The sequence below is a fragment of the Pseudomonas sp. TMP9 genome, assembly GCF_037943105.1.
GTDB lineage: Bacteria > Pseudomonadota > Gammaproteobacteria > Pseudomonadales > Pseudomonadaceae > Aquipseudomonas.
Genome location: NZ_CP149803.1, coordinates 57,672 through 980,417, shown reverse-complemented (window position 1 = coordinate 980,417; position 922,746 = coordinate 57,672). Strand labels below are relative to the sequence as shown.

At 57.9% G+C, this 922,746-nt stretch carries 849 protein-coding genes, 17 tRNA genes, 9 rRNA genes, 3 other RNA genes, 7 pseudogenes and 3 riboswitches (2 of these 888 running past the window's edge); of the genes and pseudogenes, 385 read left to right on the top strand and 500 right to left on the bottom strand.

Annotation, left to right across the window (positions count from 1 at the left end; all coding sequences use genetic code 11):
- The 6 genes from WF513_RS04685 to WF513_RS04660 form a co-directional block, all read left to right on the top strand.
- A protein-coding gene (locus WF513_RS04685) for an SDR family NAD(P)-dependent oxidoreductase (RefSeq protein ID WP_339081888.1) crosses the window boundary here: on the top strand, positions 1-584 show its 3' portion. Its footprint begins 190 nt before the window's first position; only the last 584 of its 774 coding nucleotides appear in the window; its start codon lies beyond the left edge, outside the window; the stop codon is at positions 582-584.
- Positions 581-1,828 carry an FAD-dependent oxidoreductase gene (locus tag WF513_RS04680; protein ID WP_339081887.1) on the top strand — a complete coding sequence of 416 codons (1,248 nt, stop codon included), beginning with the start codon at positions 581-583 and terminating at the stop codon, positions 1,826-1,828. The genes WF513_RS04685 and WF513_RS04680 overlap by 4 nt, the downstream gene beginning before the upstream one ends.
- A complete protein-coding gene (locus WF513_RS04675; protein WP_339081886.1) occupies positions 1,828-2,628 on the top strand; it encodes a DUF1365 domain-containing protein in 801 nt (266 codons plus the stop codon). Before WF513_RS04680 ends, WF513_RS04675 begins: the two co-directional genes overlap by 1 nt.
- Complete coding sequence (locus WF513_RS04670) at positions 2,615-3,889, top strand: cyclopropane-fatty-acyl-phospholipid synthase family protein (protein WP_339081884.1); 1,275 nt, start codon at positions 2,615-2,617, stop codon at positions 3,887-3,889. The genes WF513_RS04675 and WF513_RS04670 overlap by 14 nt, the downstream gene beginning before the upstream one ends.
- Positions 3,882-4,409 carry a DUF2878 domain-containing protein gene (locus WF513_RS04665; protein ID WP_339081882.1) on the top strand — a complete coding sequence of 176 codons (528 nt, stop codon included), beginning with the start codon at positions 3,882-3,884 and terminating at the stop codon, positions 4,407-4,409. Before WF513_RS04670 ends, WF513_RS04665 begins: the two co-directional genes overlap by 8 nt.
- Positions 4,410-4,475: 66 nt before the next feature.
- Complete coding sequence (locus WF513_RS04660) at positions 4,476-4,787, top strand: YkgJ family cysteine cluster protein (RefSeq protein ID WP_339081880.1); 312 nt, start codon at positions 4,476-4,478, stop codon at positions 4,785-4,787.
- Between the two features lie 61 nt (positions 4,788-4,848).
- On the opposite strand, the gene WF513_RS04655 is transcribed toward WF513_RS04660, so the two are convergent.
- The 6 genes from WF513_RS04655 to hemA form a co-directional block, all read right to left on the bottom strand.
- Positions 4,849-5,364: an acyloxyacyl hydrolase gene (locus WF513_RS04655; protein WP_339081878.1), complete on the bottom strand. Its 516-nt coding sequence runs from the start codon at positions 5,362-5,364 to the stop codon at positions 4,849-4,851.
- Positions 5,365-5,449: 85 nt separating this feature from the next.
- A complete protein-coding gene (murI, locus tag WF513_RS04650) occupies positions 5,450-6,253 on the bottom strand; it encodes a glutamate racemase (RefSeq protein WP_339081876.1) in 804 nt (267 codons plus the stop codon).
- Positions 6,243-6,998, bottom strand: coding sequence for a molybdopterin-synthase adenylyltransferase MoeB (locus WF513_RS04645; RefSeq protein WP_339083418.1), 756 nt, complete (start codon positions 6,996-6,998; stop codon positions 6,243-6,245). The genes murI and WF513_RS04645 overlap by 11 nt, the downstream gene beginning before the upstream one ends.
- A gap of 19 nt (positions 6,999-7,017) precedes the next feature.
- Positions 7,018-7,851, bottom strand: coding sequence for a peptide chain release factor N(5)-glutamine methyltransferase (gene prmC / locus WF513_RS04640; RefSeq protein ID WP_339081874.1), 834 nt, complete (start codon positions 7,849-7,851; stop codon positions 7,018-7,020).
- Between the two features lie 85 nt (positions 7,852-7,936).
- Positions 7,937-9,019 (bottom strand): peptide chain release factor 1, encoded by a 1,083-nt coding sequence (gene prfA / locus WF513_RS04635; RefSeq protein WP_339081872.1) that lies wholly within the window; start codon positions 9,017-9,019, stop codon positions 7,937-7,939.
- A gap of 9 nt (positions 9,020-9,028) precedes the next feature.
- Positions 9,029-10,309, bottom strand: coding sequence for a glutamyl-tRNA reductase (gene hemA / locus WF513_RS04630; RefSeq protein WP_339081871.1), 1,281 nt, complete (start codon positions 10,307-10,309; stop codon positions 9,029-9,031).
- 185 nt (positions 10,310-10,494) lie between these two features.
- Between hemA and WF513_RS04625 the strand changes: the two genes are divergently transcribed.
- The 9 genes from WF513_RS04625 to ychF all read left to right on the top strand — a co-directional run bounded on the left by WF513_RS04625 (position 10,495) and on the right by ychF (position 17,454).
- Positions 10,495-12,225 carry a tetratricopeptide repeat protein gene (locus WF513_RS04625; protein ID WP_339081869.1) on the top strand — a complete coding sequence of 577 codons (1,731 nt, stop codon included), beginning with the start codon at positions 10,495-10,497 and terminating at the stop codon, positions 12,223-12,225.
- Positions 12,225-12,842, top strand: a complete 618-nt coding sequence (gene lolB / locus WF513_RS04620; RefSeq protein WP_339081867.1) for a lipoprotein insertase outer membrane protein LolB — start codon at positions 12,225-12,227, stop codon at positions 12,840-12,842. Before WF513_RS04625 ends, lolB begins: the two co-directional genes overlap by 1 nt.
- On the top strand, positions 12,839-13,714 hold the full coding sequence (gene ispE / locus WF513_RS04615; protein ID WP_339081865.1) for a 4-(cytidine 5'-diphospho)-2-C-methyl-D-erythritol kinase: 876 nt from the start codon (positions 12,839-12,841) through the stop codon (positions 13,712-13,714). Before lolB ends, ispE begins: the two co-directional genes overlap by 4 nt.
- 38 nt (positions 13,715-13,752) lie before the next feature.
- A tRNA-Gln gene (locus WF513_RS04610) sits at positions 13,753-13,827 on the top strand.
- Between the two features lie 51 nt (positions 13,828-13,878).
- Positions 13,879-13,953 (top strand) — tRNA-Gln (locus WF513_RS04605).
- Between the two features lie 46 nt (positions 13,954-13,999).
- Positions 14,000-14,941, top strand: a complete 942-nt coding sequence (locus WF513_RS04600) for a ribose-phosphate pyrophosphokinase (protein ID WP_339083416.1) — start codon at positions 14,000-14,002, stop codon at positions 14,939-14,941.
- Between the two features lie 114 nt (positions 14,942-15,055).
- Positions 15,056-15,661 carry a 50S ribosomal protein L25/general stress protein Ctc gene (locus tag WF513_RS04595; RefSeq protein WP_339081864.1) on the top strand — a complete coding sequence of 202 codons (606 nt, stop codon included), beginning with the start codon at positions 15,056-15,058 and terminating at the stop codon, positions 15,659-15,661.
- A 69-nt stretch (positions 15,662-15,730) separates the two neighbouring features.
- On the top strand, positions 15,731-16,321 hold the full coding sequence (gene pth / locus WF513_RS04590) for an aminoacyl-tRNA hydrolase (protein ID WP_339081863.1): 591 nt from the start codon (positions 15,731-15,733) through the stop codon (positions 16,319-16,321).
- A gap of 32 nt (positions 16,322-16,353) precedes the next feature.
- On the top strand, positions 16,354-17,454 hold the full coding sequence (ychF, locus tag WF513_RS04585; protein ID WP_339081861.1) for a redox-regulated ATPase YchF: 1,101 nt from the start codon (positions 16,354-16,356) through the stop codon (positions 17,452-17,454).
- Between the two features lie 214 nt (positions 17,455-17,668).
- Here ychF and WF513_RS04580 read toward each other — a convergent pair whose 3' ends face one another.
- The gene (locus tag WF513_RS04580) at positions 17,669-19,660 is read right to left on the bottom strand and encodes an alkyl sulfatase dimerization domain-containing protein (protein ID WP_339081859.1); all 1,992 of its coding nucleotides are present in this window, start codon (positions 19,658-19,660) and stop codon (positions 17,669-17,671) included.
- A 192-nt stretch (positions 19,661-19,852) separates the two neighbouring features.
- On the opposite strand from WF513_RS04580, the gene WF513_RS04575 reads away from it, so the two are divergent.
- Complete coding sequence (locus WF513_RS04575) at positions 19,853-20,764, top strand: LysR family transcriptional regulator (protein ID WP_339081857.1); 912 nt, start codon at positions 19,853-19,855, stop codon at positions 20,762-20,764.
- A gap of 2 nt (positions 20,765-20,766) precedes the next feature.
- On the opposite strand, the gene WF513_RS04570 is transcribed toward WF513_RS04575, so the two are convergent.
- On the bottom strand, positions 20,767-20,907 hold the full coding sequence (locus tag WF513_RS04570) for a hypothetical protein (RefSeq protein ID WP_339081855.1): 141 nt from the start codon (positions 20,905-20,907) through the stop codon (positions 20,767-20,769).
- 32 nt (positions 20,908-20,939) lie between these two features.
- Between WF513_RS04570 and WF513_RS04565 the strand changes: the two genes are divergently transcribed.
- A complete protein-coding gene (locus WF513_RS04565; protein ID WP_339081853.1) occupies positions 20,940-21,071 on the top strand; it encodes a hypothetical protein in 132 nt (43 codons plus the stop codon).
- Positions 21,072-21,611: 540 nt separating this feature from the next.
- Positions 21,612-21,688, top strand: a tRNA-Met gene (locus WF513_RS04560).
- Positions 21,689-22,027: 339 nt separating this feature from the next.
- Here WF513_RS04560 and WF513_RS04555 read toward each other — a convergent pair.
- From WF513_RS04555 to WF513_RS04520, 8 genes are all read right to left on the bottom strand, one after another.
- Complete coding sequence (locus tag WF513_RS04555; RefSeq protein ID WP_339081851.1) at positions 22,028-22,948, bottom strand: DMT family transporter; 921 nt, start codon at positions 22,946-22,948, stop codon at positions 22,028-22,030.
- Between the two features lie 3 nt (positions 22,949-22,951).
- Positions 22,952-23,596, bottom strand: coding sequence for a carbonate dehydratase (can, locus tag WF513_RS04550; protein WP_339081849.1), 645 nt, complete (start codon positions 23,594-23,596; stop codon positions 22,952-22,954).
- Between the two features lie 88 nt (positions 23,597-23,684).
- Positions 23,685-25,595 carry a bifunctional UDP-sugar hydrolase/5'-nucleotidase gene (locus WF513_RS04545; RefSeq protein ID WP_339081848.1) on the bottom strand — a complete coding sequence of 637 codons (1,911 nt, stop codon included), beginning with the start codon at positions 25,593-25,595 and terminating at the stop codon, positions 23,685-23,687.
- 141 nt (positions 25,596-25,736) lie between these two features.
- Positions 25,737-26,189, bottom strand: coding sequence for a ribosomal protein S18-alanine N-acetyltransferase (gene rimI / locus WF513_RS04540; RefSeq protein ID WP_339081846.1), 453 nt, complete (start codon positions 26,187-26,189; stop codon positions 25,737-25,739).
- Positions 26,190-26,241: 52 nt separating this feature from the next.
- Complete coding sequence (locus tag WF513_RS04535; protein ID WP_339081844.1) at positions 26,242-27,045, bottom strand: energy transducer TonB; 804 nt, start codon at positions 27,043-27,045, stop codon at positions 26,242-26,244.
- A complete protein-coding gene (locus tag WF513_RS04530; protein WP_339081842.1) occupies positions 27,042-28,589 on the bottom strand; it encodes a 2-isopropylmalate synthase in 1,548 nt (515 codons plus the stop codon). Before WF513_RS04530 ends, WF513_RS04535 begins: the two co-directional genes overlap by 4 nt.
- A gap of 452 nt (positions 28,590-29,041) precedes the next feature.
- Positions 29,042-30,286: a saccharopine dehydrogenase family protein gene (locus WF513_RS04525; RefSeq protein ID WP_339081840.1), complete on the bottom strand. Its 1,245-nt coding sequence runs from the start codon at positions 30,284-30,286 to the stop codon at positions 29,042-29,044.
- 114 nt (positions 30,287-30,400) lie between these two features.
- Positions 30,401-31,498 (bottom strand): carboxynorspermidine decarboxylase, encoded by a 1,098-nt coding sequence (locus WF513_RS04520; protein ID WP_339083414.1) that lies wholly within the window; start codon positions 31,496-31,498, stop codon positions 30,401-30,403.
- Between the two features lie 337 nt (positions 31,499-31,835).
- Between WF513_RS04520 and mksB the strand changes: the two genes are divergently transcribed.
- The 3 genes from mksB to mksF all read left to right on the top strand — a co-directional run bounded on the left by mksB (position 31,836) and on the right by mksF (position 36,748).
- Positions 31,836-33,077 (top strand): Mks condensin complex protein MksB, encoded by a 1,242-nt coding sequence (gene mksB / locus WF513_RS04515; RefSeq protein ID WP_339081838.1) that lies wholly within the window; start codon positions 31,836-31,838, stop codon positions 33,075-33,077.
- A gap of 156 nt (positions 33,078-33,233) precedes the next feature.
- The gene (mksE, locus tag WF513_RS04510; protein ID WP_339081836.1) at positions 33,234-33,917 is read left to right on the top strand and encodes an Mks condensin complex protein MksE; all 684 of its coding nucleotides are present in this window, start codon (positions 33,234-33,236) and stop codon (positions 33,915-33,917) included.
- Complete coding sequence (gene mksF / locus WF513_RS04505; RefSeq protein ID WP_339081834.1) at positions 33,914-36,748, top strand: Mks condensin complex protein MksF; 2,835 nt, start codon at positions 33,914-33,916, stop codon at positions 36,746-36,748. Before mksE ends, mksF begins: the two co-directional genes overlap by 4 nt.
- A gap of 128 nt (positions 36,749-36,876) precedes the next feature.
- On the opposite strand, the gene WF513_RS04500 is transcribed toward mksF, so the two are convergent.
- From WF513_RS04500 to WF513_RS04420, 17 genes are all read right to left on the bottom strand, one after another.
- The gene (locus WF513_RS04500) at positions 36,877-39,180 is read right to left on the bottom strand and encodes an MlaD family protein (RefSeq protein ID WP_339081832.1); all 2,304 of its coding nucleotides are present in this window, start codon (positions 39,178-39,180) and stop codon (positions 36,877-36,879) included.
- The gene (locus tag WF513_RS04495; RefSeq protein ID WP_339081830.1) at positions 39,173-39,796 is read right to left on the bottom strand and encodes a paraquat-inducible protein A; all 624 of its coding nucleotides are present in this window, start codon (positions 39,794-39,796) and stop codon (positions 39,173-39,175) included. Before WF513_RS04495 ends, WF513_RS04500 begins: the two co-directional genes overlap by 8 nt.
- Positions 39,783-40,430, bottom strand: a complete 648-nt coding sequence (locus tag WF513_RS04490) for a paraquat-inducible protein A (protein ID WP_339081828.1) — start codon at positions 40,428-40,430, stop codon at positions 39,783-39,785. The genes WF513_RS04495 and WF513_RS04490 overlap by 14 nt, the downstream gene beginning before the upstream one ends.
- Before the next feature lie 160 nt (positions 40,431-40,590).
- Positions 40,591-40,706: ribosomal RNA gene (gene rrf, locus WF513_RS04485) — 5S ribosomal RNA — on the bottom strand.
- Between the two features lie 134 nt (positions 40,707-40,840).
- A 23S ribosomal RNA gene (locus tag WF513_RS04480) occupies positions 40,841-43,730 on the bottom strand.
- A gap of 244 nt (positions 43,731-43,974) precedes the next feature.
- Positions 43,975-44,050, bottom strand: a tRNA-Ala gene (locus WF513_RS04475).
- Between the two features lie 30 nt (positions 44,051-44,080).
- Positions 44,081-44,157, bottom strand: a tRNA-Ile gene (locus tag WF513_RS04470).
- Between the two features lie 65 nt (positions 44,158-44,222).
- Positions 44,223-45,759, bottom strand: a 16S ribosomal RNA gene (locus WF513_RS04465).
- 375 nt (positions 45,760-46,134) lie between these two features.
- A 5S ribosomal RNA gene (rrf, locus tag WF513_RS04460) occupies positions 46,135-46,250 on the bottom strand.
- A 134-nt stretch (positions 46,251-46,384) separates the two neighbouring features.
- Positions 46,385-49,274 (bottom strand): 23S ribosomal RNA (locus tag WF513_RS04455).
- 244 nt (positions 49,275-49,518) lie between these two features.
- A tRNA-Ala gene (locus WF513_RS04450) sits at positions 49,519-49,594 on the bottom strand.
- 30 nt (positions 49,595-49,624) lie between these two features.
- Positions 49,625-49,701 (bottom strand) — tRNA-Ile (locus WF513_RS04445).
- Between the two features lie 65 nt (positions 49,702-49,766).
- Positions 49,767-51,303: ribosomal RNA gene (locus tag WF513_RS04440) — 16S ribosomal RNA — on the bottom strand.
- The 16S, 23S and 5S rRNA genes sit together here with 4 tRNA genes alongside, the layout of an rRNA operon.
- 676 nt (positions 51,304-51,979) lie before the next feature.
- Positions 51,980-52,792 carry a CDP-diacylglycerol--serine O-phosphatidyltransferase gene (pssA, locus tag WF513_RS04435; protein ID WP_339081827.1) on the bottom strand — a complete coding sequence of 271 codons (813 nt, stop codon included), beginning with the start codon at positions 52,790-52,792 and terminating at the stop codon, positions 51,980-51,982.
- A gap of 156 nt (positions 52,793-52,948) precedes the next feature.
- Positions 52,949-53,965 carry a ketol-acid reductoisomerase gene (gene ilvC, locus WF513_RS04430; RefSeq protein WP_339081826.1) on the bottom strand — a complete coding sequence of 339 codons (1,017 nt, stop codon included), beginning with the start codon at positions 53,963-53,965 and terminating at the stop codon, positions 52,949-52,951.
- 46 nt (positions 53,966-54,011) lie between these two features.
- A complete protein-coding gene (gene ilvN, locus WF513_RS04425) occupies positions 54,012-54,503 on the bottom strand; it encodes an acetolactate synthase small subunit (protein ID WP_339081824.1) in 492 nt (163 codons plus the stop codon).
- Between the two features lie 2 nt (positions 54,504-54,505).
- Positions 54,506-56,230: an acetolactate synthase 3 large subunit gene (locus WF513_RS04420; RefSeq protein ID WP_339081822.1), complete on the bottom strand. Its 1,725-nt coding sequence runs from the start codon at positions 56,228-56,230 to the stop codon at positions 54,506-54,508.
- 406 nt (positions 56,231-56,636) lie between these two features.
- Here WF513_RS04420 and WF513_RS04415 point away from each other — a divergent pair, with 406 nt between their 5' ends.
- Positions 56,637-57,080: a DUF4124 domain-containing protein gene (locus WF513_RS04415; protein WP_339081821.1), complete on the top strand. Its 444-nt coding sequence runs from the start codon at positions 56,637-56,639 to the stop codon at positions 57,078-57,080.
- Positions 57,081-57,095: 15 nt separating this feature from the next.
- Here WF513_RS04415 and WF513_RS04410 read toward each other — a convergent pair whose 3' ends face one another.
- The 3 genes from WF513_RS04410 to mrcB are packed head-to-tail and all read right to left on the bottom strand — an operon-like array spanning position 57,096 to position 60,456.
- Positions 57,096-57,425 (bottom strand): YqcC family protein, encoded by a 330-nt coding sequence (locus WF513_RS04410; protein WP_339081819.1) that lies wholly within the window; start codon positions 57,423-57,425, stop codon positions 57,096-57,098.
- The gene (locus WF513_RS04405) at positions 57,425-58,123 is read right to left on the bottom strand and encodes a tetratricopeptide repeat protein (protein ID WP_339081817.1); all 699 of its coding nucleotides are present in this window, start codon (positions 58,121-58,123) and stop codon (positions 57,425-57,427) included. The genes WF513_RS04410 and WF513_RS04405 overlap by 1 nt, the downstream gene beginning before the upstream one ends.
- A gap of 14 nt (positions 58,124-58,137) precedes the next feature.
- Positions 58,138-60,456: a penicillin-binding protein 1B gene (gene mrcB / locus WF513_RS04400; protein ID WP_339081815.1), complete on the bottom strand. Its 2,319-nt coding sequence runs from the start codon at positions 60,454-60,456 to the stop codon at positions 58,138-58,140.
- Between the two features lie 117 nt (positions 60,457-60,573).
- Here mrcB and WF513_RS04395 point away from each other — a divergent pair, with 117 nt between their 5' ends.
- The 4 genes from WF513_RS04395 to WF513_RS04380 all read left to right on the top strand — a co-directional run bounded on the left by WF513_RS04395 (position 60,574) and on the right by WF513_RS04380 (position 63,904).
- Positions 60,574-62,136: an AAA family ATPase gene (locus WF513_RS04395; protein WP_339081813.1), complete on the top strand. Its 1,563-nt coding sequence runs from the start codon at positions 60,574-60,576 to the stop codon at positions 62,134-62,136.
- Positions 62,137-62,222: 86 nt separating this feature from the next.
- Positions 62,223-62,567 carry a pentapeptide repeat-containing protein gene (locus WF513_RS04390; protein WP_339081811.1) on the top strand — a complete coding sequence of 115 codons (345 nt, stop codon included), beginning with the start codon at positions 62,223-62,225 and terminating at the stop codon, positions 62,565-62,567.
- Between the two features lie 157 nt (positions 62,568-62,724).
- Positions 62,725-62,997: a TfoX/Sxy family protein gene (locus WF513_RS04385; RefSeq protein WP_339081809.1), complete on the top strand. Its 273-nt coding sequence runs from the start codon at positions 62,725-62,727 to the stop codon at positions 62,995-62,997.
- Positions 62,998-63,103: 106 nt separating this feature from the next.
- Positions 63,104-63,904, top strand: a complete 801-nt coding sequence (locus WF513_RS04380; protein ID WP_339081807.1) for a cyclic nucleotide-binding domain-containing protein — start codon at positions 63,104-63,106, stop codon at positions 63,902-63,904.
- A gap of 392 nt (positions 63,905-64,296) precedes the next feature.
- Here the strand turns inward: WF513_RS04380 and WF513_RS04375 are convergent, their stop codons facing one another.
- Genes WF513_RS04375 through WF513_RS04340 form a run of 8 tightly spaced genes read right to left on the bottom strand, consistent with a single transcriptional unit; the run spans position 64,297 to position 70,725 of the window.
- Positions 64,297-65,178, bottom strand: coding sequence for a ChaN family lipoprotein (locus WF513_RS04375; protein ID WP_339081806.1), 882 nt, complete (start codon positions 65,176-65,178; stop codon positions 64,297-64,299).
- 10 nt (positions 65,179-65,188) lie between these two features.
- Positions 65,189-65,956, bottom strand: coding sequence for a heme ABC transporter ATP-binding protein (locus WF513_RS04370; RefSeq protein ID WP_339081804.1), 768 nt, complete (start codon positions 65,954-65,956; stop codon positions 65,189-65,191).
- Positions 65,956-66,993, bottom strand: coding sequence for an iron ABC transporter permease (locus WF513_RS04365; RefSeq protein ID WP_339081802.1), 1,038 nt, complete (start codon positions 66,991-66,993; stop codon positions 65,956-65,958). The genes WF513_RS04370 and WF513_RS04365 overlap by 1 nt, the downstream gene beginning before the upstream one ends.
- A complete protein-coding gene (locus tag WF513_RS04360) occupies positions 66,990-67,829 on the bottom strand; it encodes an ABC transporter substrate-binding protein (protein WP_339083412.1) in 840 nt (279 codons plus the stop codon). The genes WF513_RS04365 and WF513_RS04360 overlap by 4 nt, the downstream gene beginning before the upstream one ends.
- 46 nt (positions 67,830-67,875) lie before the next feature.
- Positions 67,876-68,307, bottom strand: coding sequence for a biopolymer transporter ExbD (locus WF513_RS04355; protein WP_339081801.1), 432 nt, complete (start codon positions 68,305-68,307; stop codon positions 67,876-67,878).
- On the bottom strand, positions 68,304-68,945 hold the full coding sequence (locus WF513_RS04350; RefSeq protein WP_339081799.1) for a MotA/TolQ/ExbB proton channel family protein: 642 nt from the start codon (positions 68,943-68,945) through the stop codon (positions 68,304-68,306). Before WF513_RS04350 ends, WF513_RS04355 begins: the two co-directional genes overlap by 4 nt.
- Before the next feature lies 1 nt (position 68,946).
- The gene (locus WF513_RS04345; RefSeq protein ID WP_339081798.1) at positions 68,947-70,017 is read right to left on the bottom strand and encodes a ChuX/HutX family heme-like substrate-binding protein; all 1,071 of its coding nucleotides are present in this window, start codon (positions 70,015-70,017) and stop codon (positions 68,947-68,949) included.
- 21 nt (positions 70,018-70,038) lie between these two features.
- Positions 70,039-70,725, bottom strand: a complete 687-nt coding sequence (locus WF513_RS04340) for an energy transducer TonB (RefSeq protein WP_339081796.1) — start codon at positions 70,723-70,725, stop codon at positions 70,039-70,041.
- Positions 70,726-70,855: 130 nt separating this feature from the next.
- On the opposite strand from WF513_RS04340, the gene WF513_RS04335 reads away from it, so the two are divergent.
- Together WF513_RS04335 and WF513_RS04330 are read left to right on the top strand one after the other, a co-directional pair.
- On the top strand, positions 70,856-73,069 hold the full coding sequence (locus tag WF513_RS04335) for a TonB-dependent hemoglobin/transferrin/lactoferrin family receptor (protein ID WP_339081795.1): 2,214 nt from the start codon (positions 70,856-70,858) through the stop codon (positions 73,067-73,069).
- 124 nt (positions 73,070-73,193) lie between these two features.
- The gene (locus tag WF513_RS04330; protein WP_339081793.1) at positions 73,194-73,520 is read left to right on the top strand and encodes a Rieske (2Fe-2S) protein; all 327 of its coding nucleotides are present in this window, start codon (positions 73,194-73,196) and stop codon (positions 73,518-73,520) included.
- Positions 73,521-73,598: 78 nt separating this feature from the next.
- Here WF513_RS04330 and WF513_RS04325 read toward each other — a convergent pair whose 3' ends face one another.
- From WF513_RS04325 to WF513_RS04315, 3 genes are all read right to left on the bottom strand, one after another.
- Positions 73,599-74,486 carry a triacylglycerol lipase gene (locus tag WF513_RS04325; RefSeq protein ID WP_339081791.1) on the bottom strand — a complete coding sequence of 296 codons (888 nt, stop codon included), beginning with the start codon at positions 74,484-74,486 and terminating at the stop codon, positions 73,599-73,601.
- Positions 74,487-74,647: 161 nt separating this feature from the next.
- Entirely contained in the window at positions 74,648-75,772 is a 1,125-nt protein-coding gene (locus WF513_RS04320) for a fatty acid desaturase (RefSeq protein ID WP_339081789.1), read from the bottom strand.
- On the bottom strand, positions 75,753-76,868 hold the full coding sequence (locus WF513_RS04315) for an iron-sulfur cluster-binding domain-containing protein (RefSeq protein ID WP_339081787.1): 1,116 nt from the start codon (positions 76,866-76,868) through the stop codon (positions 75,753-75,755). Before WF513_RS04315 ends, WF513_RS04320 begins: the two co-directional genes overlap by 20 nt.
- Positions 76,869-77,080: 212 nt before the next feature.
- Between WF513_RS04315 and WF513_RS04310 the strand changes: the two genes are divergently transcribed.
- From WF513_RS04310 to WF513_RS04220, 19 genes are all read left to right on the top strand, one after another.
- Complete coding sequence (locus tag WF513_RS04310; protein ID WP_339083410.1) at positions 77,081-77,671, top strand: TetR family transcriptional regulator; 591 nt, start codon at positions 77,081-77,083, stop codon at positions 77,669-77,671.
- A gap of 165 nt (positions 77,672-77,836) precedes the next feature.
- Positions 77,837-78,337, top strand: coding sequence for an urease accessory protein UreE (ureE, locus tag WF513_RS04305; RefSeq protein ID WP_339081785.1), 501 nt, complete (start codon positions 77,837-77,839; stop codon positions 78,335-78,337).
- Complete coding sequence (locus tag WF513_RS04300; protein WP_339081783.1) at positions 78,334-79,008, top strand: urease accessory protein UreF; 675 nt, start codon at positions 78,334-78,336, stop codon at positions 79,006-79,008. Before ureE ends, WF513_RS04300 begins: the two co-directional genes overlap by 4 nt.
- Positions 79,009-79,027: 19 nt before the next feature.
- Entirely contained in the window at positions 79,028-79,642 is a 615-nt protein-coding gene (ureG, locus tag WF513_RS04295; protein ID WP_339081781.1) for an urease accessory protein UreG, read from the top strand.
- Positions 79,643-79,726: 84 nt separating this feature from the next.
- Entirely contained in the window at positions 79,727-80,299 is a 573-nt protein-coding gene (locus WF513_RS04290) for a HupE/UreJ family protein (RefSeq protein WP_339081780.1), read from the top strand.
- A gap of 889 nt (positions 80,300-81,188) precedes the next feature.
- Positions 81,189-82,130, top strand: a complete 942-nt coding sequence (locus tag WF513_RS04285; protein ID WP_339081778.1) for a DUF808 domain-containing protein — start codon at positions 81,189-81,191, stop codon at positions 82,128-82,130.
- Between the two features lie 249 nt (positions 82,131-82,379).
- Positions 82,380-82,556, top strand: a complete 177-nt coding sequence (locus WF513_RS04280; protein ID WP_339081776.1) for a hypothetical protein — start codon at positions 82,380-82,382, stop codon at positions 82,554-82,556.
- 53 nt (positions 82,557-82,609) lie between these two features.
- A complete protein-coding gene (locus tag WF513_RS04275; protein WP_339081774.1) occupies positions 82,610-85,564 on the top strand; it encodes an ATP-binding protein in 2,955 nt (984 codons plus the stop codon).
- Positions 85,565-85,639: 75 nt separating this feature from the next.
- Positions 85,640-87,067 carry a sigma-54 dependent transcriptional regulator gene (locus WF513_RS04270; RefSeq protein WP_339081772.1) on the top strand — a complete coding sequence of 476 codons (1,428 nt, stop codon included), beginning with the start codon at positions 85,640-85,642 and terminating at the stop codon, positions 87,065-87,067.
- Positions 87,068-87,763: 696 nt separating this feature from the next.
- Positions 87,764-89,170, top strand: coding sequence for a polynucleotide adenylyltransferase PcnB (locus WF513_RS04265; RefSeq protein ID WP_339081770.1), 1,407 nt, complete (start codon positions 87,764-87,766; stop codon positions 89,168-89,170).
- Complete coding sequence (folK, locus tag WF513_RS04260) at positions 89,167-89,667, top strand: 2-amino-4-hydroxy-6-hydroxymethyldihydropteridine diphosphokinase (RefSeq protein WP_339081768.1); 501 nt, start codon at positions 89,167-89,169, stop codon at positions 89,665-89,667. Before WF513_RS04265 ends, folK (WF513_RS04260) begins: the two co-directional genes overlap by 4 nt.
- A gap of 228 nt (positions 89,668-89,895) precedes the next feature.
- Complete coding sequence (panB, locus tag WF513_RS04255; RefSeq protein WP_339081766.1) at positions 89,896-90,696, top strand: 3-methyl-2-oxobutanoate hydroxymethyltransferase; 801 nt, start codon at positions 89,896-89,898, stop codon at positions 90,694-90,696.
- Positions 90,693-91,553: a pantoate--beta-alanine ligase gene (gene panC / locus WF513_RS04250; RefSeq protein ID WP_339081764.1), complete on the top strand. Its 861-nt coding sequence runs from the start codon at positions 90,693-90,695 to the stop codon at positions 91,551-91,553. Before panB ends, panC begins: the two co-directional genes overlap by 4 nt.
- A gap of 164 nt (positions 91,554-91,717) precedes the next feature.
- Entirely contained in the window at positions 91,718-93,382 is a 1,665-nt protein-coding gene (gene pgi / locus WF513_RS04245) for a glucose-6-phosphate isomerase (RefSeq protein ID WP_339083408.1), read from the top strand.
- Between the two features lie 214 nt (positions 93,383-93,596).
- Positions 93,597-94,778, top strand: a complete 1,182-nt coding sequence (locus tag WF513_RS04240) for an acetyl-CoA C-acetyltransferase (RefSeq protein WP_339081762.1) — start codon at positions 93,597-93,599, stop codon at positions 94,776-94,778.
- Positions 94,779-94,977: 199 nt separating this feature from the next.
- A complete protein-coding gene (locus WF513_RS04235) occupies positions 94,978-95,994 on the top strand; it encodes a class I SAM-dependent methyltransferase (RefSeq protein ID WP_339081760.1) in 1,017 nt (338 codons plus the stop codon).
- A 100-nt stretch (positions 95,995-96,094) separates the two neighbouring features.
- A complete protein-coding gene (locus WF513_RS04230) occupies positions 96,095-99,079 on the top strand; it encodes a DUF748 domain-containing protein (protein WP_339081758.1) in 2,985 nt (994 codons plus the stop codon).
- Between the two features lie 5 nt (positions 99,080-99,084).
- Positions 99,085-99,387: a DUF2845 domain-containing protein gene (locus tag WF513_RS04225; RefSeq protein WP_339081756.1), complete on the top strand. Its 303-nt coding sequence runs from the start codon at positions 99,085-99,087 to the stop codon at positions 99,385-99,387.
- Between the two features lie 9 nt (positions 99,388-99,396).
- Positions 99,397-99,696, top strand: a complete 300-nt coding sequence (locus WF513_RS04220; protein ID WP_339081755.1) for a DUF2845 domain-containing protein — start codon at positions 99,397-99,399, stop codon at positions 99,694-99,696.
- Between the two features lie 70 nt (positions 99,697-99,766).
- On the opposite strand, the gene WF513_RS04215 is transcribed toward WF513_RS04220, so the two are convergent.
- The 16 genes from WF513_RS04215 to rlmE form a co-directional block, all read right to left on the bottom strand.
- Positions 99,767-99,964, bottom strand: coding sequence for a CsbD family protein (locus WF513_RS04215; RefSeq protein ID WP_339081753.1), 198 nt, complete (start codon positions 99,962-99,964; stop codon positions 99,767-99,769).
- A 63-nt stretch (positions 99,965-100,027) separates the two neighbouring features.
- Complete coding sequence (locus tag WF513_RS04210) at positions 100,028-100,393, bottom strand: BON domain-containing protein (RefSeq protein ID WP_339081751.1); 366 nt, start codon at positions 100,391-100,393, stop codon at positions 100,028-100,030.
- A 303-nt stretch (positions 100,394-100,696) separates the two neighbouring features.
- Positions 100,697-102,802: a polyribonucleotide nucleotidyltransferase gene (pnp, locus tag WF513_RS04205; RefSeq protein WP_339081749.1), complete on the bottom strand. Its 2,106-nt coding sequence runs from the start codon at positions 102,800-102,802 to the stop codon at positions 100,697-100,699.
- A 211-nt stretch (positions 102,803-103,013) separates the two neighbouring features.
- Complete coding sequence (rpsO, locus tag WF513_RS04200; protein WP_339081747.1) at positions 103,014-103,283, bottom strand: 30S ribosomal protein S15; 270 nt, start codon at positions 103,281-103,283, stop codon at positions 103,014-103,016.
- A 149-nt stretch (positions 103,284-103,432) separates the two neighbouring features.
- Positions 103,433-104,350 (bottom strand): tRNA pseudouridine(55) synthase TruB, encoded by a 918-nt coding sequence (gene truB, locus WF513_RS04195; RefSeq protein WP_339081745.1) that lies wholly within the window; start codon positions 104,348-104,350, stop codon positions 103,433-103,435.
- A 4-nt stretch (positions 104,351-104,354) separates the two neighbouring features.
- On the bottom strand, positions 104,355-104,762 hold the full coding sequence (gene rbfA, locus WF513_RS04190; RefSeq protein ID WP_339081743.1) for a 30S ribosome-binding factor RbfA: 408 nt from the start codon (positions 104,760-104,762) through the stop codon (positions 104,355-104,357).
- A gap of 119 nt (positions 104,763-104,881) precedes the next feature.
- Positions 104,882-107,377, bottom strand: a complete 2,496-nt coding sequence (gene infB / locus WF513_RS04185) for a translation initiation factor IF-2 (RefSeq protein ID WP_339081741.1) — start codon at positions 107,375-107,377, stop codon at positions 104,882-104,884.
- A 27-nt stretch (positions 107,378-107,404) separates the two neighbouring features.
- A complete protein-coding gene (nusA, locus tag WF513_RS04180; RefSeq protein ID WP_339081739.1) occupies positions 107,405-108,886 on the bottom strand; it encodes a transcription termination factor NusA in 1,482 nt (493 codons plus the stop codon).
- A 68-nt stretch (positions 108,887-108,954) separates the two neighbouring features.
- Positions 108,955-109,416, bottom strand: coding sequence for a ribosome maturation factor RimP (gene rimP, locus WF513_RS04175; RefSeq protein ID WP_339081737.1), 462 nt, complete (start codon positions 109,414-109,416; stop codon positions 108,955-108,957).
- A gap of 301 nt (positions 109,417-109,717) precedes the next feature.
- Positions 109,718-109,803: transfer RNA gene (locus WF513_RS04170), tRNA-Leu, on the bottom strand.
- Between the two features lie 32 nt (positions 109,804-109,835).
- Positions 109,836-110,219 carry a preprotein translocase subunit SecG gene (gene secG, locus WF513_RS04165; protein ID WP_339081735.1) on the bottom strand — a complete coding sequence of 128 codons (384 nt, stop codon included), beginning with the start codon at positions 110,217-110,219 and terminating at the stop codon, positions 109,836-109,838.
- A 4-nt stretch (positions 110,220-110,223) separates the two neighbouring features.
- Entirely contained in the window at positions 110,224-110,979 is a 756-nt protein-coding gene (gene tpiA, locus WF513_RS04160) for a triose-phosphate isomerase (protein ID WP_339081732.1), read from the bottom strand.
- Positions 110,980-111,044: 65 nt separating this feature from the next.
- Complete coding sequence (gene glmM / locus WF513_RS04155) at positions 111,045-112,382, bottom strand: phosphoglucosamine mutase (RefSeq protein WP_339081730.1); 1,338 nt, start codon at positions 112,380-112,382, stop codon at positions 111,045-111,047.
- An 18-nt stretch (positions 112,383-112,400) separates the two neighbouring features.
- The gene (gene folP / locus WF513_RS04150) at positions 112,401-113,252 is read right to left on the bottom strand and encodes a dihydropteroate synthase (RefSeq protein WP_339081727.1); all 852 of its coding nucleotides are present in this window, start codon (positions 113,250-113,252) and stop codon (positions 112,401-112,403) included.
- Between the two features lie 8 nt (positions 113,253-113,260).
- Positions 113,261-115,174 (bottom strand): ATP-dependent zinc metalloprotease FtsH, encoded by a 1,914-nt coding sequence (gene ftsH, locus WF513_RS04145; RefSeq protein ID WP_339081726.1) that lies wholly within the window; start codon positions 115,172-115,174, stop codon positions 113,261-113,263.
- Between the two features lie 180 nt (positions 115,175-115,354).
- On the bottom strand, positions 115,355-115,978 hold the full coding sequence (gene rlmE, locus WF513_RS04140) for a 23S rRNA (uridine(2552)-2'-O)-methyltransferase RlmE (RefSeq protein ID WP_339081724.1): 624 nt from the start codon (positions 115,976-115,978) through the stop codon (positions 115,355-115,357).
- A 102-nt stretch (positions 115,979-116,080) separates the two neighbouring features.
- Between rlmE and WF513_RS04135 the strand changes: the two genes are divergently transcribed.
- Positions 116,081-116,392, top strand: a complete 312-nt coding sequence (locus tag WF513_RS04135) for a YhbY family RNA-binding protein (RefSeq protein ID WP_339081722.1) — start codon at positions 116,081-116,083, stop codon at positions 116,390-116,392.
- Positions 116,393-116,468: 76 nt separating this feature from the next.
- Here the strand turns inward: WF513_RS04135 and WF513_RS04130 are convergent, their stop codons facing one another.
- From WF513_RS04130 to grpE, 8 genes are all read right to left on the bottom strand, one after another.
- Positions 116,469-116,915, bottom strand: coding sequence for a DUF4149 domain-containing protein (locus WF513_RS04130; protein WP_339081720.1), 447 nt, complete (start codon positions 116,913-116,915; stop codon positions 116,469-116,471).
- Positions 116,887-117,363 (bottom strand): transcription elongation factor GreA, encoded by a 477-nt coding sequence (gene greA / locus WF513_RS04125; protein WP_339081718.1) that lies wholly within the window; start codon positions 117,361-117,363, stop codon positions 116,887-116,889. The genes WF513_RS04130 and greA overlap by 29 nt, the downstream gene beginning before the upstream one ends.
- A complete protein-coding gene (carB, locus tag WF513_RS04120) occupies positions 117,360-120,581 on the bottom strand; it encodes a carbamoyl-phosphate synthase large subunit (RefSeq protein WP_339081716.1) in 3,222 nt (1,073 codons plus the stop codon). The genes greA and carB overlap by 4 nt, the downstream gene beginning before the upstream one ends.
- 36 nt (positions 120,582-120,617) lie before the next feature.
- On the bottom strand, positions 120,618-121,766 hold the full coding sequence (gene carA, locus WF513_RS04115) for a glutamine-hydrolyzing carbamoyl-phosphate synthase small subunit (RefSeq protein ID WP_339081714.1): 1,149 nt from the start codon (positions 121,764-121,766) through the stop codon (positions 120,618-120,620).
- 207 nt (positions 121,767-121,973) lie between these two features.
- Entirely contained in the window at positions 121,974-122,777 is an 804-nt protein-coding gene (dapB, locus tag WF513_RS04110; protein WP_339081712.1) for a 4-hydroxy-tetrahydrodipicolinate reductase, read from the bottom strand.
- Between the two features lie 69 nt (positions 122,778-122,846).
- Positions 122,847-123,968 (bottom strand): molecular chaperone DnaJ, encoded by a 1,122-nt coding sequence (gene dnaJ / locus WF513_RS04105; protein ID WP_339081710.1) that lies wholly within the window; start codon positions 123,966-123,968, stop codon positions 122,847-122,849.
- 122 nt (positions 123,969-124,090) lie between these two features.
- Positions 124,091-126,007 (bottom strand): molecular chaperone DnaK, encoded by a 1,917-nt coding sequence (gene dnaK, locus WF513_RS04100; protein ID WP_339081708.1) that lies wholly within the window; start codon positions 126,005-126,007, stop codon positions 124,091-124,093.
- A gap of 103 nt (positions 126,008-126,110) precedes the next feature.
- On the bottom strand, positions 126,111-126,680 hold the full coding sequence (gene grpE, locus WF513_RS04095; RefSeq protein WP_339081706.1) for a nucleotide exchange factor GrpE: 570 nt from the start codon (positions 126,678-126,680) through the stop codon (positions 126,111-126,113).
- 156 nt (positions 126,681-126,836) lie between these two features.
- On the opposite strand from grpE, the gene recN reads away from it, so the two are divergent.
- On the top strand, positions 126,837-128,522 hold the full coding sequence (gene recN, locus WF513_RS04090; protein ID WP_339081704.1) for a DNA repair protein RecN: 1,686 nt from the start codon (positions 126,837-126,839) through the stop codon (positions 128,520-128,522).
- A 62-nt stretch (positions 128,523-128,584) separates the two neighbouring features.
- Here the strand turns inward: recN and fur are convergent, their stop codons facing one another.
- Entirely contained in the window at positions 128,585-128,989 is a 405-nt protein-coding gene (gene fur, locus WF513_RS04085; RefSeq protein ID WP_339081702.1) for a ferric iron uptake transcriptional regulator, read from the bottom strand.
- A gap of 97 nt (positions 128,990-129,086) precedes the next feature.
- Here fur and bamE (WF513_RS04080) point away from each other — a divergent pair, with 97 nt between their 5' ends.
- On the top strand, positions 129,087-129,599 hold the full coding sequence (gene bamE, locus WF513_RS04080) for an outer membrane protein assembly factor BamE (protein ID WP_339081700.1): 513 nt from the start codon (positions 129,087-129,089) through the stop codon (positions 129,597-129,599).
- 63 nt (positions 129,600-129,662) lie between these two features.
- Here bamE (WF513_RS04080) and WF513_RS04075 read toward each other — a convergent pair whose 3' ends face one another.
- Genes WF513_RS04075 through WF513_RS04065 form a run of 3 tightly spaced genes read right to left on the bottom strand, consistent with a single transcriptional unit; the run spans position 129,663 to position 131,848 of the window.
- Positions 129,663-129,983 carry an RnfH family protein gene (locus WF513_RS04075; RefSeq protein WP_339081698.1) on the bottom strand — a complete coding sequence of 107 codons (321 nt, stop codon included), beginning with the start codon at positions 129,981-129,983 and terminating at the stop codon, positions 129,663-129,665.
- Positions 129,976-130,410 (bottom strand): type II toxin-antitoxin system RatA family toxin, encoded by a 435-nt coding sequence (locus tag WF513_RS04070; RefSeq protein WP_339081696.1) that lies wholly within the window; start codon positions 130,408-130,410, stop codon positions 129,976-129,978. Before WF513_RS04070 ends, WF513_RS04075 begins: the two co-directional genes overlap by 8 nt.
- Positions 130,411-130,444: 34 nt before the next feature.
- Positions 130,445-131,848, bottom strand: a complete 1,404-nt coding sequence (locus tag WF513_RS04065; protein WP_339081694.1) for a sodium-dependent transporter — start codon at positions 131,846-131,848, stop codon at positions 130,445-130,447.
- 151 nt (positions 131,849-131,999) lie between these two features.
- On the opposite strand from WF513_RS04065, the gene smpB reads away from it, so the two are divergent.
- Entirely contained in the window at positions 132,000-132,482 is a 483-nt protein-coding gene (gene smpB, locus WF513_RS04060; RefSeq protein WP_339081692.1) for an SsrA-binding protein SmpB, read from the top strand.
- Between the two features lie 62 nt (positions 132,483-132,544).
- Here smpB and WF513_RS04055 read toward each other — a convergent pair whose 3' ends face one another.
- Entirely contained in the window at positions 132,545-133,174 is a 630-nt protein-coding gene (locus WF513_RS04055) for a LysE family transporter (protein ID WP_339081690.1), read from the bottom strand.
- Between the two features lie 81 nt (positions 133,175-133,255).
- On the opposite strand from WF513_RS04055, the gene WF513_RS04050 reads away from it, so the two are divergent.
- From WF513_RS04050 to WF513_RS04040, 3 genes are all read left to right on the top strand, one after another.
- A complete protein-coding gene (locus WF513_RS04050) occupies positions 133,256-134,224 on the top strand; it encodes a 2-hydroxyacid dehydrogenase (RefSeq protein WP_339081688.1) in 969 nt (322 codons plus the stop codon).
- A 28-nt stretch (positions 134,225-134,252) separates the two neighbouring features.
- Positions 134,253-135,251 carry a class I SAM-dependent methyltransferase gene (locus WF513_RS04045; protein WP_339081686.1) on the top strand — a complete coding sequence of 333 codons (999 nt, stop codon included), beginning with the start codon at positions 134,253-134,255 and terminating at the stop codon, positions 135,249-135,251.
- 37 nt (positions 135,252-135,288) lie between these two features.
- Positions 135,289-135,420, top strand: a riboswitch (yybP-ykoY riboswitch).
- A 76-nt stretch (positions 135,421-135,496) separates the two neighbouring features.
- Positions 135,497-136,081, top strand: coding sequence for a TMEM165/GDT1 family protein (locus WF513_RS04040; RefSeq protein ID WP_339081684.1), 585 nt, complete (start codon positions 135,497-135,499; stop codon positions 136,079-136,081).
- Between the two features lie 141 nt (positions 136,082-136,222).
- On the opposite strand, the gene WF513_RS04035 is transcribed toward WF513_RS04040, so the two are convergent.
- Positions 136,223-137,035 carry a M48 family metallopeptidase gene (locus tag WF513_RS04035; protein WP_339081682.1) on the bottom strand — a complete coding sequence of 271 codons (813 nt, stop codon included), beginning with the start codon at positions 137,033-137,035 and terminating at the stop codon, positions 136,223-136,225.
- 179 nt (positions 137,036-137,214) lie between these two features.
- On the opposite strand from WF513_RS04035, the gene WF513_RS04030 reads away from it, so the two are divergent.
- Positions 137,215-139,350 (top strand): methyl-accepting chemotaxis protein, encoded by a 2,136-nt coding sequence (locus WF513_RS04030; RefSeq protein WP_339081680.1) that lies wholly within the window; start codon positions 137,215-137,217, stop codon positions 139,348-139,350.
- Positions 139,351-139,419: 69 nt separating this feature from the next.
- On the opposite strand, the gene WF513_RS04025 is transcribed toward WF513_RS04030, so the two are convergent.
- The 3 genes from WF513_RS04025 to WF513_RS04015 all read right to left on the bottom strand — a co-directional run bounded on the left by WF513_RS04025 (position 139,420) and on the right by WF513_RS04015 (position 140,582).
- Positions 139,420-140,037 (bottom strand): SOS response-associated peptidase, encoded by a 618-nt coding sequence (locus WF513_RS04025; protein WP_339081678.1) that lies wholly within the window; start codon positions 140,035-140,037, stop codon positions 139,420-139,422.
- 102 nt (positions 140,038-140,139) lie between these two features.
- Entirely contained in the window at positions 140,140-140,400 is a 261-nt protein-coding gene (locus WF513_RS04020) for a DUF2007 domain-containing protein (protein WP_339081677.1), read from the bottom strand.
- Positions 140,400-140,582 (bottom strand): CPXCG motif-containing cysteine-rich protein, encoded by a 183-nt coding sequence (locus WF513_RS04015; RefSeq protein WP_339081675.1) that lies wholly within the window; start codon positions 140,580-140,582, stop codon positions 140,400-140,402. The genes WF513_RS04020 and WF513_RS04015 overlap by 1 nt, the downstream gene beginning before the upstream one ends.
- 128 nt (positions 140,583-140,710) lie before the next feature.
- On the opposite strand from WF513_RS04015, the gene WF513_RS04010 reads away from it, so the two are divergent.
- Positions 140,711-141,877, top strand: a complete 1,167-nt coding sequence (locus WF513_RS04010; protein ID WP_339083406.1) for a 1-acyl-sn-glycerol-3-phosphate acyltransferase — start codon at positions 140,711-140,713, stop codon at positions 141,875-141,877.
- Positions 141,878-141,975: 98 nt separating this feature from the next.
- Here the strand turns inward: WF513_RS04010 and WF513_RS04005 are convergent, their stop codons facing one another.
- Positions 141,976-142,560, bottom strand: coding sequence for a YajG family lipoprotein (locus tag WF513_RS04005; RefSeq protein WP_339081673.1), 585 nt, complete (start codon positions 142,558-142,560; stop codon positions 141,976-141,978).
- Positions 142,561-142,733: 173 nt separating this feature from the next.
- Here WF513_RS04005 and WF513_RS04000 point away from each other — a divergent pair, with 173 nt between their 5' ends.
- Together WF513_RS04000 and mqo are read left to right on the top strand one after the other, a co-directional pair.
- A complete protein-coding gene (locus tag WF513_RS04000) occupies positions 142,734-142,967 on the top strand; it encodes a hypothetical protein (RefSeq protein WP_339081671.1) in 234 nt (77 codons plus the stop codon).
- A gap of 456 nt (positions 142,968-143,423) precedes the next feature.
- Complete coding sequence (mqo, locus tag WF513_RS03995) at positions 143,424-144,926, top strand: malate dehydrogenase (quinone) (RefSeq protein WP_339081669.1); 1,503 nt, start codon at positions 143,424-143,426, stop codon at positions 144,924-144,926.
- A 69-nt stretch (positions 144,927-144,995) separates the two neighbouring features.
- On the opposite strand, the gene WF513_RS03990 is transcribed toward mqo, so the two are convergent.
- From WF513_RS03990 to WF513_RS03980, 3 genes are all read right to left on the bottom strand, one after another.
- Positions 144,996-145,352, bottom strand: coding sequence for a PilZ domain-containing protein (locus WF513_RS03990; protein WP_339083404.1), 357 nt, complete (start codon positions 145,350-145,352; stop codon positions 144,996-144,998).
- A gap of 66 nt (positions 145,353-145,418) precedes the next feature.
- Positions 145,419-145,841: a DUF4124 domain-containing protein gene (locus WF513_RS03985; RefSeq protein ID WP_339081667.1), complete on the bottom strand. Its 423-nt coding sequence runs from the start codon at positions 145,839-145,841 to the stop codon at positions 145,419-145,421.
- 64 nt (positions 145,842-145,905) lie between these two features.
- Complete coding sequence (locus WF513_RS03980; protein WP_339081665.1) at positions 145,906-146,280, bottom strand: tetratricopeptide repeat protein; 375 nt, start codon at positions 146,278-146,280, stop codon at positions 145,906-145,908.
- A gap of 199 nt (positions 146,281-146,479) precedes the next feature.
- Here WF513_RS03980 and pyk point away from each other — a divergent pair, with 199 nt between their 5' ends.
- The gene (gene pyk / locus WF513_RS03975; protein ID WP_339081663.1) at positions 146,480-147,931 is read left to right on the top strand and encodes a pyruvate kinase; all 1,452 of its coding nucleotides are present in this window, start codon (positions 146,480-146,482) and stop codon (positions 147,929-147,931) included.
- 214 nt (positions 147,932-148,145) lie between these two features.
- On the opposite strand, the gene WF513_RS03970 is transcribed toward pyk, so the two are convergent.
- The 3 genes from WF513_RS03970 to WF513_RS03960 are packed head-to-tail and all read right to left on the bottom strand — an operon-like array spanning position 148,146 to position 151,027.
- On the bottom strand, positions 148,146-148,919 hold the full coding sequence (locus WF513_RS03970; RefSeq protein ID WP_339081661.1) for an enoyl-CoA hydratase: 774 nt from the start codon (positions 148,917-148,919) through the stop codon (positions 148,146-148,148).
- Positions 148,920-148,965: 46 nt separating this feature from the next.
- Complete coding sequence (locus WF513_RS03965) at positions 148,966-149,907, bottom strand: iron-sulfur-binding ferredoxin reductase (RefSeq protein ID WP_339081659.1); 942 nt, start codon at positions 149,905-149,907, stop codon at positions 148,966-148,968.
- Complete coding sequence (locus WF513_RS03960) at positions 149,900-151,027, bottom strand: GGDEF domain-containing protein (protein ID WP_339081657.1); 1,128 nt, start codon at positions 151,025-151,027, stop codon at positions 149,900-149,902. Before WF513_RS03960 ends, WF513_RS03965 begins: the two co-directional genes overlap by 8 nt.
- 260 nt (positions 151,028-151,287) lie before the next feature.
- On the opposite strand from WF513_RS03960, the gene WF513_RS03955 reads away from it, so the two are divergent.
- Positions 151,288-152,811 carry a fumarate hydratase gene (locus WF513_RS03955; RefSeq protein ID WP_339081655.1) on the top strand — a complete coding sequence of 508 codons (1,524 nt, stop codon included), beginning with the start codon at positions 151,288-151,290 and terminating at the stop codon, positions 152,809-152,811.
- A gap of 56 nt (positions 152,812-152,867) precedes the next feature.
- Here the strand turns inward: WF513_RS03955 and WF513_RS03950 are convergent, their stop codons facing one another.
- Genes WF513_RS03950 through WF513_RS03940 form a run of 3 tightly spaced genes read right to left on the bottom strand, consistent with a single transcriptional unit; the run spans position 152,868 to position 156,054 of the window.
- Complete coding sequence (locus WF513_RS03950) at positions 152,868-153,242, bottom strand: hypothetical protein (RefSeq protein ID WP_339081653.1); 375 nt, start codon at positions 153,240-153,242, stop codon at positions 152,868-152,870.
- A 59-nt stretch (positions 153,243-153,301) separates the two neighbouring features.
- Positions 153,302-154,045: a phosphatase PAP2 family protein gene (locus tag WF513_RS03945; RefSeq protein WP_339081652.1), complete on the bottom strand. Its 744-nt coding sequence runs from the start codon at positions 154,043-154,045 to the stop codon at positions 153,302-153,304.
- A gap of 50 nt (positions 154,046-154,095) precedes the next feature.
- Positions 154,096-156,054 (bottom strand): sulfatase-like hydrolase/transferase, encoded by a 1,959-nt coding sequence (locus WF513_RS03940; RefSeq protein ID WP_339081650.1) that lies wholly within the window; start codon positions 156,052-156,054, stop codon positions 154,096-154,098.
- Between the two features lie 108 nt (positions 156,055-156,162).
- Between WF513_RS03940 and WF513_RS03935 the strand changes: the two genes are divergently transcribed.
- Both WF513_RS03935 and WF513_RS03930 read left to right on the top strand, forming a co-directional pair.
- Positions 156,163-156,846 carry a response regulator transcription factor gene (locus tag WF513_RS03935; RefSeq protein ID WP_339081648.1) on the top strand — a complete coding sequence of 228 codons (684 nt, stop codon included), beginning with the start codon at positions 156,163-156,165 and terminating at the stop codon, positions 156,844-156,846.
- Complete coding sequence (locus WF513_RS03930; RefSeq protein ID WP_339081646.1) at positions 156,836-158,128, top strand: HAMP domain-containing sensor histidine kinase; 1,293 nt, start codon at positions 156,836-156,838, stop codon at positions 158,126-158,128. Before WF513_RS03935 ends, WF513_RS03930 begins: the two co-directional genes overlap by 11 nt.
- Before the next feature lie 33 nt (positions 158,129-158,161).
- On the opposite strand, the gene WF513_RS03925 is transcribed toward WF513_RS03930, so the two are convergent.
- Together WF513_RS03925 and WF513_RS03920 are read right to left on the bottom strand one after the other, a co-directional pair.
- A complete protein-coding gene (locus tag WF513_RS03925) occupies positions 158,162-160,366 on the bottom strand; it encodes an OsmC domain/YcaO domain-containing protein (protein WP_339081644.1) in 2,205 nt (734 codons plus the stop codon).
- A 73-nt stretch (positions 160,367-160,439) separates the two neighbouring features.
- The gene (locus WF513_RS03920) at positions 160,440-161,312 is read right to left on the bottom strand and encodes a LysR family transcriptional regulator (protein ID WP_339081642.1); all 873 of its coding nucleotides are present in this window, start codon (positions 161,310-161,312) and stop codon (positions 160,440-160,442) included.
- Between the two features lie 103 nt (positions 161,313-161,415).
- On the opposite strand from WF513_RS03920, the gene WF513_RS03915 reads away from it, so the two are divergent.
- Positions 161,416-162,957 (top strand): NADH-quinone oxidoreductase subunit L, encoded by a 1,542-nt coding sequence (locus tag WF513_RS03915; RefSeq protein WP_339081641.1) that lies wholly within the window; start codon positions 161,416-161,418, stop codon positions 162,955-162,957.
- The gene (locus WF513_RS03910) at positions 162,954-165,404 is read left to right on the top strand and encodes a DUF2309 domain-containing protein (protein ID WP_339081640.1); all 2,451 of its coding nucleotides are present in this window, start codon (positions 162,954-162,956) and stop codon (positions 165,402-165,404) included. Before WF513_RS03915 ends, WF513_RS03910 begins: the two co-directional genes overlap by 4 nt.
- A gap of 100 nt (positions 165,405-165,504) precedes the next feature.
- On the opposite strand, the gene WF513_RS03905 is transcribed toward WF513_RS03910, so the two are convergent.
- From WF513_RS03905 to WF513_RS03895, 3 genes are all read right to left on the bottom strand, one after another.
- Positions 165,505-166,362, bottom strand: a complete 858-nt coding sequence (locus WF513_RS03905; protein ID WP_339081639.1) for a DUF6671 family protein — start codon at positions 166,360-166,362, stop codon at positions 165,505-165,507.
- Positions 166,363-166,464: 102 nt separating this feature from the next.
- A complete protein-coding gene (locus tag WF513_RS03900) occupies positions 166,465-167,409 on the bottom strand; it encodes an L-threonylcarbamoyladenylate synthase (protein ID WP_339081638.1) in 945 nt (314 codons plus the stop codon).
- 190 nt (positions 167,410-167,599) lie between these two features.
- Complete coding sequence (locus WF513_RS03895) at positions 167,600-167,941, bottom strand: FKBP-type peptidyl-prolyl cis-trans isomerase (RefSeq protein WP_339081636.1); 342 nt, start codon at positions 167,939-167,941, stop codon at positions 167,600-167,602.
- 252 nt (positions 167,942-168,193) lie between these two features.
- On the opposite strand from WF513_RS03895, the gene WF513_RS03890 reads away from it, so the two are divergent.
- Complete coding sequence (locus WF513_RS03890) at positions 168,194-169,210, top strand: DUF4917 family protein (protein WP_339081634.1); 1,017 nt, start codon at positions 168,194-168,196, stop codon at positions 169,208-169,210.
- Positions 169,211-169,215: 5 nt separating this feature from the next.
- On the opposite strand, the gene WF513_RS03885 is transcribed toward WF513_RS03890, so the two are convergent.
- The 3 genes from WF513_RS03885 to WF513_RS03875 all read right to left on the bottom strand — a co-directional run bounded on the left by WF513_RS03885 (position 169,216) and on the right by WF513_RS03875 (position 170,787).
- Positions 169,216-169,518 (bottom strand): ribbon-helix-helix domain-containing protein, encoded by a 303-nt coding sequence (locus WF513_RS03885; RefSeq protein WP_339081632.1) that lies wholly within the window; start codon positions 169,516-169,518, stop codon positions 169,216-169,218.
- Between the two features lie 121 nt (positions 169,519-169,639).
- Positions 169,640-170,221, bottom strand: a complete 582-nt coding sequence (locus tag WF513_RS03880) for a DJ-1/PfpI family protein (protein WP_339081630.1) — start codon at positions 170,219-170,221, stop codon at positions 169,640-169,642.
- A gap of 152 nt (positions 170,222-170,373) precedes the next feature.
- Positions 170,374-170,787, bottom strand: coding sequence for a hypothetical protein (locus tag WF513_RS03875; protein WP_339081628.1), 414 nt, complete (start codon positions 170,785-170,787; stop codon positions 170,374-170,376).
- 195 nt (positions 170,788-170,982) lie between these two features.
- Between WF513_RS03875 and WF513_RS03870 the strand changes: the two genes are divergently transcribed.
- The 7 genes from WF513_RS03870 to WF513_RS03840 all read left to right on the top strand — a co-directional run bounded on the left by WF513_RS03870 (position 170,983) and on the right by WF513_RS03840 (position 177,656).
- The gene (locus WF513_RS03870) at positions 170,983-171,672 is read left to right on the top strand and encodes a thermostable hemolysin (protein WP_339081626.1); all 690 of its coding nucleotides are present in this window, start codon (positions 170,983-170,985) and stop codon (positions 171,670-171,672) included.
- Positions 171,656-173,140 carry an AMP-binding protein gene (locus tag WF513_RS03865; protein ID WP_339081624.1) on the top strand — a complete coding sequence of 495 codons (1,485 nt, stop codon included), beginning with the start codon at positions 171,656-171,658 and terminating at the stop codon, positions 173,138-173,140. Before WF513_RS03870 ends, WF513_RS03865 begins: the two co-directional genes overlap by 17 nt.
- Positions 173,140-173,793, top strand: a complete 654-nt coding sequence (locus WF513_RS03860; RefSeq protein ID WP_339081622.1) for an iron-containing redox enzyme family protein — start codon at positions 173,140-173,142, stop codon at positions 173,791-173,793. The genes WF513_RS03865 and WF513_RS03860 overlap by 1 nt, the downstream gene beginning before the upstream one ends.
- 8 nt (positions 173,794-173,801) lie before the next feature.
- Complete coding sequence (locus WF513_RS03855; protein WP_339081620.1) at positions 173,802-174,593, top strand: SDR family oxidoreductase; 792 nt, start codon at positions 173,802-173,804, stop codon at positions 174,591-174,593.
- 9 nt (positions 174,594-174,602) lie between these two features.
- Entirely contained in the window at positions 174,603-175,253 is a 651-nt protein-coding gene (locus WF513_RS03850; protein ID WP_339081618.1) for a hypothetical protein, read from the top strand.
- 280 nt (positions 175,254-175,533) lie between these two features.
- Entirely contained in the window at positions 175,534-176,193 is a 660-nt protein-coding gene (locus WF513_RS03845; RefSeq protein WP_339081616.1) for a response regulator transcription factor, read from the top strand.
- Positions 176,193-177,656, top strand: a complete 1,464-nt coding sequence (locus WF513_RS03840) for an ATP-binding protein (protein ID WP_339081614.1) — start codon at positions 176,193-176,195, stop codon at positions 177,654-177,656. The genes WF513_RS03845 and WF513_RS03840 overlap by 1 nt, the downstream gene beginning before the upstream one ends.
- Here the strand turns inward: WF513_RS03840 and WF513_RS03835 are convergent.
- On the bottom strand, positions 177,653-178,429 hold the full coding sequence (locus WF513_RS03835) for an FCD domain-containing protein (RefSeq protein ID WP_339083402.1): 777 nt from the start codon (positions 178,427-178,429) through the stop codon (positions 177,653-177,655). The two genes, WF513_RS03840 and WF513_RS03835, sit on opposite strands and share 4 nt — an antisense overlap.
- A gap of 321 nt (positions 178,430-178,750) precedes the next feature.
- Between WF513_RS03835 and WF513_RS03830 the strand changes: the two genes are divergently transcribed.
- The 10 genes from WF513_RS03830 to WF513_RS03785 all read left to right on the top strand — a co-directional run bounded on the left by WF513_RS03830 (position 178,751) and on the right by WF513_RS03785 (position 189,475).
- Positions 178,751-180,445: an L-lactate permease gene (locus WF513_RS03830; protein WP_339081612.1), complete on the top strand. Its 1,695-nt coding sequence runs from the start codon at positions 178,751-178,753 to the stop codon at positions 180,443-180,445.
- 75 nt (positions 180,446-180,520) lie between these two features.
- Positions 180,521-181,666 (top strand): FMN-dependent L-lactate dehydrogenase LldD, encoded by a 1,146-nt coding sequence (gene lldD / locus WF513_RS03825; RefSeq protein ID WP_339081610.1) that lies wholly within the window; start codon positions 180,521-180,523, stop codon positions 181,664-181,666.
- A 68-nt stretch (positions 181,667-181,734) separates the two neighbouring features.
- Positions 181,735-184,542, top strand: a complete 2,808-nt coding sequence (locus WF513_RS03820; protein ID WP_339081608.1) for an FAD-binding and (Fe-S)-binding domain-containing protein — start codon at positions 181,735-181,737, stop codon at positions 184,540-184,542.
- An 80-nt stretch (positions 184,543-184,622) separates the two neighbouring features.
- The gene (locus tag WF513_RS03815; protein WP_339081606.1) at positions 184,623-184,868 is read left to right on the top strand and encodes a hypothetical protein; all 246 of its coding nucleotides are present in this window, start codon (positions 184,623-184,625) and stop codon (positions 184,866-184,868) included.
- A 171-nt stretch (positions 184,869-185,039) separates the two neighbouring features.
- Positions 185,040-185,427: a transfer-messenger RNA gene (ssrA, locus tag WF513_RS03810) on the top strand.
- Between the two features lie 166 nt (positions 185,428-185,593).
- Complete coding sequence (locus tag WF513_RS03805) at positions 185,594-186,832, top strand: tyrosine-type recombinase/integrase (protein ID WP_339081604.1); 1,239 nt, start codon at positions 185,594-185,596, stop codon at positions 186,830-186,832.
- Positions 186,833-186,928: 96 nt separating this feature from the next.
- The gene (locus WF513_RS03800; protein WP_339081602.1) at positions 186,929-187,690 is read left to right on the top strand and encodes a hypothetical protein; all 762 of its coding nucleotides are present in this window, start codon (positions 186,929-186,931) and stop codon (positions 187,688-187,690) included.
- Between the two features lie 74 nt (positions 187,691-187,764).
- The gene (locus WF513_RS03795; protein WP_339081600.1) at positions 187,765-187,989 is read left to right on the top strand and encodes a transcriptional regulator; all 225 of its coding nucleotides are present in this window, start codon (positions 187,765-187,767) and stop codon (positions 187,987-187,989) included.
- A 26-nt stretch (positions 187,990-188,015) separates the two neighbouring features.
- Positions 188,016-188,879, top strand: a complete 864-nt coding sequence (locus WF513_RS03790) for a hypothetical protein (RefSeq protein ID WP_339081598.1) — start codon at positions 188,016-188,018, stop codon at positions 188,877-188,879.
- Positions 188,876-189,475 carry a hypothetical protein gene (locus tag WF513_RS03785; protein WP_339081596.1) on the top strand — a complete coding sequence of 200 codons (600 nt, stop codon included), beginning with the start codon at positions 188,876-188,878 and terminating at the stop codon, positions 189,473-189,475. The genes WF513_RS03790 and WF513_RS03785 overlap by 4 nt, the downstream gene beginning before the upstream one ends.
- 135 nt (positions 189,476-189,610) lie before the next feature.
- Here WF513_RS03785 and WF513_RS03780 read toward each other — a convergent pair whose 3' ends face one another.
- The 9 genes from WF513_RS03780 to WF513_RS03740 form a co-directional block, all read right to left on the bottom strand.
- On the bottom strand, positions 189,611-190,522 hold the full coding sequence (locus WF513_RS03780) for a restriction endonuclease (protein ID WP_339081594.1): 912 nt from the start codon (positions 190,520-190,522) through the stop codon (positions 189,611-189,613).
- A gap of 102 nt (positions 190,523-190,624) precedes the next feature.
- Positions 190,625-193,825, bottom strand: a complete 3,201-nt coding sequence (locus WF513_RS03775) for a DEAD/DEAH box helicase family protein (protein ID WP_339081592.1) — start codon at positions 193,823-193,825, stop codon at positions 190,625-190,627.
- Positions 193,826-194,863: a restriction endonuclease subunit S gene (locus tag WF513_RS03770; RefSeq protein ID WP_339081590.1), complete on the bottom strand. Its 1,038-nt coding sequence runs from the start codon at positions 194,861-194,863 to the stop codon at positions 193,826-193,828. It abuts the gene before it with no gap.
- A 2-nt stretch (positions 194,864-194,865) separates the two neighbouring features.
- Positions 194,866-195,894: an IS30 family transposase gene (locus WF513_RS03765; protein ID WP_339081588.1), complete on the bottom strand. Its 1,029-nt coding sequence runs from the start codon at positions 195,892-195,894 to the stop codon at positions 194,866-194,868.
- Between the two features lie 37 nt (positions 195,895-195,931).
- The gene (locus WF513_RS03760) at positions 195,932-196,321 is read right to left on the bottom strand and encodes a hypothetical protein (protein ID WP_339081586.1); all 390 of its coding nucleotides are present in this window, start codon (positions 196,319-196,321) and stop codon (positions 195,932-195,934) included.
- On the bottom strand, positions 196,318-198,294 hold the full coding sequence (locus tag WF513_RS03755; RefSeq protein ID WP_339081584.1) for a class I SAM-dependent DNA methyltransferase: 1,977 nt from the start codon (positions 198,292-198,294) through the stop codon (positions 196,318-196,320). The genes WF513_RS03760 and WF513_RS03755 overlap by 4 nt, the downstream gene beginning before the upstream one ends.
- 542 nt (positions 198,295-198,836) lie before the next feature.
- Positions 198,837-200,051, bottom strand: a complete 1,215-nt coding sequence (locus tag WF513_RS03750; RefSeq protein WP_339081582.1) for an ATP-binding protein — start codon at positions 200,049-200,051, stop codon at positions 198,837-198,839.
- Positions 200,052-200,704: 653 nt separating this feature from the next.
- Entirely contained in the window at positions 200,705-202,018 is a 1,314-nt protein-coding gene (locus WF513_RS03745; protein ID WP_339081580.1) for a HipA domain-containing protein, read from the bottom strand.
- Positions 202,018-202,323, bottom strand: coding sequence for a transcriptional regulator (locus tag WF513_RS03740; RefSeq protein WP_339081578.1), 306 nt, complete (start codon positions 202,321-202,323; stop codon positions 202,018-202,020). Before WF513_RS03740 ends, WF513_RS03745 begins: the two co-directional genes overlap by 1 nt.
- Positions 202,324-202,696: 373 nt before the next feature.
- Here WF513_RS03740 and WF513_RS03735 point away from each other — a divergent pair, with 373 nt between their 5' ends.
- Positions 202,697-203,206 carry a ProQ/FinO family protein gene (locus WF513_RS03735; RefSeq protein ID WP_339081576.1) on the top strand — a complete coding sequence of 170 codons (510 nt, stop codon included), beginning with the start codon at positions 202,697-202,699 and terminating at the stop codon, positions 203,204-203,206.
- A 570-nt stretch (positions 203,207-203,776) separates the two neighbouring features.
- Here WF513_RS03735 and WF513_RS03730 read toward each other — a convergent pair.
- The 9 genes from WF513_RS03730 to WF513_RS03690 form a co-directional block, all read right to left on the bottom strand.
- Entirely contained in the window at positions 203,777-204,472 is a 696-nt protein-coding gene (locus WF513_RS03730) for a tRNA (adenine(22)-N(1))-methyltransferase TrmK (protein ID WP_339081574.1), read from the bottom strand.
- A gap of 322 nt (positions 204,473-204,794) precedes the next feature.
- The gene (locus WF513_RS03725; protein ID WP_339081572.1) at positions 204,795-204,923 is read right to left on the bottom strand and encodes a hypothetical protein; all 129 of its coding nucleotides are present in this window, start codon (positions 204,921-204,923) and stop codon (positions 204,795-204,797) included.
- A gap of 78 nt (positions 204,924-205,001) precedes the next feature.
- On the bottom strand, positions 205,002-205,655 hold the full coding sequence (locus WF513_RS03720) for a transmembrane anchor protein (protein ID WP_339081571.1): 654 nt from the start codon (positions 205,653-205,655) through the stop codon (positions 205,002-205,004).
- Between the two features lie 12 nt (positions 205,656-205,667).
- Positions 205,668-206,405, bottom strand: a complete 738-nt coding sequence (locus WF513_RS03715; protein ID WP_339081569.1) for a HupE/UreJ family protein — start codon at positions 206,403-206,405, stop codon at positions 205,668-205,670.
- Between the two features lie 47 nt (positions 206,406-206,452).
- Positions 206,453-206,812 (bottom strand): hypothetical protein, encoded by a 360-nt coding sequence (locus WF513_RS03710; protein WP_339081567.1) that lies wholly within the window; start codon positions 206,810-206,812, stop codon positions 206,453-206,455.
- A gap of 286 nt (positions 206,813-207,098) precedes the next feature.
- Positions 207,099-208,091, bottom strand: a complete 993-nt coding sequence (locus WF513_RS03705) for an amidohydrolase family protein (RefSeq protein ID WP_339083401.1) — start codon at positions 208,089-208,091, stop codon at positions 207,099-207,101.
- Positions 208,092-208,201: 110 nt separating this feature from the next.
- Positions 208,202-208,855 carry a pyroglutamyl-peptidase I gene (gene pcp, locus WF513_RS03700; RefSeq protein ID WP_339081565.1) on the bottom strand — a complete coding sequence of 218 codons (654 nt, stop codon included), beginning with the start codon at positions 208,853-208,855 and terminating at the stop codon, positions 208,202-208,204.
- Positions 208,852-209,013 carry a hypothetical protein gene (locus WF513_RS03695; protein WP_339081563.1) on the bottom strand — a complete coding sequence of 54 codons (162 nt, stop codon included), beginning with the start codon at positions 209,011-209,013 and terminating at the stop codon, positions 208,852-208,854. The genes pcp and WF513_RS03695 overlap by 4 nt, the downstream gene beginning before the upstream one ends.
- Before the next feature lie 47 nt (positions 209,014-209,060).
- On the bottom strand, positions 209,061-209,420 hold the full coding sequence (locus tag WF513_RS03690; RefSeq protein WP_339081560.1) for a hypothetical protein: 360 nt from the start codon (positions 209,418-209,420) through the stop codon (positions 209,061-209,063).
- A 118-nt stretch (positions 209,421-209,538) separates the two neighbouring features.
- Between WF513_RS03690 and mreA the strand changes: the two genes are divergently transcribed.
- The 4 genes and pseudogenes from mreA (at position 209,539) to WF513_RS03670 (ending at position 212,746) form a co-directional block, all read left to right on the top strand.
- The gene (gene mreA, locus WF513_RS03685; RefSeq protein WP_339081558.1) at positions 209,539-209,826 is read left to right on the top strand and encodes a metal-sensing transcriptional repressor MreA; all 288 of its coding nucleotides are present in this window, start codon (positions 209,539-209,541) and stop codon (positions 209,824-209,826) included.
- Between the two features lie 38 nt (positions 209,827-209,864).
- The gene (locus WF513_RS03680; RefSeq protein WP_121369461.1) at positions 209,865-210,215 is read left to right on the top strand and encodes a DUF3147 family protein; all 351 of its coding nucleotides are present in this window, start codon (positions 209,865-209,867) and stop codon (positions 210,213-210,215) included.
- A 188-nt stretch (positions 210,216-210,403) separates the two neighbouring features.
- The gene (locus WF513_RS03675) at positions 210,404-211,873 is read left to right on the top strand and encodes a Fic family protein (RefSeq protein ID WP_339081553.1); all 1,470 of its coding nucleotides are present in this window, start codon (positions 210,404-210,406) and stop codon (positions 211,871-211,873) included.
- Positions 211,874-212,004: 131 nt separating this feature from the next.
- Positions 212,005-212,746, top strand: a pseudogene (locus tag WF513_RS03670) (inositol monophosphatase family protein).
- A 40-nt stretch (positions 212,747-212,786) separates the two neighbouring features.
- Here the strand turns inward: WF513_RS03670 and WF513_RS03665 are convergent.
- Positions 212,787-212,966 carry an AlpA family phage regulatory protein gene (locus WF513_RS03665; RefSeq protein WP_339083400.1) on the bottom strand — a complete coding sequence of 60 codons (180 nt, stop codon included), beginning with the start codon at positions 212,964-212,966 and terminating at the stop codon, positions 212,787-212,789.
- Between the two features lie 129 nt (positions 212,967-213,095).
- Between WF513_RS03665 and WF513_RS03660 the strand changes: the two genes are divergently transcribed.
- The gene (locus WF513_RS03660) at positions 213,096-213,548 is read left to right on the top strand and encodes a cytochrome c (RefSeq protein WP_339083399.1); all 453 of its coding nucleotides are present in this window, start codon (positions 213,096-213,098) and stop codon (positions 213,546-213,548) included.
- Positions 213,549-213,585: 37 nt separating this feature from the next.
- Here the strand turns inward: WF513_RS03660 and WF513_RS03655 are convergent, their stop codons facing one another.
- The 15 genes from WF513_RS03655 to WF513_RS03585 all read right to left on the bottom strand — a co-directional run bounded on the left by WF513_RS03655 (position 213,586) and on the right by WF513_RS03585 (position 232,287).
- The gene (locus WF513_RS03655) at positions 213,586-214,275 is read right to left on the bottom strand and encodes a cytochrome b/b6 domain-containing protein (RefSeq protein ID WP_339081551.1); all 690 of its coding nucleotides are present in this window, start codon (positions 214,273-214,275) and stop codon (positions 213,586-213,588) included.
- Between the two features lie 70 nt (positions 214,276-214,345).
- Entirely contained in the window at positions 214,346-215,944 is a 1,599-nt protein-coding gene (locus tag WF513_RS03650) for a choline dehydrogenase (RefSeq protein ID WP_339081549.1), read from the bottom strand.
- A gap of 174 nt (positions 215,945-216,118) precedes the next feature.
- On the bottom strand, positions 216,119-217,498 hold the full coding sequence (locus tag WF513_RS03645) for a GntP family permease (RefSeq protein ID WP_339081547.1): 1,380 nt from the start codon (positions 217,496-217,498) through the stop codon (positions 216,119-216,121).
- 382 nt (positions 217,499-217,880) lie between these two features.
- Complete coding sequence (gene gabT / locus WF513_RS03640) at positions 217,881-219,161, bottom strand: 4-aminobutyrate--2-oxoglutarate transaminase (protein WP_339081545.1); 1,281 nt, start codon at positions 219,159-219,161, stop codon at positions 217,881-217,883.
- A gap of 71 nt (positions 219,162-219,232) precedes the next feature.
- Positions 219,233-220,696: an NADP-dependent succinate-semialdehyde dehydrogenase gene (gabD, locus tag WF513_RS03635; protein WP_339081543.1), complete on the bottom strand. Its 1,464-nt coding sequence runs from the start codon at positions 220,694-220,696 to the stop codon at positions 219,233-219,235.
- Positions 220,697-220,716: 20 nt separating this feature from the next.
- Positions 220,717-221,544: an ABC transporter permease gene (locus tag WF513_RS03630; RefSeq protein WP_339081541.1), complete on the bottom strand. Its 828-nt coding sequence runs from the start codon at positions 221,542-221,544 to the stop codon at positions 220,717-220,719.
- 13 nt (positions 221,545-221,557) lie between these two features.
- Positions 221,558-222,805 (bottom strand): ABC transporter permease, encoded by a 1,248-nt coding sequence (locus WF513_RS03625; RefSeq protein ID WP_339081540.1) that lies wholly within the window; start codon positions 222,803-222,805, stop codon positions 221,558-221,560.
- Between the two features lie 61 nt (positions 222,806-222,866).
- Positions 222,867-223,898: an ABC transporter substrate-binding protein gene (locus WF513_RS03620; RefSeq protein WP_339081538.1), complete on the bottom strand. Its 1,032-nt coding sequence runs from the start codon at positions 223,896-223,898 to the stop codon at positions 222,867-222,869.
- Between the two features lie 42 nt (positions 223,899-223,940).
- Positions 223,941-225,053: an ABC transporter ATP-binding protein gene (locus WF513_RS03615; RefSeq protein ID WP_339081536.1), complete on the bottom strand. Its 1,113-nt coding sequence runs from the start codon at positions 225,051-225,053 to the stop codon at positions 223,941-223,943.
- 158 nt (positions 225,054-225,211) lie between these two features.
- On the bottom strand, positions 225,212-225,829 hold the full coding sequence (locus WF513_RS03610) for a response regulator transcription factor (RefSeq protein WP_339081534.1): 618 nt from the start codon (positions 225,827-225,829) through the stop codon (positions 225,212-225,214).
- A gap of 8 nt (positions 225,830-225,837) precedes the next feature.
- Positions 225,838-228,204 (bottom strand): PAS domain S-box protein, encoded by a 2,367-nt coding sequence (locus WF513_RS03605; RefSeq protein ID WP_339083397.1) that lies wholly within the window; start codon positions 228,202-228,204, stop codon positions 225,838-225,840.
- A 213-nt stretch (positions 228,205-228,417) separates the two neighbouring features.
- On the bottom strand, positions 228,418-229,161 hold the full coding sequence (locus WF513_RS03600; RefSeq protein WP_339081532.1) for an ABC transporter permease: 744 nt from the start codon (positions 229,159-229,161) through the stop codon (positions 228,418-228,420).
- The gene (locus tag WF513_RS03595; RefSeq protein ID WP_339081530.1) at positions 229,154-230,131 is read right to left on the bottom strand and encodes an ABC transporter ATP-binding protein; all 978 of its coding nucleotides are present in this window, start codon (positions 230,129-230,131) and stop codon (positions 229,154-229,156) included. The genes WF513_RS03600 and WF513_RS03595 overlap by 8 nt, the downstream gene beginning before the upstream one ends.
- Positions 230,128-231,315: an ABC transporter permease gene (locus tag WF513_RS03590; protein ID WP_339081528.1), complete on the bottom strand. Its 1,188-nt coding sequence runs from the start codon at positions 231,313-231,315 to the stop codon at positions 230,128-230,130. Before WF513_RS03590 ends, WF513_RS03595 begins: the two co-directional genes overlap by 4 nt.
- A 48-nt stretch (positions 231,316-231,363) precedes the next feature.
- Complete coding sequence (locus tag WF513_RS03585) at positions 231,364-232,287, bottom strand: ABC transporter substrate-binding protein (RefSeq protein WP_339081526.1); 924 nt, start codon at positions 232,285-232,287, stop codon at positions 231,364-231,366.
- Between the two features lie 343 nt (positions 232,288-232,630).
- Between WF513_RS03585 and WF513_RS03580 the strand changes: the two genes are divergently transcribed.
- The 4 genes from WF513_RS03580 (at position 232,631) to WF513_RS03565 (ending at position 238,517) form a co-directional block, all read left to right on the top strand.
- Positions 232,631-234,271: a VRR-NUC domain-containing protein gene (locus WF513_RS03580; protein WP_339081524.1), complete on the top strand. Its 1,641-nt coding sequence runs from the start codon at positions 232,631-232,633 to the stop codon at positions 234,269-234,271.
- Positions 234,268-236,541, top strand: coding sequence for an ATP-dependent DNA helicase (locus tag WF513_RS03575; RefSeq protein ID WP_339081522.1), 2,274 nt, complete (start codon positions 234,268-234,270; stop codon positions 236,539-236,541). Before WF513_RS03580 ends, WF513_RS03575 begins: the two co-directional genes overlap by 4 nt.
- 454 nt (positions 236,542-236,995) lie before the next feature.
- Positions 236,996-238,117: an alkene reductase gene (locus WF513_RS03570; RefSeq protein ID WP_339081520.1), complete on the top strand. Its 1,122-nt coding sequence runs from the start codon at positions 236,996-236,998 to the stop codon at positions 238,115-238,117.
- Between the two features lie 94 nt (positions 238,118-238,211).
- The gene (locus WF513_RS03565; protein WP_339081518.1) at positions 238,212-238,517 is read left to right on the top strand and encodes a helix-turn-helix transcriptional regulator; all 306 of its coding nucleotides are present in this window, start codon (positions 238,212-238,214) and stop codon (positions 238,515-238,517) included.
- Between the two features lie 39 nt (positions 238,518-238,556).
- On the opposite strand, the gene mnmH is transcribed toward WF513_RS03565, so the two are convergent.
- Together mnmH and selD are read right to left on the bottom strand one after the other, a co-directional pair.
- A complete protein-coding gene (gene mnmH / locus WF513_RS03560; RefSeq protein ID WP_339081516.1) occupies positions 238,557-239,657 on the bottom strand; it encodes a tRNA 2-selenouridine(34) synthase MnmH in 1,101 nt (366 codons plus the stop codon).
- Positions 239,657-240,691 carry a selenide, water dikinase SelD gene (selD, locus tag WF513_RS03555; RefSeq protein ID WP_339081514.1) on the bottom strand — a complete coding sequence of 345 codons (1,035 nt, stop codon included), beginning with the start codon at positions 240,689-240,691 and terminating at the stop codon, positions 239,657-239,659. The genes mnmH and selD overlap by 1 nt, the downstream gene beginning before the upstream one ends.
- Before the next feature lie 169 nt (positions 240,692-240,860).
- On the opposite strand from selD, the gene WF513_RS03550 reads away from it, so the two are divergent.
- The 4 genes from WF513_RS03550 to phnE are packed head-to-tail and all read left to right on the top strand — an operon-like array spanning position 240,861 to position 244,082.
- Positions 240,861-241,703, top strand: coding sequence for a putative selenate ABC transporter substrate-binding protein (locus tag WF513_RS03550; protein WP_339081512.1), 843 nt, complete (start codon positions 240,861-240,863; stop codon positions 241,701-241,703).
- Complete coding sequence (locus WF513_RS03545; protein WP_339081510.1) at positions 241,700-242,497, top strand: ATP-binding cassette domain-containing protein; 798 nt, start codon at positions 241,700-241,702, stop codon at positions 242,495-242,497. Before WF513_RS03550 ends, WF513_RS03545 begins: the two co-directional genes overlap by 4 nt.
- The gene (locus tag WF513_RS03540) at positions 242,491-243,318 is read left to right on the top strand and encodes an ABC transporter permease (RefSeq protein ID WP_339081509.1); all 828 of its coding nucleotides are present in this window, start codon (positions 242,491-242,493) and stop codon (positions 243,316-243,318) included. The genes WF513_RS03545 and WF513_RS03540 overlap by 7 nt, the downstream gene beginning before the upstream one ends.
- Positions 243,315-244,082: a phosphonate ABC transporter, permease protein PhnE gene (phnE, locus tag WF513_RS03535; RefSeq protein ID WP_339081507.1), complete on the top strand. Its 768-nt coding sequence runs from the start codon at positions 243,315-243,317 to the stop codon at positions 244,080-244,082. Before WF513_RS03540 ends, phnE begins: the two co-directional genes overlap by 4 nt.
- Before the next feature lie 392 nt (positions 244,083-244,474).
- Here the strand turns inward: phnE and putA are convergent, their stop codons facing one another.
- From putA to WF513_RS03505, 6 genes are all read right to left on the bottom strand, one after another.
- A complete protein-coding gene (gene putA, locus WF513_RS03530; protein WP_339081505.1) occupies positions 244,475-248,416 on the bottom strand; it encodes a trifunctional transcriptional regulator/proline dehydrogenase/L-glutamate gamma-semialdehyde dehydrogenase in 3,942 nt (1,313 codons plus the stop codon).
- Between the two features lie 611 nt (positions 248,417-249,027).
- Positions 249,028-250,287: a cyanophycinase gene (locus WF513_RS03525; RefSeq protein WP_339081502.1), complete on the bottom strand. Its 1,260-nt coding sequence runs from the start codon at positions 250,285-250,287 to the stop codon at positions 249,028-249,030.
- 110 nt (positions 250,288-250,397) lie between these two features.
- Positions 250,398-251,162: a transporter substrate-binding domain-containing protein gene (locus tag WF513_RS03520; RefSeq protein WP_339081500.1), complete on the bottom strand. Its 765-nt coding sequence runs from the start codon at positions 251,160-251,162 to the stop codon at positions 250,398-250,400.
- A gap of 171 nt (positions 251,163-251,333) precedes the next feature.
- Entirely contained in the window at positions 251,334-252,617 is a 1,284-nt protein-coding gene (locus tag WF513_RS03515) for an OprD family porin (RefSeq protein ID WP_339081498.1), read from the bottom strand.
- 77 nt (positions 252,618-252,694) lie between these two features.
- Positions 252,695-253,018 (bottom strand): hypothetical protein, encoded by a 324-nt coding sequence (locus WF513_RS03510; RefSeq protein ID WP_339081496.1) that lies wholly within the window; start codon positions 253,016-253,018, stop codon positions 252,695-252,697.
- A 72-nt stretch (positions 253,019-253,090) separates the two neighbouring features.
- Positions 253,091-254,860 carry a cyanophycinase gene (locus tag WF513_RS03505; RefSeq protein WP_339081494.1) on the bottom strand — a complete coding sequence of 590 codons (1,770 nt, stop codon included), beginning with the start codon at positions 254,858-254,860 and terminating at the stop codon, positions 253,091-253,093.
- A 504-nt stretch (positions 254,861-255,364) separates the two neighbouring features.
- On the opposite strand from WF513_RS03505, the gene WF513_RS03500 reads away from it, so the two are divergent.
- The 11 genes and pseudogenes from WF513_RS03500 to WF513_RS03450 all read left to right on the top strand — a co-directional run bounded on the left by WF513_RS03500 (position 255,365) and on the right by WF513_RS03450 (position 263,823).
- On the top strand, positions 255,365-256,141 hold the full coding sequence (locus tag WF513_RS03500) for an ABC transporter substrate-binding protein (RefSeq protein WP_339081492.1): 777 nt from the start codon (positions 255,365-255,367) through the stop codon (positions 256,139-256,141).
- 88 nt (positions 256,142-256,229) lie between these two features.
- Positions 256,230-256,919 (top strand): ABC transporter permease, encoded by a 690-nt coding sequence (locus WF513_RS03495; protein WP_339081490.1) that lies wholly within the window; start codon positions 256,230-256,232, stop codon positions 256,917-256,919.
- 15 nt (positions 256,920-256,934) lie between these two features.
- On the top strand, positions 256,935-257,630 hold the full coding sequence (locus WF513_RS03490; RefSeq protein ID WP_339081488.1) for an ABC transporter permease: 696 nt from the start codon (positions 256,935-256,937) through the stop codon (positions 257,628-257,630).
- Between the two features lie 9 nt (positions 257,631-257,639).
- The gene (locus tag WF513_RS03485; RefSeq protein WP_339081486.1) at positions 257,640-258,752 is read left to right on the top strand and encodes a succinylglutamate desuccinylase/aspartoacylase family protein; all 1,113 of its coding nucleotides are present in this window, start codon (positions 257,640-257,642) and stop codon (positions 258,750-258,752) included.
- Positions 258,753-258,772: 20 nt separating this feature from the next.
- Positions 258,773-259,540, top strand: coding sequence for an ATP-binding cassette domain-containing protein (locus WF513_RS03480; protein ID WP_339081484.1), 768 nt, complete (start codon positions 258,773-258,775; stop codon positions 259,538-259,540).
- Between the two features lie 132 nt (positions 259,541-259,672).
- On the top strand, positions 259,673-260,620 hold the full coding sequence (locus WF513_RS03475; RefSeq protein WP_339081482.1) for a MurR/RpiR family transcriptional regulator: 948 nt from the start codon (positions 259,673-259,675) through the stop codon (positions 260,618-260,620).
- Between the two features lie 228 nt (positions 260,621-260,848).
- A pseudogene (locus WF513_RS03470) lies at positions 260,849-261,622 on the top strand (outer membrane protein OmpK).
- A gap of 148 nt (positions 261,623-261,770) precedes the next feature.
- Positions 261,771-262,253: an LEA type 2 family protein gene (locus tag WF513_RS03465; RefSeq protein ID WP_339081480.1), complete on the top strand. Its 483-nt coding sequence runs from the start codon at positions 261,771-261,773 to the stop codon at positions 262,251-262,253.
- Between the two features lie 122 nt (positions 262,254-262,375).
- Entirely contained in the window at positions 262,376-262,717 is a 342-nt protein-coding gene (locus WF513_RS03460; protein ID WP_339081478.1) for a zinc ribbon domain-containing protein YjdM, read from the top strand.
- Positions 262,718-262,876: 159 nt separating this feature from the next.
- Positions 262,877-263,599: a transporter substrate-binding domain-containing protein gene (locus WF513_RS03455; RefSeq protein WP_339081476.1), complete on the top strand. Its 723-nt coding sequence runs from the start codon at positions 262,877-262,879 to the stop codon at positions 263,597-263,599.
- A gap of 32 nt (positions 263,600-263,631) precedes the next feature.
- Entirely contained in the window at positions 263,632-263,823 is a 192-nt protein-coding gene (locus tag WF513_RS03450; RefSeq protein ID WP_339081474.1) for a hypothetical protein, read from the top strand.
- Positions 263,824-263,894: 71 nt separating this feature from the next.
- On the opposite strand, the gene WF513_RS03445 is transcribed toward WF513_RS03450, so the two are convergent.
- The gene (locus tag WF513_RS03445) at positions 263,895-264,638 is read right to left on the bottom strand and encodes a hypothetical protein (protein WP_339083395.1); all 744 of its coding nucleotides are present in this window, start codon (positions 264,636-264,638) and stop codon (positions 263,895-263,897) included.
- A 296-nt stretch (positions 264,639-264,934) separates the two neighbouring features.
- Here WF513_RS03445 and WF513_RS03440 point away from each other — a divergent pair, with 296 nt between their 5' ends.
- Complete coding sequence (locus tag WF513_RS03440) at positions 264,935-265,654, top strand: endonuclease (RefSeq protein ID WP_339081472.1); 720 nt, start codon at positions 264,935-264,937, stop codon at positions 265,652-265,654.
- 113 nt (positions 265,655-265,767) lie between these two features.
- The gene (locus tag WF513_RS03435; RefSeq protein ID WP_339081470.1) at positions 265,768-266,343 is read left to right on the top strand and encodes a DUF1415 domain-containing protein; all 576 of its coding nucleotides are present in this window, start codon (positions 265,768-265,770) and stop codon (positions 266,341-266,343) included.
- A gap of 262 nt (positions 266,344-266,605) precedes the next feature.
- Here WF513_RS03435 and WF513_RS03430 read toward each other — a convergent pair whose 3' ends face one another.
- Positions 266,606-267,610, bottom strand: coding sequence for a DUF481 domain-containing protein (locus WF513_RS03430; protein WP_339081468.1), 1,005 nt, complete (start codon positions 267,608-267,610; stop codon positions 266,606-266,608).
- A 109-nt stretch (positions 267,611-267,719) separates the two neighbouring features.
- The gene (locus tag WF513_RS03425) at positions 267,720-268,718 is read right to left on the bottom strand and encodes a DUF481 domain-containing protein (protein WP_339081466.1); all 999 of its coding nucleotides are present in this window, start codon (positions 268,716-268,718) and stop codon (positions 267,720-267,722) included.
- On the opposite strand from WF513_RS03425, the gene WF513_RS03420 reads away from it, so the two are divergent.
- The 3 genes from WF513_RS03420 (at position 268,717) to WF513_RS03410 (ending at position 271,497) form a co-directional block, all read left to right on the top strand.
- Complete coding sequence (locus WF513_RS03420; RefSeq protein ID WP_339081464.1) at positions 268,717-269,109, top strand: MGMT family protein; 393 nt, start codon at positions 268,717-268,719, stop codon at positions 269,107-269,109. The two genes, WF513_RS03425 and WF513_RS03420, sit on opposite strands and share 2 nt — an antisense overlap.
- 43 nt (positions 269,110-269,152) lie before the next feature.
- The gene (locus WF513_RS03415) at positions 269,153-270,697 is read left to right on the top strand and encodes an AmpG family muropeptide MFS transporter (protein WP_339081462.1); all 1,545 of its coding nucleotides are present in this window, start codon (positions 269,153-269,155) and stop codon (positions 270,695-270,697) included.
- Positions 270,698-270,771: 74 nt separating this feature from the next.
- Positions 270,772-271,497: a lipopolysaccharide kinase InaA family protein gene (locus WF513_RS03410; protein ID WP_339081460.1), complete on the top strand. Its 726-nt coding sequence runs from the start codon at positions 270,772-270,774 to the stop codon at positions 271,495-271,497.
- Positions 271,498-271,510: 13 nt separating this feature from the next.
- Here the strand turns inward: WF513_RS03410 and WF513_RS03405 are convergent, their stop codons facing one another.
- Entirely contained in the window at positions 271,511-272,341 is an 831-nt protein-coding gene (locus WF513_RS03405; protein ID WP_339081458.1) for a mechanosensitive ion channel domain-containing protein, read from the bottom strand.
- Between the two features lie 108 nt (positions 272,342-272,449).
- Entirely contained in the window at positions 272,450-272,929 is a 480-nt protein-coding gene (locus WF513_RS03400; RefSeq protein WP_339081456.1) for a YajQ family cyclic di-GMP-binding protein, read from the bottom strand.
- Positions 272,930-273,078: 149 nt separating this feature from the next.
- Between WF513_RS03400 and WF513_RS03395 the strand changes: the two genes are divergently transcribed.
- The 4 genes from WF513_RS03395 to WF513_RS03380 are packed head-to-tail and all read left to right on the top strand — an operon-like array spanning position 273,079 to position 277,612.
- Complete coding sequence (locus WF513_RS03395; protein ID WP_339081454.1) at positions 273,079-274,044, top strand: response regulator; 966 nt, start codon at positions 273,079-273,081, stop codon at positions 274,042-274,044.
- Between the two features lie 10 nt (positions 274,045-274,054).
- On the top strand, positions 274,055-274,963 hold the full coding sequence (locus WF513_RS03390) for a putative 2-dehydropantoate 2-reductase (RefSeq protein WP_339081452.1): 909 nt from the start codon (positions 274,055-274,057) through the stop codon (positions 274,961-274,963).
- 46 nt (positions 274,964-275,009) lie between these two features.
- Entirely contained in the window at positions 275,010-277,028 is a 2,019-nt protein-coding gene (locus tag WF513_RS03385; RefSeq protein ID WP_339081450.1) for an ATP-binding protein, read from the top strand.
- Between the two features lie 2 nt (positions 277,029-277,030).
- Complete coding sequence (locus WF513_RS03380) at positions 277,031-277,612, top strand: cob(I)yrinic acid a,c-diamide adenosyltransferase (RefSeq protein ID WP_339081448.1); 582 nt, start codon at positions 277,031-277,033, stop codon at positions 277,610-277,612.
- Between the two features lie 81 nt (positions 277,613-277,693).
- On the opposite strand, the gene WF513_RS03375 is transcribed toward WF513_RS03380, so the two are convergent.
- The 6 genes from WF513_RS03375 to WF513_RS03350 form a co-directional block, all read right to left on the bottom strand.
- Positions 277,694-278,587: an RluA family pseudouridine synthase gene (locus tag WF513_RS03375; RefSeq protein ID WP_339081446.1), complete on the bottom strand. Its 894-nt coding sequence runs from the start codon at positions 278,585-278,587 to the stop codon at positions 277,694-277,696.
- A gap of 33 nt (positions 278,588-278,620) precedes the next feature.
- The gene (locus WF513_RS03370; RefSeq protein WP_339081444.1) at positions 278,621-279,562 is read right to left on the bottom strand and encodes a Nudix family hydrolase; all 942 of its coding nucleotides are present in this window, start codon (positions 279,560-279,562) and stop codon (positions 278,621-278,623) included.
- On the bottom strand, positions 279,559-280,191 hold the full coding sequence (locus tag WF513_RS03365; RefSeq protein WP_339081442.1) for a glutathione S-transferase family protein: 633 nt from the start codon (positions 280,189-280,191) through the stop codon (positions 279,559-279,561). Before WF513_RS03365 ends, WF513_RS03370 begins: the two co-directional genes overlap by 4 nt.
- Positions 280,192-280,315: 124 nt before the next feature.
- Complete coding sequence (gene argJ, locus WF513_RS03360) at positions 280,316-281,533, bottom strand: bifunctional glutamate N-acetyltransferase/amino-acid acetyltransferase ArgJ (protein ID WP_339081440.1); 1,218 nt, start codon at positions 281,531-281,533, stop codon at positions 280,316-280,318.
- A 137-nt stretch (positions 281,534-281,670) separates the two neighbouring features.
- A complete protein-coding gene (gene secA / locus WF513_RS03355) occupies positions 281,671-284,403 on the bottom strand; it encodes a preprotein translocase subunit SecA (RefSeq protein WP_339081438.1) in 2,733 nt (910 codons plus the stop codon).
- Positions 284,404-284,520: 117 nt separating this feature from the next.
- Positions 284,521-285,447: a M23 family metallopeptidase gene (locus tag WF513_RS03350; RefSeq protein ID WP_339081436.1), complete on the bottom strand. Its 927-nt coding sequence runs from the start codon at positions 285,445-285,447 to the stop codon at positions 284,521-284,523.
- 81 nt (positions 285,448-285,528) lie between these two features.
- On the opposite strand from WF513_RS03350, the gene WF513_RS03345 reads away from it, so the two are divergent.
- A complete protein-coding gene (locus WF513_RS03345) occupies positions 285,529-285,984 on the top strand; it encodes a DciA family protein (RefSeq protein WP_339081435.1) in 456 nt (151 codons plus the stop codon).
- Positions 285,985-286,064: 80 nt separating this feature from the next.
- Here the strand turns inward: WF513_RS03345 and lpxC are convergent, their stop codons facing one another.
- The 18 genes from lpxC to rsmI all read right to left on the bottom strand — a co-directional run bounded on the left by lpxC (position 286,065) and on the right by rsmI (position 305,392).
- Complete coding sequence (gene lpxC / locus WF513_RS03340; RefSeq protein ID WP_339081433.1) at positions 286,065-286,976, bottom strand: UDP-3-O-acyl-N-acetylglucosamine deacetylase; 912 nt, start codon at positions 286,974-286,976, stop codon at positions 286,065-286,067.
- Between the two features lie 112 nt (positions 286,977-287,088).
- A complete protein-coding gene (ftsZ, locus tag WF513_RS03335) occupies positions 287,089-288,276 on the bottom strand; it encodes a cell division protein FtsZ (RefSeq protein ID WP_339081431.1) in 1,188 nt (395 codons plus the stop codon).
- Between the two features lie 43 nt (positions 288,277-288,319).
- The gene (gene ftsA, locus WF513_RS03330; RefSeq protein WP_339081429.1) at positions 288,320-289,570 is read right to left on the bottom strand and encodes a cell division protein FtsA; all 1,251 of its coding nucleotides are present in this window, start codon (positions 289,568-289,570) and stop codon (positions 288,320-288,322) included.
- Between the two features lie 20 nt (positions 289,571-289,590).
- On the bottom strand, positions 289,591-290,454 hold the full coding sequence (locus tag WF513_RS03325) for a cell division protein FtsQ/DivIB (RefSeq protein ID WP_339081427.1): 864 nt from the start codon (positions 290,452-290,454) through the stop codon (positions 289,591-289,593).
- A 3-nt stretch (positions 290,455-290,457) separates the two neighbouring features.
- Complete coding sequence (locus WF513_RS03320) at positions 290,458-291,408, bottom strand: D-alanine--D-alanine ligase (protein WP_339081425.1); 951 nt, start codon at positions 291,406-291,408, stop codon at positions 290,458-290,460.
- Positions 291,405-292,826, bottom strand: a complete 1,422-nt coding sequence (gene murC, locus WF513_RS03315) for a UDP-N-acetylmuramate--L-alanine ligase (protein WP_339083393.1) — start codon at positions 292,824-292,826, stop codon at positions 291,405-291,407. Before murC ends, WF513_RS03320 begins: the two co-directional genes overlap by 4 nt.
- 34 nt (positions 292,827-292,860) lie before the next feature.
- On the bottom strand, positions 292,861-293,931 hold the full coding sequence (murG, locus tag WF513_RS03310; protein ID WP_339081423.1) for an undecaprenyldiphospho-muramoylpentapeptide beta-N-acetylglucosaminyltransferase: 1,071 nt from the start codon (positions 293,929-293,931) through the stop codon (positions 292,861-292,863).
- Positions 293,921-295,147, bottom strand: coding sequence for a putative lipid II flippase FtsW (ftsW, locus tag WF513_RS03305; protein WP_339081421.1), 1,227 nt, complete (start codon positions 295,145-295,147; stop codon positions 293,921-293,923). Before ftsW ends, murG begins: the two co-directional genes overlap by 11 nt.
- Complete coding sequence (gene murD, locus WF513_RS03300; protein ID WP_339081419.1) at positions 295,147-296,493, bottom strand: UDP-N-acetylmuramoyl-L-alanine--D-glutamate ligase; 1,347 nt, start codon at positions 296,491-296,493, stop codon at positions 295,147-295,149. Before murD ends, ftsW begins: the two co-directional genes overlap by 1 nt.
- A 7-nt stretch (positions 296,494-296,500) precedes the next feature.
- Positions 296,501-297,583 carry a phospho-N-acetylmuramoyl-pentapeptide-transferase gene (gene mraY, locus WF513_RS03295; protein WP_339081417.1) on the bottom strand — a complete coding sequence of 361 codons (1,083 nt, stop codon included), beginning with the start codon at positions 297,581-297,583 and terminating at the stop codon, positions 296,501-296,503.
- Complete coding sequence (gene murF, locus WF513_RS03290) at positions 297,583-298,953, bottom strand: UDP-N-acetylmuramoyl-tripeptide--D-alanyl-D-alanine ligase (RefSeq protein ID WP_339081415.1); 1,371 nt, start codon at positions 298,951-298,953, stop codon at positions 297,583-297,585. The genes mraY and murF overlap by 1 nt, the downstream gene beginning before the upstream one ends.
- Complete coding sequence (locus WF513_RS03285) at positions 298,946-300,409, bottom strand: UDP-N-acetylmuramoyl-L-alanyl-D-glutamate--2,6-diaminopimelate ligase (RefSeq protein ID WP_339081413.1); 1,464 nt, start codon at positions 300,407-300,409, stop codon at positions 298,946-298,948. The genes murF and WF513_RS03285 overlap by 8 nt, the downstream gene beginning before the upstream one ends.
- The gene (locus tag WF513_RS03280; protein ID WP_339081411.1) at positions 300,409-302,148 is read right to left on the bottom strand and encodes a penicillin-binding protein 2; all 1,740 of its coding nucleotides are present in this window, start codon (positions 302,146-302,148) and stop codon (positions 300,409-300,411) included. Before WF513_RS03280 ends, WF513_RS03285 begins: the two co-directional genes overlap by 1 nt.
- Positions 302,145-302,438 (bottom strand): cell division protein FtsL, encoded by a 294-nt coding sequence (gene ftsL, locus WF513_RS03275; protein ID WP_339081409.1) that lies wholly within the window; start codon positions 302,436-302,438, stop codon positions 302,145-302,147. Before ftsL ends, WF513_RS03280 begins: the two co-directional genes overlap by 4 nt.
- Positions 302,435-303,376: a 16S rRNA (cytosine(1402)-N(4))-methyltransferase RsmH gene (gene rsmH / locus WF513_RS03270; RefSeq protein WP_339081406.1), complete on the bottom strand. Its 942-nt coding sequence runs from the start codon at positions 303,374-303,376 to the stop codon at positions 302,435-302,437. Before rsmH ends, ftsL begins: the two co-directional genes overlap by 4 nt.
- Positions 303,377-303,378: 2 nt before the next feature.
- Positions 303,379-303,834 carry a division/cell wall cluster transcriptional repressor MraZ gene (gene mraZ, locus WF513_RS03265; RefSeq protein WP_339081404.1) on the bottom strand — a complete coding sequence of 152 codons (456 nt, stop codon included), beginning with the start codon at positions 303,832-303,834 and terminating at the stop codon, positions 303,379-303,381.
- Positions 303,835-304,143: 309 nt separating this feature from the next.
- Positions 304,144-304,502, bottom strand: an RNA gene (gene rnpB / locus WF513_RS03260) — RNase P RNA component class A.
- Between the two features lie 41 nt (positions 304,503-304,543).
- Positions 304,544-305,392: a 16S rRNA (cytidine(1402)-2'-O)-methyltransferase gene (gene rsmI, locus WF513_RS03255; protein WP_339083391.1), complete on the bottom strand. Its 849-nt coding sequence runs from the start codon at positions 305,390-305,392 to the stop codon at positions 304,544-304,546.
- A 161-nt stretch (positions 305,393-305,553) separates the two neighbouring features.
- Here rsmI and WF513_RS03250 point away from each other — a divergent pair, with 161 nt between their 5' ends.
- From WF513_RS03250 to WF513_RS03235, 4 genes are read left to right on the top strand one after another with little or no spacing between them, the layout of a single operon-like run.
- Positions 305,554-307,365, top strand: a complete 1,812-nt coding sequence (locus WF513_RS03250; RefSeq protein ID WP_339083389.1) for a penicillin-binding protein activator — start codon at positions 305,554-305,556, stop codon at positions 307,363-307,365.
- Positions 307,362-307,736 carry a YraN family protein gene (locus WF513_RS03245; protein WP_339081400.1) on the top strand — a complete coding sequence of 125 codons (375 nt, stop codon included), beginning with the start codon at positions 307,362-307,364 and terminating at the stop codon, positions 307,734-307,736. The genes WF513_RS03250 and WF513_RS03245 overlap by 4 nt, the downstream gene beginning before the upstream one ends.
- Before the next feature lie 42 nt (positions 307,737-307,778).
- Positions 307,779-308,372 (top strand): phosphoheptose isomerase, encoded by a 594-nt coding sequence (locus tag WF513_RS03240; protein ID WP_339081398.1) that lies wholly within the window; start codon positions 307,779-307,781, stop codon positions 308,370-308,372.
- Positions 308,369-308,902: a BON domain-containing protein gene (locus WF513_RS03235; RefSeq protein ID WP_339081396.1), complete on the top strand. Its 534-nt coding sequence runs from the start codon at positions 308,369-308,371 to the stop codon at positions 308,900-308,902. Before WF513_RS03240 ends, WF513_RS03235 begins: the two co-directional genes overlap by 4 nt.
- Positions 308,903-308,957: 55 nt before the next feature.
- On the opposite strand, the gene WF513_RS03230 is transcribed toward WF513_RS03235, so the two are convergent.
- The 7 genes from WF513_RS03230 to rplM form a co-directional block, all read right to left on the bottom strand.
- On the bottom strand, positions 308,958-309,371 hold the full coding sequence (locus WF513_RS03230; RefSeq protein WP_339081394.1) for a ClpXP protease specificity-enhancing factor: 414 nt from the start codon (positions 309,369-309,371) through the stop codon (positions 308,958-308,960).
- 15 nt (positions 309,372-309,386) lie between these two features.
- The gene (locus tag WF513_RS03225; protein ID WP_339081392.1) at positions 309,387-310,004 is read right to left on the bottom strand and encodes a glutathione S-transferase N-terminal domain-containing protein; all 618 of its coding nucleotides are present in this window, start codon (positions 310,002-310,004) and stop codon (positions 309,387-309,389) included.
- 90 nt (positions 310,005-310,094) lie between these two features.
- Complete coding sequence (locus WF513_RS03220) at positions 310,095-310,877, bottom strand: cytochrome c1 (protein ID WP_339081390.1); 783 nt, start codon at positions 310,875-310,877, stop codon at positions 310,095-310,097.
- Complete coding sequence (locus WF513_RS03215; RefSeq protein WP_339081389.1) at positions 310,877-312,088, bottom strand: cytochrome bc complex cytochrome b subunit; 1,212 nt, start codon at positions 312,086-312,088, stop codon at positions 310,877-310,879. The genes WF513_RS03220 and WF513_RS03215 overlap by 1 nt, the downstream gene beginning before the upstream one ends.
- Complete coding sequence (petA, locus tag WF513_RS03210; protein WP_339081388.1) at positions 312,085-312,681, bottom strand: ubiquinol-cytochrome c reductase iron-sulfur subunit; 597 nt, start codon at positions 312,679-312,681, stop codon at positions 312,085-312,087. The genes WF513_RS03215 and petA overlap by 4 nt, the downstream gene beginning before the upstream one ends.
- A gap of 254 nt (positions 312,682-312,935) precedes the next feature.
- On the bottom strand, positions 312,936-313,328 hold the full coding sequence (rpsI, locus tag WF513_RS03205) for a 30S ribosomal protein S9 (protein WP_339081387.1): 393 nt from the start codon (positions 313,326-313,328) through the stop codon (positions 312,936-312,938).
- 14 nt (positions 313,329-313,342) lie between these two features.
- Positions 313,343-313,771: a 50S ribosomal protein L13 gene (gene rplM / locus WF513_RS03200; RefSeq protein WP_007917032.1), complete on the bottom strand. Its 429-nt coding sequence runs from the start codon at positions 313,769-313,771 to the stop codon at positions 313,343-313,345.
- A 251-nt stretch (positions 313,772-314,022) separates the two neighbouring features.
- Here rplM and WF513_RS03195 point away from each other — a divergent pair, with 251 nt between their 5' ends.
- Complete coding sequence (locus tag WF513_RS03195; protein ID WP_339081386.1) at positions 314,023-315,060, top strand: NADP(H)-dependent aldo-keto reductase; 1,038 nt, start codon at positions 314,023-314,025, stop codon at positions 315,058-315,060.
- 62 nt (positions 315,061-315,122) lie between these two features.
- On the opposite strand, the gene WF513_RS03190 is transcribed toward WF513_RS03195, so the two are convergent.
- The 3 genes from WF513_RS03190 to WF513_RS03180 all read right to left on the bottom strand — a co-directional run bounded on the left by WF513_RS03190 (position 315,123) and on the right by WF513_RS03180 (position 318,005).
- Positions 315,123-316,064: an AEC family transporter gene (locus WF513_RS03190; protein WP_339081385.1), complete on the bottom strand. Its 942-nt coding sequence runs from the start codon at positions 316,062-316,064 to the stop codon at positions 315,123-315,125.
- A 114-nt stretch (positions 316,065-316,178) separates the two neighbouring features.
- The gene (locus WF513_RS03185; RefSeq protein ID WP_339081383.1) at positions 316,179-316,739 is read right to left on the bottom strand and encodes a response regulator transcription factor; all 561 of its coding nucleotides are present in this window, start codon (positions 316,737-316,739) and stop codon (positions 316,179-316,181) included.
- Positions 316,740-316,751: 12 nt separating this feature from the next.
- Positions 316,752-318,005 (bottom strand): ATP-binding protein, encoded by a 1,254-nt coding sequence (locus WF513_RS03180; RefSeq protein WP_339081381.1) that lies wholly within the window; start codon positions 318,003-318,005, stop codon positions 316,752-316,754.
- 193 nt (positions 318,006-318,198) lie between these two features.
- Between WF513_RS03180 and WF513_RS03175 the strand changes: the two genes are divergently transcribed.
- The 6 genes from WF513_RS03175 (at position 318,199) to WF513_RS03150 (ending at position 324,941) form a co-directional block, all read left to right on the top strand.
- Entirely contained in the window at positions 318,199-318,927 is a 729-nt protein-coding gene (locus tag WF513_RS03175) for an SIMPL domain-containing protein (RefSeq protein ID WP_339081379.1), read from the top strand.
- 223 nt (positions 318,928-319,150) lie between these two features.
- Entirely contained in the window at positions 319,151-320,749 is a 1,599-nt protein-coding gene (locus WF513_RS03170) for an ABC transporter substrate-binding protein (protein WP_339081376.1), read from the top strand.
- Between the two features lie 121 nt (positions 320,750-320,870).
- Complete coding sequence (locus WF513_RS03165; RefSeq protein WP_339081374.1) at positions 320,871-321,881, top strand: ABC transporter permease subunit; 1,011 nt, start codon at positions 320,871-320,873, stop codon at positions 321,879-321,881.
- Positions 321,882-322,013: 132 nt separating this feature from the next.
- Positions 322,014-322,913, top strand: a complete 900-nt coding sequence (locus tag WF513_RS03160; RefSeq protein ID WP_339081373.1) for an ABC transporter permease subunit — start codon at positions 322,014-322,016, stop codon at positions 322,911-322,913.
- 82 nt (positions 322,914-322,995) lie between these two features.
- The gene (locus WF513_RS03155; RefSeq protein ID WP_339081371.1) at positions 322,996-323,970 is read left to right on the top strand and encodes an ABC transporter ATP-binding protein; all 975 of its coding nucleotides are present in this window, start codon (positions 322,996-322,998) and stop codon (positions 323,968-323,970) included.
- A complete protein-coding gene (locus WF513_RS03150) occupies positions 323,970-324,941 on the top strand; it encodes a peptide ABC transporter ATP-binding protein (RefSeq protein WP_339081370.1) in 972 nt (323 codons plus the stop codon). The genes WF513_RS03155 and WF513_RS03150 overlap by 1 nt, the downstream gene beginning before the upstream one ends.
- On the opposite strand, the gene WF513_RS03145 is transcribed toward WF513_RS03150, so the two are convergent.
- Together WF513_RS03145 and WF513_RS03140 are read right to left on the bottom strand one after the other, a co-directional pair.
- Positions 324,938-325,717, bottom strand: a complete 780-nt coding sequence (locus tag WF513_RS03145) for a YdcF family protein (RefSeq protein ID WP_339081368.1) — start codon at positions 325,715-325,717, stop codon at positions 324,938-324,940. The genes WF513_RS03150 and WF513_RS03145 overlap by 4 nt on opposite strands.
- 27 nt (positions 325,718-325,744) lie before the next feature.
- Positions 325,745-326,188 (bottom strand): hypothetical protein, encoded by a 444-nt coding sequence (locus tag WF513_RS03140; protein WP_339081365.1) that lies wholly within the window; start codon positions 326,186-326,188, stop codon positions 325,745-325,747.
- Positions 326,189-326,414: 226 nt separating this feature from the next.
- Between WF513_RS03140 and leuS the strand changes: the two genes are divergently transcribed.
- From leuS to lipA, 6 genes are all read left to right on the top strand, one after another.
- Positions 326,415-329,027, top strand: a complete 2,613-nt coding sequence (gene leuS / locus WF513_RS03135) for a leucine--tRNA ligase (protein WP_339081363.1) — start codon at positions 326,415-326,417, stop codon at positions 329,025-329,027.
- Positions 329,028-329,084: 57 nt separating this feature from the next.
- Positions 329,085-329,696, top strand: a complete 612-nt coding sequence (gene lptE, locus WF513_RS03130; protein WP_339081361.1) for an LPS assembly lipoprotein LptE — start codon at positions 329,085-329,087, stop codon at positions 329,694-329,696.
- Positions 329,697-329,735: 39 nt separating this feature from the next.
- Positions 329,736-330,767 carry a DNA polymerase III subunit delta gene (gene holA, locus WF513_RS03125; RefSeq protein ID WP_339081359.1) on the top strand — a complete coding sequence of 344 codons (1,032 nt, stop codon included), beginning with the start codon at positions 329,736-329,738 and terminating at the stop codon, positions 330,765-330,767.
- A gap of 81 nt (positions 330,768-330,848) precedes the next feature.
- Positions 330,849-331,007, top strand: a complete 159-nt coding sequence (arfA, locus tag WF513_RS03120) for an alternative ribosome rescue factor ArfA (protein ID WP_339081357.1) — start codon at positions 330,849-330,851, stop codon at positions 331,005-331,007.
- 82 nt (positions 331,008-331,089) lie between these two features.
- Positions 331,090-332,373: a lytic murein transglycosylase gene (locus WF513_RS03115; protein WP_339081355.1), complete on the top strand. Its 1,284-nt coding sequence runs from the start codon at positions 331,090-331,092 to the stop codon at positions 332,371-332,373.
- A 117-nt stretch (positions 332,374-332,490) separates the two neighbouring features.
- Positions 332,491-333,543, top strand: coding sequence for a lipoyl synthase (gene lipA / locus WF513_RS03110; protein ID WP_339081353.1), 1,053 nt, complete (start codon positions 332,491-332,493; stop codon positions 333,541-333,543).
- Positions 333,544-333,601: 58 nt separating this feature from the next.
- Here lipA and lipB read toward each other — a convergent pair whose 3' ends face one another.
- The 11 genes from lipB to WF513_RS03055 form a co-directional block, all read right to left on the bottom strand.
- On the bottom strand, positions 333,602-334,255 hold the full coding sequence (gene lipB, locus WF513_RS03105) for a lipoyl(octanoyl) transferase LipB (RefSeq protein ID WP_339081351.1): 654 nt from the start codon (positions 334,253-334,255) through the stop codon (positions 333,602-333,604).
- Complete coding sequence (locus WF513_RS03100; RefSeq protein WP_339081348.1) at positions 334,255-334,530, bottom strand: DUF493 domain-containing protein; 276 nt, start codon at positions 334,528-334,530, stop codon at positions 334,255-334,257. Before WF513_RS03100 ends, lipB begins: the two co-directional genes overlap by 1 nt.
- 70 nt (positions 334,531-334,600) lie before the next feature.
- Positions 334,601-335,776 (bottom strand): D-alanyl-D-alanine carboxypeptidase family protein, encoded by a 1,176-nt coding sequence (locus WF513_RS03095; protein ID WP_339081346.1) that lies wholly within the window; start codon positions 335,774-335,776, stop codon positions 334,601-334,603.
- 119 nt (positions 335,777-335,895) lie between these two features.
- Positions 335,896-336,900: a septal ring lytic transglycosylase RlpA family protein gene (locus tag WF513_RS03090; protein ID WP_339081343.1), complete on the bottom strand. Its 1,005-nt coding sequence runs from the start codon at positions 336,898-336,900 to the stop codon at positions 335,896-335,898.
- Positions 336,900-337,910 carry a lytic murein transglycosylase B gene (mltB, locus tag WF513_RS03085; RefSeq protein WP_339081341.1) on the bottom strand — a complete coding sequence of 337 codons (1,011 nt, stop codon included), beginning with the start codon at positions 337,908-337,910 and terminating at the stop codon, positions 336,900-336,902. The genes WF513_RS03090 and mltB overlap by 1 nt, the downstream gene beginning before the upstream one ends.
- Positions 337,911-337,927: 17 nt before the next feature.
- A complete protein-coding gene (gene rodA / locus WF513_RS03080) occupies positions 337,928-339,031 on the bottom strand; it encodes a rod shape-determining protein RodA (protein ID WP_339083387.1) in 1,104 nt (367 codons plus the stop codon).
- A 38-nt stretch (positions 339,032-339,069) separates the two neighbouring features.
- Positions 339,070-340,959 (bottom strand): penicillin-binding protein 2, encoded by a 1,890-nt coding sequence (gene mrdA, locus WF513_RS03075; RefSeq protein ID WP_339081339.1) that lies wholly within the window; start codon positions 340,957-340,959, stop codon positions 339,070-339,072.
- A 27-nt stretch (positions 340,960-340,986) separates the two neighbouring features.
- Positions 340,987-341,454, bottom strand: coding sequence for a 23S rRNA (pseudouridine(1915)-N(3))-methyltransferase RlmH (gene rlmH, locus WF513_RS03070; protein ID WP_339081336.1), 468 nt, complete (start codon positions 341,452-341,454; stop codon positions 340,987-340,989).
- 10 nt (positions 341,455-341,464) lie between these two features.
- Positions 341,465-341,851: a ribosome silencing factor gene (gene rsfS, locus WF513_RS03065; protein WP_339083385.1), complete on the bottom strand. Its 387-nt coding sequence runs from the start codon at positions 341,849-341,851 to the stop codon at positions 341,465-341,467.
- A 43-nt stretch (positions 341,852-341,894) separates the two neighbouring features.
- Positions 341,895-342,539: a nicotinate-nucleotide adenylyltransferase gene (gene nadD, locus WF513_RS03060; protein WP_339081333.1), complete on the bottom strand. Its 645-nt coding sequence runs from the start codon at positions 342,537-342,539 to the stop codon at positions 341,895-341,897.
- Positions 342,540-342,541: 2 nt separating this feature from the next.
- Positions 342,542-343,810, bottom strand: coding sequence for a glutamate-5-semialdehyde dehydrogenase (locus WF513_RS03055; protein WP_339081331.1), 1,269 nt, complete (start codon positions 343,808-343,810; stop codon positions 342,542-342,544).
- Positions 343,811-344,021: 211 nt separating this feature from the next.
- On the opposite strand from WF513_RS03055, the gene WF513_RS03050 reads away from it, so the two are divergent.
- A complete protein-coding gene (locus WF513_RS03050) occupies positions 344,022-344,735 on the top strand; it encodes a DNA-3-methyladenine glycosylase (protein ID WP_339083383.1) in 714 nt (237 codons plus the stop codon).
- Entirely contained in the window at positions 344,735-346,051 is a 1,317-nt protein-coding gene (locus WF513_RS03045; protein ID WP_339081329.1) for a bifunctional DedA family/phosphatase PAP2 family protein, read from the top strand. The genes WF513_RS03050 and WF513_RS03045 overlap by 1 nt, the downstream gene beginning before the upstream one ends.
- Here WF513_RS03045 and WF513_RS03040 read toward each other — a convergent pair.
- From WF513_RS03040 to WF513_RS03030, 3 genes are read right to left on the bottom strand one after another with little or no spacing between them, the layout of a single operon-like run.
- Entirely contained in the window at positions 346,045-346,632 is a 588-nt protein-coding gene (locus WF513_RS03040) for an LON peptidase substrate-binding domain-containing protein (RefSeq protein WP_339081327.1), read from the bottom strand. The genes WF513_RS03045 and WF513_RS03040 overlap by 7 nt on opposite strands.
- Positions 346,633-346,642: 10 nt before the next feature.
- The gene (locus WF513_RS03035; RefSeq protein ID WP_339081325.1) at positions 346,643-347,353 is read right to left on the bottom strand and encodes an LrgB family protein; all 711 of its coding nucleotides are present in this window, start codon (positions 347,351-347,353) and stop codon (positions 346,643-346,645) included.
- Positions 347,354-347,355: 2 nt separating this feature from the next.
- Positions 347,356-347,715, bottom strand: coding sequence for a CidA/LrgA family protein (locus WF513_RS03030; RefSeq protein WP_339081324.1), 360 nt, complete (start codon positions 347,713-347,715; stop codon positions 347,356-347,358).
- Positions 347,716-347,933: 218 nt separating this feature from the next.
- Between WF513_RS03030 and WF513_RS03025 the strand changes: the two genes are divergently transcribed.
- From WF513_RS03025 to WF513_RS03005, 5 genes are all read left to right on the top strand, one after another.
- Positions 347,934-348,389: a MaoC family dehydratase gene (locus tag WF513_RS03025; protein WP_339081323.1), complete on the top strand. Its 456-nt coding sequence runs from the start codon at positions 347,934-347,936 to the stop codon at positions 348,387-348,389.
- 146 nt (positions 348,390-348,535) lie between these two features.
- Positions 348,536-350,155 carry a C13 family peptidase gene (locus WF513_RS03020; RefSeq protein ID WP_339081321.1) on the top strand — a complete coding sequence of 540 codons (1,620 nt, stop codon included), beginning with the start codon at positions 348,536-348,538 and terminating at the stop codon, positions 350,153-350,155.
- Positions 350,156-350,237: 82 nt separating this feature from the next.
- On the top strand, positions 350,238-350,879 hold the full coding sequence (locus tag WF513_RS03015) for an oxidoreductase (protein WP_339081319.1): 642 nt from the start codon (positions 350,238-350,240) through the stop codon (positions 350,877-350,879).
- A 15-nt stretch (positions 350,880-350,894) separates the two neighbouring features.
- Positions 350,895-351,248 (top strand): DUF5629 family protein, encoded by a 354-nt coding sequence (locus tag WF513_RS03010; RefSeq protein WP_339081317.1) that lies wholly within the window; start codon positions 350,895-350,897, stop codon positions 351,246-351,248.
- A gap of 21 nt (positions 351,249-351,269) precedes the next feature.
- Positions 351,270-351,881 carry a class I SAM-dependent methyltransferase gene (locus tag WF513_RS03005; RefSeq protein WP_339081315.1) on the top strand — a complete coding sequence of 204 codons (612 nt, stop codon included), beginning with the start codon at positions 351,270-351,272 and terminating at the stop codon, positions 351,879-351,881.
- A gap of 35 nt (positions 351,882-351,916) precedes the next feature.
- On the opposite strand, the gene WF513_RS03000 is transcribed toward WF513_RS03005, so the two are convergent.
- The 3 genes from WF513_RS03000 to WF513_RS02990 form a co-directional block, all read right to left on the bottom strand.
- Complete coding sequence (locus WF513_RS03000) at positions 351,917-354,544, bottom strand: EAL domain-containing protein (protein ID WP_339081313.1); 2,628 nt, start codon at positions 354,542-354,544, stop codon at positions 351,917-351,919.
- Between the two features lie 128 nt (positions 354,545-354,672).
- A complete protein-coding gene (locus WF513_RS02995; protein ID WP_339081311.1) occupies positions 354,673-355,320 on the bottom strand; it encodes a response regulator in 648 nt (215 codons plus the stop codon).
- 26 nt (positions 355,321-355,346) lie between these two features.
- Positions 355,347-357,641, bottom strand: coding sequence for a PAS domain S-box protein (locus WF513_RS02990; protein WP_339081309.1), 2,295 nt, complete (start codon positions 357,639-357,641; stop codon positions 355,347-355,349).
- A 247-nt stretch (positions 357,642-357,888) separates the two neighbouring features.
- Between WF513_RS02990 and WF513_RS02985 the strand changes: the two genes are divergently transcribed.
- From WF513_RS02985 to WF513_RS02970, 4 genes are all read left to right on the top strand, one after another.
- On the top strand, positions 357,889-359,511 hold the full coding sequence (locus WF513_RS02985) for an acyl-CoA synthetase (RefSeq protein ID WP_339081307.1): 1,623 nt from the start codon (positions 357,889-357,891) through the stop codon (positions 359,509-359,511).
- Between the two features lie 128 nt (positions 359,512-359,639).
- Positions 359,640-361,013, top strand: a complete 1,374-nt coding sequence (locus WF513_RS02980) for a solute carrier family 23 protein (protein WP_339081305.1) — start codon at positions 359,640-359,642, stop codon at positions 361,011-361,013.
- A 118-nt stretch (positions 361,014-361,131) separates the two neighbouring features.
- The gene (locus WF513_RS02975; RefSeq protein ID WP_339081303.1) at positions 361,132-362,904 is read left to right on the top strand and encodes an acyl-CoA dehydrogenase C-terminal domain-containing protein; all 1,773 of its coding nucleotides are present in this window, start codon (positions 361,132-361,134) and stop codon (positions 362,902-362,904) included.
- A gap of 194 nt (positions 362,905-363,098) precedes the next feature.
- Entirely contained in the window at positions 363,099-363,965 is an 867-nt protein-coding gene (locus WF513_RS02970; protein WP_339081301.1) for an MBL fold metallo-hydrolase, read from the top strand.
- 8 nt (positions 363,966-363,973) lie between these two features.
- Here the strand turns inward: WF513_RS02970 and WF513_RS02965 are convergent, their stop codons facing one another.
- The 4 genes from WF513_RS02965 to WF513_RS02950 all read right to left on the bottom strand — a co-directional run bounded on the left by WF513_RS02965 (position 363,974) and on the right by WF513_RS02950 (position 368,484).
- Positions 363,974-364,273, bottom strand: a complete 300-nt coding sequence (locus tag WF513_RS02965) for a YceK/YidQ family lipoprotein (RefSeq protein ID WP_339081299.1) — start codon at positions 364,271-364,273, stop codon at positions 363,974-363,976.
- The gene (gene ubiX / locus WF513_RS02960) at positions 364,266-364,898 is read right to left on the bottom strand and encodes a flavin prenyltransferase UbiX (RefSeq protein ID WP_339081297.1); all 633 of its coding nucleotides are present in this window, start codon (positions 364,896-364,898) and stop codon (positions 364,266-364,268) included. The genes WF513_RS02965 and ubiX overlap by 8 nt, the downstream gene beginning before the upstream one ends.
- A 190-nt stretch (positions 364,899-365,088) precedes the next feature.
- Positions 365,089-366,441: a UDP-N-acetylmuramate:L-alanyl-gamma-D-glutamyl-meso-diaminopimelate ligase gene (gene mpl / locus WF513_RS02955; RefSeq protein WP_339081295.1), complete on the bottom strand. Its 1,353-nt coding sequence runs from the start codon at positions 366,439-366,441 to the stop codon at positions 365,089-365,091.
- A 144-nt stretch (positions 366,442-366,585) separates the two neighbouring features.
- A complete protein-coding gene (locus tag WF513_RS02950; RefSeq protein ID WP_339081293.1) occupies positions 366,586-368,484 on the bottom strand; it encodes a sigma-54-dependent Fis family transcriptional regulator in 1,899 nt (632 codons plus the stop codon).
- A gap of 302 nt (positions 368,485-368,786) precedes the next feature.
- Here WF513_RS02950 and WF513_RS02945 point away from each other — a divergent pair, with 302 nt between their 5' ends.
- The 5 genes from WF513_RS02945 (at position 368,787) to WF513_RS02925 (ending at position 374,940) form a co-directional block, all read left to right on the top strand.
- Positions 368,787-370,307 (top strand): aldehyde dehydrogenase family protein, encoded by a 1,521-nt coding sequence (locus WF513_RS02945; protein ID WP_339081291.1) that lies wholly within the window; start codon positions 368,787-368,789, stop codon positions 370,305-370,307.
- Positions 370,308-370,529: 222 nt separating this feature from the next.
- Positions 370,530-371,978, top strand: coding sequence for an ethanolamine permease (gene eat, locus WF513_RS02940; protein WP_339081289.1), 1,449 nt, complete (start codon positions 370,530-370,532; stop codon positions 371,976-371,978).
- A gap of 60 nt (positions 371,979-372,038) precedes the next feature.
- Positions 372,039-373,433 (top strand): ethanolamine ammonia-lyase subunit EutB, encoded by a 1,395-nt coding sequence (locus tag WF513_RS02935; protein ID WP_339081287.1) that lies wholly within the window; start codon positions 372,039-372,041, stop codon positions 373,431-373,433.
- A gap of 89 nt (positions 373,434-373,522) precedes the next feature.
- On the top strand, positions 373,523-374,335 hold the full coding sequence (gene eutC, locus WF513_RS02930; protein ID WP_339081285.1) for an ethanolamine ammonia-lyase subunit EutC: 813 nt from the start codon (positions 373,523-373,525) through the stop codon (positions 374,333-374,335).
- Positions 374,336-374,472: 137 nt separating this feature from the next.
- A complete protein-coding gene (locus WF513_RS02925; protein WP_339081283.1) occupies positions 374,473-374,940 on the top strand; it encodes a GNAT family N-acetyltransferase in 468 nt (155 codons plus the stop codon).
- 133 nt (positions 374,941-375,073) lie between these two features.
- On the opposite strand, the gene WF513_RS02920 is transcribed toward WF513_RS02925, so the two are convergent.
- Entirely contained in the window at positions 375,074-376,666 is a 1,593-nt protein-coding gene (locus tag WF513_RS02920; RefSeq protein WP_339081281.1) for a protein kinase, read from the bottom strand.
- A gap of 110 nt (positions 376,667-376,776) precedes the next feature.
- Here WF513_RS02920 and WF513_RS02915 point away from each other — a divergent pair, with 110 nt between their 5' ends.
- The 3 genes from WF513_RS02915 to WF513_RS02905 all read left to right on the top strand — a co-directional run bounded on the left by WF513_RS02915 (position 376,777) and on the right by WF513_RS02905 (position 378,800).
- Positions 376,777-377,616, top strand: coding sequence for a M90 family metallopeptidase (locus WF513_RS02915; RefSeq protein ID WP_339081279.1), 840 nt, complete (start codon positions 376,777-376,779; stop codon positions 377,614-377,616).
- Between the two features lie 76 nt (positions 377,617-377,692).
- Positions 377,693-378,220, top strand: a complete 528-nt coding sequence (gene ppa / locus WF513_RS02910; RefSeq protein ID WP_339081277.1) for an inorganic diphosphatase — start codon at positions 377,693-377,695, stop codon at positions 378,218-378,220.
- A gap of 208 nt (positions 378,221-378,428) precedes the next feature.
- Positions 378,429-378,800 (top strand): PilZ domain-containing protein, encoded by a 372-nt coding sequence (locus tag WF513_RS02905; protein WP_339083381.1) that lies wholly within the window; start codon positions 378,429-378,431, stop codon positions 378,798-378,800.
- A 57-nt stretch (positions 378,801-378,857) separates the two neighbouring features.
- Here the strand turns inward: WF513_RS02905 and radA are convergent, their stop codons facing one another.
- The 3 genes from radA to WF513_RS02890 form a co-directional block, all read right to left on the bottom strand.
- Positions 378,858-380,222, bottom strand: coding sequence for a DNA repair protein RadA (gene radA / locus WF513_RS02900; RefSeq protein WP_339081275.1), 1,365 nt, complete (start codon positions 380,220-380,222; stop codon positions 378,858-378,860).
- Between the two features lie 101 nt (positions 380,223-380,323).
- Positions 380,324-380,569, bottom strand: coding sequence for a DUF465 domain-containing protein (locus tag WF513_RS02895; protein ID WP_339081273.1), 246 nt, complete (start codon positions 380,567-380,569; stop codon positions 380,324-380,326).
- A gap of 85 nt (positions 380,570-380,654) precedes the next feature.
- A complete protein-coding gene (locus WF513_RS02890) occupies positions 380,655-380,897 on the bottom strand; it encodes a DUF465 domain-containing protein (protein WP_339081271.1) in 243 nt (80 codons plus the stop codon).
- Between the two features lie 133 nt (positions 380,898-381,030).
- Between WF513_RS02890 and WF513_RS02885 the strand changes: the two genes are divergently transcribed.
- From WF513_RS02885 to WF513_RS02855, 7 genes are all read left to right on the top strand, one after another.
- Entirely contained in the window at positions 381,031-381,777 is a 747-nt protein-coding gene (locus WF513_RS02885; protein ID WP_339081269.1) for an EAL domain-containing protein, read from the top strand.
- A gap of 68 nt (positions 381,778-381,845) precedes the next feature.
- Positions 381,846-382,259, top strand: a complete 414-nt coding sequence (gene mscL, locus WF513_RS02880; protein WP_339081267.1) for a large-conductance mechanosensitive channel protein MscL — start codon at positions 381,846-381,848, stop codon at positions 382,257-382,259.
- A gap of 148 nt (positions 382,260-382,407) precedes the next feature.
- The gene (locus WF513_RS02875) at positions 382,408-383,433 is read left to right on the top strand and encodes a CNNM domain-containing protein (RefSeq protein ID WP_339081265.1); all 1,026 of its coding nucleotides are present in this window, start codon (positions 382,408-382,410) and stop codon (positions 383,431-383,433) included.
- A 389-nt stretch (positions 383,434-383,822) separates the two neighbouring features.
- Complete coding sequence (locus WF513_RS02870; RefSeq protein WP_339081263.1) at positions 383,823-386,042, top strand: EAL domain-containing protein; 2,220 nt, start codon at positions 383,823-383,825, stop codon at positions 386,040-386,042.
- Between the two features lie 3 nt (positions 386,043-386,045).
- Positions 386,046-387,158 (top strand): ABC transporter substrate-binding protein, encoded by a 1,113-nt coding sequence (locus WF513_RS02865; protein ID WP_339081261.1) that lies wholly within the window; start codon positions 386,046-386,048, stop codon positions 387,156-387,158.
- Positions 387,148-388,266: an ABC transporter substrate-binding protein gene (locus tag WF513_RS02860; RefSeq protein ID WP_339081259.1), complete on the top strand. Its 1,119-nt coding sequence runs from the start codon at positions 387,148-387,150 to the stop codon at positions 388,264-388,266. Before WF513_RS02865 ends, WF513_RS02860 begins: the two co-directional genes overlap by 11 nt.
- A complete protein-coding gene (locus WF513_RS02855; RefSeq protein ID WP_339081257.1) occupies positions 388,241-390,676 on the top strand; it encodes an ATP-binding protein in 2,436 nt (811 codons plus the stop codon). The genes WF513_RS02860 and WF513_RS02855 overlap by 26 nt, the downstream gene beginning before the upstream one ends.
- Here the strand turns inward: WF513_RS02855 and WF513_RS02850 are convergent.
- The gene (locus WF513_RS02850; RefSeq protein WP_339081255.1) at positions 390,627-391,400 is read right to left on the bottom strand and encodes a ferredoxin--NADP reductase; all 774 of its coding nucleotides are present in this window, start codon (positions 391,398-391,400) and stop codon (positions 390,627-390,629) included. The two genes, WF513_RS02855 and WF513_RS02850, sit on opposite strands and share 50 nt — an antisense overlap.
- Before the next feature lie 280 nt (positions 391,401-391,680).
- On the opposite strand from WF513_RS02850, the gene WF513_RS02845 reads away from it, so the two are divergent.
- Positions 391,681-392,805, top strand: a complete 1,125-nt coding sequence (locus WF513_RS02845; RefSeq protein ID WP_339081253.1) for a class I SAM-dependent methyltransferase — start codon at positions 391,681-391,683, stop codon at positions 392,803-392,805.
- A gap of 31 nt (positions 392,806-392,836) precedes the next feature.
- Here WF513_RS02845 and WF513_RS02840 read toward each other — a convergent pair whose 3' ends face one another.
- Together WF513_RS02840 and WF513_RS02835 are read right to left on the bottom strand one after the other, a co-directional pair.
- On the bottom strand, positions 392,837-393,634 hold the full coding sequence (locus WF513_RS02840; RefSeq protein WP_339081251.1) for a hypothetical protein: 798 nt from the start codon (positions 393,632-393,634) through the stop codon (positions 392,837-392,839).
- Positions 393,635-393,658: 24 nt separating this feature from the next.
- On the bottom strand, positions 393,659-395,332 hold the full coding sequence (locus WF513_RS02835; RefSeq protein WP_339081249.1) for a phosphoethanolamine--lipid A transferase: 1,674 nt from the start codon (positions 395,330-395,332) through the stop codon (positions 393,659-393,661).
- A 247-nt stretch (positions 395,333-395,579) separates the two neighbouring features.
- On the opposite strand from WF513_RS02835, the gene WF513_RS02830 reads away from it, so the two are divergent.
- Genes WF513_RS02830 through WF513_RS02820 form a run of 3 tightly spaced genes read left to right on the top strand, consistent with a single transcriptional unit; the run spans position 395,580 to position 399,291 of the window.
- A complete protein-coding gene (locus WF513_RS02830) occupies positions 395,580-396,506 on the top strand; it encodes a hypothetical protein (RefSeq protein ID WP_339081248.1) in 927 nt (308 codons plus the stop codon).
- 3 nt (positions 396,507-396,509) lie between these two features.
- Entirely contained in the window at positions 396,510-398,618 is a 2,109-nt protein-coding gene (locus WF513_RS02825; RefSeq protein WP_339081247.1) for an LTA synthase family protein, read from the top strand.
- 22 nt (positions 398,619-398,640) lie between these two features.
- A complete protein-coding gene (locus tag WF513_RS02820) occupies positions 398,641-399,291 on the top strand; it encodes a class I SAM-dependent methyltransferase (RefSeq protein ID WP_339081245.1) in 651 nt (216 codons plus the stop codon).
- Between the two features lie 60 nt (positions 399,292-399,351).
- On the opposite strand, the gene cadR is transcribed toward WF513_RS02820, so the two are convergent.
- Complete coding sequence (gene cadR, locus WF513_RS02815; RefSeq protein ID WP_339081243.1) at positions 399,352-399,804, bottom strand: Cd(II)/Pb(II)-responsive transcriptional regulator; 453 nt, start codon at positions 399,802-399,804, stop codon at positions 399,352-399,354.
- Positions 399,805-399,996: 192 nt separating this feature from the next.
- Between cadR and WF513_RS02810 the strand changes: the two genes are divergently transcribed.
- The 10 genes from WF513_RS02810 (at position 399,997) to WF513_RS02765 (ending at position 410,115) form a co-directional block, all read left to right on the top strand.
- Entirely contained in the window at positions 399,997-402,060 is a 2,064-nt protein-coding gene (locus WF513_RS02810) for a heavy metal translocating P-type ATPase (RefSeq protein WP_339083379.1), read from the top strand.
- A 134-nt stretch (positions 402,061-402,194) separates the two neighbouring features.
- Positions 402,195-402,965, top strand: a complete 771-nt coding sequence (locus tag WF513_RS02805) for a sulfite exporter TauE/SafE family protein (RefSeq protein ID WP_339081241.1) — start codon at positions 402,195-402,197, stop codon at positions 402,963-402,965.
- 69 nt (positions 402,966-403,034) lie between these two features.
- Positions 403,035-403,355, top strand: a complete 321-nt coding sequence (locus WF513_RS02800; protein WP_339081239.1) for a nucleotide pyrophosphohydrolase — start codon at positions 403,035-403,037, stop codon at positions 403,353-403,355.
- Positions 403,348-404,097: a methyltransferase gene (locus tag WF513_RS02795; RefSeq protein WP_339081237.1), complete on the top strand. Its 750-nt coding sequence runs from the start codon at positions 403,348-403,350 to the stop codon at positions 404,095-404,097. Before WF513_RS02800 ends, WF513_RS02795 begins: the two co-directional genes overlap by 8 nt.
- Before the next feature lie 267 nt (positions 404,098-404,364).
- Positions 404,365-404,958: a DUF4136 domain-containing protein gene (locus WF513_RS02790; protein ID WP_339081235.1), complete on the top strand. Its 594-nt coding sequence runs from the start codon at positions 404,365-404,367 to the stop codon at positions 404,956-404,958.
- A 23-nt stretch (positions 404,959-404,981) separates the two neighbouring features.
- The gene (locus WF513_RS02785) at positions 404,982-405,545 is read left to right on the top strand and encodes a DUF4136 domain-containing protein (RefSeq protein ID WP_339081233.1); all 564 of its coding nucleotides are present in this window, start codon (positions 404,982-404,984) and stop codon (positions 405,543-405,545) included.
- 207 nt (positions 405,546-405,752) lie between these two features.
- Positions 405,753-406,202, top strand: coding sequence for a DMT family transporter (locus WF513_RS02780; protein WP_339081231.1), 450 nt, complete (start codon positions 405,753-405,755; stop codon positions 406,200-406,202).
- A gap of 293 nt (positions 406,203-406,495) precedes the next feature.
- The gene (locus WF513_RS02775; protein ID WP_339081229.1) at positions 406,496-407,983 is read left to right on the top strand and encodes a SulP family inorganic anion transporter; all 1,488 of its coding nucleotides are present in this window, start codon (positions 406,496-406,498) and stop codon (positions 407,981-407,983) included.
- Between the two features lie 13 nt (positions 407,984-407,996).
- On the top strand, positions 407,997-408,848 hold the full coding sequence (locus WF513_RS02770) for a universal stress protein (RefSeq protein WP_339081227.1): 852 nt from the start codon (positions 407,997-407,999) through the stop codon (positions 408,846-408,848).
- 139 nt (positions 408,849-408,987) lie between these two features.
- On the top strand, positions 408,988-410,115 hold the full coding sequence (locus WF513_RS02765) for a GGDEF domain-containing protein (RefSeq protein ID WP_339081225.1): 1,128 nt from the start codon (positions 408,988-408,990) through the stop codon (positions 410,113-410,115).
- 147 nt (positions 410,116-410,262) lie between these two features.
- Here the strand turns inward: WF513_RS02765 and WF513_RS02760 are convergent, their stop codons facing one another.
- Positions 410,263-410,499 carry a hypothetical protein gene (locus WF513_RS02760; protein WP_339081223.1) on the bottom strand — a complete coding sequence of 79 codons (237 nt, stop codon included), beginning with the start codon at positions 410,497-410,499 and terminating at the stop codon, positions 410,263-410,265.
- Between the two features lie 378 nt (positions 410,500-410,877).
- On the opposite strand from WF513_RS02760, the gene WF513_RS02755 reads away from it, so the two are divergent.
- The 3 genes from WF513_RS02755 (at position 410,878) to WF513_RS02745 (ending at position 413,729) form a co-directional block, all read left to right on the top strand.
- On the top strand, positions 410,878-412,254 hold the full coding sequence (locus WF513_RS02755) for an NAD-dependent succinate-semialdehyde dehydrogenase (RefSeq protein WP_339081221.1): 1,377 nt from the start codon (positions 410,878-410,880) through the stop codon (positions 412,252-412,254).
- Between the two features lie 54 nt (positions 412,255-412,308).
- The gene (locus WF513_RS02750) at positions 412,309-412,911 is read left to right on the top strand and encodes an SDR family oxidoreductase (protein ID WP_339081219.1); all 603 of its coding nucleotides are present in this window, start codon (positions 412,309-412,311) and stop codon (positions 412,909-412,911) included.
- A gap of 80 nt (positions 412,912-412,991) precedes the next feature.
- Complete coding sequence (locus tag WF513_RS02745; protein ID WP_339081217.1) at positions 412,992-413,729, top strand: SDR family oxidoreductase; 738 nt, start codon at positions 412,992-412,994, stop codon at positions 413,727-413,729.
- Positions 413,730-414,003: 274 nt separating this feature from the next.
- On the opposite strand, the gene pbpC is transcribed toward WF513_RS02745, so the two are convergent.
- Positions 414,004-416,385 carry a peptidoglycan glycosyltransferase PbpC gene (pbpC, locus tag WF513_RS02740; protein ID WP_339081215.1) on the bottom strand — a complete coding sequence of 794 codons (2,382 nt, stop codon included), beginning with the start codon at positions 416,383-416,385 and terminating at the stop codon, positions 414,004-414,006.
- A gap of 126 nt (positions 416,386-416,511) precedes the next feature.
- Between pbpC and WF513_RS02735 the strand changes: the two genes are divergently transcribed.
- Positions 416,512-416,805 carry a hypothetical protein gene (locus WF513_RS02735; protein ID WP_339081213.1) on the top strand — a complete coding sequence of 98 codons (294 nt, stop codon included), beginning with the start codon at positions 416,512-416,514 and terminating at the stop codon, positions 416,803-416,805.
- A gap of 48 nt (positions 416,806-416,853) precedes the next feature.
- Here the strand turns inward: WF513_RS02735 and WF513_RS02730 are convergent, their stop codons facing one another.
- Positions 416,854-421,776: an alpha-2-macroglobulin gene (locus WF513_RS02730; RefSeq protein WP_339081211.1), complete on the bottom strand. Its 4,923-nt coding sequence runs from the start codon at positions 421,774-421,776 to the stop codon at positions 416,854-416,856.
- 189 nt (positions 421,777-421,965) lie between these two features.
- Between WF513_RS02730 and WF513_RS02725 the strand changes: the two genes are divergently transcribed.
- The 5 genes from WF513_RS02725 (at position 421,966) to ispA (ending at position 426,100) form a co-directional block, all read left to right on the top strand.
- Positions 421,966-423,336, top strand: coding sequence for an MATE family efflux transporter (locus WF513_RS02725; RefSeq protein WP_339083377.1), 1,371 nt, complete (start codon positions 421,966-421,968; stop codon positions 423,334-423,336).
- Positions 423,323-424,351: a sensor domain-containing diguanylate cyclase gene (locus WF513_RS02720; protein WP_339081209.1), complete on the top strand. Its 1,029-nt coding sequence runs from the start codon at positions 423,323-423,325 to the stop codon at positions 424,349-424,351. The genes WF513_RS02725 and WF513_RS02720 overlap by 14 nt, the downstream gene beginning before the upstream one ends.
- A gap of 24 nt (positions 424,352-424,375) precedes the next feature.
- A complete protein-coding gene (locus WF513_RS02715) occupies positions 424,376-424,831 on the top strand; it encodes a DUF2214 family protein (RefSeq protein ID WP_339081207.1) in 456 nt (151 codons plus the stop codon).
- 139 nt (positions 424,832-424,970) lie between these two features.
- Positions 424,971-425,216, top strand: coding sequence for an exodeoxyribonuclease VII small subunit (locus WF513_RS02710; protein ID WP_339081205.1), 246 nt, complete (start codon positions 424,971-424,973; stop codon positions 425,214-425,216).
- The gene (gene ispA / locus WF513_RS02705; RefSeq protein ID WP_339081203.1) at positions 425,213-426,100 is read left to right on the top strand and encodes a (2E,6E)-farnesyl diphosphate synthase; all 888 of its coding nucleotides are present in this window, start codon (positions 425,213-425,215) and stop codon (positions 426,098-426,100) included. Before WF513_RS02710 ends, ispA begins: the two co-directional genes overlap by 4 nt.
- Positions 426,101-426,102: 2 nt before the next feature.
- Here ispA and WF513_RS02700 read toward each other — a convergent pair whose 3' ends face one another.
- Positions 426,103-427,026, bottom strand: coding sequence for a LysR family transcriptional regulator (locus WF513_RS02700; RefSeq protein ID WP_339081201.1), 924 nt, complete (start codon positions 427,024-427,026; stop codon positions 426,103-426,105).
- A gap of 161 nt (positions 427,027-427,187) precedes the next feature.
- Here WF513_RS02700 and WF513_RS02695 point away from each other — a divergent pair, with 161 nt between their 5' ends.
- From WF513_RS02695 to WF513_RS02660, 8 genes are all read left to right on the top strand, one after another.
- Entirely contained in the window at positions 427,188-428,879 is a 1,692-nt protein-coding gene (locus tag WF513_RS02695; protein WP_339081199.1) for an AMP-binding protein, read from the top strand.
- Positions 428,876-432,154, top strand: coding sequence for a carboxyl transferase domain-containing protein (locus WF513_RS02690; RefSeq protein ID WP_339081197.1), 3,279 nt, complete (start codon positions 428,876-428,878; stop codon positions 432,152-432,154). Before WF513_RS02695 ends, WF513_RS02690 begins: the two co-directional genes overlap by 4 nt.
- A 157-nt stretch (positions 432,155-432,311) precedes the next feature.
- Positions 432,312-434,210, top strand: a complete 1,899-nt coding sequence (gene dxs / locus WF513_RS02685; RefSeq protein WP_339081195.1) for a 1-deoxy-D-xylulose-5-phosphate synthase — start codon at positions 432,312-432,314, stop codon at positions 434,208-434,210.
- 66 nt (positions 434,211-434,276) lie between these two features.
- A riboswitch (cobalamin riboswitch) is annotated at positions 434,277-434,495 on the top strand.
- A 100-nt stretch (positions 434,496-434,595) separates the two neighbouring features.
- Complete coding sequence (locus WF513_RS02680; protein ID WP_339081193.1) at positions 434,596-436,467, top strand: TonB-dependent receptor; 1,872 nt, start codon at positions 434,596-434,598, stop codon at positions 436,465-436,467.
- An 87-nt stretch (positions 436,468-436,554) separates the two neighbouring features.
- Entirely contained in the window at positions 436,555-437,334 is a 780-nt protein-coding gene (locus WF513_RS02675) for an ABC transporter substrate-binding protein (protein ID WP_339081191.1), read from the top strand.
- Positions 437,322-438,308, top strand: a complete 987-nt coding sequence (locus WF513_RS02670) for an iron ABC transporter permease (protein ID WP_339081190.1) — start codon at positions 437,322-437,324, stop codon at positions 438,306-438,308. The genes WF513_RS02675 and WF513_RS02670 overlap by 13 nt, the downstream gene beginning before the upstream one ends.
- On the top strand, positions 438,299-439,027 hold the full coding sequence (locus tag WF513_RS02665) for an ABC transporter ATP-binding protein (RefSeq protein WP_339081189.1): 729 nt from the start codon (positions 438,299-438,301) through the stop codon (positions 439,025-439,027). Before WF513_RS02670 ends, WF513_RS02665 begins: the two co-directional genes overlap by 10 nt.
- A gap of 7 nt (positions 439,028-439,034) precedes the next feature.
- Positions 439,035-439,568 (top strand): hypothetical protein, encoded by a 534-nt coding sequence (locus WF513_RS02660; RefSeq protein ID WP_339081188.1) that lies wholly within the window; start codon positions 439,035-439,037, stop codon positions 439,566-439,568.
- 95 nt (positions 439,569-439,663) lie between these two features.
- On the opposite strand, the gene WF513_RS02655 is transcribed toward WF513_RS02660, so the two are convergent.
- The 13 genes from WF513_RS02655 to nrdR form a co-directional block, all read right to left on the bottom strand.
- Positions 439,664-440,461, bottom strand: coding sequence for a cobalamin-binding protein (locus WF513_RS02655; protein ID WP_339081187.1), 798 nt, complete (start codon positions 440,459-440,461; stop codon positions 439,664-439,666).
- Positions 440,461-440,877: an MFS transporter gene (locus tag WF513_RS02650; protein ID WP_339081186.1), complete on the bottom strand. Its 417-nt coding sequence runs from the start codon at positions 440,875-440,877 to the stop codon at positions 440,461-440,463. The genes WF513_RS02655 and WF513_RS02650 overlap by 1 nt, the downstream gene beginning before the upstream one ends.
- Complete coding sequence (gene ribA / locus WF513_RS02645; protein WP_339081185.1) at positions 440,874-441,494, bottom strand: GTP cyclohydrolase II; 621 nt, start codon at positions 441,492-441,494, stop codon at positions 440,874-440,876. The genes WF513_RS02650 and ribA overlap by 4 nt, the downstream gene beginning before the upstream one ends.
- Before the next feature lie 121 nt (positions 441,495-441,615).
- Positions 441,616-442,263 (bottom strand): TIGR02281 family clan AA aspartic protease, encoded by a 648-nt coding sequence (locus WF513_RS02640; RefSeq protein WP_339081184.1) that lies wholly within the window; start codon positions 442,261-442,263, stop codon positions 441,616-441,618.
- Between the two features lie 17 nt (positions 442,264-442,280).
- Complete coding sequence (locus tag WF513_RS02635) at positions 442,281-442,967, bottom strand: transporter substrate-binding domain-containing protein (RefSeq protein ID WP_339083375.1); 687 nt, start codon at positions 442,965-442,967, stop codon at positions 442,281-442,283.
- Positions 442,968-443,026: 59 nt separating this feature from the next.
- Positions 443,027-443,557 (bottom strand): phosphatidylglycerophosphatase A, encoded by a 531-nt coding sequence (locus tag WF513_RS02630; protein WP_339081183.1) that lies wholly within the window; start codon positions 443,555-443,557, stop codon positions 443,027-443,029.
- A complete protein-coding gene (gene thiL / locus WF513_RS02625) occupies positions 443,550-444,518 on the bottom strand; it encodes a thiamine-phosphate kinase (RefSeq protein WP_339083374.1) in 969 nt (322 codons plus the stop codon). Before thiL ends, WF513_RS02630 begins: the two co-directional genes overlap by 8 nt.
- A gap of 7 nt (positions 444,519-444,525) precedes the next feature.
- Positions 444,526-445,017: a transcription antitermination factor NusB gene (nusB, locus tag WF513_RS02620; RefSeq protein ID WP_339081182.1), complete on the bottom strand. Its 492-nt coding sequence runs from the start codon at positions 445,015-445,017 to the stop codon at positions 444,526-444,528.
- A complete protein-coding gene (gene ribE / locus WF513_RS02615) occupies positions 445,014-445,490 on the bottom strand; it encodes a 6,7-dimethyl-8-ribityllumazine synthase (RefSeq protein ID WP_339081181.1) in 477 nt (158 codons plus the stop codon). Before ribE ends, nusB begins: the two co-directional genes overlap by 4 nt.
- Positions 445,491-445,541: 51 nt before the next feature.
- Positions 445,542-446,636 carry a bifunctional 3,4-dihydroxy-2-butanone-4-phosphate synthase/GTP cyclohydrolase II gene (gene ribBA / locus WF513_RS02610; protein ID WP_339081180.1) on the bottom strand — a complete coding sequence of 365 codons (1,095 nt, stop codon included), beginning with the start codon at positions 446,634-446,636 and terminating at the stop codon, positions 445,542-445,544.
- Between the two features lie 12 nt (positions 446,637-446,648).
- Positions 446,649-447,311, bottom strand: coding sequence for a riboflavin synthase (locus WF513_RS02605; protein ID WP_339081179.1), 663 nt, complete (start codon positions 447,309-447,311; stop codon positions 446,649-446,651).
- 167 nt (positions 447,312-447,478) lie between these two features.
- A riboswitch (FMN riboswitch) is annotated at positions 447,479-447,639 on the bottom strand.
- 79 nt (positions 447,640-447,718) lie between these two features.
- A complete protein-coding gene (ribD, locus tag WF513_RS02600; protein ID WP_339081178.1) occupies positions 447,719-448,837 on the bottom strand; it encodes a bifunctional diaminohydroxyphosphoribosylaminopyrimidine deaminase/5-amino-6-(5-phosphoribosylamino)uracil reductase RibD in 1,119 nt (372 codons plus the stop codon).
- Complete coding sequence (gene nrdR, locus WF513_RS02595; RefSeq protein ID WP_339081177.1) at positions 448,837-449,301, bottom strand: transcriptional regulator NrdR; 465 nt, start codon at positions 449,299-449,301, stop codon at positions 448,837-448,839. Before nrdR ends, ribD begins: the two co-directional genes overlap by 1 nt.
- A 115-nt stretch (positions 449,302-449,416) precedes the next feature.
- Between nrdR and WF513_RS02590 the strand changes: the two genes are divergently transcribed.
- From WF513_RS02590 to trxA (WF513_RS02580), 3 genes are all read left to right on the top strand, one after another.
- Complete coding sequence (locus tag WF513_RS02590) at positions 449,417-449,863, top strand: YbaY family lipoprotein (protein ID WP_339081176.1); 447 nt, start codon at positions 449,417-449,419, stop codon at positions 449,861-449,863.
- Positions 449,860-450,516, top strand: a complete 657-nt coding sequence (locus tag WF513_RS02585) for a 50S ribosomal protein L11 methyltransferase (RefSeq protein ID WP_339081175.1) — start codon at positions 449,860-449,862, stop codon at positions 450,514-450,516. Before WF513_RS02590 ends, WF513_RS02585 begins: the two co-directional genes overlap by 4 nt.
- A gap of 100 nt (positions 450,517-450,616) precedes the next feature.
- Entirely contained in the window at positions 450,617-451,489 is an 873-nt protein-coding gene (trxA, locus tag WF513_RS02580; protein WP_339081174.1) for a thioredoxin, read from the top strand.
- Between the two features lie 80 nt (positions 451,490-451,569).
- Here the strand turns inward: trxA (WF513_RS02580) and WF513_RS02575 are convergent, their stop codons facing one another.
- Positions 451,570-451,917 carry a hypothetical protein gene (locus WF513_RS02575; RefSeq protein WP_339081173.1) on the bottom strand — a complete coding sequence of 116 codons (348 nt, stop codon included), beginning with the start codon at positions 451,915-451,917 and terminating at the stop codon, positions 451,570-451,572.
- Positions 451,918-452,043: 126 nt separating this feature from the next.
- Here WF513_RS02575 and WF513_RS02570 point away from each other — a divergent pair, with 126 nt between their 5' ends.
- The 4 genes from WF513_RS02570 (at position 452,044) to WF513_RS02555 (ending at position 455,388) form a co-directional block, all read left to right on the top strand.
- Entirely contained in the window at positions 452,044-452,640 is a 597-nt protein-coding gene (locus tag WF513_RS02570) for a DUF2796 domain-containing protein (protein ID WP_339081172.1), read from the top strand.
- A gap of 95 nt (positions 452,641-452,735) precedes the next feature.
- A complete protein-coding gene (locus WF513_RS02565) occupies positions 452,736-453,446 on the top strand; it encodes an ABC transporter ATP-binding protein (RefSeq protein WP_339081171.1) in 711 nt (236 codons plus the stop codon).
- A 2-nt stretch (positions 453,447-453,448) separates the two neighbouring features.
- Entirely contained in the window at positions 453,449-454,855 is a 1,407-nt protein-coding gene (locus tag WF513_RS02560; RefSeq protein WP_339081170.1) for an ABC transporter permease, read from the top strand.
- Positions 454,856-454,863: 8 nt separating this feature from the next.
- Entirely contained in the window at positions 454,864-455,388 is a 525-nt protein-coding gene (locus tag WF513_RS02555; protein ID WP_339081169.1) for a DUF3299 domain-containing protein, read from the top strand.
- Between the two features lie 305 nt (positions 455,389-455,693).
- On the opposite strand, the gene WF513_RS02550 is transcribed toward WF513_RS02555, so the two are convergent.
- From WF513_RS02550 to WF513_RS02525, 6 genes are read right to left on the bottom strand one after another with little or no spacing between them, the layout of a single operon-like run.
- Complete coding sequence (locus tag WF513_RS02550) at positions 455,694-456,797, bottom strand: tetratricopeptide repeat protein (protein ID WP_339081168.1); 1,104 nt, start codon at positions 456,795-456,797, stop codon at positions 455,694-455,696.
- 1 nt (position 456,798) lies between these two features.
- Positions 456,799-457,506, bottom strand: coding sequence for an energy transducer TonB (locus WF513_RS02545; RefSeq protein WP_339081167.1), 708 nt, complete (start codon positions 457,504-457,506; stop codon positions 456,799-456,801).
- Positions 457,506-457,916, bottom strand: a complete 411-nt coding sequence (locus WF513_RS02540) for a biopolymer transporter ExbD (RefSeq protein WP_339081166.1) — start codon at positions 457,914-457,916, stop codon at positions 457,506-457,508. Before WF513_RS02540 ends, WF513_RS02545 begins: the two co-directional genes overlap by 1 nt.
- Before the next feature lie 11 nt (positions 457,917-457,927).
- A complete protein-coding gene (locus tag WF513_RS02535) occupies positions 457,928-458,476 on the bottom strand; it encodes a MotA/TolQ/ExbB proton channel family protein (protein WP_339081165.1) in 549 nt (182 codons plus the stop codon).
- A complete protein-coding gene (locus WF513_RS02530) occupies positions 458,469-459,815 on the bottom strand; it encodes a MotA/TolQ/ExbB proton channel family protein (RefSeq protein ID WP_339081164.1) in 1,347 nt (448 codons plus the stop codon). The genes WF513_RS02535 and WF513_RS02530 overlap by 8 nt, the downstream gene beginning before the upstream one ends.
- Positions 459,812-460,582 carry a DUF3450 domain-containing protein gene (locus tag WF513_RS02525; RefSeq protein WP_339081163.1) on the bottom strand — a complete coding sequence of 257 codons (771 nt, stop codon included), beginning with the start codon at positions 460,580-460,582 and terminating at the stop codon, positions 459,812-459,814. The genes WF513_RS02530 and WF513_RS02525 overlap by 4 nt, the downstream gene beginning before the upstream one ends.
- Before the next feature lie 240 nt (positions 460,583-460,822).
- On the opposite strand from WF513_RS02525, the gene WF513_RS02520 reads away from it, so the two are divergent.
- A complete protein-coding gene (locus WF513_RS02520; protein ID WP_339081162.1) occupies positions 460,823-461,506 on the top strand; it encodes an OmpW family outer membrane protein in 684 nt (227 codons plus the stop codon).
- A 55-nt stretch (positions 461,507-461,561) separates the two neighbouring features.
- On the opposite strand, the gene WF513_RS02515 is transcribed toward WF513_RS02520, so the two are convergent.
- Together WF513_RS02515 and WF513_RS02510 are read right to left on the bottom strand one after the other, a co-directional pair.
- Positions 461,562-462,494, bottom strand: coding sequence for an NAD-dependent epimerase/dehydratase family protein (locus WF513_RS02515; RefSeq protein ID WP_339081161.1), 933 nt, complete (start codon positions 462,492-462,494; stop codon positions 461,562-461,564).
- Positions 462,487-463,371, bottom strand: coding sequence for a sugar nucleotide-binding protein (locus WF513_RS02510; RefSeq protein ID WP_339081160.1), 885 nt, complete (start codon positions 463,369-463,371; stop codon positions 462,487-462,489). The genes WF513_RS02515 and WF513_RS02510 overlap by 8 nt, the downstream gene beginning before the upstream one ends.
- A 235-nt stretch (positions 463,372-463,606) precedes the next feature.
- Between WF513_RS02510 and WF513_RS02505 the strand changes: the two genes are divergently transcribed.
- Positions 463,607-464,008: an AraC family transcriptional regulator ligand-binding domain-containing protein gene (locus WF513_RS02505; protein ID WP_339081159.1), complete on the top strand. Its 402-nt coding sequence runs from the start codon at positions 463,607-463,609 to the stop codon at positions 464,006-464,008.
- 180 nt (positions 464,009-464,188) lie between these two features.
- On the opposite strand, the gene WF513_RS02500 is transcribed toward WF513_RS02505, so the two are convergent.
- Positions 464,189-464,680, bottom strand: a complete 492-nt coding sequence (locus WF513_RS02500; RefSeq protein ID WP_339081158.1) for a single-stranded DNA-binding protein — start codon at positions 464,678-464,680, stop codon at positions 464,189-464,191.
- 17 nt (positions 464,681-464,697) lie between these two features.
- The gene (locus tag WF513_RS02495) at positions 464,698-466,086 is read right to left on the bottom strand and encodes an MFS transporter (protein ID WP_339081157.1); all 1,389 of its coding nucleotides are present in this window, start codon (positions 466,084-466,086) and stop codon (positions 464,698-464,700) included.
- Positions 466,087-466,220: 134 nt separating this feature from the next.
- On the opposite strand from WF513_RS02495, the gene uvrA reads away from it, so the two are divergent.
- Entirely contained in the window at positions 466,221-469,055 is a 2,835-nt protein-coding gene (uvrA, locus tag WF513_RS02490) for an excinuclease ABC subunit UvrA (RefSeq protein WP_339081156.1), read from the top strand.
- Positions 469,056-469,147: 92 nt separating this feature from the next.
- On the opposite strand, the gene bfr is transcribed toward uvrA, so the two are convergent.
- From bfr to tyrS, 55 genes are all read right to left on the bottom strand, one after another.
- Positions 469,148-469,612 carry a bacterioferritin gene (gene bfr / locus WF513_RS02485; RefSeq protein ID WP_339081155.1) on the bottom strand — a complete coding sequence of 155 codons (465 nt, stop codon included), beginning with the start codon at positions 469,610-469,612 and terminating at the stop codon, positions 469,148-469,150.
- Positions 469,613-469,795: 183 nt separating this feature from the next.
- The gene (gene rplQ, locus WF513_RS02480; RefSeq protein ID WP_069519894.1) at positions 469,796-470,182 is read right to left on the bottom strand and encodes a 50S ribosomal protein L17; all 387 of its coding nucleotides are present in this window, start codon (positions 470,180-470,182) and stop codon (positions 469,796-469,798) included.
- A 42-nt stretch (positions 470,183-470,224) separates the two neighbouring features.
- Positions 470,225-471,226, bottom strand: a complete 1,002-nt coding sequence (rpoA, locus tag WF513_RS02475) for a DNA-directed RNA polymerase subunit alpha (protein WP_090255780.1) — start codon at positions 471,224-471,226, stop codon at positions 470,225-470,227.
- Between the two features lie 22 nt (positions 471,227-471,248).
- Positions 471,249-471,869, bottom strand: a complete 621-nt coding sequence (gene rpsD / locus WF513_RS02470) for a 30S ribosomal protein S4 (RefSeq protein WP_339081154.1) — start codon at positions 471,867-471,869, stop codon at positions 471,249-471,251.
- Between the two features lie 17 nt (positions 471,870-471,886).
- Entirely contained in the window at positions 471,887-472,276 is a 390-nt protein-coding gene (gene rpsK / locus WF513_RS02465) for a 30S ribosomal protein S11 (RefSeq protein WP_013789773.1), read from the bottom strand.
- Between the two features lie 30 nt (positions 472,277-472,306).
- On the bottom strand, positions 472,307-472,663 hold the full coding sequence (gene rpsM, locus WF513_RS02460) for a 30S ribosomal protein S13 (protein WP_339081153.1): 357 nt from the start codon (positions 472,661-472,663) through the stop codon (positions 472,307-472,309).
- A gap of 131 nt (positions 472,664-472,794) precedes the next feature.
- Entirely contained in the window at positions 472,795-472,911 is a 117-nt protein-coding gene (rpmJ, locus tag WF513_RS02455) for a 50S ribosomal protein L36 (protein ID WP_014854209.1), read from the bottom strand.
- A gap of 26 nt (positions 472,912-472,937) precedes the next feature.
- A complete protein-coding gene (secY, locus tag WF513_RS02450) occupies positions 472,938-474,266 on the bottom strand; it encodes a preprotein translocase subunit SecY (protein WP_339081152.1) in 1,329 nt (442 codons plus the stop codon).
- Complete coding sequence (gene rplO, locus WF513_RS02445; protein WP_090243121.1) at positions 474,267-474,701, bottom strand: 50S ribosomal protein L15; 435 nt, start codon at positions 474,699-474,701, stop codon at positions 474,267-474,269.
- A gap of 3 nt (positions 474,702-474,704) precedes the next feature.
- The gene (rpmD, locus tag WF513_RS02440; protein WP_090243106.1) at positions 474,705-474,884 is read right to left on the bottom strand and encodes a 50S ribosomal protein L30; all 180 of its coding nucleotides are present in this window, start codon (positions 474,882-474,884) and stop codon (positions 474,705-474,707) included.
- Between the two features lie 2 nt (positions 474,885-474,886).
- Positions 474,887-475,387 (bottom strand): 30S ribosomal protein S5, encoded by a 501-nt coding sequence (gene rpsE / locus WF513_RS02435; RefSeq protein ID WP_090243105.1) that lies wholly within the window; start codon positions 475,385-475,387, stop codon positions 474,887-474,889.
- Positions 475,388-475,390: 3 nt separating this feature from the next.
- Positions 475,391-475,741: a 50S ribosomal protein L18 gene (rplR, locus tag WF513_RS02430; protein ID WP_079204532.1), complete on the bottom strand. Its 351-nt coding sequence runs from the start codon at positions 475,739-475,741 to the stop codon at positions 475,391-475,393.
- Positions 475,742-475,751: 10 nt separating this feature from the next.
- Entirely contained in the window at positions 475,752-476,285 is a 534-nt protein-coding gene (gene rplF, locus WF513_RS02425; RefSeq protein WP_339081151.1) for a 50S ribosomal protein L6, read from the bottom strand.
- Between the two features lie 13 nt (positions 476,286-476,298).
- Positions 476,299-476,691 carry a 30S ribosomal protein S8 gene (gene rpsH / locus WF513_RS02420; protein ID WP_339081150.1) on the bottom strand — a complete coding sequence of 131 codons (393 nt, stop codon included), beginning with the start codon at positions 476,689-476,691 and terminating at the stop codon, positions 476,299-476,301.
- 183 nt (positions 476,692-476,874) lie between these two features.
- On the bottom strand, positions 476,875-477,180 hold the full coding sequence (gene rpsN / locus WF513_RS02415) for a 30S ribosomal protein S14 (RefSeq protein ID WP_090243102.1): 306 nt from the start codon (positions 477,178-477,180) through the stop codon (positions 476,875-476,877).
- A 13-nt stretch (positions 477,181-477,193) separates the two neighbouring features.
- Positions 477,194-477,733, bottom strand: a complete 540-nt coding sequence (rplE, locus tag WF513_RS02410) for a 50S ribosomal protein L5 (protein WP_090243100.1) — start codon at positions 477,731-477,733, stop codon at positions 477,194-477,196.
- 20 nt (positions 477,734-477,753) lie between these two features.
- Positions 477,754-478,068 carry a 50S ribosomal protein L24 gene (gene rplX / locus WF513_RS02405; protein WP_339081149.1) on the bottom strand — a complete coding sequence of 105 codons (315 nt, stop codon included), beginning with the start codon at positions 478,066-478,068 and terminating at the stop codon, positions 477,754-477,756.
- Between the two features lie 11 nt (positions 478,069-478,079).
- Complete coding sequence (rplN, locus tag WF513_RS02400; protein WP_014854220.1) at positions 478,080-478,448, bottom strand: 50S ribosomal protein L14; 369 nt, start codon at positions 478,446-478,448, stop codon at positions 478,080-478,082.
- A 23-nt stretch (positions 478,449-478,471) separates the two neighbouring features.
- Positions 478,472-478,738, bottom strand: coding sequence for a 30S ribosomal protein S17 (gene rpsQ / locus WF513_RS02395; RefSeq protein WP_090243097.1), 267 nt, complete (start codon positions 478,736-478,738; stop codon positions 478,472-478,474).
- A 2-nt stretch (positions 478,739-478,740) separates the two neighbouring features.
- On the bottom strand, positions 478,741-478,932 hold the full coding sequence (rpmC, locus tag WF513_RS02390; protein ID WP_002555481.1) for a 50S ribosomal protein L29: 192 nt from the start codon (positions 478,930-478,932) through the stop codon (positions 478,741-478,743).
- Positions 478,932-479,345 carry a 50S ribosomal protein L16 gene (gene rplP, locus WF513_RS02385; protein ID WP_339081148.1) on the bottom strand — a complete coding sequence of 138 codons (414 nt, stop codon included), beginning with the start codon at positions 479,343-479,345 and terminating at the stop codon, positions 478,932-478,934. The genes rpmC and rplP overlap by 1 nt, the downstream gene beginning before the upstream one ends.
- Positions 479,346-479,357: 12 nt before the next feature.
- Positions 479,358-480,044 carry a 30S ribosomal protein S3 gene (rpsC, locus tag WF513_RS02380; RefSeq protein ID WP_305624932.1) on the bottom strand — a complete coding sequence of 229 codons (687 nt, stop codon included), beginning with the start codon at positions 480,042-480,044 and terminating at the stop codon, positions 479,358-479,360.
- A gap of 13 nt (positions 480,045-480,057) precedes the next feature.
- Entirely contained in the window at positions 480,058-480,390 is a 333-nt protein-coding gene (gene rplV, locus WF513_RS02375; RefSeq protein ID WP_003210077.1) for a 50S ribosomal protein L22, read from the bottom strand.
- An 11-nt stretch (positions 480,391-480,401) separates the two neighbouring features.
- A complete protein-coding gene (gene rpsS / locus WF513_RS02370) occupies positions 480,402-480,677 on the bottom strand; it encodes a 30S ribosomal protein S19 (RefSeq protein ID WP_010486981.1) in 276 nt (91 codons plus the stop codon).
- A gap of 16 nt (positions 480,678-480,693) precedes the next feature.
- Complete coding sequence (gene rplB / locus WF513_RS02365) at positions 480,694-481,518, bottom strand: 50S ribosomal protein L2 (protein ID WP_339081147.1); 825 nt, start codon at positions 481,516-481,518, stop codon at positions 480,694-480,696.
- Positions 481,519-481,532: 14 nt separating this feature from the next.
- Entirely contained in the window at positions 481,533-481,832 is a 300-nt protein-coding gene (rplW, locus tag WF513_RS02360) for a 50S ribosomal protein L23 (protein WP_339081146.1), read from the bottom strand.
- Positions 481,829-482,431, bottom strand: coding sequence for a 50S ribosomal protein L4 (gene rplD / locus WF513_RS02355; protein WP_339081145.1), 603 nt, complete (start codon positions 482,429-482,431; stop codon positions 481,829-481,831). Before rplD ends, rplW begins: the two co-directional genes overlap by 4 nt.
- Positions 482,432-482,443: 12 nt before the next feature.
- Positions 482,444-483,079, bottom strand: coding sequence for a 50S ribosomal protein L3 (gene rplC / locus WF513_RS02350; protein ID WP_136665581.1), 636 nt, complete (start codon positions 483,077-483,079; stop codon positions 482,444-482,446).
- 84 nt (positions 483,080-483,163) lie between these two features.
- Complete coding sequence (gene rpsJ / locus WF513_RS02345; protein WP_010486970.1) at positions 483,164-483,475, bottom strand: 30S ribosomal protein S10; 312 nt, start codon at positions 483,473-483,475, stop codon at positions 483,164-483,166.
- Between the two features lie 214 nt (positions 483,476-483,689).
- Positions 483,690-484,883: an elongation factor Tu gene (gene tuf / locus WF513_RS02340; protein WP_339081144.1), complete on the bottom strand. Its 1,194-nt coding sequence runs from the start codon at positions 484,881-484,883 to the stop codon at positions 483,690-483,692.
- Between the two features lie 30 nt (positions 484,884-484,913).
- Complete coding sequence (gene fusA / locus WF513_RS02335; protein ID WP_339081143.1) at positions 484,914-487,019, bottom strand: elongation factor G; 2,106 nt, start codon at positions 487,017-487,019, stop codon at positions 484,914-484,916.
- Positions 487,020-487,049: 30 nt separating this feature from the next.
- Entirely contained in the window at positions 487,050-487,520 is a 471-nt protein-coding gene (rpsG, locus tag WF513_RS02330) for a 30S ribosomal protein S7 (protein WP_339081142.1), read from the bottom strand.
- 118 nt (positions 487,521-487,638) lie between these two features.
- Positions 487,639-488,010 (bottom strand): 30S ribosomal protein S12, encoded by a 372-nt coding sequence (gene rpsL / locus WF513_RS02325; protein WP_003463319.1) that lies wholly within the window; start codon positions 488,008-488,010, stop codon positions 487,639-487,641.
- Between the two features lie 153 nt (positions 488,011-488,163).
- Entirely contained in the window at positions 488,164-492,363 is a 4,200-nt protein-coding gene (rpoC, locus tag WF513_RS02320; protein WP_339081141.1) for a DNA-directed RNA polymerase subunit beta', read from the bottom strand.
- A 64-nt stretch (positions 492,364-492,427) separates the two neighbouring features.
- Positions 492,428-496,501, bottom strand: a complete 4,074-nt coding sequence (gene rpoB, locus WF513_RS02315; RefSeq protein ID WP_339081140.1) for a DNA-directed RNA polymerase subunit beta — start codon at positions 496,499-496,501, stop codon at positions 492,428-492,430.
- Positions 496,502-496,721: 220 nt separating this feature from the next.
- Positions 496,722-497,087, bottom strand: a complete 366-nt coding sequence (rplL, locus tag WF513_RS02310; RefSeq protein ID WP_339081139.1) for a 50S ribosomal protein L7/L12 — start codon at positions 497,085-497,087, stop codon at positions 496,722-496,724.
- Between the two features lie 79 nt (positions 497,088-497,166).
- Entirely contained in the window at positions 497,167-497,667 is a 501-nt protein-coding gene (gene rplJ / locus WF513_RS02305) for a 50S ribosomal protein L10 (protein WP_339081138.1), read from the bottom strand.
- A gap of 212 nt (positions 497,668-497,879) precedes the next feature.
- Positions 497,880-498,575 carry a 50S ribosomal protein L1 gene (gene rplA / locus WF513_RS02300; RefSeq protein ID WP_339081137.1) on the bottom strand — a complete coding sequence of 232 codons (696 nt, stop codon included), beginning with the start codon at positions 498,573-498,575 and terminating at the stop codon, positions 497,880-497,882.
- Entirely contained in the window at positions 498,575-499,006 is a 432-nt protein-coding gene (gene rplK, locus WF513_RS02295) for a 50S ribosomal protein L11 (protein WP_339081136.1), read from the bottom strand. The genes rplA and rplK overlap by 1 nt, the downstream gene beginning before the upstream one ends.
- A 115-nt stretch (positions 499,007-499,121) precedes the next feature.
- Positions 499,122-499,655, bottom strand: a complete 534-nt coding sequence (gene nusG / locus WF513_RS02290) for a transcription termination/antitermination protein NusG (protein WP_339081135.1) — start codon at positions 499,653-499,655, stop codon at positions 499,122-499,124.
- A gap of 9 nt (positions 499,656-499,664) precedes the next feature.
- Positions 499,665-500,033, bottom strand: a complete 369-nt coding sequence (gene secE, locus WF513_RS02285; protein ID WP_339081134.1) for a preprotein translocase subunit SecE — start codon at positions 500,031-500,033, stop codon at positions 499,665-499,667.
- A 44-nt stretch (positions 500,034-500,077) separates the two neighbouring features.
- Positions 500,078-500,153, bottom strand: a tRNA-Trp gene (locus WF513_RS02280).
- A 54-nt stretch (positions 500,154-500,207) separates the two neighbouring features.
- Positions 500,208-501,401, bottom strand: a complete 1,194-nt coding sequence (gene tuf / locus WF513_RS02275) for an elongation factor Tu (RefSeq protein WP_339081133.1) — start codon at positions 501,399-501,401, stop codon at positions 500,208-500,210.
- A gap of 82 nt (positions 501,402-501,483) precedes the next feature.
- Positions 501,484-501,559, bottom strand: a tRNA-Thr gene (locus WF513_RS02270).
- 26 nt (positions 501,560-501,585) lie between these two features.
- Positions 501,586-501,659 (bottom strand) — tRNA-Gly (locus WF513_RS02265).
- A 24-nt stretch (positions 501,660-501,683) separates the two neighbouring features.
- Positions 501,684-501,768, bottom strand: a tRNA-Tyr gene (locus tag WF513_RS02260).
- Between the two features lie 140 nt (positions 501,769-501,908).
- Complete coding sequence (locus WF513_RS02255) at positions 501,909-502,580, bottom strand: SPOR domain-containing protein (RefSeq protein WP_339081132.1); 672 nt, start codon at positions 502,578-502,580, stop codon at positions 501,909-501,911.
- A gap of 8 nt (positions 502,581-502,588) precedes the next feature.
- Positions 502,589-503,332, bottom strand: a complete 744-nt coding sequence (locus WF513_RS02250) for a pantothenate kinase (RefSeq protein ID WP_339081131.1) — start codon at positions 503,330-503,332, stop codon at positions 502,589-502,591.
- On the bottom strand, positions 503,322-504,287 hold the full coding sequence (gene birA / locus WF513_RS02245; protein WP_339083373.1) for a bifunctional biotin--[acetyl-CoA-carboxylase] ligase/biotin operon repressor BirA: 966 nt from the start codon (positions 504,285-504,287) through the stop codon (positions 503,322-503,324). Before birA ends, WF513_RS02250 begins: the two co-directional genes overlap by 11 nt.
- Before the next feature lie 144 nt (positions 504,288-504,431).
- Positions 504,432-504,547 (bottom strand): 5S ribosomal RNA (rrf, locus tag WF513_RS02240).
- A 134-nt stretch (positions 504,548-504,681) separates the two neighbouring features.
- Positions 504,682-507,571 (bottom strand): 23S ribosomal RNA (locus WF513_RS02235).
- A gap of 244 nt (positions 507,572-507,815) precedes the next feature.
- Positions 507,816-507,891 (bottom strand) — tRNA-Ala (locus WF513_RS02230).
- Between the two features lie 30 nt (positions 507,892-507,921).
- A tRNA-Ile gene (locus tag WF513_RS02225) sits at positions 507,922-507,998 on the bottom strand.
- A gap of 65 nt (positions 507,999-508,063) precedes the next feature.
- Positions 508,064-509,600, bottom strand: a 16S ribosomal RNA gene (locus WF513_RS02220).
- 728 nt (positions 509,601-510,328) lie between these two features.
- Complete coding sequence (gene tyrS, locus WF513_RS02215) at positions 510,329-511,528, bottom strand: tyrosine--tRNA ligase (protein ID WP_339081130.1); 1,200 nt, start codon at positions 511,526-511,528, stop codon at positions 510,329-510,331.
- Positions 511,529-511,741: 213 nt separating this feature from the next.
- Between tyrS and WF513_RS02210 the strand changes: the two genes are divergently transcribed.
- Positions 511,742-513,148, top strand: coding sequence for a peptidoglycan DD-metalloendopeptidase family protein (locus WF513_RS02210; protein WP_339081129.1), 1,407 nt, complete (start codon positions 511,742-511,744; stop codon positions 513,146-513,148).
- A gap of 3 nt (positions 513,149-513,151) precedes the next feature.
- Positions 513,152-514,243, top strand: coding sequence for an anhydro-N-acetylmuramic acid kinase (locus tag WF513_RS02205; RefSeq protein ID WP_339081128.1), 1,092 nt, complete (start codon positions 513,152-513,154; stop codon positions 514,241-514,243).
- Between the two features lie 136 nt (positions 514,244-514,379).
- Here the strand turns inward: WF513_RS02205 and erpA are convergent, their stop codons facing one another.
- The 4 genes from erpA to argC all read right to left on the bottom strand — a co-directional run bounded on the left by erpA (position 514,380) and on the right by argC (position 516,992).
- On the bottom strand, positions 514,380-514,730 hold the full coding sequence (erpA, locus tag WF513_RS02200) for an iron-sulfur cluster insertion protein ErpA (RefSeq protein ID WP_339081127.1): 351 nt from the start codon (positions 514,728-514,730) through the stop codon (positions 514,380-514,382).
- A 76-nt stretch (positions 514,731-514,806) separates the two neighbouring features.
- Positions 514,807-515,217, bottom strand: a complete 411-nt coding sequence (locus WF513_RS02195) for a polymer-forming cytoskeletal protein (protein ID WP_339081126.1) — start codon at positions 515,215-515,217, stop codon at positions 514,807-514,809.
- Between the two features lie 9 nt (positions 515,218-515,226).
- The gene (locus tag WF513_RS02190; RefSeq protein ID WP_339081125.1) at positions 515,227-515,958 is read right to left on the bottom strand and encodes a DUF6776 family protein; all 732 of its coding nucleotides are present in this window, start codon (positions 515,956-515,958) and stop codon (positions 515,227-515,229) included.
- Entirely contained in the window at positions 515,958-516,992 is a 1,035-nt protein-coding gene (argC, locus tag WF513_RS02185) for an N-acetyl-gamma-glutamyl-phosphate reductase (protein WP_339081124.1), read from the bottom strand. The genes WF513_RS02190 and argC overlap by 1 nt, the downstream gene beginning before the upstream one ends.
- Before the next feature lie 145 nt (positions 516,993-517,137).
- Here argC and hemJ point away from each other — a divergent pair, with 145 nt between their 5' ends.
- The 4 genes from hemJ to WF513_RS02165 all read left to right on the top strand — a co-directional run bounded on the left by hemJ (position 517,138) and on the right by WF513_RS02165 (position 520,558).
- Positions 517,138-517,566 (top strand): protoporphyrinogen oxidase HemJ, encoded by a 429-nt coding sequence (hemJ, locus tag WF513_RS02180; protein WP_339081123.1) that lies wholly within the window; start codon positions 517,138-517,140, stop codon positions 517,564-517,566.
- Between the two features lie 25 nt (positions 517,567-517,591).
- Entirely contained in the window at positions 517,592-518,554 is a 963-nt protein-coding gene (locus WF513_RS02175; protein WP_339081122.1) for a nitronate monooxygenase family protein, read from the top strand.
- Positions 518,555-518,770: 216 nt separating this feature from the next.
- Complete coding sequence (locus WF513_RS02170) at positions 518,771-519,715, top strand: DUF805 domain-containing protein (RefSeq protein WP_339081121.1); 945 nt, start codon at positions 518,771-518,773, stop codon at positions 519,713-519,715.
- Positions 519,716-519,766: 51 nt separating this feature from the next.
- Positions 519,767-520,558, top strand: coding sequence for an SDR family oxidoreductase (locus tag WF513_RS02165; protein ID WP_339081120.1), 792 nt, complete (start codon positions 519,767-519,769; stop codon positions 520,556-520,558).
- Positions 520,559-520,561: 3 nt separating this feature from the next.
- Here WF513_RS02165 and WF513_RS02160 read toward each other — a convergent pair whose 3' ends face one another.
- Positions 520,562-522,040 (bottom strand): AAA family ATPase, encoded by a 1,479-nt coding sequence (locus WF513_RS02160; RefSeq protein ID WP_339081119.1) that lies wholly within the window; start codon positions 522,038-522,040, stop codon positions 520,562-520,564.
- A gap of 55 nt (positions 522,041-522,095) precedes the next feature.
- On the opposite strand from WF513_RS02160, the gene WF513_RS02155 reads away from it, so the two are divergent.
- The 3 genes from WF513_RS02155 to coq7 all read left to right on the top strand — a co-directional run bounded on the left by WF513_RS02155 (position 522,096) and on the right by coq7 (position 524,007).
- The gene (locus tag WF513_RS02155; protein WP_339081118.1) at positions 522,096-522,434 is read left to right on the top strand and encodes a histidine triad nucleotide-binding protein; all 339 of its coding nucleotides are present in this window, start codon (positions 522,096-522,098) and stop codon (positions 522,432-522,434) included.
- Positions 522,435-522,460: 26 nt separating this feature from the next.
- Positions 522,461-523,252 carry a formylglycine-generating enzyme family protein gene (locus WF513_RS02150; protein ID WP_339081117.1) on the top strand — a complete coding sequence of 264 codons (792 nt, stop codon included), beginning with the start codon at positions 522,461-522,463 and terminating at the stop codon, positions 523,250-523,252.
- A gap of 107 nt (positions 523,253-523,359) precedes the next feature.
- Positions 523,360-524,007 (top strand): 2-polyprenyl-3-methyl-6-methoxy-1,4-benzoquinone monooxygenase, encoded by a 648-nt coding sequence (coq7, locus tag WF513_RS02145; protein WP_339081116.1) that lies wholly within the window; start codon positions 523,360-523,362, stop codon positions 524,005-524,007.
- Positions 524,008-524,075: 68 nt separating this feature from the next.
- Here coq7 and WF513_RS02140 read toward each other — a convergent pair whose 3' ends face one another.
- Positions 524,076-524,501, bottom strand: coding sequence for an OsmC family protein (locus tag WF513_RS02140; protein WP_339081115.1), 426 nt, complete (start codon positions 524,499-524,501; stop codon positions 524,076-524,078).
- 232 nt (positions 524,502-524,733) lie between these two features.
- Here WF513_RS02140 and crp point away from each other — a divergent pair, with 232 nt between their 5' ends.
- The gene (crp, locus tag WF513_RS02135) at positions 524,734-525,378 is read left to right on the top strand and encodes a cAMP-activated global transcriptional regulator CRP (RefSeq protein ID WP_339081114.1); all 645 of its coding nucleotides are present in this window, start codon (positions 524,734-524,736) and stop codon (positions 525,376-525,378) included.
- Positions 525,379-525,435: 57 nt separating this feature from the next.
- Here the strand turns inward: crp and trpC are convergent, their stop codons facing one another.
- The 6 genes from trpC to rpe form a co-directional block, all read right to left on the bottom strand.
- A complete protein-coding gene (trpC, locus tag WF513_RS02130; protein ID WP_339081113.1) occupies positions 525,436-526,272 on the bottom strand; it encodes an indole-3-glycerol phosphate synthase TrpC in 837 nt (278 codons plus the stop codon).
- Positions 526,269-527,318 carry an anthranilate phosphoribosyltransferase gene (trpD, locus tag WF513_RS02125; RefSeq protein WP_339081112.1) on the bottom strand — a complete coding sequence of 350 codons (1,050 nt, stop codon included), beginning with the start codon at positions 527,316-527,318 and terminating at the stop codon, positions 526,269-526,271. Before trpD ends, trpC begins: the two co-directional genes overlap by 4 nt.
- Positions 527,318-527,911, bottom strand: a complete 594-nt coding sequence (locus WF513_RS02120; protein WP_339081111.1) for an aminodeoxychorismate/anthranilate synthase component II — start codon at positions 527,909-527,911, stop codon at positions 527,318-527,320. Before WF513_RS02120 ends, trpD begins: the two co-directional genes overlap by 1 nt.
- Positions 527,912-527,922: 11 nt before the next feature.
- The gene (trpE, locus tag WF513_RS02115; protein WP_339081110.1) at positions 527,923-529,416 is read right to left on the bottom strand and encodes an anthranilate synthase component I; all 1,494 of its coding nucleotides are present in this window, start codon (positions 529,414-529,416) and stop codon (positions 527,923-527,925) included.
- Positions 529,417-529,667: 251 nt separating this feature from the next.
- Complete coding sequence (locus WF513_RS02110; RefSeq protein WP_339081109.1) at positions 529,668-530,348, bottom strand: phosphoglycolate phosphatase; 681 nt, start codon at positions 530,346-530,348, stop codon at positions 529,668-529,670.
- Positions 530,345-531,019, bottom strand: a complete 675-nt coding sequence (gene rpe, locus WF513_RS02105; protein WP_339081108.1) for a ribulose-phosphate 3-epimerase — start codon at positions 531,017-531,019, stop codon at positions 530,345-530,347. Before rpe ends, WF513_RS02110 begins: the two co-directional genes overlap by 4 nt.
- A 137-nt stretch (positions 531,020-531,156) precedes the next feature.
- On the opposite strand from rpe, the gene WF513_RS02100 reads away from it, so the two are divergent.
- Positions 531,157-532,164 carry an alpha/beta hydrolase family protein gene (locus tag WF513_RS02100; protein ID WP_339081107.1) on the top strand — a complete coding sequence of 336 codons (1,008 nt, stop codon included), beginning with the start codon at positions 531,157-531,159 and terminating at the stop codon, positions 532,162-532,164.
- 3 nt (positions 532,165-532,167) lie between these two features.
- Here the strand turns inward: WF513_RS02100 and WF513_RS02095 are convergent, their stop codons facing one another.
- Genes WF513_RS02095 through WF513_RS02085 form a run of 3 tightly spaced genes read right to left on the bottom strand, consistent with a single transcriptional unit; the run spans position 532,168 to position 534,615 of the window.
- Complete coding sequence (locus WF513_RS02095; protein WP_339081106.1) at positions 532,168-532,929, bottom strand: DnaJ domain-containing protein; 762 nt, start codon at positions 532,927-532,929, stop codon at positions 532,168-532,170.
- 1 nt (position 532,930) lies between these two features.
- Positions 532,931-533,602: an N-acetylmuramate alpha-1-phosphate uridylyltransferase MurU gene (gene murU, locus WF513_RS02090; protein WP_339081105.1), complete on the bottom strand. Its 672-nt coding sequence runs from the start codon at positions 533,600-533,602 to the stop codon at positions 532,931-532,933.
- On the bottom strand, positions 533,599-534,615 hold the full coding sequence (locus WF513_RS02085) for a phosphotransferase (protein ID WP_339081104.1): 1,017 nt from the start codon (positions 534,613-534,615) through the stop codon (positions 533,599-533,601). Before WF513_RS02085 ends, murU begins: the two co-directional genes overlap by 4 nt.
- 125 nt (positions 534,616-534,740) lie before the next feature.
- Between WF513_RS02085 and WF513_RS02080 the strand changes: the two genes are divergently transcribed.
- The 11 genes from WF513_RS02080 (at position 534,741) to WF513_RS02030 (ending at position 548,859) form a co-directional block, all read left to right on the top strand.
- On the top strand, positions 534,741-537,509 hold the full coding sequence (locus tag WF513_RS02080; protein WP_339081103.1) for an LPS-assembly protein LptD: 2,769 nt from the start codon (positions 534,741-534,743) through the stop codon (positions 537,507-537,509).
- Complete coding sequence (locus tag WF513_RS02075) at positions 537,490-538,782, top strand: peptidylprolyl isomerase (protein ID WP_339081102.1); 1,293 nt, start codon at positions 537,490-537,492, stop codon at positions 538,780-538,782. The genes WF513_RS02080 and WF513_RS02075 overlap by 20 nt, the downstream gene beginning before the upstream one ends.
- A gap of 136 nt (positions 538,783-538,918) precedes the next feature.
- The gene (gene pdxA, locus WF513_RS02070) at positions 538,919-539,920 is read left to right on the top strand and encodes a 4-hydroxythreonine-4-phosphate dehydrogenase PdxA (protein ID WP_339081101.1); all 1,002 of its coding nucleotides are present in this window, start codon (positions 538,919-538,921) and stop codon (positions 539,918-539,920) included.
- A 107-nt stretch (positions 539,921-540,027) separates the two neighbouring features.
- Positions 540,028-540,831 carry a 16S rRNA (adenine(1518)-N(6)/adenine(1519)-N(6))-dimethyltransferase RsmA gene (rsmA, locus tag WF513_RS02065; protein WP_339081100.1) on the top strand — a complete coding sequence of 268 codons (804 nt, stop codon included), beginning with the start codon at positions 540,028-540,030 and terminating at the stop codon, positions 540,829-540,831.
- Between the two features lie 41 nt (positions 540,832-540,872).
- A complete protein-coding gene (apaG, locus tag WF513_RS02060; protein ID WP_339081099.1) occupies positions 540,873-541,253 on the top strand; it encodes a Co2+/Mg2+ efflux protein ApaG in 381 nt (126 codons plus the stop codon).
- Entirely contained in the window at positions 541,253-542,068 is an 816-nt protein-coding gene (locus tag WF513_RS02055; RefSeq protein ID WP_339081098.1) for a symmetrical bis(5'-nucleosyl)-tetraphosphatase, read from the top strand. Before apaG ends, WF513_RS02055 begins: the two co-directional genes overlap by 1 nt.
- 2 nt (positions 542,069-542,070) lie before the next feature.
- Positions 542,071-542,400, top strand: coding sequence for a thiosulfate sulfurtransferase GlpE (gene glpE, locus WF513_RS02050; protein ID WP_339081097.1), 330 nt, complete (start codon positions 542,071-542,073; stop codon positions 542,398-542,400).
- Positions 542,401-542,661: 261 nt separating this feature from the next.
- Positions 542,662-544,584, top strand: a complete 1,923-nt coding sequence (locus WF513_RS02045; protein ID WP_339081096.1) for a PrkA family serine protein kinase — start codon at positions 542,662-542,664, stop codon at positions 544,582-544,584.
- A 95-nt stretch (positions 544,585-544,679) separates the two neighbouring features.
- Entirely contained in the window at positions 544,680-545,948 is a 1,269-nt protein-coding gene (locus WF513_RS02040) for a YeaH/YhbH family protein (protein WP_339081095.1), read from the top strand.
- Positions 545,945-547,513, top strand: a complete 1,569-nt coding sequence (locus WF513_RS02035; RefSeq protein WP_339081094.1) for a SpoVR family protein — start codon at positions 545,945-545,947, stop codon at positions 547,511-547,513. Before WF513_RS02040 ends, WF513_RS02035 begins: the two co-directional genes overlap by 4 nt.
- Positions 547,514-547,629: 116 nt before the next feature.
- Positions 547,630-548,859 (top strand): multifunctional CCA addition/repair protein, encoded by a 1,230-nt coding sequence (locus tag WF513_RS02030; protein WP_339081093.1) that lies wholly within the window; start codon positions 547,630-547,632, stop codon positions 548,857-548,859.
- Positions 548,860-548,879: 20 nt separating this feature from the next.
- Here the strand turns inward: WF513_RS02030 and folK (WF513_RS02025) are convergent, their stop codons facing one another.
- Together folK (WF513_RS02025) and folB are read right to left on the bottom strand one after the other, a co-directional pair.
- The gene (gene folK / locus WF513_RS02025; protein ID WP_339081092.1) at positions 548,880-549,416 is read right to left on the bottom strand and encodes a 2-amino-4-hydroxy-6-hydroxymethyldihydropteridine diphosphokinase; all 537 of its coding nucleotides are present in this window, start codon (positions 549,414-549,416) and stop codon (positions 548,880-548,882) included.
- A complete protein-coding gene (gene folB, locus WF513_RS02020) occupies positions 549,407-549,763 on the bottom strand; it encodes a dihydroneopterin aldolase (protein ID WP_339081091.1) in 357 nt (118 codons plus the stop codon). The genes folK (WF513_RS02025) and folB overlap by 10 nt, the downstream gene beginning before the upstream one ends.
- 73 nt (positions 549,764-549,836) lie before the next feature.
- Between folB and plsY the strand changes: the two genes are divergently transcribed.
- A complete protein-coding gene (gene plsY, locus WF513_RS02015) occupies positions 549,837-550,406 on the top strand; it encodes a glycerol-3-phosphate 1-O-acyltransferase PlsY (protein ID WP_339081090.1) in 570 nt (189 codons plus the stop codon).
- 36 nt (positions 550,407-550,442) lie between these two features.
- Here plsY and tsaD read toward each other — a convergent pair whose 3' ends face one another.
- On the bottom strand, positions 550,443-551,468 hold the full coding sequence (gene tsaD / locus WF513_RS02010; RefSeq protein ID WP_339081089.1) for a tRNA (adenosine(37)-N6)-threonylcarbamoyltransferase complex transferase subunit TsaD: 1,026 nt from the start codon (positions 551,466-551,468) through the stop codon (positions 550,443-550,445).
- Between the two features lie 204 nt (positions 551,469-551,672).
- Here tsaD and rpsU point away from each other — a divergent pair, with 204 nt between their 5' ends.
- The 6 genes from rpsU to WF513_RS01980 all read left to right on the top strand — a co-directional run bounded on the left by rpsU (position 551,673) and on the right by WF513_RS01980 (position 561,052).
- Positions 551,673-551,888 (top strand): 30S ribosomal protein S21, encoded by a 216-nt coding sequence (gene rpsU / locus WF513_RS02005; RefSeq protein ID WP_003296736.1) that lies wholly within the window; start codon positions 551,673-551,675, stop codon positions 551,886-551,888.
- A 164-nt stretch (positions 551,889-552,052) separates the two neighbouring features.
- Entirely contained in the window at positions 552,053-554,017 is a 1,965-nt protein-coding gene (gene dnaG, locus WF513_RS02000) for a DNA primase (RefSeq protein ID WP_339081088.1), read from the top strand.
- A gap of 67 nt (positions 554,018-554,084) precedes the next feature.
- Positions 554,085-555,932, top strand: a complete 1,848-nt coding sequence (rpoD, locus tag WF513_RS01995) for an RNA polymerase sigma factor RpoD (protein ID WP_339081087.1) — start codon at positions 554,085-554,087, stop codon at positions 555,930-555,932.
- A gap of 103 nt (positions 555,933-556,035) precedes the next feature.
- Positions 556,036-559,770: an EAL domain-containing protein gene (locus WF513_RS01990; protein ID WP_339081086.1), complete on the top strand. Its 3,735-nt coding sequence runs from the start codon at positions 556,036-556,038 to the stop codon at positions 559,768-559,770.
- A gap of 15 nt (positions 559,771-559,785) precedes the next feature.
- Positions 559,786-559,862, top strand: a tRNA-Ile gene (locus tag WF513_RS01985).
- 125 nt (positions 559,863-559,987) lie between these two features.
- Positions 559,988-561,052 (top strand): site-specific integrase, encoded by a 1,065-nt coding sequence (locus tag WF513_RS01980; RefSeq protein WP_339081085.1) that lies wholly within the window; start codon positions 559,988-559,990, stop codon positions 561,050-561,052.
- A gap of 61 nt (positions 561,053-561,113) precedes the next feature.
- On the opposite strand, the gene WF513_RS01975 is transcribed toward WF513_RS01980, so the two are convergent.
- On the bottom strand, positions 561,114-562,487 hold the full coding sequence (locus tag WF513_RS01975) for a helix-turn-helix domain-containing protein (protein WP_339081084.1): 1,374 nt from the start codon (positions 562,485-562,487) through the stop codon (positions 561,114-561,116).
- A gap of 87 nt (positions 562,488-562,574) precedes the next feature.
- Between WF513_RS01975 and WF513_RS01970 the strand changes: the two genes are divergently transcribed.
- Positions 562,575-562,793 carry a DNA-binding protein gene (locus tag WF513_RS01970; RefSeq protein WP_339081083.1) on the top strand — a complete coding sequence of 73 codons (219 nt, stop codon included), beginning with the start codon at positions 562,575-562,577 and terminating at the stop codon, positions 562,791-562,793.
- Between the two features lie 21 nt (positions 562,794-562,814).
- Positions 562,815-563,699, top strand: coding sequence for a plasmid replication initiator TrfA (gene trfA / locus WF513_RS01965; RefSeq protein WP_339081082.1), 885 nt, complete (start codon positions 562,815-562,817; stop codon positions 563,697-563,699).
- Between the two features lie 1,271 nt (positions 563,700-564,970).
- Here the strand turns inward: trfA and WF513_RS01960 are convergent.
- Positions 564,971-565,420: a hypothetical protein gene (locus WF513_RS01960; protein ID WP_339081081.1), complete on the bottom strand. Its 450-nt coding sequence runs from the start codon at positions 565,418-565,420 to the stop codon at positions 564,971-564,973.
- A 396-nt stretch (positions 565,421-565,816) separates the two neighbouring features.
- Between WF513_RS01960 and WF513_RS01955 the strand changes: the two genes are divergently transcribed.
- The 6 genes from WF513_RS01955 to WF513_RS01930 all read left to right on the top strand — a co-directional run bounded on the left by WF513_RS01955 (position 565,817) and on the right by WF513_RS01930 (position 574,712).
- Entirely contained in the window at positions 565,817-566,050 is a 234-nt protein-coding gene (locus tag WF513_RS01955; protein WP_339081080.1) for an addiction module antidote protein, HigA family, read from the top strand.
- A 249-nt stretch (positions 566,051-566,299) separates the two neighbouring features.
- Complete coding sequence (locus tag WF513_RS01950; RefSeq protein WP_339081079.1) at positions 566,300-567,262, top strand: IS30 family transposase; 963 nt, start codon at positions 566,300-566,302, stop codon at positions 567,260-567,262.
- A gap of 305 nt (positions 567,263-567,567) precedes the next feature.
- Positions 567,568-570,348, top strand: coding sequence for a DNA methyltransferase (locus WF513_RS01945; RefSeq protein WP_339081078.1), 2,781 nt, complete (start codon positions 567,568-567,570; stop codon positions 570,346-570,348).
- 8 nt (positions 570,349-570,356) lie between these two features.
- Complete coding sequence (locus WF513_RS01940; protein WP_339083372.1) at positions 570,357-571,415, top strand: PDDEXK nuclease domain-containing protein; 1,059 nt, start codon at positions 570,357-570,359, stop codon at positions 571,413-571,415.
- Positions 571,412-573,532 carry a DEAD/DEAH box helicase gene (locus WF513_RS01935; protein ID WP_339081077.1) on the top strand — a complete coding sequence of 707 codons (2,121 nt, stop codon included), beginning with the start codon at positions 571,412-571,414 and terminating at the stop codon, positions 573,530-573,532. Before WF513_RS01940 ends, WF513_RS01935 begins: the two co-directional genes overlap by 4 nt.
- Positions 573,525-574,712: a GIY-YIG nuclease family protein gene (locus WF513_RS01930; RefSeq protein ID WP_339081076.1), complete on the top strand. Its 1,188-nt coding sequence runs from the start codon at positions 573,525-573,527 to the stop codon at positions 574,710-574,712. The genes WF513_RS01935 and WF513_RS01930 overlap by 8 nt, the downstream gene beginning before the upstream one ends.
- Positions 574,713-574,985: 273 nt before the next feature.
- Here the strand turns inward: WF513_RS01930 and WF513_RS01925 are convergent, their stop codons facing one another.
- Positions 574,986-575,477 carry a type II toxin-antitoxin system VapC family toxin gene (locus tag WF513_RS01925; protein WP_339081075.1) on the bottom strand — a complete coding sequence of 164 codons (492 nt, stop codon included), beginning with the start codon at positions 575,475-575,477 and terminating at the stop codon, positions 574,986-574,988.
- The gene (locus WF513_RS01920; RefSeq protein ID WP_339081074.1) at positions 575,474-576,463 is read right to left on the bottom strand and encodes an ImmA/IrrE family metallo-endopeptidase; all 990 of its coding nucleotides are present in this window, start codon (positions 576,461-576,463) and stop codon (positions 575,474-575,476) included. Before WF513_RS01920 ends, WF513_RS01925 begins: the two co-directional genes overlap by 4 nt.
- Before the next feature lie 78 nt (positions 576,464-576,541).
- Between WF513_RS01920 and WF513_RS01915 the strand changes: the two genes are divergently transcribed.
- The 5 genes from WF513_RS01915 to WF513_RS01895 all read left to right on the top strand — a co-directional run bounded on the left by WF513_RS01915 (position 576,542) and on the right by WF513_RS01895 (position 582,552).
- On the top strand, positions 576,542-576,940 hold the full coding sequence (locus WF513_RS01915) for a hypothetical protein (protein ID WP_339081073.1): 399 nt from the start codon (positions 576,542-576,544) through the stop codon (positions 576,938-576,940).
- A gap of 638 nt (positions 576,941-577,578) precedes the next feature.
- Positions 577,579-578,355 carry an NERD domain-containing protein gene (locus WF513_RS01910; protein ID WP_339081072.1) on the top strand — a complete coding sequence of 259 codons (777 nt, stop codon included), beginning with the start codon at positions 577,579-577,581 and terminating at the stop codon, positions 578,353-578,355.
- Between the two features lie 171 nt (positions 578,356-578,526).
- The gene (locus WF513_RS01905; protein ID WP_339081071.1) at positions 578,527-579,636 is read left to right on the top strand and encodes a DUF4297 domain-containing protein; all 1,110 of its coding nucleotides are present in this window, start codon (positions 578,527-578,529) and stop codon (positions 579,634-579,636) included.
- A 59-nt stretch (positions 579,637-579,695) separates the two neighbouring features.
- Positions 579,696-581,429 carry a hypothetical protein gene (locus WF513_RS01900; protein ID WP_339081070.1) on the top strand — a complete coding sequence of 578 codons (1,734 nt, stop codon included), beginning with the start codon at positions 579,696-579,698 and terminating at the stop codon, positions 581,427-581,429.
- Positions 581,430-581,952: 523 nt separating this feature from the next.
- A complete protein-coding gene (locus WF513_RS01895) occupies positions 581,953-582,552 on the top strand; it encodes a nucleotidyltransferase family protein (RefSeq protein WP_339081069.1) in 600 nt (199 codons plus the stop codon).
- On the opposite strand, the gene WF513_RS01890 is transcribed toward WF513_RS01895, so the two are convergent.
- From WF513_RS01890 to WF513_RS01850, 9 genes are all read right to left on the bottom strand, one after another.
- Positions 582,530-583,498, bottom strand: a complete 969-nt coding sequence (locus WF513_RS01890; RefSeq protein WP_339081068.1) for a radical SAM protein — start codon at positions 583,496-583,498, stop codon at positions 582,530-582,532. The two genes, WF513_RS01895 and WF513_RS01890, sit on opposite strands and share 23 nt — an antisense overlap.
- Positions 583,495-583,833, bottom strand: coding sequence for a putative quinol monooxygenase (locus WF513_RS01885; RefSeq protein WP_339081067.1), 339 nt, complete (start codon positions 583,831-583,833; stop codon positions 583,495-583,497). Before WF513_RS01885 ends, WF513_RS01890 begins: the two co-directional genes overlap by 4 nt.
- Positions 583,834-583,861: 28 nt before the next feature.
- Positions 583,862-585,073 carry an XdhC family protein gene (locus WF513_RS01880; protein ID WP_339081066.1) on the bottom strand — a complete coding sequence of 404 codons (1,212 nt, stop codon included), beginning with the start codon at positions 585,071-585,073 and terminating at the stop codon, positions 583,862-583,864.
- A gap of 13 nt (positions 585,074-585,086) precedes the next feature.
- Positions 585,087-586,307, bottom strand: coding sequence for a cytochrome c (locus WF513_RS01875; RefSeq protein ID WP_339081065.1), 1,221 nt, complete (start codon positions 586,305-586,307; stop codon positions 585,087-585,089).
- Between the two features lie 10 nt (positions 586,308-586,317).
- Complete coding sequence (locus WF513_RS01870; RefSeq protein WP_339081064.1) at positions 586,318-588,510, bottom strand: molybdopterin cofactor-binding domain-containing protein; 2,193 nt, start codon at positions 588,508-588,510, stop codon at positions 586,318-586,320.
- 1 nt (position 588,511) lies between these two features.
- Positions 588,512-588,973, bottom strand: a complete 462-nt coding sequence (locus WF513_RS01865; RefSeq protein WP_339081063.1) for a (2Fe-2S)-binding protein — start codon at positions 588,971-588,973, stop codon at positions 588,512-588,514.
- Between the two features lie 97 nt (positions 588,974-589,070).
- Entirely contained in the window at positions 589,071-589,262 is a 192-nt protein-coding gene (locus WF513_RS01860; RefSeq protein ID WP_339081062.1) for a hypothetical protein, read from the bottom strand.
- Positions 589,263-589,430: 168 nt separating this feature from the next.
- Positions 589,431-590,465 carry an NADP-dependent oxidoreductase gene (locus WF513_RS01855; RefSeq protein WP_339081061.1) on the bottom strand — a complete coding sequence of 345 codons (1,035 nt, stop codon included), beginning with the start codon at positions 590,463-590,465 and terminating at the stop codon, positions 589,431-589,433.
- A 111-nt stretch (positions 590,466-590,576) separates the two neighbouring features.
- Complete coding sequence (locus WF513_RS01850; protein ID WP_339081060.1) at positions 590,577-591,170, bottom strand: TetR/AcrR family transcriptional regulator; 594 nt, start codon at positions 591,168-591,170, stop codon at positions 590,577-590,579.
- A 272-nt stretch (positions 591,171-591,442) separates the two neighbouring features.
- Between WF513_RS01850 and WF513_RS01845 the strand changes: the two genes are divergently transcribed.
- Together WF513_RS01845 and WF513_RS01840 are read left to right on the top strand one after the other, a co-directional pair.
- Complete coding sequence (locus WF513_RS01845; protein WP_339083371.1) at positions 591,443-592,063, top strand: glutathione S-transferase; 621 nt, start codon at positions 591,443-591,445, stop codon at positions 592,061-592,063.
- Positions 592,064-592,507: 444 nt separating this feature from the next.
- The gene (locus WF513_RS01840; RefSeq protein WP_339081059.1) at positions 592,508-593,164 is read left to right on the top strand and encodes an endonuclease; all 657 of its coding nucleotides are present in this window, start codon (positions 592,508-592,510) and stop codon (positions 593,162-593,164) included.
- A gap of 218 nt (positions 593,165-593,382) precedes the next feature.
- On the opposite strand, the gene WF513_RS01835 is transcribed toward WF513_RS01840, so the two are convergent.
- The 11 genes from WF513_RS01835 to bioB all read right to left on the bottom strand — a co-directional run bounded on the left by WF513_RS01835 (position 593,383) and on the right by bioB (position 606,446).
- A complete protein-coding gene (locus tag WF513_RS01835) occupies positions 593,383-595,161 on the bottom strand; it encodes an acyl-CoA dehydrogenase C-terminal domain-containing protein (RefSeq protein WP_339081058.1) in 1,779 nt (592 codons plus the stop codon).
- A 167-nt stretch (positions 595,162-595,328) separates the two neighbouring features.
- Positions 595,329-597,125, bottom strand: coding sequence for an acyl-CoA dehydrogenase C-terminal domain-containing protein (locus WF513_RS01830; RefSeq protein WP_339081057.1), 1,797 nt, complete (start codon positions 597,123-597,125; stop codon positions 595,329-595,331).
- Between the two features lie 97 nt (positions 597,126-597,222).
- Positions 597,223-598,512, bottom strand: coding sequence for a GGDEF domain-containing protein (locus WF513_RS01825; protein ID WP_339081056.1), 1,290 nt, complete (start codon positions 598,510-598,512; stop codon positions 597,223-597,225).
- Positions 598,513-598,754: 242 nt separating this feature from the next.
- On the bottom strand, positions 598,755-600,560 hold the full coding sequence (locus tag WF513_RS01820) for a phenylacyl-CoA dehydrogenase (protein WP_339081055.1): 1,806 nt from the start codon (positions 600,558-600,560) through the stop codon (positions 598,755-598,757).
- Between the two features lie 165 nt (positions 600,561-600,725).
- Positions 600,726-601,502, bottom strand: coding sequence for a putative metalloprotease CJM1_0395 family protein (locus WF513_RS01815; protein WP_339081054.1), 777 nt, complete (start codon positions 601,500-601,502; stop codon positions 600,726-600,728).
- 65 nt (positions 601,503-601,567) lie between these two features.
- On the bottom strand, positions 601,568-601,867 hold the full coding sequence (locus WF513_RS01810; RefSeq protein WP_339081053.1) for a hypothetical protein: 300 nt from the start codon (positions 601,865-601,867) through the stop codon (positions 601,568-601,570).
- Between the two features lie 93 nt (positions 601,868-601,960).
- Complete coding sequence (gene bioD, locus WF513_RS01805; RefSeq protein WP_339081052.1) at positions 601,961-602,650, bottom strand: dethiobiotin synthase; 690 nt, start codon at positions 602,648-602,650, stop codon at positions 601,961-601,963.
- The gene (bioC, locus tag WF513_RS01800) at positions 602,651-603,463 is read right to left on the bottom strand and encodes a malonyl-ACP O-methyltransferase BioC (protein WP_339081051.1); all 813 of its coding nucleotides are present in this window, start codon (positions 603,461-603,463) and stop codon (positions 602,651-602,653) included. It abuts the gene before it with no gap.
- Positions 603,456-604,187 carry an alpha/beta fold hydrolase gene (locus WF513_RS01795; RefSeq protein WP_339081050.1) on the bottom strand — a complete coding sequence of 244 codons (732 nt, stop codon included), beginning with the start codon at positions 604,185-604,187 and terminating at the stop codon, positions 603,456-603,458. Before WF513_RS01795 ends, bioC begins: the two co-directional genes overlap by 8 nt.
- Positions 604,180-605,361 (bottom strand): 8-amino-7-oxononanoate synthase, encoded by a 1,182-nt coding sequence (bioF, locus tag WF513_RS01790; protein WP_339081049.1) that lies wholly within the window; start codon positions 605,359-605,361, stop codon positions 604,180-604,182. The genes WF513_RS01795 and bioF overlap by 8 nt, the downstream gene beginning before the upstream one ends.
- A 29-nt stretch (positions 605,362-605,390) precedes the next feature.
- Positions 605,391-606,446, bottom strand: a complete 1,056-nt coding sequence (bioB, locus tag WF513_RS01785) for a biotin synthase BioB (protein ID WP_339081048.1) — start codon at positions 606,444-606,446, stop codon at positions 605,391-605,393.
- Between the two features lie 80 nt (positions 606,447-606,526).
- Between bioB and WF513_RS01780 the strand changes: the two genes are divergently transcribed.
- From WF513_RS01780 to rarD, 3 genes are all read left to right on the top strand, one after another.
- A complete protein-coding gene (locus WF513_RS01780; RefSeq protein WP_339081047.1) occupies positions 606,527-607,261 on the top strand; it encodes a ComF family protein in 735 nt (244 codons plus the stop codon).
- Positions 607,262-607,516: 255 nt separating this feature from the next.
- Positions 607,517-608,491, top strand: coding sequence for a serine/threonine protein kinase (locus WF513_RS01775; RefSeq protein ID WP_339081046.1), 975 nt, complete (start codon positions 607,517-607,519; stop codon positions 608,489-608,491).
- Positions 608,492-608,723: 232 nt separating this feature from the next.
- On the top strand, positions 608,724-609,617 hold the full coding sequence (gene rarD / locus WF513_RS01770; RefSeq protein WP_339081045.1) for an EamA family transporter RarD: 894 nt from the start codon (positions 608,724-608,726) through the stop codon (positions 609,615-609,617).
- Between the two features lie 104 nt (positions 609,618-609,721).
- Here rarD and WF513_RS01765 read toward each other — a convergent pair whose 3' ends face one another.
- Together WF513_RS01765 and WF513_RS01760 are read right to left on the bottom strand one after the other, a co-directional pair.
- Positions 609,722-610,240, bottom strand: a complete 519-nt coding sequence (locus tag WF513_RS01765) for an ACT domain-containing protein (protein ID WP_339081044.1) — start codon at positions 610,238-610,240, stop codon at positions 609,722-609,724.
- A 14-nt stretch (positions 610,241-610,254) separates the two neighbouring features.
- On the bottom strand, positions 610,255-610,701 hold the full coding sequence (locus WF513_RS01760) for a GNAT family N-acetyltransferase (protein ID WP_339081043.1): 447 nt from the start codon (positions 610,699-610,701) through the stop codon (positions 610,255-610,257).
- A 296-nt stretch (positions 610,702-610,997) separates the two neighbouring features.
- Here WF513_RS01760 and WF513_RS01755 point away from each other — a divergent pair, with 296 nt between their 5' ends.
- The 6 genes from WF513_RS01755 (at position 610,998) to WF513_RS01730 (ending at position 619,703) form a co-directional block, all read left to right on the top strand.
- Positions 610,998-613,175, top strand: coding sequence for a malate synthase G (locus tag WF513_RS01755; protein WP_339081042.1), 2,178 nt, complete (start codon positions 610,998-611,000; stop codon positions 613,173-613,175).
- A 407-nt stretch (positions 613,176-613,582) separates the two neighbouring features.
- Complete coding sequence (locus WF513_RS01750; protein ID WP_339081041.1) at positions 613,583-615,205, top strand: methyl-accepting chemotaxis protein; 1,623 nt, start codon at positions 613,583-613,585, stop codon at positions 615,203-615,205.
- Positions 615,206-615,231: 26 nt separating this feature from the next.
- On the top strand, positions 615,232-616,389 hold the full coding sequence (locus WF513_RS01745; RefSeq protein WP_339081040.1) for a hypothetical protein: 1,158 nt from the start codon (positions 615,232-615,234) through the stop codon (positions 616,387-616,389).
- Between the two features lie 11 nt (positions 616,390-616,400).
- Entirely contained in the window at positions 616,401-616,796 is a 396-nt protein-coding gene (locus WF513_RS01740) for a phosphate ABC transporter substrate-binding protein (protein WP_339081039.1), read from the top strand.
- A gap of 274 nt (positions 616,797-617,070) precedes the next feature.
- Positions 617,071-619,002, top strand: a complete 1,932-nt coding sequence (locus WF513_RS01735) for a putative nucleotidyltransferase substrate binding domain-containing protein (RefSeq protein ID WP_339081038.1) — start codon at positions 617,071-617,073, stop codon at positions 619,000-619,002.
- The gene (locus WF513_RS01730) at positions 618,999-619,703 is read left to right on the top strand and encodes a 3'-5' exonuclease (protein WP_339081037.1); all 705 of its coding nucleotides are present in this window, start codon (positions 618,999-619,001) and stop codon (positions 619,701-619,703) included. The genes WF513_RS01735 and WF513_RS01730 overlap by 4 nt, the downstream gene beginning before the upstream one ends.
- 158 nt (positions 619,704-619,861) lie before the next feature.
- Here WF513_RS01730 and yegQ read toward each other — a convergent pair whose 3' ends face one another.
- The 12 genes from yegQ to WF513_RS01670 all read right to left on the bottom strand — a co-directional run bounded on the left by yegQ (position 619,862) and on the right by WF513_RS01670 (position 633,195).
- A complete protein-coding gene (gene yegQ / locus WF513_RS01725) occupies positions 619,862-621,172 on the bottom strand; it encodes a tRNA 5-hydroxyuridine modification protein YegQ (protein WP_339081036.1) in 1,311 nt (436 codons plus the stop codon).
- 164 nt (positions 621,173-621,336) lie between these two features.
- The gene (locus tag WF513_RS01720; RefSeq protein WP_339081035.1) at positions 621,337-621,843 is read right to left on the bottom strand and encodes a hypothetical protein; all 507 of its coding nucleotides are present in this window, start codon (positions 621,841-621,843) and stop codon (positions 621,337-621,339) included.
- Positions 621,844-622,003: 160 nt separating this feature from the next.
- Entirely contained in the window at positions 622,004-623,773 is a 1,770-nt protein-coding gene (locus WF513_RS01715) for a sodium:solute symporter family protein (protein WP_339081034.1), read from the bottom strand.
- Between the two features lie 3 nt (positions 623,774-623,776).
- Positions 623,777-624,037 (bottom strand): DUF4212 domain-containing protein, encoded by a 261-nt coding sequence (locus tag WF513_RS01710; RefSeq protein WP_339081033.1) that lies wholly within the window; start codon positions 624,035-624,037, stop codon positions 623,777-623,779.
- 469 nt (positions 624,038-624,506) lie between these two features.
- Positions 624,507-624,812, bottom strand: coding sequence for a hypothetical protein (locus tag WF513_RS01705; protein ID WP_339081032.1), 306 nt, complete (start codon positions 624,810-624,812; stop codon positions 624,507-624,509).
- Between the two features lie 46 nt (positions 624,813-624,858).
- Positions 624,859-626,208, bottom strand: coding sequence for a cell envelope integrity protein CreD (gene creD / locus WF513_RS01700; RefSeq protein WP_339081031.1), 1,350 nt, complete (start codon positions 626,206-626,208; stop codon positions 624,859-624,861).
- A 204-nt stretch (positions 626,209-626,412) separates the two neighbouring features.
- On the bottom strand, positions 626,413-626,559 hold the full coding sequence (locus WF513_RS01695) for a DUF3096 domain-containing protein (protein WP_339081030.1): 147 nt from the start codon (positions 626,557-626,559) through the stop codon (positions 626,413-626,415).
- A gap of 165 nt (positions 626,560-626,724) precedes the next feature.
- On the bottom strand, positions 626,725-627,159 hold the full coding sequence (locus WF513_RS01690) for a CBS domain-containing protein (RefSeq protein ID WP_339081029.1): 435 nt from the start codon (positions 627,157-627,159) through the stop codon (positions 626,725-626,727).
- Between the two features lie 145 nt (positions 627,160-627,304).
- Complete coding sequence (creC, locus tag WF513_RS01685) at positions 627,305-628,738, bottom strand: two-component system sensor histidine kinase CreC (RefSeq protein ID WP_339081028.1); 1,434 nt, start codon at positions 628,736-628,738, stop codon at positions 627,305-627,307.
- Positions 628,738-629,424, bottom strand: a complete 687-nt coding sequence (gene creB, locus WF513_RS01680) for a two-component system response regulator CreB (RefSeq protein WP_339081027.1) — start codon at positions 629,422-629,424, stop codon at positions 628,738-628,740. The genes creC and creB overlap by 1 nt, the downstream gene beginning before the upstream one ends.
- 349 nt (positions 629,425-629,773) lie before the next feature.
- Positions 629,774-631,804, bottom strand: coding sequence for a methyl-accepting chemotaxis protein (locus WF513_RS01675; protein WP_339081026.1), 2,031 nt, complete (start codon positions 631,802-631,804; stop codon positions 629,774-629,776).
- A 170-nt stretch (positions 631,805-631,974) separates the two neighbouring features.
- Positions 631,975-633,195, bottom strand: coding sequence for an HD-GYP domain-containing protein (locus WF513_RS01670; RefSeq protein ID WP_339081025.1), 1,221 nt, complete (start codon positions 633,193-633,195; stop codon positions 631,975-631,977).
- A 1,074-nt stretch (positions 633,196-634,269) separates the two neighbouring features.
- On the opposite strand from WF513_RS01670, the gene proV reads away from it, so the two are divergent.
- The 16 genes from proV (at position 634,270) to WF513_RS01590 (ending at position 653,630) form a co-directional block, all read left to right on the top strand.
- Positions 634,270-635,475: a glycine betaine/L-proline ABC transporter ATP-binding protein ProV gene (proV, locus tag WF513_RS01665; protein ID WP_339081024.1), complete on the top strand. Its 1,206-nt coding sequence runs from the start codon at positions 634,270-634,272 to the stop codon at positions 635,473-635,475.
- Complete coding sequence (locus WF513_RS01660; protein ID WP_339081023.1) at positions 635,468-636,349, top strand: proline/glycine betaine ABC transporter permease; 882 nt, start codon at positions 635,468-635,470, stop codon at positions 636,347-636,349. The genes proV and WF513_RS01660 overlap by 8 nt, the downstream gene beginning before the upstream one ends.
- A gap of 30 nt (positions 636,350-636,379) precedes the next feature.
- Complete coding sequence (locus WF513_RS01655; protein ID WP_339081022.1) at positions 636,380-637,324, top strand: choline ABC transporter substrate-binding protein; 945 nt, start codon at positions 636,380-636,382, stop codon at positions 637,322-637,324.
- Between the two features lie 100 nt (positions 637,325-637,424).
- Positions 637,425-638,282 (top strand): glycine betaine ABC transporter substrate-binding protein, encoded by an 858-nt coding sequence (locus WF513_RS01650; RefSeq protein ID WP_339081021.1) that lies wholly within the window; start codon positions 637,425-637,427, stop codon positions 638,280-638,282.
- A 186-nt stretch (positions 638,283-638,468) separates the two neighbouring features.
- Positions 638,469-639,062 carry a transcriptional regulator BetI gene (gene betI, locus WF513_RS01645; RefSeq protein ID WP_339081020.1) on the top strand — a complete coding sequence of 198 codons (594 nt, stop codon included), beginning with the start codon at positions 638,469-638,471 and terminating at the stop codon, positions 639,060-639,062.
- Positions 639,063-639,232: 170 nt separating this feature from the next.
- Positions 639,233-640,702 carry a betaine-aldehyde dehydrogenase gene (gene betB, locus WF513_RS01640; protein ID WP_339081019.1) on the top strand — a complete coding sequence of 490 codons (1,470 nt, stop codon included), beginning with the start codon at positions 639,233-639,235 and terminating at the stop codon, positions 640,700-640,702.
- 202 nt (positions 640,703-640,904) lie between these two features.
- Entirely contained in the window at positions 640,905-642,593 is a 1,689-nt protein-coding gene (betA, locus tag WF513_RS01635; RefSeq protein WP_339081018.1) for a choline dehydrogenase, read from the top strand.
- Positions 642,594-642,806: 213 nt separating this feature from the next.
- Entirely contained in the window at positions 642,807-644,546 is a 1,740-nt protein-coding gene (gene argS / locus WF513_RS01630) for an arginine--tRNA ligase (RefSeq protein ID WP_339083370.1), read from the top strand.
- Positions 644,547-645,227 (top strand): SPOR domain-containing protein, encoded by a 681-nt coding sequence (locus WF513_RS01625; protein ID WP_339081017.1) that lies wholly within the window; start codon positions 644,547-644,549, stop codon positions 645,225-645,227. It abuts the gene before it with no gap.
- 140 nt (positions 645,228-645,367) lie between these two features.
- A complete protein-coding gene (hslV, locus tag WF513_RS01620) occupies positions 645,368-645,907 on the top strand; it encodes an ATP-dependent protease subunit HslV (RefSeq protein ID WP_339081016.1) in 540 nt (179 codons plus the stop codon).
- Between the two features lie 153 nt (positions 645,908-646,060).
- Complete coding sequence (gene hslU / locus WF513_RS01615) at positions 646,061-647,401, top strand: HslU--HslV peptidase ATPase subunit (protein WP_339081015.1); 1,341 nt, start codon at positions 646,061-646,063, stop codon at positions 647,399-647,401.
- Positions 647,402-647,458: 57 nt separating this feature from the next.
- Positions 647,459-647,833: a DUF971 domain-containing protein gene (locus WF513_RS01610; RefSeq protein WP_339081014.1), complete on the top strand. Its 375-nt coding sequence runs from the start codon at positions 647,459-647,461 to the stop codon at positions 647,831-647,833.
- Positions 647,834-648,367: 534 nt separating this feature from the next.
- Complete coding sequence (gene phaC / locus WF513_RS01605; RefSeq protein WP_339081013.1) at positions 648,368-650,047, top strand: class II poly(R)-hydroxyalkanoic acid synthase; 1,680 nt, start codon at positions 648,368-648,370, stop codon at positions 650,045-650,047.
- A 157-nt stretch (positions 650,048-650,204) separates the two neighbouring features.
- Complete coding sequence (gene phaZ, locus WF513_RS01600; RefSeq protein WP_339081012.1) at positions 650,205-651,059, top strand: poly(3-hydroxyalkanoate) depolymerase; 855 nt, start codon at positions 650,205-650,207, stop codon at positions 651,057-651,059.
- Between the two features lie 186 nt (positions 651,060-651,245).
- Positions 651,246-652,928 (top strand): class II poly(R)-hydroxyalkanoic acid synthase, encoded by a 1,683-nt coding sequence (gene phaC, locus WF513_RS01595; protein ID WP_339081011.1) that lies wholly within the window; start codon positions 651,246-651,248, stop codon positions 652,926-652,928.
- A gap of 87 nt (positions 652,929-653,015) precedes the next feature.
- Positions 653,016-653,630, top strand: a complete 615-nt coding sequence (locus tag WF513_RS01590) for a TetR/AcrR family transcriptional regulator (protein WP_339081010.1) — start codon at positions 653,016-653,018, stop codon at positions 653,628-653,630.
- 105 nt (positions 653,631-653,735) lie between these two features.
- Here WF513_RS01590 and WF513_RS01585 read toward each other — a convergent pair.
- From WF513_RS01585 to WF513_RS01575, 3 genes and pseudogenes are all read right to left on the bottom strand, one after another.
- Positions 653,736-654,383: pseudogene (locus tag WF513_RS01585) on the bottom strand (phasin family protein); the annotation flags it as partial.
- 13 nt (positions 654,384-654,396) lie between these two features.
- Positions 654,397-654,837: a phasin family protein gene (locus tag WF513_RS01580; protein WP_339081009.1), complete on the bottom strand. Its 441-nt coding sequence runs from the start codon at positions 654,835-654,837 to the stop codon at positions 654,397-654,399.
- A 280-nt stretch (positions 654,838-655,117) separates the two neighbouring features.
- On the bottom strand, positions 655,118-655,396 hold the full coding sequence (locus tag WF513_RS01575; protein WP_339081008.1) for a polyhydroxyalkanoic acid system family protein: 279 nt from the start codon (positions 655,394-655,396) through the stop codon (positions 655,118-655,120).
- Positions 655,397-655,599: 203 nt separating this feature from the next.
- On the opposite strand from WF513_RS01575, the gene ubiE reads away from it, so the two are divergent.
- From ubiE to WF513_RS01530, 9 genes are all read left to right on the top strand, one after another.
- A complete protein-coding gene (gene ubiE / locus WF513_RS01570; protein WP_339081007.1) occupies positions 655,600-656,370 on the top strand; it encodes a bifunctional demethylmenaquinone methyltransferase/2-methoxy-6-polyprenyl-1,4-benzoquinol methylase UbiE in 771 nt (256 codons plus the stop codon).
- Positions 656,370-656,987, top strand: a complete 618-nt coding sequence (locus WF513_RS01565) for an SCP2 sterol-binding domain-containing protein (protein WP_339081006.1) — start codon at positions 656,370-656,372, stop codon at positions 656,985-656,987. Before ubiE ends, WF513_RS01565 begins: the two co-directional genes overlap by 1 nt.
- Entirely contained in the window at positions 656,984-658,573 is a 1,590-nt protein-coding gene (gene ubiB / locus WF513_RS01560; protein WP_339081005.1) for a ubiquinone biosynthesis regulatory protein kinase UbiB, read from the top strand. The genes WF513_RS01565 and ubiB overlap by 4 nt, the downstream gene beginning before the upstream one ends.
- Positions 658,574-658,640: 67 nt before the next feature.
- Positions 658,641-659,042, top strand: coding sequence for a phosphoribosyl-AMP cyclohydrolase (gene hisI / locus WF513_RS01555; RefSeq protein ID WP_339081004.1), 402 nt, complete (start codon positions 658,641-658,643; stop codon positions 659,040-659,042).
- 7 nt (positions 659,043-659,049) lie between these two features.
- Positions 659,050-659,382 carry a phosphoribosyl-ATP diphosphatase gene (locus WF513_RS01550; RefSeq protein WP_339081003.1) on the top strand — a complete coding sequence of 111 codons (333 nt, stop codon included), beginning with the start codon at positions 659,050-659,052 and terminating at the stop codon, positions 659,380-659,382.
- Positions 659,383-659,409: 27 nt separating this feature from the next.
- A complete protein-coding gene (gene tatA / locus WF513_RS01545) occupies positions 659,410-659,640 on the top strand; it encodes a twin-arginine translocase TatA/TatE family subunit (RefSeq protein ID WP_339081002.1) in 231 nt (76 codons plus the stop codon).
- A gap of 3 nt (positions 659,641-659,643) precedes the next feature.
- On the top strand, positions 659,644-660,012 hold the full coding sequence (tatB, locus tag WF513_RS01540; RefSeq protein WP_339081001.1) for a Sec-independent protein translocase protein TatB: 369 nt from the start codon (positions 659,644-659,646) through the stop codon (positions 660,010-660,012).
- A complete protein-coding gene (tatC, locus tag WF513_RS01535; RefSeq protein WP_339081000.1) occupies positions 660,009-660,812 on the top strand; it encodes a twin-arginine translocase subunit TatC in 804 nt (267 codons plus the stop codon). The genes tatB and tatC overlap by 4 nt, the downstream gene beginning before the upstream one ends.
- Positions 660,809-661,516: a 16S rRNA (uracil(1498)-N(3))-methyltransferase gene (locus WF513_RS01530; RefSeq protein WP_339080999.1), complete on the top strand. Its 708-nt coding sequence runs from the start codon at positions 660,809-660,811 to the stop codon at positions 661,514-661,516. The genes tatC and WF513_RS01530 overlap by 4 nt, the downstream gene beginning before the upstream one ends.
- 86 nt (positions 661,517-661,602) lie before the next feature.
- Here the strand turns inward: WF513_RS01530 and WF513_RS01525 are convergent, their stop codons facing one another.
- On the bottom strand, positions 661,603-662,097 hold the full coding sequence (locus WF513_RS01525; RefSeq protein ID WP_339080998.1) for a helix-turn-helix domain-containing protein: 495 nt from the start codon (positions 662,095-662,097) through the stop codon (positions 661,603-661,605).
- 99 nt (positions 662,098-662,196) lie between these two features.
- Between WF513_RS01525 and WF513_RS01520 the strand changes: the two genes are divergently transcribed.
- Together WF513_RS01520 and WF513_RS01515 are read left to right on the top strand one after the other, a co-directional pair.
- Positions 662,197-662,925 carry an SDR family oxidoreductase gene (locus WF513_RS01520; protein ID WP_339080997.1) on the top strand — a complete coding sequence of 243 codons (729 nt, stop codon included), beginning with the start codon at positions 662,197-662,199 and terminating at the stop codon, positions 662,923-662,925.
- 39 nt (positions 662,926-662,964) lie between these two features.
- A complete protein-coding gene (locus WF513_RS01515) occupies positions 662,965-663,552 on the top strand; it encodes a 2-hydroxychromene-2-carboxylate isomerase (protein WP_339080996.1) in 588 nt (195 codons plus the stop codon).
- A gap of 7 nt (positions 663,553-663,559) precedes the next feature.
- Here WF513_RS01515 and dtd read toward each other — a convergent pair whose 3' ends face one another.
- Positions 663,560-663,997 carry a D-aminoacyl-tRNA deacylase gene (dtd, locus tag WF513_RS01510; protein WP_339080995.1) on the bottom strand — a complete coding sequence of 146 codons (438 nt, stop codon included), beginning with the start codon at positions 663,995-663,997 and terminating at the stop codon, positions 663,560-663,562.
- Positions 663,994-664,965, bottom strand: a complete 972-nt coding sequence (gene pip / locus WF513_RS01505; protein ID WP_339080994.1) for a prolyl aminopeptidase — start codon at positions 664,963-664,965, stop codon at positions 663,994-663,996. Before pip ends, dtd begins: the two co-directional genes overlap by 4 nt.
- A 100-nt stretch (positions 664,966-665,065) precedes the next feature.
- Here pip and WF513_RS01500 point away from each other — a divergent pair, with 100 nt between their 5' ends.
- Positions 665,066-665,500 carry a hypothetical protein gene (locus WF513_RS01500; RefSeq protein WP_339080992.1) on the top strand — a complete coding sequence of 145 codons (435 nt, stop codon included), beginning with the start codon at positions 665,066-665,068 and terminating at the stop codon, positions 665,498-665,500.
- 39 nt (positions 665,501-665,539) lie between these two features.
- Here the strand turns inward: WF513_RS01500 and WF513_RS01495 are convergent, their stop codons facing one another.
- The 6 genes from WF513_RS01495 to WF513_RS01470 all read right to left on the bottom strand — a co-directional run bounded on the left by WF513_RS01495 (position 665,540) and on the right by WF513_RS01470 (position 675,862).
- Complete coding sequence (locus WF513_RS01495) at positions 665,540-667,486, bottom strand: autotransporter domain-containing protein (RefSeq protein ID WP_339080990.1); 1,947 nt, start codon at positions 667,484-667,486, stop codon at positions 665,540-665,542.
- 216 nt (positions 667,487-667,702) lie between these two features.
- Entirely contained in the window at positions 667,703-668,260 is a 558-nt protein-coding gene (locus WF513_RS01490; protein ID WP_339080989.1) for a lipocalin family protein, read from the bottom strand.
- Complete coding sequence (bamE, locus tag WF513_RS01485; RefSeq protein ID WP_339080988.1) at positions 668,260-668,514, bottom strand: outer membrane protein assembly factor BamE; 255 nt, start codon at positions 668,512-668,514, stop codon at positions 668,260-668,262. Before bamE (WF513_RS01485) ends, WF513_RS01490 begins: the two co-directional genes overlap by 1 nt.
- A gap of 301 nt (positions 668,515-668,815) precedes the next feature.
- Positions 668,816-669,823 carry a class 1 fructose-bisphosphatase gene (locus tag WF513_RS01480; protein ID WP_339080987.1) on the bottom strand — a complete coding sequence of 336 codons (1,008 nt, stop codon included), beginning with the start codon at positions 669,821-669,823 and terminating at the stop codon, positions 668,816-668,818.
- A gap of 1,054 nt (positions 669,824-670,877) precedes the next feature.
- Positions 670,878-672,245: a DUF3999 domain-containing protein gene (locus WF513_RS01475; protein WP_339080985.1), complete on the bottom strand. Its 1,368-nt coding sequence runs from the start codon at positions 672,243-672,245 to the stop codon at positions 670,878-670,880.
- Positions 672,242-675,862, bottom strand: a complete 3,621-nt coding sequence (locus tag WF513_RS01470) for a DUF2339 domain-containing protein (protein WP_339080983.1) — start codon at positions 675,860-675,862, stop codon at positions 672,242-672,244. Before WF513_RS01470 ends, WF513_RS01475 begins: the two co-directional genes overlap by 4 nt.
- A 315-nt stretch (positions 675,863-676,177) precedes the next feature.
- Here WF513_RS01470 and WF513_RS01465 point away from each other — a divergent pair, with 315 nt between their 5' ends.
- Together WF513_RS01465 and WF513_RS01460 are read left to right on the top strand one after the other, a co-directional pair.
- Positions 676,178-676,573 carry a YkgJ family cysteine cluster protein gene (locus WF513_RS01465; RefSeq protein ID WP_339080981.1) on the top strand — a complete coding sequence of 132 codons (396 nt, stop codon included), beginning with the start codon at positions 676,178-676,180 and terminating at the stop codon, positions 676,571-676,573.
- A gap of 66 nt (positions 676,574-676,639) precedes the next feature.
- Positions 676,640-678,046, top strand: coding sequence for an FAD-binding oxidoreductase (locus tag WF513_RS01460; protein ID WP_339080979.1), 1,407 nt, complete (start codon positions 676,640-676,642; stop codon positions 678,044-678,046).
- A gap of 77 nt (positions 678,047-678,123) precedes the next feature.
- On the opposite strand, the gene cptA is transcribed toward WF513_RS01460, so the two are convergent.
- The 8 genes from cptA to WF513_RS01420 form a co-directional block, all read right to left on the bottom strand.
- A complete protein-coding gene (cptA, locus tag WF513_RS01455; RefSeq protein ID WP_339080978.1) occupies positions 678,124-679,884 on the bottom strand; it encodes a phosphoethanolamine transferase CptA in 1,761 nt (586 codons plus the stop codon).
- Positions 679,885-680,174: 290 nt separating this feature from the next.
- A complete protein-coding gene (locus tag WF513_RS01450) occupies positions 680,175-680,531 on the bottom strand; it encodes a hypothetical protein (RefSeq protein ID WP_339080976.1) in 357 nt (118 codons plus the stop codon).
- Between the two features lie 129 nt (positions 680,532-680,660).
- Positions 680,661-682,412 carry a hypothetical protein gene (locus tag WF513_RS01445; protein ID WP_339080975.1) on the bottom strand — a complete coding sequence of 584 codons (1,752 nt, stop codon included), beginning with the start codon at positions 682,410-682,412 and terminating at the stop codon, positions 680,661-680,663.
- Positions 682,413-682,502: 90 nt separating this feature from the next.
- Positions 682,503-683,552 carry a hypothetical protein gene (locus WF513_RS01440; protein WP_339080974.1) on the bottom strand — a complete coding sequence of 350 codons (1,050 nt, stop codon included), beginning with the start codon at positions 683,550-683,552 and terminating at the stop codon, positions 682,503-682,505.
- A gap of 5 nt (positions 683,553-683,557) precedes the next feature.
- Positions 683,558-685,405, bottom strand: a complete 1,848-nt coding sequence (locus WF513_RS01435; RefSeq protein ID WP_339080973.1) for a hypothetical protein — start codon at positions 685,403-685,405, stop codon at positions 683,558-683,560.
- 14 nt (positions 685,406-685,419) lie between these two features.
- A complete protein-coding gene (locus WF513_RS01430) occupies positions 685,420-686,325 on the bottom strand; it encodes an SH3 domain-containing protein (RefSeq protein ID WP_339080972.1) in 906 nt (301 codons plus the stop codon).
- Positions 686,326-686,670: 345 nt separating this feature from the next.
- Positions 686,671-688,491, bottom strand: coding sequence for a translational GTPase TypA (gene typA, locus WF513_RS01425; RefSeq protein WP_339080971.1), 1,821 nt, complete (start codon positions 688,489-688,491; stop codon positions 686,671-686,673).
- 196 nt (positions 688,492-688,687) lie between these two features.
- Positions 688,688-688,825 carry a hypothetical protein gene (locus WF513_RS01420; RefSeq protein WP_339083677.1) on the bottom strand — a complete coding sequence of 46 codons (138 nt, stop codon included), beginning with the start codon at positions 688,823-688,825 and terminating at the stop codon, positions 688,688-688,690.
- Between the two features lie 330 nt (positions 688,826-689,155).
- Between WF513_RS01420 and glnA the strand changes: the two genes are divergently transcribed.
- The 5 genes from glnA to ntrC all read left to right on the top strand — a co-directional run bounded on the left by glnA (position 689,156) and on the right by ntrC (position 694,667).
- Positions 689,156-690,562 (top strand): glutamate--ammonia ligase, encoded by a 1,407-nt coding sequence (gene glnA, locus WF513_RS01415; protein ID WP_339080970.1) that lies wholly within the window; start codon positions 689,156-689,158, stop codon positions 690,560-690,562.
- A 173-nt stretch (positions 690,563-690,735) separates the two neighbouring features.
- Positions 690,736-691,296: a DUF4124 domain-containing protein gene (locus tag WF513_RS01410; protein WP_339080969.1), complete on the top strand. Its 561-nt coding sequence runs from the start codon at positions 690,736-690,738 to the stop codon at positions 691,294-691,296.
- 3 nt (positions 691,297-691,299) lie between these two features.
- Positions 691,300-691,920, top strand: a complete 621-nt coding sequence (locus WF513_RS01405; protein ID WP_339080968.1) for a DUF4124 domain-containing protein — start codon at positions 691,300-691,302, stop codon at positions 691,918-691,920.
- A 234-nt stretch (positions 691,921-692,154) separates the two neighbouring features.
- Positions 692,155-693,237, top strand: a complete 1,083-nt coding sequence (gene glnL / locus WF513_RS01400; protein WP_339083368.1) for a nitrogen regulation protein NR(II) — start codon at positions 692,155-692,157, stop codon at positions 693,235-693,237.
- Positions 693,234-694,667 (top strand): nitrogen regulation protein NR(I), encoded by a 1,434-nt coding sequence (gene ntrC, locus WF513_RS01395; RefSeq protein ID WP_339080967.1) that lies wholly within the window; start codon positions 693,234-693,236, stop codon positions 694,665-694,667. Before glnL ends, ntrC begins: the two co-directional genes overlap by 4 nt.
- Positions 694,668-694,998: 331 nt before the next feature.
- Here the strand turns inward: ntrC and WF513_RS01390 are convergent, their stop codons facing one another.
- The 18 genes from WF513_RS01390 to WF513_RS01305 all read right to left on the bottom strand — a co-directional run bounded on the left by WF513_RS01390 (position 694,999) and on the right by WF513_RS01305 (position 713,355).
- Positions 694,999-699,288 (bottom strand): DUF6701 domain-containing protein, encoded by a 4,290-nt coding sequence (locus WF513_RS01390; protein WP_339080966.1) that lies wholly within the window; start codon positions 699,286-699,288, stop codon positions 694,999-695,001.
- Positions 699,285-699,704, bottom strand: coding sequence for a hypothetical protein (locus WF513_RS01385; protein ID WP_339080965.1), 420 nt, complete (start codon positions 699,702-699,704; stop codon positions 699,285-699,287). The genes WF513_RS01390 and WF513_RS01385 overlap by 4 nt, the downstream gene beginning before the upstream one ends.
- Positions 699,694-700,584 carry a type II secretion system protein gene (locus tag WF513_RS01380; protein WP_339080964.1) on the bottom strand — a complete coding sequence of 297 codons (891 nt, stop codon included), beginning with the start codon at positions 700,582-700,584 and terminating at the stop codon, positions 699,694-699,696. Before WF513_RS01380 ends, WF513_RS01385 begins: the two co-directional genes overlap by 11 nt.
- On the bottom strand, positions 700,575-701,063 hold the full coding sequence (locus tag WF513_RS01375; protein WP_339080963.1) for a prepilin-type N-terminal cleavage/methylation domain-containing protein: 489 nt from the start codon (positions 701,061-701,063) through the stop codon (positions 700,575-700,577). The genes WF513_RS01380 and WF513_RS01375 overlap by 10 nt, the downstream gene beginning before the upstream one ends.
- A complete protein-coding gene (locus WF513_RS01370; protein WP_339080962.1) occupies positions 701,060-701,500 on the bottom strand; it encodes a prepilin-type N-terminal cleavage/methylation domain-containing protein in 441 nt (146 codons plus the stop codon). The genes WF513_RS01375 and WF513_RS01370 overlap by 4 nt, the downstream gene beginning before the upstream one ends.
- A 6-nt stretch (positions 701,501-701,506) precedes the next feature.
- Entirely contained in the window at positions 701,507-701,944 is a 438-nt protein-coding gene (locus WF513_RS01365; protein WP_339080961.1) for a type II secretion system protein, read from the bottom strand.
- Between the two features lie 24 nt (positions 701,945-701,968).
- On the bottom strand, positions 701,969-702,481 hold the full coding sequence (locus WF513_RS01360; RefSeq protein WP_339080960.1) for a type II secretion system protein: 513 nt from the start codon (positions 702,479-702,481) through the stop codon (positions 701,969-701,971).
- 18 nt (positions 702,482-702,499) lie between these two features.
- The gene (locus WF513_RS01355; RefSeq protein WP_339080959.1) at positions 702,500-702,988 is read right to left on the bottom strand and encodes a hypothetical protein; all 489 of its coding nucleotides are present in this window, start codon (positions 702,986-702,988) and stop codon (positions 702,500-702,502) included.
- A gap of 26 nt (positions 702,989-703,014) precedes the next feature.
- Positions 703,015-704,253: a type II secretion system F family protein gene (locus WF513_RS01350; protein WP_339080958.1), complete on the bottom strand. Its 1,239-nt coding sequence runs from the start codon at positions 704,251-704,253 to the stop codon at positions 703,015-703,017.
- A 64-nt stretch (positions 704,254-704,317) separates the two neighbouring features.
- Positions 704,318-706,042, bottom strand: a complete 1,725-nt coding sequence (locus tag WF513_RS01345; protein WP_339080957.1) for a GspE/PulE family protein — start codon at positions 706,040-706,042, stop codon at positions 704,318-704,320.
- Positions 706,042-707,403: a hypothetical protein gene (locus WF513_RS01340; protein WP_339080956.1), complete on the bottom strand. Its 1,362-nt coding sequence runs from the start codon at positions 707,401-707,403 to the stop codon at positions 706,042-706,044. Before WF513_RS01340 ends, WF513_RS01345 begins: the two co-directional genes overlap by 1 nt.
- A complete protein-coding gene (locus WF513_RS01335) occupies positions 707,400-708,332 on the bottom strand; it encodes an AAA family ATPase (protein ID WP_339080955.1) in 933 nt (310 codons plus the stop codon). Before WF513_RS01335 ends, WF513_RS01340 begins: the two co-directional genes overlap by 4 nt.
- Positions 708,333-708,336: 4 nt before the next feature.
- Complete coding sequence (locus tag WF513_RS01330) at positions 708,337-709,935, bottom strand: secretin N-terminal domain-containing protein (RefSeq protein ID WP_339080954.1); 1,599 nt, start codon at positions 709,933-709,935, stop codon at positions 708,337-708,339.
- A gap of 5 nt (positions 709,936-709,940) precedes the next feature.
- Positions 709,941-710,186, bottom strand: a complete 246-nt coding sequence (locus tag WF513_RS01325; protein ID WP_339080953.1) for a Type II secretory pathway component — start codon at positions 710,184-710,186, stop codon at positions 709,941-709,943.
- Between the two features lie 70 nt (positions 710,187-710,256).
- Entirely contained in the window at positions 710,257-710,934 is a 678-nt protein-coding gene (locus WF513_RS01320; RefSeq protein WP_339080952.1) for an MSHA biogenesis protein MshJ, read from the bottom strand.
- Positions 710,927-711,535 carry a PilN domain-containing protein gene (locus tag WF513_RS01315; protein WP_339080951.1) on the bottom strand — a complete coding sequence of 203 codons (609 nt, stop codon included), beginning with the start codon at positions 711,533-711,535 and terminating at the stop codon, positions 710,927-710,929. The genes WF513_RS01320 and WF513_RS01315 overlap by 8 nt, the downstream gene beginning before the upstream one ends.
- Positions 711,535-712,413: an MSHA biogenesis protein MshI gene (locus tag WF513_RS01310; RefSeq protein ID WP_339080950.1), complete on the bottom strand. Its 879-nt coding sequence runs from the start codon at positions 712,411-712,413 to the stop codon at positions 711,535-711,537. Before WF513_RS01310 ends, WF513_RS01315 begins: the two co-directional genes overlap by 1 nt.
- A gap of 510 nt (positions 712,414-712,923) precedes the next feature.
- Positions 712,924-713,355, bottom strand: a complete 432-nt coding sequence (locus WF513_RS01305; RefSeq protein WP_339080949.1) for a hypothetical protein — start codon at positions 713,353-713,355, stop codon at positions 712,924-712,926.
- On the opposite strand from WF513_RS01305, the gene trmL reads away from it, so the two are divergent.
- Complete coding sequence (trmL, locus tag WF513_RS01300) at positions 713,354-713,818, top strand: tRNA (uridine(34)/cytosine(34)/5-carboxymethylaminomethyluridine(34)-2'-O)-methyltransferase TrmL (protein WP_339080948.1); 465 nt, start codon at positions 713,354-713,356, stop codon at positions 713,816-713,818. The genes WF513_RS01305 and trmL overlap by 2 nt on opposite strands.
- Before the next feature lie 49 nt (positions 713,819-713,867).
- Here the strand turns inward: trmL and secB are convergent, their stop codons facing one another.
- Genes secB through WF513_RS01285 form a run of 3 tightly spaced genes read right to left on the bottom strand, consistent with a single transcriptional unit; the run spans position 713,868 to position 715,069 of the window.
- Positions 713,868-714,359 carry a protein-export chaperone SecB gene (gene secB / locus WF513_RS01295; protein ID WP_339080947.1) on the bottom strand — a complete coding sequence of 164 codons (492 nt, stop codon included), beginning with the start codon at positions 714,357-714,359 and terminating at the stop codon, positions 713,868-713,870.
- 40 nt (positions 714,360-714,399) lie between these two features.
- A complete protein-coding gene (gene grxC / locus WF513_RS01290; RefSeq protein WP_339080946.1) occupies positions 714,400-714,654 on the bottom strand; it encodes a glutaredoxin 3 in 255 nt (84 codons plus the stop codon).
- 1 nt (position 714,655) lies between these two features.
- Positions 714,656-715,069 (bottom strand): rhodanese-like domain-containing protein, encoded by a 414-nt coding sequence (locus WF513_RS01285; protein ID WP_339080945.1) that lies wholly within the window; start codon positions 715,067-715,069, stop codon positions 714,656-714,658.
- Between the two features lie 143 nt (positions 715,070-715,212).
- On the opposite strand from WF513_RS01285, the gene gpmI reads away from it, so the two are divergent.
- The 3 genes from gpmI to WF513_RS01270 all read left to right on the top strand — a co-directional run bounded on the left by gpmI (position 715,213) and on the right by WF513_RS01270 (position 719,508).
- Complete coding sequence (gene gpmI, locus WF513_RS01280) at positions 715,213-716,748, top strand: 2,3-bisphosphoglycerate-independent phosphoglycerate mutase (RefSeq protein ID WP_339080944.1); 1,536 nt, start codon at positions 715,213-715,215, stop codon at positions 716,746-716,748.
- A 173-nt stretch (positions 716,749-716,921) separates the two neighbouring features.
- Complete coding sequence (locus WF513_RS01275; protein WP_339080943.1) at positions 716,922-718,166, top strand: murein hydrolase activator EnvC; 1,245 nt, start codon at positions 716,922-716,924, stop codon at positions 718,164-718,166.
- Positions 718,167-718,206: 40 nt separating this feature from the next.
- Complete coding sequence (locus WF513_RS01270) at positions 718,207-719,508, top strand: S41 family peptidase (protein ID WP_339080942.1); 1,302 nt, start codon at positions 718,207-718,209, stop codon at positions 719,506-719,508.
- Between the two features lie 86 nt (positions 719,509-719,594).
- On the opposite strand, the gene WF513_RS01265 is transcribed toward WF513_RS01270, so the two are convergent.
- The 10 genes from WF513_RS01265 to WF513_RS01220 form a co-directional block, all read right to left on the bottom strand.
- Positions 719,595-720,350, bottom strand: a complete 756-nt coding sequence (locus WF513_RS01265; RefSeq protein ID WP_339080941.1) for an ABC transporter substrate-binding protein — start codon at positions 720,348-720,350, stop codon at positions 719,595-719,597.
- Between the two features lie 152 nt (positions 720,351-720,502).
- The gene (locus tag WF513_RS01260; protein ID WP_339080940.1) at positions 720,503-721,258 is read right to left on the bottom strand and encodes an ABC transporter substrate-binding protein; all 756 of its coding nucleotides are present in this window, start codon (positions 721,256-721,258) and stop codon (positions 720,503-720,505) included.
- A 292-nt stretch (positions 721,259-721,550) separates the two neighbouring features.
- Entirely contained in the window at positions 721,551-722,513 is a 963-nt protein-coding gene (locus WF513_RS01255) for a stealth family protein (RefSeq protein WP_339080939.1), read from the bottom strand.
- A 91-nt stretch (positions 722,514-722,604) separates the two neighbouring features.
- A complete protein-coding gene (gene hisF, locus WF513_RS01250; RefSeq protein ID WP_339080938.1) occupies positions 722,605-723,375 on the bottom strand; it encodes an imidazole glycerol phosphate synthase subunit HisF in 771 nt (256 codons plus the stop codon).
- A 113-nt stretch (positions 723,376-723,488) separates the two neighbouring features.
- Complete coding sequence (gene hisA / locus WF513_RS01245; RefSeq protein WP_339080937.1) at positions 723,489-724,226, bottom strand: 1-(5-phosphoribosyl)-5-[(5-phosphoribosylamino)methylideneamino]imidazole-4-carboxamide isomerase; 738 nt, start codon at positions 724,224-724,226, stop codon at positions 723,489-723,491.
- A gap of 36 nt (positions 724,227-724,262) precedes the next feature.
- The gene (locus tag WF513_RS01240) at positions 724,263-724,523 is read right to left on the bottom strand and encodes a DUF2164 domain-containing protein (protein WP_339080936.1); all 261 of its coding nucleotides are present in this window, start codon (positions 724,521-724,523) and stop codon (positions 724,263-724,265) included.
- Positions 724,524-725,162, bottom strand: a complete 639-nt coding sequence (gene hisH, locus WF513_RS01235) for an imidazole glycerol phosphate synthase subunit HisH (protein ID WP_339080935.1) — start codon at positions 725,160-725,162, stop codon at positions 724,524-724,526.
- Entirely contained in the window at positions 725,163-725,756 is a 594-nt protein-coding gene (gene hisB / locus WF513_RS01230; RefSeq protein WP_339080934.1) for an imidazoleglycerol-phosphate dehydratase HisB, read from the bottom strand.
- A gap of 61 nt (positions 725,757-725,817) precedes the next feature.
- Positions 725,818-727,071 (bottom strand): sterol desaturase family protein, encoded by a 1,254-nt coding sequence (locus WF513_RS01225; RefSeq protein WP_339080933.1) that lies wholly within the window; start codon positions 727,069-727,071, stop codon positions 725,818-725,820.
- Positions 727,072-727,247: 176 nt separating this feature from the next.
- Positions 727,248-727,394 (bottom strand): hypothetical protein, encoded by a 147-nt coding sequence (locus tag WF513_RS01220; protein WP_339080932.1) that lies wholly within the window; start codon positions 727,392-727,394, stop codon positions 727,248-727,250.
- A 41-nt stretch (positions 727,395-727,435) separates the two neighbouring features.
- Here WF513_RS01220 and WF513_RS01215 point away from each other — a divergent pair, with 41 nt between their 5' ends.
- From WF513_RS01215 to rfbD, 14 genes are all read left to right on the top strand, one after another.
- Positions 727,436-729,670, top strand: coding sequence for an AsmA family protein (locus WF513_RS01215; RefSeq protein ID WP_339080930.1), 2,235 nt, complete (start codon positions 727,436-727,438; stop codon positions 729,668-729,670).
- A complete protein-coding gene (mutY, locus tag WF513_RS01210) occupies positions 729,667-730,746 on the top strand; it encodes an A/G-specific adenine glycosylase (protein ID WP_339080929.1) in 1,080 nt (359 codons plus the stop codon). The genes WF513_RS01215 and mutY overlap by 4 nt, the downstream gene beginning before the upstream one ends.
- Positions 730,743-731,015 carry an oxidative damage protection protein gene (locus tag WF513_RS01205; protein ID WP_339080928.1) on the top strand — a complete coding sequence of 91 codons (273 nt, stop codon included), beginning with the start codon at positions 730,743-730,745 and terminating at the stop codon, positions 731,013-731,015. Before mutY ends, WF513_RS01205 begins: the two co-directional genes overlap by 4 nt.
- 265 nt (positions 731,016-731,280) lie before the next feature.
- Positions 731,281-731,356: transfer RNA gene (locus WF513_RS01200), tRNA-Phe, on the top strand.
- Positions 731,357-731,621: 265 nt separating this feature from the next.
- Entirely contained in the window at positions 731,622-732,395 is a 774-nt protein-coding gene (locus WF513_RS01195; RefSeq protein WP_339080927.1) for an ABC transporter ATP-binding protein, read from the top strand.
- Positions 732,396-732,413: 18 nt separating this feature from the next.
- Positions 732,414-733,166 (top strand): ABC transporter substrate-binding protein, encoded by a 753-nt coding sequence (locus WF513_RS01190; RefSeq protein ID WP_339080926.1) that lies wholly within the window; start codon positions 732,414-732,416, stop codon positions 733,164-733,166.
- A gap of 50 nt (positions 733,167-733,216) precedes the next feature.
- Positions 733,217-733,912 (top strand): ABC transporter permease, encoded by a 696-nt coding sequence (locus WF513_RS01185; RefSeq protein WP_339080925.1) that lies wholly within the window; start codon positions 733,217-733,219, stop codon positions 733,910-733,912.
- Complete coding sequence (locus WF513_RS01180; protein ID WP_339080924.1) at positions 733,909-734,679, top strand: ABC transporter permease; 771 nt, start codon at positions 733,909-733,911, stop codon at positions 734,677-734,679. Before WF513_RS01185 ends, WF513_RS01180 begins: the two co-directional genes overlap by 4 nt.
- A gap of 37 nt (positions 734,680-734,716) precedes the next feature.
- Positions 734,717-735,991 (top strand): methyltransferase, encoded by a 1,275-nt coding sequence (locus tag WF513_RS01175; RefSeq protein WP_339080923.1) that lies wholly within the window; start codon positions 734,717-734,719, stop codon positions 735,989-735,991.
- 247 nt (positions 735,992-736,238) lie between these two features.
- Positions 736,239-736,314, top strand: a tRNA-Thr gene (locus tag WF513_RS01170).
- Between the two features lie 134 nt (positions 736,315-736,448).
- Positions 736,449-737,501 (top strand): dTDP-glucose 4,6-dehydratase, encoded by a 1,053-nt coding sequence (gene rfbB / locus WF513_RS01165; protein ID WP_339080921.1) that lies wholly within the window; start codon positions 736,449-736,451, stop codon positions 737,499-737,501.
- Positions 737,502-737,512: 11 nt separating this feature from the next.
- On the top strand, positions 737,513-738,379 hold the full coding sequence (gene rfbA / locus WF513_RS01160; RefSeq protein WP_339080920.1) for a glucose-1-phosphate thymidylyltransferase RfbA: 867 nt from the start codon (positions 737,513-737,515) through the stop codon (positions 738,377-738,379).
- A gap of 2 nt (positions 738,380-738,381) precedes the next feature.
- A complete protein-coding gene (gene rfbC / locus WF513_RS01155; RefSeq protein ID WP_339080919.1) occupies positions 738,382-738,927 on the top strand; it encodes a dTDP-4-dehydrorhamnose 3,5-epimerase in 546 nt (181 codons plus the stop codon).
- Positions 738,873-739,787: a dTDP-4-dehydrorhamnose reductase gene (rfbD, locus tag WF513_RS01150; RefSeq protein ID WP_339083366.1), complete on the top strand. Its 915-nt coding sequence runs from the start codon at positions 738,873-738,875 to the stop codon at positions 739,785-739,787. Before rfbC ends, rfbD begins: the two co-directional genes overlap by 55 nt.
- Here rfbD and WF513_RS01145 read toward each other — a convergent pair.
- The gene (locus tag WF513_RS01145; protein WP_339080917.1) at positions 739,784-739,969 is read right to left on the bottom strand and encodes a hypothetical protein; all 186 of its coding nucleotides are present in this window, start codon (positions 739,967-739,969) and stop codon (positions 739,784-739,786) included. The genes rfbD and WF513_RS01145 overlap by 4 nt on opposite strands.
- Before the next feature lie 230 nt (positions 739,970-740,199).
- Here WF513_RS01145 and WF513_RS01140 point away from each other — a divergent pair, with 230 nt between their 5' ends.
- The 5 genes from WF513_RS01140 (at position 740,200) to dctM (ending at position 746,762) form a co-directional block, all read left to right on the top strand.
- Entirely contained in the window at positions 740,200-742,011 is a 1,812-nt protein-coding gene (locus WF513_RS01140) for an ATP-binding protein (protein WP_339080916.1), read from the top strand.
- A complete protein-coding gene (locus tag WF513_RS01135; RefSeq protein ID WP_339080914.1) occupies positions 742,008-743,411 on the top strand; it encodes a sigma-54 dependent transcriptional regulator in 1,404 nt (467 codons plus the stop codon). Before WF513_RS01140 ends, WF513_RS01135 begins: the two co-directional genes overlap by 4 nt.
- A gap of 293 nt (positions 743,412-743,704) precedes the next feature.
- A complete protein-coding gene (locus WF513_RS01130; RefSeq protein WP_339080913.1) occupies positions 743,705-744,709 on the top strand; it encodes a DctP family TRAP transporter solute-binding subunit in 1,005 nt (334 codons plus the stop codon).
- Positions 744,710-744,849: 140 nt separating this feature from the next.
- Positions 744,850-745,482: a TRAP transporter small permease gene (locus WF513_RS01125; protein WP_339080912.1), complete on the top strand. Its 633-nt coding sequence runs from the start codon at positions 744,850-744,852 to the stop codon at positions 745,480-745,482.
- Complete coding sequence (gene dctM / locus WF513_RS01120) at positions 745,479-746,762, top strand: C4-dicarboxylate TRAP transporter large permease protein DctM (protein ID WP_339080911.1); 1,284 nt, start codon at positions 745,479-745,481, stop codon at positions 746,760-746,762. Before WF513_RS01125 ends, dctM begins: the two co-directional genes overlap by 4 nt.
- A 187-nt stretch (positions 746,763-746,949) precedes the next feature.
- On the opposite strand, the gene WF513_RS01115 is transcribed toward dctM, so the two are convergent.
- The 5 genes from WF513_RS01115 to WF513_RS01095 are packed head-to-tail and all read right to left on the bottom strand — an operon-like array spanning position 746,950 to position 751,797.
- Positions 746,950-748,167, bottom strand: a complete 1,218-nt coding sequence (locus WF513_RS01115; protein ID WP_339080910.1) for a 2-octaprenyl-3-methyl-6-methoxy-1,4-benzoquinol hydroxylase — start codon at positions 748,165-748,167, stop codon at positions 746,950-746,952.
- Positions 748,168-748,181: 14 nt separating this feature from the next.
- On the bottom strand, positions 748,182-748,664 hold the full coding sequence (locus WF513_RS01110) for a DUF4442 domain-containing protein (protein WP_339080909.1): 483 nt from the start codon (positions 748,662-748,664) through the stop codon (positions 748,182-748,184).
- A 12-nt stretch (positions 748,665-748,676) separates the two neighbouring features.
- Positions 748,677-749,855, bottom strand: a complete 1,179-nt coding sequence (gene ubiH, locus WF513_RS01105; RefSeq protein ID WP_339080908.1) for a 2-octaprenyl-6-methoxyphenyl hydroxylase — start codon at positions 749,853-749,855, stop codon at positions 748,677-748,679.
- Positions 749,856-749,858: 3 nt separating this feature from the next.
- Positions 749,859-751,193, bottom strand: coding sequence for a Xaa-Pro aminopeptidase (gene pepP / locus WF513_RS01100; RefSeq protein WP_339080907.1), 1,335 nt, complete (start codon positions 751,191-751,193; stop codon positions 749,859-749,861).
- Positions 751,194-751,242: 49 nt separating this feature from the next.
- The gene (locus tag WF513_RS01095; RefSeq protein WP_339080906.1) at positions 751,243-751,797 is read right to left on the bottom strand and encodes a YecA family protein; all 555 of its coding nucleotides are present in this window, start codon (positions 751,795-751,797) and stop codon (positions 751,243-751,245) included.
- Between the two features lie 283 nt (positions 751,798-752,080).
- On the opposite strand from WF513_RS01095, the gene WF513_RS01090 reads away from it, so the two are divergent.
- From WF513_RS01090 to WF513_RS01075, 4 genes are all read left to right on the top strand, one after another.
- Positions 752,081-752,287 carry a TIGR02449 family protein gene (locus WF513_RS01090; protein WP_339080905.1) on the top strand — a complete coding sequence of 69 codons (207 nt, stop codon included), beginning with the start codon at positions 752,081-752,083 and terminating at the stop codon, positions 752,285-752,287.
- Positions 752,287-752,592, top strand: coding sequence for a cell division protein ZapA (locus WF513_RS01085; RefSeq protein WP_339080904.1), 306 nt, complete (start codon positions 752,287-752,289; stop codon positions 752,590-752,592). The genes WF513_RS01090 and WF513_RS01085 overlap by 1 nt, the downstream gene beginning before the upstream one ends.
- Before the next feature lie 41 nt (positions 752,593-752,633).
- Positions 752,634-752,812: non-coding RNA, 6S RNA (ssrS, locus tag WF513_RS01080), on the top strand.
- A 49-nt stretch (positions 752,813-752,861) separates the two neighbouring features.
- Complete coding sequence (locus WF513_RS01075) at positions 752,862-753,458, top strand: 5-formyltetrahydrofolate cyclo-ligase (RefSeq protein WP_339080903.1); 597 nt, start codon at positions 752,862-752,864, stop codon at positions 753,456-753,458.
- A 41-nt stretch (positions 753,459-753,499) separates the two neighbouring features.
- Here WF513_RS01075 and WF513_RS01070 read toward each other — a convergent pair whose 3' ends face one another.
- Entirely contained in the window at positions 753,500-753,631 is a 132-nt protein-coding gene (locus tag WF513_RS01070) for a hypothetical protein (protein ID WP_339080902.1), read from the bottom strand.
- A 168-nt stretch (positions 753,632-753,799) separates the two neighbouring features.
- Between WF513_RS01070 and WF513_RS01065 the strand changes: the two genes are divergently transcribed.
- From WF513_RS01065 to WF513_RS01050, 4 genes are all read left to right on the top strand, one after another.
- On the top strand, positions 753,800-754,249 hold the full coding sequence (locus tag WF513_RS01065; protein WP_339080900.1) for an EVE domain-containing protein: 450 nt from the start codon (positions 753,800-753,802) through the stop codon (positions 754,247-754,249).
- 234 nt (positions 754,250-754,483) lie between these two features.
- A complete protein-coding gene (locus tag WF513_RS01060) occupies positions 754,484-755,548 on the top strand; it encodes an HlyD family efflux transporter periplasmic adaptor subunit (protein ID WP_339080899.1) in 1,065 nt (354 codons plus the stop codon).
- Positions 755,545-758,280 carry a ribosome-associated ATPase/putative transporter RbbA gene (gene rbbA / locus WF513_RS01055; protein ID WP_339080898.1) on the top strand — a complete coding sequence of 912 codons (2,736 nt, stop codon included), beginning with the start codon at positions 755,545-755,547 and terminating at the stop codon, positions 758,278-758,280. The genes WF513_RS01060 and rbbA overlap by 4 nt, the downstream gene beginning before the upstream one ends.
- 1 nt (position 758,281) lies before the next feature.
- A complete protein-coding gene (locus WF513_RS01050; RefSeq protein ID WP_339080897.1) occupies positions 758,282-759,406 on the top strand; it encodes an ABC transporter permease in 1,125 nt (374 codons plus the stop codon).
- A 4-nt stretch (positions 759,407-759,410) separates the two neighbouring features.
- Here the strand turns inward: WF513_RS01050 and WF513_RS01045 are convergent, their stop codons facing one another.
- Positions 759,411-759,830 carry a flagellar basal body-associated FliL family protein gene (locus tag WF513_RS01045; RefSeq protein WP_339080896.1) on the bottom strand — a complete coding sequence of 140 codons (420 nt, stop codon included), beginning with the start codon at positions 759,828-759,830 and terminating at the stop codon, positions 759,411-759,413.
- 156 nt (positions 759,831-759,986) lie between these two features.
- Between WF513_RS01045 and WF513_RS01040 the strand changes: the two genes are divergently transcribed.
- A complete protein-coding gene (locus tag WF513_RS01040; RefSeq protein ID WP_339080895.1) occupies positions 759,987-760,964 on the top strand; it encodes an NADPH:quinone oxidoreductase family protein in 978 nt (325 codons plus the stop codon).
- Between the two features lie 128 nt (positions 760,965-761,092).
- Here the strand turns inward: WF513_RS01040 and WF513_RS01035 are convergent, their stop codons facing one another.
- The 4 genes from WF513_RS01035 to trxA (WF513_RS01020) form a co-directional block, all read right to left on the bottom strand.
- Positions 761,093-762,061: a CDP-6-deoxy-delta-3,4-glucoseen reductase gene (locus WF513_RS01035; protein WP_339080894.1), complete on the bottom strand. Its 969-nt coding sequence runs from the start codon at positions 762,059-762,061 to the stop codon at positions 761,093-761,095.
- A complete protein-coding gene (ubiD, locus tag WF513_RS01030; protein ID WP_339080893.1) occupies positions 762,061-763,527 on the bottom strand; it encodes a 4-hydroxy-3-polyprenylbenzoate decarboxylase in 1,467 nt (488 codons plus the stop codon). Before ubiD ends, WF513_RS01035 begins: the two co-directional genes overlap by 1 nt.
- A gap of 138 nt (positions 763,528-763,665) precedes the next feature.
- Positions 763,666-764,925: a transcription termination factor Rho gene (rho, locus tag WF513_RS01025; protein ID WP_339080891.1), complete on the bottom strand. Its 1,260-nt coding sequence runs from the start codon at positions 764,923-764,925 to the stop codon at positions 763,666-763,668.
- Between the two features lie 258 nt (positions 764,926-765,183).
- Positions 765,184-765,510 (bottom strand): thioredoxin TrxA, encoded by a 327-nt coding sequence (gene trxA, locus WF513_RS01020; protein WP_090241426.1) that lies wholly within the window; start codon positions 765,508-765,510, stop codon positions 765,184-765,186.
- A 278-nt stretch (positions 765,511-765,788) separates the two neighbouring features.
- Between trxA (WF513_RS01020) and ppx the strand changes: the two genes are divergently transcribed.
- Complete coding sequence (ppx, locus tag WF513_RS01015) at positions 765,789-767,291, top strand: exopolyphosphatase (RefSeq protein WP_339080890.1); 1,503 nt, start codon at positions 765,789-765,791, stop codon at positions 767,289-767,291.
- Positions 767,292-767,350: 59 nt separating this feature from the next.
- Here ppx and ppk1 read toward each other — a convergent pair whose 3' ends face one another.
- From ppk1 to WF513_RS01000, 3 genes are all read right to left on the bottom strand, one after another.
- Positions 767,351-769,555 carry a polyphosphate kinase 1 gene (gene ppk1, locus WF513_RS01010; RefSeq protein WP_339080889.1) on the bottom strand — a complete coding sequence of 735 codons (2,205 nt, stop codon included), beginning with the start codon at positions 769,553-769,555 and terminating at the stop codon, positions 767,351-767,353.
- Positions 769,556-769,573: 18 nt separating this feature from the next.
- Positions 769,574-770,587: a porphobilinogen synthase gene (gene hemB / locus WF513_RS01005; RefSeq protein WP_339080888.1), complete on the bottom strand. Its 1,014-nt coding sequence runs from the start codon at positions 770,585-770,587 to the stop codon at positions 769,574-769,576.
- Between the two features lie 247 nt (positions 770,588-770,834).
- On the bottom strand, positions 770,835-772,073 hold the full coding sequence (locus WF513_RS01000; protein ID WP_339080886.1) for a sterol desaturase family protein: 1,239 nt from the start codon (positions 772,071-772,073) through the stop codon (positions 770,835-770,837).
- A gap of 234 nt (positions 772,074-772,307) precedes the next feature.
- On the opposite strand from WF513_RS01000, the gene elbB reads away from it, so the two are divergent.
- Complete coding sequence (elbB, locus tag WF513_RS00995; protein WP_339080884.1) at positions 772,308-772,970, top strand: isoprenoid biosynthesis glyoxalase ElbB; 663 nt, start codon at positions 772,308-772,310, stop codon at positions 772,968-772,970.
- 137 nt (positions 772,971-773,107) lie between these two features.
- The gene (locus tag WF513_RS00990; RefSeq protein WP_339080882.1) at positions 773,108-773,578 is read left to right on the top strand and encodes a thioesterase family protein; all 471 of its coding nucleotides are present in this window, start codon (positions 773,108-773,110) and stop codon (positions 773,576-773,578) included.
- 3 nt (positions 773,579-773,581) lie between these two features.
- Here the strand turns inward: WF513_RS00990 and WF513_RS00985 are convergent, their stop codons facing one another.
- Positions 773,582-774,037, bottom strand: coding sequence for a YaiI/YqxD family protein (locus WF513_RS00985; RefSeq protein WP_339080881.1), 456 nt, complete (start codon positions 774,035-774,037; stop codon positions 773,582-773,584).
- A 64-nt stretch (positions 774,038-774,101) separates the two neighbouring features.
- Complete coding sequence (locus WF513_RS00980; RefSeq protein WP_339080879.1) at positions 774,102-775,991, bottom strand: cytochrome c/FTR1 family iron permease; 1,890 nt, start codon at positions 775,989-775,991, stop codon at positions 774,102-774,104.
- Positions 775,992-776,113: 122 nt separating this feature from the next.
- Here WF513_RS00980 and WF513_RS00975 point away from each other — a divergent pair, with 122 nt between their 5' ends.
- Positions 776,114-776,887 carry an SDR family NAD(P)-dependent oxidoreductase gene (locus WF513_RS00975; RefSeq protein ID WP_339080878.1) on the top strand — a complete coding sequence of 258 codons (774 nt, stop codon included), beginning with the start codon at positions 776,114-776,116 and terminating at the stop codon, positions 776,885-776,887.
- Between the two features lie 12 nt (positions 776,888-776,899).
- On the opposite strand, the gene rhtB is transcribed toward WF513_RS00975, so the two are convergent.
- From rhtB to WF513_RS00960, 3 genes are all read right to left on the bottom strand, one after another.
- Entirely contained in the window at positions 776,900-777,529 is a 630-nt protein-coding gene (rhtB, locus tag WF513_RS00970) for a homoserine/homoserine lactone efflux protein (protein WP_339080877.1), read from the bottom strand.
- A gap of 155 nt (positions 777,530-777,684) precedes the next feature.
- Positions 777,685-778,239 carry a mechanosensitive ion channel family protein gene (locus WF513_RS00965; RefSeq protein ID WP_339083673.1) on the bottom strand — a complete coding sequence of 185 codons (555 nt, stop codon included), beginning with the start codon at positions 778,237-778,239 and terminating at the stop codon, positions 777,685-777,687.
- A 29-nt stretch (positions 778,240-778,268) separates the two neighbouring features.
- Complete coding sequence (locus WF513_RS00960; protein WP_339080876.1) at positions 778,269-780,179, bottom strand: ATP-binding cassette domain-containing protein; 1,911 nt, start codon at positions 780,177-780,179, stop codon at positions 778,269-778,271.
- 50 nt (positions 780,180-780,229) lie between these two features.
- Between WF513_RS00960 and WF513_RS00955 the strand changes: the two genes are divergently transcribed.
- Positions 780,230-780,688: a TIGR02444 family protein gene (locus WF513_RS00955; RefSeq protein WP_339080875.1), complete on the top strand. Its 459-nt coding sequence runs from the start codon at positions 780,230-780,232 to the stop codon at positions 780,686-780,688.
- 54 nt (positions 780,689-780,742) lie between these two features.
- Here WF513_RS00955 and WF513_RS00950 read toward each other — a convergent pair.
- Positions 780,743-781,432 (bottom strand): annotated as a pseudogene (locus tag WF513_RS00950) (AlgP family protein); the annotation flags it as partial.
- 113 nt (positions 781,433-781,545) lie between these two features.
- On the opposite strand from WF513_RS00950, the gene WF513_RS00945 reads away from it, so the two are divergent.
- Positions 781,546-782,190 carry an FKBP-type peptidyl-prolyl cis-trans isomerase gene (locus WF513_RS00945; protein ID WP_339080873.1) on the top strand — a complete coding sequence of 215 codons (645 nt, stop codon included), beginning with the start codon at positions 781,546-781,548 and terminating at the stop codon, positions 782,188-782,190.
- A gap of 5 nt (positions 782,191-782,195) precedes the next feature.
- Here the strand turns inward: WF513_RS00945 and rsd are convergent, their stop codons facing one another.
- The 8 genes from rsd to WF513_RS00905 all read right to left on the bottom strand — a co-directional run bounded on the left by rsd (position 782,196) and on the right by WF513_RS00905 (position 789,498).
- On the bottom strand, positions 782,196-782,663 hold the full coding sequence (gene rsd / locus WF513_RS00940) for a sigma D regulator (protein WP_339080872.1): 468 nt from the start codon (positions 782,661-782,663) through the stop codon (positions 782,196-782,198).
- Positions 782,664-782,855: 192 nt separating this feature from the next.
- Positions 782,856-783,398 carry a DUF3833 domain-containing protein gene (locus WF513_RS00935; RefSeq protein ID WP_339080871.1) on the bottom strand — a complete coding sequence of 181 codons (543 nt, stop codon included), beginning with the start codon at positions 783,396-783,398 and terminating at the stop codon, positions 782,856-782,858.
- A 24-nt stretch (positions 783,399-783,422) separates the two neighbouring features.
- Positions 783,423-784,673 carry a heme biosynthesis HemY N-terminal domain-containing protein gene (locus WF513_RS00930; RefSeq protein ID WP_339080870.1) on the bottom strand — a complete coding sequence of 417 codons (1,251 nt, stop codon included), beginning with the start codon at positions 784,671-784,673 and terminating at the stop codon, positions 783,423-783,425.
- Positions 784,670-785,857 carry a uroporphyrinogen-III C-methyltransferase gene (locus WF513_RS00925; RefSeq protein WP_339080869.1) on the bottom strand — a complete coding sequence of 396 codons (1,188 nt, stop codon included), beginning with the start codon at positions 785,855-785,857 and terminating at the stop codon, positions 784,670-784,672. The genes WF513_RS00930 and WF513_RS00925 overlap by 4 nt, the downstream gene beginning before the upstream one ends.
- A gap of 16 nt (positions 785,858-785,873) precedes the next feature.
- Positions 785,874-786,647: a uroporphyrinogen-III synthase gene (locus WF513_RS00920; protein WP_339080867.1), complete on the bottom strand. Its 774-nt coding sequence runs from the start codon at positions 786,645-786,647 to the stop codon at positions 785,874-785,876.
- Entirely contained in the window at positions 786,644-787,582 is a 939-nt protein-coding gene (gene hemC, locus WF513_RS00915) for a hydroxymethylbilane synthase (protein WP_339080866.1), read from the bottom strand. The genes WF513_RS00920 and hemC overlap by 4 nt, the downstream gene beginning before the upstream one ends.
- 90 nt (positions 787,583-787,672) lie before the next feature.
- Positions 787,673-788,419: a LytTR family DNA-binding domain-containing protein gene (locus WF513_RS00910; RefSeq protein ID WP_339080865.1), complete on the bottom strand. Its 747-nt coding sequence runs from the start codon at positions 788,417-788,419 to the stop codon at positions 787,673-787,675.
- Positions 788,416-789,498, bottom strand: coding sequence for a sensor histidine kinase (locus WF513_RS00905; protein WP_339080864.1), 1,083 nt, complete (start codon positions 789,496-789,498; stop codon positions 788,416-788,418). The genes WF513_RS00910 and WF513_RS00905 overlap by 4 nt, the downstream gene beginning before the upstream one ends.
- A gap of 251 nt (positions 789,499-789,749) precedes the next feature.
- On the opposite strand from WF513_RS00905, the gene argH reads away from it, so the two are divergent.
- From argH to WF513_RS00875, 6 genes are all read left to right on the top strand, one after another.
- The gene (gene argH / locus WF513_RS00900) at positions 789,750-791,144 is read left to right on the top strand and encodes an argininosuccinate lyase (RefSeq protein ID WP_339080863.1); all 1,395 of its coding nucleotides are present in this window, start codon (positions 789,750-789,752) and stop codon (positions 791,142-791,144) included.
- 31 nt (positions 791,145-791,175) lie between these two features.
- Positions 791,176-791,418, top strand: coding sequence for a hypothetical protein (locus tag WF513_RS00895; protein ID WP_339080861.1), 243 nt, complete (start codon positions 791,176-791,178; stop codon positions 791,416-791,418).
- Between the two features lie 6 nt (positions 791,419-791,424).
- Entirely contained in the window at positions 791,425-791,904 is a 480-nt protein-coding gene (locus tag WF513_RS00890; protein ID WP_339080860.1) for a GNAT family N-acetyltransferase, read from the top strand.
- A 25-nt stretch (positions 791,905-791,929) separates the two neighbouring features.
- The gene (locus WF513_RS00885) at positions 791,930-792,199 is read left to right on the top strand and encodes a hypothetical protein (protein WP_339080859.1); all 270 of its coding nucleotides are present in this window, start codon (positions 791,930-791,932) and stop codon (positions 792,197-792,199) included.
- A 176-nt stretch (positions 792,200-792,375) separates the two neighbouring features.
- Positions 792,376-792,621, top strand: coding sequence for a TIGR02647 family protein (locus WF513_RS00880; protein WP_339080858.1), 246 nt, complete (start codon positions 792,376-792,378; stop codon positions 792,619-792,621).
- A gap of 125 nt (positions 792,622-792,746) precedes the next feature.
- Positions 792,747-795,602, top strand: coding sequence for a class I adenylate cyclase (locus WF513_RS00875; protein ID WP_339080856.1), 2,856 nt, complete (start codon positions 792,747-792,749; stop codon positions 795,600-795,602).
- Between the two features lie 7 nt (positions 795,603-795,609).
- Here WF513_RS00875 and rnk read toward each other — a convergent pair whose 3' ends face one another.
- The 4 genes from rnk to WF513_RS00855 form a co-directional block, all read right to left on the bottom strand.
- Positions 795,610-796,020, bottom strand: coding sequence for a nucleoside diphosphate kinase regulator (rnk, locus tag WF513_RS00870; RefSeq protein ID WP_339080855.1), 411 nt, complete (start codon positions 796,018-796,020; stop codon positions 795,610-795,612).
- Positions 796,021-796,137: 117 nt separating this feature from the next.
- Entirely contained in the window at positions 796,138-796,308 is a 171-nt protein-coding gene (locus WF513_RS00865) for a DUF1289 domain-containing protein (protein ID WP_339083671.1), read from the bottom strand.
- A gap of 16 nt (positions 796,309-796,324) precedes the next feature.
- Entirely contained in the window at positions 796,325-796,657 is a 333-nt protein-coding gene (gene cyaY / locus WF513_RS00860; RefSeq protein WP_298185089.1) for an iron donor protein CyaY, read from the bottom strand.
- Between the two features lie 52 nt (positions 796,658-796,709).
- Positions 796,710-797,750 carry an AraC family transcriptional regulator gene (locus tag WF513_RS00855; RefSeq protein ID WP_339080854.1) on the bottom strand — a complete coding sequence of 347 codons (1,041 nt, stop codon included), beginning with the start codon at positions 797,748-797,750 and terminating at the stop codon, positions 796,710-796,712.
- A gap of 141 nt (positions 797,751-797,891) precedes the next feature.
- Between WF513_RS00855 and WF513_RS00850 the strand changes: the two genes are divergently transcribed.
- From WF513_RS00850 to WF513_RS00825, 6 genes are all read left to right on the top strand, one after another.
- Complete coding sequence (locus tag WF513_RS00850) at positions 797,892-798,056, top strand: lipoprotein (RefSeq protein ID WP_339080853.1); 165 nt, start codon at positions 797,892-797,894, stop codon at positions 798,054-798,056.
- A gap of 9 nt (positions 798,057-798,065) precedes the next feature.
- Positions 798,066-799,319, top strand: a complete 1,254-nt coding sequence (gene lysA, locus WF513_RS00845) for a diaminopimelate decarboxylase (protein ID WP_339080852.1) — start codon at positions 798,066-798,068, stop codon at positions 799,317-799,319.
- Positions 799,320-799,329: 10 nt separating this feature from the next.
- Positions 799,330-800,160: a diaminopimelate epimerase gene (dapF, locus tag WF513_RS00840; RefSeq protein WP_339080851.1), complete on the top strand. Its 831-nt coding sequence runs from the start codon at positions 799,330-799,332 to the stop codon at positions 800,158-800,160.
- Between the two features lie 13 nt (positions 800,161-800,173).
- Positions 800,174-800,872, top strand: coding sequence for a DUF484 family protein (locus WF513_RS00835; protein WP_339080850.1), 699 nt, complete (start codon positions 800,174-800,176; stop codon positions 800,870-800,872).
- Positions 800,873-800,946: 74 nt separating this feature from the next.
- Entirely contained in the window at positions 800,947-801,843 is an 897-nt protein-coding gene (gene xerC, locus WF513_RS00830) for a tyrosine recombinase XerC (protein ID WP_339080849.1), read from the top strand.
- Entirely contained in the window at positions 801,840-802,535 is a 696-nt protein-coding gene (locus tag WF513_RS00825) for an HAD-IA family hydrolase (protein WP_339080848.1), read from the top strand. The genes xerC and WF513_RS00825 overlap by 4 nt, the downstream gene beginning before the upstream one ends.
- A gap of 151 nt (positions 802,536-802,686) precedes the next feature.
- Here WF513_RS00825 and sutA read toward each other — a convergent pair whose 3' ends face one another.
- From sutA to glnK, 4 genes are all read right to left on the bottom strand, one after another.
- Complete coding sequence (gene sutA / locus WF513_RS00820; RefSeq protein ID WP_339080847.1) at positions 802,687-803,016, bottom strand: transcriptional regulator SutA; 330 nt, start codon at positions 803,014-803,016, stop codon at positions 802,687-802,689.
- A 254-nt stretch (positions 803,017-803,270) separates the two neighbouring features.
- Complete coding sequence (locus WF513_RS00815; protein ID WP_339080846.1) at positions 803,271-804,521, bottom strand: ammonium transporter; 1,251 nt, start codon at positions 804,519-804,521, stop codon at positions 803,271-803,273.
- A gap of 78 nt (positions 804,522-804,599) precedes the next feature.
- A complete protein-coding gene (locus WF513_RS00810; protein ID WP_339080845.1) occupies positions 804,600-805,913 on the bottom strand; it encodes an ammonium transporter in 1,314 nt (437 codons plus the stop codon).
- Between the two features lie 36 nt (positions 805,914-805,949).
- Positions 805,950-806,288, bottom strand: coding sequence for a P-II family nitrogen regulator (gene glnK, locus WF513_RS00805; protein WP_021700071.1), 339 nt, complete (start codon positions 806,286-806,288; stop codon positions 805,950-805,952).
- Between the two features lie 425 nt (positions 806,289-806,713).
- Between glnK and WF513_RS00800 the strand changes: the two genes are divergently transcribed.
- The 4 genes and pseudogenes from WF513_RS00800 (at position 806,714) to WF513_RS00785 (ending at position 810,049) form a co-directional block, all read left to right on the top strand.
- On the top strand, positions 806,714-806,983 hold the full coding sequence (locus WF513_RS00800; RefSeq protein ID WP_339080841.1) for an accessory factor UbiK family protein: 270 nt from the start codon (positions 806,714-806,716) through the stop codon (positions 806,981-806,983).
- A 39-nt stretch (positions 806,984-807,022) separates the two neighbouring features.
- Positions 807,023-807,667 (top strand): annotated as a pseudogene (locus WF513_RS00795) (magnesium chelatase domain-containing protein); the annotation flags it as partial.
- A gap of 180 nt (positions 807,668-807,847) precedes the next feature.
- A complete protein-coding gene (locus WF513_RS00790; RefSeq protein WP_339080840.1) occupies positions 807,848-808,894 on the top strand; it encodes a DNA-processing protein DprA in 1,047 nt (348 codons plus the stop codon).
- Between the two features lie 21 nt (positions 808,895-808,915).
- A complete protein-coding gene (locus tag WF513_RS00785; protein WP_339080839.1) occupies positions 808,916-810,049 on the top strand; it encodes a hypothetical protein in 1,134 nt (377 codons plus the stop codon).
- A gap of 48 nt (positions 810,050-810,097) precedes the next feature.
- Here the strand turns inward: WF513_RS00785 and WF513_RS00780 are convergent, their stop codons facing one another.
- On the bottom strand, positions 810,098-810,664 hold the full coding sequence (locus WF513_RS00780; RefSeq protein ID WP_339083669.1) for a recombinase family protein: 567 nt from the start codon (positions 810,662-810,664) through the stop codon (positions 810,098-810,100).
- Between the two features lie 381 nt (positions 810,665-811,045).
- Between WF513_RS00780 and WF513_RS00775 the strand changes: the two genes are divergently transcribed.
- Entirely contained in the window at positions 811,046-812,473 is a 1,428-nt protein-coding gene (locus WF513_RS00775; RefSeq protein ID WP_339080838.1) for a replication endonuclease, read from the top strand.
- 47 nt (positions 812,474-812,520) lie between these two features.
- Here WF513_RS00775 and mobV read toward each other — a convergent pair whose 3' ends face one another.
- The 3 genes from mobV to WF513_RS00760 all read right to left on the bottom strand — a co-directional run bounded on the left by mobV (position 812,521) and on the right by WF513_RS00760 (position 814,699).
- Positions 812,521-813,555 carry a MobV family relaxase gene (gene mobV / locus WF513_RS00770; RefSeq protein ID WP_339080837.1) on the bottom strand — a complete coding sequence of 345 codons (1,035 nt, stop codon included), beginning with the start codon at positions 813,553-813,555 and terminating at the stop codon, positions 812,521-812,523.
- Entirely contained in the window at positions 813,533-813,955 is a 423-nt protein-coding gene (locus WF513_RS00765; RefSeq protein WP_339080836.1) for a hypothetical protein, read from the bottom strand. Before WF513_RS00765 ends, mobV begins: the two co-directional genes overlap by 23 nt.
- A 204-nt stretch (positions 813,956-814,159) precedes the next feature.
- Positions 814,160-814,699: a hypothetical protein gene (locus WF513_RS00760; protein ID WP_339080835.1), complete on the bottom strand. Its 540-nt coding sequence runs from the start codon at positions 814,697-814,699 to the stop codon at positions 814,160-814,162.
- 28 nt (positions 814,700-814,727) lie between these two features.
- Here WF513_RS00760 and WF513_RS00755 point away from each other — a divergent pair, with 28 nt between their 5' ends.
- On the top strand, positions 814,728-815,756 hold the full coding sequence (locus tag WF513_RS00755) for an IS30 family transposase (RefSeq protein WP_339080618.1): 1,029 nt from the start codon (positions 814,728-814,730) through the stop codon (positions 815,754-815,756).
- Between the two features lie 11 nt (positions 815,757-815,767).
- On the opposite strand, the gene WF513_RS00750 is transcribed toward WF513_RS00755, so the two are convergent.
- Positions 815,768-816,934 carry a recombinase family protein gene (locus tag WF513_RS00750; RefSeq protein WP_339080834.1) on the bottom strand — a complete coding sequence of 389 codons (1,167 nt, stop codon included), beginning with the start codon at positions 816,932-816,934 and terminating at the stop codon, positions 815,768-815,770.
- Positions 816,935-816,968: 34 nt separating this feature from the next.
- Here WF513_RS00750 and WF513_RS00745 point away from each other — a divergent pair.
- A pseudogene (locus WF513_RS00745) lies at positions 816,969-817,841 on the top strand (YifB family Mg chelatase-like AAA ATPase); the annotation flags it as partial.
- A gap of 52 nt (positions 817,842-817,893) precedes the next feature.
- On the opposite strand, the gene WF513_RS00740 reads toward WF513_RS00745, so the two are convergent.
- The 6 genes from WF513_RS00740 to WF513_RS00715 form a co-directional block, all read right to left on the bottom strand.
- Positions 817,894-818,682: a gamma-glutamyl-gamma-aminobutyrate hydrolase family protein gene (locus tag WF513_RS00740; protein ID WP_339080833.1), complete on the bottom strand. Its 789-nt coding sequence runs from the start codon at positions 818,680-818,682 to the stop codon at positions 817,894-817,896.
- A 360-nt stretch (positions 818,683-819,042) separates the two neighbouring features.
- A complete protein-coding gene (locus WF513_RS00735; RefSeq protein WP_339080832.1) occupies positions 819,043-819,966 on the bottom strand; it encodes an SdiA-regulated domain-containing protein in 924 nt (307 codons plus the stop codon).
- Positions 819,967-820,063: 97 nt separating this feature from the next.
- On the bottom strand, positions 820,064-820,411 hold the full coding sequence (locus tag WF513_RS00730; protein WP_339080831.1) for a NirD/YgiW/YdeI family stress tolerance protein: 348 nt from the start codon (positions 820,409-820,411) through the stop codon (positions 820,064-820,066).
- 83 nt (positions 820,412-820,494) lie between these two features.
- Complete coding sequence (locus tag WF513_RS00725) at positions 820,495-821,424, bottom strand: SdiA-regulated domain-containing protein (protein ID WP_339080830.1); 930 nt, start codon at positions 821,422-821,424, stop codon at positions 820,495-820,497.
- A 120-nt stretch (positions 821,425-821,544) separates the two neighbouring features.
- The gene (locus WF513_RS00720; protein WP_339080829.1) at positions 821,545-822,210 is read right to left on the bottom strand and encodes a fumarylacetoacetate hydrolase family protein; all 666 of its coding nucleotides are present in this window, start codon (positions 822,208-822,210) and stop codon (positions 821,545-821,547) included.
- 359 nt (positions 822,211-822,569) lie between these two features.
- Complete coding sequence (locus WF513_RS00715) at positions 822,570-823,964, bottom strand: FAD-binding oxidoreductase (RefSeq protein WP_339080828.1); 1,395 nt, start codon at positions 823,962-823,964, stop codon at positions 822,570-822,572.
- A 186-nt stretch (positions 823,965-824,150) separates the two neighbouring features.
- On the opposite strand from WF513_RS00715, the gene serA reads away from it, so the two are divergent.
- The gene (gene serA, locus WF513_RS00710; RefSeq protein ID WP_339080827.1) at positions 824,151-825,380 is read left to right on the top strand and encodes a phosphoglycerate dehydrogenase; all 1,230 of its coding nucleotides are present in this window, start codon (positions 824,151-824,153) and stop codon (positions 825,378-825,380) included.
- A gap of 96 nt (positions 825,381-825,476) precedes the next feature.
- Here the strand turns inward: serA and WF513_RS00705 are convergent, their stop codons facing one another.
- Positions 825,477-826,073, bottom strand: coding sequence for a 2OG-Fe(II) oxygenase (locus tag WF513_RS00705; RefSeq protein ID WP_339080826.1), 597 nt, complete (start codon positions 826,071-826,073; stop codon positions 825,477-825,479).
- Between the two features lie 157 nt (positions 826,074-826,230).
- Between WF513_RS00705 and WF513_RS00700 the strand changes: the two genes are divergently transcribed.
- Complete coding sequence (locus WF513_RS00700) at positions 826,231-826,998, top strand: hypothetical protein (protein WP_339080825.1); 768 nt, start codon at positions 826,231-826,233, stop codon at positions 826,996-826,998.
- Here the strand turns inward: WF513_RS00700 and WF513_RS00695 are convergent.
- Positions 826,995-827,930 (bottom strand): alpha/beta hydrolase, encoded by a 936-nt coding sequence (locus tag WF513_RS00695; protein ID WP_339083667.1) that lies wholly within the window; start codon positions 827,928-827,930, stop codon positions 826,995-826,997. The two genes, WF513_RS00700 and WF513_RS00695, sit on opposite strands and share 4 nt — an antisense overlap.
- Positions 827,931-828,051: 121 nt before the next feature.
- On the opposite strand from WF513_RS00695, the gene WF513_RS00690 reads away from it, so the two are divergent.
- On the top strand, positions 828,052-828,624 hold the full coding sequence (locus WF513_RS00690; RefSeq protein WP_339080824.1) for a DUF6436 domain-containing protein: 573 nt from the start codon (positions 828,052-828,054) through the stop codon (positions 828,622-828,624).
- Positions 828,625-828,885: 261 nt separating this feature from the next.
- Positions 828,886-830,385, top strand: a complete 1,500-nt coding sequence (locus tag WF513_RS00685) for a methyl-accepting chemotaxis protein (protein WP_339080823.1) — start codon at positions 828,886-828,888, stop codon at positions 830,383-830,385.
- Here WF513_RS00685 and WF513_RS00680 read toward each other — a convergent pair.
- On the bottom strand, positions 830,375-831,406 hold the full coding sequence (locus WF513_RS00680; protein ID WP_339080822.1) for an AraC family transcriptional regulator ligand-binding domain-containing protein: 1,032 nt from the start codon (positions 831,404-831,406) through the stop codon (positions 830,375-830,377). The genes WF513_RS00685 and WF513_RS00680 overlap by 11 nt on opposite strands.
- A gap of 115 nt (positions 831,407-831,521) precedes the next feature.
- Between WF513_RS00680 and WF513_RS00675 the strand changes: the two genes are divergently transcribed.
- Entirely contained in the window at positions 831,522-833,906 is a 2,385-nt protein-coding gene (locus WF513_RS00675; protein ID WP_339080821.1) for a penicillin acylase family protein, read from the top strand.
- 98 nt (positions 833,907-834,004) lie between these two features.
- Here the strand turns inward: WF513_RS00675 and WF513_RS00670 are convergent, their stop codons facing one another.
- The gene (locus WF513_RS00670; protein WP_339080820.1) at positions 834,005-834,970 is read right to left on the bottom strand and encodes an integron integrase; all 966 of its coding nucleotides are present in this window, start codon (positions 834,968-834,970) and stop codon (positions 834,005-834,007) included.
- Between the two features lie 168 nt (positions 834,971-835,138).
- Between WF513_RS00670 and WF513_RS00665 the strand changes: the two genes are divergently transcribed.
- The 8 genes from WF513_RS00665 to WF513_RS00630 all read left to right on the top strand — a co-directional run bounded on the left by WF513_RS00665 (position 835,139) and on the right by WF513_RS00630 (position 841,985).
- On the top strand, positions 835,139-835,606 hold the full coding sequence (locus WF513_RS00665; protein ID WP_339080819.1) for a hypothetical protein: 468 nt from the start codon (positions 835,139-835,141) through the stop codon (positions 835,604-835,606).
- A 76-nt stretch (positions 835,607-835,682) separates the two neighbouring features.
- Positions 835,683-836,039 (top strand): hypothetical protein, encoded by a 357-nt coding sequence (locus WF513_RS00660; protein WP_339080818.1) that lies wholly within the window; start codon positions 835,683-835,685, stop codon positions 836,037-836,039.
- Positions 836,040-836,139: 100 nt separating this feature from the next.
- Positions 836,140-836,439: a hypothetical protein gene (locus WF513_RS00655; RefSeq protein ID WP_339080817.1), complete on the top strand. Its 300-nt coding sequence runs from the start codon at positions 836,140-836,142 to the stop codon at positions 836,437-836,439.
- A 971-nt stretch (positions 836,440-837,410) separates the two neighbouring features.
- On the top strand, positions 837,411-837,791 hold the full coding sequence (locus WF513_RS00650) for a DUF2511 domain-containing protein (protein ID WP_339080816.1): 381 nt from the start codon (positions 837,411-837,413) through the stop codon (positions 837,789-837,791).
- 145 nt (positions 837,792-837,936) lie between these two features.
- Positions 837,937-838,332 carry a hypothetical protein gene (locus WF513_RS00645; RefSeq protein WP_339080815.1) on the top strand — a complete coding sequence of 132 codons (396 nt, stop codon included), beginning with the start codon at positions 837,937-837,939 and terminating at the stop codon, positions 838,330-838,332.
- A gap of 515 nt (positions 838,333-838,847) precedes the next feature.
- Positions 838,848-840,341, top strand: coding sequence for a cell division protein ZapE (gene zapE, locus WF513_RS00640; RefSeq protein WP_339080814.1), 1,494 nt, complete (start codon positions 838,848-838,850; stop codon positions 840,339-840,341).
- A 423-nt stretch (positions 840,342-840,764) separates the two neighbouring features.
- Complete coding sequence (locus tag WF513_RS00635; RefSeq protein WP_339080813.1) at positions 840,765-841,532, top strand: hypothetical protein; 768 nt, start codon at positions 840,765-840,767, stop codon at positions 841,530-841,532.
- Between the two features lie 90 nt (positions 841,533-841,622).
- Entirely contained in the window at positions 841,623-841,985 is a 363-nt protein-coding gene (locus WF513_RS00630) for a hypothetical protein (RefSeq protein WP_339080812.1), read from the top strand.
- 89 nt (positions 841,986-842,074) lie between these two features.
- Here WF513_RS00630 and WF513_RS00625 read toward each other — a convergent pair whose 3' ends face one another.
- On the bottom strand, positions 842,075-842,392 hold the full coding sequence (locus WF513_RS00625; RefSeq protein ID WP_339080811.1) for a CcdB family protein: 318 nt from the start codon (positions 842,390-842,392) through the stop codon (positions 842,075-842,077).
- Positions 842,392-842,637, bottom strand: a complete 246-nt coding sequence (locus WF513_RS00620) for a type II toxin-antitoxin system CcdA family antitoxin (protein WP_339080810.1) — start codon at positions 842,635-842,637, stop codon at positions 842,392-842,394. The genes WF513_RS00625 and WF513_RS00620 overlap by 1 nt, the downstream gene beginning before the upstream one ends.
- 226 nt (positions 842,638-842,863) lie before the next feature.
- Between WF513_RS00620 and WF513_RS00615 the strand changes: the two genes are divergently transcribed.
- Together WF513_RS00615 and WF513_RS00610 are read left to right on the top strand one after the other, a co-directional pair.
- Positions 842,864-843,133, top strand: a complete 270-nt coding sequence (locus WF513_RS00615; RefSeq protein ID WP_339080809.1) for a CopG family ribbon-helix-helix protein — start codon at positions 842,864-842,866, stop codon at positions 843,131-843,133.
- Positions 843,105-843,422 carry a type II toxin-antitoxin system RelE/ParE family toxin gene (locus WF513_RS00610; protein WP_339080808.1) on the top strand — a complete coding sequence of 106 codons (318 nt, stop codon included), beginning with the start codon at positions 843,105-843,107 and terminating at the stop codon, positions 843,420-843,422. The genes WF513_RS00615 and WF513_RS00610 overlap by 29 nt, the downstream gene beginning before the upstream one ends.
- A gap of 524 nt (positions 843,423-843,946) precedes the next feature.
- On the opposite strand, the gene WF513_RS00605 is transcribed toward WF513_RS00610, so the two are convergent.
- Positions 843,947-844,261 (bottom strand): high-potential iron-sulfur protein, encoded by a 315-nt coding sequence (locus WF513_RS00605; RefSeq protein WP_339080807.1) that lies wholly within the window; start codon positions 844,259-844,261, stop codon positions 843,947-843,949.
- A gap of 836 nt (positions 844,262-845,097) precedes the next feature.
- On the opposite strand from WF513_RS00605, the gene WF513_RS00600 reads away from it, so the two are divergent.
- From WF513_RS00600 to WF513_RS00590, 3 genes are all read left to right on the top strand, one after another.
- Entirely contained in the window at positions 845,098-845,259 is a 162-nt protein-coding gene (locus tag WF513_RS00600) for a DUF2986 domain-containing protein (RefSeq protein WP_339080806.1), read from the top strand.
- 228 nt (positions 845,260-845,487) lie between these two features.
- On the top strand, positions 845,488-845,724 hold the full coding sequence (locus WF513_RS00595; RefSeq protein WP_339080805.1) for a hypothetical protein: 237 nt from the start codon (positions 845,488-845,490) through the stop codon (positions 845,722-845,724).
- 197 nt (positions 845,725-845,921) lie between these two features.
- A complete protein-coding gene (locus WF513_RS00590; RefSeq protein WP_339080804.1) occupies positions 845,922-846,170 on the top strand; it encodes a TIGR03643 family protein in 249 nt (82 codons plus the stop codon).
- Positions 846,171-846,282: 112 nt separating this feature from the next.
- Here WF513_RS00590 and WF513_RS00585 read toward each other — a convergent pair whose 3' ends face one another.
- The 8 genes from WF513_RS00585 to WF513_RS00550 all read right to left on the bottom strand — a co-directional run bounded on the left by WF513_RS00585 (position 846,283) and on the right by WF513_RS00550 (position 855,320).
- Positions 846,283-847,176 carry an ABC transporter permease subunit gene (locus tag WF513_RS00585; RefSeq protein WP_339080803.1) on the bottom strand — a complete coding sequence of 298 codons (894 nt, stop codon included), beginning with the start codon at positions 847,174-847,176 and terminating at the stop codon, positions 846,283-846,285.
- Positions 847,173-848,054 (bottom strand): ABC transporter permease subunit, encoded by an 882-nt coding sequence (locus WF513_RS00580; RefSeq protein WP_339083665.1) that lies wholly within the window; start codon positions 848,052-848,054, stop codon positions 847,173-847,175. Before WF513_RS00580 ends, WF513_RS00585 begins: the two co-directional genes overlap by 4 nt.
- A gap of 26 nt (positions 848,055-848,080) precedes the next feature.
- Complete coding sequence (potA, locus tag WF513_RS00575; RefSeq protein WP_339080802.1) at positions 848,081-849,223, bottom strand: polyamine ABC transporter ATP-binding protein; 1,143 nt, start codon at positions 849,221-849,223, stop codon at positions 848,081-848,083.
- Positions 849,224-849,277: 54 nt separating this feature from the next.
- Positions 849,278-850,369 carry a polyamine ABC transporter substrate-binding protein gene (locus WF513_RS00570; protein WP_339080801.1) on the bottom strand — a complete coding sequence of 364 codons (1,092 nt, stop codon included), beginning with the start codon at positions 850,367-850,369 and terminating at the stop codon, positions 849,278-849,280.
- Positions 850,370-850,443: 74 nt separating this feature from the next.
- Positions 850,444-851,541, bottom strand: coding sequence for an extracellular solute-binding protein (locus WF513_RS00565; protein WP_339080800.1), 1,098 nt, complete (start codon positions 851,539-851,541; stop codon positions 850,444-850,446).
- A gap of 162 nt (positions 851,542-851,703) precedes the next feature.
- Entirely contained in the window at positions 851,704-853,074 is a 1,371-nt protein-coding gene (locus WF513_RS00560) for an aspartate aminotransferase family protein (protein ID WP_339080799.1), read from the bottom strand.
- Positions 853,075-853,165: 91 nt separating this feature from the next.
- Positions 853,166-854,524: a glutamine synthetase family protein gene (locus WF513_RS00555; RefSeq protein ID WP_339080798.1), complete on the bottom strand. Its 1,359-nt coding sequence runs from the start codon at positions 854,522-854,524 to the stop codon at positions 853,166-853,168.
- Between the two features lie 43 nt (positions 854,525-854,567).
- On the bottom strand, positions 854,568-855,320 hold the full coding sequence (locus tag WF513_RS00550; RefSeq protein ID WP_339080797.1) for a gamma-glutamyl-gamma-aminobutyrate hydrolase family protein: 753 nt from the start codon (positions 855,318-855,320) through the stop codon (positions 854,568-854,570).
- A gap of 276 nt (positions 855,321-855,596) precedes the next feature.
- Between WF513_RS00550 and WF513_RS00545 the strand changes: the two genes are divergently transcribed.
- On the top strand, positions 855,597-856,973 hold the full coding sequence (locus WF513_RS00545) for a glutamine synthetase family protein (protein ID WP_339080796.1): 1,377 nt from the start codon (positions 855,597-855,599) through the stop codon (positions 856,971-856,973).
- A gap of 163 nt (positions 856,974-857,136) precedes the next feature.
- Positions 857,137-858,195: a polyamine ABC transporter substrate-binding protein gene (locus tag WF513_RS00540; RefSeq protein WP_339080795.1), complete on the top strand. Its 1,059-nt coding sequence runs from the start codon at positions 857,137-857,139 to the stop codon at positions 858,193-858,195.
- Between the two features lie 141 nt (positions 858,196-858,336).
- Here the strand turns inward: WF513_RS00540 and WF513_RS00535 are convergent, their stop codons facing one another.
- On the bottom strand, positions 858,337-859,701 hold the full coding sequence (locus WF513_RS00535; protein WP_339080794.1) for a CYTH domain-containing protein: 1,365 nt from the start codon (positions 859,699-859,701) through the stop codon (positions 858,337-858,339).
- 112 nt (positions 859,702-859,813) lie between these two features.
- Between WF513_RS00535 and WF513_RS00530 the strand changes: the two genes are divergently transcribed.
- The 4 genes from WF513_RS00530 (at position 859,814) to argA (ending at position 864,507) form a co-directional block, all read left to right on the top strand.
- Positions 859,814-860,491, top strand: coding sequence for a TIGR00153 family protein (locus WF513_RS00530; RefSeq protein ID WP_339080793.1), 678 nt, complete (start codon positions 859,814-859,816; stop codon positions 860,489-860,491).
- Positions 860,492-860,530: 39 nt separating this feature from the next.
- A complete protein-coding gene (locus WF513_RS00525; protein ID WP_339080792.1) occupies positions 860,531-861,796 on the top strand; it encodes an inorganic phosphate transporter in 1,266 nt (421 codons plus the stop codon).
- Positions 861,797-861,872: 76 nt separating this feature from the next.
- Complete coding sequence (gene argE, locus WF513_RS00520) at positions 861,873-863,054, top strand: acetylornithine deacetylase (protein ID WP_339080791.1); 1,182 nt, start codon at positions 861,873-861,875, stop codon at positions 863,052-863,054.
- 154 nt (positions 863,055-863,208) lie between these two features.
- The gene (gene argA, locus WF513_RS00515) at positions 863,209-864,507 is read left to right on the top strand and encodes an amino-acid N-acetyltransferase (protein WP_339080790.1); all 1,299 of its coding nucleotides are present in this window, start codon (positions 863,209-863,211) and stop codon (positions 864,505-864,507) included.
- A 187-nt stretch (positions 864,508-864,694) separates the two neighbouring features.
- Here the strand turns inward: argA and WF513_RS00510 are convergent, their stop codons facing one another.
- From WF513_RS00510 to trpB, 3 genes are all read right to left on the bottom strand, one after another.
- Positions 864,695-865,342: a TetR/AcrR family transcriptional regulator gene (locus tag WF513_RS00510; protein WP_339080789.1), complete on the bottom strand. Its 648-nt coding sequence runs from the start codon at positions 865,340-865,342 to the stop codon at positions 864,695-864,697.
- 105 nt (positions 865,343-865,447) lie between these two features.
- Entirely contained in the window at positions 865,448-866,257 is an 810-nt protein-coding gene (gene trpA / locus WF513_RS00505) for a tryptophan synthase subunit alpha (protein WP_339080788.1), read from the bottom strand.
- Positions 866,254-867,465: a tryptophan synthase subunit beta gene (trpB, locus tag WF513_RS00500; RefSeq protein ID WP_339080787.1), complete on the bottom strand. Its 1,212-nt coding sequence runs from the start codon at positions 867,463-867,465 to the stop codon at positions 866,254-866,256. Before trpB ends, trpA begins: the two co-directional genes overlap by 4 nt.
- A gap of 146 nt (positions 867,466-867,611) precedes the next feature.
- Between trpB and WF513_RS00495 the strand changes: the two genes are divergently transcribed.
- From WF513_RS00495 to WF513_RS00480, 4 genes are all read left to right on the top strand, one after another.
- Positions 867,612-868,502 (top strand): LysR family transcriptional regulator, encoded by an 891-nt coding sequence (locus WF513_RS00495; RefSeq protein ID WP_339080786.1) that lies wholly within the window; start codon positions 867,612-867,614, stop codon positions 868,500-868,502.
- A 124-nt stretch (positions 868,503-868,626) separates the two neighbouring features.
- Positions 868,627-868,842 carry a dodecin gene (locus WF513_RS00490; protein ID WP_339080785.1) on the top strand — a complete coding sequence of 72 codons (216 nt, stop codon included), beginning with the start codon at positions 868,627-868,629 and terminating at the stop codon, positions 868,840-868,842.
- A gap of 156 nt (positions 868,843-868,998) precedes the next feature.
- Positions 868,999-869,994 carry an LLM class flavin-dependent oxidoreductase gene (locus tag WF513_RS00485; protein WP_339080784.1) on the top strand — a complete coding sequence of 332 codons (996 nt, stop codon included), beginning with the start codon at positions 868,999-869,001 and terminating at the stop codon, positions 869,992-869,994.
- Positions 869,995-870,075: 81 nt separating this feature from the next.
- On the top strand, positions 870,076-870,501 hold the full coding sequence (locus WF513_RS00480; RefSeq protein ID WP_339080783.1) for an OsmC family protein: 426 nt from the start codon (positions 870,076-870,078) through the stop codon (positions 870,499-870,501).
- 12 nt (positions 870,502-870,513) lie between these two features.
- Here WF513_RS00480 and WF513_RS00475 read toward each other — a convergent pair whose 3' ends face one another.
- Positions 870,514-870,933, bottom strand: a complete 420-nt coding sequence (locus WF513_RS00475; protein WP_339080782.1) for a hypothetical protein — start codon at positions 870,931-870,933, stop codon at positions 870,514-870,516.
- A gap of 88 nt (positions 870,934-871,021) precedes the next feature.
- On the opposite strand from WF513_RS00475, the gene WF513_RS00470 reads away from it, so the two are divergent.
- Positions 871,022-872,086 carry an aminopeptidase gene (locus WF513_RS00470; RefSeq protein WP_339080781.1) on the top strand — a complete coding sequence of 355 codons (1,065 nt, stop codon included), beginning with the start codon at positions 871,022-871,024 and terminating at the stop codon, positions 872,084-872,086.
- Positions 872,087-872,150: 64 nt separating this feature from the next.
- Entirely contained in the window at positions 872,151-872,381 is a 231-nt protein-coding gene (locus WF513_RS00465) for a DUF1161 domain-containing protein (RefSeq protein ID WP_339080780.1), read from the top strand.
- Positions 872,382-872,552: 171 nt separating this feature from the next.
- Here WF513_RS00465 and WF513_RS00460 read toward each other — a convergent pair whose 3' ends face one another.
- Complete coding sequence (locus tag WF513_RS00460) at positions 872,553-873,200, bottom strand: HAD family hydrolase (protein ID WP_339083663.1); 648 nt, start codon at positions 873,198-873,200, stop codon at positions 872,553-872,555.
- A 14-nt stretch (positions 873,201-873,214) separates the two neighbouring features.
- Positions 873,215-873,757, bottom strand: a complete 543-nt coding sequence (locus WF513_RS00455) for a gamma carbonic anhydrase family protein (RefSeq protein ID WP_339080779.1) — start codon at positions 873,755-873,757, stop codon at positions 873,215-873,217.
- A 171-nt stretch (positions 873,758-873,928) separates the two neighbouring features.
- On the opposite strand from WF513_RS00455, the gene prlC reads away from it, so the two are divergent.
- Both prlC and WF513_RS00445 read left to right on the top strand, forming a co-directional pair.
- Complete coding sequence (prlC, locus tag WF513_RS00450; protein ID WP_339080778.1) at positions 873,929-875,977, top strand: oligopeptidase A; 2,049 nt, start codon at positions 873,929-873,931, stop codon at positions 875,975-875,977.
- A complete protein-coding gene (locus tag WF513_RS00445) occupies positions 875,974-876,261 on the top strand; it encodes a YheV family putative zinc ribbon protein (protein ID WP_339080777.1) in 288 nt (95 codons plus the stop codon). The genes prlC and WF513_RS00445 overlap by 4 nt, the downstream gene beginning before the upstream one ends.
- A gap of 29 nt (positions 876,262-876,290) precedes the next feature.
- On the opposite strand, the gene WF513_RS00440 is transcribed toward WF513_RS00445, so the two are convergent.
- The 4 genes from WF513_RS00440 to recC form a co-directional block, all read right to left on the bottom strand.
- Positions 876,291-877,061: an ABC transporter substrate-binding protein gene (locus WF513_RS00440; RefSeq protein ID WP_339080776.1), complete on the bottom strand. Its 771-nt coding sequence runs from the start codon at positions 877,059-877,061 to the stop codon at positions 876,291-876,293.
- A gap of 73 nt (positions 877,062-877,134) precedes the next feature.
- Positions 877,135-878,970, bottom strand: coding sequence for an exodeoxyribonuclease V subunit alpha (gene recD / locus WF513_RS00435; RefSeq protein WP_339080775.1), 1,836 nt, complete (start codon positions 878,968-878,970; stop codon positions 877,135-877,137).
- A 181-nt stretch (positions 878,971-879,151) separates the two neighbouring features.
- Entirely contained in the window at positions 879,152-882,832 is a 3,681-nt protein-coding gene (locus WF513_RS00430) for a UvrD-helicase domain-containing protein (RefSeq protein ID WP_339080774.1), read from the bottom strand.
- Entirely contained in the window at positions 882,829-886,119 is a 3,291-nt protein-coding gene (gene recC / locus WF513_RS00425; RefSeq protein WP_339080773.1) for an exodeoxyribonuclease V subunit gamma, read from the bottom strand. Before recC ends, WF513_RS00430 begins: the two co-directional genes overlap by 4 nt.
- 242 nt (positions 886,120-886,361) lie before the next feature.
- On the opposite strand from recC, the gene WF513_RS00420 reads away from it, so the two are divergent.
- Positions 886,362-888,008 carry a Na/Pi cotransporter family protein gene (locus tag WF513_RS00420; protein WP_339080772.1) on the top strand — a complete coding sequence of 549 codons (1,647 nt, stop codon included), beginning with the start codon at positions 886,362-886,364 and terminating at the stop codon, positions 888,006-888,008.
- Positions 888,009-888,129: 121 nt separating this feature from the next.
- Here the strand turns inward: WF513_RS00420 and WF513_RS00415 are convergent, their stop codons facing one another.
- The 14 genes from WF513_RS00415 to WF513_RS00350 form a co-directional block, all read right to left on the bottom strand.
- Complete coding sequence (locus tag WF513_RS00415) at positions 888,130-888,981, bottom strand: SDR family oxidoreductase (protein WP_339080771.1); 852 nt, start codon at positions 888,979-888,981, stop codon at positions 888,130-888,132.
- Positions 888,982-889,009: 28 nt separating this feature from the next.
- Positions 889,010-890,485: an NADH-quinone oxidoreductase subunit NuoN gene (gene nuoN / locus WF513_RS00410; protein ID WP_339080770.1), complete on the bottom strand. Its 1,476-nt coding sequence runs from the start codon at positions 890,483-890,485 to the stop codon at positions 889,010-889,012.
- Positions 890,486-890,508: 23 nt separating this feature from the next.
- Positions 890,509-892,038, bottom strand: a complete 1,530-nt coding sequence (gene nuoM / locus WF513_RS00405; protein ID WP_339080769.1) for an NADH-quinone oxidoreductase subunit M — start codon at positions 892,036-892,038, stop codon at positions 890,509-890,511.
- 15 nt (positions 892,039-892,053) lie between these two features.
- Entirely contained in the window at positions 892,054-893,904 is a 1,851-nt protein-coding gene (gene nuoL, locus WF513_RS00400) for an NADH-quinone oxidoreductase subunit L (RefSeq protein WP_339080768.1), read from the bottom strand.
- On the bottom strand, positions 893,901-894,209 hold the full coding sequence (gene nuoK, locus WF513_RS00395; RefSeq protein WP_339080767.1) for an NADH-quinone oxidoreductase subunit NuoK: 309 nt from the start codon (positions 894,207-894,209) through the stop codon (positions 893,901-893,903). The genes nuoL and nuoK overlap by 4 nt, the downstream gene beginning before the upstream one ends.
- On the bottom strand, positions 894,206-894,715 hold the full coding sequence (gene nuoJ, locus WF513_RS00390; RefSeq protein ID WP_339080766.1) for an NADH-quinone oxidoreductase subunit J: 510 nt from the start codon (positions 894,713-894,715) through the stop codon (positions 894,206-894,208). The genes nuoK and nuoJ overlap by 4 nt, the downstream gene beginning before the upstream one ends.
- Positions 894,716-894,794: 79 nt before the next feature.
- Complete coding sequence (gene nuoI, locus WF513_RS00385; protein WP_339080765.1) at positions 894,795-895,343, bottom strand: NADH-quinone oxidoreductase subunit NuoI; 549 nt, start codon at positions 895,341-895,343, stop codon at positions 894,795-894,797.
- A 13-nt stretch (positions 895,344-895,356) separates the two neighbouring features.
- Complete coding sequence (gene nuoH / locus WF513_RS00380) at positions 895,357-896,349, bottom strand: NADH-quinone oxidoreductase subunit NuoH (RefSeq protein ID WP_339080764.1); 993 nt, start codon at positions 896,347-896,349, stop codon at positions 895,357-895,359.
- A complete protein-coding gene (gene nuoG, locus WF513_RS00375) occupies positions 896,346-899,096 on the bottom strand; it encodes an NADH-quinone oxidoreductase subunit NuoG (RefSeq protein ID WP_339080763.1) in 2,751 nt (916 codons plus the stop codon). The genes nuoH and nuoG overlap by 4 nt, the downstream gene beginning before the upstream one ends.
- Before the next feature lie 170 nt (positions 899,097-899,266).
- On the bottom strand, positions 899,267-900,631 hold the full coding sequence (gene nuoF / locus WF513_RS00370) for an NADH-quinone oxidoreductase subunit NuoF (protein ID WP_339080762.1): 1,365 nt from the start codon (positions 900,629-900,631) through the stop codon (positions 899,267-899,269).
- The gene (gene nuoE, locus WF513_RS00365; protein WP_339083661.1) at positions 900,628-901,128 is read right to left on the bottom strand and encodes an NADH-quinone oxidoreductase subunit NuoE; all 501 of its coding nucleotides are present in this window, start codon (positions 901,126-901,128) and stop codon (positions 900,628-900,630) included. The genes nuoF and nuoE overlap by 4 nt, the downstream gene beginning before the upstream one ends.
- Positions 901,125-902,906, bottom strand: coding sequence for an NADH-quinone oxidoreductase subunit C/D (gene nuoC, locus WF513_RS00360; RefSeq protein WP_339080761.1), 1,782 nt, complete (start codon positions 902,904-902,906; stop codon positions 901,125-901,127). Before nuoC ends, nuoE begins: the two co-directional genes overlap by 4 nt.
- Before the next feature lie 56 nt (positions 902,907-902,962).
- On the bottom strand, positions 902,963-903,640 hold the full coding sequence (locus tag WF513_RS00355) for an NADH-quinone oxidoreductase subunit B (protein WP_339080760.1): 678 nt from the start codon (positions 903,638-903,640) through the stop codon (positions 902,963-902,965).
- Positions 903,641-903,650: 10 nt separating this feature from the next.
- The gene (locus tag WF513_RS00350; RefSeq protein ID WP_339080759.1) at positions 903,651-904,064 is read right to left on the bottom strand and encodes an NADH-quinone oxidoreductase subunit A; all 414 of its coding nucleotides are present in this window, start codon (positions 904,062-904,064) and stop codon (positions 903,651-903,653) included.
- A 263-nt stretch (positions 904,065-904,327) separates the two neighbouring features.
- Between WF513_RS00350 and WF513_RS00345 the strand changes: the two genes are divergently transcribed.
- The 3 genes from WF513_RS00345 (at position 904,328) to WF513_RS00335 (ending at position 908,835) form a co-directional block, all read left to right on the top strand.
- A complete protein-coding gene (locus WF513_RS00345) occupies positions 904,328-905,254 on the top strand; it encodes a hydrogen peroxide-inducible genes activator (protein WP_339080758.1) in 927 nt (308 codons plus the stop codon).
- Positions 905,255-905,263: 9 nt separating this feature from the next.
- Entirely contained in the window at positions 905,264-907,339 is a 2,076-nt protein-coding gene (recG, locus tag WF513_RS00340; protein ID WP_339080757.1) for an ATP-dependent DNA helicase RecG, read from the top strand.
- An 89-nt stretch (positions 907,340-907,428) separates the two neighbouring features.
- A complete protein-coding gene (locus WF513_RS00335; RefSeq protein ID WP_339080756.1) occupies positions 907,429-908,835 on the top strand; it encodes an HDOD domain-containing protein in 1,407 nt (468 codons plus the stop codon).
- 43 nt (positions 908,836-908,878) lie between these two features.
- Here the strand turns inward: WF513_RS00335 and WF513_RS00330 are convergent, their stop codons facing one another.
- From WF513_RS00330 to glcD, 11 genes and pseudogenes are all read right to left on the bottom strand, one after another.
- Positions 908,879-909,625 (bottom strand): hypothetical protein, encoded by a 747-nt coding sequence (locus WF513_RS00330; protein ID WP_339080755.1) that lies wholly within the window; start codon positions 909,623-909,625, stop codon positions 908,879-908,881.
- Between the two features lie 79 nt (positions 909,626-909,704).
- Positions 909,705-910,097, bottom strand: a complete 393-nt coding sequence (locus tag WF513_RS00325; RefSeq protein WP_339080754.1) for a helicase — start codon at positions 910,095-910,097, stop codon at positions 909,705-909,707.
- A gap of 141 nt (positions 910,098-910,238) precedes the next feature.
- Complete coding sequence (locus WF513_RS00320; protein WP_339080753.1) at positions 910,239-910,511, bottom strand: HU family DNA-binding protein; 273 nt, start codon at positions 910,509-910,511, stop codon at positions 910,239-910,241.
- Between the two features lie 186 nt (positions 910,512-910,697).
- The gene (locus WF513_RS00315; RefSeq protein ID WP_339080752.1) at positions 910,698-911,846 is read right to left on the bottom strand and encodes an FAD-dependent oxidoreductase; all 1,149 of its coding nucleotides are present in this window, start codon (positions 911,844-911,846) and stop codon (positions 910,698-910,700) included.
- A 261-nt stretch (positions 911,847-912,107) separates the two neighbouring features.
- Complete coding sequence (locus WF513_RS00310) at positions 912,108-912,275, bottom strand: rubredoxin (protein ID WP_090250760.1); 168 nt, start codon at positions 912,273-912,275, stop codon at positions 912,108-912,110.
- Between the two features lie 149 nt (positions 912,276-912,424).
- Positions 912,425-914,128: pseudogene (locus WF513_RS00305) on the bottom strand (L-lactate permease).
- Between the two features lie 204 nt (positions 914,129-914,332).
- Positions 914,333-916,513: a malate synthase G gene (locus WF513_RS00300; protein WP_339080751.1), complete on the bottom strand. Its 2,181-nt coding sequence runs from the start codon at positions 916,511-916,513 to the stop codon at positions 914,333-914,335.
- Between the two features lie 77 nt (positions 916,514-916,590).
- Complete coding sequence (locus WF513_RS00295) at positions 916,591-916,992, bottom strand: heme-binding protein (RefSeq protein WP_339080750.1); 402 nt, start codon at positions 916,990-916,992, stop codon at positions 916,591-916,593.
- Between the two features lie 12 nt (positions 916,993-917,004).
- Positions 917,005-918,222, bottom strand: a complete 1,218-nt coding sequence (gene glcF / locus WF513_RS00290; protein ID WP_339080749.1) for a glycolate oxidase subunit GlcF — start codon at positions 918,220-918,222, stop codon at positions 917,005-917,007.
- Between the two features lie 2 nt (positions 918,223-918,224).
- Positions 918,225-919,289, bottom strand: a complete 1,065-nt coding sequence (gene glcE, locus WF513_RS00285) for a glycolate oxidase subunit GlcE (protein ID WP_339080748.1) — start codon at positions 919,287-919,289, stop codon at positions 918,225-918,227.
- Positions 919,289-920,788, bottom strand: a complete 1,500-nt coding sequence (gene glcD / locus WF513_RS00280; protein ID WP_339080747.1) for a glycolate oxidase subunit GlcD — start codon at positions 920,786-920,788, stop codon at positions 919,289-919,291. Before glcD ends, glcE begins: the two co-directional genes overlap by 1 nt.
- 253 nt (positions 920,789-921,041) lie before the next feature.
- Between glcD and glcC the strand changes: the two genes are divergently transcribed.
- From glcC to ubiA, 3 genes are all read left to right on the top strand, one after another.
- Positions 921,042-921,815, top strand: a complete 774-nt coding sequence (gene glcC, locus WF513_RS00275) for a transcriptional regulator GlcC (RefSeq protein ID WP_339080746.1) — start codon at positions 921,042-921,044, stop codon at positions 921,813-921,815.
- Positions 921,816-921,952: 137 nt separating this feature from the next.
- On the top strand, positions 921,953-922,507 hold the full coding sequence (locus tag WF513_RS00270; RefSeq protein WP_339080745.1) for a chorismate lyase: 555 nt from the start codon (positions 921,953-921,955) through the stop codon (positions 922,505-922,507).
- 67 nt (positions 922,508-922,574) lie between these two features.
- Positions 922,575-922,746, top strand: the 5' portion of a protein-coding gene (gene ubiA / locus WF513_RS00265; RefSeq protein WP_339080744.1) for a 4-hydroxybenzoate octaprenyltransferase. Its footprint extends 722 nt past the window's final position; only the first 172 of its 894 coding nucleotides appear in the window; the start codon lies at positions 922,575-922,577; its stop codon lies beyond the right edge, outside the window.

The window sequence follows — 922,746 nt, the reverse complement described above, 5'->3', positions numbered from 1 at the left end:
TGCAGGCTATCGGCGAGCATATCGCCCAAGTCTGGGGCGCCCTGGATTGCGTAATCCTCAATGCTGGCACGTGCGAATACGTCGACGTTAGCCACTTCGAAGCGGCGATGGTTGAGCGGGTTGTGCGCGCCAACCTGTTCTCCGCCAGTTATTGCATTGAAGCGGCTCTGCCTTTGCTGCGTTTAGGTCAGCGTCCACATTTGGTCGGCGTGGGCAGCTCGGTGACGTTTCTGCCGCTGCCTCGGGCTGAAGCTTACGGTGCATCCAAGGCGGCCATGCGCTACCTAATGGAAACGCTGCGCATTGACCTACGTGCTGAGAACATTGCCGTGACCTTGGTCAGCCCGGGATTTGTTGACACCCCGCTGACGCAAAAAAACGACTTCCCCATGCCGATGCGCTGGCAGGTGGATAAAGCCGCCCGCCATATCGCCGAGCGCTTGGCCGCGCAACCCTTTGAAATTGCCTTCCCCGGCCCTTTTATTGCCATTCTCAAGCTGCTTGGGCATCTGCCCAAACGCCTGCAAGTGGCCATTGGCGCCCGCATGGCCCGCACAGAAGCAAAGACTAAGGACACCCCATGAAGATCGCCATTATCGGCAGTGGCATTGCCGGTTTGACCAGCGCTTACCTGCTCAACCGTCGTCACGACATTAGCGTGTTCGAGGCTGGCGAGTGGATTGGCGGGCATACCCACACGGTCGATGTGCAGGTTGATGGCCAGTCGTACGCCGTGGACACCGGTTTTATTGTGTTTAATAACTGGACCTACCCGAATTTTATCAGCCTGCTCGGCCAACTTGGAGTCGGTTTTAAAGACACCGAGATGAGCTTCTCGGTCAGCGACCCGGTCAGTGGCGTGGAATACAACGGGCACAACCTCAACAGCTTGTTCGCCCAGCGCAGCAATCTGATTTCACCAAAATTTCTAGGCATGGTCCGCGATATTCTGCGTTTTAACCGCGAAGCGCTGAATGACCTTAATCAGCAGCGCATCGCCAGCGACATGACCCTAGGCGATTACCTCAAAGCCAAGGCTTACAGCGAGCGGTTTATCGAGCATTACATCGTGCCCATGGGCGCGGCCATCTGGTCGATGTCACTGAATGACATGCTCGGTTTTCCGCTGCAATTTTTTGTGCGTTTCTTTAAGAACCACGGCCTGCTCTCCGTCAGTGACCGCCCGCAGTGGTGCGTGGTCGAGGGCGGCTCCAGCAGCTACATCGCGCCGCTGACCGAAACCTTCAAGCAGCGCATTCGTCTCAATTGCCCGGTTAACCGAGTGGAGCGCGATGCCGAAGGCGTCACGGTGCACAGCGCCGCCGGCAGCGAACGCTTCGATAAAGTGGTGTTCGCCTGCCACAGCGATCAAGCCCTGGCGATGCTGGCCGAACCCTCACGCATTGAGAAGGAAATCCTCGGCGCCCTGCCCTATGCCGATAACGATGTGGTGCTGCACACCGACATCCGTTTGCTGCCGAAGCGGCCACTGGCGTGGGCCAGTTGGAACTATCGTTTGGGCGGGCCAGCGGATCAGCCGGCGGCCGTCACCTATGACATGAATATCCTGCAGGGCATCCAGAGCAACAGCACTTTTTGCGTCAGCCTGAACCAGACAGCCGCCATCGACCCGAGCAAAATTCTCGCCCGTTACACCTATGCGCACCCGCAATACAGCTTGGCGGGCACGCAGGCGCAAGCACGTTGGGAAGAACTATTGGGCGCTCACCACAGTTATTTTTGCGGTGCGTATTGGGCCAACGGCTTCCATGAAGATGGCGTGGTCAGTGCGCTGCGTGTAGCCCGCGAGTTTGGTGAGTCGTTGTGATGAACAGCGCCTTGTACAGCGGCTGGGTGCAGCACCGGCGTTTTGCGCCGCGTGGGCACAACTTTCGTTATCGCATGGGCTTGCTGTACCTCGACCTTAGCGAGCAAGAGCAAGTATTGGCGTTGTCGCCGCTGGCCGGGCGCGGGCGTTTTGCCCCGTTCGCCTTTCGCGAAACCGATTACCTGCCGCAGTTTACGAGTGCGGGTATCGCGTTGATCGACGCGGTGCGCCGACGTGTAGCTGAAGCTATCGGGCACACGCCTTTGGGCCGCATCTGCCTGCTGACCCAGCCGCGCAGCTGGGGTTTGGCGTTTAACCCGGCGAGTTTCTTTTATTGCCATGAGGCTGACGGGCAGCTGGCGGCCATACTGTGTGAAGTCAGCAACACGCCATTCCATGAGCGTTACCACTATGTGCTGCCCGCCGACGGTGAAGGCCATCAGCATGTGGCGGTGGCCAAGGCTTTTCACGTCTCGCCTTTTTTGCCGCGTGACTTGGAATACCGCATGAGCTTTAGCCCGGCTGGCGAGCGCTTGGGTATTCATATGGCTGACTGGCAGGCCGATACAAAACTCTTCGATGCCACCCTAACCCTGCAACGCAACGAGTTAAACCGCGCGAGCCTGCACCGTCACCTGATTCAATTTCCGTGGATGACCGGTAAAACGGTCGTCGGCATTTATTGGCAGGCGTTGCGCCTGCTGATCAAACGTATCCCCCTGTTCACCCATCGGGCCGCTGAAGGTGAGTTCCGCGCTGCCCGCTCCGTATCAAAGGAAGTCCCCGATGAAAAGCTCTAGCCTGACCTCCGCCAAACACGTCGTGCGCGCCGGCAGCGGCATCGGTGCCAACCTGTTGCGCCGCGCAGTGTTGCGTCAGCTCAAGCAGTTGCGCCATGGCCACTTGGTGATTATTGAGGGTGAAGAGCGCATGGAGTTCGGTGACCCGCATTCCAACCTCTGCGCGGAGATTCATGTACAAGATGGCGCGATCTGGGGCTTGGTAGCGGGCAACGGCTCGATCGGTTCAGGCGAAGCCTATATCCACGGTTACTGGACCTCACCGGACCTGACCGCCGTGGTTCGCGTATTCGTCAGCAACCTTGATGTGCTCGACGCGATGGAAAGCGGCCTGGCCAAGCTTGGCCGCCCACTGATCCAGAGCTTGCACTGGCTCAACCGAAATACCCGTAAGGGCTCGCGCAAAAACATCTCGGCCCACTACGACTTGGGCAATGACCTGTTCGAGCAGTTTCTTGATCCCAGCATGATGTATTCAGCCGCCATGTTCCGCAGCCCCGATGACAACTTGGAACAGGCGCAGCAGAACAAACTTGAACGCATTTGCCAGAAGCTGGCGCTTAAACCCAGTGATCATTTACTGGAAATTGGCACCGGCTGGGGCAGCATGGCGATCTACGCAGCCACCCACTACGGCTGCAAAGTCACCACCACCACGTTGTCGCGCGAGCAGTTCGCCTACACCGAAAACCGGATCAAAACGCTGGGCCTGCAAGAGCAGGTCACCCTGCTGCTGGAGGATTACCGCGACTTGACTGGCCACTATGACAAGCTGGTATCCATCGAAATGATTGAGGCGGTGGGTCACCGCTTCCTGCCCACCTACTTTGCACAATGCGCCAACCTGCTCAAGCCCGACGGCCTGATGCTGCTGCAAGCCATCACCATTCGCGATCAACGCTATGAGCAAGCGAAAAGTGCCGTCGACTTTATCCAGCGCTACATCTTCCCCGGTGGCGCACTGCCCTCGGTCAACAAGATGCTGGAGATCATTACCGCCAAGACCGACATGAACCTGCACCACATGGAAGATTTCGGCCTGCACTACGCGCGCACGCTGCGTATTTGGCACGACAACCTGCGCCATGCGCGGCACAAGCTGGAGCAGCAGGGTTACGACGATTATTTCTTCCGCTTGTGGGAGTTTTACCTGTGCTACTGCGAGGGTGGCTTTATCGAACGCACCATCGGCACCGCGCAACTGCTGCTGGCCAAACCTTCGGCCCGTCCAGCACCTTTATTAGGCAACCTCGATGGCTAAGTTAATCGTCAACACCCTATTGTTTCAGCTCGGCTGGTTTGCCTGCGTATTTGGCGGCGACAGCTTGTGGCTGCTAATCGTCGCTGCCGTGGTCGCGGTGCATCTGTTCTGGACCAGCAGTTGGGCGGCCGAAGGTAAATTACTGGTGACTGTTTTTATCGCCGGCAGTGCACTGGACAGCTTCCTGCTGAACCTTGGCGTATTTGATTTTGGCGAGCCGCGCACCTTGATTCCGCTGTGGCTGGCCAGCCTGTGGTTGCTGATGGCCACCACACTTAATCATTGCCTAGCGTGGACGGCACAACCCTGGTGGCGTGGCAGCGTGCTGGGCGCCATCGGCGCGCCGCTGTCGTATTACGGCGGCGCACAAATCGCCGGGGTCGGTTTGCCTTATGGCACCTGGCAAAGCCTGCTGCTGATTGGCGCGATCTGGGCGCTGGTCATGCCTGTGCTGCACGCATTCGCCAAACTCTATCGCAGCCAGTACGAACAGAGCCTGCGCATACGCCAGCAAACGTAGGCTGAGGTGAACCGCGTGGAGGTCGCTGCATTAAATCTGCAGCGCCGATGGCGTACACTGCGCGGCATGAGCCAACACATCCCACTAACCGAACTGCCAAGCGAGCCTGCAGTGAGCTGCAGCAACTGCGCAGCTTGCTGCTGCCAGTTGGAAGTTATGTTGATCACAGACACCGGCGTGCCGCGGCGCTTCATCGACACTGATGATTGGGGCGGCGAAGTCATGTTGCGCTTGGATGACGGCTGGTGCGCGGCCCTAGACCGCAACACCATGCGCTGCACCATCTACGAGGTGCGTCCGCTGATCTGCCGCGAGTTCGAAACCGCCTCCCCCGAATGCCTGGATGAGCGCAAGGGCATGGCCAGCATCTACCGCTAAACACGCCGCCTGCTGAAATAAAAAAACGGATGGCTATGCGGTTTTTCAACGCCATGCGCTACTAAAAACTCATGTGGTAATGCAGGGCATAGCTCTCAACCCCGTCATTAGGCTTTTTAAGCCCAGCATTCGAGTAATGCAGCGCACGCACGCCGACTTCCTGCCCGGCGAAGCGCACACCAAAACCGATGCGGTCTTCAAACTGGAAAGATGAACCCAGGTCATTGCTTTCAAGCTCAGTGCTGCTAAAGGCCGCAATGCCAATCCCAGCTTCGACATAAGGCTTAAAGCGCTCGCCGGCAAACTCGTAAACCAAGACGGGGCTCAACGACACGCTGTGGTTGCTGGCGGTCTTATCGCCATCCCAGAAGGTGTAGGCCGCATCCCAGTAGCCGGTCAGGCGACCGACATCACTGGCAAACCAACTCTGCTGGAAATCAAACTGCGTACCCAGACGGTAAGTCATGGTTGAGTCGCCGGTTTGCCCGACGGCAACACTCACGTCCATCGCCTGAACGGCAGCAACTTGCCCCCATGCCAACGCTGCCAGTGCCGCAAGGGTTATGCTTTTTCTCATGGCAATTATCCTTTTTAAGCCAATAAAAGAACGCGCAATACGCGTGAAGCAGTATAGGGACATTAAAAAGAGGACAACGCCCCCATTACGGCAGCGGCAACACCTCAGCAGCCTTGCCCCAGAGCAGAGGCAAAACGTGTTGCATGGCCTGCGGCTCAGCGCTGGACCAAAATTGCGCCGGTTGGGCCGGACCGCTGGCGAGCACACCCTGCGCGCTCAACATGCGCTGCACGTGCCGCGCCACGGCGGCGCCCGTGTCGATTACGCTGATCGAAGCGGGTAGCAGCGTGCGCAACAGCGGCTTGATAAACGGGTAATGGGTGCAGCCCAGAATCAATGTGTCGCAGCCTTCAGCCAGAAGCGGCGCAACAAAACCCTGCAGTAACGCACGAGTGGCGGCGCTCTCTAGCTCGCCGGCTTCAATGCGCTCAACCAACCCCGGACAAGGCTGGGTAATCACCCGCACGTCACAGGCGAAGCGGTCAAGCAAGGCGGCGAACTTGGCACTTTTCAGAGTGCCCGTGGTGGCCAGCACACCCACTACACCGGCTTTGGTTGCTGCAGCGGCCGGTTTTACGGCCGGTTCCATGCCGATAATCGGCAATTGCGGGTAACGCTCACGCAACTCGGCAACGCCGGCCACCGTTGCGGTATTACAGGCCAGCACCAGCGCTTTAGCGCCTTGGCTTAAAAGAAACTCAGCCAATACCCGGCAGCGCTCGCGTATAAACTCCGGGCTTTTATCGCCATAGGGCACATGACCGCTGTCGGCGACATACAACAGCGACTCGTTGGGCAGCAGCGCGCGAATCTCACGTAAGACCGACAAGCCGCCGACGCCGGAATCGAATACTCCAATTGGCGCGTCGCTTGATGCACTACTGGGCATGGCTGCCGCACACGCTGCAACCCGGATCGCGCTTAACCCGCAGCTCACGAAAACGGCTGCCGAAAGCGTCGATCAGCAGCAAGCGCCCAACCATCGGCTCACCAAATGGCACCAACAGCTTCAACGCTTCCAGCGCTTGCAAACTGCCGACCAAGCCTACTAAGGGACCGGCCACGCCTGCTTCACTGCAGGTCAGCTCGGCCTCACTGCCGTGACCATACATGCAGTGGTAACAGGGGCTGTCAGCGCGGCGCGGGTCGAACACGCAAAGCTGACCTTCCAAGCGAATCGCCGCGCCACTGACCAGCGGCACGTTGGCCGCCACGCACGCGGCATTTACCGCCTCGCGGGTGCTGAAGTTATCCGAGCAATCCAGCACCAGATCCACCGCCGCCACGGCAGCAGCCAAAGAGTCACTGTCGAGGGCTTGGCGATGCGCATGTAGACGCAGCTGCGGATTGAGCGCCATTAAGCGTTTGCTCGCCGAATCGACTTTGCTCAGGCCAATGCTCGCGGTGTCATGGATGATCTGCCGCTGCAGGTTAGTAGCATCCACCGTATCGAAGTCAGCCAGGTGCAATTCGCCCACCCCAGCCGCCGCCAAATACAGCGCCACCGGTGAACCGAGGCCGCCGAGGCCGACGATCAATGCACGGCTGTGCTTGAGCCGTAGCTGGCCTTCAATATCGATTTGTTGCAGGAGTATCTGCCGGCTGTATCGCAGCAATTCCTCGTCACTCAACATGTCTTGCGGGTTCATGGCATCACTCATTATCGAAGCGCCCCAGGCTGATACGCTCATGGCCGGCCAGGTCACGCCTGCTCTCCACCGCGCTAAAACCGCGCGCGCTGAGCAGCTCACGCACCGCCGCCGCCTGATCGAAGCCGTGTTCCAGTAATAACCAGCCGCCTGCTTCGAGGTAATCCGGCGCCTGTTCAATGATCAGGCGAATATCATCCAGCCCGTCCTTACCTGCGACCAGCGCGCTACTCGGCTCAAAGCGCACATCACCTTGGGCCAGGTGCTGATCATCGGCGGCGATATACGGCGGGTTACTGACAATAAGCTGGAAGCGCTGCCCGGCCAGAGCGCTAAACCAATGGCTTTCAACAAAAGCCGAGTTACTCAATTTAAGCCGTGTGCGGTTACGCTCAGCCAAGGCCACAGCCTCAACGACTCGATCCACACCCGTCACCTGCCAAGCCGGGCACTCGCTGGCCAAGGCCAGAGCAATCGCGCCGCTGCCGGTGCCAAGATCAAGGATAGAGGCTGGCGCGGCCGGCAGCAGCGTCAGAGCCGTTTCCACCAGCAACTCGGTATCCGGTCGCGGTATCAGCGTGTGCTCAGCCACTTCCAATTCAAGGCTCCAAAAGCCCTGCTGGCCGAGGATATAGGCCACCGGTTCACCGCTCTGACGCCGCGCCAGCGCCGCCTGAAAGCACACTAGCTGCGCCGCCTCCAGCTCTCGCTCGGGCCAGGTGTGCAAATAACTGCGCGGCTTGCCTAGGGCGTGGGCGAGCAATAACTCAGTATCCAAACGCGGGGTGGGTGAGTCCGGTAGTGCGCCGGTGTTAAGCAGGGTTTCGATGGTGACCATGGCATTTATTCCGTAGCCCGGATGCAATCCGGGACATGTGTCAACGGTCGCTCCCGGATTACATCCGGGCTACAACAAGCGCGAATCAATCACCCAACGCCGCCAACTGGTCTGCCTGATACTCAACCAACAGCGGTTCAATAATCGCTTCGACGCCGCCAGCAATCACTTCATTGAGTGAATACAGGGTCAGGTTGATGCGGTGATCGGTGACCCGCCCCTGAGGAAAATTGTACGTGCGGATACGCTCGGAACGGTCGCCTGAGCCCACCAGCAATTTGCGCGAGTCGGAAATTTCTTTGTGCGCGGCTGCTTCTTGCTGGTCCTTCAATTTCGCTGCCAGCCAAGCCATGGCCTTGGCACGGTTCTTATGCTGCGAGCGTTCGTCCTGACACTCAACCACGGTGCCGGTGGGAATGTGGGTAATACGAACGGCTGAGTCGGTGGTGTTAACGTGCTGACCGCCGGCACCGGAAGAGCGGTAGGTGTCTACACGCAAATCGGCAGGGTTGATGTCGATGGCCATTTGCTCATCCGGTTCCGGCAACACGGCAACGGTGCAGGCCGACGTATGGATGCGCCCCTGAGACTCGGTTTCCGGGACGCGCTGCACGCGGTGCGCGCCGGATTCAAACTTGAGCTTGCCGTAAACGTTGTCGCCCTCGACCCGGGCAATCACCTCTTTAAAGCCGCCATGCTCGCCTTCGCTGGCAGACAGCACCTCGACCCGCCAGCCCTGACGCTCGGCATAGCGCGAGTACATGCGAAACAAGTCACCAGAAAAAATCGCCGCCTCATCGCCACCGGTGCCGGCGCGGACTTCAAGGAACACGTTGCGCCCGTCGTTCGGGTCTTTGGGCAGCAGCATGCGCTGCAGCGTGGCTTCCAGTTCAAGCAGCTGTTCCTTGGCCTCGGTCACTTCTTCCTCGGCCATCTCGCGCATGTCTGGGTCACTGTCTTTGAGCAGCGCCTGTGCGCCCTCGAGATCACTCAGAACCTTACGGAAGGCCCGGAACGCCTGATACACCGGCTCAATTTCAGCGTACTCCTTGGAATAGGCACGAAACTGAGGCTGATTGCTGATCACTTCAGCATCGCCAAGCAGCGCGGTCAGCTCTTCGAAACGATCCTGCAACAAGTCGAGTTTATTGATCAGTGACGCTTTCATTGCAGACCTTTATTTATTGGCCGAGCCGGGCGAGACGCCCTCGTCGAGGGCAAATAGCTCTTGAACCACGCCCAGCGCATCAACGCGGCCATCAGCAGAGAATTTTTTCAGTTGCACGCTGGGTGCATGCAGCAACTTGTTGGTTAGGCCGCGCGCCAATTGCGCCATGGCATCCTCTGCCGACGCCCCGTTGCTGAGCAGGCGTAAGGCCTTATTCAGCTCCTCATCGCGCAGGCGTTCGGCCTGTTGCCGGTAAGCCTTGAGCACATCAACGGCGGCCAACTCGCGCAGACGCTGCATAAAGTCTTGCGCGCCGGCGATGACCAACTCTTCAGCGGCCTGTGCGGCGCCCTCACGGCTTTTGAGGTTTTCTGCAATCACATCGTGCAAGTCATCGACGCTATACAGGTAGACATCATCCAGCTCGCCGACCTCAGGCTCGATATCGCGCGGCACGGCAATATCAACCATAAAAATGGGCTTGTGCTTGCGTTGTTTCAGCGCGCGCTCAACAGCGCCTTTACCAAGAATCGGCAGCTGGCTGGCGGTGGAACTAATCACGATATCGCTGTTGACCAGCTCATCCGGGATTTCCGAGAGCAGCACCGCATGCGCACCGAATTGTTCGGCTAGGCTGCTGGCGCGCTCCAGCGTTCGATTGGCCACCACAATGCGCTTGATGCCCTGGTCGTGCAGATGCCGAGCGACCAGGCTGATGGTCTCACCCGCGCCGATCAGCAGTGCCTGGCTGCGGTGCAAATCAGTAAAAATCTGCTTGGCCAAACTGACTGCAGCAAACGCCACGGACACAGGATTCTCACCAATGGCGGTATCCGTGCGTACCGTCTTGGCGGTGCTGAAGGTGGCTTGAAACAAACGCCCGAGCATCGGCCCAAGGGTGCCAGCTTCACGGGCAACAGCAAACGCTGACTTCATTTGGCCGAGAATTTGCGGCTCGCCTAAGACCATGGAGTCCAACCCAGACGCCACGCGCATCATGTGCCGCACCGCGTCAGCGTCAGCATGCACGTAGGCGCTGGCGCGCAATTCTTCGAGGCTCAGGTGGTGATAATTAGCCAGCCAGGCCAACACTTCCTCGGCACTCAGTTCATCCTGCTCAAGGTATAACTCGCTGCGGTTGCAGGTTGAGAGAATGGCCACCTCACGGCTGGCGGTGTTGTGGCACAGCAAACGCAAGGCCTCAACCAACTGCTCGGGACTGAACGCCACGCGTTCGCGGACGTCCACCGAAGCGGTCTTGTGGTTAATACCAAGGGCAATAAAGGCCATGCACGATCGCTGACAGGGAGTGGAAGCCGGCAATTGTCCTACTTCGGCAAAGCGAGAACAACCACCACGACTTATTGTCCTAACAGCCAAGATTGTCTATCTAACTAGGATCATGGCCGCCCATGGGCTTGCCCCAACGCTTGTGTCATGATGCCGAAACCGCAGGTTGGCCACATACTCTTCTTATGAATAGATCCTTTGCCTTGCTCACTGCTGCTGCTTTATTGAGTGGCTGCCAGATTTTTGCCCCCTCGAACCCGGATGGCACGCCACCCGTGGAAGACCCTACCGTGGTCGCCGCGCACGCGCAGCCGGAGGTTTACCGCGCCTTTAGTGAGGAAACCCTGCTGTCGCTGCTGGTCGCTGAATTAGCCGGCCAACGCAACCGCTTTGACATTGCCTTGGAAAACTATGTAGAGCAGGCCAATGCCACGCAGGATGCAGGCGTCGCCGAGCGAGGCTTTCGCATCGCCGAGTACCTGGGCGCCGAACAAGCGGCCTTAGACACGAGCTTGCTTTGGGCGAAAACCGCACCCGACAACATCGATGCGCAGCGCGCAGCCGCCGTACAACTGGCGCGCGCTGGCCGTTACGATGAATCGATGGTGTTTATGGAGCAGGTTCTGCAGCGCCAAGGCGATACCCATTTCGACTTCCTGGCGTTGTCTGCCGCCGAAACCGACCCGGATACGCGCGCCGGTCTGCTGCAAAGTTTTGATCGCCTGCAAGTAAAGTACCCCGACAACAGCCAGCTGCAATTTGGCAAGGCCCTGCTCCTGCAACAAGACGGCCGTGCGCAAGAGGCTCTGGCCTTGCTGGAGCAACAACCGCGCAAGACCCGTCCGATTGCCTCGTTCCTGCTGCATGCGCGCCTGCTGCAAAGCCTAGAACGCAATGCTGAGGCCCTGCCACTGCTGGAAAAAGGCATCGAGCTGCACCCGGATGACAAACGTCTGCGCCTGACCTACGCCCGTTTATTGGTTGCGGAAGATCGCTTGGACGATGCCAGAGGTGAATTCAGCGCACTGCTGCAACAGCACCCCAATGACGATGACTTGCGCTTTTCCTTGGCGCTTGTCTGCCTAGAAGCCGAGGCCTGGAAAGAGGCAATCGTCTACCTCGAAGAGCTGGTCGAGCGCGGCAGCCATGTGGAAGCGGCGCACTTCAACTTGGCCCGCGCCCATGAAGAGTTGGGTGACACCTCCAGCGCCTTAAACGAGTACGCCTTGGTCGGCCCCGGCAACGACTACCTGCCCGCACAAGCCCGACAAAGTGAGCTGTTGTTCAAACAACAACGTGGCGCTGAAGCCGCCGAGCGCCTGCGCCAAGCCCGTGATAACCAACCTGATTACGCCATCCAGCTGTACCTGATTGAGGCCGAAGCGTGGTCTAAACAGCAGGACACTGAACGCGCTTGGCAGCTTGTCCAACACGCTTTGGAACAGTTTCCGGAAGACCTCAACCTGCTTTACACCCGCGCGATGTTGGCGGAAAAGCGAAACGACCTGGCCCTGCTGGAGCAAGACCTGCGCTTTATCCTTGAGCGCGAGCCGGATAACGCCATGGCCCTCAACGCCCTCGGCTACACCTTGGCTGACCGCACCACCCGCTTCGCCGAAGCCAAAGAACTAATCGAACAAGCACACCAACTAAACCCGGACGATCCAGCCATTCTCGACAGCCTTGGTTGGGTGAATTACCGCTTAGGCAATTTGGACGAGGCCGAGCGCTTGCTGCGCCAAGCCCTAGAGAAATTCCCCGACCATGAAGTGGCTGCCCACCTGGGCGAAGTGCTGTGGGCTCAAGGCAAACAGAAAGAAGCGCGCAAACTTTGGCGTGAAGCCTTGAAACAACAACCCGACAGTGAAATTTTACGCAGCACCCTGCTGCGCCTGACCGGAGCAGAAACACCTTGATGTTTGCGCGCCACCTGCTGGTTTTCAGCTTAATCACGCTACTGGCTGGCTGCGCCGGCTTGACCTCCCGCGAAGCCCTTGAAGGCCAAGGCGATGCACAACGCTGGAAAGCGCACAAACAGCAACTCAGCAAACTTGATGCATGGCAAATCAACGGCAAAGTCGGCATCCGCGCGCCGAAAGACTCCGGCAGCGGCACCTTATTTTGGCTACAGCGCCAAGATTACTATGACATCCGCCTGTCCGGCCCCCTTGGCCGTGGCGCCGCCCGCTTAACCGGCCGACCTGGTGCGGTGTCGCTAGAAGTGGCCAACCAAGGCCGCTATCAAGCCGAGTCACCCGAGCAACTGATGCAAGATCAGCTAGGCCTTAACCTGCCGGTCTCGCACCTGACTTGGTGGATTCGCGGCCTGCCTTCCCCCTTGAGCAAAAGCCGTCTGAACCTCGACAACCAAAGTCATTTGGCACAACTGAGCCAAGATGGCTGGTTTGTAGAGTACCTGGGCTACGCCGAACAAAATGGCTTCTGGCTGCCTGAGCGAATCAAGCTGAGTGGTCATGACCTTGAGGTCACCCTCGTGATCAAGGACTGGCAACCGCGCCAGCTAGGACAATGAACGCGTCCGCTATTGCAGCCGCCGCCGAATTGATTCTGCCGGCGCCAGCCAAACTTAACTTGATGCTGCACATCCTCGGTCGCCGCGCCGACGGCTACCACGAACTGCAAACACTGTTTCAGTTTCTCGAGTTCGGCGACGAACTCGGTTTTGCCCTGCGCCAGGATGGGCAAATTCACCTGCACACCACCGTCGACGGCGTGCCCCACGACAGCAACCTGATCGTGCGCGCTGCGCGCCTGCTGCAACAGCACGGCAACAGCCCCTTAGGCGCCAACATCTGGCTCGATAAACGCTTACCCATGGGCGGCGGTATTGGTGGCGGCAGCTCAGATGCAGCTACCACCCTGCTCGGTCTTAATCACCTCTGGCAACTGGGCTGCAGCGAGGATCAGCTGGCAGCGCTAGGCCTAAGCTTGGGCGCAGACGTGCCGGTATTCGTACGCGGACATGCCGCCTTTGCCGAAGGTGTCGGGGAAAAGCTGCAACCGATAACGCTGAGCGAGCCTTGGTTTCTTGTGGTCATTCCGCAAGTGCTTGTCAGTACTGTGGAAATTTTCTCCGACCCTGAGTTGACACGGGATACGCCGCCCATTAAAGTTCGCAGCCTTCTTGAGGGGGGTGGTCGTAATGACTGCCAGCCGGTAGTCCTGAAGCGTTACCCAGAAGTACGTAACGCTTTGATCTTGTTGAGCAAATTTGTTCCAACCAGATTAACCGGCACTGGAGCTTGTGTGTTTGGGAGCTTCCCAAGCTGGGACGATGCTGATAAAGTCGCCCGCCAACTTCCAGCCAGTTTGCCAAGGTTTATTGCCCAAGGGCGTAACATTTCGATGTTGCACCGCAAGCTTGAAACATTGGTCAAGAAGTGATTACACGCTGTTAGTTGTAGAAGCAACGGGTTGTATGTAGGGGCGTCGCCAAGCGGTAAGGCACCAGGTTTTGATCCTGGCATGCGTTGGTTCGAATCCAGCCGCCCCTGCCATTTCCGCCCTGGAGCGGATACACAACTCAAAGCATCGGTTACACAAGATACAGGGGCGTCGCCAAGCGGTAAGGCACCAGGTTTTGATCCTGGCATGCGTTGGTTCGAATCCAGCCGCCCCTGCCATTTTCTGTACTCATCCAGGTATACCCTCAGCCGGCAGGTACTGCGCGTGTCCAAGATGATGGTTTTTACGGGGAACGCTAACCCCGATCTGGCGCGACGTATCGTACGTCAGCTGCATATCCCCCTCGGTGATGCTTCAGTCGGTAAGTTTTCCGACGGCGAGATCATGATTGAAATCAACGAAAATGTTCGTGGTAAAGACGTTTTCCTGATTCAACCAACATGTGCGCCAACCAACGACAACCTGATGGAACTGGTGGTGATGGCTGATGCCTTCCGCCGCTCATCAGCGAGCCGAATTACCGCTGTTATCCCCTACTTCGGCTATGCCCGCCAAGATCGTCGTCCGCGATCAGCTCGTGTGGCTATTAGCGCCAAAGTGGTGGCTGACATGCTCACCGTTGTAGGCATCGACCGGGTTCTTACCGTCGACCTGCATGCGGACCAAATCCAAGGCTTCTTCGATATCCCCGTTGATAACATCTACGGCTCCCCAGTTTTGGTGGACGACATTGAAGACCAGCGCTTTGAAAATATGATGATCGTCTCCCCCGACATTGGTGGCGTGGTGCGTGCACGCGCTGTTGCCAAGTCCCTGGGTGTTGACCTGGCGATCATCGACAAGCGCCGCGAGAAAGCCAACCAATCAGAAGTAATGCACATCATCGGTGATGTTGAAGGCCGTACCTGCATCCTGGTCGATGACATGGTGGACACCGCCGGCACCCTGTGCCACGCGGCTAAAGCGCTGAAAGAACACGGCGCGTCTAAAGTCTTCGCCTATTGCACCCACCCGGTTCTGTCAGGGCGTGCGATTGAAAATATTGAAAAATCGGTGCTCGATGAACTGGTGGTGACCAACACCATCCCGCTGTCAGCCGCCGCACAATCCTGTTCGCGTATTCGCCAACTGGATATAGCCCCGATAGTCGCTGAAGCAGTACGCCGCATCAGCAATGAAGAATCGATCAGCGCGATGTTCCGCTAACCCGGAGCATGCCCTGAGCGCACACGCCCTGCCCTGATGGCAGTGCCTTACAACCAACCGTCCCGTCGCTGGTCGCAAGCGTAACGGACGGTTTGGTTATTTTGGAGAAGTGAAATGACTGTTGAATTTATCCTGAATGCTGAAGCGCGTTCTGACCTGGGGAAAGGTGCGAGCCGCCGCCTGCGTCGTAACGTAGCCATGGTTCCTGCTGTAATTTACGGCGGCGACAAAGCCCCGCAATCGATCAGCCTGCTGGCCAAAGATTTCGCCAAGCTGCTAGAAAACGATGCCGCTTACAGCCACGTGCTGAGCCTTAACGTTGCTGGCAGCAACGAAAGCGTGCTGATCAAAGCCCTGCAGCGCCACCCAGCCAAAGGTTTCGTGCTGCATGCTGACTTCATTCGCGTTGTAGCTGGCCAGAAATTGACCGCTCACGTACCCCTGCACTTCATCAACCAAGAAGGTTCGGTTGGCGTTAAGCAGCAAGGTGGTGAAGTTTCCCACGTGCTGGCTGAAGTAGAAGTTTCTTGCCTGCCGAAAGACCTGCCGGAATTCATCGAAGTCGACATGGCTGCCGTTGAAGTCGGTCAGATCGTGCACTTGTCCGACCTGAAACTGGCCAAGGGCGTTGAACTGGTTGCATTGGCTCACGGTAACGACTTGGCAGTGGCTAACATCCACGCCTCCCGCGTTGCTAAAGACGAAGGCGCTGCCGAGTAAACCTCGCCGCGTCGGAAACCAGCCCGGCATGCGATTCTGCCGGGCTATTTCCAACAAAGGGCTCCTGACATGACTGCCGTACAACTGATCGTTGGCTTGGGTAACCCAGGCCCTGAATACGACCAGACTCGGCATAATGCAGGGGCCCTTTTTGTTGAGCGCCTGGCTGACAGCCAGCGTGTCAGCTTAAGCGTCGACAAAAAGTATTTTGGCCTGGTGGGCAAGTTCAGCCATCAGGGCCGCGATGTTCGCCTGCTGATCCCCACCACCTTTATGAACCGCAGCGGCCAAGCCGTCGCGGCACTGGCGAATTTCTTCCGCATTGCGCCGGAAGCCATTCTGGTGGCTCACGACGAACTCGACATGCCACCCGGCGTCGCCAAACTCAAACTGGGTGGCGGGCACGGCGGGCATAACGGGCTGCGCGACATCATTGCCCAGCTCGGCAATCAGAATAATTTCTACCGCCTGCGGCTTGGCATCGGCCATCCCGGGCACAGCAGCATGGTCTCTAACTTTGTCCTCGGCCGCGCACCCCGCAGCGAACAGGAACTGCTGGATACCAGCATCGACTTTGCCCTAGGCAGCCTGCCGGAAATACTCGCAGGCGACTGGAGCAAGGCCATGCTCAAGCTGCACAGCCAAAAAGCCACCTCCTAATTCTTTACCGCCATTCGCGCGAGGGACACACCATGGGATTTAACTGCGGCATCGTCGGCCTGCCCAACGTCGGCAAGTCCACCCTGTTCAACGCCCTCACCAAATCAGGGATCGCGGCTGAGAACTTTCCGTTCTGCACCATCGAGCCCAACACCGGCATCGTGCCGATGCCCGACCCACGCCTGGCCGCGTTGGCAGCCATCGTCAACCCTAAGCGCATCCTGCCGACCACCATGGAATTCGTCGACATCGCTGGCCTAGTAGCAGGCGCCTCGAAAGGTGAAGGCCTGGGCAACAAATTCCTCGCCAACATCCGCGAAACCGACGCCATCGCCCACGTGGTGCGCTGCTTCGAAGACGAAAACGTGATTCACGTCGCCAACAGCGTCGACCCTAAGCGCGACATCGAAATCATCGACTTGGAGCTGATTTTCGCCGACCTCGACAGCTGCGAAAAGCAACTGCAGAAAGTCACTCGTAACGCCAAGGGCGGTGATAAAGAGGCCGTCGTGCAGAAAGGTCTGCTGGAGCAGTTGATTGCGCATTTCAGCGAAGGCAAACCTGCGCGCAGCATCATGAAGAGCATGAGCGCCGACGAGAAGGTTGTGATCCGCGGCTTCCACCTGCTCACCAGTAAGCCTGTCATGTACATCGCCAACGTCGCTGAAGACGGCTTCGACAACAACCCACTGCTGGATGCCGTGCGCGCCATCGCCGAAGAAGAAGGCGCGATCGTGGTGCCGGTCTGCAACAAAATCGAAGCGGAAATCGCCGAACTCGATGATGGCGAAGAGAAGGACATGTTCCTCGAAGCCTTGGGCCTCGAAGAACCCGGCCTGAACCGCGTGATCCGCGCCGGCTACGAAATGCTCCACCTGCAGACCTACTTCACCGCTGGCGTCGAAGAAGTCCGCGCCTGGACCGTAAAAGTCGGCGCCACCGCGCCACAGGCCGCAGGCGTCATCCACACCGACTTTGAAAAAGGTTTTATCCGCGCCGAAGTCATCGCCTATAACGATTTCATCCAATACAAGGGTGAAGCCGGCACTAAAGAAGCCGGCAAATGGCGCTTGGAAGGCAAGGAATACATCGTCAAAGACGGCGACGTCATGCATTTCCGCTTTAACGTCTAAGCAGCAATCAGAACCCAAGCGGTTCCTGATGGACACAAAACCCCTTGAGGATGACAACCTCAAGGGGTTTTATTTTTTCGGCCACCCCGATCAATCACGTTACGTTCGAGCGCCGTTGCAAAAGCGCCGGTGGGGGAATGCCATCCAACAAAGCGCTCAGGCACTGAGCGCTTCAGCCGCTACACCGCCAGGAAAGCAGGTAACGTAGGGCACATCATGGTTTGCCCGTGACGATTGGGAAGACCTGATCCGGCTTGTCCAAAAGCGAGAAGAAGCGCGCCAGGTCAAGCATACTGCCGTCCACTTGCATATCCTCAGATGTCAGCAGCTCCTTGATTCCGGCTTGCTGGGTGATGATTTTCACCAACAGCGCCCGGGTCAGGGTTAGGGTCGCACTGGCGGCGCTTTCGACGGGTGCTTGATGCGCCTGCAGCACAGCATTCTCAATGCTCAGCACATAGTTTTCTTGCAGATCGCTAAAGGTGATATTCAAGCGTAAATCAACGCCCTCGGCTTTCGGGCCGTTAAGCGCGACTTGGAACATCTGCATAAATTGTGCACCGCTGGTTTGCTCTAGCAGGTCACCGGCGGCCGCCACATCCACCCCAAACTCCGGCGCCCCGTGGCGCAACTCAAAAGCGGCGGTCAAATAAGCATTACGCCAAGCCGACGACTCGGCACGGTAACCCAGCTGATCATAACTGCGCGCCAACAGTGCCTTGGCCTGAGCATTTTTCGGTTCGGCCGAAACCAACTGGTTGAGCACTTCGGCCAACCAGCGGTACTCGCCCTTGTCGAAAGACACCTGGGCCTTTTCTAAGATCGCCGCACTGCCCCCCATGTATTCGACATACTGCTTAGCGCCTTCCAGACGCGGCAGCGGATCAAGGTTGGCTGGGTTAGCGTCGTACCAGCCAAAGTACATTTGGTACACGCCTTTCACGTTGTGCTTGAGCGTGCCGTAGTAGCCACGGTTCCAGTAATGCGTTTGCAGCGACTTAGGCAGCGTCAGCTGTTCGGCGATCTCGCGTGGGCCATAACCCTGGTTGGCCAGACGCAGCGTCTGATCATGGATATAGCTGAAGGTGTCACGTTGTTCGCGCATCAGTGCATCAATGCGCTCCTGCCCCCAGACCGGCCAGTGGTGGCTGAAGAACATCACTTCAGCTTGCGTATTGTCTTGTCGGCTAGCGTCGATATACCCGGCCCAGAGCCGTGCATCACGAACCTTGGCACCGCGCAGCGTATACAGGTTATGCAGGGTGCGGCTGAGTATCTCAGCGCCACCAAACGCCTTGTGCGCAGGCAGATAGAACGTCATCTCGGCCGGTGCTTCGGCACCAGGGGTGTACTGGAAGATGAAATCAACCCCATCAATGGCCACGGCCTGCGGCGTACTGTCGATCAAGTCCGTGGGCTGCAGAATGCCCACTGTGCCCATGGCGGGTTCCTTACCCAAACCATTGTCGACTTTGCCCCGCTCACTGCGCGGCAGATCGCGGCCATACATATAGATCGCTCGGCGGCCCATCGCCGGACCAGCCAGTACGTTCTCGCTGGTGGCCTCCTCCATAAAGCCTTGTGGCGCGTACACCCGCACTTTACCGCTGGCCACATCAGCCGCCGAGGCTACCGCCAGCGCGCCGCCGAAGTGATCGACATGGCTGTGGGTGAAAATCACCGCCACTACGGGTTTGTCGCCTAAGGTCTTGCGGGCAAAGGCCATGGCGCGGCTGGCCGTTTCTACCGTGGTCAGCGGGTCAACGACGATCCAGCCGTTCTTGCTATCGATCAGGCTCATCACTGCCAGGTCATAGCCGCGCAGCTGATACACGCCCTCAGTGACTTTGTACAAGCCATGGTGGTTATTCAGCTGCGCTTGGCGCCACAGGCTTGGGTTGACGCTGCCGGGCGCGGCCCCCTGGATAAAGCGATAGGCATCCTGATCGAACAACACCCGACCATTAGCACCAGCAATGCTAAGGGAGTCTTCGCGCGCAATAAGACCGCGCTCGGCCTCCTGCAGGTCGAGCCCGTCATCGGCTGGCAGGCTCTTGGCGGTCTCTGCTTGCGCGGCCAATGTAGCGCTGGTCGGCGCGGTAAAGCCTGCGGCATCAGCATCGTCACTGCGCGGCACCTGCTGGTCACAACCAGCCAGCAAGGAAACACACAACAACGTCAGAACAAAAGGTACTCGCATGGTCATGGCTAAATCCTAAATTCGTTAAGGGTAAAACGATCTTGTTCTGCTCGCCGCCTGCGCTCATCACCCTGACCTTAGTGCCTACGTGCTGGCTCGGCATGACAGCACTCGCAAAAAACATGCATACAGTTATGCCAAGCCTTGTGTAATCATTCAAATGCATTAAACTTATTTAATTCATGCGAGATACGCATAATGGACTTACGACAGTTTAGTCACTTGGCGGCCCTGGCCGATCACCGCAACTTTGTTCGGGCAGCGGCTGCCGTCAACCTGAGTCAGCCGGCACTCAGCCGCAGCATCCAAACCCTGGAGCGCGATCTTGGTTGCACCCTCGTGGAGCGCAGCAGCCGCGAGTTTTGTCTCACCGCGCAAGGCCAGCTGGTGCTGACTCATGCGCGTCGTCTGCTCGCCGGCAGCCAGGCACTGCTCAACGAACTGGAGCAATACAACGGCCTTACCTGTGGTGAACTGCATTTCGGCAGCGGCCCTTACCCTGCGCAAGTCTTGGTGCCAGAGGCCTTAGCCACGTTCATCAGCCGCTATCCGGCGATCCGTATTCGCCTCCAGCAGGCAGACTGGCGACAATTGGGAGACTTACTCAACGAGCAGCAAATTGAGTTTTTGGTGGCTGATTCGCGCGACTTCGTCACGGACGCCAAGTGTCAGGTACAACTACTGCGACCACGCCACGGCCGGTTCTTCTGTCGACGTGACCACCCGTTGGCCTCGCGCAAGGGCCTCAAACTCAGCGCCCTCCTCGACTTCCCGATAGTCGCCACGCGCCTACCGCCGCGTATTAGCAAAACCCTTGCGGATGTTCAGGGCGTCGAAGACTTTGCCATCAGTGTGGAGTGCGTCCAGTTCGACGCCGTCTACCGTGTGGTCAGGCGCTCGGATGCAATCGGCATCGCAACCATGGAGGCCTTGAGTGACCTGGTGCAACAGGGCGCAATCAGCCTGCTGGACTTTATCGACGTGTCAGCCGATGACCTCGGCTTAAATGTTCACTATGGCGTGGTCAGCCGGGCGGGCCACTCGCTGACGCCGGCAGCCCAAGCGATGATCGCCGACCTGGTGGCCGTCGATCAGCAACTGCAAAACTAAAACTAAGCCCGCCCAAGCGCTTGCAGACACATCTGCGGCTCACCCGGTACGGACTCGCCTTCGGTCAACGGCTGCACCACATCAAGCAGAATATCCAGCTTACCCGCCGCCAGTTCCGGCAAGACCGCACGCCGGCGCGCCAATAACCGACTCCACCCTTATCAGCATCTGCAGCATGCTACGGCACAAACTGCTGGCCAGCGGTTTGGAGCAGGACCCTATTCTCGCGGTAAACCTCGCGCATCCGACCCCGCTGAATGTGCAAACTCACGGACAGGCCTTCCGGGTGCCGATGCGCTGGGAATAACCTCAGCATACGACCCACCTTAACCCGCAACTGTTCGTTCAACCGCTTACGCCGGGCAACCATCAGTTGCAACACGCAGCAGAAAAACTCAGCCACGCCTACCTGCGCTGGTTTGGTTGCGCCCCGGGCTGTATCGAGTAAGCCTGCAGTTGCCCCAACAAGGCAGAAACGCCGCCACCGGGTTCAGGAAACGCAGAAGCCCCCTGTTCATTTACACGAACCGAGCCTGTGACCGGAACGCGTGAAGTGGCCATGCACACCAGACGTAGGTTGGATATGGCCTAGGCCAGTCTGGGCCGTCCACAGTCAGTGCCATGGGCCCCAGGGAAAATGCTGTTGCATCCCCGCTAAATCGCAAGTACGTACCAAACTAGACACCCAAGCACGCACCAAAGAAAGCGTAACGTGAGCCGGTACCCAAGCTGAGCAGCCTGCACACGGACTCTGCCACCTAACGTGTAAGCACTTGATCGCGCGCAGAAATTTTCTATCACCTAGGGTTGACAGCCACAACCAAGACGCGAATAATGCGCGCCACTCGGCTACGTAGCTCAGCTGGTTAGAGCATAGCATTCATAATGCTGGGGTCCGGGGTTCAAGTCCCTGCGTAGCCACCAAAACACTGTTTCTACCTGTCTACGACAGTCTACGAAACACCCCAAGAAGCCCGCCCCGTGCGGGCTTTCTTATATCTGGCTGTTCATCCCTGTCTACCCCTAGCACTTCCCGCCGTGTATCCCTTGTGTATGCTTCAACAACGTTGAACTGAGGGCATACATACAATTTAGCGCACAGAAATCAAGCCTCCCGTGTCAGGTACAGCCCTTGCGGGGTTAGAGCCTGACGCCGAGTAATAACGCGAGCTAGACGTCTATGGCCGTACTTGCGGCGGGCAAAAATCGTGGCAATAGCGCCAGAGAAACCGGACTGCAAAACACGGCTGAGCGTTTGGCGCCTTACTCTGCCGCTCGACGATTGATGGCCACACCTCGTGTGCCTAACAACAACCCAGCAAAGATCAGCACAGCGCCAAACCAGTGGTAGCTTTGCAAGCCCTCCCCCAGCAGCAGCCAACCCAGCACGGCGGTAAACACCGGCATAAGGTAGTTGGAGAGGGCCGCCTTTGAAGCGCCCAGCACGCGGATGGCGTGGTTCCAGGCGAGGTAGGCCAGCAGTGAGGCGAAGATAGCGGTGTAGCCGATGGCAGCCAGATTTTGCGGCGTGAGGCTGAGGCGTGCCCCTTGAGCCAGTTCATACAGGTAAAACGGCAGAATCAGCGGTACGCCCAACAACATCAGTACGCCCAGTAGCGCCAGCGGTGGAATCGGCAGCAGGAAGCTGGCCCAGCGCCTGAGCAGCAATGAATAGAGCGCCCAATCTGCCACCGCTATCAGCATGATCAGATCGCCCTTATTGAATGCCAGGCCGCTAAAGCTAGCCCAGCTGCCTTGACTGATCAGCACCAGCAAACCGCACGCGGCCACGGCCATGCCCCACCACGCGCGGCGCTGCGGCCACTCGCCAAGCAGTAAACCCGCGCCAATAAAGGTCATCAGCGGCAGGCAGGTATTGACCAGGGTGATGTTAATAGCCGCCGTGGTTTGCGCGGCAGCGTAGAGCAGGCTGTTGTAACTGGCGATACCGATGCCGGCGAGCACCAGCAAACGCCAGCCGGCTGCATGCAATTCGTTGCGATGGCGCCACAGTGGCTTGGCCACGAACGGCAGCAGCAGGGTCAGGGCCAGGCTCCAGCGCCAGAATGACAACGCAAAGGGCGGGATTTCACCGACAAACGCCCGCGCCACCAAGGCATTACCAGACCAGCAAAGCGTTGCCAGCAGCAGCCCAAAAACCGCGTAGCGGGTTGAGGTATACATGACTCAGCGCGGGCCGAGCGGGCGCAGGCGATAGTGCGTTGGCAGTTGATCGATGCTGCTGATGCCAACATTGAGGTTCTTCCAACGGCCATCTTTGATGCCATAGATGCAGCCGTGGACGGACAACGGCTGACCGCGATGCCACGCGTTCTGCACGATGCTGGTGTGGCTGACGTTAGCCACTTGCTGAATGACATTGAGTTCACACAGGCGATCAACTTGCGCCTCATCGCTGGGCAATTGCGCGAGATGCTCGCGTTGCTCGTAATAGAGGTCACGGATGCTGCGCAGCCAACCGTCGATAAGCCCTAACTGTGTGTCTTGCATGGCGGCGCGCACGCCGCCACAGCCATAGTGGCCAGTGACGAGGATGTGTTTAACCTTGAGCACATCGACCGCGTACTGGATTACCGATAGGCAATTGAGGTCGGTGTGCAACACCACATTGGCCACGTTGCGGTGTACAAACAGGTCGCCCGGCAGCAGGCCGACAATCTCGTTGGCCGGCACGCGGGCATCGGAACAGCCGATCCACAAGTATTCCGGCACCTGCTGCATAGCCAGCTTGGCGAAGAACTCTGGATCTTCCTCTTTGATCGCCTCGGCCCAGCGCGCGTTGTTATCGAAGAGGTGTTGGAGATCGCTCATGGTTCATTCCCTGGTTCGTCGGTGCGCACCATAGGAGTGCTGCGGGCTTTTGACAAGCGCGCACGCCTTGGCGTCACAGCGGCGTTACTCAGGTGCGACGACGGCGCAACAGCCAGATGATCAGCAACACACCCGCCAACAGCAACGCACTCACGCCCCATTGCAGGGCTCCAGCATAGCGATAGAGGTCGGCCGGGTGCAGGCTGGGCGCACGCAGCATGCGCTGTTCAGCTGCTGCACCTTGCGTGGGGATGTCGGCCAGGCCGTCGCCATCCACGTCCGGCAAACTGCGAACATGGTCGAGCAGACCTTGCCATTCCTTGTATTCCTGCACGCCGGGTTGCTGCGGATCCGCATCAATGATGGCGTCTTTAATCGCTGTCAGCGGCTGGCCTTGAGCATTTTTCGGCTGCACGCTGAGCAAGCCCTTAGTCAGGTCGCTGACCAGCCAGGTAAAACTGCCCACGTAGCTGGTGGCGCCAATGCTGTAGAGGCGCTGATCGGCTAAATCCAGCGCGGTATAACCGTTGAGCGGATCACCCAACTCAATCCGGCTGACCCGGTCAAACGGCACGCGCCAGGGGTTGTAGCTAAAGCGCAGGCCCGACACCCGTGGGTAATAGCTTTGGCTTTCGCGCAGTTGATAGGCCAGCAGCAACACCTCCAACATGTTATTCAATTCCTGCCCGGTGACATAGACCTTGATCAGCGGATATCCCGGCGCATCATCCAGTTCGCCCACGCCCAACGGGGCGATGCGAAACAGGTCGGACACCGCCTGCACGCCATGCCGGCCCTTGATCAGGTTGTCGCGGACAGTGCCGTTGCCGGTGAACGACACATCACTGCCCGTCGCGTGGCGCAGCGCATCGGTGACCAAATTGCCAAGAATCGGATCGTCATACGCGCGGGTCAGGGTTTTATCGACCTTGGCCAGCGGCTGATCGAAGGTGTAGCCCTTGGGCGCCAACATCTGCGCGTTGACCACCTGTTTGAAGTCCTCGACCTGAGCGGTAATGGCAACGCTGCCGGTAATCTGGTCATTGATCGGATGCAGTTGGTAGTCGACCACCTGCGGCTTGCCATCTGCCGGCAAGCGCATGCGCAGCTCGCCCAAGTGCTGGATCTCGGAGCCGGCCTGCATCACTGGCGTACGGCCATTGACCAGCAGCGGCTGCGCCAGTGCGGTATGCGAATGACCGCCGACCACGATATCGATGCCCGGCACCTGCTCAACCAGCTCAACTTCTTCGCCGCGCCAGCTGCCATCGGCCTGCTGCACCACGCCCATGTGCGAAAGCAGAATCACCACCTCAGCGCCCTCCTCGCGCAGCTTGGCAACCATCGCCTGGGCGGTGACGACCGGATCGGCAAAGGTCGCCGGTTTAATCATCGGGCTGACGGCGACGGCGTTGTTACCCAGCAGGCCGAACAGACCAAAGCGGATGCCGCCCTTGTCGATCAGCGTGTACGGCGCAATGCGCCCCGCGTCATAGTGTGCCTGCAGGCTGTCATCTTCTTTGCGCGCGGGGTCGAAGCCTAAGTTGCTCGACAGCAGCGGTATCAGCCCATCGCCCTTGATTTTAAACGCTGAGCTGATCATCGCGGCCAAGCCGGCGGGGCGAAAATCAAATTCATGATTGCCCAGAGTCGCGGCGTCGTAACCCAGTTCGGTCATTAACCGCAGCTCGCCGCCGGTTTCACGGGTGACGGTGTGAAACAGCGTGCCCATGCTGAAATCACCACCATCGAGCAGCAACACTGGCTGTTCGCCGGCAGCCGCACGGCGCTGCTCAAGCAGCGTGGCCAGGCGTGCGACACCGCCCACGGTGTCATCATCGCCCGTGGTTGCGGGGGTGTATTCATTATTGGGGCCGAAGCCAAGTAGGCGCGACTGCCAATCGTTGGTGTGCAGGATGGTGAAGTTGCGCTCGGCGCCAAACGCCTGAACGGCGGTGGCGAGGCAAAACAGCGCGAGCACAGAGGCAGACAGTCGCATGGTAAATCCTTAGACCGGTAGGCCAGACGCAGCTGGCGCGGCTGGCAGTAGCAAGGAGTATGCGACAAGCCCTGAGCAAGGTCAGCGGCGAAAAGCGCCGCGCGCGGTAGCCAATGGTGTCAACGTGCTTACCCGCCAGGCCTAATCAAACAGCGGGCAGACCATCACCAGTGCATCCTCACGCCCCCCCACTGCGGGGTAGTAATCACGACGTCGACCGACTTCGTTAAAACCGTAGCGTTCGTACAGGCGATAAGCGACCTGATTGCTGGCACGCACTTCGAGAAAACAGTCATTGGCGCCCTGGGCCTGAGCCTGCTGCATCAGGTGTTCGAGTAATTTAAGGCCCAAACCGCGCCCCTGGCTTTCGGCCTTGACGGTGATATTGAGCAGGTGCGCTTCATCCATGATGATCTGGATCACACCGTGCCCCACCTGCTGCTGGCCTTCAAACATCACCCAGCAGTTATAAGACGTCAGGCTGTCGGTGAAGATGCCGCGCGTCCAAGGGTGGCTGAAGGCGGCGTATTCGATTTTCAGCACCGCATCGATATCTGCCGCCGTCATTGGACGAAAGCTGATGGCATCACTCATTCAATTGGCTCAACACAGGTAAAGGTCATGGCCCGCAGGCCGGAAAAGCGTTTCACGCCGGGTTTAGCCAGCGTTGGCGCACGCGGCGCATGGCGTGCCATAGCTCGCGCTTGCGCTCGGGCTCATCCATCAACAGCTCAAGCCCCGGTAACGCCCAGGCAGCGCCCAGCCCTTCGATCTGCAACTCGCGGTTGTAGGCATCAGCCTCTGCCTCGCCGGCAAAGCGAATCGCCGGCAAGCCGATAAGCCACAAGCAACTGCAAGGCGCCTGCTCTTCTAGGCGTGCGCCAACAAAACTCTGCACAAACTCCAACGCCGCATCAGGGCCTTGCTCAATTTGCCCGCGCGCCAGCAGCGGCCAGCGCACCGGCTCACCAATAAGCTGCGGGCTGTCCGGTAAACCGGCTGCACGCAGTAAGTCTTTGAGCAGCAAGTAGGCCGGGTCACGGCCTTGCAGCGGCTCGCCAGTGGGCAACTCAACCAGCACCGCACAGGCGCCGGCGCGCAGTAATTGCAGGGCAAAACGCGGCGGCATTGCAGCCGCAGCCTTAGCACCGGCTTCATCAGAAGCCTCAACGGGTGAGCGATTAGCCTTGCGCGGTGAGGCCACCGGGCGTGGCACTTCAATTTTTGCCCGTACTGCAGGTGCCTCAGCGGCGGGTGACACAAGCGCTGGCTCAGCGTTAGCCACGCGCACCGTTGCTGGTGGCGTAGAACGCACCTCAGGCTCAAGCTGCGCCAGCGGCTGCAATAACTCCGGCCGTGAGGGCGCGGCAAAAGGCAGCTCCACCCGCGGCAGCCAACTGGCCACCTGCATGGCGCTCAGGTACGCACGGCGACGAAGCTCTGCAATCAAACGTCAGCCGCCTGCGGGTGAGCTTTGCGCCCGTCCTGCATCAGGTTCAGCGCATTGATATACGCCTTGGCCGAGGCCACCAAAATATCAGTGTCGGCGCCATTGCCATTGACGATACGTCCGCCCTTCTCCAAGCGCACGGTGACTTCACCTTGGGAGTCGGTGCCCTCGGTGATGGCATTGACCGAGTAAAGTTGAAGGTTGGCGGTTGAATGGGCAATCGACTCGATGGCCTTAAAAGTAGCATCCACCGGCCCTGAACCTTGCGCATTGCCGCCGTGCTCGACGCCATCAACGCTGACCACAACTTGCGCATGCGGCACTTCACCGGTTTTGCTGGCCACATCCAAGGTCACCAGCTTGAAGTGTTCCGGGGCTTCTTCACTGAGGGTGTCGGAGACGAGCGCTTGCAGGTCTTCATCAAAAATTTCGTGCTTTTTATCTGCCAGGTCTTTGAAGCGGGCAAACGCGGCGTTCAGTTCAGCCTCGCCAGCCAGAGCGATGCCCAGCTCATCCAAGCGCGAGCGGAAGGCATTACGTCCGCTCAACTTACCCAGCGTGAGTTTATTGGTGTGCCAGCCGACCGACTGCGCGGACATGATTTCGTAGGTTTCGCGGTGCTTGAGCACGCCATCCTGGTGAATGCCCGACTCGTGGGCAAAGGCGTTGGCGCCGACGATGGCCTTGTTCGGCTGCACCGGAAAACCGGTGATGCCAGACACCATGCGCGAAATGCTGAGAATGTGCGGGGTATCGATACGGGTGTGCACGCCGAGCAAATCCTCGCGGGTTTTGATCGCCATGACGATCTCTTCCAGCGCGGCGTTACCGGCGCGCTCACCCAGACCATTAATGGTGCACTCCACTTGGCGAGCACCGGCGACCACAGCGGCCAGTGAGTTGGCCACCGCCAGGCCTAGGTCGTTGTGGCAATGCACGGAGAACACGGCTTTATCGGCGTTGGGCACGCGGTTGAGCAGCTGACGAATCATCTCAGCGTACTGGTGCGGAATGGCGTAACCGACGGTGTCCGGGATGTTGATGGTGCGCGCACCCGCGTCGATAGCGGCCTCGATAATGCGGCAGAGGAAGTCGATTTCTGAACGCCCTGCGTCCTCGCAAGAGAACTCCACATCGCTGCACAGGTTGCGCGCACGCTTGATCGCATGCACGGCCTGCGCCACCACCTGGTCGGGTTGCATGCGCAGCTTGTGCTGCATATGGATGGGACTGGTGGCGATAAAGGTGTGAATACGCCCACTGTTGGCCCCTTTAAGGGCTTCAGCAGCGCGGTCGATATCGGCGTCCAGCGCACGCGACAGGCTGCACACGGTGCTGTCTTTGATGCTGTCGGCAATTGCTTTGACCGCCGCAAAGTCGCCAGGGCTGGCGATGGCAAAGCCGGCTTCGATGACATCAACCTTGAGCCGCTCCAGCGCTTTGGCAATACGCAGCTTTTCCTCACCGGTCATCGACGCGCCGGGGCTCTGCTCGCCGTCACGCAGGGTGGTGTCAAAAATAATGACGCGGTCGTTGCTGCTCATGCTGATGTCCTCACGGAGTCGCCGTTGCACGCACCCAACGTTGCGGCGCGTGTCGATAAGGGTTGATTGTCGCGTGAAACGCCGCGGGCGGGAAGCGCGGCGCGCACCTGAGCGGTGCGACTGAAGATTCCCTGTCCATTCCGCCTTGTAGCCCGGATGAAATCCGGGGAACGCCTGCGCTCGCACAACCATCCCGGATTTCATCCGGGCTACGCGTTAAGTGATCGCCAGAAAGCAAAACGCCCACCAAGATGGCGGGCGTGTGCATGACTACCGCGTTATAGCCTTTGTGCACACTTCTGCCTTGTAGCCCGGATGCAATCCGGGAAACGCCTGCACCCGCACAACCATCCCGGATTTTATCCGGGCTACGCGTTGAGTGATCGCCAGAAAGTAAAACGCCCACCAAAGTGGCGGGCGTTGAGCGTTTTGACCTAGCTAGGCGCAGCCAATCAGAGGGCTTGATCCCAAGGACGGTCGCCGTTGGCGTCCTTAATCCGGGTGGGCAGGCCCATGGCATCGAGCAGCTTGAGGAACGGCGCAGCCGGCAGTTCTTCAACATTGGCCATGCGCGCCACATCCCAGTCACCCCGCGCGACCAGCAGCGCAGCGGCAACGGGTGGCACGCCAGCGGTGTAGGAAATACCTTGGCTGTCGGTCTCGACATAGGCGTCTTTGTGGTCGGCGACGTTGTAGATAAACAGCTCAACCGGCTGACCGTCTTTAGTACCTTTGACCAGGTCACCAATGCAGGTCTTACCGCTGTAACCCGGCGCCAGCGAGGACGGATCGGGCAGCACGGCCTTGACCACTTTCAACGGTACAACCTCAAGACCTTCAGCGGTTTTTACCGGCTGTTCGGACAGCAAGCCGAGGCTGTTAAGTACGGTAAACACGTTGATGTAGTGCTCACCGAAGCTCATCCAGAAGCGCACGTTCGGCACGTTCAGGTGCTTGGACAGGGAATGCACTTCGTCATGCCCGGTCAGGTACAGATTCTGTTCACCGACTACCGGCAGATCGTCAGTGCGTTTGACTTCAAACATGCTGTTGCCGGTCCACTGGCTGTTCTGCCAGCTCCAGACTTGGCCGGTAAACTCACGGAAATTAATTTCCGGGTCGAAATTGGTGGCGAAATACTTGCCGTGGGAACCAGCGTTGACGTCGAGGATGTCGATCGACTCGATACTGTCAAAATACTGCTGTTGCGCCAGTGCGGCGTAGGCATTGACCACACCCGGATCGAAACCGACACCGAGGATGGCAGTCACACCTTTATCCTGGCATTCGGCCAGGTGCTTCCACTCATAGTTAGCGTACCAAGGCGGCGTTTCGCAGACCTTACCGGGCTCTTCGTGGATGGCGGTATCCAAATAAGCTGCGCCGGTATCCATGCAGGCGCGCAGCACCGACATATTAAGGAAGGCCGAGCCGACATTAATGACGATCTGCGATTCGGTTTCGCGGATCAGTGCTTTGGTTGCTTCAATATCCAGCGCATTCAGGGCAAAGGCCTGGATTTCGGCCGGCTGCTTCAAGCTGCCTTTAGCCTTTACGCTGTCGATGATGGCCTGGCATTTGGAGATGTTGCGCGACGCGATGGCAATCCGACCGAGTTCGTCGTTGTGCTGCGCGCACTTGTGGGCCACCACCTTGGCGACACCTCCTGCACCAATGATAAGAACGTTCTTTTTCAATTTCTTTATCTCTCCTTTAACCGCCAGTTGTCAGCTCGTAGGGTGGACGGCGCTTCATCCGTCCACCATTGCGATCGCAATGGTGGGCAAAAAGAGCGTTGCCCACCCTACCGGTCAGCTGAGGCTGGACAGGTAATCGTCAAAACCAAATTCGCGAACCACTTCGACGCTGCCGTCGAGTTGCTTCACCACGATGGACGGCATTTTCAGGCCGTTAAACCAGTTCTTTTTGACCATGGTGTACCCCGCGGCGTCGATAAACGACAGCCGATCGCCAATGGCCAGCGGACGTTCGAATTGGAATTCACCAAAAATATCGCCGGCCAGGCACGACTTGCCGCACACCATGTAGGTGTATTCGCCCGCGCAGGGCTCCATCTTGGCGTTGAGCCGGTAGATCAGCAGATCCAGCAGGTGCGCTTCGATTGAGCTGTCGACCACAGCCAAATGTTTGCCGTTGTAGAGGGTGTCGAGCACCGTGACTTCCAACGAGGAGCTCAGGGTAATCGCCGCCTCGCCTGGCTCCAGATAAACCTGCACACCGAAGCGCTCGGAGAAGGCCTTAAGCCGTGCGCAGAACTGATCGAGCGGATAGTCGTCGCCGGTAAAGTGAATGCCGCCACCCAGGCTTACCCACTCAACCTGCTCCAGCAAATGCCCGAAACGCTCTTCGATGGTGCCCAGCATCTCGTCGAACAGCTCAAAGCTGCCGTTCTCACAGTTGTTGTGGAACATAAAGCCGGAGACTTTATCCACCACTGTGGCGATTTTTTCCGGGTCCAATTCGCCCAGACGGCTGAATGGGCGCGCCGGGTCGGCCAGCAGGTAATCAGAGCTGCTCACCTGCGGGTTAACGCGCAAGCCGCGCACCTTATCGGCAGACACCTCAGCAAAGCGCTCGAGTTGGCCAATGGAGTTAAAAATGATTTTGTCGCTGTTGGCTAACATCTCCGGGATTTCGTCATCGGCCCAGGCCACGCTGTAGGCATGGGTTTCCCCGACGAACTTCTGCCGACCGAGCTTCAACTCGTAAAGCGAGGATGACGTGGTGCCGTCCATGTATTGCTGCATCAGGTCAAATACCGACCAAGTGGCAAAGCACTTCAGCGCCAACAACGCTTTAGCGCCGGACTGCTCGCGCACATAGGCGATCTTCTCCAGATTACCCAGCAGCTTTTGCTTATCGATGAGGTAGTACGGCGTCTTGATCATCTGAGTGCCCATGCCTAAGTACCTATGCAATGTCGGCTGGCCAGTCATCAGCAACGCTGAGCCGGCCCCAAAAAAGTGGAGGCGAATTGTGCCGATAACCGGCGCATATCGAAAGAGCAAGGGGGATATTTTGTCGCCGGGCTGACCACTAACAACCCCTATCGAAGTATTCGTCGCTTAAGCCATCGCGGCCAGCGCGTGAGCACGATGCTCATAAACGATGACAGGCATATGACAAACCTAGGCTTGCCGCAGCCGATAACTGACACTCAAGCCTTAGCCAGCCCATGCAGTACAATCGGCTTTTTTGCGAAAAAATCGCGCAGCGGATGCCCCAATGATTGACCCCAAGCGCGTATTGCGCGCCCTTGCTGAACACTGGACATTGCTGGAGCCGCTGTGTGAGCGCTTCGATGCGGGCACTTTGAGCCTGGTTGAACTGCGTAACCAGCTGGCCACGCAACTGCCCGAATGCACCGCAGTCGATATTACCGCCCTGCTCGACCAGTGGATTCGTCTGGATATCTTGGTGCCCGTGGCTAAGAGCCCAAACCGCTTCGAGCTGAATGCGCAGATCCACGACTTCCTCGCCTACCTGCGGCGCGAGCATCGCTTGGGTCTGTGCTTGGAAATTGAGGCCTATTTACGCCATCTCGAACGTTTGGCCGGTTATATCAAGAATGCGTTCGAGGTGCGCGACGCCGCTGACCTAGCGCGCCAGTTGCGCTTGCTCGACATGCGTGTGCGCGACGTATTGAAAAAGCTGGCCAACGACGAACAGGCGCTGGTGGCTGTGGCCGAACGCGCCAAGACCAGCGACCGGCAAATACCGCTGCGCCAGCGTTATGCCGAAGTGTTAGCCACCTGGGACGAATACGTTGAGCCGATGATCCAGCTGGTCGCCGCCGATGGTGCCTTCGAACAGGGCGTATACCGCGTCGAACATGTGCTGCTGCGCCTACTCAGCGAACAGCAACGCCTCGGCCAATTGGTCGATGATGACCTGCTGCTGCGCACCCACGCCCGCATTCTGGAAATGCAAACCACCGCCCAACTGACCCTGCGCCGCGCCCGCGAACTGCTGCTGCCACTGCGGGAAGAAGCCCGCCGACACAACGCCGTGACCCGTGGCGCGGCGCTAGCCTTGGCGGCCATCCGCCGCAAGGGTCTGGATGCGGTACCGCAGGCCTCCCTGCCGCTGTTCAGCCGCCCGCAAAGCACCTTTCTCGGTACCGCCTCGCAGGTTGAGGCCTATGTGTACGCCCTGGCTCGTTTCGAGCCCAAGCCGGCGCAGTTCCCCAAGGCCCACAGTAGCCGTAAAGGCAAAGCGCCGCGCGCGCCACGCACTGCACGCGAGATGATCGAGCGTTGCGAGCAAGCGCTGCCGCTGCCAGACCTGATGGTCTGGCTGCTGGAGCAGGAGCCCGAGGGTGCCACCGATGAATTGCTCTACTGGTTTTCGCGCCTGTCTCGCGATGGCCGCTTCCAGCGCGAACGTCTTGCGCGCCGCGACTACCTCACCCGCGAGCATCAGGTCAGCCTGAGTTCCTTTGCCCTGGTGGGCCGCCCCAATGCTTAAGCGTGGCGTAGGGCGGACAACGCCCTTTTTGTCCGCCTTGGTGCTTGCCGGGCGGTGGACGGATGAATCGTCGCCCACCCTACTCCAGCACACCGAATACTCAGGTGGAAAACGCTGCGGCGCCTTCCACACGACGACTGCCTGCGAGCATAACCTATGAATATCGATCTAAAAGAACTCACCCAGCTGGCGCCGATCTTCCGCGAGCTGTTTAAGGGCTACCACGTCAGCCGCCGTGACCCTGAGCTCTATGCCCAACTGTCCAACCTTCAGGACCAGTACCGTGCACTATTCAAGGCCCTGGGCTACGAGTTGACCTGCGACAGCCGCGGCTTCTATTACTTTGTGCCCGAGCAAATGGGTGCCCAAGTCAACAAGACCGCTCAGCGCCTGGCATTGTTCACCTTTATTTTGGTAGAGCACCTGGCTGATCAAGGCCGCGACCCGCTGGCCGTGCTCGATGGCGGCAGCCTCGGCCGTGACGAACTGCCGGCGCTGCTGGAAAAGTACCGCGATCTGTTTCTGCAGGCCGAAGTCACCAGCATTGAAGAACTGGAAGAGAAAGTGATGCGCCGCCTAAACCAGCTGGGTTTTGCATACGAGGACAACGGCATTTACCGTTTTCTCGCGCCCATGCACCGTTTCCTCGATGTGTGCCTGAGCGTGCAACAAAACCGCGACCTGGCCGCCACCCTGCACAGCAACCTACCGCTGCCAACACCGGTATTGCTCGACGATGAGCCCGAGGACGAGATCATCAGCCTCGCCGATGAGCCCGAAGAAGAAGCCCTGGCCCGCGCCATGGACGAAGAACGTAACGCCCAGGAGATCGACGCATGAGCCAGGAACGCTATGGCATACGCCGCTTCGCCCTATTGAATACCGCCGGCTACAGCCTCGGCGTGTTCCCGCTGGAACACCCATTGTCGGTGTACGGCGCCAACAACCTCGGTAAATCCGCCTCGATTAATGCCCTGCAATTTCCAATTCTGGCGCGTATGTCGGACATGAGTTTCGGCAAATACAGCCTGGAGCAGTCACGCAAGTTCTACTTCGCCAGCGACACCAGCTACATCTTGGTCGAGGTCATGCTGCCCCACGGCCCCCATGTAATCGGCGTGGCCGGGCGCGGGCCGGGCGGCGGCTTTGGTCACCAGTTCTTCGCCTATCAGGGCACCCTAGACTTGGCACACTACCAACACAACGGCGCCTGCCTGCGCCAACGCGAACTGTTTAACAACCTTGAGCGCGAAGGTATTAAAGCCTATGAACTGAAACCTGAAGAGCTGCGCCGCCTGCTGGTGGGCGGGCACACCTCGGTGCCTCTGAACCTGACCTTGATTCCGCTGCGCTCCACCAGCGAGCAGAGCCTGAAGACCTTCCGTGCGCTGTTTATTAACCTGCTGCACATGCGCGAAATCACCGCAGCCAAGCTTAAGCAGCTGTTCCTTGATGCCTTCGAGCACAGCCTGCGCTCGGGCAGTGTCGACTACATCGCCGCCACCGAAGAAGCCTTCCGCGACGTACGCCGCATGGAGCAGGATTACCAAGCGCTGGTCACCGCCGGCCCACAAATCGAAGCCCTCGCCGCTGGTGTCGCTCAGCGCGAATTGCTGCGCGGCAAGCTGCAGCGCATTTCACCGCTGCTCGACTCATTGCTGGGCAGTTGGCAAGACTATGCCGGCGCACGCCGCGAAGAACTGCTGATCCAAGCCGAGCATTACCAACGCCAGCAAGACGGCTTACAGCATGAGCAACGCGGCGGCACCCATGAACTGATGCGCAGGGAGCGCGAGATCAGTGACCTGCAGCGCTGGCTTGGCGAGTTGTCAGTGCTTGAAAACCGCTTCGCGTTGGTTGATGACGTTGGCATGCTCGAAACGCAATTGCTTGTTGCCAAAGACGCCCACGACGAATTGGCCGGCGCCCTGGCGCAGTCGCGGCAGTTCTCCTCTGAAGACTTAAATGAACGCCTAAGCGATTTGGAGAAACGCCTTAAATCGATAAAGCAGCAGCTTGAACACGCCGACAACAACAGCTACTCGCGCCTGCGTGAGGAATTTAGCCAGCAGGATGTCGACCGCCTGATGCGCCTGTTCAACGGCCAACTGTTTACTCTGCCGCTGAGTGAAAAAGGTATTCAGGTGGCTGAAGGCAATGCCTGGTTCAAATCCCTGGAAGCCATCCTCGACGGCTTCAAGGGTGAGCATTTCGAGGTGCCCGGCCTCTCCATCGACCTCTCAACTATCGAGCCGCCAGCCCTGCAAGCGCTGGCCGACCGCGCCGCACTGCGCGACCAGAAAGACCGCCTTGAGCGCGAATACAAACAACTAAAAACCCAGCAAGCAGTAGCTGCCGATCGCCATGCCAGCAAGGCGCAGGCTGAACAGTTTTACCAAGCGGTGCTGGATGCCCAAAAGGCACTGGAAGACTTCCGCCGCAGCCAGACCATGGCCGCTGAAGCGCCGCAGAAGCTTGAGCTGCTGACTCAGCTGGAAGCCGCCCAAGACGAGCTTAAGCGCGCCTCAGATGCCTTTGCCGAGCGCGTGCAGCAGTTCTCCGCAAAACTGCAACTGGTTAACCGTCAGCTGGCTGATCTGGAAGCGAAAGAGCGCACGCTAGAAGACGCGTTGCGCCGTCGCCAGTTGCTGCCGACTAATTTGCCTTTCGGTACGCCCTGCACTGATCCGATCGATGATTCGCTGGATAACCTGCTGCCACTGCTCAACGATTACCAAGATGCTTGGCAGGGCTTGCAGCGCATCGATGGGCAGATCGAGGCGCTATACGCCCAAGTGCGCCTTAAAGGTGTGGCCAAATTCGACAGCGAGGATGACGTTGAACGTCGCCTGCACCTATTGGTCAACGCCTACGCGCACCGTCAGGACGAAGCCCTTACCCTAACCAAAGCGCGACGCGCGGCGGTTACTGATATCGCCCGCACCCTGCGCAATATCCGCAGCGACTATGACAACCTGGAACACCAACTGGCCCTGTTTAATCGCGAGATCAACAAGCGTCAGGTTTCTAACCTAGAAAGCTTTCGCATCGTCCTCGCGCCAAACAAAGACGCCCTCAAGCACATCGACCAGATCATCCACAGCGCCGGTCAGTACGAGCAGGGCGAAACGCTGTCGGTATTCGACTTACAGCAAAGCAGCGCTCAGGACAGCAAGAACGAGGATGCCAAGGAATACCTGGCCCGCTTGGTCGCCGCCAACCATAACCAGCTTGGGCTGAAGGATTTGTTCGAACTGGCCTTTGAGATCACCAAAGTGCACGGCCAACCGGTGATCCACACCGACATTGATGGCGCCGCAAGCAACGGCACCACCATGACCATCAAAGCGCTGACCAACATGTACCTGTTGCTGCACCTTATGGACCGCGATCAGGCCGGCAAGGTGCGTTTGCCTTACTACCTGGACGAAGCGGCGGATATCGACGAGAAGAACCAGCAGGCGTTGATCGAAACCAGCCTGCAACTGGGCTTCGTGCCAATCCTGGCCTCGGTTAAACCGCAAGTATCAGCCCACGTAGCCATCGACCTAGAAGGCGGCAGCGGGCCGAATGGCATTTACATTGATGAAGCAGACTGGAAATATATTCAGCGGCGCGACAGTGCCAAGGCCAACGTCGACCCGTCGAGCGCAACAGCCGAACCCGCCTAAAGCCTAGCGTGAGCGGCGCAGGCGCGCATCGTCGATGCAACGCAGCATCCTGACGCCGCGTTAACCACCAATCGGATGCCCATCAGCACACCCAAAACCACAAGGGCCGCAAATGCGGCCCTTGTCGGTTATTGCTCCAGCGCAATCTTCGGCGCCCAGCGTAACCACTCCTCCTTCACCTCATCATGCAAGGCAAAGGTTTGCCCAGTCTGCGCTGGACCACCCATCTGCGGGTTATCCGGCGAGGCGAAGGCGATACCGCCCTCCAGTAAAGCCTCCAACGACTCAGTTCGAACTTTCACACCGCTAAATAACCCAGCATCCACACCGATGCCGCTGGCATTCCAGAAGCGACTCGCGCTGCGCACTAACGGCGCATAACGTGGCTCGATCAGAACATGTATCAGCACCCGATCCGATGTCGGGCCTAGCTCAAAATGAGTAACTTTACCCACCGGCACTTCACGGTAGCTGACCACCACACCCGGTTTGATTGAACCCCGGCGCGCGGCACTCAGCACCAAGCGCAACCCCTGTTCACGGGCGTTCTGCGTTGGGGCAGACTCAGCAGCAGTAAAGCTGGTTTGTACCGCGCCGGCTTTATTCGCGGGTCGCACCTCTAAGTATTGTCCGCTGACCAGAGTTTCCAAGTTAGCTGCACGGGTCAGACTGACCTCCGGCTTGACCACCCAGAACTGTGTGCCTGCACGGGCAATTTGTTTAGTGGCCTGGGTAACACGGGCATGCAGAATCACTGCCTGCAAATCATCCGTCAGCTCAATACGCTCGACCTTGCCAACATCCAGGCCTTTATAACGAATCGCCGTGCCCTCACTCAGGCCGTCCCCGCGGGGGACTCGTATGATCAAGGCAACACCTTTCTCAAGGGCGGTGTCCTGACTGCTATACAGGGCGAAACGCTGCACCCGTTTGCCACTCTTCGCGGCTTGCGGATTGGGGGTTTCAAACGCAATACCGCCTGCCAGCAACGTCTGCAACGACTCACTTTTAACCTCGACACCGGACAGCCCACCTTTCAAGGTAATACCGCTGGCATTCCAGAAACGCGTGCTGCTGTTAACCAGGTGCTCATACTCAGGTTCAATGTGTACGCCAAACGCTACTTGCTTGTTATCCCGTGACAGCTGGTAACTCTGCACCGAGCCAACTTTAAGTTGCTTGAACAGAATCGGGCTGCCAACTTCCAAAGAACCGCGCACGTCGCTAAACAGCACCAAGTGCAAGCCAGGGGATGCGAGATCAAGAGGCGGGGCCTTGGCTCTGGCGACAAAATCACGCTGTGGCGCTGCGCCCTGCTCACCCGGACGAATTGCAATGTAATTGCCTTTGACGAGCGCTTCGAGCCCGGTAATACCTGCCAAGGATATGGACGGTTTAACCATCCAGAAGTCAGTACCCTCGACCAGATAATCCTCGGTGCGCGGGTCGAGCATCAACTCAACCTGAGCGCCACTGAGATCATCATCAACCTTAAAGGTCTTCAGGTGGCCAACTTGAATGCCCTTGTACATGACAGGCGTACGCCCCGGCTCCAGCCCATCAAACTCATGCAGTTTCAGTGATACGCGAATGCCAGCCTGGGCACTGTCGAAATCCTCATAGAGACGAAATGGTAAGCTTGGGTCAGTCGGCGGACTGTCTTTGCGATGATCGGGAGTGGCGAAGGCAATCCCCCCCGCAACAATGCTCGCCAGCGACTCCGTACGCACCTTTATGCCTGAGAGCCCAGCGTCGATGGATACACCGCTGGCATTCCAGAAGCGCGTATGTTTGCGCACCAGAGGCGCAAACTCTGGCTGGATGAAAACTTTCACCTCGATGAGGTTCTGATCTTCAACCAAGGCATAACTCTTCACTCGCCCCACCTGAATTTGCTTGTAGAAAACCGGGCTGTCCCTATTCAACGAACCAAGCCGGTCAGCCTTGAGGGTGAGGTGCAAACCCGGCACCGTGTCAGCCAATGGCGGCGGCTCACTCAGCGCAGTGAATTCGCGCGTAGGCTCGCCATCACCGGGGCTGGCAGTAATGTAGTTACCCGAAACGAGGGTTTCTAGCCCGGTGATGCCGGCCAGCGAAACGCTCGGTTTAACCAACCAGAAACGGGTATTGGTACGCAGGTGCTGCTCAACGCGTTTGTCCATTTCAAGGGTCGCACGCACTCCACGCTGCTCGCCGCTGTCTTCCAACTGCAAAGCCGTGACCTTACCAATCGGCATGCCCTTGAAGATCACCTCAGTTTTGCCCGGCTGAATGCCATCGCCACTGTCGAACATCACCTGGATCTCGATACCGGCTTCGTTATAGGCACGCCAACCCAGCCAGCCGCCAATCAGCAGAGCAATGAGCGGCAAAACCCAAATAGCCGACCAGTTTGAAGCGGGGCGCGTCTTAGCAAGCGGCATATCATTCATGGGGGTCATCCGAATCCGTGTTATCCCAAATCAAGCGGGGGTCAAAAGTTAAAGCGGCCAACATGGTCAATACCACCACACTGGCAAAGGCCATAGCCCCGTAGCCAGGAACAATACTGGCTAAGCTGCCAAAATTGACAAGCGCCACCAAAATCGCGATGACGAAAATATCCAGCATCGACCAGCGCCCTATCCACTCGATAAAGCGATACATCAACACTCGCTGGCGCGGCGACATCGGTTGATGCCGCTGCACCGAATACAGCAACAAGGCGATCCCGATCAGCTTGAAGGTTGGCACTAGGATGCTGGCGACAAAGACCACCGCCGCAATGGGCAGCATGCCGTAATTCACCAATTCGATAACACCCGACATGATCGTATCGGACTGTCCCTTACCCAGTGAGTTGACCGTCATGATGGGCAGCAGATTAGCCGGGATATACAGCACAGCGGCTGTCACCAGTAAAGCCCAGGTACGCGTCAAACTATTGGGTTGGCGCGCATGCACATGCCCACCACAACGCGAGCAAAACTGTTTGCCTTGCTCAGTCTGTATTGGGTTGAGCTGATGGCATTCGTGGCAAATCAGCAACCCAGCATCAATCGCCCGCATGCTCATCCTCCCCCGATAGAGCGTCCCAGATTTGATGCGGCGACATGGTCACCTCAAGCCAGACCTGAACCAGTAATAACGCAACAAAACACATTAGCCCGAGACCAATACTCAGCTCAGCAAGATCGACCAACTTCACAATGGCCACCAGAATGCCCATCAGGTAAACCTCGAGCATGCCCCACTCGCGCATATGGTGATAAATGCGATAGAGCAATAAACCATAGCTGCGCCCAATATCCAGGCGGATGCTCAACAGCACCGCAAACTGGCAGAGTAGCTTGAGCAGCGGCACAGCCATACTGCAGAGGAAAACCACCACAGCAACGCTTTGCATACCGTTGTTATAAAGGCCGAGAACGCCGCTCCAAACCGTGTCATTCGAAGCCTGCCCCAACAAGTTGAGTTGCATGATCGGCAGAAAATTAGCGGGGATATATAACAATAAGGCCGCAATCACCAACGCCATGCTTCGGCGTATAACCTGAGTACGCTGGGTGTATAACTCACACCCACAGCGTGGGCACTCAACTCGCTCACCAGCACAAGCCTGGGGCCTGCGCTGCAACAGATCGCACTCATGGCAGGCGATCAGGTTTTTAAGCTCATGCTCGGTAAATACCTGATCGCTCATAGAAAGAACTCTAATAAAAGTAAGCCTGCAAATAATCGCTACACTTAGCGCTGACGCCCTACGGGTCAACATTATGCATTTGTTTTTGCGTTAAACCGACTTTCGGCCGCGCAAAGTAAAACCCCCGACCAGTTTCCTGATCGGGGGTTTTGGTATAGGTGCTTGACGATGACCTACTCTCACATGGGGAAACCCCACACTACCATCGGCGATGCATCGTTTCACTACTGAGTTCGGGATGGGATCAGGTGGTTCCAATGCTCTATGGTCGTCAAGCGATTCAGCTGGAGTACCGTCGTTAGACGCTGCTCCGAATTAGGTATGTGATGTCTTTGGTTTGTAGTTGTGCAAATTTTCGGCTGTTGCAGTCTTCATAGAGACACGCAAACATCAAATTGTTTGGGTGTTATATGGTCAAGCCTCACGGGCAATTAGTATTGGTTAGCTCAACGCCTCACAGCGCTTACACACCCAACCTATCAACGTCGTAGTCTTCGACGGCCCTTTAGGGAACTCAAGGTTCCAGTGAGATCTCATCTCGAGGCAAGTTTCCCGCTTAGATGCTTTCAGCGGTTATCTTTTCCGAACATAGCTACCCGGCAATGCCACTGGCGTGACAACCGGAACACCAGAGGTTCGTCCACTCCGGTCCTCTCGTACTAGGAGCAGCCCCTCTCAAATCTCAAACGTCCACGGCAGATAGGGACCGAACTGTCTCACGACGTTCTAAACCCAGCTCGCGTACCACTTTAAATGGCGAACAGCCATACCCTTGGGACCGGCTTCAGCCCCAGGATGTGATGAGCCGACATCGAGGTGCCAAACACCGCCGTCGATATGAACTCTTGGGCGGTATCAGCCTGTTATCCCCGGAGTACCTTTTATCCGTTGAGCGATGGCCCTTCCATACAGAACCACCGGATCACTAAGACCTACTTTCGTACCTGCTCGACGTGTCTGTCTCGCAGTCAAGCGCGCTTTTGCCTTTATACTCTACGACCGATTTCCGACCGGTCTGAGCGCACCTTCGTACTCCTCCGTTACTCTTTAGGAGGAGACCGCCCCAGTCAAACTACCCACCATACACTGTCCTCGATCCGGATAACGGACCAGAGTTAGAACCTCAAGGTTGCCAGGGTGGTATTTCAAGGTTGGCTCCACGCGAACTGGCGTCCACGCTTCAAAGCCTCCCACCTATCCTACACAAGCAAACTCAAAGTCCAGTGCAAAGCTATAGTAAAGGTTCACGGGGTCTTTCCGTCTAGCCGCGGATACACTGCATCTTCACAGCGATTTCAATTTCACTGAGTCTCGGGTGGAGACAGCGCCGCCATCGTTACGCCATTCGTGCAGGTCGGAACTTACCCGACAAGGAATTTCGCTACCTTAGGACCGTTATAGTTACGGCCGCCGTTTACCGGGGCTTCGATCAAGAGCTTCGCGTTAGCTAACCCCATCAATTAACCTTCCGGCACCGGGCAGGCGTCACACCCTATACGTCCACTTTCGTGTTTGCAGAGTGCTGTGTTTTTAATAAACAGTCGCAGCGGCCTGGTATCTTCGACCGGCATGGGCTTACGCAGTAAATGCTTCACCCTCACCGGCGCACCTTCTCCCGAAGTTACGGTGCCATTTTGCCTAGTTCCTTCACCCGAGTTCTCTCAAGCGCCTTGGTATTCTCTACCTAACCACCTGTGTCGGTTTGGGGTACGGTTCCTAATTACCTGAAGCTTAGAAGCTTTTCCTGGAAGCATGGCATCAACCACTTCGTCATCTAAAAGATAACTCGTCATCAGTTCTCGGCCTTGATCTCCCGGATTTACCTAAGAAATCAGCCTACCACCTTAAACACGGACAACCAACGCCGTGCTGGCCTAGCCTTCTCCGTCCCTCCATCGCAGTAATTAGAAGTACGGGAATATTAACCCGTTTCCCATCGATTACGCATTTCTGCCTCACCTTAGGGGCCGACTCACCCTGCGTCGATTAACGTTGCGCAGGAAACCTTGGTCTTTCGGCGTGGGAGTTTTTCACTCCCATTGTCGTTACTCATGTCAGCATTCGCACTTCTGATACCTCCAGCAAGCTTCTCAACTCACCTTCACAGGCTTACAGAACGCTCCTCTACCGCTCATCCTAAGATGAACCCGTAGCTTCGGTGTATGGTTTGAGCCCCGTTAAATCTTCCGCGCAGGCCGACTCGACTAGTGAGCTATTACGCTTTCTTTAAAGGGTGGCTGCTTCTAAGCCAACCTCCTAGCTGTCTAAGCCTTCCCACATCGTTTCCCACTTAACCATAACTTTGGGACCTTAGCTGACGGTCTGGGTTGTTTCCCTTTTCACGACGGACGTTAGCACCCGCCGTGTGTCTCCCGTGCTGACACTTGTTGGTATTCGGAGTTTGCATCGGTTTGGTAAATCGGGATGATCCCCTAGCCGAAACAGTGCTCTACCCCCAACAGTGATACACGAGGCGCTACCTAAATAGCTTTCGAGGAGAACCAGCTATCTCCGAGCTTGATTAGCCTTTCACTCCGATCCACAGGTCATCCGCTAACTTTTCAACGGTAGTCGGTTCGGTCCTCCAGTTAGTGTTACCCAACCTTCAACCTGCCCATGGATAGATCGCCCGGTTTCGGGTCTATACCCAGCGACTGTCGCCCTATTAAGACTCGCTTTCGCTACGCCTCCCCTATTCGGTTAAGCTCGCCACTGAATATAAGTCGCTGACCCATTATACAAAAGGTACGCAGTCACCCAACAAAGTGGGCTCCCACTGCTTGTACGCATACGGTTTCAGGATCTATTTCACTCCCCTCTCCGGGGTTCTTTTCGCCTTTCCCTCACGGTACTAGTTCACTATCGGTCAGTCAGTAGTATTTAGCCTTGGAGGATGGTCCCCCCATATTCAGACAAAGTTTCTCGTGCTCCGTCCTACTCGATTTCATTGATAAGAGAATTTCGTGTACGGGGCTATCACCCACTACGGCGGCACTTTCCAGAGCCTTCCACTATTCTCAAATCAACTTAAGGGCTAGTCCCCGTTCGCTCGCCACTACTAAGGGAATCTCGGTTGATTTCTATTCCTCAGGGTACTTAGATGTTTCAGTTCCCCTGGTTCGCCTTACACACCTATGTATTCAGTGTGTAATAACCAGCTTATGCTGGCTGGGTTCCCCCATTCAGAGATCTCCGGATCAAAGTCTGTTTGCCGACTCCCCGGAGCTTATCGCAGGCTACAACGTCTTTCATCGCCTCTGACTGCCAAGGCATCCACCGTATGCGCTTCTTCACTTGACCATATAACCCCAAGCAATCTGGTTATTGTCTCTAACGTGAAGACGACATTCGCCGAAAATTTGCAATTGAGAACTACAAATTTTACCTTGACCAAATTAATTACCAGTGAAAGTAATCAATCAGTCACTTCTATCACATACCCAAATTTTTAAAGAACGATTTTCTTACTGGTCAAAGACCAGAAATCAACATTCATCTGCTTTTTGCAGGAACGTTCATTTCTGAACTCTTACGGTGCTGTATATGGTGGAGCCAAGCGGGATCGAACCGCTGACCTCCTGCGTGCAAGGCAGGCGCTCTCCCAGCTGAGCTATGGCCCCATATTCGTACAAGGCCAAACCCACAACAATTGGTGGGTCTGGGCAGATTCGAACTGCCGACCTCACCCTTATCAGGGGTGCGCTCTAACCAACTGAGCTACAGACCCAATCGTCTTTTTCAATGAATCAAGCAATTCGTGTGGGAACTTATGAAGAAGCTGAAGTCTTCGATTAAGGAGGTGATCCAGCCGCAGGTTCCCCTACGGCTACCTTGTTACGACTTCACCCCAGTCATGAATCACACCGTGGTAACCGTCCCCCCGAAGGTTAGACTAGCTACTTCTGGTGCAACCCACTCCCATGGTGTGACGGGCGGTGTGTACAAGGCCCGGGAACGTATTCACCGTGACATTCTGATTCACGATTACTAGCGATTCCGACTTCACGCAGTCGAGTTGCAGACTGCGATCCGGACTACGATCGGTTTTATGGGATTAGCTCCACCTCGCGGCTTGGCAACCCTTTGTACCGACCATTGTAGCACGTGTGTAGCCCTGGCCGTAAGGGCCATGATGACTTGACGTCATCCCCACCTTCCTCCGGTTTGTCACCGGCAGTCTCCTTAGAGTTCCCACCATTACGTGCTGGTAACTAAGGACAAGGGTTGCGCTCGTTACGGGACTTAACCCAACATCTCACGACACGAGCTGACGACAGCCATGCAGCACCTGTGTCTGAGTTCCCGAAGGCACCAATCTATCTCTAGAAAGTTCTCAGCATGTCAAGGCCAGGTAAGGTTCTTCGCGTTGCTTCGAATTAAACCACATGCTCCACCGCTTGTGCGGGCCCCCGTCAATTCATTTGAGTTTTAACCTTGCGGCCGTACTCCCCAGGCGGTCAACTTAATGCGTTAGCTGCGCCACTAAGAGTTCAAGACTCCCAACGGCTAGTTGACATCGTTTACGGCGTGGACTACCAGGGTATCTAATCCTGTTTGCTCCCCACGCTTTCGCACCTCAGTGTCAGTACCAGTCCAGGTGGTCGCCTTCGCCACTGGTGTTCCTTCCTATATCTACGCATTTCACCGCTACACAGGAAATTCCACCACCCTCTACCGTACTCTAGCTCAGCAGTTTTGAAAGCAGTTCCCAGGTTGAGCCCGGGGATTTCACTTCCAACTTACTGAACCACCTACGCGCGCTTTACGCCCAGTAATTCCGATTAACGCTTGCACCCTTCGTATTACCGCGGCTGCTGGCACGAAGTTAGCCGGTGCTTATTCTGTCGGTAACGTCAAAGTAGCAACGTATTAAGTTACTACCCTTCCTCCCAACTTAAAGTGCTTTACAATCCGAAGACCTTCTTCACACACGCGGCATGGCTGGATCAGGCTTTCGCCCATTGTCCAATATTCCCCACTGCTGCCTCCCGTAGGAGTCTGGACCGTGTCTCAGTTCCAGTGTGACTGATCATCCTCTCAGACCAGTTACGGATCGTCGCCTTGGTGAGCCTTTACCCCACCAACTAGCTAATCCGACCTAGGCTCATCTAATGGCGCGAGGCCCGAAGGTCCCCCGCTTTCTCCCGTAGGACGTATGCGGTATTAGCGTCCGTTTCCGAACGTTATCCCCCACCACTAGGCAGATTCCTAGGCATTACTCACCCGTCCGCCGCTCTCAAGAGAAGCAAGCTTCTCTCTACCGCTCGACTTGCATGTGTTAGGCCTGCCGCCAGCGTTCAATCTGAGCCATGATCAAACTCTTCAGTTCAATACTGCTTGGGTTTTGAGAAAACCCTAAACTTAGCTCAGCAATCGTTGGTTACATCTTTGATTTCTCGCGGAGTAACTTGTGATGCTGATAATCTTGCGACTAGCAGTCTTACCTCACAAGCACCCACACGAATTGCTTGATTCAGTTGTTAAAGAGCGGGTGGTTGATTCTTTCGTCTCAACCGAGGCGCGCATTCTACAGCAGCCTCATCTTCCGTCAAGTGGTTTTTCGAAGTTCTTTCCGAAGAAGTTCTTTCTACTCAACAACTTGCATTAAACCTTGCTGACAATGGTTTCGATCGCTCAAAAACTCATGCCTGTACTAATAGTAAAACCCCCGACCAGTTTCCTGATCGGGGGTTTTGGTATAGGTGCTTGACGATGACCTACTCTCACATGGGGAAACCCCACACTACCATCGGCGATGCATCGTTTCACTACTGAGTTCGGGATGGGATCAGGTGGTTCCAATGCTCTATGGTCGTCAAGCGATTCAGCTGGAGTACCGTCGTTAGACGCTGCTCCGAATTAGGTATGTGATGTCTTTGGTTTGTAGTTGTGCAAATTTTCGGCTGTTGCAGTCTTCATAGAGACACGCAAACATCAAATTGTTTGGGTGTTATATGGTCAAGCCTCACGGGCAATTAGTATTGGTTAGCTCAACGCCTCACAGCGCTTACACACCCAACCTATCAACGTCGTAGTCTTCGACGGCCCTTTAGGGAACTCAAGGTTCCAGTGAGATCTCATCTCGAGGCAAGTTTCCCGCTTAGATGCTTTCAGCGGTTATCTTTTCCGAACATAGCTACCCGGCAATGCCACTGGCGTGACAACCGGAACACCAGAGGTTCGTCCACTCCGGTCCTCTCGTACTAGGAGCAGCCCCTCTCAAATCTCAAACGTCCACGGCAGATAGGGACCGAACTGTCTCACGACGTTCTAAACCCAGCTCGCGTACCACTTTAAATGGCGAACAGCCATACCCTTGGGACCGGCTTCAGCCCCAGGATGTGATGAGCCGACATCGAGGTGCCAAACACCGCCGTCGATATGAACTCTTGGGCGGTATCAGCCTGTTATCCCCGGAGTACCTTTTATCCGTTGAGCGATGGCCCTTCCATACAGAACCACCGGATCACTAAGACCTACTTTCGTACCTGCTCGACGTGTCTGTCTCGCAGTCAAGCGCGCTTTTGCCTTTATACTCTACGACCGATTTCCGACCGGTCTGAGCGCACCTTCGTACTCCTCCGTTACTCTTTAGGAGGAGACCGCCCCAGTCAAACTACCCACCATACACTGTCCTCGATCCGGATAACGGACCAGAGTTAGAACCTCAAGGTTGCCAGGGTGGTATTTCAAGGTTGGCTCCACGCGAACTGGCGTCCACGCTTCAAAGCCTCCCACCTATCCTACACAAGCAAACTCAAAGTCCAGTGCAAAGCTATAGTAAAGGTTCACGGGGTCTTTCCGTCTAGCCGCGGATACACTGCATCTTCACAGCGATTTCAATTTCACTGAGTCTCGGGTGGAGACAGCGCCGCCATCGTTACGCCATTCGTGCAGGTCGGAACTTACCCGACAAGGAATTTCGCTACCTTAGGACCGTTATAGTTACGGCCGCCGTTTACCGGGGCTTCGATCAAGAGCTTCGCGTTAGCTAACCCCATCAATTAACCTTCCGGCACCGGGCAGGCGTCACACCCTATACGTCCACTTTCGTGTTTGCAGAGTGCTGTGTTTTTAATAAACAGTCGCAGCGGCCTGGTATCTTCGACCGGCATGGGCTTACGCAGTAAATGCTTCACCCTCACCGGCGCACCTTCTCCCGAAGTTACGGTGCCATTTTGCCTAGTTCCTTCACCCGAGTTCTCTCAAGCGCCTTGGTATTCTCTACCTAACCACCTGTGTCGGTTTGGGGTACGGTTCCTAATTACCTGAAGCTTAGAAGCTTTTCCTGGAAGCATGGCATCAACCACTTCGTCATCTAAAAGATAACTCGTCATCAGTTCTCGGCCTTGATCTCCCGGATTTACCTAAGAAATCAGCCTACCACCTTAAACACGGACAACCAACGCCGTGCTGGCCTAGCCTTCTCCGTCCCTCCATCGCAGTAATTAGAAGTACGGGAATATTAACCCGTTTCCCATCGATTACGCATTTCTGCCTCACCTTAGGGGCCGACTCACCCTGCGTCGATTAACGTTGCGCAGGAAACCTTGGTCTTTCGGCGTGGGAGTTTTTCACTCCCATTGTCGTTACTCATGTCAGCATTCGCACTTCTGATACCTCCAGCAAGCTTCTCAACTCACCTTCACAGGCTTACAGAACGCTCCTCTACCGCTCATCCTAAGATGAACCCGTAGCTTCGGTGTATGGTTTGAGCCCCGTTAAATCTTCCGCGCAGGCCGACTCGACTAGTGAGCTATTACGCTTTCTTTAAAGGGTGGCTGCTTCTAAGCCAACCTCCTAGCTGTCTAAGCCTTCCCACATCGTTTCCCACTTAACCATAACTTTGGGACCTTAGCTGACGGTCTGGGTTGTTTCCCTTTTCACGACGGACGTTAGCACCCGCCGTGTGTCTCCCGTGCTGACACTTGTTGGTATTCGGAGTTTGCATCGGTTTGGTAAATCGGGATGATCCCCTAGCCGAAACAGTGCTCTACCCCCAACAGTGATACACGAGGCGCTACCTAAATAGCTTTCGAGGAGAACCAGCTATCTCCGAGCTTGATTAGCCTTTCACTCCGATCCACAGGTCATCCGCTAACTTTTCAACGGTAGTCGGTTCGGTCCTCCAGTTAGTGTTACCCAACCTTCAACCTGCCCATGGATAGATCGCCCGGTTTCGGGTCTATACCCAGCGACTGTCGCCCTATTAAGACTCGCTTTCGCTACGCCTCCCCTATTCGGTTAAGCTCGCCACTGAATATAAGTCGCTGACCCATTATACAAAAGGTACGCAGTCACCCAACAAAGTGGGCTCCCACTGCTTGTACGCATACGGTTTCAGGATCTATTTCACTCCCCTCTCCGGGGTTCTTTTCGCCTTTCCCTCACGGTACTAGTTCACTATCGGTCAGTCAGTAGTATTTAGCCTTGGAGGATGGTCCCCCCATATTCAGACAAAGTTTCTCGTGCTCCGTCCTACTCGATTTCATTGATAAGAGAATTTCGTGTACGGGGCTATCACCCACTACGGCGGCACTTTCCAGAGCCTTCCACTATTCTCAAATCAACTTAAGGGCTAGTCCCCGTTCGCTCGCCACTACTAAGGGAATCTCGGTTGATTTCTATTCCTCAGGGTACTTAGATGTTTCAGTTCCCCTGGTTCGCCTTACACACCTATGTATTCAGTGTGTAATAACCAGCTTATGCTGGCTGGGTTCCCCCATTCAGAGATCTCCGGATCAAAGTCTGTTTGCCGACTCCCCGGAGCTTATCGCAGGCTACAACGTCTTTCATCGCCTCTGACTGCCAAGGCATCCACCGTATGCGCTTCTTCACTTGACCATATAACCCCAAGCAATCTGGTTATTGCCTCTAACGTGAAGACGACATTCGCCGAAAATTTGCAATTGAGAACTACAAATTTTACCTTGACCAAATTAATTACCAGTGAAAGTAATCAATCAGTCACTTCTATCACATACCCAAATTTTTAAAGAACGATTTTCTTACTGGTCAAAGACCAGAAATCAACATTCATCTGCTTTTTGCAGGAACGTTCATTTCTGAACTCTTACGGTGCTGTATATGGTGGAGCCAAGCGGGATCGAACCGCTGACCTCCTGCGTGCAAGGCAGGCGCTCTCCCAGCTGAGCTATGGCCCCATATTCGTACAAGGCCAAACCCACAACAATTGGTGGGTCTGGGCAGATTCGAACTGCCGACCTCACCCTTATCAGGGGTGCGCTCTAACCAACTGAGCTACAGACCCAATCGTCTTTTTCAATGAATCAAGCAATTCGTGTGGGAACTTATGAAGAAGCTGAAGTCTTCGATTAAGGAGGTGATCCAGCCGCAGGTTCCCCTACGGCTACCTTGTTACGACTTCACCCCAGTCATGAATCACACCGTGGTAACCGTCCCCCCGAAGGTTAGACTAGCTACTTCTGGTGCAACCCACTCCCATGGTGTGACGGGCGGTGTGTACAAGGCCCGGGAACGTATTCACCGTGACATTCTGATTCACGATTACTAGCGATTCCGACTTCACGCAGTCGAGTTGCAGACTGCGATCCGGACTACGATCGGTTTTATGGGATTAGCTCCACCTCGCGGCTTGGCAACCCTTTGTACCGACCATTGTAGCACGTGTGTAGCCCTGGCCGTAAGGGCCATGATGACTTGACGTCATCCCCACCTTCCTCCGGTTTGTCACCGGCAGTCTCCTTAGAGTTCCCACCATTACGTGCTGGTAACTAAGGACAAGGGTTGCGCTCGTTACGGGACTTAACCCAACATCTCACGACACGAGCTGACGACAGCCATGCAGCACCTGTGTCTGAGTTCCCGAAGGCACCAATCTATCTCTAGAAAGTTCTCAGCATGTCAAGGCCAGGTAAGGTTCTTCGCGTTGCTTCGAATTAAACCACATGCTCCACCGCTTGTGCGGGCCCCCGTCAATTCATTTGAGTTTTAACCTTGCGGCCGTACTCCCCAGGCGGTCAACTTAATGCGTTAGCTGCGCCACTAAGAGTTCAAGACTCCCAACGGCTAGTTGACATCGTTTACGGCGTGGACTACCAGGGTATCTAATCCTGTTTGCTCCCCACGCTTTCGCACCTCAGTGTCAGTACCAGTCCAGGTGGTCGCCTTCGCCACTGGTGTTCCTTCCTATATCTACGCATTTCACCGCTACACAGGAAATTCCACCACCCTCTACCGTACTCTAGCTCAGCAGTTTTGAAAGCAGTTCCCAGGTTGAGCCCGGGGATTTCACTTCCAACTTACTGAACCACCTACGCGCGCTTTACGCCCAGTAATTCCGATTAACGCTTGCACCCTTCGTATTACCGCGGCTGCTGGCACGAAGTTAGCCGGTGCTTATTCTGTCGGTAACGTCAAAGTAGCAACGTATTAAGTTACTACCCTTCCTCCCAACTTAAAGTGCTTTACAATCCGAAGACCTTCTTCACACACGCGGCATGGCTGGATCAGGCTTTCGCCCATTGTCCAATATTCCCCACTGCTGCCTCCCGTAGGAGTCTGGACCGTGTCTCAGTTCCAGTGTGACTGATCATCCTCTCAGACCAGTTACGGATCGTCGCCTTGGTGAGCCTTTACCCCACCAACTAGCTAATCCGACCTAGGCTCATCTAATGGCGCGAGGCCCGAAGGTCCCCCGCTTTCTCCCGTAGGACGTATGCGGTATTAGCGTCCGTTTCCGAACGTTATCCCCCACCACTAGGCAGATTCCTAGGCATTACTCACCCGTCCGCCGCTCTCAAGAGAAGCAAGCTTCTCTCTACCGCTCGACTTGCATGTGTTAGGCCTGCCGCCAGCGTTCAATCTGAGCCATGATCAAACTCTTCAGTTCAATACTGCTTGGGTTTTGAGAAAACCCTAAACTTAGCTCAGCAATCGTTGGTTACATCTTTGATTTCTCGCGGAGTAACTTGTGATGCTGATAATCTTGCGACTAGCAGTCTTACCTCACAAGCACCCACACGAATTGCTTGATTCAGTTGTTAAAGAGCGGGTGGTTGATTCTTTCGTCTCAACCGAGGCGCGCATTCTACAGCAGCCTCATCTTCCGTCAAGTGGTTTTTCTATTTGAAGCTTGAAAATTTCTTTTCTACTTCAACCACTTGCGCATTCGTTCAGCCTTAAGCTTCTCGTTAGCGGGAGGCGAATAATACAGCGTTTAAACCCGCTGTCAACCGCCTCTTTTACCGCTTTCGATCTACTTGACCGAAGCCCTGGTCGGGCTAAACAACCACCCTTGCAGTGACGCGCATTCTACGCAGCTTTCGCTGCTTTGCAACCGTTATCCTAAACTAACTTATTGATTTATAAGGGGTTTAAGAAGCTGCATATGCCTTGAGAGCGCGAATTATAGGGGCAGCGCCCAGAAGGTCAATCGATTGTTGCACTTTTGCTTCAATCTCTTGCGCAGGACGCTGCTATCACCCCTTATTGCGCGTCGCCTGCAGAAACGACAAAGCCGTTGAAGCTGACGCTTCAACGGCTTTGTCGAACACCCTGAGGAGATATCAGGCGCTCTTGTTACGGCGCATATGCAGCAGGTACTGGATAGGACCTGAAGCAGCATAGGCCAGGAAGATGATAAGCAGCACACGAGGTGGATCGCTAAACACCACAGCAAACACTAGAACCACCGCGAGGATCGCCACGAAAGGTACGCGCCCCTTCAGGTCCAAATCCTTAAAGCTGTTGTACTTGATATTGCTGACCATCAGCATGCCAGCCGCCGCCACTAGGATTGCAACCGCAAAGGCCATATTCGATCCTTTGATACCGAAGTCACTGAATGCCCACACCGTACCCGCCACCACACCTGCTGCTGCAGGGCTGGCCAGACCAATAAAGAAGCGCTTATCGGTGCTACCGATTTGCGTATTGAAACGCGCTAAGCGTAACGCTGCGCCAGCCACGTAGATAAAAGCAACCATCCAGCCAACCTTACCCAGACTACCGAGCGCCCACTCAAACGCGAGCAATGCTGGCGCCACACCGAAGGCGACCATATCCGATAGCGAATCATACTCGGCGCCGAAGGCGCTCTGGGTATTGGTCAAGCGCGCCACGCGACCATCGAGCCCATCGAGGACCATGGCAACGAACACAGCAGCTGCAGCCACGTAAAAATTGCCGTTCATGGCGTTAATGATGGCGTAGAAACCGGCGAACAGATTAGCCGTAGTGAACAAGTTGGGTAGCAGGTAGATACCGCGATGACGGACCTTGCGCCCCTCGGCATCATGGCCTTCTTCTACATGCTCATCGATTGGCAGCAGACTCTCTGCTTCGCCGGTTGATTGGGGCTCATCTGGACGTTCATTCATGAACTACACCTTGCAGCGGACTTAGAAAATTTTGACAAGCACTGGCGATACGAATTCATATCAGCACTTAGCAACGCTCAGGCTTTATACCAGAAGCCTTGCAGCTCCATGAAAAAACGCGGCCATGGCCGCGTTTTTTCTTATCTCGACAGTGCTTTAGTTCTTCGCTTTGTCGACGATTTTATTGGCACCGATCCACGGCATCATAGAACGCAGTTGCTCACCTATGATTTCGATACCATGCGCAGCGTTATTGCGACGCTTAGCCGTCATCGAAGGATAGCCTGTGGCACCTTCGCTGATGAACATCTTGGCGTATTCGCCGTCCTGAATACGCTTCAGGGCGTTGCGCATGGCCTGACGCGATTCAGCGTTGATCACTTCTGGACCGGTTACATACTCACCATACTCGGCATTGTTGGAGATCGAGTAGTTCATGTTGGCGATACCGCCTTCGTACATGAGGTCAACGATCAGCTTCAGTTCGTGCAGGCACTCGAAGTAAGCCATTTCAGGCGCGTAGCCCGCTTCAACTAACGTTTCAAAGCCAGCTTTAACCAGCTCTACTGTGCCGCCGCAAAGAACAGCTTGCTCGCCGAACAGGTCAGTTTCAGTCTCGTCCTTGAAGGTGGTTTCGATGATACCGGTACGGCCACCGCCAACACCCGATGCGTAAGACAACGCAACGTTTTTAGCGTTACCAGAAGCATCTTGGTAAATCGCGATCAGGTCAGGAATACCACCGCCTTTAACGAACTCAGTGCGCACCGTGTGACCTGGCGCCTTAGGCGCGATCATGATGACGTCGAGATCGCTACGCGGTACAACCTGGTTGTAATGGATCGCGAAACCATGGGAGAAAGCCAACGTTGCGCCTTTCTTAAGGTTCGGCTCAACTTCATTCTTGTACAGCTGCGACTGGAACTCATCCGGGGTCAGGATCATGACCACATCAGCAGCGGCAACAGCCGATGCAACGTCAGTTACTTTCAGGCCATGAGCTTCAGCCTTGGCCACAGTAGCCGAACCTTTACGCAAACCAACCGTGACGTCGACGCCGGAATCTTTCAGGTTGCACGCTTGTGCGTGGCCCTGTGAACCGTAACCGATGATGGCAACTTTTTTGCCTTGGATGATCGAGAGGTCACAGTCTTTGTCGTAATACACTTTCATGAAAATTCTCCTGATTACCTGGCCCGTAGGCCATTGGTTATATGGTTTAAATGCTGAGTACTTTGTCGCCACGGGCAATGCCGGTGACGCCACTGCGTACGGTTTCCAGAATCGACGCAGTGCCGATGGCCTGGATAAAGCTGTCCAGCTTGTCGCTCGTGCCGGCCAACTGAATGGTGTAGACGCTGCTGGTCACGTCGACGATCTGCCCACGGAAGATATCGGTGGTGCGTTTGACCTCGGCGCGCTGAGCGCCAGTGGCCTTGATCTTGATCAGCATCAACTCACGCTCAACGTGAGCGCTCTCTGACAGGTCGACCAGCTTGACCACTTCAACCAACTTATTAAGGTTTTTGGTGATCTGCTCAATCACTTGGTCCTGGCCAACGGTGGTCAGCGTCAAACGCGACAGCGTGGGGTCTTCTGTCGGGGCAACGGTCAGGCTTTCAATGTTGTAGTTGCGCTGCGAGAACAGGCCCACCACACGGGACAGTGCACCAGGCTCGTTTTCCAGCAGCAGGGAAATAATGTGTCGCATGATTAGGTACGCTCCGTCTTGCTCAGCCACATATCGCGCATTGCACCGTCTTTGATATGCATCGGATAGACGTGCTCATTGGTATCAACCAGGATGTCGAGGAACACCAAGCGATCTTTCATCGCAAAGGCCTCTTCCATCTTTGGCTTGAGATCTTTCAGATCCGTGATGCGGATACCAACGTGGCCATAGGCTTCAGCTAACTTAACGAAGTCGGGCAGCGAATCCATGTAGGAATGCGAATGGCGGCTGCTATACATCATGTCCTGCCACTGGCGAACCATGCCCAGCGCACCGTTATTTAGGTTGACGATCTTCACCGGCAAGCCGTACTGCAAGCAGGTCGACAGCTCCTGAATGTTCATCTGGATGCTGCCTTCACCCGTTACGCAGGCCACCTCGTCATCCGGGAAGCTCAACTTAACGCCCATAGCCGCGGGGAAACCAAAGCCCATGGTGCCCAAGCCGCCGGAGTTGATCCAACGGTTCGGTTTATTAAAGCGGTAGTACTGCGCAGCGAACATCTGGTGCTGGCCCACATCGGACGTCACAAAGGCGTCGCCCTTGGTGATTTCGGACAACATCTCAATAACAGCCTGTGGCTTGATAATGCTGCCGTCGCCTTTGTCATAAGGGAACATCTCACGGCCACCGCGCCACTCCTCGATCTGCTTCCACCAGCTCGACAATGCCTCTTGATCCAGTTGCTCGCCGATCTCTTTAAGGATCGCAACCATTTCAGTCATTACGCTGTCGACTGGACCTACGATCGGTACATCAGCCTTGATGGTTTTGGAGATAGACGCCGGGTCGATGTCGATGTGAATGATCTTGGCGTTCGGGCAAAACTTGCTAGCGCCGTTGATCACGCGGTCATCGAAACGCGCACCGACGGCGACAATCACATCAGCGTGGTGCATAGCCAAATTAGCGGTGTAGCTACCGTGCATACCGAGCATGCCAAGGAATTGGCGATCAGTACCGGGATAGCCGCCCAACCCCATCAGGGTGTTGGTTACAGGCAGGTTGAGCATTTGCGCGAGCTCAGTTAGCGGTGCTGAAGCCCCCCCCATGATCACGCCACCGCCTGAGTAAACAATTGGACGTTTAGCCGTCAGCAACAGCTCAGCTGCTTTACGGATCTGCCCAGAGTGACCGCGCAACGCTGGGCTGTATGAGCGCAGTTTGGCCTTCTTCGGATAAACGTACTCAAACTTTTCATCTGGGTTGGTCATGTCCTTAGGAATATCCACAACCACTGGACCAGGACGACCGGACTCAGCCAAGTAGAACGCTTTTTTCAGGACGTCAGGGATTTCCGAGGCGTGCTTGATCATAAAACTGTGTTTTACGATCGGCCGCGAGATACCAATCATGTCGGTTTCCTGGAACGCATCAGTACCCACCATGTAACTAGGTACCTGACCAGAAAGCACAACCATCGGGATGGAATCCATATAGGCGGTGGCAATACCGGTGATGGCATTGGTTGCGCCAGGACCCGAGGTCACCAGCACTACACCGGCTTTACCGGTAGCGCGTGCATAACCGTCGGCCATATGGGTGGCTGCCTGCTCGTGGCGAACAAGGATGTGATTCACCCCAGGCTCTTTGAACAGGGCATCGTAAATGTGCAGGAGAGCACCGCCCGGGTACCCATAGATGTTCTTAACGCCTTCGTCACGCAAAAAGCGGACGACCATTTCAGCGCCGGATAAAAGCTCCACGTTATTCACCTCTAAAACGCCAGAAGCCACCCACCAATATGGACGGCCTAAAATAGGTTTACTGCCAGTAGAGCATGAGCGACGGTGGTCGCTGACTACGTCAGCTACAACTGAGCAAGTATTGGGAAAACGCCTAAGTGTTGCGGAGTTCCCCCACCCAGCGCGAGGTAACGCGTTGCGGGTGTAACAGGTCGGCGCGGGTGTGCACCTCATGTCTACTGAGCTGAAGCCTGCTTGCGGCGGACTCCACTACAGCGAGCATGGAATTGTTCGGATTCAGCGCGGTCAAGTCAAGCAATCCGTGATTGAATCTGCAATCTTCTGCTGTGACGCAGCGCAGGATGACGATTGCAACATTTTGGTTATAGTAGTCACCAGGCACCGCAGCTCAACATAAGGAAACCGCATGCGCCGCATGATTATCACCAGCAGCTTGCTGCTCGCCATAAGCGCAACCGCCATGGCCAGCCAAGTGTACAAGTGGGTCGACGCCCAAGGCGTAACACACTTCAGTGCGCAGCCGCCGCAGGGCCAGGAGGCTACCAGCATCAACACCGCAGTGCCGGTGTCCAAGCCCGCAGCCAGCCAAGAGAAGAAAGCTGATCCTACCTTCGAAAGCATTGCTGACCCCAAGCAAGCGGCCATCGACGAGAAGGTTAAGAGGGACGTCGCGGCTAAAGAAGCCGAACGCAAAAAGTACTGCGAAGACGTGCGTACCAACTTGGCGCAGCTGCAGAACAACCCACGTTTGCGCGTAGAAGTCGATGGCGAAATGCGCCGTTTAAACGAAGACGAGCGCCAGGCTCGTATCAGCGAAACGCAGAAAGCCATTACCGATAACTGCAACTAATAAGGTTGGCGCGACTCAGGTCGCGCCACTCAACAGCTGATCGAACTCACCCAGCAGCTTAATCAACACACGTGCTTTCGCAGCCTCACCGCCATACACCTGCTCAGCCATGGGCTGAATGCCACAGACGCCGGGCAAAGCGGCCCCGGCTTCTATGAGCTGCTTCATTCTTGGTAAAAATATCCACTGCAACCACTGCTCGAACGCCAGCGTATCGACACAAAATGGCTGCTGGCTGGACAGTGCTTGGTCGTTGGGTGGTTGCGCCTGCCACCAACCAAGCGTGCGCAATTCACGTTCAATCAGCAATAACTGCGCTGCCAACACCGGGACGCGAGCATCCATCAAAGGTTAACTCGCGCCTGCTCACGAGCGGCCGCAGCGCCTGCAGCGTCACCTTGGCGTTCGCGAGCCTGCGCAATCAAGTTCCATAAGCTGGCCTGCAAGGCAGGACGGCCGCTGGCATAGCTCAAGCCACGACGAGCAAACTGTTCTGCCTGCGCCGAATCTCCTTGAGCCAAACGGATTTCGGCCAAGCGATAAAGTACCTGTGGCTCGCGCGGTGCAATACGTTGTGCACGCTCAAGGCTGGACGCGGCGCCATTCAAGTCACCACCACCTTGCTGCTGCTGAGCCGTGGTGAGTAATGCCAACACCGGGCCATCCAGCTGTTCATCCATGGCCAAGCCACCAATTGGGATACCACTGGGTGCGGGTGCGATAAAGCCACCTTGTGTTGCTGCTGGCGGCGGCGCACGCCATGGCTGAGTTGTCATACCGGTGTCCAGCGGGGCGTTACCTGCTGGGAACGACTGAATCGGCATGGAGCTGCCGCCACCGCCAGGCACCATTACCACCACACCGGAATCTTCCGGAAGGGTCTGGGGCTGAGCGCTCGGATTGCCGTAACCGCCAGCAGTGCCTGATTGCGCATTACCGATGGAAGAGCCACCATCAACAACGGGGATTGAGCCGCGCGGCACGGCGCTACAGCCAGCCAGCACCAACGAAATCGTTACAGCAGGAATCAACCACTTATTCACGTTAAACCTCTCACTCATTCCAACCAGCCACGCACCCAATCCATCACTTCGTTGACCGGCGCCTGAATACCACAGGCCGGCCCAGCGACGGGTTGACTGCCGCGAATATAGGGTATTTGTACTGCATTCGGGCAACTCGGATCAGTTCCCTGCCCTGTATTGGCATCGACCCAGGCCTGCACAACATTATCTGGCACCGGCATATCCAACGGCAGCGGATCCGCCTTGCGCATAAAATCCGTCCACACCTGCAGTGCACCGGTCGCACCGGTTAGGGGCGTCGGGCCGTTGTCATCGCGACCCAGCCAAACTACTGCAAGAACATCCTGACCGAAGCCAGCAAACCAGCTATCACGTGAGTCATTACTGGTGCCGGTCTTACCCGCCAGCGCCAAGGAGCGTGGTAACTGGTTATACACCGAGCGGCCCGTGCCCTCAGACATTGAGCGCTGCATGGCGTGCTGCAACAGGTAAATGGCACCACTGTCAAACCGCTGCTGAATCTGGAAGGGATAACGCTTTAGCGGCTCACCATCAGCCGTCAGTACGTTACGAATACCGCGCAACGGCGTATTAAAGCCGCCATTAGCTAGGGTCTGGTACATGTTCGCCACACCCAGCGGGCTGAGCCCACCAGCACCGAGTAGCATCGACGGGTACGCAGGCCAACTCTGCTCGACGCCCAACCGATCCACAGTTTTCAGCACCTCCGGCACACCAATCTCAAGCCCCAGCTTTGCCGTGGATAAGTTGTAGGAATTGACCAGGCCCTGGTACAGGTAAATTGTGCCATGAGCCTTGCGGTCATAGTTCTGCGGGCTCCAGACTTGGCCATCTTGACCTTTAATGGAGAACGGCTGATCTTCCAGCAGGCTGGTTAAGGTGTACTGACTAGGACGCTCCAAGGCGGTCAGGTAGATCGCCGGTTTGATTAGCGAGCCAATGGGCCGCACAGCATCTAGCGCGCGGTTAAAGCCGGCAAAGCGTGGCTGCCGGCTACCAATAATCGCCTGCACTTCGCCGCTCTCAGGGCTGGTCACTACCATCCCGGCTTCGACCTGATCAACACCCTTACGCCCGGACAAGCGCTTCAGCGTATCAGCCAAGGCGCTCTCTGCCTTGAGCTGCATGATCGGATCAAAACTGGTGAAAATACGCAGACCTTCCTCGGTTAAGTCCTGCTCCTGATAATCCTCACGCAGCTGTCGCTTGACCAAATCGAGGAAGGCTGGGAACGAGCTGTCCGCCATAGTGCCGCGTTGGGTAATGCTCAGCGGCTTCTGCTTCGCTGCTTCCACTTCTTCAACACTGGCCACGCCCTGCTCTGCCAATACATCCAGCACCAGGTTGCGTCGTTCCAGCGCGCGCTCAGGGTGGCGCCGTGGGTTGAAGTAGGTCGGCCCTTTAACCATGCCGACTAGCAGTGCCACCTGCTCAAGTTTTAGCTCTGAGAGCGGCTGACTGAAGAAAAACTGACTCGCCAAACCAAAACCATGGACCGCCCGCTGGCCATCTTGACCGAGGAACACTTCATTGAGGTAAGCCTCAAGAATGTCTTTCTTCTCGTAATGTAATTCCAACAGCACCGCCATCATGGCTTCGGTGGCTTTGCGCGAAAGAGTGCGCTCATTGGTCAGGTAGAAATTTTTGACCAGCTGCTGGGTCAGGGTGCTGCCGCCTTGGCGCAGCTGACCGGCAGTGGCGTTGATCCAAACGGCGCGGGCAATGCCTTTGGGCGAGACGCCGAAGTGATTGAAGAACTCACGATCTTCAATCGCCACCAGTGTTTCCACCAAATAAGGCGGCACTTGCTCCAGCTTAATCAGCACCCGATCTTCTTGGTGCGCCGGGTATAAGCCGCCGATTAAAAGTGGCTCAAGTCGCGCCACCGCCAGATTGCCACCATTGGCCTGAGTAAGGCCCGCAACATAATCACCGGAGAAGCGCACGCGCACTCGTTGTGAGGGCTCAGTGCTTTCATAAAATTGAAAGCCGCGGGAATGCAGTTCGATAGCGTTGCCGGCCACCGACACACCACCGGGACCGGCCACGGCGTTTTCACGGCGATAGCCCAAGGCGTCCAATTCCTTGAGAAAGTCATCCTTGGCCAGCTTCTGCCCAACAAATAACTCCAATGGCCGGGCATATACTTTGGCGGGCACGGTCCACCGCTTGCCAGAAAACTTCTCCTGGACCACCGCATCGAGATAAACCGCAAACACGGCGAACACCACCAAACCGACCAGGCTGAGCTTGATAGCCCAGCCCAACCAGGGGCGCATACCGCCAGAACGGCGCTTAGAACGGGGACGAGAAGATCGGGTACGAGTCATGGCGCCGCATTATACGCACTTTGCCGACTTGTCAGCAGGCCGTAGCAGCGGTTTGCAGATGGGTGTTGAGCGGCCATAATGGCCGCCTCTTATTCAGTCCAACGCCAAGGATCGCCCGTGAGCCAAGCCCTGATCGCCGCACTGCAGAACCCGGCCCTTTACCCTCATCCCGTGGAGCAGTTTCAGGTCATCGAAACCCATATTTCCTGGGTGTTACTCACCGGGCCATTTGCTTACAAGATTAAGAAACCGGTAAATTTCGGCTTTCTCGACTTCTCCGATCTGAGCGCGCGTGAACACTTCTGCCAAGAAGAGTTGCGCCTTAACCAGCGCCTGACCCAAGACCTTTACCTGGAAGTACTGCCCATCAGCGGTAGCGTCGATGCACCGCAACTGGAGGGCAGCGGCCCGGCCATCGAGTTCGCGCTAAAAATGCGCCAGTTCCCACAAAGTCAGCTGCTCAGCGATGTGCAGGCGCGCGGTGAGTTGAGCGAGGGGCATATTGATGGCCTAGCTAAACAGATTGCTGACTTCCACCGCATAACCCCAGCTGTAGAAGCCAATCACCCACTGTGCACGCCAGAGGCGATCGTTGCGCCGATGCGGCAGAACTTTGAGCAAATTCGCCCGATGCTCAGCGATGCCGGCGACCTGCAACAACTCGCAGCTTTGGAGGCTTGGACCGAAGCCAACTTTGCACGCCTAGAACCGCTCTTGGCCAAACGTGCGGCTAGTGGGTCCATCCGCGAATGCCATGGCGACATTCACTTGGGTAACGCCACCCTGATGAATGATCAGGTGGTGCTGTTTGACTGCATCGAGTTCAACGAACCTTTTCGCTTAATCGATATTGCCCTGGACGCCGCCTTTCTGGCCATGGACCTGGAAGATCGCGGCCTCAAGGCGCACGCCTGGCGCTTTATCAATGGCTGGTTAGAACACACCGGTGATTACGCGGCACTGGAGTTGCTGAACTTCTACAAAGCCTACCGGGCGCTGGTGCGCGCCAAGGTCGCATTGTTCAGCTTGGCTCATCAGACCGATGCCGTGCAAAGAGCAGTGACCCTGCGCCAATACCGCAATTACGCCAACCTGGCCGAAAGCTATAGCGCCATCCCCTCGCGCTTCTTGGCCATTACCCACGGCGTTTCCGCTGTGGGCAAAAGCCATGTCGCCATGCGCTTGGTTTCAGCCCTTGGTGCCATTCGCCTGCGTTCAGATGTGGAGCGTAAACGCCTATACGGTGAGCAGCAGGACGTTAATGTCGGCAAACTCAGCGCCGGCATTTACAGCCAAGACGCCAGCGCCGCGACGTATCAGCGCCTTCACCAACTGGCCGAGGCTGCGCTGCGAGCCGGTTTTCCGGTGGTCATCGACGCCACTTACCTCAAACATACCCAGCGTGATGCCGCCAGCGAGGTTGCTGAAGCATGCGGCGCGCCCTTCCTGATATTGGATTGCAATGCACCTGATGACGTAATCGCCAGCTGGCTGGACCAACGTCAAGCCGTCAGCACTGACCCGTCCGACGCAACCATGGAGGTCGTGCGCGCTCAGCAAGCCAGCCGCGAATCACTGAGTGAAGATGAGCGCCTGCAAAGCAGGCGTGTAGAAACTCACCAAAGCGCCAGCATGGACAGCTTGATCGCCAGCATTCGTCAGCGTCTTCCGGGCTTGTAATGACGTAACAGGGCAACTGTATTGCGGCGCGAGCAAATCGCGCTGCGACTTCTATACTGACGTTGTGTCCCCCACGGAGGTTTCACATGAGCAGGCCCCGCATACTCGATAACCCACTGTACGTCCTCATCCACGATGAGAAGATCCCAATCTTTAATGCGCAGAAACCCAAAGACACAGTTATCGACCTGAGTGACGGCGATTTTCGTGGGCTCGACTTGCGTGCGCTAGATGCGCAAGGCGTTAACTTCACTAACGCCTACTTTCGCGGCACTGACCTGCGCGGTCTTGACTTGCGCAACGCACACCTCGAAGGCGCTAGCCTGGCTCACGCACAGATTTCCGGGGCCTACTTCCCGACTGAACTAACGGCCGATGAAATCCTTATGTCAGTTAATTTTGGTACCCGCCTGCGCTACAACACCCGTTAAACAACACTAGGTTTTGCCGAGTGTTTGGCGCAACCATGGTTTAAGCGGCGAAAACGACGCCAAATAGCTTTTCGTCATCAGCTGACCGCTACACGCTCAAGCAGTAACGTGACACTGACTCCATCCGCACGACTGCTTGGCAGCGCAAGGAGGCTTCATGAACGACGAACTGCAACACCTGAAAAACCTCGGCAAAACTTCAGCCCAATGGCTGCATGCGGTTGGCATCCATAACGCCAACGACTTGCGGCGCTTGGGTGCAGTTAGCGCCTACCGAGCAGTCCGCGCGCGGGGTTTCAGAGCCTCTAAAGTGCTGCTCTACGCGATTGAAGGCGCACTGCTCGATGTGCACTGGAATGAACTGCCGCCAGGGCATAAAGCCGAACTGAATGGTCAGCTCGATGAAAGTTTGCAGCACAACAAGAGCTAGCTCACAACGTCTTCGCCTTTTGATTTACCAGAGGCCCGCTGGCCTCTATTGTTTTAGGGACGTTCGTGCGGTTTAGTGTGCCCAGCCAGTTCAAGGAAATTCGCTCATGTATTTACTCGGGGAGCAACCGGCTTACGCCGATCAGCTGATCAACCGACTGCAAAGCATCCCCACTCAATTGCTCGATGGGCTCGCACCTGCTGGGCCTCCACTGCAACTGGAGCGTGTTGAAGATCTGGCCACGCTGCTGCCAGGTAACCAACTATTCATCATCGAAAATGGCCTGCTGCATGCGGTGGTTGATGAACGTCCGCTGTTTTATCTGCAAGAAGGCGATCTGGTTGGCCTGCGTCAAGGCATAGATATACCCAGCTGCCGTTACAGCAGCGAAGAGCAGCTGAGCCTAGTCCCCTACTCACGCAGCGATGTGTTTAAACACATTTATGCCAGCGAGCAGCGTCAGGAACTGTTTATTCAGTACCTGATTGGTCACACCGCTTTACTGTCTGATGCGTTGGCGCGCTTAAAGCAGCCAGAAATCCGTCCAGCCACCGGCTTCCAGCACTTTGCCGCGGGCGAAGAACTGATCCACCAGGGCGATATCGCCGACAACGTTTTTATCATTATCGAAGGCCATGCCGAGGCTTATGTCGATGGGCATAAGGTCGGTGACGTGCAGAAGGATGAAATCTTCGGTGCCATGGCGGTGTTCACTCGTGAGAAGCGTAGCGCCACCGTATTGGCAAGCGAGCCATGCACGGTGATGGTCATCCCCAAAGAACAGTTCCTTAGCCTGATGCAAAGCAACCCGCGCATTGCCCACAGCCTAATCGAGAGCATGGCCAAGCGTATCGACCTGCTAAATAAGGAAGTCACTCAGTTACGCCTACCTGACGACGTTTCCTGAAGCTTGCAGCAGTCTAAAACCCGACCTTGTGTCGGGTTTTTTGTGCATGCGCTGAATCTGGTTTTGCCCGAGACAGAAAAGAACACCTGACGGTGTTGACATGCAAATGGGAATTGTTATTATTAGCACAACTGGTCGCGAGATCAGCCGATACGCTTTAGAGACCTTCAGTCGGTCCCTTCAGATTATCTCCTCATCAGGCTAATCACGGTTATTGACCCGGCTCTTGCCGGGTCTTTTTTTGCCCTGCCGTTTTTAGCAGCTGGCCCCTTGGGGCCGCTGTGCTCGTTGAGCCCCAAAGGGCAGCGGCTCAGCAAAGCGTAGCCAGCGGCTGGCATCAGCAGCCTCAGGTAAACACCACAGATTCCCTGCTCAGCCTCACTGACCTCAGGCTAGGGACGCAGTACGGCGCAGTGATCCTGCTCAACTTGTCCTGCGGTGAACCACACAAAATCAGCTGACTGAGCGCTAATCGGGCTGCCCACCTGGGCCAAAATCAGCACTTGCAAGCCTTGTTCAGCACGCAAATCCTGCATGTGTAGTGGCACGCCAAGGTCGCGGCGGGCATGGAATGAGCCGGCAAACAGCAGGCTTGGCTGCGGAGCGGCGAGAATTACTTCAGCCATACGCCGATCGCGCTGCTGCTGCACGGCCAGCATCGCGGGCAGCTGGCTTTCCGGCAGCAGGTTGCAATGCGACTGACGAATCTGCTCGAACAGCGCGTCGCGCACTGGCTGTGCTGTGGACGCCTGGCCCTCCAGTTGCGGCACTTGGGCATAAACCTGCATGATTTCGCGACGTTCAAGATTGGCCGCCAGCAACGGATAAGGCTGGCGCAGGGCATGCTGCACCAATGGCCCGTACAACGACCACGCCCAGCCGGGCTGCCACGCCAGGGCTCGGAGCATGTCTTGCGGCGCCTGCCCGGCACCGATGGCGGCACGCACCTCATCGACCTTAACTTGCTGATCCGGGGTGAGCATTTCTAGCAGCAAACTGCCCTGCGGTCGCTGCGCTGCCAGGGCGCGCAACAACCAGAGCTGCAGCGCATGGTGGTCCGGATTATCGTGGCGTTCCCCCACTACAACCCTGGGGGCTGCAGCCAAACGCTCGACTAACTGTGTTGGGCTCAGTAACGCACCGGTCTTTACATCAACAATCTGCCCGAGCTGGGCATGCTCAAGACCCTGAGGGCTTTGCCATGCAGGCAACGTAGGTAAGGAAGCCTGACAGGCACTCAACAACGCAACAACCAGCAATAACGCGATACGCATAACAATGACCTTAGCGAGCAACGATTAAGGGGTGACCCCTTTCCGGATGCTGCTGCACCAGTACCTCCAGCCCGAACACGGCCAGCAGAGGCTCAACGCGAAGCACTTGCTCAGGGCTGCCCATTGCATGGGGGCGGCCGCGCTGTAGCAGCAACAGGCGATCACAATAGCGCGCCGCCAGATTGAGATCATGCAGAATTACCAGCACCGCTGCGCCCTGCCCTGCGAATGCCCGTGTTGCCTGCAGCGTGGTGTGCTGATGCAGCGGATCAAGCATTGAGGTGGGTTCATCGAGCAACAATATCTGCCCTTCACCACCCGGCCAAAGCTGCGCAAAGACGCGGGCAAGATGCACGCGCTGACGCTCACCACCCGACAACGCTAAATAACTGCGCCCAGCCAAATGCAGCGCATCGGCAGCCTCTAACGCCTGCTTGATGATCTGCCCATCCCGCAGCCGGCCACTGGCATGCGGCAAGCGACCCATCGCCACCACTTCCTCCACGCGAAAGGCAAAATTCAGCGTTGAGGTTTGCGGCAATACCGCTAGGCGTTGCGCACGCTCACTGCCCGGCCAGTCCTGAAGCCGCCGCTGATCGAGCCAAACATCGCCATGGCTCGGCTGCAGTTCGCCACACAAGGCGCTGAGTAGGGTGCTCTTACCGGCGCCATTAGGGCCCAGTACGCCAAGCACTTCCCCAGGTCGCAGCTCCACGTTGATATCCGCCAACACCGTGCACGGGCCGCGCTGTACCGCTAAATTTTCTGCACGCAGCATCAGGCACGTCCCCGCAGCAAGAGATAAAGGAAGAACGGCGCACCAATCAGCGCCGTGACAATACCGATCGGCAGTTCCGCCGGCGCCAGCAGCAACCGCGCCGCTAAGTCTGCCAGCAGCAGCAAGCTAGCACCCGCCAATGCCGAGGCTGGCAACAATACGCGGTGATCCGGACCGACCATTAAACGCACCAGGTGCGGCACCACCAGGCCGATAAAACCGATCATGCCCGCTGCCGCCACGGCCGCGCCCACCCCCAGCGCCGTACAAAAAACCAACTCAGCTTTGACTCGCTCTACAGCAAAACCCAGATGGCGCGCCTCCGACTCGCCCAGTAGCAATGCGTTCAGCGCCTTGGCCCGGCGTGGTAACCACAGCGCCACCGCCGCCGTCACCAGCAGCAACGGCCACAGGCGCGCGTAACTGGCGCCATTAAGACTGCCGAGATTCCAGAAGGTCAGAGTACGCAAGGTGGCGTCATCGGCCATGTAGGTAAACAGGCCGATGGCCGCGCCGGCCAGTGCCGTCAGCGCAATACCGGCCAAGAGCATGGTCGCCACATGGGTTTCGCCATCGCGCCGCCCCAGGCGATACACCAGCGCCGTCACCCCAAGGCCACCGATAAAAGCGAACAGCGACAACACATAAGGTGCGAATACCTCCGGCAATCCGCCTAAAGCTGCGCCGCCCACAATCGCCACGGCCGCTCCTAGCGCAGCACCGCTAGAAACACCAATCAGCCCGGGATCAGCCAGCGGATTACGAAACAGCCCCTGCATCGCCACCCCGCACAGCGCCAGCACGGCGCCCACCAGCAAGCCGAGCAAAGTACGTGGCAAGCGAATTTGCCCAAGAATCAGCTCAGTTTGAGCTAACCCTTCACCCTCCACAGGTAGGCCGAGCAAGCGCAACGCTGCCTTGAGGGTATCCGCCAGCGGCAAACTGACCGGACCCAAGGCCAGGGATAACCAGAGCGCAAACGCCAACAATAGGCTCAATGCGATAAATAATGAGCGCGGACGAATAACAGGATTCATGGTGTGGGCTTAGTGGTGGCGAGCAAAGAGTGGCTGGCAGGATAAAAGGCTGCGGACAAGGCCGCCAGCCCATCTGGCAAACGCGGGCCGAGACCGCCGACCAGTAGCGTCGGGTCGAGCATCAACAAACGTTGATTACGCGCCGCACGGGTCGCCGCCAACGCAGGATTCTGCTGCAACAGCGCCTCACGCGCGGCAGCACCGGAAAGGCTGCGATCGGCAATGATCACCACCTCAGGATCAAGCGCCAGCAAGGCTTCGGTCGACAGCGCCTTGAAGCCGCTATGACTGGCCAGGTTGCGCCCGCCGGCGCGCGCGATCAACCAGTCGGCCGACGTGTCCTTGCCGCCAACCATCGGGCTACCACCCGCATGCCCAAGTAACAACAGCACCCCCGGCGGCGCCTGCTGACGCTGTGCAGTCACCAGCCAATCAGCTTGCTGCTGCAAGCGCTGCTGATAGGCCGCAAAAGTCTGATCTGCGCGTTGCGACGCGCCCAACAAGCTGCCGATGCGCTGCAAGCTGGTTTGCAGGCTGGCCAGATCCGCCTTGGACGAGAGCATTTCCACCCGCACACCGGCGCCACGCAGTTGCGCCAGCACGGGCGGCGGGCCCATTTCCTCGCTGCCTATCAACACATCAGGACGTAGGGTCAGCATGCCTTCAGCCGCCAACTGCCGCTGATACCCGATGCTCGGCAACGCGCGCAGCGACTGCGGATGCTGACTGGTAGTATCCACACCCACCAGACGGCTTTCGCCGCCTAGCGCCACCACCCACTCACTGAGCGAGCCGCCGGAACTGATCCAGCGTTGCGGCAACGGCTCGGCGGCCATTAACGAGGCACAGGACAACAAGCTCGCGCAGAAGGCGAGCAGAGTATTAAGGCGTTTCATGATTGGCCTCTAGAAGAATGCGACTGTCCTGAATGCCCTGCTGTTGCAGCAGCGCCATCAGGTCGAGAAATGCCGACAGCGGTGCCTGACGATCCAGCGCCAGGTCCAGTCCCGCTGCGTTGTCGGCGGTAAAGGCTAAGGTCAGTTCAGTGCGCAGCGCGCTGAAATCCGCCTGCTGCGTGCCGTTAATGCGCCAATTGCCTTCGGCGGAAAGCTGTATTTGCATCCGCTCGCTGTTGCCGGCATTTGCCGTCGGCAGTGCTTCGCGGCTCTGCGGCAACTGCAAGGGCAGTTCCAGCAACGGCGTTTGCGCGGTCAGCAGAAAGAACACCAGCACGATAAAAATCACATCGAGCAACGGCGTCAGATCGGGCAACAGATTGCTCTGGGTGCTGTTGGCGGCGGGCAGACGAATCACGGCAACACCCACTGGTTAGCCAGTGGGCTGCCGGTCAGTTCCAGCTCCAGTCCGTCTAACGCCAGTTGGCAGCGATTAAGCAGCGCCTGCAAGCCTTCCAGGTAGCGCTCGGCCCACAAGGCAAAGCCCTGCCCCGCCGCCAACGCCGGGATGGCGACCAGCAAGCCCCAGACCGTGGTGTACAGCGCCTGCCACAAACCATCAGCAAGTAACGCGGGGGTTACCGGGCTGTCCTGCCCAGCGATAGTGGCAAACATTTCCAGCATGCCCAGTACTGTCCCAAGCAAACCAAGCATCGGCGCCAGCATGCCGATCAGCTGCAGCAAGCGCAGCTGGCGATTGAGGCGCTGACGCTCCTCCAGCAGCCAGCAGCCTAATAGCTCTTCACGCTGCACAGCCGGCAAGGCACTATGCTTGAGCAACAACGCCAGGCCATAGCGCCAACCGCGCGCACGGCCTTTGCAATGCTCACGCTCACAGGTGCGACAAGCGCTCACTGCAGCACGCCCGGCAGCTTGACTCAGCGGCTGCAAGCCAATAAACAGCCAGAGCCGCTCCAGAATCAGCGCCAGCGCCAGCAGCGAACACAGCGCCAGCGGCCAGCCCAGCGGCCCCATCGCACTCCACCACTGGCTCATCTCAGCACTCCAGCGCAGCAGTGCTTTCGGCCAGGGCGCGCCAGTCTTCACGTTCAGGAATGCCAGGCTTGCGTGCGCCAAACAGCTGCACCACCAACTCGCCATGGGCATCGAAGGCTTCCCAGCTGGTGATCACGCCATCGCTGCTCGGTTTGCGCACCCGCCATAGCTCAGTCACGCCCGTGGTCTGCAGGTGCAGATTGAACTCGGGGTCGAGCACGTTGAACCAGCTGTCCATCCAGCGCAGGTTACGTACCGGGCCGGAGTGAATCTGGATGCAGTGGCGATTGCCGACAAACACCATGATCGGCACTTCGCGCGCACCGGCCTGCTCCAGCAGTTTCGGCAGCTCGCGCACGTCCAGCGGCTCGGCCCATTCACTCCCTGCCAGACGCAGCGCCTGGGTGCGTCTCGCCCCGTGCTTTTTCAGCAGAGCAAAGAAGTGGTGAGTGTCCTTGAGAGTCGACCAACCCACGCGCAGGGCATTCACATCCACCAGGGTATCGGCTTGCGCCGGGGGCACCTGGGGCAGCGGCAACAGGTCCAAATCGGTACGTTGCTCAGCCATACGGAAACGCTCCAGCAGTGGTGCCCAGGCATTTAGCTGGCTGTCCTCGGTGAGGAATACCTTGTGCACCGCGGTGCCTTGGCGGTCGAACACCTGGATGCTGCGCTGAACGCCTTTGGCCGTCTGTTCCTCGATGGCAAACACGCTGGCCCAACCGCCGAGGAACAGGCGCAGGTCGATATCAGCCGACACCACCAAGCCCATCTGCCCGTTGCCGGTCACCGTTACGTCGCGGTAGTAGCCTTTGCGCTCGTGTACACAATGCTCGTTACGGGTCAGCGCCATCACATAACCCAATTCGCCGAGTGCCGGCAGCAACTGCGCCCAGTCTGGCTGCAGGCGCACCGCGTCGACATCGAGACGGCTGGCCACCAACTCAGCCTCGCTGACCGCCAGACGCTCGGCGGCATCGCGGGCACGCAGGCGTGGTTGATCGCTGCGCAGCACCTGCCAGGCTAGATACAGATCATTGGTAGTCGCGACAGGCTGGACGTGTGTGCTCATGGAAAACTCCTTAGTAATTAATCAACGGCTCGCCGTCAAAGCGAACCGAATAGGGATCTGTATGCGGCTAGGCACGACCTGGCCGCCGCTGGTTTCAGGGCGAAAACGCCACTTGGCAACAGCCTCGAGGGCCGCGCGATCAAGGCTGTCTACGCCTGAAGAGCGCAGTACATTCAGGCTGCGCTGCTGGCCGCGCTCATCCAGGCGCACCTCAACCAGCACTTCACCTTGCTGGTTTCGCCGCCGCGCCTGAGACGGGTAGTTCGGTTGGCGTGGCGGATCACGAAAGCTCGGTTTAGCGCTGAACACTTCAGCGGTCGGTTGCGCGGCGACCGGCTTGGTAGGCACGACCTGAGCCGCTGCAACCACCACTGGCGACTGACTGGTTGTCTCGGTTGGCTGCGCTTGCACGGGCTGGCTTTGAGTTGGCTGTGCCACTAAAGCTGGCTTTGCCTTGGCCTCTGGCGCCTGCGTTGCAGGCTTAGGTGCCGGTGCCTTTCTAGGAACTACTGCCTGGCGTTGCGGTTGCTCTGGCAGCTTGATCGGAGCCGGTGCGGCCTGTTGCAGCACTGCAGCCAGGCGAAATACCTGGGGCGCTTCGCGGGTTTGCGCGGCACTCAACGCAGGCGGTTGCGCCTCGCCATGCAGCAGCCAGCCGGCGACATGCAGCGCCAGCGACAGCAACAAAAACAACGGCAAACGCAACATGCAGAAATCCAGTCAAATCGAATTAAATCCATTTGATAACTATTTGCATTTGCATGTCAATGTCGTTTAGGTTTGCCGCCGATGCCAACCCGGTGGCCACAGAAGCCGCCCGTACGATCCTGGAGTCCCCATGCACAGAAGCCCTCCATTCCCCCGCCGCACCTGGCTTGCCTTGCTATTGCTGAGCCCATCACTGGCACTTGGCGCCGAGAAAGCGCCGAACCAGTTCGACACGGTGACCGTCACTGCGACTCGAACCGAGCAAACCCTCGACCAAGTGCCGAGCACGGTGTCGGTACAAACCGAACGCGATATCGATCAGGAGAACGTGAAGAACATTCAGGACCTGGTGCGCTATGAACCCGGCGTTACCGTGGGCGGCACCGGCAGCCGCTTTGGCCTCGCGGGCTTCACCATTCGCGGCATTGGCGGTAACCGCGTGCTAACCCAAGTGGACGGCGTACCGACCCCAGATGCCTTCACCTTCGGGCCCTTCCTCGACTCACGCCGCAACTACGTCGACCCAGACACGGTAAAGCAGGTGGAAATCATCCGTGGCCCGGCCAGCTCGCTGTATGGCAGCGACGCCATTGGCGGTGCCGTGAGCTTCCTCACCAAAGATGCCGGCGACTACCTGGATGAAGGTGATGACGTCTACGCCCGCCTCAAAACGGGCTACAGCGGCGCCGACGACAGCTGGATGCGCAGCACCACCCTGGCCGCACGCCAAGGCCAGTTCGATGGCCTGCTGCACTTCGGCCGTCGCGACGGCCAGGCTCAGGACACCTTTGGCGGGCGTAGCGGGATCGGCGCACCGCGTGAAGAAGCCAACCCGCAGGATTACCGCGCCGACAACCTGCTGAGCAAAATCGGCTGGAGCTACAACGACAGCGACCGTCTGCAGCTGACCTACGAGACCCTGGAAGACCGCGCCAATACCCGCGTGCTCAGCGAATACAGCACCAACGCCGCCGTGCGCACCGCCGATGCCACGGACACCACCGACCGCCAGCGCGTTAGCCTGCAGCATCAATTCGAGCTCGACAGCGTGATCGCCGACCACGTTGACTGGCAGCTGAGCTATCAGGACAGCCAAATCCGTCAACGCACCGAACAAACCCGCTTCAGCGCGGGTCGTCTGCGTGAGCGCAGCCGCGATTCCACTTATGAGGAAAAACTGTGGGCGCTCAACGTTAAATTCGACAAGCTGTTCGAAACCGGTAGTGCCAAGCATCACCTGGTCTACGGCGTTGACATCAAACGTTTGGACAGCAGCGACCTGCGCCGTGGCAACGAGGTTTATGCCAACAATGGTTTGCCGGTACCGGCCATTCCGGGTAATGAAACCTTCCCACTGAGCGACTTCCCCGACCCAACGTCCACCGAGTACGCCTTGTTTGCCCAGAACAGCATCGAGATCGGCCGCTGGACCCTGTTGCCGGGTGTGCGCTATGACCATTACCAGATGAAACCGGACGTCACCCAGGAGTACCTGAATAGCCAACCGGTCAACAACAACCCTTCTGATTACAAAGACGCCGCCATTTCGCCCAAGTTCGGCGCGACCTACCAGCTCGATGACGCTCACAGCATTTACGGCCAGTACGCCGCCGGTTTCCGTGCGCCCAACGCGGTGGATATCTTCGGTGAGTTCATCAACTTTGCCCGTGGCTACCAAACCATTGCCAACCCCGACCTCAAGGCGGAAACCAGCGACAGCTATGAGCTCGGCTTGCGCGGCAACTACAGCGCCGGCAGCGTTGCCCTGGCGTTGTTCTACAACCGCTACGACGATTTTATCGAGCAGGTCACCCTGGCCAACGACCCAACCGGCAACGGGCGCATGACCTTCCAGTACCAAAACCTGGATCGCGTCACCATCCGCGGCGCCGAAGCCAAAGGTGAGCTGTTCCTCAACAGCGTTGGTCTGCCGAACGGCACCCATCTGCGCGGCTCGATTGCTTATGCACGCGGCAAGGACGAAGCCAGCGGCCAGCCGATCAACAGTGTCGATCCGCTGAAAGCGGTGTTTGGCCTCGGCTATGACGCACCCAGCGGGCAGTTTGGTGGCGAACTGGCCTGGACGCTGGTGGCGGCCAAAGAGCGCGTCGACCAAACCCAGACGGCCAATCAGTACGAACCCTCCGGCTACGGTTTGCTCGACCTGACTGGGTATTGGCAGGCAACTGAGCAACTCTCAGTGAACGCCGGCCTGTATAACCTGAGTGACAAACAATACTGGCAGTGGGGCGATGTACGCAGCATCAGTGAAGACAGCACCAGCCTGGACCGCTATACCCAGCCGGGCCGCTATGCTGCCGTGAATGTGGTCTGGGAAATCTGACCGCCACACCTGATAAGCGCGCTATTGCGAGCACTCAACCGAGTTCCACTTGGCGCAAGGATGCGCCCTGCTCTTTCACTTCCGCGCCAGGGCGGCATAATGCGCCCCTGTCGTGGAGGTTCCTATGTTGCGTTTATGTGCGCCGGATGAGCTGGCCGAAGGCCAGAGCCGGGGCTTTGAGATAGCTGAAGAGAAGCTGTTTGCCGTGCGCAAGGACGGCCAGCTGTATGCCTATCGCAATCGCTGCCCGCACCGTGGCATCCCGCTGGAATGGCAGCCCGAGCAGTTTCTCGACAGCAGCGCCAGCCTGATCCAGTGCGCCACTCACGGCGCGCTGTTTTTAATCGAATCAGGCGAATGCGTCGCCGGCCCCTGCGCCGGGCAATCGCTGCAAGCGCTTGTTATCCGTGAAAATGATCAAGGCATCTGGGTCGATCTAAACGACGCTTAACAACCTGTTTACGATCTCGCGAGCCCGAACCTGTTTTTCACACCGCAGGGCAGGCGCGCAGCAGAGCATCAATAAGTTTCAGAGCCCTGCGGCTTGCAGTCGCTTTGCATGCTCAACAAACAACTTCACCGGCTCAGCACCTTTGCCAACCAGGCCGAAGGTCTGATTGATGATATCGAAGTGGTCCATTGGGTACTGATCACCAATCACCGTGCCCAGGTGTGAGCTGTAACGCCCAACCATGCCGTCGCACTGCCCCACCTCGCGCTGAAAAGTCTTGGCAAACATCCGGCAGGCAACGTTCGGCCCGTCGAAGCGGTTGCCGCCTTTATCGGTAATGCCCGGCTGAATGGTGCCGGACCAAGAGTAGTAACGCACGCCATTGACCTCGGCCGCGCCCTCACCGCCCCAGACCTCCGGCAAACCCTGTGGGTACTGCACATTGAACGCCGCCACACCGTCGCTGGTGAGCGATTGCTGCGCCGCCGCCACATCCATCGGCAATGGCTCGCCTTTATAGCCGCGCTCCAGCCAGGCCATACAACGCGCCACCCCGCGCAATAAGCGCGCTAATAGACGCTCGCGCAGGCTGCCGTGTGGTGCCTTGCGCTTGAGAAAATCAGCTAATTCAGAGCCATGATTAGGCCCGGCGACGGAGGTCACAGACGCCACCCACTCAGGTTTCAATGCCGCCGCATAGCGAGCAGTCAGAGCGCCTTGGCTGTGACCAATAAGGTGGACTTTTTCTGCACCCGTCTGTTGCAACACCTCAGCAATACGCAGCAGTAACTGCTCGCCGCGCACCTCAGTGGAATGCACCGAAGACACCAGCACCGGGAATACCGTCGCGCCCAGCCGGCGCAACGCGCTGACGATGCCATACCAATAGGGATAGCCGAGCAAACTGATAAAGCCGAGTAAGCCGGGCACTAAAACCAGCGGGTAACGAGGGGCAGATGACGTCATGGCGAACCTTCCTGGTAACTGAGCGCTAAGCACCACACCCCCACAATGGTCAGTGTGCAGGGGCTGCACAGCCGCCCCCGGCTCAACGTTGCCTGAATATGACCACAGAAGGCTGCAATAATTACCCACAAGCGTGCACATGCATTGACCCAGCAGCCTGCTCACACCCCTGCAGGCGAGGCCTCAGTAGGCGGCAGGCGATAAAGCCAAATGCGCTTGAGCACCGTCGCGAACTGGCGCCACAGGCTGCCATTGTTGTAGACCTGGCCGTAACGCTCAGCGATTTCGCGCACCTCCAGCGCCAGCGCTGCATAACGGCGCGCCGGCAGATCAGGGAACAAGTGATGCTCAATCTGATGGCTTAGGTTGCCGGTGAGGATATGAAACAGCGGCCCGCCATTGAGGTTGCTGGAGCCACGTAACTGCCGCAGGTACCAGTGACCACGGCTTTCACCCACCACCGATGCTTTGCTAAACACCGCGGCTTTCTCAGTGAAGTGGCCACAGAAAATCACCGTAAAAGTCCACAGGTTACGGATTAAATTGGCCAGTACATTACCCGTGAGCACTGCCAGCGCATTGGCGCCGAGCAGCAGGGCCAATAACGGGAAGAACAGGTAATCTTTGCTCCATTGGCGGAGGATCTTGGTGTTGAACTGCTTGATCAACGGACGTACTTCAGCCTTGCTAAGCGTGCCTTTGTAGACCTTGTCCAAACGCAAATGCTGGATTGCAATCGAGTACTGAAACAGCAGCGCTTGAATCGTCACCCACACCGGTTGCCAGCGGTAAAAGGGCTTCCAGCGTTGCTCAGGGAATAGCCGCACCACGCCATAACCAACGTCATCATCCATGCCCAATACGTTGGTCCACGTGTGGTGCACATGGTTATGGGTGTGTCGCCAAAAATCACTGGGGCCGGCGATATCCCACTCATAGCTACGCCCGGCAAACTCAGGGTCATTCATCCAATCATACTGGCCGTGCATGACGTTATGTCCCAGCTCCATGTTCTCAAGAATCTTGCCCAGCCCCAGCAGCAGGGTGCCAAGCAGCCAGGTCGGCGGGAGCCAGCCGAGCATCAGCAGGCTGCGGCCGCTCCAACAGCACACACGCACGGCGGCGCGGATACGGCGGATATAGCGCGCATCCACCTCCCCAAGATCGGCCAAGGTGCGTTGCCGCAGTGCATCCAGTTCATTGCCGAAGGCGTTCATTTCATCTGCGGACAATTCGCGGTCAGCGCGCATGGGAATTTCCTCGCGGTTAAAGATCAATTTCAACATCACTGTGGGGCGCACTCACACACAGACGGATCGGCTGGCCCGGCTCGCTAAACAATGCACCGCTGCGTAAATCACGCACCGTGCCGCTGAGCAAGGTGCAGGTGCAACTGGCGCAAATCCCCTGACGGCAGCCGTGGGCTGGTTTCAACCCAAACATTTCCGCGTGCTCCAAAAGGCTGCGCTGGTTGTCGGCAACGCTGTGCTGATGGCTGCGGGCAAAACTAAGGGTTACCTGGCGCAGGTTACTGTCGGCACTTAACGTCGGCGGGGTGAACGCTTCGACCTGCAATGCCCCCGGCAAACCGGCAACGTGCCACCACTGCTGCACCTGACTGACAAACCCCGCCGGGCCACAGGCCAACACACGGCGTTGCATCAACTGCGGCACACTGGCCAAGTGCGTGGCGGTAAAACGTCCAGCCAGTTCTCCGGGCTCAACAGGTGCCTTAGTCAGCGACCAGCGCACTTGCAGGTTGCTGTACTGCGCCTGGAGCGCCTGCAACTCAGCGATAAAAGCCCGCTGGCCCTGACCGCGCACGTAATGCAGCAGCGTAACCGGCGCGCTGAAACCTTGCGCTAGAGCGGCGCGTAACAAGCCCAACAGCGGCGTAATACCACTGCCAGCGGCTAACAGCAGCACCGGCTGTGGCGTCTCTGGCCAGCTCAGCTCGCCATACACCGGGCCCAACTCCAGCGTATCGCCCACCGCCAAATGCTCCAGCAGATAGGGTGATACGCGCCCGCCAGCTTGATGCTTGATCGCCACCTGCAGGCGGCCGTTGGCGTGCACCGCAGTCAGGCTGTAGCTACGACTTAGGCGCACACCCGCATGCTCAAGGTACAGCTGCAGATGCTGACCCGGCTGCGCGCCGGACCAATTACCGTTGGCCTGCAGGCTCAGTTCGAGCATGTCATCGGCGACCCATTGGCGCTCGATGACCCGCGCAAACACACGGTTCAAACGCAGCGCTGGGTGCAGCAGCGCCAGCGTGGCGTCGACATCGCTCTCGCGTAACCAGCCCTGCGCAACCAGCACACGCAGCGGACGCATAAGGCGTGCAACCCGACGCACCCAAGCAAAAGGCATGAAGGCCATAACCAAGCTCCAGTGAACATTTGTTCACTAGAATGTCAGGGGCTTTTTATTCAGTCAACACTCGTACACTGAAAAAGAGACAAGCGGAGCTCGTTCGACGTAAACAGCCACCATTTGGTAGAGTGCGGCGCTGATTTCGTCATACAGAGCCAGGAAGCTTGAAACCACTTCAACCGCGCGCCGAACAAAAACTGCAAACCCGCCATGCTCTGATGGATGCGGCGCGCAGCCTGATGGACAGCGGTCGCGGCTTTGGCAGCCTGAGCTTGCGCGAGGTGGCACGCTGCGCCGGTATTGTGCCAACCGGTTTCTATCGGCATTTTGACGACATGGATGCTCTAGGCCTGGCGTTGGTGGCCGAAGTCGGCGAAACCTTCCGCGACACCATCCGCCAAGTCCGCCACCACGAGTTTGAGCTGGGAGGGGTGATCGATGCTTCGGTGCGCATCTTCCTCGACGCCGTAGCGGCCAACCGCGCGCAATTCTTATTTCTGGCGCGCGAACAATATGGCGGCTCGCAGCTGGTACGCCAGGCCCTCGGCGCCCTACGTGAGGGTATTACAGCCGACCTGGTCGCCGATCTGGCGGTCATGCCGAAACTGCAACACTTCGACGGCCCCGCGCAAAATATGATCGCCGACCTGGTGGTAAAAACCGTGTTCGCCACCCTGCCCGAGCTGATCGACCCGCCCGCTCCCAGCCTGCCGCTGCATGCCTCACCCGAGGTAAAAATGATCGAACAACTGCGTTTTATCTTTATCGGCGGCAAACACTGGCAGGGGCTCAGCCAGCCCCGCGATTAGCCGCACCAAAACTGCGCACACACACCGCCAACGCACCACTATTTTGCGCCCAAGGCTTTAGATTATTGCCGCATCACACCCGCACCGCAGGCGCTGTGCGGCGCACTGCCCGTTTGGCAAGGCCCTTGCTCTACAAACCGACATTGCCCTGCCGGAAACTGCCCCATGTTGGTGATCCACCGCCGTATTGCCGCCCAGCCGCACTGGGATGCCGAACTTGAACTGAGCTTTGAGGCCCGCAGCAAAAGCCGCCTGCGCTGCTTCAGTCGCAGCGGGGAGGATGTCGGCCTGTTCCTCGAACGCGGCCAACCGGCTCTGCAGGACAGCGAATACCTGCAAGCCGAAGATGGTCGCATCGTGCGTGTTATCGCCCGCCCAGAACCCTTGTTACACGTAACCTGCGCCAACCCCTTCGAGCTGATGCGCGCCGCCTACCACCTGGGTAACCGCCACGTCGCCTTGCAGCTGGGCGATAGCTGGCTGCGCCTGCCAGACGACTACGTCCTCAAGGCCATGCTGGAGCAACTCGGCGCAACGGTGACAAATGTCGAAGCGCCCTATCAACCCGAGCAAGGTGCCTACGGCGGCGGCCATCACCACTCACATGCCGGCGATGCCGAATTCAGCTATGCGCCGCGCTTGCATCAGTTCGGTGCGCGTAAGTGAATAAAGCCTGGCAGCTACTCAGGTTAGCCAGCCCGCAATTACCTATTGGCGGCTACAGCTATTCCCAGGGCCTGGAAATGGCGGTCGAACAGGGCTTGGTCGATAACGCAGAAAGCGCCCAACGCTGGATCGCCGATCAGCTACTGCTCAATCTCGCCCGCTTTGAAGCGCCGTTGCTACTCGCCCATTGCCAGGCAGCCGCGAGCGAGAACTGGACGCAGCTGAGCAACTTGGCCGAGCAACAACGCGCCAGCCGCGAAACCCGCGAGCTGCGTCTGGAAAGCCGGCAGATGGGTTATTCCCTGCAACAACTGCTCAGCGGCCTGCCGGAACTCGACGCGCCAGCACAGCAGTTGTTTAGCCAACTGGACGAACCCGGTTTGGCCGTCGGCTGGGCACTGGCTGCCCGTGCCTGGCAGATAAGCCCTGAGGATGCCCTCGCCGCCTGGCTGTGGGGCTGGCTAGAAAACCAGCTGGCGGTGCTGATGAAAACCCTGCCACTGGGCCAGCAAGCCGCGCAACGCCTGACCTCACAGCTGTTGCCGCTGCTGGATCAGGCGCAACACCAGGCCAGCAAACTTGAACCCCAACACTGGGGCAGCGCCGCCTTTGGCCTGGCCCTGACGAGCATGGCGCATGAGCGTCAATACAGCCGTTTATTCCGCTCTTGAACATAAGGAAGACTCACAGATGAACAGCCAACCCCTGCGTATTGGCATTGGTGGCCCGGTCGGCTCCGGCAAGACCGCGCTGACCTTGGCGCTGTGCCTGGCCCTGCGCGAGCGCTACAACCTAGCGGTGGTAACCAACGACATCTACACCCAAGAAGATGCGCAGTTTCTGGTGAACAACCAAGCCCTGGCCCCGGAGCGGATCATTGGTGTGGAAACTGGCGGCTGCCCACACACGGCGATTCGTGAAGATGCCTCAATTAACTTAGAGGCCGTGGATCAACTCAACCGGCGTTTTCCCGGACTCGACCTGATCATCGTCGAGTCCGGCGGCGACAACCTCTCGGCCACCTTCAGCCCGGAACTCTCGGACCTGACCATCTACGTGATCGACGTGTCGGCCGGCGACAAGCTGCCGCGCAAGGGTGGCCCGGGTATCTGCAAGTCCGACCTGCTGGTGATCAACAAAATCGACCTGGCCCCAATGGTCGGCGCATCGCTGGCGGTTATGGAGCGCGACACCTTGAAGATGCGCGGCGACAGGCCGTTTGTCTTCAGCAACCAAAAGATCGGCACCGGGCTAAGCGAGATCATTGCCTTTATAGAACGCCACGGCATGCTCTCCGCAGCCTGAAGCACAACCGCCCCTCGCCCGCTGGCGGGAGAGGGGCCGAGGGGAGAGCCACCTTTCCCTTGCCATCCAGTCAGGAGACACCCCATGAACCTGCGCAAAACCCTATTCGCCCTCGCCCTGTTCCTTAGCCCCGCCGTGGCCTTCGCTCACGCGGGTCACGATCACTCCGGGTTACTGGCCGGTTTGGCACACCCGGTATTCGGCCTCGATCACCTGCTGGCCATGCTCGCCGTTGGCCTGTGGGCCGCCCAACAATCCGGCGCGGCGCGCTGGGCTCTACCGCTAACCTTTGTGGTCAGCATGCTGGTCGGTGGCCTACTCGGTTTTAACGGCGTGCAGATCCCGCTGATGGAAACGGGTATTGCCGCATCAGTGCTGGCCTTCGGCCTACTGGTGGCTGTGGCTATTCGCCTACCGATGATCGTCGCCATCGCCCTGACTGCTCTGTTCGCCCTGACCCACGGCGTTGCCCACGGCCTGGAACTGCCAGTACTGACCAGCCCATGGGGCTACGCCGGCGGTTTCGTGGTTGCCACTGCCGCGCTGCACGCCAGTGGTTATGCCCTCGTACGCCTGCTACCCGGCGCAGCCGCGCCGTTGGTGCGCTTGCTGGGTGTTGTCTCAGCACTCACCGGTGCTTGGTTGCTGGCCGCCTGAACAGAGCATTGTCCGTTGCGCCATGAGCCTGCTGCGTTCACCGCAGGCTCATGGCGCACGTGACTGTACAAAAAACAACCAACCTCGTTCAGGCCACGGTCGCTATGGCCTAAACGCAGGCGTGCTCAGCTTATCCACAGAGTGCTCCACAGCAACCTTGGATAAGTTATCCACTGCGCACTTGGGTCGCGAAGCAAACCCTTGAAATATCGCGATTATTACTTGACTCGACACTGCGAAAATGACGTTTTAGCCGCGCTGATAAAGCTGATCAAAAAACGCTCAAAAGCTGTATAGCGCCGCCTCATAGGGGCTGCAAGCAGGCATACCAGAGTTATCAACAGCTCTACCCACAGCAGTTGTGGGCAACTTTAGCGGCTACTCCAAATCAGCCTGAATAAACAGGCTAACTTGTTGTTTATACGATAAATAATCAGCTGATCAAAAAACGCACAAGCACCTCTAAGCGCCATATCACTAGGCGTGTGTAAGCCTACTCCCACCTTATCCACAACTCACTCCACAGTCTTTGTGCACAACTAACCGCGCTTGCTGTTGGCCCTGTGCATAAAGTCGAGCATGGTCTGTGGCTATGGCCCCTATCGAGACAATCAACAGCCTAATCACAGGGTGCAGGCTTACAGTCAGGCAAACCGAAAAGGAGTGACCTTATGCCCTTCAATGATCTATTAAGCAGCCTGCTCGCCGCCTATGCGTGCGGAGCAAGTGGCAGCAGTAACGAGTAGCCCTCTGCGGGCCAGTCTTTGCGCTTGGGCACAGCAAGGCTGCTCGCCTATGGCTGATAGCGCCGCAGTGCCGTATAAATCTGCGCACTCTCGCCTTCAGCCCCTTTGGCGATGCCCCTTAAACGCAGAAAGGAATCCCGCCCATGGCCGGCGCCAGTTTGTTAACCCTGCTTGATGACATTGCCTCCGTACTGGACGACGTGGCGCTAATGACCAAGGTCGCGGCAAAGAAGACCGCGGGCGTGCTCGGCGATGACTTAGCACTGAATGCCCAACAGGTCAGTGGCGTGCGCGCCGAGCGCGAGCTGCCGGTGGTTTGGGCGGTGGCCAAGGGCTCATTCAGAAACAAGCTGATTCTGGTGCCTGCGGCCCTGCTGATCAGCGCGTTCATACCGTGGGCAGTTACGCCGTTGCTGATGTTTGGCGGGGTTTTCCTCTGCTACGAAGGCTTCGAGAAACTGGCGCACAAGTTCCTGCACAACCAGGACGAGGTCATGGTGCAGCAGAACCAGCTGCGCCATGCTGTGGCGGACCCTGAAGTCAACATGCTGGCATTTGAGAAGGACAAGATCAAAGGCGCCATCCGCACGGACTTTATTCTTTCAGCAGAAATCATCGCCATCACCCTCGGCACCGTTGCATTGGCCAGTTTCGGCAAGCAGATCGTGGTGCTATCCGGTATCGCAATCCTGATGACAGTAGGGGTTTACGGCTTGGTCGCCGGTATCGTCAAACTGGATGACGCCGGTCTTTACCTTAACCAGCGCAGCGGTCAAGGCCTGGGCAGCCGCCTGCAACGCAGCCTGGGCCGCGGCATTTTATTCACCGCACCGTACATGATGAAAAGCCTGTCAGTTCTCGGCACTGCGGCGATGTTTATGGTCGGTGGCGGCATCCTCACCCACGGCATTCATGCCGCGCAGGCATGGATCGATCAGTTGGCACTGAGCTTCACGGCCAGCAGCGGTTTACTGGCCGCGTTACTGCCGACCTTCCTCAACGCCATCGTCGGCATCATCGCTGGGGCTTTAGCGCTGTTGCTGGTCAGCATGACGACGCGCGTCTGGAAGGCTTTGAAGGGCTAGCCTGGCAGCGGCCACACGGTCACCTGACCCTTGGGTCATGGCTGCCAGCACCACAACAAGGCTGGTTAGGCACCACACCTGCAGTCACGCCCGAAAATAGGTCACGCACAAATGGGCCGAACAAAATACCTGCTAGGCCAACTAGGCCCGGCGCAACCGCGCCCTTAACGCCCGAATAATAAGTAGCCCGCCTACGCAGAGCACTGCGCATCCGTTACCATCGCCGGCAATTAAACAAAGAGATGCAGCATGTATATCTACCGATTAGTGCTGATCCTGGTGGTGGGCATCTACCTGTTTTCCCCGGCCATCATGGACTGGTGGATCGAGCCCAACGGTGCTTGGTACCGGCCCTTTTTACTGTGGCTAATTTTAATCGTGGTCACCTTTATTCTGCAGAGCCAGCAAGATGCCGATGAACTCTGAAGCACTGCGCCAGCACGTGAGCCTGGTTTTTATTCTTTCGCTGAGCCCATCTGATGCTGACTAGCTTTAGCCTGAGCCAGCTGATCCTGATCAGCGCGGCCTACCTGCTTATTCTGTTCGGCGTGGCGTGGATCAGTGAACACGGCCTGATTCCTCGCTGGATCATTCGCCACCCGCTGACCTACACCCTGTCGCTTGGGGTTTACGCCAGCGCATGGGCCTTCTATGGCACGGTGGGCTTGGCCTACCAATATGGCTATGGTTTTCTCGCCAGCTATTTGGGCGTATCCGGGGCGTTTCTGCTGGCGCCTGTGCTGCTCTATCCGATTCTGAAGATTACCCGGACCTACCAACTGTCATCGCTGGCTGATCTGTTTGCCTTCCGTTTTCGCAGCACCTGGGCGGGTGCCCTGACCACGTTATTTATGCTGGTGGGTGTGCTGCCGCTGCTGGCTCTGCAGATTCAGGCGGTGGCCGACTCCATCGGCATTCTTACCCGTGAGCCGGTGCAGGAACGCGTGGCTCTGGCTTATTGCGGGCTGATCATCCTGTTCACCATCCTCTTTGGCGCGCGGCATATCGCCACCCGCGAGAAACATGAAGGTTTGGTATTTGCCATCGCCTTCGAGTCGGTGGTCAAGCTGGTGGCCATCAGCATCATCGGTGTGTATGCGCTGTATGGCGTATTCGATGGTCCGCAGGATCTGCAAAACTGGTTGCTGCAAAACCAAGCCTCGCTGAGCAGCCTGCACACGCCCTTGCAAGAAGGCCCGTGGCGCACCCTACTGCTGGTGTTTTTTGCCTCGGCCATCGTCATGCCGCACATGTACCACATGACCTTTACCGAGAACCTCAACCCGCGCGCCATGGTCAGCGCCAGCTGGGGGCTGCCGCTGTTTTTGCTGCTGATGAGCTTGGCCGTACCCTTGATTCTTTGGGCTGGACTGAAGCTAGGCGCCACCACCAACCCGGAATACTTCACCCTCGGCGTAGGCATTGCCGTCAACAGCCAGACGCTGGCCCTGATTGCCTATGTCGGCGGCCTGTCGGCTTCCAGCGGGCTGATCATCGTCACCACCCTGGCGCTGTCCGGCATGATTCTTAACCATGTGGTATTGCCGCTGTATCAGCCGCCATCGGAAGGCAATATCTACCGCTGGCTGAAATGGACCCGTCGCGCCTTGATCCTTCTGGTGATCATGGCGGGGTACGGCTTCTATTTACTCCTGGGCGCTGAGCAAGACCTGGCTAACCTCGGCATCGTCGCCTTCGTCGCCACCTTGCAATTTTTGCCGGGCGTCCTTTCGGTGCTGTATTGGCCGACGGCTAACCGTAAAGGCTTTATCGCCGGCTTATTAGTGGGCATCGCGGTTTGGGTAGTGAGCATGCTGTTACCAATGATTGGTAACTTGCAGGGGCTCTACCTGCCTTGGTTTAACGTCATCTATGTCTTGGATGACAGCAGCTGGCACATGGCGGCGATCGGCTCGCTGGCAGCCAACGTGCTGGTGTTCACCTTGGTGTCGCTGTTTAGCGAAGCCAGCCCGGAAGAGAAAAGCGCGGCTGAAGCCTGCGCCGTGGATAACGTGCGACGTCCGCAACGGCGTGAATTGCTGGCTAACTCGCCACAGGAATTTGCCACGCAACTGGCCAAACCTCTGGGCGCGAAAACCGCCCAGCATGAAATCGAGCAAGCACTGCGCGATTTGCACCTGCCGTTTGATGAGGCCCGACCTTACGCCCTGCGCCGTTTGCGCGACCGTATTGAGGCCAACCTCTCCGGGCTGATGGGCCCGAGCGTGGCCCAAGACATCGTCGAAACGTTCCTGCCTTATAAAGCTGGCAGCGAAACCTATGTCACCGAAGACATTCACTTTATCGAGAATCGCCTAGAGGATTACCACTCGCGTCTCACCGGCCTAGCTGCCGAACTCGATACCCTGCGCCGCTATCATCGCCAAACCCTGCAAGAGCTGCCCATGGGCGTCTGCTCGCTGGCCAAGGATCAAGAGATCCTGATGTGGAACAAGGCCATGGAAGAACTCACTGAAATTTCAGCGCAGCGCGTCGTCGGCTCACGCCTGAGCACTCTGACCGAGCCGTGGCGCAGCCTGCTGCAGAATTTTATCGAACTGCCCGACGAGCACTTGCACAAACAACGCCTAGGGCTTGACGGCCAAACCCGCTGGTTGAACCTGCATAAAGCGGCTATCGACGAACCCCTAGCGCCCGGCAACAGTGGCTTAGTGCTGCTGGTGGAAGACCTCACGGACACCCAGTTGCTCGAAGACAAACTGATCCACTCCGAACGCCTGGCCTCCATCGGCCGGCTAGCGGCCGGGGTGGCGCACGAGATCGGCAACCCAATCACCGGTATCGCCTGCTTGGCGCAGAACCTGCGTGAGGAGCGTGAAGGTGACAGCGAACTGACCGAGATCAGTGAGCAAATCATCGAACAGACCAAGCGCGTGTCGCGCATCGTCCAATCACTGATGAGCTTTGCCCATTCGGGCAGTCACCAGAACAGCGAAGAGCCGGTTTGCCTGGCCCAAGTTGCCCAGGATGCCATTGCCCTACTGGCGCTCAACCGGCATAGCGTCGAGGTGCAGTTCTTCAACCTCTGCGACTCCAACCATTGGGTGATCGGTGACCCACAGCGGCTGGCGCAAGTGCTCATCAACCTGCTGTCTAACGCCCGCGACGCCTCACCGCCTGGCAGCGCAATTCGGGTCAAAAGTGAAGCCTTCGAGCACACCGTCGACCTGATCGTTGAAGACGAAGGCAGCGGCATCCCCAAGGCGATCATCGACCGCTTGTTCGAACCGTTCTTCACCACCAAAGAAGTGGGCAAGGGCACCGGCCTTGGCCTCGCACTGGTCTATTCGATTGTGGAAGAGCATTATGGCCAGATAACAATCGACAGCCCGGCCGACCTTACGCTTCAACGCGGCACCCGCATTCGGGTCAGCCTGCCGAGGCATGTCGAGGCGACGTCCCTAGCGACTTAAACCAGCTAACTGAGAGCATGCCTGCCAGGCCTCTAGCCCAGCGGCATGCCCCGAGACAGTCGAGAGACCCTTTTAATGCCCCATATTCTGATCGTTGAAGACGAAACTATTATCCGCTCTGCCCTGCGCCGCCTGCTCGAGCGCAACCAATACCAAGTCAGCGAAGCCGGCTCAGTGCAAGAGGCGCAAGAGCGCTTCAGTATCCACAGCTTTGACCTGATCGTCAGTGACCTGCGCCTGCCCGGCGCACCTGGCACTGAGCTGATCAAGCTCGGCCAAGGCACTCCCGTATTGATCATGACCAGTTACGCCAGCCTGCGCTCGGCCGTCGACTCGATGAAGATGGGCGCGGTCGATTACATCGCCAAACCCTTCGACCACGACGAAATGCTCCAAGCCGTGGCGCGTATCCTGCGTGACTTCCACCAAAGCAAAAGCGCAGCCACGCCTGCAGGCGCTAACGCCAAATCCGGCAGCGACAAGGTGGTGGATAACAGCAATGGCGAGATCGGCATTATTGGCTCCTGCGCCGCCATGGAAGAGATGTACAGCAAAATCCGCAAGGTTGCGCCGACCGATTCCAATGTGTTGATTCAGGGCGAGTCAGGCACCGGTAAAGAGTTGGTGGCCCGCGCCCTGCACAACCTTTCACGTCGCGCCAAAGCGCCGTTGATTTCAGTGAACTGCGCCGCCATCCCGGAATCCCTGATCGAATCTGAGTTGTTTGGCCACGAAAAAGGAGCCTTTACCGGCGCCAGTGCTGGCCGTGCTGGCCTGGTCGAGGCGGCAGACGGGGGCACCTTGTTCCTCGATGAAATCGGTGAACTCCCCCTAGAGGCACAAGCGCGCCTGCTGCGCGTGCTGCAGGAAGGCGAAATACGCAGAGTCGGCTCAGTACAATCGCAAAAAGTCGATGTGCGTTTAATCGCCGCGACCCACCGCGACCTGAAAGGCTTGTCGAAGGTCGGCCAATTCCGCGAAGACCTTTACTATCGCTTGCACGTGATCGCCCTAAAACTGCCGCCGCTGCGTGAACGCGGGGCTGATGTACTCGAGATTGCGCGGGCGTTTTTGATTCGCCAGAGCACCCGTCAGGGCCGACTCGACCTGAGCTTTGCCGCCGACGCCGAACAAGCCATCCACCATTACCCATGGCCCGGTAACGTGCGCGAACTGGAGAACGCCATTGAGCGTGCGGTCATTCTCTGTGAAGGCAATAGTATTTCTGCTGAGTTGCTGGGCATCGACATCGAACTGGATGACCTTGAAGACAACTTCAGCGGGCTACCCGGCCATGCCAGCGGCCTAGGCCATGAAACCAACGAGCCAACCGAAGACCTGTCACTGGAAGATTACTTCCAGCATTTTGTACTCGAGCATCAGGACCACATGACCGAGACTGAACTGGCACGCAAACTCGGTATCAGCCGCAAATGCCTCTGGGAACGCCGCCAGCGCCTAGGCATCCCGCGCCGCAAACCCTCAAGCGTTACCGCAGACTAGTGCACCCCACGTGGGTGACAGAAACGTGCGTTAGAAGTTGCACCGCCTGTTACCTGCTCAACACTTAGTAACAAAGCCGGGTCTTAAGGTAACGAGAACCCGGCTTTTTTATACCCGTCAGACACCCCTTAAAAACCTCAAGCCCCTGATTTTAAAGGATTTACTAAAACTGGCACGGGTTCTGCTATATCTTCTGTACAAGAACAATAACAAGCACCTTACAACCCTAATAAAAATAAGACGTACCGACTTCAGCATAATAAAAACAACACTGCGAAGGCGTAGCTAACTGATTCTTTTGGAGAGGAATTGCCTTGGGGTTTACCCCACAACCAGGCTGAGAATTACAAAACTGCCTTGAAGCAGCGCCAGAACTGGTTAGATCACTCAGTGATTACGGCAGCGTCAGCAACCAAAGAAATCCGTTTGCTCATCAATCCCATCTTGGGAGTTTTCCAAAAGTCACTGACTGGACGGAACGGGTAAATCAACAAAAACAATAAGCCCGCCATAATAATAAAAAAGAGCATGCAGCAATTTAAGGGGGAGCTTCGGCTCCCCCAGTAGCTTGCAAATCCGCATACAAAGCAGTTTCCCGCCGTTTTCTGCATCAAACCTCAACTCAATGCTAAAATCTGCGGCATTCCTGCGGCCGGCTTATACTCTGGCCAGTCATTTAGTCAAACAGTGCCTCCCATGCTGAAAAAGCTGTTCAAGTCTTTCCGTACCCCCGTCCGCCTTGGCAAACACTCGCCCAGCACACCTGAAGTGCTGAGCAGCAGCCAACACCCCATCGAGCGCGGTGAAATCAGCCGCTACGCCACCAGCATAGTGGAGCGCCTGCAACAAGCTGGCTACCAGGCTTATCTGGTCGGCGGGTGTGTGCGCGATCTGCTTCTGGATATAGACCCCAAAGATTTCGACGTGGCCACCAGCGCTACACCGGAGCAGGTGCGAGCCGAATTTCGAAACGCTCGGGTCATTGGTCGACGCTTCAAACTCGTTCATGTGCATTTTGGCCGTGAAATTATCGAAGTCGCCACCTTCCGCGCCAATCACCCTGAGGGTGATGAGGAAGAAAACAACAACCTGTCGTCACGCAACGAAAGCGGCCGAATCTTGCGCGATAACGTTTATGGCAGCTTGGAAGACGACGCCCAGCGCCGTGACTTCACCATAAATGCGCTGTATTACGACCCCAGCACTGAGCGCATTCTCGATTACGCCAACGGCGTGCATGACATCCGTAATCACCTGATCCGCTTGATTGGCGATCCCACCCAGCGCTACCAGGAAGACCCGGTGCGCATGCTGCGTGCGGTGCGCTTTGCTGCCAAGCTGGATTTCGACATCGAAAAACACAGCGCCGCGCCAATTTATAAACTGGCGCCACTGCTCGGCGGTATCCCCGCTGCGCGCTTGTTCGATGAAGTGCTTAAACTGTTTCTCGCCGGTTATGCGGTGTACACCTACGAGCTGCTGGTTGATTACGGCCTGTTCGGCCAGCTGTTTCCGGCCAGCGCTGAAGCGCTGAAGCTCAACCCGGACTACACCGATCAGCTGATCCGTAATGCCTTAGACAGCACCGACCTGCGCATTCAACAAGGCAAGACGGTGACGCCGGCCTTCCTCCTCGCCGCGCTGTTGTGGCCAGCCCTGCCTGCTCGGGTGATCAAACTGCAGGATCGCGGCATGCCGCCGATCCCGGCCATGCAGGAAGCTGCGCACGAGCTCATCAGCGAACAGTGCCAGCGCATCGCTGTGCCCAAGCGTTTCACCATGCCGATCCGTGAAATCTGGGATATGCAGGAACGCCTACCGCGGCGCAGTGGCAAACGCGCCGACACCCTGCTGGAAAATCCGCGTTTCCGTGCTGGATACGACTTCCTCTTATTGCGTGAAAGTGCTGGTGAGCAGACCGGCGGCCTCGGCGACTGGTGGACGCGTTATCAGGAAATCAGCGACAGCGAGCGGCGTAACATGATCCGCGACCTCAGCAGCAAGGACGACGGCCCTGGCGCGCCGCGTAAGCGCAAACGCAACAACAGCAAGCGCAAGCGCGGCCCCGTCGGTGAAGACGCGAGCGCTTCGTCAGGGGAATGAGGGTGCGCGTCTATATCGGCTTGGGCAGCAACTTGTCCACGCCCACTGAGCAATTGCGTAATGCCCTTGCCGCCATCGCCGCGTTACCGCAAACCGCACTGATCGCCCAATCGTCCTTGTATATCAGCGACCCCTTGGGCCCGGCAGACCAGCCGCGTTATGTGAATGCGGTCGCCGCCCTGGATACTGACCTCAGCCCTCTTGCCTTGTTAGATGCGCTGCAAACCATCGAACAAGAGCAAGGTCGTACCCGCAAGGCCGAGCGCTGGGGGCCACGCACACTCGATCTGGATATCCTGCTGTTTGGTGCCTTGCAGGTTGATGAGCCGCGCCTAACCGTGCCGCATTACCATATGCATGCCCGCGCCTTTGTACTCTATCCGCTGGCAGAAATTGCTCCACACCTGCGTTTACCCGATGGCCGAGCGCTCACAGAACTGCTCAGCAACTGCCCATTTGCGGGGCTTGAGCGGCTGAATGAGACATCGTCAATTTGAGGGCAAAACTGTGCTTCGGTTAGCGCCGCCGTCACCTTGGCGCTGGTCCCGATCACGCCTGGTGGCGGTAACGCCCGTAACAAGCCGGTAACACCTGCAATTGACTTCGCGCGCCCCCATCTGGACTATAGGCGTCCCGTTGCCCCGCACCGGTGCAATTTGCGGCCAATGCAGGCCCATTCGTAGCAGCACAACTGCAGACTGAACGCCTGAGTGAGGACAGTTTTCATGCCTGATGTAACCCTGACCACCCTGCAAAGCCTCAAGCAGAGCGGCGAAAAAATTGCCATGCTGACCTGCTATGACGCTACCTTCGCGCGCACAGCCTGCCAGGCGGGTGTCGATGTGCTGTTGGTGGGCGACTCCCTTGGCATGGTCTTGCAAGGCCATGACAGCACGCTACCGGTAACGGTCGCGGACATGGCCTATCACACCGCCAGCGTCAAACAGGGCAACCAGGGCGCGCTGATTCTCGCCGACCTGCCGTTTATGGCCTACGCCACCAGTGAACAAACGCTGAATAACTGCGCCGCGCTGATGCGTGCCGGTGCGCATATGGTCAAGCTGGAAGGTGCCGCTTGGCTGGCTGAGCCGATTCGTCAACTGGCCGAGCGCGGCGTGCCGGTGTGCGCGCACCTGGGTTTGACCCCACAAGCGGTGAATATTCTTGGCGGCTATAAGGTACAGGGTCGCCAAGAAGCGCAAGCCCGGCAGATGCGGGCCGACGCCATGGCACTGGAGCAGGCTGGCGCTGCCATGCTGTTACTCGAATGCGTACCCAGCGAGCTGGCCGCCGAGATCAGCCAAGCGGTTAAAATCCCTGTGATTGGTATTGGTGCAGGCTCAGCCACCGACGGCCAAGTACTGGTGTTGCATGACATGCTTGGGCTGTCGTTAAGTGGCCGCACCCCGAAGTTTGTGAAGAACTTTATGACCGGCCAAAGCAGCATCCAGCATGCCATCAGCGCCTACGTCAAAGCGGTAAAAGACCAAAGCTTCCCAGCAGCCGAGCACGGATTTTCTGCATGAACACAGTTAAAAGCGTGCGCGAGTTACGCGCCGCTATCGCCCAGGCTCGCGCCGAAGGCAAACAAATCGCCTTCGTCCCGACCATGGGTAATCTGCACGCAGGGCACGCCGCGCTGGTGAGCAAAGCCACGCAACGTGCTGATTTTGTAATTGCCAGTATTTTTGTTAACCCACTGCAGTTCGGCCCCAGTGAAGACCTCGGCAAATACCCACGCACCCTGCTTGCCGATCAGGAAAAACTGGTCGACGCCGGCTGCCACCTGCTGTTCACCCCGGACGTCGGGGAAATGTACCCCCACGGCATCGACGACCAGACCCGCGTCAGCGTACCCGGTGTGTCCGAAGGACTGTGCGGAGCCAGCCGGCCGGGACACTTCGAAGGCGTCGCCACGGTTGTAAGCAAGCTGTTCAATATGGTGCAACCGGACTTGGCGATTTTTGGCCAGAAAGACTTTCAGCAATTAGCCGTGATCCGCACCTTGGTGCGCGACCTGAATATGCCAATCCAAATCATCGGTGAGCCGACCGTGCGCGCGGAGGATGGTCTGGCGCTGTCTTCGCGCAACGGTTACTTAAGTAGCGAACAACTGAACGTAGCGCCGCTGCTGTACCGCAGCCTGGAAGAAATGGCCGCAGCGATTAGAGCGGGCGAACGTGACTACGCCAAACTGGTCAGCGCCGCGCAAGCGCAGCACAGTGCAGCCGGTTTTCGTCCTGATTATCTGGAAATACGCGAGTCTAACAGCCTACGCCCAGCAACGGATGATGACCGGCAGCTGGTGATTTTACTGGCCGCATTTATTGGCAGTACACGGCTGATCGACAACCTGGCCTTCGAGTTGGATATTCCAACCTGACAGCACGCAGTGTTCTTGGATTACAACGCAGTTCGGCACCTAGGTCGCTTTCAACGGTCTACAGGACGGGTTTATCACCCGCACCCGCCCGTTACACTCAAGGCCCGGATTGCTCCGGGCTTTTTTGCATGACTCGCCGCACCCAGAATAAGGAATACGCACCCATGGCCTACTACCAGCAGCCGCAAGATTTCACCCACCTGCCCGCTTGGCAGGCGCTGCACGCGCAACGCGAGCAGATGAACGACTTCAGCATGCGCGAGGCCTTTGCCAATGATCCGCAGCGCTTTAAGCGTTTCTCCCTGAACAGCTGCGGCTTGCTGCTGGATTACTCAAAGAACTTAATCGACGAAAAAACACTAGGGCTGCTGATGCAACTGGCTGAGCAAAGCCAGCTTCATGACTCGATACAGGCGTTATTCAACGGTGACCAGGTCAATGCCTCAGAAGGCCGCGCGGCACTGCACACAGCGTTACGCAGCCCGATTGGGCGCAAGGTAAAACTGGATGGCGTCGACCTGATTCCGCAGGTGCACCGCGTGCTGCATCAGATGACCGAGCTGGTCAGTCGCGTGCACAGTGGCCTGTGGCGCGGCTTCACCGATAAGCCCATCACCGAAGTGGTGAATATCGGCATCGGCGGCTCGTTCCTCGGCCCGCAGCTGGTCTCCGAAGCGCTGCGCCCGTTTACCCAGCGTGGCGTGCGCTGCCATTACCTGGCCAACATTGATGGCAGTGAGTTCCGCGAGCTGACTGCCCATCTAGACCCAGAAACCACGTTATTTATCGTCTCATCAAAGTCCTTCAGCACTCTGGAAACTTTGAAAAACGCCTTAGCAGCTCGCGACTGGTATCTAGCCTTAGGCGGTCCGGAAGCTGAGTTGCACAAGCACTTTATTGCAGTGACCAGCAACGCCAGCGCCGCCATCGAGTTCGGCATCAAAGCGGAAAATATCTTCCCGATGTGGGACTGGGTCGGCGGCCGTTACTCCTTATGGTCAGCCATTGGCTTACCCATCGCACTGGCCATCGGCATCTCCAATTTCAAGGAACTGCTGGCTGGCGCCTATGCCATGGATCAGCACTTCACCCAGGCGCCGCTGGCGGAAAACATGCCGGTACTGATGGCCTTGCTGGGCATCTGGTATGGCAATTTTTGGGGGGCAAAAAGCCAGGCGATCCTGCCTTACGATCACTACCTACGTAACTTCACCAAGCACCTGCAGCAACTGGACATGGAGTCCAACGGCAAGTCAGTGCGCCAAGACGGCAGCCCGGTGGACTTCAGTACCGGACCGGTGATCTGGGGCGGGGTCGGCTGCAACGGTCAGCATGCCTACCACCAGTTACTGCACCAGGGCACCGAGTTAATCCCGGCGGACTTTATTGTCCCGGTTAACAGCTTCAGCCCGCTGGCCGACCACCATCAGTGGCTGTTTGCCAACTGCCTGTCGCAAAGCCAGGCACTGATGCACGGTAAAACCCGCGATGAAGCCGAGAGTGAACTGCGTGCCAAGGGCCTGGACGAAGCCGAAGTGCAGCGCCTAGCGCAGCACAAGATGGTGCCCGGCAACCGCCCGAGCACGATCATTGCGCTCAACCGTGTCGACCCCTTTAGCCTGGGTGCGCTGGTGGCTTTGTATGAACACAAGGTGTTTGTACAGAGTGCGATCTGGGGCACTAATGCCTTTGATCAGTGGGGCGTTGAGCTGGGTAAAGAGCTGGGTAAGGGCGTCTATCAACGCTTAACCGGGCAACTGGAAACTCCGGCCAGCGACGCCTCGACCGAGGGGCTGATTCAGCACTTCCGCGACCGTCATCGCGGTTGAGCCTCAACACAACCAATGGCCCGGCATGCCTGCACCGGGCCAGCACTTCAACCAAGCACACGCCTGAGCAGGCCCTTCGCCCTGCATGAACTGATGCGTGAAGGCACCGGCCCAGTCGACTGATCCGTAAGCGGGCTGGCCGCGAGTAAAGCCGCTGTGCCACCATAGCGGCCCTTCGCGGCCTGCCGCACCCATCACTTATGAGGATCGCGTTATGCAAGACGTCGTCATCGTTGCCGCCACCCGCACCGCTATCGGCAGCTTCCAAGGCTCACTGGCGAATATTCCGGCACCGGAGTTAGGCGCTGCCGTCATCCGTCGGCTTTTAGAGCAAAGCGGCCTTGACGGTGCGCTGGTCGATGAAGTGATCCTCGGCCAGGTGCTGACCGCAGGCAGCGGGCAAAACCCCGCACGCCAAGCGGCCATCCTTGCTGGCTTGCCCCACGCAGTCCCCGCAATGACCTTGAACAAGGTGTGTGGCTCAGGCCTTAAAGCTCTGCATTTAGGCGCTCAAGCGATCCGCTGCGGCGACGCTGACGTGATCATCGCCGGCGGCATGGAGAACATGAGCTTGTCGCCTTACGTCATGCCCGGCGCCCGCACTGGCCTGCGCATGGGCCACGCTAAGCTAGTCGACACGATGATTACTGACGGCCTGTGGGATGCCTTCAATGATTACCACATGGGTATCACTGCGGAGAACTTGGTCGATAAATACGCCATCAGCCGTGAAGAGCAGGACACATTTGCCGCCGCCTCGCAGCAAAAAGCCTGCGCCGCCATCGAAGCCGGACGTTTTATCGATGAAATCACCCCAATCATGATCCCTCAGCGCAAAGGTGACCCGATTGCTTTTGCCACGGACGAGCAGCCACGTGCCGGCACCACAACCGAGTCTCTGGGTAAACTCAAGCCGGCGTTCAAGAAAGACGGCAGCGTGACCGCCGGCAACGCCTCTAGCCTTAATGATGGCGCCTCGGCGGTGCTGCTGATGAGCGCCGCCAAAGCGCACGCGCTAGGTCTGCCAGTGCTGGCAAAAATTGCCGGCTACGCCAACGCTGGTGTTGATCCCGCAATCATGGGCATTGGCCCAGTCGGCGCCACCCAGCGCTGCCTGGCCAAAGCCGGCTGGAGCATCGAACAACTCGACCTGATCGAAGCCAACGAAGCGTTTGCCGCGCAAGCGCTGGCGGTGGGTATAGAGCTGGGCTGGGATGCCAACAAGGTCAATGTTAACGGTGGCGCTATTGCCCTCGGCCACCCGATTGGCGGTTCCGGCAGCCGCGTGCTGGTGACCCTGCTGTATGAGATGATCAAACGCGATGCAAAAAAAGGCTTAGCCACACTGTGCATCGGTGGTGGTCAAGGCGTGGCGCTGGCCATTGAAAGGAGCTGATAAGTAGGGTGGATCACGCTTCACCGATCCACCGCTGTGGTGGATGTAAACAGCGACATCCACCCTACGCGATGAGGCTTTTGATCTTGTGGGAGGGGCTTTAGCTGCGCGCTTTAAAATCATAAGCATCGCGGCTAAAGCTCCTCCCCTAGAAAAGCGCAGTGGTAAACTGCGCCCCCCTTTATTTGAGCCACCGCGCATGCCCGCTCTCGATCAGGCGCTGCGCGCCGCCCTGAACAATCGCCACGATCTGCTGGTCGAACTGCATCAGCAAGGCACCGACTGCTATCGCCTGTTTCATGGCAGCCAAGAAGGCGCCAACGGCCTGACCATCGACCGTTACGGCCCACAGCTATTGGTGCAAACCTTTCACCAGCCGCTCAACCGCAATGAACTGCTGGCAGCCCATGAACTGATCTGTGCGCACCTTAACCAACCCTTAAGGCTGGTCTATAACGATCGTAGCCAAGGGAATTCACGCATCGACCGCAACGACCCAATCTACCCGGCCGAGCCAGCCGCGCTGGAGGACTTGGTTGGCCATGAGTGGGGCCTCAACTACCGCGTACGTGGCCGGCATGCCGGGCAAGACCCGCTGCTATTTCTTGATCTGCGCAACGCCCGCGGCTGGGTCAAACAACACAGCACCGGCAAGTCGGTGCTCAATCTGTTCGCCTACACCTGTGGTGTCGGCTTAAGTGCGGCAGCGGGTGGCGCCCGCGAAGTGCTCAACCTCGACTTTGCTGAAGGTAACCTCTCCGTTGGCAAAGAAAACGCCGAGCTCAACTCACAACTGGCGCCGATGGCGTTTTTGCAGGCCGATTACTTCGCCGCCATCCGCCAATTGGCTGGCTTACCCATCGTGGCGCGTAAACGGCAAAATCTGCCGAACTATCCGCGCCTGCAAGCGCGCCAATTTGATGTGGTATTTCTCGACCCACCCGCGTGGGCAAAGAGCGCCTTCGGCACCGTCGATTTGCTGCGTGATTACCAAAGCCTGCTTAAACCGGCGATCCTCACCACAGCTGAAAGTGGCGTGCTGATTTGCTGCAACAACCTAGCAAAAGTTGCCCTGGCTGACTGGCGCGAACAGGTGCTGCGCTGCGCGGAAAAACTCGGCAGGCCCGTTCGCGACTGTCAAGTGATGCCGCCGGCCGCCGATTTCCCCTCGAGCGATGGCCAGCCACCGCTGAAAACCCTGATCCTGCAGTTCTAAACACGCCGAGAAGCCGGACAAGAGTTCCGCCTCCGGCTGCGCGTCGCATTACCTGCGTGCCATACTCCAAGGCACTTCGGGTCGGGATAGATAACTTTTTATGCTTAAAGGAATAAAGCGCGCTGCCAGCGCCATCGCCATCGCATTTGCCCTCTACAGCCTGTTGGGTTTCTTGATCCTGCCAGGCATTGGTCTGCGCATCGTCAACCAGCAGCTGGCGCAGTACGCGCAAGTGCCCGCCACCCTGCAGCGCTTGCAACTCAACCCGCTCAGCTTGGAAGTCAGCCTGTGGGGCTTACACATTGGCGAAGCCGAACAGCAGCAGGTCGCCTTTGAGCGCCTGTACGCCAACATACAACTCGACAGTGTGTGGCGTGGCGTCCTGCACCTGAGCGATATTGCGTTAGATAAGCCGCACGGCGAGGTGCTGTTCGGTAAAGACGGCCGACTCAACCTGACTCAGCTGTTCAACCTGCCGGCCGATCCGCAGCCCGCCTCCGAACAACCTACCAGTGAGCCGTTTCCGCTGCGGATCGACAGGATCAAACTAAGTGGCGGCAACGTGCACTTTGAAGACCTGCGCCCCAGCGAGCCGATCACCTTCACCTATGATGATCTTAATTTTGAACTGCTGAATCTCAGCACCTTGCCAGACGATAAGGCGGACATGAGCTTGGTCGCCATTAGCCCCACAGGCGGACGCATCGACTGGACCGGCAGCATCAGCTTGGTGCCCATCAGCTCCAACGGCAGCCTGAAAGTCACCAATAGCAAGTTGCAAGCCTTCTGGCCTTACGTGCGCGATGCGGTGCCGCTGGTGCTGCAAGATGGCAGCGTCAACCTCAGCACCGATTACGCCCTGAACCTGGCCAAAGGCACCGAACTGCTGCTCACCAATACCCAGCTCAGCGTGCGCAACTTCGCCATAAAAAGCCCAACGGACAAACCGCTGCTGCGCTTAACGCGCCTAGACCTCAGCGAAACCAGCGTCGACCTGGCCAAGCAGCGCGTTATCGTCGGCAAGATTCGCAGCCAGCAACTGGAAACCTGGGCAGCGCGTGAAGCTGACGGCCAGCTCGATTGGCAACAATTACTCGCCAGCCAGCCGTCCAAACCAGCTCCAGCAACCGCTGTAAGCCAAGCAGGCGTAACTTCTGCCACAACAACCGCGGCAGCGCCGGGCGAGGCAACCACTGCTGAGCAGTCCGCTGATCTGCAAGCAGCCAATGCTGGCCAACCAGAAGCGCCCGGCAAACCTTGGCAGGTGATATTAAGGGATGTGCAATTGCGCGATTATCAGGTGCATCTGGCCGATCGCACAGGCGCTGCTGAAGTCAAAATCGAGCTCGCACCGCTCAACCTAGACCTCAGCGACTTTGACAGCATGGGCACCGCACCCTTCGCTATTAGGCTCGACACCGGGGTCAACAAAACCGGAACAATCAAGGCCGAAGGCCAAGTGCAATTATCCCCAACCACTGCAAAACTTCAGGTTGCCACCCGTGATATCGACCTACGCTTGGCACAGACCTACCTAAGCCCCTTTGTGCGTTTGGAACTGCGCAGCGGTAAATTGGCCAGTGATTTGGCAGTGGATCTGCAGAGCGTCGACCCCCTGACCCTGAGCATTAGCGGGCAGGCTGAGGTTAACCAACTGCACACCCTAGACACCCTTAAGAACCGCGACTTTCTCAAATGGCAGCAAGTGCGCGTGCAAGGCATCGATTACCAACACGGCAAAGGCCTAGTGATCGGGCAGGTAAAGCTGCAGCAGCCCTATGCGCGCTTTGTCATTAACGAAGACTTGACCACCAATATCAACGAGCTTTTGGTGCCGCAGCCGGTAAGTGCCGAGCCCAGTAAAACGCCTGCCGAAAAACCGCTGCCTGTCCGCATCGGTGGTATCAGCATTAATAACGGCTCGGCTAACTTCGCTGATTTCAGTTTGCGGCCTAATTTCGCCACCGCCATCGGCCAGCTCAATGGTCAGATCGGCACCTTAGATAACCAAAGCGTGAAGGCCGCCAGCATCGATATCACCGGCAAGGTGGATAAGTACGCACCCGTTAGCATCAAAGGCCAACTCACCCCGTTTGACCCGCTGAACAGCCTAGACATCACCACCAGTTTTAAGAATGTCGAGCTGACCACACTGACGCCCTACTCCGGCAAGTTCGCCGGCTTTCGCATCCGTAAAGGCCGGCTCAATCTCGACCTGCATTACCAGATCGAAAAAGGCCAACTCAACGCCGAAAACACCGTGCTGCTAGAAGACCTGCAACTGGGCGAAAAAGTCGACAGCAAAGACGCCATGGACCTGCCAATCCGCTTGGCCGTAGCGTTGCTCAAGGACACCCAAGGCAATATCCAGATTCGGCTACCGGTGCAGGGCAACCTCAACAGCCCGCAGTTCAGCGTGATGCCCATCGTCTGGCAAACCCTGCGTAATCTGGTCTTGCGTGCGGCGCAAGCCCCGTTCAAGTTTATTGGTGGCCTGGTCAGTGGCGGCAGCGACGTAGACCTCAGTACCGTGCGCTTCACTGCCGGGGACAGCCAACTCGATGGCGCGGCGCAAAGCGCCTTGGATACCTTGGCCAGCGCCCTCAAGGAACGCCCGACTCTGCGCTTAGAGATCGAAGGCATGAGCGCCCTAAGCAGTGATGGTCAGCCATTAGCTACCATGCGGCTGGAACGTGAATACCAAACTACATGGTTAAAAATACTGCAACGCCGTGGCGACGACGTACCGGCCGATGCCAGTGAATTGATGGTCGATGAGGACGACAAAGCGGTGTTGCTCGAAGGCATATACCGCGCCCGCCTTAAGCAGCAACCGCCTGCAGAGTGGGCCGAATTAGCGGATGAGGCGCGCAGCGCGAAACTGCGCGACGCCGTGCTGCAATCTTGGGCGCAAAGCCAACTGCTGCAACGTCAGCTAGCCCAAGCACGCGCCGCAGAAATAAAGAGCTATTTGGTTGAGCGTGGCGGCCTTAGCGACGAACGTATCTACCTGTTGGATGTCAACAGTGTGCAGGCCGACGCCGATGGCCGCGTGGCCACCACCCTGCACCTCGGTAGCGATTAAGGCAGATGTCGATGCGCGCTCTTCCCATAGCCCTAATACTCTTAATGACCAGCGCGGCGTCCTTGGCGCACGCTGAGACTTTGCGCTGCGGCAGCCAATTAGTCAGCCTGGATGACCGCCGCTTTGAAGTACTGCGCAAATGCGGCGAACCGGTATACCGCGACTTGGTTGGTTACTCAATCGGCCCCCATGAACGGCGCGAATACCAGATTGAGGAATGGGTTTACGGGCCTGATAACGGCATGCTGAGCATTCTCACTTTCGAAGGCACGCGTTTGCGCGCCATCGAACGACGTCGCAGCCGCTAGGACAATCTGATGAAAAAAATAGTGTGCAGCCTGCTATGTGTTTTGCCATTGGCAGCGCATGCCTCGTCAACCCTGCGCTGTAACAGCGGATTGGTAAGCGTGAGTGACTCGACCCGCGTCGTCAGCAGCAAATGCGGCGAACCGATTAGCCGCGAGTTTGTAGGCTACCGAGAAGTGCTGGATGAGTATGGTTTTTACAATGAAGTCGCCGTGGAAGAATGGGCCTATGGGCCGCGCAACGGCATGTACCAATTCCTGCGTTTTGAAGGCAACCGCCTGATCAAAATCGAGAGTAAGCGCGGCAGGTAATGCGTCATCTTTTACAGCGCCCATAAAAACGCCCCGCAGGGTTTTGCTGCGGGGCGTTTTTACCAACGGGTTACAGCTTACTGCTGAACTCGCGCAGCTCGTCCTGAGCTTTTTCTTTGCTCCAACCGTAACGTTCTTGCAGCTTGCCGGCCAAGTACTCGCTGTGGCCCTCGACTACGTCCAAGTCGTCATCGGTCAGGTTGCCCCAACGCTCCTTGATACGGCCATTGAGTTGCTTCCACTTACCTTTAATAACGTCAGAATTCATTGATCAATCCTCAAAATAATAATGGCGGCAGGCTCTTGTGTGGGCTCGCCCAAGCTCACACATCTACTCCGCCGTTTTCAAAGCTTCAGCGGCTACAGCAGTAACGCCTTTGATTTCTTTGGTCTTAGCTACAGCTAGATCTCGCTCAGCATCAGTGGCAACAACACCCGACAAGGTCACGACACCTTTGTTGGTTTCAACCTTAATGTCGATACCACTCAAGTTACTGTCCGCCAGGAAGGTCGACTTAACCTTGCTGGTGATCCACGTATCGCTGGCCACCTCTTCTGCGTCGTCCATCGTTTCGCTAGCGGCCAACATCGTTGGCTGGACCACTTCATTGGCGGCCAGCACCGGCCCAGCTAACAGCAGGCCTAACGCGGTAGCAGTCAAAGTGGTTACGGCAAAATGCTTAATTGGCTTCTTCATAAGTAATGCCTCCTGCATACACGGAATAATCTGCAAGCCGTCTTAAGCTGCAGTCTCCCCAGTACTGTCGCAAGGGCTGTGCCAAGCTTTTATAAATATATTTAGCTATATATATCAATTAGATAGCATAAAGCTTGGGTTGCTCTGATCGTGCAATCTGCATGTTAGGGTAAACGCCCCAAGGCATATTGCACGACAGCCACAAAGGCTGACGTGGCGTGAGCCAACCACAACAGCGCAATGGCTTTGCACAGGCGAAAAAAAGGACCCCGAAGGGCCCTTTCTGACTGCAGGACTTAGGTGTTAAACACCCGAGGCCTTGGCAGCCGCTACGTCTTTAATCGACAGCTTGATACGGCCGCGGTTGTCCACGTCCAGTACCAGTACTTCAACTTCCTGACCTTCTTTGAGAATGTCGGTAACTTTCTCAACGCGCGCATCGCTCAACATGGAGATGTGCACCAGGCCGTCTTTGCCCGGCAGGATATTGACGAAGGCGCCGAAGTCGACAATACGCTCAACCTTGCCGACATAGATTTTGCCGATCTCAGCTTCTGCGGTGATACCCAGAACGCGCTGACGCGCAGCCTCGGCTGCTTCCTTGGTTTCGCCGAAGATCTTGATGGTGCCGTCGTCTTCGATGTCGATCGAGGCTTTTGTCTCTTCACAGATCGCGCGGATGGTTGCACCACCTTTTCCGATCACGTCGCGGATCTTGTCTTGATCAATCTTCATCGCGATCATGGTTGGGGCGTTAGCCGACAACTCAGTGCGCGAGGTGGCAATGATCTTGTTCATCTGACCGAGAATATTCAGGCGTGCTTCTAGGGCCTGATTCAGGGCGATTTCCATGATCTCTTCGGTGATGCCCTGGATCTTGATGTCCATCTGCAGCGCGGTGACGCCATTGGCGGTACCGGCTACTTTGAAGTCCATGTCGCCGAGGTGATCTTCGTCGCCCAGAATGTCGGTCAGAACGGCGAACTTATCGCCTTCTTTAACCAGACCCATCGCAATACCGGCAACCGGGGCCTTCATCGGCACACCCGCGTCCATCAGGGCCAAGGAAGCGCCGCACACGGACGCCATCGACGACGAACCGTTGGACTCGGTGATTTCCGACACTACACGAATGGTGTACGGGAACACATCAGCGGCCGGCAGCATGGCTGCGATGGAGCGACGGGCCAAGCGGCCATGACCGATTTCGCGGCGGCCAGTGGCGCCCATGCGACCACACTCACCGACCGAGTACGGCGGGAAGTTGTAGTGCAGCATGAAGGGGTCTTTACGCTCGCCTTCGAGGGTATCAAGCAGCTGGGCGTCACGAGCGGTGCCGAGGGTAGCCACCACCAACGCCTGGGTTTCGCCACGGGTGAACAGTGCCGAACCGTGAGTTTTAGCCAGTACACCGACTTCGATGTTTAGGCCGCGCACAGTGCGGGTGTCACGGCCATCAATACGCGGCTTACCATTAACAATGTTCTCGCGCACGGTGCGGTATTCGATTTCGCCGAAGATATCTTTAACTTCGCCGGCACTTGGCTGGCCTTCTTCGCCAGAAAACTTGGCGACAACCTGATTGCGCAGCTCACCCAGACGGGCATAACGCTCGTGCTTGATGATGATGGTGTAGGCCTGGGAGATCGCATCGCCAAACTCGCCACGGATAGCGTTGAGCAAGGTGGTGTTTTCAGGCTTAGCGGACCAATCCCACGTTGGCTTAGCCGCTTCGGCAGCCAGCTCGGCGATGGCGTCGATAACCACTTGGAATTCGTCGTGGGCGAACAGTACAGCGCCCAGCATCTGGTCTTCGGTCAGCTCTTTGGCTTCGGATTCAACCATCAGCACGGCGTCTTTAGTACCGGCTACAACCATGTCCAGGCTGGACGCCTTGAGCTGCTCGTAGCTGGGGTTCAGCAGGTAGCCGGTTTCCGGGTGGAAGGCTACGCGCGCAGCACCGATTGGGCCGTTGAATGGGATACCAGAAATTGCCAGCGCAGCCGAAGTACCGATCATCGCAGCGATGTCCGGATCGGTCTTCTTGCTGGTGGAGATTACGGTGCAGACAACCTGTACTTCGTTCTGGAAACCTTCTGGGAACAACGGACGGATCGGACGATCGATCAGGCGCGAGGTCAGGGTTTCTTTCTCGCTCGGACGCGCTTCACGCTTGAAGAAACCGCCGGGGATCTTGCCGGCTGCGTAGGTTTTTTCTACGTAATGCACGGACAGCGGGAAAAAGCCTTTGCTTGGGTCAGCCGTCTTAGCGCCGGTGACGGCAACCAACACTGCAACGTCGTCGTCAACGGTGACCAGCACTGCGCCGGAGGCTTGACGGGCGATACGGCCAGTCTCGAGGGTGACGGTCGATTGACCGAACTGGAACTTCTTAATTACCGGGTTCACGGTGTTTTCCTTCTCTTTATTGCCTTTGGGGAAAGCGTTTCTTGCGATCGTTTTATCACGATTAAGTGAAAAAACGGGTCTTGCAGAATGTGTGGGCGGTGACGGGTATCGGACCCGCTAGCGTCCAAAACAGCTACAGCACAAAAGCAAAAGCTGGAAGCAGGGCTCACCCCACTTCCAGCTTCGGCAGTCAGCGGCGCATAAGCATTGCTTAGCGACGCAGACCCAGGCGACCGATCAGGGCGCTGTAACGGCTGGCGTCCTTACGTTTCAGGTAATCCAGCAGCTTACGACGCTGGTTAACCATGCGGATCAGGCCACGACGCGAGTGGTGGTCTTTACCGTTGATTTTGAAGTGACCTTGCAGCTTGTTGATATTGGCGGTCAGCAGTGCAACTTGCACTTCCGGGCTACCAGTGTCGCCTTCAGCCTGCTTATAGTCGTTGACGATTTGCGCTTTTTCTTCGACGTTGAGTGCCATGTGGGCAATTCTCTCAGTTAGGCAACTGCCGAAACAGTCGCAATAGGCCGGGAATAACTTCCCGTGTTTTTAAGTGAGGTATGACCGCGCCTATTAACAGCCACCCTCTGCACGCAGACCTGAGCCAAAACTCAGTCCCTACGCTACGGTCATACTGACCGAATCAAACGACGCGGCGCAATGCGCCCGTCTTCGCTCACTTCACCGATACCGATAAAGCGACCATTGTGATCTTGCACCCGCACCATGCCGAACTTTGGTCCATCCGCAGCGCGTACTGGCTGCCCTTGCAACCAATAAAACGAGCTGTGTTCAGAAAACTGCAACAGCGGCCAGTGTTGTAAGCCGCTGTCTGACGGCAACAAAAATTGATCCACCGCCTCATTACCGCCTTCAGCATGCACACGCTCCAGCTCTTCGAGCGTTACGGTGCGGCTTAAATCGAAGGGGCCGGCCTTAGTTCTGCGCAGTTCTGCAACATGAGCGCCGCAACCGAGCAAATGGCCAATGTCTTCGACTAGCGTGCGGATGTAGGTGCCTTTGCTGCAATCGACTGCTAAGCACGCCTGCTCCGCCTCACAGCCCAATAATTCTAGGCGCGCAATAGTAACAGAACGCGGCTCGCGCTCCACTACTTCACCCGCGCGCGCCAACTTGTAAAGCGGCTGACCGTCACGTTTGAGCGCCGAGTACATGGGCGGTATCTGGCTTATTGGACCACGAAACTGCGGCAACACAGCCTCAATCTCGGCGCGACCAACGGTTACCGGACGACGTTCAAGCACCTCACCCTCACCGTCTGCCGTGGTGGTGGTCACGCCCAGCTGCATAGTGGTTTCGTAGCCTTTGTCGGCATCCAGTAAGTACTGGGAAAACTTAGTAGCCTCACCGAAGCACAGCGGTAATACGCCGGTGGCCAAAGGGTCGAGACTACCGGTGTGGCCAGCTTTTTCCGCATTTAGCAACCAGCGCACCTTCTGCAAAGCGGCGTTGGAACTAAAGCCCTTGGGCTTATCCAGCAAGATGATGCCATCGACGGCACGGCGAATACGTTTTACCTGGGCCACGCGCTTACTCCTTGGCCTCAGTTGATTCTTCATCGTGCTGGCGGTCTTCGCTGACGGCACGCTCGATCAATGCGGACAGCTGCGCGCCACGAATCACGCTCTCATCGTAATGAAAACGAAGGTTCGGCACACTGCGCAGCTTCATTGCCTTTCCCAACTGCATGCGCAAGAAACCGCTGGCATCGTTGAGCACCTTGATGCTCTGCACAACTGGATCAACACCCTCTTCAGGCTCACCGCCCATGATGGTGACGAACACCTTGGCGTGGCTTGAATCGCGACTGACTTCCACAGCCGTTACAGTTACCAGACCGCCAAGACGCGGGTCTTTGATTTCCATACGGATTAACTGCGCCAGTTCGCGCTGTATCTGGTCGCCGATGCGCTGAGCCCGGCTAAATTGTTTGGCCATTTTTACTACCTTCACTCGTCACGCCGCTTAAAAAAGCAGCGGACCTAAAAGCGGCAAACGCCCGGCCGCGCAAAAGCGGGACCGGGCGTTGCGCGTTGCGACTCGCACCTACCTGATGATTACAGGCTGCGAGCCACTTGGACTTTCTCGAACACTTCGATCTTGTCGCCGACTTTAACGTCGTTGTAGCTCTTCACGCCGATACCGCACTCCATGCCATTACGCACTTCGGCCGCATCGTCTTTAAAGCGACGCAGAGATTCCAGCTCACCTTCGAAGATCACCACATCGTCGCGCAGTACGCGGATCGGACGGTTACGGTGAACCGTACCCTCGACCACCATACAACCAGCGATCGCACCGAACTTCGGCGAACGGAACACGTCACGCACTTCGGCGATACCTAGAATGTTCTCGCGAACATCGCTGCCGAGCATGCCGGTGAGGGCTTTCTTGACGTCTTCGATGATGTCGTAGATCACGTTGTAGTAACGCATATCCAGACCTTCCTGCTCGACGATCTTGCGCGCGCCAGCATCGGCACGCACGTTGAAGCCGAACAGTACAGCGTTGGAGGCCAGTGCCAGGTTGGCATCGGATTCGGTGATACCACCGACGCCACCACCGACCACACGCACTTGCACTTCATCGTTACCCAGGCCGCCGAGCGAGCCTTGCAGTGCTTCCAACGAACCACGGACATCGGATTTGAGGACGATGTTAAGCGTCTTCTTCTCTTCCTGACCCATGTTCTCGAAGATGTTTTCCAGCTTGCCGGCGTGAGCACGGGCCAGTTTCACTTCGCGGAACTTGCCTTGACGGAACAGCGCGACTTCACGGGCTTTCTTCTCGTCAGCCAGCACGCTCATGTCGTCACCAGCTTCCGGCGTACCGTCCAGGCCGAGAATCTCGACAGGGATCGACGGGCCAGCTTCTTTAATGGCCTTGCCGTTTTCATCGAGCATTGCACGGATGCGACCGTAGTTGGAACCGATCAACACCATGTCGCCTTGGCGCAGGGTGCCGTCTTGAACCAGCACGGTAGCCACTGGGCCACGGCCTTTATCAAGGCGTGATTCAACCACCACACCGCGACCTGGAGCCGACGGCGTTGCTTTCAGCTCAAGAACTTCGGCTTGCAGCAGCACGGCTTCGAGCAGGTCATCGACACCGGTACCGGCTTTTGCCGATACGGAGACGAACGGTGTATCACCGCCCCACTCTTCCGAGGTCACGCCGTGCACCGACAGTTCGCTGCGGATGCGGTCAAGATCAGCGCCTGGCTTATCGATTTTGTTCACTGCAACCACCAGCGGCACGCCAGCAGCTTTCGCGTGCTGAACGGCTTCGATGGTCTGCGGCATCACGCCATCGTCTGCTGCAACCACCAGGATCACGATGTCAGTGGCCTTGGCACCACGGGCACGCATGGCGGTAAACGCGGCGTGACCTGGGGTGTCGAGGAAGGTGACCATGCCGCGTTCGGTTTCTACGTGGTAAGCACCGATATGCTGGGTAATACCGCCAGCTTCGCCCGCAGCCACTTTGGCGCGACGGATATAGTCGAGCAGCGAGGTTTTACCGTGGTCAACGTGGCCCATTACGGTCACAACCGGTGCACGGGAGAACGACTCACCCTCAAACTTCAGAGACTCGGCCAGGGAATCTTCCAGGGCATTGTCGCTAACCAGCTTGACCTTGTGGCCCAACTCTTCGGCGATCAACTGGGCAGTTTCCTGATCCAGCACCTGGTTGATGGTCACTGGAGTGCCCATCTTGAACATGAACTTGATGACTTCAGCCGCTTTAACCGACATCTGATTGGCGAGATCGCCAACAGTGATGGTTTCGCCAATAGCTACGTCACGAATCACCGGCCCAGTTGGGCTCTGGAAGCCGTGAGCATTACGCTTCTTCAGTTTACCTTTGCCACGACCGCCGCGACGGAAGCTATCGCTTTCCTCGTCGGTGGTACGCGGAGCAACGCGTGGAGCCGGAGCCTTTTCTTTGGCCGTCGGACGATGCTGTGTGGTCTTGCGCTCGCCACCACGACGATCGGCATCATCATTGCGCGCCTTATCAGGACGACGCGGCTCATCTTTCTTACGCTCATCGGCAGCAGGGGCGGCCACAACTGGCAACTCAACCACTGCAGCAGGAGCGGTTTGAACTGCCGCCTCGCCAGCCGCTGGTGCGGTAACAGGTGCCTGAGTATTTTCTGCCGCGCGACGCTTGGCTTCTTCTTCAGTTTTAGCCCGCGCAGCGTCAGCTACAGCGCGCTGCTCAGCTTGCTCGCGCTGCTTTTCAGCTTCGATTTCTTCAGCGCTGCGCTTAACGAAGGTCTTTTTCTTGCGCACTTCAACGCTGATGGTCTTGCTACCGGCAGCCCGCAGGGTGCTAGTAGTTTTACGCTGCAAGGTAATCTTGCGCGGCTCTTCTGTTTTGCTGTCGCCGTGACTGCTCTTGAGGTGGGCCAATAAGGCCTGCTTCTCGCTGTCAGTGACCGCTTGCTCAGCACTGCTGTGCGGCAAACCCGCCTCACGCATTTGCTGCAGCAGGCGTTCGACCGGCGTGTTGACCACTTGGGCCAGTTCTTTAACCGTGACTTGCGTCATGTATTTCTCTCCTCAGGCCGCAACTGCTTACTCGAACCAATGGGCTCGGGCGGCCATGATCAACTTGCCGGCTCGCTCAGCGTCGATACCGTCGATGTCGAGCAGGTCATCTATAGACTGCTCGGCCAGGTCTTCGCGGGTAACTACGCCGCGCACTGCCAGTTCATGCGCAAGCGCCTTGTCCATCCCCTCAAGCGAGAGCAGGTCTTCGGCTGGGTGGGCATCTGCCAGCTTTTCCTCGTTAGCGATGGCTTTAGTCAGCAAGCGATCTTTGGCACGGGCGCGGAGCTCGTTGACGATATCCTCGTCAAAGCCATCAATGCTGAGCATTTCTTCCATCGGTACGTAGGCAATTTCTTCAAGGCTGGTGAAGCCCTCTTCGACCAACACCTGGGCCAGCTCTTCGTCGACTTCCAACTCTTCAACGAAACGCTGCAGGATGTCGCCTGTTTCCGCCTGCTGCTTGGCCTGAATGTCCGCCTCGGTCATCACGTTCAGGGTCCAGCCAGTCAACTGACTGGCCAACCGTACGTTCTGACCGCCACGGCCAATGGCCTGAGCAAGGTTGTCTGCGCCAACGGCGATATCCATAGCATGGGCATCTTCGTCAACAATAATGGCGGCTACTTCGGCAGGCGACATGGCATTGATCACGAACTGCGCAGGATTGTCATCCCACAGCACGATGTCGACACGCTCACCCGCCAACTCACCAGAAACGGCTTGCACACGCGAACCGCGCATACCGATACAGGCGCCCTGTGGGTCGATGCGCTTATCTTTGGAACGCACGGCCAATTTGGCGCGCGAGCCAGGATCACGGGCGGCACCCATGACCTCGATCAGCTCTTCAGCAATTTCTGGCACTTCGATGCGGAACAGTTCAATCAGCATTTCCGGCGCAGTACGCGACAGAATCAGCTGAGGACCGCGGTTCTCGGTGCGAATTTCCTTTAGCAGCGCACGCAAACGCACGCCGACACGGAAAGTTTCACGCGAAATGATGTCTTCGCGAGCCAGCATGGCCTCAGCGTTGTTACCCAGATCAACGATTACGCTGTCACGGGTGACCTTCTTCACGGTGCCTGAGATGATTTCACCCAGACGCTCGCGATAAGCCTCAACCACCTGAGCACGCTCAGCCTCGCGGACTTTCTGCACAATCACTTGCTTAGCGGTTTGCGCGGCAATACGACCGAATTCGATGGAATCGATCTTCTCTTCCAACACGTCGCCGACTTTGCCGTTCGCTTCAACAGCACGCGGCATATCAGTGGTGACCTGGTGTGCAGGATCATCAAAATCGCTTTCTTCCACCACCGTCCAGCAGCGGAACGTTTCGTAGTTACCAGTCTGGCGATTGATCGCCACACGCAACTCGACTTCATCTTCAAAACGCTTTTTGGTAGCCGTGGCCAACGCCAGCTCCAACGCTTCGAAAATCACAGTAGCCGGCACGCCCTTTTCATTGGAAACCGACTCAACAACCAGCAGTACTTCTTTGCTCATCGTACGCCTCGCCTTTCACAATCCATTGGATCCTGCGCTATCCACGCAGCTTTCGCGGGATTCGCGTCTCAATCAAACCTGGGGATAACGTTGGCCTTGTCGATCATGTCGATCGGCAACAGGAATTCGTGGTCATCCACCTGCACCACCACGTCCTGCTCTTCCACACCGCGCAGAAGGCCTTGGAAATTGCGTCGACCTTCAAAGGGCGAGCGCAGCTTGATCTTCACTTGCTCGCCGGCATGAGCGGCGAACTGTTCAATGCTGAACAGTGGCCGATCCATGCCTGGTGAGGACACCTCAAGGGTGTACTCGGCGCTGATTGGGTCCTCGACATCGAGCACACCGCTGATTTGCCGACTGACAATTTCACAGTCTTCAATCAGCACGCCGTCAGGCTGCTTATCAATATAAATTCGCAGCAGAGAATGCCGCCCTTGTGACAGGAACTCGACACCCCAACATTGATAGCCAAGAGCCTCGACTACCGGGGCCACCAAGGCCTGCAACTGTTCTAGCTTGCTCGACACCTGAACCCCTCGCGCATGCTGTAAAAATAAAAAATGGGCAAGACGCCCATCATCGAACCGCCCTTCAAAGGCCGGTAAAGCTGTCACCCAGCTAGCAAAAAGCCCCTTAGAAAGGGGCTCCTCTGCAACTCAATGCGGGGGCTGGTGTAACCCAACCATCTTCGGATTTACATCCGAGGAGCGACCTTGCTGCTCAATCCCACATCAAAGCTGGTGCCGGATTATACGACCGAACCTGAACCAGGGTCAATCGGTGCTCCAGCAACAAAAAGGCCCGCATCAAGCGGGCCTTCCTGAAAATTGGTACCGAGAAGGGGACTCGAACCCCTACAGCCTATGGCCACTACCACCTCAAGGTAGCGTGTCTACCAATTCCACCACCTCGGCAAAATCATTTATTGCGTGCTACTTGCTACTTATTACTGCTGCTCAGGAGCCTGAGGTACGTCCGCCGCTTCGGTAGCCGGCTTAGCTGCATCAAGAACAGGTATATCTTCAACAGCTGGCTTAGCCTGTTGTACTTCCAAGACTGCCGGATCAGGCAAACCAACCTGAGCCATGCCATCAGCTTTGTCTTTAGCAAAGAACGCTAAACCCAAGCTAGTCATGAAAAAAGCGGTGGCAAGTATAGCAGTAACTCGACTCAGAAAGGTAGTGGTACCTTGGCTACCGAAAACGGTAGTTGAGGCGCCACCGCCAAACGAGGCGCCCGCATCTGCACCCTTACCCTGCTGCAACAGAACCAGCACAACGATGCCGATAGCACCCAGCAGATGAAGAACAACGATAACTGTTTCCAGCATTTTCTCAGCTTCCTGCGGCGCGACAGATCGCACCGAACTCATCCGCATTCAGAGAGGCTCCACCAACAAGCCCTCCATCTATATCCGGCATACCGAACAACTCGGCTGCACTGGCGGCCTTGACACTGCCACCATAAAGAATTCTCGTCTTGCCAGCCAACTCAGGGCTTTGCAGCGCTAGCTGCCCGCGAATCGCGGCATGTACATACTGTGCCTGCTCAGGCGATGCCGTAAGGCCGGTGCCTATGGCCCATACAGGCTCGTAAGCGATGATTGCAGTTGCAAACACCTCAACACCCAGCGTATCGATTACTGCAGATATCTGCGCAGCCACCACTTCAAGCGTACGCCCCGCCTCACGCTCAGCCAGGCTTTCACCTACACAAAACACCACATGCAAACCTGAGGACTGCGCCGCGGCAAACTTACGGGTTATGACCTCATCACCCTCGCCCAGCAATGAACGACGCTCAGAGTGACCCACTAACACCAACGAACAACCCGCATCATGCAGCTGACTTGCAGCCACTTCGCCTGTTAGGGCGCCTTCCAGCGGCTGGACCGCACAATCCTGCGCTCCCATCGCAATTGCCTTGCCTAGGAAGCCATCAACAACTTGACCTAGATGCAAGAACGAGGGGAAAACCGCGACATCCACATCGGCAGGCAATGCCTGATTATTAAGACCGTTGATCAGCTCTGCGACGCTGGCGCGGGTACCGTGCATTTTCCAGTTACCAGCAACCATTGGGCGACGCATGCTTTACCTCGTCGGTCAAAGAGGGCGCAGATATTACCCAACAGCCACCCGACTGGCAAGCCGAATCAAGCACATACATGCGCAACAACTTTAGCCAATTCATCGGCATAGCTGCGCACTCGCTCTGCATCGTCACCCTCAACCATGACGCGCACTAATGGCTCGGTACCCGATTTGCGCAGCAATACCCGACCGCGGCCAGCCATTTGCTCGGTAACCCGCGCGCTGGCCTCGCGTACAGCAGGATGCTCCAGTGGATCAACACCACCTGCAAAACGTACATTGATCAGCACCTGCGGACACTTCAGCATACCCAGCCGAGCCTCACCCAACGTCTGCCCACGACGCTTGAGCGCCATCAGCACCTGCAGCGCAGCGATAATCGCATCACCGGTGGTAGCGTGCTGGAAACACACCAGGTGGCCGGAGTTCTCCCCACCCAACTGCCAGTTGCGCGACAGCAATTCGGCCGTGACATAGCGATCACCAACCTTAGCCCGCACAAACGGAATACCCAGTTCGGCCAATGCCAGCTCTAGCCCCAAGTTGCTCATCAGCGTGCCTACCACTCCACCCTGCAGCTTGCCGCGCTCCAGCAGGTCGCGAGCAATGATAAATAACAGCTCATCGCCGTCCACCAACGCACCAGAATGATCAACCATCAAGACGCGGTCCGCATCGCCATCAAAGGCAATACCCAAGTCAGCCTGCTGCGCCAGGACCTCAGCCTGCAGCGCCTCGACATGAGTGGAGCCACAGGCCTCGTTGATATTTAACCCATTAGGTTGCGCTGACAGCACCGTCACGTGCGCGCCAAGTTCACGGAATACGCTTGGCGCCACTTTATAAGCTGCACCTTGGGCGCAGTCGATAACGACTTTCAGGCCAGCAAAATCGGTACTGGTTGGCACACTGCTTTTGCAAAATTCGATGTAACGACCCGCAGCATCATTGATCCGCGAAACTTTGCCTAACTGGTCCGACTCCACCACTGTCATTGGCGCGTCGAGCAACTCTTCAATCATCAGCTCGATTTCATCCGGCAACTTGGTGCCTTGCCCAGAGAAGAACTTAATGCCGTTATCGTAATGCGGGTTGTGCGAAGCACTGATTACAATGCCTGCCTCTGCATGAAAGGTACGGGTCAAATAGGCGATGGCCGGTGTCGGCATTGGCCCCAACAGCATGACATCTGCACCGGCTGCAGACAGCCCCGCCTCAAGCGCAGACTCAAACATATAACCGGAAATACGGGTGTCTTTGCCAATTAGAATGCGGCACTTACCCTGCTTACGAAACGCCATGCCAGCTGCCCAGCCGAGCTTCAGCATGAATTCTGGGGTAATAGGAAAGCTGCCGACGCGCCCACGAATACCGTCAGTACCAAAATACTTTCTACCCATCACACCACTCCCTTTTACTTATTCGGCCGCTTCAACTGCAGCAATCATGCGCATCACATCAACCGTTTGCGCCACATCGTGCACCCGCAAAATATGCGCGCCCTTGCATAGCGCCAATGCCGCAAGAGCAAGGCTGCCGCAGAGGCGCTCACCCACTTCATGACCCAGTACCTTACCGATCATGCTCTTGCGCGAGGCACCGACCAGCAAAGGCCGGCCCAAGCTGTGCAAGGCTTGCAGGTGCTTAAACAGCGATAAATTGTGTTCCAGAGTTTTAGCAAAACCAAAACCCGGATCGAGAATAACTCGCTCAGCAGCAATCCCAGCGGCATCGCAAGCAGCCAACCGCTCTTGCAAAAAATCGCGGACCTCTGCGACCACATCCGGATAATCTGGGTCTTGCTGCATGGTGCTCGGCTCACCGCGCATGTGCATCAGGCACACGGGCAGGCCACTATCGGCCGCAGCCTTAAGCGCACCATCACGCTGCAATGAGCGCACGTCATTGATCATGCCGGCACCTAGACGTGCAGTTTCACGAATGACTGCAGGCGTTGAGGTGTCGATTGAGATGATCACATCCAGCTCGCGAGCAATAGCCTCAACGATAGGTGCAACCCGCTCCAGCTCCTCAACGAGGGACACACTGCGGGCGCCAGGACGGGTCGATTCGCCACCGACGTCAATCAGCGTCGCGCCAGCCTTAAGCATTGCCTCGGCATGGCGAAGCGCCACATCGCGCTGACCAAAACGCCCGCCATCGGAAAAAGAATCAGGGGTGACATTGAGGATGCCCATCACGTGCGGACGGCTTAAATCAAGAAACCGGCTGCCACAGGGCAGCCGGTCAAAGGTAGAAACAACAGACATGGTAAACCTTAGTGACCGGTGGCCGGACCACCAATTGGAGTTTCACTGGGTTCAACGGCAGCAGGCGCAGTAGGCGTGCTGTTATTGTCATCACCGCCCTGCCAGTCCTTAGGCTCACGCGGTGCCAAACCACTCATGATGTCGCCAATTTGTTCGGCGTCGATGGTTTCATACTTCATCAACGCTTGTGCCATCGCATCAAGTTTGTCGCGGTTCTCCAGCAACAAACGTTTAGCAGTGGCGTAACACTCGTCGATGATGCTGCGTATTTCCTGATCGATCACCTTGGCGGTTTCGGCAGAAACATTGCTTTGGTTACTGCCCATGCTGCGGCCCAGGAAAACTTCACCCTCTTCTTCCGCATACATCAACGGACCGAGCTTTTCCGATAAGCCCCACTTGGTGACCATGTTTTTCGCCAGTTGAGTGGCGCGCATGATGTCGTTGGAAGCGCCCGTCGTTACACCGTCGAAACCTAGGGTCATCTCCTCGGCTACTCGACCGCCAAACAATGAGCAAATCTGGCTGGTCAGCGCGCGCTTGCTGAGGCTGTAACGGTCTTCCTCAGGCAAGAACATGGTCACCCCAAGGGCACGCCCGCGCGGAATGATTGAAACTTTGTAAACCGGGTCATGCTCAGGCACTAAACGCCCGACAATTGCATGACCTGCCTCATGAAAGGCTGTGTTGAGTTTCTCTTTGTCTGACATAACCATGGTCTTGCGCTCAGCGCCCATCATGATTTTGTCTTTGGCCAACTCAAACTCTTTCATTTCAACCACACGCTTACCGGAGCGTGCAGCAAACAGCGAAGCTTCGTTGACCAAGTTAGCCAAGTCGGCACCAGAGAAGCCCGGTGTACCACGCGCAATGACGGCCGGAGCAACATCTTCACCCATCGGTACTTTACGCATGTGTACTTTGAGAATTTGCTCGCGACCACGAATATCTGGCAAACCGACCACGACCTGACGGTCAAAGCGACCCGGACGCAACAAAGCTGGGTCCAGTACGTCAGGACGGTTAGTGGCGGCAATGACGATAATACCGTCGTTGGCTTCGAAGCCGTCCATCTCTACCAGTAACTGGTTGAGGGTTTGCTCACGCTCATCGTGACCACCGCCCATGCCAGCACCACGATGACGACCGACAGCATCAATTTCATCGATAAAGATGATGCACGGTGCATGCTTCTTAGCTTGCTCGAACATGTCGCGCACACGAGACGCACCGACACCGACGAACATTTCAACAAAGTCCGAACCGGAGATGGTGAAAAACGGTACTTTGGCTTCACCTGCAACAGCCTTGGCCAGCAACGTTTTACCCGTACCGGGCGAACCAACCATCAGCACGCCACGTGGGATGCGCCCACCGAGACGCTGGAATTTGCCCGGGTCGCGCAGAAACTCAACCAGCTCGCTAACTTCTTCTTTGGCTTCATCGCAACCTGCAACGTCGGCAAAGGTGGTTTTAACCTGATCTTCAGAGAGCAAGCGTGCCTTGCTCTTGCCGAAGCTCATCGGCCCACCTTTACCGCCAGCACCGCCTTGCATCTGGCGCATGAAGAACATGAACACAGCAATAATCACCAGAATTGGAAAGCTAGCGACCAACAATTGCGTCCAAATGCTCTGCTGCTCAGGTTGCTTGCCGACGATTTCGACATTGTTGTCCATCAGGTCCTTGATCAGACCATTGTCTTGAATCGCCGGACGCACCGTTTCAAACGGCGAACCGTCAACACGCGTACCGCTGATGGTGAAACCATCAACCGTAACTTGCTTAACGCCGCCGTCCTGAACCTGCTGGATAAACTGCGAATAATTAAGTTTATTCGTCTCAGCTGGGCTGGAGAAATTGTTCATCACCGTCACCAAGACAGCGGCGATGATCAGCCACAGAACCAGATTCTTTGCCATGTCGTTCAATTAGCTACCCTCTAAAGCAGGCCCCGTGCCGAAGCATGCTTCGCATGACGACCAGTTATGTACCGATCTAACTTACTACACAACGCCTACCCCTGGCAGACGACGTCTGTAACGCTTTATTTGTTGTATGACAGCAGCAGTCATTCAACGGCCAATCATTGACCAGCCTCATCAATCGCCGCGAAACCCGCGCGCCAGCATGTATTGCTCGCGTGAACGTCCGCGTGAAGACAGCGGCTTGCGCATCTGCACCTTGTCGAACAACTGACGCACTTGCTTGTGGTACTCATCAAAACCTTCGCCTTGGAAGATTTTGATCAGAAAATCGCCACCTGGGCGCAGTACGCGGGTCGACAAATCCAGTGCTAACTCACACAAGTACATGGCACGCGGCTGATCTGATTCCCTTACACCACTCATATTGGGGGCCATATCGGAAATCACAAGGTCTACCGGGTGCTCACCGATCGCATCAAGGATTTGTGCAAACACGCCATCATCGGTGAAATCACCCTGAACAAAGGTTACGTCAGGAATACTGTCCATCTCAAGAATGTCTGAGGCGATCAAGCGGCCCTTATCACCGATCACTCGACTGGTGACCTGCGACCATCCTCCCGGAGCTGCGCCGAGATCAACCACAGTGATACCGGGCCTAAGGATGCGATCCTTCTCCTGAATCTCCAGCAGCTTGTAGCTGGCGCGCGAACGGTAGCCGTCCTTTTGCGCCATTTTGACGTAGGGGTCGTTGAAATGCTCTTTCAGCCAACCTTGACTGGTCTTGGAACGGGCCACGCAATACCTCGAATGTGCAACGCATGAATATCTGGGCGGTCCCGAAGACGCTCGGGTAAACTAACCGCCGTTTTTTACTAGATTAAATGCAGGAATCAGATTATGCCGCTCACTCAAGAGCAGAAGAAACAATTCAAATCTATCGGCCACCATTTAAAGCCTGTATTGATCGTGGCTGACGGTGACCTGACCGAGGGTGTACTGGCGGAACTGGAACGCGCTCTGGCGGATCATGAACTGATTAAAGTGCAGCTGCGTATCACCGAGCGGGAAGCTCGCCTAACGGCGATTAGCCAACTGTGTAAAGCGGGCAACGCTGATTTAGTCCAGGTGATTGGCAAAATGGCGCTGATCCACCGTAAAAATCCGAAAGTTAACAAGAACCTGTCCAACGTTCACCGTCACCACGGCTGATTGATCGGGTGTTGCAAGGCGCGCTCAGCGCCTTGGCAATCTGATACCGGCCGCCCCTAGCGATCACTTTAAGCGCTTAGGATAGGCGCTGCTGCTTTCTCGGCACAGCTTGCAAGACCAACAGCAAGCCGCAAAAAGCCATGACCAAGTAGCTGAACATCAACCATAGCTCAGCTTCCGGCAGCAGTTTGCGCACCGCAAAATAACTCCCCGCCATCACCACAACCACCATCAGCAACTGCCCGCGGGGATCACGCCACAGGCTTTTCAGCCCCAGCACACGAACCAACACGGCCACCTGCAGCCCAGCGCAAACAGCCGCTAGGCCAATTAGCAGCGGCCGCAACGCATTGCCGATTTCCTCAACCAGCAATGACGCCAAGCCAACCTTAGCGATCGCCGGCATCAACAGAAAATGCAACAACCAGAGACCGCCAACCCAGAGTGTCTGAGCCAGCAGCCAGCTAATAGCACCGGCATCACGCGGTTCAGTATTAGAGATGGCGAACCTCGACAATCTCATATTCAAGCGCGCCACTCGGCGTCTGCACCACCACCACATCCCCTTCGCTCTTGCCAATTAAGGCCCGAGCGATGGGCGAACCCACGGATATTTTGCGCTGCTTAATCTCAGCCTCATCCTCGCCGACGATCTGGTACGTCACGCTTTCATCAGTGTCACAGTTAGCGATTTCCACAGTTGTACCGAAAATCACCTTACCGGTGTGCTCAATAGTGGTGACATCGATGATCACTGCATTTTGCATGCGGCCTTCGATATCACGGATACGAGCTTCAACCATCCCCTGCTGCTCTCGGGCGGCGTGGTATTCAGCGTTTTCCTTGAGGTCACCGAGTTCGCGCGCCGTACCAATTTCTTGGCTCAACTTCGGGCGCAATACCTTCGTCAGGTGGGCGTGCTCTTCCTCCAAGGCGCGCGCGCCTTGGACGGTCATCGGGTATTTAGTCATGCCTTAATTCCTGCATGGAGATCTTGCAGTCGACGCACTGTCTTCTCTGGGCCGAACTTCAACGCCTCACAAATCGCCTGCCCAGCCGCAATGGTGGTGGTGCAATAGATCTTGTGCTGCAAAGCGTTACGACGAATAGAGTAGGAGTCAGCGATGGATTGACGACCTTCAGTGGTGTTGATGATTAGGGTGACTTCATCATTTTTGATCATATCGACCACGTGCGGACGCCCCTCAGTCACCTTGTTGACGCGACGCACGGGCAGGCCAGCGGCTTCGATCAGCTTGGCAGTGCCGGCAGTTGCCACCACTTCAAAACCGAGCTCAATCAAGTCACGCGCTACACCAGCCACCAACGGCTTGTCATCATCGCGCACACTAATAAAGGCCACGCCGGCGTTCGGCAACACTTCGCTGGCACCCATCTGCGCTTTAGCAAAAGCCTCACCGAAGGTATCGCCCACGCCCATCACTTCACCGGTGGACTTCATTTCTGGGCCGAGGATGGGGTCAACACCCGGGAACTTGGCAAACGGGAAGACCGCTTCTTTGACACTGAAATACGGCGGGATAATTTCCTTGGCGTACCCGGCTTCAGCCAGCGACTTTCCTGCCATCACGCGCGCAGCCACTTTAGCCAGCGACTGACCAACACACTTGGACACGAACGGCACGGTACGCGAGGCGCGGGGGTTCACTTCGATCACGAAGATGTCCTCGCCCTGCACAGCCATTTGCACGTTCATTAGGCCGATCACGCCGAGCTCCAAGGCCATTTTCTTAACCTGGTCGCGGATCTCATCCTGGATATGCATCGGCAGCGAGTAAGGCGGCAGGGAGCACGCCGAGTCGCCGGAGTGCACGCCTGCCTGCTCAATGTGCTGCATGATCGCGCCAATCACCACGGTCTCGCCGTCGCACACCGCATCAATATCGACCTCGATGGCGCAGTTGAGGAAGTGGTCGAGCAATACCGGGCTGTCGTTCGATACTTTCACCGCTTCACGCATGTAGCGCTTGAGTTCGTCTTCTTGGTAGACGATCTCCATCGCACGGCCGCCCAATACATAAGACGGGCGCACCACCAACGGGTAACCGATGACTTTCGAGGCCGCCAGCGCTTCGTCTTCACTGCGCGCAGTGGCGTTAGCCGGTTGACGCAGGCCGAGGCGCTGGACCATTTGCTGGAAGCGTTCGCGGTCTTCGGCGCGGTCAATGGCGTCAGGCGATGTGCCGATAATCGGCACGCCAGCTTCTTCCAACGCACGGCAGATCTTCAGCGGCGTTTGGCCGCCGTATTGCACGATCACGCCTTTTGGCTGCTCAACACGGACGATTTCCAGCACGTCTTCTAGGGTTACTGGCTCAAAGTACAGGCGATCAGAGATGTCGTAGTCAGTCGATACGGTTTCCGGGTTGCAGTTGACCATGATGGTTTCGTAACCATCCTCACGCAGCGCCAACGCCGCATGCACACAGCAGTAGTCAAATTCGATGCCCTGGCCGATACGGTTTGGCCCACCACCAAGGATCATGATCTTGTCTCGACCCGATGGATTGGCCTCACACTCTTCCTCATAGGTTGAGTACATGTAAGCCGTGTCAGTGGCGAATTCAGCAGCGCAGGTGTCGACACGCTTATAAACCGGCAGCACCTTAAGCTTGTGGCGCTGGCTGCGCAGAGTCTTCTCAGTCACACCCAGCAGCTTGGCCAGGCGAATATCGGAGAAGCCTTTGCGCTTGAGCTTGTACATGGCATCACGGTCAATGCTCGACAACGCCAGGGTTTTGATGCGTTCTTCGTCTTTGATCAGGTCTTCGATCTGCACCAAAAACCACTCATCGATATTGGTCAGCTCGAACACTTCTGCAACGGTCTTACCCGCACGAAAGGCATCACCGATGTACCAGATGCGATCAGCGCTCGGGACGGTCAGCTCGCGGCGTAAGGTGCTTTCGGCTTCTGGGTCAGCCAGGTCGAGCTTTTCATCAAGACCCGACACACCTACTTCCAGACCACGCAGCGCTTTTTGCAAGGACTCTTGGAACGTCCGGCCGATCGCCATCACCTCACCCACAGACTTCATCTGGGTGGTCAGGCGCGCATCAGCCTTGGGGAACTTCTCAAAGGCAAAACGCGGAATCTTGGTCACGACGTAATCGATGGCCGGCTCAAACGAAGCCGGCGTGCGGCCACCGGTAATGTCGTTCTGCAACTCATCAAGGGTGTAACCGACCGCCAGCTTGGCGGCGATTTTGGCAATCGGGAAACCGGTGGCTTTGGAGGCCAGCGCCGAGGAACGCGACACGCGCGGGTTCATCTCGATCACCACCATACGGCCGGTGTTCGGGCAGATACCGAACTGCACGTTGGAGCCGCCGGTTTCTACGCCGATCTCACGCAGCACCGCCAACGAGGCGTTACGCAGGATTTGGTATTCCTTATCAGTCAGCGTTTGCGCCGGCGCTACAGTGATCGAGTCGCCGGTATGGACGCCCATCGGATCGAAGTTTTCGATGGTGCAGACGATGATGCAGTTGTCGTTCTTATCGCGAACGACCTCCATCTCGTACTCTTTCCAACCGATCAATGATTCGTCGATCAGCAGCTCGCTGGTCGGCGATAAATCGATACCGCGAGCGCAGATTTCTTCGAACTCTTCACGGTTGTAAGCGATACCACCACCGGTGCCGCCCATGGTAAAGGACGGACGGATGATGCAGGGGAAGCCGACCTTTTCCAGCACGCCGTAGGCTTCGTCCATGGTGTGTGCGATACCGGAAACCGGGCAAGCCAGACCGATATCTTTCATCGCCTTGTCAAAGCGCGAGCGGTTTTCCGCCTTATCAATGGTATCGGCGTTAGCACCGATCATTTCAACGCCGAACTTCTCCAAAATGCCGTGCTTTTCGAGGTCCAGTGCGCAGTTCAATGCAGTCTGGCCACCCATGGTTGGCAGCAATGCGTCCGGGCGCTCTTTCTCGATGATCTTGGCCACGGTGGACCATTTGATCGGCTCAATATAGGTAGCGTCAGCCATGGCCGGGTCGGTCATGATCGTGGCGGGGTTAGAGTTCACCAGAATGACGCGGTAGCCCTCTTCTTTCAGCGCCTTACACGCTTGTGCACCTGAGTAGTCGAACTCGCAAGCCTGACCGATAACAATCGGGCCGGCGCCGAGGATCAGGATGCTTTTTATATCTGTACGTTTTGGCATGTTCTTTCTCTCGAATCCTGGGGTCAGTCGGCGGGTTTAACGGCGCTTGGCCATGGTTTCGATAAAGCGGTCAAATAACGGGGCAACGTCAGCCGGGCCTGGGCTGGCCTCTGGGTGACCTTGGAAACTGAACGCGTCCTTGTCGGTGCGCTCAATGCCCTGCAGCGAACCATCAAACAATGATTTGTGGATGGCACGCAGGTTGCTCGGCAAGCTGTCTTCATCCACGGCAAAGCCATGGTTCTGACTGGTGATCATCACCGCACCGGTCTTGAGGTCTTGCACCGGGTGGTTGGCGCCATGATGGCCATGGCTCATTTTCAGGGTTTTAGCCCCCGAGGCCAGAGCCAGCAATTGATGGCCAAGGCATATACCGAATAGCGGAATATCCGTTTGCAGCACATCGCTGATCGCCTGGATCGCATAGTCGCAAGGCTCTGGGTCACCCGGGCCATTGGACAGGAACACGCCATCCGGCTGCAGCGCTATCATTTCAGCAGCAGGGGTTTGCGCCGGCACTACCGTCACCCGGCAGCCGCGCTCAACCAACATGCGCAGAATGTTCCACTTAACGCCGAAATCGTAGGCCACCACGTGGTACTTCAGTTCACTAGCCGGGATTTCCGGGTGGCTGTCGCTTTCCAGGTTCCACACACTGGAGCGCCATTCGAAACGCTCGGTGCAGCTCACCACTTTGGCCAGGTCCATGCCCTTGAGACCAGGAAAGCTGCGCGCCAGCTCTACGGCTTTTTCTTCGGTAGCGTCGTCGCCCACCAAGATGCAGCCGTTCTGCGAACCTTTCTCACGCAGGATGCGGGTCAGGCGGCGGGTATCAATACCGGCGATGGCGACGGTGCCGTTTTCTTTTAGGTATTCATCCAGTGGCTGTTTGTTGCGCCAGTTACTGGAAGTCAGCGGCAGGTCACGGATGATCAAGCCGGCCGCCCACACGCGATTGGATTCGGCATCTTGCGGCGTAGTGCCGGTATTACCGATGTGCGGGTAGGTCAGGGTTACGATCTGCTGGGCATAGGAGGGATCGGTAAGGATTTCCTGATAGCCGGTCATGGCGGTGTTAAAAACCACCTCTCCAATAGTTTGGCCATCGGCACCGATGGCCTCGCCGCGAAAAATACTGCCATCAGCAAGGGCCAAGATGGCAGGTTTTAGGGCTGGCTTACTCAAGAAGACCTCCAGAGATCAAAACGTGAAGCAAACGCAGGTTGTAAAAAAGCGGGATGACGCATGAACCGTCACCCCGCTTTTTATCTGATTCATTCTGCGCAACTTTAGTGGACACACTAAGGCAGCAAGCCTACAGGAAACTGCCTTTTTGGTCCATCGCCAGTTGCACCAATGCGTCGGCAAAAACAGCCCTTGCGACACAATGACTCAGTTCAAGCCCAGCACATCTTGCATGTCATACAAACCGGGCTTGTCAGCCTGCAACCAAAGCGCTGCACGCACTGCGCCTTTGGCGAAGGTCATGCGGCTTGATGCTTTGTGCGTAATTTCAACGCGCTCACCCTCAGCAGCGAACAGCACGGTGTGATCGCCGACCACATCACCTGCGCGCACTGTGGCAAAGCCAATGGTCTCGCGCTCACGCTCACCGGTCTGGCCTTCACGTCCATACACCGCCACCTTTTGCAGGTCACGCCCCAGGGCGTTAGCCACTACTTCACCCATGCGCAGGGCCGTGCCGGATGGCGCATCAACCTTGTGCCGGTGGTGGGCCTCGATGATTTCGATATCCACGTCATCACCCAGCACCCGCGCCGCGGTGTCCAGCAGTTTCAAGCACAGATTAACGCCGACACTAAAGTTGGCCGCAAACACAATTGGGATCTGCCTGCCGGCATCCGCCAGCAATTGCTTTTCTTCTGGCGAAAAGCCGGTGGTGCCGATGACCATGGCCTTACCGGCCTGTCGACAAATCTCAAGATTGTGCAGCGTCACGGAGGGGTGGGTGAAGTCGATCAGCACATCAAATTGATCGAGCACCGCACGCAGATCGCCGCTCAGGTTGACGCCCATCTTGCCTTGAGCGACCAGTTCACCAACATCTGCCCCCATCAGGCTGCTGTCAGCACGATCAATCGCCGCACTCAGGCGTGCGCCGTCAGCCAGCTGCACCGCTTCAATCAGGGTCTTGCCCATACGCCCAGCGGCGCCCATCACTGCAATACGTTGCATAGCACTCAGCTCCAAGCTGTCGCGGCAAGTGGCGACCGTCTTTCAACGGTCGCCACCTGCCGCGGATGTTTACAGGTCGCCGAAAAAGCGCTTCACGCCTTCGAACCAGCCATTGGCTTTTGGCGAATGCGAGCTGTCGCCTTCCAACGTTTTGCGGAACTCATCGAGCAGTTCACGCTGGCGCTTACCCAGGTGGACGGGTGTTTCCACCGTCACCTTGCACATCAAATCACCCGCGCCGCCACCGCGCACCGGGGCTACGCCCTTGCCGCGCAGGCGAAACATCTTGCCTGTTTGCGTACCTTCCGGGACTTTCAACTTAACCCGACCATCCAGCGTCGGCACTTCCAGCTCGCCACCGAGGGCGGCATCAGCAAAGCTAATCGGCACCTCGCAGTACAGATGCTTACCGTCGCGCTGGAAGATAGCGTGCTCGCGCACATTCACCACCACATACAGGTCGCCCGCTGGGCCGCCCATTGCGCCAGCTTCACCCTCGCCCGTGAGCCGGATGCGGTCGCCGGTATCGACACCCGCTGGTACTTTCACCGACAGGGTTTTGTGCTCTTCCACCCGGCCTTGGCCGTGGCATGAGCCGCAGGGATCGGTGATCATCTTGCCTTGGCCATGGCAACGCGGGCAGGTTTGCTGCACCGAGAAGAAGCCTTGCTGCATGCGCACCTGACCAATACCGCCGCAGGTGGTGCAGGTGACTGGCGAGGTGCCTTTTTTAGCACCCGAGCCATCGCACGGCTTGCAGTTGACCAAGGTGGGCACACGGATAGTGACTGTGGTGCCGCGCACCGCCTCTTCTAAATCCAGCTCAAGGGTGTAACGCAAATCGCTGCCGCGCTGGGCACCGCCACGCTGACCACCGCGCTGACCACCAAAGAAGTCGCTGAACACATCACCGAAGATATCGGAGAAGTTCGCCCCGCCTGGGCCACCGCCTCCGCCCATTTGCGGGTCTACGCCGGCATGACCGTATTGATCGTAAGCCGAACGCTTAGCCGCGTCGGACAACACTTCGTAGGCCTCGTTGGCTTCTTTGAACTTCTCTTCAGAGGCTTTATCGTCGGGATTGCGGTCCGGGTGATGCTTCATAGCCAAGCGCCGGTAAGCCTTTTTCAGCTCCGATTCGCTAGCACCGCGCTCGACACCGAGCACCTCGTAAAAGTCACGTTTAGCCATAAGTCTTCAACACCTTAAAATCATCTACTCCAGACACGCCAACGCGGGAGCAAGCCCCCGCGCGGCGAATCGTGCCGGGCGCAACTCGCGTCACCCCCGGCTAGAACGGCATAAGCTTGCGCTTACTTGTTGTCTTTAACTTCTTCGAATTCAGCATCGACCACATCGTCGCCGGCATCTTTAGCCTGCTCAGCACCTTGCTCAGCAGCACCTGGCTGCGGCTGTTCGGCGTACATTTTTTGCGCCAAAGGTGCAGTCAGTTCGGACAGCGCAGTCATCTTGGCTTCGATTTCGGCCTTATCGTCGCCTTTCACAGCGACTTCTAGCGCGGTCAACGCCGTTTCGATGGCCGTCTTCTCGTCAGCCGTGGCCTTGTCGCCCGCCTCAACAATCATCTTACGCGTGGCGTGAACCAGCTGGTCGCCTTGATTACGGGCACCGGCCAGCTCTTCAAATTTGCGATCTTCCTCAGCGTTAACTTCGGCATCGCGCACCATTTGCGCAATTTCGTCTTCAGACAAACCGGAGTTGGCCTTGATCACGATGGACTGAGTTTTGCCCGTCGCTTTGTCTTTGGCACCTACGTGCAGAATGCCGTTGGCGTCGATGTCGAAGGTCACTTCGATCTGCGGCACGCCACGTGGGGACGGTGGAATGTCAGCCAGGTCGAACTTACCCAGGGATTTGTTACTGGCAGCTTGCTTGCGCTCACCCTGCAACACGTGAATGGTCACTGCACCCTGGTTATCGTCTGCGGTGGAGAACACCTGAGACTTTTTGGTCGGGATGGTGGTGTTCTTCTCGATCAATGCTGTCATCACGCCGCCCATGGTTTCGATACCCAGGGTCAGCGGGCTAACGTCAAGCAACAGCACGTCTTTCACGTCGCCAGACAATACCGCGCCCTGAATGGCAGCGCCCATGGCCACGGCTTCATCCGGGTTAACGTCTTTGCGCGGCTCTTTGCCGAAGAACTCGGTGACCAACTTCTGCACCAGCGGCATGCGGGTTTGGCCACCGACCAGAATCACGTCGTTAATCGCACCAACATCGATGCCGGAGTCTTTCAGTGCAATACGGCAAGGCTCGATGGTGCGCTGCACCAAGTCTTCCACCAGTGCTTCCAGCTTGGCGCGGGAGATTTTCACGTTGAGGTGCTTAGGACCGGTGGCATCTGCAGTGATGTACGGTAGGTTGACGTCGGTAGAATTGCTCGAAGACAGCTCGATTTTGGCTTTTTCTGCGGCTTCTTTCAGGCGCTGCATCGCCAGCGGGTCACCCTTAAGGTTCATGCCGCTTTCTTTCTTAAATTCGTCAACGAGGTAGTCGATCAGACGGATGTCAAAGTCTTCACCACCCAGGAAGGTGTCACCGTTGGTGGCCAACACTTCGAACTGGTGCTCGCCATCAACTTCAGCGATCTCGATCACCGACACATCGAAGGTGCCGCCACCGAGGTCGTAAACGATCACGGTGTGATCGCCCTTGGCCTTGTCCATACCGTAAGCCAATGCAGCGGCGGTTGGCTCGTTGATGATGCGCTTCACGTCCAGACCTGCAATGCGACCGGCATCTTTAGTGGCCTGACGCTGGCTGTCGTTGAAGTAAGCCGGCACGGTGATCACCGCTTCGGTCACTGGCTCGCCGAGGTAGTCTTCAGCGGTCTTCTTCATTTTCTTCAGAATTTCAGCTGATATCTGCGGCGGCGACATTTTCTGGCCATTCACTTCAACCCATGCATCGCCGTTGTCAGCCTTGGCGATTTTGTATGGCACCATCTGAATATCTTTTTGCACAACTTCTTCGTCAAAACGACGACCGATCAGACGCTTTACCGCGTACAGGGTGTTGTGCGGATTGGTCACTGCCTGACGCTTAGCCGACTGCCCGACCAAAATCTCGCCATCATTGGCATAGGCAACGATCGACGGCGTGGTACGCGTGCCTTCGGCGTTCTCGATAACTTTGGCTTTGCCGTTTTCCAATACAGAAACGCAGGAGTTGGTTGTTCCCAGGTCGATACCAATAATTTTGCCCATCTTTACTCTCCCTAAAATTTTTTAATTATCGCGCCACTGACTGGTCATCAGCGGCGGCAGCACTAAAACGCTTGACTGTTTAATGGGGTCAACTCGGCGAATTTCAAGCCTGCTCATCAATCGATGGCGACGCTGCTGCCGGGGCCTTGCTGACCACCACCATCGCCGGGCGCAACAGACGGCCATTGAGCATAAAGCCCTTCTGGAACACCTTAAACACACTGTTGGGCTCAACGTTGGTGCTTTCCTGCATGGCCATGGCTTGATGGTGCTCAGGGTTGAACGGCGCACCGTGGGGGTCCAGCACGTCCAACTGGTAACGCTTAAGCGTGTCGAGGAACAACTTGAGCGTCAGCTCCATACCCTCGCGCACCCCGTTGATCGCCTCATCATCAGGATTGGATAGCTCGAGGCCACGCTCAAGGCTGTCCAACACCGGTAACAGATCGCCGGCGAATTTCTCTAGCGCGAATTTATGCGCCTTCTCCACATCCTGCTCGGCACGACGACGCACGTTTTGCAGGTCGGCAGCCATGCGTAGAGACTGATCCTGAGCAGTGGCCAGTTGTTCTTCCAACGCGTGTACACGGGCAACCAAATCATCGCCTGCAAACGCGCTGGCATTAGCCAGCTCATCAGGGTTCTGCGTATCCAGGTTCTGTTCGTCAGCCATGCGACTCTCCTTTTATAAATTCGACGCAAGCCTTAACCCACGTACCTAGCGACTATATGGGGCCAAAAAATATGCTTTCAAGGACAACAGACGGATTGTCAGCGCACAAAAAAACACTGTATAAATAACCAGACATGAACTTGGGAGGCCCTCACCATGCTGGTGCACCTGTCCGTACACAACTACGCCATTGTTGAACACCTTGATCTAGAACTGGACGCCGGTATGAGCGTGATCAGCGGCGAAACCGGTGCCGGCAAATCAATCATGCTCGACGCCCTCGGCTTAGCCTTGGGTGATCGCGCTGACAGCGGCGTGGTGCGCCCCGGCGCGGACAAGGCGGATATTCTCGCCAGCTTCGACCTGCACGACATCCCAGAAGCTCGTGCTTGGCTGGCCGAACGCGACCTTGGCCATAATCAAGATCAAGACGGGCCGTGCATTCTGCGCCGCGTGATCACAGCTGAAGGCCGCTCGCGCGGTTATATTAACGGCTCACCCTGCCCCCAGGCCGACCTTAAAGCCCTCGGCGAGCTGTTGATTGATATCCACAACCAACATGAACACCAATCCCTGCTCAAGCCTGAAACGCACCGCCGCTTGCTTGATGAATATGCCGGCAGCCAAGAGCTGGCGCGCCAAGTGCTGCTGGCTGCGCAGCGCTGGAAGCAGACCAAAAACGAACTGCAGCGCATCTCCAGCTTGGGTGATGAGCAACGCGCTCGTCACCAACTACTCAGTTACCAGCTGGAAGAACTCGACAACCTGGCCCTAGGCGAGAATGAACTCAGCCAGCTGGAATTGGAGCACAAGAACTTAACTAACGCCGAAAGCCTGCTCAGCGCCTGCCGCTTAGTAATTGAGCAATGCAGTGAAAATGATGCCGGCAATGTGCTCTCCGCGCTGACCAGTAGCCTCAGTCGTCTAAGTGCCTTTCAGGGTCAGCCGGGGGCGCTGAGCGAAGCCACCAACTTGCTCGCCAGCGCGCAGATTCAGGTCGAAGAAGCCGTTGGCGAGCTCAATCGCTTTCTCGATCACTTTGATGCCGACCCCGAGCGCCTGCGGCACATGGAAGAACGCTTAGACGCGATCTACACCTTGGCGCGCAAGCACCGCATCCAGCCCTCCGAGCTAGGCCCGATGCAGCAACAGTTATTCGAGGAATTAGAAAGCCTCAATGCTGATGATCAAGCCGCTGAGCGCCTTAGCGGCGAGCTGTTAGCTTTCGAGCGCCACTATCAAGAAAAAGCAGAAGAACTCAGCACGTTACGCAACAACGCCGCCAGCCAACTGGCCGCTGCAGTAGAAGTGGAGATGCAAACCCTCGGCATGCCCGGTGGACGCTTCACCATTAAACTCAGCGCCAACAGCAACAGCGAGCCGCACCCCAACGGCTTAGAACAGCTGGAATTTCTAGTCAGCGCCAACCCCGGCCAGCCTCTCAAAGCCTTGGCTAAAGTCGCCTCAGGCGGTGAACTGTCGCGCATTAGCTTGGCGATACAGGTGATCACCGCGCAGACTTCGCGCGTGCCGACCCTGGTCTTCGATGAGGTCGATGTCGGTATCGGCGGCCCAACCGCCGAAGTGGTGGGTCAGTTACTGCGCAAGCTGGGCGATCGCGGTCAAGTGCTCACGGTGACGCATTTGCCGCAGGTTGCAGCGCAAGGTCATCAGCATTTATTTGTGCACAAAGTGCGCGGTAACGATGCCACACGCACGGCGGTGAGCAAGCTAACACCCGCAGAGCGGGTCGAAGAAATCGCCCGCATGCTCGGCGGCGTTGACCTCACTGAGGAATCTTTAGCCCATGCGCGCCAGATGGTCGGCAGCGCTCAGGCCTGATTACTCAACCGCTAAAATGCACAAAGGCGACCCTAAGGTCGCCTTTTTCATGCCGCTATCAATCAACTTTTCTTGCGCACATAGAGCACAAGGTTGTGGTCGACCAATTCAAAGCCATGCTCTTCGACGATTTCTTTCTGACGCTTTTCGATCTCAGCGTCGAAGAATTCAATCACCTCACCGGAATCGACACACACCATATGGTCGTGATGGCCGTTGTCCGCCAACTCAAAGACCGCATGCCCACCATCGAAATTGTGCCGAACCACCAAGCCCGCCGCTTCAAACTGCGTCAAGACTCGGTAAACGGTGGCTAAACCAACATCATCACCCGATTCCATCAGCGCCTTGTAGACGTCTTCAGCGCTCATGTGGCGCTGATCAGCAGAGTCGAGCATTTGCAGTATCTTGACCCTTGGCAGGGTCACTTTCAGGCCAGCCTTGCGTAGTTCGCTATTTTCAACCATGGTCTGCTTTCTCACGGAAGCGGCTTCGCAGCTTCCTTTATTGCGGGTATGATCCGGGTTTATATTGCCAAGCCAAGATAGTGGAAGTCGCCCACCGATGCAAAAGACCAAACTCCTGCTGACCAGCCTCTCCCTTACGGGACTACTCGCACTCGCCGGTTGTTCATTCCCCGGGGTTTATAAAATCGACATTCAACAGGGCAATGTCGTGACGCAGGACATGATAGACCAGTTGCGCCCGGGAATGACCCGCAAGCAAGTGCGGTTTATCATGGGCAATCCCCTGCTCACTGACACCTTCCATGCTAACCGCTGGGATTATCTGTACAGCATCCAGCCGGGTGGTGGTCAGCGCCTGCAAGAGCGCGTCAGCGTAAACTTCGGCGCTGAGGATCAGCTGGTAGGCTTGTCCGGTGACTTTATGCCAGGCGTAAGCCGTGACCAGGCTATTTTAGGCCAGGACAGCGGCGTCTCTACCGCGCCAGCCGCACAGCAAGCCGAGGACAAACCTGCACCCGGGTCTCTGCTGGAGCAAATTCAGCGTGAAGTGGACGATGTGAAAGTCGTGCCCGTGCCGACACCAGAACCTCTGGAAAGCACACCACAGTAATATTTTGCTCACAAAAAACCCGGAATTTCCGGGTTTTTTAGTTTTAAAGGTTAACCAGCAACCTTATTCCTCGGCGGCCTCTGCCTTGGCCAGCGCCGCCTTAGCTGCACGTTGTTTACGCACCTCTTTAGGATCGGCGAGCAGCGGGCGGTAGATTTCCACACGCTCGCCGTCTTCCAATACACGCTCGTCAGGCTTGCTGACCGCTTTACCGAAGATACCCAGCGGGCTGTTCTGCAAATCTAGCCCAGGAAAATGCACCTGCATCCCAGACTGCACGGCAGCTTGGCGCACGGTGGTGCCGCACGGCAGGCTTAAACGCAGCAGCTTCTGCTTATCGGCCAAGGCGTACGCCACCTCGACCACGATGTTTGGTTTATCCATACAACTGCTTAGCCCGCTGGCAGAAGGCATCCACCAACGTATTGGTGGCCTGATTGAACAATGGTCCGAGTGTCGCCCGCACCAATGGCCCGGCGTAGTCAAAGGTAAGGTCCAGGCTAATCTTGCATGCTTTATCGCCCAGCGCTTTAAATTCCCAGTGCCCATACAGCTGAGTGAATGGCCCTTCCACCAGGTTCAATGTGATCCGTTCGCCTGGAATCAAAATATTCGCGGTCACAAACTGCTGGCTCATCCCGCCCTTTGCTACCACTAGGCTGGCGCGCATGCGCGTGTCGCTGACTTCCAGCACTTCACTGGCCGAACACCAGGGCAAAAACTGCGGGTAGCTGGCTACGTCGTTGACCAGATCGAATAGCGCTCGCGCCGGATAAGGCAGCAACGCCGAACGCTGAATATGCGTACTCATAACGCAACCACTCGGTTGAACAGGATGCAGATAATCATTTGCTCAACTCTGCAACAAATACGATCAACACCCCAATCGGGGCGACCACACGTATCAACCAATACACAAGGTTAAACAGCAGCGGGCTTTTCATCGCCAGTTCGTCACGTACAGCCTCACGCTTGAGCACCCAGCCGGCAAATATGGCAAACGCCAAGCCGCCGAGTGGCAGCAGAATACGACTGGTTAGGTAATCAATGCTGTCGAAGAAATTCCGCCCGCCCTCAGCGCCCCACTGGAACAGATGGAAACCATCCGCCCCGAAAACAAAGAATTTAGCCTCAGCGCCTACGTTAAAAGACAGCACCGTGCCCATGCCAACCACCCAGCAAAGAAAGACCAGCACGCTGGTCACCAGCACTCGACTGCGCTTGGTGCGCTCGACCAAATAGGCCACCGCCGGCTCCAGCATGGAGATCGACGAGGTCCACGCCGCAATCAGCACCAGAACAAAAAACAACGTCCCCATCACCTGACCAAAAGCGATATTGCCGAAGGCCACGGGCAGCGTGACAAACATCAGCCCCGGCCCTGCGCTCGGCTCTAGGCCGCCCGCGAAGACAATGGGGAACAATGCTAAGCCTGCGGTCAGCGCCACCAATGTATCGAGGATACCAACGGTCAGAATAGTGCCGCCGATCGAGGCGTTCTTCGGCATGTACGAGCCGTAGACCATGATCGCGCCAACACCGACGCTCAACGTAAAGAAGGCATGCCCCATGGCGGCCAACACACCATCAAGAACGCGATCTGGTTGGAAATTGAACAGAAAGTGGAAGCCCTGCATAAAGTGCCCGGTGGTCATGCTGTAGCCCAACAGCACCAGCAGCAACACGAACAGCAGCGGCATCATTATGCGCAGGCTACGCTCAAGACCGGCCACTACACCGCGAGCGATAACGAAACCAGTCAGTAGCATAAACAGGCTGTGCCATAAGGTTAGCCGCCAGGGATCAGCCGTCAGCGCACCAAATGCAGCGCCAGCACCGTCGGCTGTCACACCGGCGAACTGGCCGCTGCCCACGCTGAGGATGTAATCCAACGACCAGCCTGCCACTACGCTGTAAAACGATAAAATCAGCAGCGCCGCAATCATGCCCATCAGCGCCGCCCATGACCACTTCGGCGAGGCGCCTGATTCAATGGCCAAGGCCCTCAGGCTATTTACCGAGCTCTGCCGGCCGCGCCGCCCGATCAGGGTTTCCGCCAGCATGATTGGCAGGCCAACCATGAAGATGCACACCAGGTACATCATCACGAACGCGCCGCCGCCATACATGCCGGTCATGTAGGGGAACTTCCAAATATTGCCCAAACCAACGGCCGAACCGGTTGCCGCCAGAATAAACACCCAACGGCTGGCCCAGGCACCGTGTATCGAAACCTTATCGTTCGCCATGCGCGGCTAGCCTGCTCTATTGAAAAAGATCGCACATTGTCGGGGATTCACCGGAACGGCTCAAGGGCGGACGACACCCAGCGCGCCCAAACACTTTTGCCGTGTCGCACTCATAGCGCCGGCGCCAGTGTCTCCCTATAATGCCGACCCTATGGCTAAACAAAAGAATCACCAGCAAGGCACCATCGCGAAAAACAATAAGGCGATGCATGACTACTTCGTCGAATCCAGGTTCGAGGCCGGCTTGGTCCTGGCCGGCTGGGAAGTAAAAAGTCTGCGCGCCGGCAAAGCTCAATTGGTCGACAGCTACGTACTGCTGAAGAACGATGAAGCCTGGCTGATGGGCTGTCACATTACGCCACTGACAGCGGCCAGTACCCACGTGATCGCCGACCCTACGCGCACCCGTAAGTTGCTGCTGAACAAGCGGGAATTGGACAAACTGTTTGCCGCCGTGCAGCAAAAAGGCTATGCCTGCGTGGCCCTGTCGATTTACTGGAAGGCTCACCTGATCAAGTGCGAAATTGCGCTGGCCAAGGGCAAGAAAGACTTCGATAAACGTCACACCGAAAAAGAGCGTGACGCCGACCGTGAAGTACAGCGCGCCATGCGCACTAAAGGCAAAGACGATTAAACAATGCCCGGTCTAAACGATATCCCCCGCTGATGCGGGGCATTTTCATTGCAGCGTGCGATTTAACGCAGCTCAGTAAACGCCAGCTTAACGCCTAAACCAATCAGCACAGTGCCCATCAACCGATCAAACCAGTGACCCATGCGAGCAAACCCAGCACGCACGCGCTGATGGCTAAACAGTTGCGCGACCATGCAAAACCACAGCGTCGTCGCCAGTGCCAGGTAAACACCATAGCCCGCCTGCACCGGCAAGGGCGTGTGCGGATTGATCACCACGGTAAACAACGAGAGGAAGAACAACGTGGCCTTGGGGTTTAACCCGTTGGTCACAAAACCGGCGACAAAAGCTGCGCGTGGCGAACGCGCAGCTTCAGCCAAATTCAGCTCCGCAGCGCTCGGGGAAGCTGGCTTAGACCGCAGCGCTTTGATGCCGATGTACAGCAAATAGGCGGCCGCCAGCCACTTTAGCGCGTTAAATAGCACCAGCGATTGCGACACGATCAAGCCGATGCCCAGCAGCGAATAGGCCACGTGGATAAAGATCCCGCAGCCAACCCCAAGTGCACTGAACATGCCGGCGCGCCGTCCATGACCCACACTCTCGCGCAGCACAATGGCAAAATCCGGACCTGGACTGGCCACCGCCAACAAGTGGATCAGCGCCACCGCTAAAAATTCAGACCAGTACATAGCAGGCTCCGCGACGTCGAAATGATTCTGTTAGGCTCGACACCATACCCCCCGCCTAAACCCGCAGGATAGATACAGCTGATGAGTAACAGTCACCGCGCCGTGTTTCTCGATCACCGTTCGCTCGACCTCGGTGATCTAGATTTATCCAGCCTGAGCGCCTGTTTTGCCGAGCTGCAGTTGTATCCGCACAGCGACAGCGAGGTGCAGACCATCGAACGCTTGCAGGGTGTGCAGGTGGCTATCAGCAATAAGGTGCCCTTGAACGCTGCCGTTTTCGCCGCCTGCTCGGAACTGAAGCTGGTGCTGGTTGCTGCCACAGGCACCAACTCGATTGATCTGGCCGCCGCGCGTGCTCACGGCGTGAGCGTGAGTAACTGCCAAGGCTACGGTACGCCATCAGTGGCGCAGCACACATTAATGTTACTGCTCGCGCTGGCCACTCGCCTGCCTGATTACCAACAGGATGTGCGCGCCGGCCGCTGGCAAGAGGCGCAGCAGTTTTGCCTGCTGGATTACCCCATTATCGAACTGCACGGAAAAACCTTAGGCCTGCTCGGCCATGGTGAACTGGGCAGCGCCGTCGCCAAACTGGCTGAAGCGTTTGGCATGCGGGTTTTGTTTGGGCATCTGCCGGGACGGCCACCCCGCGCTGACCGCTTGGCGCTTGAAGAATTGCTGCCTCAAATCGATGCGCTGACCCTGCATTGTCCACTGAACAGCCACACCCTGAACCTGATCGGCGCTCGTGAGCTCAGCTTGATGAAACCGACTGCCTTGGTGATCAACACCGCACGCGGCGGCTTAATTAATGAACAGGCGTTGGTAGACGCATTGCGCGCAGGCCGCTTGGGCGGAGCCGCTACCGACGTACTGAGCCAAGAGCCGCCGAAGGATGGCAACCCCTTGCTTGCCGCCGACATTCCCCGATTAATTGTCACCCCGCACAGTGCCTGGGGTAGCCGTGAAGCGCGACAACGTATCGTGGCCCAGCTGAGTGAAAACGCCCACGGGTTTATCAGCGGCGCACCCATGCGTGTAGTCAGCTAAGCTACGCGACTTTTTTCGAGGAGCATTTATGGACCCGCGAAGCGAAGTGCTGTTGCGCCAAGCCGACCTGTTCAGCGGCCCGTTGCTGCTTGCCGGCTTGCCGGCGGATGACCTGCTCGGGCATCTGTCTGAGGCCCATGGCTGGAGCTGGCACGCCGGCGAGCATGCCCTACTGGACGCACGCTTCAGTGGCCGCTGTCATTTTGGTACGCAACCAGACGAGCGCGACTTTCAGGCAGCGGTGGTGTTTCTACCAAAATCTCGTGAACTCACGGAATACTTGCTGAATGCCTTAGCCGCTCGCTTGGGCGGTCGTGCGTTGTTCTTGGTCGGAGAAAAACGCGCCGGCATCGAGCGCGCCGCCAAGCAATTGGCCGCTTTTGGCCAGGCACGCAAACTCGACAGCGCTCGGCACTGCCAGCTCTGGCAAGTTCGAGTAGAAAACGCACCGGATACACCTGACTTGCACAGCTTGGCTCAACACTATGAGCTAGCCCTGGCTGACGGTCCGATGCACGTGCTGAGCTTGCCTGGGGTATTCAGCCACGGTCGCTTGGACGTCGGCAGTGCGCTGTTACTGGAACACCTCGACAACTTGCCGAGCGGGCATATCCTTGATTTCGGCTGCGGCGCCGGCGTACTCGGGGCCGCACTGAAACGCCGCTACCCGGATAGCCAGATCACCATGCTGGATGTGGACGCCTTTGCCGTGGCAAGCAGCCGCCTGACCTTAGCGGCCAATAATCTGCACGCTGAGGTCATCTGTGCTGATGGCATTGACGCCGCGCCCACCGGCCTTAGCGCAATCCTCAGCAACCCGCCCTTCCACCTAGGCGTCCATACCCACTACCAGGCCAGTGAACACCTGCTGCGTCAAGCAAGCCAACACTTGGCCAGCAAAGGCGAATTAAGATTGGTCGCCAACAGCTTTCTAAAATATCAACCCCTGATCGAACAGCACCTCGGTCCCTGCCAAACCTTGGCTGGCGCTAAGGGCTTTCGCATCTATCACGCGTGCAAAAAGTAAGGCAAGCCTTGCCCTACTCTCGATGCGCGGGCAGAATGCGCGCGTCCTAGGGGAGTAGTCTCCCGCGAGCGCAAGCTCGCCCGGTACGCGTCAACATACTTGTTCAACAGAGCATGGCGCGTACGACCCAAGGCCCACTGAGTGGGGCCTGTGGTTTGACCAGACCTATGACACGCACACCTTACCCGGGGCGGGAAGGCTGTACGTGTCATAGCTATGTCGACCCGCCCCATTAGGAATGCCTGATGCTCGAATCCCTATTTGTCCCGACATTTATCGTTGCACTGGCCGAAATTGGCGACAAAACGCAATTACTGGCCTTGCTTCTAGCCTCACGCTTTCGCAAACCCTGGCCAATCATCTGCGGCATCGTGGTCGCCACCCTGGCCAACCATTTCGCGGCGGGCGCAGTCGGTAACTGGGTTGCCAGCTTCTTCTCCCTCGCCACACTGAGCTGGGTCCTCGCTGTCAGCTTTATCGCTGTAGCGCTGTGGACCCTGGTACCCGACAAACTTGATGGCGATGAAGACTCCAGCCTGCAAAAATTTGGACCCTTCCTGACAACTTTGATCGCCTTTTTTATCGCGGAAATGGGCGACAAAACCCAAGTGGCGACCGTGATGCTCGCCGCTCAGTACCCGCATTTTATTCTGGTGATCATTGGCACCACCCTGGGCATGTTGATTGCAAATGTACCGGTGGTGCTGGCCGGTAATTTTGCCGCTGAGCGCTTGCCGCTGACCCTGATTCGCCGCCTCGCAGCCTGCGCCTTTGTAGCCTTGGCCGTGTATGCGGGGTATCAAGCGCTGAGGTTCAGCGGGATGATCTGAAACGCAACCACGAATAGATGGTGCCCGTCATACGCGGCACTCTGCTCACTCGGCAGTAATAAAGAGGCGTCTGCCGAATCGTGAATGAAAAACCGGCGCACAACAAAAAGCCCCTTTCGGGGCTTTTTGGTTTAATACGCTTTAACGCGCCTGCTGATACAGCGGCATGACTTTAGGAATCGCCGCTTGCAGGGAAGCAATCCGGCTGCCTGACGATGGGTGCGTGCTCATAAACTCAGGTGGGGCACCTTCGCTGGCAGCGGCCATCTTCTGCCACAAGCTAACGGCAGCGTTAGGGTTGTAGCCGGCACGGGCGGCTAACTCCAGACCGATCAGATCAGCCTCATTTTCATTGCCACGGCTATTGGGCAGGGTCATGCCGTATTGCACGGCGGCATCGGCTAGCGCCAAGCTGTCGGAACCTAGGCCGAGCAACGCACCGGCGCCCTGCTTAGCCATCTCAATGCCATAGGCCTTGGACATCGCCTCACGACCGTGCTCACGCAACGCATGAGCGATTTCATGGCCCATGATCGCGGCGATCTCATCGTCAGTCAGCTTCAGTTTTTCGATGATGCCGCTGTAAAAAATGATCTTGCCGCCCGGGCCGCAGTTGGCGTTCAGCTCGGGGCTCTTGATCAGATTAACTTCCCACTGCCACTGCGCAGAATCCGGACGAAACAGCGGCGCCTGCTTGATCAGGCGATTGGCAATGGCTTGCAGACGCTTAGCATTGGCGCTGTTTTTGTCCAGCATGCCTTTGCCCGAGGCGTCGCTCAACGTCTGCTGATAAGACTGTGCATACGCTTGGTTGACCTCTTGGGTCGAGAGCATGCTGAACATGTATTGCTTGCGCTCAACACCAACAGCGCCGCCACTGGTGGTATTCACCGCCTGGCAGGCGACCAATAGGCTGCATAGACTCAGGCTGAGCAGACGAAATGGGATATTCATGTCAGTTCTCCTTCACGACAGGGGCCGTATGCTAGGCCGTGCATCGGGGCAAAACAACCGGCATAACGCGCGTGTCGCTGCGCAAAACCCTTTGCCCGTTATAAAGCTGAGCTAATGTTTTGAAACTGCACTGCCGATAAGCCAAGGAACAGGCGCAACCACCACGTTAAGAGGTTCCTATGCGATTCAAGTCGATCCAGTCTTCCGTTGCACTCATGGCGGGGGCCAGCATCCTAGCAGTGGTGGTTGCGCTGGTGCTCTACGCCTTGTTTGCTGGGGGCCGGACACAGGCCCAAGTACAAGTGCGCACCCAAACCCTGCTTGAAGAGGTGATCAATCAGCGCCTGACCTCTCTGGCTATGGCCCAAGTAGGCCAACTTCAGCGCCAGTTTGAACAGCCCATGACAGTGGCGAAAGCCTTGGCCACCCTCAACAGCCAAATGAGCAGCGCTGACGGCAACAGCGGGATAAGCCTGACCCGTGAGGAACTGAGCAAGCTGCTCAGTGAATACCTCAGGGCAAACCCTGAGCTGATAGACATTTATATCGGCTGGGAAGCCAACGCATTCGATCAGGACGATGATCTTTACGCCAATCAAAAGGAAAGCGGCTACGACCAAACCGGCCGCTTTATGCCCTGGTGGTTCCGCGAGGGTGATCAACTCAAGCTCGACGCCCTAACTGTTGAGCAGATGGAAAGCGAGGACATTCAACCCACTGGGGTGCGCACCGGCGAGTACTACCTGTGCCCTAAAGAAACCGGCAAACCCTGCGTGATCGACCCCGCGTCGTTCGACTTCGGTGGCAAGCAGGTACTGGTTGCATCGTTTAATGCACCGATCATAGTTAATGGCCAATTCCGCGGAGTTTCCGGCAACGATCTGGCGCTGGACTTTATCCAAGAGCGTCTAACTATTGCCAAAGGCGATCTATACGGTGGCGCTGGCGAACTTGCCTTGATCGCAGCTAACGGCACCCTGATTGCCGCAACCCAAGACGCTAAATTGGTCGGCAAGCCTGCCAGTCAGGTGGTGAATGCGGAGTTATTGAATCAACTCAAACAAAGCACCAGCAATGAGCCTATTAACTCGCTCGACCAAGAACGCCAGGTCCTCCAATTACTGCTGCCATTCCAAGTCGCCGGCACCTCGACACGCTGGACCTTGGCCATCGCACTGCCGACCAGTGCAGTGTTCGCAGAACTCACAACTCTGCAAGCCGACCTCACCCAGCAAGCCCAAGATGACACGTTGGGTATGGCCTTGGTGGGCCTATTAGTTGCCGCAGCTGGCATGCTGATGATCGGGTTCGTCGCCCATGGCATCGCCCGTCCATTAAGGCAGATGGTAGTCATGCTCGATGACATTGCCCAAGGCGATGGCGATTTGACTCGACGTCTGCAGGTTGATCGTAACGATGAACTGGGCCAAATAGCCCTAGGTTTCAATACGTTCCTCGGCAAGCTGCAAGCCATGATCGGCCAAGTGGTCGTCTCGGTACAAAAGGTCAGTGACTCCTCCGAGCACACCGCCGACATTGCCATCCGTACTAACCAGGGCGTGCAGAAACAAATGGCAGAAATCGAACTAGTCGCCACTGCCGTGCATGAAATGACCGCCACTGCCCAGGATGTGGCACGCAATACAACCCATGCAGCCGAAGCCGCTAACCATGCAGACCGCGCCGCTAATCAAGGCAAGCAAACCGTGCAGAACACCGCTGACTCGATTGCTGCACTGGCCCAAGAAATTGGCCGCGCAGTGACCGTGGTGCAAACACTGGCTAAGGACAGCGAGAACATCAACGCCATCTTGGTGGCGATTCGTGGGATTGCCGAACAAACCAACCTGCTTGCACTCAATGCCGCTATTGAGGCTGCTCGCGCCGGCGAGCAGGGCCGTGGTTTTGCTGTAGTCGCCGATGAGGTGCGTAACCTGGCGCAGAAAACACAGAAGGCCACCGAAGAAATTCAAACCATGATCCAGCAGTTGCAGCAGGGCACGCGCGATGTGGTCAAGGTGATGGAAAACAGCCAAGACAAGACCGAGATCAGCGTGCAGCAGGCCAGACAAGCTGCCGAGGCGCTGGAGTCGATCACCCAAGCGGTGTCTGTGATCAACGACATGAACACGCAAATCGCCAGCGCTGCCGAGGAGCAGAGTGCAGTGGCTGAAGACATCAACCGCAACGTCACCAATATCGGCCAAGTGGCCAATGAAGTGGCCGGTGGCGCTGACGACGCCAGCCAAGCCAGTGCTGAACTGACCAAGCTGGCCGAACAGCAGCGCCGTCTGATCAATCAGTTCAAGGTCTAACCCAGCAGGCAATACACCGGGCGGGCAAACAGTCCGCCCTTGGGGTTTTAGCCGAGGCTGATCATGGCACTAAGCAGGCGTCAGGCATTCCGGCGCATCCAGCTTGGGGTCATTAATCAAGTTGGCCAGCACTCGCTCACGCAACACTGGCTGCGGCTTATTCAGCAAAGCCTGCAACTCGCTCGGCGAGCTGTCGGCAGCCAGCCAAACGGCTTGAGCGGCCTCATCGAGAATCAGCGGGCGGCGTTGGTTGGCCGCCGCCTGAGTCACCACGGCTGTACTCAGGTATACGCAACCCTCGACCGGGTAAGCCTCCCACAAGGCCGCAAAGTACAGCGGCGTGCCTTCACCTGTTAGCCAATAAGGGCGTTTGCGCGCAGTGCCGCGCCATTCATAAAATCCGTTAGCCGGCAGCAAGCCGCGACGCACGCGAAACGCCTCACGAAACATCGGCTGTTCGGCCAGCGTTTCGGCTCGGGCCTGGGCTGGCGTCTTGGTTAAGTCAGTCAGCCAAGGCGGCGTTAGCCCCCAGCGCGCGTGGGTAAGCTGCCGCTCACCATCAATATTGCGCAGCAGCAATACCTGGCTGTGCGGCGAGATACTCCAGTGCGGCAACTGGTCAGGGGGGAAACCGGGCAGCGCTGCAAATGCAGGTGGCCAACGGAACAGGGCGTAACGTCCACACATGAGTAATTCGATAGCCTTTGGAGTAAGGGTGCTGGCTGATTGCAGCGCTTTAGTGCTGTTGAGGGCTTGAGTGCGGCAGCCATGCGGAGCGAAAACCGCCTGTTAGCAGAGCAACGTACCCTGGATATTGTCCGGCTCATCACCAGGCAGCGGTGACGCGGCATTGTACGCGGCGATCAGCTCACGCGCGCTGTGCGCCTGATCATCATCGACCATCAGGCCCAGCAAACTAAGGGCCGGTAAATCGCCCGCAGCGCCGGCCAGATGCTGCCCGGTGAGGTAGGCAGCAATCCCCTCACTGGCCAGCATGCCCAGCAGCAACTCGCCCTCCATTACGTCCTGTGGCTCGTAAATCCGCTGCATCAGTCATTTTCCCCGCGTACGTCTAGGGTCCACTCCTCACCATCGGTTTGCAGTGAAAAGACGATCGGCCGACAGCACACGGAACAATCTTCGATGTATTGCTGATCGCCCGCAGAAAGGTCGAGCAGTGCTTCAACCTGCTCCCCGCAATAAGGGCATTGATAGTCTTGGCTTTCCAGCATCGCTGTCTCCTTGTGACTTGGGCGTATAATGGGCGCTCTAAAGCTGGCCCTGCAGTCGTGTCAAAGTGTTTGCTGAACACGACGAACAACGCGGTAAACATCTCAACAGCCAACCTCAACAAGAGAACATGATGGGCGAATTTGATGCCATCCGACCTTATGCCGACGCTGAAGTCCCCGCCGTGCTCGCGCGCCTACTGGCTGATGATGCATTTCTTGGCATTCTCACTCAGTTTCGCTTCCCGCGCCTGGCTTCGCCGTTAGGCTGGCTGCTTAAACCCCTTATAGCCTATCGTCTGCGTCTTGAGTTTCGCGACGTGCAATCTGTCGCGCAATTGCAAACGCGTATTGCTAGCTATGTTGACCACACCATTGAGCGTGCAACTGATGGCGTGAGCTATTCCGGCATCGAGCACCTGCAAGGCGGCCGAGCTTACCTGTTCGTCGCCAACCACCGCGATATTGTGATGGACCCAGCATTCGTCAACTATGCGGTGTACCACGCCGGCCTGCCAACACCACGCATCGCGATTGGCGACAACCTGCTGCAAAAACCTTTTGTCAGCGACCTGATGCGCCTGAACAAAAGCTTTATCGTGCACCGTTCAATTAGCGGTCGTCGTGAGAAATTGGCCGCATACCAATTGCTGTCGAGCTATATCAGCCACTCGATTCGCGCTGACGGTGAGTCAATCTGGATCGCTCAAGCTGAGGGACGCGCCAAAGACGGTGACGACCGCACGGATTCAGCAATCCTCAAGATGTTCCACATGAGCCGCAAGACCGAGCCGTTCGCCGAGGTCATCAATAGCCTTCGTCTGACGCCGGTGTCGATCAGCTATGAATACGACCCTTGCGACCAAGCCAAAGCCCGCGAACTGTTTACCCGCGCCAGCAGCGGCAGTTACACCAAGGCACCTGGCGAAGACGACCAGAGCATCGCTTTAGGCATCACCGGCTACAAAGGCCGCGTGCATGTGCACTTCGGCGCACCGGTCAGCCAGGGCTTAGAAGACAGCAAACTGCTGGCAGCAGAGATGGATCGACAGATTCTCAGCGGCTATCGCTTGTTTCCCGTGCACTACTTAGCTTATGCCATGTGGGCTGAGCGTGACCCCACGCTAGCCGTACCAAGCGCCGCTGAAGTGTTCCCTACTGGCGAACTGAGCGCGGCAAAAAACGAATGGCAGCGCCGCCTGGCCAACTGCCCGAGCGAGCAGCGACCCTTCCTGATTTTGCAATACGCCAACCCAGTGCGTAACCAATACCGGGTTATGGCTGGCCTGCCCCTTTAGCCCTTGGTGGCCGCATAAAAACGGCAGCCCGTGGCTGCCGTTTTTATGCGGCTGTGTAGCCAGCGCGCTTGTTTGCGCTGATTACACATTCTCCTACCTTACTGCGCGAGTATTTGGCCGATGGTTGGGTCTTTGAACGCGCGGGTTAGTGCATCACTCAACACATCACTGACCAGCTTGGTATTGGTCACCTGATTAGGCGCCATGCCGAAGCGCTGATTTAACGACGCGCCATAGCGGCCACTGTAACGACGGCTGCTGTTTTGCACGTCAACGCGCAAGGTTGCGGTCATGTCTGCCTCTGTCACATACAGGCCCTCCTTCGGTGACTGGTACTTCAACTCTGCCAGGGTCAAGGTCAGCTGCGGCGCGTTGTAAGCATTTGCGCTCGGGGTAAAACCGAGTAGACGCACAGCCGCTTCAGCCTGCGCCTGCAGCTTCGGCAAAATGTCCTGACCGGTAACACTGATGGCGCTGGTTTCTGGATACAAACCGCCGCGAGTCCCCAGTACCGGTGAAGAGCGGCCGTCGGCTACGCGAACCACCACCGGCTGGCCTTGGCCAACTGCCGTGAGCGGGCTATTGAGCTTGGGTTGCGGGCTGAGTTGCTGCGGGCTGTGCGCGCAGCCCACCAGCGTAAGACTGGCGACGGCCACCAGACCAAACAACAGACGATGCAGCATGCTCAACTCTCCATACATTAAGGGGTAGACGTGGCGCGCAGTATAACCAGCACGGTAAATGCCTGACAGCGCTGCTTTGTAGGACGTTTATCGCACTCACAGGTTCCCGTAACGCCCTTGTCATGCGCGTCAGGCATAAGACTTTAGTCTTCTCTGTTCGTGAGTGATCCACCATGTTCTCACTGCACAACCTACTCGCCCCACACCGCCCGATACGCTCATTTGCCCTGGTCGATGCTCAAGGTATCTGCCGCGCCCTGCGCCAGTCAGCCCAGGCGCCGCAAGGCTCCGGCTGGATTGAGGTGCAACAAAGCTGCATGAGCTGGCTCAATCGGCCGCTGCCAGCCAGCGTCAAAAACGTGCAGGTCACGCCATGCCTGCGCTTGCAGCAAACGCTAGCAGCCTGACCAGCGGAAGAAGAAAAGTCACGCCACGCGATCAATTTTCCAGCTTTGCCCTTATAATCGCGCCCCGAATATAAGGACGCCTCCTGTTCGGGCCCTGCCGTCACGCTGATGCACCATTCATCGGCCGCGCCCCAGAGAGTCGCCCACTTTGCGCTGCTTACTGGTTGCCGCTTTTCCCCACTGTGAAACACCATGCAGCTCCTGCTATGGTCGCTCTACGTCGTTGAAAAGCCGGCCCAGGCAGACGTGTTTTGAGGTTCACGACTCCAAAAGAGCGTGAAAAAACGGTTTGGAAAACTTCACAAGAGTGTGGCGAACATGAACGATCTCGCGGTTGGCATCTGCACCCAGAAGCCTACTTTCTTCAACCCTGAACGTCTCACCGACTGCTGATTAGTTGTGTGCATACACAAGCTGACTAACGTCCTTTGAGTGCTGGTTTGCGGAGAAGTAGTAATGGCGCAACACGATTACGAAACAGTGGATGTAGTGCTGGTTGGTGCCGGCATCATGAGTGCGACCTTGGCCGCGCTGCTGAAAGAACTCGACCCGGCCATTAAGCTAGAAGTGCTCGAGATGATGAGCGCCGGCGCGATGGAAAGCTCTAACCCATGGAACAACGCGGGCACTGGCCACGCGGCACTGTGCGAGCTGAACTACACGCCAGAAGCAGCTGATGGCTCTATCAACATTAAAAAGTCGGTGGACATCAATACTCAGTTTGAAGAATCCAAGCAGTTCTGGGCTTACTTGGTCGAGAAAGGTCGCTTTGGTTCGCCTGCTTCCTTTATCAGCTCGGTTCCGCACTTAAGCTTTGTACGCGGACAGAAAGGTATCGACTTTCTGAAAAAGCGTTTTGCCGCGCTTAGCGTCCATCATGCCTTTACGGGCATGGAGTTCACCGAAGACCGCGCCACCATGGCTGAGTGGATGCCGTTGATGCTGCCGGGCCGCGACGCCAACGAGCCCATTGCCGCCACCCGTGTGATGGCTGGCACCGACGTCAACTTCGGCGCATTGACTACGCACTTGCTCGATCACATCAATCAGCAAGGCGAAGCCAAAGTTACATGCAGCCAGAAGGTCGTTGGCCTTAAACGCAGCGGTCAAGGCTGGCGCGTCAGTGTGAAAAACCAGCAAAACGGCAGCAGCCGTGAAATCCAAGCTAAGTTCGTCTTCCTCGGCGCTGGCGGCGCGGCACTGCCACTGTTGCAAATGTCCGGCATACCAGAAGGCAAAGGCTATGGCGGCTTCCCCGTCAGCGGCCAGTGGCTGCGCTGCGACAACCCGGACATCGTCAAACAGCATCAGGCTAAGGTTTACAGCCAAGCGGCTGTTGGCTCCCCGCCTATGTCGGTACCGCACCTGGATACCCGCGTAGTCGAAGGCAAAACTTCGCTGCTGTTCGGCCCTTATGCCGGCTTCACCACTAAGTTCCTCAAGCGCGGTTCGTTCCTCGATCTGCCGCTGTCGATCCGCTTCAACAACATCGGCCCGATGCTGGCCGTGGCGCGCGACAACTTCGACCTGACTCGCTACTTGGTCAAGGAAGTGCTGCAATCGGAAGCACATCGCCTAGAAACGCTGCGCGGCTTCTACCCCGAAGCTAAAGCCGAAGACTGGAGCTTGGAGATTGCTGGCCAACGCGTGCAAATCATCAAAAAAGACCCGAAAAACGGCGGCATCTTGCAATTTGGTACTGAATTGGTCGCAGCCAAAGACGGCTCCATCGCCGCCTTGCTCGGCGCCTCGCCGGGCGCTTCGGTAACTGTATCGATCATGCTTGACTTGATCGACCGTTGCTTCAGCGAGCAGGTTAAATCGGAACAATGGCGTACTAAGCTGAACGAAATCTTCCCAGCCCTAGGCGCTGTGCTGGCCAGCGATGCTGAGCGTTACCGCGAAGTGCAGGCACGCTCCGATGCGTTGCTGCAGTTGCAGCCACACGTCAGCGTCTAATTCGTCTGCATATAAAAAACCGCCTTTACTGGCGGTTTTTTATTGGCTAAGCATAACAACCCAAGGGCGTCAGATGACTGTAACCAGCGGGCGGAAGCTGAAGTAATGACGCAGTGCATCGACCATCTCAACATAGTCCGCAGGCGGCGCTAGCAAGGAGAAGCCTGAGTCATAGTAGCCTGGGGTCACGTCTTCGCAGGACCATTGGCAAGTGGCCGAAAAATCAATATAACGCGGCGTGTCATGCCCTGGGATTTTCAAGCGCATATCGAAACGCGCACCTACCAGCAATGGCAGCTGACTAATCAACAGCAGACCGTCCAAGGAGACATTACCGAGATAGCCCATGGGCTTATCGGTGATGCGATTGAACACCTTGAGGTAGTACGGCAACTGGTGGCGTTCGATACTGCGCTGAATATGCATGGGCATAGTGGCAAATCGCTATAGATGAGCGCTGAGTATGACCCCAGTTTTGCGCTTAAACCAGTTTCAGGAGCAGCGTTCAGACACCTGATTCTGCAGTTGCAGACGAGCGGTATCCACCTGTTTGTCGCTGTAATAACTGCGCTGGCCGTCTGCTTCGGCGCGATAGTAACTGCGCCCTTCCGGGATTGAGGCCAGCCTGCTACGCAGCTCCCGGCATTCCTCGGCTCGTTTAGCCTGCCGCTCTGCAGTCACCACCGAGGCCTGCGCCTGCTCTTCGCGGCGCGCATCGTAAAACCGGCTGGTGCGCTCTTGGCGCTCGCGGGTCAGTTGATCACGCTCGACCACCTGCGGTTTGACTTCAACCTTTTCAGCCCCTGCCGCCGCCGGGCGCTGGCCAAAGTGCACCTGACCGTTAGCATCGGTCCACCGATAAATTTCCGCCGAAGCCAGAGCCGGCAATAACAACAACCACAGCAAAGCACGCATGGATTCCCTCCCGTAAAAAGCTTGATGAAGAGAATAACCTTGTGGGGCATACGCTAACCAGCGCTTAGGGTTTGACCGGGCTAACGTTAACTGCCGCACCCACACTTTCATGGCCACGTTGGCGCAAGGTCTCCATGCGCGCGCGAGCGCGATAGGCGTACTCGCTGGCCGGATACTGGGTAATGATGAATTGGTAGGTTTGCATCGCATCAACAAACAGCGCTTGCCGCTCTAAGCATTGGCCGCGCAGCAGGGAGATTTCTGGCTGCATATGGCGACGCGAGCGGCTGTTCCGCTCAGCTTTAGACAACCATAGAATCGCCGCCTCGCACTCCCCCAGGTCATAGGCCTCATAGGCGCTATTAAGATCACGGTCGAACGCGTAGCGGTTACACCCCGCCAATCCCATAACCAGTAGAACAATCAATATGATGCGCATAAGCCTCTCCTCGGATAAGCAGTGTATCGACCGCCTAGGAAAAATCTGCAGCAACGTGGTGGCTGTTCAGCAATGCCGTGTGTCCAGTGCGGGTTCCACTCACTCTTTAGCCATAGCGTGCAAGGTAGTGCAGAGGAACAATGACTACAGAGGTGCGGCATAGTAGCCTCGCGTGAAGTCTTAACGCAGGAGTCTATGCATGACCGTTCGCCGCACCAAAATCGTTGCAACCCTTGGCCCCTCGAGCAACAGTCCGGAAATTCTTGAACAACTGATCATCGCTGGCCTGGATGTCGCCCGCCTGAATTTCTCCCACGGCTCGCCCGACGAGCACAAGGCCCGCGCCAAACTGGTGCGTGAACTGGCCGCCAAGCACGGTCGCCACGTTGCCCTGCTCGGCGACCTGCAAGGCCCGAAAATCCGCATCGCCAAATTCGCCAACAAGCGCATTGAGCTCAAGCTCGGTAACCGTTTTACCTTCTCCACCAGCCACCCGCTGACTGCCGGCACGCAAGACATCGTCGGCATCGACTACCCGGACCTGGTCAAGGATTGCGGCGTCGGCGACGAGCTGCTGCTCGATGACGGCCGCGTGGTGATGCGCGTGACCAGCGCCACCAGCGACGCCCTGCACTGCGAAGTGATCATCGGCGGTCCGCTGTCCGACCACAAAGGCATTAACCGCCGTGGCGGCGGTCTGACTGCGCCGGCGCTGACCGAGAAAGACAAGGCCGACATCAAGCTCGCCGCCGAGATGGAGCTGGATTACCTGGCTGTATCCTTCCCGCGCGATGCCGAGGATATGCACTACGCGCGCAAGCTACGTGATGAAGCCGGCGGCACCGCCTGGCTGGTGGCTAAGATCGAACGCGCCGAAGCAGTGGCCGATGACGAAACCCTCGACGGCCTGATCCGCGCCAGTGACGCGGTAATGGTGGCGCGCGGCGACTTGGGTGTGGAAATCGGCGATGCCGAGCTGTGCGGCATTCAGAAGAAAATCATCCTGCACGCGCGCCGCCACAACAAGGCGGTGATCACCGCGACGCAAATGATGGAGTCGATGATCCAGAACCCGATGCCGACCCGTGCGGAAGTGTCTGATGTGGCCAACGCCGTGCTCGACTATACCGATGCGGTAATGCTCTCAGCGGAAAGCGCCGCCGGTGCCTACCCGCTGGAAGCCGTGCAAGCCATGGCGCGTATTTGCCTGGGTGCGGAAAAGCACCCTACCAGCAAAGCCTCCACCCACCGCATGGGCACTGAATTCGAGCGGTGCGACGAAAGCATCGCCCTGGCAGCCATGTACACGGCCAACCACTTCCCCGGCGTGAAAGCGATTATTGCCCTCACCGAAAGTGGTTACACACCGCTGATCATGTCGCGCATCCGCTCTTCGGTGCCGATTTTCGCCTTTTCTCCGCACCGCGAAACCCAAGCCCGTGCGGCCATGTTCCGTGGCGTTTACACCGTGCCGTTTGACCCCGCCGCGTTGCAGCCAAGCGAAGTCAGCCAAGCCGCCGTAGACGAATTGCTCAAGCGTGGCGCGGTGCAGGCCGGTGACTGGGTGATCCTGACCAAGGGCGACAGCTACCACACCATCGGCGGCACCAACACCATGAAGCTGCTCCATGTTGGTGAGGCGCTGGTGTAAACCGCAAGCAACGCAAAAAGGCCGCTCATTTAAGGCCAGTGAGCGGCCTTTTTTGTAGCCCGGATGAAATCCGGGAGAAGGTCTAACGGCTGATACCGCTCCCGGATTGCATCCGGGCTACGCTCTGCGCCGCAACGCAAAAAAGCCGCTCGAACGAGCGGCTTTTTGCTGTGCGTAGGAGGCGTAATGTGAGCACTGGCATTCCCAGTAACCCCTACGCGAACGTGCTGAAGTCCGGCGTGCGCCGCTGCATAAAGGCGGTCAGCGCTTCGAGGGCTTCCGGCGAGCGCAGCCGTTGGCCGAACAACGCACCCTCTTCCTCAATCACCCGGCGTAATTGCTCACGGTCCGGCGCGCGCATCAGGCGTTTGCTGTCCGCCACGGCAGCCGGGGCCAGTTGCTGGAAACGCATCGCCATTTCGCGGGCCTTGGCCAAGGCTGCCTCACCGCTGTCCAAAGCCTGATTGGCAATGCCCCAGGCTGCGGCCTGTTCGCCGGTAAAACTCTGCCCGAGCAGGAGCAATTCGGCAGCGCGAGCGTGGCCGAGCAAACGCGGCAGGATCAAGCTGGAGCCGTACTCGGGGCACAGACCGAGATTGACGAAAGGCATCTTCAGCGTGGCCTCGCGGCTGACGTACACCAGGTCGCAGTGCAGCAGCATGGTCGTGCCGATGCCCACCGCAGGGCCGCTGACTGCAGCCACTACCGGCTTGCTGAACTCGAACAGCGCCTGCATAAACTGGAACACTTGGCTGTTCAGCCCAGTCGGTGGCGCCTTGATAAAATCAGCCAGATCATTGCCGCTGGTGAAGCACGTTTCGCCACCTGTGATCAACACGGCGCGCACGCTTTTATCTTGATCGGCCTGCACCAGCACGTCAGCCATGGCACTGTACATGGCGAGGGTTAGGGCGTTTTTCTTCTCGGGGCGGTGCATGCGCAAGGTCAGCAACCCTTGTTCACGCTCAACCAGCAGGTGCTCATTCATCATTATTCCTCGCGGCAAAGCGCAGGCGCGTCAGCCACTTGAACAGCTAACCCGCGTGGGGCAAAAAGGCGTCGGCAAACACTTGGCTACGCGGCAAACCGGCTAGATAAAGACGCCGCGTAAAGGTTTCGAGGCTGCCTGGGTGGCCGCAGAGTAAGGCGATGGTTTGCCGCGAAACAAGGCGCAGTTCAGCCAAAGCAGCCGGCAACTCGGCCGCCACCCATAGCTCGACCTGCACCTGCGGATAGCTGGCCGCCAGTGCGCGCAAGGGCTCAGCCAGGTAATGCGCCGACTGATCATGGGCCAGGTGAATAACTCGGATAGCACCTTGATGCTGCTGGCGCAGGGCCTCTCGCAACACTGCGTACAGCGGCGCCAGCCCAGTGCCGGCGGCCATTAGCCAGAGCGGCCGGGTTTGCCAGTCGGGGTCATAGTGCAGGGCTGCGCCGCGTAATTCGCCCAAACGCAGGCTGTCACTGGGCTGAAACGCCCGCGCAGCCGTGGCAAATGCGCCGCCATGGCGGCAATCAATATGAAACTCCAACCAGGTATCTTCGCTTGGCAGGCTGGCCAAGGAATAAGGCCGGGCAATGGCGTCGTCGGTCCAAAGCTGCAGGTGCTGGCCGGCGCTGTAGCGCAAGGGGCGTTGTGGAGTCAGGCGCAGACGCAGCACATCAGCACTGAGCCAATCACAGCTGATAATGGTGGCCGGCACGCCATCGCGCAGGGGGTCAAAAACCTCGACCTGCACATCATCCACCACCCGGCACTGGCAGGCCAGCCGCCAGCCCTGCTCGCGCCGCGCATCATCCAAGGCTTCAGGCTTGGCATCGAGTAGCTCACCACGCACGCAGCGGACTAAACAGGCATGGCAACTGCCCGCCCGACAGCTGTAAGGCACGGCAATACCCGCCGCCAGTAGGCTGTCCAATAAATTATTGCCGGCAGGCACTGTAATACAGCGCTCAGCGGCCCACAGCTCAGGCACTTAAAGGCTCCCACGTCGCAACGCAACGGTTACGGCCGTCATGCTTGGCTTGGTACAACGCCTGATCAGCACGCTGTAAAGCGTCGTCGAGGTCGTCATGCTCGACCAGTAAGGTCATGCCGATAGAAACACTCAGGCCTTCGACCTTCACGCCCAGCGCTTCAGCTTGGCTGAAGGCTTCACGCAGGCGTTCGCAGCAGGCGCTGAACTGGTCGGCATCGGTATTAGGCAGCAGCAACACAAACTCCTCACCGCCGAAACGGGCTATCACGTCACCATCGCGCAAGCAGGCGCGGGCCACGGCAGCAAAGAGCTGCAGGACGCTGTCCCCCGCGGCGTGACCATGGACATCGTTGACGCGTTTGAAATGATCCAAGTCGAGCATTGCCAGACCATGCTGATGACCACTGCGCAGGCTGGCCAGCTCACGATTGGCAAGGCGCAGAAAGTGCCGACGATTAAACAGCCCCGTCAACTCGTCGGTAGACGCCAAATCTTCCAGCTGGCGCATCATGCCGCGTAACGTGTCTTGGTGCGCCTGCAGGGCGAACCGGCGCGTGCGCATACGTTGACGCATGGCCTGGGTATAGCTGCCGAACAAGCACAACCACCCCAACACCATCGCCAGCACACACACCTGCAGCAGCGCCTCATGCGGCGCATTCAGTTGCAGGGTATAGGCCTCGTAAAGGATTAACCCAGCAAACCCTAAGAAGGCAAACAACGCGCAACGGGCGAAGACTCTGGGCGGCAGCTGGAACACGCCAAACAGTAAAATCAGCAGGTAAACCACCAACATGCTGCCGCGCCCTTCGCCAAGCTGCGACAACACGGCAGTCAGCCAGGCCAAGGCCACAAGCACCTGCGGTTCGGTCAGGCTGGGGTCGGCAAACCGCAGGTTGCGGTGAGACAGAAAAAGCAGCAAAAACAACAGCTGACTAAAGGCGGCCAACGCGGTGATCGACAGCGCTGCCGTGGCTGATGTGTGAAACAGCCCGCCGCCGATGGCGACCCAACACAGCACCCCGGTCAGCACATAGGTGCCAACTGCCATGCCGAAACGCTTTATCAGCAGGCGTTGCAGGCTACTTTTAGCCCCTGTTTGGCGGTCTAAATCCATGGCTTTATGGGCTCCATCCCATGCTGGCAACTCGCCGCCACTGTACCCCTGCGATTCCTAAATTCCTAGCCAATTAGTCGGCGTCATTAACCAATCGACTACCATAGTCGCGACCTGACACGGTGTCCGGCTAACCGTCTGCGCGCTATACTTCGACGCCTTTTTATCTAGCGCTATAGCCTAGATAAGCCTGCGCCGGGCTTGCCCAGCGTTATACGAAATCCCGCCCTACTCCTACCTATACCAAGGGAGCGCATAGCATGACCGTGATCAAGCAAGATGACCTGATTCAGAGCGTCGCCGACGCCTTGCAGTTCATCTCCTATTACCATCCCGTGGACTTTATCCAGGCCATGCATGAGGCCTACCTGCGAGAAGAGTCGCCAGCTGCGCGCGATGCCATGGCGCAGATCTTGATCAACTCACGCATGTGCGCCACCGGCCACCGGCCGATCTGCCAAGACACCGGCATCGTCACCGTGTTTGTTCGTGTGGGCATGGATGTGCGCTGGGATGGCGCGACCATGAGCGTCGACGACATGATCAACGAAGGGGTGCGCCGCGCTTACAACCTGCCGGAAAACGTCCTGCGCGCTTCGATCCTAGCCGACCCGGCCGGTGCTCGGAGAAACACCAAAGACAACACCCCGGCCGTCATCCATTACTCGCTGGTGCCAGGCAACAAGTTGTCGGTGGATGTCGCGGCTAAAGGCGGCGGCTCGGAAAACAAATCGAAGATGGCCATGCTCAACCCGTCTGACTCCATCGTCGACTGGGTGCTGAAAACCGTGCCGACCATGGGCGCTGGCTGGTGCCCGCCCGGCATGCTTGGCATTGGTATTGGTGGCACCGCAGAAAAAGCCGCCGTGATGGCCAAAGAAGTGTTGATGGACTCCATCGACATCCATGAACTGAAAGCCCGTGGCCCGCAGAATAAGCTTGAAGAAATGCGTTTAGAGCTGTTTGAGAAGGTCAACCAGCTGGGCATCGGTGCCCAAGGCTTGGGCGGCCTGACCACCGTACTCGATGTAAAGATCATGGATTACCCGACCCACGCCGCCAGCCTGCCGGTGTGCATGATCCCCAACTGCGCCGCCACCCGTCACGCACACTTCGTACTTGATGGCTCGGGACCTGCCGAGTTGGAAGCACCCGATCTGAGCGCCTATCCGGAAATCGTCTGGGAAGCCGGCCCAAGCGCACGCCGGGTCAACCTCGACACCCTGACCCCGGACGATGTGCAGAGCTGGAAGCCCGGCGAAACGGTGCTGCTCAACGGCAAAATGCTCACCGGTCGCGATGCTGCGCACAAACGCATGGTCGACATGCTCAATAAAGGTGAGCAACTGCCATTCGACCTTAAAGGCCGCTTTATTTACTACGTCGGCCCGGTCGACCCGGTACGTGATGAAGTGGTTGGCCCAGCCGGCCCGACCACCGCCACACGGATGGACAAATTCACTCGGCAGATTCTCGAAAGCACCGGCCTACTCGGCATGATCGGTAAGTCTGAGCGCGGCCCGATTGCCATCGAAGCAATCAAAGACAATAAAGCCGTGTACCTGATGGCAGTTGGTGGCGCGGCTTACTTGGTGGCCCAGGCGATCAAAAAATCTCGCGTGGTAGCGTTTGCCGAATTGGGCATGGAAGCCATCTACGAGTTCGACGTGAAAGACATGCCGGTGACTGTAGCCGTAGATACTAAAGGCGAGTCTGTGCACATCACCGGCCCAGCCATCTGGAACAAAAAGATCCACGACAGTTTGGCAGTCGAAATCAAGTAAGCGTCACCGCGTTAACACAAACCCGGCCGCGTGCCGGGTTTGTTGTTTTAGCATCCTTATTGACGCCGCAACGCTTGAGCCATGGCCTGATCAACATGCGTGCGCCACTCACGATCGCGCCAGTCATCTTCATGCCATTCACGCTCGAGGGCGCTTTGTTGGGTGGCCTGGCATTGGCCAAAACCATCGTCCCAGCCCTGTGCATACAACGGCGCAGTGAGGTAACGCGGCACATCCTTGCGAAAGCCATCAAGCCCGCCTGCAGCCTGCCGACCACTGCTGCAGCCCGCCTCAAACCCATCGATAAAGGCCGGCGGGTAACCCTCTGCCTGCATCCATTCACGGGTGCTTTGGCAACCGCTGACCAGCAGCGCCAATAAACTAAGCGCGGCGATCTTCAGCCACGTATGCGCAGCCAGATGCAGGCGCATCACAACTCAAGACGCACGGCAAAACCATAACTGGGCACAGTTAAGCAGGTTGCCATGGGCTAGCCCTCTTGAGGTTTAAGCACAAGTTGCCCGGCAGGCTGCGCCAAGGGCGCACGGTAGAGTATCCAGCGGTAGCACAGCAGGCAGATCGTCCAGTCGAGGAGCAGCGTCCACAGGTTGTGCGACAAAAAATGCGCGCCCTGCATCATTCGCCCCAACGAAAACGCTGCACCCAGCCCTAGCGCGAACAGCAATGCGGCACGTGCACTGCGCGGACGTTTGTCACGCAGCAAGAAAAACAGCGCCAGTAAGGAAAACCCCGATGAGGCATGACCGCCCGGCCAGCAGCGCCCGGGATGTGCCGTCGGCGCGCGCTCGCTTAGCAGCGGGCTAAACTGTTCTGCGCCACCAAACTCAGTCAAGCTCCACGGGCACTGCACCGCGGTGAGTGCCTTCAACGGCGTAACAATGCTGGTCGACACCCCCAGCGCCAGCACCAGAAAACCTAACGAGCGGCGCCACACCCTGAACCGGCTCGGCAGCAAGCTGATGGCAAAACCGATAATCGCTAGCACGCCGAACAGGATAACCAGCTGCTTGGCCCTGTCGTGCAGGATGTCTTCCAGCCAAAAATTATGCTTACCGATAAAGCCCTCGCCCGGCTGGTAGAACAGCTGTTCAATGGCGAAATCTAAGCCGCTGGGGTCGAGCAGCAGGAGCAGCGCCATCAGCACAACGGGTACGCCCAGGCCCAGACGAAAATCAAAATAACGTGACAGCTCACTAGACCGATTGGCCAGCATAAGGAGGCTCCAGCCAAGGCATTGCCGCGCAATGCCTGCAAGGTTGAGGGTTAACGCGTGCTCAGTTGCGTATCCGGCACTAACGCCGGCCGCCAGGCAATCAGCTGCTTCTGGAAGGCATAGCTGGCGCCCTGGTAATAGGCGATATTGCGCCGCAGCAGGCCATCACGGGTGTCCACGGCCAGCTCATGGCTTAGGCCCAATGCATCATCATGGCGGCGCATGTCTTTGCGTGGGCTCAGAATCGCCAGACTGCTGCCGTCAAATAACCCCAGGTGCTGGTAGTTACCCAACAGGGCACGCCCGGGCGCACGGTCATCACGCAACACATTGCGGCCGAAGAAGGTCGACACATAATCCATATTCAGCAAGCCCAACAGCGTAGGCGCCAGGTCAATCTGGCTGACCACCTCGGTAAACTCACGCGCCTGGATGTGCTCAGGGGCGAAGATAAACAGCGGAATGTGGTAGTTGGCCACCGGCAGGTCTTCCTTGCCAGCACTGCCTGCCGTGTGATCCGCGACAAAGATAAACACTGTTTGCTTGAACCAGGGCTTCTCCCGCGCCTGAGCGAGGAACTGGCCAATGGCATAGTCGGTGTACTTCACCGCCCCTTCACGGCCATCACCCGAAGGGATGTCGATGCGCCCTTCTGGGTAGGTGTAGGGGCGGTGATTAGAGGTGGTCATTAATTGCAGAAAAAATGGCTCGCCCGCCGCGTGATCGGCATCGGCAACTTTTAATGTTTGCGTGTAAAGATCCTCATCAGACATGCCCCAAGCGTTCTGGAACACCATATCCGCTTCAGCCACGCTGCTCTGGTCGACGATGCGATAGCCATTACCGCTGAAGAAGGCATTCATGTTGTCGAAGTAGCCGCGCCCGCCATAAATAAACACGCTGTCATACCCTTGCGCGCTGAACTGCTGCCCCAGGCTGCCGTAACCCGACTCGCGACCGATGCGCTTGACGATGGAGCGGCCTGGGGTGGGCGGAATCGACAGGGTGATGGCCTCCAGACCACGATCCGTGCGGGTGCCGGTGGCGTAGAAGTCACTGAAGCTCAAGCTCTGCGTGCGTAACTGATCCAAGTTTGGCGTCAGGCCGCGGCTGTCACCGAAACTGCCCAGGTACTTGGCACTGAGGCTTTCGATGGTCACCAGTATCACGTTTAAGCGCTTGCTCTGGCCGGGGTTGTCGACAGTGCGGCGAATATCCTGCGGGTCTTTACCCATAAAGTGGGTATTCGGTTCACTGACCTCCTGGCGCAGCAAGCTGGCCACCTCAGGCTCAGGCAGGGTGGCGTAGAACTGCGGGTAATCCAGTTCGTTGTTACGAAAGGCGGCAAAGAACTGGAACGGCCCATTACTTGCCAACTCACGCTGGTAGGCGTTGCCCCCTGTGCCGCGTGGCGCATCCTGGCCAATCAATGCGCTGCTCAACCCGGCCAACAGCAAAACCCCCAATACGCTGAGCAACGCTGACGCAGGCCGCAAGCGCGGGGCATCCAACGCTGCCTGCACAGGTTTACGCAACAGCGCCGTGGCGGTGATTGCCACGATTGCCAGCAGCGCCAACAGTGGATAAATCGGGTACGACTCAAGGATGTTGTTAATCACCTCTTCGGAGTACACCAAGTAATCCACGGCGATAAAGTTAAAGCGCACCCCGAACTCATCCCAGAACAGCCACTCCGCCACGGCGGTAAACAGCATCACGAACAGGCTGACCGCAACTACGCCCAACAATAGCTGTTTATGCCAGCGCATTTGCCACAGGCGACGCGGGCACAGCAGCAGGTACAGGGCCATAGGCAAACTGGCGTAAAGCAAAAAGCTCAGGTCATACACCAGGCCCACGCCATACACGCTGAGCAGTTGCCCGGCAGCGACGTTAGCGTCAGCCAAATGGCTAGCCAGTAAGGCGCTGCGGGTCAGGAAAAACACCGCCAACCACGCCAGGAGGATGATCGACAAATAACGAAGTTGCGCGAAGTGGAGCTGAGGCATCGTATGATCCTACTGGGATGAACGTGCCGCAGTGTGGAATGGCCTGTGTGAGGCGCTTGTCAAAACGATGTGAAAAAAACGTTAACGCGCAAAAGAGAACAGCAGCCCATGCGTATTCTGGTCATTGAAGACAACCGCGATATTTTGGCCAACATACTCGACTACTTGCAGCTCAAAGGCTTCACCGTTGACTGCGCGCAGGACGGTTTGAGCGGCCTGCATTTGGCCAGCACCGGCCACTACGACCTGATCGTGCTGGACATCATGCTGCCAGGCATTGACGGCTATCAGGTGTGCAAACGCCTGCGCGAAGATGGCCACAATGAAGTGCCCATTCTGATGTTGACCGCGCGCGACGCTCTAGACGACCGCTTGCAGGGCCTAAATGTTGGCGCCGACGACTACTTGATCAAGCCTTTCGCACTGTCCGAATTAGTGGCGCGGATTGAGGCAATACTGCGCCGCAGCCAAGGCAGCCGCAAACGCCAACTGAAAGTCGCCGATCTGCTCTATGACCTCGACACCCTGCATGTCAGCCGCGCAGGCCAGGCGCTCAAGCTCAACCCTATTGGCCTCAAGCTGTTGGCCGTGCTGATGCAGAAAAGCCCAGCGGTGATCCGCCGCGAAGCCCTGGAAGAAGCGCTTTGGGGCGATGACAGCCCCGACAGTGACAGCCTGCGCAGCCATATCCATCAACTGCGTCAGGTCTTGGATAAACCCTTCGCCACACCGCTGCTGCACACCTTGCATGGCGTCGGTTATCGCCTGGCGGAGCATGCCCATGGTGTCTAAGCAGCCGTTCTCCCGGCGCATCCTGATTGCCTTTGTGCTGATGACCGTGCTGGTCAGCGGCCTGTTCTCCCTGAGCATCGTGGCGGTGGTGCACGTCATTGAAGAGCACCTGGTGTCCGAGGAACTCAACCGCGAGCTCAACACGGTGCTGCATGAAGATATTAAACATGGCATCAGTCCGCGCTTGGACACCAGCACACGTTTTTTTGCCTCTGACCTACCCGACTATCCAATCCCCGAGCAATACGCCGGCTTGCCGGAGGGCTTTAACGAGGTGGTTGAAGGAGACAGGGCGTTTTACGTATTTGTCCAAGAAATTAACGGCAACACCTATCAACTGGTGCAAGAGCAACATGAGTTCGAAGCCCGTGAACAGGCGTTATACAGCGTGGTACTGGCCGGTTTTCTGCTGACCGTTGTCGGCGCGTGGGGGTTGGGGTTGGTGATGGCGCGTAAGGTCATGGCACCCATCAGCCGGCTGGCGCAGCAAGTGCGTCACCGTGACCAACTGCACACGCTGGCACCGCCGTTGGCGCCGGATTATCCCGATGATGAAATTGGCCAACTGGCCGCCGCCTTCGACAGCACCTTGGGCCAAGTGCGGCAGTCACTAGAGCGCGAGCGCCTGTTCACCAGCGACGTCAGCCATGAACTGCGCACACCGCTAATGGTCATCGCCAGCTCGTGTGAGCTGCTCGCCGAAGCCACCTTATTACCCCGCGAACGCGAGCAACTGCAACGCATTGCCAGAGCCAGCGAGGAGATGCGCGAGCTGGTGCAAACCTTTCTGCAACTGGCCAGAGGCAAGACTAATGAGACAGCATTTGTCGCCGACAGCAGCCTCGCCCAAGTCGCCAGCGAGCAGATTGAGCGCTGGGAACCGATGTTCAAGGACAAAGGCCTAGCCTTCCAGTGCCAGCAAGAAGGCAGCGACAGTGGTCTCTATAACCCTACGTTCCTCGGCACCGTAATGGCCAATCTGCTGCGCAACGCCTTGCACTACACCGAACACGGCTTCGTCCGCTTGGTGCTGGAGGACGGCGGCTTTCGCGTGGAAGACAGCGGCTCGGGTATTCCCTTGGCGCAGCACGAGCAAATTTTCCAACCCTTTGTGCGCGGTAACCAGGCGCGCGGCGAAGGCCTTGGTTTGGGCCTGTCACTGGTCAAGCGGATCTGCGCGAAACAAGGCTGGGGCATTTCAGTGCACAGCCAAGCCGCTGGCGGCACCTGCTTCAACGTGACGTTTACCCAGGCCGCTGAAGAGGTGCTCACAAGCCTTTAGCCTGACTGCAAAAGCTCAGCGTGCCCGGCCACCTTAGCTGGACAACCCTGCTGCTGCTGCCCGCGCCTTGTGCAGCTTTTTGTAGCTGTCGATGAGGCGCTGATGCCTGTCCAAACCTTCGAGCTTCATGCTGGTAGGCGTGAGGCCGAAAAAGCGCACGCTTCCGTCCATTGAGCCCATGACGGCCTCCATCCGCTGAGCACCGAACATGCGGCGCAAGTTAACCTGGTAATCAGCAAACTCCAGCTCGTCGTCCAGTTGCACTTCCAGTGCCACATTTAAGGCCTGATAGAACAAGCCGCGCTCGACCGTGTTGTCGTTGAACTGCAGGAAGGTTTCCACCAGCTCTTTGCATTCGTCGTAATGCTGCAAAGCCAGATGGATCAGCAGCTTCAATTCCAAAATAGTTAGCTGGCCCCACACCGTGTTGTCATCAAATTCGATACCAATCAGGGTGCTGATGTCGGTGTAATCATCCAATTCGCTTTCTTCTAGGCGCTCGACCAATGCGTGCAGGTTTTTATCGTCGAGGCTATGCAGGTTTAAAATATCTTCGCGGAAAAACAACGCTTTGTTGGTGTTGTCCCAGATCAGATCATCCACCAGGTAAATTTCGGAGTAACCCGGCACCAGGATGCGACACGCCGTGGCGCCCAAATCCTGATACACCGCCATGTACACCTCTTTGCCCATTGCCTCGAGAATGCCGAACAAGGTCGCTGCTTCCTCCTCGTTGGAGCTTTCCCCGTGGCCGGAGAAGTCCCACTCGACAAAGTCAAAATCTGCTTTGGCGCTGAAGAAGCGCCACGACACAACACCGCTGGAATCAATAAAGTGCTCAACAAAGTTATTCGGCTCAGTCAGTGCGTGGCTTTCAAACGTGGGCTGAGGTAAATCATTGAGGCCCTCAAAACTGCGGCCTTGGAGCAATTCGGTAAGGCTTCGCTCCAACGCGACTTCAAAGCTTGGGTGAGCGCCGAACGAGGCAAATACCCCGCCCGTTCGCGGGTTCATCAGGGTCACGCACATCACCGGGAACTCTCCGCCCAGCGAGGCATCCTTGACCAACACGGGGAAGCCCTGTTCTTCCAGCCCCTGAATACCGGCAACAATGCCCGGGTATTTAGCCAGCACTTCATTCGGCACATCAGGCAGGGCCAATTCGCCTTCGAGAATCTCGCGTTTAACCGCGCGCTCAAAAATCTCTGACAAACACTGCACCTGCGCCTCGGCTAAGGTGTTACCGGCGCTCATGCCATTGCTGAGGTAGAGGTTTTCAATCAGGTTGGAGGGGAAATACACCACTTCACCGTCCGACTGACGCACATACGGCAGCGAACAGATGCCACGCTCAATATTGCCTGAGTTGGTGTCATACAGGTGCGAGCCGCGCAGCTCACCATCGGCGTTATAAATTTCGCGGCAGTGCTGATCAAGAATTTCAGCCGGCAGCGCATCGTTGCGCCCAGGCTTAAACCAGCGCTCATTGGGGTAATGCACGAACGCCGCGTGGGCGATGTCTTCACCCCAGAACTGATCGTTGTAGAAGAAATTGCAATTGAGTCGCTCAATAAATTCGCCCAGCGCCGAGGCCAGCGCCGCTTCTTTGGTCGCGCCCTTACCGTTGGTAAAGCACAGGGGCGAATGCGCGTCGCGGGTGTGCAGCGACCAGACGTTGGGCACGATATTGCGCCATGAGGCGATTTCAATCTTCATGCCGAGGTTGGCCAAAATGGCTGACATCGTGGCGATGGTTTGTTCCAGCGGCAGGTCCTTGCCTACGATAAAGGTGCTCGCCTGTGGGTCGCCACTGAGCATCAGCAAGGCTTGAGCGTCGTCATCCAGGCTTGCCACTTCTTCGATGACAAACTCAGGCCCCGCTTGCACCACCTTTTTGACCGTGCAGCGATCGATGGAGCGCAGAATGCCTTGGCGGTCTTTTTCAGAGATCTCCGCCGGCAGCTCAACTTGGATTTTGAAGACTTGGTTGTAGCGGTTTTCGGGATCAACGATGTTGTTCTGGGACAAGCGAATGTTGTCGGTGGGGATATCGCGTGTGTCGCAGTACAACTTCACAAAGTAGGCCGCGCACAACGCCGATGAGGCCAGAAAGTAATCGAACGGGCCGGGGGCTGAACCATCGCCTTTATAACGGATGGGTTGATCAGCCACTACCGTGAAGTCGTCAAATTTGGCTTCAAGACGAAGGTTGTCGAGAAAGTTAACCTTAATTTCCATGGGGGATTACCCTAATTCCGAGCTAAACGTTATGGCCGCTATTATCGGCTTAATCTGAGGATGAGCGGGCGTTTCAATGAGCGCTTAATAGCTCATCAAGTATCCCTAAGTTGAAATGCCGCTGCTGGGTCACCGCAAAAAACTGCTCAGCAATCTCGGGGATCTCGGCATAAAGCTCCAGCACGCCAGCCTGTAATTCATCCTGGACCACCACCGCCGGCAGCAGCGCCACGTCACCGGAGTCGCGCGCCAGCAGACGCAGCATGGCCATGTCATCGACCTCGGCGCAGATGGTTGGGCTAACCCCATGGCTGTCGCAGAACAGCTCGAATTGGCTGCGAATATCACTGCTGCGCCCCGGTACGATCAGACGTAATTGCTGCAAATCACGGCGCAGGTCAAACGCTAGCTGGCCCATGCGCGGCGGGCCGACCAGGCACACGGACTGACGGTCCAGCAGCCGACAACGCCAAGAGCGCTGGGCATCCGAGCTAACGGGTGTGTTACTCAGAACAATATCCAGCTTGTGCAGCGCCAGTTGCTCCAGCAACTCGCCCAAACTGCCTGACTCCAAAGTGAGGCGCACATCGCGGCGGCCTAAAAAAGGTCGCAGCAGGTTCTCTTGGAAGTTTCGTGAAAGGGTCGCCACTGCGCCAATGCGCAGCTGCTGGTTGGCTTGTTGGGCGCCTTGCAGGGTCATTTGCAGCTCGTTGCCCAGAGCGAAAATACTTTCGGCGTAATCCAAGGCCAAGCGACCCGCTTCGGTGAGCAATAGGTTACGGCCTGAGCGGATAAACAAGGCGTAGCCGAGCTGGTCTTCGAGCGCGCGGATCTGCGTGGACAGGGCTGATTGCGCGACATGCAAGGACTGCGCAGCGCGGGTCAGGTTGCCTTCTTTGGCCACGGCCCAGAAGTAATGCAAGTGGTGAAAGTTCAGTCGGCGCACAGTCCGTTCTCTTAAAAATATCATTAAGTTCTATTCAATCTATTTTGAATAAAAAAGCAACTGCTAGAGACTGAACATATCGATCACCCGCAGAGGCTCTTTTATGCCATTTCCGCTCCCCGACCTGAGCACCTTGCTCCCCTGGCTCTACCTGCTGGCCACGCTGCCTGTGCTGTTTAGCCGCGCGACCACGCCAGCGGATCATCTCTGGTGGCCGGCACGACTGGCCGGTTATGCAGGTTTTGCGCTGGTGCTAGCTGCGCTCCTTCAGGCGCTGCTGGACGGGCGTGATAACGACCGGCTGGGCCTGGCCATGGCCACGTTGGTCAGCCTGCTGGCATTGGTGATCATCGATTTCTCGCAGCGTTACTTAAATGGCGAGCCGGGGCAGCGCCGCTACGTACTCGCACTGCTCGGCACGTTGGCAGCGGTGGCCTGGGTGGTTACCAGCAGTGATCTTTACGTGTTGGTTGGCGCTTGGATCATCTCCAGCTTGTGCCTGCACCAACTGCTGACCTTCTACCGCGACCGACCCATGGCTCAGGTGGTGGCACATAAAAAATTCCTCGCCAGCCGTTTGGCTGATCTCTGCTTAGTCGCGGCGACTCTTTTGCTGGTGCGTGCCGCTGGCGATAGCTCGATTGCAGTGATCCTCAATGAAGTCGCTCAGCGCCTGCAAACCAGCGGCGCCTTGGGCTGGGACCTGCAACTGGCGACGGTGCTACTGGTGTTGGCGGTGATTCTCAAATCCGCTCAGCTGCCGGTGCACGGCTGGTTGATCCAAGTGATGGAAGCACCGACGCCGGTCTCAGCCCTGCTGCACGCCGGCTTGGTCAACCTCGGCGGCTTTGTCCTGCTGCGTTTTGCCCCGCTGCTTTCCGCCGCACCCACCGCGCAAACCCTGCTGGTTGTGGTCGGTGGCTTGACGGCGGTACTAGCCGGGCTGGTGATGATGACCCGTATCAGCATCAAGGTGCGTCTGGCGTGGTCCACCTGCGCGCAGATGGGCTTGATGCTGCTGCAGTGCGGCCTGGGCCTGTATGAGTTGGCCTTGATCCACCTGCTCGCTCACTCGCTGTACAAGGCCTATGCCTTCCTCGGCGCCGGCGATACGGTTGCCCAGGTACGCCGGCACATGCTGCAGCCACGCAGTGCGCCCGCAAGCTTAAAGCTCGCCCTGCTGGCGCTGGTTGTGGCGGCTGTTTGGCTGACGCTGCTGCACAGCCTTTGGAGCCTGCTGCTGCCAGCGCATCCGTTACCGCTGCTGGCCTTGGTTATTCTGGCCATCGGTCTTGCACCGTGGTGCATGCGCCTGAGTGGCGCGCTGCACAGCGTGGGCATGCTCACACTGTTGCTGGGCTGCTACTTGCTTTGGCACTTGGCCGCCGCGCAGGTGCTGGGCACCCGCCCTGCACCGAGTGATCTGCAGCAGTACCTGGGTGGGTTCGCACTGCTGCTGTTTGTCGGCCTGTATGCGCTGCAAGCCTTGATCATCGCCCAACCGCAGTGCGTGCTCGCCCGGCGGCTGTACCCCTTGGCGTTTGCCGGTTTTTATCTGGATGAACACTTTACCCGCCTGACTTTCCGCCTGTGGCCGCTACCCCGGCCACAGCACGCCACGTCTGCAACTGGAGAAAGCCTGTGACCGCGCTCAACACTATCGCCAGCATTGATAAGGCGGCTCTGCACGACATCGCCCGGCAAGCCTGCGAACGTATCGCACCGACTTGGCCGTTGGATCGCATGATTGCCGTCAACCCACTGTGGGAACGGCGCGACCAACCCTGGGCCACCGTGGCCGATCAGCTCTGGCGCCGCGCCGGCAGCCGCTTGACCCTCACGGCGGCGGACTATCGCTTGGCCTGGCAAGACGGGCAGATCAGCGAACACCACCTAAGCTTGGCCCTGGCTGAAACGTCGCACGATTGGACGCCCGCGCAGTTACTGCAGTTTCTCGATCAACCTGTCGCCAGTGCCCACGGCCTGCCGCTGCTGGAAGACATGGCCAAGGCCGAGATGACGGTACCCGGCTGGCCAGCCTTGATTACCCAGCAAATTGGCCAATGCTGCGCCGCGTGGTTTGACCAGGAGCAGTCCAACTGGCGCCCAGCCTCGCACACGGGCCTCTACCAAGCGTGGCGCGAGTCGATGCTACAAGACCGCGGCTTAAGCGTGCTGAGTGCCTGCCGCACGCTGGGTGAGCGGATCGCTGAGCTGCCGCCTGAGCCGCAGGCGGCCCTTGAGGTGGCGGTGCAGCGCCTGGGTCTGGCCGAAGATGAATTGGCCGAGTGGTTTGATTGCTTGCTGCTGCGCAGTCTCGGCTGGGCCTCTTGGTGCGCCTACCAGCGCTGGCAAGCACGCTTAGAAGGCGCTGATGATCCAATCCTGCTGGAACTGCTGGCCATTCGTGCGGCGTGGGAATGCGTGGTCGACGACCGTCAGCGTGATGCCGGCAGCCCCTGGAATGCGTGGCGTGGCGCATGGCAAGCCGCCCATGTGCAAGCCCCAACTGCAGAGTGGCAGGCTTTGCAACTGTGGCAGCGCGCCGAAGAGCTGGCCTGGCAGGCGCAACTGCAAGGCATGCTGCAAAATCCGGCCCAGCCGGTGGTGGAAACTGCACAGATCGCACGGGTGTATTTTTGCATTGATGTGCGCTCCGAGGTGCTGCGCCGCGCCCTTGAAGAGGTTTGCCCACAGGTGCAAACGGGCGGCTTCGCCGGCTTCTTTGGCCTGCCAATCGCCTACACCCCGCTGGGTACGCAAGCTACACGCCCGCAATTACCAGGACTGCTGGCAGCGCAACTAACCGTAACGGACAGCAGCGGCGATGCCACCCGTGATACAGCCTTGGCCAGCCAACGTACTGTGCGCCTAGAGCGCGCCGGGCGCTGGCAGCTGTTTGAACGCTTGCCCGCCTCGACCTTTACCTTGGTTGAAGCGCTGGGGCTGGGTTATGCCGGCGCACTGCTGGGGCGCGTTGGCGGCCTATTGGCCCGCCCGTCCGCACCAGATCGCAGTGCTTTTCGGCCAAGCGAATGGCAGCAGTTAAAGCCTGCGCTACCGGTAATAGCGCTTGAGCAGCGAGCGAACGTGGCCGCGAAGATTTTGCGTGCCATGAGCCTAACCCACGACTTCCCGCCACTGATCGTGCTACTGGGGCATGGCAGCCAAAGCGCCAACAACCCACAAGCCGCCGGGTTGGATTGCGGTGCTTGTTGCGGCCAGAGCGGCGAGATCAACGCCCGCTTGCTGGCTGATCTGCTCAATGATGCGCACGTGCGCAGCGCCTTGGTCCACGAAGGCATCGACCTGCCAGCGGAGTGCCGGGTGCTGGCTGGGCTGCACAACACCACCACCGATGAAATTCAGGTGTTTGCCAGCGAGTCGCTGCCGCCTCTTTTGCAGCCCGCTTGGCGCACGCTACGCCAAGCCCTCGACGACGCCGGCGAACGTGCTCGGGGCGAGCGTGCGGCACTTTTAGGCCTGTCGCACCTGAGCGAAAAGCCGACAAAACTGCTGACCAGCTTGCGCCGGCGTGCCGCTGACTGGGCGCAAACGCGGCCAGAGTGGGGCCTGGCTGGCAATGCCGCGTTTATTGCCGCGCCGCGCTCGCGTACCCGTGGGCAAAACTTACAAGGCCGCTCCTTCCTGCATGACTACGACTGGCAGCAGGATGCCGGGGGCCAGGTGCTGGAATTGATCATGACCGCGCCCATGGTGGTAGCGAACTGGATCAACCTGCAGTACCTGACTTCCACCACCGACAACCTGAAGTTTGGCAGCGGCAACAAGGTGCTGCACAACGTGGTTGGCGGCCATATCGGCGTCTTCGAGGGCAACGGCGGCGATCTGCGTATCGGCTTGGCGCACCAGTCGCTGCATGACGGTCAGCGTTGGGTACATCGGCCACTGCGCCTGAGCGTGGTGATCCAAGCGCCGCAACGCATGATTGATAAAGTGATCGCCGAACATGCAGCCGTTCGTGATCTGGTGATGAACGGCTGGCTTTACTTGCTGCGCATTGACAGTGACTGCAACGACACCCTGGAGCAGCGCACTGCCGAGGGCTGGCAGCCGCTGTTAGCAGGTTGAGGCAACAAGGCCGCGCCGCATGGGTGCGGCCTTGTTTTAGCACTGGTGTTAATTCTAGGTTGGCTCACGCTGAGCGGCGGGTTGCTGTGCATGCAGGCGGTTATGGGTTGCAATAGCCACAGTGCGCCGCCGGGGCGTTGCCGGCGACGGGGCGGCGCTCACTGTAAACGCAGGCTGGGCATTGCCAGATATGCACAGCGGCCAGCGGCGTGCTGCTTTCGCAGTCCACGCAGAGCAGCCCCGGCTCGCTGCGGGCAAACGCAAACCCCAGCGCCTGACACTGCGGGCAATGGCTAGACAAACGCTGTGCGAGCACCACTGCAGCTTCACGGATGACCGCCTGACGCAGCGGGTTGAAGTGGGCGCGCATGTCGGTTTCCAGCCAAATTCGCAGCTCTTGGGGCAGCAGCGCCTGCAGTTGCTCGATTAACGCATCGCGCTCACGGATACCCTTGCGAAACCACGGCTCGCCGGGATGGCCAAGGATCAGTGCATGCTCAGGGAACTGCGCTTTATCCATAAAAAGGACCGCTGCCTGCATACTGTCGACCTCACCTTGGGCATAGTTGGTCGCCCCAGAGCTTGCCAGTGCGAACACCGCATACTGGCGCTCGGTATCCCACAGGCAGAGCAACTCGTAATCCCAGGGCATCCAGCCAATGTGCGGGTCGCGGCCAAAACTGCCCTCGCTGCCCAAGCCATAGCGGCTGCTGGCTAAATCTGCGGCGAGCTTAGCCTTGGCCAGCACCGTGTCCTCAGCGCTGCCCGTCCGGCCCACCTCTCGGCTAAAGGTCCCAAAGTGGTCGGTGTTGTAGGTCGTAAGTGGCTCCACGACAAAGCCCAATGCAGCCAGCGGTTCACTGACCAAGCGGGTTTTGTCATGGCAGGTAAGAAAGGCCACACGGCCGTCTGGCAATGGCATACGTTGAACATCGCGGTCGGCACTCTCAGTGGTCATCAGGCAGGCTCCCTGAGCGGGCTATGGGGTTGAATCGGGTCAGTCTTTTCTACAGTCAAAATATGCGGGCAGGCAGTGCCCCGGTTGCCGCAATAACCCAGCTCAGGTGAGGGAATGGCAGGCGCGCATCAGGCGGTCATGAACAGCCGCCCACGCTTCCTGGTGCGGTGGCACTTGGATATAAATGCGCAGTAACCCTTGGGCATCAAGCTGGTAAAGCGCCGCATAAAACCCTGCCGCGTACTGCTCGGGGTCCGCACCTAAATTGATCGAAGGGCCTTGGCTGGGGTGAGCGCTGCCGCACCAAATCCAGCCATGCGCCTGGCTATTTAAAGCGCCAGCGGGCGCCTGCACAAAAGCCTGCGCGGGGGTGGTGGGCGCATAGTGGCGTTGATGTTGGCCGGGGGCGCGTACATTGCCAGCACTCTCTTCAAGCGCTTCGCCAAGGGCCTCCTGCAAACGCAGTCGACCGAGCATGCCGCGACGTAATAAGCGCGGGCTGTCACCCGGCAAGAGGCTAACAATGCTCGACTCCAAGCCCACCTGGCAGGGGCCACCATCGAGAATGGTCAGCTCACTGTCGGCAAATTGTTTGGCCACATGCTCAGCGCTGGTAGGGCTGATTGACATGTAACGGTTGGCTGAAGGCGCTACCAACCCGCCAGCAAACGCGCGCAATAACGCCAGCGCCATTGGATGCGCGGGTACGCGCAGGGCCACACTGTTTTGCCCGGCGGTGACGCACCGCAGCACGTCATCACGAGCCGGTAGCACCAACGTCAAAGGGCCCGGCCAAAAGGCGGCGATTAAACGCTGAGCCTGCGGGGTAATATCAGCGGCCCACTGGCTCGCTTGATCGGCAGCATGCAGATGAACAATCAGCGGGTTGCTGCTGGGCCGTCCTTTTAGCGCGAAGACTTGGCGCACCGCGCTTTCCTGCCGCGCATCAGCCGCAAGGCCGTATACCGTCTCGGTGGGCATGGCGACTAAATGGCCATCGCGCAACTGCGCAGCGCAAAGCCCGATATCGTGGGTAATCAATGGCATGGTAGGGAATATGGCCGTCGTGTTGACAGTTGCATGGGCAACGGTACGTGGATGATCTACCGAGGCGTAGGCTTAGGTAAATACTTTACGGGCAGTTATGCACTCATTGAGCGCATCGGCGCATCGGCTTTGCTGGCAATGCCAACGTAGCTTGAACCTTTTGCGCGGTTGCCGCTGCTCAAAACAGCCATCATTCATCGCGGGTCAGCACTTCCAGCAGCTCGACTTCAAAAACCAGATTGGAGTTAGGTTTGATGTGCGCGCCAAACTCTCGCTCACCGTAGCCTAGGTGCGCAGGCACAAACAATTTGCGCTTACCGCCGACCTTCATGCCCAGCATGCCGATATCCCAGCCCTTGATCACTCGGCCGCTGCCGATCACACACTGGAAGGCTTTGCCGCGGTCATAGGATGAGTCGAACTTGCTGCCATCTTCTAAGTAGCCATTGTATTGGGTGGTGATCAGCGCACCTTTGACCACTTCTTTACCGTCGCCCAGTTGAATATCTTCAATCACTAATTCGTTGTTCATGGTTCTCTCTTGTCCACCGAAGGCCGGCCTGCAACGGCGCTGCAGGGCTATTGTTACCAGACCGCTGCCGTGCAGGCTCAGTCACTTATGCCCATCACCATAATAGCCAAACGCTTAAACTGGCAAAACACTCAGGTCTTGTGTCCCAGTGGCGCGACCTAGAGTGTGCCGGGTTGCCCGCGCAGCAGTCAGAGCCGCCCGTGCTAAAGTCGCGCCCTGCACACCCCTGGCCCAAGGCGACGAATAGCGATTATGCAAATCCCGGCATTTACTGGCGAATTGGAAGACTGGACCGCTGTAAACAGAAGCATCGGCTGCACCGAGCTGCTGATCGGTAATGGCGCAAGCCTCGCGGTATGGCGCAAGTTTGCTTACTTCTCGCTGTTTGAAGAGGCACAAACCACCCAGAACCGTCCGCTCAGCCCCACCGAGCTGAGCGTGTTCCGGGCGCTGGACACCAGCAACTTTGAGCAGGTGCTCAGTGCGCTGAAGAACAGCATTCGGGTTAATGCTGCGCTGACCATCAACTCCTCCTCGCCGCGCCATCGCTACTTCGCGGTTAAAGAAGCGCTGATCCACGCCATACGCTCGGTGCATATTCCTTGGAGCCAGATGCAGGCATCCAGCCTGACACGCATCAACAGCGCACTCAGCCAGTTTAAAACGGTGTATTCCAGCAATTATGACCTGCTCAATTACTGGGCGGTGATGCAGACGCCGCAGGCCTTTGAAGCACTGTTCCGCGGCCCAGATTCAACCTTTGACTTGGGCAACAATGCGCGCCAAGGCACCGCCACACGCATGCTCTACCTGCATGGCGGCATGCACCTGGTGAAAAATACCGATGGCAGTACGCGCATGCTCAATTCATCGGAAAGCACCCTGCTGGCCAGTTTCGCCATCAACCAGTTGGGCGATATCCCGCTGTTCGTCAACGAAGGCAGCAGCGCCGACAAACTCAAGGCCATTCGCAGCTCGGATTACCTGAGTTTTTGCTACAGCCAGTTGGCGCAGCCCAAAGAAGCCCTGTGCGTCTTCGGCCACAACTTGGCGGCGCAAGACCAACACCTCGTGCAGGCATTACAGCAGGCCGGGTTGAAGACCCTGGCCATCTCGATCTACCCGCACAACCCCTTGTTTATCCAGCAACAGAAACAGCACTACGCCGGCTTATTCGCAGGCCAAGACGTGCAATTGCGCTTCTTCGATGCCCTCAGCCACCCGCTGGGTGATCCCGCGTTACGCATCGCCATCACCGCGCCGCACTAAACGCCTTACTGGCTGATAGAACGCACCAAGGCTAATTCGGCTGGCGCACGGCGCTGACTGAGGTAGCGAGTGCAGCTGACGCGCAGGAACGAGGCGAAATTCACCACTTCGCCGCGATAGTCCATCACCTCGTCGTACAGTTTGCTGATCAGCTGATTGGTGGTCATGCCATCGACTTCGGCGATCTCGCGCAGGATGTCCCAGAACTGGTTTTCCAGACGCAGGGTGGTGACCACGCCACGAATGCGCAGTGAACGGGCGCGGGACTCGTAGAGAATCGGGTCGGCTTTAACGTAAAGCTCACACATGGCGGCTCCTCAATGGTTGGGCCTGCCAGCAGCCCCGATGATAGGCGTAGCCCGGATGCAATCCGGGGGGGCTCATATATACAAGCATCCCGGATTGCATCCGGGCTACGTTAACAGACGTTTATAGCGTGATCTGCGTACCGAGCAGGCCAAGAAACGCCGCCAGCCAGTTCGGGTGCGCCGGCCAGGCCGGCGCGGTGACCAGGTTACCTTGGACGTGGGCCTGATCTACGGCGATGTCGATGTACTGTCCACCGGCCATTGTCACGTCCGGGCCACAAGCTGGATAGGCACTGCATTCGCGCCCTTTTAAAATACCGGCCGCTACGAGCAACTGAGCGCCGTGGCAAACCGCTGCAATCGGCTTACCGGCCTTATCGAATGCCTGCACCAGCGCCACAACCTGAGGATTTAAGCGCAAGTACTCCGGGGCACGGCCACCCGGAACTACCAACGCGTCATAGTCACCCGCTTTAACCTGAGCGAAATCAAAATTCAGCACGAAGTTATGCCCCGGCTTTTCGCTGTAGGTTTGCTCGCCTTCAAAATCGTGGATGGCCGTGCGCACGCTCTGCCCAGCGGTCTTGTCCGGGCACACCGCATGCACCTGGTGACCGACCATCAGCAGCGCTTGAAACGGCACCATCACTTCATAGTCTTCGACGTAATCGCCGACCAGCATCAGAATTTTTTTCGCAGCCATGTGCGTGCTCCCTGTAACAGTTGAGGAGCACAGAGTGTTATCCCGATTGGGCAATTGCGGGTAATAACCCGGTACTACAAGGCAGATGGCAGATGGACGGCCATTTAAGAAGGGCGCTGGGCTTGATAAGAACGCCCAGCGTTGTGACGTTGCTACTCCAGCACTTCTTCATCACGCAGCAGCACAAAGGTGCAGCCGCTATCGTCTTCTAAGTAGTCATGCACGTAGAACATCACCACCTCACCTTCACCGGGCTGGGCGGCTACATAGTCACCAATATCAACGGTGAAATGGCTCTTGGAACCGGGTTTGGCTTCAGATTCGATGCGCGCGTTGACGAACAGCTCAGGCGCGCTGTCGCCAAAATAATCTTCACGCTCTGCTGCATCCCAATCAGTCGGCGCTTCAAATGGGCCGCAGAACAGCACCTTGGCATCACCCAGATCGACTTCTTCAGCCTCCGGGTCCTGATCATCGGCGCGATAGACCGTGCATTCCTGCGCTTCCGGGTTTTCCAGAATGGCCAGACGGGCCGCCAGTTGTTGCTCAGTATTCTTAGAAGTCATCACTATCTCCGAGCGTTTTGGCGTTTTAAGGTCAGGGCAAATCAAGCTTGCTTCAGCAGGCTATGGGCTGTTGCGGCTGCAGCGCAAGCAATGAAATGCCTGCGAAGGCCAATGCGACAAAATTTTTGTGACTTAATTTAGCGTTAAGACTGCAGGCAGAGACTCACACCCACGTTCTCAGATGAGGTTCCGTTTATGGAGCTGCCTTGGGTGTATCAAAATACTGCACTTGCACAGATCGGCCGTGAGCAACCACTCAGTCTCTACCTGGCCAACAGCGCAAGCCCACGCCGGGCAGGCATTGAAGCCTTTATCGGCGAGCGCTTCGCGGCCCAGCATCAGGCCCATATCCGCCACTTCATGCCCTGCCTGCTGAGCTTGGAAGACAGCAGCGGACAACTGCTCGGCGCGGTGGGTTTACGCGGCGCCGGTAACGGCCCGTTGTTTCTCGAGCGCTACCTGCAGCAGCCGGCGGAACAGGTGATTGCCGCCCAGCGTGTGACGAATGCACCGCAGCGGACACAACTGATAGAGGTTGGCAACCTCGCTGCTGGCAGCCCGGGCGCAGCGCGGCTACTGATCGTTGCACTAACCGACCTGCTGGTGGCGTTGGGTTACCGCTGGGTGACCTTCACCGGCACCCTCGCGCTGCTCAACAGTTTCCAGCGCTTGGGGCTAACACCATTAGCCCTGGGCGCAGCCAGCGCCAATTGTATGGGCGATGAGCAGGCCGACTGGGGCACCTATTACGACAACCAGCCCCAGGTGATGGCCGGTGACATCTATGCCGGGCACCAGCGCCTGTTGCAGCTGGGCGCCTACCCACGCCTGGCCCACCAAGCCTTTTATGCTTTGGAGGACATGCCTGATGTGGCCTGCCGCTAAAGCGTTTTTCGAGCACCTGGCCGCTCTCGGTGACGCCATCGCCTTACGTGAAGGCAGCCGAAGCCTGAGTTATGCCCAGTTATTGGCCGAGGTCGACGTCCGCAGCCAACACCTGCAACAACTCGGCGCCCGACGCATAGCGCTGGCGCTGGATAACGGTATTGACTGGGTACTCTGGGACTTGGCAACCCTGCATGCCGGGCTGGTCTGCGTGCCCGTACCGGGGTTCTTTTCCAGCAGCCAGCAGGTGCATGTGCTCGACAGTGCCGGCATCGACTGCCTGATCGGCCCGGAAAATACGCTGTACAGCGCGCTGGGTTTCAGTGCGAGTGCAGCAGCGAGCGCAGCCGTTGTGCTGCAACGGCCGCGCGCTGTGATCAGCGAATTACCCGTCGGCACTTGCAAGATCACGTACACCTCTGGCACCACCGGTCAGCCCAAAGGCGTGTGCCTAGATGTGGCGACCCAACTGGCCGTGGCCCACAGCCTGGTGCAGGCCAGCGCCAGCTGTCAGGTTGAGCGCCACCTGTGCGTACTGCCGCTGGCCACGCTGCTGGAAAATATCGCCGGCATTTACGCCCCCCTGCTGGCCGGCGCGCAGATCGAGTTGATGCCCATGACGCAAGTCGGCCTGCTGGGTGCCAGCCAATTTGACCTGCCGCGCTTTCTGACGGCGCTGGCCCAGGCGCAACCCAACAGCCTGATCCTGCTGCCGCAACTGCTATTGGCGCTGGTCAGCGCCGCCGAACGCGGCCTGCCTGTCCCGGACTCGCTGCGCTTTATTGCGGTCGGTGGCGGCCGTGTGTCCAGCCAGCTGCTGCAACGTGCCGACGCCCTGGGCCTGCCGATCTTCGAGGGCTATGGCCTGTCGGAGTGTGCGTCGGTGGTGTGCCTGAACACCCCTGAGCAGCGCCGTATCGGCACCGTTGGCCAACCCTTGCCACACTTGCAGGTTCGTCTCGGTGCCGACCAGGAAGTGCAAGTCAAAGGCCCGCGTCTGCTGGGTTATCTGGGTGAACCTGTAAGCGATGAAGAATGGCTAGGCACCGGTGACCTCGGTCATTTCGAGGGGCCTTTTCTGGTGCTGCACGGGCGCAAGAAACACCAGTTCATTACCGCCTTCGGCCGCAACGTCAACCCAGAGTGGGTCGAGGCCGAGCTGGTGCAACAACTGCCCATTGCCCAAGCCTGGCTGCACGGCGAAGCCCTGCCCGGCAACGTCGCCGTACTGGTGCCGCGCTTCGAGACGACCAGCGACAGCCAGCTGGCTGAAGCCGTGGCTACCGCCAACCAATCACTGCCTGACTACGCCCGCGTGCACCACTGGCTGCGCGCCGAGCACCCTTTCAGCAGCCGCAACGAGCTGGCCACCAGCAATGGTCGCCTGCGCCGCAACGCTTTATTCGCCCACTACCAGAACGCCATCGAACAGTTGATGGCCGACCAAACCTGCTATGGAGATGCTTGATGAGCTTCTATGAATCCTTGCTCGAACAAACCAGCGCTGAACGCAATTACCTGCTCGGCGCGCCGATCATTGCCCAGGCCATGGCCGGCACCGTCAGCCTGAACAGCTACATCGCTTTTCTCACCGAGGCCTACCACCACGTCAAACACACCGTGCCTTTGCTGATGACCTGCGGCGGTCGCCTGCCGGAAAGGCTGGAATGGCTGCGCGAGGCCATTGCCGAATACATCGACGAAGAAAAAGGCCACCAGGAATGGGTCCTCAATGACATCGCCGCTTGCGGTGCGGACAAGGAAGCCGTGCGCAATGGCCTGCCGCATATGTCGACCGAATTGATGGTCAGTTACGTCTATGACCGCATCGCCCGGCACAACCCGGTGAGCTTCTTCGGCATGGTCAACGTACTGGAAGGCACCAGCATCGCCCTGGCCACCCAAGTGGCGGGGGTAATTCAGGACAAACTGCAATTACCGAACAAAGCCTTCAGCTACCTCAGCTCCCACGGCAGCCTCGACTTGGAGCACATCGAGTTCTTTAAAAAGCTGATGAATCAGCTGGACAACGATGACGATAAAGCTGCCGTGGTCCACACCGCCAAAGTGGTTTACCGCCTCTATGGCGACGTATTCCGCAGCTTGCCGTTAAGCGCCTAGGAACTTCGATGAAACTCAATGAATGCCGTGCCGTAATTACCGGCGCCAGCGGCGGGATCGGCCAGGCGCTAGTCGCAGCCTTGCTGGAAGAAGGCGCGCAACTGCTACTAGTCGGCCGCCAAACCGACGCCTTACAGATGCTGGCCAATGCGCACACAAGCAAGGTCCAAGTGGTACAGGCCGATATCCGCGAGCGCAGCGGCCGTGAAGTCGTGGTTGCTGCCGCGCAGCGCTTCGGCGGCATCAACACGCTGATCAACGCCGCCGGGGTCAATCACTTCGGCTTGCTCGAGCAGCATGATGAAACGGCCATCGCTGATCTGATCGGCCTCAACGTCACCGCCACGCTGCAACTGACCCACCGCCTGCTGCCCATGCTGCGCCAGCAGGGCCGTGCGCTGGTGGTTAATCTCGGCTCGACATTTGGCTCCATCGGTTACCCCGGCTTTAGCGCGTATTGCGCCAGCAAGTTCGCCCTGCGCGGCTTCTCCGAAGCGCTACGCCGTGAGCTGGCGGACACTCAGGTGAAGGTTCTCTACTTCGCCCCGCGCGCGACGCAAACCAGCATGAACGCCGCCAACGTGGTGGCCATGAATGATGAGCTGAAGGTCGCCATGGACGAACCACACAGCGTGGCCCTGCAACTGCTGGCCGCCATCCGCCGCGAGGAAGAAGAACGCTACCTCGGCTGGCCGGAAAAACTCTTCGTACGCCTCAATAGCTTGCTGCCGCGAGTGGTCGACCAGGCCCTGCGCAAGCAACTACCGATTATTCAGCGTTTTGCCCGCAGCAAACCCTAAGGAGCCTGTATGAACCCTATCCGTAACGCCGCCTGCGCCCTGCTCTGCTTCGCCAGCCTGCCCGCCTTCGCGTTAAGCGAACAAGGCCAGACGCAACTGCAAAGCCTGCAAGACCGCTGGGCCGAGATCAATTATCAGGTGCCTAAAGAGCAGCGCGAAAAAGCCTTTGCCAGCCTCAGCGAACACGCGCAAAAAGCCGTCATCGCCGAACCGAACGCCGCTGAGTTGCATATCTGGAACGGCATCATCCTCAGCACCTACGCAGGTGCCAAGGGCGGCCTGGGCGCACTCGGCTTGGTCAAGGAGGCCAAAGCCAGCCTAGAGCAAGGCCTGGCACTGGACCCGAAAGCACTGTCCGGTTCGGCCTACACCAGCCTCGGCAGCCTGTACTACCAAGTGCCCGGCTGGCCGGTGGGTTTTGGTGATGATGAAAAAGCCGAAGCCATGCTCAAGCAGGCTTTGGCCATCAACCCGGACGGCATCGACCCCAACTACTTCTATGCCGACTATCTGGCCCGCGCCAAGCGCTATGCCGAAGCCAAAGCGGCCTTGGAAAAAGCCCTGCAAGCCCCCGCACGGCCTGATCGTCTGTCCGCCGACGCGGGGCGCAAACAGGATATTCAAGCGCTGCTGAGCAAGGTCAACGCCGAACTGGAGTAAGCTCCCACATACGAGCTTGAATAGAAAAATCGGGGATGTCTGCAGGCGCAGGCGGCTGTTGTAGGGTGGGTTAGTGGCGCACAGGCGGAGTGTCAAAGCAGCTGCGCAATGTGTGCCACGTAACCCACCACGCGATAATCGGCCAACCTCTTATAAACCTGGTGGGTTACGGCGCAACTGACGACTCATGAGTCGATAAATCGTGACCGCGCGCGCAACCCACCCTATGAATGCCTGCCCCTTAGCCATAACCCTACTTATAAAAATCAGGAACACCTTCATGCGTATTCTGCTGGTCGAAGATGACAAAGCCCTTGGCGAAGGGATTCGCACCGCCCTTAAGCCCGAGGGGTATACCGTCGACTGGGTGCAGGATGGCAGCAGTGCACTGCATGCGCTGACCAGCGAGAGTTTCGAGCTGGCCATCCTCGACCTTGGCCTACCACGCATGGACGGATTGCAAGTGCTCAAGCACCTGCGCGCCGCCGCCAACCCGGTGCCGGTACTGGTACTGACCGCCCGCGACTCCACCAGCGACCGCATCGCCGGGCTGGATGCCGGCGCTGATGATTACCTGGTCAAACCCTTCGATGTCGCCGAACTCAAGGCCCGCATGCGCGCCCTGCTGCGGCGCAGCTTCAACCGCCCACAACCGGCGCTGGAATACCGCGGCATCAGCCTAGACCCGGTCAGCCAGTCAGTCAGCTACCTGGGGCAGGCCATCAACCTGCCACGCAAAGAATTCCTTCTACTGCACGAACTGCTCGCCCAACCCGGCCGGGTGATGACCCGCGACAAACTGCAGCAAGCACTCTACGGCTGGGATGAAGAGCTGGAGAGCAATGCCTTAGAGGTGCACGTGCATCACCTGCGCAAGAAGTTCTTTCCTGAGCTGATCCGCACCGTACGCGGGGTTGGCTATTTGGTGGATAAAGCCTGATGCGCTCAATCCGCACACGTACCTTACTCCTTGTGCTGGGTCTGCTCAGCCTGTCGATGACCCTGATTTCTTACAAAAGCTACCGGGATGCCCAGCATGAAATCGAAGAACTGTTCGATGCGCAGTTGGCGCAGACGGCGCGACTGTTGGCGGGTTTGGTTGGCAGTAACCTGTCGCTAAGCGAGCGCACGACCCTGCAAGGCGCATTGAACCAAGCCCTGCAAAATCGTCAAAAAAGCGACGATGAAGCACTGCGTGCAGGTCATGCCTATGAAGGCAAACTGGCGTTTCAGGTGCTTGATGAACAAGGCGATATGCTCCTGCAGTCGGCGAGTGCACCGACCGGAGCATTGGCCAAGATGATTGCAGATTTTCATCAGAGCAATACCGGTGCGCACCTGCACATCGACGCAGAACCGCTGTCGAGCTTGGCCGCGTATTTAGTCGGTTATCACACCGTGACGCTGGGCGAGTATCACTGGCGCTTGTTTATGCTGCATGACCGCGCGGACCAACACTTAATCCTGATCGCTGAGCGCGAGGATGTGCGCGGCGAACTGGCGACAAAAATCGCCCTGCGCAGCCTGCTGCCTGATCTGATCGGCCTGCCACTGTTGGCCTTACTGGTGTGGCTGGCGATTGGTTGGGGGCTACGACCCTTGCAGCGTATGGCCGAACTGATTAAATCGCGTGCGCCCGATAACCTCGCGCCGCTGATCCTGGAGCCCTTGCCCACCGAGCTGGAGCCGATGGGCGCGGCGCTCAACCGTTTGCTGATGCAGGTTAATCAGCTGCTGAGTCAGGAAAAGCGCTTTATTGCTGACGCCGCCCACGAGCTGCGCACGCCGCTGGCGGTGCTGCGTATCCATGCGCAAAACGCCCTAGACGCCCCCGACCCGCAGGACCGCAACGAGGCGCTGCACCAACTGGGCGGTGGCGTCGAACGCGCCACCCGGGTGGTCGCGCAACTGCTCACAATGGCGCGTTTAGACCCGAATGTGGTGCAGTTGGCGATGCACGAAATTGACCTGCTCGGCTATGTGCGCAACGAGCTGGCCGAGCTCACGCCGCTGGCACTGGATAGGCTGCAAGAGCTCAACCTAGAGGCGCTTGAGCCGGCGGATTATCAGCTGCTCGCCGATGGCCCAAGCCTGGGCACCCTGCTGCAAAATCTGGTCAGCAATGCCGTGCAGTACACCCCAAATGGCGGACACATTCAGGTGCAACTAGAAGCGCAGGCAGACGCCATCATCCTACGCGTGCAGGACAGCGGCCCCGGAGTGGCCGAGGCGCAGCGGGAAAAACTCTTCGAACGCTTTTACCGGCTTGGTACAGGCCAGGGTGCTGGCCTGGGCCTGTCCATCGTGCGCCGGGTGGTAGAACTGCACCGCGGCAGCATCAGCCTAGGCGAATCACCCTTGGGCGGCCTAGAGGTTGCCGTACGGCTGCCGAGAAACCGCTAAGGTTTTACCCCTGTACCCCGGCGCAAGGCGCGCTGTTCGCGGCGCGCCTGTTGCTGCACGTCAGCCAGCACTTCTTGCACGTAGTCGATATGCCGGTTGGAGAGCGCGCGAGCCTCTTCGGCGCGGCCTTCAATAATCGCCTGGTATAACCCACGGTGCTGCTCGATCAGCATGTCGCGGGTTTCATCACGCTGGGCATACATGCCGCCGATATTGGTCAGCACATTGCGTTTAAGCAGATCAAACAGCCCGCGAATGGTGTGCAGCAGCACGGCGTTGTGGCTGGCTTCGGCAATCGCTAAGTGGAAGTTGGCATCAGCGGCACCCTCTTCGGCGCGGGTCACTTTGCCACTGCGGCTGTAACAATCTTGCAGCACAGCGAACGCATCGCTTAGGCGCTGACGGTCCAATTCGGTGGCGCGCTGGGCGGCGTAAAAGGCGCAGGAGCCTTCTAAGGTGTGGCGAAACTCCAGCAGGTCACGCTGGGCTTCGGGGTTGCTTTCCAGCAGATGCAGCAGCGGGTCGCTGAAGGTCGAACCCAAGTTTTCAGCCACATAATTACCCCCGCCATGACGGCTCACCAGCAAACCCTTGGCGGCAAGTTTTTGCAGCGCTTCGCGCAGCGATGGCCGCGACACACCAAATTGCTCAGCCAGCACGCGCTCGGCTGGCAAGCGCTCGCCAATCTTCAGCGTGCCTTCGAGAATCATGGTTTCCAGTTGGCTGACAATATCGTCCGACAAACGGCGCTGACGCACCGAGCCCACTTCCATCGCGCGTACTCCATTGGTTTGACCACTTAGCATGGGCCTTACAGCCCGCTGCCGGCAAGCCTACCGTCGGCTATAAGCGCCTGCAACGTCGGCCATTACGACCAAAGTCGTAAGGCCGCTAATTGACAGGCTTGCGCTTGCACTTCTACCCTGACCACGCAGTCTTGTAAATTGGTATTACCAATTTATTGGCCAAAACAATTCTAAGAACTCATGAGGTCCTCCATGCCGACTCCAACTCCACTCCTCGCCGCAGCGTTGCATCCGCAGCTGTATTCGCACTCACCCATGCGCACTGCGCAGCGATAAGGAGCGACCGCTATGTCGACTGGTCTTCTTGCTCTACTGGCCTTCTCGCCTATTTTACTGGCCGCTATATTGTTAATTGGCCTGCGCTGGCCGGCCAAACATGCCATGCCTCTGGTGTACCTGCTTACCGCCGGCGTCGGCCTGTTCGCTTGGGACATGAGCGTTAACCGTGTTCTGGCCTCCACCGTGCAGGGCCTGCTGATTACTCTTGGCCTGCTGTGGATCATCTTCGGCGCAATTTTGCTGCTCAACACCCTCAAGCATTCCGGCGGCATTACCGCTATTCGCGCCGGCTTTGCCACCATCAGCCCGGATCGGCGCATTCAAGCAATCATCATTGCCTGGTTGTTCGGCTGCTTTATCGAAGGTGCATCCGGCTTCGGCACCCCCGCTGCAATTGCTGCCCCGCTGCTGGTGGCCATCGGCTTTCCGGCCATGGCGGCGGTGCTGATGGGCATGCTGGTGCAAAGCACACCGGTGTCGTTTGGTGCGGTGGGTACGCCGATTATCGTTGGGGTTAATACCGGCTTGGATTCGACCACTATCGGTGCGCAACTGCTTGAGCAGGGCTCGTCTTGGGCACAGTTTCTGCAGTTGATTACCAGTGAAGTGGCAATTATTCACGCCATTGTCGGCACCGTGATGCCGCTGGTGATGGTGCTGATGTTGACCCGCTTCTTCGGCACCGAGAAAAGCTGGAAAGCCGGTTTTGAAGTGCTGCCGTTCGCGATTTTCGCAGGCTTAGCCTTCACCATTCCCTACGCGCTGACCGGGGTGTTCCTCGGCCCTGAGTTTCCCTCACTGGGCGGCGGTTTGATTGGCCTGGCTATTGTTACCAGCGCCGCGCGCATGGGGTTTTTGCTGCCGAAAACCACCTGGGATTTTGCCCCAGCAGACAAATGGCCCGCCGAATGGCTGGGCACCGTGGAGATGAAACTCGACCAGCTAACGGCTAAGCCAATGAGCGCGCTGCGTGCCTGGCTGCCCTACGTGCTAGTGGGCGTATTACTGGTGATCAGCCGAATCTTCCCGGAGGTGAGCGCCGCGCTGAAGGCGGTGATGCTGAACTTCCCCGACCTGCTGGGTGAAGCCGGCGTTAGCGCTAACTTCCAGCCGCTGTACCTACCAGGCGGCATTCTGGTGGCCGTGGTCATCGCCACCTTCTTCCTGCATGGCATGAAGCTGCGTGAGCTGGGCTGCGCCGTCAAAGAGTCGTCCAGCGTGCTGCTTAGCGCCGGCTTCGTGCTGCTGTTTACCGTGCCAATGGTGCGCATTCTGATCAACTCCGGAGTCAACGCGGCTGAACTGTCGAGCATGCCTATCTTGATGGCGCGCTGGGTGGCCGATAGCGTGGGCGGTATCTATCCGCTGCTGGCACCCAGCGTGGGTGCGCTGGGCGCATTTATTGCCGGTTCGAACACCGTCAGCAACATGATGTTTAGCCAGTTCCAGTTTGGCGTGGCCAATAGCCTAGGCATCTCCAGTGCGCTAATCGTCGCAGTGCAAGCCATCGGTGCGGCGGCCGGTAACATGGTGGCGATCCACAACGTCGTCGCCGCCTCAGCGACCGTAGGCCTGCTGGGTCGTGAAGGCAGCATCCTGCGCAAAACGATCTGGCCTACCCTGTACTACGTGCTGTTTACCGGCCTGATAGCCCTGTTTGCTGTGTATGTGCTGGGCGTTAGCGACCCGCTGATGGCAGGCTGATAAGCGCTCGGGCGCGCAAGCCAAACTGCGTGCCCGAGCGTTGTAACAACCCTTCTTCTCCACCTGGGTGACTCCATGATCATTTCTGCCTCCACCGACTACCGCGCCGCCGCCCAACGCCGTCTGCCGCCGTTTCTATTTCATTACATCGATGGCGGCGCCTATGCCGAGCACACGCTTAAGCGCAACGTGTCCGATTTAGCGGATATCGCCCTGCGCCAGCGCGTGCTGCGCAACATGTCGCAACTAAGCCTGGAAACCCGGCTGTTCAATGAAACCCTGAGCATGCCGATAGCCCTGGCCCCAGTCGGACTGACGGGTATGTACGCCCGCCGCGGTGAGGTGCAAGCGGCTAAGGCCGCAGCGGCCAAGGGCATCCCCTTTACCCTGTCCACCGTGTCGGTGTGCCCGATTGAAGAAGTCGCGCCGACCATCGACCGGCCGATGTGGTTTCAGCTGTATGTGCTGAAAGACCGCGGCTTTATGAAAAACGCCCTAGAGCGCGCCAAAGCCGCTGGCATCACCACCTTGGTGTTCACCGTGGACATGCCGGTGCCCGGTGCGCGTTACCGCGACGCCCATTCCGGTATGAGCGGCCCGAATGCGCCACTGCGGCGCATGCTGCAAGCGGTGACCCACCCGCGCTGGGCTGTGGATGTCGGCCTACTGGGCAGACCCCATGACCTGGGCAATATTTCCACCTACCGGGGTAACCCAACCGGGCTGGCCGACTACATCGGCTGGCTGGGCAACAACTTCGACCCCTCGATCAGCTGGAAAGACTTGGAATGGATTCGTGAGTTCTGGGACGGCCCAATGGTCATCAAGGGCATCCTCGACCCGCAGGATGCCAAGGACGCCGTGAGCTTCGGCGCCGACGGCATCGTTGTCTCCAACCACGGTGGCCGCCAGCTTGATGGCGTCATGTCCAGTGCTCGCGCCCTGCCGGCGATTGCCGATGCTGTAAAGGGTGAGTTAGCGATTCTGGCTGACTCCGGCATCCGCACCGGTTTGGACGTGGTGCGCATGCTGGCTCTGGGGGCCGACACGGTGATGCTCGGCCGCGCCTATATCTACGCCTTGGCCGCTGCCGGCGAGGCCGGTGTGAGCAACCTGCTGGACCTGATTGAAAAAGAAATGCGCGTGGCCATGGTGCTGACCGGCGCTAAATCCATCAGCGAGATTAGCGCCGATTCGTTAGTGCGTGAGCTGGGCCGCTAAAGCCGTTATTCCCTCTCCCTGCGGGAGAGGAGAGACAACTCGCATGACCGCCGATAACCGGAGCCACCATGAGCCTGCCCATCGCCTTTCTCACCGCTGTCGAGCACTTGATCCCGCAGGATCGACGTTTTGACGACCCGCTGTCGACCTTGGCCTTCGGTACCGATGCCAGCTTTTACCGGCTGGTCCCCAAGCTGGTGGTGCGCGTCGAGGCGGAGCTGGAGGTGGTTGAGCTGCTCAAGCTCGCGGGTAACCACCAGGTACCCGTGACCTTCCGTGCCGCTGGCACCAGCCTCTCCGGCCAAGCCATTAGCGATTCAGTGCTGATCATGCTGGGCGATAACTGGAACGGCCGCGAAGTCCGTGACGAGGGCAGGCAAATCCGCCTACAACCAGGGGTGATCGGCGCTCAGGCGAACGCCGTACTGGCGCCCTTTCAGCGCAAAATCGGCCCCGACCCGGCCTCCATCAACGCCTGCAAGATCGGCGGCATCGTCGCCAACAACGCCAGTGGCATGTGCTGCGGTACGGCGCAAAACAGCTACCACACCTTGGCGGGTATTCGGCTGGTGTTGGCTGACGGCACGGTTTTAGATACTGAAGACCCACTCAGCAACACGCGCTTTAGCGCCAGCCATGCCGAGCTGCTGGCGCAACTGGGTGAGCTGGGCCGCAGCACCCGCGCCAACACTGAATTGGCCGCGAAAATCCGTCATAAATACCGACTAAAAAACACCACGGGTCTGTCGCTCAACGCCTTGGTCGACTTCGATCAGCCGCTGGACATCCTCAGCCACCTGCTGGTCGGCTCCGAAGGCACGCTGGGTTTTATCAGCGCCGTCACCTACAACACAGTGCCCGACCACCCGCACAAGGCCAGCGCCTTGCTGGTGTTCCCCGATGTAGAAAGCTGCTGCCGCGCGGTAACCGTGCTCAAACAACAGCCGGTGTCCGCCGTGGAACTGCTGGACCGCCGCAGCCTGCGCTCGGTGCAGGCCAAACCCGGCATGCCGGAATGGGTCAAGGGCTTGTCCAATAACGCCTGCGCCCTGCTGATTGAATCCCGCGCCGCCAGCCAAAGCCTGCTGCACGAACAACTCGCGCTGATCATGGCCGCCATCGCCGACTTCCCCTTGGATAAGCAGGTGGACTTCAGCGAAGACCCAGCCGTCTACAACCTGCTGTGGAAAATCCGCAAGGACACCTTCCCCGCCGTGGGAGCCGTGCGCCAAACCGGCACCACGGTGATTATCGAAGACGTGACCTTCCCCATCGAACAACTCGCCGAGGGCGTTAACCGCCTGCTCGCGCTATTCGACAGGCACGGCTATGAAGAGGCGATCATCTTCGGCCATGCACTGGAAGGTAACCTGCACTTCGTGTTTACCCAAGGCTTTGACAGTGAGGCAGAGAAAGCCCGCTACTCCGCCTTTATGGAAGACGTCACGCAGTTGGTGGCGGTGGAGTTTGGCGGCTCGCTAAAAGCCGAACACGGCACCGGCCGGAATATGGCGCCCTTCGTCGAGTTGGAATGGGGCCGCGAGGCCTATCAATTGATGTGGCAGATCAAACGCCTGCTCGACCCGCAAGGCATCCTCAATCCGGATGTGGTGCTGTCGGATGACCCACATCTGCACCTGAAAAATCTTAAACCGCTGCCCGCCGCCGATAAAATCATCGACAAGTGCATCGAGTGCGGCTTCTGCGAGCCGGTGTGCCCATCCAAAGGTCTGACCCTCAGCCCGCGCCAACGCATCGTGATCTGGCGCGATATCCAAGCGAAAAAACGCCACGGCATCGACACCCGTGAGTTGGAAGCGGCCTATCAATACCAAGGCATCGACACCTGCGCCGCTACGGGTCTTTGCGCCCAGCGCTGCCCGGTAGGCATCAATACCGGTGATCTGGTGCGCCAACTGCGCAGCCGGGACGCCAACAGCCCGCGCAGCGCCGACTGGCTGGCCAATAATTTCCACCGCGCCATGCAGGGCACACGGGTCATGCTGCATGTGGCTAACGGCGCGCGCATGGTCATGGGCGCGGCCCTGCTCAGCCGCACCTCGGCCGCCATTAGCAAAGCCAGTCACGGACGCGTGCCGCAATGGACGTCAGCCATGCCGCAACCCGTGCAGCGCTTGCAGCTGCCCGCAGTCATTGCCGATGCACGGCCGCGCGTGGTGTATTTAGCCGCCTGCGTATCACGCGCCATGGGGCCGGCGGCAAGTGATGCCGAACAAATACCATTGCTGGACAAGACCCGCGCACTGCTGGAGAAAGGCGGCTTCCAAGTGGTGTTCCCGGCTGACCTAGACACCCTCTGCTGCGGCCAACCGTTTGCTTCCAAGGGCTATAGCGAACAGGCCGAACGCAAAAAGCAGGAGCTGATCAATGCGTTGCTCAAAGCCAGCCGTGGCGGCCTCGATCCGATCTACTGCGACACCAGCCCCTGCACCCTGCGGCTGATTCAGGATGGATTAGACACGCGACTCAAGCTGCATGACCCGGTGAAATTTATCCGCGAGCACTTGCTCGAACGGCTTGATATCACCCCACAAGACAAACCGGTCGCCGTGCATGTCACCTGCAGCACGCAACACCTGGGCGAGGCGCAAGGGCTGATCGACATCGTGCGCCGCTGCACCACTGAAGTGGTCATCCCTGAAGGCATCCACTGCTGCGGCTTTGCCGGAGACAAGGGCTTTACCACCCCAGAATTGAACAGCCACGCCCTGCGCAGCCTGAAATCCGCCGTGCAGTACTGCGAGGAAGGCATCAGCACCAGCCGCACCTGCGAAATCGGCCTGAGCCAACATGGCGGCATCGATTATCACGGACTGGTCTATCTGCTAGACCGGGTCAGCAGCGCTATGGCCTAAGCATTAAACAGACCAATGGCTCAGTCGCTTAGGACGGGGCCTCTATACTCAAATCTCACTTGTATTACTGGAGATTAGCCATGCATCGTCTCGCTGCTTTTTTTGCCACCGCATTACTCAGCACCTCACTCTGGGCCATGCACTGCCCGGCAGATATGGCCAAGATTGATGAGCTGCTAAAAACCAACCCGCCAAGCGATGCCACAGTGCTGGCGCAAGTGCAACAGCTGCGCAGCGAAGGCGAAGCCCTGCACAAAACTGGCGATCATAGTCAGTCGGTCAAAGTACTCAGTGAGGCCATGCAATTATTAAGTGTCAGCCAATAGCTGCAAATTAATAGCCCATGCATCACGGAAACAGGGCTACTCGATGCGCTTGTGCTAAATCGTTTGCCTTGGTGAGACGAGCCCACTTTGAGCGTCAGCTTGGCAATTGCTGGGTCGACGCTATGGAACCTTTGGCGTAGACTCGCGTCTGAAACTAGCAACGACAGTTTTGGGGCCGATTAGGATTCGACGCCGGTAGCGAAACTCGAGGGGCATGCCGAGTTGGTAACAGAACTCGTAAATCCACTGTTGCAAAACTCTATAATTGCCAATGATGACAATTACGGTGCTCAACTAGCTGCGTAAGCAGCCTAGTCGCACTTCTGGTAGCTTCGGCTCCAGCAATCATTAGGGGATGTCTGTAAACCCGAAATGATTGTCATATAGAACAGAATCGTCGCCTAGTACGTTGTGGACGAAGCGCCTAAAACTTACACAACTCGCCCAAAGCACCCTGCCCGTCGGGCGGCTGCGGGTTAACTCAATAGACACGGCTAAGCATGTAGAACCAACAGCGGAGAACTGGCGGACGGGGGTTCAAATCCCCCCGGCTCCACCAAATGTAAGTTTCCACATGTTCCCACATGACTGGAAACACCCTTAGAAGCCCCGCCTGGTGCGGGGCTTCTTGTTTCTACACGTACCCACATGCATACCCATAGCATTGCCCTTCGTGTATCCCCCTGTGTATCCTTTATGAAAAGATGAACCAGAGGGATACAAGGATGAAGCGCGGCGAAATCAAGAAGCGCCCAATGGCGGACACCGTGCTGGCCAGCCTGGAGGCAGATGCCAAGGAATACCGCGAGCTTGATGGCGACGGTCTTTACCTTCGCGTTAAGCCAGACGGCTCGAAATCATGGCAACTGCGCTACAAAAAGCCGGATGGCCAATGGTCATGGCTAGGGCTCGGCGGCTATGGCAAGGGTGAACATCAGCTCACCGGTGAACAGGCCCGCAGAAAAGTCCGCGAGTTGCGCGATGCAACGACCAAAGACGGCAGCATGCTGGCCACCAAACAAGCCAAGAAGGCCGCTGAGGCCGAAGCGGCCAACAACACCTTCGAACACCTGGCGCGTGAGTGGTATGCCACCAAGCGCAAAACCTGGTCAGAAGGCACAGCCGTTCGCACCATCGGCGCGCTGGAAAAGCATGTATTTCCCGTATTCGGCAAGCGGCCCTACGCCGGCATTACGCCCATGGAGTGGATGAAGTTCCTGCGTGACATGGAACAGACCGGGATCGTTGAGCAAACCAGTCGCGTGCGCGGCATGTGCCGAGAAGTCTACGATCTAGCCCGCGTCACTGGCCGAGCGACTCACAACCCTCTCGAAGGGCTGCATAAATTCCTACTGACCAAACCAGTAGAAAACTTTGCCCATGTATCCCTAGAAGAAATGCCAGCGCTGCTTCGAGCAATCCGCGCTTATCCGCATGCGCCCGATGTACGTATCGGGTTACGTCTACTGACCATGCTTGCATGCCGGCCCTCGGAATTGCGCGAAGCCAGCTGGAAAGAGATCGACCTCGATACATGCCAATGGCTTATCCCCGCTGAGCGCATGAAGCGCCGCCGCGAACACCTAGTGCCGCTGCCTACTCAGGCAGTCGCACTCTTACGCGAGCTGCACAACATCACCGGTAGCTATCCTCTGCTTTTTCCTGGTCGTGGTAACACGACAAAAGCCCGGTCGAATACCGTCTTCCTTATGGCCCTGCGCCGCTTGGGTTACGAAGGCCGCCAAACCGGTCATGGCTTCCGTCATCTGGCCAGCACCATCCTCAACGAAAACGGCTTCGACTCGCAGCACGTCGAGGCCCAGCTCTCGCATGTCAAAGAAGGTGTCCGAGGTGTTTATGACAAGAGCACCTATCTGGAACAGCGCAAGGTGATGATGCAGTGGTATGCCGATCACTTGGACAAGCTAGCTAGTGGCAACGTGGTGGAGTTCAAGCGCGCTTAACAGTTCACCGACTGGTCTTGGGTCGGCCCTGAATGCGGATTTTCATCCTCCTGTTTACCTGCCCAATTAGAGCGGCCTGCCCGAGAGAACGAAGAAATGGATAAGTTTTTCAACTCCCTGGAGTACATAGATATCGATATGGCAGGCCAATGGTTGGGCCATCTGATCGAGTCCCCTTTTACGCTACCCAGCAGATACGTTATGGAGTTGTGCGAGCGTTATTCGACACCTGTTTACATCGACTGCTCTGCGCTTGAAGGCCTCATTGCGGCGAAAATTGGCAGTGGATTTGTTATGCAGCAAGTCATAGGCATAGAGCGTTGCCAAGTCGACTCTCCTGTCTGTGCTTACGAGGCCTTTGAACAAGACAATATCGGTGGGATCAACGTGACAGGAATGGCTGTTGCGCTTTCAGATCAGGAAGATTCAGAGCTATCGCACGTTTTCTCTTGGACGCTGACGAACCAAGAAAGCAGACCATTCCTTGTCAGGCCGAGCGATATAAAACGATTGGCATCGTTCCTCAAGCCTGATCAAGACGAGCAGGCAGCCCAAGGCCAAGCTCAGCCAGAAGAGATCTTGACGCCGGGAGGCTCGATCAACGATGAGCGCCTGAAACATATTCGTCGGTGGTTTGGAGAGCAGCAAGAATACAACGCGGCTCAGTTATCAAAGCCAACAAAGGGTCTGCCTGGAGCTAGAGATGCCTGCTGGCGATGGCTTATACAATCAGGATTGACGGCCCCAGGTGAACTTTTTGCTGGCGCATCACAGCAAAATAGCGCAAAGAGCAAAAAGCTCATCAATGCATGGAAAGCATTTCTCAAAGAAATGACCTCTACTAGACCCGGAAATTAGGTCTGGCGGTCTAGTAGACCTGGGTCTGGTCAGCCGTCCGAAACTGCGTCCCATACCTATATGGAGGCGCTCATATGCACCCAGCTCACCCCATCATCGACCAAGCATTAATTGCTCAGCCTGATGTTTACAAGGCCATAGGCCAGACTCGCTCAGGCTTGGACAAACTGCGCAAGAAAGATCCCACCTTTCCAAAACCCATCAAGTTCAGCGACAGCCGTCAGGCTGCGGCTTACTACGTCATCGCTGAACTGAACGCTTGGCTAGCTGCAAAGATCAAGGCGCGGGACGCGGAGTAATCCGCGCCCACGGCCAGAACACAATAATGCAAATGAGCGCCCTCCTAACGACCCTCATCAATCGCGGCGATGCAGTAAGCATTGAGCAGGGTCGACTTGTCATAAATCCAGCAAGTGGAAAAAGCGTGCCTGAGCATTGGCTGCAGGATCACTCACCGGTATTACTGCGTGAAATCCTGGCGGCCTTAGGCATCGAAGCATACGAATATGTCAGCTACACAACAGGCTGGTATGGCCGCAGCAAAGCAGCCGGCGTGACATTGCAACTCGCCTCAGTCGTGACAGGCATCAACACCTACACCATTTTCAACGCAGACTTGACCAGGGATCGCTCCACCAAAGCAGGGAGCAAAGGCAGCCCGCTGCCCAAAGGACACTTCCGCATAGGCAAGCGCAGTAACTTCTATCGCTTCTGGCATTCCACCCAATTACCCCTGCCCAAACGCCTGTCGTCACTGTACGACTACATGGGCAACCTGCGAGGCATCCTGTTCACCGCGAACAAAGCGCCAGGCCAAGAGAACCGGTTGGACGCGGGAACAATCGCCCCGTTATCGATCTCTGTCGTCGGTATACGCAAGGCCTTTCAGCCAGATAACAGCCGGACAGTTAGCGGACAAACCACGGACAACCGCCATACACGCATGCCGGACAAGGATTCACCTCAAGCCTATATAAAACCTGAGCTGCAGGAGAGTTCAGCTACGTGTTCCGCAAACTACGGTAAAGCGGTAATCAGTACACGCGATAACACGGCACTTACCTCCCCCACCTCTTTGCACAAAAGACCTGAAGAACAAACAACTGAAGAATGGCTTGCTGATTACTTTCAACCTGCAAGCAATGAGTTAAACCCTCCCGAACCACCACTGCTTGAGTGCCTGAAATGAAATTAGACCTGCGTGCCGAAAAAAAGCCCGACGAGAGCGACAAGCAGGCCATGGCCCGCGTCGTTACCTCGCCCGAATGCCTTAGCGCAACCGTACTAACCATCTGCCAGAACATTGATCACGCCCATGTTACTGAGATGGTCAGCGAGCTGTCGAAGCAATCTGCTGCCATTCACAATGGCGACCTGAAGCGCGCTGAAAGCATGCTGATTGCCCAGGCGCATACCCTCGACGGCTTATTCGCCAAGCTGGCCACTAAAGCGATGACTGACGGGCGCATAGACAAGCTAGAGCTCTACATGCGGCTGGCACTGAAAGCACAAAATCAAGCCCGCGCAACATTGCAGACACTGGTCGAACTCAAGACACCGAAGCAGTTTGCTTTCGTCAAACAGGCCAACATCGGCAATCAGGTTCAAGTCAACAACGGCACTGCAGCGAAACCCGCGCGCACGCGGAAAAACCCAAAGATGCAAAACGAACTATTGGAGGTGCAGCATGGCGAACGGTTGGACATCCGAGCGACGGGCTCGGCAGGCGGAGCTGATCCGGCTATGGCGACCGTGGGAGCAAAGCAGCGGGCCGACCAGCGCTGAAGGCAAGGCAGCCTCATCACACAACGCTTGGCGCGGTGGCGAAAGGCTTATGTTGCGCGACTTAGCAGCAGAACTACGAGAGCAGGATTGTGTACGCCGGGAGTTGATAAGCTCAGCCCTGCTGTTCGAGAGCCATCACTCTTCCGCGAAGTAATCACTGTCCAGTTGCTTCACCTCGTACACCTGCTTAACGCTCACGCCTAGGTTGTTCTCAACCATCAACCGGGCCAGCTCCACACCGTCGATCAGCACCACTTTGATATCCAGCCCCAGAGCTGCTTCACGGGCACCCACGGAGAACTCTGAGGTGGTGATAAACACACCTTTGCGTGCTCGCTGGCGGGTCAATGCACCGATGAACTTGTCGATCTCCGGACGATGCACCGTGTTGCTCCAGCGCTTGGCCTGCAGGTAGATCACGTCGAGGCCGAGCTTGTCCTCTTTGATGATGCCGTCGATGCCGCCATCGTTGGTGGCCTGGGTCGCCTTGCCGGCTTCCTTGCGAGAGCCGCCGTAGCCCATGGCAATCATCAGATCGACCACCAACTGCTCAAAGAAGCTCGGCGTGGCCGCCCGTACCTGCGCCAGCAGCTCGTCTGCAAGGGACTGCACCAGCGCCTGATGCGCCTCGGCCAACTGCTCGTCCGGGGTGGTTTCGGCAATCTCAACGTCCAGCACAGCGGGTGCGTCAGCTGCTTGCGGTTTGGCGGTATGGAAGTCAGCGAACTCGGGGAACTGCTTCAACCAACTCACCGTGATGCGCTCCGGACCATTGGCCAAGGCATTAAGGCCGCGTGGCGTGATCTGCACCATGCCCTTAGTGGGAATGCACAGCAGCCCGGCCTTGTTCAGGTAGGTACGTGCCCAGCCCACACGATTGTTGATTACCGTTTGATGGCCCGAGGGCAGGCGCTCCTTGCGCTCATCCTCGGTCAGCTGGAATTGATCGGCCACCCGCTCGCGCAACTCATTGAGTGGCAGCGGCACACCGTTCTGCACGGTGGCCAGCACCGGGCGCATTGCGCTTTGAAAATCCGGAATCGACATCCCTACTCCTTACCCGTGCTAGCAATCCAGTTGTAGCCCGGATGAAATCCGGGAAATCCACGCGCGATAAAACTGCCCCCGGAATACTTCCGGGCTACGCACTTAAACGCCGTGCACGCCGTTCTGATCAATCCCCGCCGCCGTCTTCAGCATCTTCAATATCACCAACGCAAACGCTCGGCTCTTCGTCTCGTTATCCAGCACTTCCAGCGACAGTTTCTCGTGGTCGGTCATGGCGTCGAGCACGGTGTCCAGTACGCGCTTGGGGAACAGGCCGTGCATCACTTGCTCCACCGAATGGTTATTTACCTGAGCCATCACATCCTCCTGACGGCTGATGCGCTGGGCGATGCCGGTGAGAAACTGCAGCTGGTCGTCATCACTCACCTCGGCCCCGAAGATATCGTTTAGCGCCTCGATGATTTCCGACAGGCGCTTCTTCTCCGGGTCATGCGGTTTACCGCTACCCACGTCGCTGCCAGGCTTGAGAGTGTATTCGCCGTCTTCCTCGCTCAAACGCAGTTGATGCTCGGCGCGCTTGCTCAGGCGGTAGTGGCTCAGTTGCAGCTCGCCCACGTCCACCTCGTCTTGTTGCAGGCGATCCACGCGCAGCAGTGGGTGCAGGTGCTTGGCGTACACGCACAGCTGCTCTAACTCGCGGTCCTCATACGGCACGATCTGCGAGAGGAATTCGTACAGGCGCACAAAGCTCTGCAGGTTCTTGCGGAATAGGTCGAGCTGGTCCACCTGTTCGCCGGCCTCTTTCAGCGCATGCTCGGCTTTTTTCAGACCGGCGCTGTCGCCATTGGCTTCGGCGGTGCGCTTGAAATCCAGCGCTTGCTGGCGCGACTCCACCGAGAAGGCATAACGCTTGGCAAAACGCTCCTTGGCTGGCGTGCAGTAATAACTGAGCTTGCTGGCCGCCGCCTTGGGGTCGAAGAAGGCCATGGCGAACGCCTCGACCTCCTGCCAGTGATAGATACCCTCGGCATCCAATGTCTTCTGCACGTCGTAGATGATCTGCGGGTCGGTTACATCGGTCAGTTCGGCCTTGGTGTAGTACGGCAAGAAGGCATCGAGAATGTCCTGCGGCTCATTGAAGAAGTCGAGGATGAAGGTTTCCTTGCTGTCACCGAAGGTGCGGTTCAGCCGTGACAGGGTTTGCACGCAGTCCACGCCTTGCAGCTTCTTGTCCACGTACATGGCGCACAGCTTGGGCTGATCGAAGCCAGTCTGGTATTTGTTGGCCGCGATCATCACGTTGAAGTCTTGGGTGTCGAACGCTTGCGCCAGGTCGCGACCATTCAGGCCGGCGTTGAGCAGGCTGCTGCTTTCCGTCACCTCTTCGGGGATCACCTCATCCGGCAACACGCTGCCGGAGAACGCCACCAGCGGGTGCACATCGCTGTAACCCATCTGCTGCACATAAGCCTTCACTGCCAACTGGTAGCGCACCGCCTCCTGACGGCTGCTGGTGACCACCATGGCCTTGGCCTGGCCATTGAGCAGCCCACGGATATTGGCGCGGAAGTGCTCGACGATTACCTCAACCTTCTGGCTGATGTTGTACGGGTGCAAACGCACCCAACGGGCCAGCTTGATGCGCGCCTTCTTGCTGTCCACCTCGTCGTCTTCGCCATCCGGGTGGGCGATCTTCCAGGCGGTGCTGTAGGTGGTGTAGTTGCGCAGTACGTCGAGGATAAAACCTTCTTCGATGGCTTGGCGCATGGAGTACAGGTGAAATGCCTCCGGCTTATTGCTGGCACTGGCCGGCAGCGTCGGGTCGGCCGGGCGACCGAACAGCTCCAGGGTCTTGGCCTTGGGCGTGGCGGTAAAGGCGTAGTAGCTGATGCGCTCATTCGGTTGGCGTGCCTGCACGGCGGCGTCGAGCAGCTCTTCGGCGCTGACTTCTTCAGCATCCAAGGCATCGCTGCCGAGAATCTGTTTCAGCTTGCTGGCCGATGAGCCGGTCTGCGAGGAATGCGCCTCGTCGGCGATTACTGCATAGCGCCCGCTGGCCAGCTTGGGGTACTTGTCTAGTGCATCGAACAGCGCAGGGAAGGTCTGGATGGTGACGATGATGATGCGCGTCTGCTCGGCCAGCGCCTCGGCCAGTTGCTCGGATTTGCTCTGACTGCTGGTTTCACGGTTGATCTGTTTGACCACGCCCTGGGCATGCTCGAACTGGTAGATGGTGTCCTGCAGCTGCTTATCCAAAACGGTGCGGTCGGTAATCACGATCACCGAGTTGAACAGGCGTTGGCCGGCCTCGTCGTACAGCGAGGCCAGTTGATGGGCGGTCCAGGCGATGGAGTTGGACTTGCCCGAGCCGGCGCTGTGCTGGATCAAATAGCGCTTGCCCGGGCCTTCGGCGCGGGTGGTGTTGATCAGTTGATTAACCACTTCCCACTGGTGGTAGCGCGGGAAGATCATCGTTTCCTTGGTCACCTGCGTGCCGTCGAAGCCTTCGCTGGTTTTCTTGTCCAGGTGCAGAAAGCGCCCCAGCACCTTGAGCCAGGCATCCGGCTGCAGCAGGCGTTGCCACAGGTAGCTGGTGGCGTAGTGGCTGTCGTCCTCCGGCATCGGGTTGCCCGCGCCACCTTCCGCGCTGCCGAGGTTGAACGGCAGGAAGAAGGTGTCCTTGCCCGCCAGCCTGGTGGTCATCGCCACCTCGTTCTGGCCCACGGCAAAGTGCACCAGCGCGCCGCGCTTGAAGGTCAGCAGTGGCTCGGGTTTGCGCGTCAGCGGGTCTTTTACCGGGCGGTCGTAACGGTACTGGCGCTTGGCGTTTTCCACCGACTGCTTGAACTCGCTTTTCAGCTCCAGCGTGGCGGTGGGTATACCGTTAACGAATAGCACCAAGTCCAGCCGTGGGTTGTAGCTCTGCCCATCGCTGCCTGCTTCACGCGCATGCGGCGAGTAGGACACCTCCGGCACCACGCGCAGGCGATTGCACTGGTAGCGCTTAAGGGTATCCGGGTTCATGCCGTGGTCGGGCTGGAAGCTGCACAGCTCAACCTTTACCGCTGGCAGCTTGAAGCCGTGGCGCAGCACATCGAGGGTGCCGCTCTGCTCCAGCTCGCGCACCAGCTTCTGTACCAGCACATCATCCGGGTTATTCGGGTTGGCCTTGGCGAACTTGTCCCAACGCTCCGGCCAGGCATCCTTGAAGTAGCCCAGCACATCCTCGGTATACAGCGCCGTGCGCCGGTCATAGCCGCTGGCGGTGCCGACCAGCCAGCCTTGGGCGGCCAGGGCGTCGATAATATCCTGCTGGAATTGCGCTTCCTTGCTGTCCGCCATTTATACGGCCTCTGCTTCTAATACGGGGGCTTGCACGCTGGCCGGTGGCTGCCAGCCGCGCACGTCGATTTTGCCGGTGACGGCGGCGGATATTAGGGCGGATCGGCGTTCTTGGAGCAGCCTGACGCTTTCATTTGCATCGTTGGTTAAAGCACCAAATTTACGGATTACATCGTCGAGAAAGGCTGCAATCAGCCCTTGCTCTGTAATCGGAGGAACAGGAATGAATAGATTGGCCATCGTCTCGGAGTAGATAACCTCAATCGTTGTTGAATTGCTCATCAATGAAAGCTGCGTTTTCAGCAGGTGGCTTTCTTGAATTAGCCGACAAAGGTATGACGAAGTAATCTTCGATTTTTCTACCTGAACCCGGAGTAAGCAAGGATGGAGAATTCCGACTTCGGCGTTATCTGGCAAAATGGCGGCTCGTCCAATCGTCCCTCTGGTTGTCACTAATACATCACCAGGGAATGCAGTAAACCCTCTTAGCTCCGCGAACTTTTCCTCCGAAATAAAATTATCCCCAGCACTGAAGTCAGCATCTATCACACTGCGCTGGTTAAAAACCTTATAAGGCCCTTCCTTCATATCTTCCGATTTCAGGTGACTTCCAAATGGCCCTGTTTTGATAGCGCCGGGCACAGGAGAAATGAAGTGTTTTAATGCGCCTATTTGCCAATGCGCCGGCACCTCGCCTAGCCACTCCACGCCGGAGTCTTTCATCGGCACCGTGGGGTCGAGGCCTTTGGTGACAGCGTGGGAAATCACGGCCTGGCGCTTTTCCTTGAGCAGTTCGATCAGGCGCTGCTGCTCTTCGATCAGCGCGTCGATGCGGGCGGTTTCGTGGTCGAGGAAGCGGGCGATTTGGGTTTGCTCAAGTGCAGACGGAAAAGCGCCTTGAAACTTCAAAATATCAGTTGGGTTAACTCGTTGATGGCTACGAGTAGCTGATTCAACCAATGATTCAAGTCGCTTCCTGAAGTTTTCAGACCCAACAAGATAATAAAGCCAGGCGGTTGCAGGAGCTGAGTGCAACACGGTTAATGAATTGAAGTCGGAGCATCATGCCGCATTGTCATGGCTGCTTGCATCACCTCGCCCATAACTTCGATGGGGCACTTGAAGTCGAAGCGCTTACGCGGCCGCATGTTCAGTTGCAGAGCGATGGCATCCAACTCTGCCTGGCTGTGTACCGACAGGTCTGTGCCTTTGGGCAGGTACTGGCGGATCAGGCCATTGATGTTTTCGTTGCTACCTCGCTGCCAAGGGCTATGAGGGTCACAGAAGAAGATCGCTACACCCGTTTTCTGGGTGATCTCAGCGTGCCGCGCCATCTCCCGTCCTTGGTCGTAGGTCATGCTCTTGCGCATCGCAAACGGCATGCCATTGAGCGCTGCACTGAAGCCCTCTATCGCCGAGGTCGCCGTCGCGTCGTTCATCTTCACCAGCATCAAGTAACCACTGGTGCGCTCCACCAACGTGCCTACAGATGAGGCGTTGGCTTTACCCTTGATCAAGTCGCCTTCCCAATGCCCCGGCATAAGCCGGTCTTCGATTTCAGGGGGGCGCACGTGAATGCTGACCATTTCAGGGATCTGGCCGCGCCGATCCACGCCGCCAGAGCGCGGTCTGCGCGTCGTCTTGCTTTGGCGCAAGCAGATGATCAACTCCTTACGCAGCTCGCCGACCGGCAGGGCATAAATCGCGTTATAGATCGTCTCGCGACAGACGTAGGCCTCTCTGAGGCTGGGAATATTCATGCTGCGCAGCTTGCCGGCAATCTGCTCGGGAGACAAACGCTCACGCAGCATATGGGTCACCAACGCGAAGCGCTCGCTACCCGGCAACAGCTTTCGCATCGGTCGACACACCTGCCGGCGGGCTTGCATCTGCTGTTGTGCCACCCGGGCCGAGTAGCCGCCACAGGCACCTTGATTACGCCGCAACTCCCGGCTGATGGTCGAAGGGGATCGAGTGATCAAGCAGGCAATCTCGCGCAGGCTGAAGCCCTGGGCACGACCGATTTGAATGGTGGCGCGCTCTTCAACGCTGAGTTCGGTATAAGACATAGGGGCAGCACCGTACCGGAAAGGTCAGGTGTTGCACTCAGATTTTGCGGCCGCCCCACTTATGGTTAAGAATGTCTGACTGCAGGGGAACAAATTCGCCTGAACAAACAGTAAGGGCATCATGCGGTTGAGCCAAGCAAACTGTGTTTTTTCTCGGATTAAGCTTGGATATCAAAACTTGCTTGCGCTCAACTAAAAGCTTTGAGCTATCGATCTCACTTCCATCTTCAAGCTGCCCATCGCCGGATGCCTGAACAACGGGTATTGAATAGTGAAAGACCTCTTTATCGTTCAAGCTTTCAGCGCTCACAACCTTTGATATTGAACTGATATATGCATCCCCACGTAAGAGAGTCCATTGCTCAGGAACATCACCAAACCACTCTACGCCCGAGTCCTTGTATTTCGGATAGCAAGGGAGCGTCATGCTGACAGCCCCTCGATCATCTGCTTGATGCGGTCGGTGCAGGCTTTCAGGTCGCTGTCGATCTCGACCAGCGGGCGAGGTGGCTGGAACACATAGAAGTGGCGGTTAAAGGGAATCTCGAAGCCGACGATGCCGACCTCGCCGTCCAGCGCGTCGGTTTTGCTTTCGTCGATCCAGGCATCCGGTACATGGGGGATGACTTCGCGCTGGAAGTAGTCGTGCACCGACTCGCCCAGCGGCACGTTCTCATTATCGCGCAGGCCGGCGTCTGCTTCCGGCTGGCCCTTGCTCATGCAGATATCCGCCTCGGGGTCGCGCTCGCTAAAGGCGCTCATCAAAGCTTTTAGCTCCGGTGTGCTGAGGCTGACGCCGTGGGCGGTGAGAGCTTTTTTTAGCAGCTTGCTGAACTGCTCGCGGTTGCGGTGCAACACACTGGCGTCCATGGCTTGCAGTGCGGCCAGTAGCTGCTGCTGAGCGGCGCTGTCGAGCTTTTGCAGGGCTTTTTCTTCCAGCACTTTAGCGAGGCGCTCGGCGCTGGCTTGGAAGTTCAGGCGTAGCGGGCGTTCGACGGTGATGCGCCGATAGCCGAAGGCGTCGATGGGGAAGATTTTGCTCTGTGCGGTTTGCTCGAAGCTGCCATAGAGGCGCACCAGCTCGCTGATTTGATCCTCGGTGATGTACTGGCGCTTGCTGCCCAGCGACTTGCGCATTTTGGCGTAGTGCTGGCTGCCGTCGATCAACTGCACCTTGCCCTGGCGCGCAGCGGCCTTGTGGTTGCTGAGTATCCACACATAGGTGGCGATGCCGGTGTTGTAGAACATGTCGGTGGGCAGCGCGACGATGGCTTCGACCAGATCGTTCTGCAGCAGGTAGCGGCGAATCTCCGACTCACCCGAACCCGCGCCGCCGGTAAACAGCGGCGAGCCGTTGAGGATGATGCCGATGCGCGAGCCGCCGTCGCGCGGGTCACGCATCTTGCTGACCAGGTGCAGGAGGAACAGCAGCGAACCGTCGGAGACGCGCGGTAGGCCGGGGCCGAAGCGACCGTCGAAGCCCTTGTGGCTGTGCTCGTCGGTGATCTGCTTTTGCACCTTCTTCCATTCCACGCCGAACGGCGGGTTGCTGAGCATAAAGTCGAAGCGCTTGTCGGCCAGCTGGTCATTGGACAGGGTGTTGCCGAGCTTGATGCTGGCCACGTCCTGGCCCTTGATCAGCATGTCCGCCTTGCAGATGGCGTAGGACTCGGGGTTGAGCTCCTGGCCGTGCAGCGACACGCTGACCTTTGTGCTGATGGACTGGATGTACTCATCACCCTCGGACAGAAAGCCGCCGGTGCCGGCGGTTGGGTCATAGATGGTGACGATGCTGTTGGGCGCGAGCTTGTGGTCCTGATCGGTGATCACCAGCGAGGTGGTGAGGTGCACGATATCGCGCGGGGTGAAGTGCTCCCCGGCGGTTTCGTTGGAGCTTTCCGCGAACTTGCGGATCAGCTCTTCGAAGATGATGCCCATGCCGAAGTTGCTGATGAACTCGGGGCTCAGATCAGTGGCGGCGAAACGCTGCACCACCTGATACAGCAGGTTGGCGGTTTCTAGCTGCTGAACGAAATCCTCAAAGTGGAAGTGCTCAAAGATCTCGCGGGCATCCTTGCTGAATGCCTGCACGTAGCTCATTAGGTCGGCGGCGGTCTGGGTGTCCGACAGCGTGCCAAGGGTCAGCGGCGAGGCGTTGAAGAACTGCTGATCAGCAGCGCGCAACAGAAACATCTCGCGCACGGTATCGGGGCGGCCTTCCTGCGCAAAGGTCTGCTTGACCACCTCATCCTTGGTCGGCGCGAGCACGCACTCCATCCGGCGCAACAGGGTAAACGGCAGAATGATGCGGCCGTACTGGGACTGCTTGAAGTCCCCGCGCAACAGATCGGCAATCGACCAAAGAAAGGCGGCCGTCTGGGAATGGTTTTCCGTGTTCACGCGATAGCTCCTGGGTGTTCAAACAAAAACACGTAGTTTAACGCGCCGAACGGTATTCGATCAGATCAATGTGGCCGTATGCACCCACATGCCCCTAACGCCTAGCGAATGGCTGGTACGCAGTGGAGTGGTACGCAGCTTGGTACGCACGGTATGAGCAGGTTAGTGGGCCGTGGTTAGCGTGATAGTTAGCGCGGAACCACGAGGTTTTCTAGGCGGAGGTTAACAAACAAGGTTACGGAGAAATGTTGGTGCACGATCAAGGTTGCCCTCCCGCTCAGAAAAGCGCGACGGCGGTTCAGATGCTCGATTACCCTCCATTCCCAGCCTGGTTTCCAAGCTGGTTTCCATGGAAATGCTAGTTTTGTGGTGGCCGCGTAATTGCCGGCTGAATGGCATCGCAGCTGGCCATTACTCTCATCAGACGTGATGAGAATCGTCAAGGAGAAGATAGCGTAGAGCGGCAATTGCGGGCATTCGCTTGCGCGCAAAACGCCATGCCTGGCCCACAAATAAATAGGGCTCCATTCGGAGCCCCTGGGTCAACTGGATGTAGCGCTCGGTGGTGCTGGCCGCCAATCCTCGCCAGGCATGATCCTGTACATGTATTGATCGAACATGGGAACGGTGAACGCTGTGTCGCCGTGTGTAGGGCTCCAGATCATTCCCTTGTTGATAAGTGAGCCACGAATTGGCCCGAGCGACTGAACTGTGCGATGCAAACTAGCCGCGATATCGCCAGAACGATGCGGCCCTTCACCAAGAGATGCCATCGCCCGCAGATACTGTTTTTCAGCAACAGTCATGCGATCAAAACGCACCCGGAAAAAGCTTTCGTCCAAAGAAGCTGTCGCGATTGCTGTGGCTGTTTGGACATCCTCTAAGGTTATCTCATCATTCTCTGCGACATCCCACGTACAGCTTCCCCATGCCTGGATAAAGTAGGGGTAACCGCGCGTAACGTTGACAATCATGTCAGCTGCATTCGTATCGACTCGAACACCTTCGTCAGTGGCGGGCTTTACGAATGCTAGGCGTGCCTCGTCAGGTGATAATGGCCCGATGTCCGGGTAGTCAAATAAGCGCTCTGCGTAAGACTTGGCATTCCCAGCCCTGCCCCGAAGTTGAGGCAGCCCAGCCCCAACCAATGTCACTGGCAAGGACAGCTGAGACACCCGGTGCAGGGAAGTAATCAGTGCGGCTAACTGACTCTCGTCAACGTACTGAAGCTCATCCACGAACATGACTACCGCTGTACCCGCTGCTTTCGCTGCCTTTCCAACCTGCACAAGTAGATCGCTCAGATCCCCCTCGAGATCACCGTTGTCTGCTAAACCTGCTTCTGGCGCATAGTCGAGACCTACCTCGATGTCGCCAAATTTGACCTTTAGTCCGCTGACAAAACCCGCCAGTGCTCGCAGCCCACGAACAGATAAGTCCTTGGCCGCGTCTACAGTACTAAGGGACAGCAATGCCCTGCGCAGCGACGGCGCTAGCAGAGCAGGTAGCGAGCGAGACTCCGTAGCCTCGACGTATACACACTCGATCTTGGCCGCTTGAGCATCAAGCATGATCTGGTTAAGCAGCACGGTTTTGCCAACACCGCGCAGGCCAACGAGGATCACACTCTTCGCAGGACGACCGATACGGATACGCTCGATAGCAATGCGGACGCGCTCACGCAACTGGTCGCGGCCAGCCAATTCAGGTGGCCGGGTGCCTGCACCAGGCGAGTAGGGATTTCGAACGGCGTCCATAGTGCCTCCGGGTATACGAAAGTTAAAGGGTTTATGTTAATTGCATAAACTAAATAATTTCAATACATATTCACTATGTAGCGACCTTCCTATTGGAGCATAGGGTTGTTCTGATAGCTCACAATCGATGCGGGGCTAGTAATCTGCTGGGGCTAAGGCGCTGAGGGCTGTTGCTGAGCGGGTTCCCGCCTACCAAGCATGGTCCCCATGGGTATTAACCTGTTTGAGCCAGAACTAGAAACAATGGCGGACTGGTTTACAGCAAAAAGTCGATGCCGATGCCGAGTTTGAGCTGCTTACCTATACGAAAAACACGACGGCGGTTCAGGTGCTCGAATTCGTTATTGTTTTCTCGTTGGTTACCCCACGCTGGTATCCATGGAAATGCGGTGGCTCAGTACCAGCGGAAGTAGCAGAAAAGGCCCCAGCAGCCAGAGAAATGTATCCCCTCATGTATCCCATGAATTTTTAGAACTGAATAATCCTTTTAATATCATAATGTTGCCCATCGATATAAGGTGACCCCGGCCACCAAATATACATCTAAGGGCGTCCACGGACGTCCTTTTTTGTGCCTGTAATCCGGCAAATACGCGGCTTTCAGGGCCACTAGTGCCTACGAGCGTCCAACAGGATCTATGCTTTTAGGGGGATTACCCATTCACATCAGTCAGCTGCCGAGTCATATCGCCGATCACAATACTTACAATCGCGCGCAAGAGACGTATTTCACCAGCAAGAGTGGCGCGAATTTCTGGTTTCATTTGTGCAAGAGCCTGATTTTCTTGCTCAACGAGCTGCAACAGCTCTGGAGCATGAACTCGAACGGAATCGATCATTTTTTGCAGTGTAGTTAGTGCGGTAGCCGGCTTGATGCCCATGGACTCGCCCGCCGCCACCAGCACAGATGCATTGATAAGCTGCAGTCGCTGCTGACCAAGAATTGGCCAAGCCAATTCGGCCTGCTGGGGCCAGCGGTCTTGATCAAAGGCACGCGTTCCATAGACTGCCGTGCATAACAAGTCATAGAAAGGAGCCAGCACGACACCCTTGCTAGTCATCATGCAACTGAGGTTCTTCAGGTGGGCATCCTCGTTGCCGACCAGCACATTGAAAACCAACCACTGAAAAAGTGACAGGCGCGCCATCGCTGAAGGGCGGCACAGGGAACTGATTTCACTCAGACGAGCCATGCTCCCTTCGCTGTATTTGTACACGCGATCAAGCCCCAGTAATTGGCAGGCGTCGATGCAATGCAAACGCTCCCAACAGTCCTCACTTCGACGACGATCAAAACGCTCAACCAAGTACACCGGCTGAGGAACGTAACACCGATGAACCTCGGGCACGTTCAACCCCACTCTCTTGGCCAAACGCATAACGAACCACTCGTTAACCACCGAGTGGACCCAGGTTTCACCCGGATGATCTGGTTTGAGAATATGGGTTGATGGGGTATTTCCAGTTGGCTCCAGCAGCTGCGCACCGTCATAGACGATGGCTACTTTATGCTGCGCCCCTGCCAACGACATGCGTTTAGCTGAACGCTCCGCCAGAGGTATCTGGGGCATCTCCCGGATACGCAGTGACAACTCCGCTTCAGGCAGCACATTCAGGCCACCGCCTTCAGGCTCCAGGCCTGGCGTAAGAAGCGTGATCGAACCGGCAGACTCAGCGCCAAAGTGAGCCAAGAGACCAAAGGCATCCGCTTCTGCTATGCGCGCCGCGCTCGCAATCAAGCGGCGCTGCTCCTCCTCCGGCAGCAAGTTATCGAAATACCACTGCACCGGGCGAACAGAAGCACCATCAGCATGCCGGTCGACTTGCAGCGGCAAACCGGGGCATAACGGATATGCACCTGCAGACTTGACCCATTCCAGGCTGTAGCCGAATGTCCACAGGCCGTTACGCTCCTCCAGGTCACCAATCAAAGTCTGATTGATCCACACATTGAGCTGCCGAGTCATCACGCGTCCTCACCAGAGGCTGCTGTATTACCGCTCTGCCGCTTATCCAATAAGCGCTTCAAGTGAAGCTCCGCTGAAGACGAGAACTCCTCAGGCACTTCGACCGAGATATCCAGGCCCAACTCTTTCATCACTAGAAACAGCTTTCCCCATTGCACCGTCTCTGCGCCCCGCTCGACTTTACCCAGAAAGTTCTCGCTCACACCTATGCTGCCTGCTGCATCATCCTGGCGAAGCTCCATGGCTTTCCGGCTGGCACGGATCAGCAGGCCCAGTTTTTCCGGGGATTCAATCTGGAATTTCACATAAAAATCCTCACGATTAAGAGGATTATGTAGAAATGAGACCTACCTGATTACTAATCCTCACGAACATGCGGATTATAGCGAATATACTCAAGCCATCAATATAATCCTCAAGAACATGAGGATTATTAGCCTTCGGAGCACTTTGTCACCAGCTAACAGATCGAGATCTGCTCTAACTTGCTTGGAATCGACCCTGATTTTGTAGGCAAACAATGACAGCTCATGGCCGACGATACATACCTGGACCTGAGTTCATCTTGAATAGACGAAACCGACAAATTATCGGAGCAGCTTCCGGCCCAGGCTGTGTCAAAAGACTGCATGGGATAACCTTGCATCATGAATCAATCATAAGGCTGTGAACTGAACGATGGGTTTTGAACAACTAGCTGAGCTACGAGACCGCCTACGGTCCGAAAAAGTGCAGGTAAAGACTGATAGTGCGAAGCAGCCTATACGCAAGCCTTCTGAGCACGTTAAGCCTCGCGAGCAAGATCCTGCGGTGGAGGCGATCTGGCGATTGCAGAAGCATTTTCCATTGGCCTTCCCGGTCAATCCGGCCCCCAAGGTTCCGCTTAAGGAAGGGATTTTAAAGGATGCAGAGCAGCATTTAGAGCTGCTTGGAGTATCCAGCGAACAGCTCAAGCAGGGCATCGCTACCTGGTGTCGGGGAAGTCGATATTGGGCAAGCATGACGGAGAATGCGCCGCGCTTAGACCTAAGCGGTCAGGCCGCTGGAATGGTAACGGCGGCTCAGGCGCTGTATGCCAAGCAGCAGGCGAAGCGCCAGCGCGGACAAGCACGACGTAATCAGAAAACGCCGAAAGAGCGTACTCAGGATGAGCCCGTCGATAGCACTGTGGAACAGACCCTGGATTAAAATCACTCGCCCTCTGCACTGAATTGCCCAATCACTGACAAGCTACGGAGGCTATGATTAGGCAACTCAAAGAGCGGTAAGGACCGATTTCAGTCCTTTGCTGCAGTCTGCAATGTGCCAGAAGCGGAAACCCAGGAAGCATCAGAATCAACCAGCCTCTTTTGCGAGGCAACAAAAAACCCGCCGAAGCGAGTTTCTTCAAGACCATTCCGACATCCTGTCGGCAGCCTCCAAGGCAATGGTCGGTCATCCATGATCCTGAGCGCGTCCTGCGCTTCAGTTGATGGGTGTAGTTTAGGTTCAGTGCCGGAGCCTTGATAGAGGATATAGCAGCCAATGCGTGTAAGCCTTTCGCTATGGGAAACCAGCGAGCGGTTGGTGTGTCTGGCCTGCAATAGGTGGTCAACCAACGGCCATGACTGAACGGAGCCGAGTCACAACTACCAGTGAAGACCGGCAGATACCGGCCAGAAAAGTCACTTGTGAAGGTCAAGTGAATAACGGCTCAAGTTACGCCGTGTGCTCTGAGATCGGGCATCACCCTTTTAGCGCCCGCTTTCTGCGCCGGGCTCACGCCAGTAGGTCAATAATCCACTGCGTCTGTCGAGCCACCTTCTGCACCTTCTCCTCCGGCACAGCCTGCCGCGCCTGAGCGAAGTCGGCCAGGGTCTGCTGCTTCAGACGTAACATGCGTTGCCACTTGGCCAGGAACGCCGGGCTGCGCTTCCGCATCTGCATAGGGCCAAAGTACAGTTCCTCGGCGGTGTACATCACCGGCCCGGAGCGTTCGGCAACGATGATCTCGTATGCAAAGCGGTTTTCCAGAAGCACTTCCTCGCAAAGGATGCGATAGCCATTTCCCATCAGCCATTGGCGCAGCGGCTGCTCACCGCCGTTGGGTTGCAGGATTAGGCGCTCCTGGCCACTCAGGCGGGACTTACCGCTGTCGAGGATGTCGCGAATCTTCTTGCCGCCCATACCGCAGAGGCTGATTGCAGTTATTGCGTCTCCAGGTTCGATTGCCGCCAAACCATCTGCCAGACGCACGCTGATCAGATGGCTCAGGCCACTCTCGCGTATGGTACGTTCCGTCGCGTGAAACGGTGTCAAGGCCACTTCCCCAGCCACCGCAGTCTTGATGGCACCACGGCTCAGCAGCACCACCGGCAGATAGCCGTGATCCGAGCCAATATCGGCTAACCGCGCACCTGCAGGCACATGCGCCGCCACACGCTCTAGGCGCATAGACAATGTCTGTTCGTTCAACACCAGTTCCTTTTCACCATCGACGTCCGGCACTCTAGGCCGAATTGGAGCGGGATTTTGTCGAGCAACGCCGTGCATGGCAAATCCCTGCGACCAGCGCTATGGATCTATCCGAACCTACCGCTCAGGGATCCCACACCGCGAACCATAGCAACGGACTTTTTTGACCCAGAGCTGACGGTGGTGACAGGCAGGAACCGGCCAAAAGCAGCCATTCAACAATTCGGCGGCACATGTAGCGGAAGCCGAGAGGAAGAGGAATTATTTGATTGTCACGTCCAAGTAACGGCTCCTTGTACGTGACAACACTGCACTTCAGTTCTTAGTCGTGAGCATGACCGTGGCTTTCGACTTCAGACTGGGTTTCCGGCTCGCCGCCGCCACATGCCGACAGCAGACCTAACAGGCAAACCAGCAGCAGGGAACGGCTCAGGGTGATTGTGGTGCTCATCGTGTAATCCTTTCTATTTCGATCATGGATGCAAAACCCCCTGCGCCTAATGACGGAGGGGCATGTTCCTTAGATGACTTACTTGACGCTCAGGTACTCGCCCTTGGTCTTGAGCGTGATGGTCACGTCGCTATCGCTGCGATTGCGCCAGAACCAGCCGTGGGTACCGTCGAAGATGGCAGTGAACTCACCCTTATCACCCTTGACCTGCCTGGCTTTGCTATAGCTGTGGTAGAAGCCATTTGGGGCGTTGTAGGGCTCGCCGTGGGTATCGTGGTTGACCGGAGCGCCGTTGGTTGTCCACTTGTAGCTGACAGTAGCCTTATTCAGCATCTCCAGCTTGATTTCACGACCCTCGCCCGGTTTCAGTGTGACGATTATCTCATCGGACTTTTGGTCGGGCTCAGGCGCTGCTGCCGGTTCGGCCACAGGTGCTGCCGCAACTTGTTCTTGAGCCACAGGCTGAACAGGCTCAGAAGCTTGAGCGACTGGAGCCATAAGTGGTTGAACCGCTGTATCTGCTGCCGCTTCTTCGGCCAGGGTTATCTTCAGTTCGCCCATTTGTGTCAGGCCGAGTACGCGGCCGACGCCCGTTGGATCGATGGCGTACTCCGATGGCATGACAACTGTGGTCAGCAATGCAGCGGCTACACCTATTGCGATCACGGTGGAGCGCAGCAGTTGGCGGGATGTCGGTAGTTCGTTAAGGGTCGGAAGCTTGGTATTGAACATAGTGAGAATTCCTTACTGAGAGACGATCAGGCCGGTGAGGTGGTAACCCATTAAGAGGAAACCTGCGCTCATCATGGCGACGTTGGCGGTGTAGGCATGGCGCCAGAAGCTGGCGGTGCGCCGCCAATACCCCATGACAATCAGAATGGCGCTCAAGGCCAGAAGCTGGCCGATTTCGACGCCAACGTTGAAGGCAATCAGGTTAGGAATCAGGCCGTCTGCCGATATCTCGTATTCCTGAATCTTGGTCGCCAGACCAAAGCCGTGTAGTAAGCCGAAGATCAGCGTGGCCGCCTTAGTGTTCGGCTGGTGGCCAAACCAGCGCTGGAACGCGCCTAGGTTGTCCAGCGCCTTGTACACCACCGAGAAACCGATGATGGCGTCGATCACATAAGAGCTGATGCTAATTTCCGCCAGTACGCCCAGCAGCAGCGTTACGGTGTGGCCCACAGCGAACAACGTGACGTAGAGGCCCACGTCTTTCAGCCGATAGAGAAAGAAAATCACCCCGAACAAAAACAGCAGGTGGTCGTATCCGGTCATCATGTGTTTCGCGCCCATGTAGATGAACGGCAGCAACATCACCCCAGAGCTTTCCTGGATAAAGCCTTTGTCTCCTTCTGCCACGGCGTGCGCCAACGCGTCAGGCATGCCGAGACAGAGCAGTGCTATGAACAACAGCAACAGTAATAGCGGTCGGTTCGGGCGCACGGCAGGCGCGCTCATACCGCTTATAGATAGCGAATACATATTTAATTCCCAAATAGCAGTGGTCTTGGGCCGCACTGCGGCCAGTGTCAGAGCACGGATATGGGGCGTGGTGGCCGCTCGATCAGAAAAGTCGGGCTAGGAGGAATGGAGTAGCGAGGGGCTTCTATTGGCTGCATACCCTCTGGCAGCGTGCTGATGCTCAGCAGTGTGGTCAGGTGCGGTGTTTCGTGCACATGGTCTGCTGTCAGCGAGGAGTGGTAATGATCCGCGCATGCCGCGCAGGAAAATGCGCCGTCGTCGTGCGCATGCGAATGAGCACCGGCATTTCCGCTCCCGGCTGGCTGACTCGCCCCCATAAAAAGCGCAGAGGTATGCCCGGCCCAAGCCATCAGGATGGCGAGGGCAAGGGCAAAAATAACCTTGGCGCTGATGGGTTTACTGAGCATGCGGTGGTTCTTTCGATGCCTGAGCGGGTGGAGTTTCTGGGGAGGCGTGGCTGCCCACATCCCCCCCAAGGGGATTGAGGGCTAGCATAATTCACCCACGCATGAGACTCAAGATATGAGTGACCATGAATACGGCCATCAGCACGAAAGTCATAGGGGTGATCTGAAATAGTCATGTGTTTTGGTCTAACTTCAGCCTCCGACGATTTTGAAAGCGAAAACCGCCTGGTTCATGCGCGTACTTTTTCCTTGGAAGCAAAAAGCCAGTGCCGCTCCGGGGCCGTACTTACTGGATCTGCTGTCGTCTTTCAGCAGGAAGTACCGAGACAAAATTCGACAAGGCAACCTGATGCGCCACCTCGTGCGGCAGAGCCTCCAAGAACGGCTCGAACCCGGACATGTATTTGCCCAGGTTTCCGAAGGTGCCTACTACGTCAGAGCCGACCATAAATCGGGTTGGGAAGCGTGAAACCAGGCCGACCCACAATGGGTCCGGTTTCCCTTGCTCGTCCATCAAATAGGGATTAAGTACGGACCAGGACAAATCGATGTAGAGATTTGAGTACTTGCCAAGCAGTCGTTGCAGGGTCGGCAGCAGGAAGTCCATTTTGCCCTGAGTTCGATAGATCCCCATGCTCGTCCCCGCATGAGCCCAGATGAAACGTACGTCGGGATTGGAGCGCAATGCCTCCTCGAACTCGTCCAGGTAGAGTGGGTTGCGTTCCCGCTTGGAGGTTATGTTGGAGTGAAGCAATACAGGGAGATCGTATTCGGCGGCGACCCGGTACACCCTTGCCAGTGCTTTGCTGTTCGCGCGCGGTGCCTTGCCGTAAATCAGGGCGGTCAAGTAGTCATGACGCGTGAATACCTCGCCGATTCCCTGCCACAGGCCAGGATCGAGTTCCAGCAGGCGCCGGACATGCGCGTCGGCATTCATGTCATTCGGGTTGAATCCTGAAACGAAGGGGTGAAAGCGCTTACGCTGCTCCACCGATAACTGTTTATAGGCGTGGGAGATCAGGGTGTCGGTGGCGCTATACCAGTAGGCTCTTGCGTCGTCACCCGCATAGTAGCGTGGGCGCTTGGGCTCATCCTCGTCCCACTCTTTGGCAACTGATATCCCTGCGAGCATCGCATGGTCGATCTTGGCTGCGGCCATCTCCTTGAGCAATGGCTGCATGCCGGCACTCGTTTGGAAAAAGTCCACATAATGCAGGTGCGTGTCGCTGTATCGACAATCGTCGGCTAGGGCGCTGGTAGCTAGCAGACCAGCGAACATGGTCAGTAAAAGTGTCTTGGTTAGCATTGGATACCTTGAGATGCTGAAGCTAGAGCCGTGTGAGTAAGCTGTCCCGTGCATTCGTGATGGTTTCCGCGCGGTGGCTCCCATTAATGTGTCGCTCCGCCACTGAGTTTCAGGTCCTGCTTCGCCGACAGCGTGACGGATAGAGCAAGACGAAGCCCATTGGCGATGATTGGCCCTGCCATGCTCGGGGATGCCGCCCTGTTCGCAGCCTGCTCTGGAAGATATGGAATGTGTACGAATCCAGCTCTAACTGGACGCTGAAGGTTGCTTGCTGCATGCATCAGGCCGTAGAAGACTGCGTTGCACACGTAGGTGCCTGCACTCTGAGACACCTCGGCGGGGATGCCGTGCTCACGCAATCTTGCGACGATTGCCTTGATGGGCAGGGTCGAGAAATAGGCCGAAGGTCCATCCTCCATGACCGGCTGATCTACTGGCTGCTGCCAAACATTGTCGGGGATTGCGGCATCTTTCAGATTGATGGCAACTCGCTCTATTGAGAAGGCAGCACGACCGCTAGCCTGGCCAACCGCTACGACGATTTCCGGCTGATGCAAAGCGATCAACTGGTTCAGTTGCAGCAGCGAATCGTCGAAAGCACAGGGCAACAGTTCACTCACGACGACATGTTCGTGACCAATGCGTTGGCCGGCGAGCGCGCGGACAACTTCCCAGGACGAATTGAGCGTATCGCCGGCGAACGGCTCAAACCCGGTCAGCAAAATAGTCTTGGTCATTCAGCTTTACCGCGCATGACTCGCATGCATTGGCCAATCTGGAGTCGGTCGATGGCGTTGCCAAGAAAGAGCAGTGCTGCGAGCAGCAGAAACAGTAGTAACGAGCGATTCGGGCGCACGGTTGATGCGTCCATTGCGCTCATAGATAGCGAATGCATGGTTGAGTCCTAAATTGCAGTGGTCTTGGGCCGCGCGGCGGCCAGTGTCAGAGCACGAATGTGGGACGTGGTGGCCGTTCGATTAGAAAGATCGGGCTGAGGGGGAAAGAATAGCGAGGGGCTTCTATCGGTTGTGTACGCTCTGGCAGCGTGCTGATGCTCAGTAGCGTGGTCAGGTGCGGTGTTTCGTGTAGATGGTCAGCTGTCAGCGAGGAGTGGTAATGATCCGCGCATACCGCACAGGCAAATGTGCCGTCGTCGTGCACATGCGAATGAACACTTGTATTTCCGCTCCCGGCCGGCTGACTCGCCCCCATAAACAGCGCAGAGGTATGCCCGGCCCAAGCCATCAAGATGGCGAGAGCAAGGACAAAAATCACCTGGGTGCTGATGGGTTTGCTGAGCATGTTGTGGTTCTTTCAATGCCTGAGCGGTTGGTTTATCAGAAAGGAAGGTAGGTTTGACCATATCCCCCCCATGAGGATAGCATGCGAGCGTAATTCATCGACGCATGAGACTCAAGGCATGAGCGATCACGAGCACGGCCACCAGCACCAAAGTCATAGCGACATCATCAAAAGGTTGAAGCGTGCGGAGGGGCACTTGCGCAGCACCATCAGCATGATCGAAGACCATCGAGCCTGCGTCGACATCGCTCAGCAGTTGCATGCGGTGGAAAAAGCCGTCTGCCAGGCCAAGCGTGTTCTTATCCAAGACCATATCGACCACTGCCTGGAACATACGGTCGAAGCACTTGCGATAGGCGAGCGCGCATCACTCGAAGATTTCAAGCAAATCACCAAGTACCTCTAAGTAAAAGGCATCCACAATAGCGTTCAAGGAGATGCAAGATGGCTTGGGTTATCAGCAAATATTTCCTGACAGCAATCGTGGTCGTTGTGGTCTCGGAGATCGCGAAGCGTAGTGACAAATTTGGGGGCCTTATTGCGGCGTTGCCCCTGATTACCGTACTGACGCTTATCTGGCTAAACGTTGAAAACCAGCCAGCAGAAAAGATCGCTAACCATGCGTGGTACACCTTCTGGTACGTGTTGCCCACCTTGCCGACGCTACTCGCGTTCCCCATGCTTCTGACCCGCTTCGGCTTCTGGCCAGCTCTGCTGATCTACATCGTCGCCACCGCAGCTTGTTTCGGTTTGTTTGCCTTGTGCGTCCGTCGTTTTGGCATCGAACTGCTATAGGCCAATTAAGTACATCGCTCCTTGTCTGCTTATGCGTTAAAGGGCGTGTGGCGCTGTAATGTCTGCTTTTGGCACAAAGCTGACGATCCAGGCTGGACATGGGTTCATCTTGACCGGACGCACCAATATCCGAAACGCATGCACATCCGGTCTTTCGCAATTCCCTGGAACGCCTTGCCCACCTAGATGTGGCGAAGCTCATCAAAAACTGCGCCACATTTTTAGACAAAAATGGCGCAGTTCTGAAAACTGCGCCAAAATTGCGCCAACAGCATTTAAACGGCGCCAACTCAGCCATGCCCTCAACCACCGAAATACTCAGTAGTATCCAAGCATCTGGGAACGGATTGACGCTGACTGAGCTGCTGGTCAGTCACCCCGGCATTGCTCGGAGAACGGCGCAGCGGCAAATTGCAAAGCTAATCGAAAGCAAACAAATCACAGCAAGCGGTGAAGGCAGAGCACGACGCTATTTCGTTGCAGCTGCTCAGGCTGACGCCAGCACATTGAATGCGGACACCGATAACTTCCCGTCTTATATTCCGCTGTCCGCAGATAGCCGGGACGTACTCGCCTATATCAATCAACCAACAGAGGCGCGCAAGTCAGTTGGCTACCAGCGTGATTTTCTGGATTCCTACCAACCGAACGAAACTAGCTACTTATCCGATTCTTTGCGGCGCCAACTGCACAGAATGGGTAAAACCACAGATGCAGTGGAGCCGGCTGGCACATACAGCCGTGCAGTTCTAAATCGCCTGCTGATTGATTTGTCGTGGGCATCCAGCCACCTGGAAGGGAACACTTACTCGCGGCTAGACACGCGACAGCTCATTGAAAATGGCAAGGCCGCACGAGGCAAAGCATCTATCGAAACAAAGATGATCTTGAACCATAAGGCCGCAATTGAGCTGCTGGTCGAGAACATCGAGAGCGCTGAGTTCAACCGCTACACCTTGATGAACATACACAGCTGCCTGGCCGAAAACCTACTTCCCAACCCAGCAGATGAAGGTCGAATTCGTCAGCATGCCGTCGACATTGGGAAAAGCACCTACCGCCCGCTATCAACGCCACAGCAGATTGAGGACGCACTGGACGCTCTGCTCAGCAAAGCCAATCAGATTACTGATTCGTTCGAGCAGTCCTTTTTCATGATGGTGCATTTGCCCTACTTGCAACCGTTTGCAGGCATCAACAAACGCACCTCCCGACTAGCGGCGAACCTGCCATTGTTCCGCGCTAACCTTTGTCCGCTGACATTTTTGGATGTACCCGAACAGGCCTACAGCCGCTCCACGCTGGGCGTCTATGAAATGACCCGGATAGAGCTATTGAGAGACCTGTACGTTTGGGCCTACGAACGCTCAACGCAGGAGTACCTAGCAATCAAGCAAAACCTTGCTGAGCCTGACCCACTTCGTCTGACTTGGCGAGACCTCATCAAAACGACCATTCGCGAGGTCGTAACACACCCAGAGATTGATCCGCTGTCCTGCATTCAGAACTCTGTAGCTGAGCATGTTTCAGGCGTTGAGCAGCCCGAGGTGCAGGCCCTGATCGTTGAAGAACTCCGTCGACTGCACGAAGGTGTTCTAGCGCGCTACGGGCTACGACCATCGGAGTTCATGTCATGGAAATCGCTCCATGGATACTGATGAGTTCAAGGACAGCCATCAATGAACAGGCCCCGCAAAGGACGAACAAGCATTCAGAGCAGAGCCGTAAGGATTACGAAAAATTGCTGTCGAGTGTCATCCAGCTAGTAGAAGACACGGGCTAGCTTCTAATCGCCGAGTGGCAGCGCCCGAGTGGAACTCGTGGCTCAGGTGATAAGGCAGAAGTAGATATCGAGATTGAGTCAATGTTGAAGCCAGTGCTCCTTCAGTTGCTCGACTGCGACTTCTGGGGAGAAGAAACAGGTTATCGGCTAACTGGAGCACAGCATTGCTGGGTTGTTGACCCCAATGACGGAACTGCCGACTTTCTGAAAGGCCACAAAGGCTCTGCTATATCGGTCGGCCTACTAGAAGATTCACAACCGGTGCTTGGCGTGGTTTATGCCCCTGTTCTTGACGAGGGGAAACCTGACTGCATCGCATGGGCCAAAGGTTCACCAACTTTGCTGCGCAATGGAAAACCAGTCGTCGCAACTCTTCCCCAAAAGGAATGGAATCAAAGCAGCAAAGTTATGGTCAGCACGGCAGCAAAAGGCAAGCACGAGGTCAATTCAGAATTGTGCTCCCCCGGCAGCTTTATTGCGATGCCTAGCATCGCCTATCGGTTGGCACGAGTAGCTGCAGGTGATGGGGGATGCAGGTGTATCACTTGTGCCTGTCTCTGCGCACGACGTGGCTGCCGGTCATGCGCTGCTAATTGGCGCCGGCGGAGTGCTAGTGGATCAAGATGGAATCGGCATTACGTATGCCACAGAAGTCAGCATGCAGACAGTTTCCCGGAGATGCTTTGGCGGCACTGCAGAAGCCTGCCAGGCACTGGTCAGCCGGAACTGGAACAAGGTATTTATCTAGCCTTAGCCAGCCTTTGCCGCCACTGTGTTAGCGAACAGCTCTAACTGCGCGAGGTATCTCCCGCAGTCACGTCGCGCTCCTTTATCCTTTCCAAGATCCACTCCTGCACTTCGGTGTCGACCCAGCCAACGCAACGTTCGCCCAACGAGACCGACTTCGGGAAGTTGCCCTCCCCGATATACTTGTAGATGGTCGATCTGACTAGACCGGTCGAGTAGATGACTTATTTCAGGCGGATAATTCGCACAAGCAAGTGAATCGCACCCATGATACTCAGCCGGGTACAGTACTAATCGGCACACACATGCCTGAATAAATAAAATAAAGGAGTTCAATCATGAAGGTTCTGATGATGAGTGCGCTTGCCAGCGCCCTGCTGTTCGCGAGCGTTGCGCAGGCGCAACTGAAGCCTGAGAAGCAGGTGGAGGTGCGCCAAGCTGGCTACCAGTTTATGTCGTGGAACATGGGCAAGATCAAGGCGCAGGTGGTTGATGGCACCGAGCCTTACGATCAAGCCAAGGTCGCTGCAGCCGCCGACGCTATTGCAGGCATCGCTAACTCGGGCATGGGCGCGCTGTTCGGGCCTGACACCACGACCGCACAACTGGGCGATATGACCCGTCTCAAGCCTGAGTTTTTTAGCAACTTAGAAGAAGTCAGCCGTATTGGCGCGGAGTACGTGAAAAACGCCAATCAGCTAAAAACCGTTGCGGCTGGCAATGACCAGGCTGCTATCAAGCAAGCGTTCGGCGCATTGGGTAACTCATGCAAAGCGTGCCACGATAAATTCCGCGCCGAGTAACCACAGACGGCTGGCGGCTACGGTGGCGGCCGCCTCTCTACCAATTCAAAGCGGGCGCGGCGGCAGGTGCGGGCACGATGTAGCTCGGCAATTCCTGCACAGCCCAAACCGCGCCTAGCGCCAATAACAACACCAGTGCGGCCTGCAGCCACGTGCCGCCTCGTGCGTCTTGTTGTGTTGCATGTTCACGCGTGGCACGGCCATTGATCATGGCGCGCAGCAAGGCTTTGCCGCGCAGCCGGTAAACTAAAATTGCTGCCACATGCAGGCCGATGAGTGCCAGCAACAGCCACTTAGCTTGACGATGCAGCGACGTCAGCCAGTCACTCGTAGCCGAGCTGATCAACGGTTGTAAGGGCCCCTTCATGGCGATGTCATCGTTGGCAAACAAGCCGCTTGCGACCTGAAAACTCAACAGCGCCAGCATGGCCAGCAGCGACAACACACCCAATGGGTTATGCCCAGCCGCGCGCCACTGCCCTTTTAAGTACTGGGGGATGGACATAAGCGATGGGAGAATGGTGGACCAGCGTGCATAAGTTGAACCGCAAAGCCCCCAGCCCAGACGAAACACCAGCAGGCCAAACACCGCCAAACCAAGCCGCCCGTGCCAGACCATCAGGCCGCCGCCCAGCCAACCGGTGACCAGCGAACCGCTGACGCAGGCGGCCAATAGCCAGTGAAACAAGCGCAGGGGCAAATCCCACAGTTTAATGCTGTCTTGCATACAGAGCCGTCCGGGTGCTGGGCATCGTCACTGCCATGGGTGATGCCGGTAGGGAAGCTTCACAGCTGAGCTAGCCGAAGTCTTGCAGAATCATATCAGCGGCCTTCTCGCCAATCATGATGGCGGGCGCATTGGTGTTGCCGCCTAACAACGTCGGCATGATGGACGCATCAACAACACGCAAACCACTCACGCCATAAACCCGCAGCCTAGGGTCGACAACAGCTATGTCATCGACACCCATTTTGCAGGTACCAACGGGGTGGTACACGGTGTCAACGCGCTCACGCAAAATGGCGCGAATATCGTCGTCAGTGCGCACATGCGCGGTGATGGCATCTTCGGTGAGATGCTGAGCCAGCGCCGGCGCTTTCATTAGCTTCTCAGTCATTTTATAGGCGGCCAACATGTTCTCGACATCGTCTGGATGCTGAAGAAAATTGGGGTCAATGAGTGGTGGCGATTCGGGGTTTTTATCGTACAGGCCAACGTAACCGATGCTCTTAGGGCGCAGCAGGCAGACATGGCAGGACAACCCATGGCTGATATGTAACTTACGGCCATGGTCGTCAACGCGGGCGATAACGAAGCTGAGCTGGATGTCTGGCTCGCTTAACTCAGGCTGTGTTTTGAGAAACCCGCCGCTCTCCGCATAGTTAGTGCTCAGCGTGCCGCGACGCTCACGCCAGTAGCGCAGAACTTCTTTGCCCATTCGTAATAGGCCCTTGATAGAAAACCCTACCAAGTGGGTGTCTTTTGAGCAGTAACCAAAAATAAAGTCGGGATGGTCTTGCAGGTTTTTACCCACGCCGGGTAAGTGATGCAGCACCGGGATATCGAGCTTTTGCAGTTCATCGGCATCGCCAATGCCCGACAGCAGCAAGAGCTGCGGTGACTGAAAAGCGCCGGCGCAGAGAATGACTTCACGCCGAGCGCGAATTGTTTTGATCACGCCGCCTTGACGATATTCCACGCCCACTGCGCGCTTACCTTCGAACAACACGCGGTGGGTCATGGCGGCGGTTTCAATCAGTAGATTTTTGCGCTGGTCTTTAACAGGGTGCAAATAAGCTCGGTAAGCGCTGCAACGCTCGCCCTCAAACTGCGTGACCTGATAGGTGCCTAAGCCTTCTTGCTCGGGGCCGTTAAAGTCATCGTTGAGCGGGAAACCCGCTTGCACGGCGGCGTCTTTGAAGTACTGCTGAAAGGGGTTGTCGGTGCGCAGATGACTGACGTGCAGCGGGCCGTTTTGGCCATGCCATTGGTCTTTGATGTCGTGGTTGTTTTCACTTTTTATAAAGTACGGCAGCACATCTGCAAACGACCAGCCGGTGTTACCCAGTGCAGCCCAGTGGTTGTAGTCGCTCTGATGACCGCGAACGTACTCCATGGCATTGATCGCCGATGAGCCGCCCAACACCTTACCGCGCGGCTGGTAGCCTTTGCGGCCATTTAGGCCGGCTTGTGGAACGGTTTCAAAACCCCAGTTATTGAGCTTTCTGGGCACAGTAAAAATCAGCGCAGCAGGGACGTTAGTGAGCAATGTGTTGCCATCACCACCGGCTTCCAAAAGGGCCACAGAAACAGTTGGGTTTTCACTGAGGCGACCCGCTAAGGCGCAGCCGCTGGAACCGCCCCCCACAATTATGTAGTCAAATTCTTGCTGCATGCTGGTCGCTCCTGGCGTCATTATTATTTTTATTGAGCCTCTGCGCTTACGGCCGTTAAGGCAGGCGGCGAGGTCTTGCACCTCGCCGCCTGCCTAATATGCACGTGGTTTTCGCTGCAGCCAACGGCTCATGGCTCGTCGGTTATTTAACGTGTGGCGCCAGCGACTGCGTAATCAGCTCGCCATCAGACTCAATACGCCAACGCAAACCAGCACTGCCGCAAGGGGCACTAGCACCGTCACCACAAAAATATCTTTATAAGCCTGCTTATGGTTGAGGCCCATGATCATCAACATGGCAATCACAGCACCGCAATGTGGCAGTGAATCCAGGCCACCGGCGGCAATATTAGCGATACGGTGCAGTACTTCTGGCTCCACACCCATTTCAAGATACTTAGGCGCAAGCGTTTGCATAAATATCTGCAGCCCGCCGGAGGATGAGCCGACGATGCCAGACACCACGCTGACCGAGGCCACAATGGACAGCAGCGGCGGTAAGTCCACCGACAATACCCACTGAACGAACTGACTAAAGCCTGCTGTTTGCGTGACAACGCTGCCGAAGCCGATCACAGCCGCCGTATTCAGCAGCGGCATAATCGAGTCGTCTGCGCCCTGACCAAGCATGGCGAAGGTATTACGGCGCAGCGCCGGGAACAGCACAATGGCCGACAGCGTGGCAATCACCAGCGCCAAACTCGGCCAAATGATGGGCTGGCTCTGGCTGAAACTGAGCATTTGACTGAACAGCCCGCCATCAAGGGGCAGCCCAGCACTGAGCAGCACGCGAGGCAACATGATGACGCCCAGCACCACTAAAATTGGCACCAATGCCATACCCCAATGCGGCCCCGCGCCAGGCTCACCGGCCATTTGCTCCATGCGCAAATCCTGAGCATTGACCTCAAAACCCTCACCGCGAGCGCTGGCAACGCGCCATTCACGCTGCAAGTACGCCATGCCTAAGGTGATCATCACCGCGCTCGCCAGCAAGCCAATACCTGCACCGGCAAACAGATCGGTACCCAAGGCATTGGAAGCAATGACGTTATGGATTGACGGTGAGCCGGGTAATGCAGTCATGGTGAACGTGCCCGACCCCAGCGCCGCTGCAGCGCAAAACAGCCGCTTAGGCAGATTAGCCTCACGCATCAGGGTGATACCGAGTGGGTACATGGTGAAAATCACTACAAACACCACCACACCGCCGTAGGTCAGCAACGCGCAAACCGCCACCGTCACCCACAACGTGCGCTTAATGCCTAAGCTGCGAGTAATGGCTTGGGCAATGCTACTGGCCGCTTGGCTGGCGGCCATAACCTTGCCGAAGATCGCGCCGCAGAGAAACAGAACGAAAAATTTACCGGCGAAGCTGAAGGCACCCAACGGCCCGAAAGGGAAGTACTCAAGCAATGTTTGCGGTATTGCCAAGTCGTTAGTCAGCGCAATAACCAGCGAACATAACAACGCCGCAATTAAAATATTGACGCCGCGCAGGGCCATCCATATCAGTAATGCAAGCCCGAAAAACAACCCTAAATTACCCAACATGAATGCACGCCCTTATTATTGATGGCCGCTGCAATGCGACAGCGGCGGTTTAGTTAAACGGATTTATAGAGTAGGCACCGGGCAAAAAACAGGACCATACAATTTACTTTTAACGCTACCCAGCTTGCGTGTATGCGCCTAAAGGCGGCATGAGAACAAGCAGAATGCCCGCTGCACCTGTTTGAATTTAGCGGCGGTATAGACCGTGGGGTAATCTATTTCTGATCAGTCACGTTTGTATATCGCAATAACTGCGATGTAATAATTTGACCAAAAAAAACCGCTCCTAATTGAGCGGTTTTTTAATGCCGAAACAGTCACCTTCAGCAGTTAGTGCACCTGAGCTAAGGGCCGCTTAGCGTTACCTGCGACGCGGTAAACGTTAGGCGAGCTCATCGAAGCACTCGGCAATAATGGCCATGCCTTTATCCAGCAAGGTGTCTTCTGCTGTCAGCGGTACCAGCACACGCAGTACGTTGCCATAGGTGCCACAGGACAGCAGGATGAGCCCTTTGTCGCGGGCTTTGGCCACCACTTGAGCGACCAGCGCAGCCGCCGGTTTGTGAGGGTCGCCACCCTCAAACAACTCGACGGCAATCATCGCACCGAGGGCACGCACTTCACCGATGACGTTATGTTTGGCTTGGATGGCTTTTAGCCCGCCGACCAAACGTTCGCCGACGATTTTGCAGCGCTCCAGCAGGTTTTCCTCGTCAAAAACCTCCATCACGGCCAGCGCGGCAACGCACGAAATCGGGTTGCCTGCGTACGTGCCGCCTAGGCCGCCAGGGGCAATCGAATCCATATACTCGGCTTTGCCGCATACACCCGCGATTGGGAAACCGCCGGCTATCGATTTAGCAAAGGTGGTGAGGTCAGCGCTAACGCCCATTTGCTCCATGGCAAAAAAGGTCCCGGTGCGACCTGCGCCAGTTTGCACTTCGTCCGCAATCAGCAGAATGCCATGCTGGTCACACAAGGCGCGCAGACGCTGCATAAAGCCTTTTGGCGCGACATAGAAACCGCCCTCGCCTTGCACCGGCTCGATGATGATCGCAGCGATATCTTGCGGCTGCGCATCGTTTTTGAAGATGCGTTCGATGCTGGCGATGGCGTCATCGCTGCTGACGCCATGTAATTCGCACGGGTACTGCGCGCGGAAGATACCGCCGGGCATCAAACCCATACCGGCTGAGTACGGCACAACCTTACCGGTCAGGCCTAAGGTCATCATGGTGCGACCGTGATAAGCACCGGTGAAGGCAATTACGCCAGCGCGACCAGTGGCCGCACGGGCAATCTTCACCGCGTTCTCGACCGCCTCAGAGCCGGTGGTGACCAACAGGGTTTTCTTCACAAAATCGCCGGGCACCTTGGCGTTGATCTTTTCGCACAGCTCAACATAGGGCTCATACGCCAGCACCTGAAAGCAGGTATGGGTGAGCTTGCCCAGTTGGGCCTGCACGGCAGCGATGACTTTGGGGTGCAGATGGCCCGTATTAAGGACGGCAATGCCGCCGGCGAAATCGATAAATTCACGACCTTCTACGTCGATCACGGTGACGTTTTTGGCCGTGTCGGCAAAAATCGGGTGAATCTGACCGACGCCGCGCGGTACAGCGGCTTCGCGGCGTTTCATCAACGATTCATTGGTGTTTTTCATGCTGCTCCTCATGGACCTCAGGCGACTGACTTTTGAAGTTATAAGCGGTCGTTACGATGCGGTGCCCGCGCTTAGATGCCTAAGCACAGGTATTTAATTTCCAGGTATTCATCCAAGCCGTACTTAGAACCTTCGCGGCCCAGGCCTGAGGCTTTCATCCCCCCAAACGGTGCCACCTCGGTTGAGATAACCCCGGTGTTAATGCCGACAATGCCGTACTCCAACGCTTCGGCTACGCGGAACACCCGGCTTAGGTCACGGGAATAGAAGTAACCCGCCAGACCAAACTCGGTGTCGTTGGCCATGGCAATCACGTCGGCTTCCTGCTCAAAGCGAAACAGGGGTGCCAAAGGACCGAAGGTTTCTTCCTTGGCCACTACCGCCGTGTTGGGCACGTCAACAAGGATGGTCGGCTGAAAAAAAGTCCCGCCCAAAGCATGCGGTTTGCCGCCGGCGAGCAGTCGCGCGCCTTTGCTGAGGGCATCGGCAAGATGACGCTGGACCTTGGCTACGGCGTTGCTGTCGATCAGCGGACCGGTGGTTACGCCCTCTTCGGTGCCATTGCCCACTTTAAGGGTGGCGACAGCGGCATTGAACTTCTGGGCAAAGGCGTCGTATACGCCGTTCTGCACGTAAATACGGTTAGCGCAGACGCAGGTTTGGCCGTTGTTGCGGTACTTGGAAATCATCGCGCCTTCGACGGCCGCGTCTAAATCAGCGTCATCAAACACGATAAACGGCGCGTTGCCGCCCAGCTCTAACGAGAGCTTCTTGAGTGTCGGTGCGCATTGCTGCATCAGTTTGATGCCCACTGCGGTTGAGCCGGTGAAGGACAGTTTGCGCACCACTGGGCTTTCGCACAGCTCGGCACCGACTTCACGGGAGGCTTCTACATCAGCAGTGATCACACTGAGCAAGCCCGCGGGTAAGCCCGCACGCTCAGCCAGAAGAACCAGTGCCAATGCGGAAAAAGGTGTTTGCGGTGCAGGCTTAAGCACCATGGCGCACCCAGCTGCTAAAGCAGGGCCCGCCTTGCGGGTGATCATCGCGCTGGGGAAGTTCCAGGGCGTAATGGCTGCCGTAACGCCCACGGGTTCTTTTTGAACCAAGATGCGTTTGTCCGCCGCATGGGCTGGGATGACATCGCCATAGGCGCGCTTGGCTTCTTCGGCAAACCACTCAATAAATGAGGCCGCGTAGGCAATTTCACCGCGGGCCTCGGTCAGCGGCTTACCCTGCTCCGCCGTCATGATGCGCGCCAAGTCTTCTTGGTTTTGCATCACAAGTTGGTACCAGCGGCGCAAACAGTTGGCGCGTTCTTTGGCGGTAAGGGCGCGCCAGGCAGGCTGCGCCGCTTGTGCGGCGGCAATGGCGCGGCGGGTTTCGTTGCGGCCCATATTCGGCACGCTGCCCACCTGCTCAGCGGTGGCAGGATTAAAAATTGAGGTGCGCGCGTGGCTATCGGCTTCGCACCACTGGCCATTCACGTAGGCGTGCTGGCACAACAGGCTTGGGTCTTGTAGGTCGAGTGGCATGGTCGGGCTCTGGGGTCAGGTCATTCAGGCTGTTGGGTGCGCATTTTTTCGCTGCGTCCGCGCAGCCATTCCAAGGTCAGCAATAGCAAGATGGAGAAGCCGATGAGCAGGGTCGCGGCTGCCGCGATGGTCGGGCTGAGGTTCTCGCGGATGCCACTGAACATCTGCCGAGGCAGAGTGACTTGCTGGGGGCCGGCGAGAAACAGCGTCACCACAACCTCATCAAACGAGGTGGCGAAGGCAAAGAGGGCACCGGAGATCACACCCGGAGCAATCAACGGCAAGGTCACTCGGCGAAAGGCGGTGATCGGTGAAGCGCCAAGGCTTGAAGCGGCGCGCACCAAGTTGTAATTGAAGCCCTGCAGGGTGGCCGACACGGTAATGATCACAAACGGCACACCCAGTACCGCATGCACCAGAATCAGTGAGATGTAGCTGTTACCCAAGCCTAATGGCGCGAGGAACAGGTAGCTGGCCACACCGACAATCACCACGGGCACTACCATTGGTGAAATCACCAAGCTCATCACCAAGGCCTTACCGCGAAACTCACCTCGGGTTAAACCGATGGCGGCGAGCGTACCCAGCACCATGGCGATAAACGTTGCTGCAGGAGCAATGATCAGGCTGTTTTTCAGCGCGCGCATCCAACTGGCCGACTCGAAGAAGTCTTGGTACCACTGCAGGGAGAATCCTTGCAGGGGGTACGTCAGAAAACTGCCTGAGTTAAACGACAACGGGATGATGACCAACACCGGCAGAATCAAAAACAGCAGCACCAGGCCACAGAGGGTGCGCAAGCTGTAATACCAGATGCGTTCAATAGGCGACATGTAGGGGCTTAGCATCTCGACGTTCTCCTTAGCTCATGCGCAGGCGGCTAGCGCCCACCAGCCAGCTGTAAACCACGTAGAGCACCAAGGTGGCGAGCAGCAATAAGCCGCCAAGCGCGGTGGCCATGCCCCAGTTGATGCTGACGTTGGTGTAAAAGGCCACGAAGTAGCTGACCATTTGATCACTCGGACTGCCGAGCAGGGCCGGGGTGATGTAGTAACCAATGGACAGGATGAACACCAACAGACAGCCGGCACTGACACCCGCCACGGTTTGCGGGAAGTACACGCGCCAGAAGCTGGCAAATGGATGGCAGCCGAGGGAAATAGCAGCGCGCATATAGGTGGGTGAAATACCTTTCATGACGCTGTAAATCGGCAAAATCATAAACGGCAACATGATGTGCACCATGGAGATGTAAACCCCGGAGCGGTTGAACACCAGCTGCAAGGGCTCATCAATAATGCCCATGCCCATCAAAGCACCGTTAATCAACCCTGAGGACTGCAACAGCACAATCCAGGCAGCCACCCGCACCAAGATTGAGGTCCAAAACGGCAGCAGGACCAAAATCATCAGCAGGTTGCTTTGCCGCGTGGGCAGGGTGGCCAACAAGTAAGCCAATGGGTAGGCCAAGACTAAACAGATGGCGGTAATGACCAAGCCCATCCAAAAAGTACGCACGAAAATATCGAGATAAATGGCCTGGTCAGGAGACGCTGCAGCCAGCTCGCCTAGGTCATCAATACGATGATCCACCGCAGCCAATAAATAATAGGGACTGATGCTGCTGGTGTTACGCCGGATGACCTGCCAATACGCGGGGTCGCCCCAGCGCTCATCGAGGCCTTCGAGGGCATCTTTGTAAGACACCGGCTCAGTCTTGAACGGTAACGCTCTGGCGCTTTTCATCATCAAGCTGCGGTAGCCCGCCTGCTCCATGTTCATGCGCTTGGACAGATCGCCAATGCTGCGGTTTTTGCGCGCCTCGGCAAGGTCGAGGCTAAGCGCCTTGTACACAGGCTCGTCAGGCAAAGCACGGCCGTCCCAATCGGCTATCGCGGCCACGGTGAGCGGTAACGTCTCGACCACCTCTGGGTTGTTCACACTTTTGAACAGCAGTGCGGCAATTGGAACCAGAAAGATCAATACCAGAAAGATCACCAGCGGTGCGATCAGTGCCTGAGCTTTCAGCCGATTAAGCCGCTCGGCACGGGCCAGGCGCTGCTTCAGCGTGGTGCCGGCGTTCTCATTAAGAGGCGCTGCAGTGGCCATAACGAACTCCGAAAATCAGGGAAGGCACCCCGCCCGTTCAGGGCGGGGTGCTAAGCGGTAGTTAACGGGCCGCCCAGGCGTTGAAACGCTGTTCCAGCTGCTCGCCGTAATCAGCCCAGAACGTCACGTCAATCGCGACCTGGTTGGCGATGTTGTCTGGCGCGGTGGGCATATCACTGATCAACTCTGGCTTCAGCAGGTTGATGGCTTCTTTGTTGGCCGGGCCGTAGGCGATGTTTTCGGAGAAGGTTTTTTGCTGCTCAGACTGCAGAGTGAAGGCAATGAACTTCTGCGCCGCTTCAAGGTTTTTCGCCCCTTTAGGAATGGCCCAGCTGTCGAAGTCATAAATGCCGCCGTTCCACACCACTTTCAGGTTGCTTTCATTTTTCACTGCGGCAATTCGCCCGTTGTAAGCGGAGCTCATGACCACGTCGCCAGAGGCCAAAAACTGCGGCGGCTGGGCACCGGCTTCCCACCACTGAATGCTCGGTTTGATTTGATCAAGCTTGGCGAACGCGCGGTCTTGGCCTTCTTTAGTGGCCAGCACGCGGTACACCTCTTTGGGCGCAACACCGTCAGCCATCAGGGCGAATTCAAGGGTGTATTTGGCGCCTTTGCGCAAGCCGCGCTTGCCTGGGAATGTTTCGGTGTCCCAGAAATCTGCCCACCCGGTTGGCGCTGTAGCCAGTTTGTCGGCGTTGTAGGCCAGGACGGTCGACCAGACAAAGAAGCCCACACCGCAGGGCTGAATCGCGCCGGTAATAAAGGTATCAGCGCTGCCGAACTGGGCGGGGTCGAGTTCCTCGAACATGCCCTCTTCGCAGCCGCGCGAGAGTTCCGGTGACTCAACTTCAACTAAGTTCCAGGTCACACTGTTGGTATCAACCATGGCTTTAATCTTGGCCATTTCACCGTTGTAGTCGCCGGCGATAATTTTTGCGCCGGTGCTTTTTTCCCACGGCTGGTAGAAGGCTTTAATTTGCGCTTCTTTGTTAGCACCGCCAAAGGCTATTACCGTGAGGTCGTCGGCCATTACGGGCGCGGCGAATGCCATGGCCAAGGTCAGCGCGGTAAGCGAGAGAGTCTTGTTCATTGTTGTTTTCTCCACGTGCAGGGTTGATTGAGTGAGTTGAACTCACTGTGTTTCGATCAGCGGGTCTAGGGCGCGCACATGCTCGACCTCCCAGCCTAGGGGTACGACATCGCCCACAGCCAAGGCCGAATCCAGCTCGGCAATCGGTTGTTTGACGAAGAAGTCACTCATGCCACACACCTCCAGACGGACCCGTACGTGGTCGCCGAGGTAAATGAATTCTGATACGCGGCCGGAAAAACGGTTCTGGCAGGACTCACTCGAACCATTCAGGCGAATGCGCTCCGGGCGCACCGACAGTGTCACCGGCTCGCCGGGCTGGCCCACATTCACCGCCAACGCTTCAACCTTCTCACCACGGGCCAACTCGACCGTGCAACGGTCACCGGTCTGGCTAAGCAGACGGCCATTGATCCGGTTGTTTTCACCAATAAAGTTGGCGACGAAGGTGTTGCACGGCTCTTCATAGAGGGTGCGGGGATCAGCAATTTGTTGGATTTCACCTTGGTGGAACACCGCCACGCGATCAGACATGGTCAAGGCTTCGCCTTGGTCGTGGGTGACGTAAACCACGGTGACGCCAAGGCGCTTGTGCAGGTGTTTGATTTCCATCTGCATATGTTCACGCAGTTGTTTGTCGAGGGCGCCGAGGGGTTCATCCATCAGCACCAACTGCGGCTCAAACACCAGCGCACGGGCCAAGGCCACGCGCTGCTGTTGGCCGCCTGACAACTGGCCGGGGTAGCGATTGCGAAAGCTGTCGAGCTGCACCATCGACAAGGCTTTTTTCACCCGCTCGGTGCTGTCGGTGCGTGACATACCCCGCACCGACAGCGGGAACGCCAGGTTTTCAGCCACGGTCATATGGGGAAACAGGGCGTAGTTCTGGAACACCATCCCGATGTCGCGCTTGTGCGGAGGGAGCTTGGTCAGCGAGCGGCCACCCAACTGGATATCGCCAGCAGTGGGGGTTTCGAAACCAGCCAGCATCATCAGGCTGGTAGTCTTTCCCGAACCAGAAGGACCGAGCAAGGTGAGAAACTCGCCCTTGCGTATATCCAGATTGAGATCTTTAACGATCAGGTTTTCGCCGTCGTAGCTCTTCTGAATGCCACGAAAGCTTACCAGCACGTCATTTTCCTGAGACCCGGTCATCGCCATACCCTTGTTATTGTCTGCACGCTGTTAGGTACAGAGAGTAGGCACGCTTTCAGGTTGGAAGAATCGGGCAGGATGACAACTGGTTATCAGGCTGTAGGACAATCTTTTGTAAGGATTGCCCTACAAAACGCAGGGCGCACCAGGCTGAGTACTTACATCAGTTTGTGATCAATGGCATAGCGCACCATGTCAGCCAATGAGGTCATGCCGAGCTTTTGCATCAGGCGGGCTTTGTGGGTGCTGACGGTTTTATTGCTGACGGCCAGGTGCTGGGCAATGTCATTCACGCCCTCACCGCGAACCAGCCGCTCAAACACCGAAAACTCCCGTTCAGATAATTGCGCATGCAGCGGCCTTGAATCGGTAAGGCCGACCTCAAACACCATGCGGTCGGCCAAGGCCGGGTCGATATAACGACCACCCGCCGCCACTTTGCGAATAGCGGTAATCAACAACGCCGGCTCGCTGTCTTTAGTGGCGTAACCCGCCGCCCCAACCTTGAGCGCGCGCGCCGCCATCTGCGCTTCATCATGCATGGACAACACCAAAATCGCCGGCGCATCCGCGAGGGCACGAATCCTTGGGATGGCCTCAAGCCCGTTGACTCCCGGCATGGAAATGTCCAACAGCACCACATCGCACGGCGTGCGCCGCAGGCATTCGAGTAACTGCTCGCCATTACCAGCCTCCCCCACTACAAGCAGGTCATGACACATACCGAGCAGGGTTTTTATGCCTTCGCGAACAATGGTGTGGTCTTCTGCGACCATGACTCGGATCACCGCAATTCCTCTTCACTCAAGGGCACGCGTGCGCACAGGGTTGTACCTTCGCCGCACTGGCTGTCAATGGTCAGGGTGCCGCCGAGCATCAAGATGCGTTCGCGCATCCCGACCACGCCAAATGACCTTACCGGTTTATCGCGGCTGATGGTGAAACCCTTGCCGTCATCACTGATGCACAAGCACAACTCAGCGTCGTGCAAACTCAAGGTCACGTGCACGCTGTGCGCGTCTGCGTGACGCATCACGTTGGTCAGGGCTTCTTGAAGAATGCGAAATAAACCGGTGGCTTTCGCGTCACTGAGTTGGGGTAAGTTGTCGGGCACCTCGACCAAACAGGTGAGGTGGCTGCGCGTCTCAAAGCGGCGCACTTGCCACTCGATGGCCGAGGCGATACCGGCATCCAGAATCGGCGGGCGCAGCGCCGTTGCCACATCGCGCACCAGCTGGAATAACTGCGCGATTAGCCGTTTAATCGTGTGCAGGTGTTCATCAAGCGCTGGCACTTGGCCGGCGCAGGCCAACTCGCACATGGCGGTTTCAAGCTTAAGTACCGTGAGTATTTGGCCCAATTCGTCGTGCACTTCGCGGGCAATGCGGGTTTTTTCTTCTTCACGCACGCTTTCTAAATGCTTGGACAGCTCACGCAACTGGCTGCGCGATTCAGCCAATTCCAGCTCAATGTGTTTATTCGCGGTGATGTCCCAGACCACGCCATCCCACACCACCCGTTGGTGGTCGAGGTGGCGCGCAGTGGCACGAATATCCGCCCAGCGTACGTCACCGTCACGTTTAATAATGCGCCCCTGCCAGAACCAATCACTGTCACGGGCCAGAGCGGCTTCCTGACTCAGGTTGTAACTGGCCAAGTCATCGGGGTGGACCAAGCTTCTGATGCCGCGATCAACACGCTGCAGCTCTTCAGCCGGATAACCGACTAATGCTTGGCTGACTGAGCTGATGTAGGCGAACACCACCGGCTGATCGATGACCGGCCGCTCCAGACGAAATACCAAGCCTGGGATATTGCCGGCGATGCCCTTAAAGCGCGCTTCACTTTCCTGCAGGGCGGCATTGCTGCGACGGCGCTCAGTTATATCGGTGAGGAACACCACTAGGTATTCAGCCTCGCGGAAACGCAAAAAACTCAACGAAATATTCACAGGCAACAAACACCCATCGGCCTGCACGCATTCGGTTTCAAAGCTCAGCAGGCCCTCTTCGCGGTTACGAACTTGTTTCCACAAACTCAACCAACGGTCCATGCTCAGGCTGGTTTCCAGCTCACGCAAGGGCCGCTCAACCAGCGCCCCTGAGGCATATCCGAGCATTGTCTCAGCGGCATGGTTGGCGTAGCGCACATGGCTGTCCCAATTAACCCAGAGAATACCTACGGTGCTGTGGTCGATAGAAAATTGGCTCAGGTGCAACGCCTGCTCGGCCACTTCGCGCAGGCTCAATTGCTGACGGCTATGCAGTAATTGGTTTTCCAATGAGCGCCGTTGCCGGCGCAAATGCACAGCAACAGCAGCTGTACCCAGCAGCGCAATAAACAGCAGCAGGGTCAAACTGCGCCAAAACGACAGGGAGTCACTGGCTTGTGGGTACTGTAACGGCAACCAACGCTCACGCAGTCGGTCAACCTCACCCACCGGCAGGGCGCGCAGAGCGTGCTCGATGATCTCTGCCAGCATGGGCTGATCGCGCCGACTGGCAATGCGCAGTAATTGCGGTAAGCCTAAATCACCGACAATGCTTAGCCCGGCAAATTGCGACTCACCCAGAAGCAGGCTAAGCCGCGCCTCATCAACTACGGCATAGCGAGCTTGGCGTTGTACTATTTTTTGCAAGGCGGCGCGCGCAGAGGGCACAGGCAGAATGTGCAGTTGGCTGTAGGTGCTGCGCAGGTATGTCTTGGCGGCACTGGGGGCGCGCACGGCAAATATTTCTGCGGTTTCGAGGTTATCAATGTCCACCCCACTGCCTGCTTGGCGCTCACCTACCAGCAAATGCGGCACGCGCATGTAGGGGTCAGAAAACAGCCATTGGCGCAGCCCAGCCGGCGATTGCTGCATACCGGGCACGAGGTCTAGCTCACCACGTTTTGCCGCAGCGTCTAACGCTGTGTAACTGGAAAAGCGCTGCCATTGCGGCTTAACACCCATGCTGCTCAACAGCAGGGTGATCAACTCGACGTTCGCTCCGGAAAGTGTTTGCAACCGCTGATCGTAACGGGCCCACGGCGCTTGCATAACCAGCCCCACACGCAGCGTTGGCTGTTGCGCGAGCCACGCTTGTTGTTCTTCCGTTAAAGCCAGCTGAGCACTAGTTCTGCCTGCTTTAGCATGGCCTAGGCTTGGCAACAGCACTGCCAGTGCCAAGGTGAGTAGCAGTGTGCACAAACGAGGCCGTAATCGATGCGCAGGTAATCGGCCCGGGATGCACCCATTCAGTCCGCTTGCGCTCATCGTGCTTTCGGGCGTTGCCATCATGGACGGTATCCATCTCTAATCGAGCGTGTGCAACTGCGACTGTCTAACCGTCTTTGTCGTCACAGCAACAGTGCTGGAGCTGACTCAGTGCGCCCAGTCTACGCGCCGAGCCAGGCGCTCAAAGCCCATGTCCACCACCACAGCCAGCATGCCCACAACAACCGCGCCTTGTAACACATAGGCGGTGTTGAAGCCGCTCAAACCGACGATGATGGGTGAACCTAGGGTTTTCGCGCCCACAGTGGAGGCAATGGCGGCGGTGCCAATATTGATAATGACTGAGGTGCGCACACCCGCCAACCACACGGGCATGGCCAGCGGAGCTTCGACTTGCCGCAACCGCTGCCACGCCGACAGGCCCATGCCGTTGGCGGCTTGCAGCACCGGAGTCGGTACGCCTTGTAAGCCACTGATGGTGCCTTGCACCACCGGCAGCAAGCCATACAGCGTTAGCGCGATCAAGGCGGGCAGTTCACCAAACCCCACCGCTGGCACCGCCAGTGCCAACACGGCGACGGGGGGCAGCGTTTGCCCCATGGACACCAGCGTTTCCAGCACCGGGCGAAAAGCACGCCCCGCCGGACGGGTTACCCAGACGCCTGCCAGCGTACCGACTGCAACTGCAGCCGCGCCCGACACGCCCACCAGCAACAGGTGTTGCCAAAGCAGTTGGGTGAACGGTTCTTGGCGGTAAACCGGGCGCTCTAACTGCGGGAACAAGCTGGCGAACAGCGGCTCGCTATGGGGCAGACCCACCACCAATGCGGCCAACAACAATGCGGCCAACAGCAGCTTGTCGCCCAACCAGGCGCAGCGCGGCTTAAGCATGCTGCGTGCCTATCAGCGGCGCGTCATTATGCGCGCGGCTAAACAGGTCAGCGGCGTGCAGCACCCCCGCGTGCGCGCCTGTTTCATCCAGCAGATTAAGGGTGTTGCAGCCGTGCTGCGCCAGCGTCGAAACCGCCTCGCGCAGGCTGGCGCTAGCGGCCAAGCTCGGCCCGCTATGGGGCGCTTGCGCCCGCGCCAGACTGCCCGCGCGCTGCAGCGAAAGCAGCTTAATACCGACATCGCTACGGCCAATAAAGTCGGCCACTTGGTCATTGGCGGGATTGCTCAGCAGCGCCAGCGGCGAGCCGACTTGCACAATACGGCCCTGCTCCAGCAGCACAATTTGCGTGCCTAAGTGCAGGGCCTCGTCGATGTCGTGGGTGACCATAACGATGGTCTTGCCCGAGGTCTGGTGAATACGCTTGACCTCATCCTGCAGGGCCGTGCGGATCAGCGGGTCCAGCGCGGCAAAGGGCTCGTCCATCAGCAGCACTTCCGGGTCGCCCGCCAATGCACGCGCCACCCCTACGCGTTGCTGCTGGCCACCCGATAATTGGTGCGGGTAGCGTGGGCCGTAAGTGGCCGGGTCCAGATCAAACAGGCTTAACAACTCAGTCACGCGAGCGGCTATGCGCTGCGGCGACCAGCCGAGCATGCTCGGCACCACGCCAATATTGCGCGCCACTGTCCAGTGCGGAAACAACCCCACCGACTGAATGACATAGCCCATGCGCAGGCGCAGTTGACGCACCGGCACCTGCGCAATGTCTTGGCCGTCGAGCTTGACGCTGCCGGCATCAGGCTGCTCCATGCGGTTGATCATTTTCAGCAAGGTGGACTTGCCCGACCCCGAAGCACCAATCAACACCACCAACTCACCCCGACCAATGCGCAGACTGACATCGTCCAGCGCTTTGGCTGCATCAGGCGTTTGGCCGTAGGTTTTACCAACGTTGTTAAATTCGATCACGGCGCTAACTCTCTATGAGCGGTGGCTGAGCGAGTCTGGCCGATCAGCAGTTTGAACAGGCCGTCTACCAGTATCCCCAGTGCGACGATGGGCACGACGCCGAGCAGCACTAAATCTTGAGCGCTGCTAAACAAACCTTCAAACATCAAGCTGCCCAGCCCACCGGCACCAATCAGCGCGGTCACCGCCGCCAAGCCCACCGCCTGAATACTGGCAACGCGCACACCGCTCAACACCACAGGCAGCGCCAACGGCACCTGCGCCTGCCAAAACAATTGCGCCGGTGTAAAACCCAAACCTTGCGCCGCTTGAGTGACGGCTGAGGGCACCTGCGCCAGCCCAGCTAACGTGCCGCGCACCACTGGCAGCAAGCTGTACAAGGTCAACGCTAAAACCCCAGGTGCCAGGCCCACGCCACTGATACCCGCACGACCCAGCACCGGCCAGCTCACCGCCAGCCACGCCAGTGGCGCCATCAGCAGACCAAACAGGGCAATCGAGGGAATGGTTTGGATGATATTGAGCAGCGGGAACATCACCCGCCCGACTCGCCCATAACGGTGCGTGGCCCACCCCAGCGGCAGGCCAATGGCTAAGGTAAAGAGCAGGGCCAAGGCGACGATCTGGCAATGCCGTGCGATCAGGCCCCAGTACTCATCGCGGCGGTTGGCGTACTCCTTGATGATCGACAACTCATCGGCGCCGCCGCTGGCGAGCAAAAACACTAACGGTAGCAAAACCGTCATGGCCACACCCACGCGCGCCGCCCTGCCCGCGCACAATGTTTGCAGCGCGTCGGCCAGCACTAGACCCAGCAGCAACCAGACCAGCCAAAGGCCACTGCCCAACGCGGTGCGGGCAAACGGCGCACTCGCCTGCACCACGTGAGCGGCGTGGTTGGCCGCCAGAACGCCAAGCCCCACCGCTAAAAGTGTTGCCGCCGCGACGATCAGCCACAAATAGAGGCGCTTTGGCGGTGCCAGCGAAAGCACCAACAGCCCAGCCAGAAGCACCGCCGCCGCCCACACCGGCCCGTGCAACAAAGCGAAGAATGAAACGGCCTCACCGGATACCAGGCGATTGGGCGCCACCCGCACCAGCGGCAGCGCCCATAAAGCCGCCACTGCCAACAACGTGAGGGCGGCTTGCGCCGTTTGCCAACGCGGCTGGGCCGCTAAGCTCATGGCGCTAACCACCGCAGTTGCCGCTGCAGCGCGATGCTGTCTGCGAGCTTATTGCAGCAGCCCTTTGGCCTTGAGAAAGTCTGCGGCAACCTTCTTGGCGTCCTGGCCTTCAAGTTGAATTTTGGCATTCAGGCGTTGCAGCGTGGGGCCATCCAGCAGGGCGAATACCGGCGCCAGCGCCTCGGCGATTTCTGGCTGCTGCTTGAGTGCGTCTTCGCGAACAATCGGCGCCGGCGCGTAGATAGGTTGCACGCCTTTGGGGTCATCCAGAATCACCAAGCCCAAGGCCGCGACAGCGCCATCTGTGCCATAGGCCATGGCCGCATTAACGCCAGAGGTTTGCTCACCGGCCGCACGAATCGTCACCGCCGTATCGCCACCGGCCAGCGTCAGCAGTTGGTCGGGCTTGAGGGTGAAGTTATAGGCCGTTTGGAAGGCCGGCAGCGCGTCCGAGCGCTCGACAAACTCAGCCGAGGCCGCCAACTTGAACTGCCCGCCTGTGCCCAGCCACTGGCTCAGGTCATCCAGCGTTTTCAGCTGGTTAGGGGTGGCGACATCTTGGCGAATGGCAATCGCCCAGGTGTTGTTGGCCGGCGAGGGGGTCAACCAAACAATGTTGTTTTGCGCATAGTCCAGCGCCTTAACGCGCTCGTAGCCGGCTTTTGCGTCTTTCCACACGGGGTTGGACTCTTCGCCAAACATAAAGGCGCCGTTGCCGGTGTACTCCGGGTAGAGGTCAATCTCACCGGCTATTAGGGCGCCGCGCATCACCTTGGTGTTACCCAAGCCTGACTTGTTCTCGGTTTTGATGCCGCGGGCTTCAAGCGCCAGCACGATCATATTGCCCAGCAACTTGCCTTCGGTGTCGATTTTGGAGCCTACCCGCACCGGGGCATCCGCTTGAGCGAAAGCGCTGCCTGCGGCCAGTAAGCCGGCCAAAAGCAGAGCCGAACTGCGCTGTATAAATGTCATGGTGAGACTCCTTAAAGCAAAAAACGGTGGCACTTGAAAGCCTAGCTAGCAAAAGCTCGCGGGCAATAACTCGACCATCAAGCACAGGGTAAATTCCAATCAGAGGCTGCCCAGGCGCCGGCCTAACGGCGACTGCGCGCAGTTTAGGTCTAATCAGCCAGCTCATGACCTTGTCATATTTTTTACTTAACGGGCTAACGATATTGCTGACAGCATGAGCACTGGGCCAGGCTGCAGCGCCATCACCCAAGCACGCCGACTGATTAGGCCACACCCAACACTGCAGTTGCTCCCAAGCGCTACAACACGGACAATCCTGTACAAGAATACAGTGATAACCGCCATGCCTGCCCCGCTTCCCCCCGAGCTGTACTACCTGAGCAACTTCCGCACTGCACTCGTTTGGGTCGGTGGGCGCTACGCCGACCTGCTGACAACTGAGGAGCAGGCCTTTATTGCAACCTTCCAGCAGCTGCAGTGGCCATCCCAAGCAATATTAGTGCGGATGATCATGCGGCGCGGCAGTCACTTTCGCCTGAGCAAGCTCGACTACCCGGAAATCGGCGATTGCCTAAAGGCGGCTCAGCCTGCGCTTGAACTCGGCTGGCTGAGCGACGATACCGCGCTGACGACGTCGGAGATTGCCGACTTGTTGCGCAAAGATGAGCTGTTGGCGCACCTGCCCCTTGCCGACAAACGCGCCGCCCAAAAGAAAACTGAATTGGTCGAGCAATTGCTGACGCAAGACTTGCCGGCTCAGTCCTTTGCGAGCTGGTGCCCGGTACTGGAAGATCAACTGTTGAGCCTGCAGGTGGGCGAGCTGTGCGACCGTCTGCGCCTGATGTTTTTCGGCAATCTGGCTCAGGACTGGTCGGAGTTTGTCTTGGCGGATCTGGGCATCTTTCGCTACGAGGCGGTCGATATCAGCCCGCAGTCACGGGGCTTTCAAAGCCGCCAAGACATTGATGACTACCTGCATGTGCGCGGGCTGCGGGTGCGCTTCGAGGAGGGCGACGCCGTTGAGACGATTGTGCCGGCACTGTTGGCCTTCTCATCGAGCAACCCTTACCTGTGCGGCCGCCAATCGCGGTTGTTGTTTCAAATCGCTCAACACGAGGAAAAGCGTGGCGAGCTGGAATCAGCCTTGAGGCTTTATCAGCGCAGCACTCACGGCCAGGCGCGCTGGCGGCAGATTCGTGTATTGGAATCGCTAAACCGTTACACCGAGGCTTATGAGCAGGCCAGCAGCTTTAGCCAACAACCTGGCAGCGATGAAGAGCGCCAGCGCCTTGAACGCGCCCTCACCCGCCTGGGCCGCAAGCTGGGCAGGCCGGTGCCGAAACAGCCCAAGGTGACGAGCGAGTCACGCCTTGAAGTAGCCTTAGCCGTGCCGGAGCGCGGCGGTGTAGAAATTGCCGTGCGCAACCACCTGCACAGCGATGACGCACCGGTGCATTACCTGGAAAACACCTTGCTCTGCAGCCTGTTCGGCCTGCTGTGTTGGGATGCCATCTTCGCGCCGCTGCCCGGGGCGTTTTTTCACCCCTTCCATACAGGCCCGGTAGACCTTTATAGCCCCGAGTTCTATCCCCGCCGGCACCTGCTGTTCGAGCAATGCCTGGCGCGCCTTGAGCGCCCTGACTACCCGCAGCTGATGCTTGAACGATACCGCGAGAAAAACGGCATCCAGTCACCCTTTGTAGTCTGGGCACTGCTTGATGAACCGCTGTTGCAGATGGCGCTGCAGTGCATCCCAGCGCAGGATTTGCGGGCGTGTTTCAGCCGCATGCTGCAAGACCTCAAAGCCAATCGTGCCGGCATGCCTGACCTGATCCAGTTTTACCCGCAGCAGCAACGCTACCGCATGATCGAAGTAAAAGGCCCCGGCGACCGCCTGCAAGACAACCAGAAACGCTGGCTGGCGTTCGCCGCGCAGCACGGTATTGCCGTCGACGTGTGTTACGTAAGCTGGCTGGCGGCATGAGTTATCGGGTGGCAGTGCGCGCGCTGTGTGAGTTCACCGCCAAACAAGGCGACCTTGACCTGCGCTTCACGCCATCGCCCACCGCGCAGGAAGGCATGGCCGGGCACCAGACCGTGGTCGGTCGCCGGGGCGATCACTACCTGGCCGAGTTACCGCTCAGCGGGACCTACCAAACGCTGCTGGTCAGTGGCCGCGCCGACGGTTATGACCCCCTGGCCAATCGCTTAGAAGAGATCAAGACCCACCGCGGCGACATCAGCCGCATCCCGGCCAATCATCGGCTGCTGCATTGGGCGCAGCTCAAGGTGTATGGCTGGCTGCTCTGCCAACAGTTCAACCTGCAGAAGGTTGAGCTGGCGGTGGTGTATTTCGACGTGATGAGCCACGCCGAGCATGCCTTTGTCGAAGAACACCGCGCCGATGAACTGCACGCCTTCTTCGCGCAACAGTGCCAGCACTTTTTGAGCTGGGCGCTGCAGGAGCAAGCCCACCGCAAACGGCGTGACCGCTACCTAGAGACCTTGAGTTTCCCCTACCCGAGCTTCCGGCACGGGCAACGGCAACTGGCCGAAGCGGTGTATCGCAGCGCCCGCGATGGTCATACCTTGCTGGCGCAAGCCACCACGGGCATTGGTAAAACACTGGGCACGCTGTTCCCGCAGCTCAAAGCGATGCCCGGTCAGCAACTGGATCGCTTGTTCTTTCTCACCGCCAAAACCCCCGGTCGGCGTTTAGCCCTAGACGCCCTGCACAGCCTGCGCGAGCAAGCGCAAGGCTCGCCGCTACGGGTGCTGGAACATGTCGCCCGTGATAAGGCGTGTGAGCACCCGGACAAAAGCTGCCATGGCGAATCTTGCCCGCTGGCCAAAGGCTTTTATGACCGTCTGCCCGCCGCGCGTTTAGCGGCCCTTGAACAAAGCTGGCTGACCCATGAGCAGGTACGGCGCATCGCTCTTCAGCATCAGGTGTGCCCCTACTACCTGAGCCAGGAGCTGTGCCGCTGGGCTGATGTGGTGGTGGGCGACTACAACTATTACTTCGACATGAACGCCCTGCTCTATGGCCTGACGCTGCTCAACGAGTGGCGCGTCGCGGTGCTGGTGGACGAGGCACACAACTTGGTCGACCGGGCGCGCGGCATGTACACCGCCGAGCTGGATCAAGGGCTGTTCCACCAGCTCTGCCAACACGCACCCGCGGGGTTGCGCAGCGCATTGCAACGGGTCAGCCGGCACTGGGAGCAACTCAATCGGGTGCAAACAGGGGATTACCAGATTTATCCGCTGGTGCCCGAGCTGTTCGTCGCCACCCTGCAAAAAGCCGTCAGCGCGATCACCGATCACCTGAGCGAACAGCCAAACGGCAACGACCGCATCCTGCTGCAGTTCTATCTGGCGGCCATGCTGTTCTGCCGTTTGAGTGAGGCCTATGGCCCGCACTCGTTGTTCGACATCACCCGGCAAACCCAGCAGGCGCTGAGCATCGACACCACCCTGTGCGTGCGCAACGTGGTGCCCGCGCCGTTTATCGCCAGTCGCTTCAGCGATGCGCATAGCACCACATTGTTTTCGGCCACGTTACGGCCGGATAACTACTACCGCGACCTGCTTGGCCTGCCGCCAGAAGCACAATGGATTGATGTGGCCTCGCCCTTCGCCGCCGAACAACTTAGCGTGCGCGTGGTGAGTAACTTATCGACCCGCTACCAACATCGTGAATCCAGCCTGGCGCCGATTTGCCGGCTGATGGCCGAGCAATACCAGCGCGAGCCGGGTAACTACCTCGCGTTCTTCAGCAGCTACGCCTACCTGGAACAGGTGCGCGAGTTATTCGCCGCGTTGCAGCCCGAGATCCCCACCAGCGTGCAAACCCGCAGCATGAACGAGGGCGAGCGTCAGGGCTTTCTCGACAGCTTCACCCTGCACTCTGAGGGGATTGGTTTTGCCGTTCTCGGCGGCGCTTTTGGTGAAGGCATCGACCTGCCCGGCAAACGCTTAATCGGCGCCTTTATCGCCACCCTCGGGCTGCCGCAAATCAACCAGGTTAATGAAGAGGTCAAAGCACGCATGCAGCAAATGTTCGGTGCCGAAAACGGCTACGACTATGCGTACCTCTACCCTGGCATACAAAAAGTGGTGCAAGCCGCAGGGCGGGTGATCCGCACCACAGACGATCAGGGCGTGGTGTACCTGCTGGATGACCGCTTCGGCCAGAGCAAAATCAAAGACCTGCTGCCAACATGGTGGAAGGTTGAGTCTTACCGGCTGTGAGAACGGATGGCCGCTTTAGCCGGTCGGCCTCCTAACACGCTTAATGCGCGGCCACATCAAAGCCCAACGGCATGTGCCAACCACAGGGCTTATACCGGCCAGTAGACACGCCGCCTCGCCTGCTGTGCATTGCACTGCACTGCACTGCATATAAATTTATATATAGACAAATCTCAATATCGCGAATAGTCTTGCCGTCTGTTTACGCAGTAGCAATGCATGGTTACTGGCCAAGCACGCCTGCCAGCGGAGTGCGCGAAGGCCATTGCAACCCTTCAGCTACCGCGCTTGGGTGCCTGACTTGGCGCGTTACAGCGAGTTAGGCCTAGCCTGCAACTAAGCGTGCACCTCTACCTTAGTAAACACCCAGCCAAACGGTGCTGAGCCTGACCCATTGCCAATCGCCAATCGCCAACTCAATACATTCATAAATCTAGATATCGAGGTATTAACAATGAAAGATTCTGTTCTGTTTCACACCACTGAGCTGGGCCCCTACCGCCTTAAAAGCCGTATCGTGTTGCCGCCGCTGACCCGCTCGCGCAGTTCGCAGCCTGGCAATATCGCCAATAACTTGATGGCCACCTACTACCAACAACGTGCCGGTGCCGGCTTTATGGTCACCGAGGGCACGCAGATCGAGCCGCGTGGCCAAGGCTATGCATGGACACCGGGCATCCACAGCCCTGAGCAAATCGAAGGTTGGCGCACTATGACCGACGCTGTGCATGCACAAGGCGGGGTGATTTTCGCTCAGCTGTGGCACGTAGGCCGGGTTTCTCACACCTCATTGCAACCGGACGGCGGTGCGCCGGTAGCGCCGTCTGCAATTGCCGCCGACAACGTCAGCGTGTTTATCGAAACCGGCCCAGGCGCGGGTGCCTTGGCTGCACCTTCAGCGCCGCGCGCGCTGAGCACCGCGGAGGTCAAAGACATTGTGCAACTGTATGCCCAAGCGGCGCGCAATGCGCTTGCGGCGGGCTTCGACGGGGTTGAAATTCACTGCGCTAATGGTTATTTGGTGAACCAGTTTATTTCAGCCCACAGCAACCACCGTGAGGATGAATACGGCGGCTCCCTGCAAAACCGTCTGCGTTTTCTGCGCGAAGTGACTACGGCGGTGGCCGAGGTGGTGGGTAAAGAGCGCCTGGGTGTACGTTTTGCACCGCTGTTTGCCAGCACCGACGAAGACCGCGTTTATCTCGGTCTGGTGGAAGAAAACCCGCACGAAACCTACCTCGAGGCCGTCAAGGTGCTGCAAGAAATCGGCATTGCCTACCTCTCGATTGCAGAAGCCGACTGGGACAGCGCACTGGAACTGCCGGACAGCTTTCGCAGCGCCGTACGGTCAGCCTTCAGCGGTAAAATTATTTACGCGGGCAAATACACCGCCGAGCGGGGGATTCGCGTGATTGAGGCCGGCTGGGGCGACTTGGTTGCATTCGGTCGGCCATTTATTGCCAACCCTGATTTGCCAGCACGGATTGCCAATAATTGGCCGCTGAACCTTGCCGACCCCAGCAGCATGTACGGCGGCACGGCCAAAGGTTACACCGACTACCCAACCTACGAATAACCGATCGCCCACGCACGGTGTTCGGCCTTAACGCCGGCACCGTGTGTTTAAACTCGATAAATTGTAATATCGAGAAAACTAGGTATCGGAAGTTATGAACATAGACGTCAGCGAAGCACTTAAGGCCCTGGACAACCCCACCCGCTTGGCGATCTTGAATTGGTTGAAAGACCCGCGAACGCATTTCCCCGAGCAAGAGATCGACCCTGAAGATGTTGGTGTGTGTGTCAGCATCATTCAGAAGCGCGTAGGTTTGTCGCAGTCCACCGTTTCGCTGTACTTGTCGGCGCTGCAGCGCGCGCAGTTGGTGACGTCCCAGCGCATTGGCCCGTGGACGTACTACAAACGCCATGAACAAAATATCTCAGCGTTTATTGCGGCCCTTAACGCACGTATTTAACGCCCACTAAACGGCACACAGCGCATTCTGCGCGCCAGTTTAGCGCTTGGCTTGTCGCTCTTTTAGGTAGGCAACCACCGCCGCCTGCTCACCGGCAAACTCGATGCGTGGGCGTTTGTTTTCACGCTGAAAGTCGTACATCGGGTCGTAATATTCACGCAGCAACCCTTCGATCCAGCCACGGTGCAGGTCAACTTGACCGCTGCGCTGCTGCTCAGCTAACGCCGCCTGCATGCTCGCTAACAAGCGCTGGTAACGCTCACCACCTAAGCGCTTTTGGATATTGCCCAAGCTTTGCAGCAAGCGTTCAGCAAATAAAAGTACGCCATTCTCGGCGCCGTGCACGCTGATAAATTCGGCGCACAGGTGGGTCACATAATCACTGAGGATGCGCTCAACGCGCCCCTCGAAGCTGTCTTCCAGCCACACCAGCGGGTAATCCTGCATGCCCTTATACAGCTCCAGCGGCAGTGAGCAGATGCCAACCAAACGGCTTTCATCTTCCAGCACAAACTGCTGAGTGCCGGCCGCGCGCTGCTTCAGGATGTCGATGGCCAGGCGGTTCTCAAAATCGATTTGCCCGGGCTGAACGGTGGCCCGTTTGCCAAAGCTGGAGCCACGGTGGTTGGCGTGGCCTTCCAGATCAAGGCTGTTGCTCAACTGGCTGATCACTTCAGTTTTACCCGTGCCGGTCATGCCGCCGACGATAACAAACGCGCACTCAGTAACAGCTTGCTGGGTGGTTTCCAGCAAAAAGCTGCGCATTGCCTTATACCCACCCAGCACCCGTGGGTAGTCGATACCCGCCTCCTTGAGCCACTGCTGGGTGATCTGCGAGCGTAAGCCGCCGCGAAAGCAGTACAGATAACCCTCGGGGTTGGCCTGAGCGAAAGCCCGCCACGCCGCGACGCGCGCATCTTTAACCGCGCCACTGACCAGCTGCTGACCCTGCGCGATGGCGGCATCTTGGCCGTTTTGTTTGTAGCAGGTGCCGACTTTTTGCCGCTCTACGTCGTTCATTAACGGCAGGTTGAGTACGCCCGGGAAGGCGCCTTTGGCAAACTCTACCGGGGCGCGGGCATCCATCATCGGCCGATCATTAAGAAAAATATCGCGGTAATCACTGCTGTTGCCGCGCATCAAAGCACCTCAACCGCAAAGGTTTGTCGCGCAACCAGCTGACCAATGGGCGCCAAGTGCAAACCCAACTCGGCGGCGACCGCCAGGAACTCGGCCTCACCTTGCGGAGTAACCGCCACCAATAAGCCGCCGCTGGTTTGCGGGTCGCAGAGCAGGTCGCGCTGCGCCTCGCTGATGGGCGCGATTTTCTCGCCGTAACTGTCAAAATTGCGCAACGTGCCACCGGGTACGCAGCCTTGCGTCAGGTAGTAGTCCACCCCTGGCAGGCGCGGTACGGCAGCGTACTCGAGCTGCGCAGTGAGCCCGGCGCCGTCGGCCATTTCCACCAAGTGGCCGAGCAGACCAAAGCCGGTGACATCGGTCATCGCGGTCACACCCGCGAGCTTGCCGAAATGGCTACCGGGCTTGTTTAGGGTGCACATCCACTTGCAGGCCAAGCCAACATCCTCGGGGCGCAGCAGGGCTTTTTTCTCAGCCGTGGTGAGAATGCCGATGCCCAGCGGCTTGCTTAGGTATAGCCGGCAGCCGGCGGTGCCCGTGTCGTTGCGCTTCATGTGGCGTTTATTCACCACGCCGGTGACGGCCAACCCGAAGATCGGCTCGGGCGCATCGATAGAGTGGCCACCGGCCAATGGAATACCGGCTTCATCACACACTGCGCGGCCGCCGCGAATCACTTCACGGGCCACTTCCGGCGCCAGCAGGTTAACCGGCCAGCCGAGGATAGCGATGGCCATCAGCGGGTCGCCGCCCATGGCGTAGATATCACTGATGGCGTTGGTGGCGGCGATGCGGCCAAAGTCATAAGGGTCATCAACGATGGGCATAAAGAAGTCGGTCGTCGAAACCACGCCGCGCTCGTCGTCAATGGCATACACCGCCGCATCGTCACGTGAGGCGTTGCCGACCCACAACTTGGGGTCGAGGTGTTGTGCGCCGCTGCCGGCGAGAATCACGTCCAACACCTTGGGGGAAATCTTGCAGCCACAGCCTGCGCCGTGGCTGTACTGGGTCAGACGGATAGGCTCGCTCATCGGTAAGGCTCTCGGCAAATCAAAAAACAGGCGAGGATTCTAGCAAAACTAGCCTTTGCCGCCGCGCTCCCTATAATCGCGCCACGTCGATAGCCTTGACGACATCCAGTCAGCCCCGTTGCTGCGCTGTTACTTCGAACCTTTTCCGCTATTGAACCGGGGAATTTTCATGCTTAAACGCTCCTTGGCGCTTGCCGCCCTGTGCCTGTCCGCCAGCCTGACCCACGCTGCCGAAACCCTACGTGTCAGTGCCATCCCAGACGAAGCGCCGACCGAACTGCTGCGTAAATTCGCACCGCTGGGTGCCTACCTGGAACAGCAACTGGGCATGCCCGTGCAGTTCACCCCGGTGGCCGACTACCCCGCTGTGGTCGAAGCGCTGGCCACCGATCGGCTGGACCTAGCCTGGCTGGGCGGTTTCACCTTCGTTCAGTTACGGCAGAAAACGGGCAATGCCATCCCGCTGGTGCAGCGCGAGCAGGATGCAAAGTTCACCAGTAAATTCATCACCGCCGACCCCGATGTGGCCTCACTGGCCGACCTCAAGGGCAAGTCCTTCGCCTTCGGTTCGGTGTCGTCGACGTCTGGCAGCCTGATGCCGCGTTATTTCATGCTGCAAGATGGCATCCAGCCAGAAAGCTACTTCAGCCGCCTCGGTTACTCTGGCGCACATGATGCCACCGCGGCGTGGGTGCAAGCTGGTAAGGTTGATGCAGGCGTGCTCAATGCCAGCGTCTGGGACAAGCTGGTCGCCAGCGGTAAAGTCGATACCAATAAGGTCAAGGTGTTCGCCACCACGCCGACTTACTTCGATTACAACTGGACCGTACGCGGCACACTTGACCCGGTGCTGGTTGCAAAAATTAAAGCAGCCTTCCTCGCCCTCGACCCGGCGAACCCCGAGCACAAAGCGATTCTCGACCTGCAGGCCGCTAGCCGCTTTATTGAAACCAAGCCCGAAAACTACCAAGGCATCGAGGACGCTGCCCGCGCTGCCGACCTGCTGAAATGAGCCTACGCCTGACTCAGGCGACGCTGCAGCACGGTAACGGCGTTAACGCCCTGCGCACTGTTGATCTGCACATTGCGCCCGGCGAGCAGGTGGCGATCATCGGTCCCTCCGGGGCCGGAAAATCGAGCTTGCTCAACCTCCTGGCCACCGCCCTGCAACCCAGCAGCGGCGAGCTGCATGTGCTCGGCGAACAACCTTGGCAGCTCTCTGGCCGGCAACGCCAGCGCTTGCGGGCGCGTATCGGCTTGGTCCAGCAAACACCGCCATTGCCCCCCCGGCAACGCGTGGTGACGGCAGTACTGGCCGGCAAACTCGGCCAGTGGAGCGTGCTTAAAAGCCTGCTAAGCCTGCTGCACCCGTTGGATATTCCCGGCGCGCAGCGTGAGTTAGCCAAACTGGACTTGGCCGACAAGCTGTTCGCCCAATGCCAACAGCTCTCCGGCGGTCAGTTGCAGCGCGTCGGCATTGCCCGCGCGCTGTACCAAGCCCCCGAGGTGCTGCTGGCTGATGAGCCAGTGTCAGCCATGGACCCGGTGTTGGCCGCGCACACCCTCAACGTACTCTGTCGGCATGCCCGCGCCGGTGGCGTGACCTTGGTTGCCAGCCTGCATGCGGTGGAGCTGGCGCTGGCGCATTTCCCGCGCATTATTGGCTTGCGTGATGGGCAGATACTGTTCGACCGCCCGGCCAGCGAGGTTGACCAGGCGCAGCTTGACGCCCTGTATGCCAACGCCCAGCTGCTCTCACCATTCGCCCCTGAGGCAAGCCTGCGCCTGCAGATACCCCGATGTTAAGCCGCACCCCGCGTGACCCTGCTGCCCTGCCGCGACTGCTGCTGAGCCTATTAGCCCTGGCGCTACTATGGCCGGGCATTCAGCTCAGCGAGCTGGACCTCAGCGTGCTGCTGCAAGCCGACAGCAAGAGTGAAATGGGCCGTTTCGTCGCCGCCTTCTGGCCACCGGCGCATGAGGCCGAATTTCTTGATCTGTTGCTGCAGGCCACCCTGCAAACGCTGGCCATTGCCACCGCCGGCATGGCGCTGGCGTTGCTGTTGGCGATCCCAGCCAGTTTGCTCGCCAGCCGCGCGCTGTCGCTGTCAGCAGCCTCGCGCGCGGGGCGGCCAAGTGCGCGGGGGCAACTGCTGCGCTGGCCGGTGCGCGGCGTGCTGATTTTTCTGCGCAGCGTGCCGGAAATCGTTTGGGCCTTGTTGTTCGTCCGCGCCGTCGGCCTTGGTCCTAGCGCCGGTGTGCTGGCCATCGCTATCACCTACAGCGGCATGCTCGGCAAGGTCTATGCGGAAATTTACGAATCGGTCGATCAACGCCCCATGCATGCCCTGCTGCAGTCCGGCAGCGGCCGCTTAGCGGCGTTTGTCTACGGCATCCTGCCGAATGCGGCGGCGGAACTGACCTCCTACACGGTGTATCGCTGGGAATGTGCGATCCGCGCCTCGGTGGTGATGGGTTTCGTCGGCGCCGGCGGCCTCGGCCAGCAGATCGACCTGTCGCTGCGCATGTTTGCCGGCGGTGAGGTGGCCAGCATGCTGCTGACCTTCCTGTTACTGGTGCTGCTGGCCGATCAGCTCAGCCGCGTATTGCGCCGGCGGTTGGCATGAATCGGCTGGTTAACTTGGCGCTGTTGCTCGGCATTGGCGCCGCCATAATCGCCTCGTTTGTTTATCTGGGCATCGACTTGGGCACGCTGATCGGTGGCGACAGCTTGGCGCAGATGGCCAGCTACGTGCGGCGTTTTCTCAACCCAGACCTGAGCGCGGAGCACCTTGCAGTCATCAGCCGTGGCGCGCTGGAGACCTTGGCCATGTCGGCCATCGGCACTTTGCTGGCGGCCGCAGTTGCCTTGCTGCTGGCCTTGCCCGCTGCAGGGCGCTTCGGCTGGCCGCTGCAGAGCGCAGCCCGTTTGCTGCTAAATGCCCTGCGGGCAATTCCCGAGTTAGTGTGGGCGGCGTTGATGGTGCTGGCAGCTGGGCTCGGCCCGAATGCCGGCACCTTGGCACTGGCCCTGCACACCGCCGGCGTACTCGGCCGGCTATTTGCCGAAGCGCTGGAAAACACCCCAAACGAGCCTGCCGAAGCGATTCGCTTACAAGGCGGTGGCCAGGTCGCAGCGTTCTGCTACGGCACCCTGCCTAACCTGTGGCCACAGCTGTTGGCCTACTGCCTGTACCGCTGGGAAAACAATATCCGCATGGCCAGCGTGCTCGGCTTCGTCGGGGCCGGCGGTTTGGGCCAGATGCTTTACGTCAGCTTAAGCTTGTTCCAAGAAGCCCAGGCCAGCACGGTGATCCTGGCGATGCTGATTTTGGTGTTCGGCGTTGATGCCCTAAGCGGCTGGACCCGACAGCGCTGGGTGCGCGCCTAACCTGAGCGGCCGAGTGCTAACGCTGGGTGAAAAGCATCCACCTGCAGTCGGCACATGAGAGGGGGGGGAACTGCAATTTAGTAGCCGGCAGGCGATCGATTGGAGCGGCGCGGGTAGCGCCGCTCCAGCACCCGCCGGGTCGGCCGGTGCATCGCATCGAAATGCCAGAGGGGGAAGAAACGCCTCGTACGGGCGGGTAGCCCCCGTTACCGGGTGTACGAAGGGTGCTGCGCTACGGCAAGCGCCGCGTGCAGCATCAGGTGCTTGGGCAAAGTACCTGGGAGTGGCGGTAAGCCGGTAGTGCGTACTGCCCCGACAGGCGAACCTGCCAGGTTTCATGCTCAGTGCGGTAAGCGGCGCACAACAGCTGCGCCGCTGACAACGGCAGCGGTTTAACCAATGGTCATCAAGCTGGCGTTACCGCCCGCCGCTGCGGTGTTGATGCTCAACGCGTGCTCGATCAGCAGGCGCTCCAGTGGGATGTCAGTCTCACCTTTATTCAAGCCATGCACACCGATGATCGCGCCAGCACGCTTAGCCGCCAACTGGCTGACTTCACGCAACTGATCAGAGTCACCGTGGTGCAAGATGGTATCGAAAGCGGTTTCACTGCTGCTCCACTGGCCAAGCAGGGTAATGCGCTGCTGCACCAGCGTGGGCAATGCCGCAAACAACGCTTGGCTCAGCTCACTCTCCTGCCACAGCACTTGGCAACCCACGGCCAAAACGGCTGCCAGTTGTACCAGCAAATCGCTGCGGTCGTCGGCTAAACACAACACGTGCTCGCGCGGCAGCAGGCTGTAGCTGTTGCGCTCACCGGTCGGGCCCGCTAACAGCTGCACGGTGCCGCTTTGCGCCAGCTCAACATACTGCATGGTCAAGGCTGGCAAGCTCGGCTCATGCTCAACCGCCCAGTCCTGCAGCGCCTGAATCACCGCGGCCTGCGCCGCCGGACGCTGGATCTCACCCTCTTCCTGCTGCAACTGCTTGGCCACCGCATCCCGTGGCCGGGTGGCCAGTAAGCGGTACATGTACAGCGGACCACCGGCTTTCGGGCCAGTACCCGATAAGCCTTCACCGCCGAATGGCTGCACGCCGACTACGGCGCCGACCATATTGCGGTTGACGTAGAGGTTGCCGACCTTGGCGCTGTTGATCACCTGGGCGATGGTTTCATCGATACGGGTGTGCACACCCAAGGTCAGGCCATAACCGCTGTCGTTGATCTGTTGCAGCAGCTTGGCAAGATCGGCACGGGCGTAGCGCACAACATGCAGCACAGGGCCGAAGATTTCGCGCTGCAGCTCCGCGTAACTGTCTAACTCGATCAGGGTTGGCGTGACGAACGTGCCACGGCTGAGGTCATCACCGGTGCTGCGCGCGGCTTGGAAAATCGTACGGCCCTTCTCGCGCATTTTCGCGATGTGCTGGTCGATATTGTCCTTGGCTTCGGCGTCAATCACCGGGCCAATGTCCGTGCTTAAACGCTCCGGGTTGCCCAGGCTGTATTCGGCCATGGCGCCCTTGAGCATGCTGATCACGCGATCCGCCACATCGTCCTGCACGCACAGTACGCGCAGCGCCGAGCAACGCTGGCCAGCGCTGTCGAAGGCCGAAGCGACCACATCCACCACCACCTGCTCAGTGAGCGCCGAGGAGTCGACGATCATACTGTTGAGGCCGCCGGTTTCAGCGATCAGCGGGATAGTGCGGCCCTGTGCGTCCAAGCGACCGGCCAAGTTACGCTGGATAATCCCGGCCACTTCGGTGGAGCCGGTGAACATCACCCCACGCACCCGCTCGTTACCGATCAAGCCGGCACCGACGGTTTCACCGGTGCCCGGCAGCAGCTGCACGGCACCGGCGGGTACGCCGGCTTCGAGCAAGATGCGCACGGCCTGCGCGGCGATCAGCGGCGTTTGCTCTGCGGGTTTGGCCAGCACGGTGTTACCGGCGGCCAACGCAGCAGCCACCTGACCACTGAAGATGGCCAGCGGGAAGTTCCACGGGCTGATGCACACCACTGGGCCCAGTGGGCGATGGCTGTCATTGCTGAAATGATTACGCGCCTGCGCGGCGTAGTAGCGCAGGAAGTCCACCGCTTCGCGCACCTCAGCAATGGCGTTGGCAAAGGTCTTGCCCGACTCGCGCACCAGCAGGCCCATCAGTTGCTGGGTTTCCGCTTCCATCTGATCCGCGGCGCGATCCAGTACAGCAGCGCGTTCGCCTGGCAGGGTCGACTGCCAGATTTGCCCACTGGACACCGCGCAGAGCACGGCATTGTGTACATCTTGCGCGCTGGCCTCATGCACGTGGCCGACGATGTCTCGATGATCCGCCGGGTTGCGTACCGGCTGTGCCTCACCCAGCTCAGGCGTGTCACAGCCCAGCAGCGGCATGGCCTTGTAAGCATTATTGGTGCTGCTCAGCAGCGCTGAAGACAGCGAGCCGAGACGGTGTTCGTTGGCCAGGTCGATGCCTTCGGAGTTCTTCCGTGCAGCACCATACAAGGCATGCGGCAGACCGATGCGCGGGTGCGGCAAGCCGAGGCCGCCTTCGTCTGCGGCCATCTGCTCAATTTGCTGCACCGGATCGAGCACCAACTCTTTAATCGAGATGCTGTGATCAGCAATGCGGTTGACAAACGAGGTGTTCGCGCCGTTTTCCAACAGGCGACGCACCAGGTAGGCCAGCAAGGTTTCATGGCTGCCCACCGGTGCATAAATGCGGCACGGACGGTTCAGTTTGCCGTCGGCGATTTTACCGACGACCTGCTCATACAGCGGCTCACCCATACCGTGCAGGCACTGGAACTCGTACTGACCGGGGTAGTAGTTCTGCCCGGCCAGCTGGTAAATCGCCGACAGCGAGTGGGCGTTGTGGGTGGCGAATTGCGGGTAAACAGCCTCGGGCACCGCCAACAGCTTGCGCGCGCAGGCGATGTAGGAAATATCGGTGTACGGCTTGCGGGTGAATACCGGGTAGCCTTCCAAGCCTTCAACTTGGGCGCGCTTGATCTCGCTGTCCCAATACGCGCCCTTAACCAGGCGGATCATCAGGCGATGACGGCTGCGCTTGGCCAGGTCGATGACGTAATCGATCACATACGGGCAACGCTTCTGGTAGGCCTGAATCACAAAGCCGATACCGTTCCAACCGGTTAGGGCCGGGTCGAAGCACAAGCGCTCAAGCAGATCGAGGGAGAGCTCTAAGCGGTCGGCTTCTTCGGCGTCGATGTTCAAGCCGATATCGTACTGCTTAGCCAGTTTGGTCAGATTGAGCAAGATTGGGTACAGCTCGTCCATCACCCGCTCGTGCTGGGCGCGGCTGTAGCGCGGGTGCAGGGCCGAGAGCTTGATGGAAATGCCCGGACCTTCGTAGATGCCGCGGCCATGGGACGCCTTACCAATGGCATGGATGGCCTGCTCGTAAGACGCCAAATAGCGCTTGGCATCTGCGTCGGTGAGCGCTGCTTCGCCGAGCATATCGTAGGAATAACGGAAACCCCGACCTTCCATTTTGGTGGCATTGGCCAGCGCTTCGGCAATGGTTTCACCGGTGACAAATTGCTCGCCCATCAGACGCATGGACATGTCCACACCCTTGCGGATCAGCGGCTCGCCGCCTTTGCCGATGATGCGATTGAGTGAGGTGACCATGCCGGCTTCATTGTGCGTGGACACCAGTTTGCCGGTGATCAACAGGCCCCAAGAAGCGGCGTTGACGAACATCGACGGGCTGTTGCCCAGATGCTGACTCCAGTTGCCGTTACTGATTTTGTCGCGAATTAACGCGTCACGGGTGCCTTTGTCCGGAATCCGCAGCAGCGCTTCGGCCAAGCACATCAGCGCCACACCTTCTTGCGAGGACAGTGAGAACTCCTGCAACAGCCCTTGCACCAAGCCTTGACGGCCGCTGGCATTCTTTTGGCTGCGCAGCTTCTCGGCAATGCTCATGGCCAAGGTATTGCTGGCCTCGGCCATGTCCTTGGGTAAGCGCGCTTGCTCCAGCAACATCGGCACCGCTTCAGTTTCCGGACGGCGATAAGCCCCGGTGATCGCAGCACGCAATACCGATTGCGGGAGGATGCTTTCAGCGAAATCGAGGAACACTTGCAGGCCTTGCTCGGTCAGCGTCTCAACGGCCTCTTCACCGGCAACCGCGGCCAGGCCGGAATGCTCGGCCGGGGTCAAGCCACCCTCGACCTGCTCCAGGTAATTGAAAATCGCCTGTTTAATCAGCCAATGCGGCGTGCGGTCAATTGACTGCGCCGCCTGTTTGAGGCGATCACGGGTTGCATCATCGAGCTTTACGCCAAGGGTAGTGGTGGCCATTGGTTTGTCCTATGAGGGGCTGGAGCACAGCAAAACAGGCGCGAGATTAAACCTGCAAAGGCTAAAGGTGCAACTAGGCGCAACCGAACATAAGCGCACTATTCACATCACACCCATCCGCTGAAAACCCGCTGAATAGGGGCTAAGCCTCAAGCCTGCGGCTGGTCGCAGGCAAAACACGCGCTGGCAAGGTAAAACGACTGTTTTAAAAAACTTGGCTTTTCTGGCAACAGGTGCAACCCGAATACTGCAAAAAGTTGCACTTTGTTGCTTAAAGCCGTCCACCTGAGCAAAGCACAACAGCCTCACGAATGCCCAGCAACTGACGAACTGCCCGCGCGGAGCAGTGCGACCGGCGCATAAAGAAGGAAAGTTCGCCCGAGCAGAATAGGCGAGGATGCTCGCTAGCCCAAAAGCGAAGCCTTAAGGCCGTTCTCAAGGCGGATGTCAAAGTGGCGTTAGCCAGGAAGGGACGGAGCTGGCCGCCATTCACGTGCAATGGAGCAGCTCACTGCGAGTGCTGAGCAATAAAAAGGCCGAGACCCTGAACGATCTCGACCCATGGCAGGTGCAGTAAGGCCATCTTAAAAGCGCCGATGGCCTGAACTACTTTAGTTAGGGCGAAAATCCATCAGCAGACGCAGGTAAGACAGCATGTTCTTGCCGCCGATGGTGCCTTGGTAGCCGCGGCTGTCAAACTGGCTGCTCTTGATGAAATCAACACGAAAGCGTGGATTGGTCTCGTAGGTGCGCCCCAGCGTGCTGGTGGCGCGACTGTCGAACAGATCCGCGCTGACCGTAACGAACTCGCGCGGCTTGCGCCGGCCAGCGGTACCGCTGTTATCCGGGCTGCTGAAAATATCGGTGCTCGTGGTCATCGCCGAGCTGTAGCGTTCACGCCCGCGCAGGCTGGTCTTGCCAGTGGCGATCACGAACTGACCGGTTGCCGGACGGTAGCGATCACCCGCAGTGAGGTAGCTGCCCAGCACGTCATACACGGCGTAGTTGCTGCCGGTGCCGCGCTCTTTGTTACGCAGGTCAAAGACAAACACCCCTGCCGCACCGATGACCTCCATCTCTACCTGGCCCAAGGTTGGGTTGTTTTGCACCAGCAACGCAGTGTTTTCATCAACGCCAAAGGCAAACGGTACTTGGGTGTAATCAGCCAGGCGCACGATACGGCCCTGACGGCCACGTTCGCTGAAGTGGGTATCGAGTAAGCCATAGTTGAAGAAGCCAAAACCGCCCTGCATGTCGTAAGCCAGGTCATCATCACCGGGCGAGGTGTAGACGCCATAACGCAGCCCGTCATAGCTTTCGCCGCCAGTCACCATAGGGCCCTGCACCATGATTGCGGTACCCGCACTGGTACCCGCCAATACTGCACCCGCGTTGTGCCGCGCACGAATCGCCGCCAGTGCCGGGCTGTCGGCACGGGTCGTCGTTTGCAGGGTCCGGGTCAGGCGCGACTGATCGCCACCGCCGAAGAAGAAGCCGGTCATGCTGTTGATCTGCGCGACCACCTGCGGGTTGCTGTTGTTACTGAGCTGATCCAGATCGATGGGAATCCATTGCGCATCGGCCGCGCCATACGTCTCTAGCAATTGAGCGTAGAACTCGCCATTGGCGCGTGAGTTTTTAGCTTCAACCGTACCGGCATTCGGGTCGGCGCTTTCTGGGACCGAGGCGGCAGTGATCACGCCGATCCGTGCCTGGCCGCTGCCACCGGCCAGTTGAATCAAGCGCTGATAGATCGCCGTGTTGTCATCCTTGAGGCCGCCGCCAATCAATATCAGCGGGCCGGCGCTGTAACCGGTGACGGGTAAAAGGGCGAGCAGCAAAGCGCTGCATCGCATAAGTGATTTGATCATGGTTTGAGTTCTCCGAAATGTGCGCTCGGCGCACGTTTATTGTGGGTGTTGTAAAACGGGAACTGCTGCAAATAACGCGGCATAGCTTTCTGGGTGGCTGACTCCTTCGGTTAATACACGGTGAATTGTTTGAAATACTGCTTCTCGATGCGTTTGTAGACGCCATTGCTGAGAATGATGCTCAGCGCCCTGTCCAGCCGCTCACGCAGCACGTGGTCACCTTTGCGCACGGCGATACCCTGGCCTTTGCCAAAGTGTTTGGGCGCGACCACCTTGTTGCCGACCTGCTCAAACCCCTGACCTTGTTCGGTTTCGAGAAAACCAAAGTAACCGGACACCGCATCATCCAGCACCAGATCAACCTGCCCCTGGGCAAGCGCTTGGTACATGCCTGCGGCGGAGTCGAAACGCAGCACTTCGGTGTGCTGCTGGTATTTGTCGGTGAGGAAACGGTCATAGGTGGTGTCACGCTGCACGCCCAGGCGTTTACCGGCGATGCGCCTTGGGGTGATGATCACTTGGTTGATCTGGCCCTTACGGGCAAAAAAGAAGGCCGGGGTTTGCGCATATTTGGCGGTGAAGTCGACTAATTCAGCGCGCTGCGCGGTGATCGACATTGAGGCCAAAATCAGATCGCTACGCTGCTCGTTAAGCGAGGGGATTAGGTCATCCCAGGCAAAGCGCAGCAGTTGGCAATCGGCCGCCATGACCTGACACAAAGCCTGGGCGATGTCGACATTGAAGCCGCGCAATTGGCCATTCGCATCGACCTGTTCGAAGGGCGGGAACTGCCCTTCCATGGCGATACGCAAAGGCTGCGCCTGAACGCTGCCCAGCAGCATCACGCTCAGCAAAAATAGGCTTGTTCGTAGCATGTCGGTGCCCCTTGTAAGTGCTCTCAGGAATGACAACCTTGGCCTCAGAGGCCAGGCTCTAAACCGGGAAAAGAGGCGCCACAGAGGGCGCCTTAAGGCCAAAGGAGCAATGGGAGCTGACCTTGAATAAACAACCGACCGCTTCACCAGCATCAGCGGCCGGCGACTGCCTTACAAAATGCTCAGCGGGTATTCGACGATCAGGCGGACATCCTGCAAGTCATTGTCAAAGGCTGTGGAGCGATGGGTGGCCTGACGCAGACGCAGGGATAGATCCTTGGCAGCGCCGGACTGCACCACGTACTTGGCTTCCAGATCACGCTCCCAATGCTTCTCGTCATCGCCCGCCCAACCCGCGAAGGAACCATTTGGATCGGCCTTGGTGCCATCAATCTGATCACCCTTGATGTAACGCGCCATAAAGCTCAGGCCCGGCACGCCAAACGTCGCCATGTTCAGGTCGTAGCGCACCTGGAAGGAACGCTCATTAGGGGCGTTGAAGTCGGAGTACTGCACCGAGTTGGCCAGCCAGATCGAGTCGCCACCGATGTAGTCGAAGAACTCATCACCGTTAACCTTCTGGTACGCCAGGCTGACCTTGTGCGCGCCAAAGCTGTAGGCACCCTTGATCGAGTAGGTCAGGGTGTCCAGCTCACCGGCCAAGGACTTGCCCTGGTCGCTGGTCTTGTAAGCCACTAGGTCGAAGTTCAACGACTGCTCGTCGGACAACGGGATGGTGTAGTAGACGTTACCGAAGTACTGACGCCAGAGGTCTTCGGCTTCGCTGCCATAGAACGCCACACTGAGGTTGTCGTTGAAGTTGTAGGTACCGCCGAGGAAATCGACGCTGCGCGCTTCGACCTCAGCGTACTCGCTGGTCAGCGCGCCATCGGAGTTGCTGGAGTTGCGGCGGTTGATGGCGGTGAAGTGACCGGCCTCAAGCGACAGATTGTCGATTTCGTGACTGAACAACTGAAAACCCGTGGCGGTTTCTGGCAGCAGACGTGAATCACCGGTGGCAAAAACCGGTGCAGTCGGACGCATCTCGCCAAACTTCAGCTCGGTGGAGGAAATACGTGCCTTCACCGCACCACCCATTTCACCGGTGTTGTCTTCGATGCGGCCGTCACCGTCAACCGGCAGAATGCCGTTACCCACGCTACCGCGGCCACCGTCAAGTTTGATCCCGCCATAGGCATACGCATCAACACCCACGCCCACAGTGCCCTGAGTGAAACCAGAGGCGTAGTTGAGGTGCATGCCATGGGCCCACTCTTCACGGGTGTTGCGCTGGCTGTTAACGAAATTGCGCTGCATATACAGGTTGCGGTTGATCAGCGTCAGCGTGCTGTCTTCGATAAAGCCCTTGGACTCCTGCTGCTCACCGGCGACGGCGAATTGCGAGCTGGCCGCGGCGACAGCCAGGGCGATCAGGCTCAGTTTTACAACGTTCATGGCTTACTCCATTGGTTATTATTGAACATCTCTAAAATCCGCCGCTGGGCAGCGACGCATTCTTTCCAGCACTGCCACTAAGCAAACTGCTCCAGCGACAGCTCAGGCGGGCACACGCCCTTGCTGATCACGGCCTCCAGGCACAGGGTCGTTTCCGACTCGGCCCAGCAAATAAAATACCCTCTTGCTTTCAATCGCTTGAGCTTGAATGACCACTCCAGCTCGACGCTCTCCTGCAGCGCGCGCAGGCTTTTCGGAAATTGGATGATCGAATAGAAGCCAGCACTGGTTTGCACCCGCTCCAGCACCCGCAGCGCAGGCTGGGCGGTGGCTAAGGCGTGATTAGCCTGAGGCTGCAAGAGCTTTTCCAGGGCGAACGATTCCAAACTGCTGATTTGCATACAGGGCTCTTAGGTGAATATGCAATGGGGGCGGGTTAACGCCGCGAACTGCGCGGCGCGTGCCGATTTAGCTCACAGCGTGAGCAAGCCACTGACCTTGGCCAGGGCCTGCGCCACTTCAGCGCGGGTAACCGATGCCTCCGGGTTGAAGCGGCCTTGTTCAGCCTGCAACCAGCCCTCGCCCACGGTCAGACTGGCCGCCTCAGCGGAGGCTTTATCGACACCCTCGAGGTCAGTCAGCGCGGCGCTTTTTGCCAGGCTGAGGCCCTGATAACGCTCGACCAATGCCTTGCAGGCCAGCGCCCATTCCTTGCGAGTGACCGGCTGGTTACCGGCAAACGCCTCGGCGCTGGTCATCCAGCCATTGGAAAGCACCACGTTGAGCTGATCGCGCATCGGGTCATCGGCGCTGATGTCCGCCAGTTTGGGCAGGGCATCCAGCTTAGGCTCCGCAGCGAGGGTCATCTGCAGGGCATTGGCCAACTCCAGGCGGGTGATTGGCCGTTGCGGCTCGAAGGCGTTCTGGCCGTTAAGCGTCATCAGGCCACGGAAGCTCACGGCGCGAATCGCATCGCCCGCCGGGCCATTGCCGGCATCCTGCGGCGCGCTTGTAGCCGGGTCGCCAAGGTTGGCGTTGACCGGACGAATATCCAGGCGCACGCCATCGACGGTGTAATTGGTCAGCGCATCGTAGAACTGGCTATGGGCGCTGAAATCAGCGGTTTTGCTGAATTCGAAACGGTAGCCATAGTGGTAGCCATTAAGCGGGTTATAGCGGGTCATCAAGCCGACTTGGCGCATTGCCGTGTTGTCCGCCAGACCGTAGAGCACTGCCCGACCAATCGCTGACACGGCAGACAAGTCAGTGATCAGCTGGTTGCCCACCAGGTATTCATTACCGGCTTCGATAGCTGCTTTGCCTTCAGCCGGCTGCACCGTGCCGCTGGCCAAGTCATAGCGGTCGCCATGGCCAAGCATGGCCAGGCGCACGTTGCTTAGCTGCGTGCCATAGACACCGAAGGTTTTCTGCGCCTGGCCTGCGTCCATCACCGTCAGGTAACCCTCGCCAAGCACCTGCACCTGGCCCTCGGCGTTCACCCACATGGCGGTATTGGTGTCCAGACCGAAGCCTTTGCTGGCTTTCTGCCCGGCTAAGTAGGCGGCCATGCGGGCTGCACGGCCGGTGCTGGTTTCCTCAATCTGGTCGAGGTGTTGATCGATGATCCCGGCGCTGAACAGGCCCGCACCTTTCAGTACCGCAGCGCCGCGTTGGTCGGCCTTGCTGGCCACGCCGAAGTCCAGGGTGTCCATCACCACGCCATAGGCAGTGGGCATCTGCGCACCGAGGATGCTGGCACCGGCGCTGGTGCCAGCGACCACGCCGCCCTTGTCATACACCGTGCGCACGGCCTTCATCAGCAGCGACGGGCTGCCGTCAGCATTGAACAGCGCACGGGCGATACGCGCCTGATCACCCCCCACGAACCACACCGCACTGGCCTCGCTCAGTGGCTTGAGCACGGCGGCATCGTTCATGCTGGTTTGGTAGTTGCTCTTGTCGACGGCGACAATGCTGATGCGCTCGGCCGGGATACCCAAGGCCACCAACTCACCCATAAAGCGCTTGCTCGAACCTTGGCTGCCGCTGGCGGTTGGCAGTATCACAATGCGCGCCTCTTGCTGGCCACCGGCCAGCTCGATGAACTTGGCATACACCGGCGAGTTGCCGGCGCGCAACATACCGCCAACGGCCAGCAGGTTACCGTCGGCCAGGGCCGCAGAGCTCGCACAGGCAAGGATTAAGGTGGCCACCGCCACGCGTTTATTCAGCTGCTTTTTCATGGTTTTTGCTCTTGTTATTAGATGTCATGTGAGGCGCCCTTTCACTTTCGCAACGCATTCTTGCTGCAGCAAACACCTCGTCAGCTCTGGCGATCTGAGCGTGAATTTAAATTTTCACAATCTAGTAATGTGAAAATTTATATACCAACAGGAATACCCGATCAAGCTTTTAACGGCTGGGTCAACCCGCGCAGACGGCGCAGAAAAAACTTTATCCGCAGGTAAACGCCGTTCTAGACAGGTTTCAACCGCTGATCCGGTAAAACTCATTTGACACAAATATTTCTAATTAGTAGCTTTATGAAAATAAACATGTCACAAACTAGCTCACTGAGACGCCGGGCTTGGCCACCTTGCCCGGTCTGACCCCACAGAAGCTCACAAGGCTTCAGGTTGAACGCCTCACCTTTTGACGAGACCATTGCTACAAGCAGCACCCGTTGACCGCGAACCACAACCTAGTGGTTGGCCCACACCCAAACGCCCCATTCAGGAGTCAATAAAATGAACAAGATCGCACTTCTCGGCGCACTGGCGCTCAGCGTCGCCAGCTCTTTAAGCTTCGCCAGCCAGGACACTCTGCGCATCGGTATCGAGGCGGCCTACCCGCCCTTCGCCTTTAAAACCCCAGACGGCAATATCAGCGGGTTTGACTACGACATCGGCAATGCCCTGTGCGCGGAAATGAAGGTCACTTGTCAGTGGGTCGAGCAGGAATTCGACGGCCTGATTCCCTCGCTGAAAGTGCGCAAGGTCGACGCGGTACTGTCGTCCATGTCGATCACCGAAGACCGCTTGAAGTCGGTGGACTTCAGCAAAAAGTACTACCACACCCCCGGCAAGCTGGCCATGAAGGCTGGCAGCGTGGTGAATGACCCGCTGGTCGACCTCAAAGGTAAGAAAGTTGGGGTGCAACGCGCCTCCACCTATGATCGTTTTGCTTCTGATCAATTTGAGGCAGCCGGTATCACCGTTGTGCGTTACGCCTCGCAGAACGAAGCCTTCCTTGACTTGGTTTCGGGCCGCTTAGACGCCACCTTGGCGGACATCATCAATATCGATGAAGGCTTTATCAAAACTGACGCTGGCAAGGGGTTTGCTCTAGTCGGCCCGGACTTCAACGACCCGAAGTACTTCGGTAACGGTGCCGGCATCGCCGTGCGCAAAGGCGACAGCGAAAACGCAGCACGCATCAGCGCTGCTATCGACGCGATCCGCGCCAACGGCACTTACCAGGATGTGCAGGCCAAGTACTTCGAGTTCGACATTTACGGCAAGTAAGCACTGTTGATAAACGGCGGGTGCCCCCAACGGGGCACTTTTTCTCGTTGTAGCGCAGGCCATTCGGCCTAAGCGTGAGGAACCCACCATGCTCCACGGCTACGGCTCGACCATTCTCGAGGGCGCTTGGCTGACCCTCAGCTTGGCCCTGACTTCCATGACCTTGGCCATTGCCCTAGGGCTTGTCGGCGCAGCGTTTCGTCTGTCCCCGCTGAGGTGGTTGGCACTGCTCGGCGAAGGCTACTCGACGATTATTCGCGGCATTCCTGATTTGGTGTTGATTCTGCTGATTTTCTATGGCGGCCAGGATGTGGTTAATCGTGTGGCGCCGTTACTCGGCTACCACCACTACATTGACATCAACCCGTTTATCGCCGGGGTCTGCACCATGGGCTTTATTTTCGGCGCCTACCTTTCGGAAACTTTTCGCGGGGCCTTTATGGCCATCGACAAAGGTCAGGCTGAAGCGGGTGCAGCCTACGGCATGAGTGGCATGCAGGTGTTCTGGCGCGTTTTAGTGCCGCAGATGATCCGCTTTGCCATCCCCGGTTTTACCAACAACTGGTTGGTGTTGACCAAAGCCACCGCACTGATTTCGGTGGTGGGCTTGCAGGACATGATGTTCAAAGCAAAAAATGCCGCCGACGCCACCCGCGAACCCTTTACCTTTTTCCTCGCGGTGGCCGCGCTGTACCTGTTGCTGACCACGGTTTCCCTGCTGGCCCTGCGCCTGCTGGAAAAACGCTATTGCGTGGGCGCCCGCCTGGCCGAACTCTAAGCGAGACTTTCTAACGTGCTCGATTTCCAAGTTATAGCCGACAGCCTGCCGCTTTATGCTGGTGGCGTACTGGTAACCCTCAAACTGCTGATTATTGCTCTGGCGCTGGGCTTGGCCTTTGCCATCCCCTTGGCGCTGCTGCGCGTGTCGCGCTCGCCGCTGCTTAACGCTCCAGCTTGGCTTTACACCTATGTAATCCGCGGCACGCCAATGTTGGTGCAACTGTTCCTCATCTATTACGGCCTGGCGCAGTTTGCGGCGGTGCGTGAGAGTGTGTGGTGGCCGTACTTCTCCAGCGCCACCTTCTGTGCTTGCCTGGCGTTTGCCATCAATACCAGCGCCTACAGTGCGGAAATTCTCGCCGGCAGCCTCAAAGCCACGCCCCATGGCGAGATCGAAGCGGCGCGGGCCATGGGCATGTCGCGCTTTACCCTGTACCGGCGTATTTTGCTGCCCTCAGCCTTGCGCCGGGCGCTGCCGCAGTACAGCAATGAGGTGATCATGATGCTGCACACAACCTCATTGGCCTCGATCGTTACACTGATCGACATCACTGGCGCGGCACGCACCGTCAGCGCCCGCTATTACATGCCCTTCGAGGCCTTTATCACTGCCGGGCTGTTTTACCTGGCGCTGACGTTTATTTTGGTGCGCCTGTTCAAACTGGCCGAAGGCCGCTGGCTGGTCCACCTGGCCCCGCGCAAGAACTAAGGGAAACCCATGGAACATATTCAACACCAACTGCCCTGGAGCACGGCGGGAACGGAGAGACGGCTGTCGCTGTTCCGTTATGGCAGTGGCCCACGCAAGGCCTATATCCAGGCCGCTCTGCATGCCGATGAATTACCCGGCATGCGCGTGGCGATCGAACTTAAACAGCGCCTGGCCGAGTTAGAACAACAGGGCCGTTTACAGGGGGTGATCGAACTGGTGCCGGTGGCCAACCCGATTGGCCTGGGGCAGATGTTTCAGGCCACTCACCAAGGCCGTTTTGATCTGGCCAGCGGGCAGAACTTCAATCGCGACTTTCCCGCACTGGCCGAGCTGATTGCGCCACAGCTTGAAGGTCAACTGGGTGACGATGCCCAGGCCAACGTGAGGATAATTCGCCGCCTGATGCGCGCGGCCATTGGCGCATTGCCGCCCGCTAAATCAGAGCTGGACGGCCTGCGCCGCTTACTGCTGCAGCACGCTTGCGACGCTGATGTGGTGCTCGACCTGCACTGTGATTTTGAGTCAATCATGCTGCTCTATGCCCTACCGCAAAACTGGCCTCAGCTAAAATCATTGGCTACCCGTTTGCGCGCCGGTGCGGTTCTGCTGGCTGAAGACAGCGGCGGCAACTCCTTCGATGAAGCCTGCGCCGTCACCTGGTTACGCTTAGCTGAGCGTCACCCTGAGGCCAACATCCCTCTGGCCTGCCTAGCCGCCACCATTGAGTTGCGCGGCATGGCCGACACCGACCGCGACCAAGCGCAGCAGAGTGCCGACGATATTCTGGGCTTTCTCGCCGACCAAGGCCTGATCAGCGGTGACTGGGCGCCGGCGCCCCTCGCCTGCTGCGCAGCCACACCCTTTGCCGGCGCGCAATACGCGTATGCACCACACCCTGGCGTGGTGAGTTTTCTGCAACCGCTGGGCGCGCAGGTAGAGGTCGGTGACCCGTTGTTTGAGGTGATCGACCCGCTGAGCGATCAGCACTCGGTGGTGCACGCCACCACGTCAGGAATCCTCTATGCCCGCGAGCGTCTACGCTACGCCCAGCCCGGCCTTTGGCTGGCCAAAGTCGCCGGCACGCAACCGATTCGCCAAGGCCGCCTGCTTACCGACTAAAAATAAGAGAGCCCGTTGCTATGTACACCTTAGAAATCGACAACCTGCACAAACGCTATGGCAGCCATGAGGTGCTAAAGGGCGTCTCCCTGACGGCTAAGGCGGGCGATGTGATCAGCATCATCGGCTCCAGCGGCTCAGGTAAGAGCACCTTCCTGCGCTGCATTAACCTGCTGGAGCAACCGCACAGCGGCCGCATCCTGCTCAACAATGAACAGCTAAAACTGCAACCAAACCGCGCCAGCGGTGCGCTCAAGGCCAGCGATACTAAGCAGCTGCAACGCATGCGCTCACGCCTGGCCATGGTCTTTCAGCACTTCAACCTGTGGTCGCACATGAGCGCCCTCGACAATGTCATGGCAGCGCCGGTGCATGTCCTCGGCATGAGCAAAAAGGACGCACGGGAAAAAGCCGAACACTACCTGGCGAAAGTCGGCGTGGCGCACCGCAAAGATGCTTACCCCGCGCACATGAGCGGTGGCGAACAGCAACGCGTGGCCATCGCCCGCGCCCTGGCGATGGAGCCGGAGGTGATGCTGTTCGATGAACCGACCTCGGCCCTAGACCCAGAACTGGTTGGCGAGGTGCTCAAGGTCATGCAGGACCTGGCCCAAGAAGGCCGTACCATGGTGGTGGTAACCCATGAAATGGGTTTTGCCCGCGAGGTGTCTAACCAGTTGCTGTTCCTGCATAAGGGTTGCGTTGAAGAAAGTGGCTGCCCGCGTGAGGTGCTGGCCCAGCCCAAATCCGAGCGTTTGCAGCAGTTTCTGGCCGGCAGCCTGAAATAAAGCCCTCGGCCAAACCAACCGCGCGCAGTGCTCCAGCTGCAGTCGGCTTCGGATACACTTCAGGCGCAATCACCCCGAACCGCCTCAACCCGGCGCGTACGCCCGATCATTCAACGTGCTGAAAGCCCATCCATGCCGACTTCTGCCAAGAACCTAACCGTCTACGCCGCTCCAGTGATGCGCAAGCTGGCGGAAATCGCCCCGCACCTGCAGCCTTCGCTGCGTAAGGTGGCTGACTTTATCCTGCGTCACCCTTTGAAAGCCGCGACCTTGACCATCGAGGAAATGGCGGTGGCAACAGCCACCTCACCGGCCGCAGTCAACCGTCTGGCCAAGGCCATCGACCTGGGCGGTTACACCGGGCTGAAAGCCGAACTGCTGTGCACCCTGCAGCAAATGGTGTCGCCGGTGGATAAGCTGCGCAATGAACTGGCCCACCGCCCCGATGGCGCCTTTGGCCTGCATGAGCAAGTGCAAATCGCCAGCAGCAACCTGGCCACCACCGGTGCCAATAACAGTGCAGACACCTTTGAGGCCTTCGTCAGTTGCCTAATCCAGGCGCGCAAAATCTACATTCTCGGCTTCGGCAACAGCGCCTATATGGCCGGCTTAGCGGCCGCTAACTTGGTCCCCTTCTGCGCCGATGCCACGGCCGTGAGCATGGAGGGTGGCAACGAAAATGCCGCTTACCGCCTGGCGACCATCACTGAACATGATGTGCTGCTGTCGATTTCTTTGCCGCGCTACTCCCTCGACACGCTGCAGCTTTCGCGCTTTGCCAGCGAGCGCGGCGCGGTCGTGCTGGCGATCACTGATTCGCCCGCCTCGCCGCTAACCACCATCGCCAAGCATGCGTTGTTCGCCCCGGCAGACCACCCGGTGCTGATCAGCTCCAACACCTCGGTGCTGGCGCTGATCGAAGGTCTGGTCGCCGGCGTGATGGCGCGCAATAAAGAGGCGGTGCAACTGGCCGCCGAGCTGACCGAAAGCGTGATGTCTTACTTGCATGTGTCCAGCAGCGATAAACCGCCGCGCAAACCCGTTAAGCGTCGTGCCGGCACTGCACCCCAGCAGGGCTAGCTGGCGCCGCCGCCAAAGGACAAAACTGTCCTTTAGCTCCGCTCCCAGCACCCGATGGCTTTACATTCCTAGGTAAATCACTAAAGTGCGGCCCGCGCCGCTTTGCGCGACCTCGCCTGCGGCATGCAGGCCTTCGTCTTTTGCTCAAACACCTGCCGCTTGCTCACTCAGGCGGATGCAAAACGATAATTCAGCATTTTTCGAGTACCTAGCGACGAACCGAACTCTTTGCTCTTTAGCGCTGGGCTGCTGGCGGGTGGTCGGGCCGTGGTGAGCGATTTGTTGCAGTGGCAGAACAACAGCCTGACCTATCTATACGGTGAAAACTTCAAGGTCGACCCCGAAATTCAGCAAACCGTGACCTTCGAGCACGCCAGCGGCTAGAGCGCTGGCGACCTGTTCTTTTTCGTCGATGGCATTAAATACAACACCGATGCGGCCAATGGCGCGGGGGACGGCCATGGCTTTTATGGTGAGTTCTCGCCACGCCTGTCGTTCGGTAAACTACTCAACAGCACGCTAGCGTTCGGCCCGATCAAGGACGTGCTGCTGGCCACCACCTATGAGTTCGGTGAAGACGACGTTGACGCTTACCTGATCGGCCCAGGCTTCGACCTAGCCATCCCCGGTTTCGATTATTTCTCGCTGAATTTCTACCACCGTCAAACCGACGGTGGCCGCGATGGCAGTGGTGTCTGGCAGATTACGCCGGCATGGGGTTACACAATCGCAGTGGGCAAATCCGATATCGTTATCGACGGCTTTATGCACTGGGTCGTCGATAACGACAACAGCTACCACGCCAACCTGCACTTCAACCCGCAGGTCAAATACGATCTAGGCAAAGCCATGAGCTGGGGCGAGAAGCAGTTGTACGTCGGCATTGAGTACGACTACTGGAAGGACCAGTACGGCATCGAAGACAGCGGTTTTGTTAGCGATAACTTTGTTGGCGCTACCGACCAGAACACCGCCAACCTGCTGGTTAACGCCCACTTCTAATCCATTGCTATGACTGCCAGCGCCTGCAACTGCAGGCTGGCGGGCACTCCTTGTGCAAAGCCTTGGCCATGCTTATTTTTGCCCCTGCGGCGTAATAATCGCTTTATCGGGGTCTTCTACTGTGACTATTCAGCAGTGGAGCCTCAGCATGGCCAACCCCCTTCCCCGCACACTCACGCGCGCGCTGCTTATCAGCCTGCTGCTTACGCTAGGCGCCTGCAGCACCTTAGGGCCACGTGACCCCTTACGGATTCAACTGGTTGGTATTGAACACTTGCCGGGTGAAGGCTTGGAAATGCGTTTCGCGGTTAAATTGCGCGTGCAAAACCCTAACGCCAGCCCCATCAACTTCGATGGCGTCGCCTTGGAGTTAGAGGTCAACCAGCAACCACTGCTCAGCGGCGTCAGCGACCAAAGCGGCCAAGTACCGCGTTATGGCGAAACCATCCTGCACGTTCCGGTCAGCCTCAGCGCCTATGCGGCGCTGCGCCAAGCGTGGGGCGCAGCCGGCTATCAGGACGGCAAAGGCCTCCCCTTCGAGCTGCGTGGCAAATTGGCCGGCGGTTTGTTCGACACTTGGCGCTTTAATGACCGCGGCATTCTTAACTGGCCGCAACTGCCAGCGCGCTGATCCAACTTTAAGCTCGCTGGCGCATCAGCCACGCGCACACAGCGCACCTGCTGGCAAAAACCAACAGCGCAAAACCCTATACACTGTACGGCCTTTACTTATAGACCCACCAAGGACCCGCCGTGAGCACGTTGCCGCCCTGCCCAAAATGCAACTCCGAATACACCTATGAAGACGGCGCGCAGCTGATCTGCCCCGAGTGCGCCCATGAATGGTCGGCCGATGCAGCAACTGAAGCAACCGATGACGCCAAGGTGATCAAGGATTCAGCAGGCAACGTGCTGCAGGACGGCGACACCGTCACCGTGATCAAAGACTTGAAAGTCAAAGGCTCATCTTTAGTGGTCAAGGTCGGCACCAAGGTCAAAGGCATCCGCCTATGCGACGGCGACCACGACATCGACTGCAAAATCGATGGCATCGGCGCGATGAAGCTTAAATCTGAGTTCGTGCGTAAGGTCTAAGCGCGCTGACCGCGTTCAGTGCGCCACGCCGAGGTTTTTCTGCTGAAGCTTTTCTGTAGCCCTGCCGAGAAATATCTAGCGAGCGTGCAGCCTCGCACAGCATTGGCTAGCATCAGTGGTGAGCACACTGCTCTCTAAACTCGAAAATTAGGGGTCTTTATGCGTATCGCTGCGCTATTTTTGTGGCTACTGATGCCTTGCGCGTTAGCAGCCGAGAGCTGGAACGTGGCGGGGGACGAGCAATTCGCTCCTTATAGTTTTGTCACCCTTGAGGACAACCAACCGCGTGGGCTGGATGTCGAACTGGTGCAAGCGGTGATGGCCGAAGCCAAGATCCCCTTCACCCTGCGCCTTTACCCGTGGGAAAGGGTCAAGCGCATGCTCGACCGCAACGAGGTGGTGATGGCCTTTCAGTTCGCCGGCACACCGGAGCGCATGCAGCAATACCAACTGGTGGGGCCGCTGCGCTCGGGCTCCACCGTATTTATGACCTCGCTTAACACCAACCTCACCGATTGGGCCGAATTTGACGACCTGTCGCCCTATGTCGTCGGTCAAGTGCGCGGTTACGCTTACCAGTCGGCATTCGACAAAGCCGACCTGCGCCGCGACAGCAGTGCGCAGAATCCCCGTCAACTGGTGTCGATGCTGTTGGCTGGGCGCTTTGATGTGATTGTCGGCGACCGGCTGCAGCTGCTGTATTTCGTGCACGAACAACGCGCCGAGCAAAGCGTGCGCATCTTGGCCAAGCCGCTGGTGCAGATGCCGCGTTATGTAGCCTTTAACAAAGGCGATCACGCGCGTGCCGACGCGTTCGCAGCGGCGTTGGCACGTTTAAGGCAGGCTGGCGCCTTGGATGCTATTTACCAGCGCTGGCAATAAATCATCCAACCACCACCCCTCCCGGAGCCACTATGCGCAGCCTGACCCTCACCCTGTTATCGACCACGCTGTTGCTCAGCGCCTGCGGCCTGGGCGAAACAGCCGCAACCGCCAGCCTGCAAGCCGAACAGGCAGCAAAGCTGCAGCAGCAGACCGAACAACTCAAACAACAGATCGAAGCAGCCAACGCGCAAGGCACCAAGCGTCTTGAAGAAGGCTATTAGAAGCAGGTGCGTGCAGCGCCGCATCAGCTTCACTCATACGTGCCGGTGCGCGGCAAAGGGTCAGTCGGCGTTTACTGCACCGGCAGGAAATTTATAAACAGCAACCCTTGGGCGTAGCTCACGCCCATGCGCCGGTAGCGCTCATTCAGCACATCGGTGAGCAGGTCTAGGCGCGCCACAATTTTGCCAAATTCCACGGCGTAACTGAGATTACGTTCCTCGGCGGATATCTCATTGGACAGCAGCCAAGGCTTGCCGCCGGCGTCGGTGCGTTGCGCGAGCATCCAGCTGGCTTTCTCAACGTTACGCGCGGCGTTATGGATAAACTGCGGGTCCAGCGTGTCACTCAGGTAATACTCGGTGCGCCCGCCATGGGCCGTGATCAGTGTGCTCGCCAGCGAATAAATAAACGCCCCAACACGGTCACCCTGGTACTCGGCACTCAAGGCATAGCCCAGCGCCGCGACATCAGTACGCCCGCCCAGTTGGGGCAACGGCTGGCCCAACTCAACCGCGCGATGCACAGCGCGCTTCACGCTCTCCACGTCAGCTAAACCGGTTTTGCGCCACTCCCGTGGGTTGCGCAGGTACAGCTTGTCCATCAAGCGGTAAAGGCTGTTGAGGTTATTACGCATGCCCAAGGTCGCCATACGGTCAGCATGGCTCTGGAAGAATTCGCTGGGTTTAACCGGGCTTTGGTTACTGATGATGGTCTGATGATCCTGCCGCGTGGAGCACCCACTCACCGCCAGCAGTGTAACCAGCAGCAACCCGAGCTTAACCCTGCGGCCCATCGGCATAGCCAAATTGGCCATTGCATGGCTGTGGTTTTGTAACGGCGCTAACTGCTGCTCGGTGCTCATCAGAGGAGGTCATCCGCTGCGGTGTGATGGGGTAACGCTAGCAACAAAACTCAGATTGACCAGTTTTTCTGCCCAAAGGCATGACTTTCAGCGTAATCAAGCACCTAGCGGTGCACGTTCAAGTGGACTACTAACAAAGAGTAGCCGTGGTAAAAGCTGCGCCACCATTCATTTGTATAGGCTGAAAAGGCCCGCTCCAGAGCGCTTTAAACGGTATGATCCGCAGCTTTTTTGCTGCTGAGTTGCTCATGTCGCGCCTGCTTGGACTGATTTGCCTGTTAGTGGCCCTGCCCACGTTTGCCGATGCCCCGAAAACTTTTAACGCCGCGAAGAAAATTGCTTGGCAGTTGTATGCCGAGCGACCCAACACCTTTTATTGCGACTGCGCCTTCAACGGTAACCGCGTCGACCTCGACAGCTGCGGTTATAAGGTGCGCAAACAACAACGGCGAGCCGCACGTCTTGAATGGGAGCACGTGGTACCGGCTTGGGTGATTGGCCATCAACGCCAATGTTGGCAGAACGGTGGCCGCAAGAACTGCGCGCGCAACGACGCTACCTTTAAAGCCGCCGAAGCCGACTTGCACAACGTGGTGCCGAGCGTGGGTGAAGTGAATGGCGACCGTTCCAATTACGCCCTTGGCATGCTCAGCGATAAACCGCAGCACTATGGCGCCTGCCCCATGGTGGTGAACTTTAAGGCCAAAACTGCCATGCCGCCGGAGCCGGCCCGCGGCCCCTCGGCGCGTATTTATCTGTACATGGCCGACCACTACAGGCTGCGCTTGTCCACACTCGATCGGCGCACCTATGAAGCCTGGAACCGCCAATACCCGGTGAGCGAATGGGAGCGCTGGCGCAACCAAAAAGTAGGGTGCGTGATGGGTCACGGCAACCCGTTTGTTGGCCCTATCGACCTGAGTACCTGCGGTACCCTCAAGCGCGGTCGGGCGGTCACTTTGCGTTAACGCATTAACTGCACAGCACCTCTGGCAACGTTGTGTGCGTATTCACCCGCCGTGCCTGCAGGTCGCCGCAAGGGTAAACTGCACACCGCCCACTTTGCCGAGCTACCACTGCTATGAACACGTACCCCAGCGCCGCCCACGTTATTGCCGAAACCCGCGCGTGGGTCGATCGCGCCGTGATTGGCTTGAACCTCTGCCCGTTCGCCAAGGCGGTGCAGGTCAAAGGGCAAATCCGTTATGTGCTGTGCGCCAGCGCAGAGCCTGAAGCAGTGCTCAGCGCTTTGATCGAGGAGCTGCACGCCCTCGCTAACTGCACGCCAAGTGAAACCGACACCACGCTGCTTATCCACCCCGCCGCGCTGAATGACTTCCTCGACTTCAATGATTTTCTCGCGGTGGTCGATCATACCCTCGACGATCTTGGCTACAGCGGCACTCTGCAGGTGGCCAGTTTCCACCCGCAGTTCCAGTTTGCTGACACCCGCCCTGAGGATGTCAGCAACGCCACCAACCGCGCACCTTACCCAACCCTGCATATTCTGCGAGAAGCCAGTATCGACCGCGCTGTCGCCGCGTTTCCAGATCCGCAGGCGATTTTCGCGGCCAATATCGACACCCTGGAAAAGCTCGGCACTGACGGCTGGCTCGCCCTGCAGCAGCAGTGCCGCAAGGATGCAGAAAACCGCTAAGGCGCAAGTGCGAGAAGTCTAAAAAGCGAATAACCGGCCACGCTGTTCAGCAAACATCTGCAAACAACCAACCGTTGCTTTAGCCCTGATTAACGGTCGGCTAAGACGCCGCCAGGGAGCCCAAACGATAAAGCCCAACGAGGCCTCTGCTGCCTGTTGGGCTTCACTTCATGCAGCACGGATCTGCAGGGCTGCGTAGGCTAACGTTGCCTGGTTCGGGGCATTTTTGGCGAGCGCTGGGTCTTTTTACGCGGGCTAAGGGTTACCAGCCAATACCGAAACCTAAGCTAAAGCGAGTTTCGTCCAGGTCGCCTTCGGCGCCGCTGACCAGATCCTTCTCAGCCTTCATATTTAATGAGGCCCAATCGGTCAGTTTGTAACGCAGCCCAAGGGTGGCATCAAAGGTGTAATCCGCCACGTTGGCCAGCGGTTTACCCACTTCACCGTCGCTGAATAGCTCGACACTCTTGCCGACCAAGTAGCGATTGTAGTCCCACTTCATGCTCACGGCATAGAAGTTGTCACGCTCACCATTGTCATATTCATAGTCCGAGCGGTTCAGCAATCCGCCCACGGAGAAGGCACCCAACTCGTTGTCCCAGAACTGATAACCCGGACCGGTGCCGAGAGTACGCTGGCGACGGACCTCTTCAATACGATCACGCTTGTACTCCAAGCGCCCCTGCCAGAACCATTTTTCAGTCACGAATCGGTCAAGCGCGTATTCAGCACTCCAGTCGTCCGTGGTGACCACTTCATCTTGGAATTCACGGTTGTATTCCGCTTCGGCGTGGTGCCGCCAAAGGCCATGCCGCGCCTGGGTTTTCAGGCTAACGTCATAGTCATCGGTGTCGCGATCCGCACGTTTGTAGTCCAGCGCCGCATCAATATTGCCCCTCCACACCAAGTCCTCAACCAAGGGCTTGGGTTTGAGTATTTGCTCAATACTGGCCAACTCAATGGTCTTGGGTGCGTCTCCATTAACCAGCGTGACCTTGCCGGGCTCGGCGGGCCGCAGCGATTTGGCCCGCTCACCGGTGACGGCGCCTTCTTTAATCAGCAGCTCCTGATCGCTTTCAAGGGTGGCGATCTTGTCCCAGTTGAGGGCAATCGCGCCGCCGTAGTCAGTTGCCAGCACCAGCTTGCGACCATCATAAAATTTGATTTTACCGCTCAAGCGGTCACCGTTTTTTAACCAAACGGTATCTGCCAACGCAGAAGTAGCAGCCACACAAAGGGCTAGGCATAACAGGGTTTTGGAAAACATAAGAAAGGCTTATCTACTTCAGGTTCGCGGAAGGTCGGGCATTATCCGTAAGCACGACGCCAGAGCAAGCACAGACCGACAGAAGCACCGTGAGTTCACCCATCTCCCCTTACCAGCCGACGCCCACCCCCAACAAATAACGCCGCTCGCTGCTGGTTTGGCCAAGCCCGCGCGCTTGGTCCAGCTCATACAACAACGACAGCCGCGCCCAGTCATTCAAACGAAAACGCAGGCCCATTTCACTGTCGAGTACATAGTCAATTTGCTTGATAGCCGGCACTTGCAGCTCAGCCGTGCTGTAAAACTCCAACCGAGTGCCCCAGAGCAAACGCTTGTAATCCCAAGACAGCGAATAGGTATTGAAGGCTAACTGATTGTCAGCTGTTGCCAGCCGCACGCGATTGAACTGGCCTATCACGTCCAAGCGGCCCAATTCGTTATCCCAAAAGCGATAACCCGGCCCGCTGCCCAGTGAACGCTGGCTGGTTAGAAAGGCAAATTCATCCTCATCTTGCTCAGCACCGACCCGCCAGAACCAGTGGTCCGTGATAAAGCGGTCGAGGTCGTATTCCAGCTGCCAATTATCGGCGGTTTGCACTTGGTTCTTGACCTTGCGCTCCAGCTCGCCGCCCAGCACGTGACGCCAGCGGCCGTGTTCTAAGCGCGTATTGCCTTTGAGCTTCCACTCATCGATGTGGTCGTCATTGCGTTTCATATCCAGTTTGGCGTCCAGATTACCCTCCCAGAAGCGGTCTTGGAGTACCGCTCGCGGAGGAATCAACCGTTTGATGCTGGCCAGTGGCACGGTTTGCGTGCTGCCACTGATGACCCGCACCATGCCCTTACCTGCGGCTTCCAGTTGGTTGCTGTGTTCGCTGTCGAGACCCTGGCGGCGCATCAACAAAGGTTTATCCGAGCGCAGGGTGTCGATATCCTTCCAAGCAATCAGCACCTGCCCGGCATATTTGGTTTTTAACGCAAGCTTGCCGCCATCAAGCAGAACTATCTCACCGCTGAGGCGGTCTCCATTGTTCAACCACACCGTATCCGCCCAAACCGGGGCACTCAAGGCCGTTATCAGTACAAAAACCAGGGTACGTAGCAACATGATGGAAGAACCGCATAGCCAGCCAAAACAAGACGCGCAGCATGCCGCGCGGGGCCAGTCGACAGCAAGCCAGGCCGAGCGGCAAACGGCTCTCTATGCCGTGCTGGCTAACGTGCCGACAGGCTACGTGGTGAGCTACGGGCAACTGGCCGCCTATGCGGGCCTGGGCCGTGCAGCCCGCTGGGTTGGCCGCAGGCTGAGCCAATTACCCGAAGGCAGTACGCTGCCTTGGCACCGGGTGATAGGCGCCGGCGGACGCCTCAGCCTGACTGCCGACAGCCTCTCCGGGGCCGAGCAACGCAGGCGTTTATGTGAGGAAGGCGTGCCAATCCATAACGAACGGGTGGATATGCCGCGCTATGGCTGGCGCCCGATAGAGCACAGCGGTTAGAGTGCGCCCTTTGTCCGACCAACATCAGGCTGATACCCCTTCAATGCCCCGTAAAAGCTGGCGTGATGCCATAGCTGCGTACTCCAGCCCCTCAACCTTGGTGCTGCTCCTGTTAGGGTTCGCCGCTGGCCTGCCCTACATGCTGGTGTTTTCGACCCTTTCGGTTTGGCTGCGCGAAGCCGGTGTGGCACGCGATACCATTGGCTTTGCCAGCCTGATCGGGTTGGCGTATGCCTTTAAATGGGTGTGGTCGCCACTGCTCGACCAATGGCGCTTACCGCTGCTGGGTAAGCTGGGACGGCGACGTTCGTGGTTGGTGCTGTCACAAATTTTAATCGCCATCGGCCTGGCCGGGATGGCGTTGTGTGACCCGCAAACCCACCTGACCTGGCTAATTTCTTTGGCCGTGCTGGTAGCTTTTGCCTCCGCCACACAAGACATCGCCGTCGATGCCTACCGCCTGGAAATCGCCGATGACACTCGTCAGGCCGCGCTGGCGGCCAGCTATATGGCCGGCTACCGGGTTGCAGCGCTATTAGCCACTGCCGGTGCACTGTATTTTGCCGAAGGTTTTGGCTCTACTGCCCTGCTCTATCAGCATGGCGCTTGGGCCGGTACCTACCTGCTATTTGCCTTGTTGATGCTGCCCGGCCTGCTGACCAGCCTCTGGATGCGCGAGCCGGATGTGCCCTTGCGCACTCAATTAGCCGCTACACGCTATGGCTTTAGCCATCAGATTGCCTCGGTGCTGGTGCTGATTGTGCTGCTGGTGTCGGTGCCGGCCATGTTCACCCAGTTCTACAACACCGACTTTGCCAGACTGGTCAACGGCGAAGCCAGCTTGCTCGATCTGCTGCTGGAAGACCGCGCCTTGTTGCGCGCCCTGCTCTACACCATCCTCAGCGCGCTGTGCCTCTCGTCCATGGGCCGACGCGGTTTGGCGCCAGTGCTGACGCCAGTCAACGACTTTATTGTGCGCTATCGCTGGCAGGCTTTTTTGCTGCTGGGTTTGATCGCCACGTACCGCATGTCGGACACCGTGATGGGCGTAATGGCCAACGTGTTCTATATCGACCAAGGCTTTACCAAGGATCAAATCGCCAGCGTCAGCAAGCTGTTCGGCTTAGTGATGACCTTGATTGGTGCTGGTTTCGGCGGTTTGCTGATCGTGCGCTTCGGTATTTTGCCGATCATGTTTATCGGTGGCGCTGCATCGGCGGCGACCAATCTGTTGTTCCTGATGCTGACCGGTATGGGCGCTGACCTGCAGATGCTGATCGTGACCATCTCCGCCGACAATTTTAGCGCCGGGCTGGCGACTGCAGCCTTCGTCGCCTACCTGTCGAGCCTGACTAACTTGAAGTTTTCCGCCACCCAGTACGCCCTGCTCAGCTCAATCATGCTGCTGTTGCCGCGCCTGATTGGGGGTTACTCCGGGGTCATGGTGGAAAATTATGGCTACGCTCAGTTCTTCCTGATCACCGCCTTGCTGGGCATCCCTACGTTGATTCTGATCATTTTCCAATGGCGCCGTGAGCGACCGCAGGCTGGAGACAGCAACGCTGTAAACGTATCGGAACCACTATAAAAATTCTCAGCGAGCGACCTACCACTGTAAAACGTAGGAGTTGCTGCCGACTGAGACCTGAATAAGGGCAGACCATGGACCCAGCGTCGAGAAATGCCAGCCGCTCCACCGACCCCGTGAGCTTCGATAGTTGGTGGCAACTTCAAGGTGAATGGGTGGAGGAGCCCAATGAACGTCGCGGTGGTTGCAGTGGTGTTCAGCGCATCATTCAGCACGACCAATTGCTGTATGCGAAAAAACAGACTGGGCACACCTACCGCAGCTTGCTTCACCCTTGGGGGCGGCCAACCGTATTACGCGAACGTGATGCGTTGCTCGGCGCGAGGAAAGCTGGGGTGACCGTTCCGGAAATTGTTTATTGCGCCGCAGAACACGGCACCGATGGCTGGCGCGCCATGCTTGTGACTAAGGCGCTGGAGGGGTTTCAACCTCTCGATGAATGGTATTTACGCCAGGCGCGCGAGCATGACGACGCCGCCCTCCACCAACAACTTTTGCAACAGATCGGGCGATGCTTAGCAAAGCTGCACAACGCTCGCTGGCAGCATGGCTGCCTGTATGCAAAACATATCTTTGTGCGCACCCAAACACAGGGCACAACGACCTGTTGCGAAATAGCCTTACTCGATTTGGAAAAATCACGCCGCCGCCCGACCCGCAAGCAAGCCGCACTGCACGACATGCTGCAACTGCGGCGCCATTCGCCTTGGGATCAAACCGACTGGCAAACCTTAGTCGGTCATTATCAACAAGTGATGGGCCGCACGTTCGAAATACTCCATGCAGCGGCTCGCCGCTAACGCGCGGCCGCTCTCAACTGTTTTGCTGCACCAGATGCACCACCCGCTGCGGGAACGGGATGCCAATGCCGACTTCAATCAGGCGCTCTTTGGCCAGCTCGGTAAAGGCAAACGTAACTGGCCAAAAATCTGCTGTTGCCACCCACACTCGTAGCGACAAATTGACCGCGCTGTCGCCTAAGCCCGTCACAAACACCACCGGCTCAGGGTCGCGATTTACCCGAGGGTCCTGGGCAATAGCCAGCAGTACATCGCGGGCTTGTTTGATATCACTGGCGTAATCGATCCCCACGTTGATCTCAACGCGCCGCGTGCTCTCGCGTGAATAATTGGTGATATGACCATTCGACAGGCTGCCGTTGGGCACGATCACCACTTTGTTATCCGCGGTTTTCAGCGTGGTATGGAAAATCTGAATACTGTCGACACTGCCTGATACGCCTTGCGCCTCAATCCAGTCGCCGGCGCGAAACGGGCGAAACAGCATAATCAATACACCACCGGCGAAATTAGCCAGGCTGCCCTGCAACGCCAGGCCAATGGCTAAACCGGCAGCACCGATTACCGCGATAAAAGAGGTGGTCTCCACACCGATCATCGACGCCACGCTGACCAGCAGCAAAATCTTCAACACGATGCTGACCAAGCTGCCAATAAAGCTGCCCAGCACACGATCCACCTGACGCATATCAAGCAGGCGGCTAATACTGCGGGTGAGTTTGCCGACCAGCCACCAACCAATGACAAAGGTCATCAAGGCCAAGGTCAGCTTGCCACTGTATTCCAGTACAACCGGCAGCCAGCTTTCCGATATTTTCACTAATTCTTCAACACTCATATCCATGCGTTAATCCTTGTAAGCTTTAAAAAAAACGCCACGGCATGCCGTGGCGGTGGTGCAGTATCAACTCTGTTGCGACGCCTGTTCGACGGCAAGGTTCAAACCCCAGTATTAATCACGGAAGTTGTTGTACTGCAGCGGCATACCAAAGTCTTTGCTGCGCAATGCGGCCATCGCCTCTTGCAAATCATCCCGCTTCTTGCCGGTAACGCGCACCTGCTCGCCCTGGATGGCCGCCTGAACTTTCAGTTTGCTGTCTTTGATGTGCGCCACAATTTTCTTTGCCAGGTCTTTTTCAATACCTTCACGCAGTGTCGCTTCCTGCTTAACGCTTTTACCGGAGGCATAGGCATCTTTAAACTCGACGCACTGCACATCAATCTTGCGTTTAACTAGACTGAGCTTGAGAATCTCAACCATCTGTTCCAGCTGGAAATCCGCATCGGCTGTCAGATTGACAGTCAGCTCTTTCAGCTCAAAACTGCCTTTACCGCGAAGGTCGTAGCGACGTTCCAGCTCTTTGACGGCATTATCGATAGCGTTGCTAACTTCATGTTTGTCCAACTCGGACACCACGTCGAACGAGGGCATGGGCTCACTCCAGATAAACGGCGCGCCCCGCATCACGAATGGGGCACACCTAGCTTGACGATGAAAAAACCCAGCCATTATATAGCGGTAGCTACACACACTGCCCGGCGATGTACGGGCCCATGTGATTTCCCCGAGCGAGTCTGCCCATGCCCAACCCCCACCTGAGTATTTTGGTCGTCGATGACGCCAAGTTCTCCAGCGCCATGATCGGGCGCGCCCTGACCCAGGCGGGCTATCTGGACGTACGTTTTGCCAGCAGCGCTGCCGAAGCCATCAAACTGCTTGAGCAGCGCGCCGCCAGCGTCTTATTGGCCGACTGGCTGATGCCGGAGATGAATGGTTTAGAGCTGACAGTGAAAGTGCGTCAGTTTGATGAAATGGCTCATCACTACACCTATGTCATCCTGCTGACCGGCAAGGAAGGTGAAAACGTGCTGGGTGAAGCCTTCGACAGCGGCGTCGATGACTTCATCAGTAAAGCCGCCATGCACGAACAACTGGTGCCGCGAGTGTTCGCCGCCGACCGTTTGTGCAACACCTTGCAACGTCAGCTGCAAGAGAATCGCCTGCTCATCGAAAACATCACCAGCTTGGAGCAGCGCAACCTGGTTGACCCGCTCACTGGTCTGGGCAACAACCGTTATCTGCACCTAAAAATGCTCGACAGCCTGCGCCAAGTTGAATCACGCGGTGGCGCCCTGTGTTACCTGCTGATCGGTTTACAGGACGTGCGCACCCTACATCAGCAGCATGGCGACGTCTTTTTCAGCGAACTGCTTAATGGCGTAGCCCGCCGCCTGCAGCAACTGGTGCGACCCCTGGATGTACTGGTGCGCGTGGATGAAAATCATTTTGGCCTGATCACCCTGCTGGCTGACCTGCAAGAGTGCTCGCCGAGCAGCTTTAAGCGCTTACATGACGGCATCAACCTTAAAGCCTTTAAAACCAGCGAAGGCTTTATCAGCCTCAAAGCCGGGATCAGCCTAATCGGCCTCGACGCCAAAGGCCTGCCCTGCACGCCAGAGCAGATCAACCAACTCGCCGAAAACTTGCTGCCGGAATCTTACAGCAGCGGCCGGGTAACGGCCCTGCGTCTGCCGTTACCGCATTAAGGCGCGCGGCATGTGGCATATCCTCGGCGCGGGCAGCCTTGGCACCCTCTGGGCGACACGCCTGGCAAGGGCTGGCGTGCCGGTTCAGCTGATCCTGCGTGACCAACAGCGGCTGCTCAGCTACCGACAGGCTGGCGGCCTGACCTTGATTGAGAACGGTCAGGCGCAACGCTACGCCATCGCCGCACACACAGCCGATCATGCGCAACCGATCCAACGCCTGCTCCTGGCCTGTAAAGCCTATGACGCTGCGGCTGCGGTGGCCCAGTTAGCCCCGCGCTTGACTCGCGGCGCTGACATTGTGCTGTTGCAAAATGGCCTCGGCAGTCAAGACGAGGTTGCTCGCGCAGCGCCTCTTGCGCGCTGCATCTTTGCCTCCAGCACTGAAGGCGCATTTCGCCAGGCCGACTTCGAGGTGGTGTTTGCCGGCCACGGCCACACCTGGCTCGGCGACCCGCTTGACCTGCATCCGCCCGCTTGGCTGGCGGACTTACGCGCGGCTGGGATTGCCCATGAATGGAGCCTGGATATCCTCAGTCGATTGTGGCGCAAGCTGGCATTGAACTGCGCCATTAACCCGCTGACCGTGCTGCATGACTGTCGCAATGGCGGACTGAGTGAACACCCGGTGCAGGTGGCCTCCTTGAGCGGCGAACTGGTTGAGCTGCTGCAGCGCTGCGGCCACAGTGCGGCCGCAGCGAACCTGCATGACGAGGTAATGCGGGTAATCCTTGCCACCGCGGCAAATTATTCGTCCATGCACCAAGATGTCAGCCAAGGCCGGCGCACCGAAATTGCCTACTTATTAGGTTACGCGTGTAACGCCGCGCAGCGTCAGCACCTGCAACTGCCGCACATAAACGCCCTGCACGACCAACTTCAGGCGCACCTCGACGCACGCGGATTGCCCCGCCACTGAACTGCGCGTTAACCTGCCCGCACGCTCATCACCGACCGTCCCTGCCATGCCCCTGCGTCAACGCCTTGAAAATCTTCCGGTTGGCCGCAAGCTGCTGGTCGCCTTGCTGGCTTTGCTGGCAACCGTGCTGCTGGTGGCCAACCTGGCCTTTATTAGCGCGGCCTACTGGATCTCCCAGGAAAGCGTCGCGCCCCAAGCCATGCACACCCTGAGCCGGCTGATTGCCAGCCCGCCCCTGAGTGCCGACGCCTTAAGCTCGCCAGCGGCGGCTAAAGCTCTGCTCAAGCGCCTAGATGATTACGCACCCCTGCGCGCTGCGATGATCTATGACGCCGACGGGCAAAGCCTGGCGCAATTGCAGCGCGGCACCAAACTCGGCTTACCGATGCGCATTGAAGAGGTCGAATCGTGGCGCCATCAAGAGTTCCGTATCAACCAACTGGTCGAGCTGCCGCAGCTCACAGGAAAGCCCGGTCATCTTTTGCTGGTGGCCTCCAGTGAATTGCCGGGGGTGTTCTACACCGGTACGCTGACCGCCAGCCTAGTCATCCTAGCGCTGAGCGTCGTGCTCTGGCTGATTGTCTCGCGCCTGGTGCGCCGCCTGATTACTCGACCGATCCGTCGCCTTGAGGAACTCTCGCGCCAAGTCACCCGTGAAGAAAATTACGCCCTACGCGCACGGCGCGGTAATCGCGACGAAATCGGCAGCTTGGCCGACGCATTCAACACCATGCTGGTGCGCATTGAGGCCCGCGAACAACAGCTCAAAGGTGCCCGTGACGACGCCCAGCAAGCCTTTGACCAGGCCCAGCGCTTAGCCGAGGAAACCCGCCACTCCAACCGCAAGCTGGAGTTGGAAGTGCAGGTGCGTAGCAAGATTGAGCGCAAGCTCACCGGTTTCCAGAATTACCTCAACAGCATCATCGACTCCATGCCCTCCGCGCTGATCGCCCTCGACGAACAGCTCTACGTCACCCAGTGGAATCAAGAAGCCAGCAGCCTATCTGGCACCCGTTTAGACGAAGCACTGAATCAGCCGATTTTTCTCGCCTTCGCGCCGCTTAAACCCTTCCTGCCGCAGCTAAAACGTACCGTCGAACAGCACCGAGTGGAAAAAATTGAGCGGGTGACCTGGGGCAGTAACGAACAACCGCTGCATTTTGCGCTGACCTTCTACCCACTGACCGGTGGCGGTGGCCGAGGCGTGGTGATCCGTATCGACGACATCACCCAGCGGCTTAACCTCGAAGAGATGATGGTGCAATCAGAGAAGATGCTCTCGGTCGGCGGCCTTGCCGCTGGCATGGCGCATGAGATCAACAACCCGCTCGGTGCCATCTTGCACAACGTGCAAAACATCCGCAGACGTCTATCGCTGGAGCTGGAAAAAAACCGCGTGCAGGCTGAGCAAACGGGCATCAGCTTGCAAGCCATCGATCGTTACCTGCAGGCCCGAGAGATACCGCGCCTGCTTGATGGCATCCAGCAGGCTGGCAGCCGCGCGGCAAAGATCGTCAGCCATATGCTGACCTTTAGCCGGCGCAGTGATCGCCAACTGGCCCCGTGTCACTTACCCGCACTGATCGACCAAGCAGTGGAAATCGCCGGCAATGACTTCGACCTGACCGAAAGCTTTGACTTCAAGAGCCTAAGCATCCAACGCGAATTCGTAGCTGACCTACCCCCCGTGCCAGCCACCGCCAACGAACTGGAGCAGGTGCTGCTTAACCTGCTGAAAAACGCTGCCCAAGCCATTCATCAGCGCCGTGACAACACATTGCCTGGGCAGATCATTCTGCGAGTGCGCTTGGCTGGGCCGTGGGTGGAAATCCAAGTGGAAGACAACGGCGACGGCATGCCCGAGTCGGTGCGCAAGCGCATCTTTGAGCCGTTCTTCACCACCAAAGAAGTCGGCCAGGGCACCGGGCTTGGCTTGTCTGTTTCCTACTTCATCATCACCAATAACCACAAAGGGCAGATGGAAGTGCAGTCCAAATTGAACCATGGCACCTGCTTCACCCTGCGCTTACCGCTGACCACCCCTTATCTCACTACAGGTCTTTGAATATGGGTTACCGACTCTCAAAAATTTACACCCGCACTGGCGACAGCGGCGAAACGGGCTTGGCTGATGGTCGCCGCGTGACCAAAGACCACCCGCGCGTAGACGCCATGGGTGAGGTAGACACGCTGAACAGCCACCTTGGCTTGCTGCTGGCTGAGCTGGCCGAGCACGCGCCGCAGTGCCCGGGCCTGAATGATGTGATCGACGTATTAGCACCCTGCCAGCACCGCCTGTTCGACCTCGGCGGTGAACTGGCAATGCCCGATTATCAAGCCTTGCAGGTGCCGGAAATTGAGCGTTTAGAAGCGGCTATCGACCGCTGGAACGAAGAGGTCGGCCCGTTGGAAAACTTTATCCTGCCCGGCGGCTCGCGCCTAATCGCCCAAGCCCACATATGCCGCAGCCTGGCACGCGGCGCAGAACGTCGCTGCCAACACCTAAATGCCGTGGAGCCGATTCGCGACGTTGGCTTGGCCTATGTCAACCGACTGTCAGACCTGCTGTTCGTAGCGGCGCGCGTGATCGCCAAACGCCAAGGGATTGATGAAGTGCTGTGGCAAGCCGCGGCAAAACAAGCGGAGTAGCCAGTAGCCCGGATAAGCCTTGGCGCAATCCGGGGGCGATTGACTGTCGCTTAACGCCCGGATTACATCCGGGCTACATCCTCACAGCAAACTCAACTGGCTTTCGAAACGGCGCAGCTCAGCAGTCAGCGGATCAATAAATGCCAGCCCGCGGGCCAGCAGCTTCAGCGGTTTGCTGTAATCATCAGGGGCACCCGGCGCATCAGTGACCTCAGGATAAAAAGGGTCATTGAGAATCGGTGCACCCAGCGCCGCCAGATGCACACGCAGTTGATGCTTTTTACCTGTGACCGGATAAAGCCGGTACAACCAGTGACCCGCTAAGCGCTGAGCAACCTCGATGCGCGTTTCGGTGTTGGCAACGCCAGCGACTTCTTGCATACGAAAGAATGGCTCGGCAGCGTCCAGTCGTGTCATGCGCACCAGCGGGAACAGCAACTCGGGCAAGGCCGGTGCCAGCGCTTCATAGCACTTGTCCATCTGCCGCAAGCGAAACAGCGCTTGGTATTGGCCGCGGCTTTGTCGATTGGTCGAAAACAGCACCAAGCCGGCGGTATGGCGGTCAATGCGGTGCAATGGCACTAAATCGTCGTTGCCCAAGCGCTTGGCCAGCCGTGCCTGTAACGTCTGCTCGACGTACTCACCGGCCGGCATCACCGGCAGGAAATGCGGCTTATCGGCCACCAATATGTGCTCATCGACATACAACACCGCCTCTTCAAAGGGAATCGGTGTCTCTGCCGGTACTTCGCGAAAGTAATGCACCTTAAGCCCTTCGCGGTAGGCTGCGTCCAGCCCAAGCGGTTGCCCCTGCCCGTCCAACACGCGGCCACGGGCGAAGCGCTGCAACCAAATCTCACGGTTAATCGCCGGAAAGTGCCCACACAGGCAATCGATAACCGTAAGCCATTGGCCGCGGGGTAGGTGCAGGGTGCTAGGGCGCATATTCGACGGGGAGCGGGCGTCAATAGGCATAACTAACCCGCCCAACGCGGCCTATAGAAAGACTCACTGCGGCCAAAACGCGCGAATACCCGCCACACCTTGGGCGCCGGCTTGCCACGCGCGCTCAACATCACTGGGCATGACGCCGCCTAGTAAATAAGCCGGTTGGTTAACGCCTTGCAGCAACGCGCTGACGTGCGGCCAACCGAGTGGCTCAGCATCGGGATGAGTCTGAGTCGCCTGAACCGGCGACAGGGTGATGAAGTCCACACCCATTTTTGCTGCCAGCGCTAATTCCTCCGCCGAATGGCATGAGGCGGCCAGCCAGCGTTCTTTCGATAACGGTCGACCACCGGCACTCAGTTCACGCAGTTGCTTGGCGGTCAGGTGCCAGCCAGCTGCTGGAAAGTCACCCAACCATTCCAGCGGCCCCTTCAGCATCAGCTGCGCCTTGCCGGCACACAACCCAAGAGCATCCACGGCAATATCGCGGTACTGCGCATCAAACATCGCTGGCGCGCGCAGTTGCAACAGGCGGATACCGCTCTTCACGGCGGCCTGAATACCACGTAGCAATTCGGGGCCGCTCAAGCCATCGGGCGTGATCAGGTAATGTTCGGGCAGACGCGCAGCCGCGACAATCGGCTGATTTGCCGCTGGGAATTCATAGTCACTCAGCTGCCGAGGGCTGACCCAAGCCAGCGGCTGACCTTCAGCGCCGTGGGGTTCGCCGCTAAACGCTGAAACGTCCCAGACATCTAACAGCACGTGTTTGTCTGGGTAATCGTGCCGCACCTGAATCAGCGGGCGCGACGCACTGGGGCGAATACCCAGCTCTTCGTGTAATTCCCGGGCCAACGCCTCTTGCGCCGTTTCACCCGCTTCAACCTTACCCCCAGGGAACTCCCAGAGACCGCCTTGGTGCTTATCCGCGGAACGTTTAGCGAGCAGAATCTGCCCCTCAATGCCGCGAATTACCGCGGCGACTACATGAATGCGCTTCACGCTAAATGTTCCTCCAGAGCGGCCTGATACCAGCGCTGAAACGCCGACCACTGATAGGTTGCCTCAACATAGGCAGCAGCCTCCGCCGGTAGCACTACCTGATAACTGCGCAACCTCGCCGCCACCGGGGCAAAGAAGGCATCTGCCAAGCAGGGCTGCCCAAACAGGAAGGCACCGCCATGACCAAAACGCTGGCGGCACTCCGCCCACAGCGCACAGATGCGCTGAATATCGGCCATTGCATCAGCCGGTATCTCAGCCAGTGCCTGATTACGCTTGAGATCCATTGGCAAGTGAGTACGCAACGCGACAAAGCCGCTGTGCATTTCCGCGCAGGCACTGCGCGCCAATGCCCGAGCATCGCGGGCCTGAGGCCACAACTGGGCATCGACAAAACGCTCGGCCAGGTACTCGGCAATCGCCAGCGAATCCCAGACCGGACCGTCTTCACTGATCAGCAGCGGTACCTTACCGGTCGGTGAGTGCTGCAGAATCTGCGCACGGGTATCCGGGCGGTTGAGCGCGATAAGCTGCTCGTCATAAACCGCACCGGTTAATTCCACGGCCAGCGTCGCACGCAGCGACCAAGACGAATAGGTTTTGTCACCGATGATCAAAGTTAAAGACATGTGTTGCGCTCAAGGCGAGAAGGTCAAACGACCTTAAGAGGCGACCCGCCGAATAGCAAATTCCCGTTGCTTATGGGGGCATAAGCAACGGGAATGCGGTGAGCCCGACACAGGTAGTGAATGATCAGGTGCGGTACTCGGCGTTGATCTTGACGTACTCGTGGGACAGATCGGTGGTCCAGATGGTTTCACTGCAACCACCGCGGCCCAGTTCGATGCGGATGGTGATTTCTTCTTTGGCCATCACCGCTGCACCCTGCTCTTCGGTGTAGCTCGCAGCGCGGCAGCCCCGGCTGGCGATGCACACGTCACCGAGGAACACATCAATCAGGCTGACCTCCAGTTGCGCCACGCCGGCATAACCAACAGCCGCCAGAATGCGCCCCCAGTTTGGATCAGAGGCAAATAACGCGGTTTTGATCAGCGGTGAGTGGGCCACAGCATAGGCAACGTCCAAGCACTCCTGATGCGTACCACCGCCATTGACCTGCACGGTGACGAACTTGGTCGCGCCTTCACCGTCGCGCACGATGGCTTGGGCAACATCCATGCACACACTGAACACCGCATCTTTGAGCTTGGCGAACAGGTCGCCGCTGGCCTGGGTAATTTCTGGCAGAGCGGCTTTACCCGTGGCGATCAGCATGCAGCAGTCATTCGTCGAGGTGTCGCCGTCAATGGTGATGCGGTTGAACGACTTGTTCGCCGCATCGCGCAGCAAGTCTTGCAGCACGGCCTGGGCCACTTTGGCATCGGTGGCGATGTAACCGAGCATGGTGGCCATGTTAGGACGAATCATCCCGGCGCCCTTGCTGATGCCCGTCACGGTCACCGTCACCCCGTCATGCTGGAACTGGCGGCTGGCGCCTTTGGGCAAGGTGTCGGTGGTCATGATGCCGGTGGCGGCGTCAGCCCAGTTGTCTAACGCTAGGTTATCTAGGGCGGCCTGCAAGGCACCTTCGATTTTCTCCACCGGCAGCGGCTCACCGATCACCCCGGTGGAGAACGGCAGTACCGCACTCTCATCAACACTCGCCAGCTTGGCCAGAGCGGCGCAGGTACGCATGGCATTGTGCAGGCCCGGCTCGCCGGTGCCTGCGTTGGCATTGCCGGTGTTGGTCAGCAGGTAACGCACGTTACCCAGCACGCGCTTCTTGGCCAGGATGACCGGTGCTGCGCAGAACGCATTGAGGGTAAAAATGCCCGCCACGCTGGCCCCTTCGGCACAACGCATCACCACCACATCCTTGCGCCCCGGGCGCTTGATACCCGCCGAAGCGATGCCCAACTCGAAACCTGGAACCGGGTGCAGGGTAGACAACGGGCCAAGACCAACAGCCATAGCGAACGCTCCTTGAGGTTTGATACATCTGAATGCGATGGTAAAACGCCGCGAACGGTCAGACCGTTCGCGGCGTTGTTCTAGCGGTCAGCATAACCAACATTACTGTCGGCTTGACCCGCGCTACAGCAGTCGGCTTAGCTGACCTGACCGTGACAATGCTTGTACTTCTTGCCGGAACCGCACGGGCACGACTCGTTACGACCGATCTTCGGTTCAGTACGCACCGGTGCAACAGCAACAGCGGCCTCACCTTCCTCACCAGCCACTTCTGCCGCCAGCGCAGAGGCCTCAGCGTGCTGAAACTGCATACGCGCAGCCATGCCCTCAGCTTCACGACGCAGACGCGCTTCTTCTAACTCCGGGTCTTCGCGGCGCACCTGCACATGAGAGAGTACACGGATGGTGTCACGCTTGATCGAATCCAGCAGTTCTTGGAACAGGGTGAAGGACTCACGCTTGTATTCCTGCTTAGGATTTTTCTGCGCATAGCCACGCAGGTGAATACCGTGGCGCAGGTGATCCATGGTCGACAGGTGGTCTTTCCACAGGTCGTCGAGTACACGCAGCAAAATTTGCTTCTCGAAGGTGCGCAGCGCATCGGCACTGGCTTCGATTTCTTTCTCGTTATAAGCCGTGATCAGCTCTTCAAGAATGCGCGCACGCAAGGTTTCTTCGTAGAGTTTGTGGTCATCGTCCAACCACTGCTGGATCGGCAAGCGCAGGTTGAAGCCGCTGAAGATTGCCTCTTCCAAGCCGGCAATATCCCACTGCTCAGGCAGTGACTGCGGGGCGATATGCTGGTTGATGGTTTGATCCAGCACTTCGCCACGGAAGTCGGCAATGGTCTCACCGATGTTGTCAGCAGCCAGCAGCGTATTACGCATGTGATAAATCACTTTGCGCTGCTCGTTGGCCACGTCGTCGTATTCCAGCAACTGCTTACGCATGTCGAAGTTGCGCCCTTCAACTTTACGCTGGGCTTTCTCGATCGCATTGCTGACCATGCGGTGCTCGATGGCTTCACCGGACTGCATGCCTAACGCTTTCATAAAATTCTTCACCCGGTCGGAGGCAAAGATACGCATCAGATTGTCTTCCAGCGACAGGTAGAAGCGGCTGGAACCCGGGTCGCCTTGGCGACCCGAGCGGCCACGTAGCTGGTTATCGATACGCCGTGATTCATGACGCTCAGAGGCAATCACATGCAAGCCGCCGGATTCAATGACCTGCTGGTGGCGCTTCTGCCAATCCGCTTTGATCTGGGCGATCTGCTCAGGTGTGGCGTCCTCTAGGTTGGCAACTTCAACTTCCCAGTTACCACCCAACACGATGTCGGTACCGCGACCGGCCATGTTAGTGGCGATGGTTAGCGCGCCCGGACGACCGGCCTGAGCAATGATTTCCGCTTCTTTTTCGTGGAACTTCGCGTTGAGCACCTTGTGCGCAATGCTCTCTTGGTCGAGCAGGCGCGAGACGTACTCGGAGCTGTCAATCGACGCAGTACCCACCAAGATCGGCCGGCCTAGGGCCATGCATTCTTTGATATCGGTAACGATGGCCGCGTATTTCTCTTCCTGGGTCAGGTAGACCAAGTCATTGAAGTCCTTGCGCGCCAATGCACGGTTGGTGGGGATCACGATCACCGCCAACCCGTAAATCTGATGGAACTCGAATGCTTCAGTGTCCGCGGTGCCGGTCATACCGGACAGCTTGCTGTACAAACGGAAGTAGTTCTGGAAAGTGGTCGAGGCCAAGGTCTGGCTTTCGGCCTGAATCGGTAACCCTTCTTTGGCTTCGATCGCTTGGTGCAGACCCTCGGACAGACGACGACCGGGCATGGTCCGACCGGTGTGCTCGTCGATCAGCAGCACCTGGTTATTCTGCACGATGTATTCAACGTTGCGGTTGAACAGCTTGTGCGCACGCAAACCCGAGTACACGTGAGTCAGCAGACCCAAGTTATGCGCCGAATACAAGCTCTCGCCCTCGGCCAGCAGGCCAACTTCGGTCAGCATCTCTTCAACAAACTGGTGGCCGGCTTCGTTTAACTCAACTTGGCGGGCTTTCTCGTCGACCTTGTAATGGCCTTCCTGGGTGACGATGCCTTCCTCTTCCTCAATATGCAGATTGAGGCGCGGGATCAGCTTATTGATCTCGGTATAAAGGCGCGAGCTGTCTTCGGCTTGGCCGGAGATGATCAGCGGGGTGCGCGCTTCGTCGATCAAAATGGAGTCAACTTCGTCGATCACAGCAAAATTCAGTCCACGCTGGAATTTATCTTCCAAGCTGAACGCCATGTTGTCGCGCAGGTAGTCGAAACCAAATTCGTTGTTAGTGCCGTAGGTGATGTCAGCGGCATAGGCTTCACGCTTCTCGTCCGGCGGCATAAACGGGATAACCACGCCCACCGACAGCCCGAGAAATTCATACAGCGGCCGCATCCAATTGGCATCGCGGCGAGCCAGGTAATCGTTGACGGTGACCACGTGCACACCTTTACCGGAGAGTGCATTGAGGTACACCGCCAAGGTTGCCACCAGGGTCTTGCCTTCACCGGTGCGCATTTCGGCAATTTTGCCTTCGTGCAGGGTCATGCCGCCAATCAACTGTACGTCGAAGTGGCGCATGCCCATGACGCGCTTACCGGCTTCACGGGCGACTGCAAAGGCTTCAGCCTGAAGCATGTCGAGGGTTTCGCCTTTGGCTAGACGGGCTTTGAACTCATCTGTCTTGGCGCGCAGTTGCTCATCAGACAGAGCCAACATCTGCTCCTCGACGGCATTCACGGCTTGTACCGCCTTGAGCATGCGCTTGACTTCACGCTCGTTCTTGCTTCCAAAGAGTTTTTTCAACAAAGGCGCAAACATATCGACAGGATCTTCCAGGCGTATGGATTGAGGGCTACTGAACAGCGACCCAGGCAGCCTTTAGGGCTACGTGCGAGGTGGGCATTCTACCCGGAAATGCAAGCGAGGAAAGCGGCGTTATTCAACGCCGTCAACGCGGGCGATGTAGCTGGCTGGGTTGACCACCCGACCATCTTTAGTCACTTCGAAGTGCACATGGTAGCCACTGGCGCGCCCACTGCGGCCAACTTTGGCTATGGTTTGGTCGCGCTGCACCAAATCGCCAATCTGGACCACATTGCTCTGGTTGTGCGCATACAGGGTGGTGTAGCCATCAGCATGGCTGATCTCAACGGTGTAACCGTAACCCGACTTAACACCGGAGAAGCTCACCACACCCGCCGCAACGGCAACCACATCACTGCCCGCCTTGGCGGCAAAGTCGATGCCTTTATGCTGGGTGTTACGCCCCGTCAGCGGGTGCACACGTCGGCCGAACGATGAAGACATGTAGCCATTACGCACCGGCATGCCGGACAGGTATTCAGCCTCACTCAACTGACGCTCACCGATCAACTGCTCCAACACTTCCAGCAGCTGCTCGCGACTGTCCAAGCGCAAGCTCAGCTGGTCGAGCTCATCCATAAAGGGCGGCGGCGCATACGCCGAATCACCCAAGGCATCTTCAGCACCGCCTTGGCCAACGTTGAGCGAGAAGTCGAATTCGCTGGCATCCAGATCAGCCAGCTCGGTCAGGCGCGCACCGAGGGCATCCAAACGCGTCAGGCGCGCCTGCAGCTCAGCCACATGCACCGCGAACGCATCCAGCTGACGCTGTGCATCCAAGCGCACCGCACCCACTTCAGCACGTTGTTGATCCAGTACCTGATTCACCTGCGCATCGTCATGCACGATCACAGTCGCGGGCGCCCACCAGGCGCCGACGGCAACCCCGCCGCCCAGCGCCACGCTGAGTAGCAGCAATAACGCCAACAAAAGCCAGCGCAGCTCCAGGCTCAGCGAACGTGCGGCGCCATGGCGCCGGCTGAGTAAAATGATATGCATGGCATTCCCCTAGTGGTGAGGCCAAAGCGGGCAGCAGCGACTCTGCTACCATGACAACCTCACTTTTTCAGGCGTCCTGCCATGACTTTTCGTCCTTTGCCGGCCCGAGCTCCTGCCGCGCTGTTACGCGAGGTGAAGCCCCTGAAGGCGTTGTTCAATCAAGCGCAACGCATTGATCGCTTGCAACACCTACTGGAAAGCCAGTTGCAACCTGCTGCTCGCGAACACTGCCATGTAGCCTCATGGCGCGAGGGCTGTCTGCTGCTGATAATCACTGATGGCCACTGGGCCACGCGCCTGCGTTATCAACAAAAACGCTTGTTGAAACAGCTGCAGGCACTTGAAGAGTTCGCGACCTTAACGAAGATCTTGTTCAAGGTGCAACCTCCGACTGCCGAAAGGCATGCACCACGTCGCACAATTAGCTTGTCCAGCAGCGCTGCAGAAAACATCCAGGCCACTGCCGATGGCATCAGCGACCCCAAATTACGCGCTGCCTTAGAACGCTTGGCCAAACACGGCAAACCCAGCGAATAATGGCGCCACCTTGTTAAAGGGCAGCAAAAAAACAGGCCACCCGAAGGTGGCCTCTAAAAGCAAAAAAGGAGGGTGTTGCGTTACACGGCTGCAACCGGGCGCATGTAAGAGATTGGCGCGTTGTTGGGGTCGTCAAAGGTGACCACTTCCCACGCGTCGGTTTGCTCGATCAGGGTGCGCAGCAGGCGGTTGTTTAACGCATGCCCCGACTTAAAGCCCTTAAACTCGCCAATCAGGCTGTTACCCAGCAGGTAAAGGTCGCCAATCGCGTCAAGAATCTTGTGCTTAACGAACTCATCTTCGTAACGCAGGCCGTCTTCATTGAGCACGCGGAACTCATCCACCACGATGGCGTTATCGACGCTGCCGCCGAGTGCCAAGTTCTGTGAACGCAAGAACTCAATATCGCGCATAAAGCCGAAAGTACGTGCGCGGCTGACTTCCTTAACGAACGACGTGCTGGAGAAGTCGACACTGGCCGACTGGGTGCGGTTGCGGAAAACCGGGTGATCGAAATCGATCTCGAAACTCACCTTAAACCCTTCAAAAGGCACGAAGGTGGCGCGCTTGTCGCCCTCTTCAACCGTGACTTCACGAAGGATACGGATGAACTTCTTGTGGGCGTCCTGCTCTTGCAAACCAGCCGATTGAATCAGGAATACAAAGGGGCCCGCACTGCCATCCATGATCGGCACTTCGGACGCGGAGAGCTCGACGTAGGCGTTATCGATGCCCAGGCCAGCCATGGCCGAAAGCAGGTGCTCTACCGTATCCACCTTGACATCACCATTGACTAAGGTAGTCGACATGGTGGTTTCACCAACGTTACCTGCACGCGCGGGGATTTCCACGACAGGGTCTAGGTCGGTACGACGGAACACGATACCGGTGTCCACAGGTGCCGGCTTTAGGGTCAGGTATACCTTTTCCCCGGAATGCAGGCCGACGCCGGTGGCGCGGATAATGTTCTTCAGGGTGCGTTGTCTGATCATGGATTGGACCGCTATAGCACTAGTTGCGAATAGTTTTCAACAAAGGCCGGCGATGATAGCAGAACCGATCTTTGCTGAACACCAATCACCTTGATACTCCTGATACATTCCATCAATCGGCCTGGCGACGCAGGAAGGCCGGGATATCCAAGTAATCCAGATCGTCATGCGGGTTCAGCTTAGCCGCTGTTGCAGCGCCGCCGTGGCTTTGACGCTGAACGGTTGGACGCTCGTAGTCCTTATAGTTAACGCTGTGCTCGGCACGCGCTGATGGAGCAGCAGCGTTATTAGCGCCAGCAGAAACCTGCAAGGTATTGTCGATAACCTTGACTGGCTTCTCGATACGCGCACCCAAGCCTGTGGCCACAACAGTTACGTGCAGCTCGTCGCGCATGTCTGGATCGATCACGGTGCCGACCTTGACGGTGGCGTGCTCGGAGGCGAACTGCTCAATAATATTACCCACATCGGAGTATTCACCCAGAGACAGATCAGGACCGGCAGTGATGTTAACCAGAATGCCGCGCGCGCCCTGCAGGTTGACGTCTTCCAGCAGCGGGTTACGGATCGCTGCTTCGGTGGCTTCACGGGCGCGGTTCGGACCGCTGGCGCAGCCAGTGCCCATCATCGCCATGCCCATTTCGCTCATCACGGTTTTCACGTCAGCGAAATCTACGTTGATCATGCCCGGACGTTTGATGATGTCGGAGATGCCGCGAACGGCGCCGGCCAATACATCATCCGCCTTGGCAAACGCGGACAGCAGGCTGGCATCTTTACCGAGGATGGTCAGCAGCTTTTCGTTAGGGATGGTGATCAGCGAATCAACACTCTCGGCCAACGCACGGATGCCTTCTTCGGCAATCAGCATGCGTTTTTTGCCTTCGAACGGGAACGGACGCGTTACCACCGCAACGGTGAGAATGCCCATTTCCTTAGCCACCTGGGCGATTACGGGTGCGGCGCCTGTACCGGTACCGCCGCCCATGCCGGTGGTGATAAAGACCATGTCGCAGCCTTGCAGCACTTCGGCGATCCGCTCACGGTCTTCCATCGCGGCCTGACGGCCGACTTCGGGGTTAGCACCCGCACCAAGGCCTTTGGTCACCGCCGTGCCCAACTGCAGAACGGTGCGCGCGCCGACGTTTTTCAGGGCTTGTGCATCCGTGTTGGCGCAGATGAACTCAACGCCTTCAATGTTATTTTTCGCCATGTGATTGACCGCATTACCGCCGCCGCCGCCCACGCCGATGACCTTGATAACTGCGCTTGCTGGAGCGCTGTCTACGAGTTCAAACATTTTCCCTCTCCTTATTTTCTAGTTATAACGCCTACTGCAAAAATCAAAAATTGCTCTGGACCCAGCGTTTTAGCCGTTCCAGAACAGGTTGTTTGGGTTCATCGCTGCTGTAGCTGCCGAGCGACGACATCGACACGCCATCGGCCTGCTTTTGCAGCCCGTACAGCAACAGGCCTACGCCTGTGGAGTAAATAGGGTTGCGCACAACGTCAGCCAATCCTTTCACGCCCTGGGGCATGCCCAGGCGTACCGGCATATGGAAAATTTCTTCGGCCAGTTCAACGGCGCCTTCCATTTTCGCGGTGCCGCCGGTGAGGACGATGCCAGCTGGGATCAAGTCCTCATAACCGCTGCGGCGCAGTTCCGCCTGGATCAAAGTGAACAGCTCGTCGTACCGCGGCTCAACCACTTCGGCTAGGGACTGCCGTGACAAGTCCCGCGGCGGACGGTCACCGACACTCGGCACCTTGATGGTTTCGCCTGCACCGGCTAATTTGGCCAGCGCGCAGGCGTAGCGAATCTTGATCTCTTCGGCGTATTGCGTCGGTGTACGCAGGGCCATGGCAATGTCGTTAGTGACCTGATCGCCTGCAATCGGAATAACCGCCGTGTGGCGGATGGCACCTTCGGTGAAGATGCAGATGTCGGTAGTGCCGCCACCGATGTCCACCAGGCACACGCCCAGCTCTTTCTCGTCGTCGGTGAGCACGGCATAAGCGGAAGCAAGCTGCTCAAGAATGATGTCGTCCACTTCAAGACCGCAGCGGCGCACGCACTTCTCGATGTTCTGCGCGGCATTCACGGCGCAGGTGACCACATGCACTTTGGCTTCTAAGCGCACACCCGACATGCCCAATGGCTCACGTACGCCTTCCTGGTTATCAATCACGTAATCCTGAGGCAAGGTGTGCAATACGCGCTGATCCGCCGGAATAGCTACAGCTTGAGCAGCATCCAGTACGCGTTCAAGGTCTGCTGAGCTTACTTCACGGTCACGGATGGCCACGATGCCATGGCTATTAAGGCTGCGGATATGGCTGCCCGCCAAGCCAACAAACGCCGAGTGGATACGGCAACCCGCCATCAGCTGCGCTTCTTCAACGGCGCGCTGGATCGATTGCACGGTTGATTCGATATTCACCACCACGCCCTTTTTCAGGCCACGCGAGGGGTGCGTGCCGATGCCGACGATTTCTATCTGGCCGTCCGCATTCACTTCACCGACCAAGGCCACCACTTTGGAGGTCCCGATATCGAGGCCGACGATCATCTTGCCGCTCTGCACGTTTGCCATGGCTCTTGCCTTCTCCTTATTCACTGCACAACAGCGGTTGGTGCCGCCGTGGGCGCTAACGGTTCACGCCATGCCACGGCCAAGCCGTTGGCATAACGCAGATCGATCCGCGCAATATTCGGTTGTTGTTCTTTTAGAGCCTTGTCGTAAATGGCGTTGAACCGGCGCATCTTTTCCACCAGATGGTCACGCCCCAGCAACAATTCGATGCCCTGACCGGTGGACAGGAACCAGCTACCGCGCTCACGTAACTCCAGGCGCGCCACGGAGAAGCCCATGGGCCGCAGCATTTGGCTGAGTACCTGGTATTGCTGCATCACTTGCTGCTGCGCGCGCTGGGGGCCATACAGCTGCGGCAGGTGCGGATAATTGGCCAGTTCCAACGGCGCGAACGCTTCACCTTGGTTGTTTAGTAACGCCTCATCGCCCCAGCGGGCAATCGGCAGTTGTTCTTCTAAACGCACCACCAATTGATCCGGCCAGATACGGCGCACTTGCGCGCTGGCAATCCACGGCATTGATTCCAGCTCGTGGCGCATGCTCAGCAGGTCAACACTGAAGAAGCTGGCGCTGGCGTAGGGCGCAATACGCTCTTGCACAGCTTGCTGATTGACGTAGCTGAGGTCACCTTCAACGCTGATAGTGGCAATTGGCTGATCGGCATACGGCAACGCCCGCAACGACAACTCATAGGTGCCGTAGCCCAGGCCTAACAGCAACAGTGGCCAAGTCAGACGCTTCAACCAAGAGAAATTGGTTTTCGGCAAATTTACCCGCAAGCTCATCGGCTCCTTGATCACCAAACGGCTGGCGCCGCGCTGCGCAGGCTTGCCGCGCACGGGGGCGCGGGAAGAACCTGGCTGGTGACGCACGTGAGCCGTCATGAATTAACCCCGCGCCTCAAGGCTGTCAGCCAGAATCGCCAACACCAACTGTTGAAAGTCCAGACCCGCAGCCTTTGCCGCCATCGGCACTAAACTGTGGTCAGTCATGCCAGGCACGGTATTGACTTCCAGCAGCCAGAAGGCGCCCTCGGCATCCTGCATCACATCAGTGCGGGCCCAGCCCTGGGTGCCAACGGCTTCGCAAGCACGCGCAGTGAGCTGCATCAGCTCAGCTTCCTTGGCAGGCGCTAAGCCACACGGAATGCGGTATTGGGTGTCATTCGCCACATACTTGGCGTCGTAATCGTAAAAGCTGTGGGGGGTGCCAAGGGCAATCGGCGGCAGCACTTGACCACGCAGCATGGCAATGGTGAATTCTGGGCCGGCGATCCATTGCTCTACCAACACCTGCGAGTCATAACCGCTGGCATCCTGCCAAGCCGCAATCAGTGCCGGCAGGTCGCTTACCTTGGCCATACCGATGCTCGAGCCTTCATGGGCAGGCTTGACAATCAGGGGGAAGCCCAAATCAGCCGCAGCCGACTCACAGTCAACCACTGAGGCCAACACAGCATGCCGCGGGGTCGACAAACCTAAGCTCTGCCACACCTGTTTGGTGCGCAGTTTGTCCATCGCCAAGGCCGAGGCGAGGATGCCGCTACCGGTGTAAGAAATCCCAGCGCACTCAAGCAGGCCCTGCATCGCGCCATCTTCACCGCCACGGCCGTGCAGGACGATAAAAGCGCGGTCAATTTTTTCACTGTTCAGGCGCTGCAAAAAATCAGCCCCGACATCAATCCCAAAAGCGTCCACGCCGGCAGCTTGCAAGGCCTGCAGCACGGCATTGCCCGACTTCAGCGACACTTCACGCTCAGCGCTTTTACCGCCAAACAGCACCGCCACACGGCCAAAGGCGCTGACCGGATACTGAGACTTCAAGCTCGCGGTACTCATTTCGACTCCTGCGCTGACTGGTCGCTGGCCTTAGCGAACAGCGGGCTTTGCAGCAGTTGCGGCGCGAGGCCGCCGATATCTCCGGCACCCTGGCACAGCAGAATGTCGCCCGCACGCAGCAGTGGCTTAACAATCGGCGCCAGGTCAATACCACGCTCGATGTAGATCGGATCAAGCGTGCCACGCTGACGAATGCTGTGGCACAGCTGACGGCTGCCGGCGCCTGGGATGGGCGCTTCGCCTGCCGGGTAGACTTCCATCAGCAGCAGCACGTTGGCCTCACCCAATACCTGAACAAAATCTTCATACAGATCGCGAGTCCGGCTAAAGCGGTGCGGCTGGTACACCATGACCAGACGACGCTGCGGCCAACCACCGCGTACCGCCTTGATCACGGCAGCCACTTCACGCGGGTGGTGACCGTAATCGTCGACGAGCATCACGCTGCCGCCCTCGACCGGCAATTCGCCATATACCTGGAAGCGCCGACCCACTCCTTGGAAGCCTGACAGCCCTTGAATAATGGCCTCATCACTGATGCCCTCATCGCTGGCAATAGCAATCGTGGCAAGGGCGTTCAGCACGTTGTGATTGCCCGGCATGTTGACCGACACATCCAGCGGCTCGCGGTCGCGACGGAGCACCGTAAAGAAGGTCTGCATGCCCTGCTGGCGGATATTGATTGCACGCACATCGGCGTCGTCATCAAAGCCGTAAGTCACAGTCGGACGCGCCACTTGCGGCAGAATTTCGCGCACGATCGGGTCGTCCACACACATCACCGCCAAACCATAAAACGGCAAGTTGTGCAGGAACTCGATGAAGGTTTTCTTCAGTTTATTGAAGTCTCCTCCATAGGTGCTCATGTGATCCATGTCGATATTGGTGACGACCGAGACCATCGGCTGCAGATGCAGGAAGCTGGCATCACTTTCGTCGGCTTCAGCAATCAAATAACGGCTACTGCCGAGCTGAGCGTTGGTGCCAGCGGCATTCAGACGGCCACCAATCACAAAAGTCGGGTCCAGGCCACCGGCTGCGAATACTGACGCCAGTAGGCTGGTGGTGGTGGTTTTGCCATGGGTGCCGGCAACCGCGATGCCGTGCCGATAGCGCATTAACTCAGCGAGCATTTCAGCGCGTGGCACGACGGGGATACGCCGCTCCAGCGCAGTGGCCACTTCCGGATTACTGGTGTTGACCGCACTGGATACCACCAGCACATCAGCCTGCTCAGCGTTTTCGGCGCTGTGGCCGATAAAAATTTCTGCGCCAAAGCTTTCCAGTCGATCGGTGACAGCCGAGCGCTTGAGGTCGGAGCCGGACACCTCATAACCGAGGTTCATCAACACCTCGGCGATGCCGCACATACCAGCGCCACCGATGCCAACGAAATGGATGCGGCGGATGCGGCGCATACGGCGAATTTCTGAGCGTGCAGCGGCGGGAGACTTAGCCACGGGCCACCTCCAGGCAGATGTCGACAACGGTGCAGGTAGCGTCAGGCTTGGCCAGACGACGAGCCGTCTGCGCCATTTGAGAGAGTTGTTCGGGGTGCATCAAAACCTCGGTCAGCTGCGCGGCCAGCGTGGCGGCGTCAGTGGAGCGTTGTGGCAGTAGCACGGCAGCGCCGGCACTGGCCAAATAGTTGGCATTACGGGTTTGGTGATCGTCGATCGCATGCGGCAGTGGCAGCAAAAAAGCCGGCAGTCCAGCAGCCGCTAACTCGCTAACGGTAAGAGCGCCAGCGCGGCACACCACCAGATCAGCCCAGGCATACGCGCGCGCCATGTCTTGAATAAACGCTGCGACCTGCGCTTCGACGCCAACTGCGCCATAGCGTTCAGCGGTAATTGCATCATGTTGTTTACCGGCCTGATGAAACACTTCAGGGCGCAGCTCGGCGGCCACCAATGCCAGTGCCTCAGGGAGTAATTTATTCAGAGGCTCGGCGCCGAGACTGCCGCCCAGTACCAGTAACCGCGGCTGACGATTACGCAGCGAATCTCGCGGCGTTTCCAGGAACAGCTCTTCGCGCACCGGGTTACCCGTGGTGCGGCGTTTGGCGCTTTTGCTGAACGTATTCGGGAAGGCCTCACACACGCGACTGGCAAACGGCACCAAGCTGCGGTTGGCCGTACCTGCCACGGCATTCTGCTCATGAATGATCAATGGAGCGCCGTTCATCCGTGCCGCCAAGCCGCCTGGGCCGGTGACATAACCGCCCATTCCCAACACGCAGACTGGCTGCAGCTCGCGCATCACCTTGCGCGCTTGCAGCAGCGCCTTGATCAGCTGGAACGGCGCTTTCAGCAAAGACAACGTGCCCTTTCCGCGCAATCCGCTGACATCAATCAAATGCAACGGCAGACCGGCAGCCGGTACCAGTTCATTTTCGATGCCGCGCGGCGTGCCTAACCAGTGCACGCTGTAACCGCGCGCTTTGAACTCACGGGCGCAAGCCAGGGCCGGGAATACATGGCCACCGGTACCACCGGCCATAATCAGCACATTACCGCGCATGCTGAACCTCCTCGACGGTTTCGCCTTCAAAGAAATCTGACTCTTTAAAGTCGACATTTTCATTGCCCAGTTGGGTGCGACGTTCCCACTCAATACGCAACAAAATCGCCAAGCTAATACAGCAAATGACTAAGGAGCTGCCGCCATAACTGAGGAATGGCAGGGTCAGGCCCTTGGTCGGCAGCAAGCCAACATTTACCCCGATATTGATCAACACCTGGCCGATCCACAAAAAAGCCAAGCCATACGCCACATACGCCGAAAAGAACTGCTTGGCCTTCTCTGCCCACAGGCCGATATACAGTGCGCGCACGCTGACAAACACGAACAAGGCGACGGTCAGCAAGGCACCGATCATCCCCAGTTCTTCGGCCAGTACGGCAAACACGAAATCGGTGTGCGCTTCAGGCAGGTAGAACTGCTTCTGCACGCTGTTTCCTAAGCCAACGCCCAACCACTCACCCCGACCAAAAGCGATCAACGCTTGGCTCAGCTGGTAACCGGCACCGTATTGGTCGGCCCACGGGTCGACAAAGTTGGTCAGGCGTTCCAAGCGATAAGCCTGACTGGTCATCACCCATACGCCCAAGCCGAGCACGCAGGCCGCCAAAGGAATAAAGCGCAGCAGGTTGACCCCGCCGAGAAACAACATGGCGATAGCCGCGCCCACCAGCACCACGGTTGCACCGAAATCGGGCTCGGCCAACAGCAACCCAGCAATCGGCCCGAGCACCAACATTGGCTTAACAAAACCGGTGAACTTCTCGCGCACCTCGGTCTGTCGGCGCACCAGATAAGCCGCAATAAAGATAATGCTGAATAACTTGGCCAACTCCGACGGCTGCAGGTTGATAACACCTAAGCCGATCCAGCGCTTGGCGCCATTCACTTCACGGCCGATCCCGGGCACTAGCACCAAAATCAGCAGCACCACGGCGGCCGCTAGCAACATGCCGCTGTAGCGCTGCCATAACGACATCGGTACCAGCAATGTAGCCAGCGCAGCACTGATGCCAATCGTTAGGTAGATCAAATGCCGAATCATGTGGAACAACGGATTGCCCGTCTGCGCCGCGGCCACTTCCGAGGACGCTGATGTAATCATCACCAAGCCCAAACCAAGCAGCGCCAAGCACCCAGCAAGCAGCGGGAAGTCGATATCGACACCACGGCGGGTATGCAAGGGTGAAGGAGCGGCGAGCAGGCTGGCGAGCATCAGCGCAAACCCTCCACGGCCTGAGCGAACAACCGCCCGCGCTCTTCGAAGTTCTTGAACATGTCCAAGCTGGCGCAGGCTGGTGACAACAGCACGGCATCGCCCGCCTCGGTCAGCTCAGCTGCACGCAGCACAGCCTCTTCCAGCGTCTTCACCCGCACCAGCGGCACGGCCTCGCCCAGCGTGGCGGCCAACAGCTCTGCATCTCGCCCCAGCAGGACTACGGCGCGGCAATACCTGCCAACGGGGGCTCGTAACGCGGAGAAATCTGCACCCTTACCGTCGCCACCGGCGATCAGCACCAGCTTGCCTGCGATATCGGCGCCCAGGCCTTCGATGGCCGCCAGTGCGGCACCGACGTTGGTGGCTTTGGAGTCGTCGTAGTAGCTAACGCCACTGTGCTCGCCCACCCATTGGCAGCGATGCGGCAATCCGGCGAACTGTTTTAGTGTTGCTAGCATCGGCTCAAACGGCAGGCCTACAGCATGGCCAAGCGCCAGCGCGGCTAGGGCATTGGACTGGTTATGTGCACCGCGAATCTTCAACTCGCGCGCTGGCAGCAGCGCCGCGAACTGATAGCCCAGGCACTTCTCGCCGTTTTCCTCAATCAAACCAAAGCGCTTGAAGTCAGGCTTGCCCAGGCCGAAGTACCAGCAAGGTAGCTGATCCGCCACCAGCGGCCGCGACAGCGCATCATCGCGGTTCACCACCACTTGGCGCGCACCACGGAAGATGCGGTGCTTAGCTAGGTGATAGGCCGGCAGATCGGCGTAGCGATCCATATGGTCTTCGCTGATATTCAAGCAGGTGGCCACTTCAGCATTGAGCTGATCGGTGGTTTCCAGCTGGAAACTCGACAGCTCCATTACATACAACTCGATGCTGTCATCGAGCAGATCCAGCGCCGGAGTGCCAAGGTTGCCACCGACGGCCACTTTCTTTCCCGCGGCTGCGGCCATCTCACCCACTAAGGTGGTCACGGTGCTCTTAGCGTTGGAACCGGTAATGGCAATAATTGGCGCCTTGGCATAGCGAGCAAACAAGTCAATGTCACCAGACAACTTAACCCCACGCGCGGCAGCCGCCTGCAACGCGGGGGTGGCGATGGCCAGGCCGGGGCTGATCAGCAGTTCGCTGGCGCGGCAGAGGAAGTCCACGTCCAGCTCGCCGCAACGCACTTCGACCTGCGGGAACTGTTCACGCAAGGTGGCGAGCTCCGGCGGGTTAGCACGGGTGTCGACCACGGCAAACGGCAAGCCCTGGCGCGTGAGGAAACGCACTAGGGACATGCCGCTCTTGCCGAGGCCGACAACGATGCGGAAGTGGTCAGAAGCGATCAGATTCATTAGGCCCTCAACGCAGTTTCAAGGTGGCAAGGCCGATCAGCACCAAAATCACGGTGATGATCCAGAAGCGCACGATCACGCGCGGCTCAGGCCAGCCTTTGAGTTCAAAGTGGTGATGAATCGGCGCCATGCGGAACACCCGCTTGCCGGTCAACTTAAAGGAGGCGACTTGGATGATCACCGAGAGGGTTTCCACCACAAAGATGCCACCCATGATGAACAGCACCACTTCCTGACGGACAATCACCGCAATCGTGCCCAAGGCTGCACCCAGCGCCAGCGCGCCGACGTCACCCATAAAAACTTGCGCGGGGTAGGTGTTGAACCAGAGAAAGCCCAAACCAGCGCCGACTAGCGCCGCGCAGAACACGATCAGCTCACCCGCACCCGGCACGTAAGGGATAAACAGGTATTCGGCGAAATTCACGTTGCCTGACAGGTAGCAGAAAATCCCCAGCGCGCCGCCCACCATCACGGTGGGCAAAATAGCCAAACCATCGAGGCCGTCAGTGAGGTTCACCGCATTACTGGAGCCGACGATCACGAAGTAGCTGAGCACCACAAAGCCCAACCCCAGCTCTAGGCTGAAATCTTTTAGCAGTGGCAGGAACAGGGTGGTCTCGACCGGGCTTTGCGCCGTCATGTACAGAAAGAATGCTGCGCCCAAGCCAAACACCGACTGCCAGAAATATTTCCAGCGGCTCGGTAAGCCTTTAGAGTTCTTCTCGATCACCTTGCGGTAGTCATCGACCCAGCCGATGGCGCCAAACAGCAAGGTCACGGTCAGCACAGTCCATACATAGCGGTTGGACAGGTCAGCCCACAGCAAAGTACTGATGGCGATCGCCGAAAGAATCAACGCGCCACCCATGGTCGGCGTGCCTTTTTTCGACAGGTGCGACTGCGGACCGTCGTTACGTACCGACTGGCCGATCTGACGGATTTGCAGGGTGCGGATCATCCACGGGCCCAGCCACAGTGCCAGCGACAGCGCGGTGAGCACACCGAGAATGCCGCGCAGGGTCAGGTACTGAAAGACTGCAAAGCCCTTGTGGAACTGTTGCAGGTATTCCGCCAGCAGCAGCAGCATTAATGCATCTCCCCGGATGTGCCACACAGCGCCGCCACGATGTTTTCCATCGCCGCGCTGCGTGAACCTTTTATTAGAAGGGTGGTGTCGCCCTGCTCGCTTTGCAGCGCAGCAATCAGGCTGGCTTGGTCACTGAAGTGCTGAGCCACAGGGCCAAACGCAGCCACGGCATGGGCCATAAGTGGGCCAACGGCATACAGCGCATCGACTTTACCGACCGCGTAGCCACCGACCTGACGATGACCGTCTTCGGCCCACTGACCCAGCTCGCCAATATCTCCCAACACCAGCACCCGACGGCCCGTAAAGCCGGCGAGGATATCGATGGCGGCGCAGACAGACGTTGGGTTGGCGTTGTAACTGTCATCAATCACGCGCAAACCGTTGCGAGTGATATGTGCAACGGTGCGCCCGCTGACGGGCTGCAGATTTTCCAGCCCAGCTTTTATTGCGCCGGCGCTAACCCCCAGCACTAAAGCGGCAGCGGCGGCGGCTAAGGCGTTAGCTACGTTGTGCTCGCCAAGCAAATTGAGCTGTACACGGGCCTGACCGCTGGCGCTGTGCAAGGTAAATGCAGAGCAGCCACGGGCGTCACGCTTAAGCTCGCTGGCGTAAACATCTGCGTCTGGGTTGAGCAAGGCAAATGAGCGAACGTTACGGCCCTGGGCCCGTTGCTGCCAGACAGCGAAAGCAGGGTCGTCCAGATTAAGCACAGCAACGCCGCTGTCACTCAGCCCTTCGATGATTTCGCCCTTGGCTTGGACAATTTTTTCTGGGCCGCCGAACTCGCCCACATGAGCGGTGCCAGCGTTATTCAGCACGGCGACTTGCGGGCGTGTCAGGCCGACGGTGTAGGCGATTTCGCCGACATGATTAGCGCCCAACTCAATCACGGCCGCCACATGCTCGGGGGCTAATTGCAAAAGGGTTAACGGCGCGCCAAGGTCGTTATTCAGGTTGCCACGGGTCGCCAGCACCGGGCCTTGCAGACCCTCGCGCAGAATACTGGCGAGCATTTCTTTAACCGTAGTTTTGCCGCTGGAGCCGGTAATCGCGACCACTGGCGCCTTGAACGCCTGGCGACTGAGCGCACCCAGCTGCCCCAAAGCCAAGCGCGTATCGGCCACCACCAGCTGCGGCAAGGGCGAGCCCACGACTGCACGCTCGACCAAGGCTGCCACAGCGCCTTTGCTGGCGACTGCGGCCAGGTAATCATGGCCATCAAAGCGCGGGCCGCTGAGGGCAACAAATAGCTGGCCTGGCTGAATAGCCCGGCTGTCGCTGCTGACGGCATTGAAGGCAACGTCAGCGCCGATCACGCGCGCATTCAACAACGCGGCCACTTGGCTTAATAGCAACGGCTTAAGCATGCGCCACCGCCCATGCGGCTAGGGCACTGGTCGCCTCAAGCAGATCAGAGAATGGCTGACGCACGCCGTTAATTTCTTGGTAGTCCTCGTGACCCTTACCGGCCAACACCACTACATCGTCGGCACTGGCAGCGGCAATCAGCTGAGCAATGGCCTGGCCACGGCCATGGACGAATTGCACCGCTGCAGGGCTGACAAAACCGCCACGAATATCACTAAAAATGTCTGCTGGGGCTTCACTACGCGGGTTGTCGTCGGTGACCAACACGTTGTCTGCTAGGCGCTCGACCACCGCGGCCATTAGCGGGCGCTTACCGTTGTCGCGATCACCGCCGCAACCGAACAGGCAGAGCAAACGACCTTTGACATGCGGTCGCAGCGCTTCGAGGACTTTCTCCAAGGCGTCTGGGGTGTGCGCGTAATCGACCACTACCAGCGGCTGCTTAACGCCGCCCAAGCGCTGCATGCGACCAATTGGCCCCTGCAATTGCGGCAGCGTTTTAAGAATTTCGTCCAACGGGTAGTCCATCCCGAGCAATGTGCCGACCACTGCCAGCAGGTTGCTCAAGTTGAAACGCCCCAGTAGCGAACTGCGCAAGCTCCCTTCACCACGCGGGGTGACTAAGGTGGCGCGCACGCCTTGCTCGTTAAATTGCGCGTCGCGGCAATACAGATAAGCGTCTGGGTCGATCAAGCTGTAGCTGATTAGGCGCGATGCGTGCTCGGTGCGAGCCAACTCGCGACCAAAGGCGTCATCTAAGTTGAGTACGCGGCAACGCAAGTTTGGCCAAGCAAAAAGCGCCGCTTTTGCCTCAGCGTAAGCCTGCATCGAGCCGTGATAATCCAGATGATCGCGGGACAGGTTAGTCAGCACCGCCACATCAAATGCCAAAGCGGCAACGCGACCTTGATGCAGGCCGTGGGAGGACACCTCCATAGCCACCGCACGGGCACCGGCGTTTTTCATATCAGCCAAGGTCGCCTGCACGCCAATCGGATCAGGCGTGGTGTGCAAGCCCTGCTCCAGCGCACCGTAGAAACCATTGCCCAACGTGCCAACAATGCCGCAGCGCTGGCCTAACAGATCCAATGCTTGGGCCAGCAACTGGCTGACGCTGGTTTTGCCATTGGTACCGGTAATGCCAATCAGGTGCAGCACTCGGCTTGGCTCACCATAAAAGCGCCCGGCAATCGCTGAGAGTTGCTTAGCCAAGCCTTTTATCGCCACTAATTCGCTGCTGCTGGCGGTCATCTCTAACGCGCCTTCAGCTTCAAACGCCACAGCAGCAGCGCCGCGGGCAACAGCATCGGCGATGTGCACGCGGCCATCCTGCTGGGTACCAGGCACGGCGAGAAACAGATCACCCGGACGCACCTTGCGGCTGTCCAAGGTCAATTCACGAATCAAGGTGGAGCTGGCCGCTTCGGGGAGCAACTGACTGAGGGGCATAGGCATCAGATACGCCCTCCTTTAAGGGGTAGCACGGCGGCTGTTTCAACTTTTACGGCCTCGGGCGCCGGCAAATTATCCGGCGCGACGTTGAGCAAACGCAGCGCGCCGGCCATGACCTTGCCAAACACCGGCGCAGACACTAGACCGCCGTAATAACCGCCCTGGCTTGGCTCATCAATCACAATGGCAACCGCAATGCGTGGATCGCTCACCGGACCAAACCCGGCAAACAGCGAGCGGTAGGCGTTGTCTTTGTAACCGCGACTGCCCACCGATGCCTTGCGCGCCGTGCCGCTTTTACCGGCTACGTGATAGCCCGGCACTTTGGCGCGAAACACCCCGCCCGGCGCCTCAATCACTTGCTGCAACATGCCTTGGATAATGGTCGCAGTGGCTTCTGGAATGACCTGCACCGACTCCGGCTGGCGGTCAGTACGCGCCAGGGAAAGGTGGGTGCTGCGGCCGTCATTGGCGAGCACCGAGTAGGCATGCGCAAGCTGCACTGCAGTGACCGACAATCCGTAGCCGTAGGACAAGGTGGCGGTCTCAGCCTTGCGCCATTCACGGTAGTTGGGCAGATTGCCAACGCGCTCACCCGGAAAACCGAGCCCAGTATCCTGACCCAGACCGACCTGTTGCATGACTTCGTAAATCGACTGACCGCCGATATCAAAGGCAATTTTGCTCATGCCGACGTTGCTCGACTTGATCAGAATCTCGGTCAAGGTAAGCGGGCCGGTGCTGCGCGAAACGTCGCGAATGGTGTATTTGCCAATTTGCAGAGTGCCAGGAGAAACATCGACCGTATCCGACGACTTCCAGCGGCCACTTTCCAGCGCCGCACTCATGGAAAACGGCTTCATGGTCGAACCCGGCTCGAACACATCAATCATTGCCCTGTTGCGCATCGCAGCAGGTTGCAAGTTGCGGCGGTTATTGGGGTTGTAAGTCGGCTGGTTAACCATCGCCAGCACTTCACCCGTGCGCACATCAACCATCACCAAGCTGCCTGCCTTGGCCCCAAACTCAAGCAGCGCATTACGCAGCTCGCGGTGCGCCAGGTATTGCAGGCGCAGGTCAATCGACAAAGCCAAAGCCTTACCCGCCTTGGCATTTTGCGCAACTTGGACGTCTTTAATCAGCCGACCGCGCCGGTCTTTGAGCACCTGACGCTTGCCGGGCACCCCAGCCAGCCAATCCTCAAACGCCAGCTCCATGCCTTCACGGCCACGGTCATCAATATCGGTAAACCCCACCACGTGAGCCGTTACCTCACCCGCTGGGTAGAAGCGGCGAAACTCCTCAATGCCGTAAACCCCCGGCACCTTCATATCTAAAATGCGCTGACCCTGCTCAGGCGTCAGCCCGCGCACCAGGTACATAAATTCACGCTCGGCATTTGCCTGCAAGCGCACGCTAAAGCTTTTGGGTTCCTGACCCAACGCTGTAGCCAAGTCATTCCACTTGGCCTTACCGCTTTGCAGCTCTTTACCATTGGCCCACAGCGTGGTCACCGGGGTGCTAACGGCCAACGGCTCGCCGTTGCGGTCGGTGATCAGCCCGCGATGCGCTGGGATCGGGATGTGCCGCACGCTGCGGGCGTCGCCATGGGCTTGCAGGAAGCGTTGATCAAACACTTGTAAGTCGACGATACGCCAGGCAATCGCGCCCACCATTAGCGCTAATACCAGTAGCACTAAGCGGAAACGCCAAGGGTAGAGCGCACCTTCGAGCCCGATCATGGTGCCACCATGCGCACTTCAGCCGCATCCGGAATGCGCATACTCAGGCGCTCAGTGGCCAGCATTTCAATGCGGTTGTGCGCCGTCCAAGTGCTTTGCTCAAGAATCAGCCGCCCCCATTCGGCCTGCGCTTTATCGCGCACGCTCAATTCGGCGTACAGCTCGTTAAGCAGCTGACGGTTCCAGTGAGCGCCGTAAGAAACCCCTAGCGCCGACACCAACACAGCCACAAACAGCAGCAGCATAAACAGACTGCCGCCCGGCAATGGCTTGGCGAACGTCGTGCTCATCGTACTTTCTCAGCGATGCGCATAACCGCGCTGCGCGAGCGTGGGTTGGCGTGCAGCTCAGCCTCAGAGGCGAATACGGGTTTGCCGATTAACTTCAAACGCGGCTCGAATGCCTTGGGAATGATGGGCAGATCGCGGGGTAATTTATCCGCTTCACCCTTGGCATGCTTGCGCATAAAGAGTTTAACGATGCGGTCTTCCAGCGAATGGAAGCTGATCACCACCAAGCGACCACCGACTTCGAGGCTTTCTAGGGCCGCATCAAGGCCGCCTTCTAGATCACCCAGCTCGTTATTGATGTAGATGCGCAGCCCTTGGAAAGCCCGCGTTGCCGGGTTCTTGCCTTTCTCCCAGGCTGGATTAGCCACGGTCAGCACCTGAGCCAAATCGGCGGTGCGTAAAAACGGTTGCTCCGCACGTCGCAGCACCACAGCACGGGCCATGCGCTTGGCGAAACGCTCTTCGCCGTATTCCTTCATTACCCGGGCAATTTCTTCCTCGGCGGCACTGGCAATAAACTCCGCAACACTGACACCAGCATCCGGGTTCATGCGCATGTCGAGCGGGCCGTCATGCATAAAACTAAAACCGCGCTCGGCATCATCTAATTGCGGTGAAGACACACCCAAGTCGAGCAAAATACCGCTGACTTTGCCGTGCAAATCACGGCGCGCGAGCTCGTCACCTAGTTCGGCAAAGCTGCGCTGCACAACGACAAAGCGGCCGTCTTCGGCCGCCAGCGTATTCCCTGTGGCGATTGCCAGAGGGTCTTTGTCGAACCCGAGTAAATGACCGTCGGCGCCGAGTTTTTCTAAGATCAGCCGGCTATGCCCGCCGCGCCCAAAGGTGCCATCCAGATAACAACCGTTCGCGCGCACAGCCAGCCCTTCGACAGCCTCGTCGAGTAGCACGGTAATGTGGCGCAAGTTACTGGTCATGGTCACAGGATCAAGTCACGTAGGTCGTCGGACAGAGCACCCGGTTGCTTGATCGCGGCCAAATCGGCATCGGCCACAGCATTCCAGGAATCCTCATCCCACAATTGAAATTTATTGAGTTGGCCGACTAGCATCACGCGCTTGTCCAGCTTGGCGTGTTCGCGCAAACGCGGCGGCACCAAGAAACGACCGCTGGCGTCCAGCTCAAGGTCGACCGCGTTGCCGATCAGCAGGCGTTGCAGGCGGCGGTTTTCTTCACGGAAGGAGGCGAGTTCGCGGAGTTTGGCTTCAATCAGCTCCCACTCAGCCAATGGGTAAACACAGAGACAGGGGTCGATGGCATCAATCGTCACGATAAGCTGGCCAGCACAACGCGATACGAGCTCGTCCCGATACCGACTTGGCATCGCGAGTCGCCCTTTGGCGTCGAGACTGATGGCGTTTGCTCCGCGAAACATGATCGCGCCTCCCCTTTTTTATTAGCTATCCGTGCCTAAAAAACCCACTTTTTGCCACTTCTTACCACCCGCGCACACTATAGGAACGCTCGACCCCCACCGTCAAGGCGCGCTTAGCGGGAAAAAACCTTATAGAACGGCGATTTAGCGAACTTTTAGCGGGGCAAAACTGAGAAATAACGCGAGCAAATAGGTATAAAAACGAGCCTAAACAGCGCGCTGAGCCTCAAAGTTAAAGTGATTTGTTAAGAGTAAGATTTTTTCGGTATTAGAAAGGAGGTGAAGCTGTGCAGCGGATTGAGGAAAGAGGTGGAGAGTCGATCTGTAAGCCGGGTTCTGTCGAGGACAGTCATTCCTCTACGACGTACATCACTGCACGCCTTTAGCAACCTACCCGGTTCCAGCGCGGGCCACGCCAATGGAACCCTATTTGGTCTTGCTCCGAGTGGGGTTTGCCTAGCCACGAACTGTTACCAGTCGCGCGGTGCGCTCTTACCGCACCTTTTCACCCTTACCGGCACCGAAGTGCTTAGGCGGTTATTTTCTGTGGCACTTTCCGTAGGCTCACGCCTCCCAGGCGTTACCTGGCACTCTGCCCTATGGAGCCCGGACTTTCCTCCCCCGCATTACGCAGAACGCAACACGGCAGCGACTGTCCGATCGACTCTCCGCCAGCAAGATTAACGGCACGCGCCGCATTGGACAAGGCTTAAAGGTCTTTCTGCTGCTCCAAGGCGACCTGATACAGCAGGTTCTTGCGCACCCCGGTAATCTCGGACGCCAGCGCCGCCGCACGTTTAAGCGGCATTTCTGCGAGCAGCAAATTCAATACGCGCAACGCGTCAGCGCTGACCGCCTCCTCACCTTCCGGCGCTTGCCAACCGGCCACCAGCACCACGCACTCACCGCGCTGCTGATTGCTGTCGGCAGCCACCCAGGCTGCCAACTCGGCCAGCGGCATACCCTTGAGCGTTTCAAAGGTTTTGGTAATTTCACGCGCCAGTAGCGCTGGACGCTCACCACCAAACACCGCTTGCATATCCTGCAGGCATTCAAGAATACGGTGCGGCGCCTCATAGAAGATCAGCGTGCGCGGCTCTTCCTTAACCTGCTCAAGCCGCGCGCGCCGACCAACTGCCTTTGCCGGCAAGAAACCTTCAAAAATAAACCGATCAGACGGCAAACCCGCAGCAGACAACGCGGCAATAAGCGCACAGGCCCCAGGCACCGGCACCACTGCAATACCGGCAGCTCGTGCTTGGCGGACCAAGTGATAACCCGGATCAGAAATCAGCGGCGTACCGGCATCGGAAATCAGCGCCACATCGTCACCCGCCAGTAGCCGCGCGAGGAAACGCCCGCCCTGGTCACGCTCGTTGTGTTCATGGCAAGCCGCAAGCGGCGTGGCAATGCCGAAATGCTGCATCAATCGCGCCGAATGGCGGGTGTCTTCTGCGGCGATCAGCGCAACGTCGCGCAGAATGTTCAGCGCCCGCGCACTGATGTCATCAAGGTTACCAATCGGTGTGGCCACCACATAAAGACTGCCTAAAGGCACATTTGCAGCAGCAGGAGTGGTCACAGCGCAAGCCTCTTAAATCAGCAAAGCGCGCATTGTAGCCCGTTTCCAACCTTCGACATCGCGTCACCCGGCGGGCTTGGGTACAATTGGCAACTCAATTTTATCAAGTATCAGGAACGTCCTACATGCCCACCCGCCTGATCACCTACCTGCGCCCCCTTTTTGCCCTTTGCCTCGCCAGCTTGATCGCTGCTTGCGCCAGCCAACCTTCATCGACGCTTGGCGAGCTGCCGCGCACCCCACAAGCCAGCATTGAACAGCTGCTGCAACAAGCAGCGCAGAGCCCGACTGAACAAGCCGCCGCTCTTCGCCTGTCGGCAGCCGACCTGGCGCACAAGCAACAAGATCTCGCACGAGCCAGCAGTATTCTGCAATTGGTTGCGCTGGAAAGCTTGAAACCGGCTCAGCAGATTTACGCCAGCACCCTGCGCGCTGAACTGGACATGAGCAATAACAAACCAAAGGCTGCCTTGCGCGCCCTCGCCCACCCAAGCATGGATCGCCTTGGTGAATTGCCTGTTGAGCAGCAGGTGCGCAGCCAATTAGTTCGCGCTAGCGCGCTACAGGCCACTGGGCAATCCTTGGCGGCTGCCCGCGAGCGTGCGTTTATCGCGCCGCTACTCAGCGGTGCAAACGCCGCAACCAATAATGAAGCGATTTGGCATCTGGTTTCCAACTTACCCGTAGCGGAACTGCAAGCCAGCGGCGATGCCGACTTTGATGGCTGGCTGGTGCTGGCACGCACCACCAAAGGCGCCGGCACGCTGGAACAACAGCAAGCGGCAATCGACACTTGGGTTGGGCAAAACCCCGAGCACCCGGCGGCGCAGCAACTGCCGCAAGCGCTGGTTGAGCTGAAAAAACTTTCCAGCCAACCCCTCACTGAAATTGCCCTGTTACTGCCGCAGGATGGGCAACTGGCTGGCGTGGCTCGCGCGTTGCGCGACGGCTTCCTGGCCGCACACTACCAAGCCCAGCAGGCTGGACAGAACCCGCCAAACATTCAAGTTTTTGACAGCTCACGCATTGGCTCCATGGACGCCTTTTACACTCAGGCACAAGCCGCTGGCGTGCAGCTGGTGATCGGCCCGCTGGAAAAAAACTTGGTCAGCCAACTGAATAGCCGCGAACAGTTGCCCATCACCACCCTGGCTCTGAATTACAGTGAAGGCACCCAAGAAGGCCCGGACCAGCTATTCCAGTTCGGCCTGGCCGCTGAGGATGAAGCCCGTGAAGTTGCCCGCCGCGCCTGGGCCGACGGCATGCGTCGCGCTGTCGCCTTGGTGCCCGCGGGTGAATGGGGCGACCGCGTACTCGCCGCCTTCCGCGAAGACTGGCAAGCCCAAGGCGGCACGTTGATCGCAGCTGAGCATGTCGATCAGCCAGTTGAGCTTGCCCGACAAATTGCAGACTTGTTTCAATTGCGCGAGAGCGAAGCCCGCAGCAAACGCCTGCAAAACACTCTTGGCAGCGCTGTCGCCGCCGCACCCTCACGTCGCCGCGACGTTGACTTCATCTTCCTCGCCGCGACCCCGCAGCAAGCCCAGCAGATCAAACCGACTTTGGCCTTCCAATACGCAGGCGATGTGCCGGTCTATGCCACCTCGCACCTGTTTACCGGCATCTATAACCAGGCACAATACCTCGACCTTAACGGCATCATGTTTTGCGAAACGCCTTGGCTACTCAACGTCAACGATCCGCTACGCCAACAAGCCAGTGCGCAGTGGCCGCAAGCGGGTACCAGCCTAGGTCGTCTTTATGCGATGGGCGCGGATGCCTACCAACTTGCCCCGCGCTTGAATCAACTGAAAGCGCTGCCAGACACTCGCCTGCAAGGTCTTTCCGGCACACTTAGCCTCAGCCCCACTCAGCGTATTGAGCGCCAATTGCCTTGGGCTGAGTTTCGTGACGGTCAAGTTCAGCCGCTGCCTGACAGCCTCAATTGAGCGAGCGAATCAGCACCCAACAACAAGGTGATGCTGCCGAGGCCCACGCACGGCAGTATCTCGAACGGCAAGGCTTACGCCTGCTGGCGCAAAACTGGCGCTGCCGCCTCGGCGAGCTCGATCTAGTCATGCTCGACGCCGATACAGTAGTATTCGTAGAAGTTCGCTATCGACGCCATAGCGCGTGGGGTGGCGCCGCAGAGAGCGTGGATGCGCGCAAACGTGAGAAACTCACCCGCGCCGCCCAACTCTTTCTGCAACAAGAATCGCGCTGGGCCAAGCACCCATGCCGTTTTGATGTGATTGCGATTACCGCTGACAACGAAGCCCCTGCGCCACTGAACTGGATTCAAAACGCCTTTGATACCTAAACAGTCGCCACACTGAAAATTCTATCGCCCATGGATATGCCAATGGATATGCAAGCCCGTATTCGTCACCTGTTCCAAGCCAGCATTGAAACCAAACAGCAGGCTATGGAAGTGCTCATCCCTTTTATCGAGCAAGGCAGTCAGGCCATGGTTCAGGCACTGCTCAGCGAGGGCAAGATCCTCACGTGCGGCAATGGCGGCTCAGCTGGCGACGCTCAACACTTCTCCTCTGAACTACTCAATCGCTTCGAACGCGAGCGCCCTAGCCTGCCGGCCATCGCCCTGACCACCGACAGCTCGACGATCACCTCGATCGCCAACGACTACAGCTACAACGAAATATTCTCCAAGCAGATCCGTGCGCTTGGGCAGCCAGGTGACGTGCTGCTGGCGATATCGACCAGTGGTAACTCGGCCAACGTGATTCAGGCCATCCAAGCGGCACACGATCGTGAGATGACCGTGGTTGCACTCACTGGCCGTGATGGCGGCGGCATGGCCTCGCTGCTGCTACCGGAAGACGTCGAAATACGCGTACCCGCGAAAGTTACTGCGCGCATTCAAGAGGTGCATTTGCTGGTCATCCACTGTCTCTGCGACCTCATCGATTGCCAACTATTTGGGAGTGAAGAATGACTCGTTCACCATTAATCCTTGCAGTTCTGGCACTGACCCTCGCCCTGGCTGGCTGCGGCAATCGGAGTGTTGGCAACAAGATTGACGATCAGTTTATTGCCCCTGAAGTGAGCTCCAGCGTAGCCCGCGCGCACATTGATTTGAGCAGCCCGACTTCGCGCATTGTCGTCACCAGCTACAACGGGGTAGTGCTGCTGGCCGGACAAACTCCACGCAGTGACTTGAAAGCCATAGCCGAGCAAGCAGCGCGCAAGGTTAGTAATGTGACCAAGGTGCACAACGAACTCCAGGTCATGCGACCCACCTCGCTGCTGGCTCGTAGCAACGATTCGTTGTTAACCAGCCGCATCAAAACGCAAATGCTCGCTGACAGCAGCGTACCCGGCACGCGCATTAAGATAATCACCGAAAACGGCGTGGTGTTTATGCTTGGACTGGTGTCTCGAGTCGAAGCTACTCAGGCCACCAACTTGGTGCAGAGCGTCTCTGGCGTTCAGAAAGTGGTGAAGCTGTTTCAATACACCAACTAATACTGACGGCGTTATTGCAGGCGATAAAAAGGCGATCCTAGGATCGCCTTTTTACTTACTTGACCACCTTCAAACTGGGCCGGCCACTTGGGCGTGGCGGCTGATCATCAGGTGAGCCGGGAGCATCCGGATCGTCAATCTCTTCACCGTCAAGCATCGACGGCTCCGCATCAAAGACCATACCCTGACCGTTTTCCCGCGCGTAGATCGCCAACACGGCAGCTACGGGGATGTACAGGGTTTGCGCAACCCCAGCAAAACGGCCTTCAAAGCTGACAGCTTCGTTATCCATATGCAGGTGACGCACAGCCGTAGGTGAAACATTCAGGACAATTTGCCCATCACGAGCGAAACCACTCGGCACCTGCACACCGGTAAACTCGGCATTGACCAGCAAGTGCGGAGTGCAGTCGTTGTCCACGAGCCACTCATAGAGGGCACGAACCAAATAAGGACGACTCGACTTCATCATGACCTCCTCGGCTTAGCGCATATCACGCTCAACGGACGACAAGCTGCTCTGGAACGCTTCACGGGCAAACTGCCGATCCATGTAGTCCAGCAGCGGCTTGGCGGGCTTTGGCAATTCAATCCCAAGCACGGGCAAACGCCATAAAATCGGCAGTAGGCAACAATCCACCAAGCTCAATTCCTCGCTGAGGAAATACGCTTTGTCGGCAAACAGCGGCGATACGCCGGTCAGGCTTTCACGCAGTTCTTTGCGCGCCAACACGCGCGCAGGTTCTTTACTGCGCGGATCAAGAATCAAGTCCACCTGCGCACACCAATCCCGCTGAATACGATGAATCAGCAGTCGGCTATTGGCTCTGGCAACTGGATACACCGGCAACAGCGGCGGATGTGGGTAACGCTCATCCAAATATTCCATCACCACTGTCGACTCGTAGAGAGCCAAGTCGCGGTCAACCAGTGTTGGCAGGCTGGCGTAGGGGTTAACCTCCAGCAGTCCGGCCGGATAACGGCCCTTTTCTACACTGATGATTTCGGCGCTGACACCCTTCTCGGCGAGCACAATACGTACGCGGTGGGAATAGTGACCGGCGGGGTCAGAGTAACAGGCCAACCTATTGGCTACGGCCATGACGTCTCTCCTCGCTTATTAAAGTTATGTGAAGCAGAAAAACCTGCGCGCCCAAAGGGGCGCGCAGGTTAACAGCGGAGTTGCAGCGGCTTAATGGACGTCTTTCCAATACTCACGCTTGAGCAGGTAGGCGAACACGAAGAAGAAGCAAAGATACAGCAGAACATAGGTGCCTATGCGCTGACTTTTCAATTTGACCGGGTTAGCCGAATACGCCAAGAAGGTCACCAAATTCTGGATCTTCGTGTCGAACTCCTCAGTGCTCAAGGTACCGGTCTTGGCTTCGATAGTCAGCTGATCACACGCCTCATGGGTAATGGGTGTGCCGGTCAGTGGATCGAACTGCTTCTTACCGTCCTCAACCACTTGCACCTGCTTACAGCCAATGTACTGACGACCCTGCAAGGCCACCAAAACGTTCGGCATACCTACGTTGGGGAAGACCATGTTGTTGGCCCCCATAGGCCGGGCTGGATCGTCATAAAAGGTACGCAGGTAAGTGTACAGCCAGTCAGTGCCGCGTACGCGTGCAACCAGAGTCAGGTCAGGCGGTGCAGCCCCAAACCATGCCTTGGCTTCGGATGGCCGCATACCGATCTTCATATGCTCGCCAATCTTCGCGCCCGTGAACACTAGGTTTTCCAGCATGACTTCATGCGGAATACCTAGGTCATTAGCGACACGCTCATAACGCTGGTACTGCGCTGAGTGACAACCCATGCAGTAGTTGGCGAAGGTGCGCGCACCGTCCTGCAGGGCTGCTTTATCAGCCAGGTCGATATCAACCTTGTCCAGCGGATATTCGACGCCGCCTGCGGCAAAGCCAAGGCTCGGCAGAAGCGCAATAATCAATGCTGCGAAATACTTTTTCATCAGCCAGTCACCCTTTCCGGAACCGGTTTGGTTTTTTCCATCCTGGTGTAGAACGGCATCAGGATAAAGAACGCGAAGTACAGGAAGGTACACACCTGTGCCAGCAGCGTACGACCTGGGGTTGGTACCAACACACCCAACACACCCAGAATTACAAAGGACACACAGAAGATCAGCAACCAGACCTTGCTCATCCAGCCTTTGTAACGCATCGATTTCACCGGACTACGGTCCAACCAAGGCAGTACAAACAACACCGCGATAGCCGCACCCATGGCAATTACGCCCAGCAACTTATCAGGTACCGCACGCAGAATCGCGTAGAACGGGGTGAAGTACCAAACCGGGGCAATGTGCGCAGGCGTCTTGAACGGGTTAGCCGCTTCAAAGTTAGGCTTCTCGAGGAAATAACCACCCATCTCCGGGAAGAAGAACAGCACGAAGCAGAAGATGAACAAGAAGACCACAACACCGACAATGTCCTTCACGGTGTAGTAAGGATGGAACGCGATGCCGTCGAGCGGAACACCGTTCTTATCCTTGAACTTCTTAATGTCCACGCCGTCTGGGTTGTTCGAACCGACTTCGTGCAGGGCCAGAATGTGCAGCACAACCAGACCGAGAATAACAATCGGCAAGGCCACCACATGCAAGGCGAAGAAGCGGTTCAGGGTGATGCCAGAAATCAGGTAGTCACCACGAATCCACTGCGTCAGGTCCGCACCGATTACCGGAATGGCACCAAACAGCGAGATGATCACCTGGGCGCCCCAGTAGGACATTTGACCCCACGGCAGCAGGTAGCCCATAAAGGCTTCTGCCATCAGCATCAGGTAAATCAACATGCCGAAGATCCACACCAGCTCACGGGGCTTCTGATAAGAGCCGTAGAGCAGCGCGCGGAACATGTGCAGATAGACCACAACGAAGAACGCGGAGGCGCCCGTGGAGTGCATGTAGCGAAGGATCCAACCGTATTCAACATCACGCATGATGTATTCGACCGAAGCAAACGCCTCTTCCGCCGACGGGGTATAACTCATGGTCAGCCAGACACCTGTAACGATCTGATTGACCAGCACCAACAAGGCGAGCGAACCGAAGAAATAGAAGAAGTTAAAGTTCTTCGGTGCGTAGTACTTGGTTAGATGCTCTTCCAGCATTCTGGTCGCTGGGAAGCGCGCATCAATCCACTCCATGAGTTTACTCATGATGCTTTCTCCTGATCCACACCGATGATAATCACATCATCTGTCTCATACGTGTGCGGCGGTACCGGCAGGTTCAAGGGCGCAGGCTGGCCTTTATAAACACGACCTGCGAGGTCATAGCGCGAACCATGACATGGACAGAAATAACCACCCACCCAATCAGCACCCAGATCAGCAGGCGCAACTTCCGGGCGGAAGGATGGCGCGCAACCCAGGTGAGTGCACAAGCCTACCAACAACAACAACTCGGGCTTGATCGAACGGGTTTTCGGATCGACATAGCTCGGCTGCTCAGAGGCCTTGGAATCAAAGTCGGCCAGTACGGGCTCGAGCTTGACCAAGTTGCTGAGAATTTCCTCGGTACGGCGCACGATAAACACCGGCTGCCCCCGCCATTCAGCAACCATCTGCTGTCCCGCCTCGATTTTGCCGACGTTCACCTTAACGGGTGCTCCGGCAGCTTTAGCCTTGGCGCTTGGGAACCAGGACCCTACGAACGGGACCGCGGCACCCACCGCTCCTGCAGCGCCCACCACAGAGGTGGCCGCTACCAGAAAGCGACGCCGGCCTGCATTCACGCCGTCATTGCTCATTCAGTCGTCTCCCATCAGCTTTATGGCCTGTAGTTCAGGCCTATACAAGGTAAAAATCGAGTCGCGCGAAATTTTTCAAATGGTAAAGAAAAGCCCCTCTACTGACAAGGTAATTACCTCCGTAGAGAAGGCGCAACCCCTTACAAATCAGGACTTACGCAGATGCGGCATGATGCCGCATAACCAACCAGCACCCAAAAAAAACGCCCAGCCCCGATAGGGTACTGGGCGTTTCTTGGAACGCAGGAAGCGAATTAACGCTTGGAGTACTGCGGACGCTTACGCGCTTTACGCAGACCAACCTTCTTACGTTCAACTTCACGGGCATCGCGAGTCACGAAGCCAGCTTTACGCAGAGCAGGACGAAGGGTTTCATCGTAGTCCATCAGGGCGCGGGTGATACCGTGGCGGATTGCGCCAGCTTGACCACTTACACCACCACCGACAACGGTGATGAAAATATCGAACTTTTCAGTCATCTCAACCAATTCCAGCGGCTGACGAACTACCATGCGGGCAGTTTCGCGACCAAAGAAACCGTCAAGAGTGCGGTTGTTGATGGAGATTTTACCAGTGCCCGCACGCAGGAAAACGCGAGCGGTTGCAGTCTTGCGACGGCCAGTGCCGTAATTTTGAGTCGCCGACATAATGAACTATTCCGTTAAAACTTCAGTTCTTGGGGCTGCTGAGCAGTATGTGGGTGTGCAGCGCCCGCATAAACTTTCAGCTTACGGTACATGTCGCGACCCAGCGGGTTCTTAGGCAACATGCCTTTGACCGCGGTCTCGATCACGCGCTCAGGCGCTTTAGCGATCAACTTCTCGAAGTTGATTGACTTAATGCCGCCCGGGAAACCGGAGTGGGAGTAGTACATTTTGTCAGTGGTCTTAGCACCCGTAACGCGAATCTGCTCAGCATTGATAACGACGATGTAATCGCCAGTATCAACGTGCGGAGTGTATTCAGGCTTGTGCTTGCCACGCAGACGGCTCGCGATTTCGGTAGCCAGACGACCCAGGGTCTGGCCGGCAGCGTCGACGACGAACCAGTCGCGCTTAACTGTTTCCGGTTTAGCAGTAAAAGTTTTCATTCTTTATAGCCTCAGGGGCCGCCCTGATAAATAAGACGGCGGATCTTACTGAATAGTGCGTGCTTTGACAAGGTCAAAGGCAGCCGAAAACAGGCGCTATCGGGGGCTCGGGTCAGCGCGACTGTTACACGGCAAGATTCTTCGGCAGACGGCGCATCACTTCCACTGCAGAAAGAGGTGCGCAATTATGCAGATTGCGCGGAAAATATCAACACGATTCAGCTAACCCGTTTTTTCTTAAGGAACTCGCTATGGATTACCGTCAACTCGGCCGCACAGATCTTAAGGTCAGCAGCCTCTGCCTCGGCACCATGACCTGGGGCGAACAAAACAGCGCCAGCGAAGCCATCGCCCAGATCGAACGCGCTAAAGCGTACGGGGTGAATTTTATCGACACGGCCGAGATGTACCCCGTACCGCCGCGCGCCGACACCTACAGCAAGACCGAACAGATCATCGGTGACTACTTCAAGCAACGTGGCGACCGCGCCGACTGGGTACTGGCCAGCAAGATAGCCGGCCCCGGTAACGGTATTGGTTACATCCGTGACGGTCAGCTTAAACATAACCGGGCGCACATCGCGGCCGCAGTGGATGCCAGCCTACAGCGCTTACAGACTGACTGGATCGACCTGTACCAGCTGCACTGGCCAGAGCGGCCAACCAATTACTTTGGTCAGCTCGGCTACCGCCACCAGAGCGGCGAGTTCACTTCACTGGCAGACACGCTCGAAGCCCTAGATGAACAGGTCAAGGCCGGCAAAATTCGTCACATTGGCCTGTCCAACGATACGCCTTGGGGCACCATGACCATGCTGCAACTGGCCGAGCAACATGGCTGGCCACGCAGTGTTTCGATTCAGAACCCCTACAACCTGCTTAACCGCAGCTTTGAAGTGGGATTAGCAGAAGTCGCCACACGCGAGCAATGTGGCTTACTCGCCTACTCACCACTGGCCTTCGGCATGCTGTCCGGCAAGTACGCAAACGGTGTACGCCCCGCCAATGCACGCATCAGCCTGTTTAGCCGCTTCACCCGCTACACCAACCCCGAGTCGGAAGCTGCCTGCGCGCGCTATGTGGCCCTGGCGCGTGAGCATGATTTAGATCCAGCGCAAATGGCCCTGGCCTTTGTCACGGCACAACCGTTCGTGACCAGCAACATCATTGGCGCCACCAGCCTGGAACAATTGGACAGTAACCTTGCGAGCAGTGAGCTGCAGTTATCGGCTGAGGTGCTCAAAAGCATCGATGCGATCCATAAAACCCAGCCCAACCCCGCGCCCTAAACGCCGGCACAAAAAAGCCGACGCAAACGTCGGCTTTTTTGTGTGTGCGATGTAGCGCGGGGCTATATCCAGCCGCCCCACTGCAAAATCAGCAAGCCCAGATTGGTACTGATTACCGACGCCAAGGTGGTGATGACGATAATCGCCGCCGCCAACTGGTAATTACCCCCGACTGCCTTTGCCATCACAAAGCTGGCGGCGGCCGTTGGGCTGACGAAATACAGAAACAGGATGCCTAAATCCGCACCGCGAAAACCGCACAACCCAGCACCCAGCGTCGCCAATAACGGCAACCACAGCACCTTCATCAAGCTCGAGCTCACAGCCATGCCGCTGCCTTGGCGCAGGGAATCAAGGGTCAACGTAGCGCCAATACAGATCAGCGCCAACGGCAGGCTCATTTGTGCAAAATAGCCGCCTGAGGTCAGCAACCAAGCAGGCAACGGGATTTGCCAGGCAGCGAAAGGAATCGCCAGCAATACGCCGACGATCAGTGGGTTGGTGGCGATGCTTTTGCTCAGGCTCCAGACATCCGTCTTAGCCTGCGGGCTGTAGATCGCCAAGATGATCGCCGACAGTACGTTGTAAGTGAGGATCACCACGCCGCCGAGCACCGCCCCCACCGACAAGCCGTAATCGCCATACAGGCTGGTCGCCAACGCCAAGCCAACAATGCCGTTATTGCCGCGAAATGCACCTTGGGTGTAGATGCCGCGATCCGCTTCGGGGCAGCGCAAAATCGCCCACCCCCACGCCAGTAGAAAACAGCCTAAGGTCGCTAAGACAAAATACAGCAGCAATGCCGGGCGCAGTGCGGTGCTGAGGTCGGCTTTAATAATCCCCAAAAACAGCAGGGTGGGCAGGGTGCCACGAAACACCAAGGTCGAGGCCGTGTTGATAAACCCCGCATCAATCAGCCCAAAACGCTTGAGCGCCACACCGAGAAACAGCATGGAGAATACTGGCGCGGTAACACTGATAGTTTGCTGTACAACCGCGAGCATGCAGCCCTCACTAACCCGTTAGATAGGCGGCTAATGATAACGCCATCGGCGCAAAACACTGCAGCCCTGTAGGGGAAGATGGCAAACGCGGCCTTATGCCGTCCGGAGTAGGTCTTAGCGCCGAACCGGGCGCTTCTGTAATTTGCGCTGCAAAGTACGCCGATGCATGCCGAGGGCGCGGGCGGTCGCGGAGATATTGCCTTCGTGCTCGCTGAGTACGCGCTGGATGTGCTCCCACTGCAGGCGGTCAACCGACATGGGGTTATCCGGCACCAAGCTTTCTAGGTCGGCATGCTGGGTCAGCAACGCGGCCAGCACATCGTCGGCATCAGCCGGCTTGCACAGGTAGTTACAGGCACCGCGCTTAATCGCCTCCACGGCGGTGGCAATGCTTGAGTAGCCGGTGAGGATCACCACACGCATTTCGGCGTCCAGCTCCAGCAGCTTAGGCAGCAGCACCAGGCCAGAATCACCTTCCATTTTCAGGTCCAGCACGGCGTACTCTGGGATGTCGTGCTGGGCGATGGCTAAGCCTTCGTTGGCGGAGCCGGCGGTGGACACGCGCAAGCCGCGACGGCTCATGGCACGGGCCATGACGCGGGTAAAGGTCGGGTCGTCATCGACCAGCAACAAGTGCGGTTGCTCTTCACCTTCAAACAGAACTTCGTCACTCATTCGGGTACTTCCTTACACTCGGCCATAGGCGCGCGGCAATTTCAGCTCGGTGAGCGTGCCGCCCTCTTCATGGTTATACAGTTTAACCGTGCCGCCGGCACGGGTGACGCTGGCTTGGCTGAGGAATAAACCAAGGCCAAACCCCTTACCTTTTGTGGTGAAAAACGGCCGCCCGAGTTGCTCGGCAATCGCCAGCGGCACCCCGGCGCCGAAGTCACGAATGCTCAGGCGCAGCCACTGGTGATCCCAATCCAAGCGGATATCCAGTTTATCCGGGCACGCGTCGGCGGCGTTGTTGAGCAGGTTCAACAGTGCTTGGGTCAAATCAGCCGGCGGCATCATCCGTGGCGGCTTACCTTGACCAAGGCATTGGTAGCGATAGCTGGCCTCAGGGCGCATCAGGTGCCAGCGGTTAAGGGTGGTTTCCAGCCACTCCACCGACGACAGCTCGACCACAGCCTGACGCCGATCCGCTTCCGCCGCACGGACCAATTGTTGCAGGGTTTGCTTGCACAACTTGACCTGTTCTTGCAGCACGGCCAAGTCTTCTTGCAGCGTCGGTTCCTGATGCTCGCGGCGCAGCTCTTTAATCAGCACGCTCATGGTCGCCAGTGGCGTGCCCAATTCATGTGCGGCGCCAGCGGCTTGGGTGGCTACGGCTAACAGTTGCTGGTCGCGCAAGCCTTCTTCGCGGCGCTCGGCGCGCAGTTCTTCTTGATGGCGCAGCTCTTCGGCCATTTTCGCCACGAAGAAGGTAATCAACCCAGCGGCCAAGGCAAAGCTCAACCACATGCCATAAATCAGCAGGCTTTCCCGCGAGCCGGCGGGCAATTCCAGCGGGTGCGACCACACCAACAAAAAGGTGTAACCGCCCAGCGCCAGACCCGACAAGGTCATGGTGTACAGCCACGGCAGGATCGCGGCAGCAATGGTCAGCGGCACCAAGTAATAGGATACAAAGGGGTTGGTGGCGCCGCCCGAGTAATACAGCAGCAGGCTATGGATGATCAGGTCACAGCCCAACTGTGCGGCGTATTCCTGCTCAGTCACCGGCCACGGCCCGCGCAGGCGCAGCGCAGTGAGCAAGCACAACAGCAGGGAAACCCCGAGAGTGACACTCAACTCCAGCCAAGGCAGCGGCAACGAGCCCGATTTATAGGCCAGCCCCACCGAACCGGCTTGCGCCGCCAGCACCAGGATGCGGATCAGGGTCAGGCGCCAGAGGTTTTGCCGGCTCGCCGACAGTAGCTGCACAGGTGCGAGCATAAGAACTCCAAAATGCTAATTCAGCGGGCCGAACGAGTATAACCAAGGCCTCCGCCAGCCCACTGCGGCAACACGCCGCAGTGGGCTGCTGCTGTAAACCCGTTGAACCTGAGTGGCGCTGCTCAGTCAGACAGCTGCGCCTACACTGTTTAACGCCGTGCATTACCTGCGCACCCCACATAAAGGAATCGCCATGCTGCCATTGCCCCGCCTTGCCGCTGTTCTACTACTGAGCACCACCGCCCTGTTGAGTGTCACGGCGGTGGCCGAAGAGGCTCGCTATAACCAAGTCGCGCTGCGTGCTGAGGTTAATCAGGAAATCACCCATGACCTGATGCACGTCACCCTGTACAGCGAAGCTCAGGACAGCGATCCCGCCGCTCTTGCCGCACAAATCAGCAACACCCTTAACGCAAGCATCGCCCAAGCGCGCAAGGTCAAAGGCGTTAGCGTTTCATCCGGCAGCCGTAACAGTTATCCGGTTTATGCTGAGAATAAAGGTGATGACAAAGGCCCACAGATCACCGCTTGGCGCGAGCGCGCTGAGCTGCGTTTAGAAAGTGCCGACTTCAGCGCGCTGTCCAAACTCACTGGCCAGATGCTGCAAACCCTGAAAATGGGCGACATGCACTTCAGCATCGCTGACGCCACGCGTAAAACCCATGAAGACGCGTTGCTCAAGGACGCCGTGGCAGCCTTTAAAGCCCGCGCCCAGCTGGCGACTGAAGCGCTTGGCGGCAGCGGCTACAAACTGGTCAACTTGAGCCTGAACACGGGCGGCTTCCAGCCACCCAGGCCGATGCGCATGGAGGCGATGAAGGGCGCCGCAATGATGGATGCAGCCGTTACGCCAGAGATCGAAGCCGGCACCAGCCAAGTCAGCATTAGCGCCGATGGGGTGATTGAAGTGCAGATGCCGTAAAAACTGCTACAAACAGAAGCAGCGCCGTTACCCGACGATAGCGGCGCTTTGCCATGTTTTCCCGGCACAGTTATACAAATGCGACACCAATAGCTTATTGAGTCGCCATTTCTGTTCTCTATGCGCTGTGCCTCTTGCCTACGGCACACGCCCTGCATAGCTTCTGCCAAGGTCTCCACAAGAGCCCCCTCAGGATCACAACCACAATAACCATGAGGTCACTATGCGTAAGCACGCCGTCATTCAGGCTCTACTCGCCGCTGGGCTGATCGCCAGCACCCCACTGGCCAGCGCCGCCAGCAACCTGGTGTTTTGTTCCGAAGGCAGCCCGGCGGGGTTCGACCCCGGCCTGTACACCACCGGCACCGATTTTGATGCGGCTGCAGAAACCGTATTCAACCGTTTAAGCCAGTTTGAGCGCGGCGGCACCGCCGTCATTCCGGGCTTGGCCGAAAAATGGGACATCAGCGAAGACGGCCTGAGTTACACCTTTCACCTGCGCCCGAACGTGGAATTTCACACCACCGAGTACTTCACGCCAAGCCGCAGCTTCAACGCCGATGACGTGCTCTTCACCTTCCAGCGCATGCTCGACAAAGATCACCCGTTCCGCAAAGCCTACCCATCTGAGTTCCCTTATTTCACCGACATGGGCATGGACGCGAACATCGCCAAGATCGAAAAACTCGACGACATGACCGTCACGTTCAGCCTCAACGAGATCGATGCTGCTTTTATCCAAAACTTGGCGATGAGTTTTGCCTCGATCCAGTCCGCCGAATACGCCGACAGCCTGCTCAAGGCCGGCAAGGCCGCCGACATTAACCAGAAGCCCATCGGTACCGGCCCGTTCGTGTTCAGCCGCTACCAGAAAGATGCAGTCATCCGCTTCAAGGGCAACAAAGAGTACTGGCAGCCGGATGAGGTGAAACTCGACAACCTGATCTTCGCCATCAACACCGACGCCTCGGTGCGCATGCAAAAGCTTAAGGCCGGTGAATGCCAGGTCACCCTATTCCCCCGCCCGGCAGATTTGGATGCACTGAAACAAGACCCGAACCTGACCATGCCCGAACAGGCTGGGTTCAACGTCGGCTATATCGCCTATAACGTCAGCCACCCACCGTTCGATAAGCTCGAAGTGCGTCAGGCCATGGACATGGCAGTGAACAAGCAAGGCATCATCGACGCTGTTTACCAAAGCGCCGGTCAACTGGCGGTCAACGGCATGCCGCCGACCCAGTGGTCGTATGACGAGAGCATTAAAGACCCCGCCTACGACCCAGAAAAAGCCAAGGCGCTGCTCAAAGCAGCTGGCGTTAAGGAAGGCACCGAAATCACCTTGTGGGCCATGCCGGTGCAACGCCCCTACAACCCCAACGCGAAGTTGATGGCCGAGATGCTGCAAAGTGATTGGGCCAAGATTGGCATCAAGGCCAAGATCGTCACCTACGAATGGGGCGAGTACCTCAAGCGCGCCAAAGCCGGCGAACATGACGCCATGCTAATCGGCTGGAGCGGCGACAACGGTGATCCGGACAACTGGCTGGGCACTCTTTACGGCTGCGACGCGGTAGACGGCAACAACTTCTCCAAGTGGTGCGATGCTGAATACGACAAGCTGGTAAAAGCCGCCAAACGTGTGACCGACACCACTGAGCGCACCGAGCTGTATAAGCAAGCTCAGGTGATTCTCAAGCGTGAAGTGCCAATCACCCCGATTGCCCACTCCACGGTCTACCAGCCGATGAGCAATAAGGTGGTGGATTTCAGAATCAGCCCGTTCGCGTTGAACTCGTTCTACGGCGTCGGCGTCAAGTAAGCGCTCGTAACACGTCGGTTGGCGGGCGGCTTAGCCCCCTCGCCAACCGAGCACCCTCTGCATACACCGCATAACAGCGCCCAGCCATTGCAGCCAGGCGCACACTGGAGCACTGACTCGCATGCTGGCTTTTATTGCACGCCGCCTGGGACTGCTGATCCCGACTTTTTTCGGCGTCACCCTGCTGACGTTTGCGCTGATCCGCATGATCCCCGGTGACCCGGTGGAAGTGATGATGGGCGAGCGCCGCGTCGACCCGGTGATGCACGCCGAGGCCATGGAGCGCCTGGGCCTGAATAAACCGCTGTACGCTCAATACTTCGATTACATCGGCCAATTGGCCCAGGGCGATTTGGGCCAATCGCTGCGCACCCGTGAAAGCGTCTGGAGCGAATTCACCACCCTGTTCCCCGCTACATTTGAGTTGGCGCTGGCCGCCCTGCTGTTCGCCGGCACACTCGGCCTAATCGCCGGAGTCATCGCCGCCCTCAAGCGCGGCTCGCTGTTCGATCACGGCGTGATGGGCATTTCGCTGGCGGGTTATTCCATGCCGATTTTCTGGTGGGGGCTGCTGCTGATCATGTTTTTTTCGGTGTGGCTGGGCTGGACACCAGTCTCCGGACGCATCGACCTGCTCTATGATATTCCGCCCGTTACCGGCTTTATGTTGATCGACACGCTGCTGGCGGACGAACCCGGTGCATTTGCCGATGCCCTGCACCATCTGATTCTGCCGGCCATCGTGCTCGGCACCATCCCCCTGGCGGTGATCGCCCGTATGACCCGCTCAGCGATGCTCGAAGTGCTGCGTGAGGACTATGTGCGCACCGCCCGTGCCAAGGGCCTGTCGCCAGCCCGCGTGGTGTTCGTGCATGGCCTGCGCAATGCGCTGATCCCGGTGCTCACCGTGTTCGGCCTGCAGGTCGGCGCGCTATTGGCCGGCGCGGTGCTGACCGAAACCATTTTCTCCTGGCCGGGTATCGGCAAATGGCTGATCGAATCGATTGGCGCGCGTGACTACCCTGTGGTGCAGAACGGAATTTTGCTGATCGCGTGCATGGTGATTTTGGTCAACTTCGTGGTGGACATTCTTTACGGATTGGCTAACCCACGTATTCGCCATCAGCGCTGAGGAACACACCATGCATAGCCGCATTATTTCCGTAGGGTGGATGACGCTTCACCCATCCACCCTCGCAACGTCCAAACGGCGGATGAAAAAAACGTCATCCACCCTACACAGGCACACTCTGGAAGCTCGCCCATGACGACCACCACTGTAGACCAGAGCCTGTTCTACCCCTCGCCGCTCAAGGAATTCTGGCAGGCCTTCGCCCTCAACAAAGGAGCCTTAGCTGGGCTCGCATTTATGATCCTGCTGATTATCTGCGCGCTGTTCGCGCCGTGGATCGCACCGCACGACCCCAGCGAGCAATACCGCGACTTTATGCTGACCCCACCGGCCTGGCTGGAAGGTGGCCAGTTGCAGTTCCTGTTGGGCACTGATGAAGTAGGCCGCGACCTGCTCTCACGGCTGATTCATGGCGCGCGCTTGTCGCTGCTGATCGGCCTGGCGTCGGTGCTGATGTCGCTGATCCCCGGCATTCTCATGGGCCTGGTTGCCGGCTTCTTTCCGCGCCTGCTTGGACCGTCGATCATGCGCCTGATGGACATTATGCTGGCCCTGCCCTCGTTGCTATTAGCCGTGGCCATCGTCGCCATTCTCGGCCCTGGGCTGATCAACACCATCTTCGCCATCGCCATTGTTTCACTGCCGTCCTACGTGCGCCTAACCCGCGCCGCGGTGATGGGCGAACTGAACCGCGATTACGTCACTGCTTCGCGCCTGGCCGGTGCCAGTTTGCCGCGGCTGATGTTTATCACCGTGCTGCCCAACTGCATGGCGCCGCTGATCGTGCAGGCCACCTTGAGCTTTTCCTCAGCGATTTTAGATGCTGCCGCGCTGGGCTTTCTCGGCCTCGGCGTGCAACCACCGACGCCTGAATGGGGCACCATGCTGGCGTCGGCGCGCGATTATATCGAGCGCGCGTGGTGGGTGGTTACCCTGCCCGGCCTGACCATTTTGCTCAGCGTGTTGGCCATTAACCTCATGGGCGACGGGCTGCGTGATGCCCTCGACCCGAAACTGAAGAATGCGGCCTGAGGATGATCAGGATGACGATGCAAGTAGCCCGGCTGCAATCCGGCAAAAATCTGATGGCCTGCTCCGGATCGGAGCCGCGCCCATGAACCTGCTCGATATCAAAAACCTCAGCGTGCGTTTCGGCGGTGCCAATGCCATACCCGTGGTCGACGGCCTCGATTTGTCAGTGGCCAAGGGCGAGGTGCTGGCGATTGTCGGCGAGTCCGGCTCTGGCAAGTCGGTGACCATGATGGCGCTGATGGGCCTGATCGACGCACCCGGCATTGTCACCGCCGACAGCCTGCAATTTGACGGCACCGATATGCTGCGGCTCAAAGGCCGACAGCGCCGGCACATCGTCGGTAAAGACCTGTCGATGGTCTTTCAAGACCCGATGACATCGCTCAACCCCAGCTTTACCGTGGGTTTTCAAATCGAGGAAGTGCTGCACCAGCACCTGGGCCTCAAGGGTCAGGCAGCGCGGCAACGTGCGTTGCAGCTGCTCGACCGAGTAGAGATCCCCGCTGCGGCCAGCCGCCTGAATGCCTACCCGCATCAACTCTCTGGCGGCATGAGCCAGCGCGTGGCGATTGCCATGGCGATTGCTGCCGAGCCTAAATTACTGATTGCCGACGAGCCAACCACGGCGCTGGATGTGACCATTCAAGCGCAGATTATGCAGCTACTGCTGGGCCTGCAACGCGAGCAAGGCATGGGCCTGGTGCTGATCACTCATGACCTGGCTGTGGTAGCGGAAACGGCGCAGCGCGTGTGCGTGATGTACGCCGGCCAAGCAGTGGAAATTGGCTACGTGCCGCAGCTGTTCGACGCCCCCACGCACCCCTATACCGAAGCACTGCTCAAGGCGATCCCCGAGCACAGCCTGGGCCAGAGCCGCCTGGCCACCTTGCCAGGTATTGTCCCGGGCCGTTACGACCGGCCGCAGGGCTGTTTGTTGTCGCCGCGCTGCCCTTATGCGCAAGCGCGCTGCCATGCGCAGCGACCGCCGCTGAATGACCATGAGCGCGGCGCGGTGCGCTGTTTCTACCCGCTGAACATAACTGCGCAGGTGGCCTGATGAGCGCTGTACTGACTGCCCGCGACCTGACCCGTCACTACGAAATATCTCGCGGCCTGTTCAAGCCCGCCGCCCACGTGCAAGCGTTGAATGGCGTGTCCTTTGAATTGCAGACAGGTAAAACCCTGGCGGTAGTCGGCGAATCGGGCTGCGGTAAATCCACTTTGGCCCGCGCCCTGACGCTGATCGAGCAACCCAGCTCAGGCAGTTTGCAAATCGCCGGCCAGGAGGTCGCCGGGGCCGATAAAGCACAGAGCAAACAGCTGCGTCGTGACGTGCAAATGATTTTTCAGAACCCCTATGCCTCGCTCAATCCAAGGCAGAAGATCGGCGACCAACTCGGTGAGCCGCTGCTGATCAACACTGCGTTGTCGCGACTGGAACGCCGCGACAAGGTGCAAGCGATGATGCAGCAGGTTGGCCTACGCCCTGAGCATTACCAGCGCTACCCGCACATGTTCTCCGGTGGCCAGCGCCAGCGCATTGCGCTGGCGCGAGCGATGATCCTGCAGCCTAAAGTGCTGGTGGCGGATGAGCCGACTTCGGCGCTGGACGTCTCCATCCAGGCTCAGGTGCTCAACCTCTTTATGGACCTGCAAGAGCAGTTCAACACCGGCTACGTGTTTATCTCGCACAACCTCTCCGTGGTGCGCCACGTGGCTGATGATGTGCTGGTGATGTACCTCGGTCGCCCGGTGGAATTGGGCCCCAGCGAGCACATTTACCAGCGCCCGCTGCACCCTTACACCCAAGCGCTGCTGTCAGCGACGCCAACTCTATATCCGGACCCGAGCAAGCCAAAAATCAAGATCACTGGCGAGCTGCCTAACCCGCTGTCGCCGCCCAGTGGTTGTGCCTTCCATCAACGCTGCCCGCACGCCAGCGAACGCTGCCAGGTTGAGCTACCCGCACTACGCCTGCTCGATGCGCGCCAGGTGGCGTGCCACCATGCTGAGCAGATCAATGCTTAAGGCTGTGCAACTGCACCCTTATAAAACAGCCGATAGGCCAACAGGCCAACTGCTTCGTTGAGCAGTAAACCGTTCTGCCAAACGGCTTTGCTTTCCGGCAGCCAGCCACCGGCAGGACGCCCATTGGCTGTGCCGAGAAAGCCCATGGGCGCACTGATCACCTGCAAACCTGCCTGCTCGAAACTCCAGCGCGCCCTCGGCATATGCCACGCCTGCGTGACCAACACCACGCGGCTGATTCCGGCCTTTTTTAGTAGTTGCGCCGTGCCGGTCGCGTTCTCCCAAGTAGTGCGGCTCAACCCTTCCTGCCAACGCACCGACAAGCCGTAATCACCCACCAACACGTCTGCCATCAAGGCTGCCTCGCTGGGCAGTGCGCCATAGTGCAAGCCTCCCGACGTCAGCAGCGGCAGCCCTGACGCCTTAGCCAAGCGTGCGGCAAAGCGCACCCGCTCGAGCGCCAGCAAGCTGGGTTGGTCGGCGCCCCAGCCGGGATCAGCCAGCTCGCGCCCACCCCCCAGAACCACAATTACCTCGGCCTGCTGCGCCAGCGTGCGCCATTGCTGCTGATCTAATGCGGGCTCAGTTTCCAGTGCGCGTGCCGACCACTCAACAACCACGGGCAGGCTAAACAAACCCATGCCGCCTAATCCCGCGACGAAACACAGCAGCGCCAACCGCGGGAAACGTCGGCGCAACCACCAAGCGGCCAGCAGCAATAGCAGAAACAGGCCGGGCGGCAGCAGGAACTGTTTGAGGATGTAGCGAATCGGCATTGAGCACCTCCAAGGGAGCGCGCAAGCCTAGCGGTGATTACTCGTGCGGAACAGTTGCGAACCACAGATTTTGCAGGCCTGCACGCCACGGCCTAATTGCCAGCCCGCTAATGTGCCGCAGAGGGCGCAACACAATTGCAGGCGACCTTTGAGCACAGTTTTAGCCTTGGCGGGCAGCATGTATCGGGCTTTAAGCCCTGGCCGGGTGACATTGCAAGAGCTGGGCGGCTGTTCGACCTGCGCCATTTCTTGCGCGGCCGCATGCCAGCCGCGCAGCCAGTTCAGGTCGTGATTGAGGTACGCGCGGATCAGCTGCATCTCCGCAGGCGTCAAGCCGCGCAACTCCAGCTCGCGCGACGGCTGCGCGGACACAATGCTCAAGTTGTCCGCCTCATCCAACGCCACGGCAAGGCGCTGCAACAATCGCTCATAGAGCCCACCTGCCGGTGCATTGCACCTCAACCCTGCCATCTATCACCTCGTGCCGGAACAGCTTGCCACCTCACTACTCAAGCGTAGCGTCCACACCTCAACCAGCAGTCCGCTGCGACAAACGGTGGGGCCGCCTAGGTGCGGCCGTCAAGATGTGGCAGACCGCACCTCGCTGGCCACCGTTTAATCAGGGTTTCCCTGAATAAGCAGGGCTCATGTATGCTACGGCGTTTTCCGCAAGCCCTCATTCCCAGTGCCGGTAGCCATGCAAGAACAGTATTCGCCCCGTGAAATCGAAGCCGCCGCGCAGTCCCATTGGGATGCGCAGAAATCCTTTGTAGTGAGCGAGCAGCCAGGCAAGGAGAGCTTCTACTGCCTGTCGATGTTCCCCTACCCCAGCGGCAAGCTGCACATGGGCCATGTGCGTAACTACACCATCGGTGATGTGATCGCCCGCTACCAGCGCATGCAGGGCAAAAATGTGCTGCAACCGATGGGCTGGGACGCCTTTGGCATGCCAGCAGAAAACGCCGCGATGAAGAACAACGTCGCACCGGCCAAGTGGACCTACGAAAACATCGACTACATGAAGACCCAGCTGAAATCGCTGGGGCTGGCCGTGGATTGGACGCGCGAAGTCACCACCTGCAAGCCCGATTACTACCGTTGGGAGCAGTGGCTGTTCACTCGCCTGTTCGAAAAAGGCGTGATCTACCGTAAGAATGGCAGCGTTAACTGGGACCCGGTGGACCAAACCGTGCTGGCCAACGAGCAAGTCATCGACGGCCGTGGCTGGCGTTCCGGCGCGCTGATCGAGAAGCGCGAAATTCCCATGTACTACTTCAAGATCACCGCTTACGCGGACGAGCTCTTGAGCAGTCTTGACGAGTTGGCTGGCTGGCCGGAACAGGTCAAAACCATGCAACGCAACTGGATCGGCAAGAGCTTCGGCGCCGATGTAGTGTTCGACTATGACCAAGCCAGCGTCGGCGTCGACGGCCAACTGAAGGTCTACACCACCCGCCCCGACACCCTGATGGGTGCGACTTACGTCGCCGTAGCCGCCGAGCATCCGCTGGCCCAGAGCGCCGCCGCGACTAATCCGGCGATTGCTGCGTTTATCGCCGAATGCAAAGGCGGCTCCGTGGCCGAGGCCGACATGGCCACCATGGAGAAAAAAGGCGTGGCGACCGGCCAGTTCGTGATTCACCCATTGAGCGGCGACAAGCTGCCGGTGTTTGTCGCCAACTACGTGTTGTGGGGCTACGGCGAAGGCGCGGTCATGGCCGTGCCGGCCCATGACGAGCGCGACTTCGAGTTTGCCACTAAATACAGCCTGCCCATCACCCAGGTGTACAGCGCTGAAGGCAAGGATTACGACGTCAACCAGTGGCAAGACTGGTACGGCGACAAGGTCGGGCTGACGACCCTTAACTCCGATCAGTATGACGGCCTGGGCTTCACGGCTGCCTTCGATGCCGTCGTTGCCGACCTTGAAGCCAGCGCCCACGGCGCACGCAAGACCCAGTTCCGCCTGCGTGACTGGGGCATCAGCCGCCAGCGCTACTGGGGCTGCCCAATCCCGATTATTCACTGCGAAACCTGCGGTGATGTACCGGTACCTGAAGACCAGCTGCCGGTAGTGTTGCCTGAGGATGTAGTCCCGGACGGCGCCGGCAGCCCACTGGCGCGCATGCCTGAGTTCTACAACTGCACCTGCCCAACATGTGGCAGCGCAGCCAAGCGCGAAACCGACACCATGGACACCTTCGTTGAGTCGTCTTGGTACTTTGCCCGCTTCGCTTCGCCGAACTACACCCAAGGCATGGTTGACCCGGCAGCGGCCAACCACTGGCTGCCTGTTGATCAATACATCGGCGGCATCGAACACGCGATTTTGCACCTGCTTTATGCGCGTTTCTTCCATAAGCTGATGCGCGATGAAGGCTTGGTGTCGTCCAACGAGCCGTTCAAGAACCTGCTGACTCAGGGCATGGTGGTGGCCGAAACCTACTACCGCACCCTCGATAACGGCGGCAAAGACTGGTTCAACCCAGCCGACGTTGAGCTTGAGCGCGACAGCAAAGCCAAGGTCATCAACGCCAAGCTTAAAAGCGATGGTCTGCCGGTTGAAATTGGCGGCACCGAGAAGATGTCCAAGTCGAAGAACAACGGCGTCGACCCGCAGTCGATGATCGACCAGTTCGGTGCCGACACCTGCCGCCTGTTCATGATGTTCGCCTCCCCCCCCGACATGAGCTGCGAATGGTCGGATGCCGGTGTTGAGGGCGCACACCGCTTCCTGCGTCGCGTCTGGCGTTTGGCGCAAAGCCATGTCAACCAAGGCGTAGCCGTTGCAGTTGATCTCGCTGGCCTGACGGATGAGCAAAAAGCCGTGCGCCGCGCGATTCATCTGGCGATCAAGCAGTCGAGCATCGATATTGGCCAGCACCACAAATTCAACACCGCCATCGCCCAGGTCATGACGTTGATGAATGTGCTGGAGAAAGCGGCGCAGGCGACTGGCCAAGATCGCGCCCTGCTGCAAGAAGGTCTGGAGGCGGTGGCGCTGTTGCTGGCGCCGATCACTCCGCACATCAGTCATCAGCTGTGGCAGGAACTGGGCCATGACGACGCCATTATTGACGCGACCTGGCCAAGCGTGGATGAGTCAGCCTTGGTACAAGACACCCTGACCTTGGTGATTCAGGTCAATGGCAAACTGCGCGGGCAGATCGAAGTACCCGCCAGCGCAAGCCGCGAGGATGTCGAAGCCGGTGCCCGCAGCAATGAAAGCGTGTTGCGTTTTACCGAAGGCCTAAGCATCCGTAAGGTCATCGTGGTGCCAGGCAAACTGGTTAACATCGTAGCCAACTGATTAAGCTCGGCGCGACCACACAAGGGTGCGCCGTCAGATACGCCAAGGGGATAAAAGATGATCAAACGGAATCTGTTGGTAATTGGCCTGGCCACGCTGCTCGGCGCGTGCGGCTTCCAGCTGCGCGGCACCGGTGAGGTACAGTTCGCCCTGAAAGAACTCGATGTCAGCGCGCGTAACGCCTATGGCGAAACCGTCAAACAGGTGCGTGAAGTGCTGCAAAACAACAACGTGCGCGTATACCCGGGCGCGCCCTACAGCCTGGTGCTGAGCAACGAACAAGAAGACCGCCGCGCAGCCAGCTTCACCAGCGCAGCCCGCACCGCCGAATACGAGCTGAACAAAACCCTCGAGTATGAAATTCGTGGCAGCAAAGACCTGCTGTTGCTGAGCGACAAAGTGGAAGCGCAAAGCTTTTACACCCAAGACGGTAATAACCTGATTAGCGGTGACCAAGAAGCGACGCAGATTCGTCAGGAAATGAACCGCGAGCTGATCCAGCAATTGGTTCTGCGCCTGCAGCAGATCACGCCGGAGCAACTCGACCAACTGCAGCAAACTGCAGAAGCCAAGGCCAAGGCTGAAGCCGATGCCCTAGAAGCCGCCCGCCAACAGCAAGCGGCGCAGCCCCAGCAGTCGCCGATTCAGCTGCCCATCCCTGCCCAGTAAGCACGCCGGGCTGCGCAAGCAGCCCAGCTTCGCCTCGCGATGAAACTCAACCCCGCACAACTCGGCAAACACCTGCAGGGCAGTCTAAGCCCGGTGTATGTGATCAGTGGCGACGAACCGCTGCTGACTCAGGAAGCGGCCGACAGCATTCGCGCTGCAACCCGTCAGCAGGGCTTCAGTGAACGCCAGGTATTCAACGCCGACACACACTTTGACTGGGGCAACCTGCTTCAGGCTGGCGCTAGCCTGTCTTTATTTGCTGACAAACGCCTTTTAGAGCTGCGCATTCCCAGTGGCAAACTCAGCGATAAAGGCGCCGCGTTGCTCGAATACCTGGCTCGACCGGCCGAAGACACGGTGTTGTTGATCAGCTTGCCTAAGCTCGACGGCACCGCGCAGAAGAGCAAATGGGGCAAAGCACTGATTGAGGGCGCACAGACTCAGTTCGTGCAAATCTGGCCGGTCGAAACTAGCCAACTGCCGCAATGGATTCGCCAGCGCCTGGCGCAATCAGGCCTCAGCGCCAGCGCCGAAGCCGTGGACATGATCGCCATCCGCGTTGAGGGCAACCTGCTCGCCGCCGCTCAGGAAATCGAGAAGCTCAAACTGCTGGCCGAAGGCACGCAAATTGATGTCAACACGGTGCACGCCTCGGTCGCTGACAGCGCGCGCTTCGATGTGTTTGGCTTGATCGATGCCGCGCTGAATGGCGAAGCCGCTCACGCCCTGCGTATGCTTGAAGGCCTGCGCGGCGAGGGCGTTGAGCCACCGGTGATCCTCTGGGCGCTGGCTCGAGAAATCCGCCTGCTGGCCACCATAGCCCAGCAGCATGCCCACGGCATGCCGCTGGATAAAGCCTTTAGCTCAGCCCGCCCACCAGTCTGGGATAAGCGCCGCCCCATAGTCAGCAAGGCTTTGCAGCGTTTATCCGCAGCGCGCTGGGCAGCACTTTTGCTGGATGCGCAGCAGATTGATGCACAGATTAAAGGCCAAGCGACGGGCGACCCTTGGAGCGGTCTGAGTCTGCTGACGTTGAGTATCTGTGGTCAGCCTGTGCGCCTGCCAGGCTAAACGCCGGGCACTGGACATTTCAGCTTGTGCGGATCATGCTTTACCCGCCTAGCAAAGCTGGCCCTTGCCTCAGGAGAAATCATGACTAAGAAAAGTACACACGGCCCCAACAAAGCCAAATCCCTGATTGCCCAACCGCTGTTCCGCTCTCGACAAGAGAAGCCCGGTAAAGGCAAAGGTAGCTACCGCCGCGAAGCCTCCCAGCAGAACTGGGAGGCTTCATACGTTCAGGCCGCCTGAAACGCCCACCGCAGCCCGCCAACACCCGCACATCCGCTCATTTATGCTAAGGTTGCTGCCTGCAAAATGTGCCGAGACCGCCATGCCTTATCTGCTTGTTCGGGGCCTTAAACAGAGTGCCACCGCCAGCCTTCTGCTGCTTCTGACGGCGTGTGCCGACGCGCCGGCCCAACCGCTTGCCGCCGAGCCGGTTAGCGCGCCAGCAGCGACCGCCAACCCAGTCGCCATGAGTGCTTCTAGCCCAACCCCGCTTATCAGCTTCGATGAATGGCGCATGCTACTGCGCAGTGATGCCATTGCCGCGGGCATCGATGCAGCCTTGTTCGACCGCACCTTCGCCGGCATCACCCTGAACCCAAAAGTGGTGAGCGCCGATAACAGCCAACCCGAGTTTTCCCGACCTGTGTGGGAATACATCGACGGGGCCGTTTCTGTTTCCCGTATTGCCCAAGGTCGCCTGCTGAAAGCGCAGTATCGACCCACCTTAAAAGCCATTCGCAGTGCCTACGCCGTCGATCATGAAGTACTGATCGCCATTTGGGGCATGGAAAGCAATTACGGCAGCAATATCGGCAGTCATGATGTGATCCGCTCCCTCGCTACATTGGCTTATGACGGCCGCCGCCAGGTGTTCTGGCGCAGCCAATTGCTCGCCGCCCTGCAGATACTGCAAGCCGGCGATGGCCCGGCACAGGGGCTGATCGGCTCATGGGCGGGCGCCATGGGCCAGACCCAATTTATGCCGACCACCTTCAATGAGCATGCCGTCGACTTTGATGGCGACGGCCACCGCGACTTGTGGAAATCCACCCCCGACGCCCTGGCCTCGGCCGCGCATTATCTGCAAGCATCGGGTTGGGAAAATGGCCAGACGTGGGGTTTTGAAGTCAATCTGCCGCAGGGCTTTGACTACGCCTTGGCCGACCCGGAAGTTCGCCGCAGCCTGACGGATTGGCGCAGTCTCGGGATCAATCCGACTCGCACCATTGATGCCGATGAGCAAAGCTTGGCCACGTTGTTTCTGCCGGCCGGGCATCGCGGCCCCGCCTTTTTACTGCTGAACAATTTCCGCAGCATTCTTAAATACAATAATTCCACCGCTTACGCGTTGGCCATCGGCCTGCTTAGCGATGCATTGGATGGCAACCCGGGCGTGCAAGCCGCATGGCCACGTAATGACCGCCAATTGGGCCGCAGCGAGCGTATCGAACTGCAGGAATTGCTGACCCGCAAAGGCTACGAGCCGGGCCCGGCCGACGGCATTATCGGTGCTAATACACGCAAGGCCGTTCGCACCTTCCAGCAGAGTTTAGGCTTGCCTGCCGATGGCTACCCCAGCCATGAGCTGCTGCAGCGACTCAGGTAACTGCGCGAATAGCCCGCGCAGCCGCCAGCGGACTGACCGGTCAGCGTCTGTGGTAAGCTTTGCGGCGGCCACAAGCCGCCTCGTCCCACGGAGCCTCTAGCGGAGCCCAGATTGCCGATGTCCGATATCTCCCTACCCAAAACCGTTGCCAGCGGCGAAAAATTTCGCTCCACCCAAGGCACTACCGCGATCAAGGACGGACAAAAACGCCGCGCCTCAAGCGAACCGCAGGTGTTTGAGCCCAAACCTAAATGGTTGCGAGTCAAAGCACCCGGCGGCAGTCGCTTCGAAGCGGTCAAGCGCAATGTCAGCGAGCACCGCTTAAGCACTGTGTGTCAGGAGTCGCATTGCCCGAACATTGGCGAATGCTGGTCCAACGGTACGGCCACCATCATGTTGATGGGTTCGGTGTGCACACGCGCTTGCCGTTTCTGCGCTGTGGATACCGGCAACCCCAAAGGCTGGCTGGACCTGGAAGAACCGCAAAACACCGCCAAGTCAGTGGAGCTGATGGCGCTGCGCTATATCGTGCTGACCTCGGTGGATCGCGATGATCTCGACGACGGCGGTGCTGCGCATTATGCCGCCTGCGTGCGAGCCATTAAGCAGCGTACCCCGCACGTGGTGGTGGAGGCGCTGACGCCCGATTTTGATGGTGACCTGCAGGCAATTGAACGCGTAGTGGATTCTGGCCTTGAGGTGTTTGCGCAGAACGTCGAGACGGTCAAGCGCCTGACCTACGACGTGCGTGACCCACGCGCCGGTTACGAAAAGACCCTGCGCGTACTAGACCACGCGAAGCACCACCGGCCTGACGTGCTGACCAAAACCAGCTTGATGCTCGGTCTTGGCGAAACCGACGACGAAGTGCTCGAAACCATGGATGACCTACGCGCCATCGGCGTGGACATTCTCACCCTTGGCCAGTACCTGCAGCCGACCCGCAATCATCTGCCAGTAAAGCGCTGGGTCAGCCCGGAAGCCTTTAATCAGTTGCGCGAGATCGGCTTAGGTAAGGGCTTTATGGAAGTGGCTGCTGGGCCGCTGGTGCGCTCCAGCTACCGCGCCGACAAGGTGTTCGAGAAGAACAACCTAGGCTTGGCGGCGCCGGTCGCTGTTCCAGGCCAGCACGTCGACAACAGCCTAATTCCGACGCTAAACCTGAACTGATCTTAGAAAACGCCTGACCCAAGACTTTGTCTGGGTCAGGCGTTTTTTTAGGCGCGGTTTAGTCGCTTACTTTACCGGCCAAATTTTGCTGCTGGGCGTAATCGAGGTGCTTGACCAACTGCTCACGCAGCCGCGCACTGACCTGCGCAATAGTCACTGACTCTGTGGCTTGGTCAGCCAGCTGCGTCATAGCCATACCGGCATACCCGCACGGATTGATGCGCTGGAAGGGCTGCAAATCCATGTCGACATTCAGCGCCAAGCCGTGAAAAGAGCGCCCATTACGAATGCGCAACCCGAGGGACGCGATCTTCGCGCCATCGACGTACACGCCCGGCGCATCCGGCTTGGCCGCCGCCTTAACGCCGTAGCTGGCCAACAGGTCAATCAGGCTGCGCTCAATGCGGCTGACCAGGTCGCGCACACCCATACCACTGCGACGTATATCTAACAGCAGATACGCCACTAACTGACCGGGACCGTGGTACGTCACCTGGCCACCACGGTCGACCTGCACCACCGGAATATCACCCGCAAACAGCACGTGCTCGGCCTTGCCGGCCTGGCCTTGGGTAAAAACAGGGGAGTGTTCGAGCAGCCAGATCTCGTCAGGCGTATCGACGCCGCGCGTATCAGTAAAGCGCTGCATGGCATGCCAGATGGGCTGGTAGTCAACCTGACCCAGCTCGCGAAAGCCGAGCGGCAGGCTCATCAAAGCACCATATGAACGATACCGGTGGCGCGCAACGCACTGTTGATATCGCGCAACTGGTCTTCACCAGTGGCCTCGATGTGCAACTGCACCGTGGTGTACTTACCGTTACGGCTCTGGCGTTCAGCCAACGTACTGAGATCGACCTTGGCGTGCTTGCTAAGGATTTCGATCACCGTGCTTTTGTACATAGCACCACTGTCGCCGACTACTTTGATTGGGTAATCCGCGCAGGGAAATTCGATTTTATGGGTTTTGACGTCAGGTTGAGTCATGGTGGTAACGGCCTCGTAAGCCGTGGCCACAACGCCCCTGCAGTTCGGCAAGGGCGAGCAGGTCACGTTGTCAGTTGAATAGCCCGAAGAAGAACAAGCTGACGCTGTCCCACAGACGGCGGAAGAAGCTGCCCTCTTCGACAGCCTCCAGAGCAATCAAATCAGCGCTGTGCACCACGTCCTCGCCCAGCTTGACCTGCACCGTACCGATTACATCACCCAGCGCAATCGGCGCGGTGAGTTGCGGGTTGAGGATCATGCCGGCCTGCAGCTTGTCCAGCTGACCTTTTGGCAACGTCAGGGTCAAGTCATTGGCCAAGCCAGCTTTGACCTGACGCGCAGCACCTTTCCACACCTGGGATTGGGCAAGCTCCTGACCTTTTTGGTAGAAGGTGCGGGTCTCAAAGAAGCGGAAACCATAGGTCATCAGCTTCTGGGTTTCTGCTGCACGGGCCGATTCGCTGACGGTACCAAACACCGAGGTAATCATGCGTGCGCCATCGCGTACAGCCGAGGCTACTAAGCAGTAACCCGCTTCCTCGGTATGCCCGGTTTTCAGGCCATCAACGGTTTTGTCACGCCACAGCAGCAGGTTGCGGTTGCCTTGCTTGATGTTGTTCCAGAGAAAGTCCTTCTGCGCATAGATGGCGTAGTGTTCCTGGTCTTCGTTGATGATGGCGCGAGCCAGCACCGCCATATCGTGCGCACTGGAATAATGCTCAGGGTGCGGCAGGCCAGTGGCGTTCATAAAGTGGCTGTTGCTCATGCCCAGACGCGCCGCCGTTTCGTTCATCATGTCGGCAAAGGCGTCTTCGCTACCGGCGATGTACTCAGCCAAGGCGATGCTGGCATCGTTACCCGATTGGATGATCACCCCGTGCAGCAGATCGTCCACGCTAGCCTGACTGTTCAGCGGCAGGAACATGGTCGAGCCACCGGATGCAGCGCCGCCGGTGCGCCACGCATGCTCACTAATCGGCACCAGATCTTGCTCACCGATCTTGCCCTTGCGGATTTCCAGAGTGGCAATGTAGGCCGTCATCAGCTTGGTCAGACTGGCCGGCGGCAAGCGCTGGTCACCGTTATTTTCCACCAACACCTTACCGCTGGCGGCATCCAGCAGCACATAGGACTTGGCAGCCAGCTGTGGAGCAGAGGGAATGGCTGGCTGGTTAGCCCAAGCAGCCGATGCACTGAGCAGGGAAAGTGAAAGGAAAACACGTTGCGCAAAGCTGGTGATATTCATCCGTCTCTCTAGATTGCTGATGGTGGAACAGCCCATAAGGGCATGATGGATACTGCGGCCGACCAAGAATTAACTGAGCGGCATGCTTTTAGTCCGGCATTAACAGCATTAGTGCCCTGTCAGTCTGCTTTGACCACAGTTGGCTCGCCCAGATTAGCCAGACGCACGCTGTCTTGCAGCTGCTCAGCCTCGCGTTGGCTGCTCACCGGCCCCAGGCGCACGCGGTGCAAGATCTGTTGGTTGCGCACCACTGAGCTGACGAACGCGGGGGCAGCCACTGTCTCGCTCAGTTTCGAACGAAGCAGCTCCGCAGCGTCCGGATTGGCGAAGGCTCCTACCTGGAGATACAGGCCAGAGGCTCCTACTGAAGCGTTTTTTTTTGCGTCAATCTGCACGGGGAGCACCGCGGCGGCATGCTGTTGCGGTGGCGGCGAATATTGCTCGAATGGCTGGGACACCGGCTGCGGCGTGGTTTTAACCTGAGCCACTTGCTGCGGCGAGGCTAATACCAATGGCACTGGACGACCCTGCTGAGCCCACCACTCATGGGGATCAATGCCCTCAACTTTAACCTGCGCCGTGCCGCTTTCTGCATAACCGAGCTTTTTAGCGGCAGCGAAAGACAGGTCGATAATCCGATCGGAATAGAACGGCCCACGGTCATTCACGCGCAACACCGCAGTTTTACCGTTTTCCAAATTAGTCACGCGCACGTAACTGGGCAGCGGCAGGGTCTTGTGCGCGGCAGTCATGCCATACAGGTCGTAGGTTTCACCGTTAGCCGTGGCCTGACCATGGAACTTGGTGCCATACCAAGACGCTGGACCAACTGCTTGGTAGCGCCGGGCATCGGGAATTGGGTAGTACTGCTTACCGAATACCGTGTAAGGGCTGGCTTTAACCGGGCCGTAATGGGGCATCGGCACCGCATCGGGGATCAACGAGACGTCAACATCCCACCATGGCGCACCGTCTTTGTGTGGACGATTGAAATCACCCGGCCCGGAAATCGCTCCGCCCTTAAGGATCGGCGCGACCGGCTCCGGCGCTCGGCTTGACGAGCAACTGGCCAACAGCAGCATCAAGCTGCCATAAGCAGCTAATTTAAAGGGTAAACGCACCATCAATTTTTACCCCGCGCATCGACCAGCAACTCTGCCAGCTGATTAACTGCCATGGCATACATCACGCTGCGATTGTAGCGGGTGATCACAAAGAAATTCGGCAGACCCAGCCAGTGCTCAGGGCCCTCGGCGCCTTCCAAACGGAAGGCCGTCACGGGCAAGTCATCTGCCAGCGGATCAGCACTTGTCCAACCCAGCGCCCGTAATTCAGCTGCCGTTTTTACCGGGTCCAGGCCTACTGTTAAGCCCTGATCGACCTGGGCGCCTTTCACCGTTGCCGCGCTGACTACCGGCTGACCGGGCTGCCAGGCGTGACGCTTGAAGTAACTGGCGACGCTGCCGATGGCGTCCACTGGATTGGTCCAAATATTGATGTGGCCGTCACCGTCAAAATCCACGGCATAGGCGCGAAAGCTGCTTGGCATAAACTGCGGCAAGCCCATGGCGCCGGCGTAAGAGCCTTTCAGGCTCAGTGGCTCAACTTGCTCCTCACGGGTCAGTAACAGGAACTCACGCAGCTCCTTACGAAAGAAGGGTGAGCGTGGCGGGTAATCGAAGGCCAGGGTCGACAGTGCGTCCATCACTCGCCAACTGCCGGTATTGCCGCCGTAAGAGGTTTCTACCCCAATGATTGCGACTATTACTTGGGCGGGTACGCCGTACTCAGCCTCGGCGCGGGCCAGGGTCTCTTCATGCAGCTTCCAGAACGCCACACCGTTGTTGATCCGCGCATCGGTGATAAAGATCGGTCGGTAATCTTTCCACTGCTTAACCTTCTCCGCTGGCCGTGAGATGGCATCGAGGATGGCCTGCTTGCGCTCAACCTCAGCAAACATCCCAACCAGTTGCTCACCAGCAAAGCCATAATCGCGGGTCATCTCACCGATAAACTCAGCCACTTGTGGCGACTGCTGGTAGTCGCTGGCCAACGCAGGCTGAACCGCCCCGCACACCCCAACCAACGCCAGCCAAGGTGCAGTACGTACCATCCAACCACGTGTTTTTTGCATTGAATTCATAATCCTAATCAAACCTGCGCCATCCACTTACGGTGAGTGTGGATTGACATCAAAATCCCAAAGCCGGCCAACAGCGTAATCAGCGAGGTGCCGCCATAGCTGATAAAGGGCAGCGGTACGCCCACCACTGGCAGCAAACCACTGACCATACCGATATTAACGAATACATAAACAAAGAAAGTCATGGTCAACGCCCCGGCGAGAAGCTTACCGAACAGCGTCTGCGCTTGCACGGTAATCACCAGCCCACGCGCGATCAACAGCATGTACACCAGCAGTAACAAACACACCCCGACCAAGCCAAATTCTTCGGCCAATACGGCAATAATAAAATCGGTGTGGCTCTCCGGGAGAAAATCCAAGTGCGACTGCGTGCCTTGCAGCCAGCCTTTGCCAAACACACCGCCAGAACCGATGGCCGCCTTGGACTGGATAATGTTCCAACCGCTACCCAGCGGGTCGCTTTCTGGGTTGAGAAAGGTCAGCACCCGCTGCTTTTGGTAGTCCCGCATAACAAATAGCCACATGCCGATGGCAATCGGCACCACCGCCGTGACCGCCCCCATCACCCAGCGCCACTGCAGGCCTGCAATAAACAGCACAAAACCGCCCGAGGCGATAATCAGCAATGAGGTACCCAGGTCGGGCTGCAGCAGAATCAGCACAAACGGCACTATGATCATCGCTAAGCTGATGCAAATGTGTTTCAGCCGCGGCGGCAAACTGCGGCTGGACAGGTACCAGGCGATGGTCGCCGGCATGATGATCTTCATAAACTCTGAGGGCTGGAAGCGAATCACCCCGGGGATATTGATCCAGCGCGTGGCGCCCATGGCGTTGTGGCCCATAACGTCCACCACCACCAACAAACCGACACCGCCGATATAGGCCAGCGGCACCCAGCGCGCCATAAAACGCGGCTCAAACTGGGCAATAATCAACATACCCACCAAGCCGATGCCGAAGGAACTGGCCTGTTTAGCCAACAAGTCGAGGTTTTTACCGCTGGCGGAATACAAAAGAAATAGACCGCCCGCTGCCAAGATCAGCAGCAGTAACAGCAACACGCCATCGATGTGCAGGCGCTGCAACAAGGTCGCACGGCGGCGCATTAAGTCATCGGTGGAGAGGTTACGGTCGAAATTATTACTCATGGCGCAGCGACCTCAGCCGCCACAGGCGGGGCATATTCAGCTTTTAACTGGCCGTTCTCATCCAGCAGCCACGCATCGACCACCTGCTTCATCACCGGCGCAGCGACCCCGGAACCTGACTCACCGTTTTCCACCATGACTGACACGGCAATTTGTGGGTCGTGGGCCGGCGCAAACGCAACAAACAACGCGTGATCAAGGTGACGCTCGGCCACCTTGCTGCGGTCGTATTTCTCGCCCTGTTTGATCGCCACAACCTGCGCGGTGCCACTCTTGCCGGCAATCCGGTACAGCGCAATATCGCCGACCTTGCGTGCGGTGCCACGTGGGCCGTGCATCACCTGCTCCATACCGTGCTGGCCGATGCTCCAGAATTTCGGATCACGCAGAACAATATCCGGCAGCGGATTCGGGTCTACCGGGACCCGTCCTTGAATGGTCTTGGCCAGGTGTGGACGAATCCACTTGCCGCGTGTGGCCATCAGCGCCGTGGCCTGGGCCAGTTGCAGCGGGGTGGTTTGCATATAACCCTGACCGATGCCGAGGATCAGCGTTTCACCGGGGTACCACGGTTGGCGGTAACGCGCACGCTTCCAGTCACGCGAAGGCATCAGCCCGGCAGTCTCCTCAAACATGTCCAGCGACACGCGCTGACCCAGACCAAAACGGCTCATATAGTCATGCAGGCGGTCGATGCCCATTTTGTGCGCCAGCGAGTAGAAGTAGGTGTCGTTGGAGCGGGCAATAGCCAGGTCCATGTCCACCCAACCGTCACCCGTGCGGTTCCAGTTACGGTATTTGTGGCTGTGCCCCTGCAACTGGTAGAAACCTGGGTCGAACACGCGGGTCTGCGGGGTCACCACGCCAGCATCTAATCCTGCGACTGCCACCATTGGCTTAATGGTTGAGCCCGGCGGATAAAGGCCGCGCAACACCCGGTTGTACAGCGGCCGGTCGATAGAGTCGCGCAAATCGGCATACGCCTTAAAGCCGATGCCCGTAACGAAGGGGTTGGGATCGAAGCTAGGCTGACTGACCATCGCCAGTACTTCGCCAGTTTGCGGCTGAATCGCCACAATCGCCCCACGACGACCGGCCAAGGCGGCCTCTGCAGCCTCCTGCAAGCGGATATCCAGGCTCAGCACAATGTCCTTGCCGGGGATCGGATCGGTGCGTTTGAGTACGCGCAACACCCGACCACGGGCGTTGGTTTCGACTTCTTCGTAACCGACTTCGCCGTGCAGCTCGTCCTCATAGAAGCGTTCAATACCGGTCTTGCCGATATGGTGCGTGCCGCTGTAGGCCACCGGATCGAGGGTTTTCAGCTCTTTTTCGTTGATGCGCCCAACATAGCCCACCGAATGCGCAAAATGCTCACCCAGCGGGTAGTGCCGCACCAGTTGCGCCACCACCTCCACCCCCGGCAAGCGGAACTGGTTGACCGCGACCCGGGCGATTTGCTCTTCGCTTAGCTCAAACAGCACCGGCACCGGCTCAAAAGGTCGACGCCCTTGACGCACACGCCGCTCAAAAAGCGCGCGGTCATCGGGCTCAAGTTCCAGCACCTCGACGATCACATCGAGTACGTGCGGCCAGTCGCCGGCGCGCTCGCGCGTCAGGGTTAGGCTGAAGCTAGGACGGTTGTCGGCGATGATCACGCCGTTACGGTCGTAAATCAGCCCGCGATTCGGCGGAATTGGCTGCACGTGAATGCGGTTATTTTCTGCCAAGGTGGTGTGGTACTCGAACTGCACCACTTGCAGGTAATACATCCGCGCCAGCAGCACCGAAGTCAGCAACAAAACCACCACAGCACCGACCACCGCCCGCTTGCGGATCAGGCGGCCGTCTTTCTCGTGGTCTTTGAGGCGAATAGGTTGCGGCATCGATGGCTGCTGCTTAGGTCTGGGAAATCATTTGTGATAAGGGTGGCCGGACAGCACGGTCCAGGCACGGTACATCTGTTCACCGATCAGAATACGCACCAGCGGGTGCGGCAGGGTCAGCGGCGATAACGACCAGCGTTGTTCGCTGCGCGCTTGCACCTCAGGTGCCAGCCCTTCCGGGCCGCCGACCATCAGGTTGACGGTGCGCGCATCCAGGCGCCACTTGTCCAACTCAACCGCCAATTGCTCAGTGCTCCACGGCCGCCCTTCGACTTCAAGGGTGACAATGCGTTCCCCCGGTGCCACTTTGCTCAGCATGGCCTCGCCTTCCTGGCGAATCATGCGCGTCACATCGGCGTTCTTACCGCGGGTGGTCAAGGCAATTTCTACCAACTCTAAAGACAGCTCGCTGGGCATGCGCTTGGCGTATTCCTGCCAGCCTTCTTCCACCCAGCGCGGCATCCGCGAGCCGACGGCGATCAGTTTGATGCGCACCGCTGCGGCCTTACTGCTGCTCGCCGCTCGATTGCTCAGCGCTTGGCTCGGCGCTGAATTGCGCGCGGCTTTGCTCAGCACCCTGCCACAGACGTTCAAGGTCATAGAACTCACGCGCCGTTGGCAGCATCACGTGAACAACGATGTCGCCAAGGTCGAGCAACGCCCACTCGCCCGTGTCCATGCCTTCAGTACCGATCGGGCGTACGCCCTGCTCTTTCACTTTTTCCAGCACGTTTTCGACCAGCGATTTAACGTGACGGCTGGAGGTGCCGCTGGCGATCAGCATGAAATCGGTGATGCTGGTCTTGCCGCGCACATCAATGGTGGTGATGTCTTGCGCTTTGATTTCTTCCAGAGCGGTGATGGCCAGTTTGACCAGGTCTTCGCTGGGCATGATTTTTTTTGCAGTTGTCATAAGTAACTCATTTATCTCGTGTTCAATTCGCGCCACGGTAAAGTCCGTGGGCATGTATATAGGCCAGTACCGCGTCAGGCACTAAAAAACGTGCCGACTTTCCGCTCGCCAGTAACGAGCGGATCTGGGTGGCCGACACCGCCAAGGGTGTCTGCCAGATAAAAGCAATGTGCCCGCTCGGCCCATTCAGGGCCGACGGCGCGCTGACACTGCGCGCCGCCAACAGATTACGCAGCGCCTCAGGCGCTTCACTGTCGGCATCCGGGCGCTGCAAGACCAGAATATGGCAATGCTCAAGCAGCTCATCCCAACGCTGCCAGCTTGGCAAGCCACAAAAGGCATCCCAACCGAGCAGTAAAACCAGCTGATCATCCGCCGCCAACTCCGCACGCACGGACTCCAGCGTATCAATGCTGTAGGACGGTATGTCGCGGTGCAGCTCGCGATCATCCACCTGCAACACACCCGCATCAGCCACCGCCAGCCTGACCATAGCCAGGCGGTCCAGCGCACTCACCTGCGGTGCCGAGCGATGCGGCGGTCGCGCACTGGGAATCAGGCGCAACTCATCCAACTGCAGCGCTTCGGCGACTTCCACGGCGCTGCGCAAATGCCCAATGTGAACCGGGTCAAACGTGCCACCGAGCAAACCGATACGCCGCGCCACTGTTAGGCGGTCTGCCCACGCAACTGACCGTCACCGATCACCACGTATTTCTCACAGGTCAGCCCTTCCAAACCAACCGGGCCACGGGCGTGCAGCTTGTCCGTGGAGATGCCGATCTCCGCACCCAAGCCGTACTCAAAACCATCGGCAAAACAGGTCGGGGTATTTAACATCACCGAACTGGAGTCGACTTCAGCGATAAAGCGTCGGGCCTGCCCTTGGTGTTCGGTGACGATTGAGTCGGTGTGGTGCGAGCCATAATGGTTGATGTGCTCAATCGCTTGGTCCAAACCTTCGACCACACGGATCGACAAAATCGCGGCCAAGTACTCGGTGTGCCAATCGTCCTCAATCGCCGGCGTGGCCTCAATCAGCCCGCAGGTCACTGCACAACCGCGCAGCTCAACACCTTTAGCCCGCAGCTGCTCAGCCATGCCCGGCAGGAAATCAGCGGCAATGGCCTGATCAACCAGCAAGGTCTCCATGGCGCCGCAGATGCCGTAGCGATAAGTTTTAGCGTTGAAGGCGATGGCCTGCGCCTTAGGCAAGTCGGCATGGGCATCGACATAGACATGGCAGATGCCGTCTAGGTGCTTGATCACCGGCACCCGAGCATCGCGACTGATGCGCTCAATCAAACCCTTACCGCCACGCGGCACAATCACGTCAACGAACTCTGGCATGGTGATCAGCGCGCCCACGGCAGCACGATCAGTGGTTTCTACCACCTGTACCGCAGCAGCCGGAAGCCCTGCCTCAGCCAAGCCACGCTGAATACACACGGCGATTGCGCGGTTGGAATGAATAGCCTCGGAGCCGCCGCGCAGGATGGTGGCATTGCCGGACTTTAGGCACAGGCTGGCAGCATCAATGGTCACATTCGGCCGCGACTCGTAAACGATACCGATAACGCCCAGGGGCACGCGCATCTTGCCCACCTGAATACCCGACGGGCGGTAGCTCATGTCACGAATAGCACCGACCGGATCCGCCAGGTTGGCGACTTGACGCAGGCCTTCGATCATCCCATCGATACGCGCAGGCGTCAGCGCTAAGCGATCGACCATGGCCGGCTCTAGGCCACTGGCGCGGGCGGCGGCCAGGTCCAACTCGTTAGCGGCTGTTAGCGCCACGCGCGCAGCGTCGAGCGCGGCAGCGGCGGCGTGCAGGGCGCGGTTTTTCTGCGCGGTGCTGGCACGCGCCAACACGCGCGAAGCGCTGCGGGCGGCCTGTCCCAGGCGGGTCATATAGTCGAGCACGGACTCAGTCATGGTCTTGGCGGGTCTGGCGGTTGAAAAAAGTCGCTGAGTATAACGGTCGCGCCGCCTCACGCCCAGCGCTGCGCGGCGGACGGTAATCGTGACGCCTGCGGGCGCGATCAATCAGCCACGCATCGCTGCGACAGCAGAAGTTTCAGGCATGCTTCAGAATCGCCTTGTTAATATCGCGCCAACCCAGCCCCGCCAGATGACCGTGCCACCTATGCTCGCCGATCCCGACCTGAACTCGCCATGGCCCAAAGGCCGCGCGTTGCCCGCACGCTTCTTTGACCGTGATGCACAACAGCTGGCCCGTGCGCTGCTCGGCAAGGTCATCCGTTACAAGCACGGCGCGCTCTGGTTAAGTGCACACATTATCGAAACCGAAGCCTATTACCTGAGTGAGAAAGGCAGCCATGCCTCCCTTGGCTACACCCACAAACGCCGCGCGCTGTTTATGGAGGGCGGGCATATTTACATGTATTACGCCCGTGGCGGCGACTCGTTAAACTTCAGCGCCCACGGCCCAGGCAATGCAGTACTGATTAAATCTGCGTATGCCTGGCAAGACGCGCACAGTGGCGCGGATGCCTTGGCGCAGATGCACCGCAATAACCCTGACCGCCAAGGCCAAGCCCGGCCACTGGAAAAACTCTGCAGTGGTCAAACCTTATTGTGCAAAGCCTTAGGCCTGAAAGTGCCGGACTGGGATGCGCAGCCTTTCGATGAGCAGCGTTTGTTTGTCGAAGACCTAGGCCAATACCCACAGCAAGTGGTGCAATGCACACGCTTGGGCATCCCCCATGGCCGCGATGAACAGCTGCTTTACCGCTTTGTCGATGCTGCGTTTGCCCGGCACTGCACACGCCACCCGCTGCGCCGCGGACAGATCGCCGGCCAGGACTATCACCTACTGACCCGCATGGACGAGCATTGATGAGCCACTGGTTTGACACGCTGACGCTCTGGCTGAGCGCTAACCCCGAATGGCTGGCCGTGGCGATATTCCTTATCGCTTGCATCGAGTGCCTGGCCATTGCCGGCATTCTGGTGCCCGGCACCGTGCTGATGTTCGCCGTGGCCGCGCTGGCAGGCAACGGTGCGCTGGGTTTAGGGGAAACTCTGTTACTGGCGTTTTTGGGTGGCCTGCTCGGCGATTGCCTGTCTTATTCGATTGGCCGCTACTTCAAAAAAGATATTGGCCGCCTACCGGTCTTGCGTAATAACCCGCAATGGCTGAGCAGCGCCCACGCCTATTTTCTGCATTACGGCGTCGCCAGCTTGCTTGTTGGCCGTTTTATTGGCCCGCTGCGGCCCATGCTGCCGATGGTCGCCGGCATGTTTGACATGCCGTTTGCACGCTTTTTAGCCGTCAGCATTCTGGCCGGTGTCGGCTGGTCCATCGTCTACATGCTGCCCGGCTGGGCTACGGGCGCGGCGATGCGCTTGCCACTACCCGATGGCTTTTGGCCACAAGCCGGGGCTGTTGCTGGCGCGGTTGCGCTGGTGATTGGTATCGGTGTGCAAGGCAGTCTGCGCCGCCTGCGCCACACCAATCTGATGGCGGCAGGGGCAAGCTTAGTGTTGCTGTGCGCCTTGATGCTCAGCTGGCCCTACCTGACTCAACTTGATCAGGGCCTGTTGACCTTGGTTCAGGAGCAACGCAGCCCAGGCTTGGATACCTTGATGGTGCTGATTACCCGCCTGGGCGACCTGACCACCCAATTAGCGGCAGCCGTGTTGTTGTGCCTGGTGTTGCTGGCCACTCGACAATGGCGAGCGCTGTGCCTGGCCATTGGCACCCTCCTCGGCACGGCCTTGGCCAATAGCGCGATGAAGGCATTGTTCGCCCGCAACCGCCCAGATGTGCTGCTGGAGCCACTGAGCAGCTTTAGTTTTCCCAGCGGTCATACCTCAGCAGCCTTCGCGTTGTTTTTACTGCTGGGCGTGTTGGCCGGGCGTGGGCAACCGGCGCGCATGCGCCTGACCTGGCTGTTACTGGCCAGCGTGCCGGCGGCCGCAATAGCGGGTTCGCGGGTGTATTTGGGGGTGCATTGGCCCAGCGATATCATCGCCGGCGCCATGCTCGCCACCTGCCTCTGCACCTTGAGTTTGGCCCTGGTGCAATGGCGCACAACGCTGCCAGCACTGCCTACAAAGGTCTGGTGGCTGTTGCTGCCGACGGTTGCCGCACTGCTTGGCGGCATCGCCACGTGGCAGTTATCCGCCGGCCTGTTGCTGTACCGTTACTGAGGCCCGCCCTGCAAACGCTCCAGCAACGCTTGCAGCCTCTCTAAGCGCACCGGCGCTTCGCTGATTTCGAGTAATTGCAGTTTTTCCTCAACCTCGAGCGGCAGCAGGTAGGCCAACTGATTGGCCAATGCCAGCTGCCCGGCCGGCTCGCTCGCCATGCCCAGTGATTCCACCAGCGGGTGGGCGTTGAGCGCCACCAGCAAGGCCGCCAAGTCAGCATGCTCGCTGCCCAACTGTTGCTCTGCCGGCTCGTCCAGCCACTCGACTTCAGCCATGGTTAGCTTGTCCAGCAGTACGTGAGCATGCTGCACGCGAAAGCGTCGCCCGCCCTCAACACGAATCCCCAATAAGCCATTAGGCCGCTGCTGAAAATCGCGGATAAGCGCCTCACAGCCGATCGCCGAAAACTGCCCGGCAGCCTCGCCCACCTCAGCCCCGTTAACAATGCCAACCACGCCAAAGCCGTGGCCCTGCTTCATGCAGCGGCTGATCATGTCCAGGTAACGCGGCTCGAACAGCTGCAAGTCCATCATGCAACCGGGGAACAACACGGTATTGAGGGGAAATAACGGAAGGTTCACGGGCATCTCCTTAAAGCCAAAACACAATTGCCAGCGGTAGCAGCACCGCGGTAAACACACCCATCAAGCTCATTGCCAGGGCGGCAAACGCACCGCATTCCTCGCTTTCCTGCAGCGCCCGGGCGGTGCCGACGGCATGCGCAGTCAGGCCCAAGGCCATGCCCAGCGCTGCTGGGTGCTGCACGCCAGCGCGTTTCAGCAATGACGGCCCAATAATCGCGCCAAGAATCCCGGTGATCATCACAAACACTGCCGCCAGAGCGGCAGTGCCGCCAATCTGGCTGGCCACCAGCATGGCAATCGGCGAAGTGACTGATTTGGGGGCCATGCTCATCAGCATGATTCGCTCGGCGCCGAAGGCCCAAGCCAAGGCAACACCCAGTGCTGTTGCGACCACGCCCGCCACTACCAGAGTGATAAACGTCGGCCAGAACAGCTGACGTATGCGCCGCAAGTTAACGAACAACGGCACGGCCAACGCCACCGTAGTCGGGCCGAGGAACAGCGTGAGCGCGGCCACACTGCCCTGGTATTGCGCGAAGGTCAGGCCACAAGCCAATAGAATGCCAATCACCGTCAGCATCGACACCAGCACCGGCTGTAAAAACACCCAGCGGGTTTTCTCATAAGCGGCCATGGCCAGTTGGTAAGCACCGAGGGTGATGCCCACTCCAAACAACGGATGATGCGTCAGCGCCTGCCAGGCGGCATGCCATTCCATGCTCATACGCCCCTACGCCGATGCTGACGGTCGATCAGTTTTTGCATCAACCAGCCGGCGAACACGATCGAGATGATCAGCGACAGCAACAGCGCGCCCGCAATCGCCCAGAAGTCCGCAGAAATAGCGCCGGCATAGGCCATGACGCCAACCGCGGGCGGTACCAGCAGCAATGGCAAGTATTTCAGCAGGCTAGCGGAGGCTTGGTGCAGGGGTTCGCCCACCTCGCCGCGCAGCAACAAGAAGCTAAACAGCAGCAGCATGCCAATGATCGGCCCCGGCAATATCGGGATCAGCAGGGCATTCAGTGCAGTGCCGAGCAACTGGCACAGCACCAGCCAGAAAAGGCCGCGTAACAACATGATGGGTAATCTCCGAATCGTATGATCCAAGGCGCACGGCCACGCATTATAAGCAGAAGCGCCCGGCAAGGGCCGGCTTACAGCAGTTACCCCGGGCCAGACAGCGCACCTGTTTGCGCCGCACAAGGCACTTGACCCTGCAGCAAACCCATGATGATCTACGCGCAGAAGAACTTACGCCCCAAAAAAAACAACACCCGCGTCTTCAAGGAGAAACCATGACATCTGTACCTGCCGCCGAGTTGTCCAGCTATATCGGCAAAGAACTTGGCCACTCCGAGTGGCTGACCATCGATCAAGATCGCATCAACCAGTTCGCCGAATGCACGGGCGACCACCAGTTCATCCACGTTGACCCAGAAAAAGCCAAACTCACCCCTTTTGGCGGCACCATCTCCCACGGCTTTCTCTCGCTGTCACTGGTGCCCAAACTGATGGAAGGCATCATGATCATGCCCACCGGGCTGAAAATGGCCGTGAACTATGGCTTGGACAGCGTGCGCTTTATCCAGCCGGTTAAGGTCAACTCTAAAGTTCGCCTGACGGCCAGCCTGCTTGAAGTGACCGAGAAAAAGCCCGGCCAGTGGCTGCTCAAAGCTAAAGTCGTACTGGAAATCGAAGGCCAAGATAAACCCGCTTATATCGCCGAACCCCTGACCCTCTGCTTCGTCTAGCTCCCGCAGCTGAGTAAAGGCGCACAGGTATCAGCCTCTGCGCCTTTGTTTTGCCCGATGATTTTCAAGCCTTAGCCGCGCGCCCGATCACGGCAGGCAAAGCGCGTTAAGGCATACTTAGCGACCTTCCAGCCCGGATTTTGTGCATGCGCCACCTCGTCTTCCTCGCGCCCTTGAGCCTTACCCTGTTGCTTGTAGCCTGCGGCGACGGTGAACCGCTGCTGCCCGCCGATGCCGTATTGCCGGATGGTGGCCGCTACCGCGGCGAGATCATTGATGGGCGGTTGCAAGGCCCAGGGCGCTTGGATTACAGCGACGGCAGCTATTACCAAGGCGAGTTCAAAGATGGCCAATTCAACGGCCAAGGTCGCCTGACCTACCGCGACGGCAGCCGCTATGAAGGGGGCTTTACCAACGGCACGCCCAGCGGCGAAGGCCACCTCAACAGCACTGACCTGGAATACCGTGGCGAATTCAGCAAAGGCCTCTATCAGGGTTTGGGCGAACTGCAGTGGCGCAATGGCGACAGCTTCCAAGGCCAGTTCCGCAAGGGCGAGCCCCATGGCCAAGGCGTCCTGACCGACGCGCAAGGCAACCAATATGTCGGCACCTTCGACAACAGCCAACTGAACGGCCAAGGCAGTTTCAAGAACCGCACTGGTGACCTGTATAACGGGGAGTTTCGGGATAACCAGTTTCATGGCACAGGCCGTTATCAGAGCGCCGAGGGTGACGTCTGGAGCGGGCGTTTTGTCGATGGCAGCTTGACCGGTAAGGGCGAATTTACGGGTGCCGACGGCAGCCATTACACCGGCCAATTCCGCGATTGGCGCTACCACGGCCAAGGCCGTTTAAGCCTGGCCGATGGCAGCCAGCAACGCGGCATGTGGCAGCAAGGCCAGCGTATTGGTGACGCCCAAGGCAATCCAGTGCCCGACACCTTGGCCATCGGCTTACTGGAACAAGGTCGGTTACTTGATGCCGCAATCGCCCAACTGCCCGCCTCAACTGCCGCAATTGAGTTGTATACCCTGACACTGGCAGGCGACGGCAAGCAGAGCGTGTTTATGCGTGAGGCCGATTATGTCGGCGACCTGCTGCAGGAGCGCTTCGCGGCGCACGGGCGGATTACGCTGGTCAATCACCGTGACCACTTGGCCGATCGGCCGATGGCCACCAGCGTCAGCCTGGGCCGCAGCATCCAGGCCTTGGCTGAGCGCAGTGGCAAGGAAGACCTGATTTTTATCTACCTGACCAGCCACGGCTCGGCCCAGCATGCACTCAACCTCGACCAGCCGCGCCTGCAACTCAACGACCTGCCCGCCAGTGAGCTGGCGAGCCTGCTAGAACCGCTCAAGGACCGCTATAAAGTGCTGGTGATTTCCGCCTGCTATTCCGGCGGTTTTATCCCCAAACTGCAAGATGAGAAAACCCTGATCATGACCGCCGCACGGGCTGATCGGGTATCTTTCGGCTGTTCCGAAGAAAACGACTTTACCTACTTTGGCCGCGCCTTATTTGCCGAAGCCTTGCAGCAAACGGATGACCTGCAAGGCGCCTTTACCCTAGCCCAAGCCAGCGTCGCCGCGCGTGAAGTAGCCGACGGCTTTGAGCCGTCTGAACCGCAAATCTGGCCAGCCAAAGCAGTGCTTGCGCAGTGGCGCTTGCTGCGCGAACAACAGGCCGAGCGCGACCTCAAGCAACCCGTTGCCGGGCAATCAGTTGGGCTGCAATCAGCTGGGCCGCTGCCGGCGCTCGTCCCTTAATCGCCCAGCCTGGCTGCCAGCGCAGGCAGGCTTCAGCCAACCGCCTGTTAAGCTGATGGATATCAGCGGAGAACCTCACGTTATGTATTTGACGCCCCAGCACATCCTTCTTGCAGGTGCCACCGGCCTGACTGGCGAGCACCTGCTAGACCGCCTGCTAAACGAGCCCACTGTCGCCCGCGTCTTGGCGCCAAGCCGCCGCCCATTAGCCGCCCACCCGCATCTGGAAAATCCCCAAGGCGAACTGCTTGGCTTGCTGCCGCAACTGAGCGGCCAGGTGGATACCGCCTTCTGCTGCCTCGGCACCACGATTAAACAGGCGGGCTCGCCGCAAGCGTTTCGGGCGGTTGACCACGACTTGGTGCTTGCCTTCGCCGAACGTGCCCGCGCCCTCGGCGCGCGTCACTTGCTGGTGATCAGCGCACTCGGCGCAGATGCTCATGCCTCGGTGTTTTACAACAAAGTCAAAGGCGAAATGGAGCAGGCACTGCGCAAACAAAACTGGCCGCAACTGACCATAGCTCGACCCTCATTGTTGCTCGGTGCCCGTCAAGAATTTCGCCTAGGTGAGCGCTTAGCGGCGCCCTTTATGCGTTGGCTGCCGGGCAAATACCGTGGCATCGAAGCCACCGTGCTGGCCCGCGCGCTCTGGCGTTTAGCCCTGGAAGAAGACAGCGGCACCCGGGTGATTGAATCTGACCAACTGCGCCGTCTTGGCCGCTAACCGAAGAGCACCTGTATGAGCACTGCACCGCATGATTTGATCAGCGCCCTAAGCCACGCCGACATGCTGGAAATCGATAATTTGCATGCCTGGCACTTCCAACTCAATGCCGAGCAACTGGCGCAGCACCATGCCGGCAGCCACATAAGCGCCACCGACCAACCGCTGCTGAGCATTGAGTGCATGGATGGCCGCACCCTGCGCAAATGGCACTTCAGCTTGGCCCAAGTAATCGCGGCGCGCTTTGACGATACGGCCGACGCCTGGAACATCAGCGCTACGGCCGGCACTCACGTGATCAAATGTTTTGCAGCCATCAGCGGCGACAACAGTGATCTGGCGGATGACGCCAGCAACGACGCCACCTAATTAGCTATTGAGGCCACCGCCATGGGTTTGTATGAGCGCTATCTGCTGCCGCATTTGATCGACTACACCTGCGGCATGGGCGCGGTGATGAAAGCCCGCTCGCAACTGGTGCCCCAGGCCCACGGTCGTGTCTTGGAAGTGGGCATCGGCAGCGGCCTGAACCTAGGGTTCTACGATGCCAGTAAAGTCACTGCGATTGTCGGGGTTGACCCCAGCGCTGATATGCAAAAACTGGCCAAGCAACGGGCTGCAGCGATCAGCATCCCGGTTGAGATGATTGCCCTCGAACTGGGGCAAATTAAGGCCGACGACACCAGCTTTGACAGCATTGTGTGCACCTTCACCCTGTGCACCATTCCCGATGCCGTAGCCGCGCTGAAAGACATGCGCCGCGTGCTTAAGCCCGGCGGGCGTTTGCTGTTTTGTGAGCACGGCTTGGCGCCTGAGCTGCCGGTCATACGCTGGCAGAACCGCATAACACCGCTGTGGAAACCGTTTTCCGGCGGTTGCCACCTCAACCGCGACATTGCCGCCCTGATCACGGCGGGCGGCTTTAATATCGGTGAGCTGAGCAACCGCTACCTCAAAGGCCCCAAGCCCATGACCTACATCTACCAAGGCTGGGCGGACTAAACCGGGCTTGCAGCGCAGCTTTAACTGAACGGGGATCAGCGCTGGCAAATCTCCAGCGCTTCAAACGCCGCCACGGCCATCGGTTTGCTGAACAAATAACCTTGGAAGTTCTTGCAGCCGTTCGCGAGCAACAGGTCATGTTGCTCTTCGGTTTCAACCCCCTCGGCAATCGCCTCAAGGCCCAGGCTATGGGCCAGCGCCAGTATGGCGCGAATAATCGCCAAGCTGCTGGCGCTGCCGGGCAGGTCACGAACAAACGACTGATCGATTTTCAGCTGCTCCAGCGGCAAATGCTGCAGGTAGGCCAGTGATGAATAACCGGTGCCGAAATCGTCAATCGAAAACCGAATGCCGAGGGCTTGCAAGGTTTGCATGCGCACAGCCGCTTCGTTTTTATCCGCCAGCAACAGTGACTCGGTTATTTCCAGTTTTAACCGGTGCGGGTTGGCCTGACTGCTGTGCAATTTTTGCTGTAACACTTCGATGAAATCATCCTTGAACAGCAATCGGCTGCTGATATTCACCGCCAAACTCAGCCCAGCCAAATGCGGCTGCTGGGCCCAACTGGCGAGCAGGTTGCACCCTTGCTTGAGCACATACTGGTCTAGTTCGGCGATCAACCCACTGCGTTCGGCAATTTCAATAAACGTACCGGGGCCGAGCAAACCGCGCTCAGGGTGTTGCCAGCGCACCAAGGCTTCGGCGCCTTGCAGCTCACCGCGCTGGTTCATTTGCGCTTGCAGGTAGAGCACAAACTCACCGGCGGCCAGGCCACGACGCATGTCTTGTTCCAGTTGCAGGCGATGGCTGACGACTTCCTGCATGCGCGGGTCGTAAAAGCTCAGGGTGTTTTTACCGGCTGACTTGGCGCTGTACATCGACAAGTCCGCGCACTGCATCAGCTGGTCCACCGAATGCTGTTCATCGTTGAACAACACAACCCCCAAACTGGCGCTGTTAAAGAACTGCTGACCATCCACCTCATAAGGCTCGCGCAACGCCAGCAGTAACTTGCTGCCGATGTGCTCAACTTGGGAGCCCGCCTCTTCGGCGATAGATTCCAAGCCCTCAAGCATGATCACAAACTCATCACCGCCCAAACGCGCCACGGTGTCCAGCTCACGCACGGTGTGCTTTAAGCGCTCAGCCACCTGACACAGCAGTTCATCACCGACCTGGTGCCCGTACACGTCGTTAACGTTTTTAAAGTCGTCGAGATCAAGAAAGATCAGAGCGCAATAATGCCCCTTCCTACGGCACAGCGCCGCTGCCTGCTCCAGCCGGTCACGCAACAGGCGACGGTTGGGCAGCCCGGTTAGCGGGTCGTAAAAAGCCATGTGGAGGATTTTTTGTTCGGCATTTTTGCGTTCACTGATATCCACCAGCGAGGCCACGTAGTTGGTCACAAGCCCTTGTTCATTAAGCACCGAGCCAATGGTTAACCATTCAGGGAAAATCTCGCCGTTCTTGCGCCGGTTCCATATCTCCCCTTCCCACAACCCGGTCTCATTTAGGCTGTGCCACATGCGCTGATAGAACTCAGCGCCTTGGCGGCCCGAGCCGAGCATGCGGGTGGACTGCCCAACCACATCATCTTGGCTGTAGCCCGATATCTGACTGAAGGCGCGATTAACTTTGAGGATTCGGGTGCTGGCATCAGTAATCATCATGCCCTGCGGTGACTCAAAGGCAATCGCAGCAATACGTCGATCCAGCTCCAAGGCAACCCGCTCGGTAATATCGCGGGCCATTAATACCAGCGCGCGCTTACCATCGACAGTGGTGTCTAAACGCCGTGCCCGACCTTCAAATACCCGCCAACCCGCAGGCGTTTGCAGTTCGTATTCAAGTGTTTGCGGCTGATCACTGGCCAGAGTAAGCGCTATGAATTGCATAAACATCTCCGCCTGACTGGATGCGAGCACATCCACTACACGGCGACCAAGCAAGCCTTCGCCGCCTGCGACAAGCAAGTTATTGTCGGGGGCTTTTATCTCCAAGTAGCGGCCCTCTTCATCCAGCACCATGGATAGGTCAGGCACAGCTTCGGTAATCGCCCGCAGCTGCGCTTCACTTTTACGCAGCGCTTCGCGATCGAGTTTTTGCTGGCGAATGTCCTCTAGCAAAAAACCCAACAGCAGGGTCGACGGGATCAAAACGACTAGCAGCGGCAAGAATGCATAGTGGCGCGACAGATTTAAATGCTCTGACGGTAGTAGCAGCAAAATAAGGATTTGCAGGCCTTGCACCAATACGGCAAACACCAGCAATGAGGGCAGAGTGAAAGACACTCGACCGGTCTTGCACGCGTGACGATAGGCCAGCCCCATCAGCACCGGCATCAACACGTTTAATAACCCAATGTGAGCGCTAATACCGCCTAGCCAGAGGCGATAAGCGCCGGCGAGTGCACCGGCTATTAGCCCCACCAGTGGGCCACCAAAAAAGGCCGCCATGCTGAGCACTACCGTGCGACCGTCGAAAATCAGACCATGCGCCAGCGTCAACGGAACCGACATGCCGATCACGCAGGCCGCACCAAATAAAATGCCGGAAATCAGCTTGCCTGACATCGAACGCTCATTTATGTAGCGCGTGATAAAGCCCTGCATCCAACACAGGGTAATCAGCAAGGTGGCATTCTTGATCAGTTCAAGGACCATTCAATTATCCGGGAAGTAACAACAGGCAAGAGTAGGGAGGGCGGGATGAGCATATAGATACTAGCAACTTAGTATCACGCGTCAAAACCAATGCTAAGGGCTTTACCCGGCCCTTAATCAGACGTTGATCAAGCTCGCGGCCCACGTAACTGCAAGGCGTCCACCAACTGCGCCGCAATCGTCATCCCCACCAGGTCCGCCAGGGTTTCCGCCTGCATGCGCTTCATCACCCGCGAACGGTAGAGGTCGATGGTCTTGACGCTGATGTCCAGTTGCTCGGCCATCTCGCGATTGGTGTAACCGCGCACCAGCGGCAACAGCACATCGCGCTCGCGCGGGGTCAGGCTGGCCAGGCGCGCCTCTATGGCCTGCAAGCGCGGGTCGGCTTGCACCGCTGCGGGGGCATGGCTAAGGGCTTGCTGCACGCTGTCGAGTAGCAGCTGTTCGTTGTAGGGCTTCTCGATAAAGTCCACGGCGCCGGCGCGAAACGCGCGCACCACGATGGGCACATCGGCATGCCCGCTGACGAAGATCACCGGCATCTGTACACCGCGCGCACGCATGGCCTCCTGCACATTTAATCCGCCCATGCCGGGCATGCGCACATCCAGCAGCACACAGCCTTGGCTGTGTTCATCACACGCATCGAGAAACAACTGCCCGCTGGTAAACGGCAGCGCTCTAAGCCCCACCGACTCCAGCAGCCAAACGGTGGAATCAAGCATGCCTTGGTCATCGTCGACTACGTACACCCGTTGTTGCATCTGCTGGCTCATGCGCTGCTCCTTTTATTGTTGTGGGTTTACTTAGCCGGGGTCGCATCCAAGCCATCTGCGTCTTCGCTGCGCAACAGCGGCAAGCGGCATTCTAAGCACAACCCACCGCCCTCTCCCGGGTGTGCCTCCAGTGCGCCGCCAAAGCCTTCGATGATACTGCGGCTCATCGACAGGCCCAGCCCTAAGCCCTCGGCCTTGCTGGTGTAAAACGGGGTAAAGATATGCTCCAGCTGGCCCTCGGCCACGCCGGGGCCTTGATCCCGCACGCGCACGCACAGCTGGCCCGCGTACTCGGCGGCACTGAGCTCAATGCGTGACGCTTGGCCGGGATGGGCCTCACGGTTGGCATCAATGGCATTGCGCAGCAGGTTGAGTAGCACCTGCTCAAGCAGCACTCGGTCGGCATACACCGGCGGCAGCGTGTCCGCCAGTTGCTCGGCGATGGTCACTTGCCAACTGTTCGCTTCCCACTGGCACAAGCGCATCGCTTCGCGGGCTACGCTGGCGATATCCAACGCCTGAGTCCGCCGTTGGCCTTTACGTAAAAAGGCACGTAAGCGCTTGATCACTTCTGAGGCGTGGTTGGCGTGCTCGTTAATGCGCTGCAGGCCCTGCGCCACTTTATCGGCGGCCTCGGGATTGTCGCCCAGCGCCTTGAGGTAGCGCTGGCTGGCGCTGGCGTAGTTAACCACCGCCGCCAGCGGCTGGTTGATCTCATGGGCGATACCGGATGCCAGCTCACCGAGGGTGACCAGCCGCGCAGTATGCGCCAGCTCATCCTGATGGCGACGCTGCTCGGCCTCACGCAACTCGCGCTCGGTCATGTCCCGCGCCACCAGCGAATAATAATGCTCGCCATCACGGCCCTGGTGCGCGAGCAACACCAGCGACACCAGCAAGGGCGCACGCGGGCCCAACGGCAATAGACGCACCTCAGCGCTCCACACCCCGGCGGCATCGGCGGCGGCCCAACCGCTGCGTTGCAGGTGCTGAAAATCGCTCGGTGACAACAGCTGATCGAGGGGCGGCAAGGGTTGCTGCTCGGCGATATTCAGCGCATGCAGAGCAGACGGATTAAGGTGGGTCAATTGCCCATTGGGGTCGATAAACAGCACCAGATCGGTATTGGCTTCCACCACCTCTGCCAGTCGCCGTTTGTTCTCTTCGGCCAGCACCCGCGCGGTGATATCGCGCGACACGCTGACCACCTCAACCACCGCGCCGGTGTAGGTTTCGCGGATGCCTCGGCTGGCTGTCTCAAACCATAAATAGTGCCCATCGCGGTGGCGAATGCGGTAGGTCATGGTGTGATAACCGTCCTGCTCCAACGCCTCGCGGGTGCTATCAAGCAAATGCTGCTGATCGTGCTCATGGAAAAGCGCCTGCACCAGAGTGCCGCGCAGGGTTTCCGGCCAATAGCCGAGCAGCGTCCAACTGGCCGGCGAGGCGTCGAGAAAGCGCCCATCCGGGGTGTGCCGGGAGATCAGGTCAGTGGTGTTCTCGGTGATCAAGCGATACAGGCGGCTGGCCTTGGCCGCTTCACGCTCGGCCTGCACCTGCTCGGTAGCCAGACGACAGCGGGCCAGCACCTGCTGCTCGGCCGCGTCGGGCACAAAGGTCCACATCAGTACCTGGCCGACATGTTGCGCCTCCACCGCCTCAATCGCCCGCCCCTGTTGCAGGCAGGCGCGCACCAGTTGCGCGGCATTCACCGGCAACAAATCCGTCAGCACCGCCAGCGAGCGTTCGCCCAACAGCGCTTGCATGGCTGCGTTTAATTGCAGCGGCCGCGCCTCGATATCCAGTAGCAAACTGGGCTGCGGGTCACTGCCCAGCAACAGGCTGCCACGGGCTTGCTGCGGCAGGCTGGCCAGCAGGGCCAGCAGCAACGCGTGGACCAAGCCAAGCCAGTCGCTGCTTACCTGCTCGTGCAATTCAATCAGCAACACGCCTGACTGGTCGTCATCCAACGCCACGGCTAAGGCCTGGCCATGATTAAGCCCAGCGCGGCGCACTCGCCCAGCCAACCAACAGGGCTGCTGGCGCAACGCTGTAAAATCCAGCCGCGGCTGCTCCTGCAAACGCGCAAATAACAGTTGATCGCTGGCGTCTAACGGATCGCCGAAGCCGGGCGGCAAATGCGCGGCACTGCCTTCATGGCTGTAGGTGGCGGTGCTCGCCTGCCAGCGCATATAGAACGCCTGGCGGACTTCCGGGCAGGCCTGCAGGGCGCGCAACAATGCATCGGCACGCACCGCCAGCGGCAGGCATTCACGCTGCATGCGCAACCAGCTGTGCAGCTGCACGGAAATCTCATTCATCTAGGTGTATTCCTCAATACGCACCGCGTGCTGCAGCGTGTGGCGAGCATCAGGCCAGAGATCACTTATTGCAAAGCGACCTAGGGCTAATAGGCACGGGCCAATTATAGTACATATACTATACAACTATAGTTTATCTTCCATATAAGACCCTGCGGATATATAAATAGACCCAGAACACTACCGGGCCTGCGTTTATCGCAATACGCACAGCGGCCCGCGCATCCAATCTGCCATGGGTACTTGCATGTCGATCTATGAACAGGGCCTTGCGCCTAACGCCGTCAACCACATGGCCCTTTCGCCGCTGAGCTTTATCGAACGCACCGCCCATGTTTACCCGCACTACCCCGCCGTGGTGCATGGCTCGATCCGTCGTGATTGGAGTGAGACCTATACGCGCTGCCGGCGCTTAGCCTCGGCATTGGCCGGCCGTGGTATTGGCAAGGGCGACACCGTGGCGGTGATGCTGCCGAACATTCCGCAAATGCTTGAAGCGCACTTTGGCGTGCCGATGATCGGCGCGGTGCTCAACCCCCTCAACGTGCGCCTGGATGCTGAAGCTATCGCCTTTATGCTGCAGCACGGCGAAGCCAAAGTACTGATCACTGACCGCGAATTTTATGACGTGATCCACGCCGCTGTCGGCATGCTCGATCACCCGCCGCTGGTCATTGATGTCGATGACCCCGAGTACGGCGAAGGCCAAGCCGTCAGCGACCTCGATTACGAGGCCTTTCTCGCCGAAGGCGACCCGCAGTTTGCCTGGCAGTGGCCAGCGGATGAGTGGCAGGCAATTAGCCTTAACTACACCTCCGGCACCACCGGCAACCCCAAGGGCGTGGTCTACCACCACCGCGGTGCCTACCTGAACTCGCTGGGCAACCAGATGACCTGGGCAATGGGCAACCACCCGGTGTACCTGTGGACGTTGCCGATGTTCCATTGCAACGGCTGGTGCTACCCCTGGACCATCACGGCCTTGGCCGGCGTGCATGTGTTTTTGCGCCGGGTCGACCCGGCAAAAATCCTTACCCTGATCCGCAGCGAGCAGGTCACCCACCTGTGCGGCGCACCGATTGTGCTGAATGCCTTGGTTAATATGCCGGCCGAGGCCAAAGCGGCTATCGATCACCCGGTTAAAGCCATGGTGGCCGGCGCTGCGCCACCGGCCAAGGTGATTGGTGCGGTGGAGGAAATGGGCATCCACGTGACTCACGTTTACGGCCTGACCGAGGTCTATGGCCCGGTAACGCTGTGCGCCTGGCACGCCGAATGGGATGCGTTGCCGCTCGATGAGCGCGTCGTCATCAAGGCCCGCCAAGGCGTGCGCTACCCGACACTGGAAGGGATGATGGTGGCCGACCCGAAAACCCTTGAGCCAACCCCGCGTGATGGCGAAACCATCGGCGAAATCTTTATGCGCGGCAACACCGTGATGAAGGGCTACCTGAAAAACCCCAGCGCCACCGCTGAAGCCTTTGCCGGCGATTGGTTTCACACCGGCGACTTGGCCGTGTGCCACCCCGATGGCTACGTGGAAATCCGCGACCGCCTGAAAGACATCATCATTTCCGGTGGCGAGAACATCTCCACCATCGAGGTCGAGGGCGTGCTGTATCGCCACCCTGCCGTTTTGGAAGCCGCCGTAGTGGCGCGCCCGGACGAAAAATGGGGCGAAACACCCTGCGCCTTTATCACCCTCAAGGCCGACCAGCGGCAGGTGAGCGAAGCGGATGTGATCAGCTTCTGTCGCGACCACCTGGCCGGTTTTAAGGTGCCCAAGACCGTGGTCTTCACCCAGCTGCCGAAAACCAGCACCGGCAAGATCCAGAAATTCGTCCTGCGCGACATGGCCAAGGCCCTCTGACCAGCATGTAGCCCGGATGAAATCCGGGGACAGCGATTCGGATTCCCCGGATTGCATCCGGGCTACGGCAAGAACACACCGTTTGCACAACAACAAGAACCGGCCTTGACGGCCGACGGAGATTCCTTATGCAAATTTTCAAGCGTCGCGACGGCGAAGAGCAGCCGTTCTGGAAAGCCGGCCCCTTTAAGGTCCGCCTGCCCTTCGTGCACTACCGCTGGGAAACCGCGGAGATGCTGCAAGCGTTGATCATGTTCGTGGTCAGCCTGGCGATGATCCCGCTGCTGGAAAAATACCTCGGCCTGCCCTATGACGTGGCCCTCGCCTACGTCGTGGTGTGTGGTGTCGGCTTTATGCTGCCGGCGCTGCTCGGTGTGCCCTTCGTGCCCGGCTGGATCACCCCGGGCATTCCGGTGGTGTTGCTGTTTCTCGGCAATTTCAAACCGGGCCCTGAAGCCATTCAGGCGCTGTTTGCCCTGCAATTTCTGGTCTTCGTGATCTTCCTGTTCCTCGGCGTCACGCGCCTGGGCAGCACCCTGGTGAAGCTGATTCCCAACTCGATGAAGGGCGGCATCATCATCGGCGCGGGTATTGCTGCACTGATGGGCGAAATTTCCACCGGTGGTCGCCTGGCCAATACGCCAATCTCCTTGGTGCTGGGCAGCCTGATCTGCCTGTACTTGATGTTTTCGGTGTCGTTCAAAAGCCTCACCGAGCGCGTGCCGCTGGCGCGCAAAATCGTCAACTACGGCATGGTGCCGGGTATGTTGATTGCGATTTTCATCGGCATTGCCGTGGGCGAATACAAGATGCCTGATGTGAAATTCGGCATCACCGCGCCGGCCTTCGCCGAGATGTGGAACTACCTGCCGTTCAGCGTTGGCTTCCCAGGTTTGGATGTGTTCCTGCTGGCCGTGCCCACGGCGGTCATCGCTTATGTCATCGCGTTTGGCGACATCATCGTCGGCCAGTCGCTGATGCAGCGCGCCGATGAACTGCGCACCGACGAAGTAATCGAGAACAACATCGACCGCGTGCATTTGGTCACTGCCCTGCGCAACGCCCTGCATGCCTTCTTCGCGCCGTATCCAGGTTTGGCAGGGCCGCTGTGGACCGCCGTAGCCGCCACCATGGCCGAGCGTTACAAGTACGGCCGCAAAGCCATGGACTCGATCTACAGCGGCGCGGGCACCTTTTGGATCACCGGCTTTATCGCCCTGTTCGCCCTGCCGCTGGTGAGCTTCTTCCAGCCGGTACTGCCGATTGCCCTGTCGCTGACGCTGATCCTCACCGGCTATATCTGCCTGATGGTCGGCTTTGAACAGCTGAGCAACAACACCGAGCGCGGCGTAGCCGGCACCATGGGTGTGGTGTTGGCCGTCTATGGTGCAGGCTGGGGCTTAGCGGCCGGTGCGGCGCTGTATATTTTGGTTGAGCGTACTCACCTGCTCACATTCACCAGCAGCAAAGCGCCGGCCAAAGACACCCCTGAAGCCGAGTGACCTTGCACGGCTCGCCTTAGGGCAGGCCGTCTTTTAATTCCTGCAACGACCCTGACGCCCTGGCGTCAGGGTCGTTTAATCACCGCGCCCTGCGCGGCATCTGTGCGAGAGCCTGTCGATGCCTGACTACAACGCCCCGCTGCGCGACCTGCGCTTTGTTCTGCATGAAGTGTTCGACGCCCCCAGCCTATGGGCACGTCTGCCGGCGCTGGCCGAAACAGTCGATGCGGCAACCGCCGATGCCATTCTGGAGGAAGCCGCCAAGGTCACTGGCAGCCTAATCGCCCCGCTCAACCGCAGTGGCGATGAAGAAGGTGCGCAGTGGCTGGGCGGCGATGTAAGCACCCCGGCTGGCTTCAAAGAGGCGTATGCCACCTACATTGAAGGCGGCTGGGTAGGCTTGGCCGGCAACCCCGTTTACGGCGGCATGGGCATGCCCAAAATGCTCGCCGTGGCGTTTGAAGAGATGCTCTACGCCGCCGGCTCCAGCTTCGCCCTGTATTCGGCGCTGAGCTCCGGCGCGTGCCTGGCCATCGACGCCCACGCCAGTGAAGCACTGAAAAACACCTACCTGCCGCCCATGTACGAAGGCCGCTGGGCCGGCTCCATGTGCCTGACCGAAGCCCATGCCGGCACCGACTTGGGGCTGATCCGCACCAAGGCCGAACCGCAAGCCGATGGCAGTTATCAGGTCAGCGGCAGCAAGATCTTTATCACCGGCGGCGAGCAGGACCTCACCGAAAACATCATCCACCTGGTGCTGGCCAAGCTGCCCGACGCCCCGGCAGGCGCACGTGGCATCTCGTTGTTTCTGGTGCCCAAGGTGCTGGTCGATACCGACGGCAGCCTGGCCGCGCGTAACGCCGTGAGCTGTGGCTCGATCGAACACAAGATGGGCATCAAGGCCTCGGCCACGTGCGTGATGAACTTCGACGGTGCCACCGGCTACCTGATCGGCGAGCCGAACAAAGGCCTGGCGGCGATGTTCACCATGATGAACTACGAGCGCCTGTCCATCGGCATTCAGGGTATTGGTTGCGCCGAGGCGTCTTACCAGGCGGCCCGTGATTACGCCCGTGAGCGCCTGCAAAGCCGTTCCGCCAGTGGCCCAGAAGCCCAGGAAAAAGCCGCCGACCCGATCATCGTGCACGCCGATGTGCGACGCATGCTGCTGACCATGAAGGCCCTCACTGAAGGCGGCCGCGCGTTTGCCTGCTACGTCGGCCAGCAGCTCGACCTGAGTAAATTCAGCGATAACGTGGCCGAACAACAGAGCGCCGAGACGTTGGTGGCCCTGCTGACGCCGGTGGCCAAGGCATTTTTCACCGACACCGGGCTGGACAGCTGCATCCACGGCCAGCAGGTGTTCGGCGGCCACGGTTACATCCGCGAATGGGGCCAGGAGCAATTAGTGCGTGACGTGCGCATCGCGCAAATCTACGAAGGCACCAACGGCATCCAGGCCCTCGATTTGCTCGGGCGTAAAGTCATTGGTAACGGCGGCGTGGCGCTGCGCCAGTTCACCCAGGAGATTCGCCGCTTCGCCGAACAACCCAACGCGCCATATGCCGCCACTCTGCTGGATGCTGTTGAGCGCCTGGAGCGCACCAGCTGCTGGCTGCAGGAACGTGCCGCAGGCAACCCGCACGAAACCGGCGCAGCGTCGGTGGAGTACCTGCACCTGTTCGGCTACACCGCTTACGCCTGGATGTGGGCGCGCATGGTCGCCGTGGCGCAGGCCGCGCGCAGCGAAGACGAAGCGTTTTACAGCGCCAAGCTGGCCACCGCCGCGTTCTACTTCGCCCGCCTACTGCCCCGCATCCTGACCCTGGAAGCCAGCATTCGCGCCGGCAGCGCGCCGCTGTATGGCCTGCACGCCGAGCAATTTTAAGCGGCCAGTCTTCTGGTCAGCCACGTTTGAGCGTTGGCGCGACGTCGCACTGTGCCGCCGCGCTTTTTTTCTTCCAGCACCGGTTGCCCGCCTGTTTGGCGCAAAGGGCCCGACGCGTTCAACCAAAGGTGCAATAGCCGACGCTGACTGCAACCGCCACCCTGAGCAGCATTGACGTACAACACGAGGTGATTATGCGAACCCTGACGACCCTGACCGGCAATAGCCAAAAACTCGATGGCGGCGCCATGTTTGGCAATGCGCCCAAGGCACTCTGGCAACGCTGGATGAAGCCGGACGAACTGAACCGTATCGACCTCGGTTGCCGCGCCCTGCTGGTGCAGGAAGAGGGCCGCAATATCTTGGTTGAAACCGGTATTGGCGCCTTTTTCAGCCCGGACATGAAACAGCGTTTCGGTGTGCAGGAAGAGCGTCATGTACTGCTCGACAGCTTGGCAGCGGCCGGCTTGAGCGATGCGGATATCGACATTGTAGTGCTCACCCACCTGCACTTCGACCATGCCGGCGGCCTGCTTGCCGCCTGGGAAGAAGGCCAACCGGCGCGCCTGTTATTCCCCAACGCGCAGTACATCACCGGCCAGCGTCAATGGCAGCGCGCCTGCCAGCCCCACGCCCGCGACCGCGCCTCTTATATCCCTGAGTTGCTGACGCTGCTGGAAGCCAGCGGGCGTCTGCATCTGGTGGCGGAAACCGCGCAGTGCGACCTGCTGGGCGCAGATTGGCGCCTGCACTGGAGCGATGGCCACACCCCCGGCCAGTTGATCCCCGAAGTGGCCATGCCCGATGGCCCGGTGGTGTTTCCCGCCGACCTGATCCCTGGCGCACCGTGGGTGCACCTGCCGATCACCATGGGCTACGACCGCTTCCCCGAAGGCTTGATTGAAGAGAAAGAAACCCTGCTCGCCGACCTCTGCGCCCGCAACGGCCGCTTGGTCTTCACCCACGACCCAGCCACCGCCATGGGCCGCGTCAGCTGCGATGAAAAAGGCCGCTATGGCTTGCAAGACAGTTTATCTGAAGCCCGCCATCTGGCCCGTTAAAGGCCCCGTCAAAAGCCGCCGCTAACGCCTAGGGTAAAGCCCATGGCGGCGGCTAAAGACAGCGGTAATAAGAGTGTGTCGAGCAACGCGCTGGCGGGTAAATCCACCGCCGGGTAAGCCGGTGCCTCAGCGCCAAAACGGTCAGTGGCGCAGCAGCCACCTTGCAAGGCATACCAGTCCAAACGTGTACCGGCATACACCACCGGCGCGCCCGGCTTGGCGGCGTCCAGAGTGCGCACAGTAGCGCAGCCGCTGAGGGTCAGGCCCACCAACACAGCTGTAACAGCCCGCCACACAGGCTTATTCATCGGGGGTGATCTGATGATGCTCACCCCAGCGCGGCAGCATGTCTTGCGGTACGCCGAGGCAGTTGAGAATGCGCGCCACGACAAAATCGATCAGGTCATCAATCGTCTGTGGCTGGTGATAGAAGCCCGGCGCCGCCGGCAGGATAATCGCACCCATGTTCGACAGCTTGAGCATGTTCTCCAGGTGAATACTGGAAAACGGCGCCTCACGCGGCACCAGAATCAGCTGGCGGCGCTCTTTCAACACCACATCCGCCGCGCGCTCAATCAGGTTATTGCAGGCGCCATTGGCAATCGCCGACAACGAGCCGGTGCTGCACGGCACCACCACCATCGCCGCAGGGGCGCCGGAGCCCGAAGCCGCCGGGGCCATCCAATCTTCCTTGCCGTACACGCGAATCTGCCCGGGCACCGCGCCGGTGTATTCATTCAAAAACGCCTGCATGGCCTGTGGTTTAGCCGGCAAGGTCACATCGGTTTCGGTGGCCAAAACCAATTGTGCGGCCTTGGAAATTAAAAAGTGCACCTCGCGGTCTTCGCGCACCAAACAGTCGAGCAGGCGTAAGCCATATTGCGCGCCTGAGGCGCCGGTCATGGCTAAGGTAATTCGTTCTGGACCGCTCATCGAAGCTCCTCGGTTTTTGGGTAAAACACTGCGCAGTTAGCCACACAGCAACCACGTAGCCCGGATGCAGTCCGGGTGAACCTTGCCGCGGATTGCATCCGGGCTACGACCTGCACCTTTATGCATTCGTTAGGTGGGTGGAGCGCAGCGATACCCATCACTTGCGCCCGGTCCATCCTACAGATTCACCTCAGCCCGCCAATGCATCCGCCAATTTGCCATGCAACCCACCAAAGCCGCCGTTGCTCATCACCACAATCTGCGTGCCCGGCGCAGCCTCGGCTTTGACTCCGGCGATGATCGCCTCCAGCGAGTCGCAGACCTGAGTTGGCACCGTTGAAGTGGCCACCGTAGCGGCTAAGTCCCAGCCTAGGTTCGGCGGCGCGTACCAATATACCGAGTCAGCCTGCACCACGGACTCGGGCAAACCGTCGCGGTGCGCGCCGAGCTTCATCGAGTTGGAGCGCGGCTCAACGATGGCGATCAGCTTGGCGCTGCCGATGCGCTTGCGCAGGCCATCCAAAGTGGTGGCAATCGCGGTGGGGTGGTGGGCAAAGTCGTCAAAAATAGTCACGCCATTCACGTCCGCGACCTTTTCCATGCGCCGCTTGGCGTTAATAAAGCTGCACAGCGCGGCAATCCCTAACTCGGGCACCACACCGACATGCCGCGCCGCCGCTAAAACCACGAGGGCGTTGGCGACGTTGTGCTGGCCGGTCAGTTGCCAATCTACGGTACCCGCAGCCTTGCCCTCGAAACGTACTTCAAAGCGCGAACCGTCGTCACTGAGCAGTCGCGCCTGCCATTGGCCGCCTTCGCCAGTGGTGGCGACCGGCGTCCAGCAGCCCATCTCAATCACCCGCTTAAGTGCCGGCTCAGTGGTCGGATGAATAATCAGCCCCTCGCCGGGAATGGTGCGCACCAAATGGTGGAACTGCCGCTCAATAGCCGCTAAATCCGCGAAGATGTCCGCGTGATCGAATTCAAGGTTATTCAGAATCGCGGTGCGCGGGCGGTAGTGGACGAACTTGCTGCGCTTATCGAAGAAGGCGCTGTCGTACTCATCGGCTTCCACCACAAAGAACGGCGTGTCGCCGAGGCGTGCAGAAATACCGAAATTTTGCGGCACGCCGCCAATCAAAAAACCCGGGCTCATACCGGCCTGCTCCAGTACCCAGGCCAACATGCTCGAACTGCTGGTTTTGCCATGGGTGCCGGCCACGGCCAGCACCCAGCGGTCTTGCAGCACATGATCGGCCAACCACTGCGGGCCGCTGACGTAGGGCAGGCCTTTGTTCAGCACATATTCCACCGCCGGATTACCGCGCGACAGGGCGTTGCCGATCACCACCAGATCCGGCGCGGGATCGAGTTGAGCGGCGTCATAGCCTTGAGTCAACTCGATGCCTTGGGCTTCCAGCTGGGTGCTCATGGGTGGGTAAACGTTGGCGTCGGAGCCAGTTACACGGTGGCCAAGCGCCTTGGCCAGCACCGCCAGCGAACCCATAAAGGTGCCGCAGATGCCGAGAATATGGATATGCATGATGGTCCTAGAGGCGTCGTCAGAAGCGGAGAACAGGCCGAATAAAAACTCGCCGCAGGTTATCACAGCGCCCCTGACCATTTGCGCTTGAACATCAACTCCAGAAGTGGCATTGCGCCGCGTTTAACCCCCTACATACGGCCGCTAACCGAGCCGGTTGATGCCGTGCTTGCGCAACTTGCGGTACAGGGTGTTACGGCTGATGCCCAAGTGCTCGGCGGCGCGACTGATGTGCCAGTGTTGCGCCTCCAGCACCGTAAGCAGCGCCTGGCGTTCGGCATCGCCTAACTGGTCGGGCTTGGCCGTCAGCAGGTTAGCCTGAACCGGCTGCGCATGACGCATGGGTGCAGGCAGTTCTGCGTAGGTGATGACCCCCTGCTCGCACAATGCGCACAAGGTGCGCAGTACATTGCGCAACTGCCGCACGTTACCCGGCCAGTCGAAGGCGAGCAGCGCCTCGCGAGCGCCGTCGGCGAGGCGCACTGGCTGCCCGCGCGCCTCTTCGGCCAAGAGAAAATCCAAAAGCGCATGCTTATCGCTGCGCTCTCGCAGTGGCGGCAGTTCGAGCACCAGACCATTCAAGCGATAGAACAGGTCTTGGCGAAACTCACCGCTGGCTACACGCTGGTTCAGGTCACGGTGACTGGCACTGATCACGCGCACATCAATGGCCTGAGGCTCGCCACCAATGGGCTCGACCTGACGCTCTTCCAGCACCCGCAACAGTCGCGTCTGCATCGCCAGCGGCATGTCGCCAATCTCGTCGAGGAACAGCGTACCGCCATCGGCCTGTTGCAACTTGCCGCGCATGCCTTCTTTGCGCGCGCCGGTAAAGCTGCCGCCGCGATAACCGAACAACTCACTCTCGATCAGACTCTCGGGAATCGCCGCACAGTTCAGCGCCACAAACGGCTTGCCGCCGCGCGAGCTGACGTGGTGCAGGGCCTTGGCGAACGCCTCTTTGCCGGTGCCGGTTTCACCGCCAATCAGCAAAGGCACATCACGCTCATACACCCGCAAGGCGCGGCGAAAATCGCTCTGCAACGTCGGGTCGGCCAAACACAACCCAGGTGTCGCTAAGGCCGCAGCACCCAACGCATGCACGCGGCGGCGCGGCTGGCCACGGAGCATGGCAAACAGTAGCTGGCCACGCTGGGTATACAGCGGCCAACTGGCACTTGGCTGTGGCGAGGCACGACCCAGCAGGTCATCCAAGTGGCAATCAAATACCTCGACCAGGGTGCGCCCCAGCAATTGTTTGCGCGACAGCCCAAGCAGGTTAATCGCCCCTTGATTGACTGCACGCACCCGGCCATCGCTGTCAAAAGCCAGTAAGGCTTCACTGAATTGGCCGATGTATTCGGCCTGGGCATGAAAGCGCAACAGCCACTCGCCTTCATAGCTGCGCAAAAAGTGGCAGCCTTCGATGGCCTTGGCTGACAGGTTGACCAAGGCCATGGTGTGGAACTGACTCTGGCGCGATACATCATGCCGCGCCGAGGACACGTCCAGCACCGCCAGCAAATTGCCATGGGGATCAAATACCGGGCTGGCTGAACAGGTCAGACCGGTATGCCGGCTGCGGAAGTGCTCGTTTTGGTGGATGGTCAGCGGCTGGCGCTCAATCAGGCAGGTGCCGATGCCGTTGGTGCCCTCACAGGCTTCGCTCCAGTCCGCACCGAGCCAAAGACCGGCGTGTTCAAAGGTGCGCTTTTCCGCCTGCTCGGTGACGCAGTTGAGGATCACCCCCTGTGCATCGGTGAGCAGCACGGCATGGCCACTGCCGGCTAGCTGGCGATGCAAGCTGTTCATTTCATTGCTGGAAATCTCCAGCACCTGCTGCAGCTCTTCGCGCCGCTCAAGCATGCGCGCGTGCTCGATGACCGCAGGGGCCATGTTCTGCGCCGGATCGAGATGATGCTGTTGCAGGCAGCGCAGCCAGGAACGCGCCACCGACGAGTCAGCAGCCGGACCGGCGAGTTGGCCGCGCCCTTGGGCCACGGTCAGCACCTGCTGGGCGTGGCGGTTTGCTCGGTTGTGCATTGTTATTGTTCTCCGCGGTGGAGGTGCACGTGATGGTCGAGCATCTACCAGCCGCCCGGCCATTGCAACACGCGCTGACCGGCGAGTCACCCGCTGTATCGCCCGCGATACAAAGTGTCACGCGGCACTGTCTCAAGGTTGTAACAAAGGCGCGGCGTTGATGCTTGGCTACTATTTGAATAAGGCTCTGGCGCGGGCATTACGCGCTATTGGCCCAACCCTTGCTATGGCTCTGTGTAAGCGCTCCGGCGCGCTCTTCGCTGCATCACCAGAACAAGCATAATAATCAGGAGATATTCAGCATGCGTTACGCCCATCCAGGTACCGAAGGTGCACTCGTTTCATTCAAGAGCCGTTACGGCAACTACATCGGCGGTGAGTTCGTCGAACCCGTCAAAGGTCAATACTTCACCAATACTTCACCGGTTAATGGCCTGCCGATTGCTGACTTCCCCCGCTCCACTGCCGAAGACATCGACAAAGCACTGGATGCCGCCCACGCAGCCGCCGACGCATGGGGCAAAACCTCGGCACAAGATCGTTCGCGGGTGCTGCTCACTATCGCCGACCGCATCGAGCAAAACTTGGAAATGCTGGCGATTACTGAAACCTGGGACAACGGCAAAGCCGTCCGCGAAACCCTGAATGCCGACATTCCGCTGGCCGCTGACCACTTCCGCTACTTTGCTGGCTGCATCCGCGCTCAGGAAGGCAGCAGTGCTGAAATCGACGAACACACCGCCGCCTATCACTTCCATGAACCTTTGGGCGTTGTGGGGCAGATCATCCCGTGGAACTTCCCGCTGCTGATGGCCGCCTGGAAGCTGGCCCCAGCCTTGGCCGCGGGTAACTGCGTGGTACTCAAGCCGGCCGAGCAAACGCCGCTGGGCATTAGCGTGTTGATGGAGTTGATCGGCGACCTGCTGCCGCCAGGCGTGCTCAACGTGGTGCAGGGTTACGGCAAGGAAGCTGGCGAAGCCCTGGCCACCAGCAAGCGCATCGCCAAGATTGCCTTCACCGGCTCGACTCCAGTGGGCGCGCATATTCTTAAGTGCGCGGCCGAGAACATCATCCCGAGCACCGTGGAACTGGGCGGCAAATCTCCGAACATCTTTTTTGAAGACATCATGCAGGCCGAGCCGAGCTTTATCGAAAAGGCCGCCGAAGGTTTGGTATTGGCATTCTTCAACCAGGGCGAGGTGTGCACCTGCCCATCGCGGGCGCTGGTGCAAGAGTCGATCTACCCAGCCTTTATGCAGGAGGTGATGAAGAAGATCGCGCAGATCAAACGTGGCGACCCGCTCGACACCGAGACCATGGTCGGCGCGCAAGCCTCCGAGCAGCAATTCGATAAAATCCTTAGCTACTTGGAAATCGCCAAACATGAAGGCGCCGAACTGCTCACCGGCGGCGGCGTCGAGAAACTCAGCGGCACCCTGGGCGGTGGTTATTACATCCAGCCAACCCTGCTCAAGGGCCACAACAAGATGCGCGTGTTCCAAGAAGAGATCTTCGGTCCGGTGGTCAGCGTCACTACCTTCAAAGATGAAGCCGAAGCCCTGGCGATTGCCAACGACACTGAGTTCGGCCTCGGTGCCGGCCTGTGGACCCGCGATATTAACCGCGCCTACCGCATGGGCCGGGCGATTAAAGCCGGCCGCGTATGGACCAACTGCTACCACCTGTACCCCGCGCATGCTGCCTTTGGCGGTTACAAGAAATCGGGTGTTGGCCGCGAAAACCACAAGATGATGCTCGACTACTACCAGCAGACGAAAAACCTGCTGGTCAGCTACGACATCAACCCGCTGGGTTTCTTCTAAACCGCTGAATCAATGGCAGGGTTTACCCACCCTGCCCATAGCCTCGCGCGCAACTGCAGCCGGTGTCGTTAAACCACATCGGCCAGCCTGCCTGCGCCTCGGTCTAGACCAAAGGCGCAGTTGGCACAGCGGTTGCTGATCCATTGGTTCACATTCTCCCCTCAAATACCCATAAGCCCGGCTAGCCCTGCGCTGCAGCCCGCTTAAGGATAAGGAACTCCCATGGCAGCAGAAAAAAACAGTGCGGCAGCTCATCCGCAAGGCACTGAATTAGAGCAGGTGGATGCCGACTACTTTCAAAGTCGGCAACTCAAAAAGGGCGCGGCAGGCTGGGTATTGCTAGTCGGCTTGGGCGTTGCCTACGTGATTTCTGGCGATTATGCCGGCTGGAACTTTGGCCTAGCCCAAGGCGGCTGGGGCGGCATGTTTCTCGCTACCCTGCTGATGGCCTTGATGTACCTGTGCATGTGCTTTTCCCTGGCGGAATTGTCTTCAATGATCCCCACCGCAGGCGGCGGCTATGGCTTTGCCCGCAGTGCGTTTGGCCCCTTGGGTGGGTTTCTCACAGGTACGGCGATCCTCATCGAATACGCCATTGCCCCGGCCGCGATTGCGGTGTTTATCGGTGCCTATTGTGAGTCGCTGTTTGGCATAGGCGGCTGGGCGATTTACTTGGCCTTTTATGTGCTGTTTATTGGTATTCACATCTTCGGCGTCGGTGAAGCGTTGAAGCTGATGTTTATCATCACAGCCGTGGCAGCGATTGCCCTCGGCGTGTTTATTGTGGCCATGGTGCCGCACTTCTCCGTGGCTAATTTGCTCGACATCCCTGTCTCCGATGCCACGGGTGCCAGCAGCTTCCTGCCGTTCGGCTATGTCGGCGTATGGGCCGCGATTCCCTATGCAATCTGGTTTTTCCTCGCGGTCGAAGGTGTACCGCTGGCGGCCGAAGAAACTCGAAATCCGCAGCGCGACATGCCGCGCGGCCTGATCGGTGCCATGCTGGTGTTGCTGGTTTTTGCCCTGCTGATTCTGGTGGTGGGCCCAGGTGGCGCGGGTGCTAACGCGCTGATGGCGTCCGGCAACCCGCTGGTGGAAGCACTGACCATCGCCTATGGCGAATCAACGTGGATGAGCAGCTTCGTCAACCTGATCGGTCTGGCCGGTCTGATTGCCAGCTTCTTCTCGATCATTTACGCCTACTCTCGGCAGATTTTCGCCCTGTCGCGCGCCGGCTACCTGCCACGCTCGCTGTCGCTGACCAACAAGAATAAGGCGCCGGTATTGGCCTTGATCGTGCCCGGCTTAATTGGCTTTGGCCTGTCGCTGAGTGGCCAAGGTGACTTGTTGATTCTGGTGGCGGTGTTTGGCGCCACTATCTCCTACGTGCTGATGATGGCCGCGCACATTACCCTGCGCGTGCGTCGCCCAGAGATGAATCGCCCGTACCGCACTCCGGGCGGCATCGTCACCTCAGGCATCGCCTTGGTGCTGGCTTGCGTGGCGGTGGTCGCCGGCTTCTTGGTCGACCCACGGGTGGTAATTGGCGCAGCGGTTATCTATGCCGTGCTGATCGCCTACTTTGTCATCTACAGTCGCCATCACTTAGTGGCGGGCACGCCGGAAGAAGAATTCCTTGCCATCGGCAAGGCTGAGGCCACGCTCAAGTAATACTCGCGACCCCGGCGCCGTGCACACACGCGGCGCTGGCAAGCGTTGGGGAGACACGCAATGTCCAGTTTTCAACACACGGTAGGCGGTGAAACCTACCGTTTCGACAGCCTGGCTGAGGTTATGGCTAAGGCCAGCCCGGCACGCTCGGGCGATTTTCTCGCAGGCGTGGCGGCGAGCAATGCCGGTGAGCGGGTGGCGGCGCAGATGGCCTTGGCCGATGTTCCACTTAAGCATTTCCTCACTGAGGCGTTGATCCCTTATGAAGCTGACGAAGTCACTCGGCTGATTATCGACAGTCACGACGCGGTCGCTTTCGCTCCAGTCAGTCACCTGACCGTCGGCGGTTTCCGCGACTGGTTGCTCAGCGAGCATGCCGATGAGGCCAGTCTGCGCGCCCTCGCCCCGGGCTTAACGCCGGAAATGGCTGCCGCTGTATCGAAGATTATGCGTGCACAAGACTTGGTCCTGGTGGCGCAGAAAATCAACGTGGTGACCCGCTTTCGTAACACCGTCGGCCTGCGTGGGCGCATGTCCACCCGCCTGCAGCCGAACCACCCGACCGATGAGCCCGCCGGCATCGCCGCGAGCATTCTTGACGGCCTGCTGTACGGCAACGGTGACGCCATGATCGGCATCAACCCGGCCACCGACAGCACCTCCAGCATTTGCGAGATGCTGAAGATGCTCGACGGCCTCATCCAGCGCTATGAAATCCCTACCCAAGCCTGCGTGTTGACCCACGTCACCACTTCGATCGAGGCGATCAATCGAGGCGTACCGCTGGACTTGGTGTTCCAGTCGATTGCCGGCACCGAGGCCGCCAACGCCAGTTTCGGCGTCAGTTTAAAGATTTTGCAGGAAGGCTATGACGCCGGCCTGAGCCTCAAGCGCGGCACGCTGGGTAACAACCTGATGTATTTCGAAACCGGCCAAGGCAGCGCTTTATCTGCCGGCGCGCACCATGGCCTTGACCAGCAAACCTGCGAAACCCGCGCCTATGCCGTGGCTCGACATTTCAAACCGTTTCTAGTGAATACCGTGGTCGGCTTTATTGGCCCAGAGTACCTGTACAACGGTAAGCAGATCATCCGTGCGGGCTTGGAAGATCACTTCTGCGGCAAGTTGCTGGGCCTGCCGATGGGGTGTGACATCTGTTACACCAACCATGCCGAAGCTGACCAAGACGACATGGACGTGCTGCTGACCCTGCTCGGCGTGGCGGGTATCAACTTCATCATGGGCATCCCAGGCTCCGATGATGTGATGCTCAACTACCAGACCACCTCCTTCCATGACGCGCTCTACGCACGGCAGATTTTGGGGCTAAAACCTGCACCTGAATTCGAGGATTGGCTGCAACGCATGGGTATTTTGACCCAGGCCGATGGCAAACCACGCATGGGCAACAGCCTGCCGCCGGTCTTCCGCCAAGCGCTGGCGCAGCTGAGTTAAGGCCGATGGCATAGACACAGGGCGACTCTGTGCGGACGACTGCACGGACACTTCACGCGCTGATAAGAACCCTCAAGGACACCTTCACCATGGCACATGACACTCCGACTCACGGTGCAACGGAAAACCCTTGGCAGCAACTTCGCAACCTAACGCCTGCGCGTATTGCCCTTGGTCGCGCCGGTACGAGCATGCCAACTCGCGCCCAACTGGATTTCCAGTTTGCCCATGCCCAAGCCCGAGATGCCGTGCACCTAGCGTTTGACCACGAGGCCCTGACTGCTGGCCTTACGCACCAGCAGCACGCAAGCCTGTTGCTGCAGAGCGCCGCCAAAGACCGCGACACTTATTTACAACGCCCAGACCTGGGCCGCCGTCTGAGCGAAGAGTCCGCCGCACAACTGCGCGAACATCGCGCGGCCAACCCGGCGGGCTATGACTTAGCCGTGGTGGTGGCTGACGGCCTGTCAGCCCTGGCCGTGCATCGCAATGCCCTGCCCATGCTGGAGCGCATCGTCGAACATGCCACAGCCGAAGGCTGGAGCCTGTCGCCGGTGGCGCTGGTGACTCAGGGCCGCGTTGCCGTGGCCGATGAAGTGGCAGAACTGCTGGGCGCGCGCATGGTGGTCATCCTTATCGGTGAACGTCCGGGCCTGAGCTCACCGGACAGCCTAGGCCTGTACTTCACCTACGCACCCAAAGTCGGCCTGACCGACGCCTATCGCAACTGCATCTCCAACGTGCGCCTGGAGGGCCTCAGTTACGCCATGGCCAGCCATCGCTTGCTGTACCTGATGCGTGAGGCATGCAGGCGTCAGCTGTCCGGAGTCAATCTCAAGGATGAGGCCGAGGTGCCGCTGCTGGCTGGCGACGCGCAGAACACCAACTTTTTACTGCGCTAGCCGCGCGCCACGCGGTCTTGCAGTCAAACAACTGTTTGGATTGCACTTTCCAAAGGGTTTAGGCAGCATCGGGATCGTTTGCAGGTGGCGTTAACGCGCTACCGACGCCATCCCTATGACTGAAGTAGAGGCTCACCATGCGCATTGTCCAAGCGACCCTAGAGCATCTGGATCAACTGAATCCGGTATTCGTTACCTACCGTGAGCACTTTGGCCAGCTGTCCTACCCTGATTCATCGCGCACGTTTCTGGAAAAGCGTATCAGCCGCAAAGAGTCGCTGATTTATCTGGCTATGGCTGACGACGAAGACAAAATCCTCGGCTTTTGCCAGCTTTACCCGAGCTTCTCCTCGTTGTCGCTTAAGCGCGTGTGGATTCTTAACGACATTTACGTTTGCCAAGACGCGCGCCGCCAGTTAGTGGCCGACCGCCTGATTCAGACAGCCAAAAAAATGGCCAAAGACACCAATGCCGTGCGTCTGCGCGTAGCGTCAAGCGTTGGCAACGACGTTGCGCATAAGCTTTATGAGTCAATCGGTTTCAAGGAAGACACCGAGTTCACAAGCTTTGTCCTGCCGATCACCGAAGATTTCACCGCGCCATAAATCCTTCGCGCCAGCTGCCTGCCGCTGAAAACCTTTAGCCGGCAGGCACGCTTACGCCGGCTGGCCTTAATGGCGCAGCGAATACGCTCAACAGTGCATCCAGCACAAGCAATTGCGCGGTGCCCTGATCAGCCTAAAGGCTCAGCCACAAGGCAAGCGCCAGCAGTAACAACGCCAGGCCGAACAACCCTAAATACGCATATCTGCGGCGTTTTTGTCTGCCTGCAGCGCGTACGGGCGGTTGCATAAGCGGCTTGCGCAGCGCCTGCTGAAACTCCGACAGCGCCTCAAAACGTGCCACTGCCTTGGGGGCCAAGGCGCGCGCCAGCACACCGTCCCAGCCCAGCGGCACAGCAACGCCAAATTGCGCCAGCGGCACATAAATACTGCGCGCATCGGCATCGGGGCGGGCCACGTCAGGCCAGCGCCCACTGCACAGCCAGTAAGCCAGCGCCGCCAGGGCGAACTGATCTGCCCGACCATCCAGCGCCTGCCCCGCACGCGCTTCGGGCGCCAGCGGTATGGCCTCAGGCGGCAGGCTCTGCTGCGGTACGCCAGGCACTAGCGCGGCCTGTTCGGGTAACAGCAGCACATGGCCATCGTCATCCAGCAAGATCGCGCGGGGATCCAGCCACAACCCCTGCATACCGCGTCGCTGCAGACCACGCACTGCCGCAATCAGCTGCTCGATTAAAGCCAATACCTGGACGCCCCGCATAGGCCCATGCTTAGTGAGCCTGTCGCTCAGACTGCGCATGCTTGCACTCCCCGGCTGCAGCAGCCAAAAGGCATGCTGGCGAGGCTGGTGAGAGGACACCACGTGCGGCAAACCCGTCGCCAGACTGCTTCGCAACGCCCACTCGCGCTGGCGGAAAACTTCATCTACCGGCTGCTCGGCCAGCCACAACAGAGCTTCCCGGCCCCGCGGATCGGTGGCACGAAACAGCCGCCCAACTGGCCCGAAAGGGCAGGCGACAAGCAGCGTCCAGCCATCCAATTGCAGCCCTGGCTGGGCATTACGCACCACCGGCCAAGGCATGCGTGGCGACAGTACCGGCGCGCGGCTGACCTCTCCAGCCTGCAACAATGCGGCCGCTCCAGGTGCTTGCAGCAGTGGCCCCAGCAATGCCGGCAGGTCAGCAGCCCCCGTGACTGCGCTGGCCGCACGCACGCCCTGCAGGTCGGCCAGCTCCAGCAAAGGCTGCGGCGCCAACAACAATAAATCGCCGGGATTTAACGTCAGGCGGTACTGCACCAGCGCCAATTCGGCCTGTATACCCAGCAGCAAGCCCTCCCGCCCCACCCAACTGTGCACCTCGCCCCGCTGGTAACGCCGCAAACCAATGGCCCCAGCCTGGAGAAACTGCGCCTCATCGCCCTGTACCAACAACAGCCCAGCGTTCAGTTCCAGCACATGGCGCCCGCTCTGGCGCTGGCGAAACTGCTGGAGGTTGAAGGCGGCCAAGACCTGACGCACTGCCTGCGTTTCACTCCACTCGGCAGGCGTGCAGCAGCAATCAGCCAGGAGGCCATCAAGGAAGGCATCCAAGTCACGCACCCTATCAGTGCAGTCTCGCCCCCAGAGCAACGCAATCAAGAGCGCCGGGGGACGACCGTCACGCACTGGCAGCCAGGTTGCACGTGTTCGCGCAGCCTGGCTGGGCAGGTCTAACCCCTGACCGCAGAGCATGTTGACGGCAGGATGATGCAGACGCTCGATCGACATTGGCAGCCCTCCCAGGTCGTACACAGCCACTTCACTGCAGCCTTTATGCCGACTTGCCCGGCACCCACCCCCAGCTTATGGTGAGCGCCCCCATTAATTGAGCTGAGCCCATGTGGTCGCTACGAGCCTGGCGTCGCCAGCGCATCATTGCCCGTCACCCTGTCAGCCCCGAGCAGTGGCAAGCCGTCTTGCAGCAACTGCCGATCCTTGACGGCTTGGATGCCGCCGAACAGCAACGCCTGCGCGAACGGGCCGTGCTGTTTCTGCAGCATAAACACCTCAGCGCCATGCCTGGTGTGGCACTCGACGGCCATGACCGGCTGATACTGGCGGTACAGGCCGAACTGCCGCTGCTGCACTTAGCCGACCTCAACTGGTACCAAAATTTTCATGAAATCGTGCTTTACCCGGATGACTTCGTCAGCCCGCAGCGCCACCGCGACGCCAGCGGCGTGGTGCATGAATGGGACGCTGCACACAGTGGCGAGGCGTGGCAGCACGGCGCAGTGATTCTCGCGTGGCCTGGCGTCTTGGCCAGCGGCCAATGGCATGCCTACAACCTGGTGATCCATGAACTGGCGCATACGCTGGACATGCTCAACGGCGACGCCAACGGCCTGCCGCCCTTGCACAGCACTATGCATGTTGAGCAATGGGCGAAGGCCATGCAAAGCGCCTTCGATCAACTCAACGCCGAACTGGATGCCAACCCCAACGCTGACACAGCCATTGATCCTTATGCTGCGGAAAACTCGGCGGAGTTTTTCGCCGTCACCAGCGAATACTTTTTCAGCGCGCCCGATCTACTGGTAAAAGCCTTCCCCGTCGTTTATGCGCAGTTGGCGCTGTTCTATCGCCAAGACCCTCTGGCTCGGCTGCAGCAATTGCACGCCAACAACCCGAATTACCAAAGCAGGCGAACACGCCCTGCGTGCGCGACCAATGGCTAGCCATCCCGGCATAGCAACGCTCGGGGAATATGCCTATAATCGCGCCACTTTTTTGGCCCAGCACCGGGAGTCACTCATGAGCTACAGCAAGGTTCCAGCGGGTAAAGACCTGCCAAACGACATCTATGTTGTTGTCGAAATCCCGGCCAATCACGCGCCGATCAAATACGAAATCGACAAAGACACCGACTGCCTGTTCGTCGACCGCTTTATGGCGACCCCGATGTTCTACCCGGCCAACTACGGCTACATCCCCAACACGTTGGCCGACGATGGCGATGCCCTCGACGTGCTGGTCGTCACGCCCTATCCAGTAGCCCCCGGCTCAGTGGTACGCGCACGCCCAATCGGCGTGCTGCACATGACTGACGAAGCCGGTGGCGACGCCAAACTGATCGCCGTACCGCACGATAAGCTCAGCCAGCTATACGTGGACGTTAAGGAATACACCGACTTACCCGCTCTGCTGCTTGAGCAGATCAAGCACTTTTTCGAGAACTACAAAGATCTCGAAAAAGGCAAATGGGTCAAGGTTGAAGGCTGGGGCGATGCAGACGCTGCCCGCGCCGAAATCATCAAGGCGGCCGCGGCTTACCAAAAATAAGCTGAGACCACCCCCTAAAAACCGGCCACAAGCCGGTTTTTTTATGCCTGAAAGTCGAAGTGCTCATCTTTTATACTCGGTGCTGCGCGCCCATTTCATCTTGCCCGCAGACGCACTTGGCAGCCAGCCCCATCGCCACACCGATAAAACCAAGCCATTGGCAGCGGCCTTGGCTATAGTGGGTAAAACCTCGCAGGAGTTTCTTTACATGAGCGCAGCAGCTAACGAGCGTCGGCGTTTTCACCGTATCGCTTTCGACGCCCCCACTGAGATTACGCAGGGGGATCGTCACTGGGCGGTTGAACTGCATGATGTGTCGCTCAAGGGCTTGCTGATCAAGCGTCCTGACGGCTGGAACGGCGACCCTGATCAAGCGTTTAACGCCAACATCCAACTGGCTGATGACACCCGGGTGCAGATGGAAGTGGTGCTGACGCGTACTCAGGCTGACTTACTCGGTTTCGTTTGTCGGCATATCGACCTCGACTCGATCAGCCATTTACGCCGCCTGGTAGAACTTAACCTCGGCGATGAAAGCTTGCTCGAGCGCGAACTCGCCGCCCTCGGTGAAGACGAGTAAATAAAAAGGAGGCTAAGCCTCCTTTTTACTGCACAGCGCTAATCCCAAACCGACCGATTACTCAAACAACGCGTCCAGCGCTTGTTCCAGCCGCGTGACAGCAATCACTTGCAAACCGGGCGGCGGATCCTTTGGCGCATTGCCCTTGGGCACGATGGCGCGCTTGAAGCCGTGTTTCGCCGCCTCCTTCAAACGCTCCTGCCCGCTCGGCACCGGGCGAATTTCGCCAGACAAACCAACCTCGCCGAACACCAACAGATCATGCGGCAACGGCTTGTTTCGCAAGCTGGAGATCACCGCCGCCATGAGCGCCAAGTCAGAGGCGGTTTCCAGCACCTTGACCCCGCCGACCACGTTGAGAAAAACATCCTGATCGTGGGTGGGGATGCCGCCGTGCCGGTGCAGCACCGCCAGCAGCATGGCCAGTCGATTCTGATCTAAACCCAAGGTCACCCGCCGTGGGTTGGCCATGTGGCTGGTATCGACCAACGCCTGCACCTCAACCAGCATCGGCCGGGTTCCTTCCCAAGTGGCCATCACCACGCTGCCGGGCACTTCTTCTTGGGCGCGGGTGAGGAAGATCGCCGAGGGGTTGGTGACTTCTTTCAGGCCCCGGTCGGTCATGCCGAATACGCCCAGTTCATTGATCGCGCCAAAGCGGTTCTTCACTGCACGCAGCAATCGCAGGCGACCGTCAGACTCACCCTCGAAATACAACACGGTGTCGACCATGTGTTCGAGCACGCGTGGGCCAGCCAGCGCACCTTCCTTGGTCACGTGACCAACCAGAAAAATCGCCGTGCCGCTTTGTTTAGCGAAGCGCACCAGCAATGCCGCACTCTCGCGCACCTGGGCGACGCCACCAGGAGCCGATTGCAGTTGCTCGGTGAAGATGGTTTGGATTGAGTCGATCACCATCACCTTGGGCTTTTCTATGCGCGCGGTGGCGATGATGCTTTCGATGCAAGTTTCGGTCATGACCTTGAGTTTGTCTTCTGGCAAACCCAAGCGGCGAGCACGCATGGCCACCTGCTGTTGGGATTCTTCGCCCGTCACGTATAGCGCAGGGAAGCGCGTGGCGATGTTGCACAAGGTTTGCAGCAGGATGGTTGATTTGCCGATACCAGGGTCACCGCCGATCAGTACCACCGAGCCGTCCACCAGACCGCCGCCGAGCACCCGGTCTAACTCTCCGGATGCCGTGGAGAAACGCGGCATTTCTTCGACACTGACCTCGGCCAAGGTCTTGATTTGGACCCTCTCGCCCGCCCAACCGGCTCGCCCATTGGGCATTACCGCATTGGCTTCGAGCAGGGTCTCAACCAAGGTATTCCACACACCGCACTCGCCGCACTGGCCGGCCCATTTGGGAAAGGTCGCGCCACACTCGGTGCAGCCATACATACGCTTGGCCTTGGCCATGCCGGACTCCTCAATAAGCTGAGCCCGGATCATACGAAATAGCTGGATATATTTACAGCATTACGGAATCTGGATTTACCGCCTTTGCCGCACCTGCTGCGTTATACGGCCACCTGCTTGAGGCGCTGGGCCAGCTCATCTTTAAGGCTAACGCGCTCTTGCTTAAGCAATAGCAAGGCGTCGTCTGCCAGCACCTCGTTGCCTGCTTCGATCCGGCAAATGCGCTTATCCAAATCCTCATAGTCATCCGCTTGGCGAGCAAAATGGGCGTCGCCTGTACGCAGCTGGTGCAATGCGTCGCGCAGTTCGGGGAAGTCTTTAATCAGGGGATGATGTTCAACATGCATAGTGGCGCTCCTTAGGGGGTAGTTACTGGATACAGCCTACCTCCCGATCCAGCGTCAGCAGTTGACCCGGATCAAGCCATTCGCCTCATAGCGCTTTGCGTAAAAAATCGCCGAGCTCATCTTTAAGGCTGACGCGCTGCATCTTCAAACCGAGCAGCACAATCTCATCAATGGCCACCCGACCGCTCTCAACTTCATAGATGCGTTTGTCGAGCGCATCGTACTCCTCGACTAAACGGCTAAAGTGGCCATCCCGGCTTAACAACCCCTGCAACTGTGCTGTGTACTCGGGGAATTCGCGGTGCAACGGGTGATGTTCCAAGGGCATAACGGCATCCTCTTAACGGCTTCAACTGAGCCTAGCCCAGTCGCTTGGACTCTGCCGGAAGGTCTTCAGGCCCCATCGACCGGCGGGGTCTGCTATCGTTGCCTGTCACCACGAATCGCTAAGAGGATAGGTAATGAGTACTGCATCAGGATGTTCGGCTTGCCGTGACGGCCATGGTTTAGGCTTCCCGATTAGCATGGCTTTCCAGCCCATCGTCAACCTGAGTACGGGAACGATATTCGCCCATGAAGCGCTGGTTCGTGGCCCTGCCGGTGAGTCCGCCGGCAGCCTGCTAGGCCAGCTCAACCGGGATAACCTCTACCCCTTTGATCAAGCCTGCCGGATTACCGCATTGGAATGGGCCGCCAAGCTGCAAGTGCCGGCGATGGTCTCGATCAACTTTATGCCTAACGCGGTTTATAAGCCGGAGACCTGCATCCGCGCCACGCTGGAGGCGGCTGAGCGGTTTAACTTCCCGCTGGAGCGGATTATTTTCGAGGTTACCGAGCAAGAGCAGGTGCTGGATATTGACCACCTGACGAATATCCTGCGCGCCTATCGCAAGCAGGGTTTTATGACGGCCATCGATGATTTCGGCGCAGGCTATGCAGGCCTGAACCTGCTGGCTGACTTCCAGCCTGACTTGATCAAGCTGGACATGCAGCTGATCCGCGACATCGATACAGACAGCGTGCGCCAGGTGCTGGTCGACGCCACCTTAATGATGTGCCGCAAGTTGAATATTCGGGTGATTGCCGAGGGCATCGAAACCCTTGGCGAGCTGCACGCGTTGCGCGACATGGGCGTGGAACTGTTCCAAGGCTACCTGCTGGCTAAACCCGGTTTTGAGTCGCTGCCCGAAGTGAACTGGCCAGGCTGACCCCTGACTGGCAGGCCTTTGTTTGCTTGATTACACTCAGCGCAACCTCACCCATCCGGAAGCGCCCCATGAGCATAATCAGTGAATTCAAAACCTTCGCCGTCAAAGGCAATGTGGTCGACATGGCCGTTGGCATCATCATCGGCGCCGCCTTTGGCAAGATCGTTTCATCCTTTGTCGGCGATGTAGTGATGCCGCCATTGGGCGTATTGATTGGCGGCGTGGACTTCTCCGACCTGGCCGTGGTGCTCAAAGCGGCTGAAGGTGATGTCGCGGCCGTTACCTTGGGCTATGGCAAATTTATCCAGACCGTCTTGGATTTTCTGATCGTCGCGTTCGCCATCTTTATGGGCATAAAGGTGCTGAACAAACTCAAGCGCGAAGAAGAAGTTGCACCCACAGCGCCTCCTGGGCCAACCGCAGATCAGGCACTGCTCAGCGAAATCCGTGACTTGCTTAAAGCGCAGCAGGGCAAAACCTAACCACGCCCGCTGAGGCGGCTGGGGGCATGATCGTCCCCAGCCGTGTACACGATTTGTTGCAGCTTATTGTGTTAACCCATGCGGGCAGAGCGGTAACGGGTGGGCTGTTCATGTAATCTGTTTGCCCATTAGTCACGCATACCCCTCAATGACACTCCTACTGGCTTTTGCTGTTCTCTCCATTCTGGTTTCGTTTATCTGCTCGATTCTCGAAGCAGCGCTGCTGTCGCTAACGCCCAGCTATATCGCCCAGCAAAGGGCTGATAAGCCCAAGCTGTATGAGCGGCTAAAAGCGCTGAAGGATCAAATTGATAAACCCCTTGCCGCCATCCTCACGCTGAACACCGTGGCCCACACCGTGGGTGCAACTGGCGTTGGCGCGCAGGTGACGGTGGTTTTTGGCGATGGCTACCTGGGTATCGCGTCGGCGGTAATGACCTTGCTGATTCTGGTGCTCTCGGAAATCGTGCCAAAAACGCTGGGGGCGCGTTACTGGCGGACACTGGCGCCGTTTCTACCCGGCTTATTGGGCGCCATGATCCTGATGCTCAAACCTTTTATCCTGCTGTCTGACTCGCTTATGCGCCTGATGGGCGGCAAAGAGCCCGAGCACGACATTCGCCAGGAAATCAAAGCGCTGACGTTATTGGGCCGCGAATCGGGCCAGTTAGATGACGACGAGCAGCGCGTGATTGGCAACATCCTAGACCTGCATGACATCAAGCTGCGCGACATTATGACCCCGCGTATCGTTTGCGAGGCCGCAGCGCCCGGCGAGACAATCAGCGCGTTCAAGCTGCGCGTCAAAGAAAGCCAATTCTCACGCTACCCGGTCATCAATGAGGAAGAATCGCCGCTGGGTGTGGTGTTTCGCTATGACGCACTGTCCGCCGAGGATGATCAGCTACCCGTATCCAGCATTCTCAAACCGCTGAAAGTGGTGCTGGAAACCATGAACGTAGAAAACCTAATGGCCCTGCTGATGCAAGAGCGTCAGCACATGTGCCTGGTTTATGACGAATTCGGCAGCTGGCGCGGCCTGGTGACCCTGGAAGACATCATGGAGACCATCATCGGCAAAGCCATCCTTGATGAAACCGATGACATCCCCAACATGCGCCGCTTCGCCAAGCGCCGCTGGGAACATCGAATCAAAGCCATTCGCGAAGAGTGATAGCACGTGCCTGTTTTACGCCAACACGTGAAGCAGGCACCTCGCATCAACCATGCTCAACCGTCAGCGGCCCTCACTGACGACGCCTGTACTTGTTCTGCAGCGCACTTAGACGCTACCCGCAAACACGCCCCTCCGCCATCAGGCTACACAGCCCCTTTGATTGACTGACTACGCGGTGGCTAGCGTGCTGCACATTTATGCCTGCCATTCAATAAATGGGTTCTGTTTCAGCGCGGTTTTTAACTAGACTGCAAAGGGCTGTTATCCGCTTTGAGCACAACACCTACTGGCAGCCCACAACCGATAATTATGCAGTGAGTAAATGGCGACGACTCAACGCTTGAGACGGTGCTGGCTGGATTCCTCCCATTAGTTAAGGCCGATTCATGACCGATATTGCCGATGATGATCTCTTTAACTTCGACGCCGAAACCGGCCACGCGCCGAAGGAGAATGCCGAACACGCTTGGCATGTGTTGATCGTCGATGATGATCAGGATGTTCACCAGTCCACCTGTTTTGCGCTTGCCAACACGCAAATCCTCGGGCGCCCGCTGAGGTTTCTGCATGCCTATTCAGCCAGCCAAGCTGTCGAGTTGCTCAATGAGGACACACAGGTTGCGGTGATTCTGTTAGACGTGGTGATGGAGTCCGAGCATGCCGGCCTGCACTTGGTTAAACGTATCCGCGAAGAAATGGCTAACAGCGAAACGCGCATCATCCTGCGCACTGGGCAACCGGGTTATGCCCCGGAGCTTGAAGCCATTCGTGATTACGACATCAACGACTACAAAACCAAATCCGAACTGACCCGTAATCGCCTCTACACCTCGCTGACTACCGCTATTCGCTCTTACGACCAAATTCACACCATCAACGCCAGCCGCCTTGGCCTTGGCATGGTAATCCGCGCGAGCAGCCAACTCCTGGCTCGTCAAGGCGTCAGTGAATTTGCTGCAGGCATCATCACGCAAATTTGCGGCCTGCTCGGCCTGCCACCCGAAGGGCTGGTGTGTGCCTATGACCATGAGTTCTCCCCCGCCAGCGCGTTAATCGTGGCCGCGGCCGGCAACCTGACGGCCTGCATCGATAAGCAACTGGCCGAGTTGCCCGATCGCCATGTAGCGGATGCGCTCAAACAAGCGTTAAGCGAGCGACGCAATATTTACGCAGAGACCAGCACCACGCTGTTCTTCCAAGGCCAGGGGCACAACCACATGGCCGCCTACTTGCAAACGCAGCGGTCATTAGGCGAGCTCGACAAACAACTGCTTGAGGTGTTTTGCAGCAATATCGTTATTACCTTGGATAACGTCCTGCTGCTCAGCCAGCTCAAGGACCACGCCTATAACGACCAGCTGCTGCATATCCCTAATCGCCTAGCGCTTATTCACGCCCTCGACCGCGCACTGGCCGGCAGCGCTGCCAGCGAGCTCACCCTGGCCCTAATTGATATCGACGGCTTTTCAGAATTCAACGACACCCTGGGGCACACGCTTGGCGATGCCATGCTGCAAGCCGTAAGCACGCGCTTGCAGGCCTCGATATCGGATAGCAGCCTGCTCGCACGGGTCGATGGCGACGTTTTTGGCATTCTTGCCGAGCACAGCACCCTCAGCCAAGAACACCTACAAACAGTGCTGCAAGAGCCGCTGCAGTTTGCTGAGCTGAGCCAGCGCATCACCGCGACCATCGGCCTCGCACGTTTGGACCAGGTAGACGGTAAAGGCAGTGATGCGCTGAAGGCTGCCAGCATCGCCCTCAAGCATGGCAAGCAACAACAACGCGGCAGCATCAATCACTTCAGCCGCAAGATGGAGTTTGAAACCCGCGCCCGCGTGCAACTGCTGCAGGACCTGCGTCTGGCGTTTGAACGCGAGCGCCTGTTCGTCGTCTATCAGCCTCAGTACAACCTGCAAAACAACCAGCTTGTAGGCGTGGAAGCCCTGCTGCGCTGGCGCACCGAAGATAACCGTTTCGTTTCCCCTGCCGAGTTCATTCCACTTGCCGAAAGCTCGGGGCTTATCGTGGCCTTGGGCGAATGGGTCTTGCGCGTCGCTTGCCATGACCTCGGCATCATCAACCAGCACAGCGAACATCCGCTGCGCATGGCCATCAATGTGTCTGTCGCACAACTGCGCCATCCCGGCTTTATCAACATGCTCAGCAGCGCCCTGGCTGAAAGCAGCGTGCAGCCGCAACTGATCGAACTTGAGATCACCGAGTCCATGGCCATGCTCGAAGCCGATCTGATGACCGTGCTCATCGAGCAAATCAAGGCACGGGGTTTGACACTGGCGGTGGATGACTTCGGTACCGGGTTCTCCTCCCTCAGCTACCTAGAGCGCCTCAACGTAGACCGTCTGAAAATCGACCTCAGCTTTATTCGCCAGCTGGAACAGAGTGAAGGCGGCAGGCGTATCGTCGAAACCATTATCCAACTGGGTCAGAGCCTTGATCTTGAAGTGATTGCCGAGGGCATTGAGCAACAAAGCCAGGCCGCACTGCTCAAGCAAATGGGCTGCCACGAGGGCCAGGGCTACCTGTTTGCCAAGCCCATGCCGATGAACGAACTGCTTGCCTTTATCGCCCCCCAGAGTGAATAAGCCATGCCTCGCCTTAAATTGTCGCGCATTGCCCTGATCGCGCTCACGTTACTCAGCGGTGCCTGCAGCGACCCAGAGCCGATCCGCTTGGGCTTTATCGGCGGCCTGTCCGGGGCCAATGCCGACCTAGGCCTTGCCGCTCGTAATGGCGCGCAGTTGGCCGTTGAGCAACACAACGCGGCAGCCATTAACCACGGCCGCAGCGTGCAACTGATCATTCGCGACGATGAGCTGAACCCAGAGCAGGGCAAAAAAGCCTTGGCTGAGCTGCTGGAGCAGCGCGTAGACGCCGTCATCGGGCCGATGACCAGCACCGTTGCCATGGCGCTTGCGCCAATGGCCACCGAGGCTGGCGTGCTGTTAATGGGCGGGCCGGTGAGCACCGACCTGCTCAATGGCCGCGATGACCAGTTCTTCCGCACCATTGGCAGCAATGACGAACACGCCCGCGTGATGGCTACCTTCTTGAACCAACGGCACAGCATCAAGCGCGTCAGCCTGATCGTCGATCATCGCAACAAAGCCTATACCGATACGTGGGCAGGCCACTTCAGCACACGCCTCAACGCGCTCGGTGGGCGCATTGTGCACACCACTGTGTTCGAGTCGTCTACTGCACTCGACTACACCCAACTGGCCCGTCAGGCACTGACTGAAAAGCCCCAAGCCGTGCTGCTTATCACCAGCGCACTAGACGCCGCCCTGCTGATTAATCAGCTGCGCCAACAGCACGAGTCGCTAATTATTGCCACCGCTGAATGGGCCGGCAGCGGCAAGTTGGTTGAACTAGGCGGCAATGCAGTCGAAGACGTGATCGTGGCGCAGTACATCAACATGCAAGACACCTCCGCTGCATTTACAGCATTCAAACAAGCCTTTAGCACTCGCTATGGCGAGGCACTGAGCTTTCCCGCATTGACCGCCTACAACTCCACCCGCGTCGTGCTGCAGGGTTTGACTGAACAGGGTGACGACGAAACGCTCAAGCAAACGCTGCTGCGCCTGCGCCGTTTTGACGGCTTGCAGGGCCCCATCGAGCTAGACGAATTCGGTGACACTCACAGCCCGACTTTCATCACCCGCATCCACAAAGGCCAGTATCTGCGTGAGAATTAAACACTCACTTACCGGGCTGCTTATTGCTGCGCTGCTGACGGCCTGCGGCGAGCCGGACGCTACGCTGCAACCCGTGCGCCTTGGGGTTATCGTCGACAGTTCGGGGGCCAGTGCCAGTCTGGGCATTTCCGGGCGCAATGGCATTCAGCTGGCTATTGAACAGCGCAATGAACGCGGCGGTATTCAGGGCCGCCCCATTGAAATGCTGCTGCAAGACGACGGTTTTGATCCGCAACGGGCCAAACAAGCCGCCAAACGGCTGATTGACCTTAAGGTCGATGCAGTTCTGGGGCCGATGACCAGCGTGATTGCCGAAGCATTAGCGCAGCCGTTTACCGACGCCAACATTTTACTGATGGGCATTACGCCGCTTTCGCCCTTGCTGGCCGGCAAGGACGATATGTTCTTTCGCACCCTTGGCCACCACAACCCGGATGCCCGTGACATTGCCGAACACCTGCACAACCGCCTCGGCATTACCCAGGCAAGCCTGGTGGTTGAGCAAAGTAATGCCACTTTCACAACGCCTTGGGTGGCGGACTTCACGACGCACTTCACCACGTTGGGCGGGCAGATTACCGAGCCGGTTGCCTTCCAGCGCATCCCAGAGGCGCAGTATGCCGAACTAGCCAGCGCCGCTCTGAAACCCGGCACCCAGGCCGTCGTGATGGTCAGCAGCGCCCTCGACACCGCCATGCTCGCCTCGCACCTGCGCCAAAAACAACCTGACGTGGTGCTGGCGACGCCCTCTTGGGCGGCGGCTGATGCCCTGCTGGAAATGGGCGGTCAATCGGTTGAGGGGCTGATCACTTCACAGGTCTTTGATCTCAATGATGCAAGCCCGCTATTCAAATCGTTCCGCAGCCAATACCAAGCCCGTTTTGGTCAGGACGTTGATACCGCCGCGGTCACCGGTTACAACGCCACTCAGGTCCTGCTGCACGCCATCGCTGCTCGCCAGCCCGACGAACATCTTAAGCAAACGCTGTTGCGCATCCGCCGCTTCGAGGGCCTGCAGCAACCGATCGTCTTCGACGCTTTCGGTGACAACAACAACCATAATTACCTGAGAGTGGTGAAACATGGCCGCTTTATCGACCCTGAGTAACCTGCTCAGGGCGCGCCCCCTTCTCCTAACCCTGGCGAGCCGCTTTATCATCGTCGCCGCACTGCCGATCCTCGCCATCGCACTGTTGTTTCGACTGTATTACGAGCCCCTGCTACTTGAGGATGTCGACACCCGCCAGGGCTTTGCCGCCGATAATATTGCCCGCCAACTGGAGCGCCACTTTGCCATTGCCGACCGCGAACTGAGTTCTCTAGCCCGCCTGTTCGACAGCTCCGCGGACCTCAGCGACGCGCAGATACAGACCCTGCTCGACGCCTACGCGGACACGTCGGACTTCTACGAAGCCATCTACCTGAGCGACGCGCAAGGGCGTATCCGTGCCGTCGGCATGCCGGCAACCAAGCGCAGCCTGAGGCAAAACCTTTACGGCTTAGATATCTCTGCGCGGGATTTTGTGCGCAACGCTCAGGCCGAACAAACGGGCGCTTGGTCCAACAGTTTTCTATCAACCGTCAGCTCGCGCTTGGCCGTCGCCTTGGCTAAACCGCTTGGCCAACGCACCCTGATCGGCGAGGTGGCGATCAGTCCACTGCCCGAACTTGCCAGGCAGTTAAGCCAGGATGGTGCGCTGCAGGTTTTGATTGTTGATCGTCAGCGCCAACTGATCGCCAGTTCGCAAACCCGCACGGTCAGCCAACAGTTGAACCTTGGTCATCTAGCGGTTTTCCAGAGCACCCGCCCAGGCGTGCAGCGCTTAACCATCGAAGGCCAAGAGATGGTCGGCCTGGCGCGCACGGTGAGCGGTCCCGACTGGCAAGTGCTGGTGGCTCAGCCCCGCGAGCAGGCCTACGCCCTGCTGAACGCAACTTGGCAACGGCTAATCTTTTCCCTGGCGGCGACGTTGGCTGTGGCAATAGGTATTGCAGCATTCACCAGCTGGGGCTTGGCTAATAAAATATCGGCGTTCAGCCGTCAGGTTCGGCAGATTGCCAGCGGCCGTTACGACTTGGCCATGCAAACCACCTCCATCAGTGAATTGAATACCTTGAGCGCCAGCCTCAGACGCATGGTCGGCGCTATACGCGAGCGCGAGCAAGCGCTGCAGTCAACCGCCCAGAGCTTGCGCGAAAGCGAGGATCGCCTGCTGGCCACCCTGGAAAATACACCCAACGTCGCCATCCAATGGTTTGATGCCCAAGGCCGAGTTGTACTGTGGAACCATGCCAGCGAGACGCTCTATGGGATAAGCCGTGATCAGGCGCTGGGCCAGACCCTCGACAAACTGCTGTTCAGCGCGGAACAACAGCGGCTGTTTATGGCGGTGCTCGAAGAAGCCACCAAGGGTGCCAGCATCGGGCCTTACCTGAGTGAACTATGCCTGCCGGATAAACGTCAGGTGTTCCTCCTTGGCACCACCTTCATCCTGCCAAGCAGTGAGAACCGGCAAATTTTTGTGTGCATGGACATCGACGTCACTGACCAGAAAAAAGTTGAAATCGCCTACCGCGAACTCAACACCACCCTAGAGCAACGTGTCACAGAGCGCACCGAGGCCCTCAGCCAAAGCAACACCGAGCTGAGCCAGGCCATGAAATCCCTGCAAATAGCCCAAAAAGAACTGGTGCAGAGTGAAAAATTGGCGGCACTGGGCTCGCTGGTGGCGGGCATCGCCCATGAGCTCAATACCCCGGTGGGCAACAGCCTGATGGCGGCCAGCACCCTGGAAGATCACAGCCGCAGTATCGCCGCAGCCATAACCAATGGTGCGTTGAAGCGCTCAACGCTGGAGCAGTTTATCGAGGACAACAAAACCGCCACTGACATTCTGGTGCGTAACCTGCGCAGGGCCAGCGAGTTGATCACCAGCTTCAAGCAAGTGGCCGTCGACCAAGCCAGCGCGCAACGCCGACGCTTCCAGCTCAGCGAGGTGGTCAAGGAAATCATCATTACCCTTGGACCCACGCTAAAAAAGACGCCGTTCGTGATCGAGAGCAACATCGACGACAGCATCGAGCTGGACAGCTACCCCGGCGCGCTAGGCCAAGTGCTGGTGAACCTGATCAACAATGCGCTGACCCACGGCCTAAGTGGCCTGACTCACGGCAAGATCGGCTTGTATGCCTTCCCCTATGAACCTGGCTGGATTGAACTGGCGCTGTCAGACAATGGCCACGGCATCGCCGAGGAAAACCTGCCGCGTATTTTCGACCCCTTCTTCACCACCCGCTTGGGCCAGGGCGGCAGCGGCTTGGGCCTCAATATTGTGCACAACCTGGTCACCGGGGTGCTCGGCGGTAAATTGGAAGTGGCCAGCCAGCCAGGCTGGGGGGCACGCTTCGCCATTCGCCTACCGATCAGCGCACCGTCAGGCGAGCAGCCAAGCATTACGGTGCAATCACCTACCAGTAATTCTCCACCGCCACCTGACCCGGCCGGCGACTTAGGCTGAGTTGCAGATCGCGCTGTTTGAGCAGCGTGCGGGTGTCGTCAATCATCTGTGGGTTGCCGCAAATCATCAGCCGCGAATGCGCCGGCTCAAGCTGCAACCCGGCTGCATGCTCCAGCTCACCACTGGTTAGCAACGTGGTGATGCGCCCATGCAGGCAACCGGGCACCTGCTCACGGGTGACCAACGGCAGGTAGACAAAGCGCTCGGCGTATTCCTGCAAATGCGCCTGCTGCATCAACCCCTGAATCAGCGGCTGATAAGCTAATTCGCTGGCCGTGCGTGCGCTGTACACCAACACCACCCGATCAAAACGCTGCCACACGTCTAACCCCTGCAAGATTGATAAAAAGGGCGCCAACCCCGTGCCACTGGCCAGCAACCAAAGGTCGCGGCCATCTGGAAAACGGTCGAGGGTGAGAAAGCCCAGCGCTTGCTTTTCCACCAGCAGGCTGTCGCCGACCTGCAGCCGGTTCAGCTCGGAGGTGAATTCACCGCCCGGCACGACGATGGAGAAGAACTCCAGAAACTCATCATGAGGTGCCGAGGCCATCGAGTAGGCACGCCAGACCCGCGTGCCATCGGCTGTTTCTACCCCTAAACGAGCAAACTGTCCGGCGTTAAAGCGAAACCCCGCATCGCGACTGCAGCGCAGGCTGAATAAACTGGGCGACCACACCTGAATATCGCTCAGGGTTTGTTGGGTGTACTTGTCATCACGGGTCATGCGAGCTCCGGGCTGATGCAAAGGGCGTACCCCAGTGTCGCGTAAAGCACGCCCTACAAACACCGGCAAACCTTGGGGGCTCTTGGTGTAAGTCGATCCGCGGCGTTTCCGGCCCGGCACGCTTGCCACTCACGGCCCGCCATGCGCCGGGCACGGCGCTAACAGGGTGCAGTGCCAAGCGCTGATGGACTGATGCAACGCTCAGCGCCAAGACTTTTGCCGCACTTGCACCGACAATAGCCACCCACGCACTTTGCCCCGGCCCGCAACCGAGTTCCCCATGCCCCTGCTCAGCACCCCGTTTGCCCAACTTGATCTGATTCGCCAACCCGACCAACCGCATGAGCCGCTGCAAGCGTTTGATGCGGCTGACGAATACCTGCTTAACCATGTGCATGAACAAGGGCTACCTGACGCGGCGCGGGTATTAGTGCTGAATGATAATTTTGGTGCGCTGGCGGCCAGCCTGGTCGGGGTTGCCCGCGTGACCAGCAGCGGTGACTCGCACCTCGGCCACCTTGGCCTGCAGGTCAACCTGCAGCGCAACCAGTTGCCGGCAGATGCGGTGAATTTTGTTCCGGCCAGCGCGACGGCGCAGGGACCGTTCGATGTGGTGCTAATCCGCGTACCCAAAACGCTGGCGCTGCTGGAGGAGCAACTGATTCGCCTGCATGGCCAATTGGCGCCCGGCGCGCAGGTGATCGCTGCGGCCATGGTCAAGCATCTGCCGCGCGCAGCCGGTGATCTACTGGCGCAGTTCGTCGGCCCAGTACAAGCTTCGTTGGCGGTGAAAAAAGCCCGCCTGCTGATCGCTACGCCTGAAGCAAAGCCGACCCCAGTATCGCCCTACCCCACGCGCTACCTGCTCGACAAACCTGCCATTGAGCTGCGTAACCACGCCAATGTGTTCTGCCGCGAAGACGTGGATATCGGCACCCGCGCCTTTCTGCCGCACCTGCCTAAACACCTGAGCCGCATGCGCGTAGCCGACCTTGGCTGCGGTAACGGCGTGCTCGGCATCGCTTACGCCCTAGGCAGTCCGCTGGCCGAGCTGACGTTGGTGGATGAGTCGTATATGGCGGTGCAATCAGCCGAGGAAAACTGGCACGCCGCACTCGGTGAGCGGCCAGTGGCTATCCGCGCCGGTGATGGCCTGGCCGATCAGGCAGCGGATTCGCTGGATGTGGTGCTGTGCAATCCACCCTTTCACCAGCAGCAGGTGGTGGGTGATTTTCTCGCGTGGCGCATGTTCCAACAGGCCCGTGCCGCACTGGTGACAGGCGGCGAATTATGGATAGTCGGCAACCGCCACCTCGGTTACCACGCCAAACTTAAACGCCTATTCCGCGGCGTCGAACAGGTCGCGGCCACGCCGAAGTTTGTGGTGCTCAAGGCGATTAAATAACCCGCCAATAGCGCCTACCTGCTCACGTGGCCTAGCCGCTGTTAGCGCCGTGCGGCAGAGAGCGGCGTGCTGCGCTGCTGCGCTGCTGCCACGTCAGTAAAGCCACCAAACCGATAATAATCACCGCAAACACTTCGCTGGTGCCGACCACGCCAAGGCCTAATCCGCCTTTAGCCACCGAGTGTGACAGCCAGTCACCACAGGACGCTCCAAACGGTCGGGTGAGGATGTAGGCCATCCAAAAACTCGGCACTGAGCCGAGCTTGAACAGGTAATGCGCCACGCCCACCAGCCCAATCGCCGCCAAGAACAACAGCGCGGACACGGCATAACCCAAGCGCATTTCCTCAGCCACCCAGTCGCCTGCAGCCGTGCCGAGAGCAAAGGTCATGAGAATGGCCAACCAATAGAAATACTCGCGGCGCCCAGGATAAATGGCACGGATCGACAGGCTGCGTTCGCAGGCGTACCAAAGCGCGAACGTCAGCGCCAGCGCCACACTGAAAAACACCGTGGTGGTGAGCAATGCCACCCCATAGGTGTCCACCAGACTGTCGGTGAGCAAGGTGCCAAAGATGCTCACCTGCACCACGCATAACCAGTAGGCCCAGGGCTCATATCGGGCACTGCGTAACTGCAGCGCCATGATCAGCAGCAACAGCGCGCCCATGATCAGCGTGGTCACGGGCAGGCCAACATGCAGTTTAAAAATCAGAAAATCGGCACCGGTCTCACCCACCGTCGTCGAGAGTATTTTGATCAACCAGAACACCAGCGTCACCGCCGGTACTTTATTCAGCAGAGCGCCTTCAATCGGGGTATCACGCATCACCTCACCTCGTGTTTTATCGAATTAATCAACCCGCAACTCGCTGCTTTTGACCTGCTGGGCAACCGTGGCTGGCGTGCAACCACGGAAGATATCCAGCTGCGGCTGATAGACCGCTGTGCGCACGCCCATTAAGCCGATCACCGAGTGGAACAGGTTGTCTTGCGACACCGGCTGACCCGCCTGCTGACGCAAGCACTCCGCTGAAATACCGCTGCTGCGCTGCATACCATCGGAGAACCACAACAGCATCGGGATATGGGTTTGCTCGCTCGGGGCCATGGCATAGGGCACGCCATGCAAGTACATGCCGTGCTCACCCAGCGACTCGCCATGGTCCGACAGGTACAGCATCGCCGTGTCCAAGCGCGCCGCATTGCTGCGCAGCAGGTCGATGGTGGCGGCCAATACGTGGTCGGTGTAGAGCAGGCTGTTGTCGTAGGCGTTGACGATGCTGGTCGTGTCGCAGCGGTCCAGTTGCACCTCCTTGCACACCGGGGTGAAGCGCTCAAATGCGGCAGGGTAGCGCTTGAAATAGGCCGGGCCATGGCTGCCCTTCATGTGCAACACCACCACGGTGTCACGCGTCAGGCCGTCCAAGTAGGCTTGCAGGTTGTGCAGCAGCGCTTCATCGTGGCATTCGCCATCCACGCAGAACGGCGCAAGATTGAGGTGCGAAACATCTTCTGTAGGCACGCGGTCACACGCACCCTTGCAGCCTGAGTTGTTGTCGCGCCACAGCACATCCACGCCGGCACGCTGCAACACGTCGAGCATGCCTTCGCGGTTGCCGGCCATCGAATCCTTGTAATCGGCGCGGCCCACGTTCTGAAACATGCAGGGCACCGACACCGCTGTGGCCGTACCGCAGGAGGTTGCCTGCGGGAAGTTGATCACCTCGCGCTGCGCCAACTCGGGGTTGGTTAACCGGGCATAACCGTTGAGCGAGAAGTTCGCCGCGCGCGCCGTTTCGCCTACCACCAACACGGTAACCCGCGGCCGATGGGTGGAGCCTGCCGCGCTGATGCGATGGGCATCAGCACCGACCACTTCCAGCACGGCCGGCGCTGCCAGTTCGCGCTTGAGGTAACCGTGCACGGCCGCCACCACATTGGACGGCACCAACATCAGGCGCACCTCGCGGTGGTTACGGATTAATGAGGCATAGGGTTGGTACTGGCTCATGACCAGCACAGCAAACACGCCCACTAACACCGCCATACTGCCCAGTTTGCCGGCCAACTCGCGCCGCCATTTAAGTGGCTTAACCGGCGCCCGGCTGATCAGCACCGCAGGCACTGCACCCAACAGCAACAGCCACAGCAGCAGGCGCAGATTAAACAGCTCCATGGCTTCAGCGCTGTCGGTCTGCATCACGTTGGTGAGCATGTTGTAGTCGATAACAATGCCGTAGCTGTTCATAAAGTAGCTGGCTGCGGCCGACACCAGCACCAGCAGGGCCAGCACCGGCTTAGTCAACCGCCCCCAGGCCAGCAGGCTGAGCAGCACATACAACCAGATCCAGACAAACAGCGGCAAGCTGAGCAGGAACAGCAGGCTGTCGTTGCTCATGCCGCCAACGCCCTGCCAGACGCTGCGCCAGAATGGCAGGTTGATGCTCAGCATTAGCCACAAGGCCACCAGCATGGTCAGGACGTTGCGGCTTGGGGCCCAACGTTTAACGGTTGATTCACTCACAGTGACACCTGAGGGGATGACAAGACTGAGCTGAATCTACCCAGGCAGGTGTGAAACGCCTGTCGCCAAGATGTGAAAAAAGCGTCAGGAAATCCGCGCGCTTTGGCCGATCTCAAGCATCCGAGTACCGCGCACGCCACGGCCTTAGCTGAATGGCGGCGACTCACGAATTTTTCACATTCTTTTGACGTGGAATTGAATGTCGGGCTTTTAAGATGCTGGCACTGTCTATCGCTGGATATTGCCCATGCCGCTCGCCTCATTCTTTAACAAGTCGTCACCTGCTCTGGTCGGCGGGCTCACCGCGGCAAAGCGGAGCGGTAAACGCGGCTGGCTATTGGCGGCGCAACTGGTGCTGGTGGTGCTGCTCGCGACCCTCAGTTACATGGGCTGGCGTCACCTCTACCCTGCGGTGGCCGAAACGGGCTGGCGCTACACGGTATTGCTCGATGGCATCGAAAAAGTCAGCGCCATTGCCCTGGATGCTGAAGGCGACCTGCTGCTCAGCGAAGAGCTGCAGAGCGGCGAGGGCCGTATTCTGCGTTACCGCGCTGACGGCAGCCTTGAGCCAGTCGAAGCCGGCCTGTCCAAGCCCGACGGCATGGCCAGCTTTCGCGGTGGCGTGGTGTTCAGCCAAGAGCAGGGCGATGAAGCCGTGCTCTGGCGCACACCCGAGCGCACCGTCGAGCTGTTCGCCGGGCGCAATGTCGAAGGGTTGGCGAACGATGGCCAGTACCTGTATGCCATCGAAGACCGCCACGGCGATGGCCGCCTGCTGCGTTACGACCCCAGCGATGACAGTACCCTGGTGCTGCGCAGCGGCCTGGATCAAGCCGAAGCCATAAGCGCTTGCCCCGATGGCCGCCTGTTTTACAGCGAAAAGAAAAACGGCACGGTCTCCCAGTTGAATGCGCAGGGCCATGACAGCGTGGTGCTAACGGGCCTCAACCAACCGGGCTATTTACTCTGCAACAGCGAGGGCCTGTGGATCACCGAAGATGCTACGCATATGGCGCGCCTGCTGCGCCTTGCGCCCGATGGCCAACTGCACACCGTGCTGTCGCACCTGCGCTCGGCGCAAACCCTGATCGAAACCCGCCCCGGCCATTACCTGCTCGCTGAACAAGGCCGCAACCGCGTGCTGCGCCTGCAACACCACCCAACTGGAAACTGATAAATGCGCGTGACAACGACCCGCCCTGCAGCTGGCCGCAACGGCTTGCAGCAACACCTGGTATTTACCGCCCTGAGTGGCGCGCTGTTGATGCTGATGTACAGCCTGCTGCGGGTGGCGTTGCTGGTGTATAACCGCGAGCTGATCGGCGCCACCAGCACCGGCGATCTACTTGAAGCCTTGGTTAACGGCCTGCGCTTTGACCTGCGCGTGGTGGTCTTTATCCTAGCGCCGCTGCTCGTGGTGATGGGCAGCCGGCGCTTGATGGCAGCACGCACTTGGCAATTGGCCTGGCTCAGTTTCGCGGCCAGCCTGACCCTGTTTCTCGGTGTGCTGGAGCTGGACTTCTATCGCGAATTTCACCAGCGCCTCAATGCTCTGGTGTTTCAATACCTCGGCGAAGACCCCGCCACTGTCATGAGCATGCTCTGGCATGGCTTCCCAGTCGGTCGTTACCTGATTGCTTGGGCCCTGGCCAGCTGGCTGCTGTTCAAAACCTTGCAGGCCATACACCGCTTAGCACCGCCAACCGATCCAGCCCTCACCGCTGTCGCGGGCGAGCGCTGGTACTGGCGTATTAGCGTGTTCTCCCTGTGCCTGGTACTCGCCGTGGTAGCCGCGCGCGGCACCTTGCGCCAAGGCCCACCACTGCGCTGGGGGGATGCCAGCACCACCGAGTCGGTATTTGCCAACCAACTGGGGCTCAATGGCACCCTGAGCCTGATCGATGCCGGCAAAGCACGCTGGTCTGATCACCGTGACAACCAATGGAAAGCCCGCATGCCTGCGGCCGAAGCTCAAGCGCTGGTGCGGCAAATGCTGCTGACCCCACAGGACCAACTGATCGACGCTAACGACGCGGCCATCCGCCGGATCAGCAGCCCTGACCCGGCGCTGCAATTGCCGGTGCGCAACGTGGTGGTGATCCTCATGGAAAGCTTCGCCGGGCACTACGTCGGCGCGCTCGGTGGCCAAGGCAATGTCACCCCCAACTTCGACCGATTAACCGAAGAGGGCCTGCTGTTCACCCGTTATTTCTCCAACGGCACCCACACCCATCAAGGCATGTTTGCCACCATGGCCTGCTTCCCGAACTTGCCGGGTTTCGAGTACCTGATGCAGAGCCCAGAGGGCTCCCATGACTTCTCCGGGCTGCCGCAATTGCTGGGTGATCGCGGCTATGACGACCTGTATGTGTATAACGGCGACTTTGGCTGGGACAACCAAAAAGGTTTCTTCGGCAACCAAGGCATGAGCCGTTTCATTGGCCGCAATGACTATGTAGATCCGGTGTTTTCCGACCCCACGTGGGGCGTCTCCGACCAAGATATGTTTGACCGCGCCGACCTTGAACTGCGCAAGATGGATCGACAGCGGCCGTTCTATGCCTTACTGCAAACCCTGTCCAACCACACGCCCTACGCCCTGCCCGACCCGCTGCCGGTGGAGCCCGTCAGCGGCTTCGGCTCTGTCGATGAACACCTCACGGCCATGCGCTACTCAGACTGGGCCTTGGGCCAGTTTTTCGAGAAGGCGCGCAAAGCACCTTACTTCAAAGACACCCTGTTTGTGATCGTCGGCGACCATGGCTTTGGCAGCCCCGAGCAGCTCAGCGACATCGACCTGTATCGCTTCCACGTACCCCTGCTGGTGATTGCCCCTGGTATTCAGGCGCAATTTGGCGCGCGTAATGACATTGCCGGCACCCAATTGGACATTGTCCCCACCATCATGGGTCGGCTTGGTGGCCCCGTGCAGCAACAATGCTGGGGCCGCGACCTGTTAGCGCTGGACCCAGCCGACCCGGGTATTGGCGTGATCAAACCCTCCGGCAGCGACCAGACCGTCGCCCTGATCTCCGGCGCTAACCTGCTGATTCAGCCCCGCGATGGCGCGGCGCGCCTGTATGACTACAAGCTGCACGAGAACGCCGCTGTGCAGCCTCTCGACAACGCCGCGCTGCAACAGCATCTATTGCCACGCTTGCAGGCTTTTTTGCAGGTGGCCACTCAGAGCCTGCTGAGCAACACCGCGGGGGTCGACAACAGCCAGCCTGACACGCGCCAAACAGCTGTACAAAACAGCGCTACACCACCCATAACGCCCCAGTGATCAAGACAACCCGGACCGCCCTATGCCGAGCCAGCCGCACACCACGCCGCACCTACCAACGCGTGCGCTGAGTAAGCCACTTGCCAGGCGCCTACTCAGTGACGTGGCACGGCACGCGCAACAGTGGCGGGTCACGCAGCTGATTAACAGCGCCTTAACCCTGGCCGACGAGCCCAGTTTGGTCCTCGACCTGCCCTGCGCCGTCGATGGTTTTTGGCCGCTGCTAAGCAGCAGCGATAGTCGCGTGGTGATTGCGGCCAATGCCGATGCCGAGCACTTGACTGAAGCCCTCACCCGCGCGTTGACCGGCCTGCATAGCGCCTTCACCAGCCGGGTCCATGCGCTGCAATCCTCAGTGTTTGCAATTGAGCTGGACGCCAATGCCGTGGACTGCATTTTCTGCATGCACTGCCTGCACCAGGTTGACGATCCGTTGCGCAGGATGGCTCTGTTGCAGGAATTTAACCGGGTCACCCGCGACAGCGTGATCATCTCCGTATGGGTCGACGGCAACCTCGAGGCCTTAGGTCATAAGCAGCGCGACGGTCAGATTTATCCACGCAGGCAAATCGAGCGTGAGTTTATCGCGGCAGGCTTCACCATCACTGGCCACCGCGATTTCATTCCAGGCCTGGCCATGTTGCGCCTTTATGTGTTGCACAAACGCGGCTAGACCCTGCGCATTCGTCCTTGATAAGCATGACTGAGCGTCTTGGGGCTGCTGTTTGCAGCCTCAACACTTATGGCGTTTACCCACGTGGGAGTGCTCATCATCCGGCAGCGCATTGACGCCTGCGCGGCTGTTTAGCTGCTGCAAAATACCGCAGGCCTGCACGTCCTGTTCATTGGCGCAGCGATGGCGTAAGTCAATCAGCTGCTGCTGTAACGCCAGCAAACTGGTGACCCGGGCGCGCACATGACGAATGTGCTCATCCACTAGGTTGTTGACGCCCTGACAGTTTTGCTGCGGCTGATCCATCAAAGCCAAAAGGCTTCTGATCTCGCTCAAGGTCATGTCCAGCGTGCGGCAATTACGGATAAACCTGAGCCGCTCCAGATGCTCGCTGAGGTACAGGCGGTAATTACCGTCACTGCGAGCGGGTGTCGGCAGCAGCCCTTCGCGCTCGTAGTAGCGCACCGTTTCCACGGGGCAGTCGGCCAGCTTGGCCAATTCTCCTATCTTCATTAAAAACCTCGCCGCCAGGGCTTGACCCTGAAGTGACTTTAGGGTGTTAACTCTACAGCATCACGCAATGAGGGCATTACCATGACCGACTGCTGCAGCCAGCATCCCTCCCACGCGGGCGCACCCACCCCCAATGCTGCTCGTAAAGAGATGCCCGAGGGCGCACGGCTTAGCCAGTTTCATATTGAGCAGATGGATTGCCCCACCGAAAAAACGCTGATTGAAGACCGGCTGAGCACGCTCGCAGGGGTGGACAGCCTCGAATTTAACCTGATGAACCGCACACTCGGGGTCTGGCACCGCCTGCCGTCGACCACCCCAATTGAGACAGCGATTAAGGCGCTGGGCATGCAGGCCGAACCACTGACAGGCAAGCCAACGCCAGCGCAACACTCGCACAAGAAACCTTGGTGGCCGTTGGCGCTGTCGGGGGTAGCGGCATTGAGTACTGAAATCTTGCACCTTACGGCGCTGGGACCCAATTGGGCAGTGGCCGCCATGGCGCTGTTGGCAATAGCCTTGTGCGGCCTGAGCACCTACAAGAAGGGCTGGATAGCCCTGAAAAACCGCAACCTGAACATCAATGCGCTGATGAGTATCGCCGTGACCGGGGCGGTATTGATTGGCCAATGGCCAGAGGCGGCCATGGTCATGTTTCTGTTTGCCGTGGCCGAGCTGATCGAGGCCACGTCGTTGGACCGCGCACGCAATGCCATCCGCAGCATGATGAACCTGACGCCCGAGCGCGCCACGGTGCAACAGGCGGATGGCAGCTGGCTTGAAGTGGAGATCAACAGCATCGAGGTCGGCGTGCAGGTCAGGGTGCGACCCGGCGAGCGTATCGGCCTGGATGGCGAAGTAACCGCTGGCAACTCGACAGTCAATCAAGCCCCCATCACCGGCGAGAGCCTGCCCATAGAAAAATCTGCAGGCGATCCCGTATTTGCCGGCACCCTCAATCAAGCGGGCTCATTGCAATACCGTGTCCTGGCCGCCGCCGCTAACACCACACTTGCCCGCATCATTCACGCGGTAGAAGAGGCGCAGGGCTCACGCGCACCGACCCAGCGTTTTGTCGATCAATTCGCCAGGGTCTACACCCCAGCGGTTATCGTGCTGTCGCTGGCAGTCGCCGTCTTACCGCCGCTGCTGTTGGGCGAGCCTTGGCAGACTTGGATCTATCGCGCCTTGGTGCTGTTAGTTGTCGCCTGCCCGTGCGCGCTGGTGATTTCGACCCCGGTGACCATCGTCAGCGGCCTGGCAGCGGCGGCGCGTAAAGGCATCTTGGTGAAGGGTGGGGCTTACCTGGAGCTCGGTGGCAAGCTGGGTTTTCTGGCCCTCGACAAGACCGGAACCCTCACCCACGGCAAACCGGTGCAAACCGATTACCGGCCCCTGCTGGAGCCGCAAACCGATCAGCTTCGTCGCTATGCGGCGAGCCTTGCTGAGCGCTCTGATCATCCGGTTTCTCAGGCTATCGCCAAGCATGCGCAGGCAGAGGGCATCCTCACGCAACCGGTTGAAGGCTTTACTGCCCGGCCCGGCCTTGGTGTGCAAGGCAACATCGACAGCACACCGTTCTACTTGGGCAATCATCGCTTAGTGGAAGCGCTTGGCCTGTGCTCAGCGCAGCTGGAAGGGCTCATCGAAGGCCTCGAGCGGCAGGGCAAAAGTGTGGTGGTGCTGTGCGATGCAAGTCGTGCGCTGGCGCTGTTCGCCGTGGCTGACACGGTTAAAAGCTCCAGCCGCGAGGCCATCGAGCAACTGCATGCCCTGGGCGTGCAGACCAGCATGCTCACAGGAGACAACCCACATACCGCCGCCGCCATTGCGCAACACGTCGGCATCGATGAGGCGCGCGGCAATCTGCTGCCGATCGACAAACTGCAGGCGATTGAAGCATTGCAAGCGCGCGGCTTCGTCGTTGGCATGGTGGGGGATGGCATCAACGATGCCCCAGCCCTGGCCAAAGCAGAAATCGGCTTTGCCATGGCCGCCGCCGGTACCGACACCGCCATCGAGACCGCCGATGTGGCGCTGATGGATGATGACTTGCGCAAAATCCCAACCTTTATCCGGCTGTCGCAGCAAACCGCACGGATACTCAAGCAAAATATCGTCTTGGCGCTGGGCATCAAGGCGCTGTTTCTCGCCATGACCCTGACTGGCCAGGCCACCATGTGGATGGCGGTATTTGCTGACATGGGCGTCAGCCTGCTGGTGGTGTTTAACGGCCTGCGCCTGCTGAAAAAATAGGCCCTACACCCCTAGCACGTTTGCACACAGCCCCTCGGCGCCCTATCCGCTAACTGGGTGAAGCGTTACCTTGGTCGACTTGGCCCGCCTGCGTGGGCTGGTTAAGCTGCTGACCTTTTGTGCGAGCGATTGTCATGCCTGTCTCAGAAATGTTGCTATTGGTGCTGGCAGGTTTTGCGGCCGGCGGGATGAATGCCCTAGCCGGCGGTGGAACATTTTTCTCCTTTCCGGCGCTGCTCGCCGCTGGCCTGCCACCGGTGACGGCCAACGCCACCAATGCCGTGGCGTTATGGCCGGCCAGCGTGGCGGGGGCTTGGGCGGCGCGGGCTTCGCTGCGACCACTAGGGCGTTATTTGCGGCCCTTACTGGTGGCCGGCTTGGTGGGCGGCCTGCTCGGCGGCGTGCTGCTACTGGTGGGTGGCGACGCCGTTTTTGCCACGCTGATTCCCTGGCTGCTGCTGGCCGCCACCACCCTGTTTGCCGCCAGCCCATGGCTCAGTCGCTGGCTGGCGAGCCGCCGCGCCGAAGCGGCGCAACCGCCGCACACCCCGTTGTCACTCGCCGCGCACATTGGTGTGTCGGTCTACGGCGGCTACTTCGGTGCCGGCATGGGTATTTTGCAGCTGGCAGCCTTTTCCATCGAAGGCCATCCGCTGGCGCGCGCCAACGCCCTGAAGAACCTAATTTCGGCGGTCATCTACAGCGTGGCCACCGCCACCTTTGTCATCGCCGGCCGGGTCAGTTGGTATGAGCTGGTCATTTTGCTGACGGGCGCAACCGTGGGCGGTTATGTTGGCGGCGCGCTGGGCCAGCGTTTACCCGCCAAACTGCTGCGCACGCTGGTGATTGCCGTGGGCAGCGGCATGACGCTGTATTACTTCTGGGCCACCTATTTCGCCGCCTAGGTGGCGCCCCGCCGCTTGCACCGCGCCAGTGAACCCCCGAAGCTAGGCGCCTGCTGACTGGAGCGCCCAATGAACCTCGCCGAACTGACCACCCGCATGCACGCTATTCGTGATCACAACGACTGGCGTAAATTCCACAGCCCAAAGAACTTGGCCATGGCCGCCAGCGTGGAAATGGCCGAGCTGGTGGAAATCTTCCAGTGGCTGACCGAGCAGCAGTCGCGACAGCTGCCTGCCGATCAACTCGCTCACGCCGGCCAGGAAATCGGCGATATCGTGCTCTATCTAATCCTCCTCTGCGCTGAGCTGGGCCTGGACATGGAGCACGTGGTGCGCGCCAAACTGGCCGACAACGAAAACCGCTTTCTAGGAGCAGCTCACCATGAGTGATCGGCACTTCGATGAACTGGCGACGCGTTTTGCCGAGAAGATTTATGGCGGTGCTAAGGGCGCAATTCGCCTGGCTGTGCTCCAGGCCGACTTGGCTGAAGCACTGCCCGAGCGCCCGTTGCGGGTGCTGGATATTGGTGCAGGCCTTGGCCATATGTCGCTGTGGCTGGCCGAGCGCGGCCATCAGGTGACCGTCACGGAGCCCGCTGCACCCATGTTGGCCGGCGCCCGCGAACGCTTTGCCGCCGCCGGGCAACAGGCCACCTTTATTCAGGCGCCCTGGCAGGACCTGCTCGACCAGCTTGAACAGCCCTATGACCTGGTGATCTGCCATGCGGTGCTGGAGTGGCTGGCAGAACCGCACAGTATTTTGCCGGTGCTGCAGCAGCTGTGTGCGCCGGGAGGCTGGCTGTCGCTGGCGTTCTACAACAAGGATGCGCTGATCTACCGCAACCTGCTCAAAGGCCACTTCCGCAAACTGCGCAAAGCCGAATTCGCCGGCGAGAAACAAAGCCTGACCCCGCAAATGCCACTTGATCCGCGTGAGCTGGCGACGCAACTTGAGCCTCATTGGCAGGTCGAAAGCCAAAGCGGCGTGCGGGTGTTCCATGACTACATGCCGCAGCCGTTTCAGGCCAAGGCTGAGTTGATTGATGTGCTGGAAATGGAGCTGGCCTACCGCCGCCACCCCAGCTTTGCCGGTTTAGGCCGTTATCTGCATTGGATCTGTCGGCCGCGCTAAGCAGGCAGTCGCCATAAAACATCCCGGATGGCGCTGGCGCTTATCTGGGCTACGGAACGCGTCGGTGTTGCAGGTAGCGCTTGAGCTTTTTGCCAGCTTAGGTCGTTATCTGCATTGGCTCTTTAGGCTGCGCTAGGCAGGCAGTTGCCATACAGCATCCCGGATGGCGCTGGCGCTTATTCGGGCTACGGGCAGCGTGTATACGGAATGCGCTGATATTGCAGGTAACGCTTGGATCTAAGGTTTACCTCTAGAGGAAGTAAAATCATGAAGCTTTTGTCACTTCTACTTCTTTTGCCAGCCCTGTTGGCCTGTCAGAGCCAAAACCCCTATACCGCGACCAGCAATCCGCTGCCGCCGGCACCGGCGCAAGCGGCTCAACAACTGGACCACAGCGCCTACCCCGCCGCGCCGCGCGACTACGGCCGTTACCGCACCTGGAGCTGGCAGCGCTTGCCGACGGGCACAGCCTGGGCCAGCGCCGAACAGGTGCAGGAAGCCCTCAGCAACGCCCTCGACCAGCGCGGCCTGCGTCCGCATCGAGCCGGCGTGGCCAGCGATCTAACCGTCACGGCTGAGCTGCGCCAGGAACAGCGTGTCCGCCAGGTTCAGGACACCTATGGCGGCGGTTACGGTAACAACCGCTATGGCGATCAATACGGCATGTGGGGCAGCACCCCGGTAGTGCACAGCTATACCGAAGAGGTCATGGTGCTGCGCATCGAGCTGTTCGATGGCCAAGATGGTCAACCGGTTTGGAGCACCCGCGCCGAGACCCTAATCGGCGGCAGCCAGAGCGAACGCGCTGATGCGCTGCGCAACGCCATGCAAAAAGCCTTGGCGGCGTACCCACCCAATTAATGACTGCACTCGAGGAAAGCACCATGCGTGTATCACTGTTGTTATTGCCCCTGCTGTTGATCCTCAGCGCCTGCCAGACGCCGCAGCTGCAGCGTGACTTCGACCCCAATCGGGACTTTGCGGCCTATCGCAGTTGGAGTTGGCAAGAGCCAGCCGTGCAATACAAACCCGATGATCCACGCATCAACAGCGACCTCACCAGCCAGCGCATCCGTACGGCAGTCAGTGAGCAGCTCGACCAACGCGGCCTGCGCGCGGCAGCGGCAAACACGCCGGGCGATCTTACCGTGCAGGTCTGGCTGATCGTCGATAACCGCCAGCAGCAGGTCAGTACGCAGGTGGGTGGCAGCTGGGGCGACCCATGGGGCGGCGGTTTCTGGGGTGGTCCAAGCTACGTTGAAACACGCAACGTGGACTATCAAGTCAGCACCTTACAGATTGACTTACTCGACGGCGCAGACGGCAAACTGGTCTGGCGCGGCAGTGCCGAACACGTGCTGCGTAATCGCCAACCCAGCCCCAGCGAGCGCGAAGCATCGATTCGCAGCACCGTGACGGAAGTGCTGAGCCAGTACCCACCGCGTTGAAACCGCGCGCATATCGCGATCTGCCGATTGAGTGCGATGCATCCGCAGGAGCGGTCTTATCCGCGCTTTTCAATTGACCTCAATCGCGGGCACGCCGCACCGGCAAAGATGATCCCTCTGTAACAGCTAACGCCGCCTGGCTCGCGGCTGACTAGGCGGACAGCTTTTACGGCATAATCGCCCGCCTTGCCCGTTCTGGAGATACCCATGCCTGCACCTATTTGGTGGTTGCTGGCCCTGCCGTTTGTTGCCGGCGCCTGCCTGCCACTGCAAGCAGGCATTAACGGTCAATTAGCCAAGCAGGTATCCAGTGTCATGGCCGCTTCGCTGCTGTCTTTTGCCGTGGGCACTTTGGCCCTGCTGGTTATCGTTCTTGCCCAGCGTGACATCCCCAACCTTGGCGCATTAAAAGGCCTGACGTGGTGGCACTGGAGTGGCGGCCTGCTGGGGGCGATGTTTATTGCCACGGCGGCCTTTGCCGGGCCCAAGGTCGGCGCGGTGCTGTTTATGGTGCTGGTCATCGCTGGGCAACTGAGCATGGCCGTGACCCTGGATCACTTCGGCTGGGCGGGTTTTCGCGAAGCGCCAATTAGCGCAGGTAAGCTTGGCGGCCTGATTTTGATCATCGCGGGCATCTGGCTAATCAGGCGTGGCTAGGCGCCTGCCAGACAAGGGCATGGGGTAGACCCGGTATGTTAAGGTGGCCGCCCTTTTCACCCAGGCCGAACGGCCGGTCAATATAGCCTTGGCCCAAACCTGATGCGGGTTGCTGACGCGGCCACCGCGTCACGAGCCCACTGCCCGGCGACTGACAGGCGTAATCCTGGCGCAGGCCCCGCTACGCGTACCCGCCCCAAAAGGCTGCGCTACGCTCGATATACCCCGTTTTTTATTAGCCCCTCCGCCCTGCCCTTAAGCGCATTTGCGGAACCCAGCCAGTGGAACCCACCATGCTGCAACGCTTGAAAAATACTTGGTTCTTTAACGTCCGTGGCGATGTGCTCGCCGGACTGGTCGTAGCGCTGGCGCTGATCCCAGAAGCCATCGCCTTCTCGATCATCGCCGGGGTTGATCCCAAAATCGGCCTGTACGCTTCGTTCTGTATCGCCGTGGTGATCGCCTTTGTCGGCGGCCGTCCCGGCATGATCAGCGCCGCCACGGGGGCCATGGCCCTGTTGATGGTCACGCTGGTCAAGGAACATGGCCTGCAATATTTGCTGGCCGCCACGCTGCTGACCGGCGTGCTGCAGATTCTTGCCGGCTACCTCAAGCTGGGCAGCCTGATGCGCTTCGTCTCGCGGTCGGTGGTCACCGGCTTCGTTAATGCCCTGGCAATCTTGATTTTTATGGCGCAGCTGCCGGAGCTGACCAACGTCACCTGGCACGTCTACGCCATGTGCGCCGCCGGCTTGGGCATCATCTATTTATTCCCGTATGTGCCGAAGCTCGGCCAACTGATCCCTTCGCCACTGGTGTGCATCCTGTCGATGACCGCTGTAGCCATGGTTTTCGGCCTGGATATCCGCACCGTAGGTGACATGGGCGAGTTGCCGGACACCCTGCCAATCTTCCTCTGGCCGGACGTACCGCTGAACCTGGAAACCCTCGGCATCATCTTCCCCTACGCCGCCGCCCTGGCCGTGGTCGGCCTGCTGGAATCGATGATGACCGCCATCATCATCGACGACCTGACCGACACCAACAGCGACAAGAACCGCGAATGCAAAGGCCAGGGCGTGGCCAATATTGCCTCCGGCCTGCTCGGCGGCATGGCCGGTTGCGCGATGATCGGCCAGTCGGTGATCAACGTGAAATCCGGCGGCCGCGGTCGCCTGTCGTGCTTGGTGGCCGGTGTGGTGCTGCTGCTGATGGTGGTGTTCCTCAGCGACTGGGTCAGCCAGATCCCCATGGCCGCGCTGGTGGCCGTGATGATCATGGTGTCGATCGGCACCTTCAGCTGGGATTCGATCCGTAACCTTAGGAAATTCCCGCTCTCGACCAATATCGTCATGCTCGCCACCGTGGCCGTCACCGTCTATACCCACAACTTGGCGTATGGCGTGTTTGTCGGCGTGCTGCTGGCGGCGATGTTCTTTGCCAACAAGATCGGCCACTTCCTCTATATCAACTCGCAAGCCGACAGCGATGCGGGCCAGCGCACCTACACCGTGGTGGGCCAGGTGTTCTTCAGCTCGGCGGATAAATTCGTAAGTGCTTTTGACTTCAAAGACGCCGTGAGCAAGGTCACCATCGACCTGTCCCGCGCGCATTTCTGGGACATCACCGCCGTGGCCGCACTGGATAAGGTGGTGCTCAAGCTGCGCCGTGAAGGCACCGAGGTTGAAGTGCTGGGCCTAAACCAAGCCAGCGCCACCATCGTCGACCGCTTTGGTGTGCATGATAAGGACAACGCCACCGACCTGCTGTCGGGCCACTAATAAGGACAACCCCATGACCCACGTAATGGCATGCATTGATGGTTCGCCATCCACACGCGCGGTCTGTGATTACGCAGCATGGGCCGGCCAACGCCTCAGCGCGCCGCTGACCCTGCTGCACGTCTTAGATGAGGTGCAGTACCCCACCCAGCCGGACCTGTCCGGCGCTATTGGTCTGGGCAGCCGCGAGCATTTACTCGAAGAACTGGCCAGCCTGGACCAGAAGCGCCACACCCTGGCCATGCAGCAAGGTCGCCTGATGCTTGAGGCGGCGCGTGAGCGGGTGCAGACCGAAGGCGTTGAACCCGCGCTACTGCGCCAGCGTCACGGTGATCTGGTCGAGTGCCTGAGTGAGCTGGAAGCCGATATCCGCTTGCTGGTTATCGGTCGCCAAGGCAAAACCTGCGATGGCCTCAACCAGCTGCTCGGCAGCCATTTGGAAAACGTGATTCGCACCGTGCAGCGGCCGATCCTGGTCAGCTGCAGCGAGTTCAAGGCGCCGCAGAGCTACATGCTTGCCTATGACGGCAGCGCCACGGCGCGCAAAAGCCTGGAGATAATAGCGGCCAGCCCGCTGCTCAAAGGCCTGCCGTGCCACCTGGTGATGATCGGCGCCGAAAGCAGCGATGCCTGGGAGCAGCTCAAGGCCGCTGAGCGAGTGGTGCAAGGGTCGGCCAGCGAAGTACACCTGGCGATTCGCGCCGGTGAGGTGGAACCCACCCTGCACGCCTACCAACTCGAACAGGGCATCGACCTGCTCGTCATGGGCGCTTACGGCCACTCGCGCATTCGTCAATTCTTAGTCGGCAGCACCACCAGCACCCTGCTGCGCACTAGCAACAGCGCGTTGCTGATCTTGCGCTGAGCGTCGAGTATCACATCCTGTTAATGGCTGCGATGCCAGCGCGCTGCGCAAATGCCGTACTTATTTGCGCCTATGGCCTGACGACTTTCCCACCATGAACCCGCTATGGTGCGTCTAAACCTTCTAGTGACTGCAGCGCATGCCTAACGCCCAAACACCTCTCAGCCCACAAATATATGCGCTCTTGCGCGAAGCCCAAGACATGCGCGTGCGCACACCCTTGGGCGGCGTGTTCTATTTGCTGGCGTGCGTGCTGACCTGGTGGTTTAGCAACGATCCCTTCGCCTTGATCCTGCCCGGCATGATCGGCATCACAGCCTTTACCCTGCTGCTCGGTTTGCGTTTGCTGCATCAGCTGCCGCAGGCGCACACCCAAGTTGCGCTGACGCGCTGGCTGAACCTGCATTGGGCCTTGATCCTGTCAACGGCGCTTAGCTGGGGCTTGGTCCAAGCCATCGCCCAGCAACATCCGTTGTTTAGCAGCTCAGCAATGGTGGCAACCTTGAGCACCATCGCCTTCAGCACGGCCATGGTATTCAGCTTCGCCATGCGCAAAGGCCGCGCCATCTGCGCCCTGCTCTTGCTCTATCTGCCGGGGCTGGCCAGCTTGGCGTGGGACTGGCAGGCCAATCATGCGGTCGTGCTGACCCTGGCCTTTTACCTGAGCTATCTGCTGCTGGCCCTTACTCGCAGCCACCGTGAATACCGCGCCACCCTGCAACTGGAACAGCAACTGCGCGACCAGCAAGCGCATCTAGACCAGCTCAGCCGCACCGACAGCCTGACCCAGCTGGGCAACCGCTATCAGTTCAACAGCCTGTTTGCCAACATGGTGGCCAACGCTAAACGGCAGAGCCTGCCGCTGTCGCTGGTGCTGCTGGATATCGACTTCTTCAAGCGCGTTAATGATGAACACGGGCATGCCAGTGGCGATCTCTGCTTAAACGCCTTTGCCGAGCGCATGCGCCAGCACTTTCGCCGCGACAGCGACGCCCTGCTGCGTTTGGGCGGCGAGGAGTTCGGCGTTCTTATGCCCAACACACCGCTAAACGAGGCTCACCAATTGGCCGAGCAATTTCGCCAAGCGCTAGCGGCTGAAGGTTTCGACTTACAAGGGCGTAACCTCCCGCTTACGGCCAGCCTGGGTGTGGGCTGTTACGACAGTCATCGCGACACAGACGCGGAGCACTTCTTCAAACGCGTTGATGCGGCGCTCTATTCGGCCAAAAACAGCGGGCGAAATCGCTTAAGCCTCGCCCAAACCTGATCACCCGACTGCGCCTGCCCGGCAAGCGTGCAGAGGACAATGCGCCGCTTATTAACATCAGCCGCTATACCGCCTACGCATCAACTGCTTCGCGCCGCTCACAAAGCACGTATGCCTGCGCAGGCTTTCTACAGCCGTCACTGCGTTTTAGTTCTGCACGCTGAAGCTCAATTGAGCGATGTGCCCGCTTTCATCGAACACGCTCAGTTGATAGCGACCGGCACGACTAAAGGGTTGGTTAAACAAGGCATCAGCGCTGGTTTCGGCAATCGGCTGACTGCCGACAAACCACCAACCCCGGCTACTGCCGCCCAAGGCAGACAGGCGCAACCGCGGCGGTTCGACGTTGCCGGCCAGGCGACGCAAACGGTCACCGTCATGCACGCCAACAATCGACAGCGACGCTGCTCATGCACGCCATCCTGCGGCTGAAAACACAGGCGCGCGGCCGTCTGCCACCCGCTAAGGGGGTCGGAGTGAATTCCCTAGCACTGATGAAAATTTATGTACTCCACCCCCTTTAGTTCGAGTGCAGAGCATGTGCAATTCGCAAGGCGGGGTCTGTGCGTGTTCGAACATTCTGCTTGGATTGAATCGCGCCAATCGACGCCGCAACGTTTGTTATCGAACAGACAGGCTCTGCGAATGGCGCGAGAATCCTTCCATCGACCCCAACGACGGCGAGTATTAGCACCGCCGCCGATGTGGGAAAAAGTGCACACATCGGTCTGTATTCAATTATCAGACCCTGAAGGAGCAACCATGTCGACCATCACAACCATTAATCCCGCGACGGAAAAAGAAATCCATACCTACGACGTCATGACCGAAAAGCAGGCAACGGACCGGCTTGAGGCTTGCCATGCGGCGTTTCTGAAATGGCGCGAACTGAGTCACCAAGACCGGGGCGCTTACCTTAAAAAAATTGGGCAAAAATTGCGCGACAACGCCAATGAGCTCGCCGCCCTGATGACGAACGAAACCGGCAAGCTCCTGAGCGACGGCCACATCGAGATTGAGCTCTGTGCCGCGATCTGTGATTACACCGCCCAAAACGGACCAGAAATGCTGGCGGATGAGGAACGAACCCACGGCCCAGACCGTAAGCGTGGCCTTGTCAGCTACCAGCCGCTTGGCGTTATCTATTCAATCCAGCCTTGGAACTTTCCCATTTACCAGCCGGTTCGTGTGCTGGCTTCCAACCTGATGGCAGGTAACGGCTGTGTGTTGAAACACGCCAGTATCTGCACGGGGTCCGGTCTCCGTTTGCGTGAATTGTGTATTGAGGCCGGCCTGCCCGAGGACCTGTTCCAGGTTCTGGTGATAGACCACGCCACCAGCGACAAACTGATAGCCCACCCCATCGTCCGGGGTGTGACGATGACCGGAAGCGACGAGGCCGGGCGACACATCGGTGCTGTGGCCGCTAAAGCACTGAAAAAGACGGTGCTCGAACTGGGGTCGAATGACGCTTACTTAGTGCTTGAAGATGCCGACATCGAAACCGCCGTAAAATTTTCGGTTATGGGCCGGCTTTATAACAACGGAGAGACCTGCGTTTCTGCCAAGCGGTTCATCGTGACCGATAAGGTCTATGACGCCTTTGTCGAGTCCTTCGTCGCTCACATGCAAAAGATCAACATGGGTGACCCCACGGACAAGAAGACCCAGCTTGGCCCGCTTTCCAGCCAGGAGCAGTTTGAAATGGTTAAGGAGCAGGTGGATGCCAGCGTCGCCAAGGGTGCAAAAATCCTCTGCGGTGGCGAAGTGCCTGACCGCACGGGTGCCTATTATCCCGCCACTGTGCTGGCAGACCTCGCCCCCGGAATGCCCGCCTACGATGATGAAATCTTTGGGCCTGTCGCGTCGATCATCCGCGCCAAGAATGACGAGGACGCCATGCGGCTGGCTAATGAAAGCCGCTATGGACTGGGCGGTGGGATCTTTTCAAAGGACGAGGAGCGTGCCGTCAAGCTGGCCCGCGATCACTTCGACACGGGAATGATCCGCATCAATTCGTTCGGGGCTGTTGATCCGAATATGCCATTTGGCGGGGTCAAGGATTCCGGGTACGGACGTGAGCACGGTGGCTTTGGCATGAAGGAATTCGTCAACGCAAAGTCGATTTTTCTGCCGTGATCAGGCCTGAGACCCGGGATTTCGCCCATTTCATTCAACATTAAGGACTGCTCTATGAGCATGAACATCCTTGTCGCCGGTGCCACCGGCAAAACAGGCCAGCATCTGGTCCGACTCCTGATAGATCAGGGGCATAAGCCAACAGCGTTAGTTCGTAAAAGCTCGGACACCCGTTCGCTGCCCCAAGGCATAGACCTTCGCCAGGGTGACTTGACCGCCCTGGAAACCGGCATATGCGACGGCATGGATGCGGTGATCTTTGCCGCAGGCTCCGGCGCAACCACAGGCCCTGAAATGACCAAAAAAGTGGATCGGGACGGCGCCAAGCGTCTGATTGATCTGGCGCTGGAATCAGGCGTGAAACGTTTCGTGATGCTCAGTTCCATCGGCGCAGATCAGTCCAACCCCACTGGCGACATGGCCCCTTACCTGAATGCTAAACACGAAGCGGACGAATACCTAAAGGCTTCCGGGGTGACCTATTCGATCCTGCGCCCCGTGGCACTGACCAACATCGGCCGCGGCACGGATGTGATTTTGGGCGAGGACGTTGATAAATCGGCCAAAGCGTCACGCGCGGATGTGGCCCATGTGCTGGTGGAGGCCGCCACTACAGGCTGTTACGACGGTATGGCGCAGGATATGCAGTCCGCCTGACCGTCGCGTCGCCGGCGTAACACCGGCTCGGAACAGTCAACCTGCAATATTCAATCATTCATTTTCGCAGGAGAAACCCAATGTCAGAAATCAATGGCAAAGTCGTCATCATTACCGGTGCCAGCAGTGGTCTCGGTAAGGCAACAGCGTTACGTTTGGCAAAGAGTGGCGCCAGGCTGGTGCTTGCTGCCCGCCGCGAGGAGCGCCTTGTGGAGCTGCGCGACACGATCAAGGCGCAGGGGGGTGAAGCTATTTATCAGGTTACCGACGTCACCGACCGCGCTCAGGTCGAGTCGCTAGCCAAGGCGGCGAAGGAGGCGTATGGCCGCATCGACGTGCTGGTCAACAACGCGGGCCTGATGCCGCTGTCGCCCCTCGATGAACTCAAGGTCGACGAGTGGGAGAAGATGATTGATGTCAATATCAAAGGCGTGCTTTACGGCATTGCCGCGGTGCTGCCGACCATGCGCGAGCAGCATGTCGGCCACATTATTAATCTCTCGTCGGTAGCCGGGCATAAGGTCTTTCCCGGGTCCGCCGTTTATTCCGCAACCAAGTTTGCCGTCAAGGCACTGTCAGAAGGCATTCGTCAGGAAGGCAATGGGGAAATCCGCTCCACCAATATTTCGCCTGGGGCCGTGGCGACCGAGCTGACCAGTACAATCAGCGACCCCGACACTGCCAAGGGTGTTGATGAAATGTATGAGATGGCCATTGACCCTGATGCGATTGCGCGAGCCATTGCTTATGCCATCGAGCAGCCGGCAGATGTTGATGTCAACGAGATCATCATCCGCCCCACCCGGCAGCCGCTCTGAACGTATCCTGCCGCGGTGGCATTTGATGGGGTGGGTTAACGGCTCAAAGCGCCAGCAACACCACCCCTGCATAAATTAAGGCAGCTCCGCAAAGCCGTCTCCCTGCGTTTGTTTTTCGCCAGACAGATAGATGGACGTCAGGGTGACAAGCACGATCCCGTTATTGGAGTAAGCGACAACCTCCGCCAAGGGTAGAAAGCAGGATCAATGAGGTACGCGTCATTGATCCTTGGCCATCGATATCACGGCATAAGACCGTTATACCCACCATAGATTACTCATCCACCCGAAACTCCAGCCGAGCGGTCTGTCCGCTTTCATCGAGCACGCTGAGCTGGTAGCGACCGACACGACTAAAGGGTTGGTTGAATAAGCCATCGGCGCTGGTTTCGGCAATCGGCTGACCGTCGACAAACCACCAGCGCCGGCCGCTGCCGCCCAAGGCAGACAGGCGTAACCGCAGCGGCTCAACACTGCCGGCCGGGCGACGCAAACGGTCACCGTCACGCACGCCAACAATCGACAGCGGCGCCGCCACGGCAACATGCTGCGGCGGGCACTGTGGATCAATTGCGGGCAGGCGCGCACTTCGCCGCTCGCGGCGTGGCAGCCAGGGTTCCAGTGGCGCGGGCCACAAGACCAGCCGCTGCGAAGTGGCGTCAGGGCAGCTGGCATCGACGCGCAGCCCTGCTGAATTGACCCAGATTCGCGCCTCTAAGCCGAGACCCAGCGGCTGATCCAGCGCTTGCAGGGTCGGCGGCGTGGTGCCCTCAAGGGTCCAGGCAAAGCGTTGACGCCGGCAGTTAGGGTTGCTGCTGTCCATAGGTTGCCCAAGTGGCCAGCAAATCGCTGCGACGCCAACGGAAGCAGGCTGCGGATCAATCGGCAAGGCAATGCCGCGCTGGCTGTCGCGATTGACCAGCAGGTCATGCACTTGCAGCAATAAGGGTGCCGCCGAGGCTAAGCCAAACTGCCCCGGCACCGGCGTGCCATCCGGCCGGCCAATCCACACACCGATTAGGTAACGCGGCGCCACACCAATCGCCCACGCATCACGAAAGCCGTAACTGGTGCCGGTCTTCCAAGCGAGGCTGGGGCGTTGCACTAACTGCGCACGCGGGTCGCGGTCCGGTCGCGCCTGACCGCTGAGAATGCGCCGCACGATCCACGCGGCGCCGGGCGACAACAAGCGTCGCTCATGCAACCCATCTTGCGGCTGAAAACGCAGGCGCGCGGCCATGCCGCCACGGGCAAAGGCGCTGTAGCCACTGACCAACTCTTCTAGGCGACTGCCTGCGCCGCCAAGAATCAATGCCAAGTTTGGCTCAGCCAGCGGCGGCAGCAGCAACGGCACCCCGGCACTGCGTAACTCGCCGGCAAAACGCTTTGGCCCATAGGCTTCAAGCAGCTGCACAGCGGGCAGATTCAAGGATGTGGCCAGCGCTTCGCTGGCGGACACCGCACCACTAAAACCCGCGGCAAAGTTGCCCGGCCGGTAATCGCCATAGCGGCGCGGCACATCCTGCAGCAGCGATTCGGAATGGATCAGCCCCTCATCCAGCGCCATGCCATACAGAAATGGCTTGAGCGTCGAACCGGGCGAGCGCACCGCACTGATCATGTCGACATGGCCAAAGCGTTTGGCATCGCCAATATCCACCGATCCCAGGTACGCCCGCACCGCCATACTCGGCTGCTCAACCACCAAAATCGCTGCCGAGGTACGCTCCGGTAAGCGTGCCCGCCAACCCAGCAGCAAGTCCTCCAGCCGGCGTTGCAACGCAGCATCCAAGGTGGTGCGAATCAGTGGAGGGCTGCCGGCTTTGTTTAAGCGCCGCGCCAACAGGGGGGCCAGCCGCGGCTCCTGACGCGGGGCAAGCAGCACCGGCTCTTGCAGCGCGTCATTGATCGCCACTTGCGGCCACACGTGGAAACTGGCTAAACGCCTCAAGACCTTATCCCGCGCTGTTTGGGCGCGTTCAGGGTGACGATCCGGACGCAAACGGCTGGGGGCTTGCGGCAGCACCGCGAGCAACGCGGCCTCGGCGCGGGTCAACTGGCGCGGCGACTTACCCAGATAAGCCCAACTGGCCGCCGCCACGCCCTGCAAGGTGCCGCCAAACGGCGCGCGATTGAGGTACAGGGTAAGGATTTCATCCTTGGACAGGTGCCACTCCAGCTGCAGCGTACGCCACAGCTGCTTAAGCTTGCCGGGGTAGCTGCGCGCATGCGGATCGAGCAACCGCGACACCTGCATCGACAGGGTACTGCCGCCTGAGAGCACGCGCCCGCCGCTAAGGTTTTGCCAAGCAGCGCGGCCCAGCGCCAGCGGGTTAACCCCAAGATGCTGGTAAAACCAGCGGTCTTCATAGGTCAGCAGCGCCTCAAGGTAATAGGGTGATACCTCAGCGGGGCTGACCGGGTAACGCCACACGCCGTCATGATCGGCAAAACGCCACAGCGGCGTACCGTCTTCGGCCAACACCACACGGGCCAGATCATCGGCAGGCAAGGGCAACGGAAACAGCCGGTCAGCCAGCCCTAACGCCAATAGCACGCACAACGGCATGCCCAGCCAAGGCCAGCGTAAAAGCGGCCACAGACGTTTACGCCAAAAGCTAATAGCCAAGAGATAAAATGGTTTAACGCGGGTCATGCGCGGGTTCAGTCCTTGTATCGCGAAGCGCGACGGCCAAACGGCCAACAGCGCTGCCATTGTGCCAAATGCCTGTCACACTGGCGCGCAGCAGTCATCAAGACCAAGTTAGGTGGAACTCAAATAGTGGGTGTAGACGGTTTTTTTGAATCCTTGGGTGAAGCGGTCGGCTCAGTGATCCGCTTTATCATCGAGGGCATGAGCGGCTTCTTCGGCATGCTCGGCGGAGCGGTCAGCAGTTTTATTGCAGGCATGTCTAAAGCCTTGGGCGTGACGCCGTCATTACTCAGCATCATGGTGCTGGTGATCGGCCTGTGGCTGCTCTATCTAGCCGTCCGAGCGTTTATCCGCCGCTCAATTATTGCCGGGATGATCTGGCTGGTACTCGGCTTGTGGCTGCTCAGTGGCCTGATCAGCTAGACAGCGCCTACATGTAGCCCGGATGAAATCCGGGCTACTGGTTCAGGCTTAACGCTCCTTAACCACCAAACGCCCAGGGCTTTCACCCAGTGCCTGCCAGTTTGGTCGATACATCGACTCCACCTGCGGCGGCGGTACACGGTAGCTGCCGGGGGTGACGGCACGGGCCAAGTAGAGCAAGTGGGTGGTGTCATAGCTGCTTACATCCAGCGCCGCGACGTAGCGATCACCACGGAACTCTTGGTGCTTGATCGCCGCGTTCTGCATCGACTCACGCCACTCCTTCACCGCGCTGCTGGCGTCATCCAGGCTGGCCGAGCTTTGCGCCAGGTTCTGATTTTCCAACTCCAGGCCTGCCGGCAAAAGGTCGACCACCAAGGCATCTGGCACCCGCTGCTTAGCGGAAACCGCCACATGCACCAGCACCAGCTCGCCGCTGCGCAGGTTGCTCAGGTCTAGCGCCTCACCGTCCATGCCTAAATATTCACGGTAGATGCTGAGGTTTTCGCCGCCGGCTGCCGGGGGCTGACTTGGGTAGCCGGAGAGGGTCAACTGCTGATACAGCGGTGTATCGCTCGGCTTGTTGCTGGCATTGCTGATACGCAACGGCGACGCCAAATCGGCACCCTCAAGCTTGAGTCCGGACTGTGCATTGCTCAACTCAAACGCCAAGCTGGCGCTCTGCAGTGTCGCGCTCCAGCTCGGTTCCGGTTTGCTCAGCAGATTGCGCCCGGCCAGGTACAGCGAATTGCGCTCCTGGGTTGACAGCCACTGCTGCCCGGCCACTTCATCGGCCAAGTTGAACAGGCGTTCTTCACGGCGATCAGGCGCCAAGTCGTGCTCTTCCAGCAGCGCCAGAATCAGCGCCTGATCGCGCAGCGGGCTGCCGTAATCCGCCAGCCAGGTGTCGCTTTCACGGCCACGGTTTAGGCCAGCGCTTAGCAGGTCATCCGCGCGCGGTTGGTCGCCCATTTTCTGCAAGGCCACGGCCAGATGCACCAACGGCAAACCGGACAACGCATCGCTGCGCCGCTCATACAGGCTACGCAGTGCGCCCAGCGGCGCCTGTTGGCTGCGCGCCAACACATAGGCGGCATACGCTTGCACGGCAAAGCGGCTGTGGTTGGCGTTGTCGCTGTAGTTAACCTCGATCAACTGACGCTCCTGCAGGTAGCGCAGCAGGCGTTCGTTAGCCTTTTTTAGTGCGTCTTCTGGCACACCGAAACCTTGCTCACGGGCGCGCAACAGAAAGTCACTGACATAGGCGGTCAGCCAATACTCCTCATCGCCGTCGGCACCCCATAGGCCGAAGCTACCGTTGTAGCGCTGCATGCTCAGCAACCGCTCGATACCCAACTCGATGGCGCGTTTGCGCTGCTCATCCGGCTCAGCTTCCACGCCCAAGCGCTGCAACGTGGCGGCATCGGCGTACAGCGACGGGTAGAGGCCACTGGTGGTCTGCTCCAGACAGCCATAGGGGTACGCCTTGAGGGCGCGAATCTGTTCGCCTAGATTCAGCGGCGGCCGGCTGGAAATCGCCAAACGCGCTTCCAGACCTGCCGGCTCAAAAGCGCTCAAGGCATCGGCCGGCAGCAGCCACGCCTCGTCCTTGAGTACCGCACGAAAGTGCTGCAATTGCGCCGGATAGGCTGGGCGGATGCCAATTTGCCACTCACGGCTAAACGGCGGCAGATCCTCACCCGGCAATACCAAACCCTTGACGCTGACCTTGAAACGGCCCTGACCATAACCGCCCAGCGCGGTCACCGGGATACGCACAATAGTGCGCTGACCATCCGCCAGAGTAATCGGTGCCACCGCCGCGTCTGAGTTTTGCGTCAGGCGCAGCTGCCCTTCAGCGCGCAGTTGCACATCCAGTTTCTGCTCACGCCCGGACAGGTTACTGAGGTCAAGCGCCAGGGTGGTTTCATCGCCGCCGGCAAGGAAGCGCGGCGCCGACAGCTCGGCAATCAGCGGCGCGGCGACCAGCGTTTTACCTTCGCCCATGCCGTAATGCTCGTCGGTCCAGGCTTGCGCCATCAGCCGCAGCTCGCCGTTGAAGTCGGGAATAGCCAGGCTGACTTCACCTTCACCCTGATCGTTCAACGCCAGCGGTTGGCTTTGCAGCGCGACGATCAGCACGCTGGTGTCCGGACGCTTGCCGCCCGCGGCCAGCGCGGCATCGCCACCGAAGGCCAGCTTAGCCACCCGACCTTGGCCGGCTTCGATCAACTGGCCGTAAATATCCAGATGATCCGCGCCATAGGCCTTGCGGCCAAAGAAGTTAGCGAAGGGATCGGGCGTGGCGTACTCAGTGATATTGAGAATGCCGACATCCACCGCCGCAACCAGCACGTACGCCTGTTTCGGGATGCTGCCATCCGCATTACGCGCCTGCACCTTGACCGTGAGCGGTTGGTTGGGCCGAATTTTCTCCGCCGCGGTCAGTGTCAGCGCCAGTTTGCGCGGCGCACGCTGCAATGGCAGATGCAGCAGGCCGACCGCACGTTTAGGCGTGGCATTGCTCTGGCGCTCGCCGGGGCGAATGACCAAGGCGCTGACATACAGGTCGTGCCGCGCCCAATCCTTGGCAATCGGGATGTCGAAGGTTTTACCTTCGGCAGGCACCTCGACCTCTTGCCACCACAATGGTCCTTCGCTGGACTCGACCATCAGGTAACCCTTGCCTGCGGCAGGCGGGGTCACGGTGACTTGGGCTGTTTCGCCATCAGCGTAAGCGGGTTTATCCAGCGCCAACTTGACTTGGTCCGGTCGCACCGCGCCGCCGTCAGCATTGTCCTGCCAGCGGTAGCCGGCCCAAAAACGCAGGCTGCTGAGCATGCCCGTTTGCCCATCGATAACTTCGACGCGATACGGGCCCCACTCCACCGGGAAGCTGATTTTAGCGGTGCCACCGGCTGCGACTTGCAGCGTTTCTTCGTTGAGGGTGAGGAATTTCTCGTTGTAGTTATGGCTCCAGCCATCGCTCTCGGAGAAGTTCCAGAAGTAGTCACGGCGCTCGCGGATCAGACGCACGCTGAGTTGATCGGCGGCCAGCTTGTTGCCCGCGGCATCCGCCACCAGCACTTCAAACTCGGCGAGGCTGTCGGCATCCACTTCCTCACCGTCGAACAGCCCGCGCACACCGGGCAGGCGCTCGGCTGGCCATACCGGCTGAATCACGCGCCGGGTAATCGCCCGGCCACCGGACTCCTGCAGGCTGGCCTGCAGAATCAGGCGCAGTGGCGATTTGGCATCGGCCCAGCGGCTTTCGATATCCACGATGGCCTTGCCCTGCTCGTCCAGGCTGGTTTCATCCAGCTCGATGTCCTCGCTCAGTTCTTCTTCGGTGACTGAACCAAACTGGTAACCCGGCAGGCTGGCCACGGCCTCGCGCAGCGGGCGCACATAGAGTTGCCCGCTGAGACGATTACCTGCCGCTGGCGCGCCATACAAATAGCGTCCCGTGACATCAAATTGAGCGTTTTCAGCGGGGCTATACGGCGTATCACGGCCTTTAAGCTCCAGCGCCATACGTTCTGGCAGGAAATCTTCGACGGAAAACTCATACAGCTGCTGGCGGCCATCGCCTAGATCGAACAGCAACTGCCAGCGCCCAGTCGGCGCTTCGTCAGCCAGTTGCAGTGAGTACTGATAAAGGCCAGCGTCATCGGCCTGCCAAACGAATTTGCGGCTGATCTGTTCATCCGGGCGGCGCACTTGCACATTCACCGGCTGGGCTTTTAGCGCGCGGCCATCGGCATCTCGCAGCAGGCCATTGAGCAACACGATTTCGCCGGGGCGATACAAATCACGCGGACCAAACACAAAGAACTGCAACGGATGGGCCACCGGCCCGGCGATATCAAACTCAGCCAGGTCCAGCGCCGAGCTGTTAAGACGCAGTAAGCTGGTTTGCTCGCCCTGATGGGCCAACAGCACCTCGGCTTTGTCCGGCAGCGGCAGTTCTGAGTGGCCAGCGCTGTCGGTTTCGCCCTCAGCCAACACCTGGCCTTCGCCATCGAGAATTTCTAGGCGCACGTCGGCCAACGCATCGCCACCTGCCAGGGCTTGGGTAAACACATCCATGCGGTTCTGGTAGCGCCGTGCCGACAGGCCGATATCACTTAAGGTGAACAGCGTGGCGGGCTGCGAATAGTTGTAGCTGCCGGCTTCACGCATCACGGCCAGGTACACACCGGGCTGCTTAAAAGGCGCCAAGCCGGCAATCGGCAGCAGCAGGGTTTCGCGGGTGTTGCGCGCCGGGTTCAGGTCAAAGCGGCCGCCGTACACCAGCTCAGCCATCGGCAGCAAGCTGCGCGACTCCCAAGTATCCAGGTTACTCGAACGCCCCCAGCGATTGAGGAAGGCCGGCAGCGACTCAGCCTTGATGCGGAAGAATTCAACATTCACTTTATCGACGTTCAGGGCAATCACCGGCAGGCCTTCAGCCAAACGCGTGGGCAGCACCGAGCCACGACTGGCGAAACCGACACTGGCTTGCAGGTCACGGGTTTCCAAGCGGGTGACGTGCTCAGCGGCCAGACGTTGGTCATTCAGCGCCCGCAACCCGGCGTCCACCGTCAGCACCAGTTTGCGCTGCGGCTCCAGAGGGCGCAGGCGCACTTCCATCAAGTTATCCGCGAGTTCCCACGCACCGTCCACCTTGCCCTCTTTGCTGTCGACCAGGTGCAGGCGCTCGGCGAGCTTTTGCTCGGGATCAAGCGGCACCGAGAAACTGATCGATAAAGTGCTGGCGCCCTCTAGCTGAATCTCCGAGACATCCACCACCGTCAGCTCGCGACCCGCATAACGCTCGGCCAGCGCCTCACGGTCTACGGCAGGCTTAGCCGCCTCGCTAATGGCGGGGCTGGCTTGGGTCGCCGTCACCTCAGCCGGGCCAGGGGTGGATGAGTCACAGGCACTGAGTAGGCTCAGGACCAGCGCCAGAAGCAGTCCATTCTTCGGCATTTCGGGCTCCAACAGGGGGGATAGGTGCAGAGGGGTAACACTATAGTCGAGCCGCTTGCTAACGACTAAGCGGGCATCCGCAAAACTGCTGAGCAGCGCGCATCCGTTGATCAGTGTTTAATAGCGCCTGCTATGCGGGCCTGCGCGTCTCGTTGCAGCCTGTTCCACTTCAAATAGAGAGTGCATGTGATAAGCGCTGTACGCGATGCCTGGCAGCACGCACCCACGCACAAACGCGTGTGGGCGCTGGCGGCGCCGATGATTTTGAGCAACCTCTCGGTGCCTTTAGTGGCGCTGGTCGACAGCGCCGTGATCGGCCATCTGCCACACGCGCACCAACTGGCTGCGGTGGCCGTGGGCGGCAGCTTGTACACCTTGCTGGTTTGGACGGTGGGCTTTTTGCGCATGGGCACCACCGGCTTTAGCGCACAGGCCGCCGGGCGAAATGATGGCGGCGCGCTGCGGCAAATTCTGCTGCAAGGTTTGCTGCTTGGCGGGCTATTGGCCGCACTGTTGATCGGCCTGGCGCTGCCACTGAGTGACGCGGCATTGAAGCTGATGAACCCGTCGGTGCAACTCGATGAGCTGGCGCGCAGCTATCTGCACATCCGCTTGTTCGGCCTGCCGGCAGCGCTGACCACATACGCCTTGGTCGGCTGGTTACTGGGCACGCAGAACGCCCGCGGTCCGCTGGCTATTTTGCTCACCATCAGCCTAATAAACGTTGCCCTTGATTTGCTGTTTGTCCTCGGCCTGCAGTGGGGCGTAGCAGGCGCCGCATGGGCCTCGGTGATTGCTGAATGGAGCGGCGCACTGCTCGGCTTATACCTGGCCCGCCGCGCCCTGCGCGCCTATGCCGGTAGCCTGGACTGGGCGGCGCTGCGCCGCTGGATAAACTGGCGACCTTTGCTGGCGGTTAACCGCGACATTTTTATCCGCACCCTGGCGCTGCAAGCCGTGTTCTTCCTTATCACCGTGCAAGGCGCGCGTTTGGGTGATGCCACCGTGGCGGCAAACGCCTTGCTGCTTAACGGCCTGCTGCTCACCGCGCATGCGCTTGATGGCCTGGCTCATGCATTGGAAGCCCTGTGCGGGCATGCGTTGGGCGCTCGTGATCGCACTGCGCTGCGGCGCACGCTGATCGTCGCGGGTATTTGGTCACTGCTTGCCAGCGTTGCGTTTGCCTTGTTCTTCCTGCTCGGCGGCCACTGGTTTATCCGCTTACAGACCAACATCGAAGGGGTGCGCGAGGCGGCATTCACCAACCTGCCCTACCTGGCTTTATTGCCGCTGATTGCGGTCTGGAGCTACCTGCTCGACGGCCTATTTATCGGCGCCACTCGCGCCCGAGAAATGCGCGATGCCATGCTCTTGGCCTTGCTGCTCAGCCTACCGCTGGCGTGGGCTTTGCAACCGTTTGGTAATCAGGGCCTTTGGCTGGCCTTTCTCAGCTTTATGGGGCTGCGCAGCCTATGCCTAGGAGGCTATGCTTACCGCCTGACCCGAGGCGATCAATGGTTCGCCCTCCGCTCATCAGGAGCCACGCATGCTCAGCCCTGAAACGCCAGACGATGAAGTGTTGCGCCAACAAACACTCGATAACCACGAGTTGCTCGACACCCCGGCAGACCCGTACCTGGACACACTGGTAAGGGTGGTGCGCGAAATATTCTCAGTAAAAACAGTGCTGATCAGCTTGGTCGACCATGATCGCCAGTGGTTTAAAGCGCGCATTGGTCTGGATGCCAATGAAACGCCGCGCACGGTGTCCTTTTGCGCTCACGCGATATTGGGTAAGCAGGCATTTATTGTGGAAGACGCGCATAACGACCTGCGCTTTCACGACAATCCATTGGTGACTAACAACCCGCATGTGCGCTTTTATGCCGGGCAGCCGCTGTTTTCTGAAGAAGGCCAAGCGCTGGGCACCCTGTGCCTCATCGATCCTGCCCCGCAAACGTTGACTGACAAGCAACAGCGCCTGTTTGCTGACATGGCCGTGTTGGTGGAGGGCTACCTCAAGCTGCGCAACGTCAGCCAGCAAACCGCACAGCTGCGTGCAGCGTTAAGCCGCGAACAACGCAAGGTGCTGCTCGACCCCCTGACCCAACTGTGGAACCGCGCTGGCCTTGACCATTTTTTGCCCCTGCAAGAACAGCAGGCTGATGATTTAGGCCTTCAACTGGGCGTGCTGTTCTGTGATTTGGATTACTTCAAAAAAATCAACGACAGCTACGGCCATGCGGCTGGCGACCAAGCGCTGTGGCAAGCGGCGCGGCGCATCAGCGCTGCCGTGCGTCCGCAAGACATCGTCACCCGCAGCGGCGGCGAAGAGTTTGTGGTGCTGCTGCAGGTGCATGACCAGCATGAGTTGCTGCAAATTGCCGAGCGCGTCAGTCACGCGATACGGCAACAGCCACTGGAGATTGACAGTCAGCCACTCGACTTAACCATCAGCATCGGTGCGGCGTTACGCAGGTCTCAAGAGCAACCGACGGAAACCCTCAAGCGTGCGGACCAAGCGCTTTACCACGCCAAAGCTGGCGGCCGTAACCGGGTCGAGTTCAGCGACTGACCGCGCCTATTAAAGGATGTAAAAATGGGCCAAGCGCTCGCTGCCTACCTGCATTACCTGTCGATTTTCCTGCTGTTCGCCCTGCTCAGCATCGAGCATGTGCAATTCAAACTGCCGCTGGACCTGCGCCACGCGCGAAACTTAATCATCACCGACATTGCCTATGGCGTTTGCGCAGGCGTGGTGCTGTTTAGCGGCTTAGCGCGTGTGCTGTGGTACGGCAAAGGCCTGCACTATTACCTGAACAACAGCCTGTTTCAGGTCAAGGTTGGCCTGTTTATCGGGGTCGGGTTGATTTCCGTGGTGCCGACCTTCGTCTTCCTCAACTGGCGCAACACCCTTAAGGCCGGCGAAATACCGCAGGTCAGCCCAACTCAGGCACGCTGGGTGATTAGGGTGATTCGCTTGGAATTGTTACTGCTGCTGGTCATCCCATTACTGGCGGTGTTGATGGCGCGCGGTTATGGCGTAAACGACTGATCGTCGCCGCGAAGGTCGCTCTAGCAGGTTTTTAGCCATGGCTGGCGCCTGCCAAACACCCCGCTCATTTGCCCGCTCGGCCCGGCTCTGCTAGTGTCGCGCCGGTTACACCTCCCCGATTCGCCCCGAGAACTTCGCCATGGCCGCCCGCAAAAAAGCTGCGCTCGACTTCGAGCAATCCCTGACTGATCTGCAGAACTTGGTCGAGCGCCTGGAAAACGGCGAGCTGTCGCTGGAAGATTCGCTGACCGCCTTCGAACAAGGCGTGCGCCTGACCCGCGACTGCCAAACCGCCTTGGCCCAGGCCGAACAGAAAGTGCAGATTTTGATGGAACGTGACGGCGAGCTGGAGGAAGCCCCCTTCGACGCGGACCAACCAGCATGATTACGGCCTACCAGAGCAGCTGCCAGAACCGCGTCGATGCTGCTCTGGAAAGCCTCTTAAGTAGCCCGCGCCCAGAATTAGAGCGCTTGTATGCGGCCATGCGCTATAGCGTGTTCAATGGTGGCAAGCGTATTCGCCCGCTGCTTGCTTATGCCGCCTGCGAAGCACTCGGCGGTGAGGCGCCGCGCGCCAATGCAGCAGCCTGCGCAGTGGAATTAATTCACGCCTATTCGCTGGTGCATGACGACTTGCCGGCGATGGATGATGACGACCTGCGTCGCGGCCAACCGACCACCCATATTGCCTTTGATGAAGCCTGCGCCATTCTCGCCGGCGACGGCCTGCAGAGTTTGGCCTTCGAAGTGCTCGCCGACTCCACGCACAACCCACACAACCCTGACGTGCGTTTAGCCATGCTCACAGCGCTGGCGCGCGCTGCCGGCCCAGCTGGAATGGTGGGTGGCCAAGCCATCGATCTCGGTTCGGTCGGGCGCAGGCTTGATCAACGCGCGCTAGAAACCATGCACCGGCATAAAACCGGGGCGTTGATCGAGGCCAGCGTGCGACTCGGCGCGTTGGCCAGCGAGCGGGCCGACGAGCCGGCCTTACACGCCCTGCATACCTATGCCCGCGCCATCGGCCTGGCCTTTCAAGTACAAGACGACATTCTTGATGTGGAAAGCGACACCGCTACGTTGGGCAAGACCCAAGGCAAAGATCAGGCCCACCACAAGCCCACCTACCCAGCCCTGCTCGGCCTCGACGCGGCCAAGGCCTATGCCCTGCACTTGCGCGATCAAGCCCTACTCGCCTTGCGCCCATTCGACCAGGCTGCCGAACCGCTGCGCGAGCTGGCGTGTTACATCGTCGAACGGCGCAGTTGAGCCTATGCCCTATGCCCGCCGGCTAAGGCGCGCATTTGCTCACGCAACCAGGCATGCCCGGTCTGATCTTCCACCTGCATCGACCAATAAAGATTGAGGTTCACCGGCGCCAATGCCACCGGTAAATCCAGCAACCTGGTCGGTAAGCCAGCAGTGATCAGCTCCGCATAACGCCTGGGCATAGTCAGCAACCATTGGCTCTGCGCCACCAGTAAAGCCGCCGACAGGTAATGCTGGCAACGTTGCCGCACCTGGCGCGCCAAGCCTTGCCGCGCCAAGGCCAAGTCCTCCACGCAGATGCCGCGCCGCCGTGAAGTCACGGCAATGTGCTCAGCCGCCAAGTAACGCGCCGCGGTTAATTCGCCGCTAAACCCCGGCCCTGCCACCACGCACAGCGGATCACTCAAGAGCAACTGATGGCGCAGTTCATGGTCCGTTGGCCGGGCGATTTCAATGGCCAAATCAATTCGCCCCGCCATGAGCTCGCGCTGCAACTCGGCCCAGTGCACGCTGCTGCAACGCACCTCCAGTTGCGGCGCTACTTCCCGCAGATGGGCGACGATGCTGGGTAACACCACTGGCTCCATCTGCTCGGGCATGTTCAGGGTAAAGGTGCGCCGATCACGCAGCGGGTCGAAGGCTTGCCCGCGCGACACACTGCGCAGCAAGCCCGCCAGAGCCTCTTGGATGCCGGGCGCAAGTTGCGTGGCCAATAGCGTCGGCGCAACGCCACGACCCTCACGGACAAACAGGGGATCACCTAACTGCTCGCGCAGACGATTCAGCGCATGGCTGACAGCCGACTGGCTGAGGTGCAGCAAGACCGCCGCGCGGGTCAGGTTGCGCTCGCGGTAAATCACCTCAAACACCCGAAACAGGTTCAGGTCGATGCGCTCCAGCCTCGAGCCGTCATGCTGCTGATTCATGGTTACCCCCGCAATAACAGATAGCCGCAGCCTAACAGGCATGCACATCGAACTAACCATGAATGCAGCTCATGGATAACGATGCATAAGCATCAGTTCTGCCGTCCGTGTAAGGCTGCCTAAGATGCCGGCAGACAAGAACAACAAAGGCCTCCTCCGCCATGCCCGAAATCGCTTACCTCAACCAGCTCGCTACCCTGCACGCCGCCGCCTGGCCGGCTAATGCCCCGCGTGCGCCGCAATACCCGCACGGCCAGCAACCGCTCAGTGAATACCTGCGCGCCTGGGCCATTGGACAGCCAGACCGGCCGGCGCTGGATTTTTACGGCCACTGCATCACGTGGGCCGAGCTGGATCGTCTGTCCGATCGCTGCGCCGCGCTGCTCGACGAGCTGGGCGTCAAGGCGGGTGATCGGGTCGCGGTGTTTATGCCCAACTGCCCGCAATTGCACATCGCTTTTTACGGCATTCTCAAATGCGGCGCCGTGTACGCCCCGGTCAGCCCGCTGAGCAAGCCGATGGAGCTGGCCTATCAGCTCAACGACAGCGGCGCCCAAGTCATCCTCTGTTTTGACCAGCTACTGCCAGTGGTCCGCGCTGTGCGCGAGGACTGCGCACTCAACCATGTACTCGCCACCAGCCTGTCAGAGCTACACCCCAGCGTGCCGAGCATTCCGGTGGCCGACCTGCTAATCGCGCCCAAGGTTCAGGCTGAAGATGCACTGGACTTTCTCCCGGCGCTGCAACACTGCCAGCGCGCCACGCCCAGCCATCGCCCCCAACTAGATGACATCGCCGCGCTCAATTACACCGGCGGCACCACCGGCCTGCCCAAAGGCTGCGTGCACACCCACGGTGACATGCTCTACACCTGCGCCAGCTTCGTCCCCGTGGCGCTGGGGTTACACACTGACAGCGTGATGCTGAACTTTTTACCGGAGTTCTGGATTGCCGGAGAAAACGCGGGGCTGCTGTTCCCGGTGTTCAGCGGTTGTCGCTTAGTGCTGCTGGCGCGCTGGGATGCTGTGGCGTTTATGGCGGCCGTTGAGCATTACCGGGTCAGCCATTGCGGTTTACTGGTCGACAGTGCCGCCGAGGTGCTCGAACACCCCGCTGCCGGCAGATACCGGCTGGACTCGCTGCAACGCACCGGTAGCATTTCGTTTATCAAAAAACTCACCCGCGACTACCGCGAGCGCTGGCGCGCCCTGACCGGCTGCACGCTGTTTGAATTCAGTTTTGGCATGACCGAAACCCACACCTGCGACACCTTCACCTACGGCCTGCAAGATGACGATTTTGACCTGACCAGCGCACCGACTTTTGTTGGCCTGCCGGTGCCCGGCACGGAGTTCAAAGTCTGCGATTTCAACAGCGGTGACTTACTGCCGCTGGGCAGTAAAGGCGAGCTCTGCGTGCGCAGCCCCTCCCTGCTGCACGGCTACTGGCAACGCCCGGCAGAATCCGCTGCGGCCCTCAAGGACGGCTGGCTGCACACCGGCGACCTCGGCCAAATCACCGAGCAAGGCTTTATCCGCTACCTCGGCCGCCGTAAGGAAATGCTTAAGGTCAACGGCATGAGCGTGTTCCCCAGCGAGCTAGAAGCCATGCTCGGCCAGCACCCGGCGCTGCTGGCCAGCGCGGTGATTGGCCGCACGGATGTCAGCAGCGGTCAGCGCCCCGTAGCCTTTGTCGTGCTTAAGGCCGACAGCCGCGAGAATGCCTACAGCCTGCAAGCGTGGTGCAAAGAAGCCATGGCCAGCTACAAGGTGCCAGAAATCCGCGTGGTCGAAACGCTGCCAATGACGGCCACCGGTAAGGTGAAGAAAAACGAGCTGGAGGCCTTACTGTGAGCGCATCCTTCAGTGCCCTGCTAATCGCTAACCGTGGCGAAATCGCCATCCGCATCGCCCGCGCCGCCAGTGAGTTGGGTATTAGCTCGGTGGCCGTGTATGCCGAAGACGACGCCGCCTCCTTGCATGTACGCCAGGCCGATCGTGCCATCGCGCTCAAGGGTCGCGGGGTTGCGGCCTATCTGGATATGGACCAGTTGATCGCCATCGCCCAAGCCAAGGGCTGCGACGCCGTACACCCCGGCTATGGCTTTCTTGCGGAAAATGCCGAATTCGCCCGCCGCTGCCAGGCCGCCGGCTTGTGTTTTGTAGGCCCCAGCGCTGAGGTGCTGCAGCTGTTTGGCGACAAAGCCGCCGCCCGTGATCTGGCCGAACGCTGCGAGGTGCCGCTGGTGGCGGGCATCAATCAAGCGATCAACCTGGATCAAGCCCGCGTCTTTCTTTGCGAGCATGGCGCCGTCATGCTCAAGGCCTTGGCCGGCGGCGGTGGCCGTGGCATGCGCCCGGTATTCGCCGTCAGCGAACTGGATGAAGCCTTCGCCCGCTGCCAGTCAGAAGCCCGCGCGGCCTTCGGTAATGACGCGCTGTATATCGAACAACTGGTCAGCCACGCCCGCCATATCGAAATTCAGGTGCTCGGCGATGCCACAGGCGCGGTCAGCCACCTGTGGGAACGCGACTGCAGCCTGCAGCGCCGCCAGCAAAAACTGGTGGAAATCGCCCCCAGCCCGGATCTGCCTGCCGCCACCCGCGAGCGCATGATCGCCGCCGCCTTAACGCTGGCCAGTGCCGCGCGCTACCAAGGCCTAGGCACCTTCGAATTTCTGCTGGACGCCGAGCAGCCCGAGCGCTTCTATTTTATGGAGGCCAACCCGCGCATTCAGGTCGAACACACCGTCACCGAACAGGTGACGGGCGTTGACCTGCTGCACACCCAGCTCAAGCTCGCCGCCGGGCAAACCTTGGCCGACCTCGGCCTGTTGCAACCGCCCGCGCTGAACGGCTGCGCCGTGCAACTGCGAATCAACCTGGAAAGCATGAACGCCGATGGCAGCACCCGGCCGGCCGCCGGCACGCTTAGCGCCTACCAGCCGCCCAGTGGTCCAGGTCTGCGCGTGGATGGTTATGGCTACGCCGGCTACCCAGTCAGCCCTAGCTACGACTCGCTACTGGCCAAGCTGATCGCCCATGCGCCGGACTACCCCAGCGCACTGCGCCGCGCCTACCGCGCCCTCTGCGAGTTTCGCTTGGAGGGCGTCGCCAATAACCTGCACCTGCTGCAAAACCTCCTGCGCCTGCCGCAGGTGGCGAGCTACCAACTGACCACGCGCTTTGTTGAAAGCCATTTGAGCGAGCTGCTGGCCGCACAACCGCAGGCTCACCCACACCACTTTTTTGCTGGCGCACAAGTAGAACGCCAAACTGCTCAACAGATGCAGGACGCGCCCGCCGGCTGCCTGCCATTGGTCACCACCAGCACCGGCGTGGTGGTCAGCCTGGAGGTGGCCGCAGGCGATGCCGTTGCCATAGGTCAGGGCATTGCGGTGATGGAAGCCATGAAAATGGAGTTCGTGGTTAAAGCCCGCCACAGCGGCATCGTCCGCCACTTGGCCGTGCAGGTTGGCAGCGCCCTGAGTGAAGGCCAGCCGCTGCTATTTATTGAACCTGGCGACGTCGCCGCGGACCTCAGCCAAAACGAACAGAGCCAGGACTTGGCACATATTCGTGCCGATCTGGCCGAAGTACTCGAACGCCACGCCATCACCCGCGACGAGCGCCGCCCGCTCGCGGTGGCCAAGCGCCGTAAAACCGTCCAGCGCACGGTGCGCGAGAACCTCGCTGACTTACTCGATGAAGGCAGCTTCAATGAATACGGCGCGCTCGCCCTGGCCGCGCAACGCCGGCGCCGCTCGCTGGACGAGTTAATCGAACAAAGCCCGGCCGATGGCCTAGTAGCCGGCACCGGCACCGTCAATGCCGAACGCTTCGGTGATCACGCTGCGCGCTGCATGACCATCGCTTATGACTACACCGTATTCGCCGGCACCCAAGGCGTAATGAACCACAAGAAGACTGACCGCATGCTCGGCCTCGCGGCGCAGTGGCGCTTGCCGTTGGTGTTGTTCGCCGAAGGCGGCGGCGGCCGCCCCGGCGACACCGATTTCGTTGGCGTGGCGGGGCTCGATTGCCACACCTTTGTCGGCATGGCCAAACTCTCCGGCTTGGTGCCGCTGGTCGGCGTGGTGTCCGGGCGCTGCTTTGCCGGTAACGCCGCACTGCTCGGCTGCTGCGATGTCATTATCGCCACCGAAAACGCCACTATCGGCATGGCTGGCCCGGCGATGATCGAAGGCGGCGGGCTGGGCAGCTTCAAACCGGAGCACGTCGGCCCTGTCAGCGTGCAAGGGCCGAACGGGGTTATCGATGTCGTAGTGGCTGATGAGGCCGAGGCTGTGCGAGTAGCCAAGCAATACCTGAGCTACTTCCAAGGCAGTCTCAGTGATTGGCAATGCACCGACCAACGCGCGCTGCGGCATGTCATCCCGGAGAACCGTCTGCGGGTGTATGACATCCGCCACGTCATCGCCACCCTGGCTGACTGCGACTCCGTGCTGGAGTTACGCCGTCAGTTCGCCCCGGGTTTGATCACCGCATTTATCCGCATCGAGGGCAAACCATTCGGCCTGCTGGCCAATAACCCCGCGCATCTGGGCGGCGCGATTGATGCGGTGGCCGGCGACAAAGCCGCGCGCTTTATGCAGCTGTGCGATGCCTTCGATATACCGCTGCTGTCGCTGTGCGACACCCCGGGCTTTATGGTCGGCCCAGACGCCGAAAAACAGGCCACCGTGCGCCATGTGTCGCGCATGTTCGTTGCCGCCGCCAGCCTGACGGTGCCGTTTTTCACCGTGGTACTGCGCAAAGGCTACGGCCTTGGCGCGCAGGCCATGGCAGCCGGTAGCTTTCATTCACCGCTGTTTACCATCGCCTGGCCCAGCGCCGAGTTTGGCGCCATGGGCCTGGAAGGCGCGGTGCGCTTGGGCTTTGCCAAGGAACTGGCCGCATTAGAAAAGCCTAACGAGCGCCAACAACTGTTCGACAAGCTGGTGGCCAAGGCCTACGAAAACGGCAAAGGCATCAACATGGCCAGCTTTCTAGAAATCGATGCTGTGATCGACCCAGTAGAAACCCGCGCCTGGCTGCTGCGCGGGCTGAATGCCGCACCACGGCCGGCCGCGCGCGAAGGCAAAAAACGTGCAGTCGACACCTGGTAAGCGGCTCAACGTAGCCCGGACATGAGCCGGGCTAAGAATTGCATTGAGCAATCGTCCATCGAGGCAGTTTGCCGCGCGGCAAAGCCCAAGCATGTTTGGGCAGTTTCCGGCGCTTCGGGTAAACTGCGCCTCTTTCACCCCGATAATGATCTGCCTGATGCCGACGACTTTCCACGAGATCCCCCGTGAGCGCCCGCTGACGCCCCTTCTAGACCGCGCTAATACGCCGGATGAGTTGCGTCGCCTAGGCGAAGCTGAGCTGGAAACCTTGGCCGACGAATTGCGCCAGTACCTGCTGTACACGGTCGGGCAGACCGGCGGGCATTTCGGCGCCGGCCTTGGCGTAATCGAGCTGACCGTAGCCCTGCATTACGTCTTCGACACCCCGGACGACCGGCTGGTATGGGACGTTGGCCATCAGGCCTACCCGCATAAAATCCTTACCGGGCGTCGCGAGCAAATGGGCAGCCTGCGGCAGAAAGATGGCATTGCTGCCTTCCCACGGCGCAGCGAGAGCGAATACGACACCTTCGGCGTCGGCCACTCCAGCACCAGCATCAGCGCGGCGCTGGGTATGGCCATCGCCGCGCGCCTGCAAGGCAGCTCGCGCAAATCGGTGGCGGTGATCGGCGATGGCGCGCTGACCGCTGGCATGGCCTTCGAGGCGCTTAACCACGCCAGCGACGTTAAAGCCAACATGCTGGTGATCCTCAACGACAACGACATGTCAATCTCCAAAAATGTCGGCGGCCTATCCACCTACCTGGCCAAAATTCTTTCCAGTCGCACCTACGCCAACATGCGCGAAGGCAGCAAAAAGGTCCTGTCCAAACTGCCCGGCGCCTGGGAGATTGCCCGCAAGACTGAAGAACACGCCAAGGGCATGCTGGTCTCCGGCACCCTCTTTGAAGAACTGGGCTGGAACTACATTGGCCCCATTGACGGCCATGATCTGCCCAGCCTGCTTGCCACACTGCGCAACATGCGTGACCTGGAAGGTCCGCAGTTCCTGCACGTGGTCACCAAAAAAGGTAAAGGTTTCGCCCCGGCTGAAGCCGACCCCATTGGTTACCACGCCATCACCAAGCTGGAGCCGATCAACGCCCCAGCAGCGCAACCCAAGCAAGCCTCTGGGCCGAAATATTCCAGCGTATTCGGCCAATGGCTGTGCGACATGGCCGCCGAAGACCCACGCTTAGTCGGCATTACGCCCGCGATGAAAGAAGGTTCGGATTTGGTGGCGTTTAGTGAGCGCTACCCCGAGCGCTATTTCGACGTGGCCATCGCCGAACAGCATGCCGTCACTCTGGCGGCAGGCATGGCCTGCGACGGCATCAAGCCGGTGGTGGCGATTTATTCGACCTTCCTACAGCGCGCTTACGATCAGTTGATTCACGATGTGGCCGTGCAGCACCTCGACGTGCTGTTTGCCATCGACCGCGCCGGCTTGGTCGGTGAAGACGGTCCGACCCACGCCGGCAGCTTCGATATTACCTACCTGCGCTGCATCCCCGGCATGCTGGTGATGACGCCCAGTGATGAAAACGAACTGCGCCGTATGCTCACCACTGGCCACCTGTTCGATGGTCCGGCGGCGGTGCGCTACCCACGCGGCAGCGGGCCTAACGCGGCCATTGAGCCGGGCCTTGCACCGCTGGACATTGGCAAAGGCATCATCCGCCGTCAGGGGAAGCAAACTGCCCTGCTGGTCTTTGGTGTACAGCTGGCCGCCGCACTGAAAGTAGGCGAAATACTCGACGCCACCGTGGTCGATATGCGTTTTGTAAAGCCGCTGGACGATGCGCTGGTAAGCGAATTAGCCGCCAGCCATGCGCTGCTGGTCACCCTTGAGGAGAACAGCGTGATGGGCGGTGCTGGCAGTGCGGTCAGCGAATACCTGGCCGCCAGTGGCATCCTCAAGCCGGTGTTGCACTTGGGCCTGCCTGATTACTACGTCGAGCATGCCAAGCCCGCGCAGATGCTCGCCGAATGTGGACTGGACGCCGCCGGCATTGAAGCGTCTGTGCGCGCACGCCTCGCCACGCTACCTGCATGAGCGATGCTCAACCAGGCCTGAGCCTAGATTGCTTGTAATTCATTCAACCGCACATTAAGGTGCGCGTCGTTTTACTTCCGCCAAGGTGCGCCCTTTATTCTTAAAGCGGCGTTAAACGGGAAGCCGGTGCGCTCATCACGAGCAACCCCGGCGCTGCCCCCGCAACGGTAATCGACTGCAGCATTAACCTGCGCGTCGCCTCACGCTGTCCACTGGAGAAATCTGGGAAGGACGAGGCCACGTATGTCGAGAGTCCGGAGACCGGCCTTGCTGGATGTGACTGGTGTTGCGGAGGGCATCACCGTCAAGCTCAGGCTGCGTTTGCGCGTGCCTGTTCTTGCACCTGCCCTCCTCAAAAGTTTCTTATCTTTTGAGGATTATCTAGATGAAATTATCCCGTCTTGCCCTGGCTGTGGCGCTGCTATCGCCCGGCTACAGCTTTGCCGAAACACCGTCACACGACGAAGCACTTAAGCTGCCTGACTCCCTGATCACCGCTAATCGCGCCGTCCAAAAGCGTAACGAGTCTTCCAGCGCCAGCACGGTTTTTACCCGCGCTGACATAGAGCGCTTGCAGCCCCGCAGCGTAGCCGACCTGTTGCGCCGTGTGCCCGGCATGCAAATAGGCCAAAGCGGCGGACGCGGAAGCCTAACAGGCATCTACTTGCGTGGTACCAAGTCAGCGCAAACCCTTATGCTGATTGACGGACAGCGGTTTAACAGTGCCGATAGCGGCACAGCTGCTCTAGAAACACTCAGCGTCGAACAAATCGAGCGCATAGAAGTACTGCGTGGCTCGCGCTCAGCAATGTATGGGGCCGACGCTATCGGCGGTGTTATCCAAGTATTCACTCGTCGCGCGAGCGGCGAAGGCCTCAAACCTCGCTTGCACCTGGGCTATGGCAGCCGCAATAGCTGGGAGCGAAGCGCAGGGCTTTCCGGCGGCGACGACAACACACGCTTCAACCTATCTGTCGCCTCTGAAGATACCGACGGTATTGATCGCACCAACAGCGACAATGGCCCAGACCAAGACAACGATGCCTACCGTAATAACTCTGTCAGCTTCAACTTAGGCCACAGTTTCAACGAGCGCTTAGAGCTGGGCATCAACGTACTTGACCTTCGTGGCGAAAGTGAATACGACCAAGGCTGGCTAGGTGACAAGCCGTATGACGAATTCAAGATCAGTAATGTGTCGACGTTTGTAGATGGCAAGGTCAACGACATCTGGCAAAGCCGTTTGGAAGTCGGCCATAGCGAAAATCGTCGCTTCAACCGCGCCGATGACAGTGATTCCAGCAGCGCATTCAGCACTTACCGTAATTCCGCAGCGTCCATAAATACCCTGCACCTAAGCGACAGCCAAAGCCTGATCCTTGGCGCGGATTGGTATGAGGATCAACTCAACAACGACAATAACTTTGCCGAAAGTACGCGCTGGAACCAAGCCGCCTTGGCCCAACATCGGTTTCAAGGCGAGCACTTCAGCACCGAGCTGGGCATGCGCCATGACAAGAATGAGCAATATGGCAGCCAGAACACGTGGAATGGTGCTCTGAGCCTTCCCGTGAATGCCGCTAACGAACTGATCCTGTCTTACAGCGAAGGCTTCCGCGCACCGACTTTTGCTGATCTTTACTTCCCGGGGTATGACAACCCTAACCTCAAGCCGGAACACTCGAAAAGCTATGAACTGCAGTGGCGCAGCCAACTGGCAGAAGACACGCGCCTGGAAGCATCGGTTTACCGTACAGATATCCGAGACGCCATTGTGTCCGACAGTAGTTTCACACAGCAAAATATTGCGACCGCTCGCATACACGGTTTCGAAGCTGAGTTGCAGCAAGCCGTCCTAGGCTGGCAAACAGTGCTTGGCGTTAGCGTGATCGACCCTCGCGACCGTGATACCGGTAAAACCTTGGCTCGCAGGGCCAAACGCACACTGAACCTAGACGTGGATCGCCAGTTCAACCGCTTAACCATTGGCGCCACCTGGCAGGCATTAAGTCGTGCTTATTCAGATGCCGCCAATACGCAGGAAGTCGCCGGTTACGGCCTACTCAACCTTCGCAGCAGTTGGCAGGCTAACCCGGAAATTAAACTGGGCCTGACAGTCGATAATGCTCTAAACAAAACTTACAGCTCCGCTTTGTACAGCGTATTCGACTTCAGCACATTCCAAAGCAGCTACTTCCCTTATCAAGAAGAAGGCCGAAGCGCCCGACTGTCCGTCACCTGGACGCCAGACCTGTAAACCTGCGTAAAGCGCTGCGCTTTGTCTATGTTGACTTGGTGCGCGGCTCGCCGCGCATCAACCTGCGCCCTACTTTGGGATAATGCTGTGCTGCGCCACCTGATCGTTTCACTCACCTGCACTGTGTGGGCGTGGCTACCTGGCAGCAGTCAGGCCGGCGCGCCGCAACATGTTGCCTCCCTCGACCTCTGCATGGACTGGGCGCTAACCCAGTATGCGAATCCCTCACAGGTGCTGGCGCTGTCGCCCATGCATCAGCGCTATGCACTTCCCGGTCTACAGGGCCAATGGCCGACGCACGATGGCTCGCTGGAGCAACTCGTGCAACTGCAGCCAGATCTGGTGCTGGTTGGCCAGTACAGCGCGGTGATGTTACGTGGGCGACTGCAAGCCTTGGGCGTGCGCGTCGAGGTGCTGCCGCTGCCGGTGACGCTAACAGAGGTAGAGCCTTATGAACGGCGCATCCTGCAGCTACTTGGCTTGGATCCCGCTCAGGCGCAGCCCACACCGGAGCTAATCGCACCTCACGCGAATGCCAAACGTTTACTGTTGCTCGGCCCCAACGGTATGGGCACAGGCCGAGACACGTTCGAGCAACAGATTATCGAGCAGGCTGGCTGGCGTAATTACCTGACGGACTCAGGCTATGTTCAGCTGGATCTAGAGCTTATTAGCCGCGACCCACCTGACGCCATTATCTACGCCGCGCCAGACCATCAGGCGCTGGCTAATCGCTTCGCCGAGCACCCGGTTTTACGCAAAACCGTGCCACCCGAAAACTGGCTGCGCACCGATTACTGGCGCTGGCAATGCCCCGGCCCTTTGACCTGGGAACTAATAGGACAACTGCACCAATGGCTCGATTAGTAACCCCCGGCCTGCTTCTGCTGATGCTGGTGAGTGCGCTGGCTTCCCTCAGTATTGGCTCTGCCTCAGTGCCCATAATTCCCGGGCTTATCGATTGGATGAGTGGCCGTAACAGCTTGGCCGCCATCGTCATCGGTGAAATACGCCTGCCACGTACGTTAATCGCCCTCGCCGTGGGCGCCGCTCTGGGCCTGAGTGGCGCTGCGCTGCAAGGGCTGCTGCGTAACCCCTTGGCGGATCCCAGCTTGACCGGCGCAAGCCAAGGCGCAGCGCTGGGCGCCGCCGGGGTGTTTTATTTTGGCCTGATGCCGGGCCTCGGAGTGCTCGCGCCTGGCGTGGCCGGACTGATCGGCGCAGGTGCGGCGTTGCTGTTAATGCTGGCGCTGGCGGGTTCGGCCCGACCCCATATGGTCATCATGGCAGGGCTGGCAATCTCAACCCTCGGCGGCGCCGCATTGGCGACCGTGCTGAACTTTGCACCTAATCCTTATGCCATGCAGGAGCTGGTGTTCTGGCTGTTAGGCTCGGTTTCTGAGCGTGGCCTGGATCATTTATGGCTGCTTGCCCCAGCGCTGGCGCTGGGAGCGACGCTGATTTTCAGCCAGCGGCGCTTACTCAGCGCGCTGAGCCTTGGCGAGCAGGTCGCGCAAAGCTTGGGCCTGCACTACAAACGTGGCAGCCGTCTAATCGTACTCGGAGCGGCAGTCTTGGTCGGCTCGGCAGTGGCCGTTGCTGGCAGCATTGGCTTCGTCGGCTTGCTGGTGCCGCACCTGTTGCGCCCACTGGTCCGGCATAGGCCGGAGCGCCTGCTGCTGCCCGCGATGCTGGCTGGCGCGAGCTTGGTGTGCCTGGCTGATATTGGCGTGCGCTTGTTACCGCCGGGGCGCGAACTGAAGCTAGGGGTACTGACCTCACTGCTAGGCGCGCCCCTGTTCATCTGGCTGGTATGGCGGGAGCGCAAGCAGTGGATCTGATTCGCCTTGAACAACTCAATGTCGGACAACGCCTGAATGATGTGTCTCTTAACCTGGCGCACGGTGAAATGCTTGGCATCATCGGCCCCAATGGCTCAGGTAAATCGACGCTGCTGCATTGCCTGGCCGGCATTCTGCCTTACCGTGGGCGCGTCGAGTTTGCCGGCGCTAATCTTGCTCACCTGCCGAGCCAGACCCGCGCACAGAAAATCGCCTTTGTGCCACAAGCCAGCCACAGTGCTTGGTCGCTGAGCGTGGAAGATATTGTCACGCTCGGCCGCCTGCCGTGGGCCGATGAGGATGCGCCAGCCATCGCCAACGCCATGGCGCAAACAGGCGTAAGCGAGTGGCGCACACGTCGAGTGGATACCCTCTCGGGCGGTGAGCAATCACGGGTGTGGCTGGCCCGCGTGCTGGCCGGACAACCGATGCTGCTGTTGGCAGACGAGCCGGTGGCCAGCCTCGACCTGTACTATCAGCAACAGATCATGCAGTCATTGCGCGGCTACGCTGAAGACGCACAGTCAGTCATCCTTTCCATTCATGATCTGGCCCTCGCGGCACGTTACTGCGACAAACTTTGCCTGCTCAACCACGGCCGCATACATGCCATTGGCACCCCGCAACAGGTATTGACTGAGGCGAATATCAGCGCTGTATTTAAGGTACAGGCGCATATCGACTTCACTGTTACGCCTCCGCTAATCGTCCCTAGGTAGACATTCCATGGCCCTGAAGCTCAGCAAAAATTTTGATGAAGTGTGCTACCCATTTATCCAAGAAACCTCGGCGCTTTGCGACTTTGAGGTCATCACGGATGAGCTGTGCGGCATCATCGGCGCGGCTCTCGCTTACCTGCCGCATGACATGCCCGATATAGCGGCAGATCTTGAGCAATTACAGCCACTGGCCTTCCATGTGAATGGTTCGATTCGTGGCCGACTGGCCATTGAAGAATGTGATATTGAATGGCTGCAAGGCCGCCTGACGCATTACCAACTGGAGGCAGGCGAACTGCTCAAGGGATTTGTCCTGCCACGCGGCCAGGCCCCTGTGGTGCAATTGCACCAGGCTCGCTCGGCGGCAAAAAAAGCCATTCGCGCGATGGTTCGTGTTGATCAGGAAGGCAAAACTGTTGCACTGGTCCTGCCGCGCTTATGCAACATGATGTGCAACTTCTTTTTTACCCTGTGCTTGGTCATCAACAAACGGCGCAACATCAGCGAAACGGTCTTTATCAGTAAAAGCTACGGCCGCTAACCCATTGCATGCATGACGTCATAGTGTTTGGGCCGCAGGGTTAGCGCTTGCTCAAAAGGCGCTACGTAGCGGCTGCGCGCTGAAGAAGCGCGGCATTAGTGTGCTTCGCTCAACTGCTCACACATTTTCTCCAACACCCCCAGCATCTGAAAGCTCGGCCGTTCCAGGCCTTGATCCGGCACCTGCCACAATTGCTTACGCGACACTGCAGTGATTCCCGGCCAGATGCGCCAGGCATCTAGCTGTTGTGGGTTGCTAGCCAGAATAACCTCGGGGTTGCGTTCAAGTACCGCCTCCACACTGACTTGCGGGGCAGGCAAGGTGAGGTCAGCAAAAATGTTCTCGGCGCCACAGACGCGTAAGGCATCGCTGATGATCTGCTGGCCGCCAAGGGTGTACAGCGGCGTATCCCACACTTGATAAAACAGCCGCAGCGGCCGCGTACGCTGATAACGCTGGCTCAGGCGCTGCAGGCCTTGGTTGAATTGCTGCTGCAGACGCTGACCCTGATCGGCACGGCCGATACGGGCGCCAATCTCAGCAAATTGCGTGGCCAGATCAGCCAGCTTGCGTGGCTCGACAATCATTACCGGTATACCGAGACTTTGCAGTTGCTGACGTTGTGCGCCGCTGATGCTATCTGGCCAGAGCAAGACTAAATCGGGCTGCAGCGTAAGCAGGCTCTCCAGTTCAAGCTGGCCGAAATCACCCACTGACGGCAGATGCTGCAGGCCTGGCGGACGCTCCCCGCCATCAAGCAAGCCGACCAGCAGGTCGCCGGCGTCTAACTCCAGCATAATTTCAGTCAGGGAGGGGGTCAGCGTCACCACTCGCTCGACTGCCGCTGCAGGCCAAGCCAGCAATAGCAGCAAACCGAGGGCGGCGGCATGCATCAGCTGAGTTGGCGGGGAATGCGGTAGAGGCACAGCATGACGATGCTGGATATCGCCAGCAGGATCAGCGGAATCGCCTCCAGGCCAGCGAACACAGCCAGCGCCGCAATCCAGGCTGGCAGGGCCGCGCCGAGAAATCCCGAGCGGCGTACACGCGCCAGTTTAAGCCAAGCGTCGTGCTCATCCGGGGTATCGAGGGCTTTTTCAGTGGCCACCAACGCGTGCTTGTAGGCGGTAAACAACGGCAGGCTGACAAACATAGAGGCAACGCCGGCAATAAATACCGGCATGGTCAAAAGACCTGTTTGCAGGTCAGCGCCAAACAGCAGATTAATCACAAACAGTGGCGCTAAGGCTATAGCCAGCTGCCGCCACCATTCCAACGCCAGTCGGCGACGTACTTCGCTGCGTTTCACAGAGCCTCCTCAACCTCGCCCTGATGCAGGCTACCGAGCATATGCCCAAGCTTGCCGGCTTTGGTCGCCAGGTATTTCTGGTTGTAGGGGTTGTGGTCGATCTGCAGCGGCACGCGGGTCGCCACATTGATGCCCATCTCCCCCAATGCTTTGACCTTGCGCGGGTTATTAGTCATCAGTTTGAGCTGGCTGATGCCCAGATGTTCAAGCATTGGCAGGCAAATCGCGTAATCACGCAGGTCAGCGCCAAAGCCTAGGCGCTCGTTGGCTTCTACCGTATCGGCGCCGCCATCTTGTAGCTCATAAGCACGGATTTTATTCAGCAGGCCGATGCCGCGGCCTTCTTGGCGCAGGTAAAGCAACACGCCTCGGCCTTCAGCGGCAATGGCACGCATCGCGGCTTCCAGCTGGAAACCGCAATCACAACGCAGGCTGAACAACGCGTCGCCCGTCAAACATTCAGAGTGCAAGCGGCCAAGCACAGGCGCGCCATCGGCCACGTCACCAAAGGTCAGAGCGACGTGCTCTTTGCCAGAGGTTTGCTCAAGGAAGCCATGCATGGTGAACATGCCAAAAGGCGTAGGCAGTTGGGAGGCGGCGACAAAAACGACGGGCACCGGATGCTCCTAGAAGGAAATGGACAGGAAGAAATAGGCTGGCATTGTAACAGCAGGCCCCAGCAGCGGGTCAGCCTGAATTACTGATGATAAGGATCAAGCCGGCGCAAAACGCGGCCGTTCAGTACTTGGACTCCAACACCAACATATCTTGCTCAACCTTCCAGCCAACTCGGTTGAGGAAGCTCATGCCCAGCAGCGCTTCGGCTGGCGAGCCGCCTTCCAGCACCACGGCCTCGACGCCCAGCACTTCCAACTCACCGATCTTGACCCGGTCCAGCGTTACCCGCCAGCCACGGGCTGTACCGCTGGCAGTGCTGACTTGTAAAGGCGCCCCGACAACCCGGTAATCGATACCGAGACGGCGGGCGTGCTCATCATTCAAGGCCACCGAGGTGGCGCCGGTGTCCACCAGAAACTGGATCGACTGGCTATTGACCGAGCCGGCCACCCAGTAATGCCCACCGATGCCTTTGGCGACGCTGAGTTGCTTTTTTTGCGCCTCGGCAAAGCCTTCGCTGTATTCGCGGCTGAGGCTGTAGTTACGCTCAACACCGTCGACACGTAGCACCGCGCCACGGCTATCAGCACTGACCACGACGACACCGCGAGGACCGATTTGACCAACCTTGACCAGCTTGCGCTGGCCCTCAATGTTGAGCACTGCAGCGCCAGGAAATAGGCCGACGACACGCACCTGAGTGGTGGCTATGGCTGCACCACTAAGGAACAGCGACAGGCTCAAGAAGATAATTTTCAAGGCGTACATGGACTGTCTCGCACAGGTTATTCAAATGGATAAGGTTGCTGCCAACGCTGGAAGATCAGCCGCAAGCTGCCGTCTGCCACCAAAGCGTCCATACGTTTGTCGAACAGCTCAGCCAAGGCTCGGCCACGAGGGTTATCGGCAAAGCCTAGGTAGATCGGTAATTGGGTCAGCGCCGTGACTCGGTATTGAGCCGGCTGACTCGAGGTGCTTAGAACGTCATCGACTTCCGTCACCGCATCCAGATAAAAATCCGCACGCCCTGCATCCAGCATGCTGAGGATACCGTCACGCCGGAGAACTTCGCGGTACTGGTGCAAATTTGGCAAATAACGCTGGTATTCGTAACCGCGCATCCATGCCAGGCGGAACTCGCCGAGGCTGGCTAGGCTGGGGACTGGTTTGCTACGCAGGCTGAGCGCGGCGATTTGGTCGACGTCATAACTGCGGCGCGGGTAGAACACGCCCTGCTCGACTTCATTTAAGTAGGAACCCGCCCAGGCATCGGCAGCGCCGCGCTGCACCAGGCCAATCGAGCGCGTATAAGGCACACTCTGGATGCTCAACTGCACGCCAGCAGGCTCATACACCGCGCGAAAAATATCCCAGGCCAAGCCACTGCCGTCGGCATGGGTGTAGCCCTCCCACACCTCGCTGGCAATTCGGACATGCGTCGGCAGCGCAGCGCACGCCATCGCACTGCTCATGCCCACAGCCAATAACAGCAACCACTTAAAGCAGCGGCCCATTTACGATTCCTTTGTAATCACCAGCCCAGCGCAGCAGCAAGCCCGTTAGCCCAGCCCCAGACGATCAGTTGCAGAGCCATCCACGCGAACACCCCGGCCAGCACATCATCCAGCATGATGCCGACACCGCCATGCACCTGCCGATCAATCCAACGAATCGGCCATGGCTTGAGGATGTCGAACAGGCGGAACAACAGGAAGCCTAGCAGCAGCCAGCCCCAGCCGTCGGGGACCAGCCAGAGCGTAATCCACATGCCGACCATTTCGTCCCAGACGATGCCTTCGTGGTCATGCACGCGCAGGTCGTCAGCGACTTTGCCGCATAACCAGAAGCCAAACAGCATGGTGACGCCGAGCATCAGCCAATAGCCCCAATCCGGGAGCATCTGCAGCAACGGGATAAACGGCAGCGCCACCAGCGAGCCCCAAGTACCGGGGGCTTTGGGCAAGGTGCCCGAGCCAAAACCGAAGGCCAGGAAATGCCAAGGATTACGCCATACCGAAGGCGGCACACACTCGGCAGGAACTTGGTTGGGATGATCAGTCACGGACACTTCCAAAATGTTGATAGCCGCCATGGGGCAGCTGAACGGGCTGACCGTTTGGGCCCAGCAGGGTAACACCCTGACCGGCCGCCACTCGGCCAATCACCCACACCGGTATGCCGGCCAGTTGTAACTCAGGTAAATACTGCGCCGGCAAGGTAAAGGCCAAGCAGTAGTCGTCGCCACCTGTCAATGCGCACTGATGCGCCATCGACTCCCCGGCCAATGCCAGTAAAGCAGCGGACAGCGGCACACGCGCCTGCTCGATGATTAATGCCACAGCAGACGCCGCCGCAATATGCCCGCAATCGGCGAGTAAGCCATCGGATATATCCAGCGCAGCGGTGGCTTTGCCGCGCAGAGCCAAGCCCAGCTCAAGCTGCGGCATGGGCGACCAATAACGCGCCAGCAGCGCCTTTGCCACCATCGGCTCAGCCTGCCGCTGCCCCAGCACCAGCGGTAACGCACCGGCAGCATCACCCAACTCACCGCCCACGCACACAAGATCGCCGACTTGCGCACCTGCGCGCGTCAACGCCATACCGGCGGGCACGCGGCCGAAGACAGTCAGGGTGAGACTCAGAGGACCGCGGGTGGTGTCGCCGCCGATCAAGCGAATAGCGCAACGCTGCGCCATCTGATCCAAGCCCTGAGCAAACGCCTGCAGCCAATCTGGCTGCACACTGGGTAAGGTCAGGGCCAAGGTAAAACCAACAGGCGCCGCGCCCATCGCCGCGAGGTCGCTGACTGAGACAGCTAATGCGCGCTGGCCGAGCAGAAAAGGATCGGGCGATTCAGGGAAATGCACCCCGGCTACCAAGGTGTCAGTGGAGATTGCCAGGTGCTCGCCAGCCGGCAACTCCAGCAAGGCACAATCGTCGCCAATACCCAATGCCACGCCTTCGCCCGCCTGCGCACAGGACGCAGCGGCGAAGTAATGACGGATCAGCTCAAACTCACCCACGAGCGGTTTAGCGCTTGTGGGCGCGGACTTCATCAGCGCGCAACATTGGCGCCAGCTTGTCCAGTACACCGTTGACGAACTTGTGACCGTCGGTTGCACCAAACACTTTGGCCAGCTCAATGCCTTCGTTGATTACCACGCGATACGGGATATCAATGCGGTTTTTCAGTTCGAAGGTCGACAGGCGCAAGATTGACAGCTCAACGGGATCGATTTCATCCAGCGGGCGGTCTAGCAGGGATTCAAACGCGCCATCAATTTCAGTTTTCTGCCGCGGCACGCCGTGCAAGATCTCGTGAAAATAAGCGCCGTCCACCGTGCTGAAGTCGTTGTCGACGCGAAACTGCGCTTCGATTTCGTTCAGCTGCTGCCCGGCCATGTGCCAAGAATACAAGGCTTGCATGGCCAACGTACGCGCCTGGCGGCGTGCGAGGGTTTTGCTGCTCGGGCCTTTTTTTGGCGCATGTGGCGGCTGCCCATTACCGTCAGTCTGGCTCACTTGGCCTCCAACTGTGCCATCAGGCTGACCATTTCTAGGGCAGACATGGCCGCTTCTGCACCTTTGTTGCCCGCTTTGGTGCCGGAACGCTCAATGGCTTGCTCGATGGAATCCACCGTCAACACGCCGAACGCAACCGGTACGCCAAACTCCATGGAAACCATGGCCAAGCCCTTGGTGCACTCGCCGGCTACGTATTCGAAGTGCGGTGTGCCACCACGAATCACCGCACCAAGGGCGATGATCGCGTCGAAATCGCCACGCTGGGCGACTTTCTGCGCCACCAAGGGAATCTCGAAGGCACCCGGCGCGCGGATGATGGTGATGTTGCTTTCGCTCACGCCGTGACGAACCAAGGCGTCAACCGCGCCGCTTACCAGGCTTTCAACAACGAAGCTGTTAAAGCGGCCGACGACCAGTGCAAAGCGGCCCTTGGGGGCAATAAAAGTACCTTCGATGGTCTTCAGGTTCATAACGCGTCTCGTCTATTCAAAGAGCCAGACCGCCGATGGCGGCCGGTGGGATTATTCAGCGGGCAAGTATTCTACAACTTCCAGGTCAAAACCGGATATCGCATTGAACTTCATCGGCGAACTCATCACGCGCATTTTACGCACGCCGAGGTCACGCAGAATCTGCGAACCGGCACCGACGGTGCTGTAGGTGGTCGGGGTGGCAATTTTTACATCGCTGCCTAACTGCCGCTCCAAGTGCGCCAGCAGGTCCGGCCCAGTCAGCGGGTTGCCCAGCAGCAGCACGACGCCGCTACCATCTTTAGCCACCTCAGCCATGGCTGCACGCAGGCTCCAACGACCGGGCTGGTTGACCATAAACAGATCCCGCAGCGGGTCCATGTTGTGCACGCGCACCAGGGTCGGCTCTTCGGCGCAAATTTCGCCAAGGGTCAGCGCCATGTGCACATCATGCTCAACCGAGTCGCGGTAGGTGACCAGATTAAACTGGCCCAACTCGCTGTCCAACACCTGCTCGCTGACGCGCTCAACGGTGCGCTCGTGGATCAGGCGGTAGTGAATCAAATCAGCGATGGTGCCGATCTTGATGCCGTGCTCAGCTGCGAACACTTCCAGCTCAGGGCGACGCGACATGGTGCCGTCGTCGTTCATGATCTCGCAGATCACCCCGCTCGGCTCAAAGCCGCCCATCCGCGCCAAATCGCACGCCGCTTCCGTGTGGCCCGCACGCGCCAGCACACCGCCGGCTTGCGCCATCAGCGGGAAGATATGGCCTGGGCTGACAATGTCATCGGCCTTGGCATTTTTGGCTGCAGCCGCCTGCACGGTACGCGCCCGATCCGCTGCGGAGATACCGGTGGTAACGCCTTCAGCTGCTTCAATGGAGACGGTGAACTTGGTGCCAAAACCGGAACCGTTGCGCGGCGCCATCAGCGGCAACTTGAGGGTTTCGCAGCGCTCGCGGGTCATCGGCATGCAGATCAAGCCACGGGCAAAGCGCGCCATAAAGTTGATGTGTTCGGCGGTGACTGCTTCGGAGGCGATGATCAGATCACCCTCATTCTCGCGGTCCTCATCATCCATAAGAATGACCATTTTGCCGGCGCGGATGTCTGCGACCAGTTCTTCAATCGTGTTAAGAGCCATGCTGGCGATTCCTTAATTCTTTATGTAGCCGTGTTCGGCAAGAAAACTTTCGCTCATGCCTGAACCGTGCGGATCGGCAGCTTTGTCACCGAGCAACAGCCGCTCCAGGTAACGGGCTAAAAGGTCTACTTCAAGGTTGACCTTCCGGCCGACGTGGTAGTCGACCATGATGGTCTCAGCCAAGGTATGCGGCACGATAGTCAGCTCAAATTCGGCACCGTTCACCGAATTAACCGTCAGGCTGGTGCCATCAACGGTGATCGAGCCCTTATGGGCGATGTACTTGGCCAACTCACGGGGCGCGCGAATGGTGAATTGCCACGCACGGGCATTTTCCGCCATCGCAACGACCTCACCGACGCCATCAATGTGCCCGCTGACCAGGTGACCGCCAAGGCGGCTGGTGGGCGTCAGGGCTTTTTCCAGGTTGACCTTGCTGCCGGCCTTGAGGTCAACAAAGCCGGTGCAGGCCAACGTTTCGCGGCTTACATCGGCCCAAAAACCATCACCCGGTAGCTCTACAGCCGTCAGGCACACACCATTTACCGCGATGCTGTCGCCGAGTTTGACGTCATGCAGGTCGAGTTTGCCGGTCGCCACATACACCCGCACATCACCGCCTTTGGGCGTCAGCGCACGGATACTGCCAATAGCTTCGATTATGCCGGTAAACATGCCACCCCCTGTTTAGCGCCCACGACAAAGCGCTGGCGGATAAGGCCAGTCGCGCGGGGCACAGAATAAAAATCAGACATTAAGACCAACTCCTGTTTTATAAAAAAACAGAGCGCGTTTGATCGAAAGGGATGTCCAGGCACGCCTAAGCGCGCCTTTTGAGGCAATCCCGCTCTCTCTTTATCCGGACTTTAACCGTCGGCCCCGGAATCACACCGGGTCTGCTGACCTTGCAGCGTACTTTACAGCACCTCTGCAAGCGCTCGCGGGCTAGGCTTTTGCAGCCATTACCGCCGGTGGGGAATTACACCCCGCCCTGAGAACGTTAAGGCCTGCGTGCGCAGGCGAGACGCGTTTTACCACAGATGGCCGCCGCTCTGCATCGGCAAACACCGGCCAACTGCCTATCATTCCACTGGCTGCGGCACCGCAATAATGCGCCAGTCATCACCCACGGCGCGCATCTCTACAATCTTTAGCGCCGGCGCATCGGCCATTCGCGCCAACGGTAAATCCAGCAGCGGACGCGCGCTGGAGCCAAGCAGCTTGGGGGCAACAAACAACTGGTATTCATCCACCAACCCTAAGCGGGCAAATGCTCCCGCTAGGCGTGGGCCGGCTTCGACCAACACCTCGTTGGCGCCGCGCGTCGCTAACTCGGCCAGCAGTTTGCGCAGGTCAACATGCCCGTTGCTGCCCGGCACCGCCAATAGTTCGTGTCCATCGTCCTGATAGCGATCACGGGCAGACGCTGCCGCGCAGGTCGCCACCATGGCCGCACCCGCCTCAAAGAACGGCACGCTCAGCGGCACCCGCAAACGCCCATCCACCAGCACCCGCAAGGGCTGACGCGACAAGGCCATAAAGCTCTGCTCCGGGCTCAAGCCCAACTCACTCTCACGTACGGTTAGGCGCGCACCGTCGGCCAGCACCGTATCGGCACCGGTGAGCACAACGCTTGAGCGCGCGCGCAATCGCTGCACTGCAGAACGCGCGGCCGGTCCGGTGATCCATTGGCTCTCGCCGCTGGCCATGGCCGTGCGCCCATCCAAACTCATGGCCAGCTTGACCCGCACAAACGGCAAACCCTGCTGCATACGCTTAATAAACCCGGCGTTAAGCACCCGCGCGTCAGCCTCCAGCACACCGCACTGCACGGCGATGCCGGCATGCATCAAGCGCAACAAACCACTACCGCTGACCTGCGGGTTAGGGTCCTGCATGGCGGCAACCACGCGGGCAACCCCGGCATTGATTAGCGCATCAGCACAGGGCGGCGTGCGGCCTTGGTGGCTGCAGGGTTCCAAGGTCACATAGGCCGTCGCGCCACGGGCGTGCTCACCCGCCTGACGCAGCGCATGCACTTCAGCGTGTGGCTCGCCCGCGCGGGCATGCCAACCTTCCCCGACAATGCGCCCGTCTTGCACAATCACGCAGCCGACACGCGGGTTGGGGTGGGTGGAATACAGGCCTTTACGGGCCAGCTCCAGCGCGCGCGCCATAAAGGCGTGATCGGTATTGATCATCAGGCTTTGCCCGGCTCGCGGGACAACCGATCAATTTCCTCACGGAACTCGTTGAGGTCCTGAAAGCGTTTGTACACCGAGGCAAAACGTATATAGGCCACTTCATCAAGCTTTTGCAGCTCGGTCATCACTAACTCACCGAGCACCAGCGACTTGACCTCACGCTCGCCAGTGGCGCGCAGCTTGTGCTTGATGTGGGCGATGGCGGCCTCTAGACGCTCGATGCTCACCGGGCGCTTCTCCAACGCGCGCTGCATGCCGGCACGCAGCTTGTCCTCATCGAAGGGCTGGCGGCTGCCGTCCTGCTTGATCAGGCGCGGCATCACCAGCTCGGCAGTCTCAAAGGTGGTGAACCGCTCTTCACACGCCAAGCATTCGCGCCGACGACGCACCTGCTCACCCTCGGCAACCAGCCGCGAATCAATCACTTTGGTGTCATTGGCAGCGCAAAAAGGGCAATGCATAAATAAAGCAGCCTGAGAACGAAAGCAGCCATGGTAGCGCATCCCTCTGGCAAGACAAACCGAGGGGTTTGCGGTATACAGACGCCCCATCAAACCAGCGGAATTGACGCCCTCGATGAACGCCCACACACCGTTGCAAGCGCTGATTTTACTGAGCCTGCTCGCCCTGATGAGCGGGTGCGCCAGCGACAGCCCAGCACCGCCGCCTGCAGCAGCGCCTCAGCCCGCGATTCAAACCGCCCCACTGCCGGCCTATCAGCGCGAGCTGAGCGGTAGCCTGTTAAATGTGCCCGCTGCTGCTGATATTGAGCTGGCTCTCCTGGCCGTCGACTCGCGCGGCAATCCTCAGGCACTGCTGGGCAGTATCCAGCTGCGGGGCACTGGCAACCCGCTGCAGTTTCGATTGCCATTCAACCCGCAAACCTTCGATAAACATGCGCGCATCGAGCTGCATGGCCGCGCCAATCAAGCGGGACGCCTGATACTGCGCCTGCCTGCGCTACCCATTACCCGAAGCGAAACACAGGCGCTCGGGGAATTACGCCTGGTGCCGGCACCATGAGTGCACCCGCCGCCCTGCAGCAAGCGTTGAGCGAACTGCTGGGCGATGCTCAGCTCAGCGCGCAGACGTTGCCAGGCACCGACATTACGCTATGGCTGATTGACCCGGCGAATATGCACCGCTGCTTCAGCCCGGAAGAAACCCGCCTCATCCTTGAGGAGCCGCCTTACTGGTGCTTCTGCTGGGCCAGCGGCCTAGTGCTGGCCCGCTGGCTGGCGGAAAACCGCGAATGGGTGCGCGGCAAACGTGTATTGGATTTCGGCGCAGGCTCTGGTGTGGCCGCGATTGCGGCGGCTAAAGCCGGCGCGTTGGAGGTGGTGGCCTGCGACCTCGACCCGCTGGCTATCGACGCCTGCCGGGCTAACGCCGCGCTGAATCAGGTGACGCTGAGTTATTCAGCCGATTTCTTTAGCGAGGCCGATCGCTTCGACCTGATTATCGTGGCCGATGTGCTCTATGACCGCGCTAATTTGCCGCTACTTGAGCAGTTTCTCAGCCGTGGCCGCCAAGCACTGGTGGCCGACTCGCGGGTACGCAACTTTCAACATCCGCTGTATCAGCGCCTCGGCACCTTTGAGGTCTCTACCTGGCCAGATTTAGCCGAACCCGCTGAATTTCGTCATGTCAGCCTGTACCATGCTGAGCGTATTTGAACCCTTGTATCCCGCGCACCGCGCCCGCACTTATAGTCCAGTGTATCTATAGCCCCGCGCACCGAACCCCAGCATAACCAGCGCCCAGCCGAGACCGATCATGAGCGACTCCCCTTACATTTTTGATATCGCAGGCAGCGCCAGCTTCGAACAGCTGGTGATCGAGAATTCATTCAAAAAACCCGTTTTGGTGGATTTTTGGGCCGAGTGGTGTGCGCCGTGTAAGGCGCTGATGCCGCTGCTGGCAAAAATTACCGAGGAATACCAAGGCGAGCTGCTGCTGGCCAAGGTCAACTGCGACCTCGAACAAGACATCGTCACCCGCTTTGGTATCCGCAGCCTACCCACGGTGGTGCTGTTCAAAGATGGCCTGCCGGTAGACGGCTTTGCCGGCGCGCAACCAGAGTCAGCAGTCCGCGAGATGCTCAAACCCCACGTCGCCGAACCTGCCCCGGCGGCTGCCGACCCAATGGAAGCGGCGCAGGCGCTGTTCAGCGAAGGCCGTTTTGCCGACGCCGAGGCAGTGCTCAAGGTCTTGCTTACAGAGAACAATGAACAGGCCGCCGCGCTGATTCTCTACGCCCGCTGCCTGGCAGAGCGTGGCGAGCTGGACGAAGCGCAAAGCGTGCTAGCTGCGGTCACAGGCGATGAGCACAAACAGGCGCTGGCCGGCGCGCGCGCGCAATTGACCTTTCTGCACCAAGCCAGCGAGCTGCCGGAGGTGGCCAGCCTGAAAACTCGTCTAGGGCTAAATGCCGAAGACGATGAAGCCTGTTACCAACTGGCCATCCAGCAACTGGCACGCCAGCACTACGAGCCGGCGCTGGACGCCCTGCTGACGCTGTTTAAACGCAATCGCAACTACGCCGATGGCTTGCCACACAAGACCCTGCTGCAAGTTTTCGACCTGCTGGGCAATGACCACCCGCTGGTCACCGCGTACCGGCGCAAGCTGTATCAAGCGATTTATTAATCACACAAGCTAACGGGCGCGCCCTCGCGAGCCGGCATCACCCGCAGCGGCGCTGTTAAGCGCCGCTGCGCGACCTCAACTCACGCCTGCTCGTCCACCCAGTGATAGATCGGCGCATCCGCGCCTGCCTCCATGCGCACCTGCGCACAATGACGGAGCCGCACCAGCAGACGCTTAGCCGCCGTCTCGCCACCTGCAAGACCTGCGAGCTGGCTGAGTAACTGCGGGCCCTCGACCTGACCGGCACGGCGCACTAGCGCCAGTGTGGTTTGCCACAGCGCATCGTTGGTCATAGCGGCGCCAGCAACGTGCGGCGCAGACGCAGCTTCTGGGGACAGTTGCTGGGCCAGCTGCGCCCATTCCTGCGCCTCCAGCTCAACCGTCAAGTCCACCGGCCAAGCGCCAATTTGTCCACGAATTCGTACCATCACACAGCCCTCTTCTGATCAGCGGCCATGCTCCCATGCACGCAGCGCACCGCCAAGCAGGGCTGGCCACAACTACCTTAATTTGTTATAACGTAACAACGCCATTATTTCTGCTCGGAGTCTGCCATGCGCCGCCTGCTACTTGCCCTGCCATTTGCTTTACTGCCCCTCGCCACGGGCGCTGCCGAACACGGCCATGCGCATGCTGAGCATGAGCACGCGCAAGACGAGCATGGCAGCCTCAATGCCCATGAACATGGCGCCGCCCAATTGAACATCGTGCTCGATGGCAAGGCACTGGAGTTGCAGCTGGAAAGCCCCGCCATGAACCTAGTCGGCTTCGAACATGCGGCCAACAGTGCTGCCGATAAAGCCAAGGTGGCTGCAGTTCGCAACCACTTACAGCAACCGCTGACCTTGTTCAGCCTGAGCGCCGGCGAGTGCAGCGTGAGCCAGCAAACGCTGGAAAGTCCGCTGTTCGCCGAGTCTGAGCAAGGCCATGACCATGACCATGACCATGAAAAAAATCATGACAGCGAGCACAGCGATATCCAGGCGCATTACACCTTCAACTGCCAGAAGCCTGATGATTTGCAACAACTTGACCTGCGCGAGCTGTTCAAGCGCTTCCCCGCCACCGCAAAAATTCAGGTACAACTAATCGGCCCGAATGGCCAGCAAGGTCTAGAGCTGTCAGCTGCGCAGCCAACTTTGCGCTTTTAACTTCAGCACCTATGTAGGCGTCCTCTCGCTGGCGCCTCGCAAAAGTACAAGCGCCGCCACCTTCAGCCGCTAGCGTGAACCAGACGAGTTGCCCCATGAGTTCAGCCCTGATTCAACTGTCCAACGTAGGCTTTGCCTGGCCCGGTCAGCCCGAGCTGCTGGACATTGCCACGTTCACCCTGCAACGCGGCGAAAGCCTATTTCTTAAAGGCCCCAGCGGCAGCGGCAAAACCACCTTACTGGGCCTGCTCGGCGGCGTGCAGCAGCCCAACCGCGGCAGCATTGAGTTGCTGGGCCAGGATTTAAGCAAATTATCGGCAGGCAGCCGCGACCGTTTTCGCGTCGATCACACCGGCTATATCTTTCAGCAATTCAACCTACTGCCGTTTCTTTCGGTGCGTGAAAATGTTGAGTTGCCTTGCCATTTCTCCACGCTGCGCGCCAGCCGTGCCGTGCAGCGACATGGCAGTGTAGCCAAGGCCAGCAGCGCCCTACTCGCCCACTTAGGCTTGCAGCAACCCGAACTGCAGGAACGCCGCGCCGGCGATTTGTCGATTGGCCAGCAACAGCGCGTCGCCGCCGCCCGCGCCCTGATCGGCCAACCTGAGTTGGTGATCGCCGACGAGCCCACCTCAGCCTTGGACGCCGACGCCCGCGAGGCCTTTCTCGAACTGCTGTTCGCCGAATGCCGCGCCGCCGGTTCCAGCTTGCTGTTTGTCAGCCATGACCAAAGCCTGGCGCGACTGTTTGATCGCAGCCTGTCGTTGGCCGACCTCAACCGCGCCACCCGACTGGCGGAGATTTAACGATGTACCTACTGCGTCTCGCCCTCGCCAGCCTTGGCAACCGCCGCTTTACCGCGTGGCTGACGGTGTTCGCCATTGCCCTGTCTGTGTGCTTGTTGCTCGCGGTTGAGCGCGTGCGCACTGAAGCCCGCGCCAGCTTTGCTAACACCATCAGCGGTACCGACCTGATCGTCGGCGCACGCTCAGGCAGCGTTAATCTGTTGCTGTATTCGGTGTTCCGTATTGGCAATGCCACCAACAACATCCGCTGGGACAGCTTCGAGCACTTCGCCGAGCACCGTCAGGTTAAGTGGGCCATCCCGATTTCGCTGGGTGACTCGCACCGTGGCTACCGGGTAATGGGCACCAACCCAACCTACTTTGAGCACTACCGTTATGCCCGCAGCCAACCCCTGCAACTGAGCAGCGGGCGCGCCTTCGCGGATGACCCGTTTGAAGTGGTGCTCGGCGCAGAAGTCGCCCAAGCCCTCAACTACCAACTCGATCAAGAACTGGTGCTGGCCCACGGCGTGGCCACCATCAGCCTGGTCAAACACGACGACAAACCCTTCAAGGTGGTCGGCATACTCAAACGCACCGGCACGCCGGTGGACCGCACCCTGCATATATCCTTGCCCGGTATGGAAGCGCTGCACGTCGACTGGCAAAACGGCATGCCGGCGCGCGGCGCAGCCAAGGTCAGCGCTGAACAGGTCCGCCATTGGGCTAGCGCCTGCTCACAAGCGTCACGAGCGCAGACGGGGCAAGGCGAAAGCGGGCGAGGAAGCGGAGTTGAGACACGCCTCAATGAGCATTCCGAACCCGCTTTCAACGCAGCAGCGTCAAGCGCAGTAGCCTGTGTGCAGGCGCTACAGCCCAAGCAGATCACCGCCGTTCTACTCGGCCTGAACAGCAGAATTGCCACCTTTAGCCTGCAACGAGAGATCAATGAGTTTCGCGGCGAGCCGCTGCTGGCCATCCTGCCCGGCGTGGCACTTCAAGAGCTGTGGAGCCTGATGGGCACTGCTGAGAAAGCGCTGTTTGTGGTGTCATTATTTGTGGTGCTGACCGGACTGATTGGCATGCTCACGGCGATTCTCACCAGCCTCAACGAGCGCCGCCGGGAAATGGCCATTCTGCGCTCGGTGGGCGCGCGACCTTGGCATATCGCCAGCCTGCTGATTGTCGAAGCCTTTGCCCTCGCGCTGGCCGGCGTGTTGCTCGGCATACTGTTGCTGTACATGGGCATTGCCGGCGCGCAAGGTTACATCCAAGCAAGCTACGGCCTGTATTTGCCGCTAAGCCTGCCCACGCGCTATGAGTGGTCGCTGCTCGGCGCTATTCTGGGCGCTGCACTGTTGATGGGCTGTGTTCCGGCCTGGCGTGCCTATCGGCAATCCTTGGCCGATGGTTTATCGATCCGGTTATGAGGTTCCACATGCAACGCTCTCTGCTCGCCACCCTGCTGCTTATTTTGGCCCTGCCGTTGGCGGCTGCTGAGGTGCGTGAGCTGACGTGGTCAGAAATGGTCCCCGACGATGCACCTGTGCAGATCACTGAACCGGCACCCATGCATGACCTCTCCCAACTGGCCGACGCGCTCGCTGAGTCCGGGCCGGCGGCCATGCAGCAATCACCAAACGCTCCTGTTGTGCAGGCGTTAAATGGCCAATCGGTGAAACTGCCGGGCTATATCGTGCCGCTGGATGTGACCGAGGAAGGCCGGGTGACCGAGTTTTTGCTGGTGCCGTACTTTGGTGCGTGCATCCATGTACCTGCACCGCCCTCCAATCAGATCGTGCATGTCACCACTGAACTGGGCGTACTCATGGATGCGCTGTACCAGCCGTTCTGGATCGAAGGCGCGTTGAAAGTCGAGCAAACCAGCAGCGAACTGGCCGATGCCGGCTACCAGATGGAGGCCGAGAAGATTTACGCCTATGAGCTGCCGGATGCTGAGTAAAACGCCTTAAGGCCCGTAGGGTGGGTCCGCGTCGCAATGCGCCGGCCGATCAAGCAAACACGATCATGACGCGGCGCGTAACCCACCTCGCGATCCACCGCGTTGCGCTAATGGTGGGTTACGCCGCACCCCAGACTGCGTGATACCTGGCAATGACTGCATGCGGCAAACCCACCTTACTTATTAGCGCATAGGAGGCTTTTCCCGGATTACATCCGGGCTACATAAGGCACCCTGTCCGTTTGCTGCCAATAAAAAACCAGACCTAATGTATGGCTTTTTATTGGCAGCAAACGGACAGCCGATTAACCCGCGCTAGCCACGTGTTTTTCACGCTCGACGCTCATCTCGCTTTCAGCCCAGCTGCGCCAGGCGCGGACTTTACTGCGCTCGGCACCGGCACGTTCGGCGTGTCGTAACGCCTCCAGCCCAGCTTGCCAGCGCGCCTGCTCCAGCTCCAGTTGGGCCAGGTGCAGCCAGTGCTTGGCATTACCTGAGCGAGCGGCCAGTTCGCGGTAAATCTGCGCGGCCTGTTGCCGTTCACGCGCCTGCCACCAGAGCAAACCCAGCTGTTCCTCGCGCATGTGGGTGCGCGGCAGCAGGCCTTGTTCGAGCATGCCGCCGAGTAGTTTGGCCCCCTGCCAAGGTTGCTCAGCAGCCCCGGCAAGCAGGACCAAACTGTCCAACTCACTTTCACTAAAGCGCAGCCCCTTCTGGTAGGCCGCACGCAGGGTTGCTAGGGATTTATCATGACGGCCACTAAGCTGCTGCAACGCAGCCAACTGACGCCAACCCTGCACATTATTCGGCTGACGCGTCAGCAATTGGCGCTGCCAACGCTCGGCCGCCAGGTAACGCTTGGCATCCGCATTGATCGCCACCAGAAACTGCAACCAACTGTCCGCCGCGTCGGGATTAGCCTGCACATAACGCTCAGCCAGTGGCAGCGCTTTGACTGACTGACCGAGGCCCTGATAGGCCTGCACCAGCATCTGCAGCACATCTTCATGGGTATCGGCGTCAGCGTGTAGCGGCGTGAGCAGGTTCAACACTCGCGGATAACGCTGCTCGCTCAAGTTCAGCCGGGCCAGGTTCAGCGTTTCAGCCATTTGCAGCTCGGCGTCCAGCGTGCCGCTTTTGCGCACTTTTTCCAGCAACTCGATGGCTTGGCCATTTTGCCCTTCGGCCCAAGCAAGGTAGCCGCGGCTGCGCCACAGCAAAGCCTCTTCTAGGCTGCCCGGCTGGCCGCTGGCAGCGCCCAATGCACGCCGTGCGGCAGTGTAATCACCCTGTTTCTGCGCGGTTTGCGCCGCATCCAGTGCGCGAAACACCAGCGGGTCAATATTCCACTCAGCCGCCTGCGCGACACCCGTCACCCATAGCGCCATTAACACGATTAAACGATGCATCTCAGCGGCCCCCTTCTAAGCGGAAGTACAGGGTTTTAACCGCCTCGCGGGACACCGCCAAACCGCCTTCAGTACGCGGGGTAAAACGCCAGCGCACAGCAGCGCGGCGCGCTTCTCGCTCAAATACGTTTTGCGGACTGGCCTCGATTACCCGGACGTTTTCTACCGCACCGGCGCGGTTAATGGTGAACCCCAGCTTTACGTGGCCCTCGATGCCGCGCTGTAAGGCATAGCGCGGGTAATCCGGGCGGACATCATTAAGCGGCATCACATCGCTCTGCGCCCCGCCCGGCTGGCCGCCATCGCCATCGGTGTCGCTGGGTGCGGGAGCGCCGGGCGTCGCCGCGCTTGGCGCAGAAGCGCCAGCAGCCAGCCCACTCAAGCTCGGCGTCGGCGCGCTAGTAACGGCGATACCGCTGCTCAAGCTTGGCACCGGTAAGTCCAGCGTTGGCAAAGTGGCGCTGGGCGTCGCGGTCATCGGCGTGGGCGGCGCAGGCGTCTGTGGCGTTTGTGCTTGTGGCGGTTGCGGCGCTTGCTGGCGCGTGCGCGTGGCCGTGTCGCTGGAGTCGCCGTCGAGACGGACGAAATTGGCCACCGTCAACGGCTCATCGCTGGGCGTGCTACTGGGCGGCGCGACCATAAAGAGCATCAGACCAAACAGCGCCAGCGCCATCAAACAGGCCGCAAAGAATGACAGGGGTAAGCGCATCAGAGTGCGCCCACGGTTGCGGCCAAGGCAACGTCCTGCACGCCAGCTAGGCGCGCCTGATCCATCACTTGCACCACTAAACCGGTGCGTGCGTCCTGGTCGGCTTGCACCACCACCGCCCCTTCTGGCTGGTCAACACGCATACGCTCAACCAGGGCGCGAACGCTGCGTACATCGACAATCTTTTTATCCATCCATACCTGCCCGTCGGCGGTGATGGCAATCAGGATATTGCCCTTGTCCTGCGCGCTGGCGGTTTGCGCTTGGGGCCGCTGCACGTCGACACCGGACTCTTTGATAAAGGAGCTGGTGACGATAAAAAAGATCAGCATGATGAAAACCACGTCGAGCATGGGCGTCAGGTCGATGCCGGTGTCTTCGTCTTGCTGATGGTGACGGCGCATTCTCATGGGAGGTTATCTCAGTCGTGTCGCAGCTGATCAGCCAGCTGCTCAAGGGCCCGGCGGGCGTCACGTTCAAGACGCGCCAAGCTAAACAATCCAGTAATGGCTAAAACCATCCCGGCCAGGGTCGGCAGGGTGGCTTGCCAGACGCCAGCGGCCATGCCGCGCGGGTTGCCAGTGCCGTTAATGGCCAGCACGTCAAACACGGCGACCATGCCGCTGACCGTGCCGAGCAGCCCCAGCAGCGGGTACATGGCCACCAAGGTCTTGCCCAGACGCAGCGGCCCCAGCAAACGCTGTTGCGCTTGCGCCAGCCAGGCACTGCGCACCGCGCGTTGCCAGTTGCCGGTGTCATCACTGAGCACCTGCTGCCAGGCTTGTCGGCGTTCGCTGACCCACTCGGGGAACACCCGGCGCATGTACCAAAAGCGCTCAAAGACCAAGGTCCAGAACACCACGCACAACGCAGCCAGCGCCCACATCACCGCGCCGCCGGCGCTCATAAAATCCAGCAAGGCATGGCCGCTGTCGACCACCCGCAGCCACAGCGCCAGCCAATCAGTCACGACGCGGCGCCCCGGACAGGTGCAGGGCAATCAGCCCGGCGCTTTGTTGTTCGAGTAGCTGGATCAAGCCCTTGCTGCGACTGGCCAGCAGGGTGTGCAGGAACAGCAACGGAATCGCCACCACCAGGCCCAGCACAGTGGTGACCAGTGCTTGCGAGATGCCATCCGCCATCAATCGGGAGTCACCGCCACCGCCTTGGGTAATGGCCTGAAACGTAACGATCATGCCGGTCACGGTTCCCAGCAGGCCGAGCAGCGGCGCCACGGCGCTGAGCAGCTTGAGCAGGCCTTGGCCTTTTTCCAGCGGCGGGGTTTCCTGCAAGATGGCTTCATCAAGCCTCAATTCCAATGTTTCCAGGTCCGCCAACTGTGGTGCTGGCCCCAGCACGCCGATGATCCGGCCTAGCGGGTTGTCGGTACGCGGCGCGCTGAGGTTATGCATCTGCACACTGACACGGCGACCTACGCGGGTCAGGTAGACCATGCGCCAAGCCGCCAGCAGTAGACCGAATACGCCGAGGGCAATAATCACCCAGCCCACCAAACCGCCCTGCTGCACGCGATCCCACAATTGCGGCTGACGCTGTAACTGCGCCAGCAGCGTGCCGCGGCTCGGATCAATCGGCAGGCTGGCCACTGCGGCGCTGCTCTGCATGAAGTCTGTAACCTGAGCAAAACCAGAAGGCTGACGCGGCGGCGCCAGCAGCTCGCCGGCATCCGCGTCATAACGCAGGAAGGCCGCATCGCTGTAGGCGGAGAATGTACCCACGCGCAACACCCTCTGGGTGGTGCGTAAACCATCAGCGCCGACCACCGGCACGTGCAGTTGTTCGACCCGGCCGCTGGCCGTGAGGTCTTCGAGCAACAGCATCCAGTAGCCATCAAGGTCAGCGGCGGATGGCAGGCTGCGGCTTTCAGCCAATGCTTTAAGGCTTGCCAGACGCTGCGGGTATTGGGCGTTGAGCAGGCTGTCTTGCCACTGGCCGGCGACGTCACCAGCGCTCTGGCGCACCACAGCAAACAACTCGCCAAGATGGCCGACGTGCTGAGTCAGCAGCTTTTCCTGCTCAGCCAGCAGACCTTCCTGACGATCAAACTCTGCCTTTAGCTGATCCGCTTCGGCCTTTTGTGTCGCCAAGGCGCGGCGCGCGCTGGCGAGCAGTTGCGCACGCTCGCTACCCTGCGCAATAAACGCTTGCTCGCGGCTGTGCATGGCGCTGACTTCGGCCGCACGCTCACTGCGAATACGCTGCAGCAATTGTTCCGGCGTTAGCGGTTCAGCCGCGCCGGCCAGCGCGGGCAGTAGCGCCAAGGCAAAAGCGAGAACACGACGGCTCATGGCTTGGCCTCCAAGGCTTGGGTCTTGATTGGCAGGGCGAGCAACACCGGCGCCTGTTCTTGGCGGGCAATCGCGATGGCGTGACGCAGTGGGCGTCGCGCACTGCCGTCAAGGATTTGCCAGCTACGCGCTTGTGGGTTCCACCAACCGCTTTCATGGCCATCGAGGGTCTGGAAATACAGCATCACCCGGCCTAGACGGAGAAACTCAACGCTGCGCGAGGCACCGTCACTCGGCAGTTCACCGCGCCACGCTTCCAGGGTGCGGCCGTAATCACTCTCGACCTGATAGGCTTCAAGGATGCGCCGATACTTCTCAGCCAAGCTGACATCGGCGCGCGGCAGTAAGTCCTGCAACTGAGCCAGACGGTCGCTGCGCTCATCCGGCAGAAACGGCAAATCGGCGGCGATAAATTCCCCTAATACTTCAACCATACGTCGCATCTGCGGGGTGACGGCCTCTTGAGTGCGCTCAATGCCGTCGAGTTGCTGCTGATAACCCGCCAGCTCTTTACGCTGCGCCGCCACCAATTCGCGCAGCTGAGCGTTATAGCCTTGCAGCGCTTCGGCTTGCTGCAGCGCGTTGCGGTATTCGCTGAGCATGCTCCGACTGGCGTCATCAAGCTGCTCGACACGCGCCTGTGAGGCCTTGGCCTCGGCAGCCAGTTGCTGGCTTTCATCCAGCGCGGCGTCCAAAGAGGTGGCCGCGAGCGGCGCGCTGGCCAGAACCAGAGCGGCTGCCAGCAGGCGCTTCGGCAGAGGGGTCATGGAGTATTCCTTGTAAATGGGGCGGCAATAAAGAGAACCATTATCAACTGCATCACATCCTCAGGCAACCTTGCACTCAGCCAACAGCGTTGGCTCAGGCAGCGTAAGCGACGATCTAGGGTCAACAACATGAAATTTTAGATAGCTCACTACTTTATTGAGCTGGATCAACAGACGTTTTTCCCCGCGCCCTACCATCGCACTCAGCCAATACGAACCGATGCTTTATGGGAGCCCATCATGCGCACATCACTCTTTACCGCTTCACTGCTGGCCCTGGCTATTGCCGCCCCACTGGCGCACGCGCACCAGGCTGGCGACATCATCGTGCGTGCCGGCGCGATTACTGTTGATCCGCAGGAAAGCAGCAGCGACATCTGGGTTGCCGGTCTCAATGACGTGCCCGGTACTGAGGCAACTCTGGACAGCGACACTCAGCTGGGCTTGAACTTCGCCTACATGCTGACCAACAACGTAGGTATTGAACTACTGGCTGCCACACCGTTTAGCCATGACGTAGGTGTAAAAGGCATGCCGGGTATATTCGCTGGCTTGAACGGCAATCTGGGTGAGCTGAAGCACCTGCCGCCAACCCTGAGCGTGGTGTACTACCCGCTAGATGGCAGCTCAGCCTTCCAACCCTATGTTGGCGCCGGCATTAACTACACGTGGTTTTTCGACACTGAATTAAGTAGCGAAGCCAAAAGTAAAGGCTTCAGCGGCCTGGACATGAAAGACTCTTGGGGCTTGGCGGCACAAGTGGGCATGGACTATATGCTGACCGACAACGTTATGCTCAACGCCCAAGTGCGCTATATCGATATCGAAACCACCGGTACCACTACACTTAATGGCAGCAAGGTCAAAGTGGATGTAGACGTCGACCCACTCGTTTACATGGTTGGCTTGGGCTACAAGTTCTAAGCCTAACGCCCAGAAAAAAGCCGGCTCGCGCAGCCGGCTTTTTATTGCCTGTTTTTCAGGCCTGCAATAAGCACCTTAACCCCTCAATAAGTGGCGTAGGGGTTGGTAATTGATAGGCCAGCGTTAAGCGCTCAATAGACGCGCGCGAGTGGCGGATATCGCCAGCACGACCTGCCAAGTAAGCGACCTCAGGCAAGCCAGCACAGAGTTGACCGACCGCAGACAGCAGCTGATTGATACTGACCGCCTGGTTCCAACCAACATTAACGGCACCTTCCACTACATGCGGTGCATTCAGCGCCTGCATCAGCAAGACCACTAAATCGGCGATAAAGAAAAAATCGCGGGTTTGCTCACCGTCGCCAAACACACTGATCGGCAGACCCTGCTGGGCCCGCTGAGTGAAAATACTGATAACGCCAGAGTACGGCGAAGATGGATCTTGGCGCGGTCCGAAGATATTAAAGAAACGAAAGACCGCCGGTTCTAGGCCATGCTGGCGGCGGTAAAAGTCCAGGTAATGCTCACTGGCCAGCTTGTCTGCCGCGTAAGGCGTCAGTGGGGCCTTGGCGGTATCTTCACGGATGGCCTGACCTTCGCCGTTGTTGCCATAGACCGCCGCACTGGAGGCAAACAACACGCGCTTAACGCCATGCAGGCGCATCGCCTCGCAGACATTCAACGTGCCGACAAAATTGCTTTGATGGGTGGCGGCTGGCTCATCCACCGACGCCTGTACGGACGCTACGGCCGCGAGGTGCGCCACCGCCGCACAACCGGCAACGGCCTGCGCCACCACGGCGGCATCAGCTACATCACCCTGAATAAAATGCAGGCGCGGATTATCCAGCGGCAGATTAGCCCGCTTGCCCATCGACAGGTTATCCAACACCCGCACGCTGTGGCCCTGCGCCAACAGCGCATCGACCAAGTGCGAACCAATAAAACCGGCACCGCCGGTAACCAAAACAGGGCCTGAGTTAGGCATGACGGTAATAACGATCCAGTAGGCTCGGCAAACCCGAGCGCCAGGCGCGCGGCTTTATGCCGAAGGTGTGGAGGATTTTCTTGCATGATAAGACTGCATGCTGGGGCTCTTCGGCAGCGTCCGAACGCGCGCTGTGCGGCTGAGCGCTGATCTCATCCAGCAGATTACTGCGCAACGTACGCGCTTCACTGAGTACCGCCTGACCCAGCGCCAGCGAGGTGGTCGCCTCATGCCCGCCGTAATGATAAGTACCCCACAGCGGCGCCTGGCAATCGAGCTGCTTAAGCACGGCAAGAATGATCCGCGCAGCATCATCAACCGGCGTCGGATTGCCACGCCGGTCATCGGCCAGCAGCAGCGGCTGATCGTGAGCGAGGCGAGTAAGGAAGCGCCCGAGCAAACCATTGGCGCTGTCATCCAGCAACCAACCGAAACGCAGCAACACATGACGCGGGCACGTCGCGCGCACACGCTGCTCGAAACGCCACAGCGCTTGGCCACGCATGCCGAGTGGCACCGGCTCTTCTTTTTCGCTGTAAGCCGTGGCCCTTACGCCATCGAACACGCGATAACTGGAGGGTTGCACCAAGCGGATTTGGTGATGCTGACAAAGCTCAGCCAGGCGCTCGATGGAGCGCTCTTGAGCAGCAAACTGCGCGTCGCTAACCCTTTCGGCTTGAAACCAGTCGAAGTAATAGGCCAAGTTGACCACGACATCCGGGCGGGTGTCGTCCAGTAGCTGGGTCAGGCTGGCAGGATCCCAGCCTGAAGCCGGCGGTTTCGGCGCCAGAAAGCCAATATCGTCTTCAGCCCCAAGACGGATCAACGCCTGCCCCAGCGCGCTTCCGCCACCCAACACCATCAGCCGCATACGCATGATTCTGTACAAAACCCAATAGAGGGGAGGAGGTCCCCGCCTGACGGCGGAATAGGCAGGCATTCTGCAGGTTTCGCGCCAGCACGTCACTCTTACATCACCCGTTGGCACCGAAAACTGAGGGATTGCAGCCCTGCTAACCCAGCAGTAGCGCCTCGGATTATACGGCGCACCTGCACACATCGCCGTCACCTAGGCTGCGTAGAGCCGCCCAGCAAGCGCTGCGCCTTTACAAATGCCCTGCATTCACAGTAGTTGCATCCTTCTACTTGGTGCTATTCGCTGGAGCCACAAAAATGCTGATGCCATTAAGCCCATTGTTGACCCGCGCTATTCGCAAGCCTCGGCACCGCCTCAACTTTCGCGCTTTCGGTTGCAACACGCGCAGGCTTGCGGGCACGACCCAGCGTTGCTCTGCCGTGGCTTGGGCTTCGCTCCACAGGACCTGCAGCGACCCGATTATCGCTTGTCTATCCGCCAGAGCGACCAGTTGGTGGGCCGTGCACGAGGCGTGCTGGGGGGTGACCGCTTGGGGCTGTTGGTGAGCGACCGGCAGACACCGGTGTATTGGGGGCTGGTAGGGCTGGCCATGTTGGCCTGCGCGGACTTGGGTAGCGCGCCCTCAATCAGTCGCTGATCGTCATAGGCTTACAGTAGGGCAGCGCCACGTGCGGCATGAGGGCCAAGGTGGCCAGCCATGTACACACTAACGGCCAAAAACCGGCGTGGCCCATGAAGCTGATCTGGCGCAGAACGCATAAAAAAAGCGAAGCGGGATTAACCGCTTCGCTTTTTTGTCGACAAATGCAGGTACGGGCTAGAACGGGATGTCGTCGTCAAAGCTGTCGAAATCTGCGGCGGGCTGAGTCGCGGGTTGCGGCGTTGGACGGGGCGCTGAAGACTGAGGCTCACGCTGCGGCGCTGGACGCTGTTGGCGCGGAGCCGAGTCACCGCCGGCATTGTCTGGACGACCGCCCAGCAGCTGCATGGTGCCCTGCATGTCGACAATGATTTCGGTGGTGTAACGCTTCACACCGTCTTTTTCCCACTCGCGGGTTTGCAGCTTACCCTCGATGTACACCTGCGAACCCTTGCGCAGGTATTCGCCGGCAATTTCTGCCACTTTGCCGAACAGCGATACGCGGTGCCACTCGGTTTTTTCGACCTTTTGACCGGTCTGCTTATCGGTCCACTGCTCGCTGGTCGCCAGGCTCAGGTTGGTGACCGCATTACCGCTGGGCAGGAAGCGAGTTTCCGGGTCCTGTCCGCAGGTACCGACCAGAATGACTTTGTTAACCCCACGGGCCATAACGTTCTCCTAGGCTTTCAGCACGCCACCGGCACCGGCTCTATGAGGCGCTCGAGGGACATGCGGTCCAATTGTTGAGTATCTACTTTGATATAGATGGCGGCTTCATCACGCACCACTACTGCGTCCGCTACGCCGGGCACAGCCTGTAAACGCTCGGCTAAACCAGCCTCTTGCAACGCTGCGGCTGAAAGCGGCAGGCGCAGGCTGGTGACATACGGTGGCTCGCGCATAGTAACAGCAAAGGCCAGCCAGAAAAGAGCGAGCACCGCGCAGCCGGCAAACACACTAGACAGTCCGTAGTGCTGGAACAACCAGCCGCCAAGGATGCCGCCAATAGCCGCACCCAGGAACTGACTGGTGGAATACACCCCCATCGCCGTACCCTTGCCGCCGGCCGGCGCCACCTTACTGATAAGCGATGGCAGAGAAGCCTCGAGCAAATTAAACGCAGTGAAAAACACCACAGTGCCCAGCACCAATGCTCGCAAATTGGTGCCAAACCACAAGAAGAACAGCTCACACAGCAGCAGCACACTGACAGCCCCCAGCAGCACGTGCTTCATGCGGCGCTTTTTCTCGCCATAAATAATAAAGGGCACCATGGCGAAGAACCCGACCAGCAGCGCGGTCAGGTAAACCCACCAGTGCTCTTCTTTAGGCAAACCGCCCTGCTCCACTAACGCTAGCGGTAGGGCAATAAAGCTGGCCATCAAAATCGCATGCAAAACCAGAATGCCAAAGTCCAAGCGCAATAGATCGGCATGTTTAAGTGTCGGCAATAGCGCGTGCTTGCTGACTCTGGACTCGCGGTGCTGCAGCGGACCCGCAGATGACGGCACCAGTCCAGCCACAATCAGGATCCCCAATAGCGCCATTGCCGCCGTGGCGAGAAACAACCCCGACAAGCCAAAAGCGCGGGTCAGCAGCGGTCCAACCACCATCGCCACCGCAAATGACAAACCGATGCTCATGCCGATCATCGCCATGGCTTTAGTGCGGTGCTGTTCACGGGTCAAATCAGAGAGCAAAGCCATCACTGCCGCCGAAATTGCGCCGGCGCCCTGCAATACCCGCCCAGCGATCACGCCCCAAATCGAATCAGCATTGGCCGCCAGCAGGCTGCCGGCGGCAAAGATCAGCAACCCCGCATATATCACCGGACGCCGACCAATACGATCACTGAGCATGCCAAAGGGAATCTGCAGAAACGCTTGAGTCAGGCCATAAGCGCCAATCGCCAAGCCAATCAGGGCGGGCGTGCTGTCTTGCAGCGCCATGCCGTAGGTCGCCAGCACGGGCAGGACCATAAACATACCAAGCATGCGGAACGCGAACACCAACGCCAAACCACCGGCCGCGCGGGCTTCACTGCCGCTCATGCGCTCGCTGTGCGGATCATGCATGGGAAACGCCTTGAAGAAATAGGCGGCGATTCTAGCAGCCTGAATGCATACGGCACAGCAGTGACGCTTTGCCGCGCAGCCCTCCAGCGCAGTATACTCGGTGGTTTTCCGCCCGCCATGCGAGGCCGTTGTTTGTGGACAAGATTCTGATTCGGGGTGCACGCACCCACAACCTGAAAAATATCGACTTAACCTTGCCGCGCGACAAATTAATCGTGATCACCGGCCTGTCCGGCTCAGGCAAATCATCACTGGCCTTTGACACCCTCTACGCCGAGGGCCAACGACGCTACGTAGAGTCGCTCTCAGCCTACGCCCGGCAGTTCTTGTCGATGATGGAAAAGCCTGACGTCGACACCATTGAAGGCTTGTCGCCGGCAATTTCCATCGAGCAAAAGTCCACCTCGCACAACCCACGTTCTACCGTTGGCACCATCACCGAGATCTACGACTACCTGCGCCTGCTCTATGCACGCGCCGGCATTCCACGCTGCCCGGACCACGACCTGCCGTTGGAAGCGCAAACCGTCAGCCAGATGGTCGACCAAGTGCTGGCCCTGCCCGAAGGCAGCAAGCTGATGCTGCTCGCACCGGTGATACGAGAGCGTAAGGGCGAACACTTGGCGATTTTCGACGAGTTACGCGCTCAGGGTTTTGTTCGCGTGCGGGTCAATGGCAAGATTTATGAGCTCGATGAACTGCCGAAACTCGACAAGCAAAAGAAACACAGCATCGATGCCGTGGTTGACCGCTTCAAAGCGCGCGGCGATCTTCAGCAGCGCTTGGCCGAATCCTTCGAGACCGCCCTCAAGCTGGCCGACGGTTTGGCCCTGATCGCGCCAATGGAAGGGGAAGAAGGCGAAGAAATTACCTTCTCCGCACGTTTTGCCTGCCCGGTGTGCGGCCACTCGATCAGCGAACTGGAGCCCAAGTTGTTTTCCTTCAACAACCCGGCTGGCGCCTGCCCGACTTGCGATGGCCTGGGCGTGAAGCAGTTCTTTGATATCAAGCGCTTGGTCAATGGTGAAATGACCTTGGCCGAGGGCGCGATCCGCGGCTGGGACCGGCGCAATGTTTATTACTTTCAGATGCTCGGCTCACTCGCTGCGCATTACGGCTTCAGCCTAGAAGCGCCATTCGACGACCTCAGCGCCGAACACCAAAAGTGCATTCTGTTCGGCAGCGGCGCGCAGAACGTCGACTTCAAATACCTCAATGACCGCGGCGACATCGTCAAACGCTCGCACCCCTTCGAGGGCATCGTGCCAAACCTGGAGCGCCGCTACCGCGAAACTGAGTCCTCTAGCGTACGTGAGGAGCTGGCCAAGTTTCTCAGCACCCAGGCCTGCCAAGATTGCCGTGGTACTCGCTTACGTCGTGAGGCCCGGCACGTTTGGGTCGGTGAGAAAACCCTGCCGGCGGTGAGTGGGATGCCAATTGGGGATGCAACTGAATACTTCGGCAGCCTGGCTTTGCCTGGCCGGCGCGGTGAAATTGCTGAGAAAATTCTCAAAGAAATCCGTGAACGCCTGCAGTTTCTGGTCAACGTCGGTCTCGATTACCTGACCCTCGACCGCAGCGCCGACACACTGTCCGGCGGTGAAGCACAGCGTATCCGCTTGGCCAGCCAAATTGGTGCCGGGCTCGTCGGGGTGATGTACATCCTCGATGAACCGTCAATCGGCCTGCACCAGCGTGACAACGAGCGCCTGCTTGGCACACTGCGTCACCTGCGCGACATCGGCAATACGGTGATTGTGGTGGAGCACGATGAAGACGCAATCCGCATGGCGGATTATGTTGTAGACATCGGCCCTGGCGCGGGGGTGCATGGCGGCCAGATCGTTGCCCAAGGCACCGCTGCCGAGGTTATGGCGCACCCCGACTCACTGACCGGCAAGTACCTGTCTGGCCGAGTGAAGATCAAAGTGCCAGCCAAGCGCACGCCACGCGACAAAAAACTCTTACTGAAGATTAAAGGCGCGCGCGGTAACAACCTGCGCAACGTCGACCTGGAAATTCCAATAGGTTTATTAACGTGCGTGACCGGTGTATCAGGCTCAGGCAAGTCGACACTGATCAACAACACCCTGTACCCGCTCAGTGCCACCGCATTGAACGGAGCGACGACCTTAGAAGCTGCTGCGCACGACAGTATCGACGGCTTGCAGCATTTGGATAAGGTGGTCGATATCGACCAAAGTCCAATTGGCCGTACACCGCGCTCCAACCCGGCCACCTATACCGGCTTGTTCACCCCAATTCGTGAGCTGTTCGCCGGTGTCCCGGAATCTCGCTCGCGTGGTTACGGGCCCGGCCGTTTCAGCTTCAACGTTAAAGGCGGTCGCTGCGAGGCCTGTCAGGGCGATGGTTTGATCAAGGTGGAAATGCACTTCTTGCCTGACATCTATGTGCCTTGTGATGTCTGCAAGAGCAAGCGCTATAACCGTGAAACCTTGGAAGTGAAATACAAAGGCAAGAGCATCACCGAAGTGCTCGACATGACCATCGAAGAGGCTCGGGTGTTCTTCGAAGCCGTGCCCGCACTGGCGCGTAAGCTGCAAACGCTGATGGATGTCGGCTTGTCGTATATCAAGCTCGGGCAGTCGGCTACGACGTTGTCTGGCGGTGAAGCGCAGCGGGTCAAATTGTCACGCGAGCTAAGCAAGCGCGACACCGGCAAAACGCTGTATATCCTCGACGAACCCACAACCGGCCTGCATTTCGCCGACATCCAACAATTGCTTGACGTGTTGCACCGCCTGCGGGACCACGGCAATACCGTGGTGGTGATTGAGCACAATCTGGACGTGATCAAAACGGCTGACTGGCTGGTTGATCTCGGCCCGGAAGGCGGCTCTAAAGGCGGACAAATCATCGCCGTTGGCACTCCGGAAGAAGTGGCCGAAATGACGCAATCCCATACTGGCTTCTTCCTCAAGCCGCTACTGGAGCGTGATCGCGACTAAGCGGCACCACTCGCTGGCTGTAGCAATTTGATGGCGCACAAAAAAACCCCGGACCTCCGGGGTTTTTACGATTACGACAACTGAGGCAACGCTTACATTTGAGCTTGCAGGTAATTCTCTAAGCCGATTTTATCAATCAAGCCCAACTGAATCTCCAGCCAGTAAGCGTGATCCTCCTCTGTGTCCTTGAGCTGAGCCAGCAAAATGTCGCGGGTTTGATAATCCTGATGCTGCTCGCATAACGCCATGCCTTTGCTCAACGCTGCGCGCACGTGATATTCCAACGCGAGATCAAGCTTGAACATCTCCGGCACTGTCTGGCCGAAGGTAAAATTATCAGCAGCCATATCTGGCGTACCTTCAAGAAACAGAATGCGCTTGAGAATGGCATCCGCGTGCTGCGTTTCTTCTTCCATCTCATGGTTGATTCGTTCGTACAGCTTGTTGAAACCCCAGTCTTCGTAAAGGCGTGAGTGTACAAAATACTGATCACGGGCAGCCAACTCACCCTTAAGCAGCATTTTTAAATAATCGATAACTTCTACATGGCCTTTCACGGGACATTTCCTTAATCAAGCTGTAACGTCGGTTAATGCTGGCTCGCGATGGCGCCTGGGTCAAGTGCCAAGGTAAATAGCACCCGTACAAGGGCCGCGGCATAACACTGCGATGTGCAGCAAACGATTATTCCAGCCATAAAAAAACCGGGCCAAGGCCCGGTTTCTTATACAACCAACGACTTACTCAGCGTCTACAGCTGCACCAGCGACCGGACGGTCAACCAGTTCAACATAAGCCATTGGAGCATTGTCGCCAGTGCGGAAGCCGCACTTGAGGATACGCAGATAACCGCCCTGACGGGTGGCGTAGCGCTTGCCTAGGTCGTTAAACAACTTGCCGACGATGGCTTTCGAACGCGTACGGTCAAAGGCCAAACGACGATTAGCAACACTGTCTTCTTTAGCCAGAGTAATTAGCGGCTCGGCAACGCGACGCAGCTCTTTGGCTTTCGGCAGAGTAGTTTTGATCAGCTCGTGCTCGAACAGCGATACCGCCATGTTCTGGAACATGGCCTTGCGGTGTGCGCTGGTGCGGCTAAGGTGACGGCCACTTTTACGATGACGCATGGTTCAATTCCTTACCAAACTCACGTTCGGTGATGATGACGATCAGGCAGTCGCCTTATCGTCTTTCTTCAGACTTGCCGGCGGCCAATTGTCGAGGCGCATACCGAGGGAAAGACCGCGAGAAGCCAGAACGTCCTTGATTTCAGTCAGGGATTTCTTGCCCAAGTTCGGCGTTTTCAACAGTTCTACTTCGGTGCGCTGAATCAGATCGCCGATGTAGTAAATGTTCTCTGCCTTGAGGCAGTTAGCCGAACGTACAGTCAATTCCAGGTCATCAACCGGACGCAGAAGGATTGGATCAATCTCATCTTCCTGCTCGATAACCACAGGCTCGCTGTCACCTTTGAGGTCGACGAACGCAGCCAACTGCTGTTGCAGAATGGTTGCAGCGCGGCGAATAGCCTCTTCAGGGTCTAGGGTACCGTTGGTCTCCAGGTCAATAACCAGCTTGTCCAGGTTAGTACGCTGCTCAACACGAGCGTTTTCCACCACGTACGACACACGGCGTACCGGGCTGAACGAAGCATCCAGCTGCAAGCGACCAATGCTGCGGCTTTCATCTTCATCGCTCTGACGAGCATCAGCCGGCTCATAGCCGCGACCACGAGCTATGGTGAGCTTCATGTTCAGCGCGCCAGTAGAAGCCAAGTTGGCGATTACGTGGTCGCCATTGACGATTTCGACATCGTGATCCAGCTGAATATCGGCAGCGGTAACTACGCCCGAGCCCTTCTTCGCCAGAGTCAACGTCACTTCGTCACGACCGTGCAGCTTGACAGCCAGACCTTTCAGGTTGAGCAGGATTTCAATGACGTCTTCCTGAACACCTTCGATGGCGCTGTACTCATGAAGTACACCGTCAATCTCGGCCTCGACTACTGCACAGCCAGGCATGGAGGACAACAAGATGCGACGCAGCGCGTTGCCCAACGTATGGCCAAAACCACGCTCGAGAGGCTCGAGAGTAATCTTGGCGCGGGTCGAACTGACCACCTGCACATCAATGTGACGGGGGGTCAGGAATTCATTTACCGAAATCTGCATGGATGCACCTATTTTCTAGCCCTTACTTGGAGTAGAGCTCGACAATCAGGCTTTCGTTGATGTCGGCGGAGAGATCACTGCGAGCCGGGACGTTTTTGAACACGCCTGACTTCTTCTCAGTGTCTACTTCTACCCATTCAACGCGGCCACGCTGGGCACACAGCTCGAGAGCTTGAACAATGCGCAGCTGATTCTTCGCCTTCTCGCGAATTGCAACGACGTCGCCAGCTTTAACCTGGTAAGACGGAACGTTTACAGTATTGCCGTTTACGCTGATCGACTTATGCGATACCAGCTGACGGGATTCGGCGCGAGTTGAGCCGAAGCCCATGCGATAAACCACGTTATCCAGACGACACTCGAGCAGTTGCAGCAGGTTCTCACCAGTAGCGCCTTTCTTGCCGGCCGCTGCTTTGTAATAACCGCTGAATTGACGCTCAAGCACACCGTAGATACGACGAACTTTTTGCTTCTCACGCAGCTGGGTGCCGTAGTCAGACTGACGACCACGGCGCTGACCGTGAATACCTGGGGCTGCTTCGATGTTGCACTTCGATTCCAGAGCGCGTACACCGCTTTTCAGGAAAAGATCTGTGCCTTCACGACGAGACAGTTTGCATTTGGGACCAATGTAACGAGCCATTTCTCACTGTCTCCTGATTACACGCGACGCTTCTTCGAAGGACGGCATCCGTTATGCGGAATGGGCGTCACATCGGTGATGCTGGCGATCTTATAGCCACAACCGTTTAAAGCACGGACAGCGGACTCACGACCCGGACCGGGACCCTTAACGTTAACGTCGAGGTTCTTCAGACCGTATTCCAGCGCAGCTTGACCAGCACGCTCTGCAGCCACCTGGGCGGCGAACGGGGTGCTTTTACGCGAACCGCGGAAACCCGAACCACCAGAGGTAGCCCAAGACAGAGCATTGCCCTGACGGTCAGTAATGGTCACGATTGTGTTGTTGAAAGAAGCGTGGATGTGGGCGATGCCATCAACCACCGTCTTTTTGACTTTCTTACGAGTACGAGCAGCAGGTTTTGCCATGACTAAATTCCTGTCGATGCGCGAATGCGATTACTTGCGGATCGGCTTACGCGGGCCCTTACGGGAACGCGCGTTGGTCTTGGTGCGCTGACCGCGAACCGGTAGACCACGACGATGACGCAGGCCGCGGTAGCAACCCAGGTCCATCAAGCGCTTGATTTTCATGTTCACTTCACGACGCAGATCACCCTCGGTATTAACCTTGGCAACTTCGCCACGCAGCTGCTCGATCTGCTCGTCAGAGAGATCTTTGATCTTTGCAGCCGGATTAACGCCGGCGGCAGCACAGACTTTCTGTGCAGTTGTGCGACCAACACCATAGATGTAGGTCAACGAGATAACAGTGTGCTTGTTATCTGGAATGTTAACGCCTGCAATACGGGCCATTCAGTGGAACTCCAATTGACAGCTACCTACGCCCCGGAAGCCAAGAAATAGGGCGCGAGATACTAACGCTGTAGAAACAAATAATCAACCCGGCAGCGCACTAGCTGCCGGGCTTATCACTTCACTCACACTCAGCCTTGGCGCTGCTTGTGACGCGGCTCCGCGCTGCAAATAACGCGAACAACACCTTCGCGACGGACAATCTTGCAGTTACGGCACAGCTTTTTCACCGATGCACGAACTTTCATCACCAACTCCTCGAACCTTATAGACTTCAGCGCAGCATGCCGCCGCCGTAGCCCTTCAGGTTAGCTTTCTTCATCAGGGATTCGTACTGGTGTGAAACGAGGTGCGATTGTACTTGCGACATAAAGTCCATCACAACCACCACCACGATCAGCAACGAAGTCCCGCCGAGATAGAACGGTACGTTGGCAGCCACCACCAGAAACTGTGGCAGCAAACATACGGCCGTCATGTACAAAGCACCGAACATGGTCAAGCGAGTCAACACGCCATCGATATAGCGCGCCGACTGCTCACCTGGACGGATACCCGGAATAAAGGCACCGGACTTTTTCAGGTTCTCCGCTACGTCTTTTGGGTTGAACATCAACGCTGTATAGAAGAAGCAGAAGAAAACAATCCCCGCACTAAACAGCAGAATGTTCAACGGCTGACCAGGAGCGATAGCCTGTGAAATATCCTGCAGCCAGCCCATACCTTCAGACTGACCAAACCAGGCACCCAGCGAAGCCGGGAACAACAGAAGGCTGCTGGCGAAAATAGCCGGGATAACCCCCGCCATATTCACCTTCAACGGCAAGTGGCTAGTCTGCGCAGCAAAGACCTTACGGCCCTGCTGACGCTTGGCGTAGTGCACCACAATACGGCGCTGACCACGCTCAATGAACACCACAAAACCGATAATCGCTACTGCCAGCAAACCGATGGCGATTAGGGCGAAGATATTGATATCACCCTGACGAGCAGACTCGAAAGACTGCCCTATTGCCGACGGCAGACCGGCTACGATGCCTGCAAAAATCAGCATCGAAATACCGTTGCCAACACCACGCTCGGTAATTTGCTCGCCCAACCACATCATAAACATTGCCCCAGCCACAAATGTGGTGATGGCAACGAAGTGGAAGCCGAAATCAACCGTAAACGCTACGCCCTGACTGGCCAAACCAACGGACATGCCGATGGCCTGGACAAAAGCCAGAACGAGGGTGCCGTAGCGGGTGTACTGGCTAATCTTACGACGGCCAGACTCACCTTCCTTCTTCAACTGCTCCAGCTGCGGGCTAACAGCAGTCATGAGCTGCATGATGATCGACGCCGAAATATACGGCATGATCCCCAATGCAAAAATGCTCATCCGCTCCAGCGCACCGCCGGAAAACATGTTGAACAAGCTAAGAATGGTCCCCTCATTCTGTCGAAACAGGTCCGCCAGCCGATCGGGGTTGATACCGGGAACCGGGATGTGTGCACCTATCCGATAGACGATAATCGCCATTAACAGAAAACGCAGACGAGCCCAGAGCTCGGATAACCCGCCATTGCTGAGCGCTGAGAGAGCACCTTGCTTAGCCATTTATTCCTCGAACTTACCGCCAGCTGCTTCAATAGCCGCGCGTGCACCTTTGGTGACGGCGATACCTTTAAGGGTGACTGCTTGAGTAACTTCACCGGACAGCATGACTTTCACACGCTGTACGTTTTGGTTAATCAGGTTGGCATCCTTCAGCGACTGCAGAGTAACAATCCCGCCTTCGATCTTATTCAGCTCAGAGGTACGCACTTGCGCGCGATCCATAGCCTTCAAAGAAACGAAACCGAACTTAGGCAGACGGCGGTGCAGAGGCTGCTGGCCGCCTTCAAAACCCGGAGCAATGGTGCCACCGGAGCGGGAGGTTTGACCTTTGTGGCCGCGGCCACCAGTCTTACCCAAACCGCTACCGATACCACGGCCCGGACGGTGCTTCTCGCGACGGGAACCCGGCGCAGGACTCAGATCGTTCAGGTACATGTATTAACCCTCGACTCGCAGCATGTAGTAAGCCTTGTTGATCATCCCGCGATTCTCAGGAGTATCAAGGACTTCTACGGTGTGACCGATGCGACGCAAACCCAAACCCTTAACGCACAACTTATGATTAGGGATGCGGCCGGTCATGCTTTTGATCAACGTAACTTTTACGGTAGTAGCCATGATTAGAGAATCTCCTCGACGCTCTTGCCACGCTTAGCCGCAATAGAACCTGGCGACTGCATAGCTTTCAAACCTTTAAAGGTGGCGTAAACCACGTTCACTTGGTTAGTCGAGCCGTAGCACTTAGCCAAAACGTTCTGCACGCCAGCAACTTCTAAAACAGCGCGCATAGCGCCGCCCGCGATGATGCCAGTACCTTCGGACGCAGGCTGCATGTACACCTTAGAGGCGCCATGATTAGACTTAATTGCGTACTGCAGGGTCGTGCCGTTCAGGTCAACCTGAATCATATTGCGACGAGCAGCTTCCATCGCTTTCTGGATAGCAGCAGGCACTTCACGGGACTTGCCGCGGCCGAAACCAACGCGACCCTTACCATCACCTACCACGGTCAACGCAGTGAAAGTGAAGATACGGCCACCCTTTACGGTCTTGGCAACACGGTTAACCTGTACCAGCTTCTCGATATAGCCTTCGTCGCGCTTTTGGTCGTTATTTGACATAACTTAGAACTCCAGCCCGCCTTCACGAGCAGCATCAGCCAGCGCCTGAACGCGGCCGTGGTACTTGAAGCCAGAACGGTCGAATGCAACCTGAGTTACACCAGCTGCTTTCGCACGCTCGGCAACCAGCTCACCAACTTTCTTGGCCGCGTCGACGTTGCCAGTGGCGCCGTCACGCAGTGCTTTGTCCAAGGTAGAGGCACTGGCCAGAACCTTGCTGCCGTCGGCCGAAATGACCTGGGCATAGATGTGCTGCGAAGAGCGATACACGCAGAGACGCACGGCTTCTAGCTCGTGCATTTTCAGGCGTGCTTTGCGAGCGCGACGCAGTCGAGTAACTTTTTTGTCGGTCATTTGCTATGCCCTACTTCTTCTTAGCTTCTTTACGGCGGACGACTTCGTCAGCGTAACGAACACCCTTGCCCTTATAAGGTTCAGGACGACGGAAGTCACGAATCTCCGCAGCGACCTGACCAACCACTTGCTTATCGGTACCCTTGATCAGGATCTCGGTCTGGTTGGGAGTCTCAGCCACGACGCCTTCCGGCAATTCGTACTCAATCGGGTGGGAATAGCCCAAAGAAAGACTCAGCACCTGACCTTTGGCTTGCGCTTTGTAGCCAACGCCAACCAGTTGCAGCTTACGCTCAAAGCCAGTACTGACTCCGATCACCATGTTATTGACCAGTGCACGAGTAGTGCCGGCCATGGCGCGAGTTTGCTGATCACCATTGCGAGCAGCGAAACGCAACTCACCAGCTTCATGCATAACTTCAACGGACGAGTGAACATTCAGTTCGAGAGTACCCTTGGCACCCTTTACCGAAAGCTGTTGGCCGGCGAGATTAATCTCAACACCAGCGGGCAGCGTGACGGGGTTCTTAGCAACGCGAGACATGCTTATTCCCCCCTTAGAACACTGTGCAAAGCACTTCGCCGCCGACACCGGCAGCGCGCGCAGCGCGGTCCGTCATCACACCTTTATTGGTGGAGACGATGGAAACCCCGAGACCGCCACGAACTTTCGGCAGATCATCAGAGGATTTATATTGGCGCAGGCCTGGACGACTTACGCGCTTAACTTCTTCGATGACTGGACGGCCTTCGAAGTACTTCAGCTCGATGGACAGCTGCGGCTTAACTTCGCCGCTGGTCTGATATCCCGCAATATAACCTTCGTCTTTCAAAACTTTGGCTACAGCTACCTTCAAGGTCGAAGATGGCATGCTTACGACGGACTTTTCAGCCATCTGGGCATTACGGATACGAGTTAGCATGTCCGCTAACGGGTCCTGCATACTCATGGGCTAGACGCTCCTGATACAAAAAGAATTAGCCTTGCGGCTACAGTCGCTGAGAATTCTAGGGATTTAACAACCCAGGCTCAGGCGAGCCGAGCATTCTAGAGACTGATCAAAAATGAAGCAAGCCCCAAAGGGGCTTGTTTCACAGATAAGACAAAGCCGGCACTAGGCCGGCTTTGTTATTTACCAGCTGGCTTTAACCAGACCTGGTACATCACCACGCATTGCAGCTTCACGCAGCTTAATACGCGACAGACCGAACTTGCGATACACGCCGTGCGGACGACCGGTAATGCGGCAGCGATTACGCAAGCGCGAGGCGCTGGCGTCACGCGGCTGCTTCTGCAGCGCTACTTGAGCTTCCCAACGCGCTTCTGGACTGGCGTTCAGATCGGCGATGGTAGCTTTCAGCTCGGCACGCTTTTTAGCGTACTTAGCTACCGTCTGCTGACGCTTCAGCTCGCGGTTTTTCATGCTGGTTTTGGCCATGATCGAACTCCAATCAGTTACGGAACGGGAATTTGAAAGCACGCAACAGAGCGCGACCTTCATCATCCGAACGGGCGGTGGTGGTCAAGGTAATATCCAGACCACGCAGAGCATCGATCTTGTCGTAGTCGATTTCCGGGAAAATGATCTGCTCTTTAACGCCCATGCTGTAATTGCCACGGCCGTCGAAGGACTTGGCATTCAGGCCACGGAAGTCACGCACGCGCGGCAGGGAGATAGACAGCAGACGATCCAGGAACTCGTACATACGCTCACGGCGCAGAGTAACTTTAACGCCGATCGGCCAGCCTTCACGAACCTTGAAACCTGCAATCGACTTGCGGGCATAAGTCACTATGACTTTCTGACCGGTAATCTTTTCCAGATCGGCAACAGCATGCTCGATGATTTTCTTGTCACCGATTGCTTCGCCCAGACCCATGTTGAGGGTGATCTTGGTGATGCGCGGAACTTCCATCACGTTACCGAGCTTAAGTTCTTCCTTAAGCTTCGGAGCGATTTCTTTCCGGTAAATCTCTTTTAGTCGTGCCATGGTCTTCTACCTAGCAGTGTTCAAGCATCAACCGCTTTTTGGGTCGACTTGAAGACACGAATTTTTTTACCGTCTTCAACTTTAAAACCAACGCGGTCAGCCTTGCTGGTTTCGCCATTGAAAATGGCAACGTTAGAAGCGTGCAGAGGCGCCTCTTTCTCGATGATACCGCCCTGAACGCCCGACATCGGGTTCGGCTTGGTATGGCGCTTCACTAGGTTAATCCCGCCAACGACCAAACGGTCGTCAACGAGAACCTTGAGCACCTTGCCACGCTTACCTTTGTCTTTACCGGCGATCACGATGATCTCGTCGTCACGACGAATCTTTTGCATGTCGGATCTCCTTAGAGCACTTCAGGGGCGAGCGAGACGATCTTCATGAACTTCTCATTACGAAGTTCACGAGTCACTGGCCCAAAAATACGAGTGCCTATTGGCTCTTGCTTGTTGTTCAGCAGAACAGCAGCGTTGCCATCAAAGCGAATGATCGAGCCATCAGGGCGACGAACGCCGTGACGTGTGCGGACTACAACTGCAGTCATCACTTGACCTTTCTTCACTTTACCGCGGGGAATTGCTTCCTTAACGGTCACTTTGATGATGTCGCCGATGCCTGCATAACGGCGGTGAGAACCGCCAAGCACCTTGATACACATAACGCGACGAGCACCGCTGTTGTCAGCGACGTCGAGCATGGATTGAGTCTGAATCATATAATTTCTCCGACCCTTAGCCCTTAGACTTCCACTGCGCGTTCGAGGATCTCAACCAGCGCCCAAGATTTAGTCTTGGCTACGGGACGGGTTTCACGAATGGAAACTTTGTCACCGATTTTGCTCTGATTGGTTTCGTCGTGAGCGTGCAGCTTGGTCGAACGCTTGACATATTTGCCGTAGATCGGGTGCTTAACGCGACGCTCGATCAATACGGTGATGGTCTTGTCCATCTTGTCGCTGACGACACGGCCAGTCAGCGTACGGACGGTTTTTTCGGCTTCAGCCATGATCACTTACCTGCCTGCTGGTTGAGCACAGTTTTCACACGAGCGATATCGCGCTTAACTTGCGAGAGCAGGTGAGACTGCCCCAACTGGCCAGTTGCTTTCTGCATACGCAGATTGAACTGGTCGCGCAGCAGGCCGAGCAGTTGCTCGTTCAGCTGCTGTGCTGATTTTTCACGAAGTTCATTCGCCTTCATCACATCACCGTCCGCTTAACAAAAGTGGTGGCAAGCGGCAGCTTTGCAGCAGCCAAGGCAAAAGCCTCGCGCGCCAACTCTTCGGAAACGCCTTCGATCTCGTACAGGATTTTACCTGGCTGGATCTGAGCTACCCAATATTCAACGCTACCCTTACCTTTACCCATCCGCACTTCGAGAGGCTTCTTGGAAATTGGCTTATCCGGGAACACGCGAATCCAGATTTTCCCACCACGCTTCACGTGGCGAGTCAGAGCACGACGAGCGGACTCAATCTGACGGGCGGTGAGACGACCGCGAGCAACAGACTTCAGCGCATATTCGCCGAAGCTGACTTTACTACCGCGCTGAGCCAAGCCACGGTTGTGACCTGTCATCTGCTTACGGAACTTCGTACGCTTTGGTTGTAACATTTGGCGTACCCCTTACTTAGCAGCTTTTTTACGAGGCGCAGGTGCTTGTGGTTTTAGTTCTTCATGGCGACCACCAATTACTTCGCCTTTGAAGATCCAAACCTTGACACCGATCACACCATAAGTGGTGTGCGCTTCGTACGTGGCATAGTCGATATCAGCACGCAGGGTGTGCAACGGCACACGACCTTCGCGATACCATTCGGTACGTGCAATTTCAGCACCACCGAGACGACCGCTCACTTGGATTTTGATGCCCTTGGCACCAATACGCATGGCGTTCTGTACAGCGCGCTTCATCGCGCGACGGAACATCACACGACGCTCCAGCTGCTGAGCTACGCTCTGCGCAACCAGCATACCGTCGAGCTCCGGCTTGCGGATCTCTTCGATATTGATGTGCACAGGCACACCCATTTGCTTGGTCAGGTCCTGACGCAGTTTCTCAACATCTTCACCTTTCTTACCGATAACGATACCGGGACGAGCAGTGTGGATGGTGATACGTGCAGTTTGAGCCGGGCGAGCAATGTCGATACGGCTTACGGACGCGCTTTTTAATTTGTCTTGGAGATACTCGCGCACCTTCAGATCTGCAAACAAATAGTCTGCATAAGTCCGACCGCTGGCGTACCAGACGGAGGTGTGCTCCTTGACGATTCCCAGGCGAATGCCAATGGGATGTACTTTCTGACCCATCTGATCGACTCCGTTACTTGTCCGCAACCTTGACAGTGATATGGCAAGACCGCTTGACGATGCGATCAGCGCGGCCTTTGGCACGCGGCATGATTCGCTTCAGCGAACGCCCTTCGTTAACGAAAACGGTGCTGACCTTCAAGTCATCAACGTCTGCGCCTTCGTTGTGCTCGGCGTTGGCTACAGCCGACTCCAGCACTTTCTTGATGATCTCGGCGGCTTTCTTACTGCTGAAAGCCAGCAGATTGAGCGCTTCACCCACCTTTTTCCCGCGAATCTGGTCAGCGACCAAGCGGGCTTTTTGGGCGGAGATTCGAGCGCCCGACAACTTAGCGGCTACTTCCATTTCCTAACCCCTTAACGCTTGGCTTTTTTGTCAGCCACGTGCCCACGATAGGTACGGGTGCCGGCAAATTCGCCTAGTTTGTGACCGACCATGTCTTCGTTCACAAGAACTGGGACATGTTGACGACCGTTGTGTACAGCGATGGTCAAGCCGACCATTTGTGGCAGGATCATCGAACGGCGCGACCAGGTTTTCACTGGCTTGCGATCGTTCTTTTCCACCGCCACTTCGATCTTCTTCAGTAGGTGAAGATCAATAAAAGGACCTTTTTTCAGAGAACGTGGCACTGTCGTATCCCTCTATTTACTTGCGACGACGGACGATCATTTTATCGGTGCGTTTGTTACCACGAGTCTTCGCGCCCTTAGTCGGGAAGCCCCATGGAGACACCGGATGACGACCACCAGAGGTACGACCTTCACCACCACCGTGTGGGTGGTCAACCGGGTTCATGGCAACACCACGAACGGTTGGGCGAACGCCACGCCAGCGCTTAGCACCTGCTTTACCCAGCGAACGAAGGCTGTGCTCAGAGTTCGAGACTTCGCCCAAGGTCGCACGGCATTCAGCCAGTACTTTACGCATTTCACCGGAACGCAGACGCAAGGTCACGTAGACACCTTCACGCGCAATCAGCTGAGCCGAAGCACCAGCGGAACGAGCGATCTGAGCACCTTTACCCGGCTTCAATTCGATACCGTGAACAGTGCTACCAACTGGAATGTTGCGCAGTTGCAGACTGTTGCCCGGCTTGATCGGCGCCATGATCCCAGCAATCAGTTGATCGCCAGCACTCACGCCTTTAGGGGCAATGATGTAGCGGCGCTCACCGTCCGCATACAACATCAAGGCGATGTGTGCGGTACGGTTTGGATCGTATTCAATACGCTCAACAGTGGCTGGAATGCCATCTTTGTCGTTACGACGGAAATCGACCAAACGATAATGCTGCTTATGGCCACCACCGATATGACGGGTAGTGATGCGACCATTGTTGTTACGACCGCCAGTCTTCGACTTTTTCTCAAGCAGCGGAGCGTGAGGAGCGCCTTTATGCAGCTCCTGATTGACCACCTTGACCACAAAACGGCGGCCAGGGGAAGTCGGTTTGCATTTAACGATTGCCATGATGCTCCCCTCCCTTACTCAGCACTGCTGGTGAAATCGAGATCTTGGCCTGGCTGAAGCGAAATGATCGCTTTCTTCCAGTCGTTACGCTTGCCCATGCCGCGAGCATTGCGCTTTGTCTTACCAAGAACATTCACGGTATTGACAGCAGCAACGTTCACGCTGAACAGGCTTTCGACGGCCTTCTTGATTTCCAGCTTGGTTGCATCGATTGCAACCTTAAAAACGAATTGGCTTTTTTTATCAGCCAGAAGTGTTGCCTTCTCGGAGATGTGCGGGCCAAGCAGCACTTTAAATACGCGTTCCTGGTTCATCCCAGCAGCTCCTCGAATTTCTTCACGGCAGATACGGTGAACAACACCTTCTCATACGCGATCAGACTGACCGGATCGGTACCTTGCACGTCACGGACATCAACGTGTGGAAGGTTACGCGCAGCCAGGTACAGATTTTCGTCGACCGAATCAGACACGATCAAAACGTCGGTCAGACCCATGCCATTCAACTTGTTCAGCAGGTCTTTAGTCTTCGGCGCGTCAACGCTGAAGTCTTCAACAACAACCATACGATCGGTACGCACCAGCTCAGCAAGAATCGAGCGCAAAGCAGCGCGATACATCTTCTTGTTCAGCTTCTGTGAGTGATCCTGCGGGCGAGCCGCGAATGTCACACCACCGCCACGCCAGATCGGACCACGAGTGGTACCCGCACGAGCGCGACCGGTACCTTTCTGACGCCAAGGACGCTTACCGCCACCCGACACATCAGAACGAGTCTTCTGCTGCTTACTGCCCTGACGACCACCGGCCATGTAGGCCACTACTGCTTGGTGAACCAGGGTTTCGTTGTATGCGCCGCCAAAAGTGGCTTCGGATACTTCGATGGCTTGAGCGCCATTTACATTTAATTGCATGTCAGCTTCCCCTTAACCGCGAGCCTTGGCTGCCGGACGGACAACCAGGTTGCCGCCAGTAGCACCAGGAACGGCACCCTTGACCAGCAGCAGGTTGCGTTCAGCATCGACGCGCACTACTTCCAGGGACTGCACAGTCACGCGCTCAGCACCCATGTGACCGGACATTTTTTTGCCCTTGAATACGCGACCTGGGGTCTGGCACTGGCCAATAGAACCCGGAACACGGTGGGACACGGAGTTACCGTGGGTGTTGTCTTGGCCGCGGAAATTCCAACGCTTGATGGTACCGGCAAAGCCTTTACCTTTGGACTGACCGGTGACATCCACCAGTTGACCAGCTTGGAATATTTCAGCGTTGATCAGATCACCTGCCTGGTACTCGCCTTCTTCAAGACGAAATTCCATAACAGTACGACCTGCCGCGACGTTCGCCTTAGCGAAATGGCCGGCTTGCGCCTTAGTGACACGAGAAGCGCGACGCTCACCGACAGTGACTTGCACTGCACGATAGCCATCGGACTCTTCGGTTTTGAACTGGGTGACTCGATTCGGCTCGATCTCAATGACCGTAACAGGAATGGAGACACCTTCTTCGGTGAAAATGCGGGTCATACCGCACTTGCGACCGACTACACCAATAGTCATGTTGTAACCTCATGAGTGTACGGGGCTTTCACCCGCTATGGCCGCCCATTTCAGAGCGTTACACGACTAAAACCTGAAGCGGTTTTAGCCGAGGCTGATCTGCACTTCCACACCAGCCGCAAGATCAAGCTTCATCAGCGCATCAACGGTTTTATCCGTTGGCTGGACGATATCCAGAACACGCTTATGAGTACGGATCTCGAACTGATCGCGCGCGTCTTTGTTGACGTGCGGTGAGGTCAGTACGGTGAACCGCTCTTTGCGGGTAGGCAGAGGAATAGGACCACGCACCTGAGCACCAGTACGTTTCGCGGTTTCCACGATTTCCTGGGTTGATTGATCGATCAGGCGATGGTCAAAAGCCTTCAACCGAATACGGATTTGTTGGTTTTGCATTTTGACCTCAGATTCCAAGCTGCTATTCCCAACGGACGCAATACGCCCGTTAAAAGGAGGCGTGATTCTATAGACGGCCCCAACAAGTGTCAACCCAATAGAGCAAAGGCCTGAGGCTACCGCTATCGCCTGCGTGCAAAAGCACAAAAAGACCCGCAGAACATGCACCCACAAAAAAGCCCCCGCATGCGGGGGCTTTTCCTTAAACCATCACTTACGCGATGATTTTGGCTACGACGCCAGCGCCGACGGTACGACCGCCTTCACGAATAGCGAAACGCAAGCCTTCTTCCATTGCGATGGTCTTGATCAGTGTGACAGTCATCTGAATGTTGTCACCTGGCATCACCATCTCAACGCCTTCCGGCAGTTCGCAGTTACCGGTTACGTCAGTTGTACGGAAGTAGAACTGAGGACGGTAGCCTTTGAAGAACGGCGTATGACGACCGCCTTCTTCTTTGCTCAACACGTACACTTCTGCAGTGAACGTGGTGTGCGGCTTAACCGAACCCGGCTTAACCAGAACCTGGCCACGCTCTACGTCGTCACGCTTGGTGCCGCGCAGCAGCACGCCGCAGTTCTCACCAGCACGACCTTCGTCGAGCAGCTTACGGAACATTTCAACACCAGTACACGTGGTCTTGACAGTGTCACGCAGACCAACAATTTCCAGTTCTTCCTGGATTTTGATGATGCCACGCTCGATACGGCCAGTTACCACAGTGCCACGACCGGAGATCGAGAATACGTCTTCGATTGGCATCAGGAATGGCTTGTCGATCGCGCGAACTGGATCTGGAATGTAGGTGTCCAGGGTTTCAACGAGCTTACGAACGGCAGTGGTGCCCATTTCGTTGTCGTCTTGACCGTTCAACGCCATCAGCGCAGAGCCAATGATGATCGGTGTGTCGTCGCCCGGGAAATCGTAAGTGCTGAGCAGGTCACGCACTTCCATTTCAACCAGCTCCAACAGCTCAGCGTCGTCAACCATGTCAGCCTTGTTCAGGAAGACCACGATGTACGGAACGCCAACCTGACGAGACAACAGGATGTGCTCACGGGTCTGCGGCATCGGACCATCTGCAGCCGAACAAACCAGGATTGCGCCATCCATCTGCGCAGCACCGGTGATCATGTTCTTCACATAGTCAGCGTGACCTGGGCAGTCAACGTGAGCGTAGTGACGAATGGCAGAGTTGTACTCAACGTGCGCAGTGTTGATGGTAATACCACGAGCCTTCTCTTCCGGTGCGCTGTCGATCTTGTCGAAAGCAACAGCGGCGCTACCGAACACTTCGGAGCAGACGCGAGTCAGAGCAGCAGTCAGCGTGGTTTTACCATGGTCAACGTGACCAATGGTGCCGACGTTTACGTGGGGCTTGCTACGTTCAAATTTTTCTTTAGCCACGACAATTAACTCCTTGCCTAAAGGGCTGAATCAGCCTTGTTTTTTGGTGACAGCTTCGACGATGTGCGACGGCGCTGTATTGTATTTTTTGAATTCCATCGAGTAGCTTGCGCGACCTTGGGACATAGAACGGACATCGGTTGCATAACCGAACATCTCGCCCAACGGAACCTCAGCACGAATTACTTTGCCGGATACTGTGTCTTCCATACCTAGGATCATGCCGCGACGACGGTTAAGGTCGCCCATCACGTCACCCATGTAGTCTTCAGGCGTCACAACCTCTACCGCCATAATCGGCTCAAGCAACTCACCACCACCTTTGGCAGCCAGTTGCTTGGTCGCCATGGAAGCCGCCACTTTAAACGCCATCTCGTTAGAGTCGACGTCGTGGTAAGAACCGTCAAAGACAGTTGCCTTCAGGCCGATAAGCGGATAGCCGGCGACAACACCGTTCTTCATCTGCTCTTCGATACCCTTCTGGATAGCTGGAATGTATTCCTTAGGAATAACACCACCGACTACTTCGTTTACGAATTGCAGACCTTCCTGACCTTCGTCAGCAGGGGCAAAACGAATCCAGCAATGACCGAACTGGCCACGACCACCGGACTGACGAACAAACTTGCCTTCGATTTCACAGTTCTTCGTGATGCGCTCACGATAGGAAACCTGGGGCTTACCGATGTTGGCTTCGACGTTGAACTCTCGGCGCATCCGGTCTACCAGGATGTCCAAATGAAGCTCGCCCATGCCTGAGATGATCGTTTGACCTGTCTCTTCATCAGTCTTCACGCGGAAAGATGGATCTTCCTGAGCAAGTTTGCCCAGAGCAACACCCATTTTTTCCTGGTCATCCTTGGTCTTAGGCTCTACGGCAACCGAAATAACCGGCTCCGGGAAATCCATGCGAACGAGGATGATTGGCTTGTCAGCGTTGCACAAAGTTTCACCGGTGGTGACATCCTTCATGCCGATCAAGGCCGCGATGTCGCCAGCGCGAACTTCCTTGATCTCTTCGCGGGCGTTTGCGTGCATTTGCACCATACGGCCCACGCGCTCTTTCTTGCCCTTGACCGAGTTGATCACGCCGTCGCCGGAGTTCAACACGCCCGAGTAAACACGGACGAAGGTCAGGGTACCCACGAATGGGTCAGTCGCAATTTTAAAGGCCAGCGCCGAGAATGGCTCATCATCATTTGCATGACGCTCAAGCTGCTTTTCCTCGTCATCCGGGTCAGTACCCTTGATGGCAGGAATATCAGTAGGCGCCGGCAGATAGTCGATCACAGCATCGAGAACCAGGGGAACACCCTTGTTCTTGAACGACGAACCACAAACAGCCAAAACGATCTCACCAGCGATGGTACGCTGACGCAGAGCCGCTTTGATTTCCTCATTGGTGATTTCTTCACCCTCAAGGTACTTGTTCATCAGCTCTTCGTTAGCTTCGGCCGCAGCCTCAACCATGTTAGCGCGCCACTCATCAGCCAATTCCTGCATATCCGCAGGGATTGCCTCACGACGAGGAAGCATACCTTTGTCAGCATCGTTCCAGTAGACGGCTTCCATTTTGATCAGATCAATCTGACCCTGAAAGTTGTCTTCGGAGCCGATAGCCAGCTGGATTGGTACTGGCGTGTGACCCAGACGCTGCTTGATTTGAGCAACTACGCGCAGGAAGTTTGCACCCGCGCGGTCCATCTTGTTGACGTAAACAAGACGTGGAACACCGTATTTGTTGGCTTGACGCCATACGGTTTCCGATTGCGGCTCAACACCAGAAGTACCGCAGAACACCACGACCGCGCCGTCGAGCACACGCAGCGAACGCTCAACTTCAATGGTGAAGTCTACGTGGCCGGGAGTGTCAATTACGTTGAAGCGGTGCTCGTCCTTGTACTGCTTTTCAGAACCTTTCCAGAAGGCGGTGATAGCAGCAGACGTGATGGTAATACCACGCTCCTGCTCCTGCACCATCCAGTCTGTGGTCGCGGCGCCGTCATGCACCTCGCCCATCTTGTGACTTTTGCCTGTGTAAAAAAGGACGCGCTCAGTGGTGGTGGTTTTACCAGCATCCACGTGAGCCACGATACCAATGTTACGGTAGCGATTAATCGGGGTAGTACGAGCCATAAAGCCCTCGCAAATTTAGAAGCGCAAAATTTAGAAGCGGTAGTGCGAGAAAGCCTTGTTGGCTTCAGCCATACGGTGCACGTCTTCACGCTTCTTAACTGCAGCACCTTTGCCTTCAGCGGCATCCATCAACTCGCCCGCTAAGCGCAGAGCCATAGATTTTTCGCCACGCTTACGGGCGTAATCTACCAACCAACGCATGGCAAGCGCATTACGACGGGACGGACGAACTTCGACCGGAACCTGGTAAGTAGCACCGCCTACACGGCGCGACTTCACTTCGACCAGCGGAGCGATGGCGTCGAGAGCTTTCTCGAAGATTTCCAGGGGATCGCTGTTCTTACGCTCTTTAACCTTATCCAGGGCGCCATAAACAATACGCTCGGCAACGGCTTTTTTGCCGCTCTCCATCACGTGGTTCATGAACTTGGCCAGGATTTGGCTACCGTATTTTGGATCGTCAAGCACTTCGCGCTTGGCTGCTACACGACGTCTTGGCATTTGATAAGCCCTCAAACGGTCTTCAGGTTAGCCCGGGACTGCACCCCTTAGGATGGACGCCCGACCTTACTCTTATCGACTCAGAAAAATAGAAACTCGTTATTCAGTAAAACGTCGCTTACTTAGGACGCTTGGTACCGTACTTCGAACGACCCTGCTTACGGTCTTTAACACCGGAGGTATCCAGTGAACCGCGCACGGTGTGGTAACGCACACCTGGCAAGTCTTTTACACGGCCGCCACGAATCAGTACGACGCTGTGCTCTTGCAGGTTGTGACCTTCACCGCCGATGTACGAGGAAACCTCGAAACCGTTGGTCAGGCGCACACGGCACACTTTACGCAGTGCCGAGTTAGGTTTTTTCGGCGTAGTGGTATACACGCGAGTGCACACACCACGACGCTGCGGGCAGTTCTGCAGCGCAGGCACGTCGGATTTCTCGACGATACGCTTACGCGGCTGACGTACCAGCTGGTTGATAGTTGCCATCTTAAGCTCCACTGTTGTCTTGCGACGCTATTACCCTACATAAACAAAATGGCAGAGCACATGCCCTGCCAAATTTAGGGGTGCATGAGTCTAATGAGACTCACTGCCCCAGTCAAGCCAAAGCCCCGCTGCAAAAACAGCGGGGCTTTGAACTTAATTACTGCTGGAGTTCAGCGCTTCGGTCAGTGCAGCTTCCACTTCACTGGCGCTTACGCGTACAGGCTGAGCCGCTTCACGCTTGCGCTTGCGCTCGCGGTGATAGGCCAAACCGGTACCCGCTGGGATCAGACGACCCACAACCACGTTTTCTTTCAGACCGCGCAGGTAGTCGCGCTTGCCAGTAACCGCTGCTTCGGTAAGTACGCGAGTGGTTTCCTGGAAAGAGGCCGCTGAGATAAACGACTCAGTGGACAACGACGCCTTGGTGATACCCAGCAGCACGCGGGTGTACTTGGCAACAAACTTGTCCTCTGCTGCCAGACGCTCGTTTGCCCCCAGTACCGCCGTCAACTCCATCTGGTCACCCTTGATGAAGGTGGAGTCACCGGACTCAGCCACTTCAACCTTGCGCAACATCTGACGCAGGATGGTTTCGATGTGCTTATCGTTGATCTTCACGCCCTGCAGGCGGTAAACGTCCTGAATCTCGTTGACGATGTACTTAGCCAGAGCACTGACACCCAGCAAACGCAGAATGTCGTGCGGATCGCTCGGGCCATCGGAGATGACTTCACCCTTGTTGACCTGCTCACCCTCGAACACGTTCAGGTGACGCCACTTCGGAATCAGCTCCTCATACGGATCGCTACCGTCGTTCGGGGTAATAACCAGACGGCGTTTGCCTTTGGTCTCTTTACCGAACGCGATGGTGCCGCTGATTTCTGCCAAGATCGAGGCTTCTTTCGGACGACGCGCTTCGAACAAGTCAGCAACGCGCGGCAGACCACCGGTGATGTCACGGGTCTTCGATGTCTCTTGCGGAATACGCGCGATAACATCACCCACGCCCACCTGGGCACCGTTTGCCACACCGACCAACGCGTTAGCTGGCAAGAAGTACTGAGCCATTACGTCGGTACCTGGCAGCAGCAAATCCTTACCGTCTTCACCCACCATCTTCACCGCAGGACGAAGATCCTTGCCGGCAGCCGGACGATCTTTGGGATCGAGGACTTCGATGTTGGTCAAACCGGTTAATTCGTCGGTCTGACGCTTGATGGTGATGCCTTCCTCCATGCCCACGTAGGTCACGGTACCTTTCATTTCGGTAACGATCGGGTGGGTGTGCGGGTCCCACTTAGCGACGATAGCGCCAGCATCAACCTTGTCACCTTCCTTCACGGAAATCACGGCACCGTACGGCAGCTTGTAGCGCTCGCGCTCACGACCGAACTCGTCCGCAATCGCCAGCTCGCCGGAGCGGGAAACCGCTACCAAGTTGCCGTCAAGACGCTCAACGTGCTTCAGGTTGTGCAAACGAACCGCACCACCGTTCTTCACTTGTACGCTGTCAGCCGCAGAGGTCCGGCTAGCCGCACCACCGATGTGGAACGTACGCATGGTGAGCTGGGTACCCGGCTCACCAATCGACTGAGCAGCGATAACGCCGACTGCTTCACCGATGTTGATCTGGTGACCACGAGCCAGGTCGCGACCATAGCACTTGGCGCAGATGCCATAACGCGTTTCGCAGCTGATCGGCGAACGCACGATCACTTCGTCGATGCTGTTGAGCTCGATGAATTCAACCCACTGCTCGTCAACCAAAGTGCCAGCCGGCACGATGATTTCGTCAGTGCCAGGCTTGAATACGTCACGGGCAATGACTCGACCCAAAACGCGCTCACCCAGCGGCTCAACCACGTCACCGCCTTCGATGTGCGGTGTCATCAACAGACCGTGCTCGGTGCCGCAATCGATGGCGGTCACGACCAGATCCTGCGCCACATCAACCAGACGACGGGTCAGGTAACCGGAGTTCGCAGTTTTCAACGCCGTATCCGCAAGGCCCTTACGCGCACCGTGCGTGGAGATGAAGTACTGCAGAACCGACAGACCTTCGCGGAAGTTAGCGGTGATCGGCGTTTCGATGATAGAGCCGTCTGGCTTGGCCATCAGGCCACGCATACCGGCGAGCTGACGGATCTGCGCAGCAGAACCCCGCGCACCAGAGTCGGCCATCATGTACATCGAGTTGAAGGACTCTTGCTCAACGGTCTTACCTTCGCGATCAACCACTTTCTCTTTCGAGAGGTTGGCCATCATCGCCTTGGAGACTTCATCGTTGGCCTTGGACCAGAGGTCGATCACCTTGTTGTACTTCTCGCCCTGGGTTACCAGGCCGGAGGCGTACTGCGACTCGATCTCTTTAACTTCCTCGGTGGCGGCGTCAATGATGCGCGCCTTCTCATCCGGGATGACAAAGTCGTTCACGCCAATCGACACACCGGAGATGGTCGAATAAGCAAAACCGGTGTACATCAACTGGTCTGCGAAGATCACGGTGTCTTTCAAGCCAACGGTGCGGTAGCACTGGTTGATCAGCTTGGAGATCGCCTTCTTCTTCATCGAGTGGTTGACCACGTCATACGACAGGCCATCCGGAACGATTTGGAACAGTAGAGCACGGCCAACAGTGGTGTCGACGATGCGGGTGTTCTTGGTGATGGTACCGTCGCGATCTTTGATCACTTCGTTGATGCGCACTTTTACGCGAGCATGCAGCGAGGCTTGGCCACCACGGAAAACCCGGTCAACTTCCTGCAGATCGGCGAATACGCGGCCTTCGCCTTTGGCGTTGATCGCCTCGCGGGTCATGTAATACAGACCCAGCACCACGTCCTGAGACGGCACGATGATTGGCTCACCGTTGGCAGGCGAAAGGATGTTGTTGGTCGACATCATCAGTGCGCGCGCTTCGAGCTGAGCTTCCAGCGTCAGCGGTACGTGCACAGCCATCTGGTCGCCGTCGAAGTCGGCGTTGTACGCGGCGCAGACCAGCGGGTGCAGCTGAATCGCTTTACCTTCGATCAGAACCGGTTCAAACGCCTGGATACCCAGACGGTGAAGGGTTGGTGCGCGGTTAAGCAACACTGGGTGTTCGCGAATCACTTCGGCGAGAACGTCCCAAACCTCTGGCAGCTCACGCTCAACCATCTTCTTCGCAGCTTTAATGGTGGTCGCGAGACCACGCATTTCCAACTTGCCGAAAATGAACGGCTTGAACAACTCGAGGGCCATCTTCTTCGGCAGACCGCACTGGTGCAGGCGCAGAGTCGGGCCCACGGTAATAACGGAACGACCGGAGTAGTCCACGCGCTTACCGAGCAAGTTCTGACGGAAACGACCTTGCTTACCCTTGATCATGTCAGCCAAGGATTTCAGCGGACGCTTGTTCGAACCCGTAATGGCGCGACCGCGACGGCCGTTGTCGAGCAGGGCGTCGACCGCTTCCTGCAGCATGCGCTTTTCGTTGCGCACGATGATGTCTGGCGCAGACAGATCAAGCAGGCGCTTCAAACGGTTGTTACGGTTGATCACGCGGCGATACAGATCGTTCAGATCCGAGGTCGCGAAGCGGCCACCGTCCAGCGGAACCAGCGGACGCAGATCTGGCGGCAGAACCGGCAGAACGGTCAACACCATCCACTCAGGCAGGTTACCCGAGCTCAGGAAGGCCTCCATCAGCTTCAAACGCTTGGACAGCTTCTTGATCTTGGTTTCCGAGTTGGTTTGCGGAATTTCTTCGCGCAGGCGGCCAATCTCGTGCTCCAGGTCGATCGCGTGAAGCAGCTCGCGAACGGCTTCAGCACCCATGCGGGCGTCAAAGTCATCACCGAACTCTTCGAGGGCTTCGAAGTACTGCTCGTCGTTCAGCAGCTGGCCTTTCTCAAGGGTGGTCATGCCTGGGTCGATAACGACATAGCTCTCGAAATAGAGAACGCGCTCGATATCACGCAGGGTCATGTCCATCAGCAAACCGATACGGCTCGGCAGTGATTTCAAGAACCAGATGTGGGCAACCGGCGAAGCCAGTTCGATGTGCGCCATGCGTTCACGACGAACTTTAGCCAGCGCGACTTCAACGCCGCACTTCTCGCAGATCACACCGCGGTGCTTCAAGCGCTTGTACTTACCGCACAGGCACTCGTAATCCTTAACTGGGCCAAAGATTTTGGCGCAGAACAGGCCGTCACGCTCAGGCTTGAACGTACGGTAGTTAATGGTTTCCGGTTTTTTAACTTCACCGAACGACCACGAACGAATCATCTCAGGCGAAGCCAGCTGGATGCGGATGGCATCAAACTCTTCGACTTGACCCTGGTTTTTCAGCAAATTCAGTAGGTCTTTCAAGGCCTTTCCTCCTGGCGGAGCTGGCGATGGAGCAAAGTGCTCCACCGCCGATTCGCGTCACGTGTTATTCGGTTTCCAGATCGATGTCGATACCCAGCGAACGGATTTCTTTGATCAGTACGTTGAAAGACTCGGGCATGCCCGGCTCCATACGGTGATCACCGTCCACGATGTTTTTGTACATCTTGGTACGGCCGTTCACGTCATCCGACTTCACGGTCAGCATTTCCTGCAGGGTGTAGGCGGCGCCGTAAGCTTCCAGTGCCCAGACCTCCATCTCTCCGAAGCGCTGACCACCGAACTGCGCCTTACCACCCAGCGGCTGCTGAGTAACCAGGCTGTAAGAACCCGTGGAACGCGCGTGCATCTTGTCGTCCACCAGGTGGTTCAATTTCAGCATGTACATGTAGCCAACCGTGGTCGGACGCTCAAACAGGTTACCGGTGCGACCGTCAACCAATTGCATCTGACCGCTCTCTGGCAAATCCGCCAGCTTGAGCATGGCTTTGATTTCGCTTTCTTTGGCGCCGTCGAACACCGGAGTGGCCATCGGCACACCACCGCGCAAGTTCTTCGCCAGGCTGAGGATTTCCTGATCGCTCAGTTCATCCAGATTTTCCTGGCGGCCGCCGATCTCGTTATAAATCTGCTGCATAAACTTACGCAACTCAGCGACTTTGCGCTGCTCTTCGAGCATGCGGTTAATCTTCTCACCCAGACCTTTAGCTGCAAGGCCGAGGTGCGTTTCGAGGATCTGCCCAACGTTCATACGCGACGGTACGCCCAATGGGTTGAGAACGATGTCGACTGGCGTACCGTTGACGTCGTGCGGCATGTCTTCAACCGGCATGATCACCGAGACCACACCCTTGTTACCGTGACGACCAGCCATTTTGTCGCCCGGCTGAATGCGGCGACGGATAGCCAGGTAAACCTTGACTATTTTCAGCACACCAGGAGCCAGGTCATCGCCCTGCTGCAGCTTGCGCTTCTTATCTTCAAACTTGTCGTCGAGCAACTGACGACGATCAGAGATATAAGCCTGAGCTTTTTCCAACTGCTCGTTCAGGGCGTCGTCAGCCATACGCAGCTTGAACCACTGGCCACGTTCGAGGCCGTCGAGGAACTCGTCGGTGACTTCTGCGCCCTTCTTCAGGCCCGCGCCGCCTTCGGCTTTCTTGCCAACCAGAGCGGAACGCAGGCGTTCGAAGGTTGCACCTTCAACGATGCGGAACTCTTCGTTGAGGTCCTTACGGATCTCATCCAGCTGGCTCTTCTCGATCGACAGCGCACGTGCGTCACGCTCAACGCCGTCGCGGGTGAAGACCTGCACGTCGATAACGGTACCTTTGGTGCCAGTTGGCACACGCAGGGAGGTGTCTTTAACGTCAGACGCCTTCTCACCGAAGATCGCACGCAACAGCTTCTCTTCTGGGGTCAGCTGGGTTTCGCCCTTCGGCGTCACTTTGCCCACTAGAATGTCGCCGGGGCCGACTTCAGCGCCCACGTACACGATGCCGGCTTCGTCCAGCTTGTTCAGCGCAGACTCACCGACGTTCGGGATGTCGGAGGTGATTTCTTCCGAGCCGAGTTTGGTGTCACGGGCCACACAGGTCAGTTCCTGGATGTGGATCGTGGTGAAGCGATCTTCTTGAACCACGCGCTCGGAGAGGCAGATGGAGTCTTCGAAGTTGTAACCGTTCCACGGCATGAACGCGACGCGCATGTTCTGGCCAAGAGCCAGCTCACCCATGTCGGTGGACGGGCCATCAGCCAAAATGTCGCTGCGTTCAACCTGATCACCCTTGCTCACCAACGGACGCTGGTTGATACAAGTGTTCTGGTTGGAACGGGTGTATTTGGTCAAGTTGTAGATGTCGACACCGGCTTCGCCTGTTTCAACTTCGTCGTCATTGACGCGAACTACAACACGGCTGGCATCGACCGAGTCGATCACGCCGCCACGACGTGCCACAACGCAAACGCCAGAGTCACGCGCCACGTTGCGTTCCATGCCAGTACCAACCAGCGGCTTATCAGCACGCAGGGTCGGTACAGCTTGGCGCTGCATGTTCGAGCCCATCAACGCACGGTTGGCGTCATCGTGCTCAAGGAACGGAATCAACGAAGCGGCAACTGAAACCACTTGCTTCGGTGAAACGTCCATCAGGGTGACGTCTTCAGGCGCTTTAACGGTGAATTCGTTAAGGTGACGCACAGCCACCAACTCATCAACCAGCTGACCTTTGTCGTTCATGGTCGCCGAAGCCTGGGCGATCACGTGATCGGCCTCTTCAATGGCGGACAAGAAAACGATTTCGCTGGTCACCAGGGTGTCTTTCACCACGCGGTATGGGCTCTCGAGGAAGCCATACTGATTGGTGCGCGCATAGGCTGCCAACGAGTTGATCAGACCAATGTTCGGACCTTCCGGTGTTTCGATCGGGCACACACGGCCGTAGTGGGTCGGGTGTACGTCGCGCACTTCAAAGCCTGCACGCTCGCGAGTCAAACCGCCCGGGCCAAGCGCCGAAACGCGACGCTTGTGGGTGATCTCAGAAAGCGGGTTGTTCTGGTCCATAAACTGCGAGAGCTGGCTAGAACCGAAGAACTCTTTAACAGCCGCCGCAACCGGCTTGGCGTTAATCAGATCTTGCGGCATTAGGCCTTCGCTTTCAGCCATCGACAGACGCTCTTTGACCGCACGCTCTACACGCACTAAGCCAACGCGGAACTGGTTCTCGGCCATTTCGCCGACACAGCGAACACGACGGTTGCCCAGGTGGTCGATGTCATCGACGATGCCTTTGCCGTTACGGATATCAACCAGGGTCTTGAGGACCGCGACGATATCTTCCTTGCTCAGCACGCCTGAACCTTCGATCTCGGTACGCCCGATACGACGGTTAAACTTCATCCGGCCCACGGCCGACAGGTCATAGCGCTCAGGGCTGAAGAACAGGTTGTTAAACAGGGTTTCGGCAGCATCCTTAGTCGGCGGCTCGCCAGGACGCATCATGCGATAGATCTCGACCAGCGCTTCTAACTGATTAGTGGTGCTGTCGATCTTCAAGGTGTCGGAGATGAACGGGCCGCAATCGATGTCGTTGGTGTACAGCGTTTCAATGCGCACAACCTGAGCCTTGACCACTTTGGCCAAGATTTCAGTGTTCAACTCGGTGTTGCACTCAGCGATTATTTCACCGGTAGACGGGTGCACGATAACCTTGGCCGAAGTACGACCGATCAGGTAATCAATTGGCACTTCCAGTTCTTTAATACCGGCCTTGTCTAGCTGGTTGATGTGGCGCGCGGTAATACGACGGCCTTGCTCAACAATGACTTTGCCCTTGTCGTCGAGGATATCGAGGACGGCAATTTCACCACGCAAGCGCTGCGGAACCAGCTCCAGGTTTAGGGACTCGCCCTTGACGTGGAAAACGTTGGTTGCATAGAACGCGTCGAGCACTTCTTCAGTGCCATAGCCCAGCGCGCGCAGCAGCACGGAAGCCGGCAACTTACGACGGCGGTCAATACGCACGAAGACAGCGTCTTTCGGGTCGAACTCAAAGTCCAACCACGAACCGCGGTAAGGAATGATTCGCGCCGAGTACAGCAGCTTGCCCGAACTGTGCGTCTTACCACGGTCGTGGTCGAAGAACACGCCCGGAGAACGGTGCAACTGAGACACGATAACGCGCTCGGTACCGTTAATGACGAAGGTACCGTTCTCGGTCATGAGCGGAATTTCGCCCATGTACACTTCTTGTTCTTTGATGTCCTTGATCGCTTTGTTCGACGATTCTTTGTCGAAAATGATCAGACGGACTTTAACCCGCAGCGGCACGGCATAGGTCACGCCACGCAGCGTACATTCCTTGACATCAAAAGCCGGCTCGCCCAAGCGATAACCGACGTACTCCAGTGCAGCATTGCCGGAGTAGCTGATAATCGGGAAAACAGACTTGAAGGCCGCATGCAGGCCAATGTCGCGGAACTGGTCCTTGGTCGCCCCTGCCTGCAGGAATTCGCGATACGAATCCAGCTGGATGGCCAGGAGATAAGGCACATCCATGACATCCGGCAACTTGCTAAAGTCCTTGCGGATACGTTTTTTCTCAGTATATGAGTAAGCCATCAGCGTTCCCCAGCTTGGTCACCTGCTTATTTGGCTCCTCCCGACGGAAGTTGCCAGAAACTCTTGCAAACCCTAAGTTTGCGCCGCCACTTTGGGCGGGTATTTCACGTCCGAGGTCTGCCAACGATGAGCCGACCTAGAACGGAAAAAGGCCGGTGGCAAAAGCCACCAGCCATCAGCCTTTCGCTTAACGCTTGGGCTGTAGACGCAAGGTCGTCGCTTACTTGAGCTCGACTTTAGCGCCAGCTTCTTCCAGCGTGGCCTTAGCCTTGTCAGCTGCGTCTTTCGAAACAGCTTCCAGAACCATGGCAGGAGCGCCGTCAACCACAGCCTTGGCTTCTTTCAAGCCCAGGCCAGTCAGCTCACGTACAGCCTTGATCACGTTTACTTTCTTTTCGCCGGTTTCAAGCAACATCACGTTGAATTCGGTTTGCTCTTCAACAACAGCAGCGGCAGCAGCTGGGCCAGCAGAAGCAACAGCAGCGGTAACGCCGAAAGTTTCTTCCATTGCTTTGATCAGCTCTACAACTTCCAGAACAGTTTTCTGGCCGATTGCTTCGATGATTTGCTCGTTAGTCAGAGACATGACTTTAAATCCTGTATTGGGGTGACAGCCTACGCAGCCATCAAATTAAACATATGATTTTGAGAGAATTTACGCCGCCTTAGGCAGCAGTAGCTTCTTTCTGGTCGCGAATGGCCGCCAGAGTACGAGCCAGCTTGCTGGTAGCGCCTTGAATCACGCTCATCAGCTTCGCAATGGCTTCGTCGCGAGTCGGCAGCGAAGCCAACACGTCGATCTCGTTTGCTGCGAGGAACTTGCCCTCAAACGCAGCTGCCTTGATCTCGAACTTATCCTGACCCTTGGCAAACTCTTTGAAAATACGAGCAGCAGCGCCCGGATGGTCAGTGGAGAATGCAATCAGGGTCGGGCCTTTGAACACGTCGTTGAGCACCGCGTAATCAGTGCCTTCAACAGCGCGCTTGAGCAGGCTATTACGTACAACGCGTACGTATACACCAGCTTCGCGGGCCTCTTTACGGAGTCCGGTCATAGCGCTTACAGTCACACCGCGGGCATCAACCACAACAGCGGACAGGGCGCCTTTGGCAGCCTCGTTGACTTCAGCGACGATGGCTTTCTTGTCTTCGAGTTTAATTGCCACGGGTCTAACTCCTGCTTGTTACCGTTTCATCCGCCCTAAGGTGGATGTCGTTTTGGTGTCTGATTCGGTAAGAACCGGGAGCACCATCTGCGTAGGCAGCTGAAGATTGCTCTCCAGTTTTAAGGCTTGCACCACCTACGGTCTTGGATAGCCCCCGCCAGGCAGGGACCCCAAAGTATCGAAACGGCGCAATTGCTTACGCCACTTCTGAATTACGCGTCCAGCGAACCCTGATCGATAATCAGACCTGGGCCCATAGTGGTGCTGAGAGTGATGCGCTTAACGTAGATGCCTTTCGAAGTCGATGGCTTCAGACGCTTAAGGTCAGAAATCAGCGCTTCAACGTTCTGCTTGAGCTTCTCAGCGTCAAAGCCAACCTTACCCACGGAGCCATGAATGATGCCGTTCTTATCAGTACGGAAACGCACTTGACCAGCCTTGGCGTTCTTAACAGCAGTAGCAACGTCAGGGGTAACGGTACCGACTTTTGGGTTAGGCATCAGGCCACGTGGACCGAGCACTTGACCCAATTGGCCAACGACGCGCATTGCATCTGGGGATGCAATCACCACGTCATAGTTAAGGTCACCGGCTTTCATTTCGGCAGCCAGATCATCCATACCTACGCGATCAGCACCGGCAGCCAGAGCAGCTTCAGCTGCAGGACCTTGGGTGAACACAGCGACGCGAACGCTTTTGCCCGAGCCATTCGGCAGCACAGTAGCGCCACGTACAACTTGGTCAGATTTGCGCGGGTCAACGCCAAGGTTAACGGCGATATCAACAGATTCAGAAAACTTAACAACCGACAGCTCAGCCAGCAGAGCAGCAGCCTCAACAAAATTGTAAGCCTTGCCAGCTTCAATTTTCTCAGCCATTGCCTTTTGACGCTTAGTCAACTTAGCCATTACACACCCTCCACGTTGAGGCCCATGCTACGAGCGGAGCCGGCGATAGTACGCACAGCGGCATCCATATCAGCGGCAGTCAGATCAGCGTTTTTGGTTTTCGCAATCTCTTCCAGCTGAGCACGGGTAACGGTACCAACCTTGACGGTGTTCGGGCGTGCCGAACCGCTGGTTAAGCCAGCTGCTTTCTTCAGCAAAACCGAAGCCGGGGTGCTTTTGGTTTCGAAGGTGAAACTACGGTCGCTGTATACAGTGATGATCACTGGCGTCGGCAGACCAGGCTCCATACCCTGGGTCCGGGCGTTAAACGCCTTGCAGAACTCCATGATATTCACGCCATGCTGACCCAAAGCCGGACCGACAGGTGGCGACGGGTTGGCTTGTGCAGCCTTTACTTGCAGCTTGATGTAAGCCGTAATTTTCTTAGCCATGAGCTACTCCATTTTGGGTTCTAGCGCCTTTCGGCTCCCCAGTTATTACCTAATTATCCCAGTGACGAAAAAACCCCGCAACCCGAGGCTGCGAGGTAGGGGATGCTTATTTCAGCTAGGCTTTTTCGACCTGGCTGAACTCGAGCTCGACCGGCGTAGAGCGACCAAAAATTGTCACAGCTACTTGGATGCGGCTCTTTTCGTAATTAACTTCCTCAACAACACCACTGAAATCAACGAACGGACCATCAGTAACACGGACCATCTCGCCTGGCTCAAACAGTGTTTTAGGTTTCGGCTTGTCACCGCTATCGGCAACACGACGCAGAATAGCATCGGCTTCTTTTTCGGTAATTGGCGCAGGCTTATCCGCAGTACCACCGATGAAACCCAAAACCCGAGGAGTGCTCTTGATCAAGTGCCAAGTGCCTTCGCTCATTTCCATCTGGACTAATACATAGCCAGGAAAAAACTTGCGCTCGCTCTTACGCTTTTGACCATTACGCATCTCTACCACTTCTTCGGTAGGGACAAGTATTTCACCGAATACATCTTCCATACCGGCGAACTTTATACGCTCGACTAACGAGCGCATAACATGCTTCTCGTAACCCGAGTAAGCATGCACAACGTACCAACGCTTAGCCACGGGACACCTTTAACCGACAATCAACGAAACAAGCCAACCAAGCAGGGAATCTAAACCCCACAACAACAGCGCCATAACCAGAACAACAGCCACAACAATCAATGTTGTCTGCGTGGTTTCCTGACGAGTTGGCCAAACGACCTTACGAATTTCAACGCGCGCTTCTTTAGCCAGCACCCAAAAAGCTCTGCCCTTGGTTGTTTGCAAGCCAATTACGGCAGCCAATGCTGCTACAACCAGCAAGGCTAGAACACGATACAAAATAGGCTCAGCAGAGAAATACTGATTACCAACCACACCAACGATTACTAAGGCGCCAACCAGTAGCCACTTAGCTAGATCGAAGCGTGATTCTTTGGCTTCAGCCTTTACATTCATCTACTTAGTATCCTGTATGAAGACGCGCCAAATTCTAGAGAAAATGGCAGGTCAGGAGGGAATCGAACCCCCAACCTACGGTTTTGGAGACCGTCGCTCTGCCAATTGAGCTACTGACCTAAAAACTTAATCTGGCCGACCATTATGCCGGCCTGATCTAAACGGATCAATCGTTTACGCGATGATCTTGGCTACGACACCGGCGCCGACGGTACGACCGCCTTCACGAATAGCGAAACGCAGGCCTTCTTCCATTGCGATGGTCTTGATCAGTGTGACAGTCATCTGAATGTTGTCACCTGGCATCACCATCTCAACGCCTTCCGGCAGTTCGCAGTTACCGGTTACGTCAGTTGTACGGAAGTAGAACTGAGGACGGTAGCCTTTGAAGAACGGCGTATGACGACCGCCTTCTTCTTTGCTCAACACGTACACTTCTGCAGTGAACGTAGTGTGCGGCTTAACCGAACCCGGCTTAACCAGAACCTGGCCACGCTCTACGTCGTCACGCTTGGTGCCGCGCAGCAGCACGCCGCAGTTCTCACCCGCACGACCTTCGTCGAGCAGCTTACGGAACATTTCAACACCAGTACACGTGGTCTTGACAGTGTCACGCAGACCAACAATTTCCAGTTCTTCCTGGATTTTGATGATGCCACGCTCAATACGGCCAGTTACCACAGTGCCACGACCGGAGATCGAAAATACGTCTTCGATTGGCATCAGGAACGGCTTGTCGATCGCGCGAACTGGATCTGGAATGTAGGTGTCCAGGGTTTCAACGAGCTTACGAACGGCAGTGGTACCCATTTCGTTGTCGTCTTGACCGTTCAACGCCATCAGCGCCGAGCCAATGATTATCGGCGTGTCGTCGCCCGGGAAATCGTAAGTGCTGAGCAGGTCACGCACTTCCATTTCAACCAGCTCCAACAGCTCAGCGTCGTCAACCATGTCAGCCTTGTTCAGGAAGACAACGATGTACGGAACGCCAACCTGACGGGACAACAGGATGTGCTCACGGGTCTGCGGCATCGGACCATCGGCAGCCGAACAAACCAGGATTGCGCCATCCATCTGCGCAGCACCGGTGATCATGTTCTTCACATAGTCAGCGTGACCTGGGCAGTCAACGTGAGCGTAGTGACGAATGGCAGAGTTGTACTCAACGTGCGCAGTGTTGATGGTAATACCACGAGCCTTCTCTTCCGGTGCGCTGTCGATCTTGTCGAAAGCAACAACGGCGCTACCGAACACCTCGGAGCAGACGCGAGTCAGAGCAGCAGTCAGCGTGGTTTTGCCGTGGTCAACGTGACCAATGGTGCCAACGTTTACGTGGGGCTTGCTACGCTCGAACTTTTCTTTAGCCATTTTGACTGCCTCCAGAGAAGAATTAACTCAGTAACACCGCCATAAAACAAAGGCAGATACTTGCATATCTGCCTTTATTAAATGGAGCTCATGAGCGGACTCGAACCGCTGACCTCACCCTTACCAAGGGTGTGCTCTACCAACTGAGCTACATGAGCCAAACATAATGCAAGAACTACAAAACTGGAGCGGGTAGCGGGAATCGAACCCGCATCATCAGCTTGGAAGGCTGAGGTTCTGCCACTAAACTATACCCGCTTGATTTGCAGCACTTGCTAAATTTGGTGGAGGGAGAAGGATTCGAACCTTCGAAGTCGATGACGTCAGATTTACAGTCTGATCCCTTTGGCCACTCGGGAATCCCTCCAAACGGGGCGGCATATTCATTCTAAGCCGACCTACTGTCAAGCAATTTCTCATTAAAAACCTGAGGTTAGCTTCATTGACAGCAACCCCACAGAGCCTTTGTAAGCGCCACTCTGCGAAGCGGGCGCCATTCTATGCATTCTATTGTGTGCTTGCAACCCCTTCACACGGCATTAATTGCTGTTCTAATCCCTTGAAGTCTAAAGCTAAACGCTCCAGCAAGGCATCATCGGCCAGCCGTCGACTTTGCGGCGAGATCCGCACCCAAAAACTGCGATGAGCACGTGTCAACTCCCGAAGCGAGGGTTCATAGCCCGCATCACGCAAACGCTGCATTACACTCTGCGCTGAATCGCTGCGCGGAAATATCCCTAGGGATACACCATTCGCTAAGTCACCTTGGGTAATGATGTAACTATTAATCTTACGTGCTTGTAGCTCACGCAACTGACGCAGGGACGCCTGCCTGGAGGCCAGTGGCGGCAAGTAGACCCAGTAATCAACCCCGGCCGCTGCGTCCATACTCTGCACGCGTGACTGAATATCCAGACTCAGTAGCCGCTGCTCGAGCGCAGCGGCATTCGCCATCAATTCAAAGCTGCCGAGAAACAGACACACAGCCTCTATAGGCTGAACTTCAGCAGCTTCCCTTTTAGGCGGCGCGCTGGATTCACTGAGCAGCCGGATATCTCGCTTACTGTCTTGCGCCATAGTTAAGGGGGCAATTTCAGTAACCCGCAGAGGTGCCTGCTGCTGATGCCATACGTAATAAAACAAATTCAGCACAACTAACCACAAGAACATCCAGCGCATGCAAGACCTCAATTAATAGGGCAAGCGATCGCCAAGCCAATAAACACCAGATCAGGCACAACCCGAGCACCCGGAATAACATCCATTACCAGCAGTGCATCACCACCGGTTAGAAAAACCTCAACATCATCGCCCAGCAACTCAGCCGCCATCGCGTACTGACCGTCGACAAATCCGCGCAGCATCAACAAGCATCCACGCTCAACTGCCTCGGCAGTTGCGCGCCCCGGCACCAAATTCTCTAATGCTTTGGCCTCCTCATCACTGTCATAGCGCGTTCGCCGAGTATGGGTTCGCAACTGCGTGCGCATCAGCGGCACACCGGGGCAGATAAACCCGCCTAGATGCCCGCCATCTGCACCCACAAAATCTGAAGTCACCGCAGTGCCAAGGTCAATAATCAGCGCCGCCTTGCGCGATAACTGATAAGCCCCAACAACCGCCAGCCAGCGATCAAGCCCAATACGCTCGTATTGCTCATAGCCGTTGCGCACACCCGCCAATGAAACGGCAGGACAGGCAACATGACACGCGACAGTAAATACCCGCTCAAGCAGCGAGATCAACTGCGACGTCTCTTCGTCACTGCGCACACTGACCAAGCGACAGGCACGCAACTTCACACCTTGCTCTCGAATGACCTCTATAAGTGCGTGATCTGAGTCAACGACACCACCCACTGTTGCAGCCGCGCTAACACCGAGCAAACGCCACTTGATGAAGGTATTACCGCAGTCGAGCTCAAGAATCATCACGCAACCTCAGACTAAGCTCGCCACCACTAAAGCTTCGCTCAAGCTCATTAATACGAAGACGAATGGCGCCACAATGATCCACCCCCAAAACCTCACCCTCGATGGGCTCGCCGCCAGCCGTTAGCGCAACGGATCTGCCTTGCCAAAGGTGACAAGCCTGCCACTCATCACGCAAAACGGCGAAACCCTCACGCAGCTGTATATCCAGATAGCGCGACAACTGCTGGTTTAGCTCCGCAACAAGCTCGTTACGATTCAATAAACGGCCCAACTCAGCGCGCATCGAAGTCCATGGCTGACCGATAGCTCCGGTCTCGGCCACAATCATGTTCACATTCAAACCAATGCCGATAACCACATTGCAAACATCAGCCGGATCACCCGAAAGCTCTAATAGAACCCCCGCAAGCTTGCGTTCACCCACCAGCACATCATTGGGCCACTTCAATCCAGCCTCAGTCACGCCAAAGCCGCGTATAACTTGCAGCAGAGCCAAGCCGACAGACAGACTCATACCCTCAAGCTGGCGCATACCACCTTCGACTCGAACAACTAGGCTGTAATACAGATTCTCGCCGAAAGGGCTTACCCAGCTACGTCCTCGCCGGCCACGCCCACTCGTTTGCCGCTCAGCAAGCACGTAGTACGGTAGAGATTGCGCCTCCGGCAACAGCCGCAAGGCCTCTGCATTGGTCGAGTCCACACTCGGCAGAACGCAAGCATGCCATTGTGGCGCTCTCGATTTAGCATTCAGCCAATCAGCATCTAGCAACTGCAGTGGCGTCGACAACTGGTAGCCGCGCCCGCGAACCTTGTGCAACGGCAACGACAGCTCCGCCTCAAGAGCCTGTAGCTGCTTCCATACCGCCGCACGACTAACGCCCAGCGCAGCGCCGAGCGCCTCGCCCGAATGAAACTCCCCGTCCTGAAGAAGCCTTAACAATGCAAGCATGTGAGCCCCGCCACGCAATAAGGCACGCATGATAACGATGCCCTGTTTAGTTGCCTATCAAAGGCTCACATGTGTACGGTTTGTTTTCGGCTGCGCAAAGTAAAACCCCCGACCAGTTTCCTGATCGGGGGTTTTGGTATAGGTGCTTGACGATGACCTACTCTCACATGGGGAAACCCCACACTACCATCGGCGATGCATCGTTTCACTACTGAGTTCGGGATGGGATCAGGTGGTTCCAATGCTCTATGGTCGTCAAGCGATTCAGCTGGAGTACCGTCGTTAGACGCTGCTCCGAATTAGGTATGTGATGTCTTTGGTTTGTAGTTGTGCAAATTTTCGGCTGTTGCAGTCTTCATAGAGACACGCAAACATCAAATTGTTTGGGTGTTATATGGTCAAGCCTCACGGGCAATTAGTATTGGTTAGCTCAACGCCTCACAGCGCTTACACACCCAACCTATCAACGTCGTAGTCTTCGACGGCCCTTTAGGGAACTCAAGGTTCCAGTGAGATCTCATCTCGAGGCAAGTTTCCCGCTTAGATGCTTTCAGCGGTTATCTTTTCCGAACATAGCTACCCGGCAATGCCACTGGCGTGACAACCGGAACACCAGAGGTTCGTCCACTCCGGTCCTCTCGTACTAGGAGCAGCCCCTCTCAAATCTCAAACGTCCACGGCAGATAGGGACCGAACTGTCTCACGACGTTCTAAACCCAGCTCGCGTACCACTTTAAATGGCGAACAGCCATACCCTTGGGACCGGCTTCAGCCCCAGGATGTGATGAGCCGACATCGAGGTGCCAAACACCGCCGTCGATATGAACTCTTGGGCGGTATCAGCCTGTTATCCCCGGAGTACCTTTTATCCGTTGAGCGATGGCCCTTCCATACAGAACCACCGGATCACTAAGACCTACTTTCGTACCTGCTCGACGTGTCTGTCTCGCAGTCAAGCGCGCTTTTGCCTTTATACTCTACGACCGATTTCCGACCGGTCTGAGCGCACCTTCGTACTCCTCCGTTACTCTTTAGGAGGAGACCGCCCCAGTCAAACTACCCACCATACACTGTCCTCGATCCGGATAACGGACCAGAGTTAGAACCTCAAGGTTGCCAGGGTGGTATTTCAAGGTTGGCTCCACGCGAACTGGCGTCCACGCTTCAAAGCCTCCCACCTATCCTACACAAGCAAACTCAAAGTCCAGTGCAAAGCTATAGTAAAGGTTCACGGGGTCTTTCCGTCTAGCCGCGGATACACTGCATCTTCACAGCGATTTCAATTTCACTGAGTCTCGGGTGGAGACAGCGCCGCCATCGTTACGCCATTCGTGCAGGTCGGAACTTACCCGACAAGGAATTTCGCTACCTTAGGACCGTTATAGTTACGGCCGCCGTTTACCGGGGCTTCGATCAAGAGCTTCGCGTTAGCTAACCCCATCAATTAACCTTCCGGCACCGGGCAGGCGTCACACCCTATACGTCCACTTTCGTGTTTGCAGAGTGCTGTGTTTTTAATAAACAGTCGCAGCGGCCTGGTATCTTCGACCGGCATGGGCTTACGCAGTAAATGCTTCACCCTCACCGGCGCACCTTCTCCCGAAGTTACGGTGCCATTTTGCCTAGTTCCTTCACCCGAGTTCTCTCAAGCGCCTTGGTATTCTCTACCTAACCACCTGTGTCGGTTTGGGGTACGGTTCCTAATTACCTGAAGCTTAGAAGCTTTTCCTGGAAGCATGGCATCAACCACTTCGTCATCTAAAAGATAACTCGTCATCAGTTCTCGGCCTTGATCTCCCGGATTTACCTAAGAAATCAGCCTACCACCTTAAACACGGACAACCAACGCCGTGCTGGCCTAGCCTTCTCCGTCCCTCCATCGCAGTAATTAGAAGTACGGGAATATTAACCCGTTTCCCATCGATTACGCATTTCTGCCTCACCTTAGGGGCCGACTCACCCTGCGTCGATTAACGTTGCGCAGGAAACCTTGGTCTTTCGGCGTGGGAGTTTTTCACTCCCATTGTCGTTACTCATGTCAGCATTCGCACTTCTGATACCTCCAGCAAGCTTCTCAACTCACCTTCACAGGCTTACAGAACGCTCCTCTACCGCTCATCCTAAGATGAACCCGTAGCTTCGGTGTATGGTTTGAGCCCCGTTAAATCTTCCGCGCAGGCCGACTCGACTAGTGAGCTATTACGCTTTCTTTAAAGGGTGGCTGCTTCTAAGCCAACCTCCTAGCTGTCTAAGCCTTCCCACATCGTTTCCCACTTAACCATAACTTTGGGACCTTAGCTGACGGTCTGGGTTGTTTCCCTTTTCACGACGGACGTTAGCACCCGCCGTGTGTCTCCCGTGCTGACACTTGTTGGTATTCGGAGTTTGCATCGGTTTGGTAAATCGGGATGATCCCCTAGCCGAAACAGTGCTCTACCCCCAACAGTGATACACGAGGCGCTACCTAAATAGCTTTCGAGGAGAACCAGCTATCTCCGAGCTTGATTAGCCTTTCACTCCGATCCACAGGTCATCCGCTAACTTTTCAACGGTAGTCGGTTCGGTCCTCCAGTTAGTGTTACCCAACCTTCAACCTGCCCATGGATAGATCGCCCGGTTTCGGGTCTATACCCAGCGACTGTCGCCCTATTAAGACTCGCTTTCGCTACGCCTCCCCTATTCGGTTAAGCTCGCCACTGAATATAAGTCGCTGACCCATTATACAAAAGGTACGCAGTCACCCAACAAAGTGGGCTCCCACTGCTTGTACGCATACGGTTTCAGGATCTATTTCACTCCCCTCTCCGGGGTTCTTTTCGCCTTTCCCTCACGGTACTAGTTCACTATCGGTCAGTCAGTAGTATTTAGCCTTGGAGGATGGTCCCCCCATATTCAGACAAAGTTTCTCGTGCTCCGTCCTACTCGATTTCATTGATAAGAGAATTTCGTGTACGGGGCTATCACCCACTACGGCGGCACTTTCCAGAGCCTTCCACTATTCTCAAATCAACTTAAGGGCTAGTCCCCGTTCGCTCGCCACTACTAAGGGAATCTCGGTTGATTTCTATTCCTCAGGGTACTTAGATGTTTCAGTTCCCCTGGTTCGCCTTACACACCTATGTATTCAGTGTGTAATAACCAGCTTATGCTGGCTGGGTTCCCCCATTCAGAGATCTCCGGATCAAAGTCTGTTTGCCGACTCCCCGGAGCTTATCGCAGGCTACAACGTCTTTCATCGCCTCTGACTGCCAAGGCATCCACCGTATGCGCTTCTTCACTTGACCATATAACCCCAAGCAATCTGGTTATTGCCTCTAACGTGAAGACGACATTCGCCGAAAATTTGCAATTGAGAACTACAAATTTTACCTTGACCAAATTAATTACCAGTGAAAGTAATCAATCAGTCACTTCTATCACATACCCAAATTTTTAAAGAACGATTTTCTTACTGGTCAAAGACCAGAAATCAACATTCATCTGCTTTTTGCAGGAACGTTCATTTCTGAACTCTTACGGTGCTGTATATGGTGGAGCCAAGCGGGATCGAACCGCTGACCTCCTGCGTGCAAGGCAGGCGCTCTCCCAGCTGAGCTATGGCCCCATATTCGTACAAGGCCAAACCCACAACAATTGGTGGGTCTGGGCAGATTCGAACTGCCGACCTCACCCTTATCAGGGGTGCGCTCTAACCAACTGAGCTACAGACCCAATCGTCTTTTTCAATGAATCAAGCAATTCGTGTGGGAACTTATGAAGAAGCTGAAGTCTTCGATTAAGGAGGTGATCCAGCCGCAGGTTCCCCTACGGCTACCTTGTTACGACTTCACCCCAGTCATGAATCACACCGTGGTAACCGTCCCCCCGAAGGTTAGACTAGCTACTTCTGGTGCAACCCACTCCCATGGTGTGACGGGCGGTGTGTACAAGGCCCGGGAACGTATTCACCGTGACATTCTGATTCACGATTACTAGCGATTCCGACTTCACGCAGTCGAGTTGCAGACTGCGATCCGGACTACGATCGGTTTTATGGGATTAGCTCCACCTCGCGGCTTGGCAACCCTTTGTACCGACCATTGTAGCACGTGTGTAGCCCTGGCCGTAAGGGCCATGATGACTTGACGTCATCCCCACCTTCCTCCGGTTTGTCACCGGCAGTCTCCTTAGAGTTCCCACCATTACGTGCTGGTAACTAAGGACAAGGGTTGCGCTCGTTACGGGACTTAACCCAACATCTCACGACACGAGCTGACGACAGCCATGCAGCACCTGTGTCTGAGTTCCCGAAGGCACCAATCTATCTCTAGAAAGTTCTCAGCATGTCAAGGCCAGGTAAGGTTCTTCGCGTTGCTTCGAATTAAACCACATGCTCCACCGCTTGTGCGGGCCCCCGTCAATTCATTTGAGTTTTAACCTTGCGGCCGTACTCCCCAGGCGGTCAACTTAATGCGTTAGCTGCGCCACTAAGAGTTCAAGACTCCCAACGGCTAGTTGACATCGTTTACGGCGTGGACTACCAGGGTATCTAATCCTGTTTGCTCCCCACGCTTTCGCACCTCAGTGTCAGTACCAGTCCAGGTGGTCGCCTTCGCCACTGGTGTTCCTTCCTATATCTACGCATTTCACCGCTACACAGGAAATTCCACCACCCTCTACCGTACTCTAGCTCAGCAGTTTTGAAAGCAGTTCCCAGGTTGAGCCCGGGGATTTCACTTCCAACTTACTGAACCACCTACGCGCGCTTTACGCCCAGTAATTCCGATTAACGCTTGCACCCTTCGTATTACCGCGGCTGCTGGCACGAAGTTAGCCGGTGCTTATTCTGTCGGTAACGTCAAAGTAGCAACGTATTAAGTTACTACCCTTCCTCCCAACTTAAAGTGCTTTACAATCCGAAGACCTTCTTCACACACGCGGCATGGCTGGATCAGGCTTTCGCCCATTGTCCAATATTCCCCACTGCTGCCTCCCGTAGGAGTCTGGACCGTGTCTCAGTTCCAGTGTGACTGATCATCCTCTCAGACCAGTTACGGATCGTCGCCTTGGTGAGCCTTTACCCCACCAACTAGCTAATCCGACCTAGGCTCATCTAATGGCGCGAGGCCCGAAGGTCCCCCGCTTTCTCCCGTAGGACGTATGCGGTATTAGCGTCCGTTTCCGAACGTTATCCCCCACCACTAGGCAGATTCCTAGGCATTACTCACCCGTCCGCCGCTCTCAAGAGAAGCAAGCTTCTCTCTACCGCTCGACTTGCATGTGTTAGGCCTGCCGCCAGCGTTCAATCTGAGCCATGATCAAACTCTTCAGTTCAATACTGCTTGGGTTTTGAGAAAACCCTAAACTTAGCTCAGCAATCGTTGGTTACATCTTTGATTTCTCGCGGAGTAACTTGTGATGCTGATAATCTTGCGACTAGCAGTCTTACCTCACAAGCACCCACACGAATTGCTTGATTCAGTTGTTAAAGAGCGGGTGGTTGATTCTTTCGTCTCAACCGAGGCGCGCATTCTACAGCAGCCTCATCTTCCGTCAAGTGGTTTTTCTATTTGAAGTTTGAAAATTTCTTTTCTACTTCAACCACTTGCGCCTTCGTTCAGCCTTAAGCTTCTCGTCAGCGGGAGGCGAATAATACAGCGTTTAAACCCGCTGTCAACCGCCTCTTTTACCGCTTTCGATCCACTTGACCGAAGCACTGGTCGGGCTAAACAACCACCCTTGCAGTGATGCGCATTCTACGCAGCTTTCGCTGCTTTGCAACCGTTATCTTAAACTAACTTATTGATTTATAAGAGATTTAAGCAGCTGCATATGCCTTGAGAGCGCGAATTATAGGGGCAGCGCCCAGAAGGTCAATCGATTGTTGCACTTTTGCTTCAATCTCTTGCGCAGGACGCTGCTATCACCCCTTATTGCGCGTCGCCTGCAGAAACGACAAAGCCGTTGAAGCTGACGCTTCAACGGCTTTGTCTAACCAGGCATGCACCATTAGCAGTGTGCCTTTGAGCAGCTTGCCTATAGTAGAGACGGCCTCCAGGGCATCATCCTAGTGATAGGGTGATGCGCGCGAATGCCTTCTTACCTGCTTGGCATACGTGAATTGAACCCAACTTGTATATAAAGGTGCGATCCACCACCTCGCCATCTATACGCACACCGCCCGAACCCAGCAGATCACGCGCCATCGCAGCGTTCTTCACCAGGCCGGCCTTATTTAGCAGAGCAGCTATTGGCATGTCCTCAGCAGACAACACCTCGATCTCTGGCAGATCATCAGGCAGCTCGCCTTCCTTCATTCGGTTGCCCGCCGAGCGATGGGCACTGAGCGCAGCCTCTTCGCCATGGAACCGCGCAACGATCTCCTCGGCCAGCTTGATCTTGATATCACGCGGATTGGCACCTTGTTCAACCTCACGCTTGAACCGATCGATCTCCTCCATCGTGCGAAAACTGAGAAGCTCAAAGTAGCGCCACATCAGCGCATCGGGCATGGAGACCAGCTTGCTGTACATGACGCCAGGCGCTTCTTGAATACCTATATAGTTGCCTAGGGACTTAGACATCTTCTTTACGCCATCCAGCCCTTCCAGCAATGGCATGGTGACGACGCACTGTGACGGCTGCCCATAGGCGCGCTGCAACTCGCGACCCATCAACAAGTTGAACTTCTGATCGGTACCACCCAGCTCGACATCTGCCTGCAAGGCAACCGAGTCATAGCCCTGCACGAGCGGATAGAGAAACTCGTGGATGGCAATCGGCTGCTGGGTGGCATAGCGCTTACTGAAGTCGTCGCGCTCAAGCATACGCGCCACGGTGTGCTGCGAGGTCAGGCGAATAAAATCCGCCGGCCCCATTTTGTCCATCCACGTGGAGTTGAAGGCGACCTCGGTTTTAGCTGGGTCGAGAATTTTGAACACCTGCGTCTTATAGGTCTCCGCGTTCTCTAGCACCTGCTCTCGAGTCAACGGCGGACGTGTAGCGCTCTTGCCACTGGGGTCACCAATCATCCCAGTGAAGTCGCCAATCAGAAAAATCACCTGATGGCCTAAGTCCTGAAACTGGCGCAGCTTGTTAATAAGCACCGTGTGGCCAAGGTGAAGATCTGGCGCTGTCGGGTCAAAGCCCGCCTTGATGCGCAGCGGCTGACCACGCTTAAGTTTCTCAATCAGCTCAGCCTCAACCAACACCTCTTCCGCGCCGCGCTTGATCAACGCCAACTGCTCTTCGACAGACTTCATGACAGGACTCACAACCACTCCAGTTAATAGGGAACCAACCATACAAGAACACTGACAAATCACAAGGTTTGCCCACCCAGCAGCGTGAGTGAAGACATCCTCGCAGCAACCGGGGTTGCCTAGCAGGTCATTTGGTTATATTTTATACAGTTAGTGCGTATTCATCATTTTGTTTATCTATTTCTTTTCATTTTAAAATCAAAAAAGCAGCCTATGACCTCTACAACTAAAGCGCCGCCCCTGTACCCAAAAAGCCATATTCTCGCTGCCAGTGGCGTCGCCGCACTGCTCAGCCTGACCTTACTGGTATTCCCCACCCGCGAAGTAGAAGCTAAGAAAACCTTCATCGACCTTGAGCTAGACAATGGGTCAGCGTACTCAGAGCTGCAGGATGAGGCGCAACCAGCCTCGTTAGAGATGCCCGAATCGCCCTTTACCAATTCAGTTGCAGCCGATACACAGGCTGATGATGACCTGAAGGCCGCGCAACCTGAAGAGTCACTGCCGGCCGATCCGCTACAGCACATTATTAGCGTGCAAAATGGCGATACGCTGTCCACGGTTTTCGCCAAGGTTGGTCTGGGCGCAACAACTTTGCACGCCGCACTCAACAGCAGCAAAGAAGCCAAACAGTTATCACGCTTGAAGGTAGGTCAGGTGCTTGAGTTCAAGCTAAGCGCAGACGGCCAGCTTGAAAGCCTGCATAGCAAGCTTAGCGATCTAGAAAGTATTGCTCTGGCAAAGAGCGAGAAAGGCTTTACGTTCAAACGTGAACTGGTCAAACCTGAAGTTCAGACCACCTACAGCCACGGCGTTATCAACAGCTCACTGTTCCTTTCAGCCAAACGAGCGGGTTTGTCGCACAACTTGACCATGGATTTAGCCAACGTATTTGGCTACGACATCGACTTCGCGATGGATATTCGTGAAGGTGACGAATTTGAGCTGATCTACGAGAAAAAGGTCGTTAACGGTAAACAAGTCGGCACCGGTAACATCCTGTCGGCGCGCTTCACCAACCGCGGTAAGACTTACACCGCCGTGCGTTACACCAACAAACAAGGCAACAGCAGCTATTACAGCGCCACTGGCGAGAGCATGCGTAAAGCGTTTATTCGTACCCCGGTGGACTTCGCTCGCATCAGCTCACGTTTTTCCACAGGTCGCCGCCACCCGGTCCTGAACAAAATTCGCGCACACAAAGGCGTCGACTATGCCGCCCCGCGCGGTACGCCGATCAAGGCCGCTGGCGATGGCCGCATCACTCTAGCCGGCCGCCACGGCGGCTATGGCAATGCAGTGATCATCCAGCACGGCCAGCGTTACCGGACCCTGTACGCCCACATGAATGGCTTTGCCAAAGGCATCCGCAGCGGCAGCAACGTCAAGCAAGGCCAGATCATCGGCTACATTGGCACCACGGGGCTGTCCACGGGGCCTCACCTGCACTATGAGTTCCAAGTTAACGGCGTACACGTTGACCCTTTGAGCCAGAAGCTGCCAATGGCCGACCCAATCGCCAGAAGCGAAAAAGCCCGCTTTATGCAGTTGAGCAAACCGCTAATGGCACAAATGGACAAAGAAAAATCAACCATGCTTGCCCTCAACAACCCGCGTTAAATCATGCCCCTCTACTGCGGCGTGATGTCCGGCACCAGCCTAGACGGACTGGACATCGCGCTAATCGAGCAAACAGACACTACCCGCCTGCTCGGCACGCTTTATCTACCCATGCCTGACGGCTTGCGTCGCAGCCTGCTTAGCCTGTGTGCGCCCGGCCCGGATGAGCTGGCGCGTGCGGCGGTTATCGAACAAGAGTGGGTCGCGCTAGCGGCCCTGGGCATCAACGATTTACTGACGCAGCACGGCATTATGGCTGATAACGTTCGCGCCATTGGCAGCCATGGCCAGACCGTGCGCCATGAACCTGCACGCGGTTTCAGCATTCAGATCGGCAATCCCGCGCTGCTCGCCGAACTGACCAACATCAGTGTCGTTAGCGACTTTCGCCGCCGCGATGTTGCCGCCGGTGGCCAAGGTGCGCCACTGGTTCCAGCGTTCCATGATGCATTGTTTGCAAGCCCAACGAGTGTCTGCGCGGTGCTCAACATTGGCGGGTTCAGCAACCTCAGTCTGCTCGCACCAGAGCAGGGGGTGCATGGTTTTGATTGTGGACCAGGCAATGTGCTGCTGGATGCCTGGATTCATCGCCACCAAGGCTTGGCATATGACCAAGACGGTCAATGGGCCGCCAGTGGCTGTGTGCAAACGCAACTTCTGCAACGGCTGATGAGTGATCCCTACTTCCAGACCCAAGGCCCGAAGAGCACGGGTCGCGAACTGTTCAACGTCGCCTGGCTGGATCAGCACCTGCAAAACCAGCCAGCAATCGCTGCCGCTGATGTGCAGGCAACCCTGCTGGAGTTGACCGCGCTGAGCATTACCCAAGCACTTAACGCCGCGCAGCAGAACACTGAAATGCTACTGGTGTGTGGTGGCGGCGCGCACAACAGCACCCTAATGCGCCGCCTGGCGCAACTGCTGCCTAATAGCCAGGTGAGCCCAACTGATGAACACGGCGTGCCGGCCGACTGGGTCGAAGCGATGGCCTTTGCTTGGCTGGCACACTGCTGCTTGGAAGGTATACCCACCAACCGGCCGAGCGTCACTGGCGCAAAAGGACTTCGCGTTCTGGGCGCAATTTACCCTGCTTAAAAAGCGTTATTCATAACAGTTCAGGGCGAGCGCTCACGCGGGTTGCCAGACGGTGCTGCGCTGAACGTTAAGAAATTTAAGCTCACATGCAAAAACGCCGTACACAAGGCACGGCGTCGTTACAACGGTATAGGCGTTAGATCGAGAACGAAGAGCCGCAGCCGCAGGTTGTAGTGGCGTTAGGGTTGTTGATGACAAATCGCGAGCCTTCTAGACCTTCTTGATAATCAACCTCGGCGCCTGCCAAGTACTGAAAACTCATCGGATCGACCACCAGGCTCACACCTTCACGCTCGATGATGGTGTCATCTTCAGAGGTGTCTTCATCGAAGGTAAAGCCGTACTGGAAGCCGGAACAGCCGCCTCCCGTCACAAACACACGCAACTTGAGGCGTGAATTGCCCTCTTCATCGACCAGGCTCTTCACCTTGTTCGCTGCGCCCTGCGTAAATTGCATAGCACTCGGGATGAAGGTTTCGACGCTCATGCTGATTAACTCCCGGCGCTAAGCGCCATGCTGCATTGTGTTTGTCATTATCCGCTTGTCCTAGTAAAGCGGTCAACTATTGCGCAGCGTCCAAGGGCTGTGGCAATTCCAACGGCCGCGCCTCATCTTGCAAGCGGCAGAGCCGGCCCTCGATCTGCGCCCCCATGGCCATTTCCATCAGTGCGTAATACAGATTGCCGCGTACCCGCGCTCGCACACCCAGCTCTAGGTGACCGCTGGCGTGCACATCGCCGATCACTTCACCATCAATGACGACGTGCGGCGCGCGAATTTCACCTTCAACCTGCCCCTGCGCGCTGACGCGCACCATGCCCTCACTGGCCACTAAATTACCGATGACCTTTCCATCTACCTGCACTGCACCTTGAAAACGCAGATCACCGTGCAGCTCAGCCCCTACTGCGATCAGGCTGGTCTTACCGGCGAAACGCTGCCCGTCGTTGCGCGACTTGTCTTTATTCCACATAGGGAATAGTCACTCCTCTTGGTTCCATTTAAATGTGCGCAGCAAGGGTTTATCACCCTGCACTTCGGCACGCACCTTGATTTCACGCGGGACAAAGCCCTCAGGCAACGTCAACTCTGCAAATCGCCCGGCTTCAGGAATGGCTTGAAAGTGCTTGAAGGCGAAAGCAACCGACTGCTCAGCCAGGGCATCCGGCAAGCCCGCGGTAAGCGCCGCCAGTTCAAGCGTGACATCTTGCCCGGCCTGCTTACCGGCGATTAAGACTTGCAAGTGGCCCTCTAGCGGCTTCTCACTTTTACCCACACGGCTAAGGAGTATCTTATAGCGGAAGTGCTCAGGCCTCTCCGTGGCCTGCAGCTCAAAGGTCTTGATGCGCAACCCCTCGCGACGACTGTCCGGCGCCAGCACGCCTTTGTAGGACGCCAGATCCTGCTGCTGTGTGTAGATCTGCTCTTCCAGCAACTTAATGCTCAAGCGGCTCTGCTCGTTGGCTTGCTGGCTGACTTTTTCCGCACTGCTGAGTACGGCCACGCGCTGATTTAACTCTTCGACTTCGCGCAGCAACTGCACATTCCGCTGTGCTGCGACAGATTGCCCCGCGACAGATACGGGCTGCGTGCGCTGCTGCCACAAGCTGCCCGCGTAAAATGCCAGCGGAATGCACATCACCAGCAACACGCTGAGCAAACGGCGGCGGCGGTCACGTCCAGGATCGCTTGGGCGAACTTCCCAGCCAGCCATCAGGGCAACATGGCTGCGTGGGAAAGGCCCAGCCGCTCATCGAGGTCAAAGAGGATGTTCATGTTTTGCACTGCCTGGCCGGACGCACCCTTGACCAAGTTGTCGATCACCGAGAGCACCACTACCAGATCACCATCTTGTGGCCGATGCACGGCAATACGGCACATGTTAGCGCCACGCACGCTGCGAGTTTCCGGATGACTGCCCGCGGGCATCACGTCGACGAAGGGTTCATTGGCATAACGCGCCTCGAAGAGCGCCTGCAAGTCTACCGAACGATCAACCACGGTGGCGTAGAGCGTGGCATGAATACCACGAATCATTGGCGTCAGGTGCGGCACGAAGGTTAAGCCAACATCCTTGCCCGCTGCCCGGCGCAGGCCCTGACGAATTTCCGGCAGGTGCCGGTGGCCTTTAACGCCATAGGCTTTCATGCTCTCGCCCGCCTCGCTAAACAGCGAAGCAACACTGGCACCACGGCCTGCGCCGCTGACCCCAGACTTGCAGTCGGCAATAATTTGCGAGGTGTCGGCAAGGCCAGCTTCCAGCAGCGGAATCAACGCCAGCTGCGCGGCCGTGGGATAGCAACCCGGCACGGCAATCAGACGCGCGTGCTTGATCGCCTCACGGTTCACCTCAGGCAGGCCGTAAACCGCCTCAGGCAGTAAGTCCGGCGCGCCATGTGGCTGGCCGTACCACTTGGCCCACTCATCAGCATCTTGCAGGCGAAAGTCAGCTGACAGGTCGATCACCTTAGTCCCAGCCGCCAGTAACTCACCCGCCAGGGCATGCGCCACGCCGTGCGGGGTGGCGAAGAAGACCACATCACACGCGCCCAAGGTGGTGACGTCCGGCACGCTAAACGCCAGGCTGTCGTAATGGCCGCGAAGGTTCGGGTACATCTCGTCGACACGCATACCTGCTTCAGAACGCGAGGTAATGACCTCGACCTGCGCGTGTGGGTGCTGCGCCAATAAACGCAACAACTCGACACCGGTATACCCCGTGCCGCCGACGATTCCGACCTTGATCATCATTTGCCCCTTTGTAATACCAGCAATGGAAAGCTGCCGATGATACGGCCGCTTCGGCCACGGGCCAACACTTGAACGCCGCCAGTGATGACGGGGCAGGCCATGCCCACTACTATCGGGGCACTTTCCTGCATGAGGTTGGACAATGCTCTATCTATGGCTCAAAGCCCTGCACATTATCGCCATGGTCTGTTGGTTCGCCGGCCTTTTTTACCTGCCGCGCCTGTTCGTCTACCACGCCATGAGCACCGACGAAGCCAGCCATGAGCGTTTCTGCATCATGGAGCGCAAGCTCTATCGCGGGATTATGTGGCCTTCAATGATTGCAACCATCGGTCTGGGCCTATGGTTGATCAGCCTCAATGCCAGCTACTACTTCAGCCAGGGCTGGATGCACGCCAAGCTGAGCTTGGTCGCGCTGTTGGTGGTCTACCAGTTTATGTGTGGCGCTCAGCTCAAAGCCTTTGCTCGTGGCGAAAACCAACGCGGCCATGTGTTCTACCGCTGGTTCAATGAAGCGCCTGTGCTGGCGTTGCTCGGCATCGTCATCTTGGTTGTGGTTCGCCCCTTCTAACCCGCTTAAACAAAAGGATCGCCGTATGTCCCTGCCTGCATTGCTCGAACAACGCCTACGTCTGCCCATTGTCGCCGCTCCGATGTTTCTGGTGTCCAACCCAGAACTGGTGCTGGCCTGCTGCAACAACGGCATTGTTGGCAGTTTCCCCGCTCTAAACCAGCGCGAGAGCAGCGCCTTTAAGGCATGGTTGGAGGAAATCAAAGCAGGCTTGAACACTGATGCAGCGCCTTATGCCGTCAACCTAATCGTGCATGCGAGCAACCCACGCCTGCAGGCGGACTTGGCGATCTGCGTCGAACAGCAAGTGCCCATCATCATCACCAGCCTCGGCGCGGTGAAGGACGTAGTGGATGCCGTACACAGCTATGGCGGCTTAGTGTTCCACGATGTCACCACGCGCCGGCATGCCGAAAAAGCGGCCGAAGCCGGCGTCGATGGTTTGATCGCAGTAGCCGCCGGGGCGGGTGGGCACGCGGGGACATTGAGCCCCTTCGCACTGATTGCCGAGATCCGCCAGTTCTTCGATAAAACGCTGCTGCTGGCCGGCTGCCTGAATCAGGGGCACGAAGTGCTGGCCGCCCAACTGCTTGGTGCCGATCTCGCCTACCTGGGCACCCGCCTGATCGCCACCCAAGAAAACGCCGCTTCAGCTGCCTACAAGCAGATGATTCTCGACGCTAAAGCCGCCGATATCATTCACACCCCAGCGGTCTCCGGCGTTCCGGCAAGTTTTATGCGTCAGAGTTTGGAGCTGGCCGGTTACGACCTTAAACAGCTGCAGAACAAAGGCGAGATCAACTACGGCGAGAAACTTAAACCCCTGGATGAAGAGGCTAAAGCCTGGAAGACCGTGTGGTCGGCTGGCCAAGGGGTCGGCACTATTCAAGACCTGCCCAGCGTTAGCCAATTGATTGCCCGCCTCGACCACGAATACCGCGCGGCCCTCACATACACTCATAGCGTGCAGCAGCGCTGGGCGCGCTGATACTCCACAGCCGTGCTTACTCGACGCAGATTAGCCGTAATGGCTAAGTTGCTAAATTACGGCCACACAAACGGCTTAATTCACCGGCTTGTGTGCCTGTTAGATACTCAAGCGCGTAAGCAAACACACATTTGCCAACCAGGCAGCTTGTTTACTGCCCTGCCGGGCAGCTAGTCTCTAGCGCACTTCCACTCAGGCACCGACAAGGACGCCGACATGACCCAAGCCCGCTTCAAGATTGTATTCAATGGCGAGTTGATGCCTGACATCAGCCTGGACACGGCCAAAGAAAACCTCGCGCGCCTGTTCAAGAGCGACCAAACCCGAATCAATTCGTTGTTTAGCGGCGGCCCTGTCGATATTAAGCGTGACCTCAGTGAAAACGAGGCCGATCAGTACCTCAAGGCCCTGCAAAATGCCGGCGCCAACGTGCGTAAAGAGCATGACCTGGCAGCCAGCTTGAGCTTGGTGGCAACCGATGACCACCGAGAAGAAGGCAGCGCGCCAGTCAGCGACACCCAAATGACCTGCCCAAAGTGCAGTCACCACCAAGCCAAAGCCATTGAGTGCTCAGCTTGCGGCATTGTTATCGATAAATTTATCGCCCGCCAGGCCATGCTCGCCGAGAGTGCGCCAAACATGGTTAGTGCTGCAGCCAGCCCCTACGCCACACCTAAAGCAGCGGTGGCCGAAACCCTGCCTGAATTTGGCGAGCTGAAACCCTTCACCACAGACGGGCGAATCGGCCGTTTGCGCTACCTGGCCTGGACGATGGTGTTGATGCTGGCCTGCTTGCCGTTATTTGGAATTGCCGCCGGCTTCTTCGCCGTGTCAGAGATTCTCGGCGGCTTACTGATGGTGGTGGTCGGTATTGCCGTGGCCGTGGTCGGCATCATGTTCGGGGTACAGCGCCTGCATGACATCGGCTGGACGGGCTGGCTACTGCTGGTGACCTTGGTGCCGATTGTCGGCGGGGTGTTCTCGCTGCTGATGTTTATCATCCCCGGCAGCACCGAAGCTAACCGCTTTGGTTCGCCGCCACCGGCCAATAGCGGCGCGGTGAAAATCCTCGCCCTGCTGTGGGTTGCGATGATCGTACTTGGCATTATTGCCGCCATTGCACTGCCTGCTTATATGGGCTTCGCCGACGCTGGCTCCTAGCGCTAACAGCACACACGCAACAGGTTACCTGAGGCCTATCACGGAGAATCTATGAGCCGTTACGCGCTGATCACCGGCGCCTCCAGTGGTATTGGCCTGGCCCTGGCTGAGGCCCTCGCCCGGCGTGGTCGTAATCTGATTTTGGTGGCTCGCCAACGCGACGCACTGGAAAGCATCGCGTGCGAGCTGACTCAGCGTTTCTCAGTGGAGGTGTTGTTCCGTGCCTGCGACCTCAGCCAACCGCTGCGCCTCAGCGGCCTGCTGCATGAGCTGGAGGAAAGCGCCCTGCATATCGACCTGCTGGTGAACAACGCCGGCATCGGCACCGCAGGTGCATACGTGACCCAGGACTGGGCTTGCGAACGACAGCTGATCGAACTGAATGTGCTGGCGCTTGCCCGCCTTTGTCACGCCATTGGCACGGTTATGGCTGGCCAAGGCAGTGGGCAGATCCTTAACGTCGCCTCCGTTGCCGGTTTCCAACCCGGCCCCGGCATGAGCAATTACTACGCGAGCAAAGCGTACGTGTTGCATTTCTCCGAAGGCCTGCGCGAAGAACTTAAAGCCTATGGCGTCGGTGTTTCAGTGCTGTGTCCAGGGCCAACCCGCAGTGGCTTTTTCCGCCGTGCAAATATGGACGTAAACGCCCTGCAAGGCAGCAAACTGATGATGAGCGCCGAGGAAGTGGCACTCATTACCGTCAGGGCCTTGGCGAAAAACCGCGCGATCATCATCCCCGGTTGGCGTAATCGCTTGCTCGCCTTTTGCCCGCGTCTGGCACCGCGCTGGTTGGTACGGCGAATCAGCGCGCGGCTGAATCGCCACTTCGGTAAGCCTGTTTAGTCATTACGCATTAACAGTGCGACCCTCGGCCCAAGCACGCAAGGCGGACAAGTCTTCAGCCATTACCACCGACAACGGCGCTGTGCCCTCAATGCTTTGCAGCAACATCAGTTGATTAACCGGCTGCTGTTGGGCTTGCGCGGCATACAGGGCACTGACCACCACCTGCTCAATCTCCGCGCCGGAGAAGCCCTCACACGCAGCCGCCAGTTGCAACAAATCGAACCCTGCCGGTTGCAGTTCACGCCGCTGCAGATGAATGCGGAAAATTTCAGCGCGCACCGATGCATCCGGCAGGTCGACGAAGAACAGCTCATCAAAACGGCCCTTACGCACCAACTCAGGCGGCAAGCGCGAAATGACGTTGGCGGTGGCCACCATGAATACCGGGGCTTTGCGCTCGGCCATCCACGTTAACAGAGTACCCAGAACGCGCTGGCTGACTCCACCGTCATGGTCGCCGCTGGCCAAGCCTTTTTCGATCTCATCCATCCATAGCACGCAAGGCGCCATCTGTTCAGCCAGCTTTAACGCTTCACGCAAGTTGCGTTCGGTTTCACCGAAGAATTTGTTGTACAAGCAGGCAAAGTCCAGGCGCAGCAGGGGCAGCCCCCACAGCCCGGCAATGGCTTTGGCAGCCAAACTCTTGCCGCCACCTTGCACGCCCACCAGCAGCACACCCTTGGGCAAATCAACGCCTTTACCCTCAAGGAAGATGCTTTGCCGCTCCGCCAGCCAGCGTTTGAGGTTGCTCAGCCCGCCGACTTCAGCAAAGCGGGCGGTGTCGTACTCGAAGCTCAGCACGCCATCGAGGTCGAGTAGTTTGAACTTGGTTTTGTTCAGCTCCGGCAGGTCTTCCTGCGTGATCGCGCCGTCATCACAGATCACATTGCGCGCCAGCGCCCGCGCTTCGGCATGACTGAGGCCACGTAGATTCTTCACCACCTGCTGCAAGGTGCGGTTGTCGGTGCGCACCCGCGCATTGCGATTACGCGCGCTCCAGCCTGCAGCCTCATCGCGGACAATGGCCAGCAGGGCTTCCTCAGACGGCAACGACAAGCTGAAACGCGAGGCATAACGCTGCACTTCCGGGGGCAGCAGGCAGGCGTGGGAAACCAGCACCAGCGTCGGCTTGCTGGGCAGCTCACTCATGGCGATTTCTTTGAGCAGGCGCACCAGCCTGGGGTTGTCCGCCAGAAATGGATGCAGGTCGCACATGACATACAGGGTCGGCTGCGGGTCAGCTTTGATCAGACGCAGTGCGGCTTCTGGCTCTAACGTAGCGCTGTCAATCGGTTCCTGCGAGGAGAAACCCAAGCGCTGCAAACCCTCGGTCACCGACCACACCTGCAAGCCCAAACCCCGGCGCACAGCCAGGCTGGTCAGCGTTTCCAGCACCCGCGCCTCGTCCCACGATTCGATCAGCACCAGCTTGGTCTTGGAATCAAGCACCAGACCCAAATCATGAATATCGTTTTTCACCCGCACTCCTTGTCCACTAAACTCGACCCTATTATTTGAGGCCCGGAGACTGTCCATGGACTGTCTATTTTGCAAGATCGTCGCTGGTGAAATACCGGCACGCAAGCTTTATGAAGATGAACACGTGCTGGCCTTCCACGATATCGCGCCGCAAGCACCGCTGCACTTTCTGGTGATCCCGAAAAAACACATCAGCACCCTCAATGATCTGACTGTGGAAGACACGGCTCTAGCCGGGCACATCCTCTTCACTGCCCAGCGCCTCGCCAACGAGCAAGGCTGTGAAGCCGGTTTTCGCGTGGTGATGAATTGCAATGAGATGGGCGGCCAAACCGTTTACCACATCCATATGCATGTGATGGCCAAGCGGCAGATGACATGGCCGCCGGGGTGAGTCGTTTAACCACGGCAGCGCTTCTCATGTTTAGCCTGCTGATAAACACGCAGTCTCACGCTTTCGAGGTGGGCAGCGTATTTAGCGATGCATTGCCCAACGACCAACGAGGGCCGCAACTGGTGGTTGTGCCTAACGGACGCTATCTGCTGGGTGATCACAGCAGTCGCGGTAACCATAACGAGCGCCCACTCACCGCCATCGAAATCAGCCGCCCTTTCGCCATGGGCCGCTATGAAGTGAGCGTTACCGACTGGAAGCATTACGCCGCAGCCACTGCTACAGCGATGCCAGATAACGAAGGCTGGGGCTTGTCAGCACAACGCCCGGTGATCCATGTGTCCTGGCACCAATCCATGGCCTACAGCCGGTGGCTGTCGACAGTCACCGGCCAACGCTATCGGCTGCCCACTGAGGCGGAGTGGGAATACGCCGCACGGGCGGACAGTACCAGTGACTACTGGTGGGGTGAGCAACTCGACAGCCCAGAAACCCAGCCGCGCGCGCATTGTCGCGGCTGCGCCACTTCACGCCTGATCCAGAATAAGAGCGAGCGCATAGGCCAGTTCGCCGCTAACGCGTTTGGCCTGCATGACACGGCCGGCAATGTTTGGGAATGGACGGCCTCACGCTTTGCCAGCCCCTACGACGGCAGCGAGCAGCAGGTCGCCAGCTTGCTCGACAAAAGCCCGCGCGTGGTTCGCGGCGGTGCGTGGAACAGCGGCCCCAGCTACCTGCGCAGCAGCCAACGCGATATGAAACAGGCGCAGCATAAGGACTATGCCTTGGGCTTTCGCGTGTTACGTGAAATGCCCTAACTGCCACTCACTCCGGCGCTGTTGATCAGCTGCTGCGACGAAACGTCAACAGACCCTGCTCATTGTTTGGAGTAAACTGTCGGCTGTAGTCATCGCCGGAGGTCCCAATGGCCAACGAACGTCACTTCTCACCTGTTGATCGTCTGCTTCTCCAAGCCGATGCTGCTTTGCGCACCTTATTGCCCTTCAGTGGCCAGCCGAGCCGACCTTCGCCGGGCATCGTGCAGCCAGAAGCCGAGCTCAACGAGCAACAGGCCCAACATGTTGCCGGCCTGATGCGCATCAACCACACCGGTGAAGTCTGCGCTCAGGGGCTTTATCAGGGTCAGGCCCTAACCGCCAAACTTCCGCGCGTGCGCCAAGCGATGGAACACGCCGCCGATGAAGAGATCGACCATCTGGCGTGGTGTGAACAACGCATTCGTCAACTCGGCAGCCGGCCGAGCATTCTCAACCCTCTGTTTTACGGTTTGTCATTTGGCTTCGGCGCCGCTGCCGGGCTGATCAGCGACAAAGTCAGTCTGGGTTTTGTCGCCGCCACCGAAGACCAAGTGGTCAGGCACCTTGATGAGCACCTAGAGCAAATCCCCCAGGAAGACCAAAAAACCCGCGCGATCCTTGAACAGATGCGTGTTGATGAGCAACAGCATGCTTGCAACGCACTGGATGCCGGCGGCGTGCGCTTCCCAGCGCCGGTCAAGTTCGGCATGAGCCTGCTTGCCAAGGTGATGACGAGCAGTACTTACCGCGTCTAGCGCACAATCAGCGGCACAAAAAAGGGCACATCGGTGCCCTTTCGCATGTAAGGCAATCGCTGCGGCTATTACTCGCCTAGCTCAATAATCTCGTAATCATGCGTGATCTCGACACCACCACGGCCCAGCATGATCGACGCCGAGCAGTATTTCTCAGCTGACAGCTCAACTGCACGCTTGACCTGAGCCTCCTTCAAACCACGGCCCTTGACCACAAAGTGGATGTGGATTTTGGTGAAGACCTTGGGCTCTTCTTCGGCGCGCTCAGCCTCGAGGAAGGCTTCACAACTTTCTACCGCCTGGCGGGATTTTTTCAGAATGCTGACCACATCGAAGTTACTGCAACCGCCTAAACCGATCAGCACCATCTCCATTGGGCGCACACCGAGGTTGCGGCCACCGCTCTCAGGCGGGCCATCCATCACCACCGCATGACCGCTGCCCGACTCACCGATAAACAGGGCTTCACCGGCCCACTGAATCCGCGCTTTCATTACTCAGGCTCCGCTGTTAAAAAGGGAGCCAGCTTAGCACAGCACTTTTACCAAGCGACCACGCGGCATTGGCGCTTAAGTTCGGCGCTTAGATGCTAGCCATGTCGCAAATACGCACTGAGTATGGGTCTGCTTGTTAAGCTGACGCCTGATTACTGGCACACTTGTGCTGATAACTATTATTAGAACGCAGCCGCACAACGGCTCACTTTTATAAATTCGGGATTCGGGCATGGTTGCTATTACCCTCACACCTAAAATAAAAAATCTCGACAAGCTTCTCGCGCATTGCCACCGCCGCCGCTACACCGCCAAAAGCACCATCATCTACGCGGGCGATCGCTGTGAAACGCTGTTCTTTATCGTTAAGGGTTCGGTCACTATTTTGATCGAAGACGATGATGGCAAAGAGATGATCATCGCCTACCTCAACGCTGGAGATTTCTTCGGTGAAATGGGTCTGTTCGAAAAGGACGGCACCGAAAAAGAACGCAGCGCGTGGGTACGCGCCAAGACCGAGTGCGAAGTGGCGGAGCTGAGCTACGCCAAGTTCCGCGAGCTGACACAGCAAGACCCAGATATCCTTTATGCCTTGGGCAGCCAAATGGCCGAGCGCCTGCGCAACACCACGCGCAAGGTGGGTGATCTGGCTTTTCTGGATGTCACCGGCCGCGTAGCTCGCACCTTGCTTGACCTGTGCAAGCAGCCTGACGCCATGACTCACCCTGATGGCATGCAAATCAAGATCACCCGCCAAGAGATCGGCCGCATCGTTGGCTGCTCGCGGGAAATGGTCGGCCGCGTGCTCAAGGCGCTTGAAGAGCAAGGACTGGTCAACGTCAAAGGCAAAACCATGGTGGTCTTCGGCACCCGCTGAGCCAACAAACGGGCAATAAAAAGCCGACGCATGCATCGGCTTTTTTCTATTGCTGGTTTAGCTCACGTCTGGCGAGGTAATGACCCGTTTACGCTCGGGGAAGAATAAACGCTCCAGCTCAGCGCCCGGGTTGTCCGCGCGCATAAACGCTTCACCGACGAGGAAGGCGTAGACCTCGCTGATTTCCATTAGCTCGACATCGGCGCGGTTGAGAATGCCGCTCTCAGTCACCACCAAACGATCTCGGGGGATTCTAGGTAGCAGGTCCAGGGTGGTTTCTAGGCTTAACTCAAAGGTGTGCAAATTGCGGTTGTTGATGCCGACCAGTGGGGTGTCCAAGGTTTTCAGGGCACGCTCCAACTCAGCGCCGTCGTGCACTTCTACCAGCACATCGAGGTTGTAGGCTTTAGCGGTCGCTGCCAGCTCGGCCATCTGACTGTCCGCCAGCGCCGAAACAATCAACAGCACGCAATCAGCGCCCATGGCGCGGGCTTCAACGATTTGATACGGCTCGATCATAAAGTCTTTACGGATGACCGGCAGCGAACAGGCGGCGCGTGCCTCTTGCAGGTAGCGATCGGCACCTAAAAAGAAGTCGATATCCGTCAGCACCGACAAACACGTAGCACCGCCATCTTGGTAGCTCTGGGCAATTTCGGCGGGCACAAAGTGTTCACGTAACACGCCTTTGCTCGGTGACGCTTTCTTGATTTCGGCGATCACCGCGGGCTGCCGACGCTTGGCCTGGGACAACATTGCCTGGGCAAACCCTCGCACCGGATCGGCTTGGCGGGCTTGTTGCTCAAGCTCAGCCAGCGCAACCAAAGCTCGGCGAGCGGTTACTTCCTCAGCCTTACGCGCGAGAATTTTCTCCAGAACGGTTGGAATACTCACTCGGCATTCTCCTGTTTAAATACAGCCGTAAAGGACACCAGTTCTTGCAGCTTTTCCCACGCCAGCCCGGTATGCAGTGCATCATGGGCCAGTTGCACGCCTTCTTTTAAGCTGCTAGCCAAATCAGCCGCATACAGCGCCGCGCCAGCATTCAGCACAATCATATCGGCGGCCTTCTGCCCGGCTTCGGTTTTACGTTTGCTCAGGGCATCACGGATCAAGGCCAACGACGCTTGCGGACTTTCTACGGCCAAGCCGACAAGGCTTTGGCTCTTCAGGCCGAGGTCTTCTGGCAGCACCTCGTATTCACTGATCACACCGTCCTTCAGTTCTGCCACGTGGGTCGCAGCAGCCAGGCTGAATTCATCCAACCCATCGCGCGAATGCACCACCAAGATATGCTGGCTGCCCAAACGCTTGAGCACTTCGGCGAGCGGACGGCAAAGGGCCTGGCCGAACACACCGACCACCTGATGCTTAACCCCGGCGGGGTTAGTCAGTGGGCCGAGCATGTTGAAAATGGTGCGCAGGCCCAGCTCACGACGCGGCACGGCGGCGTACTTCATCGCCGAGTGATGCACTTGGGCAAACATAAAGCCGACGCCCACACTGTCAATGCAACGCGCCACTTGCTCAGGCGTCAACTGCAGGTAGATACCCGCTTCTTCAAGCACATCGGCACTGCCGCTTTTACCCGACACCGCGCGGTTACCGTGCTTGGCCACCTTGCCGCCCGCTGCGGCGACCACAAAACTCGACGCCGTTGACACGTTAAAAATATTCGCGCCATCGCCGCCGGTACCGACCACATCCACTACATGATCGAGGCTTTGCAGGTGCACATGGCTGGCCAGCTCGCGCATGACCGAAACCGCACCGACGATCTCATCGATGGTTTCGCTTTTCATGCGCATGCCCATCAGAAAAGCGCCGATCTGCGCCTCCGTGCACTGGCCGGTCATGATTTCGCGCATCACGTCCTGCATTTCTTCGGTGCTCAGATCGAGATGACTGACCACCCGATTGAGGGCTTCCTTAATATTCATCAGCGCAGACCACCTTGTTGTTTGAGGAAGTTGGCAAACAGTTCATGGCCCTGCTCGGTCAGAATCGACTCGGGGTGAAACTGCACGCCCTCGATATGCAGAGTCTTGTGGCGCAGGCCCATGATTTCGTCCACCGCACCATCGGCGTGCTGAGTCCAGGCGGTCACTTCTAGGCAATCGGGTAGCGTTTCACGCTTGACCACTAACGAATGGTAGCGGGTGACGGTCAATGGGTTGTTTAAGCCGGCGAATACACCCAAGTCTTGGTGATACACCGGGCTGGTTTTGCCGTGCATCACCTGCCGTGCACGCACCACATCGCCACCAAACGCCTGACCAATACTCTGGTGCCCCAAGCACACGCCTAGGATTGGCAGCTTGCCGGCAAAGTGCAGGATGGCCGCAATGGAAACCCCGGCTTCGGTGGGTGTGCAAGGGCCGGGCGAGACCACAATGCGCTCGGGCTTCAGCGCTTCAATCTCGGCGATGCTCAGCTCGTCGTTGCGCACCACATGCACGTCAGCACCCAGCTCGCCTAAGTACTGCACCACGTTGTAGGTAAAGGAGTCGTAGTTGTCGATCATCAGCAGCATGGCGGGACTCCTCAGCGTTGGATCGGGTCGACGACGGTTTGCTCGGCCAGCGCCACAGCACGGAACATGGCGCGACGTTTGTTCAGGGTTTCTTCCCACTCCAGCGCGGGCACTGAGTCGGCAACAATACCGGCACCGGCCTGTACGTGCAGCTCGCCGTCTTTGATCACTGCGGTGCGAATGGCGATGGCGGTGTCCATATTGCCGTTCCACGCCAGGTAGCCGACAGCACCGCCGTACACGCCACGCTTGACCGGCTCCAGCTCGTCGATGATTTCCATGGCACGAATTTTCGGCGCGCCGGACAAGGTGCCAGCCGGCAGAATAGCGCGCAGTGCATCCATCGCGCTCAAGCCTTCTTTGAGTTGGCCGGTGACGTTGGAGACGATATGCATCACGTTGGAATAGCGCTCAATGACCATTTTCTCGGTAAGTTTAACGCTGCCGGTGCTGGCAACCCGACCGACATCATTACGGCCCAAGTCGATCAACATCAGGTGCTCGGCCACCTCTTTAGCATCGGAAAGCAGATCTGCTTCCAAGGCCAGATCGGCCTCTTCATTCGCACCGCGTGGGCGGGTGCCGGCAATCGGACGCACCGTCACCAGCCCATCCTCGAGACGCACCAGCACCTCCGGCGAACTGCCCACCACATGGAAGTCGCCAAAGTTAAAGAAGTACATATAAGGCGTCGGGTTGATGCAGCGCAGGGCGCGGTACAAGTCAATCGGCGCGGCCTTGAACGGGATCGACATGCGCTGCGAAATCACCACCTGCATGCAGTCACCGGCGAGGATGTATTCCTTGATCGCCTGGACGGCCTGCTCGTAATCGTCGCGTTTGAAACTTGAAACAAACGCCGGATCAGCCGTGATCGGCGCGGCCAAATCAACCCCCAGCCTCGGAGTAATCGGCTGGCGCAGCTTGTGCAGAATGTCTTGCAGACGCGCCTGGCCTTGTTCCAGTGCATCGCTATCCACCGGATCGACCAGGACAATGGCGTGCATCTTGCCCGCTAGGTTGTCAAAGACCACCACAGCATCGGAGACCATCAGCAGAATATCCGGGGTTCCCAATGAGTCAGGGTTTACACCCTTGGCCAGCTTGGGCTCGACATAGCGCACGCTGTCGTAGCCGAAGTAGCCCACTAAACCGCCATTGAAACGCGGCAGGCCTGGCAGGGTCGGCACTTTATAGCGGTCTTTGAATTGCTCAACGAAGTCCAGCGGGTCGATGCAGTGGTGACGCTCGACTTCGACGCCGTCCATGCTGATCGTCACTTCGTGCTCGTAGGCACGCAGCACCGTGCGTGCCGGCAGGCCGATGATGGAATAACGCCCCCACTTCTCGCCGCCCTGCACCGATTCGAGCAGGTAGGTATTCGGCTCATCGGCCAGCTTTAAGTAGATGGATAGCGGCGTGTCGAAATCGACTAGGGTTTCACAGGCAACAGGAATGCGGTTATAGCCGGCAGCGGCTAAACGCAGGAATTCTTCGCGGGTCATGATCAGCCTCGTGGCTTGAGGTTAAAACGGTTGTGCAAGCGTGCCGACTGTGCGGCCAAGATCAGTTCAGTGGCGCCAGCGCCAACGGCCCAGAACCTTGAAGGTGTTTATGTCGGTGCTTGCCGACCAGCGCGTGCAGGTAACCACCACGAAGCTCTCTTAATTTATACAGGATTGGAGTCCGGCCACACTAGCGCAGGGCTGGGGCTGAATCAACCCGCAAAGCCCGGCTAAGGAGCGTCGTTACTGGCTTACAACAAACCGGTCAAATTATCTAAAACGCGCGCCGGATTCTCTTCAGCAATCGGCCGACCGTGGTTATAGCCGTAGCTCAACGCCACGCACGTCACCCCAGCCGCCTTGGCCGCCCGCACATCGTTGCGCGAGTCACCGACAAACAGCGCCTGCGCCGCATCAACGCGCGCCAACTGCATCACATGCAGCAACGCAGCAGGGTCGGGCTTCTGCTGAGGCAAGGTATCGCCGCCAACAATCCAGCGGAAATAGCCGCCCAAGCCTTTTTCATCGAGCAGAGGCGCGACAAACCGCTCGGGCTTATTGGTGACTATCGCCAACTCGACCTGCTGCTCGCGCAACCCCTCTAGGGTTTGCCGCACGCCGGGGTAGACCTGAGTGAGCGCATGGCTCTCGGCGTAATACTGCATAAACAGCTGGAGCGCCTGTTGCGCATACCCCTCATCAACCTGAGCATGCTCAAGACTGCCTGCCAAGGCACGACGCACCAAGACCCGTGCGCCATTGCCGACCCAATCACGCACCTGCTCGATACCGGCCGCCGGCTGGCCTAACACCTGCAAAGTCTTGTCGACCGCTGCCGCCAGGTCCGGCACCGAATCGACCAAGGTGCCATCCAAATCAAACATCACCAGACGCGGTAACTCGCCCTGAAATAGCTCGCGCAGCAGGCTCACCCGCGCGCCAAGGCCAGTTCGGCGCGCATGGCGTCGATCACCGCTTTATAGTCCGGCTGATTGAATATCGCTGAGCCGGCGACAAAAGTGTCCGCGCCAGCGGCGGCAATCTCGCGGATGTTCTGCACATTGACCCCGCCATCGATCTCCAAGCGTATCGTGCGGCCGGACGCGTCGATCAACGCGCGCGCTTCTTTAAGTTTTTCCAGGGTATGGGGGATAAATTTCTGCCCGCCGAAACCTGGGTTAACGCTCATCAGCAAGATCATGTCGACCTTGTCCAGCACATGCTTTAGCACATCCAGCGGCGTGGCCGGGTTGAATACCAGGCCTGCCTTACAGCCGCCCTCGCGGATCAGTTGCAGCGAGCGGTCGATGTGCTCGGACGCTTCGGGATGGAAGGTGATGTAACTCGCGCCAGCCTGGATAAAGTCACCGATGATGCGATCCACCGGCTTAACCATCAGGTGCGCGTCGATCGGCGCAGTGATGCCGTATTTGCGCAGCGCCGCGCAGACCATTGGGCCAATCGTCAGGTTTGGCACGTAGTGGTTGTCCATCACATCGAAGTGGACGATGTCAGCACCGGCGGCAAGCACCTTGTCAACCTCCTCACCCAAACGAGCAAAGTCAGCAGAAAGAATCGACGGGGCAATGGCGAAGGGTTGCATAACGCACCTCGGTGGCATTCACGGAAGGCGCGCAGTGTAACAGCCCGACTAAACGCCTGGCGCGTGTGACCAGCACCTGACAAAGCGGGGGTTAAAAGGCTAGGCTGCTGAAACACCACATTTGCTGGAGCAAACCTATGCTTTCTCGCCCTGCAGCACTCACCCTGAGCGTGCTGCTATTAATCAGCCCGCTGCATGCGCAAGAGCAGCCGACCACAGACGGCGCAACACCCGCAACCGAGGCCGCGGTCGAGCCTGCAGAAGAGCAGCGCGCACCTCTGCCCGAGCGCAGTGAAGTAGAAGCCACCGCGCTGGAAGAGCAATTAGCGCCCAAAGAACAACAGCAACTGCAGGCAGGCGATGAGGCTTTTCTCGCCCTGTGGTTGCCGGCCAATGCCCCTGAGCCCAGTGGCGCGGTGATCATCCTACCGGGCGACGATGAAAGCGCCGACTGGCCGCAAAGCGTCGCCCCCCTGCGCCGCAAACTGCCTAATGCTGGCTGGCACAGCTTAAGCGTGACGCTGCCTGACCCTAATGGCGTCGCGCCGCCGCTGCGCAGCGCAGCGTTACTGCCTGCCGCCGCTGAAGACGGTGAGCCTGCTAAAGACGGCGAAAATGACAGCGCAGAAACCGACTCAGCCGGCACGCCTGCCAGCGCTGTCGACAGCGCAGAAACCGCGGCGAGCAAAGAAAACGACATTCAAGAGCAGCAAAAAACTCATGCTGAGCGAGTGCTGGCGCGCATCGAATCAGCCATTGGCTTTGCCGAACAACAGCAAGCTAAAACCATCGTATTACTCGGCCATGGCAGCGGCGCTTACTGGGCAGCGCGCTACGTAGCAGAGCGCAAACCAGCCAACATTCAGAACCTGCTGCTGGTTGCCGCGCAACTGCCCGCCGGTTTTAGCCCGCCACTCGACGAGTTGCTTGCCCCCTTGCAATTGGCCACCGGCGACTTTTATTACAAAGACCTGCCCGCTGACCGGCTGGCTGCCCTCAAGCGCTCACAAGCCAGCAAACGGCAAAAGCATCCGGCCTATACACAAATTGCGCTAAAAGCCTTGGTGGGCAATCGCGAAGCCGAGCAGGAGCAATTGTACCGACGCATCCGTGGCTGGCTGACGCTCAAACTGCAAGCTAAATGAACCCTAGCGAAAGCCGTGACGTTGGCGAATCAGGCCGTAAGCCTGATGCAATTCACGGGTGCGCTCAGTGGCCTCACGCAAGCGCTCAGGGGTTGCGCCGCTGCCGGCCAATTTGTCGGGGTGATGGCGACTGAGTAAGCGCCGATACGCCTGCTTGATTTGCGCAGGTTCAGCATCAGCGCTGATATTCAACAAATTCAAGGCCCGCTGATAGGCACTGCTCGCCGTCGAGGCTAACGGCCCGCGTGGCGGCGCGTAAGCCTCGCTGAACTGAGCCTGAGTGGCTGATGGCACCTGCAGCCATTTGCCCCATAGCATGATCAACTCACGCTCGGCCTGATCGACCTGGCCATCGACCCACGCCATGCGCCAGCATGCGCGCAGCAGCACGTCCGAACGGGCCTGCTGGCGACGCAGCGGCGCACGCAAACTGGCCCGCCCGGTTTTGCCGAGGGCAAATGCCTCAATCGCCTGGCGCTGCCCCTCTATATCTAGATTCAAGCGCTGCATTTCCGCGCGGGCCTGTTGAATATGCGCAGGCAAAACACGCCCGCCGCTTTTAGCTAAACGGCCCAGCAGAACAAACAGCAGCCACTCATCACGCAACTCCGCGCGACCACCCAAGCGCTCACGCAGCGCCGCCCATGATTGCAGGCGCAAGCGCCGATCCAGCACCTGACCCAACAGCGCACCCAACATCGCCCCCGGAATACTGGCCACTGCTAGCCCCACAACTGCCCCAAGCAGGGTCGCTGGCCAGATCATCTTAGCCGCGCGCCTCAAGCAATGACTCGACCTGAGCCAGCCGCTCATGGGTACCGACATCCACCCAGCAACCGTCAAACTGTTCGCCACTCACCTGCCCAGCCGCCATTGCTGCGCGCAATAAAGGTGCAAGCTTGAACGCACCGGGCTGGCAGCCTGCAAATAAGGCCGGCGAGAGCACCGCCATGCCGCTGTAGGTCAAATTCGTTTGATCGAGCCGAGCATCGCTGACTTGCCCGTAAAGGAGGCAGAAGTCACCCGCGGCGTGATGACCGGGATTGGCCACCAACACCACATGCGCCAGCCCCGCTCGAGGCTGGCGAAGCTGAGCAAATGGGTAATCAGTGAAAATATCGCCATTGATCAACGCAAAAGGCTGATCACCCAGCAATGGCAGGGCCTTGAAAATCCCGCCGCCGGTTTCCAGCGGTTCGGCTTCCGCGGAATAGGTGATGCTGACGCCGAAACGCGCGCCATCGCTGAGGTAATCTTCAATCTGCTGGCCTAACCAAGCATGGTTGATCACCACCTCGGTAAACCCAGCAGCTGCCAACGCGCGCAGGTGATATTCAATCAGCGGCACACCCGCCGCACGCACCAAAGGCTTAGGTGTGTGCAGGGTCAACGGACGCAAACGCTCGCCTTTACCGGCGGCCAGAATCATCGCCTTCATGCCGGCGCCCGCTGCAGACTGACCAGCAACTCACCCAGCTCAGCCAATTCCGGCCGGCGCGCCACTACCACATCTATATAAGAGAAGAAGCGCGGCACATCGCCCAAATACTTAGGTTTGCCATCGCGGTGGCAAATACGCGCGAAGATGCCAATCACCTTGAGGTGACGCTGCACACCCATCAGATCGCTGGCGCGCAGAAAGTCCTCCAGCACCGGCTGCACCGGCACACCCGCATCACGCGCTTGCTGCCAATACTGCTCCAGCCAGCCGCGCACGCGCACCTCAGGCCAGTTGAGGAAGGCATCCTTAAACAGACAGGTGATGTCGTAGGTTACCGGGCCGTAAACCGCATCCTGAAAATCCAGCACGCCGGGGTTCGGCTCACTGAGCATCAGATTGCGCGGCATAAAGTCGCGATGCACCAGCACCTTGGGCTGCGCCAGGGCGCTCTCGATCAGCCGCTGGCTCACTCGTTGCCACAGCGCCTGCTGCTGCTCGCTGAACTCAACACCCAAATGCTGCTGCACGTACCACTCGGGGAACAGTTGCAGTTCGCGACGCAGCAGCGCGTCGTCATAGCTGGACAGTGGCGCGCTCAGCGGCAGTTGCTGAAAAGCCAAGAGCGCCTGCACAGCATCGGCAAACAGGGCATCGGCATTATCGTGATTAATAACATCTAGGTAGGTTTGTCGGCCTAAATCGTTGAGCAATAGAAATCCCCGCTCAAGATCAGCGGCGAGAATCTGCGGCACGTTGAGGCGGGCCTCAGCCAGCAACTGCGCGACCTTGACGAACGGGCGACAATCTTCCTGCGGCGGCGGCGCATCCATCACGATCAGCGTGCGCCCTGCGCCGTGCCAGCGAAAATAACGACGAAAACTGGCGTCACTGCTCGCAGACGTCAACGTGGCGGGCGGTATAGCGCCCCAACCCTGCTCGGCAAACAGCCTAGGCAGCTGCTGATCCAGCCAGTTTTCGAGGAGTTTCAGGCGTACATCTTCATCAGGCATTACAAGGTCTCCGACGGCGCTAGCCGTTGCGCGGGTCATGCTTTATTATCCAGCATCTTTTCAAGCCCATCGAGAGGCGTGCGGCCTCAGGGCCATTGGCGCGCAGGAAGCCCGGATAAAATAAGATGGCAGTAAAATACCCCGCGTTCCGTAAAAAATTTCCTCTATTGGTTTCCAGCAGCCTACTGGCGCTACAACCTTTAGTCCTTCCCGTTGCAGTTGCTGCTGAGCAGTACGATTGCCAGGTTTCCGCCAGCGGCGGTTGGGCTTGCGCCCCTAAAACCAGCAATGCTGCACTGCCGGCACGGCCAGTACAACGTGATTCGCTCGCCAGCAGTGAAGCGGCGGATGGCAAAACCCAGCCCGGCCAGGCCCAAGGTGCGCAAGCCACCCTGGTTACTGAAAGCCGCGGCAAAGGTTTGACCTCACGCAGCACTGACTACAGCCACCTTGATTGGGTTGCGCGAGAAAATCTCAGCGCGGCTCAACTTGCTGAAGCGGGCCCTTACTGCGCCGGTGCTTATGTTGAGCCTATCCGTCCGGGCATGAACGACCAGACACCGATGTCTGAAGCGCCCATGTTCCTGTCGGCCAAAGCCTCACGCTATGAGCAAGACGAGCAAGTCGCCACGCTGGCCGGTGATGTAGTACTGCGTCAGGCCGGCATGCAGATAGAAGCAGATGAAGCGAACCTGCTCCAAGCGGAAAACCGTGGCGAGCTGATCGGCAACGTGCGCCTGCGTGACCAAGGCATCTTGGTTGTCGGTGATCGCGCCGAGCTGCAACTGGACAACGGCGAAGCCAAAGTCGACAACGCTGAGTATGTGCTGCACAAGAGCCATATCCGTGGCAATGCGCTCTACGCCAAGCGCGAAGAAAGTGCGATTATTCGTCTTAAAGATGGCACCTACACCAGCTGCGAACCCGGCAGTAACGCCTGGCACCTTAAAGGCAACAACATCACCCTGAACCCGGCCACCGGTTTCGGCACCGCGACCAACGTCACCCTGCGCGTGAAGAATATTCCGGTGTTCTACACACCCTATATCTACTTCCCGATTGATGACCGTCGCCAGTCAGGCTTTCTGCCGCCCAGCATTGGCAGCTCAAGCGATAACGGCCTGACCCTGCAGACGCCTTATTACTTCAACTTGGCGCCAAACTATGACGCCACGCTGTACCCAACCTATATGACCGATCGCGGCTTGTTGATGGAAGGCGAATTCCGCTACCTGACTAAGAACAGCGAAGGCCAGGTTGGCGGTGCATTTCTGCAAGACAGCAATGACGACCGCAAATTGCAGTCCGAATATCAAGACCAACGCTGGATGTACAGCTGGCAGCACAAGACCGGCCTCAACGATCGCCTGCTGGCTGAAGTCGACTACACCGACATTAGCGATCCTTACTACTTCCAGGATCTAGACAGCGATCTCGGGATCAGCTCAACCAGCTATGTTGATCAGCGCGGCACCTTGACCTACCGTGGCGACAGCTACACCGCGCGCTTAAATGCGCACGCCTACGAACTGGCCAATATCACTGACATCACCCCTTACAACCGCCTGCCGCAGATCACGCTAGACGGTCAACTGCCTTTCCAACCAGCAGGTCTTAACCTGACTTATGGCACCGAGCTCGTGCGTTTCGACCGTAGCTTGCGTAAAGGCTCGTTCTCCGACGAGGACGGTAATACAACACCTTGGTATGACACCAACCTGCAAGGTCTTGCTCGCGCCAACGGTGAGCGCCTCCACCTCGAACCGGCTATTAGCCTGCCGTTGAACTGGAGCTGGGGTTACATCAAATCGCAGGTCAAATACCTGCAGACTAACTACGACCTGACACTGGACCAGCAAGGCAAAACTTCATTACTGGCCGAGCAGGACTACAACAGCAGCCAAAGCCGTGGCGTCGGCATGTTTAGCCTCGACAGCGGCCTGTACTTTGATCGCGACACCCAGTGGTTCGGTAAATCCTATCGGCAAACCCTCGAGCCGCGCCTGTTCTACCTCTATGTTCCGGAGGAGGACCAGACCGATATTCCGATCTTCGACACGGGCGAAAGCAACTTCAGTTACGCCTCGCTGTGGCGTGAGAATCGCTTCTCCGGCAAAGACCGTATTGGCGACGAGAACAAGCTGTCGCTGGGCGTGACCAATCGTTGGATTGAACCGAACGGCTTTGAGCGTCAGCGCTTCAGTATTGGCCAGGCCATCTACCTTGAAGATCGCAAGGTTCAACTCCCAGGCATCGATTACCGCACCCGTGGTGACGCCACTGCATCGGTATCACCTTACGCGCTCGAATACCTCTATCGCTTTAACCGCGACTGGCGCTTCTCCTCAGACTTCAACTGGGACCCGGACAGCGGCAGCACGCGTTCCGGCAGCGCGATGTTCCATTATCAGCCTGAAGACAACCCGAACAAGGTGGTCAACGCCGGCTATCGCTACCGCAATGACACCGTCCGCTATGACGAAGCCAGCGGTAACTGGGTCGTAGGCGGAGGTGACTATGGCACGCCGGGCTCGCCTGAGTTCATCAAGGATTACTACAAAGTCAGCCAGCACGACTTCTCGGTTATCTGGCCAATCGTGCCGCAGTGGAACGCCATCTCTCGCTGGCAATATGACTACAGCCAAGACCGTACCTTAGAGGCCTTCGCCGGCTTCGAGTACGACAGCTGCTGCTGGAAACTGCGCCTGATCAACCGCTATTGGATCGACTACGACGAAGTGAGCCTGAACCCGTCGCTGAACGACCAAGCTGACCGCGGCATCTTCCTGCAGATCGTGCTCAAAGGTCTGGGCGGTGTAGTGGGTAATAAAGTTGAGACTTTCCTCGACCAAGGCATTCAAGGTTATCGTGAACGTGAAGATCAAGCTTTCTGATTGCGTGCGCCCCCTGCTGTTGGGCGCGCTGTTTCTGGGTACCGCAGCACACGCTGAAGTACGCCCACTCAACCGCGTTGTCGCGATTGTTGACAGCGATGTGGTGATGCAAAGCCAGCTCGATGCGCGCCTGCGTGAAGTGCAGCAGACCATCACTCAGCGCGGCGCCGCCTTACCGCCCAATGATGTGCTCAGCCAACAGGTGCTGGAACGCCTGATCATCGAGAACATCCAACTGCAAATTGGTGAACGCTCAGGCATCCGCATTACTGACGAAGAACTGAACCAAGCCATCGGCACTATTGCGCAGCGCAATGCCATGAGCATTGAGCAGTTCCAAGCGGCATTGGCCAAAGACGGTTTGTCTTACACCGATGCCCGTGACCAAGTGCGCCGCGAGATGATCATCAGCCGTGTGCGCCAGCGCCGTGTCGCTGAGCGCGTGCAAGTGACCGATCAGGAAGTGCAAAACTTCCTCGCCTCAGACCTCGGCAAGATGCAGCTTTCGGAAGAGTTCCGCCTGGCTAACATTCTGATCCCCGTGACTGAAGGTGCTTCTTCTGAGGACATTCAGGCCGCTGACCGTCAGGCGCGCGAGCTGTATCAGCAATTGCAACAGGGCGCCGATTTTGCGCAACTGGCGATTGCCCGCTCGGCCAGTGAAACCGCCCTTGAAGGCGGCGAGATGGGGTGGCGCAAAGCCGGACAACTGCCACCGCCCTTTGACACCATGCTCAGCGTGCTGTCGGTCGGCCAAGTGACTGAGCCGATGCGCACGCCCGGCGGCTTTATCATGATCAAGCTGCTGGAAAAGCGCGGCGGCGACAGCCAGGTGCGTGACGAAGTGAATGTTCGCCACATTCTGATCAAGCCAAGCGAAATCCGAACTGAGGCTGAGACTGAGCGCCTAGTCGAGCGTCTTTACCAGCGCATTCTGGCCGGTGAAGACTTTGCTGAGCTGGCGAAAAACTTCTCCGAAGACCCAGGTTCGGCGCTGAATGGCGGCACCCTGAGCTGGATCGACCCAAATGTATTGGTGCCTGAGTTCCGCGAAGTAATGAACAGCACCCAGGCTGGTGAGTTGTCCAAGCCGTTTAAGAGCCCATTTGGCTGGCACGTGCTGGAAGTCATGGGCCGCCGTGCCACCGACAGCAGCGCTCAGTTCCGCGAGCAGCAAGCGATGACGGTGTTGCGTAACCGCAAGTACGATGAAGAGTTGCAAGCGTGGCTGCGCCAGATCCGCGATGAAGCGTACGTTGAGAGTAAGCTCTAAACTCGAGCCGTCCGCGCGCCCCCCCCAAAACCCGGCTTATGCACACGCATCGCCGGGTTTTTTCATGCTGCACCAGCAACGTTTGGCGCCCTAACTAAGGCGCCGATAAAACTGGGGCATAACCGAGAGTCTACCAATGACCGCCACCCGCCTTTTTGCCCTGACACCTGGCGAGCCTGCTGGCATAGGCCCCGACCTCTGCCTACTGCTGGCCCGCGAGGCGCAACCCCACGCCCTTGTCGCCATTGCCAGCCAAGATTTACTTGCCGAGCGCGCACTACTGCTGGGATTAACCCTCCAGCTGGTCCGCGTCGGCCCAGAAGCGTGGCCTACTCAGCCCGCGCCTGCCGGCAGTTTGTATGTCTGGGACACACCGCTTGGCGCTGCCGTCGAGCCTGGCCAGCTCAACGTGGAGAATGCACATTATGTGCTGCAAACCCTCACCCGCGCCGCCCAAGGCTGCGTAGATGGGTACTTTGCGGGGATGATTACCGCCCCTGTGCACAAGGGCGTCATCAACGAAGCGGGGATTGCCTTCTCCGGCCATACCGAATTCCTCGCCGAACTGACGCACACCGAGCAGGTGGTGATGATGCTCGCCACCCACGGCCTGCGTGTGGCGCTCGTGACCACACACCTGCCGCTCAAAGAGGTGGCCGCCGCCATCACGCCTGAGCGCCTGAGCCGTGTCACGCGGATTCTCGATCATGATCTACGCACAAAATTTGGCATTGCTCAGCCGCGTATTCTGGTGTGTGGGTTGAATCCGCATGCCGGTGAAGGCGGCCACTTGGGCCGCGAAGAAATTGAAATTATCGAGCCGACCCTGCAGCAGTTGCGCGCCGAGGGCATCAACCTGATCGGCCCGTTACCGGCTGATACCTTATTCACGCCCAAACACCTTGAGCAGTGTGATGCGGTGCTGGCCATGTACCACGACCAAGGCCTGCCGGTGCTTAAGTACAAAGGCTTTGGCGCGGCGGTGAATATCACCTTGGGCTTACCGATCATCCGCACTTCGGTCGATCACGGCACTGCGCTGGATCTGGCTGGTAGCGGCAAGATCGACAGCGGCAGCCTGCAGGTCGCTCTGCAAACCGCCTACGCCATGGCCGCCAGCCAGGTGAAAACCCACTGAGCGCCATCTGCTGCGCGGGCGTAGACAGTCAATGCTGTTAAACTGCCGAGCTTTCTACACACGTTACATTCGCTTCAAGCCCTTGGTTTGAAGCTTGGAGCTGCTGCATGTCTGAATACCAACACCGCGCGCGTAAGCGTTTCGGCCAGAACTTCCTGCATGACGCCGGAGTCATCCACCGCATTCTGCGCGCCATCCATGCCCGCGAAAGCGAGCACATGCTGGAAATCGGCCCAGGCCAGGGCGCACTGACCGAAGGTTTGCTCGACAGCGGCGCTCAGCTTGATGTGATTGAACTCGACCGCGACCTGATCCCAATTCTGCAAAACCAGTTCGGCAACAACCCGCGCTTTCGTCTGAATCAAGGCGATGCGCTCAAGTTCGATTTCAAACAACTGGATGCTGCACCGCGCAGCCTGCGGGTAGTCGGCAACCTGCCTTACAACATCTCCACGCCGCTGATTTTCCATCTATTGAATAACGCCGCCCTAATTCGCGACATGCACTTTATGTTGCAGAAGGAAGTGGTTGAGCGCTTGGCTGCAACCCCAGGCGGCGGTGATTGGGGCCGGTTGTCGATCATGGTGCAGTACCACTGCCGCGTGGAGCACCTGTTCAATGTTGGCCCCGGCGCATTTAATCCGCCGCCCAAGGTCGAGTCCGCGATTGTCCGCTTGGTGCCGCATGAGGTGCTGCCGCACCCGGCCAAAGATCATCGCCTGCTTGAGCGGGTGGTACGCGAGGCTTTCAACCAACGGCGTAAAACCTTGCGTAACACCCTAAAGAACTTGCTTGCCGCCGACGCCATCGAAGCGGCCGGTGTGGATGGCAGCTTGCGTCCTGAACAATTGGATCTGGCGGCCTTTGTACGCTTGGCAGACAAACTCACTGAACAACCGAACGCCGACTGACAACCGTTAGACGGGTTTTCTGCTTACCGAGTTAATGAACCATGAGCGATTCGCGCTACAGCATCGACGTCAGCGTCGTCAGCCGCTACCTACCCGAGCAGTCGCAGCCAGAGCAAAACCGCTTTGCCTTCGCCTATACCGTCACGGTCAGCAACACCGGTGAACTGCCCGCCACGCTGCTTTCTCGGCACTGGGTGATTACCGATGGCGATGGCCGCGTGCAAGAAGTGCGCGGCGCCGGCGTGGTCGGTGAGCAGCCGCTTATTCAGGCCGGTGCCAGCCACACCTACAGCAGCGGCACCGTGATGACCACCCGCGTCGGCTTTATGCAAGGCAGCTACCACATGCTGGCTGAAGACGGTAAACGCTTTGACGCCACCATCGCGCCTTTCCGCCTGGTGGTTCCAGGCTCGCTGCACTAATGGCTACCTACGCTGTTGGCGACCTGCAAGGCTGTTTGAAGCCGCTGCAATGCTTACTAGAGCGCGTAGCCTTTGATCCGGCACAAGACACCCTGTGGCTAGTCGGCGACCTGGTCAATCGTGGTCCTGAATCGCTGGCCACCTTGCGCTTTCTCTACAGTATTCGCGAAGCACTGACCTGTGTGCTGGGCAACCACGACCTGCACCTGTTGGCCGTGGCCAATAATATCGAACGCTTGAAAAAAGCCGACACCCTGCGCGAGGTGATTGAAGCGCCCGACGCCGCCGACCTGCTCGACTGGCTGCGCCGGCAAAAACTGCTGCATTACGATGCCACCCGCGACACGGCCTTGGTGCATGCTGGCATTCCGCCGCAGTGGAGCATGAGCAAAGCGCTAAAACGCGCTGCAGAAGTCGAAGAAGCCCTGCGTGATGATGCGCGCATGCCGCTGTTTCTGGATGGCATGTATGGCAACGAACCGCCCAAGTGGAACAGTGACCTACACGGTGTCGCCCGCCTGCGGGTTATCACCAATTACTTCACCCGCATGCGTTTTTGTAAAGCCGATGGCACCCTCGACCTGCACAGCAAAGAAGGCGTCGGCACTGCGCCACCCGGCTACGCGCCCTGGTTCAGTTACAAGCAGCGCAAGACCGCTGGGCAGCGCATTATCTTCGGCCATTGGGCGGCGCTCGAAGGCCAATGCCAAGAGCCCAACGTGGTGGCTCTGGATACCGGCTGTGTGTGGGGGGCGAGCATGACCCTGATGAATATCGATAGCGGCGAGAAATACAGCTGCGACTGTAAGGAGTAAGCATGAGCGAATTCAAACGCATCCCCCCAGAGCAGGCTCAGGCCCTGCGCCAGCAGGGCGCGGTGGTTGTTGATATCCGTGACCCACAAAGCTTTGCTGCTGGCCATATCAGCGACTCACAGCACCTAGACAACCATTCACTGCATGGCTTTATCACCCAGGCGGACCTCGATAAACCGCTTATCGTCGCCTGTTATCACGGCAATTCTAGCCAAAGTGCGGCGGCCTATTTGGCGGGGCAAGGCTTCAGTGATGTGTACAGCCTGGATGGCGGTTTTGAGTTGTGGCGCGCGACCTTTCCTGGCGACACCGCGCAATCACCTGAAGAATAATTTTTCAGCGCCTAAGCCGCACCAGCAGCGGCCTGAAGGCCACTCCTGAGCAGCGGTAATATCCTGTTATCGTTGCGCGCACCTTGCCCCCGCCGATTCCGAACTATCCTTCAGCTCAGGCCATCCCAAATCAGGTAGAGCCGGCCTAACGGCATGGGGTCATGAGGTGTTCTGGGGGTTTTATCCGGGGTGACGCTGCCCGGAGCCAGTCAATACCTAACTGCTCCCGCACCGGCTCTGCGCATCCAGCGAGGTGACGTCATGAGCATTTTTAGCCACTTCCAACAACGTTTTGAAGCAACCCGCCAAGAGGAGTTCTCCCTCCAGGAGTACCTCGAACTTTGCAAACAGGACCAAGGCGCCTATGCCACAGCGGCCGAGCGCTTGTTGTTGGCAATCGGTGAGCCTGAATTGCTCGACACCTCAGCCGACCCTCGCCAGTCACGCATTTTTTCCAACAAGGTCATCCGCCGTTACCCAGCGTTTGCCGACTTCCATGGCATGGAAGAATGCGTCGACCAAATCGTTTCCTACTTCCGCCATGCTGCGCAGGGCCTGGAAGAGAAAAAACAAATCCTCTACTTACTCGGCCCAGTAGGCGGCGGTAAGTCTTCCCTGGCGGAAAAACTCAAGCACTTGATCGAGAAGGTGCCGTTCTACGCGATCAAAGGCTCACCCGTGTTCGAGTCACCGCTGGGGCTGTTCAGCGACGCTGAAGACGGTGCCATTCTTGAAGAGGATTACAGCATCCCCCGCCGCTACCTAGGCAGCATCATGTCGCCGTGGGCGACCAAGCGTTTGCAGGAGTTTGGCGGCGACATCAGTCAGTTCCGCGTGGTCAAACTCTTTCCCTCGATCCTCAATCAGATCGCCGTGGCGAAAACCGAGCCGGGCGATGAAAATAATCAGGACATTTCCGCCCTCGTTGGCAAGGTGGATATCCGTAAGCTGGAAGAGTTTTCCCAGAACGATGCTGATGCCTACAGCTACTCAGGTGCGCTGTGCCGGGCTAACCAAGGCTTGATGGAGTTCGTTGAGATGTTTAAAGCACCGATCAAGGTGCTGCATCCGCTGCTAACCGCCACCCAAGAAGGCAACTACAACAGCACTGAAGGCCTCGGCGCGATCCCCTACAGCGGTATTTTGCTGGCTCACTCCAACGAGTCGGAGTGGCATAGCTTTCGCAACAACAAAAACAATGAAGCGTTTATCGACCGTATCTACATCGTCAAGGTGCCTTACTGCCTGCGCGTGACCGACGAGATCAAGATTTACGACAAGCTGCTGTTCAACAGCTCCTTGGCCAAAGCCCACTGTGCCCCCGACACGCTGAAGATGCTCGCGCAGTTCACCGTACTCAGCCGCCTCAAGGAGCCGGAAAACTCCAACGTTTACTCGAAAATGCGTGTCTACGACGGCGAAAACCTCAAGGACACCGACCCTAAAGCCAAGTCGATTCAGGAGTACCGCGACACTGCCGGTGTCGATGAAGGCATGAACGGCTTGTCGACTCGCTTCGCCTTCAAGATTCTCTCCAAGGTCTTCAACTTCGACCCGCACGAGATCGCCGCCAACCCCGTGCACCTGCTGTACGTGCTAGAGCAGCAGATTGAGCAGGAGCAATTCCCAGCGGAAACCCGCGAGCGTTACCTGCGCTTTATCAAAGAATACTTAGCACCGCGCTATATCGAGTTTATCGGTAAGGAAATCCAGACGGCTTACCTGGAGTCTTACAGCGAATATGGGCAGAACATTTTCGATCGTTACGTGCTGTACGCCGATTTCTGGATTCAGGATCAGGAATACCGCGACCCTGAAACCGGGGAAATTCTTAACCGGGTGGCCCTCAATGAGGACTTAGAGAAGATCGAAAAACCTGCCGGCATCAGCAATCCCAAGGATTTCCGTAACGAGATCGTCAACTTCGTGCTGCGTGCTCGTGCCAACAATAACGGTAAAAATCCAACCTGGCTGAGTTACGAAAAGCTGCGCGTGGTCATCGAGAAAAAGATGTTCTCCAACACCGAAGACTTGCTGCCGGTTATCAGCTTCAACGCCAAGGCGAGCAAGGAAGACCAAAAAAAACACAACGACTTCGTCACGCGTATGGTCGAACGCGGCTACACCGACAAGCAGGTGCGCCTGCTGTCTGAGTGGTACCTGCGGGTTCGTAAATCGCAATAAATCGCTCTGCCGCGACAGACAGGGGATTGCTGCAGAACACGCCACACGTGCTCTGCAGCCCGACATCTGAAACCCGCAGTGCATGGAGGGCCGTGATGAGCCATGTGATCGACCGCCGCTTAAACGGCAAAAACAAGAGCACGGTAAACCGTCAGCGTTTTCTGCGCCGTCACCGTGACCACATCAAAAAGGCCGTGGAAGAAGCGGTCAGCCGCCGCTCCATCACCGACATGGAGCACGGCGAACAAATCAGCATTCCGGGGCGCGACATTGACGAGCCGGTGCTGCACCACGGCCGTGGTGGTCGCCAAACTACCGTGCACCCCGGCAACCGTGAATTTACCAGCGGCGAGAAGATTGCCCGCCCGCAGGGTGGCAGCGGCCAAGGCGCCGGCAAGGCCAGCAACGCCGGCGAAGGCATGGATGAGTTCGTCTTTCAGATCACCCAAGAGGAGTTTCTCGATTTTCTGTTCGAGGACCTTGAGTTGCCTAACCTGGTCAAGCGTCACCTGACGGGCAGCGATACCTTCAAGAGCGTGCGAGCGGGCATCAGCAACGAAGGCAACCCTTCACGCATCAACATCGTCCGCACCCTGCGTTCGGCCCACGCCCGGCGCATTGCCCTGTCCGGCAGCAGCCGCAACACGCTCAAGGCAGCACAGGCTGAGCTTGAACGCCTGAGGCTTGAACAACCGGATAACCTCGGCGACATTCAGGCGCTGGAAGAACACGTCAGCACACTGCGCGCGCGGATCAAGCGCGTGCCATTTCTCGACACCTTCGACCTCAAGTACAACCTGCTGGTCAAACAGCCTAACCCCAGCTCCAAGGCGGTGATGTTCTGCCTAATGGACGTGTCGGGCTCCATGACGCAGTCGACCAAAGACATCGCCAAGCGCTTCTTTATCCTCTTGTACCTGTTCCTCAAGCGCAATTACGACAAGATCGATGTGGTGTTTATTCGCCACCACACCAGCGCCAAAGAAGTCGACGAAGAGGAGTTTTTCTATTCGCGCGAAACCGGCGGCACCATTGTCTCCAGCGCACTCAAGTTGATGCATGAGGTGATGACCGAGCGCTACCCGATCAACGAGTGGAACATCTATGCCGCCCAAGCCTCAGACGGTGACAACTGGAATGATGACTCCCCTCTGTGCCGGGACTTACTGATCAAGCAGATCATGCCGTTCGTGCAGTACTTCACCTACGTCGAAATCACCCCGCGCGAACACCAAGCGCTGTGGTTTGAGTACGAGCACGTCAGCGCGGCATTCGCCGACACCTTCGCCCAGCAGCAATTGGTTTCAGCCGGGGACATTTATCCGGTATTCCGCGACCTGTTCCAGCGGAGGCTCGCCACATGACTCACAGCCAAGGCAAACGCCGTCAACCCATCTCCACCGGCTCGGAATGGACCTTCGAGCTGATCCGTCAATACGACCGGGAGATTAGCCGGCTTGCCGAACGCTATGTCCTGGACACCTACCCCAACCAGATTGAGGTGATCACCGCTGAGCAGATGATGGATGCCTATGCCTCGGTCGGCATGCCGCTGGGTTACCACCATTGGTCGTATGGCAAACACTTCCTCAGCACTGAGAAGGGTTACAAGCGCGGACAGATGGGTCTGGCCTACGAAATCGTGATCAACTCCGACCCCTGCATCGCCTACCTGATGGAAGAAAACACCATCTGCATGCAGGCCCTGGTGATCGCCCATGCTTGCTACGGCCACAACAGCTTCTTTAAGGGCAATTACCTGTTTCGCACCTGGACCGATGCCAGTTCGATCATCGACTACCTAGTGTTTGCCAAGCAGTACATCATGCAATGCGAGGAGCGCCACGGCATTGATGCCGTAGAAGACCTACTCGATTCCTGCCACGCCTTGATGAACTATGGCGTGGATCGCTACAAGCGGCCTTATCCTATTTCCGCCGAAGAAGAACGCCGACGCATGCAAGACCGCGAAGAGCATTTGCAAAAACAGATCAACGACCTCTGGCGCACCATCCCGAAAAGCGCCAGCAAGGGCGATGACAAAGACAGCAAACGTTTCCCCGCCGAACCGCAGGAGAACATCCTCTATTTTCTGGAAAAACACGCCCCGCTGTTGGAACCCTGGCAGCGCGAGATCATTCGTATCGTGCGCAAAATTGCTCAGTACTTTTACCCGCAGCGCCAGACTCAAGTGATGAACGAAGGCTGGGCGACCTTCTGGCACTACACCCTGATGAACGACCTGTACGACGAAGGCTTGGTCACCGAAGGCTTTATGATCGAATTTCTGCAGTCGCATACCAGCGTGGTCTACCAGCCGCCGTTCGACAGCCCCCATTACAGCGGCATCAACCCCTACGCACTGGGGTTTGCCATGTACCGTGACATCCGCCGCATCTGCGAAGCGCCAACCGATGAAGATCGCCGCTGGTTTCCAGAGATCGCCGGCAGCGACTGGCTGAGCACCCTGAAATTTGCCATGACCAGCTTCAAGGACGAGAGTTTTATCCTGCAGTACCTGTCGCCCACGGTGATTCGCGACCTCAAGCTGTTCAGCATTCTCGATGACGACCAGAAAGATGAACTGTATGTCCCGGCCATCCACGATGAACCCGGCTACCAGCAAATTCGGGAAACCCTGGCCGCGCAATACAACTTGGGTAACCGCGAGCCCAACGTACAAATATGGAGCATTGACCGACGCGGCGATCGTTCGTTGACCCTGCGCCACCAGCAACACGACCGCAAACCACTGGGCAACTCCACCGAGGATGTGCTTAAGCACCTGCATCGCCTGTGGGGCTTCGCCATCCACCTTGAGATGTATCAAGGCGATCAGCTGATCGGCAGCCAACATGTACCGCCCCAGCATGAAGCAAGCCCGAGCAGTGACTATCCTCGCCTCGACCTGATGATTCCTCCTATTTGATTGGGTGCGTATCTTGTTTACAGCGCAGTGACCCCGCCATGAGCGCACTCAGCTAAAGCGCACTCCAGACAGCCGCACCCGGCAACCGTTATGCTTTGCGCAACGGAGGGATGGCCATGCAGATATATAAAGTGGGCGGCGCAGTGCGTGATCGCTTGCTACACAGAAACATCAGCGAAATCGACTGGGTGGTTGTCGGCGCCAGCGCCGAACACATGCTGGAGCTCGGTTACCGCCCGGTCGGTGCGGACTTTCCGGTCTTCCTGCACCCGCAAACCGGTGAGGAATACGCCTTAGCCCGCACCGAGCGCAAAAGCGGGCACGGTTATGGCGGCTTTACGTTTTTCGCCAGCCCCGAGGTGACGCTGGAACAAGACCTCATCCGCCGCGACCTGACCGTCAACGCCATGGCCGAAGACGATCACGGCACCCTGATCGACCCCTACGGCGGCCAGCGCGACCTTGCCGCCAAACGGCTGCGACACGTTTCCCCAGCCTTCGCCGAAGACCCGATGCGAGTGTTGCGGGTTGCCCGCTTCGCCGCCCGCTATGCGCCGCTGGGCTTTACCGTCGCCACTGAAACCATGGCGTTGATGCGCGTGTTGAGCGAGTCCGGTGAACTGAGCGCACTGACGCCAGAACGCAGCTGGAAAGAGATCTCGCGCGCGCTCATGGAACCGCGTCCCGATGTATTTATTCAGGTATTACACGACTGCGGTGCGCTGCAGGTGCTCTTGCCTGAAGTCGACTGCCTGTTCGGCATCCCTCAGCCGCCCGCCCATCATCCAGAAATTGATACCGGCGTGCATGTCCTCAGTGTGCTGCGCCAATGCGCCGAACACCAGCAACCGCTGACCGTGCGCTGGGCCTGCCTGCTGCACGACGTTGGCAAGGGCCTGACGCCTAAAGCCGAGTGGCCGCGACATATTGCCCATGAGGTCAAAGGCGTGCAGCTGATAAGGGCGATTAATCAGCGCTGCAAGGCACCGAATGACTGCCAAGAGCTGGCGTTGAAGGTCGGCGAGTTCCACACTCACGGCCACCGTGCGCTGAAATTAAAACCATCGACATTGCTCAAGCTGCTGCAAGGCTTTGATGTGTTCCGCCGCCCGCAACGTTTTGAAGAGTTTATCGCTGCCTGCGAGATGGACGCCCGTGGCCGCCTCGGCTTAGAGCAACGCGCCTACCCGCAGGCCGACTACCTGCGCGCGGCCATGCACGCGGTACGCGCAGTGTCGGTGCAACCGTTGCTTGCGCAGGGGTTTAAGGGCGCCGAGTTGGGCCAGGCATTGGACCGTGAACGACTGCAGACACTGACGGCCTTCAAGACCAACGCCGCGCAGTGAAAATAGCCGCAGGGCGTGAACTAAGGCGCGGGATACGCCTGAATCAAGGTCGCCGGCGTCAGTGGCTGGTCATGCCAGCTAAACGCGATGGGCCACAACTGTTGTTCAATCTGAGCGGTTTGCCATAGGTCGGCAAACCTGCGCTGCTGTGCCGGATGCAGAACATCTGGCACCAGTAGAGCCAGCGGCCAGAGCACAAAGGCATTCTTCAGAATTTCTGCACGCGGCACGATGAGTCCGTTGAAATCACCGACTAAATCGCCATACAGCAACACATCAATGTCCAGCGGTAGGCCTTTACGCTCAGGCGCATAACGACCGTTGTCAGCTTCAATAAACTTCAGCCGCCGATTCAATTCAGCCAGCGGCAGCTCAGTAAAACCGACCACCACTAAGTTGAAGAACGTGCCGCTTTTGATGCCAATCGCTTGGCTTTCAAACACCGGCGAGCAGCGCATGTTGCTAAGCAAACCCGCGAGTGCATCCAGACCCGCGCACAGGTGCGCTTCACGGTCGATGTTGCTACCCACGCCGAGCAGAATGCGAGTTAGCGACATCCGCGCTCGATCTCCACACCGACGCCGCCACTGGCAGCTGCTACCGCACCAGGCTTGGTCAACGTGAGGCGTACCCACGGGATATGAAACTCGCTCATCAACACCTCGACCAAACGCTCGGCGAAGGTTTCCACCAAAATAAACTGCGCCTCGCTGGCAAATGCCTGAATGCGCTGCGACACCGTGGCGTAATCCAGCGCCTTGTCCAGTTCATCGTTGAGCGCGGCAGGGCGGTTGTCCCAGCCTAGCTGCACGTCTACGCGCAAGCACTGGCGAATGGTCCGCTCCCAGTCATAGGCACCGATCACCGTATCGACTTCTAGGCCCTTAATAAAAACTGTGTCCACGCACACTCTCCGCGGCACGACAAGGCTGTCGCACCTAGTTAGAATCAGGGTTCTCTTGCCCGGAATGGCTACCATGTTTTGGTTGTTGGTGATTCTCGCCTACCTACTCGGCTCGTTATCCTTTGCCATTTTGCTCAGCCGCCTGAGCGGCAGGCCAGACCCGCGCATCAGTGGTTCGGGCAACCCCGGCGCCACCAACATGTTCCGGCTTGCCGGTAAACAGCTGGCCATCCTGACGCTTATCGGTGACTTGTTCAAAGGTCTGTTGCCGGTATTACTGGCTAAATTCGGTAATTTCAGCCTGCAGGACCAAGCATGGGTTGGCTTGGCGGCTGTTATCGGCCACCTCTACCCGCTGTATTTTAACTTTCGCGGCGGCAAAGGTGTCGCCACCGCAGCCGGTATGCTGCTGGGCTTCTATCCGCCGGCGGCGCTACTGGCAGTTACCGCGTGGTTACTGACGTTCAGTTTAACCCGCACCAGCTCGTTGGCTGCTCTGATCGCTACGCCGCTGACGATACCGTTGCTGGCTTGGCAACAACCGGCTGCCCTCCTCCCCGTCTGTGCACTCACGGCACTGATCGTCTGGCGGCATCGCGGCAATTTACGCGATCTATTCGCCGGCCGTGAGCGGCATTTCTAACTCAACAAGGTGAATCTGGCTCATCCTGCAACCGGCTTATAGCGGCGGCAGTTGCTCCATAGGCCAGCGCGCCTGCACGTTGATGCTCAAGCACTCATGCTGCCCCGCCAGCAAGCGCTGGCAGCCGGCATAAGCGATCATCGCGCCATTGTCGGTGCAGAACGCAGGGCGCGCGTAAAACACCTCCCCCTGCAACTCTGCGAGCATTTTCTCCAGCGACTGGCGCAGCGCTTGATTAGCGCTTACGCCGCCGGCGATGACCAAATTATTCAACCCAGTTTGTTCAAGCGCGCGCTTGCACTTGATGGTGAGGGTATCGACCACCGCCTGCTGGAACGCCAAGGCAATGTCGCAGCGCGTCTGCTCGCTGTTGTCACCGGCCGCCTGGCACTGCTGCCAAGTATTCAGGGTGGAGGTCTTCAGCCCACTGAAGCTGAACTCAAGCCCCGGTCGGTCGGTCATCGGCCGAGGGAACTTGAAGCGTCCCGGCATACCACTCAACGCTAACTTGGCAATTTCTGGCCCGCCCGGGTATTGCAGGCCCATCAATTTAGCCGTCTTGTCGAACGCCTCACCGGCCGCATCGTCAAGCGACTCACCCAACAACTGGTAATGGCCGATGCCATCGACACGCACCAACTGGGTATGCCCGCCAGACACCAACAACGCCACAAACGGGAAAACCGGCGGCTGCTCTTCCAGCATTGGCGCCAGTAAATGCCCCTCCATGTGGTGCACCCCGAGCGCCGGGATGTCCCAAGCAAACGCTAATGCCTGGGCGCATGACGCCCCCACCAGCAGCGCGCCGACTAAACCGGGCCCTGCGGTGTAAGCAATGGCGTCGATAGCGGATTTATCCTTGCCCGCCTCATTGAGCACCTGACGAATCAACGGCAACATGCGTTTGACGTGATCACGCGAGGCCAATTCCGGCACAACGCCGCCATATGCCCGGTGCAGATCAATTTGGCTGAACAGTGCGTCGGCCAAGAGACCGTGCTCGCTGTCATAAAGTGCGACACCGGTTTCGTCGCAAGAGGTTTCCAATCCCAGAACCAGCATGGGCAGTGCCTTGTAGTAGAGTGGGCAACGTTGAAGGCGCGCATGATAAAGGCCGCCACTGCACGCCGGCCAGTGCTTTTCGATCAGAGGCTTTGCATTCCTCGCGACGAGGCGGTAACATCCGCAACCCTTAAAAACCTACGTTCTCCAGCGCCATTTGCCAGGAGTAACGTTACCCCCGGTAATAAAGAAGGTAAGCCCTGGATGCCAGCCGTCAAAGTTAAAGAGAACGAACCCTTCGACGTAGCTCTGCGTCGTTTTAAGCGCTCCTGTGAAAAAGCCGGTGTATTGGCTGAAGTTCGCAGCCGTGAATTCTACGAAAAGCCGACTTCCGAGCGTAAGCGTAAAGCAGCAGCTGCTGTTAAACGTCACGCCAAGAAAGTGCAGCGCGAGCAGCGCCGCAGCGTTCGCCTGTACTAAGCGCTACGGCTTCTGCCTGAACGTTTAGCTATAAGTAACGCTTGATACCCGGTCCCGGCCGGGTTTCGCTTTTAGACTCCGCGCCACCTTCGGGTGACGATCGGAGTCTTTTAGTTTTTGCCCATGCGTGCTCTGCCCCGCGCAGAACAGTATTCTGAGCGTCTATGGCCGGCCTGATCCCGCAGTCTTTTATCGACGACCTGCTCAACCGCACCGACATCGTCGACGTGGTCGCTTCGCGCATCCAGTTGAAAAAGGCTGGCAAAAATTACACCGCTTGCTGCCCCTTCCACAAAGAAAAGACCCCTTCGTTCAGCGTCAGCCCAGACAAACAGTTTTATTACTGCTTTGGCTGCGGTGCCGGTGGCAACGCCTTGGGCTTTGTCATGGACCACGACCAGCTGGACTTCCCCCAGGCGATCGAGGACCTGGCCAAGCGCGCCGGCATGGAAGTGCCACGCGAGGAAGGCTCACGGACTAACAAGCCACGCCAGCCCACCGACTCACCCCTATACCCACTGCTTACTGCTGCCGCTGATTTCTATAAACACGCACTGAAAAGCCACCCACAGCGCAAAGCGGCGATTGACTACTTGAAAGGCCGCGGCCTGTCCGGCGAGATCGCCCGCGACTTCAGCATGGGCTTCGCGCCGCCCGGCTGGGACAACCTGCTCAAGCATCTGGCCAGCGACAGCCTGCAGCAAAAAGCCATGATCGACGCCGGCCTGTTGATCGAAAACGCCGAAAGCGGCAAGCGTTACGACCGCTTCCGTGATCGCATCATGTTCCCCATCCGCGACAGCCGTGGACGAGTGATTGCCTTTGGCGGCCGGGTGCTGGGTGATGAAAAACCGAAATACCTGAACTCCCCGGAAACCCCGGTGTTCCACAAAGGCCAGGAACTCTACGGCCTATTCGAGGCACGAAAACATAACCGCAACCTCGACGAAGTCATGGTGGTCGAAGGCTATATGGACGTTATCGCCCTGGCTCAGCAAGGCCTGCGTAACGCCGTCGCCACCCTCGGCACCGCCACCAGCGAAGAACACCTCAAGCGCCTGTTTCGCGTCGTGCCGAGCGTATTGTTTTGCTTCGATGGCGACGCCGCTGGCCGCAATGCCGCTTGGCGTGCCCTAGAATCCACGCTATCAAGCTTGCAAGATGGTCGCCGCGCACGCTTTTTGTTTCTGCCGGACGGTGAAGACCCAGACACCTTGGTGCGCAGCGAAGGCACTGACGCTTTCCGCGCCCGCATCAACCAACACGCGCAACCGCTGGCCGACTACTTCTTCCAGCAACTCAGCGAAGAAGCTGACCCGCGCTCGCTGGAAGGCAAAGCCCACCTGATGACCCTGGCTGCCCCGCTGATCGACAAGATCCCCGGCAACAATCTGCGCGCCCTGATGCGCCAGCGTTTAAGCGAGATCACCGGCTTGTCCAGCGAAGCCATGCAGCAGATGACTGCACCTACGCGCAGCAGCCAGTCGAGCAGCAGCGCGCCGCCCAGCGACCATGCCGATATCCCCGACAGCGCCTACTATGATGCTGAACCGAGCCGCAACGAATACGAAAATCCCAGCCCCGCGCCAAACTTTGAGCGCACTAAAGGCAAGAGCAACTGGGCGAAAGAGGGCGGCAAGTGGAGCAAAAAAAGCCAAGGCGAGTTTGCACCGCGTGCGCCACGCACTGCGGTCAGCGTCGAATCGCCGCACCTGAGCGCTTTGCGCACTTTACTGCATCACCCGCAACTGGCGCAGAAAGTCGAAGACGTCAGCCACTTCGCCGCTGAAGATGACACCTACGCACAACTGCTGGTCGCTCTGCTTGGCGCCCTGCAGAAGAATCCTAACCTGCGCTCGATGCAACTGATCGCGCGCTGGCATGGTACCGAACAGGGCCGCTTACTGCGCGCCTTGGCAGAAAAGGAATGGCTGATTTCAGCCGACAACCTTGAACAACAGTTTTTCGACACTATAACTAGTCTGGTAGCCCGCCAACGCGAGCGCAGCTTGGAACATTTGCTGCGCAAAGCCCGTCAAAGTGAGCTGAGCGCAGAGGAGAAAGATCAGCTGCGTAGCCTACTTAGCCGAAATGCATCACCGGTAATCCCGAGCCCAACTGGCGCTTAGGAGTTTTACTCGGGTATAATCCGCGGCTTGTTTTTTGCCCGCCAAGACCTTCAGTGGATAGGGTGTTATGTCCGGAAAAGCGCAACAACAGTCTCGTATCAAAGAGTTGATCACCCTGGGTCGTGAGCAGAAGTATCTGACTTACGCAGAGGTCAACGACCACCTACCGGAAGATATTTCTGATCCGGAGCAGGTGGAAGACATCATCCGCATGATCAATGACATGGGGATCCCCGTACACGAAAGTGCTCCGGATGCGGACGCACTTATGTTGGCCGACGCCGATACCGATGATGCAGCGGCTGAAGAAGCCGCTGCAGCGTTGGCAGCGGTTGAAACTGACATCGGTCGTACGACGGACCCTGTGCGCATGTATATGCGTGAGATGGGCACCGTAGAATTGCTGACCCGCGAAGGCGAGATCGAAATCGCCAAACGCATCGAAGAAGGCATCCGCGAAGTCATGGGCGCAATCGCTCATTTCCCCGGCACTGTCGACAGCATTCTTGCCGAGTACACCCGCGTTACCACCGACGGTGGTCGCTTAGTTGAAGTCTTCAACGGCTACATCGACCCGGATGATGGCATTGTCCCGGCCGAAGCTGCCGCCCCTGTTCCCGCCAAAGACGGTGACGCTGAAAAAGACAGCGATACCGACGACAGCGATGACAGTGACGACGAGGAAGAGGAAGAAGGCGACGGTGGTCCGGACCCTGAAGAGGCACTGCGCCGCTTCACCGCGATCGGCGACGCCCTCAGCCTGGCTAAAAAGGCACTGAAAAAGCACGGCCGTAACAGCAAGCAAGGCATTGCCGCGCTGAAAGAAATGGCCACGCTGTTCATGCCGATCAAGCTGATCCCTAAACAGTACGACGCCTTGGTTGTGCGTGTGCGCAGCTCCTTAGAGCGCTTGCGCGCCCAGGAACGCGCCATCATGCAACTGTGCGTGCGTGATGCACGCATGCCGCGCGCTGATTTTCTCAAGCTGTTTCCTGGCAATGAAATCAATGCTGAATGGGCTGCTGGCCTGGCCAAAGGTAAAGGCAAGTACGCCGAAGCCATCGGCACCCTGCAAGGCGATATCCAGCGCTGCCAGCAAAAGCTGTCTGCCTTGGAAGCTGAGTGCGAGCTGACGCTGGCTGAAATCAAAGACATCAACCGTCGCATGTCGATCGGTGAGGCCAAGGCCCGCCGCGCGAAGAAAGAGATGGTTGAAGCGAACTTGCGCTTGGTTATCTCGATTGCCAAAAAGTACACCAACCGCGGTTTGCAGTTCCTTGATCTGATTCAGGAAGGCAACATTGGCCTGATGAAGGCGGTGGATAAGTTTGAATACCGCCGCGGCTACAAGTTCTCGACCTATGCCACTTGGTGGATCCGTCAGGCGATTACCCGCTCGATTGCCGACCAAGCCCGCACCATTCGTATTCCGGTGCACATGATCGAGACGATCAACAAGCTCAACCGTATTTCCCGGCAGATGTTGCAGGAAATGGGCCGTGAACCGACCCCGGAAGAGCTGGGCGAACGCATGGAAATGCCTGAGGATAAAATCCGTAAGGTATTGAAGATCGCTAAAGAGCCGATCTCCATGGAAACCCCAATCGGTGACGACGAAGACTCGCACTTGGGTGACTTCATCGAAGACTCGACCATGCAGTCGCCAATCGATGTCGCCACCGTTGAGAGCCTTAAAGAAGCAACCCGCGAAGTACTCTCTGGCCTCACTGCGCGTGAAGCCAAGGTTCTGCGCATGCGCTTCGGCATCGACATGAATACCGACCACACCCTTGAGGAGGTCGGTAAACAGTTCGACGTAACCCGCGAGCGGATTCGTCAAATCGAAGCCAAGGCACTGCGCAAGCTGCGCCATCCGACGAGAAGCGAGCACCTACGCTCCTTCCTCGACGAGTAACACCAAAACCCCCGGCCTGCCGGGGGTTTTGCATTGCGGGCAACTACCCAGGGCTGCTGGGCAGGTCTACAATTTCTTCATAGACCATCAAGCGAGCCAACCCATGCAGCGTGTTTCGGCCATCCTCCTGTTGTGCCTGGCGTGCTGGACCTTGCCTGCGCTTAGTCTAGAGCTCACGCCGGCCGAGCAAACATGGCTCGCCGAACATCCGCAACTGAACTTGGGCGTAGACCGCGACTGGCCACCCTACGAATTTATCGATTCCGACGCGTACTATCAGGGGTTGGCTGCCGACTATGTGCGCCTGATTGAACAGCGCCTATCAATCACGTCCCGGCCACCGCTTGAACAAAATTGGAGCGAGGTACTGAGTGCAGCGCGAGCGGGTAGCGTGCAGTTATTGCCCAGCCTGATGGCCACTCCCGAGCGCGAGCAATACCTAACATTCACGCGCCCCTACCTCGACTTCCCGATTGTTATCTTGGCGCAAGAGCAAGGCCCGCAACCGCGCAGACTAGCGGATCTGCAAGGGTTAAGAATTGCAGTCGTCGATAACTACGCCACCCATGAATTACTCCGCGACAAGCACCCCGAACTCAATCTCTGGCCGCGCCCCAGCATCGCCGCCGCGCTGCAGGCATTGGCCACAGGGCAAGCTGATGCCATGGTCGGTGATTTGGCTTCGAGCATTTGGCACCTGCGCCAACTCAAACTCGACGGCATCATCGTCAGCGGCCAGACTCCATATCGCTACCAATTGGCGATGGCTGTGCCAAAAAACAATGCCATTTTGGCCGGCATGATCGACAAGGTGCTGGCCGAGCTTACGCCGGATGAAATAGCCGAAATTGAACAGCGCTGGGTTGGCGAGTTACTCGACCAGCGCCAATTTTGGCGCAGCGTGCTGCTGTTTGGCCTGCCCGCCCTGCTGGCGTCATTGCTGATCATAGTGAGCATTTTGCGCATCAACCGCCTCTTGCGCAGCGAGATGCATAACAGCGCACTACTGGCGGGCGAACTTCGGGACCGCGAACAGCATTACCGTGGCTTGGTGGAAAGCTTAAATGCCATCACGTGGCAAATGGACCCCCGCGACTTTTGCTTCACCTATGTCGCACCCCAAGCCGAAAAGCTCCTCGGCTATCCCATACAAGATTGGCTGCAGCCCGGCTTTATCGAACGCACCTTACACCCCGATGATGCCGGCCATACCCTCTATTATTGCCGCACTGAAACTCAGGCTGGACGTGACCACAGCATGGATTACCGCATGCTAGCCGCCGACGGACGCGAGGTTTGGGTGCGCGATATCATCACCTTGTCGCCGCAGGGCGACGAACAGATGATGCGCGGCTTGATGATCGACATTACTGAAACCAAGCGCACCGAGCAGGCGCTGGCCTTGTCGGAGCAAAAATTCGCGTCGGTATTCCATAACAGCCCCGACATCATTGCCTTGCTCAACCTCAATGACGGCCGCTTGCTAGCGGTCAATCACACCTTTGAACAACAAATCGGCATCAGCGCCGCCGAGGCTATCGGCTTCACCTCATCAGAGCTTGGCCTTTGGGTTGAGCACGACATCGGCCCGCACACCCTCGAACTGCTGCGCAGCGGTCATACACATAACATTGAGAGTACATTCCGGCGACGTGATGGCAGCCAGTTCACTGCACTGATTTCTGCACAAAAAATCACCCTCGACAATAACCCTTCCTTGATCGTGGCGGTGCGTGACATCAGTGCGCTGAAGGATATTCAGCAGCGCCTCAAGCTGTCCGAGGACAAATTCGCTAAAGCCTTCCATGCGTCACCGGACGGTATGCTGATCACCCGCCTGAGCGACGGCCAACTGCTCAACGTCAACGAAGGCTTCAGTAGCATCACCGGATACAGCATCGACGAAACGATTGATAGCACGACCCTGCAACTGGGTATTTGGGCTGATCCGAATGAGCGCACCCGCATGTTCGAGCAGGTGCAGCAACACGGCTCCGTGCGTGACTTCCGCGCGCTTATTCGCACCCGTAATGGCTCGCTGCGCACCTGCGAGATGTCGGTCCAGCCCATCCCGATTGAGGGCGAGACCTGCATGCTGACCATCGCCCGCGACATCACCGAGCGCGTGCGCATGCAGGAAACGCTCAAGCAAGCCGCTACCGTGTTTGAAAGCACCGCTGAAGGCGTAATGATCACTGACCTTGAGCAACGTATCACCGCCGTCAACCGCGCCTTCACCACCATCACCGGCTATAGCGAAGCTGAAGCCCTTGGCCAGTCGCCACGCCTACTCGCCTCGGGCAACCACGACAGCGCGTTTTACGTCGCCATGTGGCACAGCCTCAGCGCCTCGGGCCATTGGCAGGGCGAAATTTGCAACAAGCGCAAAAATGGCGAGCTCTTTCCAGAATGGCTGACCATCAGTGCCGTACGTGATGGTGACGGCATCATCACCCACTTTGTCGCTGTCTTTGCCGACATCAGCTCGCTCAAACATGCTCAAGCCAGCCTCGATCATCAGGCCCATCACGACCCTCTCACCGGCCTGCCCAATCGCACCCTGTTCGAAGCGCGCCTCCATATCGCCATCGCAGACGCGCTGGTCGATCAACGCATGGGCGCAGTGCTGTTTATCGACCTAGACCGCTTCAAACACATCAACGACAGCCTTGGCCATCCGGTCGGTGACCAACTGCTCAAGAGCATCGCCACCCGACTGAAAATGCACCTGCGTGATATCGACACCCTCGCGCGCTTAGGCGGTGATGAATTCATCATCCTGCTACCCGGATTGCAACAGAAGGGTGACGCCGAGCAGGTGGCAAACAAACTGCTGGAGTGCTTCAACTTACCCTTCCGCTTCGACGAGCAAGAACTGTTTATCAGCGCCAGCATCGGCATTAGTTACTACCCAGACGATGGCGAAGACGTCGCCACCCTCGTGAAAAATGCTGACGCTGCCATGTACCGCTCCAAGGCGCGCGGGCGCAACCGCGTCGAACTCTACACCCGCGATCTCACCTCCCAAGCCAACGAACGTATGGCCCTAGAGCGCGAATTACGCCGTGCCATCGAGCAAGAACAACTGCAGCTTTACTACCAACCAAAACGCTGCCTAAGCAGCAATCGCCTGATCGGAGCCGAAGCGCTTCTACGCTGGTACCACCCAGTATTTGGCGAAATCTCACCCGAGCGCTTTATTCCGCTGGCCGAAGAGACCGGCCTAATCATCGCCCTCGGCGACTGGGTATTGAGCCAGGCTTGCTGGCAAATGCAGCAATGGCAACAACAACACGCGCCCTTCGGCCCGCTGTCGGTCAATTTGACTGGCATACAACTGCGCCAGCCGCACCTGCTGGAACGTATCGCCAGCATGCTGGAAGATAACTGCCTCCCCCCGGAACTGCTGCAACTGGAAATTACTGAGAGCTTCATCATGAATCAAGCCGAAGAAGCCCTAAGCCTGCTGCATCAACTTAAAGGGCTGGGTATTCAATTGGCCATTGATGACTTCGGCACCGGCTACTCCTCGCTCAGTTACCTCAAGCGTTTGCCGGTTGACACCCTAAAAATCGACCAATCCTTCGTGCGCGGCCTACCCGGCGACAGCAACGATGCCGCCATTGTGCGCGCCATCATCGCACTGGGCCGCAGCATGCAACTGACCGTCATCGCCGAAGGGGTAGAAACCAAGGCCCAAGAACAGTTCTTCGCCGCCGAGGGCTGTGAACAGATTCAGGGCTTCATTATCAGCCGCGCCATCCACCCCGACGCGTTCGCACAAAACTTCCTCAGCCCTCGCCTTACGGTTGGCACTGCCGAGAAGGCACCGGTATAATCCGCACGCTTCTGAGGGCCCATAGCTCAGTTGGTTAGAGCAGAGGACTCATAATCCTTTGGTCCACGGTTCGAGTCCGTGTGGGCCCACCAACTCCAAAGCCGCGCAATGCGCGGCTTTTTCATGTCTGCGAGAAAAATAGCTTTACCAGTCCTATAGTCCAAAGGTACAAATTCAGTACAGTGCCGGTACAGCGGTACGCTTTTGGAGTAGAAAAATGGCCACCATCGTCAAAACGGATGCCGGCACTTGGAAGGCTCTGGTGCGCAAAACCGGCTGGCCGACTAACACCAAAACCTTCCGCACCAAGCGCGATGCCGAAGACTGGGCGCGCCGCACCGAAGACGAAATGGTCAGGGGCGTGTACATCCAACGCAGCGGCTCCGAGCGCATGACCTTGGAAATGGCACTGAAGCGCTATCTCAGCGAAGTCAGCCCCACTAAGAAGCCGACCACCCAACGCGCCGAAGCCACCAAAGCCCAGCAGCTGATCAGCCACCTGGGCAAATACTCCATGGCCGCCCTATCCGCTGAAATCATCGCCAGCTACCGCGATACCCGCCTGTCCTCGATCACCAATCGTGGGAAGCCCACCAGCAACAACACCGTGCGCCTGGAGCTGGCCCTACTCAGTCACCTGTTCACCGTGGCGATTCAGGAGTGGGGGCTGGGCCTGGGCTTCAACCCAGTGCTGAATATCCGCAAACCAAGCCCTGGCGAAGGCCGCGACCGGCGCCTGTCTGCAGAAGAAGAACGTCGCCTGCTGACAGCCGTAAACAATCACAGCAACCCTATGCTTGGCTGGATCGTCCGAATCGCCCTAGAAACCGGTATGCGCTCGTCGGAGATCACATCCTTGCGGCGACATCAGGTCGACATGAGAAAGCGCGTAGTGCGCCTCTCAGACACCAAGAACGACAGCGCACGCACCGTCCCACTCAGCAAATGGGCCACAGAGACTTTCCAGGCGGCGCTGAACAACCCGATACGCCCGATTGACTGTGATCTGGTGTTCTTTGGCGAGCCGGGCAAAAGCGGAAAGCGCAGCCCCTACGCATTCACCAAAACCTGGGGCTTGTTGAAGACCAAGCTCGGCATGGCTGATCTGCACTTCCACGATCTGCGGCATGAGGCGGTCAGTCGGCTAGTTGAGGGCGGCCTATCTGACCAAGAGGTATCCGCCATCAGCGGGCACAAATCGATGCAGATGCTGAAACGTTACACGCACCTGCGTGCAGAGGATCTTGTAGACAAGCTGGATAAAATCAAACGCGATGCTTGAAATACCCCCTCAGCCGGACTAGGTAAGCCACGACATCGCAGCCAAACATATCCAGCCCTTTTCAACCGGAAGAAAATTCCTGAGTGAAAGGGCTATTGTTCAAATTGCTATTTTCCAGCAAGGATATTGATATGTCCTCGACGGTGGCCTTGGTAAGCCCAACAACTTTCGCTATCGCAGCTATTGACTCAGGTTTAGGTTGCCGCGCTAGGCCTAAACGAATCCTATTACGCACTGAGTCAGAAACAACAAACTCCCCAGTTCGCTCATCAAATTTGCAGCTAGCAGCATGGACAGCCCTTAAAGTATCCAATCTCTTTATAATTCTGGATACAGCTTGCGGGCTTACATTAAGCTTTTTAGCAATTTGGGATTGAGAAAAACCCTCCTTCGCCAAAAGGTAAACCTTTTCAGAGAGCCGAATAGCCTGAGCATCGTCAGAACGTATAAAACGAAGCTTTGAGTGGGTTAGCTCATAAGCAATCTTTCTCACCTCTTTGATTGTAGTAAATTTTCTAGGAGAAAGCTGAATAGAATACTTAGAATTGGCCTCGTTCAATAACGCTGAAATTTCATGATGAAAGGCCTTTTTATATCGAAGATCCGCATGATATCTGGCGGAGCCCGGCGAATGAACAGAACAATATCGCTGACTAAATCTTCCCGCCTTAATTTTCGCGGCTTGTATTTCCTCATAATTAGTAACTAAGTATTGTATGTTACTCATATGAACAGAGCGAATGCTAAGACGCCAGCACAACTCACAATATCTCACATTCTGTTTGCATGTCTGAACATCCTTCAAGGAGTCATGATTGGGATGGACAGTGGTACGAGTCGGCCTGAAACGTTTCAGCAGCGGGATCAGCTTATATAAAACAAATCCGAGCGTATCGATTATTTCTCTAGTCTCGCTAGTGCGGAACTCCAAGTTACTTAATGCACACTTAAAATTAGATTCCCAAAACCCAATATTACTAAACTGTGAATCTATTGGAATAATCTTTGCCGGCTTGACAAGATTTTTTGATGCAGTCTTGAAGCTCCACCCATCATTAAAAGGTTTAAGGGGAAGCTCAGCCTTCTCCCCTGCGCACCCCATAGACAGGTCAAGCCATGCCTGGGTGTAAGCAGGGTCACTCATGTCAGAAGGAGTCGCCTGGATGGTAGGGCCGCACTTGCCCATTTCAGAAAGCTTGCAATTTGCAAACAGCTCCCGATTCCACTCGCCCGTAAACTTGTTAATAGCCTCAATAAACGCATCATCAAGATTACGGCGAACGACAGACCAAACGGGATACCGCTTAGAGGTTAGGCTTGAAGAGGTTTTCAGCTCCGTCAATAGAAGCCCATACCCAGTAACTAGCGGCTCAAAACAAAGCGTACTTATGCGGAACCCATTGAACGCTCTACGAAAATCATCAATGCAAGCCATGTCTACCCAAAAGTTAAATAATCAGAGCAAAGCTTAACCGTATTTATCCGTAACGTTCCATTCAACAACCTTAATGAGGGAATGGACGTGACAACTGAAGAATTGATCCTGAACAGAACTGGCGGCTCTCCTCTACTGTCCCTGGCACAAGTGGCCGAAATCCTTCACCGCAGCCCTGACGGCCTGCGCATCACGCTATCCGGCGACAATGAAATCGCCCGAAGTCTGAAACCATGCAGGATCAAGATTGGCCGACGCGTTTACTTTCGCGTCGCCGGTGTTGCTCGTTTTATCGACGAAGCTTAAGAGCGGCTATCTGTGTCGACCATGGCCGCACTCATTCGACTGGAGGAGTCATTTTCCAACCGGCCGGCCAGCCGACCAGTAGAAAAAAAGGATGCAGGCCAGCTTGAGATCCAGCTGACTAGCTGGCCAGATGATGTGAGGGGCATACCCAATATCACACTGCGCTCAGCACTCTTTGGCTCCAGTCGATCCAGTGGCCAGCCGTACCTGCAGCGAGCAGAAATTTACACTCAACGACCTACGCAGATGCGATATACCGGGCCGCGATTAGATCAAGGCGACCTTGATGTCTGGATCACGCTGTTACATATCGCGCGCAGAAAACCGATGGGGAAATCCTTCAAGACCAGTGCGTACGAGCTTCTAAAACAACAAGGGAAGACCGACGATGGCAACAACAGGAAAACGCTTTACAAGCGCCTTTTCCGCCTCGCAGCCGCCACACTTGAGATAAGCACCGCAAGACACTCTTACACCGGCGGCCTGGTTGATTCCATCTACAGGGACGAAATCACGCACAACCTAGTCATCACCCTTAACCCCGAGCTAAGCAAACTGTTTGGCCCAAACGAATTCACCCTCGTTGACTGGTCTATTCGTCGAAGCCTGAACTCCAAGCCGCTTGCACAGTGGCTGCACGGATTTCTATCTAGCCACGCCGAACCGATCCCTATGTCGGTAGACACAATCATGCTGATGGCAGGCAGCCTTGACACTTCAGCATCCAGTCGGGAGCAAAATCTGTGCAGAGCACTGGCCGCCTTGCAGCTCGCCAGCAACCACCATGAGCAACCGTTCAGCTACGAGATCTGTGGCGGCCACTTACACATCAAGAGAAAACCAAGCAACAGCCAATACCGGCACTTAGGCAGGAAGCAATCCAAAGCCAAGTGGAACGGAAAATAGATACCGTACCGTTGGCTACGAAATACCGTACCGTTGGCTAGGCAGTACCGTACTGTCGGCTAGGAATTACCGTACTGTTGGCTAGAAAATACCGTACTGTTGGCTAAGTTATCCACAGGCTGAATCCGCTGCAGCCCTCGCCGCTTCTGGCTTCCAGATCGAGAACGCAACGCCTTAATCTTATTAATCATTTTAATCTACCGGCCGAAAGATCAGCGATATGCGCTTCAGCCAAAAGCGAACCCAGCAGAGAGGCTGCAATAACGACCTACACGCTGGATACCAGCATCGCCGCCACTGTTTGCCGTTCTTATGTTGGATCCGCCATAACACGGGTGCCCTACTGGTCTGGAATGGCGAGGGCTAAGGCTGGACGACCAAGCTCAGAGACGCCACATACGAACGCCCTTGAGTACTGAACGTCGATGCTTTGGAGAGCGCTTACAGGGCAGAAGGTGGTAATGACCTAGCAGGTGCCCGCACTTGGGTAGCCACTATGCAGCCGAAAAACCAAGGAATTGAGCCAATGAACCCCGTGCTAGCCCAAATACCCACCTCAGAACGCCCAGAAACGCCCTGCACAAGCTGCCAGCAAGGAATTTGGTACACAGGTAGCGGGCAGACCCCTGAAGGCACTCTGGCGGCCTTCTGCAGCGCCCTAGGTCGACAGGTATATAACAGTCATGACGATGACCGAACGGTGCAGTTGTGTTCTGCCTATGAGCCGGACGACAAATAGTTCAGCACAGGTGATCTGCAGCCCACCCCAACAGCGGGAATCCTCCGCCCCCTTTAGCCCTGCATTCACCCCTGATAAGAGACGGCTATCACTGCAGTGACTGCGAAGCAGGCGCAGTGCTAGTGGACGCCCAGCAAGCGAAGCGCGTCAGTGATGGTCAATTTTCCATCAGCGCCAACAACAGAGCGCCCAGAAACACCCTACAGCGCGTGCAGCCATGCAATCCGGAAGTGCACAAGCGTGCCGAGAAAGCCGCCCTAGCGGCCTCCTGGGGCAGCAAACCTGTAACAGTCCGGGGTTTTCTCTGTAGCGTCAGGGTTCATGTAAACGCGTATCGAAAAACTCATTTTGCCCCTCCGAAAATTAGCCGATTAAACACTTCAGATCCCTTACCGTTTTCACCCAAGGCAGCGAAACACTCAGCAGAACGAGCGCCGAATAAGCGGAACGTGTTGATAGTGCGTCGGCCTTACAAACCGGACCTTAGGCCTGCCCGCTTCGCTTGCGGAGAATCTGTACCAGGGTTTGCCCGTCAGCTTCTATCTAGCGGGTTTATAGTCTTAGAATAATCATCCCTAGCTTTTGCCATCATTGCTCTTTTTTCCATGCTGCTGATGTTCAGGCTTTTGATACGTTCGATTTCCGCGATTACCGCGGCCTTTTTAGACGATATTTCCTTACCTTCAGGTTTATGCGCAGCTGCTACCCGTACAAGTGAAGTAGTTGACCGCTCAATACTCTGTGTCGGCCTTGCGACCGCTCGAGCACTGCTGGGCTTAGTGGCGCTCACCAGATGGGTGAAGTAACGCAGGCTCATAGAAACGCCATCTGCCTTCGCCGCCGCCAAGACTTCCGCATAAGTTGCGCCGGCATCCAGCAGCTCAAAAATCAGCTTTTGGTTGTTCTGGAAATAGAGCTTTTTACTCGCAGGTTCAGCCTGCTTTTTTCTCAGTAATTCGGACAGTGAGTTGGTCATTTTCATCAACTTTGCACATTTAGTTCATAACTTAATCATATAAAATGCACGTCTAGATCGTTTTTATGCAATAAAAATATTAATAATTACCGTATTAGTACCGATATTGTTCACATATAGATCTTAACCAGCACGTGAATAGTTCATATCATACTGGCCCGTTCGAATAGCAATAAATTCAATAGGCACGTCATGGAATGTATACATTCCCGTGCCAAAGGAGATCCTTTGAAACCCTGAAAAGCGCCTCTACGAGTCGAACAGCCAGCGGGGGCGTACGATCCCATCGAGGGGCAAAAATGAGCACCCAACTTGCTCCTCGTCATCAGCCACAGACAAACCCAGCAACACCGCATGACGGCCAGCCACACTGATGAGCGCTGCTGCAAGATGAGTTCACGAATGCCGATGCACACCCCGCCACACCCTGGCGAAACGTTACGCGAAGACATGCTTCCGGCCTTGGGTATGGCCGAAGCAGAGTTCGCTGAACACCCCGGATATCCTGCTAAGCGACTCGCTGCCGCACTGAACTGCTGCAACCCGATCAGCACCGGTCTTGTTCAATGCCTGAAGCTGGCCAGTCTCTGGCTGGCAGAACAGGCCGCTTACGACTTGTGGCACTCGCAACAGTAGAGTCTCCCTCCGACACAAACCGCTGCAGCCTCATTTTCGCGTCGCGAAAATCTCTAGTCATGCCCATATTTTCGCCACGCGAAAAACACATTGCGATAAGAGCACCACGACCAGCACCGTTGGAACAAAGCAGGAACGCCGCAGAATACCTACCCTGAATTCATAGAATAAGTGCAACGTTTGAGACGACAGGCAGAGAGCCAGCCACCGGTAGAATCCAGGCTCTCACACCGAAGGATTCAAGCGCAGATGACTACGCCTTACCGGCAGCTGACTCAGGGCCAACGTTACCAGATTGAGGCCGGTTTAATCGCCGGCAAAAACCAGGTCAGCCTTGCTAAACAGCTTGGCGTGCATCCCGCGACCATCAGCCGAGAGATCCGCCGCAACAGCACAGAAAATCGCTACGCAGCTGTTCCAGCGACCCAGAAAAGCGATGCGCGCCGTGCCCAAGCACACAAGTACTGCAAGCCCGTTGCCTGGTTCCGTCACTACCTGCCGATCTGGCTTCAGCACGGGATGAGCCCAGAACAAATTGCTCATCGTTTGAAGCAAGAGCGGCCTGATGACACTGCGAGTCATGAGTGGATTTACCAGTTCATCGCCATCGACAAGCGCCGTGGCGGTGATTTGTATATGCAACTTCGCCACCGTCGGAAATGCTACCGAAAGCGCTACGGAAGCCACGACCGACGCGGGCAACTACGAAATCGCGTGTCGATCAGTGAGCGGCCTGCTGAGGTCGAAACACGTGAGCGGCTAGGCGATTGGGAGGGTGATACGGTGCACGGCCTCGGCGGCAATATCGTGACGTTGGTTGATCGAAAAAGCGGCTACCTGAGCGCGTATCCGGTCAAGCGCAGAACACGGAGACAGGTGACGCGAGCGATCAACCTGCTGCTCAAGGGGCATGTGGCAAACACGTTGACGCTGGACAATGGCCGGGAGTTTGCCGGTCATGAATGCATCGCCCGCAAGAGCCAATGCGCGGTCTATTTTGCTGACCCGTATTCGTCTTGGCAGCGCGGCAGCAATGAAAATGCGAATGGCCTGTTGCGGCAATATTTTCCAAAGGGCAGCAACTTCAGCAAGCTGACTGTGGAGGCCGTTAATCAGGCGGTAATGAAGATCAATTTACGACCACGCAAACGCTTGGGCTGGAAGACACCATACGAAGTACAAACAGGGGTGAGCGTTGCACTTATGGGTTGAATTCAGGTACCGAAAAGTTACATACCGAGCACTCAAACGCCTAGGTCTCAGGCTTTTTCGCATTACGGAACCGCCTTCCTTTATCATCCCGAGCATCGTGTACTGGTTGACTCCCTGACCACTTATTCAGTGGCGTTTGGCTATCGCATGACAGTGGCATCCTACATAAACCGATACGGCTGAGCGGTGCTGAGCAATCGACGCTGATAGAGCGGCTTGAGCCGGCCGAGACGTAACCATTACGCAAAAATTTAGCGGCTAAAATCGTCGCCTTCGCGCAGTAGCGATCTGGACAGTGGTAACCCATGAATGCAGTAGAAATTGAATCCGCTATTTCGGACCTAGCACTAGAGCCCTTCGACGCAGCGGAATTTGCGTTCACCTTCCTGGCCGCATTTGGCAACAAGGACACCGCACTCAAGCGCCTGCGTGCCGGCAATAACAATGCATCGGACGTACTGGGCGGCGTGTTACTGCGTAGCAACATTCATATCGCTGCCTGCGAGCCCGGCACCGTGGCCGAAACCCTCACGGCGTTGCGCGACAGCCCGGCCACCAGCAAAGCCAAAGCCAAGTTCATCCTCGCCACCGACGGGCACACGCTGGAGGCCGAAGAACTGATCACGGGTGAAACCATCACCTGCGATTACCCGGACTTCCCTAACCATTTCGGTTTCCTGCTGCCGCTGGCCGGCATCTCCACCATCAAGGAGATCAAAGACAACCCCATCGACGTGCGCGCCACCAGCCGCCTGAACAAGCTGTACGTCGCGCTGCTGGATGAAAACCCCGAGTGGGCCAAAGAAGCGCGCCGCGCCGATATGAACCATTTTATGGCGCGGCTGGTGTTCTGCTTCTTTGCCGAAGACACAGACATCTTCAATGGCGATGGCCTGTTTACCAAAACAGTTGAGCAGTTCAGCGAGCGCGATGGCTCCAACACCGACCAGGTGCTATCGGAAATTTTCCGCGCCATGAACATCAAACCTGCCCTGCGCGCCAGTGCGCAGCCCCGCCTGCCGAGCTGGGCCGATGCCTTCCCTTATGTGAACGGTGGTCTGTTTTCCGGTAGTACCGAGGCGCCGCGCTTCACGCGCACAGCGCGCGTATATCTGCGAAATGCGGGGGAGTTGAACTGGAGACAGATCAACCCAGATATCTTCGGCAGCATGATCCAAGCCGTGGCCGATGATGAAGAGCGTGGCGCACTGGGCATGCACTACACCAGCGTGCCCAACATCCTTAAAGTGTTGAACCCGCTGTTTCTGGATGATCTGCGGGCGCAATTGGAAGCGGCCGGCGACAACAAGGCCAAGCTGCTCAACCTGCGCAAACGCATGGCGCATATCCGTGTATTTGACCCAGCCTGCGGCAGCGGAAATTTCCTGGTTATCGCCTACAAGCAAATGCGCGAGATTGAGGCGGAAATCAATCGCCGTCGCGGCGAAGCCAACAATAAATCGGAAATACCGCTGACCAATTTTCGCGGCATTGAGCTACGCGACTTCCCGGCAGAAATTGCTCGCCTAGCGCTAATCATTGCCGAGTTTCAGTGTGACGTGCTGTATCGCGGCCAGCAGGATGCACTGGCGGAATTTTTGCCGCTGAATGCGCAGAACTGGATTGTATGCGGCAATGCGCTGCGGTTGGATTGGTTGAGCATCTGCCCACCCACAGGTACAGGTGTGAAAGTGGTGGCCGATGACTTATTTGGCACGCCGCTGGATCAGTCGGAAATCGACTTTGAAAACGAAGGTGGTGAGACATATATCTGTGGCAACCCACCGTATGTTGGAACAAAGTACCAGACGAAAGAGCAAAAAGACGATATAGCAGCTCTATTTAAGAACAAAGATATTAATTCTGGCAACGTAGACTACGTTGGCTGCTGGTTCCTAAAAGCAGCACAATATACTTCCAAAATTGAGAGATTCGCCTTCTCGTTTGTGACAACGTCGAGTCTATTTCAGGGGGAGCAGGCTGAAATAGTTCTTCATATTCTTTCCAGTCATAGCCTGAAAATCTACTGGTGTCACCCAAGCTTCATGTGGTCGAACAATGCAGCTAATAACGCTGGTGTCACATGCAGCATCGTAGGCTGTGCTCGGAATGGAGCTCGAATCGAACGATATATATATGGTGATGAGTCTAGGCGCAGCGTTGGGAACATTGGTCCTTATCTTGTTCCAATGCCAGATGTCGTTGTTTCAAAGCGGAAGACCCCGTTATCCGAAGCTTCTGTAATGGGCTACGGAAGTATGTCTAACGACAACGGTGAGTTCACATTTCCCGACGACAAATACAGATCCAGCATAAGTGCCAATCCAGAAAATAAGGATATTTTTCGAATTACTGTAGGTGGCGCAGAATTCATCAGGGGAATTGTACGAAGAAGCATATACATCGATGAAACGATTATGCTCTCAGAAACCCAAAACAAAGAATTCTCAGGTGTATTTGAGCGAGTACAAGAGTATCGTGCAGCGAGCAATCGAGAGGCAACACGCAAACTAAGCACTACTCCAATGTATTTCGCCGAAAGAAGGCACGTAGCGGCAAGAAAGATATTTGTACCTCAGGTTCTATCTGAGCGGAGAGAATATATTACAGCAGGCTTATTAGAGAATGACACTCTCGTTATTGCTCCACATATGCAAATCGTTGATGGGCATGACTATGAGTTCGCGCTTATCAGCAGCAGAGTTCATCACGTGTGGATTTCTACAGTATGTGGAAAGTTGAAAACGGACATTCGGTACTCAAACTTACTCGGCTGGAACACCTTCCCCGTCCCGCTGCTGACCGAGCAAAACAAAGCCGACCTGACCGCTTGTGCCGAAAATATTCTCCTCGCCCGCGAAGCGCATTTCCCCGCCACCATCGCCGACCTGTATGCCCCGGACGCCATGCCTGACAATCTGCGCCACGCTCACGAGCGTAACGACGAAGTGCTGGAGCGCATCTACATCGGTCGTCGCTTTAAGAACGACACCGAACGACTGGAAAAGCTGTTTGAGCTGTACACCAAGATGACGGCAAACGCCGCGCAGGCCGCACCGAAAAAGCCACGAGGGCAAAAGGCATGAGTCGCTCTATGGACAATGGCCCCGTTAGCCTCACCACGCAGCCTGAAGGTTACGGTGACTGGCTGGCCGACCTCAAAGGCCGCATTCACAACGCCCAGCAGCGCGCCACACTGGCGGTTAATCGCGAATTGGTGCTGCTGTACTGGCAGATCGGCCAAGACATTTTGGCGCGGCAGGCCGAACAAGGCTGGGGGGCCAAAGTCATTGAGCGGTTGGCGCATGATTTGCGCAGCGCCTTCCCCGACATGAAGGGGTTTTCACCGCGTAACCTCAAATACATGCGCGCCTTTGCCGAAGCTTGGCCGGATGCTGAGTTTGTGCAACAAGCTGCTGCACAATTGCCCTGGGGTCACAATCTGGTCTTGCTCGACAAACTACCCGGCCCCGAAACCCGCCGCTGGTATGCGACTAAGGCCATTGAGCACAGCTGGTCACGCAACATTCTAGTTATGCAGATTGAGACTCGTCTCTTGGAGCGCAGCGGCAAGGCTGTAACCAATTTTCAAGCCAGTTTGCCTGCAGCGCAGTCTGATCTAGCCCGCGAGTCGCTGAAAGATCCTTACCGTTTCGACTTTCTAGGCCTGGGCACTGATGCGCAGGAGCGGGCGGTCGAAGACGCGCTGGTCAAACACGTCACCGAGTTCCTGCTGGAGTTGGGCGCAGGCTTTGCGTTCGTCGGGCGGCAGGTACTGCTGGATGTGGGTGGCGATGAGTTTTTCATCGACCTGCTGTTCTATCACCTCAAGCTGCGCTGCTATGTAGTGATCGAGCTCAAGGGCGGCAAGTTCAAGCCCGAGCATCTGGGCCAGCTTGGGTTTTATATGACGGCGGTGGATCGTCAGGTTAAAACCGAACAGGACAATCCCACCATTGGTCTGCTGCTGTGCAAGAGCAAAAACAAGATCGTGGCCGAATATGCGCTGGGCGATAAGGCCCAGCCCATGGGCATTGCCGAATACAAACTGCTCGAATCCTTGCCCGCCGAGCTGCAAACCAGTTTGCCCAGCATCGAACAGATCGAACGCGAACTGGCAGGCGACACATCCATGGAAGACGACTCTCAATGAACAACGCAGACCACTCAGCCAACCCTACCAATGCTTACACCGTGCCGTCGGTATCCATCACCACGGCGCACACCGGGGCATCCAGCAAAGCCAATGAGCTGGGCATGCGCACCATGCAGGCGCGAGCCTATGACAAGCGCGGCGAACAGTACCTGCTGATCAAATCGCCACCGGCTTCGGGTAAGTCCCGCGCGCTGATGTTTATCGCCCTGGACAAGCTGAATAACCAGGGCCTGCAACAAGCCATCGTCGTCGTGCCCGAACGCTCGATTGGCGGCAGTTTTGCTGATGAACCGCTGAGCCAGCACGGCTTCGAATGGGACTGGCAAGTAGCCCCACAGTGGAACCTGTGCAATGCCCCCGGTATCGATGAGCCGCGCGTGGCCAAGTCCAAGGTGCAAGCGGTGCGCGCCTTTCTGGACAGCTCCGACAAGATACTGGTTTGCACTCACGCGACCTTCCGCTTTGCCGTAGAAGAACTGGGCATTGAGGCGTTCGACAACCGCTTGATTGCTGTTGACGAGTTCCACCACGTTTCCTCCAACCCGGACAACAAGCTTGGTAGCCAGCTGAGCGCGTTCATCAGCCGCGACAAGGTGCATCTGGTGGCCATGACCGGTTCTTACTTCCGTGGCGACAGCGAAGCAGTGCTGGCCCCGGAGGAAGAAAACAAATTTGAGACGGTGACCTACACCTACTACGAACAGCTCAACGGCTATCGCTGGCTCAAGTCGCTGGATATTGGCTACTTCTTCTACACCGGTAAATATGTGGATGCGGTCGCCAAGGTGCTGGACCCGGCGCTGAAAACTATCGTCCACATCCCTAACGTGAACGCCCGCGAGAGCCTTAAAGATAAGGAGCGCGAGGTTAACGAAATCATGAGCGCACTGGGCGAGTGGCAGGGTGTCGACCCGGCGACCGGCTTCCATCTGATCAAAGCCAAGGACGGCCGCACCCTGAAAGTGGCCGATCTGGTGGATGACAGTGACGCGGGCAGACGCTCCAACGTGCTCAACGCGCTGAAAGACCCGACGCAGAAAAACAACCGCGACCACGTGGATGTGATCATCGCGCTGGGCATGGCGAAGGAAGGCTTCGACTGGATCTGGTGCGAGCATGCGCTGACCATTGGCTACCGTTCGAGCCTGACCGAAATCGTGCAGATCATTGGCCGCGCCACGCGTGATGCCGAGGGCAAGGAGCGCTCGCGCTTCACCAACCTGATCGCTGAGCCTATGGCCGACCAAGCTGCCGTTGCTGAGGCGGTGAACGATATGCTCAAGGCCATTTCTGCCAGCCTGCTGATGGAACAGGTGCTGGCACCGCGCTATGAGTTCACGCCAAAGGACATGGGCCCGAAAGAGGGCTTCGATTATGGCGATGGCGGCTACAAAGACGGTGGCAGCAACATCGGGGTAAACAACGACACCGGCCAAATCCATGTCGAGATCAAGGGGCTGGTCACGCCGCAAACTCCGGAAGCTACGCGCATCTGCAAGGAAGACTTAAACGAGGTAGTGACGAGCTTCCTACAAGATAAAACCGTGCTGGAGCGCGGCCTATTCGACAAAGAAAACACCCTGCCCGAGGAGCTGACTCAGCTGCGCATGGGCAAGATCGTCCGTGAGCGTTACCCAGACTTGAGCGACTCCGACCAAGAAGCCATCCGCCAACACGCTATCGCGGCCATGAACATCACCCAGCAGGCCAAGTTGATGCTGGCGCAAGCCGATGCCGGCGGCGGTGACAGCATTCAAGGCAGCACGGCGCTGATCGATGGTGTGCGCAAGTTCGTTAACGTACGCGAGCTGGACATTGACCTTATCGACCGCATCAATCCCTTCGATGCGGCCTACGCCGTACTGGCGAAGGCGATGGATGAGAAATCCCTGCGCCAGGTGCAGGCCAGCATTGCAGCCAAGAAGGTGAGCATCCCCGAGGATGAGGCGCGAGAGCTGGCCAGACGTGCCCTGCAGTTCAAGAACGAGCGCGGCCGCCTGCCCGACATCAACTCCTCCGATGCCTGGGAAAAGCGTATGGCCGAAGGCGTTGCTGCGTTGGCACGCTACCGCGCGGCAGCCAAAGCGGCGCAGGGAGAATCTGCCAATGGCTGAGATGAACGACGACGACCTTCTGGATGCGCTGGGCGTAGAAGCTATCCCGCTCAAGGCCGCCAACCGCACTCCGCGTGAGGAACGCATCATCGCCGGCTTCGAGGACATCCTGCGTTTCTATCAGGCTCATGGCCGCGCACCCTTGCATGGTGAAGACCGCGATATCTTCGAGCGTTTATACGCCGTGCGCCTGGATCAGCTACGCAAGCTGCCTGAGGCACCAACGCTTCTGGCTGGGATGGATAGCTACGGCTTACTGTCTGGTACTGCAGCAGTATCGGTAGATGTGGATGATATGGATGAGGACGCTTTGCTGGCCGAGCTGGGTGTAGGCAGTGAGGTCGTCGACCAGAACGACATCACCGTGCTGCGGCATGTGCGCTCTACGACTGAAAAGCGGGCGGCCGAGGAGATCGCAAACAGAACCCGCTGCAATGACTTCGACAAATTTGAGCCTCTTTTCGAAAGGGTCAAAATTGAACTTGCGAATGGCATACGAGAAACACGTACATTCCAGACGCGCTCAATGGATGAGATCCAGCAAGGTGTGTTTTTCATCATCGGTGGACAGCTTGCCTACGTCGCCACCGTGGGTGAAGAGTTCACAACCAAGTATGAACGACGTGATAGCCGACTCCGCGTCATCTTTGACAACGGCACTGAAAGTGAGGTTTTACAACGATCGCTGCAACGGGCATTACATCGAGATGATGTGGCCCGGTTAATCACTGATTCGAGCGCAGGACCACTTTTCAGCGATAAAGCCGAGCCGGACGATATCGAGTCCGGAACCATCTATGTACTGCGCAGCCAGTCCAACCATCCCTTCGTTGCCGAGCACCGCGAGTTAATCCACAAAATCGGCGTAACCGGCGGAAAGGTAGAAACCCGCATTGCCTGCGCAAACAAGGATTCCACCTACCTGCTGGCAGACGTGGAAGTGGTCGCCACCTACAAACTGCACAATCTGAACCGCACCCGGCTGGAAAACATCTTCCACCGCCTATTCGGCGCGGCGCAGCTGGACCTAACCATCGAAGATCGCTTCGGCAATCCAGTCAAACCTAGGGAGTGGTTTCTCGTACCGCTGCACGTAATCAATGAGGCGGTTGAACGCATTCGGGATGGGTCGATTACCAATTTCGCATACGACCCGCAAACTGCTCGCTTGGTCAGCTAAAGCGTGATGATCAAGTCCGGGCAGAAGCCAGTCTCTTCGCCCGGCCGGCCAGCCTCAGTTTATGGACAGTGGACGGGCCGCTCCCATCTTGGGTGAGTTCCACATCAGGTAGAGGTCATCACGCTCTTTGGATTTTCGCCACGCGAAAAAATATGACCAATAAGTCACCGCGTTATTTTCGCCACGCGAAAATCTAAATCAGAAGCCTCGGGCCGATACACACACCCGACAACCTGGCCCGGTCAAAGCTGAACATGTGCGTACTCAATCTGACTAAAGCTTGCGCCAAGTACTCAAGCGTAACTGGCATGCTTCTGCCGGGAGGCGAGCACCTTGGGAGAGCATCGACTCGAGAGCATATGCAGCCTCATCGGCATGAATAACACTATGCTCGAGCATGCTATCCAGCAACCAAAGAGCGCCGCGAACTTGCAGTCCGTCTGATGAGGCCTGGCGGCGTAGCCGGCCATCACCTGTCAGTAACGGGTAGCCCGTACCTTGAGCGAGGAGATAGCACGAGACATCTGCCAGAGAACTGTTGTTATGTTCATTGCTCAGCCGAAACAACTTGGCAATGCTCTGCTCATCCATTGTTTCAACAAGCAGCCCTCTCCCTAGCAGCTCAGCATGGGCAAAATCTTTCAGCTCCCGAAGAACAAAATCAGTGCAGCAGAATGCAAAAGGCAGCCCGAACATTTGCTCCAGCAGCCCTGCATTCCTAAAGTCGATCAGGATGTTTGTGTCACTGATATAGACCTTACTCATGCACGCGCCATCGGGCCTGAAAGATCTCCGTCCAGCGCACTGACCGGCTTTCGTAGCAGTTCTGCTGCACGAGACTTGCTGAATAGCCCCTCAGCCAGCCCCCAGAAAACAAGCGATTCAAAACGCTGTGGAGGCTTGCACTCTTGCGGTTCAGGTTCCGACTTACGCCATCCGCGCTTGCTGAATTGGATAGTCAGCGCTTGATAGCCAGGCTCGCTGAGCAGATGGAGATCCTTCAGACGGTACAACGCAGCCTGCATGGATAAACCGTACTGCCGTTTCGCGATCAACAGCTCCTGCGGGTGGACGTGTGAACGTTGGTGGCTACCGAAGTCACTAGTGACGCAATGTGCAGGATAGAGAAATGAGCCCGCAAAGCGATGACAGCAGCGCTCCTTTTCATTTTCTGGCATTTGTTCGGGTAGCTTCATCACCCAATGCCCAAGCTCGTGTGCTGCGGTGAAGCGCATCCGCTCACCCGGTCGCTGAGCGTTGAGGGCAATCAGAACATGCTGGCCGTCCTCGGTAGCGGCACAAGCACCATCAAAGTCGTCAGGCCCGTCTAACAGCGCAACCTTGATGCCGTTCTCTTCCAGCAGCTCGGTGAAATTTGCAATAGCGTCGCCGCCAATCTTCCAGTGCTCACGGAGCGCGCCCGCAGCTCTCTCAGCATCCTCAATTGAGGCCACGTCAAGAAACTGGAACGGAGTAGGCGGAGCCAGGATGTCGGCAGGATCGAAACAACTTTCCAGAGCGATGTAGCGCTCCAAATGTTCACGGATCTGCTCTTTGACCTGTTCCTGACGATATTTGGGCATTTTTGCGAGTTTGCGAAACTCCAAAGGAGCCAGCGGCACAGGTTCTGCGCGAAAAAAATACTCCGGGCTAACATTCAGAGCATCTGCCAGCTGCAACAGGCGGGTCGAGTTAGGAGCAATCAGCCCCTTCTCAAGCTTGCTTAAACCTTGCTTGGTGATGTCTCCCATCTGTTGGGCCAAGGCCTCTAGAGTAAGACCTCGAAGTAGCCTGGCGCGTCGTATTCTGTCGTAAATCATGTGCCCCCCTTGGTTGACAAAAATACTATAAAGTCACTTTTTGTCAACCAAGCAACCTCAAGAACCACCTCGAATGAGATGCGCGTACACCTATTCCATCCTGCGCTTTGCGCCTTTTGCCGAAACCGAAGAAATTGCCAATGTCAGCATCATTCTTACGGCTCCGGCCATCAGGCGTTTAGCCAACAAGCGCTGGCCAGCCGTGCTGGTGTCGCGCGCACCACGGTGGCACGCATGGGAACACTGACCAAAGGTGATATGAGCGTGTCGGTGCTGGTTCGGCTGCTCGAGGCAGCTGGCTATGATCTGAAGCTGATAAAGGCAGAACACCTGAATTTCTATCTCAACGACGAGTTGTCTGCACTGTTGAGCAACGTGAACAATCTGCCACCTGCGGTACGTGGGTAAATTTCCCAGTTTTTTACCCACGTTCTTCCGGTTGTGAGTAAAAAATCAAATTCCTTACCCGTGACATATCGGCGTGACTAGCCGCACGGGTAGCCGTCCTCAGTCCATGGACAGTGGACGAACCGCTCCCAGCCTGGGTGAGTTCCAAATCAGGTAAAGGTCAGCACCCGCTGCGGATTTTCGCCACGCGAAAAAATGTGACCAGCAAGTCACATCCTCATTTTCGCGACGCGAAAATCTAGACTAGCGAGGAATGTCCCCATGAGCAGCGAGCTGCTGACACCCTATGACCTTCCAAATACCTAGCCGATGATGAAGATATAGAGGTGTTTCTGGCCGGCGCGGAAGTAACCGGCGATGCCAGCTATATCGCGCAAGCACGGAAAGTGGCAGAGCGAGCCAAGGCGATGATTCAAGCGAAATACCAAGCCAGCAGCGGCAACGGTCTATGCCGACCTCAGCAAAAATCAACGCGGCGGCTGAAGCTCAAGCCTGAACGCGTGCGTAGAGGCGAGTGAGCCGAATAGCCGGAATATTCAGCTCACGCAATGAACCGATTGTCGCCATTGAATACGCTCGTCCATTTACGCTGACTTTCGGTACTATCCGCTTAACTAAGGATTACCGAAGGTTAAGAAATGGACTTCACCCCTATCATCGCCCAGGTCTGGGGCATGTTGAGCTGGTTTATTCCACTCATGCTGCTGATCACGCTGTTCAAATCACCTTGGGGCAAGGGCTATATCGGCGAACTTCTGGTGCGGCTGTTCGCCCACTTTCAACTGGATAAGCAAACCTACCGCCGCCTGCATAACGTCACGCTGAACACGCCAGACGGCACCACGCAGATCGATCACGTATTCCTCTCGCCCTTCGGTATCTTCGTGCTGGAAACGAAGAACATGAGCGGCTGGATCTTCGGTAGCGAGAAACAGGCGCAGTGGACGCAGAAGCTCTACAAGCGCACGTTCAAATTCCAGAACCCGCTACGGCAGAACTACAAACACCTCAAGGCTCTGGAAGCCACCCTTGGGGTTGATCCCGAGCACCTGCACTCGGTAATCACCTTTGTCGGCGGCAGTACCTTCAAAACCGAAGTGCCGGCCAACGTGACCCAAGGCATCGGCTTTATCGGCTATATCCATTCATTCCAGCAACCGGTATTCAGCGAGGCTGAAGTCGACGCCATGCTTCACGCCCTGCAAACCGGCCGCCGCGCCCCCACCCTCGCCACCCACCGCGAGCATGTGCAGAACCTGAAGCGACGGAGTGATCCGACAGCAGAACGGCAATGTCCAAAATGCGGCAGTGCCCTGCTGATTCGCACCGTGAAGTCAGGGGCGAAAGCGGGGCAGCAGTTTTGGGGATGTTCGACTTTCCCCAAGTGCCGAACGATGCAGGTCTTTGAGAGGTAGAACAATGAAACGATCAAAGAATGGCCGGGCACAAAATAAATTTGTCCCTTTTTTCTCCTGTTTGACAATTTTCTTTCAACAACGAGATCGTAGCGTTTCGCCATCAAAAACCATAAACGGGAGATGCTTGATGGTTTCTCAAGACTTTGAAAAGTTTTTTAAGGAGCCGCAATGAACGGAACAACCAGCTCCAGCAATCCACTTGGCTCGGCTCAGCGAGAGCACGCTGGTGCGAAAACATTCGAAAAGTACGAATATCAATATCATTGGGCGCTATGCAAAATACTTGAGCGCCACGCAGACACTCAAGAGTATGTGGTTTTTGTCGAATACCATGAAGATGTAATCATCGGAGACGGCCTGGACCCAGCATCAGTAAAATTCGACTTCAATCAGGTTAAAAATTATGCGACAGGTAAGTGGACCCTAAACCGAATACTGAAACGCAAAACAAAAAAAGATGGCGAAAAGGAGTTATCCATCCTTGGAAAAATGATGGATGGCGTTAACAAAAAGGGGCTGTATGATCGCCTGCGCTCACTCGGCCTTGTTAACACAAGTGGATTCAATCTAGAGCAAATAGATAAAGACCTTGAGCTCTCTATCATTAGTACGGGCGACTTGACGCCCGAGTGCCTACAGCAAATATCAGATGCTCTTAAATCTGAAATCGGCTCCAATACAATCCCAGAAACCCTGCGCTTTATTCTATCGGATCTGACATCTGAATCATTTCAAGATGCCTCGATAGGTCGCCTCTCGAACATGATTGAGTCCAAGTGGCCCGACTCTAAATACAAACCTCATAGCATCTATTTGTCATTAATGGATGATCTGCGCCGTAAAGGGATGATAGCTTTCGACTTTTCGAAGTGGGAAGAATGCGTACAAAAAAAAGGGCTCACTTCGATAGATGTGCAAAAGGTAATTGACCTCTATCTTCAGGACCCTTCGGCCGATTCTGATTTAGCCTTGTTCAGATCAGTTATGGACATATTGTCGGTCAAGCTTCACCTTCGCATACCGTTGATTCATGCGTTCAGGCGGTACTATCAGGAGCACAAATATGGCAGGTCCATGCCCTACTTGAACTCATGTAAATCAATCAGCGAAGCTATTGATAGCATCCTCGACGCGCCGTCGGCTGAAGAGCTTACCGAAAGTGCCGGCATATTCATTCCTGCAGTAATTTCAAAAATGGAAGCCTCCGCAGTAGATGCATTTCCAGATGAACAAACATTAGAGGCAGCAATAATTTATGAATTATCAAAAAAAATCTAACACTTCATCAGGATTAGAAAACTATAAATTATTAGTTAGAAACCTAAGGACTAAGCGTTATGAAAAAAATGATATTCAAGCAGGTGACAATAATATCGGATTCCCTAAAATGTGGCGGGCAATTCGAGTTAAGTCCGAAGCTGAACCTAATAACAGGTGATGACAACAGCATCGGAAAATCAACACTTGCAAAAATTCTTTTATGGGCGGTTGGCTGCGACCCACACTTCGATACGACTTGGGTAGCCCTTGACGTTCTAGCACTCGTAGAATTTAACATCGGCGAAGAGAGCTACGCAACCGCGAGAAAAGGCAACCAAATCTGGCTAAAAACTGGTTCAAGCTGGCAAAGGTTCCCAAAAATCACAGGGGACTACTCAAATCAATTCGCCAAACTTGTTGATTTCAATGCCCTGCTGCCCAGCCGTGACGACTCAGCCTCTCTTGAAGTACCACCTCCTGCATTCTTTTTTCTACCTTTTTATCTAGACCAACGCGAAAGTTGGTCGAAGGCTTGGACGTCCTTCTCGGGTTTACTTCAGTACAAAAACTGGCAGCGTACAATAATTGAATGTCACACAGGTTATTTAACTGACAGGCACTTTTCTATTGAAAAGCAGATCGCAGCAAAAAATGATATCAAGCAAGATGCCGCACAAGTAGTCGGCAGGATCGATACGACTTTATCAGTAATGAGCGAGTTCGTACCCTCATCTAAGCGCTTGCTGGCAGCCACATCGGCAGAAGTCGACTTCCTCATTTCTAATATAACGGACTCTCTTTCGGAGCTACAAGCTGAACAAGAGATGATTTTCTCTGAACTCGCCAAACAACAAATTGACAAAGAGCACACTTCAAGTCAGTTAAATATCGTAGAAAAAGCGATAAAATCACTTCAAAATGACTATATATTTTCCGTAGAGAATGTAGTCGGGGACGTACTGAACTGCCCGATCTGTGGAACAGAGCATGATAATTCTTTGGTGAATCGCTCTTCTATTTTAGCCGACAAGGACAGCGCAGCAGAGCTGGCCGCCAGCCTTGCTACCAATCTCTCTAAAATCACGGAAAGTATTGATAAAAATAAAACAAAGCTTTACGCCACTAAATCGAAAATATTTGAGATTGAATCACTCGTGGCGTCTCAATTGCCAAGCTCTGAAGATACCGAAGGTGATGATCCTACATCATTTATTGAGGGCCTTGCCTCCCTTGCGGTCCAGAGAAGAGTTGGGCAAAAACGCGATGAAAACAACATAATTATAAAAAACGTCGAACGGGAAAATCGCGCTTTTAAAAAGCAACAAAAAGGACTGCTCAGCAAAGACGAAAAAGAAGCGATGAATGACGAGTTCATGTTCAACCTGCAAAAGTACATCAGCAAGCTTAAAGCAGACGGTGTGAATTTATCTCAAGTGAGATCACCAAAAGACTACAAAAAACTATATGGAAGTGGCGGCGCAGCTGAAAGCGTCCGCGGGCTGCTGGCATACTACCTGGCCACTCTGCAACAGATTTATAAGTACAAAACTGTGGCAGCCCCGTTTATCATTGACACACCAAACCAGCACGAGCAAGTCAATCAATCATATACAGAAATTCTAGCACTGCTCAAAATAGACATTTCTCAACAGTCACAGATTATTTTATGCGCCATGGATCGAGAGGATCTTGCTAACTTCAAAGAAGATGCAAAAGTTATAAAACTTACTGATAAAAAGCTTTTGAGCGAATCAGGTTATGCGGCACATCGTGAGAGCTTACGTTTCTTAGATAATATCGCTGCTATTTGAGCGCAGCACTCAAAATTATCGTCAACTCAAACCTGCCCCCTTCCACATGAAAAGGGGACAGATTTTTCCCTATAGGTGACAACCAAACGTAAGGAGCAAACAGCCTGCAGCAGCTGAGCCTGACCGTCTCTCAGTACAAAAAACAGTACACTGGCGGTACAGTGCCCAGCTTTTACAGATTTCGCTCAATTACGCTTAACCCGCTCTACGACGCTACTTTCAGCTAACTGTACCTGCGCTAAGCTACGCACGATTTCACTGGGCTTACAGCGTTGCTAGGCAACTCATAATCCTTTGGTCCACGGTTCGAGTCCGTGTGGGCCCACCATATGAAACAACGACTTAGGCCAGCCATCGAGCTGGTCTTTTTCTTTTCCGTGTCGGAAGTTATTTTTTGGTCATCGTATTTGGCAGCGCTCTCTACGTGGTGACACATCTGCTCGTTGCCCGATACTTGTCTACAGGCCCACACTCAAGCACGGCGAGGATAGATAACCCGACAGACCATCAAGGACCGCTTACCATGACAGAACTGCACAGCAGGCCGGGCTGTATCGGCTTAGTCCTTGCCGCCGGCTTCGGACAACGCTTTGGCAGCGATAAACGCGTGGCTAAGCTGGCCAACGGTAGCAAGCTGCTGGCAGCAACATTGTTGCGGGCGCAGGAAGCCTTCAGTGATGTTCGGGTCGTGTTGAAGGTTGAGGACGATGCGCAGGCCTTGGCTATTCCGCCGGGCATTCAGGTGGTTCGTACAGCACAGGCCAAACAGGGCATGGGCTCAAGCCTGGCTGCAGGCATCCAAAGCCTGGCAAACACTCAGGCCACGGCGGTGGCAGTGCTGCTTGGGGACATGCCGTGGATTTCTCTCGCCACCCTGCGGCAACTGCAGTCGCAGGCCCACGTTGAACATATCGTCGTCGCTTGCTGCAATGGCCAGCGCGGACACCCTGTGTTGTTCGGCCGCCGTTTTTGGCCGGAATTGATGCAACTGCAAGGGGACAATGGGGCCAAGGGTTTAATCGCCACCCATGCGCAGCAGGTGATTGAGGTGAAGCTTGCTGATAGCGGCATTCTGCAGGACGTCGACACGCCCACTGACCTCAGCCCCCGAGCGATTTCATAATCAGGGCACTGCCGGTAAACGTAGCGTCCTGTTTATCCCCCAGCGCACGGCTGAGCAAACCTGCCAGCTGCGGGTGCGCCTGATCACTCGGCAGCGCCAACAGGTCGCCCATAAAATGCCCGCGATTCGAGGACAGGCATCCATATAACCAGCCCGTGGAGGACAAACGTAGGCGGCTGCAGCTACGGCAAAATGGCACGCTTTCATTGGCAATAATGCCGAACGCGCCCCCCTCGCTAATGTCATAGCGAAGCGCGGTGGAGTCTACTGGCGCTTCGGCCTGGCTGAATTCATAACGCTCACCGATGAGTTCCAGCAACTCACGCTGGCCGACAAACTGTGCGCGGAAAACCTCTGCATGCTGGGCTAAATGCCCCATCCGCATAAGTTCGATAAAGCGCAGCTCGTAGCCCTGCTGCACACAGAACGCCAGCATGGGCATAACTTGATCGAGGTTGCTGCCTCGCATCGGCACCATGTTGATCTTGATGCTCATGCCGGCTCGGCGCGCCTGCTCGATGCCGCTGAGCACCGTCTGCAGGTCGCCGCCCTTGGCAATCTTGCGGAAGGCATTCGGGTCAAGCGTGTCCAAGGAAACATTGAGCCGCTGGATGCCCGCGCTGCGTAATATCGGCAACTTGCCCGCCAACAACTGGCCATTAGTGGTCAGGCTAATGTCCTGAAATGCCAGCGTGCCTAACCCTCGAAGAAAGGGCTCCAACCTATCGCTCAGCAGCGGTTCGCCGCCGGTAATGCGCAACGCCTCAACACCGGCAACATCCCTGAGCAACTCGACTGCACGCAGCATCGCCGTGGCCGTCAGCTCATCGCGCGCGGCCACCAAGCGACGGCCATCGGCCACACAGTAGGTGCAGGCGTAATTGCAGGCCGCGGTGAGGCTCAGGCGCAGTTTGCGAAAACGTCGACCCTGTCGATCAACAATCACCCGACAACGCCGGCGTGGGAACCGATGGAGGGCTCGATGTCGTCCGCCAGCGTTTCGAGCACATAAACCTGACGCTCGCTCAACAGGTCGCCCAATAAATTGGCCATGGCCGTGTAATGTGGCATCTGCCGATGGCGCGCTATCGCCTCGTGACTGGCCCAGCGCTCGACGAAGATAAAACGACCGGCTTGTTCAATACACCGAGTGAGGACGTAGGACAGGCAGCCGTCTTCGGCGCGCGATGGCTGCACGCAGGCGCGCAGGACCCGCTCAACCTCCAACGCTTTACCGTCCTTGGCTGTCAGTACTGCTACAACGCTTATAGATTCACTCATGCTGATGGGTTCCTAGATTGATAAATCGTCAACGCTGCCCGGCGAAATGCCGACAACCCTTTGCAGCAATATCCGTTTCATCAAGGCCAGCCATCACCACAGGGTCGCTGTCATGGATGCTCGCAGACCTGAAGCGCAGACTGCCGCCACTGCGGCCATTGAGCACCGCCTGAATTTCCGCGAGCATGGCCATGGCCACGCTTTCCGGGGTGTCGCCGCCCAAGTCCAAACCAATCGGATAGTGCAAATATTCCAGCCCCGGCAGCTCGTCTTGCGGTTTAGCTAACTGCTCATGGATGCCGGCTAACAGGCGTTCGGTGCGCTCGCGCGGACCTAACTGGCCGACATAGCAGGGCTCACTGCGCAGCACGCCCTGAAGCCAATGCGCGTCTTGCACCAGGCTGTGGGTCATCACCGCTACTGCAGCCCCGCGCACTTGATCGCGGAAGGCGAAAGGCTGCTCGACATCGCCAACCAGCACCTGGTCAGCGTCGGCAAAACGCTCGGCGCGGGCGAAGTGCGCTCGCCCGTCTATCACCGTTACATGCCAGCCCAACAGCTTGGCCATGCGCACCAGCGGCTGGGCATCATGGCCCGCACCAAACACCACCAGACGCCGCACGGGCGGCAAGTACTCGAGAAGCACCTCCACCGGGTCTGAGCCATTCGGATAGAGACAGCGGGATGACTTACCGCGCAGCAAGGTTTGTTGCAGGTCTGCACGGATATGTTCAGCCAGCCCCGAGCGCAGCAGCTCGCCCCTAGCATGCTGCCCAGGCACCAAGAACAGGCGCGCGCCTAGGCGTGGTGAAGCACCCGTCGGGCTGGCAATCACCGTGGCGATGGCCGCTGGTTGTTGGGTGTCGCGAACGCGGAGTAAAGCATCGACTAACGCGCAGGAGCCGCTGGCCGGTAGACGCTCGAACAGCACGTGAACCTTGCCGTTGCAGCCCAAGCCGAAGCTCAGCGCTTCTTCGCTGGCCTCATCCGCCTCGGCGGTGCTGTAGCTGCGCAGCGCCGGCCCCGATTCGGTCAGCCACCAGGCTTTTTTTGCCACTTCCGCCTCCAAGCAACCACCACTGATGGTGCCCTCAGGCCTACCGAAACGCGACACCAACATGCGTGCACCCGGCCGTCGATACGCCGAGCCTTCGACCTTTACCACCGTCGCAAGCACCGCCTCGCGGCCAGCATCACGCTCGGTCAGAAGCGCATCCAGCAGTGCATTCAGACCCGACATGCGTTACCTCCGATCAATGCAGGGACTCGGTCCGCCGCTCGGCGACCGCGGGCACCGATACCCGTGCACCACTCTCGCCAAAGTGTTGCAGTACAAAGCTGCTCAGCGCGGCCAACTCTTGATCGTTGTAAATGGTGCCGAACGACGGCATATACCGGTCCACCGGGGTATCGGCCGAGCCGTGCCCGCTCAAGAGAATGCCCAGCAGGTTGCTGGCGGCAGGGTCATTAACCGTCTTCAGACCCAGCAGCATGGCCGTCGGGCTCTGGCTGCCGGTACCGTCCCAGCTGTGGCAACTGGCGCATGCCCCGGCAAACAGCTTATAGCCAAGGTCATTCTTGTTGGTCTGCCCCACCATCCCTGCCTTTTCTGGGCGAGGTACACCTTCGCTGCGCGGTGCTGAATCTTTGAGGAAGACAGCAATTGCCTGACGGTCAGCATCGGTCAAATGGCGCAAGCTGTTCTCCACCACCTCGGCCATGGGTCCCGAGGACAAGCCCAAGCCTGGCGCTGCGCCATCTTTTAAATAGCGCGCAAGCACGTCCGTGGGCCAAGCACCAATGCCGTGCTTAGGATCAGAGCTGATGTTGTAAGCGTTCCAGCCCTGAAGCACGTTACCGGCCAGCGAGCGGTCGCTGCTGACGGCTTGAAACAGGTTGCGCGGCGAATGGCACTCGCCGCAATGGCCCGGCCCTTCTACCAAGTACTTGCCGCGATTCCACTCCTCAGAATACTGGCTGTCCGCCTGGAACCGCTCGTCATCGAGGAACAGCAGGTTCCAGAAAACCATGCCCCAGCGCTGGTTAAACGGGAAGCTGATGTGGTTTTCCCGCGGGGCCTGTTCGACAGGCTCTAGGCTGGCGAGATAACCCTTGATCGCCAGAATGTCATCACGTGACATCTTGCTGTAGGCGGTATAGGGAAACGCCGGGTAATAGTGTTTACCATCGCGGCCCACACCCGTCTGCATCGCGCTGACGAACTCGTCATCGGTCCAGGCGCCGATACCAGTTTTTGTATCCGGGGTAATGTTGGGTGAAAACAGCGAACCGAACGGCAGCTTGAACTCGACACCACCGGCGAAGGGTTCACCGCCGGGCACGGTGTGGCAAGCCACGCAGTTGGAGGCGCGCGTCAGGTATTCGCCTTTAGCGAGCGAGTCGTCTTGCGCATAGGCCGCGTGCGCCAGCAGAGCAGCGTTGGCGAGCATCAGTAGATTGCTTATTAATTTCATCAGGTGCTCCTTAAACCGGGTAATAGCCGAAACGGCTCAGCGGCAAGCGACGAGTACGCTGACCCGATGCGGCAAATAGAGCGTTGACCAAGGCCGGGCCGATCAACGCAGTGCCCGCCTCGCCGACGCCACCCGGCGCCTCCAGACTCGGCAGCAGGTGCACCTCCACCGCCGGCGCTTCGCTGATCCGCAGCTGCCGGTAGTTGTGGAAGTTGGTCTGCTGCACCTGGCCGTTTTCGATCAGGATTTCGTTGAATAACGAGGCGGACAGGCCGAACAAGGTGCCGCCCTCGATTTGCGCCTTAACCGAGGTCGGGTTAGTCGCAAAACCGCAATCCACCACACTGACCAGACGCTTGATGCTCAAGCCCAAGTCGCCCTGCATCTCCAGTTCAACCAAGGTCGCCACATAGCTGCCGAACACCGCACTGACCGCCACACCACGGCCCTGCCCTGCGGGTAACGGCTTATTCCAGTCTGTTTTCTCGGCCAGCAAACGCAGCACCGCCTGGGCTCTTGGTTGCTCCGCCATCAGCTCCAATCGGTAAGCCACCGGGTCAGCCTTGGCGTTATGCGCCAGCTCATCAATAAAACACTCCAGGGCATAGGTCCCACGCAGCGGGCCCACGCCTCGCCACCAGGAAACGGGCACCACGCTCGGCTCCTGGCGGATATAACGAACCTGCAAATGCGCCAGGCTGTAGATAGGGTCCACGGCTACTTCGACGGCATCGGCATCCACACCGTTGGCCGGCAAGCTGCCGGCATAGCGGGCGAGAATCGAGGCGCCAGCGATGCGGTGTTCCCAGCCCAGCGGGCGCCCCTGCACGTCGAGGGCGGCCTGCATACGGTCGGCGTACAGCGGCCGGTAGAGGTCGTGGGTCATGTCCTCTTCACGGCTCCAGATCAGCTTGATCGGGTAATCAACCTGCCGCGCGATGGCCACCGCCTGGGTGATGAAGTCGAACTCCAGACGCCGGCCAAATGCACCGCCGATAAGCTGGTTGTGCACCTGGATTTTTTCCACTGGCAGCCCGGTGACTTGAGCTGCCGTCTGCTGAGCGAACACCGGCACTTGGGTGCCGACCCACAGTTCGCAGGCATCTTTACGCACATGGGCCACACAGCTCATGGGCTCAAGCGGCGAATGTGACAACAGCGCCTGCTCGTAAACCGCCTCGAACTGGCTGGCCGATTGCTGCTTGGCTTGTTCAATGTCGCCGGTGCGCTTGGCGACCACGCCATCACGGCTACTGGCGGCGAGCAGCTCCTGGTCCAATTGCGCTGAACCAATCGCGGCATGTGGGCCGAGGTCCCAGTCGATTTTCAGCGCCTTGATGGCCTGCTGACAGGCCCAGAAGTTACTCGCGGTGACGGCCACAGCATTGTCCAGGCGCACGATGTCGCGCACGCCAGGCACTCGTCGCGCCGCTGTGTCATCAACCTTGAGCAGCCGCCCGCCATACACCGGACAGGTGATGCTGGAGGCCACCAGCATGTCAGGGATTTGCAGGTCGATGGTAAAGCGTGCCTTGCCGTTAACCTTCGCGGGCGTATCCAAACGCTGCGCGGGGGTACCCAGCAGCTTGAACTGCTCGGGGGTTTTCAGCACAACGTCGCTGGGCAGTGGCAGCGTCGCAGCAGCCTCGACCAGTTCGCCGTAGTTAGCCTGCAGGCCATTGGGGCCAAATACTTGGCCGTTCTGCGCGTGGCACAGGCTCGGCGCGACGCGCCATTGCAGAGCAGCCGCCTGAATTAACAGGATGCGCGCCGTGGCACCAGCACGGCGCAGCGGCTCCCAGGTATAACGGGTAGAGGTCGAGCCACCGGTGGCCTGAAACTGCAGCAGGGTGTCGGTATACAGCGCCGAGTTCGGTGGCGCTTCCTGGATCATCACCTGATCCAGAGCAACCTCCAGCTCCTCTGCCACCATCATGGCAATACCGGTTTGCGCGCCCTGACCCATTTCAATCTTCGGTGAGATCACCGTGACCACGCCATCGGGGCCAACGCGGACAAAGGCACCGAAACCCTCAGCAGAGCGGTCGCCCAGCCGACCTGCGGCGGCTGCCTCGGCGGCGGCACTTTTGGACACCAGCGGCGGTAGCCAGGTACTCAATACCAGGCCGCCGAGGGCGATGCCGCTGCCCTGCAAGAGGCGGCGACGGGACATGTCAACAGTCACTTCGTTAGGTTTTTTCATCTCACGCCTCCTCTACACGGCCAATACTGTGAATGGCCGTACGAATACGGGTGTAGGTGGCGCAGCGACACAGATTGCCCGCCATGGCAGCATCAATCGCTTGGTCATCGGGCGCGGGGTGGCTCTGCAGCAGAGCAGTCGCGGCCATGATCTGCCCTGACTGGCAGTAACCGCATTGCACCACCTCGTGCGCTAGCCAAGCCTGCTGCACAGCTTGGCCCACAGCCGTCTCACCGATAGCCTCGATGGTGGTGATCGACCGACCCGCCACAGCGGAAATCGGCGTCACGCACGAACGGATCGGCTGACCATCGAGGTGCACGGTGCACACGCCACACTGGGCAATGCCACAACCATATTTTGTCCCGGTCAGGCCTAGCACATCGCGTAGGACCCACAGCAGGGGCATATCCGCTGCAACGTCAACCTGCTGCGACTGTCCGTTGATGATTAACGCTTGCATGGTATTTCCTCTGCTTAAAGTGTCGATGCCGACAACCTTGGTTATCGTTTCTTTCATTTCTTACGGCACGTGACGCTCACTGAAGCAGCCTCACGTACTACTGATTAATTTGCCTTAAACGAGCAACCAACCACCCAACCAGCGGGAAGGCGATGAGCGGAGTGAACGGCAGCAAAGCCACCACCTCCACCAAGACCATAAGTGGAAAACTCAAGCCCTGGATCAGCGGACCTAAGACACTCAGCACCAACAAGAGTGCTGGATAGAGCTCCAGAAAACCCACCCACATACGTCACAGGGCGGCGTTTATTTGATGCGCTCGCTTACCGCGGCAGGCATAACAGCTCTGCAGCTATCCGCCGCGCCTGATGACCTGGATTGTTTAAATAAAAAAGCCCTACCACCCAGGAACTTGAGATGGCAGGGCAATAACCTGTGTTATGCCGGAAACAAGCAATCAATCGTCGCTGACACGTACAACTAATTTTCCAAAATTATGGCCTTGCAACAGCCCGATAAAGGCTTTGGGTGCCTCCTCTAAACCACTCACCAAATCCTCGCGATACTTGATCCGACCCTGCGCAAGCCAGCTCGACATCTCGTTAAAGAACTCGTCGTAGCGGTGCGCGTAATCATCAAAAATAATGAAACCTTGCACATTAATACGCTTACGCAGAATGGCACCCATCAAGGACGGCAAACGATCTGGCCCGCTCGGTAAGGCGGTATCGTTGTAATGCGCGACAATGCCGCAGACAGGCACTCGAGCCTTGGTATTCAGCAGCGGCAGCACCGCATCGAAGACCTTGCCACCGACACTCTCAAAGTAGACATCAATACCTTCAGGGCAGGCCTTGGCAAGTTGCTCGGAAAAGTCCGCTGCATGGTGATCGAGGCAGGTATCAAAACCCAGCACCTCGACGGCATACCGGCACTTTTGCGCCCCGCCCGCCACACCAACCACATGGCAGCCCTTGATCTTGCCGATCTGCCCTACAGTTGCGCCGACGGGCCCGGTAGCAGCGGCCACCACCAGCGTTTCGCCTACCTGCGGCCGGCCAATATCGAGCAGGCCCATGTAAGCGGTGAAGCCCGGCATACCCAATATGCCGAGGGCATAAGAGGGCTGTGTTGGCGAATCGCCTAACGCAGTCAGGTCGCTACCATCGGAGATGGCGTAGTCCTGCCAGCCATTAAAAGACATTACCCAGTCATCCACTTTGTAAGCCGGATTTTTCGAGGCCACCACGCGGCACACGGTGCCCCCCACCATGACCCCGCTGATGTCCACCGGCGGCGCATAAGACGGTGCATCACTCATGCGACCGCGCATGTAAGGGTCAAGTGAGAGGTAGACGGTGCGCAACAAGACCTGCCCCTCTGCAGGCTGAGGAATTGGGCTGTGCTCAATGCGAAAATTGGCATCTACAGGCGCGCCGTGCGGGCGCGATGCCAGCACAATACGTCGATTGATTTGCTTTGACTGAGGCATGTTCAAACTCCTAAATGGGTGTGAAAGGCAGCTGTATCAAGGCTAATAATTAGACCAGTCGGCTATTTGGCAGGCAGAGACCGCTCACTTAAAGGGCGGACAACCGCGCCATCAGGCTTTGTTAAAAGCCAGCGTGGTCAAGGTCGTGGCCATCGCGTTTTCCAGCGACCGACTATTGCGGTGCAGCTTGCTCAGCAGGCTGGCCCCGAGCCACAGCTGGTAAAGAGCGGTAGCTGTTTGGTAAACATCACACTGCGGCAGAGAAGCATCGCGCTGCCCCTGCTCGATACATCCAGCGATACGCTCAATAATATGATCCGCACCATCGCGCAGCGTGATACGCATGGACTCTGAAAGATCCGCCACTTCAGCGCTCAACTTCACGACCAGGCACTTCTGCTCATCGCAGGGCTCACAGTAGCTATCCAGCCACTTCTGCCAATAGCCCATAAGCCGCTCGCGAGCGGTGTTACCAGTTACGGCGAAACGCTCATCCATATTCGCCAAGTAATTGCGGAAGTAATCTTCGAGCAAGGACTGGCCGAATTGCTCTTTGGATTTAAAGTAGTGGTAGAACGAGCCCTTGGGCACGCTTGCGGCCTGCAAAATCTCGTTTAAGCCCACGCCTGTAAAGCCCTTCACGACCATTATCCGGTGGCCGGTGTTGAGTAAATGCTGGCGCGTGTCATCGTAATTTTGCTTCATAGGGGGCAGGTTACCAATAAATTAGACCAGTCGTCTACAAGGGATGTTAACGCCTCGCTATATCAATATGCCCTCCACAAGACCCACACCAGGCCCCGACTGAAGGGCCTATCCACTGACAAAAGCGGTACGTGTTGAGCCTATCTTGGGCCATACCAGTAAATAATAGACCGGTTGACTATTGAGCGCGTAGCCTATGCCGTGCAGCAACCCCGTTACCTAGGCAGCAGCAGCGTCTATAAATGTTCGGCGCCTCCCACGGAGCTAAATCGATGATAAAACTTCACCACCTTAATGCTTCACGCTCCATTCGCATCCTTTGGCTGCTAGAGGAAATAGGTGAACCGTATGAGCTAATCAAATACGCCCGCGATGATAAAACCCATTTAGCCCCCGCCTCACTCAAGGCCATTCATCCTCTCGGCAAATCGCCGGTGATTGAGCTAGATGGCCAAGTGATTGCAGAGTCCGGCGCGATGGTGGAAGTGCTGATTAAGCGCTTTGCACCTCACTTAGCGCCTGATGAAAATTCAGCTGAATACAGTGATTACCTCACATGGATTCACTTCTCAGAAAGCTCAGCCATGCTTCCGCTCTTATTAAAAATATTTAATGAGTTTGAAATAAAGTCCGGAACGGATCTTAAATTTCTTAACGACTACGCTGAAACTGAATTTAATAACGTTTTTTCATACCTGAACGACTACCTGAATGGTAAGAACTTTTTAGTCGCGGACCAACTTACAGGTGCAGACTTCATGCTCGGATTTGTAGTGAAGGGCGCACTCAAATGGCTCACATCCGAGAGCAAATTCCTGCATATCCGACGTTATGTTCGTAACCTTGAAAATCAAACAAGCTTTAAACGAGCACTGGACATCGATGCCAACTGAATCAGCCCACGCTTTGTCAGCGCCGCGATGGCCAACCTTGGGCTGACTGCAGCCAGTCACTGCTTAGGCTTGATTATTGTTGCAGTTGCCATCCCCATAAACGTGGCACGTTTATGGGGGCAGTCGTAATACGCGCACGCGACCGCTGCTTAACCACAGGCGACGATATGCTCGGCAATCAACAGCGGCAACCTTCGCGCTTCACGCATGGTGAGCGGTGCCTCGACAGAAAAGCTGACCAAATGGCAAGCCGTCCTCGGGCCATGGACAGTGGACGCAGAGCGCGGGTCATTGTGGCGATCCACAGTAAAGCGTGTAAGCCACGGCTTACAGCCTCGTAACCAAGCAAACGCTCGGCTTTATTTTGTGACGCAGGTCTTGTTAGACTCGGTATTGTCTTACAAAAACAACAAACGCCGTCAACGGCGGTCACTGGGGCCACACATGCGCTCATTGTTTCTTGCTATTGGCTGCGTAGCAGCCACCATCAGCCCATTGGTATTGGCTAACGGCCAAGACCAAATCTCCGATCCTAAAGCCGCTGTGCAACAGTTCTGGGGCCAGGTGTATGGCCAGGGCGGCACCACCTTGTATTGCGGCAAAGCTTTTAGCGAGGAAAGCGGCCAGCTTAAAGCCAGCGCGATTTACAGCACTAAACAGCTCAAAAGCTCCCTGCGCTGCATCACCAACCGTCAGTGCGGGATCATGAACCCGCGTTACGTTTATATGGCATCTGACCTACATAACCTTTACCCGGCCCTGACTCGCGTTGAACTGGTGCGCCGCAATGCGCAGTTTGGCGACTTGGACGACAGCGTGGCGAGCAAATTCGATGATATCGGCTGTGATATGAAAACCAGCTTCCAGATGGTCGAACCGCGCGATGAAGCCAAGGGCAATGTCGCTCGGGCGATTTTCTATATGCACGTTGAATACGGCCTGCCAATCGTTGGCCAAGTGCAGGTGTTTAAGCAGTGGCACCAGATGGACCCACCCGATGCCGAGGAAAAAGCCCGCAACGATAAAATTGCCAGCCTGCAAGGCACGCGTAATCGCTTTATCGATAACCCAGAATTGGTCGAGCAGCAGATCAACAACTGATACTCATCAGCCTTGCTTTTTTTCAAGGCCCGCACAGGCAAAGCTGCTCAGGGGAATAAGCCGGGCAGCCTTATAGCGGTCATTGAGGCCATCAGCGCATTGCCCGTCTCTGAACGCAATGGGCTGACCTTAGGCGCGCGGCACCCGGCAAAACTCGCTGATTAACAGGCGTAAAAAAACCGGCTCGCAAGCCGGTTTTTTTACAGTGCCTAACGTGCTTAGAACTGCGCAGCGTCGAGCAGATACAGCGACTCACTGCCGGCCTTAACCGAGGCGGTCAGCGAGTGGATGCGCGGCAGTAGGCGGGCGAAGTAAAAACGCGCCGTGCCAAGCTTGCTGACGTAGAACTCATCCTGCCCCTGCTTGGCCAGCGCGGTGCGCGCCATCAGGGCCCACATGTAGGCATATGCCGTGTAGCCGAATACCTGCAAGTACTCGACCGAGGCCGCGCCGACTTCATTGGGGTTGGCTTTGGCGCGCGCCAGCAGATCAGCGGTCATCAACTCCAAGTTGGCGATGGCCTCTTTCAGGGGGTTCACGAACTCAGCCAGTGAGGCATCAGCCGAATCGGTGAAGGCTTTGATCTCGTCAGCGAAGTGTTGGTAGAACGCACCGCCACTGCCGACTACTTTGCGGCCGACCAGATCAAGCGCCTGGATGCCATTGGTGCCTTCGTAAATCTGGGTGATGCGGCAGTCACGAATCAGCTGCTCTTGGCCCCACTCACGAATAAAGCCATGGCCGCCAAAGATTTGCTGCCCGTGTACGGTGGTTTCCAGCGCCATGTCGGTGAGGAAGGCCTTGGCCACCGGCGTCAACAGGGCCACCAGTTCGTCGGCACGTTTACGGGTGGTGGCGTCTTCGCTGAACTTGGCGGTGTCGAGTTGCATGGCCACGTAGCTGGAGAAGGCACGACCACCCTCGTTCAGCGCTTTCATGGTCAGCAGCATGCGGCGTACGTCTGGGTGCACGATGATCGGGTCGGCGGCTTTGTCTTTAGCCTGAGGCCCAGTCGGTGCGCGGCTCTGGATGCGGTCGCGAGCATACTCGACAGCGTTCTGGTAGCTGCGCTCACCCAAGGACAGGCCCTGAATACCGACGCCCAGACGCTCGTAGTTCATCATGGTGAACATGGCCGCGAGGCCTTTGTTCGGCGCATCGACGATCCAGCCGGTGGCGCCGTCGAAGTTCATCACACAGGTGGCCGAGGCCTTGATGCCCATTTTGTGCTCGATGGAGCCGCAGGACAGTGCGTTTTGCTCGGCCAGAGAGCCGTCAGCGTTGACCATGATCTTTGGTACAAGGAACAGCGAAATGCCTTTTGGCCCAGCGGGCGCGTCCGGCAGCTTGGCCAGCACCAGGTGAATAATGTTCTCGGTCAGGTCGTGCTCGCCGCCGGTGATAAATATCTTGGTGCCGCTGATCTTATAGCTGCCGTCGGCTTGCGGCTCGGCCTTGGTGCGGATAATGCCCAAGTCTGTGCCGGCGTGCGGCTCGGTCAGGCACATGGAGCCTGCCCACAGGCCGGAGTACATGTTTGGCAGGTATTTTTCTTTTAGCTCTTCGCTGGCGTGAGCGTTGATCGACAGGCACGCGCCTGCGGTCAGCATCGGGTACAGACCAAACGACAGGTTGGCTGAGTTGACCATTTCCTCGACCTGCGCCGAGATCGCCTTGGGCATGCCCATGCCGCCGAAGAGCGGATCACCACCCACGCCCACCCAACCACCATCGGCGTAAGCCTGGTAAGCCTCACGGAAGCCGGCCGGGGTTTTCACCGCACCGTCGGCCCAGGAGCAACCTTCTTCGTCGCCACTGCGATTGAGCGGCGCGATGACACCACCCGTGATCTTGCCGGCTTCTTCCAAAATGGCCGCCGCGGTATCTTCGTCGACCACGTCCGCCAGGGCCGGCAACTGGGCCCACAGCTTGGACACTTCAAATACTTCGTTGAGCACGAAGCGCATATCGCGCAGGGGAGCTTTGTAGTCAGCCATGGAGCAAATCCTCGGACGAGCAGCAGGTGTAAAGGTGGGCGTGGAGTCTAACCGAACACCTTTTTAGACACATAGCGTCGCGTCATGACTATAAGGTCACAACGCATCATGCACGCCTAAAATAGCAAACCCGCCGAAAGGCGGGTTTGCTAAGGAGCCTGCGCCGGTTACAGCGCGAAATGCTCAGCAGGCAAACGCATCAGGCATTCACTGCCGGCCTCGGCGCCCGCCAGGTAGGTGGCGGTGCGCGGCAGCAAGCGCTTGAAGTAGAACTCACAGGTGGCCAACTTGGCTTGGTAGAACGCCGCATCGTCAGTGCCTGCTGCCAGCTTCTGCTCGGCCACTTCGGCCATGCGCAGCCAGAAATAGCCGAGGATGACATAGCCGGAGTACATCAGGTAATCCATTGATGCAGCGCCCACTTCATCTGGGTTCTTCATGGCTGCCATGCCGATTTTCTGTGTCAGCGCGCCCCACTGCTGGTTCAACCCAGACAATTGCGCGACATAGCCTTTGAGCTGCGGATGCTCGGCCTGACTTTCACAAAATTTATGGACGATTTTGGTAAAGCCACGTAGCAGCTTGCCTTGGCTGCCCAGCACCTTGCGCCCGAGCAGGTCGAGGGCCTGGATGCCGTTGGTGCCTTCGTAGATCAGTGCGATACGGCAATCACGAACTAACTGCTCCATGCCCCACTCACGGATAAAGCCATGACCGCCCAATACCTGCATGCCGTGGTTGGTCACCTCTAAACCGCTTTCAGTCATAAAGGCTTTGCAGATCGGGGTCAGGAAGGCCAACAGGTTTTCGGCCTCTTCGCGCTGCTCGGCGCTGGCCGCGCTGTGCGCTTGGTCGATTAACTGCGCGGTAAAATAGGCCAGCGCGCGGTTGCCTTCGTTGAGCGCCTTCATGGTCAGCAACATACGCCGCACATCGGGGTGCACGATGATCGGGTCGGCAGATTTTTCCGGGGCTTTAGCGCCTGTCAATGCACGCATTTGTAAGCGGTCGTTGGCGTATTTGATCGCGCCTTGGAAGCTGGTTTCACCCAGACACAAACCCTGCATGCCCGTGCCCAGGCGCGCGTGGTTCATCATGGTGAACATGCAGTTGAGACCCTTATTAGCCTCGCCAATCAGGTAGCCGGTCGCGTCGTCAAAGTTCATCACGCACGTGGCGGATGCCTTGATGCCCATTTTGTGCTCGATAGAGCCGCAACTCACGCCGTTGCGTGTGCCTGCTTCGCCCTGCGCATCAGGTACAAACTTAGGCACGATAAACAGCGAAATGCCCCGAGTACCGGCGGGCGCGTCGGGCAGTTTAGCCAGCACCAGATGCACGATGTTTTCGCTCAGGTCGTGCTCGCCGGCGGAGATAAAGATTTTGCTGCCGGTGATGGCATAGCTGCCGTCGGCCTGAGGCACCGCGCGGGTCTTGATCAGGCCCAAGTCGGTGCCGCAATGGGCTTCGGTCAAGCACATGGTGCCGGTCCAGCTGCCTTCGGTGAGCTTGCTCAGGTAGGTGTTTTTCTGTTCGTCGCTGCCGTGGGCGTGAATGGCCGACATCGCGCCGTGGGTCAGACCTGGGTACATGCCCCACGATAAGTTACTAGAGCCCACCATCTCGCTGACGATCAACCCCAGCGAAGACGGCAAGCCTTGGCCGCCATAAGCCGGATCGGCAGCCAAGCCGTTCCAGCCGCCCTCAACGTACTGGGCAAAGGCTTCCTTGAAGCCTTTGGGCGTAGTCACCACGCCGTCGTTGATTTGGCATTCCTCTTCATCACCGGAGCGGTTCAGCGGTGCCAACACCTGCTCACAGAACTTGGCACCCTCGCCCAGGATGGCGCTGACCATGTCTGGCGTGGCATCACTGGCACCCATGGCGGCGTAACCGGCATGAAAGTCGAAGACCTCGTCGATTAGAAACTGCATATCGCGCAGGGGGGCTTTGTACTCAGGCATGCGGGCTGCTCCGGCAACTAAATCGTGGGTAATGAGCCTACGCTGAGGCCCAAGCCGCGCGGTCACAATCACACTGCACATGCTGAATACAGCATCATTAGCGGCGTGCGGGCTCCAGCTTGATCGCCCCGCGGCGCTGGCCATAACTGCGAATGCAATTACGCCCGGCGCCCTTGGCGTTATACAGCGCCTGATCGGCTGCTTTAAGCACCTCTTCGGGGTTACGCTGCTCCAAACCGCGCTCAGCCACACCCATGCTAATGGTCACCGACACGTGCGTCGCCGCAGTGCCTGCGCGCTTGGCCCGACCTTGCTTATCGCTCTGTGGCCGCTGCTGCTTATCACGCAACTGGATGGAATAGGTCTCGATGGACTGGCGGATCAGCTCAAGATGAGGCAAACACTCTTCCAGTGTTTTGCCGGGGAACACTAACGTGAACTCCTCACCGCCGTAGCGATAGGCTTTGCCGCCGCCGCCAATCTTGCGCAATTGGCTCGCAACGACCCGCAGCACTTGATCGCCAACGTCGTGGCCGTGGCTGTCGTTGAATTTTTTAAAGTGATCGACATCAGCCATGGCGATCACGTAGCTGCGACCCATGCGTTGCAAGCGCTCGTTCAAGGCGCGCCGCCCCGGCAAGCCCGTCAGTTCATCACGAAAGGCCATTTGATAAGCCTCATGCACCACGGCCGCTAAGAGGATCAACATGATCTGGCTGCTCATTACATTCAGCGCATTGGGCAGAATGAAGGTGTTCGGCAGCATCCACAGCAGACCACACAACCCTACCAACTGCGCGGCATGCAAAGGCCGTGGCGTACGCAAATACTGCACCAGCAACAAAACCAGGCCGAGCACAAACACCGGGTACGCCAGCTGTATCAGCGCTAGCCACTCGACCTGCAGCGCTGGCCAGCGCACCACTGACAACCACTGCAATAACGCGCCAGGGAAACGCTGCGCCAGCCCCACCGTCACCGCACTGACCGCGAGTAAAACAGCTGCACGTGCGACCAAGTCCTGCAGCAGATGGGTACGTTCTTGCCAGGCGGCATACAGGCTGTAGAGCAGCGGCAGAAGCAGACTGCCAAGATGAAAGGTCAGCGCGGCATCGCTGCGCACTTGGCCAGTTAGGCGAAAGTGATCGACTTGGGTGTCCAGTAGGAAATAGCCGAGGTACAGCGTCAGCAGCAAGAACACCTCGCGCTGGCGACCATAGACCAAGCAAAACGCCCCACCGAGCAAGAGCAGCAAGGTCGGCAAGACGTTGAACAAAGAGCTGAAAAACTCGCTCAGGACCGCCAGCCGCGCCAACAGCAGACCGCCAAACAGGAGCAACAGCGAAGGCAAAAAATGACCGAAGCGCACAGCAGCAAAACGCGACAAAGCAGGCTCCAGGCAGTGGCAAAAAGTGGTTAACGCCGAGCATTTTGCCTGTAAACCGAGGGTTTCACACGGAACTCAGTAAGCAAATCATCACGCCAACTGAAGTTTTCAGGCCCAAAAAACCGCACGACTTACGTGTTAACCACGCACGGTGAGAAGTAGGTGGATGCACCGGATTAGCAGGCATAAAAAAACCGCCATCCAGAGGGCAGCGGTTTCTTTGACCTAGAAAGGACTAAGGCTTAGTAGCCCAGGGCGAAATCTTCTTCGGCCATGTCCATCAGGTTGTTGGCGCCGGACAGCATGGCGTCAACGTGCGTACGGGTGCGCGGCAGGATGCGTGCGAAGTAGAAGTTAGCCGTCTGTAGCTTAGCCTTGTAGAAGGCCTCGTCTTCAGCGCCAGCAGCGATCTTCTCGGCAGCCAGGCGTGCCATGTCAGCCCAGAAATAAGCCAGGCAGGCATAACCGCAGTACATCAGGTAATCAACGGAAGCAGCACCGACTTCTTCGCGATCTTTCATTGCAGCCATGCCAACCTTGGTGGTGATGTCGCCCCACTCTTGGTTCAGCTTAGCCAGCGGTGCGACGAGGCCTTTGATGGCTTCGTTGCCTTCGTTGGCCTGGCAGAACTTGTGTACGATCTTAGTGAAGTTCTTCAGCGCGCCACCCTGGGTCATCAGGATCTTGCGACCCAGCAGGTCGAGTGCCTGAATGCCGGTGGTGCCTTCGTACATCATGGAGATGCGGCAGTCGCGAACGTTCTGCTCCATGCCCCACTCAGCGATAAAGCCGTGACCACCATAGATTTGCATGCCGTGGTTAGCGGCTTCAAAGCCAACTTCGGTCATAAAGGCTTTGGCGATTGGCGTGAGGAATGCCAGCAGATCGTCTGCGGCCTTTTTCTCGGCTTCGTCTTTGCTGTATTTGACGATATCAACCTGCTTGGCGGTGAAATACACCATCGCACGGTTGCCTTCAGCAAAGGCCTTCATGGTCAGCAGCATGCGACGAACATCGGGGTGAACGATGATCGGATCAGCGGCTTGGTCCGGTGCTTTAGGGCCGGTCAGCGAACGCATTTGCAGGCGCTCGCGGGCGTATTTCAAACCACCCTGGAAACCCAGTTCAGCATGCGCCAGGCCCTGCAGTGCAGTACCCAGACGTGCGGTGTTCATAAAGGTGAACATGCAGTTCAGGCCTTTGTTCGGTGGGCCGATCAAATAACCGGTGGCGCCGTCAAAGTTCATCACGCAGGTCGCATTACCGTGGATGCCCATCTTGTGTTCGATCGAACCACAGTTAACGGTGTTACGGTCACCGACATTGCCATCAGCATTGACGATGAACTTAGGCACGATGAACAGCGAGATGCCTTTGGTGCCAGCCGGCGCATCGGGCAGGCGTGCCAATACGATATGAACGATGTTGCCGGACATGTCGTGTTCGCCAGCAGAGATAAAGATCTTGGTGCCGTAAAGTTTGTAAGTACCGTCAGCCTGTGGCTCGGCCTTGGTGCGCAGCATGCCGAGGTCAGTACCGCAATGCGACTCGGTCAGGCACATGGTGCCCGTCCACTCGCCCGATACCAGCTTGGTCAGGTAAGTGTGCTTCTGGTCGTCAGTGCCGTGCTCAGCGATGGTGTTCATGCAGCCGTGCGACAGGCCCGGGTACATGCCCCACGACCAGTTGGCAGTACCAACCATTTCACTCAATACCAGGCCCAGCGACTCAGGCAAGCCTTGACCGCCGTGATCGGCGTCATGCGCCAAGCTCGGCCAGCCACCTTCAACGTACTGCTGGTAGGCATCTTTGAAGCCGGACGGCGTTTTCACGCCATCAGCGGACCAAGTGCAGCCTTCTATGTCACCTACACGGTTCAGCGGGGACAATACTTGCTCACAGAACTTAGCGCCTTCTTCAAGAATGGCGTCGACCATATCTGGAGTGGCGTCCTGGCAGCCAGGCAGGCTCTGATAGTGCGCTTCATAGCCGAGCAGTTCGTCGCGTACGAAACGTATATCACGCAAGGGGGCCTTGTAATCAGGCATAGCGGTTGACCTCTGCGGTGGATTCTTAGTGTGTAGGTGACCGGGTATTCGGTCGTTTTCGGGAGTTATCCCGGTGCTCGAATGCCCTTGGGCAACCAAGCTAATCAAACAAGCGTTTGAAACATACGTTTATGGCTATTTAATGTCAAGCACCCCGGCTGCCGCTCAAGCCACCAGATCGACCACCGGTGTGGGCTTCTGCAGGCCACTGAGTTGCTTGTACAGATCCAGATTAGCTGGCGGCGGCTGATCCTGCTGTGCCGATGCGGCAGTTTGCTCTGCCTCAACCGGCAGCTCTTCATCTTCTATAAGCGCCTCGGCGCGCGCCTCACTGGCTGCCTGCGCCTCATTGCGCTGCTGTTGCGCCAATTGCACGCGAGCCTCCACCATTGACACCTGCGCTTGCGCGGCCACTTGGCGATCTTGTGCAGAAGGCTCAGCGGGAGCCAGGGCTGCGCGGATCACTACTTCCATTTTCCTGAGGGTCGCTTCAGGGTCGTTGGACACAGCGCCGGCGTCGATGCCGACTTCACCGGCAATCGCGTAACGTTTGCCGTCAGGCCCGCGCTCATAGGTGTAACTCGGCGCGCTGGCATAACGGCCACCTACTGCAGCATGGGCTTGCTCGTGGGTGCGCACTTCCTGGTCACGGCTGGCCAGCTTGGTGATTTCAAGTTGTTCAAGGCGCTGCTGCTGAGGACTCGCCTCACCTTTAGCCGACTGGGCTTTATCCGAATTTGCCGAAGCGTCGTCGGGCTTATCCGCCTCATCACGCGACGAAGCGGACTGCTCACCAGCCAACGGCTGGGCAGCCTTAGTTGGCGCCTGGGCAGCGCGGGTGATATCGGGGGAAACATCAGGCGATACAGCAGGTGAAAGAAGCCTTACCGGCAGCAGATTAGCCGCTGGCGCAGAGTAGGACGTTGCGCCACCAATCTGCATGTCATCACTCCTCGTCCCTTAGCCGCCACTCACGTCACGGCGTAAGCGCACACGGGTTGGAGGGCTTAGGCCTTGGTGTCGATCAGAGTACCGAGAACTTCATCAGCCGTTCTCACCACCTTAGCGCCTGCTTGAGCTTCATTTTGCCCTTGGCGCAGCGCGACTAAACTCTCAGCCAAGTCAGGGCGGTTCTGCTCCGCAGCGCTTGGCGCTGGGTTAACCTGATTGGCCGGAGGTGTTGATGTGGGCTGCTGCGGCTGAGTCACTGCATTACTGGCAATGGCTGCAGCGGCTTGTTCGGTCCGGCGCTGGCCAGACTGAATCGTGCTGATGCCCGAATTAAAAGCACTTCCAGAAATTTCCATAGCATGCTCCGTTTTAGTGAATCACTAACAAACCAATTTAAGCAGAAATTGCTCGAAAAACGTACAAGTAAAACGCTATGGCACTTAGCCTGCTTATAGCGGGCAGTGCAGAAGATCGAGATTAAGGTAGCTGCAAACTGCAGCCGGTGAGGCATCCGCTAGCCGCGGCAGATAACCTAAGCAAGGCGCGGGGAGGCGCTCGGCCAGAGTGGCAAGGTTGTCTTCAAGACGTGAGATTTGCGGGTCGACCAGATTGGCCACCCAGCCGGCTAACGGCAGACCATCGCGCAGGATCGCCTCAGCCGTCAACAACGCCTGATTGATGCAGCCAAGACGCACGCCGACCACCAAAATGACCGGCAGCTTCAATGCTATCGCCACATCCGACAACGTTGCCTCACCAGCCAGTGGGACGCGCCAGCCGCCGGCACCTTCTATTAGGGTAAAGTCGGCGCGCTTGTCCAGAATGGCCTGCACGGGGCCTTGCAGCGCCGCCACATCCAGCAACACACCTACTTCGCGCGCCGCCAGATGCGGCGCAATGGCGGGCTCAAATGCCAGCGGATTAACCTCTTCATAACGCAGGGCCACGGTGCACTCGCCCAGTAATGCTAAGGCGTCATCGTTACGCAAACCATCCGCCGTTGATACGCAGCCCGACGCCACCGGCTTGGCTGCCGCAGTGGACAACCCGGCCAATTTTGCTGCATGCAGCAAGCCGGCAGCGACGGTGGTTTTGCCGATTTCGGTATCCGTACCGGTGACGAAGAACGCTTGAGTCATTTAGCTGATTTCCTTCTGTAACACGCCGTATACCACCTGATAGGTTGCCGGCAGGCCTTGGGGCTGACGGAACTGCTCATACGCACTGAGCAGCGCCAGCATGCGCGCACGCCCAGTCAAACCGCCTGGGCGGCCGGGATTGAGATTGTGTGCACCCAGAGCTTTGAGTTCATGGGTCAGGCTGCGTACATCCGGGAAATGCAGGGTTTGTGGCGTCACATGCAGGCTCAGCAGCGTCAGCGTGCTGTCGTCACACACACGCTGATAGTCCTCGAACCGACGGAAGCGATTAACGTGGACAAAACCATCCACCGCCTGCCAGCTGTCGCGCAGCTCCTGCAAGGTGCCGACGCACAGGCTACTGAAGGCCAGCACACCGCCAGGTCTAAGCACGCGCCGAGCTTCGCTGAGTACCGCCGGAAAATTTGCGCACCACTGCAACGCGAGGCTGGAAAACAACAGGTCACACATGGCATCGCGCAGGGGCAGCTGCTCGGCATCACCGGCAATGAACTGCTGCGCACCGCCTAGCGGTCGGGCGTGTTGCAACATGCCCTCAGCAATATCCAACGCCAAGCCAGCGCTCGATGGGAACCGCTCAGCCAAGACCCGGCTGAAATAGCCCGTACCGCAACCCAGATCAAGCCAGCGCGCCGGGTTGATTGACGCGGGCAGCGCGGCCAACAGCCGCTGGCCGACCTGCCGCTGTAAGGCGGCCACGCTGTCGTAGCTCCCCGCCGCACGGGAAAAAGAAGCTGCCACTTGACGCTTATTCGGCAACCCGCCGAGTGAGTCTTGGGCTGGATCAATCATCACCGGCCTCGTGCAGAAACGCCTGAATGGCCGCTGCAATCTCATGCGGGCGTTCCAGCGCAAACGCATGACTGGCGTGATCAATCAGGCCGATCTCAACATCGGGCAAAAGCATCAACAGCGCTTGCGCAGCACCCGCGGGAACCAGCCCATCCTGGCCGGCAAACAGGTGCAGTTGCGGCCCCACAAACGCCTGCAGCGCAGCGCGCGTATCCATGGCCGCCAGCACATCCAACCCCGCCAGCAAGGCAGCGGAATTAGGCAGTGGCGCAGCGCTCAACAGCTGTCGCGATAAACCGCGGGCATCCGCTGCACCTTGGGCACACAACAGCGCAAAGCGCTTCAGGGCAGCGGGCGCATCAGCGGCACAACCTTGGCGAAAAGCGCCGAACGTTTCTGCGTTCATTGCGGCAGGCCAGCTTGGCTGCGCGACAAAGCACAGATTGCTGGCCATAGTCAGCAGGCCGCTGCAACGCTCGCCACGCCGCGCGGCCAACTCGGCTGCAAGCATGCCGCCGAGGGACCAGCCTCCCAGCCAAACATCCTGCGCCAGCTCGGCGTCTAGCTGATCCAGCCAGTCGGCTGGGTCAGTGGAGTCCAATAACGGTAACGGTTCGATCTGCACGTTTAAGCGCGGATCAAGCCCGCGCAAGGCATCAGCCAGCGGCTGTAAGGGCGCAGTGCCCAAGCCCCAACCGGGCAGCAAAATCAGCCGATCACGCATGGGTGACGCCCTCCGCAGCCAGTTGTGGCCAGCACTCAGCCAGCGCCTCAAGTAATAGTTCCAACTGCGCCAGGCTGTGAGCAGCAGACAGCGTTACCCGCAGGCGAGCACTACCAGCCGGCACGGTGGGTGGGCGAATCGCCGTGACCAGCAAACCTCTCTCACGCAGCAGATGTGACAGCTGCATAGCGCGGCCGCTGTCACCCATCAAGATCGGCTGAATCGGCGTGGCGCTGTCCATCAGCTCAAGACCAATGGCCTGCGCGCCTTGGCGAAAGCGCGCGATCAACCTATTTAAATGCTCGCGACGCCAGTGTTCGCTGCGCAGCAACTCCAGGCTTTTCAATGTGGCACAGGCCAGCGCAGGTGGCTGGCTGGTGGTGTAGATATAGGGCCGAGCGAATTGCACCAAGGTCTCGATCAGCTCCTCACTGCCGGCGACAAACGCACCTGCCGTACCAAAGGCCTTGCCCAACGTACCGACCAGCACCTGCACATCATCCGTGCCCAGGCCGAAGTGCTCAATAATGCCGCCGCCGGTTGCGCCCAGCGGGCCGAAGCCATGAGCATCATCGACCATCACCCACGCATTAGCGCGCCGTGCCTCAGCGCACAGTGCCGGCAAGTCAGGCAGATCACCGTCCATGCTGAACACACCGTCGGTGACTACCAACGTATTGCCGCTGGCCTTGCGCAAGCGATTGGCCAAGCTCACAGCATCGTTGTGCAAGTAACGAGAAAAGCGCGCGCCGCTGAGCAAGCCCGCGTCCAGCAAGGAGGCGTGATTAAGGCGGTCTTCCAAAACGGTGTCGTCACGCCCGACCAGCGCCGTTACCGCGCCGAGGTTGGCCATATAGCCGGTGGAAAATAACAGCGCCCGTGGCCGCCCTGTGAACTCAGCCAACGCTTCTTCCAGCTCATGATGCGGCCTGCTATGGCCAATCACTAAATGCGATGCACCGCCGCCAACGCCCCAGCGCGCAGCACCCGCACGCCATGCTTCAATCACTTGCGGGTGATTGGCCAGGCCAAGGTAGTCGTTGGAACAGAAAGCCAACAGCGCGCGGCCGTCAACCGTCACCAGCGGCCCTTGCGGTGACTCAAGCAAGGGACGTTGGCGATACAGATTGGCGGTGCGGCGCTCGGCGAGGCGAGTGGCAAGATCGAAGCTCATGGCAGCCCGGTTGGCTTTTATGGAAGGGGTTATACCGCAGCGTTGTAGAACAGCGTGGAGTCGCGCTGCTCTGCAAGGGCCTGCTCAATCGCCGCCTGGTGCACTTCATCCGCATGCCCTTCGCGCGCTTCTGGCTTAATGCCGAGACGGGCGAACAACTGCATATCCTTATTAGCCTGCGGGTTGGCAGTGGTCAGCAACTTCTCGCCGTAGAAAATCGAGTTGGCACCGGCGAAGAAGGCCAAGGCTTGCATCTGCTCATTCATCGCCTCACGGCCGGCAGACAGCCGCACGTGCGACTGCGGCATCATGATCCGCGCCACAGCGAGCATGCGGATAAAGTCGAACGGATCGACATCTGGCTCATCGGCGAGCGGCGTACCCTTAACCTTAACCAGCATGTTGATGGGCACGGACTCCGGATGCTCAGGCAGATTCGCCAGTTGGATCAATAGGCCCGCGCGGTCATCCAGCGACTCACCCATGCCGAGGATGCCACCGGAGCAGATTTTCATGCCCGACTCACGCACGTGGGCCAGGGTTTCCAGGCGCTCACCGTAGGTGCGGGTGGTAATGATGCTGCCGTAAAACTCCGGCGAGGTGTCGAGGTTGTGGTTGTAATAGTCGAGCCCCGCATCAGCCAACGCCTGGGTTTGATCTTTGTCCAGCTTGCCCAAGGTCATGCAGGTTTCCAGCCCCAAGGCCTTAACACCTTCGACCATTTTCAGCACGTAGGGCATGTCTTTGGCCGACGGATGCTTCCACGCCGCACCCATGCAGAAACGAGTGGAGCCGATGGCCTTAGCCTCGGCGGCTGCGTCCAGCACCTTCTGCACTTCCAGCAGTTTTTCCTTTTCCAGACCGGTGTTGTAGTGGCCAGACTGCGGGCAATACTTGCAGTCTTCTGGGCAAGCACCAGTCTTGATCGACAGCAGGGTGGAGACCTGCACGCGGTTTGCATCGAAGTGCGCGCGGTGCACCGTTTGTGCAGCGAAGAGCAAATCGTTGAACGGTTGCTCGAAGAGCGCCCTAACCTCATTTAAGGTCCAATCGTGACGCAGGTTAGCGGCGGTGGTGGCGCTCATCGGTTACTCCTTGTTATTGGCGGTGGCTTGCTACGCTGAGCAAGCTCGACACGGATGCGTGGCATATTTAAGGAAGGCCTATGCGCTGTCAACCCAACTCAACATTCCAGGTTTACAACTGGTTAAAAAACAAACAAAGCTGCTTGCTCTGCGACGAACTAGCCGACGGCGCGCTGGCCATCTGCACCAACTGTGAAGCTGAGCTGCCTTGGCTAGGCGGGCACTGCCAGGTGTGCGCCCTGCCATTGCCCAGTCACGGCTTGGTGTGCGGGAGCTGCCTGAAAAAGCCGCCCAGCTTCACCAAGGTTGAAACACCGTGGCGCTATGCCTTCCCCATCGACAGCCTGATCACCCGGTTCAAGCACCAGGCTAAGTGGCCATTGGGACGCTTGCTCGGCGAGCTTTTGTCACATCATCTGCAACATGCCTTCGATAACGGGCTGAAAAAACCCGAACTACTGCTGCCCGTCCCTTTGGCAGACAAACGCCAGCGCCAGCGCGGGTTCAATCAAGCGCAGTTGCTCGCGCAGTGGCTGAGCGCTTCATTGCATGTGCCACAACAGCCGCACTGGCTGCAACGCATCATCGATACGCCTGCACAGCAGCAACTGGATGCTGCCACGCGCAAACGTAACTTACGCAACGCATTTGCTTTAAAAGCAGGCAGCTCAATGACAGGCCTGCACGTGGCGCTGATTGATGACGTATTGACCACCGGTGCTACCGCTGAAAGCCTCGCGCAGCTGTTAAGCAAAGCCGGTGCCGCGCGGGTTGATGTGTATTGCTTGGCGCGCACGCCAAAGCCCGGCGACTAGCCCGCCCCTAGAGACCAGTTAAACCTGAGCGTAATCCGAAAAGGCGTTCCCGGATTGCGCTGCGCTTATCCGGGCTACGAGGGGGTTGGTGTGGAGTAAATGTGTATTAATTGGCGCGCATGTCTACGCCCCGCGATCAACAGCTTCGGTAGCCCGGATAAGCCTAGGCGTAATCCGGGACCATAACGTAGCGCGCAAACCCCGCCCGACCCTGCATAAGCGCTACACTCGGCGGCCAACTGACCGGAGCCGCCCATGTCCCATCCATTTGCCGCACTCACACCCGATCTGGTGCTGGATGCTGTGGAGAGCATCGGCTACCTCAGCGATGCACGCGTGCTGGCGCTCAACAGCTATGAAAACCGCGTCTACCAAGTGGGCATCGAGGATGAAATGCCGCTAATCGCCAAGTTCTATCGCCCTGATCGCTGGACCGATGCGGCGATTCGCGAAGAACACAGCTTCACCTTCGAGCTGGCCGAATGTGAAGTGCCGGTGGTGGCTCCACTGGTGCGCGATGGCGAAACCTTGTTCGAGTATTCCGGCTTTCGCTTTGCGCTATTTCCCCGACGCGGCGGGCGAGCGCCAGAGCCGGGCAACCTCGACCAACTGTACCGCCTCGGTCAGCTACTCGGCCGCTTGCATGCTGTGGGCTCACTCAAGCCATTTGCCCATCGTGAAGCCTTACAGGTGAGCAACTTTGGCCACGCATCACTGGCAACCTTGCTAGAGGGGAATTTTATTCCGCGCGGCCTGCTGCCCGCCTACGAGTCGGTGGCGCGCGATCTGCTCAAGCGCTTGGATACGCTATTCGCCAGCAACCCGGTCAAAGCGATTCGCCTGCACGGTGATTGCCACCCCGGCAATCTGCTATGCCGGGACGACACCTTCCATATGGTCGACCTCGACGACTGCCGCATGGGCCCTGCCGTCCAAGATTTATGGATGATGCTTGCCGGCGAACGGCATGAGCGCCTCGGTCAGCTCTCAGAGTTGATGGAGGGTTATCAGGAATTCCATGATTTCAACCCACGCGAGCTGCCACTAATTGAAGGCCTGCGCACGCTGCGGCTGATGCATTACAGCGCCTGGCTGGCAAGGCGCTGGGACGACCCGGCGTTCCCCATGAGTTTCCCCTGGTTCGGTAGCGAGCGTTATTGGGGCGAGCAGATTCTGATCTTACGTGAGCAGTTATCGGCCTTGGATGAAGAGCCGCTAAGGCTATTTTGATCGGCTGCTCAAGGCCGCGCTTGCGCATTCAACTCAGAGGAAGTGAGCGGCCAAGGCTTGCCTGAGCGGCGTCGCAAGCGCAACCAGCAGAACAGTTGGCCACCTTGGCGTAACGTCTTTGTTACAGCCAAGCAGCGTTTACCACTGAAGAAAAACCTGCCTACCCGGACAGGCCTGCACCGCCGCGATTAGACTCTGACTCTTTAGTTAGCTGCCCAAGCAAGGACCCATCATGGCCAACGTCAACCCGCGTCGCGGGTACATTCTCGGCCTGACCGCCTACATTATTTGGGGCCTGTTCCCACTCTATTTCAAAGCCATTCAAAGCGTGCCCGCACTTGAAATCATCGTGCACCGGGCACTTTGGTCGGCCATTTTTGGTGCGTTGCTGCTGCTGGTATGGAAGCACCCTGGCTGGCTGCGCGCGCTACTGGCCCACCCCAAGCGTTTCGCCGTATTGGGCCTTAGCGGCCTGCTGATCGCCAGCAACTGGCTGGTGTATGTGTGGGCGGTAAATGATGGGCGCATGCTTGAGGCCAGCCTGGGCTACTACATCAACCCGCTGGTCAATGTCCTGCTGGGCATGCTGATTCTTGGCGAGCGGTTGCGCCGCTTGCAATGGCTGGCCGTGGCGTTGGCTGCGCTGGGGGTTATGCAGCAGTTGTGGCAGGTTGGCAGCATTCCTTGGGTCTCCCTGGTGCTGGCCCTGACATTCAGCTTCTACGGGCTGATTCGTAAACAGGCGCCGGTCGCAGCACTGCCCGGATTGGTCGTAGAAACCTGGCTGCTGCTGCCACTGGCGCTTGGCTGGTTGCTGCTGCACCCAGCGGCGATGAGCACCCAAGCTGATTTTTGGAGCACCCCGCAAGCGCTCTGGTTGATTGCTGCGGGCCCGATTACCCTGGTACCGCTGGTGTGCTTCAACGCCGCAGCCCGCCACCTGCCCTACACCACGCTGGGCTTTTTACAGTACGTGGCCCCGACCTTAGTGTTGCTGCAGGCGATCTTCCTGTTTGGTGAGCATTTCGACCCGAGCAAGCTGCTGGCGTTTATCTGCATTTGGGCTGGGCTGGCTATTTACAGCGTCGACGCTTGGTTAACCCTGCGCAAACGCCGGCCGGTGTAAGAACCATCAGCAGCTAGTAAAAAGGCCCCGAGGCACGTGTCAGTGCTTCGGGGTTTCGTGTTTAAGGCTCAGGTTTATCGATATAAGTGCGGGGAACCCCGGCACTACTCCTCGATTTGCAGCTTCAGCTCCACCATCAGATCATCGGCCAACGCTTCTAGATGCGTTTGCAGCTGCTCCAAGGTCAGGCTTTGCGGCACACCCAACAAGGCTTGCGCCTGGAAGAGCAGCTCACCACTCATGGGCGCAGGCACGACTTCGGTGCTCAGGCTCTCCAAGTTGACGCCATGGCTGCTAAGCAAGCGGGTGATGTCACGCACGATGCCCGGGCGATCATTGCCCACCAACTCCAGACGAATAGCTTGCCAGGTAACTACCGGCGCAGCACCGCCTGTGGCGATCTGCACACGAATGCCTTGGGCCTGCAATGCCTCCAGCGCAGCTACCAAACCGGGGTGCGCCGCCAGCGGTACATCCACCCGCAGTATCCCGGCGAACTGACCCGCCATGCGCGACATGCGGCTTTCCAGCCAGTTGCCGCCATGCTCGCTGATGCACTGAGCGACGCGCTCGACCAGCCCTGGCTGATCCTGGGCAATAACCGTGAGTACCAGATGATCCATGTTTTGCTCCTTGTTCAGTTCAAGCTCAGCCAATAGGTAAAAAATACTTCGTCACGCACATAACCCAAACGCTCATAAAGGGCTTGTCCTGGCAGATTGCTCTTTGCCGTCTCCAACTGCAAACCGCAGGCTCCGCTCGCCTGCGCATGATCGCGCGCAGCGTTCATCAGCGCCTCACCGACACCTTGGCGGCGCGCCGACTTATGGACATAGAGGTCACTGAGCAACCAAGCCGGCTGCAACGCTAACGATGAGAAAAAGGCATACAGCTGCACAAACCCGAGCGCCGCACCGTGCGCATCGCGGGCCAGCAGAATCGTCGAATCAGCGTTATCCATGCGGGCTGCAAGAAAATCCCGCACCTGCACACGCGGTTTTGCCACCTGATAGAACGTGAGATAGGCGCAGAATAATTCGCTCAACTCGTCGAGATCTGCAGCTGTGGCGGCCTGAATAGGCATAAAAGTCGACCTCCATAAAAACCATGCAGCAGTATAGGCAAGCCGCTCCGAGAGCCATCGCGCGCCTTCAAAGCAATTAGCTGCGGACTATTCCGCCTTCACAAAGAACAATACTGTGAATTTAACGCAGCAATATTTATGCAAAATCATCGCAAAACACTTCATTAGCAACAGAGCGACGCGCACCAACTGATTTTCCCCGGGCCTTGATGTAGTATGCCGCGCCTCGGACTACATGCGGCACTGCCCATGTCCGACGCGCTTATTGAGTAAAGCTGAGCAGAGTGAGGCAAGTGATGACTGAACGCGTTCAAGTAGGCAGCCTGCAGGTTGCTAAAGTGCTGTTCGACTTCGTGAACAACGAAGCCATCCCCGGTACCGGCATTGCTGCCGAGACGTTCTGGGCAGGTGCCGAAGCGGTCATCAATGACCTGGCGCCGAAAAACCGGGCGCTGCTCGCTAAGCGCGACCAGATTCAGGCACAGGTCGACGCGTGGCACCAAGCCCGCGCAGGGCAAGCCCACGATGCAGTGGCCTACAAAGCCTTCCTGCAAGAAATCGGCTATCTGCTGCCAGAGCCTGCCGACTTCCACGCCACCACCGAGAACGTCGACGAAGAAATCGCCCGCCTCGCCGGGCCCCAGTTGGTGGTGCCGGTGATGAACGCGCGCTTCGCCCTGAACGCGTCCAATGCTCGTTGGGGCTCGCTGTACGATGCTCTCTACGGCACTGACGTGATCAGCGAAGAAGGCGGCGCCGAGAAAGGCCGCGGCTACAACAAGGTTCGTGGTGACAAGGTCATCGCCTTCGCCCGCACCTTCCTCGACGATGCCGCGCCACTGGCCGCCGGCTCCCACGTCGACTCCACTGGCTACAAGATCGTTGACGGCAAGCTGGTCGTCGCCCTTAAAGGCGGCAGCAACAGCGGCCTGCGTGATGACGCGCAACTGATCGGCTTCCAAGGCGCTAGCGATGCGCCCATCGCCGTGCTGCTCAAGCACAACGGCCTGCACTTTGAAATCCAGATTGATGCCAGCACTCCAGTCGGCCAGACCGATGCCGCCGGCGTCAAAGACGTGCTAATGGAAGCGGCACTGACCACCATCATGGATTGCGAAGACTCCGTGGCGGCCGTTGATGCTGACGACAAAGTGGTGATCTACAAAAACTGGCTCGGCCTGATGAAAGGCGACTTGGCTGAAGAGGTTGCCAAAGGCGGCCAGACCTTCACCCGCACCATGAATCCGGACCGCGTTTACACCCAGCCTGCCGGTGGTGAGTTATCCCTGCATGGCCGCAGCCTACTGTTCGTGCGGAACGTCGGCCACCTGATGACCAACCCCGCCATCCTCGACGCCGCTGGCAATGAGGTACCGGAAGGTATCCAAGACGCGCTGTTCACCAGCTTGTGCGCAGTGCACAACCTGAATGGCAACACCAGCCGCAAAAACACTCGCACCGGCTCGGTCTACATTGTTAAACCGAAAATGCACGGCCCAGAGGAAGTGGCGTTCACGACCGAGATTTTCGGCCGTGTTGAAGGCGTTCTCAGCCTGCCGCGCAATACCTTGAAAGTCGGCATCATGGACGAAGAACGGCGCACCACCGTCAACCTCAAGGCTTGCATCAAAGCCGCCAGCGAGCGCGTGGTGTTCATCAACACCGGCTTCCTCGACCGCACCGGCGACGAAATTCACACTTCCATGGAAGCTGGCGCCGTTGTGCGCAAAGCCGCCATGAAAAACGAGAAGTGGATCAGCGCCTACGAGAACAACAACGTTGATGTTGGCCTGGCCACCGGCCTGCAAGGCCGCGCGCAAATCGGCAAAGGCATGTGGGCCATGCCCGACCTGATGGCGGCCATGGTTGAGCAAAAAGTCGCTCACCCAATGGCCGGCGCTAATACCGCCTGGGTGCCGTCGCCAACTGCTGCTGCCTTGCACGCCATGCACTATCACAAGGTGGATGTATTCGCTCGCCAGGCCGAACTGGCTAAGCGCGCGCCGGCATCCGTTGATGACATCCTCAGCATTCCGCTGGCGCAGAACACCAACTGGACGCCTGAGGAAGTTCAGAACGAACTGGACAACAACTCACAAGGCATCCTCGGCTATGTGGTGCGCTGGATCGACCAAGGCGTGGGTTGCTCGAAAGTGCCGGACATCAATGACATCGGCTTGATGGAAGACCGCGCCACCCTGCGCATCTCCAGCCAGCTGCTGGCCAACTGGCTGCGTCATGGCATCGCCACCGAAGAGCAAATTGTTGCCAGCCTCAAGCGCATGGCGCCTGTGGTGGATCGACAGAACGACAGCGACCCGCTGTACCGTCCGCTGGCACCGAACTTCGACAGCAACATCGCGTTCCAGGCTGCCCTGGAACTGGTGGTCGAAGGTACCAAGCAACCGAACGGCTACACCGAGCCTGTCTTGCACCGCCGCCGCCGCGAGTTCAAAGCGGCCAACGGTCTGTAACCTGAGGCTGTAGTGACTCAAAAAACCGCCTCTCGGGGCGGTTTTTTATGGGCGCTGGTCTACCGCTGCAGGTTGCAGCTCAGTATCGACATACACCGTGCAAAGTGCATTATCCTAAATAAGATCAATGCCAAGACCGGGTAAACTCCTCTAAAACATAAGCATAACGTCAGCAGTCTTCTGGCAACATTTGCGCACAGCACGACAGAAGGCAAAAACACTTGGTTGCATGCCAGTATTTTTGCCATGCGTCGATAAATTTGGGCCTCCTTAACTACAGAAGTACTAAGCTCTGCCGAAACAATAATCGACCATACGCAAAGCGTATGGTCAGCACATGACCGATAAATGGCAGGATGCCCACAAAACCAACTCGGTATACTTCGCCCCAAATTGGGACACCTGCCATGCTAAAAAATCTTTCGCTTACCCTAAAGTTTCTGCTGCTGCCTGCGGTTGCGTTGCTTGGCCTGCTGCTGTTTGTCGGCTACACCTCCATGCAACTGGGCAATAACGACAAACGCCTTGTGGACCTTGAAACCCACAGCTTCCCAACGCTGGAGAAAGCCGACGCGGTGATCTTCCAGTACTCGCGTCTGCCTGGCCTGCTTAACAGCGCCGTCGCGGCGGGTGAAATGGAAACTCTGAGCGAGGCCCGGCAAGTACTGACCGAGATTACTAACAAGCAACAGGAGTTGCAGTTACTGGTTGCCGACCGTCAGGACCGTCGTCAAGAGCTGGACGCTTGGCGCACTGCGATCAAGCGCTACGCCGACAACGCGCTGCCCGCCTCGGAGCAACTGATCAAAGGTACTGCCAGTTTCGAAGAGCTGGCGCCAAGCCTAGGCCGCATGGCCACCGACCTAAACGAGGCGCAAAGCCTTGGCACCACGTTCCGCGCGCATGCCTATGAAGACTTCCGCCAGACCCTGGCACAAACTCGCACCGACAATGCCACCACCACCCGAGTTGGCTTTGCTCTGTCTGCCGTGCTGGTCATCTTGGTGAGCATTGTCTCGCTCTTGGTCATACGCGGCATCATGGCCAACGTGCGCGGTGTAATCACCTCGCTGCAAGCCATTGCCAGTGGTGATGGCGACTTAACGCGCCGCGTGAGCGTTGATTCCAACGATGAAATTGGCGAAATGATTCAGCTCTTCAACGGCTTTATCGACAAGCTTCAGTCAACCATCCGCCAAATCATCGAAGCCGCCAACCCATTGGGCAGTATGTCCAAAGAGCTGTATCGGCTCACCCAGGACGCCCAACAAAACTCGGGGTCGCAACAAGGCCATACCGATTCAATCAGCCGCGATATCCTGACCATGACCAACAGCATTCAGGAAGTTGCACATCGTTCGCAGCAGGCCTCCGATGAGGCGGGTGCAGCCACCAAGCAAGCCGATCAAGCCCGGCAAAATATTGGCTCCCTTTCAACCAGCATCAGTGACCTGGGCAGCAGCGTTATGGGTGCGGTCAAGGCCATGGAGCAGCTGGAAGAAGAAACCCAGCAGGTTGGCTCGGTGCTAACGGTTATTCGCAGCATTGCTGAACAAACCAACCTGCTGGCTCTCAACGCAGCCATTGAGGCGGCGCGCGCCGGCGAGCAAGGCCGTGGCTTTGCTGTAGTAGCAGATGAGGTGCGCAACTTAGCGCAAAAAACCGCTGCCTCGACCGCCGAGATCCAAACCATCATTCAACGTCTGCAATCAAGCGCCAACGGCGTGCTTAACGTGATGACGGCCAATGGCGAAAAAGCCCAAAACAGCATCGAGCGTTCGGTGCAAGCCACACAAATTCTTGAAGCCATTGCTGATGCGGTAGGCCATATCAACGAATTGAATGCTGGCATTGCTCAGTTCACCCAAGAGCAAATCGGCCTGTCCAGTTCCATTCAGCAAGACACACAAGTGTTGCAGCAGGACGCACAAGCAACCGCACAAGGTGCACAGGCTACCGCTCGCCTCGGCGAACAATTGGTCAGCACCGGGGATCACCTGCGCGCGGCGACAGCCCAGTTCCGCGTTTAACCTGAAACACACAGGAGCACACCTGAATGAGCAAACGTCACCTTCTCGGCTTGGCCGTCTGCCTGGCCAGCCTGCCAGCCCTTGCAGTTGAGCAAGGCGAGTATCAGCTCAACGGTTTCGGCACCCTCGGCATCACCCACTTGGGCGGCGAGAGCGATCTGGATTACGGTATCCAAGGCCAAACCAACGACAGCTGGCGCGGCGATCAGCTGTCCAAGCTGGCCGTGCAAATGCGTTATGGCATCACCGATACTGTTAGCGTTACCGGCCAACTGATCACCAAACCCACCCAAGACTCGTGGGAAGTAGGGCCCGGCAATTTGTACCTCGCTTGGGAAGCAAGCGACAACCTGACCCTGCGTGGCGGTCGTCTGGGCACTCCGATTTACATGTATTCAGAAACCCTTAACGTCGGTTTCTCTTACCCGTGGCTGCGCTTGCCGGAAGAGGTTTACAGCCTTGTTCAGCTGGCTAACCATGACGGCGCTGATGTGCTGTACAACTTCAATACTGGCGCCGGCACCGTGAGCGTCCAATTAGCCGGCGGCCAAGCGATCAAACGCGATCATTACGCGCTGGATAACATGCAAGACTTGGATTACCGCGATGTTTTCGCGGCCAACGTCGCGCTGTCCACTGATAATTTCGGTACGTTCCGCATCGGCTACGCCGAGGCTGACTTGCAAATCACTGTGGACGAGACAATCACCAATGTCTTTGGTGCACAGGAAAACCGAGTATTCAATGCTCTAGATGCACAGAAAGGCAAGTTCAGCTCAGTTGGCCATCAATATGATAATGGCACATGGTTGAGCGCCGCCGAGGCGGTAAAACTCACCATTGAACAAGATAACGAAGCTGAAGCCACCGCGTTCTACGTCATGGGTGGCCGCCGCTTCGGTGATTACTTGGCGCACGTGACCTATGGCCAACTTGATGAAGTGTCTGGTCGTCAAGTGTCGATGACCTACGGCCTCAACTACAGCATCACGCCTACTGTGACGCTGAAAGGCGAATACAAGCGCGTCGACACCTCACAAACTGATGAGTCCATTGGCGTTTTCAAAGCCAATGCACAGCAGTCTTACGACAATGCCGTCTTCCAGCGCACAGGTGTTTTTGGCGCACCATTGGGCACCCAAGACGCTGACATCTTCAGCGTTGGCGTTGATTTCGTATTTTAAGGAGAGCCTTTATGAAAAAATTGCTTAGCGCTCTCGCACTGCTCAGTTGCACCACTCTGGCGCACGCTGAAGTAGCCGTTATCGTCAATGCGGGTGCCAGCGCGGCACCCAGCCAAGCTGATGTGGCCAATATTTTTCTGGGAAAAGATAAATCCCTAAAAGGTGTTGATCAGGCTGGTTGGAATCCGACTAAGGATAAGTTCTACAGCGCGGTCACCAGCAAAAGCGAATCACAGCTCAAGTCCTACTGGTCCGGGTTGGTGTTCACCGGTAAAGGCCAGCCTCTGCCAAGCGTCGCGGGCGATGCTGACGTTGTGGCTAAGGTTGCGGCTGAAGCAGACGCCATTGGCTATGTTGATGCAGCTGCGGTGAACAGTTCGGTGAAGGTGCTGTTTACCTTGCCGTAAGCATTACCGCTGGACGCACCTTATTCCGTTGCCGTCAGGCAGCGAGTGATAAGGCTGTAGATAAAAACCCTCGGTGCAATTGCCACCGAGGGTTTTTTATTTTGGCCACTGTAGCGAGCGCCCCAGCGCAAACTTAATTCGCCGCGCCCCATAGCCGCCGTGCGTAACCAGGCATGCGGGCTGCTCGGGCAGCACCATGTTCTAGACTTACGTCCAATGGCCAGCGCGGCAGCACCAGCTGACCATGAAAACCTAGACAATCCTGAGGCCGCCCATGAGCAAAGCTGACGCTTTTACCCAGGCAGGCAAGACGGCCGTGCTGCAGAACATCCACGGCACCATGGCATTTCTGCAAAAATTCCCGCCGTTCAACCAGATGGAGTCGGCCCACCTAGCGTACTTGGTGGAGAACTGCCAACTGCGTTTCTATGCTGCAGGCGAAACCATCATCAAACCTGATGATGGCCCGGTTGAGCAGTTCTTTATCGTCAAACAGGGCCGTGTCCACGGTGAGCGCCCGCACTCGGCGCGCAAAGGTACGGAAACCACCTTTGAAATCACCACGGGGGAATGCTTTCCCCTCGCCGCCCTGATCGGCGAGCGCGCAACCCGCACCGAGCATTTAGCCGGCGAAGACACCTTCTGTCTGCTGCTAAACAAGCCCGCCTTTATCAAGCTGTTTGCCCTGTCTAACCCACTGCGAGACTTTGCTTTGCGTGGGGTCAGCAGCCTGCTCGACCAAGTCAACCAGCAAGTGCAAATGCGCGCGGTGGAAACGTTGGGCGCGCAGTACTCGCTGGACACCCGCCTCGGCGAGCTGGCCATGCGCACGCCCATTAGCTGCGCCCCGGCAATGCCGCTGCGTGATGCGGTCAAGCTGATGCATGAGCAGCAGGTCGGCAGCATTGTGATCATCGACCCAGCACACAAACCCTTGGGCATTTTTACCCTGCGTGATTTGCGCCGGGTGGTCGCCGACGGCAGCATGCTGGAACAGCCCATTGCCAGTTTGATGACCCCGGAGCCCTTTTACCTGCCACCCGACGCCAGTGCCTTTGATGCGGCGATGGCCATGACCGAGCGCCATATCGCCCACGTCTGTTTGGTGCAACACGAACAGCTCTGCGGCGTTATTTCCGAGCGCGACCTGTTCAGCTTGCAGCGAGTGGACTTGGTGCATCTGGCGCGGACAATTCGCCATGCGGGGCGAGTGGAAACCCTAGCAGCGCTGCGCAGCGATGTCTGCCAGCTGGTGGACAATATGCTCGCCCACGGCGCCAGCTCCACGCAGATCACTCAGCTGATCACCTTGCTTAACGATCACACCGTGTGCCGGGTCATCGAGCTGACGCTGGAGGACATGGGCGATCCGGGCGCTCCATTCACTTGGCTGGTATTCGGCAGTGAAGGCCGCAGCGAGCAAACCCTGCACACCGATCAGGATAACGGCATTCTCTTCGAGGCTGCTGATGCTGCCGAGGCCGCTGAGATTCGCGGCCGGCTCTTGCCGCTGGCCCATGAAATCAACCTGCGCTTAGCGCAGTGCGGCTTCACCCTGTGCAAGGGCAACATCATGGCCGGTAACCCCGAGCTGTGTTTATCGCGGCAGGAGTGGCGCACGCGCTTCGACAGCTTTGTGCAGGCCGCGACCCCAGAAAACTTGCTGGCTTCAAGTATTTACTTCGATCTGCGCAGCGTCTGGGGCGACCCGCAGGGCTGCGAACAGCTGCGCCAAGGTCTGCTTAAGCAAGTCGCGAGCAACAGCTTATTTCAGCGCATGATGGCTGAAAATGCCCTGCGTCAGCGCCCACCCGTTGGGCTGTTCCGCGACTTCGTGGTGGCCCGCAAAGGCGCTGAAAAAGACACCTTGGACCTCAAAGTGCAGGGCCTGACGCCCTTTGTCGATGGTGCACGCTTACTGGCACTGGTGCATGGCGTGAGCACTTGCAACACCCTTGAGCGCCTGCGCGCGCTGATCGACCAAGGCGTCATCGAGGCGCAGGATGGCGCCGCCTATGAAGAGGCTTACCACTACATTCAACAGGCACGCATGCAGCAACACCAACTGCAGGCACGCAATAACCAGCCGTACTCCAACCGGGTTGACCCCGATAATCTTAATCATTTGGATCGACGCATCCTGCGTGAGTCTTTCCGCCAGGCGCAGCGGCTGCAAAGCAGCCTGGCCGTGAGGTATCAGTTATGAGTAAGTTCGCTTGGTTTACGGGCCGCAGCCCAGCGCTGACCGAAGCGCAACTGCAGCGCCGGCAAAACCTAGCGCCAGCCGCCCCATTAGATGAGCGCTCGTTGCAGCAACAGCGCTTCGTCGTATTGGATCTGGAAACCAGCGGCCTGCATATGCGCCGCGATTTAGTGTTGTCGATTGGCGCAGTGGTCATCGAAAACGCGGCCATCGACCTTAGCCAGCAATTCGAATGCACCCTGCAACGCGAGGGGCATCAAGCCAGCGCCAGCACCCTGATCCACGGCATTGCACCTAGCGAGATCGCCAAGGGCGATGAGCCTGCCGAAGCATTGTTGGCCTTTATGCAGTTTGTCGGTGACAGCCCGCTGTTGGCCTTCCATGCCGAGTTCGACCAACGCATGCTCGCGCGCGCGCTCAAGCAAAGCCTGGGCTATCGCTTGCAACATGCGTTTGTTGATGTCGCGGAAATCGCTCCGCTGCTATGCCCTAATGCCAGCGTGGGCAACGCCGGTCTGGACGGCTGGACGCAGCATTTCGGCCTCCAGGTGCAGCAACGTCATCACGCCAGCGCCGACGCACTGGTTACCGCTGAACTGGCGCTGATCCTGTTTAGCAAAGCACGTCAGCAAGGCCTCGACAGCCTGCCCCGGCTGTTGCAGCAGCTCAACAGCCGGCGCCGTCAGCGCGCGCATTCAATGTAGGCTTCAAGCCTCAATACCCTAAAGGGCGGATATACCGACGTATTGTCCGCCATTGCGCAGGCACAGAATGTAGGGTGGATGACGCTCTTTTCATCCACCACGGGGTAGGCCAGCAATCCTGGTGGATGAATAAAGCGTTATCCAGCCTACGCAAAACCCTATAAATCGCGCATCAACAAGCCATAGCCCACCTGCACATCCGGCGGCACGGGCAGGTACAGTACGTGGCCGTCACCGGGGGCGACGGACATCGCCTGGCCGTTACGGTTTTCTAATTGCTCTAGGGTGAAACGCAGGTTTCCCTGAGGGGTCATCAGCTCCAGCCCATCGCCAATAGCAAAGCGATTTTTCACCTTCACCTCTGCCAGCTCACCGCGCCGCTCACCCGTCAGCTCGCCGACAAACTGCTGTTGATCTGAGTGTGAACTGCCGCGCTCGTAGTTCTGATACTCATCATGCACATGGCGGCGCAAAAAGCCTTCGGTGTAACCGCGATGGGCCAAGGATTCCAGGGTGCTCATCAGGCGCTTGTCGAACGGTTTGCCGGCGATGGCATCATCAATGGCCTTGCGGTACACCTGAGCAGTACGCGCCACGTAGTAGTGGGATTTGGTGCGGCCCTCAATTTTCAGCGAGTGCACACCCATCTGCACCAGGCGCTCGACATGCTGCACCGCGCGCAGGTCCTTGGAGTTCATGATGTAAGTGCCGTGCTCATCTTCAAAGGCAGGCATGGGCTCGTCCGGGCGCGTGGCATCCTGCAGCAAAAATACCTGCTCGGTAGGCGCACCGACACCCAAGGTGGGCTCGACGATGCGTACGATATCGCCCTGCTCGTTCTGCGCGCCCTGCTCGGCGGTGTACTCCCAGCGACAGGCATTGGTGCAACTGCCCTGATTGGGGTCGCGCTTGTTGATGTAGCCCGACAACAAGCAACGTCCGGAATAGGCCATGCACAGGGCGCCGTGGACAAACACCTCCAGCTGCATGCCCGGCACTTCACTGCGGATTTCGCCGATTTCCTCCAGCGACAGCTCGCGTGACAGGATGACCCGGCTCAGTCCCTGCTGCTGCCAGAATTTCACGCTGGCCCAGTTCACCGCATTGGCCTGCACAGAAAGGTGAATCGGCATCTGCGGGAAATGTTCACGCACCAGCATGATCAAGCCCGGGTCGGACATGATCAGCGCATCCGGCCCCATTTCGATCACCGGCGCCAAGTCCTTGAGAAAGGTCTTCAGTTTGGCGTTATGCGGGGCGATATTGACCACCACATAGAACTGCTTGCCTTGGGCATGCGCCTCGGCAATACCTAAGGCCAGGTGGGCGTGATCAAACTCATTGTTACGCACCCGCAAGCTATAGCGCGGCTGCCCGGCATACACCGCATCCGCACCGTAAGCGAAGGCATAACGCATATTTTTAAGGGTGCCGGCTGGAGACAACAGCTCAGGGTAAGGAGAGTGCATGGCCATAAACCGCGGGCTCGAGAAACCAAGGGGCCGCGATTTTAGGACGATGTTAAAGCCACGGCCTTGACCTGCGTCAGGGCGACACCTCGGTGCCAACTACCGTTAGGCACTGAGGGCTTTACAGATAAACCGAGCGCCCTAATCGGCGCTCAATTAAGCGCTCAGGAGCAGGCGTGTTGGTAGAGCAAACCATCACGATCGATGCGTTTCATTTTTTCCAGCAGTGGTTTTTTCTGCGCATCAAGCGGCAGCAGTTCTGCGGTCGTGCAATTGAGCACGTGCGGTTGATGACTGACGCGATCAACGTGCTGTTTCTCAAAGCGATACAGGGTAAAGGCCACCACGCTGTTACCTGCAGCCTCTTCACGCATCAGGCTTTTGCTGTCGAGCACAGTGAAGGCGGTAGTCATCGGCCAGAAAAACGTCCACGGCCGCCAAAACACTTCGCCGGTCTCACTGGCTACTAGCACCGACTCAGCCGGCTGGCGTTGCAGTTGATGCTCGAACCAGGAGTACTCGTAGTAAATCTGGTAAGCCAGCATGCCCAAACCGCCGAACGCGGGGATGATCCACTTCGGTAAGCGATTGCGCGTCAGCTTGCGCAGCAGCATGGCGATACCCGCTGCTCCCAGCCCCGAAATCACGATGGCAAGTAGTGTCCACAGCATTAACTGACTCCCGAAATAAAAAAATGTCTGGAACAGTTTTAACGCTGCCCAGCGACGGCCCGAAGGGTGGGCGCCATGGATGACCGCAAATAAAACGGGCCTCCCAAGGAGGCCCGCTAGTAAGACCCTGACCCAATCACTGAGTCAGGCCGGATTATGCTTAGTGACTGATAGCGCCGCCAGCACCTTTTGGTGTCCGCACGCTTTCCACCAAGTCTTGAATTTCTTGGGGTGGCGCAGCGGTAGCCAGAGACACGCCGTAGGCGACTGCAAAGTTGATCACCGCACCGACCGTGCCGATGGACAGCGGCGAGATGCCGAACAGCCAGTTATCCGGAGTGTTGGCGAAGGTCGCCGTGCCCGGAATAAAGAACCAACCCAAGTACAGGAATATGTAGATCACGGTGAACACCAGACCGACCAGCATGCCGGCAATGGCCCCCTTGTCATTTACCCGCTTGGAGAAGATGCCCATCATCAACGCCGGGAACAACGTAGCCGCCGCGATACCGAAGGCCAATGCCACCACCTGGGCGGCAAAGCCTGGCGGATTAAGCCCAAGCCATGTGGCCAACAGGATCGCCACCGCCATGGAAATTCGCGCAGCGCGCATTTCCCCCTTCTCACTGATTTTCGGATTGATCATATTCTTGATCAGGTCATGACTAATCGCCGACGAGATCGCCAGCAACAAACCTGCCGCCGTCGACAGAGCCGCGGCGATGGCACCCGCTGCAATCAGACCAATAACCCAGCTCGGCAAGTTGGCAATCTCTGGGTTAGCCAGAACCAAAATGTCGTTGTTAACCACCAACTCGTTGCCCTTCCAGCCACGTGCTTCAGCGGTTGCAGTAAAGGCTGGAGCCGCATCGTTGTATAGCTGGATAAGACCGTCGCTGTTCTTATCTTCCCACTGGATCAAACCGGTGGTTTCCCACGTTTTCACCCACTCCGGACGCTCTGCATACGCCAAGGCTGGAGCCTCAGCACCCTGCGGGTAAACAGTCGTCAGCAGGTTCAGACGCGCCATCGATGCCACAGCAGGCGCCGTGAGATAGAGCAAGGCGATGAAGATCAGCGTCCAACCGGCAGACCAACGAGCATCAGCCACTTTCGGTACAGTGAAGAAGCGAATAATGACGTGCGGCAGACCGGCCGTACCAATCATCAGCGACAGGGTGAACAGCACCATATTCAGCTTGCTGCTGATATCACCGGTGTAAGAGGTGAAGCCCAATTCCATAACCACTTCATTGAGCTTCTGCAGCAGTGGCATACCTGACTCCGTATGCTCACTGAACATGCCGAACATCGGAATCGGATTGCCGGTCAGTTGCAAGGAGATGAAAACCGCCGGAATCGTGTAGGCGATGATCAACACCACGTACTGAGCAACCTGGGTGTAGGTGATGCCCTTCATGCCGCCGAACACCGCGTAGCAGAACACCACGCCAGCCGCGATCCAGATGCCAGTGGAGTTACTCACTTCAAGGAAGCGCGAGAACGCCACGCCAGCACCGGCCATCTGACCGATCACGTAAGTGACGCAGATGATGATCAGGCAGACCACAGCAGCTAGACGTGCACCGTTGCTGTAGAAGCGATCACCGATGAAATCTGGCACGGTGAACTTACCGAACTTACGCAAGTAAGGCGCCAGCAGCATGGCCAGCAGCACATAGCCACCGGTCCAGCCCATCAGGAACGTTGAGTTGGCATAACCACCCGCGGCGATCAGGCCGGCCATGGAAATAAACGAAGCGGCCGACATCCAGTCAGCCGCAGTGGCCATGCCATTGGTGATGGGGTGAACACCGCCACCAGCGACATAGAATTCTTTGGTTGAGCCGGCACGGGCCCAGATGGCGATGCCGAAATAGAGCGCAAAGGAGGCACCCACAAACAGCATATTGATTACAAACTGGCTCATGGGTTATTCCTCGACACCGAATTGTTTATCGAGTTTGTTCATCTTCCAGGCATAGAAGAAGATGATCACGATAAAGGTGATGATCGAACCTTGCTGGGCAAACCAGAAACCAAGGTCGGTACCCCCGACAGCAATACCTGCCAGCATGGGTCGAAGAAGGATGGCAAAGCCGTAAGACACCAGCGCCCAGACAACCAGGCTCCAGGTGATCAGCCGAACATTCGCCTTCCAGTACGCTGCAGCGTTATCTTTCTCAGAAGTCATAAACTTCTCCGGTTATTGTTATTTTCGTACGGGCTCAAGCTAGCAGCAGGTCACTACACGCCGACAGCTAGACATTGGTATTAGCTGGCTTACGTGGTTTTGCAAGACCGCTCCAGGCCTTAGCCGGCAAGCATGCCGCGCCGCCTCGTTGGCTTTTCTGTTCAAGCACCCCACCATGGTCTAAGGTCCGCGCCACTGCAGGCGGGCAGAACTTCGCACACACCCCCGAAGATAATGACTGCCTACAAAAGCTTTTGCTGCGAATGGCCTTGTGTGGGCAGGCGCTTGAGCTCAGCGCAGCCCCCGCCAAAAAATCCCCGTTAAGTCACCCGGTCCGGAGGGTTTTCAGCGGCTGCCAACGGGCTATAGGCAGGGCGCAAGGGCTGGCTTGACCGAGCAAACAGCTGGGCAATCTGCTGGGCTAATACACGCCCTGCGCTCATCTCTTCACGCAAACCAATGTGCCCGCTCATCGTCCATACCACAGGCGAAAGAAACCGGCGGCCAGCAGTAGGCCGATCTGCCCAAGCGCGGTACATAAGCTAAGAAAGGATTGCAGCGCATGGTTGTGTACGGCGTTGCTCAAGCCAGTGAGGCCATTCCAGAAAGGCTCAGGCACTACCAACAGACTTAATTGCGCGAGCGGCTGACCGCTCAGCTGCAGGCCTTTAATAAGATCGAACTGGCCGCCGAACATCAGGCCCAGTAGCAACAACAAGGCGACGACCAGACCCAAGACGAAACACGCGGAAAACTGCATAAATAAACGCACCATGATTATCTCTCTAAGACGGACGCCGCCTAAGCGGCACCCGGATTGATCAAAGGCTATTGGCCGCGCTGGCTTTACCCACGCCGTACCAGTCGAGTTTGCGCGTTAGCACCATCACCCCGGCGAGCACGCCAAACACCAGCGCCGAGCCCATCAGCAGGGCGTAATCCTCGGCCCCGAGCAAACCGAACAACATGCCGTAGAGCAACGCCAGCAACGTGGCGAAGCCTGCGCCGCGAATGGCGCTGTGCAGTACATGACTGACGTAGAAACCGATTAGCAATACGCAAACCGTCGCCGCAATGCCGTAGGCCAAGGCAAAGCTCAGATGCTCGGAGAGCGACAGCAACAGCAGGTAAAACAGCGCCAGCGACATACCCACTAATGCGTATTGCACGGGGTGCACGGCCATACGCTTGAGCACCTCAAAGAGAAAGAACACGGCGAAGGTCAGGCCGATAAATAGCAGCGCGTATTTGATGGCCCGCTCGGTTTTTAGGTACTGATCCACCGGGTCGACAAAGCTCACGCCAAAATTGCGTGCGGTCAGTGCATTGCAGCTGTCACCCCGCACACAATCGGTCAGTGCCTCTTCCAGGTTGGTGGCGAAGAAACTGGTCTGCCACTGCGCCTTAAAACCTTGCGCCGACACGTCACGGCTGCTGGGCAGGTACTCACCAATAAAGCTTGGGTGCGGCCAGCTGGAGGTCAGCTCAACGCGGCTGTCGCGGCCCACCGGGGTGATGCTCAACTGCTCAGTGCCTTGCAGCTTGAGGTCGAAGGCAAATTCCAGCGGTTGCCCGCCCTGGCTGTTTAGCGCGGGTAATGGCGCATGCACGCCGGCACCGAAACGCTCCTCGGCGCTGCCGGGTGCAAAGCTCAGGTTCATACCGTTGAAGCGCAACTGCAGGTCATTACTGATGCCACGAATATCGCTGATGCCGACTGAAAGGAAGGGCTGATCAAATTGATACAGCCCCAGCTCATCGCCCAACCCCAGACGCACCGGCAGCTTGAAGGCACCACTGATTTGATTGTCGCTGCGGTACAGCAGTGCCTTGTAGATGCCGCGTGCACGCTCCTCGGTGGCGACGTGGCCATTGAGCACAAAGCGCTCCGGCAGGAAGTACAGGCGACCACGACTCTTCTGCTCTTCCAGGTAACGCTCGCCGGTCTTAGGGTGGGTTTTCCACTGGTTCCAGACCTTGGTGTAGGGCATCACCAGAATTGGCCCGGTGAGTTGCTGGCGGTAACTGGAGCTGCGCGCGATATCCTGCAACACCTCGGCGCGCTGATATTGCCGCTCACTGACCAGGCCGCCGATCATCGACAGCGGAATTAACAACAGCAGAATCAGCAAGGCAATCGCGCCCAGCTTAAAGCCCAGAATGCGGTTCATGGTGCAACTCTCCGATACGGTTTAGGTAGGCAGAGTCTGGGCGGCAGGTGTGGGGGCTTTATGCAGGGCGTGTGGAGAGTCTGTGGAGAATCAGGCAATCAACCGCATGTGAGCGCTGTGCCGCTGAGCAAAACTGCTGCTTAGGTGATTGCGCTCGCGTTGCTAAACTCTGCAGCGCCGGATTGCCCGACGCTGCATGCGCGGTTAGATACGCAGGGTACCCGTGCCGAATATGCCGACCAAGCCCACCACAATCAGATAAATCGCCACGATGTAATTGAGTAGACGCGGCACTGCCAAAATCAGAATACCGGCGATCAGCGAAAGCAGCGGGGTAAGGGCAAGGGTCATGGTCGTCACCTGTGGATTATGGAGTCGCCAGTATGCGCGCCACGCTCAGGCCACAGAGAATTATCCACCCACCGAGTTTTAAGGCCTAAAGCAACCGGACACGACCCCCTGCAAAACCTCACCCCATGCTACTGGCGTCTAAGTTAAGCAGTCGCTACAACGCGACTATTCGCCGCGAATGTATTGTTCCAGTTGCTGGATCAAACTGGCTTGATCAGCGATGGTGTGTTTGACCAAGTCGCCGATCGACAGCAGGCCTATCAGCTGACCTTCGGCCAACACCGGCAAATGGCGCAGGTGGCGGTCAGTCATCAGCTGCATGCAGTACCGCGAGGTGTCGCTGGGGCCGACGGTCAAGACATCTGCTGTCATAATTTCGCTGATGCTAATGTCAGACGCGGAGCGCTCCAGCAGCACCACCTTTCGCGCGTAGTCACGCTCACTAACGATCCCAGCCAGGCGGCCCTTATCCAACACCACCAGCGCACCGATGCCCTTTTCGGCCATTAGCTTGATTGCCTCAAGCACCGTGGTAGTCGGTTCAACGCTATACACGGCGGCCTGTGGCTTGGTGCGGAGAATCTCGGCAACTGATTTCATGCAGCAGCTCCTGCTCGGTTTCTTATTAGGTGATGAGGATAGTGCGCGGGACACGCATTGCCAGCCAACCGGCTGGCTTGATCAGAGCACTTGCGCGAATTCAGTGCAACCCTTGCAACCCAGCAAGGTCGGTGCCAACAGCACGTTAGCGGGCCACGAACAGCGGCAAACACACGCACGCCTCGACCCCGCCCTCGACATTGATAATGTGCAATGCACCACCATGCAGCTGCATCACTTCTTCAACAAAATTAAGCCCCAAACCCGTGCTTTTACGACCACTGCCGGGCCGCGGCAGCGAATAGAAACGCTCGCTTAGCCGGGCCAAGGCGTAATCAGGGATCGACTCAGCCTGGTTAAACACGCGCAACTCAATGTGCCCATCTAGGCGTTCGGCACTAAAGCGAATCAGGCCGCCATAGGGGGTGAAGTCCAAGGCATTATCGAGCAGATTGGCCACGGCCTGGCGCAGCAGAAACGCTTCACCGCAGGCACTCAATCCAGACGCGATGTGGTTTTCAATCTTTATATGTGCCGCTTCGATGCGCGCCATCTGGGCGTGTAATAAGGCGTCGACTAAAACACCCAGCGGCACCGCCACGTGCTCCTCTAAACCTTGGCGCTGCTCAACCTGAGCTAAGTGCAGCAGGCGCTCGATCAGCTGCTGCATACGCGCACTTTCCTGATCAATATTGGCGACGAAGCGCTGGCGCTGCGCAGCCGGCATTTCACGCTCCAGTAACTCCGCCGCGCCACGAATCGCCGCCAGCGGGCTTTTCAGCTCATGGGTCAGGGTGTGCACGTAGCGCTCGACATAGGCTTTGCCTTCAAGCTCAGTGCGCATGTGCTCGATGGCCTCAGCCAGTTGCGCCAGCTCACCACCGCGCACGCTCGGCAACTCGGCGCGCTGCCCGGCACTGACTGCCTGGGCATAACGGGTGAGCGTGCGCAGCGCAGCACTTAGCCACCAAGACAACAGCGCACCAATGAGCAAACCGAGCACAATCAGCCCGCCGCCAAGCCAGGCCAGACGCTGCTCGGAGCGCTCGATATAAGGCTGCAAGGTGCGGTTGGGCTTAGCCACCGAGACCACACCGATAATCCGCGCGCCGTCCATGATCGGCGCGGCCACATACATCACTGAGGAATCGGGGTCGCTGAGGTCTTCTTTGGTTGAGCGCGCGCCGTACTCACCGCGCAGGGTGCGTAACACATCGTTCCAACGTGAATAGTCCTGGCCGACCGCCGTGCCCGTGGAATCTAGAAGGACGATGCCCTTGGCGTCTGTGACATAGATGCGGTGGTTAACTTGGGTTTTTTCCACGCCCCAGATCTGCGCGTGCGGCTTGCGCTGGCCATAGGCGCGTAACAATTCAGGCAAACGGCTTTGCTGTAGCTGGCCGGCCTTGACTTCATCACGCAGGATTTCTGCCAGCAGGTTGGCGGTGTCCACCAAGGTTTCCTCAGTGGACTGGCGCACGCCGGGACGGATTTCATCCATCACGGTGCTCAGGACAAACCAGCCGGCCAGGCCAACGAAGAGGAAATACACCAGAAAGATACGAATCCCGAGCGGCATCAGGCGTGCCTCGGTGAGTAGCTGTAACCGAGGCCGCGATGGGTCTGAATGGGCTCGGCCGCGCTGCTGACTTGCCGCAATTTAGCCCGAAGGCTTTTGATATGGCTGTCGATGCTGCGCTCATAGCCGGCATCTGCAGCGACGCCAAGACCATCAAGCAACTGCTCACGCGAGAACACACGTTCGGGCTGCGCCAGCAGGCTTTGCAATAAGCGGAACTCATGGCGAGTCAGGCTCAGCAACTGGCCGTGATAGTGAATTTGCACGCGCTCGCTATCCACCTGGAACGGACCTTGACTGGGCGGCGCAGCAGGCCCTTCGCGCGGCGTCATGCGCTTGAGGATGGCCTTGACCCGCGCTGCCACCTCGCGCGGGCTAAAGGGCTTGACCACGTAATCGTCAGCGCCGATTTCCAGGCCCACCACACGATCGATTTCCTCACTGCGCGCGGTGAGGAAAATCACCGGCACATCAGAGAAACGCCGCAGGCGCTTGCACGCTTCAAAGCCACTGATATCTGGCAGGCCAACATCGAGAATCAACAAATCGGCAGGGTTACGCTGCTGCTCAGCCAGCGCTTGCTCAGCCAAACTTAGCCATGTGGTGGTGAAACCCTCACTTTGCAGGGCGAAAATCAGGGTGTCGGCGATGGCAGCTTCGTCTTCGACAATCAGAATGTGCGGCATGGGCGTCCTGCTCTGGGCAACTCGGCGAGGAGCCTGCGGCAGGCCGCTGCCAGCGTCAAGGGCAAGCCGAAAGGCCGAATGCACAGCCTCTTGTAGCCCGGATGGAATCCGGGAATGGTGGCTGGGGCAGATATCCCCGGATTGCATCCGGGCTAGGGGCTAAAAGGTTGTGCGGATGTGAATGTGCCGTAACCCACCGCAGCGGAGCGCAAAGCTATCATACCGGTGAGTTACGCGGCGCTCGGCCTCGGCGGCTACGCCCAAGCACAGTGCTTTGCGCCGTTAACCCACCCTACCTAGCTACTTTTAAAGCAGCAGGGTCGATGCGCAGTAAATCGTAGACAGCCGCTCAATCCAGCTTAAAGCGTGCGGTATTTTGCTCCAGCACCTGGCTGCCCTGACGCAGCTGTTCAGCGGCGTTACTCACCGCCTGCGCACCTTCGAGTAGGGCACTGGCGGCCTGATCAACCTGCTGGATATTGCCGCTGACTTCATCGGCCGTAGCGGCCTGTTGCTCGGCAGCAGTGGCGATCTGCGCCAGCCGATCCGTGACTAATTGCACGGACTCAACAATGGCACTTAGGTCATCACCCATGGCCAATACACTGCCGACATCGCCCTCGGCCTGACGCACGGCATCCTCCATCTGCGTGACCGACTGGCCGACCACGCGGTGCAGGTTGGCCACCGTTTCGGCAATTTCCGCGGTGGAGTTTTGTGTGCGTTGCGACAATGAACGCACCTCATCTGCAACCACCGCAAAGCCGCGGCCTTGGTCGCCTGCTCGGGCCGCTTCGATGGCGGCATTCAGCGCCAGCAAGTTGGTCTGTTCGGCAATGCCCTTGATCACATCCACCACGCGGGTGATTTGCTCAGTCTGGGTACGCAATTGCTGCAAGGTCGAAGCGCTGTCGCCCAGGCGAGTGCTGAGCAGGCGCATACTTTCACTGGTGCGGGCGCTGCGCTGGTTGCTTTGCTTTGCAATGTCCCGGGTTTGGTTAGCCTCCACGGCTGCCTGCTCGCAGCTCTGCGCCACACTTTGCGCAGTGGCTGCCATTTGCGTTGCGGCGGCAGCAATCTGGCTCATTTGTGCCTGCTGTTGCTCAACCGACAGCAAAGCATTGCGTGCCTCACCGGTAAGCACCTGCACGGTACCGGCCAATTGCTGGCTCTGTTGATTGACCCCCTGCATAGAGCCGCGCAGCTGATCGACCGCCACATTAAGCGCCGTGGCGATACTGGCCAAATCATCAGCGCCATACACGTCCATCCGCACGCGCAGGTCGCCATCACGCAGGCCTTCGGCAGCCTGGATGATCCCAGCGGTGCCACGGCGGATTGAGGCATTCAGACAGAACAAAACATACAGCGCCAGCAGCGTCAGTAGGCTGAATACCCCGATCGTATTGATCATGCCGCTCATAGCCGTCTGGCGATACTCTCCGAGGCTCACGCCAAACTGCCGGTACAAAGCCGCCTGTAAATTCTGCAACTGGCCCTGCAGGGTATCAATGCGTTGCACGAACTGCTGCGGGGTCAAGGTCATCGGGCTGGCCTCGAACATGTCGCGATCAATCCCAGCCAAAAAGGCGTCATAGCCCTCCAGCGCGTCAACATAGGGTTGCTGCAATTGGCGCATGGCCTCAGGCGCTTCTTGGCTGAGGGTTGATTGCGCCTTGAGCAACTGACTGCGCGACTCATCCAGGCTGCGGCGCAAATCACGGATCAGCACCCGGCTCTGCAAAGTGAAGTGCTGCGACACCACTGCGCCATAACCTTGACTGGCAAAGCTGCCTAACTGATTCAGCAAGCGCGGTAAGGTGTAGGTCAGCTGCTCCATCATTAGGTACGTATCGAGGTGCGGGTCGAGAATCAAGCCGCTGTCGGTGGCCACTTGCTCACGTAGGACGAGCAAGCCAAGCAGATTCTTTTGGTAACGCTCGAGTGCATCAGGCAACGCCAACTTGCCCAGCGCATCCGCACTCAGTTCAACCTGCCCGGCGTTAAGACCTTGCCAATGCTGGCGCGCTTGATCGCTAAATAGCGCGGATTTAAGCCGCGACTCCAGCGCCTGCAAGGCACTGCCAAGGCTCGCGGCATCAGCGCGCAGTTCGGCTTCAGCGGCTTTATCGGTGCCCTTCCAGCGTGACAGTAACGTGCGCTGCTCAATCAACGTCTGCTGCACACCTGTCATGCCCTCTAGGGCATTAATCCCCTCCAACTCATGGTCGATAAACGTGAGTTGATCCAGGTAATTACTGCTGATGACCCAGGCCGAAAAACTCAGCGGCAAGGCAAATAGCACAAACACCAACTGAAACTTGCGGGCAAAGCTGAAACGCTCCAGCAGCCTCACACCCGGCTTAAGTACACCCGCCATATACACCTCAATCTATGAAACCCAGCAACTTCAGCGCTGCGCCAGAACAAAACTTATAGCGAGAGCTAGCAATAAACACGCCTGAGCGACGCTTGCAATGAATGATGAGCATAGATGGGGATGCGCTGCCTGACCGAGGAGTCCCTGAGCCCGCCCTAATCAGCTAGGGCTTAAAGACCTGTCCAGAGTTCGTCGACATTGCGAAAGCCCCACTCTTCCGCGGACTCACGGCCAACGATTTTGTCTCGCCCGACCAGCTTGCTCAGGTCGAGAATTTCCTGTGGGATTTGAGTCTTCGATTTGGCCGAAAAGAATATTTTGACCTTGGGTGCGAGCAAGGACTTAGCCTGTTGCTCCATCACCACGCCAATGCGTCCGCTTTCCAGACGCACTAGGGAACCTGTCGGGTAAATACCCACGGTTTTGATAAAGGCCTGAAACACCAACGGATCGAAATGGCCCTTCCATTCGGCCATTTTGCGGATCGACTCCGCGGGGTCCCAGCCTTTTTTGTAAGGCCGATCAGAGGTGATCGCGTCATACACATCGCACACGGCGCCCATGCGCGCATAGAGGCTGATTTGCTCGCCGGCGAGGCGATGCGGATAGCCACTGCCGTCCATTTTCTCGTGGTGGTGCAGGCACACATCCAGCACCAGCGCACTGACCTGCTTACTCTCAATCAGCATGCGTGAGCCCGCTTCAGGGTGGTCGCGCACCGTGGCAAACTCACTGTCAGTCAACTTGCCAGGCTTATTGAGCACAACATCGGGAATCGCCATTTTGCCAATGTCGTGCAGCAACCCGGCCAGCCCGGCTTCGCGCACTTGGCTGTCGTTAAGGCCGAGGTTACGCGCCAAGGCAATCATCAGTGCGCACACGGCCACTGAGTGCATATAGGTGTATTCGTCAGCGTTTTTCAGGCGGGCCAAGCTGATCAGGGCATTGGGGTGGCGCATAACCGAATCAGAAATGGCTTCAACCAACTCGCCCGCCTGCTCAAAGTGCAGCGCTTGGCCCATGCGCGCATCGCCGAACATGCTGATAACGGCCTCTTTGGAGCGTGCACAGAGCTTGGCGGCACGCTGCAACTCGCTTTCCATGGAGACAGCTAGATTAATCGGCGGGCTTTGCACCGCAGCCAATAAGGTTGACTCAGCCTCTGCCGCGATCGCCTCCGTGCTGACGCTGGCAACTCCAGCCTCAACATCCAAGCCCTTGCTGGTATCGATCCACAGCTCGGTGATGCTGCTGGATGTGATGCGCTGTAAGTCCTTCTCGGTTTTCAGCAGGAACTTGGACTTCCAAAACGGGTGATCCATCCACGCACCACAGAATTCGTGGATGAACATGCCAATACGCAGGTTGGTTACAGCAATGCACTTGAGCATAAACGGCACTCGCTTAAAGACAAAAACACCATCAATGAAGCCAGTTTAGATGAACAGCGGCGTACGTTTTTGCCGCATTGATGAAATATCGGCCGATTGCCAGCGTGCTCCGGTTTGGACGCCACATTTAAGCAGCCTCTTTTTAGCCCATGCGCTGAGCAAGGCATTGACCTCAAACGCTCACTTAACCTCGGCCATTTGCCCTTGTTCTATGCATTCAGCCAGGCCGATATGGCGCGCGCAACGACCTCAATTACAGTGCAAAAAAGACGTCGCAATGCCCAATGACAACCACTCGAAAATCAGCACAATCGGCTCAAAAATAGCCGTGAACCAACACGCCAGCTTACCCACAATTCGCAGCCGAGCAGCTGTCCTTTTTCGGCGAATGTCTGGTGTTTTCTTCCCGCGACTGATTACTCTATTTTCTTTTTTAGACTGAACAGTCAATCAATAAAAACCCTGAAAAAATCATCTGTTCAAAAAAAATTACACATTTTTACGAATGCCGCGTAACCCCCTCGCTACCTTACCTGCGACCTTTTTAAACACTGCAAACCACGGCCGCCGTGGCTTGCAGCCTGACCCAAGACGGCGAAACATCTGTTATGGTTTTTAAAGGCAGTCGCTAGGCCGCCCCATTTCAGCCTAATCATCCAACTGATTTTCGCTGCTAATCCATAACGATTTGCCGGTGATGATGATGACCCGCTGAACCTGCTCACCATGGCGAGCACGACCTAGCCGACGCTCACACTCCAACACAGCTTTTAACAGATGTGTTTGCCCGAATGATCGGGCGGCTTCACCCGCAGAGGTTTTGGATCACGGTTTGCAATACGGCAAAGAACGGTTTACTCACCAGCATTCTCGCGTTTCGCCCACGGTCATTGCGTACCTGGAGCGAGGCCGTCTCTGTGCCCGACGCCACTTGCGTCACCCCGCCGCGATATCCGCCCCTGCCTACACCCACTCAAGCCTGCCACGCCCGCCTTTATCAGCGCGCGCTGTTCGTCATTGCCTCGGCATTTGCCCAGCGCATAGAAGCAGGCCCCTTGAAGGGACACACACTGCATGCCATCAGGAAAAATAGTTGTCGAAAACCTCTACAAAGTTTTCGGTGATCACCCACAAGACGCCATCGACCTGCTGAAACAAGGTTGGGACAAAGAACGCATCCTCGCGGAAAAGGGTGCCGTCATCGGCGTCAGTGACGTGTCATTCAGCGTTGCAGAAGGCGAAATTTTCGTGCTGATGGGCCTTTCCGGCTCGGGCAAGTCGACTTTGATTCGCTTGATCAACCGCTTGGTTGAGCCCAGCGCCGGTGACGTTTTCATCGACGGCCAGAACGTGGCGAAGATGCAACAAGCGGAGCTGGTTGAATTGCGCCGCCGCGACATGAGCATGGTCTTTCAATCATTCGCACTGATGCCTTCGCTGAGCGTGCTCGATAACGCCGCCTTCGGCCTGGAAGTCGCCGGCGTACCGCGCAAAGAGCGCGCCGAGAAAGCCATGGAGGTGCTCACCCAAGTGGGCCTGGACACCTTTGCCGATATGTACCCGCATGAGCTGTCCGGCGGCATGCAGCAACGCGTCGGCCTGGCCCGCGCATTAGCGGTAGACCCCTCAATGATGATCATGGACGAAGCCTTTTCAGCCCTCGACCCATTGATGCGCCGCGAGATGCAAGACCTGTTGCTGGACCTGCAAAAAGAGCATCGGCGCACCATCATCTTCGTCTCTCACGATATTGAGGAGGCCATGCGCATTGGTACCCGCATCGGCATCATGGAAGGCGGCAAGCTGGTGCAAGTCGGCACCCCGCAAGAGCTGGTGGACAACCCCGCCAGCGACTACGTGCGCAATTTCTTCGACACCGTCGACACCAGCCGTTACCTCACCGCCAGCCAGTTGATGACCGACACCGTGCCGCTGTATGGGCACAACGGTGAAACGCCGGATGCCGCACAGATCTGCCAAGACCTGCAGGACCAAGACCAGCATTACGCCTTTATCGTCAATGAAAACAATGAGTTCCAAGGCTCCATCAGCCTGGGAAAAATCGCCTTGATGGTCAACGGCTACGCGGTACAACCGCTTGAAAACGATGCCCTGCAACAGATCGAACCACTGTCCCATGACATGTCACTGGAGCAGATCATCGAACGCGTAGTAGACACCGACGGCCCGGTGCCGGTGGTGGACGAGGACGGCCAATACAGCGGTTCTATCAGCAAGGGCAACCTGCTGAGCCGCCTGCAGGGAGAATCCAATGAGTGAGAAAATAATCGACCTAGGCACCTGGGTTAACGACGGCGTGGAATACTTGCTGGATAACTACAGCGGCGCCTTTGACAACGTTGGCAGTGTGGTCAATGGCTTCTCCGAGGGGCTGGAAAACCTGCTGATGTGGCCGCCTGCGTGGCTGCTGATTGCCATGATCGTCGGCCTTGGCTTGTGGCGCATTGGCGTTAAATTCGCAGTATTTACCGGCATTTCTTTTGCACTGATCGTGATGACCGGTTTCTGGGAGCAGACCGTGGTGACCCTCGGCCTGACCTTCTCCGCCACTCTGATTAGCTTGTTGATCGGCATCCCGCTGGGCATCTGGGCCGCCAGCAGCGAGCGGGTGGCCACCACCATTCGGCCGATTCTGGATTTTATGCAGACCATGCCGGCGTTCGTCTACCTGATCCCGGCGGCCATGTTATTCGGCCTTGGGCGGGTGCCCGGCATTATCGCCACGGTGATCTTCGCCATGCCGCCGGCGGTGCGCCTGACCAACTTGGGCATCCGCCAAGTGAATAAAGAAATCGTCGAAGCTGGCCAGTCGTTCGGCTGCACGGGGCGTCAGCTGCTGTTCAAAGTGCAGCTGCCCAACGCCATGCCGTCGATCATGGCCGGGGTTAACCAGACCATCATGATGGCCCTGTCGATGGTCATCATCGCCTCGATGGTCGGTGCCGGTGGCTTGGGCAACGAGGTGCTGGCCAGTATTCAGCGCCTGGATATCGGTCTGGGCTTTGAAAGCGGCATGGCTGTGGTGCTGCTGGCCATCATCCTCGACCGCATCACCGAAAGCTTCGGCACCCCGCAACGGGCTAATCGTCCCGGCGTGCTTGCTTGGCTCAACGCCAAGTTGCAACGCTCATAAGCCCCCTATTTTTTGCTCAAGGAGTTAGCCATGAATTCGATTAAAAGCCTTGCTGGCGTCACCCTGATCAGCTGCGCCCTGACCCAGGCCGCCTTTGCCCAAGAACCCGAAAGCTGTAAGCAGGTGCGCTTTGCGGAAATCGGTTGGGCAGACATTGCCGCCACCACCGGCGTGGCCATGACCCTGACCGAAGGGCTGGGCTACCAGCCGCGCAAAATCATGGCCTCGGTGCCTATTGCATTTACCGGCGTGAAGAAAGGTCAGATTGATGTCTTTCTCGGTTACTGGGCGCCCTCAATGGACGCGGTGATTGAACCATTCCTTAAAGACGACGGCGTCAAAGTGCTGCCCAAGGCCAACCTCGAAGGCGCCAAGTACACCTTGGCGGTGCCGACCTATGCAGCTGAAGCCGGCCTTAAAACGTTTCAGGACATCGCCAAATTTAAAGACCAACTGGGCGGCAAAATCTACGCCATTGAGCCGGGTAACGACGGCAACCTGTTGATCGAGAAGATGATCGAGAACAACCAGTACGCGCTGGGCGACTTCCGCATGGTTGAGTCCAGTGAAGCTGGCATGCTGGTGCAAGTGCAACGCGCGGTAAGAAAGCAACAGCCCGTGGTATTTCTTGGCTGGGCACCGCACCCGATGAACACCCAGCAGGACATCACCTACCTAGACGGCGGTGACGAGGTGTTCGGCCCCGATTATGGCGCGGCCAAAGTCTACACCGTGGTGTCTAAAGGCTACGAGGCGCGCTGCGCCAACGTCGGCAAACTGCTGAATAACCTGCAATTCAGCGTCGAAATTGAAAGCCAGCTGATGGACAAAGTGCTGCAAAAAGAAGACCCCACCACCGTCGCCAAAAACTGGATCCGCGCCAACCCACAGATCCTCGACCAGTGGTTGCAGGGCGTGACCACCTATGACGGTAAAGACGGCACCGCCGCCGTTAAAAAGTACCTCGAACTCTAAGTCCGCCGGGCAGGCGCCAACGCCTGCCCGCGCTGCTGTATGTACCGCCAAACCCGCACCGCCGTTGCACCAGCGGTGTACCTAATGGAGCACATTTATTATGCGTATATTTAAGACTCGTTGCCTGCAAGCACTCGGCGTCGCCACACTGGCGCTGGGCATGTCCAGCGCTATGGCCGCTGACAAGCCAGAGCTGAAAATCGGTTTCGTTAACGGTTGGGACGACAGCGTCGCCACCAGCCATGTGGCTGCAGAAATTCTGCAGAGCAAACTGGGTTACAGCGTCAAAATGCTGCCCGTTGAGCCTGCCATCATGTGGAATGGCGTCGCCCGCGGCGACCTCGACATCACCCTCAGCGCCTGGTTGCCGGTCACCCACGGCGAGTATTACGCCAAGGTCAAAGACAAGGTGGAAACCCTCGGCACCAACTATGACGGCGCAAAAATCGGCCTAGTGGTCCCGGACTATGTCAAAGCCAAAAGCATTGCAGACCTCAATACGTACGCTAAAGACTTCAACGGGCAGATCACCGGCATTGACGCAGGCGCTGGCATCATGGTGCGCACCGAAGAGGCGATTAAGGTCTACAAACTCGACCTAAAACTGCTGAGCAGTTCAGGCCCGGCCATGGCCTCCGCGCTGGCACGCGCCGAAAAATCGCAAAAAGCCATCGTCGTACCGGGCTGGGTACCGCATTGGATGTTCGCCAAGTGGAACCTGCGCTTTCTCGACGACCCACAGAACGTCTTTGGCGACGCTGAGCATGTCGACACCGTGGCTAACCCGAGCCTGAAAGACAAAGCGCCAGAGGCGGTAGCCTTCCTCAACAAGTTCAACTGGAACAGCGCAGAAATTGGCGCGGTGATGCTTGCCGTCCGTGAGGGCGCCAAGCCAGAAGCCGCCGCCAAAGACTGGGTCGCTAAGCACCCAGAGCGTGTGGCCGAATGGCTGAAATAAACCGCCCCGGCGGCTGATTAAAAAAACGGGCGCAGGCCCGTTTTTTAATCCATCACACTGCGCAACTGCAGCAGCGCCCGCATTAACCCTGATCCATGAAAAAGCCGATCGCACGTGGCAAAATGGCTGCCGCCCATGACTGCGCACGCTGGCAGCTCAACCCACCGCCTGTTTACGGAGTGCCAAATGCCCAAGATTGGCATGCAGCCCATTCGCCGCTCACAACTGATTAACGCCACCTTGCAGGCCGTCGACCAAGTCGGCCTGGGTGACGCCAGCATTGCTTACATCGCACGCTTAGCCGGGGTGTCGAATGGCATCATCAGCCATTACTTCAAAGATAAGAACGGCCTGCTTGAAGCGACCATGCGTCACTTGATGCGCTCGCTTAACGTGGCGGTGCGCGAACGCCGTGCCACCCTGTTAGAGGACAGCCCGCGGTTACACCTGCGCGCGATGATCGAAGGCAACTTCGACAGCAGCCAGGTTAACAGCGCCGCGATGAAAACCTGGCTGGCGTTCTGGGCCAGCAGCATGCATCAGCCCTCCCTGCGCCGTTTGCAGCGGGTTAACGACCAGCGTTTGTACTCCAACCTGTGCAGTCAGTTTCTTCGCGCGATGCCCACTGCTGAGGCGCGCCAAGCAGCGCGAGGCTTGGCGGCGTTAATCGACGGTTTATGGCTGCGCGGCGCCCTGACTGGGGAAACCTTCGACACCCAGCAGGCGGCCAACATCGCGTGTGATTACCTTGACTTGCAACTGGGCACCTCTGCCCGTTAGCCATTGCAACCCTGCGGTAAAAACCGCTGCAGGCCACGCCCTGCAAGGGTTTGTGCTTACCTACTGGTTTTTATTGATTGAACGATCAATAAAAATAAAGTAAGCTTGCTAGCTAATTCCCCGCGCCGGGCGGCTCTTACGTCCGCGCTTCACCGACGAGAGGAACGACCATGCCGCGCTTCCCCGAACAAACCCTCTACATCCACGGCGCGCTTAGCGCCGCCAGCAGCAACCGCACCTTTAACAGCCTCAACCCCGCCAACGGCGAGCTACTGGCCGTGGTGCAACACGCCGGCCAAGCTGACGTCGAACGCGCCGTCACCAGTGCGGAGGCCGGGCAAAAAGTCTGGGCGGCGATGACCGCCATGCAGCGTTCGCGCATCTTGCGCAGGGCCGTGGACATCCTGCGTGAGCGCAACGATGAGCTGGCCGCGCTGGAAACCCTCGACACCGGCAAGCCTTTGAGCGAAACCCGCACTGTCGATATCGTCACCGGCGCTGATGTGCTGGAGTACTACGCCGGGCTGATTCCGGCCATCGAAGGCGAGCAAATTCCGCTGCGCGACAGCAGTTTTGTCTACACCCGCCGCGAGCCGTTGGGCGTAGTAGCCGGTATTGGCGCGTGGAATTACCCGATCCAGATCGCTCTATGGAAATCGGCCCCAGCCTTGGCGGCCGGTAATGCGATGATTTTCAAACCCAGTGAAGTCACGCCACTGTCGGCGATAAAGCTCGCGGAAATTTACAGCGAAGCCGGCGTACCAGATGGCGTCTTCAACGTCTTGACCGGCGACGGCCAGGTGGGCCAGTGGCTCACCGAGCACCCGGGCATCGAGAAAATCTCTTTTACCGGCGGCACCGTGACCGGCAAAAAAGTCATGGCCAGCGCCTCCAGCTCGTCACTAAAAGACGTAACCATGGAATTGGGCGGCAAATCGCCCTTGATCATCTTTGAAGACGCTGACCTCGACCGCGCCGCCGATATCGCGGTCATGGCCAACTTCTACAGCTGCGGCCAAGTCTGCACCAATGGTACCCGCGTATTTGTGCCACGCATGCTGCAAGCGCGCTTCGAGGCCAAAGTACTGGAGCGGGTCAAACGCATTCGCCTTGGCGACCCGCAGATCGAGGCCACCAACTTCGGCCCACTGGTCAGCACGGCCCACATGGAAAGCGTGCTCGATTACATCGACAAAGGCCGCAACGAAGGCGCGCGCCTGCTGATTGGCGGTAATCGCGTAACCGAAGGCGAGTACGCCAAGGGCGCCTATGTCGCAGCCACGGTATTCACCGACTGCACAGACCAGATGACCATCGTGCGAGAGGAAATATTCGGCCCGGTCATGAGCATCCTGGTTTACGACACGGAAGAAGAAGTGATCCGCCGCGCCAATGCCACCGACTATGGCTTGGCCGCCGGCGTCGTGACCAGCGACCTGAACCGTGCGCACCGGGTTATCCACCAGCTGGAAGCCGGTATCTGCTGGATCAACACGTGGGGCGAATCGGCAGCGCAAATGCCCGTGGGCGGTTACAAGCAGTCAGGCGTGGGCCGCGAAAACGGCCTGACCACGCTGCTGCATTACACCCGCCTGAAATCAGTGCAGCTCGAAATGGGCGACTACGCCTCGGTGTTCTAAATACCTACTCGCAGGGTGGGTTAGCGACGCGAACGTCTAGGCCTGAAGTCTCAGCGCAAGCAGACGCCTCGTAACCGACCCGCTCACCCGCCCGATCAACCCGCTGGGTTACGGCGCACCAAGATCGGATGAATATCCAAGCCCGGTCTTGCGCCTAACCCACCCTGCGGGTTGCGCAGACCCGCTATTACAGGTGACGACCATGTCTCAAGAATTCGACTACATCATCATCGGCGCCGGCTCAGCCGGTAACGTTTTGGCCACCCGCCTAACTGAAGACACAGGCGTCAGCGTGCTGCTGCTGGAGGCCGGCGGCCCCGATTACCGCCTCGACTTCCGCACGCAGATGCCGGCTGCTCTGGCCTTCCCGCTGCAAGGCAAACGCTACAACTGGGCCTACTTGACCGACCCAGAGCCCCATATGAATAACCGCCGCATGGAATGCGGACGCGGCAAGGGGCTCGGCGGCTCGTCCTTGATCAACGGCATGTGCTACATCCGTGGCAACGCCCTGGATTACGACGGTTGGGCCAAAGAAAAAGGCTTAGAAGACTGGAGCTATCTGGACTGCCTGCCGTATTTTCGCAAGGCAGAAACCCGCGATATCGGCGCCAATGCCTACCACGGCGGCGATGGCCCTGTGTCGGTAAGCACCCCTAAAAGCGGCAATAACCCGTTGTTTCACGCCATGATCGAAGCCGGCGTACAGGCCGGTTACCCTCGCACCTCCGACCTCAACGGCTATCAGCAGGAGGGCTTCGGTCCGATGGACCGCACCGTGACTCCTGAGGGCCGGCGCGCCAGCACGGCACGCGGTTACCTTGATCAGGCCCGCGAGCGGCCGAACCTCACCATCGTCACCCACGCCCTCACCGACCGCATTCTGTTCGACGGCAAACGCGCCAGCGGCGTGGCTTATCTGCAGGGCGACAACGACACCCCAATCACCGTCAATGCGCGCCGCGAGGTGCTGCTGTGCAGCGGCGCGATTGCTTCTCCGCCAGTGCTGCAACGCTCAGGCATTGGCCCAGCAGCGCTGCTGCGCGAGCTGGACATCCCACTGGTGCACGACCTGCCCGGCGTCGGCCAGAACCTGCAAGACCACCTAGAAGTGTACCTGCAGTTCGCCTGCAAGCAGCCGGTGTCGCTGTACCCGGCACTGCAATGGTGGAATCAGCCGATGATTGGTGCCAACTGGCTGTTCCTCGGCAAGGGCATCGGCGCCAGCAACCAGTTTGAAGCTGGCGGCTTTATCCGCTCCAGCGCGGATTTCGCGTGGCCGAACATCCAGTACCACTTCCTGCCGGTAGCGATTAACTACAACGGCAGCAACGCGGTTAATGAACATGGCTTTCAAGCGCACATGGGTTCCATGCGCTCGCCCAGCCGAGGTCGCATTCAGGTCACATCCAAGGACCCGCGCCAGCACCCGAGCATCCTTTTCAATTACATGGCGCACGAGCAGGACTGGCGTGAGTTCCGCGACGGCATCCGCATCACCCGTGAAATCATGGCGCAATCCGCGCTGGACCCTTATCGCGGCAGCGAGATCAGCCCCGGCCAGGACGTGCAAACCGACGCCCAACTGGATGACTTCATCCGTGAACACGCCGAAACCGCCTACCACCCATGCGGCTCGTGCAAGATGGGTGAAGACGCTCTGGCAGTAGTTGACGGCCAAGGCCGAGTGCATGGCGTGCAAGGCTTGCGCGTGGTGGATGCCTCGATCATGCCGCAGATTACCACCGGTAATCTGAATGCACCGACCATCATGATGGCCGAGAAGATTGCCGACAAAATCCGCGGCCGCAGCTCTTTGCCGCGTAGCACGGCGCCTTTTTACGTGGCCGGCAACGCCGCGGCGCGTCTAACCTCGCAGCGCTCTGCCTAGTCAGCGCGATCAACCGTAGCCCGGATGCAATCCAGGAGCCGCTTTGTAGGTGCCGACGGGTCCCGGATTTCATCCGGGCTACACAGCAGCGCGCTGGCCTTTAGCCGGTGGAAACCACGCGCTGCTTGAAGCGACAAGCGAAGCGCGTCGATAATGCGCAATTTTCAACCAGCGCCATTGTGCGCCGCCGCCCGTCGGCCGACCGAGCAGACCATGAAAGACAGCATTCGCCACCTGATTCAGCACGCCCTGACCCGCCTCACCGCCGACGGCGTGCTGCCGCAAGGCCTGAGCCCGGCCATTCAAGTGGAGAACACCAAAGACAAAACTCACGGCGACTTTGCCAGCAACATCGCCATGATGCTCGCCAAGCCCGCCGGCCTGAAACCGCGTGAGCTGGCTGAACAGCTAATTGCCGCACTGCCGGCTGACGCGGGCATCACTAAGGTCGAAATCGCCGGCCCGGGCTTCCTTAACTTCTATCAAAATACCCAAGCGTTGGCCGCGCGCTTGGATGCTCTGCTCGCCGACGCCACGCTTGGCGTGCGCAAACAGGGCGCTGCACAGCGCGTAGTGGTCGACCTCTCGGCCCCCAACCTGGCTAAAGAGATGCACGTTGGCCACCTGCGCTCGACCATCATCGGCGACGGTGTGGCGCGGGTGCTGGAGTTCCTCGGTGACGAGGTGATCCGCCAGAACCATGTGGGCGACTGGGGCACCCAGTTCGGCATGCTGCTGGCCTACATGCAGGAGAACCCAGCGGCGGTCGACAGCCAGCTGGCTGACCTCGAAGGCTTCTATCGCGCGGCGAAAAAACGTTTCGATGAGTCCGCCGAGTTCGCCGAGCGCGCCCGCGCGCTGGTGGTGCAGTTGCAGGCCGGCGATGCTGAATGCCTGCGCCTGTGGCACCGCTTTAACGATATTTCCCTGAGCCACTGCCAGGCGCTCTACGATCGCTTGGGCGTAAAGCTCTCCATGGCCGACGTCAAAGGCGAAAGTGCCTACAACGACGACCTAGCCAACGTAGTCGCTGACCTCAAGGCCAAGGGCCTGCTCAGCGAAAGCGACGGCGCGCAGTGCGTGTTTATGGAGGCTTTCAGCAATGCCGAGGGCAACCCGCTGCCGTTGATCGTGCAGAAAGCCGGTGGCGGTTACCTCTACGCCACCACCGACTTGGCCGCCACCCGTTACCGCGCGGGCGTGTTAAAAGCCGACCGCGCCCTGTACTTCGTCGATCAGCGCCAAGCCCTGCACTTCCAGATGGTCTTCACCGCCGCGCGCCTGGCCGACTTCGTCCCCGCCAGCATGCAACTGGAGCACATGGGCTTCGGCACCATGAACGGCGCCGACGGTCGTCCATTTAAGACCCGCGACGGCGGCACGGTGAAGCTGGTCGACCTGCTCGATGAAGCCGAAGAACGCGCCTACAGCTTGGTTAAGGGTAAGAACCCTGAGCTGGGCGAAGCAGAGCTGCGCCAGATCGCCCGCGCCGTGGGCATTGGCGCGGTGAAATATGCCGACCTGTCCAAGCACCGCACCAGCGACTACCGCTTCAACTTCGAGCTGATGCTGAGCTTCGAGGGCAACACAGCGCCTTACCTGCTGTACGCCTACACCCGTGTGGCCAGCGTGTTCCGCAAACTGGGCAAGGGCTTTGATGAGGTCGCCGGCACGCTTGATTTGCAGGCCACCCACGAAATCGAGCTGGCCGGCAAACTCGCGCAATTCAATGAAGTGCTTAGCAGCGTTGCTGACAAAGGTGAGCCGCACTTGCTCTGCGCCTACCTGTATGACCTAGCCGGCTTGTTCTCCAGCTTCTACGAGAATTGCCCGATCCTTTCCACCGAGGATGAGGCCGTGCGCAACAGCCGCCTGCGCCTGGCTGCGCTGACCGCACGCACCCTCAAGCAGGGCCTGGAACTGCTCGGTCTGGAAACACTGGAGCGCATGTAAGTGGCTGCCAAGAAAAAACCGGCCCCTAAACGCGGCGCCAGCCGCTACCAAGCCCCGGCGAAAAAACCGGTGCCGGGTTGGTTCTGGCTGGTCTGCGGCCTGGTGATTGGCGGCTTTATGGTGTTTTTGTTCAGCCTCGAACCAGGTCGCGATGAAATCAAGCGCAATAAAGTTGAAGAGGCGCGCGTCAAGCAGGCCAATAAAGCAGCAGCGGCTAAGCCCGCCAGCAGCGAGCCGGCCAAGCCCAAATATGATTTCTACACCCTGCTGCCCGAATCGGAAGTCATCCTGCCGCAGCAGGCCATAGAACCGCCTGTGCCACCTGCGCAAAAACCCGTTACGCCAGAGGAAGCGGCAAAAATTGACGCGGCCCGCGCTCAGGCGGCGCTTAACGGTGAAGTTCCACCGCCACCGCCCGTCATCGCTAAAGGGCCAGTCACCTCGCAATTTTTCCTGCAGGCTGGCTCGTTCCGCCGCAAAGATGATGCTGACACCTTGCGCGCACAGCTGATCTTGCTCGGGCAAAGCGTGCAGGTGGAGTCCGGCACGGTGCGCGAAGAAACCTGGCACCGCGTATTGGTCGGTCCCTTCGCCACGCGCGAACAGCTCGGCAACGCGCAGAAGTCTCTGGCTGCCAGCGGTTTCAGCAACCTGCTGTTACAGCAGCGCCAAGCGCAATAAATTCAGCGATTGCAGGCCTTGGGCAGTCTTCGATGAGTTTTTTGTCGGACAGCAGACTGCCTAGGGCTTGAAGCCAGCCAGCGCTGCCCCCACTTCATCAGCATTGGGCATTTTCGCCCCGCTGCGTGGAGACGCTCCCCTTGACCACCATCGTTTCAGTGCGCCGCAACGGCAAAGTCGTCATGGGCGGCGACGGCCAAGTATCCCTCGGCAATACCGTGATGAAAGGCAACGCGAAAAAAGTTCGCCGCCTGTACCACGGCCAAGTGCTGGCCGGTTTCGCCGGCGCCACCGCCGATGCCTTTACCCTATTTGAACGTTTTGAAGGCCAGCTGGAGAAACACCAGGGCAATCTGGTGCGCGCCGCCGTCGAGCTGGCTAAAGATTGGCGCACCGACCGCTCCCTAAGCCGGCTGGAAGCCATGCTGGCCGTGGCCAACAAAGACGCTTCGTTAATTATCACCGGCAACGGTGACGTGGTTGAGCCTGAACACGGCCTGATTGCCATGGGTTCCGGTGGCGGCTTCGCCCAAGCCGCCGCCATGGCCTTGCTGCAGAAAACCGAATTGAGCGCCCGTGAAATCACCGAAACCGCGCTGCACATTGCCGGCTCCATCTGTGTCTTCACTAACCAAAACCTAACTATCGAAGAAGAAGACTGCGCCGATCAGACCGTTTAAAGCTGCTGCGCTCGGCCATGCTGCGTTTAAAGCAGGCTCGGAATGCTCATTTACAGACGTAAACTCCGCTTCCTCGCCTCCTTTCGCCTTGTCTGACCGTCGCTCGCGACGCTTTAAACACCCTGATTAGCGGTCTTTTCTGGAGTACGCCGCATGTCCATGACGCCCCGCGAGATCGTTCACGAGCTTAACCGCCACATCATCGGTCAGGACGACGCTAAGCGCGCCGTGGCCATCGCCCTGCGCAACCGCTGGCGGCGCATGCAGCTACCACTCGAGCTGCGGGCTGAAGTGACGCCGAAGAACATCCTGATGATCGGCCCAACCGGTGTCGGCAAAACCGAAATTGCCCGCCGTCTGGCCAAGCTGGCCAATGCACCGTTTATCAAGGTGGAAGCGACCAAGTTCACCGAAGTGGGTTATGTCGGCCGCGATGTAGAGTCGATCATCCGTGATCTTGCCGATGCGGCGATTAAGATGCTGCGCGAGCAGGAGATGATCAAAGTTCGCCACCGCGCCGAAGATGCCGCTGAAGAACGCATCCTCGATGCCCTGCTGCCGCCAGCGCGCGCGGGCTTTAACGAAGACCCAGCACCAAGCAACGATTCCAACACCCGCCAGCTGTTTCGCAAGCGCTTGCGCGAAGGTCAGCTGGACGACAAGGACATCGAGATCGAAGTGGCCGACGCCCCGGCCGGTATCGAAATCATGACCCCGCCAGGCATGGAAGAGATGACCAACCAGCTGCAAAACCTGTTTTCCAGCATGGGTAAGGGTAAGCAGAAGAGCCGCAAGCTCAAGGTCAAGGAAGCCCTGAAGCTGGTGCGCGATGAAGAAGCCGCGCGCCTGGTCAACGAAGAAGAACTCAAGGCACAGGCCCTGGAGGCCGTCGAGCAGAACGGTATCGTGTTTATCGATGAGATCGACAAGGTGGCCAAGCGCGGCAACACCAGCGGCGCCGATGTATCCCGCGAAGGCGTACAGCGCGACCTGCTGCCACTGATCGAAGGCTGCACGGTGAACACCAAGCTGGGCATGGTGAAAACCGATCACATTCTGTTTATCGCCTCCGGCGCGTTCCACCTGAGCAAACCGAGCGATTTGGTGCCCGAGCTGCAAGGCCGTCTGCCGATCCGCGTCGAGCTGAAAGCCCTGACCCCAGAAGACTTCGAGCGCATCCTCACCGAGCCGCACGCCTCGCTCACCGAGCAATACGCGGCGCTGCTGAACACCGAGGGGCTGGGTATCCAGTTCGTCGCCGAGGGCATCAAGCGCATCGCCGAGATTGCCTATCAGGTTAACGAGAAGACCGAGAACATCGGCGCGCGCCGCCTACACACCTTGCTTGAACGCCTGTTGGAGGAAGTCTCCTTTAGCGCCGGCGACTTGGCTGGCCTGCAGAATGGCACGCCAATCGTGATCGACGCGGCCTACGTCAACAGTCACCTTGGCGAGTTGGCCCAGGATGAAGATCTGTCGCGCTATATTCTGTAACCACTCCCTCCCCTTAGCCCGGATGCAATCCGGGCTACGCCGCCTCTGGAATCGAGCATGCGCATCCCCACGGCCATCAAACTGCACAAAGTCTCGAAAACTCTGGAACTGCACTACGCAGATAACGAGATCTACAGCCTGCCGGCTGAGTTCCTGCGCGTGCACTCGCCCTCGGCAGAAGTACAGGGCCACGGCAAACCGATCCTGCAAACCGGCAAGCTCGGTGTTGGCCTTAGCAAAATCGAGCCCGCCGGTAATTACGCACTCAAGCTGAGCTTCGATGACGGCCACGACAGTGGCTTGTTCACCTGGGATTACCTTGAGCAACTGGCATTGCGCCAAACTGAGCTATGGAACGATTACCTCGCCACCTTGAGTGCCGCCGGAAAATCTCGTGACCCCAACGAAAGCCGGGTCAAGTTGATGCTCTGACACGCCTAAGCGCCAGCCTTTTAGATTCTGACTGTGGCGCAACTGTTTTCGCCGACCCTTGGCGCGTCATAGGCCACTGCCTCATCCTGATCAAACCGCTCTAGTCAGAGGTTTATGGCCGGTTAGAGCGCATTTTCTAATCCTTCTCTGCATACTCTTACAGCGCTGGGCAGAATCGCGGCTCACTTGCACAAATTGATAAACTCGGGTAACCAAGTAGCTGGAAGTTTTGCCGTTGCGGGCCTCGCCATCAACGGCAAAAATTGCGGAGCGATCCGCCCTTGGTAATCCGGGCAATACCCGGCCCGCATAACCTGTTTTAAAGTTTCGCGAGCGAGCGCCATGCAGGGTAGAAAAAGATCGGCAACGGGCTTGGTTCGTGTACTCCCTGTACATGAGTACCTGATGCCCCGCATTCCGGCCTTTTTTTAACGCAGCAGGCCTTAGCGCAATAGACTTGGATGGGTTCTAGCCCTGTGTCGCCGTGCACAGCAATACGCCGGTATTTCGTCTCAGGACAATGGAGCGTTGTAGATGACAAATAAGAATAATGATGACCTTAAGCTGCAAGCTTCCGAGAACACCCTGGGGCTCAACCCAGTCATCGGTATCCGTGGCAAAGATTTGCTGAGCTCGGCCCGCGTCGTGCTCAAACAAGCGCTCAAGCAACCGTTGCATAGCGCCAAACACCTCGCCCACTTCAGCATCGAGCTGAAGAATGTGATGTTCGGCCAATCCGACCTCACCCCGAACGACGGTGACCGCCGCTTTGCTGATCCCGCCTGGAGCCAGAATCCGCTGTATCGCCGCTACCTGCAGACTTATTTGGCCTGGCGCAAAGAACTGCACGACTGGATCGAGCACAGCAACCTGTCCGAACAGGACGCCAGCCGTGGCCATTTCGTGATCAACCTCATGACCGAGGCCATGGCGCCCACGAACAGCATGGCCAACCCGGCGGCCGTCAAGCGCTTCTTTGAAACCGGCGGCAAGAGCCTGCTTGACGGCCTAGGTCATTTGGCCAAAGACATCGTCAATAACGGCGGCATGCCCAGCCAAGTCAACATGAATGCCTTCGAAGTCGGTAAAAGCCTCGCCACTAGCGAGGGTGCGGTGATTTTCCGTAACGACCTGCTGGAGTTGATCCAGTACAAGCCGCTCACCGAGCAAGTGCAGCAGCGTCCATTGCTGGTGGTGCCGCCACAGATCAACAAGTTTTATGTGTTCGATTTATCGCCAGAAAAGAGCGTGGCGCGCTTCCTGTTGCGCAACGGTATTCAGACCTTCGTGGTGAGCTGGCGCAACCCGACCAAGGCGCACCGTGAATGGGGCCTGTCGACGTACATCGAGGCATTGAAAGAAGCCATTGATGTGGTCTCCGCCGTTACCGGCAGCAAAGATATCAACATGCTCGGCGCCTGCTCCGGCGGTCTCACCACCACCTCGCTGCTCGGCCATTACGCCGCCCTTGGCGAGAAGAAGGTGCATGCCCTGACCCTGCTGGTGAGCGTGCTGGATAATCGCCTGGAAACTGATGTGGCGTTATTCGCCGACGAGAAAAGCCTTGAAATGGCCAAGCGCCGCTCTTACCAAGCCGGCGTGCTCGAAGGCAAAGACATGGCCAAGGTATTTGCCTGGATGCGCCCCAATGACCTGATCTGGAACTACTGGGTTAATAACTATTTGCTCGGTAACGAGCCGCCGGTGTTCGACATCCTGCACTGGAACAACGACACCACACGCCTACCCGCGGCACTGCACGGCGAGTTTATTGACATGTTCACCTCCAACCCGCTGATCCGCGCGGGCGCACTGGAAGTCTGCGGCACGCCGATCGACCTCAAACAGATCACCAGCGACCTGTATTGCCTGGCCGGTACCACCGACCACATTACCCCGTGGGAGTCTTGCTACAAATCGGCCAACCTGTTTGGCGGCAATGTTGAGTTTGTACTGTCCAACAGCGGGCACATCCAAAGCATCCTTAACCCGCCGGGCAACCCGAAAGCGCGCTATATGACCAATACCCAGATGCATGCGGACCCGAAAACGTGGCAAGCCACGTCGACCAAGCACGCCGACTCTTGGTGGCTGCATTGGCAAACCTGGCTCGGCCAGCGTTCCGGTGAGCAGAAAAAAGCGCCGAGCCATTTGGGCAACAAAAAATACCCGGCGGGCGAAGCAGCTCCCGGTACTTACGTGCACGAACGTTAACCTCCTGCGCACTGCGCAACACTGCCCGCGGCACTGGATGTGCCGCTCGCCCACCGGCTCAGTTGAACAGGTGTCGCGAACCAGGCTTCGCCCTGGCGTTTCTGGAAAAGACCCGGAGGGTCTGCTTCAGCGTTTTAACTGACTAGGGCTTCTGCGCATGTCGCTACCTTTCGTATTTCGCACCATCGAACTGGACGGCCAGACCCTCCGCACCGCTGTTCGCCCCGGCAACGGCACGATGACGCCGCTGCTGATTTTCAATGGCATCGGCGCCAACTTAGAGCTGGTCATGCCGTTTGTCCGCGCCCTTGATCCAAACCTTGAAGTGATTGCCTTCGATGTGCCCGGCGTCGGCGGCTCGTCCACGCCCAGCACGCCGTATCGTTTCCCAGGGTTGGCTAAACTGGCGGCGCGCATGCTCGATTACCTCGACTATGGCCAAGTCAACGCGATTGGCGTGTCGTGGGGCGGCGCCTTGGCGCAGCAGTTCGCCCATGACTACCCGGAGCGCTGCAAGAAGCTGATTCTCGCCGCCACCTCGGCCGGCGCAGTCATGGTGCCCGGCAAACCCAAGGTGCTGTGGTGCATGGCCAGCCCGCGGCGCTATGTGCAGCCATCTTACGGCGTGCAAATCGCTCCGCAAATCTACGGTGGCGCATTCCGCCGCGACCCGAAACTGGCCCTGGCGCATGCCAGTAAAGTGCGTTCAGGCGGCAAGATGGGTTACTACTGGCAGCTGTTCGCCGGCCTTGGTTGGACCAGCATCCATTGGTTACACAAGATCCGCCAACCAACCTTGGTCATGGCCGGTGATGATGACCCGTTGATCCCATTGGTGAATATGCGCCTGTTGGCTTGGCGCATCCCTAATTCAGAACTGCATGTGATCGACGATGGTCACCTGTTTTTAGTGACTCGTGCGGAAGCTGTTGCGCCGATCATCATGAAATTCCTGGAAGAGGAACGTCAGCGCGCGGTCATGCATCCACAACCGGCACGCACGCACAGTTAACCGCGCGAATAACCCTGCGCACTGGCGCTGTGCCTTTGACTGAATGCTTGACCCACTTTCGGGCACGCTGTATTACCTAAAAGCCCGCGAACAGCAGCCTAGAGGGCGCTGGCGAACATTGGTACAAGCCTTGCTGCTGCGCTAGCAACCTTGATGTCTCATGGTTTGACAACGGAGTGTTGCCCAATGCGAGACCAGCCCGCTAAACGCACCCTGCCTATTCGCAGCAATGTGATGAATGGCCAAAACGCCGTGGTGGGTCTGCGCGGTCGTGACCTGCTCTCTACACTGCGCGGTTTGGCCCTACAGGGCTTTAAGCAACCCGTGCACACCGCCCGTCATGCACTGGCCCTAGGCGGCCAATTGGGCCGCGTGCTGCTGGGCGATAAGCCGTTCAAGGTTAACCCGCAAGACCTGCGTTTTGCCGATCCGACTTGGCGGGATAACCCATTCTACAGCCGCAGCTTGCAAGGCTATTTGGCTTGTCAGAAGCAGCTGAACAGCTGGATCGATGAAAGCAACCTAAGCGAAGACGACCGCGCCCGTGCACGCTTTGTGGCCACCTTGCTGGGTGATGCCCTGGCGCCGTCTAACACGCCACTTAATCCGCAAGTGATCAAGGAACTGCTCAACAGCGGCGGTAGTAGCTTATTCAAGGGCATGCGCCACCTGCTTGATGATCTGTTGAACAACAACGGCATGCCCAGCCAAGTGAATAAACATGCGTTTGAGGTGGGTGGTAACTTGGCGGCCACCAGTGGCGCTGTGGTGTTTCGCAATGAGTTGTTGGAGCTCATCCAGTACAAGCCCATGAGTGAAAAACAGTACGCCAAACCGCTGTTGATCGTGCCGCCGCAAATCAATAAGTTCTATATTTTCGATCTTTCCAGCGAGAAGAGTTTCGTCCAGTACGCACTCAAAAACGGCCTGCAAACGTTCGTCGTCAGCTGGCGCAACCCCGATCCACGCCACCGCGAATGGGGCTTGTCGAGTTATGTGCAGGCCCTGGAAGCCGCCATCGACACCTGCCGCGACATCACCGGCAGCAAGGACGTCAACCTACTCGGCGCCTGCGCCGGCGGCTTGACCATTGCTGCCCTGCAGGGCCATTTGCAGGCCAAACGGCAACTGCACAAAGTGGCCAGCGCCACGTACATGGTCAGCCTGCTGGACAGCCAGATCGACAGCCCAGCCATGCTGTTTGCCGACGAACTGACGCTGGAGGCGGCCAAACGTCGCTCCTATCAACAGGGCGTACTGGATGGGCGCGACATGGCACGGGTGTTTGCCTGGATGCGTCCTAACGATCTGATCTGGAATTATTGGATCAACAACTACCTGCTGGGCAAGCAACCGCCGGCCTTCGATATTCTCTATTGGAACAACGACAACACCCGTTTACCGGCGGCGTTGCATGGCGACCTGATCGACTTCTTCAAGCACAACCCGCTTGCCCATCCGCGCGGCTTAGAAGTCTGTGGCACGCCGGTCGACCTGAGCAAGGTGACGGTGGACAGCTTTAGCATCGCCGGTATTAACGACCACATCACGCCGTGGGATGCGGTATATCGCTCGACACTGCTGCTGGGCGGTAATCGACGTTTTGTCCTGTCCAATAGCGGGCATATTCAGAGCATTCTCAACCCGCCGGGTAACCCCAAATCTAACTACCTAGTAAACCCTGAGCTGGCCGGCGACCCACGCGCCTGGTACCACGCTGCAGAACACGTGCAAGGCAGTTGGTGGCCGCTATGGCTGGACTGGCTACAGGCACGCTCAGGCGAGCAGAAAGACACCCTTATGGCTTTAGGTAACCAACACTACCCGGCCATGCAAGCGGCTCCCGGTACCTATGTGCATGTGCGCTAAAACAATGACCTCGGCGTGAGCAAACTGACCGCCGCCTGATGCAGGTAAGCACGGTCAGATTTTCTGCGGACACAATAAGAAGAACCCATGAAGACCCGCGACAGAATCCTTGAATGTGCCCTGCTGCTTTTCAATCAGAAGGGCGAGCCCAATGTATCCACCCTAGAAATAGCCAACGAACTGGGTATCAGTCCGGGCAATCTGTACTACCACTTCCACGGTAAAGAGCCGCTGATCCTCGGCCTGTTCGAGCGTTTTCAAGCAGAGCTGGCCCCGCTGCTATCGCCGCCAGACGATGTGCAGTTGGATGTAGAAGATTATTGGCTGTTTCTGCACTTAATTGTCGAGCGCTTAGCCCACTACCGCTTTCTGTTCCAAGACTTGTCCAACCTGACCAGCCGCCTACCGAAACTGGAACGTGGCATGCGTCATTGGCTAAATAACCTCAAGCGCACCTTGGCAGAGTTGCTGGCCCGGCTGCAAATCGATGGTCAGCTGCAAAGCAATACCCAAGCGCTGGGTCAGCTGGTCGAGCAAATCACCCTAACCCTGCTGTTCTCACTCGACTACCAACGCATCATCGGCCGTGACGGCGAGAGTCGCCTGGTGGTGTACCAAGTGATGATGCTGGTGGCGCCGCATCTGGCTGAGGAACCACGTTACGCCGCTGAACATTTGGCGCAGCGCTACTTAGAAGATTAAACGCGCGCATCAACGAAAACGCCCAGCACAAGGCTGGGCGTTTTTGACTGCAGCTTAGTCTTACGACTGAGTGACAGGCGCTACCGGTGCCGCGGGCGCCGCAACTGCAGCAGGTGCTGCAGCTACGGGTGCAACTGGCTTAGCAGCAGCAGGCTTAGCGGCTGGTTTAGCAGCCGGCTTCGCGGCTGGCTTAGCGACAGCTTTGGCAGCAGGCTTGGCAGGCGCTTTTACCGCTAGCTTGGCGGCGGGCTTAGCAACCGGCTTAGCCGCCACTTTTGCAGCAGGCTTGGCCGCTACTTTCTTGACCGCAGACTTAACCGACTTAACCGAAACGCCGGTCAGTTGCTCGATCTGCTTGGTAAGAGTTTCAACTTTAGCGTTGAGCGCTTTCACTTCATTGCGGCTTGGTACGCCGAGACGCGAAATGGCATTGTTCAAACGCTTGTCGAAAGCCTCTTCCAGCTCGCCCCACTTGCCCATCGCCTTGTCTTTAACTTCATCAACGCGCGACTTAGCCGTGTCCACTGTAGTGTTCACGGTGCTTTTCACGGCGCCGACTTGCTTATCAACTTCGGTTTTGGCTTGCTTCTCAGCCTTCTCGCCATCCTTAACCAGCGTGTCGAACAGCTTGTTGCCGTCCTTGCTGACTTTGGAGTAAGCGCCCAGGCCCGCCAACCAGATTTGACGCGAGTACTTTTCTACTTCGCCAATCCAGGAAGTGGTTTGCTTTTCGGTTTTCTTTTTAACGGCCATTGTGCTGATCTCCTTATTTGGTACGCGCGACGTGATCGAGCAACGCGCTCAACTGATCCAGCTTAGCAGACAGTACTTCAACATCCTGCTTGGACGGAATGCCAAGGCGGTTCAGTGCGCTTGCTACACGGTTATCGAAGGCTTTCTCGATTTTGTCGAGCTGCACTTCAAACTTGCCTTTCACGCTGCTGACGTTGGTGGTGACAGTGCTCTTAACGCTGTCAATCTGGCTGTTAGCCGCATCAACTTGCTGGTTAACCAGCTTTTTGCCCTGCTTTTCAACGCCTTCGCCACTTTTGACGAGGTCCTTGAAGTACTCAGAGCCTTCCTGACCGGCTTTGGCGTATGCGCCCAGACCTGCCAACCAGATTTTGCGGGCGTAAACTTTAGCGTCGCTCAGCACGCCGGTGCTTTCTTCAACGACAACTTTCTTTTTAACGGCAACTTTAGACATGGTGCACCTCACTCTAAGTGTTTCGAGGAAACGCCCACGGGATGCAGGCTTAGGAGCAAGGTACCGATGAAAATTAGAAACCGCATACTAAGCGTAGAAAAAATTGCCGGGAGCAATTTTTAACGTCGCGCAGCGACGGCCCGCAGGGTGGCTGCCAGGGAGGGCAGGCCATCAAAAATTGCCGGGAGCAATTTCTAACATCGCACAGCGACGGCCCGTAGGGTGGCTATCAGAGATGGCAGACCATCAAAAATTACCAAACGCAATTTTAAACAGCACCTCAGGCCTGCAGGTTCTTATCCAACACCTCTTCGATTTCACGCTTGATGCTGCTGCTCATCGCGGACAACAGCAAGCCCAAACTGAGCTGCACGCGCACGCTGTTTTCATGCACCTCAATCCGGCCGTCAGCCCCGCTGCGTTTAAATTCTAGGCTGTCGCCATTCCAGCGGTAACGCACGTCATATTGACGAGCAAGGCGCTGGGCCAGTTGTTCGGCTTTCTCACGGGCCACTTCGCGGCCTAGGGAGTGCGGACGTTCAATAGTGATCTTGGCCATGGCCTTTCTCCTCGCCAGTTAACTGCGACCTTAAGTCGCTGCGACTATAGCAAGGCTGTCGCCCGCTCGCTGCAAGCAACTCTGGCGACAAAAACGACCACGTATCTTTGTCCTTTGCCGCGTAAGGCCCAAACCCAGCAGGGCCTTTTGGGTTTAGAATGACCGCCAGTTAGAGACAGCCTCGGTGTTTTAGGAAGGGCACGATGAACGATCCGCGTAACAGCAGCGACAGCGAACCCACCACACATTTTGGTTTCCAGAATGTGCCAGAAAGCCAAAAGGCGGAAAAAGTTGCCGAGGTTTTCCACTCAGTGGCCGCCAAATACGACCTGATGAATGATGTGCTGTCCGGTGGCATGCACCGTTTATGGAAGCGCTTCACCATCGAACTGTCCGGCGTGCGCAGCGGCAACCGGGTGCTGGATATCGCGGGCGGCACCGGCGATCTAACGCGCAAATTCTCCAGCCTGGTCGGCCCAACGGGCGAAGTGGTGCTGGCAGACATTAACGAGTCGATGCTGCGCGTCGGCCGCGACCGTCTGCTCGATAAAGGCGTGGCAGGCAATGTCAGCTTTGTTCAGGCGGATGCAGAAAAACTGCCGTTCCCGGACAACCACTTTGACGTGGTGACCATCGCCTTCGGCCTGCGCAATGTGACGCATAAAGAAGACGCCATCCGCTCGATGCTGCGGGTGCTCAAACCCGGTGGTCGCCTGCTGGTGCTGGAGTTCTCCAAACCCTCCAACCCGATGCTGTCGAAGTTCTACGACGCCTACTCATTCAAATTTATGCCGCTGGCCGGCAAGCTGATCACTAACGACGCTGAAAGCTACCGCTACCTGGCTGAGTCGATCCGCATGCACCCGGATCAGGACACCCTAAAAGCGATGATGGTTGAAGCCGGTTTTGAGCGCGTGACCTATCACAACATGACCGGTGGCATCGTCGCCCTGCACCGCGGCATCAAACCCTGATGATCCTCACTGGGCTGTTGGCCGGGGTCGAACTCGGCCTCAATCGCGTGCTGGCCATGGACAGCACCGCACTGCCACGCCTGGCAAGCCTGAATGGCCGGGTGATCGCGGTGGAGTGTGTTGCACCGAATTTACAGCTGTTTATCCTGCCCAACGCCACAGGCCTGCAACTGGCTGCGCAATGGGCCGGGGAGGCGGATTGTCGGCTGCGTGCGCCGGCTGCCAGCTTGCTGCGCTTGGCCACCAGCAGCGATAAAACCAGCGTTCTACACAGCGCCGACGTCAGCCTGGAGGGCGACAGCACCGCCCTGCTGGCGCTTGCCAGCATCCTGCAAGACTTGGAGCTGGACTGGGAATACGAACTGTCGCGCTGGCTCGGCCCGGTTGGCAGCCAGTTGCTCGGCGGTCATTTGCGCAGCCGCGCTGGCTGGACCCGTCAGGCTCTCGACAGCCTGCACTTGAACCTAGCTGATTACCTCAGTGAAGAATCCCGCAGCCTGGTTGGCCAGCGTGAAGCCGATGCGCGCTTCGCCGAATTGGACCACCTGAAGCTGTCTCTCGATCGACTCGACGCGCGCATCGAGCGCATCGCCCAACGCCATAAGCCCACCGCATGAAGCTGCTTGCCGTTCGTCGTTTGTTTCGCATCCTGCGAGTCGTGATTCGCTACCGGCTGGATGATTATTTATTCGCCCTAGCGCTGCCCTTGTGGGCGCGCATGCTGCGCCACGCCCTGCCTTGGCGTTGGCTGCCAAGGCGCAGCCTTGATTTGTCACGCGGCGAGCGCCTACGTTTGGCCCTGGAAGCGCTGGGGCCGATTTTTATTAAATTCGGCCAACTGCTTTCCACCCGCCGCGACCTGTTGCCGGCGGATATTGCTGATGAACTGGCCAAGCTGCAGGATCGAGTCCCACCCTTCGATCCTGCCGAGGCCCAGGCGCTGATCGAGAGCCAACTCGGCGCCAAGGTCGGCGACGCTTTTGCCCGTTTTGACATGCAGCCATTGGCGTCGGCATCTATCGCTCAGGTTCATACGGCGCAGCTGAAAAGCGGCGAAGAGGTGGTGGTCAAGGTTATTCGTCCCGGCCTTAGGCCGGTGATAAAGCAAGACATTGCCTGGCTGTTCCTGCTGGCCAAAATGGCCGAGCGCGCCTCTGCTGATGCCCGCCGACTGCGCCCGATGGAGGTGGTCAGCGATTACGAGAAAACCATCTACGACGAGCTCGACCTGCTGCGTGAAGCGGCCAATGCCAGCCAGCTGCGACGCAACTTCGAAGGGTCGCCATTGCTTTATGTGCCCCAGGTTTACTGGGACCTGTGCCGGCCGAAAGTGCTGGTGATGGAGCGTATTTACGGTATTCAAGTCACCGACATGGCGACCCTCGCTGACCAACGTACCGACATGAAACTGCTGGCCGAACGCGGTGTGGAAATCTTCTTCACCCAGGTGTTTCGCGACAGCTTCTTTCACGCTGACATGCACCCCGGCAATATTTTCGTCAGCACGCGCACGCCCTGGAACCCGCAATATATCGCCATTGACTGCGGCATCATCGGCAGCCTCACCGCCGAAGATCAAGACTACCTGGCGCGTAACCTGCTGGCCTTCTTCAAACGCGATTACCGCCGCGTGGCGCAGTTGCACATTGACTCCGGCTGGGTGCCCGCAGAAACCAAGATTAATGACTTCGAGGCCGCGATCCGCACCGTGTGCGAACCGATTTTCGAGAAGCCGCTAAAAGACATCTCCTTCGGTCAAGTGCTGCTGCGCCTGTTCCAAACCGCACGGCGCTTCAATATGGAAGTGCAGCCGCAGCTGGTTCTGCTGCAAAAAACCCTATTGAATATTGAAGGCTTGGGTCGCCAGCTGTATCCCGACCTTGACCTGTGGAGCACTGCGCAACCCTTCCTTGAGCGCTGGATGCGTGAGCGCGTGAGCCCCTTGAGCCTGCTGCGCAACCTGCAATTGCAGGCCGAGCAAGTGCCGCACCTGTCACAAATCGCCCGCGAAACGCTGGAGCGCCTGAACCAGCAACCCACTCAACGCCAGCAACAGCCTGCAGTGGATCATCGGTGGCCGGCGCGCTTGCTAGGCGCAGCGCTGATTGCGGGAGCGGTGACGCAAGGGTTAGTCATCAGCCTGATCGCCTGGCCGAGCTGGCTGATGCTTGCAGGTGGTCTCTACCTGGTGTTGCGCCGATAGCCACACCGCAAGCCCGCTGGCACACTAGCCCCATGAATTATGCAGCCCCACACGGGCGGAACTCGCAATGACCGACTGGCTCGACGAAATCAACTGGAATAACGACGGGTTAGTCCCGGCAATCGCCCAAGATCACCTAACCGGCCGCGTGCTGATGATGGCGTGGATGAACCGTGAAGCCCTGGCGTTGACCGCAAGTGAGCAGCGCGCCATCTATTGGTCACGCTCACGCAGCAAACTCTGGCGCAAGGGCGAAGAGTCTGGTCACGTGCAGAAGCTGCACGAACTGCGCTTAGATTGCGACGCCGATGTGGTCATCCTAATGGTCGAGCAAATGGGCGGTATTGCCTGCCACACCGGTCGCGAAAGCTGTTTCTACCGGGTCTATGAAAACGCCGAATGGAAAACTGTCGACGCCGTGATTAAAGACCCGCATGCCATCTATAACGCAGGCAACAAGCATGAGTAATGCGCGCATGACTGATACCCTGAGCCGCCTCGCCGACGTGCTAGAGTCGCGTAAGGGCGCGGCTCCCGACAGCTCTTATGTCGCCAGCCTGTACCATAAAGGCCTGAACAAAATTCTCGAAAAAGTCGGTGAGGAGTCGGTGGAAACCATCCTCGCCGCCAAAGACGCCGCCATCAGCGGTGACTGCAGCGATGTCATTTACGAAACTGCCGACCTGTGGTTCCACAGCCTGATCATGCTCGCCGCTCTCGGTCAGCACCCACAGGCTGTTCTCGACGAACTGGATCGACGTTTCGGCTTGTCCGGCCACGCTGAAAAAGCGGCGCGCCCCAACAACTGATCACTCACTTACTACGGAGTACGCATCATGGGATTCGGTGGCATAAGCATTTGGCAACTTCTAATAGTTCTGCTGATCGTGGTCATGTTGTTCGGCACCAAGCGCATTAAAAGCCTCGGTTCTGATTTAGGTGATGCCATCAAGGGCTTCAAAAAATCCATGGGCAGCGAAGAAGACAAACCTGCCGTGGAAGAACCCAAAGGTCAGACCATCGACGCTCAGGCGCGCAAGGTCGAAGAGCCGGCGAAGAAAGACTAAGCCATGTTTGATATCGGTTTTACCGAGCTGTTGCTGGTCGGCATCGTTGCCTTGCTTGTGCTTGGGCCCGACCGTCTGCCTGGTGCCGTGCGCACGGCCGGTTTATGGATAGGCCGGATCAAGCGCAGCTTCAGCGCGATAAAGGCTGAAGTTGAGCGCGAGATCGGTGCTGATGAAATTCGGCGTCAACTGCACAACGAACAGATTCTCGATCTTGAGCGGGAAATGAACGCGATGAAGCAAACCCTCACCGCACCGCTTAGCACCCTCAATCCGTCCAGCACTGCTGCCGCGCCTGCAACTGAGCCCACACCAGCAACTGCCGCAGAACCCACCCCAAGTTCCAGCCAGGATAAAACCCCGCAGCCATGAGCCAACGACCGGACAGCGATCAGGAAATGCCCCTGATCTCCCACCTGACCGAACTGCGCACACGTCTGCTGCGTATTATTGGTTCCGTTTTGCTGCTATTTGCCGGGCTGTTCTATTTTTCCCAGGACATCTACGCACTGGTTGCGGCGCCGTTGCGCGCCTATTTGCCAGAGGGCGCGACGATGATCGCCACGGGCGTGGCCTCGCCCTTCCTCACACCGTTCAAGCTGACGCTAATGGTCGCGCTGTTTATGGCCATCCCGATCATCCTGCACCAGATCTGGGGCTTTATCGCGCCGGGGCTGTACAAGCATGAGAAGCGCATTGCCGTACCGCTGCTGATTTCCAGCATTCTGCTGTTCTACGCCGGCATGGCCTTTGCCTACTTTGTGGTGTTCCCGATCATGTTTGGCTTCTTCGCCAGCGTGACACCGGAAGGCGTGGCGATGATGACCGACATCGGTCAGTACCTAGACTTCGTCCTGACCCTATTTTTTGCCTTCGGCGTCGCCTTCGAGATCCCGATTGCCACGTTCTTGTTGATTTGGGTCGGGGTGGTTGATGTCGCCACCCTGCGCAAAAGTCGGCCTTATGTGATTGTCGGCTGCTTTGTGGTGGGCATGGTGTTGACGCCACCGGACGTGTTCTCGCAAACCTTGCTGGCCCTACCGATGTGGCTTTTGTTCGAAGCAGGCCTGTTGTGCGGCAGCATGGTTAAACGTCGTGCCGAACAGGATGCAACGGCTGCAGCGGACAACGCAGAGACGCCCAACGATCAGCCGCCTGCCGCGCAACCGTGAACTTACTGCTACTCGAAGACAGCGATTTTATCGCTGCGGACCGCGTACGGCTTAGCGGTCGCCGGCTTAAGCACCTTCTGGAAGTCCACCGCGCTGCAGTCGGTGACAGTCTGCGAGTTGGCCACCTCAACGGCCTAATGGGCAGCGGTCAGTTGCTGCGACTGGATGCCGAACAGGCTGAACTGTCGGTGCTGCTCAATCAGCCCCCGCCTGCCAAACTGCCGCTCACCCTGCTGCTGGCCCTGCCCCGGCCGAAAATGCTGCGCCGTGTGCTGCAAACCGTCAGCGCCATGGGCGTGCATAAGCTGATTTTGCTCAATAGCTATCGGGTAGAGAAAAGCTTCTGGCAAACGCCCTTTCTTGAACCGGTGGCGATTCGCGAACAGCTTATTCTCGGTTTGGAACAAGCCCGCGACACCGTGCTGCCCGAGGTCATCATTGAGAAACGCTTCAAACCGTTTGTCGAAGACCTGCTGCCCGGCATCGCTGCCGGCACCCTCGGCCTAACCGGTCATCCCGGTGATTACCCAGCCTGTCCGCGAGCCGTGGAGCAGCCCGTCACCTTGGCCATCGGCCCGGAAGGCGGCTGGATTGCCTACGAAGTGGAGAAACTGCAAGAGGCCGGTCTACAACCCGTGCAGCTAGGCGAGCGCATTCTGCGGGTAGAAACGGCAGTCCCGGTCTTGCTGGCGCGCTTGTTTTAACGAGGCATTTCTGACCCGTAAGGGGGATGGCGCCGTATCCATCCACCAAGCCGCGATGGTGGACGGGAGAAGCATCATCCACCATCCTACAATGCCTGCTCTTCGTGCCAATGCGCGGGCAATAACTGCCCCTTAAGCGCTGGCGCTTCTTCCAGCGCCACATCCCGCGCCTGCAAAGGTTCACCACACTCCGAGCACACCAGCACTCCGTGCATCGCCTTGCCGCAACCGCGATGGATGTGACGGATCGGCGCGCCTTCTGCGCCACTCATATGACGATCGCCCCAATTCACCAGCGCCAACACTGCCGGGTAAAGGTCAAAGCCTTTAGCGGTCAGCCGATACTCCTCACGCGGCGGTCGCTGCTGATAGGCCACTTTGTCCAGCACACCCGCCTCCACCAGTTTTTTCAACCGATCGGCCAGGACATGTCGGGTAATACCCAAGCGCTTTTCAAACGCGTCGAAACGACGAATACCAAGAAAACTCTCGCGTAGCACCAGTAAGGTCCAACGATCGCCCACCACCGACAAGGTGCGGGACAGCGAGCAGGGCTGCTGCTCCAAATCTTCCCAACGCATGAGGTTATCTCCAAAAGTGATGGCTCACCATAGCTTGACAGGTTCCAAAATGGAACCGACTATCAGCCAGGTTCCAAAATAGAACTGATGGAGAATGCAATGACCGAACGCAAAGCAATTCTGGTAGTAGGAGCTGGTGATGCCACCGGCGGCGCCATCGCCAAACGTTTCGCCCGCGAGGGCTATGTCGCCTGTGTGGCACGCCGCAACGCCGAAAAACTAGAGTCCCTAGTGGCCGAAATTGAAGCCGCAGGTGGCAATGCGCGAGCCTTTGGCTGCGATGCACGCGTAGAGGAACAGGTGGTCGAGATGTTCGCCACCATCGAACGCGAAGTCGGCCCGCTGCACGCAGTGGTGTTCAATATCGGCGCCAACGTGCAGTTCTCCATCACAGAGACCACTGAGCGGGTTTATCGCAAGGTCTGGGAAATGGCCGCCCTTTCTGGCTTCCTCACAGGTCGTGAAGCTGCCAAGGTCATGCTGCCGCGCGGGAAAGGCACGATTATTTTTACCGGTGCAACCGCCTCGCTGCGGGGCAGCGCCAAATTCTGCGCCTTCGCCAGCGCCAAGTTTGCCTTACGCGCCCTTGCCCAAAGCATGGCTCGCGAACTGGGCCCCGAGGGCATTCATGTCGCTCACCCGATCATCGATGGCGCCATCGACACGGCGTTTATTCGCGACACCTTTCCAAAGCTGTGCGAACGTAAAGAACAGGACGGCATCCTCAACCCCGAACACATTGCCGATACCTACTGGCAGATTCACTGCCAGCCTCGCGACTGCTGGGTGCATGAAATGGATTTACGTCCCTGGACGGAAAAGTTCTAGAGCCCGCCACTGACCTCAAACCTGACAAGAAGGCACATCATGAGCAAGACCGTAGAGTTCTTTTTCGATTTTGGCAGCCCTGCTAGCTACCTGGCTTGGACTCAACTTCCGCGCATTGCCGAACAAAACGGTGCACAGATCATCTGGAAACCCATGCTACTGGGCGCTGTATTCAAGGCTGCGGGTAATCAATCTCCGGTGATGATTCCGAGCAAGGGCCGCTGGATGCTGCAAGATCTGGCTCGCTTCGCCGCGCGTTATAGCGCCACCATGCAGTTCAACCCGAGCTTCCCAATCAACACCCTGATCGTGATGCGCGGCGCGGCAGGCTACCAAGGCGGTGAGCGCTTCGAGCATTATGTGAAAACCATATTCGAGGCGTTGTGGGTGCAGCAGAAGAACCTCGGCAAACCTGAAGTGATCGCGGAAGTGCTGAGCGCCGCTGGTTTCGACCCTGTCGAGTTCGAGCGGTTGATCAACGATGAAACGGTCAAAGAACGCCTCAAGGCCACCACCGAAGAAGCCATCAAGCGCGGCGTATTTGGTGCACCGACCTTCTTTGTAGACGATGAAATGCACTTCGGTCAGGATCGCCTGGACTTTGTCGCCGAGGCATTAAGCCGTTAACTGTGGCTCAACTTTCTAGCAGAAAGGTCACCGGCCCGTCGTTGATCAGATGCACCCGCATATCAGCCCCGAACTGGCCGGTGGCGACCCGCGGGTGCTTGCTGCGGGCTTGCATCACCAACAAATCAAACAGCTCAGCGCCTAATATCGGTGGCGCGGCGCTGGAAAAACTCGGACGCAGGCCGCTCTTGGTATCGGCCGCTAGGGTGAACTGTGAAACCAATAACAGGCCACCGCTGATATCACTCAGCGATAGATTCATCTTGCCGGCCGCGTCGCTGAACACTCGGTAATTGAGCAGCTTGTGCAGGGTCTTTTCCACGCTAGCAGGCGTGTCGTGCGGCTCGACACCCACCAGCGCCAGCAAGCCCTGATCAATCGCACCGACCACTTCGCCTGCTACCTCAACCCGGGCACTGCGTACCCGTTGAATCAATGCCTTCATGCTTCATCCGGGGCCAAGTTGAGCAGGCGATGTGCTAATTCGTCGGCAGCGCGCACCAAGGCATCGGCAATGCCGCATTCTGCGGCAGAGTGTCCGGCGTCGCGAATGATCTGCAGCTCACTGTTTGGCCAGGCTTTGTGCAGCGCCCATGCGTTGTCCAGCGGGCAGATCACATCATAGCGACCGTGCACGATGACCCCCGGCAGGTGGGCGATTTTAGGCATATCGCGCAACAGCTGATCGGTTTCAAGGAAGGCGTTATTCACAAAGTAATGGCACTCAATACGCGCAATCGACAGCGCGCGGTGGCTGTCCGCAAACCGCTCGACCACCTGCGGGTTGGGCCGCAGCGTGGCGGTGCGTCCCTCCCAGGTCGACCATGCCTTGGCGGCATGCATTTGCGCGATTTGGTCTGAGCCGGTCAGGCGCTTGTAGAAGGCCTGAACCAAATCACCGCGCTCATTCGCAGGAATAGGCGCCAGATAATCTTCCCAATAATCCGGGAACAAACGGCTGGCCCCGGCCTGATAAAACCAGCTGATCTCCTGCGGGCGGCAGAGAAAAATACCGCGCAAAATCAACCCATGCACCCGCTCGGGATGCCCTTGGGCATAGGCCAAGGCCAAGGTCGAACCCCAAGAGCCACCAAACAGCACCCACTTATCAATGCCTAAGTGTTCGCGAATCTGCTCCATGTCGGCAATCAGCGCTTGGGTGGTGTTGTTTTCCAAGCTGGCGTGAGGGGTGGAGCGGCCACAGCCACGCTGGTCGAAGGTGACAATCCGGTAAAGGTTGGGATCGAAATAACGTCGGCTGGCCGCGTCACACCCGGCCCCAGGCCCGCCATGAATAAACACCACGGGCAGGCCATCCGGCGAACCACTTTCGTCGACATACAGCACATGCGGCGCCTGTACCGCCAGCTGATGACGAGCGTAGGGTTTAATCTCCGGATACAAGGTTTGCATGGCATGCTCCTGACTGATGCTTAACGCTAACGCTTTACGCAGCTTAACTGCAGCCACTTAACGCCCGTTGGGCATCATAACCATGAAACCGGAGTTGAGCATGCCAACACGACTATTTGCCTTGGCTTTCCTGCTTTTTTGCACCCTACTCGCCGGCTGCGGCGGCAAGGATGACCCACAGGCAGCGCTGGAAGCAGCCGTGCAACGATTGCAGGACAACGTGGAAGCGAAGAACAACAGCGCGGTACACGAGCAACTGCATCCGCAGTTTTCGGCACAAGATGAGTTTGATCGCGAGTGGGCGCAGCGCACGATGTTGCTGTTGTTTATGCGCCACAAAAACATCAGGGTGCTGGCCTTGAGCAAGAACAGCCACCTCGACACCACCTACCGCGAGAAAGGCCATACCGAGGCCCGAGTCACCCTAACTGGCGCCGAAAGCCTGATCCCCAACAGCGCACTCCACTTCAGCGTAAAAATGGAGTGGTGGCTGGAAGGCGGTGAGTGGCAGTTGGCGCGATTGGGTTGGGAGTAAGCCACCCATAGAAGCTATGGGTGGCTGTAACTTAAGGCGTTACAAATCCCAGCTAAGGCCAAAATTGACGCCATGCTGACGATCCGTAGTGCCACGGAAGTTATAGCTAGCGTTCAGTTTCACCGCATTACCAAGCACATGCTGCACACCGAGGTTAAGCAACGTCTGCCCACTGGCAGGCGTATGGCCTTGCAGCTCAAAGGTATTGTCCGCTACCGAATTAAGCCCCATGCGCAGGGAGCGCTGGTCATCCTCAAACTCACGTTCGCGGGCGATCTCACCAAATAGCTGGGTGGCTGGGGTTAATTGGTAATTAGCCTGAAGGCCCACACCTAAGCGCTTACTGTCACGCTGCTGGTCTTCAAAATTCAAAGACGTTGAGCTTGATCCGCTCTCGCGATAACCATCGACATCAACCCGAGCGTAATCTGCGCTAACGAACGGGCTTACGCGCCAGCCAGTATCCGCATTGGCTAGGTCATAACCTAGGCGCCCGGACAGTGCCCAGAGCTGTCCATCGGTCTCCCCTTTTTCGCTGCGCTGAGCAATACCCAGATCGAACTGACGGTTCAGGTCACTGAAGTCCAACTGACCAACGCTGACGCTGGCATCGGCCCACACTCGATTATTTTGGTATTGACCGAAGGCACTCAGCAGATAGCTGCGCAGGTCGTATTCCGAGTCCGCTTCACCGAGTTCTAAGCGTTGCTCCTGCAGCCCCAGCGCCACACCCACGCGCCAGTTTTGATCCAAACGGTAGCTGCCGCCAAAATTCACCCCAAGGCCCTGGCCGTCGCCACTGGCCGTGGCAGCACCCTCCTCAAACTGCTGACGCTGACCGCTGGCGGCAACAAAGCTGCGCCACTGGCCTGCGTTCTGCCAAGCACCGCGATCAGCTTGCCACTCACTGCGCAGCTGCTGCTGATGGCCATTGAGACTGGCCATGGCCATTTCCGGGAGCAGCGACACCTGCCAAGGCGCGGAAAGAATCGAGTAAATATAGTCAGCGCTTATTTGCTGTACCGCACCGGTGGGGTGAACGCCATCGTTAAACATCAAACGATCTGGATTGGGCGACGTGCCGCCAATACCCCAAGTCGGGTCGGCTGTGCAACCGTCCCCATTGAAGCAGACATCTGTCTGTACTACCAAAGGGTCAAAACCGAAGGCCGCTAAGTCACTTTTAACTTCGTCCAAAAGGCCGCGAACATTAAGGCGGATAACGTTACCGCCCAAGGCAGAAAGCTGGATACCCAACTCGGTGTTAAACAATCCTGAATTATTCGAATAAGCACTGCGGGCGCCTAGAGGTAACCCGAACAGCGGGAGAGGAAAAAGTCCTCTCGGAGTCAAACCAACATCTGGCAAGTCAGAAACTATAATAGTTCGCGCACCTGCCTGCTGGAGTGCGCGCACACCTGCGACTAAATCAGCGACTGCAGTTGCAGCGCTAGCCTGATCGGTGACGACAAACTGCAGCACATCATTACCGCCGCCATTGATATAGAAGACTGCATTAGGATCGACACGCGGCACATCCACTAGGTAGCCGTTTCGGGTACGAATATTACCGCCACCAGCATCGACTACTGAGCCATTGACCGCGGTGATAGATGCAAGAATCTGATCCGTTCGATACCCGCCAACGGCATAGTTAGTTCCGTCAGGATTACCGGTCAGTATCTGCGGCAATAATGGTGTCGAGGGCAGAGCCTGTAGGCCCAACATTGAAGCAAGTCGTTGGGTTGAAACTGCATCAAAATATTCAGTGTTATTGGCTAAGTAATTGGGCCCTGTACGATTGGTGAATCGGACGCCGCCAGTGGGGTTGCCACCCAGCAGAGGGCTACCTAAATCAGGGAATTGCCCGCTATCACTCAGCGAATCACCAAAAATAATCAGCTGGGAGTAGGGCATGGCTTGAGTGGTGGTCGACAAGCTGGCCATTAGCACAGCGGCTGCCAATACTTTTAGAGAGTGCTGCATCCGTACACCTTTATTTTTATGGTTTTAAAAACTAGAAAGGATAGTAGTGAGATGCGGCACTTATCTCGCTCACCCAAACGGGTGATGGCGAGCGTTATTGATGAAACGAATAACCCTAAAACGACCTGTGGATAATTTTAATGCATGGCCTCGCAGTCAGCCAAATTCGCGCCTCCAACTGCACAGCACTGTATCTGAGTGCTGACTGGGTTAACGCTACTTAGCCATCTGGCTATCGGCCTGCCGCCAGATCAACTCACGGGTGTCATAGCCACGCCTACGCGCTTCTTCGAGCAGGGTGGTGCGGTTTTGTGCACTGATTTGCTGATCGCGCGTCAACAACCAAAGGTACTGACGATTAGGATGGCCAACCAACGCGGTTTGGTAGTCGTCATCCAAGTAAAGCACCCAGTACTCGCCCTTGGTCAGCCCCGGCAGCAGGTCACTTACCCAGTTGTCGAACTGGACCCAAAGCTTGTTGGTTTCACCCGGAACTTGAGGCATGGCCTGACCCTGTACTTGTTGCACGTCACCCTCAAGCGTTCGGCAGCGGTTGGTTACGCCAATCGCGCCATCTTCTTGCAGCGTATAAATAGCTTCGGACTGTGCACAATTGCGCTGGAAGAACATCGGCAAGCGCGCCTGTTCGTACCAAGTACCTTGATAGCGCTGCAGATCGACCTTATCCACAGTCTTCGGTGGGGTAACGCCTGTGCCGGAGTTGGCACAGCCAACCAGCACTGCCGCTGCGGCTACTGCCGCGAGCAGGCGCATTACTTGAGCCCCTTTCCGGAGAACATCAAAACTTGGTCATTGGCATATTGCACGCTGATGAAACGCTGTCCGTCACCCCAGGTGCAACTGGACATGCCTAACGCACCGGCACATTCAGCAGGCTTACCGAGCAAGCCCTCGACGTCACCTTTGCTCATACCCGGTTTGAGTTGGGCGTAATTATCCTGGCTGATCTTGTTGCAGGCAGCCAACAGCAGACAAGCAGCGAGAAGTGCAACGACACGCAGAGACATAGGGAAACTCCTGAGAAAATGACCATGCTTAGCTGAGCATAGCAATGCCGAGCTTGCCGGGTTCGACGCTAGAAACGTGTGCTGGGTTCCGGCGCAAATTAAGATTGCTCAGTATTTAAACTGCGCCCGAACCCCTGCGGAATATGGCGAGTACGGGGCAATAGCCGGCTGATGCGCTCGGCGTGAATCGGCCAATGGCCAAGCAACACGAAGAGCGGATTATTCTTGCGGCCCGAACGGCAAACAGAAAAGCCGAGCGACTGGCTGCCCTTGCGGCAGCCGTCGTACCGGGCAACGGCGGTCAGTCGCGGTGGTAGGCGCTGATGCGCAGCACCTCTTCTTTAGAACCAAGGAAGACCGCAACGCGCTGGTGCAGTGAGGTCGGCTGAATATCAAGGATGCGCTGAGTGCCGTTGGTGGCCACACCGCCGGCCTGCTCGATGATCATCGCCATCGGGTTAGCCTCGTACATCAGGCGTAGCTTGCCCGGCATTGCAGGGTCACGGCTGTCACGCGGATACATAAACACACCGCCACGGGTAAGGATACGGTGCACATCGGCGACCATAGCCGCGACCCAGCGCATATTGAAGTTCTTACCCAACGGGCCTGCTTCGCCTGCCAACAGCTCGCTAACGTAACGTTGCACTGGTGCTTCCCAGTGGCGTTGGTTGGACATGTTGATGGCGAATTCCTTGGTCGCTTCGGGCACTTTGATGTCATCGTGGGTCAGCACAAAACTGCCCAACTCGCGGTCAAGAGTGAACCCCTTAACGCCATCACCGAGGGTCAACATCAGCATGGTTTGCGGGCCATAAATCGCATAGCCGGCCGCAACCTGCTCGGTGCCCGGCTGCAAGAAGGCTTCTTCGCCCAAGTCACCTTCATCACCATTGCGCTCAGGGCAACGCAACACCGAGAAGATAGTGCCAACTGATACGTTAACGTCAATGTTGCTGGAGCCATCCAGCGGGTCGAATACCAACAGGTAAGCACCTTTGGGGTACTTACCGGGAATCTGATAGGCATTGTCCATTTCTTCTGAGGCCATGCCGGCCAAGTGACCGCCCCATTCGTTTGCTTCGAGCAGGATTTCATTGGAAATCACGTCGAGCTTTTTCTGCACCTCGCCCTGTACGTTTTCGGTGCCCATACTGCCTAGCACGCCGCCCAATGCGCCTTTGGATACCTGATGGCTGATTTCCTTACAGGCCCGTGCGACCACTTCGATAAGGAAACGCAGATCGGCTGGCGTGTTATTGCTGCGGGTCTGCTCGATCAGGTAACGGCTAAGGGTAACGCGAGACATGGACGGCTCCGGAGGGATTGAAATCGAGCGCAGTCTACCCCTTTAACGGGCGCAACGCCCTAGCACTGGATAGAAGGACGGTCACGCTAACGCACACGGCGGCTCAGACTCTGCAACACCCATGATTTCGACCCTCACGCTTAGCCCAATTGAGCGCCGCATCAGCCATTGCTAGCTCGCCGGAAAAAACCATCCAAGTCGAGGCGGTTGCTCAGCCCGATAAGCAGGCCGCACAGCGCCTACTCTTGCCGCTGCCGATTCAGACGGGTTGCTGGGCAAGCGCCCCTCGCTTAAGACCAAGGCTGAGGCCAGCTTCAATTCACTGAGATGACGCTGAGTGGCATCACGCCGTTAAAGCATTTGCCCCAGCTTCAGAGTGCAGCGCTATGGCGCGAATGCGCACTTCGAAAGAACGTGCAGAATTAACCAGTCAAATAGCCGCATTCCTTACCTGCAACTGCTTAGACCAACCAGCTTCAGCACTGTCAGCGTTAGCCTCAATCACGCGCAATTACGCATCCATCACCAGCGCCGGATCGAGTAAGGCATCTGGCAGCAGATGACGGACCACTGGCGGCAGGTCAAACAGGCGCGCAACAATAATCATCCCAGCAGAAGCTTATTAATAAATAGACATAAGCGACGACGAAGAATGGCGGCCTGCGATGACAGCGAATCGGCGCAATCGGCTAATCACTCAGTGGCGCCGTGACAGCCCTAGGGTGCTGCGCAGCGGCAGCAGCAGCAACTGGCGCATGCTGTTGACGTAATGCCAGAGTAAAATTGCCCAGAGCGTGGGCATCGGGAGCCCCCCGGTCAGACCATATTGGACCAGAACATCTTGCACGGCGCACCTGCGTAACCATTCCCAGACTCGCCGCTACCCGCCACCAACCGTTTGCCAGATAGCTCAGGCAAACGCTCGGGGCCACGCAAAGACAGGGGGAAATTAAATTACGCCATGGCCTTTCTGGCCTCAAACGCCGAGCAATTTAAGCTGCAAACCCTCTTGAAAAAAGTTTAGGCGGCAGCGCTTTATTGCTAGCTAACAGCTCTATTCCGAGCGTGGCCTACGCAACAGGCTGACTGCCATCAACGCCAGCAAGCCGACCCCAAGCAACAGCACCACCCACAGGCCCCAGCGTCGCCACTGGCCATCGCTCGCCTTGGCTTGCGCCTGCTGCACGGGGTTATCGCTTTGCAGCTGCGCTTCGGCTGTGCCCAGTTGTTGCAAACGTTGCGACTGGTAACCAGGGATGAGTGTGGTCAACGGCAATGCGGCTGATTCAGTGCCAGCACGCCCCAGCGCCAGTCGATAAGGCGGGCTGCCGCGCTGCAGAAACACCAGCTGCGTGGCGCGTACGGCCACTTTGATTTGCGGAGGTTGACTGCCGAGGCCACCACCACGCTCGTCCACCTGCAGGCGCAGCTGCTGCATCGCTACGCCGGGGAGCGATAACTCCTCCTGGCGAATTTCTAGGCCGTTCTCCGGTAGCCGATAAAGCAGGCCCTGAGCTAAATATTGCCAAGCACCCTTGGTTTCACTGCGGCCACTGACACGGACCGGCGCCAAGCTATTGGCTTGGCTTAGCTCCACATGCACGCGCTGCAACGGCAAGGCCAGCGGCAACTGCCATTGATACTGACCGTCCGCATTAAGGGTCGCGCTGAGTGGCTGCGACCACACCAATGGCGCCGGCGCACTGTCACTGCGCTGGCTCATCAGGCTCGCTTCCGTCAATTGCGGCGCCTGTTGGGGGCTTTGCCAGAGCAAACGCAGGTAGCGCGCTTTTCGCCCTGGCAGTTCGACTTGACGCTGCTCAACACGCTCACCGTCAAACGACACCCGCGCTAACTGCCCAATACCCCAAGGCTGCCACGCTTGCAGGTCATCACTGGCCTCGATACTGAAGCGCTGAAACCCCTCCTGGCCGTCCGCCCAGTTCAACTGCAAGCGAATCAACGGCGCTTGCAACGCACTTGCATCTAACAGCCAGCCACGCCGCAAGGCTGGCTGGTTGGCCGTATCTGGCTGATCGAGCAGCTCGATCAAGGTGCCCGTGGTGCTGCGCTGCACACGCAGGTTGGCCATGGCGGTGCTGTCACCCTGCTCGGCGTACAGTGGAAACCATTTCACCGTTTGTTCCTGCTGGCTGTCACGCGACGTCTCTTGCCCCGCGACCAGCGCGTAAGCCAGCGCGTGGCCTTCAGCATTGAACACCCGCAGGTCGCGCAGGTCGCCATAGCGCGCTGCAAAATGCAGCGCCATCGGCACCTCGAGGCGGTACCAAGGGCCTTCACCTGCAAGCGTCAGCGGCAGCTGCACGGCAAAGTCATCCAATTGCGCCTGAGCCAAGCTTACGGCGCTAAACAGCAGGCCAGCCAGTGCTGAACACAGCGCCGCTCGGGTTAAACCATTCATGATGCGTGCTCCTGCGGTTGATCAGCCTCTTTCGTGCGCGCGGGTAAGGGCGCGAAATAACCCACCACCAACAGCAATACACCCACACCAATAAACGACACGATGCGCTCCAGCCCCCCGCGATTATTCAACTCTACGAAGAACAGCTTGGCCACGACCACTGTAATTAAGGTCGCACCGATCAACCACAGCTCACGCCGAACCAAGCGGTTACCGACGACCATCAACGGCAGCGCAATCAGCGTCCAAACAATCGACAGCCCCGCCTGCACCAGCATCGAAGCAAGCAAGGCATCCAGTTGATAAGGCACGCCACTCCAATAGTGTACGGTGCGCATCACCATCGCCGTCAGCAGGGCGAACAACGACGCCCCCGCCAGCGACTGTGTCAGCCACTGACTGCGTACCGCGCTCACTCCCAACTCGACCAGCCCCGTGCGCGCCCATGCGAACATTGCCCCCAGCGCAAACAGCAGGCCCAGCTCCAACGGGTTCAGTAATGGCAAATAGGCCAGCGGCTCGGCGTCGCCCGCACTGGCGATATTGGCCAACCAAAACCAACCCAGCATCAAAACGACCAGCGGAGCGGCCGCTAACACGCGATATTCGCGCGGATAAGCCGCTAACGGCCAAGGCCAACGCCGCGGCACCGCCATCGGCCGCGGAGCCATCAGCCATAAATAGGCACTCGGTAACAGCGCCCAGCCCAGCCAACGCCACGCGTTGTAATGCTCTGATAGGGTCAAGAACAGGTAACGTAACTGCAGCGCCAGTACACCCAGTAGCAACCAGCAGCCGAGCACATGGGCCGCGCTTAGCGCACCCGCCGGCAGTTGTGTGGCCAAGCGCCGCAACGCCCAGAAGTGCACGACAAACAGCAGTGCCCACGCCAGCCAGCCAAACTGCGCCGCCGGATGAAACTCAGGGTGCCAAGCATGCAACACAACCACGCCAGCCAGGGGCGTAAGCAGGCAACATAGCAGCGCCAGTTCAGCCCAGCGGGTGCGCGGCGCAAGAAACGCCGCCAGCGCCACACTCGCCACCAACACCGCTAGCAGGCCACTCGTCTGCCATTCACTGGCGACAAAGCGCAGCACCTCGCTGCTCAGCGCCAGCGCCCACCATGCTGCACCCCATACCAGCAGCAGTTGCGCCAGGCCAAGCAAACTGAAATTGCCAAGGGCGCTGGGCGCCTCGCGACGGGCCAGCTGTTGCAAGCGCCAGGCGCCGACCAAAGCGGCCATGCCGAGCACCAGCGGCGTCCAGAAATCCATATGGGCCAGCGGCCGAAGCCCTTCGGCCGACAGCTGACCGAACAGCAACGGGCTGACCGCGAGGAACACCAGCCCCGCCAACACCTGCAACAACAAGCCGAAGACAAAACTGGCGCGCTGCTGCAGATGCAGGCTGAGCCAGATGATCAACAGGCCGCTGCCACCCCATACCGCACTGGCCGTAGCCCAGGGCAACACAAACAGCACCGCGAGGTTGATAAACACCAGTCCCACCAAGAGCACCACCGACAGGCCGCGCAACAGGCGATGATCCGCGCCGACCTGCGGATCACGCGCCGCCAGCAACATGCCGGCGATCAGGCCAAAGCCAATCAGCGAGGAGGTCAACAAGCCCTGCCAGCCGGCAGCAAAACCGCCCGCACCCGCCGCTGCATGGTCGGCCATGTCTAGCATAAACAGCAGGCCACCGAGCAACTGCACGGCAAACGCGCTGAACAGGAAACTGCGGGCCTGCAGGCGTAAACCTAGCCACAAGGTCAGCAGGCCTGCCAGCGCCCAACTGATCGCTGTGCCTTGTGCGGTAAACAGCAGCGGTGCAACCAGATAAGTAAACGCCAGCCCGGCGCAGGCCAGCACTGGCAAACCACGGACCTCCCAGCGGCTGGCTTGGGACGCATTCTGGCGCAATTGCCAGTAGCTAAACAGCAACGCTGCGCCGAGCATTAATGCGCCCAGAGGCGCGCCGTCCAGCAGGGTCAACTCACCAACGCGCAAGCCGATGACAAACGCCAGCGCCGCACCAAACTGCAGCAGCAGGGCAAATGCCCTTGCCAGCTTGCGCTGCTGACGCAAGCCCAGCCAAAAAATACCCGCCCCTTCAACCGCCCAGGCGGCCGAGGTCCAGCGAGCATCCAGCCCTAAGGGAATCGCCAAACTGGCGAATACCACGCCCAGCGCCAAGCAGGTTTCTACCAGCAGTACCGCACGATCTCCCGTACGACCGACCAGCAGCCGCGCCAGCACCAGATAAAACAGCCCCAGCGCCAACGCGCTATAGGCAGCGGCAAACTCAATGTGCTGCACCAGTGCGAACTGCAGACCAAAACCCACTAAGGGCGGGCCAAACAACACCGTGGCGTCGATAGAGTCGCCTTTGCGCGCCGCCCACAGCAGCAACTCGTCAGGGTTACTGGGCGCGTCAACCGCCTCGCGCAATTTACGCCGTGCAAACAACAAACCAATGGCCACATACATCAAGAAAAACAGCACTAGAAACGGCTCAGTACTCCACAACAAATCAGGCGTATAGGCGCGTATCCCCCAGGCGAAACCAATGCCGAAGGTGCCGACAAAGCCAATCAGATTGAGCAAGCGCCAGGCCTTGAACCAGGCAATGGTAAAGATGCCGATATTCAACAAGGCGAAATAGCTAAACAACATCACATGGTTGCCGCTGCCAGTAGACGTCAGGATCGGCGCGGCAAAACCGCCTAAAGCGGCAGCGGCAGCCAAACCCAAGGCGTCTTGTTTGACCGCCAAAATAGCTGAAAAAAACGTGACCATTACCAGTAAGCCCAGCGCCATAGCGGGGTCTAGTAGCGGGTGTAGGCGCATGGCGGCGAACACCGTCAGGTACAGCACTGCAACCCCAGTGCCTTGCAGCATCAGCGCATAACTTGGGTTACGCAGGCGCAACCACCAGCCCAGCGCCAGCAAGGCCACAGCACTGGCGGCCACGCCGGCATAATGCAACTCCACCGGCACGACTACGCCCTCGGTGGCATAGCGCAGCAGGAAGGCTAAGCCGAGAAATAACAGCACTACACCCACGCGCAGCACTGTATTGCCACCCAGCAGCCAGTTCCTAGCCGCGGTAAAACCACGCTCAAACACGCTTGGCTGATGCGGTTCAGCAGGCTTCCAAGGCGGAGCTGGCGGCGTAATCGGTCTAGCTGCGACGGGCTCAGTTGCAGCCGACGTGGCAACTGCTGGCGCAGCAGCAGGCTCGGGCAGGACAAAATCTAGCGTCCAGTCCAGCTCAGGCTCAGGCTCAGTCGTTTCGGGACTGGCGACAGGCTCGGGAACAGGTATGGGCTGCGGGACAGCACTAGCCGACTGAGGTGTTGATGAAGCCTCAGACGCTGGCGTCGCGCCCCGCTCCAGCGTGAGCAGCCGCTCATAAAGTGCTGCAGTGCCCTGTTCGAAGCGCAGGGAAAACGCCTTAAGCTGAGCCGTCAGCGCGGCATTCTCGCGGGCAAGTCCTTGTAGCCTAAGCGCTTGACCCAGGCCAAGACCGAGCAAAGCCCCAAGCAGCGAGCCGCTCAACGTTTCATCCGCCAACGCCCCGAGCAGCAAGCCCACCAGCATGAAGATCCATTGCATGCAGCGCGTTCCTATTTAGTCAAATCCAAACCTGCGCTGCCCAACGGCAGACGCCAACTGCGCAGCAGTATAAGAGGCACCCCACAGCATCCTCATAAACGTGAATGCCGCACGCATCACAGCACAGAAAGAAATTACCGTACCCACTCTATACATGACCCGGCAACGGCCCAAAAGCTGCGCGCTGTGGATGTCCGCCATAAAAATTCGCGCCGCGCGCCCCGTGTAAACCGTGACCAGCGGGCAGATTGTCATTCAAAAATATTTTAGGCCCGTTATTATCGCCCGCCGCCCAACTGACGCCTGCCACGCCCGATGAAAAACAACCTGATTGCCGCCGCCGAACTCGACCGCCTAGACACTTGGGCCAAATACACCGCTGACATGTGCCACAGCTGCATGTCCAGTTGCTGCACGCTGCCGGTTGAAGCGCGCCTGAACGATTTGATCCGTATCGGCGTGGTCGACGAATTCGAGCGCAGCGAGCCGCTGAAGAACATCGCCAAGCGCCTGCAAAAAGACGGCATCGTCGAACGTTTCCATCAAAAAACAGGCATCTTCACCCTGGTGCGTATGAGCAACAATGACTGCCTGTACCTGGACCGCAAAACCCGCCTGTGCACCATCTACGAAAAGCGCCCAGACACCTGCCGTAACCACCCCAAAATCGGCCCACGTCCGGGCTATTGCGCGTACAAGCCAAAAAGCTGAATACCGCACATGCGCCTGAAAGGGCTTACCCTAGGCGCTATTCTCCTGCGACCCAGGTAACCGCGCATGAGCCAGTGGCAGAACATCAGTTTGTGGATGGACCAACTGAGCGGCTCGCTGCACCCCAGAGCCGCACTGCAGGCCGATATTCATGCCGACGTGGCTATTATCGGTGCGGGCTATACGGGTTTGTGGACCGCCTATTACCTCAAGCGCCAAGCGCCGCAGTTGCGCATCGTCATCCTCGAAGGCGAGATTGCCGGTTTCGGCGCCTCCGGGCGTAATGGTGGCTGGCTGATGGGCAACCTGCTGGGCCAGGATCACCTGCTCGCCGGTCAGCCCAGCGCAGCGCGCCAGCGTGCCTATAGGTTGCTGCACGGCATTCCTGATGAAGTCGCCAGCGTGCTGCAGCGCGAACAGATCAGCTGTGATTACCGCAAAGGCGGCGTGCTGTATTGCGCCGCACGCTACCCTGAGCAGCTGACCCGCTTGCGCCAGCAACTGGCGCAACTGCGCGCCCTTGGCCTAGATGAAACGGATTACCGCTGGCTGACCCCTTTCGACCTCGGCAAACAACTGCAACTGGCCAATGCCTATGGGGCGATCTACTCACCGCACTGCGCCACCATCCAACCGGCGAAGCTGGTGCGTGGCCTGGCAGACTGCGTGACTGCCATGGGCGTTGAGGTGTATGAGCAAAGCCGGGTAATCGACTGGCAAACCGGTCGGGTGCGCACCGCAGGCGGCAGCGTGCGCGCTGACTGGATCGTGCCTGCGGTGGAAGGCTATGCCGCCGAATTACCGCCCTTAGACACGTATCAACTACCGGTACAAAGCTTGCTGGTGGCTACCGAACCGCTGCCCAAAGAAGTGTGGGCGGATATAGGCTTGGAACGCGGCCAAGCGTTTAGTGAAAACAGCCGACATGTCACTTATGGCCAACGCAGTGCCGACGACCGTTTGGTGTTCGGTGCTCGGGGTGGATACCGTTTTGGCGGGCGCTTACGCCACGACTTTACACTCAGCGAAGCTGAACGCGACCTTCGCCGCTTATTGTTTAGCGCGCTGTTCCCGCCACTTAAGCAGGTGCGCATCACTCACGCCTGGGGCGGCAACTTGGCCATGGCCAGGCGCTTTCGCCCACATATGCTGATTGATCGACGTAATGGCATCGCCTTGTCCGCAGGTTACGGTGGCGAGGGCGTCGGTGCGAGCAACCTCGGTGGACGCACCCTGGCTGACCTCATCCTCGACCGACACAGCGAGCTGACCGCGCAACCTTGGGTGCTTGGCGACCAACCTCTAGAAACGCTGCCACGCTGGGAACCTGAACCGTTGCGCTGGCTCGGTTACAACGTGGTCGCCCAAAGCTTTAGCCACGAAGATCACGTGCTGGCCAACCCGCACAGCGCGCCTTGGCGACGCACAATGGCCAGCGTATTAGCTGACGCCATGCAGCGGCTGATGCGCTAGCCCTGAGCGAGCCATTCGCAGCGCTCCCAGCAAGGCTGGCGGCGCGGGCTCAAATTTCCTGAGCTTGGGGTTCAGCGTTAACGCTCAGGCTTGGCCGTCTTATCACGCTGCGCTAATTGAGTGTTGCGCGTAACGCCTTGGGGCTTGATCAAGCTGAAGTCGATCAAACTCTTGGGCTGTTGCGGGTTGCCAATCAGAAGCGGTATTGGCCGAAAGTCATTACTGACCAAGCTTTTACTCGACTCGTACTCATCAAAGCGCAGGCCGGCTAGGTCGGCCCAGGTGTGGATAAAGTGCGATGAACTGTAGGGCCGCGACAGCGTGGCCGTGAAGTCCCGTGCCTGCTGCGCCTGCCACTGCGGTGAGTTCCACAGGATGAACGGCACGGTGTACATCGGGCTAGTCGGTGCGGCCTCGTTACGCCCCAAGACATCCGGCTTGGGCGCATCGAAGACCGCCTCGCCGTGGTCTGCCAAGTACAGCAACATGCTGTTGGGCTGCTGCCCAGCCAAATCCTTGATCAGACTGGCGACCACATGGTCGTTGTAAAGCACGGCATTGTCATAGCTGTTGTAAGTGGGCAACTGATCGCTTGTTACATTTGCCGGCACACCGGCGTGGTCAGTAAAGCGCTCAAATTCAGCTGGGTAGCGGTACTGATAGCTCATATGCGTGCCCAGCAGGTGCACCACGATAAATTTGCGCGGCGCTGCATCGGCCAGCACCTTGGCAAAAGGTGCCAGTACATCACCGTCGTATTGGCGAGCATTTTGCGCTCGGTTGTTGTTCAGGTAGAACTGCTCATCGGCTTGCTCAGAAAAAGTCGTGAGCATGGTGTTGCGTTTGGTCATGGTCTGCTGGTTGGTGATCCAGTAGGTTTTGTAGCCCGCCTGCTTCATCAGATTGATCACCGAAGGCGTGGTCAGGTAACGCTCAGGGTGCTCCTGATCGGCAAAGGTCAGCACCTGCTGTAAGGCTTCGATGGTGTAAGGGCGCGGCGTTACTACGTTATCGAACACCTGCAGTTGGTCACGCAAAGCGTCCAACTCCGGCGTGGTTTCGCGCGGGTAACCATATAGGCTCATGCGCTGACGGTTGGTTGACTCACCGATGACCAGCACCAGCGTGGCTGGCTGCCCGGCCCGTGCATCCTGCAAATTACCCAACGGCAGGATGCTGGCATTCTCATCCAACATGGCCTGCATATTAGCCAGTTGCTCGCGGTAATTTTTGTAGCCCACCACCAACTGCCAAGGCGTCGCCGCCTCAATGCGTTGGGCGAAGTTATCCAGCCCCGCCTGCCAACTGTCGTGCTTAGTGAACTGGCGTAGCGCCGGATAACCCACCGACACAAACAGCGCAAACGCTGCCGCAAACAAGGCACCAGGGCGCGACAGATACACCGGGCGCACTTTGCGCCAAAGCAACCAACCACCCAGGCCATAGGCGAGAAACGCCGGCAGCATCCACCAAGCGAAATACTGAATCAGGTACTCGCGGCTTTCATTAATGTTCGACTCGAACATGATGAAAATGACGCTCTGCGAGAACTCCTGGCCGTAGACCAAGAAGTACCCAAAACTACCCAATGAGCACAGCCACAACAGCGCGCCCACCACCGCAGCAATTAGCCGGGCGCGGCCAGGGAATAACAGCACAGGCACCAGCCATAATGCGCTGGCCAAAAATGCCTGGCGAAAGCCAGAAAACCCAGCCGTGCCGGTTAGCTGAATCAGTAACTGGGTGACGCCTGAAAAATACCAAAAGAACAAAAAGGCCCAACCTAACCCAGCCCAATCCACCCGCTGGCGTGGCGACACTTGTAATGCTGCAGACATAACGACCTCATGACATCCAAATAACCGCCGTCTTTATGCCATCCGGCCCGTGAAAATTCCGTCAAAAACCCTGCCGGAGTGAGCAACTTGTTGCCCTATCCTCTTCAGGAAAATCTGAGCCAGACTTTCTGACTTTGCAAAAGGTGAAGGCGGCGCCTGCCGCCCCTGGCGGACCTGATTCTTGACCAACAAAGCGAGCTTGCTGGGTGACCAGCAGACACCATGAAGTGCTTTGTTGGCTAATAAAACATATGTCGTAGGCGCTTATGCCTGATCTACGTAAGCGCAAATTAGTCCGTGATTGCCCACGAACCATCTTTGCGCTGTGCAAAGTTGGCACTGCTTACTTCACTGCTCACCTCACCGTCGAAGCTCGTCTCAACTTCCACGGAGCAACGATAGGTACCCTTACGAACCTCTTCGCAGTCCTGCACATCAACACTTTCGATCGCCGGAACCATGCTGCGGAGCATTTTGGCTGCGTCCTTGCCGCCAATGGATTGCAACATTTCCATTTGCTTGTTTTGTTGCGCAATTATTGAATCCATCACTTCGCTATTGCTTGGCCAATCCGAACAGCCTGTCAGTACCGCGATAGAAAGCACTAAACCAAACGTTCCAATCATGCGTGTGGAAACGAATTTCATTTGAATCTCCAAGGGCATGCTCATGCTTTGATAGTTTTGGAACTCCCTAGCAAAGCACCCGACGCTGTACTGATCAAAAACAAGCACTCACCCCCTCCCCAGATAAGGCGGGGCAAGTTCGGTAATCGCCTAGGCTGGCTCGTTCCTCTCATCCTGAGCCAGACGGCCGGCCGCTTGTTCCGCGACTACTGCCAACGGTGCAGCGGGCTGGCTGGGCTGGAAGCGAGTCTTCTCATTCATCTGAAATATCTGGCTAGCCGACTGCAAATCCACCTCATTGATCCCTGCAATGGTTTGCCGGCTAGCAAAGAAGTCATCCAGCTCACTCAACACCTCGGCCAAGGTGTCGTCGGCCTTGTTCAGCGACAGGATGTAGCGCTCCTGCTCCAAATTCATATTGCCGGATACGGCAAAGGTGGTGGTCAGCAAATTGCTGAGCAGGAACCAGGGGGTGATATTGGAACGTACGACGACATTTTCGGAGCGCGTGCTGTCGTAAATGCTGTTGCCGGTTGAGAGTCGCGACTCGGTATAAGTCCCCTCAATACTCAACTCCAGCAACAGGGAGCGAAACTGCATTTCCGCCCAGAAGGCATTACCTATGGTACTGATCACGGTGCCAAATATCAGCAGCAGGAATGGCATGATCAGCACCGTCAACACTTCCGGCTGCTGACGAATACGCGCCAGGTCATCCGCCAGACTGGCCAGCCACAAGGCTCCGCCTGCCAATAGCAACTGACCGAGCACACTGGTCATGATGCGCGTCCATTTGAATCCGGCTGAGTGAGCAATTTCGCTGACTACCGGCTGAGTTTCGACCAGGGTTCGCCCGGTGAACGCCCCCTTTTCGCTGCCACCCTCCTGCTGCAAAGAGGGATCAAAGTTCTGGTAAATCCGATTAGGGATTTCCTGAAAGCGACGATTGGCCAGGATATGTGAGTCGAGGTGAATAAACAGTTCGCGTGGCATCAGGTTTTTCTGCCAATTATCGCGGTGCTCCGACACCTCTGTCTGCGGTTGAGCAAGGCGCATGCGTTGCAGCACCAAATACAAACCCAGCGCCGAGGTCAAGGCTGCGAGAAACAGCAAGGTGAACAAATACGGCAGGGTATTAACCGGCAATCGCGGGATGGCCTGCACATGCCGATGCACGTAGGCGAGCAACGCCGGCAGTAAAACCGCCAAGGCTAGCAGCACACCAATACGCAGTAGGCTGATGTCCATGCCGCCGCGGCTGAAATGGCGGAAGGGATTACGCATGCTCAGCCACAACTTCAGCAGGTAGAGGGTCAGAATCACCCCCAGCCAAGCCATCACTGGCGTATTGTCCAGGCGCGCGAGGCCTGTGGCACTGGCGAACCAAGCCAGAGCAAAGGCCAGCAACATGAAGATCGAAACGCTCAGGCTGAAGAGCAAATTTTCCGTTAGGGCACGATACACCGGAGGCATAAACAATAGCCGTGGCATGAGGCTGTGCACCAACCGGGAAAACAGGCTTTCTGGCTCTTTGAAGGTGGTGTTCTTGCGCCCCATTAACATGTCATGCAGCTCGTTGCTGCGGTAGGCAAGACGATCTTTGCTGGCGTTATCGACATGGTTAGGCGCCAGGCTGGCCGGCACGCTGCGGCCAACATAAAAGCGAAACAGTTTGAACAATCCCTGCCCCAACGCGACCAAGCCCCAGATCAGCAGTAACAAGCCCAGCCCAGCTGAAATCCAGCCCTCCAGCTCGCGGCCACGGCTCACTAGTCCGGCCACTTGTAGCAAGCTGTACAGCCCGGTCAACCCTAACAGCGCACCCCGCAGGGCAATCAACGCACCTTCTAGGCGAAACGGATTAGCAATTCCCAGCGACTGGGAACCATAGTCATAGGACATCGGGCCTTCCTTGAACTAAAAACGATTGGCTGTAGCCAGCCTATCGGCCCATAAGCACGGACCGATTTGCTGGTTCGAGGGGAATAACTGCTAGAGCGCTTCGACCCGCTGATTAAGGCGCTCTACCAGGCGCGAGGCGCGCTCCGGCTTTTGCAGTGCAAGCTCAAGATCGCCGAGGCGCACGCGCTCTTCGGGCTCACTGATCACCCTAAAGCCATCGCTCTGACCGTTCAGCAGCGCGAGTATATCGGCGCAGGCTTGCTCGCCATCGTCCATCCCCCGCGGCAGCTTCTCGCGACATTCTTTTTCCTGTTTACGCAGGTCGCGCTCAAAGGCCTCGCGCCGTTGTTCATCGGCATCACCTTTAACTGGATCAAGGGCATAGTCATAGCGCTGTTTAAGCAGGTTACGGCGCTTAAAGTAGCCCAGGTCTTCGAGCATAAAGCTGCTATCACCCAGCTCGATCCCGCGCAGGCGGCGCTCAGCCTCGTTGAGATCATCGAGCACACCTAGCTGATTAGCCAGCATACGCCGCAGGTCGCGCGACCCTAGAAAAGAGGAATCAACGGCCTGGGTCGTAACACCTTCTAACAAGCTATCAAGATTGCGCACGTTAGCCACTTGGGCGCTGCCTGCGGCGGCGAACAACTCCGGCAAACGAAGGCTGAAGCTCATGTCAGCCTCGGACGTATCGTCGTCATAGCGCGCCTGAATACTCAGATCAAGCGGCTGCAGTTGGTCTCGACCGCTGCCGGCCAGCAGCTCAGCAAACAATAGTTTCACCACGGCCGAAGGCTGATCGTCAGATGCGGGGAAGGTTACGCCCTCGAACTCCAGGTCAATACTTTTCAAATCAGGTTCATTGGTAGAGTCTTTAATACGCAACTCTTCCACGCTGACCTCTAGACCCTTAAAGGTTGCTGCATCGACCACCACCTCAACCCCACTGACAGTAACAGTCGAGCCAAATGGGCTGGCGCTGACAGACTGCCACTGCACGAACCCATCCAGCTCATTGTCGTACAGCCAATCTTCGAGCCGCTTTTCTTCCTGACCACTGCGGTAAATGCCCAGACCGATATAACTCACCAGTAAAAGGCAACCAATGGCGCCCGGAATAATGAATTTCTGATATTTCATTGCCATCACTCCTGGTCCTGCTGGTTGTCATCGGGCCATGCCGCCCGCACCTGACTCTTGGCATCTTCAGGTGTCCACTGTGGGTCATTGAGACGCTGGCGGGTCAGCTTCAGCGGATCACGAAAATCGCTGCAGCCATCCGCCTCGCATGCCAACAAGGAAGTCGCCGCAATCTGCGTAAGGGGCAGGTCCAGCTGGTCGCGTTTGCTCATGTCCAGGCTTACCTTACCGGCCATCACATACCAGCCTGTATCCGGCTCACTTTCTGCCTCAGCGGCTGTCAGCACCGCTTCGTAGGGGTAGTCGAGGGTCCAGCCGTTATCGTCGCGGCCATTGATATGCACAATTTGGCGGATCTCGCCGCTGCGACCACTCACCAACGCTCGGTAGCCATTATCTAGGTTGACATCATCAACCAAGCTGGCCATCAACTGCTTAGGATTACGGCTTTGCTCTTGCATGGCCTGAAAAAGCCGCAGCTGTTCCTTGGCTTGATAGCCCAGTTGCTCGCGCTGACGTTGCTCTTCACGGGCCTTTTGCTCGGCCTCCTGCTGAGCGATCTGAGCTTGTTTACGCTCGAAGTTGAACAAGTGATTACTGGCATTGTTGGGGTTGAAATCCCACAATTTATTGCTGTAACCGCGCTGCAACTGAACTTCGTACAACCACGTGTCGCGGTCGCCTTTGAGCCCTTTAGTCAGGTCACGCATGGCGTACATCTGCACATAGTTCTCGCGCGGACGTAGTTTCTCCAACTTGCTCATCGGCGCAAACAGGGCTGTGCGAATGCTCTCGATCTGGCGGAACAACTCCACATTTTCAGTCAAGGCCACGACCATCAAGCCGTTCATGTTCCAGGTGCCAGAGTAGGAGCTGTGGGTTGCACGCACCAGATAATGCACACGGCTCACAGGGTCACTGCTGAGCAACATAAACATATTGCGCTGGTCATCAAAGGCAACAATCGGCAGCTCGGCAATGCCGTCAGCAATTGCAAACCCCTTGTTGAACGAGCCCTTGAAGCGCTTCAACTCAACCCCGTCAGAACGCTGCACTCGTAACTCGCCGGTACCGGAGGCAAAGCCATCGGCACCGCAGGTAATACCCTCCGACTGGGCGGAAAGCGCCGCGCCGGCATCTTCGGGCTTGTAACTTGTGCGGAACTTGCAACCGTTCTGGTCCTGCAATACGGTCAGGAATGTGGCCGCCGCCAGCACGTCGTTCTCTAGCGGAATCTTCCAGCCAGCGACCGCGAAGTCATCGACCACAACCGGTGCCGCGACTTTGACCGGCTCAGCCTCGACAGGTGCAGGAACCGACTCAGCCACAATGGCTGGAGCAGGCCCAGGGACCGGCTCATCCGCAAGCACTTCTGGAGTCATGGTCGCAGGCGTTTCAATAACTGGCTCAGCAGTCACGGAGGCGGCAACCTTAGGCGCAGTAACCGCTGCAACCACAGGTACAGTCTCAGTTACCACAGCAGGAACGGCGGCGACAGGCGCGGCGCTTTGCGCGATTTGCGCCACCCAACCAGCCGACTTGCTGGCACTGCCCTGAGCCTGCAACTGGCCGCTCTGGTTAAGGCTTTGCCAACTCAACTCACTGGCCGCGGGGCATTGCGCGCCGAACAAACCTCCGAGTTTGGGCAGTAAGCGCTCCACGCTGGCCATATTGGCCTCAGCCTTGAAGGCAAAACGCAAATTAAGCGTCTCGCTGCACCAAGGCTGCGCCTCGGAGTGATCGACAAACACCTCAACATTTTCTGCCTTGGAATAGGCAAGCCGGTGACTTTTATCTGCGCCATAGGCAGACATGCTCAGGGCCAATAGGCTGAGCAACATTAACTTGTGCATAACTACCGCCCCTGTCAGATGAGTTCCCAAGCGCCATCGGCCGCCTGACAAGCCTGGATCGCTTGCTGCTCACTGCTGCCTTTAGTGGTGACGTTGTAATTGACGGTACGGCAGGTGGTTTGCGCGGCAACTGTCTCCTCAACCACATTCATGCTGTCCAGATCGAAACCTTGCTCTTTGGCCGCCACCACATCGAGGGCATCCAGATCGGTGGCTTCCGCCGCCGGCGCGGCAGGGTTTGCAGTTTTGTTTGCAGCGGCGACTACAGCGGCGGGCGTTTTGCGCTCAGAAGCCAATTCCACCAATGGGGCATAAACATAGCCCACGCTGACACCACGACGACCGACCATGATCCAGTCATTGTCGGTGCGGCCAATGGCGGTAAAGGTGCTGCCTGCTGCCAGGCCGCCAACTTTTTCGGCGCTCTGGTTGGGGGCACTGCGCACGTTGGCCGATTTAATTGCGCGGTAAGAGCTGTTCAGCAGTTTCATATTGGGCACTGCCTGAACCTGCGCAGTACGCTTCACCGCCACCTGGCGTGACTCAGTCTTGGTGCTCACGGGGGTAATCTGCGCGGTCGCACCGCTGTGGGTCGACGTCCAATTGGTAACCTGGCCATCCTTACCCGACTCCAGCACTTGCTGGGTCTGCGCCGCCAAGGCCTGACGATCGCGGTCATCGAGCTTGGCGCCGATGGTCTTACCCAACATACCGCCAGCCAAAGCGCCAACGAGCATAGCGGCGGTGCGGCCGCTGCCGCTGCCCACCTGACTACCAATCAGAATGCCAGCGGCAGCACCCGCGACCGCCCCAATATTTTCCTGATTCAGCCACTCGTTTTGCGACATGTTGGCGCAACCTGCGGCGCTGGCAATACAGGCGCCAAGGGCTAAGTGACCGGTTTTTTTGAATAGGCTCATCCGTTGCTCCATCTAATTCTGATTGGCAGTCGAACGAATCGGATGGCACTCAGAGCAGAGAACGTTGGGCTAGGGGTTTAGCTGACAACAATCACTCGATCCATGAGAACAAAACGATCCATTAACGAAGCGATTTAATCTGAAACATAATGTCAAATCAATGGCACACGCCTATTTGACGCGCAGATACCCGCCCTTCTATAGATGAAGCCCTGCACTGCGCACCTTAAAGCAGACAAGCTCTGGGGGCGCATATCAGCCAACTCTATTGAATATTTATGCACAGGATTAAAAAAGCCCCCGCAGGCTCACGCCGGCGGGGGCTTTTAGTCAGCTAGAACTGGATCAGTTCTTGGACTTTTTGGCAGCGCGGGTGCGCTCGCCTTCGTCGAGGATTTTCTTACGCAGACGGATCGACTTCGGCGTGACTTCGCACAGCTCGTCGTCCTGGATGAACTCCAGGGCCTGTTCCAGGGTGAACTTCACCGGTGGCACCAGAGCGATGGTTTCGTCTTTACCGGAAGCACGCATGTTGTCGAGCTTCTTGCCTTTGGTTGGGTTAACACCCATGTCGTTATCGCGGCTGTTCAGACCGACGATTTGACCGTAGTAGATTTCCTGACCGTGCTCAACGAACAGCTTGCCGCGCGCCTGCAGGGTTTCTAGGGAATAAGTCAAAGCCTTGCCGGTTTCGACCGATACCAGTACGCCGTTCTGACGGCCGGACATGTGGCCGGACTTCATAGTGTCGTAGCGATCAAAGATCGAGGTCAGGATGCCTGCACCGTTGGTCATGGTCAGGAACTGGTTACGGAAACCAATCAGACCGCGAGCAGGGATGTTGTATTCCAAACGAACGCGACCCTTGCCATCCGGCACCATGTTGGTCAGGTCACCCTTACGCACGCCAATCTCTTCCATGACCTTGCCCTGGGACTCTTCCGGCACGTCGATGGTGACGTTTTCGAACGGCTCCTGCTTCACGCCGGCAACTTCACGGATGATCACTTCCGGGCGACCCACGCCCATTTCGAAGCCTTCGCGACGCATGGTTTCGATCAGTACCGAGAGGTGCAGCTCACCACGGCCAGAAACCTTGAAACGGTCGGCCGAGTCGCCCTCCTCAACACGCAATGCCACGTTGTACAGCAACTCTTTGTCCAGACGCTCTTTGATGTTACGGCTGGTGACGAACTTGCCTTCTTTACCGCAGAACGGCGAATCATTGACCTGAAAGGTCATGGATACGGTTGGCTCGTCGACGGTCAGCGGCTTCATTGCTTCGACATTGTTGATGTCGCACAGGGTGTCGGAAATAAACAGCTGGTCCATGCCGCTGACGCAGACGATGTCACCGGCGGTGGCTTCTTCAACGTCGATACGGTGCAAGCCGTGGTGGCCCATCAGCTTGAGGATACGACCGTTGCGGCGCTTGCCGTCGGCGTCGATGGCGACCACTGGGGTGTTCGGCTTGACGCGACCACGGGCGATACGGCCAACACCGATAATGCCGAGGAAGCTGTTGTAGTCCAGCGCCGAGATTTGCATCTGGAACGGACCATCGACATCCACCTTAGGGGACGGCACGTTGTCGACGATGGACTGGTACAGCGGTGTCATGTCTTCAGCCATCTCGGTGTGTTCCAGACCGGCAATGCCGTTCAGGGCGGAGGCGTAGACGACTTTGAAGTCCAGTTGTTCTTCGGTGGCACCGAGGTTGTCGAACAGGTCGAAGATCTGGTCCAGAACCCAATCCGGACGCGCGCCTGGACGGTCAACCTTGTTGATCACCACGATTGGACGCAGGCCGGCTTCGAAGGCCTTCTTGGTCACAAAGCGGGTTTGTGGCATCGGGCCGTCTTGGGCGTCAACCAGCAGCAGCACGGAGTCAACCATCGACATCACGCGCTCAACTTCACCGCCGAAATCGGCGTGGCCGGGGGTGTCGACGATGTTGATGTGGTAGCCGTTCCAGTTGATCGCGGTGTTCTTGGCAAGAATGGTAATGCCACGCTCTTTTTCCTGGTCATTGCTGTCCATCACGCGCTCGTCGTTGAGCTCGTTGCGCTCAAGGGTGCCGGACTGGCGCAGGAGCTTGTCCACCAGGGTGGTCTTACCGTGGTCAACGTGGGCAATGATGGCGATGTTGCGTAGATTTTCGATCACGTGTGTATCTCGATCAGAGGATTCGGTGTGCCGCCTAGTGTAGGGGGCGAATATTAACTAACTGCGATTTCTGCCAGGCGGCGTGAAAGCGTAAATCACGCCGCCGGTATGTCGGGAGGGCGATGGCGGATGCTGCCGCCATTCAACCCGGGCGTCTTATGTCGGACGATAAACGCGCGCACTGGCATACCCCTCATTAGCCGCTGACCTGCTGCGGGTGGTCACGCTCAGACAAAACCGAACCGGTGTTCTTCTCCAGCTGACGGATCAAGCGCTTGCGCACCGGCCGACTTTTTAGAGTGACGCTTGGGAAGACTTTAACGATCAGTTTCATGAAAACAGTGGGTGCCGAAGCTGCGAAAAAACAGGGGCGCGGATTATAGCGGAAATTGCTCACGCTTTGATCAAAAATCCTCACACCGACAAAGCGTGCACTTATTTGGTGCGATCGTGAAATATAGCTACCCATAACGGTGCAAATATTAGCTATGCATTACCATGCAGCCCTCGCTAGCCGTGATGTTCAGGCCTTGCACCCATTCTCGTGCACTGGCATGCAATTTGCTTCCTTGTGAGGCAGGATGCGCCGAGGGACTATGACCGCCGGTCAGCACCACATTTATCAAGGGCTCAGCACTCGAGCTTTAGCCACCTGGAGGACAGCATGTCGAAGTCGATTCAACTCATTAAAGAACACGACGTGAAGTGGGTAGACCTGCGCTTCACCGATACCAAGGGTAAGCAGCACCACATCACCATGCCGGCGCGTGACGCGCTGGATGACGAGTTTTTCGAAGTCGGCAAAATGTTCGACGGCTCCTCTATCCATGGCTGGAAAGGCATCGAAGCCTCGGACATGATCCTGCTGCCGGTTGACGACACCGCGGTAATGGACCCGTTCACCGAAGAACCAACGCTGATCATCGTGTGCGACATCATCGAGCCAAGCACTATGCAGGGCTACGACCGCGACCCGCGCTCGATCGCCAAGCGCGCTGAAGCATTCCTGAAAACCACAGGTATCGGTGACACCGTTTTCGTTGGCCCAGAGCCTGAGTTCTTCATCTTCGACGAAGTGAAGTTCAAATCCGATATCTCTGGCTCCATGTTCAAAATCTACTCTGAGCAAGGCTCCTGGATGTCCGATCAGGACGTTGAAGGCGGTAACAAAGGTCATCGCCCAGGCGTCAAAGGTGGTTACTTCCCTGTTCCGCCGTTCGACCATGACCATGAAATCCGTACTGCCATGTGTAATGCCATGGAAGAAATGGGTTTGGTCATTGAAGTTCACCACCACGAAGTCGCGACTGCTGGCCAGAACGAAATTGGCGTGCAGTTCAACACCCTAGTTAAAAAGGCTGACGAAGTTCAGACCCTTAAGTACTGCGTACACAACGTGGCGGATGCCTACGGTAAAACTGCGACCTTTATGCCGAAGCCGCTTTACGGCGACAACGGTTCGGGTATGCACGTGCACCTGTCCATCGCTAAAGATGGCAAGAACACCTTCGCTGGCGAAGGCTATGCCGGCCTGTCCGACATCGCCCTGTACTTCATCGGCGGCATCATCAAGCACGGCAAAGCGTTGAACGGCTTCACCAACCCGTCGACCAACTCCTACAAGCGTCTGGTCCCAGGCTTTGAAGCCCCAGTGATGCTGGCTTACTCGGCGCGTAACCGTTCGGCCTCGATCCGTATCCCGTACGTGTCCAGCCCGAAAGCACGCCGCATCGAAGCACGCTTCCCTGATCCGGCTGCCAACCCATACTTGGCCTTCGCCGCTCTGCTGATGGCCGGTATCGACGGCATTCAGAATAAGATTCACCCTGGTGATGCGGCTGACAAAAACCTGTATGACCTGCCACCAGAAGAAGGCAAGTTGATCCCGCAAGTGTGCGGCAGCTTGAAAGAAGCCCTGGAAGAACTGGACAAGGGCCGTGCCTTCCTGACCAAAGGCGGTGTGTTCTCCGACGACTTTATCGATGCCTACATCGAGCTGAAATCCGAAGAAGAAATTAAAGTACGCACCTTTGTGCATCCACTGGAATACGACCTGTACTACAGCGTCTAATCCAGCACGCGTCACAAGAGGCCACCTTAGGGTGGCCTTTTGCGTTTAGCCGCGAGCCCGGTGCGCATTTCGCTCCGCTGTTTTATGCGCGGGTACACGCCATCTCATCAACGCGCTTGCCAGAGCGCCCGAGCAGTGCAAGGCTTAGGTCTCATTAACCGGGAGAGTCAGGTATGCGCTCTTTACTCATCTGTCTGTTGCTGAGCATGGCCCTACCGGCCGCTGCGCAGATCTATACCTACACCGACGCCAATGGCAATACGGTATTCACCGATCAGCCGCCGGAAGGCCAGGTGACCGAAAATGTTGAGCTGCCTGCAACCAACAGTGTGTCGATGCCCGTGCCCAGCCAGCCCGCCGCTGCAAGCGCCGCTACAACTGAGCAAGCAGCGCCCTACAGCATGTTGCAACTGACTGACATTCCTAGCGATGAAGCCCTGCGCGCCAACAACGGTACCTTCAGTGTGGGCGTGGCTATTGAGCCCCGCCTGGCCAGCAACCATCGCTTGCGTTTGCTGCTCGATGGTAAGCCGTACGGTCAACCGAGCAACGTGCCGCGCCTGCAGGTCAGCAACGCTGATCGTGGCGAGCACAGCTTGGCCGTGGAAGTGTTAAGCGGTGAATCTTCGCTCCAGCAAAGCGCCACGGTGAATTTCACCGTCCAGCGCGTCAACACCAGCAGCCCAGCCCTCCGGCCGCCGGCCCCACCCGCAAAACCAAAGCCAGCCCCCTAACCTATGCGCAACCTGCTGTTCTGCTGTTTGATGCTGCTCGCCCTGCCCACATTGGCGCAGGTTTATACCTATATAGATGCCGAGGGTAATCGAGTATTCACCGACCAACCCACGTCCAGCCAAGCCGAGCGCGTGCAACTGGCGCCGAGTAACTCGATGTCGGCCACGCCCAGCGCCCCGCCTGCACCCACTTTTTTACCGCCGCCAGAACCCAGCCTGCGTTATAGCTTGCTGAGAATTTTGGTGCCACAGCCTGACGCCAGTATCCGCGACAGCGCGGGCAACTTGATTGTCAGTGTTAACAGTGAGCCAAAACTCTTCCCGCAACACCGCTATCGCCTGCTTATAGACGGTCAACCGGTGGGCGAAGTCGGCAGCAGCCCGGTATTCCCGCTGAGCAACATTGACCGCGGCACCCACCAGTTGGCCGTGGAAATCATCGACGCGCAAGATCGCATTATCGAGCGCACACCCAGCCAGCCCTTCCACATGCTGCGCATATCCCTCGTACAAAAGCGCAACGCTAACCCGTGCAAAAAGGTGGATTACGGCGTACGCCCCGAATGCCCGCTCAAAGACAAACCAGCGGAAAAGAAAGACATCCCCTTCGTGCCATTCCTCTAGGCACTGTTACTGTTCACGCCCGGACACCCAAACAGGCAGGCCGCCCCGCACCAATTAAGTGCAAAAAAACCGGGCATTTCTATACGCTCCCTGTTTTGGGTCAGCCTATTGCGCTTCAAAGCAGCCCATTTACGCCATTACAAAGCTAACTGCGCGTCTTTTCGGGGCTTTGGTTTGCTTCTTGCATTTTCTAGCAGTAATGCTGGAACCCAAGGGTCTGCGACATTCCATATGATCATCAACGACGCACTGCATCGCCTGCTGCTGGATAACCTGACCACTGCCACGCTGCTGCTCAATGACAACCTGCGCCTGGAGTACATGAACCCTGCGGCGGAGATGCTGTTGGCCGTCAGTGGCCAGCGCAGTCACGGGCAATTCATCAGCGAACTGTTCACCGAATCCAGCGAGGCACTCAGCGCCCTGCGCCAAGCCGTTGAACATGCTCACCCGTTCAACAAGCGTGAAGCGGTGCTGACCTCAGTCAGCGGGCAGACGCTGACCGTCGACTACGCGGTGACGCCTGTGCTGAGCCGAGGCGAAACCCTGTTGCTGCTGGAAGTGCATCCACGCGACCGCCTGCTGCGTATCACCAAGGAAGAAGCGCAACTGTCTAAGCAGGAAACCAGCAAAATGCTGGTGCGCGGCCTGGCACACGAAATCAAGAATCCGCTGGGTGGCATCCGCGGCGCAGCGCAGTTGCTGGCACGCCAGTTACCCGAGGAGAGCCTCAAGGATTACACCAACGTGATCATTGAGGAGGCCGACCGCCTGCGTAACTTGGTCGACCGCATGCTCGGCTCAAACAAGTTGCCATCGTTGGCGCTCACCAACGTGCATGAAGTGCTGGAGCGCGTCAGCAGTCTGGTGGAGGCGGAGAGCCAGGGCAGCATCATTTTGGTGCGCGACTATGATCCGAGTATTCCCGATGTACTGATCGACCGTGAGCAGATGATCCAAGCGGTTCTGAACATCGTGCGCAATGCTATGCAGGCCATCAGCTCGCAACATGATCTGCGCCTAGGCCGCATCACCCTGCGCACGCGCGCTCTGCGCCAATTCACCATCGGCCATTGCCGTCACCGCCTCGTAACCAAGATCGAGATTATCGACAACGGTCCAGGCATCTCGCCTGAATTGCAGGAAACCATTTTCTTTCCCATGGTCAGCGGGCGGGCCGACGGTACCGGTCTTGGCTTGGCTATCACCCAGAACATCATCAGCCAGCACCAAGGCTTGATCGAGTGCGAAAGCCATCCTGGCCATACCGTGTTCTCGATCTTCCTACCGCTGGAACAAGGAGTAACGACGCCATGAGTCGCAGTGAAACCGTCTGGATTGTTGATGACGATCGCTCCATCCGCTGGGTACTGGAAAAAGCCTTGCAACAAGAAGGCATGACCACCCAAAGCTTCGACAGCGCGGATGGCGTACTCAGCCGCCTGAGCCGCCAGCAACCTGATGTGATCATTTCTGATATCCGCATGCCGGGCGCCAGCGGTCTTGAGTTGCTGGCATGCATTCGTGAGATGCACCCGCGCCTGCCAGTGATCATCATGACGGCGCACTCCGATCTGGACAGCGCCGTGGCCTCCTACCAAGGCGGTGCATTTGAATACCTGCCTAAACCTTTTGATGTTGACGAAGCCGTCTCCCTGGTCAAGCGCGCCAACCAGCACGCCCAAGAACAGCAGAGTTTGAGCGTACCGATCGAGCAACCGCGCACGCCAGAGATCATCGGTGAAGCGCCGGCTATGCAGGAGGTGTTTCGCGCCATCGGTCGTCTTTCGCATTCCAATATTACCGTGCTGATCAACGGCGAATCCGGCACCGGCAAAGAACTGGTGGCCCATGCCCTGCACCGCCACAGCCCGCGGGCGATCTCACCGTTTATCGCGCTGAATATGGCGGCGATCCCTAAGGACCTGATGGAGTCTGAGCTATTCGGTCACGAAAAAGGCGCCTTTACCGGAGCAGCTAACCAGCGCCGCGGGCGTTTCGAGCAAGCCGACGGCGGTACCTTGTTTCTTGATGAGATCGGCGATATGCCGGCCGACACACAAACCCGCCTGCTGCGCGTGCTGGCGGATGGTGAGTTCTACCGGGTTGGCGGCCATACCCCAGTCAAAGTCGATGTGCGCATCATCGCCGCCACGCACCAAAACTTGGAAACTCTGGTACAGGCTGGGAAGTTCCGTGAAGACCTGTTCCACCGCCTCAACGTCATCCGCATTCATATTCCAAGGCTGTCTGATCGCCGCGAAGACATCCCAACGCTGGCCCGGCATTTCCTTAGCCGCGCGGCGCTGGAACTGGCAGTCGAGCCCAAACTGCTGAAAAGCGAAACCGAGGACTACCTCAAACACCTGCCTTGGCCCGGCAACGTGCGCCAGCTGGAAAACACCTGCCGCTGGATCACCGTCATGGCTTCAGGCCGTGAAGTGCATGTCAGTGACCTGCCGCCCGAACTGCTCAGCCAACCCCAGGAAAGCACCCCCGTCAGTAATTGGGAACAAGGCCTGCGTCAGTGGGCCGACTCAGCATTGGCACGCGGGCAATCCAACCTGCTGGAAACTGCCGTACCAGCTTTCGAGCGAATCATGATCGAAACTGCCCTCAAGCACACCGCCGGCCGCCGCCGCGACGCCGCCGTGCTACTGGGCTGGGGCCGCAATACCCTAACGCGCAAGATAAAAGAACTGGGTATGAACGTCGCCAGCGCCGATGACGAGGATAACGACGATTAAGCACCTCATTCTGCAGATCCAAGAAACGGGCCTTATGGCCCGTTTCGTTTTCCCGAGCGGAGCCCTCAGAAAATGCGCCAGGGCAATGCACCAGATCTAATCGGGTGCACGGCAGCGGTTCACTGAAACCGGTTTCCGCTTATAGCAAACCTCCTTTAAAAGCCTATGGCTCAGTATTTACGTGGCCTGTAGCCAATGTAATGCGATTGGCACACAGCCTGCATAGGCTCAGGTAATCCCAGTTTCGGGGACCTTGGTACAGGCAGGCCAGGGAATCCCCTCTTTTACATCCCAGCCAAAAAGGCCACCTAGTCAGGTGGCCTTTTTGCGTTCAGCGGTATATCTCTCGACGGAATATCAACGGCGGCGAGCCCTTGTAGATACCAAAGCTGGCTAAGCCAACTGCCGCCTGGCGCGCAGCACCATTCCACGGATAGTGCAGCCAGCTCGGCGCACTGGGGAAGCGCACCTGCACCGAACCATCGTTGCCATTGCCCGGCGCACTCAACTGCACGCGACCTAAACCGGCAACAGGCGCGGTTAGGCTCGGCGTAGTTTCATTAGCGGACAAATTGCCGATGTAGCTGAAGAGATCGGGCGCACCCAACACGCTGCTGGTGGTGCAGGTATCCAGCCCCTCGGTCTGGAAACTACCCCCCGCGGTGCTCTGCCAGCTTTCCAGCACCAGCGGCAGGCTTGGGCTCTGCAGCTCGGAACCATGGGCATTACCGATACGCAGGCGGCCCAGGCGCACTTCGCTGCCCGGATTATCGCTGAAGTCGTAGCTGTAATCGGTGCAGCCGCTACCGCTTCCATAGCAGGCACCATCGGCGTCGGTCAGCATCGCTGCGGTAAAGCCCTGCCTTACCTTGGTCAGAAATGGATAATCATCACTGCTGAGCAAGGCCCCTGGCTGATAGAGCAGTTGCTCACCACTCCAACTGTAAGTGCGCCGGCCGTCACCATCGCCGGCGCCAGTCGTACTAGGGGTGGCCACACCCTGACTGGCAAGGCGCGCATCAAGCGCCGCCTTGCCAGTGAACGAGCTATAGCTGCCCACAGCGGGGGCGGCTAACTTCCAGAAGGCGCCGCGATCATAGTTAGTGGTCACGCCACCCGCACGGTTGAAGCCGGTGATGGCCAGGCTCGGTGGCAGTGTGCTGGCAAAGCTTAGCGGCTGGCCCTGATAGCTAAAGGCGCTGCCGCAACTGGGAGTAAGGCTGGCGCTACCAACAGCACCCAGATAGGCAGGAATAAAGCGACCCGCAAGGGCACTGCTGCCGCCGCTGACCGTCTCACCATCCAGGTAGCCGCCGGTTGGCGGGGTGGCAATAATGGTGAACACACCCACTTCCGAGATCGACGTATTCGAGGTGGTCTGAGTGCCCAGCGCATGGGCATAAATTGGCGGCGACATCGCGCCATTAGCGCCGCCAGCTGGAGCCTGCACCGCACTGCTCAGCAGGATGCCGGAATGGATGAAATTCGGCGTGGTGATATTGCCCGTGCATAACTGCGCGGCGGTCAGCGCCTCTCCATCGGCTTGCCAGCCCACCGCACGAACGCGTAATGGGAAGCTGTCGCCGGCCCGAATGCCGGGCAATACCGCGCAGTTTTCGTCTGCACTGCTGCAGATGCTGTCGGTCTGCAGGCACAATCCATAGGGTTTACTGACGAACAAGTCTGAACCAGTCAGGGTCAATCCTGGGTCCGCATTGGCGTTGCTACCCGCGTAACTGGCGTTAAGCGTCACCTGCCCCGCATCGTCATAACGCACAGTCAGTGGCGCGGTGCCTGTGGCATCAAAGTTGAGGTTCAAGCTCACAGCTGTACCGCGCACATTACTGCCATTGACCATCACCGGTTGGGTGCCGGTAGATGGGTTGGTGTAGGCCGATGTGAAGTTTATGTTGCGCGTCACGTTAGCGAAGGCTGGCACACATTGCAGGGCATTGTCTGACTTGCGCACCGCACTGATGGTCGCAGCAGTAGGCTTGGCCGCAAGCATATTGGGCACCTGCAGCAGCAAGCCGCTGTCAGCGTATGTAATCCGGCAGCCAGTGGTCGAGCATATCGGTACGCTGAGCGGCTTGGTCGAAGGTATCGACGTTTGCACACCTAAGCTAACGGTGCTGGGCGTAGTAATGCTCAATCGAGCCTGGGCAGTGCCACCGCTGAAGTTGATGACGTTGCCACTGCCGGTGGCAGGCGCAACGGCAGACCAGTAGCTCGCTGGATTGAGCGTAACGCTGACTGGGTCGGTGAACAGGGTACTGCAACTGCTGTTAAGGCAGGCGCGTATGGTCACCGGTTGCGGGTTACAGGTCAGCGCTGAGCCTGCATAGCTGAACTCAAAATGATCGATTTGCTGCGCAAGCGGCTTGATGGTCGAGGCGCATATTTGCAGGTCGTCCAACTCATGGAAGTTGGTCGAACCCCCCGTAGAGCCTGTCAGTGACAGGTAAAAGTCAGCGGGCAACGCCGCCTGACTATTAGCCGCCGCCAGCACGTTGACTGCATTGAGGTTGGGCAATACAACAAAACCGCTGCCACTATTACGTTCGACTGTGACCAGCGCTTGGCTGGTAAAACGACCATCAACAGTGATGCGGTAGGTGTGCCCAGGACCAGGGGTAGTGTCTGATATATCAATGCCAGGACTGAGGTTGGCCGGGGTGCCGGCGATATAGCGATAACCGGCGGTATAGGGACTTACACTAGAACCACGGATTGCTACTGAATCAATGCGTTGACCCGGCCCGCCTAGGCCGCCCTCTGTGGAAAAATTGCCGAACTCATCAATACCAACGCCTAGCCAGCCGCCTGCAAAACCAGGATTGGCCGCATTACCCCGAGTACCGTAGCCCAACGGACCACCGAAGGCGCCAGGCTGGGGTGCTACTGACGCATCAGAGAGCACCACAGCCATGCCGTCAGCCCCACTGCCGCCGTAGGCATAATGCTTGAACTCTATTTGAATGAAGTTACCCGCGGCTGGGAACAAACGCTGCAGGGTTGACGCAGTGGCGACATTGCCCTGATTACTGGTCAGGCGCATGCGCTGATTGCTAACCGTCGGGGTGAAGGCCGTGTTCCCTCGACTGGCCACCGCCCAGTCTGTACCCAATGTAGGGTTATTAAAATTGTCACTGAAACACTGCAACCGCAGCGCGCATTGATGCCGGTCTTGATACAGCACGCTGATCTGCGCCGGGCTCAGCGCCATGTTGTAGATGCGCAACTCATCCATGTCGCCGTCAAAGTAACGCCCGGCAAAATTCTGGTCTGAGCCCAGCTGAAGAGGATCGCTGTTGGCCAGTGGCGTACCATCGAAGTTGGCCTGCCCCGCCAGATTACCGTTGATGTAGATACGCTGGTCACCCGGAGCAAAGCGCACCAGTACATGGCTCCACTGCCCCGCAGTTATAGCTGTTGTACTGTTGAACTGCCGGGTGGCGCTTGGGCTGGTTGTCTGCCACCACCAATTAATGGTGCCATTGGGGTTGAGATGAAACTCGTAGTTTTCATCCTTTGACACCAGCGTCATCAAGCCAGTGCTAGGCAAACTGCGCGGTTTGACCCACAGGCCTATGGTAAAGCTGCCCTGCAGATCCAATAGATTAGTGTCATCACGCTGCACGTACTGACTGGCCGAGCTGGCAAAACTGCCATAGCCGCACGTACCCATAGCATTCACTTCAGGTAGGGCTGGGCTCGCATTGGCCGTAACTGCACCGCCTAATACTGTTCCGTCGAGGCCATTGGGTGTAGCGTCCTTAACCTCGCCGCCAGCGCCTGACCAAGTGGTTTCGTCCAACAACCAGCTGAGCACAGGACCTGACGAACACGTGTTGGCTGGCGTAGAGCTGGGCAGACAAGTACCAGTAACCGTGCTGGGGCTATTAACGTTAATGGTCGAGTAACTTGGCGCGTTGAAGTTACCGTAAGCATTGGTGTTGTTCAGGGTTATCGCACCGCTGACTGCGCTGACGGAAACAAGGGTGTTAAGGCTACCTAGGCTGCTATCACTAATATTCACGGTACTGGCACCACTTATCGTACCAGCGGTCATCGTCACGCCTGAGAACGTGGCCGTGTTGTTCGCCGCGAAGAATCCACCTTGTATCGTACCGCCAGTGATGCTGATACCCGAGGAGTTAGAGCGGGCCCCGCCTTGCAGATTCGTGCCATTGGTGATGACGTCACAACAACTGCTGAGTACCTGTCCGGTCACGCTACCGCCAATCAAACTGATAGCACCTGAGGTGGCCGTAACGGTTCCATTGATGGTGCTATTAGTGGCGCTAAAGGGATTGGAGGTGGCAGTCAGGTTGATGTTGCGATCAGCTGCACCGACCAAGGTTGCTATTAATGTATGGGAGCGCGCGACAACGCTAATTGTCGTCGCGGTTGACACCGCCAGCACATCACCCAATGCCGTAGCGAGGACCCCATTACACGTAAAGGTTGTTCCCGAACGACTCCAAGTACCGGAACAAATAGAGGGAGCACCGCTGACCAACGGTGTGCCAGCGGTATTAAAGGTATACGTGACAGCCAATGCGTTGGCCGACCCCAGCAGTGCCAACAGGCTAAGCGCGCGCAGTATCGTCTTTTTCATCGCTCCACCACCGCCGTCAGTTGCCGATAGGCATAGTCAGAACGACCGCCTGGCGAGCCGTTCTGTGCCGTCGCAGTGAGACGAAATATCTGTACTGGGCGACCCTCGTTATCCGTGTAGCTATTCGCCGTACAGACGACGCTTACTGAAAACTCAGCTAAAGCACTGCCCGCTTGGCTAGGGGCACCCCCTGCACAGCTGGCGGTTTTATAGGCGCGGCTAATGCCCCACTCCAACCCGGCGCGAGCAGCCTGATAGGCGCGCGCCTGCTGAATAGCCAAGCTGTTGCTGCCGTGCTGAGTAATCGACAAGCGTGACATGGCGATGACCACCATGCTGATCACAATCATCACGAACATCGCCGCCACCAACCCGAAACCTCTGACCTTGGCGGGCACGCTTTTTTCAGGGCGCATTATCGACATGTACCTGTTGGAGTAACTGCAGGTTTTCCCCGGCCTGGCTGATGCTCAAACTCAAATTGAGCAACCCGGCGCGCTGAGTAGTGCCTGGTGCATATTCAAAACCGCTTTGGGCGCAATTCACGCTGCTGGCAACTGGCTGCGCGGCAGACCCCGCAGGTGGAGCCGCTGGGATTGCATTCAAGAGTTGACTGTAGCTGTAGCGCACCAGTTGGCTGTTCTGGCAGCGATAGCCGACGACCGTCTCAGCGAGGTACAGACGGCGCTGCGGCGAGGCAAATACAAAGTCAAAGTTGCCTCCCGGCATACTGCCCAAGGCAATCAGGCTTTCATTGCTCGGCGCACCGCCGAGGAGGCTAAACGTGGTGCCAGTCAGGCTCATGACGCCGGGATTAGCTGGAGCCCACACATTCCCTCCAAGAACTGGATTACCCGCCGACAGCGCACCGGTGTTGTACATCACCAGCCAACGCGCGCCCGCGGGGTTAAACGCAGGGTCCAGCACCTGCACGGTGTTACAGCTCCCATCAACAGTGCTACTGCCGCAACCACCAGGCGCGCTGGAAAATCGCAAGCCATCGCCGCCGATCCTGTTGGGCCGATAACGCGCGGCGCTGTGGATAAGCAGAAGCTCCATGGCCTGACCATCAGCGGACACCCGCACGGAATTCGGAATGGCCAGCCGCACATCACGCGTCATTCGACTCAGCGCACCGGCGGCCTGGTCAACCAATACGGCGCGACGGCTTTGATCAACAAAGCTATTTAAGGGTCGAGACAGCACCGCACTGACCATCACCGCCACCGTGCCAGCCAAGGCAATCACAATCACCAACTCAACCAAGGTAAACGCGCGACTGCGGCTCAGGGACATTGATCAACCCCCGCCACGTTTAGCTCGCCGTAGCAGGTGCGATAACCGCTGAGCAACAGTGACTGGTTGCCCGGATCAGTGACTTGAACATCTACCTGCAGCGCTGCAACACCATTCCAGTTAGGCAGCGCCTGCACGCTGACATCAACCCGGTAGGTGGCCAGCGCCGCAATGGCGATGCCACGCGCGTTGCGCGCACCGTTGTCACTCAGGCCACGGTAGTCACACACATCATTAAATGCATCACGGCTGGCCGGCACAGTTTGGCAAGCCGCCAGGGTAGCTGGATCGAGATAGGGTAAGAGGAGAATTTCCTCCAAATAGGCTTCGGCAATCGTCAGGCTCTGCTGACGCAGCAACGGGTCAGCAGAACGCCCGGTTATAGCGGCCATGGCATTGTAAAGCGCTGCGGCGGCGATGCCGATAATCACAATAGTGATCACCAGCTCAATCAGGGTCATACCGCGCTGGCGGGTCATTGCACCATTCCAGTTTCACCCGCTACGTTGATGGTGAAGCTGCCGATAACGGCACTGGCTGCACCGCCTAACGGACGACCTTCGGAGTCAAATATTACGGGGAAATTAGTTGGCGTAACCGTTACGCCATTGGGTACTTGCAGATTGGCGAAAGGGCTTGCGCCGTCGGGGCCAATCACCTCACGGGTATAGGAGGCATCGGCACTGCAGTTAGCGGCCTGACGCAGGCGATAGCCGCCAGCGTTCAAGCTGACTTGGGTCAGGCAAGCACTGGCCACGGCCAGCTTTTGCCCATAACGCACGGCTGCCAGACTTTCTTCGTAGAAAAGACGTTCATCGAACACCTGCCGATCGAAGAAGCGCGGCCCCACCACTGCCGCGAGGATGCCGGTGATCACAATCACCATAATCAACTCGACCAGGGTAAAGCCGCGCATTCTGGCTTAACAGCCCGGTGTAGTAAGGTCAGTATCCGTGATGACGCTGATTACTGCAGGTACGGCAGCTGAGGTAGCAGCCGTGTATGTGAAACTGCAGGTGCCCAACGTAATGGTGCCTGCTGTTGCCGTATTGAAATCGGCACTCAACTGCGCAGCGGTAATAATGGAAGCCTGGGTCGCGTAACCAAATGCAGTGGCTATATCTGTCCCTTCCAGGGTCACGGTGCCCGTCGCTGCGGTTTGATTTGTCGCCAGGGCTGCCGAATAAACGATGGCACTAGCCGAGCGCACGGAACCTAAAGCACCACTGAGTGAGGCCTGCCGTGCTTCACCGCCCAAATTGGCAAACCTCGGCAAGGCGAATGCAGCCAAGATGCCAAGGATAACAATCACCATGATCAACTCAATCAAGGTAAAACCACTTTGTTGATTTCTCATCATTATTACCTCAATAAAATTTAGGTCTTAAGGCACAAAGGTAGTGGTTACAGCACCGGTGGCGGAGTTGTAAACAATGCGATCACCTGTGGTCGCACTGATTGGTGGGTCAAGTTGATAGGCGAACGTGCACGTAGTGCCTGCCGTAGTGGCTACATAATCTACGGGAGCTGCAGCGGTCGAAGCCAAACCAACCGTCGGCGCAGAGCCTTGCAGGATGCTGGTCCAGACTTGCACACAGTCAAGCGTAGCGCCGGTGCCCAGAGGCCATCCCGAAGCATTCACATCCACCAAACCGTCTCCAAAACCGGTGACATTGGTATTGGGCGTAGGGTCTGAGCCATTATTGCGATTGACTTCCCACTGGGCGCGCACCAGCAACACAGCTGAGGCCAGCGCGCCACCAGCACCTTTTACAGCCGCCTCATGCGCATCTTTGGTGACGTTAATAAACCGTGGCAGTGCCACGGCAGCGAGAATACCCAGAACCACAATTACGACGATCAACTCGATCAGGGTAAAGCCTTTATTGTTCTTCATGCATTGTCCTCATTCACGTCAATAGCCCGCCGCAGACAACTCGTCTGCAGAAATTTCTGCAAGCTCTAGGGCAAAACCAGTGCCTTTGGAGTGTGACGCAGTTGTCGCGCTGCCGGGTACATCTACCAGCCGCCACGCGCGCACCTCACGCGTTTCATTTGCCCATTCGTCGCTAAAGCGCTGCTGATACAACACCCAGGCACGCCCGGTTAGCCAATACCAACAGCCACTCTGCGGCTCTTCAGCTGCGGCCAACTCACCGCAGTAGTTGTCCTGCTGCCAACGCAACAGCACGAACGGATTTGAATTGCGCCAGGCTTTATCCAGCACCTGATTCTTCGCCATTTGCTCGGCTACCAGGTTGTTCAATCCTGTGGTCAGGTGCTCATGCGTCGCCTCTAACGCGCGGCGCTCAGTGACCTGGGCAATTTTCCAACCCAGCGCCAGCACTGTCGTAAACAGTATAAGCCAGGTAATGGCCCAGCCCAGTTGGCGTGCAAAACGCACCCGACCATCAAGTTGGTATTCCCCCCTCAACCGCCCCCCTTAGCCGCCGAGGACAGCTCCCACATCGGTAGAAATACGCCAAGTGCAAGAATCAGCACGAGGATACCCATGGCCACGATCAGGATCGGCTCGATGGCATCGGCCAATTGCTTGAGGTCGTAATCCACTTCCTCTTCGTAAAAATCTGCCACTTCAACGAACAGGTCATCAAGCGCACCGGTCTCTTCTCCCACCGCAATCATTTGCAACACCAGCGGTGTAAACAGGCCACTGGCGGAAGCAGTATTGGTGAGCGCCTCACCCCGCTCCACGCCTTCGCGCATGCTCAGAATGGCCTGACCGATGTAGCGGTTGCCTACCGTGGCACTGTTGATCGAAAGGGTTTGCAACAGCGGAACGCCTGCGCGGTACATCATCGCGAAAGTGCGGGTAAACCGGGCTAAGGCGATGCGCTCAAATACCCCACCGACGATGGGCAGGCGCAGCTTGATCTGGTCCCACTTGAGCGCGCCGGCGTCGGTTTCCTTCCAGCGGATAAAGCCGAAGATAGCGCCAACTAAAACGATCAGCATCAGCCACCAGTAATCCTGAAAAAACTGCGAAGTACCGATCAAAATACGTGTGGGCAACGGCAGTTCGGCGCGGAACTGCTCGAACACTTTGGAGAAGGCTGGGATCACAAAAATGTTAATCACCACCAACGCCACCGCCATGGCCGACATCACGAACAGTGGGTAGCGGGTAGCCTGTTTGATGCGCTTGCGCGTCTCGCGCTCCATCTCTAGATAACCGGACAACTGCTTGAATGCCTGATCGAGCTGACCGGTGTTTTCACCCACACTGATCATGCTGATAAACAGGGTGTTGAATACTTTGGGGTGCGCGTTAAGCGACACCGCCATGCTCATACCGCTCTCCAGATCGGAGCGCACTTCTAACAGCACTTCGCGGAAGAACTGATTACGGTGCGATTCGGCCAGACCACCTATAGCGCGGATAATCGGAACCCCAGCCTTGCTCAAGCTGTACATCTGTCGGCAGAAGATGATCAGCTCCTCCAGCTCAACTTTCTTGCTGCGCAGCGCTTCAGTGATCAATGCCAGCACATCAACGTCTTCACCCGAAGCGTCTTGTGCCTCGATCTGCAGCGGAGTGATTTTTTCCGCCAGCAGCTCACTGGCCAGGCTGTCGGCTGAGGTGCTTTCGCGGCTGCCACTGATCTTACCGCCCAGAGCATCACGGCCGGTGAAGCGGAATTGGCTCATGGCAAGTACACACCCATGCGCGCAGGGAGCCATTGCGTATTAATTGTGCGGAAATATGCCTGCATCAGCCGGCTAGCTCATCGGTCAGGGTGGCGCAGACTTTCAGCACCTCCTCGATGCTGGTGACTCCAGCCAATGCATAGTCCAGGGCACAGGCGGCCAACGGTCGATAATTGGCGCTGGCCTGTGCCGCCTCAGCAAAACCTTGCGGGTCATTGCGACGCAGGGCAGCAATCATACCCTCATCCATTTCCAGTAACTCGAAGACGCCGACTCGTCCGGCATAGCCGGTGTTATGGCACTGATGACAACCCGCCCCGCGTTTGAAGCTTCGGCCAGCCAGCGGCGCTTTGTACAGCGCTTCAAGCCAGACCACCTGACGCGGCTCCGGCACATGCTCCTGCATGCAGTTTTCACATACGCGACGTACCAGCCGTTGGGCCAACACAGCATTCAATGAGGTGGCCACGAGAAAAGGTTCAGCCCCCATGTCTATTAGACGCATGGCTGATGTCAACGCATCGTTGGTGTGCAAGGTCGACAACACCAGGTGACCGGTAAGGGCGGCGCGCAAGCCGATCTCTGCGGTCTCTTGATCACGCATCTCTCCGATCAGCACAATATCTGGGTCCTGACGCAGGGCGGCGCGCAGCACGCGGGCGAAACTCAAGTCGATCTTGGCATTGACCTGAACTTGGTTGACCCGCGGCAAGCGGTATTCAACCGGGTCTTCCACGGTGATGATCTTCTTTTCTGGGCTGTTTAGCTCAGCAAGTCCTGCGTACAGCGTGGTGGTTTTACCCGAGCCGGTAGGGCCAGTGACGAGCACCAGGCCATAAGGGCGCTGCAAAAGTCGACGGAAGCGCACCAGCATATCTGGCGGCATGCCGCTGGCATCTAGATTGGCCACGCCACCGCTCTGGTCGAGCAGACGCATCACCACGGATTCGCCGAACTGCACCGGCATGGTTGAGACCCGCACATCGATAGCGCGGCCCTTAACCCGAATATTGAAGCGCCCGTCCTGAGGCAAACGCTTTTCGGAAATATCCAAACCGGACATGATTTTCAAGCGCATAACCAACGCCGATGCAACCCGCGCCTCTTTCATTACCTGCTCGTTGAGCACACCGTCGATCCGCTGGCGAATACGCACCAGGCCTTCATCGGGCTCAATGTGAATGTCCGAGGCTTTCATCTGCACGGCGTCTTCAAACAGGGTTTGTAGCAGGCGCACCACCGGCGCGTCGGTGTTACTGTCGGCACCCAGTTTGGACAGGTCGAAATCGCTGTCCTTGAGTTCGCCCTCCAGCTCACCGGCAATCGATGCAATTTCACTGGTGCGTCGGTACACATTATCCAAGGTCGCCAGCAGTTCGGCTTCACGCACCACCGCTGGCTGCACCCGCACTTTAAGGATGCGGTCCATCTCGTCCAGCGCGAACAGATCCAGCGGGTCGGACATGCCGACCAGCAGGCCGCCGCCCTCCCGCGACAGCACCAACGCACGAAAGCGGCGGGCCATGGCTTCTGGCAGAAGCTGCACCAGCTCTTGATTGAATTTGAAGTGCTTGAGGTCGATGAATGGAATCTTCATCTGCTCGGACAACGCCGTCAGCAGACGGCCCTCGTCGACAAAGCCCATGTCGATGACGGTTCGCCCCAGTTTCGAGCCCGTGCGCTTCTGATCCTGCAGGGCCAGTTGCAGCTGTGCATCGCTGAGCAGTCCGGCCTGAATCAGCAAGTCGCCAAGGCGAACCTTACGTTGACGAACATCATCCTGACTCATCACTCACTCCCCAACACGTTGCCGCGCTCACTGGCAAAACGCCGTGAACTGTCATCCAAACCCACACCCTGCAACGCCAAGCGATAATGCTGCCCTGCCTGAGAGGGCTGATCAAGTTGCTCAAGCGCAATGGCCAAGCCCAGCTGCCAAGTCGCTTGGCTGGGCCGCAGAACAATCATCTGCCGGTACACGTCGGCGCTCTTCTGCCACTGTTCGGTTTGCTGATAGACAGCCGCGAGCAGCGCAAAATAGTTCGGCTCTTGCTCTAGGCGAGGCGGATTCTGTTCCAGTGTTGCAGCAGCGGCCTGCGCATCACCGGCTTGAAGCTGCGAGCGAGCCAACAACAAACGCAGCTCACTGTCATAGGGCAGCTGCACTAACTGCTCAGGCAACCACGTGAGCAAGCGCTGCTGATCGTCTGCAGCCAAATAAGCTCGTGCCAACCAGCGCAATACTTCTGGGTCTTGCCCTCGGGTTTTCTGTAAGGCCTCTAACTCATTAATGGCCCGGGCAGTATCGCCGCTCTGCAACGCTTGCCGAGCTAACTCCAAGCCATTCGGACGGTACGCTTCAATCTTAACTTGGGGCGGGCCAATAGGCCGCGCTTCAGCAGCCGGCAGCGTTAACGGTTCTGCGGAAGCAGGTGCAACCCCGTCACTTACCAGAGGAGCGCTCACCCAGGCGGGTAATAGGGATTCAGTATTCACCGAGGCTGTTTCAGCGGCGGGCAGGTCCAGTAATGCCAGGGGCGCGTCTATGGTGTCCAGCGGCGCGGTTAAAGGCACCTCGATCCAAAGCATCCAACGATCGCCAGCAACCTCTAGGCGGTCGCGCACTTCCAAGCTATCGCCCAGCCCTACCAACAGAATGTCTACATCTGCACCCTTGTTCTCGACCCGCCAGGACATGCTGCGCCCATCACGCTGCACGCGACCCTGCTGCAGCTCACCAGGCAGCTGCGTAGCCTGCAGACGCAAACTGACGACACCACTTTCTTCGCTACGCTGATAAGACACAGCCCTATCGAGCAGCAGCTGTAAGACCAGACCGCGCGCATCGTGCTGCGGCAGAACATCAAGAATCTGCACCGGTGCAACCACCGCCAGCGGCTGCTCGACGGGCTCGGTGACAGTGGCTACCGGTGGTGCGCTGTTGACTACATGACCGATGCCAAGCCAGACCAGCGCACTGATCAAAATAACCGCTGCAGCCCAGAGAACGCCACGGCGTAACAGCGCATAGCGGTCACGCCGTGCTGCCGCCACTTCATCCACGGCATACAGGCCATCCAGCTGCACGCGCTCGGCAGGCGCTGCACGACGGGCTTCCAAGTCACGCAACATGTCGTTAACCAGGCTCATGGCAGCAACTCCCGCCAGCGCTCCAGCCAAGGCCAGACACCGATTATCAGCACAATGGAAAACGCGCCCGCAGCCATACCAACCCCCAACCAAGGCGAACGCCGTTTAAGAAAGGCTTGAGCACCATCGGTGTCCATCTGCGCACGTTTGATATGACGACTGCGAACCTGACGCACGCCCTCACCAAACGCCACCATCAGCGCCTTGTGCGCGAGAATATTGAGCAAGCGCGGAATACCGCCACTGCCGTGCACCAACTGCTGCACGGCGGCTGGGGCGAATAGCGGCTCGCCACGATAACCCGCAACAGCCAGACGCTCACTCAGGTAGCGAGTAGCATCCCTCACATCCAACGCCCGCAACTTATAAGAAAAGGTGATGCGCTGTAGCAACTGGCGAAACTCCGGACGCGCCAGCGTTTCATCCAACTCCGGCTGGCCGAACAGCACTACCTGCAACAGCTTGGCTTGTTCAGTTTCCAGATTGGTCAACAAGCGCAACGCCTCAAGCGTCTCGGGGGGGAGCGCCTGTGCCTCATCAATCAACACCACCGTACTTTTACCCGTGACAGCCAACTCAATCAGCCGATGATGCAATGCCTCCAATAAGCCTTGGGCATCCGAGTCCTCAGCATCAGCCACTCCCAGTTCGCGGGCAATCGCCTGACGCAGCCCCACAGGGTTCATCTCGGGATTAGGCAGGTAGGCCAACTGGAAGCGCGCATCGTCTAGCTGATTGAGTAGCGTTCGACACAACAGCGTTTTGCCTGTGCCAACCTCGCCGGTGACTTTAATGAAACCTTCACCCTCATCCAGCGCTACACGCAGCAGATTGAGGCATGCCTGATAAGGCGCCAACTGCACTAAAAAACCGGTATTAGGAGTCAGCGCGAAGGGCTTTTCGTGCAGACCGAAAAAGGCTTCATACATCGCCCTATCTCAACTCTTTGAACGTTTGCGCACTTTTGCGCAACTCATTCAGCCACACCTCATCGTTAACCACTTGTGGGCGCATAAGAATCACTAACTCGCTCTGCTGCAGCGATTTACGCTGCTGCTGAAACAGACTGCCAATGATTGGCAGTCTGCTAGCCCAAGGAATATTGGCATCAGTATTTTCATTGTTGTTCTGCAGCAACCCGCCAATGACCACCACCTGACCACTGCGCGCGCGCACAATCGAGTCGGACTGGCGCGTGGTAGAGAGTGCCAGTGGCAAGTTGAAAACGTTGTCCTGGCCCAGCGTAATCACCTTATTCTGGTCGCGCACTCGGCTAACCGTTGGCCTTACGTGTAAGGTGACGGTGTCGTTCTGGTCAATCTGCGGAGTAACGTCCAGAGAGATGCCAGAGAAAAACGGCGTTAAGGTAATGTCTTGCGTCGGTTCAGTCACACCACCGGCGTTAGTGGTTGAACTGGTGGACGAGACGTTAGTCACAAAGAACTCATCCGTACCAACCTTAATCACCGCCTTTTGATTATTCAGCGTTGAGATCCGCGGGCTAGACAGTACGCGTACATCGCCTTGAGTTTCCAGCAACTCGATTAGCCCGGTGAAGTCACCCAGGCTCAGCGCCACGCCAAACACACCGTTCACGCCAGTCGGCCCACTTAATGCTGCGTTGCTGAGTGAGCTGCTGACATCCCCGCCCAACTGATCCCAACTGATACCTGCTTGAAAACCATCAGAGAGTTGCACCTCCAAAATCTTGGTTTCCAGTATCACCTGACGCTGCAAATTGGCCTGCGCCTGCTCTAGGAATCGAGCAACGTCTTCCTGTGCAGCGCTGTTAGCCTTTACCACGAGCAAGCTGGCCTGCGGGTTGATCATCACGCTGCTATTGGTATCTGCGCCGACGATCATCTCGACGACCAAGCGCACTTCACTCCAGAAATCGACATTACTGGTGGTGCTGACCTGACTGGCATTTAGGGTCGTGGCAGAGCTACCGCCGTTGCCAGTATTGCCAGCCGTATTGGTGATACCCGAATTACTGCTGTTGTTATTTTCCACTTGACCCGAGCTAACCCGCGTATCGGTCTGACCCATGCGCTGCAAGTTCAGGTAGTTGAGGTCATAGCTGCGGGTGATCACTTTGTTGGGCAGGATTTGATAACCGTAGCTAGTTCGGCGGAAGTCATAGCCGTAACTGTCCCGAACTGCAGCCAGCACCTCATCAAGCGTCACACGGCGCAGGCTGAAGGTGATGGTGCCAGCCACTTCCGGATGCACCACTAGGTTTTGTCCGGCGCCTTCCATCAAACTAAGAAAGAAGTCACGGGCCGGCAGGTCCTTGGCCGCCACATCAAACCGCGGGCCAGTGCTGTAGCTACTGCTAATAGGCGGCAATAAAGCAGCTTGTACTGCTTTTGGCGGCGCAACCTTGCGCTCGGCCTGGGCCTGCTTGAGGCTTTCATCAAGCAGCTTGTTACTCTGTTCGTAGAGCTGCTTATCGCCATCGGTAAAGGTCTGGCAGGCGGTCAGCAGGCAGGCCAGGCTCAGCAGGCAGGCGCTGGGCAGAAATCTGATCATGGGCATCATCGGCTCGGTTGCATAACGGGTTCTGCCAGACGCAGCAGCTGACGCTGGCCCTGACGCTCAATCAATACGGAATGTGCATATATGGCTAACACGCGAGCATCGGCGACGGTGTCGCCGACACGCAGTGTCTGCCCGGCGATCATCGCCTGACTGCCCTTTGCACCACGAACGACGGCCTGCAGCACCATCGGCGCGTTGTCGCTTGCAGCTACCGTGGCAGGCAGCAGATTCTGCGGAGGCAACGTCGGGTCACGGCCAGGGTTGGCCGCAAACGTTATGCTGGCACAGAACAAAAGACTGAATAAAAGGGCTCTATACACCGACCCACCCCGCATGGCGGCTCAAGGTGTAGAGCTTGAGCTGGATAGTGGCTTTTGTGGGCCCGGCTTCGCCGACTTGGTATTCGAGGCTGTCCCAGTTGAGCTGCCAGCCACTGGCCTGCACAGCCTGTAAGTAGCTAAGCAGATCGAAGTAACCCCCTTCCAGTTGCAGCTGCAGGCCATGCCGATAAAGCGTTACAGCCGGCGCCGCAACAACCGCTTGCGGGTCTGGCGACGCGGCAGGTTCAGCGCTTGTCAGCTCTACCGGCTCGCTGAAGCTGGTCATGCCCACCACCTTTAGCTGCGGCTGTTTGCGCAGCAACGCCTGCAGTACCGCCTGCATTTTCTGCGGGGTGACCAGCTCAGCGGTGTACTGATCGATTTGTCGAATCAACTCTCCGCGACTGGCAGACGCCGCCAGCAAAGCACTGCGGTATTGCATATTAGGGTCAGCAGCCAAGCGCGCCTGTAGCTCAAGCAGCTCAGCTTCAGCACTCAAACGTCGACCTTCAGCCAGTTGCCAACCGCTGTTTTGTTTTGTCAGGCGCAGGTTGAGCGGGTCGCCGATCAACAGCACATAAAGCATGCCCAATACGCCCAACCCTACTGCAAAGGCTAACCAGCGCTCGCGGGGCGCCATGGCATACCAGCGTTGCCGCCACTTACTCATCGTCGACCTCCTGATCCTTGAGCATTGAGGACAAGTCAAAATGCAACAAGTGGTCGTCACCGCGCTGTACATCGAAACGCGCGAACTCGCGCCCACTGAACACTGGGCTCTGGCCTAAACGCTGCAAATACGCAGGCAACAACTCCTGATCCTGACTGAGACCTTGCAAACGCATGTGCCGACCACCCTCACGTAAACTGATGCCACTGAGCCACAAGCCAGTGGCGGGATGGTGCTCAGTCAACGCCAGCAAAGGGGCCACAAATCCTGCATTACGCTGGCTGCTGAGCAATTGCAGATAGGCGATCAAGCGTTGCAGCTCACGGTTATCACGTTCTCTTACAGACAACTCCAGAGGTAGACGCTCATCCATCTGCGGCTCAATAAAACTGCCCCGTGCAACCTCAAGGCTTGCCTCTTGTTCCTGAGCCAGCGCTTGCACCTTTTCTAAGCGCTGCGCGCCTGCCTTTAACTGCCACATTTGCCAGCTGGCATGCACAACACAGAGCAACAGCACTGCAGCCAGCCCCATCAAAATATGGCGATTACGCGGCCCTGAGCGCTGCTTGCGCTCAACTTGAAAAAGGTTGAGGTTCTGCATCAGCCAACCTCCTGGCGCAGCGCCGCGCCAACGGCTGCCATGCAGTAAGCCTGCTCTTGCTCAGACACCTCAGCGCCGAGTTGGTCGGGAAACAGATCACGCAAACCCAGTGCCTGTAGCTTCACAGCAAGCCCGCTGGACAAGGCCTGTAATGCTGCTTCACCGTTACGCTTCATAGGCAGCAGCAGCAGGCGATTTATATAACCTTTACCGAGCTGGCTTTCGTAGTAGTCCAGCGAGCGCTGAATCTCTAGGGTGATGGTAGAAAAGTCCTGCGCGGCCTGATCAAGGCCTTGCTCTATACGGCGCGCCATATAGAGGTCAGCACCATGCTGCACCGTGATCAACCCTTCACTTGAGCGTAAACGCAGCATGGCCAGGCTCATACCATTACAGCCGGCCAGCAAGCCTAGGTTGCGAAACGCCATTTCGGTGACATCGATACTGCGTAACTGCAACCCAGCATTCGCACACATACCATTCCAGGCGTGCATGCGTACTTTGTTCAATACCGCGCAATAGGCCATGCGTGAGCGGCCACGATACGCATCTTCGGGCAAGATGAAGGCATCGAGGGCAACGTCGTCGATGGGTTCAGAAATTAGCTCTTTAATACGCCAACGCAGGGCGTCGCGCAGCTCCTCGACTGGCACCTCGGGGCTGTCGAGGAGGAGCATTTGGTAAGTGGCGGGGTGAAGCAGCAAATTAACCGGCATGCCAACAAAACCCAGTTCATCGACCAGGCGCTTCAGCAGCGCAGGCTGCTCAGCCAGGCTTGCTGGATGGAATTGACATTCAAGCAGAGTCGCCGGCTGCCCGGGCTCACGCACCACCCGCGCGAGCGCGATGCCCTCCGGACCGGTCTCAATACCCAACAAACCGTTGGCTGCCGTTATTTTTTTTCTAGCAAACCATGCCAACTTAGCGACTCCCCAACCAACTCAACACTGCCAGCTGCTCACGGCTGAATAATTGTCTACTCCTGAGCCTAACCGATACTCCATTTCGTTCGGCCCCTCATAGGAATCCCCTAGAGCGCCGCTAGCATTATCCGCGTTGCGCCAACACCAAACGCTACTAACACATGATTAAGCCGCCGCTACTCGAGCCAGATGATAAGCGCTTGCACCGCAAACGATTAAAGACCACAAGCCGATGGCATTAAAACGCCATTAATCTTTGACGGAATATATAGCACAAAGCGTCTACGGCAGGATTCTGGCGCCACCATCGATGCCAGCTACAACTGCGCTGGAAAAAATATAGCTATTCGACCCAATTGATAGCAGATCACACACAGCACTTGCACTGTACTCGGCTAAATCATCAAAAATAGCGATCCCTACAGTCAGAATGACTTGGTATTGGCAGGCCGGGGAATCCCCTCTTTATTGCTCCGACAGGTTAACCATCAGCCGCCAGCTTCCGTCCACTTCCTCAGCATGCCACTCGGCGTGCAATGGACGCGCCGCCACTACCCGCAACACCAGATCACGGCGCTCGCGCTGAAACCGCCAGTTAGCCTGGCGTCCGTTGATGTTGAGCTGGCCGTTAAACTGACGGCCAAAACTTTCCAAGCGCAGATTCACCACACCGCCGACATGCTCTTCCTGTGGGTGGGGCTCATTGTTGAACCACAGCGCTAAGCCTTGTTCCACCACCTCAACGCGCTCAAGAAACAGCGGCTCAGGCTGGAACATCCGGCCCACCATCAAGCCAATCAGAAAACCAAAAACCGCCAATGAAGCAATCACCCGCATCCACGGACGAGGCCGCGGTTCTGTAAGATACTGCTCGCTTTCAAGCTCGGAGCCGCGCATGTTTCACGTCATCCTGTTCCAACCGGAAATACCACCTAATACCGGCAACATTATCAGGCTCTGCGCCAATAGCGGCTGCCACTTGCACCTGATCGAGCCTCTAGGCTTCGATCTGGATGACAAGCGCCTGCGCCGCGCCGGCCTGGATTATCACGAGTACGCCACCCTCAAGCGCCACCCTGACCTGGCCAGCTGCCTGGAAAGCCTCGGCCAGCCACGGGTATTCGCCTTCACCACTAAAGGCTCGCACGCCTTTCATCAAGTCAGCTACCAAGCGGGTGACGCCTTTCTCTTTGGTCCAGAAAGCCGTGGGCTGCCGCAAGAGGTTCGCGACAGCCTGCCGCCTGAGCAGTGCCTGCGCCTGCCGATGCGTGAAGGCTGCCGCAGCCTCAACTTGTCAAATACCGTTGCAGTGGCGGTCTACGAGGCGTGGCGCCAGCACGATTTCGCGATGACGCCCTAACGCGCACAAAAAAAGCGCCGCGAAGGCGCTTTTAAGGAGCAGCAATGGCCTAGTGAGCCGTTGCAGCCTCACCAGCTTGAGCCTGCTGAATACGCTGCAGCTCTTGTGCGTAGAGGGCATCGAAGTTCACCGGGGCCAGCATTAACGCCGGGAACGAGCCACGCACCACCAAGCTATCCAAAGTTTCACGGGCATACGGAAAGAGGATATTCGGGCAGAACGCACCCAAGGTGTGGCTCATGGATGCGGCGTCCAGGCCCTTGATCAGGAAGATTCCAGCCTGCTGAACTTCAGCAATAAAGGCCGTTTCCTCGCCGTTTTTCACGGTAACCGAGAGCGTCAGCACCACTTCGTGGAAATCACCGTCCAAAGGCTTCTGGCGGGTGTTGAGGTCCATGGCGACGCTCGGCGTCCACTCTTGGCGAAAAATTTCCGGACTCTTCGGTGCTTCGAAGGACAGGTCACGCACGTAAATACGCTGCAGGGAGAACTGTGGGTTTTGTTCGCCCTGAGCGGCGCCGTTGCTAACTTGTTCTGTCATGGCAAAGCCTTCTTGTCGTTGGGTATATATAAAGGAAGAGTTAGGCCTTAAGCAGCGCGTCAAGCTTGCCGGCGCGCTCTAGAGCGTGAAGATCATCGCAGCCACCCACGTGGACGTCACCGATCCAAATTTGCGGCACTGAGGTCTGACGTGCTTTACGGGTCATTTCGGCTCGAACATCCGGCTTACCGTCGACCTTGATTTCTTCGAATGCCACACCCTTCTTCGCCAGCAATTGCTTGGCGCGGGTGCAATAGGGGCACCAATCGCTGGAGTAAATCACCACCGGCTTCATATCATTTCACCAACGGCAGGTTGTCACCGCGCCAGCTGGCGATGCCACCGGACAGCTTGGCGGCGGTGAAACCGGCCTTCTTCAGCTCACGGCAAACCGTACCGGAGTGCTGGCCCATGGCATCGACCACAATCAGCGTCTTGGCCTTGTGCTTCTCCAGCTCAGCCATACGGCTGACCAGTTTTTCGTTTTGGATATTCAATGCGCCGACGATGTGCCCGGCGGAAAAGTCTTTCTGCCCGCGAATATCCAACACCATGCCCTGTTCGCTGTTAACCAGCGCGGTCAGCTCGCGGCTGCTCAGGCTCTGCCCGCCCTTGCGTGCTTCAGTGAAGATCAGCAATGCAAGCAGGGTCACGAACAATCCGCTCAGTACATAGTGTGCAGTGGCAAATTCAATCAAGTTAGCGAGCATTATGCGGTTCCGGGGCGGTAAAATGGGGGCCAGTATACACAGGCGCACAGGTCGACCAAACCCCGCCCGACGGTGACGTTTGCGCCACTTGGCCTTAAAATAGCCAGCCTCTATTCGCCCCTCACGCAGAGCGAGCCTGCTTTATGAGCGCCATGCCCAAACCCACGGTACTGATCATCCTCGATGGTTTCGGCCACAGTGATAACCCCGAGTCCAACGCCATCATGGCCGCGAGTACGCCGGTCTATGACCATTTATGCGCCACCCAGCCGAATGGCCTGATCTCAGGTTCAGGCATGGATGTTGGCCTGCCGGACGGCCAAATGGGTAACTCCGAGGTCGGCCACATGAACTTGGGCGCTGGCCGGGTGGTGTATCAGGACTTCACCCGTGTTACCAAAGCCATACGCGAGGGTGAGTTCTTCGACAACCCAACCATTACCGCCGCTGTGGACAAGGCTGTCCGTGCAGGCAAAGCAGTGCACATCCTCGGCCTGCTCTCCGATGGCGGCGTACACAGCCACCAAGACCATCTGGTGGCCATGGCCGAACTGGCCGCGCAGCGCGGTGCGGAAAAAATCTACCTGCACGCTTTTCTCGATGGCCGCGATACACCGCCCAAAAGCGCGCAAGCATCGATTGAGTTGCTCGATGCGACGTTTGCCAGGCTGGGCAAGGGCCGCATCGCCAGCCTGATCGGCCGCTACTTTGCCATGGACCGCGACAATCGCTGGGACCGTGTCGAGCAAGCCTATCAACTGCTCGTCGACGGCAACGGCCAATTCAACGCGGCCACTGCCGTCGAGGGCCTGAGCGCGGCCTACGCCCGCGACGAAAGCGACGAGTTCGTCAAAGCCACCACCATCGGCGAGCCGGTGCAGATAGCCGACGGCGACGCCGTGGTGTTTATGAACTTCCGTGCCGACCGCGCCCGCGAACTGACCCGCGCCTTCGTTGAGCCCAGTTTTAAAGCGTTCGAGCGCAAGCGTGTACCACAACTGGCCGAGGTCGTCATGCTCACCCAGTACGCTGCAAGCATCCCGACGCCCAGCGCCTACACACCACAAGCATTGACCAACGTGCTCGGTGAATACTTAGCCAATAACGGCAAAACCCAGCTGCGCATCGCCGAAACCGAGAAGTATGCCCATGTCACCTTCTTTTTTTCCGGCGGTCGCGAAGAGCCGTTTGCTGGCGAAGAACGCATTTTGATTCCCTCGCCCAACGTTGCAACCTATGACTTGCAGCCGCAGATGAGTGCACCAGAAGTCACCGACAAGATCGTCGACGCCATCGAAAATCAGCGTTTTGACGTAATCATCGTCAACTACGCCAATGGCGATATGGTCGGCCACACCGGTGTGTTTGCCGCTGCAGTGGCAGCCGTAGAATGCCTCGACAGCTGCGTCGGCCGTATTGTCGCGGCGCTGGACAAAGTCGGCGGCGAAGCGTTAATCACCGCCGACCATGGCAATGTCGAGCAAATGGCCGATGCCAGCACCGGTCAGGCCCACACCGCGCACACCTGCGAGCCGGTGCCCTTCATTTATGTTGGCAAACGCTCAGTGACGATTCGTCCGGACGGCGTCCTGGCCGACGTGGCCCCAACGTTGCTGACCCTGATGGGCCTGCCGATACCAACCGAGATGACCGGCACTAGCATTCTCCAGCTGAACTAAACCGTCGCGCTGCAGGTCAGGTACAACGCCTGATCCGCGCGCAATCAAGCGCTATTAATCGCCTGCCGCCCGTGGCAGCAGCCTGTTGGCTGTGGCCGCGCGATGTTAAAAATGGCTCCTCGGCATTTTTTAGGCATACTAAGCGCGTTCTTAATTCAGGTAGCTTCAGCCCCATGTTTCGTGCCCTTGCCCTTATTTTTTTGACCTTTTTGCTGATGCCCGCCAGCGCTGATGAGAAAAGCGCTGCGCAGAAGCAACTGGACGCTGCCCGCGCCGACGTTAGCGAACTCAAGCAACTGCTGGACAAGCTGCAACTGCAAAAATCTGACGTGCAGAAAGACCTGAAAAAAACTGAAAGCGAGATGGGCCAACTGGAAAAGCAGGTCAAAGGCTTGCAGAACGACCTGAAAAAAAGCGAAGAGGAAATCCAGCGCCTCGACAATGAGAAAAAAAAACTTGAGGGCGCCCGCCTTGAACAACAACGCCTGATCGGTATTCAGGCCCGCGCCGCCTACCAAAGCGGTCGCCAGGAATACATCAAGCTGCTGCTCAATCAGCAAAACCCAGAAAAATTCTCGCGCACCCTGACCTATTACGATTACCTCAGCGAAGCGCGCATGGAACAACTCGACGCCTTCAACGAAACCCTGCGTCAGCTGACCAATGTCGAACTGGAAATCGTCAACCAGCAGAGCCTGCTCCTCGAACAGAAAAGCGCGCTCGATAACCGCCGTGGCCAACTGGCTGACGTCCGCAAAGAACGCCAGCTGGCCTTGGCCAAATTGAATAAAGAATTCTCCGCCCGTGACCGCAAGCTCAAAGCCCGCCAGCAAGAACAAGCCAACCTCGCGCAGGTGCTAAAAACCATCGAAGCGACCCTGGCCCGCCAGGCCCGCGAAGCCGAGACAGCGCGCCAACAGGCCTTACTCGCGGCACGCGAGGAGCAAACGGCCAACACGGCACAACCCCTCAGCAGCGGCCCGTTGGTCAGCGCCGGTGCCAGTTTCGGCGGACCTTTTGCCAGTGCACGGGGCAAGCTGCCTTGGCCCGTCAATGGCCGGCTAGTGGCGCGCTACGGCACACCGCGCGGTGATGACGCCCGAACCAAATGGGACGGCGTGTTGATCGGCGCGTCCGCCGGCAGCCAAGTGCATGCAGTGCACGGTGGCCGTGTGGTATTTGCCGACTGGTTGCGCGGCGCCGGGCTTCTGGTCATTCTCGACCATGGCAATGGTTACTTAAGCCTCTACGGGCATAATCAAAGCCTGCTCAGGGATGCCGGTGATGTGGTCAAAGCCGGTGATGCCATTTCCACTGTCGGCAACAGCGGTGGCCAGAACGCCTCGGCGCTGTATTTCGCAATTCGCCAGCAGGGCCGCCCAATTGACCCCGCTCAATGGTGCCGCGCACAAGGGTAAGTGCCGCGATTACTAATTCAGGACCAGGAGTACGTTCCACATGCCGCATCTGTTCCGCCTCACCGCCCTCGCGCTGGCCATTACCTTGCTGGGCAGCACTGCCGTCTTCGCCGCGCCGGAGCAAGCCACCGCTACGGCCAATGACAGTGCGCCGCTGCCGCTGGATGAATTGCGCACGTTTGTCGAAGTAATGGACCGCATCAAATCTGCTTATGTCGAGCCGGTCAGTGACAAGACCCTGCTGGAAAACGCGATCAAAGGCATGCTCAGCAATCTCGACCCGCACTCAGCCTATTTGGAGCCGCAAGCGTTCCGTGACCTGCAGGAAAGTACCAGTGGCGAATTCGGTGGCCTGGGCATTGAGCTCGGCAGCGAAGATGGCTTTCTTAAAGTGGTGTCGCCCATTGACGACACCCCGGCGTCTGCGGCTGGCATCCAACCCGGTGACCTGATTGTGAAAATTGATGGCCAGCCGACCAAAGGTTTGTCGTTGATGGAAGCGGTCGAAAAAATGCGGGGTAAGGCCGGCAGTGATATCGAGCTGACGCTGGTGCGTGAGGGCGGCAGGCCTTTCGATGTCGAGCTGACCCGCGCAGTGATCAAGGTCAAAAGCGTGAAAAGCCAGCTGCTGGATGACGGTTACGGCTATGTGCGCATCACCCAATTCCAAGTCAACAGTGGCGGCGAAGTTGGCAAAGCGCTGGCGGCTCTGCGCAAAGAAAACGGCAAGAAGCTCCGCGGGCTGGTACTCGATTTGCGTAACAACCCAGGCGGCGTGCTGCAAGCGGCAGTGGAAGTCACTGACCACTTCCTCAAAGAAGGCCTGATCGTCTACACCGAAGGCCGTATCGCCAACTCTGAGCTGCGCTTCAATGCCGACCCGGTTGATGCCAGCGAAGGCGTACCGCTGGTGGTGCTGATCAACGGCGGCAGCGCTTCGGCCTCGGAAATCGTCGCCGGCGCCCTACAGGATCATAAACGCGGCGTGCTGATGGGCACCGATAGCTTCGGCAAGGGCTCGGTGCAAACGGTGCTGCCGCTGAATAATGACCGCGCACTGAAGCTCACCACGGCGCTGTACTTCACCCCTAACGGCCGCTCGATTCAAGCCCAAGGCATCGTTCCGGATATCGAGGTGGCGCGCGCTAAGCTGACGCGTGAAAAAGATGAAAGCGGCATTAAAGAGGCCGACCTGCAAGGCCACCTGGGCAACGGCAACGGCGGCGCTGACAAGCCAAGCAAGAGCAAAACCGGCTCCCTAGCACGCCCGCAAGATGATGACTACCAGTTGAGCCAAGCGCTCAACTTGCTCAAAGGCCTAAATATTACCCGCGGTGACTGACCTAGCCCTGCGATAGGCGCTGCAAACGCCAAACAAAAAGCCCGGCCCTGATCACTCAGGGCCGGGCTTTTTCATAAACCCTATCTCTACAGGTAGTTGTTGGTCATGTCGTCGATAAAGCCTTCGGCACGCAGCTCATCCAAGGCTTTTTGCAAACGCTGCACCACCTCATCCGGAGTGTCTTTATTCAGGGCCAGATACAGTTCTGCCTCATTGAAACGCAGCGCAGTATTTAGGCCACTGACGCCTTCCTGTTTGGCCAAGTAACGACCCACCGGGTCAGTAGTGGCCCACAAGTCAATCTTGCCGCTGAGCAGCTTTTTGATATTTTCCTGATCGCGCAGGGCGTTATTGGGAGTCAGGCCCTGACTTTCCAGATGTTGGCTGACAGCATCGTTCTTGTAGGCGCCAATCTGGTATTGCGCGGCATCTTTAAGGCTGGCGACGCTCATGTTGTTCCCCGGCGCGGCTAACAATACCCAACTGGTCTTGGCCAACGGCCCAACCCACTTAAACAGCGGCTGACGCTCAGGGGTGAAGGTGGTGGAGAACAGGCCGTAGTTGGCTTTATCCAGGGTCAGCCGATAAAGACGATCCCAGGGGAAGCGCAAGGTTAAGGTGTAGTTGATGCCAGCACGCTTAAACATCGCCCGGACAATTTCAGCGCTAATGCCGTCAATACCATCATCACGGGCAAAATTCTTGTCATCAACGGCCATATTGAACGGTGGGAAGTTCTCAGTCAGCAGCACCACTTTGTAATCGGCGGGAAGCTCTGCATGGGCTACGCATGCACTCAGCGCAAGGCCTAAGAAAAGACCGGCTTTCAGGGTTTTCAACATAGGTTTTTCGCTCGCATGATTGTGATTATGGCTCGCGACATCCCTGCTAGGGCAGGGGCCCGGTGACTGTGGGGCGGGGTTTCAGCCGTCCATCGCCGCGAGCTGGGGTTTAGCCCGCTCGCAGGTTTACCTATTACAGGCTGGTTTACCTATTACAGATAGTTGTTCAGGATATCGTCAACAAAGCCTTCGCTGCGCATCTTGTCCAGTTCAGCTTGCAGCTTCTCTACAACTTCATTAGGCACTTCTTTGTTAAGGGCTAGATACAGCTCAGCACTGTCGAAGCGCAAAATGGTTTTCAGCCCAGAAATACCTTCCTGCTTAGCCAAATAGCGGCCGGCGGGGTCGCCAGTGGCCCACAGATCAATTTGCCCAGCCATCAGCTTCTTGGCATTTTCTGAGTCGCGCAGAGCGGTTAGCGGCTCCAGGCCTTTTTCCACTAGATGCTGAGCAATCGCATCGCCTTTGTAGGCGCCGACCTTGTATTGCTTGGCGTCATCCAGGCTAGTCAGCGTAATCGGGCTGTCCGCCTTACCGAGCAACACCCAGTCATCCGGGCCAATCGGCCCGACCCATTTAAACAGCGTTTCACGCTCCGGCAGGCGCGCCGTGACGAACACGCCATAGCCGGGCTTTTCCAGCGCCAGCTTATAAATACGATCCCAAGGGAAACGCAGGGTCATGTTGTAGTGGATGTTCGCGCGCTTGAACATCTCACGGACAATGTCCACGGCGATGCCGTCAATATTGTCTTCTTGGGCAAAATTCTTGCCGTTGATCGCCATGTTGTAAGGCGGGAAGTTTTCGGTCAGCAGAACCATGCGGTAATTGGGGTCGACTTCTGCCTGAGCGCTGCCCACAAGCAGCATAACTGTGCCGACGAGGGCGGCTAATAGTTGTTTAAACATGACGTCTCACATCAGTAGTGGGGCTGAGAAGCAAGCACTCAGCGCGGTTGGTGTAGCTCAAGCGGGATTAACTCCACGCATGGATAGACATTAGCGTGCATTGGCGAGGCTGAGCGCGCGGCGGACAGATATTCATTCCAGCACAGTCAGCTTAAAGCCACATCAGCCGAACCCATGGGCTTGGATTTTAGCGACGCAGTCGAGATTTTGCTGTGGACTGCGCCGCAGCAGTGGCCGGTAACGCGACCAGCCAGCATGCAGGCGCGCTGGGGCCGCGGGTTTAGACGAACGGTTATGCCTGTGCGCGAGCGTAAGCCTGGCTGACCGGTGACTCAAAGTAGCTTGGCCGGGGGAACAGCTCTGAGCGTATTTTGTCGAGCTTATCGCGCATTTTGGCGACATCGGAGCGGTCGTCGGTGGTGTCATTGATGCAGACACATAAGTGATGCCCGAGCGAATCCAGCAGCGAGCCGACGGTATCGTTTTCCACATCATCGGTTAGCAGGTAGCGGCATTGCTCCCAACCGATATCCGCCCGGCCGTGTGTCGCGCACCAATCAAGGTAGAGGTTTGCCAGGATGCTCTGACCAGTGCGACGCCTGAATTTTTCCTGGCGCACTTCATCAAAAACGTCCGGATGAGCGCTCTCAAGTTCCATCATCCAGCTTTTGCGAATACTTTTCGGCGCGTGCTCAGGGATGAACTCGATCGTCGATGCGCCATAGGTTTTCTGCATCCAACTGCGCGCATTACTGGCATCGTTATGGCCAGACAGCTGCAGATCAGCATCAATAGTTGGAATGGGCTCTCGGGTTAAAAAAACCATAGAGCCGACAGCACTGAAAAAGTCTTTGGGCTGGACATGCCGGGTGAGCATTTGGTCATCGTTGAATGAAACGAAGTGCTCAGCCAAGTCCGGGATGTGGTGCAGCGCCGACTCGATCGCTCTGGATGAGAACGTCGGCAGGTACTGCGCATCAAGAATCTGTGAATGATCAACGATGCGCAGCCGAGGGTGCTGCGCGATAAAACTCGGCACTTGCTGATCGGTAACGAGGAAGATGTTGCCATCAATGCCCCAGAATTTTTCCATCGAGCGAAGTAGAAACAACAAATCATCATTATCTCGATACCGGCCCTCACCATTTGAAAAGGGTAAAAGGTCGCGCTGAGGTTCGCGTGAGTGATGTTGACGCTTGGCCCGCCAATTTGCATCGCCTCCATCAACCCAAGTGATCACGGCATCTATTTGCATGTCTAATCCAGCTCAAATTCAGGGGCGGCGGCAAAAATGTGCACATGCGCCTACTCAGCAAAACAACATCCAGTTTTAAAACTAATTGCCCTTAGCGCATCACAATCCCGCAACTGGCCATGTAAGCCTTGGCCTCGGGAATGCTGTACTCGGCAAAGTGAAAAATACTCGCTGCCAAAACGGCGGCGGCTTTACCTTCAATAATACCGTCAGCCAGGTGCTGCAAGTTACCCACACCGCCAGAGGCGATCACCGGGATGCCGACTGCTTCACTGATGGCGCGGGTCACACCTAGGTCATAGCCGCTTTTAACGCCGTCCTGATCCATGCTGGTCAGCAGAATCTCACCGGCGCCAAGGTCTTCCATTTTCTTTGCCCACAGCACTGCATCTAACCCGGTCGGTTTGCGCCCGCCGTGGGTGAAGATTTCCCAGCGCGGCGTTTCACCGGGTTTGGAGACGCGCTTGGCGTCGATGGCCACCACGATGCACTGCGAGCCAAAACGTGAAGCGGCCTCGCCAACGAAGTCCGGCGTAAACACGGCCGCGGTGTTGATCGACACTTTGTCCGCGCCGGCATTCAGCAGGTTACGAATGTCCTGCACGGTGCGCACGCCGCCGCCGACAGTCAGCGGGATAAATACCTGGCTGGCCATGCGCTCAACGGTATGCAGCGTGGTGTCACGGCCATCAACGCTGGCCGTGATGTCGAGAAAGGTAATCTCATCGGCACCCTGCTCGTCATAACGCCGGGCAATCTCCACCGGGTCGCCGGCGTCGCGGATATTCTCGAACTGCACGCCTTTGACGACGCGACCGTTGTCGACGTCGAGGCAGGGAATGATGCGTTTAGCCAGTGCCATAACAATGCTCTTGTAGGGTGGGTTAGACGCGCAGCGACGTAATCCGCCGCCGCCGCCATACCTGAACAAACAATGGTGGGTTACGCCTGCGGCTAACCCACCCTACGCTCAGATCAGCCCTTGAAGTTGTCGCAGAAAGTCTGCGCTTCGGCCACGTCTAGGGTGCCTTCATAGATCGCACGCCCAGTGATGGCGCCGATGATGCCCGGCGAACGCGCCAGCAGCAGCTTCTCGATATCACTCAGGTTGTGGATGCCGCCGGAGGCGATTACCGGAATGCGACTGGCTGCAGCCAAGGCCGCAGTGGCCTCGACGTTGCAACCTTGCATCATGCCGTCTTTGGCAATATCGGTATAAACGATGGCGCTGACGCCATCCGCCTCAAAGCGCTTAGCCAGATCAGTCGCCTGAACGGTGGACACCTCAGCCCAACCGTCGGTGGCGACAAAACCGTCTTTCGCATCCAAACCGACAATGACTTTCCCCGGGAAGGCTTTACAGGCATCGGTAACGAACTGCGGGTCTTTCACCGCCTTAGTGCCGATGATCACGTAGCTGACCCCGGCGCGCACGTAGTGCTCGATGGTTTCGAGGGTGCGGATGCCGCCGCCAATCTGAATCGGCAGCTTCGGGTAGCGCTTGGCGATGGCGGTAACCACTTCGCCATTAACCGGCTGGCCTTCAAAAGCACCGTTTAGATCGACCAGGTGCAAACGACGGCAACCGCCCTCAACCCACTTGGCAGCCATGGCCACCGGATCATCAGAAAACACCGTGGAGTCTTCCATGCGGCCCTGACGCAGGCGCACGCAGGCGCCGTCTTTAAGATCGATAGCGGGGATAATCAGCATCGGTTGAACCTGCTCAAGTCGTGTTAATTCGGTGGGTCAGCTTTTCTCAAGCGCCCAGAGGTCACTTTCGATGCTCTCGAACCGTTCTTTCAGGTGAGTTTGCACATCGAAAACGGCTCGGTTGTAGTAGTGCGGTGCAATCTCGCGGGCAAACAGTTCGAGCACTTCGGCGGCCTCAAAACTGCCTAACTGCAGCTCAAAGCGCTCGTCCATAAACTGCTTAATCGCCTGGCAGGCTTGACGCTCTTGCTCAACGTTCAAGGTCATGATCAGCGGTTGCGCTTTGGCCCGGCTCATTTACCAGCGGCCATCCCAGGCAGCGAAGTTCTGCAGCAGTTGCAGGCCGTGGGTGTGGCTCTTTTCCGGATGGAACTGCACCGCAAAGCGCGAGCCATCGGCCAGCGCGGCGGCGAAATCCTTGCCGTAATGACCGCGACCAACCACCTGCTTGGGGTTACCGGCCTCGATGTAATAGCTGTGCACGAAGTAGAAGCGCGCAAGGTCCGGGATGTTATGCCACAGCGGGTGTTTGACCGACTGTGCCACTTCGTTCCAGCCCATGTGCGGTACCTTGAGTGGTTCGCCGTCTTCGACCATGTCCTTGCCGAAGAAACGCACCTTGCCAGGGAACAGGCCAATGCAGTCGACGCCATCGTTCTCTTCGCTGTGCTCAAGTAAAGCCTGCATGCCCACGCAAATACCCAGAAACGGCCGGTCAGCGCTGACTTCGCGCACCAGCTGGTCAAAACCCAGACGCTTGATTTCGGCCATGCAATCGCGAATCGCACCAACGCCCGGGAACACCACGCGATCAGCCTCACGGATCACCCGAGCATCGCTGGTCACCAGCACCTTGCCAGCACCGACGTGCTCAAGCGCCTTGGCCACCGAGTGCAGGTTACCCATGCCATAGTCGATAACCGCTACCGTTTGCATTTACAGAACGCCCTTGGTCGACGGCATTTGCCCGGCCATGCGCTCATCCATCGTCACGGCCATACGCAGAGCACGCCCGAAGGCTTTAAAAACGGTTTCGATCTGGTGGTGGGTGTTGGTGCCGCGCAGGTTATCAATGTGCAGGCTGATCAAGGCGTGATTGACGAAGCCTTGAAAGAACTCCTGAAACAGATCCACATCGAAGCCGCCAACTACCGCGCGCGTGAACGGCACGTGCATCTGCAGACCCGGACGACCGGAGAAATCAATCACCACGCGCGACAAAGCTTCATCCAGTGGCACATAAGAATGACCGTAGCGGGTCATGCCCTTTTTATCGCCGATGGCTTTGGTGAATGCTTGGCCGAGGGTGATACCGACGTCTTCCACGGTGTGGTGGTCGTCGATATACAGGTCGCCCTTGCACTGGATGTCCATGTCGATCAGGCCGTGACGGGCAATCTGATCAAGCATGTGTTCTAGGAACGGCACGCCAATATCAAACTTGGCCTTACCGGTCCCATCCAGGTTGATCGAGACCTTAATCTGGGTCTCCAGGGTATTACGCTCGACGGTTGCCGTACGTTCGGCCATCACCAGCTCCAGAAATAGCTCACAAAAGTCGGCCATTATAGGCGGGCATCCGTCTGGGCGGCTACCGACCTTGGCCAGTGGCCGTGACTATCGGCGGCATAGGCTCACTATTGCTGACTGTTCGTGCCTGCAACCACAGCAGCCAAAGCAAGCTGGCAACACATACCGCGGCCATGCAAAGCGCGGCCAGCCATTGCTCCGGCGCCAGCCAAAAGCCCCACGCCAGCGCTACCGCAGCCATCAGCAGCAAGCGTATGCACTCGATGCGACACAACTGCGCCCCCCCCTCAAACAACCGACTCAAGCTGATGCAGCTGCCAAGGATCACTATGACCAGCAACCAAGGCTCCCACACTGCCGCGCTTTTGACGCTGGCAAGAAAACTCAGCGCCAGCAGATTGATAAGCAAAAACTGAGTAAAAGCATAAGCTTTGAGCGCTGCTGGATAGTGGCTTTGGAATTTCCCCTCGCTCATTTTCGGCCACACGTGCTCGCACACATCCTGCGGCCGCCAGCCAGTGGGCATCCACCACAAACGCAGCTTGTCCCACCACGACTGGGTCGCCAGCGCATCGGCCCAAAGCAAGCGCCACCAAGAAAACTGCACGCGGATCGGGTCAAAGCTACTGACCGGCGTGGTCACCCCGTAACGCACTGGCTCCCGCTCTTCGGCATAGGTGCCGAAGAGCTTGTCCCAGAAGATGAAAACGCCGCCGTGGTTCTTGTCGATATAACAGTCGTTCTGGCCGTGATGCACGCGGTGGTGGCTTGGCGTGATGATCACCCGTTCCAGCAAGCCCAGCCTGCCAACATGCTGACTGTGAATCCAGAACTGATACGCCAGCTGCACGCCGAGCAGCACAAGAAATACCGGCAACGGCACGCCGAGCAAGGCCAGCGGCAAGTAGAACGGCCAATCGAAGGCAGTCTGAAATGCACCCTTGCGCAACGCAGTCGACAGGTTGAAGTCCTCGCTGGAGTGATGCGGCTGATGCGCGCCCCACAGCAGGTTGTAACGATGCAGGCTGCGATGCGCCCAGTAAAAGCAGAAATCTACCGCAATAAAACCGCCCAACCAGAGCCAAGGCGATTGGCTGCTCCAGTCGAACAGCCGCGCATGCTCATACAGCCAGGCGTAGGGCAGAATCAGCAGCAGGCGCAGCGGCCCTTCCAGCAATACCCGCAACACCGCGGTATTGATGCTGGTGCTGGCATCCGCCAGGCGATAGGTATGCCGGCCACTGTAGCGCTCGTAAGCCAGCTCCAGCAGTATCAGCAGGATATACAGCGGAAAAGCCATAATCGCGACGCTCATGGGCACCTCGTCTTATTCTTCTGGCTCACAGCCTAATCCCTGCGCCACCCGCGAGCCGCAGCCAAACCCGCCAATCAACAGCACCAAAAACGCCACCGCTGTCCGCCCAGCACCTCCAGCAAAACCCAGCATGCACAGGGAACCGGCCTGCGACTTAACACTCCAAACGCTCGGACTCAGGCCCGCGGTTGCTCGCCAGCCATTACCCGGCCATGCTCAGCGCCAAACGCTGGTGCAACAAACGTCACTTGCAAAATCGCCGCGCAATCGAGACTGTCAGCGGCCCAGGCAAAAGCACTGGCGCTATACTCCTCGACCGGCATAGCTGCTCTTCACCCTCTTGCTTTGAAACAAGGATTCGCACATGAAAGCGCTCGGCAAAATCATTGGCCTGTTTTTCCTCGGGCTGTTGCTGATCATTGTGGCCCTGGGCTTTGCCCTCACCCACCTGTTCGATCCCAACGACTACAAAGATGAAATCCGCCAACTGGCGCGCGACAAGGCCAACGTTGAGCTGACCCTCAAAGGCGATATCGGCTGGAGCCTGTTCCCCTGGCTTGGCCTTGAATTGACCGACGCCAGCCTCGCGAGCCTTAGCACCCCAGAGCAACCTTTTGCCGACCTGCGCCTGCTTGGCCTGTCAGTGCGAGTGCTGCCGCTGCTGCGCAAAGAGGTGCAGATGAGCGATATCCGCATTGACGGCCTCAACCTCAACCTGCAGCGCGACGAAAAGGGCCGCAGCAACTGGGAGCATGTCGGCAAACCCGCCACCGTCGCCACCCGCACACCCGACGCACCACTAGTAACGCCCGAAGGTGCGCCCGCCGACAGCACACCCTTGGCAGCAGAGAGCAGCAGCCAGCCGCTGAAGCTGGATATCGACAGCCTCATCATCAACAGCGCACGTATCGATTACCACGATGTGCAGAAAGGTCAGCAATTCAGTGCCGAAAGCATCCAACTGACCACCGGCGCCATTCGTGAAGGCGCCAGCATCCCAATCAAACTCAGCGCCTTCTTCGGCATCAACAAACCGGTGCTGCGCGCGCGCAGCGAACTGCAGGGTGAGCTGCGCTTCGACCGCGCCCTCAAACGCTACCAGTTGGAAGATGCGAAATTCTCCGGCGAAGTGTCCGGCGAACCCTTCGATGGCCAGACCCTGACTTACTCAGCTCAAGGCCAATTGCTGGTTGACCTGGCGGCACAGATCGCTGAGTGGAACGGCCTGAAGCTTTCTGCCAATCAGCTGCGCGCCCTCGGCGAGCTGAAAGTCCGCGACCTCGACACGCAGCCCAAACTCAGCGGTGGCTTGTCCATCGCCCCGCTTAACCTGCGTGAATTCCTCGCCACCATCGGCCAAAAACTGCCCCCGATGAATGATGAGAAAACCCTCAACCAGTTCGAGCTGGTCACCCGATTGAGCGGCAGCACTAGCAGCCTGACGCTTGAAGAGCTCACGCTGAAACTGGATGACAGCACCTTCACTGGCCAACTGGCGATTGCCGACTTCGCCAAGCAAGCCCTGCGCGTGCAACTCAAAGGCGACCAACTGAACCTCGATCGCTACCTGCCTGCGCCCACCAAGGACGCTAAAGATGCGACCTCCGCGCGCCAGGCAGAAGTTAAGGCCAGCGTCGCAAGTGCCGGCCAGAGCGGCAGCACGCCGCTGCCCGATGCGCCAACCCAGCATGCTTGGAGCAGCAGCGAAGTGTTGCCCATCGCCCTGCTGCGCAAGCTGGACGCCCAACTCAGCCTCAACCTTGACCAGCTGACCGTGCAACAGCAGATGATCAGCAATTTCAGCGCCAAAGCGCAGGCCAAAGGCGGCCTGCTGACCCTGCAAGAAGTTCGCGGGAAAATCGGCAGCGGCAGTGTCGACGTTAAGGCCAGCATTGATGTGCGCCCGAGCGTGCCGCTGCTCAGCGTGCAAAAGAACTTGCGCGGCATTCAGCTCGAACCCTTCTTGAAAAAGCCCGAGCAGCCTTCGCCGATCAAAGGTTTGCTCGACCTCAACAGCAGCCTCAGCACCAGCGGCAACAGCCAGCGTGCCTGGATCGACGGTTTTAATGGCGACGCCAGCTTTGTCCTCAATGACGGCGTGCTGGTCGACGCCAACCTGGAACAACAACTGTGCCGCGGCATTGCCACCCTCAACCGCAAAGCCCTCAGCACTGATCCGCGCGGCAAAGACACACCCTTCGAAACCCTGCAAGGCAGCATCACGCTGCGTAATGGTGTGGCCCATAACCCCGACCTCAAGGCGCGCATTCCCGGCCTTGCGGTCAGTGGTAATGGCGACATTGACCTGCGCATCCTCGGCCTTGATTACCGTATCGGCATCACCATCACCGGCGATCAGCACGAGATGCCCGACCCCGCCTGCCAGCTCAACGAGCGCTTTGTGGGCATCGAGTGGCCCGTGCGCTGCCGTGGCCCGCTAGAAATGGGCGGTAAGTCCTGCCGCTTGGACCAAGACGGGTTGGGCAAAGTCGCGACCAAACTGGCCGGTAACAAGCTCAGCGAGAAGATTGATGAAAAGCTCGGTGACAAAGTCAGCCCCGAGCTGAAAGACGCACTCAAGGGCTTGTTCAACCGATGAACCCCGAGCAGTTTTCCAGCGCCGTACTCGCGTGGTACGACAACCACGGGCGCAAAGACCTGCCCTGGCAACAGGGCATCACGCCATATCGCGTGTGGGTCTCGGAGATCATGCTGCAGCAGACTCAGGTCAGCACTGTGCTCGGCTACTTCGACCGCTTTATGGCCGCATTACCGACGGTCAGCGACCTCGCTGCCGCGCCGGAAGATGAAGTGCTGCACCTGTGGACGGGCCTGGGTTACTACACCCGCGCGCGAAATCTGCAAAAGACCGCGCAAATCGTTGTGCGCGAACATGCCGGTGAATTCCCCCACGATGTCGACCAGCTCACCGAGCTGCCCGGCATCGGCCGCTCCACTGCCGGCGCCATCGCCAGCCTAAGCATGGGCCTGCGCGCACCGATCCTCGACGGTAACGTCAAACGCGTGCTGGCGCGCTACGTGGCGCAGGAAGGCTACCCGGGCGAGCCGAAGGTGGCCAAACAACTGTGGGAGGTAGCCGAACGCTTCACGCCGCAGGTGCGCGTCAATCACTACACCCAAGCGATGATGGACCTGGGCGCCACGCTCTGCACCCGCAGCAAACCCAGCTGCCTGCTCTGTCCGCTAAAAAGCGGCTGTCAGGCGCATCTGCTCGGGCTGGAGATTCGTTACCCCATCCCTAAACCACGCAAAACGCTGCCGCAAAAGCGCACCCTGATGCCTATCTTCGCCAACCGTAATGGCGAGGTGCTGCTCTACCGCCGTCCGTCCAGCGGCCTCTGGGGCGGCCTGTGGAGCCTGCCGGAACTGGACGACCTAACAGCCTTGGACGGCCTGGCCAGCCGCCATAATTTGCACCTCGGCACGCGCCAGCCGCAAGCCGAGCTAAACCACACCTTTAGCCACTTCCAATTAGCCATTGAACCTTGGCTGATCCACGTCGACGTCGCGCCGGCCAGCGTGGCCGAGGCCGACTGGCTCTGGTATAACCTCGCCACCCCGCCGCGCCTGGGCCTTGCTGCGCCAGTGAAGAAATTACTGAAACGCGCGGCCGACGCACTCGCAACAACCCCGAACATCGGAGAAATGCCATGACCCGCACCGTACAATGCCGCAAACACAAACAAGAGCTCGCCGGCCTTGAGCGCCCACCCTACCCAGGCGCCAAAGGTGAAGACATCTTCAACAACGTCTCCCTGCAAGCGTGGGGCGAATGGCAGAAGCACCAAACCTTGCTGATCAACGAACGTCGCCTAAACATGATGAACGCTGAAGACCGCAAATTCCTCCAAGTCGAGATGGACAAATTCCTCTCCGGCGAGGAATACGCCCAAGCCGAAGGTTATGTCCCGCCTAGCGAGTAACCGGCTACAGCTAACAACACTCCACATCTCCCGGATAAGCCCCAGCGAAATCCGGGAGGCCGCCGCACACCAAAGCAACTCACACGCTGCACGCCCCTCAATAACCATAACCCCAGCGACGCACCAAATCCCGTAGCCCGGATAAGCCCCCAGCGTAATCCGGGAAGCAAACCTCGCACCCGGCCCTAACCGCCCGTATTAATTAAATATTTTCAAAACCACGCTTGACACCTACCCCTCAAATCCGTCTAATAGCGCCCCGTTAGCCCGGGTAGCTCAGTCGGTAGAGCAGGGGATTGAAAATCCCCGTGTCGGCGGTTCGATTCCGTCCCCGGGCACCATGAATATCGAAAAACCCCAAGTGAAGCAAAATTCCTTGGGGTTTTTTGTTGCCCGTAATTCTTGGCAGGGCGGCCTGCCAAGGCTCTTGTCAGCACTCAAATTGTGCTTGCGCGACAGCCAGCTGCAACCAAGCGACAGCATGATCGGTCGAGCACCCCATGGCCGGTAAACGGCTTGGCTGTGAGGGAATCGCTATGCTAGCTTGACGCATCACCGGGACGGCAACGCAACGCCTTAGAACTCCAGATAAGAAGAGGACCCCCCATGGCTGAGGCCACGCCCGCGCTGGAAATTCGCAATTTGCACAAACGCTACGGCGACCTTGAGGTGCTCAAGGGTATCTCCCTCACCGCGCGCGATGGCGATGTAATCTCCATTCTAGGTTCTTCTGGTTCCGGTAAATCGACCTTCCTGCGCTGCATCAACCTGCTGGAAAACCCACACAAGGGGCAGATATTCCTCGCCGGCGAAGAGCTCAAGCTAAAAGCCGCGAAGAATGGTGACTTGGTCGCTGCCGACAGCCGACAGATCAACCGCCTGCGTAGCGAGATCGGTTTTGTCTTCCAGAATTTCAATCTATGGCCGCACATGAGCGTGCTCGACAACATCATCGAGGCGCCGCGTCGCGTGCTTGGCCAGACCAAGGCCGAGGCCATTGAGGTAGCCGAAGCGCTGCTGGACAAGGTCGGGATCGCCGACAAACGCCATGTTTATCCGAATCAACTCTCCGGCGGGCAGCAACAGCGCGCTGCAATTGCGCGCACCCTGGCCATGCAGCCGAAAGTTATTCTGTTTGATGAGCCGACTTCGGCTCTCGACCCGGAAATGGTACAAGAAGTGCTTAATGTGATCCGCGCGCTCGCCGAAGAAGGTCGCACCATGCTGCTGGTCACCCATGAAATGGGCTTTGCCCGTCAAGTGTCCAGCGAAGTGGTGTTTCTGCATCAGGGTTTGGTTGAAGAACAAGGCTCCCCGGAGCAAGTTTTTGACAACCCAAGCTCGGCACGCTGCAAACAATTCATGTCCAGCAATCACTAATACACGGAGCAACTACGCATGCATAACTACAAGAAAATCCTGCTGGCCGCTGCCGCCACTCTGGCATTCGGTACCAGCGCCGTCGCTGCTGACAAACTGAAACTGGGTACCGAAGGTGCCTACCCGCCGTTCAACTTGATTGATGCCAGTGGCCAGGTCGGTGGTTTTGACGTGGAAATCGGCCAAGCCCTGTGTGCCAAGATGAAGGCCGAGTGCGAAGTAGTGACGTCGGATTGGGACGGCATTATTCCAGCCCTGAACGCGAAGAAGTTCGACTTCCTGATTGCCTCTATGTCGATCACCGAAGAGCGTAAGGTAGCGGTTGATTTCACCGAACCTTACTACACCAACAAACTGCAGTTCGTAGCGCCTAAAGGTGGCGAATTCAAAACCGACAAAGCCAGCCTGCAAGACAAGGTCATCGGTGCTCAGCGCGCCACCATCGCCGGCACCTGGCTGGAAGATAACCTTGATGGCGTAGTCGATATCAAGCTGTACGACACCCAAGAAAACGCCTACCTCGACCTGTCCTCAGGTCGTCTTGATGGCATTCTCGCGGACACCTTCGTGCAGTGGGAATGGCTGAAGAGTGACGCCGGTAAAAGCTTTGAATTCAAAGGTGATCCAGTCTTCGACAACGACAAAATCGGTATTGCCGTGCGTAAAGGTGATGCATTGCGCGAGAAGCTGAATACCGCGCTGGCCGAAATCATCGCCGACGGCACGTATAAGAAGATCAACGACAAGTACTTCCCGTTCAGCATTTACTAAGCTGCCGGCACTGCGTCGCCCGCCCGGGCGGCGCAGGCTTCTGAGCCTCTATGACTTTCGACCTTTACGGATTCGGCCCGGCCTTGGCTGCTGGCACTCTGATGACTATCAAGCTGGCGCTCAGCGCGCTGTGCCTGGGTCTGGTGCTCGGTTTGCTCGGCGCGCTCGCCAAGACTTCGCCCTACAAGCCGCTGCAATGGCTTGGCGGCACCTATTCGACCATCGTGCGCGGCATACCCGAACTGCTCTGGGTATTGCTGATCTATTTCGGCACCGTGCAATTGATGCGCAACTTGGCGGACCTGCTCGGCATTGAAAGCCTTGAGCTGAACGCCTTCGCCGCCGGCACCATTGCCCTCGGTATTTGTTTCGGCGCTTACGCCACCGAGGTATTTCGTGGTGCCATCCTGGCCATCCCTAAGGGCCACCGCGAAGCGGGCCTGGCGCTGGGCATGTCTAAACCTCGGATCTTCTGGCGGCTGATCTTGCCGCAAATGTGGCGTATCGCCCTGCCCGGTTTGGGCAACCTGTTTATGATCCTGATGAAGGACACTGCACTGGTCTCAGTCATCGGTTTGGAAGAAATCATGCGCCGCTCACAAATCGCCGTGACCTCAAGCAAAGAGCCGTTCACCTTCTTCTTAGTGGCGGCATTTATTTACTTGGGCCTAACCGTCTTGGCGATGATCGGCATGTACTTCCTGGAAAAACGCGCCAGCCGTGGCTTTGTCAGGAGCACCTCATGAAAAAAGGCACGGAAATAGCCGCGTGGTCCATTGCCCTCGCACTGATCGCTTATGCACTGTGGGCCGGCCTAACCGCGCTCAACTGGGACGTGATCATCAAATGGCTGCCGCGCCTGACTAAAGGTGCGGCGCTGACCTTGGAATTGGTGGGCATTGCAGTTGTTGCCGGTTTGATCCTGGCCATCCCGATGGGTATCGCCCGCTCATCGCGTCACTGGTATGTCAGGGCCATGCCTTATGGCTACATATTCTTCTTCCGCGGCACGCCACTGCTGGTGCAGCTGTTTTTGGTGTATTACGGCTTGGCGCAGTTCGATGCGGTGCGCGAGGGCCCACTCTGGCCCTACCTGCGCTCCCCCTATTGGTGCGCAGTGCTGACCATGACGATGCACACCGCTGCCTATATTGCTGAAATTTTACGCGGCGCTATTCAGGCGGTGCCGCCAGGTGAAATAGAAGCGGCACGCGCACTAGGTATGTCGCGGGCCAAGACCATGTTTTATATCGTCTTGCCGCGCGCCGCGCGCATCGGTCTGCCGGCCTACAGCAATGAAGTCATTCTGATGCTCAAAGCCAGCGCCCTCGCCAGCACCGTGACCCTGCTAGAGCTCACCGGCATGGCCCGTACCATCATCGCCCGCACCTATTTGCCGGTAGAGATTTTCTTCGCCGCAGGGATGTTCTATCTGCTGATCGCCTTCCTGCTGGTTCGCGGCTTCAAGCTGCTGGAACGCTGGCTGCGCGTCGACGCCTGCCAAGGCCGCTGATTGCCTGAGGGCAAACGCCCTCAGGTGAGGCCTCATCATGCTCACCACCTCACACACCCGTATCCTGCAAAGTGCTGATCTGCTGCAGCGTTTTCAGTCGCTCGACAGCTTCCTCTGTGAACACCAAACGCTGTGGCGGCCCAGACCTTTTGTGCATTACCCGCACACGCCTTGGGAAACTACGCACCCGCAGCTAGCCGCTTGGCTGCGAGCACAAAGCTTGGCGCACGCAGAAGCCGCGCATACCCAGCCACACCTGCTAGCAGCACCCGAGCCCTTCCCACAACTGGCCGCCCAGGCTTACAGGCTGAGTGAGGTCGGTGAGCTGCAGCGCTCCCCGGCAACGGTTTTGCCCGCGCGTGCGCGCGCCGACGTACCGGGGCGCAAACAGCAGCAGATCGATGCGTTTGCCCGCAGCCTAGATTTTACCCACACACCGCAACACTGGCTGGATTGGTGCGCCGGTAAAGGCCACCTCGGCCGCTTGCTCGCACACAGCGGCGGCGCACTGACTTGCCTGGAATACAACCCGCAGCTGGTTGCTGCCGGCCAACAACTCAGCCATAAGCTTGGCATCAAGGCCGTACATGTTGCGCAGGATGTAATGGCCGCTGATGCCGCAACGCAGCTGCAAGCAAACCACACGCCTGTGGCGTTGCATGCGTGCGGCGAACTGCACACACGCTTGCTGCAACTCGCCAGTCAGGTCGGCTGCCGGCAACTGGCTATCGCGCCCTGCTGCTACAACCGCATCAGCACGCTGACCTATCAGCCGCTGTCGACAACCGCGCAAGCCTCAACGCTGCAACTGTCCATCGACGACCTCGGCCTACCCCTGAGCGAAACCGTTACCGCTGGCGCGCGAGTACGCCGCCAGCGCGATCAATCAATGGCACGACGCCTGGCCTTCGACCTATTACAACGCCAGCTTCGCGGCATCAATGAATACCTGCCCACTCCATCGCTGCCCTCTGCTTGGCTGGGCAAGTCCTTTACCGACTACTGCAAAGACCTAGCAGCACTCAAGCAACTGCCAGCACCCATGGCGCATGACTGGCAACAGCTTGAACAAACGGGCTGGCAGCGGCTAGCAGAGGTGCGCAATCTGGAACTGCTACGAGGCCTATTCCGCCGCCCACTTGAACTCTGGCTCCTGCTCGACCGCGCCCTGTTTCTGCAAGAGCAGGGTTACACCGTGCGCCTAGGCACCTTCTGCACGCCTCAACAAAGCCCACGCAATTTGCTGTTACTCGCCGAATACCAATCCCAGCTGCCCACAGTTTCTGTGGATAACTCTGTTGATAGATTCTGAGTAAACCGCGCAAACGCACATCGCAGAAGGCCCTCGATACATTACGGATTTTTCGATCTTAAAATATAACGTTTAAAAACAGATGCTTACCAAATACCGTGAGCCGGTGCACAACATCTGACCGCGCCCTCCCTAAATGCACGACTTATGTGCATAAGCATTTCGCGGCTGATAACAATCCCTGCATATTTCTATGCTCGCAGCCCTTTACTCCGCTAAATGAATCGATATAATGCGCCCCACAAACGCCGGTATAGCTCAGCTGGTAGAGCAACTGACTTGTAATCAGTAGGTCCCGAGTTCGACTCTTGGTGCCGGCACCATACAAATAAAGCCTCGCAGTAATGCGGGGCTTTTTTTTGCGTATTGAAAATACTGATAGCTTGCCCGCACAGGCTCAACTTGCAACACTCCCCGCCAAATTTTACAAACAGCCTCTTTGAAGAAGGTACGGCCTGTGCACATTCTCATCACCGGCGGCGCCGGCTTTATCGGTTCAGCATTGATTCGTCATCTGCTGAATCACAGCGAGCATCAGGTACTTAACCTCGACAAACTGACTTATGCCGGTAATCTCGAGTCGTTGGCCAGCGTTGCAAGTCATCCGCGCTATCGCTTTGTGCAGGCTGACATTGCCAACAGCGCGGCCGTCAGCAGAGCACTGGCTGAGTTTCAGCCAGACGCGATCATGCACCTGGCCGCTGAGTCCCATGTCGACCGCTCCATCGACGGGCCATCGGCCTTTATCCAAACGAATATCGTCGGCACCTATGCACTGCTTGAGGCCACACGCGGCTACTGGTCGCAGCTAGATCCAGCGCGTAAGGCAGCGTTTCGCTTTCATCACATTTCTACCGACGAGGTGTATGGCGATCTGCATGGCGTGGACGACCTGTTTACTGAGACCACGCCCTACGCACCGAGCTCGCCTTACTCGGCAAGCAAAGCGGCATCAGACCACTTGGTGCGCGCCTGGCAGCGTACCTATGGCTTACCGGTGCTGATCACCAACTGCTCGAACAATTACGGCCCCTACCACTTTCCGGAGAAACTTATTCCGCTGGTCATCCTCAATGCTCTGGATGGTAAGTCGCTGCCGGTATATGGCAACGGCCAGCAGGTGCGTGACTGGCTGTATGTGGACGATCATGCCCGGGCGCTGTTGCAGGTCGTGAGCGAAGGTAAGGTCGGCGAAACTTACAACATCGGTGGCCACAACGAGCAAACCAACCTGCATGTGGTGGAAAGTATCTGTGCGCTGCTAGATGAGTTAAGCCCGCGCCGGAGTGGCTCGTATGTAGCGCAAATAAAATTTGTCAGCGACCGCCCAGGTCACGACCTGCGCTATGCCATTGATGCCAGCAAGATTGAACGCGAGCTGGGCTGGAAACCTACCGAGACCTTCGCCAGCGGCCTGCGCAAAACCGTGATGTGGTATCTGGAAAATCTCGACTGGTGCCGCCGTGTGCAAGATGGCAGCTATCAACGCGAACGCCTCGGCGCATTATAAGGAGCGGCATAATGAAAGGCATTGTTCTCGCCGGCGGTTCTGGTAGCCGTCTGCACCCCATTACTCTGGGCGTATCCAAACAGCTGCTACCGATCTACGACAAGCCGATGATCTATTACCCGCTCTCGGTGTTGATGCTTGCCGGTGTACGCGAAATTCTGATCATTTCCACCCCGCAAGACTTACCGAACTTTCGCAAAATGCTCGGCGATGGTAGTCAGTTTGGGGTGCGCTTCGAGTACATCGAACAGCCCTCACCCGACGGTCTGGCCCAAGCTTTCTTACTCGGTGAAGATTTTATTGGTGATGATTCGGTGTGCCTGATCCTGGGCGACAATATTTTTCACGGCCAGCACTTCACCGAGATGCTACTGCGCGCCGCCGCCGAGTCGAGCGGAGCGACGGTGTTCGGTTATTGGGTTAAGGATCCCGAGCGTTTCGGCGTAGTCGAGTACGACGACAGCGGCCGCGCCATCTCCATTGAAGAAAAACCAGCTGCGCCAAAATCGCACTATGCGGTGACCGGCCTGTATTTTTATGACAACGACGTGATCGAGATCGCCAAGGCCGTCAAACCCTCGCCGCGCGGTGAGCTGGAAATCACAGACGTTAATATCGCCTACCTGCAGCGCGGTGACTTGCGCGTCGAACGTTTCGGTCGCGGCTTTGCCTGGCTTGATACTGGCACCCATGACAGCCTGCTGGAGGCCTCGCAATACGTGCAAACCATCGAACACCGCCAAGGCCTGAAAGTCGCCTGCCTAGAAGAAATCGCCTACCAACAGGGCTGGATTGATCGCCAGCAACTGCTGATACAAGCCAACGCTTTCGGTAAAACCGGTTACGGCCAGTACCTGTTCAAACTGGCCGAGGAGTAAGCATGCAACGTGTTAACACCGACCTATCCGGCGTGATCGTGCTCGAACCTAAGGTATTTGGTGATGAGCGTGGCTTTTTTTTCGAGAGCTTCAATGCCCGCCGTTTCGCCGATGCCACCGGCCTGCAGCTTGAATTTGTCCAAGACAACCATTCGCGCTCGCAACGCGGCGTGCTGCGCGGCCTGCATTACCAAGTGCAGCAGGCGCAGGGCAAATTGGTTCGAGTCACGGCCGGTGAGGTGTATGACGTCGCGGTTGATTTACGCCGCAGCTCGCCCACTTTCGGGCGCTGGATGGGCGTGCATTTGTCCGCCGAAAACAAGCGCCAGTTATGGGTACCGGAAGGCTTTGCCCACGGTTTTGTAGTGCTCAGCGAATTCGCCGAGTTCCTCTATAAAACCACTGAGTACTACGCCCCGGAACATGAGCGCTGCATTCGCTGGGATGACCCAACGCTGGCCATAGACTGGCCATTACAGGAAGCGCCGCATCTATCGGCCAAAGATCAGGCCGGCGTGAGCTTCAGCGACGCGCAGGTGTTCCCTTGAAAATCCTCCTGCTCGGCCAGCATGGCCAGGTCAGCCGTGATTTACAGCGCAGTCTAAACGGGACTCATGAGCTAAGGGTGCTTAACCGCGAACAGCTTGACCTGGCTAAACCCGAGCTGATTCGCCAGCAAGTACAACGCCTGCAACCCGAGCTGATCATCAATGCCGCAGCACACACCGCCGTTGATCGAGCTGAAAGCGAGCCCGAACTGGCCTTCGCGATCAATGCCACAGCACCCGGCATTTTGGCTGAAGCGGCCGCCGAACTGAATGTGCCACTGATTCACTATTCCACCGATTACGTGTTCGACGGTCGTCAAACTAAGCCTTACCGTGAAAGCGACAGCACTAACCCGCTGAGTGCGTATGGCCGCAGCAAACTGGCTGGGGAGCACGCGATTCAGGCCGTCGGTGGTATGCACCTGATTCTGCGCACCAGCTGGGTCTACTCGCAGCATGGCAAAAACTTTCTGCTGACCATGCAACGCTTGCTGCAGGAGCGCGAAAGCCTATCCGTAGTGGACGACCAGATCGGCGCACCGACCTGGGCCGGCACTATCGCGCAGACCACGGCGCAGCTGATCACGCAATGGCATACCGGCCATGCCGGCCCGTGGGGCGTATATCACCTGACCGCGCAAGGTGAAACCAGCTGGTTCGGTTTTGCCAGCGCGATTGCGGCACACCTACACAGCCAGGGCAAACGCGTGGCGACGCTGCAACCCATCCCCAGCAGCGCCTACCCAACCCCGGCGCAGCGCCCGCTTAATTCACGGTTGGACTGCAGCCGTCTGCAGCAGGACTGGCACGTCCAGCTGCCGGATTGGCAAACCGCGCTGGAGCAGTGCCTGCGCAGCTAAACCCTGAAACGCTGAATTTGCTGCTGCAAACCGCTGGCCAGTTGCGCCAGATCGCAGCTGGCAATTGAGCTTTGTTCGGCGCTGCTGACCACTTCACCAATGCTGTCGTTGAGATGGGTGATGTTCTGGCTGATTTCGTTAGCCACCTCGGTTTGCTCTTCGGTGGCGGCGGAAATTTGCATATTGTCCGCGACACCCTCAATGACACGGACAATATGCGTCAATACCTCGCTGACTTCACGGGCAGAACTGACGCTGTTCTGCGCCTGCTCGCGCTACAGCTGCAGCGCGCTTACAGAACTGCAGGGAGTCAATAACTGGGTGGTATGTATATAGTGAGTACCAGTCGCATTTGCACCCTGTGAACTTATTTGTGGCTGGCTTTTTATTTTCTCGAACCCTGAGTCACTGCATGCCCTTACCTTCAACGTATAAGCGCCCGCGCTGGCGCAGCTTGGCAGTGCTGGCCTTGCTGTTGATCCCACTGTTGTGGCCTTTGCACCAGTTGGCCGAACGCTATTACAGCAATGAGTTAGCCGAGCAAAATAAGCAAACCCTTGACCTGTATGTGGCCAACTTGCTGGGCACGCTGCGCCGGTACGAAGTGCTACCGCCGATTTTGGCGGACTTACCCGCCATTCGCCTGACCCTACAAACCCCGAAGAGCCCTGCCCGCCGTGACAGCGCTAACCGCTTACTGAGCCAGTTGCAGCAACAAACCGGGGCCGATGTGATCTACCTGATGGCCGCCGATGGCACCACGCTGGCGGCGTCGAACTGGCGGCAAGAAGACTCCTTCGTGACGCGCAATTTCTCCTATCGCCCCTACTTTCGCGAGGCCATGCAAGGCCGGCCCGGACGCTTTTTTGGGCTGGGCACAACCTCAGGAAAGCGCGGTTATTTCTTCGCCGCGGCCATTCGCGATAGCGACAAGAACCTTGGCGTGATGGTGGTCAAGGTTGATCTTGATCACACTGAAACACTCTGGGGCAACCGTCCGGAGCAGCTGCTGGTAACGGATAACTACGGCGTGGTTATTCTCACCTCGCAGGCTGATTGGCGCTTTCACGCCACCCGCGAACTGGACAACGCCGAGCGCACAGCGATTGCGGACACCCAACCCTACCGCATTCAGTCGCCACCACCGCTGCAGCTCAAGCCTGCGGCCTGGCTGCGTCAAGGCCAAACCCTTGATGAAATTGGCTGGACCGTGAGCATCCTCACTCCGCGCTCACAGCTCGATCAACCGGTGCGTAGCACCGTGGCGGTCGGCGGCAGCACCTTACTCGCGCTGATCTTACTGATCGGCCTGCTGATGCAGCGCCGCCGGCATTATCTCGAGCGCATCGCTTTTGACACCCAGGCCCGCCAGCAACTTGAGCAGCGGGTGCTGGAACGCACCCTCGACTTGCAGCGCCTGAACAGCCGGCTCAAACAGGAAGTACTGGAGCGTGAACAAGCGCAGCAAAAGCTGGTGCAAGCCCAGGATGAACTGGTGCAAGCGAGCAAGCTGTCCGCGCTGGGCACCATGAGTGCGAGCATCAGCCATGAACTCAACCAGCCGCTGGCGGCCATCCGCAGCTACGCCGATAACGCCGGCGTATTGCTCGACCACCAACGTAACGACGACGCCCGTGCCAACCTTAAGCTGATCAGCCAGCTGACCCAGCGCATGGCGTCGATCATTGCGCACCTGCGCGCCTTTGCTCGACGTGATCGCCACGCCCCGGAAAGCGTAGCCCTGCAGCCCGCCATTGACGACGCACTGGCATTGTTGGCCAAGCGCCGTCAGGCCATGCAGGTTGAACTGATTCGCGACCTGCCCGATGCCACGCTGTGGGTGCAGGCCGGGGAAACTCGACTGCGTCAGGTGCTCGGCAACCTGCTGGCTAACGCCCTTGATGCCCTAGGCGAAGTGCCACAGCCGCGCCGCCTTTGGTTAAGTGCCGAACTGACCGCCGACGGGGTCAATCTGCACCTGCGTGACAATGGCCCGGGCTTTAGCCAAGAAGCCTTGCAACGCGCCCGCGAGCCGTTTTTCACCACCAAAACCAGCGCTCAGGGCTTGGGCCTGGGCCTGGCCATTTGCGATACCCTGATGCGCGCCCTGGGCGGCGAACTGCTGTTCGCCAACCACCCAGACGGCGGCGCTCAGCTGACCCTGCGCCTGCGCGCCGCAGATCAGGGCATCAAAACCCAATCGCCCGAGGACTTTGTTGTATGAGCATGATCGACGCCCGCACCGAAGTGCTGCTGATCGATGACGACCCGCACTTGCGCCAAGCGTTGAGCCAAACGCTCAACTTGGCCGGGCTCAAGGTCAGAACCTTGGCCGATGCCCATGGCGTCGCTGCTCGTATTGAGCCTGATTGGCCGGGCGTGGTGGTCAGTGATATCCGCATGCCCGGCATTGACGGCCTACAGCTGTTGCAGCAATTGCAGGCGCAAGACCCAGAGCTGCCGGTGCTGCTGATCACCGGTCACGGCGATATACCGCTGGCAGTGCAGGCGATGCGCGCGGGCGCTTATGACTTTTTAGAGAAGCCCTTCGCCAGCGATGACTTGCTTGATAGCGTGCGCCGCGCCCTCGCATTGCGCCGCTTAGTGCTGGATAACCGCAGCCTGCGCATGGCGTTGGCTGACCGCAACACCCTGTCGGCACGCTTGGTTGGGCAGTCCCCGGCGATGCTGCGGCTGCGCGAGCAAATTGGTGCGCTGGCCGGTATCAACAGTGATGTGCTGATCCTGGGTGAAACTGGCACGGGCAAGGAAGTGGTGGCGCGCGCCCTGCATGATCTGTCCAACCGCCGCAACGGACCGTTTGTGGCAATCAATGCCGGCGCGCTGGCCGAATCGGTGGTGGAGAGCGAGCTGTTCGGCCACGAACAGGGCGCGTTTACCGGCGCGCAAAAGCGCCGTATCGGCAAATTTGAGTTTGCCAATGGCGGCACCTTGTTCCTTGATGAAATTGAAAGCATGAGCCTCGACGTGCAGGTCAAACTGCTGCGCCTGCTGCAAGAGCGGGTGGTCGAGCGCCTCGGTGGCAACCAGTTGATCCCACTGGATATACGGGTGATTGCCGCGACCAAGGAAGACTTGCGCCAGGCCGCCGACCAAGGGCGCTTCCGCGCCGACCTGTATTACCGCCTCAACGTTGCTGCGTTACGCATCCCCGCCCTGCGCGAGCGCAGTGAAGATGCCCTGCTGCTGTTCCAACACTTTACCGAAGCCGCCAGCAGCCGGCATGGCTTGGCCGCGCGCACCCTGCAACCGATCCAGCGCGCGGCCCTGCTGCGTAACCCTTGGCCGGGCAATGTGCGCGAGTTGCAAAATGCCGCCGAGCGCTTTGCCCTCGGCCTTGAGCTGGACCTGGATCTGGATCTGGATCTGCAGAGCCGTACTGCGCACGCACAGGACGAAGCCGCCAATAGCGGCGGCCTGAATATGCAGGTGGAAGCCTTTGAGCGCAGCCTGATCAGCGCCGAACTCAGCCGCTCGCACAGCTCGCTGCGCAGCTTGGCCGAAGCGCTGGGCGTGCCGCGCAAAACCCTGCACGACAAACTGCGCAAGCACGGGTTGAGCTTCGCCGATGCTGGCGGAAGCTCGCCAGACAGCGCGGACTGATTGGCGGCTTTCCGCCAAAACCCATAACCCTCCGCCCTACAGAACCTTTGCAGAGCTTCTGCATATTCTTGTAAGCCACTGCTTTTATTAGATTTTAATCTGCACAGCAGTGCCAATTGCGGGCCTGGCATGGTGGTTGCTCTAGCTTCTTGCAGGCGATTCACTCACGCGCAGGTCTGGCCATCATGGCCCAGCGTCCGTCACCTTCTGACGGGCCGCCCGACCTGAGCATGCGCGCCCGACTTGCCGCGCTGCGGCGCACCACGCACTACAAAAACAAGAGGAATGACTCCATGTTCAAACTGACTGCCCAGGCGCTCGCATGCGCCCTGTCGCTGAGTATCGCCGGTATGGCCCACGCGGCCGAGTCGAAGCCGACCGCTCCGATCGTGATCAAATTCTCCCACGTGGTCGCCGACCACACCCCAAAAGGCCAAGGCGCTGCGCTGTTCAAAAAACTCGCTGAAGAGCGTTTGGGCGACAAGATTAAGGTTGAGGTGTACCCAAACTCCTCGCTGTTCGGCGACGGCAAGGAAATGGAAGCGCTGTTGCTCGGTGACGTGCAGCTGATCGCCCCATCGCTGGCTAAATTCGAGCAGTACACCAAGCAAATCCAGGTATTCGACCTGCCGTTTCTGTTCCAAGACATGGCCGCCGTCGACCGCTTCCAGCTAAGCCCTGAAGGTCAGGCGCTGCTGAAATCCATGGAAAGCAAAAACATCACCGGCTTGGCTTATTGGCACAACGGCCTCAAGCAGTTGTCCGCTAACAAGGCGCTGTATGAGCCAAAAGACGCACGTGGCCTGAAGTTCCGCGTGCAAGCCTCCGCCGTGCTTGATGAGCAGTTCAAGGCGATCCGAGCTAACCCGCGCAAAATGAGTTTTGCTGAGGTGTATCAGGGCCTGCAAACAGGCGTGGTCAACGGTGCCGAGAACCCTTACTCGAATATCTACAGCCAGAAAATGCATGAAGTGCAGAAGTACATCACCGAGTCCAACCACGGTGTACTCGACTACATGCTGATCACCAACACCACTTTCTGGAACGGCCTGCCTGCGGATGTGCGCAGCGAGCTCGACGCGATCATCGTGGAAGTGACAGCTGAAGTGAACAAGCAGGCTGACACCCTTAACGAAGGCGACAAGCAGCGCATCCTCGATGCCAAAACCACCGAAATCATCACCTTAACGCCTGAGCAGCGCGCTAAGTGGCGCGATGCGATGAAGCCGGTGTGGGGCAAGTTTGAAGCTGAAATTGGTGCTGACCTGATCAAGGCTGCTGACGCCGCTAACCAGTAAGACTGGTTTAAGCGCCGTTATAGCCCTCCCCCTCGGCTCGAGGGGGAGGGCTATAACGCCAGCACCTCACTCATCCTTCTCACGGCGGCCCCGCGTCGCCGTGACTCCGCGCGAACCCCTGCACATTGGAGGCTTTATCGATGAACGCCTTGCGGCGCGTCTGGGACCATTTCGAGGAAGGTTTTATTGCCTTTCTGCTGGCCGCCATGACGCTGGTGACTTTCGTCTACGTGATCCTCAATAACCTCTACACACTGTTCTACAACTTGGCGGACCGCTGGGAAGGTAGCAGTGAGTTGTTCTTCGCCATTGGCGACAGCATCCTCAGCATGGCCCAGTCGATGACCTGGAGCATTGCCCTAACCAAGGCGCTGTTCGCTTGGTTAATCTTTTTCGGCTTGGCTTACGGCGTGCGTACCGCCGGGCATATCGGCGTTGATGCGTTGGTGAAGCTGGCCAGCAAACCCATCCAGCGCATCATCGGTTTAATCGCTTGCCTGGCCTGCTTGGGCTATGCGGGGCTGATTGCCGTCGCCAGCTTCGACTGGGTGCACACCCTGTTTACTGCCGGTATTGGCGCTGAAGATTTAGGCCACTACGGCATCATGCAATGGCATATCACGGCGATCGTGCCGTTCGGCTATGCGCTGGTGTTTATCCGCTTCTTTGAGATTTTCGTGCGCATCCTGCGTAACCAGCAGACCGGCCTGGGCCTGGCGGATGAAGCCGCCGATGCGCTGAAGATCAATGAACACGGGGAGCACAAGCCATGACCATTCTGTTCCTGTTCCTGCTGTTGTTTGTGTTGATGTTTATCGGCGTACCGATTGCCGCCTCTTTGGGCTTGGCGGGCTCGATCACCATCATGCTGTTTAGCCCGGATTCGGTACGTTCGCTGGCAATCAAGCTGTTTGAAACCTCCGAGCACTACACCCTGCTAGCGATTCCGTTCTTCCTGCTGTCGGGTGCGTTTATGACCACCGGCGGCGTGGCCCAGCGCTTGATCGACTTTGCTAACGCCTGCGTCGGTCATATCCGCGGCGGCTTGGCGATTTCGGCAGTGATGGCGTGCATGCTGTTCGCGGCATTGTCCGGCTCATCACCGGCCACAGTGGCGGCGGTGGGCTCGATTGCCATCGCGGGCATGGTGCGCTCGGGTTATCCGCAGGCCTTTGGCGCGGGCATCGTCTGTAACGCCGGTACGCTGGGCATTCTGATTCCACCCTCGATTGTGATGGTGGTGTATGCCGCGGCAACCGAGCAGTCGGTAGGCAAGCTGTTTATGGCCGGCGTCATCCCGGGCCTGCTGCTGGGCGTGGCGCTGATGGTGGCGATTTATATCGTCGCGCGGAAGATGGACCTGCCGGCTATGCCGCGCGCCAGCCTGCGTCAGTTGCTGACTACGGCGCGAAAAGCCGTCTGGGGCTTGCTGTTGATGGTGATCATCCTCGGCGGCATCTATTCCGGTATGTTCACACCGACCGAAGCCGCTGCGGTAGCGGCAGTGTATGCCGGCTTCGTCGCGCTGTTTGTGTACAAAGACATGACGATTCGCGAGTGCCCCAAGGTGCTGCTGGACTCCGGCAAGCTGACCATCATGCTGATGTTCATCATCGCCAACGCCATGCTGTTTGCCCACGTGCTGACCACCGAGCAGATCCCGCAAACGATCACCGCCTGGGTTATCGACATGGGCCTGCAGCCTTGGCAGTTCTTGCTGGTGGTGAACATCGTGCTACTGGTGGCGGGAGCCTTTATGGAGCCGTCGGCGATCATCTTGATCCTCGCGCCGATCCTCTTTCCGATTGCCGTGCAACTGGGGATCGACCCGATTCACCTAGGCATCATCATGGTGGTGAACATGGAGATCGGCTTGATTACGCCGCCGGTGGGGTTGAACTTGTTCGTCACCTCAGCCGTGACGGGCATGCCGCTCACCGCCGTGATCAAGGCCGCTTGGCCGTGGCTGATGCTGCTGCTGGGCTTCTTGATGATCATCACTTACGTGCCTGCCGTGTCCATGGCGCTACCCAACTGGCTGGGCATGAACTGACTGCAACTGCGCGCGTACTTCCCTGCACACGTTTAGCCCGGCCTCAGCGCCGGGCTTTTTTTGCATATGGCTTTTGTAGGGTGGGGCGGGCCGCGCAGGTTAGCCGCGCGCCACCCTTACCGATATGACGCCACGCAGGACTCGGCGCAACCCACCATCGGCGTAATGCGCAGCATTATGTGCAGGGTTAGGCCCGCGCCAAATCCGGCAAATCGCCCGACAGGCCAAGCGCCTGACGGACAAACACAGCCTTGGCTTCCGGCAAGCCATCCACCCAGTTCAAGCCGCTGTTGCGCAGCAGACGAAGCGGCAATGGGTCGGCTTGGAATAAGCGCTGAAAACCCTCCATCGCCGCCATCATCGCCAAGTTGTGTGGCATGCGCCGGCGCTCATAGCGGCTCAGCACTTTCACATCACTCAGGCGTTCACCGCGCTGAATGGCGTGCAGTAACACTTCCGCCAGCACCGCCACATCAAGAAAGCCCAAGTTGACGCCTTGTCCGGCCAGCGGATGAATGCTGTGCGCAGCGTCGCCGATCAACGCCAAGCCGTCTTCAATGTAGCGTTTAGCGTGGCGTTGGCGCAGCGGGATGCACAGCCGTGCATCAGCCTGCAGCACCTCACCGAGGCGATGCTCGAAGGCAAAGCCTAAGGCACGGCGAAAACCTGCATCATCCAACGCCATCAGCCGCTCAGCCTCAACCGGGGTGACCGACCACACAATCGAGCACCAGTGTTCGCCCGCAGGGCCGGCCAACGGCAAAAAAGCCAACGGCCCGTCATCGGTAAACCGCTGCCAGGCGGTGGCTTGATGAGGTTTGCTGCAGCGCACGCTGGTGATAATCGCGTGGTGCAGGTAATCCCATTCGCGGGTAGCGCAACCGGCCAGGCGGCGGATAGCTGAGTTGGCGCCGTCAGCAGCAATCAGCAAGGGCGCGCGCAGTTCGCGACCGTCTTTTAAGCTGAGCAACCAGTCATCGCCGGAGCGGCGTAATTGCTCGACGCGGGCGTTGGCCAACAGGCCAATCGAGCTGTCATGCAAGCGTTCGAGCAGGGCATCCTGCACCACGCGGTTTTCGACGATATGACCGAGCACCTCGGCATGCACACTGGCTGCACTGAAGTGGATGTGCCCGGTGCCCGAACCGTCCCACACCTGCATGTCGCCGTAAGGGCTGGTGCGTCGCGCGGCGATGCCAGTCCACACCCCTAGGCGTTCAAGAATGCGCTGGCTAGCCCCCGACAGGGCACTGACCCGAGGCTCAAAGGCGGCGTGCGGATCGAACGGTTTAACGCTCAGCGGGCCGCCATCGACTAGGAGAATTTCCAGGCCTTGATCCTGCAGGGCCAACGCCAGGGCGCTGCCCACCATTCCTGCGCCGACAATGATCAGATCCGCGTGCATCACATGTTCCTTATTCAGACTACCTGCCGAGCGCGCGGTTTAAGCCGCACATACAGAGTCTTGTGCACCCGCGCCACCAAGGTGCCGCTGCTATCGCGTACGTTTACGTGCAGTTCGGGCAGGTACTTATCACCGTCTGCAGTGTGCGTACGAATATCGTCGAGTAACTGCTCGTCGATGCTGAAGTCGGCATACACCGGGCCTTTGCCGGGGGCGATAAAGTCGATGCGGGCGGCTTTGTCCCAGACGATAAAATCGCGGCCGAGGTTTTCCATGATCATCAGCATAAAAAACGGGTCAGTCATTGAGTACAAACTGCCCCCAAACTGGGTGCCAACATAGTTACGGTTATACCAGCCCAAACCCATTTTCACCTGCACCTGACGGAAGTCCGCGCTGATCTGCCGCACCCGTACACCCGCGCCTAAATAAGGCGGATACAGGTTCATCGCCCAGCGCAGCAGCCGTGCTTTGCGCGCCAGTTTTTTTGCCGACATCAGTCATTGCTCCTAACGGGTGCCAAGGCCCATGGCTTGGCGGGCAAACCAGCGTTTAGCCGGCGGTAGCAGATCAAGGCCTAACAAACCGAGATTGCGGCCGGCTGCCAGCAGTGGCTGGCCGGTGCTAAACAGACGGGTGACCTGGTCAGAGAAACCCACGGTGAGCTGCTGATCGCTCTGCTGGCTGCTCAAATAACGCTGCAAGGTGGCCAGATCGCCCAGCGGGGCGGTGCTTTGCAGCAAGGCTTCAGCCAGCCCCCAGGTGTCGCGTAGCGACAAATTAAAGCCCTGACCGGCAATCGGGTGCAGACTGTGCGCCGCATTACCCAGCACCACCAAATGCTGACGCACTTGCTCCTGCGCCGCCGTCAGGGCCAGCGAGTAGAGATGCCGCGTGCCGACTTGGCGCAGGCTGCCTAGGCGGTAACCAAAGGCCTGCTGCAGTTCACGTAGAAACGCTGCATCGTCGAGCTGCATTAAGCGCTCAGCTTCCGACGTGGCGCGGGTCCAGACCAACGCGCAGCGGTTATCCGCCAGCGGCAACATCGCCATCGGCCCTTCTTCGGTAAAGCGCTCAAAAGCCAGACCGTTGTGCGCATCCTGCGGGCTGACGTTGGCGATCAACGCACTCTGGCCATAGGGCATGCTACTGACCGCAATACCCAGCTGCTCACGCAAACAAGAGCGACCACCCTCAGCCAGAATGGCCAGGCCGCACTCAATCTCGCTGCCGTCATCCAGGGTCAGCTGGTAACCCTCTGCTAGCGCTTGCATGCGCGTGACATGGGCGGGGCTGCGCCAGCTCACTACGTCTGGGTCCAGCGCCTGCCACAGGCACTCACCGAGCCAGGCGTTTTCCACCACATAGCCCAGCGCCGGCACGCCCTCTTCTTCAGCGCTTAAGCGTGCAGCGGCAAAGCGGCCACGGTCGGAGACGTGAATCTGTTTGATCGGCTCAGCGCGCGGGCTGATCTGCTGCCACAGGCCAAGGCGTTGATAAATTTGCTGCGAGCCGAATGACAGGGCAGTGGAGCGGGCGTCGTAGCTCGGCTGGTAAGCATTGCCCGGGGTGAACGGTTCGATCAGACAAATACGCCAGCCGCGCTGCTTGGCTTCGCCCTGCAGAGCCATGGCCAAACTGGCACCCACAAGGCCGCCACCAATAATCGCGATATCCACCTGATGCATGCCCTAAGCCGCCTCGCTGCGAGCCGCAGCCATAAGTGCTTCGATCTCGGCGACGGTTTTCGGCACGCCGCCGGTGAGGATGTCGCAGCCGGCTTTAGTCACCACCACATCATCCTCAATGCGCACACCGATGCCGCGCCACTTCTTCGCCACGTCTTGATTGTCCACTGCGATGTAAATGCCGGGTTCAACCGTCATGGCCATGCCGACTTCTAGCTCGCGCCATTCGCCGCCCACCTTGTACTCACCGACATCGTGCACATCCATGCCCAGCCAATGCCCGGCACGGTGCATATAAAACGGTTTATAGGCCTCGCTGGCGATCAGCGCATCGACCTCGCCCTGCAGCAGGCCCAGCTCAACCAGCCCAGCGGTGATTACCTGCACCGTGGCTTCGTGAGCCTGGTTCCAGTGTTTTCCCGGACCGATTTCTTTAAAGGCGGCTTCTTGAGCGGCCAGCACCAGCTCGTAGATGGCTTTTTGCTCAGGGGAAAATACGCCGCTAACGGGAAAGGTACGGGTGATATCGCTGGCATAGCAGTCGATCTCGCAACCGGCATCAATCAGCACCAGATCGCCGTCTTTGAGTGCCGCGTCGTTCTCGCGGTAATGCAAGATGCAGGCATTCTTGCCCGCCGCGACGATGGAGCCATACGCCGGCATTTTCGCCCCGCCCTTGCGGAACTCGTAATCCAGCTCGGCTTCCAGGTGGTACTCAGACAGCCCGGCGCGGCTGGCCTGCATAGCCCGCACATGGGCGCGACAGGAGATATCTGCCGCTTCCTTCATCACCTTAATTTCGGCCGCCGACTTGTACAGGCGCAGGTCATGCAACAGATGCTCAAGGGTGACGAACTCATTGGGCGGCGTGGCGCCCTGCCGCGCTTTGGAGCGGATCACGTTGATCCACTCCATCAGCTGGCGGTCAAACTCATGGTGAGTGCCCATGGAGGAGTAGACCCGATCACGCCCCTCAATAAGCCCCGGCAAAATGTCATCAATATCGCCAATCGGAAAAGCGTCATCGGCACCGTAGTGGCTGATGGCGCCATCCTGGCCGGCGCGCAGGCCGTCCCACATTTCCCTTAGCGGATCACGCTCACGGCAAAACAAAACGTACTCGCCATGTTCACGACCCGGAATCAACGCAATCACCGCTTCCGGCTCAGGGAAGCCGGAGAGGTACTGAAAGTCGCTATCTTGGCGGTAGATGTGCTCAACATCGCGGTTGCGGATATACACCGGCGCGGCCGGCAAAATCGCGATGCTGTTGGGTTCCATCTGCGCCATCAGCGCCTTGCGCCGACGGGCGTATTCCGACTTGGGGATGCTGATCATGGGCAGAGTGGGTCCACTTCTGAATACCTGAAAACAGGTAACGTGAAAATCAATGCAGCGACGGTTTGGCCGCAGCCGCTTCAGGTTTGGCGCATTCGCTGAACAGCAGCAGCGGGGCAACGCGCAGGTACTCCATCACTTCCATGTAGTCCGTTTCGCCGTCTTCCGATTCTTCCAAGGCGTTCTGCACCTGGGCTATGGCTGAAAGGTCTTGCAGCACTTCCATGGCTTCCGCACTGAGGGCGCGGTCACGGGCGGTCAAACCAAAGCCTCCGAGGAAACCTTGGCACCATTGCCCCAGTGCCACAGCGCGCTCGCTCAAGGCCGCATCGTCGTTGGGCAATAACAGCACCACGGTGACGTCATTACTGGTCAGTTCGCCCTTGACCATTTCCTGCAGGCCGATCAGCGCTTGACGCACCGTATCTTCCGGCGCGGCGCCGAGCAGTTCGGCGGCATCCACCAGCCAAGAGTCGATCTCAAAGCCGGCGCCAGCGCAACTCCGGCCGAGCAGCAGGCCGTGCAATTCAGCAGGGGAAATGGTGTGACCGCTGCTGGCAAGCAGGGCAGAAAAAGCGGAATACGGCGAATTCGAAGTTGGCATAGATAACTAGGCGCAAAGCTGCGCAATCACTAGAATGGAGGCCCTGTATCCTAGCATCGGCAAGGGTACCAAGACTATTCATGCGGCTCGACGGGCACGTACCATTTGCACCTCGGCCCCGGCAATCACCACCTGTGATCCTGGGGTGAACTGCATCAACCCCACGTATAGACAGAGCAAAACCGGCACGTTGTCGCACCCTGTGGCGCCCATTACTGTCGAAGATGGCATAAAGACGCTATTTTCACCTGCCAGCCCATTCACCACGCATGAGTAGAGAACCATGGAAGACGTCGACCTGCAGGCGCTTACGACCAAGTTGGACTTGCTGATCCAGCGGGCCGAGGAGCTCAAGGCGCACAACCGACAGCTTCTGAAAAGCGAAAAGGCTTGGCGCGAAGAACGTGCCCACTTAATTGAAAAGAACGAAATGGCCCGGCATAAGGTCGAATCCATGATTTCGCGCCTTAAGGCCTTGGAGCAGGATTAATGACTCAGTCGAACACCTTGACCGTCCAGATCATGGACAAAGAATATTGCATCGCTTGCCCGAGCGATGAACGCAGCAATCTGGAAAACGCCGCGCGCTATCTGGATGGCAAGATGCGCGAGATCCGCTTAAGCGGCAAAGTTATTGGCGCTGACCGTGTTGCCGTGATGGCCGCGCTGAATATCACCCATGACCTGCTACACAAACAGCAACACCTTGACCAGCAGGCCGGCAGCAACCGTGAGCAGCTGCGCAGCCTGCTTAATCGTGTCGACAGCGCGCTGGCTAAGGACGCCGATGAGTAAGGCAGCTGATTGCATGCCCGCGCTTTGCGGTATACTGGTCCCGCTCCCTGAAGTGTGCGCCAGTTGGTGATGTCCCTGAGCCGATTCGCACAACCCTGGGGGTTGCAAGTTGAAACTGGTGTGCATGTCCGCTCGACGGAAAGCCTTAAAGTTTCCTGCAACCTCCACCTTGAACTTTCGGGTTCAAGGGCCAAGCCGACAGCGGCACGTCGGGGAGTCATCTTTACCGACCGGTTGCCCGTCCGTGGCAACTGTTCCAGCAATACCCCATGCTTGATCTAACAACCCTTAGCCGTGTGCAACTGCGCCGCCACCTGCGTACGCAACGCCGCGCACTCAGCCGTCACGCCCAACGCCAAGCCGCCCAAGGTGTGTACAAACAACTGGCGCAGCACCCGCTGTTTCGCCGCGCGCGGCACATCGCCCTGTACTTAGCCAACGATGGTGAGATCGACCCACGCCTCCTCCTGCAGGCGGCGCAGCACCGCGGCAAAGCGACTTATTTGCCGGTGCTCAGCCCTTGGCCGCGGAGCAAAATGGTCTTTCAACGCATCCGCCCGGGCGAAGCCATGTACAAAAATCGCTTTGGCATCTTTGAACCCCGGCGCAACAGCAAACAACAACGCAAGGTATGGACACTGGACGTGCTCTTGCTGCCGCTGGTCGGTTTCGATCGCCACGGTGGACGGCTGGGTATGGGCGGTGGGTTTTACGACCGCAGCCTGGCGTATCGCCGCCTGCGCAAAAATGGGCACAAGCCGACACTGCTGGGCCTGGCCCATGAATGTCAGCAGGTTGAAAAACTGAACATGGCCCGTTGGGATGTACCCCTGCAAGGCACCGTGACCAATAAGGCGTGGTATTAACCCGCGAAGAAGGCACCGCGTCCCTGCGGTACAGCGCCGGTTCAGCGCGCCACGTTCGGCTGCGTAACCGGCACGGGTTGGCGGTCCCACAGGCTCTGGGTGTAACCAGTGGTTACCATGCCCAAGCTGAACAGAATCACCAATACCCACAACACATCAGGTTTACGTTTCATCGAATGCCTCCCCCTTCAAGGCATAGCGCGCGGTGTATCCGCGGCAATTATTGTTATAGGTCCAGCAACGGCGGCCGTCCGCACAGCCCATTTGCCCATGCAGTTGCATAGCAAAACGGCGCAGACGAGCGAAGCCCGGCAAAGGACCAGAACCCAAGAGCAAAGTTCATGCCTTATTGGTTAATGAAGTCGGAACCCGACGAGCTATCGATCCGCGACCTGCAACGTCTTGAGCAAACCCGCTGGGATGGCGTGCGCAATTACCAAGCGCGAAACTTCCTGCGCAGCATGCAAGCCGGGGATTTATTTTTCTTTTACCACTCCAGTTGCCCCGAGCCAGGAATTGCCGGCATTGGCCGTATTACCACGCCACAATACCCCGACCCCACGGCGCTTGCGCCTGACAGCCACTATTTCGACGCCAAGGCCAGTGCCGACAAAAACCCGTGGAGTGCAGTCGATGTGGCGTTTGCCGAAGCGTTCAAACGCATCATTCCTCTGGCGCAGCTGAAAAGCCAAAGTGCCTTGGTGGATTTACCACTGGTACAAAAAGGCAGCCGCCTCTCGGTCATGCCGGTAAGCGCTGAGCACTGGAACGCGATCCTTGCCTTGCGCTAATGCGCCGCGCACTGAATCGGGGCGGCTAACTTCTAGCGAGCCATGCTGTCAAAGGCATGCGCCCAGTAAACGCTCATAACGGCAGAGCCTCTTGACCCACATCAACAGCCTCCGCCCGGTCAGGCAGCACAATGGCGTCGCCTGACCCGCCCGCCAACGTCGACTGCCACACACCCTGTAGCGTATAGATCGCTCACCGACATCTCCGTCTCTGTGCCCATGGATGAACTGCTAATGAGCAACAAGTGGCTTTACCCCACCCTCGGTGTTGCCACCTTGGCAATCATCGCCGGCTTGCTCTGGTACGAACTGCGCCCCACGGGTTTGGCCGAAGGCTTTGCCAGCGGCAACGGCCGAATTGAGGCGACCGACGTCGATGTAGCCAGCAAGTTGCCCGGACGCATCGCCAGTATCGAGGCCGAGGAAGGCCAATTCGTCCAGCAGGGGCAGATCATTGCCCGCATGGACACGCAGGTGCTTGAAGCGCAACTCGCCCAAGCGCAGGCACAAATGCGCCAAGCGCAGAACAGTCAGCTCACCGCCAGCGCCCAAGTGCGCCTGCGCGAGAGTGAGAAAATCACGGCGCAAGCAATTGTCCGCCAGCGTCAGGCAGAGGTCAGCGCGGCGCAAAAGCGCCACGCCCGCAGCGCCATCCTAGTTAAACGCAATGCCATGGCCCAGCAGCAGCTGGACGATGACCTCGCCCGCCTGCAAAGCACTCAGGCCGCCCTGGCCGCTGCTCAATCGCAAGTGATCTCGGCTGAAGCAGGCATCGCTGCTGCACAATCACAGGTGATCGAGGCGCAGTCTGCCGTGGAAGCCACCCAAGCCAGCGTTGCCCGTTTGCAGATTGATATTGAGGACAGCCAGCTCAAAGCGCCACGCGGTGGCCGTGTGCAATACCGCATTGCCGAGCCCGGCGAGGTGATCGGCGCGGGCGGCAAGGTGCTTAACCTGGTCGACCTGAGCGATGTGTACATGACCTTCTTCCTGCCCGAGCAGCAGGCCGGCCGAGTCGCCTTAGGCGCTGAAGTGCGCTTGGTGATAGACGCCATATCGCAGTATGTAATTCCAGCGCAGGTCAGTTATGTCGCCAGCGTCGCCCAGTTCACCCCTAAAACGGTGGAAACCGCCAGCGAGCGGGAAAAACTGATGTTCCGGGTTAAAGCACGGCTTGATCCAGAACTGCTGCAGCGCCACCTCAAGCAAGTTAAAACTGGCGTTCCCGGCGTGGCTTACCTGCGCCTCGACCCACAGGTCGAATGGCCTGAAGAACTGGCGATCAAGGTTCCGCAGTGAGCGCGGTCGCGGCGACCGTCGCGCAGCTGCATGACGTCAGCCTGCAGTACGGTAAAATCTGCGCCCTGGATGCGATCAGCTTAGAAATCCCAGCGCAACGCATGGTCGGTTTGATCGGCCCGGATGGCGTCGGCAAGTCCGGCTTGCTGGCGCTCATTGCCGGCGCACGGAAAATCCAGAGCGGGCAAATCGAGGTGCTCGGTGGCGACATGGCCAGCCGCAAGCACCGCCGGCAGGTGTGCCCGCAGATTGCCTACATGCCCCAAGGGCTGGGTAAGAATCTCTACCCAACGCTCTCGGTCATCGAGAACTTGGACTTCTTCGGTCGCCTGTTTGGCCAAGCCGACGCTGAGCGCAAAACTCGCATTGATGAGCTGCTGCGTAGCACCGGCTTGAGCCCGTTTGGTGAGCGGCCGGCCGGCAAGCTGTCCGGCGGTATGAAGCAAAAACTCGGGCTGTGCTGCGCACTGATTCACGACCCTGATTTGTTGATCCTTGATGAGCCCACCACCGGCGTCGATCCGCTATCACGCAACCAGTTCTGGGCGTTGATCGAGCGCATCCGCACCCAACGCCCAAACATGAGCGTGCTGGTGGCCACCGCTTACATGGAAGAAGCCGAGCGCTTTGACCATCTGATCGCCATGGATGAAGGCGCCGTACTGGCCACCGGCAGCCCGACTGAACTGCTGGCCAAGACTGAATGCGAGAACTTAGAGCAAGCGTTTATCGCCTTGCTGCCAGAAGCCAAGCGCAGCGGGCACACGACGTTAGTCATCCCACCGCGCCCGAGCGGGCACCAAGAAGTTGCCATTGAAGCCCGTGGCCTGACGATGCGCTTTGGCGATTTTGTCGCCGTTGATAACGCTGATTTCCGTATCGAGCGCGGCGAGATTTTCGGCTTTCTGGGTTCCAACGGCTGCGGCAAAACCACCACCATGAAAATGCTCACCGGTTTGCTCGCCGCCAGCGAAGGTGAAGCCCTGCTGTTCGGCCAAACGGTGGACGCCAAGGACATGGCTACGCGCAAGCGGGTTGGCTATATGTCGCAATCATTCTCGCTTTACAGTGAACTGAGCGTGCGCCAGAACTTAGTGCTGCACGCGCAATTGTTTCACGTGCCAACCGAGGACATCGCCGCACGGGTGAAGACAATGGCTGAGCGCTTCAGCCTTGGTAGCGTCATGGAGCAGCTGCCCGAGCGCCTGCCGCTGGGTATTCGCCAGCGCTTATCGCTGGCGGTGGCGATGATCCATCAGCCGGAAATTCTTATCCTCGATGAGCCCACCTCAGGCGTCGACCCGATTGCTCGCGATGTGTTTTGGCAGCTGATGCTCAACCTGTCGCGTAATGACGGCGTGACTATTTTCATCTCCACCCATTTTATGAACGAGGCGCTGCGCTGCGACCGCATCTCCTTGATGCATGCCGGCAAGGTGCTGGACAGCGGCACGCCTAAAGAGCTGATGGCTAAGCGCGACCTGCCGACCTTAGAGGCAACCTTCGTTGCCTACCTGCAAGATGCCGTCGGCGAACCTGAGCAACCGCCTGCAGCCGAGGCCAACGCCGCCACGCCTGAGCAGGCAGCGGGCTCGGCGAAACGTAAACGCTTTAGCCTGCTACGCCTATTCAGCTACACCCGCCGGGAAACGCTGGAACTGCGCCGTGACCCGATTCGCGGCAGCATGGCCTTACTCGGCAGTTTGCTGTTGCTGTTTATTATCGGCTACGGCATCAGCCTGGACGTCGAAGACCTTACTTATGCGGTGCTCGACCGCGACCAGACCACCACCAGCCAAACCTACGCCCTGAACCTGGCCGGTTCGCGCTACTTTCTTGAGCAACCGCCTCTGCATAATTACGACGAATTAGAGCGACGTATGCGCAGCGGCGAGATCAGCCTAGCGGTGGAAATCCCACCTAATTATGGCCGCGACCTGAAGCGTGGCGCCGTGCCGCAGATTGGTATGTGGCTGGACGGTGCCATGCCGATGCGCGCCGAAACCATCAAAGGCTATGTGATGGGCCTGCATGCCAGCTACTTGCAGGAATTAGCCCGCAAAAACAGCGCTTCCAGCAAAAGCAGCCTGCCGACGCTTGAGGTGCGCTACCGCTATAACCCCGACGTTGAAAGCCTTAACGCCATGGTGCCAGCGGTCATTCCGCTGCTACTGATGCTGATTCCGGCCATGCTCACGGCCCTTGGCGTAGTCCGTGAAAAAGAGCTGGGCTCGATCATCAACCTCTATGTCACACCGGTCACCCGGCTGGAGTTTTTGCTCGGCAAGCAACTGCCCTATATCGCGTTGGGCATGCTCAATTTCATTTTGTTGGTGATCGCCGCCGTCTTTGTCTTTGACGTGCCGCTCAAGGGCAGCCTGCTGGCTCTGCTGACCGGCGGCTTGCTGTACATCAGCTGCGCCACCGCCATGGGTCTGCTGATGTCGACCTTTACTCGCAGCCAGATCGCGGCGGTATTCGGCACCGCTATTGTCACCCTGATTCCGGCCATACAATTCTCTGGGCTGATCTACCCAGTGGCATCACTGGAAGGCTTTGGCCGGGTGGTTGGCCAGCTGTACCCGACGTCGCATTTTCTGATTATCAGCCGCGGGGTATTTTCCAAAGCGCTGGGCTTTAGTGAGCTGTACGGTTATTTCATCCCCCTGCTGATCACTATTCCGCTCTTGCTGGCGCTGTGCACCGGCCTGCTGAAGAAACAGGAGGCTTGATATGGAACAGCTCGCCAATATTTTCCATTTAGGGCTCAAGGAGCTACGCAGTCTGCAGCGTGACCCGGCGTTGCTCTTACTGATTCTTTGGGCCTTTACCCTTGGCATCGTCACGGCCGCCACCAGCATGCCGGAGAGCCTGCACAATGCTTCGATTGCTGTGGTCGATGAAGATCAATCACCGCTTTCTGCACGCTTGATTGATGCCTTTCAGCCGCCCTTTTTCCGCCCGCCGCAGCGCATCCAACTGAGTGACATGGATTACGGCATGGACTCCGGGCAATACACCTTCACCCTGAACATCCCACCAGACTTCCAGCGTGATGTGCTCGCCGGACGCAGCCCGGCGATCCAGCTCAACGTCGACGCCACTCAAGTGAGCATGGCCTTTACCGGTGCGGGTTATATCCAAGCCATCGGCGCCGAGGAAGTCAGTGCGTTTTTGCGTAATTACCGGGCTGATCTGCCACAACAGGCGGAGCTGGCCGTGCGCGTAGCCTTCAACCCGAACCTGACGCGCAGCTGGTTCGGCTCGGTGATGGAGGTGATTAACCAGATCACCATGCTGTCGATCATTCTCACTGGCGCCGCGCTGATCCGTGAGCGTGAGCACGGCACCATTGAGCACTTGCTGGTGATGCCGGTCACGCCGCCGGAGATCATGCTGGCCAAGGTCTGGTCGATGGGGTTGGTGGTGTTGGTGGCCACCGCGCTGTCGCTGCTGCTGGTGGTAGAGGGTTGGTTGCAGGTACCGATTGCCGGCTCGCTGCCGCTGTTCTTGTGCGGCGCGCTGCTGCACTTATTCGCCACCACCTCGATGGGGATTTTTTTCGGCACCATTGCCCGCTCGATGCCGCAGTTGGGCCTGCTGATTATTCTGGTGCTGATCCCGCTGCAGATTCTTTCGGGCGGCACCACACCGCGCGAAAGCATGCCTGAGCTGGTGCAGCAAATCATGCTGCTGGCACCGACCACGCACTTCGTCGCCTTGGCCCAGGCCATTCTTTACCGTGGCGCGGGGTTCGCCACTGTCTGGCCGCAGTTCTTAGCGATTATCGCCATCGGTGCGTTATTTTTTGCGGGCGCGCTGCTGCGCTTTCGCAAAACCCTGGCACAGATGGCGTAAGCGCTTACTGAATAATCAGGTTGTTGAACAGCAGGTCTTCCACCAGCGGCTTGCCTTCTTCCTGGGTCAGTACGTCTTGCACCTGCTTGAGTGCTTCAGCGCGCAGCGTCTCCCGCGCGCCAGCAGCAGCCATGCCCGCCTCCGTTTGCTGGGAAAACAACATCACCAACTGGTTACGGATCAACGGTTCGTGGTGCTTAACCATGGCCTCAACGTCGGCACCCGTAACCCTTAGGGACAGATCAGCCTTGAAGAACTTAAGCTTGGGCCCGTCGCCAAAATTACCCACCAGCGCCGGAACGAGGGTGACATAGGACACCACGGGCGCAGCAGCCCCTTCGCCCTCCGTCACCTCCTCGCTCTCCGAGGCGTGCGCCATTAAGGGCAGGGAGAGAGCCAACAACAATGCAATCCATACTTTCACAGGCAACATCCTCAAGAGTTCAGCCCCTAGCATAGCCACACTCAGGCGGCGGCCCAAGCCCCAGGCTTATGCACGACCATCAGGCGCAGGCATGCTCATTGACCGGGCACCCCTCGCACCTACACTGCAAGGCTATCAACCGCAGAGGAAAGCCCGATGAAAGCCGTGCTGTGCAAAGCCTTCGGCCCCGCCGAAACCCTGGTACTGGAAGAAATCGCCAGCCCCGAAGCGAAGAAGAATGAAGTGTTGCTGGAAGTGCATGCCGCCGGGGTCAACTTTCCCGACACGCTGATCATCGAAGGCAAGTACCAGTTCAAGCCGCCATTTCCCTTCTCCCCAGGCGGCGAAGCGGCGGGCGTGATCAAAGCGGTCGGCGAGAAAGTCAGCCATTTAAACGTTGGCGACCGGGTCATGGCCCTGACCGGCTGGGGCAGTTTTGCTGAGGAAGTGGCCGTGCCCGGCTACAACGTCATGCCCGTACCTGCGAGTATGGACTTTGCCAGCGCCGCCGCTTTTGGCATGACCTACGGCACCTCAATGCACGCCCTTAAGCAGCGCGCCAACCTTCAGCCCGGGGAAACCCTGCTGGTGCTCGGTGCCTCCGGCGGTGTTGGCTTGGCTGCTGTGGAAATCGGCAAAGCCATGGGCGCCAAAGTAATCGCGGCCGCCAGCAGCGCCGAGAAACTTGAAGTGGCCAAAGCCGCCGGCGCTGATGAGCTGATCAACTACAGCGAAAGTAACCTGAAAGACGAAGTCAAACGCCTCACCGGTGGCCAAGGTGCGGACGTAATTTACGACCCCGTTGGCGGTGATATGTTTGATGCCGCCATCCGCAGCATCGCCTGGAACGGCCGTTTGCTGGTGGTGGGTTTTGCCAGCGGCCGCATACCAGAACTGCCCGTCAACCTGGCGTTGCTCAAGGGCGCGGCAGTCGTCGGCGTATTCTGGGGCGCGTTTGCACAACGCCAACCGCAAGACAACGCCGCTAACTTCCAGCAGCTATTTGCATGGCATGGCGAAGGCAAACTCAAGCCACTGGTCTCGCAGACCTTCCCGCTGGCGCAAGCCGCCGACGCCATCAACATGCTCGGCCAGCGTAAGGCTGTAGGTAAGGTTGTGGTTCAAGTGCGCTAAGCCCTAGATAGAAAGCGCTGGCCATCTGTTAACGCCGATGGCTGGCGCTTCGCTCAACCTGCGTTGCTCGACACCAATGCAAACAATAAGGCCGCCCTGCGAGGGCGGCCTTATTCGTTACCCTCAACTCAATCGCGAGGCGCGTAGGCGAATACGTCAGCGCGCATTTGATGGGCATCCATGCCCGCGTCGACCAAGGCATCCAACGTGGCATACACCATCGCGGGTGAACCGCTGGCATAGATGTGCAACGCGTTAAGGTCACTAAAGTCTTCACGCACCGCCTCGTGTAACAGGCCGCAACGACCCTGCCAGCCGCACTGGTCACTGACCACTTGATGCAAAAACAAGTTAGGCACCTGCTGCCATTGCGCCCAGTGCTGCAGTTGGTAAAAGTCTTCAGGGCGGCGCGCGCCCCAATACAGGTGCACCGGATGGGCAAAGCCACTGGCACGACAGTGCTCAATCAAACTGTGCATCTGCGCCATGCCTGTGCCGGCTGCAATCAATACCAGCGGCCCATCCGGCAACTCGGCCAGATGGGTATCGCCGAACGGCAGTTTGATGCGCACTAAACCGGTGCTGCGTAACTTCGCGATCAGGGCGACGGTGTGCTCATCGCGGGCCAGCACATGCAACTCTAACTCGCGACCGCAATGCGGGGCCGAAGCCAACGAGAAGGCGGCGTAATCATCACCCTCACGCTGCAGCAACAGGTATTGCCCGGCGTGATAGCGCGGCAGCTTGCCTGCAGGGGCGCTCAAGCGCAGGCGAAATACATCGCCGCCAAGCTCGTCACAGGCGCTTAGCTGGCAAACCAACTCACAGACAGGCAGCTCACCGGGGACCAATACGCCGTCCCAATGCAGCACGCAGTCTTGCAGCGGCTCGGCCAAACAGGTGAACAGCTCGCCATGACACAGTTCAACGCCGTTCTGCTGCACGCGGCCCTCGACCAGCAGTGCTGCGCAAATATGGCAATTGCCATTGCGGCAGCTCTGCGGGCAGTCGTAACCCAACCGCCGCGCAGCATCGAGAATGCGCTCGTGGGGCTGTACTTCAAGCACGGCGCCTGAAGGTTTCAGGGTGACTTTCATCAATCAATTCCCAACTCAGACCACAGCGCATCAACGCGCTGCTTGACCGCGTCATCCTGAACGATCGCACGCCCCCATTCACGGCTGGTTTCGCCTGGCCACTTATTGGTGGCATCCAGGCCCATCTTGCTGCCCAGCCCCGAGATGGGCGATGCGAAGTCCAGGTAATCAATCGGCGTATTGTCGATCAGCACGGTGTCGCGCTTGGGGTCCATACGGGTGGTAATGGCCCAGATCACGTCGTTCCAGTCCCGTGCGTTAATGTCGTCGTCGGTAACAATAACGAACTTGGTGTACATAAACTGTCGCAAAAACGACCACACACCGAGCATTACGCGCTTGGCGTGACCGGGGTACTGCTTCTTGATGGTCACCACCGCCATGCGGTAGGAACATCCTTCTGGCGGCAGGTAGAAGTCGACGATCTCTGGGTATTGTTTCTGCAGAATCGGTACAAACACCTCGTTCAGCGCCACACCCAGAATCGCCGGCTCATCCGGTGGCCGGCCGGTGTACGTGCTGTGGTAGATCGGCTTTTGCCGACGGGTGATGCGTTCGACGGTAAACACCGGAAAGCTATCAACCTCGTTGTAATAGCCGGTGTGGTCGCCATACGGGCCTTCAGGGGCCGTCTCACCGGGATGAATCACCCCCTCAAGGACGATTTCAGCGCTGGCGGGAACTTGCAGATCGCTGCCGCGCGCCTTGACCAGCTCCGTGCGGTTACCGCGCAGCAGGCCGGCAAACGCGTACTCAGACAAGGTGTCAGGCACCGGCGTCACCGCACCGAGAATAGTGGCCGGATCAGCGCCCAGTGCCACGCACACCGGATAGGGACGATCCGGGTACTTCAGGCACCACTCGCGAAAATCCAAGGCGCCGCCACGGTGGCTGAGCCAGCGCATGATCAGCTTATTGCGGCCAATCACCTGCTGACGATAGATACCGAGGTTTTGCCGTTCTTTGTTCGGACCCTTGGTAATGGTCAAGCCCCAAGTAATCAGCGGCCCAACGTCACCCGGCCAGCAGGTCTGCACCGGCAGCTTGCCGAGGTCGACATCATCGCCCTCCTCAATCACCTCTTGGCATGGCGCGTCCTTGACCACTTTAGGTGCCATGGCCAGCACCTTGCGGAAGATGGGCAGCTTGCTCCACGCATCCTTCAAGCCCTTTGGCGGCTCAGGCTCTTTAAGAAAAGCCAGCAGCTTGCCGATTTCACGCAGCTCGCTGACTTCTTCCGCACCCATGCCCAAGGCTACCCGCTTAGGCGTGCCAAATAGGTTGCCGAGCACCGGCATGGCAAAGCCTGTAGGGTTTTCAAACAACAGCGCCGGTCCACCCTTGCGTAAGGTGCGGTCGCATATTTCGGTCATATCCAGCACAGGAGAAATCGGGGTGTGGATACGCTTGAGCTCACCACGCGCCTCAAGACCGCGGATAAAGTCGCGCAGGTCGCGATACTGCATGTTCATGCCTCGTGTTAGGCGAACCGGAATAGGGGGGGAGAAGTTTAGCGCTGAACTCGGTCTTTCAGAAGGGCAAGTCAATAGACAGGTGCACAAAAGCCGGGCTTACCCGGCTTTTGATTAGGCGCAAGGAGCGCCTTATTTACGCTTCATCAACTGAAAGAACTCTTCATTCGTCTTAGTTGCTTTCAACTTGTCGATCAGGAATTCGATGGCGGCAATTTCATCCATCGGGTGCAGCAACTTGCGCAAAATCCACATGCGCTGCAGTTCGTCTTCTGCGGTCAGCAGTTCTTCGCGACGGGTACCGGCGCGGTTGATGTTGATCGCCGGGAACACACGCTTCTCAGCTATACGACGGTCCAGCGGCAGTTCCATGTTGCCCGTGCCTTTGAACTCTTCGTAGATCACTTCATCCATCTTCGAGCCGGTTTCCACCAGCGCGGTGGCGATGATGGTCAGCGAACCGCCTTCTTCGATGTTTCGTGCGGCACCGAAGAAGCGTTTCGGCTTCTCCAACGCGTGGGCGTCAACGCCACCGGTGAGCACCTTGCCGGAGCTTGGGATCACGGTGTTGTAAGCACGCGCCAGACGCGTGATGGAGTCGAGCAGGATGACCACATCTTTCTTGTGCTCAACCAGGCGCTTGGCCTTCTCAATAACCATTTCAGCCACTTGCACGTGGCGAGTTGGCGGCTCGTCGAAGGTCGACGCCACCACTTCGCCGCGCACGGTGCGCTGCATTTCGGTCACTTCTTCCGGGCGCTCATCGATCAGCAGAACAATCAAATGGCACTCGGGGTTGTTGCGCGCGATGTTGGCCGCGATGTTCTGCAGCATGATGGTCTTACCGGCTTTAGGCGGTGCAACGATCAGGCCGCGCTGGCCTTTACCGATCGGCGCACAGAGGTCAATCACTCGGCCGGTAATGTCTTCGGTGGAGCCGTTACCGGCTTCCATAATCAGACGCTTGGTGGGGAACAGCGGCGTCAGGTTTTCGAAGAGAATTTTGTTCTTGGCGTTTTCTGGGCGGTCATAGTTGATGGTGTCAACTTTGAGCAGCGCGAAATAACGCTCGCCTTCTTTCGGCGGGCGGATCTTGCCAACGATGGTGTCGCCCGTACGCAGGTTAAAGCGGCGGATCTGGCTCGGCGAGACGTAGATGTCATCGGGGCCAGCAAGGTACGAGGCATCCGCAGAGCGGAGAAAGCCGAAACCGTCCTGGAGAATCTCCAGCACGCCATCACCGGAGATTTCCTCACCGCTTTTGGCGTGTTTTTTCAACAGGGAGAAAATCACGTCCTGCTTGCGCGAACGGGCCATATTTTCCAGGCCCTGTTGTTCAGCGAGTTCCAGCAGTTCGGTAATCGGCTTTTGCTTGAGTTCGGTCAGATTCATAGGAATGACGTAATCATGAAGGAGGGGAAATAAGCTATTTAGCTTGGGAGCCCGCACCGCTGAGAAGACGAGTTGATCGTCTGCTTATGTATCGAAGGATTCGGATAGGAATGCGTCGGCGACGGCTTACGGGAGGCTGCATAGGAAATACAGCGAGGCCGAATGTAACACCGGTTTTATTCACACGTCCAGCGTCCAGGCAGAAAAAAGCCCCGCAATGTGCAGGGCTTCTAGTGCGAATGACCGCCTCAGCGCAGCTTAGATGTTGCTGTCGAGGAAGGCTGCCAACTGCGACTTAGACAATGCACCGACCTTGGTCGCTTCAACATTGCCATTCTTAAACAGCATCAGTGTTGGGATGCCGCGCACGCCGAACTTCGGTGGCGTGTCTTGGTTTTCATCAATGTTCAGCTTGCAGACTTTGAGTTTGCCTTGGTACGTCTGGGCGATCTCATCGAGCACCGGCGCGATCATCTTGCACGGGCCGCACCACTCAGCCCAGTAGTCGACCAGTACCGGCCCCTCGGCCTGCAGAACATCTTGGTCGAAGCTGGCGTCGCTGACATTGGTGATGAATTCGCTCATGGAAAGTCTCCGAGTTCGGAAGCAAAAGATGAACACATCATAGCCCGGCTTTCCCCACACAGGAAGGCGGCGGCAATTGAGCTTCTCTATGGTGTGGCCGCAAACACGTCGCACTGACGCTCAGGCTAAACGCCATTCGGACGACCGGTAAGGGCCGCACCAGCGCTGCATGCACCTCGATACGGCGGCCTTGGCCCGCGTATGCGGCATCAGTATGCGTTGGCGGGGCTTGGCTATCGTGGCACGATGACGGAGTTTTGCCTTGAGATGATTCTGTTATGCCGCATACCCCCGCCGAGTCTTTCCCTTTGATTGCAGCTATCGACCTGGGCTCCAACAGCTTCCATATGGTGCTGGCCAAAGCCGATCATGGCGAGATCCGCATCCTTGAACGCCTTGGCGACAAAGTGCAACTGGCTGCTGATATCGACGAGCAGCGCATGCTCAGCGAAGAGGCCATGCAGCGTGGGCTCGAGTGTTTACGCCGCTTTGCTCAGCTGACCGCCAACCTGCCAGACGGCGCAGTGCGCGTGGTCGGCACCAATGCGTTGCGTGAAGCGCGTAATCGCGGTGATTTTATCCGCCGCGCCGAAGAGATTCTTGGCCACCCAGTTGAGGTGATTTCCGGCCGTGAAGAGGCCCGGCTGATTTACCTTGGCGTCTCCCACAGTATTTCCGACACCCCCGGCAGGCGCCTTGTCGCCGATATTGGTGGTGGCAGCACGGAATTTATCATCGGCCAACGCTTCGAGCCGCTGCTGCGCGAAAGCCTGCAAATGGGCTGTGTGAGTTTTACCCAGCGCTTTTTCAAAGATGGCAAGATCACTGCGGCGCGCTATGCCCAGGCTTACACTGCAGCGCGTTTGGAGATCATGGGCATCGAACACGCCCTGCGCCGCCTCGGTTGGGAAGATGTGGTCGGCGCGTCCGGTACCATCAAGGCCATTGGTTTAAGCATCCAAGGTGCGGGACTGGGTAACGGCGAGGTCAACCCCGAGGGGCTGGCGTGGGTAAAACGCAAATTGTTTAAGATCGGCGATACTGAAAAGCTCGACTTAGAAGGCATCAAGCCCGACCGCCGCGGTATTTTCCCCGCCGGGCTGGCTATTCTCGAAGCGATTTTTGACGCTTGCGATATCCAGCGTATGAGCCACTCCGAAGGCGCGCTTCGCGAAGGTGTGCTGTTTGACCTGCTCGGGCGCCACCAGCATGAAGACGTGCGCGAACGCACCCTCAGCTCGTTGATGGAACGCTACCACGTCGACCTAGACCAGGCAGCACGCGTGGAAAGCAAAGCGCTTTCGGCGCTGGAAAAGGTGGCCGCCGATTGGCAACTGCAAGACGACTGGCACCGCGAGTTACTCCGGTGGGCGGCCAAGGTGCATGAAGTGGGCTTGGACATTGCCCACTACCAGTACCACAAGCACGGCGCCTATTTGGTCGAGCATTCGGATTTGTCCGGCTTCTCACGCCAAGACCAACAAATGCTCGCTCTGTTGGTGCGCGGTCATCGGCGCAACATTCCCAAAGATAAGTTCGCCGAGTTCGGCAGCGAAGGCATCAAGCTGATTCGCCTGTGCGTACTGCTGCGCTTTGCCATCTTGTTCCATCACATTCGCGGCACACAAGAGATGCCCTGCGTGCAGCTCATAGCCCGCGAGCAACGCTTGGAAATTCAATTCCCCGAAGGCTGGTTGCACAACAACCCGCTGACCCAGGCGGACTTTATCCAGGAAGCCGAGTGGCTCAAGCGTATCGGTATTGAACTGAGCGTAGGCTGACCCATGCGCCCTTCTTCCGTTTAACGGGAGAAGGGCGCGAGAGGGCTGCAGGTAACTTTTTATCGGGCGCTGATCACCGGCGCGGTGAGCTTTTCGAGCAGGCCGGCCTGCGCGCTGCGGGGGTTTTGGTTGCCGCTCGGGCTGCTGCGCAGGTAACGCCCATCCGATTGCAACACCCAGGCTTGGGTATTATCCGTCAGGTAGCTTTCCAGCTCCTTTTTAACCCGCAGAATCAGTTTTTTGCCTTCCACCGGGAAGCACGTTTCCACGCGCTTATCGAGGTTGCGCTCCATCCAGTCGGCACTCGACAGGTAGATCTGCTCTTCGCCGCCATTGAGGAAGTAAAACACCCGCGTGTGCTCCAAGAAGCGGCCGATGATCGAGCGCACCTGAATATTGTGCGAAACCCCAGCAATACCTGGACGCAGGCAGCACATGCCGCGCACCACCAGATCGATCTTCACCCCAGCCTGGCTGGCTTTGTACAGCGCGCGAATGATCTTGGCATCGGTCAGCGAATTGAACTTGGCCATGATATGCGCCGGCTTGCCTTCGGCGGCCGTTGCGGTTTCGCGGGCGATCATGTCGAGCAGGGTCTTTTTCAAGGTAAAGGGCGCATGCAGCAGTTTTTTCATGCGCAGGGTTTTACCCATGCCGATTAACTGGCTGAACAGTTTGGAGACGTCCTCGCCAAGCGCCACGTCAGCCGTGAGCAAGCTGTAATCGGTGTACAGCTTGGCGTTACCGGCATGGTAGTTACCGGTGCCCAAGTGCGCGTAACGGACGATATCGCCGTTCTCGCGGCGCAGGATCAGCATCATTTTGGCGTGAGTCTTAAAACCGACCACACCGTAAATCACCACCGCGCCGGCTGCTTGTAAGCGGCTGGCTAGGGCCAGATTGGACTCTTCATCGAACCGCGCACGCAGCTCGATGACCGCCGTGACTTCCTTGCCGTTACGCGCAGCATCCACCAGCGCATCAACAATTTCCGAGTTAGCCCCGGAGCGATACAGCGTCTGCTTGATCGCCAATACGTGCGGGTCTTTCGCCGCTTGACGCAGCAAGTCGACCACGGGTGTGAACGACTCAAAGGGGTGCAGCAAGAGGATGTCCTGCTTGCTGACCACGCTGAAAATATTCTCAGCGTTCTGCAGCAGCTTCGGAATAACGGGCGTGAACGGCGTGTATTGCAGCTCGGGATGGCTTTCCAGCCCGGTAATGCTGAACAGCCGAGTCAGGTTGACCGGCCCATTAACGCGGTACAACTCAGATTCAGTCAGGTTGAACTGCTTGAGCAGGTAATCCAACAGCGGCCGCGGGCACGAATCGACCACCTCCAAACGCACCGCATCACCATAGCGGCGGCTGAACAGCTCGCCACGCAGCGCGCGGGCCAGGTCTTCAACGTCTTCGGTGTCCACCGACAAGTCAGCATTGCGGGTCAGGCGGAACTGGTAACAACCCTTAACCTTCATGCCTTGGAACAGGTCGTCGGCGTGGGCGTGGATCATTGACGAGAGAAACACAAAATTGTCGCCCGGACCGCCGACATCCTCCGGCACCTTAATAATACGCGGTAGCAAGCGCGGCGCCGGGATGATGGCCAGACCGGAATCGCGACCGAAGGCATCGACACCTTCCAGCTCGACGATAAAATTCAAGCTCTTGTTCACCAGCAGCGGGAACGGGTGCGTTGGGTCGAGGCCAATTGGGGTGATGATCGGCGCGATCTCATCGCGAAAATAACGGCGTACCCACGCTTTGTGCTTAGCGGTCCAAAAGCGCCGACGGATAAAATTGACGTTGTGCTTGGCCAGCGCGGGGAACAGGGTGTCGTTAAGAATGGCGTACTGGCGGTCCACCTGCTCGTGCACCAACTCGGCAATTCGCGCCAACGCTTGATGAGGCTGAAGACCATCGGCACCGGCTTGCTCACGGGCGAAGTTGATCTGCTTCTTCAAGCCGGCCACACGGATTTCAAAGAATTCGTCGAGGTTGCTGGAGAAAATCAGCAGGAACTTCAGCCGCTCCAGCAACGGGTAGGACTCATCCAGCGCCTGTTCCAGCACGCGGATATTGAATTGCAGCTGCGACAGCTCGCGGTGGATATACAGGCTGCTGTCATCCAGGTTGTGCACCACCACAGGCGCCGCCGCAACCGGCGCGGGGGCCTCGATGACAGGTGCTTGCACGGCTACAACCTCATCGACGACCGGCTGGGCGTCTGCCAATTCAGGGGTACTGAGTCCTTCGGTGTTCATTGAAAAGTCCTGGAGGGGCTACTGCCCCTGTTTCAGTAGTTCTGCCGCGCGCACGGCGAAATAAGTCAGGATGCCATCAGCACCCGCACGTTTAAAGGCGGTCAGTGACTCAAGAATCACCGCTTCGCTTAACCAACCATTCTGGATAGCCGCCATATGCATGGCGTACTCACCGCTGACCTGATAGACAAAGGTCGGCACTTTGAATTCCGCTTTGACCCGGCAAAGAATATCCAGATAAGGCATGCCCGGCTTGACCATGACCATGTCCGCGCCTTCAGCCAAGTCGGCAGCGACTTCATGCAAGGCTTCGTCGCCATTGGCCGGGTCCATCTGGTAGCTGGCCTTGTTGGCTTTACCCAGATTGGCGGCCGAACCCACCGCATCGCGGAACGGGCCGTAGTAGGCGCTGGCGTACTTAGCCGAGTAGGCCATGATGCGCACGTTAGTGTGATCGGCAAGCTCCAGCGCCTCACGGATGGCCTGTATACGGCCATCCATCATGTCCGAGGGGGCCACCACCTGAGCACCGGCCGCGGCATGGGAAAGTGCCTGTTTGACCAAGGCGTCGACGGTGATGTCGTTCTGCACATAGCCGTCAGCATCGAGAATGCCGTCCTGGCCGTGGGTAGTGAATGGGTCCAACGCCACATCACTGATCACGCCCAGCTCAGGGAATTTCGCGCGCAGAGCACGGATAGCCCGTTGGGCGATGCCGTCCGTGTTCCACCCTTCTTCGCCCAGCAGGGATTTTTTCTCCAGCGGGGTTACCGGGAACAGCGCCAGCGCCGGAATGCCCAGCGCCACCCAATGTTCAGCCTCTTTTAGCAACAGGTCGATGGACAAGCGCTCAACGCCGGGCATTGAGGCAATCGGTTCGCGGCGGTTTTCGCCGTCAAGCACGAACACCGGCAGAATCAGGTCGTCAACACTCAGGCGATTTTCACGCACCAGACGCCGGGAAAAGTCATCCCGGCGATTGCGACGCAGGCGGGTGGCGGGAAACAGGCGATTGGCTGGGGTAAAACTCACGACGGACTCCGAAGCCCGTATTAACGGACGAGTATGACAGTTATAAGCGGGCATTATGACCAAAGTATGACAGCGCACCTACGCGCTGCAATCGCGCGGCGCATGCCTCGCCAGCATAACGCTGCAACTAGTACGAAGATATGTTGAACGCGCGCGGGCCAGGGCACTTTCTGCGCCCTGATGCGATCACGGTGGAGCAGGCCTGCGCCTGTCCACCGTGATGACGTTAGTCAGCTAACCCGAGGTTTTAGGCAGCTACGGCCGCCTGTCCGCGTGGCGCCCATAACAGGGCACCTAAGCTGAGCAGGCTGTAGCCCAGCAGCAATGCCCACAGCAGCGGCTGAGCCATAGTCAGCATACCCATTTGCAGCGCCAGCCAGACAGCGGGGACGTTGAGCAGCAACCGCAGCATCTCCAGGTGTCTGGCGTTGGCCCGGTTCTCCAGCCAAAAGCCTATCACGCACAAACCAAACGCCACCCAGCTCACGCCTAGCAGCGCCTGTCCCAGGCTTAGCTGCTCGCCCATGCCCATCAGCAGCGTACCGCCCGCGACATACAGGCTGAACTGCACGCCGGCATAGACTTTCTGCGCCACGCTCAGCGTTACGTCGAATTTGATGAACTGCGCGAGGTCCGGCTTGCTTTGCGGGTATTTGGCCGCCACATCGGCTGGCCGCCAGCCCGTGCGCATAAACCAGATGCGCAGCTTGTCCCACCAAGACTCAGCACGCACGGCGTCACGCCAAAGCGCCACATAAAACTGCGCATTCGCCCACAGCGGGTTCCAACTCGCCAGCGGCGTGGTCACACCGAAGATCACCGGCTGCTCATCCAGCTCCTCCTGAAAGGTACCGAACAACCGATCCCAGAGAATAAATACGCCGCCGTAATTGCGATCCATATACACAGCATTCTGCGCATGGTGCACACGGTGGTTGGAGGGGGTGATAAAGCACCATTCAAACCAGCCAAGCTTAGGGATGTGCCGGGTGTGCACCCAAAACTGATAGAGCAAGTTGAGTGCGGCCACCGTCAAAAACACCAACGGCGGCACTCCGGCTAGCGCCATGGGCAGGTAGAAAATCCAGCCAAAAATAAACCCGGTGCTGGTCTGCCGTAGCGCGGTGGACAGGTTGTAGTCCTCGCTCTGATGGTGCACCGAATGCGCGGCCCAGAGCACATTGCGCTCATGGCCCAGGCGGTGGTTCCAGTAGTAGCAAAAATCATAAAAAACAAAGGCAAATAGCCAAACCAACAAGCTGCTGGCCGACAACTCAAACAGCGCCAGTTGTTGCCAGGCAAAGGTGTAAATCAGCAGCCCGACCGCTTTGGTCAATAGGCCCACAGTGGTCGACAGCACGCCGGCACTGATGCTGTTGATGGCATCGGAGAAGCGATAGGTGCTCAGGCCACGCCAGCGGTCGAGCAGCAGCTCCAGCGCGATCAAAACAAGGAAAAACGGTACGGCGTAGAGGATGTAATTCATAGTTTCACCTGTTGCGGGGTGCCGCCATATCGCTGAGCAACGCTAACGGCTAGGATTGCTCAATTAATCCTAGCCCAGTCGCACACGCCCCTCGCGGCGCACCGTGCCAACCTAAGTGGCATATGGCGACAGTCCGCGGCCCGCAACGATCGCAAGCGCGGCGCCTTAGCTGAGTTAAAACGGGCTCAACGCAAACAACTTAAACCAATACGGCTGGTAATTCAGGAGAACTAAATGAACAAGAAAGTCGCGGTGATTCTGTCCGGCTGTGGCGTCTATGACGGTGCGGAAATCCATGAAAGTGTGATCACCCTGCTGCGTCTCGACCAGCGCGGCGCTCAGGTGCAGTGCTTCGCGCCCAACGTGGCGCAACTGCATGTGGTGGATCACTACAGCGGTGATGAAATGAACGAGACGCGCAATGTGCTGGTGGAGTCGGCGCGCATTGCCCGTGGCAATATCAAAGACGTCAAAGCACTGCACGTTGCTGACTTTGATGCGCTGATTATGCCCGGCGGCTTTGGCGTAGCCAAAAACCTCTCGGACTTCGCCATCAGCGGCGCCAACTGTACGGTGCAGCCGGATGTACTGAGCGCCGCGCAAGCCTTCCTCAAGGCGGGAAAACCGGTTGGGCTGATGTGCATCGCCCCGGCATTGGCAGCAAAAATCTTCGGCGCTGGCGTGATCTGCACCATCGGCAACGACCCCGAAACCGCCGCCACCCTGGTGCAGATGGGCGTGGAACACCATGAGTGCACCGTCAGCGAGATTGTCGAAGACGCCGAGCGCAAACTGGTGAGCACGCCCGCCTATATGGTTGCCCAATCAATCAGCGAAGCCGCTTCAGGCATCAATAAGCTGGTGGACCGAGTATTGGAGCTCAGCCACCCGGCATAAAGCACAGGTCTTTCAGCCGCCGATCTGGCCAAAATCAAGCCAAATCTGCCAATGCGCGCGGTACTCCAGCCGCGCCACTGGTCAGGCCGGTCGCAATGCGGCAGGTTGAACACCCTTTCAATCAGGCATAACTCCTCATGAGCAAACCACCCTTCGAGCTCACCGACGAGTTACAGCAAGCGGTCAGCAGCTTCTTCCAGCGCATCCCCTTTAACCAGATGCTCGGCATTGAGCTGGATGAACTCAGCACCCAGCGCGTGACCATGCACCTGCCGATGAAACCCGAGCTGATTGGCAACTTTATGCATGGCATCTTGCATGGCGGGGTTATTTCTTCACTGCTGGATGTGGCTGGCGGGGCCATGGCGCTGATCGGCGCATTCGACAAGCATCAACATCTGTCCAGCACCGAGCGCATGGCGCGGCTGTCTAAACTCGGCACCATTGACCTGCGCGTCGACTACCTGCGCCCAGGGCGCGGTGAACGCTTTACTGCCAGCGCAGTCTTGCTACGCAGCGGCAATAAAGTTGCCGTAGTACGCAGTGAATTGCACAGCGATAACGGCACCCTAGTCGCGGTCGGCACCGGTACTTATCTGTGCGGTTAAGGCTCAGGCTTGACGTAGCAGGCGGGTGAGAATCCGATCCAGTGAATTGGCAAACGCCTGCTTGTCGCGCTCGGCGTAAGGCGGTTGACCGCCGCCGACTTGGCCCGACTCGCGCAGCTCGGTAAACAAGTTGCGCACCGCCAGCTTGTCGCCCATGTTGCGTTCATCAAACTCACGGCCACGCGGATCAAGCACGGCCACGCCTTTCTTGACCAAGCGATCCGCCAGCGGCACGTCGCTACAAATCACCAACTCCCCCGGCAACGCATGCTCCACCAAGTAATCATCGGCAGCATCCGGCCCGCTGGGCACCACAATCAGGCGTACACAACTGTAGGTCGGCTTAACTTGCGCCTGGCCGGCCACCAAAAGCACCTCGAAACGTCGCTTTAACGCGAATTTGACCACCTGTTCCTTGGCGGCTTTGGGGCAAGCATCGGCATCAATCCAAACTCGCATGGCGCAGCGTTCTCCGTGAGCGTCAAAGCCGGCATGGTAAGCCATACCGGCAACGCCCGGCCGCTTAACCAGCCAAACGCCGACGCCCGACCCTCCAACTGCGACCGTAAAGCACGATAATCGCCACCAACGCGGTTGCTTGAGCAGCAAGACCGTAAGCGTCCGCATGAATCCCCAGCCAGTCGAACTCAAAAAACGCCACCGGCTGCGTATTGAGTATTCCCGCCTCCTGCAGAGCCGCTATGCCGTGACCGGCAAACACCACCGAAAGCGCACAGAGCAACACTGCGTTAGCGCCGAAGAAGGTGGCCAAAGGCAGCGTGCGCGAGCCGCGCAAAATGACCCACGCCAGCCCAAGCAGCAGCACCAGAGCCGCCGCCGCCCCCGCCAGAACCATGCCGTGGCCATGCGGGCCGGCCTGCAGCCAGAGGGTTTCGTAGAACAGGATGACTTCGAACAGCTCGCGGTACACCGAGAAGAACGCCAATACGGCGAAGCCGAAACGGCCCCCGTCGCCAACCAAACTGCTCTTGATGTAGCCCTGCCACGCGGCGGCATGCCGGCGATCATGCATCCATACGCCCAGCCACAGCACCATCACGCTGGCGAACAATGCCGTAGCGCCCTCGAGCAACTCACGCTGAGCGCCGCTGACATCAATCAGGTACGCCGCCAACGCCCAAGTGGCAACGCCTGCCAGCAAGGCCAGGCCCCAACCGAGATGCACGCTGCGCACCGCTTGCTGCTGGCCGGTATTGCGTAAGAACGCAAGAATGGCCGCCAGCACCAAGATCGTTTCAAGGCCTTCGCGCAGCAAAATCAGCAGACTGGAGAAAAAACTTAACGAACTCGACAGGCTGTCACTGTCGAGCAACGCGGCAGAAGTCGCCAGTTCGGCCTTGGCCTGCTCCAAGCGCTGCGCCACTTGCGGCACTGATAACGCATCCTGCAAAGCCTGCCGGTAGGCCATCAGCGCCCGTTCGGTGGTTTTACGTTGCACGGGGTCGAGGTTGTTCAACGCCCCCTCAACCAGCTCAAAACCCTCTAAATAGGCCGCTACCGAGAGGTCGTAGGCCTGTTCATGCTCACCCTCACGGTAAGCACTCAGGCTGCGCTCAAGCATCGCCTGCGTATGCCCAATCAACTGCTGCGGGTCGCGTTGCTGCACCGGCGGTTGTGCACGCTGAGCGCGAAAGCGTGCAGCAGAAGTGTCGCCTTGGGTAGCCACGACCTCAGCCGGCGTCATACCGGCCAACGCTGCTAGGCCGAATGGTTCACCTGGCGCAACAGATGTGGCACTAAACCCGGCGATATAACTGGCCAAATCCCAGCGCTGACGCTCATCCAGTTGGTCGGCATAGCCAGCCATATCGGTGCCGTTGATGCCTAAGCCGATGGTGTTGTAGAGGTCGTACAGGCTGAGCCGATTGAGACGCGCTGCATCACGCAAATTCGACGGCGGCGGCTGCAAACCGATACCTGCCGGCCCATCGCCCGCACCGCTGACGCCATGGCAAACACTGCAATGCTGGGCAAACAGCGGCGCGCCACGGCTTGGATCGGGAGTCATAGCCGGGGCTTGGTTGACGTCATAAGCTGTGGCCAGAGTGGCCGCCAGCTGACGCGCTTGCTGGGTGACCTGAATACCTTCCACGCGCTGCTCGATGCCTTGGCGCAGGCTGACCAACCCCTGCTGCAACTCGGCCTGTTGACGATGCGCCGGCAGCGCAACCACCAACCCTTGCAGTACAGTGAGAAACTCCAGCTGCTCGCGGTATTCGTCGGGGTCGATAACCTGCCCATTGGCCACGGTGGCTGGGTAATCAGCGCCCAAGTAGCCCAGCAGGTGCAGGGCTTGCGCAGCGCCCTCAATGGGTTCGGCCATAACAACCAAGCTGCACAGCGCCAATACGGGCAGCAGCAGCCAACTGAAGTAACGTGATGTAGAAGTCATATAGGAGCAGATCCCAAATACGAATGAATGACGATTTCATTGTCATCCTCTCACTGATTTTCCTCAACCATTGATCAAGCAAAGCCCGCGACGGATCGTCGCAATGCTGCAGGAGTAACCTGATGAGTTTTTCGCAACGCCTTGAAGAACCTGCATATGCCGTGGTGTGCGGTGCGAGCCGAGGCATCGGCCTGGCACTCACCGCACAGTTGCTGGCCCGCGCAGACATCGCTGAGGTGTGGGCGATTGCCCGGCACGCCAGCCAAGCACCCGAGCTGCTGGCGTTGGCCGCACAACATGGCCAGCGCTTGCACTGCTTGGATGTGGATGTGTGCGATGAGCAGGCGCTGGCCGAGCTGGCCAGCCAGCTGCGCGCGGCGATCCCGCGCCTGCACCTGCTGTTGTGCACGGTCGGGGTGCTGCAACAGGGTGCAGCTAAGGCCGAGAAAGGCTTGGCCCAGCTCAACCTGCAGGGTTTGCTGGCAACCTTTCAGGTCAACAGTTTTGCGCCAATCCTGCTGCTTAAACACCTGCTGCCGCTGTTACGCGGTCAACACCCGTGCACGGTGGCGGCGTTATCGGCACGGGTTGGCTCAATCAGCGATAACCGCCTCGGCGGCTGGTACAGCTACCGCGCCAGTAAGGCAGCGCTCAACCAATTGCTGCATACCGCGAGCATCGAACTGAGCCGTCTCAACCCCAACAGTTGCGTGCTCAGCCTGCACCCCGGCACCACCGATACAGAGCTGTCGAAACCTTTCCAAGGCAATGTGCCGGCGGCCCAGTTGTTCAGCCCCGGCTATGCCGCCGAGTGCTTATTGGCGCAGGTTGAGCGACATGGTCCCGAGCAAACCGGCACGTTCTGGGGCTGGGATGGGCAGCCAATCCCTTGGTAGCGTGAGCGGCAACTAAATCGGCGCGCGGCGCACACTGGCCAACAACGCCGCAGCACCGATGAACAATGCACCGAAAGTACGGTTCATTATCCGTTGCTGCCGGTGCGAGCGCAGTGCGCCAAGCACGCGCGACGCCAAGCCGGTGTAGCCGGCCATGACGATCAGGTCGACGCTGATCATGGTCACGCCCATCACCACATACTGCATCAGCAGCGGCGCCTGGGGATTGAGAAACTGTGGCAGCACCGCGAGCATAAAGACAATCGCCTTCGGGTTACTGAAGTTGACCAGGAAACCGCGCAGCACCAATGTCAACGGACGGCCGATAGGCCGTTCAGTTTGCGCCGTCATATCGCTGGGTAATGCCTGCCATTGGCGATAGCCGAGGTAGACCAAGTACAGCACGCCAAACCATTTGATCAGGCTAAAGGCCAGCTCCGAGGCGGCCAGAATCGCGCCGACGCCAGCCGCGACAATGACGATTTGCAAGGCTAAACCGAGCTGCAGGCCCAAGGCATTCCAATAACCGCGCAGAAAGCCGTACTGCAGCCCCGCCGACATCGAGGCTATCGCCCCAGCACCCGGGGATAGGCTGATGATCCAACAAGCGGCAAAGAATGCGAGCCAGGTTTCTGGTGCCATGGCATATACCTCAACAATTAATATAAAAAGGCCGCAGGGCAGTCACCGCGTATGGGTGAGGCATGCCTGCGGCTGAGTGGTTTAAGCCTGAGCACACCCTAGCACCCTGCTTACGTCTGCCTGCATCGAAGCGAGCAGACCGCCTGGGCCACCAATCAGTTATCGCGGGCTCGCTCAGGAGGTACATCGCCATTGCGCCAGCGGCGCACGGCTTTCTGAAAGAACAGGCTGTTAGGAATCTGCACCCACGCGCCGGGTGCATCGCCACTGAGGTCTTCAAGGGTGGTGTAAAACAGGTTAATCGCCACGACTCGCCCGCGCACGCCCGGCTTGTCAGCGCTCTCCAGCACTTCGACACAATCGCCGAGGCGAAACGGCCCCATGGCAAAAATCAGAAGCGCACAGAACATGTTGGACAACACGCTCCAGATCGCGAAAAAAGCGATCGCGGCCACGGCGGCAAACCCGGTGAGGGCTGTCCACAGCACTTGCGCGGAAACACCCAAGCGCTCCAGCACCAGCATAAAAGCGCTGCCCAAAATCAACCAACGCAGAGCGCCGCGCACTGGCATCAGTAACTCGGCAGGCAGCTGCGGGTAACGGTTACCGAGGCGGGTGATACTCCGGGTGAGAATGCGCTGAACCACCCAAGCCAGCAGCACAATCAGAACAATCTGACCGGTCCTCAGCAGCGGTTCGCGCCAAGCCATCAGCCATTCCAGCGTCGGCAAGGTGATGCTCAACTGGCAGCCTCCAGTTCAGCCTGCAAGGCTTCGAGGGTTTCCAGCGCAAGCATCCAGCGTTCTTCCAGATCGGCTTCACGAATTTTCAGCGCGGCCTGTTCAGCCAACGCCTCGCGCAGTTGGTCTTTCTGCGCGGCTTCGTAAATATCACTGCTGCCCAAGCGGGCTTCGACGGCAGCGAGTTTGCTATGCAACTGACCCAGTTCCTTCTCAAGCTTGTCGGCTTCGCGCTTGTGCGGGGCCAATTGCTGGCGCAGAGCGGCGGCGGCCTGACGCTGCACACGCTTGTCGGCTTTATCCGGGTTGCTTTCGCCACCACTGGTGGGCGCTTGCCGCGTGCGGTAATCCACCAGCCAGCGGGCGTAGTCTTCCAGATCACCGTCGAAGGGCTGAACCTGGCCATCCGCCACCAACAAAAACTCATCAGTCGTGCTTTTTAGCAGGTGACGGTCGTGAGACACCACCACCACAGCGCCGCTGAACTCCTGCAGAGCCATGGTCAGCGCCAGGCGCATTTCCAAGTCGAGGTGGTTGGTCGGCTCATCGAGCAGCAGCAAGTTAGGTTTACCCCAAGCGATCAAGGCCAGGGCCAGCCGGGCTTTCTCACCACCGGAGAAATTCAGCACGGGCTCATCACAACGCGGCCCGCGGAAGTCGAACCCACCGAGAAAGTCGCGCAGGGTCTGCTCACGCTCGCCCGGCGCTAAGCGCTGGAAGTGCAGCAGCGGGCTGGCCTTGTCATCCAGGGCGTCGAGCTGATGCTGAGCAAAATAGCCCACCACCAGGTTCTCGCCGCGCTGCAAACGGCCGCTGATCGGCTGTAAATCATTCGACAAATTTTTGATCAGCGTCGATTTGCCCGCGCCATTCGGCCCAAGCAACCCAATACGCGCGCCGGGGGCTAAATTGAGTTTGACCTTCTCCAGCACCACTTTTTCACCATAACCCAAACGACCTTCGCTCAGGTCCAGCAGTGGACTGGAGATTTTGTCGGCTTCGCGGAAGCTAAAATCGAAGGGCGAGTCGACATGCGCAGCGGACAGCTCTTCCATGCGTTCCAGCGCCTTGATCCGGCTCTGCGCCTGACGGGCTTTGGTGGCTTGAGCCTTGAAGCGGGCAATGTATTTTTCCATGTGCGCACGCTGCACTTGCTGCTTTTCATACGCCTGTTGTTGCTGCGCCAGTCGTTCGGCACGGGTGCGCTCAAAGGCCGAATAGCCGCCGCGATACAGGGTCAGCTTCTGCTGATCAAGGTGAGCCACGTGGTCGACCACCGCATCGAGGAAATCGCGGTCATGGGAAATCAGCAGCAACGTACCGGGGTAGTTCTTCAACCAGGTTTCCAGCCAGAGGATGGCATCCAAGTCGAGGTGGTTGGTTGGCTCATCAAGCAGCAGCAAGTCGGAGGGGCACATCAGCGCCTGCGCCAGGTTCAAGCGCATGCGCCAGCCCCCGGAAAAGTCGCCGACGCGGCGGTCCATCTGCGCACTGTCAAAGCCTAGGCCGGCGAGCAGCTTGCGCGCACGGGCGTCAGCACTGTAACCGTCGAGGGTATCGAGCTCGGTGTGCAAGCGCGCCACAGCTGATCCATCATGGGCAGCTTCGGCCACGGCCAAATCAGCCTGTACGCGGCGCAGTTGCAGGTCGCCATCGAGGACGTAGTCCACCGCCTGACGTTCAACTGCATCAATCTCTTGGCGCATGTGCGCCACACGCCAGTCGGCGGGGATCAGGCAATCACCCGCGTCCGCACTCAGCTCGCCACGAAACAGGGCAAACAGGCTGGATTTACCGGCACCATTGGCGCCGATGAGGCCGGCTTTATGGCCGGGGTGCAAGGTCATCTCAGCATCTTCTAGCAGACGCTGAGGACCACGCTGTAAAGTCAGGTTCAGAAGTCGGATCATAATGGCGGCGGAGTCTACCAGAGTCCCTTTAGAGAAACCCGGAATGCACCATGCCTACTGACTTGTGGCGATTCGCCGAAGCACTGTATCAAGACCCTGAGGTCGAGCAAGCCTGCCTGCAGCTGCAGACGCAAGGCGCTGACGTATGCCTACTGCTCTGCGCCGCTTGGCTGGAAACCCGGCAAGTCGCCTGCAACGATGACCGTATCACCGCCTTGCGCGACGTTACGCAATCGTGGCGACAGCAGGTGGTTGTGCCGCTGCGTCAATTACGCCAGAGCTGGCGTAATTCCGCGCAGAGTGATCAAGCGCTGGCAGCGCTGCGTGAACAGGTAAAGAAACTAGAACTTGAAGCTGAGCGGGAGCAACTGCAACGCCTGGCGAGGTGCACCCACAGCTGGCCTGACGGCGCAGCAAACGCCGCGTTGAATTGGCTGGAACGTTTAGCGCCTGAGCCAGGCTGCCGCGATGCACTGCATAGGCTGCGCATCGCGGCGACGACACCTTAGCGCTTAAGCCGCGCTAGTCGCGGTGCTGCTGTTGCTCACTTCGGCCACTGCCGGCTTGGCAACAACCGGCTTGGCTGCTGTCGCGTTAGCAGTAGGCTTAGCAGCCGCTTTTTTCACCACTGGTTTCGTTGCAGGTTTTGCTGCGGCCTTGTTCGCAGCAGGCGTGGCTGGCTTGCTCGCAGCAGGTTTGGCGCTGCTGGCTGCACCGGTCTTCTTCGGCGCAGGCTTTGCGGGTGCTTTGGCGGTTGGTGCTGCAGGCTTTGTAGCGGGTTTAGCCGGTGCCTTAGCAGCGACAGGCTTGGTCGCAGGCTTGACTGCAGTGGCCTTGGCTGAGCGGGTATCCAGCACTTTACTCACGGCGTCTTTGACTTTGCCGACACCCTGGGCCAGTTTCAGGCTTTCCTGTGCATCGCGCTTGAGCCCGGCAATATACGTGCGCGTCTCGCTCTGACGGTCCTTCAAGGTATCAAGTAGATGCTCCAACTCAGCCGCGGCTTCTTTAGCTTTGGCCTGGGCCTTGGCTTTGCCGGCAACGGCGGCATCTTCAATTTTGCTGCGCATCTTATGCAGTTTTTCTTGGGTCTTGCCACGTTGCTTTTCCAACTTGGCGAGCAGTGTTTCAGCATCCACCAACGCACGCGTGCAGGCATCTTCAAGATGCTCAAGCAGGCTGCTGGAAAGCTGCTGCAACAGGTGCAACGGCGTACTCACGGATTTCTTCTTTAGATTCTTTTTAGCTGACATGACGCGCCTCCTTACGAGTGAAGATGGCGCCATACTAGACCCCCTGCTACTCGCCTTGCCACCTTGCCGCACACGGCTGGCATAATCGGTGCTCTTTCGGCCGGAGAACATCCATGTCACGTCTCACCTTGCTGCTCCTTTGCCTGCTTATCCCCTTCGCTCAAGCCGATAATCACGCGCACGATCTGGCCTACAGCCTGGGGGTAAAACTGGGTGAGCGGCTGCGTGATGAAGTGCCTGATTTGGAGTTGCAAGCCCTGCTCGATGGCCTGCGCCAGGCTTATCGTGATGAACCCCTGGCCCTGGATGGCAAACGAATTGAACGTTTGTTGGCCGAGCACGAAGCGCGGCTGGATGAAGCACCCAAGCGCCTTGAAAAAGCTAAGTTAGCGGAGCAGGATTTTCTGGCCACGGAAAAAGCCAAAGCCGGCGTGCGCGTACTGAAAAATGGCGTGCTGGTGCAGGAACTGCGGCCCGGTAACGGCCGTAAACCTGGCGCTACAGACCGCATACAGGTGCGTTACGTAGGCTATCTGGCTGATGGTAGTCAGTTTGATGAAAGTCAGACGCCACAGTGGTTTCGCTTAGACAGCGTGATCGCCGGCTGGCGCAGTGCACTGCAAGAAATGCCGGTGGGCGCGCAGTGGCGCTTGGTGATTCCATCGGCTCAAGCCTATGGCGAAGAAGGCGCAGGGGACTTGATTGCGCCTTACTCGCCGCTGGTGTTCGAGCTGGAGTTGCTCGACACCAACGCGTAAACATCTCAGGCGGAGGGGACTGCTTGCTCTTGATGGGCGTTGTGCAACACTTCAATCAGGCAGTCTTCGAGCTCGAAGCGCTCATGCAGCAACTGACCCAAGTGTTTTACGTCATCAAGTAACGATGCTGAATCGTTGCAGTCGCCAGTGTCGCAGCGGTCGTTAAATGCCAATGCAACTTCCGTGATCGCGTCAATACGCGGGTAGATTTGCTTGGCTAACTCAAGACCACGCTCATCACCAAATGCCTTGGCTTCGCTGGTCAATTGCTCGTAGACCTCGAAGTGGCCAGCCGACACGTAGTCGACAAGGATTTCGCAAAACTGCTGCAGGGCATCTGCGCTGGGCGATGCTGCTGAGCCATTGATAGCGACATAAGCCTGCACCAGCTGGTTGCGCTCTTGCAGCCAACGGTCAATCAGCAGGTGGACCCCACCCCAACGTTCTTGGGCGTTCTGACAACTCTCAAGCATGATGACCTCTACTTCCCTATTGCTATTAGTGTTATTCGCCTGCACTGAGACAGTTTTTTGTCAGTTCATGCAAGGTCTGGGAAGACAGCCGTGAAACGGCAACTTTCCGGCGTACCGAAGCAGACTATTACCGCCGGCCTAAGCCTTCAAGGCAGCGGCGGAGTTACTTTCATACAAGCGTTTAACCGGTAATTATTCAGTAGCATCAACGGCAGTAGGCTTGTAGAAGCTCAAGGTGACCTGGCCAAGATCAATGCCCCACTTAGACATTTGCGCACGATTGAGCATGACTTGCCCATCCATCAAGAACATCCAGTCATCAAAATCAACCACATAGGTTGAGTCATCGACCTTCAAGCGCAACTTGTAACGCCAGTTCAGCGCGTTACCGGCGACATGACCGATAGCCTCACCGACGACATCATCGGCGGTGCCACGCCAACTACCATCAGCCTGTTTTATAAGAGTCCAGACACGACGCTCAGTGGTTCCATCACTGTAGGTGAAGCGCTCATCGAGCACGCCAACGTCGCCATCCCATGTGCCCGTCATGGTCACATGGAAACGCTTAACCACCTCCCCGGAACGGTTTTGGAACATGCCCCACGCTTGCATCTCGCCATTGAAGTAATCACTCAACTCCAAGCGCGGCTGCTCGCGGACATAATCATCAACCTTCGGGCCAGCGCAGCCGGCCAACAACGCCACCAGACAAAAAACCCATAACGCTCGCATAAACACCCCCGATAAGCAGTTAGATCAGATCGCCGCTGGCAAACCCTGTGTACACAGCCGTGGATCAAGCAGGCGCAGGCTTTCCTGATACAGGCTGTTACTGCGTTCTAGATCACCCAGTTGTACCAGCAGATGCGCCAGTTCAGTGCAGGTTTCAGGATGACGCTGGAAGGTCAGGCTGCTTTCTAAGTAACTTTGAGCCTTGCCCCACAGCTGGCTGTGCACGCACAGGCGCCCCAGCGTCAGCAGTAAGCCGGCGTCTTCTGGGTGCTGTTTCAGCCAGCCCTCGGCAGTTTGCAACTGGCGACCTAGATCACGCCCACGCAGCAAACCGTAGAGGCGCACCAGGGCGGTGTCGTAATGCTGTTTAAGGAAGTGCCGCAGCAGCTCTTCCGCCTCAGCCTCGGCACCCAGTAGACGCAGTTGCTCGGCATACACCGTAACCAAGACGGGTTCCTTATGCTGCGCAGCTGACATGGCCTGCCATGCCTGCTGCAATGAAGCCAGCGCTGGGACGGTATCGCTGCCCACCGGCTGCCCAGCCTGGAGCAAACGCCCTCGCCAAGCCTGACGCTCTAACTCGCTCAGCTCGGCATCACCCAGGGCTTTTTCTTTGCGCAGGTCAGGCAGCAAGCCGAGCAATGCCGACCAGTCGCTAGACTGCAGGTAAAGCTGCTGCAACTGGCGCAGCACCAAATGATGGTGCGGGTGACGCGAGCGCATGGCTTGCAGGGTGTCCAGTGCGTGTGCCGTCTGACCACGGGCCAGTTGCAGTTCGGCATGTAACAAAGCAATGGCCAGTTCCGCTTGCGGCTGACGATTAAGGGCCTGCTCAAGCAGGTCATCGCTGACGTCATATTGGCCCAAGTGATGCGCTGCGCGGGCCGCACCCAAGTAATAGCTCAACGGTTGCGGTGAACGAGTGGCTGCCTGCTGCAGATGACGCAAGGCTCGCGCCCAGCGACCTTCGGCCAGCTCAAGAAAGCCCTGCTCGGAGGCCGTGCGAACACGTCGGCGCTTGTGCAAGCGTGACCATGGATTTATCAGCCCCGCAGACGTCACCAGTAACCGCAGGCTCAACCGCAGCAGGTAAACCAGCAGCCAGAGCGCCAACACCACCACGACAAAGGCCCATAGGCTAGATTCGTAACGAAAACCCTGGAAGGCAATCAGCACATAGCCCTTGTGCTCAGCCAGCGGCGAGCCAAACAGCAGCACGCTGGCGACGCCGGCAACCACCGCCAAGATCAGCAGCAACCAATAGAGACGCTTCATTGCGGCGCCTCCTGCAATGAAGCCTCGATATCATCCGCTGGCGCAGCAGCAGGCTCAACGTCGCTTTGCTGCTGATTGCGCGCGGTTTGTTTGGCTTGGATATAAGCCTGCACAGCATTCAACGTCGGGCTGAGGTCGGGTGGCGTCACCGCAATCGGCTGCTCGGTCAGCTCATCAATGCGCGCGCGCAGGGCACGGCTGTTCGGGTTATCCGCATTGAAGTGCGCATCCAGCACCTCGCGGGCCTGCTGCAACGCCTGCCGGTAGACGGCGCTGTCTCCGTGCAGTGCACCCCATTGCGCCTGCTCCAGCGCGAGACTAAGAGCCAGACGCACCTGGGCGAGACTCTGGCCAGCCAAGGTTGGGCGGATCGTGCGATCGGCGTTGAACTCGATGCGCAGATATTCCGACAAGGTCTGTACGCCACGCTGCCACCACGTCGGCTCGGCCGCGCCATCGGTAGCCGCCAGCTCGCTCAGCACGTCACCTTCGTTGCTAAACCGTGGGGCGAGAGCATTTAGCTGCGCCGCCTGCTCACGCAAAGCGCCGAGCTGCAGAAACAACCCAGTACGGTCCGGGTTGGCTGTCGAGCGAAGCGCTTGCAGACTCTTGGCCAACTGCTCACGAGCGCTGAAAGCGGCGGGATCATCCTGCTCATGGAGGATTTCATCGGCAGCCTGCACCAACGCGGTGGCGCTGTTGATATCTTGCAGGGCGGACAGACGCAGGCTAGCCAGACGCAACAGATGTTCGGCCTCGGCCAATCGCCAGTCCTGACGGCTGGCCCCGAGCACCGTTTCCAGACGCTGATTCAACAGTTGCTGGTCACCCTGCAGCTGCATCAACAGGCGACGGCGAGTGTCTAACTCTTCGATGCTGGGCAGCTGATCCAGTCGCGTATCCAGCGTTCGCCCCACTTGAGCCAAGCTCTGCGCCTCGCGTTGAGCATCCTGCAGCAGGCTCACCTGCTGTTGGCTGCGGTCGTCCAGCGCCTTTATCTGCCAAAGTCCCCAACCACCGGCGCCGGCTCCTGCCGCCGCCACCAATAACGCCAGCAGCGCCAAACCATTACCGCGTGCCGCCGACTTGCCTGCAGGGGCTGCAGGCTTCGTCGCAGCCGCGTCTAGCGGCGCTGGGCCGGGCTCTTGGGGGGCTTGCTCTTTCGGAGTAGTTGCTTCGCTCACGTATCCATCCTTTGCGTCAGAGGTCGGGGGTAGGTTGCGTTTGCAACGCTGCCAGCAACGCCGCAGCACTCGCGCCACGGCAATCCACAATACATTGCGCACCCGCCGCACGGGCCATGTCGGCTACTCGCGGGCTGGGTACAAACAAGGGTAGCAGGGCCAGTTGCGCCCAAGCGTCGGCGGCCAGTTGACGCAAATGCACAAAGCCCTGCCCACTGCTGACCACCAGCGCGTTCAAGCGTTCAGCTTGAACGCGCTCCGCCAATGCCGCTGCCGGGTATTGCGGCAGCACGCGCCGATACAATGGCAGATAGTCGACCTGCACGCCTTGACCGCGCAAGTGTTCAGCCAGTAACTCCCGGCCACCTTCACCACGCACAATCAACACCCGTGGGTTATCGGCCAGCGCCAATGCCTGTTGAAACGGCGGTAACCCAAGCAGCGCTTCGCTGTCATCGGCGTGTTCGGGATAATGCACTTGCAGGCCATACTCGCGAAGAATCTGCCCGGTGGCTGAACCCACGCTGAACCAGGGTTGCTCGGTAGGCATCGGCAGTTGATAGCGCTGCAATAACCCGAGGCTCAGGCGGGCAGCGGGTTTGCTCACCACGATCACCGCGCAGTAGCGGCTCAAGTCGTTAAGCGTGGCGCGTTGCTCAGCTCGCTCGCTTAGGGGCTCGATGGCCAGCAGCGGCAGGCTGCTGCTGTAAATGCCCTGCTGGGCCAAGGTTGCGGCGAGCGCGGCTGACTCTTGAGTCGGCCGCGTCAGCAGCAAACGCCAGCTGCTCACTCGGCGCCGGCCTCGCTGTAGACAGATTGCAGAATAGCGGCGGCGCCCTGAGCCAGCAGCGCTTCAGCCACTTGCACGCCCAGCTGCTCAGCATCTGCGCTGTTGGCCCGCTGTTCGGCGCGCAGCAGTTGTGAACCATCTGGCTGACCGACCAAGCCACGCAGCCATAGCTGCTCGCCTTCGAGCACGGCATAGCACGCAATCGGCACTTGGCAGCCGCCATTCAGGTGCTTATTCAGCGCGCGCTCAGCAGTCACCCGCAACGCAGTATCGTGGTGGTGCAAAGGCGCCAGCAGGGCATGAATCTGGCTGTCGACACTGCGGCACTCGATGCCCACGGCACCCTGGCCGCCAGCCGGCAAGCTGTCTTCGGCACTGATTGAGGTGCGGATGCGCTCGGCAAACCCGAGGCGGATTAAGCCGGCGGCTGCAAGGATAATCGCGTCGTAATCGCCGGCATCCAGCTTGGCCAAGCGGGTGTTGACGTTGCCACGCAGAAACTGGATTTTCAGATCCGGCCGACGCGCCAGCAATTGCGCCTGTCGGCGCAGGCTGGAGGTGCCAACCACGCTGCCGGCCGGCAATGCATCAAGGCTGGCATAGGTGTTGGAGACAAAGGCATCGCGTGGGTCTTCGCGCTCGCAGATGCAATACAGACCTAAGCCTTCGGGGAAGTCCATCGGCACATCCTTCATCGAATGCACGGCGATGTCGGCCTGATTCTCCAGCAGCGCAGTTTCCAGCTCTTTAACAAACAGGCCCTTGCCGCCAATTTTCGCCAGCGGTGCATCCAGCAGCTTATCGCCGCGACTGACCATCGGCACCAGGATGACGCTAAGGCCAGGATGCGCCTGCTCTAGACGCGCTTTAACGTGTTCGGCCTGCCACAGGGCCAAGGCACTTTTACGGGTGGCAATGCGGATTTCACGAGACATGGGCAATTCCAGAAAACGAACTGCCGCGGATCATAACAGGCTGGCCCAGATCAGGCCTGCACCCGGCGTTATCCGGGTTGGCCGACAGGGCTAAAGGTGATGCATCAACTTGCGCACCCCGGCCACATGCCGACGGCTGACGATCAGCGCTTCCTCATTCATGCCCCTGAGAAATAACTGAAAATGCCCCAGCGGGGTGCGTTGCAGGCGCTCAATGCGTTCACGCGCCACCAGCGCGTTGCGGTGAATGCGCACAAAGCAATCGCCAAATTCGTCTTCCAGCGCCTTCAAGGGTTCGTCCAGCAACACTTCGCCGCCGGCGTGACGCAGGGTTACGTACTTATGATCGGCAATAAAATAAATCACCTGATCCAGCGGAATTAGCTCGATACCTTTGCGCGTGCGGGCACTGATGTGGCTGCGCGGGCCGCCGTTGCTGTCCAGCGCGGGGCGGGTCAAGGCGGCTAGTTGCACACGATTGGGCCGCTCAGCTTTTTTCAGCGCCGCACTCAGATTTTCTGCGCGAACCGGTTTGACCAGATAGCCCACTGCACTGACCTGAAAGGCTTCCAGGGCAAACTCATCATGGGCGGTGCAGAAAATCACTGCCGGCGGCGCCTCGCGCTCACACAACTTGGCCGCCACTTGCAGACCATCTAAGCCAGGCATCCGGATGTCCAGCAACACCACATCGGGTTTCAGGCTGTCGATCAGGCTCAAGGCTTCCTCGCCGTTGCAGGCAGAGGGTTCAAGTACGCAATAGCCCTCTAATTCGCCCACCATACGGCTTAGGCGTTCACGGGCCAGAGGTTCGTCATCGACAATCAGGACATTCATAATGCACGGGCTTCCTGCTTGGGTCTTGCACAAGGATAGCGTAGACACGTGAAGTGGCGACCGTCACGGCGCTCTACGCTGAGACTGGCCCGCGGCCCGAAAAGTGCCACTAATCGCGCATCAATATTGCTCAAGCCCTGATGCGTGCCACGGGATGGTGGCTGCTGGTCTAGTTGCTCATAGGGGTTGCTGACGCACAACTGGAATACTCCCTCGTTATAACTCGCCTCAACCCGCACCACGCCACCTTCAATACGCGGCTGTATGCCGTAGATCAAGGCGTTTTCCAGCAGCGGCTGCAGGGTCAGTTGTGGAATCGGCAGATCATCCGGCACCCCAGTGATCTCCCACTGCAACTGTAGACGTTCGCCGAGCCGATAGCGCTCAATCGACAAATATCGCTGCGCCAACTCCAACTCCTCGCACCAGGGCACCAAGCTACCCGGCTTAGCTAAGCTGGCGCGGAACAAATCAGAGAGATCCAGCACCGCCTGCTCAGCTTTATTAGGGTCAATCACCACCAAGCTGGCAATGCTGTTGAGGCTATTGAACAGAAAGTGCGGACGGATACGCGCTTGCAGCGACTCAATGCGCGCGCGCAACTCCGCTTGCTCCTGCTTACGCCATTGGCTTTGCAGGTAGAAGTAGCGCAGCAGCAGCGCCGACATGATCAAACTAATCAAGGCATGGCGCAGGTACAGATTGACCTCACCAGCACGCGGCAGCGGCCCGCCCAGCTCGTAATAGTCGGCAACTGCGGTACAGAGCAAGCTCAACGCAATCACAATCGCACAGCACAGCGCGCCGGCTGTAGCGGCACGCATACGCGCCATCAGGGGGCGCAAGCGGCACAGCACGGCGGCCGAGAGCAGCACGATCCACTGCACAAACAGTGACGTCAGCGCCAGACGCACCCAGTCAAAGCCCGGCAGCATGGGCTCGGACAACACCAGTACCAACACCAATAATTCGGCCAGCAAGACCATGCTCAGCAGGGCTTCTGGCTCGCACAGTTCAGGCACGAAGAAGTCATCAACCAGTGGCGGGTGTTTTTCTGATAACGCGCTTTTTAGTTTCATCGTCGCAGTTTCCGCGTGACCTGCCCCAGCAGCAAGACAGACCGCTGCCACCGGGCAAAATAAAGCACCGAAGTGCGCCTGCACGGATGAAACTGTGACCGGCGCAACATTGCCACGCCTAAGCCTAGCTGCTGCCCAAACAATGCGACGCGGCGAATTTGCTGGCCAGCCTGTTATTATCAGCACACCTTTCGTCTTGCTGGCCGCCCTGCGCGGCCAGCCCGTTTTAGCGCACCAGCCGAGCGAAGCCCATGAGCACTGAAAAAATCAACCAATCCTGGGGCGGCCGCTTTAGCGAGCCCGTCGATGCCTTTGTTGCCCGCTTTACCGCCTCCGTCGAATTCGACAAGCGCCTGTATCGCCACGACATCATGGGCTCCATCGCCCATGCCACCATGCTGGCCAAGGTGGGCGTACTGACCGACGCTGAGCGCGACAGCATCATCGATGGCCTGACGCAGATTCAGGGCGAGATCGAAGCTGGCCAGTTCGACTGGCGCGTCGACCTGGAAGATGTGCACATGAACATCGAAGCACGCCTGACCGACCGCATCGGCGTGACCGGCAAGAAGCTGCACACCGGCCGTAGCCGCAACGACCAGGTGGCGACTGATATTCGCCTGTGGCTGCGCGACGAAATCGACCTGATCCTCGGCGAAATCACCCGCCTGCAGCAGGGCCTGCTGGAACAGGCTGAGCGTGAAGCGGCAAGCATTATGCCCGGCTTCACCCACCTGCAAACCGCGCAGCCGGTGACCTTTGGCCACCATATGCTGGCCTGGTTTGAGATGCTCGCGCGCGATTACGAACGCTTGGTTGACTGCCGCAAGCGCACCAACCGTATTCCACTCGGCTCGGCCGCGCTGGCCGGCACCACTTACCCGATTCAGCGCGAAGTCACCGCCCAATTGCTGGGTTTCGACGCAGTCGGCGGCAACTCGCTGGACGGCGTATCGGATCGCGACTTCGCTATCGAATTCTGCGCTGCAGCCTCGATTGCCATGATGCACCTGTCGCGCTTCTCCGAAGAGCTGGTGCTGTGGACCAGCGCGCAGTTCCAGTTCATCGACCTGCCGGACCGTTTCTGCACCGGCAGCTCGATCATGCCGCAGAAGAAAAACCCCGACGTTCCTGAGTTGGTACGCGGCAAGACCGGCCGCGTATTCGGCGCCCTAATGGGCCTGCTGACCTTGATGAAAGGCCAGCCGCTGGCCTACAACAAAGACAATCAGGAAGACAAAGAGCCGCTGTTCGACGCCGCCGACACCCTGCGCGACAGCCTGCGCGCCTTTGCCGACATGATCCCGGCGATCAAACCCAAGCACGCGATCATGCGTGAAGCCGCATTGCGCGGTTTCTCCACCGCCACCGATCTGGCCGATTACCTAGTGCGCCGTGGCCTGCCATTTCGCGATTGCCACGAAATCGTCGGCCATGCAGTGAAGTACGGTGTTGAATCCGGCAAGGACCTGGCCGAGATGAGCCTCGACGAGCTGCGCCAATTCAGCGCGCAGATCGAACAAGACGTGTTCGCCGTACTGACCCTAGAAGGCTCGGTGAACGCCCGCGACCATATCGGCGGCACGGCACCCAATCAGGTGCGCGCCGCTGTCACGCGTGGTCGCGAGCTGCTGGCGACGCGCTGATTGTCAACGGACTAAGGGAAAAGGACGTCCCATGCTCGAGCTGTTGCTGCGCAGTTTGTTTGTCTTGGGGGAGGTCGTGCTGGAGCTGGTTTTCGGCTACCTCTTCTACGCCAGCGGCTGGCTGATGCTGCGCCTGCTGACGCTGGGCTGTTATCCGCGCCGGCCACTAAACGCGCCTGACCCGATGGACTCGCGCAGCAGCTGGATCACCGCCTTCGGCGTTCTCTGCGTGGTCGGCATGCCGCTCTCTCTTCTGATTTTTCTCAATAGCTGAGCCCTAATGACCCTGAATATCCGCCCCGCTATAGTTGAAGACGCCGCCCTCATCTTGCGTTTTATCGTCGATCTGGCGATCTACGAGAAAGCCGAGCATGAGGTGAAGACAGACGTAGCGGGGATCGAGGCGAGTCTGTTCGGGCCCGACAGCAGCACCCAAGCGCTGATCTGCGAGCATGAAGGCCAGCCTATTGGCTATGCCGTGTACTTTTTCAATTACTCGACCTGGTTGGGCAAACACGGGCTGTACCTTGAAGACCTCTACGTCAGCCCGGAAAAACGCGGCGTGGGTGCGGGTAAAGCCCTGCTGCGTCACCTCGCACAGCTGGCTGTGGCCAAGCGCTGTGGCCGTTTTGAGTGGGCCGTGCTGGACTGGAACCAGCCAGCCATTGATTTCTACCAATCGTTCGGCGCCCGCCCGCAGGACGAATGGACCACCTACCGCCTGACCGGCCAGGCCCTGCTCGACTTTGCCGAAGACTAAAACACCCCTCTTTTCGGAGTACCTCATGAGCGAGCAAAACGACGAAGACTTTGCCCAGGACACCCTGAGCCACGCCATTGAAAACCAGCTTGAAGCCGGCGAGCCGGCCTTCGTGCAATCAGTGCTGAACAAATTGACCTTAGTCGGCTACGAGCGCGAAGCGATTATCGAGCTGATGGCGCTAGTGCTGGCCGATGAGATCGAGGTGATGTTGCGCGATGATCGCAGCTTCGACCTTGGCCGTTACGAGCAAGGCCTTCGCGCCCTGCCCGAACTGCCGGAACAGGCGAAGTAAAAAGCCCAGAGATTTTTACCCCACTGCGGCTAGACTTCTGGCAGCATCGGTTCACGGCAGCTTGCTTAGGTTTTTCTGTACGTCTTTTGCACGCTGCCCAATGTTTCAGCCGATCTACCGCAGCGGGTGCTGCAGCCGCCGGTTGCCGCTCATTTAAATACGAAGCTGGAGTACGTATGGCCTTTACCCCGGAATTAATTGCCGAACTGGAAATCCTCGCACTGTTCAACCTGGGCACCACCCAGGAAGGCATCAAAGTTCATCAGACGGCCACACCCTCGGCGGTTTCTGCCGCCAAGCGCTTGCATGAGAAAGGCTTGATCAGTCTACCCGATGGCGGTTACCTAACCAGCCTTGGCCTGGACGCTGCTGAACACGCACAAGTCTTGCTGACCATTCTCAACGTCACCGAAGCGGCTTAACCGCTGCTTCTGCGCTGCGGCGCCAGCCTCAAGCTGCCCGCAACGCAGGCTATAACCCTGTATCCGCAGCCGCGCGCTAACCCACTGACACGGCATGATCGCGCATCGCCCCGCAGAGCCTGAGCATGAGTCGTACTGAGGAAATTCGCCCGGACATTGATGACGGCATCGACCGCAAGGTACTGACGCAGTTACGTGCGCGCTTCCTCAACCTTAACCGTGGCCGTCTGCAACGTGCCATGCAGGCACTCTCAACGCGCCAACAATTGGTGCTGAAACTGCTGCCGCTGCTGTTTCACGTTAACCACCCGCTCCTGCCGGGTTATGTTTCTGGGCTCACGCCTGCGGGCCTGAGCGGCTTTGAACCGGATGACGACGTGCTCGCTGAAGTGCAGCGTCTGACCCGTTCATTCGCCTACAAGCCCTATCGCGGTAAACCCGCACTGCCGATCCACGGCCTGTTTCTAATGGGCAGTCTGGGCACTGTCGCCCAAGCTGAGCAGAGTGACATGGACCTGTGGGTGTGCCACGCCAGCGACCTCAGCCCACAGCAGGTGCATGAGCTGAGCAAAAAATGCGCACTGCTCGAAGCCTGGGCCGCGACCTTCGGCGCCGAGGCGCACTTCTTTCTAATCGATCCCGCACGCTTCACCCATGGCGAGCGCGAAGCGCAACTGACCTCGGATGATTGCGGCACCACCCAGCACTACCTGCTGCTCGACGAGTTCTACCGCACCGCCATCTGGCTCGGCGGACGAACGCCCCTCTGGTGGCTGGTGCCGGTGTATGAAGAACAGCGCTATCAGCATTACACCAGCGCCCTTCTGGCCAAGCGTTTTGTGCGCGCCGAAGACGTCATTGACCTCGGTCACCTGGCGCGCATTCCGCCGGAAGAATTTGTTGGCGCGGGGATGTGGCAGCTGTTCAAGGGCATCGAGTCACCCTACAAGTCGGTACTCAAGCTGCTGCTGACTGAGGTCTACGCCAGCGAACACCCCAAGGTCGAATGCCTGTCGCTGCGCTTCAAGCAGGCGGTGTTCTCTAACCGTTTAGATGTCGACGAACTCGACCCTTATATCGTGGTGTATCGCCGCCTGGAGGAGTACCTCAAGGCCCGCGGCGAGCATGAACGTTTAGAGCTGATCCGCCGCTGCCTGTATCTGAAAGTCGATAAAAAACTCAGCCGACCGCCCAGCCACAACCGCAAAAGTTGGCAACGCCTGTTGCTGGAGCGCCTGACGCGTGACTGGAATTGGGACAGCCGCCAGCTGGCCATGCTCGACAGCCGCAGCCAATGGAAGGTGCGCCAGGTCAGCGTGGAGCGGCGCATGCTGGTCAATGAGCTGACCTACAGCTATCGCTTCTTATCGGAATTCGCCCGTAACGCCGAAGTCGGCAGCTCGCTCAACAGCCGTGACCTCGGCATTCTTGGTCGGCGCTTGTACGCAGCCTTCGAGCGCAAGGCCGGCAAGATTGAATTTATCAACCCCGGCATCGCCCCCGACCTCGCCGAAGACACCCTGACACTGGCCCAGAGCCCCAGCCCGGATGAGCCCAACGAAACCCTTTGGGCGCTCTACAGCGGTAGCGTTAACGCACAAGACCTGGCCGACTTCTCGCCGCTCAAACGTACGCGCGCGCTGATCGAATTGCTCGCTTGGTGCCAGCGCAACGGCGTGATCGATAACAGCACGCGGCTGTCGCTGCACCCCGGTAGCAGCGACCTGACTGAGTTTGAACTGTCCAATTTGCTCAGCAGCCTGCAGCAGACCCTCCCACTGCCGCTGCCCGCCGTCGATGAAACCGCACTGCTGAGCGCCAGCGTGCCCAGCGAGGTGCTGCTACTGGTCAACGTGGGTGTCGACCCGCTCAAGCAGTTCAGCCAGATGAACATGCACATGACCTCCGAGCGGACCGATGCGCTGGGCTATTCTGGGGTGCGCGAGAACCTGATCCTGACCATTGATCAGGTCACGTTAAACAGCTGGAATGAATTGCTGGTCAGCCGTTATGACGGCCCGCATGCGCTGCTCGATTGCTTGCGCGATTTTCTTAACAACCTCCCCGCAGGCGGGCGCAAACCCAACCTGCAGGTGCGCTGCTTCTGCCGCAACCGAGCCACGGCGATTGCTGAGCGGGTCGAGGAGCTGTTCCGCGAAACCCTCGCCAGTTGCAGCAGCGAACAGAACAATCGCTACCTGTTGCAGATCAAGCAGCACTACCACGTGCTCGACTTAAAGCCCGGCCATGTCAGCCACACCAGCCTAAAAGACCTGCCCACGCTGATCGACCACTTGGGTGAGGAATTGTCCGGCTACAGCGATTTGCATCTGGATCGCAGCGCATTGGAAGGACAGGACTTGGCGCTGATTCTGCCGCTCGGTCGGCCGCAGTGCATCCAAGTGTTTTATCGGCTAAACGAGGCCGACGCCACGGCCGAGCTGAGCGTGCTCGACGAACACAATGCGCTGTGGCGCCAACAAATGCCCTACCGTGATGAGCAGAGCCTGCTGACGCCGTTGCAACGCTTTTTGCACTCGGTGTTGTACCGCCGTAATGCACTGCTGCCGCTGGATAACCTGCCGGCACATCAACCGCTGGAAATTATCTATTACCAAGTGCTGCCGGATGCCCCGTTGCGTGCCCAGCGCTTGGAGCGGCGAGCGCCGCCGCTGTCGCCGATCAGCCACCCGTTCTATGACGTGCAGGCCATCGTTGAGCCAGCTGATGGCAGGCGTTCGCATGTCACGCTGTACTGTAACCACCGAGAATTTTCCGAGCTGGAATACGCGGGCGACTTGTTCGCCGCCGTGGCCCAGCACATCCTTGCACAGCGCCGCGACAGCGCACGCTACCCCTGCTACATCACTGATTTGGACTTGTCAGCGGTGCTTGGCGAGGGGCATATGCAAAGCGTGCATTACCTGCGTTACAAAAACCGCCTAGAAGCCGCCCTCAATCAGGCACTGCAAAAGGCTTAAGCGCGGCTCAGCCGCGGCTGTATTCACCGGCTGCTTCCGGCTGATATTCCACCGCCAACAGCGTCAGCTTAAGCACTTTGCCGCTGGGCGTAGTCCAGTCGATGTGCTGGCCGACAGACAGACCCAGCAAGGCTGTACCCACCGGCGCTAAAACAGACACGCAGCCTTCGCCGCCGGCGTCTTGCGGGTAAACCAGGGTCAGGTGGTAATCCCTACCGCTGCTTTCTTCACGGCAATGCACCCGCGAATTCATGGTCACCACACCGGCCGGCACTTCGTCATGGCCCACCACATCGGCGCGATCAAGTTCAGCCTGCAACGCAGTGGCATTGGGGCCGAAGTCATCGAGACTGTCGAGCAAATGCTCAAGGCGCTGCAAGTCGAGACGGGTGATGGTGAGCGAAGTTGTGCTGGTCATGGTGCGGGTATGTCCCCTTTACGGATGATGAAAAAAGCAAAACCCCATCACGAAGACGGGGTTTTGCAAGGTTTTGCTGACCGTACCACAGCCACTCAAATAAACAAGACTGCCCGGTCAAGGGACCTGGTTTCGCTGCTGCAGGCGTGCCTCGGCGGCTGTGCAGATCGCCCGCTGACGCGGCTGGTCAGCCTTACTCCAATCGAGAATATCCTGCAGGGTGCGACCACAGCCCAGGCAAATATCCTGATCATCCAGGCAACACTGGCGACGGCAGGGCGAGACAATCGTCTCGCCCGCAGCATCAGAGCTCTTCAAACTCAAGGTCGGCACCGGATTGCTCCAAGGTAATGCGCGCCAGCATTTCACCCAGCTGTTCGTCGCTGCTGTCACACATCCAGCGCTCGCTGGCTTGGTCATAATCAAAATGAAAACCACCCGAACGGGCCGCCAGCCAAAGTTGGCGCAACGGTTCTTGGCGGCTGAAAATCAACTGGGTGCCGTTCTCGAAGCGAACAGTCAGTACGCCAGCGGAATTTTCCAGATCAAGATCCAGGTCGCAATCATCGAAAATATCTTCCACCGCCTGTTGGGTGGCATCAACCAGATCGTGAAAGCGTGCTTCGGTCAAACTCATTACGACATCCCTCAAAAAATTCAACAACTGCAAAAGTCTTAGGCTGCGGTGGTTAACGTTGTTTTAACTGGCGGCGATATTCGCCTGGGCTTTGCCCCGTCCAGCGCCGAAACGCGCGGGCCAGTGAACCGGGCTCACTGAACCCAACCAGAAAGGCAATCTCTGTTAGCTCCAGGGTCGGGTCACGCAAATAGTGCAGCACCAGCTGCTGGCGCGTTTCATCCAGCAACTGGTTGAAGGATAACCCGGCTTCGCGCAAACGCCGCTGCAGAGTACGCGGACTGAGCGCCAAACGCGCGGCGATTTGCTGCAAGTCCGCGCCCATTTCCGGCAACTGCCGGGCCAGCTCCCGGCGCGCGCGATCAAGCACGCTATGGCCTTGTTGAATTTCACCGAGCAGGCGATCGGCATAAGCATCGAGCGTCTGGCGTACGTGAGCATCGGCCTGACCCAGCGGTGTGGCAAGTAAGCGTTTAGGGAATACCAGCGCGTTATCCGCCTGCTCGAACAACACCGGGCAGCCAAATATCCGCTGGTATTCAGTCGTATCAGCCGGGGCTGCATGCTGAAAACGCACCTCGGTCGGCGGGATATCCAGGCCGCTGATCCAGTGACCGAAGGTCACCCAACCGGCCAAGGTTTCTTCACTGAGCTGACGTTTTTGCTGCGGCAAAACCGGCTGCCAACTGTGCACAACCTGCGGCTCCAAGCCAGCGCGAGGTGGCTCATCCGCCAGATCAACGCGACCGAGGTTACCCACCAACGCGGCGTAACGGGCTTGGCGGTGTAAGGCATCGGCGAGGGTCGCACAACTCATGATCAGGTAACCCAATACACCGTAATAACCCGGGCGCACCGCTTCGCCTAGATGCAGCCCCAGTTGCTCATCACCCGTCAGGCGTACGCCATGCCCGAGCAACTCCAGATAGGTGCTGGCTGCGATACGCTGGTCACGCTGCGCGAGAAGCTGCGGGCTCACCTGCGCCGACTCCAGTAACGCCATCGTATCGAGCCCCTGACGGCTGAGGTAATCGAGTAACCCTTGCAGATAGGCGACGGAAACCGAACTGCTGACGGCTATGGGGTTGTCCATCCAGGCTCCTGATCACGGGTGGTCGGCGCTAGCGCCAAAGATACAGGCAAAGCCACGCCAGACGGGAACCCCGGCGCATAGGCAAGGCGTCGGGGGCTCGGTATACTCGGGCGCAATTATGCTTTTTACAGGGATTTCACCATGAAGCGGTTATTGACTGCCCTCTTCAGCGTCGTTGCTCTCAGCGCGCTGCTCGCCGGCTGTGGCCAAAAAGGCCCGTTGTTTTTGCCCGAAGAAAGCGCCCCTGCGCCTGCACAGGTCGAGCCCGTGGCTGAACCTGCAGCTGAACCTGCACAGACCGAATAAGGATCGCGAATGAACGCCTTCAACTACCGCGACGGTGCGCTGTTCGCGGAAGGCGTGGCGTTGTCCGCCATTGCCCAGCGTTTCGGTACGCCGACTTACGTTTATTCGCGCGCGCACATCGAAGCGCAGTATCGCGCCTATGCCGATGCCCTGCAGGGCATACCGTATTTGGTTTGTTTTGCCGTTAAAGCCAACTCCAATATCGGCGTGTTAAACGTTCTGGCGCGCCTCGGCGCAGGTTTCGACATCGTCTCCCGTGGCGAGCTTGAGCGGGTGCTGGCTGCCGGCGGTGAAGCCAGCAAAATTGTCTTCTCCGGTGTCGGCAAGAGCCGTGACGACATGTGCCGTGCATTAGAGGTGGGCGTGCATTGCTTTAACGTCGAGTCCACCGATGAGCTGGAGCGCCTGCAAAGCGTCGCGGCTGAAATGGTCAAAACGGCGGCGATTTCACTGCGGGTCAACCCTGATGTGGACGCGGGTACTCACCCCTATATTTCGACCGGCCTTAAAGAGAACAAATTCGGCATTGCCATTGCCGATGCGCCAGCCGTGTATGCACGCGCTGCGGCGTTGCCCAATCTGCAGGTGGTGGGCGTCGATTGCCACATCGGCTCGCAACTGACCACCCTGCCGCCGTTCCTTGATGCGCTTGACCGCTTGCTCGCGCTAGTCGACAACCTTGCCGCTCAAGGCATCCAGATTAAGCATTTGGACCTCGGTGGCGGCCTCGGCGTGCAATACCGCGACGAGCAACCACCACTGGCCGGTGATTACATCAAGGCAGTGCGTGAGCGCATTGCCGGGCGCGACCTGAAGTTGGTGTTCGAGCCGGGCCGCTACATCGTCGCCAATGCCGGCGTGCTGCTGACTCAAATTGAGTACCTCAAGCACACCGAGCACAAAGACTTTGCCATCGTTGATGCCGCGATGAACGACCTCATCCGCCCAGCGCTGTACCAAGCGTGGATGGAAGTGGTGGCGGTTGAACCGCGCGCGGGCGCAACGCGTAATTACGACATTGTTGGGCCGATCTGCGAAACCGGTGACTTCCTCGCCAAAGACCGTGACCTGGCCTTGGCTGAAGGTGATCTGCTGGCCGTGCGCTCGGCCGGTGCTTACGGTTTTGTGATGAGCTCCAACTACAACACCCGCGGTCGCGCCGCTGAGGTGATGGTGGATGGTGAACAGGCCTTCGAAGTGCGTCGCCGCGAGACGCTCAGTGAGCTTTTTGCCGGCGAAACCTGCCTGCCAGCCGCCCGCTAAGGACTCGCTCATGTTATTGCGCTTTACTAAAATGCACGGCCTCGGCAACGACTTTATGGTCCTCGACCTGATTAGCCAGCACGCACATATCCAGCCGAAAAACGCCAAACAATGGGGCGATCGTCACACCGGTGTCGGCTTTGACCAGCTGCTGCTGGTTGAGCCACCCAGCAACCCGGACGTGGATTTTCGCTACCGTATTTTCAATGCTGACGGCTCAGAAGTGGAGCAGTGCGGCAACGGCGCACGTTGCTTCGCGCGCTTTGTACTGGATAAACGTCTGACCGCGAAGAAGCAAATTCGCGTGGAAACCAAGAGCGGCATCATCGAGTTGGATGTGCGCAGCGACGGGCAGATCAGCGTCAACATGGGTGCGCCGCGCTTGGTCCCCGTCGACATCCCCTTCCAAGCCGAACAACAAGCCTTGAGCTACCGCGTAACGGTGGACGAGCAGGAGGTTGAATTGGCCGCGGTGTCCATGGGCAATCCGCATGCCGTGCTGCGCGTCGACAACGTCGATAGCGCGCCGGTGCGTAGCTTGGGACCGACGCTGGAGCATCATCCGCGCTTCCCGCAGCGGGTCAACGTCGGCTTCCTGCAAGTGCTCGATCGCCGGCTGGCCAAATTACGCGTTTGGGAACGCGGCGCGGGGGAAACTCAAGCCTGCGGCACCGGCGCCTGCGCGGCGGCGGTTGCCGCCATCAGTCAGGGCTGGATGGACTCACCGCTGCAGATCGAATTGCCCGGCGGCAAACTAAGCATTGAATGGGCAGGCCCGGGCCAGCCCGTTATGATGACCGGCCCTGCAGTCCGTGTGTATGAAGGACAAGTCCGTTTATGACCGAGCACCGCCCATGACCGCCAAGCAGGATTCACCCAAGTCACTGGATTCAGAGGCTGTGGCCGCTTATCTGCGCCTGCATCCGGAATTCTTTATCGACCACGATGAGTTGATCCCCGAGCTGCGCATTCCGCACCAGCGCGGCGATACCGTATCGCTGGTCGAGCGCCAGGTGAAACTGCTGCGCGAGCGCAACATAGAGATGCGCCATCGCCTGTCACAACTGATGGATGTGGCCCGCGACAATGACCGCTTGTTTGATAAAACCCGGCGCTTGGTGCTCGACTTGCTCGATGCCAACAGCTTGGAAAACGTGGTCAGCTGCGTGGAAGACAGCCTGCGCAGTGAGTTCCAGGTGCCCTTCGTCAGCTTAATACTGTTCAGCGACGCACCGCTGCCGGTGGGTCGCTCAGTCAGCAGTGCCGAGGCCCATCAGGCCGTCGGTGGCCTGCTCGCCGGCGGCAAGACCATCTGCGGCGTGCTGCGCGAGCATGAGCTGAGCTTCTTGTTTGGCAGCGCAGATGGCGCCCAAGTGGGTTCAGCGGCCGTGGTCAGCATTGTCTATCAGGGCCTGCATGGCGTGCTGGCCATCGGCAGCAGCGACCCGCAGCATTACAAAAGCTCACTGGGCACATTGTTTCTCGGCTATATCGCCGAAGTGCTGGGCCGCGTCGTACCGGGTTTTGCCACCCCACTGCGCTCGGTTAGATAACCGCAACAACCCTTAGGATGGGTTACACGCCGCGCCGCTAACCCATGCTACGCACGCCACCGCCGGGAGCTTCCATGCAAGACTTACTGGACGCCTACCTCGAGCACTTGCGCAGCGAGCGCCAGCTTTCTGCCCACACCCTAATCGGCTATAGCCACGACCTCAGTAAGCTGGTGGCGCTGTGCCCACTTGAGCACATTGATAGCTGGCCGGCACTCGACACCGCGCGACTGCGGCGCATGGTCGGTCGCCTGCATAGGCAAGGCCAATCCAGCCGCAGCCTAGCCCGCCTGCTGTCTGCTACCCGCGGGTTGTACCGTTATTTGATTCGCGAAGGCCATTGCCAGAGCGATCCCGCCAGTGGCCTGACGCCACCCAAAGGGGAGCGCCGCCTGCCAAAAACCCTGGATGCCGACCGCACGGCGCAACTGCTGGACGGCGCGCTGGAAGACGACTTTATTGCTCGCCGCGATCAGGCCATGCTTGAGTTGTTCTACTCATCAGGCTTGCGCCTGTCGGAGCTGGTCAGCCTTAACCTCGACAGCCTCGACCTGCCCGCTGGTTTAGTTCGCGTCATCGGTAAAGGTAACAAGGCCCGCGAACTGCCGCTGGGTCGCATGGCGCGCGAGTCTATGGCGCAGTGGTTGCCGCTGCGTGCGCTGGCCAACCCGGCCGATGGTGCCGTGTTTATCAGCCAGCAGGGCCGCCGAATCGGCCCGCGCGCCGTGCAACTGCGCGTGCGCCAAGCTGGCGTGCGTGAGTTGGGCCAGCACCTGCACCCACATATGCTGCGCCATAGCTTTGCCAGCCATATGCTGGAGTCATCCCAAGACTTACGCGCGGTACAGGAACTGCTCGGCCACGCCGATATCGCCACCACCCAGGTTTACACCCACCTAGATTTCCAGCACCTGGCCGCGGTCTATGACCAAGCCCACCCCAGGGCTAAACGCAAAGGCAATACAGAATGAGCATTCAGTTAATCACCTTCGACCTCGACGATACGCTGTGGGATGTCACCCCAGTGATGCAGGACGCTGAAGCGGCGCTGCGCAACTGGCTGGCCCTGCACGCACCGCGCTTGGGCGCCGTGCCGGTGGAGCATCTGTGGTCAATTCGTGCGGGGCTTTTGCACGCCGAGCCCATGCTCAAGCATCGCCTCAGCGAACTGCGCCGGCGCATCCTTTTGCATGCTTTGGCAGACGCCGGCTACCCGCCCAGTGATGCACAGGCACTGGCCGAAGCTGGCTTTCAGATCTTCCTCGCCGCACGCCATCAGGTAGAGTTGTTCGCCGATGTCCATCCAACCCTTGAAGCGTTGGCCAATCGCTTCCAGCTTGGGGTGATCACCAACGGCAATGCTGATGTGCGGCGACTGGGCCTCGCAGACTACTTTCAGTTCGCCCTGTGCGCCGAGGAACTGGGCATCGGCAAACCCGACCCCAAACCGTTTACCGAAGCCCTGAAGCGCGCCGGAATTGCCGCTGAACACGCCGTGCATATTGGCGATCACCCCAGCGACGATATCGCCGGCGCGCAAGCCGCCGGCCTGCGCGCCATCTGGTTCAACCCGCAGGGTAAGCCCTGGGAAGCTGAGAACAGCCCGGATGGACAAATCCGCAGGTTGGCTGAACTGCCAACGCTACTACACAGCTGGGCATAGGCTGCAGACGCGCGGCCCTGGCCGACTATGAGCGGTGGATGGATAAAGCGCCATCCACCCTACAAAGGCATCTGCCTGCCTTAACAAGGCATCGCGCACAAAAAAGCCCACAGGCTTATGACCTGCGGGCTTTTCGGTTTACCGCAGGCGCCTAGATAGGACGGCTGCCGTACTTACCTTCTGGCTTTTTCGGCGGGTCGGAGACCACATTTGGCTCGACCTCCTGCACCTTGCCACCACGCGAAAGGAATTCTTCCATGGCGCGGGCCAGGGCATCACGCTCTTTCTGCTTGGCCTCAACGCTCGGCAGCTCTTCTACCGCAACAGCAGCTTTTACCTTTTTGCTTTTGCTGGCAGGGGCAACTTCGTCGTCACCGTTGTCATCATCGCTGCCGTCACCATCATCAGCGCTCGCCAGTTCTTCGCCTTCATCTTCGTCGGCGCCTTCTAATTCGTCGTTTTCCAGATCTTCGTCGCTCATGTTCCAGCCTCATGACTTGCGAAAAGCAGAGTAGTTATAGCCCAGCGGCCTCAGCTTTCTAACACCGCTAATAAAAATTCCTGTGGCCTTGCCTTGGCCGAGCGCTGCGCACTGGCAAAGTGCACTCGACGGCGCGCATTTTAGGGTCTGTTGCCGCTTGATCACAACTGCGCACGTGCTTAAAAGCATCAGAGCAGCATGGCGTGCAAAAAACAAAGGGCGCCAATAGGCGCCCTCGTTCGTAGCAGAGAAAATTAACGCTTGGTGAATTCCGGATAGGCTTCCATGCCGCACTCAGCGATATCCACACCTTCGTATTCTTCTTCCTCACTTACCCGCAGGCCGATGACCAGTTTAATGATGGACCAAACGATCAGGCTGGCGATGAATACCCAAGCGAAGATTGAACCGATACCCAGCAACTGCGCGCCTAAGGTGGCATCGCTGTTGGTGAGACAAACGGCGAGCAGGCCCCAGATACCGACCACCCCGTGAACGGAAATGGCACCGACTGGATCGTCGAGCTTGAGCTTGTCCAGACCGAGGATCGAGAACACCACCAGTACGCCGCCTACACCACCGATCAGGGTGGCTTGCAGGGCCGATGGGGTTAACGGCTCGGCGGTGATCGCCACCAGGCCCGCCAACGCACCGTTGAGCGCCATGGTCAGGTCAGCCTTACCGAACAGAACGCGCGCGACGATGAGCGCTGCGATCAGGCCACCGGCAGCTGACATATTGGTGTTGACGAAAACTTGGGCAACCGCGTTAGCGTCTTCGATGGTGCTCATCTTCAGCTGCGAACCACCGTTGAAACCGAACCAGCCCATCCACAGGATGAAGGTACCCAGTGCGGCCATGGGCAGGTTGGCACCCGGAATGGCGTTTACTTGGCCATTCGGGCCGTATTTGCCCTTGCGTGCGCCCAGCAGCAGTACGCCAACCAGAGCCGCCGTAGCACCCGCCATGTGCACGATGCCGGAGCCTGCGAAGTCAAGGAAGCCGGCCTCGTTGAGGAAGCCTGAACCCCATTTCCAGAAGCCTTGTACCGGATAGATGAAACCGGTCATGACCACGGCGAAAGCCAGGAAGGCAAACAGCTTCATGCGCTCAGCGACAGCACCGGAAACAATCGACATGCAGGTAGCGGCGAACACCACCTGGAAGAAGAAGTCCGAACGGGCTGAGTAGTAAGGCGCATCTTCACCGCCGGCCAATACTGACTCGACACTATTTTCATCACCAATCAAGAAACCCAAGCTTGGCAGGATGCCGCCTTCAGGGCTGGAGTACATGATGTGGTAGCCAATAACCAAGTACATGATGCTGGCCACGGCGTACAGGGCGATGTTTTTTGTCAGAATTTCAGTGGTGTTCTTGGCGCGCACCAAACCGGATTCGAGCATGGCGAAACCCGCCGCCATCCACATCACCAGCGCGCCGCAAATCAGGAAGTAAAACGTATCAAAACCGTACTGCAGTGCAGTCAATGCTGTGTTGTCCATGGTTCACCTCTTGCCGTTACGCTTTTTAGCGCTATTCGGTTAAGACGCCCGGGTTGATTCCGGACGCGCTACGTGTGCTTACAGGTTGTAGCCGCGCTCGTTATGCAGGGCGAGATCGAGACCGATGGTCTCTTCCTCTTCACTGACACGCAGGCCCATTACTAGGTCGATCACTTTCAGAATGACGAAGGTCACCACCGCGGTGTAGACCACCGTGAAGGCCACCCCTTTGAACTGGATCCATAACTGCGCCGGAATATCCACCACCGTGCCGAAACCGCCCAGCGCCGGTGCGGCGAACGCACCAGTGAGGATGGCGCCGACAATGCCGCCCATGGCATGCACACCGAATACGTCGAGGGAATCGTCGTATCCAAGCTTGCGCTTCAGGCTGGTGGCGCAGAAGAAGCAGATCACCCCACTGGCCAGACCAATCGCCAGAGCGCCCATTGGCCCTGCTGTGCCGGACGCCGGCGTGATCGCCACCAGCCCCGCGACAGCACCCGAGGCAATGCCCAGCACGCTCGGTTTGCGGTGCGTGATCCACTCGGCGAACATCCAGCTCAGCGCCGCTGTAGCGGTGGCAATCTGAGTGACCAGCATGGCCATCCCAGCGCTGGCGTTGGCGGCTAACGCAGAGCCTGCGTTAAAACCGAACCAGCCGACCCAGAGCATGCTTGCGCCGATCAGGGTGTAGCCCAGGTTGTGCGGCGGCATCGCGGTAGTCGGAAAGCCTTTACGCTTACCCAATACAACGCAGGCCACCAGACCGGCGATACCCGCATTGATGTGCACCACCGTGCCACCCGCGAAATCGAGCACGCCCCAATCCCACATCAGCGCACCGTCGCCGCCCCAGACCATGTGCGCAATCGGTGCGTAGACCAAGGTGAACCACACCGCCATAAAGAGCAGCATGGCCGAGAACTTCATGCGCTCGGCAAAGGCACCAACAATCAGCGCCGGCGTGATGATGGCGAAGGTCATCTGGAAGGTGATGAACACACTCTCCGGAATTCCAGCCACCAGGCTGTCCAGGGTTAAACCAGAAAGGAAGGCTTTGGAGAGGCCGCCGACGAAGGAGTTGAGGTTGAGTACCCCTTGCTCCATGCCGCTCGTGTCAAAGGCCAGGCTGTAGCCGTAAACGACCCACAGAATGCTGATCAACCCGGTAACCGCAAAACACTGCATCAACACCGACAGCACGTTCTTGGAACGCACCATGCCGGCGTAAAACAGCGCCAGACCGGGGATGGTCATAAACAACACCAATACAGTAGCGACCAACATCCAAGCGGTGTCGCCGCTGTTCAGGCTTGCCTCTTCGGCCATGGCAACGCCAGGAACGAAAGACAAAAGGGCTCCTAGCCCTGCGATTTTTCGCAGAGTCATGGTTTAACTCCTGGGGCGTGGGGTTCGTGCGGAGGCTTAAACTGCGTCGGTGCCGGTTTCGCCGGTACGGATGCGGATGGCCTGTTCCAGGTTTACAACGAAAATCTTGCCGTCACCGATCTTGCCGGTATTGGCAGCTTTAGTGATGGCCTCGATCACGCGATCGAGTTGATCGTCAGCGATGGCCACGTCGATTTTCACTTTTGGCAAGAAATCGACCACGTATTCAGCGCCGCGGTACAGCTCGGTATGGCCTTTCTGGCGTCCAAAGCCTTTAACTTCAGTGACAGTGATGCCCTGCACGCCGATCTCCGACAGTGACTCACGGACGTCGTCCAGCTTGAACGGCTTGATGATGGCAGTGACTAGCTTCATGTAACTCTCTCCCGTGTATGGTGGACTTGCCCCAGGAATTACGAACCCGGCTCAAGTCTAAGCGCAGTGCCTGGCTTTTGTAATGCATCGCCGCCCTAACCCAGCTGCATCGATGCGCACCCACCGCTCCTAACGAAGCACTTCTCGCTTCGTCTGACGCACTGGAACTGCATCGGTGCATGCCTCGTAAGAGACAAAGCAGAAAGCTTGCCAGTTTGGCTAAAATCGATTTAATTCATACAGTTAGCCGTTTAACCAAGGCTTTTCCTGAGCAGTGGCCGCTCGCCACTGCACAATCGTGGTGCGCTCATCCGCCGCGCAGCGCGCGAAAACCGTGCAGGACGGCCAAGCTGGCGCCAAGGGCACCCGGCAAGCCGGTTAAAACTGCGTGCTACACTGCCTCCACCTGAAAACGGAACCTCACCATGCTGCCACCTAAAGCCCTGCTAGACGCCTTGTCCACCCATGCCTCGCGCTTGTTTAACGGTGACGCGCCGTTGCCGCGTGGCGAATTTGAAGCTCAGTTCAAAATGTTGCTGCAAAGCGCCTTTAGCAAACTCGACTTAGTCAGCCGCGACGAATTTGACAGCCAAATGGTTGTGCTGGCGCGCACCCGTGCGCGTCTGGAGGCCCTCGAAGCCAAAGTCGCGGAGATGGAAGCGCGTAGCGCAGAAAGCAGCGTAAGCGACGCATAACACCCTAGGTGGATGTATCAGCTGATCAAGGAGTGATCGATGTCCCTGGCTATAGTCCACAGCCGCGCGCAAGTCGGCGTTGAAGCCCCTGCTGTTACCGTCGAAGCTCACTTGGCTAACGGCCTGCCATCACTGGCACTGGTCGGCCTGCCGGAAACAGCAGTCAAGGAAAGCAAGGACCGGGTGCGCAGCGCCATTCTCAATTGCGCCTTCGACTTCCCGCCCCGACGTATCACCCTGAATCTGGCTCCGGCCGACCTGCCTAAAGATGGCGGCCGCTTCGACCTGGCGATTGCCCTTGGCATCCTTGCCGCCAGCGGTCAGGTACCGGCGGCAGCGCTGGAACACCTCGAATGCTTGGGTGAGCTGGCGCTCTCCGGGGCCATACGCCCGGTGCAGGGCGTGCTGCCGGCGGCACTGGCTGCCCGCGCAGCCGGGCGCACCTTAGTGGTGCCCAAGGCCAATGCTGAGGAAGCCAGCCTCGCCTCGGGGCTCAACGTGATCGCCGTCGAACACCTGCTGGAAGTCGCCGCGCACCTTAATGGGCAAACACCGATCGCGCCTTATCAAGCTAATGGCTTGTTGCGTCACGTGCTGCCCTATCCGGACTTAGCCGAAGTGCAGGGGCAAATTGCCGCCAAACGTGCGTTGCTGGTGGCGGCAGCGGGTTCGCACAATCTGCTTAAGTTGTGAAGCAATACACCCTTACACATAAGTAGACATAGCAGGCCGAGCAATGCACCCTTGGCCGCTGGCGACGTGTGTCAAAATCAAGGTTGATCGGGAACGAAGATATACACGCCGGATGGAACGGATTTTTCGTCCGAAAGTGAGCCATGCAGTAACGATGAAGGCTATTAAGGGATGGATGACAAAGAGTTTTGGCGGAGCGAGAAAGTGGCGTTTTTAGCGCTCGCTAGCGTTAAAGGCGTTGGTTTCTGGACTATCCAAAAAATTGCGCAATCCGGTGCGGGCTACAAGGACTTGCTCAAGGAGCCTGAAAAAGCAGGCCTTGATAAGATCTTCAGGGAGGCTGGCTTTGACGGCCTCGAAGGGCAAGAAAAACTCTGGAACGTTGGCTTAGCCTCCGCTAGAAATCTAGCAGCCAGTGCCGTCGTTTTGCTATTCAAGAACGAACCTAGTTTTCCTTCGAAGCTGAGAAAAATACCTGATGCGCCCGAGTGGCTTTTCGTACAGGGCAATGTAGAAAACCTGGAAAAACACGCGGTAGCAATAGTTGGCACCAGGAAGCCGTCAGACGACGGCCTTTTCCTTACTCGCTATGTTGTATCCAGTTTAGCGAAATCAGGTTTCGTAACCGTCAGCGGACTTGCATTGGGCATTGACCAAATAGCCCACAGTGAATCTGTGCGCTATCAACTACCCACAATTGCGGTACTGGGTACCGGAATTCTTCAGAATTACCCGAAAGGCTCGGAGCCCCTACGGTTAAAAATCCTCCAAGCTGGCGGAACCGTGATCACCGAGTACCTACCAGAGCAGTCTTACAGTGCGGAAAACTTTGTCAGAAGAAATAGGCTACAAGCTGCCCTCGGGGATATTTTGATACCTGCCGAATGGCAGATCAAAAGTGGCACTGCTCATACGGTAAAGTTTGCCCACAAGTATGAGAAACGAATCATCAACGTGTACCTACCAGGCACGATGCCTGACAAACCGGAGCTTGATTTTTCTGCGAACTCCTATGGCGCGATAAATCTTCAAATTCCGTTCGATACAAATAAATTGATGAATGAATATAATTTGATCTCAAACTCAAAGACTCAGTCTGAAATAGCACAATCAATACCCACAGAAATAACCACACCAGTTGATGAGTCTGTATCAAGCTCATCAAATACCGTCGACAGTTCGGAAAACTCTGAATCAGGTCAGCTTCCTCTAATCTGATCCAGAGCGTAAGGAGTAGGGATGCTAGCTCTAATTACTTCACCATCAGCAATCACGATTAACGGCCAGCCCGACGCGGATATAGTACAAGCGCTTATCAATTCAAGCGCGAAGGGTAACGCAGTTGGAGTAGTCTCCAACCATGACCAGCCTGAATGGTTTGATGCGGCCTTTGGAAAATCAAAGGTTATATTTCTGAAAGCCGAAGCCCGTCAAAATGGGTCGATCATTACTGAGATAGCCAAGCACCTTAATATACCGAACCATGACATATTGGTATTGGCCGTTAATTCCATCGATATGCAGATGGCTAAAAATGGGCGAGCCGTGCTGATTGCTGCCAACTGGGCATCTGATGCAGCTGTAAAAAGGCTAGGCATCAAAATCTCATCCCCAAAAGAGCTGGAGGATATGATAACGATGACCAATGGCTGGAATGGTCAATGGTGGTATGAAGGTCAAGAAAAAAACTATAGCGTTAAAGCGCTGGTTGACCTTTCAGGTTATGGCAAAGAACTGACACAACAGTTATTTGCCATTAAGCTCACTACTACGGTAAAAAACGGTGGCAGTAGATTAACAGCCCTGCTTATTATTACTGCTCGCTCGCTACTGATTGACGGTGTAGATAGTGCCAATCAGTTATTTTGGGGGGTATACCCCTCCTCCAAAAGCGCAAATAATGACACTGAAGTCCTGAGTGAGTTCACCCATCGACTTCGAACCACTGCCTCACGCGTTCGATTGGCAAAAGTCGGCGAGCCTCTTTTTATACGGCACACTGCGTCAGAGAAAAGGTCAGCTAATAAAAATGCTGACAGAACTGATCCTACCGGGCAGATTACGACCCTGCACTTAAACCCAAAGTATAAAACGCAGATAAAAGGCCGCAATGTTATTGTCATCGACGATTGCACCACCTACGGCGTGTCATTCGCCGTGGCAAGTGCCTTTCTACTTGCTGCCGGAGCTTTAAGCGTCAATGGAGTAGCACTTGGAAAATTCGGCAACCAGTTGAGCTACTATGAAATAAATATATCTTCTGACCCTTTCAAGCCAGTTGTAGCCGGGAAATTTTCCGTTACTAAACAAACCGCATTCGGCGGTAAGACTGATGGAACAGCACAAAAGGTTCTACAGGCCTTGATACCTTAAAAATTCCAAGTCGCGGGATAAGCCTTTGCTATCCCGCTGGAATAGGTGTTATTTGTTCCAGTGACGCTTAACTGTAGCAATTCCTAAACGAAGGGAATGAGCAACGACCGCCTGAGTCAGCCCTTTTTCTTTCAGTTTTTGAACAGCAGCTGTGGTACCAAGCGCCTCAGGACGGCCAAGCTTAATACCCTGGCCCCGTGCACGCTTCAGCCCCGCCTGAGTTCGCTCAATCAGCAGGTCTCTTTCAAACTCAGCAACCGCCCCCAACACTTGCATTGTCATCTTGCCCGGCGCCGATGTCAGATCAACTCCTCCCAAAGCCAGACAAAGTACGCGTATACCATCTGACTCCAGTTTCTCTACTGTAGATCTTACATCCATGGCATTTCGGCCTAAGCGATCAAGCTTAGAAACCAACAAGGTGTCACCTGACTCCATGCGTTCCAACAATTTCACGAAGCCAGGACGCTGCTTAGCGGATACGCTGCCTGATATCACCTCTTCAATTACACGCGCAGGATGAACGTCGTAACCGGCGGCCCTAATTTCCTGCACCTGATTCTCGGTCTTCTGATCCTCAGTTGACACACGCGCATATAGAAAGAGTCTAGACATAATCTCATTTTCTCTTATTGGTATCATAAATCGTAGTATCATCATAACACGGTATCATATAATGCCAATTGCTATTTTTATGATACCAATAGAACCTTAAAATTAACGCATCATTTAACGGTCGTTTATTGATACCTACAAAAAGTCATCATCGTTGTCCATTGGCAGCCGAGTAACAGCAACGGACAAAACCTAGAAGAGCGCAAATAATCTCGGTCGGTTTCGAACAAAACTATCAGATTGTGGCTGGCGATAGATTTAGTGTATGGATAGAACCACTTGCAATCTATTAATGCAATTGGAGCGCTTTTTGATTCCAATACATAATTTAAAAAAGGATAAGTAGAAACTAACGCAGGGAAGATCTCATGAAGCCATTTTATGTATCAACACACCTACAACTTGCCCACGCTAAGGCAATTAGCCCAGTACACCATCGACGAACTATCTGAACTAGCGAATACAATCGCTTCAAATCACGCTAATTTTATATCGTCAGCCTCTTCACAAGGCCTATCCCATCATGCCGCGACTAAGCATGAGTACGGAGTTTCTATTGCCCCTAAAGGTAATAAAACCGAATTAGGAATTTTGACTAGGTTGTCACGCCATAGCAATTGGCTAGATCAACTCAAAAACCTGGCTAACAAATCACGCGAAGAGATTTCTGTTAAATCTGGCATTTTGGGTTCGGCGAGAGAAGGAAGGCAGGAATATTGCTCAGATCAAAGCTTTACGCTTGCGAAGCTGGCTAATCGAAACAGCAGCAAAAAAGCAGCCATTGCAGCAAATCAAAACTATACGACCGTTCTAGGCTATAGCGAGGCCGCGTTTGAAAAAGGCTTCCAATCTATATTTATAACACTTACATGCCCCTCTGAATTTCACTCATCCAGCGCAAATTACGCATATAAAACATTTGAGGATGCGCACATTTGGCTAACCGATTTTTACCTATCGTTATTTGGGTACGTGTCACGTAAAGCAAAGGTTGGCACTGACTTTTGGGGAATACGTGCAGTGGAAGTTCATTTGGACGGATGCCCTCACTGGCACATACTCCTTTATGCAACCAGCGAAGTGGAGCAATTGATAAGGAATCGTCTCCGTTCACTTTATGAACGTGAATCTACTTCCCTTAAGAATTACTACGCGACCCACCATGACGAGATCATAAAGACCCGCCCGCCGACAAATTATGATGCCTATAAACAAGCAATATCATATGTTTTTGACAATTCCTATGCAGGCAGAGGAACTAGTCAGAGAGCGTCTGTTTCTGCAATGCGGCAAAGAGTAGCTATTTCATGTGCTGGTAAGCGTCAGTATCAGCTAATCGGGATCAAGGGAGTATCAAAAATCAAGGAGCTTCGCCGTCACATAAAGCGCGATTCAGAACTTGGCGGGCATGCAGAAAACCTGATCGTGGCCAAGACTGAACCAAATCGGAATAGATTGCAGCTGGATGCCCTTAAGGAACTGCATTTTGGTGGCCTGAGGAAATATATTTTCGTCCAAAGTACATACAAAAACGGATATGGAGAGACAAGAGTAAAGACTTCTGATATCCAATATCGGGCTGACGAGCAAAAGCTAAACGAGGTTAAACAGGAAAGAAATGATGATCTTTTGGCTTTGTGCTTAGAAATTTGCACTGGGTTCTTCGTGTTCTGTGTTGGAGTTATCTTCAATTCTTCAAGTTCACAATGCCCGCAGTGGCACCAAGACCTCACCGTTCTTTCTATAAGAATGGACAGGTATGGATGCACAGCTTATATCAGGGGCCCGCCAATACGACGAAGCCGCTAGATGGTCTAATGAATGTGTTTCTATTCCTTCATCTAGACCTCCATGAATCAAGGTACGCTGAACTCAAAATCGTATGAGTAATCAGTTGCTCTTGTTGGTTTTAACTTCACTTGAGGATTGAGCTTACTTTTTAGTAGCTCAACCAGTCGCTCCATGCCTTCAGCTTTAGCAATGGCTATGGCCAATTCAGGCTCCCGTCTTTCAATTGCTTTTTCACGACACTCAATTTCACGCTCGCGCTTGGTTAAGCTCTCTTCTTTATGACACAAATTGATCGCTTTTACATTATTATTTATTTCGGCTATTTCTATTAATTTTTGTTTGCTGCTAGTTCTTTTTCTGCGCTTTATTTCGATTGATGCGTCGATGCTTAGAGCCTTAGTTAACTCTTCAGCTTTGTACCATGCCGATGTCTTATGTCCCACGGCCCTCAAGGCATAATCTTTTGCGGATAGTTCAGGGGCTGCACCGACTGCGGAAAGAGCTCCGTAAAATGACGAGATATCTTCATGCTTGGCTTTCGACCTACGAAGCCCACGCTGAAGTCCTCTTGAGGCTCCGCAGGAATCATGGAAACTGTCTTGCATGTTTCTCATTAGCTCAGCCCCCCCAAGATAATCCCGCGCACTAAGGCGGCCTTCGGCAGTTAAAGGGACGACATATGCAACTAAGTGAGGTGTTCTTTCATCGAGATGCAATGTTGCGGATAAGACATTATCCATGCCATGACGCTCGTTCAACCAGCGCACTGCATCGCTAAAGTAACCTGAACCAAGGTCGTTCAAATGCCCACCATGGCGCTCGAAAGCCTCTGGTGAGGCTGTAATTAGATACTCGATACACAACACTGCGTCAGATCTCCTGCGCTCAGGTAAGCGACCTTGCAGGACACTGGTTAACTGTGCGCTGTTTTTAGCACCTGCCATTCTATTTTGAGCAAGCTTAGCCGGATCAGCATTCGGTGTAGGTTGCTCTCGGAAAGTGTGGCGAGCAGAGCTATTAAGAGCCGCAATAGTTTTAATCTTTTTTGTTCTTATTATTGAGTACATATACAGCCACTTATAGCGTATAGCTATCTCCATTATTCTGTTGCCAATGCTTTTTGGGATGGTTATGGCTGCGCTGTGTACTCAATGAATTTCTAAGAGTCAGATCCAAGGAGGTCTTTAAAGCGTCAATCAAGCGCTGAATTGATCTGATAAAAATATCAACAATCTCCTTGTCAGCAATAACCACCTCATCATTGCCTCCAGGGCAGATGACGGCGGCTCCCCACTCAATCATCTCTAAAAAACACTCCCACATGCTAGACGTATAGTCGAGCTTGTCGACTATATATGCCGAATTATCGAGTCTTGGTAAGGGGCCCCAAGTTATCGATTTCTTCATTTCATCCATTACAATATCGCAGGCCAATAGCCTTGATGCTTTGCGCAAGACAGCAAAGTCATCAGTAGCTATTATTTTATATGCAGTTAACATGAGCTTTCTCCATTCGTTTATTTATATAATACGAATGGAGCGCAGGGTTGTGCAATATTTATATAAAGCTTACGGATATTGCGCGAAATGATGACGCGTTAGAAACCAAAAGTGTAACCCACTACACATCGGCGCGCCGATGGTGGGCCAGCGTGCCGCTGGACTGCCTTAATCTCGCCCCCTCTAGATACCGCATCAGATTATTTACTGATTTTTAAGGCTTTCCTCATACTCGTCTAGATCTACAATAGATGCCCCTAGGGAGAACAACATCGACCCATCATCTTTGTGCATTTCAACTACATCCAAATACGATTTACTATATGGGATATAGGCGATTTTATCACCTTCATCGACGATACAAAGAACCTCTTTTTCATCAACCTGAATCGTATAATTCACATGGTCAACTTCGCGGTTTATTTTAATAATCGCACCAAGATTTTTAACAAGGCTATTGGCTCTAGCACGGCCTTCAAAACTAACAAGATCTAACCGTTCAAAAAAATCATTTTTATTTATAATTTTTTCCCTGCCGAGGTCTGCCTTTATTTTTTCCCTTAACAACTGGTGAGCTTCCAAATCACTTTCAAGCTGAACAATAGTGCTAAAAAAAATACTTGAAAGCTTACTGCCCAAGTTTAACATTTCAGCTTGCAACTCCTTAAGCCTAGAGTTGATACCTGAAATCTTTCCCTCCTGAACGTCAAGTAACTTGGCGGCCGCAAAATCTGAGTGCAACACCTGACCTTTCCGGTACGGTGCTGCCCCTATGTCTTATACCGAACTCAGCGTTGAAGAGCGCGCCACCATTCAAATCGGTCGTGCCCAGGGCTTCAGCCTGCGCGAGATTGCCTGCTTGATCACTCGATCCCCTTCGACCATCAGCCGGGAGTTGCGGCGTAATCAAGGTGCCTGTGGCGGCTACTCGGCCCGGGTGGCACAACAGCAGATGCAAGCCCGCCGGCAGGTGTGTCGACCGATGCGAAAGCTGTTGCCGGGTAGCGAGCGCTTCGCGTTGGTGACCCATATGCTGCGTGAGCGTTTGTCTCCCGAGCAGATTGCCGGCAAGCTGCGCAGCATGAATATTCCCAGCCTCAGAGAGGCCTACGTCTGTCGCGAGACGATCTATAACGCGATTTATGCCCTGCCGGTCGGCGAGCTGCGTAAGGAGTTGATCATCTGCTTGCGCCAAAGCAAGACGACGCGCAGACCGCGCTCTGGCGGCGTGGATCGGCGCGGCCAGATCCCTGAAATGGTCAGCATTCACGTGCGCCCCCCTGAAATCGAAGACCGGCTTATGCCGGGGCATTGGGAAGGCGACTTGATCAAGGGTAAAGCCAACGCCTCATCTGTAGGCACGTTGGTGGAGCGCACCAGTGGTTACTTGATGCTGGTGAAGATGAACGACGCGACGGCGACCTCGGCGATGGAGGGCTTCAGTGCAGCGCTCAATGGCATGCCGTTTGCGATGCGCAAGAGCATGACCTACGACCAAGGACGGGAGATGGCGCGGCACGCTGAGATCACCCAGAAAACGGGTGTAGCGATCTTCTTCTGTGACCCTCATAGCCCTTGGCAGCGAGGTAGCAACGAAAACATCAATGGCCTGATCCGCCAGTACCTGCCCAAAGGCACAGACCTGTCGGTACACAGCCAGGCAGAGTTGGATGCCATCGCTCTGCAACTGAACATGCGGCCGCGTAAGCGCTTCGACTTCAAGTGCCCCATCGAAGTTATGGGCGAGGTGATGCAAGCAGCCATGACAATGCGGCATGATGCTCCGACTTCAATTCATTAACCGTGTTGCACTCAGCTCCTGCAACCGCCCTTCTTAAGCTTACCTTGATGGTCTTGAACCAAACTAAGACTATCAACTTTCGCTAAAATCTCGCGAAATATCTCTTCACTCCTGTCCAGACGTACTAATTTTCCCCTGCACACACCTTTCGCGGCGCCATAGCACCGCAAATATTTCGATCCTTTGGGAGGGGTGCCTTTATTCACTAGATGCATTGATTCCGAGCATAATTCGCACTTAGCAATGCCCTGCCAAACATTGAAATTTATTGAAGGTTTTGTAGCCTTGGATACGAGTTTTTCGTTACGAGACTTAGCTGCCGCATAAAAAATCTCCTCTAAAACGACTATTGGATAGAAGCCCTGTACAGGCTCTCCTATTTTCTGCCGCTCCCCCTCGACTATGCCAGTCGGTTGATACTCTCCCAAAAGAGCTCGATTACAGAGGATTTTGCCAACTGAACTGCTTCCCCATGCACCGCTTTTATTGCGATTTGTTGATCCAAATATTGGAACTCCCTCAGCATTCAAAGTTTTGGCAATTAGTCTTTGGCCAATCCCGCCCAGTGCAAGATCAAAGATTTGTTTGATAGCATCAACACGCTCAGGAATTAGTGCATATGCGCCATTTTCAAGCTTTAACCAGTAGGGGCATGCTGCCCCTAGCGGTGTCAAAGATTCGCGTGCACGTGCCTGCTTATTTCCCCAAGCCTTTGAAATTCTATGTCCTTTTATACTGGATTCGCTGTGTGCCCGACTCATATGGATAATACTAGCAAACAGATCAAGCTCGTCGACATCGCTTGTATATAACCTGCAATCCGCAGATGTATAAATATTTATTCCCTTATTCAACAAATCCAAGAATCTTGGAAGAGCGTCCTTCACTTTTTCACGGCTGAGGCGGTCTAGGGATTCAACAATCAAAAATGATCCGGCGGAAATCGCCCCGTTTTCAACGTATGACAAAAAACGTGCTAGCTCACCTGTATCGTCAAGATGTTTTGCTTTGTATGCACTTCTACCTTTATCAAAAAATAGATATTCCTTGCTATCAACGAACTCTAAGCCATTGGCCATACAGTAGCTTTCTGCTGCCACCCTCTGACGTCTGTAACTGTCGCCCTTAGCTTGCTCGGGAGATGAAAACCGGATGTACGAGTACGCTTTAGCCTTCATCGCCTATGCCCTCAATTGAATGGGTGTATTATAACACAATATCCTGTTTACCGGCCCGCCCGGCACCGGCAAAACCTTACTGGCCAGCCGCCTGCCGGGCTTACTGCCACCGCTGAACGAGACAGAAGCGCTGGAAGTTGCGGCGATTCATTCAGTTGCTAGCCACACGCCTCTGAGCGCCTGGCCACAACGACCATTCCGCACCCCGCATCACAGCGCGTCGGGGCCGGCGCTGGTCGGTGGCGGTAGCCGTCCGCAGCCGGGCGAAATTACCTTGGCCCATCACGGCGTATTGTTTCTTGATGAGCTTCCTGAGTTTGATCGAAAGGTTTTAGAAGTCTTACGAGAGCCCCTAGAAAGCGGCCAAATTGTCATCGCCCGCGCCCGCGACAAGGTGCGCTTCCCGGCGCGCTTTCAGCTAGTCGCAGCAATGAACCCCTGCCCCTGCGGGCATTTGGGTGACCCGTCCGGTCGTTGTCGTTGCAGCAGCGAGCAGGTGCAGCGCTACCGCAGCAAACTCTCCGGCCCGCTGCTTGATCGTATCGACCTGCACCTTACCGTACCGCGCGAGACCACCCGCCTTAACGCCAGCGCTGAGCCAGGCCCAAGCAGCGCTGAACTGGCCGCCTTGGTTATTCAAGCACGCCAGCAGCAACTGGATCGCCAAGGCTGCGCCAATGCGCATTTGGATTTAAACGGGGTAAAGCAGCATTGCAGCCTGCCTGACGCAGACCGCCAATGGCTGGAGAATGCCTGCGAACGCCTAGGCCTGAGCTTGCGCGCGGCGCACCGCGTGCTGAAGGTCGCGCGTACCTTGGCCGACCTAGACGGTGCTGTACCTATCAGCCGCGCTCATCTGGCTGAGGCGTTGCAATACCGCCCCAGCGGCAGCGGCAGCGGCACCTGAATTGCTGGCACAAAGAAGCCCCGCAAACGGGGCTTCTTGGTCAAACATTTAACTATTGATGGCGTTGCGCAGCGTACTCACGACACGCCTCGCCGAAGGCTTGGAAGATTTTCACCGAATGCGGATTTTGCGCCGCCTGCCATTCCGGGTGCCATTGCACCGCCAAGGTGAACTGTTCAGCACCCGGTAGGTGAATCGCCTCAACCAAACCATCTTCAGCAAACGCTAAGGCCTCGATGCCTTCGCCCAGCTGATCAAGCGCCTGGCCATGCAGCGAGTTGACCGGGAACGCCACGTCGCCCATCAACTCGGCAAACCAGCTACCGGCCAACGCTTGCACGGTATGGCTGTCGCCGTACTGCACAGCCACCGGATCATTTGAGTCTTCGCGATGGTCGTTCAAGCCCGACACTTCATAGGCTTTCTGGTGAATGGTGCCACCCAGCGCCACGTTAATTTCCTGCATGCCCCGGCACACCGCGAACAACGGTATGCCGCGCTTAAGGGCTGCGCGAATCAGCGGAATATCGAACAAATCACGGGATTTATCCTGACTTTTACTCGGCGTTTTGTTTTTTTGCCCGTACAACGCCGGGTCGATGTTGCTGCCTGCACCCGTCAGGTACACGCCATCGACCATCGACAGGTATTGGTCAAGATCATCAGCGCCACAGCAACTCGGCGCCAGCAGCGGAATGCAGCCAGACAGCTCAGCCAGTGGCGTGATGTATTTGTGGGTCATGACCTGATAAGCGTGGCCTTTGCGCTCCTGCGTGCCCATCGACATCAGGACCACCGGTTTACGCGGCGCTATGCGCTCGTTGGTTTCGTTGCTGGACATACTTCACCTTGGGGCCGGACAGCCAGCCGTTGCTGTGCAGGGCACTCAGCGCGGTTGCACGCGCCTTGTTATGCGCTTGGCATACGGGACCAAAAACCCGCACACCCTGCTGGTAAGTCTGCCAAAGCCGTAAAATATGTCAAACAAATAAGCAGGGATTGTTTGACAAAAGTGCGTGTAAACGATGCCTGCTCGACTAAAAATGATTACAACTAATTGATTATGATGAATAAAAATATAAAGAACAAAACCGCTTAGTCCAATATTTTTTACGCTTGAGCGTGACTCATCCAAACCCCTCACGCGCGGGTGAGGGGTCAACAAGAGGCTGTGCGTGGGCGCATCGAACGGCTAGCGCCTTCAGAGCTGAGCGGGCTTGCTGAAGCGATAAAACAGATTGGGCTCGCTGACCAAATAGAGCACGCCTTGGCTGTCCGTGGCGATGCCTTCGCCTTGCGGCACGCTGCGCTTAAGGCCATTTCGGCCCCCTAATAAAGAGAGGCTGCTGATCGGCTTACCGTCAATATCCAATTCCAACACCAGCCGCGATTCATCGGACAGCGCCAGCAAATGCCCGCTGCGCTCATCGAACTGCAGGCTGGATAAATCACGCACAAAAAGCCCAGCATCGCGCTGCTTGTTGTCCACCACATGTACCGCAAACGGCTGGTCGGGGTCGCGATGGGGAAAGCCGTGGATCTCGTAGATGCGGATGGGGTCGCGCTCCTTAGCGACAAACAAGCGCTGCCCTTCTGAGTCATACGCCAGCCCTTCGAAGCCTTTATTACCCTTTAGGCCAAGGCTCAACGACAATTGCTGAGACTGCTCGGCATACACGTCGGTGGTGCTGTCATCCACCTTCACCTTGATCAACCGCTGGCGACGTTCATCGGTGATGACATACAGACCGGAGCTGATGTACTCGACTGCCTCGGCATCACCAAAGCCGTGCAGGTTAATGCGCCGCACGATCTCGCCATCCAGCGACAGTTCAATCAGCTGCGCCTTCTGGTTGGTTACGGTAAACAGGCTGTTCCGATCTGGATCATAGGTCAGCGCCGAGACATCATCGTCCACGCCAACGATCACCTTGGCCTCAATATCAACCTGATAATCCGATAGCAGCAGGGACGCCTTCTGCCCCTTACCCGGTTGTTGCCACTGCTGCACATTGAACCACGCACGCTCGAACAACCGGTGCTCCTGAGCCAACACACCCAGCAGCAAAAGCGCCAGGACGATAACGCTCAGCAACAGACGTTTAACGGTGACAGGGTTTCGCATGCTAATTCACTCACTTCACTCACAAACACGTACGGACAGCATAACGACGTCAGCCCGAAGCGGGGCTTCGGGCTGACAGGGGCAACGCGGGTAGACCTTACTGGATAATTTCAAGGTGCTCGACATCAACTTCGCGGCTCGTCAGGTCACGGTCAACTTCACCCGTGATTTTCACCATTGCCTTTTCGGAAACAGCCTGAGCGGGCCAATGCTCATCGTCGATTTCAACATGAATGGTGCCGCTGGCATCTTTGAATTCGTACAGCTCATCCTGCAGACGCTTCACAATCTGACCCTGCAACACCACCGGCGTATCGTCAGCAGCATCCAGAGCAGCCGCTACAGTGGTGACCTGGGCCGTTGCGCCGGGCCCGGTATAACCGGTGGCCATTACAGCGGTTGAGAACAGCGGAGCCAGCAGCAGGGCCAAAGTTAAACGCTTCATGGGGTAACCCTCTATCAATTAGTTGATGAGCTGATCTTAGAGGCTGTAGCTGAAGCCAGGCTTAAACGCCGCTTAAGCCAAACTTAATTTGCGGCGGCCTGCTGGGCCAGCGGTTCTTTGCGCAGCACGTAGAGCAGGTTCGGCTCGCTGACGATATAAATCGTCCCCGCTGCATCGATGGTCACGCCCTCAGCCTGATTGATGCTGCGCCGCAAGCCATTGGTGCCAAGGGCGAGGCTGATAAAGCTCACCACCTCACCCTGATCGCTGACTTCTAGGAGCAACCGCGACTCGTCCGAGAGCACCAACACATGACCGGTACGGGCGTCATAGCTCAGCGAGGAAATATCACGCAAAAACAGGTGAGCGGCATTGATCGGCTGCAGTGTACCGGCGGCGCCCTCTTCACCCGGAAACGGCAGGCTATAAAGGCCCAGCGGGTCTCGCTCCTTGCCCAGCAGCACACGTTTGTTGCGTGAATCCCAACCGATGCCTTCAAAGCCTTTATTGCCGGCGTCAACAAAGCCGAGGTCCACGGATGACTGCTCGGTAAAGTCTATGCGGCGGGTCAGGGTGTCTAGCTTGAAAGTGGTGAGGGTGCGCTTACGCTCGTCGATAATCGCCATGCGGCCATCGGAGAGCATCTCCACACCTTCGGGATTGGCAAACCCCTGCAGGTCGATGCGGCGCATGACTTGGCCATCCAAGGTCAACTCAATCAGTTGCGGCGAATTCCCGGTCACGGTGAACAATGTGTCGCTCGCCGCGCTGTAGGTCAGCCCGGACACCTCATCATCCTCCAGACCCTGCAACGGCTTTGCTTGCAGAACGGCCCGGTATCCTGGCAACCAAATGCTCTGCGCCTGCTCGGCGGCGCTCACCTGCTGCTCTTTGCCCCAGAAAAACAAACGGTCGTCCCAGTGCAGATAGTGCGTAGCCGAAAGGCCCGCCACCAGCAGAGCACACCACAGCACCGCGCGCAGGCGCACCCGCTGGATAATCTGAATTGACATCGCATACAACCCCTAACAACGAAGGCATTCAGACTAGAGCGCTACGCTTACATTTTGGTTAAGCCATACCACCGCTGAGCACCTCCTGGTGCTCCTAACGAAAGTTGGTGATCGTTGCGGTTAAAGCACGCGACTGACGAAGCGACTATGGCCCAGCAACTCCAGCACCAGCTCATCACCCTTGTACAGGGGGCCGACGCCAGCGGGCGTGCCGGTGAGAATTACGTCACCCGGCTGCAAGCTGAAATGCCCGGCAATGTGCTGAATCATCGGCAAAATCGGGTTGAGCATGTCGCGGCTGTTGCCGTCCTGACGCACGTCGCTGTTGATGCTCAAGCGGATGCCGATGTCGGCGAGGTCTTCGACAGCATCGCCGGGTACAAACGGCGCCAGCACACAAGCACCATCAAACGACTTGGCGACTTCCCACGGGTAACCCTTGGCCTTAAGCGTGGCCTGCAGGTCGCGCAGGGTGAGGTCCAGTGCCGGGGCGAAACCGGAAATGGCGTCACGCACCTCTTCCTCGTTCGGTGTGCGCGACAGCGGTTTGCCGATGAGCACGGCGATTTCAGCTTCGAAATGCACATCACCCCGGCCTTCAAGCAGGGTGAAGCCATCATCCAACGGCACCACGCAGCTACCCGGCTTGATAAACAGCAACGGCTCGCTCGGCACCGGGTTATTCAACTCCTTGGCGTGCTCAGCGTAATTACGGCCAATACAAACCACCTTACCCATGGGGAAGTGAATATGGGTTCCATCGACATACTGATGCTGGTAACTCATTTCAGATTCCTTATTGGAAGAACATAAACCCGTAGCCCGGATAAGCGCAGCGCAGTCCGGGAGCTTGCCGCCTTGGATTACGCAGCCCCGGATGGCTGGTTCGGATGTACTACGGATTACGCGGCCCCAGATGGCGCTAAAGCTTATCCGGGCTACGTCGGATCAATACCGCCCTGAAGCCAACACGCCCCTACCACGATCATGCCGGCTCCGTGGCCGTTCGTCATTGCGACCAAAGCGCAACAAGCCACCACCCCGTAGCCTGGATAAGCGCAGCGCAATCCGGGAGCTTGCAGCCTTGGATTACGCAGCCCCGGATGGCGCCAGGACTTATCCGAGCTACGCCGGTGCGGTGTTGATCAGAGCGGGAAAATTTTGCCTGGGTTCATGATGCCGTTCGGGTCGAAAACCGCCTTGATTGCCTTCATATAGCCAATCTCGGCTTCCGAGCGGCTGTAGGTCAGGTAATCGCGCTTGGTCATGCCGACTCCGTGTTCGGCGCTGATCGAGCCGTTGTACTTCTGCACCGTCTCGAACACCCACTTGTTGACCGTGGCGCACTTACTAAAGAACTCGTCCTTGGACAGGTTCTCCGGCTTCAAGATATTCAGGTGCAGGTTGCCGTCGCCGATGTGGCCAAACCAGACGATTTCAAAATCCGGGTAGTGTTCGCCGACAATGGCGTCGATGTCATGCAAGAAGGCCGGCACCTTGGAGACAGTGACCGAGATGTCATTCTTGTAAGGCGTCCAGTGGCTGATGGTTTCCGAGATGTACTCACGCAACTTCCACAGATTCTGCAGTTGCTGCTCGCTCTGGCTCATCACGCCATCCAGCACCCAGCCTTGCTCAACGCAATGCTCAAAAGTGGCCAAGGCGGCGTCGGCGACTTCCTCGGTGGTGGCTTCAAATTCCAGCAGGGCGTAGAACGGGCAGTCGGTTTCAAAGGCAGCCGGCACGTCACCACGGGCCATGATCTTGGCCAAGGCCTTGTCGGAGAAGAACTCGAAGGCGGTCAGGTCCAGCTTGTTCTGGAAGGCATGCAGCACCGGCATGATCGAGTCGAAGTCTGGGGTGCCGAGTACCATGGCTGTGAGGTTCTTCGGCGCACGGTCGAGGCGCATGGTGGCCTCGACGACAAAACCCAAGGTGCCTTCGGCGCCGATAAACAGCTGGCGCATGTCATAGCCGGTGGCGTTCTTGATCAAGTCCTTGTTTAGCTCCAGCAGCTCACCGGTGCCGGTGACCACTTTCAGACCCGCCACCCAGTTACGGGTCATGCCGTAGCGAATCACCTTGATGCCGCCGGCATTGGTGCCGATGTTGCCGCCAATCTGGCTGGAGCCGGCCGAGGCGAAATCCACCGGGTAATACAGGCCTTTGTCCTCAGCGAACATCTGCAGCTGTTTGGTCACCACGCCGGGCTGACAGACGACGGTGCGGTCGAACTCGTTGAAGTCGAGAATTTGATTCATATAGTCGAAGGCCACCACCACTTCGCCATTGGCTGCTACTGCGCCAGCAGACAGGCCCGTGCGGCCGCCGGAGGGCACCAGCGCAACGGCGCGCTGATTAGCCCAGCGGACGATGGCCTGCACCTGCTCGATGCTTTTGGGGAACGCAATCGCCAGCGGTGCTGGGGCGAAATGCTTGGTCCAGTCTTTGCCGTAGGTATTGAGGGAATCGGCGTCGGTGAGCACCTTGCCGGGCTCAACCAGGGTCTTCAGCTCTTCGATCAGCGCAGGGTTGGTCATCTACGGAACTCTCAAACGATTCATGGTCACCCTGAGCACGCTTCATCTGCCAGGGTAGGTGTTTCGCGGGCCTCGTATGCTAGCATACGCCCCCCGTGAATCGTGCCTGCGAGCTGATCTGCGGGCTGCGGCCGGCGGCGTTCGGCCTCTTCCCTGACACTCTATTGTGGGACAACAGGTACTCCGATGAGCAAGACCTCTCTCGACAAGAGCAAGATCAAGTTCCTTCTTCTTGAAGGCGTCCATCAAAATGCAGTGGACACCCTGAAGGCCGCTGGTTACACCAACATCGAGTACCTCAAGGGCGCGCTCTCCGACGAGGCGCTAAAAGAAAAAATCGCCGACGCCCACTTTATCGGCATCCGTTCGCGCACCCAGGTGACGGCTGAAATACTCGACTGCGCCAAGCGCCTAGTCGCGGTCGGTTGCTTCTGCATCGGCACCAACCAGGTTGACCTCGACGCGGCCCGTGAGCGCGGTATCGCCGTGTTTAACGCACCGTACTCGAACACCCGCTCGGTGGCCGAGCTGGTGCTGGCACAGGCCATCCTGCTGCTGCGCGGCATCCCCGAGAAGAACGCCTCTTGCCACCGCGGCGGCTGGATCAAGTCAGCAGCCAACTCCTTCGAAATCCGCGGTAAGAAACTGGGTATCGTCGGCTACGGCTCGATCGGCACCCAGCTCTCGGTACTCGCTGAAGCCTTGGGCATGCAGGTGTTTTTCTATGACACCGTGACCAAACTGCCGCTGGGCAACGCCACCCAAGTTGCCAAACTGCATGACCTGCTGGGCATGTGTGACATCGTGTCGCTGCACGTCCCAGAGTTGCCATCCACCCAGTGGATGATCGGCGAGAAGGAAATCCGCGCCATCAAAAAAGGCGGCATCCTGATCAACGCCGCGCGTGGCACCGTGGTCGAGCTGGATCACCTGGCCGCTGCGATCAAAGACGAGCACCTGATCGGCGCCGCCATCGACGTGTTCCCGGTCGAGCCGAAATCCAACGATGAAGAGTTCGAAAGCCCGCTGCGTGGCCTGGATCGCGTGATCCTGACTCCGCACATCGGTGGCTCCACCGCTGAAGCACAAGCCAACATCGGCCTGGAAGTGGCCGAGAAGCTTGTCAAGTACAGCGACAACGGCACCTCAGTATCCTCGGTCAACTTCCCTGAAGTGGCCCTGCCAGCCCACCCAGGCAAGCACCGCCTACTGCACATTCACGCCAACATCCCCGGCGTAATGAGCGAAATCAACAGCGTGTTCGCCGAAAATGGCATCAACATCGCCGGTCAGTTCTTGCAGACCAATGCCAAAGTTGGCTATGTGGTGATCGACGTTGACGCCGACTACTCCGACTTGGCGCTGGAGAAGCTGCAGCTCGTTAAAGGCACCATCCGTAGCCGCGTGCTGTTCTAAAAAGCCCGCGCTGCATATGCAAATGGGAAGCTTCGGCTTCCCTTTTTTTATCAATCTGTAATCACTGTTACGCCTGCCGCCTTCACATTCAGCAGGCTACAACGGCCCGGCATCGCGACGACGCAGCCAGCCCGTCAGTGACAAACGCTCACGGGTGGCCGGTAGCACCTCATGGGGCATGTCTGCCGAGAGAAACACCAGCAGGCTCCCCGCGCAGGGCAATACGTCATGGCCTGTTCCGTCTGCGAGGTGCAGGCGCAGCGCCCCACCCTGTTCGGCCTGCCACTGCTCGTTGAGGTAAAACACCACGGACACAGCGCGACGGTCATTATCACGGAAGCGATCCACATGCTTTTTGTAAAACGCACCCGGCGGATACAGGGCGAAGTGGCTTTCAAAATCCTCTAATCCTAAGTACAGGGCTTGGTTAAAGGCTTGGCGCAACTCGTCCATCAGCGTCAAATACTGATCGCAGGCGGCATGTTGGCCGGCCTCCAGCCACTGAATATGGTCGCCACGCAGCCCCTCACTGACCACCGCTAAGGCACTGCGGCCGACGCCGGCGCGCACCAATAGGCCGGCGGCGGCACGTTTGCGGCACTCTTCGGCCAGTTCTGCGGTCAGAGCTGGGGCAATAAAGTGTGTTTGCAGCGACCAGCCCTGTTCGGCCACGTCATCGATAATGCACGCCATGCGGGCGCTGAGGTCGTTAGGTGAGCAGGTATTCAATGATGACCCCGAAGGAATGAGCACCTGCACAGCCGCAGGTGAGCGATTCTAACAGGCCGATAACTGGCCTCGACAAGCCCTCGCTGCCCACTGAAAATAGCCGCCCCAGAATGGAGTCCCTATGCGCGCCCTTGCCGTTGTTCTAACCCTGCTGCTGAGCCTGCCTACTTTGGCCGATGATTACCTGCAGCTCTACCAAGCAGCCGGCTGGCCGCAGCAGCGCATGCACTTTAGTGATGCCTTGCAGGCTGCTCAGGAGCGCTATCGCAATAGCCTGCCGCCGGCGGTGCATCAAGCGCTGGTGAACAACAGCAACCAGCGCTTTGCGGCCGCCGCCGTTGACCGGCGCGCGCAGCAAGGCCTGCGTAACAGCCTCAATGAGCCAGCCAACGCTCTGGCGTTTTTCCAGTCGGCAGTCGGGCGCAAAATTGTTGATGCTGAACTGCTCGCCACCCGCAGCGATCAACTGGCGCGCTACGCCAACGGCCTGCCACGCACCGAAGCCAGCGCCACCCGGCGCCTGCAGATTCGTCATCTGGCTCAGGCGCTGCCCGCTAAGGAAGCGGGCGCGGAAGTGAGCTTGGCGCTGGCTGGGGTGGCCGCCGACAGCCTAAGCCAAATGCTCCCTGGTCTTATCGGCGGTGACAGCGCCCAAGCCCTGCTCAATGGCCAGCGCCAGCGTCTGATTGAGCAGATTGGCGCAGACCTCGACAACACCCTGCTGCACGTCTATCGCGAACTGAGTGATGCCGAGCTGGAAGAGTTTGTCGGCTTCGCCCAGTCAGATGCCGGCAAGGCCTATTACCAAGCGGCCCTGTCCGCCATTCGCAGCGGCTTAGCCGTTGGCCAGAGCAGCGCCAACCTAACCCCGGCACCCAGCGGAATCTAGCCCAAACGCTGGCTGAGCCAATCAAAGTAGCGCTGGCGCAAGGCTGGCGCTTCGTTGGCCAAGTGATGGCCCGCTTCGGGTAGGCGCAGAATCTGTGGTGTGGTGAATTTATCCGCTAGCACCTTGAGGTTGTGCCGCCACGCCACGGTCATGTCCGCCTCACCTTGGATGATCAGCGGGCTGCGATTGCTGCGCGGTGCGGCTTCAATGTGCGGCACCCAGCGGCTCAGCGCGCCGACCCAGGCGGTCGGCAGATTGCGCGGTTGCAATGGGTCGTGGTGGTGAACGAAATCGATAAACGCCGCATCACTGGAATTAACGCTAAAACGCCGTGGAATCTCACTGACAACGTGACGCATGACCCGGTAACTCAGCTTTGACCAGCCCCAAGCCCGTGGCCGTACCAGTGGCGCCAAGAGGATGGTTTGGCCAATCTGCGCCAGCGGCTCACCAGTGAGCAGGTAATCAATGATGATCGCCCCGCCGGTGCTTTGCCCGCACAGGTGCCAAGGCTGCGGTAAATCCAGAACAGCCGCTTCGGCCAATACGGCACGCAACACCGTTTGGTATTCAGCGAAATCGCCGATGCTGGCGCGCACGCCGCTGGACAACCCATGCCCTGGCAAATCAAACGCCAGTACCGCAAAACCCATCGCCAGCGCCCACTCGATCACATGCCGGTACACGCCAACGTGGTCGTAATAACCATGCAACACCACCAAGGTGGCGCGAGGTTGCTGCAGAGGCCACCACGCTTGCACGGCGATTTGATAGCCACCCGCCGATAGCAGGCCCATGCAGCTGCGCGCCGCCAACGCATCGGTAAAGCCGTAAAACTGCCGATACGCCTGAGCGTCTGGCGACAAAGCAACCGCTGCGGCCAAGGGTCGCAGACTGGCAATCAGGTTTTGCGGCTCAAACAGCTCTGGCATAAGGCTTCCATCAATCATGCGGCGTGCGCGCAGGCGATCCGGCACGGCGTTATCAGGCTGCGGATATTCTGCTGTCGCATCAGCCATGGCAAGCTACTCGCCTGTTTGCTGAAGACCGACCATGACCTTACCCACGCGCAAGACCCTACTCGCCAGCTTGCTGATCCTGCTCTGGGCCGTTTCCATGCTCTACGCCTATTGGTGGTATGAGGCGCGCTACCTGCGCAGTTTCAGCGATCAGACCGCACTGTTTTATGGCGAAGCGTTGCGCTTGCCTGACGAGCTGGCCGGCCCCGGACCAATCCGTTTGGTGCATTTTTGGGACCCCGCCTGCCCGTGCAACATCGGCAACCAACAGCACTTGGCCGACTTGATCGAGCGTTTCGACTCTCAAGGCGTGGCGTTTTATTCCGTGCAAAAACCCGACAGCAATGGCCAGTTGCCCAGCACCTTAGATGCCCTGCTGCCGCTCTCCGCACTACCCGGCAGCGGGCAACTCCCCGCCAGCCCAGCGGTAGCCGTCTGGGATCGCAGCGGCCAGCTCGCCTACTTCGGCCCCTACAGCGAAGGCGCCACCTGCACCTCCAGCAACAGCTTTATCGAGCCCATTCTTGACGCCCTAATCGATGGCCGTCCGGTGAATGCCAGCAACACCCTGGCCGTGGGCTGTTTTTGTGACTGGCAGAACGACTAACGACCGCGGGTCATCTCGCCTACAACGCCAATCAACTGCTAGTGCTGGCACACGATACAGAAAGGCGAAAATCCGTATTCATTCCTAAACTGTTCTTGCCGATACATTAATCACAACACCCCGAGGCTGAATCAGGCCACACCAGACAGCCTTCAAGAATACGTTGCCTAGGCATCGCACACGACTTAGCCAGCCAAAGCAGCTACCCATGGATGATCGCTTAACCCACAAGCCTTTATAACCATTCCAGAGTCCACCGTTATGTCTGATACGAACTCACTCCTCGAACAGCATTACCGCAAAGCCGATCGCATCATGCTGGGTGTACTGTGGCTGTTGTTCTTCTCCTCGCTTGGCCTCGCGGCTTGGCATAACACCTGGGGCCAAGCGCTGCTGGTCGGCGGCGGAACAGCCTTGGTGGTGAACGTGCTCAATCAGCTCATCGGTGGCCAACGCCTGTTTCGTTGCGTAATGGGCGCCGCGTTTATGGTGATGACCGCCCTGCACATCAACCAGGCTGACGGCATGCTGGAAATGCACTTCGGCATCTTTGTGCTGCTGGCATTCTTGGTGTATTACCGCGACTGGCTGCCTATTTTGGTCGCCGCCACAGTTATTGCCGTGCATCACCTGAGCTTTTCCGCCCTGCAATCGCAAGGGGTTGACGTGTTTGTGCTGCAAAGCGGCAGCTGGCCGATCATCTTCCTGCATGCGCTATATGTGGTGGTAGAGAGCGCAATTTTGATTTACCTAGCGGTGCAAACCCACGCGGAGGCCGTTGAAAGTGCAGCGTTGGCGCACGCTGCTGGCAAGCTCACCGAGAACAATGACGAGATCGATCTCAGCTACCGCAGCAGCGCGCAGGGCAAGGTCAGCCAAGGCTTCAACCGCTTCCTCGACACCCTCGATGAATTAGTCGGCGAAGTGATCAAAGACACGCAAGGCTTGCAGCAAATGGGCGACAAGCTGGTGCACGCCACCGGTAATTTGCGCACCGGCGCCGACAAACAGCAAGGTGAAATCATCTACATGAGTTCGGCCATGCTGCAGATGAGCACCGCCATTGATGAAGTGGCCAGGCATGCTGACGGCGCGGCAACGGCGGCACAAACCGCTAACCAACAAGCGGCCGAAGGCAGCAGCTCGGTCAACCATGTACGCAGCGAAATCGGCAAGCTGGCCACACAAATCGATGTAACCGAAACTGAAGTGCAAGCGCTGGCCAGCCAGTCCGAAAAAATCGGCAAGGTACTGGAAGTGATCCGCACCATTGCCGACCAAACCAACCTGCTCGCGCTTAACGCCGCCATTGAGGCTGCGCGCGCGGGTGATCATGGTCGCGGCTTTGCCGTAGTGGCTGATGAAGTGCGCAATCTGGCGCAGAAAACCGCGCTGTCCACTGCTGAAATCCAACAAATCATCAGCGGCCTGCAACAAGGCAGCCGCCAAGCAGCAAGTGCCATGCAAGCAAGCCGCGACAGCGTGCGCAGCTGCGTACAAGACAGCCAGGCCACCGCCGAGCTGCTCAGTGCGGTGGCTCAAGACATCAACGCCATCACCCAAATGAACGAGTTGATCGCCGCCGCGACTCACGAGCAAGCCGCCACCAGCGCGGAGGTCAGCCAACACCTGCACAGCGTGCAGAAAGTGGCTGAACAAACGCTCACTGGTGCCCAAGAGCTAAACAGCGACGGGCAAAAACTCAGCACCGTGGCCGAGCGTTTAAGCGCGTTGAGCAGACGCTTCCGCGTCAGCCGCTAACGCGATAACCCTGCGGCGTGTCGCCCTGCCAGCGCCGAAAGGCGCGGTAGAACGGCGACAGCTCAGCAAAGCCGCAGGCGCGTGCCACTTCACGAATGGGCACGCCGTTATCCAGCAAACTTTGCGCACGCATGCGCCGCACCTCATCGTGCAACCGGCGGAAGCTCTGCTGCTGTTCAGCCAGTGCCCGCTGCAAGCCACTGCTGCTAAAACCAAGGGCTGTGGCGGCGCTCGCCAGGTCACACAGCTGCACCCCCAGGTTGACCTCCAGCCAATAACGCACGCGATTGAGCAGCTGGTTTTCCTCTAATTCAGCCAGCTCCTTTTCTGCTTGCGCCCACAGCACTGCAAACACTCGCGGGTTAGCACTGCGCGACGGTCGGCTGAGCCAGGCGCGCGGAAAGCGCAGAGCATCATGGCGCTGCTCAAAGCATGGCTGCAGGCCCAGTAAACGACGATGCTCACTCTGCCGACGCGGCGCACCATGCCGAAAATCCACCCCGCTGAGCTTAAAGCGACCGTCGTTATTGATGCTGGCGAGCATCTTTTGCAGCAATAACGCCAGGCATTCCATCTGCTGACGCAGCGAGCCGACCCCGCGGTAATTAAGATCAAAAATCAACTGCGCTTGCTGGTCATCCAACACCAAGCGGGCGGCAAACCCACCGGAAAGAATGTGCTGAAAGCGCAGAAAACTCTCCAGCGCTTGGCTCAGATCGCGGCTGGCCAACATCAGGTAGCCGACCACATCCATCGGGCGCGGCTGCATGGTTTCAGCCAAATGCAAACCAATGTCGACATCACCGCTGATACCCTCTAGTGCCTGCCAAAAGCGCGGCGCGTTGTCGTGGTCTTCGCGGGCACTCAGCAGTGGCGGCGCCAACACTAAACCCTGATAAGCCTGCCGATAGGTGTCGGTGGGGTCCAGACGCAGTGCGGCCAGCGCCTCATACAACAGGCGGCGCAAGGTTGAAGAGTGGGTCAGCGCGCTGGCCATGCTGCTGTGCAGATCGTGGTGCATAACGTCCTCGTTAATTGACCAAAGACTTTCACGCCTGATGCGTCCGGTCAATGCCGCCAAGGCCTGCAATACGCACAATGGCCAAGCTGATAAAACTCATAACAAGGAACACCCGATGAAACGCACCCTGACCGTACTGGCTGTATTAGTCGCCGCCATTGCCGCTGGCACTTACGGGTACATCGACAGCAAGCAGCCGCAACGTCACGGCGAGCTGCAGTTAAGCGCCCTGCAAGCGCCGGTCACGGTGGATTACGACGAGCGCGGCGTGCCGCATATCCAAGCGCAAAACGAGGCGGATATGTACCGCGCCCTGGGCTATGTGCATGCTCAAGACCGCCTGTTTCAGATGGAAATTTTGCGGCGTTTGGCCCGTGGTGAATTGGCCGAAATCCTCGGCAGCAAGCTGGTCGACACCGACCGCTTGTTCCGCACCTTGGGCATTCGTGAACACGCCGACCGCTACGCCGCGAAGATGGACATGAACGCACCGTCGAGCAAAGCGCTGCTGGCCTACTTGGACGGCGTCAACCAGTACCAGGCCAACCACCCGGCACCGATTGAGTTCGATGTGCTGGGGATTGAAAAGCGCCCTTTCACCACCGCCGACACCCTCAGCGTTGCCGGTTATATGGCCTATAGCTTCGCGGCCGCCTTCCGCACCGAGCCGGTGCTGACGCATGTGCGTGACCAGCTAGGCGCCGATTACCTCAAGGTGTTCGACCTCGATTGGCACCCGCAGGGCGTGATCAAAGCAACACTGGCCGCCGGTGATTGGCAAGACCTCAACGCCATCGGCGCGCTCAGCCTCGCCGCTTTGGAAGAGGCCGGCCTGCCGCAATTCGAAGGCAGTAACGCATGGGCCGTTGCTGGCAGCCGCACCGCCAGCGGCAAACCGCTGCTGGCCGGCGATCCGCATATCCGCTTTGCCGTGCCGTCGGTGTGGTACGAAGCCAACTTGAGCTACCCCGGTTTTAGCCTGTACGGCCACCACCAAGCGCTCAACCCCGTGGCCTCGCTGGGGCATAACCGTGAGTTCGCCTGGAGCATCACCATGTTCCAGAACGACGACCTCGACCTGATCGCCGAGAAAACTAACCCAAACAACCCCAATCAAGTTTGGTATCGCGGCGAGTGGGTCGAGCTGCAAAGCCGTACAGAGCAGATCACCGTCAAGGATGCCGAACCGGTCAGCCTGACCATCCGCCGCTCGCCGCATGGCCCGATCATCAACAGCGCCTTGGGCGAAACTGCCGGCAGCACACCGATTGCCATGTGGTGGGCGTTTTTGCAAACGGAAAACCCCATCCTCGACGGTTTCTACCAACTCAACCGCGCCAACACCCTGGATGCCGCGCGCAGCGCCGTGGAAAACATCGAAGCCCCCGGCCTGAATATCGTCTGGGCCAATGCCACGGGTGATATCGGCTGGTGGGCTGCGGCAAAACTGCCGCGCCGCCCGGTCGGGGTCAACCCCAGTTTTATCCTCGACGGCGCCAGCGGTGAAGCAGAGAAAGACGGCTACTTCCCCTTCAGCGCCAACCCGCAGGAAGAAAACCCCGCGCGCGGCTATATCGTCTCGGCCAACTACCAGCCGGTATCGCCCACCGGCATGGCCATCCCCGGCTATTACAACCTGGCCGATCGCGGCCAGCGCCTGAATGAGCGCCTCAGCGACAACAGCGTTAAGTGGGATGTGAACAACAGCCAAGCGCTGCAACTGGAGCCCGGCACCAGCTACCCACAACGCCTGCTCGCGCCGCTGGCTGCTGATTTACGCGCCGCCGCAGGCGATGCCGACGAGCACGCGTTGGTCGAGCAACTGCTGAGTTGGGATGGCCAACACACCCTCGACGCCACTGCCGCCACGCTGTTTAACCAGCTGGTTTATCAACTGACGTTTGAAGCCATGGCCGACGAATTGAGCGAAACCTTTTTCGCCAACCTGCTGCAAACCCGCGTACTCGACAGCGCCCTGCCGCGCCTAGCTGGCGATGCCAACTCGCCGTGGTGGGATAAACGCGGTAGCGATGCCATAGAAACCCGCGCTGACACCGTCAAAGCCGCGTGGCACGCCAGCCTCACCCATCTGCGCAGCACCCTCGATGCTGATTCCGTTAAATGGGCCTGGGGCAACGTGCACACCCTCATCCACAGCCACCCGCTGGGCCAGCAAAAGCCGCTGGATAAGCTGTTCAACGTCGGCCCATACGCCGCGCCGGGCGGCCATGAAACCCCGAACAACCTCTCGCAACCCATCGGCCCTGCGCCTTGGTCCGTGGTGTACGGCCCCTCAACTCGACGCCTGATCGACCTGGCCGACGCCGGCAGCGCATTGGGCATCAACCCAGTCGGTCAAAGTGGTGTGCTGTTTGACGCCCACTATAAAGACCAAGCTGATGGCTATATCCAGGGTGAGTACGTGCCGATGCATTTAGAGAGCGAAGCGATCAACGCCCACAGCCGCAGCCAGATGACACTGCTGCCCCACGCGGACTGAACACAACACCGAGAAGCAGGTCGCGGCGAGAAGCAACTCATGCTCTCGCCGCGCTTGGCATCGCGAATACGGCGCTGGCCTGCAGACACCCAACGAGGTTAAGCGCGATCCAGCGGGCTCAACACCGCAAGGCCACCGCGGTTAAGCACATGGGTATAAATCTGCGTCGTCTTCACATCCGCGTGCCCGAGCAGCTCCTGCACGGTGCGAATATCCTGACCGCTTTCCAAAAGATGGGTGGCAAATGAATGCCTGAGCGTGTGTGGCGTGGCCAACTTAACAATGCCCGCACGCTTAATCGCGACCTTAAATGCACGCTGCAGCCGCTTCTCATCCATATGATGGCGGCGCGTCTTACCACTGCGCGGGTCAACAGACAGCCCAGACGCTGGGAACACATATTGCCAGGCCCATTCCCAAGGGCCCTTGGCATACTTGCGCTCAAGTGCAAACGGCAAATAAACATCACCCCGGCCGGCATTCAATTCAGCGACATGACGCGCTTTAACCACAGCCAGATGTTGTTTAAGCGGCTCAATCAAACAGCGAGGCAATACCGTCACACGGTCTTTCATCCCTTTGCCATCGCGCACCACCATCTCCAAGCGGACAAAGTCGATATCTTTAACCCGCAGCCTAATCACCTCCATCAAACGCATACCCGAGCCATAGAGCAGATTGGCAGCCAACCAAACATCACCCTCAAGATTCGCCAGCGTCTGCTGCACCTCCCCAATGCTCAACACCACGGGTAAACGGCTGGGCTTCTTAGCCCGCACAACCTCACCAAGCCAAGGTAAATCCAGCTTGAGCACCTGCTTATATAGAAAAAGCAAAGCCGCCAACGCTTGGTTTTGCGTTGAGGCCGATACATTCTTGCGAACCGCCAAGTCCGAAAGAAACGCCTCAACCTCTGCAGCACCCATTACCTCGGGGTGTTGATAGTGATGAAACCGGATAAACCGCTTCACCCACTCGCAATAGACGCGCTCAGTGCGAATCGAGTAATGTTTCAACCGAATTTGCTCGCGCACCTGATCGAGTAACCGAGGCTTTTCGTCCATGGCGTATAACTCCCTTTTTTGTCAATGTACGGCGGTAAACACTAGCCTAGACGGAACACCGCAAAGCGACAAGAATGTTATCCACCACGCCCATAAAAGCGTTACTGCACCAATTGGTGTCTATTTATAGTTAGGGTAGAAATACCACACACCAGCCAAGGATAAACAATGCTAGCTATACGCCATGAAAACAGCTCGACTTCAGAAAATGTAAATAATATCTGTAGCATAATCAAAGATAACAAATGCGAAAGAGTTACATTGTTTGCAAGTCCTAAATTTGCAACCGACGACACAAAAAACTCAGATGGCCCTGAAGTAAACTTCCCACTGGTAGTTGCACTGGCTGAATACAGCATCCCAGGCGTCACAAAAATATCAGTAGTCTTTGATGGCATATTCTTAACCGCAGCACGAAAGCCGCGTTTTTTTGAGATACAAGAGTTACTCGATGCGTGCGAGCTTAGTAATAAAGTCTTCTACTCAAAGACTCGCGTCCCATTTACATCCTCGCTAACCGCAGAAGAGGCTGTGAATATTCTTTCTGGAATAACGTCTGTAGCCCCGTTTACAAAATTATCTCGGGCTGACTATTTTTCACTTCTAAGCAGCTTTACAGAGTCCACTTACCCCTAACAAATGGTTCAAATCGTTCGCTCCGCTCACTGGGACGGGCTAAAGCCCGCCCCTTAACCAAACGTTAGGATCCTTTATGAAAAATTTAGTGTACCCAATTATTCTCATTGCTCTTTCAGGTTGCGCATCTTCACCTCAAACCGAAAACAATCCAGAACTGTCATATGACAATATAAAATATGAAAACTCATCAATTCCGGCCGCCGATGCTCGCGTAAAATTTAATGAAGACATTTCATCTTGCAAGCTTAAGGCTGAAAAGCAACTTGAAGCCAGCATAAAAAATGCAAAACTGCTTGCTTCAATTTATGGTCAACCAATAAAAATTGACGATCTAAAATTAATGAGTAAAGGTCACGTAGCTATGTGTATGGCTGGAGACAAACAAACAGGCTCGGTCGGCAAAGGCTGGTCAGTAGTAAGCGGCTCCTAACAAGGCGCTCAAATCGCTCACTTCGTTCGCTGGGACGGGCTAAAGCCCGCCCCTTAGCTTAATCGTTATACACACATGCCATCTAACATCGGCGCCGCCCATGAAAGTCATTTATAAAATCACTTACCCGAACGGCAAGATTTACGTTGGCAAAGACTTAACGGGAACGCTAAATTATTTTGGCAGTGCCGATAGCAAGCTAATTGAGCGTGATTACACTCCAGAACAAATGCGTGACTTTACAGTTCGCAAGCAAATTCTCTGGGAGTCGGAAACCGCAACAGACAAGGAAGTAAATATGAAAGAAGTGGAGCTAATCAAAGAGCTACAGTCAAACAACCCGAATATCGGTTACAACCAGTGGCCAAAATTCAAGATCATTGTGCAGGCTGGCGTATAACAATGCGCTCAAATCGCTCACTTCGTTCGCTGGGACGGGCTAAAGCCCGCCCCTTAGCTTAATCGTTAGAAGCGGCTACAAATTTAGCGATTTAAATATGCAAGGAAGCATCAAAAATATGCTCAAACCACATAATCGTAATACCCATCTCTGTCCTTACGTTTTGCATAACGAGCTGAGTCCCGCCCGTTTCGGCACGCACAATGACTGACATTCGTTCTCTTTTTGGTCGGCACTCACAGCCCATCATCGGCGCGAAAGGCTTGGTTTGTATGGGTTTGCTGTGTCGGCAAACGTCCGCACGTTCGTTGCCCACCATTTCTGCTCGGCGTGAGGTACAGTTTGCGTCGTCTGCAATCTCAGTGCTCGGCTTGCCACCGCGTCTAACTACAAGTTCAAGCCGTTCGCTTCGCTCACTAGGACGGGCTAAAGCCCGCCCCTTAACTTAACGTTATAGGAATTAGCCAATCAGCTATGGACTTGTCACTAAGAAAATTCGTTCCGATATTTTGCATCAGCGCGGCAGTGGTTGCGTGGGTTAATTATTTCTCATACGAGGCTACAATTAAAATTGCGCAAGCACAATTTGATACCGTTCCCGGACAACTAATCCTAGAAATATTATTAACAATTTTAATTCATACTTTTTTATTGTCAGTAGTGCCTTTCGCTCTGGCCGCTAAAAATAAAAAAATCATTAGTTACTTGGCTCTATCCGTTATTTTATCTTCGTACATGACATCTTTAACCGGAGTAAATTTCGTAGGCCTAACAACAACCATTATCGTCCTCGGCGTATTGGTATTTTACGGCTATAAAAAGACGCAAGAGCTCTATAGATATTTTCGGGCAAAGTAGGAAATCGAGGTGAACTCCTATAACAAGCGGTTCAAATCGTTCGCTTCGCTCTCTGGGACTGCGTGCCGCAGCCCCTTAACCTAAACGTTAGGCTTTAAGCGAGAAAATCAATCATGTCTAATATTTCAAAATTAATAATACTTTCTACCTTCGGCGTACTTACTGCCTGCTCTAAGCCTGGGATTGAAGTCACAGCACAGCAGTATGGAGAAAAATGGCCTTTTAAGGTTTCATCTGGAAATCTAGAATGCAAAGGACAAGCAGTAATATTCCATACGGATGAAAAAGCATATGCCGTAAATGGCGTAGCGAAACAAAAAGGCTACAAAGATATCGAACCAATATGGAAACAAGACCCTAAGTTCTTTGAGATGGCTAACGAAATAGCAAAGTCTGAAAACAAACCCGTCCGTGACATAATAAGAGCTATGGGGCGGCCCACAAAAATAAACATCGGCCCAATATTGGATGAAGGCTTAAAACTCTGCAAATAACTACTACCCATGCACGACAAAGCCGTGCTAGAGCCAAAGCTATCCAACAGCCTAACAACTGGTTCAAACCGTTCGCTTCGCTCCCTGGGACGGGCTAAAGCCCGCCCCTTAACCAAACGTTAGGTATCACATGGAGATTTCGCGATTGCTCAAGAAACGTCAGCTCAACGTCCAAGAGCAGAATGCAATCGCTGAGCACAACCTGCTCTCAACAGCCAAGTATTGGCAGGAGCATCCGCTGCCACAGGCCCTTATATCTTGCGGTAAAGAGCGAGGCGTCTTGTGGAGTAAAGCAATAGTTCTTGAACTTGATATTGACTACCCAGGCATGCCAAGTTTATTCGGCAGAATCCTAAGCAGCACTGACCGTTTCATTGAGTTCGAGCTAGAAACAGATAACGCCCATGAAAAAATACTCTCTGTTGAGCAGTGGGATGACATCACAGGTGATATGAATTTCTCCGAACACAACAAAGGTAACGGCGTTGGATATGGAGCTATAGCAATGAAGGTGAAAAAACAGCTTTGTGGTGCCACCTAACAATTGGTTCAAACCGTTCGCTTCGCTCTCTGGGACGGGCTAAAGCCCGCCCCTTAACCAAACGTTAGGCCACACATAGAAACCGTGGGTCATCCACACAACCCCTATCTCACAAGGAATATCTAACGGACATAAGTGAACTCTTAAATAAAATTCATCCGAAAGATAATGAAGGAAATCAAACTAACGCCAATAAGGGCTCGGCTGGCACAAACCTGCAATATGACCAAGCGCAAGGGAATCGTGGAAAACAACTTAATCCAAACCAAAATAAAGTAAGTCCAGACGCCGACGACATGGATGAGGGCGATGTTTTTTGGCACGACAGCAGTGATTAATTAACCAGTGAAAGCCTAAATAAATGTTAGGACGCAAATGGGGCGGAAATCGGGGTCAGATTAAGGTTTCCCATTAATCTTCTTCTGACCCCAATTACTCGTAGACCTGAGACAATCGAAAAAAGCGGGAAGAAGCGGACTTGATCGTACTTTCCTTACCATGTTGATAAACTCATCATGTTGATGATGAAGACGGTGATGAAGAATATGGCAGCACAACATCGCGTTTCTCGGCGGTCCCTCCCGACAGGCCCCGTGACAGCGGCGTATGAACGCAAGGTGGATGCGGAGGAGGTGCGACGAGATGACGCGCAAGTCGCTCTGGCGGCAAAACTCGATGCCCTGCACGAGTCTCTTACCTCGCTCCCACCACTACCCCTGCGCACCGACAGACCGACAGAGAGCAGCTCTACAAGCAGCAGTCCGCTGTTACTGTTACTGACGCGATCCTTGGCATCCGCTCAGTCCTTTCTTCGAAAGAAATTCCATTTGTGGTCTTTTGGTCCACCACCGCGAGGCATGTACATTCATGGACCGGTCGGGGTCGGCAAGAGCTTTCTAATGGATCTCTTTTACGCGTCGGTTAATGTTCCTGATGATTCTTGCTGTAATAATGACAGCCACAGCTTCAAACACGTCAAAATTACCAAACGCCGTGTCCACGTTCATGAATTCATGCTAGACGTCCATCATCGAATCTTTGTCTACAAACAGAAGCACCCACGAGATGATGCGATACCCATCATTGCGCAGCAATTGGCACAGGAAGCCCAACTCCTCTGTTTCGATGAATTTCAAGTAACAGACGTTGCCGATGCCATGATTTTGAAACGACTTTTTTTATTATTATTAGATTGGAATGTCGTGGTGGTGGCCACCTCGAATCGCTCCCCCGATGCCTTGTATGAGGGAGGCATTAACCGATCCCTCTTTTTGCCATTCATAGACATGTTAAAACACACATTCGACATTATCTCCATGGAGGATTCCGCCAAGGATTATCGACTCGAAACTCGAGCTGATGGTCAATCCTATTTTTGGTCAAACAAGGATGTTCACGGCGATAATAATAGTGATAACAACATGCAGGCGCAGTTGAAAGAAATATTTGGTGGCACTGCATCCGAAACTGAGGCCGAGGCCATTCACGTACCCTTCGGTCGCACCGTCCAGGTCGCCCGATTGAATGACCGGTGCGCCTGGTTTGACTTTTCCGAGTTATGCTACCAACCACTCGGCGCGGCCGATTATATTTCCCTCTGCGACCGATTTCAGGTCCTCATCATGGACCGGGTGCCGCAATTAGACGCCAATCACCTCGACGAAGCGCGACGATTCGTGACCCTCATTGACGTGTGTTATGAATCTCGCACCCGCCTGGTGCTAGCGGCAAAAGTCCCGCTCGATGAATTATTTGTTGAGTTTGAAGCGCAAGTTGAAAGCAGTGATGGAAATGAAGAGTTGTTTGTCAGTGAGAAGGGGGGAAACTCGAGTTCCTTTGCGACGACCATGATTCGCACCAAAGAGGGTGAACAATTTGAGTGGTCGGCGACGGGTCGAAGTGGCGTGTCACTGGCACAATTATCGGCTGCCAATGATCTCGCCTTTTCCTTTCGACGAGCCGCGTCTCGGTTGGTAGAAATGGGTGGAAAGGAATGGGGACGGCAATGACGAAAGCTCTTTACCTTGCAAACCATTGAACCTATGGCAGATTTTTACCTAGGGAACACACGGAACGTAATTGGGGTCAGACGAAGGTTTTCGCCTAAATGTTCATCTGACCCCAATTTTCCCGCATTGGTGCGTTCATCATGATTTATCTTGTTGAACATAGAGGCGGTGAGACTAAGGTTAAAGAGAACCGGATATTTCTGGCGCTGCCGTTAGGAAATGGAATTCAAAGAGAATTTTAGCCATACGGCGTGGCACACGGTATTGCCTCTGGCACCGGTGGTGACGTTGCATCCTTCATCTGCAGAGTCATTGCTTAACAAATCAATCAAGTTCGTTCCGGGCCTGAGGGCCCTGCACCGGACAGCCCTTTCGCTGTGCTGCAGGGCTGCCGCTTATTTTCGGCGTTAGGCACAAACAGCCATGAAGAACCTACAAATCCTGAAATTACTTGCGGGCATTGGCGTCCTAGCTACCTTTCTGTCTTGGCTCCTTGAGGATTTTGAGTGGCTCTCTTCTGCCCTTTTAAATATCGGTTCCGGCATCGTAACGTCAGTTGTTCTTATATATGCATATGACCTATTAATTGAAAAGCAGCAAGAAAAGCTTAGAAAAGAAAAACAGCGCCGAGCCATTTCAAATCAAAAAATCATCCTGCGGCAACATTACAGGGTTTTGCTTGACTGCTACAGAAGTGCTTACGCCGGTGCAGAGCCGGCGGAGTTCAAAGACATAAATTCTTTTCTCGGCATTCGCTACGAAGAAACATTTGCCGCCCTTAACATTTATGCGCCTTCACCAGCAAACTCCATGGGCACAACACCTTACTACAAATATATAGAAGACTCATTTATACAGGTATCCAGCTCTCTCCATTCAATGCTGGCCGCATCTGGAGACAATCTAGATCCAGAGTTATTTGCAGCAGTGGATAACCTTCTAAATTCAGAGTTCATGAGGGTTTGCCAATCCCTTAGCGCAATATGCACTTTCACAGTTCCCGGCTTTGGCAACGCACCTAGTCAGCTCATCACAGGCATGGGAAATAAAGTAAGAGACTACTGTATAAAATTCTGTCAGTTAATAAACGCCTTTGAGAATATTGAACCTCAAGGTTTGAGAGAGTATAGAAAAGAAGATTGGCATAATTTAATTTTCCCTATTGGGCACGCTCGCGTAGTAAGCGCCTAACAAGTGGTTCAAACCGTTCGCTGCGCTCACTGGGACGGGCTAAAGCCCGCCCCTTAACCAAACGTTAGGCGGCAATTAAAGGGAGTTATAATGCCCCATTACTTCACTAATTCAGAACGTGAGGGTCAGATCCTAAAACTCATCGCCGCGCTTGAGGAGTTGACTGCATGCTTGAATAAAACCGGGCTGTATCAAGCCGAACTAATTCAATACCAAACCGCAATCGAACAAGCTCAACATCTTCTTTCCGCTGGCTTTTCACAGGCAGAACTCGGAAACCTCAACAGGCAAGTGCCAAACCTGTTCTGGCTCCATAGAGAATGGAGTCCTCCCCTTGAGAAAAATCCAGATGGGCCAGGATTCAGGGAGTCCGAGTGGTTTAAATTATTGGAACCACTGGAGCAAAACGTCGTAAGTGCGGCAGCGGTTCTTCGGCAAGTAGGGGAATATTGAGTTGCCGTCTAACAATGCGCTCTGATCGTTCGCTGCGCTCACTGGGACGGTCTAAAGCCCGCCCCTTAACCAAACATTAGACGCACCAATCAGATACCGGTGATAAGCAAATCAATAGCAGCAATTATTTCATTGCGTTGCGCTGAGAGGTCGGCAACTTGAGTACCAAGTAGCTTCTTAGCAATACCGGCCATTTGCGGCGTCACCATCACGTACTGTTTGTCATCAATTTCAAACGTTGGCGTGAGAGTTCTCAAAGTTTTACCTTTCATGGCAGTAGCCGTGTAGAGAGGCACTACAACTCGTGTACCGAGCTCGGCAATCAGGTCGCTTTGCACGTCAAGCAGAAAGGGAACGGCAGTCTTGGTGGCAGCGTTGGTGTTCTTGTGTACGGCGAACTGAGGCATCAGAAGCTCCGTAGGTCGTCGCTGAACACGCCGTGAGCTTCCACATGTTCGTTGTAGGCATGAATGGCTTTGCGATTCTCTGTCAGCCACTGCTCGCGCTGTTTTTTCTTCAGGGCCTCGGCCAGAGCCTGCTCCAATGTCGCAGAGAGGTTAATGTCAAGTTCTTTGGCTTTACTGAGCAAGTCACCGTTAACACTGAGGTTGGCGGCCCGTTTGGGGGCATGGGGGTTGTAGGCAGCGAGCATGGGCATTCCCTCCTGGGCGTTCATGCGCACATGTTATGCGCATTCAGCGCTTCTGGTCAAAAGCGCATCTAGCAACTGGTTCTAACCGCTCGCTTCACTCACTGGGACGGGCTAAATGCCGCCCCTTAACCAAACGTTAGATGCATTGCCCCACCGCGCGTCCCGCCCCTTTGCCCTCATGAATACCGTGTAATACATTGCATTCAACAGAATGGGGGGCATCCCCATGAGCGTCACAACCGTCCGGCTTCAACCAGAGCTCAAAGAAAATCTTGGCGCGATGGCCGAGAAGCTTCACAGAAGTAAAAGTTGGCTTATTAATCAGGCTCTTAGAGAGTTTTTTGAGCGCCAGGAGCTAGAGCAGACCCGCTGGCAAGAAACACTGCAAGCTATGGAGTCAGTGGCGCAGGGCCGAGTTGTATCCGGCGAAGCTGTAGCTGCCTGGCTTCAAAGCTGGGGCACCGACAATGAGCTATCCCCACCGAAGGCTGGTTAATGAGACTGGCTTACTCAGAAACGCTGTGGCAGACCTCGTCCGCCTGCGCGAATTCATAGCAGAGAAAGATCCTCTTGCTGCTGCACGCATTGCAGTAGAGCTCCTTTCCCGCATCGAGAATCTTTGTCTATTTCCAGAAATGGGCCGCACTGTTGAGTTTGCTCCAACCCCAAAAGTTATTCGCGACACAGTTTTTGGAAAATACATAATTCGGTATTCAGCACATACAGAAACTGTCGTAATTCTTCATATATGGCACCACAACGAAGACCATACACAAAGCATCTAACATCTGATTAAAACCGTTCGCTGCGCTCTCTGGAACTTGCTAAAGCCCCTTAACTAGACGTTGGTCGACAGTTGCCTGTAATGAAGAACAGGTGTGGCCATTCAGTGCCTCACACGCAATCGAGCACCACAACTCTATTGATTCGGTTGCTTACGATTATAATCAAGATATATGACAGAAACTTCGCGTGAGTTTGAGTGATGAAGTAATCGGCTACTGATTGATTAGCTGTTTTACCACCAAGTTTCGACACTGACCACAAAGCTGTGGTGGCGGTAACGAAATGTGCTTTTGCAGTTAGTCATTGCACAAAGCAACCCGTGTGCGTGGCTGTGAAGGGCATAACAGATTTGGCGATTTTACGCAGTCATACGTAAAGCATGCGCTAGACGCGCCAAAGAACTGAGGGAGTTCATAGATAACTTACTTCACGCTTAGACTTTTCAAAGAAGACCGGGACCGATTTGTTTTCTTAAAAAAATAATCGGCCTCGGCTTTTACAGCTATTCCTTGAAAACTGACGGTTAGGCCTTCGGAGCCCAGACCTGACACCAACCGTTTGTCTCAACCATATTCTGAGGGAACAGTGCGCAGCCATTGCTGGCTGCCTGGAAGAGCGCACAGTTTGCGCAGTGCTCACCTGCTGCATAGGCCGGGTGGCCAGCAGCTTCTTCCGCCACTTTGACGTAGTTCAGCCCTTTGGCTTGAGGGTTCGATGGGTCCAGCGGTGTAAGGCTTTGGGCGAAAGCACGTTGAGATAAAATACCCATACCAAGAGGTATAGCAGCCATACCGAGCAAGCTGTGACGCATAAATTTACGACGACTTTCGTTAGCCATGATAGTTCCTTAAGCGTATGTATATTAAGAGTATTAAATATTTTTTAGTCCATACCACCAAGCATCCACCCTGGATCTAGATTAGAGCGAAACGAACCCACGTTCAACATAAATACATGAATACATAGAAGGCACTACCGAAGATGAAAGGTATTGGTAATTAGAAAGATTATTAAATAGTAACGGTTATTACCTTCTGCGACTCCGTCTGCGTATGCCTATCCGTGCGCTAACAATCAGGATGCTTACAGCAAGCCGCATTAACAAGTAGGAAGCCACTGCACCAAACTCGGCAAAACTTCACCGACTAGGAGCGGGAGCTGTCAGCAGGCATACGATCTGCTTCTCCTGTTTATTCCAAAATAAAAATATAGAAGCGAATTCAGCAAATGAGTTGGTAAATCGACATCTGATGCGTACTTGATACTGCTGAGTATGGAGGTGCCGGTTGTGTGTTGTGTGTGTAAATTCAGGCATGAATCGCTTCAAAAGAAGGTGTTGTGGGCCTGGCCATTGCCGTCAACGACAGGAAAGGCTGAGACAAGTACCCCCTAACAACGCGCCCAACGCGCTCACTTCGGTCGCTGGGACGGGCTAATACCCGTCCCTTTTTTTGCTCAGCGCACTAAGCAGGCTGGCTGCGACGTTGCGGTGACCGTGCTGATGGTGTGGATTGCGCTTTTTGTCTCACTCGCGGTTTTGTGAATGCACCCATTGCAGCCACACCCGCTTAGACGGCGGGTTCAATTCAGGCGGCGATACGCCATACTACGTAGCCTTGGCTGTTTCCCTTAAGCTGAGAGTGATTACTGTATTTACACACCGAGCATGCACACATGAACCGTCGCAAAAAGTTAAATCAAATATTAAAAGCTAACGCAAAAAAAGCCAGCGCTAAACTGGCGCCACCGAGCCGCTCTAAATATATTAGTAAGGCTGATCGCTTGAAACTTGCAGCTGAATCCACTGAAGAGTCAACTGTTATATCCGAAGGTTAATATTTGCATAAGGCCTTACTGATGGTTTAACAACTTCAGGCTTAGGCTTGCAACTCACAGCGCTAATGACACGCTTTGTTTTTATTTTAATTGCGGTTTTATTTTGATGATAATAGCCTTGCGTTTTTAAATATTAGAGTTGATGTTTACTGCTTGCCACCTTTACTAGCAAGCGTTTGTTGCAGCCACTCTACAGCCAACTGTTAAACCCCATGACCGAGCACCTGTATGGCTGATCACCACGCTCAACATCCTTTTTATGCGCGTCGCGCTTACCGAGTCATTACCGGGATGTTGGGGCTGCTCTTTGCCGGGGTGGGGGTGTATGTGATGACTTTGGCTGTTGTCGATTTGCCCTTGCGTGTGGGCGTAGGGTTGGTAATCGTTCTACTGGGCGCCAACATGCTGTGGGCCGCCATTCAGGCAAAAGCGTCGTGGCTTTCGAAGCTAGGCCCGTTGCCATAGGGCGTGGTGGTTGCCTGAACCCGCCTAACTGTTCGTCAGCATGCGGCGGTATAACCTTAACGTGAGCGGTATCGCAACCTGATCAAGGTTAAGCTTATCGGGGCGCCGGTTGCTCAACAGTTCTCAGGGTCTGGGTAGCCATTTGTTACGAGGTGGTTTTGGCGCCCGTTTAATTAGCATGCGATGAGGTCAGGGCGGTGTTTACAGAAAGTGAGTTGTCGCGGGTTATTGAGATGGCTTGGGAAGACCGCACGCCATTTGAGGCGATTGAAGCGCAGTTTGGCCTGGATGAAACCCAGGTTATCGCGCTGATGCGCAGCAGCCTTAAGCCCGGCAGCTTTCGCCTGTGGCGCAAGCGTGTCAGCGGTCGGCAGACCAAGCATTTACAGCTGCGCGACCCTGCGGTTAGCCGCGGCTATTGCCCGACGCAGTACAAGCAGCGTTAGCGACCCGTGGGGTTTGAGGCTCCGTCTCATGTGGATAACGTGACGCGATGGCTTAATCGTTAATGCAAAAAGGGCCACATGTGTGGCCCTTTTGCGTTAGCGCGCGGTGCGATCAGGCATGCACTTGTGACGGGTCACGGCGGTTGTCGGGACCGTCTTGCAGGTTGACGCCGGTGGTTTCATCCATGGCTTCCTGCAGGGCTTTTTTGCGTTTTTCTTCGGCACGGTGGGCGAAGAACCACACCAAGAAGGTGACGAAGGACACCGACAAGAGGATCAAGCTGGCCACCGCGTTGATTTCCGGTTTCACGCCCAAACGCACGGCAGAGAAAACTTCCATCGGTAAGGTGGTGGAGCCCGGCCCAGAGACGAAGCTGGCGAGTACCAAATCGTCCAGCGACAGCGCGAAGGACATCATCGCGCCGGCCGCCAGCGAAGGCGCGATCATCGGGATGGTGATCAGAAAGAACACTTTCCATGGCTTAGCGCCCAGGTCCATGGCCGCTTCTTCGATGGACAGGTCCAACTCGCGCAACCGCGACGACACCACCACGGCCACATAAGCTGAACAGAAGGTGGTGTGGGCGATCCAGATGGTCATGATGCCGCGCTCAGCCGGCCAGCCGATCAAGTCAGCCATCGCGACAAACAACAGCAGCAGCGACAAACCGGTGATCACCTCGGGCATGACCAGCGGTGCAGTGACCAAGCCACCGAACAGTGTGCGACCTTTGAAACGGGTCACGCGGGTCAGTACGAAGGCGGCCATGGTACCAAGCGCTACGGCGGCAATCGCGGTGTAGCAGGCGATTTCCACTGAGCGCATCACTGAGTTCATCAGTTGCGTGTTGTCGAGCAGGCCGACGTACCACTTCACCGACCAACCGCCCCACACCGTTACCAGGCGCGAGGCGTTGAACGAGTAGATGACCAGGATCAGCATCGGCAGGTAGATAAAGACCATGCCGGCCCAGAGCATAAAGCTGGAGAAACTAAAACGTTTCATGCTCGGCCCTCCATTTCTTTAGCTTGGTGACGGTTGAACAGAATGATCGGGATGATCAAGATCGCCAGCATGACCACGGCCAGGGCGGACGCTACCGGCCAGTCGCGGTTGTTGAAGAACTCTTGCCACAACACTTTACCGATCATCAGGGTTTCCGGCCCCCCAAGCAGTTCAGGAATAACAAACTCGCCGACCACTGGAATAAACACCAACATGCAGCCGGTGATGATGCCGCCTTTGGCCAGCGGTACGGTGATTTTCCAAAAGCTGTTGTAGGTGCTCGACCCCAAATCTGCAGCGGCTTCGAGCAAGCTTTGGTCGTGCTTGACCAAGTTGGCATACAGCGGCAGCACCATAAACGGCAGGTACGAGTAAACAATGCCGATGTACACCGCCAGGTTGGTATTGAGGATCTGTAACGGGTCGTTGATCACGCCCAGCCACATAAGGAAGCCGTTGAGTAACCCGTTGTTGCTGAGGATGCCCATCCAGGCATACACGCGGATCAGGATGGCCGTCCAGGTCGGCATCATGATCAGCAGCAACAGCACCATCTGCTTGTCTTTTTCGGCACGGGCAATGGCATAGGCCATAGGGAAGCCGATGATCAAGCAGAGCAAGGTGCTGATACTCGCTATCTTCAACGAGCCTAAATAGGCGGCGAGGTACAGCGCATCCTCACTGAGGAAGATGTAGTTACCGAGGTTTAGAACCAGCGTGAACTTGTTTTCTACCCACGTGTAGACGTCGGTGTAGGGCGGGATGGCGACGTCGGCTTCGGCAAAGCTGATTTTCATCACGATGATGAAAGGCAGCAGGAAGAACATGAACAGCCAGAGGAAGGGCACCCCGATTACCAGGTGCCGGCCCTTGGGCATACGGCGGCTGATGCTTCGGCTGATATTCATGAGCGCAATGCCACCCCGCTATCGTCCTCCCACCAGACGAATACTTCATCGTCCCAGGTAGGCCGTGCGCCACGCCGCTCGGCGTTGGCAACGAAGGATTGCACCACTTTGCCGCTGGGCAGCATGACGTGGAACACCGAATGGCCGCCTAAGTAGGCGATGTCATGCACGGTGCCGCGCGACCAGTTGTGCTCGAAGCTTGGCTGCTCAGTGGTGACCAGCAATTTCTCTGGGCGGATGGCGTAGGTGATGCTCTTGTCCTGCACCGAGGTGCTGACGCCGTGGCCAACGTAGATGTTGCGTTCAAGGTCGGGGCTGTCGATCAGGGCATAGTCTTCCATGTCCTCAACGACCGTGCCCTCGAACAGGTTAACGTTGCCGATAAACTCGCAAACCAAACGGCTGGTCGGGGTTTCGTAGATGTCCACTGGGCTGCCGATCTGGGCGATCCAGCCGAGGTGCATGATGGCTATTCGCTGGGCCATGGTCATGGCCTCTTCCTGATCGTGAGTAACCATGACGCAGGTTACGCCGACGCGCTCGATGATCTCGACAAGCTCAAGCTGCATCTGCGAACGCAGCTTCTTGTCCAAAGCACCCATAGGCTCGTCGAGCAACAATAGTTTCGGGCTTTTGGCCAGTGAGCGAGCCAGGGCTACGCGCTGACGCTGGCCACCGGACAGCTGGTGTGGCTTACGCTTGGCGTACTGGCTCATCTGCACCAGTTTGAGCATTTCTTCAACGCGGGCGTTGATGTCCTCTTTGGACATTTTGTCCTGCTTGAGGCCGAAGGCGATGTTGTCAGCCACGCTCATGTGCGGGAACAGTGCGTAGGACTGGAACATCATATTGATCGGCCGCTCGTAGGGCGGCAGGTCGGTGATGTCTTCACCGTCGAGGAAAATCCGTCCTTCGGTGGGGCGCTCGAAGCCGGCCAACATGCGCAGCAGGGTCGATTTACCTGAACCCGAGCCACCGAGCAGAGCAAAAATCTCACCCTTATTAATGGTCAGTGATACATCGTCAACCGCGAGTGTTTCATCGAACTTTTTCGACACACGCTCAATTTTGACCAGCACCTCTTTCGGTTTCTGATCGCCTTCAAGCACTTTCTTATAGGCACTGGAAGCAACTGCCATTACCAACACTCCCGCATAAGTAGCGCCCGACCTTACTGGCCGGGCATTTTGAAATTATTGGCCGGACTTGACCTTGGTCCAGCTACGGGTCATCAAGCGTTGTACTTTCACCGGCAATTCCGCCGAGATGTAAAGCTTGTCGAGGACGTCTTGCGGTGGATACACCGACTCATCGTTACGCACGTCTTGATCCATCAGCTCGCCGGCCTTGGTATTGGGGTTGGCGTAGCCGACGTAATCGCTGACGCCGGCAATAACGGCAGGCTCCAGCAGGTAGTTAATAAAGGCATGCGCCTCTTTGGGATTACTGGCATCCGCTGGAATGGCCATCATGTCAAACCACAAGTTGGCGCCTTCTTTGGGGATGCTGTAAGCAATCTCGATGCCTTTACCCGCTTCCTCAGCACGGTCACCGGCTTGCAAGATATCGCCGGAGAAACCAACTGCCACGCAGATGTTGCCGTTGGCCAGATCACCGATGTATTTAGAGCTATGGAAGTAGCGCACATAGGGGCGCACCGCCAGCAACTTGGCTTCAGCCTTGGCGTAGTCGGCAGAATTCTGGGTGTTGGGGTCGAGGCCCATGTAGTTGAGCACGGTCGGAATCATTTCATCAGCCGAGTCGAGGAAACTCACGCCACAAGTGGCAAGCTTCTTCATGTTCTCAGGCTCGAAAACCATGGCCCAAGAATCGATCTCCTCGACGCCGAGCACTTCTTTGATTTTGGCGACGTTGTAACCGATACCGCTGGTACCCCACAGATAGGGCACTGAATACTGATTGCCGGGGTCATTCACTTGCAGTTGCTTGAGCAGCTGTGGGTCGAGGTTGTCCCAGTTCGGTAGCTGGTCGCGGTCGAGCTTCTGGAACGCGCCCGCCTTAATCTGCTTGCCGAGGAAATGGTTGGACGGCACGACGATGTCATAGCCGGAACGGCCCGCCAGCAGTTTGCCTTCCAGGGTTTCGTTGCTGTCGAAGACGTCATACAGGGCTTTGATCCCCGTTGCCTTCTGGAAATCGTCGAGGGTGGTTTCACCAATGTAATCAGACCAGTTGTAGATTTTTACTACAGGCTCAGCGGCTTGCACGACAGAGGCGCTGACGGCGGCAGCCAACAGACCGGCGAGAAGATGAGTACGACGCATAGGAGCTTCCTTATTGTTGTGGGTAAATGCGGCGGGGTGAGCCGCCGCATACCGATAGGGCTATGGCTGTGGCATCAACGACCCGATTTAATCGTGGTCCAGCTGCGCGTCATGGTGCGCTGTACGTTGGAGGGCAAGTCGGGGAAGGTGTAGATCTTGGCCATGGTTTCGGCATCCGGGTAGACACCTGGGTCATTGCGCAACACGTCGTCCACCAGCGGCGTCGCAGCAGCGTTGCCATTCGGGAACTGCACAAAGTTAGTGATGCTGGCCATGACCTCTGGCTTCATCAGGTAGTTGAGGAATATGTGCGCTTCTTCGACGTTCTTCGCGTCCGCCGGGATCGCTAACATATCGAAAAAGCTGCCCGCGCCTTCTTTGGGGATGCTGTAGGAGATGTTCACGCCATTTTTGGCTTCTTCCGCACGGGACTTGGACTGGTACAGATCACCCGAGTAGCCGATGGCTACGCAGATGTTGCCGTTGGCCAAGTCGCCAATGTACTTAGAGCTGTGGAAGTAGGAGATCGACGGACGGACTTTGAGGAACAGCGCTTCGGCTTGCTTTAACTCGGCTTTGTCGGTGCTGTCCGGCTTGAAGCCTAGGTAGTTGAGCGCCGCCGGGAGGATCTCGGTCGGCGAATCAAGGAAGGTCACACCACAGCCTTTGAGCTTGGCAACGGTTTCCGGATTAAATACCAAGTCCCAAGAGTTGACCGGGGCGTCTTCACCCAGTGCGGCCTTAACCTTGTCGACGTTGTAACCAATGCCAATGGTGCCCCACATGTAGGGGAAGGCATACTGGTTATCCGGGTCGCTGACGCTTACAGCCTTCAGCAGCGAGGTGTCGAGGTTCTTCCAGTTCGGCAGTTTGGACCGCTCCAGCGGCTGGTAAACCTTGGCTTTAATCTGCTTGGCCAAGAAGTTGTTGGACGGCACCACAATGTCGTACCCAGAGCTGCCAGCCAGCAGCTTAGCTTCCAAGGTCTCGTTACTGTCGAACACGTCGTAAACAACCTTGATGCCGGTTTCCTTGGTGAAGTTTTCCACGGTGTCCGGGGCGATGTAGTCCGACCAGTTGTACACATGCAGAACTTTATCACTTGCCTGCGCCGTGCTTATTACGGCCCCAGCAAGGGACAACGCGAGAAGGGTTTTGCCGAAAATTTTCATGCGTAAAGCTCCTGTTGTTGTAGTCGTTTGCGCAAGGCACGCAGCTGTCTGCTTGCACCTTGTGGTGGGCCCGGCCTGCGCACTGTGCAGTCTGGCAAGGTCACCGCCCTGTTGACAACTTATTGGACGCAAACATTTGAAAGTTAAGACTATTTAATCTTACTAAAGTATTTCTTCAGCGGTTAAGTCGAGGCATTTACGGGCCTTTTCAAGCAACTCATCAATCTCCGCATGGCTGATCACCAGCGGCGGCGAAATGATCATAGTGTCGCCAACGGCGCGCATGATCAGACCGTTATTAAAGCAGTGCCGGCGGCATCGCATGCCCACGTCGACATCCTTTGCAAAACGTTTGCGGCTGGCCTTGTCCTGCACCAGTTCAATGGCCGCCAACATACCAACACCGCGCACCTCTCCCACCAGCGGGTGATCGGCCAACTCGCGTAAACGCTTTTGCAAATACGGTGCCGTTTCTGCTTTGACTCGCTCGACAATTTTCTCTTCGCGCAAAATACGCAGGTTTTCCAAGGCCACAGCTGCCGCTACCGGGTGCCCGGAATAAGTAAACCCGTGGTTGAAGTCGCCACCTTGGTTAAGCACCTCGACGATGTCGTCATGCACAACCAGCCCACCCATGGGGATGTAACCGCTGGTCAGGCCCTTGGCGATGGTCATCATGTGCGGCGCGTTGCCGTAATAATCGCTGCCAAACCACTCGCCGGTGCGGCCGAAGCCGCAGATCACTTCATCGGCGACAAACAAAATGTCGTACTTGGCCAGTATTTCGCGGACGCGCGGCCAGTAAGTATCGGGAGGGATGATCACCCCGCCTGCACCTTGAATAGGCTCGGCAATAAAGGCCGCGACATTGTCTTCGCCGACTTCGAGGATTTTCTGCTCCAGTTGATCGGCCGCCCAAATACCAAATTCATCCGGGCTCATATCGCCGCCCTCACCGAACCAGTAAGGCTGAGGGATGTGCACGATGCCTGGGATCGGCAGGTCGCCCTGCTCGTGCATAAACGTCATACCGCCCAGGCTGGCACCGGCCACGGTAGAACCGTGATAACCGTTGATGCGGCTGATGATAACTTTCTTATTCGGCTGCCCTTTGATCGCCCAATAATGGCGCACCATCCGTAGCATGGTGTCGTTGCCTTCCGAGCCCGAGCCGGTAAAGAACACGTGGTTCATGCCGGGCGGGGTCAACTCGGAAATTGCTTTGGCCAACTCCAGTGCCGGTGGCGTGGCGGTCTGGAAGAACATGTTGTAGTAGGGCAGTTCTTGCATCTGCTTGGCGGCGGCGTCTGCCAGTTCTTTGCGACCATAACCAATGGCCACGCACCAGAGTCCGGCCATGGCATCGAGGATTTTGTTGCCCTCGCTGTCCCATAAGTACACGCCGTCGGCCTTGGTGATAATGCGTGGGCCATTTTCCGCCAGCTGTTTGAAATCACTGAACGGCGCAAGGTGGTGGGCGCGGCTCATGGCCTGCCACTCGCGGGTTTTGGGGTTGGTCATGGGCTTCATCACAACGCCTTGTTTACTCCGGCCGCAAATTGCAGCCGGATTAAAATATGGAGGCTAACTGGCGCTGGGGTCACCGGCGCCAGCCAACACTTTATTAAACGGACAACAACAGGAACTCACGCTCCCACGAACTGATGACGCGCTTAAAGTTTTCATGCTCGGCGCGCTTAACCGCTACGTAGCCACGGATGAACTTCTCACCCAGGTACTTCTCGGCGTCCTTACAGGCCTCCATCCGTTCCAAAGCACTTTCAATGGTGACGGGCAGGCGCAGGTTGCGCCGCTCATAACCCCGGCCTTTAACGGGCGCGCTGGGTTTAACGTCGCCCACCATGCCCATGTAGCCGCACAGCAACGTGGCGGCCAGCGCCAAGTAAGGGTTGGCGTCAGCACCCGCGAGGCGGTTTTCCACGCGGCGGTTCTCGGGCGTAGCTTCTGGTACGCGCAGGCCCACGGTGCGATTTTCTTCGCCCCACTCGACGTTCACCGGCGCAGAGGTGTCCGGCAGGAAGCGGCGGAACGAGTTGACGTTCGGTGCAAACAGCGGCAGTAGTTCAGGGATGTACTTTTGCAGGCCGCCGATGTGCAGCATAAACAGCTCGCTCATGCTGCCGTCTGGGTTGGAGAACAGGTTCTTACCGGTTTTGATATCCACCACGCTTTGGTGGATGTGCATGGCACTGCCCGGCTGATCGGTGATTGGCTTGGCCATAAAGGTGGCGGCCACATCGTGCTTAAGCGCGGCTTCACGCATGGTGCGCTTGAACACCAGAATCTGGTCGGCCAGGTGCAGGGCTTCGCCGTGACGGAAGTTGATTTCCATCTGCGCCGGCCCTTCTTCGTGGATCAACGTATCGAGGTCCAAGCCTTGCAGTTCGCACCAGTCGTACATGTCTTCGAACAGCGGGTCGAATTCGTTGGCGGCATCGATGGAGAAAGACTGACGGCCCGTCTCCGGGCGGCCGGAGCGGCCAATCGGCGCGACCAGCGGGAAGTCCGGATCGCTGTTGCGCTTGGTCAGGTAAAACTCCATTTCCGGCGCGACAATCGGCTTCCAGCCTTTGTCCGCATAGAGCTTGAGCACATTCTTAAGAATGTTGCGTGGCGACAGCTCAATCGGGTTGCCCTGCTTGTCGAACGAGTCATGGATCACCATGGCGGTCGGCTCGATGGCCCACGGCACCAGGAACACCGCGTTCTCATCCGGGCGGCAGAACATGTCAATGTCTGCCTCGTCGAGCAGGTCGTAATAGATGTCATCCTCGACATAGTCGCCGGTTACGGTTTGCAGCAACACACTCTCAGGGAGGCGCATGCCTTTTTCGTCGAGGAACTTGTTGGTCGGCGAAATCTTACCGCGGGCAATGCCGGTAAGGTCGCAGATCAGGCATTCAACTTCGGTGATTTTGCGTTCTTTCAGCCAGCTCGAAAGCTGGTCTAGTTTGGTGCTCATAGAGACCTCAGGGTTGGTGAGAGCCGACTTATAAAGAGTCGGTTCAGCGTTGCCCCGCCGTCTTCCTGCAAGCCTCACCAAAGGCCTGGAAGATGGCGAGATAATTGGGGTTAGAGCGTACCTGCCATTCGGGGTGCCATTGCACCCCTAAGGCGAAGCTTTTGGCGGCAACGACGGAGAAGGCTTCAATCAACCCATCCGGCGCTAACGCTTCTACGCGAAGACCCGGCGCCAGACGCTGCACGCCTTGGCCGTGAATGGAGTTGACTTGAATGTCGGCCGGCAAGCCGATGCTGGCCAGCAGCCCACCCGGCTGCACATGCAGCGCATGGCGCAAGCCGTATTGCTGGTCTGCGAGCAGGTCGGCCGGCTCGCGGTGGTCCATCAGCCCGGCCACTTCGTGCACGCGTTGGTGCAGGGTGCCGCCAAATGCCACATTCATTTCTTGAAAGCCGCGGCAAATACCTAGCACCGGAATGCCAGCGGCAATTGCTGCTTTAATAAGAGGAAGTGTGGTGGTGTCACGCGCGGGGTCGTGAGCGGTGCCAGGCTCGCTGGCATCACCCGCATAATGATGAGGCTCAACATTGGATGGCGAGCCGGTAAAGACCAGACCGTCAAGGTGTTGCAACAGGTAAGCTTGATCAAGCTGCTCGCCAAGCGCGGGGATGATCACCGGCATACCGCCAGCAACCTGCGCAATGGCCTGCAGGTATTTATCACCGGCAGTGTGGTAGATGTTGTGCCCGATCTGCTTGGTGCAGGCACTGACGCCGATTATCGGCTGGCGCGACATGAGACACCCGTTTTATTGATGTTATGGGTTCGAACCGAGCTTAGCGTTGTTCGTTTTTTTTCACAATAGCCATGTAAAAAATTGAACACACCCGACTGAGCACCCCGAAAGACAAGGGCTCAAGCCGGGCTGCAGTGCCCTGTAATGCCCTAAAAATGGCCATCGCGCCCCAATTAGGGGCAAAATGCGCCTCTATTGACAGCGTCAGGTGTTTAAGATTGACTCACACTCGTGCAATTGCATGATTGATATTTTTAACATAAAAGGTGTTGCATCATGTCTGTACCCCCGCGTGTCGTTCAGCTTAACGAAGCGAACGCGTTCCTTAAGAAACACCCTGAGGTCTTGTTCGTCGACCTTCTAATTGCAGATATGAATGGTGTGGTGCGCGGTAAGCGTATCGAGCGCGCGAGCCTGCACAAGGTTTACGAGCGCGGCATCAATCTCCCGGCCTCTTTATTCGCCCTGGATATCAACGGCTCGACAGTGGAAAGCACTGGCTTGGGTTTAGATATCGGCGATGCCGACCGGGTCTGCTTTCCCATCCCCAACACCCTGTGCTACGAGCCATGGCAGAAGCGCCCTACCGCGCAACTGTTAATGACCATGCATGAAATGGAAGGCCAGCCGTTTTTTGCTGACCCTCGGGAAGTGTTGCGTCAGGTGGTTGAGAAGTTCGACGAACTAGGCCTTACCATTTGCGCCGCGTTTGAGTTGGAGTTTTACCTGATCGACCAAGCTAATGTGAACGGTCGTCCTCAGCCGCCACTGTCGCCGCTGTCCGGTAAGCGTCCGCACTCGACTCAGGTGTACCTGATCGACGACCTTGATGAATACGCTGAATGCCTTCAAGACATTCTTGAAGGTGCCAAAGAGCAAGGCATCCCGGCTGACGCCATCGTCAAGGAAAGCGCGCCTGCACAGTTCGAAGTGAACCTGCACCACGTCGCGGACCCGATCAAAGCCTGTGATTACGCACTGCTGCTTAAGCGACTGGTGAAGAACATCGCGTACGACCATGAGATGGACACCACCTTCATGGCCAAGCCCTACCCGAATCAAGCGGGCAACGGGCTGCATGTGCACATCTCGATTCTCGATAAGCAGGGCAATAATATTTTCGCCTGCGAGGAGCCTGAGCAGAACGATGCGCTGCGCCATGCCATTGGTGGCGTATTGGAAACCATGCCTGCATCGATGGCCTTCCTCTGCCCTAACGTCAATTCGTACCGTCGTTTCGGTGCGCAGTATTACGTGCCGAACTCGCCGAGCTGGGGCATCGACAACCGTACCGTGGCCCTGCGGGTGCCGAATGACACGGCTGATGCGGTGCGCATCGAACACCGCGTAGCCGGTGCAGACGCCAACCCATACCTGCTGCTGTCCGCCGTATTGGCCGGTATCCACCACGGCCTGACCAACAAGATCGAGCCGGGCGCGCCTATTGAAGGCAACTCTTACGAGCAAAACGAGCAAAGCCTGCCAAACAACCTGCGTGATGCCCTGCGCGAGTTGGATGACAGTGAAATCCTGGCGCGTTATATCGACCCGAAATACATCGATATCTTCGTCGCCTGTAAGGAAAGCGAGTTAGCCGAGTTCGAGAACTCCATCTCTGACCTCGAATACAACTGGTACCTGCACACCGTTTGATGCAACACCCAACGCCGGCCTTCGAGCCGGCGTTTTTTATGGCACTTGGCCATTTAATTTCGCTCGCCGCGTAACCCTGCTTTATTCGTGCCTCGGCGCGATGACGGCTAAGTTGCGCCGCGAATTCCTGTTGACACGACATCAACCTACTCAGGAGATCTTCATGCCACGCTTGTTTGCCTCACTGCTGCTTACCCTGCTGCCGCTGCTGGCCAGTGCCGAAGAGGTGATCCGCGTCTACAACTGGAATGACTATATCGCCCCGCAAGTGCTCAAGGATTTCGAGGCTGAAACCGGCATTCGGGTGGAGTACCTGACCTTCAGTACCGCCGAGGAATTGGAAACGGTGTTGTCCAGCGGTGAGGCCATTGATGTCGCCGTGCCTTCGCATGATGCGCTGCCGGCCATGATCAAGAACGGCACGCTGCAACCGTTAGACTTCAGCCTCTTGCCCAACCGCAAACACCTCGACAAACAGTTGCTCAGCACCTTGGTCGCCCTCGACCCCGCCAACCGTCACGCCCTGCCGTATTTGTGGGGGGCCGTGGGTCTGGCGATCAACACGCCGCAGGCGGAAGCTGCATTTGGTGGACCGCTACCCAATAGCTGGAGCCTGCTGTTCGATGCAGAACAAAGCTCACGTCTAGCCAGTTGCGGCATCAGCATATTGGATGCAGCCGATGAGACCTTTACCTTGCTGCTCAATTATCAGGGCCGCAGCCTGGCGCGCAGCGCACCGAGCAGGATCGAACGCTCCAGCAAGGTGCTGGATGGTTTACGGCCTAACCTGCGTTACATCGACAGTGAGCGTTACATCGATGACCTCAACCAAGGCAAGTTGTGCGTGGCCATGGCCTGGGTTGGCGATGCGTTGGCCGCCGCCGCTGCAGGTCAGCCGGTGCGCTTTCTGGTGCCTGATGAAGGCTCGGTGCTATTTATCGACAGTTTGGTCATCCCCAGCAGCGCCAAGCGCCCCGACCTGGCTCATCGGTTTATCAACTACCTGATGCAGCCTAAAGTTGCCGCATTGATCACCGCCGAAACCCTTTACCCGAGTGGCAACGCGGATTCGCGCGAGTTTCTCGACGAAACCCTACGCAACCAGCCAGATCTCTACCCCGATCGCGACACCAAACGCCGGCTGCACCCGCTGGAAACTCTGCCGGAAAAACACAGCGCGGTTGTCGATGGGATATGGACGCGCTTTCGCGATGGCAATTGATTCATGCTGTGGGAGCCGATGCGCTCGTAAGCGCAGCGCAGGCGGCCACGCGTGTGAACGCCCGGGTTTAGCCCGGGCTATCACCCTGTAAGAGTCCGCTGGCGGGCGATCAGCGGATGAACCCCGACAAAACCCGAACTATTACTTGACCAGCTGACGCCACGCCTTCAGCGAGCCGATGGCTAATAGCTGCGCCTTGCGCGCTGCCAGTACCTCGGGGTCGATGGCTTGGTTAGCCAATTCCACCAGCTTATTCAACTCACCGTACAGGCGATCAACCTCCGCCACCTCCAGCACCTCGCGGGCCAGGTGCAGCCACACCAGCAAGCGCTCAATACGCGGCAGTTGCTCGGCTAAGTCTTCCGGCTGCTGCTGATAACGACGCAGTTGCAGGGCAGCACCCTCGTCGGCAATCAGGGTGGGCAACCAGTTACCCAGCGGCGCTGCGCCTTGACGGTTACCCCGATTATTACGCCCCACCGTCCAGCTGCGCGCCAGCAACCAACGCGAGGTGCTTAGGGAGAACAAACCCCAACGGGTGGCTTCAAGCTCAGCAGCGAACTGTGCGGGCGCAGTTTTACGCACCTGCTCATCCAACTGACCTGCCAACAACCGAGGCCGCCACTCCAGCAGCAGCGCATCCAGTAATTCACGCAGGGCATTGCTGCTGGTGCGTGGCGCAGCCTGCCCCAGGCTGCCGAGTAACGCCCGTAAACCGCTGAGCTGCTCCAACCACTCAACCAGCAAGCGCCAGTGACCATTAAACCGGTATTGCTCAGCCAGCCGCTGACTGCTGCCCAGCAAGTGCCAAGCCAATGCACCCACGCTGTCATCCAAACTGGTTTCAGCACTTACTGCAGGTGCCGGTAGATTCAGGCTGTAGCTGCTGGCATCGAACAAGCGATAACCGCGCTCAGCTTTACTGATGTCACACGGCATCAGCGCCAAGTCAGCCGCCAGCTCAGCCGCCAGTTCCAACAAGGCGTCAGGCTCACCTTGGCGCAGTTCCAGTTCCAGCTCGCAGATTTCTTCTTGGCCGTCACCGGCAATCACTGCACCGAGGTCAAGGGCGGCTTCGATCATCACCTTGGTCTTACCTCGGCCCCAGGCGATATCTGCCTTTTCGCGAATAAAGTCCGTGGTGAAAATCGGCATCAGTAGCTGCTTATCCAACTCAGCCAGCGCTGCCGGCCAGCAGCTGTCATCCAGCTTGCTTAAGTCCAGCTCAGCGCTGGGCAGATTCCAATCGTATTCATTGCGCTCGGACAAGCCGGCAACACTTTGCCCGCGGGTTTTCAGGGTCTGGATAAACACATCGCCATCACGGCGAATACGCAGGGCAATCTTGGCCTTAGCCAGGTCGCGCTCAGGCGTATCAAAATACTGATTGAACAGTTCGCGTTGTTCCCAACCACTCTTGTTGCGTTTCTTCAGCAACGGGTGATCACGCAAAGCAGCCAAGGTTGTACGGCTAACTCGCAGTTTGATTTCGGTTTCTTTGTTCATGATGGTGGGGTTCAACGCCTGCATAAAAAATGTGACAGTCCGATTACATGCGCTGGCGAGCCTGCGGACTGATCCGTATACTTGCCGCCTTCTTAACGCCGGGGTTCACCCTATGCCAGTCAATCCATTTGCTAGCCTGTTTGGCCGCTCGCCCATTGGGCCGATGCAAAAACATTTTGCCAAAGCTCATGAGTGCGCCGCGAACCTAGTGCCTTTTTTCGAAGCCGTGATGGTCGAAGATTGGGCCAAGGTGGAACAGGTACAACAGGAAATGGCCAACCTCGAGGGAGAGGCCGATAAGCTCAAGAAAAGCGTGCGTTTGCACCTGCCTAAGAGCTTATTCCTGCCAGTACCGCGCTCGGATCTGCTTGAGCTGCTGAGTGTACAGGACAAAGTCGCCAACCGCGCCAAGGACATCGCCGGCCTTATGCTCGGCCGCCAGATGGCCGTCCCACCGGCGCTGCAGACGCTTATGCGGGCGTTTGTGCAACGTACCGTGGATGCCAGCGCACAAGCGCTTAAAGCCATGAACGAGCTGGATGAACTGCTGGAAACCGGCTTTGGTGGCCGTGAAGCGGCGCTGGTTGAATCCATGGTCATGGAACTGGAACAGATCGAACGCGACACCGACAAGATGCAGGTCGAAGTTCGTCGCGCACTGTTTACGCTGGAAAAGGACCTCCCGCCTGTCGATGTGATGTTTCTCTACCAAATCATCGAATGGATCGGCGATGTAGCCGATCGTGCCGAACGTGTCGGCAACCGACTGGAACAACTGCTGGCGCGCTAAGCGCCAGTGTCCTTTCTGGAATCTACGGATTAATTATTTATGGCTCTAATTGCGGACTACGGCACTTTGCTGCTGCTGCTTGCCTGTCTTTTTGGTTTTTTCATGGCCTGGGGTGTCGGTGCCAATGATGTGGCCAATGCCATGGGCACCTCGGTGGGCTCTAAAGCCCTGACTATTAAACAGGCAATCATGATTGCCATAGTCTTCGAGTTCGCCGGTGCCTATTTGGCCGGTGGTGCAGTGACTGAAACTATCAAAAACGGCATTGTCGACGCATCAATGATCAGCCCGGACTTAATGGTGCTGGGCATGATGTCAGCGCTGCTGGCTGCGGGTACGTGGTTGTTGGTGGCGTCGTCCAGAGGGTGGCCGGTGTCCACCACGCATTCCATCGTGGGCGCGGTGATTGGCTTTGCCGCCGTGGGTGTATCCATGGACGCCGTGCACTGGGAAGGCGTGGGCCCGATTGTTGCCAGCTGGGTGGTCTCGCCGGTGCTGTCTGGGATGATTGCCTTCGGCCTGTTTATCAGCGTGCAAAGGCTGATCATCGACACCGATGACCCCTTCCTCAATGCCAAACGCTTCGTCCCGATGTACATGTTTGCCACCGGCTTTATGGTGACCATCATGACCGTCACCAAGGGCCTTAAGCATATCGGCTTGGACCTTTCCAACACCCAAGGCTTTTTACTGGCCGTGACCATTGGCATCGCCGTCATGCTGCTGGGCATCGGGCTGCTGAGCCGTATTAAGATTGATGAGGAAGCCGACAGAGACTTCCATTACGCCAGCGTGGAAAAGGTCTTTGCGGTATTGATGATCTTCACTGCCTGCGCCATGGCCTTTGCCCATGGCTCCAACGATGTGGCTAACGCGGTCGGTCCGCTGGCAGCCATTGTTGGGGTGATTCAGTCCGGTGGTGAGCTTGCCGTCGGTGCTAAATCTGCCGTGCCGGGCTGGGTGTTGCTGCTGGGCGCGGTGGGCATCGTTATCGGCTTGGCCACCTATGGCTACAAGGTGATTGCCACCATCGGCAAGCAAATCACCGAGCTGACCCCAAGCCGTGGCTTTGCTGCCGAGCTGGCCACTGCCAGCACCGTGGTTGGCGCCTCGGCTATCGGCTTGCCAATCTCAACCACCCACACCTTGGTGGGTGCGGTACTGGGTGTCGGCCTGGCGCGCGGTATCGGCGCATTGAACTTGGGCGTGATCGGCAAGATCTTCATGTCTTGGCTGATTACGTTGCCAATAGGTGCGGCGCTGTCGATTTTGTTCTTCTTTATCCTGCGCGGCATCTTCCTCTAACAGCCTGCGCGCGGCTCGACGGTTTTATCTCTGCAGGCAATGGCCCTATGATGGGCCTTGCTTGCGGAGATAACCGATGCCCCTGCCTTCCTTCAAAGACCAATTCGCCGCCCTGGTCGCCGCTCCGTCGGTGAGCTGCACGCAGGCGCATTGGGACCAGTCCAACCGCGCTGTTATCGACCTGCTATCAAGCTGGCTGGCCGACCTTGGCTTTGCCTGCGACGTGCAACAAGTGGCCCCCGGCAAATTCAACCTACTTGCCAGCTATGGCAGCGGCCCCGGCGGCTTAGTGTTGGCCGGCCACAGTGACACCGTGCCGTTCGATGCGGCGCTATGGAAGACCGACCCGCTCAAGCTCACTGAAGTCGATGGCCGCTGGATCGGCCTCGGCAGTTGTGACATGAAGGGCTTCTTCGCTCTGATTATCGAAGCCGTACAACCCTTACTCGCCCAGCCCTTTAAACAACCGCTGCTAATTCTCGCCACCTGCGATGAAGAAAGCTCAATGTCCGGCGCCCGCGCACTGGCTGCAGCCGGACGGCCGCTGGGGCGTGCCGCAGTAATTGGCGAGCCCACCGGGCTTAAGCCGATTCGCCTGCACAAGGGCATTATGATGGAGCGCATCGATATTCTCGGGCGCAGCGGTCACTCCTCCGACCCAAGCCTGGGCCATAGCGCGTTGGAGGCTATGCAGGACGTCATGTTGGAGCTGCGCAACTTGCGTACCCAGTGGCAGCGCGAGTTCAACAACCCACAATTCAGCATGCCGCAGCCAACCCTGAACTTCGGTTGCATCCATGGCGGCGATAACCCCAACCGGATCTGCGGCCAATGCTCACTGGAATTCGACCTGCGTCCGCTGCCCGGCATGCAGCCAGAAGCGCTGCGTGCTGCGATCCGCCTGAAGCTGCAACCGCTGGCTGAGCTGCATCAAGTCAAGATCGACTACGCGCCACTGTTCCCCAGCGTGCCACCCTTCGAGCAAACTGCGGATGCCGAACTGGTGCGTGTGGCCGAGCGCCTGACGGGGCACAGCGCCGCTTCGGTGGCATTTGCTACCGAAGCGCCTTATCTTCAGCAGCTTGGCTGCGAAACCTTGGTGCTCGGCCCCGGCGATATCGACTGCGCCCACCAGCCGGGTGAATACTTGGAGATGGCGCGCTTGCAGCCGACCATAGACATCCTGCGCGGCCTGATCGACCATTACTGCCTGCAACCCAGCCAACCGACGATGCACCCTGGAGGAGAGAACGCGTGAAGCTGCCCCAACTGCGACGATAAAACCGCTCCCGGCTGCCTCGTCTGGCGTCACGACAGAGCGTCGCACAGCGACGATTTCTCTATAACGGGCACCCGTAGCCCGTGACTGCGCCACCCCATGCGTTCTGTACTCGACACAGGCTCTTCAAGCAATGCACGACCACGTCAATTGGCTCCGCCACGCCTCGCCTTATATCAATTCCCACCGTGACCGCACCTTTGTGGTGATGCTGCCGGGCGAGGGCGTTGCACACCCCAATTTCGGCAATATCGTTCACGACTTGGTGCTACTGCACAGCCTCGGCGTGCGTTTGGTGCTGGTGCATGGCTCGCGCCCGCAGATCGAAACCCGCCTGGCTGAGCGCGGCCTTACGTCGCGCTACCAACACAACCTGCGCATCACTGACGGACCGACCCTGGACTGCGTGATTGATGCCGTCGGCTATCTGCGTATTGCCATCGAAGCGCGCTTGTCGATGGACATGGCGCGCTCGCCAATGCAAGGCTCGCGGCTGCGCATCACCAGCGGCAACTTCGTTACCGCGCGGCCGATTGGCGTGGTCGATGGTGTCGATTTTCACCACACCGGCGAAGTGCGGCGCATCGACCGCAAGGGCATCAATCGCCAGCTGGATGAGCGCAGCATTGTGCTGCTGTCGCCGCTGGGCTATTCACCGACCGGGGAGATTTTTAACCTAGCCTGCGAAGACGTTGCCACCCGCGCCGCCATTGACCTGGACGCCGACAAGTTGCTGCTGTTTGGCGCTGAATGCGGCCTGCTGGATGAAGCCGGCAAGCTGGTGCGCGAGTTGCGCCCGCAGCAGGTTCCGGCGCACTTACAGCGCCTGGGCAGCAGCTACCAGGCAGAGCTGCTCGACGCCGCCGCCGAAGCCTGCAAGGCCGGGGTACGCCGCAGCCATATCGTCAGTTATACCGAAGATGGCGCGTTGCTCAGCGAGCTGTTCACCCGCGCCGGTAACGGCACCTTGGTGGCGCAGGAGCAGTTCGAGTCGCTGCGTGAGGCGACCATTGAGGATGTCGGTGGGCTGATGGAGCTGATCACCCCGCTGGAAGACCAAGGCGTACTGGTACGCCGCTCGCGTGAGGTGCTGGAGCGCGAGATTGAGCAGTTCAGCATCGTCGAACGCGAGGGTCTGATCATCGCCTGCGCCGCGCTGTATCAGATTGCCGACTCGGATTTTGGCGAGCTGGCGTGCCTAGCGGTCAACCCGGCTTATCGGCATGGCGGGCGCGGTGATGAGCTGCTTGAGCGCATCGAACAACGCGCCCGCGCTCAAGGCCTGAAAACCTTATTTGTGCTTACCACCCGCACGGCCCATTGGTTCCGTGAGCGCGGTTTTGAACCGAGCAGTGTGGACCGGCTGCCGGCAGCGCGGGCCTCGCTGTACAACTATCAGCGCAATTCGCAGGTGTTTGAAAAAGCCCTCTGACACGCACCGTCCTCTCGGCATATTGGCTGGATAACTGCCAGCTGATACGCGCTGGCGCGTAGCCCGGATAAGCCTTGGCGCAATCCGGGAACCATGCGGCACTCAAAAGCCTGTATCGGCTTTCCGAAATTGCGTTTAATCCAATGAACTGCCCCGGACTGCGCTGCGCTTGTTCGGGCTACGGACGTTAGCTGGGTGTATTTGGGAGGTGGCGTTTGGGCAAATGGGCGGGCAGGTACAAACCGAGGTAGGCATCAAACACCCGCATGCCTTCCTCGGCCATGCGCGGAGTGATGCTGCCGTGCACGTACACCGAGCGTGCATACACGCGGTCACCCAACTCCATGGCCAAGGCGAACACGTCCACATCATCAGGCAGCTGAGGCAACGGGAAGTGACGGTCGAATAACGCTCGCAATGCCTGACCCAATTCGATGTCGTGCAGGCGATCCGCCTGGGTCACTTCTGCCAGGCCGTGTTGCGCCAAAATCAGTTGGCGCGCAGCGGCATCGCTGGCGTAGATCGCCAACATACGCTGCTCAACGAGCCGCGATAAATCGCGCCAATCGCGCAAGCTGGCATGCGCGATTGGCACCTGCAGGCAGGCACGAAATGCACGGTGAATATCGGCGGTCAGTGCTTCCAATAAGGCCGGCACACTGGCAAAAAAATGGTAGACCGATGAGGGTGGGATCCCTGCCCGCTCGGCCACGTTGTAGATTGATAACCCGACCACGCCCTGCTCGGCCAACAACTCACGCGCTGCAGCAAGAATACCGACAATGCGACTCTGGCTACTGGCGCGGGGTTTGCGGGCGCTCTGTGAACGTGGCATGCAAGCACTCAAGGCAAGGGGTCAAGGCTGGATGAACAACAGCCGCGCTAAACGCACCCTGGATGCACGACAGTCGGGTTCCTGTCCGTCGTGCATCAGTTGCGGTTAAACCCGCGCGCCGCGCACGCCTTCGGCCAAGGCGCTGCAGAGGTTGAGTACGCCTGCTACTGCCTGTTCATTGTTAGCGGCGTTGGCGATCTGGTCGATCAGCGCCGAGCCGACCACCACGCCTTCAGCCAAGCGGGCGATAGTCGCGGCATGCTCAGGGGTGCGGATGCCGAAGCCGATGCACAACGGCAGGTCCGTATGCCGACGCAGACGGGTTACCGCTTGTTCAACGTGCTCCAGCGTGGCAGCACCAGCACCGGTTACACCCGCTACCGAGACGTAGTAAACAAAGCCCGAGCTGCCGTTGAGCACCTTGGGCAGACGCTTGTCATCAGTGGTGGGCGTGGTCAGGCGGATAAAGTCCATGCCTGCGGCTTGCGCCGGGTCGCACAGGTCAGCGTTGTGCTCGGGCGGCAGGTCAACCACGATCAAGCCATCAACGCCGGCCTCTTTCGCTTCAGCAATAAAGCATTCGACGCCATACATGTGGATCGGGTTGAAGTAGCCCATCAGCACCAGCGGCGTGACCTGCTCGCCTTCACGGAACTCACGGACCATTTGCAGGGTTTTTGCCAAGTCCTGACCGCCGTCCAGTGCGCGGATATTGGCCAACTGGATGGCCGGACCATCGGCCATCGGGTCAGTAAACGGCATACCCAACTCGATCACATCGGCACCGGCAGCGGGTAAGCCTTTAAGGATGGCCAGGGAGGCGTCGTAGTTTGGATCGCCACCCGTAACAAAGGTCACCAAGGCGGCGCGGTTTTGTTCTTTCAGCTCGGCAAAGCGGCTTTGCAGGCGGCTCATGCGTGCTTCTCCTGTTGTTCCATGTGGTGCACGATGGTTTGCATATCTTTGTCGCCACGCCCGGACAGGTTGATCACCATCAGGTGCTCCTTGGGCAGTTTGGGCGCGCGCTTGAACACTTCAGCCAGGGCGTGAGCCGTTTCCAGCGCCGGGATGATGCCTTCCTTGCGGCAGCAGATGTGGAAGGCTTCCAAGGCTTCGTCATCCGTCACTGAGGTGTATTCCACGCGGCCGACTTCATGCAACCAGGCGTGTTCAGGGCCGATACCGGGGTAATCCAAACCCGCGGAAATGGAATGCGCGTCGATGATTTGGCCGTCGTCATTTTGCAGCAAGAAGGTGCGGTTGCCGTGTAGCACACCGGGCACGCCGCCATTCAGACTGGCGGCGTGCTTGCCGGTGGCAATACCGTGGCCGGCAGCCTCGACGCCAATGATCTTCACCTCTTTGTCGTCAAGGAAGGGGTGGTACAGGCCAATGGCATTCGAGCCGCCGCCGATGCAGGCGATCAGGCTGTCGGGCAGGCGACCTTCTTGGGCGAGCATTTGCTCACGGGTTTCCTTGCCGATGACTGATTGGAAATCACGCACCATCGCTGGGTAAGGGTGCGGGCCAGCGACGGTGCCGATCATGTAAAACGTGTTGTCGACGTTGGTGACCCAGTCGCGCAATGCCTCATTCATGGCATCCTTGAGCGTGCCGGTGCCTGCTGTGACCGGGATCACGGTGGCGCCCATCAGCTTCATGCGCAGCACGTTAGCGTTCTGGCGGTGGATGTCAGTGCTGCCCATGAAGATCACGCATTCCATGCCAAAGCGTGCTGCCACGGTGGCGGTGGCCACGCCGTGCATGCCCGCACCCGTCTCAGCAATGATGCGTTTTTTGCCCATGCGCCTGGCCAGCAGTACCTGGCCGATGCAGTTGTTGATCTTGTGCGCGCCGGTGTGATTGAGCTCTTCGCGCTTGAAGTAGATCTTCGCGCCGCCGCACATTTCGGTCAGGCGCTCAGCGAAATACAGCGGGCTCGGGCGCCCGACAAAATCACGCTGGAAGTACGCCAGTTCCTTCTCGAACTCGGGGTCCAGCTTGGCGCGCTCATACTCGTCAGCCAAATCGTGAATCAGCGGCATCAGGGTTTCGGCAACATATTGGCCACCGAATGAGCCAAATAAACCGTTAGCATCAGGGCCAGCGCGGAAGGAAGTCATGGCGTTCTCCTTGAGAAATTGAGGCCGGGTAGGCGGGCAAGTAACGATTAAACAGCCCGATTACTGCGGCAATGAACATAGGATAAAGCTGTGGCGCGTGCGGTAAAAGCGATAAGATCGCCGTAACCTGTTAGGAAAACTCACAGATGAGCCAGGATCTTCCTCCGCTTAATGCGCTGCGCGCATTCGAAGCAGCGGCGCGACTAAACAGCATCAGCCAGGCTGCTGATGAATTATTTGTCACCCATGGCGCGGTCAGCCGTCAGGTTCGTGCCCTTGAAGCGCACCTCGGTGTCGCGTTGTTCAGCAAAGAGGGTCGCGGCCTTAAACTCACAGATGCCGGCATTCGCCTGCGCGATGTCAGCGGCGATCTGTTCAGCCGCCTGCGCAGCACGTGCGCCGAGCTGCAGCAGGGCCAAGCGGACGCACCCTTTGTCTTGGCCTGCCCCGGCAGCCTGCTGGCACGCTGGTTTATTCCGCGCCTAGACCGGCTTAACCGCGAGCTGCCGGAACTGCGCCTGCAACTGTCCGCCAGCGAGGGCGAACTGGACCCGCGCCGCGCCGGTGTGGATGCCACCCTGTGGTTCGCAGAACCGCCTTGGCCGGCGGATATGCAGGTATTTGAACTGGCCGCCGAGCGCATCGGCCCGGTGCTCAGCCCGCGCTACGCAAACTTCGCCGCATTGCATCAGGCGCCGGCCGCCGCCCTACTCAGCGAGCCGTTGCTGCACACCAGTTCCCGCCCACAGGCATGGCCGAGCTGGGCCGGCAGCAATAACCTAGACGCCGCCACACTGAAACTCGGCCAAGGGTTTGAGCATCTTTATTACTTGCTGGAAGCTGCTGCCGCTGGACTGGGCGTGGCCATTGCACCGCAACAGCTGGTTGCCGATGACCTGACGGCGGGGCGCTTAGTGGCGCCGTGGGGCTTTGTTGAAACCACCGCGAGGCTGGCTTTGTGGTGCCCGCTGCGCAACCGCGATCCGCGAGTCGAGCGCCTGGCCCACTGGCTACAGGAAGAACTGCGCAGCACTTAGCCAATTATTGGCAGGCGCTCAGGCCATGCCCACGCAGCGAGTTTCTTCTGCGGAAAACCAGATCAACCCACGCAGGCTGCGTTTCTCGTCTAGCGTAAACAGACATTCATCACGGAGAACACCCATGACCGATCATCACACTTACAAGAAAATCGAAATCGTCGGCTCCTCTAAAATCAGCATCGAGAACGCCATTGAAAATGCCTTGGCCGAATGCGCCAAATCAGTGCGTAACCTGAACTGGTTTGAGGTGGTGGAGACCCGTGGGCATATCGTCGATGGCAAAGTGGGCCATTATCAGGTCACCCTGAAAATCGGCTTCCGCATGAGCAATAGCTAACCAGCACGCCCATCAACTGGCCACCGCTTACCGGGTGGCCACGCGTGCACTCAACAAACACCCCCTGCCCCTTGGATTCCGCAGAACAACCTCCATTAACTAAGTAGTTACTGGTGCACTTCTGCGCCGTGCAAACGGATACCCCCAGGCAAGCCGATGAGCGCACTCGCACAAAGCAAATTCTCCACCCTCGATCTCGCCCCCATTCGTGACGACGGCAACGCCGCCCAGGCCCTGCACAACTCCTTAGCGCTGGCGCAGCATGTCGAGCGGTTGGGGTTTGAGCGTTTTTGGGTGGCCGAACACCACAACATGGACGGCGTCGCCAGTTCGGCCACGGCCGTGTTGCTTGGCTATTTAGCCGCTGGTACCACGCGCATTCGTCTGGGCTCTGGCGGGGTGATGCTGCCTAACCATGCGCCGCTGGTAATTGCCGAACAGTTCGGCACCCTGGCTACCCTCTATCCGGGCCGCATCGAGTTGGGCCTGGGCCGTGCGCCGGGCGCCGATCATTTCACCGCGCAAGCACTGCGCCGCGACCGCAGTGGCAGTGCCGATGACTTCCCCGCCGATGTTGAAGAGCTGCAACGCTACCTGGGCCCGCGCACGCCGGACCAACGGGTAGTCGCCATGCCGGGTGCAGACACCAACGTGCCGATCTGGCTCCTCGGCTCCAGCCTGTTCAGCGCCCAATTGGCGGGTGAAAAAGGCCTGCCCTATGCCTTCGCCTCGCACTTCGCACCGCGCTATATGCACGAGGCGATTCGCGTTTACCGCAACCACTTCAAACCCTCGGCGGTGCTCGACAAACCCTACGTGATGCTCGGCGTCCCGCTGATTGCCGCCGACACCGACGAGCAGGCCGACTACCTAGCCACCTCGGCCTACCAGCGCATTCTGGCGTTGATACGCGGCCAAAGCTTGGTGCAAAGGCCGCCAGTGGCGAGCATGCAGGGTCTGTGGCTGCCTCATGAAAAAGAGGCAGTGGACAGCTTCTTGGGTCTGGCGATGATCGGCGGCCCGGAGAAGGTTCGTGCGCGCCTAGAGGTATTACTGGAGCAGACCGGCGCCGATGAGCTGATCTTCACCTGCGACCTGTATGACTTTGCCGACCGGCTGCATGCATTCGAGCTGGTCGCGCAGCTGCGTTAAACACAGGCTGCAGATCAATTAGCGAACTTGTGTGGGGAATAGGCCTCTCAACCCTGTAACCCCACGCACAGGAGACGCACGATGAAGAAGACCGCATCAGCCCACTGGCAAGGTGGCATCAAGGACGGCAAAGGCACGATTTCGACTCAGAGCGGCGCACTGAACAAAGTACCTTATGGTTTTAATACGCGCTTTGAAGACCAGCCCGGCAGCAACCCCGAAGAGTTGCTCGGTGCGGCCCACGCGGGCTGCTTTTCCATGGCCCTGTCCAAGGAACTGGGCGACGCCGGAATGACTGCCGAAAGCATCGACACCCGCGCAGAGGTCACCCTCGACAAACAGGATGGCGGTTTTGCGATCACCGCCGTGCACCTTTTTTTACGCGCAAAGATACCCGGTGCCGACCGCGCCGCCTTCGAAAAAGCTGTGGAGACTGCGAAGAACGGCTGCCCCGTCTCCAAAGTACTGAACGCCACGATCACCCTGGAAGTGGTACTCGATAGCTGATCGCTGGCCTAGTTAAAAAGTACCGCAGCGCAGCACCTTGCCACGCGCCAGCACATTACGCTGCGCATCATAGAGCCAGGCCTGCGCCTTCATCTGCATGGGCCTGGCCTCCAGTCGGTAGTGCTGACCAGCGACAAAATTGTCATGCCGCACACGGATTTCACACGTCACCTGACGCGGCTCGGAAATGCCATCCAGGCCAACGCCGCCGCCCACCTCAAACTGAAAGCGCGCCTGCAATTCATGGGCCCCGGCGGGCACCTGAAAGTAGCGGCCATCGTTCAGCCGCTGGCCATTGAGGCGATCAGCCATGAGCAAGGTGCCGGCATTGCTACGCAGCTCAACCCAGGCTTGGCTCGGGTCAGGTGACGGCAGGGGCGAAGCACACGCACTGAGCGCCAGCACCCCGCAAAACAAAGCTAAATAACGCATAAGGCACCTCCGTAATTGCACTGCCTGCTAGCCTACGCCGATCCTGCGCTGGTAGCGTGGCCACCTGTTATTGCATAGGTAAGCCGATATGTTCGACACGTTGCGCCGCCGCCATGTGGCGCTGTTAGCTGCCGTGGCCGCCTCGTTGCTGTTAAGCGGATGCAACAGCGTGGATTATTACAGCCACTTGGCCAATGGGCAGCTGCAATTACTTAATGCCCGCGAGCCGGTTGCTGAGCTGCTGAACAGACCAACAGCCGATCCCGCCCTGAAACAGCGCTTAGCGCTGGCCCAACAGGCGCGCGACTTTGCCAGCGCCGAACTGGCACTGCCCAACAACCACAGTTATCGCGTATACGCTGATATCCAGCGGCCTTTTGTGCTGTGGAATGTATTTGCCACCAGCGAATTCTCCCTTGCACCTGAGCTGCACTGCTTCCCCATCGCTGGTTGTGTGGCCTATCGGGGTTTCTTCAGCCAAGGTCGGGCACGCGGGGCCGCAGCCTTACTGAAACAGCAGAGGCTGGATACCTATATAGGTGGCGTGGAGGCCTATTCCACGCTGGGCTGGTTTGATGACCCGATCATCAACAGCATGCTGCGCTGGAGTGATGAGCGCTTGGCCGCGGTGATCTTCCATGAACTGGCACACCAGCAGCTGTATATCGCCGATGACAGCGCCTTCAATGAATCCTTCGCCAGCTTTGTCGAGCGCGAGGGTTTAGGCCAATGGCGAACGGCGCAGCGCTTACCGCCCGCTGACGCGCAGGGCGAGCGGCAACGCGCGCACTTTACCGCACTGGTAATGGCCAGCCGTGAGCGCTTACAGCAGCTATATGACAGCGACCTTGCCCGCGCGCCGATGCGCGCGGCCAAACAGGCCGAGTTTGAACGTTTGCGCACCGAATACCATGCCCTAAGCAAGCGAGAGTGGGCCGGCAACGGGCGTTACGACAACTGGATCAACGCGCCGATGAACAACGCCAAGCTGTTGCCCTTTGGCCTCTATGATCAATGGGTGCCGGCATTCGCCGCGCTGTTTGAGCACGTCGGCCGCGACTGGCCGAGCTTCTATCAACGCGCCGCGACACTGAGCAGACTGACGCAACCCGAGCGACGTGAGGCCCTGATCAAACTTTCTGCGGGCACCTAGAACTTGCGCCGCCGATAGCCAGTCAAAGATTCGTAACCCGTGTTCACGCAAAAGGAGCAATGCAATGAACAAACTTATGATGGGTATCGCGCTGGGCCTACTCAGCAGCAGCGTATTGGCCGCACCCAAGCCCTGCGAAGAACTGCGCGCGGAGATTGAAGTGAAAATCCAGGCCGCCGGAGTTGCCAGCTACACCTTGGAAATTGTGCCCAACGAAGACGCCCAAGACCCCAACATGGTGGTGGGCAGCTGCGACGGCGGCAGCAAGAAGATCATCTATCAGAGAAATAGCTGATTCGAGTATGGGTGACGTCTACAGCTAACCCACCCGGTCTGCAAAAGACCGCAATGTAGCCTAGCTAAGCGCAGCGTAATCCTGGGGCCATGATCCCGGATTGCGCCAAGGCTTATCCGCGCTACAAGGGTTTTGTAGAGATGCTGGGGACGCTCAGCGCCCATCGATCATTTAGCCTGTAAACGCCCGATGCAGCTCGGCCAAGCTGTGGAAGTGATAGGTCGGCGCTTCGGCCTGCAACTCGGTAAAACTACCAAAGCCATACCCCACCGCCGCCGCATGCAGGCCATTGCGCTGTGCGCCGATCAGGTCATGTTTACGGTCGCCGATCATCAACGTAGCGTCGCGCGGCAACTGCTCTTGCTCCAGTAAATGAGCGATCAGCTCAACTTTGTCAGTGCGCGTGCCGTCCAGCTCACTGCCGTAAATCACCTTAAAGTGCCGGGCAAAACCGAAGTGCTGGGCAATTCGCTCAGCAAACACGGTCGGTTTGCTGGTGGCGATGTAAAGAGTGCGTTGCTGATCGTGCAGCAGCTGCAACAGCTCGCCAACACCCTCGAAAAGCTGATTCTCATACAAGCCCACTTCACGAAAGCGCTCGCGATAATGGTTCACCGCTTGCCAGGCCGTGGCCTCGTCAAAGCCGTAGCTGTGCATAAAACACTGCAACAACGGCGGCCCGATAAAGTGCTCCAGCGCTTGTAAATCAGGCTCATCGATACCCATTTTAGCCAGCGCATGCTGCACCGAGCGGGTGATGCCTTCGCGCGGGTCAGTCAGGGTGCCGTCGAGGTCGAAGAGGATATGTGCGTAGTGCAATACCGGTTGAGTCATCAGCTGCCGTAGCCTTCTACCAAGTGTTGATCCTTCAGGTGCACATAATTGTCAGCGCTGTAGCGAAAGTAGCGGCGCTCTTTGTCGCTCAACTGCCGAGCCTGCTTCACCGGGCTGCCGACATACAAATAGCCACTCTCCAGCACTTTGCCTGGCGGCACTAAGCTGCCAGCACCGATCACCACCTCGTCCTGCACCACCGCACCGTCCATGACGATGCTGCCCATGCCAACCAAAATGCGATTGCCCAAGGTGCAGCCGTGCAGGGTCACGTTGTGGCCGATGGTCACCTCATCGCCGATGATCAGGGGGAAACCGTCGGGATTGAACGGCCCGGCATGGGTGATGTGCAGCACGCTGCCGTCTTGCACGCTGCTGCGCTGGCCAATGCGGATACGGTGCATGTCGCCACGGATCACCACAAGCGGCCAGACTGAGCTGTCCGCGCCAATGTCGACATCACCCAAGACCACCGCTGATGCATCGACAAATACCCGCTCACCGAGCTGCGGGGTAAATTGCTGGTAAGTACGAATCGCCACGATAGAACCTCTTTAGCTGCGTGCACCCTTGATTGTAATTAAGATGGCACCCATGTTCAGAGCATGCCCGCTGTTTAATCGACAGCTTGTGCCCATTCAAGCCCGCCCTGGGAGCCTTTTTTGCCCGCCGGGGCCACCGCTGCAAACCCATTCCGTTACAGGTGACCTGTCGTGACTGCCAACAATCCCCTGCTGCAAGCCTTTGATCTACCGCCTTACTCCGTCATCCGCGCCGAACATGTAGAGCCGGCGGTGGACAGCATTCTGGCCGACAACCGCGCCGCCATAGCGCGCCTGCTTGAGCAGCAGTCTGGCACACCCAGTTGGGACAGCCTGGTGCTCGCCTTGGATGAAATGGGTGCGCGCTTGGGCCAAGCATGGGGGCCGGTCAGCCACCTGAATGCCGTATGCAACAGCCCAGAATTGCGCACGGCCTACGAGGCTTGCCTGCCTAAACTGTCTGAGTACTGGACTGAAATTGGCCAGAACCAGCCGCTGTTCCAAGCCTATCAACACCTTGCCAACAGCCCCGCTGCTGCCGGTTTTGACGTGGCGCAAAAAACCATCCTCGAACACGCCCTGCGCGACTTCCGCCTGTCCGGTATCGACCTGCCGGCCGAGCAGCAAAAACGCTATGGCGAGATCCAGATGAAGCTCTCCGAGCTTGCCAGTACCTTCTCCAACCAGCTGCTCGATGCCACCCAGGCCTGGACCAAGCACGTCACCGACGAAGCGGCGCTGGATGGCCTGACCGATTCGGCCAAGGCACAAATGAAGCAGGCTGCCGAGGCCAAAGAGCTGGACGGCTGGCTCATCAGCCTGGAGTTCCCCAGCTATTTTGCGGTAATGACCTACGCCAACGACCGCGCCTTGCGCGAAGAGGTGTATGCCGCCTACTGCACCCGCGCCTCCGATCAAGGCCCGAATGCCGGGCAAAACGACAACGGCCCGGTGATCAACGAAATCCTCACCCTGCGTCAGGAACTGGCCAAACTGCTGAGCTTTGGCAACTACGCCGAACTGAGCTTGGCCAGCAAAATGGCCGAGAGCACTGAGCAGGTACTGAGCTTCCTGCGTGACCTTGGGGTACGCGGCAAACCCTTTGCCGCGCAAGACCTGAGCGAGCTGCAGGCTTTTGCTGCCGAACAAGGCTGCAAGGATTTGCAAAGCTGGGACGTCGGCTACTACAGCGAGAAGCTGCGCGAGCAGCGCTACAGCATTTCCCAGGAAATCCTGCGCGCCTACTTCCCCATCGACAAAGTGCTGAGCGGCTTGTTCGCCATCGTCGAAAAGCTCTACGGCATCCAGATCAAAGAACTCTCCGGCTTCGACGCCTGGCACCCGGATGTGCGCCTGTTTGAAATTGAAGAGAACGGCCAACACGTCGGCCGTTTCTTCTTCGACCTTTACGCCCGCGCCAACAAGCGCGGCGGCGCGTGGATGGACGGCGCGCGTGACAAACGCCGCACGGCCGAGGGCACGCTGATCAGCCCGGTGGCCAACCTGGTGTGCAACTTCACCCCAGCAGTCGGCGGCAAACCCGCGCTGTTGACCCACGATGAAGTCACCACCCTGTTCCATGAGTTCGGCCACGGCCTGCATCACCTGCTGACCCGCGTTGAGCATGCCGGTGCCTCGGGCATCAATGGCGTGGCCTGGGATGCCGTGGAGCTGCCGAGCCAGTTTATGGAGAACTGGTGCTGGGAGCCGGAAGGCCTGGCGCTGATTTCTGGGCACTATGAAACGGGCGCAGCACTGCCGCAGAACTTGCTGGACAAGATGCTGGCCGCAAAAAACTTCCAATCCGGCCTGATGATGGTGCGGCAGATCGAGTTCAGCCTGTTCGACTTCGAGCTGCACGCCACCCACGGCGACGGCCGCAGCGTGCTGGACGTACTCGAAGGCATACGCCAGGAAGTCTCGGTGCTGCGTCCACCGGCCTACAACCGCTTCCCCAACAGCTTTGCGCATATCTTCGCCGGTGGTTATGCGGCCGGTTACTACAGCTACAAATGGGCCGAAGTGCTGAGCGCCGATGCTTTTTCTAAATTTGAGGAAGACGGCGTGTTCAACAGCGCCACCGGTCAAGCCTTCCGCGAGGCGATTTTGGCACGCGGCGGCTCGCAAGCGCCGATGGTGCTGTTTGTTGATTTCCGTGGCCGCGAGCCGTCAATCGACGCCCTGCTGCGCCACCTCGGCCTGAGTCAGGAGGCAGCATGAGCGACGTCCCTGTGAACACCACCGCAAAACGCTTTATCGCCGGTGCGGTCTGCCCGGCGTGCAGTGAAATGGACAAAATCCAGATGTGGAATGTTGACGGCGTACCTAACCGTGAGTGCGTGGCCTGTGGCTACGCCGACACCCTGGATGAACGCGGCAATTCAGTGCCAAAAGAGCTGCCCACGCGTGTCACGCTCGGCGCGCTAAAACCCAAGGTGGCTAACCCCAAGGTGCAGACGGTGCAGTTTTTTCCTAATCCAAAGCTGAAGAAACCGAGCGAGTAACGCCACCCATGCATGACGCGTCGAGCGGCCTAAGGCAGGGTCGCACTCGCGTCGCGCTGTTCTAGGTAGTGCTCCAGCAGACGCTGGTAATCACCGCTGGCGTGAAGGGCTGCCAACCCTTCATTGAATTGCTCAATCAAAACAGCGGCATGAGGATGACGGCGCGGCACAATCAGGTGCAGCGGGCTGCGGCTGATAGCGCTGGCCGAGCGTTGAAACTGCTGCGCAGACGCGTCGATAAGCTGTAGAGCGGTTTCACCCAAACGGTAATCAGCAATAAAAAAATCATCTCGCCCAAGCAACAATAGCCTCGCACACTCTTTAAGACCCAGCGGGGCATGTCGGCTAATAGTGCCGGCGTCCACCAACTGCTGAATGATCGGTGGCGGCTGCCAACCCAACGGATAGCACAGGCGGAGCCCCTGCAGGCTAGCCCTGTCATCGATCTCAATCACCTCCCCGGCGCGGCTAAAAATATATTGCTCAGCGGTAAACACCGGCTGTGAGTATAGAAACACCTCGGCCCGCGCTTCTGTGTGCATATAAGGGAACGTGGCGTCGTAATCACCGCGTAACGTGTTGTTGTAACCGCGGCTCCATGGCCGCCACTCTAGCTGGCTGGCTACACCGCGCTGTTGCCAAGCGGCTTGGACGATTTGCGTCAATACTCCACCGGCGGGTAATGTTTTGCCCGTAAACGGTGCGTACTCATCGCCGGTCACCAACCGCAGTGACTCACCCAGAGCACTGGGGCAACAGGTGAAGGTAATTAGAAGGCAGGCAATATATCGGGTAATCATCAGTTCTCGATTGCAGGGCTGACGTGATGGCCAGCGTTAGGTTCTGCATTGCAGTCACTTGATGGGTACAACGTTACGAGCCGGCTGCTGCAAAAAGGCCCAACTGTATGGCAACAGCATCTCTGGCAGGCTCTGGTGTTGAGGCGATGGCCAGCCGTTGTGCCAATCCTGCGGCGCGTTCGGCTCGGGTGGCGACGGCTTCTGCCAAACGTGAAGGCAACCCCCAAATTTCAACGCGCTGCTTGGCGCGCGTGATACCAGTGTAGAACAAGCTGCGGCTGAGCAGCGGGCTGGGTAGTTCAGGCAGCACCAGCAGCACCTCGGCAAATTCCGAGCCCTGGCTTTTGTGCACGGTCATGGCGAATGCGCTGTCGTGGCTGGGCAGGCGCGCCGGGGCGAAGGGCCGAAAGCCGTCTTCGCCCTCGAAGAACACGCGCAGGCCGTATTCGGTGTGCAGGCAGATGCCGATATCGCCGTTGAATAGACCCAGGGCGTAGTCGTTCTGCCGCACCATCACCGGCCGGCCGACATACCAGCGCTCGCGGCTAGGCACCTGGCTGCGACGCTTGAGCCGCGCCTCCAGCGCTTCGTTGATGCCGGTCACGCCCCAGGCGCCTTCGCGCTGGGCGCACAGAACGCGAAAAGCATTGAACGCAGCAAAGGCCCCCGCGGGATCGCCGCGTTTAGCGGCGCTGAGGTAGGCCACGTAGCCTTGATCGAGGCGTTCCAGTAACGCGGCGGGGGTTGGCTCGGTATTCCAAACCAGATCGCTGCGGCCCTCCTTGAGTACGTTGAGGGTGCCGCTGACATCGCCGCCGTTGATCCGTCGCGCCAGCTCGCCGATACCGCTGTCACCGGCAAAGCGGTGGCTATGGGTCAGCAACACCACGGCGTCGCCCAGTTGCGAGGTGGGCTCAGATACCGGAACCGGCTGACCGGTAATGCGCTGCAAGTCGGCGGCAGCCTGGGCATCAAAGCCACGGCCTTCGCAGAGTTCTGCGAATACCGCGCCGGCTTCCACAGCGCACAGCTGGTCTTTATCACCCAGCAAAATCAGCCGTGCGGTCGATGGCAGCGCATCCATAAGTTTGGCCATCAACGCCAGATCGACCATCGAGGCTTCGTCCACCACCAGCACATCCAGCGCCAGCGGGTTGGCCGCGTGATGGCGCACCTGCGGGCTGTCGCCACGGCTGCCGAGCAAACGGTGCAGCGTGCGCGCTTCATCCGGCAGCGCCGCTTTGATCGCCTCACTGACCGGCAACTCGGCCTTGGCATTACGGATGGCTTCGGCCATGCGCGCAGCAGCCTTGCCGGTAGGCGCGGCCAGGCCAATGGCCAAGTGTTCACAACCGGGCTGCTCAAGAAGGGCAGCAAGCAGGCGCACCACGGTGGTGGTTTTGCCGGTGCCAGGGCCGCCGGAGATCACGGTCAGCTTGCGCCGCACCGCTTGCGTAGCAGCCAAACGCTGCCAGTCGGGTTGTTGCTGATTGAAAGCAAATAAGCGGCAGAGGCTTTCACTTAATTGGGCTTCGTCGACCTCAGGCAGATCAGCGGCGCGTTGCAGCAGTTGTGTTGCCAGGTGCCGTTCATAGGCCTGATAGCGCGCCAGATACAGCCGGCCATGCTCAAGAATCATCGGGGTGAAATCGCCATCCGCGCCAACCAGCGACGAGGCATGCAACTGCACCTGCCAGTCCGCCAGCTTCGGTAAATTAAAAGCATGCTCAGGCCAAGGTCGCTGCCCAGCCAGTCGCGCCAAGGGCAGGCATACATCGCCTTTGTCCAAGGCCATGCACAGCAACGCCGCCGAGGCCAACACCACCGGCGAAGCCTGCGGGTCGAGACGCTGCAGGCTATAGACCAGCGCGCGCTCCAACGGGCCAAGGGGCAAGTCAGCAAGATTCATAGTGCCCTCCCGTAGGGTGGATGACGCTTCACCCATCCACCAATAGCAATGGTGGATGAAAACAGCGTCATCCACCCTACCCAATCTATCTGTGTCGAATCAGTAGCCCGGATGCAATCCGGGGCATGCGTTAAATGGCGCGAAAACCTTTCCCGGATTGCATCCGGGCTTCTCGGCAACATCATTTACCCTCCGCGAACAAGGTATCCAACGCATCGAGCAAGCCATCGGCCGGGCGCGAGAAGTACACCCCAGCGCTCGGCATGCCGCGCAGAAACAGGTAGAAGGCACCACCCAGTTGATCGTTGTGAAAGTCATCCAGGCGCTGACGGAGGAAGCGCCGAAGCGCCACCAAGTAGATCAGGTACTGCAAGTAGTAGTGCTCGGCCGCCAGGGCTTGCAGCAGACGATCGCCGCCGTAATAGCTGGCGTCCGGGCCAAGCCAGTTGGACTTGTAGTCGGCGATATACCAGCGCCCGTCGTGCTCGAAGGTCAGGTCGATAAAGCCTTTGAGAAAGCCCTTGAGGCTGTCGAACTCCAAACGCGCCGCCGCGTCACGCATCGGCACAGGCAGGCCGTGGGCCGGATCACTGAGAATCGCCCGCAGCCGATGCATGTCCAGCCCGGCGACCGGAAAGGTAAAGCCCAACTCGGGCAGACGGCGCACAGGGTTTAGCCCACTCAAGGTCAGGCCTTGGCCATCGAGATCGCAGTCGACCACCTGTTGCAGCTGCTCCAGCGCCACCGCGTTCCAGTCGTTGCTGATGCCATGGCCACTCAAGCCCGGCTCAATCAGCTCAGCCAGCGCGCCCTTGCCCCGCGCCCACTCTTCCAGAATGGCGTGTAGGCAAGTGCCTGCTCGCGCGCCACGGGGGAAGGCGAAAAAGCCCGCACCCGGCTCGCTGGCATCGGGCATCACCAAGCCGTCGCGGTCCGGCGCTTCCATGTGCATGCCGGCGGCCAAACCGGAGAAGCTGCCGACGCGCCAGGCGCTGTGGAGGCTGCGTTGCAGCGTGGATAACTGCTGCGGAGCCGGCGCGCGCTGTTCGCCGGCAGCGCTGGCTTCGTCTTCACGCAGCAGCTGAATGCTCATATGGCCGTGACTGCTACCAACCAATTGCTCAACTTCCGCACGCAGCCCTTGTGGGCTAAGCGTTTGCAGGTGCTCGGCCAGCTCGGCCAAGGCATCTTCACCCGGCAATTGCCGACCGTGCAGCAGCCAGGCTAGGGCGCTGCTGTGCAGGCCGCTGTCGCCGAGGGTGCCGTCCTTTCTCGGTTTGCAGTCCACCGGACCCCAATGCAGCCACAGCCGGTCACGGGCGCGGGTCAGGGCTACATAGGTCAGGCGTAATTTCTCGGCGAAGCGCTCGTGGCGGGCACGCTCGCGGTGCACGTCGAGCTGTTCGCTGCCTAGGTCGAGCAGCGGCGTGCCGTCGTCGGCGTGGCAGCTGATGTCCTCATGCTGGCGCAGCAGCGCGCCGTCCCACAGGTAAGGGCAGAACACCAACGGGTATTCCAGCCCCTTGGAGGTGTGGATGGTGACGATCTGCACCCGCTCGGCATCGCTCTCCAGGCGCAATAAAGCGTCCTCACCATGGGCTTCGGCGCTGCGCTGGGCATTGAACCAAGTCAGTAATTGCTCCAGACCCGGGCGTTGCAGGCTCTCGGTTTGCAGCAATTCGGCCAGGTGCAGCAGGTTGGTCAAGCGACGCTCACCATCGACCAGCGCCAACAGCCGCTGGGCGACTTTCTGCTCATCCAGCCAGGCGCGGAAGGCGCGCATAAAGCCGTGCTGCTGCCAGAGTTGGTGATAGCGCTCGGCCGCTTCGCGTTCTGCGTCCCAGGCGTGCGCATCTTCGCTGCAGGCCGCTAGATCGGCGGCGCTGCGGCCCAGCAAGCGGCTGGCCAAGGCATAACGTAACGCACCTTCACGGCCCGGTTCGACGTAGGCGGCCAGCACGGCAGACAGCTCAGTCGCCTCTTCACTGTGCCAAACGTTCTCTTTGCCGCGCCGCACACTGGGCACGCCACGGGCGGCCAGCTCTGCGGCTACTTCACTGGCCTGCCGGTGGCTGGCGACCAATACGGCAATATCGCCGCCCTTCAGCGGAATCCGCTTAAAGCTGCTGCGCCCAGCGATAGCAGCATCAGGTTCTCGCGCCGAACTCGCCGTACACTCTGTACTGTCTCGCTCGTCGCTCCGATCCTTCCTTGCTCTCACAGGGCTCGCGACGCTTTGCACGGACTCCTGCGCACTTTCTTCCTCAAAGTACGCCTCGCCCCGGCTGCTGGCCGCCAGCACGGAGGCGATGCGCCGCGCCGTATCACGGGCGACTAACGCGCCAGTTTCGCCCTTGCCGAGGTAATCGTCATCCAGCCAGACCAGCGCCAGTGGTGCGTCCTGTTCGCCCTCAACCGGCGGCAACACCAGTTGCGCGCGGGCCTTGTCGCTGGCGCCGACCTGCTGATAATCCAGGCCCGGCTCGGCGAACGGCATGGGCCGGTCGAACAGTTGATTGAGTGCGGCAATCAACTGCGGCGTCGAGCGGTGGTTGGTGGTCAGGCTGTATTGGCGCGCCGCCTCGCTGCGCGCTTGCATATAGGTCGCCAGATCCGCGCCGCGAAACGCATAAATGGCCTGCTTCGGGTCGCCAACAAAACACAGATCGCCGGCGTCCTGATAGATGCGATGAAACACCCGGTACTGCACCGGGTCGGTGTCCTGAAACTCATCGATCAGCGCCACCGGGTATTGCGTGCGCAAGGTGGTCGCCAAGTGCTCGCCGCCCTCGCCCTGTAACGCCTGCTGCAATTTGTTGAGCAGGTCATCGAAGGCCAACAGACGCTGCGCCGCCTTGCGCGCGGGCAGTTGTTCGTTGAGCTGGCCGATCAGGCGGACTTGCAGGTCGATCAGGCGCTGTTCGGCTTCTGGCTGCGCCGCATCCAGGGCATCACACAGCTCTTGCAACGCAGCAGCCAGCGGATTGGCCGGCGCGTCGCAGCCCTTTTTGCTGGCCTTATTCAGCCCTTCGCGGGCCAGGCGGCGGTGTGCTTCGGTTTTGCTGAACAGCGCGGCGGCATCGCTGAAATAACCGTCCAGCTCGGTCTGCCAAACACCCAGCTTGGCCGGGTTGCACATATTACTTTTGAAGCCATCGAAAGCTTTTAGCTGCTCCAGCCAACCCGCACTTTCGCCCTGCCAAAGACGCTGCGCCTGTTGCCAGGCCGCGCGCAGGGCGGCCATGTCGCTGTGCGCACCCGGCTGCGGCTCGATGCGCAGGTAGGGTTTGCCGAGGTGATTGCGCAGGCGCTGACGCAGGCTTTGCGGGGTGATTTTCTGCTGCACCAGAAACGCCGCCCATTCTGGCTCGGCCGCTGCCAGTTCATGCCGCCAGAGATCAGCGAGCAGCGCGTCGATAATCTCGCGGTCGTCGTGGGTCAGTTCGTTGTCGAAGTCGCCACCGGCCTCGAACGCCGCATCCTGCAAGGCGCGCTGGCAGAAGCCGTGGATGGTGAAAATTGCCGCCTCATCAAACCCGTGCACGGCCAGCAACAAACGCCGATGACTGGTGGCGTCCGGGTACTGCGCATGCAGCGCGTTAAGCAGCGCGTCGTCGCCAGGGCCGTTGTCGTAAACCGCCAGCAGTTCGGCCAGGCGCTTGCGGATGCGTTCGCGCAGCTCGGCGGTGGCGGCGGTGGTAAAGGTCACCACCAGAATCTGGCTGACGCCGAGCCGCTTTTCCAGCAGCAGGCGGGCGTAAAGCGCCGTCAGGGTCCAGGTCTTGCCAGTGCCGGCGCTGGCTTCGATCAGCGAGCGGCCGCCGAAGTTGTCGTGCAATAGATTTAACACAGCGCCACTCATTCCTCGTCCTCGTCACTGCCTTGCAGGGCGTCCAGCGCCGGGCCGTAAAGCTGTTCGGCGAGCGCTTCAAAGCGTTCATCCAGCGGTTCGCGGTCGCGGAAGGCCAGCGCATTCCAAGGGTCTTGGCCTTCGCCCGTCATGTAGTCGTTGCCTTGCCACATCAGCCGCGCCTCGCTGCGGGCGGCGTCAATCGGCTCTTTGCGCCCAGGTTTGCGCCATTTACTGGCGAAGCCATAGCTGCACTTGGCCAACAGCGGCAGCGGTTCGCACAGGGCACTTTTGTAGGCATCTAACCAAGGCAGCAACAACGCTTGCGCATCGGCCAACGCGCCCAAGCGCCATTCACTTTTTGGCGAGAGCAGGCGGCTCTCACGGCTAATACCCGGCGTCGCCGCGCAGTTGAGCAGCAGGTGACGCAGCCAGAACGGCGCCAGCTCCCACGCGCCGAGGTCGCGCAGGCGGTAGTCAAACAGCCCCTCACTGGTCACCCCATCCAGCCAGCCGTAAATGCGCACGCCGGCCAGCTCGATATCCACCAGCAGCGGTTGCGCAGCATCCGCCGGGCGCTCGTCGAACAGGGTTGGCGCAAAGGCGCGGATCGGCCCGCGAATCTGCCCCCAGTGCGCCTGGCCCAGCTCGCCCACCGGCAGCCAGCCGGATGCCGCGGCTACGGCGCGCTCCTGGCGTTCATTCCAGCCGCGCTCGACGGCCTGCAACGCCAACTGGCGCAAGCCATGCTGGCTGTTCCACTCGACGCTGAACGGCTCATCGCCGGCCAGGGCTTCTTCTGTCTGCGCCAAGCGCAGGCCAAGGCGCTGCTCCAACAGGTAACGTGCCGGGTGCTTGAAGCAATGGATCAGTTGGCTCGGCTCGATGCTCAGCGCAGCGCCGCCCACCCCCTCTTTATCGGGGGCCGCCAACACACTGGCAAACGGCGCTGCGCTTGCCACCGCCTGGCTCAGCCGCTGCGCTGCGTGAAACCAGGGCGCGGCAAAACCGGCATGGCGGTCGCCGGCAAAGTTGCCGGGGGCGAAGGGCTGCAGCGGGTGCTGATGGGTGATACGCGTGCTGGCCGGGCCGCTGGTAACGACGGCGGTGAGATCGACCACATCCAGCAGTTCGCTGACCAGCACCGAGGGCGGTAGCACGGCGTTGCTGCGTGGGTCGCGGCCGACATAACTGAGGTACAGGCCGCCACGGGCCGAAAGGAGAATTTCCAGCAGCAGATAACGGTCATCGAGCCGCCGCGCACGGTCACCGCGCCTGGGCTTTTGCCCAATCAAATCGAAGCCGGCGGCGGGGGTACGGCGTGGCAGCGCACCGTCATCCAGGCCAAGCAGGCAGACCAATCGGAACGGCAGGCTACGCATCGGTACCATGGTACAGAAGGTCACCGCCCCGGTGAGAAAGCCCGACGCCGCACTGCCTTGCTCCAACGCCGCAGTCAGTTGCTGACGAATCAACGCCAGCTCAATCGGCCGCTCAACGCCCGAGGCATCGCCCTGTTCTTTGAGGGCCGCGCAGGCTTTGGACAGCAGCAATAGGGTGTCGCCAGCCTCGCGTTCATCGAACAATTGATCAATCAACACCTGCAGTGACTCAGCCCACTCAACTAAGGGCCGTGGTCGCTGCAGACTCTGCGCTAAAGCCGCCAGACGCTCGACAAAGCAGGCCAAACGCCCGAGTAGTTGCGCCCGGCCACCTTCCAGCGCATCCAGCGGCCAGCTGCTGCCGAGCAAGGGCGCCGCCAACCCGGCAAGCTGCGGCGGCGCGGCGAAGCCCAGCAGCAGGCGATCCAGCCCTTGGCGCCAGGTGAACGCGGCATCGGCCGGCAAGCCCAGTTGTTCGCGGTGCGCGTCATCGCGGCCCCAGCGCACTCCCGCTTCGCGCAACCAGTCGCGCAGCAGGCTTAGGTCTTCGGTCTCAATACCGGCGCGGCGGGCGACCGCCGGCTGCTCGAGCAAGGCCAGCACTTCTTCAGCGGTAAAGCGGCTGTCCGGCAGCGCCAGCAGGCTAAGAAACGCTTCGATCAGTGGGATCTCGGCGCGCATGCTGCGATCAGCCAGGCTAAACGGCACACGCGGCACGCCTTCACGCGGGGCGAACACGGCTTCGATATATGGCGCATAGCGCTCGATATCCGGGGTCAGCACCACCACTTGATCGGGGGTCAGTTCCGGCTCAGCCGCAAAGCGGGCGAGCAGTTGGTCATGCAGGATTTCCACTTCGCGCAGCGGTGAATGGGCGATGTGCAGCTCCAACGAGCGATCGTCCTCGCGCAGCGGCAAGCGCTCATCGGCCGTGCGGGTATGCAGGCGCAAAATGTCGTTCTGCAGCGCTTGCAGCAGGCTGGCGTCGTGCAGGTCGTCATCCTCGGAGTACAACCCAATTTCCTGGCTGCCTTCGCTGGAAGCGAGGCTAAACAGGCTGTCGAAAAAATCGCGTCCCTGCTTGCCCAAGCTGGCTAACAGCGGGTGGCCGACATCCAAATACCAATCATCCGGACTCAGCTCTTGATTAGCCGCTGCGCTGTGCGGTTGCCTGGCCAACTCACGGATATCGCGAATTTCTCCCCAGGCTTCACGGCATGGGTTGAGGGCGAAAATCACCACCTCGGTGTGCCGCGCTAAGCCTTCCAGTACGCGCATATGGTGCGGCGGCAGCGAGCTGATGCCGAACACCAGCACCCGCTCGGGCAGGCCGCTTATAGGCGCAGCGTCGTAAAGTCGGGTCAACAAGTCTTCCAGCAAGCGCGCACGGTGCGGGTGGCCGTCCTTGGTCAGCTCGCGCCAGAGCAGCGCCTGCCAAGCCTCATCGGGGCCAAGGTCGAGCAGCTCGTTGCGCTCCCAGGCCGCCAACCAATCGTCGCGGTACAGCAGGTATTGGTCGAACACGTCGGCAATTTTTACTGCCAGTGACAAGCGTCGACGCTCGTCGCCGCCGTCCAAGTAGTGCGCCAAACGCGGCGCTTGCACCAGTTGCTCGGGCTCGCACAACCAGTCATACAATCGCCAGCTCAGGCTGCTGGGGCTAAAGGCCGATTGCTCAGGCAACTGGCCCAGCGCCATACGCGATAAGTCCCACACGAACTTAGCCGGCAGCTGCACCTCCAACTGCATGGCAATGCCTTGGGTGCGTGCCAGCTCAAGCGTCAGCCAGCGGCCCATGCCTTGGCTGGGCACGACCACCAGCGCGGGGGCAAAGGGCTCCCGCATTGGCGTGGCCAGCAGGCGGGTGGCCAGTGTGCCAAGGGTTTCAAGGTCTGCAGCGTGGTAGAGATTGAGCATGGTGATCTGCGTGGCGTCCGGTGCGAAGTGGTAGGGTACTCAGTCTGGCAGTGCCGTGCGACAGGCTCTGTCGTAGAGTGACAACGTCGCGTGATCAAGCCCATTTAATGCCGGCACGTTATTAAAACGACGGCACGGCTGTTTTTAGGATTAATCCAGCAGCGCAGTTCAACCCTGGTGCTGTGCCCAACCCCTATCACTTCACTACGGCGCGCCCAACACGCGTACACGAGACTGACAGCATGCTTACCCTACTTAACTTGTTGTCTGCCATCGCGCTGCTGATCTGGGGCACCCATATCGTGCGCACCGGTATTTTGCGTGTGTACGGCTCACACCTGCGCAAGGTGCTCAGCCATAACGTCAGCAAGCGGCCTATGGCCTTTGTTGCCGGCATTGGCGTCACCGCGCTGGTGCAAAGCAGTAACGCCACCGCGTTGCTGGCCACCTCGTTTGTTGCGCAAGGCTTGATGCCACTGACTCCAGCGCTGGCGATTATGCTCGGCGCGGATGTTGGCACGGCCTTGATGGCTCGCGTGCTGACCTTCGACCTGACCTGGCTCAGCCCACTGTTAATCTTTCTCGGGGTGATTTTCTTTCTGGCGCGCAAGCAAACCCGTGCCGGCCAACTTGGCCGCGTCGCCATCGGTCTGGGCCTGATGTTGCTGGCACTGGAGTTGATCGTCGCAGCGGCCACCCCGATCACCCAACAGCAAGGTATACGAGTGTTGTTCGCCTCACTGACCGGCGACCTGCTGCTGGATGCGCTGGTGGGCGCGGTGTTTGCGCTGATTTTCTACTCCAGCTTGGCAACTGTATTGCTCACTGCCATGCTCACTGGGGCTGGGCTGATCAGCCTGCCGGTGGCTATCGGCTTGGTGATCGGCGCCAATATCGGCAGTGGCGTGCTGGCCTTCCTTAACAGCAGCTTGCAGAGCCCTGCTGGACGGCGCGTGGCCTTGGGCAGCTTGCTCTATAAACTGATCGGTCTGTTACTGGTGATGCCGTTCCTTGATCCGCTGGCGAACTGGCTAGACGGCCTAAAGTGGCGGCCCGAAGAAGTGGTGATCGGTTTTCATGTGGCCTACAACAGCCTGCGCTGCGTGTTGATGCTGCCCACGGTTGGGCTGATGGCGCGCTTTTGCAATTGGCTGCTGCCGGATCGGCCGGACGAGAGTGGCGTTGCCCGCCCGCGTCACCTCGACCCCACCGCACTGGCTACACCGAGCTTGGCCTTAGCCAACGCCGTGCGCGAAACCCTGCGCATCGGCGACATTATCGAGACCATGCTCAACCATCTGCTTGAGGTGTTTCAGAGTGACCAAACCGCGCTGAGCAAGGAGCTGGCGCGCTTGGATGATGATGTAGATGCACTCTACAGCGCGGTCAAACTCTATTTGGCGCAGGTGCCGCGAGAAGTGCTCAGCGACCAAGACAGCCGGCGCTGGGCGGAAATCATTGAGCTGGCAGTGAATCTGGAACAGGCCGGCGACATCATCGAACGCATGCTGTGCAAGGTGCAGGATCAAAAAACTGCGCAGCGCCACTCTTTCTCTGAAAGCGGTTTGGCAGAGCTTGGCAGCCTGCATGCGCAGTTGCTGGCTAATTTGCGCTTGGGCCTGTCGGTGTTTCTGTCCGGTGACAAGGAAAGTGCGCGGCAACTGCTACGCGAAAAACGCCGCTTCCGCGCGCAAGAGCGCCGTTTAGCTCACGCCCATGTTGGCCGTTTATATGATCAGGTGGTGCAAAGCATCGAAACCAGCAGCCTGCATATGGAGCTGATCGCCGATATGAAGCGGCTTAATTCGCTATTTTGCAGCAGCGCCTACGCGGTGCTTGAGAGTGGCGAGACCGGTGCGCTGCATCACGTCGACAGCGATACGCAATAGCGCCCTAAACGGCTCGGGTGCATAACCGCTAAATCACTCGGCAGGTTTGAGTCGGCGGTTCTGATCAGTCATAAGTCGCGCTAGGCCCTGCGATATGCGGGTTAACCCGAGGCACTGCCGCTTATAGCTGCTGCAAAATGGCCCGGTAGCCTTCACGGTAACTCGGGTACAGCGGCATCCAGCCCAAGGCGCGGGCGCGGGCGTTGCTGCAACGTTTGCTGCCGGCGCGGCGTACGGTCGATTGCTCAGACCAATGGCTCACGCCCAGTTGCTCGCGCAGCCAAGCGACCACCTCATGCAGCGGCGCCGGCTGGTCATCCACGCCGATGTAGCAGTTTTCCAGCGCAACCCCACGGGCATCGGCTTGCAGCAGGAAAGCCAACAGCCCAGCCGCATCATCAACATGAATCCGATTGCCATACAGCGGCGGCTCACTGACCGCCCGATAGCCTTGGCGCACTTGGCCGAGCAGCCATTCGCGGCCCGGACCATACAGCCCGGTGAGGCGCACTACACTGGCGGCAAGCCCACACGCCCAAGCCAGTTGCTCAGCTTCGCGCATGATCCGGCCGGAATAGCTGCTGGCGTCTGCGGGTGATGTTTCATCCACCCATTCGCCCAGCTGCTGGCCGTAGACGCCGCTGCTGGACACGAACAACAGACGCTTGGGCTGTTGGCCGTGTTGCGCCAGCCAGGCCAGCACATGCCGCAGGCCGTCAACGTAGGCCGCGCGGTAGCCGGCTTCATTATGCTCGGTGGCCGCGGCGCAATAGACCACATACTCCAACGGCGCGCTCGGCCAAGCGACCGGGCAGGCGCTGTTATGCAGATCACCCGCCACTGGTCGAATGCTCGGCGGCAGCTGCGCCACGTTGCGGCGCAGGCCATAAACAGTCCAACCCAGAACAGTTAGCTGCTGACCCAGGCGGCTGCCCACATCACCACAGCCAGCAATCAATAGCGTATTACTCATGAGCGCGGGCATCCTGGTTGGCCGTTTTTCACGGCAGCAGTGGCACTAAACCAGCCTGCTGCACCAACTCCAGCAACGGTTGCGGGTACACGCCAATGAAGAAAGCCAGCACCGCTACAACCAGCAGCATGACGCCACCGGCGCGCTGCGCCCAGTTGAAGGGTGCATCATGACGACGCAGATTGGGCTCAACCATAAACAGCGTGACCATCACCCGCAGGTAATAGAACACGCCGATGGCGCTGCCGATCACCAGCGCGGCGAGCAAGCCCCATTGTTGCGACTGCACACCGGCGGCCACCACATAAAACTTGCCAATAAAGCCGGCGGTTAACGGAATGCCAGCCAGCGACAGCATCATCACCGTCATCACCGCCGTCAGGTACGGACGGCGCCAAAAGAGGCCGCGGTATTCGTATAACGCATCGGCGTCTCTTCCGCTGTAAGGCGTCGACATCAGGGTGATCACACCAAAGGCGCCGAGCGTGGTCAGCACATAGGTGGCCAGGTACACGCCGACCGCTTCCACAGCCAGACCCTTGCTGGCAATCAGTGCCACCAGCAGGTAACCGAAGTGGGCGATGGATGAGTAGCCGAGTAAGCGTTTGAGGTTGTTCTGCAACAACGCCAGCAGGTTGCCGAAGATGATCGAGGCAATGGCGATCAGCGTCAGCAGATCATTTAACCAACCGCCGGCGGCAGCGGGCGAAAGCTGATACAGACGCAGCAGCACCGCAAACACTGCCACTTTGCTGGCCGTGGCGAGAAACGCTGCCACCGGGGCTGGCGCACCTTCATACACATCCGGCGTCCACAGGTGGAACGGCACTAACGACAGCTTGAAGGCCAGGCCGATCAGCATCAGGCCCATACCAAACTGCGCCAACAAACTCGGCAGGCCATCGGCGGCTAGCTTGGCACCGATACCGGCGAAGGTCAGGCTGCCCGACTCGGCATACAACAGCGCCATACCGAATAACAGAAACGCTGACCCGGCGGCTGACAGCACCATGTATTTGATACCAGCTTCCAGCGAGCGCTTGTTGAAAAAGGCGTAAGCGATCATGCCGTAGGCCGGCACCGATAGCAGTTCCAAGCCAATAAACAGACCGGCAAGGTGCTGCGCACTGACCAATACCAACCCGCCAAGGGCAGACAACAGCATCAGCAGGTACAGCTCTTCACGGTTGCCCGGGTAACCTTTGCCAGACTCACCGCCCAGATAGGCGTGGCTCAGCGTCATACAGGCCAATGTCGCGGCCAACACCAGCGCCATGTAGTAGCAGGCGAATTTATCCACCAGCAACAGCGGCGTGACATCGATGGGCGTTACCCCCAACGCTGGCAGCAGCGACAGCAGAGCCAAGTTGAGGCCCGCCACCGAGAGGCCAAAGGTCAGGGTGTGATTACGCTTCCAGGCGATTGCCAGCATCACCACCAGCACGGTGGCACTGGTGATCAGCAACGGCAGCAGCGCGATGAAATGTTGAGTCGTCAGTTGCATAGCATGACTTTCCATTAAGGCGCTTACCGGGCCTGAACAAGTTGATTGAGGGCACTACCCAGCCACTGCTGCACGCCTTGCATGCTGGCGGCAGAGGTGTCGAGCACCGGCTGCGGGTACACCCCGAGCAGGATCAGCAGAGCCGCGAGGCCAAGCACCATGCTCAGTTCGCGCACCTGTAAGCCCGGTAACGCGGTATCCGCTTTGGCTGGGCCGAAGAAGGCCCGGTGAATCATGATCAGGGCGTACACCGAGCCGAATACCAAACCGGTGGCGGCAACCACCACGACCCAAGGCGCACCTTGGAAGCTGCCCAGCAAAATCAAGAATTCACCCACGAAATTACCGGTGCCCGGCAAGCCCAGCGCCGCTGCTGCAAAGAACAGGCTGAGCGCTGGCAGCCAAGGCATGCGCGCCCAAACGCCGCCCATCTCGCGCAGGTCGCGGGTGTGCAAACGCTCGTACAACTGACCGCAGAGGATAAACAGCGCGGCAGCAGACAAACCATGCGCCAGCATCTGCACCACCGCGCCCTGCAGGGCAATTTCGCTGGCCGAATAAATGGCGATCAAGACAAAACCCATGTGCGAGACGCTGGAATACGCCACGAGACGCTTGATATCGGTCTGCGCGAACGACAGCAGGGCGCCGTAGATGATGGCGAACACGCCGAGCCATTGGGCGATCGGTGCAAACTCGGCCGAGGCATTAGGAAACAGCGGTAAAGCAAAACGCAGCAGGCCATAGGCCGCAGTTTTTAGCAGGATACCGGCCAGATCCACGGAGCCAGCGGTGGGCGCTTGGGCATGGGCGTCGGGCAGCCAGGAGTGGAATGGCACCACCGGAAACTTCACCGCAAAGGCAATAAAAAAGCCGAGCATCAGGATGTATTCGGTGCCGGCTGCCATCTTGGTGTTGAGCAAGTCGGCGTAGTTGAAGGTCAGCACGCCGGTCTGATCGAAATGCACAAAGACCAAACCCAGAATCGCCAGCAACATAATCAAGCCGCTGGCCTGGGTGAAGATAAAGAACTTAGTGGCGGCGGTAATACGCGACTTACCATCACTGCCGCTATGACCCCAGAGCGCAATGAGGAAATACATCGGCACCAGCATCATTTCCCAAAAGAAGAAGAACAAGAACAGGTCAACCGCTAGGAACACCCCGACCACGCCGCCGAGAATCCACATCAGGTTGAGGTGGAAGAAGCCCACCCGGTTCTGAATCTCGTTCCATGAGCACAATACCGAGAGCACGCCGAGCAAACCGGTAAGGCTGATCATCAATACCGACAGACCATCCAGCGCCAAGTGGATGCTGATGCCGAAGCGCTCGATCCACGACACGCGGAACTCGGCCGCCCATTGCGGCGCAGCGCCAGGCGCCGGGGCCAGGCTGAAATCACCCGTGGCCCACAGCCACAGGCTCAAGCCGAACAACAGGGCCATGGTCAGCAGGGCGATCCAGCGCGGCAGGAGGCTGCCGAAGCGCTCAAGCTGCCAGCACAGTAAGCCGCCAATAAAGGGGATCAGGATTAGCCAAGGCAGAATCATGTCGGGCTATTTTCCTTATTTCAGAAACAAGAGGACGGCAAGCACCAGCACGGCGCCCCCGGCAATGGAGGTGGCGTACCAGCGTATTTGCCCGGTTTCGCTGCGGGTCAGCAGGGCATTACCACCGCGCACCAACTGCGGAACCAAGCCAATACTGCGGTCAATTGGGTCATGCCCAAGCAGCTGGCAGATCAGCAGGTAAGGCCGCACAAATAGCTTGTCGTAGAGCCAGTCAAAGCCCCAGCCAGCCAACCACCATGCTGACAAGAGGCGCCCCGGCGCACTCTGCGCCACCGCACTGGCAACGCGCCGCTTACCCAGAAACAACAGCGCAGCCAAGACAATGCCAATGATGGCGATTGCGCCGGAGACCATTTCCAAACTGTGTTTGGCCTCACCACCGGCGTGCCCAATGCTCTGCGGCAGCACGCCGGCCAGCGGTGGACTGATCAACGCGCCAATAAAGGTTGACAACACAATTAAGGTCACCAGTGGCAGCCAATGAGCCACGCCATGACCGGCGTGGGCTTCGGTTTTCTGCTCGCCGTGGAAGGCGATAAAGATCAGCCGGAAGGTGTACAGCGAGGTCAGCAAAGCCCCTGTGAGCCCTGCGTACAGCAGCCATTGATGGCCGCTGGCAAAGGCCTCCCAAAGAATTTCGTCCTTGGAATAGAAACCTGCGGTGATCAACGGCAATGCCGCTAAGGCCGATCCGCCAACGATAAAGCTGGCGTAGGCCAGTGGCAGTTTCTTCCACAGCCCGCCCATCTTGAAGATGTTTTGCTCGTGGTGGCAGGCGTTGATCACTGCACCGGAAGCCAGGAATAGCAGCGCCTTGAAGAAGGCGTGGGTCATCAGGTGGAAGATCGCCGCATCCCAGGCACCAACGCCGAGGGCGAGGAACATGTAACCGATCTGACTCATGGTCGAATAGGCGAGGATGCGCTTGATATCGGTCTGCACCAGCGCAGCGCAGCCGGCTAGCACCAGGGTCATGCCGCCAATAATGCCAACCCACTCGAGAACGTCCGGAGTCAGCAAAAACAGGCCGTGGGTTCGGGCAATTAGGTATACGCCTGCGGTGACCATGGTTGCTGCGTGGATCAACGCCGACACCGGGGTCGGACCGGCCATCGCATCAGCCAACCAGGTTTGCAGCGGCAGCTGCGCCGATTTACCGACCGCGCCACCGAGCAACATCAGGGTGGCAATCCACAGCCAGCTATCCCCTGCTGCATACTTCTGCGGCGCCAGCAGCATCAGCTCCTGAATATTCAGGGTGCCTAGGTTAAGGAACAGAATAAACAGACCAATGGCCATAAATACGTCGCCGATGCGGGTGACGATAAAGGCTTTTAGTGCGGCATTACCGTTGGCTCGGTGCTTGAAGTAAAAGCCGATCAGCAGGTAGGAACACAGCCCCACGCCTTCCCAACCGAAGTACAGCACCAGCAGGTTATCGCCCAACACCAGCAGCAACATGCTGAAGATAAACAGGTTGGTATAGGCGAAGAAGCGCGAGTAGCCCTCTTCACCGCGCATGTACCAACTGGCGAACAGGTGGATCAGAAAGCCGACGCCAGTAACCACACCGAGCATGGTCAGGGACAGCCCATCCAGATACAGGGTGAAACTCGGCGTAAAGCCGCCAACGCTCATCCACTGCCACAGCACTTGGCTGTAGACCCCAGCCTCAGGCGGGTTGAGGCTGAACTGCAGTATCACCCAAGCAGCCGTTAGGGCCGATAAGCCCACCGAGCCAACGCCGATCAATGCCGACAGGTTCTCGGAGAAACGCCCCCGTGAAAAAGCCAGTACAAACCAGCCCAGCAACGGAAACACACAGGTCAAAAATAGAAGGTTCATCCGCGCATCTCGCTGGCAGCGTCGACATCGAGGGTGTTGAAGCGGCGATACAGCTGCAACAGAATTGCCAAGCCAATACTGGCTTCAGCGGCCGCGAGCGTGATCACCAGAATAAACATCACCTGGCCATCAGGTTGACCCCAACGGCTGCCAGCGACGATAAAGGCTAGGGCAGTGGCATTCATCATCACTTCTAAGCTCATCAGCATAAACAGGATGTTGCGGCGCACCATCAGGCCAATCAGGCCCAAGCTAAACAGCACGCCGGCGAGTGCCAAGCCGTGCTCCATCGGGATCGCATTCATGCGGTAGGCTCCTTGGCATCGTGGCGGCCCAGGTGATAAGCCGCCACCAGCGCGCCGAGCAGCAGCATCGAGGCCAACTCCACCACCAGCAGATAAGGCCCGTACAAGGCGATACCGACGGCTTTAGCGTCGACGGTTTGCAGGCCGAGGGGCGCCCCGCTGGGTGAGGTAAACAGCACATACAGCAGCTGCCCCAGCAACAGCGCCGAGAGAATCGACGGCCCAATCCAGATCCCGGGGGTGAGCCATTTCTTTTCTTGTTCGACCGACGCCGGGCCGAGGTTAAGCATCATTACCACGAACACGAACAACACCATGATCGCGCCGGCATACACGATGATTTCCAATGCACCGGCAAACGGAGCGCCAAGGGCAAAGAAGGTCATGGCCACGGCCAACAGTGACAGGATCAAATACAGCAGAGCGTGCACCGGATTACTCGCGGTAATCACCCTGAAGGTGGCCGCCACGGCAACGCCGGCGGCGAGGTAGAACGCGAATTCCATTAGAGGCTCCTCATAACGCGCCTCGCCCATTGATGGGAGAGGGGCTGGGGGAGAGGGTATTGCGTTGAGGCGCAACAGATCATGGCAACAACCCCTTGACGTTAACCGGCTCGGCCTCATTCTGCGCAGCGCCTTTCGGCTTGCCCGCGATGGCCATACCGGCGACGCGGTAGAAGTTGTAATCGGGATTTTTGCCCGGGCCGGAGATCAGCAGGTCTTCCTTCTCGTACACCAGGTCCTGACGCTTGTACTCACCCATCTCGAAATCCGGGGTGAGTTGGATCGCCGTGGTCGGGCACGCTTCTTCACACAAGCCGCAGAAGATGCAGCGCGAGAAATTGATGCGGAAAAAATCCGGGTACCAGCGACCGTCTTCGGTTTCAGCCTTCTGCAGCGAGATGCAGCCTACCGGGCAAGCCACGGCGCAGAGGTTGCAGGCCACGCAGCGCTCTTCGCCATCGGGGTCACGGGTGAGGACGATACGGCCACGGTAGCGCGGCGGCAGGTACACCGCTTCTTCTGGATATTGCAGGGTGTCGCGCTTGCGAAAACCATGGCTGAAGACCATGGCCATGCTGCGTAACTGAGTCCAGGTGCCGTGCAATACACTCCAGATATAGTTGAACATTGTCTCGCTCTCCTTACTGGGCCGTGGCCAGCACAACAGCGCCGGTTACCAGCAGGTTGATCAGGGTCAGCGGTAAGCAAAACTTCCAGCTGAAGGCCATAACTTGGTCATAGCGCGGGCGCGGAATCGAGGCGCGCAGCAGGACGAAGATCATGATGAAGAAGCAGGTTTTTAGGGCGAACCAGATAAACGGGATCTGCGACAACAGGTCAAATGGGCCGTGCCAACCGCCGAAAAACAAGGTCACCAACAACGCCGAAACGGTGATGATGCCGATGTATTCACCGACGAAAAACATGCCCCACTTCATCCCGGCATATTCGATGTGATAACCGTCGGCCAGTTCTTGCTCCGCTTCTGGTTGGTCGAAGGGGTGACGGTGGGTCACGGCCACAGCAGCGATGAAGAAGGTACAAAACCCAAAGAACTGCGGAATGATAAACCACAGATTTTGCGCCTGATAATCAACAATATCGCGCATGTTGAACGAGCCAACCTGGGCGACGACACCCATCAGCGACAAGGCCAAGAACACCTCGTAAGACACCGTTTGCGCCGATGCGCGCAGCGCACCGAGCAAGGCGAACTTATTGTTACTGGCCCAGCCGGCGAACAGCACCGCGTACACCGACAGACCTGCCATGGCGAAGAAAAACAAGATGCCAATGTTCAGGTCTGCCACACCCCAATTCGGCGTGATCGGGATGATCGCAAAGGCCATTAACATGGCCGCGAAGGCGATCATCGGGGCGAGGATAAAGATGAACTTGTCAGCAAACGGCGGCGTCCAGTCTTCCTTAAAGAACATCTTGATCATGTCGGCGGCAATCTGAAACATGCCGAACGGACCGACGCGATTCGGGCCGTAGCGGTCCTGCCACCAACCGAGCAGGCGACGCTCAACAAAGCTCAGTAGCGCACCGCAAACCACCACCACCAACAGAATCACGATGGCTTTAAGCACGGCAATCAGTACGTCCATCACCTCAGGCGTCAGCCAACTCATTGCGCGGCCTCCTCGGTGCATGGCATCGAACGCGCAGTCGCCACGGCGCCTGCGAACAGCGCAGGGATGCCCGCTAAGCCCACTGGCAAACCCACCAAACCGATGGCTAATTCTTCAGTGCTGTGCAGCGGTAAATGCAGGGTCTGACCCGCCACCTGCACACTCAATAGATCACCGTCCTTCACACCCAGCCGCTGTGCTTCAGCTTTTGCCAACAGTGCATACGCCTGGGGGATACGCTCTTGCAGCGGCGCAGCGCGGGCCGAGGTTTCTTCGCTGCCAAACAGGTGATACAACGCCACCGCGTGCAGCGTGCCGGGCGCCGGGTTGAACGCCTCCGGTACGCTGAACCACGGCAACGCGTCACCTTTAGCCTCAAGCAAACGCACACCGGGGTCGCCCGCGCGCAAGTGGCCGCCGACTTCGTCCTGAAACTTGTTCCAGGCTTGCGGCGAGTTCCAGCCCGGCGACCAGGCAAAAGGAATTTGTTGACGGTCTTCCTTGCTGCCGGAATAACCTTCCATCGAGAAGGCAAACGCAGTGTCCTGGTCCTGCGGCTGACGCGGCTCGTGCACGCTGATATTGGCGCGCATCGAGGTACGACCGCTGTAACGGTGCGGCTCACGGGCGAGTTTCATGCCCTTGATACGGAACGAGGCATTGGGGGCGGCCTCACCGATACGCGCCAGCTGAGTGTTGCTGGCCGCGCAAGCAGCGGTGACGGCATCCAGCTGCGTCCAGTCGAGTGGCTTACCTTGCAACGTGCTGTGCAGCGCGTGCAGCCAACGCCAGCCTTCGCGGATCAGAATACTGGCGTCGTAGTAGCTCGGCTCAAACACTTGGAAAAACCGCTGGGCGCGGCCTTCGAAGCTAACCAGCGTGCCATCGCCCTCGGCGAAGCTAGCCACGGGGATCAATAAATGCGCTTTTTCACTGGTGGCCGTCTGTTGATGGTCGGCGACGATCACCACCTCAGCAGCAGCCAGCGCGGCGTCGACTGCAGCGCTATCGGCGCGGCGGTACAGGTCGTTTTCCAGCACGATCACGGCGTCCGCTTGATCCGTCGTCAGCGCCTGCAGGGCATCATCGACAGATTTACCGGCGCAGCTTTCACCCAGCAGCAGGGCCACGCCCAGGCTGTTGGCTTCCGCCACCACTAGGCTGATTGATGCGTTTTTCTCACGAATTTTCAGCGCGCTGGCGATGTTGGCAGCCGCTTCGATGATCTCTCGGCTGCCCGATGAGGCACCGGAGATGATCAGTGGGCGCTTGGCTTCTAACAATGCCTCGGCAATCAGCTCGACCAATTCGCGCGCATCGGCGTCTAGGCCGATAACGGCAGGGGCGCTGGGGTCAATGGCGTGGGCCACGGCAAAGCCGATGCGGGCCAAATCAGCCGGCGCAGCGTGCACGCAAGCCTCGGCAATGTCATCCAGACGCGTGGCGGTCACACTGGCGATAAACAGCGGGTGTAGCGCGTCTTGAGCGACGTTCTCCACGGCGGCCATGTGCCAGTCTGGAATCTTCATCGATGCGGCAATTTCAGTGGCCTTGCCCTTAACCGTCTGGCGCAGGGCCAGCGCCAAGCGTGCAGCGGTTTGGGTGAGGTCTTCACCGAGGATAAATACCGCATCGTGTTGTTCGACGTCACGCAGGGTCGGCACCGGCAACGGACCGTTCTGCAGGATGTCACGGATCAGGCGGATGTTGTCCAGCTCATCCGCGGCAATACCGCTGTAAAAGTTGGCCTCGCCGACCAGCTCACGCAGGGCAAAGTTGCTTTCCAGGCTGGCGCGCGGCGAGCCAATGCCGATCACGCGTTTGCCCTTGAGCAGTTCGGCGGCTTTGTCCAGCGCGGCATCGATGCCGAGCGGTTGACGGCCCGCAGCGCTGATCAGCAGCGGCTGGCGCGGACGGTCTGAACGGTTAGTGAAGCCGTAACCGAAACGGCCACGGTCACAGAGAAAATACTGGTTCACGTCACCGTTAAAACGGTTTTCGATGCGCCGAATCTCACCATAACGCTCGCCGGGGCTGGTGTTGCAGCCACTGGCGCAGCCGTGGCAGATGCTCGGGGCAAACTGCATGTCCCACTTACGGTTGTAGCGCTCGGAGTGGGTCTTGTCGGTGAACACGCCGGTGGGGCACACCTCAACTAGGTTGCCGGAGAACTCGCTTTCCAGCACGCCGTCTTCGACGCGGCCGAAGTACACGTTGTCGTGCGCGCCGTACACGCCTAAGTCGGTGCCGCCCGCGTAATCCTTGTAATAGCGCACGCAACGGTAGCAGGCGATGCAGCGGTTCATTTCGTGGGAAATAAACGGCCCAAGCTGCTGGTTTTGGTGGGTGCGTTTACTGAAGCGATAACGGCGCTGGTTGTGACCGGTCATCACTGTCATGTCTTGCAGGTGACAGTGCCCGCCTTCCTCGCACACCGGGCAGTCGTGCGGGTGGTTGGTCATCAGCCATTCGACCACGCTGGCGCGAAAGGCTTTGGCCTCGGCATCGTCGATGGAAATCCAGCTGTTGTCGGTGGCGGGCGTCATGCAGGACATGACGATACGACCGCGGGTGTCGTTCTCATCGCTGTACTGCTTGACCGCACACTGGCGGCAGGCCCCAACGCTACCGAGCGCCGGGTGCCAGCAGAAGTAAGGAATGTCGAGACCGAGGGACAAACAGGCCTGCAGCAGGTTGTCCGCCCCATCGACTTCGAAATCGTTGCCGTCTACGTGGATAGTGGCCATGGTTCAGGTTTCTTCTTGACCCGCGTGAGCAGGCTTGGCTAATGGAATCACGCTGTGTCACGGGGCCAGATGAGTGGCCGCCCTGACGCTATTTTTTATGGCTTGCCATGCATGGCGGCCACCCTTCGGGCCGTCGCTGCGCGACGTTAAAAATGGCTCCCTGCTATTTTTTACGCGGGGACGAATTGCCCCGTCGTGACTGCAGCCGTCGAATGGGCAACGCCTGCCTCAAACTCCGAGCGGAAATACTTGATCGCGCTGCCCAGCGGCTCAACAGCACCCGGTGCGTGCGCACAAAATGTTTTGCCAGGGCCGAGGAAGTTAACCAAGCCAAGCAGGGTGTCGATGTCTTGCTGAGTGCCTTCGCCATGTTCCAGCGCGCGAAGGATTTTCACACTCCAAGGCAGGCCATCCCGGCAGGGCGTGCACCAACCGCAGGACTCGCGGGAAAAGAACTCTTCCATGTTGCGCAGCAACGACACCATGCTGACCGTGTGATCGACAGCCAATGCCAGACCGGTGCCCATACGCGTACCGACCTTGCCGATACCGCCGGCGTACATCAACGCATCGAGGTGCTCGGGCAGCAAAAAGCCGGTACCAGCGCCGCCGGGTTGCCAGCATTTCAGCTTGTAGCCATCACGCATGCCGCCGGCATAGTCTTCGAACAACTCGCGGGCGCTGACGCCAAAGGGCAATTCCCAGACGCCAGGTCTTTTCACTTTGCCGGAGAAGCCCATCAACTTGGTGCCGTGGTCTTCGCTGTCCGGGCGGGCCAAGCTTTTGTACCAATCGACACCATGACCGACGATGGCCGGCACGTTGCACAGGGTTTCGACGTTATTCACGCACGTTGGCTTGCCCCATACACCGACTACAGCCGGGAATGGCGGTTTAGCGCGCGGGTTGGCGCGGCGGCCTTCAAGGGAATTGATCAGCGCGGTTTCTTCACCGCAGATGTAACGACCGGCACCGGTGTGCACGATCAACTCGAAATCAAAACCGCTGCCAAGGATGTTTTTGCCGAGCAGGCCCGCGGCCTTGGCTTCCTCGATGGCGCGATTAAGGTTGATCGCCGCATCGACGTATTCGCCACGCAGAAAGATGTAACCGCGATAGGCTTTGAGTGCCCGCGCGGAGATCAGCATGCCTTCCACCAGCAGGTGCGGCAACTGCTCCATCAGCAGGCGGTCCTTCCAGGTGTTGGGCTCCATTTCGTCCGCGTTGCACAGCAGGTAGCGGATGTTCATGGCCTCATCCGCTGGCATCAGGCCCCACTTCACGCCGGTAGGGAAGCCAGCGCCGCCTCGTCCTTTGAGCCCGGATTCTTTCACCGTTTGCACGATGTCAGCCTGAGCCATTTCGCTCAGCGCTTTGCGCGCAGCTGCATAACCATTTTTTTGCTGGTATTCGGCAAGCCACACCGGCTGGCCGTCATCGCGCAGGCGCCAGGTCAACGGATGGGTTTCTTCGTTGCGGGCAATGCTGTTCGCCGGGCCAACAGAGCTCAGCGCCTTGGTGCTCAGAGTGGTCATAAATAGGCCTCCAACAGCTGGCCGACGCTGCCGGCGCTAACGTCACCAAAGGTATCGTCATCAATCATCAACGCAGGCGCTTTATCGCAGTTACCCAAGCAACACACCGGCAGCAAGGTAAAACGACCGTCTGTGCTGGTTTGGCCAAGACCGATGCCCAGTTGCTTCTGGATACTCGCCACCACTGATTCATGCCCGCCGATGTAACAGGTCATGCTGTCGCACACACGGATGATGTGCCGACCCACTGGCTGGCGGAATATCTGGCTGTAAAAAGTCGCCACGCCTTCAACATCGCTGGCGGGGATGCCGAGGATTTCACCAATCGCATCGACGGCACCGTCTGGCACCCAGCCACGGGCTTTTTGCACGATTTTCAGCGCTTCGATCGACGCCGCGCGCGGCTCTTCGTAATGATGAAGCTCATGCTCAATAGCCGAACGCTCGGCGTCACTGAGGGCAAAACGGTCTGTCTGAATAAGTGTGTTCATCATCAGCGGTCCACGTCAGCCATAACGAAGTCGATACTGCCTAGGTAAGCAATCAAGTCAGCCACCATGCTGCCGCGAATCACCGAAGGGATCTGCTGCAAGTGCGGGAAGCTTGGCGTGCGAATGCGTGTGCGGTAGCTCATGGTGCTGCCGTCGCTGGTCAGGTAGTAACTGTTGATGCCTTTAGTTGCTTCGATCATTTGGAATGATTCGTTAGCCGGCATCACCGGACCCCATGACACCTGCAAGAAGTGCGTGATCAGCGTTTCAATGTGCTGCAGCGTGCGCTCTTTTGGCGGCGGCGTAGTCAGCGGATGATCGGCCTTGTAAGGGCCTTCTGGCATGTTGCGCATGCATTGGTCGATGATCTTGATGCTCTGGCGCATCTCTTCCACCCTTACCATGCAGCGGTCGTAGGCGTCGCCATTAACCGCCAACGGCACTTCAAACTCGAAGTTCTCATAGCCCGAATATGGCCGCGCTTTGCGCAGGTCAAAATCGCAACCGGTGGAGCGCAAGCCGGCGCCGGTAACGCCCCACTCTAACGCTTCCTGGGTGTTGTACTGCGCCACACCGATAGTACGGGCCTTAAGGATGCTGTTTTTCAGCGCGGCCTTTTCGTACTCATCGAGGCGCTTAGGCAGCCAATCGACAAACTCTTTCACCAAACGGTCCCAGCCGCGCGGCAGGTCGTGGGCGACGCCGCCGATGCGGTACCACGCCGGGTGTAAGCGGAAGCCGGTGATGGCCTCAATTACCTTGTACGCGCGTTGGCGGTCGGTAAAGGTGAAGAACACCGGCGACATCGCGCCAACGTCCTGAATGTAGGTCCCAAGGAACAGCAAGTGACTGGTGATGCGGAAGAACTCGGCCATCATGATGCGAATCACGTCGACCCGTTGCGGCACGGTAATGCCCGCGAGTTTTTCCACGGCCAGTACGTACGGCAGGTTATTCATCACGCCGCCGAGGTAGTCAATGCGGTCGGTATAAGGAATAAAACTGTGCCAGCTCTGGCGCTCCGCCATCTTCTCGGCGCCACGGTGGTGATAGCCAATTTCCGGTACGCAATCGACAATTTCTTCCCCGTCCAACTGCAGAATGATGCGGAACGCACCGTGGGCTGAAGGGTGGTTAGGGCCAAGGTTGAGGAACATATAGTCCTCGTGCTCAGCACCGCGCTTCATGCCCCAGTCTTCCGGCTTAAAGCGCGCCGCTTCTTCTTCCAGCTGCTGCTTGGCCAGGGTCAGGCTGAATGGATCAAACTCCGTGGCGCGCGCTGGGTAATCCTTGCGCAGCGGGTGACCTTCCCACGTTGGCGGCATCATGATCCGCGTTAGATGCGGGTGGCCGGTAAAGTGGATGCCGTACAAGTCCCAGACTTCGCGCTCGTACCAGTTGGCGTTAGGCCAGATGCGGGTGATGCTGGGCATATTCAGGTCACGCTCACTGAGCGCCACCTTAATCATGACGTCGCTGTTTCGCTCCAGCGACATCAGGTGATAGAACACGGTGAAGTCTGCACCCGGCAGACCACGACGTTGGGTGCGCAGGCGTTCGTCAATGCCATGCAGGTCGTACAACATCACGTAGGGGCGCGGCAGATTGCGCAGGAACGTCAGCACTTCGACCAAACGCTCGCGAGCGACCCACAACACCGACATGCCGGTGCGGGTGCTTTGCACGGTAAACGCTTCAGCGCCAAAACGAAAATGCAGCTCAACGACCACGTCTTGGTCGTCAGCTTTGTAGGGCGGGATGAACACAGTGCTCGGTGCAGTCATGGTCTCGATCGCTATCGGTCAACGGCGTCAGTAGGCGGGCTCACGCGAGCCCAGGCTCATACTTCGTCAGGGCTACGCAGGTTGGTTACGGCGATACGTTCAGCGCGCCGCTGTTCTTTCTGCGACGGCATGTCCGCACGGTAAACACCCTGATCACCGACAACCCAAGACAACGGCCGGCGCTCTTCAGCAATGGAGTCCTGCAGCAACATCAGGCCTTGCAGAAAGGCCTCGGGACGCGGCGGGCAGCCGGGGATATAGACATCCACCGGCAAGAACTTATCGACACCCTGAACCACCGAGTAGATGTCATACATGCCGCCAGAGTTGGCGCACGCACCCATGGAAATCACCCATTTAGGCTCAAGCATTTGCTCATATAACCGTTGGATGACCGGGGCCATTTTAATAAAGCAGGTGCCGGCAATGACCATAAAGTCAGCCTGACGCGGGGAGGCCCGGATGACTTCCGCACCAAAGCGCGCAATATCGTGCGGCGCGGTAAAGGCCGTGGTCATTTCCACATAGCAGCAGGACAGGCCGAAATTATAAGGCCATAAGGAGTTTTTGCGCCCCCAATTTACTGCGCCATTAAGAACATCTGAGAGCTTTCCCATGTAGATGTTCTTGTGGACTTCATCGTCTAGCAGCGGGTCAGAAACGGTCTCCCGCTCGCCAACCGGATAGCGCTCATTAGGCGCATTCGGGTCGATCCGAGTAAGTTTATATTGCATCGCCAAAGCCTCATTGTTTTAGCTTCGCCTGCCGCTCGCGACGACCTTGAGGAGCCCAATCGAGCGCCCCGATCCGCCATAGGTAGACAAGACCTGCCAACAGAATTGTTATAAAGACTGTAACTTCGATCAGCCCAGCCCAGCCGCTTTCGCGCACCGAAACTGCCCAAGCGAAGAGAAAGAGGGCTTCAACGTCGAAGATCACGAAGAGCATCGCGACCAGATAGAATTTGGCGGACAAGCGCAGGTGCGCACTGCCAACGGGCAACATACCGGATTCAAAAGGTTCATTCTTGCTGCGGCCCCATGCTTTGCTGCCCAGCAGGCTGGATAAGCCAAGCATGAAGGCAATGAGCCCGAAGACTCCTAGCAAGAACACAGCAAAAGCCCAGTTATGGGACATGGTCGTTACCGCATCAGGCATGCCGGTACTCCTTGGGTAAAAGGAACGGCTTAAAAATTTTCTAGCACGCTCAGGGCCCCGTTCGGGCGCCGGCAAAGTATGGTCGCAATTCTATGCGTACAACACATCTGTCACTAATTATTTTCTGTTCACAACGCGACATTAAATCGTAGCCAGTCGTCATAACGGCCTCTGTGATTGCGCCACTGGCGTGGATGCGCATCAACAGTTGGTTCCATTGAATACAGAGGCTATGCTAAGGCGCAATTCAATGGAAAAAGACTATGACCCTCACTGAACTGCGCTACATAGTCACCCTGGCTCAAGAGCAGCACTTCGGCCGCGCTGCTGAGCGCTGCCATGTCAGCCAGCCAACGCTCTCTGTGGGGGTGAAAAAGCTTGAAGATGAGCTGGGCGTGCTGATTTTCGAGCGCAGTAAGAGTGCGGTAAGGCTGACCCCGGTCGGTGAGGGCATTGTCACGCAAGCACAGAAGGTGCTGGAACAAGCCCAAGGCATCCGCGAGCTGGCACAGGTCGGCAAGAATCAAATGGCGGCTCCGCTTAAAATCGGCGCCATTTATACCGTCGGGCCTTACCTGTTCCCTCATTTAATCCCGCAGCTGCACCGTGTTGCACCGGATATGCCGCTGTATATCGAAGAAAACTTTACCCACGTGCTGCGCGATAAGCTGCGCAACGGTGAGCTGGACGCAATCATCATCGCGCTGCCGTTCCATGAAGCCGATGTGCTGACCAAGCCTCTTTACGATGAGCCGTTCTACGCCCTGCTGCCGTTCGGCCACCCGTGGGCCGCGATGAAAACCATCGACAGCAAATTGCTTAATGACAAAAGCTTGCTGCTGCTCGGTGAAGGCCACTGCTTCCGCGATCAGGTGCTAGAAGCCTGCCCAACCTTGCGCAAGGGCGGCGAAGACAGCGCCAAGCACACCACGGTGGAATCCAGCTCGCTGGAAACTATTCGCCATATGGTCGCCTCAGGCTTGGGCGTATCCATCCTGCCGTTCTCCGCAGTCGACAGCCATCATTACGCCCCCGGGATCATCGAAGTGCGCCCACTCAGCGCGCCAGTGCCCTTCCGCACCGTGGCCATCGCCTGGCGTGCCAGCTTCCCGCGGCCGAACGCCATTGAAGTGCTGACCGACTCGATCCGCCTGTGCTCGGTGGCTCGCCCGTTGCCTAAGAACGACTAAGGCGAGGCGATGACCGAGCTGGCCGCGGTTTCTGTCACCGCGCTGAAAGGCGTGGGCGCCTCGCTGGCCGAAAAACTCGCCAAGGTCGGCTTAGAGACGCTGCAGGATGTGCTGTTTCACCTGCCGTTGCGTTATCAGGACCGCACCCGCATTGTGCCAATTGGCGCACTGCGTCCCGGCCAGGATGCCGTGGTTGAAGGTATCGTTGCCGGCGCTGACGTGATCATGGGTCGTCGTCGCAGCTTACTGGTGCGCCTGCAAGATGGCAGCGGCACGTTGAGCCTGCGCTTCTACCATTTCAGTCAAGCGCAGAAAGAAGGCCTTAAACGTGGCACTCAGGTGCGCTGTTACGGCGAAGTAAGGCCCGGCTCTTCGGGGCTCGAGATCTATCACCCGGAATACCGTGCCCTGTCTGGCAGCGAGGCGATTGCCGTGGAGCAAACGCTGACGCCGATCTACCCGACCACCGAAGGCCTGACTCAGCAGCGCCTGCGTCAACTCAGCGAACAAGCCTTGGCACGCTTGGGGCCGCACAGCCTGCCGGATTGGCTGCCGCGTGAATTGGCTGACGAGTACCAGCTCAGCCCGCTTGATCAGGCGATTCGCTACCTGCATCGGCCGCCGCCGGATGCTGACGTGGAAGAACTCGCCGAAGGCCGTCACTGGGCTCAGCACCGCCTGGCCTTCGAAGAGCTCCTGACCCATCAACTGTCGCTGCAGCGCCTGCGCGAGAGCGTACGAGCACAGCAGGCGCCCGCCATGCCGATGGCCAAAGTCCTGCCGCAGCAATACTTAGCCAACCTCGGGTTTGCCCCCACCGGCGCGCAACAGCGGGTCGGTGCGGAAATCGCCTACGACCTCAGCCAAAGCGAGCCCATGCTGCGCCTGATACAAGGTGATGTGGGGTCCGGTAAAACCGTGGTCGCGGCCTTTGCGGCCCTGCAAGCATTAGAAGCGGGGTATCAAGTGGCGCTGATGGCGCCCACTGAAATTCTCGCCGAGCAGCACTTTATCAACTTCAGCAAATGGTTGGCGCCGCTGGGTCTTGAAGTCGCGTGGCTGGCTGGCAAGCTCAAGGGTAAAGCCCGCGCCAGTGCGCTGGAGCAGATTGTCAGCGGCACACCCATGGTGGTCGGCACCCACGCGTTGTTTCAGGATGAGGTGAAATTCCACAACCTGGCGCTGGTCATTATCGATGAGCAGCACCGCTTCGGCGTGCAGCAACGCTTGGCCCTTCGGCAGAAAGGCATTGGCGGGCGCATGTGCCCGCATCAATTGATCATGACCGCCACCCCCATCCCCAGAACCTTGGCCATGAGTGCGTATGCCGACCTCGACACCTCGATCCTCGACGAGTTACCGCCGGGCCGCACCCCGGTGAATACCCTGGTGATCGCCGATAGCCGCCGCCCGGAGGTGGTCGAACGGGTGCGCCTGGCGTGCAACGAAGGCCGCCAAGCTTATTGGGTGTGCACGCTGATTGAAGAATCCGAAGAACTGACCTGCCAAGCCGCCGAAACCACCTTCGTCGACCTAACTGCTGCGCTGGGCGGGCTGAATGTGGGCTTGATCCACGGGCGCATGAAGCCAGCTGAAAAGGCCTCGGTCATGAACCAATTTAAGCAGGGCCAGCTGCAGTTATTAGTCGCCACTACGGTGATTGAAGTGGGCGTAGACGTGCCCAACGCCAGCCTGATGATCATTGAAAACCCTGAGCGCTTGGGCTTGGCGCAACTGCACCAGTTGCGCGGGCGAGTCGGCCGCGGCAGCGCCGCCAGCCATTGCTTGTTGCTTTATCACGCGCCGTTATCGCAACTGGGCCGCCAACGCCTGGCAATCATGCGCGAGACCTGCGATGGTTTCATTATCGCTGAAAAGGACTTAGAGCTGCGCGGCCCCGGCGAGATGCTCGGCACCCGCCAGACCGGCCTGCTGCAGTTTAAAGTGGCCGACCTGATGCGCGACGCTGACTTGCTGCCGGCCGTGCGCGATGCCGCCCAGGCGCTGTTGGAACAGTGGCCGCAACATGTCAGCCCACTGCTTGAGCGCTGGTTACGGCACGGTCAGCAATACGGGCAAGTGTGACCCGGCGCACAAGACAAATGTCGCCTGTGCCGCATCTTTACTAAGCGGCTGTTTATACTCCAAGCTCGCCGCCTCTGCCGGATACCGCCATGACTGAACTCGCCCTTGCTCCCGACACCGCTTTGCAGCCGCCAATGGTGATCGTGCAATTGCTGGAAAAACTCGGCCTGAGCTACCACGTTCGCCTCGACCAGCCTAGCCTGCCAACCGCACAACGTCTGCAGGCGGTGCTGCTAGACGACGCCGTCGGCGCGCTGCTGGTGCTCTATCCGCAGAACCAACTGTTGGATTTAAACCGCCTCACCGAACTCACCGGCCGGCAACTGGCCGCGGTCAAGCCCGAGCGCTTGGCGCGCATGCTCAGCAAGCACAACTTAAAAGCCCTGCCGGGGCTGCCGCCGCTGACCAGTTCGCCCTGCCTGTATGACGAGCGCTTGCTGCAGGTGCCCAGCGTGTATATCGAATCTGGCCAGCCTGGCGTATTGCTGGAGCTGAGCAGTGAGGGATTTAAAAGCTTATTGGGTAAAGCCAGCGCCGCACGCTTCGGTGAGCCACTGAGCAACATCCACCTGAATTTGGACCGCCCAGACGATGACCGCGCCGAGATCATCCAAGCCGTGCAGGCCTTTACCGCCCGCCGGATTCAGCAGCGATTAGAAGAAACCATCGAAATTCCACCCCTACCTGAAACGGCGCAGAAGATCATTAAACTGCGCGTCAACCCTGAAGCCAGCGTGGATGACATCACCGGCGTGGTGGAAACCGACCCGGCATTGGCTGCGCAAGTTGTCAGCTGGGCCGCCTCGCCATACTACGCGGCGCCGGGCAAAATCCGCTCCGTGGAAGACGCCATCGTGCGTGTGCTGGGCTTCGATTTAGTGATCAACCTGGCCCTTGGCTTGGCATTGGGTAAAACCCTGAGCCTGCCCAAGGATCATCCGCAGCAAGCCACTCCATATTGGCAGCAGGCGATTTACAGCGCGGCTGTGATTGAAGGGCTGACCCGCGCCATCCCGCGCGCGCAGCGCCCGGAAGCTGGCCTGAGCTACCTCGCCGGTTTGCTGCATAACTTCGGTTACCTGGTGCTGGCACATGTGTTTCCGCCGCACTTTTCGCTTATCTGTCGCCACGTCGAGGTCAACCCACACCTGTCGCACAGCTATATCGAGCAGCACTTGCTGGGCATCAGCCGTGAACAAATTGGCGCCTGGTTGATGCGCCACTGGGACATGCCGGAAGAGTTAGTCAGCGCCCTGCGCTTTCAGCACGACCCCGAGTTCAGCGGCGCGCATGCTGCTTATCCGAACTTGGTGTGCCTGTCGGTGCGCCTGCTGCGCAATCGCGGCATCGGTGCCGGCCCCCACAGCGAAATCCCGCAGAGTCTGTTGGATAACCTTGGTATCAGCCGTGAAAAAGCCGAGGACGCGGTAAACAAGGTGCTGGAGGCCGAAGTCGCGCTGCGCGAACTGGCGGCGCAATTCCACCCAACCCCCTAAACCTGCAGTAAAAACCAAGGGGCCTCACGGCCCCTTGGTCGTTTCAGTCGAGCTGCTTGTTCAGCTGTGCACGCCGCGCTGCAAACAACCCGGGCAGCAGTTGCACGCTGCTATCAAGTAGCTGAGCCACGGCAGGCTGCTCATACAAGGCGGCATATTCAGCCAGCTTTTCGCTGGGCATCTGTCGGTAGGCGTAAAGCATAAAGGACTCCACCGCTTTGACGCTGGAGGCCCGCAGCGCCTCCTCTTGCGCCTTGGTCTGAGTGCTCAGAGCCTTCTCTTCGATGCTTTCGCCACGGGCCTGCAGGGCCAAGAAGGCCTGTGTTTTACCCACCTCATAGCGCAGTAATGTAGCCAACGTGGTGGTATGAGCCGCCGAATCCAAACGTCGCACCAGAGCCAGACGTTCACCGCGAGGCGGGCGTGCGTCCAACTGCTTGCGGTAGGCCGCTAACCCTTCTGCGCCACCCGCACCGACCGAGCGCTCAGCCGCCGTAAATTCCTGCGCCAATGGGCTTTCCAGCAGTTGCTTAGCCTGTTGCACCTGCGCTTGATCGAGCTTGCCAATCAGGCCCTTGGCCAAGTCCAAACACAAGCTGTCAGCGGCAAACGCCTTAGCCAACTGCGCTTGCTGTTTATCAGTTAACCCGCGCTGCACCAGCGGCGCACTCTGCTCACAGAGCAAACGGATACCGGCCAGCTCGAATAATGGCGCAAAGGCATCAGCTTTCGGCGGGGTGGCGTGGGCAAGGGAGGTGGACAACAACAGGGCAAGCAGTAGCAGACGCATGGGTAAACTCTCATTATGGCTGCGCCCAGCCTAGCGAAAGCGCGCCGTGCCGGCCAGCCCTTGGGGGCCCAGCTGCGGGTCAGGCCGCTTTTTTGCTGGCGTCTTTCTTTTTTGGCATCAGGTATTTGGTCAGACCCTGGAACCAGATCACCAGCGCTGGGTTGCCCTGAATCTGGATATCTTTGTTCTGAATGCCCTGCATAAAGGCCAGCTGCTTATTTTTTGCGCTCATGGTGGCGAAGCCATAGGCCGCATCCTTAAAACCTAAAGCAAAGGCCGGCTCGCTTGCTGGGCCGCGCTTGCTGGTGATGCGCTGGTCTTTGACGATGAAGTGACGGGCAACATTGCCGTCTAGGGTGTGCAACTGGAAAACCATATCGCGATTCACCAGCTGCTGCTGGAACGCCGGGTTGGTGCGGCTGGCCTTGACCATCAGGCGGCCCAGCATCCACAGAAGAAAACGAAATTTCATGCGCAAGGCCTCGCAAAAGCTAAGGGAAAGGCGGCGCAGTGTAGCGGTTTGTTGCAGGGACTACATCCGGCCAAAAGAGGGCGTGTGAATACGCAGACCGATGGGGAGCAGCCCGGAGCCAAAGGCCCCGGGCCTGAGGGCTCAGTTGACCGCGTCTTTCAGGGACTTACCCGGTTTAAAGGCGACGGTGTTGCTGGCCTTGATCTGCACAGGCTCACCGGTTTGCGGGTTTTTACCGGTGCGAGCACCGCGGTGGCGTTGCACAAACGTGCCAAAGCCCACCAAGGTGACGCTGTCTTTACGGTTCAGGGCGTTGGTGATTTCTTCGAGTACGGCGTTGAGTACACGGTTTGCCTGATCTTTGCTTAGATCCGCCTTATCGGCGATGGCGGCGGCGAGTTCCGGTTTACGCATAAATGCCTCTTTACGGTTTTTTGTTGTTGTGTCCGGGCTGCTCTGCGCGAGCAGATACCAAGGCGCCGCAACAGCTCTAGGCTGCGGCAGACTCGGGGAGAATGGCACGCCATCGGGCCCTGCGCCAGCCTTGTACGGCAGTTATGCCGGGCAAATTTGTGGCATATCCGACAGAACAGCCGTCATTCAGGCCAATAGCGCCGGCAGACGCTTATTCAAGGTCAATTTTTCCTGCACAGCTGTCCCGGTGAGCGCATAACCGAGCAGCGCGCCGCTGCTGTCGTGGCACAGCGCTTTGATGTCAGCACCCGTGCCCTCCACGCTCCACTCGCCCTGCATCCCACGCGGTAGTGGCGATACCACTAGCGGGCAGACCGGAGTTTTCACTGTCACTGGCATCGGCCCATAGGTCACCGCTGTCAGGTTACCGGCGAGGGTTTGTGCTAACGCTCGGGCACTGGTCATCAGCGGCATGACATACAACAGGTTGATACCGTCCACCTCGGCGCAATCGCCTAGGGCATAGATATTGGCGTGTGAGGTGCGCAGCTGGCGGTCGACCACCACGCCGCGATTGATCGCCAAGCCAGCAGCGGCTGCCAGCTCAATGCGCGGGCGCAGACCCACCGCCGAAAGCACCAGATCACAGTTGATCAGCGTGCCATCAGACAGCTGCGCCTGCAGCGCATCATCTTTGTGGTTCAGGCTGGCCAATATCGGCCCGAGGTGAAAACGCGCGCCCAAGCCTTGCAACCCTGCCTGCACCGCTGCAGCAGCGGCCGGATGCAGCAAGCCGGGCATTACCTGCTCGCAAGGCGCGACCAATTCAACCTGATAACCGCCGAGGATCAGATCATTGGCAAACTCACAGCCGATTAACCCAGCGCCGAGCAGCAGCACGCGCTGCTTGCCGGCCGCCGCGCTGCGAAAACGTGCGTAGTCTTGCAAATCATTGATGGAGAAAATGGCATCCTCAGCATCACCCTGCACCGGCACGCGAATCACTTCAGCGCCCAAGGCCAGCACCACATCCCGATAGGCCACCGCCTCCTCGCCTATCCACAGCTGCTTGTGCCCCGGATCAATGCCGCCGATACGCGTATGGGTACGAATTTCCGCTTTCAACTGCTCAGCCATCGCACCGGGCTCAGCCATGCTTAGGCCGTCAGCGTCTTTATTCTTCGCGAAACCGGTGGACAACATCGGCTTGGAATACGAGCGGCCGTCGTCTGCGGTGATCAATAACAACGGCGTTTCGCTGTCGAGCTTGCGAAACTCACGGGCGAGGTTGTAGCCGGCTAGGCCAGTACCGATGATAACGACAGGGGCATTCATGCTGTATTCCTCGCATGGGGCGCAGGTTAATACGCCATAAAAATTCAGGACCGATGGTCAGACTTAGGCGCGTTTGAACAGCGCCAAATTAAGCGCGCTGGCGGAGCTTTTGAAGCCCCATTAATCGGCATGACGAGCCGCGTAAACGATGCCGGGCCGCTCTTAACCAGCAAAACGGCGACCCACAGGTCGCCGTTTTATCGTCTGAAGAAGGCCATGTAGCATGGCTACAACGTCAGCCGCGCTTGGCTTAGCGTGGGCTCAACCGATTTCGATCATCTCGAAATCCAACTTGCCCACACCGCAGTCAGGGCACAGCCAGTCTTCGGGGACATCCTGCCACAGCGTACCGGCGGCGATGCCGTCATCAGGCCAGCCCTGGCTTTCGTCGTAAATCAGTCCACAGACCACACATTGCCACTTTTTCATAACTACCTCAGGGAATCACACGGCTGTTGCGCTGCGGAAACTACCGTATATACGCAGATGCGCCAAGCCGCAGGACGAGAAAGGCCGCCTCATGGGCGGCCAATCAACTTAGGGTTCTGCCCGCGGTATAGCGGGCAGAGGTGGGCCGCTTAACCCGCCGCTTGCATCAACGGATCAGAAATACCCATGCCGTACATCGCAATCATGGTGATGCTACCAGCAGCAACAAGGTAGTAGAGGGTCGGCAGAATGGTTTTGCGCAGGGTGATCCCTTCGCGACCCAGCAGACCCACAGTGGCCGAAGCCGCTACCACGTTGTGAATGGCGATCATGTTACCCGCCGCCGCGCCCACCGATTGCGCGGCCACCATCATCGCACCGGATACTCCGAGCAGACTGGCCGCATTGAACTGGAACTGCGACAGCATCAAGTTGGACACGGTGTTGGAACCGGCGATAAAGGCCCCCAACGCACCCACAGCCGGCGCGAAGAACGGATAAACACCGCCCACGCTGTCGGCCACCAGTTGCGCCATGGCCACCGGCATCGACACCAGATCAGCTCCGTTAACGCCGGAGTTGATCAGAATCCGCACCATCGGAATGGTGAAGATCAGCACGAAACCCGCGCCCAGTAGGGTACGGCTCGACTCGTTGATCGCGGCACCCAATTCGGACAACCGCATGCGGTGCAGCAACGCGGTGACCAGCACCACCATGATCAGGATGCCGCCCGGCAGGTATAACGGCTCAAGTTTGCCGGAGATACCGGTTTCACCGAGGATGTCGATCCAGCCGATACTGACCGACAGCAAGGCCGCCTTCAGCTCAGGGAAGACGCGCGATGCCACCAGGAATATCGCTAGCAGCACATAAGGTGCCCAGGCCATGCGTACGGAGATCGGCGTTTTACCGGCGATGTCGTCGAGCTTCATCTCGATCTTGCCCATCCACTCGGCTGGCCACTCGCTGGCCGGCGCAAAGTCCCAAGTGGTCTTAGGCAGCAAGAAGCCCGCCTTGGCCGCGGGGATCACAATCGCCAGGCCAACCATCGCACCGATCATCGACGGGAATTCCGGACCGAGGAACACCCCGGCGGCGATGTAAGGGATGACGAAAGCCAAGCCAGTGAAGATGGCAAACGGGGCCATTTCCAAGCCTTCTTTCTACGACTGATTCTTGCCGAAGAAGCGCGTCATGATCGACAGCATGATCAGTGGCATAAAGATGCCGATCAGGCCGTGGGTGATCGCCACGCGCGAGAAGATCAGGTGGAAGAACACCTCCCAGCTACTGCCGAGTGTGGCCAGCTGCGCGGACATGCCCGCCTGGTCCAGACCACCAGCCACACCCACCAGAATCGGTGTACCCACAGCACCGAAGGATACCGGCGTGGATTGCACCATCATGCCCAACACCACTGCCGCCAGCGCCGGGAAACCCAGTGCCACCAACAACGGCGCCGCCACAGCAGCCGGCGTACCAAAGCCCGAGGCACCCTCGATAAAGCAACCAAACAGCCATGCAACGATCAGCGCCTGGACGCGACGGTCGGGGGTGATGGTGGCGAAGCCACGGCGAATGGCTGCGATGCCACCTGAATGCTTGAGGGTGTTGAGCAGCAGGATCGCACCAAAGATGATCCAGAGGATCGCGGCGGTGAGAACCAGGCCTTGCAGGCTGGACGCCAAGACCCGATTGAAGGACATATCCCAGGACGTTAGACCAATGATCGCGGTGAGCAGGAAGACCACCGGCATAGCGTACTTGGCTGGCCAGCGAAAGCCGATCAGCAGCACACCCGCCAGTACCAGTGGCACAAAGGCCAGTATCGACAGCAGTGTTTGACTCATGAGTTGGTTCCTATTTGTTATTGTGAACCACAGTGTTCCGGGGATACCCGGTGCCTCGCACACGGACCTGCTGGGCCACCGAGACATTCTCAGCCAACCTTTAGCAGTTCCTTGGATGATGGAACGGGGGATATCCCGCCATCATCAATGCTCAATCGCCCCGGCAGCACGAGTCTGACGGGGCGCTTTAACAGCCGAGCCTATTTAGCCCTCTTGTTGTTTGAAACGAAGGCGCCAGGCATGCAGCAATGGCTCGGTATAGCCGCTGGGTTGCTCAAGGCCTTTGAACACCAAATCACTGGCCGCTTGGAAGGCTGCCGACTGGCTGTAGTCCGTTGCCATTGGCCGGTAAGCGCTGTCACTGGCGTTCTGCTGATCGACCACCTTGGCCATGCGCTCAAGGCTTTCGCGTACCTGGGCCTCATTGATCACCGCATGGTGTAACCAGTTGGCGATGTGCTGGCTGGAGATACGCAAGGTGGCGCGGTCTTCCATCAGGCCGACGTTGTGGATATCCGGCACCTTGGAGCAACCCACGCCCTGCTCCACCCAGCGCACCACATAACCGAGGATGCCTTGGCAGTTGTTGTCCAACTCTTGCTGAATCTGGCTGGCGCTCCAGTTGCGCTCGGCCGCCACCGGCACGCTGAGCAGCCCGTTGAGCAGCTCATCGCGCTGGCTATTGAAGTCGATGGCTTCCAGCTCACGCTGCACCGCCTGCACATCCACCTGGTGGTAGTGCATGGCGTGCAAGGTGGCGGCGGTTGGCGACGGTACCCAGGCGGTGTTGGCGCCGGCTTTAGGGTGGCCAATTTTCTGTTCAAGCATGGCGGCCATCAGGTCCGGCATGGCCCACATGCCCTTGCCGATTTGCGCGCGCCCACGCAAGCCACAGCTCAGGCCCACCAGCACGTTGTTGCGCTCATACGCCTGGATCCAAGCGCTGCTCTTCATGTCGCCTTTGCGCAGCATGGCGCCGGCTTGCATGGCGGTGTGCATCTCGTCACCGGTGCGGTCAAGGAAGCCGGTGTTGATAAAAGCCACGCGGGCGCCAGCGGCCGCGATGCAGGCCTTGAGGTTGATACTGGTGCGACGCTCCTCGTCCATGATGCCCATTTTCAAGGTGTGACGTGGCAGCTGTAGCAGGTCTTCAATCCGACCGAACAGCTGATCGGCAAAGGCCACTTCGGCCGGGCCGTGCATCTTCGGTTTAACGATATACACGCTACCGGTGCGCGAGTTACCACGACGCTGCAAGTCGTGCAGCGCACACAAGCTGGTCATCACACCATCAAGAATACCCTCAGGGATCTCGTTCCCCTCGCCATCGAGGATCGCCGGGTTGCTCATCAGGTGGCCGACGTTGCGCACAAACAGCAGCGAACGACCATGCAGCTTCAGTTCGCCACCGGCAGCGGCGGTGTACTCGCGGTCGGGGTTGAGGCGACGGACAATGCGCTTACCGCCCTTCTCCAGTTCTTCGCTGAGGTCACCTTTCATCAGGCCGAGCCAGTTGCGGTAGATCACCACCTTGTCGTCGGCGTCGACTGCTGCCACGGAGTCCTCACAGTCGAGAATGGTCGACAGCGCCGACTCGAGCAGCAGGTCCTTGACCCCAGCCGCGTCGGTAGCACCGATCTGGCTGCTGGCATCAATCTGGATTTCTACATGCAGGCCGTTGTTCTTCAGCAGCACCGCCGTCGGCGCGCTGGCCTCACCCTGAAAACCGACAAATTTTTCGGCCTGAGCCAGGCCACTGTGGCTGCCATCTTTCAGGCTGACGTGCAGCTGGCCATCAATCACCTGATAGCCCGTCGAATCGACGTGGGAGCCAGTGGCTAATGGTGCGGACTGATCGAGGAAGGCACGAGCAAAGGCAATTACCTTGTCGCCGCGCACCTGGTTATAGCCCGGACCCTTTTGCGTGCCGTCGTCTTCAGAGATAGCGTCGGTGCCATACAAGGCATCGTAGAGCGAACCCCAGCGGGCGTTGGCCGCGTTGAGCGCGTAGCGCGCATTCATCACCGGCACCACCAACTGCGGGCCAGCTTGAGTGGTGATCTCGCTGTCGACGTTGGCGGTGCTGGCCTGCACGCTGTCAGGTTGCGGCAACAGGTAGCCGATGGATTCGAGGAACGTGCGATACGCCGGCATGTCGCTAATCGGGCCGGGATGCTCGCGGTGCCAGGTGTCCAGCTGGACTTGCAGGGCATCACGTTCGGCCAGCAGCGCACGGTTTTGCGGCGCTAGGTCGTGCACCAGGGCATCGAAGCCGGCCCAGAAGGCGTCGCGCTCAATACCGCTGCCCGGCAGCACTTCCTCGTCGATAAAACGTTGCAGGTTGGCGGCCACTTGCAGGCGCTGGCAGTTCACGCGATCGGTCATTTTCCACTCTCCAAAATCAGTACAGGTGAGACGCTAGGCGGTTGGCGGATCACTGAGGAACCGCCTCACTATGCGAATCAGTTCAGTGCAGCGACGCCGGCTTTAGCCACTTGCGCGTCTTGATCAGCTTTGACTCCGGAAACACCCAATGCACCGATCACCTGGCCGTCAACGATCACCGGCACGCCGCCTTCCAGCGAGGTCACCAATGGCGCGGACAGGAATGCCGTACGTCCGCCATTGACCATGTCCTCAAAGCTCTTGGTTTCGCGGCGGCCGATGGCAGCGCTGCGCGCTTTTTCGCTCGAAATGTAAGCGCCAATTGGGGCGCAACCGTCGAGACGCTCCAGGGCAAGCAAGTGGCCGCCGTCGTCAACCACGCTGATGGTCACCGCCCACTGATTTTTTTCGGCTTCGCTGCGCGCAGCAGTGAGCATGCGGTTGACTTCGGTTTGGCTCAAAACGGCTTTGCTTAGCATGGTGTTCTCCGGTTAATTCAGGGCTTCTTCGACGAGTTCGATCCAGTGCCGCACAGGGGTGCGACCGGCGCCGTCGAGGTGGGTTTGGCAGCCGATGTTAGCGGTGACAATCACCTCCGGCTTGCCGCTTTCCAGGGCATTCATTTTGTTGTCGCGCAGCTGCTTGGACAGCTCCGGCTGGGTCAGCGAATAGGTCCCGGCCGAACCGCAGCACAGGTGGCTGTCGGGCACGGCGGTCAAGCCGAAGCCAAGGCGGCTGAGCACGCCCTCGACCGCGCCGCCGAGCTTTTGCGCATGCTGCAAGGTGCAAGGGCAATGGAAGGCCAAACGCTTGTCGGCGTGCACACCCAACTGCTCCAGCGGTTCGGCGCTCAGCACCTCAACCAAGTCTTTGGCCAACGTACTGACGCGCTTGGCCTTCTCCGCATAGGCGAAATCCTGCGCCAACAAGTGGCCATAATCTTTGACGAAGGCACCGCAACCGCTGGCTGTCTGCACGATGGCCTCAGCGCCCTGTTCAATAGCCGGCCACCAGGCGTCGATATTTTTCCGGGCGCGCTGCAAGCCTCGCTCTTGGGCGTTGAGGTGGTAGTCCACCGCGCCGCAGCAGCCGGCTTCATAGATCGGCGTGACGCTGATGTTTAAGCGGTCAAGTACCCGCGCCGTGGCGGCATTGGTGTTGGGTGCCAGGCCAGGCTGTACGCAGCCTTCCAGCATCAGCACCCGGCGGGCATGGCGTGGTTCAGGACGTGGTTTGGCAGCAGTTACCGCGCGCGGAAGCTTGGCCTTGAGGCTGGCCGGTAGCAGCGGGCGGAATATTTGGCCGACCTGAGTCAGGCTTTTGAACAGCCCCGCATGTGGCACTACCGCACGCAGGCTTTCACTCAATACCCGTTGCGCCAGCGGACGGGGCACGGCGGCATCGACCACGGCGCGGCCGATATCCAGCAGGTTGTGGTACTCCACACCCGACGGGCAGGTGGTTTCACAATTACGACAGGTGAGGCAGCGGTCTAAGTGCAGCTGGGTCTTGACGGTGACTTCATTGCCTTCAAGCACCTGCTTGATCAGGTAGATGCGCCCGCGCGGGCCGTCCAGCTCGTCGCCCAGCAGTTGATAGGTCGGGCAGGTGGCATTGCAGAAGCCACAATGCACACAGCTGCGCAGGATACGTTCAGCTTCCTCGGCGCGCGGCAGTAGCTTGGCTTGTTCACTCAGATTGGTCTGCACAGCTATACCTCGGCATACAGGCGGCCAGGGTTGAAGATGCCCTGGGGGTCGAGCTGGGTTTTAAGCTGGCGGTGATAGCGCAGCAGCGGTGCAGCCAGCGGATGAAATGGGCTGTCGCAGTGGCCGGCCGTGAAGCAGGTGGCGTGGCCACCGACTGCGGCGACGGTTTGACGAATCAGCGCGGCATCAGCATCAGACTTCAACCAGCGTTGTGCGCCGCCCCAGTCGATCAGCTGTTCACCGGGCAATGCCAGCACGCCGGTATGGCTCGGCACTGATAACCGCCACAACGGCCGTGGATCGGCAAAGAAGCCCAAGCGCTGCTCACGCAGGTCAGCCCAATAAGCGCTTTCAAGCAGCTCGCCACCGATACGTTCGCGAGCCGCCGCTACCGAACCTTCACCGCCCTCCAGGCGCAGGTGCAAGGCTTTACCATCGTGACTGGCGGCGCTCAGCGGAATCGGCTGTTGGCCCCACTCGGCGAGCTTTTGCAGGGCCAAGACGGCGTCCATTTCAAGGCGCAGGCTGAGGCACTGGCGCGGCTTGGGCAGCACTTTGAGCGATACCTCGGTAATCACCCCAAGACAACCAAAGCTGCCGGCCAGTAGGCGCGAGAGGTCGTAGCCGGCGACGTTCTTCATCACCTCGCCACCAAAGCGCAGGTGTTTACCCAGGCCGGTGATCAGGCGTGTGCCCAGCACCAGGTCACGTACCGCACCAGACCAGGGTCGGCGCGGGCCCGAAAGACCGCTGGCCACCATACCGCCAAGGGTCGCCGCGCCGTCGAATTGTGCAGGCTCGCAGGTGAGCATCTGCCCGGCCTCATCGAGTACTGCTGCTAACTCAGCCAGCGGGGTGCCGGCGCGCGCGGTTATCACCAGCTCAGTCGGGTCATAGCTGACAATGCCGCGGTGGGCGCGAATATCCAGCACTTCACCCTCGACCTTGCGGCCGAGGAACGCTTTGCTATTGCCGCCTTGAATGCGCAATGCAGTCGAGCTGTTGAGGCTGTGATTGACTTGTTCCAGCAGCGCCGCACTGGCATCTGCGTCATGCCGCATAACCATTAAAAACGCTCCAGTTCAGGAAAAGGCAGCTTGCCGTGGTGCACATGCATGGAGCCGAACTCGGCGCAGCGGTGCAGGGTCGGAATGTTCTTGCCGGGGTTGAGCAGGCCGCTCGGATCGAAGGCTGCTTTGACCGCGTGGAACAGGGTCAGCTCGTCGCTGTTGAACTGGGAACACATCTGGTTGATCTTCTCGCGGCCCACGCCGTGCTCGCCGGTGATGCTGCCACCGACCTTGACGCAGAGTTCGAGGATCTTGCCGCCCAGGGTCTCGGCGCGGTCCAGCTCGCCGGGCTGGTTGGCATCAAACAGAATCAATGGGTGCATGTTGCCGTCACCGGCATGGAACACGTTGGCCACACGCAGACCAAACTCCTCGGAGAGGTCGCTGATGCCCTTGAGCACGCCCGGCAGCTCGCGGCGCGGGATGGTGCCGTCCATGCAGTAATAGTCTGGCGAAAGACGTCCCACCGCCGGGAAGGCGTTCTTGCGCCCGGCCCAGAATCTGATGCGCTCCGCTTCATCACGCGCTAGGCGCACCTCGGTGGCGCCGGCCTGGATCAGTACGGCCTTAACTCGGTCACACTCGTCATGCACATCGGCTTCCACACCGTCCAACTCACAGAGCAGGATGGCTTCGGCATCCACCGGGTAGCCAGCGTAGATAAAATCTTCAGCGGCGCGAATCGCCAGGTTGTCCATCATCTCCAGGCCGCCGGGGATGATCCCGGCCGCAATGATTTCACCCACCGCGCGACCGGCCTTCTCCACCGAGTCAAAGCTGGCCAGCAGCACTTTCGCCACCTGCGGCTTAGGCAACAGCTTGACGGTGACTTCGGTGATGATGCCGAGCATGCCTTCGGAGCCCGTGAACAAGGCCAACAGGTCGAAACCCGGTGAATCCAGGGCATCACTGCCGAGGGTCATGCGCTCGCCTTCGACGGTAAGGATGTCGACCTTGAGCAGGTTGTGCACGGTCAGGCCGTATTTCAGGCAGTGCACACCCCCGGCGTTCTCGGCGACGTTACCGCCAATTGAACAGGCGATTTGCGAGGACGGATCCGGTGCGTAATACAGATCATAGGGGGCGGCGGCTTGGGAGATGGCCAGGTTGCGCACACCAGGCTGCACCCGCGCATAGCGGCCTGCGGGATTGACTTCGATGATGTGCTTGAAGCGCGCCATCACCAACAAAATGCCTTGCTCAAGTGGTAACGCACCACCCGACAGGCCCGTGCCAGCGCCGCGTGCGACCACGGGCACATTACGCTGATAGCAGAGCTTGAGCAGGCGCTCGACCTGCTCAATGCGCTCCGGCAACACCACCAGCATCGGCGTGGTGGTATAGGCCGAGAGCCCATCGCATTCGTAGGGTTTAAGGTCTTCCTGGGTGTGCAGCACGTGCATATCCGGCAGAAGCTCACGCAGTTCAGCCAGCAGGGCTGACTTATCGACCTTGGGCAGTACCCCGTCAACGCGCTCGTCGTAAAGAATACTCATGGCAGGCTCTCTCTCGCGTGGCGGGTTCTTTTGTGCAGTGCCAATAGCGCAGCGGCCTGCTTTTTGTGACCCATGTGTAGAGACTTGTGCGCCCAGCGTCCATCGTCTTACTTACTGGTATGACCAGTTATTTCACTCCACTTGGCGACGTAATGTCGCACCAGACCTTACCTTTACTGGATTAGCGCCTTATATTGATCACCTCGTGATCAGCTAGTTAAAACTGGTCCTACCAGTTTCTCGGAGTATGGATATGACCGCTGAAAGCCCTGAAACACGCCGCCAGGTCAGTGATGTGGTCGCTGAACGTATCGAGCGCTTGATCGTCGACGGTGTGCTCAAGGTCGGCCAGGCGCTGCCCTCGGAACGGCGCCTGTGCGAGAAGCTGGGCATATCCCGTTCAGCCCTGCGCGAGGGGCTGAAGGTGCTGCGTGGTCGCGGCATCATCGAGACAGCCCAAGGCCGTGACTCGCGAGTGGCCTCGCTGAACGGGCCACGCGACGCCAGCCCGCTGATGCACCTGTTCAACTCGCAGCCGCGCACCCTCTTCGACCTACTTGAGGTGCGCGCTCTTCTCGAAGCCGAGTCGGCGCGCTTGGCCGCCCTGCGCGGTACCGACGCGGATTTCGTCCTGCTAACCCGCCGCTATGAAGAAATGCTCGCGGCCCACAGCCAAGCAGTCCCCGCCGAGCCGCGTGAACATGCCCGCCTTGACCATGCTTTCCACTTGGCCGTTTGCGAGGCGTCGCATAATCCGGTGTTGCTGCACACCTTGCAGTCGCTGACTGATTTGATGCTCAGCACGGTATTCGCCTCGGTCAACAACCTGTACCACCGGCCTGTGCAGAAGGGCCAGATCGACCGCCAGCACACGCGCCTCTATCACGCGGTTATCGAACGCCTACCCGAGCAAGCCCAGCGCGCAGCACGCGCACACATCCATAGCATCCGCGACAACCTCAAAGAGATTGAAGAAGAAGAGCAACGCTTGGTCCGAGCCACCATGCGCCTTGAGGGCTGGGCGTAGTGAGGAGTGCGCCACAACTGAGCTATCGGACCCCAAGGCGCGCGTATGCAGCCATAAGTGTTTGGCGTGGCAGGTCGCTGGATGCTTATCGGCATTTGTTACACTCCTACGCTTTCGTTTGTGGTGACTTCTCGACCGTGTCCGACGCCCTCCTTGCTGATCCGCCCCACTGGTTAACCGCCAGCCAATTGCAACCGCCTCCGGTGGCGGACGTTTACGGCTGGCTGTTCATCAACCAAGACTCGCTCACCCAGCGCCTGATCGAATTGTCAGCCAATCGCTTCAGCGTTGTGCCCCTGAGCGAAGGCTGGCAAAGCCTGCGCAGTGACGAATGCGCCGCTCTGAATGTCGCCGAAGGCAGCCAGGGCTGGGTGCGTGAGGTGTTTCTGCGTGGGGATCAACGGCCGTGGGTATTTGCCCGTAGCGTGGCGGCACGCAGCGCATTGCAAACAGCGAACATGAGCCTCGATAAGCTTGGCAGTCGCTCCCTCGGCGAATTACTGTTCAGTGACCGCGCCTTTGCTCGCGGGCCCTTGCAGGCCTGCCACTACCCCGCCGCTTGGCTGCCCGAAGCCGTACGAGGCACCGATTTATGGGCGCGCCGCTCATGCTTTAGTCGAGGCGCATTGAGCGTTTTGGTCGCTGAAGTATTCCTGCCGGCCTTCTGGGCCGCTACCGCCCTTGAGCCTTAGGATGGGTGAGGCCACCTCGCGCACCGACTCCGTATAATCCGCCATAACTCGCATGGAGACGCGCTCGATGTATACCCGCTTGCTGCACTCACTCAACCGCTTGCATCCGCGCGCTTGGGACTTTATTCAGCTGATGCGCCTGGACAAGCCCATTGGCATTTACCTGCTGCTATGGCCGACGCTGTGGGCGTTGTGGGTGGCGGCCGAAGGTGTACCGAGCGCGAAGAACCTGTTTATCT

Excerpts from the sequence above, each read along its gene's own strand:
- WF513_RS04680 (WP_339081887.1), top strand. The coding sequence starts at position 581 with ATGAAGATCGCCATTATCGGCAGTGGCATTGCCGGTTTGACCAGCGCT.
- WF513_RS04675 (WP_339081886.1), top strand. The coding sequence starts at position 1,828 with ATGAACAGCGCCTTGTACAGCGGCTGGGTGCAGCACCGGCGTTTTGCG.
- WF513_RS04670 (WP_339081884.1), top strand. The coding sequence starts at position 2,615 with ATGAAAAGCTCTAGCCTGACCTCCGCCAAACACGTCGTGCGCGCCGGC.
- WF513_RS04665 (WP_339081882.1), top strand. The coding sequence starts at position 3,882 with ATGGCTAAGTTAATCGTCAACACCCTATTGTTTCAGCTCGGCTGGTTT.
- WF513_RS04660 (WP_339081880.1), top strand. The coding sequence starts at position 4,476 with ATGAGCCAACACATCCCACTAACCGAACTGCCAAGCGAGCCTGCAGTG.
- WF513_RS04655 (WP_339081878.1), bottom strand. The coding sequence starts at position 5,364 with ATGAGAAAAAGCATAACCCTTGCGGCACTGGCAGCGTTGGCATGGGGG.
- murI (WP_339081876.1), bottom strand. The coding sequence starts at position 6,253 with ATGCCCAGTAGTGCATCAAGCGACGCGCCAATTGGAGTATTCGATTCC.
- WF513_RS04645 (WP_339083418.1), bottom strand. The coding sequence starts at position 6,998 with ATGTTGAGTGACGAGGAATTGCTGCGATACAGCCGGCAGATACTCCTG.
- prmC (WP_339081874.1), bottom strand. The coding sequence starts at position 7,851 with ATGGTCACCATCGAAACCCTGCTTAACACCGGCGCACTACCGGACTCA.
- prfA (WP_339081872.1), bottom strand. The coding sequence starts at position 9,019 with ATGAAAGCGTCACTGATCAATAAACTCGACTTGTTGCAGGATCGTTTC.
- hemA (WP_339081871.1), bottom strand. The coding sequence starts at position 10,309 with ATGGCCTTTATTGCCCTTGGTATTAACCACAAGACCGCTTCGGTGGAC.
- WF513_RS04625 (WP_339081869.1), top strand. The coding sequence starts at position 10,495 with ATGAATAGATCCTTTGCCTTGCTCACTGCTGCTGCTTTATTGAGTGGC.
- lolB (WP_339081867.1), top strand. The coding sequence starts at position 12,225 with ATGTTTGCGCGCCACCTGCTGGTTTTCAGCTTAATCACGCTACTGGCT.
- ispE (WP_339081865.1), top strand. The coding sequence starts at position 12,839 with ATGAACGCGTCCGCTATTGCAGCCGCCGCCGAATTGATTCTGCCGGCG.
- WF513_RS04595 (WP_339081864.1), top strand. The coding sequence starts at position 15,056 with ATGACTGTTGAATTTATCCTGAATGCTGAAGCGCGTTCTGACCTGGGG.
- pth (WP_339081863.1), top strand. The coding sequence starts at position 15,731 with ATGACTGCCGTACAACTGATCGTTGGCTTGGGTAACCCAGGCCCTGAA.
- ychF (WP_339081861.1), top strand. The coding sequence starts at position 16,354 with ATGGGATTTAACTGCGGCATCGTCGGCCTGCCCAACGTCGGCAAGTCC.
- WF513_RS04580 (WP_339081859.1), bottom strand. The coding sequence starts at position 19,660 with ATGACCATGCGAGTACCTTTTGTTCTGACGTTGTTGTGTGTTTCCTTG.
- WF513_RS04575 (WP_339081857.1), top strand. The coding sequence starts at position 19,853 with ATGGACTTACGACAGTTTAGTCACTTGGCGGCCCTGGCCGATCACCGC.
- WF513_RS04565 (WP_339081853.1), top strand. The coding sequence starts at position 20,940 with ATGCTACGGCACAAACTGCTGGCCAGCGGTTTGGAGCAGGACCCTATT.
- WF513_RS04555 (WP_339081851.1), bottom strand. The coding sequence starts at position 22,948 with ATGTATACCTCAACCCGCTACGCGGTTTTTGGGCTGCTGCTGGCAACG.
- can (WP_339081849.1), bottom strand. The coding sequence starts at position 23,596 with ATGAGCGATCTCCAACACCTCTTCGATAACAACGCGCGCTGGGCCGAG.
- WF513_RS04545 (WP_339081848.1), bottom strand. The coding sequence starts at position 25,595 with ATGCGACTGTCTGCCTCTGTGCTCGCGCTGTTTTGCCTCGCCACCGCC.
- rimI (WP_339081846.1), bottom strand. The coding sequence starts at position 26,189 with ATGAGTGATGCCATCAGCTTTCGTCCAATGACGGCGGCAGATATCGAT.
- WF513_RS04530 (WP_339081842.1), bottom strand. The coding sequence starts at position 28,589 with ATGAGCAGCAACGACCGCGTCATTATTTTTGACACCACCCTGCGTGAC.
- WF513_RS04520 (WP_339083414.1), bottom strand. The coding sequence starts at position 31,498 with ATGATCAAGACGCCGTACTACCTCATCGATAAGCAAAAGCTGCTGGGT.
- mksB (WP_339081838.1), top strand. The coding sequence starts at position 31,836 with ATGATTGACCCCAAGCGCGTATTGCGCGCCCTTGCTGAACACTGGACA.
- mksE (WP_339081836.1), top strand. The coding sequence starts at position 33,234 with ATGAATATCGATCTAAAAGAACTCACCCAGCTGGCGCCGATCTTCCGC.
- mksF (WP_339081834.1), top strand. The coding sequence starts at position 33,914 with ATGAGCCAGGAACGCTATGGCATACGCCGCTTCGCCCTATTGAATACC.
- WF513_RS04500 (WP_339081832.1), bottom strand. The coding sequence starts at position 39,180 with ATGAATGATATGCCGCTTGCTAAGACGCGCCCCGCTTCAAACTGGTCG.
- WF513_RS04495 (WP_339081830.1), bottom strand. The coding sequence starts at position 39,796 with ATGCGGGCGATTGATGCTGGGTTGCTGATTTGCCACGAATGCCATCAG.
- WF513_RS04490 (WP_339081828.1), bottom strand. The coding sequence starts at position 40,430 with ATGAGCGATCAGGTATTTACCGAGCATGAGCTTAAAAACCTGATCGCC.
- pssA (WP_339081827.1), bottom strand. The coding sequence starts at position 52,792 with ATGAATGAACGTCCAGATGAGCCCCAATCAACCGGCGAAGCAGAGAGT.
- ilvC (WP_339081826.1), bottom strand. The coding sequence starts at position 53,965 with ATGAAAGTGTATTACGACAAAGACTGTGACCTCTCGATCATCCAAGGC.
- ilvN (WP_339081824.1), bottom strand. The coding sequence starts at position 54,503 with ATGCGACACATTATTTCCCTGCTGCTGGAAAACGAGCCTGGTGCACTG.
- WF513_RS04415 (WP_339081821.1), top strand. The coding sequence starts at position 56,637 with ATGCGCCGCATGATTATCACCAGCAGCTTGCTGCTCGCCATAAGCGCA.
- WF513_RS04410 (WP_339081819.1), bottom strand. The coding sequence starts at position 57,425 with ATGGATGCTCGCGTCCCGGTGTTGGCAGCGCAGTTATTGCTGATTGAA.
- mrcB (WP_339081815.1), bottom strand. The coding sequence starts at position 60,456 with ATGACTCGTACCCGATCTTCTCGTCCCCGTTCTAAGCGCCGTTCTGGC.
- WF513_RS04390 (WP_339081811.1), top strand. The coding sequence starts at position 62,223 with ATGAGCAGGCCCCGCATACTCGATAACCCACTGTACGTCCTCATCCAC.
- WF513_RS04385 (WP_339081809.1), top strand. The coding sequence starts at position 62,725 with ATGAACGACGAACTGCAACACCTGAAAAACCTCGGCAAAACTTCAGCC.
- WF513_RS04380 (WP_339081807.1), top strand. The coding sequence starts at position 63,104 with ATGTATTTACTCGGGGAGCAACCGGCTTACGCCGATCAGCTGATCAAC.
- WF513_RS04375 (WP_339081806.1), bottom strand. The coding sequence starts at position 65,178 with ATGCGTATCGCGTTATTGCTGGTTGTTGCGTTGTTGAGTGCCTGTCAG.
- WF513_RS04370 (WP_339081804.1), bottom strand. The coding sequence starts at position 65,956 with ATGCTGCGTGCAGAAAATTTAGCGGTACAGCGCGGCCCGTGCACGGTG.
- WF513_RS04365 (WP_339081802.1), bottom strand. The coding sequence starts at position 66,993 with ATGAATCCTGTTATTCGTCCGCGCTCATTATTTATCGCATTGAGCCTA.
- WF513_RS04360 (WP_339083412.1), bottom strand. The coding sequence starts at position 67,829 with ATGGCCGCCGAGCCGTTGCCGCAACGCTGGATCAGTTCCGGCGGCTCG.
- WF513_RS04350 (WP_339081799.1), bottom strand. The coding sequence starts at position 68,945 with ATGAGCCAGTGGTGGAGTGCGATGGGGCCGCTGGGCTGGCCGCTGGCG.
- WF513_RS04345 (WP_339081798.1), bottom strand. The coding sequence starts at position 70,017 with ATGAGCACACACGTCCAGCCTGTCGCGACTACCAATGATCTGTATCTA.
- WF513_RS04340 (WP_339081796.1), bottom strand. The coding sequence starts at position 70,725 with ATGTTGCGTTTGCCGTTGTTTTTGTTGCTGTCGCTGGCGCTGCATGTC.
- WF513_RS04335 (WP_339081795.1), top strand. The coding sequence starts at position 70,856 with ATGCACAGAAGCCCTCCATTCCCCCGCCGCACCTGGCTTGCCTTGCTA.
- WF513_RS04330 (WP_339081793.1), top strand. The coding sequence starts at position 73,194 with ATGTTGCGTTTATGTGCGCCGGATGAGCTGGCCGAAGGCCAGAGCCGG.
- WF513_RS04325 (WP_339081791.1), bottom strand. The coding sequence starts at position 74,486 with ATGACGTCATCTGCCCCTCGTTACCCGCTGGTTTTAGTGCCCGGCTTA.
- WF513_RS04320 (WP_339081789.1), bottom strand. The coding sequence starts at position 75,772 with ATGTTGAAATTGATCTTTAACCGCGAGGAAATTCCCATGCGCGCTGAC.
- WF513_RS04315 (WP_339081787.1), bottom strand. The coding sequence starts at position 76,868 with ATGGCCTTCATGCCTTTTGCTTGGGTGCGTCGGGTTGCACGCCTTATG.
- WF513_RS04310 (WP_339083410.1), top strand. The coding sequence starts at position 77,081 with ATGGATGCGGCGCGCAGCCTGATGGACAGCGGTCGCGGCTTTGGCAGC.
- ureE (WP_339081785.1), top strand. The coding sequence starts at position 77,837 with ATGTTGGTGATCCACCGCCGTATTGCCGCCCAGCCGCACTGGGATGCC.
- ureG (WP_339081781.1), top strand. The coding sequence starts at position 79,028 with ATGAACAGCCAACCCCTGCGTATTGGCATTGGTGGCCCGGTCGGCTCC.
- WF513_RS04290 (WP_339081780.1), top strand. The coding sequence starts at position 79,727 with ATGAACCTGCGCAAAACCCTATTCGCCCTCGCCCTGTTCCTTAGCCCC.
- WF513_RS04285 (WP_339081778.1), top strand. The coding sequence starts at position 81,189 with ATGGCCGGCGCCAGTTTGTTAACCCTGCTTGATGACATTGCCTCCGTA.
- WF513_RS04280 (WP_339081776.1), top strand. The coding sequence starts at position 82,380 with ATGTATATCTACCGATTAGTGCTGATCCTGGTGGTGGGCATCTACCTG.
- WF513_RS04275 (WP_339081774.1), top strand. The coding sequence starts at position 82,610 with ATGCTGACTAGCTTTAGCCTGAGCCAGCTGATCCTGATCAGCGCGGCC.
- WF513_RS04270 (WP_339081772.1), top strand. The coding sequence starts at position 85,640 with ATGCCCCATATTCTGATCGTTGAAGACGAAACTATTATCCGCTCTGCC.
- WF513_RS04265 (WP_339081770.1), top strand. The coding sequence starts at position 87,764 with ATGCTGAAAAAGCTGTTCAAGTCTTTCCGTACCCCCGTCCGCCTTGGC.
- folK (WP_339081768.1), top strand. The coding sequence starts at position 89,167 with ATGAGGGTGCGCGTCTATATCGGCTTGGGCAGCAACTTGTCCACGCCC.
- panB (WP_339081766.1), top strand. The coding sequence starts at position 89,896 with ATGCCTGATGTAACCCTGACCACCCTGCAAAGCCTCAAGCAGAGCGGC.
- panC (WP_339081764.1), top strand. The coding sequence starts at position 90,693 with ATGAACACAGTTAAAAGCGTGCGCGAGTTACGCGCCGCTATCGCCCAG.
- pgi (WP_339083408.1), top strand. The coding sequence starts at position 91,718 with ATGGCCTACTACCAGCAGCCGCAAGATTTCACCCACCTGCCCGCTTGG.
- WF513_RS04240 (WP_339081762.1), top strand. The coding sequence starts at position 93,597 with ATGCAAGACGTCGTCATCGTTGCCGCCACCCGCACCGCTATCGGCAGC.
- WF513_RS04235 (WP_339081760.1), top strand. The coding sequence starts at position 94,978 with ATGCCCGCTCTCGATCAGGCGCTGCGCGCCGCCCTGAACAATCGCCAC.
- WF513_RS04230 (WP_339081758.1), top strand. The coding sequence starts at position 96,095 with ATGCTTAAAGGAATAAAGCGCGCTGCCAGCGCCATCGCCATCGCATTT.
- WF513_RS04225 (WP_339081756.1), top strand. The coding sequence starts at position 99,085 with ATGTCGATGCGCGCTCTTCCCATAGCCCTAATACTCTTAATGACCAGC.
- WF513_RS04220 (WP_339081755.1), top strand. The coding sequence starts at position 99,397 with ATGAAAAAAATAGTGTGCAGCCTGCTATGTGTTTTGCCATTGGCAGCG.
- WF513_RS04215 (WP_339081753.1), bottom strand. The coding sequence starts at position 99,964 with ATGAATTCTGACGTTATTAAAGGTAAGTGGAAGCAACTCAATGGCCGT.
- WF513_RS04210 (WP_339081751.1), bottom strand. The coding sequence starts at position 100,393 with ATGAAGAAGCCAATTAAGCATTTTGCCGTAACCACTTTGACTGCTACC.
- rpsO (WP_339081747.1), bottom strand. The coding sequence starts at position 103,283 with ATGGCACTCAACGTCGAAGAAAAAGCGCAAATCGTCAACGACTATAAG.
- rbfA (WP_339081743.1), bottom strand. The coding sequence starts at position 104,762 with ATGGCCAAACAATTTAGCCGGGCTCAGCGCATCGGCGACCAGATACAG.
- infB (WP_339081741.1), bottom strand. The coding sequence starts at position 107,377 with ATGACGCAAGTCACGGTTAAAGAACTGGCCCAAGTGGTCAACACGCCG.
- nusA (WP_339081739.1), bottom strand. The coding sequence starts at position 108,886 with ATGAGCAAAGAAGTACTGCTGGTTGTTGAGTCGGTTTCCAATGAAAAG.
- secG (WP_339081735.1), bottom strand. The coding sequence starts at position 110,219 with ATGCTGGAAACAGTTATCGTTGTTCTTCATCTGCTGGGTGCTATCGGC.
- tpiA (WP_339081732.1), bottom strand. The coding sequence starts at position 110,979 with ATGCGTCGCCCAATGGTTGCTGGTAACTGGAAAATGCACGGTACCCGC.
- glmM (WP_339081730.1), bottom strand. The coding sequence starts at position 112,382 with ATGGGTAGAAAGTATTTTGGTACTGACGGTATTCGTGGGCGCGTCGGC.
- folP (WP_339081727.1), bottom strand. The coding sequence starts at position 113,252 with ATGTCTGTTGTTTCTACCTTTGACCGGCTGCCCTGTGGCAGCCGGTTT.
- ftsH (WP_339081726.1), bottom strand. The coding sequence starts at position 115,174 with ATGGCAAAGAATCTGGTTCTGTGGCTGATCATCGCCGCTGTCTTGGTG.
- WF513_RS04135 (WP_339081722.1), top strand. The coding sequence starts at position 116,081 with ATGCCGCTCACTCAAGAGCAGAAGAAACAATTCAAATCTATCGGCCAC.
- WF513_RS04130 (WP_339081720.1), bottom strand. The coding sequence starts at position 116,915 with ATGAGATTGTCGAGGTTCGCCATCTCTAATACTGAACCGCGTGATGCC.
- greA (WP_339081718.1), bottom strand. The coding sequence starts at position 117,363 with ATGACTAAATACCCGATGACCGTCCAAGGCGCGCGCGCCTTGGAGGAA.
- carB (WP_339081716.1), bottom strand. The coding sequence starts at position 120,581 with ATGCCAAAACGTACAGATATAAAAAGCATCCTGATCCTCGGCGCCGGC.
- dapB (WP_339081712.1), bottom strand. The coding sequence starts at position 122,777 with ATGCAACGTATTGCAGTGATGGGCGCCGCTGGGCGTATGGGCAAGACC.
- dnaJ (WP_339081710.1), bottom strand. The coding sequence starts at position 123,968 with ATGGCTAAACGTGACTTTTACGAGGTGCTCGGTGTCGAGCGCGGTGCT.
- dnaK (WP_339081708.1), bottom strand. The coding sequence starts at position 126,007 with ATGGGCAAAATTATTGGTATCGACCTGGGAACAACCAACTCCTGCGTT.
- grpE (WP_339081706.1), bottom strand. The coding sequence starts at position 126,680 with ATGGCTGACGAACAGAACCTGGATACGCAGAACCCTGATGAGCTGGCT.
- recN (WP_339081704.1), top strand. The coding sequence starts at position 126,837 with ATGCTGGTGCACCTGTCCGTACACAACTACGCCATTGTTGAACACCTT.
- fur (WP_339081702.1), bottom strand. The coding sequence starts at position 128,989 with ATGGTTGAAAATAGCGAACTACGCAAGGCTGGCCTGAAAGTGACCCTG.
- bamE (WP_339081700.1), top strand. The coding sequence starts at position 129,087 with ATGCAAAAGACCAAACTCCTGCTGACCAGCCTCTCCCTTACGGGACTA.
- WF513_RS04075 (WP_339081698.1), bottom strand. The coding sequence starts at position 129,983 with ATGGATAAACCAAACATCGTGGTCGAGGTGGCGTACGCCTTGGCCGAT.
- WF513_RS04070 (WP_339081696.1), bottom strand. The coding sequence starts at position 130,410 with ATGAGTACGCATATTCAGCGTTCGGCGTTGCTGCCTTATCCGGCGCGA.
- WF513_RS04065 (WP_339081694.1), bottom strand. The coding sequence starts at position 131,848 with ATGGCGAACGATAAGGTTTCGATACACGGTGCCTGGGCCAGCCGTTGG.
- smpB (WP_339081692.1), top strand. The coding sequence starts at position 132,000 with ATGGCTAAACAAAAGAATCACCAGCAAGGCACCATCGCGAAAAACAAT.
- WF513_RS04055 (WP_339081690.1), bottom strand. The coding sequence starts at position 133,174 with ATGTACTGGTCTGAATTTTTAGCGGTGGCGCTGATCCACTTGTTGGCG.
- WF513_RS04050 (WP_339081688.1), top strand. The coding sequence starts at position 133,256 with ATGAGTAACAGTCACCGCGCCGTGTTTCTCGATCACCGTTCGCTCGAC.
- WF513_RS04045 (WP_339081686.1), top strand. The coding sequence starts at position 134,253 with ATGGACCCGCGAAGCGAAGTGCTGTTGCGCCAAGCCGACCTGTTCAGC.
- WF513_RS04040 (WP_339081684.1), top strand. The coding sequence starts at position 135,497 with ATGCTCGAATCCCTATTTGTCCCGACATTTATCGTTGCACTGGCCGAA.
- WF513_RS04035 (WP_339081682.1), bottom strand. The coding sequence starts at position 137,035 with ATGAATATCCCATTTCGTCTGCTCAGCCTGAGTCTATGCAGCCTATTG.
- WF513_RS04030 (WP_339081680.1), top strand. The coding sequence starts at position 137,215 with ATGCGATTCAAGTCGATCCAGTCTTCCGTTGCACTCATGGCGGGGGCC.
- WF513_RS04025 (WP_339081678.1), bottom strand. The coding sequence starts at position 140,037 with ATGTGTGGACGTTACGCCCTGTTCCGTTGGCCACCTGCATTTGCAGCG.
- WF513_RS04020 (WP_339081677.1), bottom strand. The coding sequence starts at position 140,400 with ATGCAGCGGATTTACGAGCCACAGGACGTAATGGAGGGCGAGTTGCTG.
- WF513_RS04015 (WP_339081675.1), bottom strand. The coding sequence starts at position 140,582 with ATGCTGGAAAGCCAAGACTATCAATGCCCTTATTGCGGGGAGCAGGTT.
- WF513_RS04010 (WP_339083406.1), top strand. The coding sequence starts at position 140,711 with ATGATGGGCGAATTTGATGCCATCCGACCTTATGCCGACGCTGAAGTC.
- WF513_RS04005 (WP_339081673.1), bottom strand. The coding sequence starts at position 142,560 with ATGCTGCATCGTCTGTTGTTTGGTCTGGTGGCCGTCGCCAGTCTTACG.
- WF513_RS04000 (WP_339081671.1), top strand. The coding sequence starts at position 142,734 with ATGTTCTCACTGCACAACCTACTCGCCCCACACCGCCCGATACGCTCA.
- mqo (WP_339081669.1), top strand. The coding sequence starts at position 143,424 with ATGGCGCAACACGATTACGAAACAGTGGATGTAGTGCTGGTTGGTGCC.
- WF513_RS03990 (WP_339083404.1), bottom strand. The coding sequence starts at position 145,352 with ATGCATATTCAGCGCAGTATCGAACGCCACCAGTTGCCGTACTACCTC.
- WF513_RS03985 (WP_339081667.1), bottom strand. The coding sequence starts at position 145,841 with ATGCGTGCTTTGCTGTGGTTGTTGTTATTGCCGGCTCTGGCTTCGGCG.
- WF513_RS03980 (WP_339081665.1), bottom strand. The coding sequence starts at position 146,280 with ATGCGCATCATATTGATTGTTCTACTGGTTATGGGATTGGCGGGGTGT.
- pyk (WP_339081663.1), top strand. The coding sequence starts at position 146,480 with ATGACCGTTCGCCGCACCAAAATCGTTGCAACCCTTGGCCCCTCGAGC.
- WF513_RS03970 (WP_339081661.1), bottom strand. The coding sequence starts at position 148,919 with ATGAATGAGCACCTGCTGGTTGAGCGTGAACAAGGGTTGCTGACCTTG.
- WF513_RS03960 (WP_339081657.1), bottom strand. The coding sequence starts at position 151,027 with ATGGATTTAGACCGCCAAACAGGGGCTAAAAGTAGCCTGCAACGCCTG.
- WF513_RS03955 (WP_339081655.1), top strand. The coding sequence starts at position 151,288 with ATGACCGTGATCAAGCAAGATGACCTGATTCAGAGCGTCGCCGACGCC.
- WF513_RS03950 (WP_339081653.1), bottom strand. The coding sequence starts at position 153,242 with ATGCGCCTGCATCTGGCTGCGCATACGTGGCTGAAGATCGCCGCGCTT.
- WF513_RS03945 (WP_339081652.1), bottom strand. The coding sequence starts at position 154,045 with ATGCTGGCCAATCGGTCTAGTGAGCTGTCACGTTATTTTGATTTTCGT.
- WF513_RS03940 (WP_339081650.1), bottom strand. The coding sequence starts at position 156,054 with ATGCCTCAGCTCCACTTCGCGCAACTTCGTTATTTGTCGATCATCCTC.
- WF513_RS03935 (WP_339081648.1), top strand. The coding sequence starts at position 156,163 with ATGCGTATTCTGGTCATTGAAGACAACCGCGATATTTTGGCCAACATA.
- WF513_RS03930 (WP_339081646.1), top strand. The coding sequence starts at position 156,836 with ATGGTGTCTAAGCAGCCGTTCTCCCGGCGCATCCTGATTGCCTTTGTG.
- WF513_RS03925 (WP_339081644.1), bottom strand. The coding sequence starts at position 160,366 with ATGGAAATTAAGGTTAACTTTCTCGACAACCTTCGTCTTGAAGCCAAA.
- WF513_RS03915 (WP_339081641.1), top strand. The coding sequence starts at position 161,416 with ATGCCATTTCCGCTCCCCGACCTGAGCACCTTGCTCCCCTGGCTCTAC.
- WF513_RS03905 (WP_339081639.1), bottom strand. The coding sequence starts at position 166,362 with ATGACCACTGAGAGTGCCGACCGCGATGTTCAACGTATGCCATTGCCA.
- WF513_RS03900 (WP_339081638.1), bottom strand. The coding sequence starts at position 167,409 with ATGCCATTGATTACCCACGATATCGGGCTTTGCGCTGCGCAGTTGCGC.
- WF513_RS03895 (WP_339081636.1), bottom strand. The coding sequence starts at position 167,941 with ATGAACAACGAATTAGTGATTGAAGATATTCAACTGGGCGACGGTAAA.
- WF513_RS03890 (WP_339081634.1), top strand. The coding sequence starts at position 168,194 with ATGCAAATCCCGGCATTTACTGGCGAATTGGAAGACTGGACCGCTGTA.
- WF513_RS03885 (WP_339081632.1), bottom strand. The coding sequence starts at position 169,518 with ATGTGTGAGCTTTACGTTAAAGCCGACCCGATTCTCTACGAGTCCCGC.
- WF513_RS03880 (WP_339081630.1), bottom strand. The coding sequence starts at position 170,221 with ATGGCTGCGAAAAAAATTCTGATGCTGGTCGGCGATTACGTCGAAGAC.
- WF513_RS03875 (WP_339081628.1), bottom strand. The coding sequence starts at position 170,787 with ATGACTTCTAAGAATACTGAGCAACAACTGGCGGCCCGTCTGGCCATT.
- WF513_RS03870 (WP_339081626.1), top strand. The coding sequence starts at position 170,983 with ATGGAGCTGCCTTGGGTGTATCAAAATACTGCACTTGCACAGATCGGC.
- WF513_RS03865 (WP_339081624.1), top strand. The coding sequence starts at position 171,656 with ATGTGGCCTGCCGCTAAAGCGTTTTTCGAGCACCTGGCCGCTCTCGGT.
- WF513_RS03860 (WP_339081622.1), top strand. The coding sequence starts at position 173,140 with ATGAGCTTCTATGAATCCTTGCTCGAACAAACCAGCGCTGAACGCAAT.
- WF513_RS03855 (WP_339081620.1), top strand. The coding sequence starts at position 173,802 with ATGAAACTCAATGAATGCCGTGCCGTAATTACCGGCGCCAGCGGCGGG.
- WF513_RS03850 (WP_339081618.1), top strand. The coding sequence starts at position 174,603 with ATGAACCCTATCCGTAACGCCGCCTGCGCCCTGCTCTGCTTCGCCAGC.
- WF513_RS03845 (WP_339081616.1), top strand. The coding sequence starts at position 175,534 with ATGCGTATTCTGCTGGTCGAAGATGACAAAGCCCTTGGCGAAGGGATT.
- WF513_RS03840 (WP_339081614.1), top strand. The coding sequence starts at position 176,193 with ATGCGCTCAATCCGCACACGTACCTTACTCCTTGTGCTGGGTCTGCTC.
- WF513_RS03835 (WP_339083402.1), bottom strand. The coding sequence starts at position 178,429 with ATGGAAGTGGGCTCGGTGCGTCAGCGCCGTTTGTCGGACGATATTGTC.
- WF513_RS03830 (WP_339081612.1), top strand. The coding sequence starts at position 178,751 with ATGTCGACTGGTCTTCTTGCTCTACTGGCCTTCTCGCCTATTTTACTG.
- lldD (WP_339081610.1), top strand. The coding sequence starts at position 180,521 with ATGATCATTTCTGCCTCCACCGACTACCGCGCCGCCGCCCAACGCCGT.
- WF513_RS03820 (WP_339081608.1), top strand. The coding sequence starts at position 181,735 with ATGAGCCTGCCCATCGCCTTTCTCACCGCTGTCGAGCACTTGATCCCG.
- WF513_RS03815 (WP_339081606.1), top strand. The coding sequence starts at position 184,623 with ATGCATCGTCTCGCTGCTTTTTTTGCCACCGCATTACTCAGCACCTCA.
- WF513_RS03805 (WP_339081604.1), top strand. The coding sequence starts at position 185,594 with ATGAAGCGCGGCGAAATCAAGAAGCGCCCAATGGCGGACACCGTGCTG.
- WF513_RS03800 (WP_339081602.1), top strand. The coding sequence starts at position 186,929 with ATGGATAAGTTTTTCAACTCCCTGGAGTACATAGATATCGATATGGCA.
- WF513_RS03795 (WP_339081600.1), top strand. The coding sequence starts at position 187,765 with ATGCACCCAGCTCACCCCATCATCGACCAAGCATTAATTGCTCAGCCT.
- WF513_RS03790 (WP_339081598.1), top strand. The coding sequence starts at position 188,016 with ATGCAAATGAGCGCCCTCCTAACGACCCTCATCAATCGCGGCGATGCA.
- WF513_RS03785 (WP_339081596.1), top strand. The coding sequence starts at position 188,876 with ATGAAATTAGACCTGCGTGCCGAAAAAAAGCCCGACGAGAGCGACAAG.
- WF513_RS03780 (WP_339081594.1), bottom strand. The coding sequence starts at position 190,522 with ATGTCGATTCCGGATTTTCAAAGCGCAATGCGCCCGGTGCTGGCCACC.
- WF513_RS03775 (WP_339081592.1), bottom strand. The coding sequence starts at position 193,825 with ATGGCGGACAGCAAGGAAGCGCAATTCCAGCAGGATATTATCGACGCC.
- WF513_RS03765 (WP_339081588.1), bottom strand. The coding sequence starts at position 195,894 with ATGTCTTATACCGAACTCAGCGTTGAAGAGCGCGCCACCATTCAAATC.
- WF513_RS03760 (WP_339081586.1), bottom strand. The coding sequence starts at position 196,321 with ATGACGCTCCCTTGCTATCCGAAATACAAGGACTCGGGCGTAGAGTGG.
- WF513_RS03750 (WP_339081582.1), bottom strand. The coding sequence starts at position 200,051 with ATGGACGCCGTTCGAAATCCCTACTCGCCTGGTGCAGGCACCCGGCCA.
- WF513_RS03745 (WP_339081580.1), bottom strand. The coding sequence starts at position 202,018 with ATGACTCGGCAGCTCAATGTGTGGATCAATCAGACTTTGATTGGTGAC.
- WF513_RS03735 (WP_339081576.1), top strand. The coding sequence starts at position 202,697 with ATGGGTTTTGAACAACTAGCTGAGCTACGAGACCGCCTACGGTCCGAA.
- WF513_RS03725 (WP_339081572.1), bottom strand. The coding sequence starts at position 204,923 with ATGAGCACCACAATCACCCTGAGCCGTTCCCTGCTGCTGGTTTGCCTG.
- WF513_RS03720 (WP_339081571.1), bottom strand. The coding sequence starts at position 205,655 with ATGTTCAATACCAAGCTTCCGACCCTTAACGAACTACCGACATCCCGC.
- WF513_RS03715 (WP_339081569.1), bottom strand. The coding sequence starts at position 206,405 with ATGTATTCGCTATCTATAAGCGGTATGAGCGCGCCTGCCGTGCGCCCG.
- WF513_RS03710 (WP_339081567.1), bottom strand. The coding sequence starts at position 206,812 with ATGCTCAGTAAACCCATCAGCGCCAAGGTTATTTTTGCCCTTGCCCTC.
- WF513_RS03705 (WP_339083401.1), bottom strand. The coding sequence starts at position 208,091 with ATGTTCGCTGGTCTGCTAGCTACCAGCGCCCTAGCCGACGATTGTCGA.
- pcp (WP_339081565.1), bottom strand. The coding sequence starts at position 208,855 with ATGACCAAGACTATTTTGCTGACCGGGTTTGAGCCGTTCGCCGGCGAT.
- WF513_RS03695 (WP_339081563.1), bottom strand. The coding sequence starts at position 209,013 with ATGCATTCGCTATCTATGAGCGCAATGGACGCATCAACCGTGCGCCCG.
- WF513_RS03690 (WP_339081560.1), bottom strand. The coding sequence starts at position 209,420 with ATGCTCAGCAAACCCATCAGCACCCAGGTGATTTTTGTCCTTGCTCTC.
- mreA (WP_339081558.1), top strand. The coding sequence starts at position 209,539 with ATGAGCGATCACGAGCACGGCCACCAGCACCAAAGTCATAGCGACATC.
- WF513_RS03680 (WP_121369461.1), top strand. The coding sequence starts at position 209,865 with ATGGCTTGGGTTATCAGCAAATATTTCCTGACAGCAATCGTGGTCGTT.
- WF513_RS03660 (WP_339083399.1), top strand. The coding sequence starts at position 213,096 with ATGATGAGTGCGCTTGCCAGCGCCCTGCTGTTCGCGAGCGTTGCGCAG.
- WF513_RS03655 (WP_339081551.1), bottom strand. The coding sequence starts at position 214,275 with ATGCAAGACAGCATTAAACTGTGGGATTTGCCCCTGCGCTTGTTTCAC.
- WF513_RS03650 (WP_339081549.1), bottom strand. The coding sequence starts at position 215,944 with ATGCAGCAAGAATTTGACTACATAATTGTGGGGGGCGGTTCCAGCGGC.
- WF513_RS03645 (WP_339081547.1), bottom strand. The coding sequence starts at position 217,498 with ATGTTGGGTAATTTAGGGTTGTTTTTCGGGCTTGCATTACTGATATGG.
- gabT (WP_339081545.1), bottom strand. The coding sequence starts at position 219,161 with ATGAAAAACACCAATGAATCGTTGATGAAACGCCGCGAAGCCGCTGTA.
- gabD (WP_339081543.1), bottom strand. The coding sequence starts at position 220,696 with ATGCCACTCGACCTACAAGACCCAAGCCTGTTGTGCCAGCACGCCTAC.
- WF513_RS03630 (WP_339081541.1), bottom strand. The coding sequence starts at position 221,544 with ATGCTAAGCCCCTACATGTCGCCTATTGAACGCATCTGGTATTACAGC.
- WF513_RS03625 (WP_339081540.1), bottom strand. The coding sequence starts at position 222,805 with ATGGCCACTGCAGCGCCTCTTAATGAGAACGCCGGCACCACGCTGAAG.
- WF513_RS03620 (WP_339081538.1), bottom strand. The coding sequence starts at position 223,898 with ATGAACAAGACTCTCTCGCTTACCGCGCTGACCTTGGCCATGGCATTC.
- WF513_RS03615 (WP_339081536.1), bottom strand. The coding sequence starts at position 225,053 with ATGACCGGGTCTCAGGAAAATGACGTGCTGGTAAGCTTTCGTGGCATT.
- WF513_RS03610 (WP_339081534.1), bottom strand. The coding sequence starts at position 225,829 with ATGGTCGCAGAAGACCACACCATTGTTCGCGAAGGCATAAAAACCCTG.
- WF513_RS03600 (WP_339081532.1), bottom strand. The coding sequence starts at position 229,161 with ATGCTTAAGCCGCGCTGCGCCTGGTTGGGCGACAAGCTGCTGTTGGCC.
- WF513_RS03590 (WP_339081528.1), bottom strand. The coding sequence starts at position 231,315 with ATGAGCTTAGCGGCCCAGCCGCGTTGGCAAACGGCGCAAGCCGCCCTC.
- WF513_RS03585 (WP_339081526.1), bottom strand. The coding sequence starts at position 232,287 with ATGACATTTATACAGCGCAGTTCGGCTCTGCTTTTGGCCGGCTTACTG.
- WF513_RS03580 (WP_339081524.1), top strand. The coding sequence starts at position 232,631 with ATGCCTGCCCCGCTTCCCCCCGAGCTGTACTACCTGAGCAACTTCCGC.
- WF513_RS03575 (WP_339081522.1), top strand. The coding sequence starts at position 234,268 with ATGAGTTATCGGGTGGCAGTGCGCGCGCTGTGTGAGTTCACCGCCAAA.
- WF513_RS03570 (WP_339081520.1), top strand. The coding sequence starts at position 236,996 with ATGAAAGATTCTGTTCTGTTTCACACCACTGAGCTGGGCCCCTACCGC.
- WF513_RS03565 (WP_339081518.1), top strand. The coding sequence starts at position 238,212 with ATGAACATAGACGTCAGCGAAGCACTTAAGGCCCTGGACAACCCCACC.
- mnmH (WP_339081516.1), bottom strand. The coding sequence starts at position 239,657 with ATGCGCGGCAACAGCAGTGATTACCGCGATATTTTTCTTAATGATCGG.
- selD (WP_339081514.1), bottom strand. The coding sequence starts at position 240,691 with ATGAGCGAGCCTATCCGTCTGACCCAGTACAGCCACGGCGCAGGCTGT.
- WF513_RS03550 (WP_339081512.1), top strand. The coding sequence starts at position 240,861 with ATGCTTAAACGCTCCTTGGCGCTTGCCGCCCTGTGCCTGTCCGCCAGC.
- WF513_RS03545 (WP_339081510.1), top strand. The coding sequence starts at position 241,700 with ATGAGCCTACGCCTGACTCAGGCGACGCTGCAGCACGGTAACGGCGTT.
- WF513_RS03540 (WP_339081509.1), top strand. The coding sequence starts at position 242,491 with ATGTTAAGCCGCACCCCGCGTGACCCTGCTGCCCTGCCGCGACTGCTG.
- phnE (WP_339081507.1), top strand. The coding sequence starts at position 243,315 with ATGAATCGGCTGGTTAACTTGGCGCTGTTGCTCGGCATTGGCGCCGCC.
- putA (WP_339081505.1), bottom strand. The coding sequence starts at position 248,416 with ATGGCCACCACTACCCTTGGCGTAAAGCTCGATGATGCAACCCGTGAT.
- WF513_RS03525 (WP_339081502.1), bottom strand. The coding sequence starts at position 250,287 with ATGATCAAATCACTTATGCGATGCAGCGCTTTGCTGCTCGCCCTTTTA.
- WF513_RS03520 (WP_339081500.1), bottom strand. The coding sequence starts at position 251,162 with ATGCTACGAACAAGCCTATTTTTGCTGAGCGTGATGCTGCTGGGCAGC.
- WF513_RS03515 (WP_339081498.1), bottom strand. The coding sequence starts at position 252,617 with ATGAACGTTGTAAAACTGAGCCTGATCGCCCTGGCTGTCGCCGCGGCC.
- WF513_RS03510 (WP_339081496.1), bottom strand. The coding sequence starts at position 253,018 with ATGCAAATCAGCAGTTTGGAATCGTTCGCCCTGGAAAAGCTCTTGCAG.
- WF513_RS03505 (WP_339081494.1), bottom strand. The coding sequence starts at position 254,860 with ATGAAAAAGCAGCTGAATAAACGCGTGGCGGTGGCCACCTTAATCCTT.
- WF513_RS03500 (WP_339081492.1), top strand. The coding sequence starts at position 255,365 with ATGAACAAGATCGCACTTCTCGGCGCACTGGCGCTCAGCGTCGCCAGC.
- WF513_RS03495 (WP_339081490.1), top strand. The coding sequence starts at position 256,230 with ATGCTCCACGGCTACGGCTCGACCATTCTCGAGGGCGCTTGGCTGACC.
- WF513_RS03485 (WP_339081486.1), top strand. The coding sequence starts at position 257,640 with ATGGAACATATTCAACACCAACTGCCCTGGAGCACGGCGGGAACGGAG.
- WF513_RS03480 (WP_339081484.1), top strand. The coding sequence starts at position 258,773 with ATGTACACCTTAGAAATCGACAACCTGCACAAACGCTATGGCAGCCAT.
- WF513_RS03475 (WP_339081482.1), top strand. The coding sequence starts at position 259,673 with ATGCCGACTTCTGCCAAGAACCTAACCGTCTACGCCGCTCCAGTGATG.
- WF513_RS03465 (WP_339081480.1), top strand. The coding sequence starts at position 261,771 with ATGGCCAACCCCCTTCCCCGCACACTCACGCGCGCGCTGCTTATCAGC.
- WF513_RS03455 (WP_339081476.1), top strand. The coding sequence starts at position 262,877 with ATGCGTATCGCTGCGCTATTTTTGTGGCTACTGATGCCTTGCGCGTTA.
- WF513_RS03450 (WP_339081474.1), top strand. The coding sequence starts at position 263,632 with ATGCGCAGCCTGACCCTCACCCTGTTATCGACCACGCTGTTGCTCAGC.
- WF513_RS03445 (WP_339083395.1), bottom strand. The coding sequence starts at position 264,638 with ATGGCCAATTTGGCTATGCCGATGGGCCGCAGGGTTAAGCTCGGGTTG.
- WF513_RS03440 (WP_339081472.1), top strand. The coding sequence starts at position 264,935 with ATGTCGCGCCTGCTTGGACTGATTTGCCTGTTAGTGGCCCTGCCCACG.
- WF513_RS03435 (WP_339081470.1), top strand. The coding sequence starts at position 265,768 with ATGAACACGTACCCCAGCGCCGCCCACGTTATTGCCGAAACCCGCGCG.
- WF513_RS03430 (WP_339081468.1), bottom strand. The coding sequence starts at position 267,610 with ATGTTTTCCAAAACCCTGTTATGCCTAGCCCTTTGTGTGGCTGCTACT.
- WF513_RS03420 (WP_339081464.1), top strand. The coding sequence starts at position 268,717 with ATGATGGAAGAACCGCATAGCCAGCCAAAACAAGACGCGCAGCATGCC.
- WF513_RS03425 (WP_339081466.1), bottom strand. The coding sequence starts at position 268,718 with ATGTTGCTACGTACCCTGGTTTTTGTACTGATAACGGCCTTGAGTGCC.
- WF513_RS03415 (WP_339081462.1), top strand. The coding sequence starts at position 269,153 with ATGCCCCGTAAAAGCTGGCGTGATGCCATAGCTGCGTACTCCAGCCCC.
- WF513_RS03410 (WP_339081460.1), top strand. The coding sequence starts at position 270,772 with ATGGACCCAGCGTCGAGAAATGCCAGCCGCTCCACCGACCCCGTGAGC.
- WF513_RS03405 (WP_339081458.1), bottom strand. The coding sequence starts at position 272,341 with ATGGATATGAGTGTTGAAGAATTAGTGAAAATATCGGAAAGCTGGCTG.
- WF513_RS03400 (WP_339081456.1), bottom strand. The coding sequence starts at position 272,929 with ATGCCCTCGTTCGACGTGGTGTCCGAGTTGGACAAACATGAAGTTAGC.
- WF513_RS03395 (WP_339081454.1), top strand. The coding sequence starts at position 273,079 with ATGCCCAACCCCCACCTGAGTATTTTGGTCGTCGATGACGCCAAGTTC.
- WF513_RS03390 (WP_339081452.1), top strand. The coding sequence starts at position 274,055 with ATGTGGCATATCCTCGGCGCGGGCAGCCTTGGCACCCTCTGGGCGACA.
- WF513_RS03385 (WP_339081450.1), top strand. The coding sequence starts at position 275,010 with ATGCCCCTGCGTCAACGCCTTGAAAATCTTCCGGTTGGCCGCAAGCTG.
- WF513_RS03380 (WP_339081448.1), top strand. The coding sequence starts at position 277,031 with ATGGGTTACCGACTCTCAAAAATTTACACCCGCACTGGCGACAGCGGC.
- WF513_RS03375 (WP_339081446.1), bottom strand. The coding sequence starts at position 278,587 with ATGCCTATTGACGCCCGCTCCCCGTCGAATATGCGCCCTAGCACCCTG.
- WF513_RS03365 (WP_339081442.1), bottom strand. The coding sequence starts at position 280,191 with ATGTCTTTAACTTTGATCATCGGTGACAAAACCTATTCGTCTTGGTCG.
- argJ (WP_339081440.1), bottom strand. The coding sequence starts at position 281,533 with ATGGCTGTTGGTCTTGGCCCGTTGTCTACCCTGCACCCGGTTCCAGGT.
- secA (WP_339081438.1), bottom strand. The coding sequence starts at position 284,403 with ATGTTTGCGCCTTTGTTGAAAAAACTCTTTGGAAGCAAGAACGAGCGT.
- WF513_RS03350 (WP_339081436.1), bottom strand. The coding sequence starts at position 285,447 with ATGCATATCATTTTACTCAGCCGGCGCCATGGCGCCGCACGTTCGCTG.
- WF513_RS03345 (WP_339081435.1), top strand. The coding sequence starts at position 285,529 with ATGACTTTTCGTCCTTTGCCGGCCCGAGCTCCTGCCGCGCTGTTACGC.
- lpxC (WP_339081433.1), bottom strand. The coding sequence starts at position 286,976 with ATGATCAGACAACGCACCCTGAAGAACATTATCCGCGCCACCGGCGTC.
- ftsZ (WP_339081431.1), bottom strand. The coding sequence starts at position 288,276 with ATGTTTGAACTCGTAGACAGCGCTCCAGCAAGCGCAGTTATCAAGGTC.
- ftsA (WP_339081429.1), bottom strand. The coding sequence starts at position 289,570 with ATGGCAAACGTGCAGAGCGGCAAGATGATCGTCGGCCTCGATATCGGG.
- WF513_RS03325 (WP_339081427.1), bottom strand. The coding sequence starts at position 290,454 with ATGACGGCTCACGTGCGTCACCAGCCAGGTTCTTCCCGCGCCCCCGTG.
- WF513_RS03320 (WP_339081425.1), bottom strand. The coding sequence starts at position 291,408 with ATGAGTACCGCGAGCTTGAAGTCTCAGTATCCGGTCAGCGCCTTTGGC.
- murC (WP_339083393.1), bottom strand. The coding sequence starts at position 292,826 with ATGCGCCGCATCCGCCGCATCCATTTCGTTGGCATCGGTGGCGCTGGT.
- murG (WP_339081423.1), bottom strand. The coding sequence starts at position 293,931 with ATGCGCGGTAATGTGCTGATTATGGCCGGTGGTACCGGTGGCCATGTA.
- ftsW (WP_339081421.1), bottom strand. The coding sequence starts at position 295,147 with ATGCTCGCCAGCCTGCTCGCCGCTCCTTCACCCTTGCATACCCGCCGT.
- murD (WP_339081419.1), bottom strand. The coding sequence starts at position 296,493 with ATGAATCTGATCGCTTCTGACCACTTCCGCATCGTTGTCGGCCTCGGC.
- mraY (WP_339081417.1), bottom strand. The coding sequence starts at position 297,583 with ATGCTGCTGCTGCTGGCGGAATACCTGCAACAGTTCCACAAGGGCTTT.
- murF (WP_339081415.1), bottom strand. The coding sequence starts at position 298,953 with ATGCTTAAGCCGTTGCTATTAAGCCAAGTGGCCGCGTTGTTGAATGCG.
- WF513_RS03285 (WP_339081413.1), bottom strand. The coding sequence starts at position 300,409 with ATGCCTATGCCCCTCAGTCAGTTGCTCCCCGAAGCGGCCAGCTCCACC.
- WF513_RS03280 (WP_339081411.1), bottom strand. The coding sequence starts at position 302,148 with ATGATCGGGCTCGAAGGTGCGCTCTACCCTTGGCGTTTCCGCTTAGTG.
- ftsL (WP_339081409.1), bottom strand. The coding sequence starts at position 302,438 with ATGAGCACGACGTTCGCCAAGCCATTGCCGGGCGGCAGTCTGTTTATG.
- rsmH (WP_339081406.1), bottom strand. The coding sequence starts at position 303,376 with ATGACCAGTAACTTGCGCCACATTACCGTGCTACTCGACGAGGCTGTC.
- mraZ (WP_339081404.1), bottom strand. The coding sequence starts at position 303,834 with ATGTTTCGCGGAGCAAACGCCATCAGTCTCGACGCCAAAGGGCGACTC.
- WF513_RS03240 (WP_339081398.1), top strand. The coding sequence starts at position 307,779 with ATGGATATGCAAGCCCGTATTCGTCACCTGTTCCAAGCCAGCATTGAA.
- WF513_RS03235 (WP_339081396.1), top strand. The coding sequence starts at position 308,369 with ATGACTCGTTCACCATTAATCCTTGCAGTTCTGGCACTGACCCTCGCC.
- WF513_RS03230 (WP_339081394.1), bottom strand. The coding sequence starts at position 309,371 with ATGAAGTCGAGTCGTCCTTATTTGGTTCGTGCCCTCTATGAGTGGCTC.
- WF513_RS03225 (WP_339081392.1), bottom strand. The coding sequence starts at position 310,004 with ATGGCCGTAGCCAATAGGTTGGCCTGTTACTCTGACCCCGCCGGTCAC.
- WF513_RS03220 (WP_339081390.1), bottom strand. The coding sequence starts at position 310,877 with ATGAAAAAGTATTTCGCAGCATTGATTATTGCGCTTCTGCCGAGCCTT.
- WF513_RS03215 (WP_339081389.1), bottom strand. The coding sequence starts at position 312,088 with ATGAGTAAACTCATGGAGTGGATTGATGCGCGCTTCCCAGCGACCAGA.
- petA (WP_339081388.1), bottom strand. The coding sequence starts at position 312,681 with ATGAGCAATGACGGCGTGAATGCAGGCCGGCGTCGCTTTCTGGTAGCG.
- rpsI (WP_339081387.1), bottom strand. The coding sequence starts at position 313,328 with ATGTCGGCGACTCAAAATTACGGCACTGGCCGTCGCAAGACTGCAACC.
- rplM (WP_007917032.1), bottom strand. The coding sequence starts at position 313,771 with ATGAAAACTTTTACTGCTAAACCGGAAACAGTTAAGCGCGACTGGTTC.
- WF513_RS03195 (WP_339081386.1), top strand. The coding sequence starts at position 314,023 with ATGGATTACCGTCAACTCGGCCGCACAGATCTTAAGGTCAGCAGCCTC.
- WF513_RS03190 (WP_339081385.1), bottom strand. The coding sequence starts at position 316,064 with ATGCTCGCGGTTGTACAGCAAACTATCAGTGTTACCGCGCCAGTATTC.
- WF513_RS03185 (WP_339081383.1), bottom strand. The coding sequence starts at position 316,739 with ATGAGTGACGAAGTTCTGTTTGAAGGTGAAGAGCAACCGCACTTGTTG.
- WF513_RS03180 (WP_339081381.1), bottom strand. The coding sequence starts at position 318,005 with ATGCTCGCACCTGTGCAGCTACTGTCGGCGAGCCGGCAAAACCTCTGG.
- WF513_RS03175 (WP_339081379.1), top strand. The coding sequence starts at position 318,199 with ATGCTGCCATTGCCCCGCCTTGCCGCTGTTCTACTACTGAGCACCACC.
- WF513_RS03170 (WP_339081376.1), top strand. The coding sequence starts at position 319,151 with ATGCGTAAGCACGCCGTCATTCAGGCTCTACTCGCCGCTGGGCTGATC.
- WF513_RS03165 (WP_339081374.1), top strand. The coding sequence starts at position 320,871 with ATGCTGGCTTTTATTGCACGCCGCCTGGGACTGCTGATCCCGACTTTT.
- WF513_RS03160 (WP_339081373.1), top strand. The coding sequence starts at position 322,014 with ATGACGACCACCACTGTAGACCAGAGCCTGTTCTACCCCTCGCCGCTC.
- WF513_RS03155 (WP_339081371.1), top strand. The coding sequence starts at position 322,996 with ATGAACCTGCTCGATATCAAAAACCTCAGCGTGCGTTTCGGCGGTGCC.
- WF513_RS03150 (WP_339081370.1), top strand. The coding sequence starts at position 323,970 with ATGAGCGCTGTACTGACTGCCCGCGACCTGACCCGTCACTACGAAATA.
- WF513_RS03145 (WP_339081368.1), bottom strand. The coding sequence starts at position 325,717 with ATGCCGATTCGCTACATCCTCAAACAGTTCCTGCTGCCGCCCGGCCTG.
- WF513_RS03140 (WP_339081365.1), bottom strand. The coding sequence starts at position 326,188 with ATGGCAGGGTTGAGGTGCAATGCACCGGCAGGTGGGCTCTATGAGCGA.
- leuS (WP_339081363.1), top strand. The coding sequence starts at position 326,415 with ATGCAAGAACAGTATTCGCCCCGTGAAATCGAAGCCGCCGCGCAGTCC.
- lptE (WP_339081361.1), top strand. The coding sequence starts at position 329,085 with ATGATCAAACGGAATCTGTTGGTAATTGGCCTGGCCACGCTGCTCGGC.
- holA (WP_339081359.1), top strand. The coding sequence starts at position 329,736 with ATGAAACTCAACCCCGCACAACTCGGCAAACACCTGCAGGGCAGTCTA.
- arfA (WP_339081357.1), top strand. The coding sequence starts at position 330,849 with ATGACTAAGAAAAGTACACACGGCCCCAACAAAGCCAAATCCCTGATT.
- WF513_RS03115 (WP_339081355.1), top strand. The coding sequence starts at position 331,090 with ATGCCTTATCTGCTTGTTCGGGGCCTTAAACAGAGTGCCACCGCCAGC.
- lipA (WP_339081353.1), top strand. The coding sequence starts at position 332,491 with ATGTCCGATATCTCCCTACCCAAAACCGTTGCCAGCGGCGAAAAATTT.
- lipB (WP_339081351.1), bottom strand. The coding sequence starts at position 334,255 with ATGAGCCTGCCGCTCGGCTTTCGCGAGCTGGGTCAGGTTGACTACCAG.
- WF513_RS03100 (WP_339081348.1), bottom strand. The coding sequence starts at position 334,530 with ATGACTCAACCTGACGTCAAAACCCATAAAATCGAATTTCCCTGCGCG.
- WF513_RS03095 (WP_339081346.1), bottom strand. The coding sequence starts at position 335,776 with ATGAATATCACCAGCTTTGCGCAACGTGTTTTCCTTTCACTTTCCCTG.
- WF513_RS03090 (WP_339081343.1), bottom strand. The coding sequence starts at position 336,900 with ATGGTGCGTTTACCCTTTAAATTAGCTGCTTATGGCAGCTTGATGCTG.
- mltB (WP_339081341.1), bottom strand. The coding sequence starts at position 337,910 with ATGCAAAAAACACGTGGTTGGATGGTACGTACTGCACCTTGGCTGGCG.
- rodA (WP_339083387.1), bottom strand. The coding sequence starts at position 339,031 with ATGCGCCGCCGTGCGACCTTGTTGCAGCGCCTGCACATCGATGGCGTG.
- mrdA (WP_339081339.1), bottom strand. The coding sequence starts at position 340,959 with ATGCCGCAACCTATTCGCCTCAAAGACCACGAGAAAGACGGCCGCCTG.
- rsfS (WP_339083385.1), bottom strand. The coding sequence starts at position 341,851 with ATGCCCAGCGAAGACCTGGTCAAACTGGCCATCACCGCTCTGGAAGAA.
- WF513_RS03055 (WP_339081331.1), bottom strand. The coding sequence starts at position 343,810 with ATGACTGAGTCCGTGCTCGACTATATGACCCGCCTGGGACAGGCCGCC.
- WF513_RS03050 (WP_339083383.1), top strand. The coding sequence starts at position 344,022 with ATGCTCGCCGATCCCGACCTGAACTCGCCATGGCCCAAAGGCCGCGCG.
- WF513_RS03045 (WP_339081329.1), top strand. The coding sequence starts at position 344,735 with ATGAGCCACTGGTTTGACACGCTGACGCTCTGGCTGAGCGCTAACCCC.
- WF513_RS03035 (WP_339081325.1), bottom strand. The coding sequence starts at position 347,353 with ATGGAATGGCATGCCGCCTGGCAGGCGCTGACGCATCATCCGTTGTTT.
- WF513_RS03030 (WP_339081324.1), bottom strand. The coding sequence starts at position 347,715 with ATGTTGTTACGCGGCCTTTTCTGGCTGGTGCTGTGCCAGTTGCTCGGC.
- WF513_RS03025 (WP_339081323.1), top strand. The coding sequence starts at position 347,934 with ATGACATCTGTACCTGCCGCCGAGTTGTCCAGCTATATCGGCAAAGAA.
- WF513_RS03020 (WP_339081321.1), top strand. The coding sequence starts at position 348,536 with ATGCGCCACCTCGTCTTCCTCGCGCCCTTGAGCCTTACCCTGTTGCTT.
- WF513_RS03015 (WP_339081319.1), top strand. The coding sequence starts at position 350,238 with ATGTATTTGACGCCCCAGCACATCCTTCTTGCAGGTGCCACCGGCCTG.
- WF513_RS03010 (WP_339081317.1), top strand. The coding sequence starts at position 350,895 with ATGAGCACTGCACCGCATGATTTGATCAGCGCCCTAAGCCACGCCGAC.
- WF513_RS03005 (WP_339081315.1), top strand. The coding sequence starts at position 351,270 with ATGGGTTTGTATGAGCGCTATCTGCTGCCGCATTTGATCGACTACACC.
- WF513_RS03000 (WP_339081313.1), bottom strand. The coding sequence starts at position 354,544 with ATGGTCCTTGAACTGATCAAGAATGCCACCTTGCTGATTACCCTGTGT.
- WF513_RS02995 (WP_339081311.1), bottom strand. The coding sequence starts at position 355,320 with ATGAGCCAGCAGATGCAACAACGGGTGTACGTAGTCGACGATGACCAA.
- WF513_RS02990 (WP_339081309.1), bottom strand. The coding sequence starts at position 357,641 with ATGAATGAGATTTCCGTGCAGCTGCACAGCTGGTTGCGCATGCAGCGT.
- WF513_RS02985 (WP_339081307.1), top strand. The coding sequence starts at position 357,889 with ATGTCGATCTATGAACAGGGCCTTGCGCCTAACGCCGTCAACCACATG.
- WF513_RS02980 (WP_339081305.1), top strand. The coding sequence starts at position 359,640 with ATGCAAATTTTCAAGCGTCGCGACGGCGAAGAGCAGCCGTTCTGGAAA.
- WF513_RS02975 (WP_339081303.1), top strand. The coding sequence starts at position 361,132 with ATGCCTGACTACAACGCCCCGCTGCGCGACCTGCGCTTTGTTCTGCAT.
- WF513_RS02970 (WP_339081301.1), top strand. The coding sequence starts at position 363,099 with ATGCGAACCCTGACGACCCTGACCGGCAATAGCCAAAAACTCGATGGC.
- WF513_RS02965 (WP_339081299.1), bottom strand. The coding sequence starts at position 364,273 with ATGAATAAGCCTGTGTGGCGGGCTGTTACAGCTGTGTTGGTGGGCCTG.
- ubiX (WP_339081297.1), bottom strand. The coding sequence starts at position 364,898 with ATGAGCGGTCCAGAACGAATTACCTTAGCCATGACCGGCGCCTCAGGC.
- mpl (WP_339081295.1), bottom strand. The coding sequence starts at position 366,441 with ATGCATATCCATATTCTCGGCATCTGCGGCACCTTTATGGGTTCGCTG.
- WF513_RS02950 (WP_339081293.1), bottom strand. The coding sequence starts at position 368,484 with ATGCACAACCGAGCAAACCGCCACGCCCAGCAGGTGCTGACCGTGGCC.
- WF513_RS02945 (WP_339081291.1), top strand. The coding sequence starts at position 368,787 with ATGCGTTACGCCCATCCAGGTACCGAAGGTGCACTCGTTTCATTCAAG.
- eat (WP_339081289.1), top strand. The coding sequence starts at position 370,530 with ATGGCAGCAGAAAAAAACAGTGCGGCAGCTCATCCGCAAGGCACTGAA.
- WF513_RS02935 (WP_339081287.1), top strand. The coding sequence starts at position 372,039 with ATGTCCAGTTTTCAACACACGGTAGGCGGTGAAACCTACCGTTTCGAC.
- eutC (WP_339081285.1), top strand. The coding sequence starts at position 373,523 with ATGGCACATGACACTCCGACTCACGGTGCAACGGAAAACCCTTGGCAG.
- WF513_RS02925 (WP_339081283.1), top strand. The coding sequence starts at position 374,473 with ATGCGCATTGTCCAAGCGACCCTAGAGCATCTGGATCAACTGAATCCG.
- WF513_RS02920 (WP_339081281.1), bottom strand. The coding sequence starts at position 376,666 with ATGTCGATCGAGCGTCTGCATCATCCTGCCGTCAACATGCTCTGCGGT.
- WF513_RS02915 (WP_339081279.1), top strand. The coding sequence starts at position 376,777 with ATGTGGTCGCTACGAGCCTGGCGTCGCCAGCGCATCATTGCCCGTCAC.
- ppa (WP_339081277.1), top strand. The coding sequence starts at position 377,693 with ATGAGCTACAGCAAGGTTCCAGCGGGTAAAGACCTGCCAAACGACATC.
- WF513_RS02905 (WP_339083381.1), top strand. The coding sequence starts at position 378,429 with ATGAGCGCAGCAGCTAACGAGCGTCGGCGTTTTCACCGTATCGCTTTC.
- radA (WP_339081275.1), bottom strand. The coding sequence starts at position 380,222 with ATGGCCAAGGCCAAGCGTATGTATGGCTGCACCGAGTGTGGCGCGACC.
- WF513_RS02895 (WP_339081273.1), bottom strand. The coding sequence starts at position 380,569 with ATGCATGTTGAACATCATCCCCTGATTAAAGACTTCCCCGAACTGCGC.
- WF513_RS02890 (WP_339081271.1), bottom strand. The coding sequence starts at position 380,897 with ATGCCCTTGGAACATCACCCGTTGCACCGCGAATTCCCCGAGTACACA.
- WF513_RS02885 (WP_339081269.1), top strand. The coding sequence starts at position 381,031 with ATGAGTACTGCATCAGGATGTTCGGCTTGCCGTGACGGCCATGGTTTA.
- mscL (WP_339081267.1), top strand. The coding sequence starts at position 381,846 with ATGAGCATAATCAGTGAATTCAAAACCTTCGCCGTCAAAGGCAATGTG.
- WF513_RS02875 (WP_339081265.1), top strand. The coding sequence starts at position 382,408 with ATGACACTCCTACTGGCTTTTGCTGTTCTCTCCATTCTGGTTTCGTTT.
- WF513_RS02870 (WP_339081263.1), top strand. The coding sequence starts at position 383,823 with ATGACCGATATTGCCGATGATGATCTCTTTAACTTCGACGCCGAAACC.
- WF513_RS02865 (WP_339081261.1), top strand. The coding sequence starts at position 386,046 with ATGCCTCGCCTTAAATTGTCGCGCATTGCCCTGATCGCGCTCACGTTA.
- WF513_RS02855 (WP_339081257.1), top strand. The coding sequence starts at position 388,241 with ATGGCCGCTTTATCGACCCTGAGTAACCTGCTCAGGGCGCGCCCCCTT.
- WF513_RS02850 (WP_339081255.1), bottom strand. The coding sequence starts at position 391,400 with ATGACCCGTGATGACAAGTACACCCAACAAACCCTGAGCGATATTCAG.
- WF513_RS02845 (WP_339081253.1), top strand. The coding sequence starts at position 391,681 with ATGCCCCTGCTCAGCACCCCGTTTGCCCAACTTGATCTGATTCGCCAA.
- WF513_RS02840 (WP_339081251.1), bottom strand. The coding sequence starts at position 393,634 with ATGCGTGATACCCCGATTGAAGGCGCTCTGCTGAATAAAGTACCGGCG.
- WF513_RS02830 (WP_339081248.1), top strand. The coding sequence starts at position 395,580 with ATGCCGCTCGCCTCATTCTTTAACAAGTCGTCACCTGCTCTGGTCGGC.
- WF513_RS02825 (WP_339081247.1), top strand. The coding sequence starts at position 396,510 with ATGCGCGTGACAACGACCCGCCCTGCAGCTGGCCGCAACGGCTTGCAG.
- WF513_RS02820 (WP_339081245.1), top strand. The coding sequence starts at position 398,641 with ATGCCGAGCCAGCCGCACACCACGCCGCACCTACCAACGCGTGCGCTG.
- cadR (WP_339081243.1), bottom strand. The coding sequence starts at position 399,804 with ATGAAGATAGGAGAATTGGCCAAGCTGGCCGACTGCCCCGTGGAAACG.
- WF513_RS02810 (WP_339083379.1), top strand. The coding sequence starts at position 399,997 with ATGGATTGCCCCACCGAAAAAACGCTGATTGAAGACCGGCTGAGCACG.
- WF513_RS02805 (WP_339081241.1), top strand. The coding sequence starts at position 402,195 with ATGCCTGTCTCAGAAATGTTGCTATTGGTGCTGGCAGGTTTTGCGGCC.
- WF513_RS02800 (WP_339081239.1), top strand. The coding sequence starts at position 403,035 with ATGAACCTCGCCGAACTGACCACCCGCATGCACGCTATTCGTGATCAC.
- WF513_RS02795 (WP_339081237.1), top strand. The coding sequence starts at position 403,348 with ATGAGTGATCGGCACTTCGATGAACTGGCGACGCGTTTTGCCGAGAAG.
- WF513_RS02790 (WP_339081235.1), top strand. The coding sequence starts at position 404,365 with ATGAAGCTTTTGTCACTTCTACTTCTTTTGCCAGCCCTGTTGGCCTGT.
- WF513_RS02785 (WP_339081233.1), top strand. The coding sequence starts at position 404,982 with ATGCGTGTATCACTGTTGTTATTGCCCCTGCTGTTGATCCTCAGCGCC.
- WF513_RS02780 (WP_339081231.1), top strand. The coding sequence starts at position 405,753 with ATGCCTGCACCTATTTGGTGGTTGCTGGCCCTGCCGTTTGTTGCCGGC.
- WF513_RS02775 (WP_339081229.1), top strand. The coding sequence starts at position 406,496 with ATGCTGCAACGCTTGAAAAATACTTGGTTCTTTAACGTCCGTGGCGAT.
- WF513_RS02770 (WP_339081227.1), top strand. The coding sequence starts at position 407,997 with ATGACCCACGTAATGGCATGCATTGATGGTTCGCCATCCACACGCGCG.
- WF513_RS02765 (WP_339081225.1), top strand. The coding sequence starts at position 408,988 with ATGCCTAACGCCCAAACACCTCTCAGCCCACAAATATATGCGCTCTTG.
- WF513_RS02755 (WP_339081221.1), top strand. The coding sequence starts at position 410,878 with ATGTCGACCATCACAACCATTAATCCCGCGACGGAAAAAGAAATCCAT.
- WF513_RS02750 (WP_339081219.1), top strand. The coding sequence starts at position 412,309 with ATGAGCATGAACATCCTTGTCGCCGGTGCCACCGGCAAAACAGGCCAG.
- WF513_RS02745 (WP_339081217.1), top strand. The coding sequence starts at position 412,992 with ATGTCAGAAATCAATGGCAAAGTCGTCATCATTACCGGTGCCAGCAGT.
- pbpC (WP_339081215.1), bottom strand. The coding sequence starts at position 416,385 with ATGACCCGCGTTAAACCATTTTATCTCTTGGCTATTAGCTTTTGGCGT.
- WF513_RS02730 (WP_339081211.1), bottom strand. The coding sequence starts at position 421,776 with ATGCCGAAGAATGGACTGCTTCTGGCGCTGGTCCTGAGCCTACTCAGT.
- WF513_RS02720 (WP_339081209.1), top strand. The coding sequence starts at position 423,323 with ATGCTCAGCCCTGAAACGCCAGACGATGAAGTGTTGCGCCAACAAACA.
- WF513_RS02715 (WP_339081207.1), top strand. The coding sequence starts at position 424,376 with ATGGGCCAAGCGCTCGCTGCCTACCTGCATTACCTGTCGATTTTCCTG.
- WF513_RS02710 (WP_339081205.1), top strand. The coding sequence starts at position 424,971 with ATGGCCGCCCGCAAAAAAGCTGCGCTCGACTTCGAGCAATCCCTGACT.
- ispA (WP_339081203.1), top strand. The coding sequence starts at position 425,213 with ATGATTACGGCCTACCAGAGCAGCTGCCAGAACCGCGTCGATGCTGCT.
- WF513_RS02700 (WP_339081201.1), bottom strand. The coding sequence starts at position 427,026 with ATGAATCAGCAGCATGACGGCTCGAGGCTGGAGCGCATCGACCTGAAC.
- WF513_RS02695 (WP_339081199.1), top strand. The coding sequence starts at position 427,188 with ATGCCCGAAATCGCTTACCTCAACCAGCTCGCTACCCTGCACGCCGCC.
- dxs (WP_339081195.1), top strand. The coding sequence starts at position 432,312 with ATGCCGACGACTTTCCACGAGATCCCCCGTGAGCGCCCGCTGACGCCC.
- WF513_RS02680 (WP_339081193.1), top strand. The coding sequence starts at position 434,596 with ATGAAATTATCCCGTCTTGCCCTGGCTGTGGCGCTGCTATCGCCCGGC.
- WF513_RS02670 (WP_339081190.1), top strand. The coding sequence starts at position 437,322 with ATGGCTCGATTAGTAACCCCCGGCCTGCTTCTGCTGATGCTGGTGAGT.
- WF513_RS02660 (WP_339081188.1), top strand. The coding sequence starts at position 439,035 with ATGGCCCTGAAGCTCAGCAAAAATTTTGATGAAGTGTGCTACCCATTT.
- WF513_RS02655 (WP_339081187.1), bottom strand. The coding sequence starts at position 440,461 with ATGCATGCCGCCGCCCTCGGTTTGCTGCTATTGCTGGCTTGGCCTGCA.
- WF513_RS02640 (WP_339081184.1), bottom strand. The coding sequence starts at position 442,263 with ATGTACGCCTTGAAAATTATCTTCTTGAGCCTGTCGCTGTTCCTTAGT.
- WF513_RS02635 (WP_339083375.1), bottom strand. The coding sequence starts at position 442,967 with ATGAGCAGTGCGATGGCGTGCGCTGCGCTGCCGACGCATGTCCGAATT.
- ribE (WP_339081181.1), bottom strand. The coding sequence starts at position 445,490 with ATGAACCTGAAGACCATCGAAGGTACTTTTATTGCCCCCAAGGGCCGC.
- ribBA (WP_339081180.1), bottom strand. The coding sequence starts at position 446,636 with ATGGCTCTTAACACGATTGAAGAACTGGTCGCAGACATCCGCGCCGGC.
- WF513_RS02605 (WP_339081179.1), bottom strand. The coding sequence starts at position 447,311 with ATGTTTACCGGCATAATCGAAGCTATTGGCAGTATCCGTGCGCTGACG.
- ribD (WP_339081178.1), bottom strand. The coding sequence starts at position 448,837 with ATGATCAATACCGATCACGCCTTTATGGCGCGCGCGCTGGAGCTGGCC.
- nrdR (WP_339081177.1), bottom strand. The coding sequence starts at position 449,301 with ATGCATTGCCCTTTTTGCGCTGCCAATGACACCAAAGTGATTGATTCG.
- WF513_RS02590 (WP_339081176.1), top strand. The coding sequence starts at position 449,417 with ATGAACGCCCACACACCGTTGCAAGCGCTGATTTTACTGAGCCTGCTC.
- WF513_RS02585 (WP_339081175.1), top strand. The coding sequence starts at position 449,860 with ATGAGTGCACCCGCCGCCCTGCAGCAAGCGTTGAGCGAACTGCTGGGC.
- trxA (WP_339081174.1), top strand. The coding sequence starts at position 450,617 with ATGAGCGACTCCCCTTACATTTTTGATATCGCAGGCAGCGCCAGCTTC.
- WF513_RS02575 (WP_339081173.1), bottom strand. The coding sequence starts at position 451,917 with ATGGTACGAATTCGTGGACAAATTGGCGCTTGGCCGGTGGACTTGACG.
- WF513_RS02570 (WP_339081172.1), top strand. The coding sequence starts at position 452,044 with ATGCGCCGCCTGCTACTTGCCCTGCCATTTGCTTTACTGCCCCTCGCC.
- WF513_RS02565 (WP_339081171.1), top strand. The coding sequence starts at position 452,736 with ATGAGTTCAGCCCTGATTCAACTGTCCAACGTAGGCTTTGCCTGGCCC.
- WF513_RS02560 (WP_339081170.1), top strand. The coding sequence starts at position 453,449 with ATGTACCTACTGCGTCTCGCCCTCGCCAGCCTTGGCAACCGCCGCTTT.
- WF513_RS02555 (WP_339081169.1), top strand. The coding sequence starts at position 454,864 with ATGCAACGCTCTCTGCTCGCCACCCTGCTGCTTATTTTGGCCCTGCCG.
- WF513_RS02550 (WP_339081168.1), bottom strand. The coding sequence starts at position 456,797 with ATGCATCGTTTAATCGTGTTAATGGCGCTATGGGTGACGGGTGTCGCG.
- WF513_RS02545 (WP_339081167.1), bottom strand. The coding sequence starts at position 457,506 with ATGCGCTTACCCCTGTCATTCTTTGCGGCCTGTTTGATGGCGCTGGCG.
- WF513_RS02540 (WP_339081166.1), bottom strand. The coding sequence starts at position 457,916 with ATGAGAATGCGCCGTCACCATCAGCAAGACGAAGACACCGGCATCGAC.
- WF513_RS02530 (WP_339081164.1), bottom strand. The coding sequence starts at position 459,815 with ATGAGCCGTCGTGTTCTCGCTTTTGCCTTGGCGCTACTGCCCGCGCTG.
- WF513_RS02525 (WP_339081163.1), bottom strand. The coding sequence starts at position 460,582 with ATGACCCCTCTGCCGAAGCGCCTGCTGGCAGCCGCTCTGGTTCTGGCC.
- WF513_RS02520 (WP_339081162.1), top strand. The coding sequence starts at position 460,823 with ATGCGCACATCACTCTTTACCGCTTCACTGCTGGCCCTGGCTATTGCC.
- WF513_RS02515 (WP_339081161.1), bottom strand. The coding sequence starts at position 462,494 with ATGCCTAACTCAGGCCCTGTTTTGGTTACCGGCGGTGCCGGTTTTATT.
- WF513_RS02510 (WP_339081160.1), bottom strand. The coding sequence starts at position 463,371 with ATGCGTATGCGGCTGATGGTGTTGGGTGGCGGAAGCGCGCTGGGGCAG.
- WF513_RS02505 (WP_339081159.1), top strand. The coding sequence starts at position 463,607 with ATGCCCTGCATTCACAGTAGTTGCATCCTTCTACTTGGTGCTATTCGC.
- WF513_RS02500 (WP_339081158.1), bottom strand. The coding sequence starts at position 464,680 with ATGGCCCGTGGGGTTAACAAAGTCATTCTGGTCGGTACCTGCGGACAG.
- WF513_RS02495 (WP_339081157.1), bottom strand. The coding sequence starts at position 466,086 with ATGCATGATCCGCACAGCGAGCGCATGAGCGGCAGTGAAGCCCGCGCG.
- rplQ (WP_069519894.1), bottom strand. The coding sequence starts at position 470,182 with ATGCGTCATCGTAAAAGTGGCCGTCACCTTAGCCGCACCAGCGCACAC.
- rpoA (WP_090255780.1), bottom strand. The coding sequence starts at position 471,226 with ATGCAGATTTCGGTAAATGAATTCCTGACCCCCCGTCACATTGATGTG.
- rpsD (WP_339081154.1), bottom strand. The coding sequence starts at position 471,869 with ATGGCTCGTTACATTGGTCCCAAATGCAAACTGTCTCGTCGTGAAGGC.
- rpsK (WP_013789773.1), bottom strand. The coding sequence starts at position 472,276 with ATGGCAAAACCTGCTGCTCGTACTCGTAAGAAAGTCAAAAAGACGGTG.
- rpsM (WP_339081153.1), bottom strand. The coding sequence starts at position 472,663 with ATGGCCCGTATTGCAGGCGTTAACATTCCAGATAACAAGCACACTGTT.
- rpmJ (WP_014854209.1), bottom strand. The coding sequence starts at position 472,911 with ATGAAAGTTCGTGCATCGGTGAAAAAGCTGTGCCGTAACTGCAAGATT.
- secY (WP_339081152.1), bottom strand. The coding sequence starts at position 474,266 with ATGGCTAAGCAAGGTGCTCTCTCAGCGCTCAGCAATGGCGGGTTATCC.
- rplO (WP_090243121.1), bottom strand. The coding sequence starts at position 474,701 with ATGTACCTGAACGATCTGAGTCCTGCGCCGGGTTCCCGTCGCGAGAAG.
- rpmD (WP_090243106.1), bottom strand. The coding sequence starts at position 474,884 with ATGGCTACTACCGTAAAAGTTACGTTGATCAAAAGCATGACCGGCCGC.
- rpsE (WP_090243105.1), bottom strand. The coding sequence starts at position 475,387 with ATGTCAAATAACGACCAAAAGCGCGACGAAGGCTATATCGAGAAGCTG.
- rplR (WP_079204532.1), bottom strand. The coding sequence starts at position 475,741 with ATGACCGACAAAAAAGTTACTCGACTGCGTCGCGCTCGCAAAGCACGC.
- rplF (WP_339081151.1), bottom strand. The coding sequence starts at position 476,285 with ATGTCTCGCGTTGCTAAGAACCCCGTCACGCTGCCCGCTGGTGTTGAG.
- rpsH (WP_339081150.1), bottom strand. The coding sequence starts at position 476,691 with ATGAGTATGCAGGACCCGTTAGCGGACATGCTAACTCGTATCCGTAAT.
- rpsN (WP_090243102.1), bottom strand. The coding sequence starts at position 477,180 with ATGGCCAAAACCAGCATGAAAAACCGCGAGCTGAAGCGTCAGCAGACG.
- rplE (WP_090243100.1), bottom strand. The coding sequence starts at position 477,733 with ATGGCACGACTAAAAGAGATTTACCGGAAAGAAATCGCTCCGAAGCTT.
- rplX (WP_339081149.1), bottom strand. The coding sequence starts at position 478,068 with ATGCAAAAGATTCGTCGTGACGACGAGATCATCGTGATCGCCGGTAAA.
- rplN (WP_014854220.1), bottom strand. The coding sequence starts at position 478,448 with ATGATTCAGACTCAATCCATGCTCGACGTCGCTGACAACAGCGGTGCT.
- rpsQ (WP_090243097.1), bottom strand. The coding sequence starts at position 478,738 with ATGGCTGAAGCCGAAAAAACCGTCCGTACGCTGACTGGCCGTGTCGTC.
- rpmC (WP_002555481.1), bottom strand. The coding sequence starts at position 478,932 with ATGAAGGCGAATGAACTTCGTGAAAAATCAGCACAGCAGCTGAACGAG.
- rplP (WP_339081148.1), bottom strand. The coding sequence starts at position 479,345 with ATGTTACAACCAAAGCGTACGAAGTTCCGTAAGCAGATGACAGGTCAC.
- rpsC (WP_305624932.1), bottom strand. The coding sequence starts at position 480,044 with ATGGGTCAGAAAGTACATCCCATTGGCATTCGCCTGGGAATCGTCAAG.
- rplV (WP_003210077.1), bottom strand. The coding sequence starts at position 480,390 with ATGGAAGTAGCCGCTAAGTTGTCGGGCGCTCGAATCTCCGCCCAAAAA.
- rplB (WP_339081147.1), bottom strand. The coding sequence starts at position 481,518 with ATGGCAATCGTTAAATGCAAACCGACTTCCCCTGGCCGCCGTTTTGTG.
- rplW (WP_339081146.1), bottom strand. The coding sequence starts at position 481,832 with ATGAACCAGGAACGCGTATTTAAAGTGCTGCTTGGCCCGCACATCTCC.
- rplD (WP_339081145.1), bottom strand. The coding sequence starts at position 482,431 with ATGCAATTAAATGTAAATGGCGCTCAAGCCATCGAAGTATCCGAAGCC.
- rplC (WP_136665581.1), bottom strand. The coding sequence starts at position 483,079 with ATGACTATTGGTGTAGTCGGTCGCAAGTGCGGTATGACCCGCATTTTC.
- rpsJ (WP_010486970.1), bottom strand. The coding sequence starts at position 483,475 with ATGCAAAACCAACAAATCCGTATTCGGTTGAAGGCTTTTGACCATCGC.
- fusA (WP_339081143.1), bottom strand. The coding sequence starts at position 487,019 with ATGGCTCGTACTACCCCGATTAATCGCTACCGTAACATTGGTATCGTG.
- rpsG (WP_339081142.1), bottom strand. The coding sequence starts at position 487,520 with ATGCCAAGACGTCGTGTAGCAGCCAAGCGCGAAGTGCTTGACGATCCA.
- rpsL (WP_003463319.1), bottom strand. The coding sequence starts at position 488,010 with ATGGCAACTATCAACCAGCTGGTACGTCAGCCGCGTAAGCGTATCGTC.
- rpoB (WP_339081140.1), bottom strand. The coding sequence starts at position 496,501 with ATGGCTTACTCATATACTGAGAAAAAACGTATCCGCAAGGACTTTAGC.
- rplL (WP_339081139.1), bottom strand. The coding sequence starts at position 497,087 with ATGTCTCTGACTAACGAGCAAATCATCGAAGCAATCGGCCAGAAAACT.
- rplA (WP_339081137.1), bottom strand. The coding sequence starts at position 498,575 with ATGGCTAAGTTGACTAAGCGTCAAAAGGCAATGGCTGAGAAAATTGAA.
- rplK (WP_339081136.1), bottom strand. The coding sequence starts at position 499,006 with ATGGCTAAGAAAATTACGGCTTACATCAAGCTGCAAGTAAAGGCTGCA.
- secE (WP_339081134.1), bottom strand. The coding sequence starts at position 500,033 with ATGAATGTAAAGGCTGAAGCCAAAGAATCACGCTTCGATCTAGCTAAG.
- tuf (WP_339081133.1), bottom strand. The coding sequence starts at position 501,401 with ATGGCTAAAGAAAAGTTCGAGCGTAGCAAGCCCCACGTAAACGTTGGC.
- WF513_RS02255 (WP_339081132.1), bottom strand. The coding sequence starts at position 502,580 with ATGCGCTGGATGTTCTTGTGGTTAGTTGTGCTGAATTTGTTTTATTAC.
- WF513_RS02250 (WP_339081131.1), bottom strand. The coding sequence starts at position 503,332 with ATGATTCTTGAGCTCGACTGCGGTAATACCTTCATCAAGTGGCGTTTG.
- birA (WP_339083373.1), bottom strand. The coding sequence starts at position 504,287 with ATGCTTGCATTGTTAAGGCTTCTTCAGGACGGGGAGTTTCATTCGGGC.
- tyrS (WP_339081130.1), bottom strand. The coding sequence starts at position 511,528 with ATGAAGTCTGTCGAAGAGCAGTTGGCGTTGATCAAGCGCGGCGCGGAA.
- WF513_RS02210 (WP_339081129.1), top strand. The coding sequence starts at position 511,742 with ATGACCTCTACAACTAAAGCGCCGCCCCTGTACCCAAAAAGCCATATT.
- WF513_RS02205 (WP_339081128.1), top strand. The coding sequence starts at position 513,152 with ATGCCCCTCTACTGCGGCGTGATGTCCGGCACCAGCCTAGACGGACTG.
- erpA (WP_339081127.1), bottom strand. The coding sequence starts at position 514,730 with ATGAGCGTCGAAACCTTCATCCCGAGTGCTATGCAATTTACGCAGGGC.
- WF513_RS02195 (WP_339081126.1), bottom strand. The coding sequence starts at position 515,217 with ATGTGGAATAAAGACAAGTCGCGCAACGACGGGCAGCGTTTCGCCGGT.
- WF513_RS02190 (WP_339081125.1), bottom strand. The coding sequence starts at position 515,958 with ATGGCTGGCTGGGAAGTTCGCCCAAGCGATCCTGGACGTGACCGCCGC.
- argC (WP_339081124.1), bottom strand. The coding sequence starts at position 516,992 with ATGATCAAGGTCGGAATCGTCGGCGGCACGGGGTATACCGGTGTCGAG.
- hemJ (WP_339081123.1), top strand. The coding sequence starts at position 517,138 with ATGCTCTATCTATGGCTCAAAGCCCTGCACATTATCGCCATGGTCTGT.
- WF513_RS02175 (WP_339081122.1), top strand. The coding sequence starts at position 517,592 with ATGTCCCTGCCTGCATTGCTCGAACAACGCCTACGTCTGCCCATTGTC.
- WF513_RS02170 (WP_339081121.1), top strand. The coding sequence starts at position 518,771 with ATGACCCAAGCCCGCTTCAAGATTGTATTCAATGGCGAGTTGATGCCT.
- WF513_RS02165 (WP_339081120.1), top strand. The coding sequence starts at position 519,767 with ATGAGCCGTTACGCGCTGATCACCGGCGCCTCCAGTGGTATTGGCCTG.
- WF513_RS02155 (WP_339081118.1), top strand. The coding sequence starts at position 522,096 with ATGGACTGTCTATTTTGCAAGATCGTCGCTGGTGAAATACCGGCACGC.
- WF513_RS02150 (WP_339081117.1), top strand. The coding sequence starts at position 522,461 with ATGTTTAGCCTGCTGATAAACACGCAGTCTCACGCTTTCGAGGTGGGC.
- coq7 (WP_339081116.1), top strand. The coding sequence starts at position 523,360 with ATGGCCAACGAACGTCACTTCTCACCTGTTGATCGTCTGCTTCTCCAA.
- WF513_RS02140 (WP_339081115.1), bottom strand. The coding sequence starts at position 524,501 with ATGAAAGCGCGGATTCAGTGGGCCGGTGAAGCCCTGTTTATCGGTGAG.
- crp (WP_339081114.1), top strand. The coding sequence starts at position 524,734 with ATGGTTGCTATTACCCTCACACCTAAAATAAAAAATCTCGACAAGCTT.
- trpD (WP_339081112.1), bottom strand. The coding sequence starts at position 527,318 with ATGAATATTAAGGAAGCCCTCAATCGGGTGGTCAGTCATCTCGATCTG.
- WF513_RS02120 (WP_339081111.1), bottom strand. The coding sequence starts at position 527,911 with ATGCTGCTGATGATCGACAACTACGACTCCTTTACCTACAACGTGGTG.
- trpE (WP_339081110.1), bottom strand. The coding sequence starts at position 529,416 with ATGACCCGCGAAGAATTCCTGCGTTTAGCCGCTGCCGGCTATAACCGC.
- rpe (WP_339081108.1), bottom strand. The coding sequence starts at position 531,019 with ATGCAACCCTTCGCCATTGCCCCGTCGATTCTTTCTGCTGACTTTGCT.
- WF513_RS02100 (WP_339081107.1), top strand. The coding sequence starts at position 531,157 with ATGCTTTCTCGCCCTGCAGCACTCACCCTGAGCGTGCTGCTATTAATC.
- WF513_RS02095 (WP_339081106.1), bottom strand. The coding sequence starts at position 532,929 with ATGATCTGGCCAGCGACCCTGCTTGGGGCAGTTGTGGGGCTAGCAGTG.
- murU (WP_339081105.1), bottom strand. The coding sequence starts at position 533,602 with ATGAAGGCGATGATTCTGGCCGCCGGTAAAGGCGAGCGTTTGCGTCCG.
- WF513_RS02085 (WP_339081104.1), bottom strand. The coding sequence starts at position 534,615 with ATGCCTGATGAAGATGTACGCCTGAAACTCCTCGAAAACTGGCTGGAT.
- WF513_RS02080 (WP_339081103.1), top strand. The coding sequence starts at position 534,741 with ATGGCAGTAAAATACCCCGCGTTCCGTAAAAAATTTCCTCTATTGGTT.
- pdxA (WP_339081101.1), top strand. The coding sequence starts at position 538,919 with ATGACCGCCACCCGCCTTTTTGCCCTGACACCTGGCGAGCCTGCTGGC.
- rsmA (WP_339081100.1), top strand. The coding sequence starts at position 540,028 with ATGTCTGAATACCAACACCGCGCGCGTAAGCGTTTCGGCCAGAACTTC.
- apaG (WP_339081099.1), top strand. The coding sequence starts at position 540,873 with ATGAGCGATTCGCGCTACAGCATCGACGTCAGCGTCGTCAGCCGCTAC.
- WF513_RS02055 (WP_339081098.1), top strand. The coding sequence starts at position 541,253 with ATGGCTACCTACGCTGTTGGCGACCTGCAAGGCTGTTTGAAGCCGCTG.
- glpE (WP_339081097.1), top strand. The coding sequence starts at position 542,071 with ATGAGCGAATTCAAACGCATCCCCCCAGAGCAGGCTCAGGCCCTGCGC.
- WF513_RS02045 (WP_339081096.1), top strand. The coding sequence starts at position 542,662 with ATGAGCATTTTTAGCCACTTCCAACAACGTTTTGAAGCAACCCGCCAA.
- WF513_RS02040 (WP_339081095.1), top strand. The coding sequence starts at position 544,680 with ATGAGCCATGTGATCGACCGCCGCTTAAACGGCAAAAACAAGAGCACG.
- WF513_RS02035 (WP_339081094.1), top strand. The coding sequence starts at position 545,945 with ATGACTCACAGCCAAGGCAAACGCCGTCAACCCATCTCCACCGGCTCG.
- WF513_RS02030 (WP_339081093.1), top strand. The coding sequence starts at position 547,630 with ATGCAGATATATAAAGTGGGCGGCGCAGTGCGTGATCGCTTGCTACAC.
- folK (WP_339081092.1), bottom strand. The coding sequence starts at position 549,416 with ATGTCGCTAACTCGCATTCTGCTCGGCGTGGGTAGCAACATCGACCGT.
- plsY (WP_339081090.1), top strand. The coding sequence starts at position 549,837 with ATGTTTTGGTTGTTGGTGATTCTCGCCTACCTACTCGGCTCGTTATCC.
- tsaD (WP_339081089.1), bottom strand. The coding sequence starts at position 551,468 with ATGCTGGTTCTGGGATTGGAAACCTCTTGCGACGAAACCGGTGTCGCA.
- rpsU (WP_003296736.1), top strand. The coding sequence starts at position 551,673 with ATGCCAGCCGTCAAAGTTAAAGAGAACGAACCCTTCGACGTAGCTCTG.
- dnaG (WP_339081088.1), top strand. The coding sequence starts at position 552,053 with ATGGCCGGCCTGATCCCGCAGTCTTTTATCGACGACCTGCTCAACCGC.
- rpoD (WP_339081087.1), top strand. The coding sequence starts at position 554,085 with ATGTCCGGAAAAGCGCAACAACAGTCTCGTATCAAAGAGTTGATCACC.
- WF513_RS01990 (WP_339081086.1), top strand. The coding sequence starts at position 556,036 with ATGCAGCGTGTTTCGGCCATCCTCCTGTTGTGCCTGGCGTGCTGGACC.
- WF513_RS01980 (WP_339081085.1), top strand. The coding sequence starts at position 559,988 with ATGGCCACCATCGTCAAAACGGATGCCGGCACTTGGAAGGCTCTGGTG.
- WF513_RS01975 (WP_339081084.1), bottom strand. The coding sequence starts at position 562,487 with ATGGCTTGCATTGATGATTTTCGTAGAGCGTTCAATGGGTTCCGCATA.
- trfA (WP_339081082.1), top strand. The coding sequence starts at position 562,815 with ATGGCCGCACTCATTCGACTGGAGGAGTCATTTTCCAACCGGCCGGCC.
- WF513_RS01960 (WP_339081081.1), bottom strand. The coding sequence starts at position 565,420 with ATGAAAATGACCAACTCACTGTCCGAATTACTGAGAAAAAAGCAGGCT.
- WF513_RS01955 (WP_339081080.1), top strand. The coding sequence starts at position 565,817 with ATGCCGATGCACACCCCGCCACACCCTGGCGAAACGTTACGCGAAGAC.
- WF513_RS01950 (WP_339081079.1), top strand. The coding sequence starts at position 566,300 with ATGACTACGCCTTACCGGCAGCTGACTCAGGGCCAACGTTACCAGATT.
- WF513_RS01945 (WP_339081078.1), top strand. The coding sequence starts at position 567,568 with ATGAATGCAGTAGAAATTGAATCCGCTATTTCGGACCTAGCACTAGAG.
- WF513_RS01940 (WP_339083372.1), top strand. The coding sequence starts at position 570,357 with ATGGACAATGGCCCCGTTAGCCTCACCACGCAGCCTGAAGGTTACGGT.
- WF513_RS01935 (WP_339081077.1), top strand. The coding sequence starts at position 571,412 with ATGAACAACGCAGACCACTCAGCCAACCCTACCAATGCTTACACCGTG.
- WF513_RS01930 (WP_339081076.1), top strand. The coding sequence starts at position 573,525 with ATGGCTGAGATGAACGACGACGACCTTCTGGATGCGCTGGGCGTAGAA.
- WF513_RS01925 (WP_339081075.1), bottom strand. The coding sequence starts at position 575,477 with ATGAGTAAGGTCTATATCAGTGACACAAACATCCTGATCGACTTTAGG.
- WF513_RS01920 (WP_339081074.1), bottom strand. The coding sequence starts at position 576,463 with ATGGGAGACATCACCAAGCAAGGTTTAAGCAAGCTTGAGAAGGGGCTG.
- WF513_RS01910 (WP_339081072.1), top strand. The coding sequence starts at position 577,579 with ATGGACTTCACCCCTATCATCGCCCAGGTCTGGGGCATGTTGAGCTGG.
- WF513_RS01905 (WP_339081071.1), top strand. The coding sequence starts at position 578,527 with ATGAACGGAACAACCAGCTCCAGCAATCCACTTGGCTCGGCTCAGCGA.
- WF513_RS01900 (WP_339081070.1), top strand. The coding sequence starts at position 579,696 with ATGAAAAAAATGATATTCAAGCAGGTGACAATAATATCGGATTCCCTA.
- WF513_RS01895 (WP_339081069.1), top strand. The coding sequence starts at position 581,953 with ATGACAGAACTGCACAGCAGGCCGGGCTGTATCGGCTTAGTCCTTGCC.
- WF513_RS01885 (WP_339081067.1), bottom strand. The coding sequence starts at position 583,833 with ATGAGTGAATCTATAAGCGTTGTAGCAGTACTGACAGCCAAGGACGGT.
- WF513_RS01880 (WP_339081066.1), bottom strand. The coding sequence starts at position 585,073 with ATGTCGGGTCTGAATGCACTGCTGGATGCGCTTCTGACCGAGCGTGAT.
- WF513_RS01875 (WP_339081065.1), bottom strand. The coding sequence starts at position 586,307 with ATGAAATTAATAAGCAATCTACTGATGCTCGCCAACGCTGCTCTGCTG.
- WF513_RS01870 (WP_339081064.1), bottom strand. The coding sequence starts at position 588,510 with ATGAAAAAACCTAACGAAGTGACTGTTGACATGTCCCGTCGCCGCCTC.
- WF513_RS01865 (WP_339081063.1), bottom strand. The coding sequence starts at position 588,973 with ATGCAAGCGTTAATCATCAACGGACAGTCGCAGCAGGTTGACGTTGCA.
- WF513_RS01860 (WP_339081062.1), bottom strand. The coding sequence starts at position 589,262 with ATGTGGGTGGGTTTTCTGGAGCTCTATCCAGCACTCTTGTTGGTGCTG.
- WF513_RS01855 (WP_339081061.1), bottom strand. The coding sequence starts at position 590,465 with ATGCCTCAGTCAAAGCAAATCAATCGACGTATTGTGCTGGCATCGCGC.
- WF513_RS01850 (WP_339081060.1), bottom strand. The coding sequence starts at position 591,170 with ATGAAGCAAAATTACGATGACACGCGCCAGCATTTACTCAACACCGGC.
- WF513_RS01845 (WP_339083371.1), top strand. The coding sequence starts at position 591,443 with ATGATAAAACTTCACCACCTTAATGCTTCACGCTCCATTCGCATCCTT.
- WF513_RS01840 (WP_339081059.1), top strand. The coding sequence starts at position 592,508 with ATGCGCTCATTGTTTCTTGCTATTGGCTGCGTAGCAGCCACCATCAGC.
- WF513_RS01835 (WP_339081058.1), bottom strand. The coding sequence starts at position 595,161 with ATGGCTGACTACAAAGCTCCCCTGCGCGATATGCGCTTCGTGCTCAAC.
- WF513_RS01830 (WP_339081057.1), bottom strand. The coding sequence starts at position 597,125 with ATGCCTGAGTACAAAGCCCCCCTGCGCGATATGCAGTTTCTAATCGAC.
- WF513_RS01820 (WP_339081055.1), bottom strand. The coding sequence starts at position 600,560 with ATGCCTGATTACAAGGCCCCCTTGCGTGATATACGTTTCGTACGCGAC.
- WF513_RS01815 (WP_339081054.1), bottom strand. The coding sequence starts at position 601,502 with ATGCAGATTGGTGGCGCAACGTCCTACTCTGCGCCAGCGGCTAATCTG.
- WF513_RS01810 (WP_339081053.1), bottom strand. The coding sequence starts at position 601,867 with ATGGAAATTTCTGGAAGTGCTTTTAATTCGGGCATCAGCACGATTCAG.
- bioD (WP_339081052.1), bottom strand. The coding sequence starts at position 602,650 with ATGACTCAAGCGTTCTTCGTCACCGGTACGGATACCGAAATCGGCAAA.
- bioC (WP_339081051.1), bottom strand. The coding sequence starts at position 603,463 with ATGATTGATCCAGCCCAAGACTCACTCGGCGGGTTGCCGAATAAGCGT.
- WF513_RS01795 (WP_339081050.1), bottom strand. The coding sequence starts at position 604,187 with ATGCGTGATCGGCTGATTTTGCTGCCCGGTTGGGGCTTGGGCACTGCG.
- bioF (WP_339081049.1), bottom strand. The coding sequence starts at position 605,361 with ATGAGCTTCGATCTTGCCACTCGCCTCGCCGAGCGCCGCACCGCCAAT.
- bioB (WP_339081048.1), bottom strand. The coding sequence starts at position 606,446 with ATGAGCGCCACCACCGCCGCTAACCTGCGTCACGATTGGACCTTAAAT.
- WF513_RS01780 (WP_339081047.1), top strand. The coding sequence starts at position 606,527 with ATGCGCTGTCAACCCAACTCAACATTCCAGGTTTACAACTGGTTAAAA.
- WF513_RS01775 (WP_339081046.1), top strand. The coding sequence starts at position 607,517 with ATGTCCCATCCATTTGCCGCACTCACACCCGATCTGGTGCTGGATGCT.
- rarD (WP_339081045.1), top strand. The coding sequence starts at position 608,724 with ATGGCCAACGTCAACCCGCGTCGCGGGTACATTCTCGGCCTGACCGCC.
- WF513_RS01765 (WP_339081044.1), bottom strand. The coding sequence starts at position 610,240 with ATGGATCATCTGGTACTCACGGTTATTGCCCAGGATCAGCCAGGGCTG.
- WF513_RS01760 (WP_339081043.1), bottom strand. The coding sequence starts at position 610,701 with ATGCCTATTCAGGCCGCCACAGCTGCAGATCTCGACGAGTTGAGCGAA.
- WF513_RS01755 (WP_339081042.1), top strand. The coding sequence starts at position 610,998 with ATGACTGAACGCGTTCAAGTAGGCAGCCTGCAGGTTGCTAAAGTGCTG.
- WF513_RS01750 (WP_339081041.1), top strand. The coding sequence starts at position 613,583 with ATGCTAAAAAATCTTTCGCTTACCCTAAAGTTTCTGCTGCTGCCTGCG.
- WF513_RS01745 (WP_339081040.1), top strand. The coding sequence starts at position 615,232 with ATGAGCAAACGTCACCTTCTCGGCTTGGCCGTCTGCCTGGCCAGCCTG.
- WF513_RS01740 (WP_339081039.1), top strand. The coding sequence starts at position 616,401 with ATGAAAAAATTGCTTAGCGCTCTCGCACTGCTCAGTTGCACCACTCTG.
- WF513_RS01735 (WP_339081038.1), top strand. The coding sequence starts at position 617,071 with ATGAGCAAAGCTGACGCTTTTACCCAGGCAGGCAAGACGGCCGTGCTG.
- WF513_RS01730 (WP_339081037.1), top strand. The coding sequence starts at position 618,999 with ATGAGTAAGTTCGCTTGGTTTACGGGCCGCAGCCCAGCGCTGACCGAA.
- yegQ (WP_339081036.1), bottom strand. The coding sequence starts at position 621,172 with ATGCACTCTCCTTACCCTGAGCTGTTGTCTCCAGCCGGCACCCTTAAA.
- WF513_RS01720 (WP_339081035.1), bottom strand. The coding sequence starts at position 621,843 with ATGCTGTGGACACTACTTGCCATCGTGATTTCGGGGCTGGGAGCAGCG.
- WF513_RS01715 (WP_339081034.1), bottom strand. The coding sequence starts at position 623,773 with ATGAGCCAGTTTGTAATCAATATGCTGTTTGTGGGTGCCTCCTTTGCG.
- WF513_RS01710 (WP_339081033.1), bottom strand. The coding sequence starts at position 624,037 with ATGACTTCTGAGAAAGATAACGCTGCAGCGTACTGGAAGGCGAATGTT.
- WF513_RS01705 (WP_339081032.1), bottom strand. The coding sequence starts at position 624,812 with ATGGTGCGTTTATTTATGCAGTTTTCCGCGTGTTTCGTCTTGGGTCTG.
- creD (WP_339081031.1), bottom strand. The coding sequence starts at position 626,208 with ATGAACCGCATTCTGGGCTTTAAGCTGGGCGCGATTGCCTTGCTGATT.
- WF513_RS01695 (WP_339081030.1), bottom strand. The coding sequence starts at position 626,559 with ATGACCCTTGCCCTTACCCCGCTGCTTTCGCTGATCGCCGGTATTCTG.
- WF513_RS01690 (WP_339081029.1), bottom strand. The coding sequence starts at position 627,159 with ATGAAATCAGTTGCCGAGATTCTCCGCACCAAGCCACAGGCCGCCGTG.
- creC (WP_339081028.1), bottom strand. The coding sequence starts at position 628,738 with ATGCCGCTCGGGATTCGTATCTTTCTGGTGTATTTCCTCTTCGTTGGC.
- creB (WP_339081027.1), bottom strand. The coding sequence starts at position 629,424 with ATGCCGCACATTCTGATTGTCGAAGACGAAGCTGCCATCGCCGACACC.
- WF513_RS01675 (WP_339081026.1), bottom strand. The coding sequence starts at position 631,804 with ATGGCGGGTGTACTTAAGCCGGGTGTGAGGCTGCTGGAGCGTTTCAGC.
- WF513_RS01670 (WP_339081025.1), bottom strand. The coding sequence starts at position 633,195 with ATGCTCAAGTGCATTGCTGTAACCAACCTGCGTATTGGCATGTTCATC.
- proV (WP_339081024.1), top strand. The coding sequence starts at position 634,270 with ATGCCATCAGGAAAAATAGTTGTCGAAAACCTCTACAAAGTTTTCGGT.
- WF513_RS01660 (WP_339081023.1), top strand. The coding sequence starts at position 635,468 with ATGAGTGAGAAAATAATCGACCTAGGCACCTGGGTTAACGACGGCGTG.
- WF513_RS01655 (WP_339081022.1), top strand. The coding sequence starts at position 636,380 with ATGAATTCGATTAAAAGCCTTGCTGGCGTCACCCTGATCAGCTGCGCC.
- WF513_RS01650 (WP_339081021.1), top strand. The coding sequence starts at position 637,425 with ATGCGTATATTTAAGACTCGTTGCCTGCAAGCACTCGGCGTCGCCACA.
- betI (WP_339081020.1), top strand. The coding sequence starts at position 638,469 with ATGCCCAAGATTGGCATGCAGCCCATTCGCCGCTCACAACTGATTAAC.
- betB (WP_339081019.1), top strand. The coding sequence starts at position 639,233 with ATGCCGCGCTTCCCCGAACAAACCCTCTACATCCACGGCGCGCTTAGC.
- betA (WP_339081018.1), top strand. The coding sequence starts at position 640,905 with ATGTCTCAAGAATTCGACTACATCATCATCGGCGCCGGCTCAGCCGGT.
- argS (WP_339083370.1), top strand. The coding sequence starts at position 642,807 with ATGAAAGACAGCATTCGCCACCTGATTCAGCACGCCCTGACCCGCCTC.
- hslU (WP_339081015.1), top strand. The coding sequence starts at position 646,061 with ATGTCCATGACGCCCCGCGAGATCGTTCACGAGCTTAACCGCCACATC.
- WF513_RS01610 (WP_339081014.1), top strand. The coding sequence starts at position 647,459 with ATGCGCATCCCCACGGCCATCAAACTGCACAAAGTCTCGAAAACTCTG.
- phaC (WP_339081013.1), top strand. The coding sequence starts at position 648,368 with ATGACAAATAAGAATAATGATGACCTTAAGCTGCAAGCTTCCGAGAAC.
- phaZ (WP_339081012.1), top strand. The coding sequence starts at position 650,205 with ATGTCGCTACCTTTCGTATTTCGCACCATCGAACTGGACGGCCAGACC.
- phaC (WP_339081011.1), top strand. The coding sequence starts at position 651,246 with ATGCGAGACCAGCCCGCTAAACGCACCCTGCCTATTCGCAGCAATGTG.
- WF513_RS01590 (WP_339081010.1), top strand. The coding sequence starts at position 653,016 with ATGAAGACCCGCGACAGAATCCTTGAATGTGCCCTGCTGCTTTTCAAT.
- WF513_RS01580 (WP_339081009.1), bottom strand. The coding sequence starts at position 654,837 with ATGTCTAAAGTTGCCGTTAAAAAGAAAGTTGTCGTTGAAGAAAGCACC.
- WF513_RS01575 (WP_339081008.1), bottom strand. The coding sequence starts at position 655,396 with ATGGCCAAGATCACTATTGAACGTCCGCACTCCCTAGGCCGCGAAGTG.
- ubiE (WP_339081007.1), top strand. The coding sequence starts at position 655,600 with ATGAACGATCCGCGTAACAGCAGCGACAGCGAACCCACCACACATTTT.
- WF513_RS01565 (WP_339081006.1), top strand. The coding sequence starts at position 656,370 with ATGATCCTCACTGGGCTGTTGGCCGGGGTCGAACTCGGCCTCAATCGC.
- ubiB (WP_339081005.1), top strand. The coding sequence starts at position 656,984 with ATGAAGCTGCTTGCCGTTCGTCGTTTGTTTCGCATCCTGCGAGTCGTG.
- hisI (WP_339081004.1), top strand. The coding sequence starts at position 658,641 with ATGACCGACTGGCTCGACGAAATCAACTGGAATAACGACGGGTTAGTC.
- WF513_RS01550 (WP_339081003.1), top strand. The coding sequence starts at position 659,050 with ATGACTGATACCCTGAGCCGCCTCGCCGACGTGCTAGAGTCGCGTAAG.
- tatA (WP_339081002.1), top strand. The coding sequence starts at position 659,410 with ATGGGATTCGGTGGCATAAGCATTTGGCAACTTCTAATAGTTCTGCTG.
- tatB (WP_339081001.1), top strand. The coding sequence starts at position 659,644 with ATGTTTGATATCGGTTTTACCGAGCTGTTGCTGGTCGGCATCGTTGCC.
- tatC (WP_339081000.1), top strand. The coding sequence starts at position 660,009 with ATGAGCCAACGACCGGACAGCGATCAGGAAATGCCCCTGATCTCCCAC.
- WF513_RS01525 (WP_339080998.1), bottom strand. The coding sequence starts at position 662,097 with ATGCGTTGGGAAGATTTGGAGCAGCAGCCCTGCTCGCTGTCCCGCACC.
- WF513_RS01520 (WP_339080997.1), top strand. The coding sequence starts at position 662,197 with ATGACCGAACGCAAAGCAATTCTGGTAGTAGGAGCTGGTGATGCCACC.
- WF513_RS01515 (WP_339080996.1), top strand. The coding sequence starts at position 662,965 with ATGAGCAAGACCGTAGAGTTCTTTTTCGATTTTGGCAGCCCTGCTAGC.
- dtd (WP_339080995.1), bottom strand. The coding sequence starts at position 663,997 with ATGAAGGCATTGATTCAACGGGTACGCAGTGCCCGGGTTGAGGTAGCA.
- pip (WP_339080994.1), bottom strand. The coding sequence starts at position 664,965 with ATGCAAACCTTGTATCCGGAGATTAAACCCTACGCTCGTCATCAGCTG.
- WF513_RS01500 (WP_339080992.1), top strand. The coding sequence starts at position 665,066 with ATGCCAACACGACTATTTGCCTTGGCTTTCCTGCTTTTTTGCACCCTA.
- WF513_RS01495 (WP_339080990.1), bottom strand. The coding sequence starts at position 667,486 with ATGCAGCACTCTCTAAAAGTATTGGCAGCCGCTGTGCTAATGGCCAGC.
- WF513_RS01490 (WP_339080989.1), bottom strand. The coding sequence starts at position 668,260 with ATGCGCCTGCTCGCGGCAGTAGCCGCAGCGGCAGTGCTGGTTGGCTGT.
- bamE (WP_339080988.1), bottom strand. The coding sequence starts at position 668,514 with ATGTCTCTGCGTGTCGTTGCACTTCTCGCTGCTTGTCTGCTGTTGGCT.
- WF513_RS01480 (WP_339080987.1), bottom strand. The coding sequence starts at position 669,823 with ATGTCTCGCGTTACCCTTAGCCGTTACCTGATCGAGCAGACCCGCAGC.
- WF513_RS01475 (WP_339080985.1), bottom strand. The coding sequence starts at position 672,245 with ATGAATGGTTTAACCCGAGCGGCGCTGTGTTCAGCACTGGCTGGCCTG.
- WF513_RS01470 (WP_339080983.1), bottom strand. The coding sequence starts at position 675,862 with ATGCAATGGATCTTCATGCTGGTGGGCTTGCTGCTCGGGGCGTTGGCG.
- WF513_RS01465 (WP_339080981.1), top strand. The coding sequence starts at position 676,178 with ATGAAAAACAACCTGATTGCCGCCGCCGAACTCGACCGCCTAGACACT.
- WF513_RS01460 (WP_339080979.1), top strand. The coding sequence starts at position 676,640 with ATGAGCCAGTGGCAGAACATCAGTTTGTGGATGGACCAACTGAGCGGC.
- cptA (WP_339080978.1), bottom strand. The coding sequence starts at position 679,884 with ATGTCTGCAGCATTACAAGTGTCGCCACGCCAGCGGGTGGATTGGGCT.
- WF513_RS01450 (WP_339080976.1), bottom strand. The coding sequence starts at position 680,531 with ATGAAATTCGTTTCCACACGCATGATTGGAACGTTTGGTTTAGTGCTT.
- WF513_RS01445 (WP_339080975.1), bottom strand. The coding sequence starts at position 682,412 with ATGTCCTATGACTATGGTTCCCAGTCGCTGGGAATTGCTAATCCGTTT.
- WF513_RS01440 (WP_339080974.1), bottom strand. The coding sequence starts at position 683,552 with ATGAAATATCAGAAATTCATTATTCCGGGCGCCATTGGTTGCCTTTTA.
- WF513_RS01435 (WP_339080973.1), bottom strand. The coding sequence starts at position 685,405 with ATGCACAAGTTAATGTTGCTCAGCCTATTGGCCCTGAGCATGTCTGCC.
- WF513_RS01430 (WP_339080972.1), bottom strand. The coding sequence starts at position 686,325 with ATGAGCCTATTCAAAAAAACCGGTCACTTAGCCCTTGGCGCCTGTATT.
- WF513_RS01420 (WP_339083677.1), bottom strand. The coding sequence starts at position 688,825 with ATGAAACTGATCGTTAAAGTCTTCCCAAGCGTCACTCTAAAAAGTCGG.
- glnA (WP_339080970.1), top strand. The coding sequence starts at position 689,156 with ATGTCGAAGTCGATTCAACTCATTAAAGAACACGACGTGAAGTGGGTA.
- WF513_RS01410 (WP_339080969.1), top strand. The coding sequence starts at position 690,736 with ATGCGCTCTTTACTCATCTGTCTGTTGCTGAGCATGGCCCTACCGGCC.
- WF513_RS01405 (WP_339080968.1), top strand. The coding sequence starts at position 691,300 with ATGCGCAACCTGCTGTTCTGCTGTTTGATGCTGCTCGCCCTGCCCACA.
- ntrC (WP_339080967.1), top strand. The coding sequence starts at position 693,234 with ATGAGTCGCAGTGAAACCGTCTGGATTGTTGATGACGATCGCTCCATC.
- WF513_RS01390 (WP_339080966.1), bottom strand. The coding sequence starts at position 699,288 with ATGAAAAAGACGATACTGCGCGCGCTTAGCCTGTTGGCACTGCTGGGG.
- WF513_RS01385 (WP_339080965.1), bottom strand. The coding sequence starts at position 699,704 with ATGCGCCCTGAAAAAAGCGTGCCCGCCAAGGTCAGAGGTTTCGGGTTG.
- WF513_RS01380 (WP_339080964.1), bottom strand. The coding sequence starts at position 700,584 with ATGTCCCTGAGCCGCAGTCGCGCGTTTACCTTGGTTGAGTTGGTGATT.
- WF513_RS01375 (WP_339080963.1), bottom strand. The coding sequence starts at position 701,063 with ATGACCCGCCAGCGCGGTATGACCCTGATTGAGCTGGTGATCACTATT.
- WF513_RS01370 (WP_339080962.1), bottom strand. The coding sequence starts at position 701,500 with ATGCGCGGCTTTACCCTGGTCGAGTTGATTATGGTGATTGTGATCACC.
- WF513_RS01365 (WP_339080961.1), bottom strand. The coding sequence starts at position 701,944 with ATGATGAGAAATCAACAAAGTGGTTTTACCTTGATTGAGTTGATCATG.
- WF513_RS01360 (WP_339080960.1), bottom strand. The coding sequence starts at position 702,481 with ATGAAGAACAATAAAGGCTTTACCCTGATCGAGTTGATCGTCGTAATT.
- WF513_RS01350 (WP_339080958.1), bottom strand. The coding sequence starts at position 704,253 with ATGAGCCAATTCCGCTTCACCGGCCGTGATGCTCTGGGCGGTAAGATC.
- WF513_RS01345 (WP_339080957.1), bottom strand. The coding sequence starts at position 706,042 with ATGAGTCAGGATGATGTTCGTCAACGTAAGGTTCGCCTTGGCGACTTG.
- WF513_RS01340 (WP_339080956.1), bottom strand. The coding sequence starts at position 707,403 with ATGAGCCTGGTTAACGACATGTTGCGTGACTTGGAAGCCCGTCGTGCA.
- WF513_RS01335 (WP_339080955.1), bottom strand. The coding sequence starts at position 708,332 with ATGTATGAAGCCTTTTTCGGTCTGCACGAAAAGCCCTTCGCGCTGACT.
- WF513_RS01330 (WP_339080954.1), bottom strand. The coding sequence starts at position 709,935 with ATGATCAGATTTCTGCCCAGCGCCTGCCTGCTGAGCCTGGCCTGCCTG.
- WF513_RS01320 (WP_339080952.1), bottom strand. The coding sequence starts at position 710,934 with ATGAGTAAGTGGCGGCAACGCTGGTATGCCATGGCGCCCCGCGAGCGC.
- WF513_RS01315 (WP_339080951.1), bottom strand. The coding sequence starts at position 711,535 with ATGCAGAACCTCAACCTTTTTCAAGTTGAGCGCAAGCAGCGCTCAGGG.
- trmL (WP_339080948.1), top strand. The coding sequence starts at position 713,354 with ATGTTTCACGTCATCCTGTTCCAACCGGAAATACCACCTAATACCGGC.
- WF513_RS01305 (WP_339080949.1), bottom strand. The coding sequence starts at position 713,355 with ATGCGCGGCTCCGAGCTTGAAAGCGAGCAGTATCTTACAGAACCGCGG.
- secB (WP_339080947.1), bottom strand. The coding sequence starts at position 714,359 with ATGACAGAACAAGTTAGCAACGGCGCCGCTCAGGGCGAACAAAACCCA.
- grxC (WP_339080946.1), bottom strand. The coding sequence starts at position 714,654 with ATGAAGCCGGTGGTGATTTACTCCAGCGATTGGTGCCCCTATTGCACC.
- WF513_RS01285 (WP_339080945.1), bottom strand. The coding sequence starts at position 715,069 with ATGCTCGCTAACTTGATTGAATTTGCCACTGCACACTATGTACTGAGC.
- gpmI (WP_339080944.1), top strand. The coding sequence starts at position 715,213 with ATGAGCGCCATGCCCAAACCCACGGTACTGATCATCCTCGATGGTTTC.
- WF513_RS01275 (WP_339080943.1), top strand. The coding sequence starts at position 716,922 with ATGTTTCGTGCCCTTGCCCTTATTTTTTTGACCTTTTTGCTGATGCCC.
- WF513_RS01270 (WP_339080942.1), top strand. The coding sequence starts at position 718,207 with ATGCCGCATCTGTTCCGCCTCACCGCCCTCGCGCTGGCCATTACCTTG.
- WF513_RS01265 (WP_339080941.1), bottom strand. The coding sequence starts at position 720,350 with ATGTTGAAAACCCTGAAAGCCGGTCTTTTCTTAGGCCTTGCGCTGAGT.
- WF513_RS01260 (WP_339080940.1), bottom strand. The coding sequence starts at position 721,258 with ATGTTTAAACAACTATTAGCCGCCCTCGTCGGCACAGTTATGCTGCTT.
- WF513_RS01255 (WP_339080939.1), bottom strand. The coding sequence starts at position 722,513 with ATGCAAATAGATGCCGTGATCACTTGGGTTGATGGAGGCGATGCAAAT.
- hisF (WP_339080938.1), bottom strand. The coding sequence starts at position 723,375 with ATGGCACTGGCTAAACGCATCATTCCCTGCCTCGACGTCGACAACGGT.
- hisA (WP_339080937.1), bottom strand. The coding sequence starts at position 724,226 with ATGCTGATTATCCCCGCTATCGATCTTAAAGACGGCGCCTGCGTGCGC.
- WF513_RS01240 (WP_339080936.1), bottom strand. The coding sequence starts at position 724,523 with ATGAGCCGGGCCAAAGCGCAACCGCTGATCATGACCTTGAACGTTGAG.
- hisH (WP_339080935.1), bottom strand. The coding sequence starts at position 725,162 with ATGCAAACGGTAGCGGTTATCGACTATGGCATGGGTAACCTGCACTCG.
- hisB (WP_339080934.1), bottom strand. The coding sequence starts at position 725,756 with ATGGCCGAACGTACGGCAACCGTCGAGCGTAATACCCTGGAGACCCAG.
- WF513_RS01225 (WP_339080933.1), bottom strand. The coding sequence starts at position 727,071 with ATGAGCGTCGCGATTATGGCTTTTCCGCTGTATATCCTGCTGATACTG.
- WF513_RS01220 (WP_339080932.1), bottom strand. The coding sequence starts at position 727,394 with ATGCCGGTCGAGGAGTATAGCGCCAGTGCTTTTGCCTGGGCCGCTGAC.
- WF513_RS01215 (WP_339080930.1), top strand. The coding sequence starts at position 727,436 with ATGAAAGCGCTCGGCAAAATCATTGGCCTGTTTTTCCTCGGGCTGTTG.
- mutY (WP_339080929.1), top strand. The coding sequence starts at position 729,667 with ATGAACCCCGAGCAGTTTTCCAGCGCCGTACTCGCGTGGTACGACAAC.
- WF513_RS01205 (WP_339080928.1), top strand. The coding sequence starts at position 730,743 with ATGACCCGCACCGTACAATGCCGCAAACACAAACAAGAGCTCGCCGGC.
- WF513_RS01195 (WP_339080927.1), top strand. The coding sequence starts at position 731,622 with ATGGCTGAGGCCACGCCCGCGCTGGAAATTCGCAATTTGCACAAACGC.
- WF513_RS01190 (WP_339080926.1), top strand. The coding sequence starts at position 732,414 with ATGCATAACTACAAGAAAATCCTGCTGGCCGCTGCCGCCACTCTGGCA.
- WF513_RS01185 (WP_339080925.1), top strand. The coding sequence starts at position 733,217 with ATGACTTTCGACCTTTACGGATTCGGCCCGGCCTTGGCTGCTGGCACT.
- WF513_RS01180 (WP_339080924.1), top strand. The coding sequence starts at position 733,909 with ATGAAAAAAGGCACGGAAATAGCCGCGTGGTCCATTGCCCTCGCACTG.
- WF513_RS01175 (WP_339080923.1), top strand. The coding sequence starts at position 734,717 with ATGCTCACCACCTCACACACCCGTATCCTGCAAAGTGCTGATCTGCTG.
- rfbA (WP_339080920.1), top strand. The coding sequence starts at position 737,513 with ATGAAAGGCATTGTTCTCGCCGGCGGTTCTGGTAGCCGTCTGCACCCC.
- rfbC (WP_339080919.1), top strand. The coding sequence starts at position 738,382 with ATGCAACGTGTTAACACCGACCTATCCGGCGTGATCGTGCTCGAACCT.
- WF513_RS01145 (WP_339080917.1), bottom strand. The coding sequence starts at position 739,969 with ATGCAAATTTCCGCCGCCACCGAAGAGCAAACCGAGGTGGCTAACGAA.
- WF513_RS01140 (WP_339080916.1), top strand. The coding sequence starts at position 740,200 with ATGCCCTTACCTTCAACGTATAAGCGCCCGCGCTGGCGCAGCTTGGCA.
- WF513_RS01135 (WP_339080914.1), top strand. The coding sequence starts at position 742,008 with ATGAGCATGATCGACGCCCGCACCGAAGTGCTGCTGATCGATGACGAC.
- WF513_RS01130 (WP_339080913.1), top strand. The coding sequence starts at position 743,705 with ATGTTCAAACTGACTGCCCAGGCGCTCGCATGCGCCCTGTCGCTGAGT.
- WF513_RS01125 (WP_339080912.1), top strand. The coding sequence starts at position 744,850 with ATGAACGCCTTGCGGCGCGTCTGGGACCATTTCGAGGAAGGTTTTATT.
- dctM (WP_339080911.1), top strand. The coding sequence starts at position 745,479 with ATGACCATTCTGTTCCTGTTCCTGCTGTTGTTTGTGTTGATGTTTATC.
- WF513_RS01115 (WP_339080910.1), bottom strand. The coding sequence starts at position 748,167 with ATGCACGCGGATCTGATCATTGTCGGCGCAGGAATGGTGGGCAGCGCC.
- WF513_RS01110 (WP_339080909.1), bottom strand. The coding sequence starts at position 748,664 with ATGTCGGCAAAAAAACTGGCGCGCAAAGCACGGCTGCTGCGCTGGGCG.
- ubiH (WP_339080908.1), bottom strand. The coding sequence starts at position 749,855 with ATGCATCAGGTGGATATCGCGATTATTGGTGGCGGCCTTGTGGGTGCC.
- pepP (WP_339080907.1), bottom strand. The coding sequence starts at position 751,193 with ATGATCAGCATCCCCAAGTCGGAATACGCCCGTCGGCGCAAGGCGCTG.
- WF513_RS01095 (WP_339080906.1), bottom strand. The coding sequence starts at position 751,797 with ATGCCAACTTCGAATTCGCCGTATTCCGCTTTTTCTGCCCTGCTTGCC.
- WF513_RS01090 (WP_339080905.1), top strand. The coding sequence starts at position 752,081 with ATGGAAGACGTCGACCTGCAGGCGCTTACGACCAAGTTGGACTTGCTG.
- WF513_RS01085 (WP_339080904.1), top strand. The coding sequence starts at position 752,287 with ATGACTCAGTCGAACACCTTGACCGTCCAGATCATGGACAAAGAATAT.
- WF513_RS01075 (WP_339080903.1), top strand. The coding sequence starts at position 752,862 with ATGCTTGATCTAACAACCCTTAGCCGTGTGCAACTGCGCCGCCACCTG.
- WF513_RS01070 (WP_339080902.1), bottom strand. The coding sequence starts at position 753,631 with ATGAAACGTAAACCTGATGTGTTGTGGGTATTGGTGATTCTGTTCAGC.
- WF513_RS01065 (WP_339080900.1), top strand. The coding sequence starts at position 753,800 with ATGCCTTATTGGTTAATGAAGTCGGAACCCGACGAGCTATCGATCCGC.
- WF513_RS01060 (WP_339080899.1), top strand. The coding sequence starts at position 754,484 with ATGAGCAACAAGTGGCTTTACCCCACCCTCGGTGTTGCCACCTTGGCA.
- WF513_RS01050 (WP_339080897.1), top strand. The coding sequence starts at position 758,282 with ATGGAACAGCTCGCCAATATTTTCCATTTAGGGCTCAAGGAGCTACGC.
- WF513_RS01040 (WP_339080895.1), top strand. The coding sequence starts at position 759,987 with ATGAAAGCCGTGCTGTGCAAAGCCTTCGGCCCCGCCGAAACCCTGGTA.
- WF513_RS01035 (WP_339080894.1), bottom strand. The coding sequence starts at position 762,061 with ATGAAAGTCACCCTGAAACCTTCAGGCGCCGTGCTTGAAGTACAGCCC.
- ubiD (WP_339080893.1), bottom strand. The coding sequence starts at position 763,527 with ATGCAGTATCGCGACCTGCGCGACTTTATCCGCGGTCTTGAGGCGCGT.
- rho (WP_339080891.1), bottom strand. The coding sequence starts at position 764,925 with ATGAATCTGACCGAACTCAAGCAAAAGCCGATTACCGAACTGCTGGAA.
- trxA (WP_090241426.1), bottom strand. The coding sequence starts at position 765,510 with ATGAGCGAATTCATCACCAATGTCAGCGACGCCAGCTTCGACCAAGAT.
- ppx (WP_339080890.1), top strand. The coding sequence starts at position 765,789 with ATGCCGCATACCCCCGCCGAGTCTTTCCCTTTGATTGCAGCTATCGAC.
- ppk1 (WP_339080889.1), bottom strand. The coding sequence starts at position 769,555 with ATGAACACCGAAGGACTCAGTACCCCTGAATTGGCAGACGCCCAGCCG.
- WF513_RS01000 (WP_339080886.1), bottom strand. The coding sequence starts at position 772,073 with ATGAATTACATCCTCTACGCCGTACCGTTTTTCCTTGTTTTGATCGCG.
- elbB (WP_339080884.1), top strand. The coding sequence starts at position 772,308 with ATGAACAAGAAAGTCGCGGTGATTCTGTCCGGCTGTGGCGTCTATGAC.
- WF513_RS00990 (WP_339080882.1), top strand. The coding sequence starts at position 773,108 with ATGAGCAAACCACCCTTCGAGCTCACCGACGAGTTACAGCAAGCGGTC.
- WF513_RS00985 (WP_339080881.1), bottom strand. The coding sequence starts at position 774,037 with ATGCGAGTTTGGATTGATGCCGATGCTTGCCCCAAAGCCGCCAAGGAA.
- WF513_RS00980 (WP_339080879.1), bottom strand. The coding sequence starts at position 775,991 with ATGACTTCTACATCACGTTACTTCAGTTGGCTGCTGCTGCCCGTATTG.
- WF513_RS00975 (WP_339080878.1), top strand. The coding sequence starts at position 776,114 with ATGAGTTTTTCGCAACGCCTTGAAGAACCTGCATATGCCGTGGTGTGC.
- rhtB (WP_339080877.1), bottom strand. The coding sequence starts at position 777,529 with ATGGCACCAGAAACCTGGCTCGCATTCTTTGCCGCTTGTTGGATCATC.
- WF513_RS00965 (WP_339083673.1), bottom strand. The coding sequence starts at position 778,239 with ATGGCTTGGCGCGAACCGCTGCTGAGGACCGGTCAGATTGTTCTGATT.
- WF513_RS00960 (WP_339080876.1), bottom strand. The coding sequence starts at position 780,179 with ATGATCCGACTTCTGAACCTGACTTTACAGCGTGGTCCTCAGCGTCTG.
- WF513_RS00955 (WP_339080875.1), top strand. The coding sequence starts at position 780,230 with ATGCCTACTGACTTGTGGCGATTCGCCGAAGCACTGTATCAAGACCCT.
- WF513_RS00945 (WP_339080873.1), top strand. The coding sequence starts at position 781,546 with ATGTCACGTCTCACCTTGCTGCTCCTTTGCCTGCTTATCCCCTTCGCT.
- rsd (WP_339080872.1), bottom strand. The coding sequence starts at position 782,663 with ATGCTTGAGAGTTGTCAGAACGCCCAAGAACGTTGGGGTGGGGTCCAC.
- WF513_RS00935 (WP_339080871.1), bottom strand. The coding sequence starts at position 783,398 with ATGCGAGCGTTATGGGTTTTTTGTCTGGTGGCGTTGTTGGCCGGCTGC.
- WF513_RS00930 (WP_339080870.1), bottom strand. The coding sequence starts at position 784,673 with ATGAAGCGTCTCTATTGGTTGCTGCTGATCTTGGCGGTGGTTGCCGGC.
- hemC (WP_339080866.1), bottom strand. The coding sequence starts at position 787,582 with ATGTCTCGTGAAATCCGCATTGCCACCCGTAAAAGTGCCTTGGCCCTG.
- WF513_RS00910 (WP_339080865.1), bottom strand. The coding sequence starts at position 788,419 with ATGAATGTCCTGATTGTCGATGACGAACCTCTGGCCCGTGAACGCCTA.
- WF513_RS00905 (WP_339080864.1), bottom strand. The coding sequence starts at position 789,498 with ATGAAACTAAAAAGCGCGTTATCAGAAAAACACCCGCCACTGGTTGAT.
- argH (WP_339080863.1), top strand. The coding sequence starts at position 789,750 with ATGAGCACTGAAAAAATCAACCAATCCTGGGGCGGCCGCTTTAGCGAG.
- WF513_RS00895 (WP_339080861.1), top strand. The coding sequence starts at position 791,176 with ATGCTCGAGCTGTTGCTGCGCAGTTTGTTTGTCTTGGGGGAGGTCGTG.
- WF513_RS00890 (WP_339080860.1), top strand. The coding sequence starts at position 791,425 with ATGACCCTGAATATCCGCCCCGCTATAGTTGAAGACGCCGCCCTCATC.
- WF513_RS00885 (WP_339080859.1), top strand. The coding sequence starts at position 791,930 with ATGAGCGAGCAAAACGACGAAGACTTTGCCCAGGACACCCTGAGCCAC.
- WF513_RS00880 (WP_339080858.1), top strand. The coding sequence starts at position 792,376 with ATGGCCTTTACCCCGGAATTAATTGCCGAACTGGAAATCCTCGCACTG.
- WF513_RS00875 (WP_339080856.1), top strand. The coding sequence starts at position 792,747 with ATGAGTCGTACTGAGGAAATTCGCCCGGACATTGATGACGGCATCGAC.
- rnk (WP_339080855.1), bottom strand. The coding sequence starts at position 796,020 with ATGACCAGCACAACTTCGCTCACCATCACCCGTCTCGACTTGCAGCGC.
- cyaY (WP_298185089.1), bottom strand. The coding sequence starts at position 796,657 with ATGAGTTTGACCGAAGCACGCTTTCACGATCTGGTTGATGCCACCCAA.
- WF513_RS00855 (WP_339080854.1), bottom strand. The coding sequence starts at position 797,750 with ATGGACAACCCCATAGCCGTCAGCAGTTCGGTTTCCGTCGCCTATCTG.
- WF513_RS00850 (WP_339080853.1), top strand. The coding sequence starts at position 797,892 with ATGAAGCGGTTATTGACTGCCCTCTTCAGCGTCGTTGCTCTCAGCGCG.
- lysA (WP_339080852.1), top strand. The coding sequence starts at position 798,066 with ATGAACGCCTTCAACTACCGCGACGGTGCGCTGTTCGCGGAAGGCGTG.
- dapF (WP_339080851.1), top strand. The coding sequence starts at position 799,330 with ATGTTATTGCGCTTTACTAAAATGCACGGCCTCGGCAACGACTTTATG.
- WF513_RS00835 (WP_339080850.1), top strand. The coding sequence starts at position 800,174 with ATGACCGCCAAGCAGGATTCACCCAAGTCACTGGATTCAGAGGCTGTG.
- xerC (WP_339080849.1), top strand. The coding sequence starts at position 800,947 with ATGCAAGACTTACTGGACGCCTACCTCGAGCACTTGCGCAGCGAGCGC.
- WF513_RS00825 (WP_339080848.1), top strand. The coding sequence starts at position 801,840 with ATGAGCATTCAGTTAATCACCTTCGACCTCGACGATACGCTGTGGGAT.
- sutA (WP_339080847.1), bottom strand. The coding sequence starts at position 803,016 with ATGAGCGACGAAGATCTGGAAAACGACGAATTAGAAGGCGCCGACGAA.
- WF513_RS00815 (WP_339080846.1), bottom strand. The coding sequence starts at position 804,521 with ATGGACAACACAGCATTGACTGCACTGCAGTACGGTTTTGATACGTTT.
- WF513_RS00810 (WP_339080845.1), bottom strand. The coding sequence starts at position 805,913 with ATGACTCTGCGAAAAATCGCAGGGCTAGGAGCCCTTTTGTCTTTCGTT.
- glnK (WP_021700071.1), bottom strand. The coding sequence starts at position 806,288 with ATGAAGCTAGTCACTGCCATCATCAAGCCGTTCAAGCTGGACGACGTC.
- WF513_RS00800 (WP_339080841.1), top strand. The coding sequence starts at position 806,714 with ATGCTGCCACCTAAAGCCCTGCTAGACGCCTTGTCCACCCATGCCTCG.
- WF513_RS00790 (WP_339080840.1), top strand. The coding sequence starts at position 807,848 with ATGGATGACAAAGAGTTTTGGCGGAGCGAGAAAGTGGCGTTTTTAGCG.
- WF513_RS00785 (WP_339080839.1), top strand. The coding sequence starts at position 808,916 with ATGCTAGCTCTAATTACTTCACCATCAGCAATCACGATTAACGGCCAG.
- WF513_RS00780 (WP_339083669.1), bottom strand. The coding sequence starts at position 810,664 with ATGTCTAGACTCTTTCTATATGCGCGTGTGTCAACTGAGGATCAGAAG.
- WF513_RS00775 (WP_339080838.1), top strand. The coding sequence starts at position 811,046 with ATGTATCAACACACCTACAACTTGCCCACGCTAAGGCAATTAGCCCAG.
- mobV (WP_339080837.1), bottom strand. The coding sequence starts at position 813,555 with ATGGAGATAGCTATACGCTATAAGTGGCTGTATATGTACTCAATAATA.
- WF513_RS00765 (WP_339080836.1), bottom strand. The coding sequence starts at position 813,955 with ATGTTAACTGCATATAAAATAATAGCTACTGATGACTTTGCTGTCTTG.
- WF513_RS00755 (WP_339080618.1), top strand. The coding sequence starts at position 814,728 with ATGTCTTATACCGAACTCAGCGTTGAAGAGCGCGCCACCATTCAAATC.
- WF513_RS00750 (WP_339080834.1), bottom strand. The coding sequence starts at position 816,934 with ATGAAGGCTAAAGCGTACTCGTACATCCGGTTTTCATCTCCCGAGCAA.
- WF513_RS00740 (WP_339080833.1), bottom strand. The coding sequence starts at position 818,682 with ATGTCCAGCAACGAAACCAACGAGCGCATAGCGCCGCGTAAACCGGTG.
- WF513_RS00735 (WP_339080832.1), bottom strand. The coding sequence starts at position 819,966 with ATGCGAAACCCTGTCACCGTTAAACGTCTGTTGCTGAGCGTTATCGTC.
- WF513_RS00730 (WP_339080831.1), bottom strand. The coding sequence starts at position 820,411 with ATGAAGCGTTTAACTTTGGCCCTGCTGCTGGCTCCGCTGTTCTCAACC.
- WF513_RS00725 (WP_339080830.1), bottom strand. The coding sequence starts at position 821,424 with ATGTCAATTCAGATTATCCAGCGGGTGCGCCTGCGCGCGGTGCTGTGG.
- WF513_RS00720 (WP_339080829.1), bottom strand. The coding sequence starts at position 822,210 with ATGAGTTACCAGCATCAGTATGTCGATGGAACCCATATTCACTTCCCC.
- WF513_RS00715 (WP_339080828.1), bottom strand. The coding sequence starts at position 823,964 with ATGACCAACCCTGCGCTGATCGAAGAGCTGAAGACCCTGGTTGAGCCC.
- serA (WP_339080827.1), top strand. The coding sequence starts at position 824,151 with ATGAGCAAGACCTCTCTCGACAAGAGCAAGATCAAGTTCCTTCTTCTT.
- WF513_RS00705 (WP_339080826.1), bottom strand. The coding sequence starts at position 826,073 with ATGGCGTGCATTATCGATGACGTGGCCGAACAGGGCTGGTCGCTGCAA.
- WF513_RS00700 (WP_339080825.1), top strand. The coding sequence starts at position 826,231 with ATGCGCGCCCTTGCCGTTGTTCTAACCCTGCTGCTGAGCCTGCCTACT.
- WF513_RS00695 (WP_339083667.1), bottom strand. The coding sequence starts at position 827,930 with ATGCCAGAGCTGTTTGAGCCGCAAAACCTGATTGCCAGTCTGCGACCC.
- WF513_RS00690 (WP_339080824.1), top strand. The coding sequence starts at position 828,052 with ATGACCTTACCCACGCGCAAGACCCTACTCGCCAGCTTGCTGATCCTG.
- WF513_RS00685 (WP_339080823.1), top strand. The coding sequence starts at position 828,886 with ATGTCTGATACGAACTCACTCCTCGAACAGCATTACCGCAAAGCCGAT.
- WF513_RS00680 (WP_339080822.1), bottom strand. The coding sequence starts at position 831,406 with ATGCACCACGATCTGCACAGCAGCATGGCCAGCGCGCTGACCCACTCT.
- WF513_RS00675 (WP_339080821.1), top strand. The coding sequence starts at position 831,522 with ATGAAACGCACCCTGACCGTACTGGCTGTATTAGTCGCCGCCATTGCC.
- WF513_RS00670 (WP_339080820.1), bottom strand. The coding sequence starts at position 834,970 with ATGGACGAAAAGCCTCGGTTACTCGATCAGGTGCGCGAGCAAATTCGG.
- WF513_RS00665 (WP_339080819.1), top strand. The coding sequence starts at position 835,139 with ATGCTAGCTATACGCCATGAAAACAGCTCGACTTCAGAAAATGTAAAT.
- WF513_RS00660 (WP_339080818.1), top strand. The coding sequence starts at position 835,683 with ATGAAAAATTTAGTGTACCCAATTATTCTCATTGCTCTTTCAGGTTGC.
- WF513_RS00655 (WP_339080817.1), top strand. The coding sequence starts at position 836,140 with ATGAAAGTCATTTATAAAATCACTTACCCGAACGGCAAGATTTACGTT.
- WF513_RS00650 (WP_339080816.1), top strand. The coding sequence starts at position 837,411 with ATGTCTAATATTTCAAAATTAATAATACTTTCTACCTTCGGCGTACTT.
- zapE (WP_339080814.1), top strand. The coding sequence starts at position 838,848 with ATGTTGATGATGAAGACGGTGATGAAGAATATGGCAGCACAACATCGC.
- WF513_RS00635 (WP_339080813.1), top strand. The coding sequence starts at position 840,765 with ATGAAGAACCTACAAATCCTGAAATTACTTGCGGGCATTGGCGTCCTA.
- WF513_RS00630 (WP_339080812.1), top strand. The coding sequence starts at position 841,623 with ATGCCCCATTACTTCACTAATTCAGAACGTGAGGGTCAGATCCTAAAA.
- WF513_RS00625 (WP_339080811.1), bottom strand. The coding sequence starts at position 842,392 with ATGCCTCAGTTCGCCGTACACAAGAACACCAACGCTGCCACCAAGACT.
- WF513_RS00620 (WP_339080810.1), bottom strand. The coding sequence starts at position 842,637 with ATGCTCGCTGCCTACAACCCCCATGCCCCCAAACGGGCCGCCAACCTC.
- WF513_RS00615 (WP_339080809.1), top strand. The coding sequence starts at position 842,864 with ATGAGCGTCACAACCGTCCGGCTTCAACCAGAGCTCAAAGAAAATCTT.
- WF513_RS00610 (WP_339080808.1), top strand. The coding sequence starts at position 843,105 with ATGAGCTATCCCCACCGAAGGCTGGTTAATGAGACTGGCTTACTCAGA.
- WF513_RS00605 (WP_339080807.1), bottom strand. The coding sequence starts at position 844,261 with ATGGCTAACGAAAGTCGTCGTAAATTTATGCGTCACAGCTTGCTCGGT.
- WF513_RS00600 (WP_339080806.1), top strand. The coding sequence starts at position 845,098 with ATGAACCGTCGCAAAAAGTTAAATCAAATATTAAAAGCTAACGCAAAA.
- WF513_RS00595 (WP_339080805.1), top strand. The coding sequence starts at position 845,488 with ATGGCTGATCACCACGCTCAACATCCTTTTTATGCGCGTCGCGCTTAC.
- WF513_RS00585 (WP_339080803.1), bottom strand. The coding sequence starts at position 847,176 with ATGAAACGTTTTAGTTTCTCCAGCTTTATGCTCTGGGCCGGCATGGTC.
- WF513_RS00580 (WP_339083665.1), bottom strand. The coding sequence starts at position 848,054 with ATGCCCAAGGGCCGGCACCTGGTAATCGGGGTGCCCTTCCTCTGGCTG.
- potA (WP_339080802.1), bottom strand. The coding sequence starts at position 849,223 with ATGGCAGTTGCTTCCAGTGCCTATAAGAAAGTGCTTGAAGGCGATCAG.
- WF513_RS00570 (WP_339080801.1), bottom strand. The coding sequence starts at position 850,369 with ATGCGTCGTACTCATCTTCTCGCCGGTCTGTTGGCTGCCGCCGTCAGC.
- WF513_RS00565 (WP_339080800.1), bottom strand. The coding sequence starts at position 851,541 with ATGAAAATTTTCGGCAAAACCCTTCTCGCGTTGTCCCTTGCTGGGGCC.
- WF513_RS00555 (WP_339080798.1), bottom strand. The coding sequence starts at position 854,524 with ATGAGCACCAAACTAGACCAGCTTTCGAGCTGGCTGAAAGAACGCAAA.
- WF513_RS00550 (WP_339080797.1), bottom strand. The coding sequence starts at position 855,320 with ATGTCGCGCCAGCCGATAATCGGCGTCAGTGCCTGCACCAAGCAGATC.
- WF513_RS00545 (WP_339080796.1), top strand. The coding sequence starts at position 855,597 with ATGTCTGTACCCCCGCGTGTCGTTCAGCTTAACGAAGCGAACGCGTTC.
- WF513_RS00540 (WP_339080795.1), top strand. The coding sequence starts at position 857,137 with ATGCCACGCTTGTTTGCCTCACTGCTGCTTACCCTGCTGCCGCTGCTG.
- WF513_RS00535 (WP_339080794.1), bottom strand. The coding sequence starts at position 859,701 with ATGAACAAAGAAACCGAAATCAAACTGCGAGTTAGCCGTACAACCTTG.
- WF513_RS00530 (WP_339080793.1), top strand. The coding sequence starts at position 859,814 with ATGCCAGTCAATCCATTTGCTAGCCTGTTTGGCCGCTCGCCCATTGGG.
- WF513_RS00525 (WP_339080792.1), top strand. The coding sequence starts at position 860,531 with ATGGCTCTAATTGCGGACTACGGCACTTTGCTGCTGCTGCTTGCCTGT.
- argE (WP_339080791.1), top strand. The coding sequence starts at position 861,873 with ATGCCCCTGCCTTCCTTCAAAGACCAATTCGCCGCCCTGGTCGCCGCT.
- argA (WP_339080790.1), top strand. The coding sequence starts at position 863,209 with ATGCACGACCACGTCAATTGGCTCCGCCACGCCTCGCCTTATATCAAT.
- WF513_RS00510 (WP_339080789.1), bottom strand. The coding sequence starts at position 865,342 with ATGCCACGTTCACAGAGCGCCCGCAAACCCCGCGCCAGTAGCCAGAGT.
- trpA (WP_339080788.1), bottom strand. The coding sequence starts at position 866,257 with ATGAGCCGCCTGCAAAGCCGCTTTGCCGAGCTGAAAGAACAAAACCGC.
- trpB (WP_339080787.1), bottom strand. The coding sequence starts at position 867,465 with ATGACTTCCTTCCGCGCTGGCCCTGATGCTAACGGTTTATTTGGCTCA.
- WF513_RS00495 (WP_339080786.1), top strand. The coding sequence starts at position 867,612 with ATGAGCCAGGATCTTCCTCCGCTTAATGCGCTGCGCGCATTCGAAGCA.
- WF513_RS00490 (WP_339080785.1), top strand. The coding sequence starts at position 868,627 with ATGACCGATCATCACACTTACAAGAAAATCGAAATCGTCGGCTCCTCT.
- WF513_RS00485 (WP_339080784.1), top strand. The coding sequence starts at position 868,999 with ATGAGCGCACTCGCACAAAGCAAATTCTCCACCCTCGATCTCGCCCCC.
- WF513_RS00480 (WP_339080783.1), top strand. The coding sequence starts at position 870,076 with ATGAAGAAGACCGCATCAGCCCACTGGCAAGGTGGCATCAAGGACGGC.
- WF513_RS00475 (WP_339080782.1), bottom strand. The coding sequence starts at position 870,933 with ATGCGTTATTTAGCTTTGTTTTGCGGGGTGCTGGCGCTCAGTGCGTGT.
- WF513_RS00470 (WP_339080781.1), top strand. The coding sequence starts at position 871,022 with ATGTTCGACACGTTGCGCCGCCGCCATGTGGCGCTGTTAGCTGCCGTG.
- WF513_RS00465 (WP_339080780.1), top strand. The coding sequence starts at position 872,151 with ATGAACAAACTTATGATGGGTATCGCGCTGGGCCTACTCAGCAGCAGC.
- WF513_RS00445 (WP_339080777.1), top strand. The coding sequence starts at position 875,974 with ATGAGCGACGTCCCTGTGAACACCACCGCAAAACGCTTTATCGCCGGT.
- WF513_RS00440 (WP_339080776.1), bottom strand. The coding sequence starts at position 877,061 with ATGATTACCCGATATATTGCCTGCCTTCTAATTACCTTCACCTGTTGC.
- recD (WP_339080775.1), bottom strand. The coding sequence starts at position 878,970 with ATGAATCTTGCTGACTTGCCCCTTGGCCCGTTGGAGCGCGCGCTGGTC.
- WF513_RS00430 (WP_339080774.1), bottom strand. The coding sequence starts at position 882,832 with ATGAGTGGCGCTGTGTTAAATCTATTGCACGACAACTTCGGCGGCCGC.
- recC (WP_339080773.1), bottom strand. The coding sequence starts at position 886,119 with ATGCTCAATCTCTACCACGCTGCAGACCTTGAAACCCTTGGCACACTG.
- WF513_RS00420 (WP_339080772.1), top strand. The coding sequence starts at position 886,362 with ATGCTTACCCTACTTAACTTGTTGTCTGCCATCGCGCTGCTGATCTGG.
- WF513_RS00415 (WP_339080771.1), bottom strand. The coding sequence starts at position 888,981 with ATGAGTAATACGCTATTGATTGCTGGCTGTGGTGATGTGGGCAGCCGC.
- nuoN (WP_339080770.1), bottom strand. The coding sequence starts at position 890,485 with ATGCAACTGACGACTCAACATTTCATCGCGCTGCTGCCGTTGCTGATC.
- nuoM (WP_339080769.1), bottom strand. The coding sequence starts at position 892,038 with ATGATTCTGCCTTGGCTAATCCTGATCCCCTTTATTGGCGGCTTACTG.
- nuoL (WP_339080768.1), bottom strand. The coding sequence starts at position 893,904 with ATGAACCTTCTATTTTTGACCTGTGTGTTTCCGTTGCTGGGCTGGTTT.
- nuoK (WP_339080767.1), bottom strand. The coding sequence starts at position 894,209 with ATGAATGCGATCCCGATGGAGCACGGCTTGGCACTCGCCGGCGTGCTG.
- nuoJ (WP_339080766.1), bottom strand. The coding sequence starts at position 894,715 with ATGGAATTCGCGTTCTACCTCGCCGCCGGCGTTGCCGTGGCGGCCACC.
- nuoI (WP_339080765.1), bottom strand. The coding sequence starts at position 895,343 with ATGTTCAACTATATCTGGAGTGTATTGCACGGCACCTGGACTCAGTTA.
- nuoH (WP_339080764.1), bottom strand. The coding sequence starts at position 896,349 with ATGAGTTGGCTGACGCCTGAGGTGATGGACGTACTGATTGCCGTGCTT.
- nuoG (WP_339080763.1), bottom strand. The coding sequence starts at position 899,096 with ATGGCCACTATCCACGTAGACGGCAACGATTTCGAAGTCGATGGGGCG.
- nuoF (WP_339080762.1), bottom strand. The coding sequence starts at position 900,631 with ATGACCACTCTGAGCACCAAGGCGCTGAGCTCTGTTGGCCCGGCGAAC.
- nuoC (WP_339080761.1), bottom strand. The coding sequence starts at position 902,906 with ATGACTGCACCGAGCACTGTGTTCATCCCGCCCTACAAAGCTGACGAC.
- WF513_RS00355 (WP_339080760.1), bottom strand. The coding sequence starts at position 903,640 with ATGCAATATAAACTTACTCGGATCGACCCGAATGCGCCTAATGAGCGC.
- WF513_RS00350 (WP_339080759.1), bottom strand. The coding sequence starts at position 904,064 with ATGCCTGATGCGGTAACGACCATGTCCCATAACTGGGCTTTTGCTGTG.
- WF513_RS00345 (WP_339080758.1), top strand. The coding sequence starts at position 904,328 with ATGACCCTCACTGAACTGCGCTACATAGTCACCCTGGCTCAAGAGCAG.
- recG (WP_339080757.1), top strand. The coding sequence starts at position 905,264 with ATGACCGAGCTGGCCGCGGTTTCTGTCACCGCGCTGAAAGGCGTGGGC.
- WF513_RS00335 (WP_339080756.1), top strand. The coding sequence starts at position 907,429 with ATGACTGAACTCGCCCTTGCTCCCGACACCGCTTTGCAGCCGCCAATG.
- WF513_RS00330 (WP_339080755.1), bottom strand. The coding sequence starts at position 909,625 with ATGCGTCTGCTACTGCTTGCCCTGTTGTTGTCCACCTCCCTTGCCCAC.
- WF513_RS00325 (WP_339080754.1), bottom strand. The coding sequence starts at position 910,097 with ATGAAATTTCGTTTTCTTCTGTGGATGCTGGGCCGCCTGATGGTCAAG.
- WF513_RS00320 (WP_339080753.1), bottom strand. The coding sequence starts at position 910,511 with ATGCGTAAACCGGAACTCGCCGCCGCCATCGCCGATAAGGCGGATCTA.
- WF513_RS00315 (WP_339080752.1), bottom strand. The coding sequence starts at position 911,846 with ATGAATGCCCCTGTCGTTATCATCGGTACTGGCCTAGCCGGCTACAAC.
- WF513_RS00310 (WP_090250760.1), bottom strand. The coding sequence starts at position 912,275 with ATGAAAAAGTGGCAATGTGTGGTCTGTGGACTGATTTACGACGAAAGC.
- WF513_RS00300 (WP_339080751.1), bottom strand. The coding sequence starts at position 916,513 with ATGACCGATCGCGTGAACTGCCAGCGCCTGCAAGTGGCCGCCAACCTG.
- WF513_RS00295 (WP_339080750.1), bottom strand. The coding sequence starts at position 916,992 with ATGCTAAGCAAAGCCGTTTTGAGCCAAACCGAAGTCAACCGCATGCTC.
- glcE (WP_339080748.1), bottom strand. The coding sequence starts at position 919,289 with ATGGTTATGCGGCATGACGCAGATGCCAGTGCGGCGCTGCTGGAACAA.
- glcD (WP_339080747.1), bottom strand. The coding sequence starts at position 920,788 with ATGAGTATTCTTTACGACGAGCGCGTTGACGGGGTACTGCCCAAGGTC.
- glcC (WP_339080746.1), top strand. The coding sequence starts at position 921,042 with ATGACCGCTGAAAGCCCTGAAACACGCCGCCAGGTCAGTGATGTGGTC.